This window comes from Klebsiella sp. KPN54798 (assembly GCF_021184225.1).
Taxonomy (GTDB): domain Bacteria; phylum Pseudomonadota; class Gammaproteobacteria; order Enterobacterales; family Enterobacteriaceae; genus Klebsiella; species Klebsiella pneumoniae.
Genome location: NZ_CP089234.1, coordinates 3649933 through 4572678, shown reverse-complemented (window position 1 = coordinate 4572678; position 922746 = coordinate 3649933). Strand labels below are relative to the sequence as shown.

The 922746-nt window shown below is 58.2% G+C and carries 826 protein-coding genes, 20 tRNA genes, 3 rRNA genes, 2 other RNA genes, 25 pseudogenes, 1 riboswitch and 1 other annotated feature (2 of these 878 cut by a window edge); of the genes and pseudogenes, 446 read left to right on the top strand and 430 right to left on the bottom strand.

Annotated features, from left to right (window positions below; all coding sequences use genetic code 11):
• Both msyB and LPQ25_RS21945 read right to left on the bottom strand, forming a co-directional pair.
• Positions 1–561, bottom strand: partial view of an acidic protein MsyB gene (gene msyB, locus LPQ25_RS21950; RefSeq protein ID WP_004146011.1) — the 5' portion only. It extends 189 nt beyond the left edge of the window; the window shows 561 of its 750 coding nt (coding positions 1–561); its start codon is at positions 559–561; its stop codon lies off the left edge, out of view.
• 27 nt (positions 562–588) lie between these two features.
• A complete protein-coding gene (locus LPQ25_RS21945) occupies positions 589–993 on the bottom strand; it encodes a DUF2541 family protein (protein WP_002887909.1) in 405 nt (134 codons plus the stop codon).
• A 385-nt stretch (positions 994–1378) separates the two neighbouring features.
• Between LPQ25_RS21945 and dnaK the strand changes: the two genes are divergently transcribed.
• From dnaK to nhaR, 4 genes are all read left to right on the top strand, one after another.
• Positions 1379–3295 (top strand): molecular chaperone DnaK, encoded by a 1917-nt coding sequence (dnaK, locus tag LPQ25_RS21940; RefSeq protein WP_004146997.1) that lies wholly within the window; start codon positions 1379–1381, stop codon positions 3293–3295.
• Positions 3296–3382: 87 nt separating this feature from the next.
• Positions 3383–4516, top strand: a complete 1134-nt coding sequence (gene dnaJ, locus LPQ25_RS21935; RefSeq protein ID WP_002887955.1) for a molecular chaperone DnaJ — start codon at positions 3383–3385, stop codon at positions 4514–4516.
• A 177-nt stretch (positions 4517–4693) separates the two neighbouring features.
• Positions 4694–5869, top strand: coding sequence for a Na+/H+ antiporter NhaA (gene nhaA / locus LPQ25_RS21930; protein WP_004192071.1), 1176 nt, complete (start codon positions 4694–4696; stop codon positions 5867–5869).
• Between the two features lie 54 nt (positions 5870–5923).
• The gene (gene nhaR, locus LPQ25_RS21925) at positions 5924–6820 is read left to right on the top strand and encodes a transcriptional activator NhaR (RefSeq protein ID WP_002887961.1); all 897 of its coding nucleotides are present in this window, start codon (positions 5924–5926) and stop codon (positions 6818–6820) included.
• 119 nt (positions 6821–6939) lie between these two features.
• Here nhaR and rpsT read toward each other — a convergent pair whose 3' ends face one another.
• The gene (gene rpsT, locus LPQ25_RS21920; RefSeq protein WP_002887965.1) at positions 6940–7203 is read right to left on the bottom strand and encodes a 30S ribosomal protein S20; all 264 of its coding nucleotides are present in this window, start codon (positions 7201–7203) and stop codon (positions 6940–6942) included.
• A gap of 116 nt (positions 7204–7319) precedes the next feature.
• Here rpsT and LPQ25_RS27455 point away from each other — a divergent pair.
• The 8 genes and pseudogenes from LPQ25_RS27455 to LPQ25_RS21885 all read left to right on the top strand — a co-directional run.
• A pseudogene (locus LPQ25_RS27455) lies at positions 7320–7525 on the top strand (DUF2575 domain-containing protein); the annotation flags it as partial.
• A 7-nt stretch (positions 7526–7532) separates the two neighbouring features.
• Positions 7533–8471, top strand: a complete 939-nt coding sequence (gene ribF / locus LPQ25_RS21915) for a bifunctional riboflavin kinase/FAD synthetase (protein ID WP_002887969.1) — start codon at positions 7533–7535, stop codon at positions 8469–8471.
• Positions 8472–8514: 43 nt separating this feature from the next.
• Positions 8515–11331, top strand: coding sequence for an isoleucine--tRNA ligase (ileS, locus tag LPQ25_RS21910; protein WP_004212580.1), 2817 nt, complete (start codon positions 8515–8517; stop codon positions 11329–11331).
• Entirely contained in the window at positions 11331–11831 is a 501-nt protein-coding gene (gene lspA, locus LPQ25_RS21905; protein WP_002887973.1) for a signal peptidase II, read from the top strand. The genes ileS and lspA overlap by 1 nt, the downstream gene beginning before the upstream one ends.
• 115 nt (positions 11832–11946) lie before the next feature.
• Positions 11947–12396, top strand: a complete 450-nt coding sequence (gene fkpB, locus LPQ25_RS21900) for an FKBP-type peptidyl-prolyl cis-trans isomerase (RefSeq protein WP_002887976.1) — start codon at positions 11947–11949, stop codon at positions 12394–12396.
• Position 12397: 1 nt separating this feature from the next.
• Complete coding sequence (gene ispH, locus LPQ25_RS21895; RefSeq protein ID WP_014908021.1) at positions 12398–13348, top strand: 4-hydroxy-3-methylbut-2-enyl diphosphate reductase; 951 nt, start codon at positions 12398–12400, stop codon at positions 13346–13348.
• Positions 13349–13414: 66 nt separating this feature from the next.
• A complete protein-coding gene (gene rihC, locus LPQ25_RS21890; RefSeq protein ID WP_002887981.1) occupies positions 13415–14329 on the top strand; it encodes a ribonucleoside hydrolase RihC in 915 nt (304 codons plus the stop codon).
• Positions 14330–14359: 30 nt separating this feature from the next.
• Positions 14360–14725 carry a DUF805 domain-containing protein gene (locus LPQ25_RS21885; protein ID WP_012737384.1) on the top strand — a complete coding sequence of 122 codons (366 nt, stop codon included), beginning with the start codon at positions 14360–14362 and terminating at the stop codon, positions 14723–14725.
• On the opposite strand, the gene LPQ25_RS21880 is transcribed toward LPQ25_RS21885, so the two are convergent.
• Positions 14673–15602 carry a LysR family transcriptional regulator gene (locus LPQ25_RS21880; RefSeq protein WP_004178570.1) on the bottom strand — a complete coding sequence of 310 codons (930 nt, stop codon included), beginning with the start codon at positions 15600–15602 and terminating at the stop codon, positions 14673–14675. The genes LPQ25_RS21885 and LPQ25_RS21880 overlap by 53 nt on opposite strands.
• A gap of 92 nt (positions 15603–15694) precedes the next feature.
• On the opposite strand from LPQ25_RS21880, the gene LPQ25_RS21875 reads away from it, so the two are divergent.
• From LPQ25_RS21875 to folA, 8 genes are all read left to right on the top strand, one after another.
• The gene (locus LPQ25_RS21875) at positions 15695–16324 is read left to right on the top strand and encodes an alanyl-tRNA editing protein (protein ID WP_012737385.1); all 630 of its coding nucleotides are present in this window, start codon (positions 15695–15697) and stop codon (positions 16322–16324) included.
• A 294-nt stretch (positions 16325–16618) separates the two neighbouring features.
• Positions 16619–17440: a 4-hydroxy-tetrahydrodipicolinate reductase gene (gene dapB / locus LPQ25_RS21870; protein WP_004177440.1), complete on the top strand. Its 822-nt coding sequence runs from the start codon at positions 16619–16621 to the stop codon at positions 17438–17440.
• Between the two features lie 457 nt (positions 17441–17897).
• On the top strand, positions 17898–19046 hold the full coding sequence (gene carA, locus LPQ25_RS21865) for a glutamine-hydrolyzing carbamoyl-phosphate synthase small subunit (RefSeq protein ID WP_004177433.1): 1149 nt from the start codon (positions 17898–17900) through the stop codon (positions 19044–19046).
• A 17-nt stretch (positions 19047–19063) separates the two neighbouring features.
• Entirely contained in the window at positions 19064–22288 is a 3225-nt protein-coding gene (gene carB / locus LPQ25_RS21860) for a carbamoyl-phosphate synthase large subunit (RefSeq protein WP_002888056.1), read from the top strand.
• 169 nt (positions 22289–22457) lie between these two features.
• The gene (locus tag LPQ25_RS21855) at positions 22458–22691 is read left to right on the top strand and encodes a YgdI/YgdR family lipoprotein (protein WP_002888059.1); all 234 of its coding nucleotides are present in this window, start codon (positions 22458–22460) and stop codon (positions 22689–22691) included.
• 131 nt (positions 22692–22822) lie between these two features.
• Entirely contained in the window at positions 22823–23356 is a 534-nt protein-coding gene (gene kefF, locus LPQ25_RS21850) for a glutathione-regulated potassium-efflux system oxidoreductase KefF (RefSeq protein ID WP_002888068.1), read from the top strand.
• Positions 23349–25214 carry a glutathione-regulated potassium-efflux system protein KefC gene (gene kefC, locus LPQ25_RS21845; protein ID WP_004145992.1) on the top strand — a complete coding sequence of 622 codons (1866 nt, stop codon included), beginning with the start codon at positions 23349–23351 and terminating at the stop codon, positions 25212–25214. The genes kefF and kefC overlap by 8 nt, the downstream gene beginning before the upstream one ends.
• A gap of 173 nt (positions 25215–25387) precedes the next feature.
• Positions 25388–25867, top strand: a complete 480-nt coding sequence (gene folA / locus LPQ25_RS21840; protein ID WP_002888320.1) for a type 3 dihydrofolate reductase — start codon at positions 25388–25390, stop codon at positions 25865–25867.
• A gap of 426 nt (positions 25868–26293) precedes the next feature.
• Here the strand turns inward: folA and apaH are convergent, their stop codons facing one another.
• From apaH to lptD, 6 genes are read right to left on the bottom strand one after another with little or no spacing between them, the layout of a single operon-like run.
• A complete protein-coding gene (apaH, locus tag LPQ25_RS21835; RefSeq protein WP_004177431.1) occupies positions 26294–27142 on the bottom strand; it encodes a bis(5'-nucleosyl)-tetraphosphatase (symmetrical) ApaH in 849 nt (282 codons plus the stop codon).
• Positions 27143–27146: 4 nt separating this feature from the next.
• Positions 27147–27524 (bottom strand): Co2+/Mg2+ efflux protein ApaG, encoded by a 378-nt coding sequence (apaG, locus tag LPQ25_RS21830; protein WP_002888323.1) that lies wholly within the window; start codon positions 27522–27524, stop codon positions 27147–27149.
• Between the two features lie 2 nt (positions 27525–27526).
• Positions 27527–28348, bottom strand: a complete 822-nt coding sequence (gene rsmA, locus LPQ25_RS21825; RefSeq protein ID WP_002888324.1) for a 16S rRNA (adenine(1518)-N(6)/adenine(1519)-N(6))-dimethyltransferase RsmA — start codon at positions 28346–28348, stop codon at positions 27527–27529.
• Positions 28345–29334, bottom strand: a complete 990-nt coding sequence (pdxA, locus tag LPQ25_RS21820; protein WP_012737386.1) for a 4-hydroxythreonine-4-phosphate dehydrogenase PdxA — start codon at positions 29332–29334, stop codon at positions 28345–28347. The genes rsmA and pdxA overlap by 4 nt, the downstream gene beginning before the upstream one ends.
• A gap of 5 nt (positions 29335–29339) precedes the next feature.
• Positions 29340–30626 carry a peptidylprolyl isomerase SurA gene (gene surA / locus LPQ25_RS21815; protein ID WP_002888329.1) on the bottom strand — a complete coding sequence of 429 codons (1287 nt, stop codon included), beginning with the start codon at positions 30624–30626 and terminating at the stop codon, positions 29340–29342.
• Between the two features lie 54 nt (positions 30627–30680).
• Positions 30681–33029, bottom strand: a complete 2349-nt coding sequence (gene lptD / locus LPQ25_RS21810; protein ID WP_012737387.1) for an LPS assembly protein LptD — start codon at positions 33027–33029, stop codon at positions 30681–30683.
• A 243-nt stretch (positions 33030–33272) separates the two neighbouring features.
• Here lptD and djlA point away from each other — a divergent pair, with 243 nt between their 5' ends.
• On the top strand, positions 33273–34100 hold the full coding sequence (gene djlA, locus LPQ25_RS21805) for a co-chaperone DjlA (RefSeq protein WP_012737388.1): 828 nt from the start codon (positions 33273–33275) through the stop codon (positions 34098–34100).
• 32 nt (positions 34101–34132) lie between these two features.
• Here djlA and LPQ25_RS21800 read toward each other — a convergent pair whose 3' ends face one another.
• Together LPQ25_RS21800 and LPQ25_RS21795 are read right to left on the bottom strand one after the other, a co-directional pair.
• Positions 34133–34831, bottom strand: a complete 699-nt coding sequence (locus LPQ25_RS21800; protein WP_002888337.1) for a response regulator — start codon at positions 34829–34831, stop codon at positions 34133–34135.
• Positions 34821–36446 carry an ATP-binding protein gene (locus LPQ25_RS21795; protein WP_014908018.1) on the bottom strand — a complete coding sequence of 542 codons (1626 nt, stop codon included), beginning with the start codon at positions 36444–36446 and terminating at the stop codon, positions 34821–34823. Before LPQ25_RS21795 ends, LPQ25_RS21800 begins: the two co-directional genes overlap by 11 nt.
• Before the next feature lie 324 nt (positions 36447–36770).
• Here LPQ25_RS21795 and LPQ25_RS21790 point away from each other — a divergent pair, with 324 nt between their 5' ends.
• Together LPQ25_RS21790 and citX are read left to right on the top strand one after the other, a co-directional pair.
• Positions 36771–38135, top strand: coding sequence for a 2-hydroxycarboxylate transporter family protein (locus LPQ25_RS21790; protein ID WP_002888345.1), 1365 nt, complete (start codon positions 36771–36773; stop codon positions 38133–38135).
• Positions 38136–38314: 179 nt separating this feature from the next.
• Positions 38315–38854, top strand: coding sequence for a citrate lyase holo-[acyl-carrier protein] synthase (gene citX, locus LPQ25_RS21785; protein ID WP_002888347.1), 540 nt, complete (start codon positions 38315–38317; stop codon positions 38852–38854).
• A 74-nt stretch (positions 38855–38928) separates the two neighbouring features.
• Here the strand turns inward: citX and rluA are convergent, their stop codons facing one another.
• The 6 genes from rluA to araB all read right to left on the bottom strand — a co-directional run bounded on the left by rluA (position 38929) and on the right by araB (position 49283).
• Entirely contained in the window at positions 38929–39588 is a 660-nt protein-coding gene (rluA, locus tag LPQ25_RS21780) for a bifunctional tRNA pseudouridine(32) synthase/23S rRNA pseudouridine(746) synthase RluA (RefSeq protein WP_004145980.1), read from the bottom strand.
• A gap of 12 nt (positions 39589–39600) precedes the next feature.
• Entirely contained in the window at positions 39601–42507 is a 2907-nt protein-coding gene (rapA, locus tag LPQ25_RS21775) for an RNA polymerase-associated protein RapA (RefSeq protein ID WP_004178574.1), read from the bottom strand.
• A 187-nt stretch (positions 42508–42694) separates the two neighbouring features.
• Complete coding sequence (gene polB / locus LPQ25_RS21770; RefSeq protein WP_012737391.1) at positions 42695–45052, bottom strand: DNA polymerase II; 2358 nt, start codon at positions 45050–45052, stop codon at positions 42695–42697.
• Between the two features lie 175 nt (positions 45053–45227).
• Positions 45228–45923, bottom strand: a complete 696-nt coding sequence (gene araD / locus LPQ25_RS21765) for an L-ribulose-5-phosphate 4-epimerase (protein ID WP_002888353.1) — start codon at positions 45921–45923, stop codon at positions 45228–45230.
• Positions 45924–46060: 137 nt separating this feature from the next.
• Positions 46061–47563 carry an L-arabinose isomerase gene (gene araA / locus LPQ25_RS21760; RefSeq protein WP_004177424.1) on the bottom strand — a complete coding sequence of 501 codons (1503 nt, stop codon included), beginning with the start codon at positions 47561–47563 and terminating at the stop codon, positions 46061–46063.
• Between the two features lie 10 nt (positions 47564–47573).
• Positions 47574–49283: a ribulokinase gene (gene araB / locus LPQ25_RS21755; RefSeq protein WP_012737392.1), complete on the bottom strand. Its 1710-nt coding sequence runs from the start codon at positions 49281–49283 to the stop codon at positions 47574–47576.
• A 337-nt stretch (positions 49284–49620) separates the two neighbouring features.
• On the opposite strand from araB, the gene araC reads away from it, so the two are divergent.
• Together araC and LPQ25_RS21745 are read left to right on the top strand one after the other, a co-directional pair.
• A complete protein-coding gene (gene araC / locus LPQ25_RS21750; protein WP_004145972.1) occupies positions 49621–50466 on the top strand; it encodes an arabinose operon transcriptional regulator AraC in 846 nt (281 codons plus the stop codon).
• Between the two features lie 128 nt (positions 50467–50594).
• Entirely contained in the window at positions 50595–51362 is a 768-nt protein-coding gene (locus tag LPQ25_RS21745) for a DedA family protein (protein WP_002888373.1), read from the top strand.
• On the opposite strand, the gene thiQ is transcribed toward LPQ25_RS21745, so the two are convergent.
• The 4 genes from thiQ to sgrR all read right to left on the bottom strand — a co-directional run bounded on the left by thiQ (position 51349) and on the right by sgrR (position 56548).
• Positions 51349–52050, bottom strand: coding sequence for a thiamine ABC transporter ATP-binding protein ThiQ (thiQ, locus tag LPQ25_RS21740; protein WP_004145970.1), 702 nt, complete (start codon positions 52048–52050; stop codon positions 51349–51351). The genes LPQ25_RS21745 and thiQ overlap by 14 nt on opposite strands.
• Positions 52034–53644, bottom strand: a complete 1611-nt coding sequence (gene thiP, locus LPQ25_RS21735; RefSeq protein ID WP_234599487.1) for a thiamine/thiamine pyrophosphate ABC transporter permease ThiP — start codon at positions 53642–53644, stop codon at positions 52034–52036. Before thiP ends, thiQ begins: the two co-directional genes overlap by 17 nt.
• Positions 53620–54603, bottom strand: a complete 984-nt coding sequence (gene thiB, locus LPQ25_RS21730) for a thiamine ABC transporter substrate binding subunit (protein WP_012737394.1) — start codon at positions 54601–54603, stop codon at positions 53620–53622. Before thiB ends, thiP begins: the two co-directional genes overlap by 25 nt.
• A gap of 289 nt (positions 54604–54892) precedes the next feature.
• A complete protein-coding gene (gene sgrR / locus LPQ25_RS21725) occupies positions 54893–56548 on the bottom strand; it encodes an HTH-type transcriptional regulator SgrR (RefSeq protein ID WP_004147044.1) in 1656 nt (551 codons plus the stop codon).
• 87 nt (positions 56549–56635) lie between these two features.
• Between sgrR and sgrT the strand changes: the two genes are divergently transcribed.
• Positions 56636–56788 (top strand): glucose uptake inhibitor SgrT, encoded by a 153-nt coding sequence (gene sgrT, locus LPQ25_RS21720; RefSeq protein WP_002888448.1) that lies wholly within the window; start codon positions 56636–56638, stop codon positions 56786–56788.
• Positions 56789–57055: 267 nt separating this feature from the next.
• The gene (locus tag LPQ25_RS21715) at positions 57056–58240 is read left to right on the top strand and encodes a sugar efflux transporter (protein WP_004147046.1); all 1185 of its coding nucleotides are present in this window, start codon (positions 57056–57058) and stop codon (positions 58238–58240) included.
• Positions 58241–58273: 33 nt separating this feature from the next.
• Here LPQ25_RS21715 and LPQ25_RS21710 read toward each other — a convergent pair whose 3' ends face one another.
• Positions 58274–59584 carry an MFS transporter gene (locus tag LPQ25_RS21710; protein ID WP_012737396.1) on the bottom strand — a complete coding sequence of 437 codons (1311 nt, stop codon included), beginning with the start codon at positions 59582–59584 and terminating at the stop codon, positions 58274–58276.
• 231 nt (positions 59585–59815) lie between these two features.
• Between LPQ25_RS21710 and LPQ25_RS21705 the strand changes: the two genes are divergently transcribed.
• On the top strand, positions 59816–60712 hold the full coding sequence (locus LPQ25_RS21705; protein WP_002888455.1) for a LysR family transcriptional regulator: 897 nt from the start codon (positions 59816–59818) through the stop codon (positions 60710–60712).
• 37 nt (positions 60713–60749) lie between these two features.
• On the opposite strand, the gene aroD is transcribed toward LPQ25_RS21705, so the two are convergent.
• From aroD to leuL, 9 genes are all read right to left on the bottom strand, one after another.
• Complete coding sequence (aroD, locus tag LPQ25_RS21700) at positions 60750–61505, bottom strand: type I 3-dehydroquinate dehydratase (RefSeq protein WP_004177420.1); 756 nt, start codon at positions 61503–61505, stop codon at positions 60750–60752.
• Between the two features lie 30 nt (positions 61506–61535).
• Positions 61536–62750 (bottom strand): MFS transporter, encoded by a 1215-nt coding sequence (locus LPQ25_RS21695; protein WP_004178591.1) that lies wholly within the window; start codon positions 62748–62750, stop codon positions 61536–61538.
• A gap of 10 nt (positions 62751–62760) precedes the next feature.
• Positions 62761–63624 carry a shikimate dehydrogenase gene (locus tag LPQ25_RS21690; protein WP_014908015.1) on the bottom strand — a complete coding sequence of 288 codons (864 nt, stop codon included), beginning with the start codon at positions 63622–63624 and terminating at the stop codon, positions 62761–62763.
• Positions 63625–63635: 11 nt separating this feature from the next.
• A complete protein-coding gene (locus LPQ25_RS21685; RefSeq protein WP_012737399.1) occupies positions 63636–65669 on the bottom strand; it encodes an oxidoreductase in 2034 nt (677 codons plus the stop codon).
• Positions 65670–66064: 395 nt separating this feature from the next.
• Positions 66065–66670, bottom strand: coding sequence for a 3-isopropylmalate dehydratase small subunit (gene leuD, locus LPQ25_RS21680; protein ID WP_002888481.1), 606 nt, complete (start codon positions 66668–66670; stop codon positions 66065–66067).
• A 10-nt stretch (positions 66671–66680) separates the two neighbouring features.
• Positions 66681–68081 carry a 3-isopropylmalate dehydratase large subunit gene (gene leuC, locus LPQ25_RS21675; protein ID WP_004177417.1) on the bottom strand — a complete coding sequence of 467 codons (1401 nt, stop codon included), beginning with the start codon at positions 68079–68081 and terminating at the stop codon, positions 66681–66683.
• A 2-nt stretch (positions 68082–68083) separates the two neighbouring features.
• Entirely contained in the window at positions 68084–69175 is a 1092-nt protein-coding gene (gene leuB, locus LPQ25_RS21670; RefSeq protein WP_002888487.1) for a 3-isopropylmalate dehydrogenase, read from the bottom strand.
• Positions 69175–70746 carry a 2-isopropylmalate synthase gene (gene leuA, locus LPQ25_RS21665; RefSeq protein ID WP_004178594.1) on the bottom strand — a complete coding sequence of 524 codons (1572 nt, stop codon included), beginning with the start codon at positions 70744–70746 and terminating at the stop codon, positions 69175–69177. Before leuA ends, leuB begins: the two co-directional genes overlap by 1 nt.
• A gap of 95 nt (positions 70747–70841) precedes the next feature.
• Positions 70842–70928 carry a leu operon leader peptide gene (gene leuL / locus LPQ25_RS21660; RefSeq protein ID WP_004222662.1) on the bottom strand — a complete coding sequence of 29 codons (87 nt, stop codon included), beginning with the start codon at positions 70926–70928 and terminating at the stop codon, positions 70842–70844.
• A 613-nt stretch (positions 70929–71541) separates the two neighbouring features.
• On the opposite strand from leuL, the gene leuO reads away from it, so the two are divergent.
• From leuO to mutT, 23 genes are all read left to right on the top strand, one after another.
• Positions 71542–72510, top strand: a complete 969-nt coding sequence (leuO, locus tag LPQ25_RS21655; protein WP_004192013.1) for a transcriptional regulator LeuO — start codon at positions 71542–71544, stop codon at positions 72508–72510.
• Between the two features lie 394 nt (positions 72511–72904).
• The gene (gene ilvI, locus LPQ25_RS21650) at positions 72905–74629 is read left to right on the top strand and encodes an acetolactate synthase 3 large subunit (protein ID WP_002888534.1); all 1725 of its coding nucleotides are present in this window, start codon (positions 72905–72907) and stop codon (positions 74627–74629) included.
• Positions 74630–74631: 2 nt separating this feature from the next.
• Positions 74632–75123, top strand: coding sequence for an acetolactate synthase small subunit (gene ilvN / locus LPQ25_RS21645; protein WP_002888536.1), 492 nt, complete (start codon positions 74632–74634; stop codon positions 75121–75123).
• 180 nt (positions 75124–75303) lie between these two features.
• On the top strand, positions 75304–76308 hold the full coding sequence (gene cra / locus LPQ25_RS21640; protein WP_004145952.1) for a catabolite repressor/activator: 1005 nt from the start codon (positions 75304–75306) through the stop codon (positions 76306–76308).
• A gap of 640 nt (positions 76309–76948) precedes the next feature.
• A complete protein-coding gene (gene mraZ, locus LPQ25_RS21635) occupies positions 76949–77407 on the top strand; it encodes a division/cell wall cluster transcriptional repressor MraZ (protein ID WP_002888541.1) in 459 nt (152 codons plus the stop codon).
• A gap of 2 nt (positions 77408–77409) precedes the next feature.
• Positions 77410–78351, top strand: a complete 942-nt coding sequence (rsmH, locus tag LPQ25_RS21630) for a 16S rRNA (cytosine(1402)-N(4))-methyltransferase RsmH (RefSeq protein WP_002888547.1) — start codon at positions 77410–77412, stop codon at positions 78349–78351.
• Positions 78348–78713: a cell division protein FtsL gene (gene ftsL, locus LPQ25_RS21625; RefSeq protein WP_002888550.1), complete on the top strand. Its 366-nt coding sequence runs from the start codon at positions 78348–78350 to the stop codon at positions 78711–78713. The genes rsmH and ftsL overlap by 4 nt, the downstream gene beginning before the upstream one ends.
• 15 nt (positions 78714–78728) lie before the next feature.
• Positions 78729–80495: a peptidoglycan glycosyltransferase FtsI gene (locus LPQ25_RS21620; protein WP_002888559.1), complete on the top strand. Its 1767-nt coding sequence runs from the start codon at positions 78729–78731 to the stop codon at positions 80493–80495.
• Complete coding sequence (murE, locus tag LPQ25_RS21615) at positions 80482–81969, top strand: UDP-N-acetylmuramoyl-L-alanyl-D-glutamate--2,6-diaminopimelate ligase (protein WP_004182923.1); 1488 nt, start codon at positions 80482–80484, stop codon at positions 81967–81969. Before LPQ25_RS21620 ends, murE begins: the two co-directional genes overlap by 14 nt.
• Positions 81966–83324: a UDP-N-acetylmuramoyl-tripeptide--D-alanyl-D-alanine ligase gene (gene murF, locus LPQ25_RS21610; RefSeq protein WP_004177411.1), complete on the top strand. Its 1359-nt coding sequence runs from the start codon at positions 81966–81968 to the stop codon at positions 83322–83324. Before murE ends, murF begins: the two co-directional genes overlap by 4 nt.
• Positions 83318–84400, top strand: a complete 1083-nt coding sequence (gene mraY / locus LPQ25_RS21605; protein ID WP_002888562.1) for a phospho-N-acetylmuramoyl-pentapeptide-transferase — start codon at positions 83318–83320, stop codon at positions 84398–84400. Before murF ends, mraY begins: the two co-directional genes overlap by 7 nt.
• A gap of 2 nt (positions 84401–84402) precedes the next feature.
• Complete coding sequence (gene murD / locus LPQ25_RS21600) at positions 84403–85719, top strand: UDP-N-acetylmuramoyl-L-alanine--D-glutamate ligase (protein WP_012737400.1); 1317 nt, start codon at positions 84403–84405, stop codon at positions 85717–85719.
• Positions 85719–86993, top strand: coding sequence for a cell division protein FtsW (ftsW, locus tag LPQ25_RS21595; RefSeq protein WP_002888565.1), 1275 nt, complete (start codon positions 85719–85721; stop codon positions 86991–86993). The genes murD and ftsW overlap by 1 nt, the downstream gene beginning before the upstream one ends.
• Positions 86990–88060, top strand: a complete 1071-nt coding sequence (murG, locus tag LPQ25_RS21590; protein WP_002888566.1) for an undecaprenyldiphospho-muramoylpentapeptide beta-N-acetylglucosaminyltransferase — start codon at positions 86990–86992, stop codon at positions 88058–88060. The genes ftsW and murG overlap by 4 nt, the downstream gene beginning before the upstream one ends.
• Before the next feature lie 47 nt (positions 88061–88107).
• Positions 88108–89583, top strand: coding sequence for a UDP-N-acetylmuramate--L-alanine ligase (gene murC, locus LPQ25_RS21585; protein WP_004145947.1), 1476 nt, complete (start codon positions 88108–88110; stop codon positions 89581–89583).
• Positions 89576–90496: a D-alanine--D-alanine ligase gene (locus tag LPQ25_RS21580; RefSeq protein WP_004894249.1), complete on the top strand. Its 921-nt coding sequence runs from the start codon at positions 89576–89578 to the stop codon at positions 90494–90496. The genes murC and LPQ25_RS21580 overlap by 8 nt, the downstream gene beginning before the upstream one ends.
• A 1-nt stretch (position 90497) precedes the next feature.
• On the top strand, positions 90498–91328 hold the full coding sequence (ftsQ, locus tag LPQ25_RS21575) for a cell division protein FtsQ (protein ID WP_002888624.1): 831 nt from the start codon (positions 90498–90500) through the stop codon (positions 91326–91328).
• Positions 91325–92587 (top strand): cell division protein FtsA, encoded by a 1263-nt coding sequence (gene ftsA, locus LPQ25_RS21570; RefSeq protein WP_002888625.1) that lies wholly within the window; start codon positions 91325–91327, stop codon positions 92585–92587. The genes ftsQ and ftsA overlap by 4 nt, the downstream gene beginning before the upstream one ends.
• A 62-nt stretch (positions 92588–92649) precedes the next feature.
• On the top strand, positions 92650–93801 hold the full coding sequence (gene ftsZ / locus LPQ25_RS21565) for a cell division protein FtsZ (RefSeq protein WP_002888628.1): 1152 nt from the start codon (positions 92650–92652) through the stop codon (positions 93799–93801).
• Between the two features lie 100 nt (positions 93802–93901).
• Positions 93902–94819 (top strand): UDP-3-O-acyl-N-acetylglucosamine deacetylase, encoded by a 918-nt coding sequence (gene lpxC / locus LPQ25_RS21560; protein WP_002888632.1) that lies wholly within the window; start codon positions 93902–93904, stop codon positions 94817–94819.
• Between the two features lie 322 nt (positions 94820–95141).
• Positions 95142–95639, top strand: coding sequence for a secA translation cis-regulator SecM (gene secM, locus LPQ25_RS21555; protein ID WP_002888635.1), 498 nt, complete (start codon positions 95142–95144; stop codon positions 95637–95639).
• A gap of 62 nt (positions 95640–95701) precedes the next feature.
• Positions 95702–98407: a preprotein translocase subunit SecA gene (gene secA, locus LPQ25_RS21550; RefSeq protein ID WP_002888638.1), complete on the top strand. Its 2706-nt coding sequence runs from the start codon at positions 95702–95704 to the stop codon at positions 98405–98407.
• A gap of 58 nt (positions 98408–98465) precedes the next feature.
• A complete protein-coding gene (mutT, locus tag LPQ25_RS21545) occupies positions 98466–98858 on the top strand; it encodes an 8-oxo-dGTP diphosphatase MutT (protein WP_004145942.1) in 393 nt (130 codons plus the stop codon).
• A 52-nt stretch (positions 98859–98910) separates the two neighbouring features.
• Here the strand turns inward: mutT and yacG are convergent, their stop codons facing one another.
• Genes yacG through coaE form a run of 3 tightly spaced genes read right to left on the bottom strand, consistent with a single transcriptional unit; the run spans position 98911 to position 100478 of the window.
• Positions 98911–99105, bottom strand: coding sequence for a DNA gyrase inhibitor YacG (gene yacG / locus LPQ25_RS21540; protein WP_002888644.1), 195 nt, complete (start codon positions 99103–99105; stop codon positions 98911–98913).
• A 9-nt stretch (positions 99106–99114) separates the two neighbouring features.
• A complete protein-coding gene (gene zapD / locus LPQ25_RS21535; protein ID WP_004178596.1) occupies positions 99115–99858 on the bottom strand; it encodes a cell division protein ZapD in 744 nt (247 codons plus the stop codon).
• Entirely contained in the window at positions 99858–100478 is a 621-nt protein-coding gene (coaE, locus tag LPQ25_RS21530) for a dephospho-CoA kinase (RefSeq protein WP_002888649.1), read from the bottom strand. The genes zapD and coaE overlap by 1 nt, the downstream gene beginning before the upstream one ends.
• 343 nt (positions 100479–100821) lie before the next feature.
• On the opposite strand from coaE, the gene LPQ25_RS21525 reads away from it, so the two are divergent.
• A complete protein-coding gene (locus tag LPQ25_RS21525) occupies positions 100822–101865 on the top strand; it encodes a GMP reductase (protein ID WP_004145938.1) in 1044 nt (347 codons plus the stop codon).
• A 36-nt stretch (positions 101866–101901) separates the two neighbouring features.
• Here LPQ25_RS21525 and hofC read toward each other — a convergent pair whose 3' ends face one another.
• The 4 genes from hofC to nadC form a co-directional block, all read right to left on the bottom strand.
• Positions 101902–103107: a protein transport protein HofC gene (gene hofC / locus LPQ25_RS21520; protein WP_004182933.1), complete on the bottom strand. Its 1206-nt coding sequence runs from the start codon at positions 103105–103107 to the stop codon at positions 101902–101904.
• Positions 103097–104482 (bottom strand): type II secretion system protein GspE, encoded by a 1386-nt coding sequence (gspE, locus tag LPQ25_RS21515; protein ID WP_004145935.1) that lies wholly within the window; start codon positions 104480–104482, stop codon positions 103097–103099. The genes hofC and gspE (LPQ25_RS21515) overlap by 11 nt, the downstream gene beginning before the upstream one ends.
• Before the next feature lie 10 nt (positions 104483–104492).
• Complete coding sequence (gene ppdD / locus LPQ25_RS21510) at positions 104493–104924, bottom strand: prepilin peptidase-dependent pilin (RefSeq protein ID WP_002888683.1); 432 nt, start codon at positions 104922–104924, stop codon at positions 104493–104495.
• Between the two features lie 181 nt (positions 104925–105105).
• A complete protein-coding gene (nadC, locus tag LPQ25_RS21505) occupies positions 105106–105999 on the bottom strand; it encodes a carboxylating nicotinate-nucleotide diphosphorylase (RefSeq protein WP_002888684.1) in 894 nt (297 codons plus the stop codon).
• 133 nt (positions 106000–106132) lie between these two features.
• On the opposite strand from nadC, the gene ampD reads away from it, so the two are divergent.
• Together ampD and ampE are read left to right on the top strand one after the other, a co-directional pair.
• Entirely contained in the window at positions 106133–106696 is a 564-nt protein-coding gene (gene ampD / locus LPQ25_RS21500) for a 1,6-anhydro-N-acetylmuramyl-L-alanine amidase AmpD (RefSeq protein ID WP_002888692.1), read from the top strand.
• Positions 106693–107547, top strand: a complete 855-nt coding sequence (gene ampE, locus LPQ25_RS21495) for a beta-lactamase regulator AmpE (RefSeq protein WP_004177406.1) — start codon at positions 106693–106695, stop codon at positions 107545–107547. Before ampD ends, ampE begins: the two co-directional genes overlap by 4 nt.
• A gap of 235 nt (positions 107548–107782) precedes the next feature.
• Here ampE and LPQ25_RS21490 read toward each other — a convergent pair whose 3' ends face one another.
• The 3 genes from LPQ25_RS21490 to aroP all read right to left on the bottom strand — a co-directional run bounded on the left by LPQ25_RS21490 (position 107783) and on the right by aroP (position 111693).
• Complete coding sequence (locus tag LPQ25_RS21490; protein WP_004183017.1) at positions 107783–108733, bottom strand: glycoside hydrolase family 43 protein; 951 nt, start codon at positions 108731–108733, stop codon at positions 107783–107785.
• Positions 108733–110139, bottom strand: coding sequence for a glycoside-pentoside-hexuronide (GPH):cation symporter (locus tag LPQ25_RS21485; protein ID WP_234599486.1), 1407 nt, complete (start codon positions 110137–110139; stop codon positions 108733–108735). Before LPQ25_RS21485 ends, LPQ25_RS21490 begins: the two co-directional genes overlap by 1 nt.
• 183 nt (positions 110140–110322) lie before the next feature.
• The gene (gene aroP, locus LPQ25_RS21480; protein WP_004147090.1) at positions 110323–111693 is read right to left on the bottom strand and encodes an aromatic amino acid transporter AroP; all 1371 of its coding nucleotides are present in this window, start codon (positions 111691–111693) and stop codon (positions 110323–110325) included.
• 643 nt (positions 111694–112336) lie between these two features.
• On the opposite strand from aroP, the gene pdhR reads away from it, so the two are divergent.
• The 5 genes from pdhR (at position 112337) to LPQ25_RS21455 (ending at position 119909) form a co-directional block, all read left to right on the top strand.
• Positions 112337–113116 carry a pyruvate dehydrogenase complex transcriptional repressor PdhR gene (gene pdhR, locus LPQ25_RS21475; RefSeq protein WP_002888699.1) on the top strand — a complete coding sequence of 260 codons (780 nt, stop codon included), beginning with the start codon at positions 112337–112339 and terminating at the stop codon, positions 113114–113116.
• 136 nt (positions 113117–113252) lie between these two features.
• The gene (aceE, locus tag LPQ25_RS21470; RefSeq protein ID WP_002888700.1) at positions 113253–115916 is read left to right on the top strand and encodes a pyruvate dehydrogenase (acetyl-transferring), homodimeric type; all 2664 of its coding nucleotides are present in this window, start codon (positions 113253–113255) and stop codon (positions 115914–115916) included.
• A 14-nt stretch (positions 115917–115930) separates the two neighbouring features.
• On the top strand, positions 115931–117829 hold the full coding sequence (gene aceF, locus LPQ25_RS21465) for a pyruvate dehydrogenase complex dihydrolipoyllysine-residue acetyltransferase (protein ID WP_004147092.1): 1899 nt from the start codon (positions 115931–115933) through the stop codon (positions 117827–117829).
• A 206-nt stretch (positions 117830–118035) separates the two neighbouring features.
• Positions 118036–119460, top strand: a complete 1425-nt coding sequence (gene lpdA, locus LPQ25_RS21460) for a dihydrolipoyl dehydrogenase (protein ID WP_002888731.1) — start codon at positions 118036–118038, stop codon at positions 119458–119460.
• A 164-nt stretch (positions 119461–119624) separates the two neighbouring features.
• On the top strand, positions 119625–119909 hold the full coding sequence (locus tag LPQ25_RS21455; RefSeq protein ID WP_012737402.1) for a hypothetical protein: 285 nt from the start codon (positions 119625–119627) through the stop codon (positions 119907–119909).
• 46 nt (positions 119910–119955) lie between these two features.
• Here LPQ25_RS21455 and LPQ25_RS21450 read toward each other — a convergent pair whose 3' ends face one another.
• Together LPQ25_RS21450 and LPQ25_RS21445 are read right to left on the bottom strand one after the other, a co-directional pair.
• Complete coding sequence (locus LPQ25_RS21450) at positions 119956–120762, bottom strand: DUF2950 family protein (protein WP_014908013.1); 807 nt, start codon at positions 120760–120762, stop codon at positions 119956–119958.
• Positions 120763–120773: 11 nt separating this feature from the next.
• Positions 120774–122381, bottom strand: coding sequence for a DUF3300 domain-containing protein (locus tag LPQ25_RS21445; RefSeq protein ID WP_012737404.1), 1608 nt, complete (start codon positions 122379–122381; stop codon positions 120774–120776).
• A gap of 431 nt (positions 122382–122812) precedes the next feature.
• On the opposite strand from LPQ25_RS21445, the gene acnB reads away from it, so the two are divergent.
• Positions 122813–125410, top strand: coding sequence for a bifunctional aconitate hydratase 2/2-methylisocitrate dehydratase (gene acnB, locus LPQ25_RS21440; RefSeq protein ID WP_002888735.1), 2598 nt, complete (start codon positions 122813–122815; stop codon positions 125408–125410).
• Positions 125411–125596: 186 nt separating this feature from the next.
• Positions 125597–125959: a protein YacL gene (gene yacL / locus LPQ25_RS21435; protein ID WP_002888737.1), complete on the top strand. Its 363-nt coding sequence runs from the start codon at positions 125597–125599 to the stop codon at positions 125957–125959.
• A gap of 72 nt (positions 125960–126031) precedes the next feature.
• Here the strand turns inward: yacL and speD are convergent, their stop codons facing one another.
• The 6 genes and pseudogenes from speD to LPQ25_RS21405 all read right to left on the bottom strand — a co-directional run bounded on the left by speD (position 126032) and on the right by LPQ25_RS21405 (position 130889).
• Positions 126032–126826 carry an adenosylmethionine decarboxylase gene (speD, locus tag LPQ25_RS21430; protein WP_002888739.1) on the bottom strand — a complete coding sequence of 265 codons (795 nt, stop codon included), beginning with the start codon at positions 126824–126826 and terminating at the stop codon, positions 126032–126034.
• 24 nt (positions 126827–126850) lie between these two features.
• Positions 126851–127711: a polyamine aminopropyltransferase gene (gene speE, locus LPQ25_RS21425; RefSeq protein ID WP_012737405.1), complete on the bottom strand. Its 861-nt coding sequence runs from the start codon at positions 127709–127711 to the stop codon at positions 126851–126853.
• 149 nt (positions 127712–127860) lie between these two features.
• The gene (locus LPQ25_RS21420) at positions 127861–129054 is read right to left on the bottom strand and encodes an FKBP-type peptidyl-prolyl cis-trans isomerase (protein ID WP_086642558.1); all 1194 of its coding nucleotides are present in this window, start codon (positions 129052–129054) and stop codon (positions 127861–127863) included.
• A 9-nt stretch (positions 129055–129063) separates the two neighbouring features.
• Positions 129064–129303, bottom strand: a pseudogene (locus LPQ25_RS21415) (FKBP-type peptidyl-prolyl cis-trans isomerase); the annotation flags it as partial.
• Positions 129304–129884: 581 nt separating this feature from the next.
• Positions 129885–130295: a hypothetical protein gene (locus tag LPQ25_RS21410; protein ID WP_004145917.1), complete on the bottom strand. Its 411-nt coding sequence runs from the start codon at positions 130293–130295 to the stop codon at positions 129885–129887.
• Positions 130296–130541: 246 nt separating this feature from the next.
• Positions 130542–130889, bottom strand: coding sequence for a YacC family pilotin-like protein (locus LPQ25_RS21405; RefSeq protein WP_002888808.1), 348 nt, complete (start codon positions 130887–130889; stop codon positions 130542–130544).
• 145 nt (positions 130890–131034) lie between these two features.
• On the opposite strand from LPQ25_RS21405, the gene cueO reads away from it, so the two are divergent.
• Positions 131035–132633 carry a multicopper oxidase CueO gene (gene cueO / locus LPQ25_RS21400; RefSeq protein WP_004177397.1) on the top strand — a complete coding sequence of 533 codons (1599 nt, stop codon included), beginning with the start codon at positions 131035–131037 and terminating at the stop codon, positions 132631–132633.
• 83 nt (positions 132634–132716) lie between these two features.
• Here cueO and LPQ25_RS21395 read toward each other — a convergent pair whose 3' ends face one another.
• Entirely contained in the window at positions 132717–135107 is a 2391-nt protein-coding gene (locus tag LPQ25_RS21395) for a glucose/quinate/shikimate family membrane-bound PQQ-dependent dehydrogenase (protein WP_002888816.1), read from the bottom strand.
• Positions 135108–135187: 80 nt separating this feature from the next.
• Between LPQ25_RS21395 and LPQ25_RS21390 the strand changes: the two genes are divergently transcribed.
• Positions 135188–135307 (top strand): hypothetical protein, encoded by a 120-nt coding sequence (locus LPQ25_RS21390; protein WP_012542835.1) that lies wholly within the window; start codon positions 135188–135190, stop codon positions 135305–135307.
• Between the two features lie 4 nt (positions 135308–135311).
• On the top strand, positions 135312–135848 hold the full coding sequence (hpt, locus tag LPQ25_RS21385; protein WP_002888819.1) for a hypoxanthine phosphoribosyltransferase: 537 nt from the start codon (positions 135312–135314) through the stop codon (positions 135846–135848).
• A 59-nt stretch (positions 135849–135907) separates the two neighbouring features.
• Here the strand turns inward: hpt and can are convergent, their stop codons facing one another.
• The gene (gene can, locus LPQ25_RS21380; RefSeq protein WP_002888821.1) at positions 135908–136570 is read right to left on the bottom strand and encodes a carbonate dehydratase; all 663 of its coding nucleotides are present in this window, start codon (positions 136568–136570) and stop codon (positions 135908–135910) included.
• A gap of 184 nt (positions 136571–136754) precedes the next feature.
• On the opposite strand from can, the gene LPQ25_RS21375 reads away from it, so the two are divergent.
• The 4 genes from LPQ25_RS21375 to LPQ25_RS21360 all read left to right on the top strand — a co-directional run bounded on the left by LPQ25_RS21375 (position 136755) and on the right by LPQ25_RS21360 (position 140323).
• On the top strand, positions 136755–137681 hold the full coding sequence (locus LPQ25_RS21375) for an ABC transporter ATP-binding protein (protein ID WP_002888823.1): 927 nt from the start codon (positions 136755–136757) through the stop codon (positions 137679–137681).
• A complete protein-coding gene (locus tag LPQ25_RS21370; RefSeq protein WP_002888827.1) occupies positions 137678–138448 on the top strand; it encodes an ABC transporter permease in 771 nt (256 codons plus the stop codon). Before LPQ25_RS21375 ends, LPQ25_RS21370 begins: the two co-directional genes overlap by 4 nt.
• Positions 138449–138570: 122 nt before the next feature.
• Positions 138571–139011 (top strand): PTS sugar transporter subunit IIA, encoded by a 441-nt coding sequence (locus LPQ25_RS21365; RefSeq protein WP_004177394.1) that lies wholly within the window; start codon positions 138571–138573, stop codon positions 139009–139011.
• Positions 139012–139069: 58 nt separating this feature from the next.
• Entirely contained in the window at positions 139070–140323 is a 1254-nt protein-coding gene (locus LPQ25_RS21360) for a polysaccharide deacetylase family protein (RefSeq protein WP_004145907.1), read from the top strand.
• Positions 140324–140358: 35 nt separating this feature from the next.
• Here the strand turns inward: LPQ25_RS21360 and panD are convergent, their stop codons facing one another.
• The 9 genes from panD to thpR all read right to left on the bottom strand — a co-directional run bounded on the left by panD (position 140359) and on the right by thpR (position 147354).
• The gene (panD, locus tag LPQ25_RS21355) at positions 140359–140739 is read right to left on the bottom strand and encodes an aspartate 1-decarboxylase (RefSeq protein ID WP_002888834.1); all 381 of its coding nucleotides are present in this window, start codon (positions 140737–140739) and stop codon (positions 140359–140361) included.
• Between the two features lie 92 nt (positions 140740–140831).
• Positions 140832–141686, bottom strand: a complete 855-nt coding sequence (gene panC, locus LPQ25_RS21350) for a pantoate--beta-alanine ligase (RefSeq protein WP_002888835.1) — start codon at positions 141684–141686, stop codon at positions 140832–140834.
• Between the two features lie 11 nt (positions 141687–141697).
• Positions 141698–142489, bottom strand: coding sequence for a 3-methyl-2-oxobutanoate hydroxymethyltransferase (gene panB / locus LPQ25_RS21345; RefSeq protein WP_002888841.1), 792 nt, complete (start codon positions 142487–142489; stop codon positions 141698–141700).
• Positions 142490–142609: 120 nt separating this feature from the next.
• Complete coding sequence (gene folK, locus LPQ25_RS21340) at positions 142610–143089, bottom strand: 2-amino-4-hydroxy-6-hydroxymethyldihydropteridine diphosphokinase (RefSeq protein WP_012737407.1); 480 nt, start codon at positions 143087–143089, stop codon at positions 142610–142612.
• Positions 143086–144480 (bottom strand): polynucleotide adenylyltransferase PcnB, encoded by a 1395-nt coding sequence (gene pcnB, locus LPQ25_RS21335; RefSeq protein ID WP_071526609.1) that lies wholly within the window; start codon positions 144478–144480, stop codon positions 143086–143088. The genes folK and pcnB overlap by 4 nt, the downstream gene beginning before the upstream one ends.
• Positions 144481–144542: 62 nt before the next feature.
• Positions 144543–145424 (bottom strand): tRNA glutamyl-Q(34) synthetase GluQRS, encoded by an 882-nt coding sequence (gluQRS, locus tag LPQ25_RS21330; protein WP_012737408.1) that lies wholly within the window; start codon positions 145422–145424, stop codon positions 144543–144545.
• A 59-nt stretch (positions 145425–145483) separates the two neighbouring features.
• The gene (dksA, locus tag LPQ25_RS21325) at positions 145484–145939 is read right to left on the bottom strand and encodes an RNA polymerase-binding protein DksA (protein ID WP_002888845.1); all 456 of its coding nucleotides are present in this window, start codon (positions 145937–145939) and stop codon (positions 145484–145486) included.
• A gap of 162 nt (positions 145940–146101) precedes the next feature.
• The gene (gene sfsA / locus LPQ25_RS21320; RefSeq protein WP_002888848.1) at positions 146102–146818 is read right to left on the bottom strand and encodes a DNA/RNA nuclease SfsA; all 717 of its coding nucleotides are present in this window, start codon (positions 146816–146818) and stop codon (positions 146102–146104) included.
• The gene (gene thpR, locus LPQ25_RS21315) at positions 146818–147354 is read right to left on the bottom strand and encodes an RNA 2',3'-cyclic phosphodiesterase (RefSeq protein WP_004145901.1); all 537 of its coding nucleotides are present in this window, start codon (positions 147352–147354) and stop codon (positions 146818–146820) included. The genes sfsA and thpR overlap by 1 nt, the downstream gene beginning before the upstream one ends.
• A 72-nt stretch (positions 147355–147426) precedes the next feature.
• Here thpR and hrpB point away from each other — a divergent pair, with 72 nt between their 5' ends.
• Positions 147427–149856, top strand: coding sequence for an ATP-dependent helicase HrpB (gene hrpB, locus LPQ25_RS21310; protein ID WP_012737409.1), 2430 nt, complete (start codon positions 147427–147429; stop codon positions 149854–149856).
• A gap of 47 nt (positions 149857–149903) precedes the next feature.
• Here the strand turns inward: hrpB and LPQ25_RS21305 are convergent, their stop codons facing one another.
• From LPQ25_RS21305 to LPQ25_RS21240, 14 genes and pseudogenes are all read right to left on the bottom strand, one after another.
• Entirely contained in the window at positions 149904–150704 is an 801-nt protein-coding gene (locus tag LPQ25_RS21305; protein ID WP_004145898.1) for a prepilin peptidase, read from the bottom strand.
• Positions 150701–151447, bottom strand: a complete 747-nt coding sequence (locus tag LPQ25_RS21300) for a type II secretion system protein N (protein ID WP_012737410.1) — start codon at positions 151445–151447, stop codon at positions 150701–150703. The genes LPQ25_RS21305 and LPQ25_RS21300 overlap by 4 nt, the downstream gene beginning before the upstream one ends.
• The gene (locus tag LPQ25_RS21295) at positions 151437–151922 is read right to left on the bottom strand and encodes a type II secretion system protein M (protein WP_012737411.1); all 486 of its coding nucleotides are present in this window, start codon (positions 151920–151922) and stop codon (positions 151437–151439) included. The genes LPQ25_RS21300 and LPQ25_RS21295 overlap by 11 nt, the downstream gene beginning before the upstream one ends.
• Complete coding sequence (gene gspL, locus LPQ25_RS21290; RefSeq protein ID WP_012737412.1) at positions 151915–153108, bottom strand: type II secretion system protein GspL; 1194 nt, start codon at positions 153106–153108, stop codon at positions 151915–151917. The genes LPQ25_RS21295 and gspL overlap by 8 nt, the downstream gene beginning before the upstream one ends.
• Entirely contained in the window at positions 153095–154081 is a 987-nt protein-coding gene (gene gspK, locus LPQ25_RS21285; RefSeq protein ID WP_077250502.1) for a type II secretion system minor pseudopilin GspK, read from the bottom strand. The genes gspL and gspK overlap by 14 nt, the downstream gene beginning before the upstream one ends.
• A complete protein-coding gene (gene gspJ / locus LPQ25_RS21280; RefSeq protein WP_012737414.1) occupies positions 154078–154674 on the bottom strand; it encodes a type II secretion system minor pseudopilin GspJ in 597 nt (198 codons plus the stop codon). The genes gspK and gspJ overlap by 4 nt, the downstream gene beginning before the upstream one ends.
• A complete protein-coding gene (gspI, locus tag LPQ25_RS21275; protein WP_002889025.1) occupies positions 154671–155036 on the bottom strand; it encodes a type II secretion system minor pseudopilin GspI in 366 nt (121 codons plus the stop codon). Before gspI ends, gspJ begins: the two co-directional genes overlap by 4 nt.
• Entirely contained in the window at positions 155033–155548 is a 516-nt protein-coding gene (gspH, locus tag LPQ25_RS21270; protein WP_004183045.1) for a type II secretion system minor pseudopilin GspH, read from the bottom strand. Before gspH ends, gspI begins: the two co-directional genes overlap by 4 nt.
• Complete coding sequence (gene gspG / locus LPQ25_RS21265; protein ID WP_014908009.1) at positions 155548–155970, bottom strand: type II secretion system major pseudopilin GspG; 423 nt, start codon at positions 155968–155970, stop codon at positions 155548–155550. The genes gspH and gspG overlap by 1 nt, the downstream gene beginning before the upstream one ends.
• A gap of 20 nt (positions 155971–155990) precedes the next feature.
• On the bottom strand, positions 155991–157205 hold the full coding sequence (gspF, locus tag LPQ25_RS21260) for a type II secretion system inner membrane protein GspF (protein ID WP_004147120.1): 1215 nt from the start codon (positions 157203–157205) through the stop codon (positions 155991–155993).
• Position 157206: 1 nt separating this feature from the next.
• On the bottom strand, positions 157207–158700 hold the full coding sequence (gspE, locus tag LPQ25_RS21255) for a type II secretion system ATPase GspE (protein WP_012737417.1): 1494 nt from the start codon (positions 158698–158700) through the stop codon (positions 157207–157209).
• Positions 158697–160670: pseudogene (gene pulD, locus LPQ25_RS21250) on the bottom strand (GspD family T2SS secretin variant PulD). Before pulD ends, gspE (LPQ25_RS21255) begins: the two are co-directional and overlap by 4 nt.
• Positions 160671–160679: 9 nt before the next feature.
• Positions 160680–161522: a type II secretion system protein GspC gene (gspC, locus tag LPQ25_RS21245; RefSeq protein WP_012737418.1), complete on the bottom strand. Its 843-nt coding sequence runs from the start codon at positions 161520–161522 to the stop codon at positions 160680–160682.
• A complete protein-coding gene (locus LPQ25_RS21240; protein WP_004219434.1) occupies positions 161507–161644 on the bottom strand; it encodes a hypothetical protein in 138 nt (45 codons plus the stop codon). Before LPQ25_RS21240 ends, gspC begins: the two co-directional genes overlap by 16 nt.
• Positions 161645–161825: 181 nt before the next feature.
• Between LPQ25_RS21240 and pulA the strand changes: the two genes are divergently transcribed.
• The 3 genes and pseudogenes from pulA to gspB all read left to right on the top strand — a co-directional run bounded on the left by pulA (position 161826) and on the right by gspB (position 167395).
• A complete protein-coding gene (pulA, locus tag LPQ25_RS21235; protein WP_041168993.1) occupies positions 161826–165134 on the top strand; it encodes a pullulanase-type alpha-1,6-glucosidase in 3309 nt (1102 codons plus the stop codon).
• A gap of 209 nt (positions 165135–165343) precedes the next feature.
• A pseudogene (locus LPQ25_RS21230) lies at positions 165344–166706 on the top strand (IS3-like element ISKpn1 family transposase).
• A 131-nt stretch (positions 166707–166837) separates the two neighbouring features.
• Positions 166838–167395 (top strand): type II secretion system assembly factor GspB, encoded by a 558-nt coding sequence (gene gspB / locus LPQ25_RS21225; RefSeq protein WP_014908007.1) that lies wholly within the window; start codon positions 166838–166840, stop codon positions 167393–167395.
• A 38-nt stretch (positions 167396–167433) separates the two neighbouring features.
• Here gspB and gspS read toward each other — a convergent pair whose 3' ends face one another.
• Both gspS and LPQ25_RS21215 read right to left on the bottom strand, forming a co-directional pair.
• Positions 167434–167808: a type II secretion system pilot lipoprotein GspS gene (gene gspS, locus LPQ25_RS21220; protein ID WP_004194926.1), complete on the bottom strand. Its 375-nt coding sequence runs from the start codon at positions 167806–167808 to the stop codon at positions 167434–167436.
• Between the two features lie 62 nt (positions 167809–167870).
• Positions 167871–168005 (bottom strand): hypothetical protein, encoded by a 135-nt coding sequence (locus tag LPQ25_RS21215; protein ID WP_004220794.1) that lies wholly within the window; start codon positions 168003–168005, stop codon positions 167871–167873.
• Positions 168006–168395: 390 nt separating this feature from the next.
• Between LPQ25_RS21215 and mrcB the strand changes: the two genes are divergently transcribed.
• From mrcB to fhuB, 5 genes are all read left to right on the top strand, one after another.
• Positions 168396–170948, top strand: coding sequence for a bifunctional glycosyl transferase/transpeptidase (mrcB, locus tag LPQ25_RS21210; protein WP_226340392.1), 2553 nt, complete (start codon positions 168396–168398; stop codon positions 170946–170948).
• A 234-nt stretch (positions 170949–171182) separates the two neighbouring features.
• Positions 171183–173390 (top strand): ferrichrome porin FhuA, encoded by a 2208-nt coding sequence (fhuA, locus tag LPQ25_RS21205; protein ID WP_004178624.1) that lies wholly within the window; start codon positions 171183–171185, stop codon positions 173388–173390.
• 45 nt (positions 173391–173435) lie between these two features.
• Positions 173436–174233 carry a Fe3+-hydroxamate ABC transporter ATP-binding protein FhuC gene (fhuC, locus tag LPQ25_RS21200; protein ID WP_012737422.1) on the top strand — a complete coding sequence of 266 codons (798 nt, stop codon included), beginning with the start codon at positions 173436–173438 and terminating at the stop codon, positions 174231–174233.
• A complete protein-coding gene (gene fhuD, locus LPQ25_RS21195) occupies positions 174233–175123 on the top strand; it encodes a Fe(3+)-hydroxamate ABC transporter substrate-binding protein FhuD (RefSeq protein ID WP_014908006.1) in 891 nt (296 codons plus the stop codon). The genes fhuC and fhuD overlap by 1 nt, the downstream gene beginning before the upstream one ends.
• Entirely contained in the window at positions 175120–177102 is a 1983-nt protein-coding gene (gene fhuB / locus LPQ25_RS21190) for a Fe(3+)-hydroxamate ABC transporter permease FhuB (protein WP_004147134.1), read from the top strand. The genes fhuD and fhuB overlap by 4 nt, the downstream gene beginning before the upstream one ends.
• A gap of 136 nt (positions 177103–177238) precedes the next feature.
• Here fhuB and hemL read toward each other — a convergent pair whose 3' ends face one another.
• On the bottom strand, positions 177239–178519 hold the full coding sequence (hemL, locus tag LPQ25_RS21185; RefSeq protein ID WP_012737424.1) for a glutamate-1-semialdehyde 2,1-aminomutase: 1281 nt from the start codon (positions 178517–178519) through the stop codon (positions 177239–177241).
• 180 nt (positions 178520–178699) lie between these two features.
• Between hemL and clcA the strand changes: the two genes are divergently transcribed.
• Both clcA and erpA read left to right on the top strand, forming a co-directional pair.
• Positions 178700–180118 carry a H(+)/Cl(-) exchange transporter ClcA gene (clcA, locus tag LPQ25_RS21180; RefSeq protein ID WP_004151932.1) on the top strand — a complete coding sequence of 473 codons (1419 nt, stop codon included), beginning with the start codon at positions 178700–178702 and terminating at the stop codon, positions 180116–180118.
• Positions 180119–180199: 81 nt separating this feature from the next.
• Complete coding sequence (gene erpA, locus LPQ25_RS21175; RefSeq protein ID WP_002889275.1) at positions 180200–180544, top strand: iron-sulfur cluster insertion protein ErpA; 345 nt, start codon at positions 180200–180202, stop codon at positions 180542–180544.
• Between the two features lie 71 nt (positions 180545–180615).
• Here the strand turns inward: erpA and LPQ25_RS21170 are convergent, their stop codons facing one another.
• Genes LPQ25_RS21170 through mtnN form a run of 3 tightly spaced genes read right to left on the bottom strand, consistent with a single transcriptional unit; the run spans position 180616 to position 182767 of the window.
• On the bottom strand, positions 180616–181239 hold the full coding sequence (locus LPQ25_RS21170; RefSeq protein WP_002889277.1) for a TRIC cation channel family protein: 624 nt from the start codon (positions 181237–181239) through the stop codon (positions 180616–180618).
• 36 nt (positions 181240–181275) lie between these two features.
• Positions 181276–182076 (bottom strand): vitamin B12 ABC transporter substrate-binding protein BtuF, encoded by an 801-nt coding sequence (gene btuF, locus LPQ25_RS21165; RefSeq protein ID WP_002889279.1) that lies wholly within the window; start codon positions 182074–182076, stop codon positions 181276–181278.
• Positions 182069–182767 carry a 5'-methylthioadenosine/S-adenosylhomocysteine nucleosidase gene (mtnN, locus tag LPQ25_RS21160; RefSeq protein WP_002889282.1) on the bottom strand — a complete coding sequence of 233 codons (699 nt, stop codon included), beginning with the start codon at positions 182765–182767 and terminating at the stop codon, positions 182069–182071. Before mtnN ends, btuF begins: the two co-directional genes overlap by 8 nt.
• Positions 182768–182850: 83 nt before the next feature.
• Here mtnN and dgt point away from each other — a divergent pair, with 83 nt between their 5' ends.
• From dgt to cdaR, 3 genes are all read left to right on the top strand, one after another.
• Positions 182851–184365 carry a dGTPase gene (gene dgt, locus LPQ25_RS21155; RefSeq protein WP_004145871.1) on the top strand — a complete coding sequence of 505 codons (1515 nt, stop codon included), beginning with the start codon at positions 182851–182853 and terminating at the stop codon, positions 184363–184365.
• A 134-nt stretch (positions 184366–184499) separates the two neighbouring features.
• Positions 184500–185933, top strand: a complete 1434-nt coding sequence (gene degP, locus LPQ25_RS21150) for a serine endoprotease DegP (RefSeq protein WP_011977675.1) — start codon at positions 184500–184502, stop codon at positions 185931–185933.
• A 166-nt stretch (positions 185934–186099) separates the two neighbouring features.
• Positions 186100–187257, top strand: a complete 1158-nt coding sequence (gene cdaR, locus LPQ25_RS21145) for a DNA-binding transcriptional regulator CdaR (protein ID WP_002889289.1) — start codon at positions 186100–186102, stop codon at positions 187255–187257.
• A 118-nt stretch (positions 187258–187375) separates the two neighbouring features.
• On the opposite strand, the gene LPQ25_RS21140 is transcribed toward cdaR, so the two are convergent.
• The 4 genes from LPQ25_RS21140 to map form a co-directional block, all read right to left on the bottom strand.
• On the bottom strand, positions 187376–187762 hold the full coding sequence (locus LPQ25_RS21140) for a DUF3461 family protein (protein WP_002889292.1): 387 nt from the start codon (positions 187760–187762) through the stop codon (positions 187376–187378).
• 107 nt (positions 187763–187869) lie between these two features.
• Positions 187870–188694 (bottom strand): 2,3,4,5-tetrahydropyridine-2,6-dicarboxylate N-succinyltransferase, encoded by an 825-nt coding sequence (gene dapD, locus LPQ25_RS21135; RefSeq protein WP_002889295.1) that lies wholly within the window; start codon positions 188692–188694, stop codon positions 187870–187872.
• Between the two features lie 30 nt (positions 188695–188724).
• A complete protein-coding gene (gene glnD / locus LPQ25_RS21130) occupies positions 188725–191388 on the bottom strand; it encodes a bifunctional uridylyltransferase/uridylyl-removing protein GlnD (protein WP_004151931.1) in 2664 nt (887 codons plus the stop codon).
• 57 nt (positions 191389–191445) lie between these two features.
• Complete coding sequence (gene map, locus LPQ25_RS21125) at positions 191446–192240, bottom strand: type I methionyl aminopeptidase (protein ID WP_002889297.1); 795 nt, start codon at positions 192238–192240, stop codon at positions 191446–191448.
• Between the two features lie 322 nt (positions 192241–192562).
• On the opposite strand from map, the gene rpsB reads away from it, so the two are divergent.
• From rpsB to tilS, 20 genes are all read left to right on the top strand, one after another.
• Positions 192563–193288, top strand: a complete 726-nt coding sequence (gene rpsB / locus LPQ25_RS21120) for a 30S ribosomal protein S2 (protein ID WP_002889299.1) — start codon at positions 192563–192565, stop codon at positions 193286–193288.
• Positions 193289–193407: 119 nt separating this feature from the next.
• Positions 193408–194259: a translation elongation factor Ts gene (gene tsf / locus LPQ25_RS21115; protein ID WP_004151930.1), complete on the top strand. Its 852-nt coding sequence runs from the start codon at positions 193408–193410 to the stop codon at positions 194257–194259.
• A gap of 150 nt (positions 194260–194409) precedes the next feature.
• Positions 194410–195135, top strand: coding sequence for a UMP kinase (gene pyrH / locus LPQ25_RS21110; protein WP_002889306.1), 726 nt, complete (start codon positions 194410–194412; stop codon positions 195133–195135).
• A 150-nt stretch (positions 195136–195285) separates the two neighbouring features.
• Complete coding sequence (gene frr / locus LPQ25_RS21105; protein WP_002889308.1) at positions 195286–195843, top strand: ribosome recycling factor; 558 nt, start codon at positions 195286–195288, stop codon at positions 195841–195843.
• Between the two features lie 228 nt (positions 195844–196071).
• Positions 196072–197274 (top strand): 1-deoxy-D-xylulose-5-phosphate reductoisomerase, encoded by a 1203-nt coding sequence (gene ispC / locus LPQ25_RS21100; protein WP_004178642.1) that lies wholly within the window; start codon positions 196072–196074, stop codon positions 197272–197274.
• Between the two features lie 237 nt (positions 197275–197511).
• Positions 197512–198270: a (2E,6E)-farnesyl-diphosphate-specific ditrans,polycis-undecaprenyl-diphosphate synthase gene (gene ispU, locus LPQ25_RS21095; protein WP_002889316.1), complete on the top strand. Its 759-nt coding sequence runs from the start codon at positions 197512–197514 to the stop codon at positions 198268–198270.
• Positions 198271–198282: 12 nt separating this feature from the next.
• Positions 198283–199140 carry a phosphatidate cytidylyltransferase gene (gene cdsA, locus LPQ25_RS21090; RefSeq protein ID WP_002889318.1) on the top strand — a complete coding sequence of 286 codons (858 nt, stop codon included), beginning with the start codon at positions 198283–198285 and terminating at the stop codon, positions 199138–199140.
• 11 nt (positions 199141–199151) lie between these two features.
• Positions 199152–200504, top strand: coding sequence for a sigma E protease regulator RseP (gene rseP, locus LPQ25_RS21085; RefSeq protein ID WP_004177358.1), 1353 nt, complete (start codon positions 199152–199154; stop codon positions 200502–200504).
• A gap of 31 nt (positions 200505–200535) precedes the next feature.
• The gene (bamA, locus tag LPQ25_RS21080; RefSeq protein WP_004145860.1) at positions 200536–202965 is read left to right on the top strand and encodes an outer membrane protein assembly factor BamA; all 2430 of its coding nucleotides are present in this window, start codon (positions 200536–200538) and stop codon (positions 202963–202965) included.
• A 121-nt stretch (positions 202966–203086) separates the two neighbouring features.
• Positions 203087–203572, top strand: a complete 486-nt coding sequence (skp, locus tag LPQ25_RS21075) for a molecular chaperone Skp (protein WP_004178645.1) — start codon at positions 203087–203089, stop codon at positions 203570–203572.
• 3 nt (positions 203573–203575) lie between these two features.
• Positions 203576–204601 carry a UDP-3-O-(3-hydroxymyristoyl)glucosamine N-acyltransferase gene (lpxD, locus tag LPQ25_RS21070; RefSeq protein ID WP_002889327.1) on the top strand — a complete coding sequence of 342 codons (1026 nt, stop codon included), beginning with the start codon at positions 203576–203578 and terminating at the stop codon, positions 204599–204601.
• Between the two features lie 105 nt (positions 204602–204706).
• Positions 204707–205162: a 3-hydroxyacyl-ACP dehydratase FabZ gene (gene fabZ, locus LPQ25_RS21065; protein ID WP_004145858.1), complete on the top strand. Its 456-nt coding sequence runs from the start codon at positions 204707–204709 to the stop codon at positions 205160–205162.
• Positions 205163–205165: 3 nt separating this feature from the next.
• The gene (gene lpxA / locus LPQ25_RS21060) at positions 205166–205954 is read left to right on the top strand and encodes an acyl-ACP--UDP-N-acetylglucosamine O-acyltransferase (RefSeq protein WP_004178647.1); all 789 of its coding nucleotides are present in this window, start codon (positions 205166–205168) and stop codon (positions 205952–205954) included.
• Positions 205954–207105 (top strand): lipid-A-disaccharide synthase, encoded by a 1152-nt coding sequence (lpxB, locus tag LPQ25_RS21055; RefSeq protein ID WP_002889374.1) that lies wholly within the window; start codon positions 205954–205956, stop codon positions 207103–207105. Before lpxA ends, lpxB begins: the two co-directional genes overlap by 1 nt.
• Positions 207102–207701, top strand: coding sequence for a ribonuclease HII (rnhB, locus tag LPQ25_RS21050; protein WP_002889376.1), 600 nt, complete (start codon positions 207102–207104; stop codon positions 207699–207701). Before lpxB ends, rnhB begins: the two co-directional genes overlap by 4 nt.
• Before the next feature lie 17 nt (positions 207702–207718).
• Positions 207719–211201 (top strand): DNA polymerase III subunit alpha, encoded by a 3483-nt coding sequence (gene dnaE / locus LPQ25_RS21045; RefSeq protein ID WP_004177353.1) that lies wholly within the window; start codon positions 207719–207721, stop codon positions 211199–211201.
• Positions 211202–211213: 12 nt separating this feature from the next.
• Positions 211214–212173: an acetyl-CoA carboxylase carboxyl transferase subunit alpha gene (gene accA / locus LPQ25_RS21040; RefSeq protein ID WP_004145855.1), complete on the top strand. Its 960-nt coding sequence runs from the start codon at positions 211214–211216 to the stop codon at positions 212171–212173.
• 113 nt (positions 212174–212286) lie between these two features.
• A complete protein-coding gene (locus LPQ25_RS21035) occupies positions 212287–214440 on the top strand; it encodes a lysine decarboxylase LdcC (RefSeq protein WP_002889384.1) in 2154 nt (717 codons plus the stop codon).
• 46 nt (positions 214441–214486) lie between these two features.
• Positions 214487–214876 (top strand): VOC family protein, encoded by a 390-nt coding sequence (locus LPQ25_RS21030; RefSeq protein ID WP_002889387.1) that lies wholly within the window; start codon positions 214487–214489, stop codon positions 214874–214876.
• Positions 214877–214929: 53 nt separating this feature from the next.
• On the top strand, positions 214930–216243 hold the full coding sequence (gene tilS / locus LPQ25_RS21025) for a tRNA lysidine(34) synthetase TilS (RefSeq protein WP_014908005.1): 1314 nt from the start codon (positions 214930–214932) through the stop codon (positions 216241–216243).
• Between the two features lie 13 nt (positions 216244–216256).
• Here tilS and rof read toward each other — a convergent pair whose 3' ends face one another.
• Both rof and LPQ25_RS21015 read right to left on the bottom strand, forming a co-directional pair.
• A complete protein-coding gene (gene rof / locus LPQ25_RS21020) occupies positions 216257–216517 on the bottom strand; it encodes a Rho-binding antiterminator (RefSeq protein WP_002889424.1) in 261 nt (86 codons plus the stop codon).
• Positions 216504–216704, bottom strand: coding sequence for a YaeP family protein (locus tag LPQ25_RS21015; RefSeq protein ID WP_002889429.1), 201 nt, complete (start codon positions 216702–216704; stop codon positions 216504–216506). Before LPQ25_RS21015 ends, rof begins: the two co-directional genes overlap by 14 nt.
• Positions 216705–216900: 196 nt before the next feature.
• Between LPQ25_RS21015 and LPQ25_RS21010 the strand changes: the two genes are divergently transcribed.
• The 3 genes from LPQ25_RS21010 to nlpE are packed head-to-tail and all read left to right on the top strand — an operon-like array spanning position 216901 to position 218597.
• Positions 216901–217446 carry a YaeQ family protein gene (locus LPQ25_RS21010; protein WP_002889431.1) on the top strand — a complete coding sequence of 182 codons (546 nt, stop codon included), beginning with the start codon at positions 216901–216903 and terminating at the stop codon, positions 217444–217446.
• The gene (gene arfB / locus LPQ25_RS21005) at positions 217443–217856 is read left to right on the top strand and encodes an alternative ribosome rescue aminoacyl-tRNA hydrolase ArfB (RefSeq protein ID WP_002889433.1); all 414 of its coding nucleotides are present in this window, start codon (positions 217443–217445) and stop codon (positions 217854–217856) included. The genes LPQ25_RS21010 and arfB overlap by 4 nt, the downstream gene beginning before the upstream one ends.
• Positions 217857–217898: 42 nt before the next feature.
• Complete coding sequence (gene nlpE / locus LPQ25_RS21000) at positions 217899–218597, top strand: envelope stress response activation lipoprotein NlpE (protein ID WP_002889435.1); 699 nt, start codon at positions 217899–217901, stop codon at positions 218595–218597.
• 131 nt (positions 218598–218728) lie between these two features.
• On the opposite strand, the gene LPQ25_RS20995 is transcribed toward nlpE, so the two are convergent.
• The 7 genes from LPQ25_RS20995 to metN form a co-directional block, all read right to left on the bottom strand.
• Complete coding sequence (locus LPQ25_RS20995; protein WP_012737426.1) at positions 218729–219571, bottom strand: YaeF family permuted papain-like enzyme; 843 nt, start codon at positions 219569–219571, stop codon at positions 218729–218731.
• Between the two features lie 58 nt (positions 219572–219629).
• Positions 219630–221348, bottom strand: coding sequence for a proline--tRNA ligase (gene proS / locus LPQ25_RS20990; protein ID WP_004151928.1), 1719 nt, complete (start codon positions 221346–221348; stop codon positions 219630–219632).
• 112 nt (positions 221349–221460) lie between these two features.
• Positions 221461–222168, bottom strand: a complete 708-nt coding sequence (gene tsaA, locus LPQ25_RS20985; protein ID WP_012737428.1) for a tRNA (N6-threonylcarbamoyladenosine(37)-N6)-methyltransferase TrmO — start codon at positions 222166–222168, stop codon at positions 221461–221463.
• The gene (rcsF, locus tag LPQ25_RS20980) at positions 222165–222572 is read right to left on the bottom strand and encodes an Rcs stress response system protein RcsF (RefSeq protein WP_002889443.1); all 408 of its coding nucleotides are present in this window, start codon (positions 222570–222572) and stop codon (positions 222165–222167) included. Before rcsF ends, tsaA begins: the two co-directional genes overlap by 4 nt.
• 107 nt (positions 222573–222679) lie before the next feature.
• Positions 222680–223495, bottom strand: a complete 816-nt coding sequence (metQ, locus tag LPQ25_RS20975; RefSeq protein WP_002889445.1) for a methionine ABC transporter substrate-binding lipoprotein MetQ — start codon at positions 223493–223495, stop codon at positions 222680–222682.
• A gap of 43 nt (positions 223496–223538) precedes the next feature.
• Complete coding sequence (locus LPQ25_RS20970; protein WP_002889448.1) at positions 223539–224192, bottom strand: methionine ABC transporter permease MetI; 654 nt, start codon at positions 224190–224192, stop codon at positions 223539–223541.
• Complete coding sequence (metN, locus tag LPQ25_RS20965) at positions 224185–225216, bottom strand: methionine ABC transporter ATP-binding protein MetN (RefSeq protein WP_002889450.1); 1032 nt, start codon at positions 225214–225216, stop codon at positions 224185–224187. The genes LPQ25_RS20970 and metN overlap by 8 nt, the downstream gene beginning before the upstream one ends.
• Before the next feature lie 188 nt (positions 225217–225404).
• Here metN and gmhB point away from each other — a divergent pair, with 188 nt between their 5' ends.
• The 8 genes from gmhB to dkgB all read left to right on the top strand — a co-directional run bounded on the left by gmhB (position 225405) and on the right by dkgB (position 232510).
• On the top strand, positions 225405–225971 hold the full coding sequence (gene gmhB, locus LPQ25_RS20960) for a D-glycero-beta-D-manno-heptose 1,7-bisphosphate 7-phosphatase (RefSeq protein ID WP_002889452.1): 567 nt from the start codon (positions 225405–225407) through the stop codon (positions 225969–225971).
• Between the two features lie 368 nt (positions 225972–226339).
• Positions 226340–227877: ribosomal RNA gene (locus LPQ25_RS20955) — 16S ribosomal RNA — on the top strand.
• 68 nt (positions 227878–227945) lie between these two features.
• Positions 227946–228022: transfer RNA gene (locus tag LPQ25_RS20950), tRNA-Ile, on the top strand.
• Positions 228023–228058: 36 nt separating this feature from the next.
• Positions 228059–228134: transfer RNA gene (locus LPQ25_RS20945), tRNA-Ala, on the top strand.
• Positions 228135–228299: 165 nt separating this feature from the next.
• Positions 228300–231197: ribosomal RNA gene (locus LPQ25_RS20940) — 23S ribosomal RNA — on the top strand.
• A gap of 96 nt (positions 231198–231293) precedes the next feature.
• Positions 231294–231409 (top strand): 5S ribosomal RNA (gene rrf / locus LPQ25_RS20935).
• The 16S, 23S and 5S rRNA genes sit together here with 3 tRNA genes alongside, the layout of an rRNA operon.
• Before the next feature lie 57 nt (positions 231410–231466).
• Positions 231467–231542, top strand: a tRNA-Asp gene (locus LPQ25_RS20930).
• A 164-nt stretch (positions 231543–231706) separates the two neighbouring features.
• Positions 231707–232510 carry a 2,5-didehydrogluconate reductase DkgB gene (gene dkgB / locus LPQ25_RS20925; protein ID WP_012737430.1) on the top strand — a complete coding sequence of 268 codons (804 nt, stop codon included), beginning with the start codon at positions 231707–231709 and terminating at the stop codon, positions 232508–232510.
• Positions 232511–232555: 45 nt separating this feature from the next.
• Here dkgB and yafC read toward each other — a convergent pair whose 3' ends face one another.
• Positions 232556–233461 carry a DNA-binding transcriptional regulator YafC gene (gene yafC / locus LPQ25_RS20920; protein ID WP_012737431.1) on the bottom strand — a complete coding sequence of 302 codons (906 nt, stop codon included), beginning with the start codon at positions 233459–233461 and terminating at the stop codon, positions 232556–232558.
• A gap of 104 nt (positions 233462–233565) precedes the next feature.
• Between yafC and LPQ25_RS20915 the strand changes: the two genes are divergently transcribed.
• The 3 genes from LPQ25_RS20915 (at position 233566) to LPQ25_RS20905 (ending at position 236518) form a co-directional block, all read left to right on the top strand.
• Complete coding sequence (locus LPQ25_RS20915) at positions 233566–234756, top strand: MFS transporter (protein WP_012737432.1); 1191 nt, start codon at positions 233566–233568, stop codon at positions 234754–234756.
• 102 nt (positions 234757–234858) lie between these two features.
• Positions 234859–235656: an endonuclease/exonuclease/phosphatase family protein gene (locus LPQ25_RS20910; RefSeq protein WP_074424925.1), complete on the top strand. Its 798-nt coding sequence runs from the start codon at positions 234859–234861 to the stop codon at positions 235654–235656.
• Positions 235657–235747: 91 nt separating this feature from the next.
• Positions 235748–236518, top strand: coding sequence for a class I SAM-dependent methyltransferase (locus LPQ25_RS20905; protein ID WP_012737434.1), 771 nt, complete (start codon positions 235748–235750; stop codon positions 236516–236518).
• Positions 236519–236575: 57 nt separating this feature from the next.
• Here the strand turns inward: LPQ25_RS20905 and mltD are convergent, their stop codons facing one another.
• The gene (gene mltD / locus LPQ25_RS20900) at positions 236576–237943 is read right to left on the bottom strand and encodes a murein transglycosylase D (protein WP_002889632.1); all 1368 of its coding nucleotides are present in this window, start codon (positions 237941–237943) and stop codon (positions 236576–236578) included.
• Positions 237944–238014: 71 nt separating this feature from the next.
• Positions 238015–238770, bottom strand: a complete 756-nt coding sequence (gene gloB, locus LPQ25_RS20895) for a hydroxyacylglutathione hydrolase (protein WP_004145833.1) — start codon at positions 238768–238770, stop codon at positions 238015–238017.
• Positions 238771–238802: 32 nt separating this feature from the next.
• On the opposite strand from gloB, the gene LPQ25_RS20890 reads away from it, so the two are divergent.
• Positions 238803–239525, top strand: a complete 723-nt coding sequence (locus tag LPQ25_RS20890) for a class I SAM-dependent methyltransferase (protein ID WP_002889685.1) — start codon at positions 238803–238805, stop codon at positions 239523–239525.
• Here the strand turns inward: LPQ25_RS20890 and rnhA are convergent.
• Complete coding sequence (rnhA, locus tag LPQ25_RS20885; protein ID WP_002889686.1) at positions 239522–239989, bottom strand: ribonuclease HI; 468 nt, start codon at positions 239987–239989, stop codon at positions 239522–239524. The genes LPQ25_RS20890 and rnhA overlap by 4 nt on opposite strands.
• A 64-nt stretch (positions 239990–240053) precedes the next feature.
• On the opposite strand from rnhA, the gene dnaQ reads away from it, so the two are divergent.
• Together dnaQ and LPQ25_RS20875 are read left to right on the top strand one after the other, a co-directional pair.
• A complete protein-coding gene (gene dnaQ, locus LPQ25_RS20880; protein ID WP_014908002.1) occupies positions 240054–240785 on the top strand; it encodes a DNA polymerase III subunit epsilon in 732 nt (243 codons plus the stop codon).
• 133 nt (positions 240786–240918) lie between these two features.
• A tRNA-Asp gene (locus tag LPQ25_RS20875) sits at positions 240919–240995 on the top strand.
• A gap of 59 nt (positions 240996–241054) precedes the next feature.
• Here LPQ25_RS20875 and LPQ25_RS20870 read toward each other — a convergent pair.
• Entirely contained in the window at positions 241055–241936 is an 882-nt protein-coding gene (locus LPQ25_RS20870; RefSeq protein WP_014908001.1) for a LysR family transcriptional regulator, read from the bottom strand.
• Positions 241937–242039: 103 nt separating this feature from the next.
• Between LPQ25_RS20870 and eamB the strand changes: the two genes are divergently transcribed.
• Positions 242040–242630 carry a cysteine/O-acetylserine transporter gene (gene eamB, locus LPQ25_RS20865; RefSeq protein ID WP_004178672.1) on the top strand — a complete coding sequence of 197 codons (591 nt, stop codon included), beginning with the start codon at positions 242040–242042 and terminating at the stop codon, positions 242628–242630.
• A 30-nt stretch (positions 242631–242660) separates the two neighbouring features.
• Here eamB and LPQ25_RS20860 read toward each other — a convergent pair whose 3' ends face one another.
• Both LPQ25_RS20860 and fadE read right to left on the bottom strand, forming a co-directional pair.
• Complete coding sequence (locus LPQ25_RS20860) at positions 242661–243431, bottom strand: amidohydrolase (protein ID WP_002889689.1); 771 nt, start codon at positions 243429–243431, stop codon at positions 242661–242663.
• 178 nt (positions 243432–243609) lie between these two features.
• Positions 243610–246054: an acyl-CoA dehydrogenase FadE gene (gene fadE, locus LPQ25_RS20855; RefSeq protein ID WP_002889690.1), complete on the bottom strand. Its 2445-nt coding sequence runs from the start codon at positions 246052–246054 to the stop codon at positions 243610–243612.
• A gap of 239 nt (positions 246055–246293) precedes the next feature.
• Here fadE and lpcA point away from each other — a divergent pair, with 239 nt between their 5' ends.
• Together lpcA and LPQ25_RS20845 are read left to right on the top strand one after the other, a co-directional pair.
• Entirely contained in the window at positions 246294–246875 is a 582-nt protein-coding gene (gene lpcA, locus LPQ25_RS20850) for a D-sedoheptulose 7-phosphate isomerase (protein ID WP_004145825.1), read from the top strand.
• A gap of 74 nt (positions 246876–246949) precedes the next feature.
• The gene (locus tag LPQ25_RS20845) at positions 246950–247717 is read left to right on the top strand and encodes a class II glutamine amidotransferase (RefSeq protein ID WP_002889696.1); all 768 of its coding nucleotides are present in this window, start codon (positions 246950–246952) and stop codon (positions 247715–247717) included.
• On the opposite strand, the gene dpaA is transcribed toward LPQ25_RS20845, so the two are convergent.
• Complete coding sequence (gene dpaA, locus LPQ25_RS20840) at positions 247688–248428, bottom strand: peptidoglycan meso-diaminopimelic acid protein amidase (RefSeq protein WP_002889699.1); 741 nt, start codon at positions 248426–248428, stop codon at positions 247688–247690. The two genes, LPQ25_RS20845 and dpaA, sit on opposite strands and share 30 nt — an antisense overlap.
• 411 nt (positions 248429–248839) lie before the next feature.
• On the opposite strand from dpaA, the gene LPQ25_RS20835 reads away from it, so the two are divergent.
• The 7 genes from LPQ25_RS20835 to nqrM are packed head-to-tail and all read left to right on the top strand — an operon-like array spanning position 248840 to position 254900.
• Entirely contained in the window at positions 248840–250183 is a 1344-nt protein-coding gene (locus LPQ25_RS20835; RefSeq protein WP_002889702.1) for a Na(+)-translocating NADH-quinone reductase subunit A, read from the top strand.
• A 3-nt stretch (positions 250184–250186) separates the two neighbouring features.
• Complete coding sequence (locus LPQ25_RS20830; RefSeq protein WP_004147186.1) at positions 250187–251425, top strand: NADH:ubiquinone reductase (Na(+)-transporting) subunit B; 1239 nt, start codon at positions 250187–250189, stop codon at positions 251423–251425.
• Positions 251418–252212 carry a Na(+)-translocating NADH-quinone reductase subunit C gene (locus LPQ25_RS20825; RefSeq protein WP_004177336.1) on the top strand — a complete coding sequence of 265 codons (795 nt, stop codon included), beginning with the start codon at positions 251418–251420 and terminating at the stop codon, positions 252210–252212. Before LPQ25_RS20830 ends, LPQ25_RS20825 begins: the two co-directional genes overlap by 8 nt.
• Positions 252205–252843, top strand: coding sequence for an NADH:ubiquinone reductase (Na(+)-transporting) subunit D (locus LPQ25_RS20820; protein ID WP_002889716.1), 639 nt, complete (start codon positions 252205–252207; stop codon positions 252841–252843). The genes LPQ25_RS20825 and LPQ25_RS20820 overlap by 8 nt, the downstream gene beginning before the upstream one ends.
• Before the next feature lie 6 nt (positions 252844–252849).
• Positions 252850–253446, top strand: a complete 597-nt coding sequence (gene nqrE / locus LPQ25_RS20815) for an NADH:ubiquinone reductase (Na(+)-transporting) subunit E (protein WP_004177335.1) — start codon at positions 252850–252852, stop codon at positions 253444–253446.
• A 12-nt stretch (positions 253447–253458) separates the two neighbouring features.
• Positions 253459–254682: an NADH:ubiquinone reductase (Na(+)-transporting) subunit F gene (gene nqrF / locus LPQ25_RS20810; RefSeq protein ID WP_002889720.1), complete on the top strand. Its 1224-nt coding sequence runs from the start codon at positions 253459–253461 to the stop codon at positions 254680–254682.
• A gap of 2 nt (positions 254683–254684) precedes the next feature.
• On the top strand, positions 254685–254900 hold the full coding sequence (gene nqrM / locus LPQ25_RS20805; RefSeq protein WP_002889722.1) for a (Na+)-NQR maturation NqrM: 216 nt from the start codon (positions 254685–254687) through the stop codon (positions 254898–254900).
• A 222-nt stretch (positions 254901–255122) separates the two neighbouring features.
• On the opposite strand, the gene LPQ25_RS20800 is transcribed toward nqrM, so the two are convergent.
• Positions 255123–255983: a glycerophosphodiester phosphodiesterase family protein gene (locus LPQ25_RS20800; RefSeq protein ID WP_002889724.1), complete on the bottom strand. Its 861-nt coding sequence runs from the start codon at positions 255981–255983 to the stop codon at positions 255123–255125.
• Positions 255984–256142: 159 nt separating this feature from the next.
• Between LPQ25_RS20800 and dinB the strand changes: the two genes are divergently transcribed.
• Both dinB and LPQ25_RS20790 read left to right on the top strand, forming a co-directional pair.
• Positions 256143–257198, top strand: coding sequence for a DNA polymerase IV (gene dinB / locus LPQ25_RS20795; RefSeq protein WP_012737438.1), 1056 nt, complete (start codon positions 256143–256145; stop codon positions 257196–257198).
• Between the two features lie 2 nt (positions 257199–257200).
• Positions 257201–257653: a GNAT family N-acetyltransferase gene (locus LPQ25_RS20790; RefSeq protein WP_004145818.1), complete on the top strand. Its 453-nt coding sequence runs from the start codon at positions 257201–257203 to the stop codon at positions 257651–257653.
• A 42-nt stretch (positions 257654–257695) separates the two neighbouring features.
• Here LPQ25_RS20790 and pepD read toward each other — a convergent pair whose 3' ends face one another.
• Positions 257696–259153 carry a cytosol nonspecific dipeptidase gene (gene pepD, locus LPQ25_RS20785; protein ID WP_012737439.1) on the bottom strand — a complete coding sequence of 486 codons (1458 nt, stop codon included), beginning with the start codon at positions 259151–259153 and terminating at the stop codon, positions 257696–257698.
• A 257-nt stretch (positions 259154–259410) separates the two neighbouring features.
• On the opposite strand from pepD, the gene gpt reads away from it, so the two are divergent.
• The 3 genes from gpt (at position 259411) to crl (ending at position 261675) form a co-directional block, all read left to right on the top strand.
• Entirely contained in the window at positions 259411–259869 is a 459-nt protein-coding gene (gpt, locus tag LPQ25_RS20780; RefSeq protein WP_002889733.1) for a xanthine phosphoribosyltransferase, read from the top strand.
• Positions 259870–259974: 105 nt separating this feature from the next.
• A complete protein-coding gene (frsA, locus tag LPQ25_RS20775) occupies positions 259975–261219 on the top strand; it encodes an esterase FrsA (RefSeq protein WP_002889742.1) in 1245 nt (414 codons plus the stop codon).
• A 57-nt stretch (positions 261220–261276) separates the two neighbouring features.
• On the top strand, positions 261277–261675 hold the full coding sequence (gene crl, locus LPQ25_RS20770) for a sigma factor-binding protein Crl (protein ID WP_002889793.1): 399 nt from the start codon (positions 261277–261279) through the stop codon (positions 261673–261675).
• An 85-nt stretch (positions 261676–261760) separates the two neighbouring features.
• Here the strand turns inward: crl and csiR are convergent, their stop codons facing one another.
• The 6 genes from csiR to glaH form a co-directional block, all read right to left on the bottom strand.
• Positions 261761–262453, bottom strand: a complete 693-nt coding sequence (csiR, locus tag LPQ25_RS20765) for a DNA-binding transcriptional regulator CsiR (protein ID WP_004213891.1) — start codon at positions 262451–262453, stop codon at positions 261761–261763.
• Positions 262454–262498: 45 nt separating this feature from the next.
• Positions 262499–263899 (bottom strand): GABA permease, encoded by a 1401-nt coding sequence (gene gabP, locus LPQ25_RS20760; protein WP_002889795.1) that lies wholly within the window; start codon positions 263897–263899, stop codon positions 262499–262501.
• Positions 263900–264034: 135 nt separating this feature from the next.
• Positions 264035–265318 (bottom strand): 4-aminobutyrate--2-oxoglutarate transaminase, encoded by a 1284-nt coding sequence (gabT, locus tag LPQ25_RS20755; protein WP_004147193.1) that lies wholly within the window; start codon positions 265316–265318, stop codon positions 264035–264037.
• Positions 265319–265330: 12 nt separating this feature from the next.
• The gene (gene gabD / locus LPQ25_RS20750; RefSeq protein ID WP_002889845.1) at positions 265331–266779 is read right to left on the bottom strand and encodes an NADP-dependent succinate-semialdehyde dehydrogenase; all 1449 of its coding nucleotides are present in this window, start codon (positions 266777–266779) and stop codon (positions 265331–265333) included.
• Between the two features lie 25 nt (positions 266780–266804).
• A complete protein-coding gene (gene lhgO / locus LPQ25_RS20745; protein ID WP_002889846.1) occupies positions 266805–268073 on the bottom strand; it encodes an L-2-hydroxyglutarate oxidase in 1269 nt (422 codons plus the stop codon).
• A 27-nt stretch (positions 268074–268100) separates the two neighbouring features.
• Positions 268101–269078 carry a glutarate dioxygenase GlaH gene (gene glaH / locus LPQ25_RS20740; RefSeq protein ID WP_002889847.1) on the bottom strand — a complete coding sequence of 326 codons (978 nt, stop codon included), beginning with the start codon at positions 269076–269078 and terminating at the stop codon, positions 268101–268103.
• A gap of 460 nt (positions 269079–269538) precedes the next feature.
• Here glaH and LPQ25_RS20735 point away from each other — a divergent pair, with 460 nt between their 5' ends.
• Together LPQ25_RS20735 and LPQ25_RS20730 are read left to right on the top strand one after the other, a co-directional pair.
• The gene (locus LPQ25_RS20735) at positions 269539–269796 is read left to right on the top strand and encodes a YjhX family toxin (protein ID WP_002889848.1); all 258 of its coding nucleotides are present in this window, start codon (positions 269539–269541) and stop codon (positions 269794–269796) included.
• 57 nt (positions 269797–269853) lie between these two features.
• Positions 269854–270603, top strand: coding sequence for an SAM-dependent methyltransferase (locus LPQ25_RS20730; RefSeq protein ID WP_012737440.1), 750 nt, complete (start codon positions 269854–269856; stop codon positions 270601–270603).
• A gap of 40 nt (positions 270604–270643) precedes the next feature.
• Here LPQ25_RS20730 and LPQ25_RS20725 read toward each other — a convergent pair whose 3' ends face one another.
• From LPQ25_RS20725 to LPQ25_RS20660, 14 genes and pseudogenes are all read right to left on the bottom strand, one after another.
• Positions 270644–271282, bottom strand: coding sequence for a glutathione S-transferase family protein (locus LPQ25_RS20725; RefSeq protein ID WP_012737441.1), 639 nt, complete (start codon positions 271280–271282; stop codon positions 270644–270646).
• Between the two features lie 217 nt (positions 271283–271499).
• A pseudogene (locus tag LPQ25_RS20720) lies at positions 271500–272760 on the bottom strand (PTS galactitol transporter subunit IIC).
• Positions 272761–272848: 88 nt separating this feature from the next.
• Positions 272849–273844 carry a 2-hydroxyacid dehydrogenase gene (locus LPQ25_RS20715; protein ID WP_004177325.1) on the bottom strand — a complete coding sequence of 332 codons (996 nt, stop codon included), beginning with the start codon at positions 273842–273844 and terminating at the stop codon, positions 272849–272851.
• A 16-nt stretch (positions 273845–273860) separates the two neighbouring features.
• Positions 273861–274622 carry an SDR family NAD(P)-dependent oxidoreductase gene (locus LPQ25_RS20710; RefSeq protein ID WP_004204674.1) on the bottom strand — a complete coding sequence of 254 codons (762 nt, stop codon included), beginning with the start codon at positions 274620–274622 and terminating at the stop codon, positions 273861–273863.
• An 11-nt stretch (positions 274623–274633) separates the two neighbouring features.
• Positions 274634–276172, bottom strand: coding sequence for an FGGY-family carbohydrate kinase (locus LPQ25_RS20705; RefSeq protein ID WP_014907999.1), 1539 nt, complete (start codon positions 276170–276172; stop codon positions 274634–274636).
• Positions 276173–276192: 20 nt separating this feature from the next.
• Positions 276193–276636, bottom strand: a pseudogene (locus LPQ25_RS20700) (glycerol-3-phosphate responsive antiterminator); the annotation flags it as partial.
• Positions 276637–276682: 46 nt separating this feature from the next.
• On the bottom strand, positions 276683–277651 hold the full coding sequence (locus tag LPQ25_RS20695) for an IS5 family transposase (RefSeq protein ID WP_004225014.1): 969 nt from the start codon (positions 277649–277651) through the stop codon (positions 276683–276685).
• Positions 277652–277680: 29 nt separating this feature from the next.
• A pseudogene (locus tag LPQ25_RS20690) lies at positions 277681–277809 on the bottom strand (glycerol-3-phosphate responsive antiterminator); the annotation flags it as partial.
• A 14-nt stretch (positions 277810–277823) separates the two neighbouring features.
• A complete protein-coding gene (locus tag LPQ25_RS20685) occupies positions 277824–278615 on the bottom strand; it encodes a class I fructose-bisphosphate aldolase (RefSeq protein ID WP_002889868.1) in 792 nt (263 codons plus the stop codon).
• Between the two features lie 515 nt (positions 278616–279130).
• A complete protein-coding gene (locus LPQ25_RS20680; RefSeq protein WP_014907997.1) occupies positions 279131–279340 on the bottom strand; it encodes a hypothetical protein in 210 nt (69 codons plus the stop codon).
• A gap of 218 nt (positions 279341–279558) precedes the next feature.
• A complete protein-coding gene (gene lpdA / locus LPQ25_RS20675; protein WP_012737447.1) occupies positions 279559–280956 on the bottom strand; it encodes a dihydrolipoyl dehydrogenase in 1398 nt (465 codons plus the stop codon).
• Complete coding sequence (locus LPQ25_RS20670; RefSeq protein ID WP_012737448.1) at positions 280946–282481, bottom strand: 2-oxo acid dehydrogenase subunit E2; 1536 nt, start codon at positions 282479–282481, stop codon at positions 280946–280948. Before LPQ25_RS20670 ends, lpdA (LPQ25_RS20675) begins: the two co-directional genes overlap by 11 nt.
• A 3-nt stretch (positions 282482–282484) precedes the next feature.
• Positions 282485–283504: an alpha-ketoacid dehydrogenase subunit beta gene (locus LPQ25_RS20665; protein ID WP_014907996.1), complete on the bottom strand. Its 1020-nt coding sequence runs from the start codon at positions 283502–283504 to the stop codon at positions 282485–282487.
• 11 nt (positions 283505–283515) lie between these two features.
• Positions 283516–284475 carry a thiamine pyrophosphate-dependent dehydrogenase E1 component subunit alpha gene (locus LPQ25_RS20660; RefSeq protein ID WP_012737450.1) on the bottom strand — a complete coding sequence of 320 codons (960 nt, stop codon included), beginning with the start codon at positions 284473–284475 and terminating at the stop codon, positions 283516–283518.
• A gap of 254 nt (positions 284476–284729) precedes the next feature.
• On the opposite strand from LPQ25_RS20660, the gene LPQ25_RS20655 reads away from it, so the two are divergent.
• The gene (locus LPQ25_RS20655) at positions 284730–287495 is read left to right on the top strand and encodes a LuxR C-terminal-related transcriptional regulator (RefSeq protein WP_012737451.1); all 2766 of its coding nucleotides are present in this window, start codon (positions 284730–284732) and stop codon (positions 287493–287495) included.
• Positions 287496–288022: 527 nt separating this feature from the next.
• On the opposite strand, the pseudogene LPQ25_RS27450 reads toward LPQ25_RS20655, so the two are convergent.
• Positions 288023–288091 (bottom strand): annotated as a pseudogene (locus tag LPQ25_RS27450) (hypothetical protein); the annotation flags it as partial.
• Positions 288092–288108: 17 nt separating this feature from the next.
• A protein-coding gene (locus tag LPQ25_RS20650) for an IS3 family transposase (RefSeq protein WP_088476429.1) occupies positions 288109–289220 on the bottom strand; the annotation gives its coding sequence in 2 pieces (ribosomal slippage) (positions 288109–288959 and positions 288959–289220; 1113 coding nt in all).
• Positions 289221–289469: 249 nt separating this feature from the next.
• Here LPQ25_RS20650 and LPQ25_RS20645 point away from each other — a divergent pair.
• Entirely contained in the window at positions 289470–290513 is a 1044-nt protein-coding gene (locus tag LPQ25_RS20645; RefSeq protein WP_041937766.1) for a hypothetical protein, read from the top strand.
• A 266-nt stretch (positions 290514–290779) separates the two neighbouring features.
• Here the strand turns inward: LPQ25_RS20645 and LPQ25_RS20640 are convergent, their stop codons facing one another.
• The 6 genes and pseudogenes from LPQ25_RS20640 to proB all read right to left on the bottom strand — a co-directional run bounded on the left by LPQ25_RS20640 (position 290780) and on the right by proB (position 295960).
• Complete coding sequence (locus tag LPQ25_RS20640; protein WP_012737456.1) at positions 290780–291817, bottom strand: hypothetical protein; 1038 nt, start codon at positions 291815–291817, stop codon at positions 290780–290782.
• Between the two features lie 284 nt (positions 291818–292101).
• Positions 292102–292518, bottom strand: a complete 417-nt coding sequence (locus LPQ25_RS20635) for a hypothetical protein (RefSeq protein ID WP_012737457.1) — start codon at positions 292516–292518, stop codon at positions 292102–292104.
• A gap of 285 nt (positions 292519–292803) precedes the next feature.
• A pseudogene (locus LPQ25_RS20630) lies at positions 292804–293240 on the bottom strand (tyrosine-type recombinase/integrase); the annotation flags it as partial.
• 163 nt (positions 293241–293403) lie between these two features.
• A tRNA-Thr gene (locus tag LPQ25_RS20625) sits at positions 293404–293479 on the bottom strand.
• Between the two features lie 113 nt (positions 293480–293592).
• Positions 293593–294846, bottom strand: a complete 1254-nt coding sequence (proA, locus tag LPQ25_RS20620; RefSeq protein WP_004147253.1) for a glutamate-5-semialdehyde dehydrogenase — start codon at positions 294844–294846, stop codon at positions 293593–293595.
• Positions 294847–294856: 10 nt separating this feature from the next.
• Positions 294857–295960: a glutamate 5-kinase gene (proB, locus tag LPQ25_RS20615; RefSeq protein ID WP_004144574.1), complete on the bottom strand. Its 1104-nt coding sequence runs from the start codon at positions 295958–295960 to the stop codon at positions 294857–294859.
• Positions 295961–296249: 289 nt separating this feature from the next.
• Between proB and phoE the strand changes: the two genes are divergently transcribed.
• Positions 296250–297302 carry a phosphoporin PhoE gene (gene phoE / locus LPQ25_RS20610; RefSeq protein WP_004144576.1) on the top strand — a complete coding sequence of 351 codons (1053 nt, stop codon included), beginning with the start codon at positions 296250–296252 and terminating at the stop codon, positions 297300–297302.
• Positions 297303–297346: 44 nt separating this feature from the next.
• On the opposite strand, the gene LPQ25_RS20605 is transcribed toward phoE, so the two are convergent.
• Positions 297347–297913, bottom strand: a complete 567-nt coding sequence (locus LPQ25_RS20605) for an NlpC/P60 family protein (protein ID WP_048336855.1) — start codon at positions 297911–297913, stop codon at positions 297347–297349.
• 412 nt (positions 297914–298325) lie between these two features.
• Between LPQ25_RS20605 and LPQ25_RS20600 the strand changes: the two genes are divergently transcribed.
• Positions 298326–299195 carry a DMT family transporter gene (locus LPQ25_RS20600; protein WP_014907990.1) on the top strand — a complete coding sequence of 290 codons (870 nt, stop codon included), beginning with the start codon at positions 298326–298328 and terminating at the stop codon, positions 299193–299195.
• A 94-nt stretch (positions 299196–299289) separates the two neighbouring features.
• The gene (locus LPQ25_RS20595; protein WP_004177299.1) at positions 299290–299955 is read left to right on the top strand and encodes an HAD family hydrolase; all 666 of its coding nucleotides are present in this window, start codon (positions 299290–299292) and stop codon (positions 299953–299955) included.
• A 360-nt stretch (positions 299956–300315) separates the two neighbouring features.
• Here LPQ25_RS20595 and LPQ25_RS20590 read toward each other — a convergent pair whose 3' ends face one another.
• The 5 genes from LPQ25_RS20590 to phnC all read right to left on the bottom strand — a co-directional run bounded on the left by LPQ25_RS20590 (position 300316) and on the right by phnC (position 304314).
• Positions 300316–300486, bottom strand: a complete 171-nt coding sequence (locus LPQ25_RS20590) for a hypothetical protein (RefSeq protein WP_012737461.1) — start codon at positions 300484–300486, stop codon at positions 300316–300318.
• 207 nt (positions 300487–300693) lie between these two features.
• A complete protein-coding gene (phnE, locus tag LPQ25_RS20585) occupies positions 300694–301578 on the bottom strand; it encodes a phosphonate ABC transporter, permease protein PhnE (RefSeq protein ID WP_012737462.1) in 885 nt (294 codons plus the stop codon).
• On the bottom strand, positions 301575–302444 hold the full coding sequence (gene phnE, locus LPQ25_RS20580) for a phosphonate ABC transporter, permease protein PhnE (protein WP_014907989.1): 870 nt from the start codon (positions 302442–302444) through the stop codon (positions 301575–301577). Before phnE (LPQ25_RS20580) ends, phnE (LPQ25_RS20585) begins: the two co-directional genes overlap by 4 nt.
• Before the next feature lie 66 nt (positions 302445–302510).
• Positions 302511–303449, bottom strand: a complete 939-nt coding sequence (gene phnD / locus LPQ25_RS20575) for a phosphonate ABC transporter substrate-binding protein (protein ID WP_002890002.1) — start codon at positions 303447–303449, stop codon at positions 302511–302513.
• 22 nt (positions 303450–303471) lie between these two features.
• Entirely contained in the window at positions 303472–304314 is an 843-nt protein-coding gene (phnC, locus tag LPQ25_RS20570; protein ID WP_002890003.1) for a phosphonate ABC transporter ATP-binding protein, read from the bottom strand.
• 848 nt (positions 304315–305162) lie between these two features.
• Here phnC and ecpR point away from each other — a divergent pair.
• From ecpR to LPQ25_RS20540, 6 genes are all read left to right on the top strand, one after another.
• Positions 305163–305705 carry an ECP biosynthesis operon DNA-binding transcriptional regulator EcpR gene (ecpR, locus tag LPQ25_RS20565; RefSeq protein WP_004144585.1) on the top strand — a complete coding sequence of 181 codons (543 nt, stop codon included), beginning with the start codon at positions 305163–305165 and terminating at the stop codon, positions 305703–305705.
• A 74-nt stretch (positions 305706–305779) separates the two neighbouring features.
• Complete coding sequence (gene ecpA / locus LPQ25_RS20560) at positions 305780–306367, top strand: common pilus major fimbrillin subunit EcpA (protein ID WP_012737466.1); 588 nt, start codon at positions 305780–305782, stop codon at positions 306365–306367.
• A 58-nt stretch (positions 306368–306425) separates the two neighbouring features.
• Entirely contained in the window at positions 306426–307094 is a 669-nt protein-coding gene (locus tag LPQ25_RS20555) for a fimbrial chaperone EcpB (protein WP_004144586.1), read from the top strand.
• A gap of 25 nt (positions 307095–307119) precedes the next feature.
• Positions 307120–309645: a fimbrial biogenesis outer membrane usher protein gene (locus tag LPQ25_RS20550; RefSeq protein WP_012737467.1), complete on the top strand. Its 2526-nt coding sequence runs from the start codon at positions 307120–307122 to the stop codon at positions 309643–309645.
• A complete protein-coding gene (gene ecpD / locus LPQ25_RS20545; protein WP_012737468.1) occupies positions 309635–311278 on the top strand; it encodes a fimbrial adhesin EcpD in 1644 nt (547 codons plus the stop codon). Before LPQ25_RS20550 ends, ecpD begins: the two co-directional genes overlap by 11 nt.
• Positions 311247–311957 (top strand): fimbria/pilus periplasmic chaperone, encoded by a 711-nt coding sequence (locus LPQ25_RS20540; protein WP_002890061.1) that lies wholly within the window; start codon positions 311247–311249, stop codon positions 311955–311957. Before ecpD ends, LPQ25_RS20540 begins: the two co-directional genes overlap by 32 nt.
• Before the next feature lie 3 nt (positions 311958–311960).
• Here the strand turns inward: LPQ25_RS20540 and LPQ25_RS20535 are convergent, their stop codons facing one another.
• The 4 genes from LPQ25_RS20535 to LPQ25_RS20520 are packed head-to-tail and all read right to left on the bottom strand — an operon-like array spanning position 311961 to position 315018.
• Positions 311961–312650 (bottom strand): amino acid ABC transporter permease, encoded by a 690-nt coding sequence (locus LPQ25_RS20535; protein WP_048336857.1) that lies wholly within the window; start codon positions 312648–312650, stop codon positions 311961–311963.
• Positions 312640–313392, bottom strand: coding sequence for an amino acid ABC transporter permease (locus tag LPQ25_RS20530; protein WP_012737470.1), 753 nt, complete (start codon positions 313390–313392; stop codon positions 312640–312642). The genes LPQ25_RS20535 and LPQ25_RS20530 overlap by 11 nt, the downstream gene beginning before the upstream one ends.
• Entirely contained in the window at positions 313389–314207 is an 819-nt protein-coding gene (locus tag LPQ25_RS20525) for an amino acid ABC transporter ATP-binding protein (protein ID WP_004151355.1), read from the bottom strand. Before LPQ25_RS20525 ends, LPQ25_RS20530 begins: the two co-directional genes overlap by 4 nt.
• A gap of 1 nt (position 314208) precedes the next feature.
• Positions 314209–315018, bottom strand: coding sequence for an ABC transporter substrate-binding protein (locus tag LPQ25_RS20520; RefSeq protein ID WP_002890106.1), 810 nt, complete (start codon positions 315016–315018; stop codon positions 314209–314211).
• Positions 315019–315353: 335 nt separating this feature from the next.
• Here LPQ25_RS20520 and LPQ25_RS20515 point away from each other — a divergent pair, with 335 nt between their 5' ends.
• Positions 315354–315524 (top strand): hypothetical protein, encoded by a 171-nt coding sequence (locus tag LPQ25_RS20515; protein WP_002890108.1) that lies wholly within the window; start codon positions 315354–315356, stop codon positions 315522–315524.
• Positions 315525–315640: 116 nt separating this feature from the next.
• On the opposite strand, the gene LPQ25_RS20510 is transcribed toward LPQ25_RS20515, so the two are convergent.
• The 5 genes from LPQ25_RS20510 to LPQ25_RS20490 are packed head-to-tail and all read right to left on the bottom strand — an operon-like array spanning position 315641 to position 320172.
• A complete protein-coding gene (locus LPQ25_RS20510; RefSeq protein WP_002890126.1) occupies positions 315641–316336 on the bottom strand; it encodes an ABC transporter ATP-binding protein in 696 nt (231 codons plus the stop codon).
• Entirely contained in the window at positions 316329–317111 is a 783-nt protein-coding gene (locus LPQ25_RS20505; RefSeq protein WP_004151354.1) for an ABC transporter ATP-binding protein, read from the bottom strand. The genes LPQ25_RS20510 and LPQ25_RS20505 overlap by 8 nt, the downstream gene beginning before the upstream one ends.
• The gene (locus LPQ25_RS20500) at positions 317098–318147 is read right to left on the bottom strand and encodes a branched-chain amino acid ABC transporter permease (protein ID WP_004144594.1); all 1050 of its coding nucleotides are present in this window, start codon (positions 318145–318147) and stop codon (positions 317098–317100) included. Before LPQ25_RS20500 ends, LPQ25_RS20505 begins: the two co-directional genes overlap by 14 nt.
• On the bottom strand, positions 318147–319046 hold the full coding sequence (locus LPQ25_RS20495; protein WP_002890128.1) for a branched-chain amino acid ABC transporter permease: 900 nt from the start codon (positions 319044–319046) through the stop codon (positions 318147–318149). The genes LPQ25_RS20500 and LPQ25_RS20495 overlap by 1 nt, the downstream gene beginning before the upstream one ends.
• Positions 319047–319065: 19 nt before the next feature.
• Positions 319066–320172, bottom strand: coding sequence for an ABC transporter substrate-binding protein (locus tag LPQ25_RS20490; RefSeq protein ID WP_004147267.1), 1107 nt, complete (start codon positions 320170–320172; stop codon positions 319066–319068).
• Between LPQ25_RS20490 and LPQ25_RS20485 the strand changes: the two genes are divergently transcribed.
• Positions 320165–320308, top strand: coding sequence for a hypothetical protein (locus LPQ25_RS20485; protein ID WP_004144596.1), 144 nt, complete (start codon positions 320165–320167; stop codon positions 320306–320308). The genes LPQ25_RS20490 and LPQ25_RS20485 overlap by 8 nt on opposite strands.
• Positions 320309–320747: 439 nt before the next feature.
• On the opposite strand, the gene eutC is transcribed toward LPQ25_RS20485, so the two are convergent.
• The 3 genes and pseudogenes from eutC to eat form a co-directional block, all read right to left on the bottom strand.
• A complete protein-coding gene (eutC, locus tag LPQ25_RS20480) occupies positions 320748–321524 on the bottom strand; it encodes an ethanolamine ammonia-lyase subunit EutC (RefSeq protein WP_004151353.1) in 777 nt (258 codons plus the stop codon).
• On the bottom strand, positions 321521–322909 hold the full coding sequence (locus LPQ25_RS20475) for an ethanolamine ammonia-lyase subunit EutB (RefSeq protein WP_012737472.1): 1389 nt from the start codon (positions 322907–322909) through the stop codon (positions 321521–321523). The genes eutC and LPQ25_RS20475 overlap by 4 nt, the downstream gene beginning before the upstream one ends.
• 9 nt (positions 322910–322918) lie before the next feature.
• Positions 322919–323983: pseudogene (gene eat / locus LPQ25_RS20470) on the bottom strand (ethanolamine permease); the annotation flags it as partial.
• Positions 323984–324024: 41 nt separating this feature from the next.
• On the opposite strand from eat, the pseudogene LPQ25_RS20465 reads away from it, so the two are divergent.
• A pseudogene (locus LPQ25_RS20465) lies at positions 324025–325387 on the top strand (IS3-like element ISKpn1 family transposase).
• Between the two features lie 32 nt (positions 325388–325419).
• Here the strand turns inward: LPQ25_RS20465 and LPQ25_RS20460 are convergent.
• Positions 325420–325746, bottom strand: a pseudogene (locus LPQ25_RS20460) (ethanolamine permease); the annotation flags it as partial.
• A 62-nt stretch (positions 325747–325808) separates the two neighbouring features.
• Between LPQ25_RS20460 and LPQ25_RS20455 the strand changes: the two are divergent.
• The 7 genes from LPQ25_RS20455 to tauD all read left to right on the top strand — a co-directional run bounded on the left by LPQ25_RS20455 (position 325809) and on the right by tauD (position 332001).
• Positions 325809–325937, top strand: a complete 129-nt coding sequence (locus LPQ25_RS20455) for a hypothetical protein (RefSeq protein ID WP_012737473.1) — start codon at positions 325809–325811, stop codon at positions 325935–325937.
• Between the two features lie 82 nt (positions 325938–326019).
• Entirely contained in the window at positions 326020–327429 is a 1410-nt protein-coding gene (gene mmuP, locus LPQ25_RS20450) for an S-methylmethionine permease (RefSeq protein WP_012737474.1), read from the top strand.
• A complete protein-coding gene (gene mmuM, locus LPQ25_RS20445; protein WP_004144601.1) occupies positions 327416–328348 on the top strand; it encodes a homocysteine S-methyltransferase in 933 nt (310 codons plus the stop codon). Before mmuP ends, mmuM begins: the two co-directional genes overlap by 14 nt.
• 239 nt (positions 328349–328587) lie before the next feature.
• The gene (gene tauA, locus LPQ25_RS20440) at positions 328588–329550 is read left to right on the top strand and encodes a taurine ABC transporter substrate-binding protein (protein ID WP_002890192.1); all 963 of its coding nucleotides are present in this window, start codon (positions 328588–328590) and stop codon (positions 329548–329550) included.
• Positions 329551–329561: 11 nt separating this feature from the next.
• Positions 329562–330329 (top strand): taurine ABC transporter ATP-binding subunit, encoded by a 768-nt coding sequence (tauB, locus tag LPQ25_RS20435; RefSeq protein WP_004893960.1) that lies wholly within the window; start codon positions 329562–329564, stop codon positions 330327–330329.
• Entirely contained in the window at positions 330326–331153 is an 828-nt protein-coding gene (gene tauC / locus LPQ25_RS20430; protein ID WP_002890196.1) for a taurine ABC transporter permease TauC, read from the top strand. Before tauB ends, tauC begins: the two co-directional genes overlap by 4 nt.
• The gene (gene tauD, locus LPQ25_RS20425) at positions 331150–332001 is read left to right on the top strand and encodes a taurine dioxygenase (RefSeq protein WP_004147277.1); all 852 of its coding nucleotides are present in this window, start codon (positions 331150–331152) and stop codon (positions 331999–332001) included. The genes tauC and tauD overlap by 4 nt, the downstream gene beginning before the upstream one ends.
• A gap of 162 nt (positions 332002–332163) precedes the next feature.
• Here the strand turns inward: tauD and LPQ25_RS20420 are convergent, their stop codons facing one another.
• The 3 genes from LPQ25_RS20420 to ampH form a co-directional block, all read right to left on the bottom strand.
• Positions 332164–333882, bottom strand: a complete 1719-nt coding sequence (locus LPQ25_RS20420; protein ID WP_012737475.1) for a bifunctional ornithine lipid synthase OlsF — start codon at positions 333880–333882, stop codon at positions 332164–332166.
• A 453-nt stretch (positions 333883–334335) separates the two neighbouring features.
• Positions 334336–335310, bottom strand: coding sequence for a porphobilinogen synthase (gene hemB, locus LPQ25_RS20415; RefSeq protein WP_002890201.1), 975 nt, complete (start codon positions 335308–335310; stop codon positions 334336–334338).
• Positions 335311–335416: 106 nt separating this feature from the next.
• A complete protein-coding gene (gene ampH / locus LPQ25_RS20410; protein ID WP_004151350.1) occupies positions 335417–336577 on the bottom strand; it encodes a D-alanyl-D-alanine-carboxypeptidase/endopeptidase AmpH in 1161 nt (386 codons plus the stop codon).
• A gap of 218 nt (positions 336578–336795) precedes the next feature.
• Between ampH and LPQ25_RS20405 the strand changes: the two genes are divergently transcribed.
• The 3 genes from LPQ25_RS20405 (at position 336796) to LPQ25_RS20395 (ending at position 339771) form a co-directional block, all read left to right on the top strand.
• Positions 336796–337308, top strand: coding sequence for an isochorismatase family protein (locus tag LPQ25_RS20405; RefSeq protein ID WP_074424905.1), 513 nt, complete (start codon positions 336796–336798; stop codon positions 337306–337308).
• Positions 337309–337425: 117 nt separating this feature from the next.
• Positions 337426–338646 (top strand): peptide antibiotic transporter SbmA, encoded by a 1221-nt coding sequence (gene sbmA / locus LPQ25_RS20400; RefSeq protein ID WP_002890204.1) that lies wholly within the window; start codon positions 337426–337428, stop codon positions 338644–338646.
• Between the two features lie 18 nt (positions 338647–338664).
• Positions 338665–339771 carry a DUF1615 domain-containing protein gene (locus LPQ25_RS20395; protein WP_012737477.1) on the top strand — a complete coding sequence of 369 codons (1107 nt, stop codon included), beginning with the start codon at positions 338665–338667 and terminating at the stop codon, positions 339769–339771.
• Here LPQ25_RS20395 and LPQ25_RS20390 read toward each other — a convergent pair.
• A complete protein-coding gene (locus LPQ25_RS20390; RefSeq protein WP_002890210.1) occupies positions 339768–340070 on the bottom strand; it encodes a YaiY family protein in 303 nt (100 codons plus the stop codon). The two genes, LPQ25_RS20395 and LPQ25_RS20390, sit on opposite strands and share 4 nt — an antisense overlap.
• A gap of 252 nt (positions 340071–340322) precedes the next feature.
• Here LPQ25_RS20390 and LPQ25_RS20385 point away from each other — a divergent pair, with 252 nt between their 5' ends.
• On the top strand, positions 340323–340526 hold the full coding sequence (locus tag LPQ25_RS20385) for a DUF2754 family protein (protein ID WP_002890215.1): 204 nt from the start codon (positions 340323–340325) through the stop codon (positions 340524–340526).
• Positions 340527–340558: 32 nt separating this feature from the next.
• Here the strand turns inward: LPQ25_RS20385 and ddlA are convergent, their stop codons facing one another.
• Positions 340559–341656: a D-alanine--D-alanine ligase gene (ddlA, locus tag LPQ25_RS20380; protein ID WP_004151348.1), complete on the bottom strand. Its 1098-nt coding sequence runs from the start codon at positions 341654–341656 to the stop codon at positions 340559–340561.
• A 99-nt stretch (positions 341657–341755) separates the two neighbouring features.
• On the opposite strand from ddlA, the gene LPQ25_RS20375 reads away from it, so the two are divergent.
• From LPQ25_RS20375 to LPQ25_RS20355, 5 genes are all read left to right on the top strand, one after another.
• Entirely contained in the window at positions 341756–342439 is a 684-nt protein-coding gene (locus tag LPQ25_RS20375; protein ID WP_014907985.1) for an extensin-like domain-containing protein, read from the top strand.
• A gap of 169 nt (positions 342440–342608) precedes the next feature.
• Positions 342609–343808, top strand: a complete 1200-nt coding sequence (locus LPQ25_RS20370) for a multidrug efflux MFS transporter (protein WP_002890219.1) — start codon at positions 342609–342611, stop codon at positions 343806–343808.
• Between the two features lie 299 nt (positions 343809–344107).
• The gene (gene iraP / locus LPQ25_RS20365) at positions 344108–344368 is read left to right on the top strand and encodes an anti-adapter protein IraP (protein ID WP_002890221.1); all 261 of its coding nucleotides are present in this window, start codon (positions 344108–344110) and stop codon (positions 344366–344368) included.
• Between the two features lie 90 nt (positions 344369–344458).
• The gene (gene phoA, locus LPQ25_RS20360; protein WP_004147286.1) at positions 344459–345889 is read left to right on the top strand and encodes an alkaline phosphatase; all 1431 of its coding nucleotides are present in this window, start codon (positions 344459–344461) and stop codon (positions 345887–345889) included.
• Positions 345890–345980: 91 nt separating this feature from the next.
• A complete protein-coding gene (locus tag LPQ25_RS20355; protein ID WP_014907984.1) occupies positions 345981–346298 on the top strand; it encodes a PsiF family protein in 318 nt (105 codons plus the stop codon).
• Between the two features lie 67 nt (positions 346299–346365).
• Here LPQ25_RS20355 and proC read toward each other — a convergent pair whose 3' ends face one another.
• Positions 346366–347175: a pyrroline-5-carboxylate reductase gene (proC, locus tag LPQ25_RS20350; RefSeq protein ID WP_002890227.1), complete on the bottom strand. Its 810-nt coding sequence runs from the start codon at positions 347173–347175 to the stop codon at positions 346366–346368.
• Between the two features lie 116 nt (positions 347176–347291).
• On the opposite strand from proC, the gene LPQ25_RS20345 reads away from it, so the two are divergent.
• Entirely contained in the window at positions 347292–347750 is a 459-nt protein-coding gene (locus LPQ25_RS20345) for a YaiI/YqxD family protein (RefSeq protein ID WP_002890230.1), read from the top strand.
• Here the strand turns inward: LPQ25_RS20345 and LPQ25_RS20340 are convergent.
• On the bottom strand, positions 347747–348457 hold the full coding sequence (locus LPQ25_RS20340; RefSeq protein WP_002890273.1) for a DUF2076 domain-containing protein: 711 nt from the start codon (positions 348455–348457) through the stop codon (positions 347747–347749). The genes LPQ25_RS20345 and LPQ25_RS20340 overlap by 4 nt on opposite strands.
• A 328-nt stretch (positions 348458–348785) precedes the next feature.
• Between LPQ25_RS20340 and aroL the strand changes: the two genes are divergently transcribed.
• The 4 genes from aroL (at position 348786) to ppnP (ending at position 350875) form a co-directional block, all read left to right on the top strand.
• Entirely contained in the window at positions 348786–349319 is a 534-nt protein-coding gene (gene aroL, locus LPQ25_RS20335) for a shikimate kinase AroL (RefSeq protein ID WP_002890276.1), read from the top strand.
• Between the two features lie 71 nt (positions 349320–349390).
• Positions 349391–349582 (top strand): YaiA family protein, encoded by a 192-nt coding sequence (locus LPQ25_RS20330; protein WP_002890278.1) that lies wholly within the window; start codon positions 349391–349393, stop codon positions 349580–349582.
• A gap of 250 nt (positions 349583–349832) precedes the next feature.
• Positions 349833–350513 carry an AroM family protein gene (locus tag LPQ25_RS20325; RefSeq protein WP_012737484.1) on the top strand — a complete coding sequence of 227 codons (681 nt, stop codon included), beginning with the start codon at positions 349833–349835 and terminating at the stop codon, positions 350511–350513.
• A gap of 77 nt (positions 350514–350590) precedes the next feature.
• On the top strand, positions 350591–350875 hold the full coding sequence (gene ppnP, locus LPQ25_RS20320; protein ID WP_002890284.1) for a pyrimidine/purine nucleoside phosphorylase: 285 nt from the start codon (positions 350591–350593) through the stop codon (positions 350873–350875).
• Between the two features lie 71 nt (positions 350876–350946).
• Here ppnP and rdgC read toward each other — a convergent pair whose 3' ends face one another.
• Entirely contained in the window at positions 350947–351858 is a 912-nt protein-coding gene (gene rdgC, locus LPQ25_RS20315; protein WP_002890285.1) for a recombination-associated protein RdgC, read from the bottom strand.
• Between the two features lie 91 nt (positions 351859–351949).
• Between rdgC and mak the strand changes: the two genes are divergently transcribed.
• Positions 351950–352864 carry a fructokinase gene (mak, locus tag LPQ25_RS20310; RefSeq protein ID WP_014907983.1) on the top strand — a complete coding sequence of 305 codons (915 nt, stop codon included), beginning with the start codon at positions 351950–351952 and terminating at the stop codon, positions 352862–352864.
• A gap of 73 nt (positions 352865–352937) precedes the next feature.
• Here mak and sbcC read toward each other — a convergent pair whose 3' ends face one another.
• Both sbcC and sbcD read right to left on the bottom strand, forming a co-directional pair.
• A complete protein-coding gene (gene sbcC / locus LPQ25_RS20305) occupies positions 352938–356075 on the bottom strand; it encodes an exonuclease subunit SbcC (protein ID WP_012737486.1) in 3138 nt (1045 codons plus the stop codon).
• Positions 356072–357277 (bottom strand): exonuclease subunit SbcD, encoded by a 1206-nt coding sequence (gene sbcD / locus LPQ25_RS20300; RefSeq protein ID WP_004178728.1) that lies wholly within the window; start codon positions 357275–357277, stop codon positions 356072–356074. The genes sbcC and sbcD overlap by 4 nt, the downstream gene beginning before the upstream one ends.
• A 182-nt stretch (positions 357278–357459) precedes the next feature.
• On the opposite strand from sbcD, the gene phoB reads away from it, so the two are divergent.
• The 5 genes from phoB to malZ all read left to right on the top strand — a co-directional run bounded on the left by phoB (position 357460) and on the right by malZ (position 364628).
• Complete coding sequence (gene phoB / locus LPQ25_RS20295; RefSeq protein WP_002890343.1) at positions 357460–358149, top strand: phosphate response regulator transcription factor PhoB; 690 nt, start codon at positions 357460–357462, stop codon at positions 358147–358149.
• Between the two features lie 21 nt (positions 358150–358170).
• The gene (gene phoR, locus LPQ25_RS20290) at positions 358171–359466 is read left to right on the top strand and encodes a phosphate regulon sensor histidine kinase PhoR (protein WP_002890344.1); all 1296 of its coding nucleotides are present in this window, start codon (positions 358171–358173) and stop codon (positions 359464–359466) included.
• 413 nt (positions 359467–359879) lie between these two features.
• Positions 359880–361199, top strand: coding sequence for a branched-chain amino acid transporter carrier protein BrnQ (brnQ, locus tag LPQ25_RS20285; RefSeq protein WP_004144627.1), 1320 nt, complete (start codon positions 359880–359882; stop codon positions 361197–361199).
• Between the two features lie 86 nt (positions 361200–361285).
• On the top strand, positions 361286–362650 hold the full coding sequence (gene proY, locus LPQ25_RS20280) for a proline-specific permease ProY (protein WP_012737487.1): 1365 nt from the start codon (positions 361286–361288) through the stop codon (positions 362648–362650).
• A gap of 160 nt (positions 362651–362810) precedes the next feature.
• Positions 362811–364628: a maltodextrin glucosidase gene (gene malZ / locus LPQ25_RS20275; RefSeq protein ID WP_012737488.1), complete on the top strand. Its 1818-nt coding sequence runs from the start codon at positions 362811–362813 to the stop codon at positions 364626–364628.
• Here malZ and LPQ25_RS20270 read toward each other — a convergent pair.
• Complete coding sequence (locus LPQ25_RS20270; protein WP_002890353.1) at positions 364625–365527, bottom strand: LysR substrate-binding domain-containing protein; 903 nt, start codon at positions 365525–365527, stop codon at positions 364625–364627. The genes malZ and LPQ25_RS20270 overlap by 4 nt on opposite strands.
• Positions 365528–365793: 266 nt before the next feature.
• Between LPQ25_RS20270 and LPQ25_RS20265 the strand changes: the two genes are divergently transcribed.
• From LPQ25_RS20265 to LPQ25_RS20255, 3 genes are all read left to right on the top strand, one after another.
• Positions 365794–366435: a hydrolase gene (locus LPQ25_RS20265; RefSeq protein ID WP_002890357.1), complete on the top strand. Its 642-nt coding sequence runs from the start codon at positions 365794–365796 to the stop codon at positions 366433–366435.
• Positions 366436–366621: 186 nt separating this feature from the next.
• On the top strand, positions 366622–367167 hold the full coding sequence (locus LPQ25_RS20260) for an antibiotic biosynthesis monooxygenase (RefSeq protein ID WP_002890365.1): 546 nt from the start codon (positions 366622–366624) through the stop codon (positions 367165–367167).
• Positions 367168–367191: 24 nt separating this feature from the next.
• On the top strand, positions 367192–369060 hold the full coding sequence (locus LPQ25_RS20255) for an amidohydrolase (RefSeq protein ID WP_002890368.1): 1869 nt from the start codon (positions 367192–367194) through the stop codon (positions 369058–369060).
• Positions 369061–369118: 58 nt separating this feature from the next.
• Here the strand turns inward: LPQ25_RS20255 and fba are convergent, their stop codons facing one another.
• The 5 genes from fba to LPQ25_RS20230 all read right to left on the bottom strand — a co-directional run bounded on the left by fba (position 369119) and on the right by LPQ25_RS20230 (position 373185).
• Positions 369119–369973, bottom strand: coding sequence for a class II fructose-1,6-bisphosphate aldolase (gene fba / locus LPQ25_RS20250; RefSeq protein WP_004218830.1), 855 nt, complete (start codon positions 369971–369973; stop codon positions 369119–369121).
• Between the two features lie 35 nt (positions 369974–370008).
• Entirely contained in the window at positions 370009–370971 is a 963-nt protein-coding gene (locus LPQ25_RS20245) for a carbohydrate kinase family protein (RefSeq protein ID WP_002890372.1), read from the bottom strand.
• 65 nt (positions 370972–371036) lie between these two features.
• A complete protein-coding gene (locus LPQ25_RS20240) occupies positions 371037–372428 on the bottom strand; it encodes a PTS ascorbate transporter subunit IIC (RefSeq protein ID WP_004151345.1) in 1392 nt (463 codons plus the stop codon).
• Positions 372429–372448: 20 nt separating this feature from the next.
• Positions 372449–372736, bottom strand: a complete 288-nt coding sequence (locus tag LPQ25_RS20235; protein ID WP_002890376.1) for a PTS sugar transporter subunit IIB — start codon at positions 372734–372736, stop codon at positions 372449–372451.
• Between the two features lie 5 nt (positions 372737–372741).
• Positions 372742–373185, bottom strand: coding sequence for a PTS sugar transporter subunit IIA (locus LPQ25_RS20230; RefSeq protein ID WP_012737490.1), 444 nt, complete (start codon positions 373183–373185; stop codon positions 372742–372744).
• Between the two features lie 55 nt (positions 373186–373240).
• Here LPQ25_RS20230 and LPQ25_RS20225 point away from each other — a divergent pair, with 55 nt between their 5' ends.
• On the top strand, positions 373241–373408 hold the full coding sequence (locus LPQ25_RS20225; RefSeq protein WP_014907982.1) for a hypothetical protein: 168 nt from the start codon (positions 373241–373243) through the stop codon (positions 373406–373408).
• A gap of 123 nt (positions 373409–373531) precedes the next feature.
• Here LPQ25_RS20225 and LPQ25_RS20220 read toward each other — a convergent pair whose 3' ends face one another.
• Both LPQ25_RS20220 and acpH read right to left on the bottom strand, forming a co-directional pair.
• Positions 373532–374134: a peroxiredoxin gene (locus tag LPQ25_RS20220; protein WP_002890386.1), complete on the bottom strand. Its 603-nt coding sequence runs from the start codon at positions 374132–374134 to the stop codon at positions 373532–373534.
• Positions 374135–374261: 127 nt separating this feature from the next.
• Positions 374262–374843: an ACP phosphodiesterase gene (acpH, locus tag LPQ25_RS20215; protein WP_012737492.1), complete on the bottom strand. Its 582-nt coding sequence runs from the start codon at positions 374841–374843 to the stop codon at positions 374262–374264.
• A gap of 74 nt (positions 374844–374917) precedes the next feature.
• On the opposite strand from acpH, the gene LPQ25_RS20210 reads away from it, so the two are divergent.
• The 8 genes from LPQ25_RS20210 to LPQ25_RS20175 all read left to right on the top strand — a co-directional run bounded on the left by LPQ25_RS20210 (position 374918) and on the right by LPQ25_RS20175 (position 381831).
• Entirely contained in the window at positions 374918–375034 is a 117-nt protein-coding gene (locus LPQ25_RS20210; protein WP_004218831.1) for a hypothetical protein, read from the top strand.
• A 64-nt stretch (positions 375035–375098) separates the two neighbouring features.
• Positions 375099–376163 carry a tRNA preQ1(34) S-adenosylmethionine ribosyltransferase-isomerase QueA gene (queA, locus tag LPQ25_RS20205; protein WP_002890390.1) on the top strand — a complete coding sequence of 355 codons (1065 nt, stop codon included), beginning with the start codon at positions 375099–375101 and terminating at the stop codon, positions 376161–376163.
• Positions 376164–376271: 108 nt separating this feature from the next.
• Positions 376272–377399, top strand: coding sequence for a tRNA guanosine(34) transglycosylase Tgt (gene tgt, locus LPQ25_RS20200; protein WP_002890395.1), 1128 nt, complete (start codon positions 376272–376274; stop codon positions 377397–377399).
• A 22-nt stretch (positions 377400–377421) separates the two neighbouring features.
• Positions 377422–377754, top strand: coding sequence for a preprotein translocase subunit YajC (gene yajC, locus LPQ25_RS20195; protein WP_002890398.1), 333 nt, complete (start codon positions 377422–377424; stop codon positions 377752–377754).
• Positions 377755–377780: 26 nt separating this feature from the next.
• Entirely contained in the window at positions 377781–379628 is a 1848-nt protein-coding gene (secD, locus tag LPQ25_RS20190) for a protein translocase subunit SecD (protein ID WP_012737493.1), read from the top strand.
• A gap of 10 nt (positions 379629–379638) precedes the next feature.
• On the top strand, positions 379639–380610 hold the full coding sequence (gene secF, locus LPQ25_RS20185; RefSeq protein ID WP_002890403.1) for a protein translocase subunit SecF: 972 nt from the start codon (positions 379639–379641) through the stop codon (positions 380608–380610).
• 136 nt (positions 380611–380746) lie between these two features.
• A complete protein-coding gene (locus tag LPQ25_RS20180; protein ID WP_002890404.1) occupies positions 380747–381112 on the top strand; it encodes a VOC family protein in 366 nt (121 codons plus the stop codon).
• A 23-nt stretch (positions 381113–381135) separates the two neighbouring features.
• Positions 381136–381831 carry a helix-turn-helix transcriptional regulator gene (locus tag LPQ25_RS20175; RefSeq protein WP_004144646.1) on the top strand — a complete coding sequence of 232 codons (696 nt, stop codon included), beginning with the start codon at positions 381136–381138 and terminating at the stop codon, positions 381829–381831.
• A gap of 54 nt (positions 381832–381885) precedes the next feature.
• Here LPQ25_RS20175 and LPQ25_RS20170 read toward each other — a convergent pair whose 3' ends face one another.
• Complete coding sequence (locus LPQ25_RS20170) at positions 381886–382770, bottom strand: nucleoside-specific channel-forming protein Tsx (protein WP_002890412.1); 885 nt, start codon at positions 382768–382770, stop codon at positions 381886–381888.
• Between the two features lie 298 nt (positions 382771–383068).
• The gene (locus LPQ25_RS20165) at positions 383069–383608 is read right to left on the bottom strand and encodes a SadB/YajI family lipoprotein (RefSeq protein ID WP_002890414.1); all 540 of its coding nucleotides are present in this window, start codon (positions 383606–383608) and stop codon (positions 383069–383071) included.
• Positions 383609–383755: 147 nt separating this feature from the next.
• Between LPQ25_RS20165 and nrdR the strand changes: the two genes are divergently transcribed.
• The 6 genes and pseudogenes from nrdR (at position 383756) to pgpA (ending at position 387846) form a co-directional block, all read left to right on the top strand.
• Entirely contained in the window at positions 383756–384205 is a 450-nt protein-coding gene (nrdR, locus tag LPQ25_RS20160) for a transcriptional regulator NrdR (RefSeq protein ID WP_002890417.1), read from the top strand.
• Between the two features lie 3 nt (positions 384206–384208).
• Positions 384209–385311: pseudogene (gene ribD / locus LPQ25_RS20155) on the top strand (bifunctional diaminohydroxyphosphoribosylaminopyrimidine deaminase/5-amino-6-(5-phosphoribosylamino)uracil reductase RibD).
• Positions 385312–385397: 86 nt separating this feature from the next.
• Positions 385398–385868 carry a 6,7-dimethyl-8-ribityllumazine synthase gene (ribH, locus tag LPQ25_RS20150; RefSeq protein WP_001021161.1) on the top strand — a complete coding sequence of 157 codons (471 nt, stop codon included), beginning with the start codon at positions 385398–385400 and terminating at the stop codon, positions 385866–385868.
• Between the two features lie 19 nt (positions 385869–385887).
• On the top strand, positions 385888–386307 hold the full coding sequence (nusB, locus tag LPQ25_RS20145) for a transcription antitermination factor NusB (protein ID WP_002891356.1): 420 nt from the start codon (positions 385888–385890) through the stop codon (positions 386305–386307).
• Between the two features lie 71 nt (positions 386308–386378).
• Positions 386379–387350, top strand: coding sequence for a thiamine-phosphate kinase (gene thiL, locus LPQ25_RS20140; protein WP_004178737.1), 972 nt, complete (start codon positions 386379–386381; stop codon positions 387348–387350).
• Between the two features lie 28 nt (positions 387351–387378).
• A complete protein-coding gene (gene pgpA, locus LPQ25_RS20135) occupies positions 387379–387846 on the top strand; it encodes a phosphatidylglycerophosphatase A (RefSeq protein WP_004204830.1) in 468 nt (155 codons plus the stop codon).
• Between the two features lie 45 nt (positions 387847–387891).
• Here pgpA and LPQ25_RS20130 read toward each other — a convergent pair whose 3' ends face one another.
• The 4 genes from LPQ25_RS20130 to xseB are packed head-to-tail and all read right to left on the bottom strand — an operon-like array spanning position 387892 to position 391950.
• On the bottom strand, positions 387892–388866 hold the full coding sequence (locus LPQ25_RS20130) for an aldo/keto reductase (RefSeq protein ID WP_004147313.1): 975 nt from the start codon (positions 388864–388866) through the stop codon (positions 387892–387894).
• A 60-nt stretch (positions 388867–388926) separates the two neighbouring features.
• On the bottom strand, positions 388927–390789 hold the full coding sequence (dxs, locus tag LPQ25_RS20125; RefSeq protein ID WP_004144655.1) for a 1-deoxy-D-xylulose-5-phosphate synthase: 1863 nt from the start codon (positions 390787–390789) through the stop codon (positions 388927–388929).
• Between the two features lie 18 nt (positions 390790–390807).
• On the bottom strand, positions 390808–391707 hold the full coding sequence (gene ispA, locus LPQ25_RS20120; RefSeq protein ID WP_004144656.1) for a (2E,6E)-farnesyl diphosphate synthase: 900 nt from the start codon (positions 391705–391707) through the stop codon (positions 390808–390810).
• Positions 391708–391950, bottom strand: coding sequence for an exodeoxyribonuclease VII small subunit (gene xseB, locus LPQ25_RS20115; protein WP_002891398.1), 243 nt, complete (start codon positions 391948–391950; stop codon positions 391708–391710).
• A gap of 181 nt (positions 391951–392131) precedes the next feature.
• On the opposite strand from xseB, the gene thiI reads away from it, so the two are divergent.
• A complete protein-coding gene (gene thiI / locus LPQ25_RS20110; RefSeq protein WP_004151340.1) occupies positions 392132–393580 on the top strand; it encodes a tRNA uracil 4-sulfurtransferase ThiI in 1449 nt (482 codons plus the stop codon).
• 66 nt (positions 393581–393646) lie between these two features.
• On the opposite strand, the gene LPQ25_RS20105 is transcribed toward thiI, so the two are convergent.
• Genes LPQ25_RS20105 through panE form a run of 3 tightly spaced genes read right to left on the bottom strand, consistent with a single transcriptional unit; the run spans position 393647 to position 395641 of the window.
• Entirely contained in the window at positions 393647–394123 is a 477-nt protein-coding gene (locus tag LPQ25_RS20105) for an SRPBCC family protein (RefSeq protein ID WP_012737495.1), read from the bottom strand.
• Positions 394124–394173: 50 nt separating this feature from the next.
• Positions 394174–394767, bottom strand: a complete 594-nt coding sequence (gene yajL / locus LPQ25_RS20100) for a protein deglycase YajL (protein ID WP_002891460.1) — start codon at positions 394765–394767, stop codon at positions 394174–394176.
• Positions 394730–395641: a 2-dehydropantoate 2-reductase gene (panE, locus tag LPQ25_RS20095; RefSeq protein WP_004191719.1), complete on the bottom strand. Its 912-nt coding sequence runs from the start codon at positions 395639–395641 to the stop codon at positions 394730–394732. Before panE ends, yajL begins: the two co-directional genes overlap by 38 nt.
• Positions 395642–395832: 191 nt before the next feature.
• Between panE and LPQ25_RS20090 the strand changes: the two genes are divergently transcribed.
• Positions 395833–396324, top strand: coding sequence for a YajQ family cyclic di-GMP-binding protein (locus LPQ25_RS20090; RefSeq protein ID WP_002891465.1), 492 nt, complete (start codon positions 395833–395835; stop codon positions 396322–396324).
• A gap of 43 nt (positions 396325–396367) precedes the next feature.
• On the opposite strand, the gene LPQ25_RS20085 is transcribed toward LPQ25_RS20090, so the two are convergent.
• From LPQ25_RS20085 to LPQ25_RS20050, 8 genes are all read right to left on the bottom strand, one after another.
• Positions 396368–397732, bottom strand: coding sequence for an MFS transporter (locus LPQ25_RS20085; RefSeq protein WP_004144660.1), 1365 nt, complete (start codon positions 397730–397732; stop codon positions 396368–396370).
• A gap of 157 nt (positions 397733–397889) precedes the next feature.
• Positions 397890–399068: a Gfo/Idh/MocA family protein gene (locus tag LPQ25_RS20080; protein ID WP_012737497.1), complete on the bottom strand. Its 1179-nt coding sequence runs from the start codon at positions 399066–399068 to the stop codon at positions 397890–397892.
• A gap of 331 nt (positions 399069–399399) precedes the next feature.
• Positions 399400–400764, bottom strand: a complete 1365-nt coding sequence (locus LPQ25_RS20075; RefSeq protein WP_014907979.1) for an MFS transporter — start codon at positions 400762–400764, stop codon at positions 399400–399402.
• 10 nt (positions 400765–400774) lie between these two features.
• The gene (locus LPQ25_RS20070) at positions 400775–401593 is read right to left on the bottom strand and encodes a sugar phosphate isomerase/epimerase family protein (RefSeq protein ID WP_002891476.1); all 819 of its coding nucleotides are present in this window, start codon (positions 401591–401593) and stop codon (positions 400775–400777) included.
• 57 nt (positions 401594–401650) lie between these two features.
• Positions 401651–403348 carry an FAD-dependent oxidoreductase gene (locus tag LPQ25_RS20065; protein WP_012737499.1) on the bottom strand — a complete coding sequence of 566 codons (1698 nt, stop codon included), beginning with the start codon at positions 403346–403348 and terminating at the stop codon, positions 401651–401653.
• A gap of 10 nt (positions 403349–403358) precedes the next feature.
• A complete protein-coding gene (locus LPQ25_RS20060) occupies positions 403359–403679 on the bottom strand; it encodes an NIPSNAP family protein (protein WP_012737500.1) in 321 nt (106 codons plus the stop codon).
• 13 nt (positions 403680–403692) lie between these two features.
• Positions 403693–405369 carry an FAD-dependent oxidoreductase gene (locus LPQ25_RS20055; RefSeq protein WP_012737501.1) on the bottom strand — a complete coding sequence of 559 codons (1677 nt, stop codon included), beginning with the start codon at positions 405367–405369 and terminating at the stop codon, positions 403693–403695.
• Complete coding sequence (locus tag LPQ25_RS20050; RefSeq protein ID WP_004178747.1) at positions 405366–406187, bottom strand: shikimate dehydrogenase family protein; 822 nt, start codon at positions 406185–406187, stop codon at positions 405366–405368. Before LPQ25_RS20050 ends, LPQ25_RS20055 begins: the two co-directional genes overlap by 4 nt.
• 152 nt (positions 406188–406339) lie before the next feature.
• On the opposite strand from LPQ25_RS20050, the gene LPQ25_RS20045 reads away from it, so the two are divergent.
• Complete coding sequence (locus LPQ25_RS20045; RefSeq protein ID WP_012737502.1) at positions 406340–407098, top strand: IclR family transcriptional regulator domain-containing protein; 759 nt, start codon at positions 406340–406342, stop codon at positions 407096–407098.
• 39 nt (positions 407099–407137) lie between these two features.
• Here LPQ25_RS20045 and LPQ25_RS20040 read toward each other — a convergent pair whose 3' ends face one another.
• The 8 genes from LPQ25_RS20040 to LPQ25_RS20005 all read right to left on the bottom strand — a co-directional run bounded on the left by LPQ25_RS20040 (position 407138) and on the right by LPQ25_RS20005 (position 415080).
• Positions 407138–407470 (bottom strand): hypothetical protein, encoded by a 333-nt coding sequence (locus LPQ25_RS20040; protein WP_004178748.1) that lies wholly within the window; start codon positions 407468–407470, stop codon positions 407138–407140.
• Between the two features lie 248 nt (positions 407471–407718).
• A complete protein-coding gene (cyoE, locus tag LPQ25_RS20035) occupies positions 407719–408606 on the bottom strand; it encodes a heme o synthase (protein WP_002891629.1) in 888 nt (295 codons plus the stop codon).
• Between the two features lie 11 nt (positions 408607–408617).
• The gene (locus tag LPQ25_RS20030; protein WP_002891634.1) at positions 408618–408947 is read right to left on the bottom strand and encodes a cytochrome o ubiquinol oxidase subunit IV; all 330 of its coding nucleotides are present in this window, start codon (positions 408945–408947) and stop codon (positions 408618–408620) included.
• On the bottom strand, positions 408947–409558 hold the full coding sequence (locus LPQ25_RS20025) for a cytochrome o ubiquinol oxidase subunit III (protein ID WP_002891635.1): 612 nt from the start codon (positions 409556–409558) through the stop codon (positions 408947–408949). The genes LPQ25_RS20030 and LPQ25_RS20025 overlap by 1 nt, the downstream gene beginning before the upstream one ends.
• Positions 409548–411539, bottom strand: coding sequence for a cytochrome o ubiquinol oxidase subunit I (gene cyoB / locus LPQ25_RS20020; RefSeq protein WP_002891638.1), 1992 nt, complete (start codon positions 411537–411539; stop codon positions 409548–409550). The genes LPQ25_RS20025 and cyoB overlap by 11 nt, the downstream gene beginning before the upstream one ends.
• Positions 411540–411558: 19 nt before the next feature.
• On the bottom strand, positions 411559–412503 hold the full coding sequence (cyoA, locus tag LPQ25_RS20015; RefSeq protein ID WP_002891641.1) for a cytochrome o ubiquinol oxidase subunit II: 945 nt from the start codon (positions 412501–412503) through the stop codon (positions 411559–411561).
• Positions 412504–412982: 479 nt separating this feature from the next.
• The gene (gene ampG / locus LPQ25_RS20010) at positions 412983–414458 is read right to left on the bottom strand and encodes a muropeptide MFS transporter AmpG (protein WP_004144673.1); all 1476 of its coding nucleotides are present in this window, start codon (positions 414456–414458) and stop codon (positions 412983–412985) included.
• Positions 414459–414501: 43 nt separating this feature from the next.
• A complete protein-coding gene (locus LPQ25_RS20005; protein WP_002891647.1) occupies positions 414502–415080 on the bottom strand; it encodes a lipoprotein in 579 nt (192 codons plus the stop codon).
• Positions 415081–415382: 302 nt separating this feature from the next.
• On the opposite strand from LPQ25_RS20005, the gene bolA reads away from it, so the two are divergent.
• The 9 genes from bolA to LPQ25_RS19960 all read left to right on the top strand — a co-directional run bounded on the left by bolA (position 415383) and on the right by LPQ25_RS19960 (position 425941).
• Positions 415383–415700, top strand: coding sequence for a transcriptional regulator BolA (gene bolA / locus LPQ25_RS20000; RefSeq protein WP_002891649.1), 318 nt, complete (start codon positions 415383–415385; stop codon positions 415698–415700).
• A 345-nt stretch (positions 415701–416045) separates the two neighbouring features.
• Complete coding sequence (gene tig / locus LPQ25_RS19995; RefSeq protein ID WP_004147333.1) at positions 416046–417344, top strand: trigger factor; 1299 nt, start codon at positions 416046–416048, stop codon at positions 417342–417344.
• Between the two features lie 309 nt (positions 417345–417653).
• Positions 417654–418277 carry an ATP-dependent Clp endopeptidase proteolytic subunit ClpP gene (gene clpP / locus LPQ25_RS19990; RefSeq protein WP_002891804.1) on the top strand — a complete coding sequence of 208 codons (624 nt, stop codon included), beginning with the start codon at positions 417654–417656 and terminating at the stop codon, positions 418275–418277.
• A gap of 250 nt (positions 418278–418527) precedes the next feature.
• On the top strand, positions 418528–419802 hold the full coding sequence (clpX, locus tag LPQ25_RS19985; protein ID WP_002891807.1) for an ATP-dependent protease ATP-binding subunit ClpX: 1275 nt from the start codon (positions 418528–418530) through the stop codon (positions 419800–419802).
• 183 nt (positions 419803–419985) lie between these two features.
• The gene (lon, locus tag LPQ25_RS19980; RefSeq protein ID WP_004151336.1) at positions 419986–422340 is read left to right on the top strand and encodes an endopeptidase La; all 2355 of its coding nucleotides are present in this window, start codon (positions 419986–419988) and stop codon (positions 422338–422340) included.
• A 209-nt stretch (positions 422341–422549) separates the two neighbouring features.
• On the top strand, positions 422550–422822 hold the full coding sequence (hupB, locus tag LPQ25_RS19975; RefSeq protein WP_002444653.1) for a nucleoid-associated protein HU-beta: 273 nt from the start codon (positions 422550–422552) through the stop codon (positions 422820–422822).
• 214 nt (positions 422823–423036) lie between these two features.
• Complete coding sequence (gene ppiD / locus LPQ25_RS19970; RefSeq protein WP_004177252.1) at positions 423037–424911, top strand: peptidylprolyl isomerase; 1875 nt, start codon at positions 423037–423039, stop codon at positions 424909–424911.
• A 148-nt stretch (positions 424912–425059) separates the two neighbouring features.
• Positions 425060–425428 carry a helix-hairpin-helix domain-containing protein gene (locus LPQ25_RS19965; protein ID WP_002891859.1) on the top strand — a complete coding sequence of 123 codons (369 nt, stop codon included), beginning with the start codon at positions 425060–425062 and terminating at the stop codon, positions 425426–425428.
• 111 nt (positions 425429–425539) lie between these two features.
• Positions 425540–425941 carry a YbgC/FadM family acyl-CoA thioesterase gene (locus tag LPQ25_RS19960; RefSeq protein ID WP_002891860.1) on the top strand — a complete coding sequence of 134 codons (402 nt, stop codon included), beginning with the start codon at positions 425540–425542 and terminating at the stop codon, positions 425939–425941.
• A 111-nt stretch (positions 425942–426052) separates the two neighbouring features.
• Here the strand turns inward: LPQ25_RS19960 and queC are convergent, their stop codons facing one another.
• Complete coding sequence (gene queC / locus LPQ25_RS19955; protein ID WP_012737507.1) at positions 426053–426754, bottom strand: 7-cyano-7-deazaguanine synthase QueC; 702 nt, start codon at positions 426752–426754, stop codon at positions 426053–426055.
• A gap of 66 nt (positions 426755–426820) precedes the next feature.
• The gene (locus LPQ25_RS19950; protein WP_012737508.1) at positions 426821–428521 is read right to left on the bottom strand and encodes an SgrR family transcriptional regulator; all 1701 of its coding nucleotides are present in this window, start codon (positions 428519–428521) and stop codon (positions 426821–426823) included.
• A gap of 127 nt (positions 428522–428648) precedes the next feature.
• Between LPQ25_RS19950 and cof the strand changes: the two genes are divergently transcribed.
• A complete protein-coding gene (gene cof / locus LPQ25_RS19945; protein ID WP_004151335.1) occupies positions 428649–429467 on the top strand; it encodes an HMP-PP phosphatase in 819 nt (272 codons plus the stop codon).
• Between the two features lie 44 nt (positions 429468–429511).
• Here the strand turns inward: cof and LPQ25_RS19940 are convergent, their stop codons facing one another.
• The gene (locus tag LPQ25_RS19940; protein ID WP_009307943.1) at positions 429512–430564 is read right to left on the bottom strand and encodes a PLP-dependent cysteine synthase family protein; all 1053 of its coding nucleotides are present in this window, start codon (positions 430562–430564) and stop codon (positions 429512–429514) included.
• 115 nt (positions 430565–430679) lie between these two features.
• Between LPQ25_RS19940 and LPQ25_RS19935 the strand changes: the two genes are divergently transcribed.
• The 5 genes from LPQ25_RS19935 to amtB all read left to right on the top strand — a co-directional run bounded on the left by LPQ25_RS19935 (position 430680) and on the right by amtB (position 436627).
• Complete coding sequence (locus tag LPQ25_RS19935) at positions 430680–431138, top strand: Lrp/AsnC family transcriptional regulator (protein WP_002891873.1); 459 nt, start codon at positions 430680–430682, stop codon at positions 431136–431138.
• Between the two features lie 43 nt (positions 431139–431181).
• Positions 431182–432954 (top strand): SmdA family multidrug ABC transporter permease/ATP-binding protein, encoded by a 1773-nt coding sequence (locus LPQ25_RS19930; RefSeq protein ID WP_004147344.1) that lies wholly within the window; start codon positions 431182–431184, stop codon positions 432952–432954.
• A complete protein-coding gene (locus LPQ25_RS19925) occupies positions 432947–434725 on the top strand; it encodes a SmdB family multidrug efflux ABC transporter permease/ATP-binding protein (RefSeq protein ID WP_014907976.1) in 1779 nt (592 codons plus the stop codon). Before LPQ25_RS19930 ends, LPQ25_RS19925 begins: the two co-directional genes overlap by 8 nt.
• Before the next feature lie 243 nt (positions 434726–434968).
• Positions 434969–435307 (top strand): P-II family nitrogen regulator, encoded by a 339-nt coding sequence (gene glnK, locus LPQ25_RS19920; protein WP_002891893.1) that lies wholly within the window; start codon positions 434969–434971, stop codon positions 435305–435307.
• Between the two features lie 33 nt (positions 435308–435340).
• Positions 435341–436627, top strand: a complete 1287-nt coding sequence (amtB, locus tag LPQ25_RS19915) for an ammonium transporter AmtB (protein WP_004152876.1) — start codon at positions 435341–435343, stop codon at positions 436625–436627.
• 54 nt (positions 436628–436681) lie between these two features.
• Here amtB and tesB read toward each other — a convergent pair whose 3' ends face one another.
• Positions 436682–437545, bottom strand: coding sequence for an acyl-CoA thioesterase II (tesB, locus tag LPQ25_RS19910; protein WP_002891899.1), 864 nt, complete (start codon positions 437543–437545; stop codon positions 436682–436684).
• 216 nt (positions 437546–437761) lie between these two features.
• Here tesB and LPQ25_RS19905 point away from each other — a divergent pair, with 216 nt between their 5' ends.
• Positions 437762–438253 carry a YbaY family lipoprotein gene (locus LPQ25_RS19905; RefSeq protein ID WP_012737511.1) on the top strand — a complete coding sequence of 164 codons (492 nt, stop codon included), beginning with the start codon at positions 437762–437764 and terminating at the stop codon, positions 438251–438253.
• Positions 438254–438290: 37 nt separating this feature from the next.
• On the opposite strand, the gene LPQ25_RS19900 is transcribed toward LPQ25_RS19905, so the two are convergent.
• On the bottom strand, positions 438291–438602 hold the full coding sequence (locus tag LPQ25_RS19900) for an MGMT family protein (RefSeq protein WP_004142687.1): 312 nt from the start codon (positions 438600–438602) through the stop codon (positions 438291–438293).
• A 67-nt stretch (positions 438603–438669) separates the two neighbouring features.
• Entirely contained in the window at positions 438670–439077 is a 408-nt protein-coding gene (locus LPQ25_RS19895; RefSeq protein WP_004178755.1) for a dTDP-glucose pyrophosphorylase, read from the bottom strand.
• Between the two features lie 240 nt (positions 439078–439317).
• Between LPQ25_RS19895 and ffs the strand changes: the two genes are divergently transcribed.
• The 3 genes from ffs to LPQ25_RS19880 all read left to right on the top strand — a co-directional run bounded on the left by ffs (position 439318) and on the right by LPQ25_RS19880 (position 440192).
• An RNA gene (gene ffs, locus LPQ25_RS19890) (signal recognition particle sRNA small type) lies at positions 439318–439414 on the top strand.
• Positions 439415–439722: 308 nt separating this feature from the next.
• A complete protein-coding gene (locus LPQ25_RS19885; protein ID WP_002891977.1) occupies positions 439723–439980 on the top strand; it encodes a hypothetical protein in 258 nt (85 codons plus the stop codon).
• Positions 439977–440192, top strand: coding sequence for a hypothetical protein (locus tag LPQ25_RS19880; protein ID WP_004142688.1), 216 nt, complete (start codon positions 439977–439979; stop codon positions 440190–440192). Before LPQ25_RS19885 ends, LPQ25_RS19880 begins: the two co-directional genes overlap by 4 nt.
• Before the next feature lie 134 nt (positions 440193–440326).
• Here the strand turns inward: LPQ25_RS19880 and yczR are convergent.
• Positions 440327–441752: pseudogene (yczR, locus tag LPQ25_RS19875) on the bottom strand (MocR-like transcription factor YczR).
• 88 nt (positions 441753–441840) lie between these two features.
• Here yczR and yczE point away from each other — a divergent pair.
• Positions 441841–442455: a membrane protein YczE gene (gene yczE, locus LPQ25_RS19870; RefSeq protein WP_004177248.1), complete on the top strand. Its 615-nt coding sequence runs from the start codon at positions 441841–441843 to the stop codon at positions 442453–442455.
• Positions 442456–442499: 44 nt separating this feature from the next.
• Here the strand turns inward: yczE and LPQ25_RS19865 are convergent, their stop codons facing one another.
• Entirely contained in the window at positions 442500–443327 is an 828-nt protein-coding gene (locus tag LPQ25_RS19865) for a nickel/cobalt efflux protein RcnA (RefSeq protein WP_012737513.1), read from the bottom strand.
• Between the two features lie 163 nt (positions 443328–443490).
• Between LPQ25_RS19865 and LPQ25_RS19860 the strand changes: the two genes are divergently transcribed.
• Positions 443491–443763, top strand: a complete 273-nt coding sequence (locus LPQ25_RS19860; protein ID WP_002891985.1) for a metal/formaldehyde-sensitive transcriptional repressor — start codon at positions 443491–443493, stop codon at positions 443761–443763.
• Positions 443764–443797: 34 nt separating this feature from the next.
• Here the strand turns inward: LPQ25_RS19860 and LPQ25_RS19855 are convergent, their stop codons facing one another.
• Together LPQ25_RS19855 and LPQ25_RS19850 are read right to left on the bottom strand one after the other, a co-directional pair.
• Positions 443798–445357 carry an EAL domain-containing protein gene (locus LPQ25_RS19855; protein ID WP_012737514.1) on the bottom strand — a complete coding sequence of 520 codons (1560 nt, stop codon included), beginning with the start codon at positions 445355–445357 and terminating at the stop codon, positions 443798–443800.
• A gap of 233 nt (positions 445358–445590) precedes the next feature.
• Positions 445591–446700 carry an ABC transporter ATP-binding protein gene (locus LPQ25_RS19850; RefSeq protein WP_004178760.1) on the bottom strand — a complete coding sequence of 370 codons (1110 nt, stop codon included), beginning with the start codon at positions 446698–446700 and terminating at the stop codon, positions 445591–445593.
• A 356-nt stretch (positions 446701–447056) separates the two neighbouring features.
• Between LPQ25_RS19850 and LPQ25_RS19845 the strand changes: the two genes are divergently transcribed.
• The 6 genes and pseudogenes from LPQ25_RS19845 to LPQ25_RS19820 all read left to right on the top strand — a co-directional run bounded on the left by LPQ25_RS19845 (position 447057) and on the right by LPQ25_RS19820 (position 454195).
• Positions 447057–448289 (top strand): maltodextrin ABC transporter substrate-binding protein, encoded by a 1233-nt coding sequence (locus LPQ25_RS19845; RefSeq protein ID WP_040152462.1) that lies wholly within the window; start codon positions 447057–447059, stop codon positions 448287–448289.
• Between the two features lie 62 nt (positions 448290–448351).
• Positions 448352–449659, top strand: coding sequence for a carbohydrate ABC transporter permease (locus LPQ25_RS19840; protein ID WP_004177243.1), 1308 nt, complete (start codon positions 448352–448354; stop codon positions 449657–449659).
• A 10-nt stretch (positions 449660–449669) separates the two neighbouring features.
• Entirely contained in the window at positions 449670–450521 is an 852-nt protein-coding gene (locus LPQ25_RS19835; protein ID WP_000079398.1) for a sugar ABC transporter permease, read from the top strand.
• Positions 450522–450525: 4 nt separating this feature from the next.
• Positions 450526–451625, top strand: a pseudogene (locus tag LPQ25_RS19830) (glycoside hydrolase family 53 protein).
• Between the two features lie 133 nt (positions 451626–451758).
• On the top strand, positions 451759–453816 hold the full coding sequence (locus LPQ25_RS19825) for a beta-galactosidase (RefSeq protein ID WP_004177241.1): 2058 nt from the start codon (positions 451759–451761) through the stop codon (positions 453814–453816).
• A gap of 64 nt (positions 453817–453880) precedes the next feature.
• On the top strand, positions 453881–454195 hold the full coding sequence (locus LPQ25_RS19820; protein ID WP_002892003.1) for a glucose PTS transporter subunit EIIB: 315 nt from the start codon (positions 453881–453883) through the stop codon (positions 454193–454195).
• A gap of 136 nt (positions 454196–454331) precedes the next feature.
• Here LPQ25_RS19820 and LPQ25_RS19815 read toward each other — a convergent pair whose 3' ends face one another.
• A complete protein-coding gene (locus LPQ25_RS19815; RefSeq protein ID WP_004177240.1) occupies positions 454332–455603 on the bottom strand; it encodes a maltoporin in 1272 nt (423 codons plus the stop codon).
• Between the two features lie 270 nt (positions 455604–455873).
• Here LPQ25_RS19815 and LPQ25_RS19810 point away from each other — a divergent pair, with 270 nt between their 5' ends.
• The 3 genes from LPQ25_RS19810 to ykgO all read left to right on the top strand — a co-directional run bounded on the left by LPQ25_RS19810 (position 455874) and on the right by ykgO (position 457463).
• Positions 455874–456944: a LacI family DNA-binding transcriptional regulator gene (locus LPQ25_RS19810; protein WP_002892007.1), complete on the top strand. Its 1071-nt coding sequence runs from the start codon at positions 455874–455876 to the stop codon at positions 456942–456944.
• 115 nt (positions 456945–457059) lie between these two features.
• A complete protein-coding gene (locus tag LPQ25_RS19805) occupies positions 457060–457323 on the top strand; it encodes a type B 50S ribosomal protein L31 (protein ID WP_002892011.1) in 264 nt (87 codons plus the stop codon).
• Positions 457323–457463: a type B 50S ribosomal protein L36 gene (ykgO, locus tag LPQ25_RS19800; RefSeq protein WP_002892018.1), complete on the top strand. Its 141-nt coding sequence runs from the start codon at positions 457323–457325 to the stop codon at positions 457461–457463. The genes LPQ25_RS19805 and ykgO overlap by 1 nt, the downstream gene beginning before the upstream one ends.
• On the opposite strand, the gene LPQ25_RS19795 is transcribed toward ykgO, so the two are convergent.
• Positions 457460–458158, bottom strand: coding sequence for a GNAT family N-acetyltransferase (locus LPQ25_RS19795; protein WP_002892021.1), 699 nt, complete (start codon positions 458156–458158; stop codon positions 457460–457462). The two genes, ykgO and LPQ25_RS19795, sit on opposite strands and share 4 nt — an antisense overlap.
• Positions 458159–458258: 100 nt before the next feature.
• On the opposite strand from LPQ25_RS19795, the gene pdxR (LPQ25_RS19790) reads away from it, so the two are divergent.
• A complete protein-coding gene (pdxR, locus tag LPQ25_RS19790) occupies positions 458259–459710 on the top strand; it encodes a MocR-like pyridoxine biosynthesis transcription factor PdxR (RefSeq protein WP_014907971.1) in 1452 nt (483 codons plus the stop codon).
• On the opposite strand, the gene LPQ25_RS19785 is transcribed toward pdxR (LPQ25_RS19790), so the two are convergent.
• Positions 459685–460155 (bottom strand): YlaC family protein, encoded by a 471-nt coding sequence (locus LPQ25_RS19785; protein ID WP_002892026.1) that lies wholly within the window; start codon positions 460153–460155, stop codon positions 459685–459687. The two genes, pdxR (LPQ25_RS19790) and LPQ25_RS19785, sit on opposite strands and share 26 nt — an antisense overlap.
• A gap of 20 nt (positions 460156–460175) precedes the next feature.
• On the opposite strand from LPQ25_RS19785, the gene LPQ25_RS19780 reads away from it, so the two are divergent.
• Positions 460176–460316, top strand: coding sequence for a hypothetical protein (locus tag LPQ25_RS19780; protein ID WP_004147370.1), 141 nt, complete (start codon positions 460176–460178; stop codon positions 460314–460316).
• Here LPQ25_RS19780 and maa read toward each other — a convergent pair.
• From maa to acrA, 5 genes are all read right to left on the bottom strand, one after another.
• Positions 460288–460854 carry a maltose O-acetyltransferase gene (gene maa, locus LPQ25_RS19775; protein ID WP_002892030.1) on the bottom strand — a complete coding sequence of 189 codons (567 nt, stop codon included), beginning with the start codon at positions 460852–460854 and terminating at the stop codon, positions 460288–460290. The genes LPQ25_RS19780 and maa overlap by 29 nt on opposite strands.
• Before the next feature lie 158 nt (positions 460855–461012).
• Complete coding sequence (locus LPQ25_RS19770) at positions 461013–461231, bottom strand: HHA domain-containing protein (RefSeq protein WP_002892050.1); 219 nt, start codon at positions 461229–461231, stop codon at positions 461013–461015.
• Positions 461232–461257: 26 nt separating this feature from the next.
• Entirely contained in the window at positions 461258–461632 is a 375-nt protein-coding gene (tomB, locus tag LPQ25_RS19765; RefSeq protein ID WP_002892066.1) for an Hha toxicity modulator TomB, read from the bottom strand.
• Between the two features lie 485 nt (positions 461633–462117).
• Complete coding sequence (gene acrB / locus LPQ25_RS19760; protein ID WP_002892069.1) at positions 462118–465264, bottom strand: multidrug efflux RND transporter permease subunit AcrB; 3147 nt, start codon at positions 465262–465264, stop codon at positions 462118–462120.
• Between the two features lie 22 nt (positions 465265–465286).
• On the bottom strand, positions 465287–466480 hold the full coding sequence (gene acrA, locus LPQ25_RS19755) for a multidrug efflux RND transporter periplasmic adaptor subunit AcrA (protein ID WP_004177236.1): 1194 nt from the start codon (positions 466478–466480) through the stop codon (positions 465287–465289).
• Positions 466481–466622: 142 nt separating this feature from the next.
• On the opposite strand from acrA, the gene acrR reads away from it, so the two are divergent.
• Positions 466623–467273, top strand: coding sequence for a multidrug efflux transporter transcriptional repressor AcrR (gene acrR / locus LPQ25_RS19750; RefSeq protein WP_002892080.1), 651 nt, complete (start codon positions 466623–466625; stop codon positions 467271–467273).
• A 129-nt stretch (positions 467274–467402) separates the two neighbouring features.
• Complete coding sequence (gene mscK / locus LPQ25_RS19745; protein WP_004177234.1) at positions 467403–470750, top strand: mechanosensitive channel MscK; 3348 nt, start codon at positions 467403–467405, stop codon at positions 470748–470750.
• 35 nt (positions 470751–470785) lie between these two features.
• Here the strand turns inward: mscK and LPQ25_RS19740 are convergent, their stop codons facing one another.
• The 3 genes from LPQ25_RS19740 to priC all read right to left on the bottom strand — a co-directional run bounded on the left by LPQ25_RS19740 (position 470786) and on the right by priC (position 472478).
• Complete coding sequence (locus LPQ25_RS19740; RefSeq protein ID WP_012737518.1) at positions 470786–471697, bottom strand: Rpn family recombination-promoting nuclease/putative transposase; 912 nt, start codon at positions 471695–471697, stop codon at positions 470786–470788.
• 67 nt (positions 471698–471764) lie between these two features.
• A complete protein-coding gene (gene rsmS / locus LPQ25_RS19735; RefSeq protein ID WP_002892136.1) occupies positions 471765–471938 on the bottom strand; it encodes a pleiotropic regulatory protein RsmS in 174 nt (57 codons plus the stop codon).
• A 12-nt stretch (positions 471939–471950) separates the two neighbouring features.
• Complete coding sequence (gene priC, locus LPQ25_RS19730; RefSeq protein ID WP_002892142.1) at positions 471951–472478, bottom strand: primosomal replication protein N''; 528 nt, start codon at positions 472476–472478, stop codon at positions 471951–471953.
• A gap of 69 nt (positions 472479–472547) precedes the next feature.
• Between priC and LPQ25_RS19725 the strand changes: the two genes are divergently transcribed.
• The 9 genes from LPQ25_RS19725 (at position 472548) to LPQ25_RS19685 (ending at position 481934) form a co-directional block, all read left to right on the top strand.
• Positions 472548–472925, top strand: a complete 378-nt coding sequence (locus LPQ25_RS19725; RefSeq protein ID WP_002892144.1) for a DUF454 family protein — start codon at positions 472548–472550, stop codon at positions 472923–472925.
• A gap of 150 nt (positions 472926–473075) precedes the next feature.
• Complete coding sequence (apt, locus tag LPQ25_RS19720) at positions 473076–473627, top strand: adenine phosphoribosyltransferase (protein ID WP_014907969.1); 552 nt, start codon at positions 473076–473078, stop codon at positions 473625–473627.
• 92 nt (positions 473628–473719) lie between these two features.
• Positions 473720–475627, top strand: a complete 1908-nt coding sequence (gene dnaX, locus LPQ25_RS19715; protein ID WP_012737520.1) for a DNA polymerase III subunit gamma/tau — start codon at positions 473720–473722, stop codon at positions 475625–475627.
• Positions 474960–475024: a sequence feature (DnaX frameshifting element), on the top strand. Its footprint overlaps the gene before it by 65 nt.
• 57 nt (positions 475628–475684) lie before the next feature.
• Entirely contained in the window at positions 475685–476017 is a 333-nt protein-coding gene (locus tag LPQ25_RS19710) for a YbaB/EbfC family nucleoid-associated protein (RefSeq protein WP_002892173.1), read from the top strand.
• Positions 476017–476622: a recombination mediator RecR gene (gene recR / locus LPQ25_RS19705; protein WP_002892177.1), complete on the top strand. Its 606-nt coding sequence runs from the start codon at positions 476017–476019 to the stop codon at positions 476620–476622. The genes LPQ25_RS19710 and recR overlap by 1 nt, the downstream gene beginning before the upstream one ends.
• Positions 476623–476733: 111 nt before the next feature.
• A complete protein-coding gene (gene htpG, locus LPQ25_RS19700) occupies positions 476734–478608 on the top strand; it encodes a molecular chaperone HtpG (protein ID WP_004177228.1) in 1875 nt (624 codons plus the stop codon).
• 222 nt (positions 478609–478830) lie between these two features.
• On the top strand, positions 478831–479475 hold the full coding sequence (adk, locus tag LPQ25_RS19695) for an adenylate kinase (RefSeq protein ID WP_002892184.1): 645 nt from the start codon (positions 478831–478833) through the stop codon (positions 479473–479475).
• A gap of 128 nt (positions 479476–479603) precedes the next feature.
• On the top strand, positions 479604–480566 hold the full coding sequence (gene hemH / locus LPQ25_RS19690) for a ferrochelatase (protein ID WP_012737521.1): 963 nt from the start codon (positions 479604–479606) through the stop codon (positions 480564–480566).
• Between the two features lie 63 nt (positions 480567–480629).
• Positions 480630–481934 carry an inosine/guanosine kinase gene (locus tag LPQ25_RS19685; protein ID WP_002892192.1) on the top strand — a complete coding sequence of 435 codons (1305 nt, stop codon included), beginning with the start codon at positions 480630–480632 and terminating at the stop codon, positions 481932–481934.
• Between the two features lie 35 nt (positions 481935–481969).
• Here LPQ25_RS19685 and ybaL read toward each other — a convergent pair whose 3' ends face one another.
• A complete protein-coding gene (ybaL, locus tag LPQ25_RS19680) occupies positions 481970–483646 on the bottom strand; it encodes a YbaL family putative K(+) efflux transporter (RefSeq protein WP_002892195.1) in 1677 nt (558 codons plus the stop codon).
• A gap of 225 nt (positions 483647–483871) precedes the next feature.
• Entirely contained in the window at positions 483872–485092 is a 1221-nt protein-coding gene (locus tag LPQ25_RS19675) for an MFS transporter (protein WP_004147385.1), read from the bottom strand.
• A 269-nt stretch (positions 485093–485361) separates the two neighbouring features.
• On the opposite strand from LPQ25_RS19675, the pseudogene ushA reads away from it, so the two are divergent.
• A pseudogene (gene ushA / locus LPQ25_RS19670) lies at positions 485362–487013 on the top strand (bifunctional UDP-sugar hydrolase/5'-nucleotidase UshA).
• Between the two features lie 105 nt (positions 487014–487118).
• Here the strand turns inward: ushA and ybaK are convergent.
• From ybaK to copA, 3 genes are all read right to left on the bottom strand, one after another.
• Positions 487119–487598 (bottom strand): Cys-tRNA(Pro)/Cys-tRNA(Cys) deacylase YbaK, encoded by a 480-nt coding sequence (gene ybaK, locus LPQ25_RS19665; RefSeq protein WP_002892205.1) that lies wholly within the window; start codon positions 487596–487598, stop codon positions 487119–487121.
• 202 nt (positions 487599–487800) lie between these two features.
• The gene (locus LPQ25_RS19660; RefSeq protein ID WP_012737522.1) at positions 487801–488595 is read right to left on the bottom strand and encodes a TraB/GumN family protein; all 795 of its coding nucleotides are present in this window, start codon (positions 488593–488595) and stop codon (positions 487801–487803) included.
• A gap of 130 nt (positions 488596–488725) precedes the next feature.
• Complete coding sequence (copA, locus tag LPQ25_RS19655) at positions 488726–491227, bottom strand: copper-exporting P-type ATPase CopA (RefSeq protein WP_004178775.1); 2502 nt, start codon at positions 491225–491227, stop codon at positions 488726–488728.
• A gap of 106 nt (positions 491228–491333) precedes the next feature.
• On the opposite strand from copA, the gene cueR reads away from it, so the two are divergent.
• The gene (gene cueR, locus LPQ25_RS19650; RefSeq protein ID WP_002892208.1) at positions 491334–491744 is read left to right on the top strand and encodes a Cu(I)-responsive transcriptional regulator; all 411 of its coding nucleotides are present in this window, start codon (positions 491334–491336) and stop codon (positions 491742–491744) included.
• On the opposite strand, the gene LPQ25_RS19645 is transcribed toward cueR, so the two are convergent.
• Both LPQ25_RS19645 and LPQ25_RS19640 read right to left on the bottom strand, forming a co-directional pair.
• A complete protein-coding gene (locus LPQ25_RS19645; RefSeq protein WP_004142979.1) occupies positions 491741–492199 on the bottom strand; it encodes an NfeD family protein in 459 nt (152 codons plus the stop codon). The genes cueR and LPQ25_RS19645 overlap by 4 nt on opposite strands.
• The gene (locus tag LPQ25_RS19640; protein ID WP_002892258.1) at positions 492196–493113 is read right to left on the bottom strand and encodes an SPFH domain-containing protein; all 918 of its coding nucleotides are present in this window, start codon (positions 493111–493113) and stop codon (positions 492196–492198) included. The genes LPQ25_RS19645 and LPQ25_RS19640 overlap by 4 nt, the downstream gene beginning before the upstream one ends.
• Positions 493114–493253: 140 nt before the next feature.
• Here LPQ25_RS19640 and fetA point away from each other — a divergent pair, with 140 nt between their 5' ends.
• Together fetA and fetB are read left to right on the top strand one after the other, a co-directional pair.
• Positions 493254–493931, top strand: a complete 678-nt coding sequence (gene fetA / locus LPQ25_RS19635; RefSeq protein WP_004177224.1) for an iron efflux ABC transporter ATP-binding subunit FetA — start codon at positions 493254–493256, stop codon at positions 493929–493931.
• Positions 493918–494700 (top strand): iron efflux ABC transporter permease subunit FetB, encoded by a 783-nt coding sequence (gene fetB, locus LPQ25_RS19630; protein ID WP_004177223.1) that lies wholly within the window; start codon positions 493918–493920, stop codon positions 494698–494700. Before fetA ends, fetB begins: the two co-directional genes overlap by 14 nt.
• A gap of 107 nt (positions 494701–494807) precedes the next feature.
• Here fetB and LPQ25_RS19625 read toward each other — a convergent pair whose 3' ends face one another.
• From LPQ25_RS19625 to tesA, 3 genes are read right to left on the bottom strand one after another with little or no spacing between them, the layout of a single operon-like run.
• Positions 494808–495662, bottom strand: a complete 855-nt coding sequence (locus tag LPQ25_RS19625) for a co-chaperone YbbN (protein ID WP_012737523.1) — start codon at positions 495660–495662, stop codon at positions 494808–494810.
• Between the two features lie 58 nt (positions 495663–495720).
• The gene (locus LPQ25_RS19620; protein WP_009484702.1) at positions 495721–496530 is read right to left on the bottom strand and encodes an SDR family oxidoreductase; all 810 of its coding nucleotides are present in this window, start codon (positions 496528–496530) and stop codon (positions 495721–495723) included.
• Entirely contained in the window at positions 496520–497143 is a 624-nt protein-coding gene (tesA, locus tag LPQ25_RS19615) for a multifunctional acyl-CoA thioesterase I/protease I/lysophospholipase L1 (RefSeq protein WP_004196998.1), read from the bottom strand. The genes LPQ25_RS19620 and tesA overlap by 11 nt, the downstream gene beginning before the upstream one ends.
• On the opposite strand from tesA, the gene ybbA reads away from it, so the two are divergent.
• Both ybbA and ybbP read left to right on the top strand, forming a co-directional pair.
• Positions 497114–497800: a putative ABC transporter ATP-binding protein YbbA gene (gene ybbA / locus LPQ25_RS19610; protein ID WP_004146399.1), complete on the top strand. Its 687-nt coding sequence runs from the start codon at positions 497114–497116 to the stop codon at positions 497798–497800. The two genes, tesA and ybbA, sit on opposite strands and share 30 nt — an antisense overlap.
• Positions 497797–500211: a putative ABC transporter permease subunit YbbP gene (gene ybbP / locus LPQ25_RS19605; protein ID WP_012737525.1), complete on the top strand. Its 2415-nt coding sequence runs from the start codon at positions 497797–497799 to the stop codon at positions 500209–500211. Before ybbA ends, ybbP begins: the two co-directional genes overlap by 4 nt.
• Here the strand turns inward: ybbP and LPQ25_RS19600 are convergent.
• Positions 500188–500301, bottom strand: a complete 114-nt coding sequence (locus tag LPQ25_RS19600) for a hypothetical protein (protein ID WP_020316407.1) — start codon at positions 500299–500301, stop codon at positions 500188–500190. The genes ybbP and LPQ25_RS19600 overlap by 24 nt on opposite strands.
• A 91-nt stretch (positions 500302–500392) precedes the next feature.
• Here LPQ25_RS19600 and LPQ25_RS19595 point away from each other — a divergent pair, with 91 nt between their 5' ends.
• Entirely contained in the window at positions 500393–501538 is a 1146-nt protein-coding gene (locus LPQ25_RS19595) for a porin (protein WP_004142997.1), read from the top strand.
• 107 nt (positions 501539–501645) lie between these two features.
• Here the strand turns inward: LPQ25_RS19595 and mnmH are convergent, their stop codons facing one another.
• Positions 501646–502725, bottom strand: a complete 1080-nt coding sequence (mnmH, locus tag LPQ25_RS19590; RefSeq protein WP_040181942.1) for a tRNA 2-selenouridine(34) synthase MnmH — start codon at positions 502723–502725, stop codon at positions 501646–501648.
• Between the two features lie 87 nt (positions 502726–502812).
• On the bottom strand, positions 502813–503736 hold the full coding sequence (allS, locus tag LPQ25_RS19585; protein ID WP_012737527.1) for an HTH-type transcriptional activator AllS: 924 nt from the start codon (positions 503734–503736) through the stop codon (positions 502813–502815).
• A gap of 208 nt (positions 503737–503944) precedes the next feature.
• Here allS and allA point away from each other — a divergent pair, with 208 nt between their 5' ends.
• The 10 genes from allA (at position 503945) to glxK (ending at position 515987) form a co-directional block, all read left to right on the top strand.
• Complete coding sequence (allA, locus tag LPQ25_RS19580; RefSeq protein WP_012737528.1) at positions 503945–504427, top strand: ureidoglycolate lyase; 483 nt, start codon at positions 503945–503947, stop codon at positions 504425–504427.
• A 91-nt stretch (positions 504428–504518) separates the two neighbouring features.
• The gene (allR, locus tag LPQ25_RS19575) at positions 504519–505337 is read left to right on the top strand and encodes an HTH-type transcriptional repressor AllR (RefSeq protein WP_012737529.1); all 819 of its coding nucleotides are present in this window, start codon (positions 504519–504521) and stop codon (positions 505335–505337) included.
• Positions 505338–505424: 87 nt separating this feature from the next.
• Complete coding sequence (gene gcl / locus LPQ25_RS19570; RefSeq protein ID WP_014907964.1) at positions 505425–507206, top strand: glyoxylate carboligase; 1782 nt, start codon at positions 505425–505427, stop codon at positions 507204–507206.
• A 13-nt stretch (positions 507207–507219) separates the two neighbouring features.
• Positions 507220–507996 (top strand): hydroxypyruvate isomerase, encoded by a 777-nt coding sequence (hyi, locus tag LPQ25_RS19565; protein WP_012737531.1) that lies wholly within the window; start codon positions 507220–507222, stop codon positions 507994–507996.
• A gap of 119 nt (positions 507997–508115) precedes the next feature.
• On the top strand, positions 508116–508994 hold the full coding sequence (gene glxR, locus LPQ25_RS19560; protein ID WP_012737532.1) for a 2-hydroxy-3-oxopropionate reductase: 879 nt from the start codon (positions 508116–508118) through the stop codon (positions 508992–508994).
• 54 nt (positions 508995–509048) lie between these two features.
• Positions 509049–510305, top strand: coding sequence for an MFS transporter (locus tag LPQ25_RS19555; RefSeq protein ID WP_012737533.1), 1257 nt, complete (start codon positions 509049–509051; stop codon positions 510303–510305).
• A 77-nt stretch (positions 510306–510382) separates the two neighbouring features.
• Complete coding sequence (locus LPQ25_RS19550; RefSeq protein WP_012737534.1) at positions 510383–511837, top strand: allantoin transporter; 1455 nt, start codon at positions 510383–510385, stop codon at positions 511835–511837.
• A 129-nt stretch (positions 511838–511966) separates the two neighbouring features.
• The gene (gene allB, locus LPQ25_RS19545) at positions 511967–513328 is read left to right on the top strand and encodes an allantoinase AllB (protein ID WP_012737535.1); all 1362 of its coding nucleotides are present in this window, start codon (positions 511967–511969) and stop codon (positions 513326–513328) included.
• A 185-nt stretch (positions 513329–513513) separates the two neighbouring features.
• Positions 513514–514824: a uracil/xanthine transporter gene (locus LPQ25_RS19540; RefSeq protein ID WP_012737536.1), complete on the top strand. Its 1311-nt coding sequence runs from the start codon at positions 513514–513516 to the stop codon at positions 514822–514824.
• A 17-nt stretch (positions 514825–514841) separates the two neighbouring features.
• Entirely contained in the window at positions 514842–515987 is a 1146-nt protein-coding gene (gene glxK / locus LPQ25_RS19535) for a glycerate 3-kinase (protein WP_012737537.1), read from the top strand.
• Between the two features lie 216 nt (positions 515988–516203).
• On the opposite strand, the gene allE is transcribed toward glxK, so the two are convergent.
• The 3 genes from allE to allD are packed head-to-tail and all read right to left on the bottom strand — an operon-like array spanning position 516204 to position 519303.
• Positions 516204–516986, bottom strand: a complete 783-nt coding sequence (allE, locus tag LPQ25_RS19530) for a (S)-ureidoglycine aminohydrolase (RefSeq protein ID WP_012737538.1) — start codon at positions 516984–516986, stop codon at positions 516204–516206.
• Between the two features lie 10 nt (positions 516987–516996).
• Positions 516997–518232 carry an allantoate deiminase gene (gene allC, locus LPQ25_RS19525; RefSeq protein ID WP_012737539.1) on the bottom strand — a complete coding sequence of 412 codons (1236 nt, stop codon included), beginning with the start codon at positions 518230–518232 and terminating at the stop codon, positions 516997–516999.
• Between the two features lie 21 nt (positions 518233–518253).
• On the bottom strand, positions 518254–519303 hold the full coding sequence (allD, locus tag LPQ25_RS19520) for an ureidoglycolate dehydrogenase (RefSeq protein ID WP_012737540.1): 1050 nt from the start codon (positions 519301–519303) through the stop codon (positions 518254–518256).
• A 314-nt stretch (positions 519304–519617) separates the two neighbouring features.
• Between allD and LPQ25_RS19515 the strand changes: the two genes are divergently transcribed.
• From LPQ25_RS19515 to LPQ25_RS19500, 4 genes are read left to right on the top strand one after another with little or no spacing between them, the layout of a single operon-like run.
• On the top strand, positions 519618–521285 hold the full coding sequence (locus LPQ25_RS19515) for an acyl-CoA synthetase FdrA (RefSeq protein WP_012737541.1): 1668 nt from the start codon (positions 519618–519620) through the stop codon (positions 521283–521285).
• A 9-nt stretch (positions 521286–521294) separates the two neighbouring features.
• Complete coding sequence (locus tag LPQ25_RS19510; protein WP_012737542.1) at positions 521295–522554, top strand: YlbE family protein; 1260 nt, start codon at positions 521295–521297, stop codon at positions 522552–522554.
• 8 nt (positions 522555–522562) lie between these two features.
• Positions 522563–523366, top strand: coding sequence for an oxamate carbamoyltransferase subunit AllH family protein (locus tag LPQ25_RS19505; RefSeq protein ID WP_012737543.1), 804 nt, complete (start codon positions 522563–522565; stop codon positions 523364–523366).
• A gap of 8 nt (positions 523367–523374) precedes the next feature.
• Complete coding sequence (locus tag LPQ25_RS19500) at positions 523375–524268, top strand: carbamate kinase (RefSeq protein WP_012737544.1); 894 nt, start codon at positions 523375–523377, stop codon at positions 524266–524268.
• A gap of 154 nt (positions 524269–524422) precedes the next feature.
• On the opposite strand, the gene purK is transcribed toward LPQ25_RS19500, so the two are convergent.
• The 5 genes from purK to ppiB form a co-directional block, all read right to left on the bottom strand.
• On the bottom strand, positions 524423–525490 hold the full coding sequence (purK, locus tag LPQ25_RS19495) for a 5-(carboxyamino)imidazole ribonucleotide synthase (protein WP_012737545.1): 1068 nt from the start codon (positions 525488–525490) through the stop codon (positions 524423–524425).
• Positions 525487–525996, bottom strand: a complete 510-nt coding sequence (gene purE, locus LPQ25_RS19490; protein WP_004151322.1) for a 5-(carboxyamino)imidazole ribonucleotide mutase — start codon at positions 525994–525996, stop codon at positions 525487–525489. The genes purK and purE overlap by 4 nt, the downstream gene beginning before the upstream one ends.
• Positions 525997–526092: 96 nt before the next feature.
• Positions 526093–526431 carry a hypothetical protein gene (locus LPQ25_RS19485; protein WP_004191612.1) on the bottom strand — a complete coding sequence of 113 codons (339 nt, stop codon included), beginning with the start codon at positions 526429–526431 and terminating at the stop codon, positions 526093–526095.
• A 107-nt stretch (positions 526432–526538) separates the two neighbouring features.
• The gene (lpxH, locus tag LPQ25_RS19480; protein ID WP_004151320.1) at positions 526539–527261 is read right to left on the bottom strand and encodes a UDP-2,3-diacylglucosamine diphosphatase; all 723 of its coding nucleotides are present in this window, start codon (positions 527259–527261) and stop codon (positions 526539–526541) included.
• 3 nt (positions 527262–527264) lie between these two features.
• The gene (gene ppiB, locus LPQ25_RS19475; protein ID WP_004151319.1) at positions 527265–527759 is read right to left on the bottom strand and encodes a peptidylprolyl isomerase B; all 495 of its coding nucleotides are present in this window, start codon (positions 527757–527759) and stop codon (positions 527265–527267) included.
• Positions 527760–527934: 175 nt separating this feature from the next.
• On the opposite strand from ppiB, the gene cysS reads away from it, so the two are divergent.
• Positions 527935–529320, top strand: a complete 1386-nt coding sequence (cysS, locus tag LPQ25_RS19470; RefSeq protein WP_226340382.1) for a cysteine--tRNA ligase — start codon at positions 527935–527937, stop codon at positions 529318–529320.
• A 53-nt stretch (positions 529321–529373) separates the two neighbouring features.
• On the opposite strand, the gene LPQ25_RS19465 is transcribed toward cysS, so the two are convergent.
• The 5 genes from LPQ25_RS19465 to folD all read right to left on the bottom strand — a co-directional run bounded on the left by LPQ25_RS19465 (position 529374) and on the right by folD (position 532368).
• Positions 529374–530198 carry a DUF2145 domain-containing protein gene (locus LPQ25_RS19465; protein WP_226340383.1) on the bottom strand — a complete coding sequence of 275 codons (825 nt, stop codon included), beginning with the start codon at positions 530196–530198 and terminating at the stop codon, positions 529374–529376.
• A complete protein-coding gene (locus LPQ25_RS19460; protein WP_012737548.1) occupies positions 530195–530626 on the bottom strand; it encodes an STM0539 family protein in 432 nt (143 codons plus the stop codon). The genes LPQ25_RS19465 and LPQ25_RS19460 overlap by 4 nt, the downstream gene beginning before the upstream one ends.
• A 9-nt stretch (positions 530627–530635) precedes the next feature.
• Entirely contained in the window at positions 530636–531169 is a 534-nt protein-coding gene (locus tag LPQ25_RS19455; protein ID WP_012737549.1) for a metal-dependent hydrolase, read from the bottom strand.
• A 118-nt stretch (positions 531170–531287) separates the two neighbouring features.
• Complete coding sequence (ybcJ, locus tag LPQ25_RS19450; protein ID WP_012737550.1) at positions 531288–531500, bottom strand: ribosome-associated protein YbcJ; 213 nt, start codon at positions 531498–531500, stop codon at positions 531288–531290.
• Between the two features lies 1 nt (position 531501).
• A complete protein-coding gene (folD, locus tag LPQ25_RS19445) occupies positions 531502–532368 on the bottom strand; it encodes a bifunctional methylenetetrahydrofolate dehydrogenase/methenyltetrahydrofolate cyclohydrolase FolD (RefSeq protein ID WP_004143017.1) in 867 nt (288 codons plus the stop codon).
• Positions 532369–532707: 339 nt separating this feature from the next.
• Between folD and LPQ25_RS19440 the strand changes: the two genes are divergently transcribed.
• Positions 532708–532784: transfer RNA gene (locus tag LPQ25_RS19440), tRNA-Arg, on the top strand.
• A 19-nt stretch (positions 532785–532803) separates the two neighbouring features.
• On the opposite strand, the pseudogene LPQ25_RS19435 reads toward LPQ25_RS19440, so the two are convergent.
• Positions 532804–532948 (bottom strand): annotated as a pseudogene (locus LPQ25_RS19435) (integrase); the annotation flags it as partial.
• Between the two features lie 298 nt (positions 532949–533246).
• On the opposite strand from LPQ25_RS19435, the gene LPQ25_RS19430 reads away from it, so the two are divergent.
• Both LPQ25_RS19430 and uraH read left to right on the top strand, forming a co-directional pair.
• Positions 533247–533540 (top strand): hypothetical protein, encoded by a 294-nt coding sequence (locus tag LPQ25_RS19430; RefSeq protein ID WP_002892360.1) that lies wholly within the window; start codon positions 533247–533249, stop codon positions 533538–533540.
• 395 nt (positions 533541–533935) lie between these two features.
• Positions 533936–534335: pseudogene (uraH, locus tag LPQ25_RS19425) on the top strand (hydroxyisourate hydrolase).
• Positions 534336–534413: 78 nt separating this feature from the next.
• Here uraH and LPQ25_RS19420 read toward each other — a convergent pair.
• A complete protein-coding gene (locus LPQ25_RS19420; protein ID WP_002892370.1) occupies positions 534414–534584 on the bottom strand; it encodes a hypothetical protein in 171 nt (56 codons plus the stop codon).
• 324 nt (positions 534585–534908) lie between these two features.
• Here LPQ25_RS19420 and LPQ25_RS19415 point away from each other — a divergent pair, with 324 nt between their 5' ends.
• Together LPQ25_RS19415 and LPQ25_RS19410 are read left to right on the top strand one after the other, a co-directional pair.
• Entirely contained in the window at positions 534909–535049 is a 141-nt protein-coding gene (locus LPQ25_RS19415) for a hypothetical protein (RefSeq protein ID WP_004142684.1), read from the top strand.
• 45 nt (positions 535050–535094) lie between these two features.
• The gene (locus LPQ25_RS19410; protein ID WP_004147414.1) at positions 535095–536399 is read left to right on the top strand and encodes a citrate synthase; all 1305 of its coding nucleotides are present in this window, start codon (positions 535095–535097) and stop codon (positions 536397–536399) included.
• 52 nt (positions 536400–536451) lie between these two features.
• On the opposite strand, the gene LPQ25_RS19405 is transcribed toward LPQ25_RS19410, so the two are convergent.
• Both LPQ25_RS19405 and LPQ25_RS19400 read right to left on the bottom strand, forming a co-directional pair.
• The gene (locus LPQ25_RS19405; RefSeq protein ID WP_004191501.1) at positions 536452–536757 is read right to left on the bottom strand and encodes a hypothetical protein; all 306 of its coding nucleotides are present in this window, start codon (positions 536755–536757) and stop codon (positions 536452–536454) included.
• Positions 536735–537397 carry a LuxR C-terminal-related transcriptional regulator gene (locus tag LPQ25_RS19400; protein WP_002892378.1) on the bottom strand — a complete coding sequence of 221 codons (663 nt, stop codon included), beginning with the start codon at positions 537395–537397 and terminating at the stop codon, positions 536735–536737. Before LPQ25_RS19400 ends, LPQ25_RS19405 begins: the two co-directional genes overlap by 23 nt.
• A gap of 470 nt (positions 537398–537867) precedes the next feature.
• On the opposite strand from LPQ25_RS19400, the gene LPQ25_RS19395 reads away from it, so the two are divergent.
• From LPQ25_RS19395 to LPQ25_RS19380, 4 genes are read left to right on the top strand one after another with little or no spacing between them, the layout of a single operon-like run.
• Positions 537868–538428, top strand: coding sequence for a fimbrial protein (locus LPQ25_RS19395; protein ID WP_009485574.1), 561 nt, complete (start codon positions 537868–537870; stop codon positions 538426–538428).
• A gap of 58 nt (positions 538429–538486) precedes the next feature.
• Positions 538487–539182 (top strand): fimbrial biogenesis chaperone, encoded by a 696-nt coding sequence (locus LPQ25_RS19390; protein WP_014907961.1) that lies wholly within the window; start codon positions 538487–538489, stop codon positions 539180–539182.
• 10 nt (positions 539183–539192) lie between these two features.
• Entirely contained in the window at positions 539193–541628 is a 2436-nt protein-coding gene (locus tag LPQ25_RS19385; RefSeq protein ID WP_012737555.1) for a fimbria/pilus outer membrane usher protein, read from the top strand.
• Position 541629: 1 nt separating this feature from the next.
• Positions 541630–542655, top strand: a complete 1026-nt coding sequence (locus tag LPQ25_RS19380; protein ID WP_004147417.1) for a fimbrial protein — start codon at positions 541630–541632, stop codon at positions 542653–542655.
• Between the two features lie 22 nt (positions 542656–542677).
• Here the strand turns inward: LPQ25_RS19380 and LPQ25_RS19375 are convergent, their stop codons facing one another.
• A complete protein-coding gene (locus LPQ25_RS19375; protein ID WP_002892397.1) occupies positions 542678–543544 on the bottom strand; it encodes a GNAT family N-acetyltransferase in 867 nt (288 codons plus the stop codon).
• A 510-nt stretch (positions 543545–544054) separates the two neighbouring features.
• On the opposite strand from LPQ25_RS19375, the gene LPQ25_RS19370 reads away from it, so the two are divergent.
• From LPQ25_RS19370 to lysS, 7 genes are all read left to right on the top strand, one after another.
• The gene (locus LPQ25_RS19370) at positions 544055–544975 is read left to right on the top strand and encodes a Kdo(2)-lipid IV(A) acyltransferase (protein WP_002892400.1); all 921 of its coding nucleotides are present in this window, start codon (positions 544055–544057) and stop codon (positions 544973–544975) included.
• A gap of 100 nt (positions 544976–545075) precedes the next feature.
• A complete protein-coding gene (locus tag LPQ25_RS19365) occupies positions 545076–545348 on the top strand; it encodes a YdgH/BhsA/McbA family protein (RefSeq protein WP_002892402.1) in 273 nt (90 codons plus the stop codon).
• Between the two features lie 292 nt (positions 545349–545640).
• Positions 545641–547209 (top strand): lysine decarboxylation/transport transcriptional activator CadC, encoded by a 1569-nt coding sequence (gene cadC, locus LPQ25_RS19360; RefSeq protein WP_012737557.1) that lies wholly within the window; start codon positions 545641–545643, stop codon positions 547207–547209.
• 365 nt (positions 547210–547574) lie between these two features.
• Positions 547575–548909 (top strand): cadaverine/lysine antiporter, encoded by a 1335-nt coding sequence (cadB, locus tag LPQ25_RS19355; RefSeq protein WP_002892484.1) that lies wholly within the window; start codon positions 547575–547577, stop codon positions 548907–548909.
• A gap of 82 nt (positions 548910–548991) precedes the next feature.
• Positions 548992–551139 carry a lysine decarboxylase CadA gene (gene cadA / locus LPQ25_RS19350; protein WP_002892486.1) on the top strand — a complete coding sequence of 716 codons (2148 nt, stop codon included), beginning with the start codon at positions 548992–548994 and terminating at the stop codon, positions 551137–551139.
• Positions 551140–551198: 59 nt separating this feature from the next.
• Positions 551199–552674 (top strand): dipeptide permease DtpD, encoded by a 1476-nt coding sequence (dtpD, locus tag LPQ25_RS19345; RefSeq protein ID WP_004151795.1) that lies wholly within the window; start codon positions 551199–551201, stop codon positions 552672–552674.
• Between the two features lie 331 nt (positions 552675–553005).
• Entirely contained in the window at positions 553006–554523 is a 1518-nt protein-coding gene (lysS, locus tag LPQ25_RS19340) for a lysine--tRNA ligase (RefSeq protein WP_002892491.1), read from the top strand.
• Between the two features lie 76 nt (positions 554524–554599).
• Here the strand turns inward: lysS and LPQ25_RS19335 are convergent, their stop codons facing one another.
• Positions 554600–555025, bottom strand: a complete 426-nt coding sequence (locus tag LPQ25_RS19335) for a hypothetical protein (RefSeq protein WP_004183243.1) — start codon at positions 555023–555025, stop codon at positions 554600–554602.
• Between the two features lie 570 nt (positions 555026–555595).
• Here LPQ25_RS19335 and iolE point away from each other — a divergent pair.
• From iolE to LPQ25_RS19320, 3 genes are read left to right on the top strand one after another with little or no spacing between them, the layout of a single operon-like run.
• Positions 555596–556516, top strand: coding sequence for a myo-inosose-2 dehydratase (iolE, locus tag LPQ25_RS19330; RefSeq protein ID WP_014907960.1), 921 nt, complete (start codon positions 555596–555598; stop codon positions 556514–556516).
• A complete protein-coding gene (locus LPQ25_RS19325; protein ID WP_012737561.1) occupies positions 556513–557685 on the top strand; it encodes a Gfo/Idh/MocA family protein in 1173 nt (390 codons plus the stop codon). Before iolE ends, LPQ25_RS19325 begins: the two co-directional genes overlap by 4 nt.
• Before the next feature lie 9 nt (positions 557686–557694).
• Positions 557695–558726, top strand: coding sequence for a Gfo/Idh/MocA family protein (locus LPQ25_RS19320; protein WP_012737562.1), 1032 nt, complete (start codon positions 557695–557697; stop codon positions 558724–558726).
• 520 nt (positions 558727–559246) lie between these two features.
• Here LPQ25_RS19320 and LPQ25_RS19315 read toward each other — a convergent pair.
• Positions 559247–560254, bottom strand: coding sequence for a Gfo/Idh/MocA family oxidoreductase (locus LPQ25_RS19315; RefSeq protein ID WP_014907959.1), 1008 nt, complete (start codon positions 560252–560254; stop codon positions 559247–559249).
• A 101-nt stretch (positions 560255–560355) separates the two neighbouring features.
• Here LPQ25_RS19315 and LPQ25_RS19310 point away from each other — a divergent pair, with 101 nt between their 5' ends.
• The 5 genes and pseudogenes from LPQ25_RS19310 (at position 560356) to LPQ25_RS19290 (ending at position 566080) form a co-directional block, all read left to right on the top strand.
• Positions 560356–561375, top strand: a complete 1020-nt coding sequence (locus tag LPQ25_RS19310; RefSeq protein WP_004191476.1) for a LacI family DNA-binding transcriptional regulator — start codon at positions 560356–560358, stop codon at positions 561373–561375.
• A 429-nt stretch (positions 561376–561804) separates the two neighbouring features.
• On the top strand, positions 561805–562728 hold the full coding sequence (locus LPQ25_RS19305; RefSeq protein ID WP_002892597.1) for a sugar ABC transporter substrate-binding protein: 924 nt from the start codon (positions 561805–561807) through the stop codon (positions 562726–562728).
• A gap of 32 nt (positions 562729–562760) precedes the next feature.
• Complete coding sequence (locus LPQ25_RS19300; protein WP_004142660.1) at positions 562761–564245, top strand: sugar ABC transporter ATP-binding protein; 1485 nt, start codon at positions 562761–562763, stop codon at positions 564243–564245.
• Positions 564246–564264: 19 nt separating this feature from the next.
• Positions 564265–565287, top strand: a complete 1023-nt coding sequence (locus tag LPQ25_RS19295; protein ID WP_004152946.1) for an ABC transporter permease — start codon at positions 564265–564267, stop codon at positions 565285–565287.
• A 183-nt stretch (positions 565288–565470) separates the two neighbouring features.
• Positions 565471–566080, top strand: a pseudogene (locus tag LPQ25_RS19290) (hypothetical protein).
• Positions 566081–566127: 47 nt separating this feature from the next.
• On the opposite strand, the gene LPQ25_RS19285 reads toward LPQ25_RS19290, so the two are convergent.
• The 5 genes from LPQ25_RS19285 to LPQ25_RS19265 all read right to left on the bottom strand — a co-directional run bounded on the left by LPQ25_RS19285 (position 566128) and on the right by LPQ25_RS19265 (position 572642).
• The gene (locus LPQ25_RS19285; RefSeq protein ID WP_014907957.1) at positions 566128–567138 is read right to left on the bottom strand and encodes a LacI family DNA-binding transcriptional regulator; all 1011 of its coding nucleotides are present in this window, start codon (positions 567136–567138) and stop codon (positions 566128–566130) included.
• Positions 567139–567161: 23 nt separating this feature from the next.
• Positions 567162–568562 carry a sucrose-6-phosphate hydrolase gene (locus tag LPQ25_RS19280; RefSeq protein ID WP_012737567.1) on the bottom strand — a complete coding sequence of 467 codons (1401 nt, stop codon included), beginning with the start codon at positions 568560–568562 and terminating at the stop codon, positions 567162–567164.
• Positions 568562–569932, bottom strand: coding sequence for a sucrose-specific PTS transporter subunit IIBC (locus LPQ25_RS19275; RefSeq protein ID WP_002892640.1), 1371 nt, complete (start codon positions 569930–569932; stop codon positions 568562–568564). Before LPQ25_RS19275 ends, LPQ25_RS19280 begins: the two co-directional genes overlap by 1 nt.
• A 104-nt stretch (positions 569933–570036) precedes the next feature.
• Complete coding sequence (locus LPQ25_RS19270; RefSeq protein ID WP_014907956.1) at positions 570037–571554, bottom strand: carbohydrate porin; 1518 nt, start codon at positions 571552–571554, stop codon at positions 570037–570039.
• 164 nt (positions 571555–571718) lie between these two features.
• A complete protein-coding gene (locus LPQ25_RS19265; RefSeq protein ID WP_004142652.1) occupies positions 571719–572642 on the bottom strand; it encodes an aminoimidazole riboside kinase in 924 nt (307 codons plus the stop codon).
• Positions 572643–572880: 238 nt separating this feature from the next.
• Between LPQ25_RS19265 and LPQ25_RS19260 the strand changes: the two genes are divergently transcribed.
• The 3 genes from LPQ25_RS19260 to LPQ25_RS19250 all read left to right on the top strand — a co-directional run bounded on the left by LPQ25_RS19260 (position 572881) and on the right by LPQ25_RS19250 (position 575144).
• Positions 572881–573522, top strand: coding sequence for a helix-turn-helix domain-containing protein (locus LPQ25_RS19260; protein WP_004151802.1), 642 nt, complete (start codon positions 572881–572883; stop codon positions 573520–573522).
• Positions 573523–573657: 135 nt separating this feature from the next.
• Complete coding sequence (locus LPQ25_RS19255; protein WP_002892695.1) at positions 573658–574002, top strand: DUF3302 domain-containing protein; 345 nt, start codon at positions 573658–573660, stop codon at positions 574000–574002.
• The gene (locus LPQ25_RS19250) at positions 574002–575144 is read left to right on the top strand and encodes an HlyD family secretion protein (RefSeq protein ID WP_014907955.1); all 1143 of its coding nucleotides are present in this window, start codon (positions 574002–574004) and stop codon (positions 575142–575144) included. Before LPQ25_RS19255 ends, LPQ25_RS19250 begins: the two co-directional genes overlap by 1 nt.
• Positions 575145–575184: 40 nt before the next feature.
• Here the strand turns inward: LPQ25_RS19250 and LPQ25_RS19245 are convergent, their stop codons facing one another.
• The 3 genes from LPQ25_RS19245 to LPQ25_RS19235 are packed head-to-tail and all read right to left on the bottom strand — an operon-like array spanning position 575185 to position 578186.
• The gene (locus LPQ25_RS19245; RefSeq protein ID WP_012737572.1) at positions 575185–575982 is read right to left on the bottom strand and encodes an ABC transporter ATP-binding protein; all 798 of its coding nucleotides are present in this window, start codon (positions 575980–575982) and stop codon (positions 575185–575187) included.
• Positions 575979–577007, bottom strand: coding sequence for a FecCD family ABC transporter permease (locus LPQ25_RS19240; RefSeq protein WP_004217904.1), 1029 nt, complete (start codon positions 577005–577007; stop codon positions 575979–575981). The genes LPQ25_RS19245 and LPQ25_RS19240 overlap by 4 nt, the downstream gene beginning before the upstream one ends.
• A gap of 60 nt (positions 577008–577067) precedes the next feature.
• Entirely contained in the window at positions 577068–578186 is a 1119-nt protein-coding gene (locus LPQ25_RS19235; protein ID WP_004151804.1) for an ABC transporter substrate-binding protein, read from the bottom strand.
• Between the two features lie 271 nt (positions 578187–578457).
• Here LPQ25_RS19235 and LPQ25_RS19230 point away from each other — a divergent pair, with 271 nt between their 5' ends.
• A complete protein-coding gene (locus LPQ25_RS19230; protein WP_002892699.1) occupies positions 578458–578847 on the top strand; it encodes a hypothetical protein in 390 nt (129 codons plus the stop codon).
• 179 nt (positions 578848–579026) lie between these two features.
• The gene (locus LPQ25_RS19225) at positions 579027–579482 is read left to right on the top strand and encodes an RcnB family protein (protein ID WP_012737574.1); all 456 of its coding nucleotides are present in this window, start codon (positions 579027–579029) and stop codon (positions 579480–579482) included.
• A 64-nt stretch (positions 579483–579546) separates the two neighbouring features.
• Here the strand turns inward: LPQ25_RS19225 and LPQ25_RS19220 are convergent, their stop codons facing one another.
• The gene (locus LPQ25_RS19220) at positions 579547–579672 is read right to left on the bottom strand and encodes a lipid-binding SYLF domain-containing protein (RefSeq protein WP_014907953.1); all 126 of its coding nucleotides are present in this window, start codon (positions 579670–579672) and stop codon (positions 579547–579549) included.
• On the opposite strand from LPQ25_RS19220, the gene LPQ25_RS19215 reads away from it, so the two are divergent.
• The 4 genes from LPQ25_RS19215 to LPQ25_RS19200 all read left to right on the top strand — a co-directional run bounded on the left by LPQ25_RS19215 (position 579635) and on the right by LPQ25_RS19200 (position 583044).
• Complete coding sequence (locus LPQ25_RS19215; protein ID WP_012737575.1) at positions 579635–579772, top strand: hypothetical protein; 138 nt, start codon at positions 579635–579637, stop codon at positions 579770–579772. The two genes, LPQ25_RS19220 and LPQ25_RS19215, sit on opposite strands and share 38 nt — an antisense overlap.
• Positions 579773–579987: 215 nt before the next feature.
• Positions 579988–581166 carry a M20 aminoacylase family protein gene (locus LPQ25_RS19210; protein WP_004142619.1) on the top strand — a complete coding sequence of 393 codons (1179 nt, stop codon included), beginning with the start codon at positions 579988–579990 and terminating at the stop codon, positions 581164–581166.
• 19 nt (positions 581167–581185) lie between these two features.
• The gene (locus tag LPQ25_RS19205; RefSeq protein WP_002892707.1) at positions 581186–581962 is read left to right on the top strand and encodes an ABC transporter substrate-binding protein; all 777 of its coding nucleotides are present in this window, start codon (positions 581186–581188) and stop codon (positions 581960–581962) included.
• Positions 581963–582090: 128 nt separating this feature from the next.
• Positions 582091–583044 carry an aldo/keto reductase gene (locus LPQ25_RS19200; RefSeq protein WP_004147443.1) on the top strand — a complete coding sequence of 318 codons (954 nt, stop codon included), beginning with the start codon at positions 582091–582093 and terminating at the stop codon, positions 583042–583044.
• A 1200-nt stretch (positions 583045–584244) separates the two neighbouring features.
• On the opposite strand, the gene LPQ25_RS19195 is transcribed toward LPQ25_RS19200, so the two are convergent.
• From LPQ25_RS19195 to LPQ25_RS19180, 4 genes are all read right to left on the bottom strand, one after another.
• A complete protein-coding gene (locus LPQ25_RS19195; protein WP_004151806.1) occupies positions 584245–585036 on the bottom strand; it encodes a MoaF C-terminal domain-containing protein in 792 nt (263 codons plus the stop codon).
• Positions 585037–585061: 25 nt separating this feature from the next.
• Positions 585062–585838 carry an SDR family NAD(P)-dependent oxidoreductase gene (locus LPQ25_RS19190; protein WP_014907952.1) on the bottom strand — a complete coding sequence of 259 codons (777 nt, stop codon included), beginning with the start codon at positions 585836–585838 and terminating at the stop codon, positions 585062–585064.
• An 87-nt stretch (positions 585839–585925) separates the two neighbouring features.
• Positions 585926–587659, bottom strand: coding sequence for an arylsulfatase (locus LPQ25_RS19185; RefSeq protein WP_012737578.1), 1734 nt, complete (start codon positions 587657–587659; stop codon positions 585926–585928).
• 44 nt (positions 587660–587703) lie between these two features.
• A complete protein-coding gene (locus LPQ25_RS19180) occupies positions 587704–588891 on the bottom strand; it encodes an anaerobic sulfatase maturase (RefSeq protein ID WP_009308086.1) in 1188 nt (395 codons plus the stop codon).
• A 425-nt stretch (positions 588892–589316) separates the two neighbouring features.
• Between LPQ25_RS19180 and LPQ25_RS19175 the strand changes: the two genes are divergently transcribed.
• The 3 genes and pseudogenes from LPQ25_RS19175 to LPQ25_RS19165 all read left to right on the top strand — a co-directional run bounded on the left by LPQ25_RS19175 (position 589317) and on the right by LPQ25_RS19165 (position 592348).
• Positions 589317–590000, top strand: a complete 684-nt coding sequence (locus LPQ25_RS19175; RefSeq protein WP_002892774.1) for a helix-turn-helix transcriptional regulator — start codon at positions 589317–589319, stop codon at positions 589998–590000.
• 117 nt (positions 590001–590117) lie between these two features.
• Positions 590118–591216: pseudogene (locus LPQ25_RS19170) on the top strand (MFS transporter).
• 16 nt (positions 591217–591232) lie between these two features.
• The gene (locus tag LPQ25_RS19165) at positions 591233–592348 is read left to right on the top strand and encodes a class II histone deacetylase (protein WP_004176993.1); all 1116 of its coding nucleotides are present in this window, start codon (positions 591233–591235) and stop codon (positions 592346–592348) included.
• A gap of 6 nt (positions 592349–592354) precedes the next feature.
• On the opposite strand, the gene LPQ25_RS19160 is transcribed toward LPQ25_RS19165, so the two are convergent.
• The 4 genes from LPQ25_RS19160 to LPQ25_RS19145 all read right to left on the bottom strand — a co-directional run bounded on the left by LPQ25_RS19160 (position 592355) and on the right by LPQ25_RS19145 (position 596478).
• Positions 592355–592948 (bottom strand): DUF3156 family protein, encoded by a 594-nt coding sequence (locus LPQ25_RS19160; RefSeq protein ID WP_004183274.1) that lies wholly within the window; start codon positions 592946–592948, stop codon positions 592355–592357.
• Positions 592926–594425, bottom strand: coding sequence for an APC family permease (locus LPQ25_RS19155; protein WP_002892820.1), 1500 nt, complete (start codon positions 594423–594425; stop codon positions 592926–592928). The genes LPQ25_RS19160 and LPQ25_RS19155 overlap by 23 nt, the downstream gene beginning before the upstream one ends.
• 372 nt (positions 594426–594797) lie before the next feature.
• Positions 594798–595163 (bottom strand): cupin domain-containing protein, encoded by a 366-nt coding sequence (locus tag LPQ25_RS19150; protein ID WP_002892824.1) that lies wholly within the window; start codon positions 595161–595163, stop codon positions 594798–594800.
• Positions 595164–595176: 13 nt separating this feature from the next.
• A complete protein-coding gene (locus LPQ25_RS19145) occupies positions 595177–596478 on the bottom strand; it encodes an NAD(P)/FAD-dependent oxidoreductase (protein WP_004176990.1) in 1302 nt (433 codons plus the stop codon).
• A gap of 158 nt (positions 596479–596636) precedes the next feature.
• Between LPQ25_RS19145 and LPQ25_RS19140 the strand changes: the two genes are divergently transcribed.
• From LPQ25_RS19140 to LPQ25_RS19110, 7 genes are all read left to right on the top strand, one after another.
• Positions 596637–598121: an aldehyde dehydrogenase family protein gene (locus LPQ25_RS19140; protein ID WP_012737581.1), complete on the top strand. Its 1485-nt coding sequence runs from the start codon at positions 596637–596639 to the stop codon at positions 598119–598121.
• Between the two features lie 395 nt (positions 598122–598516).
• Positions 598517–599599 (top strand): YncE family protein, encoded by a 1083-nt coding sequence (locus tag LPQ25_RS19135; protein WP_004147457.1) that lies wholly within the window; start codon positions 598517–598519, stop codon positions 599597–599599.
• A 59-nt stretch (positions 599600–599658) separates the two neighbouring features.
• Complete coding sequence (locus LPQ25_RS19130) at positions 599659–601857, top strand: TonB-dependent receptor (RefSeq protein WP_009308092.1); 2199 nt, start codon at positions 599659–599661, stop codon at positions 601855–601857.
• A 107-nt stretch (positions 601858–601964) separates the two neighbouring features.
• Positions 601965–603341 carry a phenylalanine transporter gene (gene pheP / locus LPQ25_RS19125; protein ID WP_004151811.1) on the top strand — a complete coding sequence of 459 codons (1377 nt, stop codon included), beginning with the start codon at positions 601965–601967 and terminating at the stop codon, positions 603339–603341.
• Positions 603342–603528: 187 nt separating this feature from the next.
• The gene (locus LPQ25_RS19120) at positions 603529–604734 is read left to right on the top strand and encodes an MFS transporter (RefSeq protein WP_004198867.1); all 1206 of its coding nucleotides are present in this window, start codon (positions 603529–603531) and stop codon (positions 604732–604734) included.
• Between the two features lie 16 nt (positions 604735–604750).
• Positions 604751–605773: a sugar phosphate isomerase/epimerase family protein gene (locus LPQ25_RS19115; protein WP_004178891.1), complete on the top strand. Its 1023-nt coding sequence runs from the start codon at positions 604751–604753 to the stop codon at positions 605771–605773.
• A gap of 1 nt (position 605774) precedes the next feature.
• Positions 605775–606926 (top strand): Gfo/Idh/MocA family protein, encoded by a 1152-nt coding sequence (locus tag LPQ25_RS19110; protein WP_004183287.1) that lies wholly within the window; start codon positions 605775–605777, stop codon positions 606924–606926.
• A 19-nt stretch (positions 606927–606945) separates the two neighbouring features.
• On the opposite strand, the gene LPQ25_RS19105 is transcribed toward LPQ25_RS19110, so the two are convergent.
• Positions 606946–607362 (bottom strand): Exc2 family lipoprotein, encoded by a 417-nt coding sequence (locus LPQ25_RS19105; RefSeq protein WP_023307443.1) that lies wholly within the window; start codon positions 607360–607362, stop codon positions 606946–606948.
• 248 nt (positions 607363–607610) lie between these two features.
• Between LPQ25_RS19105 and LPQ25_RS19100 the strand changes: the two genes are divergently transcribed.
• Positions 607611–608591: a LacI family DNA-binding transcriptional regulator gene (locus LPQ25_RS19100; protein WP_004176981.1), complete on the top strand. Its 981-nt coding sequence runs from the start codon at positions 607611–607613 to the stop codon at positions 608589–608591.
• A 3-nt stretch (positions 608592–608594) separates the two neighbouring features.
• On the opposite strand, the gene LPQ25_RS19095 is transcribed toward LPQ25_RS19100, so the two are convergent.
• Together LPQ25_RS19095 and LPQ25_RS19090 are read right to left on the bottom strand one after the other, a co-directional pair.
• Positions 608595–609839 (bottom strand): mechanosensitive ion channel family protein, encoded by a 1245-nt coding sequence (locus LPQ25_RS19095; RefSeq protein ID WP_004142570.1) that lies wholly within the window; start codon positions 609837–609839, stop codon positions 608595–608597.
• A gap of 70 nt (positions 609840–609909) precedes the next feature.
• Entirely contained in the window at positions 609910–611337 is a 1428-nt protein-coding gene (locus LPQ25_RS19090) for an MFS transporter (RefSeq protein ID WP_009308097.1), read from the bottom strand.
• A 108-nt stretch (positions 611338–611445) separates the two neighbouring features.
• On the opposite strand from LPQ25_RS19090, the gene LPQ25_RS19085 reads away from it, so the two are divergent.
• The 3 genes from LPQ25_RS19085 to LPQ25_RS19075 all read left to right on the top strand — a co-directional run bounded on the left by LPQ25_RS19085 (position 611446) and on the right by LPQ25_RS19075 (position 616839).
• Positions 611446–612312, top strand: a complete 867-nt coding sequence (locus LPQ25_RS19085) for a helix-turn-helix transcriptional regulator (protein ID WP_004151823.1) — start codon at positions 611446–611448, stop codon at positions 612310–612312.
• A gap of 666 nt (positions 612313–612978) precedes the next feature.
• Positions 612979–614013, top strand: a complete 1035-nt coding sequence (locus LPQ25_RS19080; protein WP_014907948.1) for a DUF2157 domain-containing protein — start codon at positions 612979–612981, stop codon at positions 614011–614013.
• 96 nt (positions 614014–614109) lie between these two features.
• Positions 614110–616839, top strand: coding sequence for a sigma 54-interacting transcriptional regulator (locus tag LPQ25_RS19075; protein ID WP_012737590.1), 2730 nt, complete (start codon positions 614110–614112; stop codon positions 616837–616839).
• Positions 616840–616891: 52 nt separating this feature from the next.
• Here the strand turns inward: LPQ25_RS19075 and LPQ25_RS19070 are convergent, their stop codons facing one another.
• The 9 genes from LPQ25_RS19070 to LPQ25_RS19030 all read right to left on the bottom strand — a co-directional run bounded on the left by LPQ25_RS19070 (position 616892) and on the right by LPQ25_RS19030 (position 623504).
• A complete protein-coding gene (locus tag LPQ25_RS19070) occupies positions 616892–617878 on the bottom strand; it encodes an SIS domain-containing protein (RefSeq protein ID WP_004147471.1) in 987 nt (328 codons plus the stop codon).
• Between the two features lie 64 nt (positions 617879–617942).
• Positions 617943–619004 (bottom strand): SIS domain-containing protein, encoded by a 1062-nt coding sequence (locus LPQ25_RS19065; RefSeq protein ID WP_004191450.1) that lies wholly within the window; start codon positions 619002–619004, stop codon positions 617943–617945.
• Positions 619005–619021: 17 nt separating this feature from the next.
• On the bottom strand, positions 619022–619876 hold the full coding sequence (locus LPQ25_RS19060; protein ID WP_004176976.1) for a PTS system mannose/fructose/sorbose family transporter subunit IID: 855 nt from the start codon (positions 619874–619876) through the stop codon (positions 619022–619024).
• A 2-nt stretch (positions 619877–619878) separates the two neighbouring features.
• Positions 619879–620622, bottom strand: coding sequence for a PTS mannose/fructose/sorbose/N-acetylgalactosamine transporter subunit IIC (locus LPQ25_RS19055; RefSeq protein WP_004183295.1), 744 nt, complete (start codon positions 620620–620622; stop codon positions 619879–619881).
• 14 nt (positions 620623–620636) lie between these two features.
• A complete protein-coding gene (locus LPQ25_RS19050; protein ID WP_004176974.1) occupies positions 620637–621107 on the bottom strand; it encodes a PTS sugar transporter subunit IIB in 471 nt (156 codons plus the stop codon).
• Positions 621100–621534, bottom strand: coding sequence for a PTS sugar transporter subunit IIA (locus LPQ25_RS19045; protein WP_002893017.1), 435 nt, complete (start codon positions 621532–621534; stop codon positions 621100–621102). Before LPQ25_RS19045 ends, LPQ25_RS19050 begins: the two co-directional genes overlap by 8 nt.
• A gap of 247 nt (positions 621535–621781) precedes the next feature.
• Positions 621782–622435: an oxygen-insensitive NAD(P)H nitroreductase gene (gene nfsB, locus LPQ25_RS19040; protein ID WP_004178896.1), complete on the bottom strand. Its 654-nt coding sequence runs from the start codon at positions 622433–622435 to the stop codon at positions 621782–621784.
• Between the two features lie 119 nt (positions 622436–622554).
• A complete protein-coding gene (locus LPQ25_RS19035) occupies positions 622555–622923 on the bottom strand; it encodes an MmcQ/YjbR family DNA-binding protein (RefSeq protein ID WP_004142557.1) in 369 nt (122 codons plus the stop codon).
• Positions 622923–623504 carry a TetR/AcrR family transcriptional regulator gene (locus tag LPQ25_RS19030; protein WP_004176968.1) on the bottom strand — a complete coding sequence of 194 codons (582 nt, stop codon included), beginning with the start codon at positions 623502–623504 and terminating at the stop codon, positions 622923–622925. The genes LPQ25_RS19035 and LPQ25_RS19030 overlap by 1 nt, the downstream gene beginning before the upstream one ends.
• 178 nt (positions 623505–623682) lie before the next feature.
• Here LPQ25_RS19030 and LPQ25_RS19025 point away from each other — a divergent pair.
• Together LPQ25_RS19025 and LPQ25_RS19020 are read left to right on the top strand one after the other, a co-directional pair.
• Positions 623683–624797, top strand: a pseudogene (locus tag LPQ25_RS19025) (MBL fold metallo-hydrolase).
• Positions 624798–624827: 30 nt separating this feature from the next.
• Complete coding sequence (locus LPQ25_RS19020; RefSeq protein WP_002893035.1) at positions 624828–625169, top strand: RamA family antibiotic efflux transcriptional regulator; 342 nt, start codon at positions 624828–624830, stop codon at positions 625167–625169.
• Positions 625170–625186: 17 nt separating this feature from the next.
• Here LPQ25_RS19020 and LPQ25_RS19015 read toward each other — a convergent pair whose 3' ends face one another.
• The gene (locus LPQ25_RS19015; protein WP_002893037.1) at positions 625187–625435 is read right to left on the bottom strand and encodes a DUF1158 domain-containing protein; all 249 of its coding nucleotides are present in this window, start codon (positions 625433–625435) and stop codon (positions 625187–625189) included.
• A gap of 502 nt (positions 625436–625937) precedes the next feature.
• Here LPQ25_RS19015 and LPQ25_RS19010 point away from each other — a divergent pair.
• Genes LPQ25_RS19010 through LPQ25_RS19000 form a run of 3 tightly spaced genes read left to right on the top strand, consistent with a single transcriptional unit; the run spans position 625938 to position 632899 of the window.
• A complete protein-coding gene (locus LPQ25_RS19010; protein WP_014907947.1) occupies positions 625938–628661 on the top strand; it encodes a cation-transporting P-type ATPase in 2724 nt (907 codons plus the stop codon).
• Between the two features lie 52 nt (positions 628662–628713).
• The gene (locus LPQ25_RS19005) at positions 628714–629793 is read left to right on the top strand and encodes an efflux RND transporter periplasmic adaptor subunit (RefSeq protein WP_014907946.1); all 1080 of its coding nucleotides are present in this window, start codon (positions 628714–628716) and stop codon (positions 629791–629793) included.
• Between the two features lie 13 nt (positions 629794–629806).
• Positions 629807–632899, top strand: coding sequence for an efflux RND transporter permease subunit (locus LPQ25_RS19000; RefSeq protein WP_012737595.1), 3093 nt, complete (start codon positions 629807–629809; stop codon positions 632897–632899).
• A 348-nt stretch (positions 632900–633247) separates the two neighbouring features.
• Here the strand turns inward: LPQ25_RS19000 and LPQ25_RS18995 are convergent, their stop codons facing one another.
• Positions 633248–633967: a phosphodiester glycosidase family protein gene (locus tag LPQ25_RS18995; RefSeq protein WP_004176956.1), complete on the bottom strand. Its 720-nt coding sequence runs from the start codon at positions 633965–633967 to the stop codon at positions 633248–633250.
• A 47-nt stretch (positions 633968–634014) separates the two neighbouring features.
• Positions 634015–635130 carry a YbdK family carboxylate-amine ligase gene (locus tag LPQ25_RS18990; protein ID WP_004176954.1) on the bottom strand — a complete coding sequence of 372 codons (1116 nt, stop codon included), beginning with the start codon at positions 635128–635130 and terminating at the stop codon, positions 634015–634017.
• A 326-nt stretch (positions 635131–635456) separates the two neighbouring features.
• On the opposite strand from LPQ25_RS18990, the gene LPQ25_RS18985 reads away from it, so the two are divergent.
• The 6 genes from LPQ25_RS18985 to LPQ25_RS18960 all read left to right on the top strand — a co-directional run bounded on the left by LPQ25_RS18985 (position 635457) and on the right by LPQ25_RS18960 (position 642399).
• On the top strand, positions 635457–637124 hold the full coding sequence (locus tag LPQ25_RS18985; RefSeq protein ID WP_014907945.1) for an ABC transporter substrate-binding protein: 1668 nt from the start codon (positions 635457–635459) through the stop codon (positions 637122–637124).
• Positions 637125–637142: 18 nt separating this feature from the next.
• A complete protein-coding gene (locus LPQ25_RS18980) occupies positions 637143–638096 on the top strand; it encodes an ABC transporter permease (RefSeq protein WP_004178910.1) in 954 nt (317 codons plus the stop codon).
• A 2-nt stretch (positions 638097–638098) separates the two neighbouring features.
• Positions 638099–638992: an ABC transporter permease gene (locus tag LPQ25_RS18975; protein ID WP_012737597.1), complete on the top strand. Its 894-nt coding sequence runs from the start codon at positions 638099–638101 to the stop codon at positions 638990–638992.
• Between the two features lie 3 nt (positions 638993–638995).
• Entirely contained in the window at positions 638996–640033 is a 1038-nt protein-coding gene (locus LPQ25_RS18970) for an ABC transporter ATP-binding protein (RefSeq protein WP_012737598.1), read from the top strand.
• On the top strand, positions 640023–641033 hold the full coding sequence (locus LPQ25_RS18965) for an ABC transporter ATP-binding protein (RefSeq protein WP_004191439.1): 1011 nt from the start codon (positions 640023–640025) through the stop codon (positions 641031–641033). Before LPQ25_RS18970 ends, LPQ25_RS18965 begins: the two co-directional genes overlap by 11 nt.
• Before the next feature lie 97 nt (positions 641034–641130).
• On the top strand, positions 641131–642399 hold the full coding sequence (locus LPQ25_RS18960) for a Zn-dependent hydrolase (RefSeq protein ID WP_012737600.1): 1269 nt from the start codon (positions 641131–641133) through the stop codon (positions 642397–642399).
• A 103-nt stretch (positions 642400–642502) separates the two neighbouring features.
• On the opposite strand, the gene LPQ25_RS18955 is transcribed toward LPQ25_RS18960, so the two are convergent.
• Positions 642503–643411 carry a DMT family transporter gene (locus tag LPQ25_RS18955; protein ID WP_041169046.1) on the bottom strand — a complete coding sequence of 303 codons (909 nt, stop codon included), beginning with the start codon at positions 643409–643411 and terminating at the stop codon, positions 642503–642505.
• Positions 643412–643535: 124 nt separating this feature from the next.
• Here LPQ25_RS18955 and LPQ25_RS18950 point away from each other — a divergent pair, with 124 nt between their 5' ends.
• A complete protein-coding gene (locus LPQ25_RS18950; RefSeq protein ID WP_012737602.1) occupies positions 643536–644870 on the top strand; it encodes an aminotransferase-like domain-containing protein in 1335 nt (444 codons plus the stop codon).
• On the opposite strand, the gene pdxR (LPQ25_RS18945) is transcribed toward LPQ25_RS18950, so the two are convergent.
• Positions 644867–646330 carry a MocR-like pyridoxine biosynthesis transcription factor PdxR gene (gene pdxR / locus LPQ25_RS18945; protein WP_014907944.1) on the bottom strand — a complete coding sequence of 488 codons (1464 nt, stop codon included), beginning with the start codon at positions 646328–646330 and terminating at the stop codon, positions 644867–644869. The two genes, LPQ25_RS18950 and pdxR (LPQ25_RS18945), sit on opposite strands and share 4 nt — an antisense overlap.
• Before the next feature lie 241 nt (positions 646331–646571).
• Between pdxR (LPQ25_RS18945) and LPQ25_RS18940 the strand changes: the two genes are divergently transcribed.
• The 4 genes from LPQ25_RS18940 to LPQ25_RS18925 are packed head-to-tail and all read left to right on the top strand — an operon-like array spanning position 646572 to position 649546.
• Entirely contained in the window at positions 646572–647423 is an 852-nt protein-coding gene (locus LPQ25_RS18940; RefSeq protein ID WP_002893184.1) for a transporter substrate-binding domain-containing protein, read from the top strand.
• 47 nt (positions 647424–647470) lie between these two features.
• Entirely contained in the window at positions 647471–648112 is a 642-nt protein-coding gene (locus LPQ25_RS18935; protein WP_002893187.1) for an amino acid ABC transporter permease, read from the top strand.
• A 14-nt stretch (positions 648113–648126) separates the two neighbouring features.
• Entirely contained in the window at positions 648127–648792 is a 666-nt protein-coding gene (locus LPQ25_RS18930) for an amino acid ABC transporter permease (protein WP_002893189.1), read from the top strand.
• On the top strand, positions 648785–649546 hold the full coding sequence (locus LPQ25_RS18925; RefSeq protein WP_004151676.1) for an amino acid ABC transporter ATP-binding protein: 762 nt from the start codon (positions 648785–648787) through the stop codon (positions 649544–649546). The genes LPQ25_RS18930 and LPQ25_RS18925 overlap by 8 nt, the downstream gene beginning before the upstream one ends.
• Positions 649547–649599: 53 nt before the next feature.
• On the opposite strand, the gene LPQ25_RS18920 is transcribed toward LPQ25_RS18925, so the two are convergent.
• A complete protein-coding gene (locus tag LPQ25_RS18920) occupies positions 649600–650364 on the bottom strand; it encodes an SDR family NAD(P)-dependent oxidoreductase (protein WP_004178931.1) in 765 nt (254 codons plus the stop codon).
• Positions 650365–650544: 180 nt separating this feature from the next.
• On the opposite strand from LPQ25_RS18920, the gene LPQ25_RS18915 reads away from it, so the two are divergent.
• Positions 650545–651882, top strand: coding sequence for an aspartate aminotransferase family protein (locus LPQ25_RS18915; protein WP_012737606.1), 1338 nt, complete (start codon positions 650545–650547; stop codon positions 651880–651882).
• Positions 651883–652474: 592 nt separating this feature from the next.
• Here LPQ25_RS18915 and LPQ25_RS18910 read toward each other — a convergent pair.
• From LPQ25_RS18910 to LPQ25_RS18885, 6 genes are all read right to left on the bottom strand, one after another.
• Positions 652475–653838 (bottom strand): IS3-like element ISKpn1 family transposase gene (locus LPQ25_RS18910; RefSeq protein ID WP_085955203.1). Its coding sequence is split into 2 segments (ribosomal slippage): positions 652475–653370 and positions 653370–653838, totalling 1365 coding nucleotides; the frame shifts between segments, so codons are not numbered across the junction.
• 148 nt (positions 653839–653986) lie between these two features.
• Complete coding sequence (locus tag LPQ25_RS18905; RefSeq protein WP_012737607.1) at positions 653987–654691, bottom strand: ABC transporter ATP-binding protein; 705 nt, start codon at positions 654689–654691, stop codon at positions 653987–653989.
• Complete coding sequence (locus LPQ25_RS18900) at positions 654678–655514, bottom strand: ABC transporter ATP-binding protein (protein ID WP_004147499.1); 837 nt, start codon at positions 655512–655514, stop codon at positions 654678–654680. The genes LPQ25_RS18905 and LPQ25_RS18900 overlap by 14 nt, the downstream gene beginning before the upstream one ends.
• A complete protein-coding gene (locus LPQ25_RS18895) occupies positions 655507–656340 on the bottom strand; it encodes an ABC transporter permease (protein WP_004142505.1) in 834 nt (277 codons plus the stop codon). The genes LPQ25_RS18900 and LPQ25_RS18895 overlap by 8 nt, the downstream gene beginning before the upstream one ends.
• On the bottom strand, positions 656340–657362 hold the full coding sequence (locus LPQ25_RS18890; RefSeq protein WP_004176937.1) for an ABC transporter permease: 1023 nt from the start codon (positions 657360–657362) through the stop codon (positions 656340–656342). Before LPQ25_RS18890 ends, LPQ25_RS18895 begins: the two co-directional genes overlap by 1 nt.
• A 119-nt stretch (positions 657363–657481) precedes the next feature.
• Positions 657482–659050, bottom strand: a complete 1569-nt coding sequence (locus LPQ25_RS18885) for an ABC transporter substrate-binding protein (RefSeq protein WP_004210927.1) — start codon at positions 659048–659050, stop codon at positions 657482–657484.
• A gap of 205 nt (positions 659051–659255) precedes the next feature.
• Here LPQ25_RS18885 and LPQ25_RS18880 point away from each other — a divergent pair, with 205 nt between their 5' ends.
• A complete protein-coding gene (locus LPQ25_RS18880; protein WP_002893466.1) occupies positions 659256–659951 on the top strand; it encodes a GNAT family N-acetyltransferase in 696 nt (231 codons plus the stop codon).
• A gap of 120 nt (positions 659952–660071) precedes the next feature.
• Here the strand turns inward: LPQ25_RS18880 and betA are convergent, their stop codons facing one another.
• The 3 genes from betA to betI are packed head-to-tail and all read right to left on the bottom strand — an operon-like array spanning position 660072 to position 663823.
• Entirely contained in the window at positions 660072–661736 is a 1665-nt protein-coding gene (betA, locus tag LPQ25_RS18875; RefSeq protein ID WP_004142489.1) for a choline dehydrogenase, read from the bottom strand.
• A 13-nt stretch (positions 661737–661749) separates the two neighbouring features.
• Positions 661750–663222, bottom strand: coding sequence for a betaine-aldehyde dehydrogenase (gene betB / locus LPQ25_RS18870; protein WP_004178943.1), 1473 nt, complete (start codon positions 663220–663222; stop codon positions 661750–661752).
• A gap of 13 nt (positions 663223–663235) precedes the next feature.
• Complete coding sequence (gene betI, locus LPQ25_RS18865) at positions 663236–663823, bottom strand: transcriptional regulator BetI (RefSeq protein ID WP_004151671.1); 588 nt, start codon at positions 663821–663823, stop codon at positions 663236–663238.
• 128 nt (positions 663824–663951) lie between these two features.
• On the opposite strand from betI, the gene betT reads away from it, so the two are divergent.
• On the top strand, positions 663952–665985 hold the full coding sequence (betT, locus tag LPQ25_RS18860) for a choline BCCT transporter BetT (protein WP_004142478.1): 2034 nt from the start codon (positions 663952–663954) through the stop codon (positions 665983–665985).
• A 45-nt stretch (positions 665986–666030) separates the two neighbouring features.
• Here the strand turns inward: betT and ivy are convergent, their stop codons facing one another.
• Complete coding sequence (gene ivy, locus LPQ25_RS18855) at positions 666031–666477, bottom strand: Ivy family C-type lysozyme inhibitor (protein ID WP_004178946.1); 447 nt, start codon at positions 666475–666477, stop codon at positions 666031–666033.
• 224 nt (positions 666478–666701) lie between these two features.
• Between ivy and LPQ25_RS18845 the strand changes: the two genes are divergently transcribed.
• Positions 666702–667958, top strand: coding sequence for a mechanosensitive ion channel family protein (locus LPQ25_RS18845; RefSeq protein WP_012737609.1), 1257 nt, complete (start codon positions 666702–666704; stop codon positions 667956–667958).
• Here LPQ25_RS18845 and LPQ25_RS18840 read toward each other — a convergent pair.
• Positions 667955–668848: a LysR substrate-binding domain-containing protein gene (locus tag LPQ25_RS18840; protein WP_012737610.1), complete on the bottom strand. Its 894-nt coding sequence runs from the start codon at positions 668846–668848 to the stop codon at positions 667955–667957. The two genes, LPQ25_RS18845 and LPQ25_RS18840, sit on opposite strands and share 4 nt — an antisense overlap.
• 254 nt (positions 668849–669102) lie before the next feature.
• Here LPQ25_RS18840 and LPQ25_RS18835 point away from each other — a divergent pair, with 254 nt between their 5' ends.
• Positions 669103–669708, top strand: coding sequence for a glutathione S-transferase (locus LPQ25_RS18835; protein ID WP_012737611.1), 606 nt, complete (start codon positions 669103–669105; stop codon positions 669706–669708).
• Positions 669709–669760: 52 nt separating this feature from the next.
• Here the strand turns inward: LPQ25_RS18835 and LPQ25_RS18830 are convergent, their stop codons facing one another.
• From LPQ25_RS18830 to LPQ25_RS18795, 8 genes are all read right to left on the bottom strand, one after another.
• Positions 669761–670546 (bottom strand): SDR family oxidoreductase, encoded by a 786-nt coding sequence (locus LPQ25_RS18830; RefSeq protein ID WP_014907943.1) that lies wholly within the window; start codon positions 670544–670546, stop codon positions 669761–669763.
• A 200-nt stretch (positions 670547–670746) separates the two neighbouring features.
• Entirely contained in the window at positions 670747–671544 is a 798-nt protein-coding gene (locus LPQ25_RS18825) for an SDR family oxidoreductase (protein ID WP_004191416.1), read from the bottom strand.
• Between the two features lie 60 nt (positions 671545–671604).
• Positions 671605–672672 carry an ABC transporter permease gene (locus LPQ25_RS18820; protein WP_002893591.1) on the bottom strand — a complete coding sequence of 356 codons (1068 nt, stop codon included), beginning with the start codon at positions 672670–672672 and terminating at the stop codon, positions 671605–671607.
• 17 nt (positions 672673–672689) lie between these two features.
• On the bottom strand, positions 672690–674234 hold the full coding sequence (locus LPQ25_RS18815) for a sugar ABC transporter ATP-binding protein (RefSeq protein ID WP_002893593.1): 1545 nt from the start codon (positions 674232–674234) through the stop codon (positions 672690–672692).
• 1 nt (position 674235) lies between these two features.
• Positions 674236–674856: a DUF2291 family protein gene (locus LPQ25_RS18810; RefSeq protein ID WP_004176927.1), complete on the bottom strand. Its 621-nt coding sequence runs from the start codon at positions 674854–674856 to the stop codon at positions 674236–674238.
• A 43-nt stretch (positions 674857–674899) separates the two neighbouring features.
• Positions 674900–675835: a D-ribose ABC transporter substrate-binding protein gene (locus LPQ25_RS18805; RefSeq protein ID WP_048336734.1), complete on the bottom strand. Its 936-nt coding sequence runs from the start codon at positions 675833–675835 to the stop codon at positions 674900–674902.
• Positions 675836–675994: 159 nt separating this feature from the next.
• Complete coding sequence (locus tag LPQ25_RS18800; RefSeq protein WP_014907942.1) at positions 675995–677515, bottom strand: FGGY family carbohydrate kinase; 1521 nt, start codon at positions 677513–677515, stop codon at positions 675995–675997.
• A 348-nt stretch (positions 677516–677863) separates the two neighbouring features.
• Positions 677864–678814, bottom strand: coding sequence for a sugar-binding transcriptional regulator (locus tag LPQ25_RS18795; RefSeq protein WP_002893602.1), 951 nt, complete (start codon positions 678812–678814; stop codon positions 677864–677866).
• A 374-nt stretch (positions 678815–679188) separates the two neighbouring features.
• Between LPQ25_RS18795 and LPQ25_RS18790 the strand changes: the two genes are divergently transcribed.
• Positions 679189–680019 carry a transketolase gene (locus LPQ25_RS18790; RefSeq protein WP_012737616.1) on the top strand — a complete coding sequence of 277 codons (831 nt, stop codon included), beginning with the start codon at positions 679189–679191 and terminating at the stop codon, positions 680017–680019.
• Entirely contained in the window at positions 680012–680947 is a 936-nt protein-coding gene (locus tag LPQ25_RS18785) for a transketolase family protein (protein ID WP_004210907.1), read from the top strand. The genes LPQ25_RS18790 and LPQ25_RS18785 overlap by 8 nt, the downstream gene beginning before the upstream one ends.
• Positions 680948–680981: 34 nt before the next feature.
• Here the strand turns inward: LPQ25_RS18785 and entD are convergent, their stop codons facing one another.
• Both entD and fepA read right to left on the bottom strand, forming a co-directional pair.
• Positions 680982–681611, bottom strand: coding sequence for an enterobactin synthase subunit EntD (entD, locus tag LPQ25_RS18780; protein WP_004183335.1), 630 nt, complete (start codon positions 681609–681611; stop codon positions 680982–680984).
• Between the two features lie 66 nt (positions 681612–681677).
• A complete protein-coding gene (fepA, locus tag LPQ25_RS18775; protein ID WP_012737617.1) occupies positions 681678–683906 on the bottom strand; it encodes a siderophore enterobactin receptor FepA in 2229 nt (742 codons plus the stop codon).
• 259 nt (positions 683907–684165) lie between these two features.
• On the opposite strand from fepA, the gene fes reads away from it, so the two are divergent.
• The 3 genes from fes to entF are packed head-to-tail and all read left to right on the top strand — an operon-like array spanning position 684166 to position 689497.
• The gene (fes, locus tag LPQ25_RS18770; RefSeq protein WP_012737618.1) at positions 684166–685374 is read left to right on the top strand and encodes an enterochelin esterase; all 1209 of its coding nucleotides are present in this window, start codon (positions 684166–684168) and stop codon (positions 685372–685374) included.
• A 27-nt stretch (positions 685375–685401) separates the two neighbouring features.
• A complete protein-coding gene (locus LPQ25_RS18765) occupies positions 685402–685605 on the top strand; it encodes an MbtH family protein (RefSeq protein ID WP_004178967.1) in 204 nt (67 codons plus the stop codon).
• A 10-nt stretch (positions 685606–685615) separates the two neighbouring features.
• On the top strand, positions 685616–689497 hold the full coding sequence (gene entF, locus LPQ25_RS18760; protein ID WP_012737619.1) for an enterobactin non-ribosomal peptide synthetase EntF: 3882 nt from the start codon (positions 685616–685618) through the stop codon (positions 689495–689497).
• A gap of 64 nt (positions 689498–689561) precedes the next feature.
• Here the strand turns inward: entF and fepC are convergent, their stop codons facing one another.
• Genes fepC through fepD form a run of 3 tightly spaced genes read right to left on the bottom strand, consistent with a single transcriptional unit; the run spans position 689562 to position 692349 of the window.
• Positions 689562–690356 (bottom strand): iron-enterobactin ABC transporter ATP-binding protein, encoded by a 795-nt coding sequence (gene fepC / locus LPQ25_RS18755; protein WP_002893737.1) that lies wholly within the window; start codon positions 690354–690356, stop codon positions 689562–689564.
• Positions 690353–691345 (bottom strand): iron-enterobactin ABC transporter permease, encoded by a 993-nt coding sequence (gene fepG / locus LPQ25_RS18750; protein ID WP_004147521.1) that lies wholly within the window; start codon positions 691343–691345, stop codon positions 690353–690355. The genes fepC and fepG overlap by 4 nt, the downstream gene beginning before the upstream one ends.
• On the bottom strand, positions 691342–692349 hold the full coding sequence (gene fepD / locus LPQ25_RS18745; protein ID WP_004176917.1) for a Fe(3+)-siderophore ABC transporter permease: 1008 nt from the start codon (positions 692347–692349) through the stop codon (positions 691342–691344). Before fepD ends, fepG begins: the two co-directional genes overlap by 4 nt.
• A gap of 112 nt (positions 692350–692461) precedes the next feature.
• Between fepD and entS the strand changes: the two genes are divergently transcribed.
• Positions 692462–693703: an enterobactin transporter EntS gene (entS, locus tag LPQ25_RS18740; protein WP_004147525.1), complete on the top strand. Its 1242-nt coding sequence runs from the start codon at positions 692462–692464 to the stop codon at positions 693701–693703.
• Positions 693704–693847: 144 nt separating this feature from the next.
• Here the strand turns inward: entS and fepB are convergent, their stop codons facing one another.
• The gene (gene fepB / locus LPQ25_RS18735) at positions 693848–694807 is read right to left on the bottom strand and encodes a Fe2+-enterobactin ABC transporter substrate-binding protein (RefSeq protein WP_012737621.1); all 960 of its coding nucleotides are present in this window, start codon (positions 694805–694807) and stop codon (positions 693848–693850) included.
• 188 nt (positions 694808–694995) lie between these two features.
• Here fepB and entC point away from each other — a divergent pair, with 188 nt between their 5' ends.
• The 7 genes from entC to LPQ25_RS18700 all read left to right on the top strand — a co-directional run bounded on the left by entC (position 694996) and on the right by LPQ25_RS18700 (position 702586).
• Positions 694996–696171, top strand: a complete 1176-nt coding sequence (gene entC / locus LPQ25_RS18730) for an isochorismate synthase EntC (RefSeq protein ID WP_014907941.1) — start codon at positions 694996–694998, stop codon at positions 696169–696171.
• A gap of 9 nt (positions 696172–696180) precedes the next feature.
• The gene (gene entE / locus LPQ25_RS18725) at positions 696181–697788 is read left to right on the top strand and encodes a (2,3-dihydroxybenzoyl)adenylate synthase EntE (protein ID WP_004183353.1); all 1608 of its coding nucleotides are present in this window, start codon (positions 696181–696183) and stop codon (positions 697786–697788) included.
• Between the two features lie 13 nt (positions 697789–697801).
• Positions 697802–698653 carry an enterobactin biosynthesis bifunctional isochorismatase/aryl carrier protein EntB gene (gene entB / locus LPQ25_RS18720; RefSeq protein ID WP_004210873.1) on the top strand — a complete coding sequence of 284 codons (852 nt, stop codon included), beginning with the start codon at positions 697802–697804 and terminating at the stop codon, positions 698651–698653.
• An 8-nt stretch (positions 698654–698661) separates the two neighbouring features.
• The gene (gene entA / locus LPQ25_RS18715; RefSeq protein WP_086074289.1) at positions 698662–699408 is read left to right on the top strand and encodes a 2,3-dihydro-2,3-dihydroxybenzoate dehydrogenase EntA; all 747 of its coding nucleotides are present in this window, start codon (positions 698662–698664) and stop codon (positions 699406–699408) included.
• Positions 699409–699822 (top strand): proofreading thioesterase EntH, encoded by a 414-nt coding sequence (entH, locus tag LPQ25_RS18710; protein WP_048336736.1) that lies wholly within the window; start codon positions 699409–699411, stop codon positions 699820–699822.
• 356 nt (positions 699823–700178) lie between these two features.
• On the top strand, positions 700179–702284 hold the full coding sequence (gene cstA / locus LPQ25_RS18705; protein WP_012737624.1) for a pyruvate/proton symporter CstA: 2106 nt from the start codon (positions 700179–700181) through the stop codon (positions 702282–702284).
• 104 nt (positions 702285–702388) lie between these two features.
• Complete coding sequence (locus LPQ25_RS18700; protein ID WP_002893903.1) at positions 702389–702586, top strand: YbdD/YjiX family protein; 198 nt, start codon at positions 702389–702391, stop codon at positions 702584–702586.
• On the opposite strand, the gene LPQ25_RS18695 is transcribed toward LPQ25_RS18700, so the two are convergent.
• The 4 genes from LPQ25_RS18695 to LPQ25_RS18680 form a co-directional block, all read right to left on the bottom strand.
• Positions 702583–702987, bottom strand: coding sequence for a helix-turn-helix domain-containing protein (locus LPQ25_RS18695; RefSeq protein ID WP_012737625.1), 405 nt, complete (start codon positions 702985–702987; stop codon positions 702583–702585). The genes LPQ25_RS18700 and LPQ25_RS18695 overlap by 4 nt on opposite strands.
• Positions 702962–703264 (bottom strand): type II toxin-antitoxin system RelE family toxin, encoded by a 303-nt coding sequence (locus LPQ25_RS18690; protein ID WP_002893907.1) that lies wholly within the window; start codon positions 703262–703264, stop codon positions 702962–702964. The genes LPQ25_RS18695 and LPQ25_RS18690 overlap by 26 nt, the downstream gene beginning before the upstream one ends.
• Before the next feature lie 183 nt (positions 703265–703447).
• A complete protein-coding gene (locus LPQ25_RS18685) occupies positions 703448–704191 on the bottom strand; it encodes an SDR family NAD(P)-dependent oxidoreductase (protein WP_002893908.1) in 744 nt (247 codons plus the stop codon).
• Positions 704192–704248: 57 nt separating this feature from the next.
• A complete protein-coding gene (locus tag LPQ25_RS18680; protein WP_004191385.1) occupies positions 704249–705337 on the bottom strand; it encodes an oxidoreductase in 1089 nt (362 codons plus the stop codon).
• A 163-nt stretch (positions 705338–705500) separates the two neighbouring features.
• Here LPQ25_RS18680 and LPQ25_RS18675 point away from each other — a divergent pair, with 163 nt between their 5' ends.
• The 4 genes from LPQ25_RS18675 (at position 705501) to LPQ25_RS18660 (ending at position 710426) form a co-directional block, all read left to right on the top strand.
• Entirely contained in the window at positions 705501–707003 is a 1503-nt protein-coding gene (locus tag LPQ25_RS18675; protein WP_014907937.1) for a sugar ABC transporter ATP-binding protein, read from the top strand.
• Complete coding sequence (locus LPQ25_RS18670) at positions 707000–707998, top strand: ABC transporter permease (RefSeq protein ID WP_002894035.1); 999 nt, start codon at positions 707000–707002, stop codon at positions 707996–707998. The genes LPQ25_RS18675 and LPQ25_RS18670 overlap by 4 nt, the downstream gene beginning before the upstream one ends.
• Positions 707999–708018: 20 nt before the next feature.
• Positions 708019–709083 carry a sugar ABC transporter substrate-binding protein gene (locus LPQ25_RS18665; protein ID WP_002894036.1) on the top strand — a complete coding sequence of 355 codons (1065 nt, stop codon included), beginning with the start codon at positions 708019–708021 and terminating at the stop codon, positions 709081–709083.
• Between the two features lie 101 nt (positions 709084–709184).
• On the top strand, positions 709185–710426 hold the full coding sequence (locus LPQ25_RS18660) for an LVIVD repeat-containing protein (RefSeq protein WP_004210861.1): 1242 nt from the start codon (positions 709185–709187) through the stop codon (positions 710424–710426).
• Between the two features lie 213 nt (positions 710427–710639).
• On the opposite strand, the gene mtnK is transcribed toward LPQ25_RS18660, so the two are convergent.
• Positions 710640–711839, bottom strand: a complete 1200-nt coding sequence (gene mtnK / locus LPQ25_RS18655) for an S-methyl-5-thioribose kinase (RefSeq protein ID WP_014907935.1) — start codon at positions 711837–711839, stop codon at positions 710640–710642.
• Positions 711840–711940: 101 nt separating this feature from the next.
• Between mtnK and mtnA the strand changes: the two genes are divergently transcribed.
• Entirely contained in the window at positions 711941–712969 is a 1029-nt protein-coding gene (gene mtnA / locus LPQ25_RS18650; RefSeq protein WP_012737629.1) for an S-methyl-5-thioribose-1-phosphate isomerase, read from the top strand.
• Positions 712970–713029: 60 nt separating this feature from the next.
• Here mtnA and LPQ25_RS18645 read toward each other — a convergent pair whose 3' ends face one another.
• The 7 genes from LPQ25_RS18645 to codB all read right to left on the bottom strand — a co-directional run bounded on the left by LPQ25_RS18645 (position 713030) and on the right by codB (position 721549).
• Entirely contained in the window at positions 713030–714298 is a 1269-nt protein-coding gene (locus LPQ25_RS18645) for a histidine phosphatase family protein (protein ID WP_004178993.1), read from the bottom strand.
• A 25-nt stretch (positions 714299–714323) separates the two neighbouring features.
• Positions 714324–715682, bottom strand: coding sequence for an MFS transporter (locus tag LPQ25_RS18640; RefSeq protein WP_002894151.1), 1359 nt, complete (start codon positions 715680–715682; stop codon positions 714324–714326).
• 110 nt (positions 715683–715792) lie between these two features.
• Positions 715793–716602: an inositol monophosphatase family protein gene (locus tag LPQ25_RS18635; RefSeq protein ID WP_004178995.1), complete on the bottom strand. Its 810-nt coding sequence runs from the start codon at positions 716600–716602 to the stop codon at positions 715793–715795.
• 121 nt (positions 716603–716723) lie between these two features.
• Entirely contained in the window at positions 716724–717674 is a 951-nt protein-coding gene (locus tag LPQ25_RS18630) for a LacI family DNA-binding transcriptional regulator (RefSeq protein ID WP_074398606.1), read from the bottom strand.
• Between the two features lie 145 nt (positions 717675–717819).
• Positions 717820–719058, bottom strand: a complete 1239-nt coding sequence (gene codA / locus LPQ25_RS18625) for a cytosine deaminase (protein ID WP_012737633.1) — start codon at positions 719056–719058, stop codon at positions 717820–717822.
• On the bottom strand, positions 719055–720290 hold the full coding sequence (locus LPQ25_RS18620; RefSeq protein WP_041168983.1) for a PucR family transcriptional regulator: 1236 nt from the start codon (positions 720288–720290) through the stop codon (positions 719055–719057). The genes codA and LPQ25_RS18620 overlap by 4 nt, the downstream gene beginning before the upstream one ends.
• Positions 720287–721549, bottom strand: a complete 1263-nt coding sequence (gene codB / locus LPQ25_RS18615) for a cytosine permease (RefSeq protein WP_012737635.1) — start codon at positions 721547–721549, stop codon at positions 720287–720289. Before codB ends, LPQ25_RS18620 begins: the two co-directional genes overlap by 4 nt.
• Positions 721550–722000: 451 nt before the next feature.
• On the opposite strand from codB, the gene LPQ25_RS18610 reads away from it, so the two are divergent.
• The 3 genes from LPQ25_RS18610 to LPQ25_RS18600 are packed head-to-tail and all read left to right on the top strand — an operon-like array spanning position 722001 to position 725143.
• Positions 722001–722609, top strand: a complete 609-nt coding sequence (locus tag LPQ25_RS18610; protein WP_012737636.1) for a methylthioribulose 1-phosphate dehydratase — start codon at positions 722001–722003, stop codon at positions 722607–722609.
• Between the two features lie 12 nt (positions 722610–722621).
• Positions 722622–724118: an FGGY-family carbohydrate kinase gene (locus LPQ25_RS18605; RefSeq protein WP_012737637.1), complete on the top strand. Its 1497-nt coding sequence runs from the start codon at positions 722622–722624 to the stop codon at positions 724116–724118.
• Positions 724115–725143 (top strand): 2-hydroxyacid dehydrogenase, encoded by a 1029-nt coding sequence (locus LPQ25_RS18600; RefSeq protein ID WP_014907932.1) that lies wholly within the window; start codon positions 724115–724117, stop codon positions 725141–725143. The genes LPQ25_RS18605 and LPQ25_RS18600 overlap by 4 nt, the downstream gene beginning before the upstream one ends.
• Before the next feature lie 42 nt (positions 725144–725185).
• Here the strand turns inward: LPQ25_RS18600 and LPQ25_RS18595 are convergent, their stop codons facing one another.
• The 5 genes and pseudogenes from LPQ25_RS18595 to LPQ25_RS18575 form a co-directional block, all read right to left on the bottom strand.
• Positions 725186–726127, bottom strand: a complete 942-nt coding sequence (locus LPQ25_RS18595) for a carbohydrate kinase family protein (RefSeq protein WP_012737639.1) — start codon at positions 726125–726127, stop codon at positions 725186–725188.
• 11 nt (positions 726128–726138) lie between these two features.
• A complete protein-coding gene (locus LPQ25_RS18590) occupies positions 726139–727143 on the bottom strand; it encodes an ABC transporter permease (protein ID WP_004176892.1) in 1005 nt (334 codons plus the stop codon).
• Positions 727140–728129 carry an ABC transporter permease gene (locus LPQ25_RS18585; protein ID WP_004147555.1) on the bottom strand — a complete coding sequence of 330 codons (990 nt, stop codon included), beginning with the start codon at positions 728127–728129 and terminating at the stop codon, positions 727140–727142. Before LPQ25_RS18585 ends, LPQ25_RS18590 begins: the two co-directional genes overlap by 4 nt.
• Positions 728126–729624 (bottom strand): annotated as a pseudogene (locus LPQ25_RS18580) (sugar ABC transporter ATP-binding protein). Before LPQ25_RS18580 ends, LPQ25_RS18585 begins: the two are co-directional and overlap by 4 nt.
• Before the next feature lie 44 nt (positions 729625–729668).
• Positions 729669–730649, bottom strand: coding sequence for a sugar ABC transporter substrate-binding protein (locus LPQ25_RS18575; RefSeq protein WP_002894353.1), 981 nt, complete (start codon positions 730647–730649; stop codon positions 729669–729671).
• Positions 730650–731057: 408 nt separating this feature from the next.
• On the opposite strand from LPQ25_RS18575, the gene LPQ25_RS18570 reads away from it, so the two are divergent.
• Positions 731058–733367, top strand: coding sequence for a molybdopterin-dependent oxidoreductase (locus LPQ25_RS18570; RefSeq protein ID WP_012737641.1), 2310 nt, complete (start codon positions 731058–731060; stop codon positions 733365–733367).
• Positions 733368–733474: 107 nt separating this feature from the next.
• Here LPQ25_RS18570 and LPQ25_RS18565 read toward each other — a convergent pair whose 3' ends face one another.
• Together LPQ25_RS18565 and mtnC are read right to left on the bottom strand one after the other, a co-directional pair.
• On the bottom strand, positions 733475–734017 hold the full coding sequence (locus LPQ25_RS18565; RefSeq protein ID WP_002894357.1) for a 1,2-dihydroxy-3-keto-5-methylthiopentene dioxygenase: 543 nt from the start codon (positions 734015–734017) through the stop codon (positions 733475–733477).
• Entirely contained in the window at positions 734014–734703 is a 690-nt protein-coding gene (mtnC, locus tag LPQ25_RS18560) for an acireductone synthase (RefSeq protein ID WP_004893454.1), read from the bottom strand. The genes LPQ25_RS18565 and mtnC overlap by 4 nt, the downstream gene beginning before the upstream one ends.
• A gap of 141 nt (positions 734704–734844) precedes the next feature.
• Between mtnC and LPQ25_RS18555 the strand changes: the two genes are divergently transcribed.
• A complete protein-coding gene (locus LPQ25_RS18555; protein ID WP_014907929.1) occupies positions 734845–735990 on the top strand; it encodes a pyridoxal phosphate-dependent aminotransferase in 1146 nt (381 codons plus the stop codon).
• On the opposite strand, the gene LPQ25_RS18550 is transcribed toward LPQ25_RS18555, so the two are convergent.
• The 4 genes from LPQ25_RS18550 to dsbG all read right to left on the bottom strand — a co-directional run bounded on the left by LPQ25_RS18550 (position 735991) and on the right by dsbG (position 739798).
• Positions 735991–736617 carry an IbrB-like domain-containing protein gene (locus LPQ25_RS18550; RefSeq protein WP_004151651.1) on the bottom strand — a complete coding sequence of 209 codons (627 nt, stop codon included), beginning with the start codon at positions 736615–736617 and terminating at the stop codon, positions 735991–735993.
• A complete protein-coding gene (locus LPQ25_RS18545) occupies positions 736602–737825 on the bottom strand; it encodes a phosphoadenosine phosphosulfate reductase (RefSeq protein ID WP_002894369.1) in 1224 nt (407 codons plus the stop codon). Before LPQ25_RS18545 ends, LPQ25_RS18550 begins: the two co-directional genes overlap by 16 nt.
• 110 nt (positions 737826–737935) lie before the next feature.
• A complete protein-coding gene (citR, locus tag LPQ25_RS18540) occupies positions 737936–738868 on the bottom strand; it encodes a DNA-binding transcriptional repressor CitR (RefSeq protein WP_002894372.1) in 933 nt (310 codons plus the stop codon).
• Positions 738869–739048: 180 nt separating this feature from the next.
• The gene (gene dsbG, locus LPQ25_RS18535; RefSeq protein ID WP_009485194.1) at positions 739049–739798 is read right to left on the bottom strand and encodes a thiol:disulfide interchange protein DsbG; all 750 of its coding nucleotides are present in this window, start codon (positions 739796–739798) and stop codon (positions 739049–739051) included.
• A 411-nt stretch (positions 739799–740209) separates the two neighbouring features.
• Between dsbG and ahpC the strand changes: the two genes are divergently transcribed.
• On the top strand, positions 740210–740773 hold the full coding sequence (gene ahpC, locus LPQ25_RS18530; RefSeq protein ID WP_002894394.1) for an alkyl hydroperoxide reductase subunit C: 564 nt from the start codon (positions 740210–740212) through the stop codon (positions 740771–740773).
• Between the two features lie 187 nt (positions 740774–740960).
• Entirely contained in the window at positions 740961–742526 is a 1566-nt protein-coding gene (gene ahpF / locus LPQ25_RS18525; protein ID WP_004893443.1) for an alkyl hydroperoxide reductase subunit F, read from the top strand.
• A 76-nt stretch (positions 742527–742602) separates the two neighbouring features.
• Here ahpF and uspG read toward each other — a convergent pair whose 3' ends face one another.
• The 4 genes from uspG to dcuC all read right to left on the bottom strand — a co-directional run bounded on the left by uspG (position 742603) and on the right by dcuC (position 746070).
• Positions 742603–743031 carry a universal stress protein UspG gene (uspG, locus tag LPQ25_RS18520; protein WP_002894401.1) on the bottom strand — a complete coding sequence of 143 codons (429 nt, stop codon included), beginning with the start codon at positions 743029–743031 and terminating at the stop codon, positions 742603–742605.
• 186 nt (positions 743032–743217) lie between these two features.
• The gene (gene rnk / locus LPQ25_RS18515) at positions 743218–743628 is read right to left on the bottom strand and encodes a nucleoside diphosphate kinase regulator (protein WP_002894404.1); all 411 of its coding nucleotides are present in this window, start codon (positions 743626–743628) and stop codon (positions 743218–743220) included.
• A gap of 178 nt (positions 743629–743806) precedes the next feature.
• Positions 743807–744604 (bottom strand): ribonuclease I, encoded by a 798-nt coding sequence (gene rna, locus LPQ25_RS18510; RefSeq protein WP_004176884.1) that lies wholly within the window; start codon positions 744602–744604, stop codon positions 743807–743809.
• Between the two features lie 92 nt (positions 744605–744696).
• Positions 744697–746070 (bottom strand): anaerobic C4-dicarboxylate transporter DcuC, encoded by a 1374-nt coding sequence (dcuC, locus tag LPQ25_RS18505; protein WP_004142371.1) that lies wholly within the window; start codon positions 746068–746070, stop codon positions 744697–744699.
• 338 nt (positions 746071–746408) lie between these two features.
• Between dcuC and pagP the strand changes: the two genes are divergently transcribed.
• Both pagP and cspE read left to right on the top strand, forming a co-directional pair.
• Positions 746409–746927: a lipid IV(A) palmitoyltransferase PagP gene (pagP, locus tag LPQ25_RS18500; RefSeq protein WP_004183399.1), complete on the top strand. Its 519-nt coding sequence runs from the start codon at positions 746409–746411 to the stop codon at positions 746925–746927.
• A gap of 194 nt (positions 746928–747121) precedes the next feature.
• A complete protein-coding gene (gene cspE / locus LPQ25_RS18495; protein WP_002439184.1) occupies positions 747122–747331 on the top strand; it encodes a transcription antiterminator/RNA stability regulator CspE in 210 nt (69 codons plus the stop codon).
• A 67-nt stretch (positions 747332–747398) separates the two neighbouring features.
• On the opposite strand, the gene crcB is transcribed toward cspE, so the two are convergent.
• Positions 747399–747782: a fluoride efflux transporter CrcB gene (crcB, locus tag LPQ25_RS18490; protein ID WP_002894459.1), complete on the bottom strand. Its 384-nt coding sequence runs from the start codon at positions 747780–747782 to the stop codon at positions 747399–747401.
• A gap of 89 nt (positions 747783–747871) precedes the next feature.
• Here crcB and LPQ25_RS18485 point away from each other — a divergent pair, with 89 nt between their 5' ends.
• Entirely contained in the window at positions 747872–748660 is a 789-nt protein-coding gene (locus tag LPQ25_RS18485; protein ID WP_002894461.1) for a deaminated glutathione amidase, read from the top strand.
• A gap of 242 nt (positions 748661–748902) precedes the next feature.
• Positions 748903–749106, top strand: a complete 204-nt coding sequence (tatE, locus tag LPQ25_RS18480; RefSeq protein ID WP_004179022.1) for a twin-arginine translocase subunit TatE — start codon at positions 748903–748905, stop codon at positions 749104–749106.
• A gap of 190 nt (positions 749107–749296) precedes the next feature.
• Here tatE and lipA read toward each other — a convergent pair whose 3' ends face one another.
• The 15 genes from lipA to leuS all read right to left on the bottom strand — a co-directional run bounded on the left by lipA (position 749297) and on the right by leuS (position 764771).
• Complete coding sequence (gene lipA / locus LPQ25_RS18475) at positions 749297–750262, bottom strand: lipoyl synthase (protein WP_002894467.1); 966 nt, start codon at positions 750260–750262, stop codon at positions 749297–749299.
• Positions 750263–750442: 180 nt separating this feature from the next.
• Positions 750443–751339, bottom strand: coding sequence for a YbeF family transcriptional regulator (locus LPQ25_RS18470; protein WP_009308180.1), 897 nt, complete (start codon positions 751337–751339; stop codon positions 750443–750445).
• 193 nt (positions 751340–751532) lie between these two features.
• Positions 751533–752177 (bottom strand): lipoyl(octanoyl) transferase LipB, encoded by a 645-nt coding sequence (gene lipB / locus LPQ25_RS18465; RefSeq protein ID WP_002894472.1) that lies wholly within the window; start codon positions 752175–752177, stop codon positions 751533–751535.
• Between the two features lie 104 nt (positions 752178–752281).
• Positions 752282–752545 (bottom strand): DUF493 family protein YbeD, encoded by a 264-nt coding sequence (ybeD, locus tag LPQ25_RS18460; RefSeq protein ID WP_002894474.1) that lies wholly within the window; start codon positions 752543–752545, stop codon positions 752282–752284.
• Positions 752546–752657: 112 nt separating this feature from the next.
• Complete coding sequence (gene dacA / locus LPQ25_RS18455) at positions 752658–753857, bottom strand: D-alanyl-D-alanine carboxypeptidase DacA (protein WP_002894539.1); 1200 nt, start codon at positions 753855–753857, stop codon at positions 752658–752660.
• A 138-nt stretch (positions 753858–753995) separates the two neighbouring features.
• Positions 753996–755144 carry an endolytic peptidoglycan transglycosylase RlpA gene (gene rlpA, locus LPQ25_RS18450; RefSeq protein WP_012737644.1) on the bottom strand — a complete coding sequence of 383 codons (1149 nt, stop codon included), beginning with the start codon at positions 755142–755144 and terminating at the stop codon, positions 753996–753998.
• 11 nt (positions 755145–755155) lie between these two features.
• Positions 755156–756268 carry a peptidoglycan glycosyltransferase MrdB gene (gene mrdB, locus LPQ25_RS18445; protein ID WP_002894613.1) on the bottom strand — a complete coding sequence of 371 codons (1113 nt, stop codon included), beginning with the start codon at positions 756266–756268 and terminating at the stop codon, positions 755156–755158.
• On the bottom strand, positions 756268–758169 hold the full coding sequence (gene mrdA, locus LPQ25_RS18440) for a peptidoglycan DD-transpeptidase MrdA (RefSeq protein WP_002894617.1): 1902 nt from the start codon (positions 758167–758169) through the stop codon (positions 756268–756270). Before mrdA ends, mrdB begins: the two co-directional genes overlap by 1 nt.
• Before the next feature lie 27 nt (positions 758170–758196).
• Entirely contained in the window at positions 758197–758664 is a 468-nt protein-coding gene (gene rlmH / locus LPQ25_RS18435; protein WP_002894620.1) for a 23S rRNA (pseudouridine(1915)-N(3))-methyltransferase RlmH, read from the bottom strand.
• 3 nt (positions 758665–758667) lie between these two features.
• A complete protein-coding gene (rsfS, locus tag LPQ25_RS18430) occupies positions 758668–758985 on the bottom strand; it encodes a ribosome silencing factor (RefSeq protein ID WP_002894623.1) in 318 nt (105 codons plus the stop codon).
• 222 nt (positions 758986–759207) lie between these two features.
• Positions 759208–759837, bottom strand: a complete 630-nt coding sequence (locus tag LPQ25_RS18425) for an adenosylcobalamin/alpha-ribazole phosphatase (RefSeq protein ID WP_012737645.1) — start codon at positions 759835–759837, stop codon at positions 759208–759210.
• 72 nt (positions 759838–759909) lie between these two features.
• Positions 759910–760560: a nicotinate-nucleotide adenylyltransferase gene (gene nadD, locus LPQ25_RS18420; RefSeq protein WP_004176879.1), complete on the bottom strand. Its 651-nt coding sequence runs from the start codon at positions 760558–760560 to the stop codon at positions 759910–759912.
• Positions 760553–761584, bottom strand: coding sequence for a DNA polymerase III subunit delta (gene holA, locus LPQ25_RS18415; RefSeq protein ID WP_002894692.1), 1032 nt, complete (start codon positions 761582–761584; stop codon positions 760553–760555). Before holA ends, nadD begins: the two co-directional genes overlap by 8 nt.
• On the bottom strand, positions 761584–762174 hold the full coding sequence (lptE, locus tag LPQ25_RS18410) for an LPS assembly lipoprotein LptE (protein WP_002894693.1): 591 nt from the start codon (positions 762172–762174) through the stop codon (positions 761584–761586). Before lptE ends, holA begins: the two co-directional genes overlap by 1 nt.
• A gap of 14 nt (positions 762175–762188) precedes the next feature.
• Positions 762189–764771: a leucine--tRNA ligase gene (gene leuS, locus LPQ25_RS18405; protein WP_041168982.1), complete on the bottom strand. Its 2583-nt coding sequence runs from the start codon at positions 764769–764771 to the stop codon at positions 762189–762191.
• Between the two features lie 226 nt (positions 764772–764997).
• Between leuS and LPQ25_RS18400 the strand changes: the two genes are divergently transcribed.
• Complete coding sequence (locus LPQ25_RS18400; protein WP_012737647.1) at positions 764998–765480, top strand: zinc ribbon-containing protein; 483 nt, start codon at positions 764998–765000, stop codon at positions 765478–765480.
• Positions 765481–765525: 45 nt separating this feature from the next.
• Here LPQ25_RS18400 and LPQ25_RS18395 read toward each other — a convergent pair whose 3' ends face one another.
• The 11 genes from LPQ25_RS18395 to miaB all read right to left on the bottom strand — a co-directional run bounded on the left by LPQ25_RS18395 (position 765526) and on the right by miaB (position 778783).
• On the bottom strand, positions 765526–767319 hold the full coding sequence (locus tag LPQ25_RS18395; protein ID WP_012737648.1) for a filamentous hemagglutinin N-terminal domain-containing protein: 1794 nt from the start codon (positions 767317–767319) through the stop codon (positions 765526–765528).
• A 65-nt stretch (positions 767320–767384) separates the two neighbouring features.
• On the bottom strand, positions 767385–769055 hold the full coding sequence (locus LPQ25_RS18390) for a ShlB/FhaC/HecB family hemolysin secretion/activation protein (protein WP_004893418.1): 1671 nt from the start codon (positions 769053–769055) through the stop codon (positions 767385–767387).
• A 373-nt stretch (positions 769056–769428) separates the two neighbouring features.
• Positions 769429–770154 (bottom strand): amino acid ABC transporter ATP-binding protein, encoded by a 726-nt coding sequence (locus LPQ25_RS18385; RefSeq protein ID WP_002894706.1) that lies wholly within the window; start codon positions 770152–770154, stop codon positions 769429–769431.
• Positions 770154–770828 carry a glutamate/aspartate ABC transporter permease GltK gene (gene gltK, locus LPQ25_RS18380; RefSeq protein WP_004212642.1) on the bottom strand — a complete coding sequence of 225 codons (675 nt, stop codon included), beginning with the start codon at positions 770826–770828 and terminating at the stop codon, positions 770154–770156. The genes LPQ25_RS18385 and gltK overlap by 1 nt, the downstream gene beginning before the upstream one ends.
• Complete coding sequence (locus LPQ25_RS18375) at positions 770828–771568, bottom strand: amino acid ABC transporter permease (protein ID WP_002894709.1); 741 nt, start codon at positions 771566–771568, stop codon at positions 770828–770830. The genes gltK and LPQ25_RS18375 overlap by 1 nt, the downstream gene beginning before the upstream one ends.
• A 164-nt stretch (positions 771569–771732) precedes the next feature.
• Positions 771733–772644 carry an amino acid ABC transporter substrate-binding protein gene (locus tag LPQ25_RS18370; protein WP_002894712.1) on the bottom strand — a complete coding sequence of 304 codons (912 nt, stop codon included), beginning with the start codon at positions 772642–772644 and terminating at the stop codon, positions 771733–771735.
• A gap of 354 nt (positions 772645–772998) precedes the next feature.
• Positions 772999–774537 carry an apolipoprotein N-acyltransferase gene (gene lnt / locus LPQ25_RS18365; RefSeq protein ID WP_012737650.1) on the bottom strand — a complete coding sequence of 513 codons (1539 nt, stop codon included), beginning with the start codon at positions 774535–774537 and terminating at the stop codon, positions 772999–773001.
• A 125-nt stretch (positions 774538–774662) separates the two neighbouring features.
• The gene (gene corC / locus LPQ25_RS18360) at positions 774663–775541 is read right to left on the bottom strand and encodes a CNNM family magnesium/cobalt transport protein CorC (RefSeq protein ID WP_004197606.1); all 879 of its coding nucleotides are present in this window, start codon (positions 775539–775541) and stop codon (positions 774663–774665) included.
• Positions 775542–775688: 147 nt separating this feature from the next.
• Positions 775689–776162: an rRNA maturation RNase YbeY gene (ybeY, locus tag LPQ25_RS18355; protein WP_002894722.1), complete on the bottom strand. Its 474-nt coding sequence runs from the start codon at positions 776160–776162 to the stop codon at positions 775689–775691.
• Entirely contained in the window at positions 776159–777205 is a 1047-nt protein-coding gene (locus LPQ25_RS18350) for a PhoH family protein (protein WP_004176871.1), read from the bottom strand. Before LPQ25_RS18350 ends, ybeY begins: the two co-directional genes overlap by 4 nt.
• A gap of 153 nt (positions 777206–777358) precedes the next feature.
• On the bottom strand, positions 777359–778783 hold the full coding sequence (gene miaB, locus LPQ25_RS18345; protein ID WP_002894730.1) for a tRNA (N6-isopentenyl adenosine(37)-C2)-methylthiotransferase MiaB: 1425 nt from the start codon (positions 778781–778783) through the stop codon (positions 777359–777361).
• Positions 778784–778962: 179 nt separating this feature from the next.
• On the opposite strand from miaB, the gene ubiF reads away from it, so the two are divergent.
• Positions 778963–780138 carry a 3-demethoxyubiquinol 3-hydroxylase gene (gene ubiF / locus LPQ25_RS18340; RefSeq protein WP_012737652.1) on the top strand — a complete coding sequence of 392 codons (1176 nt, stop codon included), beginning with the start codon at positions 778963–778965 and terminating at the stop codon, positions 780136–780138.
• Between the two features lie 119 nt (positions 780139–780257).
• On the opposite strand, the gene LPQ25_RS18335 is transcribed toward ubiF, so the two are convergent.
• The 12 genes from LPQ25_RS18335 to nagB all read right to left on the bottom strand — a co-directional run bounded on the left by LPQ25_RS18335 (position 780258) and on the right by nagB (position 787349).
• A tRNA-Gln gene (locus LPQ25_RS18335) sits at positions 780258–780332 on the bottom strand.
• Between the two features lie 75 nt (positions 780333–780407).
• A tRNA-Gln gene (locus tag LPQ25_RS18330) sits at positions 780408–780482 on the bottom strand.
• A gap of 47 nt (positions 780483–780529) precedes the next feature.
• Positions 780530–780606 (bottom strand) — tRNA-Met (locus LPQ25_RS18325).
• Positions 780607–780629: 23 nt separating this feature from the next.
• A tRNA-Gln gene (locus tag LPQ25_RS18320) sits at positions 780630–780704 on the bottom strand.
• Between the two features lie 36 nt (positions 780705–780740).
• A tRNA-Gln gene (locus tag LPQ25_RS18315) sits at positions 780741–780815 on the bottom strand.
• Between the two features lie 23 nt (positions 780816–780838).
• A tRNA-Leu gene (locus LPQ25_RS18310) sits at positions 780839–780923 on the bottom strand.
• Positions 780924–780931: 8 nt separating this feature from the next.
• Positions 780932–781008 (bottom strand) — tRNA-Met (locus LPQ25_RS18305).
• Between the two features lie 237 nt (positions 781009–781245).
• Positions 781246–782910 (bottom strand): asparagine synthase B, encoded by a 1665-nt coding sequence (asnB, locus tag LPQ25_RS18300; protein ID WP_002894734.1) that lies wholly within the window; start codon positions 782908–782910, stop codon positions 781246–781248.
• Between the two features lie 278 nt (positions 782911–783188).
• Positions 783189–783941, bottom strand: coding sequence for an HAD-IIA family hydrolase (locus LPQ25_RS18295; RefSeq protein ID WP_002894738.1), 753 nt, complete (start codon positions 783939–783941; stop codon positions 783189–783191).
• A gap of 116 nt (positions 783942–784057) precedes the next feature.
• Positions 784058–785278, bottom strand: a complete 1221-nt coding sequence (gene nagC / locus LPQ25_RS18290) for a DNA-binding transcriptional regulator NagC (protein ID WP_002894742.1) — start codon at positions 785276–785278, stop codon at positions 784058–784060.
• An 8-nt stretch (positions 785279–785286) separates the two neighbouring features.
• On the bottom strand, positions 785287–786435 hold the full coding sequence (nagA, locus tag LPQ25_RS18285) for an N-acetylglucosamine-6-phosphate deacetylase (RefSeq protein ID WP_002894747.1): 1149 nt from the start codon (positions 786433–786435) through the stop codon (positions 785287–785289).
• 113 nt (positions 786436–786548) lie between these two features.
• Positions 786549–787349 (bottom strand): glucosamine-6-phosphate deaminase, encoded by an 801-nt coding sequence (gene nagB / locus LPQ25_RS18280; RefSeq protein WP_002894749.1) that lies wholly within the window; start codon positions 787347–787349, stop codon positions 786549–786551.
• A 314-nt stretch (positions 787350–787663) separates the two neighbouring features.
• Here nagB and nagE point away from each other — a divergent pair, with 314 nt between their 5' ends.
• Positions 787664–789619 carry a PTS N-acetyl glucosamine transporter subunit IIABC gene (gene nagE / locus LPQ25_RS18275; protein ID WP_012737653.1) on the top strand — a complete coding sequence of 652 codons (1956 nt, stop codon included), beginning with the start codon at positions 787664–787666 and terminating at the stop codon, positions 789617–789619.
• Between the two features lie 178 nt (positions 789620–789797).
• Positions 789798–791465, top strand: a complete 1668-nt coding sequence (glnS, locus tag LPQ25_RS18270) for a glutamine--tRNA ligase (protein WP_002894753.1) — start codon at positions 789798–789800, stop codon at positions 791463–791465.
• A gap of 53 nt (positions 791466–791518) precedes the next feature.
• Here glnS and LPQ25_RS27445 read toward each other — a convergent pair whose 3' ends face one another.
• Entirely contained in the window at positions 791519–791671 is a 153-nt protein-coding gene (locus LPQ25_RS27445; RefSeq protein ID WP_410404544.1) for a hypothetical protein, read from the bottom strand.
• 229 nt (positions 791672–791900) lie between these two features.
• Here LPQ25_RS27445 and chiP point away from each other — a divergent pair, with 229 nt between their 5' ends.
• Positions 791901–793304 (top strand): chitoporin ChiP, encoded by a 1404-nt coding sequence (gene chiP / locus LPQ25_RS18260; protein WP_004152230.1) that lies wholly within the window; start codon positions 791901–791903, stop codon positions 793302–793304.
• Positions 793305–793351: 47 nt separating this feature from the next.
• Positions 793352–793684, top strand: coding sequence for a ChiQ/YbfN family lipoprotein (gene chiQ / locus LPQ25_RS18255; RefSeq protein WP_002894759.1), 333 nt, complete (start codon positions 793352–793354; stop codon positions 793682–793684).
• Positions 793685–793735: 51 nt separating this feature from the next.
• Here chiQ and LPQ25_RS18250 read toward each other — a convergent pair whose 3' ends face one another.
• The 5 genes from LPQ25_RS18250 to ybfF all read right to left on the bottom strand — a co-directional run bounded on the left by LPQ25_RS18250 (position 793736) and on the right by ybfF (position 796927).
• Positions 793736–794179, bottom strand: coding sequence for a major facilitator transporter (locus LPQ25_RS18250; protein ID WP_014907924.1), 444 nt, complete (start codon positions 794177–794179; stop codon positions 793736–793738).
• A gap of 121 nt (positions 794180–794300) precedes the next feature.
• Positions 794301–794753 (bottom strand): ferric iron uptake transcriptional regulator, encoded by a 453-nt coding sequence (fur, locus tag LPQ25_RS18245; protein ID WP_002894761.1) that lies wholly within the window; start codon positions 794751–794753, stop codon positions 794301–794303.
• A gap of 291 nt (positions 794754–795044) precedes the next feature.
• Entirely contained in the window at positions 795045–795575 is a 531-nt protein-coding gene (fldA, locus tag LPQ25_RS18240; RefSeq protein WP_014907923.1) for a flavodoxin FldA, read from the bottom strand.
• A gap of 151 nt (positions 795576–795726) precedes the next feature.
• A complete protein-coding gene (gene ybfE / locus LPQ25_RS18235) occupies positions 795727–796020 on the bottom strand; it encodes a LexA regulated protein (protein ID WP_002894767.1) in 294 nt (97 codons plus the stop codon).
• Positions 796021–796153: 133 nt separating this feature from the next.
• Positions 796154–796927 carry an esterase gene (gene ybfF / locus LPQ25_RS18230; RefSeq protein WP_004152229.1) on the bottom strand — a complete coding sequence of 258 codons (774 nt, stop codon included), beginning with the start codon at positions 796925–796927 and terminating at the stop codon, positions 796154–796156.
• Between the two features lie 183 nt (positions 796928–797110).
• Here ybfF and seqA point away from each other — a divergent pair, with 183 nt between their 5' ends.
• From seqA to LPQ25_RS18215, 3 genes are read left to right on the top strand one after another with little or no spacing between them, the layout of a single operon-like run.
• Entirely contained in the window at positions 797111–797659 is a 549-nt protein-coding gene (gene seqA, locus LPQ25_RS18225) for a replication initiation negative regulator SeqA (RefSeq protein WP_002894771.1), read from the top strand.
• A 32-nt stretch (positions 797660–797691) separates the two neighbouring features.
• Positions 797692–799332 (top strand): phosphoglucomutase (alpha-D-glucose-1,6-bisphosphate-dependent), encoded by a 1641-nt coding sequence (gene pgm, locus LPQ25_RS18220; protein WP_002894773.1) that lies wholly within the window; start codon positions 797692–797694, stop codon positions 799330–799332.
• 54 nt (positions 799333–799386) lie between these two features.
• Positions 799387–799824 (top strand): hypothetical protein, encoded by a 438-nt coding sequence (locus tag LPQ25_RS18215; protein WP_004176864.1) that lies wholly within the window; start codon positions 799387–799389, stop codon positions 799822–799824.
• Here the strand turns inward: LPQ25_RS18215 and kdpE are convergent.
• The 6 genes from kdpE to kdpF are packed head-to-tail and all read right to left on the bottom strand — an operon-like array spanning position 799806 to position 807591.
• Entirely contained in the window at positions 799806–800483 is a 678-nt protein-coding gene (gene kdpE, locus LPQ25_RS18210; protein WP_002894776.1) for a two-component system response regulator KdpE, read from the bottom strand. The two genes, LPQ25_RS18215 and kdpE, sit on opposite strands and share 19 nt — an antisense overlap.
• A complete protein-coding gene (gene kdpD, locus LPQ25_RS18205) occupies positions 800480–803167 on the bottom strand; it encodes a two-component system sensor histidine kinase KdpD (RefSeq protein ID WP_234599485.1) in 2688 nt (895 codons plus the stop codon). Before kdpD ends, kdpE begins: the two co-directional genes overlap by 4 nt.
• Positions 803168–803743: a potassium-transporting ATPase subunit KdpC gene (gene kdpC / locus LPQ25_RS18200; protein ID WP_004142248.1), complete on the bottom strand. Its 576-nt coding sequence runs from the start codon at positions 803741–803743 to the stop codon at positions 803168–803170.
• Between the two features lie 10 nt (positions 803744–803753).
• Positions 803754–805802 carry a potassium-transporting ATPase subunit KdpB gene (kdpB, locus tag LPQ25_RS18195; protein ID WP_004147607.1) on the bottom strand — a complete coding sequence of 683 codons (2049 nt, stop codon included), beginning with the start codon at positions 805800–805802 and terminating at the stop codon, positions 803754–803756.
• A gap of 20 nt (positions 805803–805822) precedes the next feature.
• Positions 805823–807502, bottom strand: coding sequence for a potassium-transporting ATPase subunit KdpA (gene kdpA / locus LPQ25_RS18190; RefSeq protein WP_004142245.1), 1680 nt, complete (start codon positions 807500–807502; stop codon positions 805823–805825).
• Entirely contained in the window at positions 807502–807591 is a 90-nt protein-coding gene (gene kdpF, locus LPQ25_RS27440) for a K(+)-transporting ATPase subunit F (protein ID WP_077250504.1), read from the bottom strand. Before kdpF ends, kdpA begins: the two co-directional genes overlap by 1 nt.
• Positions 807592–807897: 306 nt before the next feature.
• Here kdpF and LPQ25_RS18185 point away from each other — a divergent pair, with 306 nt between their 5' ends.
• Positions 807898–808107 carry a DUF2517 family protein gene (locus LPQ25_RS18185; protein ID WP_004142243.1) on the top strand — a complete coding sequence of 70 codons (210 nt, stop codon included), beginning with the start codon at positions 807898–807900 and terminating at the stop codon, positions 808105–808107.
• Between the two features lie 183 nt (positions 808108–808290).
• Entirely contained in the window at positions 808291–809733 is a 1443-nt protein-coding gene (phrB, locus tag LPQ25_RS18180; RefSeq protein WP_012737661.1) for a deoxyribodipyrimidine photo-lyase, read from the top strand.
• Here phrB and LPQ25_RS18175 read toward each other — a convergent pair.
• Positions 809705–811183: an MFS transporter gene (locus LPQ25_RS18175; RefSeq protein ID WP_004142240.1), complete on the bottom strand. Its 1479-nt coding sequence runs from the start codon at positions 811181–811183 to the stop codon at positions 809705–809707. The two genes, phrB and LPQ25_RS18175, sit on opposite strands and share 29 nt — an antisense overlap.
• 267 nt (positions 811184–811450) lie before the next feature.
• Between LPQ25_RS18175 and LPQ25_RS18170 the strand changes: the two genes are divergently transcribed.
• The 8 genes and pseudogenes from LPQ25_RS18170 (at position 811451) to nei (ending at position 817785) form a co-directional block, all read left to right on the top strand.
• Positions 811451–812194 carry a type 2 GTP cyclohydrolase I gene (locus tag LPQ25_RS18170; protein ID WP_012737662.1) on the top strand — a complete coding sequence of 248 codons (744 nt, stop codon included), beginning with the start codon at positions 811451–811453 and terminating at the stop codon, positions 812192–812194.
• 14 nt (positions 812195–812208) lie between these two features.
• Positions 812209–812865, top strand: coding sequence for a 5-oxoprolinase subunit PxpB (pxpB, locus tag LPQ25_RS18165; RefSeq protein ID WP_004176857.1), 657 nt, complete (start codon positions 812209–812211; stop codon positions 812863–812865).
• Positions 812859–813792, top strand: a pseudogene (gene pxpC / locus LPQ25_RS18160) (5-oxoprolinase subunit PxpC). The gene pxpB and the pseudogene pxpC overlap by 7 nt, the downstream one beginning before the upstream one ends.
• On the top strand, positions 813782–814525 hold the full coding sequence (gene pxpA / locus LPQ25_RS18155) for a 5-oxoprolinase subunit PxpA (protein ID WP_002894926.1): 744 nt from the start codon (positions 813782–813784) through the stop codon (positions 814523–814525). Before pxpC ends, pxpA begins: the two are co-directional and overlap by 11 nt.
• A gap of 81 nt (positions 814526–814606) precedes the next feature.
• Positions 814607–815332, top strand: a complete 726-nt coding sequence (locus LPQ25_RS18150) for a DUF969 domain-containing protein (RefSeq protein WP_002894928.1) — start codon at positions 814607–814609, stop codon at positions 815330–815332.
• Positions 815329–816324: a DUF979 domain-containing protein gene (locus LPQ25_RS18145; protein WP_004176855.1), complete on the top strand. Its 996-nt coding sequence runs from the start codon at positions 815329–815331 to the stop codon at positions 816322–816324. The genes LPQ25_RS18150 and LPQ25_RS18145 overlap by 4 nt, the downstream gene beginning before the upstream one ends.
• Positions 816325–816333: 9 nt before the next feature.
• Positions 816334–816978, top strand: coding sequence for a pyroglutamyl-peptidase I (pcp, locus tag LPQ25_RS18140; RefSeq protein WP_004183438.1), 645 nt, complete (start codon positions 816334–816336; stop codon positions 816976–816978).
• A gap of 15 nt (positions 816979–816993) precedes the next feature.
• On the top strand, positions 816994–817785 hold the full coding sequence (gene nei / locus LPQ25_RS18135) for an endonuclease VIII (RefSeq protein WP_048336738.1): 792 nt from the start codon (positions 816994–816996) through the stop codon (positions 817783–817785).
• Positions 817786–817873: 88 nt separating this feature from the next.
• On the opposite strand, the gene gltA is transcribed toward nei, so the two are convergent.
• Positions 817874–819157 (bottom strand): citrate synthase, encoded by a 1284-nt coding sequence (gltA, locus tag LPQ25_RS18130; RefSeq protein ID WP_002894943.1) that lies wholly within the window; start codon positions 819155–819157, stop codon positions 817874–817876.
• Positions 819158–819371: 214 nt separating this feature from the next.
• Positions 819372–819473 carry a hypothetical protein gene (locus LPQ25_RS27435; protein WP_418133188.1) on the bottom strand — a complete coding sequence of 34 codons (102 nt, stop codon included), beginning with the start codon at positions 819471–819473 and terminating at the stop codon, positions 819372–819374.
• Positions 819474–819797: 324 nt separating this feature from the next.
• Between LPQ25_RS27435 and sdhC the strand changes: the two genes are divergently transcribed.
• From sdhC to LPQ25_RS17995, 27 genes and pseudogenes are all read left to right on the top strand, one after another.
• Positions 819798–820202, top strand: coding sequence for a succinate dehydrogenase cytochrome b556 subunit (gene sdhC / locus LPQ25_RS18125; RefSeq protein ID WP_004142216.1), 405 nt, complete (start codon positions 819798–819800; stop codon positions 820200–820202).
• Positions 820196–820543 (top strand): succinate dehydrogenase membrane anchor subunit, encoded by a 348-nt coding sequence (gene sdhD, locus LPQ25_RS18120; RefSeq protein WP_002894949.1) that lies wholly within the window; start codon positions 820196–820198, stop codon positions 820541–820543. The genes sdhC and sdhD overlap by 7 nt, the downstream gene beginning before the upstream one ends.
• Entirely contained in the window at positions 820543–822309 is a 1767-nt protein-coding gene (gene sdhA, locus LPQ25_RS18115; protein WP_004179067.1) for a succinate dehydrogenase flavoprotein subunit, read from the top strand. The genes sdhD and sdhA overlap by 1 nt, the downstream gene beginning before the upstream one ends.
• Positions 822310–822324: 15 nt before the next feature.
• A complete protein-coding gene (sdhB, locus tag LPQ25_RS18110) occupies positions 822325–823041 on the top strand; it encodes a succinate dehydrogenase iron-sulfur subunit SdhB (protein ID WP_002894954.1) in 717 nt (238 codons plus the stop codon).
• A 381-nt stretch (positions 823042–823422) separates the two neighbouring features.
• Positions 823423–826230, top strand: coding sequence for a 2-oxoglutarate dehydrogenase E1 component (gene sucA, locus LPQ25_RS18105; protein ID WP_004147623.1), 2808 nt, complete (start codon positions 823423–823425; stop codon positions 826228–826230).
• A gap of 14 nt (positions 826231–826244) precedes the next feature.
• Complete coding sequence (odhB, locus tag LPQ25_RS18100; protein ID WP_004142209.1) at positions 826245–827471, top strand: 2-oxoglutarate dehydrogenase complex dihydrolipoyllysine-residue succinyltransferase; 1227 nt, start codon at positions 826245–826247, stop codon at positions 827469–827471.
• 103 nt (positions 827472–827574) lie between these two features.
• Complete coding sequence (sucC, locus tag LPQ25_RS18095; protein ID WP_002895039.1) at positions 827575–828741, top strand: ADP-forming succinate--CoA ligase subunit beta; 1167 nt, start codon at positions 827575–827577, stop codon at positions 828739–828741.
• Entirely contained in the window at positions 828741–829610 is an 870-nt protein-coding gene (gene sucD, locus LPQ25_RS18090) for a succinate--CoA ligase subunit alpha (protein WP_002895043.1), read from the top strand. The genes sucC and sucD overlap by 1 nt, the downstream gene beginning before the upstream one ends.
• An 825-nt stretch (positions 829611–830435) precedes the next feature.
• Positions 830436–832004 (top strand): cytochrome ubiquinol oxidase subunit I, encoded by a 1569-nt coding sequence (gene cydA / locus LPQ25_RS18085; RefSeq protein WP_002895047.1) that lies wholly within the window; start codon positions 830436–830438, stop codon positions 832002–832004.
• Positions 832005–832019: 15 nt separating this feature from the next.
• Positions 832020–833159, top strand: coding sequence for a cytochrome d ubiquinol oxidase subunit II (gene cydB / locus LPQ25_RS18080; protein ID WP_002895049.1), 1140 nt, complete (start codon positions 832020–832022; stop codon positions 833157–833159).
• Between the two features lie 15 nt (positions 833160–833174).
• Entirely contained in the window at positions 833175–833291 is a 117-nt protein-coding gene (gene cydX / locus LPQ25_RS18075; protein WP_002895051.1) for a cytochrome bd-I oxidase subunit CydX, read from the top strand.
• Complete coding sequence (gene ybgE / locus LPQ25_RS18070; RefSeq protein WP_002895053.1) at positions 833291–833581, top strand: cyd operon protein YbgE; 291 nt, start codon at positions 833291–833293, stop codon at positions 833579–833581. The genes cydX and ybgE overlap by 1 nt, the downstream gene beginning before the upstream one ends.
• A gap of 149 nt (positions 833582–833730) precedes the next feature.
• The gene (gene ybgC, locus LPQ25_RS18065; protein WP_002895056.1) at positions 833731–834135 is read left to right on the top strand and encodes a tol-pal system-associated acyl-CoA thioesterase; all 405 of its coding nucleotides are present in this window, start codon (positions 833731–833733) and stop codon (positions 834133–834135) included.
• Positions 834132–834823: pseudogene (gene tolQ / locus LPQ25_RS18060) on the top strand (Tol-Pal system protein TolQ). Before ybgC ends, tolQ begins: the two are co-directional and overlap by 4 nt.
• 3 nt (positions 834824–834826) lie before the next feature.
• Entirely contained in the window at positions 834827–835255 is a 429-nt protein-coding gene (gene tolR, locus LPQ25_RS18055; RefSeq protein WP_002895061.1) for a colicin uptake protein TolR, read from the top strand.
• Positions 835256–835354: 99 nt separating this feature from the next.
• Positions 835355–836680, top strand: a complete 1326-nt coding sequence (gene tolA / locus LPQ25_RS18050; RefSeq protein ID WP_004179068.1) for a cell envelope integrity protein TolA — start codon at positions 835355–835357, stop codon at positions 836678–836680.
• A 129-nt stretch (positions 836681–836809) separates the two neighbouring features.
• A complete protein-coding gene (gene tolB / locus LPQ25_RS18045) occupies positions 836810–838102 on the top strand; it encodes a Tol-Pal system beta propeller repeat protein TolB (RefSeq protein ID WP_002895066.1) in 1293 nt (430 codons plus the stop codon).
• A gap of 34 nt (positions 838103–838136) precedes the next feature.
• On the top strand, positions 838137–838661 hold the full coding sequence (gene pal, locus LPQ25_RS18040; protein ID WP_002895068.1) for a peptidoglycan-associated lipoprotein Pal: 525 nt from the start codon (positions 838137–838139) through the stop codon (positions 838659–838661).
• Positions 838662–838670: 9 nt separating this feature from the next.
• Positions 838671–839465 (top strand): cell division protein CpoB, encoded by a 795-nt coding sequence (gene cpoB, locus LPQ25_RS18035; protein WP_002895071.1) that lies wholly within the window; start codon positions 838671–838673, stop codon positions 839463–839465.
• Between the two features lie 161 nt (positions 839466–839626).
• A tRNA-Lys gene (locus tag LPQ25_RS18030) sits at positions 839627–839702 on the top strand.
• A gap of 125 nt (positions 839703–839827) precedes the next feature.
• Positions 839828–839903, top strand: a tRNA-Val gene (locus LPQ25_RS18025).
• Positions 839904–839905: 2 nt separating this feature from the next.
• A tRNA-Lys gene (locus LPQ25_RS18020) sits at positions 839906–839981 on the top strand.
• Between the two features lie 149 nt (positions 839982–840130).
• Positions 840131–840206, top strand: a tRNA-Val gene (locus LPQ25_RS18015).
• A gap of 3 nt (positions 840207–840209) precedes the next feature.
• Positions 840210–840285 (top strand) — tRNA-Lys (locus LPQ25_RS18010).
• A 146-nt stretch (positions 840286–840431) separates the two neighbouring features.
• Positions 840432–840507: transfer RNA gene (locus LPQ25_RS18005), tRNA-Lys, on the top strand.
• A 134-nt stretch (positions 840508–840641) separates the two neighbouring features.
• Positions 840642–840717, top strand: a tRNA-Lys gene (locus tag LPQ25_RS18000).
• 95 nt (positions 840718–840812) lie between these two features.
• Positions 840813–840950, top strand: a non-coding RNA gene (locus tag LPQ25_RS17995) — RtT sRNA.
• A gap of 96 nt (positions 840951–841046) precedes the next feature.
• Here the strand turns inward: LPQ25_RS17995 and LPQ25_RS17990 are convergent.
• A complete protein-coding gene (locus LPQ25_RS17990; protein WP_032409073.1) occupies positions 841047–841196 on the bottom strand; it encodes a hypothetical protein in 150 nt (49 codons plus the stop codon).
• Positions 841197–841265: 69 nt separating this feature from the next.
• Between LPQ25_RS17990 and nadA the strand changes: the two genes are divergently transcribed.
• Positions 841266–842309: a quinolinate synthase NadA gene (gene nadA / locus LPQ25_RS17985; RefSeq protein WP_002895074.1), complete on the top strand. Its 1044-nt coding sequence runs from the start codon at positions 841266–841268 to the stop codon at positions 842307–842309.
• 35 nt (positions 842310–842344) lie between these two features.
• Positions 842345–843064 carry a nicotinamide riboside transporter PnuC gene (gene pnuC, locus LPQ25_RS17980; protein ID WP_004151689.1) on the top strand — a complete coding sequence of 240 codons (720 nt, stop codon included), beginning with the start codon at positions 842345–842347 and terminating at the stop codon, positions 843062–843064.
• On the opposite strand, the gene zitB is transcribed toward pnuC, so the two are convergent.
• Positions 843061–844005: a CDF family zinc transporter ZitB gene (gene zitB / locus LPQ25_RS17975; RefSeq protein WP_004147641.1), complete on the bottom strand. Its 945-nt coding sequence runs from the start codon at positions 844003–844005 to the stop codon at positions 843061–843063. The two genes, pnuC and zitB, sit on opposite strands and share 4 nt — an antisense overlap.
• 117 nt (positions 844006–844122) lie before the next feature.
• Positions 844123–844488, bottom strand: coding sequence for a protein YbgS (locus LPQ25_RS17970; protein WP_012737666.1), 366 nt, complete (start codon positions 844486–844488; stop codon positions 844123–844125).
• A gap of 314 nt (positions 844489–844802) precedes the next feature.
• On the opposite strand from LPQ25_RS17970, the gene aroG reads away from it, so the two are divergent.
• Positions 844803–845855, top strand: a complete 1053-nt coding sequence (gene aroG, locus LPQ25_RS17965) for a 3-deoxy-7-phosphoheptulonate synthase AroG (RefSeq protein ID WP_002895086.1) — start codon at positions 844803–844805, stop codon at positions 845853–845855.
• 73 nt (positions 845856–845928) lie between these two features.
• On the opposite strand, the gene gpmA is transcribed toward aroG, so the two are convergent.
• The 7 genes from gpmA to modE form a co-directional block, all read right to left on the bottom strand.
• A complete protein-coding gene (gene gpmA, locus LPQ25_RS17960; RefSeq protein WP_002895089.1) occupies positions 845929–846681 on the bottom strand; it encodes a 2,3-diphosphoglycerate-dependent phosphoglycerate mutase in 753 nt (250 codons plus the stop codon).
• A gap of 291 nt (positions 846682–846972) precedes the next feature.
• Complete coding sequence (gene galM, locus LPQ25_RS17955; RefSeq protein WP_012737667.1) at positions 846973–848016, bottom strand: galactose-1-epimerase; 1044 nt, start codon at positions 848014–848016, stop codon at positions 846973–846975.
• A complete protein-coding gene (gene galK / locus LPQ25_RS17950) occupies positions 848010–849158 on the bottom strand; it encodes a galactokinase (RefSeq protein WP_004179071.1) in 1149 nt (382 codons plus the stop codon). Before galK ends, galM begins: the two co-directional genes overlap by 7 nt.
• Positions 849159–849160: 2 nt before the next feature.
• Positions 849161–850207 carry a galactose-1-phosphate uridylyltransferase gene (galT, locus tag LPQ25_RS17945; RefSeq protein WP_012737668.1) on the bottom strand — a complete coding sequence of 349 codons (1047 nt, stop codon included), beginning with the start codon at positions 850205–850207 and terminating at the stop codon, positions 849161–849163.
• A gap of 9 nt (positions 850208–850216) precedes the next feature.
• Complete coding sequence (galE, locus tag LPQ25_RS17940) at positions 850217–851233, bottom strand: UDP-glucose 4-epimerase GalE (protein ID WP_002895150.1); 1017 nt, start codon at positions 851231–851233, stop codon at positions 850217–850219.
• A 209-nt stretch (positions 851234–851442) separates the two neighbouring features.
• Positions 851443–852915: a molybdate ABC transporter ATP-binding protein ModF gene (gene modF, locus LPQ25_RS17935; protein ID WP_002895152.1), complete on the bottom strand. Its 1473-nt coding sequence runs from the start codon at positions 852913–852915 to the stop codon at positions 851443–851445.
• Positions 852916–852982: 67 nt separating this feature from the next.
• Positions 852983–853771, bottom strand: a complete 789-nt coding sequence (modE, locus tag LPQ25_RS17930; protein ID WP_012737669.1) for a molybdenum-dependent transcriptional regulator — start codon at positions 853769–853771, stop codon at positions 852983–852985.
• 152 nt (positions 853772–853923) lie between these two features.
• Here modE and LPQ25_RS17925 point away from each other — a divergent pair, with 152 nt between their 5' ends.
• The 4 genes from LPQ25_RS17925 (at position 853924) to modC (ending at position 856739) form a co-directional block, all read left to right on the top strand.
• Positions 853924–854073: an AcrZ family multidrug efflux pump-associated protein gene (locus LPQ25_RS17925; RefSeq protein ID WP_002895156.1), complete on the top strand. Its 150-nt coding sequence runs from the start codon at positions 853924–853926 to the stop codon at positions 854071–854073.
• 142 nt (positions 854074–854215) lie between these two features.
• Positions 854216–854989, top strand: a complete 774-nt coding sequence (gene modA / locus LPQ25_RS17920; protein WP_004176834.1) for a molybdate ABC transporter substrate-binding protein — start codon at positions 854216–854218, stop codon at positions 854987–854989.
• Positions 854989–855678: a molybdate ABC transporter permease subunit gene (gene modB / locus LPQ25_RS17915; RefSeq protein WP_002895159.1), complete on the top strand. Its 690-nt coding sequence runs from the start codon at positions 854989–854991 to the stop codon at positions 855676–855678. Before modA ends, modB begins: the two co-directional genes overlap by 1 nt.
• 2 nt (positions 855679–855680) lie before the next feature.
• Complete coding sequence (gene modC / locus LPQ25_RS17910; RefSeq protein ID WP_012737670.1) at positions 855681–856739, top strand: molybdenum ABC transporter ATP-binding protein ModC; 1059 nt, start codon at positions 855681–855683, stop codon at positions 856737–856739.
• On the opposite strand, the gene LPQ25_RS17905 is transcribed toward modC, so the two are convergent.
• Positions 856740–857558, bottom strand: coding sequence for a pyridoxal phosphatase (locus LPQ25_RS17905; protein ID WP_002895164.1), 819 nt, complete (start codon positions 857556–857558; stop codon positions 856740–856742).
• Positions 857559–857786: 228 nt separating this feature from the next.
• Between LPQ25_RS17905 and pgl the strand changes: the two genes are divergently transcribed.
• Entirely contained in the window at positions 857787–858782 is a 996-nt protein-coding gene (pgl, locus tag LPQ25_RS17900; RefSeq protein ID WP_234599484.1) for a 6-phosphogluconolactonase, read from the top strand.
• A 110-nt stretch (positions 858783–858892) separates the two neighbouring features.
• Here the strand turns inward: pgl and LPQ25_RS17895 are convergent, their stop codons facing one another.
• The 3 genes from LPQ25_RS17895 to ycgZ all read right to left on the bottom strand — a co-directional run bounded on the left by LPQ25_RS17895 (position 858893) and on the right by ycgZ (position 859889).
• Positions 858893–859159 carry a biofilm development regulator YmgB/AriR family protein gene (locus LPQ25_RS17895; RefSeq protein WP_002895168.1) on the bottom strand — a complete coding sequence of 89 codons (267 nt, stop codon included), beginning with the start codon at positions 859157–859159 and terminating at the stop codon, positions 858893–858895.
• Positions 859160–859210: 51 nt separating this feature from the next.
• Entirely contained in the window at positions 859211–859516 is a 306-nt protein-coding gene (locus LPQ25_RS17890; protein WP_004147654.1) for a hypothetical protein, read from the bottom strand.
• 127 nt (positions 859517–859643) lie between these two features.
• Positions 859644–859889 (bottom strand): regulatory protein YcgZ, encoded by a 246-nt coding sequence (gene ycgZ / locus LPQ25_RS17885; protein ID WP_004151693.1) that lies wholly within the window; start codon positions 859887–859889, stop codon positions 859644–859646.
• 328 nt (positions 859890–860217) lie between these two features.
• On the opposite strand from ycgZ, the gene LPQ25_RS17880 reads away from it, so the two are divergent.
• Positions 860218–861429 (top strand): diguanylate phosphodiesterase, encoded by a 1212-nt coding sequence (locus LPQ25_RS17880; RefSeq protein WP_004176831.1) that lies wholly within the window; start codon positions 860218–860220, stop codon positions 861427–861429.
• A gap of 155 nt (positions 861430–861584) precedes the next feature.
• Positions 861585–862319: a MerR family transcriptional regulator gene (locus tag LPQ25_RS17875; protein ID WP_004176830.1), complete on the top strand. Its 735-nt coding sequence runs from the start codon at positions 861585–861587 to the stop codon at positions 862317–862319.
• A 41-nt stretch (positions 862320–862360) separates the two neighbouring features.
• Here the strand turns inward: LPQ25_RS17875 and LPQ25_RS17870 are convergent, their stop codons facing one another.
• Together LPQ25_RS17870 and LPQ25_RS17865 are read right to left on the bottom strand one after the other, a co-directional pair.
• The gene (locus LPQ25_RS17870; protein WP_004151695.1) at positions 862361–862915 is read right to left on the bottom strand and encodes a helix-turn-helix transcriptional regulator; all 555 of its coding nucleotides are present in this window, start codon (positions 862913–862915) and stop codon (positions 862361–862363) included.
• Positions 862916–862996: 81 nt separating this feature from the next.
• The gene (locus LPQ25_RS17865) at positions 862997–863209 is read right to left on the bottom strand and encodes a biofilm development regulator YmgB/AriR family protein (protein ID WP_002895280.1); all 213 of its coding nucleotides are present in this window, start codon (positions 863207–863209) and stop codon (positions 862997–862999) included.
• Between the two features lie 385 nt (positions 863210–863594).
• Between LPQ25_RS17865 and LPQ25_RS17860 the strand changes: the two genes are divergently transcribed.
• Together LPQ25_RS17860 and LPQ25_RS17855 are read left to right on the top strand one after the other, a co-directional pair.
• Positions 863595–863741: a hypothetical protein gene (locus LPQ25_RS17860; RefSeq protein ID WP_014907919.1), complete on the top strand. Its 147-nt coding sequence runs from the start codon at positions 863595–863597 to the stop codon at positions 863739–863741.
• Positions 863742–863945: 204 nt separating this feature from the next.
• On the top strand, positions 863946–864452 hold the full coding sequence (locus LPQ25_RS17855) for a hypothetical protein (protein ID WP_002895283.1): 507 nt from the start codon (positions 863946–863948) through the stop codon (positions 864450–864452).
• 16 nt (positions 864453–864468) lie between these two features.
• Here the strand turns inward: LPQ25_RS17855 and LPQ25_RS17850 are convergent, their stop codons facing one another.
• From LPQ25_RS17850 to LPQ25_RS17840, 3 genes are read right to left on the bottom strand one after another with little or no spacing between them, the layout of a single operon-like run.
• Entirely contained in the window at positions 864469–865392 is a 924-nt protein-coding gene (locus LPQ25_RS17850) for an acyltransferase (RefSeq protein ID WP_002895284.1), read from the bottom strand.
• A 38-nt stretch (positions 865393–865430) separates the two neighbouring features.
• Positions 865431–868496: an efflux RND transporter permease subunit gene (locus LPQ25_RS17845; RefSeq protein ID WP_012737672.1), complete on the bottom strand. Its 3066-nt coding sequence runs from the start codon at positions 868494–868496 to the stop codon at positions 865431–865433.
• Positions 868497–869582, bottom strand: a complete 1086-nt coding sequence (locus LPQ25_RS17840; RefSeq protein ID WP_004147662.1) for an efflux RND transporter periplasmic adaptor subunit — start codon at positions 869580–869582, stop codon at positions 868497–868499.
• A gap of 533 nt (positions 869583–870115) precedes the next feature.
• Between LPQ25_RS17840 and LPQ25_RS17835 the strand changes: the two genes are divergently transcribed.
• Positions 870116–870547 carry a universal stress protein gene (locus tag LPQ25_RS17835; protein ID WP_004183465.1) on the top strand — a complete coding sequence of 144 codons (432 nt, stop codon included), beginning with the start codon at positions 870116–870118 and terminating at the stop codon, positions 870545–870547.
• Positions 870548–870598: 51 nt separating this feature from the next.
• Entirely contained in the window at positions 870599–873286 is a 2688-nt protein-coding gene (locus tag LPQ25_RS17830; protein WP_012737673.1) for a cation-transporting P-type ATPase, read from the top strand.
• Between the two features lie 273 nt (positions 873287–873559).
• Here LPQ25_RS17830 and LPQ25_RS17825 read toward each other — a convergent pair whose 3' ends face one another.
• Complete coding sequence (locus tag LPQ25_RS17825; RefSeq protein ID WP_012737674.1) at positions 873560–874843, bottom strand: putative acyl-CoA thioester hydrolase; 1284 nt, start codon at positions 874841–874843, stop codon at positions 873560–873562.
• Between the two features lie 154 nt (positions 874844–874997).
• Here LPQ25_RS17825 and hutI point away from each other — a divergent pair, with 154 nt between their 5' ends.
• From hutI to LPQ25_RS17795, 6 genes are all read left to right on the top strand, one after another.
• Positions 874998–876317, top strand: a complete 1320-nt coding sequence (gene hutI, locus LPQ25_RS17820) for an imidazolonepropionase (protein ID WP_074424898.1) — start codon at positions 874998–875000, stop codon at positions 876315–876317.
• The gene (gene hutG / locus LPQ25_RS17815; protein WP_012737676.1) at positions 876314–877270 is read left to right on the top strand and encodes a formimidoylglutamase; all 957 of its coding nucleotides are present in this window, start codon (positions 876314–876316) and stop codon (positions 877268–877270) included. Before hutI ends, hutG begins: the two co-directional genes overlap by 4 nt.
• A gap of 61 nt (positions 877271–877331) precedes the next feature.
• Complete coding sequence (locus LPQ25_RS17810; protein WP_002895358.1) at positions 877332–878057, top strand: histidine utilization repressor; 726 nt, start codon at positions 877332–877334, stop codon at positions 878055–878057.
• A 142-nt stretch (positions 878058–878199) separates the two neighbouring features.
• A complete protein-coding gene (hutU, locus tag LPQ25_RS17805; protein ID WP_004151699.1) occupies positions 878200–879888 on the top strand; it encodes a urocanate hydratase in 1689 nt (562 codons plus the stop codon).
• A complete protein-coding gene (hutH, locus tag LPQ25_RS17800) occupies positions 879885–881411 on the top strand; it encodes a histidine ammonia-lyase (RefSeq protein ID WP_012737677.1) in 1527 nt (508 codons plus the stop codon). The genes hutU and hutH overlap by 4 nt, the downstream gene beginning before the upstream one ends.
• A gap of 98 nt (positions 881412–881509) precedes the next feature.
• A complete protein-coding gene (locus LPQ25_RS17795) occupies positions 881510–882892 on the top strand; it encodes an amino acid permease (RefSeq protein ID WP_012737678.1) in 1383 nt (460 codons plus the stop codon).
• Between the two features lie 777 nt (positions 882893–883669).
• On the opposite strand, the gene LPQ25_RS17790 is transcribed toward LPQ25_RS17795, so the two are convergent.
• Both LPQ25_RS17790 and bioA read right to left on the bottom strand, forming a co-directional pair.
• Positions 883670–884146: a kinase inhibitor gene (locus LPQ25_RS17790; RefSeq protein WP_012737679.1), complete on the bottom strand. Its 477-nt coding sequence runs from the start codon at positions 884144–884146 to the stop codon at positions 883670–883672.
• 70 nt (positions 884147–884216) lie between these two features.
• Positions 884217–885506 (bottom strand): adenosylmethionine--8-amino-7-oxononanoate transaminase, encoded by a 1290-nt coding sequence (gene bioA / locus LPQ25_RS17785; RefSeq protein WP_004215317.1) that lies wholly within the window; start codon positions 885504–885506, stop codon positions 884217–884219.
• Between the two features lie 213 nt (positions 885507–885719).
• On the opposite strand from bioA, the gene bioB reads away from it, so the two are divergent.
• The 4 genes from bioB to bioD are packed head-to-tail and all read left to right on the top strand — an operon-like array spanning position 885720 to position 889368.
• Positions 885720–886760, top strand: coding sequence for a biotin synthase BioB (gene bioB / locus LPQ25_RS17780; RefSeq protein WP_002895580.1), 1041 nt, complete (start codon positions 885720–885722; stop codon positions 886758–886760).
• Positions 886757–887914, top strand: a complete 1158-nt coding sequence (gene bioF / locus LPQ25_RS17775; protein ID WP_014907917.1) for an 8-amino-7-oxononanoate synthase — start codon at positions 886757–886759, stop codon at positions 887912–887914. The genes bioB and bioF overlap by 4 nt, the downstream gene beginning before the upstream one ends.
• Positions 887898–888653 (top strand): malonyl-ACP O-methyltransferase BioC, encoded by a 756-nt coding sequence (gene bioC / locus LPQ25_RS17770; RefSeq protein ID WP_004179091.1) that lies wholly within the window; start codon positions 887898–887900, stop codon positions 888651–888653. The genes bioF and bioC overlap by 17 nt, the downstream gene beginning before the upstream one ends.
• A complete protein-coding gene (bioD, locus tag LPQ25_RS17765) occupies positions 888646–889368 on the top strand; it encodes a dethiobiotin synthase (protein WP_002895648.1) in 723 nt (240 codons plus the stop codon). The genes bioC and bioD overlap by 8 nt, the downstream gene beginning before the upstream one ends.
• Here the strand turns inward: bioD and LPQ25_RS17760 are convergent.
• Together LPQ25_RS17760 and LPQ25_RS17755 are read right to left on the bottom strand one after the other, a co-directional pair.
• Entirely contained in the window at positions 889310–890032 is a 723-nt protein-coding gene (locus tag LPQ25_RS17760) for an ABC transporter ATP-binding protein (RefSeq protein ID WP_004152853.1), read from the bottom strand. The two genes, bioD and LPQ25_RS17760, sit on opposite strands and share 59 nt — an antisense overlap.
• A gap of 86 nt (positions 890033–890118) precedes the next feature.
• Complete coding sequence (locus LPQ25_RS17755) at positions 890119–890331, bottom strand: hypothetical protein (protein ID WP_002895652.1); 213 nt, start codon at positions 890329–890331, stop codon at positions 890119–890121.
• 411 nt (positions 890332–890742) lie between these two features.
• Between LPQ25_RS17755 and uvrB the strand changes: the two genes are divergently transcribed.
• Positions 890743–892764: an excinuclease ABC subunit UvrB gene (uvrB, locus tag LPQ25_RS17750; RefSeq protein WP_004147678.1), complete on the top strand. Its 2022-nt coding sequence runs from the start codon at positions 890743–890745 to the stop codon at positions 892762–892764.
• Positions 892765–893012: 248 nt separating this feature from the next.
• Here the strand turns inward: uvrB and pmrB are convergent, their stop codons facing one another.
• From pmrB to yvcK, 4 genes are all read right to left on the bottom strand, one after another.
• Positions 893013–894110 (bottom strand): two-component system sensor histidine kinase PmrB, encoded by a 1098-nt coding sequence (gene pmrB, locus LPQ25_RS17745; RefSeq protein WP_048333311.1) that lies wholly within the window; start codon positions 894108–894110, stop codon positions 893013–893015.
• 3 nt (positions 894111–894113) lie between these two features.
• On the bottom strand, positions 894114–894785 hold the full coding sequence (gene pmrA, locus LPQ25_RS17740) for a two-component system response regulator PmrA (RefSeq protein WP_002895659.1): 672 nt from the start codon (positions 894783–894785) through the stop codon (positions 894114–894116).
• On the bottom strand, positions 894785–896425 hold the full coding sequence (eptA, locus tag LPQ25_RS17735; RefSeq protein WP_014907915.1) for a phosphoethanolamine transferase EptA: 1641 nt from the start codon (positions 896423–896425) through the stop codon (positions 894785–894787). The genes pmrA and eptA overlap by 1 nt, the downstream gene beginning before the upstream one ends.
• Positions 896426–896529: 104 nt before the next feature.
• A complete protein-coding gene (gene yvcK, locus LPQ25_RS17730) occupies positions 896530–897435 on the bottom strand; it encodes a uridine diphosphate-N-acetylglucosamine-binding protein YvcK (RefSeq protein WP_004142092.1) in 906 nt (301 codons plus the stop codon).
• Between the two features lie 208 nt (positions 897436–897643).
• A riboswitch (molybdenum cofactor riboswitch) is annotated at positions 897644–897782 on the top strand.
• Here yvcK and moaA point away from each other — a divergent pair.
• The 6 genes from moaA to LPQ25_RS17700 all read left to right on the top strand — a co-directional run bounded on the left by moaA (position 897770) and on the right by LPQ25_RS17700 (position 901232).
• Positions 897770–898759, top strand: a complete 990-nt coding sequence (gene moaA, locus LPQ25_RS17725) for a GTP 3',8-cyclase MoaA (protein WP_014907914.1) — start codon at positions 897770–897772, stop codon at positions 898757–898759. Its footprint overlaps the riboswitch before it by 13 nt.
• Before the next feature lie 23 nt (positions 898760–898782).
• Positions 898783–899295: a molybdenum cofactor biosynthesis protein B gene (gene moaB, locus LPQ25_RS17720; RefSeq protein WP_002895668.1), complete on the top strand. Its 513-nt coding sequence runs from the start codon at positions 898783–898785 to the stop codon at positions 899293–899295.
• Between the two features lie 3 nt (positions 899296–899298).
• The gene (gene moaC, locus LPQ25_RS17715) at positions 899299–899787 is read left to right on the top strand and encodes a cyclic pyranopterin monophosphate synthase MoaC (protein WP_002895670.1); all 489 of its coding nucleotides are present in this window, start codon (positions 899299–899301) and stop codon (positions 899785–899787) included.
• Positions 899780–900028, top strand: coding sequence for a molybdopterin synthase sulfur carrier subunit (gene moaD / locus LPQ25_RS17710; protein WP_002895672.1), 249 nt, complete (start codon positions 899780–899782; stop codon positions 900026–900028). The genes moaC and moaD overlap by 8 nt, the downstream gene beginning before the upstream one ends.
• A 1-nt stretch (position 900029) precedes the next feature.
• A complete protein-coding gene (gene moaE, locus LPQ25_RS17705) occupies positions 900030–900482 on the top strand; it encodes a molybdopterin synthase catalytic subunit MoaE (RefSeq protein ID WP_002895674.1) in 453 nt (150 codons plus the stop codon).
• 45 nt (positions 900483–900527) lie between these two features.
• Positions 900528–901232 (top strand): Bax inhibitor-1/YccA family protein, encoded by a 705-nt coding sequence (locus tag LPQ25_RS17700; protein ID WP_012737686.1) that lies wholly within the window; start codon positions 900528–900530, stop codon positions 901230–901232.
• A 418-nt stretch (positions 901233–901650) separates the two neighbouring features.
• Here LPQ25_RS17700 and LPQ25_RS17695 read toward each other — a convergent pair whose 3' ends face one another.
• Genes LPQ25_RS17695 through LPQ25_RS17685 form a run of 3 tightly spaced genes read right to left on the bottom strand, consistent with a single transcriptional unit; the run spans position 901651 to position 904615 of the window.
• Complete coding sequence (locus tag LPQ25_RS17695) at positions 901651–902616, bottom strand: lysylphosphatidylglycerol synthase domain-containing protein (protein WP_002895728.1); 966 nt, start codon at positions 902614–902616, stop codon at positions 901651–901653.
• Complete coding sequence (gene clsB / locus LPQ25_RS17690) at positions 902613–903857, bottom strand: cardiolipin synthase ClsB (protein WP_014907913.1); 1245 nt, start codon at positions 903855–903857, stop codon at positions 902613–902615. The genes LPQ25_RS17695 and clsB overlap by 4 nt, the downstream gene beginning before the upstream one ends.
• A complete protein-coding gene (locus LPQ25_RS17685; protein ID WP_004179098.1) occupies positions 903854–904615 on the bottom strand; it encodes an endonuclease/exonuclease/phosphatase family protein in 762 nt (253 codons plus the stop codon). The genes clsB and LPQ25_RS17685 overlap by 4 nt, the downstream gene beginning before the upstream one ends.
• 131 nt (positions 904616–904746) lie before the next feature.
• Here LPQ25_RS17685 and LPQ25_RS17680 point away from each other — a divergent pair, with 131 nt between their 5' ends.
• The gene (locus LPQ25_RS17680; RefSeq protein ID WP_004176793.1) at positions 904747–905184 is read left to right on the top strand and encodes a YbhQ family protein; all 438 of its coding nucleotides are present in this window, start codon (positions 904747–904749) and stop codon (positions 905182–905184) included.
• Positions 905185–905244: 60 nt separating this feature from the next.
• Here the strand turns inward: LPQ25_RS17680 and LPQ25_RS17675 are convergent, their stop codons facing one another.
• The 6 genes from LPQ25_RS17675 to LPQ25_RS17650 all read right to left on the bottom strand — a co-directional run bounded on the left by LPQ25_RS17675 (position 905245) and on the right by LPQ25_RS17650 (position 911987).
• Positions 905245–906351: an ABC transporter permease gene (locus tag LPQ25_RS17675; RefSeq protein WP_004142068.1), complete on the bottom strand. Its 1107-nt coding sequence runs from the start codon at positions 906349–906351 to the stop codon at positions 905245–905247.
• 129 nt (positions 906352–906480) lie between these two features.
• Complete coding sequence (locus tag LPQ25_RS17670; RefSeq protein ID WP_012737688.1) at positions 906481–907614, bottom strand: ABC transporter permease; 1134 nt, start codon at positions 907612–907614, stop codon at positions 906481–906483.
• Positions 907604–909343, bottom strand: coding sequence for an ATP-binding cassette domain-containing protein (locus tag LPQ25_RS17665; RefSeq protein ID WP_012737689.1), 1740 nt, complete (start codon positions 909341–909343; stop codon positions 907604–907606). Before LPQ25_RS17665 ends, LPQ25_RS17670 begins: the two co-directional genes overlap by 11 nt.
• Positions 909336–910331 (bottom strand): secretion protein HlyD, encoded by a 996-nt coding sequence (gene hlyD / locus LPQ25_RS17660; RefSeq protein WP_002895745.1) that lies wholly within the window; start codon positions 910329–910331, stop codon positions 909336–909338. Before hlyD ends, LPQ25_RS17665 begins: the two co-directional genes overlap by 8 nt.
• A complete protein-coding gene (cecR, locus tag LPQ25_RS17655) occupies positions 910331–910990 on the bottom strand; it encodes a transcriptional regulator CecR (protein WP_002895746.1) in 660 nt (219 codons plus the stop codon). Before cecR ends, hlyD begins: the two co-directional genes overlap by 1 nt.
• Positions 910991–911063: 73 nt before the next feature.
• The gene (locus tag LPQ25_RS17650; protein ID WP_004179102.1) at positions 911064–911987 is read right to left on the bottom strand and encodes a LysR substrate-binding domain-containing protein; all 924 of its coding nucleotides are present in this window, start codon (positions 911985–911987) and stop codon (positions 911064–911066) included.
• Between LPQ25_RS17650 and LPQ25_RS17645 the strand changes: the two genes are divergently transcribed.
• From LPQ25_RS17645 to ybiB, 8 genes and pseudogenes are all read left to right on the top strand, one after another.
• The gene (locus LPQ25_RS17645) at positions 911979–912116 is read left to right on the top strand and encodes a hypothetical protein (protein WP_004142057.1); all 138 of its coding nucleotides are present in this window, start codon (positions 911979–911981) and stop codon (positions 912114–912116) included. The two genes, LPQ25_RS17650 and LPQ25_RS17645, sit on opposite strands and share 9 nt — an antisense overlap.
• A gap of 287 nt (positions 912117–912403) precedes the next feature.
• The gene (locus tag LPQ25_RS17640; protein WP_014907912.1) at positions 912404–913735 is read left to right on the top strand and encodes an MFS transporter; all 1332 of its coding nucleotides are present in this window, start codon (positions 912404–912406) and stop codon (positions 913733–913735) included.
• A 50-nt stretch (positions 913736–913785) separates the two neighbouring features.
• Positions 913786–914535, top strand: coding sequence for an SDR family NAD(P)-dependent oxidoreductase (locus tag LPQ25_RS17635; protein WP_002895750.1), 750 nt, complete (start codon positions 913786–913788; stop codon positions 914533–914535).
• Between the two features lie 13 nt (positions 914536–914548).
• Positions 914549–915394 carry a transketolase gene (locus LPQ25_RS17630; RefSeq protein ID WP_002895753.1) on the top strand — a complete coding sequence of 282 codons (846 nt, stop codon included), beginning with the start codon at positions 914549–914551 and terminating at the stop codon, positions 915392–915394.
• Positions 915394–916386, top strand: coding sequence for a transketolase family protein (locus tag LPQ25_RS17625; RefSeq protein ID WP_234599483.1), 993 nt, complete (start codon positions 915394–915396; stop codon positions 916384–916386). The genes LPQ25_RS17630 and LPQ25_RS17625 overlap by 1 nt, the downstream gene beginning before the upstream one ends.
• 214 nt (positions 916387–916600) lie before the next feature.
• Positions 916601–917956 carry an ATP-dependent RNA helicase RhlE gene (gene rhlE, locus LPQ25_RS17620; protein WP_012737691.1) on the top strand — a complete coding sequence of 452 codons (1356 nt, stop codon included), beginning with the start codon at positions 916601–916603 and terminating at the stop codon, positions 917954–917956.
• A gap of 187 nt (positions 917957–918143) precedes the next feature.
• The gene (gene dinG / locus LPQ25_RS17615) at positions 918144–920300 is read left to right on the top strand and encodes an ATP-dependent DNA helicase DinG (protein ID WP_012737692.1); all 2157 of its coding nucleotides are present in this window, start codon (positions 918144–918146) and stop codon (positions 920298–920300) included.
• A 28-nt stretch (positions 920301–920328) separates the two neighbouring features.
• Positions 920329–921296: pseudogene (gene ybiB / locus LPQ25_RS17610) on the top strand (DNA-binding protein YbiB).
• 109 nt (positions 921297–921405) lie between these two features.
• On the opposite strand, the gene ybiJ reads toward ybiB, so the two are convergent.
• The 4 genes from ybiJ to LPQ25_RS17590 all read right to left on the bottom strand — a co-directional run.
• On the bottom strand, positions 921406–921666 hold the full coding sequence (gene ybiJ / locus LPQ25_RS17605; protein WP_004176772.1) for a DUF1471 family protein YbiJ: 261 nt from the start codon (positions 921664–921666) through the stop codon (positions 921406–921408).
• 285 nt (positions 921667–921951) lie between these two features.
• Positions 921952–922218: a DksA/TraR family C4-type zinc finger protein gene (locus tag LPQ25_RS17600; RefSeq protein ID WP_002895824.1), complete on the bottom strand. Its 267-nt coding sequence runs from the start codon at positions 922216–922218 to the stop codon at positions 921952–921954.
• Between the two features lie 20 nt (positions 922219–922238).
• Positions 922239–922499: a YdgH/BhsA/McbA-like domain containing protein gene (locus LPQ25_RS17595; protein WP_004223802.1), complete on the bottom strand. Its 261-nt coding sequence runs from the start codon at positions 922497–922499 to the stop codon at positions 922239–922241.
• A gap of 139 nt (positions 922500–922638) precedes the next feature.
• Positions 922639–922746: the 3' portion of a flavin reductase family protein gene (locus LPQ25_RS17590; protein ID WP_002895828.1), read on the bottom strand. 507 nt of this gene lie beyond the right edge of the window; the window shows 108 of its 615 coding nt (coding positions 508–615); the start codon falls outside the window, past its right edge; its stop codon occupies positions 922639–922641.

Here is a 922746-nt window from a genome sequence, read left to right as displayed (position 1 = left end):
ACCAATGACGCTCACCGCGGCATGCGTGCGCAGGATGGCGGTTAAGCGTTCGTCCAGCAACAAAGTGACGCCTTCGCTTAGCTTGCGATGCCTCAGCAGATGAGCCATCAGGCTGTCCAGCTCATGGCTCCGGCACTCCACCGCGGCGAGAAACTGCGCTTTTTGCTCCGCGTTCAGTTTATTCCAGCTGTGCTGCAGAAAATGCGCCAGCAACTGCTGCTCGATCTGCGGCGTCGACAGCTGTTTGTCGACCTTCGCTTTCAGTCGTTTACATACATCCAGCAGGATCGCGCGATAAAATTTGCCATGGCGGCGCAGCGTGTTGGCGATGCTATCGCCGCCAAAATGCTGTAGCTCACCGGCGATTAGCTGCCAGTTGCGGCGATAACGCTCCGGGTGCCCCTCCATCGCTAAAAATGTCTCGTTGCGCAGGAGCGTGCTGGAGAGACGGGGTTTGCCATTTTCCCCGTGGGTCAGAATGCGGGTAAAGGCTTCCAGATGCGCCTCGCTGCACTCAGGCAGAAAGGCGAGATCGTCATCCTCCAGGTAATTAATATGCATAACGTTTTCTCTCGGGCAGGGGCGACATTAGTCATCGCCGATAATTTTCAGTGATGCCATATCTGAGGAGTGCACCGTGTGGCCGGAGAAGGCGATCTTCTTCACGCAACGTTTGTTGTCGTTATCGCTATTGATGTTGATCCAGCCGGTGGTGCTGCCCTCTTTGATCCCGGCGGGGACGTTCAGCGTGTGGCTGGCGCCGCGGCTGGCCTTAAAGTAGACCGTCGCCCCGGAGAGTTGTACATCGCCGCGGTCGGCGCTGAGCTGAATGCGTTTGACCACCCGGCAGACGGGGAGCGTCAGCGTCAGGTCGTTGGTTTCATTGCGCGGCATAGCTATCACGCCGAGAATTTTATGGTCGTTAGCGGCCGCCGAGGTGATAAATGACACGCCGAGGATAAGCCCTACGGAAAGCCGGTATAGCGATTTCATTAATTTGTCCCCTGAATAAGCGAAGTGCGATGGCGGGGAAGTTTATCACTGCGAAAACGGGGCTTTTAGCGCGCAAGTATTGCGGGTTATGTCAATGATATTATGAATGTATTTCCTATTTTAATCCGTTTTTTGTATGTATATTTCGCCGTCGTTTTTGCCATCCAACAACCTTGTTCGGCAAGTCATCCGTAACCCTGTGCGAATCCGAGGCAAAAAATTTTTATGCTTGCCCCTTGATGCCGGAGTGGGCGACCCCATCTTGTAGTCAACCGCAGTGAAGAACCTGAAAAAAAATGATGTCTGGGCAGTTGAAACCGCACGTTTCGCCCTTATTACAGGTTCACAACCACATGTTGATCGAATTTTTAGTGGAGACGTTTAGATGGGTAAAATTATTGGTATCGACCTGGGTACTACCAACTCTTGTGTAGCGATTATGGATGGCACTACTGCACGCGTGCTGGAGAACGCCGAAGGCGATCGCACCACGCCTTCTATCATTGCCTATACCCAGGATGGTGAAACTCTGGTTGGTCAGCCGGCTAAACGTCAGGCAGTGACAAACCCGCAAAACACCCTGTTTGCGATTAAACGCCTGATTGGCCGCCGCTTCCAGGACGAAGAAGTTCAGCGTGACGTTTCTATCATGCCATACAAAATTGTTGCCGCAGACAATGGCGACGCATGGCTGGATGTGAAAGGCACCAAAACTGCACCGCCGCAGATCTCTGCTGAAGTGCTGAAGAAAATGAAGAAAACGGCTGAAGATTACCTGGGTGAACCGGTAACTGAAGCGGTTATCACCGTACCGGCTTACTTTAACGATGCGCAGCGTCAGGCAACCAAAGATGCCGGCCGTATCGCCGGTCTGGAAGTTAAACGTATCATCAACGAACCAACCGCGGCCGCGCTGGCTTACGGTCTGGATAAAGAAGTGGGCAACCGTACTATCGCGGTTTACGACCTCGGTGGTGGTACTTTCGATATCTCGATTATCGAAATCGACGAAGTTGATGGCGAAAAAACCTTTGAAGTTCTGGCGACCAACGGTGATACCCACCTGGGCGGCGAAGACTTCGATACTCGTCTGATCAACTACCTCGTTGATGAGTTCAAGAAAGATCAGGGCATTGACCTGCGCAACGACCCGCTGGCCATGCAGCGCCTGAAAGAAGCCGCTGAGAAAGCGAAGATTGAACTGTCTTCTGCTCAGCAGACCGACGTTAACCTGCCGTACATCACTGCAGACGCGACCGGTCCGAAACACATGAACATCAAAGTGACTCGCGCGAAACTGGAAAGCCTGGTAGAAGACCTGGTTAACCGTTCCATCGAGCCGCTGAAAGTCGCTCTGCAGGATGCCGGTCTGTCCGTTTCCGATATCAACGACGTGATCCTCGTTGGTGGTCAGACTCGTATGCCGATGGTGCAGAAGAAAGTGGCCGAGTTCTTTGGTAAAGAACCGCGTAAAGACGTTAACCCGGATGAAGCCGTGGCGATCGGTGCTGCCGTTCAGGGCGGTGTACTGACTGGCGATGTGAAAGACGTTCTGCTGCTCGACGTAACCCCGCTGTCGCTGGGTATCGAAACCATGGGCGGCGTGATGACTGCGCTTATCAGCAAAAACACCACCATCCCAACCAAGCACAGCCAGGTGTTCTCTACCGCTGAAGACAACCAGTCTGCGGTAACCATCCATGTGCTGCAGGGTGAGCGTAAACGCGCGTCTGATAACAAATCTCTGGGTCAGTTCAACCTGGATGGTATTAACCCGGCGCCGCGCGGCATGCCGCAGATCGAAGTGACCTTCGACATCGATGCTGACGGTATCCTGCACGTCTCCGCGAAAGACAAAAACAGCGGTAAAGAGCAGAAGATCACCATCAAAGCGTCTTCCGGTCTGAATGAAGAAGAAATTCAGAAAATGGTTCGCGAAGCAGAAGCTAACGCCGAATCTGACCGTAAGTTCGAAGAGCTGGTACAGACCCGCAACCAGGGCGACCATCTGCTGCACAGCACTCGTAAGCAGGTTGAAGAAGCAGGCGATAAACTGCCGGCTGACGACAAAACTGCCATTGAGTCTGCGCTGACCGCGCTGGAATCTTCTCTGAAAGGCGAAGACAAAGCGGATATCGAAGCGAAAATGCAGGCGCTGGCGCAGGCTTCTCAGAAGCTGATGGAAATCGCTCAGCAGCAGCACGCTCAGCAGCAGGCGGGTTCCGCTGACGCTCAGGCGAGCAACGCGAAAGACGACGATGTTGTCGACGCTGAGTTCGAAGAAGTGAAAGATAAAAAATAATCGCCCTTTGAACGGGTAAAACACTGGCACGGGCGAAGAGGTTTCCTCTCCGCCCGTGCACGCATGTTAAGGGGCTGAAAAACACCGATGGCAAAGCAAGATTACTACGAGATTTTAGGCGTTTCCAAAACAGCGGAAGAGCGTGAAATCAAAAAGGCTTATAAGCGCCTGGCCATGAAATATCACCCGGACCGCAACCAGGGTGATAAAGAGGCTGAAGCCAAATTTAAAGAAATCAAAGAAGCGTATGAAATCCTGACTGATGCCCAGAAGCGTGCGGCCTACGATCAGTACGGCCACGCGGCCTTCGAACAGGGCGGCATGGGCGGCGGCGGCGGTTTTGGCGGCGGTGCGGACTTCAGCGATATCTTTGGCGATGTTTTCGGCGATATCTTTGGCGGCGGGCGTGGTCGTCAGCGCGCGGCACGCGGCGCCGATCTCCGTTACAACATGGAGCTGACGCTGGAAGAAGCGGTGCGCGGCGTCACTAAAGAGATCCGTATTCCGACGCTGGAAGAGTGCGACGTCTGCCACGGCAGCGGCGCCAAGGCCGGCAGCAAACCGCAGACCTGTCCGACCTGTCATGGCGCGGGCCAGGTGCAGATGCGCCAGGGCTTTTTTGCGGTACAGCAGACCTGTCCGCACTGCCAGGGACGCGGTACGCTGATTAAAGATCCGTGCAATAAATGTCATGGCCATGGCCGCGTAGAAAAGACCAAAACCCTGTCGGTTAAAATTCCGGCGGGCGTGGATACCGGTGACCGGATCCGTCTGGCGGGCGAAGGCGAGGCCGGCGAACATGGCGCGCCGGCAGGCGATCTGTACGTTCAGGTTCAGGTGAAGCAGCACGCTATCTTTGAGCGTGAAGGCAATAACCTGTACTGCGAAGTTCCGATCAACTTCACCATGGCGGCGCTGGGCGGTGAGATCGAGGTCCCAACGCTCGACGGCCGCGTGAACCTGAAAATTCCAGGTGAAACCCAGACCGGCAAGCTGTTCCGCATGCGTGGAAAAGGCGTGAAATCCGTTCGCGGCGGCGCGCAGGGCGATCTGCTGTGCCGCGTGGTGGTGGAAACGCCGGTGGGGCTGAATGAGAAGCAGAAGCAGCTGCTGAAAGAGCTGCAGGAGAGCTTCGGCGGTCCGACCGGGGAAAACAACAGCCCGCGTTCGAAAAGCTTCTTTGACGGCGTGAAGAAGTTCTTCGACGACCTGACCCGCTAATTCCGCCTTTGTTGATATCCGGCCCGGGCCTTTGCTGCCCGGGCTTTTTTTCGCCTGAGAACCCCCCTTTAGCTCGTAAAAAGCGAATATTAGCGCAACTTAAATCTGATTTTTTCGAGTTATCAGTATGTGTATTATGCTTTTATCGAGTTATTCACCAACAGGATGAAAGTAAAAGTGAAACATCTGCAACGATTCTTTAGTAGCGATGCTTCCGGCGGCATTGTCTTAATTATCGCCGCCGCGCTGGCGATGGTGATGGCCAATACCAGCGTGACCAGCGGTCTGTATCACTCCTTCCTTGAGACGCCAGTACAGCTGCGTGTGGGCGCGCTGGAGATCAACAAGAACATGCTGTTATGGATCAATGATGCCCTGATGGCGGTGTTCTTTTTGCTGATTGGCCTGGAGGTCAAGCGTGAGCTGATTCAAGGGTCGCTGGCGAGCCGCCGTCAGGCGGTCTTCCCGGTGATAGCCGCGCTGGGCGGGATGATCGTCCCGGCCCTGGTCTACCTGGCCTTTAACGCCCAGGATCCTGTCGCCAGAGAAGGGTGGGCGATCCCGGCGGCGACGGATATTGCCTTTGCCCTCGGCGTGCTGGCGCTGTTAGGTAGCCGGGTCCCGACGGCGCTGAAGATTTTCCTGATGGCGCTGGCGATTATTGATGACCTCGGGGCTATCGTGATTATCGCGCTGTTTTATACCCACGACCTGTCCATGCTCTCGCTGGGCGTGGCGGCGGCGGCGATTGCGGTGCTGGTGGCCCTGAATCTGAGCGGCGTGCGGCGTACCGGGATCTATATTCTGGTTGGCGCGGTGCTGTGGACGGCGGTGCTGAAGTCTGGCGTTCACGCGACCCTTGCCGGGGTGATTGTCGGCTTTATGATCCCGCTCGAGGAAAAGCATGGCAAGTCGCCGGCCAAAGCGCTTGAGCATGTCCTGCACCCGTGGGTGGCGTTTATGATCCTGCCGCTGTTTGCCTTCGCGAACGCGGGGGTCTCACTGCAGGGGGTCACCCTTGCCGGGCTGACGTCGCTCCTGCCGCTGGGCATTATGGCTGGCCTGTTTATCGGTAAGCCGCTGGGGATTAGCCTGTTCTGCTGGCTGGCCCTGAAGCTGAAGTGGGCTTCGCTGCCGGAGGGTACCACCTGCAAGCAAATTATGGCGGTGGGGATCCTGTGCGGGATTGGCTTTACGATGTCGATTTTCATCGCCACCCTGGCCTTTGGCAGCGTGGATCCCGCGTTGATCAACTGGGCCAAGCTTGGCATTCTGATCGGCTCAGTGCTATCAGCGGTCGTCGGCTACCTCATACTGCGTCAGCGCGTGACGGATACTCGCCTCGCGGTATAACCTTTCTGCAGGAGAGCCCGCCAGGCTCTCCTGGACATTATCAGGGAGAGAAGCATGTCACATATTAACTACAATCATCTGTACTACTTCTGGCACGTGTATAAAGAAGGGTCCGTCGTGGGCGCGGCGGAGGCGCTGTTTCTGACGCCGCAGACCATTACCGGGCAGATCAAAGCCCTGGAGGAGCGCCTGCAGGGGAAATTATTTAAGCGAAAGGGAAGGGGGCTTGAGCCGAGCGAGCTGGGGGAGCTGGTTTTTCGCTATGCCGACCGGATGTTTACCCTCAGCCAGGAGATGCTCGACATCGTCAACTATCGCAAAGAGTCGAACCTGCTGTTTGACGTCGGCGTGGCCGATGCGCTCTCGAAACGGCTGGTCAGCGGCGTGCTGGATGCCGCCGTCGTTGAGAGCGAGCAGATTCATCTGCGCTGTTTTGAATCCACTCATGAGCTGCTGCTGGAGCAGCTGAGCCAGCATAAGCTCGACATGATTATCTCTGACTGCCCGATCGACTCGACGCAGCAGGAAGGGCTATTTTCGGTGAAGATCGGCGAGTGCAGCGTCAGCTTCTGGTGCATGAATCCGGCGCCGACGAAGCCGTTCCCGGCCTGCCTCGAAGAGCGGCGGCTGCTGATCCCCGGCCGGCGATCGATGCTGGGACGTAAGCTGCTGAACTGGATTAACGTGCAGGGCCTGAAGGTGGAGATCCTCGGCGAGTTTGACGACGCGGCGCTCATGAAAGCCTTCGGCGCCGCACATAATGCGATATTTGTCGCGCCGACGCTCTACGCGCATGATTTCTACCATGATGAATCGATTGTCGAAATTGGCCGTATGGATAGCGTGATGGAGGAGTATCACGCTATTTTCGCTGAACGAATGATTCAGCACCCGGCGGTACAGCGTATCTGTAATCGCGATTATTCGTCGCTGTTCACCGAACCCCGATAGCCGGAAGGCGTGGGCTGGCGTGGCTCAGATCGCGCCAGCGTGCGCTACCGGGGGAAGATGATAGGCATAAAAAAACCCGCTTTCGCGGGTTTCTTTAACAAAGTTCAGCAAGCAGGCGATTAAGCCAGTTTGTTGATCTGTGCAGTCAGGTTTGCTTTATGACGCGCAGCTTTGTTTTTGTGGATCAGACCTTTAGCAGCCTGACGGTCCACGATCGGTTGCATTTCGTTAAATGCTTTCTGTGCAGCAGCTTTGTCGCCAGCTTCGATAGCTGCGTATACTTTCTTGATGAAAGTACGCATCATAGAGCGACGGCTTGCGTTGTGCTTGCGAGCCTTTTCAGACTGAACGGCGCGCTTCTTAGCTGATTTGATATTAGCCAAGGTCCAACTCCCAAATGTGTTCTATATGGACAATTCAAAGGCCGAGGAATATGCCCGTTTAGCCTTCTTTTGTCAATGGATTTGTGCAAATAAGCGCCGTTTAACACCACAGCGCTTCATTACGTAGTGATGGCGCAAGATTCTACCAGCTTGTTGCAGGCGAATACAGCTTTTCCACCATAAAAATCGCCGGGCGCGGCCAGTTTTCCCGCTTTCTCGCGCTGAGTGAATGAATTCCTGAGAACTTTCGTTGCCGAGGTGCAATCGCTGGTTAACGTTGACAGTTGTACAAGGTATACTCGGACGATTTTCACTGTTTTGAGCCAGACATGAAGCTGATACGCGGCATACATAATCTCAGTCAGGCCCCGCACGGGTGCGTGCTGACCATTGGTAATTTCGACGGCGTGCATCGTGGGCATCAGGCGCTGCTGCAGCGGTTGCGCGAAGAGGGCCGCCAGCGCGGTTTACCGGTCGTGGTGATGATTTTTGAACCCCAGCCGCTGGAGCTCTTTGCCGCTGATAAAGCCCCGGCGCGATTGACCCGCCTGCGTGAAAAGCTGGGCTATCTGGCTGAAAGCGGGGTTGACTATGTATTGTGCGTTCGCTTTGACCGCCGGTTCGCCGCGCTAACCGCGCAGGATTTTATCAGTGAACTGCTGGTGCGTCGCCTGGGCGTGCAGTTCCTCGCCGTTGGTGACGATTTCCGCTTTGGCGCTGGTCGCCAGGGGGATTTCTTGTTATTACAAAAGGCGGGGGCGGAATATGGCTTCGACGTCACCAGCACTCAAACCTTCTGCGAAGGCGGGGTGCGAATCAGCAGCACGGCGGTACGCCAGGCGCTGGCCGATGACGATCTCCTGCTGGCGGAGACGCTGCTCGGCCATCCGTTTAGCATCTCCGGACGCGTCGTGCATGGTGATGAACTAGGCCGAACCATAGGTTTTCCGACGGCGAACTTACCGCTGCGTCGTCAGGTTTCCCCGGTTAAAGGGGTCTATGCGGTAGAAGTGACAGGGCTGGGCGACAAACCGATAGCGGGCGTCGCCAATATTGGCACCCGTCCAACGGTTGCGGGCGTGCGTCAGCAGCTCGAAGTACATCTGTTGGACGTTGTAATGGACCTCTACGGTCGCCATATCAATGTAATACTGCGTAAAAAGATACGTAACGAGCAGCGGTTTGCGTCGCTGGACGAGCTGAAGGCGCAAATCGCACGTGATGAGTTAACGGCCCGCGAATTATTTGGGCTGACCAGCCAGGCCTGAGCCACTGGTGTTTATCAAACCGAAATACGGAACCGAGAATCTGATGAGTGACTATAAATCGACCCTGAATTTGCCGGAAACAGGGTTCCCTATGCGTGGCGACCTCGCCAAACGCGAACCGGGAATGCTGGCGCGTTGGACCGATGATGACCTGTACGGCATCATTCGTGCAGCCAAAAAAGGCAAAAAAACCTTCATTCTGCATGATGGCCCTCCTTATGCGAATGGCAGCATTCATATTGGTCACTCGGTAAACAAGATTCTGAAAGACATTATCGTTAAGTCCAAAGGACTGACGGGCTATGACTCGCCTTACGTTCCGGGCTGGGACTGCCACGGTCTGCCGATCGAGCTGAAAGTGGAGCAGGAATACGGCAAGCCGGGTGAGAAATTTACCGCTGCCGAATTCCGCGCTAAGTGCCGCGAATATGCCGCCGAGCAGATCGATGGCCAGCGTAAAGACTTTATCCGTCTCGGCGTGCTGGGCGACTGGTCGCATCCGTACCTGACCATGGACTTCAAAACCGAAGCCAACATCATCCGCGCGCTGGGCAAAATCATCGGTAATGGCCACCTGCATAAAGGCGCCAAACCGGTGCACTGGTGCGTAGACTGCCGTTCCGCGCTGGCGGAAGCGGAAGTGGAGTATTACGACAAAACCTCTCCGTCTATCGATGTCGCGTTCCACGCGGTAGACAAAGCCGCGGTACTGGCGAAATTCGGCGTAGCCGACGTCAACGGTCCGGTGTCGCTGGTTATCTGGACCACCACGCCGTGGACCCTGCCGGCCAACCGCGCTATCTCTCTGTCTCCTGAGTTCGACTATGCGCTGGTGCAGGTTGACGGCCAGGCGCTGATCCTGGCGAAAGACCTGGTTGAGAGCGTAATGAAGCGCGTTGGCGCGACGGACTACACTATTCTGGCGGCGGTACAAGGTTCTGAGCTTGAGCTGATGCGCTTTAAGCATCCGTTCCTCGATTTCGACGTGCCGGCGATCCTTGGCGACCACGTGACGCTGGATGCCGGTACCGGTGCGGTGCATACCGCTGGCGGCCACGGTCCGGACGACTACACCATCAGCCAGAAATACGGTCTGGAAATCGCCAACCCGGTTGGCCCGGACGGCGCTTACCTGCCTGGCACCTGGCCGTCCCTGGACGGCATTAATGTTTTCAAAGCCAATGACATCATCGTTGAGATGCTGCGTGAGCGTGGCGCGCTGTTACACGTTGAGAAACTGCAGCACAGCTATCCATGCTGCTGGCGCCACAAGTCGCCGATCATCTTCCGCGCCACTCCGCAGTGGTTCGTGAGCATGGATCAGAAAGGCCTGCGCGCGCAGTCGCTGAAAGAGATCAAAGGCGTGCAGTGGATCCCGGACTGGGGCCAGGCGCGTATCGAATCGATGGTCGCTAACCGCCCTGACTGGTGTATCTCCCGTCAGCGCACCTGGGGCGTGCCGATGTCGCTGTTCGTGCATAAAGAAACCCATGAACTGCACCCGCGTACCCTTGAGCTGATGGAAGAAGTGGCAAAACGCGTTGAAGTTGACGGCATCCAGGCGTGGTGGGATCTCGATTCCCGCGACATTCTTGGCGATGACGCCGACAGCTATGAGAAAGTGCCGGATACCCTCGACGTCTGGTTTGACTCCGGGTCGACCCACTCTTCCGTAGTTGACGTGCGTCCGGAATTCGCCGGTCACGCCGCCGATATGTATCTGGAAGGTTCTGACCAGCATCGCGGCTGGTTCATGTCCTCGCTGATGATTTCCACGGCGATGAAAGGCAAAGCGCCATATCGTCAGGTACTGACCCACGGCTTCACCGTCGACGGTCAGGGCCGCAAAATGTCCAAGTCTATCGGCAACACCGTTAGCCCGCAGGACGTGATGAACAAGCTCGGCGCCGATATCCTGCGCCTGTGGGTGGCTTCCACCGACTACACCGGCGAAATGGCGGTCTCTGACGAGATCCTCAAACGCGCCGCCGACAGCTATCGTCGTATCCGTAACACCGCGCGCTTCCTGCTGGCGAACCTTAACGGTTTCGATCCGGCGAAAGACATGGTTAAACCGGAAGAGATGGTGGTGCTGGACCGCTGGGCGGTCGGCTGCGCGCAGGCGGCACAGGAAGATATCCTGAAAGCCTACGAATCCTACGACTTCCATGAAGTGGTGCAGCGCCTGATGCGCTTCTGCTCCATCGAGATGGGCTCGTTCTACCTCGACATCATCAAAGACCGCCAGTACACCGCCAAGGCGGACAGCGTGGCGCGTCGCAGCTGCCAGACCGCGCTGTTCCATATCGTGGAAGCGCTGGTGCGCTGGATGGCGCCGATCATGTCCTTCACCGCAGATGAAATCTGGGGCTATCTGCCTGGCGAGCGTGAGAAATATGTCTTCACCGGCGAGTGGTATGAAGGTCTGTTCGGCCTGGCCGACGACGAAGCGATGAACGACGATTTCTGGGACGAGCTGCTGAAGGTGCGTGGCGAAGTCAACAAGGTGATCGAGCAGGCGCGTGCGGATAAGAAAGTCGGCGGCTCGCTGGAAGCGGCAGTCACGCTGTATGCTGATGCCGATCTGGCGGCTAAGCTCAATGCGCTGGGCGATGAATTGCGATTTGTCCTGTTGACCTCCGGGGCGAACGTCGCAGACTATGCGAGCGCGTCCGCTGATGCGCAGCAAAGCGAACTGCTCAAAGGGTTGAAAGTCGCATTGAGTAAAGCTGAAGGTGAGAAATGCCCGCGCTGCTGGCATTACACCACCGATATCGGCAAGGTGGCGGAACACGCGGAAATCTGCGGACGCTGTGTGAGCAACGTCGCCGGTGACGGCGAGCAACGTAAATTCGCCTGATGAGTAAATCGATCTGTTCAACGGGGCTACGCTGGCTGTGGGTGGTCGTAGCCGTGCTGATTATCGATCTGGGCAGCAAATTCCTGATCCTCCAGAACTTCGCTCTGGGGGAGACGGTTCCGCTGTTCCCGTCGCTTAATCTGCATTATGCCCGCAACTATGGCGCGGCCTTTAGCTTCCTCGCCGACAGCGGCGGCTGGCAGCGCTGGTTCTTTTCCGGGATCGCGATCGGTATTTGCGTGGTGCTGACGGTGCTGATGTACCGTTCGAAGGCGACGCAAAAGCTGAACAATATTGCCTACGCGCTGATTATCGGCGGCGCGCTGGGCAACTTGTTCGATCGCCTGTGGCATGGCTTTGTGGTCGATATGATCGACTTCTACGTCGGCGACTGGCATTTTGCCACCTTCAACCTCGCCGATAGCGCGATCTGCATCGGCGCAGCGCTGATTGTGCTGGAAGGCTTCCTGCCGAAACCGACTGTGAAAGAGCAGGCGTAAATCTCAATGCCGGGTGACGTGACGCTTACCCGGCCTACAGAATTTTTGGCCCCCGTAGGCTCGGTAAGCGTAATGCCGCCGGGCACCGGGTGACCTAAACAAGCGAGCAATTTGCATGTCTAAATCCGTACAGAGCAACAGCGCGGTACTGGTGCACTTCACTCTGAAACTGGACGACGGCTCCACTGCCGAGTCCACCCGCAGCAACGGCAAACCGGCGCTGTTTCGCCTCGGCGACACCTCTTTGTCTGAAGGGCTGGAGCAACAGCTTCTCGGTTTGAAAGAGGGGGAGAAAAAGGCCTTTTCGCTGGAGCCTGACGCCGCCTTTGGCGTACCCAGCCCGGACCTGATTCAGTATTTCTCTCGCCGCGAGTTTATCGACGCTGGCGAGCCGGAGATCGGCGCGATTATGCTCTTTACCGCAATGGATGGCAGCGAAATGCCTGGCGTGATCCGCGAAGTGAACGGCGATTCCATCACCGTTGACTTCAACCATCCGCTGGCCGGGCGCACTGTTCATTTTGATATTGAAGTGCTGGAGATCGATCCGGCGCTGGAGGAGTAACATGCAGATCCTGTTGGCTAACCCGCGCGGTTTTTGCGCTGGCGTTGACCGCGCTATCAGCATTGTAGAAAACGCGCTGACGCTGTATGGCGCACCGATCTATGTTCGTCATGAAGTGGTGCACAACCGCTATGTGGTGGATAGCCTGCGCAAGCGTGGCGCCATTTTTATCGAACAGATCAGCGAAGTGCCGGACGGCGCGATCCTGATTTTCTCCGCCCACGGCGTGTCGCAGGCGGTACGCAACGAAGCGAAGAGCCGCGACCTGACGGTATTCGATGCCACCTGTCCGCTGGTGACCAAAGTCCATATGGAAGTCGCCCGCGCCAGCCGCCGCGGCGAAGAGTCGATTCTGATTGGCCATGCCGGCCATCCGGAAGTCGAAGGCACCATGGGACAGTACAACAACCCGCAAGGGGGGATGTACCTGGTCGAGTCGCCGGAAGACGTGCTGAAGCTGGAAGTGAAAAATGACGCCCGGCTGTCGTTTATGACCCAGACCACGCTCTCCGTCGACGATACCTCGGATGTGATTGACGCCCTGCGCGCGCGTTTTCCGAAAATCGTCGGCCCGCGCAAAGACGACATTTGCTATGCCACCACTAACCGTCAGGAAGCCGTGCGCGCGCTGGCGGAGAAGGCTGACGTAGTGCTGGTGGTCGGGTCGAAAAACTCCTCCAACTCTAACCGCCTCGCCGAGCTGGCGCAGCGGATGGGCAAAGCGGCTTACCTGATTGACGACGCCTCCGATATTCAGGAAGCGTGGGTCAAGGATGCGGCCTGCGTCGGCGTGACGGCGGGCGCGTCGGCGCCGGATATTCTGGTGCAGAACGTCATTACCCGCCTGCAGGAGCTGGGCGGCGGCGAAGCCGTGCCGCTGGAAGGCCGGGAAGAGAATATCGTCTTTGAAGTGCCGAAAGAGCTGCGTGTGGATGTCCGTGAAGTAGAGTAAGTTCTTTCCTCCAGCAGTATGAGAAGATGCCAGACTTAACGTCTGGCATTTTTTTAGGGAGAAACCATGCGCTTACCAATCATTCTTGATACCGATCCGGGCATCGACGATGCCGCCGCCATTGCCGCGGCGCTGTTCGCGCCTGAGCTGGATCTGCAGTTGATGACCACCGTAGCGGGCAATGTCTCGGTGGAGAAGACGACCCGTAACGCGCTGCAATTGCTGCATTTCTGGAATGCCGATGTACCGCTGGCGCAGGGCGCGTCGATGCCGCTGGTGCGTCCGTTGCGCGACGCCGCCTCGGTGCATGGCGAATCCGGCATGGAGGGGTATGACTTTGTTGAGCATCAACGTCAACCGTTGGCGAAGCCGGCCTTCCAGGCTATCCGTGATGCGCTTATGCATGCTGCCGAGCCGATCACCCTGGTGGCGATTGGCCCGCTGACCAATATAGCGCTGCTGCTGACCCAGTACCCGGAATGCGTGTTTAATATTCGCCGGCTGGTGATCATGGGCGGCTCGGCGGGCCGCGGCAACTTCACGCCGAATGCGGAATTCAATATCGCTATCGACCCGGAGGCCGCCGCGAAAGTGTTCCACAGCGGGCTGGAGATTGTGATGTGCGGGCTGGACGTCACCAACCGGGCGCTGCTGGCGGCGGATTATCTGGCAACGCTGCCGACGCTGAACCAGACCGGTAAAATGCTCCATGCGCTGTTTAGCCACTATCGCAGCGGCAGCATGAGCAGCGGTCTGCGCATGCACGACTTGTGCGCTATTGCGTGGCTGGCCCGCCCGGAACTGTTCACTCTCCAGCCGTGCTTTGTGGCGGTGGAGACGCAGGGGACCTGGACCGCCGGCACCACGGTGGTGGATATCGAAGGACGACTGGGCCAGCCGGCGAACGCCCAGGTGGCGCTGGATATCGACGTCGAAGGGTTTCAGCGCTGGGCGGCGGAGGTGATTGCCCTGGCGCCGTGATATATCACTCGATTTTCAAGGAGAGAAGCAATGACCTATGGACAGGCGTATTTGAGCGGCTGGAAAGAGACCTTTAATTTTAGTGGCCGCGCCAGCCGGCAGCAGTTCTGGACGTTTTTTCTCATCAATGTATTGATCGCCGCCGCGCCTGTGGCCGCCTGGAGTCTGGCCACCCTTGTTGACCCTCACTACGGGCTCCTCAGTTTTGTTGTCATACCCTTTGCGGCGCTGTGGCTGCTGTTGATGGCGCTCCCCCTGCTGGCTGTAGGCTGCCGGCGAATGCATGATATCGGCCGCTCCGGGATCTGGTTTGTGTTGGGAGTTATCATTCCGTGGTTTGCAATTATTTCGCTGGCTCTGTGCTGCCTGCGTTCAGCGCCGGCACCGTCTCGCTGAGATAATCAATCATCGCCCGCATCCTGGCGGGCATATGTTTATCTCCCGCCCACAGCAGCCACAGGTCGCCGGAGTAGCTGCTGATAAATTCCCACTCGGGCAGCACCTGCACGATGTCGCCGTTCGCCAGCGCCTCACGGGCGGTGAACAGCGGCAGGCTGCCGATCCCTAAATGCTGTCTGACCGCGTCGAGGCGTACGGCGGTATGGTTGGCGGCGTACCGCCCGTAGGTTTGCACCGTTTCTGTTTTGCCTTCCCGGCGGAACTTCCAGCGCGCATCGGCGGGCGTTTCGCCAAGGCTAATGCAGCTATGCGCGCGCAGATCCTGCGGCGTGTACGGCGTACCATGCTGCTGTAAATAGGCCTCAGTGGCGCAGATAACGTGCCTGATTGGCATCAGCGGTTTGCCGTGCAGGCCGGGGGAGGGGGTATCGGTGATGCGTAGCGCCAGATCAATACCGTCATCGATAAAATCGAGAGGGCGATCTTCCAGCCGCAGGCAGACGTCCACCTGCGGGTAGCGGTGGAAAAACGCCATCATCAGCGGGTGGATCACAAAGCGGCCGACGGCTTTCGGGACGCTGAGCGTCAGCTTTCCCTGGGCGACCGTTTGGCGACTGCCTGCGGAATCCATTGCCTGTCGCGCCGCTTCCAGCATCTGCTGGGCATGCTGATATATCGTTTCCCCGGCATCGCTAAGACGCAGCTTGCGGGTGGTACGCTGCAGCAGTTTGCAGCCCATCTCTCGCTCCAGCCGTGACACGCTGCGGCTAACGGCTGAAGGGGTAATGCCGTTCTGGCGGGCGACGGCGGAGAAGCTGCCCTGGTCGACTATCTGAACGAAAAGAGCGAGGTCGGGCAGGAGGTTCAGATTCATTTGTGCTCCCGGAGCAAGAGTGCATTGGCTGGTGGTGGGATTATCGCTGTCGGCATTAATAATATACTGGCCGGACAGAGAGGAGAATCACTATGACTGAACGGGTTTATTACACCAGCGATGCTACCGACGGGCGCGCCCAGATCATCGCCTGCACTGCAGAAGCGGATGGCCGTTACGCCATCGAACTGGATCGGACGCTGTTTCACCCGCAAGGGGGCGGTCAACCGGCGGACCGTGGATGGATTGCCGGGCAGGTGGTTGAGACGGTGGCTGTGCGCGGCGAAAGGGTGCTGCATATTCTGTCGCAACCCCTTCCCCTCGGTGAAGTGGAGATGAAAATTGATGCCTCCGCGAGACAGCTGCATGCTCGTCTGCATTCTGTCGGCCACCTGCTTGGCCTGGCGGGCGAACAGCTTGGCTGGCAACCGGTGAAAGCGCACCACTGGCCCGGCGAAGGGCGGATAACCTTTACCAGCAGGAATAGCGCCGCGCTGCCGGACGCCAGTGCGCTACTGGCGTTAGTAAAGGCATGGCAGGCGCAGGACTTACCGCGTCAGGTGACGTTCGCTGATGGCATGCGCAAGGTGGGATTCGGCGAGCTGCCAGCCTATCCCTGCGGAGGCACCCACGTCGCCCGTCTGGCGGAGCTGGGCGACATTGTCATTAGTCAGATTAAGATGAAGAAGGGGCAGCTGGTGGTCAGCTACACCCTGGCGTAAGGCTTTCTGCTCTACCGGAAGTATAATGTTTCCATAGCATTTCAATGCTGGTCGGTCGAGTTTGCCAGATTTAGTGCATCTTATTTCTTGAAACCAACTGATGACGAAAACGTCGATTATCGTCTCAGAGAGAGCACCCGCAAAGCCCGCATTTCAGCACAATCGTATAGTTTTTACTGATATCGTCCGCCGTTTGTCATAAATTTCTAATTATCGGCGTTTTTGAGTAGCGGCCCGCTGACGGGCTGGTTACTCTGAAAACAATTTACGTAATGTTAACAAAAGAGAATAGCTATGCATGATGCACAAATCCGCGTGGCCATCGCCGGCGCGGGCGGCCGGATGGGACGCCAGTTAATTCAGGCTGCATTGCAGATGGAAGGCGTGGCGCTGGGCGCGGCGCTGGAGCGCGAAGGGTCAAGCCTGGTGGGCAGCGACGCCGGCGAGCTGGCGGGCGCCGGCAAAGCGGGCGTCGCGGTGCAGAGCAGCCTGGCGGCGGTAAAAGATGATTTCGACGTGTTGATCGATTTTACCCGCCCGGAAGGCACGCTGAACCATCTGGCGTTTTGCCGCGAGCACGGCAAAGGGATGGTCATCGGCACCACCGGTTTTGACGACGCTGGCAAACAGGCGATTCGCGATGCCGCGCAGGACATTGCCATTGTCTTCGCCGCTAACTTTAGCGTTGGCGTCAACGTCCTGTTGAAGCTGCTGGAGAAGGCGGCGAAGGTGATGGGCGACTATACCGACATCGAAATTATCGAAGCGCACCACCGGCATAAAGTGGATGCGCCGTCAGGCACCGCGCTGGCGATGGGCGAAGCGATCGCCGGGGCATTGAACAAAGATCTTAAGGACTGCGCGGTCTACAGTCGTGAAGGCTACACTGGCGAACGCGTCCCGGGCACCATCGGCTTCGCGACCGTTCGCGCGGGGGATATCGTCGGGGAGCATACGGCAATGTTTGCTGACATCGGTGAGCGTATTGAAATCACCCATAAAGCGTCCAGCCGCATGACCTTTGCAAATGGCGCCGTTCGTTCAGCATTATGGCTGAAAGACAAGAAAAATGGCCTGTTTGATATGCGTGATGTGCTGGATCTGAATAGTTTATAACGATTATTACCCATCGTGATGTGGTTATTGCTATCAATAAGTTATTGATGCAGAGGGCAATATTTTGTTGCCCTTTTTTATTTTTGCGTATTATGGCGTATGTTTTAAGTGTGATGCGTAAAAAATACAGTATTAGCGTGTTTTTTAGTGAATGAAATGTAAATTTTGACCATCTGGTCCACTTTTTTGTCGATCATCGCTCTGTTTTACACTCTTCCACATCCGCAAGCGTTTTCTCAGCCAGGTTTGTTGATCTTTTTGGCGTAAAAATCATGTGTTACGCACCAGTGGCGTAAAATGACATTAAAAATCTCCGCTTTAAGTTGACTTTTATCCGACATCTCTCCAGAATGCCGCCGTTTGCCAAAAATCTGCGGGCAACAGATTTGCATTGATTCAGATCGTGTTTATGAATTAATATGCAAATAAAGTGAGTGGATATTCTCTGGAGGATGTTTTGATTAAGTCAGCGCTATTGGTTCTGGAAGACGGAACCCAGTTTCACGGTCGGGCCATCGGGGCAACCGGCACGGCGGTTGGGGAAGTCGTTTTCAATACTTCAATGACCGGTTATCAAGAAATCCTCACTGATCCTTCCTATTCCCGCCAAATCGTCACTCTTACTTATCCTCATATTGGTAATGTCGGCACCAACGCCGCCGATGAAGAATCTTCTCAGGTACATGCGCAGGGGCTGGTTATTCGCGACCTGCCGCTGATTGCCAGCAACTTCCGCAGTACTGAAGACCTCTCTTCTTATCTGAAGCGCCATAACATCGTGGCGATTGCCGATATCGATACCCGCAAGCTGACGCGTCTGCTGCGTGAGAAAGGGGCGCAGAACGGCTGCATCATCGCGGGCGACAGCCCGGATGCCCAGCTGGCGCTGGAAAAAGCGAAAGCGTTCCCGGGCCTGAACGGCATGGACTTGGCGAAGGAAGTGACCACCGCAGAAACCTATAGCTGGACGCAAGGCAGCTGGACCCTGGCGGGCGACCTGCCGGAAGCGAAAGCGGAAAGCGAGCTGCCGTTCCACGTTGTGGCATATGACTTCGGCGCGAAACGCAACATCCTGCGCATGCTGGTTGACCGCGGCTGCCGCCTGACGGTGGTGCCGGCGAAGACCTCCGCCGCGGACGTGCTGGCGCTCAATCCGGACGGTATCTTCCTCTCCAACGGCCCTGGCGACCCGGCGCCGTGCGATTACGCTATCGAGGCGATTGAAAAATTCCTTGAGACCGATATTCCGGTATTCGGCATCTGCCTTGGCCATCAGCTACTGGCGCTGGCGAGCGGTGCCAAGACCATTAAGATGAAGTTCGGCCACCACGGCGGCAACCACCCGGTGAAAGATATTGATAACAACGTGGTGATGATCACTGCCCAGAACCACGGTTTCGCCGTAGATGAGGCGACGCTGCCGGCCAACCTGCGCGTGACCCATAAGTCGCTGTTCGACGGCACCCTGCAGGGGATCCATCGTACCGACAAACCGGCGTTCAGCTTCCAGGGGCACCCTGAAGCGAGCCCGGGGCCGCACGATGCCGCGCCGCTGTTCGACCACTTTATCGAGTTAATTGAGCTCTACCGTCAGTCCGCGAAATAATCAGGAGTAAAAGAGCAATGCCAAAACGTACAGACATAAAAAGTATCCTGATTCTGGGCGCGGGCCCGATTGTTATCGGTCAGGCGTGTGAGTTTGACTACTCCGGCGCCCAGGCCTGTAAAGCGCTGCGCGAAGAGGGCTACCGCGTTATCCTGGTGAACTCTAACCCGGCGACCATCATGACCGACCCGGAAATGGCCGATGCCACCTACATCGAGCCGATTCACTGGGAAGTGGTGCGTAAAATCATCGAAAAAGAGCGCCCGGATGCGGTGCTGCCGACCATGGGCGGCCAGACGGCGCTGAACTGCGCGCTCGAGCTGGAGCGTCAGGGGGTCCTGGCTGAATTCGGCGTGACCATGATTGGTGCCACCGCCGATGCGATTGATAAAGCCGAAGACCGTCGCCGTTTCGATATCGCAATGAAAAAAATCGGCCTCGACACCGCGCGCTCTGGTATCGCCCACACGATGGAAGAGGCGCTGGCGGTTGCCGCCGACGTTGGTTTCCCGTGCATCATCCGTCCGTCTTTCACCATGGGCGGCACCGGCGGCGGTATCGCCTATAACCGCGAAGAGTTCGAAGAAATTTGCGAACGCGGCCTGGATCTCTCTCCGACCAACGAACTGCTGATCGATGAATCGCTGATCGGCTGGAAAGAGTACGAGATGGAAGTGGTGCGCGATAAGAACGATAACTGCATCATCGTCTGCTCCATCGAAAACTTCGACGCCATGGGGATCCACACCGGTGACTCCATCACCGTTGCCCCGGCGCAGACCCTGACCGACAAAGAGTACCAGATCATGCGTAACGCCTCGATGGCGGTGCTGCGTGAAATCGGCGTCGAAACCGGCGGCTCTAACGTGCAGTTCGCGGTCAACCCGAAAAACGGTCGCCTGATCGTTATCGAAATGAACCCGCGCGTCTCCCGCTCCTCGGCGCTGGCCTCTAAGGCCACCGGCTTCCCGATTGCTAAAGTGGCAGCCAAGCTGGCGGTAGGTTATACCCTTGACGAGCTGATGAACGACATCACCGGCGGCCGCACCCCGGCTTCCTTTGAACCGTCCATTGACTACGTGGTCACTAAAATCCCACGCTTTAACTTCGAAAAATTCGCCGGCGCCAACGACCGTCTGACCACCCAGATGAAGTCTGTCGGCGAAGTGATGGCGATTGGCCGTACCCAGCAGGAATCCTTGCAGAAAGCGCTGCGCGGTCTGGAAGTGGGCGCTACCGGCTTCGACCCGAAAGTGAGCCTCGACGACCCGGAAGCGCTGACCAAAATCCGCCGCGAGCTGAAAGATGCCGGCGCTGAGCGTATCTGGTATATCGCTGACGCGTTCCGCGCGGGCCTCTCGGTTGACGGCGTCTTCAACCTGACCAACATCGACCGCTGGTTCCTGGTACAGATTGAAGAGCTGGTCCGTCTGGAAGAGAAAGTGGCGGAAGTGGGCATCAACGGCCTCGACGCTGACTTCCTGCGCACCCTGAAGCGTAAAGGCTTTGCCGATGCGCGTCTGGCGAAGCTGGCGGGCGTGCGGGAAGCGGAAATCCGCAAGCTGCGCGACCAGTATGACCTGCACCCGGTCTACAAGCGCGTGGACACCTGCGCTGCGGAATTTGCTACCGATACCGCCTACATGTACTCCACTTATGAAGAAGAGTGTGAGTCCAACCCGTCCGTTGACCGCGATAAAATCATGGTCCTCGGCGGCGGCCCGAACCGTATCGGTCAGGGTATCGAATTCGACTACTGCTGCGTACACGCCTCGCTGGCGCTGCGCGAGGACGGTTACGAGACCATCATGGTCAACTGTAACCCGGAAACCGTCTCTACCGACTACGACACCTCCGACCGTCTGTATTTTGAGCCGGTGACCCTGGAAGACGTGCTGGAAATCGTGCGCATCGAGAAGCCAAAAGGCGTTATCGTTCAGTACGGCGGCCAGACCCCGCTGAAGCTGGCTCGTGCCCTGGAAGCTGCCGGCGTGCCGGTTATCGGTACCAGTCCGGACGCTATCGACCGGGCGGAAGACCGTGAGCGCTTCCAGCACGCGGTTGACCGTCTGAAGCTGAAGCAGCCGGCGAACGCCACCGTCACCGCCATTGAGCAGGCGGTAGAGAAAGCGAAAGAGATTGGCTACCCGCTGGTAGTGCGTCCGTCTTATGTGCTCGGCGGCCGGGCGATGGAGATCGTCTATGACGAGCAGGATCTGCGCCGCTACTTCCAGACCGCGGTCAGCGTCTCCAACGACGCGCCGGTGCTGCTGGATCGCTTCCTCGACGATGCGATTGAAGTGGATGTCGATGCCATCTGCGATGGCGAAATGGTGCTGATTGGCGGCATCATGGAGCATATCGAGCAGGCAGGCGTCCACTCCGGCGACTCCGCCTGTTCCCTGCCAGCCTACACCCTGAGCAAAGAGATTCAGGATGTGATGCGCGAGCAGGTGCAGAAGCTGGCCTTCGAGTTGCAGGTTCGTGGCCTGATGAACGTTCAGTTCGCGGTGAAAGATAACGAAGTTTATCTGATTGAGGTCAACCCGCGTGCGGCGCGTACCGTACCGTTCGTCTCCAAAGCCACCGGCGTACCGCTGGCGAAAGTGGCGGCGCGCGTGATGGCCGGTAAGACACTGGCGCAGCAGGGCGTGACCAAAGAGATCATCCCGCCTTACTACTCGGTGAAAGAGGTGGTCCTGCCGTTCAATAAATTCCCGGGCGTTGACCCGCTGTTAGGGCCAGAAATGCGCTCCACCGGGGAAGTGATGGGCGTCGGCCGCACCTTTGCTGAAGCGTTCGCCAAAGCGCAGCTGGGCAGCAACTCGACCATGAAGAAACAGGGTCGCGCGCTGCTCTCCGTCCGCGAAGGCGATAAAGAGCGCGTGGTTGACCTGGCGGCGAAGCTGCTGAAGTTTGGCTTCGAGCTGGATGCGACTCACGGTACGGCGATTGTGCTGGGTGAAGCGGGCATTAACCCGCGTCTGGTGAACAAGGTGCATGAAGGTCGTCCGCACATTCAGGACCGCATCAAGAATGGCGAATATACCTACATCATCAACACCACCGCAGGTCGCCAGGCGATTGAAGACTCCAAGCTGATTCGCCGCAGCGCGCTGCAGTACAAAGTGCATTACGACACCACCCTGAACGGCGGCTTTGCCACCGCGATGGCGCTGAACGCTGACGCCACCGAGAAGGTGATTTCGGTGCAGGAAATGCACGCGCAAATCACTAAATAAGCTTCCCGGCCAGGCCGGATAGCAACAATCCTGGGCTGACGACATCGTCAGCCTATTTTTTTTGGCCGCAGCCATCTTCAGAGAGTTCTGCTTTTAACCCCCTGTCGGGTCAGGCTAACTATAGTTAGCACCATAACGATACCTATTGATGAAAAGACAGGAGGATACAATGCGGAACAATATTCTGGTGGCATCCGCACTGGCAGCGACGGCAATCATGTTCGTGGCCGGCTGCTCATCGAATCAGTCGATCAAAACCACCGACGGCAAGACCATTGTCACCAGCGGCAAACCGCAGGTGGATGATGACACCGGCCTTGTCTCATACAAAAATGCCGAAACCGGCCGCGTGGAGCAGATTAACCGCGACCAGGTGAAGTCCATGGACGAGCTGGATAACTAAGGCCTGACGTTAACCCTCAGGGCGCGCGTTGCGTAAGCCCTCGCGACATAAATCACAGTTATCATTGTAAGCGGTTCGCTTAACTGTCTACACTCTTGCTGATTACGACAAGAGCAAACGCAGGCCAATCAATGATTCTGATAATTTATGCGCATCCTTATCCGCAGCATTCTCATGCGAATAAGCGAATGCTTGAACAGGCAGGGACGCTTGAAGGCGTAGAGATACGCTCCCTCTATCAACTCTATCCCGACTTTAATATCGATGTCGCCGCCGAGCAGGCGGCGCTGGCCCGTGCCGATCTGGTTATCTGGCAGCATCCTATGCAGTGGTATAGCGTACCGCCGCTGCTCAAGCTGTGGATGGACAAGGTGCTGTCGCACGGCTGGGCCTATGGTCACAACGGTATTGCCCTGCGCGGTAAATCGCTGATGTGGGCGGTGACCACCGGCGGCGGTGAAAGCCACTTCGACATCGGCTCATTCCCCGGTTTTCCGGTGCTGGCGCAGCCGTTGCAGGCAACCGCGCTTTACTGCGGAATGAAATGGCTGCCGCCGTTCGCTATGCACTGCACCTTTATCTGCGATGATGAAACGCTGCAGGCGCAGGCCCGCCGCTATCGTCAACGCTTAATCGACTGGCAGGAGGCACACCAGAATGGATAGCCATACGCTGATACAGGCGTTGATTTACCTCGGCGCCGCGGCGCTGATTGTGCCCATCGCCGTCCGTCTGGGGCTGGGGTCAGTGCTGGGCTATCTCATCGCCGGCTGTATTATCGGCCCGTGGGCGCTGCGGCTGGTGACCGATGCCGAGGCGATTCTGCACTTTGCCGAGATTGGCGTGGTGCTGATGTTGTTCGTCATTGGTCTGGAGCTCGATCCGCAGCGCTTATGGAAGCTGCGCGCCTCGGTGTTTGGCGGCGGCGCACTACAGATGGTGGCCTGCGGGGTGTTGATCGGCCTGTTCTGCATGCTGCTGGGCCTGCGCTGGCAGGTGGCCGAGCTGATTGGTATGACTCTGGCGCTTTCCTCAACCGCGATCGCTATGCAGGCGATGAATGAGCGCAATCTGACGGTGTCGCAGATGGGGCGCAGCGCCTTTGCGGTGCTGCTGTTCCAGGATATCGCCGCGATCCCGCTGGTGGCGATGATCCCGCTGCTGGCGGCCAGCGGCGGCGCCACTTCGCTGATGGCTTTTGCCCTCTCCGCGCTGAAAGTGGCCGCAGCGCTGGCGCTGGTGGTGGTCCTTGGGCGCTATCTGACCCGGCCGCTGCTGCGCTTTGTCGCCCGTTCCGGCCTGCGCGAAGTGTTCAGCGCCGTGGCCCTGTTCCTGGTCTTCGGCTTTGGCTTATTGCTGGAAGAGGTGGGGCTGTCGATGGCGATGGGGGCGTTTCTCGCCGGGGTGCTGCTGGCCAGTTCCGAATATCGTCATGCGCTGGAGAGTGATATTGAGCCGTTTAAAGGACTGCTGTTGGGGCTGTTCTTTATCGGCGTCGGCATGTCGATTGATTTCGGCACCCTGGTCACCCATCCGCTGCGTATTGTGATTTTGCTGGTCGGTTTCCTGGCGATAAAAATGCTGATGCTGTGGCTTATCGCCAGGCCGCTTGGCGTACCGCGCGCCCAGCGCCGCTGGTTTGCGGTGCTGCTGGGGCAGGGGAGTGAGTTCGCGTTTGTGGTGTTTGGCGCCGCGCGGATGGCGGATGTACTGGACGGCGAATGGGCAAAAGCGTTGACCCTGGCGGTGGCCCTGTCGATGGCGGCAACCCCCATTCTGCTGGTGCTGCTGACCCGTCTGGAGAAATCGTCCAGCGGCCAGGCGCGTGATGCTGACGAGATTGATGAAGAGCAGCCGCGGGTGATTGTCGCCGGCTTTGGCCGCTTCGGGCAGATTGCCGGGCGATTGCTGCTCTCGAGCGGGGTGAAGATGGTGATCCTCGATCATGACCCGGACCATGTCGATACCCTGCGCAAATTTGATATGAAGGTTTTCTACGGCGATGCCACCCGGGTCGATCTGCTGGAGTCGGCCGGGGCCGAAAAGGCGGAAGTGCTGATCAATGCCATTGACGATCCGCACGTCAGCCTGGAGCTGGTGGCGAGGGTAAAAGAGCATTTTCCGCATCTGCAGATCATCTCCCGCGCCCGCGATGTCGATCATTACATTCAGCTGCGCCAGGCTGGCGTCGAGGCCCCGGAGCGTGAAACCTTCGAGGCGGCGCTGAAGTCCGGCCGAATGACGCTGGAGGCGCTGGGGCTCGGCGCCTATGAAGCGCGCGAGCGGGCCGATCTGTTTCGACGATTCAACCTGCAGATGGTCGAAGAGATGGTGGCGATGGCGGAAAACGATGCCGCGTCGCGGGTGGCGGTCTTCAAGCGGACCAGCGATATGCTGACCGGCATCATCAACGAAGATCGTCATCATCTGTCGCTGGTGCAGCGTCATGGCTGGCAGGGTACGGAAGAGGGCAGGCACACCGGGGATATCGCCGATGAGCCGGAAAATAAGCCCTCAGCCTGAGGCTGACCAGTAACATTTTGTTTTCGTTTGGATCCTCTTCTGGCGGCCCACGGTGTGAACGTGGGCTTGCCAGCAAATCAGAAAATTTTCTTATTCTTTACCCTCCGGCCAGTCGACGAAGTTGTACGCTTTCCGTATAGTGGCGACAATTTTTTGCACTCGGGAATGAATGAATGATCAGTCTGATTGCGGCGTTAGCGGTAGATCGCGTCATTGGTATGGAAAACGCCATGCCATGGAACCTGCCTGCCGATCTCGCCTGGTTCAAACGCAACACGTTAAATAAGCCGGTGGTGATGGGGCGTCTGACCTGGGAATCCATTGGGCGCCCATTGCCGGGGCGTAAAAATATCGTGATCAGCAGCAAACCCGGCAGCGACGATCGCGTGCAGTGGGTCTCCTCCGTAGAAGAAGCAATTGCCGCCTGCGGCGATGTGGAAGAGATTATGGTGATCGGCGGCGGCCGGGTGTATGAGCAGTTCCTGCCGAAAGCGCAGAAGCTCTACTTGACCCATATTGATGCGGAAGTGGAAGGCGATACCCATTTCCCGGATTACGATCCGGACGAATGGGAGTCGGTGTTCAGCGAGTTTCATGACGCCGACGCGCAGAACTCCCATAGCTACTGCTTTGAGATCCTCGAACGCCGTTAAGCGGGCAGGATAGCGATAAAAAAACCCCGGTCGCGTCTGGCGTGACCGGGGTTTTCTTTTGCATGAATTGCGCGACGATGGCGCACTCAGTATCTTGTCATGTTTCCCGTCGCGGGCTTCGTCTTCTTTCTGAAGCGCTCCCTGGAGCGACAAATAGCACATAAACGTAGGTCGGGTAAGGCGTTAGCCGTCACCCGACACAAAAGTGGCTCCGCGCCCGTAGTTCTTGCCCGTCGGCGCTGCGCTTGCGCGAGCCTACGGGACTGCGTCATGTTTCCCGTCGCGGGCTTCGTCTTCTTTCTGAAGCACTCCCCGGAGCGACAAACAGCACATAAACGTAGGTCGGGTAAGGCGTAAGCCGCCACCCGACAAAACGACGCCGCAGGTAGCCCGGATAAGGCGCAACGCGCCGCTATCCGGGAAGAGTCAGGACGCGACGGCTTCGCCTTCGTCGAGGCTTTTCTGCCGGTTTGACGGCTGGGTGAAGTACTGCTTATCTTCCCAGCGCAGGCAGGTGAGTTCCCCGCCCCAGCAGCAGCCGGTATCCAGGGCGTAAATCCCCTCCGGCGTGCCGCGTCCCTCCAGCGAAGCCCAGTGGCCAAAGGCAATGCTGTAGGCATTGCTGACCGGGCCGGGAATGGCAAACCACGGCTTCAGCGGCGCCGGGGCGTCCTCGGGCGCTTCCTTCGAATACATATCCAGCTGGCCGTTCGGGAAACAGTAGCGCATGCGGGTAAAGGCGTTAGAGATAAAGCGCAGGCGCGCCAGGCCGCTCAGCTCGTTGCTCCAGTGGTTCGGCATGTCGCCGTACATGGCATCGAGGAAGAAAGGATAGGAGTCGCTGGAGAGCACTGCTTCAACATCGCGCGCGCACTGCTGGGCGGTCTCCAGATCCCACTGCGGCGTAATGCCGGCATGGGCCATCACCAGCTTTTTCTCTTCATCCACCTGCAGCAGCGGCTGGCGACGCAGCCAGTTGAGCAGCTCATCGGCATCCGGCGCTTCCAGCAGTGATTTCAGACGATCCTTTGGCTTGTTGCGGCTGATACCGGCAAAGACCGCCAGCAGGTGTAAGTCATGGTTGCCCAGCACCAGTCGTACGCTGTCGCCCAGAGATTTGACATAGCGCAGGACCTCCAGCGATCCCGGGCCTCGGGCCACCAGATCGCCGGTCAGCCACAGCGTATCTCTCCGCGGATCGAATTCAACCTGCGCTAATAATGCGATCAGTTCATCGTAGCAACCGTGAACGTCGCCAATAAGGTATGTTGACATTGTTTTAATGAATGAGCGTTGGAACTGCGAGACGGAAAACAGGGATCTCAATACGGAACGGCGCGCCGTCGATATCGATCATCTCATAATGACCCTGCATGGTTCCCAGCGGCGTTTCAATCACTGCGCCGCTGGTATATTGATATTCACCGCCGGCGGGAATATGCGGTTGCTCGCCGACCACCCCTTCACCCTGAACTTCAGTCTCACGACCGTGGCCGTTAGTGATGAGCCAGTAGCGGCCAAGCAGCTGAACCTGACTCCGCCCCAGGTTGCGAATGGTGACGGTGTAAGCGAAGACGTAGCGCTCTTCTTCCGGGGAAGACTGCGATTCGATATAGACGCTCTGTACCTGGACACACACCCGGGGCGAATGAATCATGGTTAGCTCTCCTTCGTTGGCAGATTGTCAGACAGCCAGTTGGCCATCAGGCAGTACTGCGCCACGGAAATATTTTCGGCGCGCATGGCCGGGTCGATGCCCAGCTCGGTCAGCACTTCCACGCTGAACAGATTGCCGAGACTGTTGCGGATAGTCTTGCGGCGCTGGTTGAACGCTTCGGTGGTGATGCGGCTCAGCACCCGGATCTCTTTGACCGGATACGGCATGGTGCTGTGCGGCACCAGGCGTACCACCGCGGAGTCGACCTTAGGCGGCGGGGTAAACGCGCTCGGCGGCACTTCGAGTACCGGGATCACCTGGCAATAATATTGCGCCATCACGCTTAACCGACCATACGCCTTACTGTTCGGTCCGGCAACCAGACGATTCACTACTTCCTTCTGCAGCATAAAGTGCATATCGGCAATGGCATCAGTATAGCTGAACAGATGGAACATCAGCGGGGTCGAGATATTGTACGGCAGGTTGCCGAAGACGCGCAGCGGCTGGCCCATTTTCTCCGCCAGTTCGCCAAAGTTCATGGTCATCGCATCCTGCTGATAGATGGTCAGCTTTGGACCGAGGAACGGATGCGTCTGTAGGCGAGCCGCCAGATCGCGGTCCAGTTCGATGACGGTCAGCTGGTCAAGGCGTTCGCCGACCGGCTCGGTCAGGGCCGCCAGGCCGGGGCCGATTTCAACCATCGCCTGGCCTTTCTGCGGGTTAATCGCCGAGACGATGCTGTCGATCACAAACTGATCGTTGAGGAAGTTCTGCCCGAAGCGTTTACGGGCTAAATGGCCCTGATGGACTCGATTATTCATTGGGTATTAACAATCATTTTGATGGCGAGATTAAGCGCCGTGATAAAACTGCCGACGTCCGCTTTTCCCTGACCCGCTAATTCCAGTGCGGTGCCGTGGTCGACGGAGGTACGAATAAAAGGTAAACCGAGCGTAATGTTCACGCCGCGGCCAAAGCCCTGGTATTTTAGCACGGGCAGGCCCTGATCGTGGTACATCGCGAGTACCGCATCGGCATGATCAAGATATTTCGGCTGAAAGAGGGTGTCTGCCGGCAGCGGACCGCTGAGGTTCATCCCCTTTGCGCGCATCTCTTCCAGCACCGGAATGATGGTGTCTATCTCTTCTGTTCCCATATGGCCGCCTTCGCCAGCGTGCGGGTTAAGCCCGCAAACCAGCACATGCGGCTGGGCAATGCCAAATTTCGTGCGCAGGTCGTGATCGAGAATGGTGATGATCTCGCGCAGTAGCTCGGGGGTAATCGCTTCGCTGATGGCTTTCAACGGCAGATGGGTGGTGACCAGCGCCACCCGCAGCTCCTCGGTCGCCAACATCATCACCACTTTGCTGGCCTTCGCGCGCTCTTCAAAGAACTCGGTATGACCGGTAAAGGCGATACCGGCGTCGTTGATGTTGCCTTTATGCACCGGGCCGGTCACTAACGCCGCAAACTCGCCGCTAAGGCAACCGTCGCAGGCGCGCGCCAGCGTCTCCACTACGTAGGCGCCGTTTTGCACATTCAGCACGCCGGGCTCCGCCGGGACGTTTAGCGGCACGTTCAGCAGCGTCAGGGTACCGGTGCGCTGAGGAACAGGAGGTTGCGCGGGATCGTAAGGGAGGAGAGATAAAGGAAGACCGAGCCGCTTGGCTCGGTCAGTTAACAGGGCGCCATCGGCGCAAATCACCAGCTCAACTGGCCAGTCGCGCTGGGCAAGCTGCACGACCAGGTCAGGGCCAATCCCGGCGGGTTCGCCGGGAGTGATAACAACTTTACGGGTTTCAGGCATCGATATTAGTTGCTCAGAATTTTAACATACGCACTGGCGCGCTGTTCCTGCATCCAGGTTGCCGCTTCTTCAGAGAATTTGCGGTTCATCAGCATGCGGTAAGCACGATCTTTCTGCGCGGCGTCGGTTCTGTCGACCTGACGGCTATCCAGCAGTTCGATCAGATGCCAGCCAAAGGAAGAGTGCACCGGTCCGCTGGTCTGCCCTTTGTTCAGACGCATCAGCGCATCGCGGAACGCCGGGTCAAAGATGTCCGGCGTGGCCCAGCCTAAATCACCGCCCTGGTTTGCCGAGCCCGGATCTTCCGAATAGGTTTTCGCCGCTTGAGCAAACGTGATTTTCCCGCTCTTAATCTCGGCTGCGATCTGTTCCAGCTTAGCCTGAGCCTGGGCGTCGTTCATGATCGGCGACGGTTTCAGCAGAATATGACGGGCGTGAACCTCGGTAACGGAGATATTCTGGGTACCACCGCGCAGGTCGTTGACTTTCAGAATGTGGAAACCAACGCCGGAACGAATCGGACCGACGATATCCCCTTTCTTCGCCGTGCTTAACGCCTGAGCGAAAATGCCCGGGAGCTCCTGGATACGGCCCCAGCCCATCTGGCCACCCTTCAGCGCCTGTTGGTCAGCGGAGTAGGTGATCGCCAGTTTGCCGAAGTTGGCGCCGTTGCGCGCCTGCTCAACGATGGAGTTTGCTTGCTCCTGGGCCGCGGCGACTTCATCAGAGGTCGGGTTCTCCGGCAGCGGGATCAGGATGTGGCTCAGGTTGAGCTCGGTGCTGGCGTCGTTCTGGTCGCCGATCTGTTTCGCCAGCGCTTCCACTTCCTGCGGCAGCACGGTGATGCGACGACGGACTTCATTGTTACGCACTTCCGAAATCAGCATCTCTTTACGGATCTGGTTACGGTAGGTGTTGTAGTTGATGCCTTCATAGGCCAGACGGCTGCGCATCTGATCCAAGGTCATATTATTTTGTTTGGCGATGTTGGCGATAGCCTGATCGAGCTGGTCGTCAGAGATCTTCACGCCCATCTTCTGCCCCATCTGTAACACGATCTGGTCCATGATCAGTCTTTCGAGGATTTGATGGCGCAGGGTGGCGTCATCCGGCAGCTGTTGGCCAGCCTGACCAGCATTGAGCTTAACCGATTGCATCAAACCATCGACGTCGCTTTCCAGCACGACGCCATTATTGACGACGGCCGCTACTTTATCGACCACCTGGGGGGCAGCGAAACTGGTATTCGCGATCATGGCGATACCGAGAAGCAGCGTTTTCCAGTTCTTCATACTTTTTCCATTTCGATTAACCGCAAATGCGGATGATGTTGTAAACCAGCCGCATCACAGGGAGCTCTGGTACGGTAAAATGTTCGAGCGCAGCATCTGCTGGGTGCCGAGGCCGTAGTTAGAGCTCAGACCGCGCAATTCGATATTGATTCCGAAGGTGTTATCGTATTTGCTCTCGCCGCCGTTGTCGTTGCTGTTCCAGCCGTTGACTTTACGTTCGTAGCCAAGACGGATGGCGTAGCAGCAGGAGTTATACTGCACACCCAACATCTGGTTTGCTGCTTTCCGGGTATTAGTATCGTAGTAGTAGGCCCCGACCACGGACCAGCGATCGACAATCGGCCAACTGGCGGTCATCCCCACCTGCGAAATACCCTGTTTATATTGTGCCGCGGTGGAATATGACGGCAGCGTGGCCTGAATATATTCCGGGCTGGCGTAACGATAGTTAAGCTGGACTAAGCGGTTCTCATCGCGACGGTATTCAATGGTGCCGTTACCAGTGGCAACGTTATCCAGACGCGTATCGTACTGGATCCCCCCGCGCAGACCCCATTCATCGGCAATGCGCCAGTAGGTATCGCCGGCCCAGACCAGTGAACCCGTGGTATCGTTGTTCTCCCAGTTGATGTTGTCATCACCGGTGCGTGACTCGGTGAAATAGTAGATTTGACCGACGGAAATATTAAAACGTTCCACCGCGGCGGCATCGTACACGCGCGAGGTGAGGCCGGTGGTGACCTGATTAGCCGACGCGATGCGGTCCAGACCGCTATAGGTACGGTCGCGGAACAGACCGGTGTAATCCGACTGCAACAGCGTGGAGTCGTAGTTGCCGATTTCACTCTGATCGCGGTACGGCACGTACAGATACTGCACGCGCGGTTCCAGCGTTTGGGTGAATCCCTCCTGCAGGTCGCGTTCAAAGACCATTTTGCCGTCGACTTTAAACTGCGGCATTACGCGGCTGACGGACTCTTTATAGTCAGTGCCGTTGGCGGCATTGTACTTATCGAGGTTGCTCTGCTGGTAGTGAGTCGCCAGCAGCTTGGCTTCGGTATTCAGACTGCCCCAATCGTTGGACAGCGGCAGGTTGATCGTCGGTTCGAAGTGAACGCGGGTCGCTTCCGGCATGTTGTTATTCGAGTTAACAAAATGGGCAACCTGTCCATAGAGATGGGTATCGAACGGACCGACATCATTCTGGTAGTAGTTGACGTCGAGCTGCGGCTCAGCCGAATAGGAGTTGCTCGATTCGCGGTCAAAGACCTGGAACTGTTTGGTCGATACCGTGGCGTCAAAGTTCTGGTTGACGTAACCGGCGCTGAATTTCTGCGTCGCATAGCCGTCGGTACTGGAACCATATTTCGAGCTGAAGTCGTTGAAGTAGTCAGGATCGCTGACCTTGGTGTAGTCAGCGTTCAGACGCCATACCTGATCGATAACCCCTGAGTGGTTCCAGTAGAACAGCCAGCGGCGGCTGTTGCTGTCGCTCGAGTGGTCGTCTTCGTAGACTTTATCCGACGGCAGGTAGTCGAATTCAGTTAAGCCGCTGCCGAGCTGGGTCAGATAGCGGAACTCGTTTTCCCACATCACGCCGCCGCGTTTGTTCATATAGTGCGGAGTAATAGTGGCATCGAAGTTTGGCGCGATGTTCCAGTAGTACGGCAGGGAGAATTCCACGCCGTTTTTGGTGCTGTATTTCGCGTTCGGGATCAGGAAGCCTGAACGACGCTTATCGCCCACCGGCAGCTGCAGGTAGGGGCTATAGAAAATCGGCACAGAGCCAAGCTTGAAGCGGGCGTTCCAGATCTCGGCAACCTGTTCTTCGCGATCGTGGATAACTTCGCTGCCGACGACGCTCCAGGTGTCGGAGCCCGGCAGACAGGAGGTAAAGCTGCCGTTTTCGAGAATGGTATAGCGGTTTTCACCGCGCTGTTTCATCAGGTCGGCGGTGCCGCGTCCCTGGCGTCCGACCATTTGATAATCGCCCTGCCAGACGTTGGTATCTTTGGTATTCAGATTCGACCAGGCTTTTGGCCCTTTGAGGATCACCTGGTTATCGTCGTAATGCACGTTGCCCAGCGCGTCCACCGTGCGCACCGGCTGCGCCTGGCCCGCGGCCTGCTGCTGGTGCAGCTGAACTTCGTCGGCGCGGAGGCGACTATTCCCCTGGTTAATATCGACGTTGCCGGTAAAGACGGCGTTGTCCGGGTAGTTGCCCTTCGCATGATCGGCGTTAATCGTCACCGGCAGATCGCCAGGACGACCTTCCACGAGCGGACGATCATAGCTTGGCACGCCAAGCATACATTGCGTTGCGAGATCGGCAGCGAGGCCTTGTTGGCTATACAAGGCGCTGGCAATCATCGTAGCCAGGAGGCTGGGAATACGTTTTTTCATACGTTGTATTTATTGTTCCATCATCTTGTGACAGCGGCTTGCAAACGGTCAGAGCCTAACTTACTCAACATTATCACGCTAGTGTTAATCCTGCCCGTTTCGAGCCCGAGCGTTAGGCACCCTGTTGAATGACGAGTATGATAAAGCAAATTATAGGCTATGTCCCACAATTGACCGAGGCGCGAGTGCCGGGTAACGTGCGGTCATATTCGAGCTTAACGGCGATAAACAGTTGGGGAGTCTATGCAGTATTTGGGTAAAGTGATTGGCGTGGCAGTGGCTTTGCTGATGGGTGGTGGGTTCTGGGGCGTGGTGCTTGGCTTTCTGGTCGGCCATATGTTTGACCGGGCGCGCAGCCGCCGGTTAAATCTCTTCGCCAATCAGCAGGAGCGTCAGTCGCTCTTCTTTTCCACCACCTTCGAAGTGATGGGGCACCTGACCAAATCCAAGGGCCGCGTTACCGAAGCGGATATTCATGTCGCCAATGTGCTAATGGATCGCATGAACCTGCATGGCGCCTCGCGCACCGCGGCGCAGCAGGCGTTTCGCGACGGTAAGGCCGACAACTATCCCCTGCGCGAGAAAATGCGTCAACTGCGTAGCGTCTGCTTTGGCCGTTTCGATCTGATTCGGATGTTTCTGGAAATTCAGCTGCAGGCGGCGTTCGCTGATGGCGAACTGCATCCTAACGAACGGGAAGTGCTGTTCATCATTGCCGACGAGCTCGGCATCTCCCGCGCCCAGTTCGATCAATTCCTGCGGATGATGCAGGGCGGCGCCCAGTTTGGCGGCGGTTCGCAGCAGCGCTCTTATGGCCAGCATGGCGGTAACGCCGGCTGGCAGCAGGCGCAGCGTGGGCCGACCCTCGAAGATGCCTGCAATGTGCTGGGAGTAAAACCGACCGACGACGCGGCGACGGTGAAGCGCGCCTATCGCAAGCTGATGAACGAACATCATCCGGACAAGCTGGTAGCGAAAGGTCTGCCGCCGGAGATGATGGAGATGGCCAAACAGAAGGCCCAGGAGATCCAGAAGGCCTGGGAGCTGATCAAAGAGCAGCGCGGCTTCTGACGTTTCCAGCCCCTCCCGTCCGGCGAGGGGTTTTAACTTTTGACCTTAGCGCGGCGATACAGCCGCCGCGGATGGCCAATTTTTCCGTACAGCATCTCCACTTCCAGAAAACCGGTCTCAACGCCGTGCTCCAGATAGCGACGGGCGGTGGTTTTGCTAAGCCCGGCGGCGCTGACCACTTCATCAACGGAAAAACAGTGCGCTTCCCGGTCGCTAAACAGTCCCTGCACCAGCGCCAGCGTTTTCTCTTCAATCCCCTTGCTGCCGCTATCCACGCGATAGTTCTTCGCCTGCAGTTGATAGAGGGAATCGACGTTTTGCTGATCGACGATTTTCCACTCCCGTTGCTGATCGTAGAACTGGATAAAGCGCTCCAGCGACTGGCTCAGCCGCTTCCATGATACCGGCTTAAGGATATAGTCGAAGGCGCCGTTGCGGATGGCCTGGCTGCAGGTTTCCATATCGCTGGCGGCGGTGATAAAGATCACCGAGCATTGGCTGGTCGCCAGCGCCGGGTCGGTCATCAGCGTGACGCCTTTGCCGTCCGGTAAATAGTTATCCAGCAGCACCAGCTGCGGCGGCGTGGCGTGAAGCAGCTGCCGCGCCTGGGCGAGGGAGGCCGCCATGCCTGCCAGCCGCAGTCGCGGGTGTTTTTGCACAAGCTCGGCGTGCAGGCGCGCCAGTTCGCTCTCATCTTCAATAATTAGCACATCGACCAGGTCATGATGCATCATGGGCCTCCGGTTGCGGACAGGCGTGCGCGTCGGCCGGGATAAATAGGGTGAAGATCGTTCCCCGCGGCGCGTTATCGGCGACTTCGATGGTGCCGCCCGCCTGAGTGACATAATGTTCAATAAGATACAGACCAATGCCGTGATCGCCACGGGTTTTGGTGGTGACGCCGCGTTCAAAAATGCGCTCGCGGATATCGGGGCGGATGCCGACGCCGCGGTCGGCCACTTCGATAATCAACTCCCGGGCGTTGAGCTGGATCAGGACTTCAACCGGCTCATGCGGCAGCTCGGCACGCTGCGTGGCTTCGATGGCGTTATCCAGCAGGTTGCCGATGATGGAGATCAGCTCGGATTCCATTAGCGACGGCAGGGGGCGGTCGATACGGCAGGCCGGGTCGAAGCTCAGCGCCACGCCTTTTTCGCGGGCGCGGGTGGCTTTGCCGAGCAGCAGACCGCATAGCGTCGGCGAGTGGAAGTGCGAGGAGATAAAATCCAGTAGCTCCTGAGCATGTTCCGACTGGGCCTCAATATAGCGGATCGCTTCGTCATAATGGCCCATATGCAGCAGGCCGGAGAGGGTAGTCATCCGGTTGAGCTGCTCGTGGCGCATGATGCGCAGATTGTCGACATAGCGCTTCACCTGGCTCAGCTGGGCGGTGAGGGCATTGATTTCATTGCGGTCACGGAATGTGATCACCCAGCCCTGCAGGGTATTCTCCAGCATAATGCGCACCCGACTGGCGAGCACGGTCAACTGGTTGAAGCGGCACAGCTCATCGTGGGTATCGCGTTCGAGCATGTCGCCGCTGGCGAAAAAGGGCTGCGGCGAAATGACGCTGTCGATCGACTGACCGCGCAGCTGGCGGGCGGGCTGGCTGAGCCCCAGCAGGCTGCGGGCGGCATGGTTTATCACCTCAATACGCCGCTGGCGATCGATGACGATCACCCCCTCAAAGATCGACTCCATCATCGCCTTTTGCTGGCGAACCAGCAGGCCAATTTCCCGCGGCTCGAGCGAAAAAATCTGCTTCTTGATGCTGCGGGTAAAGTACCAGGAGAAGATAAACAGGGCGATGAGCAGCAGGACGGCGGCGATAAAAATATTGATCACTTTAGTCAGAGTAATGCTGTCGAGATAGCTGGTGAGGTAGCCGACGGAGACAATACCGATCACTCGCCCTGCGTCATCAACGATGGGCGTTTTGCTGCGCAGCGAGACCCCGAGGCCGCCTTTGCGAATGGTGGTGATGGATTTTCCTTCCAGTACCGCCTGGTTGTCGCCGCCGACCAGTCGGGTGCCGACCCACTCCGGATGGACGGAATGAAACAGATGAACTCCCTGACGGTCGCCGATGACGATAAAGCTGGCGTCGCTATGGGCGGCGATTTGCTGCATAAACGCCTGAATCGCCTGTGGGTCGTGCCGGCTGACCTGTTGACGTAAATTCGGCATCAGGGCTATCTCTTCGGCCTGTATTTTGGCCCGGGCGCTCATCTCCTGATAAAGCTGGCGGCTGGCGTCAAAATAATAATAAATGCCCAGCGCGATAAAAAGGACCGAGAAAAAAGCGACCAGAGAAATAAACAGCTTATATTGAAAAGATAATTTCATAGGCCCCGGACGACGTATTAACCATACCGGCACTCTAACATTTTTCTGTCACGTGACATAAATGTTAAGGGAAAGTTGTGATCAGCGGCGCAGGTGCGGGCTGCCGCCAGCGGTCGCGGCGGAAATAGGCGGCCGGTGGGAAATAAAAACCATAAAAACCACAGTCATAAATCAGAGATATATCACTCCCGGGCAGTTCAGCGAATAGAAACCATAAAAACCATAGTGACCATTAAAACTTCTTTTTTAATCTGGGAAGCTTCACATTAACGACGCCGCTGTCCCTTTACGCTGAAAATGAATAATAACGACAGGGCTGAATTTATGAGCACCACAGACAATGCATTCTCTGCAACCCTTGAACCGATCGATACGCCGAAAACCACGCTCAAGCAGCGCTGGTGGCATATCATGGATAACTGGAAGGTGGGGATCGTCCCGCTGCCGCTGTTTCTGCTGGCCGGAGGACTGATTGCCCTCGACTGCCTTGGCGGCAAACTGCCGAGCGATATCGTGGTGATGGTGGCCACCCTGGCTTTCTTTGGCTTCGCTTGCGGCGAGTTTGGTAAACGCCTCCCGGTGCTGGGGAAACTCGGTGCGGCGGCGATCTGCGCCACCTTTATTCCTTCCGCGCTGGTCCACTATGGTCTGCTGCCTGACGTGGTTATTGAATCCACGACCAAATTCTATAAATCCACTAACATTCTCTATCTCTATATCTGCTGCATCATTGTCGGCAGCATCATGAGTATGAACCGCACCACGCTGATTCAGGGCTTTCTGAAGATCTTCTTCCCGATGCTGTGCGGCGAAGTGGTCGGCATGCTGGTGGGCATCGGCGTCGGCACGCTGCTGGGCATGGAGCCGTTCCAGGTGTTCTTCTTTATCGTGCTGCCGATTATGGCCGGCGGTGTGGGAGAGGGGGCGATCCCGCTGTCAATGGGTTATGCCGCGCTGATGCATATGGAGCAGGGCGTGGCCCTGGGCCGGGTATTGCCGATGGTGATGCTTGGCAGCCTGACGGCGATCGTCATCTCCGGCTGCCTCAACCAGCTCGGCAAGCGCTTCCCGCATCTGACCGGCGAAGGGCAACTGATGCCGAACCGCAGCCATGAAACCCGCAGCCTCAGCGAGAGCGAAGGCGTGAGCGGTAAGACCGACGTTGGGACCCTCGCCTCCGGCGCGCTGCTGGCGGTACTGCTGTATATGATGGGGATGCTCGGCCACAAACTGATTGGTCTGCCGGCGCCGGTAGGCATGCTGTTCCTCGCGGTACTGTTAAAGCTGGCTAACGTGGTGTCTCCGCGTCTGCAGGAGGGGTCGCAGATGGTGTATAAATTCTTCCGCACCGCGGTCACCTACCCGATCCTCTTTGCCGTCGGCGTGGCGATCACTCCGTGGCAGGAACTGGTAAACGCCTTCACTTTAACCAACCTGCTGGTGATCGTCAGTACCGTCTCCGCGCTGGTGGCGACCGGTTTCCTGGTTGGTAAAAAGATAGGGATGCACCCGATCGATGTGGCGATTGTTTCCTGTTGCCAGAGCGGGCAGGGCGGCACCGGCGATGTGGCGATCCTGACCGCCGGCAACCGCATGAGCCTGATGCCGTTCGCGCAGATCGCTACCCGCATCGGCGGGGCGATAAATGTCTCGCTGGGGTTGCTGTTCCTCAGCCACTATCTGGCGTGATATAACGCTACGCTCAGCGATAAATCTGCTATTTTCCGCTACAGAACGCCGAAAATATCTGCGTTCTGTATCCTAAATGCTCCGCATTTAGCGTTACAATCAGCGCGCGATCGGCTATCGCAACCATCATCATGACAGTCCAGGCGCTGTCGTATTTATCATATGTAGGAGAGGAATTAATGTCAGTGGATACTCCCGCCCAGGCGGGCGTCAGCATCGACGCATTGCTGGCGGCGAAAGAGCAGCGTGCAGCCCGCCAGGCCGACTGGTTGGCCCATTATCAGCAGCCTGTTATTTCCCTGACCCTGGTGACCCCGGGGGCGGTGAAGGACAGCATTCGCTATCGCAATATGATGGGCGTTGCCCTCCAGGCCTGCGATCAGCTGCTGTGGAAGCACCGCTGGCAAACGCTGGATCGTCAGGTGCTATGGCTGCCGACCGGGCCAGAAGCGCTGTGGTGCGTAGCGCATCCGGCCAGCGAAATCAAAGCGATGTGCAGTACGCTGGAGCAGAGTCATCCGCTGGGACGCCTGTGGGATATCGATGTAATCTGTCCGCAGAACGGGCTGGTGGGACGCCAGTCGCTGGGCGAATCGCAGCGCCGCTGCCTGCTGTGCGATGAGCCGGCGCACGCCTGTGCGCGCAGCCGTCGTCACGACACCGATCTCGTCGTCGCCCGCGTTGAGCAGATGATTGACGCGTGGTTCGCCCGCGATTAATCGGGATTGTTTTCTGTATCCTCACTAATCCGAGTTGCACGCAGCCAACCCGCATGCAACTCGAAGTATGAGCGTTAAAAGTCGATCGGCGCGCGAAAGGTCATCGCGTTGCCGTAGGCAGGATGGGTGATGGTGAGCGTCTCGGCGTGCAGCAGCAGGCGCGGGGCCATCGCCAGCGCCTCCGGCGTGGCATAGAAGCGGTCGCCAAGGATCGGATGCCCCAGCGCCAGCATATGCACGCGCAGCTGGTGCGACCGTCCGGTAATCGGCTTCAGGCGCACGCGGGCGGTGTTATCCTCTGCGTACTCCAGCACCTCATATTCGGTTTGCGCCGCTTTGCCGGTTTCATAGCACACCTTCTGCATTGGCCGGTTCGGCCAGTCGCAAATCAGCGGTAAATCCACGAGGCCTTCCGCCGGCTGCGGATGGCCCCAGACGCGGGCGACGTACTGCTTCTTCGGCTCGCGCTCGCGGAACTGACGCTTCAGTTCACGCTCGGCGGCTTTATTCAGCGCCACCACAATCACGCCGCTGGTGGCCATATCCAGGCGATGCACCGATTCGGCCTGCGGGAAGTCGCGCTGAATGCGCGTCATCACGCTGTCTTTATGCTCCTCAAGACGACCGGGGACGGACAACAAGCCGCTCGGCTTGTTGACCACCATGATGTGCTCATCCTGATACAGGATCACCAGCCAGGGATCCTGCGGCGGATTGTAGTTTTCCATCGCCATGTTCGCGTTCCGTTACTGGTGAGTGACGACGATCAGACGCAGCGCGTCCAGACGCCATCCGGCCTGCGCCAGCGCATCCATCACCTGCTGACGGTTGCTTTCGATCGCCGCCAGTTCGTCGTCACGGATGTTCGGGTTCACCGCCTTCAGCGCTTCCAGACGCGATAGCTCCGCCGTCAGCTTTTCATCGGCTTCGTTACGCGCCGCGTCGATCAGCCCCTGCGCCGCTTTGGCGATCTGCGCTTCACCCTGCTGCAGAATCGCATGAACGTCCTGCTGCACCGCATTGACCAGCTTGCTACCGGTATGGCGGTTGACCGCGCTCAGCTGGCGGTTGAAGCTTTCGAACTCCACCTGCGCGGCGAGGTTGTTGCCGTTTTTATCCAGCAGCATGCGAACCGGGGTCGCCGGCAGGAAGCGGTTGAGCTGCAGCTGCTTCGGCGCCTGCGCTTCGACGACATAGATCAGCTCCAGCAGCAGGGTGCCGACCGGCAGCGCCTTGTTCTTCAGCAGGGAAATGGTGCTGCTGCCGGTATCGCCGGAAAGGATCAGGTCCAGACCGTTGCGTATCAGCGGGTGTTCCCAGGTAATAAATTGCGCATCTTCACGCGACAGCGCCACGTCACGTTCGAAGGTGATGGTGCAACCGTCTTCCGGCAGGCCCGGGAAATCCGGCACCAGCATATGGTCGGAAGGGGTGAGGACGATCAGGTTTTCACCGCGGTCGTCCTGGTTGATGCCGACGATATCGAACAGGTTCATCGAGAAAGCGATCAGGCTGGTGTCGTCATCCTGCTCTTCGATGCTCTCCGCCAGGGCCTGGGCTTTCTCGCCGCCGTTGGAGTGGATCTCCAGCAGACGGTCGCGGCCCTGCTCCAGCTGCGCCTTCAGGGCATCATGCTGTTGGCGGCAGGATTTGATCAGATCGTCAAAGCCGTCGGTGGATTCCGGCGCCGCAAGATAGTTGATCAGTTCATCGTGAACGCTGTCGTAGACGGTGCGACCGGTCGGGCAGGTATGTTCGAAGGCGTCGAGCCCTTCGTGATACCAGCGCACCAGCACCGACTGCGCGGTTTTTTCCAGGTACGGAACGTGGATCTGGATATCGTGCGCCTGGCCGATACGGTCGAGACGACCGATACGCTGCTCCAGCAGATCCGGGTTAAACGGCAGGTCGAACATCACCAGGTTGCTGGCGAACTGGAAGTTGCGTCCTTCGGAGCCGATCTCGGAGCACAGCAGCACCTGGGCGCCGGTGTCTTCTTCAGCAAACCACGCCGCGGCGCGGTCGCGTTCGATAATCGACATCCCTTCATGGAACACCGCGGCGCGGATGCCTTCGCGCTCGCGCAGCACCTGCTCCAGCTGCAGGGCGGTGGCGGCCTTAGCGCAGATTACCAGCACCTTCTGCGAGCGATGGCTGGTCAGGTAACCCATCAGCCACTCGACGCGCGGGTCGAAGTTCCACCAGGTACCGGTATCACCTTCAAATTCCTGATAGATCTGCTCCGGATAGAGCATGTCGCGCGCGCGCTCTTCCGCGGTTTTGCGCGCGCCCATAATGCCGGACACTTTGATGGCCGTCTGGTACTGGGTCGGCAGCGGCAGACGAATGGTGTGCAGCTCGCGTTTCGGGAAACCTTTGACGCCGTTACGGGTATTACGGAACAGCACGCGGCTGGTGCCGTGGCGGTCCATCAGCATCGAGATCAGCTCCTGGCGCGCGGCCTGGGCATCTTCGCGATCGCTGTTGGCGGCCTGCAGCAGCGGCTCGATATCCTGCTCGCCGATCAGATCGCCCAGGGTATTGAGTTCGCTATCGCTCAGCTTGTTGCCCGCCAGCAGCAGCGCGACGGCGTCGGCCACCGGACGGTAGTTCTGCTGTTCTTCGACAAACTGTTCAAAATCGTGGAAGCGGTTCGGATCCAACAGACGCAGGCGCGCAAAATGGCTCTCCATTCCCAGCTGTTCCGGCGTCGCGGTCAGCAGCAGGATACCCGGCACGCGCTCAGCCAGCTGTTCAATAGCCTGATATTCACGGCTCGGCGCCTCTTCGCTCCACACCAGGTGGTGCGCTTCGTCGACCACCATCAGGTCCCACTCGGCGTCGCACAGGTGCTCCAGGCGCTGCTTGCTGCGACGCACGAAGTCTAAAGAGCAGATCACCAGCTGTTCGGTTTCGAACGGATTGTAGGCATCGTGCTGCGCTTCGGCGTAGCGCTCGTCGTCGAACAGCGAGAAACGCAGGTTGAAACGGCGCAGCATCTCCACCAGCCACTGGTGCTGGAGGGTTTCCGGGACCACGATCAGCACGCGCTCGGCGGCGCCGGAGAGCAGCTGCTGGTGCAGGATCATCCCGGCTTCAATGGTTTTACCTAAGCCCACTTCATCGGCCAGCAGGACGCGCGGCGCGTGACGACGGCCCACATCGTGGGCAATATGCAGCTGGTGCGGGATCAGGCTGGTGCGCTGGCCGCGCAGGCCGCTCCACGGCATGCGGTACTGTTCGCTCTGGAACTTGCGCGCGCGGTAGCGCAGGGCAAAGCGATCCATGCGGTCGATTTGGCCGGCGAACAGGCGGTCCTGCGGTTTGCTGAATACCAGTTTGCTGTCGAGCAGCACTTCACGCAGGGTGACGTTCGCTTCCTGGGTGTCCAGGCGGGTGCCAGTGTAGGACAGCAGCCCGTTCTCTTCATTCACTTTGTCAACGTGGAGCTGCCAGCCTTCATGGCTGGTGATGGTGTCGCCCGGGTTAAACATTACGCGGGTGATCGGGGAATCGTTGCGAGAGTACAGACGGTTTTCGCCGATGGCGGGGAAAAGGAGAGTGACCATGCGCGCATCCAGCGCTACCACCGTCCCTAATCCTAGTTCGCTCTCTGTGTCGCTAATCCAGCGTTGACCAAGTGTAAAAGGCATATATGTTCGGCTCTTTAGTTCTTTAATTGCAGGCAATAGTTGATCATCTCCATGAACAATCGGAGATGCGTCAAAATTGGGGCCAGGAATGGAAAGGGCGCTATATTACTGGATGGCAGAACGTTCGTCACGTTCTCCTCACGCTTCATTTTTAGGCTTTCGTGCCCGTGGAATGGGTGACAAAAAATCAAAATAGCCCCAACTGTCCTGTCACTATTGTAGCAAAGTCATCGTTGACGAAGGGCAGGATCCCTTCCGCCACCGGCTGCAACTGCTTTGTTAAATAGTGATCGTAATCGAGCGGCGACTGCTGGTAATCCGCCGGCTCCGGGCCGCTGGTGGTCCAGACGTATTTGATGGTGCCGCGCTGCTGATACTGCTGCGCCCGCCCAAGCTTCAGGTTGTGTTCATCGGCAAGCCGGGCGGCGCGCACGTGCGGCGGTACGTTGCGCTGATACTCCGCCAGCGGCCGGCGCAGGCGTTTGCGATAAACCAGCTGTTCGTCGAGCTCGCCGTTCATCAGCCTGGCGATAGTCTCCCGCACATAATCCTGATACGGCTGGTTGCGGAAGATGCGCAGGTATAACTCCTGTTGAAACTGCTGGGCCAGCGGCGTCCAGTCGGTACGCACCGTTTCCAGCCCCTTAAACACCATGCGCTGGGCATCGCCCTCCTGAATCATCCCGGCATAGCGCTTCTTGCTGCCGGTATCGGCGCCGCGGATCGTCGGCATTAAAAAGCGGCAGAAGTGGGTTTCATACTCCAGCTCCAGGGCGCTGGTAAGCTGGCTTTTGCTAAGCTCCTGCGCCCACCAGGCGTTGACATCGCTGACCAGCTCGCGGCCGATCTCCGCCGCCTGGGCTTCGCTGTGCGGGCGCTTCAGCCAGACGAAGGTGGAGTCGGTATCGCCGTAGATAACGTCATAGCCTTTGGCTTCAATTAACGCTTTGGTCTGGCGCATGATCGCATGGCCGCGCATGGTGATCGACGAGGCGAGACGCGGGTCGAAGAAGCGGCAGGCGCTGGTCCCCAGCACGCCGTAAAAGGCGTTCATAATGATCTTCAGCGCCTGGGAGAGCGGCTTATTGTGCTGGCGTTTGGCTTCATCCCGGCCGTGCCAGATCTGGCTGACAATCCCCGGCAGGCAGTGCTTATCTCGCGAGAAGCGGGCGCCGAGGAAGCCCTCGATACTGTGCTGATCATCGGGTTGCGCCAGCCCTTCAACCAGGCCGACCGGATCGATTAAAAAGGTACGAATAATCGACGGATACAGGCTTTTATAGTCCAGCACCAGCACCGAGTCATACAGGCCGGGGCGGGAGTCCATCACGTAGCCGCCGGGGCTCGCCTGCGGCGGTACGTCGCCGAGATTCGGCGCCACGTAGCCCAGGCGGTGCATGCGCGGGAAATAGAGATGGCTGAAGGCGGCGACCGAGCCGCCGTGGCGGTCGGCGGGCAGACCGTTGACCGTCGCTCGTTCGAGCAAAAACGGCATGATCTCCGTTTTGTGGAAGATCCGCGTCACCAGCTCGCAATCCTGCAGGTTATAGATGGCCAGCGCCGGTTTGTCTTCATGAAACCGGCGCTCGATCTCATCCATCCGATCCCATGGGTTGTCGATGGCTTTGCCTTCTCCCAGCAGCTCGCGGGCCACCGCCTCCAGCGAAAAGGAGGAGAAATTCCAGAACGCCGATTTTAGCGCGTCGATGCCGTCGATAATCAGCCGCCCGTTGGCCTGGGCGAAATAGACGCCGTTCTTAAAGCCGTGCTCACGCCACTCCAGCTCGCTGTTGCCGCGGCCGAGCCGCAGCGGGATACGATAGCGTTCGGCGTGCTTTTGCAGAACGCGCAGATCGAACTGCACTACGTTCCAGCCGATCAGCACGTCGGGGTCGTGTTCGGCAAACCAGGCGTTAAGCTTTTCCAGCAGCAGGGGACGGCTGGCGATGAAGACCAGCTCGAAGTCGACGTCTGGCGGCGTTTCCGGTTCGGGGCCCAGCATGTAGACCACCCGCTGGCCGCAGCCTTCCAGACCGATGCAGTACAGCTCGCCGTGGCGGCTGGTTTCGATATCCAGCGACACCCATTTCAGCGGCGGACGATAGTCAGGGTTCGGCTTCATGCGCGCGTTGACCAGCTGCGAGCCGCGCGTTTCGCCTTCCACCCACACCGGGGCGGTGATAAAGCGCTCCATCAGATAGCGCTCCGGCGGGCGGATATCGCCTTCGTAAACGGTGACGCCGCTGTCGCGGAGCATCTTCTCCAGACGCATCAACTGGCGATGGGCGCGGCAGTAGAGGCCAACAATCGGCTGACGGTGGAAATCTTTCAGGGCCAGCGGGGCGAAGCGGAGCCCTTTCTCCCCCTGCAGCAGCCGTTCAGCCTGCGCCCGCTGCGCTTCGGGAATAAAGGCGACGGACTCCTGCGGCGGGAGGGTGACCTGCAGCGGACCGTCGTCGGTGGCCAGCCAGAAGGAGAGCTCGGTGCCCTGCGGAGTGTCCCGCCAGTGACGGGTGAGTAAAAATCCTGCTCGTGGCTGGGTCACGGGTATTCTCGCCGATAAAAAACCAGGCCTGATTATAGCCTGGTTTCATGAAGGGTGCTGGGGTTTTATACAGGTGTTCGGCGCTAATGTTGCCCCGGATTGCGGCTTGCGCCTTATCCAGGCTACCAGATGGCGCAGAGCCCTGGCCCTGCTAAGCGCAGCGCGAGCAGGGTGATTATTGGCCGTAGTAGGCTTTGGCCCCATGCTTACGCAGATAGTGCTTATCCAGCAGGGTTTGCTGCATAGCCGGCAGCTGCGGCGCCAGCTGGCGGCAGAAAATCCCCATATAGGCGATCTCTTCCAGCACGATGGCGTTATGCACCGCGTCTTCGGCGTTCTTGCCCCAGGCGAACGGGCCGTGGGAATGGACCAGCACGCCGGGCATCTGCGCCGGGTCGATTCCCTGCTGGCGGAAGGTTTCGACAATCACGTTGCCGGTTTCCCACTCATAGTCGCCGTTGATCTCCGCATCGGTCATTAACCGGGTGCAGGGCACCGGGCCATAAAAGTAGTCGGCATGGGTAGTGCCGGTCGCGGGAATAGATTGCCCGGCCTGCGCCCAGATGGTGGCGTGGCGCGAATGGGTATGCACAATGCCGCCCAGCGTCGGGAAAGCCTGATACAGCAGGCGATGGGTCGGGGTATCCGACGAGGGCTTTTTATTACCCTCTACCACTTCGCCGCTCTCCAGACTGACCACCACCATATCGTCGGCGGTCATCACGCGGTAATCCACGCCGGAGGGTTTGATCACGAACACCCCTTTCTCGCGGTCGACGGCGCTGACGTTGCCCCAGGTTAAGGTCACCAGATTATGCTTTGGCAGGGCCAGGTTAGCTTCCAGCACCTGGCGTTTAAGATCTTCTAACATAGTGTGCTCCGAATAGCAGGCGAGTCGGGTATCCCTCACCCCGACCCTCTCCCGGCGGGAGAGGGAGAAAGGCGGCATGGCGCCCGGTCGGTCCCCTCTCCCCAACGGGGAGAGGGGAAGGGTGAGGGGACGGCCTCTTAGCGTTTTGAACCGTAATACACTTCATTCCAGCGCAGCGCGTCCTTGAAGGACGGCAGACGGGTATCGTTGTCGATGACGGTCAGCTCGATATCATGCAGCTCGGCGAACTGGCGCATATCGTCGAGGTTCAGCGCATGGCTGAAGACGGTATGGTGCGCGCCGCCGGCGATGATCCAGGCTTCCGACGCGGTACGCAGATCCGGCTGCGCTTTCCACAGGGCGTTGGCCACCGGCAGCTTCGGCAGATCGTGCGGCGTTGGGACGGTTTCGATGGTATTGACCAGCAGACGGAAGCGGTCTCCCAGGTCGATCAGGCTGGCGACGATCGCCGGGCCGGTTTGAGTATTGAAGATCAGGCGCGCTGGATCCGCTTTGCCGCCGATGCCCAGCGGCTGAACGTCGAGGATCGGTTTCTCGGCGGTGGCGATCGTCGGGCACACTTCCAGCATGTGCGAGCCGAGCACCAGATCGTTACCATTGTCGAAGTGGTAGGTGTAATCCTCCATAAAGGAGGTGCCGCCCTGCAGACCAGTTGACATCACCTTCATGATGCGAAGCAGAGCGGCGGTTTTCCAGTCGCCCTCGCCGGCAAAGCCGTAGCCCTGCTGCATCAGGCGCTGTACGGCGAGACCCGGGAGCTGTTTCAGGCCGTGGAGATCTTCAAAGGTGGTGGTAAAGGCGTGGAAACCGCCCTGTTCGAGGAAGCGTTTCATCCCCAGCTCAATGCGCGCGGCGTCCAGCACGTTCTGGCGCTTCTCGCCGTGAACCTGCGCTGCCGGGGTCAGACGGTAGCTGCTCTCATATTCATCGACCAGGGCGCTGATATCGCCGTCGCTGATGCTGTTCACCACCTGCACCAGATCGCCGACCGCCCAGGTGTTCACCGAGAAGCCAAACTTAATCTGTGCGGCGACTTTATCGCCGTCGGTCACCGCCACTTCGCGCATGTTATCGCCGAAACGGCACACTTTCAGATGACGGGTATCCTGTTTGGAGACCGCCTGACGCATCCAGCCGCCGATACGCTGGTGGGCCTCTTTATCCTGCCAGTGGCCGGTGACCACGCTGTGCTGTTGGCGCATGCGGGCGCCGATGAAGCCGAACTCGCGGCCGCCGTGCGCGGTCTGGTTCAGGTTCATAAAGTCCATATCGATGCTGTCCCACGGCAGCGCGGCGTTGTACTGAGTATGGAACTGCAGCAGCGGCTTATTGAGGATGGTCAGGCCGTTGATCCACATTTTTGCCGGCGAGAAGGTATGCAGCCAGACCACTAACCCGGCGCATTTGTCATCGTAGTTGGCGTCGCGGCAGATATGGGTGATCTCGTCCGGGGTGGTGCCCAGCGGCTTAAGGACCAGTTTGCACGGCAGTTTGGCTTCCGCATTCAGGCTGTTCACCACATGTTCGGCATGCTTCGTCACCTGGCGCAGGGCTTCCGGGCCGTACAGATGTTGGCTGCCAATAACGAACCATACTTCATAGTTATCAAAAATCGTCATTTTCGTATCCTTAATGGGTGAGCGCTGCCTGAGATTGCGGGGCTTTTTCCGCCTTTGCAGCCGAAGGGAGATAGTGTTGTTCCGCGCTGACCGACCACTGCTGGTAGCGCTGATAGAGTTGTTCGAAACGCTGTGCCTGCGCCGGACGCGGCTGCAGGGTAGTTTCCACCTGGCTTGCCATCCGCTGTTGGGCGGCTGGAATATCCTCATAGACGCCGGCGGCGACGGCGGCGAAGATAGCCGCCCCCAGCGCGCAGCACTGATCGGAGGCGACAATCTGCAGCGGACGGTTCAGCACGTCGCAGCAGGCCTGCATGATGACCTGGTTTTTCCGCGCGATACCGCCAAGCGCCATGACGTTGTTAACCGGGATCCCCTGCTCGGTGAAGCACTCCATAATGGCGCGAGCGCCGAAGGCGGTGGCGGCGATCAGACCGCCGAACAGCGCCGGCGCGTCGGTGGCCAGGTTAAGGTCGGTGATCACCCCTTTCAGGCGCTGGTTGGCATTCGGCGTGCGGCGGCCGTTGAACCAGTCGAGCACCACCGGCAGATGCTCCAGCGATGGATTGTTGGCCCAGGCTTCGGTGAGCGCCGGCAGTAACTGTTTTTGACTGGCTTTGATTTGCTCGCGCAACGCCGGCTGCTGCTGAGCCAGCTGCTCCAGCGGCCAGCCGAGAATGCGGCCAAACCAGGCGTAAATATCGCCGAAGGCGGACTGGCCTGCCTCCATGCCGATAAAGTGTGGAACCACGCTGCCGTCGACCTGGCCGCAGATGCCTTTGACCGTGCGCTCGCCGACGCTCTCTTTATCGGCGATCAGAATGTCGCAGGTGGAGGTGCCGATGACTTTCACCAGCGCGTTAGGCTGCGCGCCGGCGCCAACGGCGCCCATGTGGCAGTCGAAGGCGCCGCCAGAGATGGCCACACTCTGCGGCAGACCCAGGCGCTGGGCCCACTCTGCGCTCAGCGTGCCGACCGGCACATCGGCCGTCCAGGTATCGGTGAACAGCGGCCAGGCCAGATGCTGGTTGATGATGGGATCAAGCTCATCGAAGAAGCTGGCCGGCGGCAGACCGCCCCAGCTCTCATGCCACAGCGATTTATGTCCGGCGCTGCAGCGGCCGCGGCGCAGATCCTGCGGACGCGTAGTACCGGAGAGCAGGGCGGGCACCCAGTCGCAAAGCTCTACCCACGAGGCGGCTGCCTGGGCGACAGCGCTATCTTCGCGGGTGACGTGGAGGATTTTGGCCCAGAACCATTCGCTGGAGTAGATCCCGCCGATATAGCGCGAGTAATCCTCTTTGCCCGGCTGGTGGCACAGGCGGGTGATCGCCTCGGCTTCCTCGACCGCGGTGTGATCCTTCCACAGGACAAACATGGCGTTAGGGTTGTCAGCGAATTCTTCGCGCAGCGCCAGCACGTTGCCCTCGGCATCGACGGGAGCCGGAGTTGAGCCGGTGCTGTCGACGCCAATGCCCACGACGTCGGCGCGCTGTTCGGCGCTCAGCGAAGCGAGCACGCTTTTCAGCGCCGCTTCCATGGACTCGATGTAATCTCGCGGGTGATGGCGGAAGCGGTTGTTAGCGCCATCGCAATACTGTCCTTCCCGCCAGCGCGGATACCACTCCACGCTGGTCGCCAGCTCTGCGCCGGACGCGCATTCCACCGCCAGAGCGCGGACTGAGTCACTACCAAAGTCGAGGCCAATCGCAATTGCCATCTTGTTACTCCATGCAGAAATCATTCATGCAGCAACAGTAGATATCCCCGGCAAAATCCGTCAGGCCGGATTCGCTAATCTTATGGATTATTTTGCTGTTACCTTGCAAAGTGTGACGCCGTGCAAATATTCGATGTGGACTTTTCTGCCGTATTTATAGACACTTTTGTTACCCGGCATATCACGGTGGAATGCACGCTGCTGGCGCTTTTTTCGCTTGCTGTGCGGGTTTTTCGCCAAATTCCCACCGCCGTCGCAGTCGCGACAGGGCCGAGAGCGATAAAATGATGAATATGGACAATTGGTGCCACTGATACCTTCGGGGAGAACCACGCGTATGGCCGAAACGCAAAACGATCCGCTGCTGCCGGGCTACTCTTTTAACGCTCATCTGGTCACCGGCCTGACGCCGATTGAGGCGCAGGGATACCTGGATTTCTTTATCGACCGCCCGCTGGGTATGAAAGGCTATATTCTCAATCTGACGATCCGCGGCGAGGGGGTGATCAACAACCACGGCGAACAGTTTGTCTGCCGGCCGGGCGATATGCTGCTGTTCCCGCCCGGGGAAATTCATCACTATGGCCGCCATCCCGACGCCAGCGAGTGGTATCACCAGTGGGTCTACTTCCGCCCGCGCGCCTACTGGCACGAGTGGCTCAACTGGCCAACGATTTTTGCCCAGACCGGCTTTTTCCGTCCGGATGAACAGTGGCAGGCGCGCTTTGGCGAGCTGTTCGGCCAGATCGTCGATGCCGGGCAGGGGGCGGGGCGCTATTCCGAACTGCTGGCGATAAACCTGCTGGAACAGCTGCTGCTGCGGCGCATGGAGGCGATCAACGAATCGCTGCATCCGCCGCTGGACAACCGGGTGCGCGACGCCTGCCAGTACATCAGCGACCATCTGGCGGACAGCCATTTTGATATCGCCAGCGTCGCCCAACACGTTTGCCTGTCGCCCTCGCGTCTGTCGCACCTGTTCCGCCAGCAGCTGGGGGTCAGCGTCCTCGGCTGGCGGGAGGATCAGCGCATCAGCCAGGCCAAACTGTTGCTCAGCACCACGCGGATGCCGATCGCCACCGTTGGGCGCAACGTTGGCTTCGAAGATCAGCTCTATTTTTCCCGCGTGTTTAAAAAATGCACCGGGGCCAGCCCGAGCGAATTCCGCGCGGGTTGTGAATAAAAAGTAAAGAAAGTGAAATGATGACCCGCTTAAATGTCACAGCCAGTAAACTATTAAGACAATTGATGGCTTGACGACGGCGCGATGGCTTCGGAGAATCCGGGCTTCGTTTTTTAACCGGGTACATTATGCAAGCATTGCTCGAACACTTTATTACCCAATCCACGGTCTACTCATTGTTAGCCGTGATGCTGGTGGCCTTTCTCGAGTCGCTGGCGCTGGTGGGGCTTATCTTACCCGGCACGGTGATGATGGCTGGCCTTGGGGCGCTCATCGGCGGCGGCGAAGTTAACTTCTGGCAGGCGTGGCTGGCGGGGATTGTCGGCTGCCTGCTGGGCGACTGGATTTCATTCTGGCTCGGCTGGCGCTTTAAGAAGCCGTTGCACCGCTGGTCGTTTATGAAGAAAAACCGCGCCCTGCTGGAGAAAACCGAGCATGCGCTGCATCAGCACAGCATGATCACCATTCTGATTGGCCGCTTTGTCGGACCGACGCGTCCGCTGGTGCCAATGGTCGCCGGGATGCTCGACCTGCCGGTGGCCAAGTTCGTGCTACCGAATATTATCGGCTGCCTGCTCTGGCCGCCGCTCTATTTCCTTCCGGGCATCCTCGCCGGGGCGGCGATTGATATTCCGGCTGATGAAAACAGCGCCAGCTTTAAATGGCTGCTATTGGGGGCGGCGCTGCTGGCCTGGCTGGCGGGATGGCTGTGCTGGCGGCTGTGGCGGAGCGCGAAAACCTCAGGCGATCGGCTGACCCGCTGGCTGCCGCGCGGCCGACTGCTGTGGCTGTCGCCGCTGATGGTCGCGCTGGCGGCTACAGCGTTAACATTTGTCTTCCGCCATCCGCTGATGCCGGTCTATCTGGCGATCCTGCACAAAGTCATCGCGCGCTGATCCCCATCAAATGCGAGGCGCTGCTGTGGCCGCTTAACAGCTCGGCGGTGGCGCCATCCCAGACAATGCGCCCTTCGGCGACCACCATCGAGCGCGGCGCGATGCGCGCGGCGTCCTCTACGCTGTGGGAGACCATCAGCAGGGTGAGCTGCTGCTGCTCGCAGACATCGGCGACCAGGGACAGCATCTCCTGGCGCAGCGCCGGATCGAGCGCCGAGAAGGGTTCATCCAGCAGCAGCACCGGCTGCTGGCGCACCAGACAGCGGGCCAGCGCCGCGCGCTGCCGCTGACCGCCGGAGAGCTCGCCGGGCAGACGTTCCAGCAGCGCATCAATTCCCATCTGTCCAGCTATCGCCGTGACCTGCGCCTGCTGCTCGCGGCTCAGTTTAAGGCCTGGGTGGATCCCGAGGCTGATATTTTGTCGAATGGTCAGATGGTTAAACAGGTTATTCTCCTGAAACAACATCGAGACCGGACGCTGCGCCGGCGGCGTCGCGTTATGCGCCTCGCCGTTAATCAGCAGGCTGCCGCTGGCGGGTGGCAGAAACCCGGCGATCAGATTCAGCAGGGTGCTCTTTCCGGCGCCGCTGGGACCGAGCACCGCGATGCGCTCCCCGCGCGCGACGTCGAGGGTGAAGCGCATCGGCAGATGCTGGTATAGCCAGGTCACATCATTGAGTTTTAGCATCACGCCCCGGAAGTTTTTCAATCAGCGTAAACAACAAGAAACAGAGTAGCAGCAGGAGCAGGGCGGTGACGGCCCCGTCCTGGCTGCGGTAGGCGCCTATCTGCTGGTACAGATAGAAAGGCAGGGTGCGGAACGCCTCGTTGCCGAACAGCGCCACCACGCCGAAATCGCCAATCGACAGTACGCAGGCGAAGGCGAGCGCCTGGGCCAGCGGGCGCCGGAGAGCGCGAAGCTCGACCACCCGCAGCCGGGCAAAGCCTTCAATACCCAGCGACTGGCACAGCATGCTGTAGCGGGCGGCAATGTCGCGCATCGGGTTTTCCAGTACTTTCAGCGCATAGGGGATCGCCATCAGGGCATTAGTGAAGATGACGATGCCGTCGGCGGACTCCGGCAGGCCGATAGTGTTATTGAGCAGCAGGAAGAAGCCGGTCGCCAGCACAATTCCCGGCATCGCAAGGATCAGCATGCCGCTCAGCTCCATTGCCTGCCCGGCCAACGGCCGCTGGCGAGCGCGCAGCTCCCGGCTGCTCCATAACAGCATCATCGTCAGGGTCACGCTCAATAGCCCGGCGGCGATGGCGATGCGTAGAGAGGTGCTCAATGCCTGCCAGAGCGCTGGCTGCGCCAGCACGTCCAGCATATTACGGTTGATCCCGTCGACGATGACCGCCAGCAGCGGCGGGAGCAGCAGCAGCAGGGCGGCGCCGATCAGCAACCCGTCGCTCAGGCGGCTATGCAGGCGATCGTCAGGGTCGCGCCAGCCGCGCACATGGCTGACGCCGATGGCGACGGCTTTACTCAGACGCTGGCTAAGCAGCACCAGCCCAAGGCAGCAGAGCATCTGGATCAGCGCCAGCATTGCCGCTCGCGCCGGATCGTAGTCAAAGCTCAGCGCCTGGTAGATAGCCAACTCGATCGTGGTGGCTTTCGGGCCGCCGCCCAGCGAGAGCACGGTGGCGAAGCTGGCGAAGCAGAGCATAAAAATCAGCGCGGCGACGGCGGGAATGTGCCGGCGCAGCCACGGCCATTCGACGAGGCGGAAAAAGGCATAGCCGCGCATGCCAAGCTGGGCGGCAATTTGCCGCTGCTTGCCGGGAATGTTCTCCAGCGCCTGCAGCAGCAGGCGGGTCGCCATCGGCATATTGAAAAAGACGTGCGCCAGCAGGATGCCCTGCAGACCGTAGGGCGAGAACTCCCATTGCCAGCCGAGCGCGTGAAATAGTGAGGCCAGCCAGCCCTGGCGGCCATAGACGCTGAGGATGCCGAACACCGCCACCAGCACCGGCAGGATCAGGGTCATCGCGCACAGGCGCAGCAGCAGCGTACGGCCCGGGAAGCGACGCCGATAAAGCGCGCGGGCGAGAAAGATGGCTGGTCCCAGCGAGATCAGCGCTGACAACGACGCCTGCCAGAAGGAGAAGCGGACCACATGCCACAGGTAGCTATCGCTGAAGACCGATTGCCAGCCCGCGCCGGGGGCGCTAAACCACAGCGCCAGAAACGCCGCCAGCGCGACAGCGCACAGCAGCGTAGCGGCGAACAGGCCCGGCATCAGCCCGCGAAGGTTTAGCGGCTGACGGCGCGTTGCCATGCGCTAATCCAGGTTTGACGCTCGCTGGCGACCTGCTGTGGGGTAAAGGACAGGGTGGTCTGCGGCTTCACCAGGGTATCAAACCCGGCCGGCAGGGTGACCTGGGTCACCGGATACATCCAGTTGCCGGTAGGGATGGCGTTCTGGAAGCCAGGAGATACCATAAATTTGAGGAATTTTTCCGTCAGTTCCGGCTGCTTGCTGGCGGCGGTACGCGCGGCAACTTCGACCTGCAGATAGTGGCCCTCGGCGAAGTTCGCCGCCGCATAGTTGTCTTTCTTCTCTTCAATCATGTGGTAGGCCGGCGAGGTGGTATAGCTCAACACCAGGTCGCTTTCCCCTTTCAGGAACAGGCCATAGGCTTCGCTCCAGCCTTTGGTGACGGTAACGGTTTTCGCGGCCAGCTTCTGCCAGGCCTCGGGCGCTTGATCGCCATAGACCTTTTGCATCCACAGCAGCAGGCCCAGTCCCGGGGTGCTGGTACGCGGATCTTCATAGATGACCCGCCATTTTTGCGGGCCCTCGACCAGCTCTTTCAGGCTCTTCGGTGGATTAGCCAGTTTGTTTTTGTCATAGACGAAGGCGAAATAGCCGTAGTCGTAGGGAACAAAGGTGTCATTATCCCAGCCGCCCGGCACGCTGACCGCGCTGGCGGGTACGTTGCTTTTGGCAAACAGTTTACTCTGCGCCGCGGCTTCCAGCAGGTTGTTATCAAGGCCAAGCACGACGTCGGCCTTGCTGTTTTTGCCTTCCATGCGCAGGCGATTCAGTAGCGAAACGCCATCTTCCAGCGCGACGAACTTCAGCTCGCAGCCGCACTCCGCTTCAAAGGCTTTTTTGACCGCCGGGCCGGGGCCCCAGTCGGCAGAGAAGGAGTCATAGGTATAGACGGTAAGAACAGGCTTAGCCAAAGCGGGCATGGCGACCAGCGCCAGCAGCGGGAGTAATTTTTTCAACACTTTGCACCTCAGAAAAAAGGGGTGGCAAAGGATTTTGAGTGAGCCTCAAATCCCTTCGCCGGCGTTATCCGGATCAGGTTCGACGGGTATTTTCTCAGCCCATACGCTTCATCCTTCAAGCCGCATCTGCGTTAGCTTCGCGCGTTCACCCCAGTCACATAGTTATCTATGCTCCAGGGGGTTCACCCGCTTGCTGCCTTGATGCAACTTGAATGATATTACGTATGTTTATTAGCACCCCGTTGAGAACGGCCTTAGTGTAATGATTTTGTCAGATGACGGAAAGCGCTTACGGCTCCGGCGGCGCAAACCATGCGGATTTAAAATCGAACCAGCCGAGGGTATTCATCCTCACGCCGCGCATACTGCGCTGACCCTGAATCATCAGCCAGTGGTGGATCAGCGGCACGATATGTTGCCTGGCCAGCAGCCGCTGGCTCCAGGTGGCCGGATTAAACTCTCCTGCTCGCCAGCGGCAGGCGTCTGCCTGCCAGTCAATGGGAATGCAGCGCTGAATCAGCGGGACTTCGTACAGATAGGCGAAGAGCGAAAATTCGATCGGTAAGGTGAAGTTCACGCTGTTGAGCCAGATATCGCTGACCACCTCGCCGCGATGCCAGGCATCGTACTCCAGCTCCTGGATCTCCAGCTTTACCTGATGCGCCGCCAGCAGGTCGCGCATGATCCCGCCGATCACCCGATGTTCGACGTGATCGCGGTAGTAGGTAAGGGTGACTGTCTCCAGCCCCGCCGGCTTCTCGCAGGCGTGGTTGCTGGCATGATGCCAGCGCGGCAGCAGGCCGTAGGCGGGAAACCAGTTGCCCTGGTAGTGTTCGCCCGCATGGTAGAGCAGGTTGGCGGGCTGAAACAGATAGCTTAGCCAGCGGCGCACCGCGTCGTTGGCCCCCAGCGGGCTTCGCGAGTCGAACAGCAGGTAATAGCAGCCCTCTTCCAGGCGACTCTCTACCGCTTTTTCGCTTTCGGTATTGCCCTGCAGCGTCAGGCCGCCGTTAGGCTCTTCGCTAATCTCCGGCAGCACCCAGACGTTCACCTCATCGATCAGCGCCCGGTAGCCAAAATAGTCCTCAAAGGCATGGATCTTGAGCTGATTCTGGTTGTTACGCACCACGGCATAGGGGCCGGTGCCGACCGGCATGGAGGAAAAGTGGTTCATGGTCTGCCACTCCTGCGGCAGCACCATCGCCGGTACCTGCCCCAGCAGCCAGGGCAGCCAGCGGTCGGGCTGGCGCAGATGAATATCCAGGGTCCAGGCGGTGGGCGATTCGATGCGTTCGATATGTGAATAGAGCGGCAGGGCATTGCTGCGCTGCAGAGAGGCGATCACATCGGCCATCTCCAGCTCACGGCCATGGTGAAAATGGATGCCGGGACGGAGGAAAAAGCGCCAGTGGGTGGGGGTCAGCTGCTGCCAGTGGTGGGCAATATCGGCTTCCAGTTCCCCATTTTCCTCATTTACCCGCGTCAGGGCGCTGAATATTTGCCGGGCAATATGCGTTTCCGAACGCCGCAGCGCGCTACCGGGCAGCAAATTCTTCATCGGACGATAGTAGAGCACGCGCAGGATGTGCCGCCCCTGGCGGAAGCTGCGGCCGAGATGCGAGACCAGCATCTGGCGGACGGCAGCCTTATCGCCGACCAACTGCACCAGCTGATCGATGCGATCCTGCTCAAGGAGATCTTCGGCACGTTGCTGCTGAAGGGCGAGGCCGGTATAGAGAAAGGTTAGCCGCGAACGCTTGCCGCGGCCTGCCTCCGCTTCCCAGGTCAGCCAGCCGCGGGACTCCATCATATTGAGCAGGGTGCGCATATGGCGGCGCGAGCAGCTCAGCATTTCCGCCAGCTCGTTAAGGGTGGTCTCCTGCGACTTGCCGTCGCAGCACTGCCATAGGCGAATGAACTGTTGTTGCAGACGGCCGGAAGACATAAAAGGGGAACTCCTGCGCAAAACTCAGCAATTTATTACTTCCTATATTAAGCCAATAATGAATCCCGATGAAGCGAGGAGGTGAATATGATGAGGTCTACCGCAAAATCGTTCTACCAACGCTACTTTTCTGCGACGCAGGAAGCGTCCTGGCTGGCCCGCCTGATGGCAGGACGACAGCAGGAAATTCTGGGGGAACTGATGCAGTGGGGAGTGACGTCAACGACCTCTGATCATTGACTTGCAGACATCATGTGTGACTGAGTATTGGTGTTATACTCGTCGTTTTTCAAACTGCAGGTGCGCTGTCGATGCTTCCTGGGCCGTATGTTCGGGCTGCGTGATTCGCCTCTACGGGACTCACCTTTTCAGGGCCAGCGCGAGCGCGGCGCAAAATGGTTAACCGTTTTGTCCTGCAGCATGAAATCCATAGAGTATAGAATCACCCGCCAGCAGAAAGCCTCTGCTGGCTTTTTTCGTTTTCTTCGCGTGTGTTAAGGACATTCCATGCTGTGGTTGATGACGATGGGACGACGGCTTAACGGCGTCTATGCCGCCTTTATGCTGGTTGCTTTTATGATGGGCGTGGCGGGCGCGTTGCAGGCGCCGACGTTGAGTTTGTTTCTCAGCCGCGAAGTGGGGGCGCAACCGTTCTGGGTGGGCCTGTTCTATACCGTAAACGCCATCGCCGGGATCCTGGTTAGCCTGTGGCTGGCCAAGCGCTCCGATAGCCGCGGCGACCGGCGGCGGTTGATTATGTTCTGCTGTCTGATGGCGGTGGGTAATGCGCTGCTGTTTGCCTTCAACCGCCACTATCTGACGCTGATCACCTGCGGCGTGATGCTGGCATCCATTGCCAACGCGGCCATGCCGCAGCTCTTCGCGCTGGCGCGGGAGTACGCCGACAGCTCGGCGCGGGAAGTGGTGATGTTCAGCTCGGTCATGCGCGCCCAGCTGTCGCTGGCTTGGGTGATTGGCCCGCCGCTGGCCTTTATGCTGGCGCTCAACTATGGCTTCACCACCATGTTCTCCATTGCGGCGGGCATTTTTGTCATTAGCCTCGCTCTGATTGCCATCAAACTGCCTTCGGTTCCGCGTGTGGAACAGCCCTCGGAGGAGGCGGCGGCGCTAGCGCAGGCCGGCGGCTGGCAGGACAAGAACGTGCGTATGCTGTTTATCGCCTCCACCCTGATGTGGACCTGCAACACCATGTACATCATTGATATGCCGCTGTGGATCAGCAGCGATCTCGGGCTTCCCGACAGCCTGGCCGGGATCCTGATGGGCACTGCCGCCGGGCTGGAGATACCGGCGATGATCCTCGCCGGCTACTACGTAAAGCGCTTTGGCAAACGTAAAATGATGGTGGCGGCGGTGGCCGCCGGCGTGCTGTTTTATGCCGGACTGATCCTGTTTCATGGTCGCACGGCGCTGCTGGCTCTGCAGCTGTTCAATGCCATCTTTATCGGCATTATCGCCGGGATAGGCATGCTGTGGTTCCAGGATTTAATGCCGGGACGGGCGGGAGCGGCGACCACCCTGTTCACCAACAGTATTTCCACCGGCGTGATCCTTGCCGGCGTGATGCAGGGGGCGCTGTCCCAGAGCTATGGTCACGCCAGCGTCTACTGGACGATCGCGGCCATTTCGCTGGTGACGCTGTTTTTGACCAGCAAGGTGAAGGATATCTGACTACTCGCCCCGGCATCGCCGGGGCGACCAGGCCTACTTGAGTTCGATACGCTTAATGTCGCCGATGATAAAAATGTAGGCAATCACCCCAATCAGCGCCGTCAGGCCGACGTAGATCAGCGCGTAAAAGAAATTACCCGTGGCGGAAATAATCACACCAATTATCAGTGGTGCGATAATCGAGGCCATATTGGCACAGAAATTAAATATGCCGCCGGTGAGGCCTGCCATATTTTCCGGGGTAATATCAGAAATTAAGGTCCAGCCCAGACCGACCATCCCCTGGCCAAAAAAAGCCACCGACATGATAATAATTACGGTGCTATTGGCGCTTACCCAATTCGCCGCGATAATACAGCTGGACAGCAATAAACCGGAAATTATTGGTAACTTTCGACTGATGTTGACGGAGCCGGTTCGCTTCAACAACCGGTCGGAGATCCAGCCGCCGAAGAGGATGCCAATCGCGGCGGCAAGGAAGGGCCAGGTGGCGAAGAAGCCGACGTGCAGCCATGGAAGATGGCGCTCGTTGGCGAGGTAGCTGGGAAACCACGTCAGGAAAAAGACCAGTGTGGTGTTGCCGGCGAACTGACCCAGGCTGGCGCCGAGGATCTGGCGACAGCCCAGCAGGCGTCTGGCGTCACGCCAGTTAAATGGAACGTTCTGGATTTTATTGTTAATGCTGTTTGCGCCGATATACTCCAGCTCCGCTTGATTAGCCGTGTGCGATTCATGCGGTTCATGATAAAAACGCCACCACACTAAAGTAAATAAAATACCTAATCCGCCGGTGAGGAAAAAAAGCGTTCTCCAGCCATGATGTTCGAGAATTAAAAATAACAGCGGCGAGAAAGCGGCCAGCCCTATATATTCACCAACTGTATATGTTGCCGTTGCCCGCGCGCGCTCATGCTGAGGGAACCAGGTGCTGACGATGCGGCTGTTGGCCGGAAAGCAGGGCGCTTCGCTGACGCCGAGTCCCAGGCGCAGAAGCAGCAGGGATTTTAGGCCGAGGGTGAAACTTTGCAGCAGGGTAAACAGCGACCAGAAGAAAACTGACAGGGCATAGGTCACTTTGTTGCCAAAGCGGTCTAAAAACATCCCGCCGGGGATCTGCGCCAGCGCATAAGTCCAGGCGAAGGCGGAGAAGATGATACCCATCATCGCCGGATCGATATGGATTTCTTTGCTTAACTGTGGCGCTACAATACCCAGGATGGTACGGTCGAGATAATTGATCATCGTTCCGACGGAGAGTAGCAGCAGAATAACTATCCGTACGCGGCTTCTTTTTTTCGCCCCCGATGTGGAAGTGAGGACTTCCTGAGAGTTTGACATACTCATAGCGAGTTCCTTTAAAGTTTAAAATATTTTTGCATATATTCTAATATGCAAAAATATCTCAAGGAGCTATAGGTAGTATCTATGAATAGCAATGCCTTGTGGCACATTCATGCCCTTCGTCAAATAATATTTGATGTAACGCCGATATTTACCCGTTCATGCGCATTATTGGTGGCTTGCATGGTATATTAGCGTCAGTGCATTTATTCTTATATTATACGGGTAAAAATAATGAACCTAAAGCAACTTTATTATTTTAAACGTCTGTCTGAAACTGAGCATTACACCGAAGCCGCCTCCAGTCTGTGCATCACCCAGCCCTCGCTAAGCCACGCGATATCGGAGCTGGAGAAGGAGTTAGGGGTCGCGCTATTCGCCAGACAGGGGCGGAACGTAAAAATTACCCAAAACGGCAAGCGTTTTTTGCCGTATGTTGAAGATGCGCTGGCCTCGCTGGAGAACGGACGCATGATATTGCAAAAAAATGGCGCTGAGAATAAAGAGAATATTCGCATCGCCTTTATTTACACGATGGGGGAGTATGTTGTTCCACAGTTAATTAATAAATATTCTCTTTCACCTGAATGTCACAATGTGACTTTTTCTTTTACTCAAGGGACATCGCTGACGCTGTTGCAGGAGCTGAAGGCCGGAAAAGTCGATCTGGCGATCTGCTCTTATATTGCCGATGAACCCGATATCGATTTTATTCCGGTGATCCAGCAGGAACTGGTGGTGGTCACGGCAAAGGATCATCCGCTGGCCCGGCTATATGAACATGAAGTCGATCTGGTGGAGACGATTCATTATCCGTATATCTATTTTTCAGAAAATAGCGGCTTACGTCCGTTTATCGATAATGTATTTATGCAGCAAAAGCTGGTGCCGGAGATCGCCTGCTATGTGGATGAGGATACGGCGATGGCCGGGCTGGTGAGTATTGACTACGGGATCGCGATTATGCCGCGCATTACCGCGCTCTCCTATTACAACGTCCATATCCTGAAGATTAAAAACACCATCCCCCCCCGCTATATCTATCTGGCGACCATGAAAGACAAGGGGCTCTCTCCGGCGCTGGAGTCATTTAAAAATGTGGTTATCCACGACAGCCAGAAGATCTGTTAACGGATGGCCCGGATGTGACCTCCGGGCCATCCGGATATCAGGAGAGAATATCCATCACTTCACGCAGCTTAGCGATGGCGATCTGCCCAGGCGCGGAGGCCTGACCAACGGTACCGAAGGTCATCGCCGAACCGAACAAGCGCCCGGTGACCCGGCTAACGCCACCGGATTTGCCCATCGACATGGTGATCAGCGGACGCGTCGCATACTTCTCTTTCATGGTCAGCGTGGCGGCGAGCAAGGTGAGTACGTCCTGCGGCGACTGCGGCATCACCGCGATCTTCGGCAGATCGGCCCCCAGATCCTGCATGCGGCGCAGGCGATAGATAATATCTTCCTGAGCGGGGGTCTTATGGAAATCATGATTACTCATGATCACCTTGACGCCCGCGGCATGCGCATCGTCAACCAGCGCGCGGATCTGCGCTTCATCATTGAACAGTTCGATATCGATAACATCAACCAGTCCACTGCGTGCGGCCTCGCGGTTGAGCGCAAAATAGGCTTCGTCGCTGAGCTCGGTTTCGCCACCTTCTTTCTTGCTGCGGAAGGTAAACAGCAGCGGAAGCGCTTTCAGCGCGCCACGGATTTCCGCCAGCGCGGCCATCACCTGGGCCATCTCTCTGACCTGGGCAAAGTGGTCAACGCGCCATTCGATAATATCGGCGCCGGCATCGACCAGGCCGTGGGCGTTACCCAGTATCTCATCCAGGGTTTTACCGATCAGCGGTACACAAATGAGGGTTTCCCCTTCCTGGAAGGTGATGTTCTTTACGGTTACTGCATTTGTCATGTAGGTATCCATTATTTTTCGCGTTGTACTTCAGGCGGTGACTGCGGTGCGTGACACTTTTTGCGCCGCCCGAGCCTGCAGTTGACGATAGCCGATGTACAGGGCGATCACAAAGCCGATAACGGCGATCAGAAAATCAAACCACATAATGCTGGCAATACTGATCTGCGAAAGCTTTGCGGTGATCAACGGGATCGTGAAGCTGGCGATACTGCCGGCAGTGTAGAAGATGCCGGTTGCTTTGCCTTTTCCGTTCGGGAAGCTCATCGCCATGATTGTCGCACCCAGCTGCAGCACTCCGCCAGCGGCGGCAAAGCCGATGACAAAAGCAAAGCCGGTTACCATCATCGGCGTCGGGAACAGGCACACCAACAGCAGCGAAATCATCGACAGGCCAGTATAAATAATCATCGCAATGGCCGAGCTAAACACCTCTTTGACGAAGGCGGCAGTTACAAAGACGCAGACCAGCGAGCCGACGGTATAGATGCTAAGCAGTTTAATCGCCGAGGCATAGGGCAGGCCGACGACGAACTGGCCGTACTGCGCCAGCCATTGGCTGACCAGATAGAAGGTCGCCATGCCGATATAACCGTACAGGGTGAAGATCACCATATCCAGCTTATTAGCCTGTGGCCGGACGGCTGTTTCCGCCTGTGCCGTAGGGGCTTCCTCTTTTTTCGCTGCCTGGCTGTCAGGGAACGGCATTTTAAGCAGATAAATCCCGCTCAGTACAAAGAGTGCTGCCGCAATCACGAACGACCAGCCGAACCACAGATTTGCCCATATCAGGAAGCTGATAATGAACGGCAACAGGAACTGCCCTGCAGAGACGAAGGCTTTGATCAGCACGTTGGCCCGGCTGGCAGAGTGCGGGAAAGATTCCATCAGCGCCGGATAGGTACCGGAGTCGAGGAAGCTGTTCGCCAGGCCCGCCATAATGCCGAACACGTAAGCCAGATAGATATTTTTGGTCAGCAGGATGCCGACGAAAAAGATCAGGTAACTCAGGATCCCAAGATAGATAAAGGGCTTGCGACCGAAGCGATCCGACAGGAAGCCGGTCACGATGGTTGCCAGTTTGCCGATACCTAACGAGGAGATCACCACCGATACGCCAGCCGCGTCCGTTCCCCACTGTTCCTGAAGATGGGCCATGTTGAGGGTGATTAACAGCACCCCCATACCGTGGATCAGGTAGTTGAGGTACAGCCCTGCCGCAGTAGGGATGTATTTATTTTTCATCATTCGCCTCTTAGAACAGAATGCTCTTGATGTAATCAACCGGCATCTGTTTGCCCGTCCAGATTTCGAACGCGCGCGCGCCTTGCCACAGCATCATCCCCAGGCCGTTCAGCGTGCGGCAGCCTTTTTTCTCGGCCACTTCCAGCAGGTGGGTTTTGCGCGGGTTGTAGACGACGTCGGAGACGATCAGGTCCGGACGCAGGAAGCTGTCGTCAGGTAGCAGCATCTGGCCTTCGAACGGCTTCATGCCGACCCCGGTGGCATTGGTCAGGATCACGCTGCTGTCAATTTCGGCGCGCAGCTTGTCATGATCGTCGAGATCGAACAGATGGATCTCGCAGTCGGTGTTGTGGCGGATCTTGGCCACGGTTTCTTCTGCGTTGGCGAAGAATTTATCGCGGCGGTTGAAGATGGAGATCGCCTTCACGCCATCCAGTGCTGCCTGGACGCAGAGCGCCGTTGCCGCGCCGCCGGCGCCGAGTACGGTCATCTTCTTGCCGATGATATCGATACCGGCTTCGCTAAGGGCGCGCATGTAGCCGGTGCCATCGGTGATATGTCCGGTCAGTACGCCGTCGTCGTTGACCACGGTATTGACCGCCCCGACCAGCTGTGCCGCCGGCGACAGTTTATCGAGATACTGGCAAATCTCGGTTTTGTTCGGCATAGAGACGTTAAAGCCGCGCAGCTTCATCGCCCGGAAGCCCTGCACCACGTCTTTTAGCTCCTGGTTACCGACTTCAAAAGCGAGATAGACGTAGTCCAGCCCGAGATAGGCGAAAGCCTCGTTGTGCATGGTGGGCGACATGCTGTGACGAATCGGGGTGGCGATCAGGCCAATCAGCTCAGTGTGTCCAGTAATACGTTCTGCCATGACAAAAATCCTCAATAAGTTAGAAAGGGAATTCGTTGTGCTTCGCGGCTGCCCAGCGCACCCATGTCTTCCAGTGCATCCAGTACGTTGCGGCCTTCGCGGACGCCATCGATAATGCGTCGCGCCATCACGCTGTCGCCGATGTTCATGATTTTGACGTTATTGGCATTGGCCCAGCGCTCGATCTCGTCGAGACCCGTGCGGTTGGCGCGCATCCCGAGACAGACAAAGCCGTAGTCGAAGGGAATATCGAAGGTTTGCTGTGTATTTTTCACCTGGAAATGGTCGGCAGCGACCGCCATCAGTTGGGTATTCATGTGCTGTTCGACCTGGTGCTCGTCGAGCATGGTCAACATGGCATTTTTGGTAATGATGTCGAGATCGCGACCGGCGGCGTCCTGCATCTCGATTAGCACCGCCTGTGCGCCGCGAGCGGTAAAGTATTCGATAACGTCAAGGCCAACGGCGCCGGCGCCGACTACGGCGATGCGTTTGCCCTTGATATCGGTAAATTTCGCCAGATTGTCGATCATGCCGGTAATGGAAAAGATCTTGCCGTTCTCGACGTCAATGTTTTCCCGCAAGCCTTCAATGGGCGGCAGCAGCGGCGTTGAGCCGGTGGCGTTGACAATCAGATGCGGACGCAGGGCGGAAACTGAAGCCACGTCGGCCCGCTTGCCGATCTGCAGCATCAGGTTGTCCAGCGAGGCGATACGATTTTTCATAAACTGCGGGAAATCAGCGATGCGTTTTTTCTCCGGCAGGCGGGAGATTTCGCTGGCGAGGCCGCCGACGTGGTTTTTCGCTTCCAGCAGCCAGGTATGGCAACCAACTTCCGCCGCGGTGCAGGCGGCTTCCATCCCGGCGGTGCCGGCGCCGATGACCACCACGTTAGTGTCGCGATTCACGCGCCGCATTTTATAGGCGTCACCGTGAATAATATCCGGGTTAATCGAACAGCGCAGCGGGCGCGAGCGGGCGATGCGATGGTCGGCGCAGCCGATGTTGCAGGAGATACATTTGCGCATCAGTCGCTCTTTTCCGCCTTGCACTTTCTGCACCCAATCCGGCTCGGCAATCAGACCGCGGCCAATGGCGATAAGATCGGCATCGCCGCTGGCGAGGATATCTTCGGCTACCTGCGGAGTGCGAATATTGCCGGCGATGACCGTGGGTTTATGGAATTTATCGCGCACCGCGCGGGAGAGATAGCGCTTCCAGCCATCCTCCAGCGACATCTGATCGATTTGCAGATTCAGGTTGTCGTTCTGCGCCGCAGAGACGTTGATGATATCGACCTTCTCCTGGCAGAGCTCAAGAATACGCAGGGAATCTTCGAGGGTATTGCCGCCCTTGAGGAAGTCGTCGGCGCTGATGCGCAGGCTGACCGGAAAACGCGGCCCCACGCAGGCGCGAACCTTATCGACAATCAGACTCAGTATCCGAGTGCGATTTTCGACGCTGCCGCCAAATTCATCAGTGCGCTTATTAAACAGCGGCGATAAAAACTGGCTAATTAAATAGGAGTGACCGGCATGAATTTCGACGCAGTCAAAACCTGCGCGCCGAACGCGCTCCGCGGCGTCACCAAATTTCTCTACCGCATGATAAATTTCCTCATGGGTCATCGGACGCGGAATATTACCGTGCTTCTTCGACGGCGTTGTAGAAGAGGAGAGCGGCGTCTGGCCTTCCAGTCGGTAGGCATAAGCGGAAGCGCCGGCATGATTTAACTGAATGGATACGCAGGCGCCATGTTTATGCAGGGTCTCGGTTAATTTAAACAGCCGTGGAATATATTGATCGTTATCGATGCGCAGTTGGGTGGTGCCGTTGGAGGCGAAGGGGAAATCAATACAAATATTTTCGATGGTGATAAGCCCGGTGCCGCCTTTGGCCCGCAGTTCGTAGTATTCCAGCTGTTCCTGCGACACCTCGCCATTGAGCGTGGCCATATTGGTGCCCATAGGGGGCATAATAATGCGGTTTTTTAACGTCATACCGTTGATGGTCAACGGACTGAAAAGGTGCGGATAGTGGCTCATCTCTTCTCTCCACAGGAGGCCGGGAGGCCGATATGCGGGGCCCAGGCGTGTCCTTAGTTAATATTTCTCTGTGGCAAAAGATAACGAGGGGAAAAATCGAAAAATAATGCTTTTTTTTGTGCATAGCCATAGGGGTTCTCTATGAGATTAACGCTTTCTTCACATTCTTATATTTTTATATTAAATACTCGTGCCTTATTTTTACTTGCAGTGCAGGGAAAATACATAAACAGTGCTGGAGAAGGGGAGGAAAGCGGAATAATTCTTCTTTAGGCGGTAGGGCAGGGTGGCGGTAAGGTCTGACAATCAGCAAATTAAAATTGGTTTTTGTGCGTGAGATCGCAATTTTCTCCGCAATAAACTAAAAAGCCCGATCAAATGACCGGGCCCAAAGGTTAATTCATAAACGCCGGCAGCTTGCGTTCATAGTCGGAGATCGCCGCTTCATGCTGCAGCGTCAGGCCGATGCTATCCAGGCCGTTGAGCATGCAGTGGCGGCGGAAATCGTCGATCTTAAAGCTGTAGGTTTTATCCCCGGCTTTAACTACCTGCGCTTCCAGATCCACTTCAAACGTAATGCCCGGGTTGGCCTGCACCAGCTTGAACAGCTCGTCGACCTGCTCGTCGCTCAGGGTCACCGGCAGCAGCTGGTTATTGAAGCTGTTGCCGTAAAAAATATCGGCAAAGCTCGGGGCGATAACGACCTTAAAGCCGTAATCGGTCAGCGCCCACGGCGCGTGCTCGCGCGAGGAGCCGCAGCCGAAGTTTTCCCGCGCCAGCAGTATCGATGCCCCCTGGTACTCAGGAAAATTCAGCACGAACTCCGGGTTCGGCTGTTGACCTTTATCGTCGAGAAAGCGCCAGTCGTTAAACAGGTGCGCGCCAAAGCCGGTGCGGGTGACCTTCTGCAAAAATTGCTTAGGGATGATCGCGTCGGTATCGACGTTTGCAGCATCCAGCGGAACCACCAGGCCGGTATGTTGGGTAAATTTCTCTGCCATGATGGTCTCCTTACTTCAGATTACGGATATCGGCGAAATGGCCGGTAACGGCTGCCGCCGCGGCCATTGCCGGGCTCACCAGGTGCGTGCGTCCGCCGCGGCCCTGACGGCCTTCAAAGTTACGGTTGCTGGTTGAGGCACAGCGTTCGCCCGGATTCAGGCGGTCATTATTCATTGCCAGACACATAGAGCAACCAGGTAAGCGCCACTCAAAGCCGGCTTCGATAAAGATCTTATCCAGACCTTCCGCTTCCGCCTGCGCTTTCACCGGACCAGAACCCGGCACCACCAGCGCCTGGACGCCCGGCGCCACTTTACGCCCTTTAGCGATTTCCGCCGCGGCGCGTAAATCTTCGATGCGCGAGTTGGTGCAGGAGCCGATAAACACTTTATCGATAGCGACTTCCGTCAGCGGGATCCCGGATTTCAGTCCCATATAGGCCAGCGCTTTTTCGGCGCTGGCGCGTTCCACCGGATCGCTGAACGACGCTGGATCGGGGATGTTATCCGTCACCGAGATCACCTGGCCCGGGTTGGTGCCCCAGGTCACCTGCGGGGCAATTTCCGCCGCCTGCAGCGTTACCACGGTATCAAACGTCGCGCCGTCGTCGGTTTTCAGGGTTTTCCAGTACGCTACGGCATCGTCAAAATCTTTGCCTTTCGGCGCATGCAGACGGCCGCGTACGTAATTGAAGGTGGTTTCGTCCGGCGCGACCAGGCCCGCTTTGGCGCCCATCTCGATCGCCATGTTGCACAGGGTCATACGGCCTTCCATGCTCAGATCGCGGATCGCTTCGCCGCAGAACTCAACCACATGGCCGGTGCCGCCGGCGCTACCGGTTTTACCAATGATGGCCAGCACGATATCTTTGGCGGTAATGCCCGGCGCCGCTTTGCCCTGGACTTCGATTTTCATGGTCTTCGCGCGGCCCTGTTTCAGGGTCTGGGTCGCCAGCACATGCTCCACTTCGGAGGTGCCGATACCGAACGCCAGCGCACCGAACGCGCCGTGGGTGGCGGTATGGGAGTCACCGCACACGATCGTCATCCCCGGCAGGGTAACCCCTTGTTCCGGGCCCATGACGTGGACGATGCCCTGATACGGGTGGTTCAGGTCGTACAGTTCAACGCCGAACTCTTTACAGTTCTTAATCAGCTCCTGCATCTGAATGCGGGCCATCTCACCGGACGCGTTAATGTCTTTGGTCTGCGTCGAGACGTTATGATCCATGGTAGCGAAGGTTTTACCCGGCTGGCGCACCTGGCGGCCATGGGCGCGCAGACCGTCAAACGCCTGCGGAGAGGTGACTTCGTGCACCAGATGGCGGTCGATATACAGCAGCGGGGTTTCGTTCTGCGCCTCATACACTACGTGCGCATCAAATAATTTTTCGTATAACGTCTTCGCCATGATTACACCCCTTCTGCGACATAGCGGGCAATAATATCGCCCATTTCATCAGTGCTGACCGCCGCCGTGCCGCGCGCTAAGTCGCCGGTTCGAACCCCTTCTTCTAAGGCGCGGTTGATCGCGTTTTCAATGGCGGTCGCCGCTTCGTCAGCGTCGAGGCTGTAGCGCAGCAGCAGAGCCAGGGAGAGGATCTGCGCGATCGGGTTGGCGATATTTTTGCCGGCGATATCCGGTGCGGAACCGCCCGCCGGCTCGTACAGGCCAAAACCTTGTTCATTGAGGCTGGCGGACGGCAGCATACCCATCGAGCCGGTGATCATCGCGCACTCGTCGGAGAGGATGTCGCCAAACAGGTTGGAGCACAGCAGCACGTCGAACTGGGACGGATCTTTAATCAGCTGCATGGTGGCGTTATCGATATACATATGCGCCAGCTCAACGTCCGGATACTCCTTGCCGATCTCGCTGACGATTTCGCGCCACAGGATGGAGGACTGCAGAACGTTGGCCTTATCGATGGAAGTCACTTTGTGACGACGCTTGCGGGCGGATTCAAAAGCGATGCGCGCGATACGCTCGATCTCAAAGCGGTGATACACCTCGGTATCAAAGGCTTTCTCATGCTGACCGCTGCCTTCGCGGCCTTTCGGCTGGCCGAAGTAGATGCCGCCGGTCAGTTCGCGTACGCAGAGAATGTCGAAGCCGTTAGCAGCGATGTCGGCGCGCAGCGGGCAGAACTCTTCCAGCCCCTGATACAGTTTGGCCGGGCGCAGGTTGCTGAACAGTTTAAAGTGTTTACGCAGCGGCAGCAGCGCGCCACGCTCTGGTTGTTCCGCCGGCGGCAGGTGCTCCCATTTCGGACCGCCGACGGAGCCGAACAGGATCGCATCCGCCTGCTCGCATCCGGCGACGGTCGCCTGCGGCAGGGGAGTTCCCTGACGGTCGATGGCCGCCCCGCCAACGTCATACTGGCTGGTGGTAATGTGCATGGCAAAACGTTGGCGCACGGCTTCCAGTACTTTCATCGCCTGGTTCATCACTTCCGGGCCAATGCCATCACCCGGCAAAACGGCAATATGGTAATTCTTCGACATTACACGGTTTCCTTATTGTTCTCTTTATTCTGAGCTTTGCGTTGCAATTCTTTTTCGACTTCGGCGGCGCGCCAGATGTTGTTCAGCACGTGAACCATCGCTTTGGCTGACGACTCTACGATATCCGTTGCCAGACCAACGCCATGGAAGCGGCGGCCATTGTAGTCAACGACGATATCCACCTGGCCCAGGGCGTCTTTGCCGTGGCCTTTCGCGCTTAAGCCATACTTCACTAATTCAATGTTGTAGTCGGTGACGCGATTAATCGCCTGGTAGATAGCATCGACCGGACCGTTGCCGTTGGCGGCTTCGGTTTTGATCTCATCCCCGCAGACCAGTTTGATCGAGGCGGTGGCGATATCGCTGGATCCGGATTGGACGTTGAAGTAATCCAGGCGGAAATGCTCTGGCTCTTCCTGCTGCTTGTTGATAAAGGCCAGCGCTTCCAGATCGTAATCGAAGACCTGGCCTTTTTTGTCCGCCAGCTTCAGGAATGCGTCGTACAGATGATCCAGGTTGTAATCGCTCTCCTGGTAGCCCATCTCTTCCATCCGGTGTTTCACCGCCGCGCGGCCGGAGCGGGAAGTCAGGTTCAGTTGCACCTGGTTCAGGCCGATAGATTCCGGGGTCATGATCTCGTAGTTTTCGCGGTTCTTCAGCACGCCGTCCTGGTGAATGCCGGAGGAGTGGGCGAAGGCGCCGGTGCCGACGATGGCCTTGTTCGCCGGGATCGGCATATTGCAGATCTGGCTGACGGTCTGGCTGGTGCGCCAGATTTCATGATGATTAATGTTGGTGTGCACGTTCATGATGTCTTTGCGCACTTTGATCGCCATGATCACTTCTTCCAGCGCGCAGTTGCCGGCGCGTTCGCCGATACCGTTCATCGCACCTTCTACCTGGCGCGCACCGGCGTGGACCGCGGCGAGGGCGTTACCGACAGCGATGCCCAGATCATCATGGGTGTGGACGGAAATAATTGCTTTGTCGATATTCGGCACGCGATCATACAGGCCGCTGATGATGTTGGCATATTCGAACGGCATGGTATAGCCGACGGTATCCGGGATATTAATGGTGGTGGCGCCGGCGTTGATCGCCGCTTCCACGACGCGAGCCAGATCGGCAATCGGCGTACGGCCGGCGTCTTCACAGGAGAACTCAACGTCGTCAGTGTAGTTGCGTGCCCGCTTCACCATATAGATCGCGCGCTCAATAACCTCATCCAGCGTACTGCGCAGTTTGGTGGCGATATGCATCGGCGAGGTGGCAATAAAGGTATGAATACGGAAAGCCTCGGCCACTTTTAACGATTCCGCCGCCACGTCGATATCTTTCTCAACGCAGCGCGCCAGAGCGCACACGCGGCTGTTTTTAATGGTGCGTGCGATGGTTTGCACCGATTCAAAATCGCCCGGCGAGGATACCGGGAAACCGACTTCCATTACGTCGACCCCCATTCGCTCAAGGGCCAGTGCGATCTGCAGCTTCTCTTTGACACTCAGGCTTGCCTGTAACGCTTGTTCGCCATCACGTAAGGTCGTATCGAAAATAATGACTTGCTGGCTCATGGTTTGGATCCTTAGTCTGTGTCCTGGCGCCTTGTTGACGAGCATAAAAAAACCCGCGCCAAGGCGCGGGTTTTATAGTCTTGCTGGAAGATGACTTAACGCTGAACGTCGCCCAACAGCCTACCGCGCAAATGGCATGCGTTTAGTAGTAGTAGGCTGGTGATACGAGCGGTGCGAATCATTGCGTCAAACTCCAGATGAAATCGTTATGCTTTTAGAGTTACTGGATAGCCGTTTTAAAGTCAACCCCTGGCATGGAAAAAGCGTTTTGGGCTGACTAAATGAATTAGCAAAATGTGCTGATGTAAGCCCCATTTTGCCGAAGATCCTATTTTGGACCGAAGGCGGTTTATCCCCATTTGTTTCATTTGAAAAAGTGCTTTGCATTCAAGGCATCGTCGAAGAGGTGTCGCCAATGAAGGGACAAAAAACGGTATCTGGATGAAAATATTAAATTTATTTTTCCTGTGAATGTATTCGAACGCTAGCGGATTATTTTTCAATGATAAGGATTTGTTAATTTTATGGAGGGAAAAATAAAATACTTTATTATTGCTTAAGTTACAGTTAACTCGTGGTGCTGTTTTTATTTTTATGGATTATGGTTACACTTATCATCATTAAGTAATCAGTATGGTTTGAGCGGCTCAATTTTTTGTTCAGGACCGTTTCTTCACTGCCACTCATAGCCTTGATATATTCCTAAAAATTTCTTTTGCTATTTTGTAAATGTCATTTGCATGGTAAATGATATTTTCGGCGCTAATTATAGCGGTTTAGTGAAGGGAATTCATCGTGACGGCGGAATTAGATATGTTAATTGAAACTCCAGAATATAAATCAGCCCCCGGACAGGAAGTCGTTAAACCTCAACTACGGATGGTTGATCTCAATCTGCTTACCGTTTTTGATGCGGTTATGCAAGAGCAGAATATTACTCGTGCCGCCCATACGCTCGGCATGTCACAACCCGCGGTGAGCAATGCGGTTTCACGACTGAAAGTGATGTTTAATGACGAGCTTTTTGTGCGCTATGGCCGCGGTATTCAGCCGACGGCGCGCGCCTATCAGCTGTTTGGCTCGGTACGCCAGGCGCTGCAGCTGGTCCAAAACGAATTGCCAGGCTCCGGTTTTGAACCGCTGAGCAGTGAGCGGGTGTTCCATCTGTGCGTCTGCAGCCCGCTGGATAACATCCTGACGTCGGTTATTTTTAATAAAGTTGCAGAGATAGCACCCAATATTCATTTAGTCTTTAAGTCTGCGCTGAATCAAAATACGGAACATCAGCTACGTTATCAGGAAACAGAATTCGTAATCGGATATGAAGAGTTCCGTCGCCCTGAGTTTGCCTGCGTTCCGTTATTTAAAGACGAAATGGTCCTGGTCGCCAGTCGCAACCATCCGCGTATTTCCGGGCCGATGATGGAGGCGGATATTTATCGCGAGGAGCATGCCGCCGTTGCTCTTGACCGGTATGCCTCATTTAGTTTGCCGTGGTATGACACGGCCGATAAACAAGCGCGTATCGCCTATCAGGGTAATGCGATGGTCAGCGTATTAAACGTAGTATCGCAAACCCAGATGGTGGCCATTGCCCCGCGCTGGCTGGCAGATGAATTTGCTGACAAGCTTGCCCTGCAAATATTACCTTTGCCGTTGAAGGTCAACAGTCGGACCTGCTATCTCTCCTGGCACGAAGCCGCTGGTCGTGATAAAGGCCACCAGTGGATGGAAGAGCTGCTGGTGGACATTTGCAAGCGCTGACCCGACGACGATAGATAGCAAAGGAGCTTCGGCTCCTTTTTTTATATGACATAAATCAAATAAAGCAGAATTTTATTCTGTTTACCTTGCGCGAGGAGTTCGTTGTGTTCGTGAAAAATGGATCTATTCCTGTTATCACCCTTTTTCGCCGAGTATTTACCATTCTCTTTTCTTATCTCTGAAGCAATTCACCATATTTTCCCCTCACCGCTTTCTTTTCTTCTTATTCAAGAAATAAGGCCTCAGCTGCGGCGAATTGCCTGCCTGCTAGCGAGCAGTTATGGTAGTGGCATGCAGTACATTCACCTCAATGCGGAGGACCACTCCTTCGCATCGTGCGAGCGCGCGGAAATTGAGTTCCGCTGTCGTAAAACAATAAGCCTGGAGGCAAACCATGGAGATGTTGTCAGGAGCCGAGATGGTCGTCCAATCGCTTGTCGATCAGGGCGTCAAGCAAGTATTCGGCTATCCCGGAGGCGCAGTCCTCGATATCTATGATGCGTTACATACCCTTGGCGGTATCGATCATGTGCTGGTTCGTCACGAGCAGGCGGCGGTGCATATGGCGGATGGCCTGGCGCGGGCGACCGGGGAGGTCGGCGTGGTGCTGGTGACCTCTGGGCCTGGGGCGACGAACGCCATCACTGGCATTGCGACAGCCTATATGGACTCTATTCCGTTGGTGATCCTCTCGGGGCAGGTAGCCACCTCGCTTATCGGCTACGATGCCTTCCAGGAGTGCGACATGGTGGGGATTTCCCGTCCGGTGGTGAAGCACAGTTTCCTGGTGAAGCAGACCGAAGATATTCCCGGCGTGCTGAAGAAAGCCTTCTGGCTGGCGGCCAGCGGTCGCCCCGGTCCGGTAGTGGTCGATCTGCCGAAGGATATTCTCAATCCGGCGAAGAAGCTGCCTTACGTCTGGCCGGACGCGGTGAGCATGCGCTCGTATAACCCAACCACCAGTGGCCATAAAGGGCAGATTAAACGCGCGCTACAGACTCTGGTGGCCGCAAGTAAGCCGGTCGTCTACGTCGGCGGCGGGGCGATCAATGCGCATTGCGAACCTCAGCTGCGCGAGCTGGTGGAAAAACTGAAGCTGCCGGTGGCCTCATCCTTGATGGGACTTGGCGCTTTCCCGGCGACACACTCGCAGGCGCTGGGGATGCTGGGGATGCACGGCACCTATGAAGCCAACATGACCATGCACCACTCGGACGTGATTTTTGCCGTCGGCGTTCGCTTTGACGACCGGACCACCAATAACCTGGCCAAGTATTGTCCGAACGCGACGGTACTGCATATTGATATCGATCCGACTTCAATCTCGAAAACCGTGCCGGCAGATGTGCCGATCGTCGGCGATGCCCGGCTGGTGCTGGAGCAGATGCTGGAGCTGCTGGAGCAGGAGGAAGCGCAGCAGCCGCTGGACGACATTCGCGACTGGTGGCAACAGATCGAGCAGTGGCGTGCCCGTCATTGTCTGCGCTACGACGACCAGAGCGATAAAATCAAACCGCAGGCGGTAATTGAAACTATCTGGCGGCTGACCCAGGGCGATGCCTACGTCACTTCCGATGTGGGTCAGCATCAGATGTTCGCCGCCCTGTATTACCCCTTCGATAAACCGCGGCGCTGGATTAACTCCGGTGGTCTCGGCACCATGGGCTTTGGCCTACCGGCTGCGCTGGGGGTCAAAATGGCTCTGCCGGACGAAATGGTGGTCTGCGTGACCGGTGACGGCAGTATCCAGATGAACATTCAGGAACTCTCCACTGCGCTGCAGTATGAGCTGCCGGTCCTGGTGCTTAACCTCAACAACCGCTATCTCGGGATGGTGAAGCAGTGGCAGGATATGCTCTATTCCGGGCGTCACTCGCAGTCCTATATGGAATCGCTACCGGACTTTGTCCGTCTGGCGGAAGCCTATGGCCACGTCGGGATCCGCATCAGCGAGCCGCAGGAGCTGGAGACGAAGCTTGCTGAAGCTCTGGAGCAGGTGCGCCAGCGTCGGCTGGTGTTTGTCGATGTGACCGTCGACGGCAGTGAGCATGTGTACCCCATGCAGATCCGCGGCGGCGGCATGGATGAAATGTGGTTGAGCAAAACGGAGAGGACCTGATTATGCGCCGGATATTATCGGTATTACTGGAAAACGAATCGGGTGCATTGTCCCGCGTTATCGGCCTCTTTTCCCAGCGTGGCTATAATATAGAAAGCCTGACTGTCGCGCCGACGGACGATCCCACTCTCTCCAGAATGACCATTCAGACCGTGGGCGATGAAAAAGCGATTGAGCAGATTGAAAAGCAACTGCACAAGCTGGTGGATGTCCTGCGGGTCAGCGAGCTGGGGCAGGGGGCTCATGTTGAACGCGAAATTATGCTGGTGAAGGTTCAGGCCAGCGGCTATGGCCGTGAAGAAGTGAAGCGCAACACCGAAATCTTCCGCGGACAGATTATCGACGTGACGCCTTCTATCTATACCGTCCAGCTCGCCGGCACCAGCGATAAGCTGGATGCATTTCTGGCCTCGCTGCGCGATGTCGCTCGGATTGTGGAAGTGGCTCGCTCCGGCGTGGTCGGCCTGTCTCGCGGTGATAAAATCATGCGCTAAGGATCGGGAACTGCTGTAAAAATAGCCCGGCAGAGACTGTCGGGCTTTTTTTTTGCGAAATCAGTAGGAACTGTAAGCGAAAGCGGTTGCTGCGCTAACTATTCTGCGCTTAGATGTTATAAAAAGGATTCCATACCTGAATAATGGTTATGTTTGGCACTTCTTACCCAAGGGGCAATTGTGAAACTGGATGAAATCGCCCGGCTGGCCGGTGTTTCAAGAACCACCGCGAGCTATGTGATTAATGGCAAAGCGAAGCAGTACCGCGTAAGCGATAAAACGGTCGAAAAAGTGATGGCTGTGGTGCGAGAGCACAACTATCACCCAAATGCGGTCGCTGCTGGCCTGCGTGCAGGACGCACACGCTCTATCGGTCTGGTGATCCCGGATCTGGAAAACACCAGCTATACCCGGATTGCAAATTATCTCGAACGTCAGGCGCGTCAGCGCGGCTATCAGCTGCTGATTGCCTGCTCGGAGGATCAGCCCGATAACGAGATGCGCTGTATCGAGCATCTGCTGCAGCGCCAGGTGGACGCTATCATTGTCTCTACTTCGCTGCCGCCGGAGCACCCTTTTTATCAGCGCTGGGCTAACGACCCGTTTCCGATTGTCGCCCTCGACCGCGCCCTCGATCGCGAGCACTTCACCAGCGTGGTTGGCGCTGACCAGGATGACGCCGAGATGCTCGCAGCTGAGCTGCGGACGTTTCCTGGCGAAACGGTGCTCTATCTCGGCGCGCTGCCGGAGCTGTCGGTGAGCTTCCTGCGCGAACAGGGCTTCCGTAAAGCCTGGCAGGACGATCCGCGTGAGGTGCATTATCTCTATGCCAACAGCTATGAGCGCGAAGCGGCGGCCCAGCTGTTTGAGAAATGGCTTGAAACCCATCCGATGCCACAGGCGCTGTTTACCACCTCTTTCCCGCTGCTGCAGGGCGTAATGGATGTGACCTTGCGTCGCGAGGGTAAACTGCCCTCCGAGCTGGCGATCGCCACCTTCGGTGATAATGAGCTGCTCGATTTTCTGCAGTGTCCGGTACTGGCCGTGGCCCAGCGTCATCGCGATGTCGCTGAGCGGGTGCTGGAGATCGTCCTCGCCAGCCTCGACGAACCTCGCAAGCCGAAGCCGGGTCTTAGCCGTATTCGCCGTAATCTCTATCGTCGCGGTAGCCTGAATCGCCGCTAAGGGCGCCATATCGCCAGCGCCCAGGTATAAACCTGGCAGGCCTGACCGTAAGCAGGCCGCTGGCGATAAATCAGGCAATTGACGTGCAAAATGCAAAACTGAATATATTTCAGATAAATCCCTAAACTTCTTTACGCGTTATTTTATTTTATTCACTGACCATCGTTTTGTGACTCCAAATGGGGTACAAAAAATGACTGCGCGGACTTTAATTGTATTATTTTGTTACATTCATCAGGTTAATTGCTGAATTAACACTCATTTTGTACGCGCCACGCTTTCTTCCCCGTCATATCCCGCGCCTGGCCAGTCCCTCTGCCAGCAACAGGTACTGTTAACGGCCGGCATAATGGCCTAAAATGCCGCTCGCGTCGCAAACTGACACTTTATATTTTCCCGCCGAAGATATTCTGTTGTTTATAACTGTTACGAGTTTGTTGGTTATTTTCTTACACGTATTCATAACGTTAATTTGCCTCGCCTGTTGATGATTTTTTCATCAGGGCTAATGTCGGCTGTAAATAATGGGTTTTTGAGCTCCGTTGGCATCCGTGCTGGCTTGACAAGCTTTTCCTCCGCTCCGTAAACTCCTTCTGGTGGGAATTTGTGGGGTAAAGTGGCGAAAAGGGGTGAGGCTGGCATGTTCCGTGGAGCAACGTTAGTCAATCTCGACAGCAAAGGCCGCCTGGCCGTGCCAACGCGCTATCGCGAAGGGCTGATCGAGGACGCTGCCGGTCAATTGGTATGCACCATTGACATTCATCACCCGTGCCTGCTGCTTTATCCATTGCCTGAATGGGAAGTCATCGAGCAGAAATTGTCGCGTTTATCGAGCATGAATCCCGTTGAGCGGCGCGTACAGCGTTTGCTTTTGGGTCATGCCAGCGAATGTCAGATGGATAATGCCGGCCGCTTGCTGATTGCGCCGGTGTTACGGCAGCATGCCGGGCTGACAAAAGAAGTGATGCTGGTCGGGCAGTTTAATAAATTTGAACTGTGGGATGAAACGACCTGGTATCAACGGGTCAAGGAAGATATCGACGCTGAGCAGTCCGCGACCGGTGAACTGTCGGAGCGCCTGCAGGATTTGTCCTTATAAAAATGATGGAAAATTATAAACATACTACGGTACTTCTGGATGAAGCCGTCAACGGCCTCAATATTCGTCCAGACGGTATCTATATTGATGGTACTTTTGGCCGCGGCGGTCACTCGCGCCTGATCCTCTCCCGGCTGGGTGCGGAAGGACGCTTGCTGGCTATCGATCGCGACCCGCAGGCGATTGCCGTCGCGCAAACCATCGATGACCCCCGCTTTTCCATCGTACATGGTCCCTTTTCACAACTCGCTGAGTACGTCGGCGAGCGCAATCTTACCGGTAAGATCGACGGCATTCTGCTCGATCTCGGCGTCTCTTCCCCGCAGCTTGACGATGCGGAACGCGGCTTTTCCTTTATGCGTGACGGGCCGCTGGATATGCGCATGGATCCGACGCGCGGTCAGTCCGCGGCCGAATGGCTGCAGACGGCTGAAGAAGACGATATCGCCTGGGTGATTAAAACCTTTGGCGAAGAGCGTTTCGGCAAACGTATCGCCCGCGCGATCGTCGAACGTAATCGCATTCAGCCGATGACCCGCACCAAAGAGCTGGCGGAAGTCATCGCCGCGGCGATGCCGGTAAAAGATAAGCACAAACATCCCGCGACCCGTACCTTCCAGGCGGTGCGCATATGGGTAAACAGTGAACTGGAGGAGATAGAGCAGGCGCTAAAAAGCTCGCTCAGCGTGCTGGCCCCGGGCGGGCGGCTGTCGATCATTAGTTTTCATTCGCTGGAAGATCGCATTGTGAAGCGCTTTATGCGTGAGCAAAGCCGCGGTCCGCAGGTTCCGGCGGGAATACCGATGACCGAAGCGCAGCTCAAAAAACTGGGCGGCCGTGAGTTGCGAGCACTAGGCAAGTTGATGCCGGGCGAAGAAGAGGTGGCAGAGAATCCACGCGCCCGTAGTTCAGTGCTGCGTATCGCAGAGAGGACGAACGCATGATCGGCAGAGTGACAGAGGCCTTAAGCAAGGTTAAAGGGTCGATTGGAAGCAACGAGCGCCATGCTTTGCCTGGCGTGATCGGGGACGACCTTCTGCGGTTTGGGAAACTGCCACTCTGCCTGTTCATTTGCATCATTATTACGGCGATTACCGTGGTCACCACTGCGCATCACACGCGCCTGTTGACCGCGCAGCGTGAACAGCTGGTTCTGGAGCGCGACGCCCTGGATATTGAGTGGCGCAACCTGATCCTCGAAGAGAACGCGCTCGGCGATCACAGTCGGGTTGAGCGGATCGCGACCGAGAAGTTACAGATGCAACACGTCGATCCATCACAAGAAAATATCGTTGTACAGAAATAAGGATTATTGCGACGGATGAAAGCAGCGCCAAAAACGCCTAAAGCAAAACGTCAGGAAGAACAGGCCAACTTTATCAGTTGGCGTTTTGCGTTGCTGTGCGGCTGTATTCTGCTGGCGCTGGCTTTTCTGCTGGGTCGCGTCGCCTGGCTACAGGTGATCAGCCCCGATATGCTGGTGCGCCAGGGCGATATGCGTTCTCTGCGCGTACAGGAAGTGTCCACCGCGCGCGGGATGATTACCGATCGCTCCGGACGTCCGCTGGCGGTCAGCGTGCCGGTGAAGGCTATCTGGGCCGACCCGAAAGAGCTCCATGACGCCGGCGGGGTTACCCTGGATACGCGCTGGAAAGCGCTGGCGGATGCCCTCAATATGCCGCTGGATCAGCTGGCGACGCGCATCAATACCAATCCGCGGATGCGGTTTATCTATCTGGCGCGTCAGGTTAACCCTGACATGGCCGATTACATCAAGAAGCTGAAGCTGCCGGGCATTCATCTGCGCGAAGAATCCCGTCGTTACTACCCTTCCGGGGAAGTAACCGCTCACCTCATCGGCTTTACCAACGTCGATAGCCAGGGGATTGAAGGGGTTGAGAAAAGCTTTGATAAATGGCTTACCGGCCAGCCGGGCGAGCGTATCGTACGTAAAGACCGCTATGGCCGGGTAATTGAAGACATCTCTTCTACCGATAGCCAGGCAGCGCACAACCTGGCGCTGAGTATCGACGAACGCCTGCAGGCGCTGGTCTATCGCGAGCTGAACAACGCCGTGGCCTTTAACAAAGCCGAGTCGGGCAGCGCCGTGTTAGTGGATGTTAACACCGGTGAAGTGCTGGCGATGGCCAACAGCCCATCCTATAACCCGAACAACTTCGCCGGTACGGCAAAAGACACCATGCGTAACCGTGCGATTACCGACGTGTTTGAGCCGGGTTCGACGGTGAAACCGATGGTGGTCATGACGGCGCTGCAGCGCGGTATCGTCAACGAAAATACCGTGCTCAATACCGTGCCTTATCGAATTAACGGCCACGAAATCAAAGATGTGGCGCGCTACAGCGAATTGACCCTGACCGGGGTGCTACAGAAGTCGAGTAACGTCGGTGTTTCTAAGCTGGCGTTAGCGATGCCGTCCTCAGCGTTAGTAGATACTTACTCACGTTTTGGGCTTGGAAAGGCGACCAATTTGGGGTTGGTCGGAGAACGCAGTGGCTTATATCCTCAAAAACAACGGTGGTCTGACATAGAGAGGGCCACCTTTTCTTTCGGCTATGGGCTAATGGTAACCCCGTTACAGTTAGCGCGTGTCTACGCAACGATTGGCAGCTATGGCATCTATCGCCCGTTGTCGATTACCAAGGTTGATCCTCCGGTTCCGGGCGAGCGCGTCTTCCCGGAATCACTCGTTCGTACCGTCGTTCATATGATGGAAAGCGTGGCGCTGCCCGGCGGCGGCGGTGTGAAAGCGGCGATCAAAGGCTATCGCATCGCGATTAAAACCGGTACGGCGAAAAAAGTGGGGCCGGATGGCCGCTATATCAACAAATATATTGCTTACACCGCAGGCGTTGCGCCCGCCAGCCATCCGCGCTTCGCGCTGGTGGTGGTGATCAACGACCCGCAGGCAGGTAAATACTACGGTGGCGCCGTTTCCGCGCCGGTCTTCGGTGCCATCATGGGCGGCGTATTGCGCACCATGAACATCGAGCCGGATGCGCTGGCAACGGGCGAAAAAAGTGAATTTGTAATTAATCAAGGCGAGGGAACAGGTGGCAGATCGTAATTTGCGCGACCTACTCGCTCCATGGGTGCCAAACGCACCGGAGCGCATTCTGCGAGAGATGACGCTGGACAGCCGGGTGGCTGCTTCCGGCGATCTCTTTATCGCGGTACAGGGTCATCAGGCGGACGGGCGTCGTTATATCCCGCAGGCGATAGCGCAAGGTGTGGCTGCCATTATTGCTGAAGCGCAGGGCGAAGCTAAAGACGGTGAGATCCGTGAAATGCACGGCGTGCCGGTTATCTACCTGAGCCAGCTTAACGAACGCTTATCGGCGCTGGCCGGGCGTTTTTATCATCAGCCGTCGCAGCAGCTGCGTCTGGTGGGCGTCACCGGCACCAACGGGAAAACCACCACCACTCAGCTGCTGGCGCAGTGGGCAAAGCTGCTCGGCGAAACCAGCGCGGTGATGGGGACCGTCGGTAACGGTCTGCTGGATAAAGTCGTTCCAACTGAAAACACCACCGGTTCCGCGGTGGACGTTCAACATGTGCTCTCCAGTCTGGTCGGGCAGGGGGCTACCTTCGGCGCGATGGAAGTCTCCTCCCATGGTCTGGTACAGCACCGCGTAGCGGCCCTGCAGTTTGCCGCCTCGGTGTTTACCAATCTCAGCCGCGATCATCTCGACTACCATGGCGACATGGAGCACTACGAAGCGGCGAAATGGCTGCTGTACTCCACCCATCATTGCGGTCAGGCCATCGTCAATGCTGACGATGAAGTCGGTCGTCGCTGGCTGGCAAAACTGCCGGACGCGGTGGCGGTATCGATGGAAGATCATATCAACCCGAATTGCCACGGCCGCTGGCTAAAGGCCACCGCGGTGAACTATCACGACAGCGGGGCGACCATCCAGTTTGACTCCAGCTGGGGCAAGGGCGAAATCGAAAGCCGCCTGATGGGCGCATTTAACGTCAGCAACCTGCTGCTGGCGCTGGCCACGCTGCTGGCGCTGGGCTATCCGCTGGCCGATCTGCTGAAGACCGCAGCGCGTTTACAGCCGGTGTGCGGCCGTATGGAAGTGTTCAGCGCGCCGGGTAAACCTGCCGTGGTGGTGGATTATGCCCATACGCCTGACGCGCTGGAAAAAGCGCTGCAGGCGGCACGCCTGCACTGCAGCGGCAAGCTGTGGTGCGTCTTCGGCTGCGGCGGCGACCGCGACAAAGGTAAACGTCCGTTGATGGGCGCTATCGCGGAAGAGTTTGCCGACATCGTGGTCGTTACTGACGATAACCCGCGCACCGAAGAGCCGCGGGCGATTATCAACGATATTCTGGCCGGCATGCTCGATGCAGGTCAGGCGAAGGTGATGGAAGGCCGCGCGGAAGCGGTGACCAACGCCGTGATGCAGGCGAAAGAGAACGACGTGGTGCTGGTGGCGGGTAAAGGCCATGAAGATTACCAGATCGTCGGCAACCGCCGTCTGGATTATTCCGACCGCGTGACCGTCGCGCGTCTGCTGGGAGCGGTAGCATGATTCGCTTTACGTTAAGTCAACTTGCCGCGATCGCCCATGGCGAACGGCAGGGTAGCGATGTCGCTATCGACGAGGTGACCACCGATACCCGTAAAGTGACGGCGGGCTGCCTGTTTGTGGCGCTGAAAGGGGAGCGTTTCGACGCCCATGATTTTGCCGAACAGGCGAAAGCGGCGGGCGCCGGCGCGCTGCTGGTGAGTCGTCCGCTGGCCTGCGATCTCCCGCAGGTGATTGTGAACGATACCCGGCAGGCTTTCGGTGAGTTAGCCGCCTGGGTGCGTCAGCAGGTGCCGACTCGCGTCGTCGCCCTGACCGGCTCGTCCGGTAAAACCTCGGTTAAAGAGATGACCGCGGCGATCCTCAGCCAGTGCGGCAACACGCTGTATACCGCCGGCAACCTGAACAACGATATCGGCGTCCCGATGACGCTGCTGCGGCTGACCAAAGAGCATCAGTACGCGGTGATCGAACTCGGCGCCAACCACCAGGGCGAAATCGCCTGGACCGTCAGCCTGACGCGTCCGGAAGCGGCGCTGGTCAACAACCTTGCTGCGGCGCACCTGGAAGGTTTTGGTTCGCTGGCGGGCGTGGCGAAGGCGAAGGGCGAAATCTATACCGGTCTGCCGGAAAATGGCATCGCCATCCTCAATGCCGACAATAACGACTGGCTGAACTGGCAGGCGGTGATTGGCGATCGCAAAGTGTGGCGCTTCTCGCCGAACGCGGCGAACAGCGATTTCACGGCGACCAACGTGCAGATCACCAGCCACGGCACCGAATTTACGCTGCAGACCCCAACCGGCAACGTTGACGTACTGCTGCCGCTGCCGGGACGCCACAACATCGCTAATGCGCTGGCCGCCACTTCGCTGGCGATGGCGGTAGGCGCCGATTTGGCGGCGGTGAAAGCCGGACTGGCGCAGCTGCAGGCCGTTCCGGGACGTCTGTTCCCGATCCGGCTGACCGAGAGCCAGCTGCTGCTGGATGATTCCTATAACGCTAACGTTGGTTCGATGACCGCGGCGGTGCAGGTGCTGTCAGAGATGCCCGGCTTTCGCACGATGGTGGTCGGCGATATGGCAGAGCTTGGCGCGGAGAGCGCGGCCTGCCATCGCGAAGTCGGCGAAGCGGCGAAAGCGGCGGGTCTGGATTGCGTCCTCAGCGTCGGCGCCTTGAGCGCGGATATCAGCCGCGCCAGCGGCGTGGGCGAACATTTTAACGATAAAGCCGCCGTGGTGGCTCGCCTGCGCGAGCTGCTGGCGGAGCACAAAATAATGACCATTTTAGTGAAGGGTTCACGTAGTGCCGCCATGGAAGAGGTAGTACGCGCATTACAGGAGACTGGGACATGTTAGTATGGCTGGCCGAACACTTGGTCAAATATTATTCCGGCTTTAACGTCTTTTCATATCTGACGTTTCGCGCCATCGTCAGCCTGCTGACCGCGCTGTTCATCTCGTTGTGGATGGGCCCGCGCATGATCGCCCGTCTGCAAAAACTCGCCTTTGGCCAGGTCGTACGTAACGACGGCCCGGAGTCTCATTTCAGTAAACGCGGTACTCCGACCATGGGCGGGATCATGATCCTTACCGCGATCACCGTTTCCGTTCTGCTGTGGGCCTATCCATCTAACCCGTACGTCTGGTGCGTACTGACGGTATTAATCGGCTACGGCATCATCGGTTTCGTTGATGATTACCGTAAAGTCGTGCGCAAAGATACCAAAGGCCTGATCGCCCGCTGGAAGTATTTCTGGATGTCGGTGATCGCCCTGGGCGTGGCCTTCGCGCTGTATCTGGCGGGGAAAGATACCCCGGCAACCGAGCTGGTGGTGCCGTTCTTTAAAGACGTAATGCCGCAGCTGGGGCTGTTCTATATCTTGCTGGCCTACTTCGTTATCGTCGGTACCGGCAACGCCGTCAACCTGACCGACGGCCTCGACGGCCTGGCGATTATGCCGACCGTTTTCGTCGCGGCGGGCTTTGCGCTGGTGGCATGGGCCACCGGCAACATGAATTTCGCCAACTACCTGCATATCCCGTATCTGCGCCACGCCGGCGAGCTGGTGATCGTCTGTACGGCGATTGTCGGGGCGGGGCTGGGCTTCCTGTGGTTCAACACCTACCCGGCGCAAGTCTTTATGGGCGACGTCGGTTCACTGGCGCTCGGCGGCGCGTTGGGCATTATCGCCGTGCTGCTGCGTCAGGAGTTCCTGCTGGTGATCATGGGCGGGGTTTTCGTGGTGGAAACGCTGTCGGTTATTCTGCAGGTCGGCTCCTTTAAGCTGCGCGGTCAGCGCATCTTCCGCATGGCGCCGATCCACCACCACTATGAACTGAAAGGCTGGCCGGAGCCGCGCGTTATCGTGCGCTTCTGGATTATTTCGCTGATGCTGGTGCTGATTGGCCTGGCGACGCTGAAGGTACGTTAATCATGGCAGATTATCAGGGTAAAAAAGTCGTCATTATTGGGCTGGGCATGACCGGCCTGTCATGCGTGGACTTTTTCATGGCGCGCGGCGTAACCCCGCGCGTGATGGACACCCGCGTCGCGCCTCCGGGGCTGGATAAATTACCCGAATCGGTCGAATGCCATGTCGGCGGACTCAATGATACCTGGCTGCTGGCGGCGGACCTGATTGTCGCCAGTCCGGGGATTGCGCTGGCCCATCCTTCGCTCAGCGCAGCGGCCGACGCTGGCGTAGAGATCGTTGGCGATATCGAACTGTTCTGCCGCGAAGCGCAGGCGCCGATTATCGCCATTACCGGTTCTAACGGCAAAAGCACTGTTACTACCCTGGTGGGCGAGATGGCGAAAGCCGCTGGAGTTAACGTCGGCGTGGGCGGCAATATCGGCCTGCCGGCGCTGATGCTGCTGGACACCGATCGAGAGCTGTATGTGTTGGAGCTCTCCAGCTTCCAGCTGGAAACCACCTTCAGCCTGCAGGCGGTGGCGGCAACCATCCTCAACGTGACTGAGGACCATATGGACCGCTACCCGCTGGGGCTGCAGCAGTATCGCGCGGCGAAGCTGCGGATTTACGAGAATGCGAAGACCTGCGTGGTGAATGCGGACGATGCGCTCACCATGCCGGTACGCGGGGCGGACGAACGCTGCATTAGCTTTGGCGTCGATGTCGGTGACTACCACCTTAACCGCCAGCAGGGCGAAACCTGGCTGCGCGTTAAAGGTGAGAAAGTCCTCAATGTGAAAGAGATGCCTCTCACCGGTCAGCATAACTACAGCAACGCCCTGGCGGCGCTGGCGCTGGCCGATGCCGCAGGTCTGCCGCGGGCCAGCAGCCTGAAGGCGCTGACCACCTTTACCGGTCTGGCGCACCGTTTCCAGTTGGTGCAGGAACACAACGGCGTACGCTGGATTAACGACTCGAAGGCGACCAACGTCGGCAGCACTGAGGCGGCGCTGAACGGCCTGCAGCTGGACGGCACGCTCTATCTGCTGCTGGGCGGCGACGGCAAGTCCGCTGATTTCACCCCGCTGAAGCGCTACCTCGGCGGCGATCGTATTCGCCTGTACTGCTTTGGTCGCGATGGCGCCGAGCTCGCTGAGCTGCGTCCTGAGGTGGCGGTACAAACTGAGACTATGGAACAGGCGATGCGTCAGATTGCTCCCCTGGTGAAAGCGGGGGACATGGTGCTCCTGTCGCCGGCCTGCGCCAGCCTGGATCAGTTTAAGAACTTTGAACAACGGGGCGAGATGTTTGCCCGTCTGGCGAAGGAGTTAGGTTGATGCGTTTCTCTCTCCCACGCCTGAGAATGCCGCAGCTGAGCCTGCCTCGGCTGAGACTGCCGCGACTGCCGGGGATGTTTATTTTCGCCTGGCTATTCGCTGCGCTGAAAGGCTGGGTGATGGGCTCGCGCCCGAAAGATAACGACAGTCTGGTGATGTATGACCGGATGCTGCTATGGCTGACCTTCGGCCTGGCGGCGATCGGCTTTATTATGGTGACCTCGGCGTCGATGCCGGTCGGACAGCGCCTGGCGAACGATCCTTTCCTCTTCGCCAAGCGTGACGGCCTTTACATTGTGCTGGCCTTCGCGCTGGCGATGATTACGCTACGTCTGCCGATGGATTTCTGGCAGCGCCACAGTACCGCGATGCTGATCGCCTCGATCGTCATGCTGCTGATCGTACTGGTAGTAGGCAGCTCGGTAAACGGCGCATCGCGCTGGATAGCCCTTGGTCCGCTGCGTATTCAGCCGGCGGAGTTCACCAAGCTGTCGCTGTTCTGCTACATCGCCAACTATCTGGTGCGTAAAGCCGACGAAGTGCGTAACAACCTGCGCGGCTTCTTAAAACCGATGGGCGTGATTTTCGTACTGGCCATCCTGCTGCTGGCGCAGCCTGACCTCGGTACCGTGGTGGTCCTGTTCGTCACCACGCTGGCGATGCTGTTTCTCGCCGGCGCGAAGCTGTGGCAGTTCATCGCCATTATCGGCATGGGTATTTCGGCGGTGGTCCTGCTGATCCTCGCCGAACCATACCGTATTCGCCGCGTGACCTCCTTCTGGAACCCGTGGGAAGACCCGTTCGGCAGCGGCTACCAGCTGACCCAGTCGCTGATGGCTTTCGGCCGAGGCGAGATGTGGGGGCAGGGCCTCGGCAACTCGGTGCAAAAACTGGAGTATTTACCGGAAGCGCACACTGACTTTATCTTCGCCATTATCGGCGAAGAACTCGGTTATATCGGTGTGGTACTGGCGCTTTTAATGGTATTCTTCGTCGCTTTCCGCGCCATGTCGATTGGCCGTAAAGCGCTGGAGATCGATCATCGCTTTTCCGGCTTCCTCGCCTGTGCGATTGGTATCTGGTTTAGCTTCCAGGCGTTAGTTAACGTCGGCGCGGCGGCGGGGATGCTGCCGACGAAAGGTCTGACGCTGCCGCTGATCAGTTATGGTGGTTCCAGTCTGTTGATTATGTCGACGGCCATTATGTTGTTGTTGCGAATTGATTATGAAACGCGTCTGGAAAAAGCCCAGGCGTTTACACGGGGTGTGCGATGAGCGGTCAGGAAAAGCGGTTGATGGTGATGGCGGGCGGTACCGGCGGGCATGTGTTCCCGGGACTGGCGGTCGCGCACCATTTAATGGACCAGGGCTGGCAGGTTCGCTGGCTGGGTACCGCCGATCGTATGGAAGCGGATTTAGTGCCGAAAAACGGCATCGAAATTGATTTTATCCGCATCTCCGGCCTGCGTGGCAAAGGTATCAAAGCGCAGCTACTGGCGCCGGTGCGTATCTTTAACGCCTGGCGTCAGGCGCGGGCGATCATGAAGCGTTTCCAGCCGGACGTGGTGCTGGGTATGGGCGGCTATGTTTCCGGGCCTGGCGGTCTGGCGGCGTGGTCGCTGGGGATCCCGGTGGTCCTCCACGAGCAAAACGGCATTGCCGGCCTGACTAACAAGTGGCTGGCGAAGATTGCGAAGAAAGTGATGCAGGCGTTTCCCGGCGCGTTCCCGCATGCGGACGTCGTTGGGAACCCGGTGCGCACCGATGTACTGGCGCTGCCGCTGCCAGGTCAGCGTCTGGTTGGCCGTCAGGGACCGATTCGCGTGCTGGTGGTCGGTGGCTCTCAGGGCGCGCGCGTCCTGAACCAGACGATGCCGCAGGTGGCGGCGAAGCTCGGCGCTACGGTGACCATCTGGCATCAAAGCGGCAAAGGCGGCCAGCAAACCGTGCAGCAGGCCTATGCCGCCGCCGGACAGCCGCAGCATAAAGTGACGGAATTTATTGATGACATGGCCGCGGCGTATGCCTGGGCAGATGTTGTGGTTTGCCGTTCCGGCGCGCTGACGGTTAGCGAAATCGCGGCCGCAGGTTTACCAGCGCTGTTTGTCCCGTTCCAGCACAAAGATCGTCAGCAGTACTGGAATGCGCTGCCGCTGGAGAAAGCCGGCGCGGCGAAAATTCTTGAACAGCCTGAGTTCACGGTAGAGGCGGTTGCCTCTACCCTGGCGAGCTGGGATCGCGAAACCTTGCTGGATATGGCGGAACGAGCGCGTGGCGCTTCGATTCCGGACGCTACCGAGCGGGTAGCAGAAGAGGTCAGCGCCGTAGCTTTGGCGCGCTAATTGCGGTGATTTTCACCGCCCGAATACAGAAGTTGATGGCGTAAAGAATGAATACACAAGATTTGGCAAAACTGCGTTCCATAGTGCCCGAGATGCGTCGCGTTCGGCACATTCACTTTGTCGGCATCGGCGGTGCCGGTATGGGCGGTATTGCCGAAGTGTTGGCTAACGAAGGTTACCAGATCAGCGGCTCCGACCTGGCGCCGAATCCGGTGACCCAGCAGCTGTCGCAGCTTGGCGCCACCATTTATTTCAACCATCGCCCGGAAAACGTGCGTGATGCCAGCGTGGTTGTCGTTTCCAGCGCGATTTCGGCAGATAACCCGGAAATCGTTGCCGCGCATGAGGCGCGTATCCCGGTGATCCGTCGTGCCGAAATGCTGGCGGAACTTATGCGCTTTCGCCACGGGATCGCCATTGCCGGGACCCACGGCAAAACCACCACCACCGCGATGGTATCCAGCATTTACGCCGAGGCCGGGCTGGACCCGACCTTCGTCAACGGCGGACTGGTAAAAGCGGCGGGCGTACATGCCCGTCTTGGCCATAGCCGTTACCTGATCGCGGAAGCGGATGAGAGCGACGCGTCGTTTCTGCATCTGCAGCCGATGGTGGCCATTGTCACCAACATCGAAGCCGATCACATGGATACCTACCATGGCGACTTTGAGAATCTGAAGCAGACCTTTATCAACTTCCTGCACAACCTGCCGTTCTACGGACGCGCGGTGATGTGCGTGGACGATCCGGTGATCCGGGAACTGCTGCCGCGCGTTGGCCGGCAGATCACCACCTACGGTTTTAGCGACGACGCCGACGTGCGCGTCGAGGACTATCGTCAGGTTGGGGCGCAGGGGCATTTCCGCCTGGTGCGCCAGGATAAAGCGATCCTGCAGGTGACGCTCAATGCCCCGGGACGCCATAACGCGCTGAACGCGGCGGCGGCCGTCGCCGTGGCGACGGAAGAGGGGATTGACGATCGGGCTATTCTGCGCGCACTGGAGAGCTTCCAGGGAACTGGACGCCGCTTTGATTTTCTTGGCGAGTTTCCGCTGGCCGAAGTCAACGGCAAACCGGGCAGCGCGATGCTGATCGATGATTACGGTCACCACCCGACGGAAGTGGACGCCACCATTAAAGCAGCGCGCGCCGGCTGGCCGGATAAAAACCTGGTGATGGTATTCCAGCCGCACCGTTATACCCGTACCCGCGATCTGTATGATGATTTTGCCAACGTGCTGACCCAGGTGGATGCCCTGCTGATGCTGGACGTCTATCCGGCGGGCGAAGCGCCGATCCCGGGCGCCGACAGCCGCTCGCTGTGCCGCACCATTCGCGGTCGCGGGAAAGTGGATCCGATCCTGGTGCCCGATTCGGCCCAGGCCGCGGAGATGCTGGCGTCAGTCCTGACCGGCAACGATTTAGTACTGGTGCAGGGCGCCGGTAACATCGGTAAAATCGCCCGCCACCTGGCTGAAATCAAACTGATCCCGCAAAAAACGGAGGAGGAGCGCCATGGCTGATAAAATCGCGGTGCTTTTCGGTGGAACCTCCGCTGAACGTGAAGTGTCGCTGAATTCAGGCGCGGCGGTGCTGGCCGGGCTGCGTGAAGGCGGGGTGGACGCCCATCCGGTCGACCCGCGCGATGTTGATATTACCCAGCTAAAAAAGCAGGGCTTTAAGAAAGCGTTTATTGCCCTCCACGGCCGCGGCGGGGAAGATGGCACTCTGCAGGGGCTGCTGGAGTTAATCCAGCTGCCTTATACCGGCAGCGGCGTGATGGCTTCGGCGATTTCAATGGATAAACTGCGCAGCAAGTGGCTGTGGCAGGGCGCCGGATTACCGGTCGCGCCGTGGGTGGCGCTGACCCGCGCCCAGTTTGCCGCCGGGCTGTCTACTGACGTCGAACAGCAAATTGCGGCGCTGGGTCTGCCGGTCATCATCAAGCCGAGCCGTGAAGGCTCCAGCGTCGGGATGTCGAAAGTCAGCGAAAGTTGTGATTTAGCAAGTGCATTGGCGTTGGCTTTTCAGCATGATGATGAAGTTTTGGTCGAAAAATGGCTCAGTGGACCGGAATTTACCGTCGCCATAGTCGGTGAAGAAATTTTACCGTCAATACGTATCCAGGCCGCGGGAACCTTCTATGATTATGAGGCGAAGTATCTCTCTGATGAGACGCAATATTTCTGCCCAGGATTTAAAGATCCCGCGCGTGAGTCCGCTATTCAGAACCTGGTGCTTAAAGCCTGGAATGTTCTGGGTTGCAAAGGCTGGGGCCGTATTGACGTGATGCTGGACAGCGATGGCCAGTTTTATCTGCTGGAAGCGAATACTTCCCCGGGCATGACCAGCCATAGCCTTGTGCCAATGGCGGCGCGTCAGGCAGGAATGAGCTTCTCCCAGCTTGTTGTACGAATTCTGGACCTGGCGGGGTGATATGTCGCAGGCTGCGCTGAATACGCGGAACCATGAAGAAGAGGCTTCTTCTTCGCGTCGGAGTAATGGAACGCGGCTGGCAGGGATCGTTTTCCTGCTGGCGGTGCTGTTTACCGTGCTGGTCAGCGGGTGGATGGTTCTTGGCTGGATGGAAGATGCGCAGCGCTTACCGCTGTCGAAGATGGTGGTGACCGGCGAGCGTCACTATACGCGCAATGATGACATCCGTCAGGCGATCCTGGCGCTGGGTTCGCCGGGTACCTTTATGACTCAGGATGTGAACATCATCCAGAGCCAGATTGAACGTCTGCCGTGGATTAAGCAGGCGAGCGTCCGAAAGCAGTGGCCCGATGAATTGAAGATTCATCTGGTTGAATATGTGCCGATTGCGCGCTGGAATGATCAACATATGGTGGATGCAGAAGGAAATGCCTTCAGCGTGCCGGCGGATCGCACCAGCAAACAGAATTTACCGATGTTATACGGTCCCGAAGGCAGCGAGAACGAAGTGCTGCAGGGGTATCGTGACATGGGGCAGGTGCTGGCAAAGGATAAATTCACGTTGAAAGTGGCGGCGATGACCGCCCGTCGCTCCTGGCAGTTGACGCTTAATAATGACATCAAGCTCAACCTTGGCCGTGGCGATACCATGAAACGGCTTCAGCGCTTTATGGAACTCTACCCGGTTCTTCAGCAGCAGGCGCAGACCGACGGCAAACGGATTAGCTACGTTGATTTGCGTTATGACTCGGGTGCGGCAGTGGGCTGGGTACCTGCTCCCGCAGAGGAAACTAATCAACAACAGAATCAGGCACAGGCAGAACAACAATGATCAAGGCGACGGACAGAAAACTGGTAGTTGGACTGGAGATTGGCACCGCCAAGGTGGCCGCTTTAGTAGGGGAAGTTCTGCCCGACGGCATGATCAATATCATCGGCGTGGGCAGTTGCCCATCGCGTGGTATGGATAAAGGCGGTGTGAACGACCTCGAGTCGGTGGTGAAATGCGTACAGCGCGCCATCGACCAGGCCGAACTGATGGCGGATTGCCAGATTTCATCAGTTTATTTGGCACTTTCGGGTAAACATATAAGCTGTCAGAATGAAATCGGGATGGTACCGATTTCGGAAGAAGAAGTGACGCAGGACGACGTCGAGAACGTGGTCCACACCGCGAAGTCGGTTCGCGTTCGCGATGAACATCGTGTCCTGCACGTGATTCCGCAGGAATATGCTATCGACTACCAGGAAGGGATTAAAAACCCGGTAGGGCTGTCCGGCGTGCGTATGCAGGCGAAGGTGCATCTGATCACCTGCCATAACGATATGGCAAAAAACATTGTTAAAGCAGTGGAACGTTGTGGTCTGAAAGTTGACCAACTTATTTTCGCCGGGTTAGCGGCCAGTTATTCGGTATTAACAGAAGACGAACGTGAGCTGGGCGTCTGCGTTGTGGATATCGGCGGTGGTACAATGGATATCGCCGTCTACACCGGCGGCGCATTGCGTCACACCAAAGTGATCCCGTATGCCGGCAACGTGGTGACCAGCGATATCGCCTATGCCTTCGGTACGCCGCCGAGCGATGCCGAAGCGATTAAGGTTCGTCACGGATGCGCATTGGGTTCCATCGTCGGTAAAGACGAAAACGTCGAAGTACCGAGCGTCGGTGGACGTCCTCCGCGTAGCCTGCAGCGTCAGACGTTGGCAGAGGTGATTGAACCGCGCTATACCGAGCTGCTTAACCTGGTCAATGAAGAGATCCTGCAGCTGCAGGAACAGCTCCGCCAGCAGGGTGTTAAACATCATCTGGCGGCGGGGATTGTGTTAACCGGCGGCGCGGCGCAAATTGAAGGTCTGGCGGCCTGTGCGCAGCGCGTGTTCCATACTCAGGTGCGCATTGGCGCGCCGCTGAACATCACCGGTTTAACCGACTATGCCCAGGAGCCGTATTATTCAACGGCGGTGGGGCTGCTGCACTACGGAAAAGAGTCACATCTCAGTGGTGAAGCGGAAGTAGAAAAACGCGTGACGGCCTCAGTGGGCTCGTGGATTAAGCGACTCAACAGCTGGCTGCGAAAAGAGTTTTAATTTTTTAAGAGAACGCAGACAATTAGCGTTCTCAGGCGACAGGCACAAGACGGAGAGAAACTATGTTTGAACCTATGGAACTGACCAACGACGCGGTGATTAAAGTCATCGGCGTCGGTGGCGGCGGCGGTAACGCCGTTGAACACATGGTGCGCGAGCGCATTGAGGGTGTTGAATTCTTCGCGGTAAACACCGATGCGCAGGCGCTGCGTAAGACGGCGGTTGGCCAGACTATCCAGATCGGTAGCGGTATTACCAAAGGTCTGGGCGCGGGCGCGAACCCGGAAGTCGGCCGTAACGCGGCTGATGAAGACCGTGAAGCGCTGCGCGCAGCCCTTGATGGCGCAGACATGGTGTTCATCGCGGCAGGCATGGGCGGCGGTACCGGTACCGGCGCGGCGCCCGTAGTCGCGGAAGTGGCGAAGGATCTGGGGATCCTCACCGTTGCGGTGGTCACTAAGCCGTTTAATTTTGAAGGTAAGAAGCGCATGGCGTTCGCTGAGCAGGGGATCACCGAGCTGTCCAAGCACGTTGACTCACTGATCACCATCCCGAACGACAAGCTGCTGAAGGTCCTGGGTCGTGGAATTTCCCTGCTCGACGCATTCGGCGCGGCAAACGACGTCCTGAAAGGCGCGGTGCAGGGTATCGCCGAACTGATCACCCGTCCGGGTCTGATGAACGTCGACTTCGCAGACGTCCGTACCGTGATGTCTGAAATGGGCTACGCGATGATGGGCTCCGGGGTGGCGAGCGGTGAAGACCGTGCGGAAGAAGCGGCTGAAATGGCTATCTCTTCTCCGCTGCTGGAAGATATCGACCTGTCAGGCGCGCGCGGCGTGCTGGTCAACATTACTGCGGGCTTCGACCTGCGTTTGGACGAGTTCGAAACTGTGGGTAACACCATCCGTGCTTTTGCCTCGGATAATGCGACCGTGGTTATCGGTACCTCTCTGGACCCGGATATGAACGACGAGCTGCGCGTGACCGTAGTGGCGACCGGTATTGGCATGGATAAGCGTCCGGAAATCACCCTGGTAACCAACAAGCAGGTTCAGCAGCCGGTGATGGATCGTTACCAGCAGCATGGTATGTCGCCGCTGACGCAAGAGCAGAAGCCGGCAGCCAAAGTGGTGAACGACAATACGCCGCAAACCGCGAAAGAGCCGGATTATCTGGATATCCCAGCCTTCCTGCGTAAGCAAGCCGATTAAGAATCGACTGGAAGTTGGGCATCTGCGCTCTTTGTGCTAAACTGGCCTCCCGATAGTGGTGTACACTTCGGTTGGATAGGTAAATTGGCGAGATTATACGATGATCAAACAAAGGACTCTTAAACGTATCGTTCAGGCGACTGGTGTCGGTTTGCATACCGGCAAGAAAGTCACTCTGACGTTACGCCCTGCGCCGGCAAATACCGGGGTCATCTATCGTCGCACCGACTTGAATCCACCGGTAGATTTTCCGGCTGATGCCAAATCTGTGCGTGATACCATGCTCTGTACTTGCCTGGTTAATGAGCATGACGTGCGGATTTCTACGGTTGAACACCTGAACGCCGCATTGGCTGGCCTGGGTATCGACAACATTATTGTTGAAGTCGATGCGCCGGAAATCCCGATTATGGACGGCAGTGCGGCTCCGTTCGTTTATCTGTTGCTGGACGCCGGCATTGATGAACTGAACTGCGCCAAGAAATTTGTACGTATCAAAGAGACGGTTCGCGTCGAAGATGGCGACAAATGGGCTGAATTCAAACCGTACAATGGTTTTTCGCTGGACTTCACCATCGATTTTAACCATCCAGCGATTGATGCCAGCACCCAGCGCTATACGCTGAACTTCTCGGCCGATGCGTTCATGCGTCAGATTAGCCGTGCGCGTACCTTCGGTTTTATGCGCGATATCGAATATCTGCAGTCCCGCGGCCTGTGCCTGGGCGGCAGCTTCGATTGTGCCATCGTTGTTGACGATTATCGCGTACTGAACGAAGACGGTCTGCGCTTTGAAGACGAATTTGTTCGCCACAAAATGCTGGATGCGATCGGTGACCTGTTTATGTGTGGTCACAACATTATCGGCGCATTCACGGCGTACAAATCGGGTCACGCGTTGAACAACAAACTGCTGCAGGCGGTTCTGGCAAAACAGGAAGCCTGGGAGTATGTGACCTTCGAAGACGACGCAAAACTGCCAATGGCGTTCCGCGCACCGTCGATGGTTCTGGCGTAAGCCTGACCATTCAGTAAATTCGACTGGTAACCTGGTACTCTCTCCGACCAGGGAGCCAGTCGTTTTTCTTTTATAGCACCCTCCAGTTATTTTCGCTGCGATCCCTGGATAATAATTAGCGTGCGTTCGCTGCTTTATTAAGCGTTTTCGCCGGGCAATCGCCTTCATTCATGCTGCCTCAGGCCGGTATTAATGTTAGTATTTGAGCGCAAAATTATTTCTCAGGGTTGCTTTACCCCGTGGACATCAGGTTGTCCTGCGAAAAACATCAATAAAGAGACAGCCTGAACGACGACGGGTCTAGCAAAGAAAGGTAATGAACGTGAGTGGATTGCTGACGCGCTGGCGACAGTTTGGCAGACGGTATTTTTGGCCGCATCTCCTGTTGGGGATGGTCGCGGCCAGCCTCGGCCTGCCTGCGCTAAGCAACGGTCACGAGACCGCGGCGCCAGCGAAGGCGACCGCCAGCAATCACAATCCGAGCAAGGTTAATTTCTCTCAGCTGGCACTGCTGGAGACGAATCGCCGGCCCAGCTTTACCGTCGACTACTGGCATCAGCACGCCATTCGCACCGTTATTCGTCATCTCTCCTTCGCCATGGCGCCGCAGGCGCTGCCGGTGGCGGAAGAAACTTCCCCGCTGCAGGCTCAGCATCTGGCGCTGCTCGACACCCTCAGCGCGCTGCTGACGCAGGACAGCACGCCGCCGGTGGTGATCCGCCAGGCGGGTTACATCCCTTCTTCATATTCTGCCTTCCGCGTCAGCGCCTGGATAAGCCAGGTGGCGGGGATCCGCGCAGGGCCTCAACGTCTCAGCTGAAAATAACCACGGACCATCCTATTTTTTGTGACTCCGCACCGCGGGGCGTTTGAGATTTTATTATGCTTATCAAAATGTTAACCAAGGTTTTCGGCAGCCGTAACGACCGTACGCTGCGTCGTATGCGCAAAGTCGTCAATATCATCAACGGCATGGAACCGGCGATGGAAAAGCTCTCTGATGACGAGCTGAAAGCGAAAACCGCTGAATTCCGCGCGCGCCTGGAAAAAGGCGAAACGCTGGAAAGCCTGATCCCTGAAGCTTTCGCCGTCGTTCGCGAAGCCAGTAAGCGCGTATTCGGCATGCGCCACTTCGACGTCCAGCTGCTGGGCGGTATGGTGCTTAACGATCGCTGCATCGCCGAGATGCGTACCGGTGAAGGTAAAACCCTGACCGCGACCCTGCCGGCGTACCTCAACGCGCTAACCGGCAAAGGCGTTCACGTAGTGACCGTCAACGACTATCTGGCCCAGCGTGACGCCGAAAATAACCGCCCGCTGTTTGAATTCCTGGGCATGACAGTTGGCATCAACATGTCCGGCCTGCCGGCGCCGGCGAAGCGTGAAGCTTACGCTGCCGATATCACCTATGGCACCAACAACGAATACGGCTTCGACTACCTGCGCGACAACATGGCCTTCAGCCCGGAAGAGCGCGTTCAGCGTAAACTGCACTATGCGCTGGTGGATGAGGTGGACTCCATCCTGATCGATGAGGCGCGTACGCCGCTGATCATTTCCGGCCCGGCGGAAGACAGCTCTGAAATGTACCGCAAGGTAAACAAAATCATCCCGCATCTGATCCGCCAGGAAAAAGAGGATTCGGATACTTTCACCGGCGAAGGCCACTTCTCGGTGGATGAAAAAGCGCGTCAGGTTAACCTGACCGAACGTGGTCTGGTGCTGATTGAAGAGCTGCTGGTACAGGAAGGCATTATGGATGAAGGTGAGTCCCTGTACTCTCCAACCAACATTATGCTGATGCACCACGTTACCGCCGCGCTGCGCGCCCATGCGCTGTTCACCCGCGACGTTGACTACATTGTCAAAGATGGCGAAGTTATCATCGTCGATGAGCACACTGGCCGTACGATGCAGGGCCGCCGCTGGTCCGATGGTCTGCACCAGGCCGTTGAGGCCAAAGAGGGCGTGGAGATCCAAAACGAGAACCAGACTCTGGCCTCTATCACCTTCCAGAACTACTTCCGTCTGTACGAGAAGCTGGCGGGGATGACCGGTACAGCCGATACCGAAGCCTTTGAATTCAGCTCTATCTATAAGCTGGATACCGTGGTTGTACCGACCAACCGTCCGATGATCCGTAAAGATATGGCGGATCTGGTCTATATGACCGAAGCGGAAAAAATTCAGGCAATTATCGAAGATATCAAAACTCGTACCGCTGCCGGTCAGCCGGTGCTGGTGGGGACTATCTCGATCGAAAAATCTGAAGTGGTTTCCCGCGAACTGACTAAAGCCGGCATCAAGCACAACGTCCTGAACGCCAAATTCCACGCCAGCGAGGCGGATATCGTCGCCCAGGCGGGCTACCCTTCCGCGGTGACCATCGCCACCAACATGGCGGGTCGTGGTACCGATATTATGCTCGGCGGTAGCTGGCAGGCGGAAGTCGCTGCGCTGGAAAACCCAACGCCAGAGCAGATTGAGAAAATCAAAGCCGACTGGCAGGTACGCCACGATGCGGTACTGGCCGCAGGCGGTCTGCACATCATCGGTACCGAGCGTCATGAATCTCGCCGTATCGATAACCAGCTGCGCGGCCGTGCTGGTCGTCAGGGGGATGCCGGTTCTTCCCGCTTCTACCTGTCAATGGAAGATGCCCTGATGCGTATCTTCGCCTCCGATCGCGTGTCTGGCATGATGCGTAAACTGGGAATGAAACCAGGTGAGGCGATTGAGCACCCGTGGGTCACCAAGGCGATCGCCAACGCCCAGCGTAAAGTGGAAAGCCGTAACTTCGATATCCGTAAGCAGCTGCTGGAATATGATGATGTGGCCAACGACCAGCGCCGGGCGATCTACACCCAGCGTAACGAGCTGCTGGACGTGTCTGACGTCAGCGAAACCATCAACAGCATCCGCGAAGACGTCTTTAAGGCGACGATCGATGCCCATATTCCGCCGCAGTCGCTGGAGGAGATGTGGGATATCGAAGGTCTGCAGGAGCGTCTGAAAAACGACTTCGACCTCGACCTGCCAATCAAAGAGTGGCTGGATAAAGAGCCGGAGCTGCATGAAGAGACCCTGCGCGAACGTATTCTGCAGAGCGCGGTAGAAACCTACCAGCGTAAAGAAGAAGTGGTCGGCGCCGAGATGATGCGCCACTTCGAGAAAGGCGTGATGCTGCAGACTCTGGATTCGCTGTGGAAAGAGCACCTGGCGGCGATGGATTACCTGCGCCAGGGTATCCACCTGCGCGGCTATGCGCAGAAAGATCCGAAGCAGGAGTACAAGCGCGAATCGTTCTCGATGTTTGCCGCGATGCTGGAGTCACTGAAGTATGAAGTGATCAGCACCCTGAGCAAAGTCCAGGTGCGGATGCCGGAAGAAGTCGAGGCGATGGAACAGCAGCGTCGTGAAGAGGCCGAGCGCCTGGCGCAGATGCAGCAGCTCAGCCATCAGAGCGATGATGAAGCCGCAGCCCAGGATCTGGCGGCGCAAACCGGCGAACGTAAAGTGGGCCGTAACGATCCGTGCCCGTGCGGCTCCGGCAAAAAGTACAAACAGTGCCACGGCCGTCTGAGCTAAGGTCTGATAAAACAAACAAAGGCGCAGAGTTCTGCGCCTTTTTTATGGAGCGCATTCAATGAAAAAACTGCAAATCGCCGTCGGGATAATTCGCAATCCGCAAGGCGAAATCTTTATTACCCAGCGCGCCGCCGATGCCCATATGGCGAATAAGCTGGAGTTCCCGGGCGGGAAGATTGAATCTGATGAGACGCCTGAGCAGGCGCTAATCCGCGAACTGCAGGAGGAAGTTGGGATTACGGTCACCACCTCTTCGCTCTTTGATAAGCTGGAGTATCAGTTCCCCGATCGCCATATTACGCTGTGGTTTTTCCTCGTGGAAAGTTGGCAAGGCGAGCCGTGGGGTAAAGAAGGGCAGCCGGGTCGGTGGATGGCGGGACCAACGTTGGATCCGGCGGCGTTTCCTCCGGCGAATGAACCGGTTATCAGCAAACTTATCGCCCAGGGCTGAGCCCCGGGTCGCGAGGCTAACCCGCCAGGCGCCGGGTTAGCTTGCCATCAAATCAGGGTTGCTGCTCGCTCCAGTCATCGCTATCGGAGAGATCCCCCGCGCTGGGGATGCGCTTCTCTTCCGCAGCCCATTCTCCCAGATCGATCAGTTGGCAGCGCTTGCTACAGAACGGACGAAACGGACTCTGCTCGCCCCACACCACAGTTTTGCCGCAGGTCGGGCAGTTGACGATAGTCTCTTCTGACATGTTATCTCCTTAACAGCAGGCCAGTTCAAAATCAAAGCGCTCCGGCACGATCCCATATTCACTGTCCAGCGCCAGGAAACGGATGGCGAAACGGCTCTTATGGCCGGAAATTTGCGGATAAAGCTGGTGAGCCAGATCGAGACGCAGGCGCAGCAGATCGGCATCTTCGCCATTATCCTGATAAAAGCCGTTGAGGCTGGTCTGTTTGCGGAACAGCGCGGAGTTGCGGATAAGATCGAGGATCAGGCTCAGGGACTGGACCAGCGGATCGAGGCTGGCAAGCCAGCTGGCCACCTGCTCGTCGCGATGCGCCTGTGGCATATGGAGCCAGATATGCAGGGTCGGTAAATCGAAGCTGCAGCAGCCGCCAGGAATACTCAGGCGCTGACGCACCAGCGCAATCAGGCGATCTTCACGCAGAAACTGACCAATGCGCGGCGCGGCCATCAGGGTGCTGGAGGACTGCTTCAACTGGTGGCGCAGCTCGTTAATGCGCTCCTGATCGACGCCCGGCACTTCTGCCCATGACTGGAGCTTACGCTGCTGGCGTTCCAGCTCTTTAACCAGGTCAGTGCGCACCTCGCCGCGCTCCAGGACATCCAGCAGATCGCCGGCGTTACGGAAAAAATGGAGCGCATCGGCATGGCTGGCAATCTGCGGACGGAAAGCCATCTGCTGGATCAGAAATTCGATGCGCAGCCAGGTGCGCATTTTCTCATTAAGAGGATGTTCAAACAGAACGGGGGTATGCATTACGAGTTTTCCTGTGAGGCGGCCTGCGATGCCAGCGTTAAATACTTTTCGTGCAGGCGGGCAACATCCGATGCCACTGCATCCGGCGTGCCAGTGTTTTCAATAACATCGTCCGCGACGGCCAGGCGCTGCTGGCGCGTGGCCTGGGCGGCAAGAATATGTTCAGCATGTTCGCGGCTGACCTTATCGCGCAGCATGGTGCGTTCGATTTGCGTCTCTTTCGGCACATCGACGACCAGTACGCGATCGGCCTGGCCGGACAGGCGGTTTTCGACCAGCAAAGGTACGACCCAGAGGAGATAAGGGGAGGTGGCGGCCTGCATCTGGCGGCGCGTTTCCTGCTGAATCAGCGGGTGCAACAGCGCATTGAGCCAGGCTTTTTCCTCCACGTGAGCAAAAATTTTTTCCCGCAGCAGGCGGCGGTTCAGCGTGCCGTCGGGGGCAATCATTTGTGGTCCAAAGTGGCCGACAATGGCCTGGAGCGCCGGGGTACCGGGCTCGACCACCTGACGGGCGATAACATCGGCATCGATAACCTTAACCCCAAGCTGCGCGAAGGCGTCGGCGACCGTACTTTTACCGCTGCCGATCCCGCCTGTTAACGCGACTGTGTACCCCATATCTTCTGACCCTGAAACGGATTGCTCGTATTTTTTGCAGGCAGACAGCGATGACTGGCAGCGCGCCGGGGAGGCGACAGTGAGCATGTCGTGAGGGCCCCGCGCCAACCGGGATCGCCGTCCGCTATACTGTTTGTTTTAATCAAGCAAATCAAATGGTTAAAAACAATACTCCGGCAGGGGAAGGCATAGGCGCCTTTTTCTCCATTCACCAGGTAAATTTATACGATTGTAGCGTAAAAAAAGTGAAAATCGCAGTCTTGCGCGGGCCTGATTCGCGCGTATGATAACGTCACTGGAGTTGTGCTCTCACATTCATGCCATTAACCCCAGGAATTCGCACATGCGTATTGAAGAAGATCTGAAGCTTGGTTTCAAAGACGTTCTTATCCGCCCGAAACGCTCTACCCTCAAAAGCCGTTCTGATGTTGAGCTGGAACGTGAATTCACCTTTAAACATTCAGGCCTGACCTGGTCCGGCGTGCCGATTATTGCGGCTAACATGGATACCGTCGGCACCTTCAGCATGGCTAAAGCGCTGGCCACTTTTGGTATTCTGACCGCGGTACATAAGCACTACACCGCTGAAGAATGGCTGGCGTTTACCCAGGGCGCATCCGCAGACGTACTCAAGCATGTGATGGTTTCCACCGGCACGTCCGATGCGGATTTCGAAAAAACCCAGCAGATCCTCTCTCAGAACCCACAGCTGAATTTTGTGTGTATCGACGTCGCCAACGGCTACTCCGAGCACTTTGTACAGTTCGTGGCGAAGGCGCGCGAAGCCTGGCCGCAAAAAACTATCATCGCCGGGAACGTGGTCACCGGTGAAATGTGCGAAGAGCTGATCCTCTCCGGCGCCGATATCGTCAAAGTTGGCATCGGCCCGGGATCCGTCTGCACCACCCGCGTTAAGACCGGGGTCGGCTATCCGCAGCTCTCCGCCGTGATTGAGTGTGCCGATGCGGCGCACGGCCTTGGCGGCCAGATCATCAGCGACGGCGGTTGCACCATGCCGGGCGATGTGGCGAAAGCCTTCGGCGGCGGCGCTGATTTCGTGATGCTTGGCGGCATGCTGGCGGGCCATGAAGAGAGCGGCGGAACCATCGTTGAAGAAAACGGAGAGAAATTCATGCTGTTCTACGGCATGAGCTCCGAGTCGGCGATGACCCGCCATGTGGGCGGTGTCGCGAAATACCGCGCGGCGGAAGGCAAAACCGTTAAGCTGCCTTTGCGTGGACCAGTGGAGAATACCGCACGTGATATTCTCGGCGGCCTGCGTTCTGCCTGCACCTACGTTGGCGCCTCGCGTCTGAAAGAGCTGACCAAGCGTACGACCTTTATCCGCGTTCAGGAACAAGAGAACCGGGTATTCAATAGCCTGTAATCGGCTGCGCTGGCGCCTGCGCGGCGCCAGTGTTTCTCATCCTCCCGCCCCGCCAATGGCATCGCCCAGGTGAAAAACGGGCAAATACATTGCCACCACCAGAATCCCGACCAGCGAGCCGGTTATCACCAGCATCATGGGTTCAAGATGCGCAGCCAGACTATCGGCTCGCTGATAGGTTTGCTGGCGATGGTGATGCGCCAGGTTTTCCAGCATCTGATCCAGCGCTCCCGCGCTTTCCCCCGTGCGGATGAGCTGCAGGCACAGCGGTGTAAAACCGCCGCAGCGGCTTAACGCCTGCCAAATCGGCTCCCCCTGAACGATCAGCGCGCGGGCCTGCGCCAGACGCTGGCGCCATAGCGGGCACGACAGGGACTCTTCAACGCTTTGCAGCCCCTGCAGAAAGCTAATACCGGCGCTTTGGGTTAACGCCAGGATGGTGAAGATCAGGCTCAGCTGTTGTCCGCCGATCAGGGAGCCAATGAGAGGGAGCGCGTTAAGCAACCGCTGGCGGCGCAGCAACCAGTCGCTGCGCCGCCGGATCAGCTGGTTGAGCAGCAGCGGGCTCAGCAGCGAGGCCAGCAGCAGCGGCCAGCCGCGACTTAGCATGTCGCCTGCCGCAACGACCATCCGCGTCAATAGCGGTAGCGGCGTACTGAACGTCTGGTAGATGGCGGTGAACTCGGGCAGGACAAAATAGAGCATCCCCAGCACCACCAACAGCGCCAGAGAGAGCACGATCAGCGGGTAGCGCAGCGCTTTTTTGACTTTGCTGGCGAGCCGCTGCTGCTCCTGCTGCTGATTCGCCAACTGCAGGCAGCAGATATCGAGCTTGCCCGTCAGTTCGCCGGTGCTAATCATCGCCAGATATAGGGGCGGAAAAGCCTGGGGCCACTGCGCCAGCGCGGCAGAGAACGCCACGCCTTGGGCCAGCTCGCGGCCCAGCGCCTCAAGCAGCGCCTGCCACTGGGCATGCGACTGCTGCTGCGCCAGCAGCGATAACCCTTCCGCCAGCGGCAGGCCGGCCTGCAGCAGGGTCGCCAGCTGGCGGATCGTTTCGCAACTGTAGCGCGGGTGCCAGAGGCTCTGCTTCACCGCACAGCGGCGTACGGCCAGCGGTATAACTCGCTGCTGTTGGAGGTGCTGCAGGACCTCCAGACGCTTGGTTTGCCATAGCATCCCCTGACAAGGGGCGCCCTGCACATCAATACCGCGCCAGCGCCAGAGACGCTTAGTCGCCATGGGGGATCCCCAGCACCCGCACCACCTCTTCGAGGCTGGTCAATCCCTGTTCGATAGCCTGACAGCCGCTTTCAAAAAGCGTCATCATCCCTGCGGCTCGCGCCAGAGATTCAATCTCAATGGCGTTAAGTCCCTGGACTATCCCCTGGCGTAGCCCGGGGGTAACAGGCAGCACTTCGAACAGCGCCAGCCGGCCGTAATATCCGTGGTAACAATGTTCGCAGCCCGCTGCCTGCCAGCGTGGCAGCGGGCGGGGCCACAGGCTGTGCGGCAGGTCGGCGGCGCTGCCGGCATTACGCCGACAGTGGGGACACAGCTTGCGGACCAGACGCTGGGCGATGACCAGCGAGAGCGCAGAGGAAATCATCCAGCGGGCGATGCCCATTTGCTGCAGGCGGGTCAGGGTTTCGCTGGTGGAATTGGTGTGCAGGGTGGAGAGCACCAGATGACCGGTCTGGGCGGCTTTGAGCGCGATTTCAGCGGTCTCGGCATCGCGGATCTCGCCCACCATGACAATATCCGGATCCTGGCGTAACAGGGCGCGCAGCACACTGTGAAAAGTGAGTCCGGCGCGGGGATTGATTTGCGTCTGGTTCATCCCGGCGATGGGGATCTCCAGTGGATCCTCCACGCTACAGATATTCACTTGCTCACGGTTTCTGGCCTGCAGGGCGCTGTAGAGGGTCACCGTTTTCCCGCTTCCGGTTGGGCCGGTGACCAGCAGCAGACCCTGCGGCTGGTTCAGCGCCTGGCGAAAGGCCGCCAACTGGGAGGATGAGAGTCCGAGTGCTTCCAGATCCAGCGCCTGGTCAACCTGATGCAGAAGGCGCAGGACAATCTTTTCGCCATAGCGGCAGGGCAGAGTGGCGATGCGAAAAGAGAGCGGTCGTCCCGCAAGATTCAGCGCGAACTGGCCATCCTGCGGTAAACGGTGCTCGGCGATATCGAGACTGGCCAGGACCTTGAGTCGCGCGATAACCGGTGCGGCCAGTTCGGGAGCCAGCAACGGTAGGGCGTGAAGGACGCCATCGACCCGCAGGCGGATGCGTAAGTGCGTTTCCGTGGGCTCGATATGAATATCAGACGCCCGCTGACGCAGGGCCTGTTCGAGGATCTGGTTGACCCGTTCGGCGATATTTTCCGGCCCGTCGTTCTGCGCCAGTTGCGCCTGCTTTTCCTGGGCCTGCAGACGCTTATCCATCTGCTCCTGGCTCCAGCATTCAATGTCGATCCGCTTTTGCGTCGCGAAGCGTAGCGCCTCCATTAACTCCGCCGGCGGGGTATTAACCACCGCAATAGAGATTGTCTGTTCATCGCTATGCAGCAGCATGGCGTGGTAGCGACGGCAGAGGGGGATCAGCTGTTCTGTTTTCATGCATTCGCCCTCACTTCACCCGGAAAACGTCTTCGCAGGCCTGCTGAAGCGCGCTATTGCCGGTGATGGTGCAGACGCGCTGCCAGCCGGTGACGCCCTCGGCATTGTCCCAGGTCGGCGTCAGGGTGACCCCCAGTCCGTTCAGACTCTCCTGACCGGTGAGGGTGACGACCCCTTTGGCCACGCTCATGGCGGAGAGGTAGCGCGTGGTTGTCGGCGAGGGAATGCCGTTGCTGCCGCCGTCGCATGGCGTTAGGCCGCCATGATCGAGCGCGCAAAGTTCGATGGCTGTCCGGTAAGGGACAAAGGTCTGCAGCAGGTCGGTGAGGGCGGCTTTACGCAGGTAGTTCTGGTAGGCCGGGATGCCGATGGCGCTAAGAATGGCGATGATTCCGATAACCACCATCAGTTCAATCAGGGTAAAACCTCGTTGTTTATCCATAAGTCGCTCCTTGTTTTGACAGGAGCACTGTGAAGGGATTGAGGGGCGCAGGCGAGGGGGCGAAAACGATCCGGGAAAGCGGGTTCCAGGGTTTTTATCTGGATTTCATGGTGAGCACGGGCGACTGCGAGGCGGGCCGCAAATTCAGGCCTTCACGCCCGGAAGCGTGAAGGCCTGTTGCTCAGCGGAAGCGCATCGACAGGTCGAGCGCCTGCACATGTTTGGTCAGGGCGCCGACGGAAATATAGTCGACGCCGGTATCGGCGAATTCGCGGATGGTGTCAAAGGTAACGTTGCCGGAGACCTCCAGCGCCGCCTGGCCTGCGGTAATTTTCACCGCCTCGCGCATCAGGTCGGTGGTGAAGTTATCGAGCATAATGATATCGGCCCCGGCTTTTAACGCCTGCTCCAGTTCATCCAGGGTTTCCACTTCCACTTCCACCGGCACATCAGGATGCAGCCAGAACGCCTTTTCCACTGCCTGACGGATCGATCCGGAGGCGATAATGTGGTTTTCTTTAATCAGGAACGCGTCGAACAGGCCCAGTCGATGGTTGGCGCCTCCGCCGCAGAGTACCGCGTATTTCAGCGCGGTACGCAGCCCTGGCAGCGTTTTGCGCGTATCCAGCAGTTGGGTTTTGGTGCCGGCGAGTAGGTCGACATAGCGACGGACGACGCTGGCGACGCCGGAGAGGGTTTGCACAAAGTTCAGCGCCGTGCGTTCGCCGGTGAGCAGAATACGCGACGGGCCTTCCAATTCGAACAGCGGCTGGTCGGCTTTGACCGCATCGCCGTCGGCCACGTGCCAGGTGATATTCACATCGTCACCGGCGAGCTGAATAAAGACCTCTTCCACCCAGCGTTTGCCACAGAAGACGCCATCTTCACGAGTAATGACCACCGCATGGGAGCGTGCATCCTGCGGCAATAATTGCGCGCTAATATCGTTGTTGGCGTCGACTTCGCCGCCCAGATCTTCCCGCAGGGAGTGTGCGACAGCATCGGTAATATCGAGATTAATACGTTCCAGCAGCACGTCACGGCGGCGGTCGGGGTTGTAACGACGAGGCGACATGATAAAGCTCCAGATAGATAAGATTCAGAAGTGGGAAACATGCTAACCTGAACGACGTTTTAGTACCATACACACTTCATCCTTTGGGCCGGCGTGTGGCCCGGAAGCATGAGTTCGCGAAAGGAGATCCCGCATGCAGTTGAACGAGGGGTGGTTGGTCGGCGCGCGTCGGGTTCCCTCGCCGCACCATGACTGCCGTCCGGATGAAGAGACCCCTTCCTTACTGGTGGTGCATAACATTAGCCTGCCACCGGGGGAATTTGGTGGTCCGTGGATTGATGCGCTGTTCACTGGTACCCTGGATCCGCACGCGCATCCTTTCTTTGCCGAGATTGCTCATCTGCGCGTTTCGGCGCATTGTCTGATTCGCCGTGATGGCGAAATCGTGCAGTATGTGCCTTTCGATAAGCGGGCGTGGCATGCGGGCGTCTCCTGTTATCAGGGACGCGAACGCTGCAATGACTTTTCCATCGGCATAGAGCTGGAAGGCACCGATACTCTGGCGTATACCGACGCGCAGTACCGGCAGCTGGCGGCGGTGACGGATCTGCTGATCGCGCTTTATCCGGCTATCGCCGAAAACATTGCGGGCCACAGCGATATCGCGCCCGTGCGGAAAACCGATCCAGGACCGGCCTTTGACTGGATAAAATACCGTGCGCTGCTCAGCGCCCCGTCAGAAAAGGAGACCTCATGACGCTGTTTACGACGCTGTTGGTGCTTATCGCCGAACGGCTGTTTAAGCTGGGCGAACACTGGCAGCTTGATCATCGGCTGGAGGTGGCGTTTCGCCGGATAAAACATTTCTCGTTACCGGGCACGCTGCTGATGACGCTGGTGGCTGTCGCGGTCGTGTATATCATTCAGCGTCTGCTGCAGGGGCAGCTGTTTAACATACCGCTGCTGGTGTTCTGGATTTTACTGGGCCTGCTATGCATTGGCGCCGGCAAAGTTCGGCTGCACTACCATGCCTATCTGAAAGCGGCGTCGCGCAATGACAGTCGCGCCTGCGATGCCATGGCCAGCGAGCTGACGCTGATTCACGGCGTGCCGCCGGGCTGTGATGAGCGTGAGTACCTTAGCGAACTGCAAAATGCGCTGCTGTGGATTAACTATCGATACTATCTGGCGCCGCTTTTCTGGTTTGTCGTGGGGGGCGCCTGGGGCCCGCTGACGCTTATCGCCTACAGCGTACTGCGCGCCTGGCAGACATGGCTGGCGCGCTACCAGACGCCGCACCACCGGTTGCAGTCCGGGATCGATGGTATCCTGCATATTGTGGACTGGCTGCCGGTGCGTCTGGTGGGGGTGGTCTATGCCCTGGTGGGCCATGGTGAAAAAGCGCTCCCGGCGTGGTTTGCTTCGCTGGGCGACCGCCATTCGTCGCAGTATCAGGTGTTGACCCGCCTGGCGCAGTATTCCCTGGCCCGTGAGCCGCACGTGGATAAAGTAGCGACGCCGAAGGCTGCGGTATCGATGGCTAAGAAGACTTCGCTGGTGGTAGTGGTGATTATGGCGCTGCTGACGATTTACGGTACCCTGGTTTAACGGCCTGAGCCCGCGCGCTGCCTGCCACGATGTACGTACCTGCGGGGCTTTTGTTGCCTGATGGCGCTGCGCTTATCCGGCCTGGCGAGTCACCCGCAGGCTCACGTCACGTAGGCCCGGCAAGCAACAGCGCCGCCGGGCGATATATCAGACGCCGTACTGGTCATGTTGCCGGGTGGCGGCTTCGCCTGACCCGGCCTGGAGAACCCGCGCCAGCGGGTAACATTCCGAACCGCTACAGCGTATCCGCCGGTGGAATACCGAAGTCGGGCATCCCGTCTTCCCGCCAGCTGACCAGCTTTAACCGCGTATGGCGATTGGGATCATACAGCGGGTCGCCTTCTATCTCGGTGTAATTCCGCGCGTGATACACCAGCACATCTTCCCCTTCCGGCGTTTGGGTAAAACTATTATGACCTGGGCCATACTGGCGGTTTTCATAGCTGGTGCGGAACACCGGCTGCGGAGCTTTATGCCAGTTTGCCGGCTGTAGCGGATCGGCCTGCCGGTCGATCCATAACAACCCCATGCAGTAGTTTTCATCGGTGGCGCTGGCGGAATAGCTGATAAATAGCTTATCGCCATGCATCAGTACCGCAGGCCCTTCGTTGACCTTAAATCCCCGGCACTCCCAGTCGAACTCCGGCTTGCTCAGCATGACCGGCTCGCCTTTTAACGTCCACGGGTTAGCCATTTCGGCGAGATACAGGTTTGAGTTGCCTTCGATATGCGGGGATTTTTGCGCCCACAGATACCAGCGTTTCCCCTGATGGGTAAAAGTGGTGGCATCGAGGGCGAAGGTATCGAAAGGCGTGACCACCTGGCCTTTTTCCTGCCAGCGGCCGGTCAGCGGATCGCTGTCAGCGCACTCAAGAACGAACATGCGATGCTGGAACATCCCCAGCGCATCCAGATTGTGGGTATGGGTGGCGGCAAAATAGATATACCACTTACCGTCTATTTCATGCAGCTCCGGCGCCCAAATCAGCTGGCTCATCGGCCCGCTTTGCGGCGCGCGCCAAACCACGACCGGCTCAGCATCGCGTAATCCTTCAAGGGTTACCGCGCGCCGGATCTCCAGCCGGTCGTATTCCGGCACCGAGGCAATAAAGTAGTAGTGGCTAAGATGGCGCAGGATAAAGGGGTCTGCACGCTGTTCAATAAAGGGGTTTGGCCAGTTGTTCATCAGGCTTTCCTTACGTGTTCACTGGTTTTCAGTTCCTGGTATTCGTTCAGCTCGCTGTAGTTGCTGCGGCGCTTCTCCAGATCGCTCTGAATCTGGCGCATCAGGGTACGGTCAACCTTCAGCAGGCGCACCACGCCGGCGGTGATCAGATAGCCGACGCCGGGAATGACTGAGAATAGCAGCACGATACCGTTCAGCGCGGAGGCGCTTTGCGCTTTCGCGCCGGCGTCGTAGCCGTACCATGACAGCAGGAAACCGACCATTGCCCCGGCGACCGCCAGGCCGACCTTGAGGAAGAACAGATTACCGGAGAAGCTGATACCGGTGATGCGCTTGCCGGTTTTCCATTCGCCGTAGTCGTCAACGTCGGACATTAGCGACCAGTGTAGCGGGGAAGGGATTTGATGCAGAATGTTGAGCAGGAAGTAGAGCACCATAATCAGCGTGGTGGCGTGTGGATTAAAGAAATAGAAGGCGCAGGAGAACACGGCCAGCACGATATTGGTCCAGAAGAAAACCTGCAGTTTGCACCAGCGGTCGGTCAGGACTTTCGCCAGCATGCTGCCAATCATCATCCCAACTACGCCGAGGCTGATAAACAGGGTGGCAAAATGGGTGCTTTGTCCCATCACCCAGGTGACGTAGTACATGGTGGCGGCCATGCGGATAAAGCCCGGACAGACGTTGCACAGCGTGAGCAGCAGGATGCGCACCCACTGGTCATTTTTCCAGACGTCTTTCAGATCTTTTTTCAGTTCGTCATTCGTCTGCACCGCCGGGCGGATACGTTCGCGCACGGTGGCGAAGCAGAACAGGAACATACACATACCGATAAAGGCCAGCACGGTCATCGCCATCTGGTAGCCCTTCGCTTTATCGGCGCCGCCGAACCAGTCGGCCATTGGCAGCAGCGTCAATGACAGCAGGAGCGTGGCGATACCCACCATGACGAAACGATAAGACTGGCAGGCAACACGCTCTTTCGGATCGGCGGTCATCACCGTTCCCAGCGAGCAGTAGGGAATATTAATCGCGGTATAGGTAATCGACAGCAGAAAGTAGGTCACAAACGCATAGATGACTTTGCTATTGTAGGTCCACTCAGGAGTGGTGAACATCAGGACGCTGAACAGGGCGTAGGGGAAGGCGATCCACAGCAGCCATGGACGAAAGCGACCATATTTACTACGGGTGCGGTCGGCAAGAGCGCCCATGATAGGGGCGGTTACCGCATCGATGACTCGCACCGAGAGCAGAAGTACGCCGACCAGCGCCGGCGCCAGTCCGAATATATCAGTGTAAAAATAGTTCACAAACAGCATGATGGCGCCAAAGATAATATTGCATCCGGCATCACCCATCCCGTAACCAATCTTTTCTCTTATTGAAAGCGTGTTCTCTGCCATGTGCGGTCTCTCCGTTGCAGTATGGAGAGAATTATTGGCTGCGGTTGGCAGAAATACGTTGCAGGAACTCGTTGACGATATGGATAAATAAGCTATGGAGGGGAAAGTGTGAAGCAGATAACAATGCTCTGCACCCATTATTCAGGGAGGGCGCAGAGCAAAGTGAAGTATTGATGAGATGTATTATTGTGCTTTTATGGTGGCGGCGGCTTTCTCTTTAAACAGGTAGCCCACGCCCAGCACCGCAATCCATACCGGGATCAGCCAGACGGAAATCGCCATCCCCGGGGTCATCAGCATAATCACCAGCACCGCCGCCATAAACAGCAGGCACAGCCAGTTGCCCAGCGGATAGAAGAGGGCCGGGAAACGCGTGACCACGCCCTGCTGCTTTTTGGCACGACGGAATTTCATATGCGCGAGGCTGATCATCGCCCAGTTGATGACCAGGGCCGAGACCACCAGCGCCATCAGCAGACCGAAAGCAGATTCAGGCGCCAGGTAGTTGATCAGCACGCACAGCGCAGTGACCAGGGCCGAGACGAGAATGGTATTCACCGGCACGCCGCGTTTGTCGACGCTGAGCAGCGCTTTTGGCGCGTTGCCCTGCTGAGCAAGGCCGAACAGCATACGGCTGTTGCAGTAGACGCAGCTGTTATAAACCGACAGCGCTGCCGTCAGCACCACCACGTTCAGAGCGTTTGCCACCAGCGTATCGCCAAGTTCATGGAAGATCAGGACGAACGGACTGGTGTCCGCGGTGACGCGGGTCCACGGCAGCAGGGAGAGCAGCACCGCCAGCGAACCAACATAGAAGATCAGAATACGGTAAATAACCTGATTGGTGGCTTTAGGAATGCTTTGCTCCGGATTATCCGCTTCCGCGGCGGTGATCCCCACCAGCTCCAGGCCGCCAAAGGAGAACATGATGATCGCCATCATCATCACCAGCCCGTAAAAGCCGTGCGGCAGGAAGCCCCCCTGGTCCCACAGGTTACGTACCGTCGCCTGCGGGCCGCCGTTGCCGCTGAACAGCAGCCAGCCGCCGAACAAAATCATCGCCACTACGGCGACCACTTTGATAATCGCGAACCAGAATTCCATTTCACCGAACACTTTGACATTGGTCAGGTTAATGGCGTTGATGGCGATGAAGAAGACCGCCGCCGAGGCCCAGGTAGGGATTTCCGGCCACCAGAACTGGATATATTTGCCAACGGCGGTCAGTTCCGCCATGGCCACCAGGACATACAGTACCCAGTAGTTCCAGCCGGAGGCGAAGCCGGCAAAACCGCCCCAGTATTTGTAAGCAAAGTGGCTAAATGAGCCGGCCACCGGCTCTTCCACCACCATTTCGCCCAGCTGACGCATGATCAGGAAAGCGATAAAACCGGCGATAGCGTAACCAAGAATGATACCCGGGCCGGCGGACTGAATGACGGACGCGCTCCCCAGAAACAGGCCGGTGCCGATAGCCCCGCCCAGCGCGATGAGCTGAATGTGACGGTTTTTCAGGCCGCGCTTCAGCCGATCGCCGTGCTGTTGACCTTCCATATGAAACCTCGTGTGTGGTTATTTTTTGTGTACGTCATCCGTCAGGTTGCTGCTTCACTGCTGTCCCTGCCTGAAAGCATAGCCAGCGAAAATTTGGGCGAAGTGGCCCACTTTTTACCTGAGTGATGGCGCGCACATATTGTTGTGTTTGTGTATTCAGTAACTTCCGTTTCTGTATTGTTTTGTTTACGGAAGGCTGTGTGGTAATTCCGAAAAAGGCCTTTCGTCTCCGGCAGAATAGTGGTAAGCGCGTTTGAATGCACCTGCTTTATGAAGGGATGATGACGATGTGTCTAAAAAGACATCAATAGTCACAATCTGTCGTATTTTGATGCATGCTGCTTTGTCATTCTTTATTCACTGTAAGTGACTTTGTATTCATTTATTGCAGCGTTGAATCGGTTCAGAAAGCGTTATTTTTCGTTTCTATAAAGTTAAGGCTACCTCTTTGTGAGTAAACGTAACATTTGTGCAAGGTTACATTTCTGAAATGTTATTTCTGTAAGGTTGTTAAAATGTCCCGGGTTTACTGATTTCAATCAAAACCTGTATGGACAGAAGGTGAATACTTTGTTACTTTAGCGCTACGAACTTTAAATTGGTAAGACCAATTGACTCCGGGCTAATGGCAGAGACAGGGAATATGGCCTACAGCAAAATCCGCCAACCAAAATTATCCGATGTGATAGAGCAGCAGCTGGAGTTTCTGATTCTTGAGGGGACCTTGCGCCCCGGTGAAAAACTCCCGCCAGAACGCGAACTGGCTAAACAGTTCGACGTTTCCCGCCCCTCGCTGCGTGAGGCGATTCAACGCCTCGAAGCCAAGGGCTTGTTGCTTCGTCGTCAGGGAGGTGGAACGTTTGTTCAAAGCCGCCTGTGGCAGAGCTTCAGCGATCCGCTGGTTGAGCTGCTGTCCGATCACCCTGAATCCCAATTCGATCTGCTTGAGACCCGTCACGCGCTGGAAGGCATCGCGGCCTATTACGCGGCGCTGCGCAGCAATGATGAGGATCGCGACCGTATCCGTGAGCTGCATCAGGCTATTGAACGCGCTCAGCAGTCGGGCGATTTGGACGCTGAGTCCGGCGCCGTCGTCCAGTATCAAATCGCCGTCACCGAGGCGGCACACAATGTGGTGTTGCTTCATCTGCTAAGGTGTATGGAGCCGATGTTGGCGCAAAACGTGCGTCAGAACTTTGAATTGCTGTATGCCCGGCGGGAAATGCTCCCGTTGGTCAGCAACCATCGCACTCGCATTTTCGAGGCGATAATGGCCGGGGAGCCGGAGCAGGCGCGTGAAGCGTCGCACCGTCACCTGGCGTTCATTGAGGAAATTTTGCTGGATCGTAGTCGTGAGCAGAGCCGTCGAGAGCGCTCACTGCGTCGTTTACAGCAACGAAAGGACGAGAACTCCGGTTCTTAAGCGCCATTTTTAGAGCGCGGCAACTAAACGCAGAACCTGTCTTATTGAATTTTTGGTTGTTCCAGCGTGAAGAACGAAGAGTTCAATGGGACAGGTTCCAGATTAATCAACGATTAGATAGATAAGGAATACCCCCATGTCAGAACGTTTACACAATGACGTGGATCCGATCGAAACTCGCGACTGGCTACAGGCGATCGAATCGGTCATCCGTGAAGAAGGTGTTGAGCGCGCTCAGTATCTGATTGACCAACTCCTTTCTGAAGCCCGTAAAGGCGGAGTGAAGGTTGCTGCAGGCGCTTCCGCCGGCAACTACGTCAACACTATTGCCGTTGAAGATGAGCCGGAATACCCGGGCAATCTGGATCTGGAACGTCGCATTCGTTCTGCGATTCGCTGGAACGCCATCATGACCGTTCTGCGCGCGTCGAAAAAAGATCTCGAACTGGGCGGCCACATGGCGTCCTATCAGTCTTCCGCGACCTTCTACGAAGTCTGCTTCAACCACTTCTTCCGTGCGCGCACTGAGAAAGATGGCGGCGATCTGGTGTACTTCCAGGGTCACATCTCTCCGGGCGTATATGCACGTGCGTTCCTGGAAGGCCGTCTGACCGAAGAGCAGATGGACAACTTCCGCCAGGAAGTTCACGGCAAGGGTCTGTCCTCTTATCCGCACCCGAAACTGATGCCGGAATTCTGGCAGTTCCCGACCGTATCCATGGGTCTGGGGCCGTTGGGCGCTATCTATCAGGCCAAATTCCTGAAATATCTGGAACACCGCGGTCTGAAAGACACCTCCGAACAAACCGTTTACGCCTTCCTGGGCGACGGCGAGATGGATGAGCCGGAATCAAAAGGCGCTATCACCATCGCCACCCGTGAAAAACTGGACAACCTGGTCTTCGTCATCAACTGCAACCTGCAGCGTCTGGACGGCCCGGTCACCGGTAACGGCAAAATCATTAACGAACTGGAAGGCATCTTCGGTGGTGCTGGCTGGAACGTTATCAAGGTTATCTGGGGCGGCCGTTGGGATGAGCTGCTGCGTAAAGACACCAGCGGTAAGCTGATTCAGCTGATGAACGAAACCGTTGACGGCGACTACCAGACCTTCAAATCCAAAGACGGCGCTTACGTTCGTGAGCACTTCTTCGGCAAATATCCGGAAACCGCTGCCCTGGTCGCTGACTGGACTGACGAGCAGATCTGGGCTCTGAACCGCGGTGGTCACGATCCGAAGAAAGTCTACGCTGCATTGAAGAAAGCGCAGGAGACCAAAGGTCAGCCGACCGTGATCCTGGCGCATACCATTAAAGGTTATGGTATGGGCGATACCGCTGAAGGTAAGAACATCGCGCACCAGGTTAAGAAAATGAACATGGACGGTGTTCGCTACGTCCGCGATCGTTTCAATGTGCCGGTGGCGGATGCCGATCTCGAAAAACTGCCGTACGTAACCTTCCCGGAAGGTTCCGAAGAGCACACTTACCTGCACGCTCAGCGTCAGAAGCTGAACGGCTATCTGCCGACTCGTCAGCCGAAGTTCACTGAGAAACTCGAGCTGCCGACCCTGGCCGACTTCAGCGCGCTGCTGGAAGAGCAAAACAAAGAAATCTCTACCACTATCGCTTTCGTTCGCGCCCTGAACGTGATGCTGAAGAACAAGTCGATCAAAGATCGTCTGGTGCCGATCATCGCCGACGAAGCGCGTACCTTCGGTATGGAAGGTCTGTTCCGTCAGATCGGTATTTACAGCCCGAACGGCCAGCAGTATACCCCGCAGGACCGTGAGCAGGTTGCTTACTACAAAGAAGACGAGAAAGGCCAGATTCTGCAGGAAGGGATCAACGAGCTGGGCGCAGGCGCATCCTGGCTGGCTGCTGCGACCTCTTACAGCACCAACAACCTGCCGATGATCCCGTTCTACATCTACTACTCGATGTTCGGCTTCCAGCGTATCGGCGATCTGTGCTGGGCGGCTGGCGATCAGCAGGCTCGCGGCTTCCTGATTGGCGGGACTTCCGGTCGTACTACCCTGAACGGCGAAGGTCTGCAGCACGAAGATGGTCACAGCCACATTCAGTCGCTGACTATCCCGAACTGTATCTCTTACGACCCGGCGTACGCCTATGAAGTGGCTGTCATCATGCATGATGGTCTGGTCCGTATGTACGGCGAAGCGCAAGAGAACGTTTACTACTACATCACTACGCTGAACGAAAACTACCACATGCCGGCCATGCCGGAAGGCGCCGAGGAAGGTATCCGTAAAGGTATCTACAAACTCGAAACCATCGAAGGTAGCAAAGGTAAAGTTCAGCTGCTGGGCTCCGGTTCTATCCTGCGTCACGTGCGTGAAGCAGCGCAGATCCTGGCGAAAGACTACGGCGTGGGTTCCGACGTGTATAGCGTTACCTCCTTCACCGAACTGGCGCGTGATGGCCAGGATTGCGAACGCTGGAACATGCTGCACCCGCTGGAAACCCCGCGCGTGCCGTATATCGCTCAGGTAATGAACGACGCTCCGGCAGTGGCATCCACTGACTATATGAAACTGTTCGCTGAGCAGGTTCGTACTTACGTACCGGCTGATGATTACCGCGTACTGGGTACCGATGGCTTCGGTCGTTCCGACAGCCGTGAAAACCTGCGTCACCACTTCGAAGTCGATGCTTCCTATGTGGTCGTAGCAGCGCTGGGCGAACTGGCTAAACGTGGTGAAATCGATAAGAAAGTGGTGGCTGACGCTATCGCGAAATTCGACATCGATGCAGAAAAAGTTAACCCGCGTCTGGCGTAAGAGGTAAAAGAATAATGGCTATCGAAATCAAAGTACCGGACATCGGGGCTGATGAAGTTGAAATCACCGAGATCCTGGTCAAAGTTGGCGACAAAGTAGAAGCTGAACAGTCGCTGATCACCGTAGAAGGCGACAAAGCCTCTATGGAAGTCCCGTCTCCGCAGGCTGGCGTCGTGAAAGAGATTAAAGTCTCCGTCGGCGACAAAACCGAGACTGGCAAACTGATTATGATTTTCGATTCCGCCGAAGGTGCAGCCGCCGCTGCACCTGCGCAGGAAGAGAAGAAAGAAGCCGCTCCGGCCGCCGCTGCTCCAGCGGCTGCCGCGGCAGCGAAAGAAGTTCACGTCCCGGATATCGGCGGCGATGAAGTCGAAGTCACTGAGATCATGGTTAAAGTGGGCGACACCATCGCCGCTGAGCAATCCCTGATCACCGTAGAAGGCGATAAAGCCTCTATGGAAGTTCCGGCGCCGTTCGCCGGTACCGTCAAAGAGATCAAAATCAATACCGGCGATAAAGTTTCCACCGGCTCCCTGATTATGATCTTCGAAGTTGCGGGCGCTGCGCCTGCAGCCGCTCCGGCACAGGCTGCCGCGCCGGCTGCTGCGGCTCCGGCTGCCGCAGCAGGCGTGAAAGATGTTAACGTCCCGGACATCGGCGGCGACGAAGTTGAAGTCACCGAAGTGATGGTTAAAGTCGGCGATAAAGTCGCGGCGGAACAGTCCCTGATCACCGTAGAGGGCGACAAAGCCTCTATGGAAGTTCCGGCGCCGTTCGCGGGTACCGTTAAAGAGATCAAAATCAGCACCGGCGATAAAGTCAAAACCGGTTCCCTGATCATGGTCTTCGAAGTGGAAGGCGCTGCGCCTGCCGCCGCTCCGGCTCAGGCTGCTGCACCGGCACCAGCTGCTGCCCCGGCTCAGGCCGCTAAGCCTGCCGCTGCGCCGGCTGCGAAAGCAGAAGGTAAAAGCGAATTCGCTGAAAACGATGCCTACGTTCACGCGACCCCGCTGATTCGCCGCCTGGCGCGCGAGTTCGGTGTTAACCTGGCGAAAGTGAAAGGCACCGGCCGTAAAGGTCGTATCCTGCGCGAAGACGTTCAGGCCTACGTGAAAGACGCGGTTAAACGCGCTGAATCCGCACCGGCGGCTGCCGCTGGCGGCGGTATCCCGGGCATGCTGCCGTGGCCGAAGGTTGACTTCAGCAAGTTTGGCGAAGTCGAAGAAGTGGAGCTGGGTCGTATCCAGAAAATCTCTGGCGCCAACCTGAGCCGTAACTGGGTGATGATCCCGCACGTTACCCACTTCGACAAAACCGATATCACCGATCTGGAAGCGTTCCGCAAGCAGCAGAATGCCGAAGCTGAGAAGCGTAAACTGGACGTGAAATTCACTCCAGTGGTCTTCATCATGAAAGCGGTTGCCGCTGCGCTTGAGCAGATGCCGCGCTTCAACAGCTCGCTCTCCGAAGATGGTCAGCGCCTGACGCTGAAGAAATACATCAACATCGGTGTGGCGGTGGATACCCCGAACGGTCTGGTGGTTCCGGTCTTCAAAGACGTGAACAAGAAGAGCATCACCGAGCTGTCTCGTGAATTGACCACCATCTCGAAGAAAGCGCGCGATGGCAAACTGACGGCTGGCGAAATGCAGGGCGGTTGCTTCACCATCTCCAGCATTGGCGGCCTGGGTACCACCCACTTCGCGCCGATTGTTAACGCGCCGGAAGTGGCCATCCTCGGCGTGTCTAAATCCGCGATGGAGCCGGTATGGAATGGTAAAGAGTTTGTGCCGCGCCTGATGCTGCCGATCTCTCTGTCCTTCGACCACCGCGTCATCGACGGTGCTGATGGTGCCCGCTTCATTACCATCATTAACAACACCCTGAGCGACATTCGCCGCCTGGTGATGTAATCGAAAAAGCCGGCCTGACGGCCGGCTTTTTTCTGATAACCTCAGGCTGTTGGGGATTATCAGCAACAAAGGACAAAATCGTTTGCCGTTTGTTGTTTAAAAATTGTTAACAATTTTGTAAAATACACGCGGATAGAACGTCCCGGTGGACTTGGGCGTAAGAATAATAGCGTCAGACCCGCCGGATATAAATTACAGAGGTCATGATGAGTACTGAAATCAAAACTCAGGTCGTGGTACTTGGGGCAGGCCCCGCAGGTTACTCTGCAGCCTTCCGTTGCGCTGATTTAGGTCTGGAAACCGTCATCGTAGAACGTTACAGCACCCTCGGTGGTGTTTGTCTGAACGTGGGTTGTATCCCTTCTAAAGCGCTGCTGCACGTGGCAAAAGTTATCGAAGAAGCGAAAGCGCTGGCCGAACACGGCATCGTTTTCGGCGAACCGAAAACTGACATTGACAAGATCCGCACCTGGAAAGAAAAAGTCATCACTCAGCTGACCGGTGGTCTGGCTGGCATGGCCAAAGGTCGTAAAGTGAAGGTGGTTAACGGTCTGGGTAAATTTACCGGCGCTAACACCCTGGAAGTGGAAGGCGAAAACGGCAAAACCGTGATCAACTTCGACAACGCTATCATCGCGGCGGGTTCCCGTCCGATTCAGCTGCCGTTTATCCCGCATGAAGATCCGCGCGTATGGGACTCCACCGACGCGCTGGAACTGAAATCTGTACCGAAACGCATGCTGGTGATGGGCGGCGGTATCATCGGTCTGGAAATGGGTACCGTATACCATGCGCTGGGTTCAGAGATTGACGTGGTGGAAATGTTCGACCAGGTTATCCCGGCTGCCGACAAAGACGTGGTGAAAGTCTTCACCAAACGCATCAGCAAGAAATTTAACCTGATGCTGGAAACCAAAGTGACTGCCGTTGAAGCGAAAGAAGACGGTATTTACGTTTCCATGGAAGGTAAAAAAGCACCGGCGGAAGCGCAGCGTTACGACGCAGTGCTGGTCGCAATCGGCCGCGTACCGAATGGTAAAAACCTCGATGCAGGTAAAGCTGGCGTGGAAGTTGACGATCGCGGCTTCATCCGCGTTGACAAACAAATGCGCACCAACGTGCCGCACATCTTTGCTATCGGCGATATCGTCGGTCAGCCGATGCTGGCGCACAAAGGTGTCCATGAAGGCCACGTTGCCGCAGAAGTTATCTCCGGTCTGAAACACTACTTCGATCCGAAAGTGATCCCATCCATCGCCTACACTGAACCAGAAGTGGCATGGGTCGGTCTGACCGAGAAAGAAGCGAAAGAGAAAGGCATCAGCTACGAAACCGCCACCTTCCCGTGGGCTGCTTCCGGCCGTGCTATCGCTTCTGACTGCGCAGATGGTATGACCAAACTGATCTTCGACAAAGAGACCCACCGTGTTATCGGCGGCGCGATTGTCGGCACCAACGGCGGCGAGCTGCTGGGTGAGATCGGCCTGGCTATCGAGATGGGCTGTGACGCTGAAGACATCGCCCTGACCATCCACGCTCACCCGACTCTGCACGAGTCCGTTGGCCTGGCGGCGGAAGTGTTCGAAGGCAGCATCACCGACCTGCCAAACGCCAAAGCGAAGAAAAAGTAACTTTTTCTTTCAGGAAAAAAGCATAAGCGGCTCCGGGAGCCGCTTTTTTTATGCCTGATGTTTAGAACTATGTCACTGTTCATAAACCGCTACACCTCATACATACTTTGAAAATAGTCACTCAGTAAACTTATAGGTAGTTAACGATATCGATGAGGTGTGAGATGAAACGCTTTTTAACCACAGCGCTGGTCGCTGCAACGTTTTTTACCGGTATGGCTTACGCCGCTGACGCCAACATTCCCTGGGCGGACAACAGCGGCGGTACGGAAACGACCCACATTGCGGCGATGGGCCAGGATCTGAATGCCCAGCATCAGCAGGTGACGAAGACCAATGAAGGGGTATGGGCGGCGAATTCCGGTAGCATCAGCGCTGACGAAGCGGCATTATCCAGCACAAAACCAGCCTTTGCCGGCGATCCTTCTCTGATGCCTCACCAGGGCTAAGTGAATGAAAACGCCCGGTTGCGTGAGTGCAACCGGGCGTTTTTTTTTAAGGTTCTGCCACCTGCCAGCCGGCGTCAGCGTCGGGGGTAAAGCGCGTTATCTCCTGTGCCTTTGCGGCGCTCTCTTCACCGAGATTGGCCTGATAGACCCTATCCTGCTGATCGATCATAAAGCTCATCACGCCGGTTTCACCCCAGGCTATCGGCCAGGCCAGCAAGGCGACGCTCTGGTCATCGCGACCGGCGATAATTCGAAAGCGATAGCCATGGTAGCCGCTACCGGGCACCGTCGGGCTAAAGGCCGGACCGAGCGGGCTTGGCGCTTCGCCCGGCGAAGTTGGCCAGTACAAGCCATCTTTTTTGCCTTCGCTACTGATGATTTTCTGCGCCCAGCGGTGGTTCAGATGATAATAATCCTGCTGGGCATCAACATAGGCATGCATGGCGGCGATCGCCGACAGCTCATTGCGGCCGATGGCGCGGGTGAGGATCTCCTCTTCGCCAGCGGCCATATCAAAGCGCCATCCCTCAGACGCTTTTACGATAGGCACGGGCAGACGCCATGCCTCGCTACCGACATCGAGCCAGGCTTTGTCACCCTGCTGGATGATGACATGTTTCACCTGCCAGTCGCGTTGAAAGCGATCGACGGCGGCAGGGTCGATCCCGTCCGTGGGTAAAAACTGCTGCCAGTTATCGCCGAGTAATTCGCTCAGCGCGGCTTCATTAGGCTGGCTGATCGCTTCGGCCAGCGCAGTTGCGGCCTGTTCCGGCGTGGCAAACTGCTGTTGGGCGAAGGCGGCAAGCGGCGACAGCATTAACGTAAACAGGGCAACGGATAATGGGTTTCTCATTCTGCTCATCCTTAGCGGCGACGCAGTTCATGGTGTTCGGAAAGACGTTCTCTGGTGCCATCGCGTAACTCGCGGTTTACGCCGGAAAACTGGCGGCTCTGCAGTCCTCGTTCCTGCTGCGCTTGCCAGGAGGGGGCGCGGCTTTCGTTGCCGCTAAGGGCGTTGGCGCGCAGATGGCTGAGCGTCTGCTGACGCTGGGCTGGCGTGGCGGACTGGAACTGCTGCCGGCGCTGCTGCTGCTGAGGTGTGCGGTTCTGCTCGTGGCTCCTGGCGGCTTCTCGACGCTGCTGTTGCTGCGGCGTGGGGTTTTTCAGCTGCGTTTTTGCCGCCTCGCGACGCTGCTGTTGGGTCGGCGTACTGTCGTAACCGCGGTAATTACTGCGTTGGGTGGCTTGCTTCAGCTGCGCCGAGGCCGCCTGACGCTGGGCGTCGCGTGAGGCGTTGTTTGCCGCCAGGTTGCCCGCTGTGGCCGTCGGTACGTTATGCTGCAGCTGGGTCATCGCTGCCTGGCGCTGCGCTTCGCGATCGACTGGCGCATGTTGGGTCGCGCTCAGTCCGCCGGAAACGTTGGTCTGATGGAAGCGCTGAGCTACCGTATTATCGGGATACGGTGTGTGTCCGCGATAGGCAGGATTGTGCTGCCAGTTAACGTGGTTTCCCGGCAGGTTTTCTCCTGTTATATGATTGAAATTATTTACATTAATATTGATGTTATCGCCATTATGCGAGTAATCGCCGTGGTGGTAGTCGTCATCGTGATGGTGATGGTCATCATCATCCCAGTCGATACTGCTGAACAGCGCCCAGGTGGTGGCCACGCCGAGGCTGTACCCGAAGCCTTTGACGAAGCTATCGGTAAACTGCTCCCCGGGAGGGGGCGGCAGATAGACCGGCGGATAGGCGCTGTTCGGCCAGGTACCATAGACGGTGGAGGGGTTATAGCTGGGAACATAGACCACCTGTGGATTGGTCGGCTCTATTTTAATGACCTGCGTGGGCGCAGGCGCCGCTGTGTGGGCGGTTGCGGTTGCTGCCGTGCTGCTGCTGGCTGAAACCGGTGCGGCAGGGGTGACAATCACTTTCTGCTGCGGTGTGGATTTCAGCGTCCCGGTTTGTTGGGCAATGGCGCGCAGGCGCTGCACTGAATCCATCACATCATGCGGCTGGGCCAAAAACGCATTGCCAAGATTTTCCACCCAGGGCGGATTCTCGCCCATCATCGCCAGCAGGGCAGGGAAAGCGACAAGAGATTTGACGCTAGGGTCCCACGGCTGGCTGGCAACCGCCTGCACGGCCGCATCCCCTTTCATCGCGGGGTTATCCTGGGACCACTGGACCGCCTGCAGGACGTTGTCGGGATAAGTGGAGGCCATCAACACCTGCGACAGCAGGCTGTCCGGGTAGAGCGCGATAGGGGCGACCCACTGATCAATTTGCGCCTGGGTGTAAGTGGCGGCCACCGGCTGTGTCGTCGACGCTGCGGGCGCTGGCGCTTGCTGCGCAGGCGGTTCAGCGATCGTCGCTGGGGTTCGGCTTTGCACATAGAGTGTTCCTGCCGCCGCGAGTAAGCCAGCGCTACAGAGCAGGGCGATAATATGGGGTTTGAACGGCAGTGACATGGAAACTCCTGACCCAAAAAGTAACCCATCTCGCTAAAGTATCTGCGAAAACGGCGCGTTTGCTGAGTATAAGTAAGCGGTATGGCTTTTTATTGATTATTGTTGGGATCGGCCCGTGGCGTTGTACGCGGAAAGGAATTTTTGTCGTGGGATTTGAACAGAAAGCCTGCAATATCCTGCCCTTAACGATTCAGCTAAATTTTAATGTTGCTTTTTTGTAAACAGATTAACACCTTTCAAAAATCCTGCTATGCTGCCGACGCGGTATCGGGCATTTACCCTACAAACTGCTGTCTCACAGGAGCGTGAAGAAAATCGCCCAGCCACTAAATCCTTCAAGATGCGTCACGCGGCAAGCTAAGCCAGGACAGAGGCAGATTGATTGAAGACGTGTAGGCCGCATTATGACAATGAGAGCGAGGAGAACCGTCGTGCTAGAAGAATACCGTAAGCACGTAGCTGAGCGTGCCGCCATGGGGATTGTTGCCAAACCCTTAGATGCAACCCAAATGGCCGCGCTGGTAGAACTGCTGAAAAACCCGCCTGCGGGCGAAGAAGAATTCCTGTTAGACCTGCTGATTAACCGTGTACCGCCGGGCGTCGATGAAGCCGCCTATGTTAAAGCTGGATTCCTTGCCGCGATCGCCAAAGGCGAAGCGACCTCCCCCCTGGTTACCCCTGAAAAAGCCGTTGAACTGCTGGGCACCATGCAGGGCGGTTACAATATCCATCCGCTGATCGATGCGCTGGACGACGCGAAACTGGCGCCGATTGCCGCGAAAGCGCTCTCCCATACCCTGCTAATGTTCGATAACTTCTACGACGTGGAAGAGAAAGCCAAAGCGGGTAACGAGCATGCTAAACAGGTTATGCAATCCTGGGCTGACGCCGAGTGGTTCCTGAACCGTCCGCAGCTGGCAGAGAAAATCACTGTTACCGTCTTCAAGGTCACCGGCGAAACGAACACCGATGATCTCTCTCCGGCGCCGGATGCGTGGTCACGCCCGGATATCCCGCTGCATGCGCTGGCAATGCTCAAAAACCCCCGCGAAGGCATTGAGCCGGATCAGCCGGGCGTGGTTGGCCCAATCAAACAGATCGAAGCCCTGCAGCAGAAAGGCTACCCGCTGGCCTACGTCGGCGACGTGGTCGGGACCGGTTCTTCACGTAAATCCGCCACCAACTCGGTGCTGTGGTTTATGGGCGACGATATCCCGAACGTGCCGAACAAGCGCGGTGGCGGCCTGTGTCTGGGCGGTAAAATCGCGCCAATTTTCTTCAACACCATGGAAGATGCGGGCGCGCTGCCTATCGAAGTTGATGTATCTAACCTGAACATGGGCGACGTAATCGACGTTTACCCGTTCAAAGGCGAAGTGCGTAACCACGAGACCAACGAACTGCTGGCCAGCTTCGAGCTGAAAACCGATGTGCTGATCGACGAAGTGCGCGCCGGCGGCCGTATTCCGCTGATCATCGGTCGCGGTCTGACCACCAAAGCGCGTGAAGCGCTGGGCCTGCCGCACAGCGATGTCTTCCGTCAGGCGAAAGACGTGGCGGAAAGCACCCGCGGCTTCTCGCTGGCGCAGAAAATGGTTGGCCGCGCCTGCGGCGTTGCCGGTATCCGTCCGGGCGCTTATTGCGAACCGAAAATGACCTCCGTCGGTTCTCAGGACACCACCGGTCCAATGACCCGTGATGAGCTGAAAGACCTGGCGTGCCTGGGCTTCTCTGCAGACCTGGTGATGCAGTCCTTCTGCCACACCGCGGCCTACCCGAAGCCGGTTGACGTTACCACGCACCACACTCTGCCGGACTTCATCATGAACCGCGGCGGTGTTTCTCTGCGTCCGGGCGATGGCGTGATTCACTCCTGGCTGAACCGCATGCTGCTGCCGGATACCGTGGGTACCGGCGGTGACTCCCACACCCGTTTCCCAATCGGCATCTCCTTCCCGGCGGGCTCTGGTCTGGTGGCCTTCGCCGCCGCGACCGGCGTGATGCCGCTGGATATGCCGGAATCGGTGCTGGTGCGTTTCAAAGGTAAAATGCAGCCGGGGATCACCCTGCGTGACCTGGTCCACGCCATCCCGCTGTACGCCATTAAGCAGGGCCTGCTGACCGTAGAGAAGAAAGGTAAGAAAAACATCTTCTCTGGTCGCATCCTCGAGATCGAAGGTCTGCCGGATCTGAAAGTCGAGCAGGCGTTCGAGTTGACCGATGCCTCGGCTGAGCGTTCTGCCGCCGGCTGCACCATCAAACTGAATAAAGAGCCGATCGTTGAGTATCTGAACTCTAACATCGTTCTGCTGAAGTGGATGATCGCCGAAGGCTACGGCGACCGCCGTACCCTGGAGCGTCGTATCCAGGGCATGGAAAAATGGCTGGCGGATCCGCAGCTGCTGGAAGCCGATGCTGACGCGGAATACGCGGCAGTGATCGACATCGATCTGGCGGATATTAAAGAGCCGATTCTGTGCGCGCCGAACGATCCGGACGATGCCCGCCTGCTGTCTGATGTGCAGGGCGAGAAGATCGACGAAGTGTTCATCGGCTCCTGCATGACCAACATCGGCCACTTCCGTGCCGCCGGTAAGCTGCTGGACAGCCACAAAGGCCAACTGCCGACTCGCCTGTGGGTGGCGCCGCCAACCCGTATGGATGCCGCGCAGCTGACCGAAGAAGGCTACTATAGCGTGTTTGGTAAGAGCGGGGCGCGTATCGAAATCCCTGGCTGTTCCCTGTGTATGGGTAACCAGGCGCGCGTGGCCGACGGCGCGACGGTGGTTTCCACCTCTACCCGTAACTTCCCGAACCGTTTAGGTACCGGCGCTAACGTCTATCTGGCCTCTGCCGAACTGGCAGCGGTGGCTTCGCTGCTCGGCAAACTGCCGACGCCGGAAGAGTACCAGACCTTCGTGGCGCAGGTGGATAAGACGGCGGAAGATACCTACCGTTATCTGAACTTCAACCAGCTGGATCAGTACACTGAAAAAGCTGACGGCGTGATCTTCCAGACCGCGGTGTAAACCAAACGGTCAGCCCGACTGACCGTTTGGCGATAAACTCTCCAATGCCCGGTGAACATTGCATCACCGGGCATTTTTATTTCCAAACCTCCTGCCTGCTACGCTTTTTTTCTTTCTGTCTGCTGCGATAATTACTGCATGGGTACAGTGCAGCGGTGACGCATTGCCCTTGCAGAGGAAAAGACTATGGATTACGAATTTCTGCGCGATATTACCGGAGTGGTAAAGGTGCGAATGTCGATGGATCACGAGGCGATCGGCCACTGGTTCAACGAGGAGGTGAAAGGCAATCTTGCTCTGCTGGACGAAGTGGAGCAGGCTGCGCGCACCGTGAAGGGCAGCGAGCGTTCCTGGCAGCGTGCCGGGCATGAATATACGCTGTGGCTGGATGGCGAAGAGGTGATGATCCGCGCCAATCAGCTGGAGTTCTCCGGCGACGAAATCGAGGAGGGGATGAGCTACTACGACGAAGAAAGTCTCTCTCTGTGCGGTGTTGAGGATTTCCTGCAGGTGGTCGCCGCCTATCGTGAGTTTATGCAGCAGCGTTAATGACGCCTTTTATGTCGGGTGGCGCAGAACTACAGGCCCGGCAAGCAAAAGCGCCGCCGGGCATTTCATAGATTACACGGCAGGAATATTGCGGCCGTAGTAAATCTCGCGCATCTCTTTCCATAGCAGGTCGGTAATGACCTTGCGCTCTTCGGCAGTCAACTCTTCCGGTCGGGTATGGAACATGTAGTGCTTAAGGTCGAACTCCTTGAGCAACATTTTGGTATGGAAGATATTTTCCTGATAAACGTTGACGTCGACCATGTCATACAACGACTTCATATCGTCGGACATAAAGTTCTGAATCGAATTGATTTCATGATCGATAAAATGCTTCATCCCATTGATATCGCGGGTAAAGCCGCGCACACGGTAGTCAATGGTCACAATGTCCGATTCCAGCTGGTGAATCAGATAGTTCAGCGCTTTAAGCGGGGAAATGACGCCGCACGTTGAAACTTCGATATCGGCGCGGAAGGTGCACAGGCCGCCCTCCGGATGGCTCTCCGGGTAGGTATGCACGCAGATATGGCTCTTATCGAGATGGGCGACCACGGTTTCCGGTAGCGGGCCAGGATGTTCGGTCTGGTCAATCAGCTTGGGATCGACAGGCTCTTCGCTGACCAGAATGGTCACGCTGGCGCCCTGGGGTTCATAATCCTGACGGGCGATATTCAGGATATTGGCGCCAATAATAGAACAGGTTTCTGTCAGGATCTCCGTCAGGCGATTGGCATTATAGAGTTCGTCGATATAGGCGATGTAGCCGTCGCGCTCTTCTGCCGTTTTGGCGTAACAGATATCGTAGATACAAAAACTCAGGCTTTTGGTCAGGTTGTTAAAGCCGTGCAGCTTCAATTTTTTCAATTTAGTTCACCCCCTTATTTCGCGTCACGGTGCGGACAGAGCATCATGCAGATATTGTGGTAAGGCGAAGGCCGCCGTATGGATTGCCGGATTGTAGTAACGGCAGGTCAGGTTGGCTTTGTGAAAGCGCGCCTGAATGATTTCGCTGGAGAGATGGCGCAGCGCCTCATTGTCGCTCGCCCAGGCAAAGGTCATGATCCCGCCGTAATAGGTTGGAATTGCCGCCTGGTAGAAGCTGACGTCGCGAAAATAGTGGCTTAGCTTGCGATGGCTGCCTACCGCTTCATCCTGTTGCAGGAAGCAGACGCCGTTCTGGGCAACAAAGATCCCACCCGGGTTCAGGCAGCGTTTGCAGCCTTCATAAAAAGCCGAGGTGAACAGGCTTTCTCCCGGGCCGATAGGGTCGGTACAGTCCGAAATGATCACGTCAAACGTTTGCGTCGTCTGATTAACAAAATTGACGCCATCATCAATCACCAGCGTAAAGCGCGGATCGTCATAGGCGCCGGCGTTATGGTTCGGCAGGTACTGGCGGGAGAATGAAACTACCCCGGCGTCGATTTCCACCATGGTGATGGTTTCGATGCTACGGTGACGAGAGACTTCGCGCAGCATCGCGCCATCGCCGCCGCCAATGATCAACACATGCTTCGCGTTGCCGTGAGCCAGCAGCGGCACATGGGTCATCATTTCGTGATAGATGAACTCGTCGCGTTCGGTGGTTTGTACGACGCCATCCAGCGCCATCACCCGGCCAAAGGCGCGGTTATCAAAGATGATCAGATCCTGATGATCGGTTTTTTCGTGGTACAGCACGTTATCAACGCTAAAATACTGACCAAAATGGTCATGCAGCGTTTCATGCCACAGTGGATTATCGGCCACGATAAGGCTCCTCCTTCGTTAACATCTGTTACACCCGTAAAACGAGTGCAACATCATAGACAACTATAGATGAGGATGCACGGCGGTTATTGCAGCAATGAGGCAGGAATAACAGCCACCGCCCCGGAAGGGCGGTGGAGAGGATGAGGCTATTTTGCCGGCTCGGGTTGGCTATCTACTATCCGCACGGAATAAACCATGGTGGCGCCTGGCGGGATTTTTGGCGGTAATCCTTTACTGCCATAGGCCTTTTCAGGCGGGACGACGAGCGTCACGGAGCCGTGGTTCTGTAGACGCTTCAGCGGTTCGCGAAACACCGGGGGATAGGCATCCAGCTTTTGCGTAAGCGCCTGATCTTTCGCTTCCATATCGTTGATCACCGTCCCGTCCGTCAGCATCTCTTTGATCACCACGGTAACCAGGTCATTACCGCTTATTTTTCCTTTACCCAGGTAATCGACGCGGCTGTAGACGCCCTCTTTAAAGACCACATCTTTTTTGCGCGCAAACGCCTGCTGATATTTCTTGCCGGCACTGATGTTTTTCTGCTCTATTTTATTCAGGTTCTGAAAAACCTGCTGCGACACATCAAACAGCGCCTTGTTACGTTCCTGCTCTCCGAGACGAAGCTGGCCGCGAAAGGCATCTTCGATGCCCTGCAGCACCAGGCCTGCGTCGACGGTAACTCCCTGAGTACGACGGGTGGTAAGGACGTTGAGCGCCTCGCTTCCCATCGAGGCGCCGATCGCATAAGCCTGCTGTTCTCCCGATGCGCTGAGTTTGGCGGCGGCGCTCTCGCCGCTGCGCGTTTTGGACTGTACAGAAAGCTGCGTTCTCAGCAGTTCGATTTCATCTTCTTTCATCCGTAGCTGGGCGTTGTCTTTATCCGCCTGCAGGCGATAGGCTGCCACTATGGCCGCCATCTCTGGTGGCTCATTTTTTGGCGCAGCGGCGTCGTTAGCGGGGCCATGCGGCGCTTTATCCGCGGCGGCCAGCCGGGTGGACAGCGATTGTTTATCGGCGTTAAGGGCTTTGACCTGATCGAGGGCAGCCTGCTGCGTCTTTTCCGCAGCGGCGAGGCGAATAGTCAGCGACTGCTTATCGGCGTTAAGGGCTTTAACCTGCTCGAGGACGGCCTGTTTCTCTTTTTCCGCGGCGGCCAGCCGGGTCGCCAGCGGCTGTTTGTCAGCGTTAAGCGCTTTAGCCTGGTCAAGAGCGGCCTGCTGCGCCTTCTCCGCAGCGGCGAGGCGAATAGTCAGCGACTGCTTATCGGCGCTAAGGGCCTTAACCTGCTCGAGGACGGCCTGTTTCTCTTTTTCCGCGGCGGCCAGTCGGGTAGCCAGCGGCTGTTTGTCAGCGTTAAGCGCTTTAGCCTGGTCAACAGCGGCCTGCTGCGCTTTCTCCGCAGCGGCGAGGCGAATAGTCAGCGACTGTTTATCGGCGTTAAGGGCCTTAACCTGCTCGAGGACGGCCTGTTTCTCTTTTTCCGCGGCGGCCAGCCGGGTCGTCAGCGGCTGTTTGTCAGCGTTAAGCGCTTTGACCTGCTCAAGAGCGGCCTGTTTCTCTTTTTCCGTTGCGGCCAGTTGGGTCATTAGCGCGTGTTTATCTTTATTAAGCGTGGTAAAGCTGGCGCTGAGGCGTTTATTTTCAGCTTCGGCTTGCTGAATCTGCGTCGTTAATTGCTGGATCTGCTGACGCGCCGCGGCCTGGCTTTGCTGTAGATTATTATTCTGCACAACGCCTGCTTTTTTTATTAATGCCTCTTTTTCTGCAGTAGCGGCGCTTAAGGCGACCTGTAATTCATTAATTCTCTTATTCAACGCCGCTTGCTCATTCGCTCCGGCAGTATCCGTTTGCGGCGTAGCGGCAAGCTGTTTTTTTAATTGCTGTATAAGCTTATCTTTTTGTGCAATCGCCGCCTGCTGGCTGGTGATTCTTTTTTGTAATTGTGAGGTGCTGGTACCGGTTTTTTTATTATCTGCGCTCTGGCGGCTTTCTTGTGTTTGTTTTGCGCTTGCGGCATCGTTTTTTTCTTGCGCCTGAGATTGCTGGGTTTGCTGTTGGGCGTAATCAAGAAAGGCCGGCGCGGCGCCGGCGGTGAAAGGGGTTGAAAGCGCCAGCGCAGCGACGAGCATCAGCAGGGGCGCGTTGAGGGTCAGCGTGGCGGCTCTGTTCATGGCTGTTTGCTTTCACCACGCTGTACCAGGCTATCGATCAGCGTTTTCTGGATATCGGCGCACAGTTTGATGGATTTAAACTGATACATGGAGTCAATGCCAAGCCGGGTAGGATCTGCCACTTTCTCGCGCACGCTATTATATTGTGACGCCGCGCGCACTAAAGCGTTAAAGTCATTGCTGAGTTTAGTGGCTTGCTGTGGGTTAACCTCTTTTAGCGAATCCAGCGCCTGGCGACAGGATTCAATGCGCGCTTGTTCGCTGGCCGCCCGCTCCTGCTCTGCCTGCTGCTGTGACGTCAGCGGCGTGGCGATCGGTTTAACCGGCTGGCGGGAAGAGGTATTGCTACAGCCGGCTACTAACAGCGCGGCGAGTGGGATAACACGAAGTGTCAGCGAGATATTCACAATTTCAGTCCATGAAGTAGGTATATTTTTACCGGATTCTAGAAGGGTGCTTTTAATTTTGCAATATATGAATAATGATATTTTATTAGTTTTTTAGTCATTCTTCATTATTATGGGTTTACTTTATTTGGCAAATTGATAGGTTCGCAATTAAATAAGGTTTGTTTATATACAATAATAAATATAAATATTTAAAGGGGAAATTGAAATGCTAAAGGCGCGGAGCGTTGCCGCCCGCGCAGGGAATTATTTAACGTAAGCCAGCAGGCTGAGCGAATCGCGGGCCAGCGCTTTACATTTTTTCGCCGTCGGAATGTTAATGCCGCTAAGATCGCGATAGCTGTCTTCGCCAAGCGCTTTCATGTTGTAGCTGTCATAGTTGCTCAGGTCCCACTGGTTCTGTTGGGCAAAGAACACCAGCGCGCGACGGATCTGCGTGTTGGGCAGGTTCTGGTAGCCACAGTCGTTTTTCAGAAACACAAAAACCGCGGTTAAATCAGCCATATCTTCCGCTTCGGATTCGCTGAGCGCGTAGCTGTTGGCGGAGAGAGCAAGCAGGCTGCCGAGTACCATTGTTCTGAAAAGCGTCTTCATTTTTTCTACCATTAGATCACCGACGCTTCAAATTAGCATACTTCTTTACACAGCGCCGATCTTTATTCTTACTCTTCTGCTTGACCTTCCCGTTACGGTAGGGTTTAAGCTCAAATATTCGCCCGCAGAATAAAAGGATGTGAATATGCAACGTCGAGACTTCCTCAAACTGACCGCCGCGGTCGGCATGGCCAGCGCATTGCCGTTATGGAGCCGGGCGGTCTTTGCCGCCAGTCGCCCGGCTCTGCCGATACCGTCGCTGTTAGCCGCCGATGCGCGCAACCGCATCGCGCTCAGGATCCAGGCGGGCAAAACGCGGTTTGGCGCCCTGAATGCCACTACCTGGGGCTACAACGGGTCGCTGCTGGGCCCTGCGCTACAGCTCACGCAGGGGAAGACCGTCACGGTGGATATTACTAACCAGCTGGCGGAAGAGACCACGCTGCACTGGCATGGTCTGGAGGTACCGGGCGAGGTCGACGGGGGGCCACAGGGGGTTATCGCGCCGGGTGCCACCCGCACGGTAAGCTTCACGCCAACGCAGCGGGCGGCGACCTGCTGGTTTCATCCGCATCAGCATGGGAGCACCGGCCGGCAGGTGGCGATGGGGCTGGCCGGCCTGGTGCTGATCGAGGATGAAGAGAGCGGGCGCCTGCTGCTGCCTAAGCAGTGGGGAATCGATGATGTGCCGGTGATCGTCCAGGATAAGAAGTTCACCGCCGCCGGCGAGATCGACTATCAGCTGGATGTGATGAGCGCCGCCGTCGGCTGGTTTGGCGATACGCTACTGACCAATGGGGCCCTCTATCCCGAACATGCCGCGCCGCGCGGCTGGCTGCGCCTGCGCTTGCTGAACGGCTGTAATGCCCGTTCCCTCAATTTTGCCACCAGCGATAAGCGCCCGCTGTACGTAGTGGCCAGCGATGGCGGTCTGTTGGCCGAGCCGGTCAAGGTCGATGAATTGCCGGTCTTGATGGGTGAACGCTTTGAGGTGCTGGTGGACACCAGCGACGGTAAACCTTTCGATCTGGTGACCCTGCCGGTGAGCCAGATGGGCATGGCGATTGCGCCTTTTGATAAACCACAGCCGGTACTGCGCGTCCAGCCGCTGGTCATTCCCGCCTCCGGCAAGCTGCTGGATACTCTGGCTGCTCTCCCGGCGTTACCGTCCCTGACGGGGCTGACGCAGCGTCAGCTCCAGCTGTCGATGGATCCGATGCTCGACCGGATGGGCATGCAGGCGCTGATGGAGAAGTATGGCGACCAGGCGATGGCCGGAATGGATCACGGCATGATGGGGCATGGCGACATGAGCGACATGGGGAATATGCATCACGGCGACATGAGCATGAACCACGGATCCGGCATGGAGCATGGCATGTCGTCAGGCAAGGGCTTTGATTTCCATAACGCCAACCGCATCAACGGCAAAGCCTTCGACATGAATGAGCCGATGTTTGCCGCCGCCAGAGGCCAGTATGAGCGCTGGGTGATTTCAGGTAAGGGCGACATGATGTTGCATCCGTTCCATATCCACGGCACCCAGTTCCGTATCCTCAGCGAAAACGGCAAGCCGCCAGCGGCGCATCGTCGCGGCTGGAAAGACACCGTTCGTGTGGAAGGGGACGTGAGTGAAGTATTAGTGAAGTTTGATCATCCGGCGCCGAAGGAGTTTGCCTATATGGCCCACTGCCACCTGCTGGAACATGAAGACACCGGGATGATGTTGGGGTTCACGGTTTAAGTCTCTGCGACCTGCTGCCATCCCCTACGGGAAGAAGGACGGAACACCAAAAAAAACGGCAACTTTCGTTGCCGTTTTGCGTTTTATTTGGCGTCATCCGGGAGCGCATAGGCGACAATATAATCGCCCATTTTGGTACCGAACGAGCCGTGACCGCCGGCAGAGATGACAACATACTGTTTGCCATTCACTTCGTAGGTCATCGGAGTCGCCTGACCGCCGGCTGGCAGACGGGCTTCCCACAGCTTCTCGCCGTTGCTCATATTGTACGCGCGCAGGTAGTTATCTGCAGTCGCGCCGATGAACAGGACGTTACCGGCCGTGGAGATTGGACCGCCCAGCATCGGCATCCCCATGGTAAACGGCAGTTTAACCGGCATCGGGAACGGCAGGCTGTCCTGCGGAGTACCGATACGTTTTTTCCATACCACTTCGTTGGTTTTCAGATCCAGGGCGGAGATATACCCCCAGGCCGGCTGTTTGCACGGCAGGCCGAACGGCGACAGGAACGGGTTCAGCGTTACGCCGTACGGGACGCCGTACTGCGGCTGCACGCCGGACTCGGTACCAGAGCCTTTCGCATCTTTCGGCGGCTCCATCGGATTGCCTGGCCCGCGCGGGATCAGTTTTGAGACGAAAGGCAGCGCCATCGGGTTGGCGATAGCCACCTGACGGTTCGGATCGACGGAGATACCGCCCCATTCAAACATCCCCAGGTTACCCGGGAAGACGAGGGTGCCCTGCTCAGACGGCGGGGTGAAGATACCTTCATAGCGCAGCTGGTGGAAGATCACGCGGCACACCAGCTGGTCGAACATAGTGGCGCCCCACATGTCCGCGCCGGTCAGATCTTTCTTCGGACGGAAGCTCAGATCGGAGAAGGGCTGGGTTTTGGTAACGTAATCACCTTTGGCAGCGCCCTGCGGAACCGGTTTTTCCGGCGCCGGGACCACCAGCTCGCCGTTACGACGATCCAGCACGAAGATGTTGCCGGTTTTCGCTGGGGCATAGATGACCGGTACGGTTTTGCCGTTGACCTCAATATCAGCCAGCGTCGGCTGGGAAGGCATGTCCATATCCCACAGATCGTGATGGACGGTCTGATAGCTCCAGGCCAGCTTACCGGTGGTGGCGTTCAGTGCCACAATCGAGCTGGCATAACGCTCTTGCTCCGGCGTACGGTTGCCGCCCCAGATGTCCGGAGTGGTCACGCCCATCGGCAGATAGACCAGATCCAGCTTAGCGTCGTAGGCGGCAGGCGCCCATGAGTTCGGCGAGTTGAGCGTGAAGTGATGTTCATCGCTCGGGATGGCGTTCGGATCTTTCGCACCCGGATCGAAGGCCCACAGCAGTTTACCAGTATTCACATCAAAGCCGCGGATCACGCCTGACGGCTCGCGGGTAGAGAAGTTATCGGTGACCGCGCCGGCAATCACGATGGTTTTATCGGTGATGATCGGCGGTGAAGTGGGTTCATACATGCCCGGCGTGGTAACCGGCATGTTGGTCTGCAGATTGAGAATACCTTTATTAGCAAAGGTTTCGCACAGCTTACCGTTGTCGGCGTTTACCGCGAACAGGCGACCATCGTTCACCGGCAGGATAATGCGGCGCGGACAGTCGGCGACGACGTCGGCAGGGGCGTTATCCGCTTTCGCTTCGTGATAAGAAACACCGCGGCAGGTGACGTGCTGGAACGACGGATCGGCGTTCAGCTGCGGGTCAAAATGCCACTTCTCTTTACCGGTGGCGGCGTCCAGCGCAAACAGGCGCTGGTGAGCGGTACACAGGAAGAGCGTATCGCCGACTTTAATCGGCGTCACTTCGTTAGTGATTTCACCCGGATCGTTCGGCTGTTTCAGGTCGCCGGTGCGGAACACCCAGGCTTCCTTCAGGTTCTTCACGTTATCGGCGTTAATCTGCTTCAGCGGGGAGAAGCGCTGGCCTTCCTGGTTACGGCCATAGGCCGGCCAGTCGCCGTCGGCGACGGTGGAAATCGGTGCGGCCGGCGTAGCGTCGGCGCTCAGGGTGCCGTTGACTTCCTGCGGGTCGTTAAAACCAGCCCAGGTCAGCATGCCGCCGCTGATCAGCAGGGCGACGACCAGCGCGCCAACGGCGCCAGCGGAAGGCACCGGCAGACGACGCCAGACAAAGGGCAGGATCAGCCAGATGCCAAAGAAGACGAGGATATCGCTACGCGGCGTCAACGCCCAGAAGTCGAAACCAACTTCCCAGACGCCCCAGATCATGGTCGCCAGAAGCAGCGCGGCGTACAGCCACAGAGCAGCGCGCTTGCCGCGGAACAGCATTACGGTCACGCCCAGCATCACCAGCCCGGCGATAGGGTAGTACCAGGAGCCGCCAAGCACGACCAGCCATGCCCCGCCGATTAATAGATAGAGGCCGCAGAACGCTGCAAATAGCGCAGTCAGCGTCACCAGGAGCCTTGATTGTTGAGACTTTGTTTCAGCCATAAAAAGTTACTCATGTGTTTGTTAAATTTTTTAACTGCAATTAATTATAGGATTTAACAAGTGTGATCGGAATCACAAATATGGCTTTATTAATCCCTGCACCGAAGATTTCTTTTTGCTGGTATACTGGATGGCTTGCCGGTCATCGTCGGGGCGAAAGCAGCGGCTTTGATGATTTATATTTAGAATCAAATGGTTAGTATTATGAAACATACTGTAGAAGTGATGATCCCGGAATCCGAGATCAAAGCGCGTATCGCGGAACTGGGTCGTCAAATCAACGAACATTATCAGAATAGCGGCAGCGAAATGGTGCTGGTGGGGCTGCTGCGCGGCTCGTTTATGTTCATGGCCGACCTGTGCCGTGAAGTGCAGGTGCCGCATGAAGTCGATTTTATGACCGCCTCCAGCTACGGCAGCGGCATGTCCACCACTCGTGATGTGAAAATCCTTAAAGATCTGGATGAAGACATCCGTGGTAAAGACGTTCTGATCGTGGAAGACATCATCGACTCCGGCAATACCCTGTCTAAAGTTCGCGAAATCCTCAGCCTGCGCGAGCCGAAATCGCTGGCCATTTGTACGCTACTTGATAAACCCAGCCGCCGCGAAGTGAACGTCCCGGTTGAATACGTCGGTTTCGCGATTCCGGATGAGTTCGTGGTGGGCTACGGTATCGACTATGCTCAGCGCTACCGCCATCTGCCGTATATCGGCAAAGTCACCCTGCTGGACGAGTAAGGGGATATCCCACTCTGGACAGCGCGCGCCGCGCTCTCCAGGGTGGCGAAGTCTGAAGGCTATCTGTGGTTGATGTGCTTGATCTTGAGGTTGGAGATCCCGTGGCGATAGCGCTGTTCGAGGGTTTCCCTGCTCACAGCGGTGACATCCAGATCGCGCAGCAGTCCGTCGTGAATCCCGTAAGCCCAGCCGTGGATGGTCACCTTCTGTCCGCGCTTCCACGCGGATTGCATAATCGTCGAATGTCCCAGATTGTACACCTGTTCCATCACGTTCAGTTCACAAAGGGTATCCAGACGGCGCTCCTCTGGCATTTCACCGAGCAGCGAGCTGTGCTTAAACCAGATATCGCGGATATGCAGCAGCCAGTTGTCGATAAGCCCCAGCTCCGGGTTCTCCACCGCCGCCTGCACGCCGCCGCAGCCGTAGTGGCCGCAGATAATAATGTGCTCGACTTCCAGGACATCGACGGCATACTGCACCACCGACAGACAATTGAGATCGGTGTGGATCACCAGGTTCGCTACGTTACGATGCACGAACAGTTCGCCAGGCTCCAGGCCGGTGAGTCGCTCAGCGGGAACGCGGCTGTCCGAACAGCCAATCCACAGGAAGCGCGGTTTCTGCGTCTGCGACAGTTTCTCAAAAAAGCCGGGGTCCTCTTCCACCAGCATTTTTGACCATAGTGCATTGTTGCTGATGAGTGTATCTATATCATTCATGGACGTTATCGGCCTGTAACCAAGTAAGTGCGTTGCGCTAATATAGGGTAAGCTCACCTTTTTTAAAACCATCTTAACCCGTGATACTTCAGGCTGCAGATGCGTTGGCGGCGTCAGCGCCGGTCCAGCGCAAACGTGAGTCAGGCGGGTTAATGACGTGTCACGACACGAGAAGAGATATTTAATGACCATTGCTCTGGAATTAAAACAGCTCAAAAAAACCTATCCCGGCGGGGTTCAGGCGCTGCGGGGGATCGACCTGCAGGTCGAAGCGGGGGATTTTTATGCCCTGCTGGGCCCGAACGGGGCCGGAAAATCCACGACCATCGGCATCATCAGCTCGCTGGTGAACAAAACCTCTGGTCAGGTCAATGTCTTTGGCTACGATCTGGAGAAAGACGTCGTCAATGCCAAGCGCCAGCTTGGCCTGGTGCCGCAGGAGTTTAACTTCAACCCGTTCGAAACCGTGCAGCAGATCGTCGTTAACCAGGCGGGCTACTACGGCGTTGAGCGTAAAGAAGCCCTTTCCCGCAGTGAAAAGTATTTAAAACAGCTCGACCTGTGGGAAAAACGCAACGAACGCGCGAGGATGCTCTCCGGCGGGATGAAGCGCCGTCTGATGATCGCCCGCGCGTTGATGCATGAGCCGAAGCTGCTGATCCTCGACGAACCGACCGCCGGCGTCGATATTGAACTGCGTCGCTCGATGTGGGGCTTTCTCAAGGATCTCAACGATCGCGGAACCACCATTATCCTGACCACCCACTATCTCGAAGAGGCCGAAATGCTATGTCGCAACATCGGCATCATCCAGCACGGCGAGCTGGTGGAAAACACCTCGATGAAAGCGCTGCTGTCGAAGCTGAAGTCAGAGACCTTTATTCTTGACCTCGCGCCAAAAAGCCCGGTGCCGAAGCTCGAAGGCTACCAGTACCAGCTGGTCGATACCTCGACGCTGGAAGTGGAGGTTCTGCGTGAGCAGGGAATTAACAGCGTCTTCGCGCAGCTGAGCGCCCAGGGGGTGCAGGTACTGAGTATGCGTAACAAAGCTAACCGTCTGGAAGAGCTGTTTGTCACGCTGGTGCATGAGCGAAAAGGAGAATCAGCATGATGCAGCTTTATTGGGTCGCGCTGAAAAGCATCTGGACCAAAGAGATCCACCGTTTTATGCGCATCTGGGTACAGACGCTGGTGCCGCCGGTGATCACCATGACCCTGTATTTCGTGATCTTTGGCAACCTGATCGGCTCGCGCATTGGTGAGATGCATGGTTTTACCTATATGCAGTTTATCGTCCCAGGCCTGATCATGATGGCGGTGATCACTAATGCTTACGCCAACGTCGCCTCATCCTTCTTCAGCGCCAAGTTTCAGCGCAATATTGAAGAGCTGCTGGTGGCGCCAGTGCCGACGCATGTGATTATCGCCGGCTACGTGGGCGGCGGGGTAGCGCGAGGACTGTGCGTAGGTATCCTGGTGACCGCGGTGTCGCTATTCTTTGTGCCGTTCCAGGTTCACTCCTGGCTGTTTGTCGCCCTGACGCTGCTCCTCACCGCGGTGCTGTTCTCGCTGGCCGGGCTGCTGAACGCGGTGTTTGCCAAGACCTTCGATGACATTAGCCTGATCCCGACCTTTGTGCTGACGCCGCTGACCTATCTCGGCGGGGTGTTCTACTCGCTGACCCTGCTGCCGCCGTTCTGGCAGGGGCTGTCGCATCTGAACCCCATCGTCTACATGATCAGCGGTTTTCGCTTCGGCTTCCTCGGTATCAACGACGTCCCGCTGGCGACCACCTTCGCCGTGCTGGTGGTGTTCATTGTCGCCTTCTATCTGCTGTGCTGGTCGTTAATTCAGCGCGGTCGCGGCCTGCGTAGCTGATACTCATCATGGTTAGCGCTTCCTGAAGTAAATATGCGAAGCGCTAACCGCTTATCTTTGACTCCCATCACCGATACGTCATCTTCACCTTGCTACATTATTCGCTGGCTAAGGAGGGAAGCATGCTCGGATGGGTCATTACCTGTCACGATGAGCTGGCGCAGGAGATGCTGGATCGTCTTGAACAAAAGTTTGGTCCGCTGGCCCAGTGCCGGGCGGTCAATTACTGGCGCAATCTCAGCAGCAATATGTTGAGCCGGATGATGTGCGATGCGCTGCATGCCACCGACTCCGGGGACGGGGTCATTTTTCTCACTGACAAAACCGGTGCGGCGCCTTATCGGGCCGCGGCGCTGATGAGCCACAAACATACCCACTGCGAAGTGATCTCCGGCGTCAGCTATCCACTCCTTGAGCGAATGTATCTCCTGCGAGGCACGTTAAGCAGCGTGGCGTTTCGCCAGGCGATCGTCAGCGCGGGCGGGCCGATGGTGAGCAGCCTGTGGCATCAGCAGCAGAAGAACCCCCCGTTCCGGTTGCGCCATGATGCCTGGGGAAATTAAGCAGCGGGACAGATACCGCTTTTGTTACAATAACCGCCGTTGATGGTATAACGGTTTGATGCGTATGCTTGCCCGATTTTTGACCCTGCTTCTTTTCCTGACCTCACTCAGCGCCTCCGCCAGCCTGCTTAGCCAGCAGGGCAAGGCTGTGCGCTATATGCAAACCACCGAAGACGCGGTCATCTGGGCGCAGGTGGGAAACCATGTGGTCAGCGTCGGCAATGTTCGTGCCGGGCAGATCCTCGCAGTCGTCCCGACGGCGGCTGACTACTATGAGTTTCGTTTCGGCTTTGGCACCGGGTTTATTGATAAAGGGCATCTCGAGCCGGTGCAGGGCAAGCAGCGGGTGGAGGACCGTTTGGGGGATCTTAATAAACCGCTGAGTAACCAAAATTTACTCACCTGGAAAGATACACCGCTCTATGACGCTCCCTCGGTAAGCAGCGCGCCGTTCGGCACGCTGGCCAACAATCTGCGCTATCCGATCCTCAGCAAGCTGAAGGACCGGCTCAATCAGACCTGGTTTCAGATCCGCATTGGCGACCGGCTGGCGTGGGTCAGTAGTCTGGACGCGCAGGAGGATCACGGTATTCCCGTGCTGACCTATCACCATATTCTGCGCGATGAAGAGAACACCCGTTTTCGTCATACGTCGACCACCACCTCGGTTCGCGCCTTCACGAATCAGATGACCTGGCTGCGCGATCAGGGCTATACCACGCTGACCCTGTATCAGCTGGAAGGCTATGTGCGTAATAAAATCAATCTCCCGGCGCGGGCGGTGGCGATCACTTTCGATGATGGCTTGAAATCGGTGAACCGCTACGCCTATCCGGTGCTGAAACAGTACGGTTTCCATGCCACCGCGTTTATTATCTCCTCGCGTATTAAGCGCCATCCGCAGAAGTGGGATCCGAAATCCCTGCAGTTTATGAGCATTTCCGAGCTACGCCAGATCCAGGACGTCTTTGATATTCAGTCGCATACTCACTTCCTGCATCGGGTTGACGCCGGCCGGCGGCCGATTTTATTCAGTCGCAATTACCATAATATTCTGTTTGATTTCGCCCGCTCGCGCCGGGCGCTGAGCCAGTTTAATCCGCACGTTCTCTACCTTTCCTATCCCTTCGGCGGCTATAACGCTACGGCGGTGCAGGCGGCGAATGACGCCGGGTTTCATATGGCGGTAACGACGGTGCGTGGGAAGGTGAAGCCGGGGGACAATCCGTTTCTGTTAAAGCGGTTATATATCTTACGCACGGATTCGCTGGAGACGATGTCGCGGCTGATCAGTAACCAGCCGCAGGGGTAATACCGACGCTGCGCCTGAGCGCAGCGTCGCGGCCATCAGGCGACCTGTACCGGAATAGCTTTCGCCTGGCGCTTCATTTCGTTGTCGCCTTCGAAGTAGGCGATGTTAGGTTGCCAGCTGCGCGCCTCTTCGTCCGACATGGTAACGAAGCTGGCGATGATCAAAATATCGCCGACGCTGGCGCAGTGCGCGGCGGCGCCGTTAACGGAGATGATCCGGGAGCCCCGCTCGGCGGCAATGGCGTAGGTGGAGAAACGGTTGCCGTTGGTGACGTTCCAGAGGTGAATAGTTTCATTCTCCAGAATACCGGCCGCATCCAGGAAGTCCTGGTCAATGGCGCAAGAACCTTCATAGTGCAGGTCCGCCTGCGTGACTTTTACGCGGTGGAGCTTGCCCTGCAGCATATTACGCATCATAACTTCTACCCTTCAACCTTAATGTAGCAGAGCGGACACGGCGCCCGCCCTGAGAAAAGCCCGGGCAGTATTGCCCGATTTTTACCCGCTGTCTACTGAGCGAGCGTGACGATCCGGTTGTCGATCAGGCGAGCCTGCCCCAGCCAGGCGGCCATCAGGATCACCGCGCGCTGGCTGGCATCGGTCAGCTCAAGCAGGGTGTCGGCATCGCGGATCTGAATGTCGTCGGCGCGGAAGCCTTTCTCATTCAGCTCCTGTTCAGCGATAGCGATGATCTCATCGAGCTGGCGATCGCCGGCGGCCAGCTTTTCCGCCACCGCGCTCAGCACTTTATACAGACCAGGCGCGATTTTGCGCTGGTCGGCGGTCAGGTAGCCGTTACGCGAACTCAGCGCCAGGCCATCTTTCGCGCGGACGATCGGCACGCCGATGATCTCAATGTCGTAGCCCATGTCGGCGACCATCTTGCGGATCAGCGCCAACTGCTGGAAGTCTTTCTCGCCGAAGCAGGCGACGTCTGGTTGAACAAGGTTGAACAGCTTACTGACGATGGTCGACACGCCGCGGAAATGGCCCGGGCGGCTGGCGCCTTCGAGCATGGTGGATAATCCCGGAACGTCGACGTAGGTCTGGCCTTCAGTACCCTGGGGGTACACTTCCGCCGGCGTCGGCGCGAAGACAAAGTCGACATGACGTTTGTTCAGCTTTTCGCAATCATCCTGTAAGGTGCGCGGGTAGCGCGCCAGGTCGTCGACGCGGTCAAACTGCATCGGATTGACGAAAATACTGACCACCACCACGTCCGCACTGGCTTTGGCTTCATCAACCAGCTTCATATGACCATCATGCAGGTTGCCCATCGTCGGGACCAACGCGATACGCTTACCTTCCTGACGCAGACGGCGGATATGCTGCCGCAGCAGCAGTACGGATTCAATAATCAGCACAACAAGACTCCTTAATGGAAACTGTGTTCTTCGCCCGGATAGACTCCGGATTCGACTTCGGCAATATACTGCCGCACCGCGGCGCGGATGTCGCCCGCTTCGGCAAGGAAATTCTTGGCAAATTTAGGAATGTGGCCGCCGGTAATGCCGAAAGCGTCATGCATCACGAGGATTTGCCCGTCGGTGACATTGCCCGCGCCGATGCCGATCACTGGAATGGTCAGAGCGTCGGTGATGCGCTTCGCCAGTTCAACCGGCACGCACTCCAGGACCAACAGCTGCGCACCCGCCGCCTCCAGCGCTAACGCGTCTTCAAACAGGGTCTGCGCCGCATCGCCGCGACCCTGCACTTTATACCCACCGAATACGTTCACCGACTGCGGCGTCAGGCCAAGATGGCCGCAAACCGGCACCGCGCGCTCCGCCAGCATCCTCACGGTGTCGGCCAGCCAGGCGCCGCCCTCGAGTTTGACCATATTGGCGCCAGCGCGCATCACGATGGCGGCATTTGCAAAGGTCTGCTCGGGGGTGGCATAGGCCATGAACGGCAGGTCGGCAAGCAGCAGGCTGTTTGGCGCGCCGCGGCGGACGGCGCGGGTGTGATAGGCGATATCTTCCACGGTAACCGGCAGGGTGGAGTCGTGACCCTGCACCGTCATTCCCAGCGAGTCGCCTACCAGCAGCACATTTATGCCTTCATCGGCGAACAGCTTCGCGAAGCTGTGATCGTAGGCGGTAATGGTGGCAAAGCGCTTCTTTTCCTGTTTGCATTTCTGCAGCAGGGCAATGGTGGTCGGTTTCATAACATTTCCTGATGATGAAAGTCATATTAACCGGCATTCTAACAGCAGCATTCAGAGGGGCAATGATTTTGGGCAACCGATTACGACGATCGCCGCAAATGCTAAAAAAGGGAGAGGGGATTACCAGCTGGCGGGCTTTTCCGCGCCGAGATTATCCAGCACGGCGCGCAGCGCCAGGCCGTCAGGAAAGTGAAGGTCCGGGGCGATCTCGAACAGCGGCCAGAGCATAAAGCCGCGGTTTTTCATATCGTAGTGCGGAACGGTCAGGCGCTCGCTGTTAATGACAGCATCGCCAAACAGCATGATATCGAGGTCCAGCGTGCGCGGCCCCCAGCGTTCGGCTTTGCGCACTCGCCCCTGCTGCAGTTCGATGCGCTGAGTATGATCGAGCAGCGTCTCGGGGGGCAGGGCGGTTTCCAGCGCAACGGCGGCGTTGAGATAGTCCGGCTGATCCTGCGGGCCCAGCGGCGGCGTGCGGTAGAACGAAGAGACGGCGACCACGCGGCTGTGCGGAATTTCGCCCAGGGCGCGGATAGCCGCCTGCGCCTGCTCCAGTGGAGAAGCAAGGTTGCTGCCAAGAGCGATATAGACCAGAGTCATGCGCTACCCTGGCGCGGCGCGCGCTTGCGCGGACGACGGTGACGACGGCGCGGCGCCGGATCGTCCCCGAGGTCGTTGAGCATATCTTTTTGCGCCGGCGGCGCGGCGACCTGGAATTCGCCCCACCATTTGGTCAGGCGCTGCAGTTCGTGGTTGTTCTCGGCGCCGGCGCGTAGCTCCAGCAGGTCATAGGCGGCGCGGAATTTCGGATGCTCCATCAGCTTCCAGGCGCGTTTGCCCTGACGACGGGACATGCGCAGCTGCAGCTGCCAGATATCACGAATAAGGGTGGTGATGCGCTTAGGGATCGCCAGCGTACGGCAGGCTTCGTCCAGCACATCGTTCATCGCCAGGGCGAAGGCGTCGTAGTACGCCAGGCCGCTCTCCTGAGCGATTTTTTGCGCCGTCTCCAGCAGCGGATACCAGAACATCACCGCGAAGAGGAAGGCCGGATTGACGCGCATATCGTTATGAATGCGGGTATCGGTATTCTTCAGCACCTGGCTGATGATCCGCTCCATCGGGCTGTCGCCGCGCTCGGTAAAGTAGCGGGTGATGGTCGGGAACAGCGGCTGGAACAGGCTGTATTCCCGCAGCAGCATGTAGGTCTGGTAGCCATACCCGGCCTGCAGCAGCTTAAGCACTTCTTCGAACAGACGCGCCGGCGGCACATCGTGGAGCAGGGCGGCCAGGCGCGGCAGCGGTTCAGCCGTTTCCGGGCTGATGGTCATATTGAGCTTGGCGGCAAAGCGCACCGCGCGCAGCATGCGCACTGGATCCTCGCGATAGCGGGTTTCCGGGTTGCCGATCAGACGGATCACGCCGTCCTGCAGATCCTTCATGCCGCCGACGTAGTCGCGAACGGTAAAGTCCGCCACGCTGTAATAGAGGCTGTTGATAGTGAAGTCGCGACGCTGGGCATCCTCCTCGATCGAGCCGAAGATGTTATCGCGCAGCAGCATGCCGTTCTGGCCCCGCTGGGAGGTGACGCGATCGGTGGTATGCCCTTCGTGATGGCCACGGAAGGTGGCGACCTCAATGATTTCCGGCCCGAACATCACATGCGCCAGGCGGAAACGTCGCCCAACCAGACGGCAGTTGCGGAACAGCTTGCGTACCTGATCCGGCGTGGCGTTGGTGGTAACGTCAAAATCTTTTGGCTTTTTGCCAAGCAGCAGGTCGCGGACGCCGCCGCCGACCAGCCAGGATTCGTAGCCCGCCTTGTTGAGGCGGTACATGACCTTGAGGGCGTTTTCACTGATATCTTTGCGGGAAATAGCATGCTGCTCACGCGGGATCACCGTCATAGGCGTTGGTTCGACGGCGGCTTCTGCCTCGCGCTCCTCACGGCTTAGCACCTTACGGCAAAAATTAGCGACTCGGGTAAAAATGGTGCACCTCGTAGTGTCAGACGGACTTCAGATCAACTGTACAGTGTAAAAATAGCGGCTAATCATAGCTCAGCGGGAGCCATTTGAGAATGCTCGATTTTCGCCGGCTGCCAGTTGGCGACGGCCTGGGCGAGTAAATCATCGATGCTCAGGGCCTGCCACTCCTCGGGGATCGCCTGATTCAGAAAGCGGAGCGCCCGGACGATTTCGGGGCGCGGATCGCCTTCCGGCAGCGCCGGCGCGTGGTTTTGTTTAGAGAGTTTATTGCCGTCGCCATTGAGAGCCAGCGGCAGATGGAGGTAATCCGGCGCCTGCCAGCCAAAATGCTGATACAGCGAAATCTGCCGCACCGTCGGCTCAATCAGGTCTGCGCCGCGGACAATCTCGGTGATCCCCTGAAAGTGGTCGTCGACCACCACCGCCAGGTTGTAGGCGAACAGCCCGTCGCGACGGTGGACAATAAAATCCTCACGCGCCAGCGGCTCATTGGCGATGAGCGTGCCGCGCAGACGGTCGCTAAACTGCAGCACCGGACGGGTTTGGCGCAGGCGCAGCGCGGCGTTTTCCGCCCCCAGCCCGAGGTCGCGGCAGTGGCCGTCGTAGATCCCGCCCACGGCGTGGATCCGCGCGCGGGTGCAAGTGCAGTAATAGCTCAGCCCTTGCTCGCCCAGCCACGTCAGCGCCTCGCGGTAGGCTTCGTGCCGTTGCGACTGCCACAGCACGTCGCCATCCCAGTGCAGACCGTAGTGGTCAAGCTGGCGCAGGATGGTATCGGCGGCGCCGGGGACTTCGCGCGGCGGGTCGATATCTTCAATACGAACACGCCAGATACCCTGGTTCGCGCGGGCTTGCAGGTAGCTGCCGAGCGCGGCGATCAGAGAGCCGAAGTGGAGTTCGCCGGAGGGGGAGGGGGCGAAGCGCCCTATATAGCGTGAGTCAGTCATGGTACGGACAACAGAACCAGGCGGGAGAGACTCCCGCCAGAGAGTGAGGCAGCAGGGGATTAGCCCGCCATCTGTTTTTCGCGAATTTCCGCCAGGGTTTTGCAGTCAATGCACAGATCCGCTGTCGGACGCGCTTCCAGACGGCGAATGCCGATCTCCACGCCGCAGGATTCGCAGTAGCCGAAGTCTTCGTCTTCAACTTTTTTCAGCGTTTTCTCGATCTTTTTGATCAGTTTACGTTCGCGGTCGCGGTTACGCAGTTCCAGGCTGAACTCTTCTTCCTGGGCGGCACGGTCTACCGGGTCCGGGAAGTTAGCTGCTTCATCCTGCATGTGCGATACGGTGCGATCCACTTCATCCCTGAGTTGATTACGCCATGCTTCAAGAATACGCTTGAAGTGCGCCAGCTGGGCTTCGTTCATATACTCTTCGCCCGGTTTCTCTTGGTACGGCTCCACCCCAGCGATGGCGAGAATACTCAGGGACGATGTTTTACGGTTTTGCCCTTCTTGCATGTTGCTTCTCCTTAACACGCACTATCGATCCCCATGTGGGGGAAAATCAGGCCGCTATAAATAGCAGATGCTTTTCCGGATAGCAATTATCTAAACGTTACACTTGACAACCCTGTGAAGAAAAGCGTATTCGCGCTTGCGACCCGAACACTATTTAGCCACTTATTTACCGGGGTTTAACACCACGGCGATCGGCTTATTCAGAGTCATCCTCGTCGTAGAAAGTTCCGCTTTCCAGGCGAGAATTTCCACCCCCTTGTCCTGGGCTTCTGTTAACAGCTGTGCGTATCTGGCATCAATATGATGCGCGGGAGAAAAACGGTCAATTGCCGAATGCAGGACGGCAAATAAAATCACCGCGCGGTCGCCATTTGCCGCGACGGCCATCAGTTCCCGCAGATGCTTCTGACCGCGCGTGGTCACCGCATCGGGAAAATAACCGTATTCTTTCTCCGCCAACGTAACCGATTTCACTTCAATATAGCAGTTTTGTCGGTCATCTGCCTGTAACATAATATCGATACGGCTATTCTCTTCGCCATATTTCACTTCGCTTTTCAGCTGGTTATAGCCTGAAAGTTCAGGAATTATTCCGGCGGAAATCGCCTCTTTCGCCAAAGAATTCGCGCGCAGCGTATTGACGCAAATAACTGCGCCCTGCTGGGTTTCAGTTAATTCCCAGGTGTGGGCATATTTGCGCTTCGCATTGTCTGAGGTGGAATACCAGACGGTGTCGCCCGGGGCGGCGCAGCCGGTCATCGCCCCGGTATTCGGGCAGTGGAGCGTCAGCTCGCGGCCATCGGGGGTGACCACGTCAGCAAGAAATCGTTTGTAACGTTTAAGCAAAATGGCGGGCTGCAACGGCGGATCAAACTGCATCAACTTTCCTTATCAAACGGATAACGTTCCAGCGCCGTGTAGCGCGTGCGCCCACGGCTAAAGCTGGACTCATAGAGCACGAACTCGTTCACCGGAAACGTCCAGCGAAAGCCGGGGGCCGGGATCGGCACCGCCCGGCGAGCATCGCGCCATAGGGTAATATGCGGGTGAAACGGCTGCGGGCTCTGATAGCAGCCGCTGCGCGCCGCCTGAGCGCGCAACATGCTGGCGAGCTGCAGCAGGCCGCGCGGCGGCTGGCGGGTTCCGAGCCATACCACTCGCGAACGTAGCCACTGTCCGGCATCGTCCAGCGTCAGGGTAAAGCCCGGCTGGCGCAGCCGGCCAGCGAGAGCGGCCAGCGCCCGCTGTTTTTCCGCGCTCACCTCGCCGAGAAACGCCAGCGTCAGATGAAGATTATCCGCCGCGACGGGCCTGCCGGCATCTTCGGGGAAGTGCGTTGCCCGCCACTGGACAATTTGCTTCTGGACGGCAGACGGCAGTTCAAGCGCAAAAAACAGCCTTTTCGGCTCAGACATGATAGAGACTCGGTAATGAATTAGGGGGATGCTACAATGCGAACCCCAGAATGTTAACCCCCGGAGCCTTTTGTGTCCTCATTGCCGGTTGCCGCTGTCCTTCCAGAACTGTTATCCGCCCTGCAGCATGCGCCGCAGGTTTTGCTCAACGCGCCGACCGGCGCCGGGAAGTCGACCTGGCTGCCGCTGCAGATCCTCGCCGAGGGCAACATCGCGGGACGCATTATCCTGCTCGAGCCGAGGCGCCTGGCGGCGCGTAATGTCGCGCAGCGGCTGGCTGAACTGCTTGGCGAAAAGCCGGGGGAGACCGTGGGTTTCCGCATGCGCGCCGAAACCTGCGTCGGACCGCAGACCCGCCTGGAGGTGGTTACGGAGGGGATCCTGACGCGCATGATCCAGCGCGATCCGGAGCTGACGGGCGTGGGGCTGGTGATCCTCGATGAGTTTCACGAGCGCAGCCTGCAGGCGGATCTGGCCCTGGCCCTGCTGCTCGACGTCCAGCAGGGGTTACGTGACGATCTCAAGCTGCTGATCATGTCGGCGACCCTCGATAACGATCGCCTGCAGCGTCTGCTGCCGGAGGCGCCGGTGGTGGTCTCGGAGGGGCGCGCTTATCCGGTGGAGCGTCGCTTCAGCCCGCTCTCCGCGCAGCAGCGTTTTGATGAGGCGGTGGCGGTAGCGGCGGCGGAGCTCCTGCGGCATGAACAGGGATCGATGCTGCTGTTTCTGCCCGGCGTCGGCGAGATCCAGCGCGTTCTGGAACAGCTGACGGAGCGCGTGGCGGAGGATGTCATTCTCTGCCCGCTGTATGGCGCGTTGCCCTTAAGCGAACAGCGCAAAGCGATCCTCCCGGCGCCGGCCGGGAAGCGCAAAGTGGTGCTGGCCACCAATATTGCCGAGACCAGTTTGACCATCGAGGGGATCCGCCTGGTGGTCGACAACGCCCAGGAGCGGGTCGCCCGCTTTGACCCGCGCACCGGCCTGACCCGGCTGGTGACGCAGCGCATCAGCCAGGCATCGATGACGCAGCGTGCCGGACGCGCCGGTCGTCTCTCCCCGGGGATCTGCCTGCATTTGCTCGGCAAAGAACAGGCGGAACGGGCGGCGGCGCAGAGCGAGCCGGAGATCCTGCACAGCGATCTGTCGGCGCTGTTGCTGGAGCTGCTGCAGTGGGGCTGCCACGATCCGGCCGCGCTGGCCTGGCTGGATCAGCCGCCCGCGGTCAATCTGGCCGCCGCGCGTCGCCTGCTGGAGGCGCTGTCGGCGCTGGACGGCGAGCGGCTGTCGGCGTTTGGCCGCAAAATGGCAGCGCTTGGCAACGAGCCGCGGCTGGCGGCGATGCTGGCCGCCGCGCAGACCGATGACGAGGCGGCGACAGCGGCAAAGCTGGCGGCGATCCTCGAGGAGCCGCCGCGCGGCGGACTGGTGGATTTGGGGGCCGTCTTTTCCCGTCAGCAGGCCAACTGGCAGCAGCGAGCGCAGCAGCTGATGAAACGCCTGGCCCGCCGCGGCGGCCAGCCCGATGCCGGGCTAATGGCGGGGCTGCTGGCGTCGGCCTTCGCCGATCGCATCGCCCGCCGCCGCGGTCAGGAGGGGCGCTACCAGCTGGCGAACGGCATGGGCGCGATGCTGGACGCCGACGACGCGCTGGGCCGTCATGAATGGCTTATCGCTCCGCTGCTGCTGCAGGGCAGCGCTTCGCCGGATGCCCGCATGCTGTTGGCTCTGCCAGTGGAAATCGGCGAGCTGATCGCCGCCCGCCCTGAACTGGCGAAAAGTTCCGACACGGTGGAGTGGGATGAAGCGCAGGGGACGCTGAAAGCCTGGCGGCGGACGGTGATCGGCCAGTTGGTGATCAAGACCCAGCCGCTGGCGAAGCCCTCTGAGGCAGAGCTGCATCAGGCGATGCTCAACGGTATTCGTGAGAAAGGCCTCGGGGTGCTCAACTGGACGCCAGAGGCTGAGCAGCTGCGCCTGCGGCTGCACTGTGCGGCGCAGTGGCTGCCGGAAGAGGCATGGCCCGCAGTGGATGACGCTTCGCTGCTGGCCTCGCTGGAGACATGGCTGCTGCCGCAGATGAACGGCGTTCATTCCCTGCGGGCGCTGAAGGCGCTGGATCTGCGTCAGGCGCTACAGGACTGGCTGCCATGGCCGCTGCGCCAGAAGCTGGATCGCGAGCTGCCGACGCACTATACCGTGCCGACCGGCAGCCGCCTGGCGATCCGATACCATGCGGAGAACCCGCCAGCGCTGGCGGTGCGTATGCAGGAGATGTTCGGCGAGGCCACGACGCCGGTGATCGCCGAGGGACGGGTGCCGCTGGTGCTGGAGCTGCTGTCGCCTGCCCAGCGTCCGCTGCAGATCACCCGCGATCTGAGCGCCTTCTGGCAAGGGAGCTACCGCGAGGTGCAGAAAGAGATGAAGGGACGCTATCCGAAACACGTCTGGCCGGACGATCCGGCCAACGCCGCCCCGACCCGCCGCAGCAAAAAATACTCGTAGCCGCCGCTGCCGGGCGGCATCCTGCCCGGCCAGACGGTTCGCAAACGCTAGACCATCTGCTGCCAGAGAAAAATACCCCCGCCGGCCAGCGCCAGCCAGGGGCCGAAGGCCAGCGGCTGCTGCAGCGACTGCCGGGTCCACAGGCGTTGCAGCAGGGTCCACACCAGCCCGCTGGCCGAAGCGAGCAACAGCACCTGCGGCAGAACCTGCCAGCCGCACCAGGCGCCCAGCGCCGCCAGCAGCTTAAAATCGCCATAGCCCAGCGCCTCTTTCCCGGTCAGCAGGCGGAACAGCCAGTAGACCGACCACAGCGCCAGATAACCGGCCATCGCCCCGGCGACCGCATCCGGCAGGGCAATGTACACCTCGTTAAGATTGAACAGCAGCCCGGCCCACAGCAGGGGCAGAGTCAGGCGATCGGGCAGCAGCTGGGTCCGGGCGTCAATCCGCGCCAGTATCAGCAGGAACGAGAGCAGCACCAGGCCGCCCGCCAGCGGCAGGCCCGGCGCCAGCAAAGCTCCGGCGAGGATAAACAGCAGGCCGGTGGCCAGCTCGGTCAGCGGATAGCTCCACGCGATGGGCGCCTGACAGCAGCGGGCGCGACGGCCCAGCCAGAGGAAACTGAGCAGCGGGATATTGTCCCGCCAGGCGATCGGCTGGCGGCACTGCGGGCAGGAAGATCCCGGGGTGCTGAGGGTTATCCGCTCGTCGTCCGCGGTCTGGGTCAACATGCGCGGCAGACGATAGATCACCACATTGTAAAAGCTGCCCAGCGCCAGGCCGAACAGCAGCAGAAAGCCATACCAGACAAAGGGAAAGTGCAGCGATAACGCGGCTAGTGTCGTCATTTTTGCTCCTGTGGTAACCATTTTCCCTGCAGCTGCCACGGCGTCGGGCCCGGGGCGTTATTCGCTGTCGGGCGCGTGACCAGCAGCGCCAGCAGCGGCGGCATTCCCTGCCGGGGCTGTAGCGTGCCGCGAAACAGATAGCGGCCATCGGGCGACAGAGTCCCCTGGCCGCTGAGGCTCAGCTGATGAGAGTCCTGACGGAGAGTCAGCGCCACGGCGCCGTCCACCGTACAGCGGAAGGTGCCATTAACCTGGGCCAGCTCCAGGCTGCCGACCGGGGAGTGCAGTCGGGCCTGCCGCCACTGCGCGCCTCCGGCGATGATATGCCGGCAGCGTCCGTCGCTGAACCGCCCTTCGGTCAGGCTGAAGGTGACCTCCCCCGCGGCCTTGACGGGCATAGTCGACATCAACCAGCGGCTGAGCATGCTGGCGGGGGCGGTGAGCCGCCCCTCCTGTAGGCGCAGATCGCGAAGGCCCCACAGCCGGGCCTGACCCATCACGCCGCGGGGATCGCTGAGAGAGACCTGCCAGCCCGCCAGGGTCAGCGACCACGCCAGTCGTTCAAGCCGTTCCCCATGCCAGTAGACCGGCTGCGCCGCGCCGCGCCAGACGCTGCCGCTAAATTGCCCCACCTGTACGCCGGGCGGCAGCATGGGAGCCAGCAGGCGCGCCGGAGCGGTGGCGGTGAGCCACAACAGATAGAGGACCAGCAGCAGTCCGCCCGCGATCCAGTTAGCCTTCATCGTCGCGCTCCAGCAGCAGATGGTTGACCGTGACCCAGCCGGGTCGCGACGGCTGCCCGGTCACGGACAGCGAGATCGCGTTGACGCCGCGCATCGCCGGAGCGTCCAGCCAGTCGATCAGCACCTGGAAAGCGCAGGGCTGAAGGGTGATCTGCAGACGTTTTCCCTGCGGCTGCAGGCGGACGACCGTCAGTCCGTGGCTCGCCGCCTCGCGCATCACCAGCGCGGTGAGCGCCTCTTTTGCCGCCGGCGCGGGCTGCTGGCTGAGCTGCTGCAGGCGCGGAGCCTGCTCCGTCATCCAGCGCAGGCTGGCCTGCTCTTTCACCAGGGTTTGCCGCCACTGCGCCTCGCGGGCTCGCCAGGGCTGCCACAGCCCATACCAGAAGGCGCATGCCGCCAGCAGCCCTGTCAGACCAAGCAACAGGCGCTGCTCCGACGGCGTGCGCTGCCGCCACCAGATAAGCAGATTAGCCATCGTTTTCCTCCAGCGTCAGTTGTCCCTCAATGCCATCCGGTTTCGTGATCATGTCGCCCGGCCGGACGCGAAACCGCGGCTGCGCCCGCTGGGTAAACTGCTCCAGCGCCCGGGAAGAGACCGCGGCGATATCCAGCTGCAGACGATTGCCCGCGGCATCCCAGCTCAGCGCTCGCAGACGGATCCCCGGCGTTTCGCTGAGGATGTTTTGCAAGGCGCTGAGGCGGTCGACGAGGGGGGCATGCTGCGCCTGACGGGTGAGGGTTTGCAGGTGCTGCTGCATCTGCAGTCGCGGGTTAATCACCTTTTTCTCCGTCGGAAACCAGCGGTGATAGAAGGCCCGGCTGGCCTGTTGCGCCGCCTCGGCCTGACGCGCCAGATCGCGATGGTCCAGCACGCTGTTTGCCCCTGCCAGTAACGCCAGGGCTAGCGCGGCATACCGCGCCGGACGCCAGCTCGCCTGCGCAGACCGCCACCGGACGGCGAACTCCCCCTGCAGCAGACTGAGTTTCTGCGCTGCCGGATGGCGTGCGGCAAGGGTCAGCAATGTCTGCGCAGGCTGCTCCCGCCAGACGCCCGGCGCCGCGGGCGGCGGCGAATAGCTGTCGATGACGTGCTCTTCCGCCTCGCTCTGCAGCAGCTCCGTCAGCCAGACGTTTTCCGCTGCCATGCCGCCCCACGGCTGGTGGCGGATCAGCCACTGCTCGTCCACCTGCACCGCGCTCCACGCCGGCGGTTGCCAGGGCAGGGCCAGCACGTCGGGCGTCAACGCCAGGGGCTGTAAGGAGAGCGATTCGCAGCGCGCCAGCCAGTCGCGCATTTTTTGCCGCTGTACGGCGACGATCTCGCACTGGGCCTGCTGGCGGTGGAGCAGGGCAAAATGGGTGGCTTCCACATCGTCTGCCAGCTGCTCTTCCAGCAGAAACGGGGCCACCTGCAGCGGCGGTTTACGCAGGCCCGCCGGTAGGGTGAGCGAGTGAAACGCGCAGTCGCTGGCCGGGATCAGCACCCAGGCCGGGTACTGCTCAGCCAGCGCCGGGAAAGGGCTGGCGTCGTCAGTCGGCCACCGGCCGCTGGCCTCGTGGTGCGGCTCGCCGGGGGCGAAGAGTTGCCAGTGCAGCGGCGCCTGCGCGGCGGCGAGGCGCACGATCAGCATGGCCTGGGGAGAAGCATTAATCTTGTTCATCGACCACCATAGAGAGTCCATATCGCCGCTGGACGACGGTAAACGTGCGCCCCGATTGTTGCAGGACGCTGTGCAGCTGAAAGCGGAGATTGCCGGTCACCACGCTAAAAGCGGCGATAAAGCGTGCGCTGTGCACCGTCAGCCAGGGACGGGCAAGCGTGGTATCGGTTTTCTGCAGCGTCGGCTGCGCGAGAAAGGCGGCGACGCTGCTCCACCCGGTTCGCGGGCGGTTGTGCAGCAGCTGTTGCGCCTCCTGCAGCGTCAGATCGCCGGGAAAGAGGGCCACCAGCAGGGCGGCCTGGGAGGGGCGCAGGGTGTTGACATTGACCTGCAGCGCGTCATCCGGCTGGACGCAGACGAAGGGGAGCAGGCGCTGATAGAGCGCGGCGTCCATCCCGGCCAGCAGGCGCAACTCGCTGACATCCTGCATCGGCTGGTTGGCGGCGAGATAGCCCGGGGTTTGCGCCATATAGACCTCGTCCTCCGCTCCGTTCAGCCGCGGCTGGCCGTCGCTGTCCGTCCAGTCGCCAAGGGCGGCGGCGATCTGGCTGGCGCGCAGCGGCGGCTCGCCGAGCAGCGCCAGCAGCCGAACGAAGACGTCGGTCGGGTAGGGCGTTCCGTCGCCAGCCTCATCCGCGCGATGGTTGATGGCATTGAGGTTGAAGCAGGCGTGCCCGTCGCGGATCGTGGCGCGGATTTCGCCATCGTCGAGGGTAAAGCGGCGCCCCTCCTGCGCCCAGGTTTGCGCCAGGTTCGTTTGACTGGGCGAGTCCAGCGCATCGCGTTGCAGCAGCGCGGCGGCCATGTTTTCCGCCGCCAGGGCGTACCATCTGGCCTGCAAATTATCGAGGGTCACGGCGGTATGCTGATACATGACCGCGGTGCGCTCGGTCATGGCGCTGGCGAGGATCATCATCAGGGCGAGGATGAAAAGCACCATCAGGAGCGCGACGCCGCGTTGCCGATTTATCACTGGCCGCCTCCCGGGGTGAGTAAAAACAGGCGGGTTATCTCCCCGCTGTTCGCCAGCGTCAGGGTGATCTCCAGCCCCTGCGGCAGCCTCTGCGGGCGGTCCCAGGTTTCCTGCCAGCGCCCGTCGGCGTAAAACCGCAGGCGAAACGCGGTTACCTCGCGCAGCAGCACCCGGACCGTCGGCTGGCTGCCGGTCAGCGGATCCTGTTGATCGAAGCTCAGACGCTCAAGCTGCTGCTGGCGCAGACGGTAGCTGACGTTCTGGATCTCCGAGCGCGGGAGGATCCCCAGCGGGTTTGGCCAGCCGCTGCGGCTGAAGGCCAGTCCCCAGTCGTCGCTCTGCAACTGGAAACGTCCGGCGAAGAAAAACGTGTCGCTGTTTCTGGCGCGACGGGGAATGATGTGGGTGACATCGTCGGCTATCTGGCGAAAGGCGCGCTGGAGGGCCGCGATCTGCTGGCTTTTCTCGCGGGTCAGGCCATCGGCGCGGATGACGTTCTGCAGCACCATCACGGCGGCGGCGCTGAGGACGGCGAGGATAGCCAGCGCCAGCAGCGTTTCAATCAGGGTGAAACCGCGCATCCTAGTTATCATGGCGGCGTCACCCAGGTGCGCAGGGTGGCCAGCGGCGCGGGATCGCTTTTTTGCCGCCGGACCTCCACGTCCAGCGCCCGCAGCTGCGGCAGCGCGGTTTCCACTCCCTGCCAGCGGACAAACCAGCGCGTCCCGGCGGCCTCCACGGTGGTTTCAGACCAGCTGAGGGCAGGCCAGCGTTTCTCCAGCCGCAGCTGCACCAGCTGGTTATCCGCCAGCCAGCTGGCGAGGATTTTCTCTTCCATACGCCCGAGCTGGCGCGTCTGCTGCAGGGTGGACTGCATCACCGCCAGGCCAGCGAGGGCGAAAATCACCAGTGCGACCATCACTTCGATAAGCGTCATTCCGGCTTCACGCTTCATGGCTGCTCCCGCGCCGCCAGCGGCTGGCTGTCGCCCTGGGCGTCGACGTTGATGCCCGTCGCGGCGTCAATCCGCAGCTGAAACGGCGTGACTTCACCGCCGGGAAAAATAAGCACGTCGGGCTGCTCGCCCGGCGTCCACGCCTGGCCGTCGGGAAAGCGCAGCGTCAGCCTGGCCCGCGGGAGGGTTTCCGCCGTGGCGACGCGTCCGGCCTGCAGCGGCAGCCACTGCGCGTTGCCCCACCGGTCGTCAGCCGCCGCCGGGGCGCTATCGTCGGCAGGCTGCAGGCGCATAAACTGCCAGCGCTCAGGGTGGATGATAATGCCGAAGAGCTGACCGGTTTGCTGCCCGCGCTCGCGGACAAAATCCAGTTGCGCCTGAAAGCGCGCCAGGATCTGTGTGGCCTCCTGGGTGCGGGCGGAGGGAAACGCCAGCAGCACCATGCTGGCGCTGACGCCGATCAGCAGCAGGACCAGCATCATCTCCAGGAGGGTGAAACCGCGCTGAGACACTATTTCTTCCCGAGGGTCCAGTTGCCGATATCGTCATTGGTGTCGGGCATCCCGTCCGGGCCGACGCTGAAGACGTCGATGGCGCCATGCTGACCCGGGCTTAACAGCTGATACTCATTCCCCCACGGGTCCTGCGGCAGACGGCGGATATAGCCGCCTTCCGGGTAGTTGCGGGCATGCGGCTCGGCGGCCGGAGCGGTCACCAGCGCCTTCAGTCCCTGTTCGGTGTTGGGGTAGCGGCTATTGTCGAGTTTATACATGTCCAGCGCTCCCTCGAGCGCCACCAGATCGCTGACGACCTTCTGACGGTCCGCTTTCTCCTTGTTGCCCATCAGGTTAGGCACCACCAGGCTGGCGAGAATGCCGAGAATGACGATCACCACCATAATTTCCAGTAACGTGAAACCGCGTTGCCGTTGCATAGTTTTCTCCATTAATACAGTTACATACTCATAAGGGTGTTCAGTTGCAGGATCGGCTGCAGGATGGCCAGCACGATAAACAGCACCATGCCGGCCATGGTGACCACCAGCAGAGGCTCAAACAGGCTGAGGGCCATCTGGATCTGCGCGCTCAGCTCCCGGTCCTGGTTCTCCGCCGCGCGCTCCAGCATGGCGGTCAGTTCGCCGCTCTGTTCGCCGCTGGCGATCATGTAGCGCATCATCGGCGGAAACAGGGCGGTGGATTCCAGCGCCCGATGCAGACTAACGCCTTCGCGTACCGATTCGCTGGCCGCCGCCAGCTGGCTGCGCGCCCAGGCGTTGCTGAGGACGTCGGCGCTGATGCGCATCGACAGCAGCAGCGGCACTGCGCTGGCATTGAGAATGCTTAAGGTGCGGGCGTAGCGCGCGCTGTTGACGCTGCGGGCCACGCGGCCGATGACCGGCAGGCGCAGCAGCGCCCGGTCCCAGGCGAGCCGCCGGGCAGGCTGGCGCAGCAGATAGCGCAGCGCCAGCAGCGCCAGTAACGACAGCAGCGCCAGCCAGGGGCCCGCGCTGCGCACGATGTCGCTCAGGCTCATTAGCAGCCGGGTAGAGAAGGGCAGGGCCTGTTTAAGATGGACAAACTGCTCAACGACTTTCGGCACCACGGTGGAGAGCAGAATGGCGATCACGCTGATAGCGACCAGCGTCAGTACGATGGGGTAGATCATCGCCTGCAGCAGGCGGGCGCGGAGCTGCTGGCGCTGCTCGGTATAGTCAGCAAGCCGGTTCAGTACGCCGTCGAGATGGCCGGAGGTTTCGCCGGCCGCCACCATGGCGCAGAACAGCCCGTCGAAGCAGGCGGGATAGGCGCGCATCGCCTCCGCCAGCGAGTGGCCTTCGAGCACTTTGCTGCGCACCCCGGCCATTAACGTTCTTAGCGACGGCTTTTCGCACTGCTGGGCGACGGCATCGAGCGCCTTTTCCAGCGGGATCCCGGCGGCAACCAGAGTCGCCAGCTGGCGGGTGAGCAGGGCTAAATCACCGGCGCTGGTACGCCGGGTAAGGGATCCGCCGGCCCACAGTCGCCGCGCCGGGTCGGCAGTTGTCACTTCCAGCGCCAGCCAGCCCTTGTCCCGCAGCAGCTGGCGGGCGTGGCGGGCGGAGTCGGCCTGCTGAAGGCCGCGGCGGGTTTTGCCCTGCGCGTCCAGCGCCTGATAGCGAAACAGGGCCATCTTAGACGCTTTCCGTCGTTTGCTGTTCGGTGACCCGCATCACCTCCTCCCAGCTGGTGATCCCCGCCAGCGCTTTGTCGCGTCCGGCATGGCGCAGGGTTTGCCAGGCTGGCCCCAGCTGCTGGATCAGAGTGATCTCATTCTCGCCGCGGTGGATGGCGGCGCGGACGCGGTCGTCAACCAGCAGCAGTTCATGAATACCGGTGCGTCCGCGATAGCCGATGAAATTACACTCCGGACAGCCTTTGGGCTGCCACAGCCGCGCGCCGACCGGGACCGCCATCTGCCGGGCGGTGTTGGCATCCGCCTGCCAGGGCTGACGGCAGTGTGGGCACAGTTGGCGCACCAGCCGCTGCGACATCACCGCCAGCAGCGAGGTGGAGAGTAAAAAAGGCTCCACGCCCATATCCTGTAGACGGGAAATGGCGCCCAGCGCGCTGTTGGTGTGCAGGGTCGACAGCACCAGGTGCCCGGTCAGCGAGGCCTGAACGGCGATCTGGGCGGTTTCGCCATCGCGGATTTCGCCCACCAGCACTACGTCCGGATCCTGGCGCAGGATGGCGCGCAGGCCGCGGGCGAAGGTCATCTCGACTTTGGCGTTGACCTGAGTCTGGCCTATGCCCTCCAGCTCATACTCCACCGGATCTTCAATGGTCATGATGTTGCGCTCCCGGGCGTCGAGGCGGCTGAGGGCGGCGTAGAGCGTCGTGCTTTTCCCGGAGCCGGTCGGACCGGTGACAAGGATGATGCCGTGCGGGCGGGCGATCAGCGCATCGACCCGATCGAGCAGGGCGGGCGGCATGCCCAGCGTCAGCAGATCCAGGTTGACGCTGTTTTTGTCCAGCAGACGCAGGACGACGCGTTCGCCGTGGCTGGAGGGCAGGGTGGAGACGCGCACGTCGATTGCTCGCCCGCCGATGCGCAGCGCCATGCGGCCATCCTGAGGGACCCGCTTTTCGGCAATGTCCAGGCTGGCCATCACCTTGATGCGGGAAATTAACAGGGCGGCCAGCCGCCGCTGCGGGCGCAGAATTTCCCGCAGCACGCCGTCGACGCGAAAGCGGATCTGCAGATGGCGCTCGTAGGTTTCGATATGAATATCCGAGGCTTTCTCTTTGATGGCCTCGGTGAGCATGGCGTTGATCAGGCGGATGATCGGCGCGTCGTCCTCGCTGTCGAGCAGATCGTCGGTGTCCGGTAGCTCTTCGGCGAGGGTATAGAGGTCGAGCTCATTGCCGATGTCGGCCATCATGCGGTGCGCCTCCGCCGAATCACGCTGATAGCTGAGCACCAGCACTTTCTCGAATGCCTCCGGCGCCAGACGGCTGACGCGCATCGGCCCGTCCGCCAGGCGGCGCGCTTCCAGCAGCGCCCGGGCGGCGGTATCGGGGCGGCACAGCGCTTCGCAGCATTCGCCGTCGCTGAGCAGCACAAGATGGTGCGCGCGGGCCCAGGCGAAGGGCAACAGCGGACGGCGTTCGGCGGCTGGCGTCATGGGCGGCCTCCGAGATTGAAGGCGTCAATGGCGGCGCTGACCTGGCGGAAAGCCTGGGTCTCCTGCTGCGGATAGATATGCAGCAGGTCGTTGCTGAGCGACGCTTCGCTGCTTTCTTTACCCCGCTGTTTAGTTTGCGCATTGTTGAAGGCGGTGTACTGGCCGGAAGAAGCCTGGCGGTACTCATCGCGATCGCGAATGATGGTTGGGCGGATAAACAGCATCAGGTTGCGTTTCGACACTTTCTTGCTGTCGGAGCGGAACAGGGCGCCGATCACCGGGATATCCCCGAGCAGCGGCACTTTGTCAGCGGTATCGGTGACGGTTTTATCCAGCAGCCCGCCAACCACCACCGTTTCGCCGCTGCCGACCAGCACGGCGTTATTCACCGTCCGGGTATTGAAGGTCGCCCCGAGATCGCTGCTGGTGCTGGAGGCCGAGTCGGCAACGCTCGATACCTCCTGCTCAATCTCCAGCAGCACCGCATCGCCTTCGTTAATCTGCGGTTTCACCTTCAGTTTAATGCCGACGGTTTTGCGCTCGACGGTATTGAAGATGTTGTCGCCTGAGGTGGTTTGCGAGCCGGTTAATACCGGAACTTACTGGCCGACGTTAAAAGTGGCTTGCATGTTATCGAGGGTGACGATGCTGGGGGTGGCCAGAATATCGTTCTTGGTACTGCTGGAGAGGGCGGTGAGCAGCATCGCCCAGTTCCCCTGATAGAAGCCGGCGGCGATACCATTAAACGAGCCGAGGGCGCTGGCCAGCGAGCTGCTGATGGTACCGTCTTTGTTGTACTGGTTGGCGCCGGCGATAGCCGTCGATATCGGCAAACCGCTATTGGTGAACTGCGTCATGCCGGCGTTTTTGTTTGCCCACTGGATACCGAGATTAAGGCCATCGGCATCCTGCACTTCGGCAATAATCGCCTCCACCAGCACCTGCGGGCGGCGGATATCGAGCTGGGCGATCACCCGCTCAAGATCGTTCATCACGTCTGGCGCCGCGGTGACGATCAGGGCGTTGGTCTGGCCGTGGGCTTTGATAATAATATTTTTGTCGATCGCGGCCACTGGCCTGGCGCTTTGCTTGTCGCTCTGCAGCGAGCTGCTGATCCCGGTCAGAACTTCCACCAGATCGGCGGCTTTGGCGTACTTCAGGTAGATCACTTTGGTGTTACCCTGTACCGCCTGCTGGCGGTCGAGCTGTTTGATCATGGCGATAATGCGCTGGCGCGAGTTTGGTTCGCCGCTCACCAGTACCGCGTTGGTGCGCTCATCGGCCACCACGTTCGCCACCATCGAGCCCGGCAGCGCCGACTTGCTGGTATCTTTATTAAGCTCGGTAACCAGTTTGACTACTTCCGCGGCGGAGGCCCAGGAAAGGGGCACGGTCACCACGCTGCGATCCCCGGCGTTGTCGACGCGCTCGACAATGGTCAGCAGGCGTTTGATAACCGCCGCGCGGCCGGTCATCAGCAGTACGTTGGAGGGCTCATAATGGACCACGCTGCCGGCGCCAGCGTTATCGTTCAGCTGGCGGAGCAGCGGGGCGAGATCGCGGGCGGCGACGTTGGTCAGGGGCACCACCCGGGTGACCACTTCATCGCCTTCGCCCGGCGCGGCCGCGCTGGCGACCGGCACGGCCGAGGTCTTGGCGTCTTTGGCGCGGACCACTTTTAGCACGCCGTTATTCATATTGATCACGGCGAAGCCATATACATCCAGCACGCTGAGGAAGAATTGATAATATTGTTCTTCATTGAGCATATCGTAACTGCGCACGGTGATAGTACCGCGTACGCTGGGATCGATAATCACCGTTTTATTCAGGTTTTTGCTGACGGTATTGATAAATTCCTGGATATCGGTGCCTTTAAAACTGGCGGAAAATTCCTCCGCGGCGGCCGGAGAAAATAGCAGCGGGGTTAATATCAGCAGCGCAGGCAGCATTTTTCGCAGGCGTTTCATGGTTGGCAATTATTCATCCCCCAGCGCGAAAGCAATATCGTGTCGTTGGCCTTCCCGCTCAACGGTTAGCGTTATTTCGGTCATGTCGGCCAGATTTTGCAGCGCCTGTTGCGCTTGCTCCTGGTCGCGTAAATCGATGCCGTTTAAGGCAATCGCCAAATCATTTGCCTGCAGGCCGGACTGGCGAAACAGCGAGGCGTCTTTGCCTGGGTTCAGCCGATAACCCAGCAGTTTGTCGCCGCTGAGTACCGGCGAAATAGATAAATAAGTGAGGATATTTTGCGGCTGTTCGCGGAGTCGCTTCACGAGGGGCGGGTTGCCCGCGGCGGTGGGCGGCGGCGACGGCGCGCGACTGTCGTTAAATAATAAAATGGCCTCTTTGCGCCCCTGATAGTTGACGATGATCCGGTCAGGCAGAATGGCGGCGATCCGCGCATCATACCCTGGGAGAGGATCGCCCGTGCTAAGGCTAACCTGCTGATTTCCCTTTTCGATAATAGCGATGGAGCGCGCCGGGTTGCTGCTGGCGAGTAGCCCGGCCAGGCGTAGCTTCAGGCTGGAAACCGGCACCTGATTGAGACTGGCAGCATCCGTTGGCGTGGGGCTAATTTTCACCGCCAGGCCAAACAGGGTAAATGCGGGCCGCACATTTTTTAATTCCGGATCTGCCGGCGGAGGCATGGTTAACGGTAGGGCGGAAATATCCTCAGGACTCACAGGGAATACCACGCGCCAGGTTAATTTCGCCAGCTGTGGGATAGCGGTTATTAATATGATGAGCGTCACAATTTGTGGTAATAATTTAATTATCCCTTTATTTATATTTGTTAACCTCATCACAGAAACTGGCATTTTAATTCCTTTGCTAATTTATTTTTCTGCACGTTGGCGTAATACCCTACCGAAACAGGTAGGTGATTATTGGCTTTTGAATTATTTATTGCCGGAGAGTGGCGATAAGCGTGGCGAATCATAATCAGTTTGCGGTTTCGGGTCGTCATTCCCTTTATTGATTTACTCCCCGGCTTCCTACGCCCCCGCTCATTTGTGGGGATGATTGCGCCTGGGAAAGCAAAAATATCTAATTAGCGCGCTGTAAAGATATTCATCCTTTCTTACCTTTTATAATTTAATAAGCATATTAGGGACTATCGAATGCTCAGATATACCTGTCATGCCCTATTTCTTGGATCGTTAGTATTATTGAGTGGCTGTGATAACAGCTCTTCCTCTTCTACCTCTGGCTCACCGGGTTCACCAGGCAATCCTGGCAACCCAGGCACTCCCGGCACGCCCGACCCGCAGGATGTCGTCGTCCGCTTACCGGACGTTGCCGTCCCAGGCGAAGCGGTGCAGGCTTCCGCCAGGCAAGCTGTCATTCATCTCGTCGATATCGCCGGCATCACCAGCAGCACGCCGGCCGACTATGCGACGAAAAACCTCTATTTATGGAACAACGAAACCTGTGACGCGCTGAGCGCGCCGGTGGCGGACTGGAATGATGTCAGCACCACCCCGACCGGCAGCGACAAATATGGCCCTTACTGGGTGATCCCGCTGACTAAAGAGAGCGGATGCATCAACGTTATCGTCCGCGATGGCACCAATAAGCTTATCGACAGCGACCTGCGCGTCTCTTTCAGTGATTTCACCGATCGGACGGTATCGGTCATCGCCGGCAACAGCGCGGTCTATGACTCCCGCGCCGACGCCTTCCGCGCCGCCTTTGGCGTGGCGCTGGCCGATGCGCACTGGGTCGATAAGACTACTCTGCTGTGGCCGGGTGGGGAAAATAAACCCATTGTGCGCCTCTATTACAGCCACAGCAGTAAGGTGGCCGCCGACAGTAACGGCGAATTTAGCGATAAATATGTCAAGCTGACCCCCACCACCGTCAGCCAGCAGGTAAGCATGCGCTTCCCGCATCTCGCCAGCTATCCAGCCTTTAAACTGCCGGATGATGTTAACGTCGATGAATTGCTGCAGGGCGAGACGGTGGCGATAGCCGCGGAAAGCGATGGGATCCTGAGCTCCGCCACCCAGGTACAGACCGCCGGCGTGCTGGACGATACCTATGCCGCCGCCGCCGAGGCGCTGAGCTACGGCGCCCAGCTAACCGATAGCGGCGTGACCTTCCGCGTCTGGGCGCCCACGGCGCAGCAGGTCGAACTGGTGGTCTACAGCGCCGACAAGAAGGTGGTGGCCAGCCACCCGATGACCCGCGACAGCGCCTCCGGCGCCTGGTCATGGCAGGGGGGAAGCGACCTGAAGGGCGCGTTCTACCGCTACGCGATGACCGTTTACCACCCGCAGTCGCGTAAAGTCGAGCAGTACGAAGTGACCGATCCCTACGCCCATAGTTTGTCGACCAACTCGGAGTACAGCCAGGTGGTCGATCTCAACGACAGCGCGCTGAAGCCGGAAGGCTGGGACGGGCTGACGATGCCGCACGCGCAGAAAACCAAAGCCGACCTGGCGAAAATGACGATCCACGAGTCGCATATTCGCGATCTCTCTGCCTGGGATCAAACCGTTCCCGCCGAACTGCGCGGTAAGTATCTGGCGCTCACCGCCCAGGAGAGCAATATGGTCCAGCATCTGAAACAGCTGTCGGCCTCGGGCGTGACCCATATTGAGCTGCTGCCGGTCTTCGATCTGGCGACGGTCAATGAGTTCAGCGACAAAGTCGCCGATATTCAGCAGCCGTTCAGTCGCCTGTGCGAGATCAACAGCGCGGTGAAGAGCAGCGAGTTCGCGGGCTATTGCGACAGCGGTTCGACGGTCGAAGAGGTGCTGACCCAGCTGAAGCAGAACGACAGCAAGGATAACCCGCAGGTGCAGGCGTTGAATACGCTGGTGGCGCAGACCGACTCCTATAACTGGGGCTACGATCCGTTCCACTACACGGTGCCGGAAGGATCCTACGCCACCGATCCGGAAGGCACGGCGCGCATTAAAGAGTTCCGCACCATGATTCAGGCGATCAAGCAGGATCTGGGAATGAACGTCATTATGGACGTGGTGTACAACCACACCAACGCCGCCGGCCCGACCGACCGCACCTCGGTGCTGGATAAGATCGTCCCCTGGTACTATCAACGCCTGAATGAAACCACCGGCAGCGTGGAATCGGCCACCTGTTGCTCCGACTCGGCGCCAGAGCACCGGATGTTCGCCAAGCTTATCGCCGATTCACTGGCGGTATGGACCACCGATTATAAGATCGATGGCTTCCGCTTCGACCTGATGGGCTACCACCCGAAAGCGCAGATCCTCTCGGCCTGGGAACGCATTAAAGCGCTGAACCCGGATATCTACTTCTTTGGCGAAGGCTGGGATTCCAACCAGAGCGATCGCTTTGAAATTGCCTCGCAAATCAATCTCAAAGGCACCGGGATCGGCACGTTCTCCGATCGTCTGCGCGACGCCGTGCGCGGCGGCGGGCCGTTCGACTCCGGTGACGCATTACGCCAGAACCAGGGCGTGGGCAGCGGGGCTGGAGTTCTGCCGAATGAGCTGACCACCCTGAGCGACGATCAGGCGCGTCACCTCGCCGATCTGACCCGTCTCGGCATGGCCGGTAACCTTGCGGACTTTGTGCTGATCGACAAAGACGGCGCGGTGAAGAGAGGCAGCGAGATTGACTATAACGGCGCGCCAGGCGGCTATGCGGCTGATCCGACGGAAGTCGTGAACTATGTGTCAAAACACGATAACCAGACGCTGTGGGACATGATCAGCTATAAAGCCGCTCAGGAGGCGGATCTCGATACCCGCGTCCGGATGCAGGCGGTGTCGCTGGCGACGGTGATGCTCGGCCAGGGGATCGCCTTTGACCAGCAGGGCTCGGAGCTGCTGCGCTCTAAATCCTTTACCCGCGATTCGTATGATTCCGGCGACTGGTTTAACCGCGTGGACTACTCCCTGCAGGACAACAACTACAACGTCGGTATGCCGCGCAGCAGCGATGATGGCAGCAACTATGACATTATCGCCCGGGTGAAAGACGCGGTGGCTACTCCGGGTGAAACGGAGCTCAAGCAGATGACCGCGTTTTATCAGGAGCTGACCGCGCTGCGTAAATCGTCTCCGCTGTTTACCCTCGGCGACGGCGCGACGGTGATGAAGCGCGTGGACTTCCGCAATACTGGCGCCGATCAGCAGACGGGTCTGCTGGTGATGACCATCGATGACGGGATGCAGGCTGGCGCCAGTCTGGACAGCCGTGTCGACGGCATCGTGGTGGCGATCAACGCCGCGCCGGAAAGCCGGACGCTGCAGGACTTCGCCGGCACATCGCTGCAGCTGAGCGCCATCCAGCAGGCGGCGGGCGACCGGTCGCTGGCGAGCGGCGTGCAGGTTGCCGCTGACGGTTCGGTCACGCTGCCGGCCTGGTCGGTTGCCGTTCTCGAGTTGCCGCAGGGCGAGTCGCAGGGCGCTGGCCTGCCGGTGAGCAGTAAATAACATAACGTAGGGCGCCCGTAAGGGCGCCTCTGGCTGATGACAAACCTGTTTCGTTATTGTGCTCGCCTTTCTGTCGGGTGGCGGCTTTCGCCTTACCCGGCCTACGAAAGATTACAATATCAAACAGTTATGCAGTTATCTGTAGGCCCGCGCAAGCGCATGGACTGCACCCCAAAAGTTGGACACCCAACTGAGTAAGGTGCAATTTTATGGCTAAACCAAAGTATTCCCCTGAAACAAAACTGGCTGTGGTTAATCATTATTTGTCCGGTAAAGACGGAGAACAGAGTACAGCCGACCTTTTTGGTATTGAAAGAACATCTGTCCGTCGCTGGGTCAGGGCATGGCAGTTCCACGGTGCAGAAGGCCTGACTGCAAAAAATAATCATTATTCCGATGAATTTAAACTCGTGGTCGTCCGGGCGGTTATCAGTGACCGCCTGACGATGCGTGAAGCGGCTGCCCGGTTTAATCTCTCCGCAGAAATACTTGTCCGGCGCTGGCTCGACGTGTACAACGATGCCGGAGCGGAAGGTCTTTTAAACATGCAATGCGGACGGCCCGGACAAATGACAAAGCCAAAAAATATCCCACCACTGACAGATAAAGAGCTGGAAAAACTCTCCCCGAAGAGCTCAGGGCCGAACTGCGTTATCTGCGGGCAGAGAATGCCTATCTAAAAAAGTTGAAAGCCTTGGTTCAGAGCGAAAAAAATGGCAAAAAGCCCTGATAATCAGTGAACTAAGGCATGAACACGCTCTGCGGGACCTTCTGCGGGCGGCCGGTATGTCCCGTAGCACGTGGTATTACAATATGAATGCACTGAAGCAAGGGGACAGGTATGCGGGTCTTAAAGAGAACATCAGGAAGATATACCACTATCACAAAGGTCGTTATGGCTACCGCAGGATCACGCTCGCACTGAGAAAACAGGGGCTGCGGATAAACCATAAAACAGTGCAGCGGCTGATGGCAGAACTGTCACTCCGGTCTGTGATAAGGGCGAAAAAATATCGTGCCTGGAAAGGGAGAACGGGCGAGGCCGCGCCCAATATCCTGAGCCGGAACTTCGGTGCGTCAAAAGCCAACGAAAAATGGGTAACAGATGTGACAGAGTTCCCGGTACAGGGAAAAAAGCTTTACCTGTCGTCAGTTCTCGATCTGTTTAACCGGGAGGTTATCGCCTACAGCCTGTCGGAAAGGCCGGTGATGGAGATGGTGAATACGATGCTGGACGGTGCGTTCCCGAAGCTCAGACCGGGAGATGCTCCGCTGCTGCACTCGGATCAGGGCTGGCATTACAGGATGAGGAGCTATCAGGAACGTTTAAAGGCGCATGGGATGACGCAGAGTATGTCGCGTAAAGGAAACTGCCTGGATAATGCAGTGATGGAAAACTTCTTCGGGACCCTGAAATCGGAGTGTTTTTATCTGAGGGAGTTCAGGAGTGTCAGTGCGCTAAGAAAAGCCGTAGAGGACTATATCCATTACTACAACAACGAGCGGATAAGCCTGAAATTAAAAGGCCTGAGTCCGGTAGAGTACCGAACCCAGGCTCTGAGAGCCGCTTAATATGAACCATCCAACTTTATGGGGTCAGTCCAGTAGCGCCGCCGGGCAATTCCTGAAGATTGCACTTTGTCAGCAGTCTGGGGCATCCGTAAGGGCGCCTTCTCGTTATCGTGAGGGAACAGGAGACGGTTGTGATTGTTCGTGATGATAGTGAAAGAGGCATCCCGCCTCTGGTGGCGCATCAGCCGCCGTCCGCGCAGGCAGACGCGCCGGTGAGTCGCGGTCGGATGGTGCAGATCCCCGGCTGGATTATCCCGCTGTACGCCGGATTATTTATCGCGCTCGGCTGGTTTGGCGGCGAGCAGTGGCGCCATCCGTCACCGCCGCAAACGCTGCCCTTGCCGGTGGCGCATGCGGCGCTTCTGCCGTTAACCGCCGCCGGGGAGACCGCGCCAAAAAACCCGCCGTCGGCGGTAAAAGCCAGCGCGCCCGCGGCGCCGGAAGTGGACAGCGATACGCTGCCGCCTCTGCGCTACAGCGCCCATGTCTACGCCTCGCGACCGGAAAAGCGCAGCATTGTATTAAACGGCAAAGCGTGGACGGAGGGCGATTCACCCCTGCCGAACCTGGTGGTGGAGCAGATCCAGCAGGATGTGACGATCTTCAGCTTCAACGGCACGACCTTTACCCTCGCGGCGCTGGAGGACTGGCCGGGCGGAAAAATTGACGAGGAGCCGAAAGAGGAATAAAAGCGCGCACAATAACCGGCGCGCTGAGGATATTTCGCTTAGTCGCTGCGCAAGCTGGCAATAAATGGCGCGAGCTGACGATTAAATTGACTGCACTGTGTGGCTTCCGGGGTACTGTCCTGTAAAAGCTGTTGGTAAAGCCGGTCGCTATTTTGGCTTAACGTCGCCACGTCAATATTTCCCCATCCGCGCGCTTTACCGACATTCACCGCTGCCCGATATATCGTTTCATCGGCGGGGAGATCGCTACGATTACATTTATTCTTGAGATAGCGCGTCCCGGCCGCCACGGACGAGAGCTGCTCGAGCTGCGCCTGGCTGCTGATGGCCGGGCTGAGCGTTGAGGCAGGTTTTTGTTGGCAGCCAGAGAGAAGGGCTACCATGCAAAGCGGAAATATAAGCGGAATACGCATCATAGAGTAATCAAAATAATGAATCACTGGCCGCTAGTTTAACAAATATTTCCCTGGTGTCATCATAAAATATTATTCTGCATAAATGTTAACAGGCTCTCATTTTTATCAGCGGAAAGGCGCTTAATCGACTTTACTTTTATCAATAATAAACGTTGGCGCTGGGAAAATATATTTTCATCCGCGGATGATGCCACTGCGTTGACCGGCAGGAAGCGCGCCGTTTTTTATGTTATTAAAAAACATACTCTTTCCCATCTTGTTACGTGTGCAGGAGGTAAAATGCTGGTTAAGAATGTCGCATTTTAGTGCTATCCTGTATGCCCTGAACATTACGTGCTATGTTCTGACTTATTCTGCCGATGATGCGTTTAACACAATGATTTTATGGTGAATTTTTATTGTTAGTATCATGTAACATGAAGCAAACCAACCCTCTGAAAGGCTGGCGGCGCGTCCTGCCTGCCAGCAGGTTGTCGTCCGAAGGATAAGCAGCCTGGACGTTAATTTGAGAGATTTCTTCTTCCTCTGAACAGGGGAAGTATTGAGAATCAGGCCTTTGCGCCTGAACGTTGCGGAGAAAAAGCATGGCGGGAGATGACCGCGAGCCTATCGGACGTAAGGGAAGACCCTCACGTCCGACTAAACAGAAAGTCACCCGTCGCCGGGTCCGGGAAGAGGACTACGACGACGAGTATGATGACGATGATTATGAGGATGAGAAACCGGTGCCGAGAAAAGCCAAAGGCAAAGGTGGCAAGCCTCGTCGGAAGCGCAGCTGGCTGTGGCTGCTGGTCAAGCTGGGGATTGTCTTCGCGGTGCTGATTGCCGCCTATGGCGTCTACCTCGACCAGAAAATCCGCAGCCGCATTGACGGTAAAGTCTGGGAGCTGCCGGCCGCGGTCTATGGCCGGATGGTCAACCTTGAGCCGGACATGCAGATCAGCAAAAACGAGATGGTGCGTCTGCTCAACGCCACGCAGTATCGCCAGGTCAGCGCGATGACGCGCCCCGGCGAATATACCGTGCAGGCTAACAGCATCGAGATGATCCGTCGTCCGTTCGATTTCCCGGACAGTAAGGAAGGGCAGGTGCGCGCGCGTCTTACTTTCGACGGCGACCATCTTGAGACCATCGAGAATATGGATAATAACCGCCAGTTCGGTTTCTTCCGCCTCGATCCGCGCCTTATCACCATGCTGCAGTCGCCGAACGGCGAGCAGCGCCTGTTCGTGAAGCGCAGCGGCTTCCCCGATCTGCTGGTGGATACCCTGCTGGCGACCGAAGACCGCCACTTCTATGAGCACGATGGGATCAGTCTCTACTCCATCGGCCGCGCGGTGCTGGCGAACCTGACGGCAGGCCGAACGGTGCAGGGGGCGAGTACCCTGACCCAACAGCTGGTGAAAAACCTGTTCCTCTCCAGCGAACGCTCCTACTGGCGTAAAGCCAACGAAGCGTATATGGCGCTGATCGTCGACGCCCGCTACAGCAAGGATCGCATCCTTGAGCTGTATATGAACGAGGTGTACCTCGGCCAGAGCGGCGATAACGAAATTCGCGGCTTCCCGCTGGCCAGCCTGTATTACTTCGGCCGTCCGGTGGAAGAGCTGAGCCTCGACCAGCAGGCGCTGCTGGTGGGGATGGTGAAAGGGGCGTCGGTCTATAACCCGTGGCGTAACCCGAAACTGGCCCTTGAACGACGCAATCTGGTGCTGCGTCTGCTGCAGCAGCAGCAGGTTATCGACCAGGAGCTGTACGACATGCTCAGCGCCCGTCCGCTGGGCGTGCAGCCGCGCGGCGGGGTGATTTCACCGCAGCCGGCGTTTATGCAGATGGTTCGTCAGGAACTGCAGGCGAAGCTGGGCGATAAAGTGAAAGATCTCTCCGGCGTGAAGATCTTCACCACTTTCGACTCGGTGGCGCAGGATGCGGCGGAAAAAGCGGCCTCCGAAGGGATCCCGGTTCTGAAGAAACAGCGTAAGCTGGCAGACCTGGAAACCGCCATGGTGGTGGTTGACCGCTTCACCGGCGAAGTGCGGGCGATGGTCGGCGGCGCGGAGCCGCAGTTCGCCGGTTATAACCGCGCGATGCAGGCCCGCCGATCGATTGGTTCTCTGGCCAAGCCGGCGACCTATCTGACCGCGCTGAGCCAGCCGAATCAGTATCGCCTGAATACCTGGATCGCCGATGCGCCGGTGACGATTCGCCTGTCCAACGGTCAGACGTGGTCCCCGCAGAACGACGATCGTCGTTTCAGCGGTCAGGTGATGCTGGTCGATGCCCTGACTCGCTCGATGAACGTCCCGACGGTTAACCTCGGGATGGCGCTGGGCTTGCCGGCGGTAGTCGATACCTGGACTAAACTGGGGGCGCCGAAGAATCAGCTCAACGCGGTGCCGTCGATGCTGCTTGGCGCGCTGAACCTGACGCCGATTGAAGTGGCCCAGGCCTTCCAGACCATCGCCAGCGGTGGGAACCGTGCGCCGCTTTCCGCGCTGCGGTCAGTGATTGCCGAAGATGGCACTGTGCTCTACCAGAGCTATCCGCAGGCGGAGCGCGCGGTGCCTGCCCAGGCGGCCTACATGACGCTGTGGACTATGCAGCAGGTGGTGCAGCGCGGTACGGGGCGTCAGCTGGGGGCGAAGTATCCGGGCCTGCATCTGGCGGGGAAAACCGGGACCACCAACAATAACGTCGATACCTGGTTCGCCGGCATCGACGGTAGTCAGGTGACCATCACCTGGGTGGGTCGCGACAATAACCAGCCGACCAAACTGTACGGCGCCAGCGGCGCGATGTCGATTTACCAGCGCTATCTGGCGAACCAGACGCCAACGCCGCTGGTGCTGACGGTGCCGGAAGACGTGGTTGATATGGGCGTGGACAGCAACGGCAACTTCGTCTGCAGCGGCGGTATGCGTTCGCTGCCGGTCTGGACCACGCAGCCGGATGCGCAGTGCCGTCAGGGCGAAATGATGCAACAGCAGCAGTTGCAGCAACAGGAAGCGAAAAATCCGTTTAATCAGTCCGGGCAGCAGCCGCCGCCGCAGCAGCAACAGCAGCAACAGCCGCCGAAGCAGCAGGAAAAGAGCGACGGCGTCGCGGGCTGGATCAAGGATATGTTCGGCAGTAACTGATTTTGATCGCACGACCAGACCCCTTAATACGAAAGTATTAAGGGGTTTTTTTATGCCTGTAAAAAAGTTAACGGCTCTTTAACTCCATAATAACTATCTGGTTATTAATTCAGCCTTCGACCGGCGGCGACAGGCATATCGCTTGCCTTGCCTTCGACGTTTCGCCTATTATATCGCCCGTCATAATAATAATTCTCGTTTACGTTATCATTCACTTTCATCAGAGATATACCCATGGCGCGTCCAAAAACTGCTCAGCCAAATCACTCGCTGCGTAAAGTCGCAGCTGTAGTAGCCACGGCGGTTAGCGGCATGTCTGTCTACGCACAGGCAGCAGAACAACCGAAGCAAGAAGAAACTATCACCGTCGTTGCCGCCCCGGCCGCCCAGGAAAGCGCCTGGGGACCGGCGCCGACTATCGCGGCAAAACGCTCCGCCACGGCGACCAAAACCGATACCCCGATTGAAAAAACGCCGCAGTCTGTGTCGGTGGTGACGCGCCAGGAGATGGAGATGCGCCAGCCGACGACGGTAAAAGAGGCGCTCTCCTATACGCCAAGCGTCTTCTCTACTCGCGGCAGTTCGACCACCTATGACGTGGTCACCATTCGCGGCTTCACCACCTCGACGACCGTCAACACCAACCAGTATCTGGACGGCATGAAGCTGCAGGGGAATAACTACTCTGAAGTCTCCATGGATCCTTACTTCCTCGAGCGTGTGGAAGTGATGCGCGGGCCAACCTCGGTGCTGTACGGCAACAGCAACCCGGGCGGTATCGTCAGCATGGTCAGCAAGCGCCCGACTACCGAGCCGCTGAAAGAAGTGCAGTTTAAGATGGGCACCGACAATCTGTGGCAGACCGGGTTTGACTTTAGCGACGCCATTGATGATGCCGGCGTTTGGTCGTATCGCCTGACCGGCCTTGGCCGCAGTCAGGATGCCCAGCAGCAGATGGCGAAATCGACCCGCTACGCGGTGGCGCCCTCCTTTAGCTGGCGTCCGGACGATAAAACTGACTTCACCTTCCTGAGCAACTTCCAGAATGACCCGGATGCGGGCTACTACGGCTGGCTGCCGCGCGAAGGCACCGTGGTGCCGTATTACGACGCCAACGGTAAGGCGCACAAGCTGCCGACCGATTTCAACGAAGGCGAGTCCGATAATAAAATCTCCCGCCGCCAGAAGATGGTGGGCTACAGCTTCTCCCATCAGTTCGATGACACCTTTACCGTGCGGCAGAACCTGCGCTATGCCGATGTGCATACGCTCTATCGTTCGGTATACGGCAACGGCTATGTCGCGCCGGGCTACATGAATCGCGCCTACGTGCGCTCCGACGAGCACCTGAACACCTTCACCGTCGATACCCAGCTGCAGTCTGATTTCGCCACCGGCGCGGTCAGCCATACGCTGCTGACCGGCGTGGACTACTCGCGGATGCGTAACGATGTGGATGCCGACTACGGGACGGCGGATCCTATCAGCATGAGCAATCCGCAGTACGGCAATCCGAATATTCAGGTCACCTTCCCGTACGCGGTCCTCAACCGGATGGAGCAGACCGGCCTGTACGCGCAGGATCAGATGGAGTGGGATAAATGGGTGATGACCCTGGGCGGCCGTTACGATTACGCCACGACCTCAACGTTAACCCGCGCCACCAACAGCCTGGCGGAGAATCACGACCAGCAGTTCAGCTGGCGCGGCGGCATCAACTACCTGTTCGATAACGGCATCTCTCCGTACTTCAGCTACAGCGAATCGTTTGAACCGGTATCGGGTTCTAACAGCCGCGGCCAGCCGTTCGATCCGTCGCGCGGTAAGCAGTATGAAGCCGGCGTGAAATACGTGCCGAAAGATATGCCGGTGGTGGTCACCGCGGCGGTCTATCAGCTGACCAAAGACAAGAACCTGACGGCTGATCCAGCTAACCAGGCGTTCAGCATCCAGACCGGCGAGATCCGCTCCCGCGGCCTTGAGCTGGAGGCGAAGGCGGCGGTGAACGCCAATATTAACGTCACCGCGGCCTACAGCTACACCGATGCGGAGTACACTCACGATACGGTGTTCAACGGCAAACGTCCGGCGGAAGTGCCGCGTAACATGGCCTCCCTGTGGGCGGATTATACCTTCCACGAAACCGCGCTGAGCGGTCTGACGATTGGGGCCGGGGCGCGCTATATCGGTTCAACGGTCAGCTACTACAAAAATGACACCAGCACCGGTAAGAAAAATGATGCCTTTAGTGTGGCCGGTTATGCGCTGATGGATGCGACGGTGAAATACGATCTGGCGCGCTTTGGCCTGCCGGGATCGTCGGTCGGCGTCAACGTCAACAACCTGTTCGACCGCGAATATGTCTCCAGTTGCTACAGCGAATACGCCTGCTACTGGGGGGCCGGACGTCAGGTCGTCGCCACCGCCACCTTCCGTTTCTAACCACCTACGGGCGCGGTTCGCCGCGCCCTCTATCAGGTTATCGCTATGCAGGAACAGACTCCGCACGCAGAAACCACCTTCGCGCTGGATCGCGTCACTTTCCGTGTGCCTGGCCGCACATTGCTCCATCCGCTCTCGCTCACCTTCCCGACCGGAAAAGTCACAGGCCTGATCGGCCATAATGGCTCCGGCAAATCGACGTTACTGAAAATGCTTGGCCGTCATCAGCCGCCCTCCGCAGGCGAAGTGCTGCTGGACGGGCAGCCGCTGGAGAGCTGGGGCAGCAAAGCCTTTGCCCGCAAAGTGGCCTATCTGCCGCAGCAGCTGCCGGCGGCCGAAGGTATGACGGTGCGCGAGCTGGTGGCGATCGGCCGCTATCCATGGCACGGCGCGCTGGGTCGCTTTGGCGCAGCGGACCGTGAGAAAGTAGAAGAGGCGATTGCGCTGGTGGGGCTGAAGCCGCTCGCTCATCGTCTGGTGGACAGCCTCTCCGGCGGTGAACGCCAGCGGGCGTGGATCGCCATGCTGGTGGCGCAGGACAGTCGCTGCCTGCTGCTCGATGAACCCACCTCGGCGCTGGATATTGCTCATCAAGTCGATGTTCTGGCGCTGGTGCATCGTCTCAGCCAGCAGCGCGGCCTGACGGTGATCGCCGTCCTGCACGATATTAATATGGCGGCCCGCTATTGCGACTATCTGGTGGCCCTGCGCGGCGGAGAAATGATTGCTCAGGGGACGCCGGCGGAACTGATGCGCAGCGACACTCTGGAACAGATCTACGGCATCCCGATGGGGATCCTGCCACACCCGGCCGGTGCGGCGCCGGTAAGCTTTGTCTATTGATGATGAACCCAACTCTGATAACCCGACGCCGCCTGCTGATCGCGATGGCGCTCTCGCCGCTGCTGTGGCAGATGCGCGGCGCGCAGGCGGCCGACGTCGACCCGCAGCGCGTGGTCGCCCTGGAGTGGCTGCCTGCGGAGCTGCTGCTGGCGCTCGGCGTGACGCCCTATGGCGTGGCCGATATTCCCAACTATCGCTTGTGGGTGAACGAACCCGCGCTGCCCGACTCGGTGATCGATGTTGGTCTGCGTACCGAACCCAACCTTGAACTGCTGACGCAGATGAAACCGTCGTTTATCGTCTGGTCGGCGGGCTACGGCCCGTCGCCGGAGAAGCTGGCGCGTATCGCGCCCGGCCGCGGTTTCACCTTCAGCGACGGCAAACGGCCGCTGGCGATGGCCCAGCGTTCGCTACTGGAAATGGCCGATCTGCTGGGCAAAACGCAGCAGGCGAAGAGCCATCTGGCGGAGTTCGACGCGCTGATGGAGAGTCTGCGTCCGCGTTTTGCCGGGCGCGGCGATCGTCCGTTGCTGATGATCTCTCTGCTCGATCCCCGCCACGTGCTGGTGTTTGGCGAAAACTGCCTGTTCCAGGAGGTGCTTGATCGCTTTGGTATTAAAAACGCCTGGCACGGTGAAGCGGCATTCTGGGGAAGCGTTAGCGTTGGCATCGACAGGCTGGCGGCATTTAACGAAGCCGATGTCATCTGTTTCGACCATGGCAATGAGCGAGATATGGCTCAACTGCTGGCGACGCCGCTATGGCAGGCGATGCCCTTCGTGCGCGCGGGCCGCTTCCAGCGCGTTCCGGCGGTTTGGTTCTACGGCGCGACGCTGTCAGCGATGCATTTTGCCCGCGTGCTGGCTGATGCCCAGGGGAGTCCGGCATGAATACGCGTCTCTCGCCGTTAGCTATTATCCTGCTGGCCGGGCTGCTGGGCGTCGCCTTCGCGCTGAGCATCGTCAACCTCAATGTCGCCTTGCCCTATGCGCAGTGGCGGCAGGCGCTGTGGCAGCCGGATGTCGATGATATAGCCCAAATGCTGTTTCATTACAGTTTGTTACCGAGACTGGCTGTTGCGCTGCTGGTGGGCGCCGGGCTGGGACTGGTTGGCGTCCTGTTCCAGCAGGTGCTGCGTAATCCGCTGGCGGAACCGACCACCCTTGGCGTCGCCACCGGCGCGCAGCTGGGGATAACGGTCACCACGTTATGGGCTATTCCCGGCGTGCTGGCGTCGCAATTCGCCGCGCTGGCCGGGGCCTGTCTGGTGGGCGCGCTGGTGTTTGGCGTCTCGTGGGGTAAGCGCCTGTCGCCGGTAACGCTGATCCTGGCGGGGCTGGTGGTCAGCCTTTACTGTGGCGCGCTGAACCAGCTGATGGTGATTTTCCATCACGACCAGCTGCAAAGCATGTTCCTGTGGAGCACCGGGACGCTGACGCAGACCGACTGGAGCGTAGCGCAGCGCCTGTGGCCGCAGCTGCTTGGCGGGGCAATACTCACCTTGCTGCTGCTGCGGCCGCTGACCCTGATGGGGCTCGATGACGGGGTGGCGCGTAACCTCGGGCTGGCGCTGTCCCTGGCGCGCCTCGGCGCCCTGACGCTGGCGATTGTCATCAGCGCGCTGCTGGTGAACGCGGTAGGGATTATCGGCTTTATCGGCCTGTTCGCGCCGCTGCTGGCGAAAATGCTTGGCGCCCGTCGGCTGCTGGCGCGGCTGCTGCTGGCGGCGCTGATCGGCGCGCTGCTCCTGTGGCTTTCCGATCAGGTGATCCTCTGGCTGAGCCGGGTATGGCGGGAAGTCTCCACCGGCTCGGTCACCGCCCTGATTGGCGCGCCGCTGCTGCTGTGGCTGCTGCCGCGGTTGCGTAGCATCAGCGCCCCGGTGATGAACGGCGGCGATAATGTGCAGCCTGAGCGCTATCATGTGCAATGGTTTGTTCTCGCAGGCGTCGCGTTGCTGCTGCTGGCGGTGAGCGTGGCGCTGGCCTTTGGTCGCGATGCCCACGGCTGGCTGTGGGCCCACGGCGATCTGCTGGAGCAACTCCTGCCCTGGCGCTGGCCGCGGGTGCTGTCGGCCCTGTTCGCCGGGGTCATGCTGGCGGTCGCCGGCTGTATTATCCAGCGCCTGACCGGCAACCCGATGGCCAGCCCGGAAGTGCTGGGCATCAGCTCCGGCGCGGCTTTTGGCGTGGTGCTGATGCTGTTCTTCGTGCCTGGCGACGCCTTTGGCTGGCTGCTGCCGGCCGGCAGCCTTGGCGCGGCGGCCACCTTGCTGATCATTATGCTCGCCGCCGGGCGCGGCGGCTTCTCGCCGCATCGGATGCTGCTGGCGGGGATGGCGCTGAGCACCGCCTTCACTATGCTGCTGATGATGCTGCAGGCCAGCGGCGATCCGCGTATGGCGCAGATCCTGACGTGGATCTCGGGGTCGACATATAGCGCGACGCCGGAGAGGGTTGTGCGTAGCGGCGCGGTAATGCTGGCGCTGCTGGCGCTGGCGCCGCTCTGTCGTCGCTGGTTAACCATCCTGCCGCTGGGCGGGGAGGCGGCGCGAGCGGTGGGCATGGCGCTGACGTCATCGCGGATTGTTCTGCTGCTGCTGGCGGCCTGCCTGACGGCGGCGGCGACGCTGACCATCGGCCCGCTGAGCTTTGTCGGGCTGATGGCGCCGCATATCGCGCGGATGATGGGCTTCCGGCGAACCCTACCGCATATGGTGATTTCAGGGCTGACTGGCGGGCTGCTGCTGGTCTTCGCCGACTGGTGCGGACGGATGATGATGTTCCCGTATCAGATCCCGGCGGGGCTACTGTCGACCTTTATCGGCGCGCCTTACTTTATTTATTTGCTGAGAAAGCAGAGTCGCTAACGGTCCTGGATGGCTTCAACATCCCCGGTGGCGCTATCGCTTACCGGGGCTACAGCGCTGTGCGATTTGGTAGCCCGGATAAGGCGCAATGCGCCTCCTCCGGGAAAATCCCTGCGCCACCAGGCATTCAAGCACCTTACAGCTTGGCAAATACCCGGCGCGCGGCGTCGATGGTGTTGTCGATATCTTCTTCGCTGTGGGCCACGGACATAAAGCCGGCCTCAAACGCTGACGGCGCGAGGTACACGCCTTCCTCCAGCATCAGATGGAAGAAGCGCTTGAAGCGTTCAACGTCGCACTTCACCACGTCCTGATAGCAGGTGACGGTTTCGGCATCGGTAAAGAAGATGCCGAACATGCCGCCGACGTTATTGACCACCAGCGGGATCCCGGCGTCACGCGCCGCGTCCAGCAGGCCTTGCGCCAGCTGGTTAGTCAGTTCAGTCAGGGTTTCATGGACCCCCGGCTGCGCCACTTCGTTCAGGCAGGCGAAGCCAGCCGCCATGGCGATCGGGTTGCCGGAGAGGGTGCCCGCCTGATAGACCGGACCGGTGGGCGCCAGAGCGTCCATTACCTCACGACGGCCGCCGAAGGCGCCTACCGGCATCCCGCCGCCGATGATTTTCCCCAGACAGGTCAGATCCGGCTCCACGCCGTAGTAAGCCTGAGCGCCTGCCAGCGCCACGCGGAAGCCGGTCATCACTTCGTCGATAATCAGCAGGGCGCCAAATTCATCGCACAGGGCGCGCAGGCCCGGCAGGAATTCCGGCTGCGGCGGAATGCAGTTCATATTTCCGGCCACCGGCTCGACGATGATGCAGGCGATCTCCTGCGGATACTGCTCGAACGCCGCGCGCACCGAGGCGAGGTCGTTATAAGTGCAGGTCAGGGTATGTTTGGCGAAATCGGCCGGGACGCCCGGCGAGTTCGGCTGGCCGAGGGTCAACGCGCCGGAACCGGCTTTCACCAGCAGGCAGTCGGCATGGCCGTGGTAGCAGCCTTCGAACTTAATGATTTTGTCGCGACCGGTGAAGCCGCGCGCCAGGCGAATGGCGCTCATGGTGGCTTCGGTACCGGAGTTCACCATCCGCACCATATCCATGGTCGGCACCAGCTCGGTCACCAGGGCCGCCATTTTCACTTCCATTTCGGTCGGCGCGCCAAAGCTCAGGCCGCGGGTTGCCGCCTCGATCACCGCATTGCGGATAGCCGGGTGGTTGTGGCCCAGCACCATCGGACCCCAGGAACCGACATAATCGATATAGGCTTTCCCATCCACGTCATAGAGGTAAGCGCCATCCGCGCGTTCGATAAACAGCGGTGTGCCGCCGACGCCGGTGAAAGCGCGCACCGGCGAGTTAACGCCGCCGGGGATCAGTTCGCGCGCAGCGTGATACAGATTTTCAGATTTGCTCATGGCCAGGGTCCTGGTTCGTGAAAAATGTTTTATCGGCTATTCTAAGTTATTCCAGGATGGTTATGAAAGTTTTGCCCAATTGAAACAATGTGCCGCAAGGGCATTTTTTTGACGACGCAGCGCGCCGGGACGGCTAAAATGCCGCTCTCTTCATTTGTATTACCAATAATTGATAACGGCATGAAAGCAGAAACTCCCTCTTTTGAAGCACATCAGTTTGTGCGGGTGCGTCGCGGCGATGCGGTGCGCCGTCTGATTCAACGCGATAAAACGCCGCTGGCGGTGCTGTTTATGGCGGCAGTGGTCGGCACGCTGGCGGGGCTGGTGGGCGTCGCCTTTGAAAAGAGCGTGAACTGGGTGCAGAACCAGCGGATCGGCGCGCTGGCGCAGGTGGCGGACCACTGGTATCTGGTCTGGCCGCTGGCGTTTATCCTGTCGGCGCTGCTGGCGATGGTCGGCTATTTTCTGGTGCGTCGCTTTGCGCCGGAGGCCGGCGGCTCCGGGATTCCGGAAATTGAGGGCGCGCTGGAGGAGCTGCGGCCGGTGCGCTGGTGGCGCGTGCTGCCGGTGAAATTCGTTGGCGGCATGGGGACCCTTGGCGCCGGGATGGTGCTGGGTCGTGAAGGACCGATGGTACAGCTTGGCGGCAACATTGGGCGCATGGTGCTGGACGTTTTCCGCATGCGCAGTCCGGAAGCGCGGCATACGTTGTTGGCGACCGGTGCGGCGTCGGGGCTTTCGGCGGCCTTTAATGCGCCGCTGGCCGGTATTCTGTTTATCATCGAAGAGATGCGCCCGCAGTTCCGCTACAACCTGATCTCCATTAAAGCGGTGTTTACCGGCGTGATCATGTCGAGCATTGTGTTTCGCATTTTCAACGGCGAAGCGGCGATCATTGAGGTGGGTAAACTAAGCAACGCCCCGGTAAATACCCTATGGCTGTATCTGGTGCTGGGCATGCTGTTTGGCTGCTTTGGCCCGCTGTTTAATTTTCTGGTGCTGCGCACTCAGGATCTGTTCCAGCGCATCCACGGCGGCAACATCAAAAAATGGGTGTTGATTGGCGGATTAATCGGCGGGCTCTGCGGTCTGCTGGGGCTGATGCAGCCCTCCGCGGTGGGCGGTGGCTTTAACTTGATCCCTATCGCCGCTGCCGGTAACTTCTCCGTCGGACTGCTGCTGTTTATCTTTATTGCCCGCGTGGTGACCACGCTGATCTGCTTCTCTTCCGGCGCGCCAGGGGGCATTTTCGCGCCTATGTTGGCGCTCGGCACGCTGCTGGGCACGGCGTTCGGCATGGCGGCTATTCCGCTGTTTCCGGCCTACCATCTCGATGCCGGCACCTTCGCGATTGCCGGTATGGGGGCGCTGCTCGCCGCCTCGGTGCGTGCGCCGCTGACCGGGATCGTGCTGGTGCTTGAGATGACCGATAACTATCAGCTCATTTTGCCAATGATTATTACCTGCCTTGGCGCAACACTACTGGCGCAATTCCTCGGCGGTAAGCCTTTGTATTCGACCATTCTGCAGCGTACTCTGGCGAAGCAGGAAGCCGAGCAGGCGGCAAAAGCGCAGCAGGCTCCCCGGGAGAATACTTGAACGATTTACCAGGGTATTAGATAATGGCTCAAAAGGTCCGGTTATTCTTTAACCGGCCGGAAGTATCAATGGGAGCAGAAAATGAGTGATGACGTAGCGTTGCCGCTGGAGTTTACCGAAGCCGCAGCCAATAAAGTGAAACACCTGATTGCGGATGAAGATAATCCGAACCTGAAACTGCGCGTGTATATCACCGGCGGCGGTTGCAGCGGTTTCCAGTATGGCTTCACCTTTGACGATCAGGTGAACGAAGGGGATATGACCATTGAGAAACAGGGCGTCGGCCTGGTGGTTGACCCGATGAGCCTGCAGTATCTGGTCGGCGGCTCGGTCGACTATACCGAAGGGCTGGAAGGTTCGCGCTTTATCGTGACCAATCCGAACGCGAAAAGCACCTGCGGCTGCGGCTCCTCGTTCAGCGTTTAAAGCGAGTTCTCCCCCAGCGGGAGGGAGCAAACCCTAAAAACGGTAACCTTAAGGTTACCGTTTTGCTTTTATTACCGACCGTTATCGTCCAGGGCAAACGTCGGCAGCTTCAGATGCCAGCGAATAGCCGCCAGACGAATTACCAGGGTGACCACCATCCCCATCATTGCCGAATTCTCCAGTGGGAGATGAAAGGTGTCGTGTGCCGTGGCGTGGACAATACCGCCGACGATACAGGCGGTGGCGTAGATTTCGGTACGCAGAATCATAGGAATTTCCCGCGCCAGCACGTCGCGAATAATCCCGCCGCCGACGCCGGTCACCACCCCCATGCACACCGCGACCAGCGGGCCGCTGCCAGCGAGAAAAGCTTTATTGACGCCAATGCCGACAAACACCGCCAGACCGACGGCATCAAGAACGGGCAGGATCCATTTCGGCAGCCGGCGAGGCTGGCGGACCAGCAGGATGGTCAGCATGCTGGTGACCATCGCCACCACCAGATCGGTGGGATCTTTGACCCAGAATACCGGGCCATTCGCCAGCGCCATGTCGCGGATGGTCCCGCCGCCTACCGCCGTCACTACCCCTAACACCAGCACGCCGAATGGGTCCATACGCAGTTTTCCGGCCAGCAGTACGCCGGAGATCGCGAAGACAGCTGTGCCAATAATATCCAGCCAATAGACAAGCATCGTTGATTCCCACTGAACATCCGGTGTGCCGGATGATTATTTTACCTGGTCAAGCGCCGCACAAAGTTGTTTGGCGGCGAGGATAATACGTGGGCCGGCGCGTTCAAACCAGTCGCTGTGTAACGCAATCAACGAAATGGTGAGCTGATGTTGCCAAAAGCGCTGCGCTTCGGCAATGCGGCTGGCATCCCCGGTGACCACGATCGCCTGCGGCTGGCGGGCCAGCACCTGTTCGCGGCTCACCTGCGGCCAGGGAACGCGGCTGGTGGCGAAGATATTCTCGCCGCCGCAAAGCCTTAGCACCTGATCCTGAATCGAACCGGGGCCGCTGGTGAACAGCGGTGCGGAGCCGAACTGCAGGAAGACGCGTTTCTTCGGCGCGTTGGCATAGCGCGCTTTCAACGCATCGTATTCCTGCTGCATCGCCTGCGCCGCCTGCTGTGCTTTTTCCGGCTGCGGGCTCCACTGCGCCAGCTCACGCAGGGTAGCGATGATCTCTTCTATGGTCGAGGTCTGTACCCACAGGACGTGAATACCCAGAGACTGCAGCTGGTTAACCTGGCGTTCGGCATTGCCCCCGCGCCAGGCCAGCACCACGTCTGGCTTGAGCGCCACGATGCGTTCCAGGTTCATTCCCTGCCAGCTGGCAACCTGTTCGATCGTTTTGGCCTGCGAAGGATAATCGGAATAGCTGCTGACGCCGACCGGCGTGATCCCGGCGGCAAAGGCCAGTTCGGTATTGGCGGGGGAGAGGGTGATCACCCGCGGCGCGGCCAGCAGCCACGCCGGGGCGAGTAACAGCAGCGCGGCAAGCGCGAAGGATAGCGACTTAGCCACGTGCCAGGTTCTGTACCAGATTCTCCACCATCAGGGTGGACTGTCTGGCGGCGACCGCAAGGAACTCCTCAAAGCTGAGGTGGGACTGCTGGTCGGCCACGTCGGAGATAGCGCGAACCACTACGAAAGGAACCTTAAAGTTATGGCAGACGTGGGCGATGGCGGTCGCTTCCATTTCCACGGCGATCGCCTGCGGGAAATTATGGCGGATCTTCGCCAGACCGACAGAGCCGTTAATGAAGGCATCCCCGCTAACGATGAGGCCGCGAACGGCGTTGAGATCTAACGCTTTAATGCAGCTCTCTGCGGCGGCCACCAGTTTTTCATCCGCCTTAAAACCCGCCGGGCAGCCAGGGAGCTGGCCGTATTCATAGCCGAAGGCGGTGACGTCGGCGTCGTGGTAGCGCGCTTCATCGGAGACGACGATATCGCCGACCTTCAGCGTCGACGCCAGGCCGCCGGCAGAACCGGTATTAATGATCACGTCAGGCTGGCAGCGCTCCAGCAGCAGGGTCGCGCCCATCGCCGCCGCTACTTTTCCGATACCAGACTTCAGCAGAGCGACGTCAACGCCGTGAAGTTGGCCGGTATAGATTTCGCTTCCGCCAATGGTGATGGTCTGGCGGTTTTCGATTTTGTCGCGCAGAAGGGTAACTTCCTCTTCCATAGCGCCAATAATGCCAATTTTCATAGATTTACTCGCGATGTGTCAGGTTTAGTTGCATAGTCTATCATGCGCTTAAGGGGAAGCGTATTGCTCGCGCGGGAGAGGCTATGGCAAAGATTGATTTTCGCAACAAGATAAACTGGCGTCGACGCTTCCGTTCGCCGCCGCGGGTGGAGACGGAGCGCGACATCCTGCGGATCTTTGAAAGCGATCGGGGACGGATCGTCAACTCGCCGGCAATCCGCCGCCTGCAGCAAAAAACTCAGGTCTTCCCGCTCGAGCGCAACGCGGCGGTGCGCACTCGCCTGACCCACTCGCTGGAGGTGCAGCAGGTGGGGCGCTATATCGCCAAAGAGGTGCTGAGCCGGCTGAAAGAGCTGAGGCTGCTGGAAGAGTATGGCCTGGAAGAGCTGACCGGGCCATTCGAGAGCGTGGTGGAGATGGCCTGCCTGATGCACGATATCGGCAATCCCCCGTTTGGCCATTTTGGCGAAGCGGCGATTAACGACTGGTTCCGTCAGCGCCTGGCGCCCGGCGATGCGCTCGGGCAGCCGCTGACCGACGATCGCTGCGAAGTGCAGGCCTTACGACTGCATGACGGAGAGACATCGCTTAATGCGCTGCGCCGTAAAGTGCGCCAGGATCTCTGCAGCTTTGAGGGCAACGCGCAGGGCATTCGTCTGGTCCATACGCTAATGCGTATGAACCTGACCTGGGCGCAGGTGGGATGTATCCTGAAATATACTCGTCCGGCGTGGTGGTCTGAGGAGACGCCGGCCAGCCACAGTTATTTAATGAAGAAACCTGGCTATTATTTAGCCGAAGAAGAGTATGTCGCGCGTTTGCGTAAAGAACTGGATCTCGCGCCTTACAATCGGTTTCCATTAACCTGGATTATGGAGGCTGCGGATGACATCTCATATTGCGTCGCGGATCTCGAGGACGCGGTGGAAAAACGTATTTTTAGCGCAGAACAGCTCTATCAGCATCTTTACGACGCCTGGGGCAGTCATGAAAAAGGCTCGTTATTTTCGCAGGTAGTAGAAAATGCCTGGGAGAAATCGCGAGCCAATTATCTGAAGCAGAGCGCGGAAGATCAGTTTTTTATGTATTTGCGGGTGAATACGCTGAATAAGCTGGTGCCCTACGCGGCGCGCCGATTTATTGACAACCTGCCGGCAATCTTCACGGGGGACTTTAATCATGCGTTGCTGGAGGACGACAGCGATTGCAGTCAGCTACTGGAGCTCTATAAAAATGTGGCGATGAAACAGGTCTTTAGCCATCCGGATGTTGAGCAGCTGGAATTGCAGGGCTACCGGGTGATCAGCGGCCTGTTGGATATCTATCAGCCGCTGCTGAAATTATCGCTGGAGGATTTCAGCGAATTAGTAGCGCAGGAGCGGGTACGACGTTTACCCATTGCCTCCCGGCTGTATCAGAAACTTTCGACCCGTCACCGGCTGGCCTATGTTGAAGCGGTAAATAAACTGGCGCGTACGGCGCCCGAATTTGCGCTGATGGAATACTATTATCGCTGCCGTCTGATTCAGGACTATATCAGCGGGATGACGGATTTGTATGCGTGGGATGAATATCGGCGACTCATGGCGGTGGAATAGGCTGGAGTTTTGTAAAGATGGACAATAAATTTTTACTTTTTCCAGAAACTTAATTCCGGAACTTAGCGTTATAAAATGACTCTGATAGTCACGTACACAGCAACTTTCGTTACCTGATATTGAGATTGAAACTGATGAAAAAAACCACGTTAGCAATGAGTGCACTGGCTCTGAGTTTAGGTCTGGCGTTGTCCCCGCTCTCTGCGAGCGCGGCAGAAACGGCATCTTCGGCCACTAATGCACAGCAGATGCCAAGCCTGGCCCCGATGCTGGAGAAGGTGATGCCGTCGGTGGTGAGCATTAACGTTGAAGGTAGCACCACCGTTAATACCCCACGGATGCCACGTAACTTCCAGCAGTTCTTTGGCGATAATTCGCCGTTCTGCCAGGATGGCTCTCCTTTCCAGAGTTCGCCGTTTTGCCAGGGCGGCGGACAGGGCGGTCAGCCTGACGGCGGCCAGCAGCAGAAATTTATGGCGCTGGGCTCCGGCGTCATCATTGATGCCGCCAAAGGGTATGTGGTGACCAACAACCACGTCGTGGACAACGCCACCACGATTAAGGTTCAGCTGAGCGATGGCCGTAGGTTTGATGCTAAAGTCGTCGGCAAAGATCCGCGCTCTGATATCGCGCTGATTCAGATTCAGGAGCCAAAAAACCTGACGGCGATTAAGCTTGCCGACTCCGATGCGCTGCGCGTCGGTGATTACACCGTGGCTATCGGCAACCCGTTCGGTCTGGGCGAAACCGTGACCTCCGGGATTGTCTCCGCGCTGGGCCGTAGCGGCCTCAACGTGGAAAACTACGAAAACTTTATCCAGACCGATGCGGCGATTAACCGCGGGAACTCCGGCGGCGCGCTGGTGAACCTCAACGGCGAACTGATCGGTATCAACACCGCCATTCTGGCGCCGGACGGCGGCAACATCGGTATCGGTTTTGCTATCCCAAGCAACATGGTGAAAAACCTGACCGAGCAGATGGTGAAATATGGCCAGGTGAAACGCGGTGAGCTCGGCATTATGGGCACCGAACTGAACTCTGAGCTGGCGAAAGCGATGAAAGTCGATGCCCAGCGCGGGGCCTTCGTCAGCCAGGTAATGCCAGGTTCGGCGGCCGCGAAAGCGGGCATTAAAGCCGGCGATGTCATCACCTCCCTCAACGGGAAAGCGATCAGCAGCTTCGCCGCGCTGCGTGCCCAGGTCGGCACCATGCCTATCGGCAGCAAAGTTGAGCTTGGTCTGTTGCGCGACGGCAAACCGGTGACCGTGACCGTCGAACTGCAGCAGAGCAACCAGACCCAGGTTGACTCCAGCACTATCTTCAACGGGATTGAAGGGGCGGAAATGAGCAATAAGGGTCAGGATAAGGGCGTGGTGGTCAATAATGTGAAAGCCGGTACCCCGGCGGCACAGATTGGCCTCAAGAAAGGCGACGTCATCGTCGGGGCGAATCAGCAGCCGGTGAAAAACATCGCCGATCTGCGGAAAATCTTCGACGCCAAACCGTCCGTACTGGCGCTGAACATTCAGCGCGGCGACGCCTCTATCTATCTGCTGTTGCAGTAACCGCCAGCGCTCGCTTCCCAGCCCCTTCCCTCGCCGAGGGCAGGGGCTTTTTTCGTTCTGTGACCGCCCCCACAACTCCACATATCTCACCCCGGCTTAGTGCAAATGCACAATGCAGCGCGACGATGACTCTTTTATGCTGGTGCCCAGCAAAGGGGAGGACTACATGGCTGGCTGGCATCTTGATACCAAAATGGCGCAGGATATTGTGGCGCGGACCATGCGCATCATCGATACCAATATCAACGTGATGGATGCCCGCGGGCGGATCATCGGCAGCGGCGATCGGGAAAGGATTGGTGAATTGCACGAAGGCGCGCTGCTGGTCCTCTCCCAGGGGCGGGTGGTGGATATCGACGACGCGGTCGCTCGCCATCTGCACGGGGTTCGCCAGGGGATTAACCTGCCGCTGCGCCTGGAGGGGGAGATCGTCGGGGTGATCGGCCTGACCGGCGAGCCGGAGTCGCTGCGAAAATATGGCGAGCTGGTGTGCATGACAGCAGAGATGATGCTGGAGCAGTCGCGGCTGATGCATCTCCTGGCCCAGGACAGCCGTCTGCGCGAAGAGCTGGTGATGAACCTGATTCAGGCGGAAGAGCATACCCCGGCGCTGAACGAATGGGCTCAGCGTTTAGGCATCGATCTCAATCAGCCGCGCGTGGTGGCGATGATTGAGGTAGACAGCGGTCAGCTCGGCGTGGACAGCGCGATGGCGGAACTGCAACAGTTACAGAACGCGCTGACCACCCCCGATCGCAATAATCTGGTGGCCATTGTCTCGCTCACGGAAATGGTGGTGCTGAAACCGGCGCTGAACAGCTTTGGCCGCTGGGACGCTGACGATCACGTCCGGCGCGTCGAGCAGCTTATCGCCAGGATGAAAGAGAATGGCCAGCTGCGCTTTCGCGTGGCGCTGGGCAACTTCTTCACCGGCCCAGGAAGTATCGCCCGCTCTTACCGTACCGCACGGACGACGATGATGGTTGGCAAGCAGCGGATGCCGGAGAGCCGCAGTTATTTCTATCAGGATCTGATGCTGCCGGTGCTGCTCGACAGCCTGCGCGGCGGCTGGCAGGCCAATGAGCTGGCCCGTCCGCTGGCGCGTTTGAAGGCCATGGACAACAACGGGCTGCTGCGGCGGACGCTGCAGGCGTGGTTTCGCCATAACGTGCAGCCGCTGGCGACGTCAAAGGCGCTGTTTATCCATCGCAATACGCTGGAGTACCGGTTGAACCGTATCTCGGAGCTGACCGGCCTGGATCTCGGTAGCTTTGACGACAGGCTGCTGCTGTATATCGCGCTGCAGCTGGACGAACAACGCTAAGACGTGGAGGCAAAAAAATGCCGGGCAGTGACGCGCCATACCCGGCCTGGACGATGCATGCTGTCTGGAGTGGATAGAGACCACCAGCCCGGCCAGGCAACGCGCCGCCGGGATGCTCTTACTTACGGGTGAGCTTTTCCAGATCGGCTTCGATTTCGCTGATCTTATTGGTGACCACGCTTTCCAGATGGCGTAAATCGTCGAGGATTTTACGCTTGAGATCGATTTCAGTGCGATCGCGCTGGCAGATCTGATCCAGCTCGTCGATAACGTAGCGCAGATTGGGGCTGATCTCCTGGACCTCTTTGTAGCCCTGGCCGACGCCGTCGGCGACGACGGTTTTGCGCTGACGCGGATATTTGAACTTCACGCTCTTGGCGAAGAATTCGCCTTTGTCTTTCTGAAAATAGATTTTCAGAATGTCGTTGTTAGCTTCCTGCCGCAGGCTATAGCGATCGATCTCATCAGGGTTGGTAATGCCAAGACTTTTCAGATTATCGTACATAACGGTACCTTTGATAGCATCATAACCATTGAATAATTAACGAAAAAATCCATTTTCGCCAGCATCAAATATAAAAAAAGCGGGATATCTCCCGCTTTTTATTTGCTTTAGTCGATGGTGCGCAGCAGCTCGTTAATGCCGACCTTGCCGCGGGTTTTGGCATCGACTTTCTTCACAATCACCGCGCAGTACAGGCTGTATTTACCATCTTTCGACGGCAGGTTGCCTGAGACCACCACCGAGCCAGCCGGTACGCGGCCGTAGAAGACTTCGCCGGTTTCGCGATCGTAGATTTTGGTGCTCTGACCGAGGTAAACGCCCATGGAGATGACGGAGCCTTCTTCGACAATCACCCCTTCAACCACTTCAGAGCGCGCGCCGATGAAGCAGTTATCTTCGATAATGGTCGGGTTCGCCTGCAGCGGCTCCAGTACGCCACCGATGCCGACACCGCCGGACAGATGCACGTTTTTACCGATCTGTGCGCAGGAGCCGACGGTGGCCCAGGTATCAACCATGGTGCCTTCGTCAACGTAGGCGCCGATGTTAACGTAGGACGGCATCAGCACAGTGTTGCGGGCGATGAACGCGCCCTGGCGCACGGCGGCCGGCGGCACCACGCGGAAACCTTCTTTCTGGAAACGCGCTTCGTCGTAGTCAGCGAATTTCATCGGCACTTTATCGAAGTAGCGGCTTTCCGCACCATCGATAACCTGGTTATCGTTAATACGGAAAGAGAGCAGTACCGCCTTCTTCAGCCACTGATGCGTCACCCACTGACCGTCGATCTTCTCAGCGACGCGCAGCGCGCCGGAATCAAGAAGGGCGATAACCTGGTTAACCGCTTCGCGGGTCACGGTATCCACATTAGCCGGCGTAATGTCGGCGCGACGCTCGAAAGCGGACTCAATAACGTTCTGTAACTGCTGCATTGTTTCTTTCCATTTACTAAAAAAAATACGTCACCCTTTATCGTTTGGATTGAGGGCCGCTGTCAACCGTTGTTGCACTTCTTGTTGCAGCTCATTATTAAGGGCACGCCGGTCGGCGGTGGCGATTATAAATAAATCTTCTACTCGCTCACCAATTGTCGTAATTCGCGCCCCGTGAAGCGATATCCCGAGGTCGGCGAACACCTGCCCGACGCGGGCGAGCAGCCCGGGCTGGTCGAGCGCTATCAGCTCCAGAAACGATTTTCGGTCGGTATGGGTCGGCAGGAAATTCACCTCGGTGTCCACGGAAAAATGGCGTAGCTTTGCCGCCTGACGACGCGGGGCCGGAGGCTGCCAGCTGCGCTGAGTGATGGTCTGCTCCAGCCCCTGGCGGATCGCCTCGTGGCGGTCGGCGGAAAGGGGGCTGCCGTCGGGCTCAAGGACGATAAAGGTATCCATCGCCATACCGTCGCGGGTGGTGAAGATCTGCGCGTCGTGGACGCTGAGGTTGCGACGGTCAAGTTCGCCACACACCGCGGCGAACAGGTAAGGGCGATCCGGGCTCCAGATAAAAATCTCCGTACCGCCGCGGGTGGCCTGCGAGCTCAGCAGGATCATCGGCTTATTCAGATCGTGGCGCAGCAGGTTGCGGGCGTGCCAGGCGAGCTGCGTCGGCGTATGTCGCACGAAATAGTTGGCGCGGCAGCGGTTCCAGATCTGATGCAGCGCCTCTTCATTAATATTGTCCATCCGCAGCAGGGCCAGCGCCTGCAGCTGATGGTGACGCACTCGTTCGCGCATGTCCGGGGTGCTTTGCATGCCGCGACGCAGCTGCTTCTCGGTGGCGAAATAGAGTTCACGCAGCAGGCTCTGCTTCCAGCTGTTCCACAAGGTTTCGTTGGTGGCGCAGATATCGGCGACGGTCAGACACACCAGATAGCGCAGACGATTTTCCGTTTGCACCTCCTCGGCGAACTGCTTAATCACCTCCGGATCCTGAATATCGCGCCGCTGGGCGGTGACCGACATCAGCAGGTGGTGACGCACCAGCCAGGCGACCAGCTGCGTTTCGCGCGAGTTCAGCCCGTGCAGCTCGGCAAACTTCAGCACATCCTGCGCGCCGAGGATCGAGTGGTCGCCGCCGCGCCCTTTGGCGATGTCGTGGAACAGGGCAGCAATTAAGATCAGCTCCGGGTGCGTTAAGCGCGGCCACAGCTCCACGCACAGCGGGTGGCGGCTGCGGGTTTCTTCTTTGGCAAAGCTTTCCAGCTTGAGCATCACCCGGACGGTGTGTTCATCGACGGTGTAGGCGTGAAACAGGTCGAACTGCATCTGGCCGACGATATGCGACCACTGCGGCATATAGGCCCACAGTACGCTGTGGCGATGCATCGGCAGCAGCCCGCGACTTACCGCTCCCTGATGGCGCAGCATACTAAGAAAGAGCGTGCGCGCCTCCGGGATATAGCACAGCGGCTGGGTGAGATGACGGCGGGCGTGGCGCAGATGGCGCAACGTCGTTGAGTAGATGCCGGTGATGGTGCTGTTGCGCACCATGATATAAAACATGCGCAGAATGGCCTGCGGTTCGCGAATAAACAGCGTGTCGTCACGCAGATCGATAAGGGTGCCGCGCAGCTGGAAATCATCATCGATCGGGCGTGGTTTTTCATCCTCGGTCAGGGCGAGGATAGCCTCCTCAAACAGCTGAAGCAGCATCTGATTCAGCTCGCTCACCCGGCGGGTAACGCGGAAGAAGTCCTTCATCATATGCTCAATCGGCTGGTTGCCGTCGCCTTCATAGCCTAGCCGGCGGGCCACGCTGAGCTGGCGGTCGAAAAGCAGACGGTTGTCATAGCGCGTGAGTTCGAGATGCAGCGCGAAACGGATGCGCCACAGCTGATGCAGACACTCATTGAGTTCATTGCGCTCGGCTTCGGTCAGAAAGCCGAAGCCGACCATCTCATCCATTGAGGTGGCGCCGAAATGGCGGCGAGCCACCCACTGTAGCGTATGGATATCGCGCAAGCCGCCGGGGCTGCTTTTCACGTCCGGCTCGAGGTTATAGCTGGTGCCATGATAGCGCTGATGACGGACGTTCTGCTCTTCGACCTTGGCGGCGAAGAACTTTTCCGATGGCCAGAAGCCGTCGCTAAAAATATGTTTTTGCAGTTCAAGGAACAGCGCGACGTCGCCGATCAGCAGGCGCGATTCGATTAAGTTGGTGGCAACGGTCAGATCCGAGAGACCTTCCAGTAGGCACTCTTCGAGGGTGCGTACGCTGTGGCCCACCTCCAGCTTGACGTCCCACAGCAGGGTGAGCAGTTCGCCGACTTTTTGCGCCTGGTCGTCCGGCAGTTTTTTACGACTGAGGATCAGCAGATCGACGTCTGAGAGCGGGTGCAGTTCGCCACGGCCATAGCCGCCGACGGCGACCAGCGCCAGGTCGCTGACGGATTCAAAACCGCAGGCGATCCATAATCGCTGCAGCAACTGGTCGATAAATTCGGTGCGCGCCGCGATGAGCTGCTCCGCGACGATGCCGGAGTCAAACGCCTCGCCCAGCCAGTGCTGGAAGGTATCGATGTGCGCCTTGATTGCGGCACAGTTCAGATCGCCCTGGGGCCAACTCACCGGGTGTTCCGGCGGGACGGGCAGGAGAGGGGAGGCTGTGTCAGGTAATGAGTTGCTCATCGCGTCACCATAAGAAAAAACTATCTAATAAAAAAGCCGGCGGGCGCCGGCTTTTCATCATTCATCGTGCGAGATTATCGCCGGGATGGTGTCATCCTTGCGTAGCGTCAGAATTTCGCAGCCGTTGTCTGTCACCACAATAGTATGCTCGTACTGCGCAGACAAGCTCCGGTCTTTGGTTTTCACCGTCCAGCCGTCTTTCATGCTGCGGATCTCTTTTTTACCGGCGTTGACCATCGGCTCGATGGTGAAGGTCATGCCTGGTTTGAGTACGACGTTGGTCTCCGGCGAATCGTAGTGCAGTACCTGAGGCTCTTCATGGAAGCCGCGGCCGATGCCGTGGCCACAGTACTCGCGCACCACGGAGAAACCTTCCGCTTCCACAAATTTCTGGATCGCCGCGCCGATGGTGCGCAGGTTGATGCCTGGCTTCACCATTCTCAGCGCCAGGTACAGGCTTTCCTGAGTGATGCGGCACAGGCGCTCGCCGAGAATCGTCGGTTTGCCGACGATAAACATTTTGGAGGTATCGCCATGGAAATCATCTTTAATGACGGTCACGTCGATATTGACGATATCGCCATCTTTCAGCAGCTTGCCGTCATCAGGGATACCGTGACAGACCACTTCATTGACCGAAATGCAGACGGATTTCGGATAGCCGTGATAGCCGAGGCAGGCGGAAATGGCCTTCTGCTCGTTAACGATATAGTCGTTACAGATGCGGTCCAGTTCGCCGGTGCTGACGCCCGGTTTGACGTAGGGTTCGATCATTTCCAGCACTTCGGCGGCCAGGCGGCCGGCAACGCGCATTTTTTCGATGTCTTCAGATGTCTTAATAGAGATAGCCATGGAGTATGTCCAGCAGTGTCGATATTTTCGACAATAATAGTGTAAGTCCTGTCAATGGTAACAGTCCGGGCAGGCTGGTGCCAAACTGAGAATCATTAACAGCACGCGACGTCAACAAGAGTTGGTGTCTGGATGGATTTTGTGGTATAAAGCGCGCCGGACTTCCGTTCCATCTCAGATACACAAGGATGGACGTAAGCGACATAGCTCACTTTGTGTAATAACACACACGTATCGGCACATATTCCGGGGTGCCCTTCGGGGTCGGTAATATGGGATACGTGGAGGCATAACCCCAATTTAATCTATAGAGGTTTTAAACATGGCAACTGTTTCCATGCGCGACATGCTCAAGGCTGGTGTTCACTTCGGTCACCAGACCCGTTACTGGAACCCGAAAATGAAGCCTTTCATCTTCGGCGCGCGTAACAAAGTTCACATCATCAACCTTGAGAAAACCGTACCGATGTTCAACGAAGCTCTGGCTGAACTGAACAAGATCGCTGCTCGTAAAGGTAAAATCCTTTTCGTTGGTACTAAGCGCGCTGCAAGCGAAGCGGTAAAAGACGCTGCTCTGAGCTGCGATCAGTTCTTCGTGAACCATCGCTGGCTGGGCGGTATGCTGACTAACTGGAAAACCGTTCGTCAGTCCATCAAACGTCTGAAAGACCTGGAAACTCAGTCCCAGGACGGTACTTTCGACAAGCTGACCAAGAAAGAAGCGCTGATGCGCACTCGTGAGCTGGACAAGCTGGAAAACAGCCTGGGCGGTATCAAAGATATGGGCGGCCTGCCGGACGCACTGTTCGTTATCGACGCTGACCACGAGCACATCGCTATCAAAGAAGCAAACAACCTGGGCATCCCGGTATTTGCTATCGTTGATACCAACTCTGATCCGGACGGCGTAGACTTCGTTATCCCGGGTAACGACGATGCAATCCGCGCAGTAAGCCTGTACCTGGGCGCTGTTGCTGCTACCGTTCGTGAAGGTCGCTCTCAGGACCTGGCTTCTCAGGCGGAAGAAAGCTTCGTAGAAGCTGAATAATAAGGTTTAAGCCCTTATTAGTACCGTGTATGAATAGGGGCCCATTATCGGCCCCTTTTTTCAATTTACGCTGTTTGGCCGTTGGCCGGGCAGTATCCACATCTCCCGAGGATTTTAGAATGGCTGAAATTACCGCTTCCCTGGTAAAAGAGCTGCGCGAACGTACTGGCGCAGGCATGATGGATTGCAAAAAAGCGCTGACTGAAGCGAATGGCGACATCGAGCTGGCAATCGAAAACATGCGTAAATCCGGCGCGATCAAAGCGGCGAAGAAAGCAGGCAACGTGGCTGCTGACGGCGTGATCAAAACCAAAATCGAAGGCAACTACGGTTACATTCTGGAAGTTAACTGCCAGACTGACTTCGTTGCTAAAGATGGTGGTTTCCAGGCATTTGCCGACAAAGTACTGGACGCCGCTGTTGCAGGTAAAATCTCCGACGTTGAAGTTCTGAAAGCGCAGTTCGAAGAAGAACGTGTTGCGCTGGTTGCTAAAATCGGCGAGAACATCAACATCCGTCGTATCGCTGTTCTGGAAGGCGACGTTCTGGGCAGCTACCAGCACGGTGCGCGTATCGGCGTTCTGGTTGCCGCTAAAGGCGCTGACGAAGAGCTGGTTAAGCAGCTGGCAATGCACGTTGCTGCAAGCAAGCCGGAATTCGTTAAGCCGGAAGACGTGTCTGCTGAAGTGGTAGAGAAAGAGTACCAGGTTCAGCTGGACATCGCGATGCAGTCCGGTAAGCCGAAAGAAATCGCAGAGAAAATGGTTGAAGGCCGCATGAAGAAATTCACCGGCGAAGTTTCTCTGACTGGTCAGCCTTTCGTTATGGAGCCGAGCAAATCTGTTGGCCAGCTGCTGAAAGAGCACAACGCTGACGTGACTGGCTTCATCCGCTTTGAAGTGGGCGAAGGCATTGAGAAAGTTGAGACTGACTTTGCAGCAGAAGTTGCTGCGATGTCCAAGCAGTCTTAATTTTTAAAAAAAGGAGCCGCCTGAGGGCGGCTTCTTTTTGCGCCCATTTTGTAAATTCAGCCAACTGCTTATAGTGGCCGCGCTGAAATGCGACATACAATGTCGCCGGAATTAACACATCTCATTCGTTGACAGTCTCAGGAAAGAAACATGGCTACCAATGCAAAACCCGTCTACAAACGTATTCTGCTGAAATTAAGTGGCGAAGCGCTGCAGGGCTCAGAAGGCTTCGGTATTGATGCAAGCATACTTGACCGCATGGCTCAGGAGATCAAAGAGCTGGTTGAGCTGGGTATTCAGGTTGGCGTAGTAATTGGTGGCGGTAACCTGTTCCGTGGTGCTGGTCTGGCGAAAGCGGGTATGAACCGCGTTGTGGGCGACCACATGGGCATGCTGGCAACGGTCATGAACGGCCTGGCAATGCGTGATGCGCTCCACCGCGCCTATGTGAACGCTCGTCTGATGTCCGCCATCCCGCTGAATGGCGTATGCGACAACTACAGCTGGGCAGAGGCAATCAGCCTGCTGCGCAACAACCGCGTAGTGATCCTCTCCGCTGGTACCGGCAACCCGTTCTTTACCACCGATTCCGCAGCCTGCCTGCGCGGTATCGAAATTGAAGCCGATGTGGTGCTGAAAGCCACCAAGGTTGACGGCGTATTCACCGCTGACCCGGCAAAAGATCCTTCTGCCACCATGTACGATCAGCTGACCTACAGCGAAGTTCTGGAAAAAGAGCTGAAAGTCATGGATCTGGCGGCCTTCACCCTGGCGCGTGACCATAAATTACCGATTCGCGTCTTCAACATGAACAAACCTGGCGCCCTGCGTCGCGTGGTGATGGGCGAAAAAGAAGGCACATTGATCACGGAATAATTCCCGTCAGCGCCAAATCCGGGTAATATTCCGCTTTACTTTCGCGGGGATATTGCCCGGTGATTTTCATTAAATCTGACTATACTTAGCTCATTTTCCGACGGGTGCCCCGTCTGGTCTGACTGAGACAAGCTTTCAAGGATTCGTAACGTGATTAGCGATATCAGAAAAGATGCTGAAATCCGCATGGAAAAATGCGTCGAAGCATTCAAAAACCAAATCAGCAAAATTCGCACGGGTCGTGCTTCTCCGAGCCTGCTGGACGGGATTGTTGTTGAATACTACGGTACTCCGACCCCGCTGCGCCAGCTGGCCAGCGTCACCGTCGAAGACTCCCGTACCCTGAAAATCAACGTCTTTGACCGTTCTATGTCCGCGGCCGTTGAAAAAGCGATCATGGCGTCAGACCTCGGTCTGAACCCAAGCTCTGCCGGCAGCGATATTCGTGTCCCGCTGCCGCCGCTGACCGAAGAGCGTCGTAAAGATCTGACCAAGATCGTGCGTGGTGAAGCCGAGCAGGCGCGCGTTGCCGTGCGTAACGTTCGCCGTGACGCCAACGATAAAGTCAAAGCGCTGCTGAAAGAAAAAGAGATCAGCGAAGATGACGATCGCCGTTCTCAGGACGACGTGCAGAAAATGACTGACGCCGCCATCAAAAAAGTTGACGCGGCGCTGGCAGACAAAGAAGCGGAACTGATGCAGTTCTAATGCTCTGCCCTTACTCGGGCCAGACAGGCTCTGGCCTGAGTAAAATCTGAAACGCCGTACAGAAGACTGTACGCTCAATTCTCGGGATTGCGTTGCGACCGCTGGCCTTGTAGCCTTTAGCGCTTAGTTGAAGGCCTAATGCCGCCGCCTTATCCCCGATAGTTGCTGCGTAGGGGCTTGCTGGCGGCGTTTTGCTTTTTATTCTGTTTCCACTCTTCTGGACGTCTCATGAAGCAATTAACCGTTCTCGGTTCGACCGGCTCCATTGGCTGTAGCACGCTGGACGTGGTGCGCCATAACCCTGGTCGCTTTTCCGTCGCCGCGCTGGTCGCGGGGAAAAACGTTGACCGTATGGTTGAACAATGCCTGGAATTTACCCCCCGTTACGCGGTGATGGACGATGCGCAAAGCGCTGAGCGGTTGCGCACCCGTCTGCATGAGCATGGCTGTCGCACCGAGGTGCTAAGCGGCCAGCAGGCGGCGGCCGAGGTCGCGGCGCTGGATGAGGTCGATCAGGTCATGGCGGCAATCGTCGGCGCGGCGGGACTGGTGCCGACGCTGGCGGCGATCCGCGCCGGGAAAACGGTATTGTTAGCGAATAAAGAATCGCTGGTGACCTGCGGTCGCTTATTCATGGAGGCGGTGCAACAGTCGGGGGCGCGATTGCTACCGGTCGATAGCGAGCATAACGCTATTTTTCAGAGTATGCCGGAGACAATTCAGCAGCATCTGGGATACGCTGATCTTGCCCGGAATGGCGTCTCGTCAATCCTGCTGACCGGCTCCGGTGGGCCTTTCCGCGAGACGGCCGTGGCTGAACTGGCGGCGATGACCCCGGATCAGGCCTGCCGTCATCCCAACTGGTCGATGGGGCGCAAGATCTCCGTCGATTCGGCCACGATGATGAACAAAGGCCTGGAATATATTGAAGCGCGCTGGCTGTTTAACGCCTCGGCCCAGCAGATGGAAGTGCTGATCCATCCGCAGTCGGTGATCCACTCGATGGTTCGCTATCAGGATGGCAGCGTGCTGGCCCAGCTTGGGGAGCCGGATATGCGCACGCCGATCGCCCATACCATGGGCTGGCCGCAGCGACTGAATTCCGGCGTTAAACCGCTGGACTTCTGTCAGTTGAGCAATCTGAGCTTCTCCGCGCCGGACTATACGCGATATCCGTGCCTGAAGTTGGCGATGGACGCGTTTGACGTCGGCCAGGCCGCGACCACGACGCTGAATGCGGCTAATGAAGAGTCGGTTGCCGCGTTTCTGCATGGCGATATCCGCTTTACCGATATTGCGGCGGTTAACCTGGCGGTGCTGGATAAGATGGACCTGCAGGAGCCGCAAAGCATTGATGATGTTCTGGTTATCGACGCCGAGGCGCGCGCAATCGCTCACCAGCAGCTGCAGCGGTTGGTTGCGCAGGCGTAACGCGGTGATATTTGTGGGCGCAAGGCTTCGGTGATATAGTCTGCGCCACCCGATCGTTGCATTTTGTTGTTAAAGATTACGGTGGCCGTGACAAAACACGGCTTTTTTGCGTAAAGCTTTTGGTTGTTCTCTGCGATTGGCTGCAGCCCCGGCACCGGATAAAAATGCGTATCCAGCGCGGCCCGGTGGCCTCTGTTTGGTGGCTAGTTAATCCTTATTATGGACTTAAAACGCGTGATGTTGTCTGCTAATCAAACTGTCAGCGAAATATCGCCCACCCATGGCTGCCGTCATGTCGCCATTATTATGGATGGCAACGGCCGTTGGGCGAAACGGCAAGGTAAAATTCGCGCTTTCGGGCATAAGGCCGGTGCGAAATCCGTGCGTCGCGCGGTCTCCTTCGCGGCGAATAATGGGATTGAGGCGTTAACGTTATACGCGTTCAGCAGCGAAAACTGGAACCGTCCGGCTCAGGAAGTCAGTGCGCTGATGGAACTGTTCGTCTGGGCGCTGGATAGCGAAGTCAAAAGCCTGCACCGACACAATGTGCGTCTGCGGATTATTGGCGACACCACGCGCTTCAATGCGCGCCTGCAGGAGCGGATCCGCAAAGCGGAAGCGCTAACCGCAAACAATACCGGCTTAACGCTGAATATTGCAGCCAATTACGGCGGTCGCTGGGATATTACCCAGGGCGTTCGTTTGCTGGCGAAACAGGTACAGGACGGGACGCTGCTGCCTGAGCAGATCACGGAAGACATGCTGAGTCAGCAGGTCTGCATGCATGAACTGGCTCCCGTTGATTTAGTTATTAGGACCGGGGGAGAGCACCGAATAAGTAACTTTCTGATTTGGCAAATTGCCTATGCCGAACTTTACTTTACGGATGTTCTTTGGCCCGATTTTGCTGAACAGGACTTTGAAGGTGCACTCCATGCCTTTGTTAATCGAGAGCGTCGTTTCGGCGGCACTGAGCCGGGTGGCAGTCATGCCTGATGGGGGTCACTTTTGCTGAAGTATCGCCTGATATCTGCTTTCGTCTTAATCCCCATCGTCATTGCGGCATTGTTTTTATTGCCGCCGATGGGCTTTGCTATCGTCACCCTGGTGGTCTGTATGCTCGCCGCCTGGGAGTGGGGACAACTGAGCGGTTTTACCTCGACGTCGCAGCGGGTTTGGCTGGCGGTGCTGTGCGGCCTTCTGCTGGCGGCGATGCTTTTTCTGCTGCCTGAATACCATTATGACGTTCATCAACCGATGGTTGAAGGGTCGCTATGGGCCTCTTTTGCCTGGTGGATCGTCGCGTTACTGCTGGTGCTCTCATACCCGGCCTCGGCGGCATTCTGGCGCCACTCTAAGGTGCTGCGCCTCATCTTCGGCATCCTGACCATCGTCCCGTTTTTCTGGGGCATGCTGGCGCTGCGCGCCTGGCACTATGCCGATAACCACTATAGCGGCGCGCTGTGGCTGCTGTACGTCATGATCCTGGTATGGGGCGCAGACTCTGGCGCCTATATGTTTGGTAAAATGTTTGGCAAGCACAAGCTGGCGCCGAAGGTCTCACCGGGTAAAACCTGGCAGGGCTTTTTTGGCGGTTTGCTGACCGCAGCGGTGATTTCCTGGGCCTACGGCGTGTGGGCCCATCTTGACGTCACGCCGACGGTGCTGCTGGTCTGTTCGGTGGTGGCGGCCCTGGCTTCGGTGCTGGGCGACCTGACGGAAAGTATGTTTAAGCGCGAGGCCGGCATTAAGGATAGCGGGCACTTGATTCCCGGACATGGTGGTATTCTCGATCGTATCGACAGCCTGACGGCGGCGGTACCGGTCTTCGCCTGTCTGCTACTGTTGGTCTTCAGGACGATTTGACGGAAGGTTATATGCTGAGCGTGCTCTGGAATCTGGCGGCTTTTATCATTGCGCTTGGCGTACTGATTACGGTGCATGAGTTTGGCCATTTTTGGGTGGCGCGCCGCTGCGGTATCCGGGTTGAGCGTTTTTCTATCGGCTTCGGCAAAGCGCTGTGGCGGCGGATGGATAAGCAGGGCACAGAGTTCGTCATCGCCCTGATCCCACTGGGCGGCTACGTCAAGATGCTGGATGAGCGTGTTGAAGCGGTGGCGCCGGAGATGCGTCACTACGCCTTCAACAATAAAACCGTCGGTCAGCGTGCGGCGGTGATTGCCGCCGGCCCCATCGCTAACTTCATTTTCGCTATCTTTGCTTACTGGCTGGTCTTTATCATCGGCGTTCCCGGCGTGCGGCCGGTGGTGGGTGAAATAACGCCCAATTCGGTTGCCGCGCAAGCACAAATTGCAAAAGGAACGGAACTTAAAGCGATAGATGGTATCGAAACGCCTGATTGGGATGCGGTGCGTCTGCAGCTGGTGGCCAAAATCGGCAACCCGCAAACAATAGTTACCGTCGCCCCTTTCGGGACCAATCAGCGCCAGGATAAAATCGTCGATCTGCGGCACTGGTCGTTTGAGCCAGACAAGCAAGATCCCGTGACCTCGCTGGGGATCCAGCCGCGCAGCGCGCAGATTGATACGGTGCTGGCTGAGGTTCAGGCGGGATCGGCAGCCCAGAAAGCGGGTTTGCAAGCGGGCGACCGGATCGTTAAAGTCGATGGTCAACCGTTAACGCAGTGGATGACGTTTGTTAATCTGGTGCGCGATAATCCGGGCAAAGCGCTGGCGCTGGAGATTGAACGGCAGGGGAGTGCGCTGCCGTTAACCCTGACGCCGGATGCGAAAACGGTGAAAGGTAAGGCGGAAGGGTTCGCAGGGGTGGTGCCAAAGGTCATCCCGCTGCCTGAAGAATACAAGACAGTACGTCAGTACGGACCGTTTGCCGCCATCGCTGAAGCCACGGATAAAACCTGGCAGCTGATGTCGCTGACGGTCAGGATGCTGGGTAAATTGATAACCGGTGATGTCAAACTGAACAACCTCAGTGGGCCGATCTCTATCGCTCAGGGGGCTGGAATGTCAGCGGAGTTTGGGTTGATTTATTATCTGATGTTCCTGGCGCTGATTAGCGTGAACCTCGGAATCATCAACCTGTTCCCTCTACCCGTACTGGATGGGGGACATCTGCTGTTTTTAGCGATTGAAAAGCTGAAGGGCGGGCCGGTATCCGAGCGAGTTCAAGACTTTAGTTATCGCATTGGCTCAATACTGCTGGTGCTGTTAATGGGGCTTGCACTTTTCAATGATTTCTCTCGGTTATAAGAGAGTTTGTTAGGAAGAACGCATAATAACGATGGCGATGAAAAAGTTGCTCATAGCGTCGCTGCTGTTTAGCAGCGCGACTGTATACGGTGCTGAAGGGTTCGTGGTGAAGGACATTCATTTCGAAGGCTTGCAGCGTGTCGCTGTTGGTGCGGCCCTCCTCAGTATGCCAGTGCGTCCTGGCGATACGGTGACCGACGATGATATCAGTAACACTATTCGCGCGCTGTTTGCCACTGGCAACTTCGAGGACGTCCGCGTCCTGCGCGATGGTGATACCCTGCTGGTTCAGGTGAAAGAGCGTCCGACGATCGCCAGCATCACTTTCTCCGGCAACAAGTCGGTGAAAGATGACATGCTCAAGCAGAACCTTGAGGCCTCAGGCGTTCGGGTGGGCGAGTCGCTTGACCGCACGACCATCGCGGATATCGAGAAGGGTCTTGAAGACTTCTACTACAGCGTCGGTAAATACAGCGCCAGCGTCAAAGCAGTCGTTACGCCGCTGCCGCGTAACCGTGTCGATTTGAAGCTGGTCTTCCAGGAAGGCGTCTCCGCAAAAATTCAACAGATCAACATCGTCGGCAACCATGCGTTTTCGACCGATGAGCTGATCTCCCACTTCCAGCTGCGCGATGAGGTGCCGTGGTGGAACGTGGTCGGCGACCGTAAATACCAGAAGCAGAAGCTAGCGGGCGACCTTGAAACCCTGCGCAGCTACTACCTGGATCGCGGCTATGCCCGTTTCAACATCGATTCTACCCAGGTCAGCCTGACGCCGGATAAGAAAGGGATCTACATCACCGTCAACATCACCGAAGGCGATCAGTACAAGTTTTCCGGAGTGCAGGTGACGGGCAACCTCGCTGGCCATTCCGCGGAAATCGAAGCGCTGACTAAAGTTGAGCCAGGCGAACTGTACAACGGCGCGAAAGTGACCAAGATGGAAAACGACATCAAGAAACTGTTGGGTCGTTATGGTTACGCCTATCCGCGCGTGCAGTCGCAGCCGGAGATCAACGACAGCGATAAAACCGTTAAGCTGCACGTTAACGTCGACGCAGGCAACCGTTATTACGTGCGTAAAATTCGCTTCGAAGGCAACGACACCTCTAAAGATGCCGTACTGCGCCGCGAAATGCGCCAGATGGAAGGCGCATGGCTGGGCAGCGACCTCGTCGATCAGGGTAAAGACCGTCTCAATCGTTTAGGTTTCTTTGAAACGGTGGATACTGATACCCAGCGCGTGCCGGGCAGCCCGGACCAGGTCGACGTTGTCTACAAGGTGAAAGAGCGTAACACCGGTAGCTTCAACTTCGGTATCGGCTACGGCACCGAGAGCGGCGTCAGCTTCCAGGCGGGCGTTCAGCAGGATAACTGGTTAGGTACTGGCTATGCTGTCGGGATCAACGGTACCAAAAACGACTACCAGACCTATACCGAGCTGTCGGTGACCAACCCGTACTTCACCGTAGACGGTGTAAGCCTCGGCGGTCGTGTCTTCTATAATGACTTTGATGCGAACGATGCGGATCTGTCTGACTATACCAACAAAAGCTATGGTACAGACATTACGCTGGGCTTCCCGGTCAACGAATACAACACGCTGCGCGCCGGCGTCGGTTATGTGCATAACTCCCTGTCCAATATGCAGCCGCAGGTGGCAATGTGGCGTTACCTTAACTCGATGGGCCAGTATCCGGACAACACCAACGACCGGAACTCGTTCAGTGCGAATGACTTCACCTTCAACTACGGTTGGACCTATAACAAGCTTGACCGCGGCTTCTTCCCAACGGAAGGTTCGCGCGTCAACCTGAACGGTAAGGTGACCATTCCGGGCTCAGACAACGAGTACTACAAAGCGACGCTGGATACCGCGACCTACGTGCCGATCGACAACGATCATCAGTGGGTAGTACTGGGTCGTACGCGCTTTGGTTATGGCGATGGTATCGGCGGCAAAGAGATGCCGTTCTATGAGAACTTCTATGCCGGTGGTTCCAGCACCGTGCGTGGCTTCCAGTCGAACACCATTGGTCCGAAGGCGGTGTACTTCCCGGCAAGCAGTCGTCATGATGATGACGATAGTTACGATAATGAATGTAAGAGCACCGAATCCGCACCGTGTAAATCCGATGATGCGGTGGGCGGTAACGCGATGGCGGTGGCCAGCCTTGAGCTGATTACCCCGACGCCGTTTATTAGTGACAAATATGCGAACTCGGTCCGTACTTCCGTCTTCTGGGATATGGGTACCGTATGGGATACTCACTGGGATTCGAGCGCGTACGCTGGTTATCCGGATTACAGCGATCCGAGCAACATCCGTATGTCTGCGGGTATTGCCGTGCAGTGGATGTCGCCGTTGGGGCCGTTGGTCTTCTCCTACGCCCAACCGTTCAAAAAGTACGATGGAGACAAAGCCGAACAGTTCCAGTTTAACATTGGTAAAACCTGGTAATTGTTGGCGGCAACGGAATGCAAGTGCAGTATAGCGCTGACTGTAGGCGATAACGCGTTTATCGCCTCGCCACGCAAATAACGGTACCCCTGGGTACTCATGGGATGGTAAGGAGTTTATTGTGAAAAAGTGGTTATTAGCTGCAGGTCTGGGTTTGGCAATGGTAACTTCCGCTCAGGCGGCAGATAAAATTGCCCTGGTGAACATGAACAGCCTGTTCCAACAGGTTGCCCAGAAAACTGGCGTTTCCAACACGCTGGAAAACGAGTTCAAAGGCCGCGCTAGCGAACTGCAGCGTATGGAAGGCGACCTGCAATCCAAAATGCAGCGTCTGCAGTCCATGAAGCCGGGCGCCGAACGTACCAAACTGGAAAAAGACGTGATGGCTCAGCGCCAGACCTTCTCCCAGAAAGCGCAGGCGTTTGAACAGGATCGCGCACGTCGTTCCAACGAAGAGCGTGGCAAACTGGTTACCCGTATCCAGACTGCCGTACAGAGCGTAGCGAAAGATCAGAGCATCGATCTGGTGGTTGACGCGAATGCCGTTGCATATAACAGCAGCGATGTAAAAGACATCACCGCTGATGTGCTGAAACAGGTTAAATAAGTAATGCCTTCAATTCGACTGGCTGATCTCGCGCAGCAGTTGGATGCAGAATTACACGGTGATGGCGATATCGTCATCACCGGCGTTGCGTCCATGCAGAGCGCGAAAACGGGCCAAATCACTTTCATGGTCAACCCTAAGTACCGTGAGCACCTGGCCGCTTGCCAGGCTTCTGCCGTTGTGATGACGCAGGATGATTTACCTTTTGCCCATAGCGCCGCGCTGGTAGTGCGTAACCCCTACCTGACCTACGCGCGCATGGCTCAAATTCTTGATACCACGCCGCAGCCGGCTCAGGATATCGCGCCGAGCGCGGTCATCGATCCGTCGGCGAAGCTGGGTAGCAACGTTGCCATCGGCGCCAACGCGGTTATCGAATCCGGCGTAGTGCTGGGCGATAACGTAGTTATCGGCGCAGGCTGCTTCGTTGGGAAAAATACGAAAATAGGCGCCGGCTCGCGTTTGTGGGCTAATGTGACCGTTTACCATGAGATTGAGATCGGCGAGAATTGCCTGATTCAGTCCAGCACGGTGATTGGCGCGGATGGCTTCGGCTACGCTAACGATCGCGGTAACTGGGTAAAGATCCCGCAGCTGGGTCGCGTCATTATTGGCGATCGCGTGGAGATTGGCGCCTGCACCACGATTGACCGTGGTGCGCTGGACGATACCGTGATTGGCAACGGGGTTATCATTGATAACCAGTGCCAGATTGCGCATAACGTGGTGATTGGCGACAATACCGCGGTCGCTGGCGGCGTTATCATGGCGGGCAGCCTGAAAATTGGCCGCTACTGCATGATTGGCGGCGCCAGCGTGATTAACGGCCATATGGAAATCTGCGATAAGGTCACCGTCACGGGGATGGGGATGGTGATGCGTCCTATCAGCGAACCTGGCGTATATTCCTCCGGTATTCCGCTGCAGCCGAACAAGGCGTGGCGTAAAACCGCTGCGCTGGTGATGAATATTGACGAGATGAGCAAGCGCCTGAAAGCGATTGAGCGCAAGGTTAATCAACAAGACTAATTCATCATTTGGTCACATGACATTTCCGGCCTGTTGCATTCGCTAAAAGATTGCCGCAGGCCGTGTTATTATTGCCTTTTAGTACATTTAGACAGGAAGAGTATTTTGACTACTGACACTCATACTCTGCACATTGAAGAGATTCTGGAACTTCTGCCTCACCGTTACCCGTTCCTGCTGGTAGACCGCGTGCTGGATTTTGAAGAAGGTCGTTTTCTGCGCGCAGTAAAAAATGTTTCTGTAAACGAGCCGTTTTTCCAGGGGCACTTCCCTGGTAAGCCGATTTTGCCGGGCGTCCTGATTCTGGAAGCAATGGCGCAAGCCACCGGGATTCTGGCGTTCAAAAGCGTCGGAAAACTGGAACCAGGCGAGCTGTACTACTTCGCGGGTATCGATGAAGCACGCTTCAAACGCCCGGTAGTACCAGGCGATCAGATGATTATGGAAGTCACTTTCGAGAAAACCCGCCGCGGCCTGACCCGTTTCAAAGGCGTTGCGCTGGTTGACGGTAAAGTGGTTTGCGAAGCGACGATGATGTGTGCGCGTAGCCGGGAGGCCTGATACGTGATTGATAAAACCGCTTTTGTTCATCCTACCGCCATTGTAGAAGAAGGCGCCGTGATTGGCGCTAACGTCCACATTGGTCCGTTTTGTATTGTTGGCGCTAACGTCGAAATCGGCGAAGGCACCGTGCTGAAGTCTCACGTTGTCGTTAACGGCCACACCAAAATCGGCCGTGACAATGAGATCTATCAGTTCGCTTCCATCGGCGAAGTTAACCAGGATCTGAAATATGCTGGTGAACCGACCCGGGTGGAAATTGGCGATCGCAACCGCATTCGCGAAAGCGTCACCATTCATCGCGGCACAGTACAGGGCGGTGGATTAACAAAGGTGGGCAACGATAACCTGCTGATGATCAACGCCCACGTGGCGCACGATTGTACGCTTGGCGATCGCTGCATTCTGGCCAATAACGCGACGCTCGCGGGCCATGTTTCGCTGGATGATTATGTCATTATCGGCGGCATGACGGCGGTGCATCAGTTCTGCGTCATTGGCTCACACGTTATGGTTGGCGGCTGCTCCGGCGTGGCGCAGGACGTTCCGCCGTTCGTAATTGCCCAGGGCAACCATGCGACGCCGTTCGGCGTTAACATCGAAGGGCTGAAACGCCGCGGCTTCAGCCGGGAAGCAATCACCGCGATCCGCAACGCGTATAAACTGCTGTACCGCAGCGGCAAAACGCTGGAAGAAGCCAAGCCGGAAATCGCCGAACTGGCTGCTCAGCATCCTGAGGTTCAGCCGTTTGTCGATTTCTTCGCTCGTTCTACCCGCGGCTTGATTCGTTAATGGCTGAACAGCGTCCCCTGACGATTGCCCTGGTCGCCGGAGAAACCTCCGGCGATATTCTAGGCGCTGGTCTCATCCGCGCGCTTAAAGCACGCATCCCGAATGCGCGCTTTGTCGGCGTGGCGGGGCCGCTAATGCAGGCGGAAGGGTGCGAAGCCTGGTATGAAATGGAAGAGCTGGCGGTAATGGGCATTGTTGAAGTGCTCGGTCGCCTGCGTCGCTTACTCCATATTCGCGCCGATTTGACCCGCCGCTTCGGCGAGCTGCGTCCCGATGTCTTCGTCGGCATCGACGCCCCTGACTTTAATATCACCCTCGAAGGAAATCTGAAAAAGCAGGGCATCAAAACCATTCACTACGTCAGCCCGTCGGTCTGGGCCTGGCGACAAAAACGCGTTTTCAAAATCGGCAGATCCACCGATCTGGTGCTGGCCTTTCTGCCTTTCGAAAAAGCGTTTTATGACAAATTTAACGTCCCCTGCCGCTTTATTGGCCATACCATGGCGGATGCGATGCCGCTGGATCCTGACAAAGGCGCTGCGCGCGACCGGTTAGGGATCCCGCACAGCGTGCGCTGCCTCGCTCTGCTACCCGGCAGCCGCGGCGCGGAAGTCGAAATGCTTAGCGCCGACTTCCTGAAAACCGCGCAGCTTCTGCGCGCCACCTATCCCGATCTGCAGGTGGTGGTGCCGCTGGTTAATGCTAAACGGCGGGAGCAGTTTGAGCGTATTAAAGCTGAGACGGCGCCGGATATGATCGTGCATATGCTGGACGGTCAGGCGCGCGATGCGATGATCGCCAGCGACGCCGCGCTGCTGGCCTCCGGGACGGCAGCGCTGGAGTGTATGCTGGCGAAATGCCCGATGGTGGTTGGCTACCGGATGAAGCCGTTCACCTTCTGGCTGGCGAAGCGGTTGGTAAAAACCGACTACGTCTCGTTACCGAACCTGCTGGCCGGTCGCGAACTGGTTAAAGAGCTGCTGCAGGATGAGTGCGAGCCCCAGGCGCTGGCAGCCGCTCTGCAGCCGCTGCTGGCCGATGGCAAAACCAGCCATGAGATGCATGAGACGTTCCGCGCCCTGCATCAGCAGATCCGCTGCAACGCCGATGAGCAGGCGGCGGACGCCGTACTGGAGTTAGCAAAACAATGATGGAGTTCGTCTATCCGCATACCCATCTGGTTGCCGGCGTCGATGAGGTCGGGCGTGGCCCCCTGGTTGGCGCGGTGGTGACCGCGGCGGTGATCCTCGATCCGGCGAAGCCGATTGTGGGTCTGAATGATTCCAAAAAACTCAGCGAGAAGCGTCGTCTGGCGCTGTTCGATGAGATTAAAGAGAAAGCGCTGTGCTGGAGCCTGGGGCGCGCCGAGCCGCACGAAATCGACGAGCTGAATATTCTGCATGCCACTATGCTGGCGATGCAGCGCGCCGTCGCCGGCCTGAGCATTGTTCCTGAGTTTGTCCTGATCGATGGCAACCGCTGTCCGTCGCTACCGATGCCCTCCCAGGCGGTGGTGAAAGGCGACAGCCGGGTGGCAGAAATCAGCGCAGCGTCTATTCTGGCAAAAGTCACTCGTGACGCCGAAATGGCCACGCTGGACCTCGCATTTCCCCACTACGGATTTGCCCAGCATAAAGGCTATCCCACCGCTGTTCACCTGCAGAAGCTGCAGGAACACGGCGCAACAGAGCATCACCGGCGCAGTTTTGGCCCGGTGAAGCGTGCCCTGGGCCTGGCGTCCAACTAAGTCACCGGGATCTAAAGATGGCTGAACCACGTTTCGTACACCTGCGGGTGCACAGCGACTATTCCATGATCGATGGGCTGGCAAAGACCGGGCCGCTGGTGAAGAAGGCGGCCTCGCTTGGCATGCCAGCGCTGGCGATCACCGATTTCACCAACCTCTGCGGACTGGTGAAGTTCTACGGGACGGGACACGGCGCGGGGATTAAGCCGATCGTCGGCGCCGACTTTCACGTGCAGTGCGACCTGCTCGGCGACGAATTTACCGAGCTGACCGTGCTGGCGGCGAACAACACCGGCTACCAGAACCTGACCCTGTTGATTTCCCGTGCCTATCAGCGCGGCTACGGCGCCCTGGGGCCGTGGATCGATCGCGACTGGCTGGTGGAACATCAGGAAGGGCTGATTCTGCTCTCCGGCGGCCGGAAAGGTGACGTCGGCGTCAGCCTGATCCGCGGCAATATGCCGCTGGTTGAACAGTGCGTCGCCTTCTACGAAGAGCATTTCCCGGACCGCTATTTTCTGGAGCTGATCCGTACCGGTCGACAGGATGAAGAGGCCTATCTCCACGCCGCCGTGGCGCTGGCGGAAGCGCGCGGCCTGCCGGTGGTGGCGACCAACGATGTCCGCTTTCTCGACACCAGCGATTTCGACGCCCATGAAATCCGCGTCGCGATCCACGACGGCTTTACGCTCGACGACCCGAAACGGCCGCGCAACTACTCGCCGCAGCAATATATGCGCAGCGAGGAAGAGATGTGCGAGCTGTTCGCCGATATTCCGGAAGCGCTGGCGAACAGCGTTGAAATTGCCAAGCGCTGCAACGTCACCGTGCGGCTTGGCGAATATTTCCTGCCGCAGTTCCCGACCGGCGATATGACCACGGAAGATTTCCTGGTCATGAAATCGAAAGAGGGTCTGGAAGAGCGGCTGGAATTCCTCTTCCCGGATCCTGCCGTCCGTGCTGAAAAGCGCCCGGAGTATGACCAGCGTCTGGATATTGAGCTCCAGGTTATCAACCAGATGGGGTTCCCGGGCTACTTCCTGATTGTGATGGAGTTTATCCAGTGGTCGAAGGATAACGGCGTGCCGGTTGGCCCGGGACGCGGTTCCGGCGCCGGTTCGCTGGTGGCCTACGCGCTGAAGATCACCGATCTTGACCCGCTGGAATTCGACCTGCTGTTCGAACGTTTCCTTAACCCGGAGCGTGTCTCGATGCCCGACTTCGACGTCGACTTCTGCATGGAGAAACGCGACCAGGTTATTGAGCACGTGGCGGATATGTACGGCCGCGACGCGGTATCGCAGATCATCACCTTCGGTACCATGGCGGCGAAAGCGGTCATCCGCGATGTCGGTCGCGTGCTGGGTCACCCGTACGGATTTGTCGATCGTATCTCCAAGCTGGTGCCGCCCGATCCGGGCATGACGCTGGCGAAAGCCTTTGAGGCCGAGCCGCAGCTGCCGGAGATCTACGAGGCGGACGAAGAAGTGAAAGCGCTGATCGACATGGCGCGTAAGCTGGAAGGGGTGACGCGAAACGCCGGTAAACATGCCGGTGGGGTAGTTATCGCTCCAACCAAAATCACCGATTTCGCGCCACTGTATTGCGATGAGCAGGGGCTGCATCCGGTTACCCAGTTTGATAAGAACGACGTGGAATACGCCGGGCTGGTGAAATTCGACTTCCTCGGTCTGCGTACGCTCACTATCATTAACTGGGCGCTGGAGATGATCAACAAGCGCCGTGAGAAGAACGGCGAAGGGCCGCTGGATATCGCCGCCATCCCCCTGGATGACAAGAAAAGCTTCGACATGCTGCAGCGCTCGGAAACCACCGCGGTCTTCCAGCTTGAATCGCGCGGCATGAAAGATCTGATTAAACGCCTGCAGCCGGACTGCTTCGAAGATATGATCGCGCTGGTGGCTCTGTTCCGCCCGGGCCCGCTGCAGTCGGGGATGGTAGATAACTTTATCGACCGTAAGCATGGCCGCGAGGAGATCTCTTATCCGGACGTGCAGTGGCAGCATGAAAGCCTGAAACCGGTGCTGGAGCCAACCTACGGCATCATCCTGTATCAGGAACAGGTCATGCAGATTGCCCAGGTGCTGTCCGGATATACCCTCGGCGGCGCGGACATGCTGCGTCGTGCGATGGGTAAGAAAAAGCCGGAGGAGATGGCCAAGCAGCGTTCTATCTTTGAGGATGGGGCGAAGAAAAACGGCATTGACGGCGAACTGGCGATGAAAATCTTCGACCTGGTGGAGAAATTCGCCGGTTACGGATTTAACAAATCGCACTCCGCCGCCTACGCGTTGGTCTCCTACCAGACGCTGTGGCTTAAGGCGCACTACCCGGCCGAGTTTATGGCGGCGGTGATGACCGCCGATATGGACAACACCGAGAAAGTGGTTGGCCTGGTGGATGAGTGCTGGCGAATGGGGCTAAAAATCCTGCCCCCGGATATTAACTCCGGCCTGTACCATTTCCACGTCAACGACGATGGCGAGATCGTCTACGGCATTGGCGCCATCAAGGGCGTCGGCGAAGGACCGATCGAAGCGATTATTGAGGCGCGCAACAATGGCGGCTATTTCCGCGAGCTGTTCGACCTCTGCGCGCGAACCGATATTAAAAAGCTCAACCGTCGGGTGCTGGAAAAGCTGATTATGTCCGGGGCGTTCGATCGTCTCGGCCCACATCGCGCGGCGCTGATGAATTCGCTGGGCGATGCGTTGAAAGCCGCCGACCAGCACGCGAAAGCCGAGGCCATCGGCCAGGCTGATATGTTCGGCGTGCTGGCGGAAGAGCCCGAGCAAATTGAGCAATCCTACGCCAGCTGCCAGCCATGGCCTGAGCAGGTGGTGCTGGATGGTGAAAGGGAGACCCTGGGGCTATACCTCACCGGACACCCGATTAACCAGTATCTGAAGGAGATTGAGCGCTACGTCGGCGGCGTAAGGCTCAAAGACATGCATCCGACCGAACGTGGGAAAGTCACCACGGCGGCGGGGCTGGTGATTGCGGCGCGGGTAATGGTCACCAAGCGCGGCAATCGTATCGGCATCTGTACCCTGGATGACCGTTCCGGGCGGCTGGAAGTGATGTTATTCACCGACGCGCTGGATAAATATCAGCAGTTGCTGGAAAAAGACCGCATACTTATCGTCAGCGGACAGGTCAGCTTTGATGACTTTAGCGGGGGGCTTAAAATGACCGCCCGTGAAGTCATGGACATTGACGAAGCCCGGGAAAAATATGCTCGCGGGCTTGCTATCTCGCTGACGGACAGGCAAATTGATGACCAGCTTTTAAACCGACTCCGTCAGTCTCTGGAACCCCACCGTTCGGGAACCATTCCAGTGCACCTCTACTATCAGAGGGCGGATGCACGCGCGCGGTTGCGTTTCGGCGCAACATGGCGCGTCTCTCCGAGCGATCGTTTACTTAACGATCTGCGGGGCCTTATCGGCTCGGAGCAGGTGGAACTGGAGTTTGACTAATACAGGAATACTATGAGTCTGAATTTCCTAGATTTTGAACAGCCGATTGCAGAGCTGGAAGCGAAAATCGATTCCCTGACTGCGGTAAGCCGTCAGGATGAGAAACTGGATATTAACATCGACGAAGAAGTGCATCGTCTGCGTGAGAAAAGCGTAGAGCTGACGCGCAAAATCTTCGCCGATCTCGGTGCATGGCAGGTTGCGCAACTGGCGCGCCACCCGCGCCGTCCTTACACCCTGGATTATGTCCGCCTGGCGTTCGACGAATTTGACGAACTGGCCGGTGACCGCGCCTTCGCTGACGATAAAGCGATTGTCGGCGGTATCGCGCGTCTTGACGGTCGTCCGGTGATGATCATCGGCCACCAGAAAGGTCGTGAAACCAAAGAGAAAATTCGCCGCAACTTTGGGATGCCGGCGCCGGAAGGCTACCGCAAAGCGCTACGCCTGATGGAGATGGCTGAGCGGTTTAAAATGCCGATCATCACCTTTATCGACACCCCGGGCGCCTACCCGGGCGTCGGCGCGGAAGAGCGTGGCCAGTCGGAAGCGATCGCCCGCAACCTGCGTGAGATGTCGCGTCTGAGCGTGCCGGTTATCTGCACCGTAATCGGTGAAGGCGGCTCCGGCGGCGCGCTGGCGATCGGCGTGGGCGACAAGGTCAACATGCTCCAGTACAGCACCTATTCGGTCATTTCGCCGGAAGGCTGCGCCTCCATTCTGTGGAAGAGCGCGGATAAAGCGCCGCTGGCTGCGGAAGCAATGGGCATTATCGCCCCGCGTCTGAAAGAGCTGAAGCTGATCGATTCTATCGTTCCGGAACCGCTGGGCGGCGCTCACCGCAACCCGGAAGCGATGGCGGCAAGCCTGAAGGCGCAGCTGCTGGCAGACCTGGCAGACCTCGATCTGCTCAGCGAAGAAGAGCTGCTGAACCGCCGCTATCAGCGTCTGATGAGCTACGGTTACGCTTAACTTTTTCGTCAGGACTAAACACTAAGGGCCGGATTTTCCGGCCCTTTTTTTATGTGCGATGCGCCCGGGGGATTGCTATGATGCTTGACTTAGGTGAATACCAGGAGGAAAGCGTGAATATCATCGCCATCATGGGGCCTCACGGCGTCTACCACAAAGACGAGCCGATCAAAGAACTGGAAGCGGCGCTGCAGCGCCAGGGCTTCCAGACCATCTGGCCGCAAAACAGCGCCGACCTGCTGCAGTTTATCGAGCACAACCCGCGCATCTGCGGGGTGATCTTCGACTGGGATGAATACAGCGTCGATCTGTGCAGCGATATCAATCAGCTCAATGAATACCTTCCTCTGTACGCCTTTATTAACGCCCACTCGACGATGGATGTCAGCAGTCAGGATTTGCGCATGACGCTGTGGTTCTTCGAATATGCGCTGGGACTCTCCGAAGAGATCGCCACCCGCATTGGGCAGTACACCCGCGAGTACCTGGAGAATATCACTCCGCCGTTTACCCGCGCGCTGTTCAACTATGTCCAGGAGGGAAAATATACCTTCTGTACGCCGGGCCATATGGGCGGCAGCGCCTATCAGAAAAGCCCGGTGGGCTGCCTGTTCTATGATTTTTTTGGCGGGAATACGCTGAAGGCGGATGTCTCGATTTCGGTCACCGAGCTGGGCTCCCTGCTGGATCATACCGGCCCGCACCTGGAGGCGGAGGAGTATATCGCGCGCGCCTTTGGCGCCGAGCAAAGCTATATGGTGACCAACGGCACCTCGACGTCCAATAAAATTGTCGGCATGTACTCGGCGCCCGCCGGCAGCACCCTGCTGATTGACCGTAACTGTCACAAATCGCTGGCCCACCTGCTGATGATGAGCGATGTGGTTCCCCTGTGGCTGAAGCCGACCCGCAACGCGCTGGGGATCCTCGGCGGTATCCCCCGGCGCGAATTTACCCGCGACAGCATTCAGCAGAAAGTGCGCGACACGGGCGGGGCGCAGTGGCCCGTGCATGCGGTGATCACCAACTCCACCTACGATGGTCTGCTCTATAACACCACCTGGCTTAAGGAGACGCTCGATGTCCCGTCGATCCATTTCGATTCCGCCTGGGTGCCCTATACCCATTTCCATCCGATATATCAGGGGAAAAGCGGTATGAGCGGGGAGCGGATCCCCGGGAAAGTCATCTTCGAGACGCAGTCGACGCATAAGATGCTGGCCGCGCTGTCGCAGGCCTCGCTGATCCACATTAAAGGCAACTATGATGAAGAGACCTTTAACGAAGCCTTTATGATGCATACCTCTACGTCGCCGAGCTACCCCATCGTCGCGTCGATTGAGACCGCGGCGGCGATGCTGCGCGGCAACTCCGGTAAACGTCTGATCCAGCGCTCCATTGAGCGGGCGCTGGACTTCCGCAAAGAGGTGCAGCGACTGCGCGAGGAGTCGGACGGCTGGTTCTTTGATATCTGGCAGCCGGAAGCCGTGGATAAAGCCGAGTGCTGGCCGGTAGCGCCGGGCGAGGACTGGCACGGTTTCAAAGATGCCGATGCGGATCATATGTATCTCGATCCGGTGAAGGTCACCATTCTGACGCCGGGCATGGACGAGCAGGGGAATATGGATGAAGAGGGGATCCCGGCGGCGCTGGTGGCGAAGTTCCTCGACGAGCGGGGCGTGGTGGTAGAGAAAACAGGCCCCTACAATCTGCTGTTCCTGTTCAGTATCGGCATCGATAAAACCCGGGCGATGGGGCTGCTGCGCGGCCTGACCGAGTTTAAACGCGCCTACGATCTCAATCTGCGGGTGAAAAATATGCTGCCGGATCTGTACGCCGAAGATCCCGACTTCTACCGCAACATGCGGATCCAGGATCTGGCGCAGGGGATCCACCGCTTGATCCGTCAGCATCAGCTGCCGCAGCTGATGCTCAGCGCCTTTGACGTCCTGCCGGAAATGAAAATGACGCCGCATCACGCCTGGCAGCGCCAGATCAAGGGGGAGGTGGAAACTATTGAACTGGAGAACCTGGTGGGGCGGATTTCGGCCAACATGATCCTCCCTTATCCGCCGGGGGTTCCGCTGCTGATGCCGGGAGAGATGATCACCGAGGAAAGCCGGGCGGTGCTCGATTTTCTGCTGATGCTTTGCTCTATCGGCCGTCATTACCCGGGCTTTGAGACCGATATTCACGGCGCCAAGCGCGATGAGGACGGTGTATATCGGGTACGAGTCTTAAAAAATGACGAAAGGCTTGCGCGTTAACGGCGCGCACGAGTAACGTGGCTGGCTTAACAGAAGGAGTTTAACCATGCTGGGTTTGAAACGGGTTCACCATATTGCCATCATTGCGACCGACTACGCCCGCAGTAAAGCGTTCTATTGCGATATTCTGGGGTTTACGCTGCAAAGTGAGTTTTATCGCGCCGAGCGCGATTCCTGGAAAGGCGATCTGGCGCTCAACGGCGAGTATGTAATTGAGTTGTTCTCGTTCCCGTTTCCGCCAGCCCGCCCCAGTCGTCCGGAAGCCTGCGGGCTGCGTCATCTGGCCTTTAGCGTGGATGATATCGACGCCGCGGTAGCCCATCTCACCGCGCATGGCGTGGAGTGCGAAGCGATTCGTGTCGATCCCTTTACCGGTAAACGCTTTACCTTCTTTAGCGATCCGGACGACCTGCCGCTGGAAATATATCAGCAGTAAATCTTGCCAGCGCGGCCCTGGCCCGGTAACGTGCCGGGCCATCACTTCTCGGTATGTTCGTGGATATGACGGCTGATATTGCGCATACGCTTCATCCCCATCGCCAGCTGCTGGTGGCCTTCAGCGGCGGTCTGGACTCGACGGTTCTTCTGCATCAGCTGGTGCTGCTGCGGGAACAGGATCCCTCGCTGACGCTGCGGGCGGTGCATGTTCACCACGGCCTTAGCGCCCACGCAGACGACTGGGTGGCGCATTGTCGGCAGATTTGCCAGCAGTGGCAGGTGCCGCTGGTGGTGCATCACGTGACGTTAGCCCGGGGAGGGCTGGGCGTCGAGGCCCACGCTCGTGCGGCGCGCTATCAGGCCTTTCAGGATACGCTCAATGCCGGCGAGGTGTTAGTGACCGCCCAGCACCAGGACGATCAGTGCGAAACCCTGCTGCTGGCGTTAAAACGCGGCAGCGGTCCTACCGGCCTGTCGGCGATGGCGCCATCCTCTGCCTTTGCCGGCAGTCGACTACTGCGTCCTCTCCTCAATGAAACCCGCGAATCACTACGCCAGTGGGCGCTCGCCCATCAGCTGTCGTGGATCGAAGATGAGAGTAATCAGGATGATACCTATGACCGCAATTTCCTGCGCCTGCGGGTGATCCCGGTGCTGCGCGAGCGTTGGCCGCACTTTAGCGAGGCCGTCGCCCGCAGCGCCAGCCTGTGCGCCGAGCAGGAACAACTGCTGGACGAGATGTTGGCGGCGGAGCTGGCGTCGCTGGTGGCCGAAGATGGCTCGCTGGCTATCGCGCCGCTGGCGTCGATGAGTCCGCCGCGCCGAGCGGCGCTGCTGCGTCGCTGGCTCGCCAGGCAGCAGGCGCCGATGCCCGCCCGCGAGGTGCCTGAGCGCCTCTGGCACGAGGTGGCGCTGGCGCGGGAAGATGCCAGCCCCTGTCTGCGGCTGGGGGAATTTACCGTCCGCCGTTTTCAACAGCGTTTGTACTGGGTGAAGTATCTTCCCGGTCAGACGGACAGCGTTCAGCGCTGGCCCGACTGGCGCCAGCCGCTGCGGCTGGCGGACGGTCTCGGCGAGCTGACGCTGCAGCCCGGCGGCAGGCTGCGCCCGCCGTCGGCGGATGAGCCGGTCACCGTCCGCTTTCGCGCCAGCGGCCACCTGCATATTGTCGGGCGCCATGGCGGACGCAAGCTTAAGAAGCTCTGGCAGGAGCTGGGCGTTGCTCCGTGGCGACGAGACACCACGCCGCTGCTGTTTTACGGCGAAACGCCGATTGCCGCAGCGGACGATCTGTTTGTGACCACAGAAGGTGAAGTGAAGGACGGGGAAGGGGTCAGGCTGATGTGGAGGAAAACGGGCGATTAAGCCCGTTTTTGATTCAGGATTCGCTCACCACCACGGTGCCGATTTCCGGGTGACTGAAGCTGGCGATTTTATCCAGGCGCAGCTCGCGGACGTTGCCGGCGAGTTCGACCACCAGATACTCGATATTTTTTCGCGAGATAAGATCGCTGGCCTTTGCCTGCAGCTGTTCGCCATCCTTCAGCGCCAGCGTCAGCACCAGGTGATGCTGGCAGGCCAGCTCCAGGTTGTCGTAATCATCGCAGTTAATGGGTTGATAAGTATCATTCATTGACATAATCGCTCACCAGTAAGTTTGCTGCCGCATAAGCGGCCTTTTCCCTGACTGACTCCGAAAGGGCCTCATCCGCCGCAATCTCATTCAATACTTTCAACACGCAACCCAGCGCATCCGGGATATACCCTAAGTCTCCGCTGGCTATTTCCGCATACCGCTTGCGTATTAACTCACAATAGTGGTCCACATGCCCTCCTGTCAGCGTTCTGACTCAACCGTGGGATGCAAGTTTAAGCCTACGAAGATAAACTCTGTTTAGCAAGGGAACTATATCATAGTCATTTAAGCAATTTCAGCAGGATGAAACAGGTTGCTGCGATTGACGACAGCCTTTTGCCGCCAGTTTCGCTACAATGTACGCCATTCTTTTCAGGAGTTTATTCATGGCGCTGAAAGCGACAATATATAAAGCTGCGGTAAATGTAGCCGATCTGGATCGCAACCAGTTTCTGGATGCTAACCTGACGCTGGCTCAGCATCCGTCAGAAACCCAGGAGCGCATGATGCTGCGCCTGCTGGCATGGATCAAATATGCCGATGAACGGCTACAGTTTACCCGCGGTCTGTCGTCGGATGACGAGCCGGAGCTGTGGCTGCTTAACGATCATCTCGGGGTCGATCTGTGGATCGAACTGGGTCTGCCGGATGAGCGGCGGATTAAGAAAGCCTGCTCACGGGCGCAGGCGGTGGCGCTGTTTGCCTATAATAGCCGGGCAGCTGAAATCTGGTGGCAGCAGAATCAGAGCAAGCTTGCGGCGTACCCGAAGCTGACCATCTGGTATCTTGATGATGCGCAACTGGCACTGCTTAGCGCCTTTGCCGATCGTACCATGACGCTGCAGGCCACTCTGCAGGAGGGCAGTATCTGGTTATCCGACGCTCGGAATAATCTGGAAATTCAGCTTACCGCCTGGCAAGCGTCGGCATGATTACTATTAGCCGCAGCGTAGCCCTCGCCGACGACGAGATCGTCTTGTCAGGCATTCGCGCCCAGGGAGCAGGGGGGCAGCATGTGAACAAAGCGTCGACGGCGATCCATCTGCGCTTTGATATTAAAGCTTCAAGCCTGCCGGAGTTTTACAAAGAGCGCCTGCTCGCCGCCAGCCACCACTTAATTTCTGCTGACGGTGTGGTTATCATTAAGGCTCAGGAATACCGCAGCCAGGAGATGAACCGTGAAGCGGCGATCGCCCGGCTGGTGGCCCTTATTAAAGAATTAACCGCAGTGCAAAAAAGTCGCCGGGAGACGCGACCGACTCGGGCATCGAAAGAGCGACGCCTTGCTTCCAAGGCACAGAAGTCCTCAGTCAAGGCGCTGCGTGGGAAAGTTCGCCAGTGAAGGCGTCGGCGAACGGGTGAAATGGATGATAAGGAAAGCAAAGTGAAGAAAATCGTATTCTCCGTGATAGCGGCCTGTTCGCTGTTCGCGCTGTTTGGTTGTAACCATCGCGCCGAGACTGACACGGTCCAGCCAGCGGCGATGGAAGAGCTCAAGCCGATGCAGCAAAGCTGGCGAGGCGTGCTGCCTTGCGCGGATTGCGAAGGTATCGACACCTCGCTGTTCCTGGAAAAAGACGGGACCTGGGTGATGAATGAGCACTACCAGGGCGCCCGTCGTGAGCCGTCATCCTTTGCCTCGTACGGCACCTGGGCACGTACCGCGGATAAGCTGGTGCTGACCAACAGCAAGGGCGAGAAATCTTACTTTCGCGCGAAAGGCGACAAGCTGGAGATGCTCGACCGCAACGGAAGCCCCATTCAGTCTCCTCTCAACTATACCCTGGAGCCAGTGAAGGCCAGCCTGCCGACGACGCCGATGGCGATGCGCGGCATGTATTTCTATATGGCCGATGCGGCAACCTTTACCGATTGTGCGACCGGTAAACGCGTCGCGGTGGCGAACAATGCCCAGCTTGAACGGGATTATGCCGCCGCGCGCGGGACCGATACTCGCCCGGTACTGCTGGTGGTAGAAGGGCACTTTACTCTCGAGGCGAACCCGGATACCGGCGAGATGATGAAAACGCTGATGACGGATCAAGCCGGCAAATTTATTCCCGGTAAAGACTGCAGCCATTGATTGTCTGGCCCCTGTCCGGGTAACGGGCAGGGGATGATCCCGCGCAGTACCACCTACTAACTCCTGTTATTAGCCCTGTCACATCAAGAGTGAGCGTGGATCTGGCTGGCGGAAAAGCGTCAATCGTTTCTTTACTCCGCACCGTCCTTCGGTTTGTTCAGCCCCACCAGCTTACCGGCCTGAAGATAAACTCCCGGTTTCAAATGCCCGACATACTGGAGCTGCGTTTCGGGTTTAAACGTGGCGACGTCTCCTTCCCGCATGTGCAGCAGATCGGAAGGACTGATCCACGCCGCCTGCGTGAGCGTCAGCGGATGCCCGGCTCGGACAAAGGCCTCGCTGACAAATTCCGAGCAAAACCACGCTTTCTTGTCGCCGCTTGCCGCATCGCCCAGCTGCGCTTTAGCCAGGCCACTGACGCACTGCTGGCGAAAGTCTCGTGAGAAGGGGTTGAGCGAGCAGAGCGGTTTGGTGACCATATAAGGGATAAACTGAATAATGCCGCGATAGTTATACCCGCTGTCTTTGACCTGCCAGGCAAAACTTTTCATCGCCGTCGCCTGGTCCGGCGTCAGGTCAGGCACCCTGAGAGCAAAGAGTTTATCGCTGTGCGCCAGCGTCTGCTGAAGGGTAATCACTTGTACGCCAGCGCCAGTGGCTTCCGCAACCTGACCTTCGCCAACATACAGCGCGACGTGGCTTACAGAAGAGGCGCTGAAGGCGCGGATCCCAAGCGATGTGACGCCCAGGCTGGAGGAGAACAGCAGGTCTCCGGAGCGCAGGTCGCTTTCGGCGATTTCGCGCAGTCCGCTGCCGGCAATCGAGCTTTGACGCTGGAGGGTAACAGCCCAGGATGATGAATGGTCATCGGCAGCAGATGTGGAAGGCGAGCTGCGGCCGACGTCCAGGGTACAGGCGGTAAGCAGGAGCAGGGCAAAAGTAAGCAGTCCGCTGCGGAGGAGATGTGCAGTCATTGGTACTGTCCTTGTAAAAAAAAGGCCCTGACATCCGTTCAGGGCCCTGAGGTGGGTGTTAGCCTTTTATCGCTTTAACCAGATATTCCACAATATCCCCGGTCTTAATCAGCTGCTTCTCACCGTTGCGACGATACTTGTATTCGATATCATCGTTGTCGAGGTTACGATCGCCCAGCACGATGGTGTGCGGGATACCGATCAGCTCCATATCGGCGAACATCACGCCCGGACGCTCTTTACGATCGTCCATCAGCACTTCAATACCCTGGGCGCTCAGCTCGGCGTACAGTTTCTCCGCCAGCTCCTGCACACGGTAAGACTTGTGCATGTTCATCGGCAGGATCGCCACCTGGAAAGGCGCAATCGCATCCGGCCAGACGATACCGCGATCGTCAAAGTTCTGCTCAATCGCCGCCGCTACCACGCGAGTCACCCCGATACCATAGCAGCCCATGGTCAGGATCTGGTTACGCCCATCTTCGCCCTGGACCGCGGCTTTCATCGCCTCGGAGTACTTCGTCCCCAGCTGGAAGATATGACCCACTTCGATACCGCGCTTAATAAGCAGGGTACCTTTACCGTCCGGGCTCGGGTCGCCGGCGACGACGTTACGGATGTCGGCCACTTCCGGCGTCGCGACATCGCGGTCCCAGTTGATGCCGAAGTAGTGTTTGCCATCGATATTGGCGCCAGCGGCGAAATCGCTCATCACCGCTACAGTACGGTCGATAATCACCGGAACCGGCATGTTCACCGGGCCCAGGGAGCCCGGACCGGCGTTCACCAGGGCGCGGATCTCTTCTTCGGTGGCGAAGGTCAGCGGGCTGGCGACCTGCGGCAGTTTTTCCGCTTTCACTTCGTTCAGCTCGTGATCGCCGCGCACCAGCAGGGCAACCAGCGGGGAAGCGCTATCTTCAACCGCTTTCACCAGCAGAGTTTTCACGGTTTTTTCGATCGGCAGGTTGAACTGCTCCACCAGCTCAGCGATGGTTTTGGCGTTCGGCGTATCGACCAGGGTCATCTCCTGGGTGGCGGCTGCGCGCGGCTCTTTCGGCGCAACGGCTTCCGCAAACTCGATGTTTGCCGCGTAGTCGGAGCTGTCGGAGAAGATCACATCGTCTTCGCCGCTCTGCGCCAGCACCTGGAATTCATGAGAGGCGCTGCCGCCGATAGAACCGGTGTCAGCCTGTACCGCGCGGAAATCCAGCCCCATACGGCTGAAGATTTTGCTGTAAGCGGCATACATCGCGTCGTAGGTTTCCTGCAGCGATTCCTGCGAAGTATGGAAAGAGTAGGCATCTTTCATCAGGAATTCACGGGAGCGCATCACCCCGAAACGCGGGCGTACTTCGTCGCGGAATTTGGTCTGGATCTGATAGAAGTTCAGCGGCAGCTGTTTATAGGAGTTCAGCTCGTTGCGGATCAGATCGGTAATGACCTCTTCGTGGGTTGGGCCGAGGACGAACGGACGATCGCCGCGATCGGCAATGCGCAACAGTTCCGGGCCGTACTGCTCCCAGCGCCCGCTCTCCTGCCACAGTTCAGATGGCTGAACGACCGGCATTAACACCTCGATCGCACCGGCGTTGTTCATTTCTTCACGCACGATGTTTTCGACTTTTTTCAGGACGCGCACGCCGGTCGGCAGCCAGGTGTATAACCCGGAGGCCAGCTTGCGGATCATCCCGGCGCGCAGCATCAGCTGATGGCTGATTACCTCGGCGTCGGCAGGTGTCTCCTTCAGAGTGGAGAGCAGATATTGGCTAGTACGCATGTTGTAACGGTTCCAGTTAAACGAGCGGAACAGGCTGGTTGCCCAGCCTGAAACAAAAAAAGTGGTTTAGTTTACCAGTGTGGCAAAGATGCCAAAAGAGAGGAAAATAAAATTAGCGCGCTTCGAGGGCAAAGACTTCAAAACCGGAGGCAGTCACCCGCCAGCGGACGTTGAAATCCAGCAGCCAGACGGCATACGTTTTTCCCGCTTGTTCCTCTTTTCGGTAGGCCGGACGCGGATCCTGCGCCAGCACCTCGCGGATAAACGCTTTGATATGTGGGTAGCGTTTTTCCAGCGTGAGTAACTGTGCGTCTATTTCCGGCGTAAAGCTGACGTTCATACCCGCCAGCGGCGCCTGCTGTGCATAGCTGGCGCTGGCGTCCGGCAGGGCTTCGGCGAAAGGAAGATACGGTTTGATATCAACCACCGGCGTCCCGTCGACGAGATCGAGGCTGCCGAGTTCCAGTATTACCTGATCTTTCTGACAGCGAATGCCCTTGAGCTCAACGAGCGACATGCCGATGGGATTAGGGCGAAACGTTGAACGGGTGGCGAAGACGCCCATCCGCGCATTGCCGCCCAGTCGGGGAGGTCGCACCGTCGGACGCCAACCGCCTTCCATTGTCTGATGAAACACAAACAGGATCCACAGATGGCTGAAGCTCTCCAGGCCACGCACGGCGTCGGCCTGGTTATAGGGCGCGACCAGATGGAGTTCTCCGCCGCCGTGTTTCACCAGGCCTGGCTGGCGAGGAACGGCAAACTTCTCTTTATACGGCGAACGGATGACGCCTATTTGCGCGACCTGAAATGCGCTCATTGCGCCGAGACGTTAAGCGCTGAACCCAGGCAAACGGCCTGACGGTAGCAGCCTGGCGTACCGCTGGTCACTTCGCAGCGGTGAAGCAGGACGGCATTGGCTTTCATACGCGCGGCATTAATTTGCAGGCGCTTGCGCGCGGTGGGGATATTCGGCGGAGAATCCTGATTCGAAGCCTGGCAGGACTCGCCAGATACTTCACCCAGATCGCGGAACGGTTTACCAACCAGCTCTGACGCATCGGTGTAAATACGTACTGGGGCCGGGCGGGTGGCGCGCGGTTTGCTCGGCTCAGATTTAACCGGCGGGGTTGCAGTGCTTTGAGCAGGCTCAACGGGAGATCTGCTTAGCATGGAACAACCGCTTAACATGAGTGCTAACAAACAGATCGGTAAAGCACGCATAGTATTTCCTCAATGAATAAAAAACAGGGCGTTATTGAATCAGGTGCTTGCATAAATGACAAGACGGGCGTGAAGCCCGTCCTGAATGATATTACGGTGAGAAAAGATTACCAGCCTTTCACGGCACCGCCGTTAAAGATCTTGTTCGCTGCTTCGTAAACTTCATCGCTCTGGTAAGCCTGAACGAATTTTTTCACATTCTCAGCATCTTTATTGTCTTCACGCGCCACAATCAGGTTCACGTAAGGAGACTCTTTACCTTCAACAAAGATGCCGTCTTTCGCCGGGGTCAGGCCAATCTGGCTGGCGTAAGTGGTGTTGATAACGGCCAGCGCAATCTGCGCATCGTCCAGGGAACGCGGCAGCTGCGGCGCCTCCAGTTCAACAATCTTCAGGTTTTTCGGGTTCTCGACGATGTCCAGCGAGGTCGGCAGCAGGCCCACGCCGTCTTTCAGTTTAATCAGACCTACCTGCTGCAGCAGCAGCAGGGAACGACCGAGGTTAGTCGGATCGTTAGGGACGGCGATCTGGGAGCCCGGCTGCAGTTCGTCCAGCGATTTGATTTTCTTCGAATAACCCGCGATCGGGTAGACGAAGGTGTTACCGACGGCCACCAGCTTATAGCCGCGGTCTTTAATCTGCTGATCGAGATACGGTTTATGCTGGAAGGCGTTCACGTCGATATCGCCTTTGCTCAGCGCTTCGTTCGGCAGAACGTAATCGTTGAAGGTCACCAGTTCTACGTCAAGGCCATACTTCTCTTTTGCTACTTTCTGCGCAACTTCAGCGACCTGCTGTTCCGCCCCGACGATAACGCCGACTTTAATATGATTCGGATCTTTTTCATCCTGACCGCAACCCACCAGCGCCAGAGAACCGATTAACGCGCCAACTGCCGCAAAAGTTTTGAAATTAAAGGCCATGTTATTTCCTTCCTGTAAGAATGAGTGTTGTCTGCCAATAACGTTATTTGTGAGTCACAGCCCGGACGATGCGATCGCCAGAGAATTGAATTAAATAAACCAGAACAACCAGCAATACCAGTACGGTATTCATCACGGTGGCGTTATATCCAATATAGCCATACTGATAACCAATCTGACCCAGGCCACCGGCGCCCACCGCGCCGCCCATTGCGGAATAACCCACCAGCGTGATGAGCGTGATGGTGGCGGCGTTGACCAGACCCGGCAGTGCTTCAGGTAGCAGGACTTTGCGCACGATCTGCAGCGGCGTGGCACCCATCGCGCGGGAGGCTTCAATAAGGCCGGTGGGGATTTCCAGCAGGGCGTTCTCCACCATGCGGGCGATAAACGGCGCGGCGCCAACTGTTAATGGCACAATCGCTGCCTGCAGGCCGATAGAGGTACCGACGATCACGCGGGTAAACGGAATCATCCAGACCAGCAGGATAATGAACGGGATGGAGCGGAAAATATTCACCAGCGCCGACAGCGTGCGGTACAGTTTGGCATTGGCGACGATTTGCCCCGGACGGGTAACGTACAGCAGCACGCCCACCGGCAGGCCGAGGACAAAACCGAAGAAGCCAGAGACAAAAGTCATTGCCAGCGTTTCCCATACGCCGCGCAACAGCAGCCACATCATTGCCTCAGACATAACCCAATACCTCTACTTTTACATGATGTTCCTGCAGCCAGGCGATGGCCGCCTGAGTGTCTTCCTGTGTACCGTGCATTTCGGTGAGCATGATGCCGAACTTCACCCCGCCGGCATAATCCATCTGCGCGCTGATAATGTTGTTATTCACGTTGAAGCGACGCGCGGTTTCAGAGAGCAGCGGCGCATCGACGGAGTGGCCGGTAAATTCCATGCGCAGCATCGGTACGCTATCCGCTGTGGCGGTAGGTTTCAGGCGCGCCTGATAGTCATCCGGAATATCGAGGTGCAGAGTGGACTGAATAAACTGCTGAGCCAGCGGCGTCTTCGGATGGGAGAAGACTTCGCTCACGGTGTCCTGCTCGATCAGTTGACCATTACTAATGACCGCCACGCAGTCGCAGATACGTTTAACCACGTCCATTTCATGGGTGATCAACAGGATGGTCAGTCCCAGGCGACGGTTAATGTCTTTCAGCAGTTCGAGAATGGAACGGGTAGTGGCCGGATCCAGGGCGCTGGTGGCTTCATCGCACAGCAATACTTTAGGATTGCTGGCCAGCGCGCGGGCAATCGCCACGCGCTGTTTCTGGCCGCCGGAGAGGTTGGCCGGGTAGCTGTCGTGCTTATCACCCAGACCGACAAGATCCAGCAGCTCCGTGACACGGCGTTTGATTTCAGCCTGCGGCGTGTTATCCAGCTCCAGGGGTAATGCCACGTTGCCGAAAACGGTCCGCGAGGCCAACAGGTTAAAATGCTGGAAAATCATGCCAATTTGACGGCGAGCGCGGGTTAGCTCTTTCTCCGACAGGGCAGTCAGTTCCTGGCCGTCAACCTGTACGCTGCCCTCGGTCGGGCGCTCCAGCAGGTTCACGCAGCGAATCAGCGTACTTTTACCGGCGCCGGAGGCACCGATGACGCCGTAAATCTGTCCGGCAGGGACATGCAGGCTGACGTTATTCAGCGCCTGAATGCTGCGATTCCCCTGCTGGAATACTTTGGTGATATTGGAAAGTTTAATCATCAGTTATTTATTATCGTTTAGCCGTTTGCCGTGGCATTTTCTTCTGCCGTATCCAGGCGATGCCTGGCAATGAAATGGATGTTAAGGCATCCAGACGTCTAAATCAATCTGACTCTTTATAATGAGCACTTTCTTGCATGCGGAAACATGCGATACTAGCGGCACTAGTCTTTTTCAGGAGCAAACCGGTGGCAAAGTCAGTACCCGCAATTTTTCTCGACCGTGACGGCACTATTAATGTCGATCATGGCTACGTCCACGAAATCGACAATTTTGAATTTATCGATGGCGTCATTGACGCGATGCGCGAACTAAAAGAGATGGGCTACGCGCTGGTGCTGGTCACTAACCAGTCCGGTATTGCCCGCGGTAAATTTACCGAAGCCCAGTTTGAAACGCTGACCGAATGGATGGACTGGTCTCTGGCAGACCGCGGCGTCGACCTCGACGGTATCTACTATTGCCCGCATCACCCGCAGGGTGCGGTTGAGGAGTACCGTCAGACCTGTGATTGTCGTAAACCGCATCCGGGGATGCTGATTTCCGCCCGCGATTATCTGCATATCGATATGGCTGCTTCTTATATGGTAGGGGACAAACTGGAAGATATGCAGGCGGCAGCGGCTGCGGATGTCGGGACTAAAGTACTGGTGCGCACCGGTAAACCCCTGACTGAAGAAGCGGAAAAAGCGGCGGATTGGGTGCTAAATAGCCTGGCAGAGCTGCCGGCGGCGATTAAAAAGCAGCAAAAATAAGCGTTGCGTTTAAAAGATGAGCGGTTGAAATAAAATTGTATTTTTCCGCTTGTCATTCCCGGAGAGCTCCCTATAATGCGCCTCCATCGACACGGCAGATGTGAATCACTTCACACAAACAGCCGGTTCGGTTGCAGAGAAAAATCCTGAAAAACGGGTTGACTCTGAAAGAGGAAAGCGTAATATACGCCACCTCGCGACAGAGCGCTAAAGCGCGTCGCAACTGCTCTTTAACAATTTATCAGACAATCTGTGTGGGCACTCAAAGTGACATGGATTCTTAACGTCCTCGGACGAAAAATGAATACCAAGTCTCAAGAGTGAACACGTAATTCATTACGAAGTTTAATTCTTTGAGCATCAAACTTAAATTGAAGAGTTTGATCATGGCTCAGATTGAACGCTGGCGGCAGGCCTAACACATGCAAGTCGAGCGGTAGCACAGAGAGCTTGCTCTCGGGTGACGAGCGGCGGACGGGTGAGTAATGTCTGGGAAACTGCCTGATGGAGGGGGATAACTACTGGAAACGGTAGCTAATACCGCATAACGTCGCAAGACCAAAGTGGGGGACCTTCGGGCCTCATGCCATCAGATGTGCCCAGATGGGATTAGCTAGTAGGTGGGGTAACGGCTCACCTAGGCGACGATCCCTAGCTGGTCTGAGAGGATGACCAGCCACACTGGAACTGAGACACGGTCCAGACTCCTACGGGAGGCAGCAGTGGGGAATATTGCACAATGGGCGCAAGCCTGATGCAGCCATGCCGCGTGTGTGAAGAAGGCCTTCGGGTTGTAAAGCACTTTCAGCGGGGAGGAAGGCGTTAAGGTTAATAACCTTGGCGATTGACGTTACCCGCAGAAGAAGCACCGGCTAACTCCGTGCCAGCAGCCGCGGTAATACGGAGGGTGCAAGCGTTAATCGGAATTACTGGGCGTAAAGCGCACGCAGGCGGTCTGTCAAGTCGGATGTGAAATCCCCGGGCTCAACCTGGGAACTGCATTCGAAACTGGCAGGCTAGAGTCTTGTAGAGGGGGTAGAATTCCAGGTGTAGCGGTGAAATGCGTAGAGATCTGGAGGAATACCGGTGGCGAAGGCGGCCCCCTGGACAAAGACTGACGCTCAGGTGCGAAAGCGTGGGGAGCAAACAGGATTAGATACCCTGGTAGTCCACGCCGTAAACGATGTCGATTTGGAGGTTGTGCCCTTGAGGCGTGGCTTCCGGAGCTAACGCGTTAAATCGACCGCCTGGGGAGTACGGCCGCAAGGTTAAAACTCAAATGAATTGACGGGGCCCGCACAAGCGGTGGAGCATGTGGTTTAATTCGATGCAACGCGAAGAACCTTACCTGGTCTTGACATCCACAGAACTTTCCAGAGATGGATTGGTGCCTTCGGGAACTGTGAGACAGGTGCTGCATGGCTGTCGTCAGCTCGTGTTGTGAAATGTTGGGTTAAGTCCCGCAACGAGCGCAACCCTTATCCTTTGTTGCCAGCGGTCCGGCCGGGAACTCAAAGGAGACTGCCAGTGATAAACTGGAGGAAGGTGGGGATGACGTCAAGTCATCATGGCCCTTACGACCAGGGCTACACACGTGCTACAATGGCATATACAAAGAGAAGCGACCTCGCGAGAGCAAGCGGACCTCATAAAGTATGTCGTAGTCCGGATTGGAGTCTGCAACTCGACTCCATGAAGTCGGAATCGCTAGTAATCGTAGATCAGAATGCTACGGTGAATACGTTCCCGGGCCTTGTACACACCGCCCGTCACACCATGGGAGTGGGTTGCAAAAGAAGTAGGTAGCTTAACCTTCGGGAGGGCGCTTACCACTTTGTGATTCATGACTGGGGTGAAGTCGTAACAAGGTAACCGTAGGGGAACCTGCGGTTGGATCACCTCCTTACCTTAAAGAACCTGCCTTTGCAGTGCTCACACAGATTGTCTGATGAAAACAGCAGTAAAAACCTCTACAGGCTTGTAGCTCAGGTGGTTAGAGCGCACCCCTGATAAGGGTGAGGTCGGTGGTTCAAGTCCACTCAGGCCTACCAAATTTGCGAAGCAAATTTGAAGAGGTTGCAAACGATGGGGCTATAGCTCAGCTGGGAGAGCGCCTGCTTTGCACGCAGGAGGTCTGCGGTTCGATCCCGCATAGCTCCACCATCTTTACTGCGAACACAAGAAAACTTCAGAGTGAACCTGAAAAGGTGCACTGCGAAGTTTTGCTCTTTAAAAATCTGGATCAAGCTGAAAATTGAAACGACACACAGTCAATGTGTGTTCGAGTCTCTCAAATTTTCGCAATCTGAAGACATCTTCGGGTTGTGAGGTTAAGCGACTAAGCGTACACGGTGGATGCCCTGGCAGTCAGAGGCGATGAAGGACGTGCTAATCTGCGAAAAGCGTCGGTAAGGTGATATGAACCGTTATAACCGGCGATGTCCGAATGGGGAAACCCAGTGTGATTCGTCACACTATCGTTAACTGAATACATAGGTTAACGAGGCGAACCGGGGGAACTGAAACATCTAAGTACCCCGAGGAAAAGAAATCAACCGAGATTCCCCCAGTAGCGGCGAGCGAACGGGGAGCAGCCCAGAGTCTGAATCAGCTTGTGTGTTAGTGGAACGGTCTGGAAAGTCCGACGGTACAGGGTGATAGTCCCGTACACCAAAATGCACAGGCTGTGAACTCGAAGAGTAGGGCGGGACACGTGGTATCCTGTCTGAATATGGGGGACCATCCTCCAAGGCTAAATACTCCTGACTGACCGATAGTGAACCAGTACCGTGAGGGAAAGGCGAAAAGAACCCCGGCGAGGGGAGTGAAAAAGAACCTGAAACCGTGTACGTACAAGCAGTGGGAGCACCTTCGGGTGTGACTGCGTACCTTTTGTATAATGGGTCAGCGACTTATATTCTGTAGCAAGGTTAACCGTATAGGGGAGCCGCAGGGAAACCGAGTCTTAACTGGGCGTTAAGTTGCAGGGTATAGACCCGAAACCCGGTGATCTAGCCATGGGCAGGTTGAAGGTTGGGTAACACTAACTGGAGGACCGAACCGACTAATGTTGAAAAATTAGCGGATGACTTGTGGCTGGGGGTGAAAGGCCAATCAAACCGGGAGATAGCTGGTTCTCCCCGAAAGCTATTTAGGTAGCGCCTCGTGAATTCATCTTCGGGGTAGAGCACTGTTTCGGCTAGGGGGTCATCCCGACTTACCAACCCGATGCAAACTACGAATACCGAAGAATGTTATCACGGGAGACACACGGCGGGTGCTAACGTCCGTCGTGAAGAGGGAAACAACCCAGACCGCCAGCTAAGGTCCCAAAGTCATGGTTAAGTGGGAAACGATGTGGGAAGGCACAGACAGCCAGGATGTTGGCTTAGAAGCAGCCATCATTTAAAGAAAGCGTAATAGCTCACTGGTCGAGTCGGCCTGCGCGGAAGATGTAACGGGGCTAAACCATGCACCGAAGCTGCGGCAGCGACACTATGTGTTGTTGGGTAGGGGAGCGTTCTGTAAGCCTGCGAAGGTGACCTGTGAGGGTTGCTGGAGGTATCAGAAGTGCGAATGCTGACATAAGTAACGATAAAGCGGGTGAAAAGCCCGCTCGCCGGAAGACCAAGGGTTCCTGTCCAACGTTAATCGGGCAGGGTGAGTCGACCCCTAAGGCGAGGCCGAAAGGCGTAGTCGATGGGAAACAGGTTAATATTCCTGTACTTGGTGTTACTGCGAAGGGGGGACGGAGAAGGCTATGTTAGCCGGGCGACGGTTGTCCCGGTTTAAGCATGTAGGCTGGTTATCCAGGCAAATCCGGATAATCAAGGCTGAGGTGTGATGACGAGGCACTACGGTGCTGAAGTAACAAATGCCCTGCTTCCAGGAAAAGCCTCTAAGCATCAGGTAACATCAAATCGTACCCCAAACCGACACAGGTGGTCAGGTAGAGAATACCAAGGCGCTTGAGAGAACTCGGGTGAAGGAACTAGGCAAAATGGTGCCGTAACTTCGGGAGAAGGCACGCTGGTGTGTAGGTGAAGTCCCTGCGGATGGAGCTGAGACCAGTCGAAGATACCAGCTGGCTGCAACTGTTTATTAAAAACACAGCACTGTGCAAACACGAAAGTGGACGTATACGGTGTGACGCCTGCCCGGTGCCGGAAGGTTAATTGATGGGGTTATCCGTAAGGAGAAGCTCTTGATCGAAGCCCCGGTAAACGGCGGCCGTAACTATAACGGTCCTAAGGTAGCGAAATTCCTTGTCGGGTAAGTTCCGACCTGCACGAATGGCGTAATGATGGCCAGGCTGTCTCCACCCGAGACTCAGTGAAATTGAACTCGCTGTGAAGATGCAGTGTACCCGCGGCAAGACGGAAAGACCCCGTGAACCTTTACTATAGCTTGACACTGAACATTGAGCCTTGATGTGTAGGATAGGTGGGAGGCTTTGAAGCGTGGACGCCAGTCTGCGTGGAGCCAACCTTGAAATACCACCCTTTAATGTTTGATGTTCTAACGTTGGCCCCTTATCGGGGTTGCGGACAGTGTCTGGTGGGTAGTTTGACTGGGGCGGTCTCCTCCCAAAGCGTAACGGAGGAGCACGAAGGTTAGCTAATCCTGGTCGGACATCAGGAGGTTAGTGCAATGGCATAAGCTAGCTTGACTGCGAGCGTGACGGCGCGAGCAGGTGCGAAAGCAGGTCATAGTGATCCGGTGGTTCTGAATGGAAGGGCCATCGCTCAACGGATAAAAGGTACTCCGGGGATAACAGGCTGATACCGCCCAAGAGTTCATATCGACGGCGGTGTTTGGCACCTCGATGTCGGCTCATCACATCCTGGGGCTGAAGTAGGTCCCAAGGGTATGGCTGTTCGCCATTTAAAGTGGTACGCGAGCTGGGTTTAGAACGTCGTGAGACAGTTCGGTCCCTATCTGCCGTGGGCGCTGGAGAATTGAGGGGGCTGCTCCTAGTACGAGAGGACCGGAGTGGACGCATCACTGGTGTTCGGGTTGTCATGCCAATGGCACTGCCCGGTAGCTAAATGCGGAAGAGATAAGTGCTGAAAGCATCTAAGCACGAAACTTGCCCCGAGATGAGTTCTCCCTGAGACTTTAAGTCTCCTGAAGGAACGTTGAAGACGACGACGTTGATAGGCCGGGTGTGTAAGCGCAGCGATGCGTTGAGCTAACCGGTACTAATGAACCGTGAGGCTTAACCTTACAACGCCGAAGATGTTTTGGCGGATTGAGAGAATTTTCAGCTCTGATACAGATTAATCGATACGTTGGTAAGACGTGTTGATAAAACAGAATTTGCCTGGCGGCACTAGCGCGGTGGTCCCACCTGACCCCATGCCGAACTCAGAAGTGAAACGCCGTAGCGCCGATGGTAGTGTGGGGTCTCCCCATGTGAGAGTAGGGAACTGCCAGGCATCAAATTGCAGTAAGCCGGGGTGACAACCGGTGGTAATAAAGCGAAGAAATTCGGTGGAGCGGTAGTTCAGTCGGTTAGAATACCTGCCTGTCACGCAGGGGTCGCGGGTTCGAGTCCCGTCCGTTCCGCCACTTATTAAGAGCCCTGAGCATTTGCTCAGGGCTTTTTTGTTTGATCTGTTCTCTATTATTGCTAATTCAGCAAAAATCCTCTGCATTAATCGCTCTTTTTCCCCTCCACACCATCAGCCATAATTTCATCCGTTAACCGAAATGAAGAAATAACGAGGAAAATCATGGCAATCCCTGCATTTGGTCTTGGCACCTTCCGTCTGAAAGATGATGTTGTTATCGCATCCGTAAAAACCGCGCTGGAGCTGGGCTATCGTGCTATCGACACCGCGCAAATCTATGACAACGAAGCCGCGGTGGGTCAGGCTATCGCCGAAAGCGGCGTGCCGCGTGATGAGCTGTTCATCACTACCAAAATCTGGATCGAGAACCTGAGCAAAGACAAACTCATCGCCAGCCTGCAAGAAAGTCTGCAGAAGCTGCGCACGGACTATGTTGACCTGACGCTCATCCACTGGCCGTCACCGAACGATGCGGTTGCCGTTGAAGAGTTTATGGCAGCCCTGATGGAAGCGAAGAAGCTGGGTCTGACCCGTCAGATTGGTATCTCCAACTTCACTATTCCACTGATGGAGCGCGCGATTGCCGCCGTTGGCGCTGAAAACATTGCGACCAACCAGATTGAACTCTCGCCGTATCTGCAAAACAGTAAAGTCGTCGACTGGGCACGTGAGCACGGCATCCACATCACCTCTTACATGACGCTGGCTTATGGTAAGGCGCTGAAAGATGAAGTGATTGCCCGTATCGCGGCGAAACATAATGCGACTCCGGCGCAGGTTATCCTGGCATGGGCGATGGGCGAGGGGTACGCGGTGATCCCGTCCTCGACGAAGCGTGATAACCTGGCCAGCAACCTGAAGGCGCTGGATCTGCAGTTGGATGATGAAGATCGACAGGCGATCGCTGCGCTGGATTGCAACGATCGGCTGGTGAGCCCGGAAGGTCTGGCGCCGCAGTGGGATTAATCACTCGCTACCGGTATGCCGTTCGCCTTGCAGACCGAGATGGTATTACGACAGCTCCTTCGGGAGCTGTTTTACGTGGTCGCTCAGAAAATCAATAAATGCCCTGATGTGAGTGCTGACCGCCCGGTCGCTGTAATAGACGGCACTGAAAGGCATTTCCACCGGTAAGCGCTTATCCGCCAGTAGCTCGACAAACTCTCCGCTGGCAATCTCTTTATCCACCATGTAATCCGACAGGCAGGCAATACCGTTGCCGGTCAGGCACAGCTGCTTGAGCGTTTCGCCGCTATTGGATGACACCGCCGCTTCGATCTCTAACAGCTGGCCATCGCAACAGGAGACCGGCCAGGTATTCAGCGATACCGGCTCGGTGAAGCCGAGGCAGTGATGCTGTTTCAGATCGGATGGATGCTGCGGCATACCGTAGCGCGCGACATAGTCGGGCGAGGCGACGATCTTACGATAGCTGGTAAACAGCGGTCGGGCGCGCAGGCTGGAATCCGTTAAGGTCCCGGCCCGAATGGCCACATCCACTTTCCGTTCAATCAGATTGATAAACGTCTCAGACGAGACGAGCGACAGCGTCATTTCCGGGTAGCGCTCGCGAAATGGCTTCACCAGCGGCATGAGAAAATGCAGCATCACCGGCGTCGCGGCATCAACCCGCAGCAGGCCCCGCGGCGTCGTGCGCGTCTCCAGCAGATCGTTCTCTGCCGCCGCCATTTCCTGCAAGACCACCTGCATCCGGCGAAAATAGCGCTCGCCTTCTTCTGTCAGGCTGAGCTGGCGGGTGGTCCGATTGAGCAGGCTTACGCCTAGCTTTGATTCCAGCTTTTTGACCGCCCGGCTGACGGCGGAGTTGGCCTGTCCGAGCTGCTCGGCCGCCCGGCTGAAACTCCCGCTTTCCACCACCGCCACAAAGATGGCGATCTCCTCTGATGTGGCTCTCATTATTGCACCTATAGCAAAATTCTATTGATACTTTGATAGTTTTTGTTATTTATACAACCCTTCATACTACGTGTCATCTTAATCCTGATGCTACGGAGTAAATTATGCCACTGGCGCTATTTGCCTTAACCATCGGTGCCTTCGCAATTGGCACCACTGAATTTGTGATTGTCGGCCTGGTCCCGACCATTGCTCAGCAACTCTCTATCTCCCTGCCTTCGGCGGGACTGCTGGTCTCTATCTACGCGCTGGGCGTGGCGATCGGCGCCCCGGTACTGACGGCGTTGACCGGGCGTATGCCGCGTAAACAGCTGCTGCTGGCGCTGATGGTGCTGTTTACGGCGGGTAACATACTGGCCTGGCAGGCCCCTGGCTATGAAACGCTGATCCTGGCGCGACTGCTGACTGGTCTGGCGCACGGCGTGTTCTTTTCTATCGGCTCGACAATCGCCACCAGCCTGGTGGCAAAAGAGAAAGCAGCCTCGGCCATCGCCATTATGTTCGGTGGCCTGACGGTCGCGCTGGTGACCGGCGTTCCCTTTGGCACCTTTATTGGCCAGCATTTCGGCTGGCGGGAAACCTTCCTCGCGGTATCGATTCTCGGGGTGATTGCGCTAATCAGCAGTCTGATTCTGGTGCCGAATAATATTCCGGGCCGCGCCAGCGCCAGCCTGCGCGATCAGCTGAAAGTATTAACCCATCCGCGCCTGCTGATGATCTACGCCATTACCGCGCTGGGCTATGGCGGCGTGTTTACCGCTTTTACCTTCCTGGCGCCGATGATGCAGGAGCTGGCCGGCTTCAGCCCGTCAGCGGTGAGCTGGATCCTGCTGGGCTATGGTGTCTCGGTGGCTATAGGTAACGTGTGGGGCGGCAAACTGGCCGATAAGCATGGCGCCGTCTCCGCGCTGAAGTTTATCTTCGCCGCGCTGGTGCTACTGCTGCTGGTCTTCCAGCTGACCGCCAGCGTTCACTATGCAGCGCTGGCGACAGTGCTGGTGATGGGCGTTTTCGCCTTCGGCAACGTGCCGGGTCTGCAGGTCTATGTGGTGCAAAAAGCAGAGCAGTATACCCCGGGGGCTGTCGACATCGCTTCCGGCCTGAATATTGCCGCCTTTAACGTCGGCATCGCGCTGGGGTCGATCGTCGGTGGACAGACGGTCGAGCGGTACGGTTTGGCGCAGACGCCGTGGATTGGCGCGATGATTGTGCTGGTCGCTTTGCTGTTGGTGGTCCTGAGCGGACGTTTAGATAAATTGCCACGCCGTTCGGCAGCGCTTTCTCCCGAAGGCTAAGGGTTTCTCGCAATTTGCATTGAAAGTGTATGGGAAAATCCCTATAACAGAATAACCAGTCGTCGTCGGGCTGGTTTCTGTTATCGAGGATTAATGCCCAAATTGCGAAAGAACACCTACGCCATGCGCTATGTCGCCGGACAACCTGCGGAGAGAATATTGCCTCCGGGGGCGTTTGCGGGCGTGAGTCCGGTTTATCCCGCCGGCACGCCGTTAAGCAGCGATGAGAAGATCCGCGTGCTGGTATGGAATATCTTCAAGCAGCAGCGCGCAGAGTGGCAGTCGGTCCTCAAAAATTTCGGCAAAGATGCGCATTTGGTCCTGTTGCAGGAGGCGCAAACCACCCCAGAACTGGTCCGGTTCGCGACTTCAAACTATCTGGCCGCCGATCAGGTGCCGGCGCTGGTATTGCCGCAGCATCCTTCCGGCGTAATGACGCTGGCCTCCGCGCACCCCATCTATTGCTGTCCGCTGCGCGAGCGCGAGCCTATTTTGCGATTGCCGAAATCGGCGTTAGTGACCGTTTATCCGCTGCCGAATGCGCGGTTGTTGATGGTAGTCAATATCCATGCCGTCAACTTTAGCCTTGGCGTCGACGTCTACAGCAAACAGCTGCTGCCAATTGGCGATCAGATCGCCCATCACAGCGGGCCGGTGATCATGGCCGGCGACTTCAATGCCTGGAGCCGGCCGCGGATGAATGCGCTGTACCGCTTTGCGCGTGAGATGTCGTTACGCGAAGTTCGTTTCTCAGACGATCAGCGCCGCCGCGCGTTTGGTCGTCCCCTCGATTTTGTGTTCTACCGTGGGTTAAGCGTGCACGATGCTTCCGTGCTGGTGACCCGCGCCTCCGACCACAACCCGCTACTAGTCGAATTCAGTCCCGGCAAGCCTGATTAATTTAAGGTTGGTCAGGCCTGCCATGGGGCAGGCCTGCGCATGCATGGTGCTGCCTTTTATTACTCAAAAAAAACCGTAAGGACAAGACAACATGACAACACGCTCTCACCATGACAACGTCGAAAAGCAGTTCGGCTCCCAGGCCAGCGCCTATCTGACCAGCGCCGTACACGCCTCTGGTCGCGATCTGCAGCGGCTGGCGGAACGGCTGGCTGATTTTCCTCAGGCGAAAGTGCTGGATATGGGCTGCGGGGCAGGGCACGCCAGCTTTACCGCGGCGGGACAGGTTGCCGAGGTGACCGCCTATGATTTATCGAGCCAGATGCTGGAGGTCGTTGCCGCCGCGGCAAAGGAGAAAGGTTTTAGCAATATCGTGACCCAGCAGGGGTACGCCGAAACGCTGCCGTTCGCTGATGTCAGCTTTGATGTGGTGATTAGCCGCTACTCCGCTCACCACTGGCATGACGTTGGCCAGGCGCTGCGTGAGGTGAAACGTGTTCTCAAGCCGGGCGGGGTGATTATCGTGATGGACGTGATGTCGCCGGGTCATCCGGTACGTGATGTCTGGCTGCAGACGGTGGAAGCCCTGCGCGACACCTCGCATGTGCGTAATTATTCCAGCGGCGAGTGGTTGACGCTGGCGACTGAAGCGGGGCTGGTGGTTAACCAGTTGTTGACCGATCGCCTGCCGCTGGAGTTCAGTTCATGGGTGGCGCGGATGCGTACTCCTGAGCCGCTGGTGGAGGCGATTCGCTTATATCAGCAGAGCGCTTCGGCGGAGGTCAAAGCGTACTTCGAGTTACAGGAGGACGGATCGTTTACCAGCGATACCATTCTGTTCGAAGCGCATAAAGCGGTTTAATTTAGGCAATAAAAAAGGCACCGGGGAAGTCGGTGCCTTTTTGTCGAACCAGAGGTATCAGGACTCTGGTCGATCGCTGTTTTTCACAAACAACGTTAGCTGATCGCCTGGGCGCAGGTTGTCGGTATCGCTGTTCCAGCGCATCACGTCGCGAATATTAACGCCGTGACGTTTGGCGATGCTCGACAGCGAATCGCCTTTACGAACGCGATAGGTGATGCTATCGCTGTTGTTCGCCAGACGCTGGGCGCTGCTGCCTGCGCCAATAACCAGATTCTGCCCAACCTTTAATCCAGAGCCGCGCAGGTTATTCCACTGCTGCAGATCGCGGGTCGTCACACCAAGACGGGAAGCTATCCCGGAAATGGTGTCGCCGGAACGCACCTTATAGCTACGGCTGGTCAGCGGCGTATTGTCCGCGAGCTGCGTCGGCTGCACGGCGGCAATGTCGCCAGAGGCCAGCGATTCACGCAGCTGTGCGGCGTGCTTCTGCGGCACCATGACGTACTTTGGCCCGCTCGCGCCCAGCGTTGACCCTTTTACGCCCGCATTGAACGTCTTCAGCTTGCTGACCGGCATACCGGCCATGTCCGCGAGCTGAGAAATATCAACCGGACTGTCGAGGCGAACGCGCGCCAGCGCACGGCTTTCATCAGCCGTAGGCAGCTTTACGCCGTAACGTTTGCTGTTTTTGAGAATGTCGCTCAATGCCAGCATTTTCGGGACGTAGATTTTCGTTTCATGCGGCAGAGACAGCGACCAGAAATCGGTGGGTTTGCCACGCGAACGGTTCGCTTTTACTGCCTTCATGACCCGGCCTTCGCCGCTGTTATAGGCTGCGACCGTTAACAACCAGTCGCCGTCGAACATTTTGTTCAGACGTTGCATCATGTCCAGCGCCGCGGTAGTAGACGCGACGACATCACGACGCGCATCGTAACTGCGGGTCTGTTTTAAACCATAATTGCGCCCTGTGCTCGGAATGATCTGCCAAATGCCTGCGGCATTGGCGCCAGACGTCGCGTGTGGGTCAAAAGCGCTCTCCACTATGGGTAGTAATACCAGTTCCATTGGCATGTTACGTTTCTTAACCTGCCCGGCTATCCAGTACATATACGGCTCTGCCCGTAAAGTTACATCGTGGAGATAGCTCTTATTTCTTAAGTACTTCTGTTTCTGTTCGCGAATCCGGGGATTATCCGGTATTCCCATCTTTAGCTCGTCGCCTATGGAAGTCCACAGATCCTGGTCTTGCGCGTAGAAGGTTCCATCATCTAACCAGCGCGCTTGACTTGTGAACTTGCCTGCTTCCCCTTGACCAGCCGCAGAAAGGCTCTGTGCTCGCTGTTCGACGGTGCCATCGTGCTTAGACGCCTGGCACCCCACCAGCAGGACAGAGGCGAGTAATATCGCTCGTGCCTTCATGTGTGTGTCAATAGTTGCTTAAAAGACGACCAAGGATAACGGCGAAGTTGGCCGATGACAAGAATTAAATATCAGAAGTCATCTTTCTTTGACCTTAACCATGCAAATCGCGCCACAGAGTGTTGCAAATTTGTTTCTTTGTTAATTTTGTCAATTAAATCAATATCATTTACGCGTAAAAATAAATTTATACGCCGCTCATTTTTCAGAGTTACGGGTAGTGTTTTTTGTTTTTTTGCACGTAACTCATTAACTTTATGATAGTAATCGTTTATGTCCCTATCATCTGGCAGGATACTCAATGCAAACTTCATATTCGCTAACGTATATTCATGTGCGCAACATATGAGGGTTTCTTCAGGAAGGGCATTAATTTTCATAAATGATTGATACATCTGCTCTGCTGTACCTTCGAACAGCCTTCCGCAGCCGCCGGAAAACATCGTATCGCCACAGAACAGATAAGGTTCGCTGTAGTAACAGATATGTCCTAATGTGTGACCTGGCGTAGAGAAAATGGAAAAATCGTGCCCGAGAATTGACAGCCGATCGCCATCGCCTACCACCTGAGTGACGCCTTTATCCTGGGTTTCCGCCGGCCCGTAAACCACTATAGAAGGGAATTTTTCACGTAATTGTTTTACGCCGCCGACGTGATCCTGATGATGATGGGTCAATAAAATAGCCTCGGGCTGCCACTGGTTTTCCTCGATGGCTGCCAGAACCGGCGCGGCTTCGCCTGGATCTACGATGATGCAGCGGCCGTTATTCTCACTGAGAACCCAGATGTAGTTGTCCTGAAACGCGGGAATACTGATAAGATTCATAAATTACCTCTAAAGCGTAGCGGAAGGTGGCAATGAAGCCGGCAAGGATACCTCACACAGTGACAGCGCCTGAGCATTGGTCCAGTATGCCGTGGGGCGAATACTATCGCGAAACGCTGGAGCAGCAGATGAAACCGTGGCTGGCTAAATTATATGGCTTTCATCTGCTTAAGATTGGCAATCTGAGCGCGGAAATCAATACCGAAGCTTGCGCCATCTCGCACCAGGTGAATGTCTCGCTGGCGGGAAATCCAATGCAGGTCCGGGCTGACCCGCTGCATTTACCCTTTGCCGAAAAGTCCGTTGACGCCTGCCTGCTGGCGCACACCCTGCCGTGGTGTAGCGATCCGCATCGTCTGCTGCGGGAAGCCGATCGTGTACTGATCGATGATGGCTGGATGATCCTGACCGGGTTTAATCCGGTCAGCCTGATGGGGTTGCGTAAGCTGGTGCCGGTCCTGCGCAAAGGAACGCCTTATAATAGCCGTATGTTTACGCTGATGCGCCAGCTGGACTGGCTGGCGCTGCTCAACTTTGAAGTGCTGCACTATGGACGTTACCAGGTTTTGCCCTGGTCGCGCCATGGCGGCAAATTGTTGAGCACCCATCTGCCGGCGCTGGGCTGTTTGCAATTGATTGTCGCCCGCAAACGGACCATTCCGCTGACGCTCAATCCGATGAAATCCGGCAAAGCGAAAACTCAGCTGCGGCCGGCGGTGGGCGCCACCCGGCAGTGGCGCAAAGGGCAGAATTAACTCTCAGGCAGGTAGCCGACATCGTCCAGTGTGGGGTGGGAGGCCGCCGCGCGCGCCAACTCGTCGCAGCGTTCATTTTCAGGATGGCCGGCGTGGCCCTTTACCCATTCCCATTTAATTTTATGCTGGCCAAGCGCGGCGTCCAGCCGCTGCCAGAGGTCGACATTTTTCACCGGCTTTTTCTCTGCCGTTTTCCAGCCGCGCTTTTTCCAGTTGTGGATCCACTGGGTGATCCCCTGACGAACATACTGGCTGTCAGTGCTGAGCACCACTTCGCAATGCTCTTTTAACGCTTCCAGGGCAACAATTGCCGCCATCAGTTCCATGCGGTTATTGGTGGTCAGACGGTAGCCAGCGCTGAAGGTTTTTTCGTGCTGGCGGTAGCGCATGATGGCGCCGTAGCCGCCAGGTCCTGGATTACCCAGGCAAGAGCCGTCGGTGAAAATTTCTACCTGTTTGAGCATCTCTGGTAGACTTCCTGTAATTGAAATCGATTTGTAAACGATAAGTCTGACATAAATGACCGCTATGAGCACTGCAATTACGCGCCAGATTGTTCTCGATACCGAAACCACCGGTATGAACCAGATCGGGGCACACTACGAAGGACACAAGATCATTGAGATCGGCGCCGTGGAGGTGATCAACCGCCGCCTGACCGGTAACAATTTTCACGTCTACCTGAAGCCCGATCGGCTGGTGGATCCTGAAGCATTCGGCGTACACGGGATCGCCGATGAGTTCCTGCTGGATAAACCTACCTTTGCCGAGGTGGCTGATGAGTTTATGGATTACATCCGCGGCGCGGAGCTGGTGATCCATAACGCCTCGTTCGATATCGGCTTTATGGATTATGAATTCAGTAAGCTAAACCGCGGCATCGGAAAAACCGAGACCTTTTGTAAAATCACCGACAGTTTGGCGCTGGCGCGGAAAATGTTTCCAGGCAAGCGCAACAGCCTCGATGCGCTATGTTCGCGTTACGAAATAGACAACAGCAAGCGTACGCTGCACGGGGCGTTGCTCGATGCCCAGATCCTTGCCGATGTCTATTTGATGATGACCGGCGGCCAGACTTCGATGGCGTTCTCTATGGAAGGCGAAAGCCAGCAGCAGGCGGGAGAGATGGGAATTCAGCGCGTCGTCCGCGCCGGCAGTCAGTTACGCGTGGTTTATGCCTCAGATGAAGAACTGGCGAACCATGAATCCCGCCTCGACCTGGTACAAAAGAAAGGCGGAAGCTGCCTGTGGCGTGCCTGATAGCCACTAAAATGAATTAAAAATAGGCGGTTGGGTGATTTTTGCAGCAAACGATTCAAAATGGTAGAAAAAGCGTTGACGGGGTAGAGGGGAATCCGTAATATTCGCCTCGTTCCCAACGGAACAACAACGCGGAGCGGTAGTTCAGTCGGTTAGAATACCTGCCTGTCACGCAGGGGGTCGCGGGTTCGAGTCCCGTCCGTTCCGCCACTATTCAGAAAGCCTGAGTCAGCAATGATTCAGGCTTTCGTCGTTTTCGTCGCCGAATTTCAGCGCGCCTCTTGTTCCTCCTGCATGCACTGCATAAATACCCGCATCGCCGGACTGATAGCCTTCCCGGCATGGTGGGCGCAGAGCGCATGGATCGTCAATGGCGTCTCGCTGAATGGCAGCTCAACCAGCGTCCCGCGCTTGAGCTCGTCCTCCACCGCAAAGCGTGGCAGAAAACTCACTCCCAGATTTCCCGCCACGCACTGCTTGATACTCTCAATACTCCACAGCTCAATGGTGTTCTCCAGAGTAATTTCGCGCTGGCGCAGGGTGCTTTCAAAAATCTGCCGGAACACGCACTGGGGTTCGTTGATGATAAAGCTCAGCGGGATATGCTGCCGCGGGCGCATGAAGTCTACCGGCGCCTGCTCGACCGATGCGACCAGCGTCAGCGACTGCTGGCCAAGCTCCATTATCGTGAGCGCGTCATCGTTACCCACCCGGTAAAACACCCCCAAATCGACCTCGTCGGCAAGCAACGCATCGCGGATGCTGTAGCAGTTGAGCGACTGCAGCGACAGGCGCACTTTCGGAGCGCGTTGCTTAAAACGCTGCAGCACCCGCGGCATTTTATACGCCAGCAGCGTTTCGCCAGTGGCGACGCGAAGTTCGCCGCCGGGCTCATCGTCCTGGCGTGCCGCCTGACGAATCGAGGCCATCACTTTAGTCAGGTCGTAGACATGCGGCAGGACCTTCTTACCGGCGGCGGTGAGACACATCCGCCGGCCGATTTTCTCAAACAGCGGAATGGCAAGCTCCTGCTCCAGCTGCTGGATATGAAAAGTCACGGTGGACTGAGTGCAGCATAGTTTCTGCGCCGCGCACAGAAAGGAACCTTCTTCGACAACAGTTTTGAAGGTGATGAAGCGTCGCAGATCCATATTTCCTCTTTGTATCGATATTATCGAAGCGAGAATGAAAAAATATTCATTTTTTTAAATTATCAGCTTCGGGTAGTGTCTGCCAGACAAGAGGAGAAAACCCGTGACACCTACCCTGATTAGCGCCTTTTTAACTTACACTTTGATCACCGCCCTGACACCCGGGCCCAACAATATCCTGGCGCTGAGCAGCGTCACCTCCCATGGTCTACGCCGCAGCCTGCGGGTGCTGGCCGGGATGAGCGTCGGGTTTATTATCACTATGTTGATTTGCGCGGCTTTAACCTTTTCGCTGGTTGAACTCGACTCACGCTTTACCCTGGTATTGGGATGGATTGGCGCGGCGTACATCCTGTGGCTGGCCTGGCAGATTGCCAAAAGCAAACCGGCGACAGGGACGCCGAGTGTAGAACCGGTAGGCTTTTGGGCGAGTCTGGGGCTACAGTTCGTCAACGTTAAAATTATTCTGTATGGCATCACCGCGCTTTCTACCTTTGTTCTGCCCGTTACTCGCGAGCCTGTTTGGCTTATCAGCGTGAGTCTGCTGCTGGCGGCGATTGGCGCGCTGGGAAATCTGTGCTGGGCGCTGGCGGGGCATCTGTTTCAGCGCCTGTTTTTGCTGTACGGGCGGCAACTGAACTGGATGCTGGCAGCGTTATTGGTCTACTGTGCTGTGCGGATCGTGGTGGAATAAAAAGGGAGCGCAGCGGCTCCCGAAGGGTGATTAGCCGATAGTGAAAGGATCGGCATCGCGCCAGGCGGGGAATTTTTCACGATATTCCTGAAGGGCGCTCAGCGACAGCTCGGCATCAAGACGAGTGGCCTGATGCGGATCGGCGGTGGCGATAATCTCCCCCTGGGGATTGATAATCCGACTATCGCCGCGGTAATGATGGCCGTTGCCGTCAGTGCCAACCCGGTTACAGCCGGCGACATAGGCCTGGTTTTCAATCGCGCGGGCGATCAGCAGCGACTGCCAGTGCAGCGAGCGCGGCGCCGGCCAGTTGGCGACATACAGCGCCAAATCATAGTCGTTCTGATTACGCGACCATACCGGAAAGCGCAGGTCGTAACAGACCAGCGGCAGGATCCGCCATCCACGCCATTCAAAGACCACGCGCTGGTTTCCGGCCTCATAGTGATGATGTTCATCGGCCATACGGAACAGGTGCCGTTTATCATAATGGTGCACCGTACCGTCAGGCTCGACCAGCAGGAAGCGGTTAACAGCGCCGTGTTCAGTTTGCAGCGCAGCGCTGCCGGCAATCAGCGCCTGGGATTGCGCGGCCCGGGCATGCATCCACTCCACCACGTCGGCCTCGGGTAAAGACTGTTTTGCCGCTTCCATGGCAAAGCCGGTGGTAAACATCTCTGGTAAGACAATCACATCGCGCCCGGTGATTCCTTCCAGTTGGCGATCAAAATGGCGCAGGTTGGCAGGGCCGTCCATCCAGACCAGCGGTTGTTGCAACAGCGAAATTTTCAGGCCAGGCACAATGGTCAACTCCATTCTCATGAGGGGGTTAGGTTAACTGTAACACCATATCAGCCGCGCGGCGGTCCGCGGAATATTTTGTTAAAAAAATGCTACTGATGGAAACGAAAGGGGAGGAGAGGGCGAAAAAAAGGCGGGGAAAGTTCCCCGCCCGGCGCGTGATGTGGTAGTGGTTTTATTATGCAGCTTCAACTTTACGAACTTTTTCCGGCAGCTTTACCGGCTTTGTCGCCAGCTCCTCTGGCGCAAAGTCGTCGACGTTAATGCTGCGCAGACGGCTATGCTCTGCACGGGTAAGAATGGCGGCCTCATCCTGACTGATTAATCCTTTGGCCAGCGCGTTGTGGGCCAGCTCATCCAGACGGGTGAACGGCAGATTTTTACCCAACTCTTTGCAGATCCGCTGGTGGATAGGATCGGCCGCCATCACTTCCAGCAGGGCCTCTTCCAGCAGGCCTACCGGGTTATGCTCGCTCGGCGTCAGATACTGACCGCGGCCGATGCGGGAGCGCGTGGCGCTGGGCACCTGCAGAATTTTGGCGACCTGGTGGTCCAGCCTATCCGACGGCGCATGATGATGACGGCCGGTCGGGAAGATGACCAGGCGCATTACGCCTGCCACCAGACGGTTCGGGAAATTGTCCAACAGATCGTCAATGGCTTGCTCGGCCTGGTGCAGCGCGTCCTGTACCCCCCAGTGAACCAGCGGCAGATCGGCTTCATTGCGTCCTTCATCGTCATAGCGTTTCAGCACCGCCGAGGCCAGGTACAGCTGGCTTAACACATCCCCCAGACGGGCGGAGATACGTTCGCGTCGCTTGAGGCTGCCGCCGAGCACCGCCATTGAGACGTCTGACAGCAGTGCCAGGTTGGCGCTCAGACGATTCATTTGCTGATAGTAGCGACGGGTGGCGTCACGGGTCGGCGCGCTGCTGGTGCGCCCGCCGGTCAGGCCCAGCCAGAAACTCCGCACTTTATTACTGCCGACATGGCCGATGTGTTTGAACAGCAGCTTGTCATAGGCGTTCAGGTCATTATTCTGCGCGGCGGCCATCTCCTCCAGTACGTACGGATGGCAGCGAATCGCCCCCTGACCGAAGATCATCATGCTGCGGGTCAAAATGTTTGCGCCTTCCACGGTGATGGCGATAGGCGCGCCCTGATATGCCCGGGCGAGGAAGTTGCCTTCGCCCAGCATAATGCCTTTCCCGCCGGTAATATCCATCGCGTCGATAATGGAGCGCTGGCCGCGGTGGGTGCAGTGATATTTCACGATAGCGGACAGCACTGCAGGTTTCTCGCCGAGCATGATGCCGTAGGTGATCAGCGACGCCGCAGCGTCCATCACATAGGCGTTACCGGCGATACGCGCCAGCGCCTCTTCAATCCCTTCCATTTTGCCGATGGAGATTTTGAACTGGCGGCGAATATGGGCGTAAGCGCCAGTCGCCATGGCAACGGATTTCAGACCACCGGTGGCGTTGGACGGCAGAGTAATACCGCGGCCGACCGATAGACATTCAACCAACATGCGCCAGCCCTGACCGGCCATGCTTGGGCCGCCGATGATGTAATCGATAGGCACGAAGATATCTTTGCCGCGGGTTGGACCGTTCTGGAACGGCACATTCAGCGGGAAGTGGCGACGGCCGATTTCCACGCCCGGGGTGGAGGTGGGGATCAGCGCGCAGGTGATACCCAGCTCTTCTTCTCCGCCCAGCAAACGATCCGGGTCAGAGAGTTTGAAAGCCAGCCCCAGCACGGTGGCGATAGGCGCCAGCGTGATATAACGTTTGTTCCAGGTCAGGCGCATCCCCAGCACCTGTTGACCCTGCCAGTCGCCCATGCACACCACGCCGGTATCCGGGATGGCGCCGGCGTCAGAGCCCGCTTCCGGGCTGGTGAGAGCGAAGCAAGGGATTTCCAGGCCGCGTGCCAGACGCGGCAGATAATGATTCTTCTGTTCTTCGGTACCGTAATGCTGCAGCAGTTCGCCCGGGCCCAGCGAGTTCGGGACGCCGACGGTGATCGCCAGGATGCCGGAGACGCCAGAGAGTTTCTGCAGTACTCGTGCCTGAGCGTAAGCGGAGAACTCAAGTCCGCCATACTCTTTCTTAATGATCATCGCGAAGAAGCGGTGCTCTTTCAGATAGGCCCACAGCTCCGGCGGCAGATCGGCCATTTCGTGAGTGATGGCGAAGTCGTTAGCCATCCGGCAGGCTTCTTCAACTGGGCCGTCGAGGAAAGCTTGCTCTTCGGCGGTCAGCCGCGGCTGCGGATAGTTATGTAACTTTTGCCAGTCAGGATTGCCGCGAAACAGATCGCCTTCCCACCAGGTGGTGCCGGCGTCGATGGCTTCTTTTTCCGTGCGCGACATCGGCGGCATCACCTTGCGGAATGTGCGAAACGCCGGTGCGGAAATCATGGATTTACGCATAGGCGCAAAGTTAAACGGCAACAGTATGATCGCCAGCGGCAGCAGCAGCCAGATATTCCACACTCCGGCCGCGCCGAGCGCCGCGGTCCAGGCGAGCAAAATCACGCTGCTGAGCAGCAGGCTGACCCGGTGATAGAAGAGCGCGCCGAGTAAAACGACGGTTGCAACAATACTCAAAATCATCATAGAGAAATGCTCCCTGAGCTTGTAGGAGGTCTGACCACTTGTGATGTATTGGTTGTAGTGCATGCGTTTTTATTTAGCAATGTGTTTACAAAATAATTACAACCTTGCTCACATTGTTGTATGCAAAAGCGGCACATAAAATCAAAAGAGCGAGGGATAACGCTGCCTGCTGCTTCTCGCTTCGACGGCTATCCGGTACACTGCCGGGGTTATTCCACTCATACTGAAGGATTATCCTCATGTACCAGGATCTTATTCGTAACGAACTGAACGAAGCCGCGGAAACTCTGGCTAACTTTCTGCAGGACGAAGCTAATATCCATGCTATCCAGCGTGCCGCTGTCCTGCTGGCGGATAGCTTTAAGGCGGGTGGGAAAGTGCTGTCCTGCGGTAACGGCGGTTCCCATTGCGATGCGATGCATTTTGCGGAAGAGCTGACCGGACGTTATCGCGAAAACCGCCCGGGTTACCCGGCCATCGCGATCTCCGACGTCAGCCACCTCTCCTGCGTGAGCAATGATTTTGGCTATGAGTATGTGTTCTCCCGCTACGTTGAATCCGTTGGCCGCGCAGGCGATGTGCTGCTCGGTATCTCCACGTCTGGCAACTCCGGCAACGTGATTAAGGCCATTGAGGCCGCGCGGGCGCAGGGGATGAAAGTGATCACCCTGACCGGTAAAGACGGCGGTAAAATGGCCGGTAGTGCTGATGTGGAAATTCGCGTGCCGCACTTTGGCTACGCCGACCGCATCCAGGAGATCCATATCAAAGTGATCCACATTCTGATTATGCTGATCGAAAAAGAGATGGCGAAAGGCTAACAGGCAGGTGAGTGTGTACTGTTGACGGTGGCCTCGCTCCGGCGCCGTCGTGATTTGTGAGGGTGAGGTGATCTATGTGCGAACTGCTCGGGATGAGCGCCAATGTGCCAACCGATATCTGTTTTAGCTTTACCGGGCTGGTGCAGCGCGGCGGCGGGACGGGGCCGCATAAAGACGGCTGGGGCATCACCTTCTATGAAGGTAAAGGCTGTCGCACATTCAAGGATCCCCAGCCGAGCTTTCAGTCGCCGATCGCGAAACTGGTTCAGGATTACCCCATTAAGTCCTGTTCCGTCGTCGCCCATATTCGTCAGGCCAACCGCGGGAGGGTGGCCCTGGAGAACACCCATCCCTTCACCCGCGAACTGTGGGGGCGCAACTGGACCTATGCGCACAATGGGCAGCTAAAAGGCTATAAGTCGCTGAAAACCGGTAATTTTCATCCGGTAGGTGAAACCGACAGTGAAAAAGCGTTTTGCTGGCTGCTGCACCGTTTAACCGAGCGCTATCCGCGCACGCCGGGCAATATGCTGGGCGTTTTCAAGTATATCGCCACCCTCGCGGGTGAACTACGTGAGAAAGGGGTGTTCAACATGCTGCTGTCGGACGGGCGCTACGTAATGGCGTTCTGCTCGACCAATCTGCACTGGATCACCCGGCGAGCGCCGTTCGGCGTGGCAAAACTGCTGGACCAGGATGTGGAGATCGACTTTCAACGCGAGACCACACCCAACGATGTGGTCACGGTTATCGCCACGCAGCCGCTGACGGCCAATGAAACCTGGCATAAGATCATGCCAGGTGAGTGGGCGTTATTTTGTCTCGGGGAGCGTGTAGTTTGAGGCCAGCTGCGGCTGGACAACCTCGTGGCTGAGCGGCTTGCTCACCACATAGCGGCCGTCGGTCACTGATACGACCGGCGGTTTGTGGGTCTGCTGGAAATAGTCATAGCCTGGCTTGAGCTGTTTCCAGAAATCCGCGTAGTAGGAGTATTTGTGGCGTTCCATGTTGGCGTTGGTCATGCGGAACGGATAGATACTCACCTGCACGCTTGGCTGGCCGAAGACTAAGGCGCCGGTCACGAACTGGAAGATCTCATCGATACCGCTGTCGGTCATGGCGTAGCAGCCGACTGAGACGCAGTCGCCGTGGATCATCAGGTATTTCCCTTCATAACCATGGGCGCGATCGTAGGCGTTCGGGAAGCCGATGTTAATCGCTTTATAGAAGCGGCTGTCGGGTTTGAGCTGGCTGCGGGTGACGTTATAGAACCCTTCCGGACTCTTGAAATCGCCCTGGCGCTGTTTCGGACCGAGGCCACCGGAGTAGTTGCAGATCCGGTAGCTGTCGAGGAGCTGGTAGGTTTCACCCATTTTGACGTAAAGGTCGAGCATGCGCTCTTCTTTAAAGATCTCAATGTAAACCGGTGAACCCATTAATTGCTGCTTATATTCTTTGCTAACCGGCGTCGTCGGGCTGTTGCTGCTGAGCAGCCCGGCAAATGACACGCACGGCAACAGAAGCATCGCAATAAATAATGCGATTTTGCGCATACTGCTTGTTCCTTGATAAAACAAAATAGCCACATTGCCAGGACGGCAAGAGAGACCCGAAATCAGAGTTTTCTGGATTTAGAGCGCTCACATTAGCATCACGGCATTTTTTCGCAAGGGCGACGTGGCGGCGTTTACAAATCAGCCTCACTTTATACCCTGCCAGCGACGAAAACACAGTGAGAACTTTGCGCAATAGCTCGCATTTTAGAAGCACTTATCGCCCCTTGCGCTACAGCCGCCGCTCACGAAATGTTACACTTGCGCCGGTTCATCATCAGAGTAAGAAAGGATGCTTCTCTTCCGTCCTGAGCGCTACTGGCGCCGTTTCGCCCTTTCTTCTCTGCCATTCTGTCAATAAGCTGGCCCTGACCTGCGTCGGGGTTGAGGTTACGGATACCTGCTAACGATATGATTAAAATCACGAAAGGGCTGGATTTGCCCATAGCTGGCATGCCATTACAGCAGATTTCTCCCGCGCCAGCGGTGAAGCGCGTCGCGCTACTCGGCGAAGAGTACGTTGGCATGCGCCCCGCGATGGCGGTTAAAGAAGGCGATCGGGTCAAAAAAGGTCAGATCCTGTTCGAAGATAAAAAGATCCCTGGCGTCTGCTTTACCGCCCCGGCGAGCGGGATCGTCAGCGCGATTCACCGCGGCGAACGGCGCGTGTTGCAGTCGGTGGTGATTGATATCGAGGGCAATGACGCGGTGGCGTTTACCCGTTACGCAGCGGACGCGCTGGCCGAACTGCCGCGCGACACCGTACAGCAGCAGCTGCTGGCGTCGGGCCAATGGACGGCGCTGCGTACCCGACCGTTCAGCAAAACGCCGCTCCCGGGGAGCACGCCCGCCGCTATCTTTGTTAACGCCATGGACACCAATCCGCTGGCGGCGGAGCCGCAGCCGATTATTCTGGCCGAACGTGCCGCCTTCGACGCCGGTCTTACCGTGCTCACGCGCTTGACCGACGGGAAAGTGCACGTCTGCCAGCCCAGCGGCGGCAAGCTGGGCGGTCATCCTCTCGGCCAGGTTTGTTTCAATCAGTTCAGTGGGCCGCACCCGGCGGGGCTGCCGGGAACGCATATTCACTTTCTGGAGCCGGTGAGCCTGAATAAGCAGGTCTGGCACCTCAATTATCAGGACGCGATCGCCATTGGTAAGCTTTTCCTCGACGGGGAGCTCTACTGCGAACGGATAATTGCGCTCGGCGGCCCGCAGGTAACATCTCCGCGGCTGGTCAAAACGACGCTCGGCGCCAGCCTGGAGGATCTGCTGGCAGGTGAGCTGCAGGAGGGGGAAAACAGGGTCATTTCCGGCTCGGTGCTTAGCGGCGCCCGCGCCCATGGCCCTCACGCCTTCCTGGGGCGCTTCCATCTGCAGGTGAGCGTGGTCAAAGAAGGGCGGGAAAAAGAGCTCTTCGGCTGGGTGATGCCGGGCAAAGAGAAATTCTCGATTACCCGCACCACGCTGGGCCATTTCTTCAAGCGCAAGCGCTTTCATTTTTCCACCGATACCAACGGCGGCGAGCGGGCGATGGTGCCGATCGGCAACTACGAGCGGGTGATGCCTCTGGATATCCTGCCGACCATACTGCTGCGCGATCTGCTGGCCGGAGACACCGACAGCGCTCAGGCGCTGGGCTGTCTGGAGCTGGATGAAGAAGATCTGGCGCTGTGCACCTATGTTTGCCCTGGAAAGTATGAATATGGCCCGGCGCTGCGCAGCGTGTTAACCCGGATTGAGCAGGAAGGATAAGAGATGGGCTTAAAGCACCTGATTGAGAAACTTGAGCCGCATTTCACGCATGGCGGCAAGCTGGAAAAATATTACCCGCTGTATGAGGCGGCGGCGACCATCTTCTACACGCCGGGCCAGGTAACCCGCGGCGCGGCGCACGTGCGCGACGCCATCGACCTGAAGCGGATGATGATCCTCGTGTGGTTTGCCGTATTCCCGGCGATGTTCTGGGGCATGTACAACGTTGGGCTGCAGACCATTCCGGCGCTGCACAAGCTATACGGCGCCGAACAGCTGCAGCAGGCGATCGCCAACAACTGGCACTACAGCGTCGCCCAGTGGTTAGGGGTGAGCTTCAGTGCCGACGCTGGCTGGCTGAGCATGATGACCCTGGGCGCGGTCTTCTTCCTGCCGATCTATATTACCGTTTTTATCGTCGGTGGCTTCTGGGAAGTGCTGTTCGCGATTGTGCGCAAGCATGAGATTAACGAAGGTTTTTTCGTTACCTCTATTCTCTTCGCGCTGATTGTGCCGCCCACGCTGCCGCTGTGGCAGGCGGCGCTGGGGATCTCCTTCGGCGTGGTGATCGCCAAAGAGATTTTTGGCGGCACCGGGCGCAACTTCCTCAACCCGGCGCTGGCGGGGCGCGCGTTCCTGTTCTTCGCCTATCCGGCGCAGATTTCCGGCGACCTCGTATGGACCGCGGCGGACGGTTTCTCCGGCGCCACGCCGCTCTCCCAGTGGGCCAGCGGCGGCGGTGAAGCGCTGGTGAACGTGGCGACTGGCGTGCCGGTGAGCTGGATGGATGCCTTCCTCGGCAATATTCCCGGCTCAATTGGCGAAGTGTCAACGCTGATGATCTTCATCGGCGGGGCGATCATCCTCTTTGGCCGCGTCGCGTCCTGGCGCATCGTCGCCGGGGTAATGATCGGCATGATCGCCACCGCCACCCTGTTTAACGTTATCGGCTCCGACACCAACCCGATGTTCGCTATGCCATGGTACTGGCATCTGGTGCTCGGCGGTTTCGCCTTCGGGATGATGTTTATGGCGACGGACCCGGTATCCGCCTCGTTTACCGATAAAGGGAAATGGAGTTACGGCGTGCTGATCGGCGTGATGTGCGTGCTGATCCGCGTGGTGAACCCGGCTTATCCGGAAGGGATGATGCTGGCGATCCTCTTCGCCAACCTCTTCGCACCGCTGTTCGATTATCTGGTGGTGCAGGCCAATATTAAGCGGAGGAAGTCGCGTGGCTGAGAAGAAAAGTAACGATAGCATCGGCAAAACGCTGCTGGTGGTGCTGGTGCTTTGTCTGGTCTGCTCCATCGTGGTGGCGGGCTCGGCCGTGGGGCTGAAATCCCGCCAGCAGGCGCAGCGGGCGTTGGATAAGCAGCGCAATATCCTGGCAGTGTCAGGGCTGATGCACCCCGGTATGGATGCGGATGCGGTAGCGGACACCTTCGCGGCGCGCATTACCCCGCGACTGGTGAATCTGGCCACCGGCGAACTGCTGGAGAAAGACCCGGGTAAATTTAATCAGGCTCAGGCGCTGAAGGATCCGCAGCAGAGTATGGCCCTGGATGCCAGTCAGGATCCGGCTGGTATAAAGCGACGCAGTAATCTGGCGGAAATTTACCTGGTGCGCGACGCGCAGCAGAAGATTGAGCAGGTGGTGCTGCCCATTTATGGCAACGGCCTGTGGTCGATGATGTATGCCTTTGTGGCGCTGGACGTCGATGGCCGCACGGTAAAAGGCATTACTTACTACGATCAGGGCGAAACGCCGGGGCTGGGCGGCGAGGTGGAAAACCCGAACTGGCGCCAGCAGTTTGTCGGCAAGCAGGTGCTGGATGACAACGGCATGCCGGCGCTGAAGGTGGTGAAAGGCGGCGCGCGCGCAGGCGATCTCCACGCGGTTGACGGTTTATCCGGCGCCACGCTGACGTCCAATGGCGTACAGCATAGCTTTGATTTCTGGATGGGCGAACTGGGCTTTGGTCCGTTCCTGAAAAAGGTTCGTGAGGGAGAGCTGAATAATGGCTGAACAGAGCGATATGAAAGAGGTGAAGCGCGTGCTGGTGGGGCCGCTCATCGCCAATAACCCCATCGCCCTGCAGGTGCTGGGTGTCTGCTCCGCACTGGCGGTAACCACCAAACTGGAAACCGCCTTCGTGATGACCATTGCGGTGACCCTGGTGACGGCGTTCTCCAGCATGTTTATCTCGATGATCCGCCACCATATTCCCAATAGCGTGCGCATCATCGTGCAGATGGCGATCATCGCCTCGCTGGTGATCGTGGTGGATCAGCTGCTGCGGGCTTTCGCCTATGAGACCTCCAAACAGCTGTCGGTATTCGTCGGGCTTATCATCACCAACTGCATCGTGATGGGCCGCGCCGAAGCCTACGCCATGAAGTCGCCGCCGCTGGCGAGCTTTATGGATGGTATTGGCAACGGTCTCGGCTATGGCGCGATCCTGATTATCGTCGGCTTCCTGCGCGAGCTTATCGGTAGCGGCAAGCTGTTCGGTATCACGGTGCTGGAAACGGTGCAGAACGGCGGCTGGTATCAGCCGAACGGCCTGTTCCTGCTGGCGCCGAGCGCGTTCTTCATTATCGGTTTGCTGATCTGGGCCCTGCGTAGCTGGAAGCCTGAGCAGCAGGAAAAGGAGTAATCGGTGATGGCTCATTACATCAGCCTGTTTGTCCGCGCGGTGTTCGTTGAGAACATGGCGCTGGCCTTCTTCCTCGGGATGTGCACCTTTCTTGCGGTGTCGAAAAAGGTCTCCACCGCCTTCGGCCTCGGCGTCGCGGTGACGGTAGTGCTGGGGCTTGCCGTGCCAATCAATAACCTGGTCTATAACCTGGTGCTGCGCGACGGCGCGCTGGTTGAGGGGGTGGATCTCAGCTTTCTTAACTTCATCACCTTTATCGGAGTGATCGCCGCGCTGGTGCAGATCCTCGAGATGATCCTCGATAAGTATTTTCCGGCACTGTACAACGCGCTGGGCATCTTCCTGCCGCTGATTGCGGTGAACTGTGCGATTTTCGGCGGCGTGTCGTTCATGGTGCAGCGCGATTACAACTTCCCGGAGTCCATCGTCTACGGCTTCGGCTCCGGCATTGGCTGGATGCTGGCGATCGTGGCGATGGCGGGGATCCGCGAAAAAATGAAGTACGCCAACGTGCCCGCCGGTTTGCGCGGGTTAGGGATCACCTTTATCACCACCGGACTAATGGCGCTGGGCTTTATGTCCTTCTCCGGCGTGCAGCTATAAGGGCGAATAAGTATGGAAATTATTCTTGGCGTCGTGATGTTCACGCTGATTGTGCTGGTGCTGTCGGGGCTTATCCTGGCAGCGCGCTCAAAGCTGGTGAACGCGGGCGACGTGGTTATTGAGATCAATAACGAAGCGGATAAACAGATCCGCACCCCGGCGGGTGACAAACTGCTGAACACGCTGTCCAGCAACGGGATCTTCGTCTCCTCCGCCTGCGGCGGCGGCGGCTCCTGCGGCCAGTGTCGGGTAACTGTTAAAGAGGGCGGCGGGGATATCCTGCCGACCGAGCTTTCGCATATTACCAAGCGGGATGCCAAAGCCGGTTGCCGTCTGGCCTGTCAGGTGGCGGTGAAGCAGAACATGAAGATTGAACTGCCGGAAGAGATTTTCGGCGTCAAAAAATGGGAGTGTGAAGTTATCTCTAACGATAACAAAGCCACTTTCATTAAAGAGCTCAAGCTGCGGATCCCGGAGGGGGAGGTGGTGCCGTTTCGCGCCGGGGGCTATATTCAGATTGAATGCCCGCCGCATAAAGTGGCCTATGCAGATTTTGATGTTCCCGATGAATACCGTTCAGACTGGGATAAGTTCAACCTGTTTCGCTATGTCTCTGAGGTGAAAGAGCCGACCCTGCGCGCCTACTCAATGGCTAACTATCCGGAAGAGAAGGGCATCATTATGCTCAACGTGCGCATCGCGACGCCGCCGCCGAAGGTCCCGGATGCGCCGCCGGGGATCATGTCATCCTATATCTGGTCGCTGAAGCCGGGCGATAAGGTGACGATTTCCGGGCCGTTTGGCGAGTTCTTTGCTAAAGAAACCGACGCCGAGATGGTGTTTATCGGCGGCGGCGCCGGGATGGCGCCGATGCGTTCGCATATTTTCGACCAGCTCAAGCGCCTGCACAGCACGCGCAAAATCAGCTTCTGGTACGGCGCCCGTTCGCTGCGCGAAATGTTCTACGATGAGGAGTTTGAACAGCTGGCGCGCGACAATCCAAACTTTACCTTCCACGTTGCGCTCTCCGATCCGCTGCCGGAAGATAACTGGACCGGGCATACCGGCTTTATCCATAACGTTCTGTACGAGAACTATCTACGCGATCACCCGGCGCCGGAAGACTGCGAGTTCTACATGTGTGGGCCGCCGGTAATGAACGCCGCGGTAATTAAGATGCTCAAAGATCTGGGCGTCGAGGACGAGAATATTCTCCTCGACGACTTTGGAGGCTGACGATGCTGACGGTATTTATCGCGACCTTTGTGATTTTTGCGCTGGTGATCCTCGGCATGTCGCTGGGCTACCTGGTGAAGCGCAAGAGCATCCAGGGCAGCTGCGGTGGGATCTCCGCGCTGGGGCTGGAGAAAGTCTGCGATTGTCCGGAACCGTGCGACGCGCGTAAAAAGCGCCTCGCCCGCGAGGCGCAGCGTCAGCAGCGGCGTATTTTGTAATGCCCGGCGGCGCTGCGCATGCCGGACCTGCTGCTTCAGTTTTGTAGGCCGGGTAAGGCGCCAGCCGCCAGCCGGCATAAAGCGGCTCCGTGCCCGGCGGCGCTGCGCTGGCCGGGTCTGCTGCTTCAGTTTTGTAGGCCGGGTAAGGCGCCAGCCGCCACCCGGCAACAACATGCCAGCAATGTGAGGCCGCTTTCGCGGCCTTTTTGGCCGTTGACTCCCTTACTGCCAGCTTTTCGCCTGCGCCGGAGAATCCACCATCACCCCGTCGGCGCCCAGTTCTATCGCCGTGCGGTAGTCTTCCGCACTGTTGATGCCGAAGAAGATAATGTGCGCTTTATCCTGCGAGCGGAAGCAATCCATTGCCTCTTTATCCCAGGTGAGCGTCGCCGGGGAGATCCCTTCGCCAAGGGTGAATTTCTCCACCACCTCGACTTTGCGCTTCAGCTCCAGGCCATACCACTGCTCACCATCGCGTTGACTCGCTGGCTGGCACTGATGGCTGAGCGAAATATTGGCAAGCCTGGTGCGGGTTTCACTGCGAGTGACAAAGCGAGGGATGGCTGGCGGCAGGGCGGCGATATAGCGGTCTTCGGTGGAATAGACCCGCACGCGATCGAGGCTATCGGTGGTTTTTAACACTTCAAGCAGGCGCTGGCCCATCACGGTCGGATCGGCATCCGGAGATTTGATATCGATATAGAAAAAAGTGTGCGGCCATTGCTGTAAAACGCTTTGCAAGGTCGGAATGGTGGCCTGCTTACCGCGCCATGGGTGGCTGTCATCCCCCCATTTCCAGCCGGCGTCGACTTTCGCCAGCTCGGCGGCGGTCAAACTGGAAACTTTGCCCTCGCTATTGGTCAATGCGGAAAGATCGCTTGACCGGTAGAGCACCGGTACGCCGTCGCGGCTTAACTGCACCGTGACCCAGATGGCTTCGGCGTTATTCTCCAGCGCCAGCTTAATGGCCGGCAGGGTATTTTCCGGCGCATCGCCGGTGCCGCCGCGGTGGGCTATCAGCTGTGGAGCGGCCCAGGCGCCGGCTGTGGCCAGCAGGCAAAGCGCGGTAAGTATTTTCTTCATGATTATATCTTCCTGATTTATCTTTTAACTCAATGAAAATAAACATGATTTATTGCAGATTTATGTTTTAACCGCTTTTTTAGCCGATGAAATAAAAAAAGCATAAAATTCGCATCTGATTTTGCTATGCTGTATGGGTATACAGTGTTGAGTCTGACGATGCGTAAAATTATCCATGTCGATATGGACTGTTTCTTTGCGGCGGTGGAGATGCGCGACAACCCAGCGTTGTGCGATATACCCCTCGCGATAGGCGGCAGTCGGGTACAACGTGGCGTGATTAGTACCGCGAACTATCCTGCGCGTAAGTTTGGCGTGCGCAGCGCCATGCCGACGGCGACGGCGCTCAAGCTGTGCCCGCATCTCACGCTGCTTCCCGGCCGCTTCGATGCCTACAAAGAAGCCTCGAACCATATCCGTGAAATTTTCTCCCGCTATACCTCGCGCATTGAGCCGCTGTCGCTGGATGAAGCCTATCTTGACGTCAGCGACAGCGAGCATTGTCACGGGTCAGCCACCCTGATAGCCCAGGAGATCCGCCAGACCATCGAACGGGAGCTGCGCCTCACCGCCTCGGCGGGGGTGGCGCCGGTGAAGTTTCTCGCTAAAATCGCTTCAGATATGAATAAACCCAACGGCCAGTTCGTTATCGCCCCCCATCAGGTGGCAGAGTTTGTGCGGGCGCTGCCGCTGGCGAAAATACCCGGCGTCGGGAAGGTATCGGCAGCGAAGCTGGAAAATATGGGCCTGCGAACCTGTGGCGATGTGCAGAACAGCGATCTGGCCATGCTGCTTAAGCGCTTCGGTAAATTCGGGCGTATTCTGTGGGAGCGCAGCCACGGGATTGATGAGCGGGAAATTCATAACGATCGGCAGCGTAAATCGGTGGGCGTGGAGCGCACCTTAGCGGAAGATATCCATGAATGGCCGGAGTGCGAAGCGATTATCGAAAACCTCTATCCCGAGCTGGAGAGGCGACTGGCGAAGGTCAAACCTGATCTGCTGATCGCCCGTCAGGGCATTAAACTGAAATTCAATGATTTCCAGCTGACCACCCAGGAGCACGTCTGGCCCCGGCTGAACAAAGAGGATCTGATCGCCACCGCGCACAAAGCCTGGGATGAGCGCCGCGGCGGACGGGGCGTGCGCCTGGTTGGGCTCCACGTGACGTTGCTCGATCCGCAGCTGGAAAGGCAGCTTTTATTAGGGATTTAGCCATGCATATTCGTGCTTACCGCGACAGCGATTTGCCACTGCTCTGCCAGATCTTTCTGCGCGCGGTGCGGGAAACCGCCAGTCGGGACTATACCCCGGGGCAGATCGCGGCCTGGGCGCAGGTGGATGAGACGCGCTGGCGACAAAAGCTGGCCGACTCAATCGGCCTGGTGGCCGTGGTCAACAGCCAGCCGGTTGGCTTTATCACCGCCATCGGGACGCATATCGATTTGCTGTTCGTCTCGCCGGATCGTGCCCGCCAGGGTATCGGCGGCGCGCTTATCGAGGCGCTCTGCGCTCAGTATCCAGCGCAAATCCTGACGGTGGACGCCAGCATTACCGCAAAGCCCTGTTTTACGGCCCATGGTTTTAAGGTGGTGGCTGAGCAGCGGGTGGCGGCGCGCGGGGAGTGGTTTATTAATTACCGGATGGAAAAACGCGTGGCGCTAAGGTGATGCTGGGTAAAACCGGCGGCGGGCCGCCGCCGGTTGTGGGGCTTATTTAGCCGGAATGGCTTTCAGCAGCTCGGTCAGCAGCGTCCAGTACTGACCGACGCTCTCGATATGGACCTGCTCATCCGGGGAGTGCGGACCGGTAATGGTTGGCCCGATGGAGACCATGTCCATCTCCGGATACGGTTTTTTGAACAGACCGCATTCCAGACCGGCGTGAATGATCTGGATGTTCGGCGTCTTGTTGAACAGACGCTGGTAAGTCTCGCGCACCAGGTGCATCACCGGCGAATTGGCGTCCGGTTGCCAGCCAGGGTAAGCGCCTTTGGCTTCGGTTTTCGCCCCCGCCAGCTTACCCAGAGAATCCAGCATGCTGACCACGTAGTCTTTGCCGCTGTCGATCAGCGAGCGGATCAGGCAGTGGATCTGTACGTTGTCATCGGTCATGGTGACGACGCCGACGTTCAGCGAAGTTTCCACGACGCCTTTCGCCACGTCAGAGTTGCGGATAACCCCGTTCGGCGTGGCGTTCAGCAGACGGATGAAAGTGTCGCGGGAAGCCTGAGTCAGCGCCGCTTTGTCGTTATCGACCGCTTCCACGAGCACCACCAGGTTCTTCTCTTTGGCCTCCAGCTCGTTTTTCAGCAGCGCCTGGTAAGTATTCACCAGCGCTTTCAGCGCATCGGCTGTATCCGCGGCGACGGCGACAGTAGCGTAAGCTTCACGCGGGATGGCGTTGCGCAACGTGCCGCCGTTGAAATCGACCAGACGCAGATCCAGCTCATCGGCGTGGCCGGCGAGGAAGCGCGACAGCAGCTTGTTGGCGTTACCCAGACCAAGGTGAATATCACCGCCGGAGTGGCCGCCTTTCAGCCCTTTTAAGGTGACTTTAAAGCTCTGGAACCCGGCGGGAATCGCTTCGCGGGTCAGCGCCAGGTTAGAGGTGAAATCGATCCCGCCGGCGCAACCCATGTAGATTTCGCCTTCTTCTTCGGAGTCGGTGTTGATCAGGATATCGGCCTGTAGCCAGTTGGCCTGCAGACCAAACGCGCCGTCCATGCCGGCTTCTTCGGTCATGGTCAGCAGCACTTCCAGCGGGCCGTGAGCGACGCTATCGTCGGCCAGTACCGCCAGTGCGGACGCCATTCCGATACCGTTGTCCGCGCCCAGCGTGGTGCCGCGCGCTTTCACCCATTCGCCGTCAATGTACGGCTGGATCGGATCTTTAACGAAGTCGTGGACGGTGTCGTTATTTTTCTGCGGCACCATATCGAGGTGCGCCTGCAGCGCTACCGGCTTACGGTTTTCCATACCGGCAGTCGCGCCTTTACGAATCAGAATGTTGCCAACCTGGTCGCGTTCCGCATGTAAGCCTTTTTCTTTTGCCCAACCCATAATGTGCTCGGCGAGCTGTGCTTCGTGATAGGACGGGTGCGGGATGGAGCAAATCTTGGCAAAAATATCCCAAAGCGGCTGCGGGGATAGTTGAGACAGTTCAGACACGGTAAGTCTCCTTACAGACTCCTGCATACAGCGGTTGCAGGACGAGGGTTAGCGTTAAAATACACAACAAGCCCGGGCTTGCGCGATGGGGTTGAGAATACCACTTTCCACCGCCGCAGGTAGTGTAAACAACGCAAAAAGCGTTGCGCAAACCGCTTAACACTGGTTTTTAGTGCGTCAGATCTCTATAATCTCGCGCAACCATTTTCCCCCTCGAACATTATTTAAGCCGTATTACACAGGCTGGGACACTTCACATGAGCGAAAAATACGTCGTCACCTGGGACATGTTGCAGATTCACGCCCGCAAACTGGCCAGCCGTCTGCTGCCGGTTGAGCAATGGAAAGGCATTATTGCCGTTAGCCGCGGCGGACTGGTACCGGGAGCCTTACTGGCGCGTGAACTGGGCATTCGTCATGTTGATACCGTATGCATCTCCAGCTACGACCATGATAACCAGCGCGAGCTGAAAGTGCTGAAACGTGCGGAAGGCGATGGCGAAGGCTTTATCGTCATCGACGATCTGGTGGATACCGGCGGTACCGCCGTGGCGATCCGCGAAATGTATCCCAAAGCGCACTTTGTCACCATTTTCGCCAAGCCGGCAGGCCGCCCGCTGGTGGACGATTACGTTGTGGATATTCCGCAGGATACCTGGATTGAACAGCCGTGGGATATGGGCGTGGTGTTTGTACCGCCTATCGCAGGTCGTTAATTCTTCAGGACAGTGCTATTTACCACGCCCGGCTTGCCGGGCGTGGTTTTTTTTATCCTTTAGCAGGTTACAATATCCGGAGTGGCACTACGACGGAGACTGCACATGTCACAGGCTAACCTCAGCGAAACGCTGTTTAAACCTCGCTTCAAACATCCCGAAACTTCTACGCTGGTGCGTCGGTTTTCTGCCGGAAAACCCCAGGCGATGCAGTCGGCGCTGAGCGGCAATCACGTCGATCACTGGTACCGTCTGATCAACCGTTTGATGTGGATCTGGCGCGGCGTAACTCCGCAGGAGATCCTCGATGTGCAAGCGCGCATTGTGATGAGCGAGGCCGAACGAACCGATCCTGAGCTGTTCGATACCGTCATCGGCTATCGCGGCGGCAACTGGATCTTCGAGTGGGCGAAAGAAGCCATGCAGTGGCAGCAAAAGGCCGGGCAGGAAGCCGATCCTTTGCTGAGCGGCCGCCACTGGCTGCATGCCTCGAACCTGTATAGCATTGCCGCTTATCCGCATATTAAAGGCGATGAGCTGGCGGAACAGGCGCAGGCTTTAGCCAACCGGGCGTATGAAGAAGCCGCCCAGCGGCTGCCGGGCTCGCTGCGCGAGCTGGAGTTCACCATCCCTGGCGGCTCGCCGATAACCGGCTTTTTGCATATGCCGAAAGGCGAGGGGCCGTTTCCGACGGTGCTGATGTGCGGGGGGCTGGACTCGCTGCAGACCGATTATTACAACCTGTATGAGAACTACTTCTCACCGCTCGGCATTGCCATGCTGACCATTGATATGCCCTCCATCGGCTTCTCGTCAAAATGGACGCTAAATCAGGACACCAGCCTGCTGCATCAGCACGCGCTGCGCCATCTGGAAAATGTGCCGTGGATTGACCATACCCGGGTCGCCGCTTTCGGCTTCCGCTTTGGCGCCAATATCGCGGTGCGTCTGGGCTATCTGGAGCCGCAGCGGCTGAAGGCTGTAGCCTGTCTGGGCCCGGTCGTTCATGGTCTGCTGGTGGATCCCCTGCATCAGGGGCGCGTGCCGGAGATGTATCTTGACGTGCTGGCTTCGCGGCTGGGCATGCATGACGCCTCCGATGAAGCGCTACGCGTGGAGCTCAACCGCTATTCGTTAAAAACCCAGGGACTGCTGGGGCGCCGTTGCCCGACGCCGATGCTCTCCGGCTTCTGGAAGGACGATCCGTTCAGCCCCGAAGAGGAGTCGCGGTTAATCACCTCGTCATCTGCCGATGGCAAACTGCTGGAGATCCCGTTTAACCCGGTGTATCGCAATTTTGATCACGCATTGCGACAGATCGCCCGCTGGATCAATCATAGATTTGGTTAATTTATTGCTAAATTCTATTGGTTTGGTAAAACAGTTGCATCACTAAAGGAGATCGCAATGACGTTACCGAGTGGACACCTGAAAAGTAAGTTGATCAAGAAATTCACGGCGCTGGGGCCTTACATTCGCGAAGAGCAGTGCCATGACAACCGTTTCTTTTTCGATTGCCTGGCAGTTTGCGTCAATGTTAAGCCCGCACCGGAGAAGCGTGAATTCTGGGGCTGGTGGATGGAAATGGAAGCACAAGAGTCACGTTTCACCTATAGCTACCAGTTTGGCCTGTTTAATAAGGAAGGATCATGGCAGGCGGTCGACATTGACGACCCGGAAGTGAGCGACAGACTGGAAAAAACGCTGCGCGAGTTTCACGAGCGCGCGGCAGCGCTGCTGACCACCTTTAATCTGAAGCTGGAACCGGCCGACGATTTCAGCGAACCGGTTCGCCTGCGAGCCTGATTGATCTACGGATACGATTTCTCCACGCCCGTGCGGCGTGGAGATGCGTGCCGCCATACCCGTAATTTCCACCCCTCCATCTGACTCACCCTGCCTGCGGCGACAGCTTGCCAGCCATCGCCTGTTGAATAATCGGGATCGGAGTCAGTAAGTGCTCACGCATCAGCGCGCTGGCCTGTTCGGCGTCGCGCGCCAGAATAGCGTCCACCAGGGTCTGATGCTGGACATGCTTATCTTCCAGCATCTCCACCGACAGCACGGTGGTGCGCAGCCAGATGAAGCGGTAGCGCGCCGCCAGATCGAACAGCCGTTCGCGCATCTGCAGCAGATACTGCGAACCGCAGCCGGCGACGATGGCGGTGTGAAACGCCTGATGGCGCTGGTCCCATTCATCGAGTAGGTGCTCACTCGCTTCGCACGACTCCAGCTTGTTGAGCAGATGGGCGCGGGCCAGCAGCTCGGCTTCCCACTCGTCGCCGCCGCGTTCAATGGCGAGACGCACCAGCATGGCCTCCATGTTGGCGCGCGCGTCGAAGATATCGAGAAGCTCCTGTTCCGACATGGGCGCTACCCGATAGCCTTTCTGATTGACCACCGTCACCAGCCGCTCGGCCACCAGCTGCGAAAGCGCCTCGCGCAGCGGACCGACCCCCAGGCCATAGCGTGACGTCAGCAGGCTCATCCGCAGCTTCTCATCGGGGTGGTAAACCCCGCGGATGATGTCGTTTTTTAACCAACGGTATCCGTCAATGGCCGTCGCCTGGGGAATGGCGGTCATGTTCTTACTCCTGAATACTCTTCCCGGCGGGCGCCGGGAACAGGGTTAACGCGTATTTTGCAGCGGCAGTTTTTGCCACAATACCAGCTTTTTCCAGCGTGACATAATCGGTACCGTACAAATAATTCCCAGAGCTAACAGGCCGGTAGAGATCACCTCCAGCTGCTGCGCCGGACGAAACAGCATCACCACCAGCACGAAGGTGATAAAGGCGATCACCAGCCAGGTCAGGTACGGATAGAGCCACATTCTGAGACGGATCTCGCCGCCTTGCGCCTGAAGGATTTTGCGCATCCGCAGTTGTGAAACGGCGATCACCAGATAGACCAGCAGGGCGATGGCGCCAGAGCTGTCGATGAGAAATTTAAACACCTTGGCGGGGGCATAGTAGTTCACCACTACGGTGAGGAACGCCGCGCCGGTAGAGAGCAGCACCGCCACGTATGGCGTTTTGCTGCGGTTGGTCCGGCCCATAATGGCCGGCGCATCGCCACGACGGCTCAGGGAGTAGAGCATCCGCGAGGCGGTATACAGCGCCGAGTTCAGACAGCTGGTGACCGACAGGAGGATCACGCCGTCCATAATCAGCTTGGCATAGGGAATATGCAGCAGCTCGAGCACCGAGCGGTAGGAGCCGATGCTCTTCAGCCCCGGCATATTCCATGGGATGAGGGCGACGACGATAAAGATCGAGCACAGATAAAAAATAGAGATACGCCAGATCACCGAGTTGGTGGCGCGCACGATATGTTTATCCGGGGTATCCGATTCGGCGGCGGCAATGGTGACGATCTCCGCGCCCATAAACGAGAACATGGTGATCAGCATCGCGCTCAGCACCGCGCCGAAGCCGTTAGGCATAAAGCCGCCGTGATCCCACAGCCGCGAAATGCCGCTCACTTCGGCATAGGGATAAAAGCCGGTAATGGCGACCGCGCCCAGTACGATAAACGCCAGAATAGCGATCACTTTGCACAGCGCCAGCCAGAACTCGAATTCGCCGTAGTTCTTGACGCTCAGCAGGTTACTGCCGGTGAGGGCGAGAGTGATGACCAGGGAGAACAACCACACCGGGACGCCCGGCACCCACGAATGCAGAATAATCGCCGCGATATTGGCTTCCAGCGGAATAACCAGGACCCAGAACCACCAGTACAGCCAGCCGATGGTATACCCCGCCCAGCGGCCGATGGCTTTATCGGCGTAGGTGGAAAAGGAGCCGGTATCCGGCGTGGCGACCGCCATTTCGGCCAGCATACGCATAATCATCACCACCAGCAGCCCGGCAAACAGATAGGCCAGCAGCACCGCCGGGCCTGCCTCGGCAATGGCGACGCTGGATCCGACAAATAAACTCGCGCCGATCACCCCGGCGATAGATAACATCGTGACGTGGCGCGACTTCAGCCCCGCCCCTAAATCCTGTGATTGCGACAGTTGCCCCATCATTTACCCTCTCGAAGTGTGTCACCTGGGAGAGCGCCCCGACGTTCCCGCGCCGGGGCACGCGTATTATTGTTGTTTTGCAGGTCTCGTCTTCATTCCCTTACGAACGTACTTCGCTTCCGCATGTGTTCTGTTCTATGCCTGTTTCGCCTCGCTAAAGCAGTCGGCGATGATCTTGAGCCCCTGCTCGATCTGCGCCTCTTCGATGGTCAGCGGCACCAGGATGCGCAGCACGTTGTAGTACGGCCCGCAGGAGAGCAGGATCAGGCCTTTGTCGCGGGCGCGGGCGACGATATCCGCCGTCAGCCTGGCGTTCGGCCTGCTGCGGTCGCCCTCTTCAAACAGCTCAATGGCGATCATCGCCCCCAGACCGCGCACGTCGCCGATCTCCGGATGATCTTCAGCGATCGCCAGCAGGCCCTGGCGCAGGGTGTCGCCGAGCTGGTTGGCTTTTTCCAGCAGATTCTCCTGCTCGAAAATCTGTAATACCGCCAGGGCTGCGGCGCAGGCGATGGGGTTGCCGGCGTAGGTGCCGCCCAGTCCGCCGGGGGCGATGGCGTCCATCACCTCCGCGCGGCCGGTGACGCCCGCCAGCGGGAAACCGCCGGCGATGGATTTGGCGAAGGTGGTGATATCCGCCGCGACGCCCATCTGCTCCATGGCGAACAGGGTACCGGTGCGGCCCGCGCCGCTCTGGACCTCATCGGCGATGAGCATAATGCCGTGCTCGTCGCACAGGGCGCGCAGGCGCTGCATAAAGGCCGGGGAGGCGGCATAGAACCCGCCTTCACCCTGCACCGGCTCAATAATGATGGCGGCGATATCTTCCGGCGCGGCATCGTTTTTGAAGATGCGATGGATGCTGGCGATCGCCTCGTCATCACTGACGCCGTGCAGCGCGCACGGGTAGAGGGCGCGATAGACATGGCCCGGCATTAAGCCCATACCGGCGGAGTAAGGATTCACTTTGCCGGTCAGCGACAGGGTGTAATGGGTACGGCCGTGATAGGCGCCGGTGAAGGCGATAGCGCCGCTGCGCCCGGTTGCCGCGCGGGCGATCTTCACCGCGTTCTCCACCGCTTCCGACCCGGTGGTGACCAGCAGGGTTTTCTTGGCGAAATCACCGGGCACCTTTTGATTCATCTTTTCGCACAGCGCCAGATAAGGCTCATAGGCCAGCACCTGGAAGCAGGTATGCGACAGCTTTTTCAGCTGGTCTTCGACGGCGGCGACAACCTGCGGATGCAGGTGGCCGGTATTGAGCACCGCGATACCGCCGGCAAAATCGAGATATTCCCGGCCTTCCACGTCCCACACCCGGCAGTTCTCCGCGCGTTCGGCGAAGATAGGGTGGATCTGGCCGACGCCGCGCGGGACCGCGTCGCTGCGACGCGCCATCATTGCTTTATTGCTGTTCATCCGTCGCTCCTGTTAAAGGCCAATGCACATATATTTGATTTCTAAGTAATCTTCGATGCCGTACTTCGACCCTTCGCGGCCGAGGCCGGAGGCCTTAACGCCTCCGAACGGCGCGACTTCGGTGGAGATAATGCCGGTATTGATGCCGATTATGCCGTACTCCAGCGCTTCGCCGACACGGAAGACGCGGCTCAGATCGCGGGCGTAGAAATAGGCGGCGAGACCGAACTCGGTATCGTTGGCCTGAGCAATGACGTCGGCTTCATCTTTAAAGCGGAACAGCGGGGCCAGCGGGCCGAAGGTCTCCTCTTTCGCCACTTTGGCGCTGTCGGGAACGTTGACCAGGATGGTCGGCTGGAAGAAGTTGCCACCCAGGGCGTGCGGTTTGCCGCCGGTGACCACCTTCGCGCCTTTGGCGATGGCATCGGCAATGTGTTCTTCAACTTTGGCCACGGCTTTCTCGTCGATCAGCGGGCCGGTGGTGACGCCGTCCTGCAGGCCGTCGCCAATGCGCAGTTTTTCCACCGCCTGCTGCAGCTTCTCGGCGAAACGGTCATACACCCCGTCCTGGACGTACAGGCGGTTGGCGCAGACACAGGTCTGCCCGGCGTTGCGGAACTTCGACGCCAGCGCCCCCTCGACGGCTTTATCGAGGTCGGCATCGTCAAAGACGATAAACGGCGCGTTGCCGCCCAGCTCCAGGGAGACTTTTTTGATGTCTTTCGCGCACTGCTCCATCAGCTGGCGGCCAATCTCGGTAGAGCCGGTAAAGGAGAGCTTGCGCACCAGCGGGTTGCTGGTCAGTTCGCCGCCGACCGCGCCGGCGGAGCCGGTGACCACGTTGAATACTCCGGCGGGGATCCCGGCGCGATTCGCCAGTTCGGCCAGCGCCAGCGCGGAAAACGGCGTCTGGCTGGCCGGTTTCAGGACCATGGTGCAGCCGGCGGCCAGCGCCGGGCCCGCTTTGCGGGTGATCATCGCCGCCGGGAAGTTCCACGGGGTGATGGCGGCGGTAACGCCGATGGGCTGCTTAATCACCAGCAGGCGCTTGTCGGCCTGGTGGCCCGGAATGGTGTCGCCGTAGATGCGCTTACCTTCTTCGGCGAACCACTCAATAAAGGAGGCGGCGTAGCTGATTTCGCCTTTGGCTTCCGCCAACGGTTTTCCCTGCTCGAGGGTCATCAGGCGAGCGAGATCGTCCTGATTCTCCATCATAAGATCGAACCAGCGGCGCAGAATGTTCGCCCGCTCTTTGGCGGTCAGGGCGCGCCAGGCGGGTAGGGCGCGATTGGCGGCTTCAATCGCTTCGCGGGTTTCATCGGCGCCCATTTTCGGCACGCTGCCGAGCTGCTCGCCGTTGGCCGGGTTGGTGACCGCAATCACGTCGCCGTTGGGCGCATCGCGCCACTGGCCATCGATCAGCGCCTGCTGGCGAAACAGTGTCATATCGTTGAGTTGCATAATTGCTTCCTGTCTTCAGGGGGGGTTAACGGGTAAAAGCGGCGTGTAGTGTCTCCACGCTACGTGCCGCACGCAGCGTGCGTCCGGGATTGCTCTGGCTGGCCAGCAGGCTCTGCACCTTGCTGACGATATGCGCGCCGATCGGGATAGCGGAGGTGGCCGCTGGCGATGGCGCATTGCAGGTATGTATCGAACGCGCGGTGGTAACGAAGAGAAAATCGTCGATCAGCTTGCCCTGCGGCGACACGGCCTGCGCCCGCACGCCGGCCGGCCACGGGCGTAAATCGCTCAGCGTCAGGCTCGGGCAGTATTTTTGCACCAGCCGCAGATAGCCGCTTCTGCACAGCGAATTCTTCATTTCGCCCAGTCCGGAGCGCAGGTTGTTTTGCAGTACCCGGCGGATGCCGGGCGAGGTGAGGATCTCCAGGGTATCGGCCAGCGAGATATCGCGCTTGCGGTAGCCTTCGCGCTTCAGAGCCAGTACGGCGTTGGGGCCGACGGTGACGCTGCCGTCGATCATGCGGGTCAGGTGGACGCCGAGGAACGGCATCGCCGGATCGGGGATCGGATAGATCAAATGGTTGACGATCTGGTTGTGCTGCGGCGCCAGCTGGAAATACTCGCCGCGGAACGGACAAATGATAAACCCGGGGTCGACGCCGAGCATTTTTACCAGCCGATCGGCCATCAAGCCCGAACAGGCGATCAGCGTCGAGGCCTCATATTCTCCGCCCTGGCGGGTGCGGATCACCACGCCGCTGGCATGTTCTTTCAGGGCGCTGACTTCGGCGTTGTAGACGATCGTTCCGCCTTTCGCTTCGAAGTTCTTCGCCATTGCCGCCGCCACTTCGCGGTAGCTGACGATGCCGCTGGAAGGGACGAAGATCCCGCCGAGCCCGGTAATGTTCGGTTCGCGCTCGCGTAGCTCCCCGGCGCTTAGCCACTCGCGCTGCAGGCCGTTGGCGGCGGTGCGATCCCACAGGGCGCGCATCCGCTCCATCTCCAGCGGTGAGGTGGCGACCAGCATTTTGCCGCAGACGTCATAGCGGATGCCGTTCTGCTCGCAAAAGGCCTTGGTGGCGCGGTTGCCGGCGAGGCAAAACTGCGCCTTGAGGCTGCCGGGCGTGTAATACACCCCGGCGTGGATCACGCCGCTGTTGTGGCCAGTCTGATGGCAGGCCGGGCCGGCCTCTTTTTCCAGCAGCGCAATGCGGGCGTCCGGGTAAATCTCAATTAACTGCATGGCGGTCGACATGCCGATGATGCCGCCGCCGATAATCACGAAATCATACATCCGCTCAATTCCTTCGCCTGAAAACCCTTATTGATGAGTCTGGTAATGATTCGTGGAATACGCAAAGTAGCCGCGCTGGCGCATCAGCTCGCGGCGCAGGTCCGGGTGCGGCGTAAAGCGGTCGCGGCCGTGCAGCCAGAACAGGTTGTTAATGAGCAGAAATTTGCCCACCGGCACCGGTATGGAAAGGATGTTTTTGCTGGTCTCCAGCGCGTCGGAGAGGCGGCTCAGCCAGGTGCCTTCTTCGAAATCTTTCGGCTGGACGAACTGGTCGATATAGCGCATTACCGGGCGGCCCAGCGAATCGACGTCGAACACCGGGTGGAAAACATCCTTGCTGACGTTTTTGCTCGGCGGCGCGGCCCAGCGCATCGGGCGGCGGGCCAGCGGGTCGCGGAAGAATTCGTCGAGATGCTCCCAGTCGTCGAGATGCAGCAGCAGGGAATTGCCGCCCTGCATGTTCTGCTCGTCGATCTTCATCATTAATACGTAGTCGGTTTGCTCTTCGACGTAGGTGCCGTCGTTGTGCAGCTCCATCACCCGGTGCGGCTGGCGCAGGTAGCTGTCTGAGTTATCGACATTTTTCACCACGAAGCGGGCGTAATACTGACCGCTCATGGCGTCGAAGTTGGAACGACCAATCAGGTGGGCGACGGCGGTGGCCAGCTTGACCATCTCCTCGGCCTGGCTGACGTGATCGATCCCTTCGCCGTTGATAAGCAGCGCGCCTTCCGCGCGATCGAGCAATGTTTTGATCAGCAACGGCTGCAGCTGATTGCCACACAGATCGTCGAGGATCTTGCCGACCTGGAAGCGTAAGAAAGATTTGTACTCCAGCGCCTGCACCGGCCACTGCGCGACCTGCTGCAGGAACTGCGTGGTCGTTTCGGCGGAAAAGGTGAGCTCCAGCAGGCGCGGCGACTGGGCGGAAGGGGTGAAAGAAAAGCCAGGGTATTGCTGGGCTACCGGCGCGGGTGTCGGTTTTACTGCGGTCAGGGCGTTCATCAGGATCGTTCCTCGCTGTAAGGTCAGGGTGATGTTCATTTCGTAGCCATAAATTAAAAATATCTACATTTTTATAAAATGCGTACGAAATGGCCTTTTTGTTTCCATTTTGTGATCTGACAACAATTATTTAACAATGCGGAAGGGGGATAAGGTGGTGGTGAAAGTTGCGGAACAGAGCGGGTGGCGGATAGCGCAAAATGGGGATAGGGCCGAGGGAAATCGTAATACCGGTCACAGTTTTTAATCTGCACAATATCCTTACCAGATGAAGGTGTTAATATTCAGCTGGTAAATACCTTTCAATGCTCACTGAGGCTTCGATGCTGGAGAATGTCATTATCAGATAATCAGTTTCCCGACCTGCCCAGGCCGGACTGATTATCGCTGCGCTTAAACCTTACGCACACACCTGCGGGTGTAGGCATGTTTTCGCACATGATAATGAACAGGTTTCAGTATGAATTTATCCCGTCAGGAACAACGGACCTTACACGTTCTCGCCAAAGGTGGCCGTATTGCGCACGTCCGCGATACCTCCGGCCGCATTACCGCCGTTGAATGCTACACCCGCGAAGGGCTGTTGCTGAGCGACTGCACCCTTGCGGTCTTCAAAAAGCTCAAAACCAAAAAGCTGATTAAGTCGGTGAACGGCCAGCCGTACCGGATCAACACGACCGGTTTGAATAACGTTCGCGCGCAAGCGGACAACCGCTGAAATAGCGACCCGGGCAGGGTCGCTGCCCGGGCGTATGGCTCTCAAGGAGAAAACCTCATGATCGATATCCCTCGCATTTTTACCATCAGTGAAAGCGAGCACCGTATCCATAACCCTTTTACCCCGGAAAAGTACGCCACGCTGGGACGGGCGCTGCGAATGGCGCCGGGCACCACCATTCTCGACCTCGGCAGCGGCTCCGGCGAGATGCTCTGTAGCTGGGCGCGCGATCATCAGATAGTCGGCACCGGCGTAGACATGAGCCTGCTGTTCAGTCAGCAGGCGGCCGCCCGGGCAGAGGAGCTCGGGGTAAGCGACCGGGTAACCTTTGTGCACCAGGATGCCAGCGGATATTTCGCCAGCCAGCCGTGCGATATTGCCGCCTGCGTGGGGGCCACGTGGATCGGCGGCGGAGTGGCAGGCACAATCGAGCTGCTGAAGCAGAGCCTTACCCCAGGCGGCATGTTGCTTATCGGCGAGCCATGGTGGCGCAAACGTCCGGCCACGGCAGAAGAGGCGGTTGCCTGCGGCGCGCAGTCACCCGATGACTTCCTGACGCTACCGGCGCTGGTCGCCCACCTTGGCGAACTGGGCTATGACGTGGTGGAGATGGTGCTGGCCGACCAGGAGGGCTGGGATCGTTATGAAGCGGCGAAATGGCTGACAATGCGCCGCTGGCTGGAGGCCAATCCGCACGATGACTTCGCACCGGAGGTTCGCCAGCAGTTGACCACCGCGCCGCTGCACCATGTCACCTGGACCCGGGAATATCTCGGCTGGGGCGTGTTTGTTCTGATGGCGCGTTAACCGGTATGTCGGTAGCGTCAGGAGGCGCTACCGACCACCTTCAGACCTTCAGTTCGTCGTAGCTGACCATGACGTGCTGGCGAAAGGCGGGCCGTGCGGTTAGCCGTGCATAATACGCCGCAAGGTGGGGGAGGGGACGACGGGGGATATCGATTGCAAAGTAGCGGTACAGCACATGACCAAACTGGATATCGGCCAGGGTGAACGTATCGCCCACCAGATAGCGACTCCCGGCGAGACGTGCCTCGGCAATCGCCAGCTTTTGCTCCAGGGCCGTCACCGCCGCGGCGATGGCCTGCGGATCCCGCTCGGCGGCAGGCGTGCGCACTACGCGCCAGAACACCGGCGTCGTAAAGCCGAGGGCGATATTCTGCTTTGACCACTCGGCCCAGCGATCAACCTCAGTACGAGCCAGCAGGTCGCCCGGCCAGAAGGCGTCGTCGGCGTAGCGACTGGCTAAATAGCGAAGGATCGCGCCGGTTTCCCACAGCGGCGGATTATCGCCATCCTGCAGCACTGGCACCGTACGATTGGGATTGAGCTGATAAAACGCCTCGCTGTCGGTACCGCCATAGCGATGCCCCACGTCGAACCGGAGATAGTCCAGCCCAAGCTCGCCAACACACCACATCAGCGCCTGCACGTTAGAGGAGGTTTTTCGGCCCCAGATGGTCAGCATCGGGATCTCCAGAGAACAGGGAAAGAAGGAGCATAGCAGGTTGGGTTGAAAACGGGAGGGGGTACAAAAGAAATGAGCCACCTCGCCGCGCAGGGGGCGGACGCGCTGGTCAGATGTTCAAACCAGGGGCGTAGCTGAGCCAGCTATTCAGCGCACAGAATAAGAGGAAGAAACAGAGGGCAACAGTTTGCCCTCTGTTTACTTGAGTGGCCTTGTACTAAGGTGTGGCGCTAAAAAACTCGCCAAATTTGACGGCGAGCCAGCCGACAGGCGTCGTGGCGCCGCCGACGATATTGGTGATCTCGGCCATCCCTTCCGGCACCGGAATATGCGAGTTCACCGCCGCCTGAGTGTATTCTTGCGAAATGTCCGTCCCGACATACAGGATGCAGGTCACGATCAGGGTTCCGGTTATGAACATGCGGAACATATTTCGTTTACAGAACGGCGTGACCATTGCCAGCAGGAACATTAATGAAGCCAGATCGACAAAGGGCAGTACGCGGTTGCCGGGCAGAATGATAGACAGCACCACAGCCATAGGGATTAACAGCAGACCGGTCGCCAGTACCGAAGGTTCACCGATCAGTAACGCCGTATCCATCCCGATGTAAAAATCGCGCCCCGGGAATTTAGCCTTCAGTTTTGCTTCAGCGGCATCACGGACAATCAACAATCCCTGCACCAGAATTTCAATCATTTTAGGCAGCAGCAGCATGGCGGCTGAAACCTTAATGGCCAGTGAAACGGCCGCGGAAACGTCATATCCAGCCAGGAAGGCCAACAGCAGTCCCAGCACAAACCCCAGGGTAACAGGCTCGCCAAAAACGCCGAATTTTTTATTAATACTTTCCGGGTCGAAATTGATTTTATTGATAAGCGGGATCTTATCAATGATGTAATTACAGGCAATGCCAAACGGCACGTAAGCTATACAGGTAAGATGGGGAATGATATCCCTTTAAGATTATAGTTTTTTTGTAAATACGGCGCCGTTAAATCTGCCGCCAATAGCGTCAACACAAAAATAGCGAATGTAATACCGACCGAAAGCCAGTAATTTCCCGTTCCGGCATAGACCACAGACCCATGATCAGGAAAATCCAGTAGTTAAAAATATCGATATTCACCGTTTTGGTTAATTTCAACAGAAGCATGGCCAGGTTGATGACGATAAAGCCCACCACGACGGGCAGCATCAGCGGCGAACCCCAACCAATGGTCGATGCGGTAGGCCAACCGGTATCAACGACCGTTAACTGCAGGCCGATACGCTCAACCATCGCCTGCGATGCCGGGCCCAGGTTTGTCAGCAGCAGGCCAATCACCAGCCCCACCCCTTCAAAACCAATGCCTACCAGCATCCCTGCTTTAAATGCCGTACCGATTTTAACGCCAAAGCAAAGCGCGATAATAAAGAATATTACTGGCATCATTACTGATGCCCCCAGACTAATAATGCTGTTGATAATATCCATAATGATTCCTTAAAAGGCGGGCGAATTGGGCACGAGTAAACCCGTGCCCATTGGGCCCTGTTAATACCTTTAATGGTTCTTTTAATATTTAACTGAGTTTCTTTAAAAGGATCTCAGCGAAGAGTTTGGGCGAATTACTGAATGCGTCAATGGTACTCCCGGCAATATGCGGCGTAATAGTCACGTTATTCAGAGTATAGAATGCACTGTCGTCAGGAAGCGGCTCGTCATCAAAGGTATCAAGCGCGGCGCCCATGATTTGCCCGGATCTGAGCGCATCAATCATCTCTTTTTCATTGATTAACCCGGAGCGTGCTGTGTTAACAATGATGGCACTGCGCTTCATCAGCGCGAAATGGTGTGCGTTAATCAGATTTTCGGTTTCCGGCGTCAGGCGAGCATGTAACGAGATAACGTCGGCGCGTTGTACCAGTTCGTCCAGAGAATCGACTTTCTCATAACGTTCATGGCCTGCAACGTACTTATCGTAAAAGATAATCTCCGTGCCAAAGCCGCTGAGAAATCCCGCGACCAGTTGGGCAATATGACCGAGGCCAACCAGCCCCACGACTTTTCCGCCAAGCTCAGGGATTGCCTGATGGTTCGGGCTGTCTTTACGCCAGTATTTGTCACGCAGGGCATCGTGTGAACGGGCAATATTGCGCATTTCCGCCAGGATCATGCCGACCGTGAATTCGGCGACGCTGCGAGCGTTACGCCCCGGGGTGTTCATCACCTCAACGCCCCGGGCGTTCGCCACCTGAAGATTCACGTTTTCCACACCACCGCGGAGCACGCCTACATATTTCAGCTTTGGTAGTTTATCGAACACCGCAGTATTGACCGGGGCAAACTGAGTGATCAGGATGTCAATATCATCCGTTCCCTGAAGCAGCGCTTCCGGTAAGGCCACGGCTTCTGCTCCTTCCTGTTCAACCCGCAGATTATCTTCCTGAAGTTTCTCAACGGAGCCATGTGACCACTCGCGTACTTCTACTTCAATCCCGTTATCCCTGAGCGCTTTCAGTCCTGATTCCATCATCGCTGCATTGATAAACAGATCGGCAATTGCCAGACATTTCATAATGATTCTCCCTAGATTAACGCATCAACATACCGCCGGTAACGTCCAGAGTTGCTCCCGTCATATAGCTGGTCTTAGGAGAAACCATGAAGACACCGATGTCGGCAATTTCTTGCGGCTGGGCCACGCGGCCCACCGGAATACGACTGACGTAATAGTCAGGGTTTTGCTCAATGTTCTTACGGATCATCGCAGTATCCATGATCCCGACGGCGATATTGTTCACATTGATTTTTTGTTTGGCGACTTCCCGCGCCAGAGAGATAGCAAAGGCGACCAGGCCGGCCTTACTTGCCGCGTAGTGCGCATGTCCCGTCGTGGAGCCGTGGAACGCGGCCTGCGAGGTAATATTCAGAATGCTGCCCATCTGGTCATGCTGCAGGCAGTGATTTACAAACAGCTGGCTGAGATGGAAGATGGCTTTCAGATTGACATTCATCACCAGATCCCAGTCCTGCGGGCTGATCTCGGTGACGTAGCCGCTCAGCCAGATCCCGGCGTTATTCACCAGAATGTCGGCTTTACCCAGTCTGTCGATACAGGTGGCAAACAGATTTTCCCGGCTCTGTTCGTCAGAGAGATCGGTTTTGACCGCGATGATCTCTACGTTCGCGCTGGCCTTCACCGTTTCGATCAGCCGTTCGGGATGCTCTTCCTCACGCATATAGGTAAAGCAGATATTGACGCCTTCTTTGGCGAGAGAAAGAACAAACTCTTTCCCCAGGCCGGTTGCGCCGCCTGTCACGATGGCCGTACGATTCGTTAAATTCAGATCCATTTTTTCCTCACTTAGTGCGCGATGTAGTTGCTGCAGCTTTTCCACGGCGACTGCATTTCTGATAACAGGTTTTTATAAAGCTGGTATTTGGTCTGGTAGACCCGGTGGTTTTCCGGATTAGGGGAGACGGTGCGTGAGACATGGACCATGTCGTTTGAGGCAGCAAATACCTCCGCAAACCAGCCCACCATAACGGCGGCGGTCATCGCGGTACCCAGGGTCCCGTGCTCTTTGACGTCAACGATTTCCAGCGTGGCCTGGAAGATATCGGCGAATATCTGCAGCCAGACCGGGGAGTTCGTGACGCCGCCAGCAATACGAATAGTGCGGCTTAGCTTCGGGTTAATATTGCGTAAGCGCTCGGTGTGGTAGAGATGGCTGAAGGCAACGCCCTCATAAATCGCCCGCAGAAAATGGGCTTTTTTATGGAAGCTGTTGACACCGATAAAGCCGGCCGAGGCGTCGGGAATGGTGTTAGAGCCAAACACGAACGGAAAGAACAGCAGGTGGCTTTCATCCGGCGTCGTTGATGAAACCAGCTTATTACACAGGTCATAGACCGACGATCCTTGTTCGGCGGAGGTTTTCCGATCGCTCTCCATAAAGTTGTTAATAAACCACTCCAGGTTGCTCGCGGAGGTGGGGCTGGCCTCGGTGATGAGCCATTTACCTTCAATGGGATAAATGGAGGTCATAAACAGATCTTTATCAATAACCGGGTGGTCGGTAACGTATTCGTTTATGCTCCAGGTGCCGGTGACGATCGCCATCTTATCGAGACTGTTAATCCCCGAGGCAATGGAAGAGGCCGAGATATCAAACACCCCGCCAGAAACCGGCGTACCTGCGCATAAACCGGTCAGACGGGCCACGTCGTCAGTGATTTTTCCGCAGCATTCTGTTGAGCGTTTGATGGGGGGCAATTTGTCCCGCAGTTCATCAAGTCCCCACCATGCCAGTAGTTCATCGTCATACTTGCAGTCACGTACGTTGATCAGGTTGGTCCCTGAGATATCGGTCAGCTCAAGAAAAGCCTCTCCGGTCAGGTAAAAACGGATCAGGTCCTTGACCATAAAAATATAACGCGCTTTTTGCAGCGTCTCGGGCTCGAAATTCTTCAGCCATGCCAGCAGGGCGACAGGTTGTCCGGCCCAGATGGACTGCATCGTTTTTGGCAAAATGTCGGTAAGGAATTCTGGCGAGCGTTGCCATCTCTCAACGTACTCTTTTGCCCGGCTATCGGTGGATATAATGCCGTTACGCACCGGGTGACCTTCTTCGTCGACCAGATACAGACCGTTACCATGACCGGTGACGGCCACTCCTTTTATCTGGCTGGCGTCGATACCTGATTGCTCAATCGCTTTTTTAATCACTTCGACATTCGCGGCCCACAGCTCATCGATACTGCGCTCTGTGTGGAATTCCCGAGGTGTCAGCATCTGCGTGGATTTTGAGGCGATGGCGAGCACCTGTCCTTTACGGTCATAGATGGCTGCCTTGGTGACGGTTCCACCATTGTCGATGCCCATGACGTATTCATCTTTCATTCGCGTGGACTCCTTATTGGTTACCATAAGCCGGGCTCGCTGGTGGTTATCCCTTTAAATCCGGCATGGAATATTTTATCTACAAGGTATTTGCGCTTAACAAAGCCTCCGGCGATGAATACCACATCAAAGCCTTTCAAATTTCGGCTAATCAACTCCAGACACTGGCAGGCATATTCAGCAGGTAAGATTTCAATTGCGTCCGGTGGACTGTGTTTAACAATATCGAGCGACTGATCAAGCGATCGCGAATCGATAAGTAAAACCCGATATACGGTCAGCAATCCCTCTTTTTTGGCGTAGCGTAGCGCGGAGAGATTGGAAGAAATAACACCATCAACCTTGTAATAATTTTTCAGCAGATTGATCCCCGCCTGATCCGGTTTAAAGCCGCCCAGTAATTCAAGGTGAACGAGGACCTTCTTACCGCTTTGATGGCATTTGCCAATCAGCGAGGCTTTGTTGAATAAATAAGATTTCGTGCGAACGACCCTGTAGCTGGCTGGATTTTCAGGCAATACGCACGCTTTCTGGCATCCCAGCCTTTGTCATCCTGTTCAACGCACGCACCATGGCCATAGCTTCCGCTACCTGACCATCGTAGTCACGCAGCGTCAGTGAATCTCCCAACAACTGCTTCATTCTGTACATTGCCGTTTCCGCTATCGAGCGACGGTTATATTCCGTTGTCCATTTCCACCGTGCATTGCTTCCGCTCAGCCGCTGATTAGCAACGGCACGGTTGCGGTCTGCGTACTCACCGGGCCAGTAACCTGCTCCTTTTCGGGGAGGAATAAGCGCGCTGATTTTTTTGCGGCGCATTTCATCGTGACAAAGCCGTGTATCGTAAGCCCCGTCTGCCGCGGCTGCCCTGATTTTTCTGTGAGTCTGCCGGATAAGGCCCGGGAAGGCTTCTGAGTCCGTGACGTTATTCAGCGACAGGTCTGCACAGACAACTTCATGTGTGTTGCTGTCAACAGCAAGATGCAACTTTCGCCAGATACGACGGCGCTCTTTGCCGTGCTTTCTGACTTTCCATTCGCCTTCACCAAAGACCTTCAGCCCGGTGGAATCAATCACCAGGTGTGCGATTTCACCCCGGGTGGACGTTTTGAAACTGACATTAACCGACTTTGCCCGCTTACTGACACTGGTGTAATCCGGGCAGCGCAACGGAACGTTCATCAGGGCAAAAATGGAATCAATAAAACCCTGCGCAGCCCGCAGGGTCAGCCGGAATACGCGTTTAATCACCAGAACGGTGGTGATGGCGAGATCAGAATAGCGCTGGGGCCTTCCTCGTGATGAAGGCGTTGCCGACTCATACCAGGCCTGAATCGCCTCATCATCCAGCCAGAAAGTGAGGGAGCCACGGTTGATGAGAGCTTTGTTGTAAGTGGACCAGTTGGTGATTCTGAACTTTTGCTTTGCCACGGAATGGTCTGAGTTGTCGGGAGGATGCGTGATCTGATCCTTCAACTCAGCAAAAGTTCGATTTATTCAACAAAGCCAATCAGCGACTGCAGATTGCCGATATTCGCTTCGGATAGCAGCACATATTCTGACTGGCAGGATAATGCTTTCTCAAAGTATTTATACTTCCTGATGGAAGGGATGATGGTGTTATTTGAAATCATATTAATTTCCGATGTTATTTAGCCATGTAGAGGCTGTATGCATCTTCCGCTGTTGCGTTTTCATGGATGATGGCATTCAGACCTGCTACCACTTTCGCCGGCTGCGGATCCTGGGTAATGTTTCTTCCCACAGCAACGCCTTTCGCACCCATCTGCATACAGTGCTGAACAAATTTGAAGTAACCGTCGATGCCGGTTTTTGGCCCTCCTAAGGCAAGCACCGGCACGCCAGCAGCTTCAACGATCAGTCGGTCCTCTGGTGAACCGGTAAAACGCGTTTTGATGACGTCCGCGCCCAGCTCCACCGCGGCGCGGGCCGATGCAGCGATGATGGCCGGATTGTTAGAGTCATCGCTGGTGACGGGATAACCATACGGGAGCGATTCGACAATCAGCGGTACATTCCAGCGATCCGCTGCCTGTGCGAGTTGCATCGCCATAATGTGGGTTTTTTCTTCATTGAAGGCGCCGGGGAAGGTCATGCAGACCACGCCCTCGGCAGCGACTTTAAGCGCATCTTCGACGGAAAAAACGGGGGTAGTATCGGGAACGGTATTGTCAAAGATACTGACCGTGCTGTCGACGCGTAACACAACGGGAACGCTGTTCAGTGCTTCCCGATAATTCTTCAACATGCCGTACGTGACAAGCGCGCAATCCAGGCCGTGTTCCACCAGAGCAGGGAGCTGATTTATCGTATTATCAATACCATTTGTTTTCGTGGAAAAATAGTAGCCATCCAGCGCTAAGGTCACGGATTTACCGTCTTTTGCGAATATTCTTGAGAGACGACGTTCTTTAGACATTTGTTTACTCCTGAGATAAAAAAACAAAAAAAAAGCCCTCAGAGACTCGCGTCTCTGAGGGCTTTCTGTTCACATACCCTTTTGATAATGGTTCAGGGATCCAAAGCATTATCAATACAATTTTTTAGCAAAGTGAGAAAGGTTTAACTTTTGTTTAAATTAAATCTGTTCTCTTGCGTGATTAAATAACTAACACACGCGATAACTTATTGTCCAGTTGGTATCGTTGAAATGAGAGATTCATCACATCAATATGTTGTATTACCTGAGAAGTTCTGGGTTAAATACAGAAACCGACCCCTTAAAAACCAGGCAATAACGCATCCGGACAAGGGGAGAACGCCAGGCGTTTATTTCATCCGCATGAAGAACGCATCCATGCATGCTCCAGCCTTCAGGTCGTCATCCCCAAACGCGCATTTATTCCTGTCCGGATGGCGTACGAAAACGCTATAGCAATGTTGTCGGCATGGCGGTCTGTCCCCGGGATGATTTCCTCTAGCCGCCCGGGCAAATTACTCGTCCGCTTTGTGCGCCCAGGCAGGCATCGCCGTCAGGTAACGTTTTGCCCGTTTCCGTGATTCCGCTACGCCCACCTTTTGCCAGGCGTCGAGAAAAGCCGCCAGACCGGATACGGCCTCTTCCCAGGATTTCAAATTACCGTCGCTGTCGCAGCAATACGCGCAATATTTATCGCTGGCCCCTTGCGCATCGGGTGCGGACATCGGCATTCCGCAGGCCTGGCAAAACCTTTCGTGCTGTGTCATAGAGCGCTCCTCCTGTCGTTTGGTTGTCTACTAAACATACAGAATTTACGCATGGCGCTTAGCGTTTCAGATCAATAGATCCTGCCGTAACCGTTGTTGGGGATCTTCTGCCGGGGAGTGCGGGAGGGATAACGGGAACTTACTCCGTATCGCACAGCTATCGCCTCCCTTATTTTTTATTGATGCAACGGTTGGTCGCAGGCCGCGAGGATTGATTCATGCATCGCTTCGGAAAGTGTCGGATGCGCAAAGATCATCGACAGGAGACTTTCGTCTGTGGCCTCCAGGTGACGGGCGATGCCAAAGCCCTGGATCTGTTCCGTGACCTGTGCGCCAACCATATGCGCGCCCAGCAACTCGCCGGTTTCAGCATCGAAAATCGTCTTCACAAAACCCTCTGTCTCGCCGCTGGCCAGCGCCTTACCATTGCTCTGATAAGAGAACTTACCGATCCTGACGGGCCGTCCCCTGGCCAGGGCCGTCGATTCCGTCAGGCCCAGACTGGCAACCTGGGGCCGGGCATAAGTGCAACCAGGCACATAGTCGCGATCGAGAGGGTGGGCGCCTTCGACACCGGCCAGTGTCTCAACGCAGATCACGCCTTCGTGGCTGGCCTTGTGCGCCAGGCACGGCGGGCCGGCTACATCGCCGATGGCATAAAGCCCGAATACGTTAGTGCGACAAGCCGCGTCCGTCTTGATAAAACCGCGGTCTAACTCGACGCCCAGTGCTTCCAGCCCCAGATCTTCAATATTCGGCTGTACGCCAACCGCCAGCAGCACACGTTCGACATCCTGAGAATATTCGCCGCCGGTGTTGTTTAGTGTGCAGCGCACCCCGGTATCGGTGAGCTGTACTTGCGTCACCAGGGTCTGGGTATGGATCTGAATATCGCGTTTTTCGAATGACTTACGCACTGCTGCAGACACCTCGGCATCTTCCACTGGCAAAATCTGCGACGCTAGCTCGACCAGCGTCACTTTACAGCCCAGATCGTTATAGAGGCTGGCGAACTCGACGCCAATTGCCCCTGAACCGATGATTAAGAGCGACTTGGGTAAAAGCTTAGGCCGCAGCGCCTCGAAATAGGTCCAGATATGTTCGCCATCTGGCGCTATGCCTGGCAATGCGCGTGGTCGGGCGCCGGTTGCCAGGATCACGTGATCGGCCCGGTAATCGCGCGCCTCCCCTCGGGCATCCTCGACCGTGATTTGCCCCTTGCCGCGCAGCCGCGCGGTGCCATCAATGACCTGCACGCCATTTTTCTTCAACAGGTACGCAACCCCAGCGGTGAGCTGTTGCGATACGGTACGGCTAAACTGCACCAGTTTCTGCAGATCGACGTTCACCTCGCCCACGCTGATGCCCAGCTGACTGGCATGGGTGATAGTGTGCGCAACCTCAGCGCCATGCAGCAGCGCCTTGGTTGGAATGCATCCCCAGTTCAGGCAGATGCCGCCCAGATGTTGTTTTTCCACTAATACGGTACGAAGCCCTAGCTGGCCGGCACGGATGGCGGCAACGTATCCCCCAGGACCCCCGCCGATGATCAGCACATCGTATTTATCGTGCATAGCTCGTCTCCTGGATAAACATCAAGGTCGGGGTTTCAATCAGTCGCTTGAGTTCCCGGAGAAAAGCCGCACCTGCCGCGCCATCGATGACCCGGTGATCGCAGGATAGCGATACCGTCATTTGCTGGCGCGCGACGATTTGCCCGTCGCGTACTACCGCCCGGACCTCGCCGGCGCCAATGGCGAGGATTGCGCTTTGCGGTGGATTGATGATGGCGTCAAACTGCCGGACGCCGAGCATCCCCAGATTTGACAGGCTAAAGGTCCCGCCCTGGAACTCTTCCGGCTTCAGCGTGCCCGCTTTGGCTCTGGTCACCAGCGAGTGAATTTCGTTCGATATGTCGCTGATCGATTTCCGGTTCGCCGAGCGAACAATAGGGGTAATTAGCCCGGCAGGCAGCGCAACGGCCACCGAAATGTCGGCATCCGTAAAGCGGCGGATACTTTGTGCCGCTTCATCAAACTGGATATTGACGTCAGGCACGGCCACCAGCGCCAGGGCGCAGGCCTTCACCAGCAGGTCATTCACCGAAATCTTGACGCCGGGTACTTCGCGGTTAATGTCCTGACGTAACGCTAACAGTCGCTCCAGATCGAGATCGACGCTCAAACGGAAATGGGGAGACTGTTGCTTGGACGTTTGCAGGCGAGAAGCGATAGCCCGCCGCATACCGGACATCGGGATGCTCTCAAAGGGTGCCGGGGCACTCTCCTGCACAGGGCTGGTCTGCGGTTGCTCGTCGAGTAACAACGCCGCGGCCAGCACATCATCGCGACTCACCCGACCGCGTGAACCGCTGCTTCGGCAGTCATGTAAGTTGATACCCAGTTTGCCGGCCAGACGGCGCGCCAGCGGGGTGGCCGATACCTGGCTATCATCGGCATGCGAGCGGGGCGCTTTGCTGCGACGAACGGGAGGCGTCGGAGAGGCCAGGCGACCGCCGGCGGCAACGATCGCGCTTTCCAGATCAGATACAGAGATACGATCCCCGCGCCCGCTGCCGCGGACTTTTTTCAGGTCGACACCCCAGCGGGCAGACAGTCGTAACGCATGGGGCGTGGCATTAACCTGAGTCACATCGGTCACGCCTTGCAGACTGACGGGGATGACGGTCTGCCCAACAGGGGGCTCGGGGCTGTTGGATGGCGGGGAAACAACGGAAGCTGGCTTAGCGCCTGCCTGTGCCGCTACGTCCGGCGCGGCAGCCTCCGGGCCTGGGGCTGCGGGTTTCACCGTCGCCAGGCTGGCAGCAAATTCGTCCAGTTCAGCATCGCTGACCGACGCGTCAGCCGCCAGGGCCAGCACGGCGCCTACCTGAAGCGTCTCACCCTCGCGGGCGAGTATCCGACGTAACGTACCGGCAAAGGGGGCCTCCAGCACATTGACGATTTTACTGGTTTCAATCTCACAGATTTCCTGCCCTGGGGTGAAGCTGTCACCCTCCTGGATTGCCCACCGAGCGAGCAAGCCTTCCTCCATGGAAAGCCCCCACTTTGGCATTTCAAGCGTCTTGATTTCGCTCATAGGTTAATCCTCCAGCACTTGACGGACGGCGGCTTCGATACGTTCTACGCCAGGGATCCAGAGTTTTTCGAGAGCAGGGGAGAACGGGACCGGCGTGTGTGGCGGCGTCACCAGCAGAACGGGCGCTTTGAGGAAATGGAATGCCTGGGACGCAATCAGCGCTGCGACATCATGAGCAAAACCGAAGCGTGCCGCGGATTCGTCGACAATCACGACCCGCCCCGTGGACGCCACCGATTCCAGAATCCCTTCCTCATCCAGCGGCGAAATGGTTCGCGGGTCGACCACCTCGACCGAGATCCCCTCTTTCGCCAGCTTGTCCGCCACCTGGTTGGCTTTATGCACCATTGCCGACAGCGCAATGATGGTGACGTCCTCTCCTTCGCGCGTGTAGTTGGCTACACCTAGCGGGATGGTATAGATCTCGTCCGGTACCTCGCCCTTGAGGTCGTACAGCATTTTATGCTCGCAGAATACCACCGGGTCGTCGTCGCGAATGGACTGGATTAACAGACCTTTGACGTCATAAGGCGTCGAGGGCACCACCACCTTCAGTCCAGGCGTGGTGGCAAAGATATTATAGGGTGACTGTGAATGCTGGGCTGCGGCAGAAAACCCCGCGCCGATCATCCCTCGCATCACCAGCGGAGCTCTGGCTTTGCCACCAAACATGTAGCGGAACTTAGCCGCCTGGTTGTACAGCGCATCGTGACTCACGCCAAAAAAATCCATGAACATCAATTCCGCGACCGGCCGCAAACCCGTCGCTGCGGCGCCGGCCGCCATACCGATGATGGCCGACTCGGTAATGGGCGTGTCGATCACCCGATCGGAGCCGAACTGCGTCCACAGCCCTTTAGTGACACCCAGCACACCGCCAAAGGCTTCTATTTTCGCCTCTTCGGGCGCATTTCCGCCATGACCGCCACGCAAGTCTTCACCGATGAGCACCACGCGTTCATCGCGTTCCATTTCCTGAGCCAGGGCTTCCTTGACCGCTTCACGATAGGTTTTTATTGTCATGGTTATCACCCTCAGTATGAGACGTACACGTCTGTCAGCAGGTCTTCCGGAGCCGGGTAGGCAGCGGCGCGGGCCTTCAATACGGCATCGTTGACCAGGGCTTCTACTTCCTCGTCAATCGCCGCCAGTTCTTCCTTGGTGATATGTTGCTTGACCTTAGCGGTGAAAATCTTCAGCGGATCATGTTGTTCACGCAGGCGTTGCACTTCACCTTCCGCACGATATAGCGCGGGATCGCCCTCAAAATGACCATGCCAGCGGAAGGCTTTGGCCTCAATGACGCTTGGGCCACCGCCTTCTCGCGCACGCTTGACCGCCTCTGAGGTTGCCTCATAAACGGCAAAGAAATCGGTGCCATCGACGGTCACTGCCGGCAGGCCGAAGCCAGCGGCGCGCCGGGCGATATCACGCCCACCCACGGCGTAGTCATGGCCGGTCCCTTCGCCGTAACCGTTATTCTCGAAAATAAAGACGGCTGGAAGCTGGAGCACGACGGCCATATTGATGGCTTCAAAGACCAGGCCCTGATTAGAACCACCATCACCCGTAAAAGAGACACCGACGTTGCCGGTTTTTAGCGTCTTTGCCGTTAGCGCGGCGCCGATGGCCAGGGGAGGGGCTCCCCCAACGATAGCGTTCGCACCCAGCATTCCTTTCGACAGATCGGCAATGTGCATCGACCCGCCCTTACCGCGACATAACCCGCTGTCCTTACCGAATATTTCGGCCATCATGCCGTGAATGTCGCAACCTTTAGCAATACAGTGGCCATGTCCCCGGTGTGTTGAACCAATAAAATCTGCGCTCGTTAAATTTTCGCAGACCCCCACCGCGATGGCCTCCTCACCGGTGTAAAGGTGAATGAAGCCCGGAATATCACCGCTGGTATTTTCCTGATGCAACCGCTCTTCAAATGTTCTGATCTCCCGCATCTTGCGGTAAGCCTGCAATAACGCCTGTTTGCTGAGCATCGTTTAATTCTCCTCAATAAAGGTCACCCAGGCGGGGCCAACAGACAGGGCGGATAACCCTGGCCACACCCATGCAATGAATCTACGAGCGGTTAAAGGGAGTGCGAAGCCACCTTCATGGGGGGGGGTAGGTGGGGGTTTTCATGCTTGAGGTCAAACTTTCTAAATTTTGTGTAGCAATAAAGTTTGGCTGCCCCATGTCATCCCGGGGGCTGGCGTACAATTGAAAAAAACAAAGCGAGTAGACACCACGGATGAAGCCATTGGATTTAGAAGGTCGCCAATCACCCTCACTGGTCTCCGGGCCATTGCGGCTGACGCGAGGCTTGCCGCTAATCCTGACCAAATTCGTCCCGCCTCGCTCCTCAATACAATTGCTGGAGCGCCCCCGGCTGCTTCAGCTTCTCAGTCCCGTTCAGCAGTGCCGGCTGGGCGTCGTCTGCGCCGGCGCTGGATTTGGCAAAACCACGCTGTTGGCGCAATGGCATCAGCAGATGGTCGCCCAGGGCGAACGTATTGCCTGGCTGAGCCTCGATGAGGATGATGATGACGTATGGCAGTTTATTCCTTATCTGCTGCAAGCATTGCGTCCACTCTATGCTGACTGGGACGCCGATTTCTGGCGTGACATGGAAGAACAGAAGCTCTCCAGCTCCGAGCAACTGCTGGCCGGGCTCATTAACCAGCTACACTACTGCCCGCATGACGTGTACCTGATTATCGACGACTTCCACGTGATTAACGATCGTGGGGTCTATGAAGCGCTGGGGTATTTAATCAAGCATGCGCCTGCCGCCTTGCATCTGATCATTGGCAGCCGTTTCCACCCGAATCTTGCGCTGAGCCAGCTGCAGGCCCAGGACCAACTGGTGGAAATCTATGATCGAGACCTGCAATTCACGCTCGAAGAAACGAAACACTATTTTAGCCGCACGATTGCGCTACCCCTCAGCAACCACCATGCACAGCGGCTACAGTCCGTGACAGAGGGCTGGATCGCAGGGATGAAGATCGCTTCATTGTCGGCAGAATTACAGAATGATCCCGAGCATCTGTTGCGCAATATGCATGGAGGAACACGGTCCATTGCCCGCTATCTGAAAGAGGTGGTCCTGGATCCGCTGCCGGAAGAGGTTCTCGATTTCCTGGTGAAAACGTCCTTCCTCAGTCGGTTAAATGCCGAACTATGCAATGCAGTGACTGGACGTGATGATAGTAAAGCGATGCTGGCATGGATTGAGCGACACAACCTTTTTTTGTCAGCCCTTGACGAACAAGGCTACTGGTTTCGCTACCATCCTCTGTTGCAGGAAAATCTTCGGACCATGCTGCAGCAGAACAACGATATTGACCGCAAACAGCTATATGAATTAGCCAGTCAGTGGTTCGTCGAACAGAAGCTGTGGTCAGAGGCGGTACGCCATGCGCTCAGCGCAGGCAAGCCGGTGCATAGCCCCGTGCAGGACGGCGCAAGCGCTCAGTCACTGGCGGAAGAAGGGGATATCGATACCCTGATTTCATGGATGCATCATTTACCGCCCAGCACCGATCCGTCGCGCATTGACCTGCAAATTAACCTGGCCTGGGCACTGGCGCATTATTTCCACTTTGATGAGTCGAGGCAGTTGCTTGATAACCTCGATCAGATGGTACTGCATCATCGCGATGATTTAACCCGCAGCACCTGGTGTAAATTGCGCGTTGTGCGGGCAATTTGCGAAGCCTTTGCGGAAAACATCCCGGAGAGTCTGGCTATAGTTCAGCCGTTGCTGGCCGAAGTGCCCTGCGGCGACACCTGGGTTGATGGTCTGATATGCAATATTCTCAGCTATTGCCATGTTGTTAACCAGCGCTATCACGACGCGCTGGAGGTTCAACAGCATATGCCCTCTCCGGAAAGTCCTTTAGATAATCTGTTTGTCTCGGTTTATCGCGCGTTTATCATTGCCCAGTGCCATCTTTGTCAGGGCGATCTGGGAAAAGCCGGGTGGTACGCAGAGAAAACGTTGCGCCAGGCTGAATGTTATACCGGTACCCAGTCGACCAGTGGCGCGACGCTGGCGCCGCTGCTGGCGGAGATAGCCTATGAATGTCAGAGGGGTGACTCGCCCGAGCATCTGTTAGCCGACCGGCTCGAATTCATCGACCGATTCAGTCCACCCGACGCGCTGAGTCGTTGTTATACCTATCTCGCGCGTCAGGCCTTAGATAACGATATGCCCTATGAGGCCGAGCGATTGCTGGAGCATGCGCAGCGTCTTGCGGTGTCTCGCGGCTGGCAACGGCTCCAGGCCATGTTGTTAGCCGAGCAGGTGAGGGTGCGACTGCAGCGCGGCAATTTCACCGGCGCAGAGCAACTGCAGCGACAGCTTGAACAAATGGCCGCCAGCTTCAGAATGGATGCCGAACATCCCTGCCAACGCGCCATCGTTATGTCTGCATCCCTTAGCCGCAGCCGGCTTCTTCTCGCCACAGGCCAGGCACCGCAAGCCTGCGTTTTACTGGCTGAGATGGTCTCCGATCAGGAAAGCCGGGGGGACAGGTTAACCGCAGCGCGTCTACGTACGCTCTGGTCATTGGCCTTGTGGAACAGTGGCAAAACTGCCGCTGCGCGCACGACATTTCAGCCAGTCGTGCAGCTGGCTGAACAACAGCATCTCAAGGGCCTCTTTCTTGAGGCTGGCGATACCTTGCAACCTTTGCTTGCCGGTATGAATGAATCCTCTTCGGCTTGTACAGAGAAAAGGGGAGTGCAGGGATCCTGGGCAGACAAGCGCGGGCCTGTAGACGGAACACCGTTTAATAGTGGAAGCCCCGATATTCCTGGCGAGCTCAGCGAGCGAGAGTTGCAGATATTACAGCTGATCGCTGAAGGTCAGATGAACAAAGAAATCGCTCGCTCCCTCGCGATTTCTGCCGAGACGGTCAAATGGCACATCAAAAACATCTACGCGAAGCTTAAAGTGAATAGCCGCACTCAAGCGATGAGCCGGGCGCTGGAGATGAAATTACTGGATTAACGGTTTGAACAGGGCGGCCTAGGCGCAAAATATTATAAAGACGAGCCACTTTCTTAACGGGGTTATGAGCCACGGATAATCGTGATACTGCTGAGTACATGGGGGCAATCTCAGAATAGTGATGGCAGTTTTGATGCCTTGGCTCAGCGATAAGAACATTCAGGTTAGGGGGGCGACGCCAAGGGAAAGTCATCACAGTGAGGCTTTAGGCGAGTGTTTTCAGTAATGTTTTTATGGAGATGGTGCGATAATAGGAACCAATAAAATACAATAAAAATATGATTTTATTGATAAAAAATCAAAGAATAAAACTATACACATGCCTATACACATTGGCAGCAATGTCCATTTTTCATACGAATTAAGAAACAGAAAAAAACTTTTTTTGGGAAAACTGTTCACTACGCATTTTTATGTCTAATATTCATATGGTTATGTGGTGAATAGTTGGTGAACAGTGAACACTTTACTGTTCACTCTGGCAGGTGTGCAGGTAAAAAAAGACCGGCAGTGCCGGTCCGGGTAGGTTATGTTGCGGTGGGGTCGTCGCACTTCGGCAGCCAGTCGGCATTGCTTTCCTCCCTGAGGGCGAGATTGTGTAAGCGCACCCGTTTTAGTTCCACGCACTTTTTGAGATTTCCGGGGTCTCAGCCATCAGCCGGTATTCTTCCGGCGTCAGGTTATTCAGGGATTCATGGGCGCGCTCGCTGTTATATTCAGCCAGCCAGCGCTCTGTAATTTCACGTGCTTCGTTCAGTGTTCTGAACAGATAAAAATCCAGTATTTCTGTCCGGTACGTCCGGTTGAATCGTTCGATAAAGGCATTCTGTGTTTGCTTGCCGGGCCTGATAAATTCCAGCATCACACCATGCTCTTCTGACCATTGTGCCAGCGTCAGCGAGACCAGCTCCGGACCGTTATCCATCCGCATCTTCAGCGGATATCCGCGGTTTGCCACGATCCTGCCCAGCACTCTGACAACCCGCTGCGCCGGGATATTCAGGTCAATTTCGATCGCCAGCGCTTCCCGGTTATAATCATCCACCACGTTGAAGGTCCTGAAACGTCTGCCACACACCAGCGCATCGTGCATAAAATCGATGGACCAGCTCTGGTTCATCGCCTCTGGTGTTGCCAGCGGAGCCGGATTGCGCACCGGCAGGCGCTGTTTTCCCTTACGGCGAAAATTCAGTTTCAGCAGGTAGTAAATCCGGTGAACGCGCTTATGGTTCCAGGCGTTGCCCTGCCTGCGAAGGACCTGAAAAAGCTTTTTAAATCCGTATCGCGGATAGCGTTCAGCCGCCACGGTCAGCGCCATAATTACCGACTCATCCCGTCGCGTATCCGGCTGATAACGAAATACCGTCCTGCTCAGCGACAATGTCCTGCATGCCTGACGTAAGCTCATGGCAAACTGTGCGGTCAGATAGCTGACCAGCCCACGCTTTATCGCTGGTTTTAAAGTTTTTTTTCAATAACGTCTTTCAGGGCGCGGCATTCGAGGCTCAGGTCCGCAAACATCTGTTTCAGCCGGCGGTTTTCATCCTCAAGGTCCTTCATCTTTTTGATATCAGAGGCTTCCATACCGCCGAACTTCGCTTTCCAGTTGTAATAGCTGGCTTCGGAAATACCGGCTTCGCGGCAGACATCCTTAACGGTACGTCCGGCTTCGACAGACTTCAGAACGGCGATGATCTGGTGTTCGGTGAATCGGGCTTTGCGCATGGCGATCTCCTCCAGGGATATATTCAGTTATGCCGGAAGATCTCTAAATGTGAATGGTCCGGCTTACCGGGATGCTTACATATGGTGTCACTGTGATGGTATCATTAACAATACGTTACGTAAGTTGATGAGTTCAAAGCATCATGTTCTCCCATTTTCCATTTATCTACAGGTAAAACGGATTTTGCGGGACGATGTTATATAACATGCTCTTTGTTTAATGGAGCCAATTTAGTCTTCGGAGGGAAAATGAAGAAACCTGAAAACAAGAAGGATACAATAATCAAATCAACACTATCTAAAACAGCGGATATCGGTGCAAATCTAGTGCTCAGTTTTGTTCCGGGAGGAAATGCAGCTTATGAGCTGGCAAAATTGGGTGTTGAACAAGCTAAAAGATATGTAACAGAACGGCAAGAAAAAAGAATTGCTGATTTTCATACTATGCTCCTAAAACCCAATGCTGACGAGGAGCGTGGACTTGATGATGCATGTATTCAAGCCGTTGACTATCATGCGTTGTTAAACGCATGCCTACAGGACATCGAAGATGAAAAAACTGAACTGTATGCTACCTTAACCCGAAATGCTGCTTTCAGAAAACTTCACTCCAGAGATCTTCGTTTCTTTTGTGTGTCACTCAGCGAAATGACCTTCAATGATCTCGAAGAAATGCGTGTTGCATATATTGCTTCGAAGTTTAAGCTTGTTCCATCGGAGGGGGCGGGTAGATTTGAAAAATCACTTTCACCAGAGCGGTCACCATCGGAGCTTGTTTATGGCCGCAAGCTGATGGAGTTAAGAGGCTTTGTCGAAAATGGAAAAATGAACCAGTATGGTGAAAAATTTGTTCAAGCATGCTATCCAACTGAAAAATTGTTGCCTGAGTCGATAAAAATGTCGGAATGGAAAAATGCTGACTCGCCAATATTTATGCTGTCCTATGAGCTTGATGATCCGTATATTACTCGTTTACACATGCATTTAAGTAGTATGCTAAGAACACATGGATTTAAAACTACTCCGCTGTCTGCTCCTACTGGAAAACTTACTCATTTTACACCGGTCAAAGCCAGTATATTAATATTTAAAAATAATCCTGAAAGAATCATCAATAACATGAATTATATTAGTAGCCTGATGGGGGAAGGCTGCATAGCGGTCCAAATATGTGATGAGTATCCGACAATACTTGAACCATTACGAGAAAAGTTTGAGATAATTATTAATATTAGCAGTGATGATCCATTTTCAGGTGCAACCCAAGTAGTAAATTCTATTCATTCAAAGTAATTAGAGTGAACGTTTAAAATATACCACAGGTAAGGCCAAGTTAGGTGTAAACCAGAACGGGCCATACACCCTTTATCTTATTGATATGAAGATAAGCTAAAACGTTTATTTTAGAAACCCTCAGATATACTGACTATGATATTGCATGTGTAATACCATTTTTTTGCACACGCTGTCTGTCAGATGTAGAAGAAACCTCTGATATAAAATTGTTAGCTGGCATATTAACCAATTTATTCCATATAAAGATTTTCAAAGTAATTAAGTTAATCTTCAACCAATTCATTCTCTAAAGATAATATACAATTAGTTATAAGCTTGAATTTTGACTCGCACTCTTGAGAAGTAAATCTTGCGAAGTTAATAAAATTGCGTTGAAAATTATAGGATTCAAATAACTCATCACAACTGCGCCAGTATGAAGATTGTCGCTGAAAATTATTTCTTACTAATCGTACCGCTTTGTGATCACATCCATCAAAGGAAGGGATAAAATAAATTGACTGTGCTATGTATTTTAAACCTTCATCAGCTGTTAGTAACCAAGTATCTTGAATTACTCCATCCAGCTCCTCATTTGATTGAATCGCAACCACTCTATAATATATAATATCCGATGCTGAATTTAGTGCGTTTTTTAATATGTATTTTTTGTTTCCTTTTTTAAGGAAATTATCGTGTATTTTATCGCAAAATTTCTTGAAAAGTATATCCTTGCATTCATTTGATTCGAAAAAACAATATCTGGCTATTTCTGCTTCAATTACAGTTAAAAAATCAACTTTTGAAACCATATATTCAACATATTTTTCAAATTTTTGTATCGGTGAGTAACCTCTAAAATTCCTCATGATTATTTGAATTAACAGCATAGAAAGATATGATATTGAATGCATATATCTTTCACCCGTTGATAACTCTTTAAAAGTACGTTTAGATTCTTTAGGTGGTGGTAATGCTAAAGAGTTTGGAGCATCAATATAAGTAGGGCAATATTTTTTTAAAAATAGCTCAAATGAAGTATATAGCTCTTCATAATAGTCACGATCGGCTTCGTTAAATGAAAATCCGGGAGAAAGATATAATGGTGACTTATTAAATTCCTTAACAGCATATTGCAAACCTGATTCCTCATAGCCAGTCTTTCCCAAAATAACATCTTTCATTTTCGATATTATATTTAGATCGATGACAACACTAGTCTCCAATCCTTTTCTTCTGTTTTTATGTACTTTTCCAGAGGAAAAAACTGGACTTTTATCGCGATAATGAACAGGTTTAATAAACAATGGGGAGAATGCCATTATATATCCTATTGTTGAACTATTTTATAGCTTTATAGTTAGCACATAAGAATGCGAAAGGCAAAATTTAAGTGACCTAATTGTAAGTTAAGTCACTTTTAGTTCATGTCGTTTATAGTGCAAGTAATATATAAAGAAGATGAATTTCTTCAACTTTGATGGGCATTAAAGATATTCTCTGCAGGTAGTTTAAATGTCTTATCTCAGATCTGTGTCAGCATCTTTTTTTTAAAAAAAAAGCGACTTTTAAGCCAAACCATAAAATAATTATTTGTCATTACGAATCAATGAAGATATTCAAAGGTTTTATTAACATAGCTCTTGCTTACACTATCAAGTTCAATTTTCGCCAAGACTTTACTATAATCAGACCTCTGTACGATGAGAGCAGAATTACCAAATTTATCTTCCATTACTCCGTAAATAATATCACCATTTTTAATATCAAATCCTCCAGCCATACCTCCTCCGCGAGTAACATCGTTGCTATCTTTTTCTAGAATAATTTCTGGTTTTCCAATAGGTCCAAAAGTGTATCTATAACCTTCCTCCGTTTGGCAGAGTTCTACCGCTTTAGTATGTTTTATGTTATAAGCAAAGAAAATAAGGTTTTGCTCTTGACATCCATGCCATTTGGCAAAGGAAGCAGCGGAAAACAAAGCAACCAGAGTCAGTATTGCAACCTTGATTAATTTTTTCATGATATATCCCTCTTAACACGTTAATTAGTCTTCAAGTAATTTAACTTGATACTGACCTTCTTTTTCATTAGTCCATGCAATCTGATAAGTAAAATCATCTGTGTGGACATTCCCGGTGTAACGCATTGTCACCCCGGCAGTACACTGCCTTAACCCAGCTTTTTTATCATATAAAGTCTCCTTGGTCTCAGACACTGTAATTTTGAGATGAAGGGCATTTGAGTTATATTGCCTTTTTTTGATCTCCTCTCTGATTTAGCACTGCACTGAATTTGGGCCAGGGTCAAGGGGCTTAATATCAGCAATAGGCTTTTGACAGATGTAAGGGAAAACATGTTTGTTAAACGCTTCAAGAATGTCGGATGCGTAACCTACTGACCATCGGCTCGCTTTCGAACTATCCACTCCAGAGCGACAGACTGAAACGTGTTGTTGAGTTGCACATCGCGAACCAGCTTTTCTTCTTTCTTGGCAAAAGATGGATCGATCCCCTCAGCCAGCTTTTTCTTGGCGTCATCACGCAGTGCTCTTGCTTGCGCAAGCGACACTGCTGGATAGACACCGAAAGCCAGACGATTCTTTTTTCCATTGAAGCGATATTTCATTCGCCAGTATCTGGAACCAGAGGGAACAACCTCAAGATACAAACCAGCACCATCTGCCAGCTGATAGGCTTTCTCTCTGGGTTTAGCCGTGTCTACCTGTCTCGCATTAAGTTTCATTGGGGGCATCTCCCAGGACCGAACACAGAATGCCCCCACTTATGCCCTCAATAGGTGCTTGATTTCGGTTGAATCAAGTTGATAACGGAATATAAGAACCGGGCTACAAAGCGCAGTATTCTTGGGTTTAATTGATTTCGGTTTACTTGGGAGGCGTTTGAAATGGTGCCGATAATAGGAGTCGAACCTACGACCTTCGCATTACGAATGCGCTGCTCTACCAACTGAGCTATATCGGCCCTGCAAGAGGTGTTCACGAGGGTGAATCACGAGGCAAAAGGTTAGAACTTAGCGGGCGATGCGTCAATAGCCAGTGGAATCAACTGCCTATTTTTGCATCGCCCGTTCTCATTTACGCACGAATGGTATCGTCGCCGAAACCAATCCACTTATAGGTGGTTAACGCTTCCAGCCCCATCGGGCCGCGGGCGTGCAGCTTCTGGGTGCTGACCGCCACTTCCGCGCCGAGGCCGAACTGGCCGCCGTCGGTGAAGCGCGTGGAGGCGTTCACATATACCGCGGAAGAGTCCACTTCATTGATAAAGCGGTTGGCGTTACGCAGGGTGCGGGTCAGGATGGCGTCGGAGTGCTGGGTGCCATGTTCGCGGATATGGGCGATAGCCTCATCCATATCAGCCACCACTTTGACGTTCAGATCCAGCGACAGATACTCGTCGTCATACTGCTCCGCTTTCACCGGCTCGACCTTCGCAGGGCCGTTTTGCAGCGCGGGGAGGGCGGAAGGGGCGGCGTGCAGGGTGACGCCGCTCTCGGCCATCTGCTTGCTTAACGCCGGCAGGAAGGTGTCGGCGATGTTGCGGTGCACCAGCAGCGTTTCCACGGTATTGCAGGTGCTCGGCCGCTGGGTCTTGGCGTTGACGATGATCTTCAGCGCGGGGGCGATCTCGGCGGTTTCATCAACGAAAATATGGCACACGCCAATCCCGCCGGTGATCACCGGGATCGTTGACTGCTCACGGCATAGCTTGTGCAGGCCCGCGCCGCCGCGAGGGATCAGCATATCGATGTATTTATCCATCTTCAGCATTTCGCCCACCAGCGCGCGATCCGGGCTCTCGATAGCCTGTACTGCGGCGGCCGGCAGACCGCACTCCTGCAGCGCCTGCTGGATCACCTTCACCGTGGCGGCGTTGGTGCGCCAAGTCTCTTTCCCGCCGCGCAGGATCGCCGCGTTGCCGGTTTTCAGACACAGGGAGGCGACGTCGACCGTCACGTTAGGACGCGCTTCATAAATCACGCCAATCACCCCCAGCGGGACGCGGCGACGTTCAATACGCAGACCGCTGTCCAGCAGCCCGCCGTCGATCACCTGGCCGACCGGATCGGCCAGATTGCACACCTGGCGCACATCGCTGGCGATGCCGCTCAGACGCGCCGGGGTCAGCGCGAGGCGATCGAGCATCGCTTCACTCAGGCCATTGGCGCGAGCTTCGGCTAAATCTTCCGCGTTGGCGCGCAGAATATCGTCGGTCTGCGCTTCCAGATAATCGGCGATCTTTTCCAGTACCTGATTCTTTTCCCGGCTGGAGAGTAACGCCAGCTGCCAGGAGGCCGCTTTGGCGGCAATGCCCATTTGTTCCAGCATTTTCAGCTCCTTAACGGATGATCATATCATCGCGGTGGACGGCCACCGGGCCGTATTCATAGCCCAGAATGGCATCGATTTGCTGCGAGTGCTGGCCGGCGATAAGGCGCAGCGCATCGCTGTTGTAGCGGCTGACGCCGTGAGCGATGTCGCGTCCTTCGCTATTGCGGATGCGGATCACTTCGCCGCGGGAGAAGTTGCCGCTGACGATTTTGATCCCTTTTGGCAACAGCGAGCTGCCTCTTTCGAGGATCGCCTGGGTCGCGCCCGCATCGACGGTGATTTCCCCCGCCGGCGGCGCGCCGAAGATCCAGCGCTTACGGTTCTCCAGCGGAGACTCCTGGGCGTGGAAGCAGGTACCTACCGGCAGGCCTGCCATCGCATGGCCGATGACGTCCGGACGGTTGCCTGCGGCGATGATGGTATCAATCCCCGCGCGGCAGGCGACGTCCGCGGCCTGCAGCTTGGTGCCCATGCCGCCGGTGCCGAGTCCGGAGACGCTATCGCCGGCGATGGCGCGCAGCGCGTCGTCGATGCCGTAGACGTCTTTAATCAGCTCCGCCTGCGGGTTGCTGCGCGGGTCGGCGGTGAACAGGCCTGGCTGGTCGGTTAACAGCAGCAGCTTATCCGCCCCGGCGAGGATCGCGGCCAGCGCGGAGAGATTGTCGTTATCGCCCACTTTGATTTCCGCGGTGGCGACGGCGTCGTTTTCGTTAATGACCGGGACGATGCTGTTATCCAGCAGCGCGCGCAGAGTGTCGCGGGCGTTGAGGAACCGTTCTCTGTCTTCCATGTCGGCGCGGGTCAGCAGCATCTGGCCAACGTGAATGCCATAGATAGAAAACAGCTGTTCCCACAGCTGGATCAGACGGCTTTGTCCCACCGCCGCCAGCAGCTGCTTGGAGGCGATGGTGGCGGGCAGTTCCGGGTAACCAAGGTGCTCGCGCCCGGCGGCAATGGCCCCGGAGGTCACGATGACAATACGGTGTCCCATGGCGTGCAACTGTGCGCACTGGCGCACAAGCTCGACGATATGGGCGCGGTTCAGGCGACGGGACCCGCCTGTTAAAACACTGGTGCCCAGTTTTACCACCAGCGTCTGGCTTTCACTCATGATTCTCTGCCGTTCAAAAGGAATATCGATATCGAGCTGATGTTGTAGCAGGAGTCGGCCCGCTTGCCAACACCCGGGGCGGCGGGCGCGCCATTTTATTGCGCGGGATCGGGCATTCTGGAGAGGGAATGTGACAAAAATATGTCAGATACATTTAAATACCCTTTTTTATAAAAAGTTCCATCTTGTCATAAATATTTAATATCCCGGCGTTAAAAAACCTCCAGTTTTTGATGGGCGAGCGCCCGCAATTGAATAGCGCGTATAAATAAATCACCAGGACTGAATAATGAAAAAGAGTACTCTGGCATTAATGATGATGGGCTTTGTGGCTTCAACAGCGACGCAGGCAGCGGAAGTTTATAATAAGAACGCGAACAAGCTGGATGTGTACGGCAAGATCAAAGCCATGCACTATTTCAGCGACTATGACAGCAAGGATGGCGATCAGACCTACGTGCGTTTCGGTATTAAAGGCGAAACGCAGATTAACGACGACCTGACCGGCTATGGCCGTTGGGAATCTGAATTCTCCGGTAACAAAACCGAGAGCGACTCCAGTCAGAAAACCCGTCTGGCGTTCGCCGGCGTGAAGCTGAAGAACTACGGCTCCTTCGATTACGGTCGTAACCTTGGCGCCCTGTACGACGTGGAAGCCTGGACCGATATGTTCCCGGAATTCGGCGGCGATTCCTCTGCCCAGACCGATAACTTTATGACCAAGCGCGCCAGCGGCCTGGCGACCTACCGCAACACCGACTTCTTCGGTCTGGTGGATGGCCTGGATCTGACCCTGCAGTACCAGGGTAAAAACGAAGGCCGTGAAGCGAAGAAACAGAACGGCGACGGCGTCGGCACCTCGTTAAGCTATGATTTCGGCGGCAGCGACTTCGCCGTCAGCGCGGCCTACACCAGCTCCGACCGTACCAACGATCAGAACCTGCTGGCCCGCGGCCAGGGTTCGAAAGCGGAAGCCTGGGCGACCGGCCTGAAATATGACGCCAACAATATCTACCTGGCGACCATGTACTCTGAAACCCGCAAGATGACCCCGATCAGCGGCGGCTTTGCCAACAAAGCGCAGAACTTTGAAGCGGTGGCGCAGTATCAGTTCGACTTCGGTCTGCGTCCGTCCCTCGGCTATGTGCTGTCGAAAGGGAAGGATATCGAAGGGGTGGGGAGTGAAGATCTGGTTAACTACATCGACGTGGGCCTGACCTACTACTTCAACAAAAACATGAACGCCTTCGTGGATTACAAAATCAACCAGCTGAAAAGCGATAACAAACTCGGCATCAACGATGACGACATCGTCGCGCTGGGTATGACCTACCAGTTCTGATTAACCGCAGAACCACCCGCCGCAGCCCTGGCTGCGGCTTTTTTTTAGCGGCGATTCTTCGCCAAATGCAGGGTGTCGCTGTTCATGGTGATCTGCGCGTTATACTCCTTCGGCAGACGACGCGCCTGATAGAACGCTGATTCCCAGTAAGGGTTGTCCAGCGAAGAGCGCATCACGCCCTGGCTGCACGAGGCGTGAAGGAAATTATGATCGGTATCGTAAAAGCCAACGTGCATCCCGGCCCGGGTGCGGAAGAACACCAGATCGCCGGGACGTAAATCCCGCTTATTGACCCGCACGCCCATGTGCAGCAGCTCGCGGGTGGTGATCCGCTCCATTGGCAGGTTAAAGCGATCCTTCAGCGTGCGCCAGACGAAACCCGAGCAGTCGACGCCGCTTTGTTCAGTACCGCCCCATTCATAGGGGGTTCCCTGCCAGGTGTGCATCTGATCATGCAGGGCCGCCACCACAGGGATCAGATCGTCCGATCCGCTATCAATGGTCATATCCGCATGAGATTTTGTGTTCTTTGCCTGTTTCGGTGAGGAGGAGCATCCTGCCAACAACAAAAAAGGAATTAAAAAGAGAGCATGCGTCAGTTTTGGCTTCATATCGTTATTTTCGAAGTAGCAAGCAGACTGCTTTGTTTTATAGCCGATTAAAAACCACGGCTGAATAAGCCGAGGCCGCCTTTACGTTTATTTACGATTAAAAATAAACAACCTCGGGATGGATCAGCCATAAAGGGCAGTTGTCACTCCGCAACGGTCTGTGCCAGGATGCTGACAGGAACATTTCACGAGGCATTCCATGACGCATTACGCCATCTCTAGCGAGACTTTGCCCGGCGCCGCTTTCGACGCGGGGTGGATGATGTCTGCGCCTCATCATCGCTTCGCCACGCTCTGCCCACCGCCTCCCCCTCCAGACCGGGTAGTTTTCGGCGCTTAACGCCGTCTTTAGCAGGTGCTTACCTGCCGGTATGACGCTTGATACCTTGTGTTTGACGTTCTGGAGCATGCTATGCACGTTCGCTATTCTCTGCTCGCCTCGCAGGCGACAACGGCCCTTTTTGTGCTGCTGTGGGGCAGCGCGGCCATCTTCACCCGCTGGGGACTGGATAACGCCTCGCCGATGGCGCTGCTGGTCTTTCGTTTTCTGGTTGCCCTGGTCGCGCTGACGCCGCTGGCTATCGTCCGTCGGCGCTGGCTGCCCGCGCCGGGCACCCGCCTGCAGACAGCTGTCACCGGTCTGATGCTGATTGGCGGCTATTCGGTCTGTTACTTCGAGGCGATGGCCAACGGCGTGACGCCGGGACTTATCGCCACCATCATGGGGATCCAGCCCATCCTTACGCTTTGCGTGGTGGAGCGCCGCCTGCAGGGGCGGCGGCTGTCAGGACTGCTGCTTGCCCTGGCGGGGCTGGTGCTATTGGTGTGGCGCAGCCTGGCGGCCTCGCCGATGGCGACGGTGGGGATCCTGTTTGCGCTGGCGGCGCTGCTGCTGATGACCTTTGGCGCGCTGTGGCAAAAGCGCAGCCGTCAGGCGCCGGCGGATGTCCTGCCGCTGCAGTATGCCGTTAGTCTGGGGCTGTACCTGCTGATTGCCCCGATCAGCGGCTTCCAGTTTACCGTTAACGCCGGGTTGATTATTCCGGTACTGTTTCTCGGGCTGCTGATTTCGGTGGTCGCCCAGCTACTGCTGTACCGTCTGCTGAGCGCGGGAAATATCGTCAATGTCACCAGCCTTTTTTATCTGGTGCCAGCGATCACGGCGCTGCTGGATTATCTGCTGCTGGGCAACCGGCTGCCGGCGGCGGCGATGATCGGTATGATGGCGATCGTCGGCGGGATCGTGCTGGTGTTCCGCACCGCGAAGGTCCGCGCCGGCTGATGGCGAGCCGGGCGCTGCGGCGTCCGGTTCATTTTCCTGTCATCTTTTTTACGCATGCTCCCGGCAGCTTATTTTGACCAGTAAGGGAAGTACCATGGGCAACACGCTGACGATTTTTGATCTCGATAACACCCTGATACAGGGCGATAGCAGTACGGTCTGGAGCCAGTTTATGGTTCGCGAAGGGCTGGCGACGCAGAAGGGGTATCTTGCCCGCGAGGCGCGGCTAATGGCGGATTATGACCGGGGAGAGATGAATATCGCCGATTATGTGGCCCTGATCCAGGCGCCGCTGGCCGGAATACCGAAGTCGGACGTTGACGCGCTGGTGGCCCGCTGCGTACGCGAGGCGATCCTGCCCCGGGTCTATCCGCAGGCGTGGGAGCTCATTCGTCGTCTGCGGGCCGAGGGAGAGCAGATGCTGATTATCTCCGCCTCGGTTAGCCTGCTGGTGCAGGCGGTGGCCGCCGCGCTGGAGATCGATCAGGCGCTGGGTATTGACGTGGCGATGGTCGACGGCGGCTACAGCGGTGAAATCACCGGGATCCCCAGCTATCAGCAGGGGAAGGTGGCGCGTCTGGCGCAGTGGCGCGAGGCGCATCCGCAGTATGACGGCGAGGTGACGTTCTATACCGATTCCATTAACGATCTGCCGCTGTGCCTGCATGCGGATCGCGTGCGGCTGGTCAATCCCTGTCCGCAGCTGCAGGCGGCCGGTGCCGGATACGGCTGGCCGGTGCTGAGCTGGCGGCTGGAATAGCGGAGCGGATAAATTTTTCTACAGGCCTGTGGGTTCAGTCGTTCCAGGCCGGATAAGCCCTGTAGGCCGGGTAAGGCGCAGCCGCCACCCGGCAAAATAACGGCGCAACCGGAAATGTCCCTGCCCGCGCTGCGCTTAGCAGGGCTACAGCTTCTATGTTACTTCCGGGCCGATTGCGCTCCCGGTTAATTGTCTGCGTTATGGCAGTCATGGTGCAGGGAGCGCACAGGGGGCGGCCAGTCGCCGCCGCCCCCTGTACCCCCGGGCTCCGGCCAGCAACATCGCCGCTGCGCGGTACCTTCGACTTATCCCTGCAGGCTTCGGGTCGGGCCGAGGCAGCGTCCGTGCAAAACACGGCCCTCAGCCCGCATCCATGCGGGCTGACCCGGCCTTCCGGGAACGTCTCAGCGATGTTGAGGCCACCAGCACCGGCAGTTTCAGCAGCCCCTGCGCCAGCGGTGATTTGGGGCTGTAGGCCGGGTAAGGCGCAGCCGCCACCCGGTATAAACGCAGCTCCGTGCCTGATGCCATCGCCCGGCGGCGCCGTTGCTTGCCGGGCCAACAGACAGTCGGAGCCGGACAAGTAGGCCGGGTAAGGCGCAGCCGCCACCCGGCATAAAAGCAGCTCCGTGCCTGATGCCATCGCCTGGCGGCGCCGTTGCTTGCCGGGCCTGGAGACAGTCGGAGCCGGACGGGTAGGCCGGATAAGGCGAAGCCGCCATCCGGCGCAAAGGCGCGCTAGCGTCCGCTCTGATACAGCGGCACCGCGGCGCCGCCGATATAACGACGGCGCAGCCAGGCGGAAAGGGTGTCCATGATCATCACCACCGCCACCAGCAGCAGGGTGATAAACATCACCACATCCCAGTTCCACAGACGCATATTCTCGGCATAGATAAGCCCGATACCGCCGGCGCCGACGAAGCCCAGCACCGCCGCGGAGCGGGTGTTGGATTCAATCTGATACAGGCTCAGCGCGAGGAAGGTCGGGAACGACTGGGTAAAAATGCCAAAGCGATGCTTTTGCAGGCCGTTCGCGCCCACGGCGGTCAGCCCGCGCCCGGGAGATCGGTCCACGGCTTCGTGACCTTCCGCGTACAGCCGTCCCAGCAGGCCGGTGTCCTGCATGATGATCGCCAGCACCCCTGCCAGCGGCCCGAGGCCGACCGCACGCACGAAAATCAGCCCCCAGATAGCCATGTCGATCCCGCGCAGCACATCAAACAGGCGGCGCATCAGCAGGGCGAGGGTCCCCAGCACCACGCCGCGCATGATGTTACGGGCGGCGAAGAAGGAGAGCAGCAGCGCCAGCACCGTGGCGGTCAGCGTCCCGGCGAAGACGATGGCCAGGGTGACGCCGATTTGCGTAAAGTAATAGCCGAACGGCCAGTTCCAGAAGTCGTGCCAGACGAACATCCGCGCCAGGTAGCGGCCAATCTGCTGCAGGCCGGTGGTCAGCTGCTCGCCGCTGATACCAAACTGCAGAAAAAACCAGACGTAATAGAGCACGCAGGCTAGCGCCACCAGCCCGACGTAGCGCAGGTAGCGCCCCTGGACCTGATAGAGCTGCTTATGCTGCCGCCGGCTGGCGGCGAGATCCGGTTGCATGTGCCAGACGCTCATTTCTTACCCTCCAGTACCCACAGGCGCAGACGACCGGACAGCATGTCCAGCGCCGACACCACCAGAATGATCAGCAGCAGGGTGATGCTCACCTGATCGTAGCGGTCAAGCTTGATGTTGGTCATCAGCTCCTGGCCGATGCCGCCCGCGCCCACCAGCCCGAGAATGGTCGACGAGCGGAAGTTGATTTCAAGCCGCATAAAACCGTAGGAGAGAAACAGCGGTTTCACCTGCGGCCACAGGGCGAAGCGAATTTTCTGCAGCGGGGACGCGCCGCAGGCCGCCAGGCCGCGTACCGGTTTGTTTTGCGCGCTTTCCACCGCCTCGTAGAACAGTTTGGTCAGGCTGCCGACGGTATGCAGCATCAGCGCCAGAAAGCCCGGGATCGCGCCGATGCCGAACGCCATCACAAAGATCACCGCCCACGCCAGCTCGGGCATGGTGCGTAAAAACGCCACCAGCACGCGAATGGCAAAGCGCACCGGCGCCGGGGACCAGGCGTTATTGGCGGCAAGAAACGCGAAAACCGTGGCGATGGCGACTGCCACCAGGGTCGAGGCCAGCGCCAGCTGCAGGGTTTCCCAGATCAGCGGCAGCTGGATCGGCAGGCGATAGCCCCACCAGGCCAGCGACCCTTTGGTCTGCACATCGGCGAACAGGTTGCCGGCGCTCAGGGGCGGGATGGTCTCTGCCATATAGTCAAAGAAATGGGGCAGCGAGTGCCAGATAGTCAGCAGATTAAATTCCGCGGCGCTGCCGGCGGCAAAATAGAGCGCCAGCAGCAGCGACCAGCAGACGGCATCGCGCTTTTGCCGCGAGCGTACCTGCTGGTAATAGCGTTCAAATTCGGTGTGGGTTGTCTTCATGCGTCGGGGATCTTCAACGTAGCGCCGCCGCTTACCCTGGGGCAAGCAGGCGGCGTTGAGGCAGGATTAACGCGCGCTCACCAGCTCGCGTTTCATATCAATAATCTGCTGGAAGTCAGCCACGCTGCCCGGGCCGATGTGCTGAGTACCGCCCATCGCTTTGATAAAGCAGGCGTGATCCTCGGTGTCCAGCTTTTTCACTGCCGCCACGACCTTCGCCTTAAAGTCCGCCGGCAGCGCATTGCTCACCAGGATCGGGCCGTTCGGGATCAGCGGCGATTGCCAGATAATGCGGATCTGCTTCATCAGATCCGGATGATCCATGCGAATCAGGCGGTTGAACGCGCCGGTAGTGTAGCCGGTGTTGTAATCGCCAACCATCGAGGCCCACGTGACCGCGCCCGCGAACTGGCCATTCAGCACGCCGAGGATGTCCTGCTCATGGCCGCCGGAGAAGGTGACGCTGGAGAAGGTGTTGTTGTATTTGTTGTCGGCGTTACCGCCAAATTTTTCTTTAAACGCATGGTTAGGGATCAGATACCCGGAAGTGGAATCCGGATCGGCGAAGCCGAAGGCTTTGCCTTTTAAATCGTCCAGCGTTTTGTACGGGGAGTCGGCTTTGACGATCACCACCGAGTGATAGCCGCGAGACTGATCTTTGTCGTCCACGGCGATGCCGACGATATCCACCGCTTTCGGATTATTGAGATAAACCGAGGCGTAGGAGGAGGGGGACATGCTCAGCACCACGTCGACTTTGCCCCCCAGCAGGCCCTGGATCACCCCGGAATAGTCGGAAGAGTTGCGCAGTTTGGTATCCACGTTCAGCTCTTTATCGAGGAAGGCTTTCACGCACTGGTTATCGCCGATTTGCTGGGTGGCGTTCTGGCCGCCGAGAATGCCCAGATTGAGCTCTTTCGGCTGCGCCGCCGCTGCCTGCCATGCCATCATCATGCCCGCGACCATTGCGGATAAACGAACTGCGCCAGTCATATATTTTTTCATTATGTTGCCCGTGTGAGTGAAATTAATGCAATTGGCTAACTTCATCGCCGTACAGCCGCTGCAGCACATCCTGCGTCAGCCGGGAGGGGTGATCGTCAAAAATAAGCTGGCCGCTGGCGACGCCGATAACCCGGGTGCAGTAGGCCCTGACCAGCTCCACCGAATGCAGGTTTACCATCACGCTGATACCCTGCTCGCTAATCTCGCGCAGCACATCCATGATGCGCTGAGTGTTTTTCGGATCCAGCGAGGCGACAGGCTCGTCGGCCAGCAGGATCCCGGGGTTTTGCATCAGCGCCCGGCAGATCGCCACCCGCTGCATCTGCCCGCCGGAGAGGTTCTCCGCCCGCTGCAGCGCGTGCGGCAGCATGTTCATCCACTCAAGCAGCGCAATGGCGCGCGCCCGGTCGGCTGCGGGAAAGATTTTAAACAGCGATTTCAGGGTTGAAGTCTGGCTGAGGCGGCCCAGCAGGACGTTGGTGAGCACGTCGAGGCGCGGCACCAGGCAGAAGTCCTGAAAAATCATTCCGCAGTGGCTACGCCAGGCATTGAGCGCGCGGCCTTTCAGCTGTGAGACATCGTGCGGGGTACCGACTTCCGGGTAGCTAAGAATTTCTCCGCCGCTGGCGCTGTGGGTGCCGTTGAGGACATGCAGGAGCGTCGATTTACCGGCGCCGGAGCGGCCAATGACCCCGACCATTTCCCCGGCGTGCAGATCAAAGCTGATGCCGTCCAGCACCTTGTGCTGGGCTTGATAAGCTTTACTCAGATTACGCACGCTTAAGACCTTCCGCTGCCGGCCGGCAGCGGGATCGGTGAACGGCTGGAAATCAGTTTCGGCCACCGCGGCAAGAGAGCTGTTCATAAGAGTGTCCAGGTTCGTCATTAACTGGCCACTATTAATAGGTCTTTATATGAAATTTCGATGACGGTATTGCGAACAAAGCGTGAACTGGCGTGAAAGAGCGACGGCCAGCGGCTCAACGCGTGCGGCATGCCGGCGGCTGGCGAAGCGCCGAAAAGCCGCTATGCTTTGGAGGACGCGGGGACAGACCGGTTCGTAGGCGTAGGCAGCCTTCGGCAATCTTCGCTTAATCTTGATGAAGAAGACTGTTTAATCGAATAGATAATGCGTCTGCCTTTGTTTAGCATTCAACATCCCGCATGTATTAACATATACATAACTATTTTGTGCGGCAGGTTAATCTATTCATTAGTCTTATGTGTTGGTGATTCATCCTGGTTTTTGTTTATTTGTAGATTTATATCCTTTCTTTTGTGCTAAATCCGGTTTATTTGATAAGCCATTCAAGAGTTCTATTAAGAATATTCCTAACATAATAGGGCGAAGATCCTGGATAATATAAAGCGCAGATAAGAATTGACGGTTATATTACCAATAACCTTATGAAAATAAATGTCTTTTTCTGGCGCTCAAAAATTTGATATTTTCAGTTTTTGTAAATATTGACCTGAGCGCGAAATTCATTGCCTTTCCGCATGTTGACACTCCATAGGAAAAAACTTAAATTCAACGCCAAGCAGAAAATAATTATAGTTTAATCCCCCGCTTATCCAATATTGATAAGTAATGCGTGTCTTATTTAATGGCGATTTATTAAAGGAAACGAATACGCCAGTAAACTTTATAGGCCTGGCAAGCAGTGACGTTGTAAAAATGATTACTTCAAGGACTATGAGGTTAAAAACTATATGGAATATAAAAGCTGTTCCGATAAGTATATTTGGTCTGCCGATGACTCCTATTTCTATAAAGGACTGTCCGAACTGATTGTAGACATCGACGAATTAATTTATCTCTCACTGGAGAAAATCAGAAAAGATTTTGTGTTTATCAATCTCAATACGGCTTCATTAAATGAATTTATCAGGCGCGACAGCGAATGGCTATCCGCGGTAAAGGGGAAACAGGTCGTATTGATTGCGGCCAGGAAATCAGAGGCCTTAGCGAACTACTGGTATTACAATAGCGATATTCGCGGGGTGGTATATGTTGGTCTGAGTCGCGATATTCGAAAAGAGTTGGCCTATGTAATTAATGGCAGGTTTCTCCGCAAAGATATTAAGAAAGATAAAATTACAGATCGGGAAATGAAAATTATCCGCATGACCGCCCAGGGCATGCAGCCGAAATCGATCGCCAGAATTGAAAATTGTAGCGTGAAGACAGTGTATACCCATCGGCGTAATGCTGAGGCCAAACTGTATTCCAAAATATATAAGTTAGTTCAGTAACACCCAAGCAATTCTGTTTTTTAAATGGTTCACCGGGACATCATGTCCTTAATTCAACTCAGGATGAAAAAGCGATGAAAAAAAAGGTTCTGGCAATAGCTCTGGTAACGGCGTTTACCGGTATGGGCGTGGCGCAGGCTGCTGACGTAACGGCTCAGGCTGTAGCGACCTGGTCTGCGACCGCTAAAAAAGACACCACCAGCAAGCTGGTTGTGACCCCGCTCGGCAGCCTGGCGTTCCAGTACGCCGAAGGCATTAAAGGCTTTAACTCGCAGAAAGGTCTGTTTGACGTGGCGATTGAGGGGGACGCAACGGCGACCGCCTTTAAGCTGACCTCGCGTCTTATCACCAACACCTTAACCCAGCTGGATACCTCCGGCTCCACGCTGAGCGTGGGCGTGGATTATAACGGCGCCGCGGTGGAAAAAACTGGCGATACCGTGATGATCGATACCGCCAACAATATTATGGGCGGCAACCTCAGCGCGCTGGCTAATGGCTACAACGCCAGCGGCCGTACCACAGCGCAGGATGGTTTCACTTTCTCCATCATCAGCGGCACCACCAACGGCACCACCGCCGTGACCGATTACAGCACTCTGCCGGAAGGGATCTGGAGCGGCGACGTCAGCGTACAGTTCGACGCCACCTGGACCAGCTGATCCTTCTGATGCACCAGCAGGGGGATCCCCCCCTGCTTTTTTCACGGACGGAATTGTTATGAAAAAGCATCTTCTGGCCCTCGGGCTGCTGCTTGCCGGGGTGTCGCCGGCGCAGGCGCTGGATGTCGGCGATATTTCATCCTTTATGAACAGCGGCAGCAGCACGCTGAGCAAAACGATCAAGAACAGTACCGACAGCGGTCGACTGATCAATATCCATCTCGAACGGCTCTCTTCCCCGCTGGACGGCGGGCAGGTTATCCCGATGGACAAACCGGATGAGGTATTGCTCACTCCCGCCAGCCTGCTGCTACCCGCCCAGGCCAGCGATGTGATCCGCTTCTTCTACAAAGGCCCGGCGGATGACAAAGAGCGCTACTACCGCATTGTCTGGTTCGATCAGGCGCTCAGCGATGCCCAACGCGATAACGCCAACCGCAGCGCGGTGGCCACTGCTTCCGCCCGCATCGGCACCATCCTGGTGGTGGCGCCCCGGCAGGTGAACTATCGCTTTCAGTACGCCAACGGCTCTCTGACCAACACCGGGAATGCGACGCTGCGGATCCTCGCTTACGGCCCCTGCCTGAAGGCCGCCGATGGTAAGGAATGTAAAGAGAATTACTACCTGATGCCGGGTAAATCGCGCCGTTTTACGCGCGTGGACACGGCGGATAAAAAAGGACGGGTGGCGCTTTGGCAGGGTGAGCAGTTTGTTCCCGTGAAATAGACAGCTGTGCAGATGGATAACGACGATGCCTCAACGATGGATTACCCCAGGACTGAAAACGCGGCTTGCCTTCGGCATGATCTTTTTGTTCGTTCAGCCCGACGTCAGCGCTGCTGCCGCAGGCGCGCAGCAGATTGGCGGGGTGATTATTCCGCAGGCCTTCAGCCAGGCGCTGCAGGACGGCATGAGCATCCCGCTCTATATTCATCTCGCCGGCAGCCAGAGCACCCGGGACGATCAGCGGATCGGCAGCGCCTTTATCTGGCTGGACGGCGGCCAGCTTCGCGTCCGGCAGATCCAGCTGGAGGAGAGCGAAGGTAACGCCAGCGTCAGCGAACAGACCCGCCAGCAGCTGATCGGCCTGGCCAACGCCCCGTTCAGCGAGGCGCTCACCATTCCCCTGACCGACAGCGCACAGCTGGATCTCAGCCTGCGCCAGCTGCTGCTGCAGCTGGTGGTCAAGCGCGAGGCGCTGGGCACCGTCCTGCGCTCGCGCAGCGAAGATATCGGTCAGTCCAGCGTGAACACCCTCAGCAGCAACCTGAGCTATAACCTCGGCGTCTATAACAACCAGATGCGTAACGGCGGGAGCAACACCTCCAGCTACCTGTCGCTGAACAACGTCACGGCGCTGCGGGAGCATCACGTGCTGCTCGACGGCTCGCTGTACGGCATCGGCAGCGGTCAGCAGGACAGTGAATTATATAAGGCCATGTATGAGCGCGATTTCGCCGGCCACCGCTTTGCCGGCGGGATGCTTGACACCTGGAACCTGCAGTCCCTGGGACCGATGACCGCTATTTCGGCCGGTAAGATTTACGGCCTTTCCTGGGGGAACCAGGCCAGCTCTACCGTCTTCGACAACAGCCAGTCCGCCACGCCGGTGATCGCCTTTCTGCCGGCGGCGGGCGAGGTGCATCTCACCCGTGACGGTCGGTTGCTGAGCGTCCAGAACTTCGCTATGGGCAACCATGAAGTGGATACCCGCGGCCTGCCGTACGGTATTTACGACGTGGAAGTGGAGGTGATCGTCAATGGTCGGGTGGTCAGCAAACGCACCCAGCGGGTCAATAAGCTGTTCAGCCGGGGACGCGGCGCCGGCGCGCCGCTGGCGTGGCAGGTATGGGGCGGCAGTTTTCATATGGATCGCTGGTCAGAGAGCGGGAAAAAGACCCGGCCGGCGAAAGAGAGCTGGCTGGCAGGCCTTTCGGCCTCCGGGTCGCTCAGCACCCTGAGCTGGGCGGCTACGGGCTATGGCTACGACAACCAGGCGGTGGGGGAAACCCGCCTGACGCTACCGCTGGGCGAGTCGATCAACGTTAACCTGCAAAACATGCTGGCCAGCGACAGCTCGTGGAGCAGCGTCGGCAGCATCAGCGCCACGTTGCCCGGGGGATTCAGTTCAGTGTGGGTTAACCAGGAGAGAACCCGCATTGGCGATCAATTGCGGCGCAGCGATGCCGACAACCGGGCGATCGGCGGCACCCTCAACCTGAACGCGCTGTGGTCGAAGCTGGGGACGTTCAGCGTCAGCTACAACGATGACCGTCGCTACAACAGCCATTACTACACCGCGGATTACTATCAGACGGTCTACAGCGGCGCCTTTGGCTCGCTCGGCCTGCGGGCGGGGATCCAGCGCTATAACAATGGCGACAGCAGCGCCAACACCGGGAAATACATCGCTCTCGATCTGTCGCTGCCGCTGGGCAACTGGTTCAGCGCCGGGATGACCCATCAGAACGGCTACACCATGGCTAACCTCTCAGCGCGCAAGCAGTTTGATGAAGGCACTATTCGCACCATCGGCGCCAATCTGTCGCGGGCCATCTCCGGCGATACCGGGGATGACAAAACCCTCAGCGGCGGCGCGTATGCCCAGTTCGACGCCCGCTACGCCAGCGGCACGCTGAACGTCAACAGCGCGGCGGACGGCTACGTCAACACCAACCTCACCGCCAGCGGCAGCGTCGGCTGGCAGGGTAAAAATATCGCCGCCAGCGGACGAACCGACGGCAACGCCGGGGTGATCTTCAACACCGGGCTGGAGGACGATGGTCAGATTAGCGCCAGGGTTAACGGGCGGATCTTCCCGCTCAGCGGCAAGCGTAACTACCTGCCGCTCTCTCCCTATGGTCGCTATGAGGTGGAGCTGCAGAACAGCAAAAACTCGCTCGACAGCTACGACATCGTCAGCGGGCGCAAGAGTCATCTGACCCTTTATCCGGGCAACGTCGCGGTGATTGAGCCAGAGGTGAAGCAGATGGTCACGGTCTCCGGCCGTATTCGTGCAGAAGACGGCACGCTGCTGGCGAATGCGCGGATTAACAACCATATCGGCCGTACCCGCACCGATGAAAACGGCGAGTTTGTCATGGACGTGGATAAGAAATACCCCACTATCGATTTCAGCTACGGCGGCAATAAAACCTGCGAAGTGGCGCTGGAGCTCAGCCAGGCGCGCGGCGCCGTCTGGGTGGGGGATGTGGTCTGCAGCGGCCTCTCGTCGTGGGCGGCGGTGCAGCAGTCAGGAGAAGAGAATGAAAGTTAATGCACTGATGGCGCTGGCGATCCTCGCGCTGCTCTGGCCGGCAGCCGCGCTCAGGGCGGCGGTGACCAAGACCACCTGGTCGGATGCGCCGGCGCGCGAGTTTGTGTTTGTGGAAAACAACTCCGACGACAACTTTTTCGTCACCCCCGGCGGGGCGCTGGATCCGCGTATGACCGGCGCTAACCGCTGGACCGGCTTAAAATACACCGGCTCAGGGACCATCTATCAGCAGAGTCTCGGCTATATCGATAACGGCTACAACACCGGGCTCAATGCCAACTGGAAGTTTGATATGTGGCTGGAAAACTCACCGGTTTCACACCCCTTAACCGGCCTGCGCTGCATCAACTGGTACGCCGGGTGCGATATGGCTACCAGCCTGATCCTGCCGCAGACCACCGACGCCAGCGGGTTTTACGGCGCGACGGTGACCAGCGGCGGCGCGAAGTGGATGCACGGCATGATGTCGGACGCCTTCTATCAATATCTGCAGCAGATGCCGGTCGGCGGCAGCTTTACGATGACCATCAATGCCTGTCAGACCTCGGTGAACTACGATGCCAGCAGCGGCGCGCGCTGTAAGGATCAGGCCTCCGGAAACTGGTATGTGCGCAACGTCACCCACACCAAAGCCGCGAACCTGCGGTTGATTAATACCCACTCGCTGGCGGAGGTGTTTATCAACAGCGACGGCGTGCCGACCCTCGGGGAAGGGAACGCCGACTGCCGGACGCAGACCATCGGCAGCCGCTCAGGATTAAGCTGTAAGATGGTCAACTATACCTTGCAGAACAACGGCTTAAGCAACACCTCGATCCATATTTTCCCGGCGATCGCCAACTCGTCGCTGGCCTCGGCCGTCGGGGCGTACGATATGCAGTTCAGCCTCAACGGCAGCTCATGGAAGCCGGTGAGCAATACCGCCTATTACTACACCTTCAACGAGATGAAGAGCTCAGACTCGATCTATGTTTTCTTCTCCAGCAACTTCTTTAAACAGATGGTGAATCTCGGGATCAGCGATATCAACACCAAGGATCTGTTCAACTTTCGCTTTCAGAACACCACCTCGCCGGAGTCAGGCTGGTATGAGTTTTCCACCTCCAACACGCTGATTATCAAGCCCCGTGATTTCAGCATCAGCATTATCTCCGACGAATATACCTCGGCGCCGTCGCGCGAGGGGTATGTCGGCAGCGGCGAACCGGCGCTCGATTTCGGCTACATCGTCACCACCAGCGGTAAAACGGCCGCCGATGAAGTGCTGATCAAGGTGACCGGACCGGCGCAGGTGATTGGCGGGCGTTCCTACTGTCTCTTCAGCTCCGATGACGGTACGGCGAAAGTGCCATTCCCGGCGACGCTCTCTTTTATCACCCGCAGCGGCACGACGCAGACCTACGATGCCGGGTGCGATGACAGCTGGCGGGATATGACCGATGCGCTGTGGCTGACCACGCCGTGGACCGATATCTCCGGCGAAGTGGGGCAGATGGATAAGACCACGGTGAAATTTTCGATTCCGATGGATAATGCCATTTCGCTGCGGACGGTAGACGATAACGGCTGGTTTGGCGAAGTCAGCGCTTCAGGAGAGATTCATGTCCAGGCGACGTGGCGCAACATTAACTAAGGCCCTGCTGACGGTGGGCTGCCTGCTGGCAGCGCCGCTGGCGCAGGCGATCTCGGTCGGCAACCTGACCTTTTCCCTGCCGGCTGAAGCGGATTTCGCCAGCAAACGGGTGGTCAACAACAATAAAAGCGCGCGGCTGTACCGCATCGCCGTCAGCGCCATCGATCGCCCGGGCGGCAGCGAAGTCCGCTCCCGGCCGGTGGATGGCGAACTGCTGTTCGCCCCCCGCCAGCTGGTGCTGCAGGCAGGTGAGAGCGAGTATTTTAAATTTTACTATCATGGGCCGCGGGATAACCGCGAGCGCTACTATCGGGTCTCGTTTCGCGAAATCCCCACCCGCAACCTGACGAGGCGCAGCCCGACCGGCGGCGAGGTCAGCATGGAGCCGGTGGTGGTGATGGATACCATTCTGGTGGTGCGCCCGCGCGAGGTACAGTTTAAATGGTCTTTCGATAAGGTGGCCGGGACGGTGAGCAACACCGGCAATACCTGGTTTAAGCTGCTGATTAAGCCCGGATGCGATTCGACCGAAGAGGAGGGGGACGCCTGGTATCTGCGTCCCGGGGACGTGGTTCGCCAGCCGGCGCTGCGCCAGCCGGGGAACCACTATCTGGTCTATAACGACAAATTTATTAAGATCAGCGATACCTGTCCGCTGAAGCCCCGTCCCGCGGAGTGAGCCTTATCTGGTGGTCGCGCGGCGGGTAAAGCGCCGGCTGGCCAGCAGGCTCAGACCGCAGCACAGCAGGTAGTACACCGCGCCGGTGAAGACGAAGATCGCCAGGGGATAGATCTGCACCCGGTTGTTGACCTGGCCGGCCACGGTGGTCAGCTCCGGGACGTTGACGATGAACGCCAGCGACGTGTGTTTCAGCAGGCCGATAAAGATCCCCACCAGCGACGGCTGAACGTTGCGCAGCGCCTGCGGGAGCAGCACCAGGCGCAGCGTTTGCCCGGGAGCGAACCCCTGGGTCAGCGCCGCCTCATACTGTCCTTTCGGCAGCGACTGCAGCCCGGCCAGCACCGAGTGCATCACCGAGGCGGCGGTAAACCACGCCAGCGCCAGGGTCACGGTCACCGCGCCGGGCAGATCGCCGCCGGTCAGCATCGGCAGCAGATACCACAGCCAGAAGATGACAAATATCAGCGGGATGCCGCGGATAATTTCCGCCCACAGAAACAGCAGACGCCGCACCAGCCCGCCGTAGCGCCAGGCCAGGCCCGCCAGCGCAATGCCTCCCGGCAGCGCCAGCAGGGTGGCGCCGATGGCCATCAGCAGGGTCAGCGCCACGCCGCCGGGCTGGCCCTCCGCCAGTCGGCCCCACAGCAGGTAATCGAGGTTATCGGCGATCACCGCCAGATTAGCGTTCATGTCGGGCGCTCCGTTGCAGTTTTCTTCCCGGGCCGAGACGCGTGAGCGCCACGCCCATCGCCGCCCCCAGCGCCAGGTACAGCGCGGTGCCGACGGCAAACGCCTCCAGGGCGTGCGCGTTATAGCTCTCAATCTGCCGCACCTGATAGGTCAGTTCCGCAAAGCCGATGCCGCTGGCCAGCGATGAGAGTTTCATCAGGTTAAGATACTGGCCGACAATCGGCTGCCAGGCGTTGGCCAGCCCCTGCGGCAGGAGGATAAAGCGCAGCTCCTGCCACGGCGTAAAGCCCTGCGACAGCGCGGCTTCCCGCTGCCCGTGGCTGACGGCGCGCAGTCCGGAGGCGATCTCTTCCACCAGAAAGGCGGAGGTAAAGACCCCCAGCCCCCACATTGAGCAGAGGAACTCCGGCGTCAGCCACCAGACGTTGCCCGGCAAAATGGACCAGGCGTGTTCGTCGTTCACCACCTCCTTCACCGCCAGCGGCAGCAGGTTCCAGGCGGCAAAGTACCAGAACAGCAGCTGGACCAGCAGCGGAGTGTTGCGAAACAACGAGACCCACGCGGCCACCAGTCCGCGCCCCGCGCGTCCGCCGCCGAGGCGCAGGGCCAGCAGCAGGACCGCCAGCAGGGTGGCGAGCAGGATCCCGGCGACGCTGACCCAGACGGTGGTGAGAAAGCCAGAGATAATCCATTGCAACGGCTGCCCGCTCAGGACGCCGTGCCAGTCAAGCATCGGCGTCACTCGAGGCTCTCCTGGTGCAGCGGATCCAGCACCTTCTGCAGAAAACGCCGTGCGCGGGCATGCTGCGGATGGGCGAAAAACTCAGCCGGCGGGGCGACTTCGAGGATGTCGCCGCCGTCGATAAACACCACCCGGTCGGCAATTTCGCGGGCAAACTGCATCTCGTGGGTCACCACCAGCATGGTGATCCCGCTGTGGGCGAGGGTTTTCATCACCTGCAGCACTTCGCCGATCATCTCCGGGTCGAGCGCCGAGGTGGGCTCATCGAACAGGATAATCTGCGGCGAGGAGGCCAGGGCGCGGGCGATGGCCACCCGCTGCTGCTGGCCGCCGGAGAGCTGCGCCGGCATCTGCTGCGCTTTTTCTTCCAGTCCGACCTGACGCAGCAGCGCCAGCGCCCGCGCCTGAGCCGCGCTTTTTTCCCAGCCATGAACGCGCTCCAGCGCCAGAGTGATGTTCTCCTGCGCCGTCAGGTGGGCATAAAGGTTGAACTGCTGGAAGACAAAGCCGACGCGGCTGCGCAGCTGGCGCAAGGCGCTGCCGCTCAGCCGGCTGGTGGGTTTGCCGTCGATCAGGATCTCGCCGCCGCTTAAGGATTCGAGCTGGTTGATCAAGCGGATCAGCGTCGATTTTCCAGAACCGGAAGGGCCGAGGATCGCCACCACTTCGCCGGGCTCGACCTGCAGGTTGATCGCGTTAAGTACCTGATGATCGCCGTAGCGCTTGGCCACATCACGGAACGTAATGCTGGCGCGCTGCAGACGTGAAAAATCCGCGGCCGGAGCCGCGGAGTGGGAGAGTAAACCCGAGAACATATTATTTCGCTTCTATGGTAAAGGCGCGCGGCTGCGGCGTTTTAGTGGCAGGGCCAAACCAGACATCATAGATTTTCGCGGCTTCGCCGGTTTTCTCCAGCTTCACCAGCTCATCGTTGACGGCCTTCAGCAGGGCCGGTTCGCCTTTCTTCACGCCCACGCCAATCTCTTCTTTGCTGAGCAGGTCGGGCAGAATTTTAAACTTGGCTTTATCCGGCGCTTCCGCCAGCAGACCGGCGAGGATGGTGCTGTCCTGAGTGATGGCCTGGACGTTGCCGTTGCGCAGGGCGGTCAGGGCCAGCGGAATATCGTCATAGGAGAGGACGCGAGCCTGCGGGAAACGCTGGTGCAGGGCCTGTTCGCCGGTGGTGCCTTTCACCGCGCCGATGCGCGCTTTGCTGTACTCATCGAGCTTATCCGGAGAGCCGGCCGGCACGAGGAACTGCTGGCCGGTGACGAAATACGGCGTTGAGAAATCAATAACCTGGGCCCGCTCCGGGGTGATGGTAATGTCGGCGACGATCAGGTCGGCTTTGCCGGACTGCAGCAGCGGAATACGGTTGGCCGGGTTGGTGGCCACCAGCTCGAGTTTGACGCCGAGCGCTTTCGCCAGCGCCTGGGCAAAGTCGACGTCGTAGCCGACGATATGGTGGGTTTTGGCGTCCACGGAGCCGAACGGCGGGTTGGCGTCGAAGGTGGCGACTTTTACGACGCCGGCGGCTTTGATGTCAGCCAGCTGGTCCGCCTGTGCCTGCGAGGCGAGCAGCAGCATACCCAGCGCCAGTGCGATTTTTGTGGTTTTATTGCGCATAGTTTTTTCCCCTGAATCCCTGTTTTGTTTTGTGGACATCACGCTCCCACAAATTGCCCGTCGGCGGCAAAGAAGAAAAAATTCTTATCTATAACCAAAAAGAACTTAACAAACCTATGGGTATTCTTTATGCGTCGCTGGCGTTTTACCAGGACGACAACGACTGCCGGGCGGTCCCCTCTCCCTCAGGGAGAGGGCCAGGGAGAGGGTGATAGGTCCGGGGGTAATATGCGCCAGCCAGGATTGCAAATTCGGAATTAATATTTCCCGCGCCCGGCCAACTGTGGTTGAAATAGACCCAGGCGATTCGCTTCCCGACAGAGGAGAAAACGAAAGTGGCATTGTGGCAACGGTTAACGGGCTGGCTGGCTTTTTTGTCCAACGGTGAAGCCGGACAGCAGGATACCCAGCGCGTCATGGAGGCGATCCTGCCGGTAGCCAGCCTCTACGGCGTGGACATTGGCAACGTGGAAACCCGGTGGTTCCGTCATGATAAGACATACTGAGCGACGCAGGACGCGAGAAGCCTACTGGAACGAGGTGTGCTTTGTGTAGCAAGAGACTGCCTGAGGTTGCGGCATCGCGGGAGGCGCCGCCGCAGCCCAGGCAGTTTTGACCATGCCTATCCCCCCAGATACATCCGCTTAATTTCCGGATTAGTCAGCATCTCCCGCGCCGCGCCTGACAAGGTGATCCGGCCATTCTCCAGGACATACGCCCGATCGGCGATCGCCAGCGCGGCCGTCGCATTCTGCTCCACCAGCAGCACCGTCATATTCTCTTCGCGCAGTTGCTTAATGATGCCGAACAGCTCGCCGACAATTTTCGGCGCCAGCCCGAGGCTCGGTTCATCCAGCATCAATAACACCGGCTCGCTCATCAGCGCCCGGGCGATGGCCAGCATCTGCTGCTCGCCGCCGCTCATGGTGCCCGCCATCTGATGGCGCCGCTCCTTGAGCCGCGGAAAGAGGGCGTACATGCGATCGCGCAGGCGGGCGTAGCCGGCGAGATTATTGTAAGCGCCCATGCGCAGGTTTTCTTCGATGGTCAGGTTGGTAAAGACGCGCCGTCCCTCCGGCACCAGCGCCAGCCCGCGACGCACGATCTGGTGGGTCTGGCTGCGTGAGATATCGTCGTTGAGGAAGCTGACGCGCCCACTGGAGCGCACCAGGTTGACGATCCCGTTCAGGGTGGAGGTTTTACCGGCGCCATTGCTGCCGATCAGGGTGACGATTTCCCGGTCATAGACATCGATATCGACGCCCTTCAGACCCTGGATCACGCCGTAAAAGACCTTCAGTTCCCGGGCGTTAAGCATAATTGGCTTCTCCCAGATAAGCGGAAATGACGTCCGGATGCTGGATCGCCTCGGCCATCAGGCCGCTGAACAGCGGCTTACCGTACTCCAGAACCATCACCCGCTCGCACAGGCGGTTGACGAAGGGCATATCGTGCTCGATTAACAGGACGCTTAGCTGATAGTCATGGCGCATGCGGAAGATCAGCTCCGCCAGATCCTCGGTCTCCTTCGGGTTCATCCCGGCGGCCGGCTCATCGAGCAGGAGCAGCTTCGGCGCGGTGGCCAGCGCGCGGGCGATCTCCACTTTGCGCTGGTTGCCATAGCTTAGGTTTGTGGCCTGCATATGGGCGAAGTGGGCGATGCCGATATCCTCCAGGATGGCCATCGCTTTGGCTTTCGCCGCCCGCTCGGCCGGAAAGTAGCGACCAATATGCAGGGCCGCCTCCAGCAGCGAGTAGCGGCTGGCGCGGTCGAGCCCGACCATCACGTTCTCCAGCACCGTCATGGAGTTAAACAGGCGGATATTCTGGAAGGTGCGGGCGATCCCGGCGTTCACCACCTGGTTGGGCTTCAGCCCCTTCAGCGACGTGCCCGCCAGGGTGACGCTGCCGCTGGTGGGTTTATAGTTGGCGGTAATGACGTTAAACAGGGTTGTTTTGCCCGCGCCGTTAGGGCCGATAAGGCCAAAGATCTCCGCCTCGTCAACATGGAAGCTGACGTTGTCGATGGCCCGCAGGCCGCCGAACTGCATGGTGACGTCCTGCACCTGCAGGATAACGTTATTTTCCGCCATAGCCGCCGCTCCTTCTTCCGGTCTGCCAAATCTCTTTTTTCCCCAACAGCCCCTCGCGGGCGAAGAGCATGATAATCAGCAACAGCAGGGAGAAGACCACCATTCGCAGGCCCGGGTACGCGCCGAGATCGTGACCGAAGAACTGCAGCGGCTGATCGAGGAAGCGCAGCCACTCGCCGCTGCCGACCACCAGCACGGTGCCGAGCAGGGCGCCGGTGGTGCTGCCGAGCCCGCCGAGGACGATAATAATCAGCAGCTGGAAGGTGAGCATAAAGTCGAACAGCCCTGGGGAAATGGTGGTCAGCAGGGAAGCCAGCAGACCGCCGCCGATCCCTTCGAAGAAGGCGCTGGTGGCGAAGGCGCAGGTTTTAATGCGGAAGGTGTTGACCCCCATGGCGATCGCCGCATCTTCATCGTCGCGAATAGCTTTCATCATCCGGCCATACTTCGACCACACCAGCTGGAGGATCATGCCGGTGGCCAGCAGGGCGAACAGCCCGCACCAGAACAGGAGATGCGGCTGCTGCGGAATATCGTTCAGCCCGATGGCGCCGTTGGTGATTTGCGGGTTGTTAATGGCGAGGATCTTGATGATAAACCCAAAGCCGAGGGTGACAATGGCCAGGTAGTCGCCACGTACCCGGAAGACCGGCACGGCGAGGCACACCGCCAGCGCCGCCGCGCACAGGCCGCTTATCAGCAGGGCAGGGAGGAAGCCCGCGTGCAGGCTGAGGATCCACGGGCTGGGGGCGGCCATTTCAAACATGTCTACCTTGCTGTCGCTGGAGAGGATCAGCAGGGCGGTGACGTAGGCGCCCACCGCCACGAAGCCGTTCGGCTCCAGCGACAGCTGGCCGGTCACGCCGTTGATCAGGTTGTAGCTGACCGCGAGGATCATAAAGATAAAAATGGTGCTGATGACACGAACAATGTAGTCATTGAAAACCACGTTGATTCCGGCCAGCAGCGCGATACAGATGACAATAATTACCAGGTTGCGCAGCTGCGCCCCGGCGGTCGTCGTCGCGTTGAGCATCAGAAACGGCTCCTTTCCAGACGTTCGTCGCCCATAATGCCGACCGGGCGGAACAAGAGGACCAGAATCAAGAACAGGAAGGCGAAAGCGTCTTTATAGCCGCCCAGTTCGGGGAAGATCGCCACGGCGACCACTTCGGTAAAACCGAGGATAAAGCCGCCCAGCACCGCGCCGGTGACGCTGCCGATCCCGCCCAGCACGGCGGCGGCGAAGGCCTTCAGGCCGATAAGCACGCCCATCAGGGGATCGATCGTCGGGTAGCTGATGGAGTAGAACACGCCGCCGAGCGCCGCGAGACTACTGCCGAGGGCGAAGACCAGGGAGATGATCCGGTTGGCGTCAATGCCCATCAGGCGCACGGTGTTGACGTCAAAGGCCACCGCGCGGATCGCCATCCCATAGCGGGTGCGGTACAGCAGCCAGAGGATCGCCAGCAGCAGCAGGACGGTGATCAGCGGCACAATCCACGCCACGTTGGTAATGATGACGCTGCCGAAGGCCCGGGTCTGGTTGAAAAAGTCAGGTGCGGAGAAGAAGCGCGAGCTGCCGCCAAACAGTACGTTAAACAGGTTTTCGAGAAAGAAGCTGACGCCGATGGCGGTGATCAGCATGGAGATTTTCGAGGCCTGACGCAGCGGACGATAGGCGACCCGGTCAATCAGCATACCAAACAGGCCGCACAGCCCGAGGGTCAGGAAAACGGCTACCCCGAAGGGTAGCCCAACCGAAGAAAATAAAAACAGCGTACTAAACGCGCCGACCATCATCACGTCCGCATGGGCGAAGTTGATCAGCCGCAGCACGCCATAAACCATCGTATAACCGATGGCAATCAGGGCGTACATGCCCCCAAGACTCATTCCATTGACCACTTGCTGGAGAAAAATGGCGCCGTCCATTTTGTAGCCTCGTCACAACTTAAGGGTTAACCACGGTACGAAACGCCAGCTTGCCATCTTTCACTTCGTTGATGACCGCGCTGCGAATGGCGTCGCCGTTCTGTAACGTCAGCGTGCCGGTCACGCCCTGGAAATCTTTGGTGGCGCGGATTTTTTCATTTACGCAGACCCGATCGTGGGGATCGCTGCACTGGTTCATGGCGTTGACGATGACGTTATAGGCGTCCGCCGCCATTGCGCCCCAGGTATGGGTCGGCTGCTGGTATTTGGCTTCCCAGGCTTTGATGAAGGTTTCCCCCGCCGGGGTCTGCTCTTTGGCGTTCGGCGAGTAATAATCGGTGGTCATATAGCCGTTGACCGCGTCTTTACCGACATCGAAGAAGACCTGATCCGCGGCCAGACCGTCGCCGCCCACCACCGGTTTGTTGAGCCCCAGCTGTTTAGACTGCACGGCAATCAGCGCCCCTTCGGTGTAGTAGATCGGCATGTAAATCATGTCGACATTCTTCGCCTTGACGCTCGCCAGCTGGGCTTTAAAGTCCTTGCTGCCGCCCGGGGCCTGGACCTCGATGGGAATGGTGCCGCCGTTTTTCAGGAACTGGGTGCGGAACGCTTTCGCCAGGCCGACGGAGTAGTCGTTGCTGCTGTCAAACACGATGGCGGCGGTTTTGGCTTTCAGATCGCGGGAGGCCAGATTGGCCCCGACCACCCCCTGGAAGCTGTCCGAGAAGCAGACCCGGCTGACGTAGGGATGGTTGCGGGTGACGCGGTCGTTGGTGGCGGTGGAGGAGACCAGCGGCGTTTTGCTGTCGTCGGCGATTTTGGTCATCGCCAGGGTGTTGGAGGAGGTGACTTCCCCGATCACGGCATCCACTTTATCGCTGGAGACCAGGCGCTGCATGGCGTTGGCCGCTTCGACTTTGTCGCTTTTATCATCGATAACGATAAGCTTGATGGTATCGCCATTTTTTAATGTTGGGGTGATGGCCTGAATAATGTCCAGCCCCTTCTGCGACGGCTGGCCATAGCCGCTGAGGGCGCCGCTCAGGGGTAATACCACCCCGATTTTAATTTCCGCTGCCTGCGCGCTGCTGGCGCCGACCAGCGCGGCAACCAGCGTGGCCATTAAAGACGCTTTCCCGGAAAACGATTTCATTGGTATTTCTCCGTCGGTCGATTATTTATCTTTAACCATCAATGACTGCATAACATTGAGGAATAATGCGCCAGCGTATCCGGCGAATTATTGGCTGTTATGTTGAATGGATAACGAGATATATGCCCTAAATAATTCGAGTCGCATGAAGGCGGCAAGTAAGCGAGTCCCCAGACGCTTACAGAAGTAAGTGACTGGGGGAGAGAACACAGCCAACGCACATGCAACTTGAAGTATGACGGGTATTTTTAATGCGCTGATTTACCTTACAACGTCCGTTTCGTTTTTACTCATGCAATATTCTTATTACCTGCAGGGAAGGGCATAAGGCTGGCGACAACACGGTTTTTGGTACGGTGAAAGCATTTTGCCGGGGGGCGACTGGCGCCTTACCCGGCCTGAAAAATACGCCATATAAACCGCTGGCACGGCTTCCGTAGACCCGTACCAGCGAAGCGCCGCCGGGCAATTTCAGCACGCGGCGGAATATAAAGTCAGGTGCACAAGATAATATTAAAAATCTATTCTGCTGCTCGCGTGACTTATTATTTTAAAGGGGGCAACGGTTTTATTTTACCATGCAGCGCCGGATTATCGCTTTCATCTTTCAGACCCACCCCGGTAAGCCGGCGCAAAAAAGCCTGCTCCAGCAGCCAGGCCAGTTTAAAGGCGGCGGCGTCATGGCTTAATCCCTCCGGCCGAATATTGGAGATACAGTTGCGCTCAGACTCCAGGCGCTGACGATGAGGCTGCCAGGTGAGGTAGACGCCGAGGCTGTCCGGCGAGGAGAGACCCGGTCGTTCGCCAATCAGGATCGCCACCGCGCGGGCTTTCAGGGTTTCGCCAATATCATCTCCCAGCGCTACCCGCGACTGATGCGCCAGCACCACCGGCGCCAGGCCGATACCCAGCGTCTGCAGATAGGGCAGCAGGGCGCGGATCAACGGCACCGCCTGGCGCTCTACCGCCCAGGAAGAGAGGCCGTCGCCGATCACCAGCAGCAGGTCGGCGGGGCGGACGCCGCTGGCGGCGAGGTCGGCGCGACTCTCGTCGGCGAGCCGCCGCCCGAGATCCGGGCGCCGCAGATAGGTATGACGGTCCGGCGCGGCGCTGTGCACCGTCAGGGCGTCGAGGCCGAGCGCCGCCAGCGGCGCCACCAATTGTTGGCTGGCGAACGGCTGATGAATGGCATCCCGCGCTCTGGCATGGGCCAGACCAAAGTTGAGGACTTCGCGGGTCGGCAGACTGGCGCCGCTGCGCCCCAGGGCGATCCGCGCATCGGTAAATTCACGCAGCGGGTTCCAGGCATCGGGACGGTTCATACGGAGGCTCCTTGCGGCAGGACGGACAGCAGCGGATGGCGGGCGTCGGTGAGCCGCAGCGCGCCGTGCGGATCGATAATCTGCATCTTCGCCAGCCAGTCGGCGAACTCCGGGGCATGCTTTAAGCCCAGCAGACGACGGGCGTACAGCGCGTCATGGAACGAGGTGCTCTGGTAATTGAGCATGATATCGTCCGCTCCGGGCACGCCGATCAGGAAAGTGAGCCCGGCAGCGCACAGCAAGGTCAGCAGGGTGTCCATATCATCCTGATCCGCTTCCGCGTGGTTGGTATAGCAGACGTCGCAGCCGATCGGCAGGCCCATCAGCTTGCCGCAGAAATGATCCTCCAGCCCGGCGCGAATAATCTGCTTGCCGTCGTAGAGATACTCCGGACCGATAAAACCGACCACGGTATTGACCAGTAGCGGTTCAAAGTGGCGGGCGACGGCGTAGGCCCGCGCCTCACAGGTTTGCTGATCGACGCCGTGGTGGGCGTTGGCCGACAGGCAGCTTCCCTGGCCGGTCTCAAAATACATCACATTGCTGCCGAGGGTACCGCGCCTGAGGCTCAGGGCCGCCTCGCGGGCCTCCTGCAGCATGGCAAGATTGATGCCGAAGCCGCTGTTGGCCGCTTCGGTACCGGCCACCGACTGGAACACCAGATCCACCGGCGCGCCGCGCTCAATCAGCTGCAGCGTATTGGTCACATGGGTCAGAATGCAGGACTGGGTAGGGATGGCGAAGCGCTGAATAATATCGTCCAGCATGACGTTCAGCTGCGCCAGCACCGGTAAGCTGTCGCTGGCCGGGTTGATGCCGATCACCGCGTCCCCGGCGCCGTACAGCAGCCCGTCGAGCATACTGGCGGCGATGCCTTTCAGGTCGTCGGTAGGATGGTTGGGCTGCAGGCGTACGCTGAGGTGGCCGGGCAGGCCGATGGTGTTGCGAAAGCGCGTCACCACCTGGCATTTGCTGGCGGCAAGGATCAGATCCTGATTGCGCATCAGCTTACTGACCGCCGCCGCCATCTCCGGGGTGATGGCGCGGGCGACCCGCTGCAGCGTGGCGGTATCGGTAGCATCATCCAGCAGCCAGTCGCGAAAATCGCCGACCGTCAGGTGACGCAGGGCGGCAAAGCCCTGCGCATCATGGGTGTCGAGGATCAGGCGAGTCACTTCGTCCTGCTCGTAAGGGATAAGCGGGTTGTCGAGAATGTCGGTCAGCGGCACCTCGGCGAGGGCCATTTTCGCCGCCATCCGCTCTTCGGCTGAGGTGGCGATAACCCCTGCGAGGGCGTCGCCGGAGCGGGCTGGCGACGCTTTCGCCATCAACGTTTTCAGACTATCAAAGCGCCATACCTGGCCCGATAGCGTGGTTTTATACATGCCGCCTCCTCAGGAGACCGTGCGCAGTTGAGGATCCACTGGCGCCCGTTCACGGGCCGCTGCGGTTTTGCGGAACCACAGGTAGCCGCCGAGCATCATCGCCGCGAAAATCAGCGCCAACAGCAGGTTATACCAGACCATCGCCACCAGGCAGAGCACCGCCATGCCGAGGGCAAAGGCCGGCGCCAGCGGGTAGAGCGGGGCGCGGAACGGACGGATCAGCTTCGGCTCGCTACGGCGCAGTTTGAACAGCGCCGCCATGGAAGTGATATACATAACAATAGCCCCAAATACCGACATGGTGACGATGCAGGCGGTCAGCGGCATGCCGCTGATGGTGATCAGCGAGTCGGAGAAGATCGCGGCGATCCCGACCACGCCGCCGGCGAGGATCGCCAGATGCGGGGTGCGGGTGCGGCGGTTGAGGGAGGCCAGCCCGGCGGGCAGATAGCCGGCGCGGGCGAGGGAGTAGATCTGCCGCGAGTAGCCCATAATGATGCCGTGGAAGGAGGCGACGAGGCCAAACAGCCCCAGCCACACCAGCATATGCAGCCAGCCGCTGCCGTTGCCCACCACCGTCTTCATCGCCTGGGGCAGCGGATCGTTAATATTGGACAGCGCGCGCCAGTCGCCGACGCCGCCGGCGAAGACCATCACGCCGATCGCCAGCACCGTCAGCGTCAGAATGCCGCCGCCCAGGGCGCGGGGAATGGTGCGCTGCGGATCTTTGGCCTCTTCGGCCGCCATGGAGGCCCCCTCAATGGCGAGGAAGAACCAGATGGCGAACGGAATGGCGGCGAACATCCCCGGCAGCGCCAGGCCGCTGAAGCTATCCGCGCCCGCCCAGCCGTTAGTGGTGAAGTGGCTCCAGGAGAAGCCGGGGGCGACTACGCCCATGAACACCAGCAGCTCGAAGATGGCCAGCAGAGTGACGATCAGCTCGAAGGTGGCGGCGATGCCGACGCCGAGAATATTGAGCGTCATAAAGATCACGTAGGCGCCGCAGGCGACCCATTTCGGATCCAGCGCCGGAAACTGCACGTTGAGGTAGGCCCCGATGGCCATGTGGACTGCACCCCAAAAGTTGGACACCCAACTGAGTAAGGTGCAATTTTATGGCTAAACCAAAGTATTCCCCTGAAACAAAACTGGCTGTGGTTAATCATTATTTGTCCGGTAAAGACGGAGAACAGAGTACAGCCGACCTTTTTGGTATTGAAAGAACATCTGTCCGTCGCTGGGTCAGGGCATGGCAGTTCCACGGTGCAGAAGGCCTGACTGCAAAAAATAATCATTATTCCGATGAATTTAAACTCGTGGTCGTCCGGGCGGTTATCAGTGACCGCCTGACGATGCGTGAAGCGGCTGCCCGGTTTAATCTCTCCGCAGAAATACTTGTCCGGCGCTGGCTCGACGTGTACAACGATGCCGGAGCGGAAGGTCTTTTAAACATGCAATGCGGACGGCCCGGACAAATGACAAAGCCAAAAAATATCCCACCACTGACAGATAAAGAGCTGGAAAAACTCTCCCCGAAGAGCTCAGGGCCGAACTGCGTTATCTGCGGGCAGAGAATGCCTATCTAAAAAAGTTGAAAGCCTTGGTTCAGAGCGAAAAAAATGGCAAAAAGCCCTGATAATCAGTGAACTAAGGCATGAACACGCTCTGCGGGACCTTCTGCGGGCGGCCGGTATGTCCCGTAGCACGTGGTATTACAATATGAATGCACTGAAGCAAGGGGACAGGTATGCGGGTCTTAAAGAGAACATCAGGAAGATATACCACTATCACAAAGGTCGTTATGGCTACCGCAGGATCACGCTCGCACTGAGAAAACAGGGGCTGCGGATAAACCATAAAACAGTGCAGCGGCTGATGGCAGAACTGTCACTCCGGTCTGTGATAAGGGCGAAAAAATATCGTGCCTGGAAAGGGAGAACGGGCGAGGCCGCGCCCAATATCCTGAGCCGGAACTTCGGTGCGTCAAAAGCCAACGAAAAATGGGTAACAGATGTGACAGAGTTCCCGGTACAGGGAAAAAAGCTTTACCTGTCGTCAGTTCTCGATCTGTTTAACCGGGAGGTTATCGCCTACAGCCTGTCGGAAAGGCCGGTGATGGAGATGGTGAATACGATGCTGGACGGTGCGTTCCCGAAGCTCAGACCGGGAGATGCTCCGCTGCTGCACTCGGATCAGGGCTGGCATTACAGGATGAGGAGCTATCAGGAACGTTTAAAGGCGCATGGGATGACGCAGAGTATGTCGCGTAAAGGAAACTGCCTGGATAATGCAGTGATGGAAAACTTCTTCGGGACCCTGAAATCGGAGTGTTTTTATCTGAGGGAGTTCAGGAGTGTCAGTGCGCTAAGAAAAGCCGTAGAGGACTATATCCATTACTACAACAACGAGCGGATAAGCCTGAAATTAAAAGGCCTGAGTCCGGTAGAGTACCGAACCCAGGCTCTGAGAGCCGCTTAATATGAACCATCCAACTTTATGGGGTCAGTCCACATGGCGATGGCCGGCGGGGCGAAGACGAATTCAATCAGGGTGGCAAAACCAGCGATAAAGCCGCCGGTGGGCCCGAAGGCGCGGTAGGCATAGGCGAAAGGGCCGCCAGCGTGCGGGATGGCGGTGGTCAGCTCGGTAAAGCTGAAAATAAAGGCGCAGTACATCGCGGCGACCGCCAGGGCGACGACCATAAACCCCATCGTGCCCGCCTGCGACCAGCCGTAGCTCCAGCCGAAGTACTCCCCGGATATCACCAGTCCGACGGCGATCCCCCATAAACGAAAACTGCCGAGCGTTCTTTTTAAGGTGGTGGTGTGCTCTGTCATACGTATTGCCTCGCCAGATAGAAAGGTGCTGAACGACAGGCTGCAAAGAGAGTGCCAGAACGTTGTCTGCCGCGATAAGGCGTCAGTCCGTGGCGCGCCCGCTGGCGCTGCGCAAAAATGGGGCAGGCTGCACGCTGTCGGCGCGCGCGCTGGTGCAGCGGCTTTGCTTTTTCAGCGGCGGCACGGTATAACACTTCTTCTTTTGGATGTTTAGATGTCTATACGTTTATACGCAGCATGACCCGGGCAAGCGGGCTGGCGTGAGAAAATAAAATGCAAAGCACAACACAACAACAAGGTGGGCAGCTGAAGCGCACCATGAAAACGCGCCATCTGATCATGCTGTCGCTCGGCGGCGTGATTGGCACCGGCTTATTCTTTAATACCGGCTATATCATCTCCACCACCGGCGCGGCCGGGACGCTGCTGGCGTATCTGATTGGCGCCCTGGTGGTCTGGCTGGTGATGCAGTGCCTTGGCGAACTGTCGGTGGCGATGCCAGAGACCGGCGCCTTCCACGTTTACGCGGCGCGCTATCTTGGCCCGGCGACGGGCTATACCGTGGCGTGGCTCTACTGGCTAACGTGGACGGTGGCGCTGGGGTCGAGCTTCACCGCGGCGGGATTCTGCATGCAGTACTGGTTCCCGCAGGTGCCGGTCTGGATCTGGTGCGTGGTGTTCTGCACAGTGATCTTCGGCCTTAACATCATTTCGACGCGCTTCTTCGCCGAAGGCGAGTTCTGGTTCTCGCTGGTGAAAGTGGTCACCATCGTCGCGTTTATTATTCTCGGCGGCGCGGCCATTTTCGGCATCATTCCGATGCAGGATGGCTCGCCGGCGCCGGGCCTGCGCAATATCACCGCCGAAGGTTGGTTCCCGCACGGCGGCCTGCCGATCCTGATGACCATGGTGGCGGTGAACTTCGCCTTCTCCGGGACGGAGCTTATCGGCATTGCCGCCGGAGAGACGGAAAACCCGCATAAGGTTATTCCGGTTGCCATCCGCACCACCATCGCCCGGCTGATTATTTTCTTTATCGGCACCGTGTTTGTGCTGGCGGCGCTGATCCCGATGCAGCAGGCGGGAGTGGAGAAAAGCCCCTTCGTGCTGGTGTTTGAGAAGGTGGGCATCCCTTATGCGGCGGACATGTTCAACTTCGTGATCCTGACGGCGATCCTGTCGGCGGCTAACTCCGGCCTGTACGCTTCCGGGCGGATGCTGTGGTCGCTGTCGAACGAGAAGACGCTGCCGGCCTGCTTTGCCAAAGTCAATAAACGGGGCGTGCCGGTGACCGCCCTGTCGGTGAGTATGCTGGGCGGCGTGCTGGCGCTGTTCTCCAGCGTGGTGGCGCCAGATACGGTGTTTGTCGCGCTGTCGGCGATCTCCGGTTTTGCGGTGGTGGCGGTGTGGTTGAGCATCTGCGCCTCGCACTTTATGTTCCGCCGCCGCCATCTGCAGCAGGGTAAGGCTCTGAGCGATCTGCAGTATCGCGCTCCCTGGTATCCGGTAGTGCCCGTTCTGGGCTTTGTGCTGTGCCTGGTGGCCTGCGTGGGCCTCGCTTTTGACCCGAGCCAGAGAATTGCGCTGTGGTGCGGGATCCCCTTTGTGGCCCTGTGCTATGGTGCCTGGTATCTTACTCGTTCACGGAATATGACTCAGGAGCCCCAACATGTCGCAGACTAATCCGTTTACCGCCCTGCTTGCCGCCCAGCCTTTCGTGCTGCTGGACGGCGCCATGGCCACCGAGCTGGAGGCCCGCGGCTGCGATCTGGCCGACAGCCTGTGGTCGGCGAAAGTGCTGCTGGAGAACCCGCAGCTGATCCGCGATGTGCATCTCGACTACTTTCGCGCCGGGGCGCAGGTGGCGATCACCGCCAGCTATCAGGCCACTCCGGCGGGCTTTGCCGCGCGCGGGCTGGATGAGGCGCAGTCCCGGGCGCTAATCGGCAAAAGCGTCGAGCTGGCGCGCAAAGCGCGCGAGGCGTACCTCGCCGAGAACCCGCAGGCCGGTACGCTGCTGGTGGCCGGTTCGGTGGGGCCGTATGGCGCGTTTCTCGCCGACGGCTCGGAGTATCGCGGCGATTATCAGCGCAGCGCGGCAGAGTTCCAGGCCTTCCACCGCCCGCGCGTCGAAGCGCTGCTGGATGCCGGCGCCGACCTGCTGGCCTGTGAAACCCTGCCGTCATTCGCTGAGATCCAGGCCCTGGCGGCCCTGCTGCAGGAGTATCCCCGCGCCCGCGCCTGGTACTCCTTCACGCTGCGCGACGCCGAACATCTCAGCGACGGCACGCCGCTGCGCGAGGTGATGGCCGCCCTGGCGGATAACCCGCAGGTGGTGGCGGTGGGGATCAACTGTATCGCCCTGGAAAATACGCCCGCGGCGCTGGCGCATCTGCACAGCCTGACGGCCCTGCCGCTGGTGGTCTATCCTAACTCCGGCGAACATTATGATGCGGTGAGCAAGACCTGGCACCATCATGGCGAAGCCTGCGCCAGCCTGGCGGATTATCTGCCGCAGTGGCTGGCCGCCGGGGCGAAGCTGATCGGCGGCTGCTGCCGCACCACGCCGAAGGACATCGCCGCGCTTAACGCGAAGCGCTAAATTTTTGCCGGGTGGCGCTGCGCTTACCCGGCCTACATATTGCGCGAACCGGATGCTGGGTAAGGCGTAGCCGCCGCCCGGCGCCAACCATCTGCCACTAACTCACCGCACAAAACCAACTATCCTTTCCCGCTTTTGTTCTAAAAACGATTCGCTATTAGCCAGAATTTTTAATTACTTCATCTCCATCCTGATGCCGGAAATACTGCACCTATAACAACTCAGGGGAAGCAGACATTATGGCATTCACATCGCGAATTACTCTTCTGGCGGCGCTGGCTGTCGCCGCCTTCCAGGCGCAGGCGGTCAACGTTACCGTGGCGTATCAAACCTCCGCTGAGCCGGCGAAAGTCGCCCAGGCGGACAACACCTTCGCCAAAACCAGCGGGGCGACCGTCGACTGGCGGAAATTTGACAGCGGCGCCAGCGTGGTACGCGCCCTGGCCTCCGGCGATGTGCAGATCGGTAATATTGGCTCCAGCCCGCTGGCGGTGGCCGCCAGCCAGCAGGTGCCGATTGAAGTGTTCCTGCTTGCCTCAAAGCTCGGCAACTCCGAAGCGCTGGTGGTGAAGAAAAGCATTACCAAACCGGAAGATCTGATCGGCAAGCGCATCGCCGTGCCGTTTATCTCCACCACCCACTACAGCCTGCTGTCGGCGCTCAAACACTGGGGCATCAAGCCGGGCCAGGTACAGATTATTAACCTGCAGCCGCCGGCGATTATCGCCGCCTGGCAGCGCGGGGATATCGATGGCGCTTACGTCTGGGCGCCAGCGGTTAACGAACTGGAAAAAGAGGGCAAGGTGCTGACCGATTCTTCTCAGGTTGGGGAGTGGGGCGCGCCGACCCTTGACGTCTGGGTGGTCCGTAAGGACTTCGCCGAGCAGCATCCGGAGATCGTCAAAGCGTTTGCTAAAAGCGCCATCGACGCCCAGCAGCCCTACATCGCCAACCCGGAGGCATGGCTAAAACAGCCGGACAACATCAGCAAGCTGGCGCGCCTGAGCGGCGTGCCGGAAGCCGATGTCCCCGGGCTGGTGAAGGGCAATACCTATCTCACCGCCGCTGAGCAGGCGCAGGCGCTGAACGGGCCGGTCAATCAGGCCATCGTCGATACCGCGCGCTTCCTGAAAGAGCAGGGCAAAGTGCCTGCGGCGGGAACCGATTATCGTCAGTACGTTACTGACCGCTTTGTGAAGTAAAGGAGGCGGCGATGCTGCAAATCTCGCATCTTTCCGCCGACTACGGCGGTAAACCGGCGCTGGCGGATATCAACCTGACGCTGGAGAGTGGGGAGCTGTTGGTGGTGCTGGGGCCTTCGGGCTGCGGTAAAACTACCCTGCTGAACCTGATTGCCGGATTCGTGCCCTATCAGCACGGCAGCATCACCCTCGAAGGTCAGCGGGTGACCGGGCCGGGCGCAGAGCGCGGGGTGGTCTTCCAGAATGAAGGTCTGCTGCCGTGGCGCAATGTGCAGGATAACGTGGCGCTGGGCCTCCAGCTGGCGGGCGTGGATAAAGCGCAGCGCCGGCAAGCGGCGGCGCAGATGCTGAAGAAGGTGGGGCTCGAAGGGGCGGAAAAGCGTTTTATCTGGCAGCTGTCCGGCGGTCAACGCCAGCGGGTGGGCATCGCCCGGGCGCTGGCGGCGAATCCGCAGCTGTTGCTGCTGGACGAGCCCTTCGGCGCGCTTGACGCCTTTACCCGCGAGCAGATGCAGACGCTGCTGCTGAAACTGTGGCATGAGACCGGCAAACAGGTGCTGCTGATCACCCATGATATTGAAGAGGCCATCTTCATGGCGACCGAGCTGGTGCTGCTGTCGCCGGGGCCGGGACGGGTGGTGGAGAGGCTGCGACTTGATTTCAGCCGTCGCTTTGTCGCGGGCGAATCCTGCCGCAGCATCAAATCCGACCCGCGCTTTATTGAACAGCGGGAATACATTCTGAGCCGGGTGTTTGACCAACGGGAGGCTTTCTCATGAGCGTGGTATTGAACGACAAACCGCGTCAGTCGACGCTGAAGTGGCGCTGGCCGCTCTCCCGTGAGCTCACCCTCAGCGTGGCGACCCTGGCGGTGCTGCTGGCCGTCTGGTGGGCGGTCGCGGCGTTGCAGCTGATTAGTCCGCTGTTTCTGCCGCCGCCGGGCCAGGTGCTGCAGAAGCTTATCACCATCGCCGGGCCGCAGGGCTTTATGGATGCGACGCTCTGGCAGCACCTGGCGGCGAGCCTGACGCGGATCGTTATCGCCCTGCTGGCGGCAGTGCTTATTGGCGTACCGGTGGGGATCGCCATGGGGCTCAACTCGACGGTGCGCGGGATCCTCGACCCGCTGATCGAACTCTATCGTCCGGTGCCGCCGCTGGCCTACCTACCGCTGATGGTGATCTGGTTTGGCATCGGTGAAACCTCGAAGATCCTGCTGATCTACCTGGCGATTTTCGCGCCGGTAGCCATGTCGGCGCTGGCAGGGGTAAAAAGCGCGCAGCAGGTGCGGATTCGCGCCGCCCGTTCGCTGGGCGCCAGCCGGGCGCAGGTGCTGTGGCTGGTGATCCTGCCCGGCGCGCTGCCGGAGATCCTCACCGGGCTGCGCATTGGTCTCGGGGTGGGCTGGTCAACGCTGGTGGCCGCTGAGCTGATCGCCGCCACCCGCGGATTAGGATTTATGGTGCAGTCTGCCGGCGAGTTTCTCGCCACCGATGTGGTGCTGGCGGGGATCGCGGTGATTGCCATTATCGCCTTTTTACTGGAACTGGGTCTGCGCGCGCTGCAGCGGCGCCTGACGCCCTGGCATGGAGAAGTACAATGAGTGAACGTCTGAGCATTACCCCGCTGGGGCCGTATATTGGCGCGCAGGTGAGCGGGGCGGATTTAACCCGTCCGCTGAGCGACAACCAGTTTGAGCAGCTGTATCACGCGGTGCTGCGTCATCAGGTGGTATTCCTGCGCGAGCAGAATATCACCCCGGCGCAACAGCGCGACCTGGCGCTGCGGTTTGGCGACCTGCATATCCATCCGGTCTACCCTCACGCCCCTGGCGTGGAAGAGATTATCGTCCTCGATACCCACAACGATAATCCGCCGGATAATGACAACTGGCATACCGATGTCACCTTTATCGACACGCCGCCCGCCGGCGCCATTCTGGCGGCGAAAGAGCTGCCGACGACCGGCGGGGACACCCTGTGGACCAGCGGCATCGCCGCCTGGGAAGCGCTGTCAGAACCCTTCCGGCAGCTGCTGAGCGGCCTGCATGCCGAACACGATTTCCGCAAATCGTTCCAGGAGTATAAGTACAACAAGACCGAAGCCGAGCATCGGCGCTGGCAGGAAGCGGTGGCGAAGCATCCGCCGCTGCTGCACCCGGTGGTGCGTACCCACCCGGTGACCGGCAAGCAGGCGCTGTTCGTTAATGAAGGGTTTACCACGCGAATTGTCGAGGTGAGTGAGAAAGAGAGCGCAGCGCTGCTGAACTTCCTGTTTGCTCATGTCACTAAACCGGAGTTTCAGGTGCGCTGGCGCTGGCAGCCGAACGATGTCGCTATCTGGGATAACCGGGTGACGCAGCATTACGCCAACGCCGACTATCTGCCGCAGCGGCGGATCATGCACCGGGCGACGATCCTCGGCGATAAGCCGTATTACCGGGCGGGGTAAGGCTTGTAGCCGGTTAAGGCATCAGCCGCGAGCCGCGGAGAACATTGCCCGCTGCTTTCCGGAGGCGGCGCCTGACGCGCCTTTTCCGGGCTACCGAACCGTCGGAAACGGTGAACCATAGCCCGGCTAAGGCGCAACGCGCCGCAAGCCGGGAAAAAGCTTTTATGCCGATTTTTGCGCACCCAGATGCGCGCCAATATAGCGCTGGTAGCGATTGGCCTTCAGGTAGGTGAGATCCACCAGCACCAGACCATCCACGCAGTTGTTGAAATCCGGGTCGCTGCCGAAATCGATAAACTGCACGCCGCCCGGCTCGCACACTTCCGAGTACTGCTTATACAGCGGGGGGATCGCGCAGCCGAGGTTGCCGAGCAGGGACTTCAGCCGGGCCAGGTCGTCGTTGTAATCCTCCCCGCCAAACTGCGCCAGCACGTCGGGCAGCGACGCCGGATAAGGGCGACGCGACTCCGCCAGCGGATGCGTCGCCGGGAACCACAGCCGGTAGAACGCCACCAGCAGATCGCGGGCGGCGGGCGGCAATCCGCCAGAAATCGACACCGGACCAAACAGATAGCGATAGTGCGGATAGCGCGCCAGATAAGCGCCGATGCCGGACCACAGGTAGTCCAGCCCGCGACGCCCCCAGTAGCGTGGCTGGATAAAGCTGCGCCCCAGCTCAATGCCGTACTGCAGGACATCGTCCATCCGCCCGTCGTAATGGAACAGACTGTAACTGTAGATCCCCTCCAGGCCGCGCTTTGCCAGCTGGATGGCCGTCGGCATAAAGCGGTAAGCGCCGACGATCTCGAGGTCTTCTTCATCCCACAGGATCAGATGCAGATAGTCGTCGTCATACCCGTCGATATCCCGCCGTTTGCCGCTGCCTTCCCCGACCGCGCGGAAGGCGATTTCCCGCAGACGTCCCAGCTCGCGCAGCAGCGGCGCGTCCTCCTGGCCGTTGCGCTGCCAGAGGTAAATCACTTTGCCATCGGCGGTGCGGCCCAGGCATTCGGCCTTGTGCAGTTCGCGTTTGAGCAGCGCCCGGTCTTCCGGACGGGCGATGGCGCTTTCGGTTTTAAACCGCCCCGGCAGCCCTTTGCGCAGCTGTTCAAGGTGCTGATAGCAGCGGCCGGTAAGCTCGCGAGCGCTGGACTGGGCATCGAACCAGCTCGACCAGGGGATCTGCTGGCCGATGCGCACCGGCAGGCTGCTGTTGCGCCGGCGAAACATCTGCTGCATCAGCAGGAGCAGCGGCAGGTTGTCGGAGACCAGCGTACTGGCGTAAAACAGGGCGCTGTTGCGGGCGTCAATCCACGCCGGCAGCAGCGGGGCGCGATATTTTGCCGCCAGCTTAATAAAGCCGGAGTGCCATTTTTTATCGCGGATGCCGCGACGGGTGAGGCGGGAGACTTCCCCCGCCGGGAAGAAGATCAGCACCCCGCCGGCCTGCAGCTGCTGGTCCATCTGCTGCAGCGCCGCTTTAGCGGTGCGGCCATGAATATTATCTACCGGGATAAACAGCGAGCTCAGGGGCTCAAGGTGGGTGAGCATGCGGTTGGTGACCACTTTGACATCGCGGCGCACGCGGGATACCGCATACAGGAGCGCCAGGCCGTCGAGGGTGCCGGTGGGGTGGTTGGCGATAATGACCAGCGGGCCATATTCGGGGATTTGTTCGAGATCGTGCGCCGGGATGGCGCAGCGGATATTGAGGTATTCCAGCACCTGTTCGACCGTATCAAGCCCCTTCAGGTGGCGGTGACGGTCGGCAAATTGTTGAAACTCTTCCTCATAAAATAGCTTTTTTAACAGTTTCTTTTGCCAGGGGGCGGGCCTCGCCTGAGGCCACAGGTCATCGAGTACGTTGTCGAGACTAAACATAGTGGCTCCTCCTCCGTCCTGCCCAGACAGTAGAAGGTGGAGATGTCGTTCAGATTACAGTTGGGTGAAGTTTCGGTCGCAGCGGGGGAGACGACGGATAGGGAGCCGTTTTTGCGCCGGGTGGCGGCTACGCCTGACCCGGCCTACATGCGGGATGGGACTGCGGGCCCGGCAATCTCGTAGGCCCGCGCAAGCGCCAGCGCCGCCGGGCAATGGCAACGGGTAGGGCGCCGTTTTTGCGCCGGGTGGCGGCTGCGCCTGACCCGGCCTACATGCGGGATGGGACTGCGGGCCCGGCAATCTCGTAGGCCCGCGCAAGCGTCAGCGCCGCCGGGCAATGGCAACGGGTAGGGAGCCGTTTTTGTGCCGAATGGCGGCTGTGGCTGACCCGGCCTACATGCGGGATGGGACTGCGGGCCCCGGTAAGCGCAGCGCCACCGGGGAGGGGCAGGTTTAACGGAGGATCTTTTTCTCGGCCAGATCGAGGGCGAAATAGCTGAAGATCAGGTCGGCGCCTGCGCGTTTGATAGCGCCGAGGCTTTCCAGAACCACTTTCTCTTCATCGATAGCGCCCGCCTGGGCAGCAAATTTGATCATCGCGTACTCACCGCTGACCTGATAGGCGCCGAGCGGCAGATCGCTGCGTTCGCGGATATCGCGCAGAATATCCAGGTAGGCGCCAGCCGGTTTCACCATCAGGCAGTCGGCGCCCTGGGCTTCATCGAGCAGCGACTCGCGAATGGCCTCCCGGCGGTTCATCGGGCTCATCTGATAGGTTTTCCGATCGCCCTTCAGCGCGGTACCGGCCGCTTCGCGGAACGGACCGTAGAAGGAAGAAGCGAACTTGGTCGAGTAGGACATGATCGCCGTATTGGTGAAGCCGGCGGCGTCCAGCGAGCGGCGAATCGCCTGCACCTGTCCGTCCATCGCGGCGGAAGGAGCGATGAAATCCGCCCCCGCGGCGGCGGCGACAACGGCCTGTTTGCCGAGGTTTTCCAGGGTCGCGTCGTTATCCACCCCGTGGTCGCACAGCACGCCGCAGTGGCCGTGGGAGGTATATTCGCAGAAGCAGGTATCGGACATGACGATCATCTCCGGCACCGTGGACTTACAAATCCGCGACATACGCGCCACCAGACCATTTTCATTCCAGGTATCGCTGCCGGTGGCATCGGTGTGATGAGAAATACCAAAGGTCATCACCGAGCGGATCCCGGCGTTGGCGATGCGTTCGATCTCGCGCGCCAGATATTTTTCCGGAATGCGCATCACGCCGGGCATGGCCTCTATCGCTTTGTAATCATCAATTTCTTCTTCAACAAAGATCGGCAACACCAGGTCGTTCAAACTCAGTGTTGTCTCTTCAAACAGGGCGCGCAGCGCAGCGGATTGACGCAGGCGGCGGGGGCGAGTGATTAAATCTGTCATGGTTTGCCTGATTTTGTGAAATGAAAGACGATAGTGTAACTGAAATGGCAGCGGGATGTTTCGCCAAAACGATCGTTATGGCGCATCGGCGAAACCTTCCCCGGGCTTACTGGCTGGCCGTCTGCATGTTGGGCTGTGCGCCGCTCAACTCGCTGACCAGGTCGTTGATGCCATCGCTCATATTGTTGAAGCGGGTTAACGGCGAGCGGGTTACCACTACAAAGGCGCCAACGTTAGCCTGCGGATTCATCGCCATATAGGTGATAAACCCGCCGCCGCCGCCGGTTTTCTGAATAATCCCCGGATGGCCGTTCTTCGGCTTCATATACACCCAGCCGAGGCCCAGCGCGTCTGCGCGGCCCGGCACGTCCATACCAATCACCCGGGTCAGCTGGTTACGCTGATAAATCAGCGTCTGCATCCGGTCGGCCTGCTGGCTGCGGGTATAGAAATCGGATGACAGGAACTGCTGCATCCAGCGCATCATATCCCCCGGCGTCGAGTAGACTCCGCCGCTGCCGATCGCCGCCAGGGTGTTGTTGCACGGGCTGGCGCCTTTTTCCGGGATCATCAGCCGCTGGCACTGATCCGGTGACGGGGTAAAGGTGGTGTCCTTCATCCCCAGCGGCCGGGTGATCTGCTCTTCAAACAGCTGCGGATACGGTTTGCCGGCAGCGGTGGCGAGCGCGTCCGCCAGTAAATCGAAGGCCAGATTGGAGTAGGCCGCCTGCGAGCCCGGCGCGGCTTTCAGGGTCGCGGTAGAGAGCCAGTTCCAGCGCTGCTGGCGGGTCGGCCAGACAAACACCGGACGATGAGCGGCGCCGCCAGGCTGCTCGCGCGGCAGGGCGCTGGTATGGGTCGCGAGGTTAACCAGGGTGATTGGTTTTCCCTGCCAGTCAGGCACCCGGGCGCCTGGCGGGGCGTATTTGCTCAGCGGATCGTTGAGTTTCACCACCCCCTGGTCGAGCAGCTTCACCAGCATCTCGCTGGTCATCAGTTTGCTGAGGGAGGCGATACGGATCACCGAGTCGAGCTGCGGGTGCTGATTATTCCCCGGGCGGGTTTCGCCAAAGCTGCGAAAAACACGCTGATTGCCATCGATAACCACCAGCGCCATGCCGGTGGCGCCGCTGCCGTAGTAGATATGATTGGCGTAACGATCGACCACATCCGAGGCGAAAACCGGGTCAACGGTAGGCTGTGCGGCCTGCACCGAGGTCCACGACGCCGCGCACAGCGCAGCAAAAATGAGCAAACTACGTTTCAACGGAGATCATCCATTAAATAAATAAAAAGAAGAGGGTATTTATACTACGAAGTGGCGCAGAACAAAGCGGGATTCACGACTTTCCTGCAGGAAAAAGGTAACGGTGCGTAAAAAAGACTTTTTTACGCTTTCGGATACCGGCTTTTTTCGCCGGCGCGTATGATGACCGTTTGGCTGAAGGTTCGTGGGAGAGAACAATGACGGCTCAACGGGTAGTGATGGTCGTGGATATGCAAAACGGCGTGTTCGCCACGCCGCGTCTGGCGCGCGAGCGCTGCGTCGCGCAAATTAATCGTCTGGTGCGCGCGGCGGACAAGGTTATTTTCATTCAGCATGATGAAGCCGGCGGCCTCGAAGCCGGCAGCGAAGGCTTCGCCCTGCTTCCTGAGCTGGAGCAGCCGGCTGGCGCGCTGTATGTCACCAAAACCGCCTGCGATGCCTTCTATCACACCTCGCTGGCGCAGGTGCTGGACGAACACGACATTCAGCAGTTCGTCATCTGCGGCTGCGCCACCGACTACTGCCTCGATACCACCATTAAAAATGGCGCCAGCCGCGGGTACGGTATTGTTATCGCGGAAGATGCCCACACCACCGCCGACCGCCCCGCCGCGCAGGCCGCGATGCTTATCGCCCACTACAATGAGGTGTGGCGTACGCTGACCATTCCTGGCAATCCTTTACAGGTGAAACCCACAGAAACAATTCTGCACGCATGGCAGCAGAACTAAGCTGTTGATATCCGGTCTTATCATTCGTCTGTCCCGCGAGGGCTCATCCACGCGGCGGCCGACGTATGCGTCGTACACAGCAATAGCAGAACGATAAGAAGTTAGCAGGAGACAATGATGTTTAAATCTTTTTTCCCCAAACCGGGGCCGTTTTTTATTTCTGCCTTTATCTGGTCGCTGCTGGCCGTGATCTTTTGGCAGGCGGGCGGCGGCGACTGGCTGCTGCGGGTCACCGGGGCATCGCAAAATGTGGCGATCAGCGCGGCGCGCTTCTGGTCGCTCAACTATCTGGTGTTCTACGCTTACTATCTGTTTTGCGTCGGCGTGTTCGCGCTGTTCTGGTTTGTCTACTGCCCGCACCGCTGGCAGTACTGGTCGATTCTCGGCACCTCGCTCATCATCTTCGTCACCTGGTTTCTGGTGGAAGTCGGGGTGGCGATCAACGCCTGGTATGCGCCGTTCTACGACCTGATCCAGAGCGCGCTGGCCACCCCGCATAAGGTCAGCATCAACCAGTTTTATCAGGAAATCGGCGTCTTTCTCGGCATCGCGATCATCGCGGTGATTATTGGCGTGATGAACAACTTCTTCGTCAGCCACTACGTCTTCCGCTGGCGCACGGCGATGAACGAGCACTATATGGCCCACTGGCAGCATCTGCGCCATATCGAAGGCGCCGCGCAGCGTGTGCAGGAAGATACCATGCGTTTTGCTTCCACCCTCGAAGATATGGGCGTGAGCTTTATCAACGCGGTGATGACCCTGATCGCCTTCCTGCCGGTGCTGGTGACGCTCTCCGAACATGTTCCCGACCTGCCTATCGTCGGCCATCTGCCGTATGGCCTGGTGATTGCCGCTATCGTCTGGTCGCTGATGGGTACCGGCCTGCTGGCGGTGGTGGGGATTAAGCTGCCGGGCCTGGAGTTTAAAAACCAGCGCGTGGAAGCGGCCTATCGTAAAGAGCTGGTTTATGGCGAGGACGATGAAACTCGCGCCACGCCGCCGACGGTGCGCGAGCTATTCCGCGCGGTGCGTCGCAACTATTTCCGTCTCTATTTCCACTATATGTATTTCAATATCGCCCGCATCCTCTATCTGCAGGTGGATAACGTTTTCGGCCTTTTCCTGCTGTTTCCGTCGATCGTTGCCGGTACGATTACCCTCGGGCTGATGACGCAAATTACCAACGTCTTCGGCCAGGTGCGCGGCTCGTTCCAGTACCTGATCAGCTCGTGGACAACGCTGGTGGAACTGATGTCCATCTACAAACGTCTGCGCAGTTTTGAACGCGAGCTGGACGGCAAACCGCTGCAGGAAGCGATCCCGACATTACGTTAATCAAGACAAGGAAGCATAATGGCCGCACGTTTATCGCGCATTATTCCCGTTTCATTGACGCTGCTGGCGGCTATGGCGCTGAGCGCCTGTACCAGCCAGCAGGCTCCGGCGCTGAAAGAGGGCGAAAAGCCTGTTGACGTGGCGTCGGTGGTGCGGCAGAAAATGCCGGCCAGCGTCAAGGATCGGGAGGCCTGGGCGCAAGCCATCGCCACCGCGTTTGACAGCCAGAAGCTGGCGCCGACGGAAGAAAACGTCTGCTCGGTGCTGGCGGTCGCGCAGCAAGAGTCTAACTATCAGTCCGATCCGGTGGTGCCGGGGCTGAATAAAATCGCCTGGCAGGAAATTGACCGCCGGGCGGAAAAAATGCACATTCCGCCGTTTCTGGTCCATACCGCGCTGAAGATCACCTCGCCAAACGGTAAAAGCTATAGCGACCGTCTGGACAATGTGAAGACGGAAAAGCAGTTGAGCGCCATTTTTGATGACTTTATCGGGATGGTGCCGATGGGGCAGAAGCTGTTCGGTTCCCTTAACCCGGTGCACACCGGGGGGCCGATGCAGGTCAGCATTGCTTTTGCCGAGCAGCACACCTCCGGCTACCCGTGGAAAATGAACGGCACGGTGCGCCAGGAGGTCTTCAGTCTGCGCGGTGGCCTGTGGTTTGGCACCTATCATCTGCTGAACTATCCGGCCAGTTATAGTGCGCCATTGTACCGCTTTGCCGACTTCAACGCCGGCTGGTACGCCAGCCGTAACGCCGCCTTCCAGAGCGCGGTGGTGAAAGCCAGCGGGGTAAAACTGGCGCTCGACGGCGACCTTATCCGCTACGACAGCGAGGAGCCGGGCAGCACCGAGCTGGCGGTGCGTCGCCTGGCGAGCCAGCTGGGGATGAGCGACAGCGAGATCCATCGTCAGTTGAAAAAGGGCGACAGCCTGGCGTTTGAGAAGACCGATCTCTATCAGCAGGTTTTCCGTCTCGCCGAGAAAAAGGCGGGCAAAACCCTGCCGCGGGAGATGTTGCCAGGGATCCAGCTGGAGAGTCCAAAAATCACCCGAAATCTGACGACGGCGTGGTTTGCGAAACGGGTTGATGAGCGGCGGGCAAACTGTATGGCGCGGCGTTAACGGCGCTGACGCCAGCGCACGATAAGCGCCAGTACCCCGATGAACGTGCAGCCGATCAGGAAAGGGATCAGACCAAAGAGGGTACCCACGGCGAGGCTGATGTCGACTTGCGGACGGCTGGCGTCCTGGGCTTGCATCAGGCGTTCAAATACCCCCGGGGCGTGGATCAGCATGCTGAGCATCTGCGCGCCGGCCCAGCAGCAGATCAACACGAACAGCCCGTAGGCGACATGGCTGCCGGTCAGCGCGCCCCTTTTTTTATTTCCCAAAAGCGATTTTGAAAAACTGAATTCAGCCATAGGCCCTCCCACATCTGCGCTGCTGGTTTTTTCTCCAGCTCTATGTCAGGTATTCTGGCAGTCAGGGGCCATCATCAGTATCAGATTGCTGGTAATTGCCGTCCAGGAATAATCCTGTTTTCGCCGTTGTGTTAACCGCGCCACAGGAGCACAAAAGGGAGAGCGGCGTCGCAATCCAGCAACATTCTCCATATCGCTACAGACCGCCGCGGGCGGCTATGCGAAGATGCGTTTTTTGCTGTTGGAGGCCGCATGAAGCTCACTGATAAAATTCGCCGCGATTGGCACTACTACGCCGTGGCGCTGGGGTTGATTTTTATTCTTAATGGCGTGGTGGGGCTGCTGGGGTTTGAAACTCAGGGGTGGCAATCCTACGCCGTCGGTCTGATCACCTGGGTCATTAGCTTCTGGATTGCGGGCTTTGTGATCCGCCGCCGCCCGGCAGAAGAGGCCTGAGGCCGCCGCTGCCAGGCGGGGTAAAACGCGTTTTAGTTCATGGAGGTTTTCAGCGCCCGGTCCGCGGCATGGCGCTCCAGCGCCAGCTCAATCAGGCGGGTGATCAGGCTGGTGTAGTCGAGACCGCTGGCCTGCCACAGCTTCGGATACATGCTGATGTTGGTAAAGCCCGGCAGGGTGTTGATCTCGTTGATCACCACCTCGTTGTCGGCGGTGAGGAACACGTCGACACGAGCCATGCCGCTGCAGCCCAGGGTCTGGTAGGCCTGCACCGCGATAGCGCGAATTTTGTCGTTGATCTCAGGGGCGATAGCGGCCGGGACTACCACCTGCGCGCCCTGATCGTCGATATACTTGGTGTCGTAGGCGTAAAACTCGCTGTTGAGGACGATTTCACCGCAGGTGCTGGCCTGCGGGTGGTCGTTACCCAGCACCGCACACTCAATTTCCCGCCCTTTAATGCCTTGCTCCACCACCACTTTATGGTCAAATTCGAAGGCCAGGGCCACCGCCTGATGGTACTGCTCTTCGTTTTTAACTTTGCTGACGCCAACCGACGAGCCCTGATTAGCCGGCTTAACGAACAGCGGCAGGCCAAGCTTCGCTTCGACATCGGCAAAGCTGAACTGCGCGCGGTTGGCGCGGGTAAGTGTGATAAACGGGGCGACGGCGAGCCCGGCGTCGCGCAGCAGACGTTTGGTCACGTCTTTGTCCATACAGGCCGCAGAGCCCAGCACATCGGAGCCGACGAACGGCAGATTCGCCATGCGCAGCATCCCCTGCAGGGAGCCATCTTCACCCAGCGTGCCGTGGACGATCGGGAAAATCACATCGATGGCCGCCAGCGGTTGGCCGCTTTCGGCGTTAATCAGCTGCTGCGCTTCGCGGCCCGGGATCTGCGCCAGAGTCACCGTGGAAGGGCGCAGGGCAATGCGGGCAGGATCCTGTGCGTTGAGCAGGTAGTTGCCGGCGTCGTTGATGTGCCACAGCCCCTGTTTATCAATACCCAACAGAACCACATCGAAGCGCGATTTATCAATCGCTTCCACGATATTCTTCGCTGACTGCAGCGACACTTCATGCTCCGCCGACTTGCCGCCAAAAACGATCCCAACCCTCATCTTTGCCATTTCAACTTCCATCCAGATAACATCAAAGGGCATAACATACCATGTGAAACCGCTGCCTGGCTGCCATAATATTTACCTGATCAATTGACGGGAGTGGGCGTGAGAGGAAAGACGCTGCTGGTGCTGGCCGGGCTGCTCGGCGCGGGCCTGTTGGGATACCGCAATCTGCCGCCGCACCTGAATCCGCTGGCGCCGCTGGCGCTGGACGATCCCCCGGGCTGGCTGACGTCGTTTAAGCTGCGCAGGCTGACGGCAGACCAGTGCGCCTCCCTGCTGGCGGAAGCCAATCGCCGGCGGCTTATCGCCAGCCGGCCGGTGGCCGACAGCGAGGGAAGCTGCCCTCTGCGTAACGTGGTGCGGGTGGCGAATTTTGGCTCGGTGCAGCTGAGCAGTAGTTTTCTCGCCAGCTGCCCGCTGGCGCTGAGCAGCGCGCTGTACATCGAGCAGCAGGCGAAGCCGCTGACCCGGCAGCTGATGGCGAGCGACCTGCGTCAGATCGATCATCTCGGCAGCTTTGCCTGCCGCAATATTTACCATCGTCAACAGGCGCGGCGCAGTGAACACGCCACGGCGGACGCGCTGGACGTCAGCGGTTTCCGTCTGGCGGACGGTAGACGCGTTAGCGTCCTGCAGGGCTGGCGGAGCGAGACTTCGCGCCCCTGGCTGGCGGCGCTGTTGAACAGCAGCTGCCATTACTTCGGTAACGCGCTGGGGCCAGAGTACAACGCGGCTCACGCCAACCATTTTCATTTCGGCATGCGCGGCCAGGGCTTCTGCTTTTGAGCATAAAGCGCTATGAGCAGCCTAAATGACCAGAAAATGCTTCGTCAGGCTCTCATCCGCAGCCATAAAACACCAAACTCACCGCCAGCGCATCTATGGTAGTACACCAGTGGGATGAAATTGCTAAGCTAGATAATAATTGGCAAATCATTAATGAATACGCGTAGTTATGGAATCCTGGAAGGTTAATCTCATCTCCGTCTGGTTTGGTTGCTTTTTTACCGGCCTGGCGATCAGTCAAATTCTCCCCTTTTTACCCCTCTACGTCTCCCAGCTCGGCGTCACCTCGCATGAAGCGCTATCGATGTGGTCGGGGCTGACCTTCAGCGTCACTTTTCTTGTCTCGGCGATCGTCTCGCCAATGTGGGGAAGCCTGGCGGACCGTAAAGGCCGCAAGCTCATGCTGCTGCGCGCCTCGTTGGGGATGGCGATTGCCATTTTACTGCAGGCTTTCGCCACCAACGTCTGGCAGCTGTTTATCCTGCGGGCGATCATGGGCTTAACCTCCGGTTATATTCCCAACGCCATGGCGCTGGTGGCCTCCCAGGTGCCGCGCGAGCGCAGCGGCTGGGCGCTAAGCACGCTGTCGACGGCGCAAATTAGCGGGGTGATCGGCGGTCCGCTGCTGGGCGGTTTCCTGGCGGACCACGTCGGGCTGCGGATGGTCTTTTTTATTACGGCGATCCTGCTGACCATCAGTTTTCTGGTGACCCTGTTTCTGATTAAAGAGGGCGTTCGCCCGCAGGTCAGCAAAAGCGAGCGTCTCACCGGGAAACAAGTCTTTGCCTCTTTGCCCTATCCGGGGCTGGTGATCAGCCTGTTCTTCACCACCCTGGTGATCCAATTGTGCAACGGCTCAATCGGCCCGATTCTGGCGCTGTTTATTAAGTCGATGGCGCCGGACAGCAACAATATCGCTTTTCTGGCCGGGATGATCGCCGCGGTGCCCGGCGTGTCGGCACTGATTTCTGCGCCACGGTTGGGTAAGCTTGGCGACCGCATCGGCACCTCGCGGATCCTGCTGGCGACGCTCTGCTGCGCGGTGGTGATGTTCTTCGCCATGTCCTTTGTCACCACCCCGCTGCAATTGGGTACGCTGCGTTTTCTGCTCGGCTTTGCCGATGGCGCGATGCTCCCGGCGGTGCAGACCTTATTGCTGAAGTACAGCAGCGACAGCGTCACCGGGCGTATCTTTGGCTATAACCAGTCGTTTATGTATCTGGGCAACGTCGCCGGGCCGCTAATTGGCGCCTCTGTGTCAGCCATGGCCGGCTTCCGCTGGGTGTTTATTGCCACCGCCATTATCGTTTTCATTAACCTCTGGCAACTGGCGTGGATGCTGCGCCAAACCCGCCGGGCTAACGCCTGAACCTCTGCTGGCGGTATTTATTGCGATACCGTCAGCATTATTCGCCGTCAGCGGATTTACTATTACTTTTTGTTATCGTCATGGCGTGAACGCTATTCCATTTTATTATTTTCCAGGCAATCTGGTTATAAGCAACCTTGGCCATGATTAAACAATACTATTTATAGTGGTATTTTATTGTGGTAAAACGTTTCGCTGTATATTGGGTGTTGCGATGATTCTTAATTTAAGTAATTCTGAGGTCCGTCATCGCGTATGACATCCCAATCAAAACAGGCCTCGCATAAGGAACTGGTGCTATGAAGAATCTCATTGCTGAGTTACTGGTTAAACTGGCGCAAAAGGAAGAAGAAGCAAAGGAACTGACGGTGCAGGTTGAAGCGCTGGAGATCGTGGTCACCGCATTATTGCGCCATATGGAGCATGATGCCCAGCAGGCATTGATTCAGGATATTGAACAGGCGATTGACCAGGTGACCCCCTGTCCGCCGGTCAACGACCATGATGCGATGCTGCTGCAGCAATATCTAAAGAAGCTGTTGCGGCATCCTCGTAGCTAGTCTTTGTGACACGACAAGGATGCCGTCATTTTTCTGTCATCTCCCTTTTATAAAGTCTCCCTCGTTTTGTTTTTTTTAAGTATTTTTTACATGGAGATGACAAAAGTGAAATTAAGCGCTCTGTTTATTGCCCTGATTCCTCTACTGGGCTCGCCGGTTATTCATGCAGAAACTACTGCTGCGCCGGTTCTGGAAAATCGCGCTGCGCAGGGAGATATCACCACTCCTGGCGGCGCGCGTCGTTTAACAGGCGATCAAACCGAAGCGCTGCGCGCCTCGTTAATCAATAAGCCAGCTAAAAACGTTATTTTGCTGATTGGCGATGGCATGGGTGATTCGGAAATTACCGCTGCGCGAAACTATGCCGAGGGGGCGGGCGGTTTCTTTAAAGGAATTGATGCTCTGCCGTTAACCGGGCAGTACACGCATTATTCGCTGGATAAAAAAACCGGGAAACCGGACTACGTGACCGACTCGGCGGCCTCCGCCACCGCCTGGACCACCGGCGTGAAGACTTATAACGGCGCGCTGGGCGTCGATATTCATGAGAATGCGCATCAGACCATCCTCGAGCTGGCGAAAGCGGCGGGGCTGGCCACCGGCAACGTTTCCACCGCCGAGCTGCAGGACGCCACCCCCGCGGCGTTGGTAGCGCATGTGACATCGCGTAAATGCTACGGCCCGACGGTCACCAGCGAAAAATGCCCCAGCAATGCGCTGGAAAAAGGGGGCAAAGGCTCCATTACCGAACAGCTGCTGAACGCCCGACCGGATGTCACCTTGGGCGGCGGCGCGAAGACCTTTACCGAAACGGCGACGGCGGGCGAGTGGCAGGGCAAAACCCTGCGCGAGCAGGCGCAAGCGCGCGGCTACCAGATTGTGACCGACGCGGCTTCTCTTGCCGCCGCGACGGAAGCCAGTCAGGATAAACCGCTGCTGGGACTCTTTGCCGATGGCAATATGCCGGTACGCTGGGAAGGGCCGAAGGCGTCTTATCACGGTAATATCGATAAGCCGCCGGTGACCTGTACGCCAAACCCGAAGCGTGACGCCTCGGTGCCGACGCTGGCGCAGATGACGGAGAAAGCGATTGACCTGCTCAGTCGCAACGAGAAAGGTTTCTTCCTGCAAGTCGAAGGCGCTTCCATCGATAAGCAGGACCATGCGGCGAATCCGTGCGGCCAGATCGGCGAAACGGTTGATCTTGACGAAGCGGTGCAGAAGGCGCTGGAATTCGCGCGAAAAGACGGTAATACCCTGGTGATCGTCACCGCCGACCATGCGCATGCCAGCCAGATCATCCCGGCGGATAGCAAAGCCCCGGGGCTGACCCAGGCTCTGAACACGCACGATGGCGCGGTGATGGTGATGAGCTACGGCAACTCTGAGGAAGAGTCGATGGAGCACACCGGCACCCAACTGCGCATTGCGGCCTACGGTCCGCATGCGGCTAACGTCGTAGGCCTGACCGATCAGACCGACCTGTTCACGACCATGAAAGCTGCCCTGAGTCTCAAATAAGTCGCTGCCGGTGGCGAAATTGCGTCACCGGCTGGTTTTTTTTCTTTCTGCGTCCAGACTTACAACGTTCCACTCACAGAAGGATGGTGCGATGAAAATAACTTTATTGATGACCCTAATGTTTGGCTTGATCTTTATCAGCGCGGTTGGCGCGGCAGAAAAAACGCCCACTCCTCAGCAGCAAAGGATGACGGACTGCAATCAGCAAGCGTCAGCCAAAATGCTGAAAGGTGAGGAGCGCAAAACCTTTATGAGCCAGTGTCTGAAAAAAGAGACCACGACCTCGCAGGGAAAGGCGCTCACCCCTCAGCAGCAGAAAATGAGCGACTGCAGCAAAGCGGCCACGGCGAAATCACTGAAGGGCGATGAACGCAGTACCTTCATGAGTAGCTGCCTGAAGAAAGCCTGAAAAAAAGGGAGCGCTCGCGCTCCCTTGTTCTTTAACCTCTCAGGGCTTGAAGCCCGCCAGCTCAGCTTCAGGAGCGGCTCAGTTTCTCTGATTTTTCCATACACTGGGTGATGGCTTCGATTACCGCCGAGCGGAACCCTTTCTCTTCCAGCACGCGCACGGCTTCGATGGTGGTCCCGCCAGGGGAACAGACCATATCTTTCAGCGCCCCTGGGTGTTCTCCGCTCTCCAGCACCATTTTGGCGGAGCCCATCACCGCCTGGGCGGCGAATTTATAGGCCTGAGCGCGCGGCATTCCGCCGAGGACGGCGGCATCAGCCATCGCTTCGATAAACATAAAGACATAGGCCGGCGCCGAACCGCTTACCCCCACCACCGGATGGATCATCGGCTCGGCAATTTGCTCCGCCTGGCCAAAGCAACGGAAAATAGTCAGCACTTCGGCAACATCTTCGCTGCTCACCAGGGCGTTAGGCGTGACGGAGGTCATACCGGCGTTAACCAGCGACGGCGTATTCGGCATCGCGCGAATGATTTTGCGATCGTGGCCAAGGGCGCGCGCCAGCTGCTCAAGCGTAACGCCGGCGGCGATAGAGACCACCAGCGACTCTTTATTCAGGCTGGAGGCGATATCGCCCAGCACTTTGGTCATGATCCCTGGTTTAACCGCGCCGAAGACGATATCGGCAATCTGCGCCACTTCCTGGGCGCTGCTGGCGGCGTTGATGCCATACTGGTCGCGCAGAGCTGCAACCTTGTCCGGCGACGGGGTGTAGACCCAGATTTGTCCCGGCTGTACCTGACCGCTGGCGATCAGCCCGCCCAGAATGGCCTTACCCATATTGCCGCAGCCGATAAAGCCAATTTTCTTATCCATCACCATTCCCCTCTGCTTTTTTCGTTACGATCTGATTAGCTTACCATCCTGGCGCTTTCCTGGGGGAGAAAAGCAGGTAACATTGGCGTCACTTATTGCAGGTACCAGGAGCTGGCATGGCCATTTGGGTGGATGCGGACGCGTGTCCGAACGTGATTAAAGAGATTTTGTTCCGCGCGGCAGAGCGGACCCAGACTCCGCTGACGCTGGTGGCGAACCAGCCGCTGCGCGTGCCGCCGTCGCGTTTCATCCGCACCCTGCGGGTTGAGCAGGGTTTTGACGTGGCGGATAATGAAATCGTTCGCCAGTGCGCGGCGGGAGATTTAGTGATCACCGCCGACATCCCGCTGGCGGCGGAGGTGCTGGCGAAAGGCGGGGCGGCGCTGAATCCGCGCGGGGAACGTTACAGCGAGGCGACGATCCGCGAGCGGCTGACAATGCGGGATTTTATGGAGACATTACGGGCCAGCGGCGTTCAGACCGGCGGCCCGGATAGTTTATCGCAGCGCGATCGGCAACAGTTTGCCGCCGAGCTGGAGAAGTGGTTGCTGGCGGTTAAGCGTCGCCAGGGTTAAACCCAGCTATCGTCATCGCTGCCAAAATCATCGTCGCCAAAGCCGGCGTCGAAGTCGTCGTTCCAGGTATTGTCGGCAAGGAACTGATCGTCTCCCTGGCGGAACGGATCGTCACCTGCGGTGGTGTCCTGCGCGATGCTGTCCTGCGCGGAGGCGGCATCAGGCTGCGGCTTCTCTTCGATGATATTGACTATCTCCTGCGGGTGCGAGCCGCTGAACATATTGGTCAGCATATTGCCCAGCACCACGCCGCCTGCCACGCCAGCGGCCGTTTGCAGCGCGCCCGCCATAAAGCCGCCGCCGCGTGCGGCAGCCTGCGGGGCATAGTTCTGCTGCGGTGGTGGCGTATACTGCGGCTGAGCGCTGGCCTGCGGGCGACCATATTGCTCCGCGCCCGGGATAGGGTCAGAACCGCGTGACGAGCCGCCACCGCCAAACAGGCCGGAGAGGAAGCCGCCGCTGCTGGGCTTTGCCGCCTGCAGTTGGCTGACCTGACTCTCCAGCGCCTGGATGCGATCGTTAAGCTGTTTAATCGCGGCTTCCTGGATAAGAATGGTTTGCGCCATATAGTAGGGGGCCGCCGGCTGCGCGCTCACGTGTTGGGCAATCCGCTCCTCGGCGCTGGCATCGCGCGATGCGCTGTGCGCCTCAGCCTCTTTCAGCCGGGAAAACAGTCCATCAATAAGGCGTTGTTCTTCAGATTGCATGTTACATTCCTCTGTCACACTGTCGAATAGGCATCAGGGTGCTTCTGAAACATGATGTTGTAAATATGTTGCTTCGTAAAGCTATGCATAAATGTGTTACCGTTTACGCCAGCGGTGGATAAAAAATAACGCCAAGCGGAAAGTAAAGCTGGTTAAACACTAAATGCAATGATAAGTTTACATTAATAGCCCCTCTTCTCACCGTGGTAATGGGGTGTAAAGAAGTTGTGTAATTTTTTCTTTACGTATGCATTGCGGGACAGACAGCGATAATACGTGCTTTCGTTTTCATTTTTTTGCGACAGACGGAACCAGGGGGTCTTCGGTTATGACACAGCCTATCTTTCTTATTGGGCCACGCGGCTGCGGTAAAACCACCGTCGGCCATGCGCTGGCGCGAGCGCGGCATTTTCAGTTCTCCGATACCGATCATCGGCTACAGGCCCATGAGCAGCGGACGGTGGCTGAGATCGTGCAGGCGGAAGGGTGGGCGCGTTTTCGCGAACTGGAGACCCTGTCGCTGAAGGCCGTGACCCTGCCGAATACGGTAATCGCCACCGGCGGCGGCATTGTGCTGGCGGAAGGTAACCGTCAGTTTATGCGGGAGAATGGCGTGGTGATTTATCTGCAGGCCTCGGTGTCGGCGCTGATTGACCGTCTGGAAGCCTACCCGAAAGCCGAACAGCGGCCGACGCTGACCGGAAAACCGGTGCGCGAGGAAGTGGGCGAGGTGCTGGCGCAGCGCGAAGCGTTATACCGGGACGCTGCCCACCATATTGTGGATGCCACGGCCTCGCCGGATCGGGTGGTGGAGCAGATTATGTCCATGCTGTGCAGCGCGACGGCAACCCCGGTAAGTTAAGAATTTACTTACATTAAGGCGGCGAGGGGCGCCTATACTTAATAGTTCTGCTACCAGAAGAAGGAAGAACTATGCCAAACAGGCCCCCATATCCGAGAGAAGCGCGCGTGGTTGCGGTAGAGAAAGGTCCTCAGGGTCAGACGGTGACCTGGTATCAGCTCCGTGCGGATTATCCTGAGCCTGATTCGCTTATCAGCGAACATCCTACCGAGCAGGAAGCCGTGGATGCCAAACGGCGTTATGAAGATCCTGACAAGTCGTAACCCCCTGAGCCCGAATTGCCCGCCATGCTGGCAATATCGGGCGTATCTCACATTTTTTATTTATCAGTCGTACTAATGAATATCTAACACACGGATTTTTCAGGCACGGCGCCGCCGCCCGGCAATCTTTACATTCAACCGCGGCGTGGAGCTGCTACGCTTCTCGACGGTTGATTTTTACTCACCAGGGGGGCGGATGCTGTGTGTGGAAAGCCTGTGTTGAAGCAGTGGTTGTGAAAAGGTACATGATATGAGTAGTGCAACGATGGCAATTTTGACCATCGGCGTTGTGCCGCTGGCGGGAGTATTGCCGCTCCTGACCGAACATATCAGGGAAGAACAGATCGCCCACATCAGCCTGCTGGGCGAGATGACGCCTGACGAGGTAATGGCCGAGTACGCCGTAGGTGACGGCGAGAAAGGACTCCTGACCTTGCTCAGTAATAACCAGTTGTTGATGGTGTCGCGACAGAAAATTGAACGCGATGTCCGCAGCGCGATCGCGATGCTGGATCGACAACATTATGATGTGATCCTGCTGCTCAGTTCCGAACAGCTGACCGGTTTTACCACCCACCACGCGATCCTCCTCGAGCCGCAGCGGATCATCCCGCCGCTGGTGGCATCGATCGTCGATGGGCACCAGGTAGGGGTGATCGTGCCGGTGGAAGAGATCATGCCCATGCAGCGGCAAAAGTGGCTCTCGCTGGAAAAGTCGCCATACTACGCGCTGGCCAATCCGTTTACCGGCAGCGACAGCGAGCTATTAACCGCCGGCAAAACGCTGCTGGAGCAGGGCGCCGACGTGCTGGTCCTCGACTGTCTCGGTTACTATCAGCATCATCGCGATGTGTTACAAAAAGCCCTCGATGTTCCGGTTTTGCTGTCGAATGTGCTGGTTTCCCGACTGGCGGCAGAACTATTGGTCTAATGTGTTAATTTCACGTGACAGGGGCAAGGAGCGCCCCCTATATTGAGCCTTTAACCGACGATCAGAAGGGCTTGTTTATGCTTCAAAGCAATGAATACTTTGACGGAAAAGTGAAATCCATTGGCTTCACCAGCAGCAGTACCGGTCGCGCCAGCGTTGGCGTGATGGCGGAAGGGGAATACACCTTTGGTACGGCGCAGCCGGAAGAGATGACGGTAGTCAGCGGGGCGCTGAATGTCCTGCTGCCGGGTGAGACTGAGTGGAAAGTTTACGCTGCCGGCGAAGTTTTCAATGTGCCAGGCAACAGCGAATTTCATCTGCAGGTGGCTGAGCCAACCTCTTATCTGTGCCGCTATCTGTAAGCCAGCGTGACGCCCGGCGCCTGCCGCCGGGTTGTTTTTTCCTTCCTGCCCGGCAGGAAGGAAAGCGGCGCTTAGCGCTGCGCTTCGCCGCCGAGCCCTTCCACCAGGCTTTGGATCAGGGCAGCCAGCTCGCCGGTCATTAAGATAAAGTCGGCGTCAAAGCGCTGGGCGAAATCTTCCCGATCGATATCTTCGTTTTGGTCGCGCAGTTCATCGCAGAACTTGAGGCGCTTAATTGACGCGTCGTCGCAGATCACAAACTGAATACGCTGCTGCCAGTCCAGCGCCAGCTTGGTGACGACCTTCCCGGCCTCAATGTGTACAGCGATTTCGTCGCTAACCAGATCCTGCTTCTTGGCGCGGATCACGCCGCCATCTTCCAGCATCGCTTTCAGCTCGGCTTCGTCCAGCAGCTGGAAGCCCTGCGCCACGGTGCCGGAGCGGACCCACTCGGTCAGCGTTAGCTCAATCGGATTCTCCAGGGTCAGCGGCACCACCGGCAGCGAGCCGAGGGTTTTACGCAGCAGGGCCAGAGTATCTTCCGCTTTCTTCGCGCTGGCGCAGTCGACCATGATCAGGCCGTTGACGGTGTCGATCCACATCATTGTCTGGCTGAAGCGGCTGAAGGCGCGCGGCAGTAGCGAGTGCAGCACTTCATCTTTCAGGGAATCTTTCTCGGTCTTCTTCAGCTTGCGGCCCTGATCGGCTTCCAGCTTCTGGATCTTTGCCTCCAGCGCCTGCTTAATCACCGGCGACGGCAGGATCTTCTCTTCTTTACGCGCGCAGATAATGATCTGGCCGTTTGCCGTATGCGTCAGCGCGTCGCTGTGCGATCCCATCGGCGACACCCAACCGGTTTTCGCCATATCCTGGCTGCCACAAGGGGTAAATGTCAGCTCGGCCAGCTGTTTTTCCATCTCCTCGGCGCGCAATTCGATATCGCGGCTGAGACGGTAAACCATTAAATTTTTGAACCACAGCATGATAATTTCCACGGCTTTGTCGTTAAATCAGGCGGGCATGATAGCGAATTGTCGCTATGCTTGCATTGTTAATCGGGGTGAGGAGCTGAGCGTGCGTATTGGTATTGATTTAGGTGGAACAAAAACCGAAGTGATAGCCCTGAGCGATCAGGGAGAGCAGCTGTTTCGCCACCGGTTACCCACGCCGCGGGAGGACTACCGGCAAACCATCGAGACCATCGCCACTCTGGTGGCGATGGCCGAGCAGGCGTCCGGACAGCAGGGTACCGTGGGGATGGGCATTCCTGGCTCAATTTCGCCTTATACCGGGGTGGTGAAAAACGCCAACTCGACCTGGCTCAACGGCCAGCCCTTTGATAAGGACCTCAGCCTGCGCCTTGAGCGGGAAGTCCGGCTGGCTAACGATGCCAACTGTCTGGCGGTGTCGGAAGCGGTGGACGGCGCGGCGGCGGGGGCGCAAACGGTATTCGCGGTGATTATCGGCACCGGCTGCGGCGCCGGGGTGGCGCTCAACGGGCGGGCGCATATCGGCGGCAATGGTAACGCTGGCGAATGGGGACATAACCCATTGCCGTGGATGAACGACGATGAGCTACGCTACCGTGCGGAAGTCCCTTGCTACTGCGGCAAACAGGGGTGTATCGAAACCTTTATCTCCGGCACCGGTTTCGCCACCGACTATCAGCGGCTGAGCGGCAAAGGGTTAACCGGCAGCGAGATTATGCGCCTGGTGGGAGAAGGTGACGAAAAGGCTGAACTGGCGCTGAGCCGCTATGAACAGCGGCTGGCGAAATCGCTGGCCCACGTGGTGAATATCCTCGACCCGGACGTTATCGTGCTGGGCGGCGGGATGAGCAACGTCGAACGGCTGTATCAGACGGTGCCGGACCTGGTGAAGCAGTGGGTCTTCGGCGGCGAGTGTGAAACGCCGATCCGCAAAGCGATGCACGGCGACTCCAGCGGGGTACGCGGCGCGGCCTGGCTGTGGCCGCTCCAGGGGACCTGAACCGCTTCCCCGCCCCCTAACCCTCTCCCTCGGGAGAGGGTTAGGGTGAGGGGACATCGCCATAATTCAGACCTCACTCCACCGCAAACGCTTTGTCCAGCCGGCTATAGCCCAGGCCGTTAATCTTCTTCACTTTGATCTGCACCGGAATGCGGTCTTTCATCGCCTCCACGTGGCTGATCACCCCGATAATCTTACCGCTGGCGTTAAGGGCATCCAGGGCGTCCAGCGCCGTGTCCAGCGTTTCGCTGTCGAGGGTGCCGAAGCCTTCATCAAGAAACAGGGAGTCAATCCGCGTCTTATGGCTCACCAGGTCTGACAGCGCCAGGGCCAGCGCCAGGCTGACGAGGAAACTTTCGCCGCCGGAGAGGGTGCGGGTGTCGCGCACGGCGTCGGCCTGCCAGGTATCGACAACCTCCAGCTCCAGCGCCTCGCTGGCCTTGCGCTGTAGCAGATAGCGGCCATGCAGGCGGTTGAGCTGCTGGTTTGCCAGCCAGACCAGATTATCCAGCGTCAGCCCCTGGGCGAATTTGCGGAACCGGTCGCCGGTGCTGGAGCCGATCAGCGAATTGAGATAGCCCCAGTCGTCCGCCAGCTGCGCCGCCTCTGCAATCTGCTGCCCCAGCGCCTGCTGCTGTTGACGGCTCTCTGCGTCCTGCCTGAGCTGCTGGCGGATCTCACCCTGGCGGGTAGTGTTATCCCGCAGCCGCTGGGCCATGGCGTGCAGCTGGGTTTGCAGGGTGGGGACGTCAGCGTCCACCCCTTGCGGACGCAGCGCCAGGTGCGCCTCATGTTGCCGGGTCGCCTGCTCGCAGAGCGCGGCCGCCTGCTGAAGCTGCTGCTCCAGCGTCTGTTTTAACTGCGTCAGCCGCTGGGCGGTCTCGTCATCCAGCAGCGCGGCGAGGAACGCCTCCCGATCGCTAAAGCGGCTGGCGGCCAGGGCGGAGGTGAATTGCGCCTGCGACTGGTCCAGACGCGCCTTTTCCTGGGTTTCCTGCTGCTGCTGGGCGACAAGCTGGCTGTGCAGCGACAGGCATTCCTCGTGGATTTCGCGCCAGTTGTCCGGGATGGCCGACTCAGCTTCAACCTCTGTCTCGTCGCTGGTCGGCAGCGTCTCCAGCAGTGGCCGCAGAGCAGCGATTTGCTGCTGAATGGCATCATGTTGGGTCTGTTGCGCCTGCCACTGGGCAAATTCGCTTTCGCGAGCGTGCAGCCAGGCGGCTTCTGTCCCTTCTGCCGGCAGGCTCAGGGCCAGGGCCTGCAGGGCGCTCTCCAGTCCCTGGCGCGTGGCCGCCAGCTGCTGCTCGGCCTGGCGCTCCAGCGCCTGCTGATCGTTAAGCTGACTCTGCAACATCAGGCGCTGGCTGAGCTGATAGAGCTGCTGCTCGTAGCGCTCCTGCTCCTGCATCCAGTCGTTTATCTCTTGCGCAATATCCCGCGTGATGTGCAGAGAGGCGCAGGTCTCCTGCCACGCTTTAGTAAGCGCTTGCTCTTCCTCTGCGAGCCGCCCGGCCGCTTCGGTGTCACGCTGAAGCTGTTGCGTCAGGGCCTTGACCTGCCCGAGGATCAGCAGGCCTTCTTCTTTCAGCGCGGCGACCTCCTTTTCCAGCGCATCGCGGCGGCGCTGATTATCCGTGAGCGTCAACGAGGCGTATTGTTCAATCGCCGGGTGTTCACAGGCGCCGCACAGCGGACAGGGCTTACCCGCCTCGAGCCGGTCGCGGTAGCTTTCCAGGTCTTTAATCGTTTCTTCCCGCTGGCAGAGCGCCTTCAGGTCGAGATAGTGCTGGTTTTTGTCTTTATATTGTTCCCGGCGCAGCGTCAGGGTAGCGTTAAGTTTTACCTGCTCCGCCTGCGCCTGCTGGACGCTGTCGGCGTTCTGGCGCAGACGCTTGCGCAGCAGCTGATGCTGCTCATGCAGGGAGATCAAGCGCTGGCGCAGCGGCCGCGATTGGGTTTGCTGTTCTATCGCTGCGGCAACGTCATCCGCGCTCAGGGTGAGAGGGCTGGCTGGCAGCGTGGCCAGCTTCTGGCGTAGCGCGGCCAGGCGGGTGCTCTGAGCCGTTAGCTGTTGTTTATCCCGCGTCAGTTGCGAGAATTGCGCTCGCCAGCCGGCGATCTCCTGACCCCATAAGCGGAAACGCTCATGGGCGGCCAGCCACTGCGCCAGATCGGCCAGTTCAGCCTGACGCTGCTGCTGAGCGCGCAAGGCGCCCTGGCGGATGCGCGCGCGCAGCGCCGTGCTGGCAAGTAAGCGAGCATTTACTTCACTGATCCGCTGCCGGGTTTGCGCCAGGCCTGCCGTCTGCTCCTGCTGGCGCTCCCACAGGGGACGCAGTTGGGCGGCGGGCTGGGCCAGCTCAAGCTTCGCCAGCGCCGGGGCGGCGTCCGCCAGCGCCTGGCGGGCCTGCTGCTGCCGGGTGGCGGCCTGCTGCTGCTGCTGCGCCAGCTCGTCGCGGCGGGTCAGCCACTGGAGCTGCTGCTGCTGGCTCTGCTGCTGGGCCAGCAGGGCTTTTTCTTCGTCAGTAAGTACCTGCAAACTTTCCTGCAGCGCCTGCTGCTGGGCCTCCGTCAACAGGACGATGCCCGCCGCCTGGGCTTCGAACTTCTCCAGCGCATGGCGAGCGGCTTTGTGCTGTTCGTAGACCATGGCTGAAATCTGGCCGTAGATTTCCGTGCCGGTCAGCTCCTCCAGCAGCTCCGCGCGATCGCTCGGCTTCGCGTTCAGGAAGGCGGCAAATTGCCCCTGGGAAAGCAGCATCGAGCGGGTGAAGCGGCCATAGTCGAGGCCGGTAAGCGTCGCGGTTTGCTCCAGCTTGTCCGAGACTTTATCGGCGAGGATTTTGCCGTCAGCGCAGCGCGCCAGCTCGACGCGGGGCGCCTGCAGATTGCCATCCGGCTGGTTACGGGCCCGGTTCTGGCTCCAGAAAGCGCGGTAGGCGATGCCTTTTACTTCAAACTCGACTTCCGCCAGACACTCGGCGGTATCGCGGGTCATCAGGTCGTTTTGCGACTGGGAGACTTTATTCAGGCGCGGCGTTTCATGATAGAGCGCCAGGCAAATGGCATCGAGCAGCGTGGTTTTCCCGGCCCCGGTGGCGCCGGTAATGGCGAACAGGCCATTGCTGGCGAACGGCTCGGCGGTAAAGTCTATCTTCCATTCCCCTTTCAGGGAGTTGAGGTTTTTCAGACGCAGACTGAGGATTTTCATGCGTTTTCATCCTCCGCGGTGAGCGTATGCACCGTATGGGCGAACAGCTCATGCAGCCGGGCGCGCTTCATATCGTCAATTTCGGTCAGCGCCAGCCGGCGCTCGAATACCTCCTCCACCTTCAGTTCACTGAGCGTCTCCCGCTGGGCGTTGAGCAGTATTTTCTCGCGCTGCTCGCGGCTGCGGCGCACCAGCAGCACTTCCACCGGCAGATCCTCCGTCAGCGCCTGAATATGACGCTGAATATCGTGCAGATAGTCCTCGGTGGTGATTTCGATATCCAGCCACACCGGCGGGTCCTGCTCGACGCCGCGCCACTGCTCCAGCTGGGCGGTGATGGCGGCCAGATCGCCTTTGATTACCGCCAGAGGCTGGGTCACGGGCACCTCCAGGGTTTCCACGGCGCTAAGTCGCCCCTCGCTAAAGCTCACCAGATGCACCGATTTCGCTTTGCCGGTTTCATCGAAGCTCAGCGGCAGCGGCGAGCCGCTGTAGCGGATATGCTCGCAGCCGCCGACCATCTGCGCCCGGTGAATATGGCCCAGCGCAATGTAGTCGGCAGGGGGGAAGTGTTGCGCCGGAAAGGCATCCAGTGTGCCGATGTAAATGTCGCGGACGGCATCGCTTTTGCTGGCGCCGACGGTGGTCAGATGGCCGCTGGCAATGATGGGCAGCGGCCGATCGCCGCGCAGCGCGCAGGCCTGCTGATACTGCTCCTGATAATAGTCGCTGATGGCGTGCAGCAGCAGCTGCTGTTTTTCCCGACCGGAGTGACCGGCCTGGCTGGTCACCAGCTCGCGCGGGCGTAAAAACGGCACCGGACAGAAGATGGCGCCCGGCGTGCCGTCGCGCAGCGGCAGCTCAATCGGCGCGTAGCCGGCGTTCGCCACCACGGTGGTGTGTAAAAAGGCGAGGATATCGCGGGATTCATTGAGCATCGCCACCGAGTCGTGGTTGCCCGCCAGCACCACCAGGCGACAGCCGGTCTGCTGCAACTGGACGACGAAACGGTTATACAGTTCGCGGGCGTAGCTCGGCGGCGAGCCGGTATCAAAAATATCGCCAGCCACGATAATGGCGTCGACTTCATGCTCCTGCGCGCGGTCCAGTAGCCAGGTAAGAAAAGCGTCGTGTTCGGCCGCGCGGCTTTTGCTGTAAAAATTCTGGCCCAGGTGCCAGTCGGAGGTGTGAAGGAGGCGCATAAATCTTCCCTAGCGAAAAAAGCATTGGCGGCAGTATACCACTTGTTAGTGAGGGGTAAGTCCGCGTCGTGCTTCAAAATACCCGATCATCAGACGGTCATTTTTTTCATAAATCTGTCACAAAAGTGACGCATAATGACGCCGCACTTCTATACTGATGGCTAAAAAACACAGGGTAAATAATGGCGAGAAGAATTCTGGTCGTTGAAGATGAAGCTCCAATCCGCGAAATGGTCTGCTTTGTTCTGGAGCAAAATGGCTTTCAGCCTGTCGAAGCGGAAGATTATGACAGCGCGGTGAATCAACTCAATGAACCCTGGCCTGATTTGATTCTCCTGGACTGGATGCTGCCGGGCGGTTCGGGGCTGCAGTTTATTAAACTGCTCAAGCGCGAGGCGATGACGCGGGATATTCCGGTAGTGATGCTGACCGCGCGTGGAGAAGAAGAGGATCGCGTTCGCGGCCTGGAGACCGGCGCGGATGACTACATCACCAAGCCTTTCTCTCCGAAAGAGCTGGTGGCGCGAATCAAAGCGGTGATGCGCCGTATTTCACCGATGGCGGTGGAAGAGGTGATCGAAATGCAGGGGCTGAGCCTCGACCCTTCATCGCACCGGGTAATGACCGGCGACAGTCCGCTGGATATGGGACCGACGGAATTTAAATTATTGCACTTCTTTATGACCCATCCGGAGCGGGTGTACAGCCGCGAACAGCTGCTGAACCACGTCTGGGGGACCAACGTTTATGTGGAAGACCGCACGGTGGACGTCCATATTCGCCGCCTGCGCAAAGCGCTGGAACACAGTGGCCATGATCGTATGGTGCAAACGGTTCGCGGCACGGGGTATCGTTTCTCCGCCCGTTTCTGAATTTTGACAGGAGTGTGACCCGTGCTGGAACGGCTGTCATGGAAAAGGCTGGCGCTGGAGCTCTTTTTAGCGTGTATTCCGGCCCTGATTCTGGGGGCGTTTGTGGGTCATCTGCCGTGGTTTTTACTGGCGGCAGTGACCGGTTTGCTGATCTGGCATTTCTGGAATTTGATGCGCCTGTCGTGGTGGCTGTGGGTGGACCGGAGCATGACTCCTCCGCCTGGCCGCGGCAGTTGGGAGCCGCTGCTGTATGGTCTGCACCAGATGCAGATGCGTAATAAAAAGCGTCGGCGCGAGCTGGGAAGCCTGATTAAACGCTTTCGCAGCGGGGCGGAATCGCTGCCGGATGCGGTCGTCCTGACCACGGAAGAGGGGGCTATTTTCTGGTGTAATGGCCTGGCGCAGCAGATTCTAAACCTGCGCTGGCCGGACGACAGTGGCCAAAACATTCTTAACCTTCTGCGCTATCCCGAGTTCGCCAACTATCTGAAACAGCGCGATTTTTCAAAGCCGCTCAATCTGGTGCTGAATAACGCCCGTCATCTGGAAATTCGCGTGATGCCCTACAGCGACAAGCAGTGGCTGATGGTGGCGCGCGACGTGACGCAGATGCATCAGCTGGAAGGGGCGCGGCGGAACTTTTTCGCCAACGTCAGCCATGAGTTGCGCACCCCACTGACGGTGCTGCAGGGCTATCTGGAGATGATGCAGGAGCAGGTGCTGGAGGGGGCGACCCGAGAAAAAGCCCTGCACACCATGCGGGAGCAAACTCAGCGTATGGAAGGTCTGGTGAAGCAGCTGCTGACGCTGTCGCGTATTGAAGCCGCGCCGGCGCTGGCGATGAATGATCGCATCGACGTGCCGATGATGCTGCGGGTGGTGGAGCGCGAGGCGCAAACTCTCAGCCAGGAGAAACAGACGCTGATCTTCACCGTCGATGAGCAGCTCAAGGTGCTGGGTAATGAGGAGCAACTGCGCAGCGCCATCTCCAACCTGGTCTATAACGCGGTGAACCACACCCCGCCGGGGACCGAAATTCGCGTCAGCTGGCAGCGGACCCCGCAGGGAGCGCTGTTCAGCGTCGAGGATAATGGGCCAGGCATTGCGCCGGAGCATATTCCCCGTCTGACCGAGCGTTTTTATCGGGTGGATAAAGCCCGTTCCCGGCAAACGGGGGGCAGTGGCCTGGGACTGGCGATCGTCAAACACGCGGTTAACCATCATGACAGCCGGCTGGAAATCGACAGCACGGTGGGCAAGGGAACCCGCTTTAGCTTCCTGCTCCCGGAACGATTAATTGCCAAAAATGACGCCTGATCGACGCGCTGTCAGTTTATCTTGCCAATGACCAGCTTCAGCTGGTCATTTTCATTGGCAGTCGTTTTTTCTCGCCTATTTAATGAGCGTGCGCTGCTTTTTTGTTCGCATGATAAGCCACGGGTTTTCTATCAATATGGTAAATGATTCTGGTGTGAAAGACATAACCAGCATAATCATCTGCTTTTGCGATCGTGCCTTGCTTTAAAACGTTATAAGCGTTTAAATTGCGCCTGCGCAGTCGATGACAGACTGCTTTTGCGTGGTAATACCAAAAACAATTCTTTCCCACGCCGCTTCGGGAGCATATCTCGCTGAGTTTACCGGCAATGGCCGCTGTATCGTCCCTGAGAGGGGAGCGCGGTATTTTTCCATTTTTTTACAACACCACATCCACAGGCAGTAATGAATTTATGACCCATCAGTTAAAATCTCGCGACATCATAGCGTTGGGCTTTATGACCTTCGCGTTGTTCGTTGGCGCAGGCAACATTATTTTCCCTCCGATGGTTGGCTTACAGGCGGGCGAGCACGTCTGGACGGCGGCGATCGGCTTCCTGATCACTGCGGTGGGTCTGCCGGTGCTGACGGTGGTGGCGCTGGCGAAAGTCGGCGGCGGCGTTGAAAGCCTGAGCACCCCGATTGGTAAAGTGGCCGGTATCCTGCTGGCGGTGGTGTGCTATCTCGCGGTAGGACCGCTGTTCGCGACGCCGCGTACCGCGACCGTCTCCTTTGAAGTCGGTATTGCCCCGCTGACCGGCGACGGCCCGCTGCCGCTGCTGATCTACAGCGTTATTTACTTCGCGCTGGTGATTCTGGTCTCCCTCTATCCGGGCAAACTGCTGGACACCGTGGGCAATTTCCTTGCGCCGCTGAAAATTATCGCCCTGATTGTGCTGGCGGTCGCCGCCATCATCTGGCCAGCGGGCCCGATCAGCGACGCGCTGGAAGCGTATCGTACGGCGCCATTCTCCAATGGCTTCGTCAACGGCTACCTGACCATGGATACCCTCGGCGCGATGGTATTTGGCATCGTGATTGTTAATGCCGCTCGCTCACGCGGCGTCAGCGAAGCGCGTCTGTTGACCCGTTATACCGTCTGGGCTGGCCTGATGGCGGGCGTCGGCCTGACCCTGCTGTATCTGGCGCTGTTCCGTCTGGGCTCTGACAGCGCTACTCTCGTGGATCAGTCCGCCAACGGCGCGGCGATCCTCCATGCCTACGTGCAGCACACCTTCGGCGGGGCGGGCAGTTTCCTGCTGGCGGCGCTGATCTTCATCGCTTGCCTGGTGACGGCGGTGGGCCTGACCTGCGCCTGCGCTGAGTTCTTTGCCCAGTATCTGCCGTTCTCCTATCGCACGCTGGTCTTTGTTCTCGGCCTGTTCTCCATGGCGGTCTCCAATTTGGGCCTTAGCCATCTGATCCAGGTATCGATTCCGGTGCTGACCGCTATCTATCCGCCGTGTATCGCACTGGTTGTATTAAGCTTTACCCGCAGTTGGTGGCATAATTCGTCCCGCGTTATCGCGCCGGCCATGTTTATCAGCCTGATGTTTGGTATCATTGACGGGATTAAGTCATCGGCATTTGCCGCGATTCTGCCGGACTGGACCGCGCGTCTGCCGCTGGCGGAGCAGGGCCTGGCCTGGCTGATGCCCACCGCCGTGATGACCATTCTCGCGGTGATCTGGGATCGCGCAGCCGGACGTCAGGTGACTTCCAGCGCGCATTAACCGGCGGTGAGGACAAGCGTTTAACCACGGGACTTCGGGTTCCGTGGTTTTTTATTTTTTGTGTTAAACGGCATTGAAAAACCACGATGGAAAGTAGTAACAAGCTTAAGCGCGGGCTAAGCACCCGGCACATTCGCTTTATGGCCCTGGGTTCCGCCATCGGCACCGGGCTTTTTTACGGCTCGGCCGACGCCATTAAAATGGCCGGACCCAGCGTACTGTTGGCCTACATTATCGGCGGCGTCGCGGCATATATCATTATGCGGGCGCTCGGTGAGATGTCGGTGCATAACCCTGCCGCCAGCTCATTCTCCCGCTATGCCCAGGAAAACCTCGGCGGACTGGCGGGCTATATCACCGGCTGGACCTACTGCTTTGAAATCCTGATCGTCGCCATCGCCGACGTTACCGCCTTCGGCATCTACATGGGCGTCTGGTTCCCGACGGTGCCGCACTGGATCTGGGTGCTCAGCGTGGTGCTGATCATCTGCGCCGTCAACCTGATGAGCGTCAAGGTGTTTGGCGAGCTGGAGTTCTGGTTCTCGTTCTTCAAAGTGGCCACCATTATCATCATGATCCTCGCCGGGTTCGGCATCATTATCTGGGGGATCGGCAACGGCGGCCAGCCGACGGGGATTCATAACCTGTGGAGCAACGGCGGCTTCTTCAGCAACGGCTGGCTGGGAATGGTGATGTCGCTGCAGATGGTGATGTTCGCTTACGGCGGCATCGAAATCATCGGCATTACCGCCGGTGAGGCGAAGGACCCGGAGAAATCCATTCCGCGCGCCATCAACTCGGTGCCGATGCGCATTCTGGTGTTCTACGTCGGCACGCTGTTCGTCATTATGTCCATCTACCCGTGGAATCAGGTGGGAACCGACGGCAGCCCCTTCGTCCTGACCTTCCAGCATCTGGGCATTACCTTCGCGGCCAGTATTCTTAACTTCGTGGTCCTGACGGCTTCGCTGTCGGCGATTAACTCCGACGTGTTCGGCGTGGGCCGTATGCTGCACGGCATGGCTGAGCAGGGCAGCGCGCCGAAGGTGTTCGCTAAAACGTCGCGTCGCGGTATTCCGTGGGTGACGGTGATGGTGATGACCATTGCGCTGCTGTTTGCGGTATACCTAAATTACATCATGCCGGAGAACGTTTTCCTGGTGATCGCCTCCCTGGCCACCTTCGCCACGGTGTGGGTGTGGATTATGATCCTGCTGTCACAGATAGCCTTCCGCCGCCGTCTGTCGCCCGAAGAGGTTAAGGCGCTGAAATTCAAAGTCCCTGGCGGGGTGGTGACCACGGTGATCGGCCTGCTGTTCCTGGCCTTTATTATCGCCCTTATCGGCTATCATCCGGACACCCGCATCTCGCTGTACGTCGGTATGGCGTGGATTGCGCTGTTGCTGCTCGGCTGGGTCTTTAAGACCCGCCGTGAGCGCCGCCTGGCGTAGGCTCAGTAATCGACATCGCCCCGGTCAGCATCGCGCGGCCGGGGCGGCTTGCGGTCCCGCGTCCTCCCCCGTTATCCTCCCCCAAAAAGTTCTGAGATGATGAGTTCTGCGCCCGGCGGCTATGGCAAGGTGTGCCCATTCTGCACAATGAGGATTCACGATGTTGAAGGCATGGCACCTTCCGGTTGCACCCTTTATCAAGGTGCAACAGGACCGACTGTTTATTACTCTGTGGTTAAGCGGTGAGTCGCTGCCGCAGCGGATCACGCTGCGCGCGGAAGAGGATAACGAAGAGCTGTCGCTGCCGATGCAGCGGCTCCGCCAGGCGCCGCAGCCAGGCGTGGTGGCATGGCGCGGCGAAATCTCTCTCGCCAGCGGTCAGCCGCGCCGCCGCTACAGCTTTAAGCTGCTGTGGGCCGACCATCAGCGCTGGTTTACGCCACAAGGCTTCACCCGATTCCCGCCGGCCCGACTGGAGCAGTTCGCCATTGACCTGCCGGACGCCGGCCCGCAGTGGGTGGCCGATCAGGTGTTCTATCAAATTTTCCCCGATCGCTTTGCCCGCAGCGCCGCGCGTGACGCCGACCAGGATGCGGTCTATTACCATCACGCGGCGGGACGGGAGATTGTGCGCAAGGCGTGGGACGACCCGCTTACCGGCGAGGCGGGCGGGTCGACGTTCTACGGCGGGGATCTCGACGGCATCAGCGAAAAACTTCCCTACCTGAAGCAGCTCGGCGTAACCGCTCTGTATCTGAACCCGGTTTTCGCCGCCCCCAGCGTGCATAAATACGATACCGAGGATTATCGGCGCGTCGATCCGCAGTTTGGCGGCGACGCGGCGCTGCTCCGGCTGCGCCACAACACCCAGCGGGCGGGAATGCGCATGATCCTCGACGGCGTGTTCAACCATACCGGCGATTCCCATCCCTGGTTCGACCGTCACCAGCAGGGCAGCGGCGGCGCCGGCCACGATCCGGACTCCCCGTGGCGCGACTGGTTTACCTTCTCAGAGGAGGGGCAGGCGCACAACTGGCTGGGCTATGCCAGTCTGCCGAAGCTCGACTATCGGTCGACCAGCCTGGTCAACGAGATCTATGCCGGTGAAGACAGTATCGTACGCCACTGGCTGAAGGCGCCATGGAGCATGGACGGCTGGCGTCTTGACGTGGTGCATATGCTGGGCGAAGGCGGCGGGGCGCGGAATAACCTGCAGCATATCGCCGGCATTACCCAGGCAGCGAAGCAAGCGCAGCAGGAAGCTTTTGTCTTTGGCGAACATTTTGGCGACGCGCGCCAGTGGCTGCAGGCGGATGCCGAAGACGCGGCGATGAACTATCGCGGCTTCACCTTCCCGATCTGGGGATTCCTCGCCAATACCGATATCTCTTACGATCCGCAGAAAATAGACGCCCAGACCTGTATGGCGTGGATGGATAATTATCGCGCCGGGCTGTCGCATCAGCAGCAGCTGCGGATGTTCAACCAGCTCGACAGCCATGATACGGCGCGTTTTAAATCTCTTCTTGGCAAAGACGTAGCGCGCCTGCCGCTGGCGGTGGTGTGGCTGTTCAGCTGGCCGGGGGTACCGTGCATCTACTATGGCGACGAGGTGGGCGTGGATGGCAATAACGATCCGTTCTGCCGCAAACCGTTCCCGTGGGATCCGGCGCTGCAGGATACCCAGCTGCTGGCGCTGTATCAGCGGATGGCGAAACTGCGTAAGGCCCACCAGGCGCTGCGCTACGGCGGCTGTCAGGTGATTTACGCCGAGGATAACGTGGTGGTGTTTGTCCGTGTCTACAAACAGCAGCGGGTGCTGGTGGCGATTAACCGCGGGGAAGCCTGCGAGGTGGTTATTGAAGATTCCCCGCTGCTGAACGTGGCCGGGTGGACGCTGCAGGAGGGCGCCGGCGCCTTCCAGGACGGGGTGCTGACCCTCCCGGCCATCTCCGCCAACGTCTGGTCCGGCCGTTAATGGTAGAGCTGGCTCAGCAGGTCGCCGCGGAGGAGCGCCTCCCGCCACCAGCGCTGAGCCAGCCCATCATTCCCGCTGCGCCAGGCCATATAGGTAATATCCTTTTCCCGCCAGCAGGCGACGCTTTTCTCCACCAGACTGCCTTTTACCAGCCACGGGCGAGCGATATGGCGCGGCAAAAAGCCGCAGCCCAGCCCGGCGCACAATAGTTCGACTTTACTGGCGAAATCATCGACGCCGATTTGCGGCTGCTCGTCGAGGAGATTGCTGTTGAGCGGATGGCAATAGCGGGCGCTGTCGCGGATCACGATGGCCCGATGCTGGCTGAGCTGTTTATTGGCCAGTGGCTCCTTCGCCTGAGCCAGCGGGTGATGGGGGGCGACGACGAAGATGTTATCCAACGCGCCGAGGGTTTGCCATGACCACTCCGCGGAGGTGGGCGGCTCATTGATGGCGCCGAGGATAATATCCGCCCCATGATGGGTCAGCTCTTCCCACGAACCGGCGAGGGTGTGATGGCTGAAGTTCAGTCGCGTCTGTGGGTTTTGCGCGTAAAACTCGGCGATCAGCGGCAGCAGAGCCGAAAAGGGAAATGAGGCGTCAAGGGCGATGGCTAGCTCTCGCTCCCAGCCCGCGCTCAGCTGCTGGGCCTGCTTTTCCAGATCTCTGGCGGCACTTAAAAGCTGTCGCCCCTTCTCCAGCATCAGCCGGCCGGTATCGGTAAATTTTGCCCGATGGCCGGAACGATCCAACAGCACGATGTTCAGATCGCTCTCCAGCTTCTGGATCATATAGCTCAGAGCGGCGGGGGTTTTATACAGCGACTCCGCGGCGGTGGCGAAGGATCCGTGGCGGTCAAGGGCATCAAGGATCATCAAAACATCAAAGTTTACGCGCATATGAAGCTATCCATTAATTTGTTTTCTCTGTTGTACCTAAGCGCAATAATCAAAGCCAGTGAATAAATCAGAACAGTTTGGCGTAAAAATTTGATTAAAACAGGCGTGAATAAATCCTGGTCGCGGCAAAAAATATAAACCATAAAAAATCCTTAATAACTTGTTAGAAATAACTGGCTATACTCACCATGCTTTATCAGTCAGGATCCACACGACGCATTAATCATCATGTCATCTTTTTAACTAATTGATTAAGAAGGTATTTAATGTCTATTCGTGAACTGCTCGATCCCACTAATTCCGCGCTTATCTTTATTGACCATCAGCCGCAAATGTCCTTTGGCGTGGCGAATATCGATCGCCAGACCCTGAAAAATAACACCGTGGCGCTGGCGAAAGCGGGCAAAATTTTTAATGTACCGGTGATTTATACCTCCGTAGAGACCAAAAGCTTTAGCGGCTATATCTGGCCGGAATTATTGGCCGTGCATCCTGACGTCAAGCCGATTGAACGTACCTCCATGAACTCCTGGGAAGACGATGCGTTTGTGGCAGCGGTGAAAGCGACCGGCCGTAAAAAGCTGGTGATCTCCGCTCTGTGGACCGAAGTCTGCCTGACCTTCCCGGCGTTGATGGCGCTGGAGGCGGGCTACGAGGTCTATGTAGTGACGGATACCTCCGGCGGCACCTCTGTCGACGCCCATGAGCGGTCTATTGACCGGATGGTGCAGGCGGGGGCGGTGCCGGTGACCTGGCAGCAGGTGCTGCTGGAGTACCAGCGCGACTGGTCGCGCAAAGCGACCTACGATGCGGTAATGGACCTGGTGCGCGAACACAGCGGCGCCTACGGGATGGGCGTGGATTACGCTTATACCATGGTGCATGGCGCGCCGGAGCGTAAAGCGTAAATCACTCCATCCTTCAGGCTGCTGCGTTGTTGGCTGCGTTTGTCCGTCCCCAGCTACTGAATTTATTCAAGTTCACGGGGACGTGCCCGCCTGCCGCTTCAACGCAGCATGAAGGATGTTGTGTCAGATCATTTATGGAGAGTGGCAGGAGAAAACCGGCCATTTCCCTGAAGCAAGGAACTCGTCATGGCGCAGCAAAAATCGGTGACCCTGGTTATCAGCCATCTGCTCGATCCGCAACACAGCCAGCGCTACGAAGAGTGGCTCGGTAAAATTATGCCCATTGCGGCAGAATTTCCCGGCCATCTTGGGGCGAATGTGATCCGGCCCGCCGCAGGGCAGAATCTGTGGAGCGTCATAATCCGCTTCGATACCCTGGAGCACCTCTACGCCTGGACGCAGTCGGAAACCCGTCGGCAACTGGTGGCTGAGATTGCCCCACTGCTGACGGAAGGCGATCGGACTGAGGTGCGGACTGAACCGGCCTTCTGGTTTACCCCGCCGACGGTGAACGTACGCCAGCCGCGGCGCTGGAAACAGTTTCTGATCACCCTGCTGGTGATTTTCCCCAGCACCAACCTGGTGCCTGCGGTGACCGGCATGCTGCTGCCGTCGCTTAAGGGGAGCCTGCTGCTGCACCTCATCAATGATGCCTGTGTGGTTGCGCTGGTGGTCTGGTTCTGGATGCCCATCGTGACCCGCCTGTTTGCTGGCTGGTTGAAGAAAAACTGAGTCAGCCTCCTCAAGGAGTTCGTTATGTCGCAAACTGCCACACTGATTCTGACCCACGGTCAGATTCATACTCTCGATCGTGCGAATCCCCTGGCGGAAGCCGTGGCCATCGCCGACGGAAAAATTGTTGCCACCGGAAGTCACGATCGGATCATGAGCTTTGCCGCCGAGGGGACGCAAATCGTCGATCTCAAAGGGCATACGGTGATCCCGGGCCTCAACGATTCTCACCTGCACCTGATCCGCGGTGGGTTGAACTACAACCTTGAGCTCCGCTGGGAGGGCGTCCCCTCGCTGGCGGATGCCCTGCGAATGCTGAAGGATCAGGCGGATCGCACGCCGTCCCCGCAGTGGGTGCGGGTGGTCGGCGGCTGGAGCGAATTTCAGTTCGCCGAGCGGCGGATGCCGACCCTGGAAGAGCTGAACGAGGCGGCGCCTGATACGCCGGTGTTTGTGCTCCATCTCTACGATCGCGCGCTGTTGAACCGTGCGGCGCTGAAAGCCGTGGGATATACCAAAGAGACGCCGGATCCGGCGGGCGGCGAGATCGTCCGCGATAGCCACGGCAACCCGACCGGGATGCTGATCGCCAAACCGAACGCCATGATCCTTTACGCTACGCTGGCCAAGGGGCCGAAGCTGCCGCTGGATCTGCAGGTGAACTCCACCCGTCAATTTATGCGCGAGCTGAACCGACTGGGGCTGACCAGCGCCATCGACGCCGGCGGCGGCTTCCAGAACTATCCGGAAGATTACGAAATTATCGAACAGCTGCACGCGAAAGATCAGATGACCGTGCGCATCGCCTACAACCTGTTTACTCAGCGGCCGAAGCAGGAGCTGGAGGATTTTGAACGCTGGACCGACATGCTGAAGCCGGGGCAGGGGACTGACTTCTATCGCGCCAACGGCGCCGGCGAGATGCTGGTATTTTCGGCGGCGGATTTTGAAGATTTCCTGCAGCCGCGGCCGGATCTGCCGCAAGGCATGGAGGATGAGCTGGAGCGGGTGGTACGCCATCTGGTGGAGCATCGCTGGCCGTTCCGCCTGCATGCCACCTACGATGAGTCCATCAGCCGGATGCTGGACGTGTTTGAGAAGGTGAACCGCGATATCCCGTTTAATGGCCTGCACTGGTTCTTCGATCATGCCGAGACCATTACCGAGCGTAACATTGAGCGGGTGAAGGCGCTGGGGGGCGGTATTGCGGTGCAGCATCGGATGGCCTTCCAGGGCGAATATTTTGTCGATCGCTACGGCAAAGAGGCGGTGAAACATACCCCGCCGGTAGCAAAGATGCTGGCGCTGGACGTGCCGGTGGGGCTGGGCACCGATGCGACCCGCGTCGCCAGCTATAACCCATGGACCGCGCTGTACTGGCTGGTCTCCGGGCGCACCGTTGGCGGGATGGCGATGTATGACGACGCCAACCGCCTGCCGCGCGATGTCGCGCTGGAGCTGTGGACGGCGGGCAGCGCCTGGTTCTCCAGCGAGCAGGGCAAGAAAGGCCGTCTGGCCGCCGGTCAGCTTGCCGATCTGGTGGTGCTGTCGAAAGACTACTTCAGCGTCGCGGAAGAGGAGATCAAAGGCATTGAGTCGGTGCTGACGGTGGTTGACGGCAAAGTGGTCTATGCCGCCGGTCACTTCTCGCCGCTGGCGCCGCCGCCGATCCCGGTGCTGCCGGAGTGGTCGCCGGTGGTGAAGGTCCCGGGCCATTACCGTTCCGCTCCGCCGGCGACGGCTAAAATCGGCGCCATGGTGCAGATGCACCAGTGCTGCGGTAGCTGTGGCGTCCACGGCCATCAGCATGATATTGCGCGTAAGTCGTCGATTCCGGTCTCTGACGAGCAGGCCTTCTGGGGCGTGCTGGGCTGTTCCTGCTTTGCCTTTTGATACCTGACGCCACCGCCCCGGCAGCGTCGGGGCGGTGGTTTCAGCCGCTGGCCCGGCGTCAATAGCGCTGCTCTGAGCCAAAGAGCGCCATGCGGCGGGCAATCATCTCGCGTACCGGCTGCAGTCCCTGGGCGATGACTTTCCGCGGATCGTTCACATCGTGCCCGGTGTCGGCGGCGAAAATTGCTTTCACCTGTTGGCACCAGGCGTACATATTTTCGGTATTAACGTTAATCTTGGCGGTGCCGCAGGCAATCGCCCGGCGCATATCCTCATCGGCAATACCGGTGCCGCCATGCAGCACCAGCGGAACCTTCACCTGCTCGGCAATGGCTTTCATCTCGGTAAATCCCAGCCTGGCTTTACCTTTATACAGACCATGGGTGGAGCCCAGCGCGGCGGCGAGGCAATCCACTTGGGTTTCTGTCACCAGGGTGTAGCACTCCTGCGGATCGGCGTAGATGACTTCGGAATTGACAATGCCGTCTTCACTGCCGGCGATGGTCCCCAGTTCGGCCTCCACAGAGATACCTTTGCTGTGCGCCAGCGTCACCAGGTGGCGGGTAATGGCCAGGTTTTCCCTGAACGGCAGATGCGAGCCATCAAACATAATGGAACTGAAGCCGGCGGCGATCGCCGCTTCGCAGGCCTCCCGGGAGGTGCCATGATCCAGATGCAGCGCCACCGGAACATCAATATGCAAATACTCCATGGCGTTAACCACGATGTCATGAATACATTTTAACCCGAGCATATGCTTAACCGTGCCGCCGGACACCCCCAAAATAACCGGTGAGCGGCACTGCTGGGCGGTGCTTAATACGGCGCCGACCCATTCCAGATTATTAATGTTGAACTGACCGACGGCGTAGCCGTCCCGCAGGGCATGCTGAAGCATGTCCTTCATCGACACTAACATATTCACCTCTTGATATTTATTAAATGCAGTTATTCTTCAAAATATTGCGTTAAGTTTCTCTCGTAGCTATTTAACGAGTGGTGGACGACCGCCAGGTCCGGCATCGATTCCCGAACCCCTTTTTTCTCAATAGAAATGGCGGCGGTCAGGCTGGCAAATAAAATAATGTTATCGATATGCCATGAGTAATGGACGCCATAGGTGAAGGCGCCGTGAAATACATCCCCGGCGCCGGTGGTATCAACGGCATTGCACAGCCAGGACGGGACGATCTGCAGCATACCGCTTTTTAAAAAAGCGCAGCCTTTTTCGCCAAGGGTAATAAATGCTTCACCGCGGCAAATTTTATTCAACTCAATCAGGGCCGCTTTAATTTCTGCTTCGGTGCTCAGCGAGCGATAGCTCATATAATCGCGGGCGAAATGTTCGCTCACTACAAAATAGTCAGTCCAGGCCGCCAGTTTAATATTGCTGGCGCGCAGTGACCCGCCGTCCATCACGACCCTGGCGTTGGGCAGTTTCTTAATTAAATATTCACTGATTTCCGCCTCATGGCCGTCAATTAAAATGGTAACCGGCTCCTCGCTGGCAATCAGTCGCTCGGCGAGGTCGTCCAGTTTGAGCTTTTGCTCGTAGGTCAGGGAAGGCGGCGTTTGCATCTTGCGGGTAATAATCGTCCGCGAACCCGTTAAGCGATTGACCAGCACCGAGGCCAGCGGGGTGATCATGTCATCGGAGAAAACCACCTGGCTGGTATCCACCCCCGCCTCGGCAAACTCATCGATAATGCGCTGACCGTAAAGGTCCTGCTGCAGATGACCAATGTAATAAACCTCCTCGCCCCATAATCCCAGCAGCCAGGCCGCATTGGCCGCCGGACCGCCGCCGCTTTCAATAAAATCATGACAAAAGTTTTTGGTATTCTCCTGGGGCCATTCATTGAGAAAGAAAAACTGATCGAAACAAGCAAATCCAATGGACAAAATAGCCATAACCACTCCTGATTATTTGTCAGCGGCGGAAAGCGTGGCCCTCCCGCCGGGAAAAATGACCTCGCTTATTCATTTTTCTGCTTCGCCGTCAGCTCCTCATAGCTGAGCGTGTTGCCCACCACCTGGACGTGACGGAAGCAGAAAGGCGCCAGCAGCGCGACGAGCAGCGCCAGACAAATCAGATAGATAGTGATCTGACCAAACTGGGTGAACGCATTCCCGATAATGATGCCCCATACCGCGAAGTCGAAATCGGCGAAGGTGCTGTTTTCAAACCCGAGGTTGCCGAGCGCTGGCAGCAGCATCGCCGGCAGGAAGGCGAGGAAGATCCCGCCGATAAAGGAGGCGATGATACATCCGCGCTTACCGCCCAGTTTGTCGGCGAAGACGCCGGACGTGCCGCCGCAGAAGAAGTGCGGCACCATGCCGGGAATAATCAGCGCCATGCCCAGCCCGCCGAGCAAGAGCATCCCGACCAGCCCGCCCACAAAGGAGCTGATGAATCCCACCACCACCGCGGTGGGGCTAAAGGTGAAGAACACCGCGCAGTCAACGGCCGGGATGGAGTCCGGGATCAGCTTCTGGCTGATGCCCTGGAACGCCGGCACCAGATCGCCGAGGATCAGCCGCACGCCGTTATAGACAATGGCTACGCCAACGGCGAACTGTAGACCGGTCAGCACCGAGAAGATCAGCATGTTTTGGTCGGTGATGGTGCTCAGGTACGCCGACCCGGCGACAGCGCTGCAGACAAAGTAGATAACAAACATCACGATACCGGTGGTGACCGTGGTATCGCGCAGAAAGCCCCACTTTTCTGAAATTTCGGTATCGGCGAAGGAATTTGCCGGATTGCCGGTCCGGCTGGCGATCCATGCCGAGAGGTAGTAGCCGAGAGAGCCGAAATGGCCCATGGCGATCCCGCCGTCTTCGGTTACCTGCCTGGTGTAACGCTGACCGATGGCCGGGGAGATGGCCGACCATGAGCCCAACAGGAATCCACCGATCAGGATCAACATCCAGCCCTGGAACTCCGCCGCCTGCAGAACGGCGGAGAACAGGCAGGCGAGAAAGAACGAATGATGGCCGGTCAGAAAGATATACTTATACTTGGTACAGCGGGCGATAATCAGGTTGAAAATAAAGCCTAACAGCAAAATACTCATGGTTTCCACGCCCAGCATTTTCTGGGCGACGGAGACAATGGCTTCATTGTTCGGAATAACGCCGCGGATATTAAATCCGGCCTCGATAATACCGCCCAGCGGATTGAGATTGGCAACGATAACGCCTGCCCCAGCGCTCAACATCAAATAGCCTAAAATCGGCTTTAATGTGCCGGTAAGCAGTTTATTGCCAGGGGAGCGCAGCGCCACTAAACCAACGAAGGCGATAAGCCCCATTAAAAAGGCGGGTTGACTGAATATTTCCGTTAAGAAACTAAGAATAGCCTGCATGGTCGTTCCCTCTATGCTGATTAAGAGTGAGTCGCAGCAATTTTCATCAGCGCGTCGGTAATATCCTCGGCGATCTTCGCTTTATGGACGTAGCTGCGAATGATGGCGACATGACAGTGGGCCGGAAATTGATTTGCCAGTTCTTTGATCGTGACGTAAAGGTCGGCTTTTTCCCCGACGGCGTTAGCAAAATCGACCGAGGCGACGTCCGCTTTGATACCTAATTCGTCACAAATCTTTTTCACATTATTCGCAGCCATCAATGAGCTGCCAATACCGTTACCACAAACCGTTCTGATAACTAACATAATGACTACTCCATTTGTTTTTGAATGAAATGTAAGACTGAATTAACGTCATTTTCCTGCTGAAGAAAGGTCACAATATCTGACTCGATCAGCGAGGCTATCAGTTGGATCATTTTGATATGACTGTCAGCATCGGCGCCGGCGATCGCGATGACCAGGGAAACCGGATCGAACTCATCGTGGCCGAAGGAGATTGGCGTGGCGGTGGTGACAAGTGAGAACCCGGTCTGTAATGCCCCTTTTTCCGGCCGGGCATGCGGCATGGCAATCCCGTCATCTATCACGATGGCGGCGCCAAAATCTTCATATACCGTCAGCATCTCGTTGACATATTCGGCGCTGCAAATCTGGCGCCTGGCAAGTAATGAACCCGCCAGTTCGATGGCCTCTTCCGCACGGGAAATATTCTGCTTAAGGGCGATTAACGACGGGTCAAAAATAATTTCCATCCTCAGCTCCTGAACGTATTCCTGTTCCTGAGTTAAATCATGACCAAATACATTGATGAAAATGATGGATGAGATCACATCCGCGGTTTTAAATATTGATGGGGATCACATCGACGGCAAAGTACCGGCAGAAAACGATATAAATAATTTATATGTTTTTCAGGCTGTTATGAAGGCTTTGTATTTTGACGCTGAAATTTGCCAGAGAAAAAGTGAGAGGTAGGGCGAATTTTTTCGCCAGAAGTGTATCGCTGGTCACAAATATCGGCGGGTCATTTTCTTAAATTATGACGCCGCTAACAAAAAAGGCCCGCCTGAGCGAGCCTTTTATTAAAACGCGTGCCGATTACAGGCTGGAGACGTTTTCGGTCAGGTATTTTGCTACGCCTTCCGGAGAGGCGGCCATACCTTCTTTTCCTTTTTCCCACTGCGCCGGGCAGACTTCGCCGTGCTCTTCGTGGAACTGCAGGGCGTCTACCATACGCAGCATTTCGTCGATGTTACGGCCCAGCGGCAGGTCGTTAACCACCTGATGACGAACGATGCCGTTGGCGTCGATCAGGAAAGAGCCGCGCAGCGCTACGCCTTCGTCCGGATGCTCGATACCGTAAGCTTTCTGGATTTCACGTTTGATGTCAGCAACCATCGCGTATTTAACCGGGCCGATACCGCCCTGGTCTACCGGGGTGTTACGCCATGCGTTGTGCACGAATTCGGAGTCGAAGGAAACGCCAACCACTTCCACGCCGCGTTTCTGGAATTCTTCGTAACGTTTGTCGAACGCGATCAGCTCAGACGGGCACACGAAGGTGAAGTCCATCGGCCAGAAGAACAGAACGGTAGGTTTACCGTTGGTGTGCTGTTTGAAATTGAATTTCTCAACGATCTCACCATTACCCAGCACAGCGGCTGCAGTAAAATCCGGCGCTTGACGAGTGACCAGAACCATTTGATTCTCCTGTAATTACTAAGGTTATTTGGAACGCAACGCGGGCAAGTATAGAGCCTGCCCGGCAATAACACAAAGAGGCGCTAACAATCGTTCAGCCAGCTTTTACCTATCAATGACGTGGCTATTACAGCTGTTTGTTTTCTGCCAGGCGCATCATCTGCGGATAAAAGCGCCAGAACTGCGTCTCCAGACGGTCGTAATGGATATCCAGATCCTGCCAGGAGTCGCGTAGCGCCTCGAGACGTGGACGGCGGCTGGCCATGCCGTTCAGCACGCGCTGAATAAAATCCATTTCCCGATAGCGCTCCAGCCAGCGCTCCGACCACAGATATTGATTGAGATTGACGAAGCGGGGCGGCGAGTCGGGCAGGATGGGGACGATCTGCCGCTCGGCGTAGCGTACGAACTCGTCCAGCGGCAGGTCAGGGGAGAGCTGCGCCCAGTGCTGGGACAGGAAATGATCCCACATAACGTCGAGGGTGATGGGGGCGACGCGGCGGGTCTGCGGGCGAAACCACTCCCGCGCCTCTTTGACTTCCGCCAGGTTGTCAGTCATCACGTCAATCCGCCGATGCATATAGATGCCGTCGATGATCTCCGCCGGATAGTCGCCCTGCGGGTTGCCGCGCACGAAGTCGGCCATCAGGTTGCCGGGCAGCGAACTGTCGGCGAGATGGGCCAGGTGCAGGTGGGCGAGAAAATTCATAAAACGACATCCTTTAAATACGAGCGGGCAGGTGGAAACACCGATGTTGCGCTGAACGGCGCCTCGGTGGCCGAATGGCATGCTGTCTGGCCGCGCGCGGCACCTTTGCCACCGGTAAGGCATTCGGTTGCCGCATGGCGGCATTCGGAATGATTTGGAATATAGATTATGTCATTCATCCGGAGGGGTAAAGGTTGCAGCCAGACCGCCCCGGCACTAGACTACCCGCCTCTTTATTCAGTCTGAGTTACCGTCATGCGCGTTACCGATTTTGCTTTTGAACTACCCGAATCTCTGATCGCCCACTATCCGATGCCTGAGCGCAGTAGCTGTCGCTTGCTCTCCCTGGACGGGCCGACGGGCGCGCTGACGCATGGCACCTTCACCGACATCCTCGATAAGCTCAATCCCGGCGATCTGCTGGTGTTTAACAACACCCGGGTGATCCCGGCGCGTCTGTTCGGCCGCAAGGCCAGCGGCGGCAAGATTGAAGTGCTGGTGGAGCGGATGCTGGATGATAAGCGCATCCTGGCCCATATTCGCGCCTCAAAAGCGCCGAAGCCGGGCGCCGAGCTGCTGCTGGGCGATGACGAGAGCATTAAGGCCACGATGCTGGCGCGCCACGGCGCGCTGTTTGAAGTGGAGTTTAACGACGAGCGCCCGGTGCTGGAGATCCTTAACGGGATCGGCCATATGCCGCTGCCGCCCTATATTGACCGCCCGGACGAAGACGCCGACCGCGAGCTCTATCAAACCGTCTATGGCACCAGGCCGGGCGCGGTAGCCGCCCCGACCGCCGGTTTGCATTTCGACGAACCGCTGCTGGACAAACTGCGCGCCAAAGGCGTTGAGATGGCGTTTGTCACCCTGCATGTGGGCGCCGGCACCTTCCAGCCGGTGCGCGTCGACAGCATTGAAGAGCACACCATGCACTCCGAATATGCCGAAGTGCCGCAGGAGGTGGTCGATGCGGTGCTGGCGGCGAAAGCGCGCGGCAACCGCGTGATCGCGGTGGGCACCACCTCGGTACGTTCGCTGGAGAGCGCGGCGCAGGCGGCGAAAGACGCGCTGATCGCGCCGTTCTTCGACGATACGCAGATTTTCATCTACCCGGGTTATCAGTACCAGGTGATCGATGCGCTGGTGACTAACTTCCATCTCCCTGAATCCACACTGATTATGCTGGTGTCGGCGTTTGCGGGTTATCAGCACACCATGAACGCCTATAAGGTGGCGGTTGAGCAGAAATATCGCTTTTTTAGCTACGGGGATGCGATGTTTATCACGTACAATCCGCAGGCTATTTCTGAGCGTCCCTGAAAAGGCCGGTACGCCGGCTTGTAGACGCCATAACGCATTTTTTAGCTACGGAATCATTCCGTGGCGAGTATGAAAACGTCGGACTGTTTTTCTGACGCAGGAGCAAGCATGAAATTTGAACTGGATACCACCGACGGTCGCGCCCGCCGCGGTCGCCTGGTGTTTGAGCGCGGCGTGGTGGAAACACCGGCCTTTATGCCCGTTGGCACCTACGGCACCGTCAAAGGGATGACGCCGGAAGAGGTGGAAGCCACCGGCGCGCAGATTATTCTCGGCAACACCTTCCACCTGTGGCTGCGCCCGGGTCAGGAGATCATGAAGCTGCACGGCGATCTGCACGATTTTATGCAGTGGAAAGGACCGATCCTGACCGACTCCGGCGGTTTCCAGGTGTTCAGCCTTGGCGATATCCGTAAGATCACCGAGCAGGGCGTCCACTTCCGCAATCCGATCAACGGCGATCCGATTTTCCTCGATCCGGAAAAATCGATGGAGATTCAGTACGATCTCGGCTCTGACATCGTGATGATCTTCGACGAATGTACGCCGTACCCGGCGGACTGGGATTACGCCAAGCGCTCAATGGAGATGTCTCTGCGCTGGGCGAAGCGCAGCCGCGACCGTTTCGATAGCCTTGGCAATAAAAATGCGCTGTTCGGCATTATTCAGGGTAGCGTTTACGAAGATTTACGCGATATCTCGGTGAAAGGTCTGGTAGAGATTGGCTTTGATGGCTACGCTGTCGGCGGTTTGGCGGTTGGTGAGCCGAAGGAAGACATGCACCGTATTCTGGAGCACGTCTGCCCGCAGATCCCGGCCGATAAACCACGATACCTGATGGGCGTCGGGAAGCCGGAAGATCTGGTGGAAGGGGTACGTCGCGGTATCGATATGTTCGACTGCGTCATGCCGACGCGCAACGCGCGTAACGGCCACCTGTTCGTCACCGACGGCGTGGTGAAAATCCGCAACGCGAAGCACAAAAGCGATACCGCGCCGCTGGACGCCGAGTGTGATTGCTATACATGTCGCAATTATTCACGCGCTTACTTGCATCACCTCGACCGTTGCAACGAAATATTGGGCGCGCGTCTCAATACCATTCATAACCTGCGCTACTATCAGCGTTTAATGGCTGGTTTACGCAAGGCTATCGAAGAGGGTAAATTAGAGAGCTTCGTGACCGATTTTTACCAACGTCAGGGGCGCACCGTGCCTCCTTTGAACGTTGATTAATTTTAATAATGAGGGAATTTCAATGAGCTTTTTTATTTCTGATGCGGTAGCGGCAACGGGTGCACCGGCGCAGGGCAGCCCGATGTCTCTGATTCTGATGCTGGTGGTGTTCGGTCTGATTTTTTACTTCATGATCCTGCGTCCACAGCAGAAGCGCACCAAGGAACATAAGAACCTGATGAACTCCATCGCCAAAGGTGATGAAGTGCTGACCAACGGCGGTCTGGTCGGTCGCGTGACCAAAGTAGCGGAAACTGGCTACATTGCTATCGCGCTGAACGATACCACTGAAGTGGTTATCAAACGTGACTTCGTTGCTGCCGTTCTGCCGAAAGGCACCATGAAGGCGCTGTAATCTAACTTTTCCCAAAGGGAACTGCCGTGTTAAACCGTTATCCTTTGTGGAAGTACGTCATGCTGGTCGTCGTCATTGTCGTCGGCCTGATCTATGCGCTTCCCAACCTGTATGGTGAGGATCCGGCTGTTCAAATCACTGGCGCGCGCGGCGTCGCCGCCAGTGAGCAAACGCTGATCCAGGTCCAGAAAACTTTACAAGAAGAAAAAATAACCGCGAAGTCTGTGGCACTGGAAGAGGGCGCTATTCTTGCGCGCTTCGACACCACTGATACCCAGCTGCGCGCGCGCGAAGCGCTGCTTAACGTGCTGGGTGACAAATACGTCGTGGCGCTGAACCTTGCTCCGGCAACCCCACGCTGGCTGGCGGCGCTCTATGCCGAGCCGATGAAGCTGGGTCTTGATCTGCGCGGCGGCGTGCACTTCCTGATGGAAGTCGACATGGACACCGCGTTAGGCAAACTGCAGGAACAGAACATCGATAGCCTGCGCAGCGAGCTGCGCGACAAAGGCATTCCTTACGCGACCGTGCGTAAAGAAGACAACTACGGTCTGAGCATCGTCTTCCGCGACAGCGCGGCGCGCGACCAGGCTATCTCTTATCTCAGCCCTCGCCATCGCGATCTGGTTATTTCCTCTCAGGGTGACAATAGACTGAAAGCGGTGATGACCGATGAGCGCCTGAAAGAAGCCCGTGAGTACGCGGTTCAGCAGAACATTAATATCCTGCGTAACCGTGTGAACCAGCTGGGCGTCGCCGAGCCGCTGGTTCAGCGTCAGGGCGCTGACCGCATCGTGGTTGAGCTGCCGGGTATCCAGGATACCGCGCGTGCGAAGGAAATCCTTGGCGCGACCGCGACCCTCGAGTTCCGTCTGGTCAATACTAATGTGGACCAGTCCGCCGCCGCCTCTGGCCGCGTGCCGGGCGACTCGGAAGTGAAGCAGACGCGTGAAGGCCAGCCGGTAGTGCTGTACAAGCGGGTGATCCTGACCGGGGACCATATCACCGACTCGACCTCCAGCATGGATGAGTACAACCAGCCGCAGGTTAACATCTCGCTGGACAGCGCGGGCGGTAACATCATGTCTAACTTCACTAAGGACAACATCGGCAAGCCGATGGCGACCCTGTTCGTGGAGTATAAAGACAGCGGTAAGAAAGACGCTAACGGTCGCGCTATCCTGGCGAAAGAGGAAGAGGTGATTAACATCGCCAACATCCAGTCGCGTCTGGGTAACAGCTTCCGTATCACCGGTATCAGCAATCCGAACGAAGCGCGTCAGCTGTCGCTGCTGCTGCGTGCCGGCGCGCTGATTGCGCCGATTCAGATCGTCGAAGAGCGGACTATCGGCCCAACCCTGGGAATGCAGAACATCAAGCAGGGTCTGGAAGCCTGTCTGGCCGGTCTGGTGGTCTCTATCCTGTTCATGATCCTCTTCTATAAGAAGTTCGGCCTGATTGCGACCTCGGCGCTGATTGCCAACCTGATACTGATTGTCGGCATTATGTCCCTGATCCCGGGGGCGACGCTGACCATGCCGGGCATCGCGGGTATCGTGTTAACCCTGGCGGTGGCGGTCGATGCTAACGTTCTGATCAACGAGCGTATCAAAGAAGAGCTGAGCAACGGGCGTACCGTTCAGCAGGCGATTGACGAAGGTTATCGCGGCGCGTTCAGCTCGATCTTCGACGCCAACGTGACGACGCTTATCAAAGTGATCATCCTGTACGCGGTCGGTACCGGTGCCATTAAAGGGTTTGCGATTACCACCGGTATCGGTATCGCGACCTCAATGTTTACCGCTATCGTCGGCACCCGTGCCATCGTGAACCTGCTGTACGGCGGCAAGCGCGTTAAAAAGCTGTCTATCTGAGGAGTGCGTTGTGGCACAGGAATATACTGTTGAACAATTGAACCACGGCCGTAAAGTCTGGGACTTTATGCGCTGGGACTACTGGGCCTTCGGCATTTCAGGTTTTCTGCTGATTGTGTCGATCGCTATCATCGGCGTTCGCGGGTTTAACTGGGGGCTCGATTTCACCGGCGGTACGGTGATTGAAATTACCCTTGAGAAACCGGTCGATCTGGACCAGATGCGCGATTCCCTGCAGAAAGCGGGCTTTGAAGAGCCGCAGGTGCAGAACTTTGGCAGCAGCCGCGACATCATGGTACGTATGCCGCCGGTGCATGACGCCAACGGCAGCCAGGAGCTGGGCAGCAAGGTCGTGACGGTGATTAACGAATCGACCAGCCAGAATGCGGCAGTGAAGCGTATTGAGTTTGTCGGCCCGAGCGTCGGCGCGGACCTCGCGCAAACCGGCGCCCTGGCGCTGATTGCGGCGCTGGTCTGTATCCTGATCTACGTCGGCTTCCGCTTCGAATGGCGTCTGGCCGCCGGGGTGGTTATCGCCCTGGCGCACGACGTGGTGATCACCATGGGCGTGCTGTCGCTGTTCCATATCGAGATCGACCTGACCATCGTGGCCTCGTTGATGTCGGTTATCGGCTACTCGCTGAACGACAGTATCGTGGTATCGGACCGTATCCGTGAAAACTTCCGTAAGATCCGCCGCGGTACGCCGTACGAGATCTTTAACGTGTCGTTGACCCAGACGCTGCACCGTACCTTGATCACCTCTGGTACCACTTTGATGGTGATCCTGATGCTGTTCCTGTTCGGCGGCCCGATTCTGGAAGGCTTCTCGCTGACCATGCTGATCGGTGTTTCCATCGGTACGGCTTCCTCTATCTACGTCGCCTCCGCGCTGGCGTTGAAGCTGGGCATGAAGCGCGAGCATCTGATCCAGCAGAAGGTTGAGAAAGAAGGGGCGGATCAGCCGTCTATTCTGCCGTAATCCGGTTCAGTTGAGATAAAGCTATCCCGGCCCTTGCGGCCGGGATTTTTTTGCCCGCGACAAAACCTGCTGACAGTATGCTGTCAGGAGCCCTCCCATACACTGCCTCTGAACTCACTAACGAGCAGGAGGAAGTATGAACAACGTGATTAACTGGTTTGAAATTCCGGTCGCCGATATGGATCGCGCCGTCGCGTTTTATGAGCCGGTGATGCAAGTGTCGCTGCGTCGCGAAACCATGGACTGCGCCGAGCTGGCGGTGTTCCCGCATCAGGATCCGGCCCCCGGCGGCGCGCTGGCCAAATTTGAAGGTATCGCGCCCTCGGCGCAGGGCGCTATTATTTATCTGCATACTGATCATCTTGCCGCCACGCTGGAGCGCGTTGCCTCGGCGGGTGGGGCCTGTGTCTTCGGCCCGCTGACGCTGCCGAATGATATTGGCACCATCGCCCTGTTTACCGACAGCGAGGGCAACCGCGTCGGCCTGCACCAGCCGGCTTAACCTTAACTTTTGTGAAGTGAGACATGACCCGACGCGCCGACCGTTTATTTCAGATTGTGCAGATCCTGCGCGGCAGGCGGCTCACTACCGCCGCGCTGCTGGCGGAGCGGCTGGGCGTGTCGGAGCGTACCGTCTATCGCGATATTCGCGATCTCTCCCTCTCCGGCGTACCGGTGGAGGGCGAAGCGGGCAGCGGCTACCGGCTGCTGGCGGGCTACGATCTGCCGCCGCTGATGCTGACCACCAAAGAGTCCGAGGCGCTGATCGCAGCGATTCGGCTGCTAAAAACCTGGGGCGGTGAGGCGCTGTCGCAGTCGCTGGAGTCCGCCCAGGAAAAAATGCTGGCGATCCTGCCGGAGGCGCGTCGGCGCCAGGCGGAGCAGACTCGCCTGTTTGCCCCTGACCTTGGCGCGCATCGCTATGCTAAAACCCATTTTGACGTTATCCACCAGGCCGTATCCAATCAGCAGGTATTACAGCTTCACTACCAGGATGAATCCGGTCAGGTGACGTGGCGTGAAGTGCTGCCGCTGGGGCTGTTTTTCTGGGGGGAGCGCTGGCTGCTGGTGGCCTGGTGCGAGCTGCGCAATGATTACCGCAATTTTCGCCTCGACCGTTGTCTGGAGGTCAGAAGGACCGAACGTCGATTCAGCGAGTGCGCAGACCGCTCGTTAAGCGATTTTCTGCGCAAGGTCCGGTGCGAGGTGCGGGAGAAATAAAAAAGCCCGGGCAGCAGGAGCTGCGGCCCGGGCGCTGTCTTGCTGTATCAGCAATCAGAAGTTGTAGCCGACCACGAAGTAACCACCCCAGCCGGTCGAGCGAACGCTGAACGGACCATCGCCGAAGTTCAGCTTCGCATCATCAGCCCACTGGCCGCCGTTATGGAAGTAACGGGCGACGATAGAGTAGTGCCAGTGCGCGTAGTTCAGCGCCAGGATGTGGCTGGAGGCGATAGAGTTGCTGGTGCGCGCGTGCTTCCCGTTCAGATCGTAGAAGTTGTCATCGCCGAGGTCAGAACCCCAGTCGAAGTTGGTGAAGCCGATGTAGCTCAGCGAACCGCCCCACAGGTCGGTCAGCGGCACAAAGTATTTCACTTTGAAGCGATAGCCGTCCCATTCGTTTTCGTTGGACGCGCCGTAGTTCTGCCACTGGTACTTGGCGTAGACGTTCAGCGACAGGCTCATTGGCAGGCCGGTATCGATATCGGTACCCAGACCCATATACCAGGTGCTCTGCTCCTGGGAGTCGTTGCGGCCCATATCGTAGATATAGTTGTTGGCGAAATACCATTCTTTGAACGGCCCGAAGCTCAGGTCGGTATTGGTCAGCTTATCGATAGAGAAACGCGGTTCGATCTCCATAAACAGCGGGGAACCTTTGTTCCAGATACCTTTTGCCGTGCTGTTGCCGCCGAAGAATACCGGGGCATCGATATAGCCGTAGAAATCAAACCAGTCTTTTTTGGCGAACGCTTCGTATTCCAGGTAGGTATCGTTACGGATCTGCGGTCCAAAACGGGTGTGGTAGCTGCCCACCACGTTAACACTCTGGTGCCACCAGTCAGACAGATACTGCGGTTTGTCGTTTTCTGCCGCGCCGGCGGCAAAAGTAGTGGAGAGCGCCACAACCGCACCCGCTGCCAGTAATGTTTTTTTCATAGTAATGCCACTGTTTAAATTGAGCCTGAAGGCGTTAAAAGAAGTGCCGAAGCGTTTCTAAATATTTCGTCTTTCTGTGGGGGTCTATTATAGGAATCATTGCTCACAAAAATACGTGTTGTTTCACATAACCAGAACATGCGTAATCGATTGCGTTCACGATTCTATGCATTTCTTGACAAAATGCTACTGAAAATCGCGCTGCAGAACGATTTCTAATGAACTCTTGCGAAAAGTTGTAAGTGGATAAGAAAGACGGGGCAGGACGTAGCCGGGCGGGGCAGGCCCGGCTGAAGGCTTACTGGGCGGCGGCGGGCTGGATATCGTGTACGCGAATAAAACCGACTTTATCTGGCGTTACATTGAGGCGCAACGGGATATCGACATCGCTGGGGGCGAGGGTGCTGGCCGGCGCGCTAATCAGCTGATCCTGAACATTGACTTCCTGATAGCTGTGGGTGGTGCCGGTGATCTGTCCGGAAGCGACGGTGGCGGTAAAGGCCGGCAGCGGATCGTTGGATTCGCCCTGAATGCGTAAGGTCAGGCGTGACCCATCGCCATCCGGGGTAATACTGCCCACCGACATGCGCAGGGTGCCGATCTGGCTCTCCAGCCGCGCCGGGGTCTTGGCCTCCGGCAGCAGATAGACGCCGCGGGTGGATTTGGCGTTCAGCGCGTTTTGCTGGGTGATTTTGATCGTTTGCTGGTTGAGCTGGGTCATCTCCTGGCTCAGCGTACTCACGCTCTGGTGCATCTGGCGGATTTCGCTTTGCTGGGCGCAGGCGGTCAGGGTGAACAGGCAGCCCGCGATGGCGAGCTTCAGGTAACGTCTTGTCATGGTCAGGATTCCGTTTACAGAGGATGCTTAATGGTAGCCAAACCGGCCTCATCTCCCATAGATCCTTTGTCTCAAAAGCTCTTTCTTTGTAGTCCGGTCACTTCGCGGTAAACTACTCTTCAGTTTAACTACCTGTCAGGACGCGCTATGCATTGCCCTTTCTGTTTCGCCGTGGATACCAAAGTGATCGACTCTCGTCTGGTGGGGGAAGGCTCTTCCGTGCGTCGCCGTCGGCAGTGCCTGGTCTGTAACGAACGCTTTACCACCTTCGAAGTGGCGGAGCTGGTGATGCCGCGGGTGGTGAAGAGTAACGATGTGCGCGAACCCTTCAACGAAGACAAGCTGCGCAGCGGGATGCTGAAAGCGCTGGAGAAACGTCCGGTTAGCGCCGACGACGTGGAAATGGCGGTCAACCATATCAAGACTCATCTGCGCGGCACCGGCGAGCGCGAAGTGGCCAGCAAAATGATCGGCAACCTGGTGATGGAGCAGCTGAAAAAGCTGGATAAAGTCGCCTATATTCGCTTCGCGTCGGTCTATCGCAGCTTCGAAGATATTAAAGAATTCGGCGAAGAGATCGCCCGCTTACAGGACTAAGCCATGCAGGACGAAATGTACATGGCGCGTGCGCTGAAGCTTGCCGCGCGCGGTCGCTTTACTACCCATCCTAACCCTAACGTCGGCTGCGTCATTGTGAAAGACGGCGAGATCGTCGGCGAGGGGTTTCACTATCGCGCCGGCGAGCCGCATGCTGAAGTGCACGCCCTGCGCATGGCTGGCGAAAAGGCGCGCGGCGCCACCGCCTACGTCACTCTTGAGCCCTGCAGCCACCATGGCCGTACGCCGCCATGCTGCGATGCGCTGATTGCCGCCGGCGTCAGCCGCGTGGTCGCCGCGATGCAGGATCCGAACCCGCAGGTGGCGGGGCGCGGTTTGTATCGCCTGCAGCAGGCCGGCATTGAGGTCAGCCATGGGCTGATGATGAACGAAGCGGAAGCGCTGAATAAGGGCTTTCTGAAGCGGATGCGCACCGGTTTTCCCTGGGTGCAGCTGAAGCTGGGCGCCTCGCTGGACGGCCGCACGGCGATGGCCAGCGGCGAAAGCCAGTGGATCACCTCCCCGCAGGCGCGACGCGACGTGCAGCGTCTACGCGCCCAGAGCCATGCCATCCTGACCAGCAGCGCCACCGTGCTGGCGGACGATCCGGCGCTGACCGTGCGCTGGCAGGAGCTGAGCGCCGATACCCAGGCGCTTTATCCCGAAGAGAATTTGCGCCAGCCGCTGCGCGTCGTCATCGACAGCCAGAACCGCGTCACGCCTGAGCATCGTATTGTGCAGCAGGCGGGGGAAACGCTGTTTGCCCGCCTGCGCGCCGATGAACGGCAGTGGCCGGAAAGCGCCCGCACGCTGCTGGTTCCGGAGCATAACGGCCATCTCGATCTGGTGCTGCTGATGATGCTGCTTGGCAAACAGCAGATCAACAGCGTCTGGGTTGAGGCAGGGGCTACGCTTGCCGGGGCGCTGCTGCAGGCGGGTCTGGTCGACGAGCTTATCGTCTATATTGCGCCTAAACTGTTAGGCAATGCGGCGCGTGGATTATGCGCGCTGCCGGGGCTTGAAGAGCTGAGCCAGGCCCCCATTTTAAATTCAATGAGATACGTCAGGTTGGCCCGGATGTCTGCCTGCATTTAACCACTGCGTGAGGCTTTCCTGATTATTAGGAAGCAGCGCTCAGAATAATATGATAAAATCCGCCCCCTTGCGGGGCACATGAACCCGAAGGAAGAGTATGAACATTATTGAAGCTAACGTTGCTACCCCGGACGCTCGCGTCGCCATCACCATTGCGCGTTTCAACAACTTTATCAATGACAGCCTGCTGGAAGGCGCGATTGACGCCCTGAAACGCATTGGTCAGGTAAAAGATGAAAACATCACCGTCGTTTGGGTTCCAGGCGCGTATGAGCTGCCGCTGGCGGCTGGCGCACTGGCGAAAACCGGTAAATATGACGCGGTGATCGCGCTGGGGACGGTGATTCGCGGCGGTACCGCCCACTTTGAATATGTGGCAGGCGGTGCCAGCAATGGCCTGGCGCATGTCGCTCAGGACAGCGAAATCCCGGTAGCCTTTGGTGTTCTGACCACTGAAAGTATTGAACAAGCCATTGAGCGCGCTGGCACCAAAGCCGGTAACAAAGGCGCAGAAGCTGCGCTGACCGCGCTGGAAATGATTAACGTATTGAAAGCCATCAAGGCCTGATTTTTGTAAGGGGAATTCCGTGAAACCTGCTGCTCGTCGCCGCGCCCGTGAGTGTGCCGTTCAGGCGCTCTACTCCTGGCAGTTGTCCCACAACGACATCGCTGATGTCGAATACCAGTTCCTGGCGGAACAGGACGTAAAAGATGTTGATGTTCTGTATTTCCGCGAACTGCTGTCCGGAGTGGCGACTAACAGCGCGTACCTCGACGGCCTGATGAAGCCCTACCTGTCCCGCCAGCTGGAAGAGCTGGGCCAGGTTGAAAAAGCGGTGCTGCGTATCGCGCTGTTTGAGCTGTCCAAACGTGATGACGTACCGTATAAAGTGGCCATCAATGAAGCTATCGAACTGGCGAAAACCTTCGGCGCTGAAGATAGCCACAAGTTCGTTAACGGCGTGCTGGACAAAGCGGCTCCGGTAATTCGTCCCCACAAGAAGTAAACTGCAGGCCGGGTTTTGCGAGGGTCGCCTCGCAGCCCGGCCTTATTTATTATTTTGCTGAGGCATAACGTATGGCATGCGGCGAATTCTCCCTGATTGCCCGTTATTTTGATCGCGTTAAAAGCGCCCGCCTTGATGTTGAAACCGGCATCGGCGATGACTGCGCGCTCCTGCATATTCCCGAGAAAAAAACGCTGGCAATCAGCACCGACACCCTGGTGGCGGGCAATCACTTCTTACCCGATATCGACCCTGCCGACCTCGCTTATAAAGCGCTGGCGGTGAACCTGAGCGACCTCGCGGCGATGGGCGCGGAACCGGCGTGGCTCACGCTGGCGCTGACCTTGCCGGAGGTGGATGAAGTCTGGCTGGAAGCCTTCAGCGACAGCCTGTTTGTCCAGCTGGACTATTACGATATGCAACTGATTGGCGGCGACACTACCCGTGGCCCGCTCTCCATGACGCTGGGTATCCACGGCTTTGTGCCGCCGGGACGCGCCATGAAACGCGCTGGCGCGAAGCCGGGGGACTGGATCTATGTTACCGGCACTCCGGGAGATAGCGCCGCCGGTCTGGCTGTACTGCAGAATCGTCTAACGGTGGATGAACCGTCTGACGCCGACTACCTGCTGGCCCGTCATCTGCGGCCGATGCCGCGCGTGCTGCAGGGCCAGGCGCTGCGTGACCTGGCGACATCGGCTATCGATCTCTCCGACGGCCTGATCTCCGATCTGGGCCATATTCTCAAAGCCAGCGGCTGCGGCGCACGTATCGATCTCGATGCCATGCCGTACTCCGATGCGATGCTGCGCCAGGTTGATTCTGAGCAGGCGCTGCGCTGGGCGCTCGCCGGCGGGGAAGATTACGAGCTGTGCTTTACCGTACCGGAGCTGAACCGCGGGGCGCTGGACGTGGCTCTTGGCCATCTTGGCGCGCGTTTTACCTGTATCGGACAGATTGCGCCGGAGAGCGAAGGGCTGCAGTTTATCCGCGACGGTAAGCCGGTCGCGCTTGATTTAAAGGGATACGATCACTTTGCGTAGTCGAGACGAGGCGCTTAGCCGCCTGAGTATGCGTAATCCGTGGCATCTGCTGGCGACCGGCTTTGGCAGCGGCTTAAGCCCGGTGGTGCCGGGGACGATGGGCTCGCTGGCGGCGATCCCGTTCTGGTATCTGATGACCTTTCTCCCCTGGCAGCTTTACTCGCTGGTGGTGATGATGAGCATCTGTATCGGCGTCTATCTGTGCCATCGCACGGCCAAAGATATGGGCACCCATGACCACGGCAGCATCGTCTGGGACGAGTTCGTCGGGATGTGGATCACCCTGATGGCGCTGCCGACCCTGGACTGGCAGTGGGTGGCCGCCGGCTTCGTGATTTTCCGTATCTTCGATATGTGGAAGCCGTGGCCAATTCGCTGGTTTGATCGCAATATCCACGGCGGAATGGGGATTATGGTCGACGACATCGTCGCCGGCGTGATCTCCGCCGGCGTGCTGTACGTCATTGGCCATCACTGGCCCATCGGTCTGCTTTAACCGCCTCTCCCCGGCAACGCTACGCTGCCGGGGAAACCACGCCCTTCACTTAAATCCCACCACCGGATGCGGCTGATACGGCGCCTCCAGCTTGTCGATCTGTTCCGGGGAGAGCGTCAAATCCACCGCCTGCAGCAGATCATCGAGCTGTTCCTGACGCGACGGGCCGATAATCGGCGCGGCGACGCCGGGTTTGCTTAACAGCCAGGCGAGGGCGACCTGGGCGCGGCTGGCGTCGAGTTCTTCCGCCACGTCCGCGAGATTCCCGGCGATCTGCGCATCGTTTTCTTCACTGGCGCTGTACAGCGATTTGCCGAACTCATCTGAGACCAGCCGGGCGGTGGTCTCACCCCAGGGGCGGGTTAGCCTGCCGCGCGCCAGCGGACTCCATGGGATCACCGCTACGCCGTTACGTTGGCACAGGGGCAGCATCTCATTCTCTTCTTCCCGGTAAATCAGGTTGTAGTGATCCTGCATGGTGACGAAGCGCGCCCAGCCGTTCTGCTGCTGGAGCGCCAGCGCCTGGGCAAACTGTCGGGCATGCATGGACGAGGCGCCGATATAGCGCGCTTTGCCGGCTTTCACCACCTCGTCCAGCGCTTCGAGCGTCTCTTCAATCGGGGTGGTATAGTCCCAGCGGTGGATCTGCAGCAGGTCGACATAGTCCATCCCGAGACGGCGCAGGCTGTCGTCGATGGAGCGCAGGATCTGCGCCCGGGAAAGTCCTTCCGCCAGATCGCCGACCTGGTGATACACCTTGGTGGCGACAACCACCTCGTCACGGCGGGCAAAGTCGCGCAGGGCGCGGCCAACGATCTCTTCGCTGCTGCCGTCGGAGTAGCTATTTGCGGTATCGAAGAAGTTGATGCCGCCTTCAATGGCGTGCTGGATAAGCGGGCGGCTGCTCTCTTCCGGAAGCGTCCAGGCGTGTCTGCCGCGGTCCGGCTCGCCGAAGGTCATGCAGCCGAGGCAGAGTCGGGAAACACGTAAGGCAGTATCACCGAGGGGGATATAGTGCATAGTGCGCTCCTGCTATTCATCAAGGGTATCCCTTAAGCATAGCAGGAGCGGAAGGGGCAATTATGCCAGCCAGTCGCGGATTTTGGCTTCAATACCGGCGGCATCAAGGCCGAGGTCGGCGCGGATCTCTTCCTGAGTGCCCTGAGGAATAAAATAATCCGGCAGGCCAATATTGAGCACCGGTACCGCCCGGCGATGGGCCATCAGCACTTCGTTCACGCCGCTGCCGGCGCCGCCCATGATGGCGTTCTCTTCCAGCGTCACCAGCGCGTCGTGCTCGCCGGCCAGCTGGAGGATCAGCGCGGTATCCAGCGGCTTCACAAAGCGCATATCCACCAGGGTGGCGTTGAGTTTGTCCGCTACCGCCGCGGCTTCCGGCAGCAGGGTGCCAAAGTTGAGGATCGCTATTTTCTCGCCCTGACGTTTCACCACCCCTTTGCCGATCGGCAGCGATGCCAGCGGCTCGAGCGTCGCGCCGGTGCCGCTACCGCGCGGATAGCGCACCGCGCAGGGGCCGTCGCTGTAGTGGTAGCCGGTGTACAGCATCTGGCGACATTCATTTTCATCGCTCGGGGTCATTACCACCATATCCGGAATGCAGCGCAGGAAGGAGAGATCGAACGCTCCCTGATGCGTCTGGCCGTCTGCGCCGACGATCCCGGCGCGGTCGATAGCAAACAGCACCGGCAGCTTCTGGATAGCCACATCGTGGATCACCTGATCGTAGGCTCGCTGCAGGAAGGTGGAGTAGATCGCCACCACCGGCTTGTAGTCGCCAATCGCCAGCCCGGCGGCGAAGGTGACCGCATGCTGCTCGGCAATGGCGACGTCAAAGTACCGATCGGGGAATTTCTTCGAAAACTCCACCATCCCTGAACCTTCGCGCATCGCCGGCGTGATCGCCATCAGCTTGTTGTCTTTGGCCGCCGTTTCACACAGCCAGTCGCCGAAGATTTTCGAGTAGGAAGGGAGGCCGCCGCTGCTTTTGGGCAGTACGCCGCTGGTATGGTCGAATTTTGGCACCGCATGGAAGGTGATCGGGTCTTTCTCGGCGGGCTCATAGCCGCGGCCTTTTTTGGTCATAATATGCAGGAACTGCGGGCCTTTCAGGTCGCGCATGTTCTTCAGCGTGCTGACCAGACCGAGCACGTCATGGCCATCCACCGGGCCAATGTAGTTAAAGCCCAGCTCTTCAAACAGCGTGCCCGGCACCACCATCCCTTTGATATGCTCTTCGGTACGCTTAAGCAGCTCTTTAATCGGCGGCACCCCGGAGAAGACCTTTTTGCCCCCTTCGCGCAGGGTGGAGTAGAGCTTACCGGAGAGCAGCTGCGCCAGATGATTGTTCAGCGCGCCGACGTTCTCGGAAATCGACATTTCATTGTCATTCAGCACCACCAGCAGGTCGGGTTTGATATCCCCGGCGTGGTTCATCGCCTCAAACGCCATGCCGGCGGTGATCGCCCCGTCGCCAATGACGCACACCGCGCGCCGCTGCTTATCCTCTTTCGCGGCGGCGATAGCCACCCCGATACCCGCGGAAATGGAAGTGGAGGAGTGACCGACGCTCAGCACGTCATACTCGCTTTCACCGCGCCACGGGAAGGGATGCAGGCCGCCTTTCTGACGAATGGTGCCGATTTTGTCCCGGCGACCGGTCAGAATTTTATGCGGGTAGGCCTGATGGCCGACGTCCCAGATCAGGCGATCGAACGGCGTGTTATACACGTAGTGCAGCGCCACGGTCAGTTCCACCGTGCCGAGGCCAGAGGCAAAGTGACCGCTGGAACGGCTGACGCTGTCCAGCAGATAGCGCCGCAGCTCATCACATAGCTTCGGCAGGCTCTCTTTTGGCAACAGGCGCAACTCCTGGGTGGAATCTACCAGCGCCAGGGTCGGGTATTTGGCAATATCAAAACTCATCAGAGACTCATTTTTTGTTTATTTATCGCGCTGAATAATGTAATTCGCGAGCGCTTCCAGTGCCGAAGTATCCAGAGATTGTGCGGCCAGCTCATCTAACGACCGGCGGGCATCAGCGATCAGGTCGTGCGCTTTCTTCCGGGCTTGCTCAAGACCCAGGAGGGCGGGATAGGTGCTTTTACCCAATTGCTGGTCGGCACCCTGACGTTTGCCAAGGGTCGCAGTATCCCCTACCACGTCGAGAATGTCATCCTGGACCTGGAAGGCAAGACCGATATTTTCCGCATAGCGATCCAGCGCGGGCAGGGCAGCGCGGCCGCGTTCGCCGGCGCTCAGGGCTCCCATCCGGACGGCGGCGCGGATCAGGGCGCCCGTTTTATGGCGATGGATACGCTCCAGCGCCTGTAAATCAACCTGCTGTCCCTCGGCCTGCAGATCCAGCGCCTGGCCGCCGCACATGCCCGCCACGCCGCTGGCCTGCGCCAGTTCGGAAACCATCGCCAGCCGGTCCCGGTCAGGAACGTCGACCATCGGCGCATCACTCAGTATAGAGAACGCCAGCGTTTGCAGGGCATCTCCCGCAAGAATTGCGTTGGCTTCGCCAAATTTAATATGGCAGGTCGGCAGGCCGCGGCGCAGATCGTCATCATCCATCGCCGGCAAATCATCATGCATCAGGGAGTAGGCATGAATGCATTCGACCGCCGCGGCAGGAGCATCCAGCGTGGTACGGCACACGCCGAACATCTCGCCGGTGGCGTAGACAAGGAAGGGACGCAGGCGTTTACCGCCTAACAATGCGCCATAATGCATCGCTTCCACCAGCGGAGTGTTCTGAAAGGGCTGCGGGGCGATGAAACGGCGCAGCGCTTCGTTTGCCTGTTCCACACAGGCCTGCAATTGTTGCGGGAAATCCATTTATTCAGCGTCCGGCGTAAAAGGCGTGGTCGGGGAATCTTCACTATCCGCCAGCAGGATCTGCACGCGCTGTTCGGCCTTCTGCAGCTGACTTTGCCCCTGGCGCGCCAGCTGTACGCCGCGCTCAAATTCGCTTAGCGCTTCCTCTAACGGCAAATCGCCGCTTTCCAGACGGTTAACGATCTGCTCCAGTTCGCCCAGAGCAGTTTCAAAGCTGGCCGGGGCCTCATTTTTCTTTGGCATAGTGAATGTAGACTCTTGTTATGTCGCGACGGCAATACCGGGTATGGTAACGAAGTCACGCGTGTAAGCAAATAACGCGCAATGGTGATATACTCCGCGCCCAGGATGCAGGCACCGGTGTGCGCTGCTTTACAACTTTTGCTTATAGCCCCGTCGGGCTTGCCAACGAACTATTGTCGCTATGAAGTTTATCATTAAATTGTTCCCGGAAATCACCATCAAAAGCCAATCTGTGCGGTTGCGCTTCATTAAAATCTTAACCGGGAACATTCGTAACGTTCTCAAAAACTATGATGAGACGCTGGCCGTCGTCCGTCATTGGGATCATATCGAAGTTCGCGCGAAAGATGAAAATCAGCGCCCGGCTATTCGCGATGCGCTGACCCGTATCCCCGGCATCCACCATATTCTGGAAGTCGAAGACGTGCCGTTCACCTCGCTGCACGATATTTTCGAGCAGACGCTGCCGCTGTGGCGCGAGGCGCTGGAAGGCAAAACCTTCTGCGTGCGAGTGAAGCGTCGCGGCAAACATGAATTCACCTCAATTGAAGTGGAACGTTACGTCGGCGGCGGTCTGAATCAGCATATTGAAACGGCGCGCGTGAAGCTGACCGACCCGGACGTCACTGTCAATCTCGAGATTGAAAACGATCGCCTGCTGCTGGTGAAAGGCCGCTATGAAGGCATCGGCGGTTTCCCGATCGGCACCCAGGAAGATGTGCTGTCGCTGATCTCCGGCGGCTTTGACTCCGGCGTCTCCAGCTACATGCTGATGCGCCGCGGCTGCCGCGTTCATTACTGCTTCTTTAACCTTGGCGGCGCCGCCCATGAGATTGGCGTCCGCCAGGTTGCGCATTATCTGTGGAACCGCTTCGGCAGCTCACACCGCGTTCGCTTTGTGGCGATTAACTTTGAGCCGGTAGTCGGCGAAATCCTTGAAAAAGTGGACGACGGCCAGATGGGCGTCGTGCTCAAGCGCATGATGGTCCGCGCCGCGTCAAAAGTCGCGGAACGCTATGGCGTGCAGGCGCTGGTCACCGGCGAAGCGCTCGGCCAGGTCTCCAGTCAGACCCTCACTAACCTGCGCCTGATCGATAATGTCTCCGATACTCTGATCCTGCGCCCGCTGATTTCGCACGATAAAGAGCACATCATCGACCTGGCGCGTGAGATCGGCACGGAAGATTTCGCCCGCACCATGCCGGAATATTGCGGCGTGATCTCCAAGAGCCCGACCGTGAAGGCGGTGAAGGCGAAGATTGAAGCGGAAGAAGAACACTTCGATTTCAGCATCCTTGATAAAGTGGTAGAAGAGGCGAGCAATATCGATATCCGCGAGATCGCCCAGCAGACGGAAGAGACGGTGGTGGAAGTGGAAACCGTGACCGGCTTTGGCGCCAACGACGCGATCCTCGACATTCGCTCCATCGACGAGCAGGAAGACAAGCCGCTGAAGGTCGAGGGGGTTGAGGTTGTTTCCCTGCCGTTCTACAAGCTAAGCACCAAATTTGGCGATCTCGATCAGAGCAAAACCTGGCTGCTGTGGTGCGAGCGCGGGGTGATGAGCCGTCTGCAGGCGCTTTATTTGCGCGAGCAGGGCTTCAGCAACGTGAAAGTGTATCGCCCGTAACAGGTTGTTATGATGCAAAAGGCCTTCCCTGATGGAAGGCCTTTTTACTATTGGCAGGGGAGTATATTAGCGCAGGGTCAGCGCCAGGTCATTGAGCTGATCGATGACGATATTCCAGCCCTCGAAAAATCCCATCTGCTCATGCTGCTCGCGGGTTTCATCATCGGCATGCAGCACCGTAGCCGTATAGCGACACCCGCCCTGTTCATCGGCAAAGTTGATGATGGTCGTCATCGCGAAGGGGGAAACGGCGGGGCGATAATCCGCCGTCAGCATCGAGGTCATGACGATTTTTTGTTGCGGGATAACCTCAAGAAAACAGCCGGGGTTATCGCTGCGTTCACCGTCAGGCCCGTGCATCACGGTGTGAAAGGCCCCGCCGGCGCGAAAATCAAAGGCCAGAACCTCGGTTTGCCAGGGCTTCGGGCACCACCAGGTTCGGAGTAATGCCGGGTCGGCCCACGCGCGCCACAGGGCTGGGGCGGGCGCGCTGAGCAGGCGGCTGATTACAAGATCGCGAGAATCGGTTGCGCTCCGGGACATGCTGCGACTCCTCAGGAAAAGGGGAGCCAGCCCGCGGCGCGGACCGGCTATCAGGCTTCGTAGTAATTATAGATGCCAGCGGCCATCACCAGCTGTGAGGCGACCTCATACGCTTTCTCGCGCCCCACCAGCAGATCGATCATTTTCAGGGCGAAATCAATCGAAGTCCCCGGACCCTGGCTGGTTAACAGATTCACCCGCGGATCCCAGACCACTCTTTTATCCTGCCACTGCTCGGCGGGGATATGTTCCTTCAGCGCCGGAAAACCGGTCATGTTGCCGATCGGGAACAGATTATGGGGTACCAGCACGGTCGCCGGGGCGGCGCAGATGGCGGCCACAATGCGCCCAGAGAGATGAAACTGGCGGACGGTTTCCACCAGTAGCGTGCTGTCGCGGAAGCACTCTGCGCCCTTGATACCGCCCGGGAGGACGATGATATCGAAATCACCATCGGCCACCTCGACCAGCGGCGCATCCGCCAGCAGTTTGACGCCGCGCGAACAGACGATGGTCAGGCTGCCGTCGCTGGCGACGCTGGCGGTGGTCACCTTTACTCCGCCGCGGACCAGCAGGTCGATAGTGGTGACCGCTTCGGTCTCTTCGCTACCAGGGGCGAGGCAAATCAGTGCCGACGCGCTCATATTCATTCTCCTTACGCTTGATCAATTCAAATAAGCGGGCGTTTTCCGGTACGGCGACGCCGTGGGCGCGGGCGCGGTTGAGCAGAAAACCGGTGATGTAGTCGATCTCTGTATGCCGCTGGGCGCGAACGTCCTGCAGCATGGAAGAGATATTTTCTGCCGTACTTTCAATTACCTGTTCGACATAAAATAGCAGGTTTTCCGCCGAGGTATGAATACCTTCGCGCTCCATCACCGCCGCCACCTCGCGACAAATGGCCGCAACTTCCTGCGTATAGTCGCGCAGATCGCCGTTTTTACACCCTTTGAGCGCGGTCAGAGGGTTAATCACGCAGTTAACCGCCAGCTTGCGCCAGATGGCCGAGTGGATATTGTTATGCCAGGCGACATCCGGCAGCACGCTCTGCAGAACTTCTGCGAGATAGCTGTAGTCCCCCTCGTAGCTTTTTGCCGGTCCGATATGCGTGGTGCCCTGGGCAACGTGGATGATGACATTCCCATCGCGCCGCGCCGCCTGGGTCGTGGAGGCCAGCAGCAACGGCTGTTTCACGCCGCGCAGCTCCTCGACGGTGCCCATGCCGTTATGAATCAGCACAATTGGCGTGGTGTCCGGCAGGATCCCGGCCAGGTGCTTTACCGCATTCGACACCTGCCAGGCCTTTAAGGTGACGATCAGCAGCTCGCTGCTGGCGAGAAAATCGGGGTCGTTGGCCGTCAGCGATTCGTTGAACACTGAGCCATCGGTTTCAATGACGTTGACGCTACAGAATGGCTGCGGTACGCGCAGCCAGCCCTGGACTTCATGTCCCTGTTTGTACAACGCGGTCAGCCATAGTTGTCCCAGCGCACCGCATCCCAGTACGGTTACTTTCATTGTTCCTCCTCATCTGCCGCTATCCCAGGCGCTGATGGCTAAAGTCTATCTCGTCGCTTTTCGCATCGTCGGACATCACGGGGAAAATAGCGCGAGCGTTGCGTAATCAGCTAAGCTTCCGGGATAACAAGTTGAGTTATGCCGCGTTGCAGGTATTATGCAACGCAAAAGAAACGGAAGGAGAGGAAAAGATGCCATCTTTCGATATTGTCTCTGAAGTTGATCTTCAGGAAGCCCGTAACGCGGTGGACAACGCGAGCCGCGAAGTCGAGTCGCGTTTTGATTTTCGTGGCGTTGAAGCCACTTTTGAATTAAACGACGCCAACAAGACCATTAAAGTGCTGAGCGAGTCTGACTTCCAGGTGAACCAGCTGCTGGATATCCTGCGCGCCAAGCTGCTCAAGCGCGGTATTGAAGGCACCTCCCTCGACGTACCGGAAGATATCGTGCACAGCGGTAAAACCTGGTTTGTTGAAGCGAAGCTGAAGCAAGGCATTGAAAGCGCGGTGCAGAAGAAGATCGTTAAACTGATCAAAGACAGCAAGCTGAAAGTGCAGGCCCAGATTCAGGGTGAAGAGATCCGCGTGACCGGTAAGTCCCGCGACGATCTGCAGTCGGTGATGGCGCTGGTGCGCGGTGGCGATCTGGGACAGCCGTTCCAGTTCAAAAACTTCCGCGACTAAGGCGGCGGGCAGACAGCAAAAAGCGGGGAATTCCCCGCTTTTTTTATACTCCTTTGATGAGCTGCTCTATCTCGAAGCGGTTGGTGACCTTGCTGTCGATTTTGATATACACCGAACGCTCCTCGGGTACCACCAGCGCCTGATGAACCCCGCTGGCGCTCAGCAGACGCGCCTGCAGCGCGCTGTCGACCACCACGCCGTCCGGCACCTCCACCCGCAGGCTGCTGACGTACGGCGGCTCGCTCATGGTGCTGGCCACCAGCAGCCACAGCATCGCCAGCAGGGCGCCCAGCAGAAACACGGTTTGCGAATCAAAGAAACCATCGACCCAGCCGCCAAGCGCGCCGCCAATCGCCACGCCGAGAAACTGGCTGGTGGAGTAGACGCCCATCGCGGTGCCTTTGTAGCCCGCCGGAGACTCCTTGCTAATTAGCGACGGCAACAGCGCTTCCAGCAGGTTAAACGCCAGGAAGAAGAGCTGAACGCCCGCCACCAGCTCCCAGAAGTAGCCTCCGGCGCCCCAGAGGACAATTTCCGCAATCAGCAGGATGGCGACGCAGAGCAGGAAGACGCGCTTCATCTTGCGCTTCACTTCGGCGTAGATGATAAACGGCACCACCGAGATGAACGAGATAACCATGGTGACCAGGTAAATCTTCCAGTGCTCGGCGGCCGGGAAGCCGGCGGCCTCCAGTTGTCCGGGCAGGGCGACAAAAGTGGACATCAGCATAATGTGCAGGCACATGATGCCAAAGTTAAGCTTCAGCAGGCGCGGCTCCGCCAGCACCTTGCTAAAGCAGCCCTTCACCATCCCGGATTCGCGGTTAAGGACATGGTTATGGCTGTTGGGCACCACCCACAGGGTGAGCAGGATGCCGACGGTCGCCAGGATGGCGATCATCCAGAACAGCGCGTGCAGACCCAGCTGGTGGGTGACAATCGGCCCCAGCACCATGGCGATGGCGAAGGTGACGCCGAAGCTGACGCCGATAAAGGCCATCGCTTTGGTGCGGTTCTGTTCGCGGGTGAGATCGGACAGCAGGGCCATAACCGCGGCGGCGATGGCGCCGGAGCCCTGCAGGGCGCGGCCAAGAATGATGCCCCAGATGGAGTCGGTGAGCGCGGCGATGACGCTGCCGAGCACGAAGATAAGCAGGCCGCCGACGATCAATGGCTTACGGCCAATACGGTCAGATAACAGTCCGAAGGGGATCTGGAACACCGCCTGCGCCAGGCCGTAGATACCGATCGCCAGGCCAATCAGCGCTTCACTGGCACCCTGCAACGCCATGCCATACGTGGTCAGAACCGGCAGGACCATAAACATGCCAAGCATGCGCAGGGAGAATACTGTCCCCAAACCCCAGGTCGCGCGCAGTTCCCCTGGCGTCATTTTGTTATCGTTCATTACCACCTCAATATAAAAACTGCGCCTAGTGTAGCGGCGGGGGTAAGAAGCGTAAATAAATGTTTGTTTAACAGATATTACGGGGCTGTTGCGCGATGCGACAAGTTGGTAAAAATCAATAAACCAGTGGAGGGGACTCCACTGGCGAGGGGGAAAATTAAGGTAAAGTAAAGTCAACCCACTGGCTGCCAGCGTCAGCCGATTTGACGCACTGCTCTACCCAATAGACGCCGTGCAGCCCGGCTTCGACGTCCGGATACCAGAAGTCTTGCAGGAAGGCGCGATCGTCGCGGTCCGTGGCGTCAATCGCCTGCGCATAGCGGCGATAGAGGTTGGCCCAGGCTTCGAACAGCCCTTCCGGATGGCCGCCGCCAATGCGGTCATCCGCCAGCGCGTTCGGCGACAGGTAGGGCATCCCACGTTCCAGAATGCGCGCCGGCTCGCCCTGCACCTCATAGCTGAGCTGGTTAGGATGCTCATCCCACCATTCGATGCTTGCTTTTTCGCCGACGATGCGCACTTTTTGCGAGTGCATGGCGCCGCTGTTGACCGCGCTGGTCCACATCGAGCCAACCGCGCCGTTGTCATATTCCATCAGGACAAAGGCGTTATCTTCCAGCGGCGCGCGGGAGGGAACAAAGCTCTGACGGGAGCACATCAGCCGTTTGATATTGAGCTGCGGCGCCATGGTCTCGGCGACAAACAGCGGATGGGTGGCCAGATCGCCAAGCACATAGCTGGGCCCGGCAAACTTCGGCGTTACTCGCCAGCGGGTGGATTCTGCCTGCAGCTCGACGGCCTGGTTATGGAAGCCGTGGGCGAATTGCATGTTAACGATGCGGATCTCGCCGAGCAGTCCATCGGCAATCATCTGCCGCGCCTGCTGGATCATCTGATAGCCGGCATAGCCGTAGGTGACGCCGACGATTTTGTTCTGTTTTTTGCTCAGATCCACCAGCTCGCGCGCCTCTTCGGCGGTAAAGCAGAGGGGCTTTTCGCAGATAACGTGGAGTCCCGCCTCCAGCGCCGCTTTGGTAATGGCGAAATGGGTATTGTTCGGGGTGGTGACCGAGACGACCTCGATCCCGTCAGGGCGCTGCGCCTCTTCGCGAAACAGGGTCTGGTAGTCGGCGTAGGAGCGCTCCGGCGCGATGCCCAGTTGCTCACCGAACGCGCGCCCGCGCTCGGCATCGACGTCAAGCGCGCCGGCCAGCAGGGTATAAACATTGTCACGCAGCGCCGCACAGCGGTGGCTGTAGCCGATCTGACTGGTTCCCCCGCCGCCGACCATGCCCCAGCGCAGGGAACGGGATAAGGGTTTCAGGCCGTTTAACATGGTGCTCTCCTTTTTGAAATCATTTGCACTCTGAGGCGCTCAATGCCGACGCCTGCGGCAACGCGCATCCGGATAGACTGACTTCAACTTAAGGAAATGTTTGTTCTGTTTCAATTGTGTTGTGGAATTTATTTTCCATATATGCGAGGGGGATCGAATTAGCGATAGTTTCTTTTGCGCTTGGTTGAAAAGGTGAGGGCGGGATATCGCCTGCCGGAGTCGTCCAGATTGTTGCGGGCGTTTTTTCGTTTCAAAAAAATATGAAATAAATTTTCTTTATTAGCTGCTGAAGGCGGTGCAATCCGCCGATTGCACCGGGAACCAGATGCCGCTATGACGCTCCGCGCACAGACGCGGGGGAAGTTGAAGCGACGGCAGGATGACCGGCCGCAAAGATGCCCTTCGCCGCCAGGCCTGCGACGGTGAGGGCTGCCGGGATGCCGAGGATCAAAAAGACGCTTTCAAAGGGCAGGTTGAGCGCCATCATCTCGGCGCCGGCAAAGGCGCTGAGAATGGCGCCGATGCGCCCGACGCCGTGCATCCAGCTGGAGCCCGTCGCCCGCGCCTGTGTAGGGTAGTAGCGGGCGGAGAGGGCGTTCATGCCGGTATTGGCGCCGTTCAGGCAGGCGCCGCTGATAAACGCCAGCATACAGAGCAAGGCAAAGCTGCCCGCGGCGTAGCCCATCGCCATGGTGAACAGGCCGCCAACGGCGTAGATTATCCCCAGCGCGCGATGGGGGTTGATCCTGTCCATCAGCCAGCCGGCAAACAACGAGCCGAGGGTGCCGCCCGCCTGGTAGATCGCCGTCATGATGGCCGCCTGGCTAACGGTCATTCCTACCGCTTTAACCAGCGTTGGCAGCCAGCTGCCGAGGATATAGACCAGGAACAGCCCCATAAAGTAGACCAGCCATAGCATCAGCGAGCCGAAACCGTACTGGCGGGAGAGGACAATGCGCATCGCGTTGCCGGCCGCTGGCTGCGCCGGCAGGATAAACGTCACATTGTCGCTGATTTGTCCGGGATAGAGACGGTTAAGAATGGCGCGTATGCGCGCCGCGGGCGCTTGTTTGATCACCAGAAAACGAACCGATTCCGGCAGCAGCCAGATGAGCAGGGGGGCAAACAGCAGCGGCAGAATACCGCCGAGCGCCATCAGCGAGTGCCAGCCAAACTGGGGGATCAGCCACGATGCCGAAAATCCTCCCGCCGCCGCGCCGAAGGTGAAGCCGCAAAAGATGACGGTGATAATAAATGAACGCTGGCGTTCCGGGGCGTATTCCGACACCAGCGTCCCGATATTCGGCATCGCGGCGCCCAGCCCGAGGCCAGTCATAAAGCGAAAGAACATCATCTGTTCTACGTTGTGCGAGAAGGCGGTGGCGATGGTCCAGAAACCGAAGAAGAAAACGCTGTTGATGATGATTTTCTTACGTCCCAGCCAGTCGGCGAGCGGGCCGGAGAAAATCGCCCCCAGCGCGAGGCCGATCAGCGCGGCGCTGATCACCAGACCCAGCTGGTGGTTGCTTACCCCCCATTCCAGCTTTAGCGTCGGGGCGATAAAGCCCATGATCGCGATATCAAAACCATCGAGAGCGATGACGCAAAAGCCGAGAAATATAATCAGCTTCTGAAATCGGCTCAGCGGGTTACGATTTATTAACTCTCTGACATCCAGGCGTTGAGTCTGTGTCATAGCGTATTCCTTATGCGCAGGCGCGCAGGTAGGGCTGCGCGGCATCGAACAGTAACTGCGCCCGCTGAAGAGGCGGCAGGGCGCCTTGCTCGCCGTCAAGCGGCACTTCGAGAGAGACCGGCAGCGTCGCCGGCAGGGCCGACATCAGACCATGCAGATCCAGACCGCCTTCCCCCGGCACGTTGCGCGCCGAGCGGGCCTGGCGGATAAGTTCCTGCTCGCTCTCCGGCCTCTGCGCCGCGCCATCGCAGAGTTGCATATAGTTGAGATGATGCGCGGGCAGGCTGGAGAGGGCGGCGAGCGATTCTCCCGCGCGCCAGAAATGGAGAGCGTCCACCAGAATGCCGATGTCTTCCCGCCCGCTGGCGGCGATTAGTGCTTGCGCTGCGGCGATGTTGCGCAACTGGGTCCAGGGCATCGGCTCAAGATTCATGGTCAGCCCAAATGGACGACCGGCCGCGGCGAGGATGGCGAGGTTGTCAGCGCTGCGCTGAAGGTTGTCATCATTGCCGGCGACTAACACCTGTCCGGCGCCAAGACGCGCGGCGGTCTCCATAAAACGCTGCAGCCGATCGTCGAGGGTAAACCCGGGGGTCAGGCGGACGATCTCCACGTCCGACACGCGGATGCCAGTTTCCATCAACGCGGCGAGCGTCGCCCGGACGGCCGGGGTATCGCCCAGCATGTCGTAGTCCGGGTCGGTCGGTGTGGCGGGGAGCAGTCGCAGCCCAACGTGGGTAAAACCGGTTCTGGCCGCAATCCGCACCTGTTCGGGGGGAGGGACATCGAGCAGGGTCAGCGCGGCGAGCGATAGGGTACGCTTGTTCATAAAGGGCTCCGGTACAGTTGCAGGTGAAGAGAGTTAGGGTGCATCCATTCGTGGAAATCAAACTATGTTATTGTTTATATTTGTTTTTTTTGCCAGGTTTTTACCCACCAGATAGCCGAAGGTCATGGCGGGCCCGAGGGTGATCCCTCCGCTGGGGTAATAGCCGCGCATCACGCTCGACATGTCGTTGCCGATGGCGTACAGACCCGGTATCGGCTGCTGCTGTTCATCCAGCACCCGGGCGTGTTCGTCGGTTTGCAATCCGCTGAAGGTGCCCAGCGAGCCGGGCAGAATGCGCACCGCGTAGAACGGCCCTTCGCGCAGCGGTCCGAGCGTCACCTGATGGTCACCCTGGGCGCGGTTATAGGCTGATGCCCCGCGGTGAAAATCGACGTCTTCGCCAGCGCTGGCGAAGTGGTTAAAGCGTTCAACGGTTTCCGCCAGCGCATTGGCGTCGATAGCGCACTGCTTCGCCAGCTCCGCCAGGGTGTTTCCTCGCTGCAGATAGCCGGTACGCAGCCAGGCGGTGGGGGGGAACGGGAACGGTCTGGCGTGGCCCAGGCCGTAGCGACGCAGCGTACGACGATCGGCCAGCAGCCACGCCTGTGGCGTGTCGCCCGCGGGTGTGGCCGCCAGCAGGGCGGCGATAAAGTCATGATAAGAGTCGGCCTCGTTAACAAAACGTTTGCCGTTGGGCAGAACGGCGATCACCCCGGGTTTGGCGCGCTCCACCAGATGAGGAAACATTAGCTGCTGGCCGCTGGCCAGAGTGACGCGGGACACCGGCGCCCAGGCCAGCGGGTGGCGCAGGGAAGTGTTGAACTGGCCGCCGACGGATTCGCCAAGCCTGATCCCCTCGCCCTGATTGTCCGGCGGTGCGGCGGAGAAATGGCCGTAACCCTCCGCCGCGTGGGGCACCACCTGCGCCAGCCGCTGGCGATCGTGGGGAAAACCGCCGCAGGCCAGCACCACGGCGCCAGCTTCGACGTGAATCTCCCCGCCGTCGCTGCGCAACACCGCGCCGGACACGCCCGGCGGACCCTGCAGCAGCCGGACCACCGGGGCATTGAGCTGAAAACGCACGCCGGCGTCGAGGGCGGATCGCAGCAGACGGGCGACCAGCGCATTGCCATTGACCAGATGCTGCCCCCGTCCGGCGCGTAGCCGCTGCCAGCCGTGGCGCAGCAGGCGGCGGGCAGCATACAGCGCGGAGCGCGGCGAGCGGGTGGCATTGAAAAAATGCGCCATATCCGCGCCGCCGGCGATGCCCATCCCGCCCAGGCTAATGGTTTCCAGCGGCGGACGCAGGCGATGGAGCCAGTCGCCGAGCAGGCGGCCATCGTAGGGTTGCGCGGTGACCGACCGCCCACCGTTCGCCGCACCCGGCGACGGGTGAAAGTCCGGCATGGCGCTGCCCGAGAGAAACTGCACCGCCGTCCGCTGATGGAAAAATTCCACCATCTCCGGCCCGTAACGCAGGAAGGTTTGCAGACGAATATCGGCGGCTTCGCCCCCCATCTCATGCTGCAGATAGGTCAGCGGCGCGTCGGCTGCTTCGTCGATGCCCTCCGCCCGCGCCAGCGGGTTGCGGGGGATCCACAGCCAGCCGCCGGACCAGGCGCTGGTTCCGCCGAGCACTGACGCTTTCTCCGCCACCATGACGCTGGCGCCGTGCATCGCCGCAGTCACCGCGGCAGAGAGCCCCGCGGCGCCGGAGCCGACCACCAGCACATCCACCTTCACAGGCCCGCTCATGTTGGACTCCTTACTGCAGAGGTGAAAAAGCGGTGGGGCGCATCAGCACCGACTCGAGGCGTTCCACGGCGGCCAGTTCGCGATTTTTACGCGAGAAGGTCTGCCAGCGTTCGTCCTGGACCATCCGCGCGCGGCGCACCAGACGATCGTCCAGGCTTTCATAAGCCCAGATGTGCACTACCTGATTGACCACGCCGATCTCGGTAAAAAAGAAGCCGATTAGCTGGCCGAGATGGTCGGTTTGCACCGCCAGGGCATCGCTTTGGTACAGCGCCAGCCAGTCGGCCATTTTCAGCGGATTGATGGTGTACGTGCGTTTTTCGTAGATCATGATGTTTTCCTGATTAGTGGGTGGAGTGTTGTGCCAGATGGCAGGCGGCGAGATAGCCAAACGTCAGCCCCGGGCCGAGGGTGATGCCGGGGCCCGGATAGGTGCCGGCCATCAGCGAATCCATGTCGTTTCCCACCGCGTACAGCCCCGGGATGGGGTGTCCTTCGGTATTGACGACCTGGGCATCGGCGGTGGTGACCAGGCCCCGTGAGGTCCCCAGATCGCCGGTATAAAGTTTGATGGCATAGAACGGCGCGCTGAGCAGGGGGGCATTACAGGCGTCAGGCTGATGGCCCGGATCGCCCATCGCCCGGTTATAGCTGTTGCCGCCTTTAGCAAATTCCCGATCCACGCCCTGCGCGGCGTCGCGGTTGTAGCGGGCTACCGTTTTGCTCAGGGTTTGGGCATCCAGACCAAGCTGTTGCGCCAGCGCGGCCAGGGTATCGGCTTTGTGCAGATAGCCAGCGGCGACCAGGGCGTCATTATTGACCGGCGCCGGGCGCGCCAGTCCGAGGCCATAACGCTTCATCGCCTGGGCGTCGCAGAGTAAAAAACAGGGGGCATTTTCCGCTGCATCCTGCATTGCGCTGGCGAAATGGTGATAGGAGCTGGACTCGTTGACGAAGCGTACCGCCCGCTGATTGACGGCAATCACGCCCGGTTTTGCGCGATCGGTTACCAGATGGGGGAAGCGCTCCTCGCTGCCGTCGGTCCGGGTCAGCACCGATACCGGCGCCCAGAAAAAATTGGATGGCCGATCGGCTCCCTCGCGAGCGTTAAGCGCCGCCGCGAGACGCAGCGCGGCGCCATCGTTGGCCGGCGGCGACATGGTGAAATGCTCGCGGGTGTGCGGCCGATAGCGCGCCGCCAGCGCGCCCGCGGCGAAGCCGCCTGCGGCCAGCACCACCCCGCGCCGGGCGTGCAGCGTCTCTCTTTGCCCCTGATACTCAATCTCCACCCCGTGGACCGCGCCTTGCGCTTCGCACAGCGCCAGAACATTAACATTCAGCCGCAGGTTCATGCCTTTACGCAGCGCCGTTGTCGCCATGCGGGCTATCAGCGCATTGCCCATCGCCAGGCGGGTACCGCGAGGGTACTTCACCCGGTCGCGGGCATAGCGCAGCAGCAGCCGGGTGCAATGGGCCAGGGAGCGCAGCGAGCGGCGCATGTCGAGAAAATGTTGAATATCGACGCGGTTGACCATCATCCCGCCAAACAGCAGCATCCCCGGCGGCGGTGAACGCAGGTCGCGAAACGCGTCCCCCAGTTCACGACCGTCATACTCCACCACCTCCAGCGCACGACCGACGTCGACTGCGCCGGGTTCATCCGGATAGTAATCGGGCGAGAGCGGACGCAGGCTGTACTTTACTGCCCCCTCACGCTCGAGAAAGGCCAGCGCCTCCCGCCCGGCGCTGACAAACGCTTCGGCAAGATCTTCTCGGTACTGGCCCTCGCCGATAATGGTTCGCAGGTAGGTTTTCATCGCCTCGGCGCTACCGCTTTTGCCCTCGGCGCGCGCCTGGTCGGTATCGTGCAGCCACACGGCGCCGCCGGAGATGGCCGAGGTGCCGCCGAACTGGCCGGCTTTCTCCAGCATCAGCACCGACAGCCCTTTACAGCAGGCGGTGACCGCGGCGGCAAAACCGGCCGCGCCGCTGCCGATGACGATCACATCCCAGCTCTTCATGCCGCCGCTCCCTGCGCCTGCGGGATGGCGCCGATAAACTGGCCCATCAGCCTCATCTGCGCCAGCGCCATTTCCGGCCCGGTCTGTACTTTGCAACCACGGGCGGCGGCGAAAGTGAGCAACGGCGTCATTACCGGGGCGGTGACAACGTCGGCCACATGAGTGGTGCTGTCGAGCGTATCCAGCAGCGCCTGCGGTAGAGGCAGCTCATCAAATCCGGCCATGCCGGCCGGTGAGCCATTAACCAGTAGATCGAGGCCGTAAAGGGTGTCTGGCAGCGCGCTCAGTTGCACCGCCGGAAAGGCCTCAGCCAGAAGGTCATGCAGGCGCTGCCGGGTGGCCGGGGTTTGATCGTGTAGGGCCAGCCGACGGATCCCCGCCTCGCACAGTCCCCAGGCGATGGCGCTGCCGACGCCGCCGCAACCGGAGAGCAGCGCCTGCTTACCTGCCGGCTGAAAACCCTGCGCCTCGGCGGCGAGCTGAAAGCCGACGCCGTCCAGCATATCGCCCTGCAGGCGGCCATCCGCCAGCTTGCGGATCACATTGACGGCGTTGAGTCGGCGGGCGCGCGGCGTGAGGTCGTCGACCAGCGCGGCGGCGCGTTGTTTATGCGGCACCGTCACCAGCACTCCGGTCATGTTCTGCCAGCCGCGCAGGGCGTTGAGGTAGGCGGCCACCGCGTCCGGGACGATATCCACCGGGATCATGACGCTGTCCATGTGCTGTTCGGCAAAGTAGCGGTTGAAGTTATCCGGTGATTTCACCTGGGCGATCGGATGACCAATCACGGCGACAACCTGGGTAGTTCCACTGACCATTTCAAACCTCATTTGTTAAATGAATGTTGTGAAAGTATTTCAGTGGAAGCTGGGAGCGACAACGCAGAATTCGGACATGTCGGTTGTTAATCGCACGAACGCTGCGATAATCGCAGGAAATCGATAATGATGTTGCAAAAATGTGAGCGAATATGCAAAACACCATTCATCCACGCGATCTGATCGTCGGTTTACAAAAAGGGCTGGCGCTAATTCAGCTTTTTTCCAAAACCTGCCCAAAGCTCACCGTCGCCCAGACGGCGAAAATGAGCGGCCTGACGCAAAGCGCCGCGCGACGTTTTCTGCTGACGCTCCTGCATGAGCGCTATCTGCAAACCGACGGGCGCTATTACTGGCTTACCCCAAAGACGCTGCGGCTTGGCCAGGCCTATGTCGATTCGGCGCAGTTTCCTCGCATGGTACGGCCGATTGTCGAATACATCGCCAGCCGGACCGAAGAGCACGCCTCGGTGGGGGTGGTGGATGAAGATGAACTGGTCTATATCGCCCGCAGTCGGCATACGCCGTTCAACTCTACGTCGGTGCGGCTTGGGGAGCGGGTGCCCATTTTCTGTACCGCCGGGGGGCGATTGTGGCTGGCTTCGCTGCCGGAAGCAGAGTGTGAGACCGTCCTGCAGCGCATAACCCGGGAACAACGTACCCCCTATACGGTGACCGATATCGCGTCGCTGATGGAGAAAATCGCCCAGGTACGGCGCCAGGGATACGCCACCATTGAGCAGGAGTTTGAGATTGGCATGCTGGTGCTGGCGGTGCCGTTAACCGACAGGGAAGGGACCTGGTGGGGGACGCTGAGTCTGACCAGTCATCAATCGCGCACTTCGCTGGAAGCGTTATGCCGCGATCACCTCGATCTGCTCTACAGCGCGCAGGCGATGCTGGTGGGTTAAACAGGGCAGCCAGTGGCGCTGCCCTAAGATAGACGTCGCTTAGGCCGACGCTTTGGTCAGAAAGGTGTTCCAGTCGCTGGCCGCGTTATTCACGAAAGTATTCCAGCTGTTGCCGGCGGTGTTAACAAAGCTTCCCCAGTTTTCCTTTCCGGCGGTCACAAAAGTTTCCCAGTTTGACTGTCCGGTCAGAAAGGAACCAAACGCCATCGCGCTGTCGCCGACGAAGGAGGCAAATGCGGTGCCGGAGGTCAGAACAAAAGAGGTGAAGCCGACGCCAGAGTTGGCGACAAAGCTGGCGAAGCCGCTGGCTGCGCCGAACAGATTAAAGCCACCGGAGATATACTCCATTTCGTTCAGTGTTAACTCTTTCATTGCAATTCCTTGTAGTGATTATTTCCCAAAGGGGCAAGAGCCCCGGCGAAAGGTAGCATTGCAGGACCGTGCGGCGCGAGTGATGCCCGATGCGTACTGGCTCAATTTTTCCTCATTTTTTGATATGAAAGATAGCGGGAAAGCGATGGGGGAGGGGAGGGAAGTATGAAATGAGAAAGAATCCGGTAAGGGAACAGAAAAGAAAAGCCCCGTAAAAACGGGGCCTTAGAGCGTACTGGAGTGCGTAATTATCTCACGTAAGCCAGCAGACTATGTGAATCCGGCACCATAAAGTCAACGGACATCATCACGGACAGCGCGGTGATGGCGACGATAGAAAAGACGAACAGCTTACGCGCCCAGACTTTATCATCGGCCACTTTATAGCCACGCAGCGCCATGCCCAGCCACCAGACGCTGACCGCTGCCGCCACGACCAGGTATTTATACCCGGCGTAGCCGCCCAGCGAGAGCATCAAGGTTGCCACGGCAAAGGCGACGATGTACAGCGTAATATGGTTTTTGGCGACCGAAATGCCTTTCACCACCGGCAGCACCGGAATATTCGCCGCCTGATAATCCTTAAAGCGGAAAATCGCGATGGCGTAGGAGTGAGGCATCTGCCACAGGCTAAAGATAGCCAGCAGGATCGCCGCACCGCTGTCGAAATCACCGGTGACCGCGCAGTAGCCAATCACCGGCGGCGCAGCGCCGGAGAGTGAGCCAATCAGCGTGCCGTAGACGGAGTGGCGTTTCATGTACAGGCTGTAGACGCCGACATAAACCACGAACCCCATCACCCCCAGCCAGCAGGCCAGCGGGTTAGCGCCGAACCACAGCAGCATGAAGCCAGCAATACCCAGCAAGGTGGCGTACACCAGCGAAGCTTCTGGCGAGATCAGCCCTTTGACCAGCACCCGGTTTTTCGTCCGTTCCATCTTACGATCGATGTCCCGGTCGATGTAGTTGTTGAATACACAACCCGAGGCGACCACCAGGGATACTCCAAGGAGCGTCCAGACGAACAGCGGATAGTCGATGTGGCCTTTGGAGGCCAGCAGGAAACCGCCGATCACGGAGATCAGGTTGCCAAAAATAATGCCTGGTTTCGTTACTTGCAGGTATTGCTTAAACATACTCGCCGCTCTTAGTGCATCATCATGTTGTAGTTCAGGTTCCACATAATCCAGATGGAGCCGACAACCACGATCGCAATGATGATTACGGTGAAGATAAATGCGGTCAGGTTCCAACCTTCATCGGACTTGCTGTTCATATGCAGGAAGTACACGAGGTGTACCACGATCTGCACCACAGCGGTCACCAGAATGGTGCCAAGGATAACCGCATGCGAGGCGGAGCCACTCATCACCATGGCGAACGGAATGACCGTCAGGATGATGGACAGGATAAATCCTGTCATGTAGCTCTTCACGCTGCCGTGAGAAGCGCCGCTATGATCGGTAGAATGACTCATTACATCGCCCCCATCAGATAGACAACCGAGAACACGCAGATCCACACGACGTCCAGGAAGTGCCAGAACAGGCTCAGGCACAGGATACGCGTGCGGTTAGTGCTGGTCAGGCCACGACGTGAAACCTGGAACATCAGCACCGCCATCCAGATAAGACCGGAGGTCACGTGCAGACCGTGGGTGCCGACCAGCGCGAAGAACGCGGACAGGAAGCCACTACGATCCGGACCAAAGCCTTCCATGATCAGGTGATGGAATTCATAGATTTCCATCCCGATAAATCCGGCGCCAAACAACCAGGTCAACGCCAGCCAGGAAACCACCTGGCTTTTGTTGTTTTTGTACATGGCGATAGCCGCCATGCCGTAGGTGATGGAGCTGAACAGCAGCAGTGCGGTTTCAACCAGAACGAACGGCAGTTCGAAAATATCTTTGCCCGTCGGTCCGCCGGCCGTGCCGTTCACCAAAACGGCATAGGTAGCAAACAGCGTAGCGAAGATAATGCAGTCGCTCATCAGGTAGATCCAGAAACCGAATACCTTCATCGGTCCTGTATCATGGTGCCCGTGTTCATGCGCGTGGGCAGTATGCGCAAGAGTATCAGTTGCCATTTTTCAGCCCTGCTTTGTTAATCTCATCGAAATGCTGTTTTTCCAGTTTTTCGACTTCTGCAACCGGTACGTAGTAATCCACGTCCTCGTCAAAGCTCTTAATAATCCAGGTCGCTACGATGCCGATGAAGCTGGCGATCGCCATCCACCAGATATGCCAGATCATGGCGAAACCAAATACCGTAGCGAAGGCGGCAATCACGATGCCGGCGCCGCTGTTTTTCGGCATATGAATTTCTTCATAGTGAGCAGGCTGTTTGTACGCTTCACCTTTCTCTTTCATTTCCCAGAAGGCATCACGTTCGTGAACCTGAGGAACGATAGCGAAGTTGTAGAACGGCGGTGGAGAAGAGGTTGCCCACTCCAGCGTACGGCCACCCCACGGGTCACCGGTCAGGTCGCGGTTCTGATCGCGGTCGCGAATAGACACGTAGAACTGAATCAGCTGGCACAGAATACCGCAGGCGATCAGCGCCGCACCGCAAGCTGCAATAACCAGCATCGGGTGGAACTGCGGATCGATCTGCTGGCTCAGACGACGGGTCATACCCATGAAGCCCAGCACGTACAGCGGCATAAACGCTACGAAGAAGCCGATGATCCAGAACCAGAAAGCGCGTTTGCCCCAGGTTTCGTTCAGGGTGAAGCCAAAGGCTTTCGGCCACCAGTAGGTCAGACCTGCGAAGCAACCGAACACTACGCCGCCGATGATAACGTTATGGAAGTGCGCAATCAGGAACAGGCTGTTGTGCAGAACGAAGTCCGCGCCCGGTACCGCCAGCAGCACGCCGGTCATCCCACCTACGGAGAAGGTCACGATAAAGCCGATAGTCCACATCATCGCCGAGTTGAAGACGATGCGACCCTGATACATGGTGAACAGCCAGTTGAAGATCTTAACCCCGGTCGGGATCGCGATAATCATGGTAGTAATACCGAAGAAGGCGTTTACGTTCGCGCCAGCACCCATGGTGAAGAAGTGGTGCAGCCAAACGATGAACGACAGAACGGTAATACAGACGGTTGCCCATACCAGAGAGGTGTAACCGAACAGACGCTTACGCGAGAAGGTCGCGGCGATTTCGGAGAAGACCCCGAACACCGGCAGAACCAGGATGTACACTTCCGGGTGACCCCAGGCCCAAATCAGGTTGATGTACATCATCATGTTGCCACCCATATCGTTGGTAAAGAAATGGGTGCCCAGGTAACGATCCAGGGTCAGCAGCGCGATGGTGACGGTCAGAATTGGGAACGAGGCGATAATCAGGATGTTAGCGCACAGAGATGCCCAGGAGAATACTGGCATCTTGAACATGGTCATGCCCGGGGCGCGCATCTTGATAATGGTCACGAAGAAGTTAATACCGGTCAGGGTAGTACCGATACCGGAGAGCTGCAGCGCCCAAATCCAGTAATCAACCCCTACGCCAGGACTGTACTCAATTCCCGACAGCGGCGGATAGGCCAGCCAACCGGTCTGCGCGAACTCACCAACGCCCAGAGACAGGTTAACCAGAATCACGCCCACAACGGTGAACCAGAAGCTCAGGTTGTTGAGGAACGGGAAGGCTACGTCGCGCGCGCCGAGCTGAAGCGGAACCACCAGGTTCATCAGACCGATAACAAACGGCATCGCCACGAAGAAGATCATGATAACGCCGTGGGCGGTAAAGATCTGATCGTAGTGATGAGGCGGCAGGAAGCCGGCTTCCCCGGCCGAAGCCAGCACCTGCTGGCTACGCATCATGATGGCGTCAGCAAAGCCACGCAGCAGCATGACGATTGCCACGATAACGTACATGATACCGAGACGTTTGTGGTCGACAGAAGTCAGCCACTCGTTCCATAGGTAGGACCACTTACCGAAGTAAGTGATGGCTGCCAGAAGCGCCAGTCCCCCAATGATAATCGCAGCCACCGTTACCACGATAATAGGTTCGTGGTAGGGCACTGCATCCAGTGTAAGTTTTCCGAACATCGTTTTCTTCCTCGGCCCCTTAGTGAGCGGTTTCCGCGTGGCTCATGTCCATGCCTTCCATCCCGTCGTGAGCAGCGTGCTCGCCTTCAGGTTTAGACATGTTCATGCTCTCGTGAGACATGAATTTGTTCACAACATCTTTGAACAGATCCGGTTTCACGTTAGAGAAATATTCCACTTTGTTGTATTCGCTAGGCACAGCCACTTTCTCGAACGCGGCCATGGAGTCCATGGAGTTCGGAGACTGTTTCGCTTTTGCAACCCACTGATCGAAAGTCGCCCGATCCGGGGTGGCAATCGCTTTGAACTTCATACCTGAGAAGCCCGGGCCACTGTAGCTAGCGGAGATACCGTCATAAGTACCAGCTTCGTCAGCAATGAGGTGCAGCTGAGTCTGCATACCGGCCATTGCATAAATCTGGCTACCTAAGCGCGGAATAAAGAACGAGTTCATCACCGAGTTAGAGGTCACTTTGAAGTGTACCGGTACGTTCGCCGGGAAGGCGATTTCGTTAACGGTAGCAATACCCTGTTCCGGATAGATAAAGAACCATTTCCAGTCCATCGATACGACTTCGATGGTGATTGGCTTCTCGTCATGGACAAGCGGTTTGCTTGGCTCCAGTGCGTGAGTGGTTTTCCAGGTCAGAACGGCCAGGAACAGGATGATCAGAATAGGTACCGTCCAGACCACAGCTTCCACTTTGTTGGAGTGTGACCAGTTCGGGCTATACTTCGCATCTTTATTGCTCGCGCGATACTTCCAGGCAAATCCTACTGCCATCAAGACGGCGGGAATAACGACAATCATCATCAGGCCGAAGGCCGTCAGAATCAAAGAGCGTTGCTCCAGTCCAATCTGTCCTTTTGGGTCAAGGAGTGCAGAATCACAACCACTGAGTAATACAGTACCTGCGATTAATGACATCCATCCCAAACTTTTATTGTATTTCCTGAGTCTCATTGAACGACCTCAATTCCACGGGATCTGGTGGCGTTTAAAGTGTATGGGCATTTTACGGTAAGGTTGCATTACTGTAAACATGATTGGATCTCTGTCAGTTCTGTGTTAGCGGCTTCTGCTTGGTTTGTCACATATGTAACGTAGTGTTACTTAATCGCTTGCAAAGCCTGATTTTCGCGGGATTGATAACGAAAGGGATAAGAAAAGGAGTGCTTAGCGGCTAATGGGCATAACCACCCATAAATTAGAACAATTGTTTAACATTTAATTATCAAATAAAAGACATTGTGAAAACGAAAAATAAAATCCCCGGAGCTGAATCGGTTAAATTATTTAAAGAATCGAACGAAAACTGTCAATAATTTCCAGAAATCAAAAACGCACAAAACAACAAATAGCGCGGCGGACAATATAAAAGCGTTAATAAGCCGTTATAATTACGTTTCGTAATTACAACGGCTAATAATGATGCTGGATCCTTAAATCAGGCGGGTTTTACGCAGCGCCAGATAGTCAAGCAGGCCGCCGAACAAAATCCCGCCGACGGCGGTGAGCGCGGCAACCTCCAGCAGGCCGGACAGGAAGGAGAACGACGTATAATCCAGCGCGTTGAGGATCAGCAGCGCCAGCCACACCGCGAGCAGCAGGCAGCCCAGAGTCAGGATCCCCAGCGCCAGCGCATAGGCCTGCGGGAACTCACTACGCGGCATAAAGCTTGCGGTGCGTTGGGTATGCTCAAGCGTTTGCCGGCACAGCAGCAATAGGGCAATCCCCGGCACCGCCGCAACGACAGAGAAGAGATAGAAGGTCGACCAGCCGTGAGCCTCGACAAACCAGCCGGCAATCGGCCCAACGTATACGCGACCGACCGCAGAGAGCGCCGAGAGCAGCGCGAACTGGGTGGCGGAGAACGACTTATTACATAGCGTCATCAGCAGCGCGACAAATGCCGCCGTCCCCATTCCCCCGCACAGGTTTTCAAAGAATACCGCGGTCGCCATGGAATAGAGGTGCTTATCGGTAATCGACAGCAGCCAGTAGCCGGCGTTAGAGACCCCCTGCAGCAAACCGAAAATGAGCAGTGCCCGAAACAGCGTCAGCCGCTGCATCAGGACGCCGCCGTACAGGGCGCCGAGAATGGTGGCGAACAGGCCTAAGGTTTTGTTCACCATTCCCACTTCGCCAGCGTCAAATCCCACGCCGCGGATCAGGAAGGTGGTGGTCAGGCTCATGGCAAACGCATCGCCAAGCTTATAAAGGACGATGAGCAGCAGAATCAGCCAGGCGTTGTTGCGGCCGAAAAAATCGCGCAGCGGTTCGGCTACCGCCTGCTCGAGCGATCTGGGAACCGGGATAACGTCGCTCGGTTCGGGCGCCAGCAGCGTGGCGATAATGCAGGGTACCAGCAGCGCCGCCATCAGCCAGTACATCCCCTGCCAGCCGAGATAGCGGTCGGCAAGCCACAGGGCCAGTCCACCGGAGACCAGCATCCCCAGGCGATAGCCCAGCACGCTGATCGCGGCGCCGGCGCCACGCTCTTCTGCTGGCAACACGTCGGTTTTCCAGGCGTCGAACACAATATCCTGCGACGCCGAGCAGAAGGCGATCACCACCGCCAGCGCCGCCATCCAGCGTAATTGGGTGACCGGCTCAAGAAAGCCCATCGTCGCGATCGCCAGCAGGAGTAATACCTGGGTGGTCAACAGCCAACCGCGACGACGCCCAAGAAACGGCGGCGTGTAGCGGTCCATCAGCGGGGACCAGAGGAATTTAAAGACATAGGCCTGGCCGACGAGCGAGAAAAAACCGATCGTTTTCAGATCGATATTTTCCACCGTCATCCAGGCCTGCAGGGTACCGGAGGTGAGAGCCAGCGGCAGACCGGAGGCGAAGCCAAGGATCAGCAAAATGGCTGATTTCGGCTGCTGAAAAATGCGTAAGTAATGACTGGACATAGCATAAAGCACGAACCCGGCGGAGGCCGGGTTCGCGATAGCATTAACGCGCGTTTTGCTTGATGAAATCGTGGATGCTGGTGTCCTGCGCCATATCGGCGATGGTATCGGTCAGGACGCTGTTGACGGCATCAGCGATGTTTTTGTTCGAGGCCTGGAAGGCGCCTTCAACGGAGTAGCTGGCGCGGTAGTTTTTGGTCATTTTCGTGCCGTTTGCCGCGGTGGCGATGATGGCGATATCGGCTTTGGTGGCGATGTTATAGCGCACGTTACCCTGAGAGACGTCAGCATAGAGTTTGTTGACGATGATCTGCAGATCGACCGCGCCGTTCGGGCCAATCATGTAGCCGCGAGACGTCATCTGTTTCTCCAGCACTTCCTGCAGCAGGAAGCGCAGATCGCGGGAGGCGGTGAGAGTGACCAGCTGATTGTCACGCGTCACTTTCGCCAGCGCCTGGTCCGGACGCTGATCGGCGCCGTTGATGCTGACGGTCACGCCCATCAGGCTTGGATCCTGCTGCGGCAGCGTGATTTTCGGCGATACTTCAATGGTGGTCGGCGGCGTGGCGCATCCTGCCAGCATAAACATGGCGACCAACGGGAAAAGAATCTTCTTAAGCATGTTCAGGTCTCAACGCATGGTGTTGTTATAAGGAAAATTACCGCCATCATAGCATTGCCAACGGCAAGGGGAAGTGGCAACGCGTGTAAATCCATCGTGCTGGCGGTTTTCTGAGCGTCCCGCCACGGTTAATGGCTCGTTCCCCGACGGATCTGGCGACCAGAGCCAGTAAACGTGATACTTTTGAATGAAAATATCAGAACAATGCTAATTTTTTGTTGTTTTCTCCTAATGGAAGCGGTAAAAGCGGCTAACATTTAAATGGAGTGGCGGCATCTCAGCGTTGTCGGAGGAGAAAATTCATGATGATACGTGAACAGATCGAAGCAAAACTTAGAGCAGCGTTCGACCCGATGTATCTCGAAGTCGTGGATGAAAGTTATCGTCACAACGTCCCTGCGGGCTCTGAAAGTCATTTTAAAGTGGTGTTAGTGAGCGATCGCTTCACTGGCGAGCGTTTCCTCAATCGCCACCGTATGATCTACGGCACGCTAACCGAGGAGCTGTCGAATACGGTGCATGCCCTGGCGCTGCACACCTACACGATTAAAGAATGGGAAGCATTACAGGATACGGTATTTGCTTCGCCGCCGTGCCGCGGCGCAGGGAGTATCGCTTAGAAATCCCATTTGCAACCGCTGGCGCTTTTCCAGTATGTTGCTTGCAGATTTAGCAAAAACGGCCTACGGGCCGTTTTGTTTTGCCTGGAAAATGCGCAAAGTCAGCGCTTTTGCGGGCAAATTTGAGCGGGAAATGTGAAAAATGCCGCAGCACCAGGCGACAACCGTTCTCGACTCACAAAAGTGATGCCGCTATAATGCCGCGTCTTATATATGAATGTCTTCGGGATGATTCTGACGACAGGGAATGTGTTTCTGATTTGAAGAGGGCATCCCGGTTCTGCGAAGCCACCTACACGCGCTTCCAGAGTTGACCGAGCACTGTGATTTTTTTGAGGTAACAAGATGCAAGTTTCAGTTGAAACCACTCAGGGCCTTGGGCGCCGTGTAACGATTACTATCGCCGCTGACAGCATCGAGAATGCTGTCAAAAGCGAGCTGGTCAACGTAGCGAAAAAAGTTCGCATTGACGGCTTCCGTAAAGGCAAAGTGCCGATGAATATTGTTGCTCAGCGCTATGGCGCTTCCGTTCGCCAGGACGTGCTGGGCGACCTGATGAGCCGTCATTTCGTTGACGCGATCATCAAAGAAAAAATCAATCCGGCCGGCGCGCCGAACTACGTTCCGGGCGAATACAAACTGGGCGAAGACTTCACCTACGCGGTAGAGTTCGAAGTGTATCCGGAAGTTGAACTGCAGGGTCTGGATGCGATCGAAGTTGAAAAACCGGTTGTTGAAGTCACCGACGCTGACGTTGATACCATGCTGGAAACTCTGCGCAAGCAGCAGGCGACCTGGAAAGAAAAAGAAGGCGCGGTTGACGCTGAAGATCGCGTAACCATCGACTTCACCGGTTCTGTTGACGGCGAAGAGTTCGAAGGCGGCAAAGCCTCTGACTTCGTACTGGCGATGGGCCAGGGTCGCATGATCCCGGGCTTCGAAGACGGTATCAAAGGCCACAAAGCGGGTGAAGAGTTCACCATCGACGTGACCTTCCCGGAAGAGTACCACGCAGAAAACCTGAAAGGTAAAGCGGCTAAGTTCGTTATCAACCTGAAGAAAGTCGAAGAGCGTGAACTGCCTGAGCTGACCGAAGAGTTCATCAAACGTTTCGGCGTGGAAGATGGTTCCGTCGCTGGCCTGCGCGCTGAAGTGCGTAAAAATATGGAACGCGAGCTGAAAGGCGCTGTGCGTAACCGCGTGAAGTCTCAGGCTATCGAAGGTCTGGTTAAAGCCAACGAGATCGACGTTCCGGCTGCCCTGATCGACAGCGAAATCGACGTGCTGCGTCGTCAGGCTGCTCAGCGTTTCGGCGGCAACGAGAAACAGGCTCTGGAACTGCCGCGCGAGCTGTTCGAAGAGCAGGCTAAACGTCGCGTCGTTGTTGGTCTGCTGCTGGGCGAAGTGATCCGCACCAACGAGCTGAAAGCTGACGAAGAGCGCGTAAAAGCCCTGATCGAAGAGATGGCTTCTGCGTACGAAGATCCGTCTGAAGTCGTTGAGTTCTACAGCAAGAACAAAGAGCTGATGGACAACATGCGCAACGTGGCGCTGGAAGAGCAGGCTGTTGAAGCCGTGCTGGCGAAAGCCAAAGTGTCTGAAAAAGCCACTTCCTTCAACGAACTGATGAACCAGCAGGCGTAATTTCGCCGCTATCGTTTAAGGTTCGAGCAAAAACCCGTTGCCGAAAGGCGGCGGGTTTTTTTTTAAGATAATGATAGCCACAGGCACGGTGCGAAAACGCATTAACCATGATAGCGTTACAGCAAAAGCTTGTTATGCTTGAAATATGGCAACACCATCCCCATTACCGGGGGAGGCAACTGCATCCGCAATCGCACGCGTATTGAAGAGGCGGTGACGCATTCAGCGGATAGAAACTGTGGCTGATAATCCGTCCGTAAGGTTACAATCAGTGCAGCAGGTATTTTAAAATTACTCCAGGAGACGGAAATGTCATACAGTGGCGAACGAGACAACTTTGCACCCCATATGGCCCTGGTGCCGATGGTCATTGAACAGACCTCACGCGGTGAACGTTCTTTTGATATCTACTCCCGTCTGCTTAAGGAACGCGTCATTTTTCTGACCGGCCAGGTCGAAGACCACATGGCAAACCTGATCGTGGCGCAGATGCTGTTTCTGGAAGCGGAAAACCCGGAAAAAGACATTTACCTGTACATTAACTCTCCGGGCGGGGTAATCACCGCCGGGATGTCGATTTATGACACCATGCAGTTCATCAAGCCGGATGTCAGCACCATCTGTATGGGGCAGGCCGCTTCTATGGGCGCGTTCCTGCTGACCGCCGGGGCGAAAGGCAAGCGCTTCTGCCTGCCGAACTCCCGCGTGATGATCCACCAGCCGCTGGGCGGCTATCAGGGACAGGCGACGGATATTGAGATCCACGCCCGTGAAATCCTGAAGGTGAAAGGACGCATGAATGAGCTGATGGCGCATCATACCGGCCAGTCTCTTGAGCAGATTGAGCGTGACACCGAGCGTGACCGCTTCCTGTCTGCTGCGGAAGCCGTGGAGTACGGGCTGGTCGACTCTATTTTGACCCATCGTAATTGATGCCCAAGGCGCAAGGGTGCCGCTTTACGCTTCATCCTTCTCGCCACGTCTGTGCGAGCGGTTGGCTTTTATTCGGCCGCTTGTCTGGCAGGCTTGCGGCCGGTGGCTTCGCTACCGGCTCGATGTAGCGCGAAGGATTTTGTGTATATACTAATGAAGGGCGGCACAACGCTATATGGCGGCTTGCGCCTGAGAATGGCATTTGCGTCGTCGTGTGCGGCACAAAGAACTTAAAAAGAGGTTTGGACTCATGACAGATAAACGCAAAGATGGATCGGGCAAATTGTTGTATTGCTCTTTTTGCGGCAAAAGCCAGCATGAAGTGCGTAAGCTGATCGCCGGGCCATCCGTGTATATCTGCGACGAATGCGTTGATTTATGTAACGACATCATTCGCGAAGAGATTAAAGAAGTGGCGCCGCACCGCGAGCGCAGCGCGCTGCCGACGCCGCACGAGATTCGCCACCACCTTGATGACTACGTCATCGGTCAGGAACAGGCGAAGAAGGTGTTGGCGGTCGCGGTATACAACCACTACAAGCGTCTGCGCAATGGCGATACCAGCAATGGCGTAGAGCTGGGTAAAAGCAACATCCTGCTGATCGGGCCGACCGGTTCCGGTAAAACGCTGCTGGCGGAAACGCTGGCGCGCCTGCTGGATGTGCCGTTTACCATGGCGGACGCCACTACCCTGACCGAAGCCGGTTATGTGGGTGAGGACGTCGAAAATATCATTCAGAAACTACTGCAGAAGTGCGATTACGACGTGCAGAAAGCGCAGCGCGGCATCGTTTATATCGACGAAATCGACAAAATTTCGCGTAAATCCGATAACCCGTCGATTACGCGCGACGTCTCAGGCGAAGGCGTGCAGCAGGCGCTGCTGAAGCTTATCGAAGGGACCGTTGCCGCCGTTCCGCCGCAGGGCGGGCGTAAACATCCGCAGCAGGAGTTCCTGCAGGTTGATACCTCCAAGATCCTGTTTATCTGCGGCGGCGCGTTCGCTGGCCTGGACAAAGTGATTTCCCACCGTGTGGAAACCGGCTCCGGCATTGGTTTTGGCGCGACGGTAAAAGCGAAGTCCGACAAAGCGAGCGAAGGGGAACTGCTGGCTCAGGTCGAGCCGGAAGATCTGATCAAGTTTGGTCTGATCCCGGAGTTCATCGGCCGTCTGCCGGTAGTGGCTACCCTGAACGAGCTGAGCGAAGAAGCCCTGATCCAGATCCTGAAAGAGCCGAAAAACGCCCTGACCAAGCAGTATCAGGCGCTGTTTAGCCTTGAAGGCGCAGAGCTCGAATTCCGCGACGAAGCGCTGGACGCTATCGCCAAGAAAGCGATGGCGCGTAAAACCGGCGCCCGTGGCCTGCGCTCAATTGTGGAAGCGGCGCTGCTGGATACCATGTATGACCTGCCTTCGATGGAAGATGTCGAAAAAGTGGTCATTGATGAGTCGGTTATCGCCGGTCAGAGCAAACCGCTGCTGATCTACGGCAAACCGGAAGCTCAGCAGGCATCTGGTGAATAATTAACCATTTCACTCAAGCAGTTAACAAAAAGGGGGGATTTTATCTCCCCTTTTATTTTTCCTGCATTCCCGCCGTTGAATGTGTGGAATACATCCCCATATACTGGATTACATATTAACGACGATGCAGTGGAGTGTGGCGTCGTCGGCTACCTGGCGGACTTTAAACTAAGAGAGAGCTCTATGAATCCTGAGCGTTCTGAACGCATTGAAATCCCCGTATTGCCATTGCGCGATGTGGTGGTTTATCCGCACATGGTCATACCCCTGTTCGTAGGGCGGGAAAAATCTATCCGTTGCCTCGAAGCGGCCATGGACCATGATAAAAAAATCATGCTGGTTGCGCAGAAAGAAGCGTCGACGGATGAGCCGGGTGTAAACGATCTTTTCACCGTTGGAACCGTGGCGTCTATTTTGCAGATGCTGAAGCTGCCGGACGGCACCGTGAAGGTGCTGGTCGAAGGGCTGCAGCGTGCTCGCATTTCTGCGCTGTCTGATAATGGCGAGCATTTCTCGGCGAAAGCGGAGTATCTCGACTCGCCGGCGATTGACGAACGCGAGCAGGAAGTGCTGGTTCGCACCGCTATCAGCCAGTTTGAAGGCTATATCAAGCTGAACAAGAAGATCCCACCGGAAGTGCTGACGTCGCTGAACAGCATCGACGATCCGGCGCGCCTGGCGGATACCATCGCGGCGCACATGCCGCTGAAGCTGGCTGACAAGCAGTCTGTGCTTGAGATGTCCGACGTTAACGAACGTCTGGAATATCTGATGGCGATGATGGAATCGGAAATCGATCTGCTGCAGGTTGAGAAGCGCATTCGCAACCGCGTCAAAAAGCAGATGGAGAAATCTCAGCGCGAGTACTATCTGAACGAGCAAATGAAAGCGATTCAGAAAGAACTCGGCGAGATGGACGACGCCCCGGACGAAAACGAAGCGCTGAAGCGTAAGATCGACGCGGCGAAAATGCCGAAAGAGGCGAAAGAAAAAACCGAAGCGGAACTGCAGAAGCTGAAGATGATGTCGCCGATGTCAGCGGAAGCGACCGTCGTGCGTGGCTACATCGACTGGATGGTGCAGGTGCCGTGGAATGCGCGCAGTAAGGTCAAAAAAGACCTGCGTCAGGCCCAGGAGATCCTCGATACCGATCACTATGGCCTGGAGCGCGTGAAGGATCGCATCCTTGAATATCTCGCGGTGCAGAGCCGGGTGAACAAAATCAAGGGGCCAATCCTTTGTCTGGTGGGACCGCCGGGGGTAGGTAAAACCTCGCTGGGTCAATCCATCGCCAAAGCGACCGGACGGAAATACGTTCGTATGGCGCTTGGCGGCGTGCGCGATGAAGCGGAAATCCGCGGTCATCGTCGGACCTACATTGGCTCGATGCCGGGCAAACTGATCCAGAAAATGGCGAAAGTGGGGGTCAAAAACCCGCTGTTCCTGTTGGACGAGATCGACAAAATGTCTTCCGACATGCGCGGCGACCCGGCTTCCGCGTTGCTTGAGGTGCTGGATCCGGAACAGAACGTGGCCTTTAACGACCACTATCTGGAAGTGGATTACGATCTCAGCGACGTGATGTTCGTGGCGACTTCCAACTCCATGAACATTCCGGCGCCGCTGCTGGACCGTATGGAAGTGATTCGTCTCTCCGGCTATACCGAAGATGAAAAACTGAACATCGCCAAACGTCATCTGCTGCCGAAGCAGATCGAACGTAACGCGCTGAAGAAAGGCGAGTTGACCGTCGACGATAGCGCCATTATCGGCATTATTCGTTACTACACGCGGGAAGCGGGGGTACGTAGCCTGGAGCGTGAAATCTCCAAGCTGTGCCGCAAGGCCGTTAAGCAACTGCTGCTGGATAAATCGCTGAAACACATCGAAATTAACGGTGAGAATCTGCATGATTATCTCGGCGTACAGCGCTTCGACTATGGCCGCGCCGATAGTGAGAACCGCGTCGGTCAGGTGACCGGTCTGGCGTGGACGGAAGTGGGCGGCGATCTGCTGACCATCGAAACCGCCTGCGTGCCGGGCAAAGGCAAGCTGACCTACACCGGCTCGCTGGGCGAGGTGATGCAGGAGTCGATTCAGGCTGCGCTGACGGTGGTACGTTCGCGGGCTGACAAGCTGGGCATTAACGCCGACTTCTACGAGAAGCGTGACATTCACGTGCACGTGCCGGAAGGGGCGACGCCTAAGGATGGTCCGAGCGCGGGTATTGCCATGTGCACGGCGCTGGTATCCTGCCTGACCGGTAACCCGGTACGCGCTGATGTGGCGATGACCGGTGAAATCACTCTGCGTGGTCAGGTGCTGCCGATCGGCGGTCTGAAGGAAAAACTGCTGGCGGCGCATCGCGGCGGCATTAAGACTGTTCTGATTCCTGATGAGAACAAACGCGACCTTGAAGAAATTCCGGATAACGTTATCGCCGATTTGGATATCCATCCGGTGAAACGAATCGAGGAAGTTCTGACACTTGCGCTGCAGAACGAACCGTTCGGCATGCAGGTTGTGACCGCGAAATAGTGATTCTGCGCAAATTGCGCTAATAAAAATAGGGCTGGTAAGTCATTTCGGACTTGCCAGCCTTTTTTTGTGTAGCTAACTTAGATCGCTGGCAGGGGGGTCATCGACAACTGCTGTTGTAAGGGCATGACAGTCCTGATATAACTGCTGCGCGGTCGCACTATGAAGGACTCAGGTGCGATATAAATTATAAAGAGAGGAAGAGAACAGTGAATAAATCTCAACTGATTGACAAAATTGCTGCGGGTGCGGACATTTCTAAAGCTGCAGCTGGACGTGCGTTAGATGCTTTAATCGCTTCTGTTACTGAATCTCTGCAGGCTGGGGATGACGTTGCGCTGGTAGGTTTTGGTACCTTTGCTGTTAAAGAACGTGCCGCCCGTACTGGTCGCAACCCGCAAACAGGTAAAGAAATTACTATCGCTGCCGCAAAAGTGCCGGGCTTCCGTGCTGGTAAAGCGCTGAAAGACGCGGTGAACTGATCGGCTTTCCCATCAGGGAATGTGACGAAGTACAAGGGCGCATCGTGAGATGTGCCTTTTTTATTGCCTTTTCAGACCACTTTATGTGTGTTTATCGCCACTTGTGGGCTGACAATCACCCTGTTTTCTTGTCAAAATACGTCCTCACGCGCGGCGGCCATCACGTGCTATGCTGCGCGAGCTAAAGTCATCTACAGCGGAGCGTTGTTACACCATGATGGACAACCTACGCACGGCCGCCAACAGCGTCGTGCTCAAGATTATTTTCGGTATCATTATCGTCTCGTTCATTTTGACCGGGGTGAGTGGTTACCTGATTGGCGGTGGCAAAAACTATGCCGCAAAAGTGAATGGCCAGGAGATTGGCCGTGGGCAGTTTGAAAACGCCGTCGCCAGCGAACGTAACCGTATGCAGCAGCAGCTTGGCGATCAATTCTCCGAGCTGGCGGCGAACGAAAACTACATGAAAACCATGCGCCAGCAGGTGCTGAACCGCCTGATCGATGAGTCGCTTCTGGATCAGTATGCCCGCGAGCTGGGCCTCAGCATCAGCGATGAGCAGGTGAAGCAGGCGATCTTCCAGACCCAGGCGTTCCAGACGAACGGTAAGTTCGACAACCAGCGTTTCAGTGGTATTGTCGCCCAGATGGGGATGACCACCGATCAGTACGCCCAGGCGCTGCGTAACCAGCTGACCACGCAGCAGCTGATTAACGCCATTGCGGGTACCGACTTCATGCTGCCGGGCGAGTCCGATCAGCTGGCGGCGCTGGTATCTCAACAGCGGGTGGTCCGCGAAGCGACCATCAACGTAAATGCCCTGGCGGCAAAACAGACCGCCAGCGATGAGGAAATCAACGCCTTCTGGCAGCAGAATCAGGCCCGTTTTATGGCGCCGGAGCAGTTCCGCGTCAGCTACATCAAAATGGATGCCGCCAGCATGCAGGAGAGCGCCTCTGACGAAGAGATTCAGTCATGGTACGACCAGCACAAGGATCAGTTCACTCAGCCGCAGCGCAACCGCTACAGCGTGATTCAGACCAAAACTGAAGCCGATGCGAAAGCGGTACTGGCCGAGCTGCAAAAAGGAGCGGACTTCGCCACGCTGGCGAAAGAAAAATCGACCGATATTATCTCTGCCCGCAACGGTGGCGATATGGGGTGGATGGAAGATGCCTCTACCGTGCCTGAGCTGAAAGATGCCGGGCTGAAAGAGAAAGGCCAGCTGTCTGGCGTGATCAAATCCTCGGTTGGCTTCCTGGTAGCTCGTCTGGACGACGTCCAGCCGGCGCAGGTGAAGCCGCTGGCTGACGTGCGTAATGACATTGCGGCGAAAGTGAAGCAGGAAAAAGCGTTGGATGCTTACTACGCGCTGCAGCAGAAGGTGAGCGATGCGGCCAGCAACGATAATGAATCGCTGGCGAGCGCAGCGCAGGTCGCCGGGCTGAAGGTCGTAGAAACCGGCTGGTTTGGCCGCGATAACCTGCCGGAGGAGCTGAACTTTAAACCGGTCGCTGACGCTATTTTCAACGGCGGTCTGGTGGGTGAGAACGGCGCGCCGGGCAGCAACTCCGATATCATTACCGTTGACGGCGATCGCGCTTTTGTTCTGCGCATTAGCGAACACAAAGCCGAGGCGGTGAAGCCGCTGGCCGAAGTGAAGGCACAGGTTAGCGATATCGTTAAGCACAATAAAGCGGAACAGCAGGCGAAACTGGAGGCCGACAAGCTGCTGGCGGCGCTGAAAGACGGCAAAGGCGATGAAGCGATGAAGGCGGCTGGCCTGAGCTTTGGCGCGCCGCAGACGCTTTCTCGTACCGGCCAGGATCCGCTGAGCCAGCTGGCATTTACCCTGCCGCTGCCGCAGCAGGGTAAACCGGTCTACGGCGTGGGCAGCAATATGCAAGGCGATGTGGTGCTGGTAGCGCTGGATGAGGTGAAAGCCGGCAGCATGCCGGAAGAGCAGAAGAAGGCCATGGTTCAGGGGATCACCCAGAACAATGCCCAAATCGCTTTCGAAGCGCTGATGAGCAACCTGCGCAAGGCGGCGAAAATTAAGCTCGGCGACAGCATCGACCAGCAGCAGTAATTTCGCGTCGTCTCGCAAAAATGAGCAACACGATGTAATCCTCAAGGGCCGCTTTCGCGGCCCTTTCCATTTCTGTGATTTGCCTTTTGTCGACCATCCGCACTGACGCTATCGTGACCTTGCTGTCTACACACAAGGAGATATCAGCATGAAATATGGAATAAAAGCACTGATGGCCGCGGGCGTTCTGGTTTTTGCGGTAGGGGTACAGGGGGCGCTGGCGGCACCCGCCAGCGGCAAAGCGGCGGTGAATAAAGAAAATGTGCAGGCTTCCTCTTCGGCGAAGGCGGAAGCGGTGCCCGGCGAGTCTGACATCGGGGCGACAAAGGTCAGCATTAACCGCGCCAGCGCCGAACAGCTGGCGCAGGCGTTGAATGGCGTAGGATTGAAAAAAGCCCAGGCTATTGTCAGCTACCGCGAAGAGTACGGGCCGTTCAAAACCCTCGATGATCTGAAGCAGGTCCCGGGAATGGGGAGCGCGTTGGTGGAGCGCAATTTAGCCCATCTGACGCTGTAAATTTTATGCCAGACCTTGCACAGCGGTGATTTTTTGCCAGGATAAAGAGGTTGCATCAAGTGGTGTGACCTCTTACCTCATAAACAACAATAACAGAAAGGCATTAGTGCTATGCAGACACAAATTAAAGTTCGCGGCTATCATCTGGACGTCTACCAGCATGTGAACAACGCTCGCTACCTGGAGTTCCTCGAGGAAGCCCGCTGGGATGGCCTGGAAAATAGCCCCGCGTTTCAGTGGATGATGGAGAAAAACATCGCCTTCGTGGTGGTGAATATCAATATTAACTATCGTCGTCCGGCGGTACTGGGCGATGTGCTGACGGTGAGCAGCAAACTGGAGCAACTCAACGGCAAAAGCGGCACCCTAAGCCAGGTGGTCACCCTCAACCCCAATGGCGAAGTAGTGGCCGATGCGCTGATTACCTTCGTTTGTATCGATTTGAAAACCCAGAAGGCGCTGCCGCTGGAAGGGGAATTGCGTGCGAAACTTGACCAGATGAACCTGCGCTGACAACCGTCGTGCGAGTGGCGGGCCCACGGCAGGTGATGAACCCGTAGCCCCGGTAAGCATCGCGCCACCGGGGAATTTGAGTCAAAGCTCCGGTAAATCGATCCCCGGAGATTATGCCTGCGCCAGTCCGGTTTTTTGCTGCATAACCGCCATTACCCCGACCTTGTCCGCCAGATACTGGTTGCGTCCGTTTGCGCGCAGGTTACAGGCGGCGCACTGGCCGCAGCCATCGCCCTTAATGCCGTTGTAGCAGGTGAGGGTTTCCCGGCGCACCAGATCCAGCTGACCCCAGTAGTCGGCGAGCGCCCAGGTCTCGGCTTTATTCAGCCACATCAGCGGCGTCTCAAAGCGAATGTCTTTCGCCATCCCCAGGCTGACGGCGTGGTGCAGCGCTTTGACAAACTCATCGCGGCAGTCCGGGTAGCCGGAGAAGTCGGTCTCGCACACGCCGGTGATGATGGCTTCGGCTTTTACCTGATAGGCGTAGATTGCCGTCAGGGTTAAAAACAGAATATTACGCCCGGGGACAAAGGTGTTGGGAATACCCTCGGCATCAGGCTGATAGTCCGGTACCGGAATGTTATCGCGGGTCAGGCTGCTGACTGCCAGTTCGTTGAGCAGAGTGACGTCCAGCACTTTATGCGCGACGGCGCCCAGTTTCAGGGCGAGTTCGCGCGCAACGTCGATTTCCGCGCGGTGGCGTTGGCCATAATCAAAAGTGACGCAATGCACTTCATCATACTGTTGCAGAGCCTGCACCAGACAGGTGGTTGAATCTTGTCCTCCGCTGAAGACAACTACGGCGCGTTTCATGGCAATTCCTGACTAAATGAATAAAGGCGATATGGTAGCGCCAGACGCCCTCCATCACCAGCTCTCTCACGTCGACGAGGCCGGCAGCCAGGCGCTGGCGAAGTCGAACCAGCCCCGGGCGTTGAGGCGCAGACCATTGACCCCCGGTGGCGCGCTGATCCGATAGTTATACTTGAACAGCGGCGTCATGATGGCGTCTTCCATCAGGCTGTTAAATACGTTGCGCAGCGCATCGTTGCGGCTGCGAGCGTCGGGCTGAGACTGCACCGCGTCTAATGTCGCCTGCAGATGAGCATATTGCGCCCCGGTCAGCAAATTAGGCCACAGCATATCGCAGCGCAGCCACTGTTCCAGGGCGTACTCCGGCGCTTCGCCGATCAGACGGTCGCCCATCATCAGGTCGGCCTGCCCCAGATGCTGGCAGCCTTCCCAGTTTTTAGCGTCGTGGAACAGGAGCGTCAGCTCGCAGCCCAGCAGAGCCAGACGTTGCCTCAGCTGTTCGGCCATCGCATGTAGCTCGACCGGCAGATGATAGAGCAGGGTGAGCCTGGCCGGCAGCGGTACCGCGTTGTTTGCCGGTCCCTGCGGGATGGACCATCCCGGCAGCACCTCATGGCTTGGCGTAATCAGCTCCTCCTCCAGCGGCAGCGTATCCAGTAGCGACGAGTGATGGATTATCGACACCAGCCGCTGGGCCTGCGCTTTGCTAAGCCGAGGGCTGTGGCGCAGGGTCAAATAGCAGAAGCCAAGGCTGATACGGTTGCTGACCTGACGCAGATTATGCAGCTCTTCGCGATCGCCGATGGTGATCTGCACCGGATGGCGGCAGCTGGTGCCGAGATCGCGGTCAAAGAGCTGAGGAGTGATCCAGTACTCCACCGCCTGGATCAGCGGATGCTGCAGGTGGTAGCGGGGATGGTTTTCCAGGCGGACGAGTTCCGGACTAAACCGCTTCAGGCGGAACGGTCCGCAGCCAATGGCCGGATCGTCGGGATGCGCCAGCACGCTGCAGTAGCTGGCGAGGCGGAACGGCAGCCAGTAGTCAGGGCGATGCAGGGTTATTGTTAAACACTGGGCATGGGTGACATCGATACGGCTGATGCTGGCGAAGAGGGTCCGCAAGGCGGGCAGCTCAAGCAGCAGCAGTAACCGCTGTCGCAACTGCGCGGTTTCCACCGTATCGCCATTGTGCCAGCACAGCGTGGAGCGGATATAAAAATGCCAGCGCAGGCCGTCCGGGGAGACCTGCCAGTGGTGCGCCAGATCGCCGATCGGCATATTGTCGCCTTCGTCGAAGCGCGTCAGCCCGGCATAGATTTGTCCGGCCAGATGCTGCTCGGCGCGGCCGGGGAGAAAGCCGGGACGCAGCGGCTCCAGCGGGCGATAGTAAGGAATACGCAGCGTGGGGGTATTGTTTTGCCACTGACCGCCGAGGAAGGGATGGAGCAGGGCTTTCAGCTCCACCGGGGCAAGCTGCGCCAGCTCCAGCGCGGTTTGTTGCTGACCGTTGTTCAGCGCCTGCTCCATCATCTCGTTGCGCAGACTTTCCGGGGTTTTGTGAAATGAGAGCTGTCCGCGTTTGCCGCGCCCGGAGCTGGCCTGCCAGCTTAGCCACCCGGCCTCCTGCGCCTGACGCAGCAGAGTACGGACGTGGCGCTCGCTGCAAAAACAGCGCTCCGCCAGTTCGCCGACGGTGACCTGCTGCGGCGCCCCGGCTGAGGGTTGCCATAGGCGCTGGTATTGATTTAAACGGTGTAAGAGTCGCATGGGGGCCGTCGTCCACCGGGCCGCTGTAAACCCGGAACAATTAATAATATCTATTCACTATTACTTCCGTATATCCCAGGTGATACTGCAACACAAGCGAAGCCCATCACACATCGGGGAATATACCATGGCAAAACTGGCGGCATTTGATATGGACGGCACCCTGCTGATGCCGGACCATCGTCTTGGAGAAAAGACGCTTTCCGCGCTGAAACGGCTGCGTGAGCGCGATATCACCTTGACCTTCGCCACCGGCCGCCATGTGCTGGAGATGCACCATGTGATTGGCGAATTTTCCCTTGATGCATTTCTGATCACCGGCAACGGGACGCGCATCCATTCGCTGGAAGGGGAGGAGCTTTATCGCCAGGATCTCGCTCCCGAAGCGGCGGAAGCGGTGCTGCACGGCAAATGGGATACCCAGGCCAGCATGCACGTCTTTAACGATGGCGGCTGGTTCACCGGCCAGGCAAGGCCTGAATTGTTGCAAGCGCATGTATTCAGCGGCTTTCACTATCAACTGTGCGATCTGAAGCGCATGTCGGCGCAGCATGTCACCAAGATCTGTTTCTGCGGCGATCATGACGATTTGCGCCGTCTGCGGATCCAGCTGAATGAGACGCTGGGCGATCGCGCATTTCTCTGCTTCTCGGCAATGGACTGTCTGGAGGTGCTGCCGGTTGGCTGCAATAAAGGCGCGGCGCTGGCGGTGCTCAGCCAGCATTTAGGCTTCACCCTGCAGGAGTGCATGGCCTTCGGCGATGCGATGAACGACCGCGAGATGCTGGGCAGCGTTGGGCGGGGGTTCATCATGGGCAACGCGATGCCGCAGCTGAAAGCCGAGCTGCCGCATCTGCCGGTAATTGGCGACTGCCGGAATCAGGCAGTCTCCCATTTTTTAACTCATTGGCTGGATAATCCTGATCTTCCTTATTCCCCCGAATAGAGAGACCCTTCCAGCAAGCCAGATAGGCTTCTATCTGGCTTTTTTTATCGCCTTTCGACCAGACCGGCGATCTCCGCCTGCCAGGGCGCAATATCGCCGATATTGTCCGCCACCCACTGCGGGTTGTAATAGCTTTCCAGGTAACGCTCACCGCTGTCGCACAGGAGTGTCACTATCGAGCCGGTGCGACCTTCTTCGCGCATCCGCGCGGCCAGCTGCAATACGCCCCACATATTGGTGCCGGTCGAGGCGCCGACCTTGCGCCCAAGCTGCGTTTCCAGCCACAGGGCGGTGGCTACGCTCGCCGCATCCGGCACGCGCAGCATCTCATCGACAACGTCGGGAATAAACGACGGCTCGACGCGCGGCCGTCCTATGCCTTCAATTTTGCTGCCGACCGGGCTGCGCAGGCTGGCGTCGCGGGTCTGCCAGTAATCGAGGAACACCGAATTCTGCGGATCAACGACCATCAGCTGCGTCTCGTAGCCCTGGCTGCGAATATAGCGGCCAATGGTTGCTGAGGTGCCGCCGGTGCCGGCGCTCATGACGATCCATGACGGCTGCGGGTGCGGCTCATGGCTCATCTGGCGGAAAATACTGTCGGCGATATTGTTGTTGCCGCGCCAGTCGGTGGCCCGCTCGGCGAAGGTAAACTGATCCATATAATGGCCGTTCAGCTCGCGGGCCAGCGTTTCGGAAGCCGCGTAGATTTCGCCGGCGCTCTGCACAAAATGGCAGCGTCCGCCGTAGAACTCGATCTGTTCGATTTTGCGTCTGGCGGTGCAGGAGGGCATCACAGCGATAAACGGCAGCCCCAGCAGGCGGGCGAAATAGGCCTCCGAAACGGCGGTTGACCCTGAGGAGGACTCTATAATTGGCGTGCCTTCTTTGATCCAGCCGTTGCACAAGCCATAGAGAAACAGCGACCGCGCCAGGCGATGCTTCAGGCTGCCGGTGGGGTGGGTGCTTTCATCTTTCAGATACAGGTGGATGCCCGGAAAAGCGGGCAGCGGCAGACGGATCAGGTGCGTGTCGGCGGAGCGCTGATAGTCAGCGTTGATTTCGCTAATGGCATGTTTAACCCAGGCGCTATTCATCGTGATTTCCTGTTTGTCATTTTGTGCCTAGCTTAGCGGAAAGCGCAGGAAAAATTGTTGCCATTTAACCTGTGGATTACCATTATGAGAGCAAAATTTTCTCTGAGGATGCCCAATGCTAGATAAAATTGACCGTAAGCTGCTGGCGCTACTGCAGGAAGATTGCACCCTCTCTTTGCAGGCGCTGGCCGATGCCGTTAATCTGACCACCACGCCCTGCTGGAAACGCCTGAAACGGCTCGAAGATGAGGGTATTCTCCGCGGGCGCGTCGCCCTGTTGGACGCGGAAAAGGTGGGGCTGGGGCTGACGGCGTTCGTCCTGATCAAGACCCAGCATCACAGCAGCGACTGGTACTGTCAGTTCGTGAGCGAAGTGACGCAGATGGCGGAAGTGCTCGGCTTCTGGCGGATGGCGGGGGAGTATGACTACCTGCTACGGGTGCAGGTGGCTGATATGAAACGCTATGACGACTTTTATAAACGTTTAGTGAACAGTGTGCCTGGTCTGTCGGATGTCACTTCGAGTTTTGCCATGGAACAGATAAAATATACCACCGCCTTGCCTGTCGAATAACGGTATTGCGCCGTAACCCATTACAAAATCAGGATTTTATTGCTTGCGATTATTTGCTCAACTCAGCTGGTACTTCCGCCGGGAGTGGCGCCGCTATCTTGGCGCAATTGCCCTGCTGGTCATTATTGCCGTCCTGCAGCTTATTCCACCGAAGGTGGTGGGCATTGTGGTCGACGGCGTGACGCAACAGCATTACACCGCGGAGAAGGTGTGGATGTGGATCGGCGCGCTGGTGCTGATCGCGGTGATGGTCTACCTGCTGCGCTATGTCTGGCGCGTGCTGTTGTTCGGCGCTTCTTACCAGTTGGCGGTTGAGCTGCGGGAAGATTTTTACCGGCAACTGAGCCGCCAGCATCCGGCGTTCTATTTGCGCCATCGCACCGGGGATCTTATCGCCCGCGCCACCAATGACGTGGACCGGGTGGTGTTTGCCGCTGGCGAAGGAGTATTAACCCTCGTGGATTCCCTGGTGATGGGCTGTGCGGTATTGATTGTAATGTCGACGCAGATTAGCTGGCAGCTTACTCTGCTGGCGCTGCTGCCGATGCCGCTGATGGCCCTGGCGATCAAACGCAACGGCGATGCGCTTCACGAACGTTTTCGCGTTGCTCAGGCGGCCTTTTCCAGCCTCAACGATCGCACGCAGGAGAGCCTGACCAGCATCCGCATGATTAAGGCGTTTGGGCTGGAGGATCGCCAGTCGGCGCAGTTTGCTGCCGATGCTGCCGATACCGGCGCGAAAAACATGCGCGTGGCGCGCATTGACGCCCGCTTCGACCCCACCATCTATATCGCCATCGGGGCCGCTAACCTGCTGGCCATCGGCGGCGGCAGCTGGATGGTGATCCACGGCAGCCTGACCCTGGGCCAGCTGACCAGCTTCGTGATGTATCTTGGCCTGATGATCTGGCCGATGCTGGCGCTGGCGTGGATGTTTAACATCGTGGAGCGCGGTAGCGCGGCCTATGGTCGTATCCGCACGATGCTTGAAGAGGCGCCGGCGGTGGATGACGGGACCGAGGCGGTGCCGGCAGGCCGTGGCGTCCTGCAGGTTGCTATTCGCGATTTCATCTATCCGCAGGCGAGCAAACCTTCGCTGGAGCAGGTAAATTTTACTCTCCAGCCGGGGCAAATGCTGGGCATCTGCGGGCCGACGGGCGCCGGCAAAAGCACCATTCTGGCGCTGCTGCAGCGCCATTTTGACGTCACTCACGGCGAGATCCGCTTTCACGATCTGCCGCTGCCGATTCTGCAGCTCGACAGCTGGCGCGCCCGGTTGGCGGTGGTCAATCAGACGCCATTTTTATTCTCCGATACCGTCGCCAATAATATCGCGCTGGGAAAACCGGACGCGACGCAGGCGCAGATTGAGCGGGTTGCACAACTGGCCAGCGTGCATGACGACATTCTGCGTCTGCCTCAGGGCTACGAGACCGAAGTGGGCGAGCGCGGCGTGATGCTCTCCGGCGGTCAGAAACAGCGCATCTCGATTGCTCGCGCCCTGCTGCTGGAGGCCGAAATTTTGATCCTCGACGATGCCTTATCGGCGGTGGATGGCCGCACCGAGCACCAGATCCTGCATAATCTGCGCCAGTGGGGGGAGGGGCGGACGGTCATTATCAGCGCCCACCGCCTGTCGGCGCTCACCGAGGCCAGTGAAATTTTGGTACTGCAGCATGGGCATATTGCCCAGCGCGGCCGCCACGAGGCGCTGGCCGTGCAGCCCGGCTGGTACCGCGACATGTATCGATATCAGCAGCTGGAGGCCGCGCTCGACGAGGTTCCGCAGACGCAAGAGGAGGCCCTGGATGCGTAGCTTTACCGAACTCTGGCCGACGCTTAAACGCCTGCTGGCCTATGGTTCACCGTGGCGCAAGCCGTTGGCCATCGCGGTGGCGATGATGTGGATTGCGGCGGCGGCGGAAGTGAGCGGCCCGCTGCTTATCAGCTATTTCATCGACAACATGGTGGCGAAACATACGCTGCCGCTGAAGCTGGTGGCCGGCCTGGCGGTAGCCTATATCGGCCTGCAGCTGCTGGCGGCGCTCCTGCACTATAACCAGTCGCTGCTGTTTAACCGCGCCGCGGTCGGCGTCGTCCAGCAGTTGCGCAGCGACGTGATGGATGCCGCCCTGCATCAGCCGCTCAGCGAGTTTGATACCCAGCCGGTTGGGCAGCTTATCTCACGGGTAACCAACGATACGGAAGTCATTCGCGATCTGTACGTGACGGTGGTGGCTACGGTACTGCGCAGCGCCGCGCTGATCGGCGCGATGCTGGTGGCGATGTTTAGCCTCGACTGGCGGATGGCGCTGGTGGCGATCGCGATTTTCCCGGCGGTGCTGATCGTGATGATTATCTATCAGCGCTATAGCACGCCGATCGTGCGGCGGGTGCGCGCCTGGCTTGCCGACATCAACGATGGCTTCAACGAAGTGATCAACGGCATGGGCGTCATCCAGCAGTTCCGCCAGCAGGCGCGCTTTGGCGAACGGATGCGCGAGGCCAGCTATGCCCACTATCTGGCGCGGATGCAGACGCTGCGCCTGGACGGTTTTCTGCTGCGCCCGCTGCTGAGCCTTTTTTCCTCGCTGGTGCTGTGCGGGCTGCTGATGCTGTTCGGCTTTAGCGCGGTGGGCACGATCGAGGTTGGGGTCCTGTACGCGTTTATCAGCTATCTTGGACGCCTTAACGAGCCGCTTATCGAGCTGACCACCCAGCAGTCGATGCTGCAGCAGGCGGTGGTCGCCGGCGAGCGCGTTTTCGAGCTGATGGATCGCCCGCGCCAGGCGTGGGGTACGGATGACGCGCCGCTGAGCAGCGGTCGGGTGGAAATTGACCATCTCTCCTTTGCTTACCGGGGGGACCGTCTGGTTCTCCAGGATATCACGCTGGATATTCCCTCCCGCAGCTTCGTGGCGCTGGTCGGACATACCGGCAGCGGAAAGAGTACCCTCGCCAGTCTGATGATGGGCTATTACCCGTTAACCCACGGCGAGATCCGCATCGATGGTCGACCGCTCGCATCCCTCAGCCACAGCGCGTTGCGTCGGGGCATCGCGATGGTGCAACAGGATCCCGTAGTGCTGGCGGATACCTTCTACGCCAACGTCGCGCTGGGCCGGGACATCAGTGAGGCGCAGGTTTGGGAAGCGCTGGAGGCGGTGCAGCTGGCGGCGGTGGCGCGCAGCATGAGCGATGGGCTGTACACCCAACTGGGCGAGCAGGGCAATAATCTCTCCGTCGGGCAGAAGCAGCTGCTGGCGCTGGCTCGCGTGCTGGTGGACGCCCCGCAGGTACTGATTTTGGATGAGGCGACGGCAAACATCGACTCCGGTACCGAGCAGGCGATCCAGCAGGCGCTGGCGAAGGTCCGCCAGCATACCACCCTCGTGGTTATTGCCCATCGGCTGTCGACCATTGTGGAGGCCGATACCATCCTGGTTCTGCATCGAGGTCAGGCTGTCGAGCGGGGCACCCATCAGCAGCTGCTGGCGGCGAAAGGCCGCTACTGGCAGATGTATCAGCTGCAGCTGGCCGGCGAAGAGCTGGCGGCCAGCGCCAGAGAGGAGTCGCTCAGCGCCTGATGCACCACCAGCAGGCAGGGAACGCTGGGCGGCCTGCGATGGTGCAAAAACGTTACATCAAATGCACCGTTGTGGTGCATTTTTGCGCGCCAGGCGCCGTTGCGCAGGATATTGCCTGACCTGTCCCCTGTTTTTTGCCATCAAAGGGCCGCTTTGCGGCCTTTTTTCATTTCTGGCATAGCCCTTGCTTTATATCCATCGTGTTAGCTGCGGCCATTACCGAATACTGACTGGAGGGGACTTATGAAGCTGGTTACCGTGGTAATCAAACCATTCAAATTGGAAGACGTGCGTGAAGCTTTGTCTTCCATCGGCATTCAGGGCCTGACGGTCACTGAAGTCAAAGGATTTGGCCGTCAGAAAGGTCACGCGGAGCTCTACCGCGGCGCCGAGTATAGCGTCAACTTTCTGCCAAAAGTGAAGATTGATGTGGCGATTGCCGACGATCAGCTGGATGAAGTCATCGATGTCATCAGCAAAGCGGCTTACACCGGAAAAATTGGCGACGGCAAAATTTTCGTCGCTGAATTGCAGCGCGTCATTCGCATCCGTACCGGCGAAGCTGACGAAGCGGCACTGTAATTTCCAGACCACACAGTGATGGGGAACGAAACAATGAAAATGGCAACAATGAAATCGGGTCTGGGGGCATTAGCCCTTCTGCCGGGGCTGGCGATGGCCGCGCCTGCGGTGGCGGACAAAGCCGATAACGCGTTTATGATGATTTGCACCGCGCTGGTTCTGTTTATGACTATCCCGGGGATTGCGCTGTTTTACGGCGGCCTGATCCGCGGTAAGAACGTTCTGTCCATGCTGACTCAGGTGATTGTCACCTTTGGCCTGGTCTGCGTATTGTGGGTGATTTATGGCTATACCCTGGCCTTCGGCACCGGCGGCAGCTTCTTCGGCAGCTTTGACTGGGTGATGCTGAAAAATATTGAGCTGAAAGCGCTGATGGGCACCTTCTATCAGTATATCCACGTGGCCTTCCAGGGCTCGTTCGCCTGCATCACCGTCGGGCTGATTGTCGGGGCGCTGGCGGAACGTATTCGTTTCTCCGCGGTACTGATCTTCGTGGTGGTGTGGATGACACTCTCCTACGTGCCGATTGCGCATATGGTTTGGGGCGGCGGTCTGCTGGCGACCCATGGCGCGCTGGACTTCGCCGGCGGCACCGTTGTGCACATCAACGCCGCGGTCGCCGGGCTGGTCGGCGCCTATATGATGGGCAAACGCGTGGGCTTCGGCAAAGAAGCGTTCAAACCGCATAACCTGCCGATGGTGTTCACTGGCACCGCTATCCTCTACGTGGGCTGGTTCGGCTTCAACGCCGGCTCTGCCAGCGCAGCGAATGAAATTGCGGCCCTGGCGTTCGTTAACACCGTCGTGGCGACCGCTGCGGCTATCCTGGCGTGGACCTTTGGCGAATGGGCTCTGCGCGGCAAACCTTCACTGCTGGGCGCCTGCTCCGGGGCAATTGCCGGTCTGGTTGGCGTTACGCCGGCGTGTGGTTATATCGGTGTCGGCGGGGCGCTGATCGTCGGTATCGCCTCGGGCCTGGCGGGTATCTGGGGCGTGACTGCGCTGAAACGCTGGCTGCGTGTGGATGATCCTTGCGACGTCTTCGGCGTTCACGGCGTCTGCGGCATCGTCGGCTGTATCCTGACTGGTATCTTCGCGGCGACTTCTCTGGGCGGCGTCGGTTATGCGGAAGGCGTCACCATGGGCCATCAACTGCTGGTGCAACTGGAAAGTATCGCCATCACCGTGGTCTGGTCCGGCGTTGTGGCGTTCATCGGCTACAAAGTGGCGGATATGACCGTCGGGCTGCGCGTGCCGGAAGAGCAGGAGCGCGAAGGGCTGGACGTCAACAGCCATGGCGAAAACGCCTATAACGCCTGATAAAAAAGCCATTCTCTCCTGATAGCGAAAAGCCTCCCGTCCGGGAGGCTTTTTTTATGCGTTGCGGTTGCGCATCACCCCTTCCTGAACCGTTGAGGCAACCAGCGTGCCATCCTGGGTGTAGAATTCGCCGCGAACGAAGCCGCGGGCGCTGGAGGCCGAGGTGCTTTCGACGCTATAAAGCAGCCATTCATTAATATTAAACGGCCGGTGGAACCACATAGAGTGGTCGATGGTGGCGACCTGCATGCCGGGCTCAAGGAAACCAACGCCGTGCGGCTGCAGCGCCACCGGCAGGAAGTTAAAGTCTGAAGCATAGCCCAGCAGATACTGATGAATACGCAGATCGTCAGGGACGGCGCCGTTGGCGCGCAGCCAGACCTGGCGCACCGGTTCGGCGATATGGCCTTTCATTGGGTTATGAAACTCCACCGGACGGATCTCCAGCGGTTTATCGCAGAGGAATTTGTCTTTCACCTGCGGCGGCAGGAGATGCGCCAGCTTGCGAGCGATATCGGTTTCCGAAGGCAGGCCGTCAGGGGAGGGGGCGGCCGGCATTGCTTTCTGATGCTCATAGCCATTCTCTGGCGCCTGGAAGGAGGCGGTCATATAGAAAATCGGCTTCCCGTTCTGGATGGCGGCGACCCGACGGGCGCTGAAGCTGTTGCCGTCGCGCAGCACCTCCACATCGTAAACGATCGGCTTCTGGCTATCGCCGGGGCGAAGAAAGTAGCTGTGAAACGAATGAACCAGACGCTCAACGGGCACGGTCTCTTTTGCCGCATACAGCGCCTGACCCACTACCTGGCCGCCAAAAACCTGACGTAACCCCAGGTCTTCGCTCTGCCCGCGAAACAACCCTTCCTCAATTTTTTCCAGATCTAATAATGCCAGCAGGTTAGAGAGTGCCTGACTCATACTTATCCTCAATTAACAATAGCGGCGCAGCGCGCGTAATGTGGCCAAGTATAACCTGGAATCGCAAGTGGTCCGATGGGTGTAATAATCTGAATAACGACCAGTTAACAGGAACAAATCTGAGATCTGTGCCACACTTATTGACGACACGAAAGTTCCTGCCGGCGAAGCGGCGGAACATCCTCCTGGGTATTAAGGGATGATAAGGAGAACATCATGAAATTTGCCTATATGTTTAGTGCCTTAGCCGTCGCCGCGACGCTGACCGCCTGTGCTAATCACCACTCGAACAATTCTTCGACGCAGGCGGCCACGCCCGACCCTTACGGTATCGCGACGCTGAGCGTGGCGCAGCAGCAGCCGAGCGTCACGGGGACGATTAATATCCGCCAGAGAATCGCTTTACCGCCGGATGCGGTACTGACGGTGACCCTGTCGGATGCTTCTCTGGCAGATGCGCCAGCCCGCGTATTGTCGCAAAAAGCGGTGCGTACCGAAGGCAAACAGGCGCCATTTAACTTTGCGCTGCCTTACAACCCGGCAGATATTCAACCGAACGCTCGCATTCTGCTAAGCGCGGCGATCACGGTTAACGGCCAGTTGATGTTTATTACCGATACCGTGCAGACGGTAATAAACCAGGGCGGCACTCATGCCGACCTGACGCTGGTTCCGGTCCAGCAGACCGCCGTTCCTGTCGCCCAGTAAGCTCGCTACGCCCCCGGATGGGGGCTTTTTTTTGCCTTCAATAAACCCAGCGATAATGCTGGAGATCGATATGGCCGCTGCCGGAGACCTGCACACCCTCGGCCAGCAGCGCCTGACGCTGCCGCTGTAGATCGGGGCCGGTGAGGGAGATATCGCCATGGCGATTGACCACCCGATGCCATGGCAGGGTGGACCCTTCCGGCAGGCGCTTCAATACGCCGCCCACCTGGCGCGCCGCGCGCGGTGAACCAGCCAGCCGGGCGACCTCGCCGTAGGTCGTGACATACCCTTCCGGTATCGACGCCACGATGTGCCAGACGCGTTGGGGAAATGTGTCGTGCGGAGCCATTTTCTGTCCTGTTACCGGCAAAACGTCAGCATAAGCGCTAAGCCAGGAGCTGTACAGCCGGCCTGGGTCAGGCGGCCTGTTCGACGGTGAACGTCAGAGCGAGGCCGAGGATCTGCATGCCATGGACATTGTCGGAGGCTGAGCTGGCGATGAGACTCTCAAGAAATTTCAACCGCTGCGAAGTGGCGTTGATGATCAGCCTCGCGCGCAGGCCCGGCATGGTTAACGACGAGATAGGGTACACCACCCGACCGCTGATATAGACCGGCAGCTTGCGTAGCTCCACCTGGCGCAGCACGCCGACGGTGGAATAGAGCAGCGCCAGCGGCGTAACCGCCCGCACCGGCGCGGGACTGATGGTCGCGAAGTCGAGCATTTTTTCAGGACGCAGGTAGTTTACGCCCTGAAAGGCGATGGTCATCCCTTCAATAGCAGGTAAAGGCAGAGTGATGGTCTGTGGTGATGAATCAGTCATTCGATTACCGTCGAGACAATGTACTGGTGATAAAAGAGGACGAAGAGGATAAGTATGGTGGATAACCCGGATGTGTGCTGAGCGCGGGCTCGCAATCTCACAGGCTGACCGTGAGTGGCTGGTTTTATTCGCGTTATTGCGCAATAAACCAGCAGGCGGACGGTGTGAGCTTGCAATTCACCAGGTCAGCAGGGATAATGCGCCAGCGCGTTAGGCAACTAACGCTCTCAATGGGGGCTCTGTTGGTTCTCCCGCAACGCTACTCTGTTTACCAGGTCAGGTCCGGAAGGAAGCAGCCAGAGCAGACGACGTGTGTGCCGGGATGTAGCTGGCAGGGCCCCACCCATTTCTCCCGCCTGGTGTTTCCCTTATATTTGTCCGGTTTTTACTCCTGCAATAATTAATTTCTGAGAAAGATCGCATATTAGTTTTTGTTGTTAAAACCCCCTTCTTTTATTCCATAATATTTACTTGTCATAAATCTGAAATACTACTGAAATATTAATGTCATTTGCATGTCATAAATAAAGCGCATCTTACTGATGGGAATTTGTTGCCAGGCTCATGCTGTAAAATATATCTCTGGATCAGCATGTTAACTTCGTGTATTAATTATGATGATTTTATTGCACGGGAAGCGTAGCTATGACCACAGTGGTTTTGAATGTAAAAATTGACGCAGAGCTAAAAGAAAAGTTGCGTCATTATGCGGAAGTTAATAACGAGAACCTGGGAACGGCAACGGAAAAACTGCTGCAGCTGGCTTTTCAGCTGGAGGAGTCAGCAGGTGAGGCGGGGGTGACGGAAGAGGACATTGACAGCCAGCATACCGAAGAGGAAGCGACGCCACTTACCCCTAAAGAAATCAAAGCATTAAGAAAACTTCTGAAGAAGAAAAAATGAAACAACAATTCTCTACAGCCAGCAACTATAGCGAAGCTTGCGATATGTTGCGCTCAGGATACGTAAAACACGTCCGCCTGAACTGGAATATCGGTAGTGATGAGTTCTTTCGCATTGCTTCCGACTGGTGTGACACCGGCGCTAAAATCAAAAAAGATGAAGATGGCTTTATTATTTCCCTGAAAGGGTTTCCTATTCCGCGCCAGCATTAATGAAATTGCCTTCTTTCTGTCATTGGGTTGCCATAACCAGAGGGCAGGATAGCCAGGCAATTTTATAAAAACATCTCATATACCTCATGGATGAAGGTCATTTGACGGGCTGAAGTCAGCCCGTCGCTATTTTCTTATATTATTTTTCGCAAACGTGTATTTTCCTTCTGTTCAGCAAGGCTTTGCCACAGCGGTTGTAGCGTGGAGAAGGCCCGGCGCAATGCTTCATCCGGCAGCGTAAACGGCAGACGTAAATAGCGATCGAACGCCCCTTCCAGCCCAAACCGCGTACCGGTGCCGATATGGATCCCCTGGCTTTCCGCACGCGCAGAGAACAGGGTGGCCAGCATGTCAGGAAGTTCCACCCAAAAAGAGAGCCCACCTTCCGGTGGCGAAAACCGCCAGCGGGGAAAATATTCCGCCATCAGCGTTTCGCACATGTCCCGGCGCGCCTTGAGCATATCCCGCCGCGGCGGCAGCAGTGTGGCGGCATTTTCCAGTAGCCAGCAGCAAGCCAGTTGCTCCAGCAGCGGCGTACCCAAATCCAGCGAATCGCGGGCCTGAATAAGCGAGGCGATGGTCCGTGCGCTGGCGCGGATCCAGCCGATACGTAGTCCCCCCCAGAAGCTTTTCCCGGCCGAACCAATGGTGAGCACCGCGGCATCGGGATTGAAGCTGGCCAGCGGTGGGGCGGCGGCGCGTTATACCAAAGGTCGGCCATGGTCTCGTCGATTACCAGCGTTGTTCGCGTCCTGGCGGCGATGTCCGCAACCCGCTGGCGGGTGGGGCATCCATACAGCGTCCGGTGGGGTTGTGAAAATCCGGCATCAGCCACGCCAGCCGCGGCGCAGTCTGCGCAATAGTCGCCGCCAGTCCATCGCAGTCCCATCCCTGCTGCGGAAGCGCAACCCCGACGGGGCGGCAGGAGGCGCCCTGAATGGCGCTGATGGCCATCGGATAGGTTGGAGCGTCAATAACCACCCGATCGCCCGGCCCGGTGAACAGGCGCAGGATCAGCGCGAAGGCGCTGAGCGCGCCGTTGACCACCATCACCTCATCGGGCCGCGTCGGCAGACCGCGTTCGCTGTAGCGCCGGGCAATCGCCTCCCGCAGCACCGGCAGCCCCTGCTGGTCATAGCCAGTCTGTGCGAGATAGGGCGGCAGCAGGGTCATAGCGTGCTGGAAGGCCTGATGGACCTCCGGCCCGGCGCTGAGGGCGGCGGTAGATAGATTAAGCGTAGATGAGATGCCGGCAGGCAGAGGAAGATCGGCGGGGCGTTCCGGCAAAACAATGCGTGACCCGCTCCCCTGGCGGCTGTAGAGAAAGCCCTCCTCCCGCAACTGGCCGAGGGCGCTGGCGATGGTGGTCCGGCTGACGTTCAGGGCCGCCGCCAGCTCGCGCTCGCCGGGCAGGCGCGTTTGCAGCGTCAGGCGACCATCAAGGATCAGCAGGCGGAGCGCTTCCGCCAGCTGGCGCCATAGCGGCGTGCGTGAGCTGGTCTCCTGCCAGTTGCCGAGCAGGCGTACCAGCGATTGGGTTCCAAAGCGTCGGGCTGACATAGCGATCCACTTTTCCAAAACTGGCCATTAATTATCAGTCCATTTTTGCTGATGATGAGGGCATTCGCAATGATGTTGAGGAAAAAATATGCTTCGTCGCCTGCTGCAGTTATATATTGGTCTGGTGCTTTACGGCGTGTCCACGGCGCTCTTCGTGCATGCCAATCTCGGCGCCGATCCGTGGGATGTTTTCCATCTCGGGGTGGCTAAACAGCTGGGTATCAGTTTCGGTACGGTGATTATCCTGACCGGCGCGGCGGTACTGCTGCTGTGGATCCCGATCCGGCAAATGCCGGGGCTCGGCACGGTGAGCAATGTCATCGTGCTGGGACTAGCGGCGGACGCCACGCTGGCCGTCCTGCCGCCGCTGGAGTCGATGGTGGCGCGCAGTGCGCTGCTGGTAGGAGCGATTGTGCTGAACGCTATCGCTACCGGAATGTATATTGGCGCGGGCTTTGGCCCCGGGCCGCGCGATGGCCTGATGACCGGTCTGCATGCTCGCACTGGTTGGTCACTGCGCGGTATCCGGACGGCGATCGAGCTTTCCGTACTGCTGATTGGCTGGCTGCTGGGGGGCAAATTTGGCGTCGGAACCGTCATCTACGCGCTGTCGATTGGGCCGCTGATCCAGCTGTGCCTACCTTGGTTCAGCCAGCCCGTCAGCCGCAACGCGGTCAGCCCTCCCCGGGAAATAGTCTCCTGAATTAACCCATCGCCCTCTTCATCATGGAGAGGGCCTTTCATCGCTTACAGGCCGCTCAGGCCATGAAGCATCATGTAGATCCCCACCACAATAATCAGTAAGCCTGAGAACCAGGGCGCCTTGCGCGAGAGGTCGTTAAGCCACGGCCAGCGGCGGGTGGCATGTTTAAGGCTCAGGGCGGCGATGGCCCCGGAAGCCACCAGCGTCAGCGCCAGACCAACGCTAAAGCCCAGTACCAGCGTGGCGCCCAGCGAGAATTTCTTCAGCTGTAAACAGATAAGCAGCACGGTAATGGACGCCGGGCAGGGGATCAGCCCGCCGGTCAGGCCAAACAGCACGATCTGCCCGGTCGTCACCTGGCGGCCATCAAAGCGCCGGTTGATCTCCTGAGCATGAGCCCGCTGATGCGCGTCCTGCCACTCCTCCGCCACCAGCGGCGCGGCGGATGAGGACGCATGGTGATGGTCATGGCGGTGATCATGGTCATGGTGGTGATCATGTTCATGGTGGTGCTCATGGTGCGTGTGAGGCTGCGATTCGCGCCAGATGCGCCAGAGTATCCAGCAGGCAATCAGCACAATGACAATCCCTGAGACCAGCTGAAACCAGGGTTCAGAGGTTTGGGCGTTCCAGCCGCGGCCAAACCACAGGCCGGCCATGGCGATCAGCCAGACCACCGCCGTATGCGAAACCGTGGCCGCCAGCCCCAGCAGTACCGCCTGTTTTAAGGTTCCTCGCACCGCCACGATAAAGGCGGCCATCATTGTTTTTGAGTGCCCGGGTTCGAGACCGTGCAGCGCGCCGAGCAGTATTGCGCTGGGTATAAACAGCCAGGCATTGCCCTGCTGCAGAAGGGAAGTGTAATCGTTCATATCGGGATCCTTGCCAAAAGTGCGATTATCCTACTCCCCCCAGTAGTAAAATACTACCCCCCAGTAGATAAAGCGGCTAATAAAAAGGATCATGGTATGCTGGCAGGCGTTGCTGACCACGCAGGTCGGTAATCCCGGACAGAATGAAACGGTGGATCGTGCAATGTCACATACAGTTCGACACAAAAAGATGTTACTGACCCGGCTGAAGAAAATTCAGGGGCAGAGTACCGCGTTAGAGAAAATGCTTAATCGCGAGCATGAGTGCGCTGAAATATTACAGCAGCTGGCGGCGATCCGCGGCGCGGTCAACGGCATGATGCTGCAGGTTATTCAGGGGCATCTTACCGACCATGTGGTGAAAGAGCCTGACGAGACGCAGCGCGAAGCGGATCTGGAGACGGTGATGCAGGTGATTAAATCCTATCTGAAGTAGCGCCCCCTGACGTTCCGCTCAAGCCACCCGCCGCTTAATGCGCATGGAGGTTATGCTCTGCCCACAGAATGAACTGCTCTTTTGGCAGCGCTTTGCTGTAAAGCCACCCCTGGGCGTACTGAACGCCGTGCTGGCGCAGCCAGTCGCGCTGGCTTTCGGTTTCCACCCCTTCGGCGACGGTGGCCAGATTGAGCGCTTTGGCCATTTCAATAATGTGCGGCGTCAGCGGCCGGTACTCGAGGGTATCGACAAAAGATTTATCGATTTTCAGCGTGTCGACGTCCAGTTTCTGCAGATAGCTCAGGCTGGAGTAGCCGGTGCCAAAGTCATCAATCGAGATCCGATGCCCGGCCTGACGGTAGTGAGCGATCACCGGCATGGTGGTCTCCGGGTCGACAAACCCGCGCTCGGTGATTTCAAGGATGATCTGTTCGGCGGCGATCCCCCAGTGCTGCAGCTGATCGTGCAACAACATCGGTAGGGTGGGCGAGCGTAAATCATCTACCGACAGGTTGATGGAGATGTGCACTTCCGGCCGCTGCCGCAGCCAGGGGCCGAGATCGGCAAAAATTTTCCTGACGATATCTTCCGTCAGCTGCGTGATGAGCCCGGTCTGCTCGGCCAGAGGAATAAAAATATCCGGCGATAAAAAGGTGCCGTCGGGTTGCTGCCAGCGGGCCAGCGCCTCGGCCCCGGCGATTTTCCCGTCCTGCAACGAGATTATCGGCTGATAGTGAACCTGAATCGCTTCGGAGTTGAGGGCGTCCAGCATGCTGTTGCGCGGTGAGCGCAGGTGCCTTAGCAGACGCAGCAGCAGCCAGGTGGCGAGCAGGCTGGTGAAAATGCCGGCAGGGAGCCAGAAGAACAGCTGCTGTCGAATGCGCTGCTGCAGCGGCAAGGTTGAAGACCAGGTTACGATGCCAGAGCCCAGCTCGGGAATGCGCTGGATCCGGTAGACTGTGTTATCCAGAGTAAGCATATCCACATGCGGATCTTTAATGCGTTGCCAGACTTTCGCCGGCAGCGGCTGACTGCTGATCACCATTTTCTGGTGGTCCAGGCCAAACAGCATGGTATGGATCTTCTCTTCGCTGGCGGGAACGACATCAATAAAGGAGACGGGGTCGATCATCACCATGTGCTGCCGGCTGCCCATGGCCGTCATCTGATGATCGAGGCCAAGATCGTTAATTGAGGTCAGCCAGGTGCGATAGCCGTCGGGGGCAATGTGGTCCGGCGGGGGGAAGGTGACCGCGACGCTATGGTCTTCCAGGGAGGAGCATTGCGGCACGGAATCACGCAGCCAGAGCACTTCCTGAATGTAGCGATGGGTATAGGCGATGCGGCGGAGCGTAAGCAGATGTTCAGGGCTACAGGAGGCGGCGGTGTGTGCGTCAGCCTCTCGTAACGCTTCCCGGGCCTGGTCGGCAACCTGCAGCGTCCGAACGACGATACGGTTGGAATAGTCATCCAGTTCACGATAGAACTGCATTTTGGCCTGCCGCGCCGCCTGCCAGATGCTGAGTGAAATGGGCAGGATGATGGCCAGTATCAGCACTCCTGTAAACAGCGCCATCAGATGCCGGGTCCTCATGCCTGTGTCCTTATCGTTCGCCGGGTGTCATCAGTATATGCGAAAGATAATTCGGGCGCAGCGGGAGAAAACGCGTCGTTTGGGGAAAAAGCCGGCATCACAACAGGCTGCGATGCCGGGAGAGAAGGATGATTCCGATGTAGCAGAATAAAAATGAGGGTGTGAATGCCGGGCAGGGTGTGTTCCGGCATTCAGTCGCAGCATACGCTGCGCAGATGACAGCAATATGTTAGCTAGTGTGCATCCGGAGCCGGGATATCAGCGCTGATGCGCAGGTCGTTCTCATCAAACACCATGCAGAAGCGCTCATCGAAAGCCAGCTTAATTTTCTGCCAGGGGCGGAAATGGACGTCGCCGGGCAGCAGAACCTTGACGTTGTCGTGGCCGTAGCACTGGCCGAACAGATAGGTATTGTTGCCCAGACGCTCCACCACTTCACATTGAAACTCCACCACGGTACCGGTGGCGACTTCCGGGGTGAGGTGCTCCGGCCGGATCCCCAGCGTCACCGCAGCGCCGGGCTTCAGCGGCTGGGTGGCGATATTCAGGGCCAGCTGATGGTCCTGCGCGAGGGTGACCGTTAAGCGTTCCGGCTGCCAGTCGCTGACGATAGCCGGCAGAAAGTTCATCTTCGGCGAGCCGATAAAGCCGGCGACGAATTTGTTGACCGGATTGTAGTACAGCGCCATCGGCGAACCCATTTGTTCGACTTTCCCGTAGTTCATGACCACGATTTTATCGGCCAGCGTCATCGCCTCCACCTGATCGTGCGTGACATACACCATAGTGGTCTTCAGCTCCTGGTGCAGACGGGCAATATGCAGGCGCATATCGACGCGCAGCTCCGCATCAAGGTTAGAGAGCGGCTCATCGAACATAAACACCCGGGGATTACGCACGATCGCCCGGCCAATGGCCACGCGCTGCCGCTGGCCGCCAGAGAGCTGCTTCGGTTTACGATCCAGCAGGTGCGAGAGCTGCAGCGTTTTAGCCACCATTTCCACCTGGCGACGGATCTCCGTTTTCGGCACTTTATTCACCTTCAGCCCGTAGCCCATGTTCTCTGCCACCGTCATGTGCGGATAGAGCGCATAGGACTGGAAGACCATCGCCACGCCGCGGCGGGCGGGCACGACATCATTCATCACCTCATCGCCGATCAGTACTTCTCCTTCGCTGACCTCTTCCAGCCCGGCAATCATGCGCAGTAGCGTCGATTTTCCACAACCGGAAGGGCCGACGAAGACGGCAAACTCGCCATCTTCAATATCGAGATTGACCTGGTGCAGCGTCACCGTGCTGCCGAACCTTTTGGTGACATTCCTCAGTCGTATATTGGACATCCACATTCCCCGGAGTGAGTAGCTGTTATTTGCCGTTGGCTTATCGCTATGTTGAGTGTGATTTGTATTACGTGTAACAAATCGATGTGACGATGTTCAACAGCAGTAAAATCATGCCCTGACTATAACTTCCGCGGATTTTGCGCCATACAGGGACGTTTCATTTCTGCAAGGATGATCACACAACTGGCAGCTTATGGTAGTTTTATCAATGATCAAAGCGTAGCGTATAACAAAAGCGCATCAGAACATGTTTTCCACGTAATACGGCAGTTTGAAAAGATTTATTTTTCTAACTGGCAGACGGAATTCAAATAAAAACCATTAAATTGTTATACCTTCACATGAGGTTGATAATGAAAAAGAACACGCTTGCTGCACTGATCCTTACCACCCTGGCGGCGGGGCAACTCGCCAGCCTGCAGGCGCATGCCGCCGGGCAGCTCAACGTCTGGGAGGACATTAAAAAATCCGCTGGCATCAAAACCGCGGTTAGCGATTTTGAAAAGCAGTACAACGTGAAGGTCAATCTCCAGGAGATGCCCTACGCCCAGCAACTGGAAAAACTGCGCCTCGACGGCCCGGCGGGCATTGGGCCGGACGTGCTGGTGATCCCGAATGACCAGCTCGGCGGCGCCGTGGTTCAGGGACTACTCTCGCCGCTCAGCGTCGATCAGGCGAAACAGGATGCCTTTACGCCAGCCTCCATCAATGCCTTCCGCATGGACAACGCGCTGTATGGGATCCCGAAGGCGGTGGAAACCCTGGTGCTTATCTACAACAAGGACCTGATCGACAAGCCGCTGGACAGCCTGCAGGCCTGGCTGGACTACTCGAAAACCCAGCGCGAGCAGAACAAATACGGCCTGCTCGCCAAGTTTGACCAGATCTATTACAGCTGGGGGGCGATTGGCCCGATGGGCGGCTATATCTTTGCTAAAAACGACAGCGGCGGCTTTAACCCGCAGCAGGTGGGTCTCAATACCCCCGGCGCCGTCGAAGCCGTCACCTTCCTGAAAAAATTCTATGCCGAGAAGGTCTTTCCGGCGGGGATCCTCGGCGATAACGGGCTGAATGCCATCGATTCCCTGTTTACCGAGAAAAAAGCGGCGGCGGTGATCAACGGCCCCTGGGCCTTCCAGCCGTATGAAGCCGCTGGCATTAACTATGGCGTGGCGCCCCTGCCGACCCTGCCGGACGGCAAGCCGATGAGCTCCTTCCTCGGCGTCAAAGGCTATGTAGTATCGACCTGGAGTAAAGACAAAGCGCTGGCGCAACAGTTTATCGAGTTCATCAACCAGCCGCAGTATGTGAAAGCCCGCTATGTCGCTACTGGCGAAATTCCGCCGCTGAAGGCGATGATTGACGATCCGGTGATTAAAAACGACCAAAAGGCTAGCGCCGTCGCCACCCAGTCGGCGCGAGCGGTAGCGATGCCGGGCATTCCCGAGATGGGGGAAGTGTGGGGGCCGGCCAACGCCGCGCTTGAACTGAGCCTCACCGGTAAGCAGGCGCCGCAGGCCGCGCTTGATAACGCGGTGAAACAGATCACGATGCAGATCGAAGCGATGCAGGCCAGCAATCAGTAATTCACCGTCACGTGAAGTCACCGAGCGGGAGGGGGACCTCCCGTTTGTAGAAGGAGTCGAGTGTGAGCATCCATTCCAGCGAAAATTTTAGCGACGCACGCGGGCCCGGGCGCCATGCATGGTGCGGCCTGCTGCTGGCAATCGTGCCGGGTTTCGGTCAGTTTTATCATCGCCAGTGGCTGAAAGGGCTGGTCTTCCTGGTGCTGCTGAGTAGCTTTCTGGGGATTTTTTATGATTTCCTGCGTGAGGGGTTGTGGGGGTTATATACCCTGGGTGAAGAGGTACCGCGGGATAACTCTATCTTCCTGTTAGCCGAGGGGATTATCAGCGTGCTGATCGTCGCTTTCGGCGTGCTGATCTATTTTCTCTCGCTGCGGGATGCGTGGCTCAACGGCAAAAAACGCGATGAGGGGATCGCCCTGAACAGCGTGCGTAAGCAGTACCAGATGCTGCTGAGCGACGGCTTTCCGTACCTGATGATCACCCCGGGCTTTATTCTGCTGGTGTTTGTGGTGATCTTTCCGATTCTGTTCGGTTTCGCCATCGCCTTCACCAACTACAACCTGTACCACACCCCGCCGGCGAAGCTGGTGGACTGGGTGGGGCTGAAAAACTTTATTAATATTTTCACCCTCTCCATCTGGCGCTCCACTTTCCTGGATGTGCTGCAGTGGACCGTGGTGTGGACGCTGCTGGCGACCACCCTGCAGTGTACGGTGGGCGTGTTGTTGGCGATTCTGGTCAACCAAAAAGATCTGCGCTTTAAGCCGCTGATCCGCACCATCTTTATTTTGCCGTGGGCGGTGCCGGGGTTTGTCACCATTCTCGTTTTTGCCGGCATGTTCAACGACTCCTTCGGGGTCATCAACAACGCGATCCTGTCCTTTTTTGGCATCAGTCCGAAGGCATGGCTCACCGATCCGTTCTGGACCAAAACGGCGCTGATCATGATGCAGACCTGGCTTGGCTTCCCGTTTGTCTTTGCCATGACCACCGGCGTGTTGCAGGCGATCCCGGACGATCTGTATGAAGCGGCGACGATGGACGGCGCCAGCGCCTTTACCCGTCTGCGCACCATCACCCTGCCGCTGGTGCTGTATGCGATCGCGCCGATCATCATCACCCAGTACACCTTCAACTTTAATAACTTCAATATCATTTACCTGTTCAACAACGGCGGCCCTGCGGTGGCAGGCTCTAACGCCGGCGGGACGGATATTCTGGTGTCGTGGATCTATAAGCTGACGATGTCTTCGTCGCAGTACGCCATCGCGGCGACCATCACGATCCTGCTGTCGATCTTTGTCGTCGGCCTGGCGCTGTGGCAGTTCCGCGCCACCAAATCCTTCAAAAATGACGACATGGCGTAAGGGAAGCAACATGGCTCAATCACCCAGTATTAAACGCGAAAAGTGGATCCGGCTCTCTCTCACCTGGCTGGTGGTTATTCTGGTCTCAGTGGTGATTATCTATCCGCTGGTCTGGACGGTCGGGGCGTCGCTGAACGCCGGCAATAGCCTGCTCAGTACCTCAATCATTCCGGAAAATGTGTCGTTCCAGCACTATGCCGATCTGTTCAATGGCAATGTGAATTACCTCACCTGGTACTGGAACTCGATGAAAATCAGCTTCCTGACCATGGTGCTGACCCTGATTAGCGTTAGCTTTACCGCTTACGCCTTCTCCCGCTTCCGCTTTAAAGGGCGGCAGAACGGGCTGATGTTGTTCCTGCTGCTGCAGATGATCCCGCAGTTTTCCGCGCTGATTGCCATCTTTGTGCTGTCGCAACTGCTTGGCCTGATAAACAGCCACCTGGCGCTGGTGCTGATCTACGTCGGGGGAATGATCCCGATGAATACCTGGCTGATGAAAGGGTATCTCGACGCGATCCCTAAAGACCTGGATGAGTCCGCTCGCATGGACGGCGCCAGCAGCTTTCGCATCTTTATCGAGATCATCATGCCGTTGTCGAGGCCCATCCTCGCGGTGGTGGCGCTGTTCTCGTTCACTGGGCCGCTGGGGGATTTCATCCTCTCCAGCACCATCCTGCGCACCCCGGATAAATACACGCTGCCTATCGGTCTGTATAACCTGGTGGCGCAAAAAATGGGTGCCAGCTACACCACCTACGCGGCGGGGGCGGTGCTGATCGCCGTACCGGTGGCGATCCTCTACCTGGCGCTACAAAAATACTTCGTCTCCGGCCTGACCTCGGGCAGTACTAAAGGATAAGCACATGAAAAGATTCACACCCGCATGGCTTGCGGTTTGTCTGGCATGCAGTTTCTCCACCTCTTCTCTGGCCGCGGACGCGCTTGCAACCCGCGCGTTTCAGGGCATGCCGGCGGACTTTATCAAAGGAGCGGATATCTCCACGCTGCTGGACGCCGAAAAGCACGGGGCGACGTTCTACGATCAGAATAATCAGCGCAAGGATCCGATCGCTATTCTGAAAGAGAACGGCGTCAACTATGTCCGCCTCCGTCTGTGGGTGGATCCGCAATCGGCGAGCGGCGAGGACTATGGCGGTGGGAACAATGATCTGGCCACCACCCTGGCGCTGGCGAAACGGGCGAAAGCCCAGGGGATGAAGCTGTTGCTTGATTTTCACTACAGCGATTTCTGGACCGATCCCGGCAAGCAGTTCAAGCCGAAAGCCTGGGAAAAGCTGGATTACCCGCAGCTGAAAACGGCGATTCATGACTATACCCGCGATACCATCGCCCGCTTTAAGCAGGCGGGCGTGCTGCCGGATATGGTGCAGATCGGCAACGAAATCAACGGCGGCATCCTGTGGCCGGAAGGGAAAAGCTGGGGGCAGGGCGGCGGAGAGTTCGACCGGCTGGCTGGCCTGCTGAACGCGGCTATCGCTGGCCTGAAGGAGAACCTGCGCCAGGGCGAGCAGGTGAAAATCATGCTGCATCTGGCCGAAGGGACCAAGAACGATACCTTCCGCTGGTGGTTTGATGAGATCGACAAGCGCCATGTACCGTATGACATGATTGGTCTGTCGATGTACACCTACTGGAATGGCCCGATCAGCGCCCTGAAGGCCAATATGGATGACATCAGCAAACGCTATAACAAAGACGTCATCGTCGTCGAGGCGGCCTATGCCTATACCCTGGCCAACTGCGATAACGCGGAAAATAGTTTCCAGGCGAAAGAGGAAAAGGATGGGGATATCCCGCCAGCGTACAGGGGCAATATAACTATATTCACGATTTAATGCAGGCGGTGGTTGATGTGCCAGACCAGCGTGGCAAAGGTATTTTCTATTGGGAGCCTACATGGATTGCCGTGCCGGGAAATACCTGGGCCACCCGGCGGGGATGAAATATATCCACGACGAGTGGAAAGAGGGTAATGCACGTGAAAATCAGGCGCTATTTGATTGCCAGGGAAAAGTATTGCCGTCGGTAAAAGTTTTTAATTAATTTTTTTTGTCGTCTTTTTCAGGAAGTTTATTATGAATAAATTTGCACCTTTACATCCGAAGGTTAGTACGCTGCTGCATGGCGCGGATTATAATCCGGAGCAATGGGAGAATGACCCCGATATTATTGATAAAGACATTGCCATGATGCAGCAGGCAAAATGCAATGTGATGTCGGTGGGAATATTTAGCTGGGCGAAACTGGAGCCACGCGAAGGGGTATTTAATTTCGCCTGGCTGGATATTATCCTCGATAAACTGTATGCCGCCGGCATTCATGTGTTTCTGGCCACGCCGAGCGGCGCGCGTCCGGCGTGGATGTCGCAGCGCTATCCGCAGGTTCTGCGGGTGGGGCGCGATCGGGTGCCGGCCCTGCACGGCGGCCGTCACAACCACTGTATGTCGTCACCGGTCTATCGCGAGAAAACCCTGCAAATCAATACCCTGCTGGCAGAACGTTATTCCTCACACCCGGCGGTGCTGGGCTGGCATATTTCCAACGAATATGGCGGTGAATGCCATTGCGATCTCTGCCAGAACCGTTTTCGCGACTGGCTGAAGGCGCGTTACCAGACCCTGGAGAACCTCAACCAGGCCTGGTGGAGCACCTTCTGGAGTCATACCTATACCGACTGGTCGCAGATTGAATCGCCTGCGCCGCAGGGCGAGATGTCGATCCACGGTCTTAATCTTGACTGGCATCGCTTTAACACCGCTCAGGTGACCGATTTCTGCCGCCATGAAATTGCTCCGCTGAAGGCGGCGAATGCTTCCCTGCCGGTGACTACCAACTTTATGGAATATTTCTACGATTACGACTACTGGCAGCTGGCGGAGGCGCTGGATTTCATCTCCTGGGACAGCTATCCGATGTGGCACCGCGATAAAGATGAAACCGCGCTGGCCTGCTACACCGCGATGTATCACGACATGATGCGCAGCCTGAAGGGCGGCAAACCGTTTGTGCTGATGGAGTCCACCCCGGGCGCCACCAACTGGCAGCCGACCAGCAAACTGAAGAAGCCGGGAATGCATATTCTTTCCTCGCTACAGGCGGTGGCGCATGGCGCCGACTCGGTGCAGTATTTCCAGTGGCGGAAAAGCCGCGGTTCGGTTGAGAAATTTCACGGCGCAGTTGTCGACCACGTCGGACATATTGATACCCGCATTGGCCGCGAAGTCTGCCAGCTCGGCGAGATCCTCAGCAAGCTGCCGGAGGTGAGGGGCTGTCGCACCGAGGCGAAAGTAGCGATTATCTTCGACCAGCAGAACCGCTGGGCGCTGGATGACGCCCAGGGGCCGCGCAATCTTGGGATGGAATATGAGAAGACGGTCAACGAGCACTACCGCCCGTTCTGGGAGCAGGGCATCGCCGTCGATGTGATTGACGCCGATGTCGATTTAACGCCGTATCAGTTAGTGATTGCCCCGATGTTATATATGGTGCGCGACGGCTTTGCCGGTCGGGCGGAGGCGTTTGTCGCCAACGGCGGCCACCTGGTGACCACCTACTGGACCGGTATCGTCAATGAGTCCGATCTCTGCTATCTCGGCGGCTTCCCGGGCCCGCTGCGCAATCTGCTGGGGATCTGGGCGGAAGAGATCGACTGCCTGAATGACGGCGAGTTTAATCTGGTGCAGGGGCTTGCCGGGAATCAGTGCGGTCTGCAGGGCCCTTATCAGGTGCGCCATCTCTGCGAACTGATCCATATCGAGAGCGCCCAGGCGCTGGCCACCTACCGGGATGATTTTTATGCCGGACGGCCGGCTGTGACGGTGAACGCGTTCGGGAAAGGCAAAGCCTGGCATGTGGCCTCCCGCAACGATTTAGCCTTCCAGCGCGATTTCTTTACCGCCCTGAGCAAGGAGCTGGCCCTGCCGCGGGCGATAGCGACGGAGTTACCACCCGGCGTGGTGGCGACTGCGCGCACCGACGGTGACAACGCATTTATCTTCCTGCAGAACTACAGCGCGCAAAACCATACCCTGACCCTGCCGCAAGGGTATTGGGATTGCCTGACCGACGCGGCGGTATCGGCTCCACTGACCCTGTCGGCATGGGATTGCCGTATTCTCCGTCGTCACGCGTAATTTCTTCTTCTCCACGCCTGCTCTGACGAGCAGGCTTTTTTTTATCTTAAACCTGGAGTTTATTATGGTGAGTTTAAAATCCTTCCTGCACTATTTCTCCCCAGCGCGTCCGGCACAGCCATTAAGCGAGGCGGAAAAACAGCAAATCGAGGCGCTTATTCAGGCCTTTGGTGGCGAAGCGAATATTACGCAAGTGGACGCCTGTATTACCCGTCTGCGGGTTAGCGTTCGCCATCTTGCGGCCGTGGACTCCGAAGCATTACAGCAGCAGGGCGCGCTGGGGGTTATTATTCTTGGTCAGCAGGTGCATGCTATTTTCGGTAAACAGTCCGATGCGCTGCGTCAGCTTCTGGATGAACATTTTGCCGCCCGGAAATAAATAAAACGGGATAACCTGAAAGCAGGTTATCCCGAAAATAAGACAAAGACAGCAGTGGCAATAAAGTTTACCGGAAGATAATTAACAGTCTTACAGCAGGAGATAAAAATAACGTATGAGTCTTAGCCGTGCGCAATTACCACCAGGCCTCAACCTGCACGCCGAAATTCCAGGTATTATTCGCCGTCTGGTCTTCAAACGGTTTACCATCTTCGGAATCATTCAAATATGAAGCAAAAATGCGTAATTCCGGACGTGACATAAAGTCTGGCCCGTCCGCCAGGCCCAACGCAATGGTGTATTTCTCACCGGCCTGTTTGTAGCTGGTGCCATTGTTGTAGCTGTCTTTCTGATAGAAACCGCCGACTTCGCCAATCAGGCGCACGTAGTCGGTGAACTGGTACTGCCCGCGGGCGACCAGCGACAGCATCCGCGTTTTGTCGGTATAGTCGGTAATGTCATCCGCCGAGCCCCAGGTCAGAACGTGGTTGATAGAAAACTTCTCAGTAATCGGGATCAGGCCGGTGTTAATCACGCGATAACCGGTGGCGTCGTTCACGTAGTTCCACATATCGTACCAGCCGCCACCCTGGGAGACCATGTTCTGCGCCAGGCCTTTGTTGGCGTACTGCAGCACGGTTTTGTTATAGCCGCCCAGCATATCCTGACTGATTTCACCGGTCAGCATGACGCCGTTGTCAGCATCGTACAGTCCGCCGTAGCTATCCTGTTTTTTGGTGGTGTTTGGCATCGCGTAGTCGATACCGAATTCGGTCCACGAGCCCGCCCATGGCTTCCAGCCCGCGTAGCGTAAATCGATATAGTTGATATTGACGTTGCTGTCGCCATCGACGCGATAGTCAACATCGTTGGCATCGCCGCGGATCCAGGCCAGCGAGACGGCGCCCGGGCCGAGGGTGTAGTTTTCCACCCCGGCTCCGGAGCCGGAAATGTTCCAGTATTTGGTATCGATGATATGCAGATCATGGCGCTGGTAGTAACGTTTACCGCCCCAGATCACCGCATTCGGATCGCCAGGGATCAGCCCCTTTATCTGCAGGTTCAACTGACGTAAGCCGAACTGTGCATCATCGTTCAGCGTGGTTTCATTATCGTTAGAGCCGTCGGAGACCATGCTGACCATACTGTCGAGATAGAAGCTGACGTCATCTTTCTTATAGACCTCAGAGCCCAGCTCCAGCTCGCCGTAGGTATCCGACTCGTTCCCCAAACGGCCCAGCTTATTTTTTTGCCATTCCGCTTCGCTACCGTCGCCGGAGACCCCAACCCCGGCGCGCATATAGCCATGGAAATCGATCGTTGGGATCGCGGCGGTGGCCGCAAACGCGGAAGGAGCGATTAGCGCAGCGGCTAACGCGACTGAAAGGGCGCGCAGTGTAGTGTTCATCTCTATCCTCTTATTGTTTTGTATTACGTTCACATAACTGGTGTCATAAAATGCCTAAATGTAACTTCAGGCAAATGAGATATGATTATTGTGTGACTAACTGCAAATAATCACGGTGGTTTTTGTTGCGATGGGTGAGATGATTCACAATTCGTTGTATTGTGAACGTAATACTTTTGTCGCTATTGTTTTGCAGTGAGAGGTGGCGGTGAGCGTTTTTTCAAATGGCCCCTGTTACAATCATGGGATAACAACATAAGGAACCGGACCATGAAGTCTAAAAGCGCTACTCTGGAAGACGTCGCACGCCATGCGGGCGTCTCTTACCAGACCGTGTCCAGGGTACTCAACAAATCAGCTAATGTATCCGAAGCGACGCGTCGCAAGGTGGAGAAATCGATAGAGGCCTTACGCTATGTGCCAAACCGGCTGGCGCAGCAGCTGGTGGGGAAGGAGAGCCAGACGGTCGGGCTGGTGACTATTTCTCTGGCCTGGCATGCGCCTTCCCAGGTGGCGGCGGCGGTAAAACGCTATGCCAACCTGGAAGGTTACCAGGTTCTGATTTCGATGATCGATGAGAGCGTCAACCAAAGCATCCAGGATTCCATCAATGAGCTGAAATCTCAGCGGGTGGATAAAGTCATTATCAACGTGCCGCTGGAGACCGAACAGGCGCAGAAAATCGCTGCTGACAACGATGATATCGTCTGCCTGTTTCTCGACGTTGATCCCTACAGCTCCGTGTTTAACGTTTCGTTTAACCCGGCGGACGGCACCCGGGCCAGCGTCAAATATCTCTATGAGATGGGGCATCGGGAGATCGCCCTGCTGGCGGGGCCGGACAGCTCAGTCTCGGCCAAACTCCGGTTAAAAAGCTGGCTGGAGACCCTGGATGGTTACGGTCTGAAGCCGGTGACCGTCCTGCACGGCAACTGGGATGCGCAGAGCGGCTACGCCGGCGCGCTGCAGATGCTGCGCGAAACGCCTAATTTCAGCGCTGTGCTGGTGGGTAATGATCAGATGGCGCTAGGGGTGCTCAGCGCCTTCCATCAGCATCAGGTGGCGGTGCCGGGTGAGAAGTCGGTTATTGGCTATGACGATACCTACGAAAGCTCCTTTTTCTATCCGGCGCTGAGTACCGTGTCGCTCGACCTCGACCTGCAGGGGAAAGAGGCGGTGCGGCGGATCCTCGCCAGCACCAGTGGGGCGCCTCATACCTCATCCATTCTGCCGGCGCGCCTGGTGATACGCCATTCCAGCGGCGCCCGAATCGAGCAGGGAAAAGATCTGCAGGCCATTGCAGAACAGCTCCGCGCCATCGCCCACCGTCTGGCACCCTGACGCCAAAGGCGGGGAAACTCGCCTTATCACCTTACCCTTAAATTGAGCAGGGTTGATCTTTGTCACAGCACGGCGTACCCTTAATGTTATGTTATAACGTAATGAAGAGGTCAGCATGAAAGCCCATATCCATCCTCCCTATCGTACGGTGGTGTTTCACGACACCAGCGCGAATGAGTATTTTAAAGTCGGCTCAACTATCCGCACCGATCGCGTGATTGAACTCGATGGCGAAACTTTTCCGTATGTGACGATCGACGTCTCCTCGAAATCGCATCCATACTACACGGGCAAACAAAAAACCTTCGCCAATGAAGGCAGTGCAGCCCGATTCCGCCAGCGCTTCGGCGGCTTTATTGATGCGAAAAGGAAAGCATGATGCAGGTCGTCAACTCATTACGTAGCGCTAAACAGCGCCACCCGGATTGCCAGCTGGTTAAACGCAAAGGGCGGCTGTACGTTATCTGTAAGAGCAACCCCCGCTTCAAAGCGGTGCAGGGGCGCAAAAAACGCCGTTAACGGAAACTCTCCAGCGAGCGGCGCTGTTGGCCGTCGGCGGTAAAATTGTCGGCGGCCAGCCATTGGCGCATGGCGTTATCCAGCTCCGGCCATTCGCCGTCTATCACCGAAAACCAGTCCGTGTCCCGGTTGTGTCCTTTACTCACCAGCGCCTGGCGAAAACGTCCTTCGTACTGAAACCCCAGCCGCCTTGCCGCCCGGGCTGATGGGATATTAAGACTGTTGCATTTCCATTCATAGCGACGGTAGCCGAGCGTATCAAAGACATACTGCATCAACAGCCAGTGCGCTTCGGTGGCCATGGCCGTTCGGCTCAGTAACGGTGAAAAATGCACATGCCCCACCTCTACCACACCGTGAGCGATATCGATACGCATTAACGCCAGCGAGCCGACCGCTTTCCCTCGCTGCTGGTCAACGACGGCAAAATGAATCGGGTCTGCCAGCGTGGCGACCTGCTCCACCCAGGCACTGAATTCTGCAAGGTTGCTCTCAGGTTCACGCAGCAGCCACGTCCAGCTGCGGGCGTCTGGCGCCAGCTGGTGAGCGGCGAACAGATCGCTGGCATGAGCAAGAGTCAGCGGTTCGAGTCGACAACGGCTGCCCTGTAATACCTGTCGTGTCGGCCAGGGGCGCGGCTGCCAGTCAGGCAGCGCGACGCCGAGCGCCTGGCCAAACTGATTATATTCGCACATTGCGGTTTCCTTATTGGGGATTTACAGGCAGCGTACGCGCTCGCTGGTTCCATAAAAAGTGCCATTAGAGTATGTTTTTATGGGGCCACGAGGAGGCAATATGAATATACCGGACGAGGGGTTTTTTACGCTGTTGACGCAGGGGATGCGGAACCGCACGGTCGAAACCTTACAGCGCGCCCTTTACCACACCTTACGTGACGCTATCCTGCAGGGAACCCTGACGGCCCGCTGCCGTTTACCCGGATCGCGGGTGATGGCCGAACGGCTACACCTGTCGCGGAATACGGTCAATGCCGCACTGGAACAGCTGGCGCTGGAGGGGTACCTGATACGGAGCCGTCAGGGAACGCAGGTGGCACCACTCGCCTCCTGCCGCCAGGAGGCGGGTCAGATGCCGCCCGTCGTGCTGCCTGAGCGGCTGCAAAGGCTGCCAGCCGCGATGCGCCGCGACTCACCGACGCTGGCATTTACGCCAGGCATGCCGGCGGTAAACTATTTCCCGCTGCCGCTGTGGCGGCGACTGATGGATAACGTGCTACGCGAAGATGGTAGCGCGCTGCTGGGTTATGGCGAAGCCGCGGGCGATCCTATGCTGCGAGAGGCTATCGCTCGTCATCTGGCGCTCTCCCGGGGCATCCGGTGCGATATCCGGCAGATCGTCATCACCGAAGGCGCGCTGGAAGGCGTCAACTTATGCGCCTCGCTACTGACCAACCCGGGCGACAGCGTGTGGCTGGAAGAACCGGGGTACCTGGGGGCGAGGAGTGGCTTTCAGCGGGCGGGACTGCGGGTCAGAGGAATGGCTGTCGACGATGAAGGGATGTGTATTGCCAACGGCGTCGCGGAGCCGCCCCGGCTCATTTTCACCTCTCCTTCACACCAGTATCCCTGTGGGAGCATCATGAGCGCCGGGCGCCGTCTGGCGCTCGTGGAATATGCCCGCCGGCACGGGGCGTGGATTGTGGAGGATGACTACGACAGCGAGTTTCGCCATAGCGGAGAACCGATCCCGGCGATGCTGGGAATGGTGCCTGATGCCCCGGTGGTCTATCTCGGCACCTTCAGCAAAACGCTGTTTCCGGCGTTGCGTATCGGTTTTATGGTTATGCCGCCCGCGCTGGCGGATGCTGCTCAGGACGCCATTGGCGCGCTGCTGCGCGGGGGACACCGTGCTGAACAGCGGGCGCTGGCCAGATTTATCGAGAAGGGACACTATGCGCGCCATCTGGCAGCGATGCGCCGCCTGTACCGTAAACGTCAGCAACAGCTGCGCGAGGCGCTGGCGCAAGAGATAACCGTGCCGTGCGACGTTCTCGGCGGGGGAGGGGGGATGCACCTGACGGTGGCGATGGAGGGCGTTAATGACCGGACGCTTGCGCAGCAGGCGCGCCAGTTTCAGCTGGCGCCCGCCGCGTTAAGTCATTTCTATCTCGACCCGCAGCGAGCGCGGAGCGGACTGGTGCTTGGGTATGGCAATACCTCTGCTTCTCGCTATCTCCCGGCGCTGCGGACCCTAAATCGCCTTATTGCGCAGCACCGGCGCGCGTGAGGGTAAAGACATCGTAGAAGGATAGCTCGCCTTTGGTGGCGACCATCTTTTTGAGCTGCGCCTTCTGCTCGCTATCGACGTCTGGCGACTGCAGGATACGGTCGATCAGCTGCCGGGGGACAAAGCGGGTGTTGTACCATTCCCCGTTGTAGCACACGCGAAAGTCGAGGACATCGATATCCTCGTAGCGATAGCGTGGATAGACGTCAAAGAAGAAAAAGGCGTTGAACAGAATGAACAGCACCACCAGCAACCAGACCGAGTCTACCAGCGTTTCAGAGCGCAGCATGACCACCAGCGTCGCCAGAAACGCGGCATACATGGCAACAAACAGTCCCGGATGGTTGCGGATAAAACTGATACTAAAACGCGGGCGATTATCGCGTTTTTCCTGGACGTTGAGTTCGTCAATGGTGTGAATCAGCAGGCGTTGTATTTCTGTCATCTTGGTCCTCGAATTCTGCAATGAGCCTGCCGCGCCCGGCGGACCAGGCGCGGCAGGCTCAGCCTGAAGGCTATTTTATGTTGCAATATTCTGCGGAGAAAGTAACAGATCAGTTACAGAAAAGCATAACAGTTACGGATTTGTCGGCGGAAGGCGCTTAATGATCTGCGCCGGGTTACCGCCGACGACGGTACAGGCAGGGACGTCTTTGGTGACCACCGCGCCGGACGCAATGACCGCATTATCGCCAATGGTCACGCCGGGATTGATCACTGCCCGACCCCCAATCCACACATTGTGGCCAATAGTTACCGGCTTGCCGTATTCCTGGCCGCTATTACGCGCATCGGCGTCCAGCGGATGAGTGGCGGTATAAATATGGACGCCTGGCGCCAGCATACAGTTATCGCCAATATGGATAGGGCAGACGTCGAGCATCACGCAGTCAAAATTGGCGTAAAAACCGGCGCCGAGAAAAATATTATAACCATAGTCGCAGCGAAAGCTTGGCTCGATATACGCATCGCCGGCGCGAGCGAACAGCTCGGCCAGAATATGCTGACGTTGTTCCTGGTCATCCGGGGCGGAATGATTATAACGGTGCAACAACTGTCTGGCGCGCAGGCGATCGGCGCGAAGCGTTGGGTCGCCAGATAAATAGAGCTCACCGGCGATCATTTTGCGTTTTTCTTCACTCATGGGTCTTCCTTATACCTGACTGTTGATGGCCGTAGCAGTATAAAAAAGAAACCGGTTACAGGGTTGCTGTTGGCTGAATGATGTGATGTCTATCACAAAGATACCCTATGGCGGCTGACCCGTACCGTCCGGCCAGCAGACCACGTAGTACGCGTAAATTAGCGGATAAATTTCCAGACAGAAGTCGGGATTTTATCGTATAGCTTATTCATGGTCAGTTCCGCCAGACGATGGTCGGCAGCTGAGTAAAATACCGCCAGCTCATTATCAGACAGTTCATATTTATTTTTTTCAATGACGCGCTCCAGCGTGTCAATTGTCTGGCAACGACGTAAGCGCATCAAATAGTCTGTTTTAGTTAATGGCTTATCAGACATAATTCCACCTTTTGATTGTAATAATTCTAACACGATAGACTGGCCGGGTTTTCCCGGCTGGCGTTGACAAAGCAACGAAATAGTCGGTTACCGGATTTTTTCCACTTTTGCAAATCCGTAGAGTTAATGCCGTAGTTACTGAACAACGTAAAAGTGTCGTCCAGATATTCGTCAACCTGAGCGATCAGCTTATTATCCTCTGCATACTTAATTTTATAATTAAGAGCGAATGTGGCAATGTGCTCGATCAATTCATTTAACTGGAGATTGACAGCCGACGTCGGGTCGTTGACCCAGCCATGGTTGCTCTCTTCCAGGTTTGCAAGGCAGTCATGATACAGCGTTTCGCAGAGAAAGCGTAGCTGTGCAATATCATGTCTTTTTGGCGAGTATTCGTCCATAACGCATCCCCTTTTGAGTGGTTTAAACGACGACTAGCAAACACCGTTGTGGGATGAACACGACTAACTGACCTGACACTAACTGAGTAATCCTGCTGATTTAACTATAATCCACTCTCCAACAGATTTCATCGTGCTATTACGAAAAATTACAATTATCAGAGAGAAATTATCTTAAAAATAGACGAATTAATTTCGCAGGCGCTGGCCCACAGCCGGAGAAATAGAGAAATCTTATGAATCATTGGTTTAAGGCAGGCAGCTGTCGCGTTCAGAAACCGCCGACCCGTGGATAATGATAGTAAGATTATTCCTGGTAAATGAGTGTTTGCCGATCCCGAGTTGTTGAACAAGCTGCTAAAAATAGCCTGCGCCATATCAATATATATTAAATGCAGAACGAAAAATAAACAATGGCAATATGTGCCTTGCCAGCCAGTGATAAAAAAGGGCCGCGGTAGCGGCCCTTTGTTCAGGAGTGAAGATTAATGATGCTCAACCTGATGGCTGTGCTCTATATCTTCCGATTTTTTGCTAAAGCGGCGACGAACCACCACAAAGAACACCGGCACGAAGAAGATCGCCAGGATCGTCGCGGTCACCATCCCGCCCATTACGCCTGTACCGACAGCGTTCTGCGCACCGGAGCCGGCGCCGGAGCTGATAACTAGCGGCATTACCCCGAGGATGAACGCCAGAGATGTCATCAGGATTGGACGTAGACGCATACGTACTGCTTCAAGCGTCGCCTCAATCAGCCCTTTGCCCTCTTTCTCCATCAGGTCTTTGGCGAATTCAACGATCAATATTGCGTTCTTCGCCGACAGGCCGATGGTGGTCAGCAGACCCACCTGGAAGTAAACGTCGTTGGTTAGCCCGCGGAAGGTGGCGGCTAACAGCGCACCGACCACACCCAAGGGGACGACCAGCATAACCGAGAACGGAATCGACCAGCTCTCATACAGCGCCGCCAGACACAGGAAGACGACAATCAGCGAGATGGCATACAGGGCAGGGGCCTGGTTGCCGGACAGTCGCTCCTGATAAGACATCCCGGTCCAGTCGTAGCCGATACCGGAAGGCAGTTTACCCGCCAGCTCTTCCATCAGCGCCATCGCCTCACCGGTACTCTTGCCTGGCGCGGCCTGACCGAGGATTTCCAGTGACGGCAGACCGTTGTAGCGTTCCAGACGCGGCGAACCGTATTCCCAACGCGAGGTCGAGAAAGCAGAGAACGGCACCATCTGACCATCGCTGCCGCGAACATACCACTTGCCGATATCTTCCGGCAGCATACGGTATTTCGCTTCGGACATGATGTACACTTTCTTCACGCGGCCGCGGTCGATAAAGTCGTTGACATAGCTTCCGCCCCAGGCTGCGCCCAGCGTGGTGTTAATGTCGCTGATGGAGACGCCCAGCGCCTGAGCTTTCTCCTGATCGATATCGATTTTAAACTGCGGTGTATCTTCCAGACCGTTAGGGCGCACGCCGGTCAGCACGTCAGGATGCTGCGCCACCATGCCAAACAGTTGGTTACGCGCCTGGGTCAGTTTTTCGTGGCCCAGACCGCCCTGGTCAATCAGCTCGAAGTCAAAGCCGGTCGCGGTACCCAGTTCAACGATAGCCGGCAGGTTAAAGGCGAAGACCATCGCATCTTTAATCTGCGAGAAGTAGCCCATTGCTCTCGCGGTGATCGCTTCAACTTTGTTTTCCTCACCCGGACGCTGGCTCCAGTCTTTCAGCGAAACGAACGCGATACCGGTGTTCTGGCCGCGGCCGGCGAAACCGAAGCCGTTAACCGCAAACACGGATTCCACGTTGTCCTTCTCTTTGGTGAGATAGTAATTCGTCATCTCATCCAGCACTTTCTGCGTACGTTCCTGGGTGGCGCCGGCAGGCAGCTGCGCCATACTCAGGAATACACCCTGGTCCTCGTCCGGCAGGAACGAGCTCGGCAGACGGACGAACAGCCATGCCATACCCACCACGATGATCAGATACAGCACCAGATAACGACCGGTGCTGCGCAGAATGTTGCCTACGCTGTCGGTGTAATGGTGCGTGCTCTTATCAAACATGCGGTTAAACCAGCCGAAGAAGCCGGTGGTCGCGCCATGGCTGCCTTTCTGAATGGGTTTCAGCATCGTGGCGCACAGCGCCGGCGTCAGGATTAACGCCACCAGTACCGACAGCGCCATCGCGGAAACGATAGTGATGGAGAACTGGCGATAGATGGCCCCGGTTGAGCCGCCGAAGAACGCCATCGGGATAAATACCGCCGACAGCACCATAGCGATACCAACCAGCGCGCCCTGAATCTGTCCCATCGATTTACGCGTCGCTTCTTTCGGCGGCAGACCCTCTTCCGCCATCACGCGCTCGACGTTCTCTACCACCACGATGGCGTCATCCACCAACAGGCCGATGGCGAGCACCATCCCGAACATCGTCAGGGTGTTTATCGAGAAGCCAAACGCCGCCAGCACCGCGAAGGTGCCTAACAGGACCACCGGTACCGCGATGGTGGGGATCAGGGTGGCGCGGAAGTTCTGCAGGAACAGATACATGACCAGGAACACCAGGATGATCGCTTCCACCAGCGTTTTAACCACTTCGTGAATAGAAATTTTCACGAACGGGGTGGTGTCATACGGGTAAACGATCTTCATCCCCGACGGGAAAAACGGCTCCATCTTCGCCAGTTCAGCGCGAATAGCGTTGGCGGTATCCAGCGCGTTCGCGCCGGTAGCCAGTTTAATACCCAGACCGGATGCCGGCTGGCCGTTAAACTTCGCCACTACGTCATAGCTTTCGCCGCCCAGCTCAATTTTGGCGACATCACGCAGACGAACCTGGGAACCGTCCTGGTTCACCTTCAACAGGATGTTGCCAAACTCTTCCGTATTGGTCAGACGCGTCTGCGCGATGATCGAGGCGTTAAGCTGCTGGCCTTTCACCGGCGGCGTACCGCCTAACTGGCCCGCGGCCACCTGGGCGTTCTGCGCTTTCAGGGCGCTGATCACATCCACCGGCGTAAGCTGGAAGTTGTTCAGTTTGTTTGGATCCATCCAGATACGCATCGCATACTGGGAACCGAATAGCTGAACGTCGCCGACGCCGCTGGTACGGCTAATCGGATCCTTCATGTTGGCCGCCACGTAGTCCGAAATATCGTCCTGGTTCATGGTGCCGTTGGTGTTAATGACGCCGACAACCATCAGGAAGCTGCTGGACGCTTTCTCAACGCTAATCCCTTGCTGCTGGACTTCTTGCGGCAGCAGAGGCGTCGCCAGCGCCAGCTTGTTCTGAACCTGAACCTGGGCGATATCCGGATCGGTACCGGATTCGAAGGTCAGCGTAATGGTTGCCGTACCGGTGGAGTCGCCATTTGAGGACATGTACATCAGGTGATCGATACCGTTCATATTCTGTTCGATAACCTGAGTTACGGTGTTCTGCACCGTTTCGGCGTCAGCACCGGGGTACATGGCGGTAATGGAAATTGCTGGCGGCGCAATCGTCGGATATTGCGCCACCGGCAATTTGAGGATCGATAATCCCCCAGCCAGCATGATGATAATGGCGATCACCCATGCAAATATGGGGCGATCGATAAAGAAATTAGGCATGTCTTAACGGCTCCTGTTTAAGTTAAGACTTGGTTTGTTCTGATGGCGCGTTGCCTGCGGCTTGCTGTTTATCATCAGAAGCTACTTCCTGCGCTTTTACCTGCACACCTGGTTTGATTTTTTGCAGGCCGGTGACGATAACGCGATCGCCGGATTTCAGACCGTCAGTGACCAGCCATTTATCGCCGATCGCCTGAGAAGCAGTGACCTGGCGGACTTCGACTTTATCGCCTTCCCCCACTACCATGACGCTGGCGTCGCCGCGCGGCGTACGGGTAACACCCTGTTGCGGTACCAGCAGGGCGTCAGGGTTAATCCCTTCTTCCAGACGGGCACGGACGAACATCCCCGGTAGCAGGGTGTGATCCGGGTTCGGGAAAATAGCGCGTAGTGTGATTGAGCCGGTGGTCTGATCGACGGTGACATCCGAGAATTCCAGCGTGCCGGACTGCGGATACTTAAGACCGTCATTAGTCACCAGCTCCACTTTCGCTTTGCCGTTTTCCTGTTTCAGGCGGCCGTCGGCTAGCTCCTGCTTCAGGCGCAGGAAATCATTGCTCGACTGGGTGACGTCAACATAGATCGGATCCAGCTGCTGTACGGTTGCCAGGGCGGTCGTTTGACCATTCTGTACCAGCGCCCCTTCGGTCACGGCGGATTTACCGATCCGGCCGCTGATCGGCGAGGTGACTTTGGTGTAGGCCAGATTGATGCGCGCGGTTTCAACGGCAGCTTTCGCCGCGACCACGGCCGCATTGCTCTGCTGCGCCGTCGCAACGGCGGTATCGTAGTCTTGTTGACTAATATATTTGGTGCCCAACAGTTTCTGATAACGCTTGACCGTCAGTTGATCCATGTTTGCCGCCGCCTGGGCTTTTGCCAGGTCGCCTTTGGCGCTGTCATAGCTGGCCTGATAGGTGGCTGGATCGATCTGATACAGAGAGACGCCGGCCTGGATATCGCTACCTTCCACGAAGTTACGTTTTAAAATAATGCCACTGACCTGAGGACGGACTTCCGCAATGCGATAGGCGCTGGTGCGGCCTGGCAGTTCGGTGGTTATTTGTAGAGGTGCGGATTTGAGCGTCACAATACCGACTTCCGGCATGTGCTGGGCTCCCTGTTGAGCCGGTTTATCGTCACATCCTGTTAGCGCTAAGCTGCCTGAGAGCATCAGAACGACCGCCAGAGGCGTTAACCCTCTGTTTTTGTTCATATGTAAACCTCGAGTGTCCAATTTCAAAATGTTCAGTGGCTCAAACAACCACAAACCCACTACAGTCTTTCTATTATGGTCATGCTATGGTACATACATTCACAAATGTATGTAAACGTAACCTCTGTAAAGTCATTAACCTATGGCACGAAAAACCAAACAACAGGCACGTGAAACCCGGCAACTGATTCTGGATGTTGCTCTGCGTCTGTTTTCGCAGCAAGGCGTATCATCTACCTCGTTGGCAACAATTGCAAAAGCTGCGGGTGTAACGAGGGGGGCTATCTACTGGCATTTCAAGAATAAATCAGATTTATTCAACGAAATTTGGGAGCTGTCAGACGCCAGTATTAGCGATCTCGAAATTGAGTATCGGGCAAAATTCCCCAACGATCCACTCTCAGTTATCAGGGAGATTCTAGTCTATGTTCTTGAAGCGACAGTGACAGAAGAACGTCGACGATTAATGATGGAGATTATCTATCATAAGTGTGAGTTCGTCGGTGAAATGACCGTGGTGCAGCAGGCCCAGCGGCAGCTCTCCCTGGCGAGTTATGAGCGTATCGAGCAGACCTTGAAAGAATGCATCGCGGCGAAGCTGCTGCCCGCCAATTTACTCACCCGGCGGGCGGCCGTGTTAATGCGCAGCTACCTTTCCGGGCTGATGGAAAACTGGCTGTTTGCCCCCGATTCGTTCGACCTGCATGCGGAAGCGCGGGACTACGTCGCTATTCTGCTGGAGATGTATCAATTCTGCCCGACGCTACGCGGCCCGGAGAGCTTGTCAGCTTAAAGGTAGCGCGCGGATGGGCGTGAATTTTTAGCGCCGTCCGCCGCTATTCGCCAGCGCTGAGAAGTGCTATTCTGCGCGCTTGCGACGACCCCCGGTATTCTCCGGCATTTGCATTCATTCATATTAACTATGCTGCACACGATCTCCAGGCAACGCGCCACGTTCATCTTTATTATCACGCTGCTCTGTTTTATTGGCCTTTTCAGCCCAGTCCAGGGCCGCGCCGCGGATCTCCCCGATCGGGCAGAGGTGCAGAGCCAGCTCAATACGTTAAACAAGCAAAAAGAACTGACTCCGCAGGACAAACTGGTCCAGCAGGATCTGACTCAGACGCTGGAAACGCTGGATAAAATCGAGCGTATCAAAAGCGAGACGGCACAGCTGCGACAGCAGGTCGAGCAGGCGCCGGCGAAGCTGCGCCAGGCGGTGGAGAGCCTCAATAACCTGAGCGATGTCCCGAACGACGACGCGACGCGCAAAACGCTAAGTACGCTCTCCCTGCGTCAGCTGGAGTCGCGCGTCACCCAGACGCTGGACGATCTGCAGAATGCGCAAAACGATCTGGCGACCTATAACAGCCAACTGGTTTCCCTGCAAACGCAGCCGGAACGCGTGCAAAATGCGATGTTCAACGCCTCCCAGCAGCTGCAGCAGATCCGCAATCGTCTGAATGGCACCTCGGTGGGCGACGAGACCCTACGCCCGACCCAGCAGGTACTGTTGCAGGCTCAACAGGCATTGCTCAACGCGCAGATCGAGCAACAGCGCAAGAGCCTCGAAGGCAACACTATCCTGCAGGATACCCTGCAGAAGCAGCGTGACTACGTCACCGCCTGGAGCAACCGGCTGGAGCATCAGCTACAGCTGCTGCAGGAGGCCGTGAACAGCAAACGGCTGACCCTGACCGAGAAAACCGCCCAGGAGGCGGTTACCCCCGACGAAACGGCGCGTATTCAGGCCAACCCGCTGGTCAAGCAGGAGCTGGATATTAACCATCAGCTCAGCGAGAAGCTGATCCAGGCAACAGAGAACGGTAACCAGCTGGTGCAGCGCAATATCCAGGTCAAAAACTGGCTCGACCGCGCGCTGCAGTCTGAACGGGATATTAAAGAGCAAATTTCAGTTCTGCGGGGGAGCCTGCTGCTGTCGCGTATTCTTTACCAACAGCAACAGACATTACCGTCGGCGGATGAGCTGCAGGATATGACCAACCGCATCGCCGACCTGCGGCTTGAACAGTTTGAGGTGAACCAGCAGCGCGACGCGCTGTTCCAGAGCGATGCCTTTGTCGCCAAACTGGAGGAGGGGCACAGCAGCGAAGTGAACGATGAAGTCCACGCCGCGCTACTGGAAGTGATCGACATGCGTCGCGAACTGCTTGATCAGTTCAACAAACAGTTGGGCAACCAGCTGATGATGGCCATCAACCTGCAGATCAACCAGCAGCAGCTGATGAGCGTCTCGAGCAGTCTGAAGGAAATTCTGACCCAGCAAATTTTCTGGGTGAACAGCAATAAACCGATGGACTGGGAGTGGATTAAGGCCTTCCCGGAAGCGCTGAAAGGTCAGTTTAAGGCGATGAAAATCACCGTGAACTGGGAAAAAGCGTGGCCTGCGGTGTTTGTCGCTTTCCTGGCCGGTTTACCGCTGCTGTTGATTGCCGGCCTCATCCGCTGGCGTCTGCAGTGGCTCAAGGATTATCAGGCAAAGCTTGCTTCCCAGGTGGGACAGCTGCGCAACGATACCCAACTGCATACGCCGAAGGCGATCCTGATCGATCTGATCCGCGCCTTACCGGTGGTGCTGTTGATTCTGGCTATCGGTCTGATCTTACTCACCATGCAGTTAAATATTAGCGGACTGCTGTGGGCGTACAGTAAAAAGCTGGCTATGTTCTGGCTGGTGTTTGGCCTGTGCTGGAAAGTGCTGGAAAAGAACGGCGTCGCGGTCAACCACTTTAATATGCCGGCGCAGTTGACCAGCCACTGGCGGCGGCAGATTGTTCGCGTCAGCCTGGCGCTGCTGCCGCTGAATTTCTGGTCGGTGATTTCCGAACTGTCGCCGCTGAACCTGATGGACGACGTGCTGGGGCAGTTGGTGATTTTCTTCAACTTACTGCTGATCGCGGTGCTGGTTTGGCCGATGTGCCGGGAAAGCTGGCGCGATAAAGAGTCGCACAGCCTGCGCCTGCTGACGATCACGGTGTTGTCTATCGTTCCGGTGGCCCTGATGGTGCTGACGGCAACCGGCTACTTCTACACGACGCTGCGTCTGGCGGGACGCTGGATCGAGACCGTGTATCTGGTGATGATCTGGAACCTGCTGTACCAGACCGTGCTGCGCGGCCTGAGCGTGGCGGCGCGGCGTATCGCCTGGCGCCGCGCGCTGGCGCGCCGTCAACATCTGGTGAAGGAAGGGGCGGAAGGCGCCGAGCCGCAGGAAGAGCCAACTATCGCTCTCGAGCAGGTCAACCAGCAGACGCTGCGCATCACCATGTTGGTGATGGTCGCGCTGTTCGCGGTGATGTTCTGGGCGATTTGGTCTGATTTGATCACCGTTTTCGCCTACCTCGACAGCATTACCCTCTGGCACTACAACGGCACCGAGGCGGGGGCCAGCGTGGTGCGCAGCGTGACGATGGGCAGTTTGTTGTTCGCCATTGTGGCGTCAATGGTCGCCTGGGCGCTGATCCGCAACCTGCCGGGTTTGCTGGAGGTGCTGGTGCTGTCGCGGCTCAACATGCGTCAGGGGACCTCCTACGCCATCACCACCATTCTCAACTATGCGATTATCGCTATCGGGGCGATGACGGTATTCGGGGCGCTGGGTGTCTCCTGGGATAAACTGCAATGGCTGGCGGCCGCGCTGTCGGTTGGTTTAGGTTTTGGTCTGCAGGAGATCTTCGGTAACTTTGTCTCCGGCCTAATCATTCTGTTCGAACGTCCGGTGCGCATTGGGGATACGGTCACTATCGGAACCTTCTCGGGGACGGTAAGCAAAATCCGTATTCGCGCCACCACCATCACCGATTTCGATCGCAAAGAGGTGATTATCCCGAACAAGGCGTTCGTTACCGAGCGCTTGATCAACTGGTCGCTCTCCGACACCGTGACCCGGGTGGTGATCCGCCTCGGCGTCGCCTATGGCTCAGACCTGGATAAGGTGAAAGAGGTGCTGCTGAAGGCCGCGCACGATCATCCGAAAGTGATGCAGGAGCCGGCGCCAGCGGTTTTCTTCACCACCTTCGGGGCCAGTACCCTGGATCATGAACTGCGTCTGTATGTTCGAGAACTGCGCGATCGCAGCTACACGGTAGATGAGCTCAACCGCGCCATCGACCGCCTGTGCCGGGAGAATGACATCAACATTGCCTTTAACCAGCTGGAAGTTCATCTGCGCAATGAAAAAGGCGATGAAGTCACCGAAGTGAAACGGGACGGGAAAGGCGACGATCTGGCGCCCACCACCGCGTCCTGAGCGAAGAGGGGCGGCGCAAAGCCGCCCCTGCTGTATCAGGGCGCCAGCGCGGCGAGTTCTTCATCGCTCAGCCCGGTGAGCTCCTGCACGGTTTGACGTTCGAGGCCGCGCGCCAGCATTCTGGCGGCGATGCTGCGGGTAGCGGCTTCTCGACCTTCCTGCTCACCCTCTTGCTGTCCCTGTTTACGGCCTTTCTCTTCCAGCCATTCGGCAATGGTCATCATCAGCTCCTTATGCCTGGGCGACTGCGCCGCCAGCGTGCGGATCAGCGCCCCCGGATGTTCCGTGGTTCCCGCCTGCAACATATAGCGCAGCAGCGTATTCAGCTGCGCTTCTGTCAGATAGCCTTGCGTCATCAGCGCAATCAGCGGCACCTGCAGCTCGGCCAGATCGCGATGGCGGATATGCTTTTGCAGCAGCTCCAGCATGGCCATCCGCCGATGACGGGCGATCTGATTATCTGGCATTACGGTGAGGTCCACCAGCGGAAAATCATTGCTATAGAGCGCCTTCGCCAGCGCCGGATCGTCGAATAGCTGTTGCCAGTTGCGGGCCCAGGGCCAGGGGCTCACTTTGCCGTGATAAAACAGAATCGGCACCACCAGCGGCAGCGTGTCGTGGCCGGCGTCCAGATGACGCTGCATGGCAGCCAGCGCATAGCGCAGCAGGCGAAACGCCATCAGCTTGTCCGGGGTACTCTGGTGCTCAATCAGCGCGTACACATAGCCCGGTCCATGACGCGTGCGCAGTGAGTAAAGGATATCGGAATAGCTGGCGCGCAGGTCCTCTTCAACAAAGCTACCGGAGACCAGCTGCAGCGAATCCAGTTCGCAGATCGCCAGAAACGGCGCGGGGAGGTACAACTGCAAAAAATCCTTCGCGACCGCCTGATGCATGAGCATCTGGCGAAACACCGCGTCGTGTGGGGTTTGACTGACTTTTTCCATCAATATTGTCTCCAGTGGCGTCATGCGCAGAGGACCAGACTGCCAGCACACTGCCGGAGACAACATCCTACTTCTCTGGGTTTTGCGACCCGCTTTCCGCGTTTTTTAACTTGTTTGCATAATCCCGCCGGACAATTTCCAGCGCGCTCAGCACGGTTTGCGCCGGGATCTGATGCGATTCCAGCAACATGATTAAATCGACGGCCAGTTTGACCTCATCGGATGCATTTTCCAGCGACATCGGGCTCTCCTGTTAGCGCGTCAGCCGCGCCAGTACGTTTTCAATCTTGTCCAGCGCCTGTCGGCAGCGCGCCAACCGGCCGCTGTAGGCTTCAACTTCTTTCCCCAGCCGCTGCTGCTCGTCAAGGCTGGTCGCCTGCGCCAGCTGACGCTGGCGTTGGTCGCGCATCGCCAGCAGGCGGCGCTCATACTCCTGATGCTGCAGGCGACGGCGCTGCCAGCGGCTCAACGTTGGCGACGCGTGGTCCCAACTGCGCAAGGACCAGGTGGCGGTTTCACGGCGCAGCGCGGCGATTTGTGCCGCCAGACGCTCGGCAATCCAGACCACCTGCGGCAGCTGCTGGCGCTCGACGGCCTGGCGGAGCTGGTTAAAGTTGTGTTGGGCTTCCGCCAGATAGGCCTGCATCAGCGTGCTGCGGGTGTGGAAGAGCTGACGGTCAAAGCGCGGGCTGAGGGTCGCGTGCTCCGCCAGCGGCGCCACCAGCGCGGCCAGCTCGCTGAGCTGATCGTTCAGCGTTTGTAAAAGTTGAGCTGTTTTCACCACACCTCTCCATTCCCTTCCAGCCAACTGTGCTACAGTAGCCTCATCTGTTTGATAACGATTCGCATTATGCCACCTGTTATTTTAACCATTATCGGCTGGCTGGCGGTAGCGCTGGGTACGCTGGGCGTCTTCTTACCGTTGCTGCCGACGACGCCGTTTATTCTGCTCGCCGCCTGGTGCTTTGCCCGCTCATCGCCGCGCTTTCACCAGTGGCTGCTGTATCGCTCCTGGTTTGGCGGCTATCTTCGCCACTGGCAACAGTACCGCGCCATGCCTCGCGGCGCCAAACCGCGCGCCATTGCGATGATCGTAGTGACTTTTGCTATTTCGCTATGGCTGGTTAAGCTTACGTGGGTGCGCATCATGCTGTTGGTCATTCTGGCCTGTCTGCTGATCTTTATGTGGCGCATTCCGGTGGTTGACGCAAAGCAACAAAAGCACTGATGCGCAATAATGCCTGTTGCAATTGTTGCCGACAGCCAGTAAATTCTGGCGTTTTCGAGCGCGGGCAAGCCTGGTCAAAGGTTAAACAAATGTTTCTTTGGCCCCTTTTGCACGCCCGTGGGTAATACCGTTTCAATCAGGCATACACTTATGACCGCAACTGCACAGCAGCTTGAATATCTGAAGAACAGCATCCAGAGTATCGAGGATTATCCAAAACCTGGCATTCTTTTCCGCGATGTCACCAGCTTACTGGAAGACCCGAAGGCCTACGCGCTTAGCATTGAACTGCTGACCGAGCGCTACAAAAACGCGGGTATTACCAAAGTGGTAGGGACTGAGGCGCGTGGCTTCCTGTTCGGCGCACCGGTTGCGCTGGCGCTGGGCGTGGGCTTTGTTCCGGTACGCAAGCCGCGTAAGTTGCCGCGTGAAACCATTGCCGAGACCTATGAGCTGGAGTATGGCACCGATCAGCTGGAGATCCACGTTGACGCCATTAAACCGGGCGATAAAGTGCTGGTGGTTGACGATCTGCTGGCGACCGGCGGCACTATCGACGCCACGGTCAAACTGATCCGCCGCCTCGGCGGCGAAGTGCACGATGCCGCTTTCATTATCAATCTCTTCGATCTGGGCGGCGAACAGCGCCTGGAGAAGCTGGGGATCCACTGCTACAGTCTGGTGCCGTTCCCGGGCCACTAAGCAAATCCCTCCACATAGCCTCGCCGATCGGGCGGGGCTGTGATAGCATGACCCCTTCGTGATTTCACCTTCCAGCGTTTCAGAGCCAGCCCATGAGTTATCAGGTCTTAGCCCGTAAATGGCGCCCACAAACCTTTGCTGACGTCGTCGGCCAGGAACATGTGCTGACCGCACTGGCGAACGGCTTGTCGTTAGGGCGCATTCATCACGCTTATCTTTTTTCCGGTACCCGCGGGGTCGGGAAGACCTCCATCGCCCGTCTGCTGGCGAAAGGGTTAAACTGTGAAACCGGCATCACCGCCACCCCCTGCGGCGTGTGCGATAACTGCCGGGAAATTGAACAGGGGCGCTTTGTCGATCTGATTGAGATTGACGCCGCCTCGCGAACCAAAGTCGAAGATACCCGCGATCTGCTGGACAACGTCCAGTACGCGCCGGCCCGCGGCCGCTTTAAGGTCTATCTCATCGACGAAGTCCATATGCTGTCGCGTCACAGCTTCAACGCGTTGTTAAAAACGCTGGAGGAGCCGCCGGCGCACGTCAAATTCCTGCTGGCGACGACGGATCCGCAGAAGCTGCCGGTAACGATCTTATCCCGCTGCCTGCAGTTCCACCTGAAGGCGCTGGACGTTGAACAGATCCGCCATCAGCTGGAGCATATTCTTGGCGAAGAGCAGATTGCCTTTGAGCCCCGCGCGCTGCAGCTGTTGTCGCGGGCGGCCGATGGCAGCCTGCGCGATGCCTTAAGCCTGACCGATCAGGCGATTGCCAGTGGGGAAGGGCAGCTGACGGCCGCATCGGTGAGCACCATGCTCGGCACCCTTGATGACGATCAGGCGCTGTCGCTGATTGAAGCGCTGGTTGCTGCCGACGGCGAGCGGGTCATGGCGGGCGTCAATGACGCCGCCGCACGCGGCGTCGAGTGGGAGGCGCTGCTGGTCGAGATGCAGAGCCTGCTGCACCGCATCGCCATGGTTCAGCTGTCGCCTTCGGCGCTGGGCGCCGACATGGCCGCGGTCGAAGTGCGGATGCGCGAACTGGCGCGAACCGTACCGCCCGGCGATGTTCAGCTCTACTACCAAACGCTGCTGATTGGCCGCAAAGAGCTGCCTTACGCCCCGGACCGGCGGATGGGCGTCGAAATGACGCTGCTGCGTGCCCTGGCGTTTCATCCGCGTAAGCCGCTGCCGGAGCCGGAGGTGCAGCCGGCACAGGCCGCCGCGCCCGCGCCGCGTCAGCCGGTTGCCCCCGCCGCGCCGCCGCCACAGTCGCCGCAGAGTTTGCCGCCGACCACCAGCCAGGTGCTGGCGGCCCGCAGCCACCTGCAGCGCAGTCAGGGAGCAACCACCCCAAAAAAGAGTGAACCGGCAGCCGCTACCCGCGCGCGGCCGGTGAATAACGCTGCGCTGGAGCGACTGAGTTCGATTACCGAGCGCGTCCAGGCTCGTCCGGCCGCGGCCGCGCTGGAGCAGGCCCCGGCGAAGAAAGAGGCCTATCGCTGGAAGGCGACGACGGTGGTGGAAGAGAGCAAAGTCGAAGTCGCCACGCCCAAAGCGCTGAAAAAGGCGCTGGAGCATGAGAAGACGCCGGAGCTGGCGGCCAAGCTCGCCGAAGAAGCGGTCGAGCGCGACAGCTGGGCGGCGGAAGTGAGCCAGCTGGCGGTACCGAAGCTGGTCGAGCAGGTGGCGCTCAACGCGTGGAAAGAGCAGGAGGGCAGCCGCGTCTGTCTGCATCTGCGTCCCAGCCAGCGCCACCTCAATTCCGCCAGCGCGCAGCAAAAGCTGGCTGAAGCGCTGGGGGTGTTGTACGGTACGCCGGTTGAATTGACCATCGTGGAAGACGATAATCCCGCGATGCGTACGCCGCTGGAGTGGCGGCAGGCTATTTATGAAGAGAAGCTCGCGCAGGCGCGCGAAGCCATTATCGCGGATAATAACATTCAGACCCTGCGTCGTTTCTTCGACGCCGATCTGGATGAAGAGAGTATTCGCCCCATTTGAATGCCAGTCTGACTGGCATTCAGTACCTTTAACGATGACTGACTGAGAGAGAAGCCTATGTTTGGTGGAAAAGGCGGCCTGGGTAACCTGATGAAGCAGGCCCAGCAGATGCAAGAGAAAATGCAGAAGATGCAGGAAGAGATCGCTCAGCTGGAAGTAACCGGCGAATCCGGCGCGGGTCTGGTGAAAGTGACCATTAACGGCGCGCACAACTGCCGCCGTGTGGAGATCGACCCAAGCCTGCTGGAAGACGACAAAGAGATGCTCGAAGACCTGGTGGCTGCCGCGTTCAACGACGCCGCGCGCCGTATCGAAGAGACCCAGAAAGAGAAGATGGCTTCCGTTTCTGCCGGTATGCAACTGCCGCCAGGCTTCAAGATGCCGTTCTGATGCAAACCAGCCCGCTGTTAACTCAGCTTATGGAAGCGCTGCGCTGTCTGCCGGGCGTCGGCCCGAAGTCAGCGCAGCGCATGGCGTTTACCCTGCTGCAGCGCGATCGCAGCGGCGGGATGCGCCTGGCGCAGGCGCTGACGCGTGCGATGTCGGAGATCGGCCACTGCGCCGATTGCCGCACCTTCACCGAGCAGGAGGTGTGCAATATCTGCAGCAACCCGCGTCGCCAGGAAAACGGCCAGATCTGCGTGGTAGAGAGTCCGGCGGACATCTATGCCATTGAGCAGACCGGGCAGTATTCCGGCCGCTACTTCGTGCTGATGGGGCACCTGTCGCCGCTCGACGGCATCGGGCCTGATGACATCGGGCTCGATCGCCTGGAGCAACGGCTGGAGGCGGAGTCGATCACCGAGGTGATCCTCGCCACCAACCCGACCGTTGAGGGCGAGGCGACGGCCAACTACATCGCAGAGCTGTGCGCGCAGTATGGCGTCGACGCCAGCCGAATCGCCCACGGCGTGCCGGTGGGCGGCGAGCTGGAGATGGTCGACGGCACCACGCTGTCCCACTCCCTGGCCGGTCGCCACAAGATTACTTTCTGAACAAATGGAGGCGGCCTTTGCCGCCTCCGCTTGAAAAATTTCCCCGCTGTCCCCATCTCCCACTCAACGGTTTTTTACCCATTTAAAATGGCATTGTTGAGGTTGAATCAGATGAAAGGACAAGAAACTCGTGGTTTTCAGTCAGAAGTAAAGCAGCTTCTGCACCTGATGATCCATTCCCTCTATTCCAACAAAGAAATCTTTCTGCGTGAGCTGATTTCCAACGCCTCTGATGCGGCCGATAAGCTGCGTTTCCGCGCGCTGTCGCAGCCGGATTTGTATGAGGGAGACGGCGAGCTGCGCGTGCGGGTTTCGTTTGATAAAGACAACCGCACCCTGACCATCGCCGATAACGGTATCGGTATGAACCGGGAAGAGGTTATCGACCATCTCGGCACCATCGCCAAATCCGGCACCAAAGCGTTCCTCGAATCGATGGGTTCCGACCAGGCGAAGGATAGCCAGCTGATCGGTCAGTTCGGCGTCGGCTTCTATTCGGCCTTCATCGTGGCGGACAAAGTGACCGTGCGTACCCGTGCGGCGGGCGACAAGCCGGAAAACGGCGTGTTCTGGGAGTCCGCCGGCGAAGGCGAATATACCGTAGCTGATATCACCAAAGCCGATCGCGGCACCGAAATCACCCTGCATCTGCGCGAAGGCGAAGATGATTTCCTCAACGACTGGCGCGTGCGCTCTATCATCAGCAAGTATTCCGACCATATCGCGCTGCCGGTTGAGATTGAAAAACGGGAAGAGAAAGACGGCGAAACCGTGATTTCGTGGGAAAAAATCAACAAGGCGCAGGCCCTGTGGACCCGCAGCAAATCCGAAGTTAACGACGACGAATACAAAGAGTTTTATAAGCATATCGCTCACGACTACAGCGACCCGCTGACCTGGAGCCACAACCGCGTGGAAGGTAAGCAGGAGTACACCAGCCTGCTGTATATCCCGTCGCAGGCGCCGTGGGATATGTGGAACCGCGATCATAAACACGGCCTGAAGCTGTACGTCCAGCGTGTGTTCATCATGGACGACGCCGAGCAGTTTATGCCGAACTATCTGCGCTTCGTGCGCGGCCTGATCGATTCCAACGATCTGCCGCTGAACGTCTCCCGTGAAATCCTGCAGGACAGCAGCGTGACCCGCAACCTGCGCACCGCGCTGACCAAACGCGCGCTGCAGATGCTGGATAAGCTGGCGAAAGACGACGCTGAAAAATACCAAACCTTCTGGAAACAGTTCGGCCTGGTGCTGAAAGAGGGCCCGGCGGAAGATCCGAGCAACCAGGAAGCGATCGCCAAACTGCTGCGTTTCGCAACCACCCATACCGACTCCTCCGCGCAGACCGTATCGCTGGAAGAGTATGTCTCACGCATGAAAGAAGGTCAGGAGAAGATCTACTACATCACAGCCGACAGCTATGCGGCGGCGAAGAGCAGCCCGCACCTCGAGTTGCTGCGTAAGAAAGGGATCGAAGTGCTGCTGCTCTCCGATCGCATCGACGAGTGGATGATGAGCTACCTGACCGAGTTCGACGGCAAAGCGTTCCAGTCTGTCGCTAAAGCCGACGAGTCGCTGGACAAGCTGGCGGATGAAGTAGACGAGTCCACCAAAGAAGCCGAAAAAGCGCTGGAGCCGTTCGTTGAGCGGGTGAAAAACCTGCTTGGCGACCGGGTGAAAGAGGTACGTCTGACCCATCGTCTGACCGACACCCCGGCGATTGTCACCACCGACGCCGACGAGATGAGCACTCAGATGGCGAAGCTGTTCGCGGCAGCGGGCCAGGCGGCGCCGGAAGTGAAATACATCTTCGAACTGAACCCGGCGCATCAGCTGGTGAAACGCGCAGCTGATACCCAGGATGACGCCCAGTTCGGCGAATGGGTGGAACTGCTGCTGGATCAGGCGCTGCTGGCCGAGCGCGGCACGCTGGAAGATCCGAACCAGTTTATCCGTCGTATGAACCAGCTGCTGGCTTCCTGACACGAAGCTGAACGAGTAGCCCGGCCGAGCGACGCGACGCCGGAAACGGAATAAATGCCCCGTCTGAGCAATTTGCTCAGGCGGGGCATTTCACATTGGATTGCATAAAATATCTCACCATTAACCGTTTCAGCCGCACCGCCTTCCTTGAGCCATCGCCGTTCTGGTGGTATGGTTTAGCGTTTTTGAAAAATTGAATCGACTTTTGAGGGGATTTTCGTAATGCGTATTATTCTGCTTGGCGCTCCGGGCGCGGGTAAAGGAACTCAGGCTCAGTTCATCATGGAGAAATACGGTATTCCGCAAATCTCCACCGGCGATATGCTGCGCGCGGCGGTAAAATCCGGCTCTGAGCTCGGTAAGCAAGCGAAAGACATTATGGACGCAGGCAAGCTGGTGACCGATGAGCTGGTCATCGCGCTGGTGAAAGAGCGTATCGCCCAGGAAGATTGCCGTAACGGCTTCCTGCTGGACGGCTTCCCGCGGACCATTCCGCAGGCTGACGCCATGAAAGAGGCGGGCATTACCGTTGATTACGTGCTGGAATTCGACGTGCCGGACGAACTGATCGTTGACCGCATCGTTGGCCGTCGCGTCCACGCGGCATCCGGTCGCGTATACCACATCAAATTCAATCCGCCGAAGGTGGAAGGCAAAGACGACGTGACCGGCGAAGAGCTGACCACCCGTAAAGACGATCAGGAAGAGACCGTGCGTAAGCGTCTGGTAGAATACCATCAGATGACAGCGCCGCTGATCGGCTACTACACCAAAGAAGCGCAGGCGGGCAACACCAAATACGCCAAAGTCGATGGCACCAAAGCGGTAGCTGACGTGCGCGCCGAACTGGAAAAAATCCTCGGCTGATAAAGCCTTTTCTCATCCTGCTGCGGCAGGATGAGAACTCCTCTCATTTCTACCTTTTGCTATGATTGGTTCCGTTTAGCGCCATTTCAGCTACAATTGGCTGCGATTCAAATGGTTAAGAGGCGGTAATGCATCAGACGAAAACAGGTATCTTGCTGGCCAATTTAGGCACTCCCGATGCGCCCACCCCCGGGGCGGTGAAGCGCTATCTGCGACAATTCCTCAGCGACAAACGGGTGGTGGATACGTCTCGTCTGCTATGGTGGCCGCTGCTGCGCGGCGTCATACTGCCGATTCGCTCCCCGCGTGTGGCGAAGCTCTATCAGTCCGTGTGGATGGAAGAGGGATCGCCGCTGATGGTGTATAGTCGTCGCCAGCAGCAGGCGCTGGCTGCCAGGCTGCCGGATACCCCGGTGGCGCTGGGCATGAGCTATGGTTCACCGTCACTGGCCAGCGCGGTGGATGACTTACTGGCGCAGGGGGTGGAGCACATCGTGGTGCTGCCGCTGTATCCGCAATATTCCTGCTCGACGGTGGCCGCCGTCTGGGACGAACTGGCGCGGATTCTGGCGAAAAAGCGCGCCATTCCGGGTATCTCGTTTATTCGCGACTATGCCGAACATCCGGACTATATCCATGCGCTGGCGGCCAGCGTGCGCGCTTCCTTCGCTGTCCATGGGGAACCGGATCTGCTGCTGCTCTCCTATCATGGGATCCCGCAGCGCTATGCCAACCAGGGCGATGATTATCCTCAGCGCTGTCGCGATACGACGCGGGAACTGGTTTCCGCGCTGGGGCTGCCGCCGGAGCGGGTGATGATGACTTTCCAGTCGCGCTTTGGCCGGGAACCCTGGCTGACGCCGTACACCGATGAAACGCTAAAGATGCTCGGCGAGAAAGGGACGAAGCATGTTCAGGTGCTGTGCCCGGGGTTTGCCGCCGACTGTCTCGAAACGCTGGAAGAAATCGCCGTCCAGAACCGGGAAATATTCCTCGAAGCGGGCGGCAAGCAATATGAATATATTCCGGCGCTTAATGCGGACGCAGCGCATATTGAGATGATGGTCAATCTGACGGCGCCTTATCGCTGATCGCGCGCAGGGCGGGGAATATGCTACTATTTCCCGCTTGTTCCCTGTTATTTAAGCGCCACTATGAAATTTCCCGGTAAACGCAAATCTAAACACTATTTTCCCGTTAACGCCCGCGATCCGCTGCTGCAGCAAATTCAGCCGGAGAATGAATCCAGCGTCTCCTGGGTGGTCGGTATCGACCAGACGCTGGTGGATATCGAAGCGAAAGTGGATGAGGCGTTTATCGTGCGCTACGGCCTGAGCGCGGGCCATTCGCTGGTGATTGAAGATGACGTCGCCGAGGCGCTGTACCAGGAGCTGGTGCGCAACAATCTCATTACCCATCAGTTTGCCGGCGGCACCATCGGCAATACCATGCACAACTACTCGGTGCTGGCGGACGATCGCTCGGTGCTGCTTGGCGTGATGTGCAGCAATATCGAAATCGGCGGCTATGCCTATCGTTACCTGTGCAATACCTCCAGCCGCACCGATCTGAACTATCTGCAGGGCGTCGACGGCGCCATTGGCCGCTGCTTTACCCTGATCGGTGACAGCGGCGAGCGCACCTTCGCCATCAGCCCGGGCCACATGAACAAGCTGCGTCCGGAAAGCATTCCGGAAGCGGTGATCGCCGGCGCCTCGGCGCTGGTGCTGACCTCTTACCTGGTCCGCTGCAAGCCGGGCGAGCCGATGCCGGACGCCACGATGAAGGCTATTGAGTATGCCAAAAAGCACGATGTGCCGGTGGTGTTAACCCTCGGAACCAAATACGTGATTGCCGATAACCCGGCGTGGTGGCAGGAGTTCCTGCAGGAGCATGTCTCTATTCTGGCAATGAACGAAGAGGAAGGGGAAGCGCTGACCGGCTTTGCCGATCCGCTGTCAGCGGCGAATAAGGCGCTGGACTGGGTCGACCTGGTGCTGTGCACCGCCGGCCCGGCGGGCCTGTATATGGCAGGCTTCACTGAAGAAGAGGCGAAGCGTAAAACCCAGCATCCGCTGCTGCCGGGGGCGATCCCGGAGTTTAACCAGTTTGAATTCAGCCGCGCGATGCGTCACCAGGATTGCGTTAATCCGCTGCGCATATATTCCCATATCGCTCCCTATATGGGCGGCCCCGAGAAGATCATGAACACCAACGGCGCAGGCGACGGCGCGCTGGCGGCGCTGCTGCATGACATCACCGCCAATAACTACCACCGCAATAACGTACCCAACTCCAGCAAGCACAAATGCAAATGGCTGACCTACTCCTCGCTGGCGCAGGTGTGTAAATATGCCAACCGCGTGAGCTATCAGGTGCTGAACCAGCACTCGCCGCGTTTAACCCGCGGCCTGCCGGAGCGTGAGGACAGCCTGGAAGAGGCGTACTGGGATCGGTAAGCGCGTCCCTCTCCCGGCGGGGAGAGGGCAGTACATCAGCCGGTGACCACTTCGCCGGCCGGTGGCGTTTCCAGAAGCCGCAGCATGGCGCGGGCAATTTCCCGTTCGCCCATCACCACCTGATTGGCTCCGCGATCGATAATGTAGTCCACTTCGTCATCATAATGGGCGCGGGCGATAATCTCGATATTCGGACATTTTTCCCGTGCGGAAGCGACAATCTCTCCGGCCTCGTAGCCGTTAGGGATTGTCAGCAGCAGCCAGCGGGCGCAATCGAGATGCGCCAGCTCCATGATCTCTTCATTGGCGGCATTGCCGAGCACCGCGCTGATCCCGCGCTCGCGTAGCTCATCCACGCGGGTGCGCGAGGTTTCAACCACCACCAGCGGGATCCCCTGGGCCATCAGCTTCTCGCCCAGCAGGCTGCCGACGCGGCCGAAGCCGACCAACAGCGCGTGGTTGCAGATATCGACCGGCACCTGCTTCTCGTCTTCCAGGACCTCTTCCAGCGTCTGCTCGTCGAGGGTTTCGGTTTTATCGAGATATTTTTCCAGCAGGGTAAACAGCACCGGGTTGAGCATAATTGAGATGATCGCCCCGGCCAGCACCAGATTTTGTCCGGCCTGCGGCAGCAGGTTAAGCGCCATTCCCAGGCCGGCGAGAATAAAGGCAAACTCGCCAATCTGCGCCAGGCTGGCGGCGATGGTCAGCGCGGTGCGCGGCGAGTGACCAAACATCCGCACAAGGAAAAAGGCGGCTGCGGATTTACCAAAGATAATAATCGCCAGCGTCGCCAGCACCGCCAGCGGCTGTTGGACCAGCACCATCGGGTCAAACAGCATGCCGACGGAGACGAAGAACAGCACCGCGAAGGCGTCGCGCAGCGGCAGGGTGTCATGGGCGGCGCGGTGGCTGAGCTCGGATTCGTTAAGCACCATGCCGGCAAAGAAGGCGCCGAGGGCAAAAGAGACATCAAACAGCTCCACGGCGCCGAAGGCGATGCCCAGCGCCAGGGCCAGCACCGACAGAGTGAACAGCTCGCGTGAGCCGGTGGCGGCGCTGCGCGACATGATCCACGGCACCAGCCGGCGGCCGACCAGCATCATAATGGCGATAAAGGCCACCACTTTGCCAATGGTGATCCCGAGGTCGAGGGCCAGGGACGCGAAGCCGACGTTGCCTTTCTCCGCCATACCGGCAATCGCCGGCAGCAGGACCAGCGTCAGGACCATCACCAGGTCTTCCACAATCAGCCAGCCGATGGCGATTTGCCCGCGCTGGCTGTCAATCAGTTGTCGTTCCTCCAGCGCGCGCAGCAGCACTACGGTACTGGCGGTGGAGAGGCACAGGCCAAAGACGATGCCGGTCATCAGCGACCAGCCGAGGGCGGCGGAGAGCGCCATACCCAGCAGCGTCGCCACGGCTATCTGGGCGATAGCCCCGGGGATGGCGATCGATTTTACCGCCATCAGGTCTTTAAGTGAGAAATGCAGCCCGACGCCGAACATCAGCAGAATGACGCCAAGTTCCGCAAGTTCCGGAGCCAGTTTGGTGTCAGCAACAAAGCCAGGGGTGAAAGGTCCGGCCAGCACGCCCGCTAAGAGATATCCCACCAGAGGAGAAATACGTAGCTTATTGGCAATCATGCCGAGAATAAAGGCGAGCACGAGGCCGCCGACAATGGTGGTGATAAGCGGTGTTGCGTGGTGCATTCCGTCTCCTTTCCAGTGGTGTATCGGTCCATTTTGCTACCCTGTCCGGGTAATAGTTTATGACAAAAACGTTCACTTTGTTTATGAATAATTCTTGAGTTGTGCAAAAAAATGCAATTAGCCGATGAAAAGGCACAGAAGGGAAAATGGCGGGGGGAAATCGTGGAACAGGCTGATGACACAAGGGTTAACGGCGGCCAGGGTTGCACTTTGGCCGCCGAATAATCAGGCTTTTTGCCGGTTATCAGGAAGGAATATCGTCAGGAATCCCAGCAGCGGCAGGAAGGCGCAGATTTTATAAACCAGATCGATGCTGGTATGGTCCGCCAGCAGGCCTAACACCGCGGCGCCAAGGCCGCCCATGCCAAAGGCGAAGCCGAAAAACAGGCCAGAAACCATGCCGATGCGTCCCGGCAGCAGTTCCTGCGCATAGACCAGAATAGCGGAAAAGGCCGAGGCGAGGATAAAACCAATGATCACCGTCAAAATACCCGTCCATTCAAGGCTGGCGTAGGGTAAAACGAGGGTGAAAGGCGCTACGCCGAGGATAGAGCCCCAAATCACATACTTACGCCCAATTTTGTCGCCAACAGGCCCGCCAATCACCGTCCCGGCAGCCACTGCGAACAGGAAGGCAAACAGATGAAGCTGGGCGTTTTGCACCGTTAAGCCGAATTTATGCATCAGATAAAAGGTGTAATAGCTGCTGATGCTCGCCATATAGAAATATTTCGAGAAAATCAGCATCAGCAGAATGCCTACCGCCAGAATGACCTTCTTGCGCGGCAGCGGATTAACGATGGCCGGTTTCGGTTTGCCCTTATTCATTCGATGCTGCGCGGCATACCAGCGGCTGATTTGCGACAGCACGACAATAGCCAGCAGAGCGGCCAGCACAAACCAGGCGACGTTGCCTTTGCCGTACGGGGCGATGATCACCGCCGCCAGCAATGGGCCAAGCGAGCTGCCGAAATTGCCGCCCACCTGGAACAGCGACTGGGCCAGGCCGTGACGGCCGCCGGAGGCCATCCGCGCCACGCGGGATGATTCCGGATGGAAAACCGAGGAGCCGGTACCTACCAGCGCGGCGGCCAGCAGCACCATGCCGAAGCTACCGGCCAGCGCGAGGAGAATCAAACCGCAGAGGGTGAAGCACATGCCCACCGGCAGCGACCACGGCATCGAGCGTTTATCGGTGATGTAGCCAATCACCGGCTGGAATAGCGATGAGGTGAGCTGGAAGGTCAGGGTGATCATGCCGATCTGCACGAAGGTAAGGGAGAACTCCGCCTGCAGCAGCGGGTAGATAGCGAGAATAAGCGACTGGATCATATCGTTAAGCAAATGGGACAGGCTGATCGCGCCTAAGATGCCAAACGAGGTGCGTGCTTTTTGCGGCGGCGCAGCGGGGCCGGACAAGGGTTGAGCGGTCTGATTGATTGCCATAGGTTCACGTCACTTTTTTATATAGCTTTCGTCTTTTGTCCGCCATGGCGACTGCCCTGATTTTCCCGGCTACTGCATGGGAAATATGACGAACGGGCTGACGCAATGCCATACAACGCGAAGGCGTATAGAGGATGCAGGTAGAATTATTATCCGACTAACATACCTGTTGATAAGGTTTGAAGGAAGTCGCAATTCTGAAAACATATTTGTCAACGCGACTAACTCGCTATACTTTCGGCACTTGGGATTAAGTCAGGGAGTGAAGCATGCATTATTTCAAACACAGCGTAGCGCTGGCGCTATTCGCCGCTTTATCGCTGGGCAGCTTGTCGGCACAGGCCTATGAGCAGGATAAAACCTATAAAATTACCATCCTGCACACCAACGATCACCACGGCCATTTCTGGCGCAATGACTACGGCGAATATGGCCTGGCGGCGCAGAAAACGCTGGTCGATGGCATCCGGAAAGAGGTGGCGGCGGAAGGGGGAAGCGTCCTGCTGTTATCCGGCGGCGATATTAATACCGGCGTACCGGAGTCTGATTTACAGGATGCAGAGCCCGATTTTCGCGGCATGAACCTGATCGGCTACGACGCGATGGCGGTGGGAAACCATGAATTCGATAATCCGCTGAGCGTACTGCGCCAGCAGGAAAAGTGGGCTAAGTTCCCGTTCCTGTCGGCCAATATTTATCAGAAAAGCACCGGCGAACGGCTGTTCAAACCCTGGGCGTTGTTTAAGCGCGGTGGGCTGAAAATCGCGGTGATTGGCTTAACCACCGACGATACGGCCAAGATTGGCAATCCGGAATATTTCACCGATATTGAATTCCGCAAACCGGCGGAAGAGGCGAAGCTGGTTATCCAGGAGCTGCAGCAGAATGAAAAGCCGGACGTGATCCTGGCCACCACCCATATGGGCCATTACGACAATGGCAACCACGGCTCTAATGCGCCGGGCGATGTTGAAATGGCGCGGAGTTTACCTGCGGGATCGCTGGCGATGATCGTCGGCGGTCACTCGCAGGATCCGGTATGCATGGCGGCGGAAAATAAAAAGCAGGTCGATTATGTGCCAGGCACCCCGTGCGCTCCGGATCGTCAGAACGGCATCTGGATCGTCCAGGCGCATGAGTGGGGCAAATACGTCGGCCGCGCCGATTTTGAGTTCCGCAACGGCGAGATGAAGCTGGTGCACTATCAGCTGATCCCGGTCAACCTGAAGAAAAAAGTGACTTACGATAACGGCCAAAGCGAGCGGGTGCTGTATACGCCGCAGATCGCCGAGAACCCGCAGATGATGTCGCTGCTGACGCCGTTCCAGAACAAAGGCAAGGCGCAGCTGCAGGTCAAAATCGGCAGCGTGAATGGTCATCTGGAGGGCGACCGCAGTAAAGTGCGCTTTGTGCAGACCAATATGGGCCACCTGCTGCTGGCGGCGCAAATGGCGCGCAGCAACGCGGATTTCGCGGTGATGAGCGGCGGCGGGATCCGCGACTCCATTGAGGCGGGGATATCACCTACAAAGATGTGATGAAGGTCCAGCCGTTCGGCAATGTGCTGACCTATGTCGATATGAACGGCAAGGAGGTAGTGGATTACCTGACCGCCGTCGCGCAGATGAAGCCGGATTCCGGCGCTTATCCGCAGTTTGCCAACGTCAGTTTCGTGGCCAAAGACGGTAAGCTGAACGATCTGAAAATCAAAGGCGAACCGGTGGATCCGGCGAAGACCTATCGGATGGCGACGCTGAGCTTTAACGCCACCGGCGGCGATGGCTATCCGAACATCGCCGATAAACCCGGGTATGTGAATACCGGCTTTATCGATGCCGAAGTGCTGAAAGAGTATATCGAGAAGAACTCGCCGCTGGATGCCGCCGCCTATGAGCCGAAAGGCGAGGTGAGCTGGCAGTAAGCCTGGGCTTCAGGTTGGCTATTTCCCCGGTGGCGCTACGCTTACCGGGGCTACAAGTTGGGTATCCCGGATAAGGCGCGTGCGCCGCTATCCGGGATCGTTTTATCAATCGCGGCGGGCGATATCGGCGAACTTCGCATCGAGAAGCTGCGCCAGATCGCTGGCCGCCAGCTCAATATCCAGCCCGCGTTTGCCGCCGGAAATATAGATGGTGGCAAATTCCTGCGCCGGGGCGTCAATCACCGTCGGCAGGCGCTTCTTCTGCCCCAGCGGACTGATGCCGCCCACCAGATAGCCGGTGATACGCTGCGCCACCATCGGGTCGGCCATGTCGACTTTCTTAGCGCCCAGCGCTTTCGCCACTTTCTTCAAATCCAGCTGCCCGGCGACCGGAGTGACGGCCACCGCCAGATGCTTCATATCGCCGTTCACGGCGACCAGCAAGGTCTTGTAAACCTGGTCGGCATTGAGGCCGAGCTTGCGCACCACTTCATCTCCGAAGTTGGTCTCATTGGGATCGTGATCGTAACTGTGGATCTGAAAGGAAATTTTGTTTTTTTCGAGTAATTTAACGGCGGGAGTCATAGCTATCCTTCTTACCAACCGGTTTTGCGTGACGTCAGAATACGCCCGCAGGTTGTCTAAAAAATAGTACCATCTTGCGCAATAGTGTTGGCAGTGATGGTCACTTTGAGCGACAATCAGACGATCCGGGATGCAAATCCCGGGATAATAATAATGATGAAATTCCTCTTTGACGGGCCAATAGCAATATTGGCCATTTTTTTTATGTCAGCATATCCGGCAGATTCCCTTCGCCATACAGGTGCAGCGCGCCGACGGCAACCACGTAGCGCCCCGGCGGCAAGGCCAGCAGCGTCTCGCGCCAGGCGAGGTTGCGCTGGTGCATCAGCACATCATATAAAGACTGGCTAAAGGTCGTCGGCAGCGATACCGCGCCGCGCGACGGCGGTTGCTCCAGCCACCAGCCGATCATGACCTGCAGTAAACGGGCGTTGGTGCGCCAGTGGGTCAGCGTATCCTCCAGCAGCGCCATCCCCCCGTCGGGCAGATCGCGCAGCAGCGCGATTTGGCTGTCGGCGCCTTCCAGCTCCATCACCGCTATGTTGCTCTCGCGGGCGGCCATCAGCAACTGATAATCGATGCCGTAATCCGGTCGCAGCCCCAGCTTCTGCGCCTGGGTGGCCTGCAGGACCATCGCCACCTGCCACAGCGGCTGGCTGTCGAACAGCCCGACCGACAGGCCCAGCTCGCCGGCTCGCGCCTCTAGCTCGCTCAGCTGCGCATCGCTCAGGCGTTCCGCCAGCGGTGGGTAAGTGGGGAGATTGCTAAACGGGGTTTCATTGCCGCTGATATCGGCCTCGACGATTAACGCATCGGCCTGGCGTATTTTTTTCAGAAGCTTCGCCGGCGGCGGCGCCATGTCGCGGGTGCCCATATGGATACTGCCGACGAGGTGCAAATAGCGTTCGCCGGGCAGGACGATATCCATCGCAGGCCAGGAATAAGACGAGCCGGCGGCGGCTCGCCACAGCATTTTTATCCGGTTTAACAGGCCCATACGCGCTCCGAAGTGTGAGGACTTCATGCTAGCGCATATGGTGATACACGTCACCCTTCCGGCGGGCTTTTCTTGTCCCGGCAAAAAAAGGGCGCCGAACAACGTCGGCGCCCGTTTCATCTGACGGCGTTTACTCTTTTGGTTTAAAGCGCAGCAGGCGGTTGGCGTTACTCACCACGGTGATCGACGACAGCGCCATCGCCGCGCCGGCGACCACCGGGTTGAGCAGGGTGCCGGTCAGCGGCCAGAGGATCCCGGCGGCAATCGGGATACCCAGCGAGTTGTAGACAAACGCGCCCAGCAGGTTCTGCTTCATATTGCGTAACGTTGCTTTCGAAATCGCCAGCGCATCGGCCACGCCGTGAAGACTATGGCGCATCAGGGTGATCGCCGCGGTTTCAATAGCGACATCGCTGCCGCCGCCCATGGCGATCCCGACATCCGCCTGGGCCAGCGCCGGGGCGTCGTTAATCCCATCGCCAACCATCGCCACTTTGTGCCCCTGGCTCTGCAGACGCTTAATGGCATCGGCTTTACCGTCCGGCAGCACGCCGGCGATCACTTCATCAATGCCGGCTTCTTTGGCGATAGCCTTCGCGGTGGTGGGGTTATCCCCGGTAAGCATCACCAGCCGGTAGCCCTGCCGATGCAAACGCGCCAGGGCGTCGACGCTGTCTTCGCGCAGCGGGTCGCGGATGGCGAACAGCGCGGCGGCCTGACCATCCACCGCCAGCAGCACCGGCGTGGCGCCGCGTGAGGCCTGGGCTGTCATCTCGCTTTCCACCTCGGCGGTATTGATATGCTGCTCGTTGAGCAGCGCCTGGTTACCGAGCAGCAGACGATGACCTTCCGCCTCGCCGCTGACGCCAAGGCCGCGCAGGGTGCGGAAGCCGCTGACTTCCGGCAATGGGCCGTCGGCAGCTTTATCAAGGATCGCTCGCGCCAGCGGATGGCTTGAGCCCTGCTCCAGCGCGGCGGCAAGACGCAGCGCGGTATGCTCATCAACGCCAGCGAAAGTTTTCACCGCCACCACCTGCGGCTTGCCTTCGGTCAGGGTGCCGGTTTTATCGAACACCAGGGTGTCGAGTTCACTGGCGCGCTGCAGCGCATCGGCATCGCGCACCAGCACGCCGTACTCCGCCGCCCGGCCAACGCCGGAGATAATCGACATTGGCGTCGCCAGGCCTAAGGCGCACGGACAGGCGATAATCAGTACCGTGGTGGCAATGACCAGGGTATAGACGATCTGCGGCGCCGGGCCGAAGAAGTACCAGATCGCAGCGCTAATCAGCGCAATGACGACCACCGCCGGAACAAATACGGCGGAGATTTTATCCGCCAGCTGGCCGATCTCCGGTTTGCTGCTCTGCGCCTGGCGCACCATGCGGATAATTCTTGCCAGCGTGGTCTGGCTGCCGACGGCGCTGGCGGTAAACAGCACGCTGCCATCCTGCACCACGGTCCCGGCGTGAATGGCGTCGCCATCGCCTTTTTGCTGCGGCACTGGTTCGCCGGTGAGCATCGCTTCATCAAACCAGGCTTCGCCCTGGCTTATCATGCCGTCGACCGGGACGCGGTCGCCGGTAGTCAGGCGCAGCGTCATGCCCGCCTGAACTTCCGCGAGCGGCAGATCTTTCTCGCCCTCGGGCGTGACGACCCGCGCCGAAGGCGGCGTCAGGTCGAGCAGTTTTTCCAGCGCTTTCGAGGAGCGCTGACGCGCGCGGGCCTCCAGCATATGGCCGAGGTTAATCAGGCCGATAATCATCGCGCTGGCTTCGTAATAGAGATGGCGGGCTTCCATCGGGAACCACTGCGGCCACAGGTTGACGCTCATCGAGTACAGCCAGGCGACGCCGGTGCCGAGCGCCACCAGCGTATCCATGGTAGCGGTGCCGTTTTTCAGGCTTTTCCACGCGCTGCGGTAGAAGTGGCCGCCGGCGAAGACCATGACGGCGAGGGTGACAAGGCCGATAACCAGCCACAGCGAACGGTTGTCGTCGCTGACCATCATGTTATCGCCGATCATGCCCCAGACCATCACCGGCACGCCGACCAGCAGGGCGACAATCGCCTGCCAGCGAAAACGTTTCATCGTCGCGAGGGCGGTTTCCTGCTGGCGTTCGCGGCGTTGCAGATCGTCTTCGATCGCCTCCGCGCCATAGCCGGCTTTCTCCACCGCCTGCACTAATTCAGCGGCGGACGCACTGCCCATCACCAGCGCCGTGCGTTCCGCCAGGTTTACCCGCGCCTGTGAGACGCCCGGCACCGCGGCAAGCGCGTTTTGTACCCGGGAGACGCAGCTGGCGCAGCTCATGCCGTTGATCAGCAGCTGTTGACTGTCATCTTCGTCATGGGCTGCCGGAAGCTCAGGAGTGGCCGCTGTCAGTGCTTCCGACGGGATTGATGATTCTGCCAGCGGTTTAGCCTTTGGGTGGCTGAGCTCCGCGCCGTATCCGGCTTGTTTAACGGTATCAATCAGCGCTTGCGCGCTGGCGCTGCCCGTCACATGGGCTTCAGTGAGGGTGACTTCCGCTTGCTCAACGTCAGGACGCTGCTCCAGACTCTCTTTCACGCGTTTGACGCAGTGGCCGCAGGAGAGGCCATCCAGCGTCAGGTCGATAGTGTTAGACATAAATAACTCCTGAATAATTTTCCGGTCAACGATTGACCAGAACCACTCTTTCATCGAGTATTAAGAAGGTTAAACCTTCCAGCAAGGGGAAGGTCAAGGAGAAAAAATGAATATCAGCGATGTGGCGAAAAAAACCGGCTTAACCAGCAAAGCGATTCGTTTTTATGAAGAGAAGGGGCTGGTGACGCCGCCGTTGCGGAGCGAAAACGGCTACCGCACCTATAGTCAGCAGCATCTCGATGAGCTGACGCTGCTGCGCCAGGCGCGGCAGGTGGGGTTTAACCTGGAAGAGTGCCGCGAACTGGTGGCCCTGTTCAACGACCCGTCGCGGCACAGCGCCGATGTGAAAAAACGCACGCTGGAGAAAGTGGCGGATATCGAGAACCATATCCGCGAGCTGCAAAATATGCGCGCGCACCTGCTGGCGCTGGCCGAATCCTGCCCCGGCGACGACAGCGCGGAGTGCCCGATTATCGATAATCTTTCCGGCTGCTGCCATCGCAAGGCGCAGGCTTAACGGACGGCGGGTCTGATTCGTAGCGTAATCCCTTCTACGGCAATCACTTCAACCTTGCTGCCCGCCGCGAAGTCTTCATCGGCAATCACCGGCCAGGAGCTGTCGCCCACGCGGACGTGGCCGCGGCCGTTCACCAGCGGGGCATCCAGCGTCAGGCGGCGGCCCACCAGTTGCTGCCCGCGCTGGTTGAGCTGGGCATCGGCCGGGCGCTGCGTTTTGACGCGCTTGCGCAGCCATTTCGACCACAGCCACGCCGCCAGCAGGGTGAGAACGGCAAACAGCGTGCCTTGCCATTCCCAGCTCAGCGGCAGGAGCCAGGTCAGGGCGCCGGTCACCACGCCGGCGACGCCGCTCCACAGCAGGTATCCGCTGCCGCCCAGCATCTCGGCCGCCAGCAGCAGCCCGCCGAGGCTTAGCCAGAACAGATGGGGGTGTGCGAGGATCATGCCGATCATGATTTTTTCCGATCGCCAGCGCCTTCTTTGATCAGCTCGCTGATCCCGGCGATCGATCCCATCAGGCTGCTGGCATCCAGCGGCATCAATACCACTTTGCTGTTGTTAGCGGCGCCAATCTGCTGCAGCGCATCGGTGTATTTCTGCGCCACGAAGTAGTTGATCGCCTGAATATCGCCCGAGGCGATCGCCGAGGAGACCATTTGGGTGGCGCGGGCTTCCGCTTCGGCGGACCGTTCGCGAGCCTCCGCCTGCAGGAACGCGGACTGCCGTTCGCCCTCGGCCTTGAGGATCTGCGACTGCTTTTCCCCTTCCGCTTTCAGAATTTCCGCCTGTCGCACCCCTTCGGCCTCAAGGATGTACGCGCGTTTGGTACGTTCGGCTTTCATCTGGGCGTTCATCGAGGCGATAAGCTCCGCCGGCGGGCGAACGTCGCGAATTTCGACGCGGGTGATTTTCACCCCCCACGGGTTGGTGGCGTCGTCAACGATATGCAGCAGGCGGGTGTTAATGCTGTCGCGCTGGGAGAGCATTTCGTCCAGCTCCATTGAGCCGAGCACGGTACGGATGTTGGTCATCGTCAGGTTGACGATCGCCTGCTCAAGATTGCTGACCTCGTAGGCGGCCTTTGGCGCGTCGATCACCTGAATAAAACAGACCGCGTCGATGGTGACGTTGGCGTTATCCCGGGAGATAACCTCCTGCGAGGGGATATCGAGCACCTGCTCCATCATGTTCACTTTGCGGCCGATACGGTCCATAAACGGCACGACTAAGCTTAATCCCGGCTGCAGCGTCTGGGTAAAACGCCCGAAGCGCTCCACCGTCCACTGGTAGCCCTGCGGGACAATTTTCACCGCCGCGGCCACAATAACCAGCGCGACGAAAATAAGGATAGGAATAAAAATCAGCATCAAAAACCTCCTGTCTTGTTGCCTGGCGGGGCGCTACAAGGAAATAGCGCATGTTTAAACTGAGTATATCTTTCTCCTCATCCTGGAGAAAGGAAAGTGCGGTAAACTAGCGGTGTTTCAGAAAATAATCAGGAAGACTCATGAAGGAAAATAACGCGCTTTTGCGTCTCGACGGTGTGGGGTTTAAGACCGACGACGCCGTTATTTTACACAATATCAATTTTCAGCTTCGCGCCGGAGAATTCAAGTTGATTACCGGCCCTTCCGGCTGCGGGAAAAGTACCTTGCTGAAGATTATCGCCTCGCTGCTCAGCCCAACCTCCGGGCGCCTGTTCTTCGACGATGCGGATGTCGCGACGCTGTCGCCGGAAAGGTATCGCCAACAGGTCTCTTACTGCGCGCAGACGCCGGCCCTGTTCGGTGATTCGGTTTACGATAATCTGATTTTTCCGTGGCAGATCCGCAATAAACAACCGGATCCGCAGGCGCTGCTGGCCGACCTGCAGCGCTTTGGCCTTGACGAAAATATGCTGGAAAAATCCATTAATGAACTCTCCGGCGGGGAAAAGCAGCGCGTATCGCTGATCCGCAATCTACAATTTCTGCCGCGCGTGCTGCTGCTGGACGAAATTACCAGCGCGCTGGATGAAAGTAATAAACAGAATGTGAATGAAATTATTCATGGCTACGCAACGGAAAAACAGGTCGCTGTTCTGTGGGTCACCCACGATCGCAATGAAATTTCGCATGCCGATGAAGTGATTACGCTGCAACCTGCCGGCGGAAATATGCAGGAGGTACAGCATGAACGGGCATAACATTACGAACGAATCGCTGGCGCTGTCGATGGTGCTGGTGCTGATCGCTATTCTGGTCAGCTATCGGGAAAAGCTGGCGCTGGAAAAAGATATTATCTGGAGTATTTGCCGGGCGATCGTGCAGCTGATAATCGTCGGCTATGTGCTGAAATATATCTTTAACGTCAATCATGCGGTTCTGACGCTGTTGATGGTGCTGTTTATCTGCTTTAACGCGGCGTGGAATGCGAAGAAGCGCAGTAAATATATCGACAAAGCTTTTATCTCGTCGTTTATCGCCATCACTACTGGCGCTGGACTAACGCTGGCGGTACTGGTGTTTTCTGGCTCGATCGCCTTCGTGCCGATGCAGGTGATCCCGATTGCCGGGATGGTGGCCGGGAACGCCATGGTGGCGGTAGGGCTGTGCTACAACAATATGGGCCAGCGCTTCAGCAGCGAGCAGCAGCAGATTCAGGAGAAGCTGAGCCTCGGCGCGACGCCGAAGATGGCCTCAGCGCGGCTGATTCGCGAGAGCATTCGCGCGTCATTGATTCCCACCGTCGATTCGGCGAAAACGGTCGGTCTGGTGAGCTTGCCTGGGATGATGTCGGGGCTGATTTTTGCCGGTATTGACCCGGTGAAGGCGATTAAGTACCAGATCATGGTGACCTTTATGCTGCTGTCGACCGCCAGCCTGTCGACGATTATCGCCGGCTATCTGACCTACCGGAAGTTCTTCAACGCCCGCCATCAGCTGGTGGTGACGCAGCTGAAAAAGCGCCCGTGAACGATCCCGGGTTGCGGCGTTCACGCCTTACCCGGGCTACTTAGGCTACGTTCCGCATAGTTCGCGTAGCCCGGATAAGCGCAGCGCTATCCGGGGAAGGCAACGGATTAGTACAGCAGCGAATAGAGCTGACGACGATATTTGGCGGCCAGCGCATCGCCGGTACCGAGGGCGGCGAGGATCTCCTGCAGCATCTTGCGCGCCTGGCCATCGCCGGCGCCTAAATCTTTCTGCAGATGGCTGAACAGCAGGGCCAGCGCTTCTTCATTACGCCCGACCTGATGCAGCTGCAGTGCCAGCTGGGAGGCCAACTGCGCATCCTCCGGATTCTGTTCCACCTGCTGCTGCAACTGCTGGATTTGCGGGGTGTCGGCGGCCTGTTTGAGCAGCTCAATCTGCGCCACCAGACCCTGATAGTGGGTATCCTGATCCTGCAGAGGAATGGTTTTCAGCACGCTTTCCGCTTCATCGGAACGGTGCAGAGCAATCAGCGTTTCCGCCAGCAGCAGGCCAATCTGGCTTTCCTGATTCGACAGCTGCCAGGCTTCCTTCAGCAGCGGCAGGGCATCGGCGTATTTTTCTTCCTGCATCAGGGCCAGCGCCTGCTGAGCTTTCAGCTCCTCTTCACGGGGCAGGACTTTATCCAGCAGGGCGCGGATCGCTTCTTCCGGCTGCGGGCCTTCAAAACCATCCACCGGCTGGCCGTTCTGGAACAGATAAACCGTAGGGATGGCGCGCAGACCAAACTGTGAGGCGAGCATCTGCTCGGCGTCGCAATCGACCTTCGCCAGCGTGAACTGGCCGTTGTATTGGGCTGCCAGGCGCTCGAGCACCGGGGTCAGCTGTTCGCAGTGCTGGCTGCGGGCAGACCAGAAATAAAACAGCACCGGAACGTTCATGGACTGCTGTAGCGTCTGCTGCAGGTTCGCTTCGCTAATGTTGACAATATTCTGTTCGGACATGGGCATTTCTCGTTAGTCGATTTCTGTTTTACATGGGGGCGGCATTCCGCGCTTCAACTCAGCCGTGGATAATTTTGTCCATCGCGCGGGCAGGCAGCAGGCGCTTAAGCAGCGCCACCGCGTGGGTGACCAGGGTGACCGGATAGCGCAGCTTTGGTTTATCGCTGGTAAAAGCATGGCGCACTTTTTCCACCACCGCCTCCGGCCCGAGGGTAAAGCGGGCGGCGATGCCCGGATTTTCTACGGGCTTATCGCTTTGCGTCTGGTTGACGTTATCGGTAAAGCGGGTGCGGATCGGGCCCGGTTCAATCAGGCTGACCTGAATACCGCTGTGGCGCAGCTCCATGCGCAGCGCGTCGGACCACGCCTCGAGGGCATATTTACTGGCGGCATAGGCTCCGCGGCCGGGACTGGCGATAAGCCCCATCACCGAGGAGGTCATCACGATGCGTCCTTCGCCGTGCGGCGTCATCGCCGGCAGCAGCAGCATGGTGAGCTGATGCGCGCCGAAAAAGTTAGCGGAAAATTGCTGTTCCATCTGCTGGCGGCTGATGGTGTTCAGCGGGCCATAGACGCCATACCCGGCGTTATTGAACAGGCCGTAGAGACGATTATCGGTCAGCGCAATCACCTCCGCTGCCGCGCGCTCCACGCTCTGCGGGTCATCCAGATCGAGCAAAATACCGGTTAGCCCCAGCTCCTGCATCCGCGCGACATCCTCTGCTTTGCGGCAGGCCGCCAGCACGCGAAAGCCCTGGCGGGTTAAATCCAGCGCGCTTTCCAGACCAATTCCGCTGGAACAGCCTGTCACTAAAACCGTTTTTTGCATAACTTTACCTGTCAGCGACCCCTGGCGTTCAGGAGTCATGATTAACTAAGGGAGCCAGCCGCTTCGCCATCCAGTCGGCGATAAACGGCTGCGCGTCGCGATTTGGATGAATGCCGTCGTCCTGCATCCATTGCGGCTTGAGATAGACCTCCTCCATAAAAAAGGGCAGGAGAGGAATAGCGAACTCTTTGGCCAGGGCCGGGTAAATCGCGCCGAAGGCTTCATTATAGCGGCGGCCATAGTTCGCCGGCAGGTGAATTTGCATCAGCAGCGGCTCGGCGTTGGCCGCTTTGATATCTTTAATAATGGTGCGCAGCGTCTGCTCGGTCTGCTGCGGCGGAAAACCGCGCAGTCCGTCATTGCCGCCGAGCTCAACCAGCACCCAGCGCGGCTGGTGCTGCTTAAGCAGCGCTGGCAGGCGAGCCAACCCCTGCTGCGAGGTATCGCCGCTGATGCTGGCGTTCACCACCGGCGTTTTCGCCTGCCACTGCTCATTGAGCAGCGCAGGCCAGGCGGCGTTGGCCGCCATCCGATAGCCAGCGCTCAGGCTGTCGCCGAGGATCAGCAGCGTGTCCGCCGCCATCGCGCGGCAGGTAAACAGGAACAACAACAGGAAAGGCACATGCCAGCGGAAAACATACTTGAAGTTCATCATCTTAAGAAGTCCGTCGGTCAGGGGGAGCATCAGCTCTCCATCCTTACCGGAGTTGAGCTGGTTGTCAAACCGCGGCAGACCATCGCCCTGATCGGCGAGTCGGGTTCCGGTAAATCGACCCTGCTGGCGATCCTCGCCGGCCTCGACGATGGCAGCAGCGGGGAAGTATCGATGCTGGGCAAACCGCTGCACCGGATGGATGAAGAGGCGCGGGCGGCGCTGCGGGCGCAGCACGTTGGTTTTGTTTTTCAGTCGTTTATGCTGATCCCGACGCTCAACGCCCTGGAGAACGTCGAGCTGCCGGCGCTGTTGCGCGGCGCCAGCGATAGCCAGAGCCGGGGCGATGCCCGCGCGCTGCTTGAGCAGCTGGGACTTGGCAAACGCCTGCACCACCTGCCGGCGCAGCTCTCCGGCGGCGAACAGCAGCGGGTGGCGCTGGCCCGGGCCTTTAACGGGCGCCCGGCCATTCTGTTCGCCGATGAGCCCACCGGCAACCTCGATCGCCAGACCGGGGACAAAATTGCCGATCTGCTGTTCTCGCTTAATCGCGAACACGGCACCACCCTGATCCTCGTCACTCACGATCCGCTGCTGGCGGCGCGCTGCGATCGCCGTCTGCGCCTGGTGGATGGCCAGCTGCGGGAGGAAGCATGATCGCCCGCTGGTTCTGGCGCGAATGGCGCTCGCCGTCGCTGCTGATCGTCTGGCTGGCGTTAAGCCTCGCCGTGGCCTGCGTGCTGGCCCTGGGGTCGATAAGCGATCGGATGGAGAAAGGCCTTAGCCAGCAAAGCCGTGAGTTTATGGCCGGCGACCGTACGCTGCGCAGTTCGCGCGAGGTGCCCGCCGAGTGGATCGCACAGGCGCGGAAGTCAGGGCTGACCGTCGGCGAGCAGCTGAGCTTTGCCACCATGACGTTCGCCGGGGATACGCCGCAGCTGGCGGACGTTAAGGCGGTGGACGACCGCTATCCGCTGTATGGCACCCTCGAGACGCAGCCGCCGGGGCTGAAGCCGCAGGCGGGGAGCGTGCTGCTGGCGCCAAGGCTGATGGCGCTCCTGAACCTGAAAACCGGCGATACGATTGACGTTGGCGATGCCACGCTGCGCATTGCCGGGGAGGTGATTCAGGAGCCGGATGCGGGGTTTAACCCCTTCCAGATGGCGCCGCGGCTGATGATGAATATGGCCGACGTGGCAAAAACCGGGGCCGTGCAGCCCGGCAGTCGCGTTGCATGGCGCTATAAGTTCGCCGGCGACGCTGAACAGCTGGCCAATTATGAGCAGTGGTTGCTGCCGAAGCTCGGCCCGGAGCATCGCTGGATTGGTCTTGACCAGGACGACAGCGCGCTGGGCAAATCCCTCGAACGCTCGCAGCAATTCCTGTTGTTATCCGCGCTGTTGACGCTGCTGCTGGCCGTCGCCGCAGTGGCGGTAGCGATGAGCCACTACTGCCGCAGCCGCTATGATCTGGTCGCCATACTCAAGACGCTGGGCGCCGGAAGGTCGCAGCTGCGCAAGCTTATCGTCGGCCAATGGCTGCTGCTGTTGACGCTGTCGGTGATAACCGGCGGGGTGGCGGGCCTGGCGCTGGAGCGTCTGCTGCTGCTGGTGCTCAAACCGGTGCTGCCCGCCGCGTTACCCGCTGCCAGCGGTTGGCCGTGGCTGTGGGCTATCGGGGCGACAGGCGTCATTTCCCTGCTGGTGGGCCTGCGACCCTATCGACTGCTGCTGGCGACCCTGCCGCTGCGAGTGCTGCGTCAGGATGTGGTGGCTAACGTCTGGCCGTTGAAAATCTGGGTCCCGGCGGTTAGCGTCGTGGTGGTGGGCCTGTTGGCCTGGCTGCTGGGCGGCAGCCCGCTGCTGTGGTCGGTGCTGGCCGGGGCGGTGGTGCTGGCGCTGCTGTGCGGCCTGGTGGGCTGGGGATTGCTGTGGCTGCTCAAACGCCTGACGCTCAAAGCCTTGCCGCTGCGTCTGGCGGTGAACCGCCTGCTGCGCCAGCCGTGGTCGACCCTCAGCCAGCTGGCGGCGTTTTCCCTGTCGTTTATGCTGCTGGCGCTCCTGTTGGTGCTGCGCGGCGATCTGCTTGACCGCTGGCAGCAGCAGTTGCCCCCGCAGAGCCCGAACTACTTTCTGATCAATATCGCCCCTGAGCAGATAGTGCCGGTGAAGACCTTCCTCGCCGAACACCAGACGCGGGCGGCGGAATTCTATCCGATCGTCCGGGCCCGTCTGACGCAGATCAACGGTCAATCCACGGACGGGAACAAAGACGAAGCGCTGAATCGCGAGCTTAATCTCACCTGGAGCGAACAGCGTCCGGATCATAATCCGCTGGTGGCCGGCAGCTGGCCGCCGAAGCCGGGCGAGGTATCGATTGAGGAGGGGCTGGCGCAGCGGCTGGGGATAAAGATCGGCGATACAGTGACCTTTACCGGCGATACCCAGGAGTTCAGCGCGAAGGTCAGCAGCGTGCGCAAAGTAGACTGGGAGAGCCTGCGGCCAAACTTCTTCTTTATTTTCCCCGCCGGGGCGCTGGACGGGCAGCCGCAGAGCTGGCTCACCAGCTTCCGCTGGGATAACGGTCCCGCGATGTTGACCCAGCTGAACCGCGAGTTTCCCACCGTCAGTCTGCTGGATATCGGCGCCATCCTGCGTCAGGTCGGCCAGGTGCTCTCCCAGGTCAGCCGGGCGCTGGAGGTGATGGTAGGCCTGGTGACGGCCTGCGGCGTGCTGCTGTTGCTGGCGCAGGTGCAGGTCGGTATGCGTCAACGCCATCAGGAGCTGGTGGTCTGGCGCACGCTGGGGGCAGGAAAATCGCTGCTGCGCGCTACGCTGTGGGCGGAGTTTGCCCTGCTGGGGCTGGTTTCCGGCCTGGTGGCGGCGATAGGCGCGGAAGTGGCGCTGGCGATGCTGCAGACGAAAGTCTTTGATTTTCCCTGGGCGCCGGACTGGCGCCTGTGGGTGTTGCTGCCGCTGACGGGAGCGGTGTTGTTATCCCTGTGCGGCGGCGGGCTGGGGCTGCGTCTGTTAAAAGGAAAAGCGCTATTCCGCCAGTTTAGCCAGTAAGAATATTGCATTTTGATGATGCGCCGCCTTTTTTGGCGGCGCTTTTATTTTAAACGCACAAATTGATAAATCATTGATTTTTAAGAGCACAAAACATTAAAAACCCAACAACACGCTATGCTGATTCGCGGTTAATATTCAACTGGAAAATATAAGGTGGCTTATTAATCAAGGAAAAACTATGGCACACACAATAAAAGCGCTGGCGATCTCGATCGGCGCAGCATTAGCGTTAACGTCATTGCCTTCCCACGCGGAGATTACGCTGCTGAAACAAGATCCGCAGGCGGGCGATCCGTTAAGCCGGCTTAACTTTACCGTCGGCGGCAGTATCCGGCCGCAGTTCAACATGATGACCGGCGATGGCGACAAAGGCTCCTATAAGCGTAACGGTTTTGACGGCGGCACCCGCTTCCGCTTCGCGGCGGATTACTACCTGTTCGATGATATTAGCTGGATCAGCTACTATGAGCTGGGCGTGAACATTCCGGCGCTGTTTGACTGGGATAACCACTACGCGGAAGGCGCGAACAATACCACCCGCCGCATGCTGTATACCGGCCTGAAAAGCGATACCTGGGGTACGTTAACCTACGGGCAGCAGAACAGCATTTACTATGATGTGGTGGGGGTGAAAACCGATATCTGGGACTACGATATGATCGGTCAGGCCCCGGGGAACGGTATTAATGGCGATTACGATGGCTCCTATCGTTCACGTAATATGCTGAAATATAAGAAAACCGTAGGTGATGTCGATCTTTACGGCTCTTATCTGTTCGAAGACAGCGAATACCTGCCGGGTAACGGCCTGCGCTACAAGCGTAAAGGCGGTGGTTCTGTTGGCGCGGACTACCACATCATGAAGGATCTGACCTGGGGTACCGCGTGGAACTACACCCGCGCCGAAATGCGCGACCCGTCAAGCGCCGACAGCAAAACCTATGACCAGAATATCGTCGGTACCGCGCTGAGCTGGACGCCGGATAACTGGACCTTCTCCTTCGGCGGCGGCTGGTATCAGAACTTCCTCACCACCAAGAAAACCGATGTGCATAATTACTTTGCCGGTGACGCCTGGGGGATTGAATATTTTGCGGGCTATAAATTCCCGATCAATCAATACGCTGTTAAATCTATTCAGCCGTACTTTATGGGCGACCGTCTGGAATATGTGAACGGCCGCAACTATCAGCGTATCGATAACGGTCTGGGGATTAGCTTCCAGCTGGATTACGGTTTCCGCGTTGACTACGAACACGTGTTTACCTCCAGCACCGACAACCTTGGCGATATGAACCTGGTCCGTCTGCGCTACGACTTCTAAGCGGTCACAACTCCCCGGTCGCGCGCGCTTACCGTGGCTACAAATCGCGCCGACCGGTAGCCCGGCTAAGGCGTTTACGCCGCAAGCCGGGACAATAGAGCATGCGATTACTTCGCCAGCCAGGCTGCGACCTCCTGCCAGCTGCCGCGAAAGAGAATTTTCCCGGCTTTTTTCCCCAACTGATAGCGATACATCGGGTCGTAGTATTCTTCCAGCAGCGGTACCAGCCAGGCAAAGTGCGCCTCGGTGCTGGCGGTGCGCTGCTGCTGCACCAGCGCCTCATCGAGCCGTTCAGTGAGCTGAGCAAAACGCTGCAGCCCCAGGCGACGGCGGATGGCAAACAGGCCGTGATGCAGATACTCGCCGTATGCCTGCCAGCCTTTCTCTTCGCCATACGCGGCGATAAAGTCGCGATACATGCGATCGAAATACTCTTCGCGCAGCCGTTCGAGGCGAACGTCAAACGGATCTTCCACCACCGCCAGCGGCGACTGCGCCATGCGGAGGCGCAGGCTCTCCGGTAGATGATTGGCGCCGATCATATGGCCTTCATCTTCCAGCACCCAGCGGGTCTGCTGTTCGGCTTTTTTAAGCAGGCTGACCGCCAGGTGGTTTTCAAAGGTGGCCTGCGGATGCTGATCCTGCAGGGTTCGACCGAATGAAGAACCGCGGTGATGAGCAAGCCCTTCCAGGTCGATACCGTCCGGGCGCGAGCAAACCAGCTGAGTTTTGCCGTTGCCGGTGCAGCCGCCAATCAGCACGATCGGCCGCTGCACCAGTTCGTCGGTGGCCTGGATCGCCGCCTGGCGTAGCGCTTTATAGCCGCCGACGATCAGGGGGTAATCCACGCCAGCTTCTTTCAGCCACTGCTGGACGATATGCGAGCGCTGGCCGCCGCGGGCGCAGCACAGGTAACCGTGTGGGTAACGGGCGCACGCTTCCAGCCACGCCTGAGTACGGCTGGCGCGCAGGTCACCCTGGACCAGTTTATGGCCGAGCGCCAGCGCCGCTTCCGGCCCCTGACGCTTGTAGCAGGTGCCGACCGCGGCGCGTTCTTCATCATTCATCAGCGGCAGGTTGATCGCCGCCGGCATCGCGCTTTGGCTAAACTCCACCGGGGCGCGTACGTCAATCAGTGGCGTATCGCTGGCGAGGATCTGCAGAATATTTTTGGGTACTGATTCCATCATTTTAACCGTTAGGCAATCCAGACGCGTCGCTCGACGCGATAATTTTCCTATTGTACGCGGTGAGCGCCCGGGAGGATTGATTTTTCACGGTGTATTGCTGAATAGCTTCAGGAAGCCCGCAATTTCCGGTGCAGAATGGCTGAACAATGAAGCGATATCCTGTACCGCTTTACCATGATGATCTTTACGCCAGGCGAGACTCAATGGCGAAGGGGGACGCATGGTCGGAATGTGTCGGGCGATCAGCTTGCCCTGAGCGATAAGCGGCAGGCACAGCGGTTCCGGTAAAAAGCCGATGCCGACGCCGGCGAGATGGGCGGCAACTTTGGTTTCAATATCGGGAACCACTATCTCTTTTTGCCCGGGCAGACGCCAGGCGACGCGCTTCGTCAGCCGTCGGGCGCTGTCCTCAATATTCACCGCCGGATAGCGCCGCAATTGAGCCTCTGATAGCGGGTCGGTTTGCTGGCTTAGCGGGTGATGCGGCGACATCACGAAGAGCCAGGTCACCTCACCCAGTGGGTAGACCGCCATGTTTTCCGCTAACGGTTCGGTGCCGGTCACGCCAATCGCCAGGGAGAAGTCGTCATGCAGCAGCGTATCCCAGACGCCCATATAGATTTGTCGTGAAAAATGAAATTGCGTAAAAGGGTAGCGCTGGGTGAGCCAGGCCAGCAGCCGGGCAATGGCCTGCGGGTCGTACATCAGATTATTCACGACAATGTTGACCTGGCGCTCTACCCCGTCGTTTATCTGCTGAAGCTCGCCGGGCATACTATCAATCCACCCCAGCCACTCTCTGGCTTGCGCCAGCAGGTGCATCCCGGCCGGCGTCAACAGTACGCTGCGCGTTGTGCGGGAAAAGAGAGCGACACCGGTGTTGTCCTCCAGTAATTTGATGCGATAGCTGATGGTGGCGGTTGTTTTATAAAGTTTTTCCGCTGCTCTTGAGAAGCTGCCGGTCTCAGCGACGCTGACAAAGGTGCGTAATGTTTCGGGATCGAGCATCGCCATATTCCTCGTTATTTAATAATTGACCCATGATTTTTAAGTATTTTTTCATAATAACCTTTTCAATAATGTGGGTTAAATCAGATTTTGGAAAATTATTCCAACTTATAGTGTTGTCACGCTTAGATGGCTGTGGATTGCGCAGCTTCTCTACCCCCTTCGACGTTGGGAAGGGGAACGGTTTTTAATGAATAAGGAACAGCTCATGAAGCTTGAAGTATTGCCCCTGACGCGAGATGCATTCCGCCCGTATGGGGATGTTATCGAAACGGAAGGACAGGATTTTTTTCACATCAATGATGGCAAAGTACAGCGTTTTCACGATCTGGCGATGGTGGAGACGTTACAGCAGGATCGTACGCTCATTAGCATTAATCGTGCGCAACCCGCCGTGCTGCCGATTATTGTCACCGAACTGGAGCGCCATCCGCTTGGTACCCAGGCGTTTGTGCCGTTGCGGGGGGAGGCCTTTGTCGTGGTGGTCGCGGCAGGCGGCGATGAGCCGGACATGAACACGCTGCGTGCGTTTATCTCAAATGGCCGTCAGGGGGTGAATTACCACCGTAATGTCTGGCACCATCCGCTGTTTGCCTGGCAGACGGAAACCGATTTTTTAACCGTCGATCGCGGCGGAAAAGACAACTGCGATGTCGTAAAGATCCCGACCGTGGAGCTGAGCTTTGCGTGAGGTTACACGTGACGCTGTCGATTATCTTGCATAACATGTGGGCGCTTACACACTATTTATGCTCAGGTTTTGAGCCGGAGATAATCGAGGTATGACAGAAGTGAGAAGGCGTGGAAGGCCTGGCCAGCAGGAGCCTTCCGCGCAAAAAGGCGCACAGGCGCTGGAGAGAGGGATCGCGATATTGCAATACCTGGAAAAGAGCGGCGGCAGCTCGTCGGTTAGCGATATTTCCCTGAATCTGGACTTACCGTTATCGACCACCTTTCGCCTGCTAAAAGTGCTGGAAGGCGCGGATTTTGTCTATCAGGACAGCCAGTTAGGTTGGTGGCATATCGGTCTTGGCGCGTTCAATATCGGCTCGGCCTACATCCATAACCGGGACGTTTTATCCGTCGGTGGGCCCTTTATGCGGCGGCTGATGCTGATGTCGGGGGAGACAGTCAACGTGGCGATTCGCAATGGCAACGAAGCGGTACTGATTGGCCAGCAGGAGTGCAAGTCGATGGTGCGAATGTGCGCGCCGCTCGGCAGTCGACTCCCGCTCCATGCTTCAGGCGCCGGGAAAGCGCTGTTGTATCCGCTGCCTGCGGAAGAGTTGGTGGATGTGATTGTGAAGACCGGCCTGCAGCGGTTTACGCCGACGACGATTGTGGATTTGCCGGTCCTGCAGCGAAATCTGGATGAGGCGCGAGCCTGCGGCTACAGCATTGACCAGGAGGAGCATGTGACAGGATTAAACTGTATTGCTTCAGCGGTTTACGATGATGTGGGCTCCGTGGTAGCGGCCATTTCGATTTCCGGACCTGCGTCCAGGCTAACCCCGGACCGTTTTGTCAGCCAGGGCGAGCTGGTAAGGGAGACGGCAAGGAATATCAGTACCGCGCTGGGCCTTAAACCCCAGGCCGACTGATCGCCGATCCAACCCGCTCACTTGAGCGGGACTTTTTTGATTATGTTTATATTTGGAAAAATTTTCCAATAAAGTGAGGTTGTAAAAATGGCAAAAATGAGAGCCGTTGACGCGGCAATGTATGTTCTGGAAAAAGAAGGGGTTAACACGGCATTTGGCGTGCCTGGCGCGGCTATTAACCCGTTTTATTCTGCGATGCGTAAGCACGGCGGGATCCGCCATATTCTTGCCCGCCATGTTGAAGGCGCGTCTCATATGGCTGAAGGCTATACCCGCGCGACTGCCGGTAATATTGGTGTCTGTTTGGGGACCTCCGGTCCGGCGGGTACGGATATGATCACCGCCCTGTACTCTGCCTCCGCGGACTCGATTCCGATTCTGTGCATCACCGGCCAGGCGCCGCGCGCGCGCCTGCATAAAGAGGATTTTCAGGCGGTGGATATTGAATCTATTGCTAAACCAGTTACCAAGATGGCGGTGACTGTCCGAGAGGCGGCGCTAGTTCCGGGCGTGCTGCAGCAGGCTTTCCATCTGATGCGCTCCGGTAGACCGGGACCGGTGCTCATCGATTTGCCTTATGATGTCCAGGTGGCAGAAATCGAATTCGACCCTGAGCTTTACTCGCCGCTGCCGGCTTATAAACCGATCGCCACGCGTCCGCAAATTGAAAAGGCACTGGCGCTGTTAGTCCAGGCTGAACGTCCGGTGATTGTTGCCGGTGGCGGGGTGATTAACGCCGATGCCGCCGCGCTGCTGCAACAATTTGCGGAAATCACCCATGTCCCGGTGATCCCGACCCTGATGGGCTGGGGCTGTATACCGGACGACCACGAACTGATGGCCGGAATGGTCGGCTTACAAACCGCGCATCGCTACGGCAACGCCACGTTGTTGGCCTCAGATCTGGTGTTCGGGATTGGCAACCGCTTTGCGAATCGTCATACCGGCTCGGTTGAGAAGTACACCGCAGGCCGCAAAATTATTCATATCGACATTGAACCGACGCAGATTGGCCGTGTACTGTGCCCGGACTTAGGCATTGTCTCCGATGCCAAAGCGGCGTTAATTCAGCTGGTAGACATTGCGCAGCAAATGCAAAAAGAGGGTCGCCTGCCGCGTCGCGAGAGCTGGGTTAGCGAGTGTCAGGCGCGCAAGCGTACGCTGCTGCGTAAAACCCACTTCGATAACGTGCCGGTTAAACCGCAGCGCGTCTATGAAGAGATGAATAAAGCGTTTGGCCGGGACGTATGCTATGTCACCACCATTGGCCTGTCGCAAATCGCCGCCGCGCAGATGCTGCATGTGTTCAAAGACCGCCACTGGATCAACTGCGGTCAGGCGGGGCCGCTGGGCTGGACGCTTCCCGCTGCGTTGGGCGTTTGCGCTGCCGATCCTGAGCGCAACGTGGTCGCGATTTCCGGCGACTTCGACTTCCAGTTTCTGATTGAAGAGCTGGCGGTAGGCGCCCAGTTCAATATTCCCTATATCCATGTCCTGGTGAACAACGCCTATCTCGGCTTGATCCGCCAGTCGCAACGCGCCTTTGACATGGACTACTGCGTTCAGCTGGCGTTTGAAAATATTAACTCCAGCGAAGTAAACGGCTACGGCGTCGATCATGTGAAGGTCGCGGAGGGACTCGGTTGTAAAGCAATTCGCGTCTTCAAGCCTGAGGATATTGCCCCCGCGTTTGAGCAGGCCAAAGCATGGATGAAAGCCTATCGCGTGCCGGTCGTTGTGGAAGTGATCCTCGAGCGCGTAACCAATATCTCCATGGGCAGCGAACTGGATAATGTCATGGAGTTCGAAGACGTTGCCGATAGCGCCATTGACGCACCAACCGAAACTTGTTTCATGAAATATGAATAAATGAGGTGACATTATGTTGCGCTTTTCTGCCAACCTTTCCATGTTATTTCAGGAATATGATTTTCTGGATCGCTTTGAGAAAGCGGCGGCCTGTGGTTTTCGCGCTGTTGAATTTATGTTTCCCTATGACTATGCCCCCGAGCTATTAAAGCAAAAGCTGAGCGACAACCAGCTGGAACATACTTTACACAATTTACCCGCTGGTGACTGGGCGGCAGGGGAACGAGGCATCGCTTGTATTCCAGGCCGCGAAGTGGAGTTTCGCGAAGGTGTCGACGCCGCAATCCGCTACGCCAAAGCGCTGGGCAATCGTAAAATTAACTGTCTGGTCGGCAAAACTCCGGTGGGTTATCGCGAAGAACATATTCGCTCAACGCTGGTGGCGAATTTACGTTTTGCCGCCGCCGCGCTGGCCCAGGAAGGTATCCTGCTGCTAATTGAGCCGATCAATTACTTCGACATGCCGGGCTTTTATCTGAATACCACGCATCAGGCGTTGGCGCTGATTGATGAAGTGGGTAATGATAATCTGAAAATTCAGTACGATATTTACCATATGCAGCGTATGGAGGGGGAATTAACCCATACGATGCAAACTTACGCTAATCGTATCGGTCACTTACAGATCGCGGATAATCCGAATCGAGGTGAACCCGGGACCGGTGAAATTAATTATGAGTATCTTTTTAATTTCATCGATAAATCAAACTATGACGGTTGGGTAGGTTGTGAATATAAACCATTGACTACCACCGAAGCGGGACTGACATGGTTTAATCGCTACCGCTAATTTTTAATTTATCGTTGGGCAGTATTTATTATTCCAGACGCAGGGGATTTATTTCCTGACAACCGGAAGGGATAGCTATTGCCCAGATAAATCGAAATATACATTGTGAGAGGATACTTATGAAGCTGGGATTTATTGGTTTGGGGATTATGGGCACCCCGATGGCGCTCCGTCTTGCCAAAGCAGGCCACGCACTGCACGTTACCACTATTGGGCCTGTTGCTGACGAATTGCTCAAGCACGGGGCACAACATCTGGCCTGCGCAGAACAGGTGGCGGAGCAGTCAGACATTATTTTTATTATGGTACCCGATACCCCGCAGGTTGCCGAGGTGCTGTTTGGCGAACATGGTTGTGCTAAAGCGGTTCTGAAGGGCAAAATTATTGTGGATATGAGTTCTATCTCGCCGATAGAAACGAAACGTTTTGCGCAGCAGGTGCGGGATCTGGGCGCCGATTACCTTGATGCGCCGGTCTCCGGCGGCGAAATTGGCGCACGTGAAGGCACGCTCTCCATTATGGTTGGCGGCGATGAAAATATCTTTGCCCGCGTGAAACCGCTGTTTGATATTTTGGGTAAAAATATCACCCTCGTCGGAGGGAACGGCGACGGTCAGACCTGTAAAGTCGCCAATCAAATTATTGTCGCGCTGAATATTGAAGCGGTGTCCGAAGCGCTGGTTTTTGCCTCTAAAGCCGGGGCGGACCCTGCTCGCGTTCGTCAGGCTTTGATGGGCGGTTTCGCTTCCTCACGTATTCTGGAAGTGCACGGTGAAAGAATGCTCAACCGCACCTTTAATCCAGGCTTTAAAATTTCTCTGCACCAGAAGGATCTCAATCTGGCTCTGCAGAGCGCTAAAGCCCTGGCGCTTAATCTGCCGAATACTGCTACCTGTCAGGAACTTTTTAATACTTGTGCCGCCAATGGAGGGAGCGAGTTAGATCATTCGTCTCTGATTCAGGCTCTGGAATTAATGGCAAATCATCAAATAGCGTAATAAGCGTAAAGCTGCCGAAACCAGCAGCTTTATTTGAACCTCACAGGTGACTTTATGGATACAATCAATAACAAAGGTGTCGACTATTGGAAGAAAATAGTCGTGGTAATGAGTCTGGGCTGGGTGGCAATTTGGATCTATCGTACCGTGTTAACGCCGATTTATCCGGAGATTCAGGCGTCATTAGGTAACGTCAGTAATGCTGAAATTGGCGCGATTGCCAGCTTCTATTTTCTGGCCTACTGCGGCATGCAGATCCCCTGCGGCATTCTGGTGGATAAACTGGGCCAGAAAATTATGCTGATGTGCGGTTTTTCGCTATTTATTATCGGTACCCTGAGTATCGCTAATGCCGGAAATCTGACGCTGATTTATATCGGCTCGCTACTGGCCGGCGCCGGTTGCGCCTCCTTCTTTAGTTCCGCCTATTCGCTCTCCTCGGCCAACGTGCCGCAGGAACGCCGGGCGCTGGCGAACGCCATCATCAACAGCGGCTCTGCCATTGGCATGGGGATTGGCCTGATTGGTTCAAGTATTCTGGTCAAAAGCATGCACATGGCCTGGCAAAACGTGTTGTTTATCGTCGCTGCGATTCTGCTGGTGATGCTCTGCGTGTTTACCCTGGTCATTCGCCGCAAAATGAAAGAACCCGCCGCAGCGGAAAATAAAACGAACGCAGCGGCGTCAACGCCGGTTGCGGAAGAGAAATCGGCGCCGCTGTTCTCGCCATTACTGTGCAGCGTGTACTTCCTCTATTTCTGTACCTGCTACGGCTACTATCTGATCGTGACCTGGCTACCCTCTTATCTTCAGACCGAACGCGGGTTTGACGGTGGGGCGATTGGTTTTGCTTCCGCGCTGGTGGCGGTGGTCGGGGTGCCGGGCGCGCTGTTCTTTAGCCATCTCTCGGATAAATTCCGCGACAGTAAAGTCAAAGTTATTCTCGGGCTGGAGATAGTCGCGGCGGCCATGTTGATGTTTACCGTTCTGTCGCCAAATACCGCCATGCTGATGATTAGCCTGGTACTGTACGGGTTGCTGGGCAAAATGGCCGTTGATCCGATTCTTATCTCGTTCGTCTCCGAGCAGGCGTCAGCGAAAACGTTAGGCCGCGCCTTTAGCTTATTTAATTTCTTTGGTATGAGTTCTGCGGTAGTTGCACCGACGCTCACCGGCTTTATTTCCGACCTGACCGGATCGAAAGAAATTAGTTTTGTGATGTCTGCTGGACTGGTTGTTACCGGGACGATAATTTTTGCCCTGATTACCTTGCGCAAGAATAAAATACCGTCAAAGTCCATCACTGTATAATAAAAATAAATAATAAAAATTGTTGTTCCACATAGCTAAACCTACAAACGTAATCCGATGCGTATTAAGAGGGAATTATGGAACAAACTCAAGACCTATACAAAACCAGGGGCTATAGTGATGATCTATTGCCGAAATCAGACGCTCAGCGTAACTGGAAAACATTCAATTATTTTACGTTGTGGATGGGTTCTGTACACAACGTACCAAATTATGTGATGGTGGGTGGTTTTTTTATCCTTGGACTTTCCACTTTTAGCATTATGATGGCGATAATATTAAGTGCCTTTATTATTGCCCTGGCCATGGTGTTTAACGGTGCTGCCGGAAGTAAATATGGCGTACCCTTCGCGATGATATTAAGAGCCTCATATGGAGTACGCGGTGCATTATTGCCCGGACTGCTCAGAGGCGGTATCGCGGCGATTATGTGGTTTGGCTTGCAATGCTACGCCGGATCGCTGGCATTTCTGATCTTATTAGGCAAATTATGGCCTGCGTTTCTGACGTTTGGCGGTGATTTTAAGCTGCTGGGGCTGTCATTGCCGGGGTTGATCGCCTTTCTGGTGTTCTGGTTGATTAACGTCGGGATTGGCTTTGGTGGCGGAAAAGTGCTGAATAAATTTACCGCAATCCTCAACCCCTGCATCTATATCGTTTTCGGCGGCATGGCTATCTGGGCCATTTCGCTGGTAGGATTCGGCCCGATCCTCGACTACCTGCCGACCGGGGTGGCAAAAGCGGAACATACCGGTTTCTTGTTCCTGGTGGTGATCAATGCGGTGGTGGCCGTCTGGGCCGCTCCGGCAGTCAGCGCCTCGGATTTCACCCAGAACGCGCGCTCATTTCGCGAGCAGGCTATTGGTCAGACGCTTGGACTCGTGGTGGCCTATATTCTTTTTGCGGTCGCCGGCGTCTGTATTATCGCCGGGGCCAGTATCCACTATGGTATGGATACCTGGAACGTGCTGGATATAGTGCAGAAATGGGACAGCCTGTTTGCCTCGTTCTTTGCGGTGCTGGTGATATTGATGACCACGATTTCCACCAACGCTACCGGTAATATTATACCGGCAGGCTATCAGATCGCGGCGATTGCCCCAGCCAAACTGACCTATAAAAATGGCGTGCTCATCGCCAGTATTATTAGCTTACTGATTTGCCCATGGAAATTAATGGAGAATCAAGACAGTATTTACCTCTTCCTCGATATTATTGGCGGGATGTTGGGGCCGGTTATTGGTGTAATGATGGCTCACTATTTCATCGTTATGCGTGGGCAAATAAATCTTAATGAACTTTATACCACACCAGGAGATTATAAATATTTTGATAATGGTTTTAATGTTACCGCATTCCTGGTAACCATTGTAGCAGTCATTTTATCGCTCGGTGGGAAGTTTATTCCTTTGCTGGAACCTTTCTCCCGTGTGTCATGGTTTGTCGGTGTTATTGTCGCTTTTGTTGCGTACGCTTTGCTGAAGAAACGGGCGCAACCCAATAATCTGACACGGCCAAATACTGTTAGTTAATTTAATTTTAACCAGGAAAGTTTATTTCATGGATGAAGCATTACCGGCCAAAGCCATTGTTATTGCGGCACGCAATGTCGCAGCAGAAGTATGGCGGCTGACCCATCTGTACACATACAAGGAGTTATTATGTCTTTTGATTTAATCATTAAAAACGGCACTGTTATTCTGGAAAACGAATCCCGGGTAGTCGATATCGCGGTGAACGACGGTAAAATCGCTGCTATTGGTGAGCACCTGGGCGAGGCGAAGCAGGTCATGGATGCCACGGGTCTGATCGTTTCGCCGGGCATGGTCGATGCGCATACGCATATCTCTGAACCTGGTCGTACCCACTGGGAAGGTTACGAAACCGGGACTCGCGCGGCGGCAAAAGGCGGCATCACCACGATGATTGAAATGCCGCTGAATCAGCTACCGGCCACCGTTGACCGGCAGACCATTGAGCTGAAATTCGACGCGGCGAAAGGCAAACTGACCATCGATGCCGCGCAGCTTGGCGGCCTGGTCTCTTATAACCTCGACCGACTGCATGAGCTGGATGAAGTGGGAGTGGTGGGATTCAAATGCTTCGTCGCCACCTGCGGTGACCGCGGGATCGATAACGACTTCCGCGACGTCAACGATTGGCAGTTCTTCAAAGGCATACAAAAGCTGGCCGAAATGAAGCAGACCGTGCTGGTGCACTGCGAAAACGCGCTGATCTGCGACGAGCTAGGCGAAGAGGCGAAAAGGGAAGGCCGCGTGACGGCGCATGATTATGTAGCCTCTCGGCCGGTCTTCACCGAAGTGGAAGCCATTCGCCGCGTTCTGTATCTGGCGAAAGTCGCCGGTTGCCGCTTGCATGTGTGTCATGTCAGCAGCCCGGAAGGGGTAGCCGAAGTGACCCGCGCCCGTCAGGAAGGGCAGGATGTGACTTGTGAATCTTGCCCGCACTACTTTGTACTGGATACCGATCAGTTTGCAGAGATCGGTACCTTGGCGAAGTGCTCTCCGCCGATCCGCGATGCGGAAAACCAGAAAGGCATGTGGGAAAAGCTGTTCAACGGAGAAATCGACTGCCTGGTCTCCGACCATTCGCCGTGCCCACCGGAAATGAAGGCTGGCAATATCATGCAGGCCTGGGGCGGGATTGCCGGTCTGCAAAACTGCATGGACGTGATGTTCGATGAAGCGGTGCAGAAACGCGGTATGTCTCTGCCGCAGTTTGCCCGTCTGATGGCGACCAACGCCGCCGATATTTTCGGCCTGAAGCATAAGGGCCGCATTGCCCCGGGTAAAGACGCCGACCTGGTGTTTATTCAGCCGAACAGCAGCTACGTTTTACGGGCAGAAGACCTCGAATATCGCCACAAAGTCAGCCCTTACGTGGGTCGCAAGATTGGCGCTCGGATTGCTAAAACCATTCTGCGCGGCGAGGTGATCTATGACATCGAACAGGGCTTCCCGCGCGAGCCGAAGGGGAAATTTATCCTTAAGCATCAGCAGTAACGGGCGAATAAAAAGTTGGGGATGGTTTGCTCCCTCTCTCTTTGGGAGAGGGCCGGGGTGAGGGCATTGGTGGGTACATTTCCCCTCACCCTATCCCTCTTCCTAAAAGGGGAGAGGGGACCGTTTCTCGCCCCATTCCATATTTAGCGTCTGTTTAACGGCAGGCGCTTTTTCAGGATTTCATCATGGTGGTATTGCCGCTAAATAAACGTAACACCCTGGCGGGGTTTCAATGGTTCTTCTTTATTTTCTGCAACACCGTTGTGGTACCGCCAACATTACAGTCTGCTTTTCAGCTCCCTGCCAGCGCGTTAATTACGCTTACCCAGTACGGGTTTATCACCACTGGATTGGCCTGTCTGGCGCAAGCGTTACTGGGACATCGTCGGGCGATTATGGAAGGACCGACGGGCCTGTGGTGGAGCACCATTCTGACGGTCACCGTGGGCGAAGCCGCACGGGGGACGCCGTTCGACAGCATCGCCTCCAGCCTGGCTGTCGGCATATTTTTCTCGGCGGCGCTCACCATCATTATTGGCGTAAGTGGCATTGGCCATCGCCTGGCGAAGCTGTTCAGCCCAACGGTAATGGTCTTTTTCATGCTGCTGCTGGGCGCGCAGCTGACTACCATCTTTTTTAAAGGCATGCTTGGGCTGCCCTTTAGTTCGACGCAGGTTAATCCGGGTATTCAGCTGGCACCATTTTGCCTGGCGCTGTCGGTGATGATTCTGGTGCTGGGAATGATCATTTTTCTCCCGGATGGTATCGCTCGCTACGCCTTACTGATCGGCACTCTGGCGGGCTGGGCTGGCTGGCATCTGCTGTTTCGCATGCCTCCCGCTACGGTAGCCTCAGGCCCCATTCACTGGCAGTGGTTCCCGCTGGGTTACGGCGGCCAGCTACGACCCGGCATCATTTTAACCGCCCTGCTGGCGGGACTGGTTAATATTACCAATACCTATGGCGCCATTCGCAGCACCGATGTTTTTTACCCCCAACAGGGAGCCAGTAATACCCGCTATCGACGCAGCTTTATAATCTCCGGTTTGATAACATTAATAACGGTTCCGCTCAACGTGGTGCCATTTTCCCCCTTTGTTTCGTCGACAGCTTTATTAACTCAAACTGGCGACACCTCGTGCCGGCCATTTATTATCGGCTGTTTGTGCTGTCTGCTGGTTGGATTATTTACGCCGCTGACCCACTTTTTTACCACCCTACCTTTACCGATCAGCAGTGCGGTCATGCTGGTCTCTTACCTGCCGTTGTTATATTCCAGTTTATCTTTCAGTAAGCAAATTACCTTTACCGCGCGAAATATCTATCGGCTGGCTCTGCCGTTATTTGTCGGCATTTTTTTGATGGGGCTACCGCCGGTTTATCTCCAGACGTTGCCTCTGACAATCAGACCACTCTTAGGTAACGGCTTACTAATCGGGGTGCTGCTGGCGGTAGCCATGGAGAATCTCATTCCCTGGGATCGTATTAAGTCATGACATTAAAAGGATGAACAATGAAAATTATTATTGCACCAGACTCGTTCAAAGAAAGCGTCAGCGCCAGTCGCTGCGCTCAGGCGATTAAGGCGGGCTTCGTCTCCATTTTCCCCCAGGCGGAGTGCATCTGCCTGCCGATCGCCGACGGCGGCGAGGGGACGGTTGAGGCAATGGTTGAGGCGACCGACGGCAAAATGGTGATGCTGCCGGCGATGGGACCGCTGGGAGAGGTGGTAGGCGCCTTCTATGGCCTGAGCGGCGACGGGCAAACCGCGTTTATTGAAATGGCAGCAGCCAGCGGGCTGATGTTGGTTCCCGCCGGGAGACGTGATCCCTTGCGGGCCACCAGCTTCGGGACTGGGGAGCTGATTCGCCATGCGCTGGACGCCGGCGTTCGCCATATTATCCTCGGTATTGGCGGCAGCGCCACGGTAGATGGTGGAATGGGCATGGCCCAGGCCCTGGGGGCACGTTTTCTTGACGAGCGCGGCGAGAGCGTAGGATTCGGTGGCGGCGCGCTGGCGCGGCTGGCTAGCATTGACTTACGCGACCTCGACCCGCGCCTGCGCAAATGCCGGATTGATGTGGCCTGCGATGTTGATAATCCACTGCTCGGCGAACGCGGCGCGGCGGCGGTCTTTGGTCCGCAAAAAGGAGCCAGCGCTGAGATGGTCGCTGCCCTCGAGCGTGGTTTGCAAAATTACGCACAGGTGCTGCTCACGGCAACGGGTACGGAGGTGACGAAGATTGTCGGCGGCGGCGCGGCGGGCGGTATGGGCGTGGCAGCTTGCGTATTCCTTAACGCGGCGCTGAAGCCGGGCATCGATATCGTGATTGAGGCGATGCAACTGGAGGAGGCGCTGCGCGACGCGAATCTGGTAATTACCGGTGAAGGGCGAATGGATTCGCAAACCGTCGGCGGCAAAGCGCCGATTGGCGTGGCGCGGCTCGCGAAAAAGCATGGCATCCCAGTGATCGGTATCGCTGGCGTTCTGGGGGACGGCGTGGAAGCGGTGCATCAGCATGGCATTGATGCGGTATTTAGCATTCTGCCCGCGCTGGCGCCGCTTGCCGAAGTGCTGGAACGCGGTGAGCAAAATCTGTATGCCTGCGCGCGCAATATCGCCTGTGCTATCAAGCTCGGCCAGAACATTCCCGCCTGAATAAAAAATGCCACGGTTCTCACCGTGGCAAAATCCAACATAGCTAAACAAAAAAAATTTATGCGATGGGTAACAAATCCGCATTTGCTATTGTGCCCGAATTTCGCCGGGTGGCGGCTGACGCCTCACCCGCCGACGAAAGCGGCGAGATTTCCCCGTAGGCCCGCGCAAGCAAAGCGCCGCCGGGTAATACCAACGAGCGCAGTTTGTTAGCAATCAGATCTCAACGTCGCGGTTGCAATCTTTCGAGTAGATATAGCTGAACGCCTCACGCCCGACGCCGTATCCCGCCTGTAGGGAATAAGCGCCCATAAAGATATAGTCGCCTTTCTTCACCGGAACCCAGTTGTTATCGAGGTTATACACGCCCTGGCCGGAAAGAATATAGGCGCCGTGCTCCTGCACATGGGTTTCGATATAGCCGTGGCTGGCGCCCGGCTCGAAAGAGAGGATATGCATATTCATATCGAAGCCCAGCTCTTTTGGCAGGAAGTCGATCAGAACAACATCTTCCATTCCTTCATAATGAATACGCTCCAGCTGGCTGACGTTGCCGGTGACCAGATAAGGCGCATGGTCCGCTGTCGGAATATAGCGGCGCTTATAGAGAAATAGCTGGCTGTCGGCTGAATGGCTATTACTGAAAGTCATCCGTTCACCCGGTGGGCAGTAAAGATAGCCGCCTTCGGTCAGCGCAAAGGTTTTACCCTGCGCACCGGCGGTGATTTTCCCCTTAATCACATACAGGAAGGTCTCAATGCCATCGCCGCCAAACCCGCTTTTATTACCGCCATTTTCATGTAGCGTCACCAGATAATCAACGAAGGATGCGCCTAATTTCGGCGTCGACAGAATAGTCACATCACAGTTAGCAAAATCCGGAATAATATTTTTGACCAGACCGTCCGGCGTCAGCAGGGCATAATTGCCGTGGCGTACGATGGAACGGCTGGCCAGTAAATCATCGCGATAGCCAACCACATTATTTAAATAACCCATATTTTATTCCTTATTCAGTCCAGGCCAGTTGATGCAACATTAAGGCGAGCGTTTTTACCCCTTCCGCCAAATCCTCTATATGCGTACTTTCAGCCGGGTTATGGCTGATGCCTTTGATGCTTGGCATAAAGATCATGCAGGTGGGGAAGCAGGGGGCGAAAATTTGCGCGTCGTGTCCCGCGCCGCTGTGCATCACGCGGAAATTCACCTTCTCCTTTTCGCACAGGGCAGTGAGTTGGGCGACCAGTCTTTTGTCCATGGGAACCGGGGCTTCATCCATCCACAGGTCGATTTCAATGCCAATATCCATTTCCTCGCAGATCCGCCGCATATCGCCTTCGATCATTTCAGTAAATGCCGTTAATGCAAGGGCATCGGTGTGGCGGCAGTCCATGGTAAAGATCGTTTTACCCGGCACCACGTTGACCGTATTCGGCTGCGGGTCGACTTTACCGAAAGTAAGCACCAGAGGGTCGCCGTGGGCTTTCGCTTTGGCGATGGATTCGCAGCAGATGCGGCTGAAAGCATGGACGGTGTCGCGGCGGTAGCCCATTGGGGTGGTGCCGGCATGGTTAGATTCGCCGTTGAGGGTAATGGTGTAGCGGCGTTGACCGACGATGGCGTTGACCACGCCGATGGACTGCTTGTTGGTTTCCAGCACGCGGCCCTGTTCGATATGCAGTTCAACGAAGGCTTTAATATCCCGGCGCGGCGCCAGCGGGGCGGTGGGCAGGCTAAAGCCACACTGCTTCATAGCATCGACAAACGCCACGCCTTTGGCGTCTTTAATCTCACGCACGTCCGCCGGGTTAGCGATGCCGACGATATTTTTGCTGCCCCAGAAGACGTAAGGGAAGCGGCTGCCTTCTTCTTCCGCTAACGCCAGCACCTCCACGGTACGCAGCGGTGCCCCGTAGGTCTCTTTTAGCCAGCGGACCGCCAGCCAGGCCGCCAGCGCGCCAAACTGACCGTCAAGATTGCCGCCGTTGACGACGCTATCAATATGCGAACCGCTGAGGATAACGTCGTCGGGAAAACGGCTACCGGGCAGGCGGCCATAAAGGTTACCGACTTCATCGAAGCGTGTTTCCAGCCCGCTGTCGCTCATCTTTTGTTTAAACGCCTGCTGCGCCTGCAACCACTCCGGCGAATAAAGCAAACGGGTAAGTCCGCCGGTAGGGTCGGCGCCGAAAGAGGAAAGCCAGGGCAATGTCTCTTCAATTGCCTGTCGAAAAGAATGAGTCATACATAACTCCTGTTACTTATTTTATTGAGCAAAAGGGGAATTGGTTTCATAAGAGCGGTTATATAAAGCGTCTGAAACCAGATAGTCATAAATCTCATCAACGATTTCGATCCCGTTGACAGCGCTGTTTTTCTCATTGATATCCAGATTCTGCCCCGGGTAATAAACCTGACTAAATCCAGGTGCTGGCGTAATGGCGCTTAATTCGCGCATGGTGTCGCTAATGTGCTGGCGAAATAAAGCGCTGGAGGAGAAAAAGTCAGGATTAATCACTATATGCAATTGTCCTAACTCACGTCCCTGGCTAAGGTTGTCGTACATCGAGCTGACCTGGCGACCAAACGGAAGGTTGAGCAAAATGCCGGATAGGACGTCAATCATCATCATCAGCCCGTAACCTTTGGGACCGGCGGCAGGAAGCAGAGCATGGACGGCAAAAGGATCCGTGGTTGGGGCGCCGTTTTTGTCCACCGCCCAGCTATCGGGAATGCTTTCATGGCGAGAACGAGCATCAAGGATCTTTCCCCACGCCTGGACGGTGGTGGCCATATCGAAGGTGATGATATCGTCGCCCTCGCCGGGAGCGGCGAAGGCCAGCGGGTTGGTGCCGTAGTAGATCTCCGCTCCGCCAAAAGGGACGACCATCGGGTCTGACTGACACAGCGAGAGGCCAATCAGCCCGGCGCGAGCCGCCTGCTGCGTGAAGTACGAGATGGCCCCGCTGTGTCCCATGCGCCGGATACCCACTACGGCTATGCCATTTTGCCGGGCGATCTCAATGGCATGTTCCATGCCCATTTTGGCGGCGACCTGGCCGGCGGCGTTATCGGCATGCAAAATGCCGCTGCAGGGACCGGTTTTTTCAAAGCTAAAGGTGGGATGACGATTGGTGCCGCCTTTTGAAATTCGTTCAGCATAATATTCAACACGAACCGCGCCGTGCGAATGAATGCCTCTGGCATCGGCATAAACCAACACATCGGCAATAATATCCGCGTGATTATGAGTGAGTCCTGCTGCGTTCAGCTTATTAGCAATAAGCTGATGAAGTGTTTCCCGACTGACTTTCATCTGTCTTCCTTTTAACGACGGTGTAGAGCCTGACTGCTGACTAAAATACGGGGAAAAGAAACTGAAATTGTGATCTGTATAGTTAAATGACCAGTGTTAGATTTTATTTGATAATCGTAATGGATTTGTCATAAATGGCCGTGTAATCGATTTATTAAAAAATCACTGCTAATGTCAGGCGGTTTGTTTGAAAGCCTGTAGTAATAATCCTCATGTGATTTAGGTCACGCCATTGATAATTCCATCCCGTTAGCCTGATTGCAGATTAACCATGCTCATTCAATTGCAATGGGTGCAATTATTGGGGAGTTATTATGATCCATGCCTTTATTAAAAAGGGCTGTTTTCAGGATTCAGTCAGTTTAATGATTATTTCACGTAAGCTGAGTGAGTCAGAAAATGTCGACGATGTTTCGGTCATGATGGGCACGCCGGCAAATAAAGCGCTGCTGGAAACTACCGGTTTTTGGCATGACGATTTTGCCACGGCGACGCCGAATGATATTTGCGTGGCGATCCGTACCGATTGCGCAGATGCATCGGTGACAGAAATGATTATCGCCCGTCTGGATGACGCCTTATCCGCCCTGGCGCAGGGAAGCGGACAAAGTCAGAGTCTGAACGTGGTTCGCCGCTGGCAAAGCGCGATGCAAAAACTGCCGCAGGCCAATATGACCTTAATTTCTGTTGCCGGAGAATATGCCGCAGAGCTGGCCCATCAGGCGCTCAGTAGTGAGAAAAGCGTGATGATTTTCTCCGACAACGTCACCCTGGAAGATGAAATTGCCCTCAAAACCCGCGCCCGTGAGAAAGGATTGTTGGTGATGGGACCTGACTGCGGCACCGCCATGATTGCCGGCACCCCGCTGGCCTTCGCCAACGTTACACCAGAGGGCAATATCGGGGTGATTGGCGCCTCCGGTACCGGTATCCAGGAACTGGTATCGCAAATTGCCCTCGGCGGCGAAGGGATCAGCCATGCGATAGGTCTCGGCGGCCGTGATCTGAGCGCGGAAGTGGGGGGCCTTAGTGCGCAAACGGCGCTGGAAATGCTAACCCAGGATGCGCAGAGCCAGGTACTGGCCTTTGTATCCAAGCCACCTGATGAGGCGGTGCGCCTGAAGATAATTAACGCAATGAAACGCAGTGCTAAACCGGTGGTGGCGCTATTTCTTGGCTATGTCTCGCCAGTCAACCGCGATGAAAACGTCTGGTTTGCCCGCACGCTGGACGAGGCCGGTCGGCTGGCGTGTCTGTTGGCCCGAGTGGTACGCCACCAGGAAAATCTGACCGCAGTCGCGGATAAGCATATCCGCGGATTATATACCGGCGGCACGTTGGCGGCGGAATCTGCCGGGCTGCTGGCTGAGCGCCTGAACATCACTCCCGATGAGCATCACCCGCAGGGCATGATGCTCAACGCTCTGGGCCACCAGATCGTCGACCTCGGCGATGATTTCTACACCGTTGGTCGTCCACACCCGATGATTGATCCCTCCCTGCGTAACCAACTGATTGCCGAGCTCGGCGAGCAAACGCAGGTGGGCGTATTGCTGCTGGATGTGGTGATTGGCTATGGCGCCACCGCCGACCCGGCGGGATCGCTGGTGGAAGCATGCCGGCTGGCCTGGGCATTGAGGAGTGAAAGCCATCCGCTGCACGTTATCGCGACCGTGACCGGTACCGAAAATGACCCGCAGTGTCGTTCCCGTCAGATTGCCGAGCTGGAAGATGCCGGCGTGGTGGTGGTCGATAGCCTCCCGGAAGCCGCACTGCTTGCTGTTGCGCTGATTAGCCCTCAGCGGATGGCGGAGCCCGCACCGCGTTCCAGTCTGCTGGATGGGGTGGCGGTAATTAATGCCGGTCTGCGCAGTTTTGCGATCGATTTACAGTCCGCCGGAACGCCGGTTGTTCACTATCAGTGGGCGCCGATTGCCGGAGGAAATAAAAAACTGGCTCGTTTATTAGAGCGTTTGCAATAAGAGGTCCCTATGTTTACATCAGTGGCGCAGGCCAATGAGGCAGTAATTGAACGAATTCGGAATGCACGTCCGCACTGGCTGGATGTGAAGCCGGCAGGTGCGCTAATCGGGGCGCTGAATCAGAACAAAACGTTGCTCCACGCCGGGCCGCCGATGCGCTGGCAGGCGATGACCGGCCCAATGAAAGGGGCCTGCATTGGCGCATGCCTGTTCGAAGGCTGGGCGCAGGATGAAAAAACTGCCCATGCGATGCTGGAAAGCGGCGAAATTACCTTTATTCCATGCCATCACGTTAACGCCGTGGGGCCAATGGGCGGCATTACTTCGCCGAACATGCCGATGCTGGTGGTGGAAAATATCGCTGAAGGCAACCGCGCCTATTGCAACCTGAACGAAGGGATTGGCAAGGTGATGCGTTTCGGCGCTTACGGCGAAGATGTGCAGCAGCGCCTGCGCTGGATGCGCGATGTGCTGATGCCGGTGCTTAGCGCGGCTCTGAAACAGATGGAGCGCGGCATCGATTTGACGGCGATGATGGCGCAGGGCATCACCATGGGGGATGAGTTTCACCAGCGTAATATCGCCACCTCCGCGCTGCTAATGCGCACGCTGGCGCCGCATCTGGCGCGCCTTAATCACGACAAACAGCAGATAGCTGAAGTGATGGATTTCCTCGCCATTACCGATCAGTTCTTCCTTAACCTGGCGATGGCTTACTGTAAATCGGCGATGGATGCCGGGGCGCAGGTCCGCGCGGGCAGTATCGTCACCGCGATGACCCGCAACGGCGATATGTTTGGTATTCGCGTCAGCGGGCTGGGCGACCGTTGGTTTACCGCGCCGGTCAATACGCCGCAGGGGCTGTTTTTCACTGGTTTCTCGCAGGAGCAGGCCAACCCGGATATGGGCGATAGCGCCATTACTGAAACCTTCGGCATCGGCGGGGCGGCGATGATCGCGGCCCCGGGCGTCACTCGCTTTGTCGGCGCGGGTGGGATGGAGGCGGCGAAATCGGTCTCCGAGGAGATGGCGGAAATCTTCCTTGAACGCAATATGCAACTGCAAATTCCGGGCTGGGATTTCCAGGGCGCCTGTCTGGGGTTGGATATTCGCCGGGTGGTTGAAACTGGCATTACACCGCTTATCAACACTGGTATTGCGCATAAAGAGGCGGGGATCGGCCAGATTGGCGCCGGAACCGTCAGAGCCCCACTGGCCTGCTTTGAACTGGCGCTGGAAGCGCTGGCGGACGAGTTGGGCGTGAGCTGAGGCACGCAATGGATAAGATCCGTCCGCTGACAGGCAGCATTGACGCGCCGGACCATCGCCAGCCGTGGCGAACCGGCGGCCTCTGGCAGCGCACCATCAATCTCTATGTTGCAGGCGGCGCGATGCTGACGCTGCATCATCGGGGACAAGGCGTGAGCCCCGGCGGATGGGTATTACGTCACCGTGATTTTATCCGTTTACACGCGGCGCTGAAGGCGGGGGGGTTGCCGATAGCGCGTGATGACGGCATTCAGGTCGATAACCTTTTGCTGTTACCGCCACGCAGGCGCTGCTCCCTGCGGCCTCGATATCAGCCTGATGGCCCTTATCTGCCGGCAGCGCTCATGAAGCGCCCGGAAGAGACGGGCCTGTTTGGGCCGCTGTGGCAGGCTATCCATCTGCCGCATCATCCTGAGTTGCGGCAATTACGCCACTGTTTTGCTTCTGCGTTGACCGGGAGCCCCGTTGACTGGCGGCTGTGGTTGGGGAAGGGGCCAGGCCTGACGCCGAGCATGGACGATATGCTGATCGGCATGATGCTGTCCGCGTGGTGTTCTGGACAGATGTCGCGCAACAGCGGACACCATTTCTTTCATGCCTCCGGCGATCTGCATGCTGCCACAACGCAGGTCAGCGTCAACTATTTACGCTACGCCAGTAAGGGATGCTTCGCTTCACCGCTACTGCATGTTGTTAACGCGCTTCAGTGCGGACGACGAATTGAACCTGCCGTCGAAGCCCTGCTGGCGATGGGGCACACCTCTGGTGCCGACACGCTTCTGGGGTTCTGGCTGGCGCAACAAATAATGTAAGGACTTTTATGAAAACGCTGGTTGTTGCCCTCGGGGGTAACGCTTTATTACAGCGCGGAGAAGCGCTGACGGTAGAAAATCAGTATCGCAATATTCACAGTGCCGTTCCCGCGCTGGCGCGTCTGGCGCAGCATTACCGTTTGGCCATTGTGCACGGCAACGGGCCGCAGGTAGGCCTGTTGGCGCTGCAAAATCTGGCCTATAGCGACGTTGAACCTTACCCGCTGGACGTGCTGGTGGCGGAGAGCCAGGGCATGATTGGCTATATGCTGGCCCAATGTCTGGCGCAGGAATCGTTGGTACCGCCGGTATCGACAGTGATGACGCGTATTACTGTGGCATCGAACGATCCAGCCTTTTCGGCGCCGGAGAAATTTATCGGTCCGGTCTATGACCCTGAGTTACAGCAGCAACTGGAAGAGGAGTATGGCTGGACGATGAAGCGCGACGGCAAATACTTGCGTCGGGTTGTCGCCTCGCCAAGGCCGGTGAGAATTGAGGAGAGCGACTCGATTGAGCGTCTGCTGAATGAGGGACATGTCGTGATCTGCTGTGGCGGCGGAGGCATTCCGGTGCTCGAGAGCGGACAGGGCGCAGAGGCGGTTATCGATAAAGATTTGGCCGCAGCGCTACTGGCGGAACAGATTGATGCCGATGGTCTGGTGATCCTCACCGATGCGGATGCGGTATATGAACACTGGGGCACCCCAATGCAGCGACCGATCCGTGAAGCGACCCCGGAAGCGCTGGCGCCTTTTGCTCGCGACGATGGCGCGATGGGGCCGAAAATTTCGGCAGTCAGCAGCTATGTTCGCCGCAGAGGCAAGCGGGCGTGGATTGGTGCGTTATCACGCATTGAGGAGACTCTCGCCGGGCGGGCGGGAACCTGTATCAAGCCCTGACGTGGGACTACCGGCGGTGAGGATGTCTGAATATCGTGCATTTTGCCCCGGGACGGCGACGGAGGCGCGTTGCCAGGGCGACGAGTTCTGAATAGCTGGGTTTTTATCGGCCGGGCAAGCGTCAGCCGCCGCCCGGCAAGACAAAGGTAAGGCGTTACGCCAGTTGCGATTGCGCCCAGAACAGGCCGCTGGTGTACTCCGGCGGTAGCAGCGGCTTGATCGCTTCCAGCGTCGCGCTCAGGCGATCGGTATCGCTGTCGGTGAGGTTCAGGTGGCCGACTTTACGACCCGGGCGCACCTCTTTGTCATACCAGTGCAGGTGCACCAGCGGCAGCTTCAGCCAGTCGTAGTTAAGATCGGTGCCGATCAGGTTGATCATCACCGACGGGCTGTTGACCACCGGCGGCGGCAGCGGCAGGCCGGTAATCGCCCGTAGATGCAGCTCGAACTGGCTGATAGACGCGCCGTTCTGCGTCCAGTGGCCGCTGTTGTGCACCCGCGGCGCCAGCTCGTTAATCAGCAGCCCCTCGGCGGTAACGAAGCACTCCATCGCCATCACGCCGACATAGTTCAGCTCGTTCATGATCGCCGTCAGCATGCTTTCCGCCTGTTCCTGCTGGCGAGCGTTGGCCTGCGGGAAGGCGACGCTGGCGCGCAGAATACCGTCCTGATGCAGGTTTCGGGTCAGCGGGTAGAAGACGGTGCTACCGTCATGAGCGCGGGCGCCCACCAGCGATACCTCGCCGGAGAAGTTAATCCCCTGCTCGACGATGCACTCGCCGTAGTTATCGGCCGGTAGCTGATCGATCTCGTTTTCCCGCAGACGCCACTGGCCGCGGCCGTCGTAACCGCCAACGCGACGCTTAACGATCGCCAGTTCGCCAAGGCGGGCAAACACCGCCGGCCACTCGCTTTTATCCGCCAGCAGCTGCCACGGGGCGGTGGCGAGGCCAAGCTTGTCAAACAGCTGCTTTTGCGTCAGGCGGTCGGCGATAATCGGGAAGACATCGCGGTTGACGAACGCCGGGTGGCGGGCCAGCTCGCGGGTGAGGGCGGTTTCCGGCCAGCGTTCAATTTCTGCCGTGATGACGCTCTGCTGGAACGGCACCGCTTCCGGGTCGGCTTCCAGGCCGACCGGCCAAACGGCGATGCCCAGCGGCTCGCCGGCCTGGCGCAGCATACGGCCTAACTGGCCGTTACCGAGCACGCATACCTGTTTCATGCCGCACCCCGCGGATCCGGATTATCCAGCACTTCATCGGTTTGCGCCTGACGCCAGGCGCTCAGGCGCTGGTGCAGTTCTGCATCATGCTGGGCAAGGATCTGCGCGGCGAGCAGGCCGGCGTTCGCAGCGCCAGCTTTGCCGATGGCCAGGGTACCGACCGGAATGCCGCGCGGCATCTGCACAATGGAGTAGAGGCTGTCGACACCGCTTAAGGCTGCGCTCTGAACCGGTACGCCGAGCACCGGCACCAGGGTTTTCGCCGCAATCATGCCCGGCAGATGCGCCGCGCCGCCTGCTCCTGCAATAATCACCTGATAACCGTGGCTTTCGGCGCTTTCAGCAAAGCTGAACAGCTTATCGGGCGTGCGGTGGGCGGAGACCACTTCGACATGGTACGGAACGTTCAGGGCATCAAGGATTTCTGCGGTAAATTGCATGGTAGCCCAGTCGCTTTTGGACCCCATCACGATGGCGATACGCGCCGAATTATTGCGGGAAGACATGCGTCTTAAAACTCCTGTGGGTGTGTTTCACACTGCTTTAGAGGCCACAGAGAATAGCATGAACTGCCAGCAAGGAAAACGGTTGCGTGCGCATGGTTAGCCGTCTTTTGTCTCGCCTGGAGGTGATGGCGTGGGTGCCTGATTGACCTTTATCTCCCTCATGATACAGGTGATAAGCAGCACTACCCCCCATGGGAGCATCAGGGTGCCCATAAGCAGTAAATAGATTTGTACCAGCCGGCTATCGTGAGGGCGGGTGCAGAGCAAATAAATGGCATAAAAATAGATAGCCCACGCCAGCATCGCACACCAGACAAACGTCAGCGTGTTGCCGATAACGACGCCGATTAAGGCGATATAACTTACCCCTAACGGATTGAGGATCGCGATGATCATTCCCCACATCAGCGGCTGACTCCACTTTTTCCTGCTCATGCTCGTTCCTTGAGAGTGACGTTGTGGAAGACTAGCATGCAGGGCGGGGGGAAGCGCGCACCTTCGCCCGGGCAAAAGGCGCTTTCGGAATTGTGCTCGCGCAGGAATTAGAACGGAAAGTGGATTAGTTCGACGTCGTCCGGCGTCACCTTGACCATCGAACCTTCGCTGTGCCAGGCGCCAAGTACCACACGCCATGCGGGTTGGCCGTTGGCCTGCAGTTCATGGACCGCCGGGCGATGAGTATGGCCGTGGATCAGCCACTGCACGTGATGCCGCTCCATTGCGTCAACTACCGCCTGTGGATTCACATCCATAATTTCCATTGATTTACTGCTGTTGGCGGCTTTGCTGTCGGCGCGCATGCGGGCGGCGATGCGACGGCGGATAAACAGCGGCAGGGCCAGGAACAGACGCTGGATCCACGGGGTGTGGACTTTGGCGCGAAACGCCAGATAGCCTTGGTCATCGGTGCACAGCGTGTCGCCATGCATGATCAAGACTTCACGGCCATAGAGGTCCAGTCGCTCTTCTTCGGCGAGCAGGATCATCCCGCTCTGGCGGGCAAAGCGCTGGCCGACGAGAAAATCGCGGTTGCCATGGATGAAGTAGCACGGCACGCCGGCGTCGACGACGGCTTTGATTGCCGAGGCAATTTGTTGGTGCAGCGGGTTAGGATCGTCATCGCCGATCCATGCCTCAAACAGATCGCCAAGGATATACAGAGCGTCCGCCTGGCGGGCTTCGCCCTGTAAAAAACGCAGAAAACCGGCGGTGATCGCCGGTTCTTCTGTTTGCAGGTGCAAATCTGCAATGAAAAGTGTCGCCACGAATTACTCGCTGACGGTGACGCTTTTGATGATCACATCATCTTTCGGCACATCCTGGTGCATGCCGCTGCGGCCGGTGGCAACCGCTTTGATTTTGTCAACCACGTCCATGCCTTCAACCACTTCCGCGAAGACGCAGTAGCCCCAACCCTGCAGGCTTTCGCCGGAGAAGTTCAGGAAGTCGTTGTCAACCACGTTGATGAAGAACTGCGCGGTGGCAGAGTGCGGCGCCTGAGTACGGGCCATCGCCAGCGTGCCGCGGGTGTTTTTCAGACCGTTGTTCGCTTCGTTCTGAATCGGAGATTTGGTCGCTTTTTGTTTCATGCCAGGTTCAAAACCGCCGCCCTGAATCATGAAGCCGTTGATAACACGGTGGAAAATGGTGTTGTCGTAGAAACCTTCGCGGCAGTAGTCCAGGAAGTTTTTAACTGTTTCCGGCGCTTTGTCGTCAAACGTTTTGATTACGATATCGCCATGATTGGTGTGGAAAGTAACCATTTTTGCATCCTGTTCCGATGAGTGTGGTGCCAGCACCCGGTGTCGGGTGAGATATAGGGGGGTGTTATAGCATAACCGCGGGGGTCGATGCACCTTGCAATGTGTGCTGCGTCCGGTCTGAATTATGGGTATTATAGAGACTTCATTACCCACACACGTCTACACGGAATCTTCGATGTTAAAAATTTTTAATACACTGACGCGCCAGAAAGAGGAATTTAAACCTATCCATGCCGGGGAAGTCGGCATGTACGTGTGTGGTATTACCGTTTACGATCTCTGTCATATCGGCCATGGACGTACCTTCGTCTCCTTTGACGTCGTGGCGCGCTATCTGCGTTTTCTTGGCTATAAGCTGAAGTACGTGCGCAATATCACCGATATCGACGACAAAATCATTAAGCGCGCTAATGAAAACGGCGAAAGCTTTGTCGCGCTGGTCGATCGCATGATTGCCGAAATGCACAAAGATTTTGACGCGCTGAATATTCTGCGTCCCGACAGCGAGCCGCGCGCAACGCACCATATTGCGGAGATCATTGAGATCACCGAGCAGCTGATCGCCAAAGGCCATGCTTACGTGGCAGATAACGGCGACGTGATGTTCGACGTGCCGACGGACCCGAACTACGGTCTGCTGTCGCGCCAGGATCTAGACCAGCTGCAGGCGGGGGCTCGCGTCGACGTGGTTGACGTCAAGCGTAACCCGATGGACTTCGTCCTGTGGAAAATGTCGAAAGAGGGCGAGCCGAGCTGGCCGTCGCTGTGGGGCGCGGGCCGTCCGGGCTGGCATATCGAGTGCTCGGCGATGAACTGCAAGCAGCTTGGCAACCACTTCGATATTCACGGCGGCGGTTCGGATCTGATGTTCCCTCACCATGAAAACGAAATCGCCCAGTCCACCTGCGCCCACGACGGTGAATACGTCAACTACTGGATGCACTCCGGCATGGTGATGGTTGACCGCGAGAAGATGTCGAAATCGCTGGGTAATTTCTTTACCGTCCGCGACGTGCTGAAGTATTACGATGCGGAGACGATTCGCTACTTCCTGATGTCCGGCCACTATCGCAGCCAGCTGAACTACAGCGAAGAGAACCTCAAGCAGGCGCGTTCGGCGCTGGAGCGTCTGTACACCGCGCTGCGCGGGACGGACAAATCCGTCGACGCGGCGGGGGGCGAAGCCTTCGAAGCACGCTTTATCGAGGCGATGGACGACGACTTCAACACCCCGGAAGCCTATTCGGTGCTGTTCGATATGGCGCGTGAAGTAAACCGCCTGAAAACCGAGGACGCGGCCGCGGCGAACGCCATGGCGGCCCACCTGCGTAAGCTTGCTGCGGTACTGGGTCTGCTGGAGCAGGAGCCGGAGGCGTTCCTGCAGAGCGGCGCGCAGGTTGACGACGCGGAAGTGGCGGAGATCGAATCGCTCATCCAGCGGCGTCTGGACGCACGCAAAGCGAAAGACTGGGCGGCGGCGGATGCGGCGCGCGACCGTCTCAACGAGATGGGCATTGTGCTGGAAGACGGCCCGCAGGGCACCACCTGGCGCCGGAAGTAAACGCCATATCTAATATAAAGGCCACGCTTGCGTGGCCTTTTTGCGTTCAGGGTTTATTGAACCTGGTGTTCAGGTATAAAAACGCAAACAGAGTCGGGTAGATTCAGATGCTGACAGCCGGGTATCGCCCGGCTGTAACGCGCGATAAACCGAATCACGCTATCGCCGCTATTTAAACCCACTTTACCTTGCGCCAATAGCTCATCCGGCTGATCGTCGGTAAAAACATTGCTGGCCACCACCTTTGCGCCCAGGCGCTCAAAAAGCGTGACGTTGACCAGCGAGGGTTGGTACGACTCCTGCGCCAGCCAGTCTCTGGCCTGCTGACGTGACCAGATATGGCTGTCGTTGGCGCGGGCGAAGAGTTCCAGCAGCCAGCCGTTAGAGTTTTGATACGGCCCGGAGAAGGGCCAGGCGATCAGGTTATAGCGCGGGCTGTGGAACAGGTTCAGTTTGACAGGACTGTGTAAAAGCTCTTGTGAGGCGGCGTTAAGTTCGCCGCGCGGGCGTAAAACCGCTATCTGCTGGTTAACCAGTTCATCGGCGAGAAACTCATAGAGCCCCTGCACGTACAGCGCTGACCGCGCCGTACCGCAGGTATTCAGGTTATGGTACACCCGCCAGCTATTATCGGCCTGTCGGAGGGCGTAACCTGCGTGAGACCAGGTCAGCCCGCGGCTGGACATATCCTGACCCTGGCGCACTAAAATAACCACCGGTTCCGGCTCGCTGTTCAATTGCTGTTTGAGCCGTTGCGCCTGATGCATGGTGGCGGCGATAGTTTCTGCCGATGGCGACCCCGCGCCGCAATCGGTGCTGGCAGCCGTCGCGCTTAACGATGCCGCGCCCAGGCATAAGGCGACAGCCAGGCGCTTCATTTCGCCGACAGCGGTTGGTTAGCGGAGAGCGACGCGTCCTCTTGATTTACCATGTGGGCCAGAACCTTATCCTCTTTTTTCAGCAATGCGCCGGTGCCTTCCGGGGCTTTCTCCAGCGTCAGCTTATCCCCGGTTTTGAGATCGACCTTTTCGACAACCTGCAGCGGCAGCACCATTTTGACGGTGTTCTGCTTAGGGTCTTTGGTGGTCAGCAGCGCGGTTTTTTGCTTTTTGTTTTTGTCGACAGAAGCGGTGATCAGTGCGACGGGAACCAGGACCGGCGAGAGAATAATACCGCTCACTAATGCCGAACTGCCGATGCTGGCAATTCCCGAAGAGAGAGCATAGACGGCGGTGGTACGCTCATCGGCATGAGCGATGGACGAAATTGCCAGCAATGCTGCGGCGAAGATGGACGTTTTACGCATAGTAGTCCCTTAACGTTGAATAGATTGACGATATAGCCAGAGGAGTAACGCCAGTACGCTTGCCGGCAGCCAGACCCACTGCAGCTCAGAGAGGATCACCTGATGGCCATAAGGCGTGGCATAACGCGATAGCGCGAATGGCGCCACTTTAATCACCTGCCAGGGCAGGAAGAAGCGCTCATCGGACCAGGGCCACAGCCAGCCGACGCCTTTACCGCCGTCGGTGATGGCATCGAGCAGGCTATGTGATAACAGGCAGACGCTAAGAAACGCCCAACTGCGCACCAGCCCGCAGCGAAATTTCCTGCCAGCTATCGCCAGACACAGCAAAGGAACCACCAGCGCGAACAGTAACGAGTGGGTAAATCCGCGGTGGCCGAAAACGTTGCCGTAGGCGACGCCGAACTTAAACGCCAGCACGTCGGCATCCGGTAACATCGCCAGCGCTACGCCGGCCAGCAGCAGGCGCGGGGGAATAATTTTGCGTCCCAGCCCTAACCCCAGACACAGTGGAACAGCGGCATGAGTGATGATAGTTGCCATCGGCTTATATTCTGCAAATAAAAGCCTATTATCAGTAGGGTATTTGAGGATTACATCCCCGCATTATTCTGATTTTCCAGCGGGAGAGAGCTGGCGCCGGATCCGGCGCCAGAGAGGATTAGGCAATCACGGTAATGCTTTGACCGTCAAAGGTCACCGTTTGCCCGGCAACGATTTTACAGCGTTTGCGGGTTTCCACCGCGCCGTCGACTTTTACCAGCCCGTCGGCGATGGCGATCTTCGCCTGGGCGCCGCTTTCGCTCCAGCCTTCCAGCTTCAGCAGATCGCACAGCTCAACGTGCGGGTGTTTACCTAAGGAAAATGTCGCCATCTCAGGCCTCCTCAACGTCGTGATACTCTTCGCACGCCTGCAGCGTGTTCTGGATCAGGGTGGCGACGGTCATCGGGCCAACGCCGCCGGGAACCGGGGTGATGTAGGACGCGCGTTCGGCGGCATCTTCATACACCACGTCGCCGACCACTTTGCCGCTTTCCAGACGGTTGATGCCGACATCGACCACAATCGCCCCTTCTTTAATCCACTCGCCAGGAATAAAGCCCGGTTTGCCCACCGCGACGATCAGCAGGTCGGCGTTTTCGACATGATGGCGCAGGTTTTTTGTAAAGCGGTGGGTGACGGTGGTGGTGCAGCCGGCCAGCAGCAGCTCCATGCTCATCGGGCGACCGACGATATTGGAGGCGCCAATGACCACCGCATTGAGGCCGTAGGTGTCGATATTGTAGCGTTCCAGCAAGGTCACGATACCGCGCGGAGTGCACGGACGCAGGCGCGGCGCGCGCTGGCACAGGCGGCCAACGTTGTAAGGATGGAAGCCGTCGACGTCTTTATCCGGCGCGATGCGCTCGAGAACTTTGACGTTATCGATCCCTGCCGGCAGGGGCAGCTGAACCAGAATACCGTCGATGGTCTTATCGGCATTCAGAGTGTCGATAAGCTCCAGCAGCTCGGCTTCGCTGGTGGTTTCCGGGAGATCGTAAGAGCGGGAGACGAAGCCCACTTCTTCACATGCTTTGCGCTTGCTGCCGACATAAATCTGCGAGGCCGGGTTGCTGCCGACCAGCACGACGGCCAGCCCAGGGGCGCGTTTTCCGGCCGCAACGCGAGCCTTCACTTTTTCCGCAACCTCAGAGCGTACCTGCTGCGCAATCGTTTTACCGTCAATAATTTTTGCTGCCATCAGAGAGAGGATTCCATCTGTATCTTTACGAAAGGGGGATGAGGATATTTTGTCAGAAGCGGGCCTCGCTGTCAGTCCTCGTTTGCTGTTTTATCCTGTCTGAGGCTAATTTAGCCTGTTATGACCATGGTTATTACATGGTTATTGGTGCGTTGCGCCTGGCCACTGAGTCGATTTACGCGCGCATTAGCCCCGGCGGTATGCTTCTTGTACAGTTGGTGGGGGATATTTCGCCAGCGTCGTATAAGCCCCGCAGTTTCCTGGCAAAATGGATTGACTCGACCGACGTGGACCGTATAATTCCACGCGTTTCACTCCGCGAAGCACTTGCTTCTCAGGGCGCCCTTAGCTCAGCTGGATAGAGCAACGGCCTTCTAAGCCGTAGGTCACAGGTTCGAATCCTGTAGGGCGTGCCATTTAATAATCAATCACTTATCAACTTCCTCCAGTCGCTGATTTTTCCTTGTGGGACATATTTGGGACATCTTCTGCAAAAATTTGCAAAAATTGAGTCAATTTGACGTGCGTGCTCAGTTAAATGGTTAGGTGCCAGGTGAGCATATCGACGGACCATTTCGATGATTCTAATGTCTTGTAGTATCTGTCGGACGATGGCCAGTCAGAGTACAGCATTACTGCTCTGTAATATCGAACAGAATGGTTAATGCTGGTTATAGCTGAGTGCAGAATAAGCGCTCTGCAGGAATGTGAAAATATGTTGCCGGTAACAGGCTAATAGTCATTATAGCTTTAGGTTCTGTCTGACTGGGTTAAATATCGCATTTTAAGCTGGCGTGAAGTACAGTTGTTATAGATCAATATTGAACACTATTTGAAAGCATACCCTCGATGTTCATCCACTGCCTGGAAAGATCCGAATGAACATCAAATTCGTCGCCATCTCCGTATTCGCTGTTGTGTGCGTCTTTGCATCAGATATTTCCATCGCCAAATCGAATTCCTTAAGCGATGATCAGGTCAGTCAAAGGATTATTGATGATTCTGTCGCATCCTACCCCGGTACTTGTGCCTGTCCCTTCAATACCGCCCGGAACGGCAGCTCGTGCGGTGGCCGCAGTGCCTGGAGCAAAGCTGGTGGGTACTCACCTATTTGCTACAAGAAAGAGGTAACAAAGGAGATGGTTAAGGCGTGGCGACAAGAGAATCAATGATAACGATCAATATCTGAACCAGGTGATTACTTACACTGGAATAGTAGTTTAAATAATATTAAATGATTATTTCGAATACTGCAGCCCATTTGCAGTAAGCACTGTTCTGGTAGAGGCGGCAGAGGCCACGGAGTATATCTTTTTACCTTGTGATATTTGAACCCAGCAAATCTATTTCCCCTGCCTGATAGACTTAGTGTCACCGTATCCTGTTACTAAGAGCACGGGGCTACCTACTCATAAGACACTTCCTCTTCTTACGAGGAAACCGGTTCAGCGTGTTGTGTGTGGAGACAGTACCCATCAACTCAAACTGATAACAAAAAGTTTAATTTTTTTCCCCGCCGCGCTGACTATAGTTAGGGCACTTTCACTTGCCCAATAAGGTCACGATTATGAAATTAGTTATCGCCTCCGTAATTTCTCTACTCAGCTTCAGCGCGCTGGCGGCGCCAGAGGGGACGCTCAGCGTACACATTCTTAATCAGCAAACCGGGCTCCCTTCACCGGGGTGCAGATTGAGCTGGATAAACAGCAGGGGGAGAGCTGGCAGCATATCGCCACCGGTAAAACGGATGCCGATGGGCGGATTAAATCGCTCTATCCGCAGGCGGAGAATATGGAGCCGGGGTGTATAAAGTGACGTTTAAAACCGGTGACTATTTTAAAAGCCAAAATATGAATACGTTCTTCCCGGTGATTCCGGTTATTTTCAATGTCACAAAGCAAAATCAAAAACTGCATATCCCGCTGCTGCTCAGTCAGTACGGATACTCTACCTACCGCGGCAGCTGATGACCCAAGCCGCTATCCAGCCAACGCCTGCGCGGCTTCCGCAGGCGTCACGCTTTTCTCGCACCACGATGTCCACGCCTAACGCTCGGTCTCTTTCTCTTTAAAGTGTTTAACGGCTTCGTCGTACATCGCCAGCAGGCCGGAAATTTCGCCTTCATATTGCGGCACGCGCTGGGCGCGAACGAGCTCAATCAGCAGCGCATAGGCTGCTTCTTCCGGGGCCGCATGTGGATTGATCAGTCCAGACATATCACCTCCTTAACAGTGGGCCTTTAGCCTACCCCTCGGCGGGAAAACGCAACAGCCTGATATGCAACCAGTACTTCTTATATGGCTCTTATGAAACCTCAGAGGCGAAGACCACGGCGGAAATCAATTGAAGGAGGGGTTATCCAGACCACTGGCGTGGCGGTTAGCGGTGCATCTACACCGGCAGGAGGCTCATCATCAGCCAGGCGATGGCGATGCAGATAAGGGTCATCGACAGCACAAAATTCATGGTAGCTCCTCTTCATCCTTTCTTTACTCAACGTAAATTTTGACAGCGATGATCGCCTTTATCCTTGGCGATTTGTGCCGCTATCCGGCGGTGGGCTGGGGAAAGACGGCCTGTTTCCCCGTGAAGGCCAGCAAAATATCCTCTTTGTCAGGGTTATAGTGATGACATCAATGAATAAGCTGCATCACATTGGTTATGTTGGTCTTTCCGCCTGAAGAATGACTTCGGGTCGCTGATAAGCTTGCTGGGGGACTAACAGGATGAGCACTACACCGTTAACGCTTTCTTTTGCCGGACAACAACCGCCCATCGCCCTGCCGCAGGTGCCGGGAACGCGGGGGCCGGTGGGAGTCGATATGCGCGGGCTAAATCAGTCCGGATTCTGCAGCTATGACCCCGGCTTCGCCAATACCGCCGGATGCCAGTCGGCGATCTCGTGGATCGATACGGAAAACAGCGTGCTATTGCACCGCGGCTATCCGGTGGATCAGCTGGCTCGCCAGTGCGATTTTCTCGAAGTGGCCTACATCATGCTGAACGGTGACGCGCCGGATGAGGCCAGCTATCAAACCTTTCGCGAGACCATCACCCGCCATACTCTGGTCCACGAGCAGATAGCCCGCATGTGCAGCGGCTTTCGTCGCGACTCGCACCCGATGGCGCTGATGTGCGCCCTGGTGGGGGCGCTGGCGGCGTTTTATCATGACGTCCTGGACGTGGAAAATCCGCAGCACCGGGCGCTGGCCGCCACCCGGCTGCTGTCGAAAATGCCCACTATCGCCGCCATGAGCTACAAGTACACCATTGAGCAACCCGCAGCATATCCGCGCAACGATCTCTCCTATGCCGGTAATTTCCTGCAGATGCTGTTTGCTATCCCGGCGGAAAAATACGTTCTCAATCCGGTTATCGAGCAGGCGATGAACCAGATCCTGGTGCTGCATGCCGATCACGGGCAGTGCGCCTCGACCACTACGGTGCGCGCGGCGGGTTCCTCCGGGGCGAACTTATTCGCCTGCGTCGCCGCCGGGCTGGCGTCACTGTGGGGGCCGATGCATGGAGGAGCAAATGAATCGAGCATGCGAATGCTGGAGGAGATTGAAAGCGTCGATCAGGTTCCGGCGTTTCTGCGCCAGGCGAAGCGCGATCCGCAGGCATTTCGCCGGCTGGGTTTTGGCAACTCGCGCTACCGTCACCGTGACCCGCGCGCCGATATCCTGCGTGAAACCAGCCATCGGGTGCTGGCGGAGGTAGGCATGTCCGACCGCCTGCTGCAGGTGGCGATGGCCCTTGAGGACGTGGCGCTGACCGACCCCTATTTTGTGGACAATGGCCTGTCGCCAAGCGTGGATTTCTATACCGCGGTGATCCTTAAAGCGATGAATCTGCCTTCGTCGATGTTTGCGGTGGTCACCGCGGTCGGTCGGACGGTCGGTTGGGTGGCGCACTGGAACGAGATGCACCAGGCGCCGCTGACCATCTACCGGCCACGACAGATTTACGTTGGCGAGGGCTATCGGGATTACGTCTCCCGACGCGGCGAGCGGTCTGCTGAGCTAAGGTAATGCCTTACAGGCAGGAGGCGCGCGGCGTCTTCCTGCCCAGGCGGGTTACTACTCAGAGATGCCGGGAGAGCAGATAGTGCTCGACGGCGGTATATTCGGTTAACCGGGTATACAGCGCCAACAGGGCGCTGAGAAAAGCGCCTACCTCACAGGCCTGCGGCCTGGGCGTGGCGAGTAATGGCTGTAGCGTAGCTCTCAGTTGATCAAGGTCGGGCTTCAGCACATACGGTATATGCAGGGTGCTGAGGATGGTTTCAGTCTGCTGGAAATCATGACGAGATGGCAACGCCTCGTCTGCGCTTAGCCAGCTCAGGATAATCAACATGAGGCGATTTTTAGCGTAGAGATACGATTTCATGGCCTGTCTCCTGTCGGTAGTGGCGCAACACCATCCCCTGAACTTTGTTCATCAGTTCCACGTTATTTTTCACCGCCAGCTTGCTAAGGACGCGTGAACGGTAGTAGTAGACCCGTTTGATCGTGAGCTGCATGGTGCTGGCCACGTGACACAACGGCATTCCCCCCATCAGCAGGCTGATTAAAAAAGTTTCCTTACGGGTCAGGTTATAGCTGTCAGGTATGGCGATATAGAGCTTGTCGGCGGGGGGCGATGTCAAGCGCGGACCGCGGGCAAGGGCAGCGCTGAGCCCGGCAAAACTGGTGATGAACTCTGCGCCGAGCACAATGGCGAGGCTGCGTTCGAGCTCGCTCAACGGGTAGCCTGATTTGGCAAAAATAAAGATCCGGATCAGGGGATTAAACGATTTTAAACTGAGCGCGACCTGCAGTACTTCGATGCTGACGCTGCTGTAATCAATAAGGATGGTGCTTAGCCGGGCTCCGGCATCGGTCGCAAAAAAAGTATAGAACATCTCACTCTGTCCACTAAACGGGTAACAGAGTATTTCTTTAATATCCAGAGGCTTGCTGTTTGGTTCATTAATATACGCTTTCAGGGCAATATTAAAATATTCTGAATCCGCAATGCAGATCAACATAATGACCTCCTGGCATAAATACGCTGTGCATGCTGTCCTGCCTGATTCGACAATTTACTGTAGAGAATACCCGCCTGAAATAACATACTCCCTGCGCTTTCAATCCAGGGGGGAGAACGTGTGAGGAGGTGGTTAATAATGAGGGTGAGATAGTTAGATCGCATTTATCGAATGTTTTTTAGAAAATAAAAAATAAAAATTACCTTTTATTTATAATGGGTTATGTTTTTATTGTGCGTTTGTTTTATTTCTTTTTCAGAGTGGTGTTAAGACTTTTCTATAAAAAGTAGAAATGGTCCTGGTGGCGAATTTGAATAATAAATAATGAAGTGAGTAGGATGTCAGTGCAGGGAAGGGGTTAAAAGATAACAGGCTAATCCAATGGACTGAGCATTAATAAATTGTACGTATAAAGTACGCCAGGGTATTTCCTGAACGATTCTCCATAAGCGTGGTGATGAGGAGTGAAGATGAAAAAATACAGCAGAGGAATGGCATCTTTCGTGGTGATGATGATGCTTTCTCCGGTAGCGGCACAGGCTGCTGATGGCAAAGTCACCTTTAATGGTGAAGTCATCGAAAATACTTGTACGGTAGTGAATAAAGACAAGACGGTAACCCTACCGACGGTCCAGCGTTCAGCGCTCAGCAGCGCGGGTGAGACGGCGGGCGTGGTTCCCTTCACCATCGATCTGACGAGCTGCACCCCAGGGGCTGATGTCTCGGTGTACTTCGAGAAAGATCAATACGTTTCCACGGAGGGTCGACTAAAAAACACTCTGTCTGACGGCACGGAAGCAGAAAACGTGGATGTGGAGCTGCTGAACACCCGGTTTACGCCGATTAACCTCGCGGAGACCCCGGCGGTCGCTGCAGACGGCAAAGTTGCTCGCCTGGAAGCGATCCCGGTGGCGGTGGCTGAGCAGGATGGTTCCGCCTCGCTGCCTTTCTATGCCCGCTACTATGCGACTGATGCCGCCAAGGCTGGAAAAGTCGCAGCCTACGTCAACTTTACGGTGGTCTATCCGTAACCCCTGTCCACGGCCCCGCTCAGGGGCCGTTTATCCCCCCGACAAGGAGGAGGTGAATATGCGGCGTATGGTTCTGGCACTGCTGCTGTCCAGCTATTTACCCTCGGCGGACGCCAGCATGGTTATTGACGGCACACGGATTATTTTTCCCGGCGACAAAAAAGAGATCGCCGTCCGGGCCACCAATATGGGGGAGACCCCCTCTCTGACGCAGGTCTGGGTCGACGATGGCCGCGTGCAAAATCAACCGGAAAAGGATGCGGCGCCGTTTATTGTGCTGCCGCCGATTGTGCGCATCGAACCGGGAAAAGGCCAGAGCTGGCGCCTGGTGTTTAACGGCAGCCGCCTGCCGCAGGATCGGGAATCGCTGTTCTGGTTCAATCTTCTGGATATCCCACCTGAGCCGAAAAATGGCAAGACTGACAATTACCTGCAGCTCGCGATACGGTCGCGTATCAAGCTGTTTTACCGTCCGGCAGGCGTGGCGGCGGAAAAAATAGCCGCGGAAAAAGCCCTGAGCTGGGCGCTGGCTCCTACGGGCAACGGGTTGCGGGTGAGCAATGCCTCAGCGCGCTATATCACCATCGACAGCATCACCCTTAACGGACAAAAACACGCTGTCGGCATGGTCGCCCCGTTTTCCTCGCTGGAGATCGCGCCTAAAGGGGTCGCGCTGCGCACGCTGCCAGCCAAATTCAGCTTCACCACCATCAATGATTACGGCGCGGTAGTGAATCATAATTATCCTCAGTAAGGACATTATTATGAAACTCAGGGAGATCAAGGTTGGGTTGATGCTGCTCCTTCCCTGGCAGGAGGCATGGGCGGCAGAGGCGTTTAGTTTTAACCGCGCCCATTTGCACGGCGCCGCGCAGGTTGATCTCCAGAAATATCAATACGGTAATCCACTGCACGCCGGACAGTACCGCAGCACGCTCTCGGTGAATGGCCGGGACCTGGGGGAAGAAACGTTTGTTATCCAGGAACACGATGGCCAGCTTGAGCCCTGCATCTCACCCTCGCTGTTCGACGCTCTGCAGCTGAAGGATGCCCAGTGGCCAACCGCGGCCACCTGCCTGCGTTTTTCGCAGATCGATAAGGCGATCGGCTGGGAGTATGACAGCGGGGAAAACGTCCTGCGGGTAAATATGCCCCAGGCGCTGCTGCAACCCCATTATCGGGGGGCGGTGAACCTGAAAAAGGTGGATAGCGGCGTGCCCGCCGCGGTGCTGCGCTACCAGGCCAATAGCTATCAGAGCATCGTCGACGGGGATAGCAGCAGCCATCATTATCTCGGGCTGGATGCCAGCCTGCGCGCCTTTGGCTGGCGGTTACATCACCAGTCCAGCTACCAGGCGCAGGAAGGGAATACGCACTGGGATAGCATTGCCACCTGGGCTGAGAGAAGTGTAGTGAACTGGGCGTCCACGTTACGGCTGGGTCAGGGATGGACCGACGGAACCTTCTTTGACAGCGTCAGTTTTATCGGCGGCAGGCTGGCTACCGATGTGCGCATGCTGCCGGGCTCTCGCCGCGGTTTTGCGCCGTCGGTCAGCGGCGTGGCGCGCACCAACGCCCGCGTAACGGTCACCCAGAACGGCGCCCTGTTGTACGAGGCAACGGTTCCGCCGGGCAAATTCACCTTCGACGATCTCTATCCCACCAACGCCGGCGGCGATTTACAGGTGACGATCCACGAGGCGGATGGCAGTCAGGACACCTTTACCGTGCCGTACGCCACGCTGCCTGGCCTGGTGCGGGCAGGCGCGGTCTATTATGATCTGTCGCTGGGCTATCTGGATGAGGACGGGATCGCCGGGCGGCCGGGATTTGGCGAAGCCACGCTGCAGTACGGCTTCAATGACTATATCAGCGGCTATACCGGCGCTAACGCGACGACAGATTATTACTCGACGCTGGTCGGCAGCGCCTTCAATACCTACTGGGGCGCGCTGGCGGTCGATCTTTCCCGTTCTGCGGCGAAGGGCAGGGAGCACGGCTGGCAGGAGGGCTACCGCTGGCGGGTGTCCGCATCAAAATCGTTTACATCCGATACGCGAATGCTGCTCTCGATGAGCCACAGCAACGACGGCAATTATCGCTCCATTCGCGATGCCGCCTGGGAGCACGACCGGCACCCCAACGACTGGCGGGAGATGACCCGCTACAGCGCGACGTTGTCTCAGCAGGCCGGCAGCGGCAGTCTGTCATTTAACGGAATCTGGAGTGAGGATGTCCGCCACCACCGCTGGCGCTCATATCAGCTGGGCTATGCCAACCGCTATGGTCAGCTCAATTATTATCTGTATGCCCAGCAGAGCCAGGATATCCATCACCGCAATAATCAGGTGGTGGGCGTCTCCTTTTCGCTGCCGTTCGGGCAGGCGGGCAGCCTGACCACCCGCTTTAACCACGATAAAAACTACGGCAGCCAGCTGCAGTCCAGCTATACCGGCAGCGCAGGCGAGAAAAACGCCTTCAGCTACGGTTTGACCGCCAGCTACGACATGCCGCGGGAGAACCCAAATGAAGCCAGCGTTGCGGCCAACGGTAGCCTGCGGACGGATTATGCGTACCTGAACGCCAGCGCCAGCGCCGGTCGCCATCAGCAGCAGTACTCGCTGGGGGCATCGGGCGCCCTGGTAGCGCATCAGGGCGGCATGACCGCCACCCCCGAACTGGGGGAAACCTTCGCCATTGTGGAAGCGCCCGGCGCGGTGGGGGCCCGGGTGGCTAACCGCCTTGGACAGCCGATTAACCGCCAGGGTTTTACGATCATCCCTTACCTCGATCCCTTTACCGCTAACTGGCTGGATCTCGATCCGCAGGGTCTGAACGACCATGTGGAGATTGTCTCCAGCAGCACGACGGTGGTGCCCGATTCGGGCGCGGCGGTGAAGGTCAAATTTGTCACGCGTACCGGCTATCCCTGGTTTGCCCATGTCACGCTGCCGGATGGCGCGGCGCCCCCGCTGGGCGCGGAGGTGTTCGACGACAACGGTCGGGCGGTTGGCGCCGTCGGTCAGGGCGGGCTGCTGTATGCCCGAGTGCCGCAAGACCACGGCAGCGTCTCGGTAGTATGGGGCGAACGCAGCGGGCAACGCTGCCGGTTGGCCTATGCCATCCGCGACGACGCGGTGCAGCAGGTTAGCAGCGGCACGCCGCATCAGGTCTGCCGGCCGGGAATAAAGGAGAAGTAATATGAAAAAAATCATCGCATCAGGGGTACCTCTTCTGCTGGCCGGCGGGTACTGCGCTTCGCTGTCGGCAGCGTGCCAGATGGTCAGTGGCAAAACTATCGAGTATTCAGTGAACGTCAGCCAGGCCAGTATCAACCTTGACGTCAGCGATCTCCCCATCGGCTCCCTGCTATACAGCTACGGAGGGATGATTATCACTAATAACGAACGCTGGGAGATCGCCTGCAGCGGCAGCGAGCCCGGCGGGTTTCAGAGCATTGGCGGTTCCCGGGTCGGCCCGGCGGGAGACGGCAAGCCGGGGGATATCTACAGCATCGACCGCCTGCCGGGCATCGGCTACAGCTTTCAGATGGGGGAACAGGATGGCATTAATTTCGATCCCCTGTTCACGGCCTGGCCTTCCGCGCCGGTATTTTCCGGCCAGCGCGCATTTCAGGCGGAAAATAAAAAACCGACCATCTATTTCTGGCGGATTGCCGATAACGGCGGTCTACCGCCGCCGGGCGAATATTGCCTTAATGATTACCTTGGCGATATTTATCTTGGCGGAGTACAGGCGATGCGCTTCAGCGTCAGCGGGCTCTGTATTCAGGTCAAATCACCCACCTGCAAGATTACTGACGACAGTAAAAACATTAACGTCTTCCTCGGACGGCATAACAAAACCGCATTTACCGGGCTCAACAGCACCACCGCCCCGGTTCCTTTTAACATCAACCTGACGAACTGTGAAAATGTCGGCAGCGTGTTTATGCAGTTTAACGCGACGGTGGACAGCGCTGTCGCCGCCAACGAAGTGATTAAAATCGATGACCAACCTGAAGGGGCATCCGGACTTGGCGTGCAGATCCTCAGTGCCGGCGGCTCGCTGGTGCCGCTAAACCAGGTGAGCCAGGTCTGGTCCGGGAAAAAAGGCAGTCAGACGAACTATCGTTTATCCTATCAGGCCCGCTATATCCAGACGCAGCCCGCAGTGACTGCGGGCGAAGCGAACGCCAGCGCGACCTTCGTGGTGACTTATAACTGATCTGCCTGGCGGCGCGGCGCCGTCAGGCATGCGCCAGTAAAGGAAACATCAACTTCCTGTCTTTAAACAGGTTTTCCTTCTGGTCATAGACGAAGAGGATATCTTCTCCCTCTATCTTCTCATACTCGCCGAGCCGGTCTTCACTGGGGGTAAAACCGAGGATGGCCTGGTAAACGTGGTCATCGGCCAGTTCGTTGACCAGCGTCGACAGGCTCTTACCCACGTCGCAGAACAGATCAAAGCAGATCAGCACCGGACCGTTTTGCATGGCGATGACCACCGCCTCATTTTTTGCCGAGTAATAGACAAAATGCTTCATAAAGGCTGAGCAGTAAAACATCAGCAGGCCAAAGTTATGCTCCACCCGCAGCGGTGAGAACGGGTTGGATTTTTCATAGTAATGGCGGAGCAGGGCGACATCGTCAGGGCTGTCCATATCCAGTTTACGAAAATCACCGGCTCGCGGGGAGACCGGCATAATATATTGATACTCTTCGCTCCGGGTGAAGCCAAATTTGGGGTAAAAATCCACCGTGGTGGGATTGGCGAATAAAAAGAAGGCGTCCGCCTCCTGCTGCCAGTCCTGCAGGATGTGATGGATAAGCTGGCCGGCTAATCCCTTATTACGGTGGTCCGGTTCGGTCATCACGGTGCCAATCTGAATATAACGCCGGGGCTCGCCCTGCCAGCGCAGGTCGATGATGTTGGCCGAAGCGTTAGCGATAACTTTATTGCGTTCGACAAAAGCATAGGGGATATAGGCGTCGGTCCAGTAACCTTGCTGATACCACTCTTCAAAAGACAGGTCGAAAGTCTTAACGGCAAGGTCAATGAAGCTTTTTCTTAATGGGTTATTTTCTCTGACTTGCTTCACTAATTGATAATTCATTGTCATAGTTCCTTCTCACTATGGCTTCTGAAAGCGGCGACGTCGGCAAAGGCACTTGCGTCGAATGAGCGCTGTAAACGTAGCATATCTGGGAAAAGGATCCGCAATGTCGATGCTTAACCTTTGCCCCAGTCACAAATAACCGCATGCTGGCCGTGTCAAACCGGGCGAAACGGACTGTTTGCGTTCGCTATCGCCATAATAAAGCGTGAGTAAAAGAGGTATTGGTCGAGAGGCTGAGGCAAATGTACTGGCTATTTTATCGACAATCGGCCGGGCCGTAGAGGTTAGGTTTATTTATTTATGCATTAAACAGGAAATTTTACGCGTTGCGTCTAATAATAGAGTAGTCCCCAGCGTAAGGGCTGAATTTATCCTGGAATCGGCTTATAATAACGCGCTTTGTGATTGAGTATTACCGCACGAATTGGAAAAATACTACGTGCAGGATCCGCTACTTTATTTCGCGGTTTTTGCTCAGCTATTATTGAGTGAATTAACAGGATTACTATGTCAAATTTACCCAAATTTTCCCGCGCGCTGTTGCACCCGCGTTACTGGCTATTGTGGCTGGGAATTGGCTTTTTGTGGCTGCTGGTGCAATTACCGTATCCGGTGATCTACCGTCTGGGAACGGCGCTTGGGCGGCTGGCAATGCGGGTGATGAAAAGCCGCGCGCGGATTGCCAGACGTAATCTCGAACTCTGCTTTCCCGAGATGAGCGCCGCCGACCGCGAGGCGCTGCTGGTGAAAAACTTTGAATCGCTGGGCATGGGGCTGATGGAGACCGGCATGGCCTGGTTCTGGCCGACGCACCGGGTAGCGCGCTGGACCGAGACCAGCGGCGTTAACGAGGTGGTGGAGCTTCTGGAAGAAAAGCAGGGCATTTTACTGATCGGTATCCATTTTCTGACCCTCGAAATGGGTGCGCGAATGTACGGCATGTTTACCCCAGGCATTGGCGTCTACCGGCCCAACGATAACCCGCTGATTGACTGGCTGCAAACCTGGGGACGCTTGCGCTCTAACAAGACCATGTTGGATCGAAAAAATCTGAAAGGGATGGTCAGGGCGCTAAAAGAGGGGGAAATTCTCTGGTACGCGCCGGATCATGACTACGGTCCGGCCAGCAGCGTCTTCGCCCCGCTGTTTGCCGTCGAACAGGCGGCGACCACCACCGGTACCTGGATGCTGGCGAAAATGTCCGGGGCGACGATTGTGCCGTTTGTTCCGCGGCGCAAGCCCAACGGCATGGGGTATGAATTGATCTCCCTGACGCCGGAGCGCACGCCGCCGCTGGCGAGCGCCGAGGTTACGGCGGCCTGGATGAATCAGATTATCGAACAGTGCATCCTGATGGCGCCCGAGCAATACATGTGGCTGCACCGGCGCTTTAAGACCCGCCCGGAAGGAGTACCGCCGCGTTACTGAACGCCTCGGCCAAAAAATAAGCGCATCGGTAGCACGCTCAGTAAATCGCCGTCTATACTGAAAGGGCCTGACTGAAGGCTAATTCCAAGGAGATTGCAGGATGAAAAAAGTGATAGTCGCGTTAGCCCTTTCCGCCGTTGCATTTGGCGCCTCCGCCGCGCAGTTGATTACCAAAGAAGAAGTGAAACACTTCAAACTGACCAAAGTCGGGCCGATCTCGGTGGGGCCGTCCGGTGGCGAATTCTCTTCGCCTTCCGATCTGCACGATCAGCTCTCCAAGCTGGCCGATGAGAAAGGCGGAAAGTACTACGTGATCACCGCTGCGCGTGAGCATGGCCCTAACTTTGAAGCCACAGCGGAAGTGTATAAATAACCTTTTTTAAAGCGTGCCGTATCGGCGCGCAACGCACTGAGCCTGGAGCGCGTTAAGCCTCCGGGCTTATTTTTTTCTGCTATCGGAATTGCCTTAGGCAATAGCGGCAGCGGAAATGCGTTTTTATCGCTATATATAGATTTCATGATCACGATGTTAATGAATTATTGCTTTTTATTGTTAATAAAGAGCCCATTCCGGCCTAATGCCTGAGGGAGTGACCCCTGGCAAAAATAGGTAGGACAAATGTGTTATCATCGCGCCTTTCCCTTTTTGTCTGGGGCTTTCTTGTATGCTACAACCTGTTGTTCGCGTCGGTGAATGGCTGGTAACCCCCTCTGTAAACCAAATCAGCAGGAAGGGGCGCCAGCTTACCCTTGAACCGCGTTTAATCGATCTTCTGGTCTTTTTTGCCCGCCATCCGGGGGAAGTGCTTAGCCGGGACGAGCTTATCGAAAACGTCTGGACCCGGAACGTTGTGACCAGCCACGTCGTCACGCAGAGTATTTCTGAACTGCGCAAGTCGCTCAAAGACGGCGACGACGTTAGCCTTGAGTACATCGCGACGGTACCCAAACGGGGGTATAAGCTCACGGTGCCGGTGATCTGGTGCACCGAAGAGGGGGAGGAGCTAGCCCCGTCGATGGAGGCGCTGACGCCTTCGCCGTCGACCGCCCTTCCTGCGCCGCCGGCCGCCGGTGCGCCATCCGACGTCTCTGTCCCTCTCCCTGATGCCGCCGCGCCGCCACCGGCTCCTACCGTGGCCAGCGCGCCGTCAGGCCGCAAGCGCCTCACTACCGCCCTGGTGTGGGGGCTGTTCCTGTTGGCGCTGGGCACCTGCGTGGCGCTGGTGGCGCTGTCGAGCATGGAATCGCGGCCGCCGGTCAACAAGGCGCGTCTGCTGCTCAATCCGCGCGATATCGATATCCACCTGGTGAATGGCAACTCCTGCGCTAACTGGTCGTCGCAGCACTCCTACGCCGTAGGACTGGCCAGCCTGATCACCACCTCGCTGAACACCTTCTCGACCTTTATGGTGCATGACAAAACGGACTACAACATCAATGAACCAAGCAGTTCCGGCAAAACGCTGACCATTGAGTTCGTTAATCAGCGCCATTATCGGGCGCAGCAGTGCTTTATGTCGGTCCAGCTGGTGGACAACGCCGACAGCTCGACGATGCTGGATAAGCGCTACTTTGTGACCAACGATAACCAGCTGACCATCCAGAACGATCTGATGAACAGCCTGTCGGATGCCCTGGCGCAGCCGTGGCCGGCGCGAATGCAGGCGATGCTCAGGCAATATCAGCCCTCGCAAAGCGTGGCGTTAACCTATTTCTACCAGTCGCATCAGCTGTTAATGAAGGGCGACGTCGATTCATTAAGTAAGGCCAGTAGCCTGCTGGATGATGTGATTAAGCGGGCGCCGGATTTTATTTACGCCTATGCCGAAAAAACGCTGGTGGATGTATTGCGCCATTCACAACAGCCGCTGGATGATAAACAGCTGGCCGCCCTCTACAGTGAAGTCGAGCGGGTAGGGGCGATGCCGGGTATAAAAGACATGGCGATTTATTATCAAATAAAAGCGGTGGATTCATTGGGGAAGGGCAAAGTCGACGAAGCAAATACCGCAATTAATAGTGCGATTGATTTAGAGATGTCATGGCTAAATTATGTGCTGTTAGGCAAAGTCTATGAGATGAAAGGTGAGAACCGTCTGGCTGCCGATTCTTACATCACGGCGTTTAATTTACGTCCTGGCGAAGATACCCTGTACTGGATTGAAAATGGGGTTTTCCAGACGTCGGTTAACCGAGTCGTTCCATATCTCGACAACTTTCTCTCTTCAGAATAAGTAAACCCTCATCATGTGCAAGGTTTTGGGCATGGTGAGGTTAAATTTATGTTTCTCATGAAGCCTCTTGTTGTTATTTTTATTTAGCATTCAGGAGGCTTTAAATAACAGTCAGATAACACACTCTGCTTCTTGTAAGTCTCTGTAATACAACGATGTTTATCTTTTTCTGACACCCTGTTGTCATGTTTATGTGTTAAGCGAAAAAGGTCAAAATATCATTTGTCTGATGTTTGTTTTTATATCACTTTATCTTTAGGACTTATCTCGTACAAATCAGTAATCTTGTTGGCAGTTGGTCGGGTCAATTAATGGTTCTGTATCATGATCTGTACCTCCCAAATAAACTTAGGAGAAAAACAACCATGAGTTCTGCCAAGAAGATCGGGCTATTTGCCTGTACCGGTGTCGTCGCCGGTAATATGATGGGGAGCGGGATTGCATTATTACCTGCGAACCTGGCCAGCATCGGTGGTATTGCCATTTGGGGCTGGGTGATTTCAATTATTGGTGCGATGTCTCTGGCTTATGTTTATGCCCGACTGGCCACTAAAAACCCGCAGCAGGGCGGTCCTATTGCCTACGCTGGCGAAATATCTCCGGCATTCGGTTTCCAGACCGGTGTCCTTTATTATCATGCAAACTGGATTGGTAACCTGGCCATCGGGATTACCGCAGTTTCTTATCTCTCTACGTTCTTCCCAATTTTAAATAACCCGGTGCCAGCAGGTATTGCCTGTATTGCCATCGTGTGGATCTTTACTTTCGTTAATATGCTCGGCGGGACCTGGGTCAGCCGTCTGACCACTATTGGTCTGGTACTGGTGCTTATTCCGGTAGTCATGACCGCGGTCGTCGGCTGGCACTGGTTTGATGTCGCTACCTATCAGGCGAACTGGAATACCTCCAGCACCACCGATAGCCACGCGGTTATTAAAAGTATCCTGCTCTGCCTGTGGGCCTTCGTTGGCGTAGAATCCGCCGCCGTGAGTACCGGGATGGTGAAAAACCCGAAACGTACCGTGCCGCTGGCTACCATGCTGGGCACTGCGATGGCCGGTATCGTCTACATCGCCGCGACTCAGGTTATCGCCGGTATGTATCCTGCTTCTCAGATGGCCGCGTCCGGTGCGCCGTTCGCAATTAGCGCCTCTACCATCCTCGGCGGCTGGGCTGCACCGATGGTATCCGCTTTCACCGCCTTTGCCTGCCTGACTTCTCTGGGCTCGTGGATGATGCTGGTTGGCCAGGCCGGTGTACGTGCCGCCAACGACGGTAACTTCCCGAAAGTGTATGGCGAAGTTGATAACAACGGTATTCCGAAAAAAGGCCTGCTGCTGGCCGCAGTGAAAATGACCGCGCTGATGGTGCTGATTACCCTGATGAACTCCGCCGGTGGTAAAGCCTCTGACCTGTTCGGCGAACTGACCGGTATCGCGGTACTGCTGACCATGCTGCCTTACTTCTACTCCTGTGTTGACCTGATTCGTTTCGAAGGCATCAACATCCGTAACTTCGTTAGCCTGATTTGTTCGGTACTGGGTTGCGTGTTCTGCTTCATCGCGCTGATGGGCGCAAGCTCCTTCGAACTGGCCGGCACCTTCATCGTTAGCCTGATTATCCTGATGTTCTACGGTCGCAAAATGCACCAGCGCCAGAACAACGCATCGGATAACAACACCACCGCTAACGCGCACTAATCAGCAACCCGTTTTCCTGAGGCTCCTTCCATCACCTGTCATCACGCGACGGGAGGGGCTTTCTACATCTGGAGATTTGACTATGAACGTTATTGCAATCATGAATCACATGGGGGTTTACTTCAAAGAAGAACCCATCCGTGAACTGCATCGTGCTCTCGAACGCCTGGACTTCCGTATTGTCTACCCGAACGACCGTGACGACTTATTAAAACTTATTGAAAACAACTCTCGTCTGTGCGGCGTGATCTTCGACTGGGATAAATACAATCTCGAACTGTGCGAAGAAATCAGCAAAATGAACGAGTACATGCCGCTGTATGCGTTCGCTAACACCTACTCCACTCTGGACGTTAGCCTGAACGATCTGCGCATGCAGGTTCGCTTCTTCGAATATGCGCTGGGCGCTGCGGAAGATATCGCGAACAAAATCAAACAGAACACTGACGAATACATCGACACCATTCTGCCGCCGCTGACCAAAGCGCTGTTCAAATATGTCCGTGAAGGTAAATATACCTTCTGTACCCCGGGCCACATGGGCGGTACCGCGTTCCAGAAAAGCCCGGTAGGCAGCATCTTCTATGATTTCTTTGGCTCCAACACCATGAAATCCGATATCTCCATTTCGGTTTCTGAACTGGGTTCCCTGCTGGACCACAGCGGCCCGCACAAAGAAGCGGAAGAGTATATCGCTCGCGTGTTTAACGCAGAACGCAGCTACATGGTGACCAACGGTACTTCTACCGCTAACAAAATCGTCGGCATGTACTCCGCGCCGGCCGGCAGCACCGTGCTGATTGACCGTAACTGCCACAAATCGCTGACTCACCTGATGATGATGAGCGACATTACGCCGATCTACTTCCGTCCGACCCGTAACGCCTACGGTATCCTCGGCGGTATTCCGCAGAGCGAATTCCAGCACGCGACTATCGCCAAGCGTGTGAAAGAGACGCCGAATGCGACCTGGCCGGTACACGCGGTGATCACCAACTCGACTTACGATGGTCTGCTGTATAACACCGACTTCATCAAGAAAACCCTGGATGTGAAATCCATCCACTTTGACTCCGCATGGGTCCCTTACACCAACTTCTCGCCGATCTATGAAGGCAAATGCGGGATGAGCGGCGGCCGCGTTGAAGGGAAAGTGATTTATGAAACCCAGTCCACGCACAAACTGCTGGCGGCGTTCTCCCAGGCGTCGATGATCCACGTGAAAGGCGACGTAAACGAAGAGACCTTCAACGAAGCCTACATGATGCACACCACCACCTCTCCACACTACGGGATCGTGGCCTCCACCGAAACCGCGGCGGCGATGATGAAGGGGAACGCTGGTAAGCGTCTGATCGACGGCTCTATTGAACGTTCCATCAAGTTCCGTAAAGAGATCAAACGTCTGAAAGGCGAGTCTGACGGCTGGTTCTTCGACGTCTGGCAGCCGGAGCATATCGATGGTCCTGAATGCTGGCCGCTGCGTTCCGACAGCGCATGGCACGGTTTCAAAAACATCGATAACGAACACATGTACCTCGACCCGATCAAAGTCACGCTGCTGACTCCGGGGATGAAGAAAGACGGCACCATGGATGACTTCGGTATTCCGGCAAGCATCGTGGCGAAATACCTCGACGAACACGGCATCGTGGTAGAGAAAACCGGTCCGTACAACCTGCTGTTCCTGTTCAGTATCGGTATCGATAAGACTAAAGCGCTGAGCCTGCTGCGTGCGCTGACCGACTTCAAACGCGCGTTCGACCTGAACCTGCGGGTGAAAAACATGCTGCCGTCGCTGTACCGTGAAGATCCTGAATTCTATGAAAACATGCGTATTCAGGACCTCGCGCAGAACATTCACAAACTGATTGAGCATCACAACCTGCCGGATCTGATGTTCCGCGCGTTTGAAGTGCTGCCATCGATGGTGATGACCCCGTATGCCGCGTTCCAGAAAGAGCTGCACGGTCAGACGGAAGAAGTGTATCTCGAAGAGATGGTCGGCCGCGTCAACGCCAACATGATCCTGCCGTATCCTCCGGGAGTGCCGCTGGTGATGCCGGGTGAGATGATCACCGAAGAGAGCCGTCCGGTGCTGGAGTTCCTGCAGATGCTGTGCGAAATCGGCGCCCACTATCCAGGCTTCGAAACCGATATCCACGGCGCCTATCGTCAGGCGGATGGTCGTTACACCGTTAAAGTGCTGAAAGAAGAGAATAACAAGTAATAGACGCACACCAGGGAAGTGGCTTGCCACTTCCCTTTTTCACGCTGCAAGGAGAACACATGAAAACACCCTCACAGCCGCGCGCGATTTACTACATCGTTGCGATCCAGATCTGGGAGTACTTCAGCTTTTACGGCATGCGCGCCTTACTCATCCTTTACCTTACCCACCAGCTTGGCTTCGACGACAGCCACGCCATCAGCCTGTTCAGCGCTTACGCATCTCTGGTTTACGTTACCCCTATTCTCGGCGGCTGGCTTGCCGACCGCCTGCTCGGCAACCGCACGGCGGTAATTGCCGGGGCGCTGTTGATGACCCTCGGCCATGTGGTGCTGGGCGTTGAGTCGACCTCCGCATGGAGTTTGTACGTCGCGCTGGCGATCATCATCTGCGGCTACGGCCTGTTTAAATCCAATATCAGCTGCCTGCTCGGCGAACTGTACGCTCACGACGACCCGCGTCGCGACGGCGGTTTCTCGCTGCTGTACGCCGCCGGCAACGTCGGCTCGATTGCCGCGCCCATCGCCTGCGGACTGGCGGCGCAGTGGTACGGCTGGCATATCGGCTTCGCCCTTGCGGGGATCGGTATGTTTATCGGCCTGATGATTTTCTTAAGCGGCAGCCGCCACTTCCGGCATACCCGCGGCGTTGATAAACCGGCGCTGCGGGCGGTGAAGTTCGTGCTGCCGACCTGGGGCTGGCTGCTGGTGATGCTCTGCCTGGCGCCGGTATTTTTCACTCTACTGCTGCAAAACAACTGGTCCGGCTATCTGCTGGCGATCGTCTGCCTGTTCGCCGCCCAGATGGTGGCGCGGATCATGATCAAAGCCCCGGAGCATCGTCGCGCGCTGTGGCAGATCGTCCTGCTGATGCTCGCCGGAACGCTGTTCTGGGTGCTGGCGCAGCAGGGCGGGAGCTCGATTAGCCTGTTTATCGACCACTTCGTCAATCGTCGTCTGCTGAACTGGGACGTGCCGACCGCGCTGTTCCAGTCAGTTAACGCGATAGCGGTGATGGCGGCCGGCGTGGTGCTGGCGTGGCTGATGCGCCCGGAAGGCAGCGTGCGTTCAGTGCTGCGCGTCTGGCTGAAATTTTCTTTCGGCCTGCTGCTGATGGGCGGCGGCTTTATGCTGCTGGCGCTCAATGCCCGCCATGGCGCGGCTGACGGTCAGGCCTCAATGGGCATGATGGTCGCCGGGCTGGCGATGATGGGCTTTGCCGAACTGTTTATCGACCCGGTGGCGATGGCGCAAATCACCCGTCTGAACATGCCCGGCGTCACCGGCGTATTGACCGGCATTTATATGCTGGCCACCGGCGCGGTGGCCAACTGGCTGGCGGGCGTGGTCGCCCAGCAAACCACCGAATCGCAAATCAGCGATACGGCGATTGCCGCCTATCAGCATTTCTTCGCGCAGATGGGCGAATGGACCCTCGGCTGCGTGGCGGTGATGGTCATTATCGCCTTTGCCGCGGCCTGTAGCGTTGGCAAACGTCGTGCGGCTGCCGGTGAAATTACCGGCGGCGGCGCCTGACGCTCGTCCCGGCTCGTGGCGTAAACACCTTATCCGGGCCGCGATTCGTAGCCCCGGTAAGCGCAGCGCGACCGGGGGCATTACCTCAACAGCGGAGCGCGAAGTCGCTCCTTGCACAGCTTAGTGAACAGGAGGAGGATATTCTGGCATGCGCGGAGGCCAACGATAAAAAATACCGTTACTGAAGCCATAGCTGAGTGAGATCAGCTTGGAGTGAATCCAGGATCGTTAAGATTGTGCTCTGGTGTCTTCCCAGAGACAGGCCGCGCGGAAGGGTGACCTGGTTCAATTTATCGAAGCTAGTTTGAAAGCAAGGTTATGAGGAATCCATATGTCTGAACAACAAGCACAAGGTGCCGATGAGGCCATTGACCTTAATAATGAACTGAAAGCTCGTCGCGAAAAACTGGCTGCGCTGCGTGAGCAGGGCGTAGCTTTCCCCAACGATTTCCGTCGCGATCATACCTCTGACCAATTGCATGCTGAATTCGATGCGAAGGACAACGATGAACTCGCTTCCCTGAACGTTGAAGTTGCGGTGGCTGGTCGGATGATGACCCGTCGCGTGATGGGCAAAGCCTCCTTCGTCACCCTCCAGGACGTCGGCGGCCGCATTCAGCTGTACGTGGCGCGCGATGACCTGCCGGAAGGCGTCTACAACGAACAGTTTAAGAAATGGGACCTCGGCGATATCATCGCCGCCCGCGGCAAGCTGTTCAAAACGCAAACCGGCGAACTCTCGATCCACTGCACCGAGCTGCGCCTGCTGACCAAAGCCCTGCGCCCGCTGCCGGATAAATTCCACGGCCTGCAGGATCAGGAAGTTCGCTATCGCCAGCGCTATCTGGATCTGATCGCCAACGAAGAGTCGCGTCATACGTTCCGTATCCGTTCGCAGATCCTCGCCACCATGCGCCAGTTCATGGTGGCCCGCGGCTTTATGGAAGTCGAAACGCCGATGATGCAGGTGATCCCTGGCGGTGCGTCCGCCCGTCCGTTCATTACCCATCACAACGCCCTGGATCTCGATATGTACCTGCGCATCGCGCCGGAACTGTATCTGAAACGTCTGGTGGTTGGCGGTTTTGAACGCGTGTTTGAAATCAACCGTAACTTCCGCAACGAAGGGATCTCGGTACGCCATAACCCAGAGTTCACCATGATGGAACTGTATATGGCGTATGCGGACTACAAAGACCTGATCGAACTGACCGAGTCGCTGTTCCGCACCCTGGCGCAGACGGTGCTGGGCAAAACCGAAGTGCCGTATGGCGACCAGGTGTTTGATTTCGGCAAGCCGTTTGAAAAACTGACCATGCGCGAAGCGATCAAGAAACACCGTCCGGAAACCAACATGGCGGATCTGGATAACTTCGACGCGGCGAAAGCGCTGGCGGAATCTATCGGTATTCAGGTAGAGAAAAGCTGGGGGCTGGGACGCATAGTTACCGAAATCTTTGACGAAGTGGCGGAAGCGCATCTGATTCAGCCGACCTTCATCACCGAATACCCGGCGGAAGTTTCTCCGCTGGCGCGCCGTAACGACGTCAACCCGGAAATCACTGACCGCTTTGAATTCTTCATCGGCGGCCGCGAAATCGGTAACGGTTTCAGCGAGCTGAACGATGCCGAAGACCAGGCGCAGCGCTTCCAGGATCAGGTGAACGCCAAAGCGGCGGGCGATGACGAAGCGATGTTCTACGACGAAGACTACGTGACCGCCCTCGAGTACGGCCTGCCGCCGACCGCCGGTCTGGGTATCGGTATCGACCGCATGGTGATGCTGTTTACCAACAGCCATACCATCCGCGACGTGATCCTCTTCCCGGCCATGCGTCCGCAGAAGTAATCCATTGCACTCCCTCCCGGCCTGCGCCGGGAGGTTCTGTCTGCATTATCCCCGGCCTGTCGGCAGAGCGATGTTATTACAGGACTTTTTGCAACGTGCCGCGCTGGCTGCCGTTTGCCCATACGCCGTTAAAGGCGTCGTTCAGCGTAAAGGCTGAGCTTTTCACCCGGAAGGTCAGTTTACCCTGGCTGGCTTTCGCCGCCTCAACCAGATGGCCGCGGGTTTTCACCGTTTTAGCGGTGACGGTAATCTCATCAATTTTATCGCCATACTCCGTATAAACATACCAGGTGCCCACCCAGGGGCCGAAGCCGCTGTCGGCCTGCTGCGCGGCGGCGGCATTCTCGGCTTTGGTTTTATGAATATCGCAGGTGGTCCCATCGGTCATCTGCGTGCAGCCGGAACGTTCAAGCTGTTCCCGGTATTTCGCGCTAATGGCGTGGGCCGGCGCGGCGGCGACCAGCGCCAGGGTCAGGGTGGTGAAAAGCCAGGTCTTATTCATCTTATTGTTTCTCATCGCGATAGCGGCGTGCCGGGCCATAGAGAGGGATACACGTTGGTGTATTCTCCCGTTGGCGTCAGAATAAAATAACCCAACCAGTCCTGATAAGTAATTAGCAAGACGCTCTGGGGTTATTTATTAGTAAAACATCAAAGTTTCATGCTTATTTCGCAAGCCAACCTTCCCACTGCTTGTCATATTATTGCAGAGAGAATGTTAATTATTTGATGTTTTAAAGCGGCTATGTGTCATTCAGGCAAATAACAGCAGGCCTGTCCTTGGCGCACGGCAAAAGCCCGCGCTGGTGCGGTGTTGAGTTTTTTTCATATTGCTATCATCATATTTCGAATGAAAGGGATAACCTCTGAAGCGGGTTATTAAGCCAGTAATTTTTATCCGCAAAATAAGCCGGCGGCAAGCATTATTTCCATTTATTTTTCAGGGTTACCTGAAATAGCGAATATACCGCCAGCGCAATGATGGATTTCCATCATTTCTCCGTTTTCATCGTCGGTCGTCACCTGCTTATAGTGACGCCAGACAAGACCACAGGGTGGAAAGGAGAACAAGATGGCGACAGAGCAACTGCGGTGGGGCGTGAGCCCCCTGTGCTGGACCAACGATGTACTCGAGGATTTAGGCGGTGATATTCCCCTGGATACCTGCCTGCGCGAGGCGCGGGAGGCGGGCTATCAGGGCATTGAGTTAGGACGGAAATTTCCCCGCCAGGCATCAACCCTGGGCCCGCTGCTGGCGGCGGCTGACCTGCGCCTGGCGTCCGGCTGGTACAGCGGCCTGCTGGCCGACCGCAGCGTGGAAGCGGAGCTGGAGGCGGTGCGGGAGCACGCCCAGCTCCTCCGGCAGCTCGGCGCGAAGGTGATGGTTTACGGCGAATGCGGGCAACTGCCAGGTGAAACCCCGCTTGATGAGCCTATTTCGCTCTCGCCGCCGTTAAGCCGCGTCAGCCTTGCGGCGTATTGCCACAAGCTGAATACCTTTGCTGACCTGCTGCTGCGCGACTATGACCTCCAGCTGGCCTATCACCATCATCTGATGATGCTGGTGGAGCACGATGACGAGCTGGAGCGGTTTCTGTCTCACACCCATGACAACGTCGGGCTGGCGTTTGATACCGGGCACGCCTTTGTCGCCGGGGTCGAGATCCCGCGCGTACTGCACAAATATGGCCACCGTATCCGCCATCTGCATCTGAAAGACGTGCGTCCGCAGGTGCTGGGGCGTCTGTATCGGGAAAACCTGAGCTTTAACGAGGCGGTGCGCGCCGGGCTGTTTACCATCCCAGGCGACGGCTGCATCGACTATGCGCCGATCCTCGACTTTGTACGGGACAGCGACTACCGCGGCTGGCTGATTATCGAAGCCGAGCAGGATCCGGCGATGGCGCCGCCGCTGGCCACCGCCAGCCGCGCCTATGCCTGGCTGGCGCACCATTTATCTTCCCCTTCATCGTCAGAGGAGTACGCATCATGAGCGCGCGGTTAAATATCGGCCTTATCGGCTCAGGTTTTATGGGGCAGGCACACGCCGACGCTTACCGTCGCGCGGCGATGTTCTATCCCGATCTGCCCAAGCGCCCGCATCTCTACGCGCTGGCGGATCAGGATCAGGCGATGGCCGAACGCCACGCGGCGAAACTGGGGGCGGAAAAGGCCTACGGCGACTGGCGCGAGCTGGTAATCGATCCGCAGGTTGATGTGGTGGATATCACCTCGCCGAACCATCTGCACTACACAATGGCGATGGCGGCGATCGCGGCGGGTAAACATGTCTATTGCGAGAAGCCGCTGGCGGTCAATGAGCAGCAGGCGCAGGAGATGGCGCAGGCGGCACGGCGCGCGGGGGTGAAGACCATGGTGGCCTTTAACAACATCAAAACGCCGGCGGCGCTGCTGGCAAAGCAGATTATCGCCCGGGGAGATATTGGCGAACCGGTGCGCTTTCGCGGCACCTTTGATCAGGGGTTTTATAACGACCCGAACCTGCCCTGGTCCTGGCGCTGCTCGAAAACCCTCGGCGGCAGCGGGGCGCTTGGCGACCTCGGCGCCCATACCCTGTCCGTCGCCCAGTTTTTGCTGGGCGGGATCCGTGAAGTGACCGCCAGCGCGCAAACCTGCCTGCGCCAGCGTCCGGTGCCGCAAACCGATGCCGGGTATGCCAGCCGGGTCGCGGCCGATGCCGAGTGGCGGGAAGTGGAAAATGACGATCAGGTTCAGTGCCTGGTCAATTTCGACAGCGGCGCGGCGGGAGTGATTGAGGCCTCGCGCATCGCCGCCGGGCGGATCTTCGGCGTGTTCTGGGAGGTTTCCGGCACCGAAGGCACGCTGTATATGGACGGGGAGCGCTTTAACGAGCTGCAGGTCTATCGCTTCAACGATGACAAACATGACCGCGGCTTTAAGACGCTGTATGCCGGGAGCCAGATCCCGGCCTATGCCGGCTTCTTCGGCTTCGATTTTGGCGGCGGCGGGCTGGGCTATTTTGACGTCAAGGTGATCGAAGTGCATGACCTGGTGCAGGGGATTTGCGGGGAGGGCGACTGCTATCCCAACTTTGAATTTGGTTTGCAGAATCAGCGCGTGCTGTCGGCGATTGAAGCCTCGATGGCCAGCCGTCGCTGGGTGAACGTGGTTAAAGACTAAGGAGCCGCTATGTTTCCGTCACACTTACCAACCCCGCGCCGCCCGGCGGCGCAGAGCATTCCCCTCCTGCGCTGGGGCATTATCGGTCCTGGCTGGATCGCCGAGCGCTTTGTGCACTCATTGAAAACCTACAGCCGGCAGCAGGTGGTGGCGGTGGCTTCCCGCAGCCAGGCGAAGGCCGACCGGGTGGCCGCGGAATGGGGGATCCCCCAGGCTTACGGCCAGGTGGAGGAGATGCTGGCGCGTCCGGATATTGATGCGGTGTATATTGCGACGCCGCACAACCATCACTTTCCCGACGGCATGCAGGCGCTGAAGGCGGGCAAACACGTGCTGATTGAGAAGCCCTTCGCCCTCAACCTCGGCGAAGGGCGTGAGCTGCAGGCCGAAGCCGCCCGCCAGGAGAAGCTGGCGCTGGAGGCAATGTGGTGCGATTACGCGCCGAAATATGATGTGATCCGCCAGCTGCTGGAGGATGGGGCGCTCGGCGACCTGCATACCCTGCTGGCCGATCACGGCGAGTATTTCACCCGCGACCACCGCATCTTCAATGCCGATCTTGCCGGCGGGCCGATGATGGACCTCGGCAGCTATGTGACCTCGTTTGCGCTGATGGTGGGCGGCATGCCGCAGGAGATTGTCGCCCGCGGCAGCGCCACGGCGGAGGGGCTTAACGGTCAGACGTCGATGCTGTTTAGCTGGCAGAACGGGATGCAGGGGATGTTAAACACCACTTTGTTCAGCAACACGCCGGGCGGGGCGGTGGTGGCCGGACGCCAGGCGACCCTGACGATCGACGGCCAGTTTTACGCCCCCGGCGGCTTCACGCTCGCCGCCAGTCAGGGCGGGCAGGTGCTGCGCTGGGAAGAGCCGCGCAATCGCTACGACCAGCTGTTCTGGCAGGCGGAGCATTTTGCCTGGTGCATCGGACAGGGGGTGCAGGACTCGCCGCTGCGGCCGCTCAGTCGGGTGCTGCAGAATCTGCAGGTGATGGATGAGGTGCGGCGCCAGGTGGGCGCGGTGTTTAACGAAGAACGCTAAGGAGCCGGCCGGGCAATGGCAGATAGCGCGAGCGTATCTGCCATTGCCCGGCAAAAGGACGCGTACGATGCCTGATGTCTGTTGCCCGGCGGCGCTGCGCTTGCGCGGGCCTGTGATATCTATGCAACCGATTGATATTACGGTGTATTAATGCCTGTGTTATGTAGGCCGGGCAAGGCGGCGACGCCGCCCGGCATAAAACGGCTCCGCGTCGGCTGTTCTTGCCCGGCGGCGCTGCGCTTGCACGGGCCTACGATTTTACTGCAACCGTTTGATATTAAATCAGATTAATGCCTGTGTTATGTAGGCCGGGCAAGGCGACGCCGCCGCCCGGCATAAAAGCGGCTCCGCGTCGGCTGCCCTTGCCCGGCGGCGCTGCGCTTGCGCGGGTCTGGGATACCCATGCAAATGTTTGATATTAAATCATATTAATGCCTGTATTATGTAGGCCGGGCAAGGCGACGCCGCCGCCCGGCATAAAGGCAGGTACAGCGCCTGATAGCGGTTGCATCGCACCCGCTCAGCGACAGTCGTCGACGGCGACAAACTGGCCATGCTGCAGGGACTGAACCGCCGCTTCGGCAATGGCCTGCGCCTGCAGGCCGTCCAGCAGGCCGGGCAGGTCGGCGACGGTTTCACCATTCAGGGAGCGAATAAAGGCGTCAAGATGCTGGTAATAAGATCCCTGTACACGGCTGAACCAGTCCGGCCACAGGCCCGGCTCAATGCGCTGATTGCCGCGCCACAGGGTAGGGCCCGCCGGCGACTGGCTACCGGACTCCAGCGCGCCCTCGGCGCCCAGCAGGGTGATCCGTTCATCGTACCCGTGGCCGGTGCGGCGGGTATTGTCCAGCTGCGCCAGCGCACCGCCGCGCATCTGCATCATCAGGATGGAGGTGTCGACATCGCCAAATTCGGCAATGTCCGGCAGGGCCAGCGCCGCGCCCATCGCTGCTACGGTGCGCACTTCATCGCCAGTGAGAAAGCGCAGGAGATCAAAGAAGTGGATCGCCTGATCGCGCATCTGGCCGCCGGAGCTGCGCAGATAGTCGAGCGGCGGCATGCTGGAGGCGCGGCAGACCATCTGCACCAGCTCGACCCGGCCGATCAGCCCTTGCTCCAGCTGGCGGCGGAGCTGCTGATGGCTGCTATCGAAGCGCCGGTTAAAGCCGACAGTGACCGGCACGTTCAGGGGGAGCACCCGCTCCACCACCTCACGGGCGTGCGCCAGGGAGAGGTCGATCGGTTTTTCACAATAGACCGCCTTGCCCGCCCGGGCGGCGGCTTCCAGCAGTTCGGCATGCGACGGGGTTGAACTGGCGATCAGCACCGCGTCGATGGCGTCGCTATGGATCGCCTCGCTCACGGTCACCGCCCGGGCGCCATAGCGGGCGGCCAGCGCCTGGGCGCGCTCCGGGGCGGCATCGGCCACCATCGTCAGCGCACTTCCTTCATGACGAGCAAGACTGGCGGCATGAACCTGACCGATAAAACCACTGCCTACCAGGGCAAAACGTTTGCAGATCATTTTTTTCTCCAGAATGGCGAGGGGACGCTGCCACCATAATCGGTTTGCTAAACTCACTGACACTGCCGTTTTGATGGATTTCCATCATGAAGAGAGGGGCGATGAAAAACATTTCACTGGCGATGCTGGCCAGACAGATTGGCGTCGGCGTGGCCACCGTTGACCGGGTGCTGAACGAGCGCGGCGGCGTATCGCCGCAGACCACGCGCAAAGTGCTGCAGGCGGCGCGCGAGGCGGGGCTGAAGCGGATCCTGCCGGAGGAGCACCGCTTTCCCTGGCAGATTGAGGTCTTTCTCAGCAGCAATGACTCGTTCTTCTTTCCGCAGCTGGCGCAGGATTTTGCCGCCGTGGCGGATAGCCTCGGCTATCGCCGTCTGACCTTGCACCGCACCTTTGTCCCGGAGTCGCAGCCGACGACGCTGGCCCGGCGCATTGCGCGCAGTTGCCAGCAGCGTCAGGGGATCATCGTCTTCGGCAATGACCATCCCGCGGTGCACGACGCGCTGCGCCGTTGCCGGGAGGCTGGCGTCCCGGCGATCACCCTGGCGACGGACCTGCCCGGCGCCGACCGACTCTGCCACGTGGGGATCAATCAGCTGCAGGCTGGCCGCACGGCGGGGTTAATGCTGGGGAGAATGACGCCGCGGCCCGGCGAGGTGCTGATGGTCAGCGGCCGGCAAGATTACAGCGCGCATCGCCTGCGCATTCAGGGGTTCCGCGAGGTGCTGAGCCAGCGCTTTCCCCACCTGCAGCTCAGCGACGTGCTGGCGGGCGAGGAGCGGCGGGAGCAGATCACCCGCCTGGTGGAGCAAGCCCTGTGCCGCAGCCGGAATATTGTTGGGATCTATAACACCGGGCTTGGCAATACCCAGATTGCCGAGGCGCTGGCCCGCCACCGCCGCGAAGGCGACGTCTGCTGGATCACCCATGAGCGTTACAACACCACCCGGCAGCAGCTGGCGAAGGGCAGCCTGGCGTTAACGCTCGATCAGAACACCCGCCAGCACGCCCAGCTGGCGATCGACCTGATGCTGCGCCATCTGGAGTCCGGCTACCAGCCGCAAACCTATGCCGACGGTAAAGTCGACTTTATCCTCTACAGCGCCGAGAACGTGGACTAAGGCGTACGGCGCCTCCCTTCCTGACAACACGGATTTCCCCGGCGGGTAAATGCCAACCCCGCCGGGAGGGATCGTTTCAAAGCGTTGTCTGCTTCTCATTTTTCGCTCATTTATGCGGCAATGTTAGATGTCTGTCAAAATTCTGTTACTGCATAGTTTTATAATTTTCATTTCAGTTATTTACTTATAAAAGTTTCAAATGTCTTGTTAATGAAATAAATGGTCTGAAATCCAGGTTGCGGCGTAAATGGACTGATGTTTCAAAATAGTGATGATAAAACAGCCGTTATTTGTGATTTAGATCACGATGGAGTGCGAGAGGTGCCGCAGCGTCGTCGATATACCAGCAGACATTTGCCGCAACGTAACTGAAATTAATTTTTCATTTTGTTTCATTCACCGGCGTACCTACAAAATCAAGGATCAACTATGAATATTAAGAAAACGATTGTTGCCTCTTTGTTAGCCTGCATGCTGCCTGCGGTGGTTATGGCAAAAGATGTCTCCATTGGCGTCTCGATGGCGCTGTTTGACGATAACTTCCTGACGATCCTGCGTACCTCGATGCAAAAAGAGATGAAAAAAGATGGCGTTAAATCGCAGATCGAGGACGCGAAAGGGGATGTCTCCCAGCAGCTGCAGCAGGTACAGAACTTTATCGGCCAGGGGGTGGACGCCATTATCGTCAACCCGGTGGATACCAACGCGGTGAAACCGATCATGGATCAGGCCACCAAAGCCGGGATCCCGCTGGTGTTTGTGAACCGCCGTCCGCAGGCGGAGCTGACCGACAAGATGGCCTATGTGGGATCGGACTCCATTCTTGCCGGCCGTCTGCAGATGGAAGCGCTGGCGAAAGCGATGAACGGTAAGGGCAATGTGGCGATCCTGCTCGGCGACCTGGCGAATGAATCCACTCGCGACCGCACCAAAGGGGTGGAAGAGGTGGTAGCGAAATACCCGAACATCAAAATCGTCCAGAAGCAGACCGCGAAATTTACCCGCAATGACGCCGTGGACGTGGTCAGCAACTGGATGACCAGCGGTGAGGATATCCAGGCCATCGCCTCCAACAACGATGAAATGGCGATCGGCGCCCTGCAGGCGCTGGGCAAAAACCCGAACCATATTCTCATCGCCGGCGTGGATGGCACCCCGGACGCGCTGCAGATGCTGAAGAGCGGCAAGATGATCGCCACCATCTTCCAGGATGCGAAAGGCCAGGGTGAAGGCGCAGTCGACGCGGCCATCAAGCTGGCGAACGGCGAGAAAGTGGAAAAAATCATCGATGTGCCGTATCAGCTGATCACCAAAGAGAACATGGCTGAATTTACCAACCGTAATCAGAAATAGTCCTGGCCAACCTGTGGTACGGAGGTGGATGTATGAACGCTTTTGCCCTTGAAGCCGAAGGTATCAGTAAGTTCTTCCCCGGCGTGAAGGCGCTCGATAATGTCTCATTGCGCGTGCGTCCGGGAACGGTGCATGCCCTGATGGGCGAGAACGGCGCCGGTAAATCCACGCTGATGAAATGCCTGATCGGTATCTATCGCCCCGATAAAGGGTCGATTCGCGTGAAAGGGGAGCCGGTGGAGTTTACCGACACCATGGATGCGCTGCGCTCGGGGATCTCGATGATCCACCAGGAGCTCAATCTGGTGCCGCATATGACGGTGGCGGAGAATATCTGGCTGGGGCGCGAGCCGATGAAGTACGGCTTTGTCGACCACGGCCAGCTGACCCGCCAGACCCAGGCGTTGCTGGATAAGCTCAATATCCGCTTAACCGCTGACCGGCTGGTGGGCGACCTGAGCATCGCCGCCCAGCAGATGGTGGAGATTGCCAAAGCGGTTTCATGGAACGCGGATATCGTGATCATGGATGAGCCCACCTCGGCGCTGACCGAAGGCGAGGTGGCTCACCTGTTCACCATCATCCGCGACCTGCGCGCCCAGGGTAAAGCGATCATCTATATCAGCCACAAAATGGATGAGATCTTTGCCATCACCGATGAGATCAGCGTCTTTCGCGACGGCACCTGGGTGGGGAGCAAAAACACCACCGAATTTACCCGGCAGTCGCTGATCACCCAGATGGTGGGCCGCGAATTAACCCAGCTGTTTCCGAAATTTAATAACACCATCGGCGAAGAGGTGCTGACGGTTCGCAACCTGACGCGTCAGGGCGTGTTCCATGACGTCAGCTTTAGCGTACGCCGTGGCGAAATCCTGGGCGTGGCCGGGCTGGTGGGCGCCGGGCGCAGCGAGGTGATGGAAAGCCTGTTCGGTATGGAGCGCTTCGACAGCGGCGAAGTGCTGATCGACGGGGCGCCGGTGACCATCGATTCCCCCTCCGTGGCGATTGAAAAGGGGATGGCATTATTAACCGAAGACCGGAAAAAGTCGGGCCTGTTTCTGGTGCTGTCGGTGCTGGAAAATATGAGTATCGTCAAAATGCCGGAATATATCGGCAAGAGCGGTTTTGTCCAGCACGTGAAAATGGCCGAAGACTGCATGGAGCAAATACGCCGGCTCAATATTAAAACGCCGACGATGGATCAAATTATTAATAACCTCAGCGGGGGGAATCAGCAAAAGGTCCTGATTGCGCGCTGGCTGTTAGCGCAACCGAAAATCTTAATTCTCGATGAGCCGACCCGCGGTATCGACGTCGGGGCGAAGGCGGAGATTTATCATCTGATCAGTGAACTGGCGAATCGGGGGGTGGCGGTGATTATGGTCTCCTCTGAGCTGCCGGAAATCCTTGGCATGAGCGATCGGGTCATGGTGATGCATGAAGGTCGTATCACCGGCATCCTGGAAAAAGACGAAGCCGACCAGGAAACCATTTTGTCGTTGGCATCCCATTGAGGCACAGAGAATGAGTAATATGAAATTAACGGCGGCTCCGGCCAGCGAGGGTTCCTCCTTCTTCGCTAATTTGCGGCATAAAATGCCGAAAGATACCGGCATCTTTGTGGTGATGCTGGTGATTGCCCTGACCTTTGAAATCGCCGGCTGGTATGTTCGCGACCAGTCGTTCCTGCTCAATACCAACCGGCTGGTGCTGATTGTGCTGCAGGTGGCGATTATCGGCATCATCGCCGTGGGCGTCACCCAGGTGATCATCACCACCGGGATTGACCTCTCCTCCGGCTCGGTTATTGCCCTTGCGGCGGTGGTGGCGGCCAGCCTGGCGCAAACCTCCGATAGCCTGTCGCCAATGTTCCCGGCGCTGGTCAACCTGCCGGCGGTGATCCCCATTTGCGCGGGGATCGGCGTCGGCCTGCTGTGCGGCCTGACCAACGGTTTCCTGGTGACGCGGACCGGTATCCCGCCGTTTATCGCCACCCTCGGGATGATGGTTTCGGCGCGCGGTCTGGCGCAGTATTACACTCAGGGCAACCCGATCAGCTTCCTCTCCGACAGCTTTACGGCGATAGGCCAGGGTGCGATGCCGGTGATTATCTTCTTCGTGATCGCCGCCGTGTTTCACATTGCGCTGAAGCATACCCGGTATGGCAAATATGTGTATGCCATCGGCGGCAACATGACCTCGGCCAAAGTGTCCGGCATCAACGTGAATAAATATCTGGTGATAGTCTACACCATCGCCGGGGCGCTCTCCGGGCTGGCGGGGGTGGTGCTGGCGGCGCGCGTCAGCAGCGGCCAGTCGAGTATGGGGATGTCCTACGAGCTGGACGCGATTGCCGCCGCGGTGATCGGCGGCAGCAGCTTAATGGGCGGAGTGGGGCGCATTACCGGCACCCTGATTGGCGCGATGATCCTTGGCCTGATCAAAAGCGGTTTTACCTTTGTCGGCGTCGATGCCTATGTGCAGGATATTATTAAAGGCATCATTATCGTTGCGGCAGTAACCATCGATATGCGTCGCAACCGGAAAAAACACTAATCTTATCAACGGGCGGCAACGGCGAAGGATGTCGTTGCCGCCCGTCCTGTCCAGAAATAAACAAAATACTCCCCGCCAGGCTCCGCCTGTCTGTTTTGCCCGCGCTGCGCATCCTGTACAGTTTCGCCACTTCCGTTGTCCATTCGTCAGGGGCCACGCGTGGCCTGCGGTTTCTGGAGTCGTATGAATACACCATCCTTTGGCAAATTCTCGCCGCGCTGGCTAGCGGGAAAAAGGGGCCTTATCGTCACGCTGATCGCGGGGCTGGCGATCCTGGCGCTCGGTCGGGGCATGAATTTGCCGGCCAGAGAGGTTTACCGTGAGAGGCAGATCCGCCAGCTGGAGGAGGATGCGCAGTGGGTGGCGGAACGCCTTGAGCGGCGGATGAACATTCCGGCGCCGCAGCGGGAAGCGACCTGGCCGCTGGCGGCGATGCGCGCCGCTCTCCAGACCCTCGCCCGGGAGCGGCATTATCAGCTGCTGCTGGTGAATGGCGACGGACATCTGCTGGCGGCATCGCACGCGCTGCCGGCCAGCGTGCTGGCCCAGGTGCAGGCGCAGTTCCCGCGAGAGATGCAGCCCCCGCTGTTCGGCAGCCACTACCAGACCATTCAGCCATTCGCCCCGCATCAAAGGATGTTAAGCCGGGCGCTGAACGGCAACGCGGGGCTGGCGGGCTGGAATCTGGTGATGCTGGCGCCGGATGGTGGATTGCCCTCGTTGCTGGTGGCTTACCGCTGGCCGGTGACTATCGGCCTTGGCGCGGTGCTCGCCAGCGCGCTGCTGGCGCTGAGGCAGGCGGCGCGCGCCAGGCGAAAACGCTAATTGCCAACCGCGCCGTCAGGGATGGCGAATCTGCAGGGTGGCGGGCAGGTAGCGCTGAAGCGGCTCCGGGGCCTGACCGTCGATCAGCTGGCTGAGCAGATCGTAGCAGTGCCAGGCCAGCTGGCGATTATCCTGCTGCACGGTATCAATGCGCAGGGAAAGCGAATCATACAGATAGTGATCGTCGAAGCTGGCGAGATGAATATTGGAATCCAGCAGATGATGCTGGCTCATATAGCGCAGCACCCCTTCGAGCAGCCCGCAGGCCGCGGTGAAGAGCGCCTTCGGCGGACGCCCCAGCCGCGCGCAGAGCGCCGCGAACATCTCATAGCCGGAGCTGGGGTGGTAGTTGCCGTTGATCACCCACTCGGGGCGCAGCGTGATCCCCGCCTGGGCCAGGCCCTGGGTGAACCCCGCCAGCCGGTCGCGCGACGGCGACAGCCGCGGCTGGCCGCCGAGAAACCAGAACTCGTCCGCATGCTGAGGCGCGATACGGGAGATCAGCTCGGCCGTTGGGGTGACCGAGTCGGTCATCACCAGCGGCAGGGCGCTGTCACTGGGGGAGCGGTCAAACAGCACCACCGGCAGCTGTTCGCTGAGCTTCTGATAGTCGGCATCGCTGTGCATACAAGAGGCGACAATCAGGCCGTCGACCTGGCGGGCGATCATGTTATTGACCACCACGCTCTCCTGGCCAGGGTTTTCGTCGGTGCAGGAGATAAGCAGCTGCACGCCGGCTTCCCGGCAGAGCGTCTCAAGCTCGTGGGAGAAAACGGCAAACCCGTAGTTGGTGATCTCCGGCACCACCAGACCAATGGTATGGCTGCGGTTATCGCGCAGCGAGCGCGCGTGAATGCTCGGCTGATAGTGCTGTTCGCGAGCGATCGCCAGCACGCGCTCGCGCGTCTCCTGCGCCACGCGCAGCTCTTTACCACGACCGTTGAGTACCAGGCTGGCGGTCGCTTTGGAGACGCCCGCCAGTTCGGCGATATCTTTGATAGTTACGCGTTTGGTTTTCATCAGCACCCGGGAGCCTGAAAGCAAAACGCTTATTCTACCATGCATGGCCGCAGCAGCCAGCGGCAGAATGCCACCGGCGTCGCACCGCTGAAGATGAGCTGCCCCGGATAGCCCGGGAAGAAGCGGCTGCTCATCACCCCCTCGCCATCGTTGATGAAAATCTCCACGCTGGAGCGGTCGATAAAGATCCGCAGGCGTCGCGCCTCGCCGCGCCAGTAGCGGTGATGCATCTCTGCCGTCTGCAGGCCGCGGCGCGACAGACGTAGGCCGTCGCGATTGACGGTGAGCTGCAGGGCGCCGGCAAAGTCCAGCCCCAGCGTGCTGTCGGGGGAAAGGTCAAAGGCCAGCTCCATCGGGGCGAGGGGCAGGGTCTGCCCGCGCCAGCCCTGGGCTTCCCCGCGCAGAGCGGCCAGCTCGCGCAGCGGACGCTGATACAGAGTGCCAGCCTGCCACTCCAGCTCACGCACGCAGGTCATCTGATGGATCCAGCCCTGCGCGCGGGTGGGCTGATGCATCTCTTCCCCGTCGGGGACGCCCATCCAGCCGACCAGCAGGCGGCGGCCATCTTTTGCCTGCATGGTCTGCGGCGCGTAGAACTCAAATCCGCTGTCCAGCTCGTGCAGCGGGCCGTGGTCGAAGATCCCGCGTTCGGCGTCGAAGCGGCCTGCCATCCATACCGCCGGATAGGTATTGAGAAAGCGCTGCGCTTCGCGGGCCAGCCCCTGCGGGCAGCAGATCAGCAGGTGGGTGTCCGCCAGCGGAAAGAGATCCGGGCACTCCCACATGTAGCCGGCGTTCGCCAGGCCGTTCACGTCGTGCCCGGCGATCTCCCCTACCAGGCGCCACTCCCGCAGGTCGCTGGCGGTAAACAGCAGCACTTTGCCGCGCTGTTGCACATCCTGCGCCCCAAGAACCATGTACCAGCGCCCGTCCTGCCGCCACACTTTAGGGTCGCGCACATGGCCGGTATAGCCTTCTGGCAGCGGCAGCACCGGCCCCAGCTTGCGGAAGGTGCCATCGGCATTCTCGGTCGCCAGACATTGCCAGGCGGTGCGCCCGCCGTCGGGGAATTTCACGTTGCCGGTGTAGCACAGAGTCAGGGCGCCCTCGAACTCGACCGCGCTGCCAGAGTAGCAGCCGTTGCGGTCATACTCTTCATCCGGCATCAGGGCGATAGGTTCGTGCCGCCAGTGCAGCAGATCGGCAGAGCTCCAGTGTCCCCAGCACTTATAGGTATGGTCGCAGGCGAGCGGGTTCCACTGATAAAACAGGTGGTAACGCCCGGCGACCTGGCAAAAGCCGTTAGGATCGTTCAGCAGTCCGTTGACCGGCGCCAGATGCCATTGCGGATAATGGCTGTCGGCCAGCGCCTGCGGCTGGCCCTGCATAACGGCCTGCAGGATCGCAGGCAGGCGTGACGGTAATGACATTATTCAGCGTCCGTTTTGTATTTCAGCGTCAGAGAGAGCGCGAAGGCCACGGCGAAGGCGATCGCCATTCCGATAATGTAGTTCAGCAGCGAGCTGGCCTGCACGATAGCCATCCCCGGGATCGCCGTCAGGCCCACCGCGGTCATGTAGACGTGCATCGACACCACCCAGGCGCCGCCGGCGGCACCGCCCACCAGCGCGGCGATAAACGGTTTCACAAAGCGCAGGTTAATCCCGAAGATTGCCGCCTCGGTGATCCCCAGCATCGCCGAAAACGCCGACGGCAGGGTGATGGCTTTTATTTTGGCATCTTTGGTTTTAAACCACACCGCAAAGCAGGCGCCGCCCTGGGCGACGTTGGCCATCGCCCAGATCGGCAGCAGGAAGTTGACGCCAATCGATGGGTTGCCCAGCAGTCCGGCCTCGATGGCATGGAAGCTGTGATGGATACCGGTAATGACGATCACCGAATAGAGGCCGCCGAACAGCAGGCCCGCCAGCCAGCCGGCATGGCTGATAAGCGTGCTGAGGATAAACGAAATGCCGTCGCCGAGCGCGCGACCGGCCGGGCCGATCAGCAGCAGGGCGATAAAGCCGGAGATAATCACCGTCAGGAACGGAGTGAGGATCAGGTCCAGCGCGTCAGGGATCACGCGGCGCAGCCGCTTCTCGACCATGCTCATAAACCACACCGCCAGCAGCACCGGGAAGACGGTGCCCTGGTAGCCGATCATCGCCACTTCGATGCCGAAGAAATTCATGGTGTGGAAGCCGGCGGCGACGCCCCAGGCGTTGGTCAGCGCCGGGTGGGTGAGGATCCCGCCGAGGGTCGCGCCCAGATAGGGGTTACCGCCAAATTCGCGGGCGGCGGTAAAGCCGATCAGGATCGGCAGAATGATAAACGCCGCCGAACTGCACATATCCAGCATGATATAGAGAGCGTTGCTCGGGTCGACCCAACCGTAGGTTTTCACCATCCCCAGCAGGCCCATCAGCAGGCCGGAGGCGACGATGGCCGGAATAATCGGCACGAAGATGTTGGACAGCAGGCGGGCGATGCGCTGGAACGGGTTCAGCTTTTTCGCCGCCAGGTCGGCGGCTTCGGATTTGCTCGATTCGCTGATGCCTGCGGCCTGGATAAAGGCGGCATAGACTTTATTGACCACCCCGGTGCCGAAGATGATCTGCATCTGTCCGGCATTGCGAAAGCAGCCTTTCACCCCGTCGATTTTGCCAATCGCCTGCTGATCGGCGAGCGCGTCGTCGACCAGCACCAGCCGCAGGCGGGTGGCGCAGTGCGCGGCGCTGGCGATGTTTTCCTTGCCGCCCAGCAGGGGAAGCAGTGAGCGGGAAATCTGTTCAAAATCCATAGTACCCTCTAAATGCATGATGATATGGCGTGGGCGGCGCCAGCCGTGGCAGGCGCCGCGAACCTTATATTTATGTGTTATTTACCCTGTCGCCCCGGTTGCCGTCAGAACCAGGTCTCCATTTGCATACCGAACGACCATTCGCCGCCCGATTTGAACCCGTTGCTGCCTAACGCGTCATCGTTGGCGTAGTTGTCCAGTTTTTTGCTCCAGTCCATCCACGATGTATAGAAGCGGATCTCCGGCCGCGAGAAGAAGTCGCCGATGCTGCCCACCTTGAAGGTCGGGGCGAAGGTCAGCTTGTAGAAGCTGCCATTGACCGCATGGCGATCGTTGTAGCCTTCAGGCTGCAGATCCATGTACTGATAGCTGCCCTCCCAGGCGAGGGCGAAGTTCTGCGTCACTTCCTGAATCAGACGCAGGTTGAGGGTGGCCCACTGATAGCTGTCGCCATCGACATAACGATCTTTACTGCTCTGCGCCAGCACGGCCGGGGCAATAAACCAGCGATCGCTCAGCGGCGTGGTGCCGTAGCTGGCGAAGCGCCAGGTATTGGCCCCCGGGCGCAGCGCGCCGTCGGAGCCGATGCCTTTAACCTCGGCGCCCAGCCCGTGGCCGTACAGCAGGGCCGTTTTGCTGGTCCCGTCGCGCAGGCCATAGAAGCTCTCATTGTGCAGGCCCAGCAGGGCATGAACCCCGGTGTTAGCGGCATCGCCTTTCACCAGATTGCCGTTCGCGTCCTGGCGGTCGTCATTATCTTTCGCCCGCATCCCGCTGACCATCATCTGCACCGGGCCGGCAAAGTTATTCATGCTGACGATATAGTTCTGCACGCTGTTGCTGCTGTCGGCGATATCGCCAAAGTTGCGGCCGTATAACGAGAAGTTGCTGCGCAGGCTGTCGTTCCATTTCACGTCGTAGATCCCGCCGCCGGTCCCGGCGAGGAACACCACATCCGAGTCAATCCAGTGGATGTCGAAGTTGTCGCGGTCAAAGCGTTTCCCGGCCCACAGGGTCGAGCCTTTGAACGGGCCTTCGAAGGTCGGCAGGTTGCCCAGCTCGACGAACGCCTGGCGTACGTTCAGGTCGCTGCTGCTTGCCGTCCAGTCGTTATAGGTGGTCTGTCCGTCGGCCACCATCACTTTGAAACGGGTGGTCGCCCCGTTGTCCAGGGTCTGTTTATGTTCGAGGTTCATTTCCACATAGGTGTCGGCCTGGTTGCCCAGGCGACCAATGGCGCCGCCGGTCTCCCCGGCGGGGGTCATATAAGCGCCGGATTTGGTACTGGCGGCCGAGTCGTTCATGATCACCCCGGAACGCGCATAGCCGTGGAACTCAAAGCCGCCGGGCCGTTCGGCTTTTTCTTCCAGTTGAGTGGTGCGCCTGGCCACCTGCTGGGTGGTGGCCTGGGTTTGCAGCTGCTGCTGGGTTAACTGCTGAACTTTCTGCTCCGCTGAGGCGGCGCGGCTTTCGGCAGTGCTGGCGCGGGTCTCGGCGTCCTGCAGGCGTTTTTCCAGGGCGGCGAGACGCGCTTCAATGCTGTTCAGGTCTGTCTGCCCATGGGCGGCGGCGGTGCCGGTTAGCAAAGCAATAAGAATGGCTAACTTCCGTTTTTTATACATGTTGGTGACATCCAAAGGTAAATCAGTGAGTGTGCTAATGTTTGCTAAACCGGTTTAGTTGATATGGTAAACATGTCGGTAACGCGGTGAAAATAAAAATTGCTAAACCGGTTTAAGAATTGTGATGTCGCCAGCAAAGTGGGCCGTTAACCGGCCCAAGGGGATCACAGCGAGCGCTGAAGATCGTCCCTGTAGGGCAGGGCGGTCATGGCGCCTTTGGCGGTGGTGGCCAGCGCGCCGCAGGTTTGCGCCAGCGCGAGGTCGGGAGCCAGGGCTGCGAGGTTATCCGGGATACCGTGGGCGGCGAGGCCGGCGAGTAGCCCGGCGACAAAGGCATCGCCGGCGCCGGTGGTATCGACGGCCACCACCGGGCGGGCAGGGAAGTGGCTAACCTGCCCGCGCAGGGCGGCCTGGACCCCCGCTTTACCCTGGGTCACCAGCAGTAGCGTCGGCTGGAAGCGGGCGTTCAGCCGGGCGATGCCGCTGACGATGTCGTCGCTGCCGCTGATAAACGCCAGCTCCTCTTCCGAAAGTTTTATGGCGTCGGCGAGGGCCAGCGCCCGGTCGAGACAGTCGCGAAGGTCCTGCGGATCCTGCCACAGGTCGCTGCGGATATTGGGGTCGAAGCTGACATAGCCCCCGGCGCGCTTTATCGCCTCCATCGCCGCGAATGTCGTGCTGCGGCTCGGTTCCGCGCTGAGAGCGATGGAGCAGACGTGCAGCCACTGACCGGCGGCAAACGGCGGGAGATCCTCGGGCTGAAGGAACAGGTCGGCGCTCGGACGGACCATAAAGGTAAAGGTGCGCTCCCCGTGACTATCGAGATCGACCACCACCGTGGAGGTGCGCTGCGCCGCATCGAGGCGCATATAGTTCACATCCACCTGCTCCTGCGCCAGGGTGTGACGCATAAAACGGCCGAAGGGATCGTCGCCGACGCGGCCGATAAACCCGCTGTCACCGCCGAGCCGCGCCACGCCGACCGCCACGTTGGCCGGCGCGCCGCCGGGGCATTGCAGCAGGCGGCCCTCTCCATCGGGCAGGAGATCGACGACCGCATCGCCGAGTACCCAGATTTTTCCATTCATACGACAAGCTCCTCTAAGCTAAACTTTATTAAACCGGTTTAGCTCATTAAAGCACAGCCCACCGGTAAGCGGAACGATTGGGTCACGAAACAGGGAGGCGAGGGTAAAAAATGTGAGCCAGGCAGAATATTTCGCCACTCCAGATCTGGACTTTTCCTTCCCCACCCGCTTAGGTATAGTTCAACAGGTCGCGGTTAGCCCCGCCGCGGTGGCCAAAGGTAAAGGAGTGCGTAGCGCGATGAACCCCAGTTTTGGCGATATTTACGATCGGTACCAGAAGCTGACGCTGACTACGCATCTGCCGGCGGTGATCGCCTGCAGTGAAACGCTGAGTTTGGGCAAAGATCAGGGCTTTATTCCGCAGCCGGGCTATCTCTACTTTCTGCTGCAGGGGCAAATGACATTGGCCTTTGGCGATGAGCAGAACCTGGTCGGGATTGTTATCGCGCATATGCCGTTAGGATTACTGGAACATTATTGTCCGTCGGTCGCGCTCTATTATCAGTGTCTGGGCGAGTGCCAGCTGGCGAAAATAACCGCCAGCGATTTTGAGCGAATATTCTTTCATTCGTCGCCGGGCTATATGCAAGAGCTGACCACGATCCTGGCCTATATGGGCATATTTGCCCTTGATGCCCACTATGAACGCGGCAGCCAGACCAGCTTTCAGACCATTAAATCGATGCTGTCGCGCTATTTATATCGCGGCGAAATTGATGGGGGTCAGCATGAGAGCCTGTCGGCATTTATTATTAAACGAACCAATCTCTCGCGCAGCTATGTGTACCAGGTGCTGGCCGCGCTGCGCGAGGGGGGATATATCACGGTGAAAAAAGGCAAGCTGATCTCCATCGACCGTCATATTCCTGAGAAATTCTAAATCCGATTCGGCAGATTCACGCCATCACGTTGCTATTACCGCCAGGGAAAGCGCTAAGCGCGCTTTTTCCCCCGGCCCCGTTACGCCTGAATCTGGCTGTTTTATTTATTTAACCTTGCACTCTGGAGTTATTTTATGACCCTGGACTATGTGGCGCTGGCCATTCTGATCGCCGTGGCCTTAATACTTTTTTATGGCGTGATTGTTATTCACGATATTCCTTATGAAATCGCCAAAGAGCGGCGTCATCCTCATCAGGATGCGATTCATTATGCCGGTTGGGTCAGCTTATTTACCCTCCACGCGCTGTGGCCCTTGTTATGGATCTGGGCGACGCTGTGGCGCGAAGACCGCGGATGGGGGATGCGCCACATTGCCGACGAGCAGCAGGCGCTGCATCAGCGTCTGGAAACGGTGGTCCAGCAGCTGGAACAGGTCCAGCGCGAGGTGGACGTTCTGAAAGCGAAGGAGGCAAAATAATGGAAACGTTAATGTTGCTGACCTACGCCGCGCTATGCATCGTGGTGTTTAAACTTTTTCGCATCCCGCTCAATAAGTGGACCGTGCCGACGGCGGTGCTCGGCGGTATCGCCCTGATTGGCGCGGTGATCTTCGGGATGAACTACAACTTCCCTTATACCGACGTCGGTAACCAGGTGTTTCGCACCGTGCCGATTGTGTCGCAGGTACGCGGCCGGGTGCAGAGCGTACCGGTGAAGCCTAACCAGATGCTGCATAAGGGCGATGTACTGTTTACCCTCGACCCGACGCCGTTCCAGGCGAAAGTAGACGATCTGCAGGCGCAGATAAAAGCAGCCAGTCAGGATGCGCTCTCCTTAAACGCGGCGTTAAGCCAGGCGCAGGCCGAGCTGAGCCGTGCGGTGGCCCAGCGCGACCAGTCGCGGCGGGAGTATGCCCGCTATCGGAAGGGCCATGCCCAGGGCGCCTTCTCCGATCAAATGGTTGATACCCGTCTGCAGACGTGGAAAGCCGATGAAGCCAGCGTCAGCGCGGCTCAGGCGAAGGTGGTTCAGGCGCGTAATGCGCTGGACTCGGTGGTGAAGGGCAAAAACACCACCGTGGCCTCCCTGCTGGCGCAGCTGCAAAAGGCGCAGTTTCAGCTGGAGAACACCGTCGTCCGCGCCCCGGAGGATGGCTATGTCAGTACCGTCGGCTTACGGCCGGGCACCATGTCCACTGCGCTGGGGATGATCCCGCTGATGACCTTTGTGCCGGTGGAGGGCGCCGCCTCGCGGGAGTACGTCGCGGCATTTCGCCAGAACGCCCTGCAGCGTCTGCACAAAGGCGAGCCCGCGGAGCTGATGTTTCCGGCTATCCCGGGCACCGTCTTTCGCGGAGAAGTGGCCGACGTGCTGCCGGCGATTGGCGAGAGCCAGTTCCAGGGGCAGGGCAAACTGCTGACCACAGACGCGCTCAATACCCATGGCCGGGCGCTGGTGGTGCTGAAGGTGACCGATCCGCGATTTGCCGAATACGCTCTACCGCAGGGGGCTACCCTCGAGGCGGCGGTCTACTCGGATCATCTGAAAGAGCTGTCGCTGATCAGGAAGATCCTGATCCGCATGAAGAGCTGGGAAAACTATATCTATCTCGATCACTAAGCCGGCGGGCGCGGGGCGGACGAACCGCCCCGCGCCGCGGTCAGACCTCGCTGTCCACCAGGCCGTCAATAATCACCTGCCGCACCCCCTGCGAACAGGGTTCAATACGCCCGCGCACCCCATAGACGGCCGCCAGAGTATCGGGAGTGATGACCGCGGCCGGGGTGCCGTCGCCGAGCAGCTGGCCCGCCTTGAGCATCAGCACGTGGTCGGCGTGACGCAGGGCAATATTGATGTCGTGCACCACCACCAAGGTCACGATGTTGCGCCGCCGGGTCTCCCGGCGCACCAGATCCATCACGTGAAACTGGTAGTTGAGGTCAAGGGCGCTGAGCGGTTCGTCGAGCAGCAGCAGGCGCGGCTGGCGGATCAGCGACTGGGCGAGACCCACCAGCTGCTTTTGCCCGCCGGAGAGCTGATCGAGGTAGCTCATCGCCAGATGGGCAATCCCCAGCTGTCGCAGCAGCGCCATCACCTCCTCCTGGCGCTGCGGACTGTGGCGTCCTCCGGCGGCGCGCTGGGCAACGATTATCGACTCCAGCACATGCAGATGCACGCCGGCGGGCAGCGTCTGCGGAAGATAGACCACCTGCTCTGCGCGACGTGAGAACGGCTGCGTCAGCAGATTTTCCCCCTCCAGCAGCAGCTCGCCGCGGCAGGGGCCCAGACCCGCCATCGCCCGCATTAACGTTGATTTACCGCTGCCGTTTGGCCCCAGCAGCGCGGTGATTTTCCCTCGCGGCAGATGGGGAACCGTCAGGTTCTCGATCACCTTGCGTCTGGGGTAGCCGGCGCTGAAGTGAGACAGCGACAGCCCGGATAATGTCTGGTCGCTCATACCTGCCCCCGATGACGTAAAATGATGCTCAAAAAGAACGGGACCCCGACCAGGGAAGTGACGATCCCCACCGGAATAATGGCCCCGGGGATCAGGTTTTTCGAGGCGATGGAGGCCAGGGAGAGCACCAGGGCGCCGATCAGCGCGCTGGCGGGCAGGTAAAAGCGATGGTCTTCGCCGAAGAGCATCCGCGCAATATGCGGCGCCACCAGGCCGATAAAGCCGATTGGCCCGACAAAGGCCACCGAAAGCGCTGACAGGATGCTGATCCGCAGCAGCGTGGTCAGGCGCAGACGGCGAACGTTAATGCCAAAGCTGATGGCCCGGTCCTCGCCCAACCGCAGGGCGGTCAGCTTCCACGCGCTGCGCAGCGACAGGGGCATCACCAGCGCCAGGGCGACCAGCAGGATGGCGACTTTGCTCCAGGAGGCGCGATCGATGCTGCCCATGGTCCAGAACACCAGCCCCTGCAGCGTGTCTTCGTTGGCGATGAACTGCAGCATCGAGACCAGAGCGTTAAAGGTAAAGACCAGCGCGATGCCGAACAGAATGACGCCGGAGGTGGCCACCTGGGTCCAGCGGGTGATGCCGTCCAGCAGCAGGGCCGCCAGCAGGGCGAAGATAAAGGCGTTGGCCGAGATAAACCACTGGCCGGGAATACCGGGCAGGCCAATACCGAGCACAATCGCCAGCGCGGCGCCAAACGCCGCAGCCGAGGAGACGCCGAGGGTAAACGGGCTGGCCAGCGGGTTATTGAGGATGGTCTGCATTTCGGCGCCGGCCAGTCCCAGCGCCAGACCGACGATAATCGCCATCACCGCATAGGGCAGGCGGATATCCCAGACGATGGCGCGCGTGCCCGGATCGGCGCTGGCCGGATCGGTTAACGTCTGCCACAGGCTCTGCAGCGGCAGACCGGAGGGGCCGAGCATAAAATCGAGCAGCAGCGACGCGACAATCAACAGCGCCAGCAGGAGGATCAGCAGCAGACGGCGACGCACGATACGGCGATAATCATTCATCACGCCAGAGGTCCCGGCGGGCAGCCCGTCGAGCACGGAGTCGGAGGTTAAACGCATGCCGGATTACTCGCTCTGCTGCCAGGAGAAGACGAACGGCTGGTCCGGCAGGTCGGTGAAATGGCGCACGATATAATGGTACGTCTCATCGGGGTTGAGATCGCCGAAGGCCTGCGGGTAGATATCTTTCGCCAGGTATTCCATGCCGACAATATTCCACGGGTGGTTATAGAAGTGGTGATAAACGCCATAGGCCCGCTTTTCCTGTACCGCCGGGATCTGGCTGACCCCAGGTCGCGCCAGCAGCGTCTGCGCCTGGGCCTTCACCGCCTCTGGCTTAACCGCATAACCCAGGGGCAGCACCTGGCTGTTGCCGCGCTTCGAGCCGGTCATGATCCAGGCGTCGGGCTTCATGCTGATTATTTTCTCCAGCGAAACGAACCCGGAGGCGCCCGGCAGCAGCTGCGAACCGATATTGTTCGCCCCGACCGCCTCCACCAGCCCGCCCCAGCCGCTGTGGCCATGAGTAAAGCAGCAGGCGTCGCTGTTGCCGGCCAGCGCTTCCACGAAGACGTTGGCCTTCGGCGTGATGGTCGCGGTTTTCTGGCGAATCGACTGCAGCTGCTGACGATAGTAATCGGTAAAGGCTTTGGCCTGGCTCTCGCGGTTAAGGACTTTGCCCAGCAGGTCGATGCTGGGGGCGGTATCTTTCGCCGGGGCGATCTCATAGTCGACAAACAGCACCGGAACGTGCAGGGCGCTGAGCTTGTCGATGACGCCGCTCTCCATCAGCGCTGGCCTGGCGCGCAGCTGGGCGATCATCAGATCCGGCTGACGGGCGATGACGCTTTCAAGATCGACGTTCCCTTTATCGCTGAAGCCCATGTCAAGGATCGTGGCCGACTGCGGCCACGTCGTTTTCAGCATCTGCCAGGTGGCAACATCCTGCTTTTTCGCCAGATTATTCCATGCCACCAGCCGTTTAAACGGATTGTCCCGGTCCAGCAGGGCGAGGGTCATAATGTCGCGACCATCCTGCAAAATAATACGCTGCGGCTCTTTGGCGAGGGTGACCTGCCGGCCGTCAAGGTCCGTGACCGTCAGGGGATATTGGGTTGCATAGCTGAGGAGGGGCGTCGCGAGCAGCGCAGTAAGTAACAGCGATCTTACTGATTTTCTTGCCATAAAATGAGTTCCGTTTGCCAATTTATAAATATAATGATTCTGAGAATTATTCTCGAGTAAACGTCAACGGCAAGTATATCAAGGGCAAATTTCATAAAATGTAACAAACATGTTGGAAATTATGCCAACGCCGACAGGGCGCGCGCGGCGGCAGCATTTTCTGCCATGGCTGGAGGTCGAAGACGTTTTTCAGGCTAATTCCTAATGTCATCCCCGGTTCGTTGTGCCATCCTGAATGCGACTCATAACACGACACGTGAGAGAGGATATTATGAAAAAAGCAATGATTGCGTTATCGGCTATTCTGGTTGCGGCTCCGGTTTTTGCTGCGACAACACATGCAACAGATGATACCGTCGCGGCGGCGAATGCCAACGCCAACACCGCTAAAGAGAAGCTGCATCAGGCCCAGCACGAGGGCGAAGAGCAGCAGCTGAAGGCGAAACACGCCGCCGAAGGCAAGCAGGACAGCGTCGGCAGCCAGGTGAGCGAAGGCGCGCAGAAAACCTGGAACAAGACCAAAGAAGGCACCGAGAAGGGGTGGGATAAGACCAAAGAGGTCAGTGAAAAAGGCTGGAACGCCACCAAATCCGGTGCGGAAAAGGGCTGGGATAAAACCAAAACCGGCGCCGAAGAGTTAAAAAATAAAGTGACTGAATAAGTCCTTTTACCTGTCTGAATAAAGGTCGCGAAAGCGGCCTTTTTTATTGTCCTTCCTCCCGCAGCCTGGCTGTTGCGCAGCACAGCAACTGCCGATGCCAGGAATCGTCCTGGTTAACCAGTTACTCACTCTTTCTTCACATTTGCCCGGTACAAAGGAGCTGAATCAGGAGGTGTACCATGAAAAAGATGATTTCTCTGGCAGTAATTTTATCCTGTGTGCTGAGCGTCCCGGCCTTTGCCGATGGCCCGAACGACGGCCATCGCCCGGAGCAGCCCACGGTGTGGCAGAACGGTCCGGACCATGACGGGCATGCACCGCAGGGCGGACCTGACGCGCATCATCAGGGCGACCATGACCAGCGTGGCCCGGATCGCGACGGCCATGACAAACGCGATCTGGCACGTCATGAGCAGGACCATTTCGCCTGGCGCGGGAACGATTTCCGCAAAGGCCACCCGGCTCCGGCGCCGTTCCGTGGCGATGAATATCGCGTCCGCGACTGGAGCGACCGCGGCCTGCCGCCCCCGCCGGAAGGCCATCACTGGTCCTATATCGACGGTAACTATGTGCTGATCGCCGCGGCGACCGGGATCATCACCTCGATTCTGGTGAGCGGCGCCCTCGGCCACTAAATGCGCTGCTCCGCGACGCCGGGTCAGGAAAAGCCTGATCCGGCGATGGCGCACTCGCGGAAAGCTACGGATCCAGCGCAGCATCCGGCCAGTATTTATAACCATTGATCGTTGCCTGGGCGGCCAGCCCTTTTTCGGTCAGATGATAAACGTTGACCTTCGAGAGCAACGAGGCGGTATCTGACGCCACGCCGCTGGAAGCGGCGGCGATCGGCGCGCTGCAGCCCGCCAGCGCAACGATTGCGAGAAGGAAAAGCCTCTGTAATTGCCTGCCCGTTTATTTTATATAACGCTGGATGTGGCCGTGCATGGTAGGGTAAATAACGGGAAATTCTCAAAAAAATAAACTTTTATTTTTTAATTGCACTATTTTAATTATTCATTGCGCTGTGGTGAGTGGATTATTAAATAAGATGCGTCCATTCCAGGTATTAGAAATGCTGCTTGCATAAACTTTTCATCGCGATACCGTGATAAGTCCTTAATTTATTTCCCGGAGAGCGGCATGAGTGATTATGTAATTCCAGAAATTAAAGCGACGGAAGCGGAAATGATTTCTATCCGTCATTATTTACATGCCAATCCGGAATTAAGTCTTGAAGAGTTTAATACCAGCGAACTGGTCGCCAGCAAGCTGACGGAGTGGGGCTATCAGGTGACGCGCGGTCTCGGCAAGACCGGCGTGGTCGGCAGCCTGAGCAAAGGCGATTCTCCGCGCACCATCGGTTTACGCGCCGATATGGATGCCCTGCCGATCGAGGAAACCACCGGTTTACCCTGGGCCAGCACGGCGCCAGGAAAAATGCACGCCTGCGGCCATGACGGTCACACCACCATTCTGCTGGCGGCGGCGAAATATATCGCCTCGCCGGCCTGTCAGTTCAACGGCACGGTGCATCTGATTTTTCAGCCGGCGGAAGAGGCTATCGGCGGCGCGGATTTAATGATTAAAGACGGCCTGTTCGAGCAGTTCCCCTGCGAACGCATCTTTGGCTTGCACAACATGCCAGGCCTGCCTGTAGGCAAGCTGGGCTTCTACGCCGGTAACTTCATGGCCTCGGCGGACACCGTCAAAATCACGATTACCGGCTACGGCGGCCACGGCGCCCACCCCGAGCGCACCGTCGACCCGATCGTCGCCGGTGCGGCGCTGGTGATGGCCCTGCAGAGCATTGTGGCGCGCAACGTGCCGCCGGGGGAAACGGCAGTGGTCAGCGTCGGCACCTTCCAGGCCGGTATCGCCTCCAACGTCATTCCGGAGAGCGCGGTGATGGAGCTGAGCGTGCGGGCGATGAAGCCGGAAATCCGCGACCTGCTGATCAAGCGTATTCACGAGCTCGCTGACTTTACCGCCAAAAGCTATGGCGCCAGCAGCGTAGTGGAGGTTTACGACTCCTATCCGGTATTAACCAACAGTCCTGAAGAGACCGATTTCGCCCGGGCGCTGGCGCTGGAGGTGTTTGGCCGCGAAGGGGTCCTGGAGTCGGTCTCGCCGATGAACGCCAGCGAGGATTTCGCTTTTATGCTGCGCGAACGCCCGGGCAGCTACTTCCTGCTCGGCAATGGCGAGAAAGGGGAGAAGGGCGGTTGCATGGTGCACAACCCCGGCTACGACTTTAACGATGACATTATCACCACCGGCGCGACGCTGTTCGCCCGTCTGGTGGAAAAACACTGTCGCTAATCTCTGGAGAAGAACGCGAATGAAAAAATCACTGTTGCTATGGCTGGCATTAATGGCGTCGACGTCGGCGCTGGCCGAAGGGGGAAAGGAGATCCGCTTCGGCGTCGACCCGACTTTCGCGCCGTTTGAATGGAAAGATCCGCAGGGCAAGCTGGCGGGGTTTGATATCGATTTAGGCAACGCCATTTGTCAGCAGCTGCAGGCGAAATGCGTGTGGGTGGAAAGCAATTTCGACGGCATTATCCCGGCGCTGAAGGCGCGTAAATTCGACGCGATCCTTTCCGGGATGTATATGACCGAGAAGCGCAAAGCGCAGATTGCCTTTAGCGACAAGTTGTATAACGGGCCGGTGTTCCTCGTGGCGCGTAAAAATACCCTGCAAGGCAATACGCCGGAACAGCTGAAGGGCAAAACCATCGGCGTGGAGCAGGGCTCGGCGCAGGAGACGTATGTTAACCAGCACTGGCGGCCGCAGGGGATAAACATTGTGGCCTACCAGGGGGCCGATAGCGTGGTGCGTGACCTGGAGTCGGGGCGCATCGACGGCGCGGTGCTCTCCGGGATGATGGCCGACTACAGCTTCCTGCAGCAGCCGCAGGGTAAGGAATTCGCCTTTGTCGGCGGCCATCTGCAGGACGATACGCTGTTTGGCGCCGGGGCGGCGATAGGTTTGCGTAAAGACGATGAGGCGCTGCGTCAGGAAATTAACGGCGCGATTGCGAAGATTCTTGCCGACGGCACCTATAAAAAATTAGCTGGCAAATATTTTAGCTTTGATGTTTATTCCGGGACATAATGTCAGAGTGTACCTGCGGGCGTGGAGCGCCCGCCGTAAGATTCCTTTTCTGATTATCCAATCGACCTCCTCTCCTGACCCCTGTGGTTACCTGAGGGAAGCAGAATATAAGCTAAGGAGTACTCGGCATGATGACACGTCCTTTGGGCAAAACCGGATTTTCCATCGCCCCATTAGTCTTTGGCGGCAACGTCTTTGGCTGGACCATCGATGAAAAAACCAGTTTTGCTCTTCTTGATGCTTTCGTTGACCACGGTTTTGACGCTATCGATACGGCGGATGTTTATTCCCGCTGGGCGGAGGGCAACCAGGGCGGCGAATCTGAAACCATAATCGGCCGCTGGCTACAGGCGCGCCCCGGCATGCGCGATAAAGTCAAAATTTTCACCAAAGTCGGCTCCGATCTCGGCCTCCCCGGCCATAAAGGGCTCAGCAAAGCCTGGATCCAACAGGCGGTTGACGACTCTCTGCGTCGCCTGAATACCGATTATATCGACCTCTACTTCTCCCACTGGCCGGATCCGCAAACCCCGGTGGCGGAAACGCTGGAGGCCTTCCACAGCCTGCAGCAGGCCGGAAAAATCCGCGCGATGGGGGCCTCTAACCTCGATGCGATGCAGCTGGCGGGGGCGCTGGAGGTGGCGCGTAAGGGCGGCTTGCCTGCGTGGCAGGTGCTGCAGCCGGAATATAACCTCTACCACCGCTCTGCGTTTGAAGGCGCGCTGTGCGATCTCTGCGTCAGCCGCGATATCGGGGTGGTGACCTACTACAGCCTGGCCTCGGGGTTCTTAACCGGTAAGTACCGCCAGCCGTCGGATCTGACACAGAGCCAGCGCGGAAGCGGGATTGGTAAGTATCTGAATCCGCGCGGCATGCGGATTATCGATACCCTGGCGGCGGTCGCGGACGAGCAGGGCGCGAAGCCGGCTGAGGTGGCCCTGGCGTGGCTGATCGGCCGCGAAGGGGTGACCGCGCCGATCGCCAGTGCCACCAGCGTGGCTCAGGTGGAGAGTTTTGCCCGCGCGGCGGCGCTGAGCCTGAGCGCGGAGCAAGTGGCGCGGCTGGACGGCGCCAGCGCCTGAGGCAATCCCTCTTCCCGGCGGGGAGAGGGGGGAAGGCTAAACATGACGCGGAGCGTAGGCCGGGTAAGGCGCCAGCCGCCACCCGGCATAAAAGCGGCTCCGTGCCTGATGGCATCGCCCGGTGGCGCTGCGCTTACCGGGCCTACGAGGTGTGATCGTGTGAGAGGCCCCGGCCTTCCGGGAACATCTCAGCGATGTTGAGGCCGCAACACCGGCAGTTTCAGTCGCACAAGTGGGTAAGTTAACGGCTGGCTGCTACGGACCGTAGGCCGGGTAAGGCGCCAGCCGCCACCCGGCATAAAAGCGGCTCCGTGCCTGATGGTATCGCCCGGTGGCGCTGCGCTTACCGGGCCTACGGGGTGTGAGCCTGTGAGGGCCCCGGCAATAAAGCGGCTCTGTGCCTGATGGCATCGCCCGGTGGCGCTGCGCTTACCGGGCCTGCGAGGTGTGAGCCTGTGAGAGGCTCCTGTAGGCCGGGTAAGGCGCCAGCCGCCACCCGGCAAAATAACGGCGCAACCGGAAATGTCCCTGCCCGCGCTGCGCTTAGCAGGGCTACAGCTTCTATGTTACTTCCGGGCCGATTGCGCTCCCGGTTAATTGTCTGCGTTATGGCAGTCATGGTGCAGGGAGCGCACAGGGGGCGGCCAGTCGCCGCCGCCCCCTGTACCCCCGGGCTCCGGCCAGCAACATCGCCGCTGCGCGGTACCTTCGACTTATCCCTGCAGGCTTCGGGTCGGGCCGAGGCAGCGTCCGTGCAAAACACGGCCCTCAGCCCGCATCCATGCGGGCTGCCCCGGCCTTCCGGGAACGTCTCAGCGATGTTGAGGCCGCAACACCGGCAGTTTCAGCAAGACTGGTGAATAAATTAACGACAGGTTGCGCGAATCGTAGGCCGGGTAAGGCGCCAGCCGCCACCCGGCAATAAAGCGGCTCCGTGCCTGATGGCATCGCCCGGTGGCGCTGCGCTTACCGGGCCTACGAGGTGTGATCCTGTGAGAGGCTCCTGTAGGCCGGGTAAGGCGCCAGCCGCCACCCGGCAATAAAGCGGCTCTGTGCCTGATGGCATCGCCCGGTGGTGCTGCGCTTACCGGGCCTGCGAGGTGTGAGCCTGTGAGAGGCCCCGGTAGGCCGGGTAAGGCGCAGCCGCCACCCGGCGAAATGACGGGTGCGGTGCCTGAAAGCGTGCCCGGCGGCGCCCTACTATTCCTGATGGCGGGTGACGTTGAGGATCTTCGCGCTGGCGCCGACCGGGAAATTGCTGAGGGCGCCGAAATCGCTGCCCTGATAGCCCATGATCTTGCCGTCAGTGCGCATCTGCTGCAGATCGATGAGGATCACCCCCAGCGTGGGGATGATTTTCTCCCGCCAGACGAACAAATAGAGATCCTCAGCCACCTGCACGTAATGGCAGCGATCGACATCCGCCAGCCCCTTTTCCACGCCGTCCAGACACTGCCAGGCGTAAAAATTGTCGTTGAGATAGATGTGCTCATAGCGCTCGGTCGGGCTGTAGGTGTACTGATTGCGCATGCCAATGAGCGCATCGGTAAAGCCCGGCAGCGGCCCCGGCTGGGCATCCAGGCGGGCGAAGACGAAACGGGCCTCAACCGCGGTCAGCGGCAACCCTTGTTCTACCCGGCTGAAGGCGTCCAGCCGCGCGGCGGCTTCGTCCGGTAGCTGGCCGTATACCAGCGTGGCATTGCGCTGCGTCAGGTTGCATACCGCGCTAATGCTGGCGTTATCCCGCTCCGGGTCAAGGAAGTCGATAAACAGAATGTCCGGGCGCAGGGCGGTCGCTCGCCAGGGGGCGCGCTTGCCGTTCCAGCTTAGCGTCTGCTCATCTTCGATAACCAGCTGCTGCGGCTCGCTCCCGGCGACATAAAAGGTAAAGTTTTCGCCGGCGGGCAGGCTGGCGGTAGCCAGCAGGTTACCGTGCGGCGCAAAACCATCGGCCAGCGCGCCGACCTGGATAAATACGGCTTCTGAAGTCATAGGGGCTCCTGAACAGAGTAGGGCGTTAGGCAAACGCCAGAGTGGGAACATCGACGATACTGGCCCCGCCGTCGGCGACCAGCGTAGCGCCGCTGATGATGGCGGCCTGCGGCGAACAGAGAAACTGACAGGCCTCGGCTATCTCCTCGGGGCTGGCGGGGCGGCGCAGCGGAACATCGCGACAGACCCGCTGATAAGCCTCAGCCAGCGACAGCCCTTCCGCCTGCATCAGCGGGCGCATCTCTTCATCCGCCATCGGCGTCGTGACCCAGCCGGGACAGACGGCGTTAGCGCGTAACCCCTGGGGGCCATAATCGCGGGCGACGGAGCGCATCAGGCCGATTAAAGCGTGTTTGGCGGTGACGTAGCCGCAGGCCTGCGGCCCGGCGGCCAGAGAGGCGATGGAGGCGACAAACAGCACATTGCCGCGGCGGGCAATCAGCGAAGGCAGGCAGGCGCGAACGCTGGCGAAGGCGCTGGTGAGATTGCCGTCCAGCGCCTCGCGCCATTGGCGGTCGCTGGTCTCGGCGGCGGGGCTGTTGCCCATCCCGCCGGCGCTGCAGATGAGGACATCAATCCCGCCGGTCTGGTCGAGGATCGCCGGTAGCAGCCGCTGGCGCCACACCTCGCCGTCGGCGGCATCGCCCACCAGCGCCGTGGCGCCGGTCTCATTGGCGACAGCCTGCAGCGGCGCTTCGCGCCGGCCGGTAATAAACACCCGGTCGCCCGCGGCGCGCATCAGCCGCGCGCAGGCGGCGCCAATTCCGGTTCCGCCACCGGTTATCACCACGACTCTCGCCATCCGCACTCTCCTGTAATGGGGTTTCCGATTACCTTAAAAAGCGCGTCAGGTCCCGGCTATCGCCCGGAAGAACGATAGCCGTGGTGGTTAATGGATCTCGCTCACAGGGATCGCCTGCGGCGCAGGCACCGGCTTCATGGTGGCGGGGTCGACCGCCAGATAGCGCCCGGTTTTGCTATCGATACCGACGTAGTCGATCATTTTGCCCTGCGCTTTGGTAACCATGGTGCGCTTAGCAAATGCCTCGTAGGCCTCGCTCATGGCTTTAACCCGATCGGGATGTTCGGCCGCGACATCATGCGTCTCCAGCGGGTCGTCGTGCAGATTAAACAGCTGCCACGGCGCGTCGCCGGCGGTGAGGCCGCGCGGCACCAGCCGTCGCAGCTTCCATTCGCCATCGACCCAGGCCGCCTGATGATGCAGTTCAACCCCGTAGTTGCCGCGCGGCGGCTCCTGTATTTCGCCGGTGAGATAGCGCTTAAAGCTGACGCCGATCATCGGCAACACCGGCTTTTTCGCCAGCGACTTGTTCGGATCGATGCCGGCGAATTCATATAGCGTCGGCGCCACGTCATACACCGCCATCGTCGAGGCGTCGATTTTACCGTGGCGGGTGATCCCGGGACCGGAGATCATAAAGTCGGTATTGATGCCGCCCTGGGCGCTGGTGGTTTTGTGATAATTGGCGTAGGGGGCGTTGCTGACGTTGGCCCAGTGCGGGCCGTAGGAGACAAATGATCCTTTGCGGCCGACGTTGTCATAGCTGTTATCGAACTGCTTCCAGAATTCCGGGGTAGATTCGTAGTAGAAACCCTGCGCCGGGTTGGCGCCGTTATCGGTTAAAAAGACCAGCAGGGTATTTTTATCGCGCCCGGTTTGTTTCAGCGTCTCCATCAGGGTGCCGATTTGCGCGTCCATATTGGCGATCATCGCCGCATACACCTGCATCACTTTCGCCGTATATTTCTGCTGCTCTGGCGTTAGCGCTTCCCACTCTTTATCCAGCTCCAGATGCGGCAGCGGGGTATCGTCATGGATAATTCCCAGCGCTTTCAGGCGGGCGATGCGCTGGCGATAGACCTCGGCGTAACCCTGCTCATACTGGCCTTTGAAGCGCTTAATCCACTCGTCCGGCGCCTGCAGGGGATCATGAGGGGCGGTGAAGGCCAGCCAGGCGAAGACCGGCTGTTCCTTCGGCGTCGCTTTAATCCAGCTGTTCATCTGGCGGGCGTAGGCTTCGCTGGAGTAAAAATCATCCGGTAGGGAGACGCGCTCGCCGTCGCGGGTGTAGTAGGTGTGGAAGGCTTCAACGGTCCCCAGCGGTATCGCGTCGTTAAAGTGGCTGGTGCCGCCGCCCATAAAGGCGAAGGCGTGATTAAAGCCGCGATCTTTCGGCGTGGCGCCGGGAACAAAACCGAGGTGCCATTTACCGGCCATCAGGGTGTTATACCCCGCGTCTTTAAAGCGCTCGGCCATGGTGGTGACGCGGTCGGTCAGCCGCAGCTCGTAGCCCTCCTTGCCAATGGTGCTGTCGTACCACCACATGCCGCCCATCCCAGCCTGCTGGTTACTGTTGCCGGTGAGCAGCATTGAGCGCGCCGGGGCCGACATCGGCGAGGTGTAATACTGGCTCATGCGCATTCCCTGCTCGGCCATCGCCTGCAGATTGGGGGTGGGGATCTCGCCGCCAAAGGGGCTGATGTCCGAGTAGCCCATATCATCGGCGATAATCACGATGACGTTTGGACGCTCCTGCTGCGCGGCGTGCGCGCCACCGGCGAGGATCATGCTGACCGCCGCGGCCATGGCTTTTTTGTTCACGACTGACTCTCCTGTTCAGAGGGGGATATCATCAGGGTAAGGCGCTACGCAGTATGCGCAGTCCCAACAAACGCGGCCCGCCAGGCCTTCAGGCCGTTAAGGTCGCGGGAAAAGGGGCGTACTGGCGCGAGGATGTCGCTAAAGAAGCGGTAGTAGCCTCCGCAGAGGCGGTTGTTGCCTGCGGCGTTGAGATGCGCCGGGCAGCCGCCCTGGCAGACCATTTTTACCGAGCAAGTCTGGCATTCGCGGCGCAGACTTTTCTGCTGACCGAAAGGCAGTTGCACCGAGGCGTCAACTGCGGCGGCAAGCGTCTGCTCGTCAAGGCGACCCAGCCGATGTTCGGCGTTGATCAGATGATCGCAGGCGTAGAGCTGTCCGTCGGGCTCCATCACCAGGTTGCTGCCGCAGCGGGCGCTGTGCACGCAGCTGCCGCTGGTATGAGTGAAATACTGCGCCCACGCCTGTTCGATATTGATAACGAACACCCGCCCTCTATCGCAGCGCTTCCGCCACTGTCGCCAGATGCCGACCATAAAACGTCCCCAGTTATCGGCGCTGAGCTGGTATCCTTCGCGCAGGGCCGCGCCTTCGCTCATCAGCGGCTGAAACTGCAGATAGCGCGCGCCGAGGCTGACCAGCCGGTCATAAATCGCCGCCGCGTGGGCCGCCATCTCGTTATGCACCACCACCAGCAGATTAAAGTCCACCTGATGCTGATGGAGCAGGTCAATGCCGCGCAGCGCCGCCGACCAGGTCGACCGGCCGCGTTTATCCGGACGATGGTAGTCCTGCAGCGCTTCGTTGCCTTCGAGGCTCAACCCGATAATAAAGCCATGTTCGCGGAACAGTCGGCACCATGCGTCGTTGATCAGCGTCCCGTTGGTCTGCAGGCTGTTGCTGATAGTCACGCCGTCGGGGGCATAGCGCGCCTGCAGGGCGAGCGCTTTTTTGTAGAAGCTCAGGCCGGCCAGCAGCGGCTCGCCCCCCTGCCAGACAAAGTTGATTTCCCGCGCACCGGCGGGCTGGGCGGCAATATAGCGGCGGATAAACTGCTCCAGCCGCGCGTCATCCATCTTGTTGACCGGCGTTTCGTCCTGCGGGTAATAGCAATAGCGGCAGGCGAGATTGCAGGCGGGGCCAATCGGCTTCATCAGAATATGAAACGGCACCGGCGAGCGCGGTTCAGCGGCCAGCGGAATTTGCTGCTGGCGCAGGGCGGCGATATTCAGCATCGGCTTATCCTCGGTTAATGACCGGTACTGTTGATATTATTTTGGCAACAGCGGGTCAGGCGTAATCACATGATTAAGCCGCGGCGAAAATTAAATGCATCCTGTTAAGGGTATAAGTGAAAAAAAACAAAAATCCATCGTTCTTTAGGATGAGAATCACGCGTCGGGAATAGGGTTTTTTTATCACCAGGGGCAGGTACGCCGGGTGTTAATCTTATTTGTTTATGTTTTAACGCCGCTATCGTAAAGCATGGCCGGGGTGTTTTTTAAATGCTTTATATAACAATGTATTGCTGAAAAGTTTGTAACGGCTATCACATTGTTAATATGTTAATGATTGTGTTACTTAAATGTGAAATGTATGCTTCAATTATCAGTAGTCATCCATGTGTCATGTACCATCATCTCGACGGGGAGGCCCTATCATGTCTGCTTTGTTAAAAGCCAGCCGTAATGATGCGATAATAGCCCGTTGTTTACAGACTATTTCCCAGTTAATTCCACTAACTTCAGCGGTGTTTTATCGAGTAAATAATCGTTTAAAACCCGAAAACTATATATTGCATAATATTTCCGATAATACGCACCAACAATATCTGGAAAACTTTCAGCCGCTGGATCCGCTTCTGCCGTCGCACTTTAGCCACCAGAACACCACCGTGGCGGCGATGACGCCGCGGCTCTGCGACCGCAACCGGCATTACTATCATGAATTTATGTTGCCGAATAACGTGCGCGACATGACCGAGATCTTTATCCGCCGCGAGCGGCGGATCGTCGCCGGTATCTCGCTGATGCGCGACGTGCCTTTCTCCAGCGAAGAGCGCCAGCGGGCCCAGGCGGTGCTGCCGCTGGTAGAGCTGGCCATCCGCGACTGCCTGCAGGAAGAAGATGATCTGCCCGCCATCCTGACGGCGAAAGAGCGGGAAATCGTCGGCATGGTGCGCGAAGGCGCCAGCAATAAGCTGATTGCCCGCCAGCTGGATATCTCGCTCTCGACGGTAAAAACGCACCTGCGCAATATTTTCGCCAAGACCGAAGTGGTCAATCGTACCGAACTGGTTTCCCGAACCTGGATGCCGGCCGCTCAGCGTACGCTGCATCTGTAATCTGACTTTCGCATCCCGCGCGCGCCGTGGCAGCACGGCGTTTTCCTGATGCCTGTGGGTATCACTCCCTGGAGGATCCTCCGGGGGGAGGCTTTTTTGACCGGAGCACGCCCTACGATGTCGAGTACACCTCTCACTGATAATGCGCTTTCCCGGCCCGCCGGGCTGATGGTGTCCCTGCGTTTGCTGGCGGCGATCGTGATTTTTGCCGCTATTGCGCCGGGTATTCTGATGACCGCGCCGGCGGTGGCGGCGCAGCTGGCCAGCGAATGGCAGCTAAAACCCGGGCAGATCGGCTGGCTGTTCTCAGCGGAGCTGGGGGCGATGAGCCTGGCGACGCTCCCGGCGTGGTGGTGGATGAGCCGCCTCGACTGGCGGCGGGTTGCCCTGACGGCCGGGGTGGTGTTTCTGGCCGCCAACCTCGCCTCGGCGGTGGTCACCCAGTACGAGACGCTGCTGGCGGCGCGCTTTATCGCCTCGCTGGCGGGCGGCACGTTGATGATTTTGTGCATCAGCTGCGCGGCCGGAACGCCGAACCCGTCGCGGGTCTACGCCTTCTGGGTGCTCGGGCAACTGCTGTTAGGGATGCTTGGCCTGCTGGCGCTGCCCGGCCTGTTCGCGACCTTTGGCCTGAAGGTGGTGTATCTGATCCTCGCTGCCATCATGCTCTGCTGTTTGCCGCTGGTATCCGCTTTCCCTCCGCGCTTTCAACCGCTTTCAGTCTCCCGCCAGCAGCCGTCGACGGCGCTGTGGCGTCAGGCGCTGGCGGTGCTGGCGGTGCTCACTTTCTATATCAGCCTCAGCGCCGTGTGGACCTTTATCGGCACCATCGGCAGCGCGGCGGGGCTGAGCCCGACGCAGGTCGGTCTGGTGCTGGCGGCGGCGACGGTTTGCGGCATTATCGGCGCCGGCGGCGCAGCCCTGCGCGGCACCCGGCGGGCCGATCGTTTACCGGTGTGGCTGGGCTACGGCCTGTTGATCGTCAGCGTTGGGCTGCTGATCGGCCAGCCGCTGCTGGTGCGTTACGCCATCGCGGCGCTGCTGTTTAAGTTCACCTGGACCTTCGTGCTGCCCTTTATTCTCGCCCGCGTGGCCGGGCTCGATAACAGCGGTCGGCTAATGAACAGCATCAATCTGGTGATCGGCGGCGGCAGGCGTCTGCGCGCTGCTGTCACTGATTTTAATTGTGGCGGCGTCCGCCGCCGGGAAGGCTTAGCCCACGGGAGGATAGAGTGAAAAGAAAAACCGGTTTCTTTTTTGATGAACGTTGTTTCTGGCACAGTACCGGTCTGCACGCGGTGACGCTGCCAGTGGGCGGGTGGGTACAGCCGCCCGCCGGCGGCGGTCATGCTGAATCGCCAGAGACCAAACGGCGGATGAAAAACCTGATGGATGTCTCCGGGCTGACGCCGCAGCTGGCGCTGCGCAGCGCGGCGCCGGCGAGCCTTGAGGACCTGCGGCGGATCCACCCCGACAGCTATCTGGAGCGCTTCAAGGCGATAAGCGATAACGGCGGCGGCATGCTCGGCAAAGAGGCGCCGCTGGGGCCGGGCAGTTATGAAATTGCCTGTCTTTCCGCCGGGCTGGCCTGTGCGGCGGTGGAAGCGGTGCTGAAGGGGGAGCTGGATAACGCCTATTCGCTGTCGCGCCCGCCCGGACACCACTGCCTGCCGGACCAGTCGATGGGATTTTGTTTCCTCGCCAATATTCCCATTGCCGTCGAGCGAGCGAAAGCGCAGCTGGGGCTGGGCAAGGTGGCGATCATTGACTGGGATGTTCACCACGGTAACGGCACCCAGCATATCTACCTGCAGCGCGACGATGTACTGACTATCTCCTTGCATCAGGACGGCTGCTTCCCGCCGGGCTACGCCGGCGAGGACGATCGCGGCGTGGGTGCGGGCGAAGGTTACAACATCAATATTCCGCTGTTGGCCGGGGCGGGGGATGACAGCTGGCGCTATGCGCTGGAAACTATCGTTATTCCGGCGCTGGCGCGTTTTGAGCCGGAGCTGATTATTATCGCCTGCGGCTATGACGCCAACGCCATGGATCCATTAGCGCGGATGCAGCTGCACAGCGATAGCTTCCGGGCGATGACCGAACAGGTCCAGCAGGCGGCGGATCGCCTGTGCGGCGGGAAACTGGTGATGGTGCACGAGGGCGGCTACGCCGAATCCTACGTGCCGTTCTGCGGCCTGGCGGTGATGGAAGCCCTGAGCGGCATCCGCACTGAGGTCCAGGATCCGCTGCTGGAATTTATTCAGCAGCAGCAGCCGCGCGCCGCATTCGCGCAGTTCCAGCGCCAGGCCATCGATCGGCTGGCGCAGCAGTTTGGCCTGCTATAAACCACCTCAGCTTCCCCGCGGTGATGGCGGGGAAGTCAATGCTTTCTCTTCTGCGATTTCACCGCGCATCCACTGACTTACCGCCTGATTAACCATCGCCAGCACGCTGAGCAGCAGCATCCGCTGCTGCGCTTCCAGCCGCAGATAACGGCGCAGCGGCGGCATTTTACAGACCACTTCGCTGGCGGCCCAGGGTTCAATGCTGCAGCGCCAGCCGCTACTATCAAAGGTCAGCGAAAAGCGGCGGTAATCCAGCTCGCTTAAGGTCTGCTGGAGATTAGGAAAACCGTTGAGATAGCCAGCGAGTTCCGCGCTGTCTTTGCCGCCGATAAAGCGGATCGGCTGGCGTTTCCACCAGCCGGATTGATGGGCGCGAATGTTACCGCGCACGGGCCGGGTCACCGGCCCCTCGACGACAAACTCGCAGCTGTGAATGCTGGCCATAAACAGCCGCTTCTGACGCACGCTGAAGGTGACGGCGGTGGCGTCGTTCAAGCGCAGCAGCGCGCTGCGTTCGCTCAGCTTTTCGCTGGGCCAGCCCGCCAGATCGCGCTGCACCGCGTTCATTAACGGCGTTTCAAACCAGGGGACGGAGGACATCTGGCGTCATCTCCCCGCGGGTCTGTTTTTCATAATTGTTGATGGCGCGCTCCACCACCTCTTCCACTACCAGCGGCTTGAACGGATTGACGCGCTGCACGCACACCGTCCAGAACAGGGCGTAAGCGGCGGTCAGGCCGAGCATTATGCCGAAAGGCACCAGCACCTGGCGGCTGTCCATCCCGGGCGGCGTGATATTGACGATAGCGATGATGATCCCGACGCTGGAGATAATCTGCGGCAGCGGGAACCACGGCGAGCGGTAGGCGCGCGGCAGGTCCGGGCGGCGAATGCGCAGCATCACCACCGACAGAGTAACCAGCAGATAGGCGACGCCCCAGGCGCAGACCGCGGCGAGGATCAGCGGCACGATGCGGTCCAGATCGCCGTTCAGATACCAGGCGTGCAGGCAGGGGATCGCCACCCCGATGGCAATGGCGATCACCGGCGTCTTAAAGCGCGGATGCAGCCAGGTCAGGAAACGGGGCAGCGCGCCGTCCAGCGCCATGCCGTAGATAATACGCGGCACGGCGGCCATCAGCGTATTGATGGTGGCGCAGCCGGCCAACAGTAGCCCGACCCCCAGCCAGTACTGGCCGGCGTGGCCCATCACCCGTTCGGCGAAGGCCGGGATCGCCATCGGTGTATCCAGCAGATGGACGTTGTTGGCCGCGTCGAGCACGGTATTCTCCACTTGGCGGTTGATCGCCGCGCCGTAGATAAACATGCAGCTGGCGACCCCCAGCAGGCCCAGCGCCATCGCCCGCGGTATGGTGCGGTGGGCCTGTTTGATCTCCGGCGCCATCGGCGTCACCAGTTCGCAACCGACGAACATAAACATCGCCATGCCGATATAGCCGAACAGGCCGTTGATATCGCTAACGTTCAGCGGTGTGCCGAACCAGCCGGACAGATGGGTGACCGGCGCCATAAAAATGCCGCACAGGCCGAAAATGGTCAGCGTGGTCCACATGCCGAAGGTCAGCACCACTTCGACCTTGCCGAAGATTTCCACGCCGATGGCGTTGAGCAAGCCGAAAATCACCACCATGCCGACGCCCACCATCCAGGTATTCTGGTGAGCGGCCATCTGGGCGTTAATCGACTCGAAGTTCACCAGCGCCATAATGCCCGCCAGGATCGTCTCCGCCGTCCCGGCGAAGATATGGACGATCAGATAGGCGCACAGCGCGCCGGTGATAGCGAAGAAGCGGCCCATGCCGCAGGAGATATAGTCGTACACCGAACCGGTGGTGGGAATGAGCGTCGCCGCCTCGGCAAAGGTGGTGACCTGCGCCTGCATCATAATAAAGGCCAGCAGCACCGCCAGCGCGAAGGTATCGCCGCCCATGCCGAAGCCGCTGGTGACCGTCAGGATCACCGGGCTGGCCATGATCAGCCCGACGGAGCTGGCGAGGGTGGTCGGGAAGCCGACGACGCCGCGCTCAAGATGGCTGGCGAGTCTGTTACTAAACATAGTCAACCTCTGCACAATAATGGGGTAGCAGGGAATAGCCAGCGCCACTCCCGGATAGTCATAATTTAGGCGGGCATCCTGCTCAACGAATATCGTCCGGAAGGTGGAGGGCGGCGCATGATTCTGTGACGCAGTCGATGAATGTCGCGGCGGATAAACAATATGACCCCGAAAACCGGGGCCATCCGTCTTGCCACGTTGCGCCTGTTTCTGCCGGATGGCGGCTGCGCCTTATCCGGCCTACGGTCCGTGCGGCCTGCCTTTAATTTGGCCTCAAACCCCCCGGTGGCGCTGCCGCTTACCGGGGCTACAGCGCTGCGCGATTTGGTAGCCCGGAGAAGGCGTAATGCGCCGCCGGGCATTATCAGTTTGTTAGCGGGTCTCGACGTTCGCCAGGTAGTGCTTCACAAAGCGCGGCGTCAGAATTTTCCACTCCACTTCGGTGCCCTGTTTAACAAACCAGCTGTCGCCCGGCGCAAAGCGCTGCGGCTCGCCGCCGGCGACGGTCAGCTCCACTTCGCCCTCCAGCACGGTGGCGTGCTCGGTAAACGGATAGGTCATGGTAAAGCTCCCCTCAGTGGACGAAAACAGTCCGCAGGTAAAGGCGTCCTGCGGCTCGCCGTAGATCATCGCGCCCGCTACCTGCGGGTCGCCGGCGGTCGGCGTCGCGCCGAGCAGGCTGACGCTGCCGATCGGCTGCAGATCAGGTACCGGGTGTTTAAGTTTAAAAGCGTGCATAGCGTTCTCCTGGTTAACTCCGGCCTTTCCAGAAACCGGCGGTTTGATGCATCAGTTTTCCGGCCGTGACTAATAGCAAGCGCAGACTGTCACGACCGTGGATGGTCGCGTGGGGGATGCTGCTCAGCAGGCGATAGCGGTCGGAACCGCCGTTGATCCCTTCGGCGAGGATTTTGCACACGATGTGCGACGGGGTGACGCCGAAGCCGGAGTACCCCTGGACGTAAAAGACGTTGTTGTGATCGCGTAGGGTGCCGATCTGCGGGAACAGATTGGCGCTACAGGCCATCGGCCCGCCCCACGCAAAATCGATCTTCACATCCCTGAGATAGGGGAAGACCTCCGCCAGCAAGGTGCGGTTCCAGGCGGCGAAATCGTTCGGCGTATACTCCACAAAGCGGGTGGCGCTGCCGAACAGCAGGCGGTTTTCCCGGGTGACGCGGTAGTAGTTAATTACCGGGCGAATATCGCTGAAGGCGCCGCGCAGTGGGCTGATGCGTTCGATCAGTTCATCGGAGAGCGGCTCGGTCGACACCTGGTAGGAGTAAGTGACCAGCGTCTTGTTGTAGATCTCCGGCTCCATATTGTTGAGGAAGCTGTCGCAGGCCCACAGCAGTTTGGCGGCTTTGACGCTGCCCATCGCGGTGCGTACCCGCACCTGTTTGCCGTAATTCACTTCCACCACCGGCGAGGATTCGAAAATCTTCACCCCCAGCGAATGGGCGGCCTGCGCCGAACCGAGCAGCATATTGAGTGAATGGATCTGGCCGCCGCCCATATGTTTCAGCGCGCCGCAGTAGACCTCGGAGCCCACCACCTGCTGCACCTCTTTTCCGGTATACAGTTCGATCTCTTCATCCGGGGTAGCGGCTTTAAACTCCTTCTCCCACTGGCGCAGCGTTTTAAGCTGTCGCTGGTTATAGGCAAGATAGCCGTAGCCGGGCACGAAATCGGCGTCGATGTTGTATTTGCGGATGCGTTCGCGAATGATGCCCGCGCCGAGGTTGGCGATTTTAAACAGCGTCTCCAGCCCCTCTTTGCCGACGTGCTTTTTTACCGCTTCGATATCGTGGCCGATACCGGCCATCACCTGGCCGCCGTTGCGCCCGGTGCCGCCGTAGCCGAGATGGCGCGCCTCCAGCACCACCACGTTGGTGATCCCCTGTTCCGCCAGCTCAAGGGCGGTGTTAATGCCAGAGAAGCCGCCGCCGATAATTACCACATCGGCTTCAATATCTTCCCGTAGCGCCGGGAAATGGAGGTGATATTTCTTCGTCGCGCCGTAGTAGTTCAGCGCATCGATCTTGATGTTCATCGCGTTACCCTGTGGTCTTGCCTGGCTCAAGACCCTCATCACAGCACGCCGCGCGGGCGTTGAATATCGTCCGGAAGAATGACGTTCTTTAGAACGATAGGCTGCGGCGGGAAGCCGTGCTGTGATGGGTTAACTTTGCTGAAAAACGGGTGCTGACGATGAGCGAGATAACCTTACTGGCGGAAGTGACCGCCTTCTTACGCCAGCCGCACGGGCAGTTTATTGCCGGTCAACGTGAGGCGGGCCGCGGCGCGCCGTTCGCGGTGATCAACCCGGCGACCGGGCAGGCGATTGCCGAGGTCACCGCGGCGGATAGTGACCAGGCGGATCGCGCTATGGAGAGCGCCCGCCAGGCGTTTAGTCAGTGGCGCGAGATGCCGACGCTGGCGCGCGGCGCGCTGCTGCTGAAGCTGGCGGACACGCTGGCAGAGCATCGCGAAGCGCTGGCGCAGCTGGAAAGTCTCTGTTCCGGCAAAACTATCACGCTGGCGCGGATGCTCGAGCTGGACCAGTCGGTGGCGTTCCTGCGCTACTTCGCCGGCTGGGCGGGGAAAGTCACCGGTGAAACGCTGGATGTCTCGCTGCCATCGATGGCCGGGGAGAAATATACCGCCTTTACCCGCCGCCAGCCGCTGGGGGTGGTGGTTGGCATCGTGCCGTGGAACTTCTCCATCATGATTGCCATCTGGAAGCTGGCGGCGGCCCTGGTCTGCGGCTGCACCATCGTCCTCAAGCCGAGCGAATATACGCCGCTGACGCTGCTGCGCGTGGCGGAGCTGGCAAAAGCGGTGGGTATCCCGGATGGGGTGATTAACGTGGTCAACGGCGCCGGCGGCGAGATTGCCCAACGGCTGATTACGCATCCGGCCTGCGCCAAGGTGAGCTTCACCGGCTCGGTGGCCACCGGTGAAAAAGTCCAGCAGTCGGCCAGTGCGTCAGGTAAACGGGTGACCCTTGAGCTGGGGGGCAAAAACGCCGCGCTGTTCCTCGATGACCTGACGCCGGAGGCGATGGTCAACGGCATTATTGAAGCTGGCTACCTGAACCAGGGGCAGATTTGCGCCGCTGCGGAACGTTTTTATCTGCCGCAGGGAAAACTGGATGCGGTACTGGCGCTGCTGAAAGACAAGCTCAGCGCTTTTGCGCCGGGGTCGCCGCTGGATGAACGGACGCTGATGGGGCCGCTGGCCAACCGCCAGCAGTATGACAAAGTTTTGCGGCTCATTCAGACCGCCCGCGACGAGGGCGATACCATCGTCTGCGGCGGCGAAGCGCTGCCGGGGGAGGGCTATTTCCTGCAGCCGACCGCGGTCAAAGTGCGCAGCGAAGAGAGCACCCTGATGCGCGAGGAGACCTTCGGTCCGGTGTGCAGTTTTATCGGCTATCGCAGTGAAGAAGAGGCGCTGGCGCGGATGAATGCCTCACCGTATGGCCTGGCGGCCAGCGTCTGGTCGGATAATATTCGTCAGGCGCTACGCTACTCGGAGGCGATTGAGGCCGGCATCGTATGGGTCAATATGCATACCTTCCTCGACCCGGCGGTACCGTTCGGCGGCATCAAGGGCTCGGGCATCGGGCGCGAATTCGGCAGCGCGTTTATCGATGATTATACGGAGCTGAAGTCGGTGATGGTGCGCTATTAATCGCCGTTCAGCGACATAGCGCTGTCATGTGTCGCTTTGCGCCAGATAGGCAACACATTGTGTGCCTTCTGGCCTGCAACCCGGGCGGTGCACGGCATCGCTTCCGGGACGCTTTTCCCGTCACGGATCCTGTCTTCCCCTCCTAATCCGCCATTGCCGTAAAAAAAATTAGCAGATTATCTTTTTTGCCCGCCAGGACTTGCTTGACATTAGATAATGAGTATAGTTCTCATTCTCTTTTTCATTCGTAATTTTGGCAAGGTTCGAGCTGCGCCAGTGAGTCGTTCACTAAGAGTCGCGAAGGCGTAGGGTGACGTAAAGACAGCAGGCTGGAAACACACAATATCGGCCGCTGCGCGTCCATCGGGTCATTGATTTTTTATAGGGTTGATCCAATGAAATACACACTTCCGGCGTTGACGCTGGCCATCAGCGCGGCGTTAAGCGGCTGCGCGACGCCTCATTCCTCTGCCGTTTCCCAACCGGTTGTCGACTCGCCAGTCCCTAACGTGGCGCAACCGCTGCAGCGCCAGCTAGCGGAAGGGCTGTACGAGATGGCGTTAAGCCCGCAGGGTGATGCGCTGTACGTCGCCAGCGCTGAAGGCTTTAAAAATGTACAGGGCGGGGCGGTTTACACACTGGATCCGCACACCCTCAATACCATCGGCCTGACGCATACCGATCTGAAAAACTTCGCTTTACAGCTCTCTGCGGAGGGTAAAACGCTGTATGTCAGCAATTCGCTGGACGGCGGCATCAGCGCTATCGACACCGCCACCGGCAAGGTAAAAAACCGCCTGCTGTTCAGCGAGCGCAATGAAAAAGGTCGCCCTTATGGGGCCCGTCAGCTGCTGTTGCTGAATAATACTCTCTACGTTGGCGCGGTCGCCGACCCGGCGCAAATCTGGGTGGTTGACGCCACTACCCTGAAGCTGAAAACGCGGATTAAAAATACCGGTAAATGGATGACCGGCCTGCACTACTCCGCGCAAACCGGTCGCGTGTACGCCGCTAACGGCAGCGGTGAAATTCTGGTGATCAACCCGCGTAACCAACGCATTGAACAGCGCTGGAAGCCGCTGGGCGACAAGCCGGCGCTGCTGCTTAATATGGCCGAAGATAGCGACACCGGCCGTCTGTTCGTGACCGACAACTCGAAAGCGAAAACCACTCTGGTGCTGGATATCCACAGCGGCAAGCTGCTTAAACAGCTCGACGTCGGCGATTCGCTGGCGGTGCAGTTCAATAAGAAACGCCACGAAATTTATATTTCACAGCGTGAATCCGGCAAGGTCATTAGCCTTGACGCCAGCCGCTACACGCTGAAGAAAAGCTGGGCGCTGCCGGCCAATCCCAACAGCCTGCTGCTTTCCGCCGATGGTCAGACGCTGTTTGTCACCGTCAAACAGCCCTTCAATAAAGACCACTCCACTAAAGGCCCGGACAGCGTCGTACGTATCGACCTGAACGCGCAATAAAAATAACGGGTCCGGCGACGGGCCCTTTGATTCATTTATCCTCATCCATGGGGCAAATTATGCACACCACGCACTATTCATCCTTCCCGCTGCGTAAAACGCTGCTGGCCTTAGCCATCGGCGCCGCCAGTCAAACGGCGATGGCCGCGGACGCTGCTGCTGCGAAGCAGCCTGGCGAAGAGACCCTCATCGTCGAGGCTAACGAAACCAGCGATTTTAAATCCGGCGGCGACCTGGTGGTTCCGGCATTCCTCGACGGGCAGATCGCCCACGGCGGCCGTCTGGGGATGCTTGGCGAACAAAAAGCGATGGACGTCCCGTTTAACGTCATCGGCTATACCTCGAAGCTGATTCAGGATCAGCAGGCGAAAACTATCGCCGATGTCGTCAGTAACGACGCTGGCGTGCAGGCCGTACAGGGCTACGGCAACTTCGCCGAGACCTATCGAATCCGCGGGTTTAAGCTCGATGGCGATGACATGACGATGGGCGGCCTGGCGGGCGTGGTGCCGCGTCAGGTGATGGACACCCAGATGCTGGAGCGCGTTGAAATTTTCAAAGGGGCTAACAGCCTGCTTAACGGCGCGGCCAGCAGCGGCGTCGGCGGGATGATTAACCTCGAGCCGAAGCGGGCGGAAGATCTGCCGACCGCACGCGTTGGCGTCGACTATACCTCTGATTCTCAGGTGGGCGGCACCCTCGACCTGGGGCGCCGTTTCGGCGACAACAACCAGTTCGGCGCCCGGGTCAACCTGGTGCACCGCGAGGGTGAAGGCGCTATCGATAATGATAAACGCCGTACCACGCTGGCTTCGCTGGGGCTTGATTACCGCGGCGACCGTTTCCGCTCCTCGCTCGATTTCGGCTATCAGAAGAAAACGTTCCACGGCGGTACGATGGGCGTCAATATCAGCGGCGTGGATTTCGTTCCGGCGCTGCCGGACAACAGCAAAAACTACAGCCAGAAGTGGGGCTATAGCGATATTGAAAGCGAGTTCGGCATGGCGAAGGCAGAATATGACCTGACCGATAGCTGGACGGTATACAGCGCCCTCGGCGGCCAGCATTCGCATGAAATTGGTACCTACAGCGCGCCGAAGCTTCTGAATAAAAACGGCGATGCGACGGTGGGCCGCCTGGATACTAACCGCATTATCGACGCGATCAGCGGCATGGGCGGGGTACGCGGCGATTTCAATACCGGCGCGATTTCGCATAAGGTGAACCTCGGCTATGCGGCGCAGGTGCATACCGATGCGACCGCCTGGCGGATGTCGGCCAGGAACCCGACCACTAATATCTATGACAACCATGATGTGGCGATGCCGGATAACGCCTATTTTGGCGGCAACTACCACGATCCGCTGGTCACCTCGCGCAGCCGTACGCAGGGCTGGCTGCTGAGTGATACCCTCGGCTTCTTTAACGATAAAGTGCTGTTTACCGCCGCTGCTCGTCATCAGAAAGTGGTTGTGCGCAACTACAGCAACGCCACCGGGCTGGAAGATACCTCTTCGCGTTATACCCAAAGCCGCTGGATGCCGACGTTTGGCCTGGTGTACAAGCCGTGGGAGCAGCTGTCGCTGTATGCTAACCATACCGAAGCGCTGCAGCCGGGCTCTGTGGCGCCGACGACGGCGGCCAATGCCGGGCAGAGTACCGGGATCGCGCACTCGAAGCAGGACGAAGTGGGCGTCAAGATCGACTACGGTACGATCGGAGGATCGCTGGCGCTGTTTGAAATCAAAAAACCGAACGCCATTTCCGATACCGCTGGCAATTACGGCCTCGACGGCGAGCAGCGTAACCGCGGCGTAGAGATGAACGTCTTTGGCGAGCCGATGCTGGGACTGCGTCTTAACGCCAGTACCGTCTGGCTGGATGCCAAACAGACTAAAACCGCTGAAGGCGCAACCGACGGTAAAGATGCCATCGGGGTGGCTAACTTCTACGCGGTACTCGGCGCCGAATATGACATCAAGCCGGTGGAAGGCCTGACCGCCACCGCGCGCGTCAATCATAGCGGCTCGCAGTATGCCGATGCGGCCAATACCAAGAAGCTGGATAGCTACACCACCCTGGATTTAGGCCTGCGCTATCGTATGCGTCTGAACGCCGACCAGAACGAAATGATCTGGCGCGTCGGGGTGACCAACGTGACCAACGAGAAGTACTGGTCTGGCATTGACGATACCGGTACTTACCTGTTCGAAGGCGATCCGCGTACCGTCCGCGTCTCAATGAGCTACGACTTCTGACGCTAAAAAAAGCGGGGCGGGCGGCTGACGCTCGCCCCACGCAACTTGCGACAATCCCCCCTAAGTGATAAAAGGTGCCCCTTCACAAAAACACACAGGGGAACGACGTGAAAGACGCGTCAACGTCGTCGGAGACCGTCACGGAAAGTGGCCCGACGCTTCATCGCGGTTTACAGAACCGACACATTCAACTTATCGCCCTTGGCGGCGCCATTGGCACCGGCCTGTTTCTCGGCATTGGTCCCGCTATCCAGATGGCCGGTCCGGCGGTCTTACTGGGCTACGCCGTGGCCGGGATTGTCGCTTTTCTGATCATGCGCCAGCTGGGCGAAATGGTGGTGGAAGAGCCAGTATCCGGTTCCTTTGCCCACTTTGCCTATAAGTACTGGGGGCCGTTCGCCGGCTTTCTCTCCGGCTGGAACTACTGGGTGATGTTCGTGCTGGTAGGGATGGCGGAGCTGACCGCCGCCGGGATCTATATGCAGTACTGGCTTCCCGACGTGCCCACCTGGGTTTGGGCGGCGGCTTTCTTCATCATTATTAACGCCGTCAACCTGGTCAACGTACGCTTGTATGGCGAAGCGGAGTTCTGGTTCGCGCTGATCAAGGTGCTGGCGATTATCGGCATGATTGCCTTCGGCCTGTGGATGCTGTTCGGCGGCCACGGCGGCAGCAAAGCCGGGTTCGACAATCTGTGGAAACACGGCGGCTTCCTCGCCACCGGCTGGCACGGACTTATTCTGTCGCTGGCGGTGATCATGTTCTCCTTCGGCGGGCTGGAGCTTATCGGCATCACCGCCGCCGAAGCGCAAAACCCGGAAAAGAGCATTCCCAAAGCGGTCAATCAGGTGGTCTATCGTATCCTGCTGTTCTATATCGGTTCGCTGGTGGTGCTGCTGGCGCTCTACCCGTGGGTGGAGATCAAATCCGACAGCAGCCCGTTTGTGATGATTTTCCATAATCTGGACAGCAACCTGGTGGCCTCCGCGCTGAACTTCGTCATTCTGGTGGCCTCGCTGTCGGTGTATAACAGCGGCGTGTACTCCAACAGCCGGATGCTGTTCGGCCTGTCGGTGCAGGGTAATGCGCCGAAATTTCTCGCCCGCGTCAGCAAGCGCGGCGTGCCGGTGAACTCCCTGCTGCTCTCCGGAATTATCACTTCGCTGGTCGTGGTGCTGAACTACCTGCTGCCGCATGAAGCGCTGGGGCTGCTGATGGCCCTGGTGGTGGCGACGTTGTTGCTGAACTGGATCATGATCTGTATGGCGCACCTGAAGTTCCGCGCCGCCCAGCGCCGCAAAGGGCGCGAATCGAAGTTCAAAGCGCTGCTGGCGCCCGCCAGCAACTACTTCTGCATTGCTTTCCTTGGGCTGATCCTGGCGCTGATGTGCACTATCGACGGCATGCGTCTGTCGGCGATCCTGCTGCCGGTGTGGATCCTGTTCCTGTTTATCGCCTTCAAACTGCTGCGCCGCCCGGCGTAAGCGAGATGCCCCGCCGTCCGGCGGGGCTGCCTGCCTTTTTATTGTGATCCTCTTCGCAGGCGGCGCATTTGCCTGGCGATCTTCTTTTTGTAATCGATTACTTTTGTTTTGAGTGGTTTTGTAATCGATTACTTTTCTGAGGGCGAGCAACATGGTCACAACAACAGAAGGTCGGGAAAGTGTCCGCGTGAGCCACCGTTTTCTGGTGCCGCGGCTGTCGTTAATGATGTTTATGCAGTTTTTTATCTGGGGCAGCTGGTCGGTGACCCTGGGGCTGGTGATGACCCGCTATGAGATGTCATTGCTGATCGGCGATGCGTTCTCCGCCGGGCCGATCGCCTCCATCTTGTCTCCCTTTGTGCTGGGGATGCTGGTGGATCGCTTTTTCGCCTCGCAGAAGGTGATGGCGGTGATGCACCTGGCCGGGGCGGCGATCCTGTGGTTTGTCCCGCAGGCGCTGGTGGCGCAGAACGGCGCCCTGCTGATTGGCCTGCTGTTCGGCTATACGCTGTGCTATATGCCGACCCTGGCGCTGACCAACAATATCGCCTTCCACAGCCTGGCCAATGTCGATAAAACCTTCCCGGTGGTCCGCGTGTTCGGCACCATCGGCTGGATTATCGCCGGGATCTGCATCGGGGTGACCGGTATCTCTGATACCACCGGCATCTTCACGCTGGCGGCGCTCTGTTCGGTCGCGCTGGCGCTCTACAGCCTGACGCTGCCGCACACCCCGGCGCCGGCCAAAGGCATGCCGGTTCAGTTTCGCGACCTGCTGTGCGCGGACGCCTTCGCGCTGCTGAAAACCCGCCATTTCCTGATTTTCTCCCTCTGCGCCACCTTAATTTCCGTGCCGTTAGGCACCTATTACGCCTATACCGCGTCGTATCTGGCGGATGCCGGCGTCAAAGATGTCAGCACCGCGATGTCCTTCGGCCAGATGTCAGAGATCGTCTTTATGCTGGTGATCCCGTTGCTGTTCCGTCGCCTCGGGGTGAAATACATGCTGCTCATCGGCATGGCGGCGTGGTTCGTCCGCTACGCCTTTTTCGCTCTCGGAGTCAGCGAGGAGGGGCGCTTCCTGCTCTATCTGGGCATTTTGCTGCACGGCGTGTGCTATGACTTTTTCTTTGTCGTTGGCTTTATCTACACCGACCGCGTGGCGGGCGAGAAGGTAAAAGGCCAGGCGCAGAGCATGATTGTGATGTTCACCTACGGGATCGGCATGCTGCTGGGCTCGCAGATCTCCGGCGCGCTGTATAACCATCTGGTGGCCGGCCAGAGCGTGCCTCAGGCCTGGGTGACCTTCTGGTGGATCCCGGCGGTGGCCGCCGCGGTTATCGCGCTGATTTTCCTTTTCTCTTTCCAGTACAACGAGAAAGAGCCGCACTAATTTTTCAGGAGGGGGTATGAAAACGATTAAGGGACCGGGCATTTTTCTGGCGCAGTTTATCGGGCCGCAGGCGCCGTTCAACACCCTGGCGGGGATAGCGCAGTGGGCCGCCGGCCTGGGGTACAAGGCATTGCAGATCCCCTGCAACCACCCGGCGATTTTTGATGTCGAGCGGGCGGCGGCGAGCCAGACCTACTGCGACGAGGTCAGCGGCATCCTGGCGGAGCATGGGCTGGTGATCAGCGAGCTGTCCACTCACCTTGAAGGACAGCTGGTGGCGGTGCATCCAGCGTATGACGCGGCGTTTGATGCCTTTGCCCCGGCGGCGCTGCATGGCGATCCGCAGGCGCGCCAGCGCTGGGCGGTGGAGAAAGTGCGCCAGGCGGCGGTAGCCTCCGGCCGCCTGGGGCTGCAGGCGCACGCGACCTTTTCCGGGGCGCTGGCATGGCCCTTTTTTTATCCGTGGCCGCCGCACAATCAGCCGCTTCTGGATGAGGCCTTTGCCGAGCTGGCCCGGCGCTGGCGGCCGCTGCTGGACCTCTTCGACGAGCAGGGGGTCGATGTCTGCTATGAGATCCACCCCGGCGAAGACCTGCACGATGGCGTGACCTTTGAGCGTTTTCTTGCGCTGGTGGATAACCATCCGCGCTGCAATATGCTCTATGACCCGAGCCACCTGCATCTGCAGCAGATGGACTACCTGACCTATATCGATATCTATCATGCGCGTATTAAAGCGTTTCACGTCAAGGACGCCGAATTTCGCCGCAACGGGCGCAATGGCGTCTACGGTGGATACCAGCCCTGGCAGCAGCGGGCCGGGCGTTTCCGCTCTCCTGGCGACGGGCAGATCGACTTCAAAGGGGTGTTCAGTAAGCTGACCGAATATGATTTTGCCGGCTGGGCGGTGCTGGAGTGGGAGTGCTGCCTGAAGGATAGTGAGACCGGCGCGCGCGAGGGCAGCGAGTTTATCCGCCGCCATATCATTCCCGTTGCCGGACGGGCCTTCGATGACTTTGCCGCCGGCGGGAGGGAATAACATGATTCAGGTCGCGATTATCGGGGCAGGGTTTATTGGCCCGGCGCATCTGGAGGCGCTGCGGCGGCTGGGAGATGTCGAGGTGGTGGCGCTGTGCGACAGCCGCCTTGAGGCGGCGCAGCGCAAGGCGCGAGCGCTGAACATTGCCCATGCCTACGACAGCGTGGAGGCGCTGCTGGCCCATCCGGGGCTGCAGGTGGTGCATAACTGTACGCCCAACCATCTACATGCCCAGATTAACCGGCAGATCCTCGCCGCCGGGCTGCACGTCTTCTCGGAAAAACCGCTGTGTATGACGGCGGAGGAGGCGCGGGAACTGGTGGCGCTTGCCGCCCGGGCCGGCGTGGTGCATGGCGTCAGCTTCGTCTATCGCCAGTTCGCTATGGTCCAGCAGGCGGCGGCGATGATCCGCCATGGCGAGGTCGGCAGAATCTTCGCGGCCCACGGCAGCTATCTGCAGGACTGGATGCTGCTGGAGACCGACTACAACTGGCGGGTCGATTCGGCGCAGGGCGGCGCGTCGCGGACGGTGGCCGACATCGGCTCCCACTGGTGCGATACCGTGCAGTTTATGACCGGTCGGCGGATTGTCGAGGTGATGGCGGATCTGTCTATCGTCTGGCCAACGCGTAAAGCGCCGGTCAATGGCAAAGCGACCTTCAGCGCCGTTCACGAGGCGCAGGCATATGAAACGCGGCCTGTCGATACCGAGGACTTTGGCTCGGTGCTGTTGCGTTTTGACGATGGCAGCAAGGGCAGCTTTATGGTCTCTCAGGTGAGCGCCGGGCGGAAAAACCGTCTGGCGGTGGAGATTAACGGCAGCCTCTGTTCTCTGGCCTGGGATCAGGAAGTGCCCCAGCGGCTGTGGATCGGCCACCGCGAGCAGCCGGATCGCCTGCTCAGCGATGACCCGAGCCTGCTGCGGCCGGAAATCGCTGACAGCGCCCATTACCCCGGCGGCCATATTGAGGGCTGGCCGGACGCTTTTAAGAATATGATGGGGCATTTTTATCAGGCGGTGCGCGCCGGGAAGATGCCGGCGGCCGGGGCCCGGCGCTTCGCCGCTTTCGACGACGGCGCCGATGTGATGTACATCATCGAGGCGATCGTCAAAAGCCATCAGCAGCAGCGCTGGGTCAGCGTCGAACGCTGAGCGCAGGCGGGGCGCAGGATTATTTCACCCCAAGATAGCCGTCGAGATAGGCACCGGAGAGCTCGTTGCCGAACAGGACGGCATCTTTATTTTCCATCGCATTATCCCATTTGTCGCTGGCATTGCCGGTGAAGGCGTGCTCGGTGCGGGTGCCCTGCGCCGCCTGCTGTTTGATGGCGTCCGCGGTGCGGCGGGCATCGCTTTCGCTCATGCCAGCGGCTTTATCCTGCTGCCCGCGGGCGTACATCGCCGTGAAGGTCGGCAGGTTTAAACGGTAATTTTCCTGACGGTTGACGGTGAAGTTGCCGCCGACAAAATCGGAGCGGTGGGCGACGAACGCGTAGGCGTGGCGTTCCGGTGACGATTTTGACGAGGTGCAGCCGGTGATCGTTGCCAGGGCACAGCTGAGGGCGAGAACCGCGGTGGAGAGCCTCATGGGGATATCATCCTTAATCATAAAAGAAAAAATGGGGCGCAGGCGGTCTGTTGCGCCTCCTGCGCTAATGAGAATATGAAACGGCAAAAGGATGCGCGTTAACGGGGCGGGAGAGAAGCCCTGATTATTAATAGTTTCCCGGGACACCGTCTCGCTGAGCTACGCTTTCGCGCCAGGCTGGCAGGCCAATCAGAGGTCATTTATGATAGCCTGCAGGATCCACCTCTATCGCAGGAAGTGCAGGGTTTATGTCTATTCAGAAAATTGCTCGTCTGGCCGGCGTCTCGGTGGCCACGGTGTCGCGGGTGCTGAACAACAGCGATACGGTAAAAGCCAAAAACCGTGAGCGCGTGCTGCAGGCGATCAAAGAGAGCAACTATCAGCCGAACCTGCTGGCGCGTCAGCTGCGAACCGCCCGCAGCAATATGATCCTTGTGATGGTCTCCAATATCGCTAACCCCTTTTGCGCCGAGGTGGTGAAGGGGATAGAAGAAGAGGCGGAGAAGAATGGCTATCGCATTCTGCTGTGTAACTCCGGGTCGGATCTGGCCCGCTCGACCTCGGGCCTGCAGCTTCTCTCCGGCAAAATGGTCGACGGCATTATTACCATGAACGCGCTCTCCAGCCTGCCGGAACTGACCACCATGATTGGCGATGCGCCCTGGGTGCAGTGCGCGGAGTATGCCGACACCGGCAGCATCTCCTGCGTCGGGATTAACGACGTTGAGGCGGCTCAGGGGGCGGTATCCCGGTTGGCCGATAGCGGCCGCCGCCGCATCGCGCTCATTAATCACGACCTCAGCTATCGCTATGCCCGTCTGCGCGAGCGCGGCTATAAAAGCGTGCTGCACGTGCACGGTCTGGCGTATCAGCAGGTGACCTACGCGCAGGATCTTAGCGCGGCGGCCGGTAAACGGGCGATGGAGCAACTGCTGTCGCAAGACGAGAAACCCGATGCGGTGTTTGCCGTTTCGGACTCCCTCGCCGCCGGGGCGCTGCGGGCTATCGCCCAGGCCGGACTGCGGGTGCCGGAAGATATCGCGGTGATCGGCTTCGATGGCACCGAGCTGGCGGAAGTGGTCTCCCCGCAGCTCACCACCGTCGAACAGCCCTCCCGGGCGATCGGCCGTACGGCGGTGTCTCTACTGATGAAACGCATCGACGATCCCGACGCTGCCGTCGAACGGGTGATGATGGACTGGCGCGTGATAGACCGCGCCAGCGTCTGAGGATCAGCGGGAGAAGGCGCCGGTCAGCGCGCGAATATCGTTGCCGGTGGGCGTTTGATGAATGCGTAAGCCAAACTCATCCACCACAGCGAAGACATGGTCGAAAATATCCGCCTGGATCCCCTCATATTCCGCCCATACCACGGTGTTGGTGAAGCAGTAGATCTCGATCGGCAAGCCGTTGGCATCCGGCGCCAGCTGGCGCACCATCAGGGTCATATCCTGGCGGATGCGCGGATGATGGCGTAAATACTCCTGCAGATAGGCGCGGAAGGTGCCGACGTTGGTCATCCGCCGCTCGTTGAGGATCGATTGCTCCCCGGCGTACTGCTGGTTCCAGGCGCTTATCTCTTCGTGGCGTGAATCCATATAGGGTTTAAGTAACTTCGCCCGGATCAGGCGCTGCTGCTCCTGTTCATCGAGGAAATGAATGCTGGTGGTGTCGATGTTAAGGCTGCGTTTGATGCGGCGGCCGCCGGAGGCCGACATGCCGCTCCAGTTTTTAAACGAGTCAGAGACCAGCGACCAGGTCGGAATGGTGGTGATGGTATTGTCCCAGTTGCGCACCTTGACCGTGGTGAGGCCGATATCGATCACCGCGCCGTCGGCGCCGTACTTCGGCATCTCCAGCCAGTCGCCAAGCTTGAGCATATCGTTGGCAGAGAGCTGGATACCGGCCACCAGACCGAGGATCGGATCTTTAAACACCAGCATCAGCACCGCGGCCATGGCGCCGAGCCCGCTAATCAGGATCGCCGGTGACTGACCTATCAGTAGCGAAATAATCAGAATACCGATAATAATCGCCGTCACCAGCTTAATTCCCTGGAATATGCCCTTCAGCGGCAACTGTGAGGCGGCGGGAAATTTCTGCGCCAGCTTTAAAATGACATCCAGCAGCGAGAAGAAGGACAGCATGGCATATATCATCACCCATAGCTGGGCCACGGTGGTTAATATTTCCGCGGCCTCGCTGCCTTTTTGCAGCCACAGCACCGCCTGGACGTTGACGATGATCCCCTGCAGGGTAAAGGCCAGTCGGTGAAAGAGCTTATTCTGCGTGATGATTTGCAGCCACAGATGGCTGCTGGCCAGCGCCCGTTTTTCAAATGCGCGCAGGACCACTTTGTGCAATATCAGATGCACGACCACGGCGGTGAACAAGATAATGCCGAAGATAATCATCAGCGAGCGGGTGGGGGTTATTTCGATTCCTAAGGCGGCAATTTGCGATATTAATTCCTGCATAACGTCTCCTGAATATCCAGCGGGTATGATGACCGCTGGATAGCTATTATGCAAATTACCGCCGCCGGTATTACGAGGCCACCGTCGCCGGCTGTCGGTTGAGATGATGGCGTAGCCACAGCGCTATCGCCCCCAGCAACAGCATCATGGCCACCTCGACCAGCAGAAAATCAATCAGCGCCTGCGGATAGTTGCCGCCGCCGCGACGGGCCAGCGCCAGGAACAGCGAACCAAGGATAGCCGGTCCGAGACCGAGGGTCGCCTGCTGCAGGGTGCTGAGGATTGCGCTCCCGGCCCCGGCGTCGCTGGCGCTGATATCGCGCATACCAATCCGATAAAAGCTGTTGACGATCAGCGCCTGGCCATAGCCGATCAGCGCCGTGGCGGGGACCAGCGTCAGGGCGCTGGTGGCGACGCCGAAGCGGGAGAAGGTGGCGCACAGCAGCAGGAGACCGGCGATCTGCACCGCCAGACCGGTCAGCAGGATCCGCCCCATGCTGTAGCGGGCGATAAGCCGCGGGGCATACAGCGCCGAAATAAAATAGGCCACGCCGAGGGCGATAAAGCTATTGCCGGACTGCCACGGCGCCATCCCCAGCCCCTCCTGCATGGTCAGCGCCATGCAGAACATAAAGCCGGACCAGGCGCTGAAAAACAGCAGGGCGATGGCCATCCCGAAGCGGATGCTGGTCAACTGCAGCAGACGCGGCGGCAGCAGAGGATGGTCGCCACGCTGCTGCTGGCGCAGGGCGCTCTGACGCATGGCGAACAGCAGCGGCAGGACCGCCACCAGCATCAGCTGCAGCCACAGCGGCCAGTGCAGCTCCGGACCGAGGGCCATCGGGAACAGCAGGCAGCAGAGGATCAGCGCGAGGTACAGCGTACCCTGCCAGTCAATCCGCGACGGCGTCTCGCGACGGGTTTCCGGCACATAGCGGCGGCTCAGAGCCAGCACCAGCAGGCAGATCGGCACATTGATAAAAAAGGCGTTGCGCCAGCCCAGCCCGGCGATGTCCGCCGACACCAGCCAGCCGCCGCCCATCTGACCGACGATAAAGGCGATCCCGCCGATCCCGCCATACAGGCTGATGGCCCGGGCGTGGGCGGGGCCTTTGAGGGTGACGTGCAGGGTCGCGAGGATCTGCGGCACAATCAGCGCCGCCCCGGCGCCCTGCAGGGTGCGGGCCGCCAGCAGGGCGCCGATGCTGTTCGCCATACCGCACAGCAGGGAAGCGATGCCAAAGAGGGCGACGCCCCACATAAACAGGCGCCGGCGGCCATAGTTATCGCCAAGCTTACTGCCCATCGCCAGGCAGACGGCAAAGGCGACGCCGTACAGCGCGACGATAAGCTCCAGCTGCGTGGCGCTGGCCGCCAGGGTGTGGGTGATGGCGTCCAGCGCCACATTGGTGATCGAGGTATCAATAAGCGGCAGCATCTGGCCGCTCAGCAGCAGCAACAGACCGGCGCGGCCGGGTGAAACAGCAGACGTATTCATGGGATTCTCCATTGCGTCATTCAGCAGACCGACGTAGCATTACCGATAAATTAAACGGGTACCAGTTCCTGTCTATACTGGTATTGGCACTACTATGCTGGAGGGGTGATGACCACGATGCCGCAACGGGAGTCGACGATCGCCGTGCCGGACGATCGACGCAAACAGCTGGGGGCCTTTCTGCGCGCCCGCCGTGAAAGCCTCGATCCGCAGCGCCTGGGGTTGCCCCGGGTGGGCCGCCGGCGCACGCCGGGTCTGCGCCGGGAAGAGGTGGCGATGCTCGCCGACGTCGGCGTTACCTGGTACACCTGGCTGGAGCAGGGGCGGGAGGTGAATCCGTCGGAGGCGGTGCTGGTGGGGGTGGCGAATGCCCTGCAGTGCAGTCCGCTGGAGACCCGGCATCTGTTCGTGCTCGCCGGGCTGACCCCGCCGGAAGCCACCCAGGTGACGGTGTGCGAAGGCATCAGCCCTGGCACCCGCCGGATGCTGGACAGCCTGATGCCGCAGCCGGCCAGCATTCAGAAACCGAACTTTGATATTGTGGCGTGGAACGACAGCTTCTGCCGCCTGATGGGCATCGATTTCGCCACCCTCCCGGAAGAAGATCGCAACTGCATTTATCTCTATCTGACCCATGAGACCTGGCGCAGCCGGATCGAAAATCGCGATGTGCTGCCGACCTTCGTCTCCTATTTCCGCGCCGCGATGGCCGAGCACCGCGGCGATCCGGCGTGGGAAAACAAACTGGCGCGCTTTTTCGCCGCCTCGTCGGAGTTTGAAGCGCTGTGGCATCAGCGCTACGAGGTGCGCGGCGTGGAAAACCAGATTAAACATTTTAACCACCCGCAGCTCGGGCGATTCAGCCTGCAGCAGATGTACTGGTATTCGGCGCCGCGCAACGGCTCACGCCTGCTGGTCTACCTGCCGATGGACGAGGCGGGCGAGCAGGCGCTGGCGTGGCTGGACCAACATTAATCACAAGGAATCAGATGGCTGGCAATATGCCATCTTCGGGTATTGCCCGGTCGGCGCTGCTGGACGGTTCCCTCTCCCTCCGGGAGTAGGGGGAAGGCAAAGCCCTGCCGGGAAGTCTTTTATGTTATCTGTGGCTTCAGCGCACATTGCGCTCCCGGTTAGTCTTCTGCGTTATGTCTCTTACGGCGCAGGGAGCGCACAGGGGCGGCCAGTCGCCGCCGCCCCTGTACCCCCGGGCTCCGGCCAGCAACATCGCCACTGCGTGGTGCCTTCGACTTATCCCTGCAGGCTTCGGGTCGGGCCGAGGCAGCGTCCCTGCAAAACACGGCCCTCAGCCCGCATCCATGCGGGCTGCCCCGGCCTTCCGGGAACGTCTCAGCGATGTTGAGGCCGCAACAGCGGCAGTTTCAGTCGCACTAGTGGGTAAGTTAACGGCTGGCTGATACGGACCGTAGGCCGGGTAAGGCGCCAGCCGCCACCCGGCAATAAAGCGGCTCCGTGCCTGATATCATGCTCGGCGGCGCTGCGCTTACGCGGGCTTACGGTAAGGAGTAACAATCTGATATATAAATGGTTAAGTAGGCCGGGGAGGGCGACAGCCGCTGCCCGGCAGAAAGGCGAGCATATTAGCGAAAACAGGTTTGTCATCAGTCTCAAGGAATGCCTATGAACGTAACCCGAAAAGAGCAGCGCATTATTCAGCGCGCGCTGAATGCCTGGCAGGCCAGCGGGGAGTTAACCCCCTCGGACAGCCAGCGGCTGGCGCAAACGATGCGCGTCTCCCCCTTTGACTGGCGGCGCCTGAGCCGCTATGCCTTCTGGACCGCGCTGGCCTGCGTGCTGATTTCCCTGGGCAGTCTGTTCGCCGACAGCGAGCTGGTGGCGTGGCTGCTGAGCCTGTTCAGCCACTCGGCGCTGATGCGGATCCTGCTGCCTGCGCTGCTGGCAGTCGCCTGCTACGGCTGGGGTTTTCGCCGCCAGCGGCGGGAGACGCAGTGGCACTACAGCACAGAGGCGATTTTGTTTCTGGGCGTCGTCTTTACCGCCGTGGCGCTATGGCAGCTTGGCGAACGGCTGGATAACGGCAGCGGCCATATCGCACCGCTGTTTCTGGCCGGATGCGTGATTTACGGTGCCATCGGCTATATTGCCCGCTCCGGGCTGGTGTGGCTCTTTTTTCTGCTGGCGCTGGGCAACTGGTTCGGCGCGGAAACCGGCTACGTCTCGGGGTGGGGCGCCTACTGGCTGGGCATGAACTACCCGATTCGCTTCGTCCTGTTCGGCGGCGCGCTGCTGGCGCTCTGCTACGGCGCGCAATCCCTGCTTCGCCAGCGGCAGCTGTTTACCGTCAGCAAGGCGATGGGCCTCACGTACCTGTTTATTGCGCTGTGGATCCTGTCGATTTTCGGCAATTACGACGCAGAGAGCTGGTACCAGGTGAGCCAGGCGCGACTCCTGCCGTGGGGGCTGCTGTTTGCCGTAGCGGCCGGCGTCTGCATTTTTATCAGCCTGAAAACCGATGACGGAATGCTGCGCGGCTTCGGACTAACCTTCCTGGCGATCAATCTCTATACCCGTTTCTTTGAGTTTTTCTGGAACGGGATGCACAAAGTGCTGTTTTTCCTGATCCTTGCCGTCTCGCTGGCGGTGATTGGCCGCTATGCCGAGCGCATCTGGCATGCGGGGAACGTTAAGCCATGAAAAATTAAGCGTTTTTAAAGAAGTGTGGCTGGCGGCAGCGACGTCCTGCGCGAATTGTCGTATAAGCGAATTTTACGCTTTTGACAGGGGAGCGAGATGAATAAGGAGTCGATTTTTCGCCAACTAGAACAACGGATCGCCGGGCGAGCGCTGACGGCGGAAGCGCTGGGCGAGTTTAACGCTATGGCCATCGCCGATAGCTTGAAGCAAAAACGCAGCATCATCAGCCATCATCTGAATAATCTCCATCGCGAGCAGCGGGTGGTCAAAGTGAACGGTCGCCCGGTGCTGTTTTTACCCGTTACCGTTCTGCGCGATCATCACCGCCTGGCGGTTCGGCACGGCGAATACGCCTCCATTCAGGCGCTGTGCGCGGATCGTCAGGATAGTCTGGCGCAGCTGATTGGCGCGCAGGGCAGCCTGCAGGAAGCATTGCGCCAGTGCAAGGCTGCCATCAGCTACCCTGGCGCAGGTCTGCCGCTGCTGCTGCGGGGCCCTACTGGCACCGGGAAAAGTTTTCTAGCTCGCCAGCTCTGGCACTACGCAATAGATGAAGGTATTTTACCTGCCGATGCGCCTTTTACCGTATTTAACTGCGCCGAGTACGCGAATAATCCAGAACTACTGACCTCGAAGTTATTTGGTCATGCGAAGGGGGCCTTTACCGGCGCCGATAAGGCCGTTCCTGGTCTTATCGAGACCAGCAACGGCGGGGTGTTGTTTATCGATGAGGTTCATCGGCTGCCGCCCGAAGGCCAGGAAAAGTTGTTTCATTTTATGGATAACGGTAGCTGGCGCCGGCTGGGGGAGAGCGCCGACGAGCGCAGCGCCACGGTGCGGCTAATTTTTGCTTCAACCGAGGATCTGGAAAAACACTTCCTGGCGACCTTTATTCGCCGTATTCCGGTGATTGTAAAAATTCTGCCGATCGCTGAACGCGGCCAATTCGAGCGGCTGGCGTTTATCCACCACTTTTTCCGCCGTGAAGCCCAGCGTTTGAACCACGATCTGGAGCTGGATGGCGAAATCGTCAGCCAGCTAATGCGTGAAACGCTTGAAGGAAATGTCGGTGGGCTGGAAAATTTGATTCGCAATATTTGCGCCAGCGCCTGGACATTTGGCGAACGTGATAGCGGTCTTTTACATATAAAAGCGGGTTTGCTGCCCGACCGATTACTGGCGGATGCGCCTTTTACTCTTCAGCAAAATAGCGAGCGGGTTATGATTTACCGCGATGGCGACGCGCAGCCTCTTTTTTCTGGTCGTCACCATGAATACCAACGGCTAACGGAAAATATTTGTAGCCTGTGCGAGGAGTTGGCTCAGGATAATATTAGCGTGCGGACCTTTGAAAAGCTTATTTATCAGAACGTGACGCTCTATCTTGATGCGCTGATGAATCAGGAGAGTACGGTCTCTCTGCAGGACAAACGGCTGCGCTTTATTGAAGATGTGGGCAAAGCAATCGCTGTCAATTATGACCTTCAGCTAAATGTCGAATTCGCTTATCTTACCGGCCGCTACCTCACCAGCCTCCCTCTGGCGCCGCGCAGCGTTGCTGAGCCCGTGCGTCTGGTGATGCAGCGCTGGCTGGACTCCTCGGCGGGGCTGGCGCAACGCATCGCGGAGAAACTACTGGATGTCGTCAATAATAAATACGATCTGCTCATCGATACGCTTGACCGTCTGGCGATTACCGCCATTGTCAGTAATGCTATCGATGCGACCAGCGGCGGAAAAGTGAAAGCGCTGATAATCGCCCACGGTTATTCGACCGCCAGCAGCATTGCCGGCGTTGCCAACCGCCTGATTGGCGAGAAGATCTACCAGGCCATGGATATGCCGATGGAGGTGGCGTTTAACGATGTCAGTCGCGCCGTGGTTGATTATCTCCAGCATACGGACACGCGTGCGGGTGTGATGGTGCTTATTGATATGGGCTACACCAAGGAGATTGCCGATGCGCTTTTGTCGGTGATTAACGGCCCGCTGGTAGTGGTGGATAACGTCACGACCCGCATGGCGCTGAACGTTGCCAGCGAGATCGCGTTGGGAAAAAACATCGAACAAATCGCCGAAGAGATCGTGCCGCTTAATCAGTCGCGTTGGGATGTGTTCTGGCCCGCAGAAAAAAAAGAGCGTGTGCTGCTGGTGACCTGTATTACAGGTATCGGTACCGCATTTAAATTTAAAAATCTGATGGAGAAGAGCCTGCTCAACGATTTTGATATTAACATCATCGCCTGCGAGTATACGCGCTTAAAAAACAGTCGTACGGCGGTATCGTTGCTCCACCAGTATGAAGTTATTGCGGTCGTGGGTACCCACGACCCGCAGCTGGTCGGAGTGCCCTGGGTTGGTATTGAGGAACTACTTGGCGAGCAGGGGCATCGACATCTGAGTCAGCTCTTAAGCGGCTATCTTAATGAAAAGCAAATTGCGCTGATTAATAAAAATATGGTTCGTGAGTTTTCACTGCATAACGTTGTCAACTCTCTGACGATACTGAATGCTGGAAAAACCATGGGTCATATCGAAACCATTATCGCTGAGTGGCAAAATACGCTTGGTTTTCATTTTAATAATAACTTAATTATCAGTTTATATGTGCATCTCAGCTGTATGATTGAGCGTCTGGTAATGCGTAATGAAATTAGCCATTATAAAGATCTTGAGCAATTTACCAGCCAGCATGGCGAATTTATTGCCATGGTGAATCACTCGTTCCAGCGCCTGAAAATACTCTATAACGTGGCGCTACCGGTAGCGGAAATTGGCTATATTCACGATATTTTTGAATTACGTATTGAAGATTTTAGCTGGTAATCCTCAACGCAGCCCCGGAGAATTACGCCGGGGCTGGCAGGCGGTTAGCGAATCAATATTCGACTTTCCACATATAGCGGCGGGTGGTCAGCGGGTGGTTGCGAGCGGTGGCCAGCGCCAGGTTGTAAACATCCAGTACGCAGTTGTGCAGCAGGCCGCAGAAATATTCGCGCACGCTGGCGTGCAGTGCGTCGATTCCCACCTTTTCCACGTCAATAATCTGCAGTTTTCCCTGGTAACGTTCGATAAAGCGGATCGCGCGATCATCCAGCGGGCGGGTGCGGCCGCTGCTTTTTAATAAAATAAACGGCGTTCCCGTTTCGGTAATCTCAAAGGGGCCGTGGAAATACTCGCCGCTGTGGATGCTGGCGGAGTTAATCCACTGCATCTCCAACAGAATACAGATGGATTCCTGATGCGCGGCGCCGAATGAGGGGCCGCTGCCCATCATGTAGATGACCTTTTCGGTCTTCCAGGCTTCGGCAAAATGGCGCGCATCCGCCTGAACCTGCTGCTGAGCGCCGCGTACCACGGATTCAAAACTGGCAAAGGCGCTGACCATCTCATCGTAATGGGCGTATCCCTCAGTTTGCGCAAGCACTTCCAGCGCCAGCCACAGGCTGTATGCCGCTTTTTGCTGCGTCGGATCGACGGTTTCGGGATAGCGCGCCCAGCAGTATTCAATAGTGTAATCGCTGTGTTCGCACAGCGGCGTGCCGGGGGTATATACCAGTCCAATAGTGGCGGCGCCTTTCTGACGCGCGATGCGGGCGGCTTCCACCGTTTCAGCGGTGTTGCCCTGCTGCGAGGCGAGGATCACTACGCTGTTTTTACCTAACGCGTTCGGCGTCGCATGGACAAATTCATTACTGGTAACATAGCCGACGGCCAGCTTTTTAGCTTCACAATCGAGAAAATATTTCCCCGGCCAGAAACCGGTTAATGAACCACCGCAGCCAACAAACCATACGCGCTCAATGTGCTGCTTAGATAAAATATCGCGAATAATAGTATGTGCGTTTTGATGAGCTATAGACATATTGGTCTCCTTGGGATGTAACGGGTCCTCCGCTGAAACGCGGATAACTTTTACTATGCGTCAATTAATTGAGTTGTTTACTTTTCATTTTCTGGTGGAAATGCGGATCCTTCGGTATTGCGGGATCGATGCCCTTCACTGGCGGCAGTCGGGCACAAACCATTTGTAACGGAATAATATATTCAAAGACCGCAAAGTCGGGATCGTTAATAAATGCGAAGGGCATATTTTTGCCGTTATTTTCGACTTGTGGACCAATGCGATAAATATGCTGAGTCCAGCCGCCAAGTATTTCCGCCAGGCGATCCTGACGCTCATCGGGAAACGGATCGAGCATGATCAGGGTAGAGCGCTCGTCGAAGGCGTTATAGATCCCGTGGATGAACTCCTCAAATTCGTAACCGGCAACCGGACAGCGTAGCGTTTCAAGCATCTTTAGCGCACCTTCCTGAACGGTGCCAAACAGCCTTGCCGGACCGGTCAGGCGAATGTCCGCGCTGTCGATAAGCGGTCGGGCATGATTGAGAACCCACGCCTGCGAGGCCTCAATGAGCGTCGGCAAATGATTAAACGTGGTATCCATGCGGACGAGTAGCGCCTTGCGCTCCTCATCGCTCAGGCGCCGCTGGCGACTGGCGACAGCAAGCGTTAGCAGCATCAGATTAAGTATGGTGCAGTGATACCCTTTGGTTTTGGCGCCAGCCCGCTCTTCTCCACAGGGTACTGTTAAGACCAAATCTGCCGCCCGGTCGATAACGGCTGGCGCTTCCCCGGCCATGGAAGCGGTAAGATGCCCGGCTGCCCGGGCGCGTTCCATTGCGGCGAGGGTAGAGAGGCTGCCGCCTCCCTGAGAAATACCGATGACCAGCGCTTTGTCGCTGAGGGTCAGCGCCGAATCATCCAGCAGAAAAGGCCAGTAGACATCAACGGGTAGCCCGCACCACTGCTGCATAAACGAGCGGGCGGTCAGCGCGCCGTGATAAGAGGTACCGGAGCCGGTCAGGATAATACGCGTGACGCCGCGCTCCGTTAGCGCTTTTGCCGCCTGCCAGAGATCTTCCCGCGTCTGCGTCAGCATAGCGAGCAGACAGGCGGGTGTTTCATTCATATAGTCTTCTACGTGCATAGGTGATATTCCTCTTCTTAAAGCAGGCCTAGCGCGCTGGCCGCCATGCCAAACGCGACGGTTCCTAGCAGGATCCAGTTAATATTGACTCCCTTGCGGATCAACTTGTACATCCCAAGGGTGAAAAGCAGCGGCAGCAGCGAAGGAAGTATTTTGTCAATAAACTCCTGCGCCTTCATGGTGGTCTGCCCGGCGGTAAAGCTGAGCGGGGTGGTGATATCTATCATGCTGGCGGTCATCGCGCCGACGACCATGAGGCCAACAATTGATGCGATATAGGTCACCCGGTCCATAAGGCCGCTTTGGTAAATTCTCATCAGCCAGGTCGTACCCGCCCGGTAGCCGAGCTTCAGGCCATACCAGCGGCACAAAAGATGCGGCAGGTTATAAACTAACAGCGCCAGTATCGGTCCCAGCAGGCTGCCCTGCTGGGCGAAATAGATACCCATCCCGGCGGCGATAACCTTTAATGATCCCCAGAATATGGAGTCGCCGATGCCCGCCAGCGGCCCCATCAGGCTGGTTTTAATCGCGTTTATCGACTCCTCATTAAATTCGGGGTTACGCTGGTTCTCTTCTTCCATGGCAATCGACAGGCCGAAGATAAAGGTCGAGAGATGGGGCGTGGTGTTAAACAGCACCAGATGACGCTGCAGGGCGCGCCCCAGCTCCGTTGGGTCCTGATAGATGCGCTTCAGGGCTGGCGACATTGCGAAGGCATAGCCCATATGCTGCTGGCGCTCGTAGTTCCAGGAGCCCTGTAGCGTAAAGGAGCGCCAGAACACGCTGCGTAAATCGCGGGCGGTGATGCGGCTTGCATCATCGCTTTGCGGCTGGGTAGCGCCAGTCACAGTTTGCGTCATTTCGCTCATGATTAGCTCTCCTGCTGCTTAAGATTAAGGAACTGGCTGATGATAAATGCCAACACCACAGCGAACAGCGCGATGGCGATGATATCCAGTTTGGTATATGCCGCTATCAGAAATCCCAGACCGAGGTACGGCATCAGTTTGCTGCTGAGCATCATGCTGATCAGCAGGGCGAAGCCGAGCGCTGGCAGGATCTTACTGGCGACGATCAATCCATTGGTTATCACCGGCGGAATGGCCTCCAGGAACCAGCTTACCGCCGAAGAACCAAGCAGAATGGCAAAAAATACCGGTAGAAATCCGTTTAAAAAATAGAGTAGCGTCGGACCGGCGAGGTGCATCAGGCCGACCATTCGGGTATTACCCTGTGCCGCATAGCGGTCCGCCAGATGACCAAAGCGGGCGTTCACCACGCGCACCAGGATTCCCAGCGTCTGCGCCAGCATTGAGACAGGGATGGCGATGGTGAGCGCAGCCTCTGGACCACGACCGGACATGATCGAAAACGCGGTGGCCAATACGGAGCCGGTCACGATATCTGGCGGGTGCGCGGCGCCGATGGCGACGTTGCCGAGGAAAATAAGCTCCAGCGTAGCGCCAATCAGAATCCCCTCATGTAAATTACCGCAGACCAGACCGGTGAGGGCGCACATCACCAGCGGTCGATCGATCATTGATACCCCAAGCAGGCGGCCATCAAGTATCCCCAGGGCAGCGATCAGTCCGAGTAACGTTGCGGTGAGCAACATAGTGACCTCCGAAGTTAAAGTTGGTCGTTAAGGAGTTCAGCCGAGTGGGCGGGTACCTGACGCATCTCCAGCCGAATACCTTTTTCTTTTAGCGCTCTGCTATGGGCGATTTCCTCTTCGGTCAGATAGATGGCCTTGCCGAATTGTCTTGCCCCTTCCTTCTGTGGCAGACCGCCGTAATTAATTGCGCTAATTCCCGGGACTTTTTCCACTAGCGCGAGGGTTTCCGCAGTATTGCCAAGGACCACCATGACTTTTTTATGATCCAACTTGCCGCTGTTAAGCTTTTCCGCCGCCTGTTCAACGGTGGCGATGTCCAGCGTGACGCCCGCTGGCTTTGCCAGGTTAAGCGACATCGTAATGAAGGCATCCGCCGCGGCTTTGGCGTTGGCGACGATGATATGGTCGATATCCAGCGCTCGGGTCCAGGCAAAAACCACCTGGCCGTGCAGCAGCCGATAATCAATGCGCACGAGTTTAATCATGAGATTCTCCCTGTGGGTCAGAGGATGGTTGTGTTATTAGAGGATTGATGAAAACAATGGATTCACGCGCCGCGCTGGTGGCGTAGATAATCGCGGCCTCGGTAGTGGCTTCTTCGCACAGCAGAAACTCCAGCAGCAGAGTCAGATTGATGCCGGCGACCACGAAAACGTTGCGATGTCGCATCAAGACGCTCACGGCGCTATTGTTGATACTGCCGCCAAGCAGGTCGGTGAAGATCACCACTTCATCACCATTCGCCTGGACGATGAGATGCTCCAGGGTTTGCTCCAGCTGTTCGGTGGTCACGATATCTTCGTCATAGGCGCAGACCGGGATAACGCCGTGTTCGTCGCCAATCAGCAGCGACAAACTGTTCACCAGTCCGCGAGCAAAATGGCCGTGGCTGGCCACATAGATATGTTTCACCCGGTTTCTCCTTCATCCAGATAGCGGTATCTGTTAAGAGCAAAGGGCGTGCCAGAAATGAAAAGTATTATTTATCAATTAATTAAATCGTCTGGTTCACACTAAAGTCGTTATTCCTGGCACAAGCGGGATTATGAGCGCCAGAAACTTGGCACAAACGGCAGAAAAGAGGGGGAAAGAGTGGGTGAAGAAAGTCCCGGGCGAGACGCTGCTGCGCCATGGCCCGGGCGTTCCCGGCAGAAGGGAATTAAATCTCGGTAATGGTCGTCGACTGCGGCAGACGCGACTTCGGCAGGGTAGCGTTGAAATCCTCCACGCTATGGTGGCCGACCGGGACCACCACCAGGCTGGTGTAGCCCTGGGCTTTCAGGTCAAATTCCTCATCGAGGATCGCAAAATCGACCCCTTCAATCGGCACGGCGTCGAGACCCATCGCCGCTACGCCCAGCAGGAAATTGCCGACGTTGAGATACACCTGTTTCGCCATCCACTGATCGTCATCTTTCAGCTCTTTGCGGTGCATATCGGCAAAGAAGGTGCGACCCTTGTGGTTAGCGGCTTTTGCGTCCGGGGTGGCGAAACGGCCATCGGCCTCTTCCTGATCCACCACGCGCTGCAGCCAGGCGTCGTCCATCGCGGTTTTCGCGCAGAACACCACCACGTGCGAGGCGTCGAGAATTTTACGTTCGTTGAACACGTAGGTGCCGCTGGCGGCTTTCGCCACGCGAGCTTTCCCTTCATCGGTGCTGGCGACAATAAAGTGCCACGGCTGGGAGTTGGTGCTAGACGGGCTGTACTGCAGCAGCGTTTTCAGCTGTTCCGCTTCCCCGGCAGTCAGCTTTTTCGTGGCGTCAAAGGCCTTGGTGGAATAGCGCTTCAAAGCGACCGATACGATATCCATAACTCTTCCTCACAGTTTACAGCACCTTACCGGTGCGTTCAGGAGAGGAAGAGTACAGCGAAGATCGCAAAATGATAAGGGTGAAAAATGCGATAACACTTATCGCATTTGGCTGAAAATCAGCGCGGACGCAGGCGCTGCTGCGCCTTTTTACTCAGCTTGTTCACCACCTGATGCCACGAATCGTCAATCAGCTCGGCCAGCAGATCCTCGCTGATATCCTCTCCTGGCACCACCGTGATCCAGTGTTTCTTGTTCATATGGTAGCCGGGTTCGATACTGCGATAAATTTGCTGATTCAGCAGCGACTTCTGCGGCTCGGCCTTGAGATTGACCAGCGCCCGCCCGCGAATAGTCATGGTGATCATAAAGATGCGGCCGTCGACCTTAAACACGTCGTACTCTGGCCCAAAGGGCCAGCAGTGTTCGGTAAACGGGTAGGTCAGGGCGATACGGTGAGCGCAGGGATGCAGTGTTTCCGGCGTCATTAGGCGTCCGCCTCATGCAGGGCGTGCCACATGGCTTCAAAGCCGAGGGCGATAATCTCCCGGGCGCGCTGCGGATCGTGGCTGGCGAATTCGATGGTGGTTTCCGCCAGCGACAGAAACAGGGCGTCGCCAAAGGCGCGGTACGCCTCGCTGAGGAATATCTCTTTCACCGACAGCTGGCACATTTCGTTGAGCTCCGGAAAGCTCTCTTTTACCTGGCGGCGGGTTTCGTCGGTGATGCGCTCGCTGAGCGCCATCCGGCGGATCGCTTTGTGCTCCATCGGGTTGCGCACGCCCCAGTCGATATAGCTGTTCCAGATATTGCGCGCGTTCTCTTTCGGGCGCTTCTCGTCCGGATCCAGCCCGGCGATCATTGTGCGCACCAGGCGCAGCTTAATCGCGAGGTACAGCTCGTTGAGCAACTCATCCTTGGTGGCGAAATAGCGAAACAGCGTTCCCTCGGCCACACCGGCGCTGCGGGCGATGGCCGACGTCGAGGCGGCTATGCCGGACTGGGCGAAAGCCGCGGTGGCAGCTTCCAGTAACGCTTGCTTTTTATCTTCACTCTTTGGACGAGCCACTACTTTTTTCCTCACGCAGGTTTAAACAAACCGCCGATCTTGGCACGTCTGACCAGGTCGCTGCAACGGCGGAACGCAAAAATTGAAAATCGTCTTGACGACTTTCATCGCTTTCCTAATAATGAGTGCGTACTCACTCATAATCAAGTTATATCATAAAGCCTCCGGGATGGGGCTTTTGTCTGGTCAGGATATGAACCGTGTCACTTTCAGCGTGGTCGCCATCATGTTACTCGCAGCAGCAACGACATTGCCGTTTGTTCTTAATGCCGGTTTTGGTAAGGCGCCGCAGGGGCACAGCTTAGCCAGGTGGAAGCGTCTCCCCACTACCGGGACGGCCAGTTCCATAACCAGTTGCCCACGCCAGGGTTCACCGGGCAGAAAAATATGCTGGCGGCGTGGTGGGATTTCCTGATGACCAAACGGGAAAACGCCCGTCCCGCGCAACCGCTGCCGCTGGTGAAGACCGATCTGGCGACGCTGCCCCTCGGGCAGGACGTGATGGTCTGGCTCGGCCACTCCTCCTGGTACCTGCAGCTGGCGGGAAAACGCATCCTGATCGACCCGGTGTTCAGCGATTACGCGGCGCCGTTCTCTTTTATCAATAAAGCCTTCCCCGGCGACTATCCGTGGCGGGCGGAAGGGATGCCGGAGATCGATCTGCTGATCATCTCCCACGATCACTACGACCATCTGGATTACGCCACCATTCGCGCCTTACTGCCGAAAATTAAGCGGGTCATTACGCCGCTGGGGGTCGGATCGCATCTGCGCTACTGGGGAATGGACGGAGCGCTGATTACCGAAGCGGACTGGCAGCAGGCGGTACCGGCCAGCGACGAGCTCACCGTCCACGTGCTGCCGGCGCGGCACTTTTCCGGCCGTGGGCTGAAGCGTAACCAGACGCTGTGGGCCAGTTTTCTGTTCGTTACCCGGCAGCAAAAGATTTATTACAGTGGCGACAGCGGGTATGGGCCGCACTTTAAAGCGATAGGCGATGAGTTCGGTCCGGTCGATCTGGCGATCATGGAGAACGGGCAGTATGACCAGGACTGGAAATATATCCACATGATGCCGGATGAAACGGCTCAGGCTGCCGACGACCTGCGCGCTCGCGCGGTGCTGCCTGGGCATGCAGGACGATTCGTTTTGGCGAAACACAGCTGGGATGAACCGTATCAACGGCTGGCGGCTGCCAGCGAAGGAAGGGCCTGGCGTCTGCTGACGCCTGTGCAGGGCGAGCCGGTGTGGGTCGCCGATAAGACGCAATCATTTAACGCCTGGTGGCGCTAAGCGCCAGTGCAGTATCAGAGGAGAGAGCATATGACGATTTCCGCTCAGGTGATTGATACTATCGTCGAGTGGATTGATGATAACCTGCATCAACCGCTGCGTATTGATGATATCGCTCGCCATGCCGGGTATTCGAAATGGCATCTGCAACGGCTGTTTTTACAGTACAAAGGGGAGAGCCTGGGGCGCTATATTCGCGAAAGGAAGCTGCTGCTGGCCGCCCGCGATCTGCGCGACACCGATCAGCGGGTCTACGATATCTGCCTCAAGTATGGCTTTGATTCGCAACAGACTTTTACCCGCGTCTTTACCCGGACCTTCAATCAGCCGCCGGGCGCCTACCGCAAAGAGAACCACAGTCGCGCCCACTGAGGCGCGCCTCTCCTGGTTTACCGCTCGAGGGAAAACCAGCGACGCCACACCCAGCGCAGCACCAGATACTCAATGGCGCCCAGCGCTAAGAACCACAGACAAAACAGCACCGTATAGAGCTGGTTGAGATCCATCATATGGAATGTCTCAACCAGCTTTTGCGCCAGCGTCAGGCCCAGCGAAGGCGCGGGCAACAGCAGACAGGAGAGCAGGGCCAGCAGTAAGATCCCGGCGGCGGAGAGCAGCGTTTCCAGTGGATGTTTCATGTCATGTTAATCATCAGTTAAAAAACATATTGTCCGGTAAAATAATGCTTAACGCAATATGCTTTGTTTTTTTACTCGCTATAACACGACTATTTTAAATATTATCGCCTGCCTTTCGCTCTCATGTTAATTAATCTGAAATAATTTGTAATTAAGTTAATTGCAGCCGGATGTAAATTAACGTCATTATTATGCCAGCGCTTTTACAAAACTGTAAGTGCTATATCCCACCAGCGTAGCAATGATGATGGCTAGCGCAATGTACAGCGCCAGACGGCGCCCGCGGTAGATTCCAAACATATTTTACCTCGTTTAGTTTTGGTTTATTAATATTCTGTAATAGTTGGTTTGTGGAATTAACTTATCACAAAATTTTTATTTTGCGAAAAATTTAGACTTGTATTGGTTCACATTTTTATCGGCATTTTTGCCCTCTTTTACTTCATTGGCCAGGAATGATTTCAGGCTTTCCGACTCACGGAATTTATAAGGAAAATGTAAATTGACCAAGATGAATAACCCAAAGTTTACGACGCCCTCGGGCGACACCGCGCCACGGCAGGTCTGGCAGCAGACCGTTGACGCAGTGCTGGCGCAGACCAAAAGCCAGGCCGCTGGGTTAAGTTCCGCAGACGCCGCCGAGCGCCTGAATACCTGTGGGCCGAACGCGCTGCCGGAAAAGAAAGGCAAACCGGGCTGGCTGCGCTTTCTCGCCCACTTTAACGACGTACTGATTTACGTGCTGCTGGCCGCCGCGGCGCTGACCGCCATCATGGGTCACTGGGTCGATACCCTGGTGATCCTCGGCGTGACGGTGATTAACGCCCTGATCGGCCATATCCAGGAGAGCAACGCCGAAAAATCGCTGCAGGGGATCCGCAACATGCTCTCCAGCGATGCCCGCGTCCAGCGTAACGGCAAGCATGAGACTATCCCGACGCGCGACCTGGTTCCGGGGGATATCGTTATCCTGCGCGCCGGCGACCGCGTGCCGGCGGATATGCGCCTGATTGAAACCCACAACCTGCGGGTGGAAGAGGCGATCCTCACCGGCGAGTCGACGGTGGTGGATAAAATCACCGACGCGCTGGAGGGCGATCTGCCGCTGGGCGACCGGGTGAACATGGTCTTTTCCGGGACCACCGTCAGCGCCGGCGGCGGCGTCGGCGTGGTGACCGCCACCGGCGCGCAGACCGAACTCGGCCATATCAACCAGATGATGGCGGGTATTGAGAAGCACCGTACCCCGCTGCTGGTGCAGATGGATAAGCTCGGCAAAGCGATTTTCGCCATTATTCTCGCCATGATGGTGGCGCTGTTTATCTTCAGCCTCGCGCTGCGGGATATCCCGATGGGCGAGCTGCTGCTGTCGCTGATTAGCCTGGCGGTAGCCGCGGTACCGGAAGGACTGCCGGCGATCATCTCGATTATTCTGTCGCTCGGCGTGCAGACGATGGCGCGCAAGCGGGCGATTATTCGTAAGCTGCCGACCGTGGAAACCCTCGGCGCCATGACCGTGGTCTGCTCGGATAAAACCGGCACCCTGACGATGAACGAAATGACCGTCAAAGCGATCATCACCGCCGACTGCTGCTATCGGGTGGAAGGCGACAGCTACGAGCCGCAGGGGCGGATCTTCCTCGAGGGGAGCGATGAGCCCGTGCAGGTTCAGCCCGGCACCGTGCTGGAGACCTGGCTGCGCACCATCGACCTGTGTAACGACAGCCAGCTTACCCAGGATGAGCGCGGTCTGTGGGGGATCACCGGCGGGCCGACCGAAGGGGCGCTTAAAGTGCTGGCGGCGAAGGCGCAGCTCCCGGCGGTGGAGGCCCGTCTGGTGGCCAAGATCCCCTTTGACTCGCAGTACAAATATATGTCGACCCTGCAGCACATCCATGGCAATGCCCGGGTGCTGATCACCGGTGCGCCGGACGTTATCTTCGCCATGTGCCGCGAGCAGATGAGCCGCCACGGCGCGGTGCCGTTCGAGGCGCAGTACTGGGAAGAGGAGATGGCGCGCTTCGCCCGTCAGGGACTGCGGATGGTGGCGGCGGCCTGTAAGCCGGCCAGCCTTGATGCCACCACCCTCAACCATGAGGACCTGCAGGAGGGACTGATTTTCCTCGGCATCGCCGGGATGATGGATCCCCCGCGTCCGGAAGCCATTGACGCCATCCACGCCTGCCAGACCGCCGGCATCCGCGTGAAAATGATCACCGGCGACCACCCGCAGACGGCGATGAGCATCGGCCAGATGCTGGGGATCACCAACAGCAGCCAGGCCATGACCGGCTACCAGCTGGAGCACATGGACGATGCGGCGCTGGCGAAGGCGGCGGTGGAGTACGACATCTTTGCCCGTACCAGCCCGGAGCATAAGCTGCGCCTGGTTAAAGCCCTGCAGGATAACGGCGAAGTGGTCGGCATGACCGGCGACGGCGTCAACGACGCGCCGGCGCTGCGCCAGGCCGACGTGGGTATCGCCATGGGTATCAAAGGCACCGAAGTCACCAAAGAGGCGGCCGACATGGTGTTGACCGATGATAACTTCGCGACCATCGCCAGCTCGGTAAAAGAGGGCCGTCGGGTCTATGACAACCTGAAGAAGACCATCCTCTTCATCATGCCGACCAACCTGGCGCAGGGGCTGCTGATCATCATCGCCCTGCTGGCGGGGAACATTATTCCGCTGACCCCGGTGCTGATCCTGTGGATGAACATGGCGACGTCGGCGACGCTCTCCTTCGGCCTGGCCTTTGAGGCCGCAGAGCGCAACGTGATGAACCGTCCGCCGCGTAAAACCGGCCAGCATGTGATGGATGGTTTCGCCGTGTGGCGAGTGGCTTTCGTCGGGTCGATGATCGCGATTGCCGCCTTTATCCTTGAGGCCTGGCTGGCGCCGCGCGGCCACAGTCCGGAGTTTATCCGCACCGTGCTGCTGCAGATGCTGGTGACGGCGCAGTGGGTCTACATGATCAACTGCCGCAGCAGCGACAGCTTCTCCCTGAGCATGGGTCTGCTGCGCAACAAAGGCATCTGGCTGGTGACCGGCGTCCTGCTGCTGATGCAGCTGGTCATTATCTATGTCCCGCTGATGCAGAGCATGTTTGGTACGGAAGCGCTGCCGCTGCGCTACTGGTTTGTCACTCTGGTCATCGGCGTCGCCATGTTCCTGGTGGTGGAAATCGAGAAGCGTCTGACGCGCCGGTTCCGCAAAACGGCCTGAACAATCTCGCGCGCCTCGCTGCAGGCGCGCGTTACTGTCGCAAGGATCCTCTATGATTAAAACCTTCCGCTTTGCTCTGCTGGCCTGCGGTCTGGTCGGCGGTGCCCTGACGGCGACCGCCGCGCCGGCGGTGCCGGTCCGCGTCGCCACGGTTGAACTGGCTCCTCATGCTGAAGAACGCGCTATCCCCGGGCGGGTCGAGGCGATCCGCGCCGTCGACATTCGTGCGCGCACCGAAGGGGTGATTGTTCAGCGCCACTTCCAGGACGGGCAGTATGTTACCGAAGGCGACCTGCTGTTTACCCTCGACGACGCGCAGCCCCGCGCGGCGCTGGCTCTGGCGCAGGCCGAGCTGAAAAGCGCCGAAGCCTCATTACGTCAGTCGCAGCAGTTGCTCACTCGCTACGAGCGGCTTATCAACAATCACTCCATCAGCCGCAACGACGTCGATACGGCCCGGATGCAGCGCGACGTCGCCGCCGCTGCCGTACAGCAGGCCAAAGCCCGCGTCGAGGCCCAGCAGATTGTGCTCAGCTACACTCAGATTGCGGCGCCGGTGACCGGTCGCGTGGGCCATAGCGCCTTTCACGTCGGGACGCTGGTCAATTCGTCCAGCGGCGTGCTGGTGGACATTGTGCAGTTGGATCCGGTGCGGGTCTCGTTCGCCCTCGACGAAGCCGCGTTTTTCAGCAAAACCGGCCAGCACGCCGATATCCACGCTCTGAAGCAGGCGTGGCTGGCGCAGATTGAGGTTGATGGTAAACGGCGCGACGGGGTGTTGACCTCTATCGATAACCGGATCGACGCCCGCACCGGCAGCGTAGCGGTGCGGGCCGAGTTTGCCAATCCGCAGCACCGTCTGCTGCCGGGCGGCAGCGTGACGATCCTGTTCCGTCCGCAGGAACTGCCGTCGCGAGTGATGGTCCCGGCCGCCGCCGTGCAGCAGGATCCGCAGGGCTTTTTCAGCTGGGTGCTGAAGCCGGACCACACCGCCGGGCAGCGTCGTCTGACCCTCGCGGGGCAGCAGGGGCAGCAGTTTGCGGTCGAGAAAGGGCTGCAGGCGGGCGAGCAGGTGATCACCGACGGCGCGCAGCGGTTGCGCGAAGGCGCCGCGGTGCAGGTGCTGAACTAGCTAAGGAGAAGGGATGCTGACCTTTTTTATCCGTCGTCCGCGATTTGCCATGGTGATCGCGCTGCTGCTGACCTTTGTCGGCGCGGTGTCGCTGAAGCTGATCCCGGTGGAGCAGTACCCGGCGATCACCCCCCCGGTGGTGAACGTCAGCGCCAGCTGGCCGGGCGCCAGCGCGTCAGACGTGGCGGAAGCCATCGCCGCCCCGCTGGAGACCCAGCTCAACGGCGTCGATCATATGCTGTATATGGAGTCCACCAGCTCGGATGAGGGGACGTACCGCCTGAGCATAACCTTCGCGGCGGGCACCGATGCCGACCTGGCGGCGATCGACGTGCAAAACCGGGTGGCGCAGGCGCTGGCGCAGCTCCCGGCGGAGGTGCAGCAGAATGGCGTCCAGGTGCGCAAGCGCGCCAGCAATCTGCTTATGGGGGTAAGCCTCTACTCGCCGCTGGGCACACTGACGCCGCTGTTTGTCAGCAACTACGCCAGCACCCAGGTGCGCGAGGCGCTGGCCCGCCTGCCCGGCGTCGGCGAGGTGCAGATGTTTGGCGCCCGGGATTACAGCATGCGTATCTGGCTGCGCCCGGACCGCATGAACGCGCTCAACATCACCACGGATGATGTCGCCCAGGCGCTGCGCGAGCAAAATGTGCAGGGCGCGGCGGGGCAGGTGGGCACCCCGCCGGTATTTAACGGCCAGCAGCAGACGCTGACCATCAACGGGCTGGGGCGTCTGAACGAGGCGGCCAGCTTTGGCGAGATTATCCTCCGCCGCGGCGCGCAGGGGCAGCTGGTGCGCCTCGCCGACGTGGCGACCATTGAGCTGGGCGCCCGCAGCTACAGCTCCGGCGCCCAGCTGAACGGTAAAGCGTCGGCCTATCTGGGGATCTATCCGACGCCCACCGCCAACGCCCTGCAGGTCGCCAGCGCAGTGCGTGCGGAGCTTAACCGCCTGCACACTCGCTTTCCGGCGGATCTCACCTGGGAGGTGAAGTTCGATACCACCCGCTTTGTGGCGGCGACGATCAAAGAGATCGGCGTCTCGCTGGCGCTGACCCTGCTGGCGGTGGTCGTGGTGGTGTCGCTGTTTTTGCAGAGCTGGCGGGCGACGCTGATCGTAGTGCTGGCGATCCCGGTGTCACTGATCGGCACCTTTGCGGTGCTCTATCTGCTGGGCTACAGCGCCAACACCCTCAGCCTGTTCGCGATCATTCTCGCCCTGACGATGGTGGTGGATGACGCCATTGTGGTGGTGGAGAATGTGGAAACCAAAATGGCGGAAGGGCTGGATCGCCTGCAGGCCACCGCCCAGGCGCTGCGGCAGATCGCCGGGCCGGTGATCGCCACGACCCTGGTGCTGCTGGCGGTGTTTGTGCCGGTGGCGCTGCTCCCGGGGATCGTCGGCGAGCTGTACCGGCAGTTTGCCGTGACGCTCTCCACCGCGATGGCCCTGTCGAGCCTGGTGGCGCTAACCCTGACCCCGGCCCTCTGCGCGCTGCTGCTGCGCCCGCGTCCTGCCCGGCCAGCGGCGGTGTGGCGGGCGTTTAACCGTCTTCTCGACGGCACCCGCGACGGCTATGGCCGGCTGGTAGGCTGGATGAACCGCCGTCCCTGGCTGGCGCTGGCGGCGACGGTGGCGGCAGGCGCGCTGGTGGCGTTCAGCTTCACCTCGATGCCGAAAGGCTTCCTGCCGCAGGAAGATCAGGGTTACCTGTTTGCCAGCGTGCAGCTGCCGGAGGCGGCGTCGCTGGAGCGTACCGAAGCGGTGATGGCCCAGGCGCGTAAACTGCTGATGGCTAACCCGGCGGTGGAGGATGTGATTCAGGTGTCCGGGTTCAACATTCTCAACGGCACCAGCGCCTCTAACGGCGGGTTTATCTCGGTAATGCTCAAGGACTGGCATCAGCGGCCGCCGCTGGATGCGGTGATGGCGGATATTCAGCGCCAGCTGCTGTCGCTACCCGAGGCGACGATCATGACCTTCGCGCCGCCGACCCTGCCGGGCCTGGGCAATGCCTCGGGGTTTGATCTGCGCATCCTGGCGCAGGCCGGTCAGTCGTCGGCGGAGCTGGAGCAGGTGACGCGGGAGATCCTCCAACTGGCGAACCAGCATCCGCAGCTGAGCCGGGTGTTTACCACCTGGAGCAGCAACGTGCCGCAGCTGACCCTGACGGTCGACCGCGACCGGGCGGCGCTGCTGGATGTGCCGGTGGCGCAGATCTTCAGCAGCCTGCAGACGGCGTTCGGCGGCACGCGCGCCGGCGATTTCAGCCGTAACAATCGTGTCTATCATGTGGTGATGCAAAATGAGATGCAGTGGCGTGAGCGGGCTGAGCAGATTAGCGAGCTGTACGTCCGCAGCCGCGACGGCGAGCGGGTGCGGCTGAGCAATCTGGTCACCATTACGCCGACGGTGGGGGCGCCGTTTATTCAGCAGTACAATCAATTCCCGTCCGTGTCGGTGAGCGGTTCAGCGGCCGAGGGGGTCAGCAGCCGCACGGCGATGGCGGCCATGGAGCAGATTTTGCAGGCCCATCTGCCGCCGGGATATGACTATGCCTGGAGCGGGATCTCCTGGCAGGAGCAGCAGACCGGCAATCAGGCGGTGTGGATCGTGCTGGCGGCGGTGGCGATGGCGTGGCTGTTCCTGGTGGCGCAGTATGAGAGCTGGACGCTGCCGGCGAGCGTCATGCTCTCGGTGCTGTTCGCCATCGGCGGAGCGCTGCTCTGGCTGTGGACCGCGGGCTATGCCAACGATGTGTATGTTCAGATAGGGCTGGTGCTGCTGATCGCCCTGGCGGCGAAGAATGCGATTCTGATCGTTGAGTTCGCCCGCAGCCGGCGCGAGGAGGGGCTGTCGATAGTCGACGCTGCGCGCGAGGGGGCTACCCGCCGCTTCCGCGCGGTAATGATGACCGCGGTGTCGTTTATTATCGGCATCATGCCGATGATGCTCGCCACCGGCGCCGGGGCGCAGAGCCGGCGGATCATCGGCACCACGGTATTCAGCGGGATGCTGGTGGCGACGATGGTTGGCATCCTGTTTATCCCGTCGCTGTATGTACTGTTTCAACGTATGCGCGAGTGGGCGCATCGGCGGGGGTAAGCGCGGCGCTACCGGTCGGTAACGGGGATACTCCAGGCTGCAACGACTACCGGGCGGTCCCCTCTCCCTTTGGGAGAGGGGTAGGGTGAGGGTGGGTTTTGCGTTCACGTTGCGTTTGGGCGTGAGCCCCGCCTTATCTGCCGACCTTCGGTTCGCCGATTTCAGCGGGAATCAGCCCTGCTGCACGCCCGTAGATTTCAGGAGCCACACCATAGCGAACAGACTCTGTAGGCCCGGTAAGCGCAGCGCCACCGGGCAAGGACATCGGGCACGGCGGCAATACCTTGCCCGGCCTGTCGTTAATTTATTCACTCTCCTGGCTGGAATGGCCGCCCCCAAATGCGCCCGCTATTTTCTCTCCACCGTTATCATGGTCACGAACGGATGATACTGCCACGGCACGCTGCCGCCTTTGCGGTACATCTTCGACAGGGTGCCGTCGAGATAAAGCATCTGCCGCACGCCAAGCTTTGACTGCGCATAGCAGGCAAAATCGTAAAAGTTGGTCTCGCGATCGCTGAGCATAAACACCACCCGGCCCTGCTTATCGATACCAACCCCGTTGCGCAGCTTGCGCGAACTGGCGGAGGGCTTCAGTCGCCAGTTGATGACGCCATTTTCAATCAGCATCGGGCCGGACTGCACCGCATAGCGGATGGCGGGAGAGGGTTTGTACGCCGGCAGCGGCACGATTTTCGCCCGGCCGTTTTCCACCAGGAATACGCCGCCGGGGCGGATAAAGAAGTTCCCGCCGCCGGCGGAGCGGTTGACCGGCGTCAGCCGTTTGCCGTCTTCGATATACAGCCCCAGCGGCGCGTAGGCCTTATCGTAAATGCCGCCGTTCATCGCCATCTGCACCCGGCCGTCGCCATCGATACCCGCCAGCAGCGAACGCAGGGAACCCCAGGCTTTGCCGTGCCGATCCTGCCAGTACATCGCAATGCGCTCTTTCTGCGCATCCACCCGATAGCTCTGCAGGGTCAGCGTCGGGTCGGTGAGGGTACAGGCGGCGCTGGCGACGGCGGCCAGGGGCAGCAGCGCCAGAGGGAGCAGGCAACGTAATAACATGGGCAGTCCTTTCTATAGTCTGCGCCGAGTATACCCGCCTCGCTGCCTTATGCCGCCCAAATCTCACAGTGTTTTTGCACCAGCCCGGAAAGCGAACCGCCGTTGGCGATAAAGTCGCGCATCTGCTGCGCCTCGCTGTGCGGCGATTTCGCCTGGCGAACCACCGCCTCCAGCGCTGCCGTCGCCTTCAGCTGATGGGCGAAAGGGGCCAGCCGGTCGGCGAGCTGCAGGATCTCCTGGCGGATGCTGCGCTGCTCTCCGCTGCGCACGTCGGTGAGGGTCCCGTCCAGCCCGTAGCGGCAGGCCTGATAGCGGTTAAAGGGGTACAGCAGATAATCATCAGGCTGGTGCTTAAAAGGACGCTCCGTCAACAGCCAGCAGGCCAGGGTCTGAATAAAGCCGGCGATGTGGATCGCCTGGGCAAGGGTCAAGGGGGTGTCCATCACCCGCACCTCGACGGTACCAAACTGCGGGCTGGGGCGAATATCCCAGTGCAGATCCTTCATGCTATCGATCATGCTGGTGTAGCTCAGCTGGCGGAACAGGCGACGAAACCCCTGCCAGTCGGCCACCCACGGCATCGGACCGTTGTCGGGATAGGAGGAGAAGCGGTTCAGGCGCGAACAGGCGAAGCGGCTGTCGGTGCTGTCGAACCACGGCGAGGCGGCGTTAAGGGCGATGAAGTGCGGTACAAAGCGCGACAGGCCATGTAGCAGATAGATGGCGTCGTCGCCGCTCTGGCAGCCGACGTGCACATGCTGGCCAAAGACCGTCGCCTGCTGCGCCAGATAGCCAAAATGCTCGACGGTTTTGACATAGCGCGGGTTATCGCTGATTTGCTGGCGCTGCCAGGCATGAAAGGGGTGGGAACCGCCGCCGCAGATCTGCAGATGATGGCGCAGCGCCGCGCGCTGGACCGCCTGCTGGATGGCGCTGAGCTGGATTTGCGCATGGCTGATGTCGCGGCACACCCCGGTGGCGATCTCCAGCATGCTCTCGGTGATGTCGTGTTTGGCTTCTCCCACGGTCAGCTCATGCTGGACGTCGGCAATCAGCGTCGAGGCATCCTGGCTGAGATCGTAACCCGGCGGGTTCACCACCTGCAGCTCCAGTTCGATACCGAGGGTAAAAGGATCGGAGCGGTGAAAATCGGCTAAAGGCATAGTCTCTCCCGGTCGATGTGTTCCCTGAAGTATAGAAGGGATTGATCCCGACGGAGAATACGCGGCGGCGGTGGACGGGGGATGAATAAAAAGTGACGCAGAGTGATTATTTGAAATTTGCCATATAGCGGCTGGTGCAATTCTGCAACATATTTCCCGCTGGCGGTGCGGCGGAATAAGATGCAATTATTTTCCCATAATTATCATGGTGATAATATAAGTCATTCTTATTTTACCGGTCGGTTTTGGCCTATTTTCGTCCGCGTAAGAGCTGGTACGCATTTTGCCTGTTAATCCGTGACACTTTATTTAACAGGGATCATGTGATGCACAAAAAGACGTTATTTTCGCGTGCCGGTCGTCTCGCCGTGGCGGTGAGCGGCGCACTGGCCCTGGCGGGCGCCGCCTTACCTGCCAACGCCTCCACGCTGCGGATCGCCATGACCGCCGCGGATATTCCGTTAACCCTTGGCCAGCCGGATCAAGGCTATGAGGGCAACCGCTTTACCGGCATCCCGCTGTACGACGCGCTGGTGGAGTGGGATCTGTCGCAAGGTGAAAAGCCCAGCGGTCTGGTGCCGGGGCTGGCGAACGAGTGGCACATCGATCCGCAGAACACCAGCCGCTGGATTTTCACCCTGCGTCCGGGGGTGAAGTTTCATGATGGGACGGAGGTGAACGCCGACGCCATCGTCTGGAACGTGGATAAGGTGCTGAATAAAGCGGCGCCGCAGTACGCCCCGGGTCAGATCGGCAACACCCTGTCGCGCATGCCGACCCTCACCGGCGCAGAGAAAATTGACGACCACACCGTGGCGCTGACCACCTCGGAACCGGATGCGCTGCTGCCGTACAACATCACCAACCTGTTTATCGTCTCGCCGACGGCGTGGCAGAAGCAGTATGACGCGGTGCCGGCCAGCGTGAGAGATAGCGCCGCGCGCAGCAAACAGGCGTGGACCGCCTTCGCCGCCCACGCGGTGGGTAGCGGCCCGTTCAAACTGGAGAAGCTGGTGCCGCGTCAGCAGCTGATCCTCGATAAAAACCCCGACTACTGGAACAAAGATCGCATTCCCCGGGTGGATAAAGTGGTGCTGATCCCCTTGCCGGAGGCCAACGCCCGTACCGCGGCGCTGTTGTCGAAGCAGGTGGACTGGATTGAAGCCCCGGCGCCGGACGCCATCGATCAGATCAAGTCTCAGGGTTTTCACCTCTACGCCAACACCCAGCCGCATCTGTGGCCCTGGCAGTTCTCCTTTGAAAAAGGATCGCCGTGGCAGGACATCCGCGTGCGCAAAGCGGCCAACTTGTGTCTGAACCGTGCCGAGCTGAAGAGCTACCTCGGCGGCTACATGACCGAGGCCACTGGGGTCTACGAGGCTGACAGCCCGTGGCATGGCAAACCCACCTTCCAGATAAAATATGACCCGGACGCCGCCCGCCAGCTAATGACCGAGGCCGGATACAATGCCAGCAAACCGCTGCACGTCACGGTGGCTACCTCGGCCTCCGGCTCCGGGCAGATGCAGCCCTTGCCGATGAACGAGTATATCCAGCAGAGCCTGAAGAGCTGCTTCTTCAATGTGGATATCAAAGTGGTGGAATGGAACACCCTGTTTACCAACTGGCGCCTGGGCGCCCGGGACCCCTCGGCGAAAGGGATCGATGCGATCAACGTCAGCGCCGCGGTTAACGATCCTTACTTTGGCCTGATCCGCTTCTCGACGGCCAAAGCGTTTCCGCCGGTGGCGACCAACTGGGGTTACTTTTCCACGCCGGAGACGGAGAAGCTGGCCGCCGCCGTCAAGCACGCCTTTACCCCGGCGGAGATGAACAAAGCGGCCGGTGAGTTGCACGCCGCGCTGGTGGATCAGGTGCCATTCCTGTTTGTCGCCCACGACGTCGGGCCGCGTGCGATTTCCCCTGCGGTGACCGGGGTGGTGCAACCGCAGAGCTGGTTTATCGACCTCAGCCTGGTGAGCAAAAAAGAGTAATCGCGAAAGGGGCGACCGATGATCAATACGCTGCTATACCGCATTCTGCTGGCTATCCCCACCATGCTGGGGGTGGCGGTGATCTGTTTCATGCTGGTGCAGATCGCCCCGGGCGACCCGCTGGTGTCGGTGATGCCGCCGGACGCCTCGGAGGCGCTGCGTCAGACATTAATGCAGGCTTACGGCTTTGATAAGCCGCTGCCCCTGCAGTTTATCCACTGGCTGTGGCGGGCGCTGCACGGCGACCTTGGTATGTCGGTCGCCACCGGCCGCCCGGTGATAGACGAAGTGATGACCGCGGTGGCTTACTCTCTGCGCCTGGCGCTGCTGGCGACGGCGATCGGTTTTGTCCTCGGCAGCCTGTTCGGCTTTGTCGCCGGCTATTTTCGCAACAGCGTCATTGACCGTCTGGCCTCGGTATTGTCGGTGTTTGGCGTCAGCGTGCCGCACTACTGGCTGGGGATGCTGCTGGTGATCCTCTGCAGCGTCAAGTTCGCGCTGCTGCCGGCCACCGGCGGCGGGCCGATAGGCGAGGTGGGTTGGCAATGGGACTGGGCGCACCTGCAGTTCATGCTGCTGCCGGCCCTCACCCTGTCGGTGATCCCGACCGGGATTATCGCCCGCACCGTGCGCTCGCAGGTGGCCGATATCCTCAGCCAGGAGTTTATCGTTGGCCTGCGCGCCCGCGGGCTCAACGAGTCGCGCATCTTTGTCCATGTCATGAAAAATGCCGCGCCCACCGCGCTGGCGGTGATGGGGCTGCAGGTGGGCTATCTGATGGGCGGCTCGATCCTTGTGGAGACCGTTTTCTCCTGGCCGGGAACCGGATTGCTGCTCAATACCGCCATTTTTCAGCGCGACCTGCCCCTGCTGCAGGGCACCATCTGGGTGCTGGCGCTGTTTTTCGTGCTGCTCAACCTGCTGGTGGATATTTTGCAGACCACCCTCGACCCGCGTATTAAGAGGAGCTGACCATGGTGGATACGGCAACGACGAAAGCGGTCCCGGCCGCAGCGGCCCACGCTACCCGGCAAGGTTACTGGCGCGGCGTGCTGCGCCGCCTACTGCGCGACCCCGGCGGGGTGGTGGTGGGCGTGGTGATCCTCCTGCTGCTGACCCTGGCGCTGCTCGGTCCGTGGCTTATCGTCAAAGATCCCTATCAAACGTCGATGTTCCTGCGCCTGAAACCCATCGGCAGCGATGGCTTCCCGCTGGGCTCGGATGAGCTGGGACGCGACATGCTGTCGCGGCTGATCCTTGGCACCCGACTGTCGCTGTTTATGGGAATTGTCCCGGTGGTGTTTGCCTTTTTTATCGGCGGGGCCATCGGGATTATCGCCGGCTACACGGGCGGCAAAACCAATACCGTGATTATGCGCACTGTGGATGTGTTCTATGCCTTTCCCTCCGTCCTGCTGGCGATTGCGCTGTCGGGAGCGCTGGGGGCGGGCATCGGCAATGCGCTGCTGTCGCTGACCCTCGTGTTTGTCCCGCAGGTGGCGCGGATTGCCGAGAGCGTGACCGCCCAGGTGCGGCATATGGACTATATCGACGCCGCCCGGGCCACTGGCGCCAGCGCGTTGACCATTATCCGCGTCCAGGTGTTGGGCAACGTGCTCGGGCCGATCTTCGTCTTCTCCACCGGGCTGATTTCGGTGTGCATGATCCTCGCCTCCGGCCTGTCGTTTCTCGGTCTCGGCGTGCGGCCGCCGGAGCCTGAGTGGGGGCTGATGCTCAATACGCTGCGCACGGCAATCTATACCCAGCCGTGGGTGGCCGCCCTGCCGGGCCTGATGATTTTTATCACCTCCATTTCGTTCAATATCCTCGCGGACCGCCTGCGTGCGGCAATGGCGATTAAGGAGTAAGCGATGCAACCCTTTATCAATATCGACCTTGGCGGGCCGGCGCAGCCGCTGCTGAAGGTCAATCACCTGCTGAAGTACTTTCGCGGCGGCAAAGGCCGGGAGGTGGTGCAGGCGGTGGACGATATCAGCTTCACGGTGATGAAAGGCGAAACCCTGGGGGTGGTCGGCGAGTCGGGCTGCGGCAAATCGACCACCGCCCGGCTGCTGATGCAGTTGCTCACCCAGGACAGCGGCGAACTGATCTTCGACGGACAGGGGGTCGGCTCGTCGCGTCTGCCGCTGAAAGCCTACCGTCGCCAGGTGCAGATGGTCTTTCAGGATAGCTATGCTTCGCTCAATCCGCGCCTGACCATGGAGGAGAGCATCGCCTTCGGCCAGCGCGTCCACGGCGTCAGCGCCAGAGAGGCCAGCGAATATGCCCGCTATCTGCTGGCGCACGTTGGCCTTGAGCCGGCGCGCTTTGCCGACCGCTACCCGCATGCGCTCTCCGGCGGCCAGCGGCAGCGGGTGAATATCGCCCGCGCGCTGGCGATGAAGCCGCGGCTGGTGATCCTCGATGAGGCAGTGTCGGCGCTGGATAAATCGGTGGAAGCCCAGGTGCTGCAGCTGCTGCAGGACCTGAAACGGACTCTCGAGCTGACCTACGTGTTCATCAGCCACGATCTGCACGTGGTTCGCTGGCTGTCGGATCGGATCCTCGTCATGTACCTTGGCGAAGTGGTGGAGATTGGCCCGGCGGAGCAGCTGTTTACCGCCTCCGCCCACCCCTATACCCGGGCGCTGTTAAGCTCGATGCCCTCCATGGACCCGGAAAACCGCACCCTGACCTCGCCGCTAAGCGGCGATCCCCCCAGCCCCATCGCGCCGCCGAGCGGCTGCCGCTTTCACACCCGCTGCCCGCATGCGAAGGCGGTCTGCGCCGAGGTGAAACCGCGGCTGGAGGCGGTCGGGGAGGGGCACCAGAGCGCCTGCCTGATGGCGCAGCCGGCCTCGCCCTGGCATCAAAGCATCCCCCTTAAGGAGGTCAGCCATGTCGGATAACGCCTTTGTCCATGTGCGCGACCTGCGGGTCGTCTTTCGCCGCGACGGACAGACCATCAACGCGGTCAACGGGGTCTCCTTTGAGGTACAAAAGGGGGAGGTGATGGCGCTGATTGGCGAGTCGGGTTCCGGCAAGAGCGTGACCCTGCGGGCGCTGATGCGCCTGCACCCGCCAGGGAGCAGTGAGCTCTCCGGCACCCTGCAGGTGGGGGACGACGAGGTGCTGACGATGAGCGCCAGCCAGCTGCGGCGCTATCGCGGCGGACGCTGCGCGATGATTTTTCAGGAGCCGCTGCTGGCCTTCGATCCGGTCTACACCGTCGGGCAGCAGATTATTGAAGGGTTGCGCCGCCACGAAGGGCTGTCGCGCCAGGCGGCCCGGGACAGGGCGCTGGAGGCCCTGCGCCAGGTGCGCATTCCCAGCCCCGAGCGGCGGCTGGATGCTTACCCGCACGAGATGTCCGGCGGAATGCGCCAGCGGGCGATGATCGCCCTTGCGCTCTCCTGTAACCCGCAGCTGCTGCTGGCGGATGAGCCGACCACCGCCCTCGACGCCACGGTGCAAATCCAGATCCTGATCCTGCTGCGCGAGCAGCAAAAGCAGCGCGGGCTGTCGATCGTGTTTGTGACCCACGATATCGGCGCCGCGGTGGAGATCGCCGACCGGGTGGCGGTGATGTACGCCGGGCGGATCGTCGAGGAAGCGTCGATGAGCGAGATCCTGCGCCACCCGCGCCATCCTTATACCCAGGTGCTGCTGGGCAGTCGGCCGAAAGAGGGGCTTAAGAAAGGTGATGCCCTGCACTGCATTCCCGGCGCGCCGCCGGATCTGGCGCGCTTGCCGCCCGGCTGCGCATTTGCCGAGCGCTGCCCGCACCGTCGCCCGGTCTGTGAGCAGAGTCTGCCGCCGACGGAATCCGTCGCGGAGCGCCACGCGGTGAGTTGCCACCGCTGGCGCGAGCTGGCGATTGACGCTAACGCCCAGGCCCTGGCCGTCTGATCGGCGGCAAAAAACCATACAGGATGAAGACCAGGCGTTGATAGCGCATTCCCACCGCCGGTTACGCTGGCGGCGACCTTGATGTCAGGAGACCACCATGAGCAGTGATGTACTTTTTACCCCCGCGACCGACACCACCGGCTGGCGCATCAATGGCGACCGCCTGTGGGCGTCGTTAATGGATCTCGCGCAGATCGGCGCCACGCCGAAGGGCGGCTGCCGCCGTCTAACCCTCACCGACCTCGACCGCCAGGGGCGGGACAAGGTAATAGGCTGGGCGCGGGAGGCCGGGATGAGCGTCACCATCGATAAAATCGGCAATGTGTTTATGCGCCGGGAAGGCCGCAACCCCGGCCTGCCGCCCATCGTCTCCGGCAGCCATATCGACACTCAGCCCACCGGCGGCAAATTTGACGGCAACTACGGCGTGCTGGCGGCGCTGGAGGTGGTGCGCACGCTCAACGATCTGCAGATTGCCACCGAGGCGCCGATTGAGGTGGTGTTCTGGACCAACGAAGAGGGGTCGCGCTTTGTGCCGGTGATGATGGGCTCCGGGGTCTTTGCCGGCGTCTTCCCGCTGGAGGAGACCTGGGCCGTCACGGATAAAGAGGGCATCAGCGTCGGCGAGGCGCTGGCGCAGATCGGCTATATTGGCGAGCAGACCCCAGGGGAGCATCCCGTCGGCGCCTATTTTGAGGCGCACATTGAGCAGGGGCCGATTCTCGAAGATGAAGCGAAAACCATCGGTATCGTGCAGGGCGTACTGGGGATCCGCTGGTACGACTGCGTGGTCACCGGCCAGGCCTCGCACGCCGGACCCACGCCGATGCGCCTGCGTCAGGATGCCCTACAGGTGGCGACCCGCATTATGCAGGAAGTGGTGGCCATTGCCGGGCGCAGCGAAGAGGGACGCGGCACGGTCGGTAGCGTGCAGGTGTGGCCCAACAGCCGCAACGTGGTGCCCGGGGAGGTCACCTTCTCCATTGATATGCGCAATCTCAGCGATGCGCTGGTGGACGAGATGGATCGCCAGCTGCGGGCGTTTATCGCGGAGGTTGAGCGGGAGAGCGGTCTGCAGGTGGCCCTGAAGCAGGTAAGCCACTATCCGGCGGCGCCGTTCGATGCCGAATGCCAGCAGGCCATTGCCGATGCCGCGCAGCGGCTGGGCTATCCGGCGCGGCCGATCGTCTCCGGCGCCGGACATGACGCAGTGTATATGAGCTACCTGGCGCCCACCGGGATGATTTTTATCCCCTGCAAGGACGGGATCAGCCATAACGAAATTGAGTATGCCTCGCCGGAGCACGTCGCCGCCGGGGCCAACGTGCTGCTGCAGGTGATGCTTCAGTACGCGCGGCCGGTGTAGACGGTCGTCCTCCCCGGCGGCGCGTCCTCCAGCCGTTTATCATGCTGTCACCCGGGTAAGGCGGTTACACCGACGCGACCCGGGACGGCGGATGACGGGGCGGTCAATCACGGCTCCCGCTCCCTGCGCCAACCCGCTGGCGGGCAAATTTGCGCGAGCCCACCACGCACAGCACCACGCCCAGCGTGACCGCCAGCATCAAGGGGCTGACGGTTTCGTGCAACAGCGCCGCCGACAGGCCAAGTCCGAAGAACGGCTGCAATAGCTGGAGCTGGCCGACGGCGGCGATCCCGCCCGCGGCCAGCCCTTTGTACCAGAAGATGAAACCGATCAGCATGCTGAACAGCGACACATAGCCGAGCGCGACCCAGGAGGAGGCCGATATGGCATGCCAGGAGGCGGGCTGAACCAGCAGCGAGGCGGGGAGCATCAACGGCAGGGCAATCACCAGCGCCCAGCAGATCACCTGCCAGCCGCCGAGCTCCCGCGTCAGCTTCGCCCCTTCCGCATAGCCGAGGCCGCAGACGATAACCGCCGCCAGCATCAGCAGATCGCCGCTGAGCGAGGCCGCCGCATTTTGCGTCAGGGCGAATCCCACCACCAGCAGGCTGCCCAGCAGCGAAAAGATCCAGAAAGCCCGCCGCGGGCGTTCGCCGCCGCGCAGTACGCCAAAGAGGGCGGTCATCAGCGGCAGCAGGCCAATGAACACAATCGAATGCGCCGAGGTGATGCGCTGCAGGGCCAGCGCCGTGAGTAGCGGAAAGCCGAGCACCACCCCGGATGAGACGATGATCAGGGACACAAGCTGCGCCAGGCGCGGGCGTTTCTGGCGAAAGCCCACCAGCAGCGCGATGGCAAGCAGCCCGGCGATAGAGGCGCGCAGAAAGGTCAATAACAACGGATCCATATCCTGCACCGCCAGCCGCGTCGCGGGCAGCGAACCGCTGAAAATGATCACCCCCAGTAAACCATGAAGCCATCCGGACCAGGGACCGGGCGCCGATTTATCCAGTGTTGAATCTACCACGTTAACCTCGCGTTATCTGATTGGGCTGCGCCCGCTTGAGCATCGTCAGCGGCGATGGTAATGTGGCCAATCTAATACAATCAAATTATTGTCATAGATACATTTCACGATGAAAGCCCGATATAAAGCCGTTGTCGACCGATATGCGCAGGCGATCCGCAGCGGGCAGCTGCCCGCCGGCAGCCGACTGCCGACGCACCGTACCCTTGCCGCCGGGGAGCGCATCTCGCTGGCCACCGCTACGCGCGTCTATCGTGAACTGGAAGAGATGGGGCTGGTTAGCGGCGAAACCGGCCGCGGCACCTTCGTGCGCGACCTCTCGCTGCCGCCGGGGCATGGGGTCGATCAGCAGGTGGTCGCCGCCGATGTCGTGGATCTCAATTTCAACTACCCTTCGCTGCCGGATCAGGGCGATGCGCTGCGCGAGGCGCTCAGGCAGCTGGCGATGGCGGGCGATATTGACTCGCATCTGCGCTATCAGCCTCACGCCGGGCGGCTCGCCGAGCGGGACATTATCGCCCGCCATTTGACCTGCCAGCACTTTGCGCCGGACGCGGAAAATGTCCTGATCGTCAACGGCGCACAGCACGGGCTGGCGGTGACCGTCATGGGGCTGTTACGTCCGGGGGATGTGGTGGCGGTGGATGCGCTGACCTATTCGGGCTTCAAAGTTCTGGCGGCGCTGTATCATCTGGAGCTGGCGGCGATCCCCTGTCGGCCGGAGGGACCGGACCTGCGGGCGCTTCATACGCTGTGCCAGCAGCGGCGGGTGCGGGCGGTGTATACCATGCCGACGCTGCACAATCCGCTGGGCTGGGTGCTCAACACCGGGCAGCGGCAGGCGCTGGCCGATCTTGCGCGCCAGCACGATCTGCTGATTATTGAAGATGCCGCCTACGCCCGGCTGGTGAGCCGTCCGCCGCCGCCGGTGGTCAGCTATGCGCCGGAAAGAACGGTGTATGTCACCGGATTTTCAAAAAATATCGCCACCGGACTGCGCGTGGGCGTGGTGATTTCTCCGCCGCGCTATCGCCCGGAGATTGAGCGCGCCATCCGGGCCACGACGTGGAATACGCCGACGCTGATAAGTTCGCTGATCTGCGCCTGGATTGAAGATGGCACGGTGGCGCGCTTTGAAACGCAGAAACGCCAGGATGCGCGACAGCGACAGCAGGTGGCCCGCGAGGTGCTTTGTGGGCTTCCCGTCGTCAGTCATCCCGATTCGTACTTCGTCTGGCTGCCGCTGGATGAAGAGAGCCGGGCCGATCGGCTGGCGAATGCGCTGATGGAACGCCGCATTTCGGTATCGACCGCCGAGCCGTTCTGCGTCTCCGCCACGATCCCGCAGGCGCTGCGCATTGCGCTCGGATCGGTGCCTTTCGACAGCCTGCGCCCGGCGCTGCTCAGCGTGCGCGACGCCGTTGAGTATGAACAATACCGCTAACCCATCTGCTCCAGCTGGCCGCGCAGGACCTCCACCCCCTGGGCGATGGCGTCAGGGTTAATGGCGTGGAATCCCATGCGAAAATAGTTATCCGGCGGCGCGGCGCTGAGAAAATGGCGCGCCCCGGGCTCAATCAGCACGCCGGCGTGGGCGGCGCGCCAGGTGAGCTGCTGGGTGTTGATCTGCGCCGGGGTCTGCAGCCAGAAGGCGTTAGCATGTTCGCTCCCCGCCAGCGCGCGACACGACGGCAGATAGCGCTGCAGGGCGGCGTGCAGACGCTCCCAGCGCTGGGCGGAGTCATAGTGGTAGCGCCGCAGATGGGTTTCATAATGGCCCTGGGCAAGGAAGTGGGCCATCTGGTACTGAATGTTGGTCGGCGGATGGCGATAGACCAGCCGGCGCAGGGCGCGCGCCTCGTCGATCAGGTCCGGGTCGGCGACCATAAACCCCAACCGCAACCCCGGTGACAGCGCTTTTGACAGGCTGCTGACATACACCACCCGGCCGCTGCGATCGCTGGCCTTCAGCGCCGGCAGCGGGTTGAGGGTAAAGTTACTCTCCGAGTCATAATCATCTTCAATAATGACCGCGTCATGGCGGGCGGCATGCTCCAGCAACTGGCGACGCCGCGTACTGCTCATGGTCACCCCGGTGGGCACCTGATGGCCTGGTGTGACATAGTAGTAATCGCAGGGACGCTCATTAAGCACGATCCCCTCTTCATCCACCGGGTGCGGCACCACCTCGGCGTCGGCGAGCAGAAAGGTGTTGATGGCTTCGCGGAAGCAGGGGTTTTCGACGCCAATGCGGGTGGTGGAAGAGAGCAGCAGTCGGGTCAGCAGGTAGAGCGCATTTTGCGAACCAAGGGTGATGAGAATTTCATCCGGCGCGGCGACAATGCCGCGCTTGGGCAGCACCCGGGTGCGGATCTGCTCGATCAGCATCGGCACATCCTGGTCAATATGGTCGATGACCCACGCCGGGTCGCGCACCCCGCCGTGCAGCCAGTTCGCCGCCGAGCGCCAGGTGGCCAGCGGGAACTGCCGGGTATCGGGCTGGCCGTAGATAAACGGGTAGCGGTAGTGCATCCAGCCCGCCGGTTTGAGGATCGACTCCTGCTGGCTGGGGGTCATCTGCAGCCGGTCGCCCCAGCGTGGTGCAGCGGCTTCGCGCTGCGGTGCACTCTCGACGGCGGCAGGCGAAGCTTCATGATAGTCGGGATGCAGGTAGTAACCGCTGCGTGGGCGGCTAATCAGGTAGCCCTCGTTGACCAGACTTTCGAACACCAGCGCGGTGGTGTTGCGCGAGACGCGAAGCTGGCTGGCCAGCTGGCGACAGGAGGGCAGCGGGGTGTCGGCGGCGAAGATCCCGCTGAGAATGGCATTCACCAGCGTCTCTCGCACCTGTTCCTGCAAACCGCGGCCAGGCTGAAAATCAACGTGTAACAGGTGACGGATCATACGGGGCTCCTCTGGCAATAACGCATTGCGACCACCCGTTACACTCAGCAAATTCCATACCACCCTGCCGCCATCTGACACAGCGATGCGGCCCATCTGGCTCTATACGGAATTGAAAAACGCTCCCACATTAAAAACGTATTCAGCCGCCGTGGACCGGAACGTCCCCGGCCACTATTTTGCAGAAACCTTTTCGCGTTCTGGAATGAACCCGTCTGGCCAATCTATCAGGGGTGAAATAATGAAAAAATCATTGGCATCAATGTGTCTGAGCGCTGTATTAACGGTCGCTTTTTCTTATCACGCCGTCGCGGCCGATCTTCCGGAAATAGAAAAATCCGGCACCCTGAAAGTGGCGACGGAAGATGATTATGCGCCGTTTAACTTTATGAATAATGGCCAGGCTGATGGCTTTAACAAAGATATGCTTGAGGAATTACGTAAGTACGCCAAATTCCATGTCGACCAGAGCATATTACCGTGGACCGGATTATTAGCGGCTGTCTCCACCGGGCAATACGATATGGCCTTAACCGGGGCGGTTATTACCGATGAGCGGCTGAAGGTCTTTGATTTCACCCCACCGTGGGCCTCCGCGCAGCACTATTTCGTCAAACGCGCTGGCGATACCTCGCTAAATACCATTGCCGATCTCAGCGGCAAAAAAGTGGGGTTACAGGCCGGGAGCGCGCTGCTGGCGCGTTTGCCGGAGCTGAAGGCGATGCTGGAGAAGACCGGCGGCAAGCTGGGACCGGTGGTGGAGTATCCCTCCTATCCGGAAGCCTACGCCGACCTGGCGAATAAGCGACTGGATTACGTGATTAACGTCGTCATCTCGGTAAACGACCTGGCGAAAGCCAAACCGAAGGTCTTCGCCAAAGGGCTGGCCGTCTCCGGACCGGGGTATATGGCGTGGCCGATCCCGAAAAACTCGCCGCAGCTGCTGGCCTATATGACCAAGTTTATGAACCACATGAAGGAGACCGGCAAGCTCGCCGAGCTGCAGAAAAAATGGTTCGGCGAAACCTATGACAACCTGCCGACCGAGGCGATCACCAGCCCGGAACAGTTTCACAAACTCGCCGGACTGTAATATTCCGCGGCGGGCGACCGCCGCCTGTTGTTGAGAAGGAGGGCCTCATGGATGCAATTTCCTGGCAGTTATTAATCGAAGGCGCATGGACGACCCTCTGGATTTCGGCCATCGCTATCGCCTTCGGGGTGGTGGCTGGCCTGCTGATCGCCCTGGTACGGATGCTGCGCCTGCCGGTGATCGACCAGCTGCTGGTGGTCTATATCAGTCTGGCCCGCGCGACGCCGCTGGTGACGCTGGTGCTATTTCTGTTCCTTTCCCTGCCCACGATGGGCATTAACCTCGACAAGAACGTGGCCGCCATCGTGGCGCTGACGCTTAACACGTCGGCGTTTAACGCTGAGATCTGGCGCAATGCCTTCCGCACCTTTCCGCGCGAACAGCGGGAGGCGGCGGAGTCGGTAGGGATGCGCCGCTGGACCTACTTCCGCTACATCATGCTGCCGCAGATGTGGATCGAGAGCCTGCCGGCGCTGGTCAATGAGATGTCCTTTTTGATCAAAGGTAGCCCGGCGATCGCCGTGATTGGCGTGGTGGATCTCACCCGGGTCACCAACCGTATATCCTCGGTCACCTACGAGCCGCTGTCGCCGATCCTCGCCGCCGGCCTGCTGTATGTGGCGATCATCGGCTGTTTGTTGAAGCTGCAGGGTATCGCGGAACGTAAAGCCAGGCGTCTGGCGCGCTAGGAACGGGAGGCATTATGAATCAGTGGGGCGTTATCTGGTCGGTTCGCGATAGCTTTATTGCCGGGTTATTCGCGACCCTCGAACTGTTTATTACCGCCGCCCTGGCGGCGCTGATTATCGGTATTGCGCTGTGTTATTTTAGCGAATATCAAAAGAAAGTGATTAACCGGATTATTATTGGTTTCGTCAGCCTGATGCGCGCGATCCCTTTTTTGATCCTCGCTTATCTTCTGTATTACGGACTGCCGCAGCTCGGTATTAGCATGGAGCCGTGGACCGCCGGTTTACTGGCCCTGATTATTTATCATGGCGCCTATTTCTTTGAAATATTGCGCAGCCAGCGGCGGGTATTTTCCGGCGGATATATTGAAGCGGCGATTGCTCAGGGCTTTTCTCGCTATGCCATTTTTCGGCGGATTATTTTACCCAATATCGTCTCTTCCGCCTTACCGCTGATCGGCAATCAGCTGATTATTTGCCTGAAGGACACCGCTTTCCTGAGCATTATTACCGTTCAGGAGATCACCGCCGCCGCCAACAGCGTCCAGGCGACCTATTTTATTCCGTTTAACGCCTTTATCGTCGCCATTGGGCTTTACTGGGCGATCAGCATTCTGCTGGAGCTGCTGATTAAGCGCCTGACCGCCTGGGGAGCCAAAAGAGGAATGAGCCATGCCTGAGTCTATTGCCGTAAGCGTCAAAAACGTCTCCAAACAGTTCGATAATGTGGAAGTCCTGCGGGATATTAACCTGACGGTGGAGAAGGGGACCGTGGTGAGTATTCTCGGCTCGTCCGGGTCGGGAAAATCCACCCTGTTGCGCTGTATGAACTGGCTGGAACAGCCGGACCGCGGTGAAATTCATATCGGCGGTCAGCGGCTGGGGATTGATGAACAGCGCGGCCGGGCGATGTCGCACCGCCAGCTGGCCAAAATCCGCGAGCGGGTGGGGATGGTCTTTCAGAGTTTTAACCTGTGGCCGCACCTGACCGTGCAGCAGAACGTCAGCGAGGCGCTGCTGCGCGTTAAGGGCATGAAACGAGACGAGGCGAAGGCCATGGCCATGCAGCAGCTGGAGAAAGTCGGCATGGCGCACAAAGCCGATGTCTACCCGATCACTCTCTCCGGCGGACAGAAGCAGCGGGTGGCGATCGCCCGTTCGCTGGCGATGTCGCCGGAAGTTATTCTCTTCGATGAACCGACGTCGGCGCTGGATCCGGAGCTGGTTAATGAGGTGTTGGGGGTAATGAAAGCCCTTGCCGCCGAGGGCTACACCATGGTGGTGGTGACCCACGAGATGGATTTTGCCCGCCAGGTGTCCAACGAGGTGGTGTTTCTGGAGAAGGGGCTGCTGATTGAGAAGGCGCCGCCGGAGAAGTTCTTCACTCAGCCTGACTCCGAACGCGTCAGGCAGTTTCTGCAAAGCAGCCGTTAGTCCGGCCTGCATCACCTGCCGGTATCGCCGACAGGGGATGTGTCGGGTTTCGCTTAATCCCGGTCGATAGCGAACGGCTGCCACGCCTGACGCACCGGCATCACCTCCACCCGGTTAATGTTCATATGCGCCGGCAACGTGGCGATATAAAACATCTGCTCGGCGATATCGTGCGCGCTCAGCGGCGTGGTGCCGCGATAGAGCTTATCCGATGCCGCCTGGTCGCCTTTGGTACGCACCAGGGTGAATTCGGTCTCGGCAATCCCCGGCGCCAGATCGGTGACCCGCACGCCGGTGCCAAGCAGATCGCAGCGCAGGTTATAGCTGAACTGCTTCACAAACGCCTTGCTGGCGCCATACACATGGCTGCCGGGATAGGGCCACTGCCCGGCGATCGAGCCGATATTGATAATACTCGCCCCGGCGCCATGGCGGATCAGCGTCGGCAGCAGGGCGTGAGTGACTGTCACCAGACCGGTGACGTTGGTGTCGATCATCGTTTTCCAGTCCTCCAGCGCCACCTCCTGCGCCGGCAGCGGCGACAGCGCCAGCCCGGCGTTGTTGATCAGGGTGGTGATATCGGCGAAATCGGCGGGCAGCGACGCCACGGCGGCAGCCACCGCCTCGCTGTCACGAACGTCAAGCTCAATAATATGCACCGGCACCCTGGCGGCGAGTCTGTCCTGCAAGGCCTTCAGTCGCGGATAGCGGCGCCCGCTCAGCACCAGCGACCAGCCCGCGTCGGCAAACACCTGCGCTGCCGCTTCGCCAAAACCCGAGGTCGCCCCGGTGATAAACACTACGTTGCTCGTTGCCATCTCATTCTCCTGTGCGGTTGTCCCTTCACTATAAAAACGCCGGACGACAAGGCACAGGGCCAGACGACGGGCAGGGATGTGACACCGTGTCACATCGTTATGCGCGCACTGGCTCTATCCGATTTGCGCGGCCAAGGCCAATGATGAAGCCAACCACTACGACATGAGAGAGGGCAGGGTATGAAGCTGGCAATTCACAACGAGGTCGCGGTAAGCAATGACGAAGTTCGGCAATTAGATCGCGCCTATGTGTTTCATTCATGGTCGATGCAGGGCAATCTCAACCCGCTGGTCATCGCCGGGGCGCAAGGCTGCGAGCTATGGGATTATGAGGGGAACACCTGGCTCGATTTCAGCAGCCAGCTGGTGAACGTCAACATTGGCTATCAGCACCCTCGGGTACTGGCGGCCATGAAGGCGCAGCTGGAGACCCTGGTCACCATCGCGCCCGCCACCGCCAACCTTGCCCGCGGCGAAGCGGCGAAGCGCATCGTCGACCTGGCGCCGGCGGGCTTCAGTAAGGTGTTCTTCACTAACGCCGGGGCGGATGCCAATGAGAACGCGATTCGTATGGCGCGGCTCTATACCGGGCGCGACAAGGTGCTGTCGGCCTATCGTTCCTATCATGGCAATACCGGCAGCGCGATCGCCGCTACCGGCGACTGGCGCCGGGTGCCGAATGAGTTCTCCCGCGGCCACGTTCACTTCTTCAACCCCTACCTTTACCGCAGCGAGTTCAACGCCGCGACTGAGGAAGAGGAGTGCCAGCGCGCGCTGGCGCATCTGCGGCGGATCATTGAATGCGAGGGGCCGACGGCCATCGCGGCGATCCTGCTGGAGTCCATCCCCGGCACCGCCGGGATCCTCGTGCCGCCGGCAGGCTATATGCAGGGCGTGCGCGCCCTGACCAACGAGTTTGGCATCGTGCTGATCCTCGATGAGGTGATGGCCGGCTTTGGCCGCACCGGCAGCTGGTTCGCCTTCGAGCAGGATGGCGTGGTGCCGGATCTGGTGACCTTTGCCAAGGGGGTTAACGCCGGCTACGTGCCGGCGGGCGGGGTGCTGATTAGCGAGCCGATTGCCCGCTACTTTGACGACCACTTCTTTGCCGGGGGGCTGACCTACTCCGGCCATCCGCTGGCGATGGCGGCGATTGTCGCCACCATCGACGCGATGAAAGAGGAGAAGGTGGTTGAGAACGCGGCCTCTATCGGCAACGAGGTGCTGCGCCCCGGTCTCGAGGCGCTGGCGGAGAAGCACGCCATTATCGGCGAGGTGCGCGGTCGCGGCCTGTTCCAGGCGCTGGAGCTGGTGAGCAGCCGTGAACAAAAAACGCCGCTGACCGCCGCCGACATGGCCGCGATCAAAGGGGCCCTGACCGAAGCCGGGCTGCTGGCCTTTGTGGTGGAGAACCGCATTCACGTGGTCCCGCCGTGCACCATTACTGCTGAGCAGGTGGCGCAAGGGCTGGCGATTTTTGATGCGGTCTTTGCTCGCTTTGCCAGTCTGGCGAAGTAGGGGAGGGGGCCGGATACTGTTGCCCGGCGGCGCGCTTGCCGGGCCTACGGGGTGTGAGCCTGTGAGTGGATCCTGTAGGCCGGGTAAGGCGCAGCCGCCACCCGGCGAAATAACGTCACAACTGAATATTTCCCTGTTCGCGCTGCGTCTGGCAGGGCTACAGCTTCTGTGTTAATTCCGGGCAGATTGCGCTCCCAATATTTCTTCTGCGTTATGTCACTCATGGCGCAGGGAGCGCACAGGGGGCGGCCAGTCGCCGCCGCCCCCTGTACCCCCGGGCTCCGGCCAGCAACATCGCCGCTGCGCGGTGCCTTCGACTTATCCCTGCAGGCTTCGGGTCGGGCCGAGGCAGCGTCCGTGCAAAACACGGCCCTCAGCCCGCATCCATGCGGGCTGCCCCGGCCTTCCGGGAACGTCTCAGCGATGTTGAGGCCGCCAGCCCCGGCAGTTTCAGCAGCCCCAGCGCCAGTGGTGATTTGGGGCTGTAGGCCGGGTAAGGCGCAGCCGCCACCCGGCGAAATCAAGGATACCGTGCCTGATATCTTGCCCGGCGGCGCTGCTGGACTGACCCCATAAAGTTGGATGGTTCATATTAAGCGGCTCTCAGAGCCTGGGTTCGGTACTCTACCGGACTCAGGCCTTTTAATTTCAGGCTTATCCGCTCGTTGTTGTAGTAATGGATATAGTCCTCTACGGCTTTTCTTAGCGCACTGACACTCCTGAACTCCCTCAGATAAAAACACTCCGATTTCAGGGTCCCGAAGAAGTTTTCCATCACTGCATTATCCAGGCAGTTTCCTTTACGCGACATACTCTGCGTCATCCCATGCGCCTTTAAACGTTCCTGATAGCTCCTCATCCTGTAATGCCAGCCCTGATCCGAGTGCAGCAGCGGAGCATCTCCCGGTCTGAGCTTCGGGAACGCACCGTCCAGCATCGTATTCACCATCTCCATCACCGGCCTTTCCGACAGGCTGTAGGCGATAACCTCCCGGTTAAACAGATCGAGAACTGACGACAGGTAAAGCTTTTTTCCCTGTACCGGGAACTCTGTCACATCTGTTACCCATTTTTCGTTGGCTTTTGACGCACCGAAGTTCCGGCTCAGGATATTGGGCGCGGCCTCGCCCGTTCTCCCTTTCCAGGCACGATATTTTTTCGCCCTTATCACAGACCGGAGTGACAGTTCTGCCATCAGCCGCTGCACTGTTTTATGGTTTATCCGCAGCCCCTGTTTTCTCAGTGCGAGCGTGATCCTGCGGTAGCCATAACGACCTTTGTGATAGTGGTATATCTTCCTGATGTTCTCTTTAAGACCCGCATACCTGTCCCCTTGCTTCAGTGCATTCATATTGTAATACCACGTGCTACGGGACATACCGGCCGCCCGCAGAAGGTCCCGCAGAGCGTGTTCATGCCTTAGTTCACTGATTATCAGGGCTTTTTGCCATTTTTTTCGCTCTGAACCAAGGCTTTCAACTTTTTTAGATAGGCATTCTCTGCCCGCAGATAACGCAGTTCGGCCCTGAGCTCTTCGGGGGAGAGTTTTTCCAGCTCTTTATCTGTCAGTGGTGGGATATTTTTTGGCTTTGTCATTTGTCCGGGCCGTCCGCATTGCATGTTTAAAAGACCTTCCGCTCCGGCATCGTTGTACACGTCGAGCCAGCGCCGGACAAGTATTTCTGCGGAGAGATTAAACCGGGCAGCCGCTTCACGCATCGTCAGGCGGTCACTGATAACCGCCCGGACGACCACGAGTTTAAATTCATCGGAATAATGATTATTTTTTGCAGTCAGGCCTTCTGCACCGTGGAACTGCCATGCCCTGACCCAGCGACGGACAGATGTTCTTTCAATACCAAAAAGGTCGGCTGTACTCTGTTCTCCGTCTTTACCGGACAAATAATGATTAACCACAGCCAGTTTTGTTTCAGGGGAATACTTTGGTTTAGCCATAAAATTGCACCTTACTCAGTTGGGTGTCCAACTTTTGGGGTGCAGTCCATGCGCTTGCACGGGCCTACGGGGTGTGAGCCTGTGAGTGGATCCTGTAGGTCGGGTAAGCGAAGCGCCACCCGACAAAACAACCGCACATCCGCTGACCTCACCTCATCCGGTGCTCTCCGTTGACCAACGCTTCGCGATCGAAAAAGCGCTGGATCACGCCCTCCGCCATAAACGCCGCCCGATCGGACATATGGGCGATGACGTCGGCATCATGGCTGACCAGCAGATAGGTCATGCCGTGCTCCTGTTTCAGACGATTAAGTAGATTAAGGATTTCCGCCTGCACCGACATATCCAGCGCCGAGGTCGGCTCATCCAGCAGCAGGATCTGCGGGCGCAGCAGCAGGGCGCGGGCAATGGCCACGCGCTGCCGTTGGCCGCCGGAGAGCTGATGCGGATAGCGGCGCACGGCGTCGGCGGCCAGACCCACCTGCTCAAGGGCGGTGGTCACTCGCGGGGTAACGTCGCGGATGCCGTGGATCTGCAGCGGCTCCGCCAGGGTGCGCCACAGAGTATGGTTGGGATGCAGCGAGGCATACGGATCCTGAAACACCATCTGCACGTTGCGCCGCAGATCGCCCTGAAAGCGGGCGCCCGGCATAATGGCCTGGCCGAGCAGATCCACGCTGCCGCACCATTCACGCTGCAATCCGGCCAGCACGCGCAAAATCGTCGATTTGCCGCAGCCCGAGGCGCCGATCAGGCTGAAGGTTTCCCCGGCGTCGACACGGAAACTGGCGGCGGAGACCGCCGTCTTCGCGCCGAATGTAACCTGTAAATCCTGAAGATTAACGATCGCCATGGGCTGTCTCCGTAAAGTCCTGGGTTCTGTCGAGGGTCGGCAGCATCTGGCCGTAGGTGTGGGCATTTGGCCGGCAGGTCCACAGGGTGCGGGTGTAAGGGTGCGTCGCGCTCGGCAGCGCCCGCGCCGGCATCTCGTCGACCTGTCTCCCCTGGTACATCACCAGCACGCGATCGCAATGCGCGGCCACCAGCGGTAGATCGTGGCTGATCAGTAACATGGCCATCTGCCGCTGCGCACACTGCTCCACCAGCAGCTCGAGGATCTGGTTGCGCAGGCGGGCGTCGAGGGCCGAGGTCGGCTCGTCGGCTATCAGCACCTTCGGGTTATTGAGCAGCGCGAGGGCGATCATCACCCGCTGTCCCATCCCGCCGGAGAGTTCGCCGGGATAGCGGCTGAGGACCGGCAGATCCAGACCGACGGCGGCGATGGCGTCTTTGACCGCCTCGGCGCGCGCGCGGCGGCTCAGACGCTGATGCAGGGTTAACGCCTCCTCCAACTGCGTCTGAATGGACTGCACCGGATTCAGCGCATAGCGCGGGTCCTGCAGCACCATGGCGATATCGTTGCCGCGCAGCGCGCGCCAGCCGCGGGCGCTGAGGGTCAGCACATCGCGCCCCAGCACCTCCAGCCGTTCAGCGCTCACCACCCCGGGCTTGCGCACCAGGCCCATCAGCGCCCGGGCGGTCATCGATTTGCCGGAGCCGGATTCGCCCACCAGCGCCAGCCGCTCGTTGCCGAGGGTGAAGCTGACGTTGTCCACCACCCGGGCGGTGGGATAGTCGACGGCGAGTCCCTGGACGGTCAGTCGGATGTCAGTCATGTTGCGGCTCCAGAATATCGCGCAGGCCATCGCCCAGCAGGTTAAACGCCAGGCTGGCGAGCAGGATCGCCGCGCCGGGGATGGCGGCGATCCACCATTGGTCGAAAATCACCTGCATCCCGTCGGCAATCATCGCTCCCCACTCCGCCATCGGCGGGCGGGCGCCCAGGCCGAGAAAGCCGAGCCCGGCGGCGGCAAGGATAATGCCCGCCAGATCGAGCGCCAGCCGGACAATCGCCGACGGCAGACACAGCGGCAGAATATGGCCGACCAGCAGCCGCCCGCCGCGAATGCCCAGCATCTCCGCCGCGGCGAGGTAGTCGCTATGGCGCAGGCGCTGAATTTCGCTGCGCGCCTGACGGGCGTAGGCCGGCCAGGTGGTCAGGGCTAACGCCAGCGCGCCGTTGACCAGCCCCGGGCCGAGCATCGCCACGAACGCGAAGGCGAGGATCAGGCGCGGCATCGACATCACCACGTCGGTAAAGCGCATCAGTATCCGCTCCAGCCACCCGCCATAGTAGCCGGAGAGGATACCTACCAGCAACCCGACGGGCAGGGTAATGGCGGTCACCAGCGCCACCAGACCCAGCGCCGGGCGGGCGCCGTAGAGCAAGCGCGACAGCAGGTCGCGGCCGTAGCTGTCGGTGCCGAGCCAGTGTCCCGCCCCGGGCCCCTGCAGACGAGCGGCGGCATCCTGCCAGTTGGGATCGTGCGGCGCCAGCCACGGGGCGAACAGCGCGGTCAGCACCAGCAGGATCACCAGGGTCAGGCCGCTGAAGGCGGCGGGTGAGCGGCGCAGGCGGCGTAAAAACAGATAAGTCGGCATCAGCGCACCCTCGGATCGGTTAACCGTACCAGCAGGTCGGTCAGGTTATTGATCAGCACAAAACTCACGCCGATCAGCAGCGTGCCGCCCATGATCGCCGTGGTATCCCCAGCGAACAGCGCCGTGGTGAGGTAGCGGCCGATCCCCGGCCACGAGAAGACGGTTTCGGTGAGCACCGCCCCTTCGAGCATGGAGGTCCAGGCGAGAGCGGTCACCGTCAGCAGAGTGCCGCGGATATTGGGCAGGACGTGGCGCAGCAGAATCGTCATCTCTCCGGCCCCTTTGGCCCGCGCCAGCAGAATGTACTCTTTGTTCATCTCGCTCAGGCAGGCGGAGCGGGTCAGGCGGGTGATGCTCGCCAGCGAGTAATAGGCCAGCACCAGCACCGGCAGCGCCAGATGGCCGATCGCATTTTTAAACGCCGCGGTATCGCCGGAGAGCCAGGTGTCGATCAGCGCAAAACCGCTGCGTGGCTCGACGGTGTACTGATAAATATCGTCGAGGCGACCCGGGCCTGGCGCCCACTGCAGCCGGGCGTAGAACAGGGCCAGCATCAGCAGGCCGAGCCAGAAAATGGGCACCGAGTTGCCCAACAGGGTAAAGGTGCGAACCGCCAGATCCCACGGCGAACCGGCGTAACGGGCGCACAGCACCCCGGCGACGATGCCCAGTACCGCGCCGACGATCAGCGCCAGGGTCGCCAGCTCAAGGGTCGCCGGAAAGACCGCCAGCAGGTCGTGGAGCACCGGCTGGCCGGTAGCGCTGGCGATGCCAAGATCGCCATGGGCCAGGTTGACCAAGTAGTGCCAGAACTGCACCGGCAGCGGCTGGTCGAGACCCAGCTGATGGCGAACCTGGTCATAGGTCGACTGGCTGGCATGGTCGCCGACGATCTGCAGTACGCGGTCGACGGGCGACAGCGCGGAGAGCGAGAAGGTGACCAGCAACAGCCCGAACAGCGTGAGCAGCAGCGTAAACAGCCCCTGCAGCAGGCGGGTAAGGTGAGTGGAAAACGATGGCATGGAAAATGGAAATTCCTGGTATATCAGCATTGTACCCGGCGGCGCGATGCCGACCGGGCCCGGGTGAGGAGTCGGTCATCCGGGCAGACAAGGCCGCCGTACCCGGTGACAAAACCCGCTTACTTGGTCACGTTATCGTACCAGACCATGTCGGCGTTCAGTCCCTGCTGATAGCCCTTCACGTTTTCACGCACCACGATCTGGGTTTTCCCCTGGTCAATAAAGACGTACGGCGAATGCTGGAGCAGGGTTTCCTGCATCGTTTTGTACAGGTCGAGGCGTTTCGCCGGGTCCGGCTCCGCCACCGCGGCGAGGGTGGCTTTATTCAGCTCAGGGATCTGCCAGCCGTTGAGCCCGGCCACGGTGCTGGATTTACCATCGTTCCAGGCAAAGGCGCTGGCATTGGAGTGGGCATCAAAGTAGTCCGGGATCCACAGGCGGATCGCCGCCTGATGCTGCTTCGCGCGCACCCGGGCATAGACCTGGCTGCCGGCGGCGGGTAGCAGATCCACCTTCACCCCGCCCTGGGCAAAGCTGGCCTGCAGCGATTGGGCGATGGTGATAAACGGCGGTTTGTTCTCCACATCGAGGGTGAAGTGGGCATCCTTAATGCCCGCTTTATCAAGGATAGCCTTAGCTTTTTGCGGGTCAAAAGTGAACGGATTAGTCTCCAGCGCCCCCGGCAGGCCGGCCGGCAGGAAGCTTTGGTGAATAAAGTACTGGCCTTTCAGCAGATTTTTGGTGATGCCCTCATAATCAACCAGCCAGCGCGCCGCCTCCCAGAAGGCCGGGTTATTGAGCAGCGGGTTGGCGCTGTTGGCGGTATTAAACACCAGGTAGTTCTGCTCGGCGGACGGGATGCTCAGCACCTTCACGCCGGGTTTATCCTGCAGGGCGGCAATCTGGTCAGCGCCGAGATCGCGCGCCACGTCGGCATCCCCCTGCTGGATCAGCAGGCGGCGGGAAGCCGGGTCGGGGACGTTTTTAATAATGATGCTCTTGATCTTCGGCGCGCCGGTGGGGGAGCTGGCGTTGGCCTCCAGCACGATGGCCTGATGCGGCTGGTAGACGCGCATTTTATAGGCCCCGCTGCCCGCCGAGTGCATCTTCAGCCAGTCGTTGCCGAAGTCGTTATTTTTCGCGTTCGGCGCCACCTGTTTTTCATCCACGATAGAGGCGATGGGGGTGGAGAGAATATTCAGCGCCACCGCCGGGCTGACGTCGGCGGTCCAGTGCAGCGTCAGGGTATGGTCATCAATCTTTTTCAGCTGGCTGGCGATGTTGTCCGGCTGCCAGCCGAGCACGTTGAGAATAAACGCTGGCGATTTATTCAGCGTCACCGCACGGGTGTAAGAGAAAATCACATCTTCCGGGCGCAGCGGATTACCGGAGGCGAATTTGGCATCCGGCTTCAGTTTAATGGTCAGGGTTTTCGCCGCCGGATCGGCCTGCCAGCTTTCGGCGAGGATCGGTACGATTTTTTCAGGGTTGTTGCGGTCCGGCTGCACCAGACGCTGATAGAGGCTGGGGACCGTCTGAATGCTGGAGAGTTCGTTAGCTTCCGCCGGGTCGAGGCTGACGATATCGTCGAGACCCTGGGCGACCACCAGCGTGTTGGGCGGCGTGGCGGCATGCGCGGCGGCGGAGAGCGCCGACAGTAGCAGTAAAGGCAACAGTTTTTTGGTCATGTGCAATCCCTGAAGAATGGTTATTTTATTGTTTTATGCCTCGCTACGTTAGGCCGCTTGCCATAAGGCGTAAAGTCAAAATAAGGATATCCTTATGCTAAAAACGCATATTCAAGAACGACAGGTTATTGCCGGTCGCGCAGAAGCGCCTTTCTCCGCTGCGGGGTTCTTGCTATAACGCATTGTCTATTGCGAGGAGGTGGGTGTGCCGGAAATTAATGAGTATGGCCAGCAGGTGAACGACCTGGTCCCTGGCTGGCAGGGGGCGCAAGTCCTGCGGCGGACGGCGTTAAATGGCCGTTTTTGCCGCCTGGAGCCGCTGGACGTTGACCGTCATGCGGCGGATCTGTTTGCCGCCTATGCGCTCGGCGACAACAGCGACTGGACGTGGCTGGCGTCTACGCGGCCGGAGAGCGTGGCGGCGACCGCCCACTGGATCGCGGGCAAGGTGAATGATGATGCCCTGGTGCCGTATGCGGTGGTTGACCTGCGTAGCGAGCAGGCGGTGGGCATCGTCAGCTATATGGCGATCGAGCGGGAAATGGGCACGGTTGAGATCGGCCATGTCACCTGGTCGCGACGGATGAAAAACACCCCGCTGGGTACCGAAGCGGTCTGGCTGCTGCTCAAAAACGGCTTTGACCATGGCTATCGTCGGCTGGAGTGGAAATGCGATTCGATGAATGTCGCCTCGCGCCGCGCCGCCGAGCGGCTGGGCTTTAGCTGGGAAGGACGTCTGCGGCAGAGGCTGGTGCGTAAAGGGCGGACGCGCGACAGCGATATGCTGTCCATCATCGACGGCGAGTGGCCTGCGCGCGATGCGGCGCTGCGGGCGTGGCTGGCGGCGGAGAACTTTACTGCCGACGGTCAGCAGATTAAGCGCCTGGAGGCGTTTCGCTAACATCAACCTATGGGGTCAAAACCCGGAACGGCACCCCGGTCGCGCTGCGCTTACCGGGGCTACGTTACATCGCCTCAGGGTAGGCCGGGCAAGGCGTAGTCGCCGCCCGGCATTGACCTGTTAGCGGCGAACCGGCGCGTCGCCAGCGACATAATACGTCGCGGTGCTGCGCGGCAGCGGCTGGCGGCCGCGAATGGCGTCGGCCATCTTCTCGCCGATCATAATGGTGGTGGCGTTGAGGTTGCCGGTGATGATCTGCGGCATGATCGAGGCGTCGACCACCCGCAATCCTTCCAGACCGTGGACGCGGCCCTCGCCATCGACCACCGCCATCTCGTCGTAACCCATCTTACAGGTCCCGCACGGGTGGAACGCGGTCTCGGCGTGGTTGCGCACAAACTCATCCAGTTCGGCATCGCTCTGGCATTCTATTCCCGGACTGATTTCGCGGCCGCGATACTTATCCAGCGCCGGCTGGTTCATGATCTCCCGGGTAATGCGGATGGCGTCGCGGAACTCCTGCCAGTCCTGCTCATGGGACATATAGTTAAACAGGATCGCCGGATGGGCGTGCGGGTCGCGCGACTTCAGGCGCACGTGGCCGCGGCTGGGCGAACGCATTGAGCCGACGTGGCACTGGAAGCCGTGCTCTTTCACCGCGTTGGAGCCATTGTAGTTAATCGCCACCGGCAGGAAGTGGTACTGAATGTTCGGCCAGGCGAATTCTGCGCGGCTGCGGATAAAACCGCCCGCTTCGAACTGGTTGCTGGCGCCGATGCCGGTGCCGCCGAACAGCCACTCGGCGCCGATCTTCGGCTGGTTCCACCACTGTAGCGCCGGGTAGAGCGATACCGGCTCTTTGCACTCGTACTGCAGATACATCTCCAGATGGTCCTGCAGGTTCTCACCCACGCCGGGGAGATCGTGCACCACCGGGATATCGAACTGCCTGAGCAGCTCCGGGTTACCCACGCCGGAGCGCTGCAGGATCTGCGGCGAGGCAATCGCCCCGGCGCACAGCAGCACCTCTTTGTTGGCCGTCGCTTTTGACGGGATCGTGCTCTCTCCCTCCAGCCACTCGACGCCCACCGCGCGCTTGCCGGCAAAAATAATGTGATCGGTCAGCGCATGGGTGCGGATGGTCAGGTTCGGGCGACCGCGCGCCTGGTCGAGATAGCCGCGGGCGGTGCTGGCGCGACGGCCCTGCGGCGTCACGGTGCGGTCCATCGGGCCAAAGCCTTCCTGCTGGTAGCCGTTGAGATCGTCGGTACGCGGATAGCCCGCCTGCACCCCGGCTTCAACCATCGCCTCGAAGAGCGGATTATTGCCCGGCTTCGGCGTCGTCACGCTCACCGGGCCATCGCCGCCGTGGTAGTCGTTAGGCCCGATATCGCGGGTTTCCGCTTTCCGGTAGTAGGGCAGGCAGTCGAGATAGCTCCAGTGTTCCAGACCCGGCTCTTTGGCCCAGTTATCCAGATCCATCGCGTTACCGCGAATGTAGCACATGCCGTTGATCAGCGAGGATCCGCCGAGCCCTTTGCCGCGTCCGCACTCCATGCGGCGATTGTTCATGTACGGCTCAGGTTCGGTCTCGTAGGCCCAGTTGTAGCGCTTGCCCTGCAGCGGATAAGCCAGCGCGGCGGGCATCTGGGTGCGGAAATCGAACCGGTAGTCAGGGCCGCCGGCTTCCAGCAGCAGGACGGTGGTGTTTGGATCTTCAGTCAGTCGTGTTGCCAGAACGTTGCCGGCGGAGCCGGCACCAATAATGATGTAGTCAAATTGCAAAAAAACCTCCCGGTTAAAATATGGACTGGAATTTACCCATCTCAACCTGGATGGACTTCACCTGGGTGTAACTCTGCAGCGTCATCACGCCGTTCTCGCGGCCAATGCCGGAGTGTTTGTAGCCGCCAACCGGCATTTCCGCCGGGGATTCCCCCCAGCTGTTGATCCAGCAGATGCCGGCTTCCAGCTGGTGGATAATTCGGTGAGCGCGGTTGAGGTTGGGCGTCACCACGCCGGCGGCGAGGCCGTATTCGGTGGCGTTGGCGCGGCGAATGACCTCCGCTTCGTCGGCATAGCTGAGGATCGACATCACCGGGCCGAAGATCTCTTCGCGCACGATGGTCATCTCGTCGCTGCAATCGGTAAACACTGTCGGGGCGACCCACGCGCCGTTATCGAAACCGTCGCCTTTCAGCGCCTCGCCGCCGCACAGCAGGCGCGCGCCTTCGCGTTTGCCGCTCTCGATATAGCGCAGAACGTTGTCGCGGTGGGGGAAGCTGACCAGCGGGCCGAAGTTGGTGTCGTCGGCAAACAGATCGCCGGCGCGGATGCGGGCCACCCGCTCGAGGATCTTGTGCTCGAATTCCGCCTTCCGTTTCGCCGGGACAAATACCCGGGTGCCGTTGGTGCACACCTGGCCGGAGCTGTAAAAGTTGGCCATCATGGCAATATCGGCGGCGAGGTCGAGGTCGGCATCATCGGCGATAATCAGCGGCGATTTGCCGCCCAGCTCCATGGTGACCTCTTTCAGTGATGAAGCGGCCGAGTTGGCCATCACTTTTTTGCCGCTGGCGACGCCGCCGGTGAAGGAGATTTTGGCGATGTCCGGATGCTCGGTCAGATACTGGCCGGTTTCCGCGCCGATCCCTGGCAGGACGTTAAACACCCCGTCCGGCAGGCCCGCTTCGCTGTAAATTTCCGCCAGCTTGAGGGCGGTCAGCGGGGTGACTTCGCTCGGTTTGAAAATCATCGCATTGCCAGCGGCCAGCGCTGGCGCCGATTTCCACAGGGCGATCTGGATCGGGTAGTTCCACGCGCCGATCCCGGCTACCACCCCCAGCGGTTCGCGACGGGTGTAGACGAAGGAACTGTCGCGCAGCGGGATCTGGCTGCCTTCCAGCGCCGGGATCAATCCGGCGTAATACTCCAGCACGTCGGCGCCGGTGACGATATCGACGGCGGCGGTTTCGCTGAGAGGTTTCCCGGTATCCAGCGTCTCCAGCCGCGCCAGCTCGTCGTTGCGCTGGCGCAGAAGGTCGACGGCGCGACGCAGGATACGCGAGCGTTCCATGGCGGTCATCGCCGCCCAGATTTTTTGCCCACGCTGCGCGCTCTCGACGGCGCGGTCGACATCCTCGCGTCCGGCAGCCTGAACGGTCGCCAGCACCTCGCCAGTGGCAGGGTTGATGGTCTCGAAGGTGCGACCGCTGGTGGCCGATGTATAACCACCATTAATATAAAGCTGCTGTTCTGCCATTCGGGACATAACGCCTCCTCGGTTATGGGTTCGGTAAATGCTGACGAATAAAGTGGCTGGTCAGCGACTGCGCCAGCGTTTTATCCAGCGGTTTGCCGCTGAGCGCCGCCCGCAGCCACAGGCCGTCTATCAGCGCCGCCAGCCCGTAGCCGGCCTCCTGCGCCTGCTCGCGCGGCAGCTCGCGGCGGAATTCGTACACCAGATTCGACAGCAGGCGACGGCTGCTGACCTGCTGTAACCGATAAAGCATCGGCTGGTGCATGCTGCTGGCCCAAAAGGCCAGCCAGGCCTTCATCGCCGCGCTGCTGATCTGCGTCTCATCAAAGTTGCCGCCGACAATCGCCTGCAGGCGCTGGCTGGCGCTGCCGTCCGGCAGAGCGTGCAGACGGTTGAGCACCGCGTCGCGCAGCTGGCTGGTGATGTCGCGCATGGTCGCCTCCAGCAGACCATTTTTGTCTTTGAAATAGTGACTGATGATCCCCGTCGATACGCCCGCCCGCCGGGCAATCTGCGCGATGGTCGCGTCGTGCATTCCGACTTCATTTATTGCGTCCAGCGTGGCGTCGATCAGCTGCCTGCGCCGGATCGGCTGCATCCCCAGTTTGGGCATTTTTGCCACTCCATTCATCAGCGTTGGTTAACTATTAAAGCGGTTTTTGATTGGACGTTCAATATAAAATGTGTCTTAATTGTTGCGGATTTGGATTTTAATAGTTACAAAAACAGTGGGGATACTGGATGACAGATCTTTCGCAAAGCAGAGAAAAGGACAAAATCAATCCGGTGGTTTTTTATACCTCGGCCGGACTGATTTTGTTGTTTTCCCTGATGACGATCTTTTTTCGCGATTTTTCTGCCGAGTGGATTGGGCGCACCCTGGACTGGGTGTCGAAAACCTTCGGCTGGTACTATCTGCTGGCGGCGACGCTGTATATCGTCTTCGTCGTCTGCATTGCCTGCTCGCGCTTCGGCTCGGTGAAGCTCGGGCCGGAGCAGTCAAAGCCCGAGTTCAGCCTGCTGAGCTGGGCGGCGATGCTGTTCGCCGCCGGCATCGGCATCGACCTGATGTTCTTCTCGGTCGCCGAGCCGGTGACGCAATATATGCAGCCGCCGGAAGGGGCGGGGCAGACCATCGAAGCGGCGCGCCAGGCGATGGTCTGGACCCTGTTTCACTATGGCTTAACCGGATGGTCAATGTATGCCCTGATGGGCATGGCGCTGGGATACTTTAGCTATCGTTATAATTTGCCTCTCACCATCCGCTCGGCGCTGTACCCGATTTTTGGCAAACGGATCAATGGGCCCATCGGCCACAGCGTCGATATTGCGGCGGTGATCGGCACCATCTTCGGCATCGCCACCACCCTCGGTATCGGCGTCGTGCAGCTCAACTACGGTCTGAGCGTGCTGTTCGATATTCCGGACTCGCTGGCGGCGAAAGCGGCCCTGATTGCGCTGTCGGTGATCATCGCCACCATCTCGGTCACCTCCGGGGTGGACAAGGGCATCCGCGTGCTCTCCGAGCTGAACGTCGCCCTCGCGCTGGGGCTGATCCTGTTCGTGCTGTTCATGGGCGATACCTCCTTCCTGCTCAATGCGTTAGTGCTCAACGTCGGCGACTACGTCAATCGCTTTATGGGCATGACGCTGAACAGCTTCGCCTTCGACCGGCCGGTAGAATGGATGAACAACTGGACGCTCTTTTTCTGGGCGTGGTGGGTGGCCTGGTCGCCGTTTGTGGGCCTGTTCCTGGCGCGCATTTCGCGCGGGCGCACCATCCGCCAGTTTGTGATGGGCACCCTGATTATTCCCTTCACCTTTACCCTGCTGTGGCTGTCGGTGTTCGGCAACAGCGCGCTGTATGAGATCATCCACGGCGACGCGGCCTTTGCCCAGGAGGCGATGGCCCACCCGGAGCGCGGCTTCTACAGCCTGCTGGCGCAGTATCCGGCGTTTACCTTTAGCGCGTCGGTGGCGACCATCACCGGTCTGCTGTTTTACGTTACCTCCGCCGACTCCGGCGCGCTGGTGCTGGGGAATTTCACCTCGAAGCTGAAGGACATCAACAGCGACGCCCCGAACTGGCTGCGCATCTTCTGGTCGGTGGCCATCGGTCTGTTGACCCTCGGGATGCTGATGACCAACGGCATCTCGGCGCTGCAGAACACCACGGTGATCATGGGGCTGCCGTTCAGCTTTGTGATTTTCTTCGTGATGGCCGGACTGTATAAATCTCTGAAAGTGGAAGATTACCGCCGGGTCAGCGCCAGCCGCGACACCGCCCCGCGCCCGATGGGCCTCCAGGATCGTCTGAGCTGGAAGAAGCGCCTGTCGCGGCTGATGAATTACCCCGGCACGCGCTATACCAAACTGATGATGGAGACGGTGTGCTACCCGGCGATGGAGGAGGTGGCCCAGGAGCTGCGGCTGCGCGGCGCGGCGGTGGAACTGAAGAGCCTGCCGCCGGAAGAGGGTGAGAACCTTGGCCACCTCGATCTGCTGGTGCACATGGGCGACGAGCAGAACTTTATCTACAAGATCTGGCCGCAGCAGTACTCGGTGCCGGGCTTTACCTATCGGGCGCGCAGCGGGAAATCCACCTATTACCGGCTGGAGACCTTCCTGCTGGAGGGCAGTCAGGGTAACGACCTGATGGACTACAGCAAAGAGCAGGTGATCACCGATATTCTCGACCAGTACGAGCGGCACCTGAACTTTATCCATCTGCATCGGGAAGCGCCGGGGAACAGCGTGATGTTCCCGGATGGCTAATCAGGGAAGCCCCCGTCGGGGAAAGGCTGACGGGGGCGATGGTCGTTACTGGTAGTTAAAGGCGTCCGGGTGGTTGTCGAGGCTGCCGCTGAGGGCGGCAAACAGCACGGTTTTGCCATCGATGGACAGGGCATCGCTGACGTTAAGCCAGGTCAGCTTCTCCTGGTCGGTTTTTTCATCGACCACCGAGTAAACGCCGGACATCTGTTTGCTTTTTTCCGACCAGATCACCGCGATACGTTCATGGCCGCAGTCGTGGGGTTTGCAGGCGCTTAACACCTGCCAGGATTCGCTACCCAGCTTCACCGTCTGCGCGGGCGAACCGGTGCCGCCGGTGGTCACCCAGGCGGGCAGCTGATGGCCTTTGACCATCTGGTTAAACGACGCCCGGGTGGCGGCATCGTGAGCCAGACTGTTCAGCGTGACATCGCCTTGCGCCATAACGCTGGCGGAGGCGGCTAAGGCGACGATAGCGGTAAGAGCTTTAAACATGTTTCCTCCTGGACTTATTCCGTCCTCATAACAAGCCTCTTTATAGTGAGCGTAGAGAATGATTAATGCAAACTCTGACATATTTTCTGTGAATGATTAGAAACGGTGCGCGCATGGACGTTACGCTAAGCGATATGCCATGATGCGGATTGATTTATTTTCCAAATATATGCCCTTGGGATAAAGCAGTTAGCGAAGTGGCATAGTTATTCAGGCGATAAAGCATGGCGTATGTGAATCATCTACTGACGTTTATTGAGAGTAATCCGGCGCTGGCGGTGGGGTTTAATCTTATTCTGCTGCTGCTCTCCGGCATATTTGCCCATCTTTTATGCAAGTTCTTGCTGATTAAAGTGGTGCGTAAGGTCTTCTTTAGTAGCCACAAACAGGATGTGCCGCTGGAGAAGGATCGACGCATCGCCGAAAAGCTGTCCAATTTCATTCCGGTTATTATCGTCTATTACGTTCTGCAGTTTATGCCGGCGATGCCGGCATCGCTGGTGACGGCGATTAATACTATCTGCGGGATCTTGTTTTTTATTTTTATGTCGTTGTTTTTCAACGAGATGCTGGATATTGTCAACAGCTCCTATCTGCGAAAGACCAAACGTAAAAATCATTCCATTAAGGGCTATATCCAGATAGGCAAAATCTTAGTCCACATCCTGGCGGCGATTATGATCCTCGCCGTGATGTCGAACAAATCGCCGATCATTATCATCTCCAGTCTGGGGGCCGTGGCGGCGGTACTGATGATCGTGTTCCAGCATACTCTGCTGTCGCTGGTGGCGAACGTTCAGCTGTCGTCCAACGACGTGCTCCAGCTGGGGGACTGGATTGAAATGCCTGACAAGAACCTCAGCGGTGAGGTGACGGATATCGCGCTGCACACCATTACCATCCGTAACTGGGACAATACCATCTCCCGTATCCCGACCAAGAATTTCCTCACCGAGACCTATACCAACTGGCAGGCGATGTTCTCCTCCGGGGCGCGGCGGATCATGCGCAGTATCGCCATCGATCAACACTCGGTGCGTTTTCTCGACCAGGAGATGCTCTCCTCGATGCTGACCATCCGCGGGGTGAGTGAGCCTCTGGCGACGCTGCTTGACGGCCGGGATCCCGGCGGCGTGGCCGACCGCTGGTTTATCGATAACGGGCTGACCAACCTGACCCTGTTTCGCCACTATCTGATGCACTATCTCGCCGAGCGGCCGGATATTATTAAGGAGATGTACATTGTAGCGAGAACGCTGAAACCGTCGCCGTCGGGTATCCCGCTGGAGATTTACTGCTTCACCTCCTCGACGCTGTGGAAAGACTACGAAAACACCCAGTCGGCGATATTTGAGTACATTACCGCGGTGGCCGGACAGTTTTCCCTGCGCCTCTATCAGTATCCCGCCGGGCACGATTTCTGGCGTCTCTCCCAGGAGCACGCCGCCCGGACGGGCCTGCCGCCGTCGGCCGAAGGCTAAGCGCTGATCTGCTGGCGCCAGAGGGCGATCTCCTCCTCCAGCCAGGCGATGAACCGGGCGACTTCCGGCCGGTTCTCCGCCTGCGGGGAGACGGTTAGCCAGTAGTGCCAGGGGTAGGGGACGGTGACGGCGGTGAGCTGCACCAGCTCGCCGCGGGCTATCGCCCCCGCCACCAGGGAGCGCCGCTCCAGCGCCACGCCGGCCCCCAGGCGGACCGCCTCCAGCACCAGATTGGAGTCGTTCAGGCGCAGGCCTGAGGGGACGATCGGCTTTTCCAGCCCCGCCTGGCTGCACCAGGCGTTCCAGGACTCCATGGAAAAAATAATATCGCTGGCGGCGATCGCCTGCGGGGTGGTCGGCAGGTTACCGCCGCGATAGCCGGGGGCGGCGACCACCAGCTGTTCATCGGCAAACAGATGCCGGCTTTCCATTCCCTCCCAATCGCCTTGCCCCATGCGAATGGCCAGATCGATACCCTCCTGTTGCAGGTTAACCACCGCCAGGCTGGTCAGCAGGCGCACCGCGATCTGCGGATGCCGCGCCTGAAAGCGCGCCAGCCGCGGCAGCAGCCAGTGGCAGCCAAAGGAGGGGAGCGTCGCCAGGGTCACTTCCAGGGTGCGGGGTTTGATCTGCACCATGCGCGTGGCGTCGGCGATGTGCTGTAACGCCTCGCGGATTTGCAGGGCATAGAGCCGTCCTTCTTCCGTGATGCGCACTCCGCGGCCGTGGCGGATAAAGAGCGTGACGCCGACCAGGGCTTCCAGCTGTTTGATGTGCTGGCTGACCGCCGAATGGGTCACGCTCATCTCGTGGGCGGCCTGCGTTACGCTGCCGAGGCGCGCCACCGCCTCAAAGCTGCGCAGGCTGGCGACAGGGGGAAAATCTGCCATGGTGATCTCTCAGTCAGTGAGTCGATACGTTAACGTTACTACCGGGTTAGCGGGTTTTATAGCCGCCGCGAACAGGCTGAAAAAGGGGCTAAATGCCGCCTCAGTCGGTATAGCACAAGGGGGACTGGAGGGCTACAGCGAGTCGCCAATCTGTTAGTTTTACTAACCGTTGCGGTAAGTATCTGGTGATATTCGCGGCATCGGTTTTCCAGTAAGGTAAAGCCGCAACCTCTTTATCGCAGGCAGGAGTGACGATGAAACTCATTGGTATGATGGATTCACCTTATGTAAGACGCGTGGCGGTTTCTCTGGCGCTCTATGGCGTGGAATTCGAGAGCCTGCCGCTATCGGTCTTTAGCGGCTTTGACGAATTTTCCCGCATTAATCCGGTGGTCAAGGCGCCGACGGTGGTGCTCGATAACGGGAAGCAGCTGATGGACTCCACGCTGATCCTCCACTATTTCGAAACGACCAATCCGGCCGGGCGCCGGCTGCTTCCCACGCATCCCGAGGCGCTGGCCCGCGATCTGCACCTGCTGGGGGTGATCCTCGCCGCCTGTGAAAAAGCGGTCCAGCATGTTTATGAGCACCGTCTGCGGCCGGAAGAGAAGCAGCATCAGCCGTGGATAGCCCGGGTGACCGGCCAGCTGCTGGCCGCCTGCCGGGAGTGGGACGCCCGGCTGGCAGACCGCGCCGCCGCCGCGCAGCCGGATCAGGTGCTGGTCACCAGCACGGTGGTCTGGTCCTTTATCCAGTTGATGATCCCGGCGGTGGTGTCGGCCGCGGCGTTTCCGCATATTCGCGCGCTGGCGGAGAAGGGGGAGGCGCTGCCGGCGTTTCAACAGTATCCGCTGGGTTAACGGCAGGGGTGGAGAGGGGCGCCGCAGCGTGGCGCCCTGAAGCAGGAGAGGATCACCAGCAGACAAACCCGCCGTCGACCACCAGGTCTACGCCGGTGCAGAACGAGGCGGCGTCGCTGGCGAGGAACAGCGCCGGGCCGGCTATCTCTTCCACCTTCGCCATTCGCTGCATCGGCGTCTGGCTTTCAAACTCGCGGGTCTGGTGCACCATCTCCGGACGGGTATTCATCGGCGTGGCGGTATATCCCGGGCTAATGGAATTGACGCGGATCCCTTTGCCCACCCACTCCATCGCCAGGCTTTTCGACAGATGGATCACGCCGGCTTTGGAGCAGTTGTAATGCGCCTGGTCGAGGCCGCGGTTAACAATAATCCCCGACATCGAGGCGATATTGATAATCGACCCGCCGCCGGACTCCAGCATCAGTTCCGCTTCCGCTTTGCAGGAGTTCCATACGCCGGTGAGATTGATATCGATCACCCGCTGCCATTGCTCGCTCTCCATCTCCAGCGCCGGATTGGCGTTGGCGATCCCGGCGGCGTTGACGGCGATGTCGAGGCGGCCAAAGCGGTTTTTGGCCAGCGCAACGGCGGCGCGCAGGTCGGCAATCTGGCGGACATCGCCGGTAAAAGAACAAGCCTGACCGCCGATGGATTCAATATGGCTGACCGTTTCCGCCAGCCCGCCGTCGTCGCGAAGATCAAAACAGACTACCCGTGCACCCGCGCTGGCGAGGCTGCAGGCGATGGTCTGGCCGATGCCACTGCCGGCGCCGGTGACGAAAGCGACGCGATCCCGCAGGTTAAACAGCTGCTGTGCAAAGTCTTTACCGATCATAATGTTTACTCTCTTCAATATAGTGTCGAACGTCGGGAGCCCTGTTTCCCGAATGGCGGCGCGCCGCGCCTTATCCGGGCAACCTTTCGGCGGTGTTACGTAGCCCCGGTAAGCGAAGCGCCACCGGGGGACGTCCCGGCGTGGTGGCGCCAATGCGGGACGCCTTATTCGGGCTATGGGGCCCGCTAACCCGCGGGGGATTACGACATAATCAAACCGCCATCGATATTGATGGTCTGCCCGGTGAGATAGCGCGCGTCGTCGGAGGCGAGGAAGGCCACCAGCCCGGCCACGTCTTCCGGCTTACCGGCGCGTTTCATTGGGATCCCTTCGACCCATTCCGCCATCAGTTCGCCCTTGCCGTAGCGCTTCTGCTCGGTGCTGAGAATTTCGCCCCACACGCGGTCGTTGTAATCCCACATCTCGCTCTCAATGATGCCGGGGCAGAAGGCGTTGACGGTGATGTTCCACGGTGCCAGCTCGTGCGCCAGGCTTTGGGTAATGCCGATCACGCCCATTTTGCTGGCGGCGTAGTGCGGCGTGTAGATAAAACCCTGTCGCCCCTGGCCGGAAGAGGTGTTGATCAGGCTGCCGTGATTCTGTTTCACCATATATTTGGCCGCCTCGCGGCAGCACAGCCACACGCCGGTGGTGTTGACCGCCAGCACTTTTTCGAAATCGGCTTTTGGCATCCGGTCGTAGTAATCGATGGTGATCACCCCGGCGTTCTGAATGGAGACGTCGATGGTGCCGAAGCGGGCGGCGGCCTGCTCATACAGCGACTGCACCTGCGCTTCGTCGGTCACATCGACCTGCAGCGATAAAATATCCGCCTGATAGCGCTGACGCAGCGTTTCGGCGGTCTCGTGAACGCGCTCGGCGTTGGAGACCATCACCAGGTTTGCGCCGTCGCGGGCAAAGCGCTCGGCAATGCCTGCGCCGATGCCGCGGCAGGCGCCGGTGATCACCACCGTTTTGTTCTGGAAATCTCGTTGCATATTTTTTCCCTTTCGCTGAGCCGGGCACCAGGCCCGGCGGAAGATGTGAATCGTTGCCGGTTAGCTGGAGGTGGCGCCGTTGGGGGGGATGGCGGCCAGTTTTTCCTCGTGGCGGCGCATCAGGATGACCTTGCTCTGCAGCTTCTGCTGGAACTGGTCGACGACCACAGCGGTGACAATCACCACGCCTTTAATCACCATCTGCCAGAAGTCGCTGACGCCCATCATCACCATGCCGTCGGCAAGGAAGACGATGACGAAGGCGCCGATAATTGACCCGGTCACCCGGCCGCGGCCGCCGGCCAGCGCGGTACCGCCGAGCACGGTGGCGCCGATGGCGTCCATCTCAAACATGTTGCCGGTCATCGGGTGCGCGGTTTGCAGCTGTGATGCGACGATCAGGCCGACAAACGCCGCGCACAGGCCGGAGAAGGCATAGACGAATATTTTCGCTTTCACGATCGGCACGCCGGCGAGGCGGGCGGCAGACTCATTGCCGCCGATGGCGTAGATGTAGCGGCCAAGCGGCGTTTTAGTGGTCAGCCAGTAGCCCAGCACGAGGAAGCCGATCATCAGCCAGATCGGCAGATAGACGCCGAGCAGGGTGCCGGAGCCGAGGGTGGCGAAACCGGTGTTGCCCAGCGCTTCCATGCCGTTGAGATTCGGGTAGGTGCTCCCGTCGTTAAACAGCAGCGCGGAGCCGCGGGCGACGTACATCATGCCTAAGGTGCAGATAAACGGCGCCACGCCGAAGCGGGTGATCACCGCGCCGTTGACCAGACCGACCAGCACGCCGAAGATCGCCACGCAGAGGATCACCTCCGGGACATTAAAGAAGAGGATATCGCCGTTCCACAGCGGCAGGCCGTTGGTCAGCAGCGCGCCCGCCACCATGCCGCAGATCCCCGCTACCGCGCCGACGGACAAATCAATGCCGCCGGTGAGAATGACCAGCGTCATGCCGATGGCCAGCAGGCCGGTGATCGCCACGTGCTGGGTCATGATCAGCAGGTTAGAGGCGGTCAGGAAGTTGGGTACCATCACGCTGAAGAACGCGATCACCAGCAGGAGGGCGATAAAGGTGCGGGCCTTCAGCAGGTACATATAAATCATATATTTCTGGTTCATGATGGATTCCAGCCTGATTAATCTTGAGGTGTTGAAGCCGCGATTAACTGTTCGCGGGTCACCGCGTGACGCGGTAGATCGGCGGTAATGCGGCCATCGGCCATCACCAGGATGCGGTCGGCCAGGGCCATCACCTCATCCAGTTCCGAAGATGAGAACATCACCGCCAGCCCCTGCTGAGCCATTTTGCCGATCAGGTGATAGACGTCGGTTTTCGCGCCGACGTCGATGCCGCGCGTCGGTTCGTCGAGGAACACCACCTGCGGCTGGGTCATCAGCGCTTTACCCAGCACCACTTTTTGTTGATTGCCGCCGCTCAGCGAGGTGATGGGCAATGTGGCGTCGCTGACCTTGATCGCCAGCTGCTGGATCATCTCTTTCACGCAGGACTCTTCTTTCTGCGGGTTCAACCAGCGCCAGGCGCGGCGGAACCCCTGCAGGCTGAAATCAGAGAGCGTCATGTTGGCCTGAATCGACATCATCTGCACCACGCCTTCGCCCTGACGGTCCTCCGGCACCAGCGCCAGCCCCTTTTTCAGGCGCTGTTGAAAGCGAGATTTGCCGATGCTTTCGCCGTTAAGATGCACCTCGCCGCGCTGGCAGGGCATCAAGCCGACCAGGCCTTTAAACAGCTCGGTGCGCCCGGCGCCCAGCAGGCCGTAAATACCGATCACTTCGCCTTTGCTGAGGGTGAAGGTGACGTCATTGAGCTTGTAACCGCCGCTGGGATGCAGCGCGGTCAGCCCTTTGACGTCAAGCACTGCGTCGCCTTTTGGCGCCGGTTGATAATCAAAGTGTTTTTTCTTATCACCGACCATCTGCTCGATGATCCACGGTACGCTGGCGTCGCTGACGTGACGCTCGCTGATAAAGCGACCGTCGCGGAAAATGGTGATGTTGTCGCCAATCTCCATCAGCTCTTCGAGGCGATGCGAGATATAGATGATGGTCACGCCGCGGCGCTTAAGCTGCGCGATCACCTTGAACAGCACTTTGACCTCAGACTGGCTCAGCGCCGAGGTGGGCTCGTCCATGATCAGCACGCGGGTGTCTTTCGACAGGGCGCGGGCAATCTCGACTAACTGCTGGTGGCCGATACCGAGTTCACCCAGCGGAGCGTAAGGATCGACATCCAGCTCCAGCCGTTCCAGCAGCGATTTGGCCAGCGCGTACTGGTATTTTTCGTTAATGCGTCCTTTCTGAAAGAATTCATTCGCCATGAAGATGTTGTCCATCACATTCATATTGGGAAATAAATTCAGTTCCTGAAAAATAATACTGATGCCCAGTTTTTCTGCCTGATGCGTCGACTGTAATGAAACTGCTTCACCATCGAGGATAATTTGCCCGGAGGAGGGCGTTTCAACGCCGGCAAGCATTTTCATCATGGTGGATTTACCCGCACCATTTTCTCCGATCAGCACGTTGACCTTATTTCGATAGACCCGGTAATTGACATTATCCAGGGCGGTTACGCCGGGATAGACGCGCGACAGGCCGCGGGTTTCGATAATCACTTCGGACTCAACGGGCTGGGGAGCGACGAGATCGTGCGGCGCCATATTATTGTCCCCCTGCATGAATGATTTTCGCCGGGGTAATTTCCGGGAGAGTTTGCGGAATATCCCAGGCCGAGAAGACGCCGTACACCTCCACGCTGTCGCCGGTTTTGACGTTGGCTGTCTGAATCATTTTGACCGCCTGACTGTTGATATTCTTGCTGTACTCGCCGAACAGCACCTGGTCATTAAAGTCCTGATAGCTGGCGCCGCTGTAGCCGTCGCGCAGCTGGGTGCCGCGCAGGGTAGGGCCAATCTGCACCGTCACCTTCCCGACGCTGGCGTCGGACAGGGTCATTTTGCCGCTGCGCGAGGCGGTATCGAGTTTGCTGACGGTACCTGAAACCTTGACGTAGAAGATGCAGGGGTTTTCATCCTGCGCACGGTAGCCGAGGGTTTTACAGGCGCTATCAATGTCTTTTGCCGCCTTGAGCGCGCTCATCAGTTCCGCCGCCGGACGCGCTTTCGTCACCACCTGCGGTACAATGCTCTGCTGCCAGGTTTTATCCATATTCGCCATATGCGGGTTGGGCGGGGATTTCAGGTCTGCCAGCTCCTGCTGCGAGACGATGCGACAGCCCCCTAGCGCCAGTACGGCCAGCGTCAGACAGGTTTTCTTAAACATAATGCTCTCCTCTGCGCCCCCGCAGGGGCGCAACCACCCGAACTCAGGACTTAATGTTGAAATCCTGGACTTTATCGGCGTTATCCTGAGTAATCAGAATGCCGCGGAACATCACGTGCTGCTTCGCCGGCTTCTCGCCTTTTTGCAGGTAGTTATCCAGATCGGTGACGCCCTGAGCGGCGATGGCCTGCGCCTGCAGCATCACGGTTGCCTGCAGGGTGCCGGCTTTCACGGCGTCGCGCTCATCGTTGCTGCCGTCGATGCCGACGACGATCACATCGCTACGGTTGGCCGCTTTCAGCGCCGCAATCGCGCCGAGGGCTACCGGCCCGTTGCCACAGATGACGCCTTTCACGTCCGGGTGAGCCTGCAGAATGCTGTCCATAATGCGCTTGCCGTCGATCAGGGTGCCTTTGGCATCCTGTTTCGCCACGCTGACCATATCCGGATACTGGTCAATGACCTGATGGAAAGATTTAGAACGGGTGACGCAGTTATTATCGGCGAGGTTGCAGGTCAGCTCGGCGTATTTGCCTTTCTCCGCCATTTTCTCGACGAAGACGTTGGCGACCTCAGAGCCGGCCTGGAAGTTATTGTGGGTAATTTGTTCCAGCGCCACATCATCAACCGGAATTTCGCGGTTAATTAAGACCACCGGAATGCCCGCTTTTTTGGCTTTTTCAATGGCGGCGACGCTGGCGGTGGAGTCAGCGTTATCGAGAATAATGCCCTGCACTTTTTTACCAATCGCGGTGTCGATAAGCTCATTCTGCTTTTTGACATCTTCGCCATGGGACAGCACGGTGGTTTTGTAGCCGAGAGCTTGCGCTTTTTCGCTGGCGCCTTTGGCTTCCGAGGCGTAATACGGGTTATCCAGCGAGTTGACCATGATCATAATGGTGCCTTTCTCCGCGGCGTGCGCGGCAAAGGTGAAGGCGGTCAGGGTCGCAGCGGTTAAAAGAGTTAAACGTAATTTCATGACTCTGTTCCTATATTTTTATATTCGAACAAATGAGCCCCTGAGCGGGCAGGCTTTTACGGTCTGAAATTTCCCCTGATGTATTCGGGGATAGCGATATCGTTATGGGCCGGGTTTCTCCTGTGATAAGTGAATGCGTGTCGTCGCGCAGTCTGGCGGTCAGGCTGGCGAGTCCGGTTTCCATAATGTTCGGTCGACCGCATGGCGCCACTCCTGCCAGCGCGTTTGTAAACGCTGGTGGCGGGCCATGTCGGGCTGAAAGGTGCTGTGTTCGGTTAAGAAGGCCTGCAGATCGGCGGTCGACCCCGGATGGAGCGCTTTGCGCGCCAGCAACGCCGCGCCGATGGCGGACAGCTCCGGCACGTCGCTGCGCATCACCGGGCAGCCGAGCAGATCGGCCTGGTATTGCATCAGCCAGTCATTGTTGGTCGGCCCGCCGTCCACCATCAACGCCGTCAGGGTGAACTCCTCATGCTGACGCATCGCCACCACCACGTCGGCTATCTGATAGGTGATGGACTCCAGCGCCGCACGGATCAGATGCGCGCGTTTCACCCCGCGACTCAGGCCGCAAATCACGCCGCGGGCGCTGTCGTCCCACCAGGGCGCGCCAAGACCGGTCAGCGCCGGCACGAAGTAGACCCCGAGGGTTGAATCGACGGAGGCGGGGAGGGTATTCAGCTCATGGGCCAGCTCGGCGGCAGAGAGTTCGCTCAGTCCGGTGCTGTCCGCCATCCAGGCGACAGCATCGCCGGTGTGGGGAATATTCCCTTCCAGGCCCCACACCAGCTGGTCGCCATCGTGCCAGGCGACAGTGGTCGCCAGCGCGTCGATATCGCACTGCGCCGATTTGACCGGGGCCATGACCGAAGAGCCGGTGCCGTAGGTGGCTTTGACGCAGCCTGCCTCGCCGAGCGCGTGGCCGAACAGTGCCGCGTGGGAGTCGCCGATCATCGCCATGATCGGAATACCGTCCGGAATGGCGGCCAGTCCTTTGGTATGGCCGAAGAGGCCGCTCGATGATTTAATGTCCGGCAACGCCGCGCGCGGAATGCCGAACAGCGCCAGCATCTCGTCGTCCCACTCGCCGCGGTGCAGGTTCAGCAGCTGGGTGCGGGCGGCATTGGAGTAGTCGCAGCAGAAGGCTTCTCCAGCAGTCAGATTCCACAGCAGCCAGCTGTCGATGGTGCCGAGGCAAATTTCGCCGCGTTCGGCGCGCAGGCGGCCATCCGCAGTCGCATCCAGCAGCCAGCGCATTTTGGAGGCCGAGAATAGCGGGGCGATCGGCAGGCCGGTGGCCTGTTTAATACGCTGTTCCTGACGATCGTGACGCAGCGTATCGCAGAACGCGGCGCTGCGGGTGCATTGCCAGGTGATCGCCGCGTTAATCGGTTCGCCGCTGTCGCGATACCAGCCGATGGCGGTTTCCCGCTGGTTGCTGATGGCCAGCGCGGCGACGTTTTCCGCGCCAACGTGGGCCACCGCGCTGGCGATCACCGCCAGCGAGGCGGTAACCAGCGCTTCGCCCGATTGCTCCACCCAGCCGTCGCGCGGCGTTTGGATCGCCAGCGGCTGCGAGAATTTGACGATAACCTTGCCCCGGCTATCCAGCACCACCGCTTTGGCGTTGGTGGTGCCTTCATCCAGGGCAATGATGAACTCTTTTGCTGTCGCCTGCATCGTGCTCTCCTCGGTCACTCGGTGTCCTGGAACCGCGAAGACGAGGAATATCTCCCACCGTCTCCTGCGTCTGTGCAGGCCATGTTGTGACATTTCGTTATCATCTTTTTAATCACTGAATATATATTCGATAGTGATTATTTATTTGATACCTTAAGCCACAAACCCGGTGACGGGCTACCGGAAAAATCATCAATTGTGCTGGCAATCACATTTCGCCGATCGGCGAAAGCGGCGATAGACGGCTGGAGTGGTTGATTAACTGATTGAATTTAAATGTTTTACCAGAGCCAGCCCTGAAGCTAAAAAAGCACGTCAGGGCGGCAGAGAGGCAACCAGCGCGGCAGGTTAGTCGCTAACCAGCATTCGGGCGGTAGGGTAATCGGTGATTAAAACATCAATGTAGCCGCCGGTGAGGGCGCCTTTGATGGCCGCGACTTTGTCGGTACCGCCGGCCAGCGCGACCACGTTCGGGCATTTTTTGACCTTCTCCAGCGCCATACCGATCACCGGATCTTCATCATCGCGTAACACCGGATGGCCGTTTTTGTCGTAGTAGTGCAGGCAGATATCACCCACCGCGCCGCGCGCCGCCAGCACCTGCAGCATATCTTCGTGATAGTAGTTACCGGAGGTTTTCAGCAGTTGAGAGGGTTCGAGAATGCCGATGCCGACGATGGCGATATCCACTTCATCAAAGCGCGACACCACGTCAGCGACGTCTTTGCTGGCCAGCAGCCGGTTGCGCTCCTCCATGGATCCTTCGATGCTCTGTGACGGCAGCAGCCAGGCGTCGCAATTCAGGCGCTGGGCGAGGGTCTGGGTAAGAATCGTCGCCTGCACGTTACCGTTTGGCCCGACGCCGCCGAGCAGTTGGATCACGCCGCTGGCTTTCAGGTTTTGCGCATGAACTTCATCGACCATCGCGCGAATGGTTGAGCTCCACGAGGAGACGCCAATCAGATCTTTTGGCCGCAGCCGGGTTTCCAGATAGTGGGCGGCGGCGGAGCCAATCGCCCGCTTGATGGTATGATCGCTGGCCTCTTCCTCGGTATCCACCACCACCGCCTGCTTAAGGCCGTAGCGATCCTCAAGCCCTTTTTCCAGCTTCAGAAAGATGTTGGACGGCTGAACGACGCTGATCTTGACGACGCCTTCTTTCTGGCAGCGGGTAATGGCGCGGGAGACAAATGACTGAGACAGCGAGAGAAGTTGGGCGATATCAGACTGCTTTCGTCCTTCCAGATAGTAAAGCGTGGCAATCTTAACCAATAGCCGTTGTTCATCCTGCTTAGCCATATTAATCCTCGAAAATCATTTATCGCCTTTCTTCAGGCGGTTAGCTGCAGCCATTATCGTAGTGACTTTTATCATACGCGAAAAAAAATCAGACTTAAGTGTGACAGGCGTCTAACTTTTGCCAATCCTCAAAATCGACTATGGACAAAAACAAAACAGCCAGGCCATAATCGAATAAAGAATCATTGTTGAATATATATTCAAGGCGATTTCGAATCAATGTGTTTATCCGGGCTTCGCCTGGAGCGGGAGGCAGAATGTTCCTGAGTAGGGCGCTGTGGCAGAAGGCTTACCACCCGGCATAGGGATATCTGGTTTTTTTAGTCCTTGCTGGAATAAATATTCCATGCTGAAAATAAATTCAGAGGTGTGAAATGAATCCCTACAGATATGATATTCAGACGCTGGAGCGTAAAGCCCGCGCGGTGCGGCGCCATATTGTGCGCTTAAACGCCAATAGTCCGGCCGGCGGCCACACCGGGGCTGACCTTTCGCAGGTCGAACTGTTAACCGCGCTCTATTTCCGCGCCCTTAACGTCGCGCCGGACCGGCTCGACGACCCGCAGCGCGATATCTACATCCAGTCGAAAGGCCACGCCGTGGGCTGCTACTACTGCGTCCTGGCGGAAGCCGGCTTCTTCCCGGTCGAGTGGCTGGAGACCTACCAGCATGCCAATTCCCATCTCCCCGGCCACCCGGTGCGGCAAAAAACGCCGGGCATCGAGCTCAACACCGGCGCGCTGGGCCACGGTTTGCCTGTTGCGGTGGGGCTGGCGCTGGCCGCGAAGAAAAGCAACAGCACCCGCCGCATTTTTTTGATCACCGGCGACGGCGAACTGGCGGAAGGCAGTAACTGGGAAGCCGCCCTGGCGGCTGCACATTACGGCCTGGATAATCTGGTCATTATTAATGATAAGAACAACCTCCAGCTGGCCGGGCCGACGCGCGAAATCATGAATACCGATCCGCTGGCCGATAAATGGAAGGCCTTCGGGATGACGGTAACAGAATGCCAGGGTAACGATATGTCCTCGGTGGTCGCGGCCATCGAGGGGTTGAAGCAGGAAGGTAAACCCAACGTTATTATTGCCAACACCACGAAAGGTGCCGGTATTTCCTTTATCCAGGGGCGCCCGGAGTGGCACCACCGGGTGCCGAAAGGCGAAGAAATTGCACTGGCACTGGAGGAACTGAAAGATGAGTAATGCAGAACACCTGGCTAACGTCATGGTCGAAGCCTTTATCGCCGCCGTGGAGCGCGGCGTCGATCTGGTGCCGGTGGTAGCCGACTCCACGTCAACGGCCAAAATCGCGCCGTTTATTAAACAGTTCCCCGGCCGGCTGGTGAACGTCGGCATCGCCGAGCAGAGCATGGTCGGCACCGCCGCCGGTCTGGCGCTGGGCGGAAAAGTGGCGGTGACCTGTAACGCTGCGCCGTTTCTTATCTCGCGGGCCAATGAGCAAATCAAAGTGGATGTCTGTTACAACAACACCAACGTCAAGCTGTTTGGCCTAAACGCCGGGGCCAGCTACGGTCCGCTGGCCAGCACCCACCATTCAATTGATGACCTGGCGGTGATGCGCGGCTTCGGCAATATCCAGATCTTCGCCCCCTCCACGCCGCGCGAATGTCGGCAGATCATAGACTATGCCCTTGCTTATCAGGGCCCGGTCTATATTCGTCTCGATGGCAAGGCGCTGCCGGAGCTGCTTGACGAGTCGTATCGCTTTGTTCCTGGCGCTGTGCTGACCCTGCGTGAAGGCGAGGACGTCGCGCTGGTGGCCACCGGTTCGACGGTGCATGAGGTGGTGGAGGCGGCGCAGCAGCTTGCCGACCTCGGTATCCAGGCGAAAGTGGTCAGCGTGCCGTCGATTCGCCCCTGCGATACCGCGGCGCTGCTGGCGGCGCTCCAGCCATGTGGTTCGGTGATCACCGTCGAAGAGCATAACGTCAACGGCGGGTTGGGTAGCCTGGTGGCGGAAGTGCTGGCGGAAGCGGGCGTGGGCATTGCCCTGCAGCGGTTGGGGATCCCGGACGGGGAGTACGCCGCCGCCGCCGATCGCGGCTGGATGCGTCAGTACCATGGATTTGATGCCGCCGCCATCGTTGCCCTGGTGCAAAAAAGAGACTGATGGCCTGAACGCCCGTTGCGTGAAGCGCGGGCGTTTACTGCTGCAATGCGCAAAGTGTAATGACCTGCTCCTCCGACGCTATCCAGTGCAAGAGATAGCGCTGCTCCGCAAACATAAGCGCTAAGGTGCTTGCCGTTATTTCCACGATCTGAAAATCGGCGAACCCCAGCGCGCGCTGATTTGCCGCAGGCGTCGCCTTAAACCCACTCTCTTTCGCCGAAAACGCCAGCGTCAGCGCCAGCGGGAAGGGCAGGCCGCTGTGCAGCAGCGCCGTTTTTTCCGCCGGGCTGATAATGCTGCTCTCCAGCTCCGCGGCCAGCTGTGGGGTAAACCGGCGCTCGATATCGACGCCCACCGGCCGATCGGCGATCACCGCCAGCGCGCGCTGGCCGCAATGACTTATGCTGCCGAACCAGGGCGTGGGCCACAGCGGCTGGCGCCGATCGCCGATGGCGGGAAGCCGTTTCTCCCCCACCTCGCGCAGGGCGTATGCCGCGGCGATGCGTCCGGCCAGGTGCTCCGCCTGCCGCTTGCGGCCCCACCCGGTCAGGCTGGCGTGATAGGGCAGCCAGAACAGATCTTCAGGCTGGAAAGTCGCCGGGTCGAAGTCGATCTGCTGGATGGTATAGCCGGCCAGAGGCAAAACGGTGCGATGGTGGCGCATAGGATAAGGTTACCGCGGTTGCCCCCGCCCTTTGTCCAGCAAGGGCAGGGGAGGGAGAACCCGCTATCAGAAGTGGGTGTTGACGCTCAGGTACCAGGTGCGGCCCGATTCATTGTAGGTCTCGGCGCCGGCGCCGTACATCGTGCCGGTGGCGCCCCCGGTGGTCTGGGCGTTGCCCGCGCGCCAGTGGCGCTTATCGAAGACGTTATCCACGCCGCCGGTCAGACTGACGTATTTGGTGACGTCCCAGGTCGCGCTCAGGCCGAGGATGCTGTAGGGGCTAACCTCGTTCTTCTCGCTGCCGGTGACCGGTTGACCCTTGTAGTTGTACTTCTTCGGCTCCTGCTTGCCGTACCAGGTGAAGGTCGACTGCAGCGAAACGTCATCGCGAACCTGCCAGCTCAGGGTGGAGTTCAGCGTGTATTCCGGGATAATCGACAGACGATCGCCGGTCTTTTTGTTCTTACTCTGCAGCATATAGGTGATGTTGTTGGTCCAGTTGACGGTCTCGCTCACCGGAACGTTCAACGTCCCCTCCAGACCTTCCACCACCGCTTTCGGCACGTTTTCCCACTGGTAGAGATCGGTACCTTTATTGTTTTGATAGACCGGGGCATAGCCCGCTTCAATCTTGTTGCGGTAGTCGTTGCGGAACCAGGTGACGCCAGCCAGCCAGCCGTCGCGTTTAAACTCGAGGCCAATCTCTTTGTTGATGCTGGTCTCGGCTTTTAAGTCGTCGTTACCCTGCAGATAGCAGCCGTCTTTACTGGCATAGCAGCCCTGGCCTTTACTGTAGAGAATGTAGTTCGGGTTGGTCTGATACAGGCTCGGCGCTTTATAGGCGCGGGCGATGCCCATCTTCAGCGTGAAGTCATCCCACAGGCCCTGCGACAGGTTGAGGGACGGGCTCCAGTTATTGCCCACGATGCTGTGATGATCGAAACGCAGCGCCGGGGTCAGCATGGTGGTGTCGGTCAGCTCCATGTTGTTCTCAGCGAACAGCGAGAAGATTTCCGCCTGCGAGTACGGGCTGCGGCCGGTGCTGTCGTAGCCCGGGATGCTGCCGCCCGACAGCGCCTGGGTATTGGAGGCGTTATCCTTCATCCGCTGCTGGTTCCACTCGCTGCCCAGCGTCAGGTTCTGATTAACCAGATAGTCGAAGGGAATGCTGACTTCGCTGTGCAGCATCACATCCGCCAGATCGATATCCGTGAACTGGTTGCTGTTAAAGATCCCCTCGGTGCCGCCGGCCAGGCCTTCGCCTTTGCGCGAGTTGCGGGTGCGTTCGTACTGCGCCCAGTTGCTGGTGGTCACCCCGTTGTCCCAGGCGCCGTTCCAGGTAACCGAGTAGGTGTTGCGATACAGACGGTTGGTCTCTTTGCCGTAGTTCTCTTTTACCAGGTCGTTGGAGTTGGTGTTCTGGGTATCGCCGGCGTAGAGGTTGCCCTGGCGGCTGTAGCCGGCCTCAAACTCCAGCGACTGCATCGGAGCGAATTCCCAGCGCACCAGACCATCGATGTTTTTGTTTTTCACCCCTTCGCGCCCGGCCGGCAGAGTATCGGCATAGATCCCGGTACGCTCGGACTGATGGCCCTGGTTGATATCCCAGGCGTCAGCCTGCGTTTTGTCGAGGTTACCGAACAGGCGGAAGCTAAAATCGCCGCCCAGCGGGCCGCTGAGGCTGAAGTTAGTGCGTTTGGTGGAGCCTTCATCCTTGTGCTCCGGGGCGTTCATATAGGTGTTCCATGAGCCGTGCCACTCATCGCCGGTTTTTTTGGTGATGATATTCACCACGCCGCCGGCGGCGCCGTTGCCGTAGCGGGCGGCGGCCGGGCCGCGAATCACTTCGATACGTTCGATCATCTCCGGCGGCACCCAGCTGGTATCGCCGCGGGTGTCGCGCTCGCCGCGCCAGCCAAGGCGCACGGAGTTGCGGCTGGTGACCGGCTTGCCGTCGATCAGGATCAGGGTATTTTCCGGGCCCATGCCGCGGATATCAATCTGGCGGTTGTTGCCGCGCTGGCCGCTGGTGGAGTTGCCGGTCAGGTTGACCCCCGGCATGGTGCGAATGATCTCCGAGACGTCGCGCGCCGGGGGGCGTTTGCGGATCTCATCGGCGGTGATGGTGGAGACGCCCGGCGCCTGCAGGTTCTGCTCGGCGGCGGTGACCACCATGGTCTCTTCAGCGGCGCTGTTTTTATCGTCGGTGGCGGTTTCCGCTGCGCTTAACGGAAAAGCAACCCCGTAAATTCCCAGATTGACCAGCAAGGCCAGGGATTTGATCCTGTTATTCATTGTTATTCCTGCTTTTTGTCGCCACGTTCCCCAAACGCCCCTTCCCACCGGGAGGGGAGGCGGCATAAATGTTGCCAAAAGCGGGCAAAGGCACTCCGTCGCTGGCTGAATAAGCCCGATTTGACATGTTCTGATGAAAGACGCGCTTCCCACGGCGCGCTAATACGCTATTGCAAATGCAAATAGTTATCAATAATATTATCAATAAATAATGACAATTAATTAAAAAAGTCACGCTATACATAGGGTTAATGACAGAATGTTAAGGACAGGAAGCGAGGAGTGGTGGCAAACCCTGCGGGGGCCGCAGTGCCGCGCAGTGGATGACGCCATTGAGGTAACGTTCTGGTGGCGGGACCCGGCGGGGGATGAAACCTGCTCTCCCCATCGTCGGGTATGGCTCTATATCACCGGCGTGACCGACCACCATCAGAATGCGCGGCCGCAATCGCTGCAACGTCTCCCCGGGACCGACGCCTGGTTCTGGCGCACTACGCTGTCGCCGACCTGGCGCGGCAGCTACTGTTTTATTCCCTCCGACCGTGACGATGATTTTTCCCCTGAGGTGTTCAGCGCTGATGCGCCCGACCGCGCGCTGCTACGCGAAGGCTGGCGCAAACTGCTGCCGCGGGCGATAGCCGATCCGCTGAACCCGCACAGCTGGCTGGGCGGACGCGGCCATGGCGTGTCCGCCCTGGAGATGCCGCAGGCCCCCGCGCAGCCCGGCTGGGACCCGCTTAATGAGGCACATCCTGCCGCCCGTTGCCTTGAGTGGCGCAGCGCGCGTCTGGGCAACCATCGCCGGGTCTGGATCTACACCCCTGGCGAGGCCGTCGACCCGCAAACGCGGCCGCTGGCGATCCTGCTCGACGGCCAGTTCTGGGCCGAGAGCATGCCGGTGTGGTCGCCGCTGGCCGCCCTGACCCGCGAGGGGAGACTGCCGCCGGCGGTCTACCTGCTGATCGACGCGATCGACAACCAGCGCCGCGGGGTTGAGCTGCCCTGTCACCGCGATTTCTGGCTGGCGGTGCAGGAGGAGCTCCTGCCGCTGGTCCACGGCTATGCCCCGTTCAGCGACCGCCCGGATCGGACGGTGGTGGCCGGGCAAAGCTTCGGCGGTCTGGCGGCGATGTTCGCCGCTCTCAACTGGCCGCAGCGCTTTGGCTGCGTGCTCAGCCAGTCAGGCTCCTACTGGTGGCCGCACCGCGATGGCCGCGGGATGGGCTTTATCGGCGAACAGCTTCGCCAGGGTGAGGTGTCCGCGGCCGGGCTGCGCGTCTGGCTGGAAGCGGGCCAACGCGAACCGATCATTTTTCGCGCGAACCAGGCGCTACTGGCGCAACTCACCACAACACAGCAGACGATTTTCTGGCGTCAGGTTGACGGCGGGCATGATGCGCTTTGCTGGCGCGGCGGGCTGACGGCAGGGCTTATCCAGCTCTGGCAGCCTCTGCTGTCGCACCCTTAGCATCGCGTTTTACGACAGGAGTTTGATATGCAATTCAGTAACCCCTTCGACAATCCGCAAGGGCAGTTTTACATTCTGCGCAATGATCAGCAGCAGTACAGCCTGTGGCCGGCGCACTGCGACCTGCCTGCCGGCTGGGCGGTGGTGTGCCCCCCGCAGTCGGCCGAGGCCTGCAACGCCTGGCTGGCGGCCAACTGGTCAACCCTGACCCCCGCCCATCATGCGTCATAAGGAGCTGACAATGACCACTCGTTTACCGCTGGTTGCCGCGCAGCCGGGGATCTGGATGGCCGAGCGCCTCTCCACTCTGCCAGGCGCCTGGAGCGTAGCCCACTATGTTGAACTACGCGGCGCCCTCGATCCGACGCTGCTGGGAAAAGCGATTGTCGCCGGTCTGCAGCAGGCGGACACCCTCAGCCTGCGCTTTGAGGAAGAGGAGGGGGAAGTCTGGCAGTGGCTGGCGGCCGACCGCACCTTTGGCGAACCGTCGATCATTGACCTGCGTACGGCGCCGGATCCGCATCGCGCCGCCACGGAGCGGATGCAGGCGGACCTGGCGCAGGATCTGCGTGTCGACGGCGGCAACCCGCTGGTGTGCCATCAGCTGCTGCGCGTCGGCGACGACCGCTGGTACTGGTATCAGCGATATCACCACTTGCTGGTGGATGGCTTCAGCTTCCCGGCGATAACCCGGCAGATCGCCGCCATTTACCGCGCCTGGCAGCGGGGGGAAGCCACTCCTGAGTCGCCTTTCACCCCCTTCGCCGAGGTGGTGGACGAGTACCAGCGCTACGCCGGCAGCGAGGCCTGGCAGCGGGATAAAGCCTTCTGGCAGGCTCAGCGCCAGGCGTTACCGGCGCCTGCCTCACTCTCTGCCGCGCCGCTGGGCGGGCGCGCCGCCGGGAGCGATATCTGGCGGATGAAGCTGGAGATGAACGCCGACGCCTTCCGCCGCCTGGCCAGCCATGCGCCGCAGTGTCAGCCCGCTGACCTGGCGCTGGCGCTCACCACGCTGTGGCTGGGCCGCCTGTGCAACCGGATGGACTACGCGGCGGGCTTTATCTTTATGCGTCGGATGGGTTCAGCCGCGCTGACCTCGACAGGGCCGGTGCTCAATGTCCTGCCTCTGGCGGTGCATATTGACGCCCGGGAGACGCTGGCGGACCTGGCGATGCGCCTCGCCGCTCAGCTGAAAAAGATGCGCCGCCATCAGCGCTATGACGCCGAGCAGATCGTCCGCGACAGCGGCAAAGCGGCAGGGGACGAACCGCTGTTCGGCCCGGTGCTGAACGTCAAAGTCTTTGATTACCAGCTGGATATCGATGGTGTGCAGGCAGTGACCCACACCCTCGCCACCGGCCCGGTCAACGATCTCGAGCTGGCGCTGTTCCCGGATGAGACCGGCGGGCTGTCGCTGGAAATCCTCGCCAACAAGGCCCGGTACGACGAAGCCGAGCTCCGTCGCCACATGGCGCGACTGACCGCGCTGCTGGCGCAGTTCGCCGCCGATCCGACGCTGCGCTGCGGCGAAGCAGAGATGCTCTCCGCCGACGAGCTGGCCCGGCTGGCGGCGGTCAACGATACCGCTGTGCCGCTGCCTGCCACCACCCTCAGCGCGCTGGTGGCCGACCAGGCGCGGAAGACCCCGGATGCGCCGGCGCTGGCGGACGCCCGCTGGCAGTTCAGCTATCGCGAGATGCGTCAGCAGGTGGTGGCGCTCGCGCAGCTGCTGCGTCAGCGCGGCGTGAAGCCTGGGGACAGCGTGGCGGTGGCCCTGCCGCGCTCGGTGTTCCTGACCCTGGCGCTGCACGGCATTGTCGAAGCGGGGGCCGCCTGGCTGCCGCTGGACACCGGCTACCCGGACGACCGCCTGCGGATGATGCTGGAAGACGCCCGGCCGTCGCTGCTGATCGCCACGGAGGATCAACTGGCCCGCTTCAGCGATATTCCGGGGCTGGAAAGCCTCTGCTACCAGCAGCCGCTGGCCGCCGGGGATGACGCGCCGCTGGCGCTGTCAAAACCAGACCATACCGCCTACATCATCTTTACCTCCGGCTCCACCGGGCGGCCGAAAGGGGTGATGGTCGGCCAGACCGCCATCGTCAACCGCCTGCTGTGGATGCAGGATCGCTATCCGTTATCTGCCGACGACGTGGTGGCGCAGAAAACGCCGTGCAGTTTCGACGTGTCGGTGTGGGAATTCTGGTGGCCGTTTATCGCCGGCGCGCAGCTGGTGATGGCCGAGCCGGAGGCGCACCGCGACCCGCAGGCGATGCAGCAGTTCTTCGCCCGCTACGGCGTGACCACCACCCACTTTGTGCCGTCGATGCTGGCGGCGTTTGTCGCCTCGCTGGATGCCGACAGCGTCGCTGCCTGCCGCACGCTGCGGCGGGTATTCTGCAGCGGCGAAGCGCTGCCGACGGAATTGTGCCGCGAGTGGGAGCGCTTGACCGGCGCGCCGCTGCATAACCTGTACGGCCCGACGGAGGCGGCGGTGGACGTCAGCTGGTATCCGGCCTGCGGCCCTGAGCTGGCGGCCGTGACCGGCAGCAGCGTGCCGATTGGCTGGCCGGTGTGGAACACCGGGCTGCGCATTCTCGATGCCGCGATGCGCCCGGTACCGCCGGGGGTGGCGGGGGATCTTTATCTCACCGGCATCCAGCTGGCGCAGGGCTATCTGGGGCGCCCGGATCTCACCGCCAGCCGCTTTATCGCCGACCCGTTTGCCCCCGGCGAGCGGATGTATCGCACCGGCGACGTGGCGCGCTGGCTGGCGAACGGCGCGGTGGAGTACCTTGGCCGCAGCGACGATCAGCTGAAGATCCGCGGGCAGCGCATCGAGCTTGGCGAGATTGATCGGGTGATGTCGGCCCTGCCGGACGTGGGGCAGGCGGTGAGTCACGCCTGCGTCTTCAACCAGGCGGCGGCGACCGGCGGTGATGCCCGACAGCTGGTGGGCTATCTGGTCTCTGACTCCGGCCTGCCGCTGGATACCGCGGCGCTGAAAGCGCGGCTGGCGGAACAGCTGCCGCCGCATATGGTGCCGGTGGTGCTGATGCAGCTCGCTGAGCTGCCGCTGAGCGCCAACGGCAAACTGGACCGCAAAGCGCTGCCGCTGCCGACCCTCGGTGGCGAGCGCATCGGCCGGCCGCCGGAGCCCGGCATGGAAACTCTTGTCGCCGCCGCCTTCAGCCAGCTGCTGGGCTGCGAGGTGAACGATATCGACGCCGATTTCTTCGCCCTTGGCGGTCATTCGCTGCTGGCGATGCGCCTGGCGGCACAGCTCAGCCGCCAGCTGGCGCGGCAGGTGACCCCGGGGCAGGTGATGGTGGCCTCGACGGTGGGCAAACTGAGCGCGCTGCTGGCCGCCGATCTCAGCGATGAGCAGGCCCAGCGCCTGGGGCTGGATACGCTTCTGCCGCTGCGCGAGAGCGACGGCCCGACGCTGTTCTGCTTCCATCCCGCCTCCGGCTTCGCCTGGCAGTTCAGCGTCCTGGCGCGCTATCTCAGCCCGCGCTGGTCGATTACCGGTATTCAGTCGCCGCGCCCGCAGGGGCCGATGGCCAGCGCCGCCAGCCTCGACGAGGTGTGCGAGCATCATCTGCGCACGCTGCTGGCGCAGCAGCCGCACGGCCCTTATTACCTGTTCGGGTATTCGCTGGGCGGCACCTTAGCCCAGGGGATTGCCGCCCGCTTGCGCCAGCGCGGCGAAGCGGTGGCCTTCCTCGGCCTGCTGGATACCTGGCCGCCGGAGACGCAAAACTGGGCAGAGAAAGAGGCCAACGGGCTGGATCCCGAGGTACTGGCGGAGATCGACCGCGAGCGCGAAGCGTTCCTCGCCGCCCAGCAGGGGCAAGCCTCCGGCGAGCTGTTCAGCGCCATCGAAGGCAACTATGCCGATGCGGTGCGGCTGTTAACCACCGCGCATAGCGCGAAGTTTGACGGCAAGGCGACGCTGTTCGTGGCGGAGAAGACGCGGCAGGAGGGGATGGATCCGCAGGTCGTATGGGGCCCGTGGGTGGGGGAACTGGAGGTGTTCAGCCAGAACTGCGCCCACGTCGATATCATCTCCCCGCAGGCCTTTGAGGCCATCGGTCCGGTGGTCAGGGAGATTCTGGGGTAACGGTTGAGTTCGGGCTACAGCAGGTAGCCCGGCTCAGCGTAGCGCAAGCCGGGGAAAGAGGAGATTACCGGCGGCCCAGCGGGACCACCAGCGGCGTATGCGCCACCGGATCTTCAATGATCGTGCAGCGCAGACCGTAAATCCGTTCAATCAGATCGGCGGTGACGATCTCCTTCGGCGCCCCCTCGGCGACGATCCTGCCGTCGCGCAGGGCGATCAGGTGGGTGGCGTAGCGGCAGGCCTGGTTAAGATCGTGCAGCACCGCCGCCAGGGTATAGCCCTTCTCGCGATTCAGCTCGCTCAACAGTTCCAGTAGGTCGATCTGATGGCTGATGTCCAGCCAGGTGGTCGGCTCATCCAGCAGCATAATCGCCGTCTCCTGGGCCAGCACCATCGCAATCCACGCCCGCTGCCGCTGGCCGCCGGAAAGCGTGTCGACGCTCTGCAGCGCCAGATCGCTGATCCCGGTCGCCCGCATCGCCTTGTTCACCGCCTCTTCATCTTCTTTGCGCCAGCGGGTAAACAGCGGCTGGTGCGGATAGCGCCCGCGGGCCACCAGCTCCTGCACCGTGATATCGCCAGGGGTGGTGGCATTCTGCGCCAGCAGCCCGATGCGGCGGGCAACCTCTTTACTGGCGTACTGCTGGATCTGCGCGCCGTCGAGCCAGACGTGGCCGCTGGCGGGCGTCATCAGGCGACTGAGGGTGCGCAATAGCGTCGACTTGCCGCAGCCGTTGGGGCCGATAATGGCGGTGAAGTGACCGTCAGGGATGGTCACGTTCAGCGACTCGGCGATGGTCTTGTTCCCGTAGGCCAGGGTTAACTGCTCGCCGCGCAAACGGGAGGGGACAGCACTCATTTTTTGCGGGACTCCTGAATCAACAATGCAATAAGGTAAATACCGCCGAGGCTGACGGTTAACACGCCAACCGGCAGCTGCCACGGCATAAACAGCCGTTGGGCGCCGTAATCGGCCAGCGCCAGCAGCAGCGCGCCGCACAGGGCCGACTGGGTCAGTCCCCAGCGGGCCGTGCCGCTCAGGCGGCGGGCGATATGCGGCGCCACCAGCGCGATAAATGAGATTGGCCCGGCCAGCGCCGTCGAGGCGGCGGTGAGCACCACCGCCACCAGCATCAGCAGCAGGCGCGAACGCTCGACCTGCACCCCCAGCGCGCAGGCGGTATCGTCGCCCATCTCCAGCAGCCGCATCCGGCGAACCAGCAGGGCGCTGCCCACCAGCATCAACAGGATCAGCGGCGCCGACGGCCAGGTTTTACCCCAGGTCAGGCCATTAAGCGATCCGGCGTTCCACAGGCCCGCAGAAAGGGCGGTCTCCAGCGAGGCGCGCAGCAGCAGCCAGGTGTTGAATGCCACCAGCATGGCGCGCACGCCGATGCCGATAATGATCAGGCGGAAGGTTTCGATCCCGTTGCGCCAGGCCAGCAGCCAGACCACCAGCGAGGTCAGCACCCCGCCGGCCATCGCCGCCAGGGCGATCGCCGTCAGGTTCTGGCCGAAGAGGACCATTGCCACCAGCACGCCGCTCCAGGCGCCGGTGTTAAAGCCCATCACGTCCGGGCTGCCGAGCGGGTTACGGGTCAGCGACTGGAAAATGGCGCCGCTGACGCCGAGCGCGGCGCCGATGAGCAGCGCCATTAACACCCGCGGCAGCCGCCATTCGTTCACCACCATCGCGACGTTGCGCGGCGCATCGCCGAACAGCGCCGAGAACACCTGGTCAATCGTCAGGGGCACCGGGCCTTGCGCCAGCCCGAGCAGGGAAATCAGCAGGCTGGCGGCCATTAGCAGCAGACAGCTGGCTATCAGGCGGCGGGACGGGGCAATCACAGGCCACCTCCCCGCGGCTGGCGGCGCACCAGCCAGATCAGCACCGGCGCGCCGAGAAAGGCGCTCACCACCGATACCCGCAGTTCGCCGGGCACCAGCAGGCGGCCAATCACGTCGGCAAACAGCAGCAGGGCCGGGGTGGCGAGCAGGGTGACCGGCAGCGACCAGCGATGATCGGCCCCCACCAGCCAGCGCGCCATATGCGGCATCATCAGGCCGATAAAGGCGATGGGGCCGACGACGGCGGTGGCGCTGCCGCACAGGACGGTGATGACGATCAGGCCGATCAGCTGGGTACGGGCGACGCGGCTGCCGAGGGCGGTGGCGGTATCGTTGCCCAGGCTCAGGCTGTTCAGCGCCCGGCTCAGCAGCAGAGCGGCGATCCCCGCCACCACTACCGGCAGCAGGACAATTTTCAGCGTTTGCAGGGTGCGGATATCCAGCGAACCGGCCTGCCAGAAGCGTAGCTGATCGTAGACGTCCGGGTTGAGCAGGGCGATGCCGTTGGACAGCCCCTCGAGTACCGCCGCAAGGGCGACCCCGGCGAGAGTGAGGCGCACCGGGCTCAGCTGACCGCCGCCCTGGCTGCCGGTAAAGGCTACCAGCAGCGAGGCGCAGAGCGCGCCGCAGAATGCCAGCAGCAGCTGCTCCTGCGGGGAAGTGATCCCAAACAGCGCCGCGCCGAGGACGATGGCGAAGCTGGCGCCGGAGTTGACCCCCAGCAGGCCGGGGTCGGCCAGCGGGTTGCGGGTGAGCGTCTGCATCAGCGCGCCGGCGAGGCCGAGGGCGACGCCGGCCAGCAGACCGGCCAGAGTGCGCGGCAGGCGCGCGTCCAGCACGATAGTGCAATCAGCGCTTTGACAGGTTCCGCTGAAGGCGGTGAATACCGTGCCGATCGGCAACGATTTGGCGCCGATGGTCAGGCTAAGCGCGGCGGCTAAGGCGAGTAATAGCAACAATCCGGGCACGGCGACAGAGCGTACCGCGGTCGTAGAAAACGACATAACTGACATCCCTGATATGATAATGATAGTAATTATCGTTATCGATTTTATTCAGCTATGGTAGCATGACCCACAGTAAAAAGGGTATTAAAAATAACGACAAGGCGCTGTAATGAACCGACAATCCTGGCTGCTCAATCTCAGCCTGCTGAAAACTCACCCGGCGTTTCGCGCCGTTTTTATCGCTCGCTTTATCTCTATTCTGTCGCTTGGCCTGCTGGGCGTGGCCATTCCGGTGCAGATCCAGATGATGACCCATTCGACCTGGCAGGTCGGGCTGTCGGTGACGCTGACCGGGGCGTCGATGTTTGTTGGTCTGATGGTGGGGGGCGTGCTGGCTGACCGCTATGAACGTAAACGCCTGATCCTGCTGGCGCGCGGCACCTGCGGCGTGGGCTTTGTCGGCCTGTGTCTGAACGCCCTGTTGCCGGAGCCGTCGCTGGCGGCGATCTACCTGCTGGGGATCTGGGATGGGTTCTTCGCCTCGCTGGGGGTGACCGCGCTGCTGGCGGCGACCCCGGCGCTGGTGGGGCGGGAAAACCTGATGCAGGCCGGGGCCATCACCATGTTGACGGTGCGCCTGGGCTCGGTGATTTCGCCGATGATCGGCGGCCTGCTGCTGGCCACCGGCGGCGTGGCGTGGAACTTCGGCCTGGCGGCGGCGGGGACCTTTATCACCACCTTAACCCTGCTGCGTCTGCCGCAGCTGCCGCCGCCTCCGCAGCCGCGCGAGCATCCGCTGCGCTCCCTGCTGGCGGGGCTGACCTTCCTCTGCCGGAGCCCGCTTATCGGCGGGATTGCGCTGCTTGGCGGTCTGCTGACCATGGCCAGCGCGGTGCGGGTGCTCTATCCGGCGCTGGCCGGTAGCTGGCAGATGTCGGCCGGACAGATTGGCCTGCTGTACGCCGCTATTCCGCTCGGTGCGGCGCTGGGGGCGTTGACCAGCGGCCAGCTGGCCCAGACGGTGCGGCCGGGCGCGCTGATGCTGGCGACGACGGTGGGATCGTTTGTCGCCATTGCGCTGTTCAGCCTGATGCCGCACTGGGCATTGGGCGCGCTGTGCCTGGCGCTGTTTGGCTGGCTGAGCGCTATTAGCTCGCTGCTGCAGTACACCCTGATCCAGACCCAGACGCCGGAACATATGCTCGGGCGGATTAACGGTCTGTGGACCGCGCAAAACGTCACCGGCGACGCCATCGGCGCGGCGCTGCTCGGCGGCTTAGGGGCGGTGATGACGCCGGCGGCATCCGCCAGCGCCAGCGGCTGGGCGCTGGCGCTTGTCGGTGTGCTGCTGGTTGGGCTGCTACGCGAGCTGCGCCGTTTCCAGCGCCCGGAAATCGTCAACGAAAGTTAAGTAGGGTGCGATTGCCCGGTGGCGGCTACGCCTTACCGGGCCTGGGGTACGGCAGGCCGGTACAAGCTCAGTAGGCCGGGCAAGCGCAGCGCCGCCCGGCAAAGAGTTCAGGTTGCGTGCCCCGGCCTGATGGCGCAGCCCGCGTTAGCCGAACAGGCTGGAGAGACGCTGGAGCACCAGCAGAGCGCTGTAGTAGTCAAGGCGGAAGGTCTCGGTGCCCAGCGGGTAGACGCGTTTGTCTGCGACCGCAGGGAGATGCGCCAGCAGCGGGTTGGCGTAGATGGCATCCGCATCTTTCTGGTCGCCGGCGAACAGGAACAGGCTCTGGCCGTTCAGACCGGCCGCGAGGTTCTCCCCGCCCAGCTGCACGATATCGTGGCGTTTACCCTGGCTATGGCTGGCGGGCAGGCCGCCCGGCAGCGTCGCCAGGCTAAAGCCCAGCTGTTCGAGCATCTGCCCCTGAGCCGATTCCGGCGTCCAGATATTGGCGCTGTGCGCGGCGGCGGTATAGACCAGGGCGGTCACCGGCTGCGGCGGCAGTTTCATTTTTTCTTTTAACGAAACGAGCTGTTTATTGAAGTCGGCAATGCGCGCGCTGGCCTGTTGTTCATGACCGGTGATCTGCCCCAGCTGGGTGAGCAGGGTTTGCCAGCTTTTATCGTCATAGTTGATGACCAGCGTCGGGGCGATGGTTTTAAGCTGATCGTACAGCGGCAGGGCGGAGTCGCCGCCGGTCGCGCTCACCAGGATCAGATCCGGCATCTGGGCGGCCACCGCTTCGGCGCTTGGTTCGCCGATGTACAGCCGCGCCAGCTTGCGGGCTTTGGCAACCTCGCTCCACTGGCGCAGAAAGCCCTGGCTATCTGCGACGCGGTTGTTCGGCGTGGTCGCGCCGCTGGCGACCACCGGAGCGTCAATCGCCAGCAGCGAACCGGTAAGCGTCACGCTGGTGGAGACAATGCGCAGCGGCTGACTCGGCAGGGTATGCGTCCCGTAGCTGTCGGTGACCTGGCGCGGCCAGTCCGCCGCCTGGGCTGAGGTAATTCCTAAAAGCAACAGCATGCCGGTCAGCGCACCGCGGCGGCAGAAAGAAAAGAAGTTCACGTCATCGCATCCTGATTTGAAAGGTGATAAATGCGTCTCATTTTCAACTTTGTGTCAGCAGGATGCAAGCCAAAGTGGCGGCGCCATGACGTAACGCGGTTGACATGGCGGGCAATACCTTTTAGGTTAGCCAACCAAAATATAAATGATAATTATTCTTAATATCTTTATCGTTTTTGGAGGATGATATGGAAACGTCACTGGCTGAGGATGTAAAGAAACCGACCCGGACCCTGTCGCCGGACAGCTTCTTCTTTATGTCGCCGTACCGCAGTTTTACCACTTCAGGCCGCTTCCGTCGCTTCTCACAGCCCGCCGTTGGCGGCGATGCGCTGGACGGCGAGTTCCAGCAGCAGATGGCGGCCGCCTTTGCCGAGGCCCGGACGGCGGGGATCCGCAAGCCGGTGATGGTCGGGGCTATCCCGTTCGACACCTGTCAGCCTTCCGAGCTCTATATCCCCGAGCGCTGGGAAGCGTTCTCTCGCCCGGAAAAGCAGCGTTCCGCCCGCTATGCCGCGCCGCTGGAGGCGATGGAGGTGGTGGAGCGTCGGGAGATCCCGGAGCAGGACGCGTTTTTAGCCATGGTGGAACGCGCCGCCGCGCTGACCGCCACCCCGGAAGTCGACAAAGTGGTGCTATCAAGGCTTATCGATATTACCACCCGCGACCGCGTCGACAGCGGCGCGCTGATGGAGCGACTGATCGCCCAGAACCCCGCCAGCTTTAACTTCCACGTGCCGCTCTCCGACGGCGGCGTGCTGCTGGGCGCCAGCCCGGAGCTGCTGCTGCGTAAAGAAGGACAGCACTTCAGCTCTCTGCCGCTGGCCGGCTCCGCCCGTCGCCAGCCGGACGATGTGCTGGATCGGGAAGCAGGCAACAGGCTGTTGGCCTCCGGCAAAGATCGCCACGAGCACGAGCTGGTGACCCAGGCGATGAAGAGCGTGCTGGGCCCGCGCAGCAGTCAGCTGTCGCTACCGGAGTCGCCGCAGCTGATTACCACCCCGACGCTCTGGCATCTGGCGACGCCGATCGCAGGCACCGCGCTGGCGGAAGAAAACGCCATGTCGCTGGCCTGTCTGCTGCACCCGACGCCGGCGCTGAGCGGTTTCCCGCATCAGGCGGCGAAGCGCCTGATTGCTGAACTGGAACCCTTCGATCGCCAGCTGTTCGGTGGCATCGTCGGCTGGTGCGATGACGAAGGCAACGGCGAGTGGGTGGTGACTATCCGCTGCGCGCGTCTGCAGCAGCGTACGCTGCGCCTGTTTGCCGGCGCGGGCATTGTTCCGGCCTCCTCGCCGCTGGGCGAATGGCGCGAAACCGGCGTCAAACTGACCACCATGCTTAACGTATTTGGCTTGAACTAAGAGGCAAGGATGATTGCATTTACCCGTTGGCCGGAAGAGTTTGCGGCCCGCTATCGTCAAAAAGGCTACTGGCAGGATCTGCCGTTAACCAATCTGATCACCCGTCACGCGGAAAACGACGCCGTGGCGATTATCGATGGCGAGCGGCAGATTAGCTACCGCCAGTTTAACCAGCTGGTGGACAACCTCGCCTGCTCGCTGCAGCGCCAGGGACTGAAGCGCGGGGAGACCGCGCTGGTGCAGTTGGGCAATGTCGCCGAGTTTTACATGACCTTCTTTGCGCTGCTGCGCATCGGCGTCGCGCCAGTGAACGCTTTGTTCAGCCACCAGCGCAGCGAACTTAATGCCTACGCCGCGCAGATTAAACCGGCGCTGCTGATTGCCGATCGCGAGCACGCGCTGTTTGCTGACGATAGCTTTCTCCACGCGTTTATCGCGGAACATCCTTCCCTGCGCGTCGCACTGTTGCGTAACGACGGCGGCGAGCGCGATCTGGCGACGGAGATTAACCGCCCGGCGGATAACTTTATCGCCAATCCAACCCCTGCCGACGAAGTGGCCTTTTTCCAGCTCTCCGGCGGCAGCACCGGGACGCCGAAGCTTATCCCACGCACCCATAACGATTACGACTACAGTATCCGCCGCAGCAACGAGATCTGCGGGATTAACGCTGAAACGCGCTACCTCAACGCGCTGCCGGCGGCGCATAACTATGCGATGAGTTCCCCGGGTTCGCTCGGCGTCTTCCTCGCCGGCGGGCGGGTGATCCTCGCCGCCGACCCGAGCGCCACGCTCTGTTTCCCGCTGATCGAAAAACATCAGATCAACGTTGCCTCGCTGGTGCCGCCGGCGGTCAGCCTGTGGCTGCAGGCGATTCACGAATGGGGCAGCAACGCCCAGCTGCAATCGCTGCAGCTGCTGCAGGTCGGCGGCGCGCGCCTGTCAGCGACCCTCGCCGCGCGCATTCCGGCGGAAATCGGCTGCCAGCTGCAGCAGGTGTTCGGCATGGCGGAGGGGCTGGTGAATTACACCCGCCTTAACGATAGCCCGGAGCGGATCATCAATACCCAGGGCTGTCCGATGTGCCCGGACGATGAAGTGTGGGTAGCGGATGCCGACGGCAACCCGCTGCCGCGCGGCGAAGTGGGCCGCCTGATGACCCGCGGGCCGTACACTTTCCGCGGCTACTACAACAGCCCGCAGCATAACGCGGAAGCCTTTGACGCCGAGGGGTTTTATTGCTCCGGCGATCTGATTTCGATCGACGAAGATGGGTATATCACCGTCCAGGGCCGGGAAAAAGATCAGATCAACCGCGGCGGCGAGAAGATCGCCGCTGAAGAGATCGAAAACCTGCTGCTGCGCCATGAGGCGGTGATCCACGCCGCGCTGGTCAGCATCGAAGACAATCTGCTGGGCGAGAAAAGCTGCGCTTATCTGGTGGTGACCTCGCCGCTGCGCGCCGTCGCCGTGCGCCGCTTCCTGCGCGAGCAGGGGGTGGCGGAATTTAAACTGCCGGACCGCGTGGAGTGCGTTGCCGCGCTGCCGCTGACGCCGGTGGGCAAAGTCGATAAAAAACAATTACGTCAGTGGCTGGCCGAAGGCAAGCTGGGCTGAAGGAGAACAGAGAATGGCAATCCCTAAATTACAGGCATATGCGCTGCCGGAAGCCAGCGATATCCCGGCGAACAAGGTCAACTGGGCCTTTGAGCCGTCGCGCGCCGCGCTGCTGATCCACGATATGCAGGAATATTTCCTCAACTTCTGGGGCGAAAACAGCGCGATGATGGAGAAAGTGGTGGCTAATATCGCCGCCCTGCGCGACTTCTGCAAACAGAACGGCATTCCGGTGTACTACACTGCCCAGCCGAAAGAGCAGAGCGATGAAGACCGCGCCCTGCTGAATGATATGTGGGGGCCGGGTCTGACCCGCTCGCCGGAGCAGCAGCAGGTGATTGCCGCGCTGGCGCCGGATGAAGACGATACCGTGCTGGTGAAATGGCGCTACAGCGCGTTTCATCGCTCGCCGCTGGAGGAGATGCTGAAAGAGACCGGTCGCGACCAGCTGATCATCACCGGCGTTTACGCCCATATCGGCTGCATGACCACCGCCACCGATGCTTTCATGCGCGATATCAAACCGTTCTTTGTCGCCGACGCGCTGGCAGATTTCAGCCGTGAAGAGCACCTGATGGCGCTGAAATACGTCGCCGGCCGCTCCGGCCGCGTGGTGATGACCGAAGAGCTGCTACCGCTCCCAGCCTCCAAAGCGGCGCTGCGCGCGCTGATCCTGCCGCTGCTCGACGAATCCGATGAACCGCTGGATGATGAAAACCTGATCGACTACGGTCTGGATTCGGTGCGGATGATGGCCCTGGCCGCCCGCTGGCGCAAAGTGCACGGCGATATCGACTTCGTGATGCTGGCGAAAAACCCGACCATCGACGCCTGGTGGGCGCTGCTCACCCGCGAGGTGCAATAATGGCGGCGCTGGATTTTCACGGCCAGACCGTGTGGGTGACCGGCGCAGGTAAAGGGATTGGCTATGCCACCGCGCTGGCTTTCGTCGAGGCCGGGGCCAACGTCACCGGGTTCGACCTCGCCTTTGACGGCGAAAGCTACCCGTTTGCCACCGAAACGCTGGACGTTGCCGATGCCGACCAGGTACGCGAGGCATGCAGCCGGCTGTTGGCGAACACCGAGCGTTTAGATGTGCTGGTGAACGCCGCCGGGATCCTGCGCATGGGCGCTACCGACCAGCTGAGCGCGGAAGACTGGCAGCAGACCTTCGCGGTCAACGTCGGCGGCGCGTTTAATCTGTTTCAGCAGACGATGGCCCAGTTCCGTCGCCAGCGGGGCGGGGCGATCGTCACCGTCGCCTCCGATGCCGCGCACACGCCGCGCATCGGCATGAGCGCCTATGGCGCCTCGAAGGCGGCGCTGAAAAGCCTGGCGCTGACCGTCGGCCTTGAGCTGGCGGGCTGCGGGGTGCGCTGTAATCTGGTGTCGCCGGGCTCCACCGATACCGATATGCAGCGCACCCTGTGGGTCAGCGACGATGCAGAGCAGCAGCGGATCCGCGGCTTCGGCGAGCAGTTTAAGCTCGGCATCCCGCTGGGTAAAATCGCCCGCCCGCAGGAGATCGCCAATACCATTCTGTTCCTCGCCTCTTCTCACGCCAGCCATATCACCCTGCAGGATATCGTGGTTGATGGCGGCTCGACGCTGGGGGCGTAAATGGCCTGGAAGCGAGAGCTTACGCTGGCGGCGCTGAACGCCAGCAGCGAAAATACCCTGGTGGCGCATCTTGGCATCATCTACACCCGACTGGAAGAGGGGCTGCTGGAGGCGGAGATGCCGGTGGATGCGCGCACGCATCAGCCGTTTGGCCTGCTGCACGGCGGCGCTTCCGCGGCGCTGGCGGAGACGCTGGGCTCGATGGCCGGTTTGCTGATGACCGAAGAAGGGCAGTGCGTCGTCGGGACTGAGCTTAACGCCAGCCATCACCGGGCCGTCTCCAGCGGGAAAGTGCGCGGCGAGTGCCGTCCGCTGCATCTTGGCCGCCAGAGCCAGAGCTGGGAGATTGTGGTGTATGACGAGAAGGGGCGGCGCTGTTGCACCTGTCGTCTGGGCACCGCGGTGCTGGGCTAAGAAGCCGCTGTTTCCCCGGCTTGCGCTACGCTTAGCCGGGCTACGTATCGGCGCAATGGGGTAGCCCGGATAAGGCGCAGCGCGCCGCCATCCGGGAGTTTCCCTGCTCGCATTGCGCTTAGCAGGACTACGGATCTGTAGGTCGGGTAAGGCGTTAGCCGCCACCCGACAAAAAAAACGGCACCGTTCACGGTAACCCTTTCATTCATTTTCCTGCCTTAAGTGATCTCGCTAGCAATGTGAGACAAATCTCTGTGGGTGTACGGCATCTGCGATGTTTCGGTGTTGTTAAATTCTGCGTTGTGATCTAGAAACAAAATGTAACATCCTGATTACCCTACCGGTGGACCACAACAATGAATAATTCAGGGAAATACCTTATCTGGGCGCTGCTCTCCGTCATCGGAGCCTTCGCCCTCGGCTATATCGCTTTAAACCGGGGTGAGCAGATAAACGCGCTGTGGATTGTCGTCGCCGCGGTCTGCGTTTATTTGATCGCGTATCGTTTCTACGGCCTGTATATCGCTAAAACCGTGCTCGGCGTTGACCCGACGCGGATGACGCCCGCGGTGCGGCATAACGATGGCCTCGACTACGTTCCAACCGACAAAAAAGTGCTGTTCGGTCACCATTTTGCCGCCATTGCCGGCGCGGGGCCGCTGGTGGGCCCGGTGCTCGCCGCGCAGATGGGCTACCTGCCGGGGATGATCTGGATCCTCGCCGGCGTGGTGCTGGCTGGGGCGGTACAGGACTTTATGGTGCTGTTTGTTTCGACCCGCCGCGATGGCCGTTCGCTTGGCGAACTGGTTAAAGAGGAGATGGGACCGACCGCTGGTGTCCTGGCGCTGGTGGCCTGCTTTATGATCATGGTGATCATCCTCGCGGTCCTGGCGATGATTGTGGTGAAAGCGCTGACCCACAGTCCGTGGGGGACATACACCGTCGCCTTTACCATTCCGCTGGCGATCTTTATGGGCATCTACATCCGCTATCTGCGTCCGGGACGCATCGGCGAGGTGTCGGTGATAGGCCTGGTGATGCTGGTGTTCGCCATCATCTCCGGCGGCTGGGTGGCGGAAAGCCCGACCTGGGCGCCGTGGTTTGATTACACCGGCGTACAGCTGACCTGGATCCTGGTGGGCTACGGATTTGTGGCTGCGGTACTGCCGGTCTGGCTGCTGCTGGCCCCGCGCGACTACCTCTCCACCTTCCTGAAAATCGGCACCATCGTGGGGCTGGCGATTGGCATTCTGATTATGCGCCCGACCCTGACGATGCCGGCGCTGACCAAGTTCGTCGATGGTACCGGCCCGGTGTGGACCGGCAACCTGTTCCCGTTCCTGTTTATCACCATCGCCTGCGGCGCGGTCTCCGGCTTCCATGCGCTGATCTCCTCCGGCACCACGCCGAAAATGTTGGCCAACGAAAGCCAGGCCTGCTTTATCGGCTACGGCGGCATGTTGATGGAATCCTTCGTCGCTATTATGGCGCTGGTGGCGGCCTGTATTATCGATCCGGGCGTCTACTTCGCGATGAACAGCCCGATGGCGGTGCTGGCGCCGGCGGGTACCACCGATGTCGTCGCCTCGGCAGCGCAGGTGGTGAGCGGCTGGGGCTTTAGCATTACGCCTGATACGCTGCATCAAATCGCCAGCGAGGTCGGCGAACAGTCGATTATCTCCCGCGCCGGCGGCGCGCCAACGCTGGCGGTGGGGATGGCCTACATCCTGCACGGCTCGCTGGGCGGGCTGATGGATGTCTCGTTCTGGTACCACTTCGCCATTCTGTTTGAGGCGCTGTTTATCCTGACGGCGGTTGACGCCGGCACCCGCGCGGCGCGCTTTATGCTGCAGGATCTGCTGGGCGTGATTAGCCCGGGGCTGAAAAAAACCAGCTCGCTACCGGCCAACCTGCTGGCGACAGCGCTGTGCGTGCTGGCTTGGGGCTACTTCCTGCATCAGGGGGTGGTCGATCCGCTGGGCGGGATTAACACCCTATGGCCGCTGTTCGGTATTGCCAACCAGATGCTGGCGGGGATGGCGCTGATGCTCTGCGCGGTGGTCCTGTTCAAGATGAAACGCCAGCGCTACGCGTGGGTGGCGCTGCTGCCGACCAGCTGGCTGCTGATCTGTACGTTGACCGCCGGCTGGCAGAAGTCGTTTAGCCCGGACACCAAAGTTGGTTTCCTGGCGATCGCTAATAAATTCCAGGCGATGATCGACAGCGGCAACATTCCGCCGCAATATACCGAATCACAGCTGGCGCAGCTGGTGTTTAACAACCGTCTCGATGCCGGGCTGACCATCTTCTTTATGATTGTGGTGGTGGTGCTGGCGCTGTTCTCGATTAAAACCGCGCTGGCGGCGCTGAAAGAGGATAAACCAACGGCGAAAGAGACACCGTACCAGGCGATGCCCGCCGATGCGCAAACTATAACCGCGCAGGCGAAGCGCGCGCATTAACCGGTGTGCCGGGTGGCGGCTTCGCCTTACCCGGCCTGCATTTCCGATCCTCCCTCTCCCTTTGGGAGAGGCTCGGGGTGAGGGATACAAAAGAGAAATGACTTATGTTTGACACCCTTTCCAAAGCAGGTAAGTACCTGGGCCAGGCGGCGAAGATGATGATCGGCGTGCCGGATTACGATAACTACGTCGAGCACATGCGAATAACCCACCCGGATCAGACGCCGATGACTTATGAAGAGTTCTTTCGCGAACGCCAGGACGCGCGCTACGGCGGCAAGGGCGGGGCGAAGTGCTGTTAACCCTCTTTCGGCAGATAGAGGCTGATCTGCTCCTGAGTACAGCCGTAAATCGCCGCCAGCTTCTCGCGGGTGCGCTTTTGCGGACGAGAGTCCAGCGCTTCCAGTTGTGACACCGCGGACTGGCTGATGCCAAGCTTTTCGGCTACCTCCTGCTGGGACATCCCGCGCAGGATGCGCCACGCGGCCTGCAGGCTGACGTTTTCTTTATGCATCACGTCGCATACTTCGCCCGGCAGCATGACGTTATCATAGATATCTGATTCATAAGGAATATCTTCCCAGTCGCTTTCATCCTCGTCGTCGTACTCCAGCAGAGCCAGGCGCATACGAAAGTAATCGCTGTAAGGAATGACGACATACTGGTCTTTTCCTTCTTCATCCTTGATGTACTGAATAGTCATATTCGGTATCTTCCTCATGAAGGTAGGTGGTGGTGGTTCGGCGTTTAACCGCCACGACGTAGCAGGTATCGCCCGGCGGATCCCCAAAGGTGTAGATGACTCTGTAATCACCTAATCGCAGCCGGTAGTGGTTTTCGGGAGAGGACAATTTTTTGATATCCGAGATAGGTGAAGCTTTATCATCCATCTTCTCCAGCCTGGATTTAATGCGGCTCTTATACCGAGTATCGATTTTAGAAAATTGCTTATCTGCCGTTTTTGACCAGACAATTTTCATCCGTACCCCCACTGTACGCCCACACAAAATATAAGGAAATAATAAGACTATTAGATAAATTCCGAATTTCTTATGGGGTAATGTAGAGCGGAGAAAAAACGCAGGTAAGAGGCAAAACGCAACCCGTCGAGGCGGCGCGGAAAGGCCTCTGCCGGGCGACAGAGGCTTGCAGAAAATGTGCGATCAGGCGTTCAATCCGCCATCCACGTCCAGCCCCGTACCGGAGATCTGCCCGGCGGCCGGGCTGGCGAGGAAGGTGACCGCCGCGGCGATGTCTTCCGGCTGGCCGTAGTGACCGACCGCAATCATCTGGCGCTGGGCTTCCGCCTGTTCCCCATCCTCCGGGTTCATATCGCTGTTGGTCGGCCCTGGATGGACAAGGTTAACGGTGATCCCGCGAGGGCCTAAATCACGCGCCAGGCCACGGGTCAGGGCGTTGAGGGCGGACTTGGTCATGGCGTACACCGCGATGCCCGGCATGGCCACGCGGTTAGCCAGACAGCTGCCGATATTGATGATTCGTCCGCCATCGGCCATATGCACCAACGCTTCCTGGGTGGCGATGACCACCCCACGGATATTGACGTTGATAAGCGCGTCAATGTCCGCCAGCGTCATGGATTCCAGTGGACCGCCGCGGGCTATTCCGGCGTTGTTGACCAGAATGTCCAGCCCGCCGAGGGACCGGGCCGCATGGGTGACGGCATCCTGAATCGCCTGCGCGCTGGCGCTGTCGGCCTGTACCGCTTCGCCGTACCGACCCAGCGCCTTTATTTCATCGGCGACCGCCTGGGCTTTATCGACCGATTTTTCATACGTAATAACCACATCGGCGCCGGCGCGCGCCAGCGACAGCGCGATGGCGCGACCCAACCCACGGCTGGCGCCGGTAACCAGCGCCTTCTTACCTGTTAAATCGATCTGCATGATGACCTCGTTGCGAGAGTGGTGAGCATCATCATTAGGTATAGACGGTCGGGGTGATTAACGGCTGAAGTATTCCACCTTCTCAAACGCCGCGCGCAGAACCTCAGGGGTTAACGTCACCGGTAAATAGTGAATCGACTCGCCCGGGCGCAGGGTATGGGCAATGACCCGGTCCAGCTCTGCGCGGTTATTGATATCGACTTCCAGCGCCGCCAGGGTGGTCGGCAGGTTAAAGCGCTGATACGCCTGCACTAACTGCGCCAGCACATCGTCCTGACCAAGCAGGGCGCTCTGTACCAGAATGCCGTAGGCCACTTTGGTACCGTGAAGAAATTTATCCGTCTGCGGCAGCACCGTCAGTCCGTTGTGCACCGCATGGGCGGCGGCGACCCGGGTGTAACGTTCCCCCAGCCCGCCAACCATCCCGCCACCGGCGATAATCGCCTCCACCACATCGCGAAACGCCTGGGTCAGATCGCCGCGGCGCTGGTCCGCCAGCGCCGTTTCGCTGCTGGCCAGCAGCACGTCGCGGATCGCCAGCGCGCCGTTAATCCCCAGCCGTACGGTGAGCGGCAGCGCCTTCGGCTGCGGCGCCAGCACCACGGCCTCATACCATTTGGCTAAGGTGTCGCCAATGCCCGCCAGCAGGTACTCCGCCGGGGCGTTGAGAATGATGCGCGGTTCGACCAGCACCAGGAAGTTGGCGTCATCGAAGATCTCAAAATTCAGGGCCTGTCCGGCGTCGCTATACCACACCGACAGCGGCGTCCACGCCGCGCAGGTGGCGGCGATAGTCGGGATGGCCACCAGCGGTACCCCCAGGCGGCGGGCCAGCACTTTCGCGCTGTCGAGCAGCGCGCCGCCGCCGACGCCAATCACTACCGCCCGATCGTCACCGGAGGCCTGCACCAGCCCCGCCACGTCGCGTTCGCTGCAGTGGCCGGTAAAGCGGATCTTTTTCGCCTCCGGCAGGTGGAAGGCCGCCGGCAGAAAAGGTTCGGCGCCGGCCAGAGCGCGCTCGCCATAGACCCACACCGCTCGCGAGAGCTGGTCGGCGTTAAAAAAATCGCTCAGCCGCTCAAGGCTGCCAGGATGGGAGAAATAGTTGGCCGGGCCGGGCACGACGCGGATATCGCTGTTGCTCATGGAAGCTGTCCTTATGGGTGTTGGGCTAACCTGATGTTATGTCTGGACATCCAGATGGCTAATATTATTTCGTTGTATCTTATGCTTTTTACGCAGTTGTCAGCCAGCGGCGGCTATGAAAAATTCGTTAAATCAGAAGATTAATTGCCGCACGGGAGCAGTGATGAGCGCGAATCGCCTTGAGATGCATAACATTAGCCTGGCCTTCTCCGGCTTTCAGGCGCTGAACAAGGTGGACTTTACCCTCCATGGCGGGTCGGTGCATGCCCTGACCGGGGCCAACGGCGCGGGTAAGTCGACGCTGATGGCCGTGCTGTGCGGCACCCACGCCCACTATGAGGGCGAAGTGACGATCAACAACCAGCCGGTCATCATTCGTTCGCCGCGGGATGCTAAACAGCTGGGGATCCACCTGGTGCAGCAGGAGGTGGACGTGGCGCTGGTGCCGGGCCTGAGCATTGCGGAAAACATTATGCTGGACAGGCTGGCGGAGCCGGGCATGACCTTCCGCTGGTCGCGGGTTCGGCAGCTGGCGCGCGAGGCGCTGGCGCAGCTGGATGTGGCGCTGGACGTCCGGCGCTCCATTGACAGCTGCACGCTCGCCGAAAAACAGCAAATCCTGTTGGCCCGCGCCCTGTCGCACCATTGCCGCTTTTTGATCCTCGATGAACCCACTGCGCCGTTGGATCAGCATGAAAGTGAGCGTCTGTTTGCGGTAGTACGCCGTCTGCAGCATCAGGGGATCGGGGTGGTGTTTATTTCGCATCGTATCCATGAGCTGAAGGCGATCTGCGACACCCTGACGGTGCTGCGCGACGGGCGGCTGATTGAGAGCGGCCCGATGGGGCCGCTGAGCGGCGAACAGATCGTCGAAAAGATGCTGGGCCACGAGCTGAGCGATATCTTCCCGCCGCCGCGCCCGCCGCACGGCGAAGAGGTGCTGTTGCAGGTTGACGGTCTGCATGATGAGGCGTTGCTGCAGGATATTTCGCTGCGCCTGCGGAAGGGGGAAATTCTGGGTATCGCCGGGCTGGCCGGCGCGGGCAAAACCGAGCTGTGCAAAGCGCTGTTCGGCGCCAGCAAAAGCCGGGTGCAGCGTGGCGAGCTGAACGGCCAGCCGTGGCGACCGCGCGATCCGGCCGACTCGGTGGGGCGCGGCCTGGCGCTGGTCCCAGAGGAGCGACGCAAAGAGGGCATTTTCATTGAAGAGCCGATCGCGATGAACCTGGCGGTCAGCGCCGATAACAGCTTTTCGCGCTGGAGCCTGTTTGGCCATCGGCAGGCCTGGCGCTGGGCGGAGGAGGTGATTGCCCGCCTCGGCGTGCGCGCTACCGGTCCCGGTCAGACGCTGCGCCGTCTTTCTGGCGGCAACCAGCAGAAGGTGGCCATTGGCAAATGGCTGCGCGGTGATGCCAACGTTTTGATTTTTGACGAACCGACCAAAGGGGTCGATGTGAAAGCGAAAACCGATCTGTTCATGCTGATCGATGGTCTGGCGCGGGAAGGCAAAGGGGTGATTTATGCCTCGGGTGAATTCGCCGAGCTGGTCGGTTTATGCGACCGCATCTGCGTACTGTGGGACGGACGGATCGTAGCGGAGATCCCCGGCGCGGAAGCCCGGGAAGAGACACTGCTTTATTATTCAACCGGAGGAGCGGCAGCGTGAGCAAGGCCCTGGCAGTGAACGCGACGGTATCGGGCCGTCAGCGATTTTTTGATTTTCTCTATAAGTGGGGCATGTTGCTGACCGTGGTGCTGCTGGTGGCGGTCTTTGGCCTCGCCTCGGACAACTTCCTTGACCCGTTCAACATCATCAACATTCTGCGCTCGATTGCCATCGTGACGGTGATTGCCATTGGGGTGTCGATTTCCCTCACCATCGGCGGCTTCGATCTGTCCGTCGGATCGACGGCATCGCTGGCTAACGCGCTGGTGATTTCCCTGTTTGTCTGGCATGGCCTGGGGACCACCGAAGCGATTCTGATAACCCTTGCGCTCTGCACCCTGGTGGGGCTGTTTAACGCCTTTCTGATCGTGGTGCTGCGCATTCCTGACATGCTCGCCACCCTGGCCAGCCTGTTTGTGATTCAGGGCGTGGCAATGACCTACAGCTACGGTGGGTCGATTACCGAAAACATGGTTCTGCCGAGCGGCGAGATGGCGGAGGGTACTATCCCGGCGGCCTTTGGCGCGCTGGGGCAGGTGCCGACCATCGTCATTATCATGCTGGTGGTGACGCTGGTCGCCCAGCTGGCGCTGTCGTTCACTACCCACGGACGGCGGATGTACGCCATCGGCGGCAACCCGGAGGCGGCGCGGCTCTCCGGCCTGCGGATCACGCGTTACAAAGTCGCAGCATACGTGATTGCCTCGCTGCTGGCCGGGCTCGGCGGCATTCTGCTGGCCTCGCGCATCGGCTCTTCGCAGGTCAACGCCGGCGGCGGCTATCTGATGGACGCGGTGGCCGCGGCCTGGATCGGCTTTTCGCTGGCGGGCTCCGGCAAACCAAACGCCCTGGGGACGCTGGTGGGGGCGGTGATCCTCGGCGTGCTCTCCAACGGGCTGGTGATGCTCTCGGTGCCGTATTACGCGATGGACATTATTAAAGGGTTGGTGCTGGCTGGCGCGCTGGCACTGACCTATTTTCAGCGCCGTACTTAACATTTTACAGGGTAAACCGCATGAAAAAGATCGCACTCTCTCTGATGACGCTGGGTCTGCTGCAGTCGACGGCGGCGCTGGCCACCGCCCCGACGCCGGTGCCGGCGGCGATTGCCGAACACAACGGCCCGATCCGCATTGCCGTGATCCGCAACCTCGGGTCTGACGATAACACCACCCAGTTTGTCGCCGGGGCGTTGCAGGAAGGCAAAAAGCTCGGTTTCAAAATCAGCACCTTCCTGAGCAACGGCGATGACGCCAAATTCCAGGACTTCGTCAACCAGGCCATCAGCCAGAAATACGATGGCATTATTCTCTCTCAGGGGCGTGACCCGTATTCCACCGCCCTGGTGAAGAAGGCGGTGGACGCCGGGATCAAAGTGGCGGTGTTCGATACCGCGGTAAGCGGTGAGATCCCCGGGGTGACGGTCAGCCAGCAGGATGACGCCTCACTGACCGAGCTCTCCTTTGGCCAGCTGGTGAAAGACTTCAACGGTAAGGCCAACATCGTCAAGCTGTGGGTGGCGGGCTTCCCGCCAATGGAGCGCCGTCAGGCGGCTTACCAGACGCTGCTGAAGCAAAACCCGGGGATTAAAGAGCTGGAGTCGATCGGCGCCGTGTCATCCGATGTGCAGGGCGACACTGCCAACAAGGTGGGGGCGATCCTCGCCAAGTATCCGAAAGGGAAAATTGACGCGATCTGGGGCACCTGGGATGCCTTTAGCCAGGGGGCTTATAAGGCGCTGAAAGAGAACGGCCGCACCGAGATCAAACTCTACAGCATTGATATTTCCAACCAGGATCTGCAGCTGATGCGCGAGGCCGGCAGCCCGTGGAAGGTGAGCGTGGCGGTGGATCCGAAGCTTATCGGCGCGACCAACGTGCGGCTGATCGCCAATAAGATCGCCGGCGAGCCGACGCCAGCCACCTACGACTTCAAGGCGGCAGCGATTCCCCAGGCGCTGCTGGCGGCCCAGCCGGGAGCGGTAAACGTGGCGTCGCTGGGGAAAATTATCCCTGGCTGGGGCCAGACCGAAGACTTTATCGCGCCGTGGTTCGCGACGCTGGAAGCGAAGAACAAATAAAATCAAGCCGGGTGGCGGTGGGCGGCGGCCTGGTGCCCTCGCCCCGGCCCTCTCCGCAGGGAGAGGGGGAAAACCATGCCACCGGGCGAGAGGGATCCCCTATGTCAGCATTACCTTCCCCCGAATACAGCCGCAATATGCGGCTGATTGGCCATAGCGATCAGGGCGGTCGTCCGGACGGCGTGCAGCTGATGGTGCATCGCGGATTCGCCTATATCGGCCATATGGTGTCGCAGGGCTTTTCCGTGGTCGATGTTCGCGATCCGACCCGGCCCACCACCGTCAACTATATTGCCGCGCCGCCGGGCACCTGGAACGTGCATCTCCAGGCGCATGACGATCTGCTGCTGGTGATCAACGCCCGGGATCTGTTTGCTGACGCCCGTTTTGCTGATGAGAAGGTGTACTACACCCGCTCGGTGGGCGACACGGTCAGCGATGTGCAGGACAAGGGCTGGAGCGCCGGGCTGCGCATCTTTGATATTTCCACTCCCGCGCAGCCGCGGGAAATCAGTTTCCTGTCGCTTAACGGCATCGGTATTCACCGCATCTGGTACGTCGGCGGGCGCTGGGCGTATGTGTCCGCGCTGATCGACGGTTTTACCGACTACATCTTCCTGACCATCGATCTGGCCGATCCGCGTAAGCCCGAAGTAGCCGGGCGCTGGTGGCTGCCGGGGATGCACCAGGCGGGCGGTGAAACACCGGACTGGCCGCAGGGCAAACGCTATGCGCTGCATCACGCCATTATTGCCGGGGATACCGCCTACGGCAGCTGGCGCGACGGCGGCCTGACGCTGCTGGATGTCAAAGACCGTACCCAGCCGAGGCTGATTAGCCATCGCAACTGGAGCCCGCCGTTCGGCGGCGGAACGCATACCGCGCTGCCGCTGCCGGATCGCGATCTGCTGGTGGTGCTGGATGAAGCGGTGCTCGATAACCAGGAGGACGGCGAGAAGCTGATCTGGCTGTTTGATATCCGCGAGCCAACCAACCCGGTGAGCATCGCCACCTTCCCGCCGCCGGACGAAGCGGATTACGTGGCGAAAGGGGCGCATTTCGGCCCGCACAACCTGCATGAGAATCGTCCCGGCAGCTTTGTCAGCTCAACGCTGATTTTTGCCACGTATCAGAATGCCGGCGTGCGGGCTTACGATATTTCCAACCCGTATCGCCCGCTGGAGACCGGGGCGCTGGTCCCGGCTGCGCCTGAGAGAATGATGGATACCCGTCCCGGCCGCCCGCGGGTGATCCAGTCCTGTGACGTGTTTGTCGATGCGCAAGGCATTATCTACAGCACCGATTACAACGGCGGGCTATCGGTGATTGAGTATCTGGGGTGAGGGTAAGGTAAACGCAAAATTGTGCTCGCATGTCTGCCGGGTGGCGGTTTTCGCCTTACCCGGCCTACGAAAGAGTGCAAGATCAAACCGTTATGCGGCTATCTGTAGGCCCGGCAAGCGCAGCGCCGCCGGGCAATCCCCGAAAATAGCACTTTTTTAGGGGGTGCTCCCTCTCCCTGTTGGAGAGGGTTGGGGTGAGGGAAACAGGCGCACTCAGCTGTACTGGCGTACCCGCGCCAGCAGCTCGTCGACGCTGTCGATACGCTCGGCCAGCACGATCAGCGCTCTGCCCAGGGTAATGGCGTGGCGCAGGCACTCATGACGCATGGCGTCGTCCTGGATAGTGTCGATATCCGCGACGTGCGACAGTCCGACGCTGCGGCGGATCAGTTCGCTGCCGCAGAAGCCGACCGCGTCCGCCCAGACTTTCTTCAGAAAGGCGGAGGCATAGCCGGGGTAAGCCAGCGCCGCGTCGCGGGTTTTCTCCGCCGCCAGCGCCTGGAAGCGCTCGGCGAAGGTGGTCCACAGCTGGTGGATGTCGTTCAGCCGCTGCTCGCGCGCGGCGGCGGCATCGCGAATGCCGAGCTGGCCCGGCAGGCCGCAGTAGTTAAGCAGCAGGTTGCCGATGGCGGTGCCGATATCGAAGCCAATGGGGCCGAAGTAGCCGAACTCGGCGTCGATGGCCTTCAGGCTGCCTTCGGCAACGAAGATCGACCTGCTGTGGATATCGCCGTGCAGCAGCGCTTCCGCATGGGCAAAGAAACGGTGCTTCAGCGCCGCCACCGCCAGCTTAAGCTGGGCGTCGTCGCGCAGGGCGGCGACATCGGCCTCCAGCTCCGCCGGGTAGTTATTGCGCTCGTGGATCTGATACGGGTCGTTAAAGAACAGATCCTCGGTGATCTCGCACATCGCCGGGTTAATAAACTGCGCCACCTGCGCCTTTTTCTCGTGGGGATGGAGGTAGAAATCGCTGGTGTGAAACAGCACCTGCGCCAGATAGTCGCCAAGCTGGCGGGCCGCCTGGGGATAGTAGACGTTAGCGATAAGCTCTCCGCGCCAGATGCGGTGGTCGGAAAGATCTTCCATCACCATCACCGCCAGCTCGGGATCAAAGTGATGGATTTTTACCGTGTGCTGCGGGCTGTGCTGATAGTGGGCGACCAGGGTCTGCGCTTCGAGACGGGCGCGGTCGAGGGTCAGCGGCCAGGATTCGCCGACGCAGCGCACGTAGGGCAGGGCCTGTTTGACGATCGCCCGGCTGACGCCCTGACGATCGAACACTTTAAACACCAGATTGAGGTTGCCATCGCCCACTTCCTGCGCGCTGACCAGCTCAGATGGGTTGTCGATGCCGGCGAACTGTTGCGCGTAAGCCACGGCATCGTGGGCGGTGAAGGTATGGTATTGCGACATTGCCTCGATCCTCGAATTCTGATTAAGCCGTTCAGACGTCTATACTTCTGGATTCCATCCTGACACAATGTGATACAACAACGCAACAGGGATTTAACGACATGCAGACATTACAGACCACCAGCCTGCGGGTGAGTGAAAATCAGCTTTTTATTCTCGACCAGCAGGCCTTGCCGCAGGAACAACGCTGGCTGGCGGCGGATAACGTTGCGCTGCTGGTGGACCATATTCATACCCTGCGGGTGCGCGGCGCGCCGCTGATTGGCCTGTCCGCCAGCCTGCTGCTGGCCCTGCTGGCCCAGCGCGGCCTGAACCGGGATGCACTCCAGCAGGCGCTGGAGACGCTGCGCGCGGCGCGGCCGACGGCGGTCAACCTGATGAATAATCTGGATCGCATGAAGCAGGCGCTGGCCCGGGAGGATTACCCGCAGGCGCTGGAAGCGGAAGCCTTGCGTCTGGTCGAAGAAGATAAACAGCTGTGCGACCGCATCGCTGAGGCGGGCAGTGCGCTGGTGAAGCCCGGCAGTCGACTGCTGACCCACTGCAACACCGGTGGCCTGGCGACCGCCGGGGTAGGGACCGCCCTGGGCGTTATCGCGCTGGCGCACCGGCAGGGAAAGGTGACCAACGTATGGGTTGATGAAACCCGGCCGCTGCTGCAGGGCGGTCGTTTAACCGCCTGGGAGCTGGGCGAGCTGGGCGTGCCCTATCAGCTGATCGCCGATTCAATGGCCGCCAGCCTGATGGCGCAGGGGCAGGTGGATGCGGTGTGGGTCGGCGCCGACCGTATCGCCGCCAACGGCGACGTGGCGAATAAAATCGGCACCTATTCTCTGGCGGTTTTGGCCCATTATCACCAGATCCCGTTTTACGTCGCTGCCCCGCAGACCACCCTCGATCGCTATTGCCCGAACGGGGCGGCCATTCCCATTGAGCAGCGCGCCGCGGCCGAAGTGACCGGAGTGGCGGGCAGCTTTGGCGCGGTACAGTGGGCGCCGACGGGGGCTGCCGTTTACAATCCGGCGTTCGACGTCACGCCTGCTGGGCTGATAAGCGGCTGGGTGCTGGACAGCGGGGTGGTCACCCCGGCGCAGGTCGCCGCCGGGGCGTTTGCGCCGGACAATGGATAACGGACGTCGTGCCGGGCCTGGAAAAAAAGGTTTTCCCGGGCCCGGACAAACACCGCGCCGCTACGGCAGGACCATGGCTACCGCCGGGGCGGATGATCGGTCGATACGCTGACCGAGGGCGGTAATAGCCGCCTGGAAGGGACACAGCGTACCGACGTCGGTCTGACGGCAGCCCGGCTGATGCCACTCCTGACGCAGCATCGGGTGCTGCGCGTCCGGCGTCTGCAGACGACGCAGGTCGTCGAGGCCCTGGGCCTGGAAATAGACCCGCAGATAGCGTTCTCCGCTCTTCGCGTTGCGCCAGCGCTCCAGCACCAGGCTACTGCCCGGCGGGATATTTCCCCGGCTGTAGCCCGGCAGCTGCCAGCTAAAGTTCATCAGCGTGCGCACCATGGCGATATTGGTGTCATGGGCCACCAGCAGCAGCCAGCGTACGTTCGGATTCGCCTCCGGTTTGACGCCATCGAGCATAGCGTTGAGCAGCACCGACCCGCGTTTTTGCGCGGTATACAACACATCGTTACTCAGATCGTAGTTTTCCGTTAACAGCGGCAGCAGGGCGGTGATCTGCCTGGCCTGGGTGATCTTGCCCCACGCCAGCTGGCTGAGAGGCAGGTTTTCACTCCAGCCGAGACGCAGCGTCTCCACCATATTGGCCATCACGCTCAGTCCGCTAATGGTGGTCTTCCCACTTTTGCTCTGCTCGACCTGCCACGGGGTATCGAAGATCGGGCAGGGCTTATCGGCCTGACAAACCGCCTGTTTCAATAGCTGGATGGTCGGCGCCAGCGCCTGCCGACGCTGCGCCAGATCCCCGGCCTTCTCTTTCACCGCCGCCAGCTGGCGGGCGGGGTCGGTTTGCGTGGCGGCGAACTTGTCGGTCTGAAACAGGGGATCGGCATCCCCGCTGACATAATGGATAGCGACGCCGCAGCCGGGGAAGGCGCCATCCACCAGCGCCTGGGCGGTCGCTCGCGTCCGCTGCAACGGGCTGGCGCGCACGTATATCGACTCCGCCGTCGGGCATCCGGCCTGCAGCAGGCCGAGCTGGCGGTAATGCTGGCCTTCCGCACGCCCTTTGTTGACCACGGCGGCATAGCCATGGCCGGTGAGCTCCCCGTCATGGGTGGTCCACTCGGTCCACGGTCGGCCGGTGGCGGCCTCGATGGCTTCCCGGTTGCCGGCCGTCGGCGGACGAATACCGTGGCGGCTGAGCTCGACCACTTTCTCCAGCTGCCAGTCCGCGGCGGCGGCAGATTGCAGCGCCAGCAGCGGCAGCGCGCAGGCGATAAACAGGCGTAACAGCCCCTGATGTCTTGCAGGCATCATATCTTCTTCCTTATTCGTTAATCGGTTATGAGGAGAACGAGGTCTGCCGTTCGACGGCATGGCGCCGGGCGACGATGGCGGCAGTGGTAAAACAGAGTAGCGCGGAACCCAGACCGGTACCCACCCAGAACAGCGCCAACGTGCTGAAATCATACAGCGTTTTGCCGTTCTCAAGGATAGCCGTTTTATCAATAATGATCCCGGTGAGAAACTCGCCCAGGCCGGCGCCGGCGTAGCTGGCGATGCCGATGGTGCCGAGCGCGGCCCCCGCCGCTTTGCGCGAAGAGATATCGACGGCGATCAGCCCGCCAAGGAAGCAGGTCAGAGCGCCAATAGTGGCCCCGAAGATAATCATCGCCAGAATATCAGTGTAGTAATTGTGCGGCGACCAGAGCATCAGGGCGAAGCCGGCGGTGTTCAGCAGGCTGATAAACCCGGCCATCACGCTGCGGTTGCGCGGGAAAAAGCGGTCGGAGAGCATGCCGGCGATGATGGTCCCGGCGATGCCGGCGATAGCGTTAACGCCGATAATCCCGGACGCCTCCAGGGTGGAATAAGCTTTATCCTGCTCGAGAAAGAAGATCCCCCAGGAGTTGACGGCGTAGCGGTCGATGTACATAAAGGCGGAGGCGAGGGCGAGGGTCCACAGCGCCGGGTTGCGCAGCGCCAGCAGCTGGTTTTTAAACACCGAGCCGCGGGCTTCGACCTCCTCCTGCGGTTCATCGCGGATGACGTTGATGGAAGGGAAGCCGCTGCTCTGCGGCGAATCGTGCATGAACAGCACCAGCAGCACCACGCCGGCGGCGCCGAGCGCGGCGGTGGACAGGTAGCCCATCTGCCAGCCAAACCCGGCGATCACCGCGGCGATCACCATATAGGTCACCGCCTCGCCGATATTATGCGCCGTCGACCAGATGCCATAGAAGGTGCCGCGCTCCTTAACGCCGTACCAGCGCGCCAGCGAGACCGCGCAGGGGCCGACGCCCATCGACTGCGCCCAACCGTTGATCCCCCAGAAGATGGCCAGCAGCAGGGCGTTGGTGGTCATCCCCATCATCAGGTTCATCCCGGCGCTGAGCAATAAACCGAGGCTCATATAGCGCACCACGTTGGCGTGATCGGCGATAAAACCATTGACCAGTTTGCCGATGGCGTAGCTGAAGAACAGGGTAGAGCCGATCATGCCGAGCTCCGTCGGGGTGATCCCCAGCTCCACCAGCGCGCTTTTAGCGACGGTGAAGGATAACCGGCAGACGTAAAAGGTGACGTAGGCCAGGGTCATGGCGATAAAGGTTTGCCAGCGCACCCGGCGAAAACGGTGTTCATCAAACGCGGCGCCCGCTTTCGGCGGCGACGCCCGGAAAAAAGCGATAATTCCAGACATAGGTGGTTCTCCGCAGGTCGGAGGCCTGACTGATTGATGTGGTTCGTCCGTGAATGAAGTTATCGTTACTGTGTAGAGTACATAATCAGAAATAGCCTGACCCGTAAGGGTTAATGTAATGGTTGTGGGATCATCTTTTTCAGCTGCGGGTAGAGCGTCTGGCTGGCCAGCAGCAGCGGATTGCCGCGCTGGATCCCCTCCTGCGCCAGAAAATCGTTGCTGGCGCCGCCCGCTTCGCGCATCAGCACCAGCCCCGGCAGGGCGTCCCACGGGTTCATGTGCGGCTCGTAGTAGCCAATCAACCGGCCCGCCGCCGCCCAGGCGCTCATCAACGCCCCGGAGCCGTTGCGGATAAACATGCCGCCGTCGCTGAGCAGCGCCTGCAGAAACGGCAGAAAGTCCGCCGGGGTGACGCGATGCGAGGTGCCGACGCCCATCACGCCCTCTTTGACCGTCGTCGCGGGGTGCGGACGGATCGGAGCGTCGTTGAGCCAGGCGCCATGGCCCCGCAGGGCGTGAAACAGCTCGCGATGGTTGGGGTCGTAGACCACGCCGATGACCGGTTCGCCGTCGGCGACGATCGCCAGCGACAGGCACCAGGTGTGCAGGCCGTTGAGGAAACAGCTGGTGCCATCGATGGGGTCGACCACCCACAGCACTCGCGCGTCGGGCAGGCGGGCGCCGCTCTCTTCGCCGAGAAAACCATCCTCCGGAAACGCGCTCTGAATGCGCTGTTTGACAAAGGCCTCCACCCGCTTATCGGCCACGCTGACCACATCCTGCAGGTCGTCGCCCTTATGGTCGACGGTCAACGCCTCGCGCTGTTGATAGTATTCAAACGCCAGCTCAGCCCCCGCTTTCGCCAGCTCGCAGGCCAGACGGTAGCGGGCCTGTAGCGCTTCTGATTCCTGAGATTGCATAGTGACTCCCCATTTTGCACACGTGTGCATTTTGCGTGAAAAAAACAGCCCCGAAGGGCCGAATGAGTGTGGCCGGGTTTCGCAGAAGATTCTGTGATCGCTCCAGCATAAAATGATTTTTTCATTTGGCGCTATGGCGAATAATTAGTTTCACCGGCACTTCGCGATGGCGCGAGGGCAGGCTGAAGCGGGCGATCCGCGTCATTAACAAATCCACCGCGTGGTGGGCCAGCAGGGCGGTATTCTGCTGAACGGTGGTGAGCTGATAGGGCTGCCAGTCCGCCTGCGGGATATCGTCAAAGCCGACGATGGCCGGCAGCGGGGCGGCGGCGTCCCGCAGGCCGTCCTGGGCGCCCAGCGCCAGCATATCGGTGGCGCAAAACAGCGCCTGCATCCCGGGGTTTTCAGCAACCAATTCTCTGGCAGCCTGGTAGCCGGCCTGATAGCCGCCGCCGTCGCAGAAGCGGCTGCTCACCGCCATATCCGACGTCCGGGCGATAAAAGCCTCATAGCGCTGGCGGGTGCTGAAGTTCTCGCGATTTTCGCCAATAAAGCCAACCTGCCGCCAGCCTCGGCGGCTGAACAGATCCGCCACCAGCTTCGCTCCCTGGGCGTTATCGCTGCACACCCGGTCGCAGCCGGCGAGGTCCGCATGGCGGTTGATCAGGGTGACGGGGATCTTGCGCGCGAGATACTCTTCCGCCAGCGACAGCGGCGGCGCGCCGGAGGTGATGATCACCCCGGCGACGTGATAGCTCAGCAGTAGTTTAAGCGAGGGGGCGAGCTGCTGCGGATCGTCAGCGTTCATCAGCAGCGGCATAAAGCCATTGAGCGCCAGCTGATGGACCAGCGGCGCCAGCAGTTTGCTGCGAAACGGGTTGTCGAAACCGGCGGTGACGATGCCGATAAAATTACTGCTGCCGGTGATCATCGTCCGGGCGATGATATTCACCTGATAGCCCAGGGCTTCCGCGGCGCTCAGCACCTTCTGCCGGGTCTTCTCCGACACCGAGGCGCCGGGGGTGAAGGTGCGGGAGACCGCCGAGCGCGAGACCCCGGCCAGTCTGGCCACGTCCTCGGCCTTAATCCATTTTTTATCGCTCATCGTCGTTTCGCGCCGTCTGTTTTCCAGGAAGCCGACGCCCGGGCGGGCGTCGGTCACGCACACTGCCTGAAAAGGTATCACAGAAAGGCGTCGTCGCGCAGCGCCTTGCGCCCTATGCCGGGTAGCGGATGTGCTCCACCTCACGCTGCAAAATCACCCTGCCGTGGCGAATGGAGGTCAGCACCCGTGCCTGACGGCGGACGGCCTCGTAGTCGTTTTCAGCATCGAGGATCAGCAGGTTCGCCGGGCGGCCTTCGGCGAGGCCGTAGTTATCGCCCAGACACAGCGCCCGGGCGCTGTTGTCGGTGACGAAGTCGAGGCAGCGCTGCAGATCGTCATAGCCGAGCATATGGCAGATGTGCAGTCCGGCATCCAGAATGCGCAGGATATTGCCGTTCCCCAGCGGATACCACGGATCCTGAATCGAGTCCTGGGCAAAGCAGACATTGATGCCGGCGCGATCCAGCTCCGCCACCCGGGTGACGCCGCGCCGTTTCGGCCAGCTGTCAAACCGGCCCTGCAGATGAATGCTTTCGGTCGGGCAGGAGATGAAGTTGATGCCCGAGGCTTTCAGCAGGCGAAACAGCTTTGAGCAGTAGGCGTTATCATAAGAGCCCATCGCGCAGGTGTGGCTGGCGGTGACCTGCGCCCCCATGCCGCGCACCCGCGCCTCTTCCGCCAGCACTTCGAGGAAACGCGACTGCGGATCGTCGATTTCATCGCAGTGGACATCCACCAGGCGGCCGTAACGCTGGGCGAGGTCCATCAAAAACATCACCGAGCTGACCCCTTTGTCACGGGTGTTCTCATAGTGCGGAATGCCGCCCACCACGTCGGCGCCCATCTCGATGGCGCGCGTCATCAGCTCCCGGCCGTTGGGATACGATTCGATTCCCTCCTGCGGAAAGGCGACAATCTGCAGATCGATGAGATCGGCGGCCTCTTGTTTCACCGCCAGCAGCGCCTGCAGGGCCGCCAGCGACGGGTCGGTGACATCCACATGGGTGCGGACGTGCTGGACGCCGAAATCGCGCAGCATGCCGATGGTTTTCAGCGCCCGCTGGCGGGTGTCCTCCGGAGTAATACTCGCTTTGCGCTGGCTCCAGCGGGTGATGCCTTCAAACAGGGTGCCGCTGCGGTTCCACTCCGGCTCACCCGCGGTGAGGGTGGCGTCAAGATGGATATGCGGCTCGACGAAGGGCGGGATCGCCAGCCGGCCCTGGGCGTCGATAGCCCCGGCGTCGGCAGTCTGCATCGCGGCCTGGGCGGTGATGCGGTGAATTATCCCGTCCTGCAGGTCAAGGGTAAACAGCGCCTCCTGGCGGCGCAGGCGAGCGTTAATAATTTTCATGGTGGGTCCTGTAAATGGTTTTGCGATAAACGCCAGATCACCAGCGCGACCGAGGCGTTGAGATGAAACTGAGGGTGGCTGACCGGGTAGCCGGTCAGTTTTTCAATGCGCTGGATGCGCTGATGCAACGTGTTGCGATGGAGACCCAGCCGGTCGGCGGCCCGCACCACGTTGCCGTTCTCCTGCAGCAGCGTCTCGAGGGTCTCCAGCAGCAGCCACGGCGCTTTACGGCCCGGCTCGATCAGGCAGCCGAGGGTGTCGTGCATAAAATCGTTGAGCAGCGCCGGGTCGCTGACCGCGGACAGCAGTTTGATAAACCCCAGCTGCTGATAGTCGCTGATGCGCTGGGTCGGCCGCAGGGTATCGCACAGATCCAGCGCCTGGCGCGCCTGCGACAGCGCCCGCGGGTAGCCCTGCAGCTGCCTGACCGGCGCGGAGAGGCCGCAGAGCAGCGACAAACTCTCCTCTCCGTCCGCCAGCGCCTGCAGCCACTGCTGTAGCCATTTTTTCTGCTGAAAGCCTTCCCCCTCCTCATCCGGCAGCAGGAAAAGGAACATGTTGCTGCGCTCCAGCAGCGGAAAGGAATTGCCCTGCTGGTTGAGCTGCTGCTGCAGCTGCTGACGCACGCTGCGGTGGGCCTGCAGCAGCCAGGCTTCGGCCTGCTCGGGCGGGAACTGGCGAAACAGGCGGGACAGCCCCTCCAGACGCAGCGCCGCCAGCCGCAGCGGACGGGTAAAATCGAGCTGCTGGTGCAGGGCGCGCTGATGGAGCATCTGCAGGTCCGGATAGTCGCCGGTGACCAGCTGCATCAGAATGTCGCGCTGCGACTGCAGGGCGTTTTCGCTGCGGACCAGCGCGGTGCCGACCCGCTCGGTGACAATCACCATCTTCAGCAGGTAGGGCTGCTCAATCAGCGGCATGCCCAGCTCGTCGGCAAGGGCGATCAGCGTGGCGGGAATGGCGTGGATATAGGCCTCGCCGGTGAGGATCACCATCCCGGCGATGCCGCGCTGTTTGCCCTCCATCAGCAGCTGGATCAGGTTGGCTTCATCCCGGGGATGGTTGATGCCGGTGATAAACACCAGCTCGCCGCCCATGATCCACTCGGCGATATGTTCATTTTCCGCCACGTAGTACCAGCGTACGGCCCGCTGCAGCCCTTGCTTTCCCGCCCGCAGACGCAGGGCGGAGAGACCCTCAAGGGCCAGCAGTTCGCTGACCGTCAGGCTCATGGCTCCTGCTCCGCGACGGCGGCAGGCTGGCGTTTGCTTAGCAGGGTCAGGGCGATATAGACCAGCGCGGAGACGGTGATCCCCACCAGCGGCGCGATCCACGGTGACAGATAGGCCACCACCGCGCCGGCGGCGTAGGCGCCGAGTCCCAGCCAGTTAAAACGCGGCAGGCGGGCGTTCTGCAGCAGGGGATAGCGTCCGCCGCGGGCGAACCAGTAGTCGGCGAGGATCACCCCGCCGATGGGCGGAATAATACTGCCCAGCAGCACGAGGAACGGGATCAGCATTTCGTACATCCCGCCGATGGCGAGCACAATGCCCACCCCGGCGGCGGCGAGGGTCAGCGTCCGGCGACGTTCGCTGCGCAGCAGATGGCAGGCGGCGGCAGAGACGTTATAGATGGTAGGGCCCTGGATGGTCAGCAGGTTGAGACAGAGCATGATCACCGCGGCGACCGACAGCCCCTGCAGGATCAGCACTTCGACGATATCGGCCTGTTGATAGACGATAGCGCACCAGGCGCCGGCGACGATCATCAGCCCGTTGCCGATGAGGAAGCTGCCCATGCTGGCGAGAATGGCGGTCCGGCTGGAGTTGGCCAGCCGGGTCCAGTTTGTCGCCTGGGTGGCGCCGCTGGCGAAAGTGCCGAAGACCATGGTGATGGCCGCCGACCAGGTCATGGTGTCGCTCGGCGCAATACGGGTCATCGCCTGCCAGCCGCCGGCGTGGTGCAGCGCCAGATACATGGAGACCATCAGCAGCACAAACATCAATGGCACCGACAGGCGCGACAGCGCGTCCAGCCCCCTGTAGCCCACCAGCGCGGTGACGCAGAACAGAATACCAAACAGCACCATCAACGGCTGGGTCAGCGCCTCGGGCAGAGCGAGGATCTTCACCAACGAGATAGCGACCGTGGCGGTGCCCCAGGCGTACCAGCCCAGCTCGGCAAAGCCAAGAATAAAATCGGCCAGCTTGCTGCCAATCTCCCCGAAGCAGAACCGGCCCATCAGCACCGTATTCAGGCCGCTGCGCGCGGCGATCCAGCCCAGCGACGCGGCATAGAGGGCCAGCAAGGCGTTGCCGATGACGGCTATCCACAGCAGATTGACGATGGAAAAGGAGACGCCGAGTTTACCGCCGGCGAACATCGTGCCGGTGAAAAAGGTAAAGCTGAACAACACCATGGCGATGGAAAATACGCCTTTGCGTCCGGCGGCGGGCGCTTCGACGAGGGGAAAATCATTGTTGTTTGACATCCTGGAACCTCTGGCTGGTAGATGGGCGGTGATTGCCGGAAGTAGCAAGAGATGTGCCAGGAAAAACCGGGCACGGGGAATAGCGCGCGGTGTGCAACATGCACAGTTATTGAAGGATCCCGGAGGGGTAATGCCATTCTACTGTGCATCCTGCCAGGTTTTGCACCAGTCCAGGGCAGAGGAGGGCGGTGAGCGCATCCCTGGCGCCGGAGGAGAATTTTAGCCAGGACGATCCGCCTGTTTTTGACCAGAGAGTAGTGGAGAATAGCGGTGTACTGAAAACGGTTGGTTAAATCACTGTGAATAAAGGTTATTTAATATGCTTTTATGATATAACCATTTGTCTTGTGTGTGTTTCCTGAAATATTGTCCCCTCCGGTTAGCGGTGTTAGTATCGGATAAATAGCCATTTAGACGGCTAAATAAATCATCGCTAACCTAAGGAACTGCTATGTGGCAAGAAAGACTCGCGCAACTGGTCACCACCTGTCATTGGATCGGCGCGAAAGGCTGGGCGCCGGCGACCGGCGGCAATATGTCGGTGCGTCAGGATGATACCTGGTGCTGGCTAAGCGAGTCGGGCCGCGACAAAGGCAGCCTGACAACCGAGGATTTTCTGCAGGTTGAGATCGCCACCAACCAGGCGCCTTCCGGACGGAAGCCGTCGGCCGAGACCGGTCTGCACACCCTGGTGTATCGCCAGTTCCCGGAAGCCAACGTGGTGCTGCATGTGCATACCGTCAACGCCACCGTGCTGTCGCGCATCGAAAAAAGCGACACGCTGGCGCTGCAGGGGTATGAAATGCAGAAAACCCTTAGCGGGCAGCATAGCCATCTCGATACCGTTCCGATCGCCATCTTCGATAATGACCAGGATATTGACGCCCTGGCGGCGCGGATTGCCGATTATGCGCAAACCCGCCCGCTGCGCTACGGCTTTCTGCTGCGCGGCCACGGCCTGACCTGCTGGGGGAAAGATATTCAGGAGGCCCGCCGTCAACTGGAGGGGCTGGAGTTCCTGTTCGAGTGCGAGCTGATGCGCCGCCGCTACGAGCCCTGAGCCGGAGCAGGTATGGATTTTTATCTTGGGATCGATATCGGCACCTCGCGGGTGAAAGCGGTGCTGTTTGATCAGCATTTCACCGCCTGCGCCAGCGCCGCGGAAAACACCTCACCCCGCCTGTCGGCCAATGGCTACGCGGAACAGGATATGACCCAGCTGTGGCATTCGGTGCTGGCTATTCTGCGCCAGATTGCCCGCCACCCGGCGCTCCAGGCGGGGCGGCTGCGGGCTATCGGCCTCGCCGGGCAAGGGGAGGGGGTCTGGCTCAGCGATGAGCAGGGCGAACCGGTGGGCCCGGGGATCCTGTGGAGCGATACCCGTAGCCACGAGCTGATGAGCGACCTGCTGCGCCGACCCGGCTTCGACCGCCGCTATTTCGCCGATACCGGCACCCACCTGCAGCCCTGCAATACCAGCCTGCAGCTGTACTGGCTGAAACAGTATCAGCCGGCGCGGCTGGCGGCCGCGCGCTATCTGTTTTTCGCCAAGGACTGGATCCGCTTTCGCCTGACCGGCGTGGCGGCGCTGGAGCTGACGGACGCCAGCAGCTCGTTACTCAATCAGCAGACCGGCAGCTGGTCCTCGGTGGTGATGAACGAGATGGGGCTGAACGAACTGCTGCCGCTGTTTCCCCCGCTGCTGGCCCCGGATGCCCTGGCCGGCACGCTGAGCGACGCGGTGGCGGCGCTGACCGGGCTGCCCGCCGCGACGCCGGTGGCCGCCGGGGCGCTGGATGTCTGTAGCGCCGCGCTGGGCTGCGGCGCGGTCAACGAAGGGGATATCTACACGATCCTCGGCACCACCTGCTGCACCGGGATCGTCTGCCGCGGCCCGCAGACGGTGAACGAGGCGACGCGCTTTGTCACCCATACCGAAGCCGGACAGGTGATCTCCCTGTTTCCGATGCAGGCCGGTACGCCAAACATTGACTGGCTGCAGCAGCATATTTCGCTAGACGCCGATCTGGGGCGCCTGGAGCAGGCGATCGCGGCGGTGGAGCCAGGCAGCGGCGGCGTCTTCTGGCAGCCGTACCTCAATGGCGAACGTGCGCCGTTTTACAGCCCGGACGCGCGGGCCGGCTTTTTCGGCATTAGCCCGCACACCACCCGCGCCGAACTGCAGCGCGCGGTGTTTGAAGGCCTGGCCTTCGCCATTGTCGATGCGCTGCAGGGTTATCCGCAGGGCGGCGAGCTGTATCTGACCGGCGGCGGCGCAGCCTCGGCGACCTGGCTGCAGATTATCGCCGACTGTACCGGACGCACGGTGGTCTCCAGCGCCTTTAACGAACTGAGCGCGCGCGGCGCGGCGATCCTGGCGGCCCGTAGCGTCGCGGCGCTGGCCGAGACGCCTCCGCTGGCGCAGACCCGCTATCAGCCGCGCCCTCAGGCGCATGCCCGCTACGCGGCGCTGTATCCCGTTTACCGCCTGCTGCGCGAGCAGATGCTGCCGGTATGGCAGGCCAGACAGGCCGCCCTTCAACCTCTTTCTCAGGACCTACAACCATGAAAATCGTTTTTACCGCCGAGCATGCTGGCGACCTTAGCGCCTTCCACCAGCTGGGCGAGCTGCTGGTGGAGGGGTGGGCGCTGGGCAAACCGAAACTCAGCGCCGGTCAGCTGATTGAGCTGGCCCACGACGCCGAGGTGCTGGTGACCAGCTATGATGAGGTGACGGACGCGGTGATAGCCGCCTGTCCGCGCCTGCAGGTGATCGCCTGCACCCGCGCGAATCCGGTGAATATTGATACCCAGGCCGCCCAGGCGCGCGGCATCCGGGTGCTCTACACCCCGGGGCGCAATGCCGATGCCGCCGCGGAGCTGACGCTTGGCCTGATGCTCAGCCTGGCGCGCCATATTCCGCAATCCCATGCGGCGCTGAAGCGGGGGGAATTCACGCAGGCTGACAATGCCGCCGCCGCCACCCAGCAGGGTCTGCGGCGGGATGTGGTCTGGGACGTGAGCCCGGAAAGCCCCTATGAAGTGTTTAAAGGCAGTGAACTGCGCAATAAAACGCTGGGGCTGGTGGGGTATGGCAACATTGGCCGCCGGGTGGCGCGTATCGCCCGGGCGTTCGGCATGGCGGTGTTGGTGGTGGATCCGTTCGTCGCCGCAGAGGATATCAATGAGCCAGGGCTACAGAAAACGACCCTGGAGGCGCTGTTCCGCGAGGCGGATATCGTCAGCCTGCACCTGAGCAGCGGGCCGCACAGCGACGGGCTGGTGAATGCCGCGCTGTTAAACAGCATGAAGCCCGGCGCGCTGCTGATCAATACCTCTCGCGCGGCGGTGGTCGACGAGGCAGCGCTGATTGATGCCCTGCGCCACGGCCCTCTGGGCGGCGCGGCGCTGGATGTCTATCACCGCGAACCGCTGTGGCGCGATCACCCTTTTGTCATCGAGTTCGATAACGTGATTATCACGCCGCATATCGCCGGAGCCACCCGGGAGAGTATCGCCAAACACACGGCGATGATTGCCGCCGATCTTCAGCGCTATGTCGCCGGGGAGCCGCTGCTGTACCAGTGGCGTTAAGCCGCTTGCGCCGCCGCGTTCTGCAGCGGCGCGGGTCCATCGTCAGGGGCGATGGGCCGCCATAAAAGCCTGGGTCTGTTCCCAGTCCACTACCCCGGCATCCGATCCCATCCCGGTCGCCACCAGCGCGGCCACCGCCGAGGCGACGTCACACGCTGCTTTCACGCTGAGTCCGCGCGCCAGTGCGGCAATAAACCCGCCGCAGTAGCTGTCGCCGCAGCCGGTGGTATCCACCGCCTCGACCGGCCACGGCGCAATATGCTGCGGCCCGCCATCGCGGCCGATAAGCCAGGAGCCGTTCTCGCCGTCTTTCAGAATGCAGGTGCCCACGCCGAGCGCCAGGAAGAAGCGGCCAATGGCCTCCGGCTGCGTCTCTCCGGAGAGAAAGGCGGCTTCCTCCAGCGAAGGCATGAAATAATCCACCGACGGCAACAGGGGTCGCAGTAGTTCGAGGGTCTCTTCATTCGGGGCGATAAGGTCAAAGCTGGTGGTGACTCCGCGCGCTTTGGCCGCCTGCAACAGCCGCGCGCTCTGTCCCTGGTCCATTGCCGCCAGCAGCCCGGTCCCGCCGTGATGCAGGAAACGACAGTCAAGGACGGCGTCAAATTCCGCTTCACTGACAAACAGGGCGTCAGACGCGCCCCGGCAGTGCAGGGCCGGACGTTCGCCGTTGGGGCGAATCGGCAGGATCGTCGCCGAGGTCTCCTTCAGCGCGGTGCGCTGGATAAGCGAGCAGTCGATGCCCTGCCGGGCATAGCTGGCGAGGATAAAGTCGGCCTTTTCATCTTCGCCCAGGCAGGCCACCGCTGCGGTGCGGATCCCGAGCTTCGCGGCGTTGATATTAGCCCCGGCGGCGGTGCCGGCGGGGTTGAGACGAATTTGCTCAATAAAGGCGACGCCGCCGCGCGGCGGGATCGCCACCACCGGGCGCCCGGCGATATCCAGAATAGTCAGGCCGACAAATACGGCGTCAAAGGTTGCCATCGTTCTCCCGTTTAGCGATGCGTTTGGCGCAGGCGCGCCTGCCAGAAGGATAGGGCGAGGGCCACCACCAGAATCACGCCGACCAGCGCGTCCTTCACCAGATAATTGAGCCCCATCAGGTTCAGGCCGTTATCAATAATGGCAAGGAACAGCACGCCGCCGAGGGTGCCGAGGATGCTGACCCGGCCCAGACGGGTAAAGGCAGTGCCGATAAATACTGCCGCAATGGCGTCCATCAGGTAAGACTGCCCGGCCAGCGGGGTAAACTGCCGCAGGTTGGCGGAGAGGATCACCCCGCCGACGGCGCAGAGCGCCGAGGCGGTCACCAGCACGCCGAGCATGGTCAGGCGATCGCGGATCCCGGCGATACGTGCCGCTTCGCTGTTCTGGCCGATGGCGCGGACATATTTGCCCCACAGGGTGCGCTCGGTAACCAGCCAGGCCGCCAGCCACAGCGCCAGCACGATCGCTACCGGCGTGGGGATCCCACCAAGGTTGCCCACCGCCAGGTCGTGATACTCCGGAGCCATCCGCCGATAGGCTATCGCGCCGCCGCCGTCGGTATAGATGCGCTCGGCGCTGCTGGCGATAAACCAGGTGCCGAGCGTGGCGAGGAAGGGGCGGATCCGGCAGATGAGGATCAGAAAGGCATTGAGCAGGCCAATCAGCACGCCGCCGAGCAGAGCGCAGCCCACCGCGGCCTGCCACGGCAGATGCCAGGTTTTCAGGGCGACGAGGGCGAAGGCGGCGCCGAAATCGAGCGCGACGCCCACCGACAGATCAATCGCCCCGGCGCTGACGATCAGGGTCATCGCCATCGCCACAATCAGCAGGATCGCGCTGCCCTGCAGCAGGTTGGCCCAGTTATCCACGGTTAAAAATACCGGATTCGCCCAGCCAAACAGGGCGATGGCCAGCAGGATGATGACGCCAAATCCGGCCCGCGACAGCCAGGCCAGCGGGCTGCTGGCCGTCTGTTCCGCCGACGCAGAGGTTTTCAGGGTGATTTGACTCATGCCTCGCCTCCTTTGTGTCTGACCGCCGAGGCCGCCAGCACCACCAGGATCAGGCCGCCTTTAATGGCGCCCATCCAGAAGATATTGACCCCCAGCAGGCCGAGCCCGTTAGAGAGGGCGTTGACCAGGATTGCCCCCAGCAGCGCGCCCCAGATGGTGACCACCCGACGGCGCGAGAAGGCGGCGCCGATAAAGGTCGCCAGCACGGTCTCCAGCAGCAGCGGCGTGGCCGTCCCGCTGGAGCTGCCGGAGCCCTGGCTGAGCAGCGGCAGAATAGCCAGCCCGGCGGCAATGCCCGCTAACAGCCAGACCAGCAGGGTCAAGCGGCGCACGTTCAGGCCGCTCATCTGCGCCATATCGCGATTGCCGCCCACCGCCTGCACATGCTGGCCGAAGCGGGAGTGGTGGAGCAGGAACTGGAACAGGATAAACACCCCCAGCAGGTAGACCAGCGGCCAGGGCAGGCCCAGCACGCTGTTGTCGCGAAAGGCGACCATCAGCGGATCGCTGACCGCGATGCGCCGCTGGCCGGTCAACAGATCTGTCAGACCGGTAAACGCCACCGAGGTCGAGAGGGTGGCCAGCAGCGGCGGCAGGCCGGCCGCCAGCACCAGCAAGCCATTGATCGCCCCGCACAGCAGGCAAACCGCCGCCAGCAGCGCCAGCAGCAGGAGATACGGCGTGTGCCATTCGGCCAGCCCGAGGCTGAGCAGCGCGACGCCGAGCACCGCCGTCGCCGGCAGGGAGAGGTCGATGCCGCCGGAGACCACGTCATCTCCGCCCACGGCGATAACGCAGACCAGGCCGAAACAGAGGATTGCCAGCGGAACGCTCTGGACCAGCATCAGGCTGATATTTTGCCAGCTGAGAAAGTAGGGCGACTGTACGCTCAGCCATACCAGCAGCGCCAGAAACAGGATCAGGGGAAATTTTTCAATCAGCGTCGCCAGGCCCGGACGGCCGCGACGCTGGATAGCAGTACTCATGGTGAAGGCTCCTGTCCGCCGTTGATCGCCACCAGCAGGGCGTCCAGCGTTAGCCCGCGGGTGGGCAGATTGGCCGCCAGCGTGCCGCGCCAGAGGACCAGGATCCGGTCGCATAGTCCGAGCAGTTCGGGGGCATCGCTGGAGGAGACCAGCACCGCCCGTCCTTTATCGGCCAGCTGGCGCGTTCGTTGATAAATATCCCGGCGGGCGCCGATATCGACCCCCAGGGTGGGTTCATCGAGAATAAACAGCCGGGCATCGGTCCCCAGCCAGCGGGCGAGGATCGCTTTTTGCTGATTACCGCCGCTCATGTAGCGTACCGGCAGCCCCGGGCGTCCCGGGCGGATCGCCAGCTGTTCTATCCAGTCGCGCGCTTTCTGCTCGGCGAGACCCCGCCGCTCCCAGCCAAAGGTGGCGGTCTCCGGCAGTGAGGCGAGATTAATATTGTCGGCGGTGGTGAAGGGCAGGATCAGCCCCTGATGGCGGCGGTCGCGCGGCACCAGCGCCATGCCGGCGCGGATCGCCTGCTTTGGCGTACGAATGCGCCGCGGCCGGCCCTCGAGGTGGATGGTGCCGCGTTCCGCCGGACGTAAGCCGTAGAGTAAGTCGACCAGCACATCGCGTCCGGCGCCCAGCAGGCCGGCGACGCCGACGATTTCGCCCGGCTGAATATCAAAAGAGAGATCCTGCAGCTGCCGCCCGTCGCTCAGCTGGCGCACCGAGAGCAGCGGGGTGGCCCCATTGTCTGCCGCCGGGCGCTGGCGCGGAGTATACAGCTGGTCGATTTCCCGGCCGACCATCATGGCGATCAGCGCTTCGGTATTCTGCAGCAGGTCGCGGTCCGGGTAGCCGACAACTTCCCCGTTGCGCAGCACGGTGCCGCGGTCGCAGAGGGTGGCTATCTCATTGAGGTAGTGGGAAATATACAGAATGGCAATGCCCTGGTCGCGCAGGCGCAGGATAGCGGAGGAGACCAGACTGGCCTCCTGCGCCTCCAGGGGGGCGGTGGGTTCGTCGAACACCACCAGCCGCGCTGCGCCGTCGATCAGCGCGCGGGCAATCTGCACCAGCTTGCGCTCGGCCAGGCTCAGGTCGCGCACCAGCCGTTCGGGTCGATCGCCAGCTGCCAGTTTTGCTGGAAAAATTGCCCCGTGGCGGCCTTCATCCGTCGGCGATCCAGCGCCCCCAGCGGGTGCGATACTCCTGGCCCAGAAACACCGATTCCGCGACGGTAAAGTGTGGGATCAGGTTCAACTCCTGGTGGATAACGCGGATGCCGGCGGCTTCGATGGCTGCCGGATTGCCGAGGGCAGCGGGTGACCGTCGAGGGTGGCGCTGCCGCTGTCGGCCTGATAGACACCGGCGAGGATCTTGATCAGCGTCGATTTACCGGCGCCGTTCTCGCCAATCAGGCCATGAATCTCCCCGGATTGAGGCGCAGGGTAACCGCATTAAGCGCGGTGACGCTGGCAAAACGTTTACCGATCTGCTCCATGACCAGACCAGCGGCGGGGCGTTCCCCGCCAGGATGTTGATTAATCACTGCAGCTCGCCGTATCCCAACTGTTTATACACCGCTTTCGCTTCCTGCGGACCTTTCACCGGAACCACCGGAATAAAGGTTTGCACCGGTAGTTTCTGGCCGGCAAAGTAGCGGGCCACGTTGTCAGCCGAGGTCTGGCCGATCAGATGCGGCTGCTGCGCGACGTTAGCCACGAACGGGCTGCCGGGCTCCGCCATGATCTCCAGGGTCTCCGGACCGGCGTCGATGGCCGTCACTTTCACGTCTTTATCGCGACCGGTCTCTTCCAGCGCCTGGACGATGCCGATGGCCGGTTGATCCCAGCAGGCGACATGGATGGCGTCCAGTTTGCCTTTCGGGTACTGGCTGAGTAATTCGAGGGTTTTCTTGCGCGCGTCTTCCGGCGAGTTGGCGAACTGTTCCGCGAGCTCGGGCTGGATAATATGAATATCCGGATAATCCTTAAGGACATATTTCCACTGATCGTAGCGAATTCCGCAAATACGCAGCGCGCTGGAGAAGGCGTTAAATACGGCGACGTTGCCTTTGCCGCCTAATTCATCCGCCATGTAGCGGCCGATGGTTGAGCCTAAGGTGTAGTTATCGGAAGTAGTATTGTTGACCGAATATTGAGAAACATGATCTACGGTAAATACCGGGATACCGGCATCACGCAATGCTTTAAATTTTGGTTCGACGGCGCTATCGCCGAGAATACTAATTACCGCGTCCACCTTGCGTGACAGTAAAATATCGTGGTTATTGGCATGCACCTGATTATCGCGGCCGCCATCGACGCCAATGACTTTGCCCCCCAGCTTCTCCACCTCCTCTGTCGCGCCTTTAAAGGCCTCGCGATCCCAGAAATGCTGAGTGCCGACCACGGCAACGCCAATGGTTTTTCCCTGTAAGGAGAGGGCGTCTGCGGCAGCGACGCTCAGCGAGGCAAGGGAAAGCAGTCCCAGCGCGGCAGGCAATAATTTTCTTTTCTGCGACATTGTTATTATGATCCTGTGATGAAGGTGGTTGCGGACCGGTAGCATGACAAGAAGCACCTCGCCACCTCAAATACAAAATAAGTCTAAGTTATGCCAGGAATGTTATATCGCAGAAACGTCAGAGAAAAAGTTTATTTTGTCATGAGGAACCTGAAAATATTTCATGATGGCGGATAGACCTTTTTATTTTGTGGTTTTATTTTTGACTTATTCCGTGTTTATTTAGCGGATAAAGACAATTTTCTTAATATTGTGAGTGCATGGGAAATACGGCGTCTACAGAGAAAAAAAGAAGATTGCGCGGGCTAAAGCTTTTTTTAGCAGAGCAATGTCTGGCCGGGTAAGGATTATTACCCTATTTCCCCGCTTTATTGTAATGAACCTTAAGCTGAGAAGAACGCGGGCGCTATGAAGAAACAGCATAATTATACGGTGATGCACTGGGGAACCTGGCAGGTGGAGAGCAGTGAGGGCGAGATCGTGGCGGTTAAGCCGGTGCCCTGGGATAAAAATCCCTCACGCATCGGCCAGTCGCTTCCCGACGCGGTGACCAGCCAAACGCGCATTCGCCGTCCGGCGGTGCGCGCCGGCTATCTCCAGCACGGGCCGGCGTCACGAGAAGGGCGAGGTAAAGAGCCCTTTGTCGAAGTCAGCTGGGAGGTGGCCCTGGACCTGCTGGCGCGCGAGCTGCGCTCGGTCAAGGCGCGCTGCGGCAATGAGGCGATCTACGGCGGCTCCTACGGCTGGGCCAGCGCTGGACGCTTTCACCATGCGCAGAGCCAGCTGCACCGGTTTCTCAAGGGCCTTGGCGGGTACACCGCCAGCACCAATACCTATAGCAGCGCCGCGGGCGAGCGTATTCTGCCGCATATTCTCGGGCCGCTGAGCCCGCTGCACCGGCAGCATACCCATTTTTCCGAGCTGGCCCGGGAGTGTCAGCTGTTTGTCGCCATTGGTGGTCTGCCGCTGCGCAATGCCCAGGTCAACGGCGGCGGCGCCAATGACCATATGCTCCAGTACTGGCTGGATAAGATGCAGGCCAACGGCACGCGGTTTATCAATATCAGTCCGGTGCGCAATGACCTCAGCGCGGTGCCCGACGCCGAGTGGCTGGCCATTCGGCCGGGCACCGATACCGCACTGCTGCTGGCCCTGAGCTATGTGCTGATCGCTGAGTCCCTTTACGACCAGGCGTTTGTTGCCAGCCATACCGTCGGGTTTGCCCCCTATCGCGCTTATCTGTTGGGCGAGCACGATGGCGTAGCGAAAACCCCGGCGTGGGCGGCGGCGATTACCGGCCTGGACGCCCAGCGCATCGCCGACCTGGCGCGGGAGATGGCCCGCCACCGGACGATGGTGAATATCTCCTGGTCTATCCAGCGCGCCCGTCAAGGGGAGCAGGCCTACTGGGCGACGGTGGCCCTGACCGCGCTGCTGGGACAGCTCGGCACCCCGGGCGGCGGCCTCGGGTTTGGCTACGCCTGCACCAACCTGGCGGGCGCGGTGCGAAAAGCGTTTTCCGGCCCGCGCTTACCCGCCGGAGAGAATGCGGTGGACAGCGTTATCCCGGTGGCGCGGCTGTCCGATATGCTGCTGCACCCGGGAGAAACCTATGAGTTCGACGGCCAGCAGCGGCGCTATCCCGATATCCGTTTAGTCTACTGGGCGGGAGGCAATGCGTTTCATCATCATCAGGACATCAACCGACTGTGCGAGGCCTGGCGCCGCCCGGAGACGGTGGTGGTGCATGAGCAGTACTGGACCGCGCAGGCCAAATTCTCCGATATCGTTCTGCCGGCCACCACCTCGCTGGAGCGAGAGGATATCGGCAGCGGCGGTCACGACGGGTTTATGATCGCCATGAGCGCGCAGATCCCGCCGGTGGGCGAGGCGCGTGACGATTACGCTATTTTCTGCGATCTCGCCGATCGGCTGGGATTCGGAGAAGCGTTCAGCGAAGGGCGGGACGCCGGGCAGTGGCTGCGTCATCTCTATGAGGAGTCAAGACCGCGGGCGCAGGAGGAGGGTATTGCGCTGCCCTCGTTCGATGACTTCTGGCAGCAAGGGGTGCTGGAATACAGCGCGCCGGAGCGGCCGCAAATTTTTCTCGCCGATTTTCGCGCCGATCCTGAGCGCTATCCGCTTTCCACGCCCTCCGGCAAAATTGAACTCTTTTCCGCCACCGTCGCCGGGTTTGGCTATCGCGAATGCCCTGGCCATCCGTGGTGGGATGAACAGGAGGCCGCCCGCCAGCGGCAGGAGGCGGCGCGCTGGCCGCTTCATCTGCTCTCCAGCCAGCCGCGCGCCCGCCTGCACAGTCAGTACGACCACGGCAGCGTCAGCCGGGCGACGAAAGTTCAGGGACGCGAGCCGCTGTGGATGCATCCGAGCGATGCGCAGGCAAGAGACATCCGCGAAGGCAGCGTGGTGAAGGTCTATAACGACCGCGGGGCGATTCTGGCGGGCGTGCACCTGAGCGAGCAGATTTTGCCCGGCGTGGTACAGATGTCCACCGGCGCCTGGTATGACCCGCTGGATCCCAATGAAAAAGGAACGCTCGATAAGCACGGTAATCCCAACGTGTTAACCGAGGATCGCGGCAGTTCGCGCCTGGGGCAGGGCTGTAGCGCCCAGAGCTGCTGGGTGGAGATCGCCCCGTGGCGAGAGGAGCTGCCGCCGATCACTGCCTTTGATCCGCCGAAATTTATTGAAGTTTAGGCGTTGGCGCTCGCCGGCGGCGGGGCGGGTAGCCCGGAGAAGGCGCGGTATGCGCCGCCTCTGGCAAAGCCCGCGCCTGGCGGTTTTAGACTGACGACAGTTTGACGTTACGCCAGCCGCGGGTAGGCGCTGGCGATATCGTCGCCGGTAAACTGAGCGATCCAGCCTTCCGGGTTATCAAAAATGCGAATGGCGGTGAAGTTCGGTTCTGATCCCATATCAAACCAGTGCGGAGTGTGGGCGGGAACCGAAATCAGATCGTTCTTTTCGCACAGCACCTGGAACACCTCGTCGCCAATGTGCAGGCAAAACAGGCCAGCGCCCTCGACAAAAAACCGGACCTCGTCTTCGCCATGGGTGTGCTCGTTCAGGAACTTTTCCCGCAGCGCCTCTTTTTGCGGGTTATCGGCGCGCAGGCTGATGACGTCCCAGCTTTGGTAGCCCTTTTCGGCGACCAGTTTATCAATCGCATGCTGATAGGCGGCAATCACCGTTTCCGGGCTGGGATTTGCGCCGAGGTCGCGGTCGGCCTGCCAGCGCTCGAAACGGACGCCTTTGGCGTTAAGTTGATCCTGAATCGCTTTGGCGTCGGTGCTGTGCCAGACCGGCGTTTGCGGATCGGTCACGGAAAAAAGAGTTAATGCGCTCATGCTGGGATCTGCTCCGGATGAATGTCGTCAAAACGCTGAACCTGAGGATGGTGGCTCGCCGGGTCGCGGTCGCCGCGTACCAACTGGATCGTTCGCAAACCCGCGGCCTCGGCGGCGTCGAGCTCCTGATGGATATCCGACAGGAACAGGATGGTGCCAGGGGCATGGCCCAGGTGTTCAGCAATGTTACGGTAGGACTGCACCTCACGTTTGGCGCCTACCAGGGTATCGAAATAGCCCGTGAACAGATGAGTAATATCACCTTCATCGCTGTAGCCAAATAACAATTTCTGCGCAGCCACGGAACCTGAGGAATATACATACAGATCAATACCCTGCGCTTTCCATTTCTCCAGCGCCGGCAGTACGTCCGGGTAGAGATGGCCGGTAAAGTCGCCGTTGAGATAGCCGTCACGCCAGATGATCCCCTGCAGCGCCTTCAGCGCCGTGGATTTACGGTCTTCATCCATAAAGGCGAAGAGGGTAGTGATAAGGTCGGCGGTGCTGGCGGCGGGGGCGTCTGTTTCGCGGCGCAGGTTGTCGAGAATGGTTTTGACCGGTTCAGCGTGCTGCTGAGCGGTCACAAAGCCGGCCAGTCGTTCGCGGGCGTAGGGGAACAGCACGTTATGCACGAAGCGGATATCGCTGGTGGTGCCTTCTATGTCGGTCACGATGGCGCGGATCATGGTTTCTCCAGAGTGGGCGTAGCGTGGAATAACATTAGCATTTAGACGTCTAAGCGTCTTGATTGCCAAATATTAACATCGTGTTATAGTGGCTTCAACAACAGCATTACAATCGGTATAAAAAGAATGAACAATAACCCCTTGATTCCAGAGAGTAAACTTCCTGCGCTCGGCACCACGATTTTTACCCAGATGAGCGCCCTGGCCCAGCAGCATCAGGCCATAAACCTGTCCCAGGGCTTTCCCGATTTTGACGGCCCGCGCTATCTGCAGGAGCGTCTGGCGTACCACGTGGCGCAGGGGGCGAATCAGTACGCCCCGATGACCGGCGTGCCGGCGCTGCGCGAGGCGATCGCCGGGAAGACGGCGGAGCTGTATGGTTACCAGCCCGACGTTAACAGCGAGATCACGGTCACCGCCGGCGCGACGGAGGCCCTGTATGCGGCGATCACCGCCCTGGTGCGCCGCGGCGACGAGGTGATCTGTTTCGATCCCAGCTATGACAGCTACGCCCCCGCGGTGGCGCTGGCCGGCGGCGAGTTACGTCGTATTGCGCTGCAGCCGCCGCATTTTCGCGTCGACTGGCGGCAATTTGCCGCCGCCCTGAGCGAGAAAACCCGGCTGGTGATCCTCAACACCCCGCACAACCCTTCGGCCACCGTCTGGCAGCGCGAGGATTTTGCCGCCCTGTGGCAGGCGATCGCCGAACGCGAGATCTATGTCCTGAGCGATGAAGTCTATGAGCATATCTGCTTTGCTGAGGGCGGCCACGCCAGCGTGCTGGCGCATCCCCAGCTTCGCGAGCGGGCGGTGGCGGTCTCCTCGTTTGGCAAAACGTTTCATATGACCGGCTGGAAGGTCGGCTACTGCGTGGCCCCGGCAGCCATCAGCGCCGAACTGCGCAAGGTGCATCAGTATCTGACCTTCTCGGTGAATACCCCGGCGCAGCTGGCGATCGCCGACATGCTGCGCGAAGCGCCGGAGCATTATCGTGAGCTGCCGGCGTTTTATCGGGAACGTCGCGATCTGTTTATTGAAGCGCTGCGCCCAAGCCGGCTGGAAATCCTGCCCTGTGAAGGGACCTATTTCCTGCTGGCGGACTACAGCGCCATCTCCGATCTAGACGATGTCAGCTTCTGCCGCTGGCTGACGACCGAAGTCGGGGTAGCGGCGATCCCGCTCTCCGTCTTCTGCGCCGATCCGTTCCCGCACAAGCTGATCCGCTTGTGCTTCGCCAAACAGCCGGCGACTCTGCTGGCTGCGGCGACGCGTTTGTGCCAGCTGTAGTTACTTAATCGTCCACGCCTGGGAGAACTGGCGGCCGGCGAACATCTCTGTCAGGCCGCTAATTTGCTTCAGACGCAGCACTTCATCGGCATCCATCCCCAGCTCTTTGCCGATTTTCTGCGGCGTCCAGCCGAGCTGGGTCAGCTCGCGGACGATCTCTGACATGGCGTGGATTTGGTGGCGACCGCGCGCCCGGTTATGGCGTATGGTCGCTGCCATCAGCCCGTCACGCGAGGCAGCTTCACTCGTCAGGCAGGTCACCGGCAAATAGCCTTTTAGCGTTTTTTTCAGCGCGGCTTTGCTGCAGGCCAGCTCATGGCGGTGAAAACCATCGACAATCGTATACGCCTGTGGGCGTTGCTGGATGACGACGACCGGCTGGGTAAAGCCGTCGGCCTCCAGCGACGTTTGCAGCAGACGCTTCTCCGGCGGCGCCACGTTATTCGGGTTGTAATCGTTGGGGGCGACCAGCTCCTGTTTGACCCACAGCACGCAGTCGACGGGCTGCGAGCGGAAGGGGCTGTAGTGGTGGAGCACCTGGCGAAACGCGTTGATAGCCTCAATGCGCGCCTCGTCATCCAGCTTTTGCAGGTAAGCTTCCAGCGCCTGCGTCAGTTGTTGTTGCATAAAATCCCCCATTGTTGGCGATGTTTTTCCATGCGTTTACGGTAGCGCTGATAGTGGCTGCTTTTGGTTGGGCTAAACGAAAGCTGACGGCACCAGTAATCGTTATTGAGCAGTACTTTGCAGACCCGCCGCCAGGATGGGATATCTTTGGTGCCAATGTCCGCAGGTTGGGTATCCGGAATATCCTCCATACCTTTTTTCTGGTACCAGCGCAGGTAGACGGCGATTTTATTGCGGTAGTGCTCGGCGGTGGTTTCCGGCATGCTGTCGAGCAGGAACAGGGCGTAGCTTTTCCACGTCAGGTGGTCGGGCTTGTCGATTTTCCGATGACCGTAGAACTGATTATCATGCCCGGCATAGACCCCGCCGCTGTGCGCGCCGCTCACTCGCTGGCACATCGCGGCCCAGCGCTCAGGTTCCAGCACGTGATACAGCCACAGCCCCTGGCGCTGCTCGGGACCAAACGGTTCGCAAATGCGCATATAGCGCAGCGGCACCCCGGCCTGATACATCAGATCGTACAACGGGTTATAGGGCTCGCCGCTTTTGGCAAACCAGGTCCAGATATCGGCGGTTTTCCAGTCATAGAGCGGGTAGATGTACCAGGCGTGGCCGCCCGGCGCTGAAGTGGTCCATGGTTTATCGTCGGCGAAGCGCTGTTTACGCTGTGAAGAAATCGTCATAAAGCGATTTAGCGATTCGTCGGCGCGAATGCCCACCAGCACGGCGGCGGGACGACGCTGCGAAAACCACTCGGCGAAATGGCTGACGAAGGCTTCAAAGCTCATTCCGGGTTGATAAAATGAAAAATAGCCCGGGTGGGTAATGGCCCAGGGCGGCGGCTGGCGTACCCACTCGGTTCCGGGCTCCCAGCATTGCCATTGCGGCTTATACTGCGTCAGGGCATTTTGGGTGGTGAGCGGCAGGGCGACCCAGTAAAAGGTTTCGATGACATCCGCATACAGCGCACGCAGTTTTTCACAGTGGGCGATGGTGCAGGAGAACTGCGCTTCCCAGTCAATAAACAACACGCAGATTTTTTTCCCCTGTAACCGCGCCGCCTGGGCGGTTAAATGCAGCATAACGGTGGAGTCTTTTCCCCCGGAAAAAGAGACACAGATGCGCGAAAAATTATCCATGACCCACTGGATCCGCTGCTCAGTTGCTTGCAGCACCGATTCCGGTAAGGGATATTTAATAAACGACATGACCATTAATCCTTTAATAGTAGAAAATTCCCGTTAGCTCAGTATAAACGATGAGGGGTAGGAAATTAATGGTCGATTATTGTTTCTGGCAGCGGGGGAACAGAAGGGCGTTATTCGCTGTGATTAAATTTGGGCCGTGATGCCTCTCGATCATTCATTAATATGGTGATTAATTCAGTTAAAAAATGATTTTGCGAAGATGCATGGTGGTAATTAATGTAGATCGTGATATCCGGAAAAAGATTATCTATGTTGATGGCGTGAAGCTGCATAGTGGGTGAGATAAAGTCATATAAATAGGAAGGCAAAAAGCCAATTAAGTCGGTTTTATTAATCATGTTAAGAATGGTCATAAAAGAGTCGCTGCGAAAGGCAATATTGCGCGGATTCAGCCAGGCGATGCTGCTTTGCTGCACGCGCTGAATAACGGGATCGTTGGTAATATAGTGAGTGAAAAACTCCTGCGCCAGTGACTCTACCGAGGTAAGCGTTTCGCGTCGCGGATGGCCCGCCCGGCAAACTGCCAGCGTCTGCACCGTCTGATAGGGCTGACAGATCGTGGCGCGGTTGGTAATGGGCATGCGGGTGAACACCAGGTCCGCCTGGCGATACGCCAGCAGCTCCTCAGCCGATTCGGTGGTGGTCAGGTTATGGTGCTCAATTTGCAAGTTCGCCTGATGACAGAGCTGGTTAATCATAACGTGGCTATTGACTGAACAGAACAGCGGGGGGCCATATATCACAATACGTTTACGCAGTTCTGAGCGATTATTAAGATTGATGGTTTTTTCCAGCTGCTCCAGATTTTGCTGTAGATGATAATGAAGATTGACGCAGGCGGTGGTGGGCGTCATTCCTTTGCCAACACGAACAAATAGCGGATCGTTTAACTGCTGGCGCAGACGCTGCAACGACTGACTCACCGCTGAGGGGGTGATAAATAACATCGCCGCCGCTTTGCTGATGCTCAAATGTTGATAGATACATTCGAAAATAACCAATAAATTCAAATCGAACTTTTTCAGATCGTAAAGATTTGCCATTAATGCAGTCCTGTTTATTACCGGTGCGGATTATAATATTCTTAATGATAATGTTTTGTGGCTTAATATTTGCGGTGTGAATTTAACTATTGGCAAATACAGTTAAGTTCTGCTTAATATATCTTATCGTCGACGGTGGCGCCAGCGGTCGCTTCCGCCAGGCGCCATTGCGGGATGGAATTACTCTTTTTCACCCATCATAATATGCAGTTTCTCTTTATCCGGTAGGCCGACCACCTGCTGCAGCATATTATCTTTATTCATATAATAAATCGCCGGCGTCACGTTGGCTCCCAGATCGTCCATCAGCTGCTGGTTGACGTTGAGCATTTTCATTTTCTCCGGCGGAATAACTTTCGGGATCGTCAGAGCCATTTTCCCATTCGATTGCTCGTAATCATGCCAGGTTTTCGCCGGATCGTTGCTGGCGAGAATCGCCGCGGCGGTGGCCGGGCTCTCCGGCTTGATCACCCCCACCAGCAGAGTGCGGATCTGCACTTTACCGGCCTCTACCCAGGGGCGGGATTGCTGCCAGAACTGCTTGCAGTAGGGACAGAAGGGATCGGCAAAGACATACAGCACGATAGGGGCGTCCTTGCGACCATCCTGCAGCCAGTGGGCGCTGGCCATCTTCTTCCACATCTCTTGTCCCGCCGGGGTATAGAGTTCTTTCTGAAACAGCTGCTCGCTGAGGTTGCTGCCGTTCTCATCATACATATAGCCGGAGATCGCGTGTTTACCATCCGGCGTTAGGTAGATGGCGACCCCCATGTCCTGGTATTTGCCCAGCCAGCCTTTCATTCCCCCCGGCGCCTCAAAGGGTTTTATAATGGTAATGCCCTGTTTTTCAATCGCTTTTACCGGAGCGGGGAGTTCCTCCGCATGGCTGCATAACGGCAAAAGGCTGAGTAACAGCAGACGCTTTAACATAAGTATTCCTTGTAAAATCAGCAGGAAAGGGCAAAACGATTGTCGAACCTATCACAGTCATAGGCAAGATCAGCAGAATGACGGATTGCCCTTTGCTGGCGTGGGTGATGTAATCCTGGATGCTGTTACATTAAGGTAATGTAGAGCGCAACACATAGCCAGTCTGACTGGCGCTGAACCTACCCTCGGGTATTTCAGGTAACGGGGCCGCCTGAAAAGGTGGCCTTTTTACTTTTGTCGCGGCAAATGATGCGAAAAACAGCGATTAGCGCTGAACGCGTCGACAGGTTCACAGAGTTGTCTTGTTCCGGTTGTTAGATAACGCTTATTGATTCGATAATGTAAACGCATTGGTCGGGTCAGGAAAAATTCGTTAACTTAGACCTCAACGAAAACACGGAGGAAGTATAGATGTCCTTAATTAACACCAAAATCAAACCGTTCAAAAACCAGGCATTCAAAAATGGTGAATTCATCGAAGTCACCGAGAAAGACACCGAAGGCCGCTGGAGCGTCTTCTTCTTCTATCCGGCTGACTTCACCTTCGTCTGCCCGACCGAACTGGGCGACGTGGCTGACCATTACGAAGAACTGCAGAAGCTGGGCGTAGACGTTTACTCTGTGTCTACCGATACCCACTTCACCCACAAAGCGTGGCACAGCAGCTCTGAAACCATCGCCAAAATCAAATATGCGATGATCGGCGACCCGACTGGCGCCCTGACCCGTAACTTCGACAACATGCGTGAAGATGAAGGTCTGGCTGACCGCGCTACCTTCGTCGTTGACCCGCAGGGTATCATCCAGGCGATCGAAGTTACCGCTGAAGGTATCGGCCGTGATGCGTCTGACCTGCTGCGTAAAATCAAAGCGGCGCAGTACGTTGCGTCTCACCCAGGCGAAGTCTGCCCGGCGAAATGGAAAGAAGGCGAAGCGACGCTGGCTCCTTCTTTAGATCTGGTTGGTAAGATCTAAGTCTGTTTGTGCCCGGCGGCGCTACGCTTGCACGGGCCTACAAGATCGTAGGCCGGGTAAACGGCGTGCCACCCGGCAATCAATGGGCGCTTTCGCGCCCATTTTATTCCAACACCATGATGCAAGCGCATTCAGGCAGCCTGACGAGGCCGCTTGCATGATGATGTTTTAAGCCCAGGAGATAACAATGCTCGACACCAACATGAAAACCCAGCTCAAGGCCTACCTTGAGAAGCTGACCAAGCCTGTTGAGCTGATTGCCACGCTGGATGACAGCGCTAAATCGGCAGAAATCAAGGAACTGTTGGCTGAAATCGCTGAACTGTCAGACAAAGTCACCTTTAAAGAAGACAACACGCTCGCGGTACGTAAGCCCTCGTTCCTGATTACTAACCCAGGTTCCGACCAGGGGCCGCGTTTTGCGGGCTCGCCGCTGGGCCACGAGTTTACCTCGCTGGTGCTGGCGCTGCTGTGGACCGGCGGTCATCCGTCGAAAGAGGCCCAGTCGCTGCTGGAGCAGATCCGCGATATTGATGGCGATTTCGAATTCGAAACCTACTATTCGCTCTCCTGTCATAACTGCCCGGACGTGGTCCAGGCCCTGAACCTGATGGCGGTGCTCAACCCGCGCATCAAACACACGGCGATTGACGGCGGGACCTTCCAGAATGAGATCACCGAGCGTAACGTCATGGGCGTGCCAGCGGTGTTCATGAACGGTCAGGAGTTTGGTCAGGGACGGATGACGCTGACTGAAATCGTCGCCAAAGTGGATACCGGTGCGGAAAAACGCGCAGCGGAAGAGCTGAATCAGCGTGACGCTTACGATGTACTGATCGTTGGCTCCGGCCCGTCCGGCGCGGCGGCGGCGGTCTACTCTGCACGTAAAGGGATTCGTACCGGCCTGATGGGCGAACGCTTCGGCGGTCAGGTGCTGGATACCGTGGATATCGAAAACTATATTTCGGTGCCGAAAACTGAAGGCCAGAAGCTGGCAGGCGCGCTGAAAGCGCACGTCAATGACTATAACGTAGACGTGATCGACTCCCAGAGTGCGACCAAACTGACGCCGGCGGCGACAGAGGGCGGCCTGCATCAGATCGAAACCGCCTCCGGCGCGGTGCTCAAGGCGCGTAGCGTCATCATCGCCACCGGGGCGAAATGGCGCAATATGAACGTGCCGGGCGAAGATCAGTATCGCACCAAGGGCGTGACCTACTGCCCTCACTGCGATGGTCCGCTGTTTAAGGGCAAACGCGTAGCGGTAATCGGCGGCGGGAACTCCGGCGTGGAAGCCGCCATTGACCTGGCGGGCGTAGTGGAGCACGTGACCCTGCTGGAGTTTGCCCCAGAGATGAAAGCCGACCAGGTGTTGCAGGATAAAGTCCGCAGCCTGAAGAATGTCGACATCATTCTTAATGCGCAGACCACGGAAGTGAAAGGCGATGGCAGCAAAGTCACCGGTCTGCAGTATCGTGACCGGGTGAGCGGCGATGAGCATCATGTCGCGCTGGCGGGGATCTTCGTCCAGATTGGCCTGCTGCCTAACACCACCTGGCTGGAAGGCGCCGTTGAGCGCAACCGCATGGGCGAGATCATCATCGATGCGAAGTGCGAAACCAACGTCAAAGGCGTGTTCGCCGCGGGCGATTGCACCACCGTGCCGTACAAACAGATTATTATCGCGGCAGGGGAAGGGGCAAAAGCGTCGCTGAGCGCTTTCGACTACCTGATCCGCACGAAAACCGCATAACAAGTCAGACAATAGACCTGCATAACAAAGAGGCTACCCAGGGGTAGCCTCTTTTTTTATGCTCTTTTCGTCATTCTTACCTGACGACCATTACCGGGATATGGGCATGGCGGATCACGCTCGAGGCATTGGAGCCGAGCAGGTGGGTACTGATGGAGGGATTGCGTGAGCCAATAACTACCACGTCGGCGTTAATTTCGCTGGCCAGCTCGTTGACCATATCGCGCACGCTGCCAAAACGGACATGTAGCTTGATACGAGACGGGTCAATGCTGAAGTGGCTGACCATCGTCTGCAGGCGAGTCTCCGCCTCATGCTGCAGATGTTCCTCAAACCGCCGCAGGTCGGCGGTAAAACGGCTCATGGTAAAGCTCGCGGAACCCGGTAAGACGTGGAGCAGATGGATCACCCCGTCCTGCTGGGCCAGAAACTCCGCGTGCCGGACGGCTTTATCGCTCAGCGCCATCTCAAAGACATCAACCGGCATAATGATAGTCTTATACATATGCAATCCTCCTTGTTCGTTTGCGTCTATATCAACATATTATATGCGGATATTGTGTCATTCAGGTCGCAAAACTGTCAGCCAGGCAGGCGCAAAGCGTAAAAAAGGGTAAGCGGCGGGAAAACAGCAGAAAGAGGATGTGCGGACATCCTCTGAATAAAGCGCGAAACGCCTCAGGCAGCGGAATTAGCGGTGGAATTCGCCAGCGGCTTCCGGCTGGTACAATAGCTCCAGCACTTCCAGGTGCGTCGATGCGCCGCCCGGCAGCTCCCAGTGAATGGTGCTGCCGACTTTCAGGCCCAGCAGCGCGGCGCCCACCGGCGCGAGGACGGAGAGCTGGCTGGCGCTGTCGGTCACCTGTGACGGAAACACCAGCGTCCGCACGCGCTCTTCGCCGCTGGTTAAATCGCGGAATTTTACCCTGCTATTCATGGTGACGACATCATGCGGCATCGCTTCCGGGGCCAGCATTTGCGCGCGGTCGAGTTCCTCATTCAGGGCATCGGCAACCGGTGAGTTGGCGAAAGCCGGCTGCTCCAGCAGCCTGTCGATACGTTCGGCATCCAGTTCATTAATGATGATTGCGGGTCTGGTCATTGCATACTCCATGTTATCCAGGAACCTGTCCGTAAAAGAAAACCCTCGCCGAAAGGGGCAAGGGTTAAGGTCCTACCATCATACTGAGAGTTGCCGGCAGTTTGAAGTGATGAAACGCACATTCAGCGTGCAACACCATCCGGCGGACGGTGTTTTCCAATCAGCATCCCGCTTTGCGCTAGTGGCCAACCTTATCGAGGATAAACTGTGCGCCGCAGTTACCCGGGTGAGGCTGGGGCAGAAAAGCGGAAGTGGCCAGAGGGGCGTTGATGGTCGCGGCGTTGAGCGAGATTTGCATCTCCGTCAGATAGGCCGGATTACCGTTGCAGGTTAGCTTAAACGCCTTCACGCTCTGCGGACCCCAGGCGCGGGCCACGGCGGCGTCGAAGTCGGCGCGGCTGACCGTTTGGCCATAGTGCTTCGCGAGAAAATCCCCCACCGGGCTGCGCTTAATTTCACCGTTTAGTCGCACCATGGCGCCAAAGTAGCTGTCGGGATCGAAGCCGAAGCAGACGCCATGTTTGGCATATTCGTAGCGTTCCAGACAGGAGGTGCCGCCCGATCCCGGCATCACATTATTAAGTTTATTGGCCATCTCCAGCGACAGTCCGGTCTCCGCCGCCTGGCATTTGCGGTTCGCTTTTACCTCCGGCATGTTGGGCACCGGACGCGTGGCGCAGCCGTAGCGCATCCAGCGACGTTCATCCACTCCGCGCGCGGCAATGGACTTTGGCAGCCCGGGCCACAGGCCATGCACGGTCAGAAAGTCGGCTTTATTCGCGGTGTCCTGCTGCAGGCGACACTCTTCCGGTTCGTTGCGATTGCGGTCATACATGCTCTGACAGAATCCGGTTTGCCAGGAGAGGGCAAGGACGTAGCGGTCAAAATCAGCGTATCGCGTCGCGGTGAGCGGTTCAGCACCGGCCTGAGTGGCGGTAAGCACAAGGGCAATCGCGGCGAAATCCTTCCTGAACATTTTTATTCCTGATTATGGATGGCAAAAGATAACGGGGAGTTATTAAAGCATAAAAAAGGCGCCCGCTGGCGCCTTTTCGCGTGGTTAGACCATTAGTGGAGCGCGCTGCCGGGCACCAGGATTTCAGTAGCAACGATCACCACCAGCAGGCCAACGAGCACCGGCACTGAGGTGCGCTTGACCACTTCGAATGGGGAAATCTTCGCCATCCCGGCAACGGCGACCACCACCCCGGAGACGGGCGATATCGTGCGGCCGAGGTTAGAAGCCTGCAGCATCGGAATCGACAGGTAGGCCGGATTGATGCCGGAGGAGTGCGCCAGCTTGGGGATCATCTCAACGAAGGCGTAGAACGGGGCATTACCGGAACCGGTGGTCATCGCCGCCAGCATGGTCAGGATCACCAGCACCAGCATCAGAATAATACTGGCCGAGCCGAAGGAGGTGGCGATTGAGATCAGACCGTTGATAAAGCCGATAGTGCTTAACCCCTGGGCAAAGACGCCGGCGGCAACCAACAGCATCACTACGCCGGCGAAGGCGTCGGCCATTCCACGGTAGGCGACTTCCAGCCCGCTAAAGACGTTTTTGGTGTTGAAACCGCGCAGGAACTCGAGGATCGCCGCCAGCAGCATGCAGCCAACGAGGATGGTGATAATGTGCAGCTCCGGCCCCCATTTACCGTCAAAGATCAGCACGCCGATGATCGGGGTAAACGGCAGAATGGCATACAGCGCCGGGGCGGTGGTGGTGATGTCGTTGACATCGAGCATCTCGTGAGAAATGTGCTCTTTTTTATCCAGATAGCGCTGCCAGAAAAAGTGGGCGATCGCCATGCAGATAATAGCCGCGATGGAGATCGGCAGCGTGGTTTTAAAAGCAAAGTCGATCAGCGGCATTTCAGCGGCTTTGGCCGCCAGGACGACGTCACCCGAGGTTGGCGAGAGGATAATCGCCGCCGGTGAGGCGCAGATGGCGGCGGCGGCCCCGCGGCTGATACCGACATTCACCATTACCGGGAACAGCGTCGCCATCAGCAGTACGCCAAGGCCGGTCGCGGAGGAGACGGCCAGCGACATCAGGCAGGCGACAAAATAGGCGGCAATCATCAGCAGATAGGGCGAATTAATATAGCGCAACGGCTTCGACGCTAATTTGACCACCATATCATTAGCGCCAATATGGGTCATATAGGTGGCGAAGCCGCATAGCATCATGATCATCATACCCAAATCGCCGCCGCGGCTCATGAGTAGAATCTTAATGTATTCAATAATATCGGTAGCGGAATAGCCGGTGCTCGCGGTATTACCCGGTAACACTTTATGTCCCAGCAGGGCGCTGACGATCAGTAAGATTAAGCCTCCGACGAACAGGACCCCGGTGGCCGAGTAGCCTTTAATGATATAGCGGGCTACGCCCACAATGACCACGATCCCTATCAGGATCTCAATAAACGTCAGCATTTATTACCCCTAAACCCAAAGAATATGTAGCTAAAAAGCACCACACCAAATTTTAATGTGCGAATGTGCCGAAAAAACGGACAAAACTCGCTGATGCAAATCAATAAAGCGATAAGAACTACACGTCCCCCGTCACGCCTGGATATAATCACCAGATGGATAGTTAAGCCGTTCTGATGGACAGCGGGCGAAAATCAGGAGTTTGCCTTATTTCGTTCAACCTGTATTGAGATTATCTTTGCTATTTTAGGTGGCTTTTAAATCAAAGTGGTAATAGAAAAGTGTTGATGTTACGTCGTTTTTCATTGTTTTCTCTTGGTTTTTTAGGATGGTTATTGGTGTCCGGAAACGCCAGCGCGTCGTTTTCATCGACCCTTAGCGAAGGTTACCATACCTTAAGTAATAACGTAGCGCAGACCTGGAATGAGCCGGAGCACTATGATTTGTACGTTCCAGCCATCACCTGGCATGCGCGCTTTGCCTATGACAAGGAAAAAACCGATAAGTATAACGAACGTCCGTGGGGGGCAGGTTTCGGCGTCTCGCGCTGGGATGAGAAAGGGAACTGGCATGGCCTGTACCTGATGGCGTTTAAAGACTCTTTTAATAAGTGGGAGCCCATCGGCGGCTACGGCTGGGAGAAAACCTGGCGCCCGCTGACGGACCAGAATTTCCACCTCGGCCTTGGCTATACCCTCGGCGTCACGGCGCGCGATAACTGGAACTACATCCCGATCCCGGTGATCTTGCCATTGGCGTCAATAGGTTACGGTCCGGCAACTTTCCAGATGACCTATATTCCCGGCACCTACAATAACGGTAACGTTTACTTCGCCTGGGCGCGCTTCCAGTTTTAATTCGCTAAGTCTTAGCAATAAATGAGATAAGCGGAAGGTCTTGTGCAAAAACAAGGACTAAAGCGTTACCCACTAAAAAAGATAGCGACTTTTATCACTTTTTAGCAAAGTTGCACTGGACAAAAGGTACCACAATTGGTGTACTGATACCCGACACAGCATTAGTGTCGATTTTTCATATAAAGGTAATTTTGATGTCTAAGATTAAAGGTAACGTTAAGTGGTTTAATGAGTCCAAAGGATTCGGTTTCATTACTCCGGAAGATGGCAGCAAAGATGTATTCGTACACTTCTCTGCAATCCAGTCCAACGGTTTCAAAACTCTGGCTGAAGGTCAGCGCGTAGAGTTCGAAATCACTAACGGTGCCAAAGGCCCTTCTGCTGCAAACGTCATCGCTCTGTAAGCAACGCGTCAGTAGAATATAAAAACCCGCTAATAAGCGGGTTTTTTTTTGCCTGTCTCCTTCGCTTTTAGCGGCTGGCCGCCTGCGAGAAAAGCCAGAAGGCGACCGCCGTCATCGCAAACGAACCCAGCAAATTCACCGCGACGTTGAGCAGCGCCCAGCTTACCCGGCCCTGCTGCAGGAGAAACACCACTTCTGCAGAAAAGGTTGAGAACGTGGTCAGGCCGCCGCAGAAACCGGTGGTAATCAGCAGTTTCCACATCGGGTCAATACCGGTCAGACGATTAAACCACGCCAGCCCGGCGCCAATCACAAAGGCGCCTAACAGGTTGGCCGTTAGAGTCCCAATCGGGATAGCATGGTGCACAGGATTGAGCTTCATGCCGAGCCACCAGCGCAATACGCTGCCGGTGCCGCCGCCAATAAAAACGGCGCAAAGAAGTTGAAACACGGTCGTTTCCTGCTATTTGATGTAAGAGAGTGTCAAGTGTAGCGCGCATCGGGCGCGATTGGCTATCCATAACCTGACGGGAGAAGAACATGCGGGTAGCGGCAGGACAATTTGCCGTCACGCCAGTATGGCGGACGAATGCGCAAACCTGTGTGGCGATGATGCAGCAGGCGGAGCGAGAAGGGGCAGCGCTGCTGGTGCTGCCGGAGGCGTTGCTGGCGCGGGATGACAACGACCCGGATCTGTCAGTTAAATCGGCCCAGCCGCTGGATGGCGCATTTTTGCAGCCGCTGTTGGCCGAGAGCAGGCGTAACAGCCTGACCACGGTCCTGACGCTCCATGTGCCGTCAGGGGAGGGGAGAGCGACCAACACCTTGGTGGTATTGCGGGAAGGCGCAGTGATTGCCCATTATCATAAACTTCATCTATATGACGCCTTCGCGATGCAGGAGTCCCGGCGGGTGGATCCTGGTCAGCAGATCCCGCCGGTGATTGAGGTGGCGGGATTACGCGTTGGCCTGATGACCTGCTACGATCTTCGCTTTCCGGAACTGGCGCTTTCGTTGGCCCTGAATGGGGCACAGCTGCTGGTGCTGCCCGCTGCATGGGTGAAAGGGCCGCAGAAAGAGCATCACTGGGCGACGCTGCTGGCGGCACGCGCTCTCGATACTACCTGCTATATCGTGGCGGCAGGCGAATGCGGAACGCGCAATATCGGGCTGAGCCGCATCGTCGATCCGCTGGGGACCACTCTGGCGGGGGCCGGGAGCGAGCCGCAGCTGATCTTTGCCGATCTCTCTGCGGATGACCTTGCGCGCGTTCGCGAGCGTTTACCAGTGCTGCGGAACCGACGATTTGCGCCACCGCAATTATTATGACGTTTTTTTAAACAAGGCTTGATTCACCTTGTTACAGATTGCTATTGTGTCCGCGCGTCAAATACCCGTATTGTTTATCCCAATAATTCGCTGTGCACGTCAGGATGGACATCTCAGCGCTCACTCCCGGAGGGGAGGCTATGGGCCGAAACACGCAGCCCACGCACAGGTGGATTACAATAGGACGGATAAATGGGTGTATGATGGCGTATTCGCAGCTTGTATAGAGAAGAAGGTTAGCTATGGGTGAGATTAGTATTACCAAACTGCTGGTAGTCGCAGCACTGATTATCTTAGTGTTTGGTACTAAGAAATTACGTACGCTGGGCGGCGACCTGGGGTCGGCTATCAAGGGCTTTAAAAAAGCCATGAACGAAGATGACGATAGCGCGAAGAAAACCACCGCAGAAGAAGCGCCGGCGCAGAAGCTCTCTCATAAAGAGTAATTCTCCGGCTGCGTCTCCTGACGGGATGCTGGCGGTACGGCGAAGAGGCCGCGACGTTTATCGTTGCGGCCTTTGTCGTTTTTGTCGACGCCGCGGAGAAAAGATGCAACTAACTGTTACGGACAGGCGAAACGGATGAAGCGGAGAGAGCCGCTGCGCCGAACAGGCGCGCAGCGGCGGAAGCGGTGGGTTATTTAACTTCCATCCCTTTAGCCTGCAGGTCGGCATGATAGGAAGAGCGGACGAAGGGACCGCAGGCGGCGTGGGTGAAGCCCATCGCCATCGCTTCCGCTTTCATCTCTTCAAACTCTTCCGGGCTGACGTAGCGCTGCACCGGCAGGTGGTGACGGCTCGGCTGCAGATACTGGCCTAACGTCAGCATGGTGACGCCATGGCGACGCAGGTCGCGCATCACTTCGATGATCTCGTCGTTGGTTTCGCCCAGACCTACCATCAGGCCGGATTTCGTCGGGATCTCCGGGTGCGCTTCTTTAAAACGCTCCAGCAGCTTCAGCGACCAGTTGTAATCCGCGCCCGGACGTACCTGACGATAAAGACGGGGCACGTTTTCGAGGTTATGGTTGAAGACATCCGGCGGGGTCACCGTCAGAATATCAAGTGCGCGATCCATGCGGCCGCGGAAATCCGGAACCAGCGTTTCGATCTTAATCGACGGGTTTTTCTCGCGAATAGCGCTGATGCAGTCGGCAAAATGCTGTGCGCCGCCATCACGCAGGTCGTCACGGTCTACCGAGGTGACTACGACATAGCGCAGACCCATATCGGCGATAGTTTGCGCCAGCTTTTGTGGCTCGTTTGCATCTGGCGCGACCGGGCGTCCATGCGCGACGTCGCAGAACGGGCAACGGCGGGTACAGATCGCGCCGAGGATCATAAAGGTCGCGGTACCGTGGTTGAAGCATTCTGCAAGGTTCGGGCAGGAGGCCTCTTCGCACACAGAGTGCAGGCCGTTCTTACGCATCGCTGCTTTGATTCCCTGGATACGGGACGAGTCTGCCGGAAGTTTGATTTTCATCCATTCCGGTTTTCTGAGCAGAGCTTCACGCTCAGTTGCCACGTTTTTCACCGGGATAAGGGCCATTTTATCGGCGTCGCGGTACTTAACACCGCGTTCCATCACAATGGGTTTACTCATAGCGTGCGTGTTCCAGTTGCGAGTCACGAAGGAAAGCGAATTAATTCAATGAAATGTTGCAATTATCAACTATTTTTGAATCAAGAGCAGGCAGTATACCATTGAAAAGGGGCAGAAAGCAGCCTGCCTGCCCGGCAAATTGTAAAATAGTTGTTGTTTTATCCTTTTCCCTTCCGTGCGCTACGCCTTAAACGAGCGGATCACCGTCTCGATGATCTCTTTCAGCAATGGCTCTTTCCCGCTCAGCTTATTAAAGTGCAGCGCAACGTCAATCTGCTCTCCACCCAGGGAAGGGAAATCCAGGGTCTGCAGCGGCCAGAGACGGGACACCATGGCGAACAGGCGTTCGGTGGTCAGACCCAGCATATCGCTCCCGGCGATCATCGCCGCCTGGGTCATCAGGTTAAAGGTGCTAAAGCCGCAGCGGCGCTCGCCCATCTCTTCCTGTAGTCGGCGATGGAGGGTGGGGTAGCGCTGGCCTTCCGGCAGCAGCAGCGCAAATTCGTACTCCGCGAGGGTCGTTTCATCCTGCGGACCGTCCAGCGCGGGATGCCCTGCGCGGCAGTACATCTGTACCCGATCCTGATACAGCACATGATGGCTTATCGCCTGGCCGCTGTGCAGGTGGGTATCAATGAGCAGATCCACCTGGCGCTGGTCAAGCTGCCGCGCGGCGTCGACGATGGCGATATTGTGCAACAAGATCTGCGGAAAGGTCGGCTTCAGCGCGCTGGCCAGGCCAGGCATCAGCAGCGCTCCCATCGCTGGCGTAGTGGCGATAGTGATCACCCGCTGCTGGTGCGGGCTACCGGTGATATCCAGCGCGCTGAGGAAAGCTTCCATGCCGCGGCTGATGTATTGATGAAGATGGGTGGCATAGGCGGTGGGGGTAACGCCCTGTCCTTTGCGGATAAATAGCGGATCGGGGAACAGCGCCCGCAGTTTGTTAATTGACTGGCTAATCGCCGACGGTGTGATATTGAGTATCTTCGCGGCGTTGACGATACCTTTATGCACGTATACCGCTTCAAAGATCGTCAACAGATTGAGGTCAATATTACGCAGGATGCGAAACATTTGACGATCGTAACGTTCATCCTGTCTGTCAGGAGATTCTGACGGAGGCGTATTCTCTGGCACGCGATGAGTCCGGTTGGGAATGATAGGCCAAGTATAGCGGCCCACCGCGTTGCCGTGCGTGACAATTGATTGCAAAAATAACGTGTTACTCGTTTAGCGCCCCGCTGACAGCGGGACGTTGGCCTGCCGCTTAATCCCGGGGAAGATATTCGTGCGGTGGATGATTTAGCAGCGCCAGCAGATTGGCGACCAGCCGCGGAGCGACCGTCTCCGGGGAGGCTGCAGGCTGCCACTGGCGCATTTGCGTCATCTCCATACCGGCATAGCCGCAGGGGTTGATACGCAGAAACGGTGTGAGATCCATGGCGATATTAAGCGCCAGACCGTGGAAAGAACAACCTTTACGGATCCGCAATCCCAGAGAGCAGATTTTGCGTTCGCCGACATAGACGCCAGGGGCGTCGGCGCGGGGGTGCGACTCGATACTATATTCAGCCAGGGTATTGACGACCGTTTGCTCCAGCAGCGTCACCAGCTCCCGCACGCCCAGCTTACGGCGCTTGAGGTCCAACAGGACGTACATCACCTGCTGTCCCGGACCGTGATAGGTGACCTGGCCGCCGCGATCGCTCTGGATCACCGGAATATCGCCGGGCACCAGCACGTGTTCCGCTTTGCCGGCCTGACCCTGGGTGAATACGGGGTGATGTTCCACCAGCCAGATCTCGTCGAGGGTATCTTCATCACGGGCGTCGGTAAATTCATGCATCGCCTGCGAGACGGGTTCGTAAGGTTGCAGGCCAAGCTGCCGGATAAGAATTTTATTGTGCTGCAAAACAACATCTCCGCCGGGAAGAGAGAATTCAGGTTGGGGAGTATATCACAGCCGTGCAGAAGGGAATGAGAAGACCCGGCACGGCGGCCGGGTCAGGGAAAAGGTTACAGCACCATCCGAACGATATCGATATTGCCTAACTCTTCGTACAGCGTTTCCACTTGTTCAATGTGGGTGGCGTTGATGGTGATGGAGACCGAGTGGTAGTTACCTTTGCTGCTCGGTTTTACTGACGGCGAGTAATCACCAGGCGCATGGCGCTGTACCACTTCCACCACCTGATCAACCAGCTCCGGCAACGCCTGCCCCATTACTTTGTAAGTAAATGGCGTAGGGAATTCAAGCAGTTCGTTAAGTTTGGTTTTCATGTCAGCTCCGGTGTTACGACAAAATAATAACTCCCACCAAGGGCGGGAGTTATCAGGTTACTTGGATGAATAGTATATGGGGATGGAAATCACACTTTCAAGTGTTCGATTTTTAACCAAACCAGTGGTGGAACATTAATTTAATGTAATCAATAATTTTGCCGAAGAAATTACCTTCCGGAATTTCCTGCAGGACCACCAGCGGACGCTGGTCGATGGTTTTACCATCCAACTGGAAGTTAATGGTGCCGACAACCTGGTTTTTCTGCAGCGGGGCGTGCAGCTCAGTGTTATTCAGCACGTAGCTGGCTTTCAGATCTTTCATTCGGCCGCGCGGAATGGTCAGGTAGACGTCTTTATCCACCCCCAGCGAAGCGCGATCGCTGTCGCCGAACCAGGCCGGTTCGGAGGCAAACTCTTTGCCAGCTTTAATCGGGTTGACGGTTTCGAAGAAGCGGAAGCCCCAGGTAAGCAGTTTTTTGCTTTCTGACTCACGGCCTTTGAACGTCCGGCCGCCCATTACCGCGGAGATCAGGCGCATCTGGCCTTCGGTGGCGGAAGCGACGAGGTTGTAACCCGCTTTGTCGGTATGGCCGGTTTTGATGCCGTCGACGTTCAGGCTGTTATCCCACAGCAGGCCGTTACGGTTCAGCTGGCGGATGCCGTTGAAGGTGAACTCTTTCTCACGATAGATGGAGTACTCGTTCGGTACGTCGCGGATCAGCGCTTGGCCAATCAGCGCCATGTCGCGCGCGGAGCTGTACTGTCCGTCAGCATCAAGACCGTGAACGGTCTGGAAATGGGTGTTTTTCAGGCCCAGAGCGTTGACGTAGTTGTTCATCAGGCTGACGAAGGCGTCCTGGCTGCCGGCGACGTAGTCGGCCATCGCCACGCAGGCATCGTTACCGGACTGCAGGTTAATACCACGGATCAGCTGAGAAACCGGCACCTGCATGCCCGGCTTGAGGAACATCAGAGAAGAGCCTTTGAAAACCGGGTTGCCGGTGGCCCAGGCATCGTTGCCGACGGTGACCAGATCGGACTCTTTGAATTTGCCCGCTTTCATCGCCTGACCGATAACATAGCTGGTCATCATTTTGGTCAGACTGGCCGGGTCGCGGCGGGAGTCGGCATTGTTTTCAGCCAGTACCTTGCCAGAGTTGTAATCGATAAGGATCCAGGATTCGGCGTCTATCTGCGGGGCGCCTGGGATCATCGTTTTGATATTCAGGTCATCGGCGCGGGCAGCGGAGGAGAGCGCTGCAACGGAGAGCGCCGTAATGAGTAAACGAGCGGTGAAAGAGGTCTTCATGGTCAGAACAACGGCATCCGTGATGGAGTTAAAAAAGTGCCTTACTATAGCAAATGCTCTGCGGGCCAGCATCCGACATTGCGCATGAGTTTGTTAATGACTTTTACATGCGCGAGGTGAACGGGCGGCCCGCGGCGTTTAGTTGGCGCGAGTAATAAAGGACTGCAGCTGCGCTTCGCTTTGCAGGCGCTGCTGCACGGCGCTGGCCTGTGCTTTATCAGCAAAGGGACCCAGCTGAATACGCCAGACCGCGCCGTTTTGCATGACCCGGCCTGGCACAGAAAACTGCTGGCTCAGGCGCTGCTGATACTGCTGCGCCCGCGTCTGGTCGCTTACTGCGCCCACCTGGACAACAAAATTACCGCTGGCGCTGGAGGTCGCGGAGGACGAGGCCGCCACGGCGCCAGCGGCTGCGGCGGTGGCCGCAGCGGGCACCACATTACCCTGAATGGAGCCAGGCGCGGTCACTGGCGCTGTTGGCGTGGCGCCGGCGGCAGGAGCCGTCGCGGCGGCTGCCGCTGGTTCGCTACTCTCCAGCACGCCGTTGTTCAGGGGCGTCGGCGCGCCGAGGAAACCGCCGCTGTTCACCGGCGCGCCCACGCTGTCTGCCGGCGTCAGCGTGCTGTTGCTGATCGGGCGAACGTCAGTGGGCGCGGGCTGGCTCATGCCAGCGGCGTCCCCACCGTCCAGATTCGGACGGGCGGGCAGGGCGTAAGTCTGTTTGGCGACGGTGGTACAGGCCATCCCCGGGCCGGAAAGCGAACCGTCAGGCGCGACGATGATGGGGTCGATGCGCACTTTGGTGTTGTTGGAGGTGTTCAGGCGGTCAGCGGATGCGCGGGAAAGCGAGATGACCCGATCGTTGCCATAGGGACCGCGATCGTTAATCCGCACGACGATCATCCGTCCGTTGGCAAGGTTAGTGATCCGCGCGTAGCTCGGGATCGGCAGCGTCGGGTGCGCTGCGGTCAACTGAGTCGGATCGAAGGCTTCGCCGCTGGCGGTCAGGTTGCTGTTGGGTTCTGCGTCATAGATCGCCGCGAAACCGGCCTGAGTAAAGTTGGCCGGATCCTGAACGATTTTGTAGCTTTTACCGTCGCGCTCATAATCCTGATTCGCCGTGGCGTTCGGCGTTTCATACTGCGGATCGGCGCCGCTGATCTCAACCGTCGGGCCATTACAGACGGCCGGCTGTGGAGTACTGACCGTTTTTTGTTGCACGTCATCACTCGAACATGCCGCCAGCAGCCCCGCTGCTATGCAGATCCCCAGCCATTGCTTACGCATTGCTAACCCCTTTAAACGCTTTTCGACAACATTTTTCTGTGGGTATGGATCGACATTACGATACCAAACCCGGCCATCAGTACGATCAGGGCGGAGCCCCCGTAGCTCACCAGCGGCAACGGTACGCCCACCACCGGTAAAATACCACTCACCATACCAATATTTACGAAGACATAAACGAATAAAATCAACATTAAACCACCGGCCATGACCCGGCCAAAGGTGGTTTGCGCCTGGGCGGCGATCCACAGTCCGCGCATAATCAGCAGAATATAAAGCGCTAGCAGGATCAGTACGCCAATCAGGCCCAGCTCTTCGGCGAGGACGGCGAAGATAAAGTCGGTGTGGCGTTCCGGCAGAAACTCCAGCTGCGACTGGGTGCCGTGCAGCCAGCCTTTGCCGCGCAGACCGCCGGAGCCAATGGCAATTTTAGACTGAATAATGTGATAGCCGGCGCCCAGCGGGTCGGTTTCCGGATCGAGGAGCATCATCACGCGCTGACGCTGATAGTCGTGCATCAGGAAGAACCACAGGATCGGAATAAAGGCGGCGACCAGCACCACGGCGATACCAATCAGGCGCCAGCTGAGGCCGGAGAGGAACAGCACAAACAGCCCGGATAGGGCGATCAGGATCGAGGTCCCGAGGTCAGGCTGCGCCGCCACCAGCAGCGTCGGCAGGAAGATTAGCACCAGGGCAATGCCGGTGTTCTTCAGCGACGGTGGACAGACATCGCGGTTAATAAACCGCGCCACCATCAGCGGCACGGCTATTTTGGCGATCTCCGACGGCTGAAAGCGCACAATACCGAGATCCAGCCAGCGCTGCGCCCCTTTGGAGATGGCGCCGAAGGCGTCAACGGCTACCAGCAGGATGATACAGAAAATATAGAGGTAGGGCGCCCAGCCTTCATAGACCCGCGGCGGGATCTGCGCCATGACGATCATGATCACCACGCCCATGGCGATCTGGCCGATTTTACGCTCCATCATGCCGACGTCCTGACCGCTGGCGCTCCAGATAACCAGCGCGCTGTAGGTCAGCAGCGCCAGCAGGATAAGCAGCATGGTGGGGTCAAGATGGATTTTATCCCATAGCGATTTTTTGTTCGGATTATCCGTCATTATTGATCCTCCCCTGCGGTTACCGCCGGGTTTTCGCTTGGCAGCGTAGTGTTGTTATCGCCCAGCATGATGTGATCGAGGATCTGGCGCATAATCGTACCGACCGCCGGGCCGGCGCCGCCGTTTTCCAGAATCATCGCCACGGCAACCTGCGGGTTGTTATAAGGCGCAAACGCTGTCATCAGTTTATGGTCGCGCAAGCGCTCGGAGATCCGGTGCGCGTTATAGGTTTCGTTGGCCTTCAGGCCGAACACCTGAGCGGTACCTGACTTGGCCGCGATTTTATACGGCGCGCTGGCGAAGTATTTGTGCGCGGTGCCGTTGCCGCGGTTGGCCACGCCGTACATGCCGTCTTTGGCGATTTCCCAATAGCCGGAATGGATATCGCCTACCGGCGGCTCATGGGGCTGGACCCAGGGTACGGGCTTGCCGTCTTCCACGGTGCTCTGCAGCAGATGAGGCACCTTCACCACGCCGTCGTTAATCAGGATCATCAGCGCTTTGTTCATCTGGATCGGCGTGGCGGTCCAGTAACCCTGGCCGATGCCCACCGGAATGGTGTCCCCCTGGTACCAGGGTTTCTTAAAGCGCTTGAGCTTCCATTCGCGGGTCGGCATGTTGCCAGAGCGCTCCTCGGAGAGGTCGATACCGGTGTAGTGGCCGTAGCCAAACTTGCTCATCCACTCTGAGAGACGGTCGATGCCCATGTCATAGGCGACCTGGTAGAAATAGGTATCTGCAGACTCCTCGAGCGCTTTGGTGACGTTCAGATGGCCGTGGCCCCACTTTTTCCAGTCACGATAGCGTTTCTCTGAGCCGGGCAACTGCCACCAGCCGGGGTCGAAGAGGCTGGTGTTGCGGGTGATCACCCCGGCGCTCAGCGCCGAGACGGCGACGTAGGGTTTGACCGTCGACGCCGGGGGATAGACCCCCTGCGTCGCTCGGTTGACCAGCGGTGTGTTCGGGTCGTTGAGCAGCGCGGAGTAATCTTTGCTGGAGATGCCGTCGACGAACAGGTTCGGGTCATAGCTCGGGGTTGAAACCAGCGCCAGAATAGCGCCGGTACGCGGGTCGGTCACCACCACGGCGGCGCGGCTGCCGGCCAGCAGCGTTTCAATATACTGCTGCAGCTTGAGGTCGAGGGTGAGGTAAATGTCGCGTCCGGCCTGCGGAGGCACCTCTTTCAGCTGACGAATGACGCGGCCGCGGTTGTTCACTTCAACCTCTTCGTAGCCGGTCTGACCGTGCAGAACGTCCTCGTAATAACGCTCTATACCCAGCTTACCAATGTCGTGCGTCGAGGCGTAGTTGGCCAGCTTGCCCTCTTTATCCAGGCGGTCGACGTCTTTATCGTTAATTTTTGAGACATAGCCAATGACGTGAGTCAGCGCCGAATTATAGGGGTAATAACGACGCTTGTAGCCTTTGACTTCCACGCCGGGAAAGCGGTACTGGTTGACGGCAAAGCGGGCCACCTGCACTTCGCTGAGGTTGACCTTTACCGGAATCGAGGTAAAACGATGGGAGCGGGCGCGCTCCTTTTTGAAACCGGCGATGTCATCGTCGGTTAAATCGACGACGTCGCGTAGCGCATCCAGCGTCTGCTGTACGTTATCGACTTTCTCCGGCATCATCTCCAGCTGGTAAATGGTGCGGTTAAGCGCCAGCGGGGTGCCGTTGCGATCGTAAATAATGCCGCGGCTCGGCGGGATCGGCACCAGCTTGATGCGGTTTTCGTTCGAGCGCGTCTGATAGTCGTCGAAGCGAACGATTTGCACATTGTACAGGTTGGCGATCAGAACGCCGGTAAGCAGCAAAATCCCCAAAAAAGCGACCAGCGCCCGGCGCACGAACAGCGAGGATTCAGCCGTATAGTCGCGGAAAGAATTCTGTAATTTCATTCGCTGCTTAGTCTACCCTGATCATCATTACTCACGGTGGTACGGGTGGTTGGTGGTGATGCTCCACGCCCGGTACAGACTCTCGGCCACCAGTACGCGCACCAGCGGGTGAGGTAAGGTGAGGGTGGAGAGCGACCAACTCTGTTCCGCCGCTGCTTTACAGGCGGGAGAGAGACCTTCCGGACCGCCTACCAGTAAACTGACGTCGCGCCCGTCCTGTTTCCAGCGTTCCAGTTCGCGCGCCAGCTGCGGTGTATCCCATGGTTTACCCGGAATATCCAGGGTCACGATGCGGTTCTTACCGGCAGCGGCTAACATCATCTCGCCCTCTTTTTCGAGGATGCGTTTGATATCAGCGTTCTTACCGCGCTTACCGGCAGGGATCTCCACCAGCTCGAACGGCATATCTTTGGGAAAACGGCGCAGATACTCGCTAAAGCCGGTCTGTACCCAGTCCGGCATTTTGGTGCCAACGGCCACCAGCTGCAACTTCACGCATTAACTCCAGAGTTTTTCCAGCTCGTACAGACGACGGCTCTCTTCCTGCATGACGTGGACCATCACGTCGCCGAGGTCGACGACGATCCAGTCGGCGGCGGCTTCCCCTTCAACGCCCAGCGGCAGCATGCCGGCGGCGCGGGACTCCTGAACCACGTGGTCGGCGATAGACATCACATGACGCGTGGAGGTGCCGGTGCAGATAATCATGCAATCGGTGATGCTGGATTTGCCATGTACATCAATGGCAACGATGTCCTGACCTTTCAGGTCATCAATTTTGTCGATAACAAAATCCTGGAGTGCTTTACCCTGCAAGTGTTCCCCCTGGGTGCGTGAAGATTGATAATCATAAAGAGCCTGACAGTATACCTGAACTGATGAAAAAGTCGGGTGAAATGTCTGTCGGCAGGCGTTCGTGGCGGGCTATCATCCCATCCCTCGCCGCGGATTGCATCGCCATTTTTGTAAAACAATTTCTGCAAACCGGCTTTGGCGGATGCTGCCTGGCAGCGGAGAATAACAGCCTGCTCTGGCCTGTCAATGGTCTGGCGGGAATTCTTCTTGCGGCCGCCAGACGGCCTGGCTATTTAATACCCGCAGGGTGGTGAAATCGTCGCGGATTTCGAGGAGGCTCCAGGCGCCATGGGCAATGGGAAAGTGCCACATCGCCGCCGGAGGCATCTGCAACAGCAGGGCGGTCAGCAGGCTCAGGACGCCCTGATGGCCGACGATCAGCAGATGGTCAAGATGGCGGCAGTCGGTCAGCGTTGGGATAAACTCGCTGACGCGGCGGGCAAAATTCTGAAAGCTTTCGCCGTTGGTGGGGGCCGCATGCTGCCAGTCGGCACACCAGGCGGCATAGTTTTCCGCATCTTCTCGCTGGAGGTCGCGATGATGACGCATCTCCCAGTCGCCGAAAAACATCTCATTGAGCGCGGGATGGCGCTCACGCGGAATAGCGCGGTCGCCAAGCAGCAGATCGGCCGTTGTCCCGGTCCGCGCCAGCTCGCTACAGAATACTTTATCGAAAGGCGCCAGGCGCAGTCGTTCGCCGAGCGCGCGCGCCTGAGCGACGCCGCGCGGCGTCAGGGGCGTTGGGGCATGGCCGCTGTATAACCCGGCAACGTTGGCTTCGGTTTCGCCATGGCGAACTAACCACAATTTCATGAACAGGCTCTGACAGGCGATGAAGAGATGGCGTTACGATAGCGCTTTTTTCGCGCCAGGCCCAGCCTGGGGTCAGCAATAGAGTCCCTGCTCGCGGATGTAATCCAGCACGGCGGCGGGCAGCATCTCGGCGCAGGACTCGCCGCGCTCAAGGCGCTGGCGGATGATCGTCGCGGAAATATCGAACCACGGCGTCTCAGCCAGGTAGATCACGCCGGAAGGGCGGTTATGCAGAGACTCCACGTCGTGGGTTAAATGGCGATCCAGCCAGCGCTGATCCGCTTCCTGCGCCATGGTCAGCGGGTAACCCGGGCGGCGGCAAACAATCAGGTGGACATTGTCGAGAATGGTTTCATAGTTGTGCCAGGTGGGAAAGGTCAGTAGCGAATCCTGGCCAATGATAAACGCCAGCGGTTTGCGCGGTCCCTGCTCCTGGCGCCACTCCTGCAGCGTTTGCGCCGTCCAGGAGGGGGTATCGCGCCGCAGTTCGCGTTCATCGAGCGTGAACAGCGGTTTATCGGCAATCGCCAGCTTCAGCATGTGCACGCGCTGGGCGCTGGTGGCTTCCGGCTGCGGCCGGTGCGGCGGGACGTTGTTAGGCATGATGATGACCTTGCTCAGGCCAATCTGATTCGCCAGGATCTCAACCGGCTTAAGGTGACCGTAATGCACCGGATCGAAGGTGCCGCCATAGATTGCCTGTAACTGAGTCATATCAACCATCAATAAAAACGTCCGCCAGGGCTTTGTGGCAGAGCAACAACGAAAGACTTTCCAGTTCGGGCCAGACGTCGTGCCCGTAATCCTGTTTAAAGGTGAGCTCCGCGCGGGTCAGAAGGGTCACCGCCTGGCGTAGCTGTTCCCCGCTCAGGCGCGTGAGAGCGTCGCTGAGCAGCTGACGGCGGTTTTGCCAGACCCGATGTTTATCAAACAGCGAGCGCAGCGGCGTGTGCGTCGCCTGGCGCTTGAGGGTAACCAGCAGCAGCAGCTCCCGCTGCAAAGTACGCAGCAGGATCGCCGGCTCGCAGCCTTCAAGGCGTAACTGCTGCAGGACGTGCAGCACGCGCTTACTTTTGCCGGCCAGTAGGGCATCGACCCAATGGTAAGGCGTAAAGTGCGCGGCATCGTTTACCGCTTGCTCAACGCGGGGCAGGGTTAGCTTACCGTCCGGCCAGAGCAGCGCCAGACGCTCCAGCGCCTGCGCCAGCGCCAGCAGATTGCCTTCGTAACAGTAGCACAGCAGCTGACTGGCCGCGTCGTCGAGCTGCAGCTGATGCTGTTTGGCACGGGCGGCCAGCCAGCGCGGCAGCTGCGCGTATTCCGGCGTCTGGCAACTGACCTGGACTGCGCGCTGAGCCAGGGCGGTGAGCCATGCGGCATTCTCCTGGGCTTTGGTCAGCTTATTTCCGCGAACTATCAGCAGCAGGTCGTCGTGCAGCAGGCCAACCAGCGTGGCGAGCTGTTCATTGATCGCCGCGTTGGGGCCGTTTTCCGGTAGGATCAACAGCAGGGTTTGCCGGCTGGCAAACAGGCTCATCGCCTGGCTTAAGGCGAAAATCGCCTGCCAGTCGGTGCTGTTGTCGATTGAAAAAGTATGGTGCTCGGTAAATCCCTGCGCGGCAGCAGCTTCGCGAATGGCGTCCTGGCTTTCCTGCAACAGCAGGGGATCGTTGCCAAGCAGCAGATAGGCCGCGCGCAGCCCTTCAGTGAGCTGCGCGCGGAGCTGTTCCGGGTACAACCGAATCATCATTGACCCAGCGTGGTGGAGACGCGGTTACCCGAGGAAGCCGGCGCCGCGCTGCTGGCGACCGGTTTCTCTTCCTGCTGGGTTGCTTCAACATCCGCTACCTGAACGCTTGGCAGCTTACGAATCAGCTGTTCCGCCGCTTTGTCGTACATTTCCTGGATAATCATATCCTGCTCGGCGTCTTTCGCTAATGCCGCCTGCGGGTTATCAAAGAACGACCGATAGACCTTGGTGGTAATCGGATAGATATCGTGACCCGGGATCAGGACGCTGGCATGAACGGTCATGACCATCTGATACTCCGCCGTACGACCATCCTGGAACACCGATGCGGTATCTTTCTGAATCGACGAGCCATCGAGGCGCAGAGAAGGGACATCTTTACGCAGCGTGCTGGCGTCGATCAGTTCCACGCCGTTAAGACGCAGCTGATTACGTACCGCGCGGCTTAACGGGCCGTTCGGATCGCTCGACTGGAAAATCATGGTTTTCATGGTGGCGGGCACCTTGGTAGTGCTACGCAAATGCCAGCCACAGCCGGCGGTGACGAGCACCGCCAGAGATAACAACATTGTTACCAGATATCGCACGCTTCCTCCCGCGCTTAGCCAACGACCAGATTGAGCAGTTTACCCGGAACGTAAATCACTTTACGCACGGTTTTACCGTCGAGATATTTCGCCACCAGATGTTCCTGGCCGGCGCGCTCGCGAACCTGCTCTTCAGTTGCATCTACCGCAACGGTAATTTTACCACGAACTTTGCCATTGACCTGGACGACGACGAGGGTGCTGTCTTCCACCATCGCGCTCTCATCCGCTACCGGCCACGGCGCGTTGTCGATATCGCCTTCGCCGTTCAGCTCACGCCACAGGGTGAAGCTGGCGTGCGGAGTGAACGGGTTGAGCATACGCACCACCGCCAGCAGAGCTTCCTGCATCAGCGCACGATCCTGCTCATCTTCCTGCGGCGCTTTCGCCAGCTTGTTCATCAGCTCCATGATTGCCGCGATGGCGGTGTTGAAGGTCTGACGACGGCCGATGTCATCGGTCACTTTGGCGATGGTTTTGTGGATATCGCGACGCAGCGCTTTCTGATCTTCGCTCAGAGCCGCCACGTTCAGTGCCGCAACCTCTCCTTTAGTGGTGTGCTCGTAGACCAGTTTCCAGACGCGTTTCAGGAAGCGGTTCGCCCCTTCAACGCCAGATTCCTGCCACTCGAGGGTCATATCCGCCGGGGACGCAAACATCATGAACAGACGCACGGTATCCGCGCCGTAGCGCTCAACCATCACCTGCGGGTCGATGCCGTTGTTTTTCGACTTGGACATCTTGCTCATGCCGGTGTACACCAGCTCGTGGCCCGCCGCGTCTTTGGCCTTCACGATGCGGCCTTTTTCGTCGCGCTCAACGATGGCGTCAACCGGGGAAACCCAGTTACGTTCGCCGTTTTCGCCCACATAGTAGAACGCGTCAGCCAGCACCATGCCCTGGCACAGCAGCTGTTTCGCCGGCTCATCGGAGTTCACCATGCCCGCGTCGCGCATCAGCTTATGGAAGAAGCGGAAGTAGAGCAGGTGCATGATGGCGTGTTCGATACCGCCGATGTAGATATCTACCGGCAGCCAGTAGTTGGCCGCTTTCGAATCCAGCATTCCTTCCTGATACTGCGGGCAGGTGTAGCGCGCATAGTACCAGGAGGATTCCATAAAGGTGTCAAAGGTGTCGGTTTCGCGCAGCGCCGGCTGGCCGTTGACGGTGGTCTTGGCCCATTCAGGATCGGCTTTGATCGGGCTGGTGATGCCGTCCATGACCACGTCTTCCGGCAGGATCACCGGCAGCTGATCTTCCGGGGTCGGCAGCACGGTGCCATCTTCCAGGGTCACCATCGGGATCGGCGCGCCCCAGTAGCGCTGACGGGATACGCCCCAGTCGCGCAGACGGTAGTTAACTTTACGCTCGCCCACGCCCATGGCGGTCAGTTTGTCGGCAATGGCGTTGAAGCCCGCTTCATAATCAAGACCGCTGAACTCGCCGGAGTTAAACAGGACGCCTTTCTCGGTCAGCGCCTGCTCGGAGAGATCCGGCTCAGAGCCGTCGGCAGCGAGGATAACCGGCTTAATGTTCAGACCGTACTTGCTGGCGAACTCGTAGTCGCGCTGGTCGTGACCCGGAACGGCCATTACCGCGCCGGTGCCGTATTCCATCAGCACAAAGTTTGCCGCCCAGACCGGAATTTGTTCACCGGTCAGCGGATGAATGGCTTTAAAGCCGGTATCGACGCCTTTTTTCTCCATCGTCGCCATGTCGGCTTCGGCCACTTTGGTATTGCGGCACTCGTCGATAAAGGCGGCCAGCGCCGGATTGTTCGCCGCAGCCTGCTGCGCCAGCGGGTGACCCGCCGCGACGGCCAGGTAGGTACAACCCATAAAGGTGTCCGGACGGGTGGTGTAGACAGTCAGTTTGTCAGCGTAGTCGTTGACGTCAAAGGAGATTTCTACCCCTTCCGAACGGCCGATCCAGTTGCGCTGCATGGTCTTCACGGTGTCCGGCCAGTGGTCCAGCTTATCCAGATCGTTCAGCAGTTCATCGGCGTAGGCGGTGATTTTAATAAACCACTGCGGGATCTCTTTACGCTCGACCTTGGTATCGCAGCGCCAGCAGCAGCCGTCGATAACCTGTTCGTTGGCCAGCACGGTCTGGTCATTCGGGCACCAGTTCACTGCGGAGGTTTTTTTGTACACCAGGCCTTTTTTGTACAGCTCGGTGAAGAACTTCTGCTCCCAGCGGTAGTATTCCGGGGTGCAGGTCGCCAGCTCGCGGCTCCAGTCATAGCCGAAGCCCAGCATTTTGAGCTGGTTTTTCATGTAGGCGATGTTGTCGTAGGTCCACGGCGCTGGCGCGGTGTTGTTTTTCACCGCCGCCCCTTCTGCCGGCAGACCGAACGCATCCCAGCCGATCGGCTGCAGGACGTTTTTGCCCAGCATGCGCTGGTAGCGGGCAATCACGTCGCCGATGGTGTAGTTACGCACGTGACCCATGTGTAGTCGACCAGAAGGATAAGGAAGCATCGACAGGCAGTAATACTTCTCTTTGCTCTCGTCTTCAGTTACTTCAAATGTACGATTTTCGTCCCAGTGAAGCTGGACTTTCGATTCTATCTCTTCCGGGCGGTATTGCTCTTGCATGGCAGCCAGTGGTCCTGTTTTCAATACAGCTACAAAGTGTAGCCAATGGATGTGTTATTTCAGATCGGCATAGCATAGCCCAAACGCCCACGTCAAAACAGCTTTTCGCACATCAACATCGGCAAAAGCTGCGCAGATTATTTCGCGACTCTGTGGCTTGTCAGACACAGCGGGAGAGGAATAAGGTCTATTATCAGAAGACGTTAACCCCACCGGAGGCGAAATGATGAACAAGGTTGCTCAATATTACCGTGAACTGGTCTCCTCGCTCAGCGAACGGCTCCGCCATGGAGAGCGCGATATCGACGCGCTGGTGACGCAGGCGCGGGAAAAAATCGTCCGCGCCGGCGATCTGACGCAGAGCGAGATCGAGTCGGTGATTGCGGCGGTCAAACGCGACCTCAAGGAGTTTGCCCGCAGCTACGAAGAGAGTCACGAAGACGAGAGCGACAGCGTGTTTATGCGGGTGATCAAAGAGAGCCTGTGGCAGGAGCTGGCTGATATCACCGACAAAACCCAGCTCGAGTGGCGGGAAGTCTTTCAGGATCTGAATCATCACGGCGTGTACCACAGCGGCGAAGTGGTCGGTCTGGGCAACCTGGTCTGCGAGAAGTGCCACTATCACCTGGCGGTATACACCCCGGACGTGCTGCCGCGCTGTCCAAAATGTGGCCACGATCAGTTCCAGCGTCGGCCCTTCGAGCCCTAAGCGTGCGAAAAACGATGCGCGAGGCTTCGCGCATCGTGGTTTGTCTTATTTCACCGTGTTGACTTCGGTGCTCTTGAAATACTGTTTTCCACCCATGTCGCTAACATATTTCTGCGATGAGTTCAGTACCAGCTTGTCAGCAGTTAACGTCCCGACGCCGCATTTCGCCAGGCCCAGTATGCCGCAACTTTTACCACCATTGACCACTTTGGTGGCGGTTAACGTCATGTTGCCGCCCGCGCTGAGGGTTGAATAATTGTAGATCGCGCCTTTATTTTTGGTATTTAAGGTCAGGTCGCCGGTGCTGCTGATCTGCCCTTCGTTGGTGATATCTGAGTAGGTCGTGATTGAAATATTTTTGGCAGTAATATTGCCATAATTATTCACTACGCCGTGATCGGTGGTGATATCGGCGGCATTCATATAACCATTTTGGTTCAGCCAGTAGCTGTGGGCGGTAATGGCGTTGGTTGCCTCAATACGACCACTGCTGCTTTGCGCCAGCGTGCCATTGGTCTGCAGATTGATATTTTCGCCGGTGATATTGCCGAGGTTATAGATCTCGCCCGTATTGGCGCTGCCGTCCTGTTTAAGCGACTGAATGGTGGTTTGGCCAGTAGAGTTAATATTGCCAGTGTTTTTAAAGCTGTCGCCGACAAACGTCAGGCTGGTGTGTTTGGCGCTGATTTTGCCTTCATTGAGGAAATCACCGATTGCCGTGGCGGCAATCTGGTTATTTGACAGCAGGGAGGCTTTTTCTTCGTTGCGGATTTTCCCGCCGCTGGTCAGGCTTAATCCACTGGTGCCGGTCATCGTGCCTGAGTCGCCGTTGGTGATGTTGCCGTTAGCGGTGGCAATCAGCTGGCCGCCGGAGAGAGAACCGGTGTTAACGATATAATCGCCACTGGAGAGCATTAAATAATAGGCGCCGGCGATGCTACCGTCATTGGTGATGCCCGAGGCGGTGGCGACCTGACTCAGCAGACCGTTGCTTTTGATCGTGCCTTTGTTCAGCAGATTACCGTTGCTGGTGAGCTGCAGCGAACTATTCGCGACGATAGAGCCTTTATTACGTACGCCAAAGCCGATGTTATTGCCGACCATGCTGATGCTGTTGGCCTCAATGCCGCCAAGGCTGCTGACGTCGATGCTGTACTGCGGGTTAACCGTCATCTGGATCAGGGTGGCCTTTTTACCAGCGGAGGTCACCGAGCCAGAGCTGTTATCCATGGTGAAGTTGCCCGCGCTGACCAGGGCGTTGTTGGCCTGCACTTTACCGTTGATATTGATCGCGTCGGCGAGCAGAACCGCATAGCCGTTGGCGGCGTTCATGCCATTTTCGCCGATGGTGAGGGTGCCGCCCGTTACGGTATAGCTGCCGATAGCGCCATCGTCGGTCATATTAACCTTGCCGGTGGTCAGGATAGCCTTGTTGGTATTAACAAAGCTACAGCCGGAACAGGTGATGCCGTTCGGGTTGGCGATTACCACATCCGCTTTCTGACCGTTGACTTCGATAAAGCCCTTCAGGCTACTGGCGTTTTTGGAGGTCACCTCGTTCAAAATCACCGAAGCGCTGCCGGCGGTCAGATTATTGTTGCGGGCGATATTGCCAAATGTGCTGTGGCTGACATCATCGCCGCTGTTATTGAGGATGGTGCCATTGGCGCCGACGTTGAAGTCGCGGTACAGGTTATGGGAGACACCGGCGGCGTTCGGCTTTTCAATATCGATAACCGTGGCGCCGGAAGAGTGCGTATAGCTTGTGGGGTCGGCATAAACTACCGACGAGGTTAATACTGCCGCCAGTGCGACATAAGAAGCCTTAAACTTAAACATTTTCTTTATTCCTTTAAATAATGATTAATAAATAATGTAAATATGACGAGTCAATAATGTGCGAATTAATACCTCCACTGTAATGAAAAGCCCATATTCAGGGCGTCGCTATGAAACTTATCCGGTTTACTCAGCGGGGTACTAATAAACAGATCGTACTGCGTTGACCATAGCTGACCGCGCAGCCCGCTGACGGCGCCGGAGAGCACTTTGCCTTTTTGATATAGATCGGCGCCGATAAGGCGGCCTATATCCGCGCCCAAATAGAATTGCCGCTCGTGGGTGGCCAGATCCCAGATAAAATCGTTGCGCCAGTACCATCCCTGATTGCCGGACAGGCTGTTTTCACCGTCAAAACCGCGCACGCTCCAGCGGCTGCCAATATTGAATTTGTTATCGGAAGCGAGTTTGTCCGGGCTGAACTGGGCGCTGAGGCGGGGAGCCCAGGTAAATTTGTCGCCGGTGGCGTCAAATTTCATCATTGCCTGCAGATTACCATGCACAATCCGCGACAGCGGGCTATACAGCCCGGCCTGCTCTTCCGGCGTTGCTGTCGAGCTGAGCCACGGCAGGCTGCGCTGGATGCCGATGCTGGCATCAACAATCTTTTTGTTAAAGTAGTGCTGGTGGTTGAGGGTGAATTCCCATGAGGGGTTCTGCTTGCGCATCACCAGTAGCTCACTGCCGCCGAAGTAATAATGCGAGGTACTCTTGGCGATCCGCAGGTCGGCGGTGGTTTTTTGCTGCCGGGTGTGGGAGAGCAGACGACTCAGCGTGGCGCTGTAGTAGCGATTTTTACTCTTATAATCCATCGTCGACCAGTTGCCGTTAAACTGCTGACGATACTGGCTGTATGCCCCGTAGGCGCTTAGTGTCCAGTAGCCAAAGGGAATGGAGTAATACAGGCTGCCGTTGTGGTTGCCGTCGTTATGCTGATTGAATTCAATATCGCCCCCGCCGGAAAGGTACAGGATATCGTTGAGGGTGGTCAGGTCATAGAGATAGAGGGCCCCGCCGGCCTGGTAGCGTCCGCTGGCTTTGCTGCCGGCGTCGTCAAGCCAGGCGCCAAGCTGCCATTTTTTCGCCAGGCTGCGGGCGATCTGGATATCGCTTTCTCCCTCGTGTTGGCCCGGCAGCAGTTTCATGTGCGCGGTGGCGCCGGGCAGACGCTGCAGGTTGGCCATCCCTTGCTCAAGGTCGCTTAAGCGCAGGATAGTACCGGAAGAGGTGGGCAGGGAATTCCACAGGCGGGTGGTGTCCGAGCCGTCGGCATAGTCGATAGCGCCCACTTTGCCATAGTGCAGCGTGAACCTGAGTATGCCGTGCTCCAGCGACTGGGAGGGCACATCAATCAGCGAGGTGATGTAGCCTTGCGCGATCAGCTCATTTTGCAAGGTATAGGCCAGCAGGCGAATGCCTTCGCTGCCCAGGCAGCGTCCCTGCGCCTGCCGCGCGGTTTTCGCCAGTAATTTCCGGGTGAGCGCCTGGTTATCGGAGTCGATATCGACCCGGTTGATCAATTTGCAATGCGTTTCCTCAGGAAAAGGGATACCCTGCGGCGCCACGCGCTGTTGTGAAGACTGAAAATCCTGTTGCTGCGGCGCCAGCGCCTCCTGGCGGGCTTTATCCTGCTCCGTCTGGTGAGTAGAAGAGGTCAATGGCGCGGCCCCGGCGGCTGAGGTGCCCGCCAGCGTGATAAACAGCAGCCCGGTGAGCGTGCGAGATCGAATTAACATGAAGCAATATCCATTTGTTTCATTGGTTTGGTGGCGCATCCATTATTCTGCGAGCGGCAGAGAATATTGATGACCTTTATTTCGGCGCAGGCGGGGTCAGGCAAGAATATTATATTCAATTAATAAAATAATCGTGCGACGAACCTGTTACGAGGCGTTATATGCTAGCGGCGGCGGCAATGCCGGTCCACGAATTCATTATTGAATTCTTTATGAATTGATCGATTTAATAAATAAGCTCAGCTTTTATCGCCGAGGTTTATTGGGTACGTAAATGATAGTAGCGATAATCTGCCGCATAAATAACATTGGCGAATAATATGGCGGAAAAGATTAACTGCGCATACCGGGCGGTATGCGCAGAGAAGAACCATCAATGAAGTATTTTGGCGAGGAAATCTTTGGCACGCTCGGATTGCGGATTGGCAAAGAAGGCCTCTTTATCGGCATCCTCGACAATCTTCCCTTCATCCATAAAGATCACCCGGTTCGCCACCTTGCGGGCAAAGCCCATCTCATGGGTCACGACCATCATGGTCATCCCTTCGTTAGCCAGTTCGACCATAACGTCCAGCACCTCGTTAATCATCTCCGGGTCAAGCGCTGAGGTGGGCTCATCAAACAGCATGGCGATCGGGTCCATACACAGGGCTCGGGCAATGGCCACGCGCTGCTGCTGGCCGCCGGAGAGTTGCGCCGGGTATTTTTCCGCATGCGCCGCCAGGCCAACGCGCTCCAGCAACTTGAGGCCTTTCTTGCGCGCTGAGGCTTTATCGCGGTTAAGCACTTTGACCTGCGCCAGCGTCAGGTTGTCGATAATCGACAGATGCGGGAACAGTTCAAAATGCTGAAACACCATGCCGACGTGCGAGCGCAGTTTAGCCAGGTTGGTCTTTTTATCGTTAACCACGGTGCCATCGACAATAATCTGCCCCTGCTGTACCGGCTCAAGGCCGTTCACAGTCTTAATCAGCGTGGATTTACCGGAGCCTGACGGCCCGCAGACCACCACGACTTCGCCTTTTTTCACTTCCGTGGAGCAATCGGTCAGCACCTGAAAGTGACCATACCATTTTGAAACGTTTTTCAGGGTAATCATTACACAGTCCTTTTCTTCAACCAGCTGACCAACAGCGAGGCGCTGAGGCTAATCACAAAATAGACGCCGCCCGCGAACAGGATCATTTCGACCTGGGTTCCGTCACGCTCGCCAATGGTGGAGGCGGTACGGAAGAAGTCGGCGAGACTCAATACATACACCAGCGAGGTATCCTGGAACAGGACGATCCCCTGGGTTAGCAGCAGCGGCACCATGGCGCGGAAGGCCTGCGGCAGGATCACCAGCCGCATTGACTGCCAGTGGGTCATCCCCAACGCCAGCGCGGCGCTGGACTGGCCGCGGGAGATGCTCTGAATGCCGGCGCGGATAATCTCTGAATAGTAGGCGGCTTCGAACATCGAAAACGCCACCATCGCCGAGATCAGGCGAATATCCGTTTTCGGCGACAGTCCCAGCACGTTCTGCAGGAAGCCCGGGACAATCAGGTAGAACCACAGCAGGACCATCACCAGTGGGATTGAGCGGAATACGTTGACGTAGGATTTAGCAAACCAGGCCAGCGGCATAAAGCTGGACAGGCGCATAACCGCCAGCAGAGTGCCCCAGACGATGCCGACCACGATGGCGATCACCGTAATCTTAAGGGTGATCACCAGCCCTGCCAGCAGATAGGGCATGGAGGGAACGATCGAACTCCAGTCAAAATCGTACATTATTTGCCTCCCATATTGCCAGGCAGGCGAACCTTACGCTCGACCACATACATAATCAGCATAATCACCGCGTTGATGAAAACATAGGCCAGGGTGATGGCGGTAAAAGACTCCCAGGCATGAGCGGAGTAGTCCAGCAGTTTGCCCGCCTGCGCGGCCATATCGGCCAGACCGATGGTGGAGGCGATGGCCGAGTTTTTCACCAGGTTCATCATCTCCGAGGTCATCGGCGGCACGATAACGCGGTAGGCGTTCGGCAGCAGCACGTAGCGGTAGGTTTGCGGCAGGGTCAGGCCCATCGCCAGGCCGGCGTTCTTCTGCCCGCGCGGCAGCGACTGGATGGCGGCGCGTACCTGCTCGCAGACGCGAGCGGCGGTAAACAGCCCCAGGCACAGCATGGAGGAGACAAAGAATTGAATGTTTGGGTCCAGCTCCGATTTAAACCACATGCCGATATTTTCCGGCAGGAACTCCGGCACCACCAGGTACCAGGTAAAGAACTGCACGATCAGCGGCACGTTGCGAAACAGTTCGACATAGCAGGTGCCAATGCCCGAGAGGAAGCGATTGGGTACCGTGCGTAAAATGCCGAACAGTGAGCCGACGAGAAAAGCGATGATCCAGGCCGAGATGGAGAGGGCGACGGTGATTTGAAAACCGCTCCACAGCCAGCCCAGGTAGGTAGTGTTGCCGAAGGGGGCCTGTTGCAGGAATATCCCCCAGTTCCAGTCTATTGACATACATGACTCCTGGAAAAAAAAGGGTAGCCAGTGCTACCCTCGAAGACGGTTGTCCAGCTTGTTTCGGTATTCGCGGCGGCTGGGGAACGACCAGCCGCCGTATAGTCTGTCCGTGCTGTGACAATCATCGGGAGGGCAGGATATCCCGCCCCTGGTTGTTATAATTAGTTCAGTGCTTTGTCGTTAGGTGATTTGAACAGCGCTTTCATGTCGTCCGACAGCTCGAAGTTGAGGTTAAGATTTTTTGGCGGAATCGGGTTTTTGAACCATTTGTCAAACCACTTCTCCGCTTCGCCAGAGGTCTGAGCCTGGGCGACGGTTTCATCAACCAGCGCCTTGAACGTCGGATCGTCCTTCCGCAGCATGCAGCCATAGGCTTCCTTCGACTGCGGGGTGCCGACGATTTCCCAGTTATCCGGTTTCTTCGCCTTGGCGCGTTCGCCAGCCAGCAGGGCATCATCCATCATAAAGGCCACGGCGCGTCCGCTCTCCAGGGTGCGGAAAGAGTCGCCATGATCTTTGGCGCTGATAATGCGCATATTCATTTTTTTCTCATCGTTCAGCTTATGCAGCAGGATCTCTGAGGTGGTTCCGGAGGTGACGACGACCGCTTTATCCTTCAGGTCCGGGAAATCTTTGATCGGACCGCCTTTCTTCACCAGCAGACGGGTACCGACCACGAAGATGGTATCGGAGAAGGCCGCCTGTTTCTGGCGCTCAAGGTTGTTGGTGGTTGAGCCGCACTCGAAATCAAAGGTGCCATTCTGCAGCAACGGGATACGGTTCTGCGAGGTGACCGGGATCAGTTTGACCTGCAGATCGGGTTTGTTCAGTTTTTTCTTGATGGCATCGACGATGGCGTTGGAATAATCCTGAGAGTAGCCCACAACCTTCTGCTGGTTATCGTAGTAAGAGAACGGGACCGAAGATTCACGATGGCCGACAACGATAACCCCGTTTTTGGCGATCTTATCCAGGGTGTTCTGGCCAGCCGCCGGGGCAGCATCTTCCGCCTGCGCCAGACCAGCGGTCATTCCCATTACCAGCATTGCCGTGGCCAGTTTACGTAATTGCATATCCAACTCCTTATCCGCAGCGTCAGCGACGCTATTGATACCCATTGTGATTGTGTGTGTTGTTATTGGGGGCACGCGTCCACGTGCCGCATTTGTATGTGTTTGTTAGCATTTAGTTTGGCTTAATGTAAAGATTTTGCTGCTTTATTGTTTATTTTTGCGAAGCGCTCCGCACCAATCGGAGGCAAATATCTTCCATTGCACCAAAATAGCGCGACCACCGATCGTTTCTGGTGCAACCCGGTTGCACTGGGTCGGACGATGCCGCTACCAGGTTAAATAAAGCAATGACTGTGCCAGAGTGGCAGATGATGGGGAGAAAAAGCCGGCGACGGGCGTCGCCGGCGGAGAAACTTATCGGCGACGCTGGCGCAGGCTCATCAGCAGCGCGGCGAAACCAAACAGCGCCGTCAGCGCCCATAGCGGCCAGTTGCCGGTGCGGGCGTAAGGGGTTAAGCCGCTGGTGGGGGTCACGGTGGTGGTCAACACCTCGCGGGTAAACTGCGGGATCATCTTCTGGATCTCGCCACGCGGGCCGATCACCGCAGTAATGCCGTTGTTGGTGCTGCGCAGCAGCGGGCGGGCCAGCTCCAGGGCGCGCATTCGCGCCATCTGGAAGTGTTGCCACGGGCCGATGGACTTGCCGAACCAGGCGTCGTTGGAGATGGTCAGCAGGAAGTCGGTGTCCGGCCGGAAGTTATCCCGCACCTGTTCCCCGAGGATTATCTCGTAGCAGATGGCCGCGGTCAGCTTCAGGTTATGCGCCATCAGCTGCGGCTGCATGTAGGGGCCGCGGCTGAAGGAGGACATCGGCAGGTCAAAGAACGGCGCCAGCGGACGCAGAATCGACTCCAGCGGTACAAACTCGCCGAACGGCACCAGATGGTTCTTGTTGTAGCGATTGGTCGAGTCGTAGCGGTACGGGTTATCTTTGCCGAGAGTAATGATGGTGTTGTAGGTATCGTAACGGTTCTGCTTGTTGAGACGCGCATCGACAATGCCGGTGATCAGCGAGCTGTCTTTTGCGCGCAGCAGATCGTCCATCATGCTGAGGAACTGCTGCTGGTTGATCTCCAGATCCGGGATCGCCGATTCAGGCCAGATAATCAGCTGCGAGTGGCCGATATGCGGCTGGGTCAGCGCCAGGTAGGTTTTCAGGGTATTGACCAGCTGCTTTTCGTCCCATTTCATGGCCTGTGGGATATCGCCTTGCACCAGCGAGACCTGGGTCGCGCGCGCCGGCAGCAGCTGATACCACTGGATATAGCGCAGCGGGAACGGCAGGGCGAACAGCAGCGCGGCAATCGCCAGCGGCTTCCAGTTGCGCTGGACGAGGGCCAGGGCCAGCAGGCCGCTGACTACCATCAGCAGGAAGTTAATCGCCTCGACGCCCATCACCGGCGCGAGGCCTTTCAGCGGGCCGTCAATCTGGCTGTAGCCGAACTGTAGCCACGGAAAGCCGGTCAGCACCCAGCCGCGCAGGAACTCGGTGATTTGCCAGACGACAGGGGCAGCGATAGCCATCCGTATCCAGTTAGTTTTAGGCCACAGACGGGCGAGCAGGCCGGCAAACAGGCCGGTGTAGAGCGAGAGATAGGCCGCCAGCAGAACGACGAGGAAGACGTTAACCGGGCCGGGCATTCCGCCAAACTGCGCGATGCTGACATAGACCCAGTTGATACCCGTGCCGAACAGCCCGAGTCCCCAGAAATAGCCGATCCCGGCGCTTTGCAGCGGGCGTCGGTTGAGGGTTAACGCCTGCAGACCGATCAGCGAAACGATAGCCGCTGGCCAGAAGTCATAAGGTGAAAAAGCCAGCGTTCCGCTGGCTCCAAACAACAGCGCCAGCAACAGACGTACGCGCTGGCGTTCAAGAAGAGAGGCAAATACCATTTAGGTTAATCGTCCCGTTAATTAACGCCTGCTGCTACAGGCTATTCTTTTTGCCAGCCGGACGCGGGGCTCCTACAACCGTGTATGACTCGCGGTCTCCCGGCTGGCCATTTCAGCGCTACCGCTTACTCTTCCAGCTTCGGCTGGGGAGCGTCATCGGGCAGCTTTACATGCACCTGAATGATACGACGACTATCTGCCATTGCTACCTTGAATTGGTAACCATCAATGTCGATAGATTCGCCGCGGGCCGGCAGATGGCCGAAGGCCTGCATCACCAGCCCGCCAATGGTATCCACTTCTTCATCGCTAAAGTGCGTGTCGAAGGCGTCGTTGAAGTCTTCGATGGAGGCCAGGGCGCGCACCGTCCAGGTGTGGCGGCTCAGCTGGCGGAAATCGATATCTTCTTCTTCGTCGTACTCGTCTTCAATTTCCCCGACGATGAGCTCAAGGATATCCTCGATGGTCACCAGGCCAGAGACGCCGCCGAATTCGTCAATAACGATCGCCATATGATAGCGCTGTGAGCGAAACTCTTTCAGCATGCGGTCGACCCGCTTGCTTTCCGGGACGACAACCGCCGGCCGTAACACTTTTTCCATGCTGAAGGCTTCGGCGTCGCTGCGCATAAACGGCAGCAGATCCTTGGCCATCAGAATCCCTTCGATGTGATCTTTATCTTCACTGATGACCGGGAAACGCGAGTGGGCGGATTCGATGATGACATCCAGGCACTCGTCCAGCGTCTGGTTGCGCTTCAGGGTTATCATTTGTGAACGGGGGATCATAATGTCGCGGACCCGCTGGTCGGCGATATCCATTACCCCTTCGAGCATGTCACGCGTATCTTCATCGATAAGATCGTTCTGCCCGGAATCACGGATCAGCGCCAGCAGTTCATCGCGGTTTTTCGGTTCCCCGTGAAAAAGCTGGCTGAGTAACAGGGAGAAAAATCCCTTTTTGCTGTTTACTGTGTCACTACTGTGTGAATTGTCGTCGCTCATGGCGTCGTTTGGGTTCTCATGTTGATTTAACTGTCGCTCGTCGCGCGTAAACTCAGCGCCGGACGGCATGGGTTGCCTGACTTTCTGGCAGGTAAAACGCAGAAACAGCGGCCGGATGAGGCGCAAGCACCGCCATCCGGCTGGGCGCTATTCCGCAATCTTCTCGGAAATGTACGGGTCCTCATAGCCCAGAGCAAGCATTATCTCTGTTTCAAGGCCTTCCATCTCTTCCGCTTCGTCGTCTTCGATATGATCGTAGCCCAGCAGATGCAGGCTACCGTGCACCACCATATGCGCCCAGTGCGCCTCCAGCGGCTTACCTTGCTCGCTGGCTTCCTGCTCTACCACCTGACGGCAGATGATCAGATCGCCGAGCAGCGGCATTTCAATTCCCGGCGGCGCTTCAAACGGGAAGGAGAGGACGTTGGTCGGCTTATCCTTGCCGCGATAGGTCAGGTTCAGCTCATGGCTTTCTGCAACGTCGACCAGACGAATCGTTAACTCTGACTCTTCCTGAAACGGCGGAATGACGGCGTCGACCCAGCGTTGGAAAAGGGCTTCGTCCGGCAGGCCGCTGGTCTCTTCGCAGGCCAGCTGTAAATCGAGGATCACCTGACTCATTTTTGCTCCTGTTCCTGGGCTTCGCGTTTGCGCTCGGCGGCCAGCTCTGCTTTACGTTTCTGGTCTGCGGCTTCCCATGCCTCATAGGCGTTCACGATGCGGGCGACCACCGGATGGCGCACCACGTCTTCGCTATGGAAGAAGTTAAAGCTGATCTCATCGACTTCCGCCAGCACTTCGATGGCATGGCGCAGACCGGATTTGGTGCTGCGTGGCAGGTCAATCTGCGTGATGTCGCCGGTGATCACCGCCTTGGAGTTAAAGCCGATGCGGGTCAGGAACATCTTCATCTGTTCGATGGTGGTGTTCTGGCTTTCATCAAGAATGATAAAGGCGTCATTCAGCGTCCGTCCGCGCATATAGGCCAGCGGGGCCACTTCGATGACGTTACGCTCAATCAGCTTCTCCACTTTCTCAAAGCCGAGCATCTCAAACAGCGCGTCATACAGCGGGCGCAGATACGGGTCGACCTTCTGGCTCAGATCGCCGGGCAGGAAGCCGAGCTTTTCGCCTGCCTCGACGGCCGGACGGGTCAGCAGAATACGGCGGATCTCCTGGCGCTCCAGCGCATCGACCGCCGCCGCCACCGCCAGATAGGTTTTACCCGTACCCGCCGGACCCACGCCGAAAGTGATGTCGTGATCGAGGATATTGGCGATGTACTGCGCCTGGTTCGGCGTACGCGGTTTGATTACCCCGCGCTTGGTCTTGATATTGACGGCTTTACCGTACTCAGGCACGCTTTCGGCGCTCTGCTCCAGTACGCGCGCTTCCTTGATCGCCAGGTGGATCTGCTCTGGTTCAATATCCTGAATCTGACCGCGCATTGGCGCTGTGTCGACATACAGGCTGCGCAGAATATCGGCGGCAGCGTGCACGCACAGGGCGCGACCGGTCAGCTTAAAGTGATTGTCACGGCGGTTGATCTCAATGCCTAACCGACGCTCCAGCTGTTTAATGTTGTCGTCAAACGGGCCGCACAGGGCTAACAGGCGTGCGTTATCCGCTGGCTCCAGGGTAATCTCACGAGTGTCTATGTTCAAACTATTCCTCTTTACGCAGGTGGCCGGACGCGGCGCGTGGCCGGCTAATCAGGAAATTATTTACGTCACAGGAAAATGGCGCAAGCATTGCTGTAGATATAGGGACGGAGAGAGGAATTACAAGGCCTGCCGGAACCGACAGGCCTGAAGGGATCATGGCTGGTAAATTCCCACGCCAAGATCGTTCTCTTTACGGGTGCGGGCAATCACTGATTCGGGTGATTCAGCGATACGCAGACCCATCTCCGCTTCGGTGCGCACGATTTTACCGCGCAGCGAGTTGGTGTATACATCGACGATTTCGACATCGACAAACTTACCGACGAGGTCCGGGGTACCTTCGAAGTTGACCACCCGGTTATTCTCCGTACGTCCGGAAAGCTCCATGATGTTCTTACGCGAGGTGCCTTCCACCAGGATGCGCTGTACCGTGCCGAGCATGCGACGGCTCCAGGCCATCGCCTGCTGGTTAATGCGTTCCTGCAGGATATACAGACGCTGTTTTTTGTCCGCCTCCGGCACGTCGTCGACCATATCGGCCGCCGGGGTGCCCGGGCGAGCGGAGAAGATAAAGCTGTAGCTCATATCGAAATTGACGTCGGCGATGAGCTTCATGGTCTTTTCGAAATCTTCCGTGGTTTCGCCCGGGAAGCCGACGATAAAGTCGGAGCTTATCTGAATATCCGGGCGCGCTTCACGCAGCTTGCGAATAATCGCTTTATACTCCAGCGCGGTATGGGTGCGTCCCATCAGGTTCAGCACACGGTCGGAGCCACTCTGCACCGGCAGGTGCAGGAAGCTCACCAGCTCCGGCGTATCGCGATAAACGTCGATGATATCGTCGGTAAATTCGATCGGGTGGCTGGTGGTGAAGCGAATGCGGTCGATGCCGTCGATGGCGGCGACCAGGCGCAGCAGGTCGGCAAAGCTGCCGGTGGTGCCGTCGTAATTCTCACCGCGCCAGGCGTTAACGTTCTGCCCCAGCAGATTGACCTCACGCACGCCCTGCGCCGCCAGCTGGGCGATTTCAAACAGGATATCGTCGCACGGACGGCTAACTTCTTCTCCGCGGGTATACGGCACCACGCAGTAGGTGCAGTATTTATTGCAACCTTCCATAATCGAGACAAAGGCGGTCGGCCCTTCGGCGCGCGGCTCTGGCAGGCGATCGAATTTTTCAATTTCCGGGAAGCTGATATCAACTACCGGACTGCGGTTGCCGCGCACGGAGTTAATCATCTCCGGCAGGCGGTGCAGGGTTTGCGGCCCGAAAATAATATCGACATAGTGCGCGCGCTGGCGAATATGGTCGCCTTCCTGGGAAGCCACGCAGCCGCCGACGCCAATAATCAGGTCCGGGTTCTTCTCTTTCAGCAGCTTCCAGCGGCCAAGCTGATGGAAAACTTTTTCCTGGGCCTTCTCACGAATTGAGCAGGTATTGAGCAACAGCACATCTGCTTCTTCCGCCACTTCGGTCAGTTGATACCCATGTGTCGCATCCAGCAGATCGGCCATCTTTGATGAATCATACTCGTTCATCTGACAGCCCCAGGTTTTAATATGGAGTTTTTTTGTCATTGACTTGCTCATGCTCAGTAATAGATATCCAAAACGCGGGGATATATACAGGGTGAATTTCGCATTCCAGGGCGCGTATTGTAATGCTTTGGTCGCCCCCTGACCAGTGCGAGCGTTATCGCCGCAAGAGGGCGAAAAATCCGGTAAACTTAACGGATTCTGCTTTAAGGATAATAGCCATGACAATTCACGTAACAGATGTCGCCATCGTGGGCGGCGGCATGGTGGGCGGCGCCCTGGCGTTAGGGCTGGCGCAACAGGGATTTACCGTGACGGTGCTTGAGAAAGCGGCGCCACCGGCGTTCGATCCGGCATCCGCCCCGGATGTGCGGATCTCGGCGATCAGCGCGGCTTCGGTCGGCCTGCTGAAGAGTCTCGGCGTCTGGGATGCCATACGGGCGATGCGCGTCCACGCTTATCGCCGTCTGGAGACCTGGGAGTGGGAGAGCGCGCACGTCGCCTTCGACGCCGCGGAGCTCAAGCTGCCGGAGCTGGGCTATATGGTCGAGAACAAGGTTCTGCAATGGGGCCTGTGGCAAGCGCTGGCGGCGCATGAGGCGGTTACCCTGCGCGTCGGTAGCGAACTGAAAACGATGCAGCGCGGCGAGACGCAGACGGCGTTGCATTTGCGCGAGGGGGAGACGATCCACGCCCGGCTGGTTATCGGCGCCGACGGCGCTAACTCCCAGGTGCGGGAGATGGCCGGCATCGGCGTGCACGCCTGGCAATATCAGCAGTCCTGTATGCTGATCAGCGTCGAATGCGCCGACGATCCCGGCGACAGCACCTGGCAGCAGTTTACTCCCAGCGGCCCACGCGCCTTCCTGCCGCTGTTCGACCACTGGGCCTCGCTGGTCTGGTACGACGCCCCGGCGCGGATCCGTCAGCTGCAAAGCATGACCATGGCGCAGCTCCAGCAGGAGATCGCCAGTCACTTTCCGGCGCGGCTGGGGCAGGTGACGCCGCAGGCGGCCGGCGCCTTCCCGCTTACCCGGCGTCATGCGCTGCAGTATGTTCAGCCCGGCCTGGCGCTGGTGGGCGATGCGGCGCACACCATTCATCCACTGGCGGGGCAGGGGGTTAATCTTGGCTATCGTGATGTCGATGCCCTGCTGGAGATCCTGGCGGAAGCGCGCGGCCGCGGCGAAGACTGGGCCAGCCTGCCGGTGCTGAAGCGCTACCAGGCGCGGCGGCGAGCGGATAATTTTATCATGCAGTCGGGGATGGACCTCTTTTATGCCGGTTTCAGCAATGACCTGGCGCCGGTGCGGATGCTGCGTAATATTGGCCTGATGGCGGCTGAACGCGCCGGGGTGCTGAAGCGTCAGGCGCTGAAGTATGCCTTAGGCTTGTAAAACCGGCTTCCCGGGCAGGGGCGTAGCGGAGAGCGCCTGCCCGGCAGTCAGTACGGAGTAAGCATGTCAGGACGCCAATAGCAAAAAAGCCCACCGAAGTGAGCTTTTTTGCATTGAAATGGCTGGGGTACGAGGATTCGAACCTCGGAATGCCGGAATCAGAATCCGGTGCCTTACCGCTTGGCGATACCCCAATTGTCTGTTGCGCTTGACCGTAACTACGCCGGTTGAGGGCAACAGTGCGTTCACTGCTGAACGACTTTTAAATTTGGCTGGGGTACGAGGATTCGAACCTCGGAATGCCGGAATCAGAATCCGGTGCCTTACCGCTTGGCGATACCCCAACAAATTGTTTGCGGATTTATCGATGCGTATCGATACGTCCAGAATTTGGTGGCTACGACGGGATTCGAACCTGTGACCCCATCATTATGAGTGATGTGCTCTAACCAGCTGAGCTACGTAGCCTAATTGTCTTACTGCTTCTTCGATGGCTGGGGTACCTGGATTCGAACCAGGGAATGCCGGTATCAAAAACCGGTGCCTTACCGCTTGGCGATACCCCAATACCGTCGCGGTGAACCGCAAATATCGAAGAAATATGGCTGGGGTACCTGGATTCGAACCAGGGAATGCCGGTATCAAAAACCGGTGCCTTACCGCTTGGCGATACCCCATCCGTACAACGCTAACTGGTGAATGGTGCGGGAGGCGAGACTTGAACTCGCACACCTTGCGGCGCCAGAACCTAAATCTGGTGCGTCTACCAATTTCGCCACTCCCGCAAAAAAGATGGTGGCTACGACGGGATTCGAACCTGTGACCCCATCATTATGAGTGATGTGCTCTAACCAGCTGAGCTACGTAGCCATCTTTTTTTCGCGTAACCTTATCGGCGTTGCGGGGCGCATTATGCGTATTGGGCCTGCGAGCGTCAACCTCTTTTTCAAGGAAAATCGTTGTAATGTGACTGTTTGGTTAGGTTGCGAACAGCTCGCTGGAATATTCGGCAATTATTGGTTATTTATCGTTTTTCAGCGGTATAAATCCGGCAAAAAGAAAACGGACCCCGGAGGGTCCGTTTTGCGTTTCACCGCCCGTCTGGGCTTATTTGTAGGCCGACTGGTGGACACCGACCGCGCGGCCTGATGGATCGTTCATGGTTTTGAACGCTTCATCCCACTCAATGGCTTTCGCTGAAGAGCAGGCCACCGACGGACCGCCAGGGACGCACTCCGCCGCGCTCGGCAGCGGGAACAGCTCTTCGAAGATCTCGCGGTACAGATAGCCTTCTTTGGAGGTCGGCGTGTTGTACGGGAAGCGGAAGCTTGCGGTTTCCAGTTGCTGGTCGCTGATCTGTTTGGCGGCCACTTCTTTCAAGGTATCGATCCAGCTGTAGCCGACGCCGTCAGAGAACTGCTCCTTCTGGCGCCAGGCGACGCTGGCCGGCAGGTAGGATTCAAAGCATTCGCGCAGAATGTGTTTTTCCATTTTGCCGTTGCCGCACATCTTATCCTGCGGGTTAATGCGCATCGCGACGTCGAGGAACTTCTTGTCGAGGAACGGCACGCGGGCCTCCACGCCCCAGGCGGACATCGCTTTGTTGGCGCGGGCGCAGTCAAACATATGCAGCGCCTGCAGCTTACGCACCGTCTCTTCGTGCAGTTCTTTGGCGTTCGGCGCCTTATGGAAGTAGAGGTAGCCGCCGAACACTTCGTCCGAACCTTCGCCGGAAAGCACCATTTTGATGCCCATGGCTTTAATTTTCCGCGACATCAGGTACATCGGCGTCGAGGCGCGAATAGTGGTCACATCGTAGGTTTCGATGTGATAGATAACGTCGCGGATGGCATCCAGCCCTTCCTGGACGGTAAAGTGAATTTCGTGGTGCACGGTGCCGAGGTGGTTGGCCACCTCCTGCGCCGCTTTCAGGTCAGGAGAGCCTTCCAGACCGACCGCGAAAGAGTGCAGCTGCGGCCACCAGGCTTCGCTACGCTCCTGATCTTCGACGCGACGGGCGGCGAATTTCTTGGTGATAGCCGAGATGACCGATGAATCAAGACCGCCGGAGAGCAGCACGCCGTAAGGCACGTCGGACATCAGGTGGCTTTTCACCGACTCTTCCAGCGCCTGGCGCAGCTCGTTCTTATCGGTAACGTTGTCTTTCACCGCGTCGTAATCAAACCAGTCGCGCTGATAGTACTGGCGAATTTCGCCGTCTTTGCTCCACAGGTAGCTGCCCGCCGGGAACTCTTTAATGGTGCGGCATACCGGCACTAGCGCTTTCATTTCGGAGGCGACATAGAAGTTGCCGTGTTCGTCATGGCCCATATACAGCGGGATAATGCCGATATGGTCGCGGCCAATTAAGTACGCGTCTTTTTCGCTGTCGTACAGGGCGAAGGCGAACATTCCCTGCAGATCGTCGAGGAACTCCGGGCCTTTTTCCTGATACAGCGCGAGGATCACTTCGCAGTCGGAACCGGTCTGGAACTGGTAGCGATCGCCATACTCCGCGCGCAGCGCCTGGTGGTTGTAGATCTCGCCGTTAACGGCCAGCGCATGGGTTTTTTCGGCGTTGTACAGCGGCTGGGCCCCGGCGTTGACGTCGACAATCGACAGGCGCTCGTGCGCCAGAATCGCTTTGTCGCTGGCATATACGCCAGACCAGTCCGGACCGCGGTGGCGCATCAGGCGGGAAAGCTCCAGCGCCTTTTTACGCAGCTCGCCTGCGTCAGTTTTAATATCCAGTACGCCAAAAATAGAACACATAGCCTTCTCCATTACCCTGTCGTGTTTGATGTTGTGCTGGCTTCGTCTCGTAGCGAAGCCTGAGTGCGTGCTTAAGAAAATGCCGTAAAGGGGGAGCAGGCGCAAGGGTTTTGCGGCCGGAAAAAGAAAAAACGCAACCGTGATTGTTGAACAGTGAAAAAAGAGTATCTTTTGAACGGCTTTATTGAGGAATTCGTATTTATAGGCCGTTTTTATTAGATGGGGTAATTCTGATGGGCGCTAGAAATGAAAAACCACGTCCTGCGACGTGGTTGGCATCAGAAAATATCGATTTCCGCGACGGAAGGGTAAATCCACGACGGGCGGAACGGCATGCTGTCGATGTCGTCGAGGGTGGAGACGCCGGAGAGCACCAGAATAGTCTCCAGCCCTGCCTGGAAACCGGCCAGTATATCGGTGCGCAGGTTATCGCCGACAATCACCGTCTGCTCGGAGTGAGCCTGCATTTTATTCAGCGCTGAACGGATGATCCACGGGCTGGGTTTGCCGACGTAAAACGGCTTACGGCCGGAGATCTTCTCGATCCCGGCGCACAGCGCGCCGCAGGCAGGGTAGAAGCCGCGACCGTGCGTATCCGGGTTAGTGGCAATGAAGCGGGCGCCGTTGGCGACGAAGAAGGCGGCCTTATGCATCATTTCCCAGTTAAAGGAACGAGTTTCCCCGACGATGACAAAATCCGGGTTCACATCGGTAATGGTAAAGCCGGCTTTGTACAGCTCGTGGATCAGCGCCCCTTCTCCCACCACGTAGGCTTTTTTGCCTTCCTGGCGACGCAGAAAATCGGCGGTGGCCATCGCTGAGGTGTAAAAGGCGCTATCCGGAACATCAATTCCAGCGGTGGCGAAACGGTTCGCCAGATCCTGGCCGGTTTGCGACGGGTAGTTGGTCAGCATTACCAGCGGCATGCCTTTATCGAGGATGCGCTTGATAAACTCGGCTGCGCCGGGAACGGCGACGTTATCGTGCATCAGTACGCCGTCAATATCACAAATTATGTTTTGAATGGTCATGGTGGGTCCAGAATCATTAACAAAGACGAAACTATACGCGTCATCGATGAGGTTTCACACCTCTGACGGGCGAGGCCCGTCCGTATCAAGGTGACGCGCTATCAGAAAAGGGGCGATTAGCTCTCAAGCAAACGCTGCAGCAGCGTGCCATTGAGCATGGCGCGTTTGACCAGCGCGAAGGCGCCGATTGCAGAGCGGTGATCGAGGGTGGAGCGCACCACCGGCAGGTTCTTACGAAACGCCTTAAGCGCCTGGGCGTTAATGCAGCCTTCGATGGCCGGAAGAAGGACCTTTTCAGCTTCCACTATTTCGCCGGCGACGACGATTTTTTGTGGGTTGAACAGGTTAATGGCGATGGCGATCGTTTTCCCGAGGTGGCGCCCCACGTACTCAATCACCTCGCAGGCCAGGGCATCGCCCTTGTTGGCCGCTTTGCAGATAGTTTTGATCGTGCAGTCATCCGGCGTCAGACGGCTCTGGTAGCCCTGCTCCAGCAGGTGGCGAACCCGCTGTTCAATGGCGGCATTGGCCGCGACGGTCTCCAGACAGCCGAAGTTGCCGCAGTGGCAGCGTTCGCCCAGCGGGTCGACCTGAATATGGCCAATTTCGCCGACGTTGCCGTTGCGGCCGATAAAAATGCGCCCGTTGGAGATAATCCCCGCCCCGGTACCGCGGTGCACGCGCACCAGAATGGAGTCTTCGCAATCCTGGCTTGCGCCAAAATAGTGCTCGGCCAGCGCCAGGCTGCGGATATCGTGGCCAACAAAGCAGGTAACGTTGAAGCGTTTCTCCAGCGCCCCGACCAGGCCCCAGTTTTCCACCGCAATGTGCGGCATATAGCGGATCACGCCGCTTTCCGGGTCGACGAGGCCCGGCAGGATCACTGAGATAGCGATCAGCTCGCGAATTTTGCGCTGACAGTTTTCGATAAAGGTGGCGATGATATTCAGCAGGGCGTGTTCCAGCGTTTCCTGGGTGCGCTCGGGCAGCGGGAAGTGCTCCTCTTCCAGGGTCTTGCTGCTTAAATCATACAGGGTCAGAGTGGCGTCATAGCGGCCAAGCCGCACGCCGATGGCGTTGAAGTTGCGAGTTTCTGCGATGATAGAGATAGCGCGGCGGCCACCGGTGGAGGCCTGCTGATCGACTTCTTTGATCAGGCCGCGCTCAATAAGCTGACGCGTGATTTTGGTCACGCTGGCAGGGGCAAGCTGGCTTTGTTCGGCTATCTGAATGCGCGAGATGGGCCCATGCTGGTCAATCAGGCGGTACACGGCCGCGCTGTTCAGTTGTTTTACGAGGTCAACGTTACCAATTTGAGCTTGTCCGCCTGCTGTCATACTTTTACTTACTCAGTGACGACCTCGTTACCATTAACGATGGTCTTGGTGATTTTATAATCGCGTGTAAAGGCGGTCAGGTTAGCGACCATGCCCGGCGCAATGCTGCCGAGCTGCTTGTCCACGCCGATAGCGCGCGCAGGATAGAGCGTCGCCATGCGCAATACTTCGTCCAGTGCCACGCCGCAATGCTCAACCAGATTACGCACCCCTTCAATCATGGTCAGGGAAGATCCGCTGAGGGTGCCGTTTTCATCTACGCACAGCCCATTGCGGTAGTATATTGTTTTCCCGGCAAAAATGAACTGGTCAATATTCGCCCCCGCCGGCGCGGTGGCGTCGGTGACCAGGCACAGCTTGTCGCCTTTCAGGCGCTTGGCGTTGCGCACGTTGGCGTAATCGACGTGCATCCCGTCGACGATGATACCGCAGTAGACATCCGGCTCGTCAAAAATCGCCCCGGCAAGACCCGGTTCGCGGCCGGTAATGTACGGCATCGCATTATACAGGTGGGTGGCGAAGGTAATGCCCGCGCGGAAGCCGACTTTCGCCTCTTTCAGCGTAGCGTTGGAGTGGCCCGCGGAGACAACGATCCCGGCGGCGACCAGTTTGCGGATCACTTCTGGCTCAACGCGCTCAGGGGCGAGGGTCACTTTGGTGATCACATCGGCGTTGTCGCACAGGAAATCGACCAGCGCCGCGTCCGGTTTACGCACGTAGTCCGGATTGTGGGTGCCTTTCTTAACGATATTCAGCCACGGCCCTTCGAGATGCAGGCCCAGCGCCTGGTTCGGATGTTTTTGCAGATATTCGCGCATCACGCGCACGCCTTGCTTCATCAGATCGTCGCTGGAGGTAATCAGCGTCGGCAGGAAGCTGGTGCAGCCTGAGCGTTCGTTGGCCTTCTGCATGATCTCCAGCGTTTCGACAGTGACCGCCTCTGGGCTGTCGTTAAACTGCACGCCGCCGCAGCCGTTGAGCTGGACGTCGATAAAACCGGGGGCGATTATTGCGCCGTTGACTGAGCGCTGCTCGATGTCAGACGGCAAATCTGCCAGCGGACAAAGACGTTCGATAAAGCCATTAGCGATAACAACCGCATGGTCATCGAGAATTTCATGACCGGTATAAACCCGGCCCTGGGTTAATGCATACATTACGACCCCCGGTATATACGCCTCATCAGGTCAGCGTTCGTTCGTTTGCCGCCGGCATGATGGTGCGTACAAAGAAAAAGATGATCCCGCGCCAGGGCGCGGGAAGGACTACATTACAGACCTTTAATATTTTCAGCTTCTAATTCGTTGAAATATTTCAGCGTCTTCACTTTCAGCTCCATGGTGGACGGTTCGTCGCAGACGATCACCGCCTTCGGATGCAGCTGCAGACAGGTAATGGTCCACATGTGGTTGACGTTACCTTCTACCGCCGCCTGCAGCGCCAGCGCTTTCTGATGACCCAGCACCAGAATCATCACTTCTTCTGCGTCCAGCAGGGTGCCCACGCCGACGGTCAGCGCATATTTCGGCACCAGATCCACATCGCCGTCGAAGAAGCGGGAGTTCGCTACGCGGGTTTCATGGGTCAGGGTCTTAATACGGGTGCGGGACGCCAGAGAAGAGGCCGGTTCGTTAAACGCGATATGACCATCGTTGCCCACGCCGCCCATGAACAGGTGGATTTTACCGTAGGAACGAATTTTTTCTTCATAGCGACGGCATTCCGCATCGATGTCCGGCGCGTTACCATTCAGCAGGTTGATATTTTCTGCCGGAATATCAACGTGGTCAAAGAAATTACGGTGCATAAAGCTATGATAGCTTTCCGGATGCTCTTTCGGCAGGCCAACGTATTCATCCATGTTAAAGGTGACGACGTGCTTGAAGCTAACCTGGCCTGCTTTATGCATTTCAACCAGCGCCTTGTAGGCGGTCAGCGGGGTACCACCGGTTGGCAGACCCAGCACGAACGGACGGTCCGCGGTTGGTTTAAATGCATTAATGCGGTTAACGATATGGCGGGCAGCCCATTTACCGACCTGCTCAGCGGTTACCAGGGGAATCAGTCTCATTCTTCACCTCTATAGTCAAAGTAGATTCTGGCGGATTGGCGCCAGCACTCTAAGGAGAGTATTGCAGCAACTGCGCCGACCGGGGTCAATCCGTGTTGATTTTTTGAATGATAAAATAAGTTTTCGTTGTTAGCCAGTGCAAGGGAGGAGGGAATACGATATTTGGTGATAATTATCACAAAAAATACCCGTTTAATTTGCGATACGAATTAATTTTTCACACACTTTGCCGGTAAGTGATAAAACCGACCTTGTTACACAATAAAAAAGTGGCTTTGAAATGAGCCTCATCGGGGTCTCATAGGGGGAATAAGATGAATATTTTAGGTTTCTTTCAGCGACTGGGTAGGGCGTTGCAGCTCCCTATCGCAGTGCTGCCGGTCGCGGCATTGCTGCTGCGTTTCGGGCAACCAGACCTGTTGAATGTACCCTTCATCGCGCAAGCGGGTGGGGCGATCTTCGATAATCTGGCGCTGATCTTCGCAATTGGTGTGGCATCAAGCTGGTCCAAGGATAACGCCGGTTCTGCGGCGCTGGCCGGTGCGGTAGGGTATTTCGTGATGACCAAAGCGATGGTCACCATCAACCCGGAAATCAATATGGGCGTGCTGGCCGGTATCATTACCGGTCTGGTGGCAGGGGCGGTATACAACCGCTGGGCCGGCATCAAGCTGCCGGACTTCCTGAGCTTCTTCGGCGGCAAACGCTTCGTGCCGATCGCCACCGGCTTCTTCTGTCTGATCCTCGCGGCGATCTTCGGCTACGTCTGGCCGCCGGTGCAGCACGCTATCCACTCTGGCGGCGAATGGATCGTCTCCGCAGGGGCGCTGGGTTCCGGTATCTTTGGTTTCATCAACCGTCTGCTGATCCCAACCGGTCTGCATCAGGTGCTGAACACCATCGCCTGGTTCCAGATTGGTGAGTTCACTAACGCCGCTGGCGCTGTGTTCCACGGCGACATCAACCGCTTCTACGCCGGCGACGGCACCGCGGGGATGTTCATGTCCGGCTTCTTCCCAATCATGATGTTTGGTCTGCCGGGTGCGGCGCTGGCGATGTATCTGGCGGCGCCGAAAGCGCGTCGTCCGATGGTAGGCGGTATGCTGCTGTCCGTGGCCATCACCGCGTTCCTGACCGGGGTAACCGAGCCGCTGGAATTCCTGTTCATGTTCCTGGCTCCGCTGCTGTACCTCCTGCATGCGGTGCTGACCGGTATCAGCCTGTTCATCGCAACGGCGCTCGGGATCCATGCGGGCTTCTCCTTCTCCGCAGGTGCAATTGACTACGTGCTGATGTACAGCCTGCCGGCCGCCAGCAAAAACGTCTGGATGCTGCTGGTGATGGGCGTGGTGTTCTTCTTCGTCTACTTCCTGCTGTTCAGCGCGGTGATCCGCATGTTCAACCTGAAAACGCCGGGTCGTGAAGACAAAGCCGCTGACGTGGTAACGGAAGAAGCCAACAGCAACACTGAAGAGGGGCTGACCCAGCTGGCGACCAGCTATATCGCCGCGGTGGGCGGAACGGACAACCTGAAAGCCATTGACGCCTGTATCACCCGTCTGCGTCTGACCGTGGGCGATTCGGCGAAGGTGAACGACGCCGCCTGTAAACGTCTCGGCGCGTCCGGGGTGGTGAAACTGAATAAGCAAACCATTCAGGTTATCGTCGGTGCGAAAGCAGAGTCTATCGGCGATGAGATGAAAAAAGTGGTTACCCGCGGCCCGGTAGCGGCAGCGGCAGCCGCACCGGCTGGCAACGTCGCCACCGCAGCGCCCGCGGCTAAACCGCAGGCGGTAGCGAACGCGAAGACCGTTGAGTCGCTGGTTTCGCCGATTACCGGTGACGTGGTGGCCCTTGAGCAGGTGCCGGACGAAGCCTTCGCCAGCAAAGCCGTTGGCGACGGGATCGCGGTGAAACCGACCAGCAACATCGTGGTGGCCCCGGCCGCCGGTACCGTGGTGAAAATTTTCAACACTAACCACGCGTTCTGCCTCGAAACCAACAACGGTGCGGAAATCGTCGTTCACATGGGTATCGACACCGTGGCGCTGGAAGGCAAGGGCTTCAAACGTCTGGTTGAAGAGGGCACGGACGTGAAGGCGGGTGAGCCGATTCTGGAAATGGATCTGGACTTCCTCAACGCCAACGCGCGCTCAATGATCAGTCCGGTCGTCTGCAGCAACAGCGATGACTACAGCGCGCTGGTGATACTGGTGAGCGGTAAGGTCGTTGCTGGCCAGACGCCGCTGTATGAGATTAAAGGCAAGTAAGGCTCCTGAGTCGAGTTTTTGCCTCAGCGGCGAAGGGAAACCTTCGCCGCTTTTTTTTCCAGCAATCGGCCCCATAATCCTCTTCTGATACCTATTTTACGTAACTAATAGTTGTCACTACGCCCTGCTTGTAAGATCATGTGCCGTTATACGTTGTTTACGCTTTGAGGAACCCGTGATGAGTGAGGCAGAAGCCCGCCCGACTAACTTTATCCGTCAGATTATTGATGAAGATCTGGCTACCGGTAAACATACCACCGTTCACACTCGCTTCCCGCCGGAGCCGAACGGTTATCTGCACATTGGCCATGCAAAATCCATCTGCCTGAACTTCGGCATCGCCCAGGATTATCAGGGCCAATGCAACCTGCGTTTCGATGACACCAACCCGGTGAAAGAAGATATCGAATACGTTGAGTCGATTAAAAACGACGTGCAGTGGTTAGGTTTCCACTGGTCCGGGGACGTATGCTACTCGTCTGATTATTTCGATCAGCTGCATCAGTATGCGGTTGAGCTGATCAACAAAGGTCTGGCCTATGTTGATGAACTCTCTCCTGATGAAATTCGCGAATACCGCGGCACCCTGAAAGCGCCGGGTAAAAACAGCCCGTATCGCGACCGCAGCGTGGAAGAGAACCTGGCGCTGTTTGAAAAAATGCGCAGCGGCGGCTTCGAAGAGGGTAAAGCCTGCCTGCGCGCGAAGATCGATATGGCATCGCCGTTTATTGTGATGCGCGATCCGGTGCTGTACCGCATTAAGTTCGCTGAGCATCATCAGACCGGCAACAAGTGGTGCATCTACCCGATGTACGACTTCACCCACTGCATCAGCGATGCGCTGGAAGGCATTACCCACTCGCTGTGTACCCTGGAGTTCCAGGACAACCGCCGCCTGTACGATTGGGTGCTGGACAACATCAGCATCCCGGTGCATCCGCGTCAGTACGAATTCTCGCGCCTGAATCTCGAATACACCGTGATGTCCAAGCGTAAGCTGAACCAGCTGGTGACTGAAAAGCACGTGGAAGGCTGGGACGACCCGCGTATGCCGACCATCTCCGGTCTGCGTCGTCGCGGCTACACCGCCGAATCCATCCGCGAGTTCTGCAAGCGCATCGGCGTGACCAAGCAGGACAACACCATCGAGATGGCGTCGCTGGAGTCCTGCATTCGTGAAGATCTGAACGAAAACGCCCCGCGCGCGATGGCGGTGATCGATCCGGTGAAACTGGTTATCGAGAACTATCCGCAGGGCGAAAGCGAAATGGTGGTGATGCCGAACCATCCGAACAAGCCGGAAATGGGCAGTCGTGAAGTGCCGTTCAGCGCCGAAATCTGGATCGATCGCGCGGACTTCCGCGAAGAAGCCAACAAACAGTACAAGCGTCTGGTGCTGGGTAAAGAAGTGCGTCTGCGCAACGCCTACGTCATCAAAGCGGAACGCGTGGAGAAAGATGCCGAAGGCAATATTACCACCATCTTCTGCACCTACGATGCCGACACCCTGAGCAAAGACCCGGCCGACGGCCGCAAGGTCAAAGGCGTGATCCATTGGGTAAGCGCGGCGCATGCGCTGCCGGTAGAGATCCGTCTCTACGATCGTCTGTTCAGCGTGCCAAACCCGGGCGCGGCGGACGATTTCCTCGCAGTGATCAACCCGGAATCGCTGGTGATCAAACAGGGGTACGCGGAGCCGAGCCTGGCGCAGGCCGAAGCCGGTAAAGCTTATCAGTTTGAGCGTGAAGGCTATTTCTGCCTCGACAGCCGCTATGCAACCGCAACCAATCTGGTGTTCAACCGCACCGTCGGGCTGCGTGATACCTGGGCGAAAGCGGGCGAATAACATTTCTTTTCTGTCAAAGCGTCGCTCCCAGCGGCGCTTTTTTTGTTTCAGAATCAGCTAATTAAACTTTTCATTTTCGCGATGCGAATTAATTCTGTTTCTGCGCGGTAATAAATAGCGCTTCTGATGTTTCCTGTCACATACAAAAAACCAATGTAATCGCTTTCAATGATTGCGTTTTTCCCTGATTTTGCAATGACTTCCATAACAAAATCATCAGAGATAAGACTGTAACAAAACGACATAAAATATGTGCGCTTTGTCATAATCTTAAGCTTTGCCTCACGAAAAACATTGATAATTCGCGTCACGAAAAATAGTCTATCTACAGTGGTTTCGCGGTCTTTTTTACCGCCCCACATTTTGCAGTTTTATTTATTTTTTAGCGATTGACCGCTGGTCTTCGCCTTTTAAAACGTCAAAGAGGATATGCACATGCGTACGTTTAGTGGCAAACGTAGTACGCTGGCGCTGGCTATTGCCGCCGTCACCGCGATGTCGGGCTGGGTTGTTGCTCCACAGGCCAGCGCAGCAGGCTTTATCGATGATTCAACCTTAACCGGCGGTATCTATTACTGGCAGCGTGAGCGTGACCGTAAAGATGTGACCGACGGCGACAAATACAAAACCAACCTTTCCCACTCCACCTGGAACGCCAACCTGGACTTCCAGTCCGGCTATGCCGCCGATATGTTTGGCCTTGATATTGCCGCGTTTACCGCGATTGAAATGGCGGAGAACGGCGATAGCGGTCACCCGAACGAAATTGCCTTCTCGTCACGTAACAAAGCCTATGACGAAGACTATTCCGGCGATAAGAGCGGCATCAGCCTGTATAAAGCCGCAGCGAAATTCAAATATGGTCCGGCGTGGGCACGTGCGGGCTATATCCAGCCAACCGGCCAGACTCTGCTGGCCCCGCACTGGAGTTTTATGCCAGGTACCTATCAGGGGGCGGAGGCCGGGGCTAACTTCGACTATGGCACGGCGGGCGCGTTAAGTTTCTCCTATATGTGGACGAACGAGTATAAAGCGCCATGGCATATCGAGATGGACGATTTCTATCAGAACGATAAGAAGACCAAAGTCGATTACCTCCACTCCGTCGGCGCTAAATATGATTTCAAAAATGACCTGGTGCTGGAGGCGGCATTTGGTCAGGCTCAGGGCTATATCGATCAGTACTTTGCTAAAGCCAGCTACAAGTTTGACGTCGCCGGCGCGCCGCTGAGCACCAGCTACCAGTTCTACGGCACCCGCGATAAGGTCAGCAACGGCGGGGTCAACGACATCTATGATGGCACCGCATGGCTGCAGGCGTTAACCTTTGGTTATAAGGTGGCGGATGTCCTGGATCTGCGTCTCGAGGGAACCTGGGTGAAGGCTGATGGCCAGCAGGGCTACTTCCTGCAGCGTATGACCCCGACCTACGCCTCTTCCAATGGTCGTCTCGATATCTGGTGGGATAACCGCTCCGACTTTAACGCCAACGGCGAAAAAGCGGTCTTCTTTGGCGCGATGTATGACATGAAAAACTGGGATATGCCGGGCTGGGCGTTCGGCGCGTCTTATGTCTACGCCTGGGATGCGAAGCCGGGAAGAATGTCCTCTCCGGATGCGTACTATGACCCTGACTATCGCCTGAAAGAGTCGGCCTATAGCCTGGATGCAATGTATACCGTACAGGAAGGGCGGGCGAAGGGCACCCTGTTCAAACTGCACTTTACCCAATACGACAACCATTCCGATATTCCGAGCTGGAGCGGCGGCTACGGCAACATCTTCCAGGATGAGCGCGACGTGAAGTTCATGGTTATCGCCCCGTTCACTATTTTCTGATGCCTGCGCGGCGGGCGTGAGCCTGCCGCACCTCTGGGAGAACGACAATGAAAAAAATGCTGCTTATTGCCATGATGGCAGCGGGCCTGGTGGCCTGCACCACGTCGCCGGCGCCGAAAGAAGACACCAAACTGAAAGATGCCTATAGCGCCTGTATTAATACGGCGGAAGGGAATCCGGACAAGATTGAAGCCTGCCAGAGCGTACTGAATGTGCTGAAAAAGGATAAACAGCACCAGCAGTTCGCCAACCAGGAGAGCGTTCGCGTCCTGGATTACCAACAGTGTATTCAGGCCACCCGCACTGGCAACGATCAGGCGGTGAAAGCGCGCTGCGATCAGATCTGGAAGGAGATCCGCAGCAATAATACGACCCATTAAATCAGACGGCAGCGGCAAACGGGCGGGGCATATCTCCGCCCGTTTGTTTTTTTAGCGCTGACTCTCCGCCGGCTGATAGCCGCGGCTCAGCCGCACGAACAGTAGCGCGGTGGCAATGAATCCGCACTGCGCGGCGCACATTAGCCACCAGCCCGGCGCGCTTTTATCGCCGCTGAGCTCGACCAGGGCGGTGGAAATAGCTGGCGTCAGGCCGCCGAAAATGGCAGTAGCGAGACTAAAGGCCAGCGAAAAGCCCACGGTGCGGACGTATACCGGCATAACTTCGGTAAGCGCCGCGACCATCGCGCCGTTATACATGCCAAAGAAGAACGAGAACCATAGCAGGACCAGCGTCATACGGGTGAAATCGGGCGCGACGGTGAGCCAGTGCATCACCGGCCAGGTGGTGAGCAGCGCCAGCACGGTAATGCCCATCAGCACCGGACGACGACCGATCCGGTCAGAGATCGCCCCGCTGGCGAAGTTCCATATCAACTCTCCGGACAAAGCGGGGATGAGGAAAGTCACCCCAGGGGCGTGAGCGGGAAGGGCGGCAGAGGCGCCCATAAAAAAGCCAACCGGCAGGTTGGCTTTTCAGTCTCAGCGAAACGGGGAATTATTTTTCCACCGCGTCGTGGGCGTGTTCGTCCTCGCGGCAATCCCCTTCCGCACAGTGACCGTACAGATATAAACTGTGGTTGGTCAGGCGGATGCCGTGGCGGGAGGCAATTTCACGCTGGCGTAATTCGATCGAGTCGTCGCTGAATTCGATCACTTTGCCGCAGTCGAGGCAGATCAGGTGATCGTGGTGATGCTGCTGGGTCAGTTCGAAAACGGATTTTCCGCCTTCGAAATTATGACGAGTCACGATGCCGGCGTCATCAAACTGGTTGAGGACGCGGTAAACGGTCGCCAGACCGATCTCTTCGCCCATGTCGATCAGGCGTTTATATAAGTCTTCCGCACTGACATGATGGTTATCCGGTTCCTGCAGCACTTCAAGGATTTTTAGTCGAGGAAGTGTGACTTTCAGGCCAGCCTTCTTTAATGCGGTATTGTTGTCAGTCATGCGGAATCTGTCCTGTTGCTAAACGATCTACTTCCTTCAACGGAAGTCATACAGAAATTAACCCGACGTAATGCGTCTCATTATAGAACTGCCACTGGTAAATGAAAACTGCAAGCATCAGGCCTGGTTTGCTGTCAAAAACGAGGCACCAGCTACAAACTGCGTCACGTGCCTCGTAGAATCAGAGGACATTGTACAGATATGTGATTAAAAGTTAAAAACTTGTAGCTATTAGTTTGATTGCTTTTGTCTATTAATGCGGCGCAACTCAATGATTGCGCCGCTTAATCATCAGGCGTTTTTGATTTCTTCGAGGTGCAGCTCTTCGGCAACCTGCTTCACCCATTTCTCAACGCGCTCGTTGGTCAGCTCCGGCTGGCGGTCTTCATCAATGGCGAGGCCGACGAAGTGGTCTTCATCCGCCAGGCCTTTGGAAGCCTCAAAATGATACCCCGCCGTTGGCCAGTGACCGACGATGGTCGCGCCGCGCGGCTCAATGATGTCGCGGATGGTGCCCAGCGCGTCGCAGAAGTATTCTGCGTAATCTTCCTGGTCGCCGCAGCCGAACAGCGCCACCAGTTTGCCATTGAAGTCGATCTCTTCCAGCGTCGGGAAGAAGTCATCCCAGTCACACTGCGCTTCACCGTAGTACCAGGTCGGGATACCGAGCAGCAGGATGTCGTGGGCTTCCAGGTCTTCTTTGCTGCTTTTGGCAATGTCGTGAACATCAGCAACATCTTTACCAAGCTGCTTTTGAATCATTTTTGCAATATTTTCGGTGTTGCCGGTGTCGCTGCCAAAAAAGATGCCGATGATTGCCATGAGTAAAATAACCTCTTGAAACTTAAATGATGTGGTAGGGACGCAATGCCCATAGATAACGGCAATCATAGCAGAACAGGCAAGGGCGCGGAAACAGCAATCACGCCCGACTGCACACTCTGCTACATGAATGCGGGTTTTTCGCGGAAAGTTAGACTTTTCCCTGGCTGCGCAGGGCGGTTAACTGGGTCATCAGCATCTCTTCAATGAGATCGCTGCGGCTCATATTACGCGCTTCCGCCAGCTCGTTGAGCGCATCGACCGCATCGGCGTTGAGTTTTAACTCCACGCGCTTCAGCCCGCGAACCTTATCGCGTTTCAGCTGGTTACGTTTGTTGATGCGCAGTTGTTCATCGCGCGACAGCGGATTGGTTTTCGGTCTTCCCGGGCGACGCTCGTTTGCGAACAAATCTAATGTCGTACGGTCCGTTTGTTCTTTTGCCATGATTCTGAGTGACTTCGGGGAAACAAGCTGCCGGGCTCTAGCCGGCGCAGATAGCGCGCCATCATACATCAGGCGAACGGCTGCGCCAACGACCGCGGGCATTCTGCGGCGCGGTCGGGCATATTTTAGCCAATCAGGCGGCGATGCTCGTCAGATAGCGGCGGATGGCGCGTAACACCGCCTCGGGTTTCTCGGCATGGACCCAGTGTCCGGCGCCGGCGATGACGTGGGCCCGGGCCTGCGGGAACTGGGCCAGCAGCGCGTCGCGGTAGGCGTCGGTCACATAGGGCGAGTTGCCGCCGGGAATAAACTGCGTCGGGTGCGGCCAGGCCGGGATGGTTTCCCAGCCGACGATATGCGGATACTGGTCCCACAGCACCGGCACGTTGAAGCGCCAGTCGCCGTCGACGAATGATTTCAGCAGGAACTGAATCACGCCTTCTTCCTGCAGGTGCTCGCGCATCACCTGCGCCGCCTGCTGGCGGGTGCTGGCGGCGGATTCGCTGACGGCGCGGATAGCGGCGAAGATCTCATCATGGCGGCGAACGTGATAATCCACCGGCGCGATATCGATCGCCACCAGACCGCTGATGCGTTCAGGCGCCAGGGCGGTAAGCGCCATTACCGCTTTCCCGCCCATCGAATGGCCGATAAAGGTGGCGCGCTCGATCTGGTGCGCGTCGAGCGTATCAAGCAGATCCTGCGCCATGGCGGGGTAGGTCATCTCTGGCGACCGCGGCGACAAACCGTGGTTGCGCATATCGACCTGCACAATATCATGGTCGGCGATCAGGTCGCGGGCGAGGATGCCCAGGTTGTCCAGGCTGCCAAACAGACCGTGGACCAGCACGATCGGGGAGTGGTTGTGCGGATTCTGTGCAGATTGCGCTCGGCTATTTAATTTCATGGCAAAGTTCTTTTTTTCGCTCCGTCGGGTTAGGGTATTATGTTGGACATTCTGCCATCCGGCTGCAAGACCCAGAAGTTTTCTGAGTTTTACCGCCATCCTGGTTTGACGCTATCCGCGGTTGGGATTTGTACTTATAATCCCAACGATTTGTATTCAGAAAAGATATCGCACTGGATTAAGATGAAAACAATTGAAGTTGATGATGAACTCTATCGCTATATTGCCAGCCACACTCTGCATATCGGCGAGAGCGCATCCGACATTTTACGGCGTATGCTGAAATTTTCCGCCGTTTCCCAACCGGCTACACCGGTCAGCAAAGCCGCGCCGACGCTGGCGCCAGCGCCTGTCGCTGAGGTGAAACCCGCTAACCCGGTGAAAGATAAAGTCCGCGCCATGCGCGAGATGCTGTTATCTGATGAATACGCCGAGCAGAAGCGCGCGGTGAACCGTTTTATGCTGGTGTTGACGACCCTCTACTCCCTGGACAGTAAAGCATTTGCCGAGGCCACCGAGTCTCTGCACGGCCGCACGCGCGTTTACTTCGCGGAAGATGCGCGTACGCTGCTGAAAAGCGGTAATCAGACCAAACCGAAACAGGTTCCTGGTACACCGTGGTGGGTGATCACCAATACCAATACCGGCCGTAAATGCAGCATGATTGAGCACATCATGCAGTCGATGCAGTTCCCTGCGGAGCTGATTGAAAAGGTTTGCGGCACGATCTAGCTTTTTAACATTTGCACCAGAAGGATCAGGCAATGGCAATCGATAAACGTGCGGGGCAGCCTGCGCAACAGAGTGATTTGATTAACGTCGCCCAACTGACTGCTCAGTACTACGTGCTGAAGCCTGAAGTCGGTAATGCGGAGCATGCGGTAAAATTCGGCACCTCTGGCCATCGCGGTAGCGCGGCGCGCCACAACTTCAACGAACCGCATATCCTGGCCATCGCCCAGGCCATTGCGGAAGATCGTGCGAAAAACGGGATCACCGGTCCGTGCTATGTCGGCAAAGATACCCACGCCCTCTCCGAGCCGGCATTTATTTCGGTGCTGGAAGTGTTAACCGCCAACGGCGTCGACGTGATCGTGCAGGAAAACAACGGCTTCACCCCGACGCCGGCGGTCTCCAACGCGATTCTGGTGCATAACAAAAAAGGCGGTCCGCTGGCGGACGGCATTGTGATCACCCCGTCACACAACCCGCCGGAAGATGGTGGTATCAAGTACAATCCGCCAAACGGCGGCCCGGCTGATACCAACGTCACCAAAGTGGTGGAAAACCGCGCCAACGAACTGCTGGCCGCGGGCCTGCAGGGCGTGAAACGCATTTCTCTGGACGCGGCGCTGGCTTCTGGCCACGTTAAAGAACAGGATCTGGTGCAGCCGTTCATCGAAGGGCTGGCGGATATCGTCGATATGGCCGCAATCCAGAAAGCCGGCCTGACGCTGGGCGTCGATCCGCTGGGCGGGTCCGGTATCGAATACTGGAAACGCATTGGCGAGCACTACAAGCTCAATCTGACCATTGTTAACGATCAGGTGGATCAGACCTTCCGCTTTATGCACCTCGATAAAGACGGCGCCATCCGCATGGATTGCTCCTCAGAGTGTGCGATGGCCGGCCTGCTGGCGCTGCGCGATAAGTTCGATCTGGCGTTTGCTAACGACCCGGATTACGACCGCCACGGGATTGTCACCCCGGCGGGGTTGATGAACCCGAACCACTACCTGGCGGTAGCGATCAACTACCTGTTCCAGCATCGTCCGCAGTGGGGCAAAGAGGTGGCGGTGGGTAAAACGCTGGTCTCCTCCGCGATGATTGACCGCGTGGTGAACGATCTGGGCCGCAAGCTGGTGGAAGTGCCGGTGGGCTTTAAGTGGTTTGTCGACGGCCTGTTCGATGGCAGCTTCGGCTTCGGCGGCGAAGAGAGCGCCGGGGCCTCCTTCCTGCGCTTCGACGGCACGCCGTGGTCCACCGATAAAGACGGCATCATCATGTGCCTGCTGGCGGCGGAGATCACCGCGGTGACCGGGAAAAACCCGCAGGAGCATTACAACGAACTGGCGGAACGCTTCGGCGCGCCGAGCTACAACCGTCTGCAGGCTTCCGCGACCTCCGCGCAGAAAGCGGCGCTGTCCAAGCTCTCTCCGGAAATGGTCAGCGCTGACACCCTGGCGGGGGATCCGATCACTGCCCGTCTGACCGCGGCGCCGGGCAACGGGGCGGCGATTGGCGGCCTCAAGGTGATGACCGACAACGGCTGGTTCGCGGCGCGTCCGTCAGGCACCGAAGACGCCTACAAGATCTACTGCGAAAGCTTCCTCGGCGAAGAGCATCGCAAGCTGATTGAAAAAGAAGCGGTAGAGATTGTCAGCGAAGTGCTGAAGAACGCTTAACGACGCACTACCATCAGGCCCCTTGCGGGCCTGATTTTTTTCGCAAGGATAGCGATGAAAATACAACGGAAGTCCCTGTTTTTGTTCTGGGCGTGGATGGATCTCTTTTTCGTCCTGCAATTCTTATGGTGGAATATTGCCCACCGCCGCCTCCCTTTTTACGACGATCTACTCGCTTATCTCCAGCTGCTGCACACCTGGGGCTCCGCGGCGGTCTGGCTGTACCCGCTGAATGTTCTGCTGATTATCAGCATCCCGCTATCGATGATCTTTTTTTTCCGCCAGAGCCGCTATGCGCTGTGGCTGGCCTGGGGGCAGGCGCCGCTCAGGCTGCTGTTTATGCAGCCTTCGCTATCGCTGGGCCTGTGGCTGATTCAGGCTGCCGGCGTCCGGCATTTAGCGATCCTGGCAGGCTTTCTGCTGCTCTCTGAAGGGCTGAAAATCGCCAGCCTCTGGTACTGCAGAGGCGGGATTCAGGGCATAAAGCGATAGCCAATCCCGGTTTCGGTCAGCAAATGCTGCGGCCGTGCCGGATCGGCCTCCAGCTTTTGTCGCAGATGACCCATATAGATCCGCAGATAGTGGCTGTGCTCCACGGCGTTAGGCCCCCACACCTGATTCAGCAGCTGGCGCTGGGTAAGCACTTTGCCGGGATTATTCAACAGTGCCGCCAGCAGGCGAAACTCGATAGGCGTCAGGTGGATCTCTTCGCTGCCGCGCAGGATGCGGCGGGCGGGGATATTGACCTCCAGGTCAGCGAAGCGCACCACCGGCTCATCGGCCTGCGCCGCGCCATGGCGACGCAGCGCGACGCGCAGGCGGGCCTGCAGCTCGCCGATGCCAAAGGGTTTACTTAAGTAGTCATCGGCGCCGGCATCCAGGGCGGCAATTTTGTCATGCTCTTCGCTACGCGCTGACAGGACGATAATCGGCATCTGGCTCCACTGACGCAGGTCGCGAATAAAATCAATGCCGTCGCCATCCGGCAGGCCGAGATCGAGGATCGCGAGGTCGGGCTTACGGGTGGCGGCTTCAATCAGCCCACGCTGCAGGGTTTCCGCTTCAAATACGCGCATGCCGTCGGCTTCCAGCGCGGTGCGCAGAAAGCGTCGGATAGCGTGTTCGTCTTCGATAATCAGAACGTTAATCACAATTCCTCAGGTAGCTCTTCCAGTTCAGGGGGCGTTTCTCCAGGCAGTGTAACACGGAATGAGGCGCCGCCCTCGGGCCGGTTGCTGGCGGAGATGGTCCCGCCGTGGACGTCGACGATGGCCTGACAGATGGCAAGGCCCAGCCCGACGCCAGGGATCGCCGACTCTTTGTTGCCGCGGGCGAATTTATCAAAGATAGTCTGTTCCTGGCCTGCCGGGATCCCAGGACCGTTATCCCATACTTCCAGCGACAGCTGCCGGGCGTCCGCCTCGGCGCGAATGCCGATGCTCGCCCGGGCGCCGGCATACTTATGGGCATTTTCCAGCAGGTTGATCAGCACCCGCTCGAACAGCGGCCCGTCGACATGCACCAGCTGGAGGGGATCGGGTAAATCCAGCTGAATATGCTGGCCGCCGAGGCTTGGCTCGAGCATGCGCAGCGCGCTGCCGACCACTTCCTCCAGCGTCAGCCACTCCTTATGCAGATTAAAGCCGCCGGACTGGATCCGCGCCATATCCAACAGGTTGTTCACCAGCCGGGTGGTGTTGAGCACATGCTGGCGGATTTCGTTGGCCTGCGGGGCATGTTTTGAACCTTCGCTGGCCAGATCGAGGGTCAGAATTTCCGCCTGGCCAAACAGCACGGTCAGCGGAGTACGCAGATCGTGCGACAGGGCGGCGAGCAGCGAGTTACGCAGGCTTTCCCGCTCGCTGGTCAGACGGGCCTGCTCTTCGCTGGCGGTCAGGGTGAGGCGCTCCAGAGCGCTGGCCACCAGCAGGGTAAAGGTCACCAGCAGCCGCTGCTGCTCCGGGATCATCAATTGGCGCAGATTCTCCGGTTCCACCACCAGTAGTCCCCAGGTGCGGGCGGCGCTCTTCAGGGGCAAGATCTGATACGGCACGCCGGGCAGGGTATCGGTGCCGGCGCCGGCAGGTTGGCCCTTATCAAAGCTCCAGCGGGCGATGGCATCATCCCACGGGGTCAGCCCTGGCTGGTGGGTTAAGGGCAGCAGTTTTCCCTGGGCGTCCGGGAGCAGCAGCTGGCTGCGGGCCTGAAAGGTGGAGGCGATAAACCGCTCGCTGGTGGTGGCGATATCCTGCTGGCTACGACCCACCGCCAGCGCTTTAGACATCTCATACAGATGGCGGGTACGGCGTTCACGGTAGCGCGCCACCCGCGCCTGGTAGCGTACGCCGGCGGTGAGGTTGCCGATAAGCAGGCCCACGGTGAGCATCACGCCGAAGGTGAGCAGATACTGGACATCCGACACCGCCAGCGTCCCGCGCGGGGCGACAAAAAAGAGATCGAAGCTGATGACGTTGATCACCGTCGCCAGCACCGACGGCCAGCGGCCATAGACCAGGGCGATGAGCACCACCCCCAGCAGATAGAGCATCACCAGGTTGGCGGCTTCGAAGGCCATCAACCACTGCATGGCCACCAGGGTAATGATGGCGCATAGCGCCACCGCCACCGCGCAGCCCTGCAGCTGCAGGCGCCATTTCTCCAGCGCCGGACGGCTGTCGCTGGCGCGTGCGGCAAGGGGGAAGGGTTTCTCATCGAGGGCGATCACCACCAGATCGAGGTCCGGCGCATGGCGAGCCAGACGATCGGCGAAGCCGCTGCGATCCCACCAGCGGCGCTTGCTTTGCCGGCCAATGACGATTTTGCCGAGGTTATGTTCGCGGGCGTAATGGAGGACCGCTTTCTCTTCCGACGGGTCGGAGAGGGTGGCGGTTTCGGCCCCCAGCTCCTGGGCCAGACGCAGCGCGGCGAGAATAGCCCGCCGCCGGCCTTCCGGCAGCCGGTGCAGGGAAGGGGTCTCGACATACACCGCATGCCAGACGCTGCCCAGGCGGGCGGCGAGCCGGGCGGCGGCGCGCACCAGCTTTTCGCTGCCGGTGTTGTGCCCGATGCAGAGCAGGATCGCGTCGCGGGTGTGCCAGACTTTCTCCTGGCCCTGACGGTCGCGCCAGGCGCGCATCTGCTCATCGACGCGGTCGGCGGTGCGGCGCAGGGCCAGCTCGCGCAGCGCAATCAGATTGCCCTTGCGGAAAAAGTTTTCGATAGCGCGCTCGGCCTGGCCGCCGATGTAGACTTTGCCCTCATTGAGTCGTTGGCGCAGATCGTCAGGGGGGAGGTCCACCAGCACCACGTCGTCCGCGGCGTCAAAGAAGGGATCGGGAACCGTCTCCCGCACCTGCACGCCGGTGATCCCGCTGACGACGTCATTCAGGCTTTCCAGATGCTGGACGTTAACGGTAGTGAAAACATCTATCCCGGCCTCCAGCAGTTCATCCACATCCTGCCAGCGCTTTGGATGGCGGGAGCCTGGCGCATTGCTGTGCGCCAGCTCATCCACCAGAATCAGCGCCGGACGGCGGGCGAGGGCGGCGTCGAGATCGAACTCATAGACGTACCGCCCGCGATGGGCAAGCCGCCGCGGCGGCAGGGTGCTCAGGCCCTGCAGCATCGCGGCGGTCTCTTTACGGCCGTGGGTCTCCGCCACGCCAATCAGAATATCCAGCCCCTGGGCGCGCAGCCGCTGCGCTTCCGCCAGCATCGCCCAGGTTTTCCCCACCCCGGCGCAGGCGCCAAAGAACACTTTCAGTTTGCCGCGATGCGGGGCGGCGGTGTGCTGCAGCAGGCGGTCAGGGTCCGGGCGCAGCGGCTCGTCACTCATTTACTTATCCTTCAGGGCATCCAGCGCCATATTGAGTTGCAGTATATTGACCACCGGCTGGCCAAGGAAGCTCAGCAGCGGGGTTTGTGTGGCCTGATTCACCAACTGGGTTACCTGCTCAACGCTCAGCTGGCGCGCTTGAGCCACCCGGGGCACCTGCCACAGCGCGGCGGCCGGAGTCAGGTTGTTATCGAGACCGCTCGCCGAGGTGGTGACCAGTTCGACCGGCACCCGCGGGTCGGCGTCCGGGTTGGCGGCGCGCAGGGCCTGCACGCGCTCGCTCACCGCTTTATCCAGCGCCGGGTTGCTGGCGGCGAGGTTGCTGCCGCCAGAGGCCATGGGATTATCCGCCGTCTCCGCGGTGGCCGACGGGCGGCCCTGGAAATAGCCTGCGGCGGTGAAGTTCTGGCCAATCAGCGCCGAGCCGCGCACTTCACCGTTCAGGCGGATCAGCGAGCCGTTGGCCTGTGAGTTAAACCACCATTGTCCCAGGCTGGTGGTTAGCAGAGGATAGACGCCGCCGGTGAGCAGCGTTAACAGAATAAATAGCACAAGTGCTGGACGAATCAATGACATAGTTTGTTCCTCACACCAGACCGCTCAGGGTCAGCAGCAGGTCGATGGCTTTAATACCGATAAAGGGCACCAGCAGACCGCCGAGGCCGTAGATCCACAGGTTGCGGCGCAGCATCGCTGAGGCGGAGAGCGGGCGATAGCTGACGCCTTTCAGGGCCAGCGGGATCAGGAAGACGATGATCAGCGCGTTGAAGATAACGGCGCTGAGGATCGCCGATGAGGGCGAATGCAGGCCCATCACGTTCAGCATGGCCAGCTGAGGATAGACCGCGGCAAACGCCGCCGGAATAATGGCGAAATATTTCGCCACGTCGTTGGCAATACTGAAGGTGGTCAGCGAGCCGCGCGTCATTAACATCTGTTTGCCGATATGGACCACCTCAATCAGCTTGGTGGGGTTGGAATCCAGGTCGACCATGTTGCCCGCTTCCTTCGCCGCCTGGGTGCCGGAGTTCATGGCTACCGCCACGTCGGCCTGAGCCAGCGCGGGCGCGTCGTTGGTGCCGTCGCCGGTCATCGCCACCAGCCGACCTTCCGACTGGTACTGGCGGATCAGCGCCAGCTTGGCTTCCGGCGTCGCTTCGGCGAGGAAATCATCGACGCCGGCCTCGGCGGCGATCGCCGCGGCGGTCAGGCGGTTATCGCCGGTGATCATCACCGTTTTAATGCCCATTTTGCGCAGCTGGGCGAAACGTTCTTTGATGCCGCCTTTGACGATATCTTTGAGCGCAATAATCCCCAGCACCTTTTCGCCTTCGGCGACCACCAGCGGCGTGGCCCCCTGGCGAGCGACCTCTTCCACCTGTTTATCGACATCGGCAGGGAAGTGGCCGCCGTTGGCCTCCACGTGGCGGCGAATGGCGTCCACCGACCCTTTGCGGATCATGCGCTGATCGATATTGATGCCGCTCATCCTCGTTTGCGCGGTAAAGGGGACAAAGGTGGCGTGCAGCGACTGCAGATCGCGTTCGCGCAGGTTAAAGCGCTGTTTCGCCAGCACCACGATGCTGCGCCCCTCAGGGGTTTCATCCGCCAGCGAGGAGAGCTGGGCGGCGTCGGCGAGGGTTCGCTCTTCCACGCCGCGAGCCGGCAGGAAGGCGGAAGCCTGGCGGTTGCCGAGGGTAATGGTCCCGGTTTTATCCAGCAGCAGGACATCGACGTCGCCAGCGGCTTCCACCGCGCGGCCGCTGGTGGCGATCACGTTGGCGCCGAGCATACGGCTCATCCCGGCGACGCCGATGGCCGACAGCAGCCCTCCGATGGTGGTCGGGATCAGGCACACCAGCAGGGCGACCAGTACGGTAACGCTGACCGCATTGCCGCTCCACGCCGAGAAGGGCCAGATGGTGGCGGTGGCCAGCAGGAACACCAGCGTCAGGGCGATCAGCAGGATCGTCAGGGCGATCTCGTTCGGCGTTTTACGGCGCTGGGCGCCTTCCACCATGGCGATCATCCGGTCGAGGAAGGTTTCTCCCGGGTTCACGCTGCAGCGGATCACCAGCCAGTCGGAGAGAATGCGTGTCCCGCCGGTCACCGAGGCAAAATCGCCACCGGATTCACGGATCACCGGGGCAGACTCGCCGGTAATGGCGCTTTCGTCCACCGAGGCGCCGCCTTCGATGACTTCGCCATCGCAGGGGATAATATCCCCGGCTTCCACCAGCACCACGTCGCCTTTGCGCAGGTCTTCCGCCGGCACGTGGTCGACCGGCGCGTCATGCTGCGGGGCGCGCAGTTTGCGGGCGAAGGCCGTTTTTTTCACCCCTTTCAGGCTGTTGGCCTGGGCTTTGCTGCGGCCTTCCGCCATCGCTTCGGCAAAGTTGGCGAACAGCACGGTAAACCACAGCCAGATGCTGACGGCGGCGGTAAAGGTGGCGCTACCGGTCAGGGCGCCGCCAGCCATGGCGATCGCCAGCAGGGTGGTTAACAGGCTGCCCACCCAGACGATAAACATCACCGGATTGCGCCATTGCACCATCGGGCTGAGTTTTTTCACGGCATCCAGCAGCGCCTGGCGCACCAGCGTCGGCTCCAGCAGGGCTAATTGTTTGCGACTCATAACAGGGTGCTCCGCATCGCTCAAAGTAAGGAAAAGTGTTCAGCCAGCGGGCCAAGCGCCAGCGCAGGAATAAAGGTCAGGGCGCCCACCAGCAGCACGGTGCCGATCAGTAAACCGATAAACAGGGCGTCGTGAGTGGCCAGGGTGCCGGGGCTGGCCGGTTGAATTTTCTTCGCCACCAGCGAGCCGGCGATGGCCATCACCGGAATGATGACGGCGAAGCGGCCGACCAGCATGCAGAACGCCAGCAGCAGGTTCCAGAACGGCGTCGCCGCACCCAGGCCAGCGAAGGCGCTGCCGTTGTTATTGGCCGCCGAGGTGACGGCGTACAGCACTTCGCTAAAGCCGTGCGGTCCAGGGTTGAACATCCCGGCGCGGCCGGCGTCGGTCATCATCGCCAGCGCCGTGCCAAGCAGCACCAGCGTCGGGGTGACCAGAATGGCGAGGGCGATCATTTTCATTTCCCGGACATCGATTTTCTTCCCGAGGTACTCCGGGGTGCGGCCGACCATCAGCCCGGCGATAAATACCGCCAGCATAACGAACAGCAGCATGCCGTACAGGCCCGAGCCGACGCCGCCGAACACCACTTCGCCAATCTGCATCAGCCACATCGGCACCATGCCGCCCAGCGCGGTGAAGGAGTCATGCATGGCATTGACCGCGCCGCAGGAGGCGGCGGTGGTGATCACCGCGAACAGACTGCTGGCGAGAATACCGAAGCGACTCTCTTTACCTTCCATATTCAGGCTACTGTCAGCGCCCAGCGTCAGCAGATGCGGATTGCCGCGAGTTTCCGCCCACATCACCACGGCGACGCAGAGGATAAAGATCAGCGTCATTGCCCACAGGATGGCGCGTCCCTGACGCCGATCGCTTACCACCTCGCCGAAGGCGAAGCACAGCGCCGCCGGGATCAGGAAGATCGCCAGCATCTGCACGAGATTGGTCAGCGCGGTCGGGTTTTCAAACGGATGGGCGGAGTTGGCATTGAAGAAACCGCCGCCGTTAGTGCCCAGCAGCTTAATCGCTTCCTGTGAGGCGACAGGCCCCATCGGCAGCAGCTGGTGCACCCCTTCGAGGGTGGTAAAGGGCTGGTAAGCCTGCAAATTCTGCGGCACGCCCTGCTGAATAAAGAACAGGGCCACCAGCAGAGAGAGCGGCAGCAGCAGCCACAGGGTAATGCGCGTCAGGTCGACCCAGGCATTGCCGAGGGTCGACATTTTCTGCCGGGCGAAGGCGCGGGTCAGGGCGAAGACCACGGCGATGCCGGTGGCGGCGGAGAGGAAATTCTGCACCGTCAGGCCGACCATCTGGCTGAGATAACTCATTGTGCTTTCGCCGGCGTAAGCCTGCCAGTTGGTATTGCTGACAAAGCTGATCGCGGTATTGAGCGCCAGATCCCATGACAGCCCCGGCAGGTGCTGCGGGTTAAACGGCAGCACGCCCTGGAGCATCAGCAGGGCAAACAGCGCCAGGCCGCCGAGGGCGTTAAACAGCAGGAGCGCCAGCAAATACTGCAGCCAGCCCATCTCTTCGGCGCGGATCCCGGCCACGCGCCACAGGACGCGCTCGACCCCGGCCAGGCCGGGAAGCGGGATGTCATTCACCATTCTTGCCAGACACATCCCCAGCGGGCGCGCCAGCACCAGCAATACCAGCAGATAGCTGGCTAATAATAAAAATCCCTGGGCAGCCATCAGAATGCCTCCGCATGTATCAAGGCATAAACCAGATAAGCCAGTAACAGGAACACCAGCCCAACGCCAGTGAGTACGCCTGTAGTCACAATCCACCTCCGGGTGTGTTTTCGATTTACCTGGAGGATAGAAATTACGGCGCAAAGATTTCGCAAAAATCCGCGGGTGCGGTGTAAAAAAAGTATAAAAATGACAAAGGCACAAATTAACTGATGGTTAGTATTAATTTAACTTTTTCGTAACTAATTTACGTGGCGAATGTAAATTAAGTATAAATACGTGCTTTTTAGTGGTCGGATGAGTAGTAAAATTACAAGCAGAGCGGTATTATTTTGCTCAGACAAACATGATTAATTTTACCGGCGCTGCTTGCCGGCCTGACAAAGGGGAGAGAAATGATGGCGTTGTACAAAGCTTATCCTGCTCATATTATTTTGCTGCGTCGTGCTTTCGCCGTCGTGGCTGGCGTCGCGGCGCTGCCGGTGATGCTGTTCTGGAAAGATCGCGCCCGCTACTACAGCTGGCTGCACCGGGTGTGGTCGAAAACCAGCGAGCAGCCGGTGTGGATGGCGCAGGCGGAGAAAGCCGCTCACGATTTCTATTAATCCTCCTGCTGCGAAGAAAATAACAAGACCGCCGGGTTGCCCCGGCGGTTTTTTTTCGCCGCTTGTCTACACTCGTTTTTATGCGCCGCCTTGGAATTGGCAGGTGCGTATTTTGCCGGAGCGCGCTATTTTTGCCGGCTTAGATCATAAGATGAATATTGCTGACGGATAATAAGGAGTGATATGGCCACCCATCTGGTCTGGTTACGCACGGATTTACGCATTCACGATAACCTGGCGCTGGCTGCCGCCTGCCGCGATCCGCAGGCGCAGGTGCTGGCGCTGTATATCGCCACCCCGGGGCAGTGGCGTGAACATCACCTGGCGCCACGGCAGGCCGCTTTTATCGCCAGCCATTTACAGAGTCTGCATGCCGCGCTGGCGGAACGGGGCATACCGCTGTGGGTAGAAGAGGCGGACGATTTTACCGCCAGCGTCGAACGGCTGGCCGATTTTTGCCAGCAGCATCAGGCCAGTCACCTGTTCTACAACTATCAGTACGAATTCAATGAACGCCAGCGCGATGCCGCCGTTGAGAACACCTTGCGCGACGTGATTTGCCAGGGCTTTGACGACAGCGTCCTGTTGCCGCCCGGCAGCGTACTGACCGGTGGCGGCGAAATGTATAAAGTCTTCACCCCGTTTAAAAATGCGTTTATTCGCCGTCTGCGGGACGGGCTGCCGGCGTGCGTGGCGGCCCCGAAGCCGCGCCAGGCGCCTGCCCGCCAGGCGCCGCCGCTGCCTGAGCTTAACTACCCGCAAACGCCGTTTGACGGGCTGCTGTTTGCCGCGGATGAAAAAACGGCGCTGGCGCGTCTGCGCGCGTTTTGTCAGCAAGCGGCGGCGGATTACGAGGGGCAGCGCGACTTCCCGGCCGTGGAAGGGACCAGTCGCCTGTCGCCCTGCCTGGCCATCGGCGTGCTGTCCCCCCGCCAGTGCCTGCATCGTCTGCTGACGGAACATCCCGCCGCGCTGGACGGCGGAGCCGGCGCCACCTGGCTTAATGAGCTGATCTGGCGCGAGTTTTATCGCCATCTGATGGTCTACTATCCGAAGCTCTGTAAAGGACGGCCATTTACTGCCTGGACAGATAAGGTCGCCTGGCGCGCAGAGGAGGCCGCCCTGCAGGCCTGGCAGCGCGGGGAGACCGGTTTTCCGATTGTTGATGCCGCCATGCGCCAGCTGAACGCCACCGGCTGGATGCATAACCGGTTGCGCATGATTGTCGCCAGCTTCCTGACCAAAGATTTGCGCCTCGACTGGCGGGCGGGCGAGCGCTATTTCATGAGCCAGCTGATTGATGGCGACCTGGCGGCGAATAACGGCGGCTGGCAGTGGGCGGCTTCAACGGGCACCGACGCCGCGCCCTATTTCCGCATATTTAACCCCACCACCCAGGGCGAAAAGTTTGATAAACAGGGGGTGTTTATACGTCGCTGGCTGCCGGAGCTGGCAAAGGTGCCGGAGAAGGCCCTGCATCAGCCGTGGGCGTGGGCGGATAAACAAGGGATCACGCTGGACTATTCGCGCCCGATAGTTGATCACAAGCAGGCGCGGCAGGAGACGCTGGCGGCCTGGGAGGCCGCCAGAAAAGGAATTACTCCACCGCCAGACGGCGGGTCCTGACTTTCAGCGAATGATACAGCCAGATGACCAGCACCACGCCGACGCAGGCCAGCGCGCCCCAGGTGATCTGGCTGAAGACGGTAATGTAGGCGTCAATGGAGTAGTTCACCGCTCCGGCGGCGTCGAATGACGCCTGCGAGGTCTGGTCGGCGATTACGCCGGCCAGATAGTTGGCGATGGCCCCTGAGAGCAGCATATAAATACCGGTCAGCACCCCAGTGACACCCGGGATCTCAATGCGGGTGATCTGCGACATGGCGACCGGGTCGATAAACAGTTCGGCAAAGCCCATCACCGCCAGACCCAGCACCATCAGCGGCATGGACGACTGACCATAGGCCGCCGACCAGCGGGCGCTGAGGGTCAAAATGCAGAACCCGGCGCTCATCAGGCCCAGACCGAGGGCAAATTTCCCCCAGATGCGCACGGTGCGATTGCCGTTCACGCTCTCTTTCACCAGCCACGCCAGCACCATGCCGCAGAGCATCACCGCGAAGGCGTTGATTGACTGGAACATAGCGGTAGGGACTTCGTAGCTCATGATATGGCGGTTAACGAAGCGGTCAATATACAGGCTGATGGAGCTCCCGCCCTGCTGGGCGAAGGCCCAGAACAGCAGGCTGAAGGCGGTCAGGACGACGATCAGGCGCAGATCCTTGCGCTGTTTATCGGTTTCGGCGCGCAGGTAGATCCGCGCCAGTACCGCGAGGCCAATGGCCGTAGCCACGATCAGGGCATACACCGACCACTCCTGCCAGAACAGTACCGCAATCAGCAGCGGGGCGGTAACCAGCAATACCAGCAGCCAGCCCCAGTTCGGCAACAGGAAGCGGCGCGCGCACAGCGCCTGGCGGTTGACGCCGGCGGTATGCTGGAAATGACGGTTGCCGCAGAGGAAAATCACCAGCCCCGCGACCATGCCGATGGCCGCCAGGGCAAAGCCCATCGCCCAGCTATACTCCTCCTGTACGTAGCCGCAGGCGATCGGCGCGATAATCGAGCCGATATTGCCGGCGGCATACATCAGCGAAAAGCCGCCATCGCGACGCGGATCGGCGGGTTCGTACAGCTCGCCCAGCAGACAGCTGACGTTGGATTTAAACAACCCGTAGCCGCAGACGATGATCGCCAGCGACAGGTACAGGAAAACCGGAGCGGTTTCGCTGGCCCCGAGCACCAGATGGCCAATGGCCATCAGCAGCGCGCCGAGCATGACCGCCATCCGGTTGCCTAACAGCTTATCGGCCAGATAGCCGCCGAGGATCGGCGTCACATAGACCAGCGAACAGTAGGCGCTGAACAGGGCGTAGGCATGGTTATCGTCATATTTGAGCTGATTGGTGAGATAGAGGATCAGCAGGGCGCGCATGCCGTAAAAGCTAAAGTACTCCCAGATTTGCAGCGCCACGACGTAGTAGATCGCCCGCGGCTGCGATGATGTTGTCTGCATATGAAGTGTGTTTCCTGGCGTAAAGCGAAAGTCGATCGTTCTGCATGAATAGCGATTTATCAGTCATATTCATGGCTTGAGGGGCTTTCTGATTATTTAATATGCTTTATTAGTGCATAAAAATACACTAATGCGCGGCGGGATGAATAGACAAATTGCGGGATTCGTTAAAAAGTCATGGTCAGTGACGGTAGCGGACTATCGACGACCCGAATGGATATGGTTATGTTATGCCTTTGTATAACCTGATTATCTGCTGGAGTGGCGATGAAAAATAGCGAACTGGAACAACTGATTAACGACAAGCTCAATAGTGCGGCCATCAGTGACTTCGCCCCTAACGGTCTGCAGGTGGAAGGACGCGAAACGGTGCACAAGATCGTCACCGGAGTGACGGCCTGCCAGGCGCTGCTGGATGAGGCCGTCCGTCTGCAGGCGGATGCGGTGATTGTTCATCACGGCTATTTCTGGAAAAACGAATCGCCAGTGATCCGCGGCATGAAGCGCCGTCGCCTGAAAACCCTGCTGGCCAACGATATCAATCTCTACGGTTGGCACCTGCCGCTGGATGCCCATCCGGAGCTGGGCAATAACGCGCAGTTGGCGCATCTGCTGGGGATTAACGTGCTCGGCGAAATCGAACCGCTGGTGCCGTGGGGCGAGCTGTCGATGCCGGTTTCCGGCCTCGAACTGGCCTCGTGGATCGAAGCGCGACTGGGGCGCAAGCCGCTGTGGTGCGGCGATACCGGGCCGGGCACCGTCAGCCGCGTCGCCTGGTGTACCGGCGGCGGCCAGAGCTTTATCGACGCCGCGGCGCGCTTTGGCGTGGACGCCTTTATCACCGGCGAAGTGTCGGAACAAACTATTCACTCTGCCCGCGAGCAGGGCCTGCATTTTTATGCCGCCGGCCACCACGCCACCGAGCGGGGCGGCATTCGCGCCCTCAGCGAATGGCTGACGGAAACGACCGATCTGGATGTTACCTTTATTGATATTCCTAACCCTGCCTGACGGGAGAGAAGAAAGTGCAGCGAGCGCGTTGTTATCTGTTAGGTGAAACGGCGGTGGTCCTGGAGCTTGAGCCTCCGGTGACCCTGGAGAGCCAAAAACGTATCTGGGGACTGACGCAGCGGTTGACCGATCGCGAAGAGGTGGTTGAAGTGATCCCGGGGATGAACAACATCACCGTTGTGCTGCGTCGTCCGCAGGAGATGGCGTGGGAGGCGATTGACAAGCTGCAGCGCTGGTGGGAAGAGAGCGATGCGCTGGAGCCGGAATCCCGTGAGATAAGTATCCCGGTTATCTACGGCGGCGAGGCGGGACCAGATCTTGGCGACGTCGCGCGCCATAGCGGTTTGAGCGAAAAGCAGGTGGTCGAACTGCACTCTTCGGTGGAGTATATGGTGTGGTTTCTGGGTTTCCAGCCGGGGTTTCCGTATTTTGGCGGCCTGCCGGAGCAGCTGGCGATGCCGCGTCGCGCCGAGCCGCGCGTACTGGTACCGGCGGGATCCGTCGGTATCGGCGGATCGCAAACCGGTATTTATCCGCTGGCGACGCCGGGCGGCTGGCAGCTGCTGGGGCGCACGCCGCTGGCATTATTCGATCCAAAACGTGAAGAGCCGGTGCTGCTGCGTTCCGGCGATCGCGTGCGCTTTGTGCCGCAGAAGGAGGGGGTATGTTGAAATTTATCCGCGCCGGCATGTATACCTCGGTACAGGATGGCGGCCGGGAAGGCCAGCGCCAGTGGGGGATTAGCCGCTGCGGCGCGCTGGATAAACCGGCGATGACCATTGCCAATCTGCTGGTGGGCAATGCGCCGGAGGCGGCGGCGCTGGAAATTACGCTGGGTCAGATCGATGTGCAGTTCACCCACCACTGCTGGTTCGCGTTGACCGGCGCCGCCTGTGAAGCGACGCTCGACGGCGCGCCGGTCTGGTTGGGCTGGCGAATGGAGGCGAAGGCCGGGCAGCGGCTGGTGCTGAAAAATCCTCAGCATGGGATCCGCAGCTATCTGGCGGTCGCGGGCGGTATTGATGTCCCTGAAGTTTTAGGTTCCCGCTCTACCGATCTGAAAGTCGGTATCGGCGGAATCGAAGGGCGCCGGTTGCAGGATGGCGATCAAGTGAAGAATTGGGAAATCGTCCCGCCGCTTTAGCACCTCGCGCGGCGTTAAACAGCTGCCGATAGGCAATATTATTCGCGCGCTGCCGGGACCGGAGTATCACGAATTCGACAGCGTGTCGCAGGAGTCTTTCTGGCGCTCGCCGTGGAAGCTGAGTCCGCAGAGCAACCGTATGGGCTACCGCCTGCAGGGGCAGCCGCTCAAGCGCACAACCGACCGGGAAATGCTCTCTCATGGCCTGCTGCCCGGCGTGGTACAGGTACCGCATAACGGCCAGCCGATTGTGTTGATGAACGATGCGCAAACCACCGGCGGCTATCCGCGTATAGCCTGCATTATTGAAGCCGATATGTACCAACTGGCGCAAATTCCGCTAGGTCAGCCGATCCATTTCACCCCCTGTTCGCTGGAGGAAGCGCTAAAAGCGCGCGCCGACCAGCAGCGCTACCTTGAACAACTGGCCTGGAGATTAAGCGATGAAAATTGATTTAAATGCCGACCTCGGCGAAGGCTGCGCCAGCGATAGCGCGCTGCTGCAGCTGGTCTCTTCCGCCAATATCGCCTGCGGCTTTCACGCCGGCGATGCGGTTCTCATGCAGCAATGCGTGCGCGAGGCGCTGAAAAACGGCGTCGCTATCGGCGCACACCCGAGCTTCCCGGACCGGGAAAATTTCGGTCGAACCGCGATGCAGTTACCGCCAGAGACGGTCTACGCCCAGGTGCTGTACCAAATTGGCGCGCTGGCGGCAATCGTACACGCCCAGGGGGGCGAGCTGCGGCACGTCAAACCGCATGGCATGTTGTACAACCAGGCGGCGAAAGAGCCGCCTTTGGCCGACGCTATCGCCCGTGCGGTGCGCGATGCCGACGCCGACCTGGTGCTGGTTGGGCTGGCGGGCAGCGAGCTTATCCGCGCCGGACAGCATTATCAGTTGACGACGCGCCAGGAAGTCTTCGCCGATCGCGGCTATCTGGCCGACGGCAGCCTGGTGCCGCGCAGCCAACCGGGCGCGCTGATTGAGAGCGAAGAGCAGGCGCTGGCGCAAACGCTGGAAATGGTGCAGCACAATCGGGTGCGCAGCCTGAGCGGCGAATGGGCGCATGTTAAGGCGGAAACGGTCTGCCTGCATGGCGATGGCGCTCACGCGCTCGATTTCGCCCGACGCTTGCGCGCCGCGTTTGCCGGGCGGAATATCGACGTCAGCGCGGACCTCGAGTAATAGTCCGCCTAAGTTATTAATAATAATTAAATCAAATAATTAACAACACTCACAATACTCACAACTGAACAGGACGTTATTATGCAAGAGGCGATATCCCTCTGGCCGCTAATCGGCATTGCCGTGATTGTGGTCGGTTTTGTATTACGCTTTAACCCGGTGCTGGTGGTGATTATCTCCGGGATCGTCACCGGCGTGGCGGCGCATATGCCAATAGCCACTATTCTGGAGAAACTGGGCGAGGGCTTCCTGAATACCCGTAATCTGCCGTTTATTCTGCTGCTGCCGCTGGCGGTGATCGGGCTGCTGGAGCGCCATGGTCTGAAAGAGCGGGCGCAGGCGTGGATCGCGAAGATCCATAGCGCGACCGCCGGACGTCTGCTGATCGTCTATCTGTTTGTGCGCGAAGCCACCGCCGCTCTGGGGTTGACCAGCCTCGGCGGACATCCGCAAATGGTGCGCCCGCTGCTGGCGCCGATGGCGGAGGGGGCGGCGGAAAAGCGCTTTGGCCCGCTGCCGGGCAATGTACGCTACCGCCTGCGCGCGATGTCGGCGGCGACCGATAACGTCGGGCTGTTCTTCGGCGAAGATATTTTTGTCGCCTTCGGCGCGATCATCTTCATGCACAACTTTATGCTGGAGTCGGGTGGGATCCAGACGGAACCGTTGCATATTGCCCTGTGGGGGATCCCGACGGCGATCTGCGCCTTTCTGATCCACGCCGCGCGCCTGTGGCGACTCGATCGCCATCTCCAGCGCGAGCTGGACCGGATAAACGCCGGGCAGGCGAAAGGCGGTGCGGCATGAATTTCCAGCAAACCTATTTATACTGGCTGGCCGGCGCGGTACTGCTGGTCGTGGCTATCATGTCCTGGCGCGACAAAAGCAATCCGCGGCGTCTGACAACCGGTCTGTTCTGGGGCCTGTACGGGCTGGTGTTCTTGCTCGGCGACTGGACATATCAACTGGTGGGCGATAAGCGTACGGTGAATATCGCTGTCGGCGGGGTGGTGGTCGTCCTGGCGCTGATCGCCGGTTTTGGCGGCGTGCGCCTCGGCAGCTACCATCAGCGTACCCAGGAAGAGAAAACCGCCAGCGCGAAACGCCTCGGCAACAAACTTTTCTTTCCGGCGCTGGCGATTCCGGTCGTCACCGTCATTGGCGTACTGCTGTTTAACAATCTGCCCTCATGGCAGGTGGCGCTCTTCGGGCCGGGCAACCACGCGACGCTGATTACTCTGTTCTCGATGACTGTCGGTACGCTGATTGGCCTGGCGATGGCGATTCGTATGACGCATGAAACGGTGGCGCAGCCAATGCAGGAAGCGCGCCGTTTGCTTGATTCCGTCGGCTGGGCCTTTATCCTGCCGCAAATCCTCGCGGTGCTGGGGCTGCTGTTTACCGCAGCGGGCGTCGGAACCAGCATTTCATGGCTGACCGAGCACTATCTGGCGGTCGATAACCGCTTTATCGCCGTGGCTGTGTATGCCATCGGCATGGCGGTGCTGACAATGGTGATGGGCAACGCCTTTGCCGCTTTCCCGATTGTGACCGCCGGAGTTGGCATTCCGATTTTAGTCCTGCAGCACGGCGGCAATCCGGCGGTAATGGCGGCGATTGGTATGTTTTCCGGCTACTGCGGCACGCTGATGACGCCGATGGCGGCGAACTTCAATATTGTCCCGGCGGCGCTGCTGGAATTGCCGGATAAAAACGCGGTGATTAAAGCACAGATACCGACCGGTATCCTGCTGCTTATCGTCAATGTATTCTTACTCTATTTCCTGATGTTCCTGTAAGGAGGGATGATGGCTGGCGTATTGATTACCGGTTTTGAGCCGTTCGGCGGCGAAACGGTTAATCCTTCATGGGAAGTGGTTAAGCAGCTGGATGGCATGATTATTCGCGGACAGCAGGTGGTGGCTAAACAATTACCCTGCGTATTCGGCGAAGCGCTGACGGTGCTGAAGGCGGCGCTGGAAACCTATCAACCGCGGCTGACGATTGCCGTCGGACAGGCCGGCGGCCGTGTCGATATTACCGTCGAACGTGTAGCGATCAATGTCGATGATGCGCGGATCCCCGACAATAAAGGCCAGCAACCGATCGACGAGCCGATCGTCGCTAATGGCCCTGCGGCCTGCTTCAGTACGCTGCCGATCAAAGCGATCGTCAGCGCGCTGCGCCAGCAGGGGATCCCGGCCTCGGTGTCGCAAACCGCGGGCACCTTCGTCTGCAATCACGTGATGTATGGTTTGCTGCATCAGCTGCAGGGAAAAAGCGGGCAGAAGGGCGGTTTTATCCATATTCCTTATCTGCCTGAACAGGCGGCGGCCCACCCGGGGCAGGCGAGTATGTCGGTCGCGACGGTACGCGCGGCGCTGGAAACGGCGATTGCCGTCGCCCTTGAACAGGATGACGATGTCAAAATTGGCGGCGGCGCCACCCATTAACAGAAGGATGACAGTATGCCGGAAGGTCCGGAGATCCGCCGTGCGGCGGATAAACTGGAGGCGGCAATCAAAGGCGAACCCTTAACCAACGTCTGGTTCGCCTTTCCTCAGTTGCAACCCTATCAAACTCAGCTAATTGGTCAGCGGGTGACCCATATCGCCACCCGCGGCAAGGCCCTGTTAACCCACTTCTCCGGCGGATTGACCCTGTATAGCCATAACCAGCTGTACGGCGTCTGGCGTGTGGTGGATGCCGGCGTTGAGCCGCAATCGAACCGCGTACTGCGCGTCAGGCTGCAGACCGCCAGCAAGGCGATTTTGCTCTACAGCGCGTCGGACATTGATATCCTCACGGCGGAGCAGGTTGCCAACCATCCGTTCTTGCTGCGCGTCGGACCGGACGTGCTGGACATGACGTTAACCGCGGAGCAGGTGAAAGCGCGGCTGCTGTCGGCCAAATTCCGCAATCGTCAGTTTTCCGGCCTGCTGCTGGATCAGGCTTTTCTTGCCGGGCTCGGAAACTATCTGCGGGTAGAAATTCTCTGGCAGGTGGGATTAAGCGGTAAGCGTAAAGCCGCTGAACTGAGCGACAGTCAGCTGGATGCGCTGGCGCACGCGCTACTCGATAACCCGCGGCTGTCCTATCGTACTCGCGGTCTGGTGGATGACAACAAGCATCATGGCGCGCTGTTTCGCTTTAAGGTCTTCCATCGCGATGGGGAAAGGTGCGAACGCTGTGGGAGAATCATTGAGAAGACGACGCTCTCCTCGCGGCCATTTTACTGGTGTCCAGGATGCCAGCATTAAGCCGGCTGGCGGGCGATTTCAGCATGAAGCGCGTTATCAGGCATAAAAACGCGCCAGCAGGCGCGTTTTTATGATCCGGACAGTGAGATTAACGCTTAATGTCGGACTGGAAATCGCGTTTGGCGTAGCCGGTATACAGCTGACGCGGACGGGCGATCTTCATGCCATCGCTGTGCATTTCGTTCCAGTGCGCAATCCAGCCCACGGTACGCGCCATGGCGAAGATAACGGTAAACATGGAGGACGGAATACCCATCGCTTTCAGGATGATACCGGAGTAGAAGTCGACGTTCGGATACAGTTTCTTCTCGATGAAGTACGGGTCGTTCAGCGCGATATGCTCCAGCTCCATGGCCACCTGCAGCAGGTCGTCTTTGGTGCCCAGCTCTTTCAGCACTTCATGGCAGGTTTCACGCATCACGGTGGCGCGCGGATCGTAGTTTTTGTAAACACGATGGCCGAAGCCCATCAGGCGGAAAGAGTCATTCTTGTCTTTCGCACGACGAACAAATTCCGGAATGTGCTCAACGGAGCTGATCTCTTCCAGCATTTTCAGCGCCGCTTCGTTGGCGCCACCGTGTGCCGGTCCCCACAGGGAGGCGATGCCCGCAGCGATACAGGCGAACGGGTTAGCGCCGGAGGAGCCCGCGGTACGTACCGTGGAGGTCGACGCGTTCTGCTCGTGATCGGCGTGCAGGATCAGAATACGATCCATCGCGCGCTCCAGCACCGGATTGACTTCATACTCTTCGCACGGTGTCGCAAACATCATGCGCAGGAAGTTGCCGGCGTAGGAGAGGTCGTTGCGCGGATAAACAAACGGCTGGCCGATAGAATACTTGTAACACATGGCTGCCATGGTTGGCATTTTGGACAGCAGACGGTAGGCGGCAATCTCGCGGTGACGCGGGTTATTCACGTCGAGGGAATCATGATAGAACGCCGCCAGCGCGCCGGTGATCCCGCACATCACCGCCATCGGGTGGGAATCGCGACGGAACGCGTGGAACAGACGGGTGATCTGCTCATGAATCATGGTGTGGCGGGTGACGGTAGTTTTGAATTCGTCATATTCGGCCTGGGTCGGCTTTTCGCCGTACAGCAGGATATAACAGACTTCAAGATAATTAGATTCGGTCGCTAACTGGTCGATCGGGAAGCCGCGGTGCAGCAGGATCCCCTCGTCACCATCGATAAACGTAATTTTAGATTCACAAGAAGCCGTTGATGTGAAACCTGGGTCAAAGGTAAATACGCCTTTTGAACCAAGACTACGAATATCAATAACATCCTGACCGAGCGTGCCTTTTAGCACATCCAGTTCAATAGCAGTGTCACCACCCAGGGTGATTTTTGCTTTAGCATCAGACATTTATGGTCTCCTTAGCGCCTTTATTGCTTAAGACTGCCGGGTGGTGGATTTGCTTTCGGCCCGCGCCTGCATACGTTACCAGTTTGTTATGTTGCACACAGCTCTGCGTCAGCGAAAAGGGCAGGGTACAGAGCAACGGCGCTTGATGGCACGTCCTTCAGGGCTGCGGTGAAACAACAGCAAATCAGCGTTTTAGCAGTCCGAATATTAAAACCTATATACCACTAATAACTGTCCTGATTACATCGGTCAATACTGACACACTGTTACATAACTTATTCTCAGGTGAAAGAGTGACCCCATAACTTTTGAGCATTATTGCATTTAACTGGTAATGGTTGTAACAAGAATGTTTAATATTTGTCAAATCAGGTGATTAAAAATTAAAAAAATGTTGGTATCGTGACCTTGATCACTGTTCCGGAGAAAACCCAACAAACTATATGTAGGTTAATTGTAATGATTTTGTGAACGGCCTATACTGCGGCCAGGTCTCCGGAACACCCTGCAATCCCGAGCCACCCAGCGTTGTTTAGTGATGTTTTAATGCCTGAAAAGACGTTTTAACATGACTTCTGGTTATAGAAAGGACGCTGTCTGACCCGCAAGCAGACCGGAGGAAGGAAACAATAAGAACAGCATGTGGGCGTTATTCATGGTAAGAAATGTGAAAAAACAAAGACCTGTCAATCTGGATCTACAAACGATACGGTTCCCAATCACGGCGATAGCGTCCATTCTCCATCGCGTTTCCGGTGTTATCACCTTCGTGGCGGTCGGAATTCTGCTTTGGCTGCTGGGCACCAGCCTTTCCTCCCCAGAAGGTTTTCTGACGGCGGCCTCCATCATGGATAGCTTCTTTGTGAAGTTCATCATGTGGGGCATTCTCACCGCGCTGGCCTATCACGTCGTTGTCGGTATTCGCCATCTGATGATGGACTTTGGCTACCTGGACGAAACCCTCGAAGCAGGGAAACGTTCCGCCAAAATTTCTTTTGTTATTACTGTCGTGCTTTCACTTCTCGCAGGAGTCCTCGTATGGTAAGCAACGCCTCAGCACTGGGACGCAACGGCGTACATGACTTTATCCTGGTCCGTGCTACCGCCATCGTTCTGACCCTCTACATCATCTACATGGTTGGCTTCTTCGCCACCACCGGTGAAATCTCATGGGAAGTGTGGACCGGATTCTTTGCCTCCGGCTTCACTAAGGTCTTCACTCTGCTGGCTCTCGTTTCCATTCTCATCCATGCCTGGATCGGGATGTGGCAGGTGTTAACGGACTACGTTAAACCACTGGCTCTGCGCCTGGTTCTGCAACTGGCTATCGTTGTGGCGCTGGTGGCTTACGTTCTTTATGGATTTGTTGTGGTGTGGGGTGTGTAATGAAATTGCCAGTCAGAGAGTTTGATGCTGTTGTCATCGGTGCCGGCGGCGCAGGTATGCGCGCGGCGCTGCAAATTTCCCAGAGCGGACAGACTTGTGCACTGCTCTCCAAAGTGTTCCCTACCCGTTCCCATACCGTATCCGCGCAGGGTGGCATCACCGTCGCGCTCGGTAACTCCCATGAAGATAACTGGGAATGGCATATGTACGACACCGTAAAAGGGTCGGACTATATCGGCGACCAGGACGCCATCGAATACATGTGTAAGACCGGCCCGGAAGCGATTCTTGAGCTGGAGCACATGGGACTGCCGTTCTCTCGTCTTGACGATGGCCGTATTTATCAGCGCCCGTTTGGCGGCCAGTCGAAGAACTTCGGCGGCGAACAGGCGGCGCGTACCGCGGCGGCGGCTGACCGTACCGGTCACGCCCTGCTGCACACTCTGTATCAGCAGAACCTGAAAAACCACACCACTATCTTCTCCGAATGGTACGCCCTCGATCTGGTGAAAAACCAGGACGGCGCGGTAGTCGGTTGTACCGCCCTGTGCATCGAGACCGGCGAAGTGGTCTACTTTAAAGCCCGCGCCACCGTGCTGGCGACCGGCGGCGCAGGCCGTATCTATCAGTCCACCACCAACGCCCACATCAATACGGGTGACGGCGTCGGGATGGCCATCCGCGCCGGCGTGCCGGTGCAGGATATGGAAATGTGGCAGTTCCACCCGACCGGTATCGCCGGGGCTGGGGTTCTGGTTACCGAAGGTTGCCGCGGCGAAGGCGGTTACCTGCTGAACAAACACGGCGAACGCTTTATGGAGCGTTATGCCCCGAACGCTAAAGACCTGGCGGGCCGTGACGTGGTGGCGCGTTCCATCATGATCGAAATCCGCGAAGGCCGCGGCTGCGACGGTCCGTGGGGCCCGCACGCGAAACTGAAACTGGATCACCTCGGTAAAGAGGTTCTGGAATCTCGTCTGCCGGGTATCCTTGAACTTTCCCGTACCTTTGCCCACGTCGATCCGGTGAAAGAGCCGATCCCGGTTATCCCAACCTGTCACTACATGATGGGCGGTATCCCGACCAAAGTCACCGGCCAGGCGTTGACCGTGAATGAGAAGGGCGAAGACGTGGTGATCCCGGGCCTGTTCGCGGTAGGCGAAATCGCCTGCGTATCGGTCCACGGCGCCAACCGTCTGGGCGGCAACTCGTTGCTCGACCTGGTAGTCTTCGGCCGCGCGGCGGGCCTGCATCTGCAGGAATCCATTGCCGAGCAGGGCACGCTGCGCGACGCCAGCGAATCCGATATCGAAGGCTCGCTGGATCGCCTCAACCGCTGGAACAACACCCGCTCTGGTGAAGATCCGGTGGCGATTCGTAAAGCGCTGCAGGAATGTATGCAGCATAACTTCTCGGTGTTCCGCGAAGGCGATGCGATGCACAAAGGTCTGGAGCAACTGAAAGTGATCCGCGAGCGCCTGAAAAACGCCCGTCTCGACGATACCTCCAGCGAGTTCAACACCCAGCGCGTTGAGTGCCTGGAGCTGGATAACCTGATGGAAACCGCCTACGCGACCGCCGTATCCGCTAACTTCCGTACCGAGAGCCGTGGCGCCCACAGCCGCTTCGACTTCCCGGATCGTGATGATGAAAACTGGCTGTGCCATTCCCTGTACCTGCCAGAGTCGGAATCCATGACGCGTCGTAGCGTCAATATGGAACCGAAACTGCGTCCGGCATTCCCGCCGAAGATTCGTACTTACTAATGCGGAGACAGGAAAATGAAACTCGAGTTTTCAATTTATCGCTATAACCCGGATGTTGACGACGCTCCGCACATGCAGGATTACACCCTTGAAGCGGAAGAAGGTCGCGACATGATGCTGCTGGATGCGCTGATCCAGCTGAAAGAAAAAGATCCGTCGCTGTCGTTCCGCCGCTCCTGCCGTGAAGGGGTCTGCGGGTCCGATGGTCTGAACATGAACGGGAAAAACGGTTTGGCGTGCATCACGCCAATCTCCGCGCTGAATCAGCCGGGCAAGAAGATTGTTATCCGTCCGCTGCCAGGATTACCGGTTATCCGTGATTTGGTGGTGGACATGGGGCAATTCTATGCACAATATGAGAAGATTAAGCCTTACTTGTTGAATAATGGGCAAAATCCTCCGGCTCGTGAGCATCTGCAGATGCCTGAGCAGCGTGAGAAACTCGACGGGCTGTACGAGTGTATTCTGTGCGCCTGCTGTTCGACCTCGTGCCCGTCGTTCTGGTGGAACCCGGACAAGTTCATCGGCCCGGCTGGCCTGCTGGCCGCGTATCGCTTCCTGATCGACAGTCGCGATACCGAAACCAGCGAGCGCCTGGACGGCCTGAGCGATGCTTTCAGCGTATTCCGCTGTCACAGCATTATGAACTGCGTCAGTGTGTGTCCGAAGGGGCTGAACCCGACGCGCGCCATCGGCCATATTAAGTCGATGCTGCTGCAGCGCAGCGCGTAAGCAACACGGTCTGTCCCGGATGGCGCTAGCGCTTATCCGGGCTACCAAAGCAGTAGCCCCGGCAAGCGTTAGCGCCGCCGGGGGATATAGCAGGAAATCTTTAAAAACCGCCACAAGATGTACCAGTAATCGAGGCGTTCAGTGCGAGGTAAGGCGGCAACTGAGCGCATCCCCGGGAGCATAGTGAACTATGTGACCGGGGTAAGCGAAGGCAGCCAACGCAACCGCAGCCTGAACGCTGAAGATTAATGGCAGTTTTTAAAGGTTCCTTAGCGGATAGAAACCACAACTCGTCCGCAACAAGTGAACCCCGGCACGTGCACTCGGTGTGCGTGGTAGTTTCTACGGCGAAATAAGCATATGAATGCTTAAGGGATCACGATGCAGAACGGCGCAATGAAAGCCTGGCTGGACTCTTCTTACCTCTCTGGTTCGAACCAGAGCTGGATAGAACAGCTCTATGAAGACTTCTTAACCGATCCTGACTCTGTTGACGCCAACTGGCGTTCAATGTTCCAGCAGTTACCTGGCACCGGAGTTAAACCGGATCAATTTCATTCCAAAACGCGTGATTATTTCCGTCGACTGGCGAAGGATGCCTCACGTTACACTTCTTCGATTTCCGACCCAGACACCAATGTGAAGCAGGTTAAAGTCCTGCAGCTCATCAACGCATACCGTTTCCGTGGCCACCAGCATGCGAATCTCGATCCGCTGGGGCTGTGGAAGCAAGAGAGAGTGGCGGATCTCGATCCGGCCTACCACGATCTGACCGAGGCCGATTTCCAGGAAAGCTATAACGTAGGTTCATTTGCCATCGGTAAAGACACGATGAAGCTGGGCGAGCTGATTGCCGCCCTCAAGCAAACCTACTGCGGCTCCATCGGCGCGGAATACATGCATATCACCTCTACCGAAGAAAAACGCTGGATCCAGCAGCGCATTGAATCGGTAGCTGGCAAAGCGAGCTTTACCGCGGAAGAGAAAAAACGCTTCCTCAGCGAACTGACCGCCGCGGAAGGTCTGGAGCGCTACCTCGGCGCCAAATTCCCGGGGGCGAAGCGCTTCTCGCTGGAGGGTGGCGACGCCCTGATCCCGATGCTCAAAGAGATGATCCGCCATGCAGGCAAAAGCGGCACCCGCGAAGTGGTGCTGGGCATGGCGCACCGCGGCCGTCTCAACGTGCTGGTCAACGTGCTGGGTAAAAAACCGCAGGACCTGTTCGACGAGTTCGCGGGCAAACATAAAGAACACCTCGGCACCGGCGACGTGAAGTACCACATGGGCTTCTCTTCCGATATGGAAACCGAAGGCGGTCTGGTGCACCTGGCGCTGGCGTTTAACCCGTCGCACCTCGAGATCGTCAGCCCGGTGGTAATCGGTTCCGTACGCGCCCGTCTGGATCGTCTGGACGAGCCAAGCAGCAACAAAGTTCTGCCTATTACCATCCACGGCGACGCCGCCGTCACCGGCCAGGGCGTGGTTCAGGAAACTCTGAACATGTCCAAAGCCCGCGGTTACGAAGTGGGCGGTACCGTGCGCATCGTTATCAACAACCAGGTGGGCTTCACGACCTCTAACCCGCTGGATGCGCGCTCGACGCCGTACTGCACCGACATCGGTAAAATGGTGCAGGCGCCGATTTTCCACGTGAACGCGGACGATCCGGAAGCGGTCGCCTTCGTCACCCGTCTGGCGCTTGATTTCCGCAATACCTTTAAACGCGATGTCTTCATTGATCTGGTGTGCTACCGCCGTCACGGCCACAACGAAGCCGATGAGCCGAGCGCAACCCAGCCGCTGATGTATCAGAAGATCAAAAAGCATCCGACTCCGCGCAAAATCTATGCTGACAAGCTGGAGCAGGAGAAGGTGGCGACTCTGGAAGATGCGACCGAGCAGGTTAACCTCTACCGCGATGCGCTGGATGCCGGCGAATGCGTGGTGCAGGAATGGCGTCCGATGAATATGCATTCCTTTACCTGGTCGCCGTACCTCAACCACGAGTGGGACGAGAGCTATCCGGATAAAGTTGAGCCGAAACGTCTGCAGGAGTTGGCCAAACGCATCAGCACGGTACCGGAAGGTATCGAAATGCAGTCCCGCGTGGCGAAAATTTACGCCGACCGCCAGGCGATGGCGGCAGGCGAGAAGCTGTTTGACTGGGGCGGCGCCGAAAATCTGGCCTACGCCACGCTGGTTGACGAAGGTATTCCGGTTCGTCTGTCCGGCGAAGACTCCGGCCGCGGCACCTTCTTCCACCGTCATGCGGTGATCCATAACCAGACCAATGGTTCAACCTACACGCCGCTGCAGCATGTCCATAACGGCCAGGGCCAGTTCCGCGTTTGGGACTCGGTACTGTCTGAAGAAGCGGTGCTGGCGTTCGAATATGGTTACGCCACCGCCGAGCCGCGCACTCTGACCATCTGGGAAGCGCAGTTTGGCGACTTCGCCAACGGTGCGCAGGTGGTGATCGACCAGTTCATCTCCTCCGGTGAGCAGAAATGGGGAAGGATGTGCGGCCTGGTGATGCTCCTGCCGCACGGTTACGAAGGCCAGGGCCCGGAGCACTCCTCCGCGCGTCTGGAGCGTTATCTGCAGCTGTGCGCTGAACAAAACATGCAGGTCTGCGTGCCGTCCACGCCGGCACAGGTTTATCACATGCTGCGTCGCCAGGCGCTGCGCGGTATGCGTCGTCCGCTGGTGGTGATGTCGCCGAAGTCGCTGCTGCGTCATCCGCTGGCGGTCTCCAGCATGGATGAGCTGGCGAACGGCACTTTCCTGCCGGCTATTGGTGAAATCGATCAACTTGATCCGCAGGCTGTGAAGCGCGTTGTGCTGTGCTCTGGTAAGGTTTACTACGACCTGCTGGAACAGCGCCGCAAAAACGAGCAAAAAGATGTCGCTATCGTTCGTATCGAGCAGCTCTATCCGTTCCCGCATCAGGCGGTGCAGGAAGCGCTGAAAGCGTATGCGCACGTGCATGATTTTGTCTGGTGCCAGGAAGAGCCGCTCAACCAGGGCGCATGGTACTGCAGCCAGCATCACTTCCGTGAAGTGATTCCGTTTGGGGCCTCTCTGCGTTATGCAGGCCGCCCGGCCTCCGCCTCTCCGGCGGTAGGGTATATGTCCGTTCACCAGAAACAGCAACAAGATCTGGTCAATGACGCGCTGAACGTCGATTAATTAAAGGATACACAATGAGTAGCGTAGATATTCTGGTTCCCGACCTGCCTGAGTCCGTAGCTGACGCAACCGTCGCCACCTGGCACAAAAAACCGGGCGACGCGGTCGTCCGTGACGAAGTTCTGGTCGAAATCGAAACTGACAAAGTGGTACTGGAAGTACCGGCATCAGCGGACGGCATTCTGGATGCAGTGCTGGAAGACGAGGGCGCCACCGTCCTGTCTCGCCAGATCCTTGGCCGCCTGCGCGAAGGCAACAGCGCAGGTAAAGAAAGCAGCGAGAAAGCCGATGCGAAAGCGTCCACTCCGGCGCAGCGTCAGCAGGCCTCTCTGGAAGAGCAGAACAACGACGCGCTGAGCCCGGCGATCCGTCGTCTGCTGGCTGAACACAACCTTGACCCAGCGGCCATCAAAGGCACTGGCGTCGGCGGCCGTCTGACCCGCGAAGACGTTGAGAAACATCTGGCGAAAGCCCCGGCGCCGGCAGAAGCCAAAGCGCCAGCCGCCGCCCCGGCAGCCGCGCCGGCGCCGCAGCTGGGCCACCGTTCGGAAAAACGCGTCCCGATGACCCGTCTGCGTAAACGCGTAGCCGAACGTCTGCTGGAAGCGAAAAACTCTACCGCCATGCTGACGACCTTTAACGAAGTCAACATGAAGCCCATCATGGATCTGCGTAAGCAGTACGGTGAGGCGTTCGAAAAACGTCATGGCATCCGCCTGGGCTTTATGTCCTTCTACGTGAAAGCGGTAGTGGAAGCGCTGAAACGCTATCCGGAAGTGAACGCTTCCATCGATGGCGACGACGTGGTGTACCACAACTACTTCGACGTCAGCATGGCCGTATCCACTCCGCGCGGTCTGGTCACCCCGGTTCTGCGTGACGTCGACCTGCTGGGCATGGCGGATATCGAAAAGAATATCAAAGAGCTGGCAGTGAAAGGCCGCGACGGCAAGCTGACCGTAGACGACCTGACCGGCGGTAACTTCACTATTACCAACGGCGGCGTCTTCGGCTCCCTGATGTCCACGCCGATCATCAACCCACCGCAGAGCGCTATTCTGGGTATGCATGCCATTAAAGACCGTCCGATGGCGGTCAATGGCAAGGTAGAGATCCTGCCGATGATGTACCTGGCGCTCTCCTATGACCACCGTCTGATCGACGGACGTGAATCGGTAGGCTTCCTGGTGGCGATTAAAGAGCTGCTGGAAGATCCGACCCGTCTGCTGCTGGACGTGTAGTCAGCAAGCGTATTACCTACCGTAGGCCGGATAACACGCGTTAGCGCTGTTATCAGGCCTACAGGTTTAAAGATAATTACACCCTGAAGGATGGACTGAACACATGAACTTACATGAATATCAGGCAAAACAACTTTTTGCCCGCTATGGCTTACCGGCGCCGGTGGGTTATGCCTGTACTACTCCGCGTGAAGCAGAAGAAGCCGCTTCAAAAATCGGCGCGGGTCCGTGGGTAGTGAAATGTCAGGTTCACGCTGGTGGCCGCGGCAAAGCGGGCGGTGTGAAAGTAGTTAAGAGCAAAGAAGAGATCCGCGCATTTGCCGAGCACTGGCTGGGCAAACGTCTGGTGACCTATCAAACAGATGCGAACGGCCAGCCGGTTAACCAGATCCTGGTTGAAGCGGCGACCGATATTGACAAAGAGCTGTACCTGGGCGCGGTTGTTGACCGTAGCTCCCGTCGTGTGGTGTTCATGGCGTCTACCGAAGGCGGCGTGGAAATCGAGAAAGTGGCGGAAGAGACCCCGCACCTGATCCACAAGATCGCCATCGATCCGCTGGCGGGCCCGATGCCTTACCAGGGTCGTGAACTGGCGTTCAAACTGGGTCTGGAAGGTAAACAGGTTCAGCAGTTCACCAAGATTTTCATGGGTCTGGCGACCATTTTCCTTGAGCGCGACCTGGCGCTGATCGAGATCAACCCGCTGGTGATCACCAAGCAGGGCGACCTGATCTGCCTCGACGGCAAACTGGGCGCGGACGGCAACGCGCTGTTCCGCCAGCCGGATCTGCGCGAAATGCGCGATCAGTCTCAGGAAGACCCACGTGAAGCGCAGGCGGCGCAGTGGGAACTGAACTACGTCGCGCTGGACGGCAACATCGGCTGCATGGTTAACGGCGCAGGCCTGGCGATGGGTACCATGGACATCGTTAAGCTGCACGGCGGCGAACCGGCTAACTTCCTCGACGTAGGCGGCGGCGCGACCAAAGAGCGCGTGACCGAAGCGTTCAAAATCATCCTCTCTGACGACAACGTTAAAGCGGTGCTGGTTAACATCTTCGGCGGCATCGTGCGTTGCGACCTGATCGCTGACGGCATCATCGGCGCGGTAGCGGAAGTAGGGGTTAACGTTCCGGTTGTGGTTCGTCTGGAAGGTAACAACGCCGAACTGGGCGCGAAAAAACTGGCTGACAGCGGCCTGAATATTATTGCAGCGAAAAGTCTGACGGACGCAGCACAGCAGGTTGTTGCCGCAGTGGAGGGGAAATAATGTCAGTTTTAATTAATAAAGATACCAAGGTTATCTGCCAGGGCTTCACCGGTAGCCAGGGGACCTTCCACTCTGAACAAGCGATCGCTTACGGTACGCAAATGGTTGGCGGCGTGACGCCAGGCAAAGGCGGCACCACTCACCTGGGCCTGCCGGTGTTCAACACCGTGCGCGAAGCCGTTGAAGCGACCGGCGCGACCGCGACCGTGATCTACGTTCCGGCGCCGTTCTGCAAAGATTCCATCCTGGAAGCGATCGACGCGGGCATTAAGCTTATCATCACCATCACCGAAGGTATCCCAACGCTGGATATGCTGACCGTGAAGGTGAAGCTGGACGAAGCGGGCGTGCGTATGATCGGCCCGAACTGCCCGGGCGTTATCACTCCGGGCGAGTGCAAAATCGGCATCATGCCGGGTCACATTCACAAGCCGGGTAAAGTGGGCATCGTTTCCCGTTCCGGCACCCTGACCTATGAAGCGGTTAAGCAGACCACCGACTACGGCTTCGGCCAGTCTACCTGCGTCGGTATCGGCGGCGACCCGATCCCGGGCTCCAACTTCATCGATATCCTGAAGATGTTCGAGGAAGATCCGCAGACCGAAGCGATCGTCATGATCGGTGAGATCGGCGGCAGCGCGGAAGAAGAAGCGGCTGCTTATATTAAAGATCATGTCACTAAGCCGGTTGTCGGCTACATCGCGGGCGTTACCGCGCCGAAAGGCAAGCGTATGGGCCACGCGGGCGCTATCATCGCCGGCGGTAAAGGTACAGCGGATGAGAAATTCGCAGCGCTGGAAGCGGCGGGTGTGAAAACTGTTCGCAGCCTGGCCGACATCGGCGAAGCGCTGAAAGCTATTATCAAGTAAACCCTCTCTGCTTGTCCGCAAGCAGAAATCTGTCCGATTTCGACATGGTTGGCCACCGTCAGGTGGCCTTTTTTGTGACCGTTATCCCGTCTCGTCAGAACCGCAGCGCCAACAACGAATTGATTTTCTGCGAAAAGCCCTATCTATCATATTGATTTAAATTATTATTTAATAAGTATTTTCGATGCGCTGTAGTGGCTAAAAAAATATACCCCGGCTGTACCGTAGGGAAACAAAAGCGGCAGCGAAAAAGCGTGGGGCAGGGGATAAGGAAGAAGATAAAATACTGTGAGCGGTCTAACATTATTCGGATCGGTTCCTTTTTTTTGTTTTTTTTCCACGACGTTAAATAATATTACCTATGATTCTCATATCTCTCTTTTTAGTAACTGGAAAAGCCATAGTTTAAACACTTAATTAACATTAAGTTCACCAATATTCTTTATTGGGCTACATAATTAACACATAGAGTAAAAATTGATTTATATCAATACTTAATCCTTGGAAAAATCCCTCAAAAAACGTTAAATTGTCTCAAGTCAAATTGGCTGAATTCAGCCATCTTCACTATATATTGATCACCGTCGAAAAATGTAAAACTGGAACAATAAAAACATATTTATTGTAAGGTTATTGCGGCGTAATATATTGGGGAATCAATTGGGTTTTTCGTTAACGTATTTGTAACCTTACCCTGGCATGGTTTTACCTTCGATTGAAACCTGCTGTGGACGGGCGACAAATAAATTTGTATTGGGGCATGCGTATGAGCCAGAGCTTCTCGGTTCATTTTCGGAGTCTTCATGCGATGAGCAAGGAGTCATGATGTTAGATATAGTCGAACTGTCGCGCTTACAGTTTGCCTTGACCGCGATGTACCACTTCCTGTTTGTGCCGCTAACGCTCGGTATGGCGTTCCTGCTGGCCATCATGGAAACGGTCTACGTCCTTTCCGGCAAACAGATTTATAAAGATATGACCAAATTCTGGGGCAAGTTGTTTGGTATCAACTTCGCGCTGGGTGTGGCGACCGGTCTGACCATGGAGTTCCAGTTCGGGACTAACTGGTCGTATTACTCACACTACGTGGGCGATATCTTTGGTGCGCCGCTGGCCATTGAAGGTCTGATGGCCTTCTTCCTCGAATCCACCTTTGTAGGTCTGTTCTTCTTCGGTTGGGATCGTCTGGGCAAAGTTCAGCACATGGCCGTCACCTGGCTGGTTGCGCTGGGTTCCAACCTCTCCGCGCTGTGGATCCTTGTCGCCAACGGCTGGATGCAGAACCCTATCGCATCGGACTTCAACTTCGAAACCATGCGTATGGAGATGGTCAGCTTCTCTGAACTGGTGCTCAACCCGGTCGCCCAGGTGAAATTCGTTCACACTGTGGCGTCGGGCTATGTCACCGGCGCGATGTTCATCCTGGCGATTAGCTCCTGGTACATGCTGAAAGGTCGCGACTTCGCCTTTGCCAAGCGCTCCTTTGCCATCGCAGCCAGCTTCGGTATGGCGGCGATCCTCTCCGTTATTGTGCTGGGTGACGAATCCGGTTACGAAATGGGTGACGTGCAGAAAACCAAACTGGCGGCTATCGAAGCAGAGTGGGAAACCCAGCCTGCGCCGGCGGCCTTCACCCTGTTTGGTATTCCCGATCAGAATGCGCAGACCAACCACTTTGCGATCCAGATCCCCTACGCGCTGGGCATCATTGCTACCCGCTCGGTGGACAAGCCGGTTATCGGCCTCAAGGATCTGATGGTTCAGCACGAAGAGCGTATCCGTAACGGCATGAAAGCCTACGCGCTGCTGGAACAGCTGCGCGCCGGTTCAACCGATCAGGCCGTGCGTGACCAGTTCAATAACGTGAAGAAGGACCTCGGTTATGGCCTGCTGTTGAAGCGCTATACCCCGAACGTCGCTGACGCCACGGAAGAGCAGATCGCCAAAGCGACCAAAGACTCCATTCCAAGCGTCGCACCGCTGTACTTCGCCTTCCGTATCATGGTGGCGTGCGGCATCCTGATGCTGCTGATTATAGGCGCCTCCTTCTGGAGCGTGATCCGTAACCGCATCGGCGAGAAAAAATGGCTGCTGCGCGCCGCATTCTACGGCCTGCCGCTGCCGTGGATTGCCGTGGAGTCGGGCTGGTTTGTTGCCGAATACGGCCGTCAGCCGTGGGCGATTGGTGAGGTCCTGCCGACGGCGGTGGCTAACTCATCATTAACCGCGGGCGATCTGATCTTTTCAATGTTGCTGATCTGCGGTCTGTACACGCTGTTCCTGGTGGCTGAACTGTTCCTGATGTTCAAGTTTGCCCGCAAAGGACCTAGCAGCCTGAAAACCGGCCGCTATCACTTTGAACAGTCCTCTGCGGCTATTCAGTCGGCACGCTAAGACAGGAGTCGTCAAATGATCGATTATGAAGTATTGCGTTTTATCTGGTGGCTGCTGATTGGCATTCTGCTGATTGGTTTTGCCGTCGCCGACGGGTTCGACATGGGGGTGGGCATGCTCACCCGCTTCCTCGGCCGCAACGACACCGAGCGTCGGATTATGATCAACGCCATCGCCCCGCACTGGGACGGTAACCAGGTGTGGCTGATCACCGCCGGCGGCGCGCTGTTCGCTGCCTGGCCGATGGTTTACGCCGCGGCGTTCTCTGGCTTCTATGTGGCGATGATTCTGGTGCTGGCCTCGCTGTTCTTCCGTCCGGTCGGTTTTGACTACCGTTCTAAGATCGAGGACACCCGCTGGCGCAACATGTGGGACTGGGGTATCTTCATCGGTAGCTTCGTGCCGCCGCTGGTGATTGGCGTGGCCTTTGGCAACCTGCTGCAGGGCGTGCCGTTCCACGTCGATGAATACCTGCGTCTGTTCTATACCGGTAACTTCTTCCAGTTGCTGAACCCGTTTGGTCTGCTGGCCGGTATCGTCAGCGTGGCGATGATCCTGACTCAGGGCGCCACCTACCTGCAGATGCGTACCGTAGGCGAACTGCACCTGCGTACTCGCACCGTTTCCATGGTGGCGGCGCTGGTGACGCTGGTCTGCTTCGCGCTGGCGGGCGTGTGGGTCTACTACGGCATCGACGGCTATGTGGTGAAATCGGTGATTGACCATACCGGCCCGTCTAACCCGCTGACCAAGGAAGTGGTGCGGGAAGCTGGCGCGTGGATGGTGAACTTTAACAATATGCCAGCGCTGTGGGCGGTGCCTGCCCTGGGCGTGGTGTTGCCGCTGCTAACCGTCGTTTCGACCAAAGCGGATAAAGGCGCCTGGGCATTCCTGTTCTCCTCGCTGACCCTGGCCTGCATCATTCTGACTGCCGGTATCGCGATGTTCCCGTTCATCATGCCGTCCAGCACCATGCTGAACGCCAGCCTGACAATGTGGGACGCGACCTCCAGTCAGCGGACGCTGAACCTGATGACCTACGTGGCGATTGTTTTCGTGCCGATCATTCTGGCCTACACCAGCTGGTGTTACTGGAAGATGTTTGGCCGCATCACGCGCGAAGACATCGAAAAGAATACCCACTCGCTGTACTAAGGTAAGGAGCTATATATGTGGTACTTCGCATGGATTTTGGGAACGCTTCTTGCCTGTGCTTTTGGGGTCATTACCGCGCTGGCGCTTGAGCACGTGGAAGCCACCAAAGCCGGGAAGAAAGAAGAAATCTGATGAAATTTATCGCTACTCTGTACGCGATAATGGACAAGCGCCCGCTCCGGGCGCTTTCCTTATTGATGGCGCTGCTGCTGGCTGGCTGCATTTTCTGGGATCCGTCGCGCTTTGCGGCGAAGACCAGCGAGCTGGAAATCTGGCATGGTTTCTTGCTGATGTGGGCGGTTTGCAGCGGCGTTATTCACGGCGTGGGCTTTCGCCCGCGTGCCGTTCACTGGCAGGGGATTTTTTGTCCGCTTATCGCTGATATCGTGCTCGCTTTAGGTCTCTTCTTTTTCTTCTTTTGAATAAGAGATCTCTGTTAATGCTATGGGCTTGCATAAGCCCATAAAAATTTACGCCCCGTTTACTTTCCCCCATTCCAAACCACCTTTCCCGCGCGTATAGTAGCGAAGTTTGAAAGCTCTAACCTTTTTTTGCATTACCGGGATGTAAAGTGAATACAACGCTGTTTCGATGGCCGGTTCGGGTCTACTACGAAGATACCGATGCCGGTGGTGTGGTTTACCACGCCAGTTACGTCGCTTTTTATGAAAGAGCACGCACAGAGATGCTGCGCCACCATCACTTTAGTCAACAGGTGCTGTTGGCTGAACGCGTTGCCTTCGTGGTTCGCAAAATGACGCTGGAGTATTTTGCCCCCGCCAGGCTCGACGACATGCTCGAAGTCCAGACGGAAATTACCTCGATGCGCGGCACCTCTTTGGTTTTCACGCAGCGAATCGTCAACGCCGAGAATACAGTGTTAAACGAAGCTGAGGTTCTCATTGTGTGCGTTGATCCACTCTTAATGAAGCCACGTGCGCTTCCCAAGTCTATTGTCGCGGAGTTTAAGCAGTGACTGACATGAATATCCTTGATTTGTTCCTGAAGGCGAGCCTTCTGGTAAAACTTATCATGTTGATTTTGATTGGTTTTTCTATCGCTTCCTGGGCTATCATTATTCAGAGAACGCGTATCCTTAACTCGGCCGCGCGTGAAGCTGAAGCGTTCGAGGACAAATTCTGGTCCGGGATCGAGCTCTCTCGTCTGTACCAGGAGAGCCAGGGGCGTCGCGATAACCTGACCGGTTCGGAACAAATCTTCTACAGCGGTTTCAAAGAGTTTGCACGCCTGCATCGGGCTAACAGCCATGCGCCGGAAGCGATTGTCGAAGGGCATCGCGCGCGATGCGTATTTCGATGAACCGCGAACTGGAAACGCTGGAGACCCATATTCCGTTCCTCGGCACCGTAGGCTCGATCAGCCCGTATATCGGTCTGTTCGGTACCGTCTGGGGGATTATGCACGCCTTTATCGCCCTTGGCGCGGTGAAGCAGGCCACCCTGCAGATGGTGGCGCCAGGTATCGCCGAAGCGCTGATCGCCACCGCGATTGGTCTGTTCGCCGCGATCCCGGCGGTCATGGCGTATAACCGCCTGAACCAGCGCGTGAACAAGCTTGAACTGAATTACGACAACTTTATGGAAGAGTTCACCGCTATTCTGCACCGTCAGGCCTTTACCACCAGCGAAAGCAATAAGGGGTAAGCCATGGCCAGAGCACGTGGACGCGGACGTCGCGAACTGAAGTCCGAGATCAACATCGTTCCGCTGCTGGATGTCCTGCTGGTGCTGCTGCTGATCTTTATGGCAACGGCGCCGATCATTACGCAGAGCGTGGAAGTCGATCTGCCGGACGCCACGGAATCGCAAGCGGTGAAAAGCAATGACGATCCGCCGGTGATTGTGGAAGTCTCCGGGGTAGGGCAGTACAGCGTGAAGGTGGGGCAGGAGACGCTGTCCCAGCTGCCGCCGGAGCAGGTAATTGCCGAAGCGAAGCGTCGTCTTGAAGCCAATGAAAAAACGGTATTCCTGATCGGCGGTGCGAAAGACGTCCCTTACGATGAAATTATTAAAGCGCTGAACCTGTTGCATAGTGCAGGGGTTAAATCGGTCGGCTTGATGACCAAACCTATTTAATCGCTTCAGGTAGGTGCGTCCGCGCGGCGTCCGGTGGCGGGTATCGCTCGCCGTCGGTGCGCATCGCGGATACAGGCGAACAGTTTTTGGGAACCGATAGTGTCAAAGGCAACCGAACAAAACGACAAGCTTAAACGAGCGATCATCATTTCAGTCGCGCTGCACATCATTCTGATCGCGCTGCTGATCTGGAGTTCGTTTGACGAGCATCTGGATGCCTCTGCCGGCGGCGGCGGCGGATCGTCGATTGATGCCGTCATGGTCGATCCGGGGGCGGTGGTAAATAACTATAACCGTCAGCAACAGCAGCAGGCCAGCGCACGTCGCGCCGCTGAACAGCGTGAAAAACAGGCGCAGCAGCAGGCGGAAGAGTTACGTGAGAAACAGGCGGCGGAACAGGAACGGCTGAAACAGCTCGAACAGGAGCGGCTGCAGGCGCAGGAAGCGGCGAAAGAAGCGAAGGAGCAGCAGAAGCAGGCTGAAGAAGCGGCTGCCAAGGCCGCCGCGGCGGCAAAAGCCAAAGCGGACGCACAGGCAAAAGAAGCGCAGGAAGCCGCTGCCAAAGCGGCCGCCGAGGCGAAAGCGAAGGCGGATGCCCAGGCGAAAGCGGCAGAACAGGCGGCGGCCAAGGCGGCTGCTGACGCGAAAAAGCAGGCCGAAGCCGCTGCAGCGAAAGCCGCTGCCGAGGCGAAGAAACAGGCGGAAGCTGAAGCGGCGAAAGCTGCGGCCGAGGCGCAGAAGAAAGCGGAAGCGGCGGCTGCGAAGAAAGCGCAACAGGAAGCGGAGAAAAAAGCCCAGCAGGAAGCGGCTAAGCAGGCGGCAGCTGAAAAAGCGGCTGCCGAAAAAGCCGCTGAGAAAGCCGCCGCGCAAAAAGCGGCCGCTGAGAAGGCCGCCGCCGAGAAAGCCGCAGCCGCTGAAAAAGCGGCGGCAGCGAAAGCGGCTGCAGCAGAGAAGGCTGCAGCTGATAAAGCGGCCAAAGCGGCAGCAGCAAAAGCCGCGGCGGCGAAGAAAGCGGCGGCTGCGAAAGAAGCGGACGGCGTTGACAACCTGCTCGGCGATCTGAGTTCTGGTAAGAATGCGCCTAAAACAGGCGGTGGGGCCAAAGGAAACAATGCCTCCGCTGCCGGGAGTGGTAATACTAAAAACAGTGCCTCAGGGGCTGATATCAACAACTATGCCGGACAGATAAAATCGGCGATTGAAAGTAAGTTTTATGACGCATCGTCCTATGCGGGCAAAACATGTACCTTGCGTATCAAACTTGCTCCTGACGGCCTGTTGTTAAATATACAGTCCGAAGGTGGTGATCCTGCTCTGTGCCAGGCCGCTCTTGCCGCAGCCCGACAGGCTAAGTTTCCGAAACCACCTAGCCAGGCAGTATATGAAGTCTTCAAAAATGCGCCACTGGACTTCAAACCTCAGTGACATTTTTCCCCGTGCAAACGGGGAAAAACAATCTATGGTAGTCACAGGGTTTTGGTAGTTTTGTATATTTGAGTTTGTTAACATTCTGCTAAATTATCGTGGGCTTTCCGCCCGGATAAGGGAGATATGATGAAGCAGGCATTACGAGTAGCATTTGGTTTTTTAATGCTGTGGGCGGCGGTGCTGCACGCAGAAGTACGTATCGAGATCACCCAGGGGGTGGACTCGGCGCGCCCTATCGGCGTGGTACCGTTCCAGTGGGCCGGCCAGGGCGCTGCGCCGGAAGATGTCGGTGGTATCGTGGCAGCTGACCTGCGCAACAGCGGTAAATTCAATCCGCTGGATCGCTCTCGTCTGCCGCAGCAGCCGACCAGTGCCCAGGAAGTGCAGCCTGCTGCCTGGTCTGCGCTGGGTATTGACGCCGTAGTCGTCGGCCAGGTCACGCAAAATCCGGATGGTTCTTATCAGGTTGCGTATCAACTGGTGGACACCGGCGGAGCGCCGGGCACAACGCTGGCGCAAGGTTCTTTTAAAGTCACTAAGCAGTACCTGCGCTATGCGGCGCACGCGGCCAGCGACGCGGTATTTGAGAAGCTGACCGGCATCAAGGGCGCCTTCCGTACCCGTATCGCCTACGTGGTGCAGAAAAACGGCGGCCAGTACCCTTACGAACTGCGCGTGTCCGACTACGATGGTTACAACCAGTTCCTGGTTCACCGTTCCTCCCAGCCGCTGATGTCCCCGGCCTGGTCTCCGGACGGTTCTAAACTGGCCTACGTTACCTTTGAAAGCGGTCGTTCTGCGCTGGTGGTTCAGACCCTGGCGAACGCCTCTGTGCGTCAGATCGCCTCCTTCCCGCAGCACAACGGCGCCCCGGCGTTCTCACCGGATGGTTCTAAACTGGCGTTCGCGCTGTCGAAAACCGGTAGCCTGAACCTGTACGTAATGGATCTGGGATCGGGTCAGATTCGTCAGGTGACCAACGGTCGCAGCAACAACACCGAACCAAGCTGGTTCCCGGACAGCCAGAATCTGGCCTTCACTTCTGACCAGGCAGGTCGTCCGCAGGTATATAAAGTCAACATTAATGGCGGCACGCCGCAGCGTATCACCTGGGAAGGTTCTCAGAACCAGGACGCCGACGTGAGCGCGGATGGTAAAACCATGGTAATGGTCAGCTCGGCCGGCGGTCAGCAGCACATTGCCAAACAAGATCTGGAAACGGGTGGTGTACAGGTTCTGTCATCAACGTTTTTAGACGAAACGCCAAGTCTGGCACCTAACGGCACTATGGTAATCTACAGCTCTTCTCAGGGGATGGGATCCGTGCTGAATCTGGTTTCTACAGATGGGCGTTTCAAAGCGCGTCTTCCGGCAACTGATGGACAGGTAAAATCGCCTGCCTGGTCGCCGTATCTGTGATAATAAATAATTGATTATTAAAGGAATCAAAGAAATGCAACTGAACAAAGTGCTGAAAGGGCTGATGATCGCTCTGCCGGTTATGGCAATCGCGGCATGTTCTTCTAACAAGAACGCCAGCAACGACCAGAGCGGTGAAGGCATGCTGGGTGCCGGCACTGGTATGGACGCTAACGGTAACGGCGGCAACATGTCTTCTGAAGAGCAAGCTCGTCTGCAGATGCAGCAGCTGCAGCAGAACAACATCGTTTACTTCGATCTCGACAAGTACGATATCCGTTCTGACTTCGCTGCTATGCTGGACGCGCACGCTAACTTCCTGCGCAGCAACCCGTCCTACAAAGTGACTGTAGAAGGTCACGCGGATGAGCGCGGTACGCCGGAATACAACATCGCTCTGGGTGAGCGTCGTGCTAACGCCGTTAAGATGTATCTGCAGGGCAAAGGTGTTTCTGCCGATCAGATCTCCATCGTTTCTTACGGTAAAGAAAAACCAGCAGTACTGGGTCATGACGAAGCGGCATATGCCAAAAACCGTCGCGCCGTACTGGTTTACTAAGAGAATTGCATGAGCAGTAACTTCAGACATCATTTATTGAGTCTGTCGTTACTGGTTGGCATAGCGGCCCCCTGGGCCGCTTTTGCTCAGGCGCCAATCAGTAGTGTCGGCTCAGGCTCGGTCGAAGACCGCGTCACTCAACTCGAGCGTATTTCCAATGCTCACAGCCAGCTTTTAACCCAACTCCAGCAACAACTCTCTGATAACCAGACTGACATTGATTCTCTCCGCGGGCAGATCCAGGAGAACCAGTACCAGCTGAATCAGATCGTTGAGCGCCAGAAACAGATTCTGCTGCAGATAGATAGTCTGAGCAGCGGTGGCGGCGCAGCATCAGGTGCGCAGGCTCCGTCGTCTTCTGGCGATCAGAGCGCGGCTGCCACCAGCGCAGCGCCAGCGGCCACCTCAGGCGCCCCGGCGATGACCGGCGATGCGAACACCGATTATAATGCCGCTATTGCCCTGGTGAAGGATGCCTCACGCCAGGATGACGCGATGGTGGCGTTTCAAAACTTCGTCAAAAAGTACCCGGATTCAACCTACCAGCCAAACGCTAACTACTGGCTCGGGCAGTTGAACTACAATAAGGGGAGAAAAGACGACGCGGCGTTTTACTTCGCTTCGGTGGTGAAGAACTACCCGAAATCGCCAAAAGCGCCTGACGCGATGTTTAAAGTCGGCGTGATCATGCAGGACAAAGGTGATACCGCGAAAGCGAAAGCGGTTTACCAGCAGGTGATCAACAAATTCCCCGGCACCGACGGTGCGAAACAAGCGCAAAAACGACTTAATGCTCTTGGTTGATTACGGCATGACCAGAAATCGCGTTATTTCTGGTCTTGTCGCCTGAATCGCCAGCAGTTAAGTGATCTTTATCGAAATTTTAGTTGCGCTGAATTCTGAAATCAGTAATATATGCCGCCGTTGCCAAGGGATATCAAACAAGCCCAAAGCAATGCCAGAGTGGGTCGTTAGCTCAGTTGGTAGAGCAGTTGACTTTTAATCAATTGGTCGCAGGTTCGAATCCTGCACGACCCACCAATCGTTCTGGTGGAACGCGATAGTAAAACGTGAAGGATAACGTTGCGTCAGCAACGGCCCGTAGGGCGAGGCAAAGCCGAGTCATCCTGCACGACCCACCGCTTAGTAGTATCCAGCGTAGTATCGGGTGATTAGCTCAGCTGGGAGAGCACCTCCCTTACAAGGAGGGGGTCGGCGGTTCGATCCCGTCATCACCCACCACCGGGTCGTTAGCTCAGTTGGTAGAGCAGTTGACTTTTAATCAATTGGTCGCAGGTTCGAATCCTGCACGACCCACCATCTTTAACATCGAACGTCGGTGTTAAACGTGAAGGATAACGTTGCTTCAGCTACGGCCCGAAGGGCAAGCGAAGCGAGTCATCCTGCACTCCAATCATTTTTATGATGGGGTAGGTGGACGCAGTATCGGTAGTATCCAGCGCAGTTTCGGGTGATTAGCTCAGCTGGGAGAGCACCTCCCTTACAAGGAGGGGGTCGGCGGTTCGATCCCGTCATCACCCACCACTCGGGTCGTTAGCTCAGTTGGTAGAGCAGTTGACTTTTAATCAATTGGTCGCAGGTTCGAATCCTGCACGACCCACCAATTTCAGCATTTAACTCAGATGCTGAACGTGAAGGATAACGTTGCGTCAGCAACGGCCCGAAGGGCGAGGCAAAGCCGAGTCATCCTGCACGACCTACCAATTTCTGAATTGGTGTCGAGTGAAGTTATTCAGGTAGTACCAGAGCGGGTCGTTAGCTCAGTTGGTAGAGCAGTTGACTTTTAATCAATTGGTCGCAGGTTCGAATCCTGCACGACCCACCAATTTCAGCATTTAACTCAGATGCTGAACGTGAAGGATAACGTTGCGACAGCAACGGCCCGAAGGGCGAGGCGAAGCCGAGTGCATCCTGCACGACCCACCATCCTGAATGATGACAGCAGTAAAATCCCGCAAGGGGTCGTTAGCTCAGTTGGTAGAGCAGTTGACTTTTAATCAATTGGTCGCAGGTTCGAATCCTGCACGACCCACCAATGTAAAAAGGCGCCCTAAAGGCGCCTTTTTGCTATGCGCAGAACTCAACGATTCGACAAAATTGTCGGGAACAATTTTGAACAACGCGGCAGCGTTGGCCCGCAGGGCGAGTCTCAGGATGAGACGAGTTTCTCTGCAGCAGGTTCGGGTCGAACGTAGTGAGACAACGGAGCCGCTTGCGGCGACGGCCCGCCGGGCGAGGCGAAGCCGAGTCATCCTGCACGACCCACCAATGTAAAAAGGCGCCCTAAAGGCGCCTTTTTGCTATCTGCATTTTCCCTGCCACTCATCAATGTTAATAATTTCTTAATTCATCATTTTCCCACGGTCACGCTGCGCTTACCGTGCCTGCACAGGGTACGAACCGGTCGTTCGGGCAGATGCGCAGCACCGTCCCCGGGAAAAGGGTCTGATGTACAAAATTCATCACGACTTTTAGCTCGTAATCGGCTATCTTGTTTAGCATATAAAACACCATGACCGTGTTAAGCCGCTGACAGGCCATACTGACGGTTGTAGAGTTAAGCCAGTAAAACGAGATTGCATGATGAGCGTAATGTTTGATCCTGAAACGGCGATTTATCCTTTCCCTGCTAAACCGCAGCCGCTGACCGTCGACGAAAAGCAGTTTTACCGCGAAAAAATCAAGCGCCTGCTGCGCGAGCGCGATGCCGTGATGGTGGCGCATTACTACACCGATCCTGAAATTCAACAGCTGGCGGAAGAGACCGGCGGCTGTATCGCCGACTCGCTGGAGATGGCGCGCTTTGGCGCCCGCCATTCGGCCTCCACGCTGCTGGTCGCCGGGGTGCGTTTTATGGGGGAAACCGCCAAAATCCTCAGCCCGGAAAAGACCATTTTGATGCCGACCCTGAACGCCGAGTGTTCATTGGATCTGGGCTGTCCGATTGAGGAATTCAACGCCTTTTGCGACGCCCATCCTGACCGCACCGTCGTGGTCTATGCCAATACGTCCGCCGCGGTGAAGGCCCGCGCCGACTGGGTGGTGACCTCCAGCATCGCCGTGGAACTCATTGACCATCTGGATAGTCTTGGTCAAAAGATCCTCTGGGCGCCGGACCGCCACCTTGGGCGCTACGTTCAGCGTCAGACCGGCGCAGACGTGCTGTGCTGGCAGGGGGCGTGCATCGTGCACGACGAGTTTAAAACCCAGGCGTTGATGCGGATGAAGGCTCTGCATCCCGAAGCCGCCGTGCTGGTCCATCCCGAGTCGCCGCAGGCGATCGTTGAGATGGCCGATGCCGTAGGCTCCACCAGCCAGCTGATTGCGGCGGCGAAAAGCCTGCCCCAGCGCCAGCTGATCGTGGCCACCGATCGCGGTATTTTCTATAAAATGCAGCAGGCGGTGCCGGAGAAAACGCTGCTGGAAGCGCCCACCGCCGGCGAAGGGGCGACCTGCCGCAGCTGCGCGCATTGTCCGTGGATGGCGATGAATGGCCTGAAAGCCATTGCCGAGGGTCTCGAGCAGGGCGGCGCTGAACATGAAATCCATGTCGACGAAGCGCTGCGAACCGGCGCATTAATTCCCCTTAACCGGATGCTGGATTTTGCGGCTACACTACGGGGATAACCTATTGTCGCGTCGCCAGACGCTGAGGGGAGGAAATGGATTTTTTTAGCACGCAGAATATTTTAGTACATATACCCATCGGCGCTGGGGGGTACGATCTCTCCTGGATAGAGGCCGTGGGGACGATTGCCGGGCTGTTGTGTATCTGGCTGGCGAGCCTGGAGAAGATCAGTAACTATGCTTTCGGGCTGGTCAACGTCACGCTGTTCGCCATCATCTTCTTTCAGATCCAGCTTTACGCCAGCCTGCTGCTGCAGCTGTTCTTTTTTGCCGCTAACGTTTACGGCTGGTATGCATGGTCGCGACAAAGCAGCAACCATGAGGCTGAGCTGCAGATCCGCTGGCTGCCGCGCAGCAAAGCGCTGGGCTGGCTGGCGGCCTGCGTGGTAGCGATCGGCTTGCTGACCCTGTTTATCAACCCGTTCTTTGCTTTCCTGACGCGGATTGCGGTCAGCCTGATGCAAGCGCTCGGTTTGCAGGTCACTATGCCGGAACTGCAGCCGGATGCTTTCCCGTTCTGGGACTCCTGTATGACGGTGCTGTCGGTGGTGGCGATGATCTTAATGACCCGCAAGTATGTTGAAAACTGGCTGCTGTGGGTGATCGTCAACGTGATAAGCGTGGTGATTTTTGCCCGTCAGGGCGTCTATGCCATGTCGCTGGAATACCTCTTGCTGACGTTCATTGCGTTGAACGGCAGCCGGATGTGGATAAATAGCGCGCGTGAGCGAGGTTCTCACGCGTTTTCTGGCTAATGGTGGTGGTGATGATCGTGCCCGGCGTGCATCGTGTTGAGATGGCACTCCGGGCCGCTGCAGGGCTGGTACTCCATCTGCACCGTGGCATGCGCAATTTCATATTTATGTTCCAGGAAATGCAGGATGCGGTTGAGTAACGCGTCATGATCGTGCGGTGGAACGACCTGTACATGGAGCGTCATCACCGGTTTTTCCCCCACCAGCCAGACGTGGACGTGGTGAACATCGCGTACCTCCGGGATAGAGCGACGGATATCCCGCTGCAGGGCCGCCACATCCAGCGAACGCGGCGCGCCTTCCAGCAATTCATTCAGACTCTCTTTCAGTAATCGCCAGGCACTACGTAATACCAGGCAGGAAACCAGCACGGAAAGAATCGGGTCGACAGGCGTCCAGCCGGTGGTGAGGATCACCACGGCCGCCACGATCGCGCCGACCGAGCCCAGCAGGTCGCCAAGCACGTGTAGCGCTGCGGCGCGTACGTTAAGATTCCGCTCCTCGCTACCCCGATGTAGGATCCAAAACGCCAGCACGTTGGCCAGCAGACCGGCGACTGCAATGACCATCATCGTCACGCCGGCTACCGGTTGCGGATGCTGGAAGCGCTGAATCGCCTCCCAGACAATCAGCATGGTGATCACCACCAGAGCAATAGCATTGAGAAACGCCGCCAGGGTGGTTAAACGCAACCAGCCAAAGGTATGGCGGGCATTTGGTGGGCGGCTGGCGAAGCGAACCGCCAGCAGCGCAAACAGCAGAGCGGCGGAGTCGGTGAGCATATGGCCGGCATCCGCCAGCAGGGCCAGCGAGCCGGAGATCGCGCCGCCGACGGCTTCAATCAGCATAAAGCCGGCGGTGACGATAAACGCCCATAGCAGCCGGCGGGCGTTGCTGTTATCCGGAGCCTGGACAGAGGAGTGCGAATGCGAGTGCGCCATAGTGTCGTCCCTTAATAGTTATCATTATTACGCTATGACATCATAAACAGAGAGCGATAAAAAACGAAGAAAAGGCGAGACCGGCTCGCCTTTTCTTCGATCTGCCCACCTCATGTGTTACTGGGTGGTGCCGTCGGTTTTGCTGTTGTCTTGGGTCGTATTGCCACCGTTGTCCAGTTTTTTACCGGTGTCCGGACAGCGGCCGTCTTTACACATCGAGTTTTTATGTACCTCATTGCTCGACATATTATCCTGGGTCATCGTCGAGCCCGTGGTGCCCCCAGAGCCAGAGTTGATCTGACTATTGTCCACGTTGTTCGGCGCCACGTTCTCACGGGCATCCGGCGCCACCTGACCGGCATCCGCGGAAGAGTTGGCCTGGCCATTATTGGACTGGGCGCCGGTGTCTGCCGCCAGGGCCGCGCCGCTGGCAAGACCTAAGGTGGCGGTGAGCAAAAGGGTCGTCAGTTTTTTCATATTCATCGGATACTCCTGTTAAGCCGGGAAGGGGAAATGCGCTTCCCGCGGTGAGTGTGCCAGGGATCTGACTCGCTATGGTTTAAGACTCCGCAGACGATCGCAGTGTCACTATATAATCCTGAAACGTAAGACTTAATTAGCTTTAACAGTTAAATATTGTAGTTCATGAGCCTGGTTTCGCTACTTTATGGCGTATTTTTGCCTATTTCCAGGATTATTCCATCACTACTGTAAAATCACGTTTACACTATTTCAGCGAAGAGATAGATTGGAGGGATTGCATTTCATTGAATAAGTATGGCAACGCTGGAAAGAAGATGAATTATCAGAACGACGATTTACGCATTAAAGAGATCAACGAATTATTACCTCCCGTTGCGCTCCTGGAAAAATTCCCTGCTACCGAAAATGCTGCAAACACCGTTGCACATGCTCGCAAAGCGATCCATCAGATCCTCAAAGGCGACGATGACCGTCTGCTGGTGGTGATTGGGCCTTGTTCTATTCACGATCCGGCAGCGGCGAAAGAGTATGCCGCCCGCCTGCTGACCCTGCGCGAGGCGCTGAAGGGTGAGCTCGAGATCGTCATGCGGGTCTATTTTGAAAAACCGCGCACCACCGTCGGCTGGAAAGGGCTCATCAACGATCCCCATATGGATAACAGCTTCCGCATCAACGACGGGTTGCGCATCGCGCGCAAACTGCTGCTGGACATTAACGACAGCGGCCTGCCGGCGGCGGGGGAATTCCTCGATATGATCACCCCGCAGTATGTCGCCGATCTGATGAGCTGGGGCGCCATTGGCGCGCGAACCACCGAATCCCAGGTGCACCGTGAGCTCGCCTCCGGACTCTCCTGCCCGGTGGGCTTTAAAAACGGTACCGATGGCACCATCAAGGTGGCTATCGATGCGATTAACGCCGCCGGCGCGCCGCACTGTTTCCTGTCGGTCACCAAGTGGGGCCACTCCGCCATCGTGAATACCAGCGGTAACGGCGACTGCCATATTATTTTGCGCGGCGGCAAAGAGCCTAACTACAGCGCGAAGCACGTGGCGGAGGTGAAAATCGGTCTGGCGAAAGCGGGTCTTCCGGCCCAGGTGATGATCGACTTCAGCCATGCCAACTCCAGCAAGCAGTTCAAGAAGCAGATGGAAGTGGGCGCCGACGTATGCCAGCAGATCGCCGGCGGCGAGCGCGCCATTATGGGCGTGATGATTGAAAGCCATCTGGTGGAAGGCAACCAGAGCCTCGAGAGCGGTGAACCGCTGACCTACGGCAAGAGCGTCACCGACGCCTGCATCGGCTGGGAGGATACCGAAACGATCCTGCGTCAGCTGGCGGAAGCGGTGAAAACCCGCCGCGGCTAAGCTACTCCGCGCTAGCGCAGGTCATAAAAAAAGCGTGGAGATTTCCACGCTTTTTTGTTCTCACCAGGAGAAATTACTTCGCTTTACCCTGGTTGGCGACGGCAGCAGCTTTCGCCGCGATCTCTTCCGCGTTACCCAGATAGTAATGTTTGATCGGCTTGAAGTTTTCATCGAACTCATATACCAGCGGTACGCCGGTCGGGATGTTCAGTTCGAGGATCTCGTCTTCGCCCATGTTGTCGAGGTATTTCACCAGCGCGCGCAGGGAGTTACCGTGAGCGGCGATGATCACGCGCTCACCGCTTTTCAGGCGCGGCAGAATGGTTTCGTTCCAGTAAGGCACGACGCGGTCGATAGTCAGCGCCAGGCTTTCAGTGGTCGGCAGTTCGGCGTCGGTCAGTTTTGCATAGCGCGGATCGTGGCCCGGGTAGCGCTCGTCGTCTTTGGTCAGCTCCGGCGGAGTGACAGCGAAGCCGCGACGCCACTGTTTAACCTGCTCGTCACCATATTTCTCAGCGGTTTCCGCTTTGTTCAGGCCCTGCAGCGCGCCGTAATGACGCTCGTTCAGCTTCCAGGATTTCTCAACCGGCAGCCAGGCCTGATCCAGTTCGTCCAGCACGTTCCACAGGGTGTGGATGGCACGTTTCAGCACGGAGGTATAAGCAAAATCAAAGCTGAAGCCTTCAGCCTTCAGCAGTTTACCCGCTGCTTTCGCTTCGCTAACGCCTTTCTCGGACAGATCCACGTCGTACCAACCGGTGAAGCGGTTTTCGTTGTTCCACTGGCTTTCGCCATGACGAACCAGTACCAGCTTAGTTACAGCCATTCTCTCACTCCTCTCTACACGCCATCCCTCGCGCCGCGAACGGTGCGCTGAATGTGATGGTGTATGTGTTATTGATTGATAACTATTCTCATTATATTGCCGTGATTTGGCGCACGGCAATGCTTATCCCTAACCATAGCGAAAATAGTGGCGCAGTGTAAGGTGCTTGTAATACACAGGTTATTTTTTTGTCCTTTGGTGACGGAAAATAGAGCAGGTTGCTGAAAAAAGAGGCGGCAGAGAGGAGGGCGGGGACGAAAAGCAGCGCCCCCTGATGGAGGGCGCTGGCGATTATCGGGCGATAAACTGATATTCCGTCAGGCTGACGTACTCCTGGCCCGGACGTAATACACAGTCCGGCTGCGGCCATTGCGGATGGTTCGGCGAATCCGGCAGGAATTCGCTCTCCAGCGCCAGTCCCTGCCAGTCGGCGTAGGGCTCCGTCGTCTGCGACGGGGTGCCGCCGAGATAGTTGCCGGAGTAAAACTGCAGCGCCGGAGCGGAGGTATAGACCGTCATCTGCAGCTTGCCATCCTGCGACCAGACCTGTGCCGCAGGCTGGCTGGCGTCGCCTTTGGCATCCAGCAGGAAGGCATGATCGTATCCCTTCACCTTTTGCTGATCGGCATCCGCGAGGAAGTCGGCGGCGATGGTTTTCGGCTGGCGGAAATCAAAGCTGGTGTTAGCAACATCTTTCAGTTCGCCACCCGGGATACCGTCGCTTTCCACCGGCAGATACCTCTGGGCGAGGATCTGGAGCTGATGCTGGCGCACATCGCCCTGCTCACCGTCGAGGTTGAAATAGACGTGATTGGTCATATTCACCGGGCAGGGTTGGTCCACGGTGGCGCGATAGGTAATCGCGATGCGGTTATCGTCGCTCAGACGATAGTGCGCGGTGGCCTGCAGGGTGCCCGGAAAGCCTTGATCGCCATCGGGCGAGGTCAGGGCGAACAGCACTTCCTGCTCGTCGGCGCGGACAATGCGCCAGCGGCGCTTATCAAACCCTTCCGGGCCGCCGTGGAGCTGGTGGCCCGCGTCGTTTGACGGCGTGACGTTGACGACCTGGCCGTCAAGCGGGAAGCGGCTGTGGCCGATACGGTTGGCGTAGCGGCCTACCGAGGCGCCAAGAAATGCGGCCTGGCGAGCATAGTCTTCCAGCTTTGCGCAGCCCAGCAGCGGTCGGCGCAGGCTGCCATCGGCCAGCGGCACCTCGGCGCTGAGCAGCGTCGCGCCCCAGTCCGCCACGGTGACGGTCATCCCCGACTTATTGCGCAGGGTCACCTGCTGCCATGGCTGACCGTCCGGGGCCAGCGCGGTGTTTTGCGTTAGCATTGCCCGGCCCCCTGTGACGGTTTGCAGACATAGAATGTCTCTTTAATACCGGTTTTCGCTTCATACTCGTTGGCAACGGCCTGCTGAACGGTATCGACCAGATCTTCCGGGATTAACGCTACCACGCAGCCGCCAAAGCCGCCGCCGGTCATGCGCACGCCGCCCTTATCGCCGATCGCGGCCTTAACGATCTCCACCAGGGTGTCGATCTGCGGGACGGTGATCTCGAAATCATCACGCATCGAGGCGTGGGACTCTGCCATCAGCTCACCCATCCGCTTCAGGTCGCCTTTTTCGAGGGCGCTGGCGGCTTCCACAGTGCGGGCATTCTCCGTCAGCACGTGGCGTACGCGCTTCGCGACGACCGGATCCAGCTCATGGGCGACGGCGTTAAATTGCTCAAGGGTGACATCGCGCAGGGCGGGCTGCTGGAAGAAGCGCGCGCCGGTTTCGCACTGTTCACGACGGGTGTTGTACTCGCTGCCGACGAGGGTGCGCTTAAAGTTGCTGTTGATGATCACCACCGCCACGCCTTTCGGCATCGAGACGGCTTTGGTGCCCAGCGAACGGCAGTCGATCAGCAGCGCGTGGTCTTTTTTGCCCAGCGCTGAAATCAGCTGATCCATGATGCCGCAGTTGCAGCCGACGAACTGGTTTTCCGCCTCCTGGCCGTTGAGGGCGATTTGCGCGCCATCCAGCGGCAGATGATACAGCTGTTGGAACACGGTGCCGACGGCGACTTCCAGCGAGGCTGAGGAGCTTAACCCCGCACCCTGCGGTACATTGCCGCTGATCACCAGATCCGCGCCGCCAAAGTGGCTGTTCCGCTGCTGCAGATGCTTTACCACGCCGCGGACATAGTTCGACCACTGCTGGGTGTCGTGGCTGATAATCGGCGCGTCGAGAGAGAACTCATCGGTCTGATTGTCGTAATCGGCGGCAATCACCCGCACGGTACGATCGTCGCGCGGCGCACAGCTGATCACCGTCTGGTAGTCAATAGCGCAGGGGAGCACAAAACCGTCGTTGTAATCGGTATGCTCGCCGATCAGGTTGACGCGGCCTGGCGCTTGAATGACATGGCTGGCCGGGTAGCCGAAGGCGTCAGCGAACAGGGTTTGGGTTTTCTCTTTCAGACTCATCATTACACTCCGGATTCACTAAAATGGACGTCGCTGACAGCGCGCAGTCGTTCGGCAGCTTGCTCGGCGGTCAGATCGCGCTGAGTTTCGGCCAGCATTTCATAACCAACCATAAACTTGCGGACCGTCGCGGAGCGCAGCAGAGGCGGATAAAAGTGGGCATGAAGCTGCCAGTGGTTATGGTCTTCGTCGTTAAACGGCGCGCCGTGCCAGCCCATGGAGTAGGGGAATGAGCATTGGAACAGGTTGTCGTAACGGCTGGTCAGCTTTTTCAACGCCAGCGCCAGATCGCTGCGCTGGGCGTCGGTGAGATCGGTTATGCGCTGCACGTGCGCTTTCGGCAACAGCAGCGTTTCGAACGGCCAGGCGGCCCAGTAGGGCACCACCGCCAGCCAGTGCTCGGTGTCCACCACCGTGCGGCTGCCGTCGGCCAGTTCGCGCTGCACATAGTCCAGCAGCATCGGCTGGCCCTGTGCGGCGTAATACTCTTTCTGCAGACGGTCTTCCCGTTCCGCTTCATTGGGCAGGAAACTGTTGGCCCACACCTGACCATGCGGGTGAGGGTTGGAGCAGCCCATCGCTGCCCCTTTGTTTTCAAAAACCTGCACCCACGGGTAGCTTTTCCCGAGGTCCGCGGTCTGTTCCTGCCACGTTTTAACCACGTCTTCCAGCGCTTCAAGGCTCAGTTCCGGCAGCGTTTTGCTGTGGTCTGGCGAGAAGCAGATCACCCGACTGGTGCCGCGGGCGCTCTGGCAGCGCATCAGCGGATCGTCACTCTCCGGTGCGTCCGGGGTGTCGGTCATCAGGGCCGCAAAGTCGTTGGTAAATACGTAGGTACCGGTGTAATTCGGGTTAGTGTCGCCGGTCACCCGGGTGTTGCCCGGGCACAGGAAACAGTCCGGATCGTGGGCCGGCAAGGTCTGTTTTGCCGGCGTTTCCTGCGCCCCCTGCCAGGGGCGCTTGGCGCGATGCGGAGAAACCAGAATCCACTGTCCGGTTAACGGGTTATAACGACGATGTGGATGGTCAACGGGGTTAAATACGCTCATGAAGGTTCCTTAGTCTGGATAACCCTGCGGATGACGGGACTGCCAGTGCCAGGTGTCCTGCGCCATTTCGTCCAGGTTGCGCGTTACGCGCCAGTTCAGCTCGCGGTCGGCCTTGGCAGCATCCGCCCAGTAGGCCGGGAGGTCGCCATCGCGGCGCGGCGCGAAATGGTAGTTAATGGGTTTGCCGCAGGCCTTGCTGAAAGCATTGACTACGTCGAGCACGCTGCTGCCGACGCCGGCGCCAAGGTTGTAGATATGCACCCCGGCTTTGTCAGCCAGTTTTTCCATGGCCGCGACGTGGCCATCGGCGAGGTCCATCACATGGATGTAATCGCGCACGCCGGTACCATCTTCGGTCGGATAGTCGTTACCAAAAATGGCCAGCGATTCGCGACGGCCAACGGCGACCTGGGCGATGTAGGGCATCAGGTTGTTCGGGATCCCCTGCGGGTCTTCCCCCATGTCGCCCGACGGGTGGGCGCCGACCGGGTTGAAGTAGCGCAGCAGGGCAATGCTCCACTCCGGCTGGGCTTTCTGCAGGTCGGTCAGGATCTGCTCCACCATCAGCTTGCTTTTGCCGTAGGGGCTTTGCGGGGTGCCGGTCGGGAAGCTTTCGACATACGGGATTTTCGGCTGATCGCCGTAGACGGTAGCGGAGGAGCTAAAGATAAAGTTCTTCACGCCAGCGGCGCGCATGGCAGAGACTAATTTCAGTGTGCCGGTGACGTTATTGTCGTAATATTCCAGCGGCTTGGCGACGGACTCCCCGACGGCTTTCAGCCCGGCGAAGTGGATCACCGCCTCAATGGCGTGATCGTGGAGGATCTCCGTCATCAGCGCTTCGTTACGAATATCGCCTTCAATAAAGGTGGCTTCTTTGCCGCCGAGACGTTCAATCACCGGCAGTACGCTGCGCTTGCTGTTGCAGAGATTGTCGAGGATCACCACCTCGTGTCCCTGCTGCAGCAGTTGAACGCAGGTATGACTTCCAATGTAACCGCTACCACCTGTAACCAGAACTTTCATGATTCGCTCCATTCGGCTTATCGTTTGTGAGGAAGATAGCATATCAAAGAAGTGAAAAGTGTGACATAGGGCAAGTTAGTGGAATCGTTTACACTTGGGGTGTAAATAACGTAAATTTTATATTTTTAATTTTAATTCAATGTATTAGGTTTGTTTGGCGCTATTTTTCTGAAAAATACCAGGGATCTTTCGATCCCCGGCAGGGGGCGTCAGGCCACGGGGCCGAGCTGATAAGTGTAACCGTCTCCACTGGGAACGAACGCCAGGCGATGGGTAATGCAGTCCGGGGCATCTTCCGCATGGTGCGAGACAAACAGCAGCTGTGTGGCCCCTTCGCCAATCAACACGTCGACAAAGCGGCGCACCAGCTGGCGGTTGAGGGGGTCCAGCCCCTGCAGCGGTTCATCGAGGATCAGCAGGGTTGGATGCTTCACCAGCGCGCGGACGATAAGCGCCAGCCGCTGCTGGCCCCACGACAGACTGTGAAACGGCGCGTCGGCGGTGCGCTTATCGATGCCGAGAATATCCAGCCATTGCTGCACCAGCTTGTGTTGCTTGTCGGAGACCGCCTGATAAATGCCGATCGAGTCAAAATAGCCCGACAGGATGACGTTGCGGACGTTGGTGCTGACCCGGTAGTCCAGATGCAGGCTGCTGCTGACGTAGCCGATATGCTTTTTAATATCCCAGATGGTCTCACCGCTGCCGCGCCGGCGGCCAAAGAGCGTGAGATCGTTGCTGTAGCCCTGCGGATGATCCCCGGTGACCAGGCTCAGCAGCGTAGATTTACCGGCGCCGTTGGGACCGACGATCTGCCAGTGTTCGCCCGGATTCACGGTCCATGAGAGGTGATTGATGACCGGGCGATCGTTATAGGAGACCACGCCGTCGTTGAGCACGATACGCGGCGCCGAGTCTGCCAGCGCATGACGGGCCGGTGGGACATCCGGCTCCGGCAGGGTGATGCCGTCCAGTTTTTCACTGTGCGCCAGCTGGGCGACCAGCGCCTGCTGCAGCAGGGAAGACTTCTCGCCGGTCTCGCTAAGGGTGCAGTCAGCCAGCACGCCGGCGAATTGCACAAACTCCGGGATCTCATCGAAGCGGTTGAGCACCAGCACCAGGGTGATGCCAGCGCTGTGCAGGTCGGCCAGCAGGGCAGCCAGCTGCTGGCGGGAGTTGACGTCGAGACCGTCGAAAGGTTCATCGAGGATCAGCAGTTGCGGATCGGTCATCAGGGCCTGACACAGCAGGGTCTTACGCGTTTCCCCGGTCGACAGGTATTTAAACCGGCGGTCCAGCAGGGCGCTGATGCCAAATTGTTCGGCCAGGCGCGCGCAGCGGGCAGGATCTTTCACCTCATCCTGGATAATCTCCGCGGTGGTGCGGCCGGTGTCTTCTTCGCCTGGGCTGAGCAGGTCGGTGTTATTGCGCTGCCACTCGTCGCTGACCAGCTTCTGCAACTGTTCGAAGGAGAGGCGGGTCACGCGGGAGAAATGGCTTTCGCGCTGGCCGCTGAGCAGGGGCAGGTCGCCGGCCAGGGCTCGCGCGAGGGCGGATTTGCCGCTGCCGTTGCTGCCGACGAACGCCCAGCTTTCACCCGCCGCCACGCTCAGGTGGTCTATTTTTAAGGTCTTTGTATCGCTCAGGCGAAACGTGCCTTGCGAAATTTGCAATGATGACATGATGTATCCCATTTTTTGCAGCGATGTGCATCAGGGATACGACTTCAGGCGCGTAATGTCAATGGGGTCAGCATAACGTCGCGAGAATGATGCGATCGGCATTGAAGTAAGCGATCGCCTCCGTTCCTTCCGCCAGGCCAGCGGCCTGCGCCTGTGGCAGGGTGGCGCACAGGGTTTGACCGTCCGCCAGGGTCATCAGTACTTCGCACTGGCCGGACCCGCATTCGATATGACTGATACGTCCCGACAGCTGGTTATCGGCCTGGCGGGCTGCTGCGGGATCGAGGGTGATGCCGACCCATGGCGCTTTGAGCAGGACCAGCACCTCCTGGCCCTCATCGAGTCCCAGCTTCTCAGCGCTTTGCGCGGTGATGGCGATGTTCAGGCGGGTTTTTCCGTCAGCCAACAGTACTTCCACGTGCTGCTGCACCTGCTGGCGATCGCGGCCGGTAATGGTGCCGAACCACTGGTTGCGGGCGCTGGTCTGCAGGGAAAAGCGCGAGATGGCCGCCAGCAGGCTATCCAGCGGCAGGGCATCGTCATCGCTGAGTACATCAAACGCTTTCTGCTGGATCTGCGCCAGCAGATCGTACAGCTGGATCAGACGCTGCCCGTAGCGGGTCAGCACCGCGCCGCCGCCGCCCTTTCCGCCGGTGGCGCGATCCACCAACGGATGTTCGCTGAGCTGGTTCATCTCATTGATGGCATCCCAAGCGCTCTTATAGCTGATACCCGCATGCTTCGCCCCCTGGCTTATCGAACCGGTCTGGTCAATTTGTTTGAGCAGGGCGATCCGCCGCGGATCGGCAAACAGGCGCTGCTGTAGCTTAAGGGTGAGAAGAATTTCGGCCTGCATAATCGTTTCCTGACAAAAAAGGGTATTGTGACCGATAGTCGCCCACTTGCAAAACCTCTCTGCGCGGTTGGTCATTACCCACCGCACAAATGGGACGTGTTTTTTCGGCTGAAATCGTTACAATCAGGAAATCATACTATCTGGAGTGAACCATGTTAGAGCTTTTGAAAAGTCTGGTTTTTGCGGTCATCATGGTACCGGTGGTGATGGCGGTCATCCTGGGACTGATTTACGGTCTTGGCGAAGTGTTCAACCTCTTCTCCGGCGTAGGCCACAAAGATCGCAGCCAGCAAAATCACTGATTTCCCGGCGCCCGGTTTAACCGGGCGCTGTGCTATTTCCCTCCTGTATCATTTCCCTTCGTTTTATTGTCCTGTGTCACTATAAAAACGCTTCGCATATCGTTATATTATCGACTACATAACGCATTGACAGGAGAGTAAGATGGCAGGTTCTTGGTTACGCGGGGTTGTCGGGGTATCCCTCACGCTGTGCGTCGCGGGTCAGGCGCTGGCGGCAGAGGGTAAAGTGACCGTTTTCGCCGCCGCATCGTTAACCAACGCGATGCAGGATATTGCCCAGGCGTACAAGAAAGAAAAAAACGTCGAGGTCGTGTCGTCGTTTGCCTCGTCGTCGACGCTGGCGCGGCAGATAGAAGCGGGTGCGCCAGCGGACCTGTTTATCTCCGCCGATCAGAAATGGATGGATTACGCGGCAGATAAAAAGGCCATCGATCCGGCAACCCGCGCCACTCTGCTTGGCAACAGCCTGGTAGTGGTCGCGCCGAAAGCCAGTGCGCAGGGGGCGATAACCATTGATGAGAAAACCGACTGGACCAGCCTGCTGAAAGGAGGCCGTCTGGCGGTGGGCGATCCACAGCATGTCCCGGCCGGTATCTATGCCAAAGAGGCACTGCAGAAACTCGGTGCCTGGGAGACGTTGTCGCCGAAGCTCGCCCCGGCTGAAGACGTGCGCGGTGCGCTGGCGCTGGTGGAGCGCAACGAAGCGCCGCTGGGGATTGTCTATGGCTCCGATGCCGTGGCCAGCAAGGGGGTGAAAGTGGTCGGCACCTTCCCGGAAGCCTCGCATCAGAAAGTCGAGTACCCGCTGGCGATTGTCGATGGGCACCGCAATGCGGCCGTGAGCGCCTTCTATGACTACCTGAAAGGGCCGGAAGCGTCCGCTATCTTTAAACGTTACGGATTTACCACCCGCTGATGTTTCTGAGCGAACCCGAATGGCAGGCGGTGCTGCTGAGCCTGAAAGTCTCCTCCCTGGCGGTGGCCTTGAGCCTGCCCTTTGGCATCTTTTTTTCCTGGCTGCTGGTCCGGCGCACCTTTCCCGGCAAGGCCCTGCTCGACAGTATTCTCCATCTGCCGCTGGTGCTGCCTCCGGTGGTGGTGGGGTACCTGCTGCTGGTGGCCATGGGGCGGCGCGGGTTTATTGGCAGCTGGCTGTATGACTGGTTCGGCATCAGCTTTGCTTTTAGCTGGCGCGGGGCGGTGCTGGCGGCGGCGGTGATGTCTTTCCCGCTGATGGTGCGCGCCATTCGCCTGGCGCTGGAAGGGGTGGACGTCAAACTGGAGCAAGCGGCGAGAACCCTCGGGGCCAGCCGCTGGCGGGTATTTTTGACCATTACGTTGCCGTTGACTCTGCCGGGGATTATTGTCGGCACGGTGCTGGCCTTCGCCCGCTCGTTAGGGGAGTTTGGCGCGACCATCACGTTCGTCTCCAATATTCCCGGTGAAACGCGCACCCTCCCTTCGGCGATGTATACCTTGATTCAAACCCCGGGCGGGGAGGGGGCGGCGGCCCGCCTCTGCCTCATCGCCATCGGTCTGGCGCTGGTTTCGCTGCTGATTTCGGAATGGCTGGCCCGCGTGAGCCGCCAGCGCATGGGAGGATAATGATGCTGGAGCTGGACTTTACCCAGACCCTCGGTAGCCACTGCCTGCAGATCCGTGAAACTCTGCCCGCCAGCGGGATCACCGCCGTCTTTGGCGTCTCCGGCGCTGGCAAAACCTCGTTGATTAACGCCATCAGCGGCCTGACCCGACCCCAGGCGGGGCGGATCGTGCTCAATGGCCGGGTGCTGAACGACACCGCGCAGCGTATCTGCCTGGCGCCGGAGCAGCGCCGTATCGGCTATGTCTTTCAGGATGCGCGCCTGTTTCCCCATTATAAAGTGCGCGGCAATCTGCAGTATGGGATGGCGAAATCCATGGTCAGCCAGTTCGATAAGCTGGTGGATCTGCTGGGGATTGCGCCCTTGCTGGATCGTCTGCCGGGCCGGTTATCCGGCGGCGAAAAGCAGCGAGTGGCTATCGGCCGCGCCCTGCTGACCGCGCCGGAGCTGCTGCTGCTGGATGAGCCGCTGGCCTCGCTGGACATTCCGCGCAAACGCGAGCTATTGCCCTACCTGCAGCGGCTGGCGCAGGAGATCCATATTCCGATGCTTTACGTCAGCCACTCGCTGGATGAGATCCAGCATCTGGCCGATCGTGTGCTGGTGCTGGAGGCCGGTAAGGTGAAAGCTTTCGGTCCGCTGGAGGAGGTCTGGAGCAGCAGCGTGATGCACCCCTGGCTGCCGGCGGAGCAGCAGAGTACTATCCTTAGCGCCACCGTCGCCGCGCAGCACCCGCAGTATGCGATGACGGCCCTGGCGCTGGGGGACCAGTTGCTGTGGGTCAACCGGCTCGAACGTCCCGCAGGCGACACCGCACGGATCCGCATTCAGGCGTCGGACGTTTCGCTGACACTGGCCCAGCCGTCCGGGACCAGCATCCGCAATATCTTGCGCGCCGAGGTGGTTCAGTATCTGGAGGTCAACGGACAGATTGAAGTGCAGCTCAGAGTGAGTGGCCGTCTGCTATGGGCCAGGATTAGCCCATGGGCGCGGGACGACCTGGCGATAGCGCCAGGTCAGCAGGTGTTTGCCCAGATCAAAAGCGTGTCGATCGCCGCCTGATTACAGCAGTTGGCGGTAGATAAACTCGGCGATGCTGGTGGACTCATTGTCGCCGATGACTATGTTGGCGCGGGCTTTCACCTCGTCCACCGCGTTGCCCATCGCCACCCCGGTGCCCGCCGCTTCCAGCATGCTAAGATCGTTGTAGTTATCGCCGAAGGCCACCACATCCTGCATCGACAGCCCCTGGTCGGCCACCCATTGCGCCAGGCGTTTGCCTTTGCTGTTGCCGGCGCGCGCGATATCCACCTGATCGTGCCACGACCATTCGCACTCGAGGCCCAGCGTCTCGCCAACCTGCTGCGCAAACCGCTGCAGGCGGGGAATGTCGTCATCGGTGAGAGCGAATTTCCATACCGCGTTAACTTCGCGAACCGCCTGCGCCAGCGAATCGACCTGAGCGAAAACCGGACGCTGATCTTCCGGTAACGCCTGCGCCCAGTTGCGGGTGCGGATCACATGCCCGGTGGGGTGTTCATAAAGCATCGCGTCGTCCACATATGCCAGGCCGTGGATCTGCTGTTTGGCGAGCATGGCAGTGAGGCTTACCGCTTGCTCCACCGGCATAGGATCGGCGGCCAAAACCTTTTTTGCGTGATAATCATACAAATAGGTGCCATTACAACAAATTGCAGGTGTATCGAGAGCCAGTGCCTGATAAAAAGGATGGATAGCGACGTGATGACGTCCGGTGACGACGATGACCTGATAGCCTGCCTCTCTGGCGCGGGCCAGCGCCTCCAGCGAAGCGGGCAGAATGGTTTTTTTGCTGGTAAGCAGGGTGCCGTCTAAATCCAGGGCAATCACGCGTGTTGTCATGTGTTATTTCCGGTTGATGTTGAAAAGTGACCTGGCCATGATGGTACACCGCCGTGGCGTCAGGACCAATTTTTCCACATCTGCCGTGAATGTCTGTATGCCCTTTGTGCCGCCGTCCGGCGGAAATTCGGCGGACGATGCGAGTATCATGGGCGGATGTCTTATAATTTTCAGGGTGCTGTTATCCTGAAAATGAAAATTCCACGTGCAGTGAGGGAAGGAGTAGTCATGAAACAAACCGTTTATACCGCCAGCCCGGAAAGCCAACAAATCCATGTCTGGAGTCTTGAAGCGGACGGCAAACTGACGCTGGTGCAGGTGGTTGATGCCCCAGGGCAGGTCCAGCCGATGGTGGTCAGCCCCAACAAGGAATTTCTGTACGTTGGCGTTCGTCCGGAGTTTCGCGTGCTGGCCTATCGCATCACGCCGGATAACGGGGCGTTAACCTTTGCGGGCGAAGCTGCGCTGCCGGGCAGCCCGACCCATATCTCTACGGATCACCATGGCCGCTTTGTCTTCAGCGCCTCCTACAATCAGGGCTGTGTCAGCGTGACCCCGCTGCACGATGGCCTGCCGTGCGAAACCATCACCGTGGTGGAAGGGCTGGAAGGCTGCCACTCGGCCAATATCTCCCCGGATAATCGCACCCTGTGGGTGCCGGCGCTGAAGCAGGATCGCATTTGCCTGTTTACCCTCAGCGACGATGGTTTCCTTTCGGCACAGGAGCCCGCGGAAGTGACGACCGTCGAGGGCGCCGGTCCGCGTCACATGGTATTCCATCCCAACCAGCAGTATGGTTACTGCGTCAATGAGCTAAACAGCTCGATTGACGTCTGGGAGCTGAAAGATCCTAAGGGCAACATCGAATGTGTACAGACCCTGGATATGATGCCGCCTGATTTTAGCGGCGTGCGCTGGGCGGCGGATATTCATATTACCCCGGATGGCCGTCATCTTTACGCCTGCGATCGTACCGCCAGCATCATCACGGTGTTCAGCGTTTCGGAAGATGGTAGCGTGCTGGCGGTGGAAGGCTATCAGCCTACCGAGACCCAGCCGCGCGGCTTTAACCTCGATCACAGCGGTAAATATCTCATTGCCGCCGGGCAGAAGTCGCACCATATCGCGGTGTACGATATCGTCGGTGAGCAGGGACTGCTGCAGGAGAAAGGCCGCTATGCGGTTGGGCAGGGGCCGATGTGGGTGGTGGTCAACGCCCACTGAACCGCCATCAGGTAAAAGAAAAAACCTCGCCTTAGCGAGGTTTTTTTTGCTCAGAGCGGACAGGCTCTGCGGAGAAGGCGTTGTCCTGGCGGGCCAGAAGCGTGACGACGTTAGATATCGTCCATGGTGTAGCCAACGACAATCTCCAGCGTTTTTCGGATCACGTCCGCGGTCACCACGTCATCGGTGGTTTCCAGCGCCTGAATCAGCCATAAAATAATGGCCTTATTGTTCAGGTGACCCTCGGACTGGAGAATACTGTTGATGGCGAGCGACATGACGGCGGACTCATCAACCAGTTTATCACCGGCGTTACGGAAATAGTCGGAGAGCGCGGTGTCCTGCAGTCTTGCGTAAATATCTGGTTGCTGATGCATAGTCTGTCTCATCACATTCTCACTCTGTTTAATTCACCATGGTTGGGATAATCAGTGGATCTTTTTAGCTTCCGACGGCATGCTGTCTGGCGCCAGCGAACCTCTGGTTTCCCAACGGCCATTGATTTTCTTTACCTGTAAAGGCGCGTACTTCCGCTGACGGATAAGCTTCGCGCAAATTTCTTCGATCACGGCAGCGATGATCTTTCTACGCTGGCGATCTGGTTCTGTCGCCTGCATTAACCGAAGTCGAACCAGCAGGGTCGGGGTGGTAATCGGGCGATTCGTTTTCAGAAGCGCTAGAACCGCCTCGCCGATGATTTCATCGGTTATTTCCTCAGTTTCACTGTTATTCATAACCGTCTCTATGCATGCCACCCTTTTCCTGAATAGGCGAACGGGCATTCAGGTCAGCAGCAGGTTTGTGGAAGCGATCGCCCCTCATCTGCTACTGCGGCGCTGCAACAGGCGACGATCGATGACGTTATTCCTGGCCAGCAAACAGCAGACCAATTAAGGTCTGATAGTGGCTCTCTTCCTCCGGCGCGCGAGCGCGGTCCAGGCGGCTCAACAGTTTGGTGCATAGCGCTTTGCGGTTGAGATGACGCCCTTCGTTAAGAATATCCATCACGATCTGACCCAGGGTTTCCTGCTGGGAAGGCAAAGATGCTTTGTTGAAATACTGGGCAATTGCGTTCGCTGTATCTGGAATGTAACCATTCTGCTGCATATGTGCTCCTTTCATTTCATTCATCTGTTAACTGCCATTAAACTTATACAATAATCATTAACCTGTACACACAAAGTTGCACAATAATGATTCATGTTAGTTTAACTATATGATTTTTAATTGTTTAATTTTTTTGCCTGGCGCGGTTCTGGCTTGTAAAGGTGGGGTTTAGCGTTGCATGTTGTACAAGGAAAGAAAAAAAGGGAAAACCTTGCACAAAAAAGGGATTTTTAGTGTATCTTTTTTGTTAAGACAAAACGTAGTTTTACGAGACCCTTAGCCTGATAACTGCTACTGTGAATGCTTATCCCTCCCATCTGGAATCACTATGCTAACCACCATCATTTATCGCAGCCATATCTGCGACAATGTCTCATTCAAATCGATCGAGGCCATGGTCGCCAGGGCAAACGAAAGAAATGGGCAGGCGGACGTCACCGGTATTTTACTTTTTAACGGGACGCATTTTTTTCAACTCATTGAGGGGCCTGAAGAAAAGGTTCAGGATATTTATCAGCATATCTGCCAGGATCCTCGCCACTATAATCTGGTGGAGTTGCTTTGCGATTATGCGCCGTCCCGTCGTTTTGGTAAGGTCGGGATGGAACTGTTTGATTTACGCGAACACGATCGCGAGGAAGTTCTGCAGGCGGTGATGGACCGCGGGACGTCAAAATATCAGCTCACCTATGATGACCGGGCGCTGCAATTTTTCCGTACTTTTGTCGAAGCCACAGAAAAAGCGAACTATTTTGAGATTCCTTCCGCAGATAGTTGGGTTTTTATTCCTGATAAGGAGACGTTCTATCCTGATACCCCGATTATCGATAATACGGAAGGTTGTTCCTTTGCCTTCCAGCCGATTGTCGACCCTTTCGCCTGCGAAATTATTTCGTGGGAAGCGCTGTTGCGTACACCGGACGGGCAATCCCCCGGCGCCTATTTTGCCGGGCTGACCGGGGACGATATTTATCTCGCTGACCTGCACAGTAAACGGGTGGCGTTGTCGCTGGCGGGAAAATTAGGTTTACGTAATAAGGCGTTAAGCATTAATTTACTGCCGATGACCATGGTCAAAGCGCCGAATGCGGTGGCTTTCCTGCTCGACGAAATTAGTCGCAATGACCTTATTCCGGAGCAGATTATTGTCGAGTTCACTGAGCGGGAAGTGATTTCGCGGATGGACGATTTTACCGATGCGGTGCGCAAACTGAAGGGCGCGGGAATTAATCTTGCCATCGATCACTTCGGCGCCGGGTTTGCCGGGCTATCGCTGCTGGCGCAATACCAACCCGACAGAATTAAAATCGACCATGAGCTGATCCGCAATATCCACCAGGACGGACCGCGCCAGTCGATTGTACAGGCGATTATCAAATGCTGTACTTCTCTGGAGATTGCGGTCTCAGCCGTCGGCGTTGAGCGTGCTGAAGAGTGGATGTGGCTGGAATCAGCCGGTATTTCACAGTTCCAGGGTAATTTGTTCGCCAGCGCGCGCCTGGGGGGCCTACCCGCCGTCGCATGGCCGGAGAAAAAATGAACCACCGCGAAATCTGCTAAACATTTTTTCATCTTTTTTCCCGGGCGCTGTGAGCCGCAACCTGATATCTTTATCTGTACAAGAAAATAGAGTTGTACAGGATGCCTGAATTCGTTAGTTTAGGTATTAAGGTATCAGGTTGATGTGAGGCTGCTATGGCGTTTTACAGTATCGGTGAAGTCGCCGAACGTTGCGGAATCAATCCGGTCACACTGCGCGCCTGGCAGCGTCGTTACGGTCTACTGAAACCGCAGCGTAGCGAAGGCGGGCATCGACAATTTGATGAAGAAGATATCCTGCGTATCGAAGAGATCAAGCGCTGGATAGAGCGCGGTGTATCAGTAGGGAAAGTCAAAGCGCTGCTGGAGGATAACCTGCCGGCGGCGCGCGACGAATCCGCGCATCTTCAGGAAGAGATGATGTCCATTCTGCGTTATATGCAGCCCGCCAGAATCCGCGCCAAATTAATGGCGCTGAGTCATCAACACCCCGTCGACACCCTCATCGATAGCCTGTTAGTGCCGGTACGACAGCGTCTCAAGCTGGATCAGAATACCTCGCTGGTGATTAGCAGCATGCTGGACGGCCTGTTAATTGACTGCGTAGCGTTGTTTCTCGCCGAAGCGCGTAAAAAAAATGGCAAAGAGACGCTGCTGGTGGGCTGGAGCAATGAGGACAGGACGCGTCTGTGGCTGGAGGCATGGCGTCTTTCCCAACGCGGCTGGCATGTCAACGTTCTCGCCGAACCGCTGGAGTCGCCGCGGCCTGAGCTATTTCCCGGGCAGCATATTTTCGTCTGGACCGGACGTGCCGCCACGCCTCTGCAGGAGGAGCTGCTCAGCCACTGGCAGGAGCAGGGCTTCAGCATCCATTTTCACGGCCAAAATTAAGCGCCCCGATCCGTGGTGCGGATCAGGGCTTGAGTGCTTGGTTACAGGTGAATCTGGCTCCAGGATTTGAACGTTTCGCTGCGGCTGATATTAAAAAAATCGGTTCTACCGCTGCAGCCGAGCTTTTTAATCAGATTCAGCCGGATCTGATAAATGGTTTTTATATGCAGGTTTAGCGACCGGCCAATGCTGGCGACTGCTTCGCCATTGCTGATAAGTTGAATAACTTTCTTTTCCCGCTCGGTAAACTGCACCGAGGCGCCTGGCGCCGGATGGGTTTTGTAATAGCGGGTGGGTTGATGCAGAAATATCTTTAACTCTTCCGGCGTCGAGTTGGCCGGTAAGCGCAGCATAGGCAGTTCACTAAGAAAATTAAGATCGTTGCCTTCGGTTAACAGAATAAATAATGTATCCCGCCGATTATAGTTGTGCTGCAGTACCGCGAAATAATTGTCGCTGGTGAAGAAAACATGTTTTTTGCGGAAGTAAGATGCCGGCAGGCTATTCAGGATCAGCGACATCCCATAGAGAAGAAAACCATTATCAAACCACAGATCGTAATGCTCAGAACGATAGCAAGTATTATGGTGTGACATTTTTTTGCCTCAGTTAGCCGATAGAGACCCAGGCGCGCCGGTACAGCAGGTCGAAGCCTGCTGCCAGCACAGTGGGTTTATTTAATGATGAGGTTTGCTGTACAGCATATCCAGCGCCTGCAGATAGAGATCGGAAAGTATTTCGTTACTTTCCGTTTGCAGACGATGCTGGATTTCCGTAATCATCCGCTCATTATTTACCGTTCTGTGCTGCTTAATGAGCGTATTCTCAATATTCTTCATCAGGGCCGAATTGAAGACAAACTCTGCTGGAATGGTATTTTTAATATGCATAGCTCGAACTCTCCCACGTATAAAGCAAACAGACAATAAAAGTCGCAGCGTACCGTTGATACGCGCCAAGTCACGAACAGGAAATGTATAACCAGGAACCACCGTCCGACTCGCTGTGCAATCGTCAAGCTTCCCCGCTTTGTTGCGCAACAAGCAGTTAACACTCCAAAACTATAGACGCTGATTTCACTATGTACAACTTTTTTCATTGCTATATGTACAACGTAACGGTTTATTTTTTTGTTTGTGTTTTAATTCGTTGATTTATAATAATTTTATTAAGTGATAACTTGTACAGAAAAGTCGGGTTGTGCAGGATTTCGCTGTAAAACCAGCGGGAAGAAGCTGATGATGGTAGAAGAAAGCCAATTGTGAAAATTCTGTCATGGCTGGCGAAATGCATGAAATTGCGCCGACGCGCGAAGGGGTAAACAGCAACGCTGTCGTCGACAGGTGGCTTTCTTCCGCGTCGGACTCTGAGCATAGCGGAAAATATGATGAGACTTTGTCTGCTTTTTTCACAGTAAGGTAAAGGGGTAACGTCTGCCATGTCGTAAACGGCCCATTCGATTTGTTGGCGAATAAGGGCTGTGCTACGCTTTTTGGTAACGACGCGGCGGTTTGGCATCGTTATCTTTCCCCCATTTCCCTGTCGAGTCTTATACCCCTGTCACGACCGGTAAATACGGCAAAAGCTTTCTGTCCCTGGACAGGCCTTGAGGACTGAGGAGGGAAAATGCGCGGCAAAAGCGTGATGCTCCTGGCCGGGTTAGCCTCTCTCGCGCAGGCGAACGAACTTAACCTCTATTCTGTGAATACCGGTTCCTATGTTTACCATCTGACCAATAATCACGGACAATATACAGAGAATTTCGAAAATCATTTTTTCTCAGTGGAGCGGAAATTCTCTGCAGACTCCAAATACAGCCTTCTGCTTGGCACTATGAATAACAGCTTCAACGATCGCTGCCTGGCGCTGGGGGTGAGAAGAGACTGGTACCACAGCGGCAGCGGGTGGACCTTCAAAGGCGTTTACGGCTATACCGGCGAATTCTTCTTCGACGCCTTCGAGCATTGCGGCGATCATGGCTCCTATAAAGACTTTAAGGACGCCACGGGGATCGGCTTTTCACCCTATATCTATCACGCTATCCAGTATAACTTCACCGATTATTTCGCCGTTGAAAGCGGCATTATTATTCCCAGCGTGTTTGTGATCAGTATCCAGTGGAGCTTCCGCTAAATCGTCCCGTTGTCGGTTACAAGGTAATCACCTTCCTGAGCAGCGTACTGGAGAGCGCGGCAAGGGAAATGAGCACCGACAGGACAAAGGTCAGCGCTATTACCCCCAACTTGGTGGCTAGCGAGTGCACAGGGATGAGCATCACCAGCAGGTGAAACACGGAATAGTGGAGGATATAAACCCCGGTCATCGCTTTACTGACCGTCGCCAGCACGGCCTCTTTCCACTCGCGGTTCTTTTTAAACTGCACGGCGTTAGCGGCGATCACCAGCAGGACGATCAGGATATAAATTTGCGATCCCGTGAGAATGAACGCATTACGATCTGCTTTAAACAGGGCGAAGAAGAAATGGCGTTCATAAAACCAGGTAAATAAATAGACAAAGGGCAGGGCGATAATCGACCCTTTAATCACCTGTGGGTTGCGTATCCACTCCGCGACCTTTGGATCGTTAAACAACTGCCCGGTTAAATAAAACAGTAGCCATGTCCACAGGCGATACTGCGGCGGCAAGCTGAAAAGATGTCTGTCCGGGTAGATCACCGAGAGCAGGTCGTAACCGTAGGAGCAGCACAGCAGCGTCAGGAGCACGGCGAAAAAGAGCCCGCGCCGCTGGCTGAGCCAGGCGATCAAAGGATGAAAGGTATAGATGACAATCAGGGCGAAAATAAACCAGGGCTGGATCAGGTAGCCGCGCTGGTAAGGCTCCCAGACATAATAGACCGTCACCCAAAACAGAAAGACGATGACCACGCTTTTAATTTTACCAATTTGCCAGTTGGCATCGTGGCGCGTCTGCGCATCAAGATAGCCGGCCACGACAAAAAACAGCGGCGTCGCGATGGTCGAGATAAAGGTCAGCAGCCCGAGGATCCAGTGATAGTCATAATCAAAGCGATCCCAGGTGTTATAGATGGTGAAAAAGGTCACCGCTGTCATACAGCCTAATGTCTTGATAATGCTCAGACCGGTACTGTTCATCGTTGAGGCGTCATATCCTTATGGTGAAAGCAGGCGTAAATCACCGGCAGAACCAGCAGCGTCAGCACGGTGGCAAAGGCGAGGCCGAACATGATCACCACCGCCATACTCTGGAAAAAGACATCGCGCAGCAGCGGGGCCAGGCCAAGTACGGTGGTGAAGGCGGTCAGCAGGATCGGCCGCAGACGAGAGGTTGCCGCATCAATAATAGCTTGTCTTTGATCTTTCTCCTGTTTTTGTTGCTCTATCTCTTCTACCAGCACAATGCCGTTACGGATCAGCATACCGCTCAGGCTGAGCAAGCCGATTAAGGCCATAAAGCCGAAGGGGATGCCGGTAAGCAGAAAGCCGGGTGTGACCCCGATCAGCGCCAGCGGAACGGTCAGCCAGATGGCGACGGCGTTTTTCAGCGAACTGAACATCAGCACCGTTATGATAAACATCACCAGATAGCCAAGCGGCAGGGTTGTAAACAGCCCCTGCTGCGCCTCACTGGAGTTCTCGGCATCGCCGCCCCATTCGATACGGTAGCCGTGGGGCAGCGGCAGTGCGTCAATGCGCGGTTTCACCCGCGCGAGAATATCACCCGAGGTTTGGCCGCTTAGCGGGCTGGGGTCGGTCTGGACCGTCAGCACCCGGGTACGATCCCGGCGGAGGATCAACGGATCTTCCCACTCCAGGGCGAAACCATTGATGACGTTACTCAACGGGATATATTGCTGGCGACTCTGGCTCCAGACCAGCACATTATTCAGATGGTTGGCATCCTGACGTTCTGCTTCCGGCGGCCGGACGATCACTGGCAGCAGATCGGCCCCTTCACGATATAACCCGGCGCGACTCCCGGAGAAATTCATCTCCAGCGCGTTATCAATATCCTGTTTATCCACCCCCAGCTCGCGTCCCAGCGCCGGGGAATACTGCGGGCGGATCACTTTGCTGCGGTTCTGCCAGTCATTACGCACGCTGTCGGTCGCCGGATCCGCGGCGAGGATATCGCCTACCTGACTCGCCAGCGCGCGCAGCGTATCCGGGTCTGGGCCCTTAATGCGCACCTCAATCGCGCTATCCCCGGAGGGCCCGAACATAATGCGTTTGGTGCTGGCGTTAACCTGCGGGTAGTTTCTGGCAATCCAGTCCTCGACGTGGCGGGTGACAGGGGCGATGCCGCGTTGATCATCCATCCGCACCATAATCTGCGCGTAGTTGCTGTACTGGCGCTGCCCGCTGTAGGTGAGAATGAAACGCATACTGCCCTGGCCGATGGTGGAGACGGTGGTGACCACCCCCGGCTGACCGGCTATCGACCGCTCGATATCCCGGGTCATCTTCTCCGTGGCGTTTATATCGGTACCGTAGGGTAGCCACAGGTCGACAAAGAATATAGGCGTATTCGATGACGGAAAAAAATTCTGCCGAACAAAGGTAAAGCCCCAGATCGCTCCGGCTAACAGCGCGCCCATCAGCACCAGGGTCAGGGTCTTTTGCTGCAGCAGTATTCGCAGCGCCTGCTGATAGCCACGGTAAAAGCTGCCGCGGTAAGGATCGGCCTTTTCCTCCGCGGCGGCGGCCGACGGGGCGTTTTTAAACAGCCACCACTTAATAAGCACCGGGGTGATGGTCAGAGCGGAAAACCAGCTCAGCATCAGGGAGATCAGCAGCACCTGGAACAGCGATTTGCAATACTCCCCGGTAGAGTCCTGGGAGAGGCCAATCGGCGCGAAGGCGAGGATGGCGATGATCGTCGCGCCAAGCAGCGGCAGCGCAGAGCGACGGAGCACATAGTTAATCGCGCCCAGCAGCGGAGAGCCTTGCTGACGGGCGATGAGCACCCCTTCGACAATCACAATGGCATTGTCCACCAACATACTCAGGGCGATGATAAGCGCTCCGAGGGAGATCCGTTGTAGTTCGATCCCCCAGATATACATGATAAGCAGGGTGCCGAGAACGTTGAGCGCCAGCGACAGAGCAATAATAATCCCGCTGCGCACCCCCATAAATACCAGCAGCACGCCGACGACAATCGCCAGGGCCATCAGAAAATTGGTAATAAAGCCATTGACCGAGTGGGCGACCTCAGCTGCCTGATCGTAAAAAATAGCGATGTCGATGCCCGCCGGTTTGTCGGCGGCCATCTGCTGGAGGCGGGCCTCGAGAGCGTGGCCGACGTCAATAACGTTGACGCCAGGGATAAAAGAAACTCCCATGGTCACCGCCTGGCGCCCGTTGGCATGATAGATACTGGCCGGCGAGTCGGTTAGCCCGCGCGACAGCGTAGCAATATCCCGCAGTCGGGTGGTGGCGCTGGCGCCGTGAGGGCTGACCAGTAGATCTCCCAGCTCATCGATGCTCTGAAACTCACCGGTGGGGTGGAGGCGGATCGATTCGCTGCCAACGCGGATCTCCCCGGCGCTGGACACCACGTTGAGTCGGGCCAGGATTGCGGCGAGCTGGTTGAGGGTGATCCCGCGCGCCGCCATCTTCGCCAGCGAGATATCCACATTGATCTGCTGCGGAATGACGCCGCCGATAGCGACTTTACCGACCCCCGGCACCAGCACCAGCTCCCGGCGCAACTGTTCGGCATAGCGCACCAGCTCCGGGTTGGTAAAACTGTCGCCCGAGATAGCGAAGAAAAAGCCAAACACATCGCCAAAGTCATCGTTGACGAAAGGGGGGACTACGCCAGGGGGGAAAAGGCGGCTGGCGTCACCGACCCGGCGACGTAGCTCATCCCAGATTTGCGGCAGCTCGCTGGAATGGTACTGCGAAGCAATATTCACCGTAATTTGCGATAAGCCATTCGAGGAGATGGAGCTGACGTTATCCAGCGAGGGAAGCTGCTGAATCGCGTTTTCCAGCGGCAGGGTAACCTCCTCTTCCACCTGCTGAGCAGACGCGCCAGGGTAGTGGGTGACGATCACCGCCGTTTTGATGGTGAAGGCGGGATCTTCCAGGCGGCCGATATTGAGCAGGGCGAACAGGCCACCCACCCCTAACAGCAAAATGGCTAACCAGACGCGGGTCGGGTTGTTAATAAACTGACGGGAAATATCCATTTATAATCCTCGTTCACGCGTCCAGACCCGCACCGGCTGCCCGGCATGCAGCTCGCTCACGCCCGCCGCAACCACCTGTTCACCCGCGCGGAGACCGTCGGTGATCGCCACTCCCTGCGAAGTCACCTCGCCGACGGTGACCTTACGCTCCTCAAGATATCGATGCGCGTTATCGCCTTTCACCACCCAGACTACCGGCTCGTTCTTTGGCCGGTTATCGGGGTTAAACACCGCCTCCGCTGGCACAATGAGGGTTTCCCGTCCGGCGCTGGCCGGTAAATTGCCGAGATTGACCGTCACGGTGCCGCTGACCCCGCCGACGGCGGGAAAATCATCTGGCCGCGGCATGGTTAACACGATCTGCCAGGTGAGGGTGCTATTGTCGCTGCTGCCGGTATGCTCTTTGTATTCCGCGGTAAACTCGCGGCCCGGCAGGGTATTGATCCTGACGACGGGACGGTAGGCGGTATTGCGGATATCCAGGGAGGTGAACAGATTTTCGGGAATGCTGAAGACCACATCCAGCAGGTCGGTCCGCGTCAGGGTGATCACCGGTTGGCCGGCGGCGACCACCTGATGGTTGCGGATATGCACGCCGGCGGCAATCCCGCTAAAGGGCGCGATGAGGCTCATTTGCGCCAGCTCTTCGCGAGCGATTTTTAAGGCCGCATTGGCGGCATCGCGATTGGCGCGCTGCACGTCCATCTCCGCCTGGGAAATCGCCTGGCGCCCGGCCAGAGTCTGGAAGCGGTCGAACTGACGCTGGGCGAGAGTGGCCGCCGTTTGCCGCTCATTGACCCGTTGCTGGGCCTCGCGGGCATTCAGGCGCGCCAGCGTTTGCCCCTGGGCGACGCTTGCCCCCTGACGAATATCTAGCGACTCCACCTGGCCACCCCGCTTAAACGACAGTTCGGTGGAATCGCCAGACTCAATGCGTGCCGGAAACGTTCGCTGCTGGGTATTGCCCACGGCGGTCACCTGCGCCACTTTAACCATGCGCGGGGCGGACTCGACGGTGGGTGCTTTCTGATCGCAAGCGGTTGTAAATATAATAACAACCGGGATGAGAGAAAAATAACGGTTCACAATATTCCCCTCAGATTCAGGATTTATTTTACATTTTTATTACATGGCGCCTGCTTATTCTGCGAGAGCGGCGACGACCAGATAAGTGAAGAGCCCCACCGCTGTGCAGGCGACAATGGCCAGCGCGACAAACAAACCCAGACGTAACAGGCTATAACCCAACATAATTTCCTCCCTTTACTCCCATCCGAACCGTGAATGTCATTGAATTCGGCCCCCACTGTGACCACCGGACATTCGGAGCGGCATGCCTGCTTGTAATCAGCATAGTCGGAGAAAATATGAAGTGTTAAAAAAGAGAATGCCGCGAGCGTTGGCGGCATTGAGGGGAAAGCGCAGGAGATCCGCAGGGAATATGCGGTTTTTATAATATTTTTCAGTCTATTAATCCGCCATTTTCTAATGTTAATTTTCCTGTGCTACGTTTAATAACATCTATTCCGCTCGCCGCTTCTGTTGTTGAGATTTCGTTCCTCCCCAAGTAAGGGGCTATTCATCACTACGCATTGTATTGGTAATAAAAGGATTATCTCATGTATAAAAATATCGTTGTTCCCGTTGACGTCTTTGATGCGGGCCTGGCCGACAAAGCGCTCTCTCATGCGAAATTCCTCGCCCAACATTCTGCCGGGCAAATTCATCTTATCCATGTTATTCCGGCCTTTTCTCCTGTATTAACCCGCGGATTTATCTCTGATGCCCGAAAGATGGAAGACCATTTGCTTAATACCGCTAAGGAAAAGCTGAGCGAGCTGGTGAAGAAAAATGGGCTTGCGGAAGACGCCAGCCATCTTTATGTGCGCAGTGGCAATGTTCGCGATCAAGTGATTGCCCTGGCCGATGAGCTGAAAGCGGATGTGGTGATTGTCGGTTCGCGCAATCCGGGGATCCAGACTCATCTGCTGGGCTCGGAAGCGGCCAATATCGTGCGCTATGCCCATGTACCAGTGTTCGTTGTGCGCTGATGATGGCGGGATGTCGCCCTGACTTCCGCTTCAGAAATCGAGGGAAAGAGTATGAATACAGATAAACCGGGGGCGCCCTATTATCAGCGCTCCGTCGAGGAGACTCTCGCCAGCGTGCAGAGTTCGCCGGAAGGGATTAGCGGAACAGAGGCGGCTACGCGCCTGCAGCAGTATGGCGAAAACGCCCTGCCGCAGAAGCCGGGTAAACCCGCCTGGCTGCGTTTTATTGCGCATTTTAACGATGTGCTGATCTACGTCCTGCTGGCGGCAGCGTTGCTCAAGGCGGTGATGGGCCATTGGATCGACATGGCGGTGATCCTCGCCGTGGCGGTGGTCAATGCGCTGATCGGCTTCATTCAGGAGAGTAATGCGGAAAAATCGCTGCAGAGTATCCGCAATATGCTGTCCAGCGAGGCGGTGGCGATCCGTCAGGGCAACCATGAAACCATCCCCACCACCTCGCTGGTACCTGGCGATATCGTGGTGATCCGCGCCGGCGACCGTATCCCCGCCGATCTACGGGTGATTGAGGCGCACAACCTGCGGGTGGAAGAGGCGATCCTCACCGGCGAGTCGACGGTGGTGGAAAAAACCACCGAGCCGCTAAGCGGCGATTTACCGCTCGGCGATCGCAGCAACCTGTTGTTTTCCGGGACCACCGTTAGCTCAGGGGCGGGAAAAGGGATCGTGGTGGCCACCGGCGGCGATACCGAGCTGGGCCATATCAACCAAATGATGGCGGGCATTGAGAAACACCGCACGCCGCTGCTGGTGCAAATGGACAAGCTGGGCAAAGCCATCTTTATCCTTATTCTGGTGATGATGGCGGCGCTGTTCGTCTTTAGCCTGCTGTTCCGCGATATGCCGGTCTCCGAACTGATGCTGTCGTTGATTAGCCTCGCGGTGGCATCGGTCCCGGAAGGGTTGCCGGCGATTATCTCGATTATTCTGTCGATCGGCGTACAGGCGATGGCCCGTCAGAAAGCGATTATCCGCAAGCTGCCGACGGTGGAAACCCTCGGCGCGATGACGGTTATCTGCTCGGATAAAACCGGGACCCTGACCATGAACGAAATGACGGTGAAGGCGGTGATCACTGCCGACAGCGTCTATCGGGTGGAAGGGGATAGCTATGAGCCGGTCGGTAAGATCCACGCCATTGACGATCCGACGCCGGTCACGATCGCGCCCGGCTCGCTGTTCGAGCGCTATCTGCGCACCATCGATCTGTGTAACGACAGCCAGCTTATCAAAGAGGAGAGCGGGCTGTGGAAAATCACCGGCGGCCCGACCGAGGGGGCGCTGAAGGTGCTGGCGGCGAAGGTCACTCTGCCGCCGCTGACCAGCGAACTGCGCAGTAAAATTCCTTTTGATTCGCAATATAAATACATGTCGACCCTCTACCGGCTGGGTGAAGAGGAGGTAGTGCTGGTCACTGGCGCGCCGGATGTCCTGTTCCGCCTGTGCCAGTATCAGCAGAGCGACAGCGGATTGCAGCCGCTGGATCTCCCGTACTGGGAAGGCAAAATTGAAGAGTACGCCCGGGAAGGGCTACGGATGGTGGCCGCAGCCTGGAAGCCGGCTGCCGCAGGCCAGACCGAACTGACCCATCAGGATCTGCAGCAAGGGGTGATTTTGCTAGGGGTCGCCGGGATGATGGATCCGCCGCGTCCGGAGGCCATCACGGCGATTGCCGACTGCCTGCAGGCCGGGATCCGCGTGAAGATGATCACCGGCGACCACCCGCAAACGGCGATGAGCATCGGCAAGATGCTGGGGATTGGCAATGCGGGAAATGCCATTACCGGACGCGAGCTGGAGGTGATGGACGACGCGCAGCTGAGCGTAGCCGCGCAGCAGTTTGATATCTTCGCCCGCACCAGCCCGGAAGATAAGTTCCGCCTGGTGCAGGCTCTGCAGAGTAAGAAAGAAATTGTCGGAATGACCGGCGATGGGGTGAACGATGCCCCGGCGTTGAAGCAGGCTGACGTCGGCGTGGCGATGGGGATCAAGGGGACCGAGGTGACCAAGGAGGCCGCCGATATGGTGCTGACCGATGATAACTTCGCCACCATCGCCAGCGCAGTCCGCGAGGGGCGCCGGGTGTATGACAACCTGAAGAAAACCATTCTCTTCGTCATGCCGACCAACCTTGCCCAGGGGTTACTGATCGTGATCGCGCTGCTGGCGGGCAACGTACTGCCGCTCACGCCGGTGTTGATCCTGTGGATGAACATGGCCACCTCCGCCACGCTGTCGTTTGGCCTGGCGTTTGAAGCCGGTGAGAAAAATATTATGCGGCGGCCGCCGCGCGATCCGAAAATTCACGTGATGGACGGCTTTGCCATCTGGCGCGTAGCGTTTGTGGGGTCAATGATTGCGGTCAGCGCCTTTATTCTCGAAGCCTGGCTGCAGCCGCGCGGCTATTCGCCGGAGTTTATCCGTACCGTGCTGTTGCAGACTCTGGTCACCGCCCAGTGGTTCTATATGCTGAACTGCCGCGTATCGGATGGATTCTCGTTAACCAAAGGTCTGCTGGCCAACAAAGGGATCTGGATCGTCAGCGGCGTACTGCTGCTGCTGCAGCTGCTGATTATCTACGCGCCTTTTATGCAGATGCTGTTCGGCACCACCGGGCTGCCGTTCCGCTACTGGGTGATCACCTTTATCATCGGCTTCGCCATGTTCCTGATCGTGGAACTGGAAAAACCGCTGACCCGCAAATGGCGTTCCGCCTGACGGCGTGAAGCGCTGAACGAAAAAGAAAAGAGGGGGCATCGCCCCCTCTCTGGCTGACGACAAACCTGTTTCGTCATTATGCTCGCATTTCTGCCGGGTGGCGGCTTTCGCCTTACCCGGCCTACGAAAGACTTCAATATCAAACCGTTATGCAGTTATCTGTAGGGCCGCGCAAGCGCAGCGCCGCCGGGCAATTCCTGAAGATTGCACATTGTCAGCAGTTTGAGAGAGGGCATCGCCCTCTCTTTTATTATGGTTCACGCTTGTTGCGCTTTACTGTTTCGGCTCGGCGACCACGGTGCTTCCCACGCCGCGGTTATTGTACTCCCACATGCGGTTGAAGCCGTTGTCGTTGAGGTTGCGCTGCAGATTGCCTTTGTCATCGGCGCTGCCGGTGTTGCCGCTGAACGGGCGGCCGGAGCCTACCGCCGCCGCCCACGGCTGGGCAATATTAAAGCCTTCATTGATAGCGCTGTCGCGGATCACCACCTGGCCGTTGCTGTTGCCATCGACGTCCAGCGCGCGGCCGAGCTGCGCGACGTTATCCCCGGAGGCGGTGAAGCGGCTGTTGGTCGCCAGGAAGCCGTAGGTCACGCTCTTCAGAGTAGCCGGCGCGAAGACGTAGGCCTCTTTCTGGGTACGGGAGTTCACCACGCGGAAATCGGTGTTATCAAACACCACCGCGCCGCGGCCGGAAACGATATCCACATCGCCTTCAATGTAGCTGTTGGTCACCAGGGTGCGGGTCTGACGGTTGTCCTGCAGACGGTTTTGCACGCCGCTGTTGGTCACGAAGAAGGTGTTCTGACGGCCAAGAATATTGACCTTATTGATCTGCACCTGGTCGCCATCGCTGCGCAATGCCACCGCCTGGTGGGTACCGGCGTCAACGCTGTCGCCGAGGTTGTTGGCGATGGTCAGGTTCTGCAGCTGCAGACCATTATTCTGTGACCAGAAGACTGCGGAACACATTACGCCGACGGTCGCCGCGGATTTGCTTTGGCAACTGTCGAACATATACCACGCCGGTTTACCCGGCATATATTTACCGCCTGGATTGACCAGACGACGCCAGGTGTTGCGATCCATCTCGGAATCAATGGCTTCGCTGATTTTCACGTCGATTGGCTTATCGCCAGTACCATACAGGGTCAGGGCGCCCGGCGCCGCCGGAACGTAGACGGTTCCCGGGTACTCGCCCGGCATAATCGCGATATACAGACGACGGTTAGAGTGACGGGCAATTGCCGCATCCACCGCCGCCTGAATGGTGGTATGGGTTACGCCCTGGGTTCCCGCAGGGCCGACGATAAAGTCAGGCTGCGCCGGCAGGCTGATAGCAGACGGCGTCCAGGCGGCGGCGTTGGGAGTCAGCGACTGGAAATAGGCCGCCGGCGTGAAGTTTTTCGCTTCTTCGGCGTTGAGTATGGGACGCGCGGTAGTGCCCGGTGCAGTCTGCGTTGAGGGCTGTTGATCGGCAGGCGTCGAGCTACAGGCGGACAGCGTCACGCCGAAGGCCAGCGCCAGCGCCAGACGGGAAACGGAATATGTGTTCATGTTGCTCCGGGCAAAATTAAGCGTAGTGAAATACCCCGGCTGAGACGCCAGGGTATAAGTCCTTTAAAACCTGCTGTTTTATACTAACTTGAACGAAACGGGAAGACGTGGACGGAAAAACTTACCGTCTTTACGCAACGCGCAGCCCTGCCGGATGGTCTTTAGTCACAAAAAAATAACATTTCCCTGCGCTATTGTTGACTTTACCGGCGTTATGAAAATAAATGTCTATACAACCCATGACAAGTTAAGCGCTATGACTGAAGCCACTTCCGAATTCGTTATCTGGCGAAACGGGCGTCTCGCCACCCTGAACCCCGATCACGCTCAACCTTACGGCCTGCTGGAGCGCCATGCGCTGCTGGTGCGCGACGGCCGCATCGCGGCGATTGTCGCCGAAGATGACGTCCCCAGCGGGCGCAGTATCGATCTTGAAGGCCGGTTGGTAACGCCGGGATTAATCGACTGCCACACCCATCTCGTCTTCGGCGGCAGCCGGGCCCAGGAGTGGGAGCAGCGGCTGAACGGCGTGTCGTATCAAACCATCAGCGCCAGCGGCGGCGGCATTAACTCCACCGTGCGCGCCACGCGCGACAGCAGCGAAGCTGAACTACTGGCGCTGGCCCAGCCGCGTCTGGAACGCCTGCTGCGTGAAGGGGTGACCACCCTGGAGATCAAATCCGGCTACGGCCTCGACCTGCCAAACGAACGCAAAATGCTGCGGGTCGCCCGACAACTGGCCGATCATAATGGCGTGGAACTGTCGGCGACGCTGCTCTCCGCCCACGCCACGCCGCCGGAATATCAAGGCGATGCTGACGGCTATATTACGCTGGTCTGCGAGACCATTTTGCCGACGCTGTGGCAGGAGGGACTGTTTGAAAGCGTTGACGTCTTCTGCGAAAACGTCGGCTTCAGCCCGCAGCAAACTGAGCGCGTCTTTCAGGCGGCGCAGGCGCTGGGCATTCCGGTAAAAGGCCACGTTGAGCAGCTCTCGTCGCTGGGCGGCGCGCAGCTGGTGAGCCGCTATCATGGGCTTTCCGCCGACCATATCGAGTATCTGACGGAAGAGGGCGTGGCGGCGATGCGCGAAAGCGGCACCGTGGCAGCCCTGCTCCCCGGCGCGTTCTACTTCCTTAATGAAACCCGTAAACCGCCGGTCGAGCTGCTGCGCAAGTACCAGGTGCCGATGGCGGTGGCGACCGATTTCAACCCCGGCACCAGCCCCTTCGCCAGCCTGCATCTGGCGATGAACATGGCCTGCGTCAAGTTTGGCCTGACGCCGGAGGAGGCGTGGACCGGGGTGACGCGCCATGCCGCACAGGCGCTGGGGCGCCAGGCCAGCCACGGCCAGCTGGCGCCGGGCTTTGTCGCTAACTTCGCCATCTGGGATGCTGAACATCCCGTCGAGATGGTGTATGAGCCGGGGCGCAGTCCGCTCTGGCATCGCGTTGTTCAAGGAGAGTTGCAATGATGCTGTGGCAAGCTACGCCAGCCAGTCTCTGGCAGGGACGCGACGACAGCGCGGAAGCGCCCAATGCGCTGCGCCTGTTCCAGACCATCGCCCGCGCGGAACGCTTCGCGCCGCAGGAGATGCCCGGCGATATCGCGCTGCTCGGCTTCGCCTGTGACGAAGGGGTTCGGCGTAACAAGGGGCGTACCGGGGCAGCGGACGGCCCGGCGACCCTGCGCCGGGCGTTGGCCAATATGGCCAGCCATCAGGGTCATGACCGCTGCGTGGATATGGGCACCATCAGCGTCGACGGCGAGCAGTTAGAAGCCGCGCATCAGGCGCTGCGCGAGGCGGTGGCCGACTGTCAGCGGGCGGGTAAACGCACGCTGGTGCTGGGCGGCGGCCACGAGACGGCCTTCGGCCACGGCGCTGGGGTACTGGATGCCTTCCCGGGCGAAAAAGTGGGCATTATTAATCTCGATGCGCATCTGGATCTGCGCTTTGCCGACTGCGCCAGCTCCGGGACGCCGTTCCGCCAGTTGGCGCTGGAGTGTGACGCGCAGCAGCGCGGTTTTCACTATACCTGCATCGGGGTTAGCCGGGCGGCGAACACCCAGGCGCTATGGGATGAAGCGGCGCGCCGCCAGGTGGCTATCGTTGAAGATCTGGAGGTGCTGACAGCCTTCGAAACTCGCGTGTTGCCGGAGCTTGAGCGCAATATCGCGCAATTCGACCGTCTGTATCTGACTATCGATCTCGACGTACTGCCGGCGCGAGAAATGCCGGCGGTGTCGGCCCCGGCGGCGCTGGGCGTGCCGCTGGCCACGCTGCTGCGCATCGTTGAGCCGCTGTGCCGCAGCGGTAAGCTGCAGGCGGTGGATCTGGTGGAGTTTAACCCGCTGTTTGACATTGACGGTCAGGGCGCTCGCACGGCGGCCCGTGTGGCATGGCAAATCGCCCATTGGTGGCGCTAGCGATCCGCGCTATTATTTTCGTTTCGCCGCTCCGCTTATTACGCATAAGGAAAGCCAGGCCATGTTTGCACAACAACCTCGTTCCGCGCCCGCGCCTTTCTATGAAAAGGTGAAGCAGGCGATCAGCGAAAAGATCCACAGCGGCGTCTGGCGACCGCATGACCGTATCCCGTCGGAAGCTGAGCTGGTGGCCCAGTTCGGCTTCAGCCGAATGACCATCAATCGCGCGCTGCGCGAGCTGACGGACGAAGGCCTGCTGGTCAGGTTGCAAGGGGTGGGAACCTTTGTCGCCGAGCCGAAAGGGCAGTCAGCGCTGTTCGAGGTGCGCAGTATTGCCGCAGAAATTGTCGCCCGTCACCATCAGCACCGCTGTGAGGTACTCCTGCTTGAGGAGACCCGGGCGGATCATATTCAGGCGACGGCGCTCAGCGTCCCGGAAGGCACCCGCATTTTTCACTCGCTGATGGTGCATTACGAAAACGAGGTGCCGGTGCAAATCGAAGATCGCTGCGTCAATGCCGCAGTGGTCCCGGACTATCTGCATCAGGACTACACCGCCACCACGCCCCATGATTACCTGTCGCTGATCGCGCCGTTAACTGAAGGTGAACACATTGTTGAAGCGGTGCAGGCCACGGCGGAAGAGTGCGCGCTGCTGCATATTCACGCCCACGATCCGTGCCTGCTGATCCGTCGCCGCACCTGGTCGACAACCCACATCGTCTCCCACGCGCGCCTGCTGTTCCCCGGTAGCCGATATCGTCTGCAGGGGCGCTTTGGCTCCTGATCCACGCTGGCGTCAGCAAAACGTGATTGCTGACGCAATATAACAAAATTGTATCATTTCTGTTAAATCCTGGCTTGCGCATGCTTGTATAGACAAGTATATGTATCTACGTAAACAACGTTCATTGTCAGGAGAAACCCCGATGTCGCAAAGCAAATATCGCCAGCTGGACGTCCGTGCGCCAAGAGGCACGACGCTGACCGCGAAGAGCTGGCTGACCGAAGCCCCGCTGCGTATGTTAATGAATAACCTTGATCCCGATGTCGCCGAAAACCCGCACGAGCTGGTGGTCTATGGCGGTATTGGTCGCGCAGCGCGCAACTGGGAATGCTATGACGCTATCGTGAAGGCGCTGAAGAACCTGGAAAGCGATGAAACCCTGCTGGTGCAGTCCGGGAAGCCGGTGGGCGTATTCAAAACCCATGAAAACTCACCGCGCGTGCTGATCGCCAACTCCAACCTGGTACCGCACTGGGCCACCTGGGAACACTTTAACGAGCTGGATGCCAAAGGGCTGGCGATGTACGGCCAGATGACCGCCGGCAGCTGGATCTACATCGGCAGCCAGGGCATCGTGCAGGGTACCTACGAAACCTTCGTCGAAGCCGGTCGCCAGCACTACCAGGGCAGCCTGAAAGGCCGCTGGGTATTAACCGCCGGTCTGGGCGGCATGGGCGGCGCGCAGCCGCTGGCCGCGACGCTGGCCGGCGCCTGCTCGCTGAACATCGAATGTCAGCAGAGCCGCATCGATTTCCGTCTGCGTACCCGCTACGTGGATGAGCAAGCCACCTCGCTGGATGACGCCCTGGCGCGCATCAAAAAATACACCGCCGAAGGGCGGGCCATCTCTATCGCGCTGTGCGGCAACGCCGCGGAGATCGTACCGGAGCTGGTGAAGCGCGGCGTGCGCCCGGATATGGTCACCGACCAGACCAGCGCCCACGACCCGCTGCATGGCTATCTGCCGAAAGGCTGGAGCTGGGAAGAGTATCAGCAGAAAGCCGAATCCGACCCGCAGGGCACTATTCTGGCGGCGAAACGCTCGATGGCCGATCACGTGCAGGCGATGCTGGCCTTCCATGAGATGGGGGTCCCAACCTTCGACTACGGCAACAACATCCGCCAGATGGCGCAGGAAGTGGGCGTCAGCAACGCCTTCGATTTCCCGGGCTTCGTGCCGGCCTATATCCGCCCGCTGTTCTGCCGCGGTATCGGCCCGTTCCGCTGGGTAGCGCTGTCCGGCGATCCGCAGGATATCTACAAAACCGACGCGAAAGTGAAAGAGATCATCAAAGATGATCAGCACCTGCACCACTGGCTGGATATGGCGCGCGAGCGCATCAGCTTCCAGGGACTGCCGGCGCGTATCTGCTGGGTCGGTCTGGAGTGGCGGCAAAAGCTCGGTCTGGCGTTTAACGAAATGGTGCGCAGCGGCGAAGTCTCCGCGCCGATCGTCATTGGCCGGGATCACCTTGACTCCGGCTCCGTCGCCAGCCCGAACCGCGAAACCGAAGCGATGCGCGATGGTTCTGATGCGGTCTCCGACTGGCCGCTGCTCAACGCCCTGCTCAATACCGCCAGCGGCGCGACCTGGGTGTCGCTGCACCACGGCGGCGGGGTAGGCATGGGCTTCTCGCAACACTCCGGGATGGTTATCGTCTGTGATGGTACCGATGAAGCGGCGGCGCGTATCGCCCGCGTCCTGCACAACGACCCGGCCACCGGCGTGATGCGTCATGCCGACGCGGGGTATGAGATTGCCATTGAATGCGCAGCAGAACAGGGTCTGAATCTTCCGATGGTGGCGGCAACGCAGGGGAACGCTAAATGAAATCTTTAACTTTGATCCCGGGTCAACTCAGCCTGTCGCAGCTCCGCGACGTTTACAGCCACCCGGTAAATATTACCCTCGACAGCGGCGCGTTTGCCGCCATTGACGAGAGCGTGGCCTGCGTTAACGCCATCCTTGCCGAAGGGCGTACCGCCTACGGCATCAACACCGGTTTTGGCCTGCTGGCGCAAACCCGTATCTCGACGGAAGATCTGGAGAACCTGCAGCGTTCGCTGGTGCTGTCCCATGCGGCGGGCGTTGGCGAGCCGCTGGACGATGATCTGGCGCGGCTGATTATGGTGCTGAAGATTAACAGCCTGTCCCGCGGTTTCTCCGGGATCCGCCTGAGCGTGATCCAGGCGCTGATTGGCCTGGTGAATGCCGGCGTGACGCCGTGGATCCCGGCCAAAGGCTCCGTCGGCGCTTCCGGCGACCTCGCGCCGCTGGCGCATATGTCGCTGACCCTGCTCGGAGAAGGTAAAGCGCGGGTACGCGGCGGCGACTGGCTGCCGGCCACCGAAGCGCTGCGTCAGGTGGGGCTGGAGCCGATTACCCTGGCGGCGAAAGAGGGGCTGGCGCTACTCAACGGCACCCAGGCCTCGACCGCTTTTGCCCTGCGCGGTCTGTTCGAAGCCGAGGATCTGTTCGCCTCCGCGGTCGTCTGCGGGGCGTTAACCACCGAAGCGGCGCTGGGCTCACGTCGTCCGTTTGATGCGCGCATCCATGAAGTGCGCGGCCAGCGCGGGCAGATTGATGCGGCGGCGCTGTATCGCCACCTGCTGACCGACGATAGCGCGATCTCGCAGTCGCACCATAACTGCAGCAAGGTGCAGGACCCGTACTCCCTGCGCTGCCAGCCGCAGGTGATGGGCGCCTGCCTGACGCAGATCCGCCAGGCGGCTGAGGTGCTGCTGGCTGAAGCCAACGCGGTCTCCGATAACCCGCTGGTCTTTGCCGCCGAAAATGACGTCATCTCCGGCGGTAACTTCCATGCCGAACCGGTGGCGATGGCCGCGGATAATATCGCGCTGGCGATCGCCGAAATCGGCTCGCTCTCCGAGCGCCGCATCGCGCTGATGATGGACAGCCATATGTCGCAGCTGCCGCCGTTCCTCGTCAAAAATGGCGGCGTCAACTCCGGGTTTATGATTGCCCAGGTCACGGCGGCGGCCTTAGCCAGTGAAAACAAAGCGCTGTCGCACCCGCATAGCGTTGACAGCCTGCCAACCTCTGCCAACCAGGAAGACCACGTCTCGATGGCGCCGGCGGCCGGTCGCCGCCTGTGGGCGATGGCCGAGAACACCCGCGGGGTGCTGGCCGTTGAGTGGCTGGCGGCGGCGCAGGGGCTGGATATGCGCGAAGGACTGACCACCAGTCCGCTGCTGGAAGAGGCGCGTCACTTGCTGCGCGAACGCGTGCCGCACTATACGCAGGATCGCTACTTCGCCCCGGATATCGATAACGCCATTGCGCTTCTGGCGGCCCGTCACCTGACGCGTCTGCTGCCTGCCGTACTGCATTAATCACCGTTGTTCTCTGTACCCGCGTCGGGGGAAGTCATTCCCCCGACCGCCCTACACCGCATATTTGTCGTCATATAAAAAAATCAGGACACCTGTATATGCAACAACAACACAAGCCACATCTGCTGCGCGGGCTCAATGCCCGACACATTCGGTTTATTGCGCTCGGCTCCGCTATCGGCACCGGGCTGTTCTATGGCTCGGCCTCAGCCATCAAAGCGGCGGGCCCGGCGGTGCTGCTGGCCTATCTGATCGGCGGCGCGGCGGTCTTTATGGTCATGCGCGCGCTGGGCGAGATGGCGGTGCGCAATCCGGTTTCCGGCTCCTTCGGCAGCTATGCCCGCCAGTATCTCGGGCCGCTGGCCGGGTTTATTACCGGCTGGACCTATACCTTTGAAATGGTGATCGTCGCCCTGGCCGACGTCACCGCCTTCGGCATCTATATGGGATTGTGGTACCCCGATGTGCCGCGCTGGATCTGGATCCTCAGCATCATCTTCTTTATCGGCGCGATGAACCTGTGCAACGTGCGGGTATTTGGCGAGATGGAGTTCTGGCTGTCTCTGGTGAAGGTGGTGGCGATTATCGCCATGATGCTGGCGGGGGCGGGGATCATCTTCTTTGGCTTTGGCCACAGCTTCCCGGCCACCGGGCTGGAAAACCTCTGGAGCCACGGCGGCTTTGCCCCTAACGGCTGGCAGGGCGTTATCGCCTCGCTTGGCATCGTGATGTTCGCCTTCGGCGGGGTGGAGATTATCGGCGTCACCGCCGCGGAAGCGAAGGATCCTAAGAAGGTGATCCCGCAGGCCATCAATACCATTCCGCTGCGCATTATCCTGTTCTACGTCTGCACCCTGGCGGTACTGATGGCGATCTTCCCGTGGAACAGCTTTGGCGAACAGGGGAGTCCGTTTGTGCTTATTTTCGACGGTCTGGGGATCCCGGCGGCGGCGACCATCCTTAACATCATCGTGATCAGCGCCAGCATCTCGGCGATTAACAGCGATATTTTTGGCGCCGGACGCATGATGTACGGCATGTCGAAAGAGGGGCTGGCGCCGAAAAGCTTCCAGCGCATCGCCAGCAACGGTGTGCCCTGGATGACGGTGGTGGTCATGGGCGGCGCGCTGCTGGCGGCGGTGGTATTGAACTATCTGATCCCCGAGCAGGTATTTGTGCTAATTGCTTCGCTGGCGGCATTCGCCACGGTATGGGTGTGGCTGATGATTCTGCTATCCCATTTTGCCATGCGCCGCGGTTTGTCTGCCGAAGAGCGCAGCCAGATCGCCTTTCCCATTCCGTTCTGGCCGGTTGCGCCGCTGTTGACGCTGCTGTTTATGGGGCTGGTCATCGCCGTATTAGGGATGTTTGCCGAAACGCGGATGGCGCTGATCGCCGGCCTGGTCTGGCTCGGGCTGCTGACGGTGGTGTGGTATGCGCGGGTGCGTAAAACGGCGCTGCAGGTAGCCACTGAACAGTAAGATCAATTTCCCCGGTGGCGCTGCGCTTACCGGGGCTACAAATGGCACGGACCGTAGGCCGGGCAAGGCGTCAGCCGCCGCCCGGCATAAAAGCGGCTCCGTGCCCGCGGCAATCGCCCGGCGGCGCTGCGCTTGCGCGGGCCTGGGGGTATTGTAGATACTGCTATCGGCTTGTAACGGTTTTAATCCGGTAAAAACAGTTGTTTTGTATTAATTCCGAGCACATTGCGCTCCCGAAATGTCTTCTACGTTATGTTACTCATGGCGCAGGGAGCGCACAGGGGGCGGCCAGTCGCCGCCGCCCCCTGTACCCCCGGGCTTCGGCCAGCAACATCGCCACTGCGTGGTGCCTTCGACTTATCCCTGCAGGCTTCGGGTCGGGCCGAGGCAGCGTCCTTGCAAAACACGGCCCTCAGCCCGCATCCATGCGGGCTGCCCCGGCCTTCCGGGAACGTCTCAGCGATGTTGAGGCCGCAACACCGGCAGTTTCAGCGGCCCCATGTTCGGCGGCGATTCACATACTGGGTCTGGACCCCGTAGGCCGGGTAAGGCGTCAGCCGCCGCCCGGCAAAATAACCGCGCAATAGCACCGTAGGCCGGGCAAGGCGTCAGCCGCCGCCCGGCATAAAAGCGGCTCCGTGCCCGCGGCAATCGCCCGGCGGCGCTGCGCTAGCATGGGCCTGGGGGTAGTGTAGGTCGGGTAAGCGCAGCGCCACCCGAAAAACAAATGGCGCCTCGGGTACCCCGGATAAGGCGCAAGCCGCTATCCGGGGAAGATTAACTGAACAGGGCGGTGATGGAGGCGCTGGCGAGGGAATGGAAATGGACGTTAAAGCCGACCATCGCGCCGCTGGCCTCAGCATCCACCTCAATTTTCTCGACGTCCAGGGCGTGGACGGTGAAGATATAGCGGTGGGTTTCGCCCTTCGGCGGCGCCGCGCCGCCGTAGCCTGCCTTACCAAAATCGGTGCGGGTCTGAACGGCCTCTTCCGGCAGCTCCGCCTGACCGGAACCGGCCCCTTGCGGCAGGACGCGGGTATCGGCCGGCAGGTTAGCGACCACCCAGTGCCACCAGCCGGAGCCGGTCGGCGCATCCGGATCGTAGCAGGTCACCACAAAGCTTTTGGTTCCCGCGGGCACATCATCCCACATCAGATGCGGCGAAATATTGTCGCCATCGTAGCCCATGCCGTTGAAGACGTGACGATTAGGCAGCTTACCGCCGTCCTGGATATCGTGACTGATCAGTTTCATGCTTCATCCTCATTGATAATGCGCTGATTAACAAAGAAGTGTAGCCTTCCCGACGACGCAATTCCGCTATTTATTCGCTAAAAAATGTTTCGTCCTGCACTGCTTGGTTGACCGCACGGGTCAGGCGGGTCAGCTGCTCGGGCGTGATGATGTACGGCGGCATCAGATAAATCAGCCGGCCAAACGGACGGATCCAGACTCCCTGCTCGACGAAAAAGCGCTGCAGGGCGGCCATGTTGACCGGGCGACGGGTTTCAACCACGCCAATAGCGCCCAGCACGCGGACGTCTGCGACCAGCGCGGATCCCCGCGCCGGGGCCAGCTCGGCCTGCAGCTGGGCTTCAATCGCCGCCACCTGCGGCTGCCATTCGCCGCTCTCCAGCAGGCGCAGGCTTTCGCCGGCCACCGCGCAGGCCAGCGGATTGCCCATAAAGGTGGGGCCGTGCATAAAGCAACCGGCTTCGCCATTGCTAATGGTTTCAGCAACCGTTCGGGTGGTGATGGCGGCGGAAAGGGTCATGGTGCCGCCGGTCAGCGCTTTGCCCAGACACAGAATGTCGGCGGTAATCCCGGCGTGTTCACAAGCGAACAGCTTGCCGGTGCGGCCAAAGCCGGTGGCAATCTCATCGGCGATCAGCAGTATCCCTTCCCGGTCGCACATTTTACGCACCCGCTTCAGCCACTCCGGATGGTACATCCGCATGCCGCCCGCCCCCTGGACGATAGGTTCGAGGATCACCGCGGCGATTTCGTGACGATGCGCGGCCATCAGGCGGGCAAACGGTACCATATCCATCTCGTCCCACTCGCCGTCAAAGCGGCTTTGCGGCGCGGGGGCGAACAGGTTATCCGGCAGGTAGCCCTGCCACAGGCTGTGCATCGAGTTCTGCGGATCGCAGACCGACATCGCTCCGAAGGTATCCCCGTGATAGCCGTTGCGGAAGGTCAGAAAACGACGACGTGGTTCGCCTTTAGCCTGCCAGTACTGCAGCGCCATTTTCATCGCCACCTCTACCGCCACTGAACCGGAGTCGGCGAGGAAAACGCACTCCAGCGAGGCCGGGGTCATCGCCACCAGCTGACGGCATAGCGCAACTGCCGGCGGATGGGTGATCCCGCCGAACATCACGTGCGACATTTGGTCAATTTGCCCCTTCAGCGCCGCATTGAGGCGTGGGTGATTGTAGCCGTGGATCGCCGCCCACCAGGAAGACATACCGTCAACCAACTGTTCGCCGCCGGCGAGGGACAGCTCGCAACCGTGGGCGGACACCACCGGGTAGACCGGCAGGGGGGAAGTCATAGAGGTGTAGGGGTGCCAGATGTGGCGCCGATCGAAAGCGAGATCGTCCAGTGTCATAAGCGACTTGTAAACCATTTTGAAAACATTTAGGTTTACAAGTCTACACTGAACTTACTTACAATGAAACGTACACAAAATATTTCGCGCAGCATCGAGGCGGCAAGCGAGAACATCCCCAGGAGCATAGTTCACTATATGACTGGGAGGCGCGAGTGCCGCCAACAAAGAGGCTGTGTGAAATAGGAAGTGTACGACCTTTTGGAGAGGAAAATGGCTCACCAACCTCGCTGGACAATGTCGCAAGTAACGGAATTATTTAATAAACCGCTGATCGATCTGCTATTCGAAGCGCAGCAAATCCATCGTCAACACTTTGATCCGCGCCAGGTGCAGGTCAGCACCCTGCTGTCGATCAAAACCGGCGCCTGCCCGGAAGATTGTAAATATTGCCCGCAGAGCGCACGCTACAAAACCGGCCTCGAAGCCGAGCGCCTGATGGAGGTTGAGCAGGTGCTGGAATCAGCGCGCCAGGCGAAAAACGCCGGCTCCACCCGCTTCTGTATGGGCGCGGCGTGGAAAAACCCCAATGACCGCGATATGCCTTACCTGGAGCAGATGGTGAAAGGGGTGAAGGCGCTGGGGCTGGAGTCCTGTATGACGCTCGGCACCCTGACCGACAGTCAGGCGCAGCGCCTGGCCGAAGCGGGCCTCGATTACTACAACCACAACCTTGATACCTCGCCGGAATTTTACGGCAACATCATCACCACCCGCACCTACCAGGAGCGCCTGGATACGCTGGACAAAGTGCGTGATGCTGGGATCAAAGTCTGCTCCGGCGGTATCGTCGGGCTGGGAGAGAGCGTAAAAGATCGCGCCGGACTGCTGCTGCAACTGGCTAATCTGCCGACGCCGCCGGAGAGCGTACCGATCAACATGTTGGTGAAGGTCAAGGGCACGCCGCTGGCGGATAACGACGACGTCGACGCTTTCGATTTCATCCGCACTATCGCCATCGCGCGCATCATGATGCCCACCTCCTACGTGCGTCTCTCCGCCGGCCGCGAGCAGATGAACGAGCAGACCCAGGCGATGTGCTTTATGGCCGGGGCGAACTCGATTTTCTACGGCTGCAAGCTGCTGACCACGCCGAACCCGGAAGAGGACAAAGACCTGCAGCTGTTCCGCAAGCTGGGGATCAACCCGCAGCAGACGGCGGTGCTGGAAGGCGACAATGAGCAGCAGCAGCGTCTGGAGCAGGCCTTACTCACCCCGGACACTGAGGAATATTACAACGCGGCGGCGCTATGAGCTGGCAGCAGCGAATCGATCGGGCGCTGGACGAGCGGCGGGCGGCGGAAGCTTTTCGCCGCCGCCTGCCGGTGACGCACGGCGCCGGGCGCTGGCTGGAGCGGGAAGGGGAGCGCTGGCTTAACTTCTCCAGCAATGACTATCTGGGCCTGAGTCAGCATCCGGCGATTATCGCCGCCTGGCAACAGGGGGCCACGCGCTATGGCGTCGGCGCCGGCGGCTCGGGCCACGTGAGCGGCTATAGCGAAGCCCACCGCGCGCTGGAAGAGGCGCTCGCCGACTGGCTGGGCTATCCGCGCGCATTGCTGTTTATCTCCGGCTTTGCCGCGAATCAGGCGCTGATCGCCGCCCTGGTGGAGAAAGACGATCGGATTGTCGCCGACCGCCTGAGCCACGCCTCTCTGCTGGAGGCGGCGAGCCTCAGCCCGGCGCAGCTGCGGCGCTTTACCCACAACGATCCGCAGCAGCTCGCGCAACTGCTGGCTAAGCCGCTGGCGGGCGAACAGTTGGCGGTCACTGAAGGCATTTTCAGCATGGACGGCGACAGCGCGCCGCTGGCGGCCATTCACGCCGCGACGCAGGCCGCAGGGGCAGTGTTGCTGGTGGATGACGCCCATGGTGTTGGCGTGGTCGGCGACGAAGGACGCGGGAGCTGCGCCGCGCAGGCGGTGCGCCCTGAGCTGCTGGTGGTTACCTTCGGCAAGGCCTTCGGCGTCAGCGGCGCGGCGGTGCTGTGCGACGAAGCAATGGCCGATTATCTGCTGCAGTTTGCCCGTCATCTGATCTACAGCACCGCGATGCCGCCCGCCCAGGCGGTGGCGCTGAGGGCTGCTCTGGGGATCATTCGCAGCGATGAAGGGCAGCAGCGTCGCGACATCCTGGCCGCCCGCATCCGTCAGTTCCGTGAGGGGATGGGCGAGGTGTCGCTGGGGTTGACCGACTCCGTCAGCGCGATCCAGCCGCTGATCGTCGGCGACAACGCCCGGGCGCTGAACCTGGCCTGCCGTCTACGCGACGCGGGCTGCTGGGCAACGGCGATCCGTCCGCCGACGGTGCCGGTCGGCAGCGCGCGTTTGCGCCTGACCCTGACAGCCGCCCATCATGCTGAAGACATTAACCGTTTACTGGAGGTGCTGCATGGCCACAGTGAATAAGCAGGCGGTGGCCGCGGCGTTTGGCCGGGCGGCCAGCGGCTATACGCAACATGATGAACTGCAGCGGCGCTGCGCCGATCTATTGCTGCGCCAGCTGGCGCGCCGCGATTTTGCGCAGGTGCTGGATGCCGGCTGCGGCCCCGGCAGTATGAGTCGCTATTGGCGTGAGGCGGGCAGCGTGGTGACCGCGCTGGATCTCTCCGCCGGGATGCTCGCCCAGGCGCAGCGTAACGACGCCGCGCAGCATTATCTGCTGGGGGATATTGAGGCGCTGCCGCTGCCGGACGCCTGCGTCGATCTGGCGTGGAGCAATCTGGCGGTGCAGTGGTGCGACGATCTACGGGCGGCAATTGGCGAGCTGTACCGGGTGGCGCGTCCCGGCGGCAGAGTGGCGTTTAGCACGCTGCTCGCCGACTCGCTGCCGGAGCTCAATCAGGCGTGGCAGGCCATCGACGACCGGCCGCATGCCAACCGTTTCCTTAGCGAAGCGGCGGTGCGCGCGGCGCTTCGCGGCCTGCGCGCGACCGGCGAGGTTCATCAGATTAGCCTGCCGTTCGCCGATGCGCTGAGCGCTATGCGCTCGCTGAAGGGCATCGGCGCCACCCATTTGCACCAGGGACGGACAGCCGCCCCGCTTGGCCGCGGCAAACTGCGCGAGCTGCAGCTGGCCTGGCCGCAGCGGCAGGGCATCTGCCCGCTGACGTATTCTCTTTTTACAGGAGTCATTGAGCGTGACTAAACGTTTTTTTGTCACCGGGACCGATACTGAAGTCGGTAAAACCATCGCCAGCAGCGCCCTGCTGCAGGCGGCTAATCTGCTGGGTTTTCACACTGCCGGCTATAAGCCGGTGGCCTCCGGTAGCGAGCTTACCGGCGATGGGCTGCGTAATGAAGATGCGCTGGCGCTGCAGCGTCATAGTCGGGTCGCGTTGCGTTACGACCAGGTGAACCCCTATACCTTCGCCGAGCCGACCTCCCCGCACATCATCAGCGCCGACGAAGGGCGGCCGATCGCCGCGGCCAGGCTCTCCAGCGGGCTGCGTGAGCTGGAAGGTCTCGCCGACTGGGTGTTGGTGGAAGGCGCCGGCGGCTGGTTTACGCCGCTCTCGGATTCCCTGACCTTCGCCGACTGGGCGCAGGCGGAACAGCTGCCGGTCATTCTGGTGGTGGGCGTTAAGCTCGGCTGTATCAACCACGCAATGCTTACCGCTCAGGCGGTACGCCAGGCGGGACTACCGCTGGCGGGGTGGATCGCCAATGACGTACAGCCGCCGGGCAAGCGCCACGCCGAATATCTGGCGACGCTGAAAAACCGACTGGCCGCGCCGTTCCTCGGCGAAATACCGTGGCTTGCCGACATCGCGCAGCGCGACGATCTCGGCCAGTATCTGGACCTCAGGGCGCTGGATCCGGCGTTATCCACTGCGCCAGCAGCGGCTCATCCAGCGCCATAATATCGCCTTCGGCGACGTTACGGCCCCGGTGCAAGACACAGAAGCGATCCGCCACCCGGCGGATAAAGGGCAGGTGCTGCTCGGCGAGCAGCACCGTCAGGCCGATATCGCGATTTAACCGCAGCAGCAGATCCGCCAGCTTTTGCAGGCAGCGCGGCCCTCTGCCGCGCGAGGGTTCATCAAGGATCAGCAGCCGCGGCTGGACGATCAGCGCCCTGGCCAGCGCCAGCTGGTACTGATCGTCGTCGCTCAGCGAGGCGCCTTTGCGCTGCCGTAGGGCATAGAGCTCGGGAAAATGCTCATAAATCTCGCCGCCGCTGGCGTTAGCCCCGGGTTTCCCGGCCGCCAGGGCGATGTGCAGGTTCTCTTCCACGCTGAGTTGGGAAAAAATGCGTTTATCTTGTGGCACGTAGCCGATACCAATGGCGCTGCGCGATTGAGCGGACAGGGGGGTGAGATCCTGCGGCGGGGCGCCAATGTCATGCCAGGTCATCCGGCCGCTAGCCACCGGCAGGTGGCCAGCAATGCAGTTAACCAGGGTGGTTTTTCCCATGCCCTCGCGTCCCAGTACGCCAATGCACTCTCCCGGGCGTAGTACAAGATCGACATTCCACAGCGAATGCTGGTTGCCGTAAAAGTGATTTACTGCCTGTAAATTCAACATGGACGTTTTCTCCTTATCCTGGCGTCAGGGCGACAGAAAGATGCTGCAAAACTCTTGCCAGGAAAAAGAACGCTCGGAAAAAAGCGCTAAACGCCGATACCATCGGGCCTCGTCAGCGCCGGGGCTGCACTTTTCCGGTGCCCGACGCTAAAGGGTGGTGCAAAAAGCAGCAAAAATCGAGCGGCTTTAAGCGGATAGTTATCAAAAATAGTTCGATAAAAATTTTTCGCCACGCGGTTGACCGCAAAAGGCGACAGGCGCCGGGCGGCGGTGGTCTTGGGCTGCGGACAGTTATCCACTATTCCTGTGGATAACCTTGTGTATTAGAGTTAGAAAACCTGCGGTAAGCTAGAGCGTACGCGGCTTGCGGCTGAATTGGCGCGAAAGGCGTCTTTTCTTTAAAGGTCTTAAATATCAGCTTGTTAGATAAAATCAATGGGTGTAAGAAAAGCGTCATCTGCTGCCATAAAAGTTTCACCCGTCCGCTTGACAAATGTTAAAAGGTAAAATTTTCTGGGGATAACCCTGGCGGCCGGAGGATTATTCCGTCTGACGCGCGTTTTGCACCCAGCTTGCCGGCCAATAAGACCCTTTTGTGGCGTTATCATAAGTACGTACTGTTTAAATATCCAGTGTAATTTATTGGCAAAAAACGGTCCGGGGGGTAGAATTAAACACCGGCCGCTAATTCTTTTTTCAGGTTCTGATTGATGAGTAAATCGTTTGTACTGCATTCCGCCTTTCGCCCCTCCGGAGACCAACCGGAAGCCATCCGCCGCCTGGAAGAGGGGCTGGAGGATGGGCTTGCGCATCAGACGCTACTGGGGGTTACCGGCTCCGGTAAAACCTTTACCATCGCCAACGTGATTGCCGACCTGCAGCGGCCGACGATGGTGCTGGCGCCAAACAAAACCCTGGCGGCTCAGCTCTACGGCGAGATGAAAGAGTTTTTCCCGGAGAATGCCGTCGAGTATTTCGTCTCCTACTACGATTACTATCAGCCGGAAGCCTACGTTCCCAGCTCAGATACCTTCATTGAGAAGGACGCCTCGGTTAACGAACATATTGAGCAGATGCGTCTGTCGGCCACCAAAGCGCTGCTCGAGCGGCGCGACGTAGTGGTGGTGGCGTCAGTCTCGGCGATCTACGGCCTCGGCGACCCGGACCTGTATCTGAAAATGATGTTGCATCTGACGGTCGGTATGCTGATTGACCAGCGGGCGATCCTGCGTCGTCTGGCCGAACTGCAGTATACCCGCAACGATCAGGCCTTCCAGCGCGGCACTTTTCGCGTGCGCGGCGAGGTGATCGACGTCTTCCCGGCGGAATCCGACGATATCGCCCTGCGCATTGAGCTTTTTGACGAAGAGGTCGAGCGTCTGTCGCTGTTCGACCCGCTCACCGGCCACGTCGAAGGGACGGTGCCGCGCTATACCATTTATCCCAAGACCCACTATGTGACGCCGCGGGAGCGCATCGTCCAGGCGATGGAAGAGATCAAGCTGGAGCTGGCGGAGCGGCGCAAGGTGCTGCTGGCCAACAACAAGCTGCTGGAAGAGCAGCGCTTAACCCAGCGTACCCAGTTTGACCTCGAAATGATGAACGAGCTGGGTTACTGCTCGGGCATTGAAAACTACTCGCGCTTTCTCTCCGGGCGCGGGCCCGGCGAGCCGCCGCCGACCCTGTTCGACTATCTGCCGGCGGATGGCCTGTTGGTGATTGACGAATCCCACGTCACGGTGCCGCAGATCGGCGGTATGTACCGGGGCGACCGGGCGCGCAAAGAGACGCTGGTGGAATACGGTTTCCGCCTGCCGTCGGCGCTGGATAACCGGCCGATGAAGTTTGAAGAATTCGAAGCGCTGGCGCCGCAAACCATCTATGTGTCGGCGACCCCGGGCGCCTATGAGCTGGATAAATCCGGCGGCGAGGTAGTGGATCAGGTGGTGCGGCCGACCGGTCTGCTTGACCCAATCATCGAAGTGCGCCCGGTGGCGACTCAGGTCGACGATCTGCTGTCAGAGATCCGCCTGCGCACGGCCATCAACGAGCGCGTGCTGGTCACCACTCTCACCAAGCGGATGGCGGAGGACTTAACCGAGTATCTTGAGGAGCACGGCGAGCGCGTGCGCTATCTGCACTCGGATATCGACACCGTCGAGCGCATGGAAATCATCCGCGACCTGCGTCTTGGCGAGTTTGACGTGCTGGTGGGGATCAACCTGCTGCGTGAGGGGCTGGATATGCCTGAGGTGTCGTTGGTGGCGATCCTGGATGCGGATAAAGAGGGCTTCCTGCGTTCTGAACGCTCGCTGATCCAGACTATCGGCCGCGCGGCGCGCAACGTCAACGGCAAGGCCATCCTCTACGGCGATAAGATCACCCCCTCCATGGCCAAAGCCATTGGCGAGACCGAGCGTCGACGGGAGAAACAGCAGCGCTACAACGAAGAGCACGGCATCGTGCCGCAGGGGCTCAATAAGAAAGTGGTGGATATCCTGCAGCTGGGCCAGGGCCTGGCGAAAACCAAAGCCAAAGGGCGCGGTAAAGCGAAGGTCGTTGAGCCTGCCGGGCTTAGCGCTGTGGATATGACGCCAAAAGCGCTGCAGCAGAAAATCCACGAGCTGGAAGGGCAGATGATGCAGCACGCGCAGAACCTCGAGTTTGAGGAGGCGGCGCAAATACGCGACCAGCTGCATCAGCTGCGCGAGCTGTTTATCGCCGCCTCCTGATTCTGGGCGCAGACTGGCGGAGTGGACGTGCGGGGTATAGTGAAGGCGCGCTTCTCTTATCGTCCTGCTTGCCAGATAACAAACATTTGAGAAGAAAAAAGGCCGCGTTGCGGCCTTCTTAATGTTTGCTTAATCTCGCCAGGCGACACTATCTTCAACCTGATGAGGATAGCGCCCATGCAAAAAATTAACTTCCGTGAATATCTGGCGGTCGCCACCGCCCTGGTCATTATTGTTGCCTTCTTCCATCAATGGGTGCTGACGTTCTGACCCCCGCGCTGCGGGAATAGCACCCACGCGCGGACCCCTGGCCCTAGCTGTCGGTTATGCAAAAAAAACTGGGCGTCATGCAGCTGAGCGATGCGCGTGACGATGCTCAGTCCGAGGCCAATGCCGCCGTAGCGACTGTCCATGCGCACGAAGGCTTTACTGAGTTCGCCGCTTTTCGCCTCATCGATCCCCGGCCCTTCATCTTCCACCGCCATCACCGGCATCAGGCCCGCTTTCACCGACACGCGGATCGTCGACCCTTCAGGGCTGTAGCGGTGAGCATTCTCCACCAGATTGCGCAGGATCACGCGGATTAACGTCGCATCGCCAGAGACGACGGCCTCGTTTTCGATATCCGTCAGCAGCAGCCGCTGCTGACGCTGCGCCAGCATAGCCTCCAGTTCGTCCTGCAGGGGTTTTACCACGTCATCCAGCAACAGCACCTGCTGGTAGCTGCCGGCGGAGAAGGACTGGCCGACGCGCGCCAGCTGCAGCAGCTGGGAAATGCTGGTGGTCATCTGATCGAGACGCTGGATCAGCGGGTCGACGCCCATGCCATGCACTTTCGCCAGCAGCTCAAGGTGCAGCCGCAGCCCGGCCAGCGGGGTGCGTAGCTCATGCGCCACGTCGGCGGTAAACAGCCGCTCGCGGTCGAGGGTCAGATTGAGGCGGGAAACCAACTGATTCAGGGCGGTGGTCACCGCCGTGACTTCGGGCACCGATTCGCTGAGTACGATAGGGGTGAGGTTGTCCGGCGTGCGGTTCTCCAGTTCGCTTTGCAGACGTGAAAGCGGGCGGGTGATCTTGCGCACCGCCAGCATGCTGATATACAGCGCCAGGCCAACGATCAGCAGGCTCGGCACCAGCAGGCTGGCAACCGCTTCCCGTACCTCATGCTCCACATGTTTCTGGTTGTTGTGCCCTTCGATAGCGCTGGCCACCAGCAGCTGGATCTGCTCTTTGCTCTCATGCCATAGCCAGAAGACGCTTATCAGCTGGCAGACCACCAGGATGGCGCCGATGGTCAGCAGCAGCCGGTGGCGCATGGTCCAGGTTTCAGTTGCAAACAGAGCCATGGTCTATTCCGTGTCGATGTTGTTAGCCAGCATATAGCCAAAGCCCCGGACGGTGCGGATCCGCGATTTGCCAATCTTTTCGCGTAGGTTGTGAATATGCACTTCCAGGGTATTGGTCGCCGGCTCGTTGTCCCAGCTGTAAATGTCGTTGTAGAGGATCTCGCGATGCACCGGGCTACCGGCTTTCATCATCAGCCGTGACAGCAGGGCATACTCTTTCGGCGTAAGATCCAGCGCCGTTTCACCCAGCCACACCAGGCGGCGAGTGACGTTAAGGCGCAGATTGCCGACGCTGATTTCATTATCGCCCTGGTTGTTATGCCGGCGGAGCAGGGCGCGAATGCGCGCATTGAGTTCCTCCAGGGCAAAGGGTTTTACCAGGTAGTCATCCGCCCCGGTATCGAGACCGCTAATGCGATCCTCAAGCGTATCGCGGGCGGTGAGGATCAGCACCGGCTGGGTCATTTTCTCCCGCCGCATGCGGGAGAGAAAATGCAGCCCGTCTTCATCCGGCAGGCCGAGATCCAGCACGATCAGGCTGTAATGATTGCTGGCCAGCGATAGCGCGGCTTCGTGCGCGGTGGAGACGCCGTCGCACACGTATCCTTCACTTTGCATCGCCAGAATTAACCCCTGCAACAGCAGCGCATCGTCTTCAATGACTAAGATTTTCATCAACCAGCCTCTCTACATGGCGTTAAGATATCATCTGCCGCCTGGTACTCGCGGGTGCTGACGCCGAGCAGGCCGAGCAGGGTGGAGAACAGATTATCCTGCGAGTAATTCTCTTTTTGCGCCCGCTGCTGCAGACAGTGCGCGGAAATACCGTAGCGCTGCTGGTAGTCGGCGGAGAGCCACAGCGCCATCGGCACATGTTTCTGCGTATCCGGCGCGATGGAATACGGCAGACCATGCAAATAGACGCCATCTTCTCCCAGCGATTCGCCGTGGTCGGACAAATAAACCAGGCTAGTGGTAAATTTATCCTGTTTAGATTGCAGTAGTTTTATCGCTTTATCAACGACATAGTCGACATAAAGGATGGTGTTGTCATAGGTATTGGTCAACTGCTCCCGGGTACAGCCCTGGATCTCATTGGTGTCGCAGGTCGGCGTGAATTTGCGAAACGCCGCTGGATAGCGATTGTAGTACGTCGGACCGTGGCTGCCGATGGTATGCAGCACAATAATGCCATCCTGTTGCAGGTTATCGATATAGCTGTCGAGATTATGGAACAGGACGTCATCGTAGCACTCGCCATCGATGCACTGCCCGGTGAGCTTCAGGTCGGTGACGTTCTGGTGTGGTACCCGGTCGCAGGCGCCTTTGCAGCCGCCGTCGTTATCGTTCCACAGTACCTGGATCCCTGCGCGTTGTAGAATATCCAGGACGCCTTCCTGATGGTGCGCCAGCTCTTCGTCATAATGCGCGCGCGGCATATTGGAGAACATGCACGGCACGGAAACTGCGGTTGCCGTGCCGCAGGAAGTGGTATGCGGAAAATAGATCACGCCGTCCTGCCGCATCAGCGGGTTGGTATCGCGCGAATAGCCGCCCAGTGAGAAGTTATCCGCTCGCGAAGTCTCGCCGAGCACGACGATCGTCAGGTTCTTACGGGGAGCGTTATGCATCACCGCTTTCTGCGTGGCATCTTCGCCAATCTTCACCAGCGGCAGGTTGTCCATCCGATGATGAGCATACCAGGAGTTCACGGCCACAATGCTGTTGGAAGGGCTCAGGGATTTCACCAGCTCTTTGTTGTTACGGAACACCGAGGCGTAATCTTTGTAGAACAGCGCGGCCACCAGAATAATCAGCAGCGCCGAAACGGCGATATTGAGCAGGCGCATCGCCGCGCCGCGCCACCGCGTGGCGGGCTTACGGATTTTCACCCACCAGGCGACGAATACCGCCAAAACCCCGGAAAGGCCGAGGACGGCAATCATTTCGCCGGAGAGTAGAGCAAAGCTTTCCGCCGGAGTGGTGTCGAGGATATTGGTGATCATGCTGCGGTCGATCACCACGCCAAAGTTCCAGATGAAGTATTGCGCCGAGGCGCTGAGCAGAATGAACAGGCTAATCACCAGCCGGTCCAGCTTCAGGAACGAGGCGAGAGTGGTGAGGATATTCATCACGCTAATGGCCACGATCGGCATACTGAGGAATACCAGCCAGTTATGCAGGCTATTTACCGGCAGTACCGGGAAAACCTGGCGATAAAAAGCCAGGTTGAGACAGATACCGATATAGCAAGCAAAGAGAATCAGATAAGTCGTGCGGCTGACCACCGGCCGACGCAGAGGCAATAACGACATAATGCACACCCACAGAAAAAGATGAGGGTATAGTGCCAGCCCTATTTTAAGACAACCTTAAGATTTTAAGGTGCGCCGAAGAGGGCCGCCTCCGGCGCGCAGGATCAGCCCGGCAGCTGGATCGCTTTCTCCAGCGCCCCGCGGAGCAGCGCCCGGTCATGACGATAGGGAACGTCGCTGGCCTCCAGCGGCGTCTGGATCACCAACCGGTCGTCGATGCCGCTGATATCGGCTTTTGGACCGGCGATCACCGCATCCACCACCCGTTTGCCTACATAGCGCTCCATAATCGCGATGCGCTCCGCCAGCGACAGCCTCGCGGCCGGGCTATGCTCTTTGCCGAGGTTATCGATAAAAACCATCGGCGCCGGGGTGCGGCGCAACGCCTGGGCCATCTCGTCGAGCAACAGGATCGGCAGCAGGCTGGTGTAAAAACTGCCCGGCCCAATGAGGATCAAATCGGCTTCGGCAATAGCCTCCACCGCCTCGCGGGTGGCCGGTACCGGCGGGGTGAGCATCAGCTCCTGCGGCACATTATCAAGCTGATCAATATTCACTTCGCCATAAACTTCATGGCCTTCATGATCGAGCGCCATCAAATCCACCGGTTGTTCTGACATCGGGATCAGGAAAGCGTCCACTTTCAGCAGGTTTCTGATCAAATTGATCGCCTCTAACGGCCGCACGCTCAGGTGATCCAGCGCCTTTAACATCAAATTTCCGAGGTTATGTCCGGAAAGCTCGCCGTTACCGCCAAAACGATACTCAAACATCGCCGACGCTACGCTCGGCTCGGCAATTAACTGATTGATGCAATTGCGCATATCGCCCCAGGCAATGCCACCTTCCGAACGACGGATCCGCCCGGTGGAACCCCCGTTATCGGTGGTGGTGACAATGCCGGTCAGCCGTGAGCCGAGCGAGGAGAGGGAGGACATCACCCGGCCCAAACCATGCCCGCCGCCGAGCGCTACCACCCGATCGAGGTCAGCGAATGTACGATTGCGCATAGAAATTCCTTATTTCACATAAACGGCCACACACTACCCGATCTACCCCTAAAAGACGATGGGAGGAGCCCGACAAACTGACCGACATCAAGGCAAAAAAATGATTTATGGCTATTCTGTAGCGAAAATGCACGAAGATAGCGATATGTATAAGATTATATAGCGAAATCGCCAATGGCGAAACTGCCTGTAACGCGCTACTATCGACATAACCTGTTAACACTCTAGCCTCTTCGCCTGTGTCAAAAGATATGGCGATTTGGCCGCGACGCCGCCGGTTGTCGCCAGGGCGTGGAAAGAAATGACCGCGTCTCCCGTATTTGGAAAGGTGTATATGGCCTCACAGCTTACCGATGCATACGCGCGTAAGTTTTATTACCTGCGTCTGTCGATTACCGATGTGTGCAACTTCCGTTGCACCTACTGCCTGCCGAACGGTTACAAACCCGGCGCCGTCAATAACAATGGCTTTCTCAGCGTAGACGAAGTACGCCGGGTTACGCGCGCTTTCTCTGCGCTGGGCACCGAAAAAGTTCGCCTCACCGGTGGGGAACCCTCCCTGCGCCGCGACTTCACCGAGATCATTGCCGCCGTGCGTGAAAACCCGGCGATCCGTCAGATTGCGGTCACTACCAACGGTTACCGCCTGGCGCGCGATGTCGAACGCTGGCGCGATGCCGGCCTGACGGCGATTAACGTCAGCGTTGATAGCCTCGACGCCCGCCAGTTCCATGCCATCACCGGCCAGGACAAGTTCCACCAGGTGATGGACGGCATTGACGCCGCCTTCGCCGCCGGCTTTGACAAGGTGAAGGTGAATACCGTGCTGATGCGTGATGTTAACCATCACCAGCTCGATACCTTCCTCGCGTGGATCCAACCCCGTCGTATCCAGCTGCGCTTTATTGAGCTGATGGAAACCGGTGAAGGCAGCGACCTGTTCCGCCGTCACCATCTCTCCGGCATGGTGCTGCGCGATGAACTGCTGCGCCGCGGCTGGATCCATCAGATCCGCCAGCGCAGCGATGGCCCGGCGCAGGTCTTTTGTCACCCGGACTACGCCGGCGAGATCGGCCTCATCATGCCGTATGAAAAAGACTTCTGCGCCACCTGCAATCGGCTGCGCGTCTCGTCCGTTGGCAAACTGCACCTGTGCCTGTTTGGCGAAGGCGGCGTCGACCTGCGCGACCTGATGGCCGAAGACCAGCAGCAGGCCGCGCTGGAGGCGCGGATCGCCGAAGCCTTAACCCATAAAAAGCAGACCCATTTCCTGCATCAGGGCAACACCGGTATTACGCAGAACCTGTCCTATATTGGCGGTTAATCGTTTTCGAAAGGAGCATTCAGATGAGCCAGGCTAGCGCTGAGTTTATCCCGACCCGTATTGCTATTCTTACCGTTTCCAGCCGTCGCGGCGAAGAGGACGACACTTCCGGTCACTGGCTGCGCGAGGCGGCGCAGGAGGCGGGGCACCAAGTCGTCGAGAAGGCGATCGTCAAAGAGAATCGCTACGCCATCCGCGCTCAGGTATCGGCGTGGATAGCCAGCGATAACGTGCAGGTGGTGCTGATCACCGGCGGCACCGGTTTTACCGACGGCGATCAGGCGCCGGAAGCGCTGCTGCCGCTGTTTGACCGTGAGGTCGAAGGCTTTGGCGAAGTGTTCCGCATGCTGTCCTTCGAAGAGATCGGCACCTCGACGCTGCAGTCCCGGGCCGTGGCCGGCGTCGCCAATCGCACGCTGATTTTCGCCATGCCGGGCTCAACCAAAGCCTGCCGTACGGCGTGGGACAACATCATCGCCCCGCAGCTTGATGCCCGCACCCGTCCCTGTAACTTCATTCCACACCTGAAGAAATAATCTATGTCACAACTGACCCATATTAACGCCGCGGGTGAAGCCCATATGGTCGATGTCTCCGGCAAAGCGGAAACGGTGCGCGAAGCGCGCGCCGAGGCTTACGTTGAAATGCAGGCGACGACCCTGGCGATGATTATCGACGGCAGCCACCACAAAGGCGATGTGTTCGCCACCGCGCGTATCGCCGGGATCCAGGCGGCAAAACGTACCTGGGAGCTGATCCCGCTGTGTCATCCGCTGATGCTCAGCAAAGTGGAAGTCAATCTGCAGGCGCAGCCGGAACATAACCGGGTGCGCATTGAATCGCTCTGCCGACTCACCGGGAAAACCGGCGTCGAGATGGAAGCATTGACCGCCGCCTCGGTTGCCGCGCTGACCATTTACGATATGTGCAAAGCGGTGCAGAAGGATATGGTGATTGGCCCGGTGCGCCTGCTGGCGAAAAGCGGCGGCAAGTCCGGCGATTTTAAGGTGGGTGAATGCCATGATTAAGGTTCTGTTTTTTGCCCAGGTGCGCGAGCTGGTCGGTACCGATTCGCTGACCCTTGATGCCAGCGAACTGGCGACTGTCGAAGCGGTTCGTCAGCAGCTTGCCGCCCGCGGCGATCGCTGGGCGCTGGCCCTGGAGGAGGGCAAGCTGCTGGCGGCGGTTAACCAGACGCTAACCTCTTTCGAACATCCAGTGGCCAGCGGCGACGAAGTGGCGTTCTTCCCACCGGTAACGGGGGGCTGACATGACGCAAACCCGTATCGTGGTCAGCCCGGCGCGCTTTAGCGTCAGTGAGGAATATCCCTGGCTGGCGGAACGCGATGAAGACGGCGCGGTGGTCACCTTCACCGGTAAAGTGCGTAACCACAACCTCGGCGACAGCGTGAAGGCGCTGACCCTCGAGCACTATCCGGGGATGACTGAAAAATCGCTGGCGGAAATTGTCGAGCTGGCGCGCGAGCGCTGGCCGCTGGGCCGGGTGACGGTTATCCATCGCATCGGCGAAATGTGGCCGGGGGAAGAGATTGTGTTTGTCGGCGTCACCAGCGCTCACCGCGGCAGCGCCTTCGCCGCCGGCGAGTTTATTATGGATTACCTGAAAACCCGCGCGCCGTTCTGGAAGCGTGAAGCGACGCCGGATGGCGAACGCTGGGTCGACGCCCGCGACAGCGATCGTCAGGCGGCAGAGCGCTGGTAGTGTGATACGCTTACAGGGTGATACTTTGTTAATCAGGAGAGAGTCATGGACAGATATCCGCGTTCCGATTCAATAGTGCAGGGCCGTACCGGCCTGCAGACTTACATGGCACAGGTGTACGGCTGGATGACGGTCGGCCTGCTGCTGACGGCGTTTATCGCGTGGTTTGCAGCGAATACTCCGGCGGTGATGATGTTCGTCTTTTCGAGCAAAATCACTTTCTTCGGGCTGATTATTGCCCAGCTGGCGCTGGTGTTTGTGCTGTCGGGAATGGTGCAACGGCTGAGCGCCAGGATGGCCACCACGCTGTTTATGCTCTATTCGGCGCTGACCGGACTGACGCTATCGAGCATTTTTATCGCCTATACCTATTCATCGATCGCCAGCACCTTTGTGGTCACCGGCGGGATGTTTGGGGCGATGAGCCTGTATGGTTACACCACGAAGCGCGATCTGAGCGGCTTCGGCAGCATGCTGTTTATGGGGCTGATTGGCATCGTGCTGGCGTCGCTGGTCAACCTGTGGCTGAAGAGCGAGGCGCTGATGTGGGCCGTGACCTATATTGGGGTGGTGCTGTTTGTCGGTCTGACGGCGTATGACACCCAGAAGCTGAAAAACATCGGCGAGCAGATTGATACCCGCGACAGCGCCACGCTGCGTAAATACTCGATCCTTGGCGCCTTAACGCTGTATCTGGACTTCATCAACCTGTTCCTGATGCTGCTGCGTATTATGGGCAACCGCCGCTAACCTCTTTATATCAAGGGGTTGCATCTCCGAACGCCCGGCAAGCGCAGCGCCGCCGGGCGAGATTTCAGACACGGTACCCTTGATTTTGCCGGGTGGCGGCTGCGCCTTACCCGGCCTACAGGATCCTCTCGCAGGCTCACACTCCGTAGGCCCGCGCAAGCGCAGCGCCGCCGGGCGAGATATCAGGCACGGTACCCTTGATTTTGCCGGGTGGCGGCAGGCGCCTTACCCGGCCTACAGGATCCTCTCACAGGCTTACACTCCGCAGGCCCGCGCAAGCGCAGCGCCGCCGGGCGATGGTATCAGGCACGGTACCCGTGGTGCTGCCGGGTGGCGGCTGCGCCTTACCCGGCCTACAGGATCCTCTCACAGGCTCACACTCCGTAGGCCCGCGCAAGCGCAGCGCGAGCAGGCCCTTTCATTCGCGGGCCAGCTTGCGCTGGTTCTTTTGCCGCAGCTTTTTCGCCCGGCTCTCCAGCAGCAGATAGGCCACCGTCGCCAGCAGCAATGGCAGGAAATAATAGAGCGCGCGCCAGGCGAGCAGGGCGGCAATGATCGCGCCCTTCGAAATATCTTCCCCGGAGAGCATGGCGATAAACACCGCCTCCAGTACGCCGATCCCAGCCGGAATATGGATAATCACCCCGGCGATACTGCTCACCAGCAGCACCCCTAATACCAGAAAATAGTTAATCTCGCTGCCCAACAGCAGCCAGATTATCGCCCCCATCGCCATCCAGTTCGCCGCCGAGAGCCCCATCTGCAGCAGCGCGAAGCGCCAGGAGGGCAGCACCAGCCGCTGGCCTTTAATCGTCAGGTGACGGCGTTTAGCGAACGCGCAGCCGAACAGATAGCAAAGCGTAAGGATCAGCATCACCCCGCCGATAATGCGCAGAGTGGTCTGGCTGATGTACCAGTGCGGCGGCAGCTTCACCAGATCTGCCGTGAATATCACCCCGCCCAGCAGAATATAGCCCAACCAGTTGGTGGTAATGCTTAAGGAAAAAATACGGGTGATGGTGCTGCCGTTCAGCCCCAGCCGCGAGTACAGCCGGTAGCGCATACCGATCCCGCCGACCCAGGTGCTGAGGGTCAGGTTGAAGGCGTAGCAGATAAACGACACCAGCATGACCTGGCGTTTCGCCAGCTTGTGCCCGCAATAGGCCCGACCGAGCAGATCGTAGCAGCCGTAAATGAGGTAGCTGACGATAACCAGCGCAATGGCGCTAAACAAGGCCAGCCGATCGTAGCCGCGGATCACCTTCCACACGTCCTGCCAGTCGACTTTTTGCGCGTAGATCACCAACAGGACGATGACGGCGATAAAAAAGAGCACGGTCAGCACTCTTTTCGCCATCCGCCAGCGGGGATGTGATTTGCTCATAGTGGATTATCCCTGGCTGGAGACTCGACGCGGTCCTGAGTTTCAATTTCCGGCTGGACCGGCGGGCTGACTCTGGCCAGCCGCGGGGTATGAGCCGGTAGCCAGCCGACCCATGCCGGGAAGTGGCGCAGAAAGTGGAAAGCCATCACGCTGACGCCCAGCCGCCACCAGTTGCGTTTCGGCAGCATCGTTTTATCGATCCGCTGGCAATCCCGGGCGATAAGCCCGTTGAGATTATCGCGCAGCGTCTGGTTAAACACCCGATCGTGGATGATCAGATTGGCTTCCAGATTCAGCGACAGGCTAAGCGGATCCAGGTTGCTTGACCCAACGGTGGCCCAGTGGTCGTCTGCCAGAGCGACCTTGCCATGCAGCGGGCGACGGCGATATTCGTAAATCTGCACCCCACCCTTAACGAGATAGTGATAGAGCAGGTGGGCGCCAAACTTCACAATGGGAATATCCGGTTCGCCCTGCACGATCAGCTTAACCCGTACTCCGCGCCGCGCGGCATTGCGCATCGCATGCAGCAGGCGGTAGCCGGGGAAAAAATAGGCGTTAGCGATAATCACTTCCCGGCGGGCGCTGGTCAGCATCTTCAGGTAGTGGCGTTCAATATCGTCGCGGTGATCCTGGTTGTCGCGCCAGACGAACAGCGCCTGCGCCTCGCCGGGGGTCTGGTTAACCTCCGGCTGGTGGCGACGACGTCGCCACCAGCGGCGGGCGGTTTCGCTGTTGGGCAGGTTTTCCAGCTCGAACTGCAGGATGTCGAGCACCACCGGCCCTTCGACCTGCACCGCATAATCCTGCTTCGCCTCCGGACCGTAGTCGCTCATATGTTCGGCGGAGTAGTTAATACCGCCGACAAAGGCGGTGGTGTCGTCGATTACCACGATTTTACGGTGCATGCGACGGAACAGATTGGTGCGCATCCCCATCAGCTTAGGACGCGGATCGTAGTAGCGGAAAATCACGCCAGCGGCGGTGAGCTCACCGACAAATTCATCGCTGAGATCCGGGGAACCATAGCCGTCGAGGAGCACCTCCACCTGGATGCCACGGCGGGCAGCCTCGAGCAGGACCGCGTGCAGCCGCCGGCCAACCTCATCTTCAAACCAGATAAAGGATTCGAGGATCACCCGCCGGCTGACGCGACCGATGGCCGCAAACAGCGCCGGATAGTACTGGTCGCCATTCTCCAGTAGCGTAATGCGGTTGCCTTCCTGCCAACGACATTTCACAAATGTATCTCCACGCTAAGGGGTGCATGATCGGACAGATGCCGCCATTGTTTAAGGGCCAGCGCCTTCGGGCGACTGGCGTGGGCGTTCTTGACGTAAATGCGGTCGAGGCGCAGCAGCGGAAAACTGACCGGAAAGGTGCGCGCCGGCCGTCCGCGGGCGCGGGTAAAGATCTCTTCCAGCCCGGCCTGGGCTTTTAACGGCTGGTTAGCCTGCTGACGCCAGTCGTTAAAATCGCCAGCCACCACCACCGGCTCGCCCGCGGGCAGGGTATTGACCCACTCCGCCAGCATGGTCAACTGCGCCTGCCGTTGGTCGGCGCGTAGACCGAGATGGACGCAAATCACGTGAATAGTTATCCCGCTCCGCGGCGGCACGATGCGGCAGTACAGCAGGCCGCGCTTCTCCCCGTTGCCGACCGAGATATCGCGATTTTCGTAGTATTCAATGGGAAAGCGCGACAGCACGGCGTTGCCGTGGTGGCCTTCCGGATAAACCGCATTGCGCCCGTAGGCGTAGTCGCTCCACATGGTGTCGGCGAGAAATTCATAATGGGTCGTATCCGGCCAGTTTTCGATGTGCAGCGGATGTACCTCATGAGCGCCCATCACCTCCTGCAGGCAAACAATATCCGCGCTAACGCTGCGCACGGCGTCGCGCAGTTCGGGCAAAATAAAACGCCGATTAAACGCCGTAAAGCCTTTATGGGTGTTAATTGTCAGCACGTTCAACGAAAATCCCGCCGTTGGCTCAGCCATAATTCTCCAGTAAATGTCACTTTCCTGAATAAAATAGTGTAGTAGACGTCACAAAAAGATGCGGTGTTACGGAATTTTCCGTAAAGTGCGGTACTCTGAGTAGCAGAGAAAAATCCTTCAGGAGAGAAGCCATGAAGTGGCAACAACGTGTACGCGTCGCAACGGGTCTTAGTTGCTGGCAGATTATGTTGCATCTACTGGTCGTGGCAGTACTGGTGATGGGTTGGATGAGCGGCGCGCTGGTGCGCGTCGGATTGGGACTGTGCGTCCTCTACAGCGTCACGCTGCTGGCGATGCTGTTTTTACAGCGTCACCATGAGGCGCGCTGGCGCGATGTGGGAGACTTCCTTGAGGAGCTCACCACGACCTGGTACTTCGGCGCGGCCATGATAGCGCTGTGGCTGCTGTCGCGCGTGCTGCACAACAACCTGCTGCTGGCCCTCGCCGGGCTGGTGATACTGGCAGGCCCGGCGGTGGTCTCGCTGCTGGCGAAAGATAAGAGCCGTTACCCTAAAGCGTTCGGGCTACAACAAGGCGGCAACGCAGCGAATCCCCAGAAGCATAGATAACTATGCGACTGGGGTGAGTAAGGAAAGCCAACGCCGTTGTAGTTTGAACGATGACGGGTATTACGCAATCTTCCTTCGGAACATCGCATACGCCGCTGAGCCGGTGGTGGCCGCTATGACCAGTAGCGGCCACAAACTTCCCCACACAATCTCCAGACTCGCATCCTTCAGATAAATTTGCTTGGTGATATCGGTAAAGTGGCGGATGGGATTTATCCAGGTCAGATCCTGCAGCCACTGCGGCATGTTTTCCACTGGTGAGACGTACCCCGACAGGAGAATAGCCGGCATCATAAAGACGAACACGCCGATAAACGCCTGCTGCTGGGTGGCGCACAGCGACGAAATCAATAAGCCAAAGCCCACCAGCGATAGACCGTAAATCACCATGGTGAAATAGAACAGCAGCAGCGAGCCGGCAAACGGGATCTGATAGGCCCAGATACCAATCGCCAGCACGATAGTTGCCTGCAGGGTGGCGACGATCAGCGCCGGCACCGCCTTGCCAACGAAAATTTGCCAGGTGGCGAGGGGGGAGACCAGCAGCTGGTCAAGGGTGCCCTGCTCGCGCTCGCGAGCCACCGACAGCGAGGTGACGATCATCACCCCGATGGTAGTGATCATGGCGATAAGCGATGGCACCACGAACCATTTATAGTCGAGATTCGGGTTGTACCAGTTGCGCACCACCAGCTCGCTGTTGTTCGGCTTCGCTTTACCCTCCAGCAGCTCCTGCTGATAGTTTTTCACAATCTGTTGCAGATAGTTGGCGGCGATTTGCGCGCTGTTGGAGTTGCGTCCGTCGAGCAGAAGCTGCAGCGGGGCGGTTTGATAGTTATCCAGATTGCGCGAGAAATCGGCCGGGAAGCGCACCACCAGCAGAGCTTTTTGTTCATCGATGGTCGGCTGGATCGCCTGCGGGCTTTGCAGCAGCAGGACGTGGGTAAAGGCTTTGGCGCGGGCAAAGCGCTGAGTGAGTTCCACCGCGTGGCGACCGCTGTCCTCGTTGTAGATGGCGATGGTGGCGTTGGTCACCTCCAGCGTCGCGGCAAAGGGAAACAGCAGCACCTGAATCAGCACCGGCATGATTAAAATCGCCCGCGTCTGCGGCTCGCGCAGCAGCGACTGCAGCTCTTTGCGGATTAATGTCCATAAACGGTGAAACATAATAGCTCCTTTGGCCCATTCAACCACGCCGGGCGGCATTGCGTTTGCCCGGCCTACGGGATCGGCGAACCGTATAATCGATGTTGGTTAAACCGTAGGCCCGGTCGGCGCAGCGCCACCGGACAAAACCTAATCCAGACGCCGTTTGGTTTTCAGCCACGTCAGACCGATAAACATCACCGCCGACGCAATCAAAAACAGCACGTTGACCAGCAGCACCACCGGAATATTGCCCGCCAGAAACAGGCTTTGCAGAGTACTAACGAAATAGCGCGCCGGGATCACATAGGTCACCGCGCGGATCACCGCCGGCATACTGTCTATCTGGAAAATAAACCCGGACAGCATAATCGACGGTAAAAAGGCGGCGTTCAGCGCCACCTGCGCGGCGTTAAACTGGTTGCGGGTAATGGTTGAGATCAGCAGCCCCATCCCCAGGGTGCTGAGCAAAAACAGACTGGTGATGACAAACAGGATCGGCAGCGAGCCGCGATAGGGCACGCCGAGAATAAATACCGACACCAGCATACACAGCAGCATCGCCAGCATGCCGAGGAAATAGTAGGGAATGAGCTTGCACAGCAGCAGTTCGGCGCGGGTGATCTCCGTCGACAGCAGCGCCTCCATGGTGCCGCGCTCCCATTCGCGGGCCACCACCAGCGAGGTCAGTATGGCGCCGACCACGGTCATGATGATGGTGATCGCCCCAGGGATAATAAAGTGCTGGCTAATAGCCGCCGGGTTAAACCAGTAGCGCATCTGCACGTCGATCAGTGGTTCAAAGGTTTCGCCGCGGTCTTCCGCCCGCTGCTGCTGCCAGATTTGCCAAATACCTTCCACATAGCCCTGAGCGAAGTTGGCGGTATTGGGCTCGCTGCCGTCGGTGATGAGCTGCAGCGGTGCGTCGGCGCCGGGGCGGGCCATCTGGCGGTCGAAATCCACCGGAATGGCCACCATGGCGCGGATGCGCCCGGCCTGCATCATCTCAATCAGCTGCCTGCGGCTGTCGCTGACGGTGGCGTCGATATAGGGTGAGCCGGTCATGGTATGGACGAAATCCAGCGCCTCTTCGCTCTGCTGCTCAAGCAATACGCCGACCCGCAGCCTGCTGGAGTCGAGGTTAATGCCGTAGCCGAAGATAAACAGCAGCAGCAGGGGGATCACCACCGCGATCAGCCAACTGCTGGGATCGCGCACAATCTGCCGGGTCTCTTTGACGCACAGGGCGCGGACCCGCCGCCAGGAGAGAATGCTATTGCCCATGGCTATTCTCCTTGTCCCAGCGGTTAATCAGGGTAATAAACGCCTGCTCCATGGTCGGGTCCGTCTGGCTGTCGTCCGCCGCCTGGGCTTTCAGCTCATCCGGGGTCCCGCTGGCGATAAGCTTGCCGTGATAGACCAGCCCGATGCGGTCGCAGTATTCCGCCTCATCCATAAAGTGGGTGGTGACCATTACCGTCACGCCTTTATCAACCATGCTATTAATATGTAGCCAGAACTCGCGGCGGGTGAGGGGGTCGACGCCGGAGGTGGGTTCATCGAGAAACAGAATATCGGGTTCATGCATCAGGGAGCAGGCCAGCGCCAGCCGCTGCTTGTAGCCGAGCGGCAGCTCGTCGGCGGCGTGGCGGGCGATACTTTTCAGGCCAAAGGCATCGCTCATCCGGGCGATTTTTTCATTTTGCGCCCGGCCGCGCAGGCCATAGACGCCGGAGAAAAAGCGCAGGTTTTGCTCGACGCTGAGGTTGCCGTACAGCGAAAATTTTTGCGCCATATAGCCCAGATGCTGGCGCGCCTTGCCAGAGCTGACCTTGAGATCCATTCCCAGCACCAGCGCTTTGCCGGAGGTGGGCACCAGCAGGCCGCACATCATTTTGAAGGTGGTGGATTTCCCGGCGCCGTTGGGGCCGAGCAGGCCGAAAATTTCACCGCGCTTAACCTGGAAATCGACATGGTCGGTAGCGGCGAAATCACCAAACTTTTTCGTTAACGACTGGGCTTCAATGACCGTTTCCTCTTTGCTGCCGTCAACGCGATGGATAATCGCCCCCAACGGCGATTCAGCGGTCCCGGCGCCGCCGAGCAGGTCGATAAACGCATCTTCAAAGCGCGGCGCGGTGTCGGCCACCTGCAGCGGCGGCATGTCGCCATGCTGCTGGACTTCCTCAATGCGCGCGTCCTTTTTCAGGATCAGACGCACCGATTTGCCCTGGATCACCCCGTCGCTAACCTGCGGCAGCTTCAGCGCCCGCTGCAGCAGGCGGCGGTTGTTCTCCTGCGGGCTGGAAACCAGAAAGCTGCGCCCGGCCATGGTTTGCGTCAGCGCCGTCGGCTCCCCTTGATAGAGCAGTTTGCCTTCGTTCATCAGCAGCACATCGCGACACTGCTCGGCTTCATCGAGATAGGAGGTGCTCCACAGGATCAGCATGCCGTCGCCGGCCAGCTCGTGCACCATCTGCCATAGCTCGCGGCGCGAGATAGGGTCGACGCCGACGCCGGGCTCATCGAGCAGCAGTACTTTCGGATCGCCCACCAGGGTACAGGCGAGGCCCAGCTTTTGCTTCATCCCGCCGGAAAGCTTGCCTGCCAGCCGTTCGGTGAATGGACCAAGGGAGGTGAACTCCAGCAGGCGGTCGAAAATTTTCTTCCGCGCCTCGCCGGTGACGCTGCGCAGGTCGGCGTACAGGGTCAGGTTTTCCATCACCGTCAGATCTTCATAGAGGCCGAACTTCTGCGGCATATAGCCGAGCACCGCGTGCAGGGCGCTGTCGTCTTTTAGCGGGTCGAAGCCTATCACGCTGGCGCGACCCTCATCAGGCTTGAGCAATCCGGCGAGCATTCGCATCAGGGTGGTTTTCCCCGCGCCGTCGGGCCCCACCAGCCCGGTGACGTAGCCGGCGCGGATCGTACAGGTGAGCGGCGCTACCGCTGGCCTGTCCATACCGGGAAAACGGCGGCTCAGGCCGTTTAAGGCGATGACGGTCTCACTCATGTCCGTTCCCGTGGCTAAAGGAGATGGTCACCGGCATTCCCTGGCGCAGCGCGCCGTCGGCATCAGTCACCACAATGCGCAGACGGTAGACCAGATCGGTGCGCAGATCCGGGGTCTCGACGGTCTTCGGCGTGAATTCAGCGCTCGGCGAGACAAAACCGATTTTGCCGTGATAGGGCTTATCCGGCCGGCTGTCGGTATAGAGCAGCACTTCTTGTCCCGGCTGCGCCTGGCCGAGGTTTTTCTCGTCAACATAGGCGCGGACCCACACCGGATGCGTTAACGACAGCGTCAGTACGGTACCGCCGGCGTTGAGCATAGTGCCGGGCTCGACGGCGCGGGTCATCAGCGTACCGTCAGAAGGGGCGGTGAGCACGGTATCGTGCAGGTCCAGTTTGGCCTGGGCCAGCGCCGCCTGCGCCTGTTCCAGACTGGCTTTGGCCTGGGCAATCTCCTGCGGGCGGTTACCGGCGCGATACTGACGCAGCTTATCCTGCGCCGATTTGAGCGTTGCCTGCGCCTGATCGCGCGAGGAGCGGGCATTCTCCAGATCGTTGGCGGAAATGGCGCTGCTGGCGCGCAGCCCGAGCTGGCGCTGATAAAAGTTTTGCGCATAGTCGTAAGCGGCCTGCGCCTGTTTCACCGCCGCCGCGGCCTGGGCAATCTCTTCCGCGCGGTAGCCGGCCATCATCAGGTCATACTGCGCCTGGGCGGTGGAGACATTGGCCTGGGCCTGCAGCAGGGCATTTTCATACGGCGCGCGGTCAAGCTCGCCGAGAGTTTGCCCGGCGCGGATGCTGTCGCCTTCGTCGACGGTCAGCGAGGCCAGCCTACCGCCAACGCGGAAGCTCATGTTGACGGTGCGGATATCGACATTGCCATACAGGGTCAGCGGCTGCTGCCGGCTGCTCTGGTACCACCACCAGCCGCCGCCCAGCGCGGCGAGAAGAATCACGATCAGCAGAATGACGACGACGGGTTTTTTCATCAGCCCAAACTCCTTTGCGATAACCCATGCAGGATGAAATCGATATGACAGGTAATGACTTCGAAAATCTGTTCCGTTTTTTGCGCGTCAAACTGCGTCCAGCCGGTGCGCAGCAGGATAGTTTCACGCCCGAGACGGAAAGCGAGCACCTCGCCCAGCAGGGCGTGGGTATGGAGGATCATTTGCGTATCACTGGCTTCGCAGCCGGTCCAGGCGGCAATCAGCCGGGTGAGATAATGGTGCAGGGGGGCAATCACCTGCTGGTGGATCAGATGGTAGGCGGCGGTCGGCGCCAGCTGCTCACGGGAAATGAATTTGCTTAAGTTAACCGTATCGTCCTGGGTGAGCAGCAGGATCATGTTGTGGCAGGCGCTAAGGATGAGGTCGCGGATCGCCTGGCGATCCGGCGCTTCCCCGGCAAGCAGGTGCTCCGCCGCTTCGGCCTGCGGGCGAAAATTGTCGCCGATAAAATCGGCGATCCACTGGGCGCAGGCAAGATACAGATCGTCTTTCGAGCCAAAATAATAGGTGATAGCGGCGATATTCTGCCCGGCCTGGGCGGCGATATCGCGGGTGGTGGCGTGCTGGCCGTACTCGCCAAACTGGGCGATAGCGGCCGCGATAAGCTGATTTTTTGCCTGTTCGCCTTTACTGGTCATCGCGCTCGGTAAAAGTTAATCAATCGATTGATTAACTTTAGGCGCCGACTGGCGGTTTGTCCACCAGCCGGGATCAAATATGGAACCCTTCCTCTTTCAGCTCTCCGGCGACCCAGGCGAAGAAGCGCTGGACCTTCTCCTTCTGTTCATTAGCGTGGGGGAGGACGAAGTGGTGCGCGCCGACCGGCATGCTCCGCTCGTCGGCAAATACCGGCGTCAGCTGTCCCTGGCGCACGTGTCCGCCGGCCAGCAGATTGCTCTCGAGGATCACGCCCATCCCCATTCTGGCCGCCTCGATGCTCATATATGACCGGTCGAAATTAAAAATGAAGTTTTTATGCCAGCCGCGGACCTTGTGCCACGACAGCCAGTTGCTCCAGTTAATCAAGGTGCTGTCGGAGTGGATCAGATCGCAGGCCAGCAGATCTTCCACAGCCTGCACAGGATGGCTGGCTAAATAAGACGCTGCGCTGTAGGGCAGGACGCGCTCATTTTTAATGGTTCTGACCAGCAGCGTCGGCCACTGTGACAGCCCGTGACGAATATCGATATCAATATTATCCCGGGAGAACTGGATGCTTTCGTATGAACAGGTCAGGCTGATTTTTAACGCCGGCCACGCCTGGCGGAATTTATCCAGACGGGGCATCAGCCATAGCAGGCCGAAGCTCGGCGCCGAATGAATGCGTAAATAATCCTGATGGATATCGTTGATCACCTGGCTGGTGGCCTGGCCAATCATATTCAGCGCCCCGGAGACCTCTTTGAGATATTTTTCTCCCACCGCCGTTAACGTGACGCCTTTGCTGCTGCGGGAGAACAGTTTTTTCCCCAGAAAGTGCTCCAGGCTGGCTATCTGATGGCTGACCGCCGAGGCGGTAATATTGAGATTCTCTGCGGCCAGATTAAGGCTGCCGGTAGCGGCGACTTCAATAAAAGCCTGGATATTGCGTAAAGAGGGCATCGGCAGATTTTTATTGGGTAGCGGTTGGCTCATGGCGGCATCCTGCGCGGGGCGCGAATAAAAGAAAATAGCGAACAGCGTGGCGCAGCCGGGATGTACAGCATAGGGAAAAGCGAAAAAACAACGTTAATTTGTGATGGGCTTAACAATTTATCTTGTTAAAAGCGCGCAGGTCAGTAAACGCTAAAAATTTGCGGGAAGTCACTAACTCAATTTTTCTCAATCATAATTGAGGTTTTTTGAATACCGTTTCATTTTGGGGTTGTTATATTCCTCTCACAGGCCTGATAACAAACTGCGATGTGCTTGCATCGCAATTATAAAACACCTAACCACCTGTTTCGCTGGCGAAAAGCATTTATCTCTTGCTCCTGTATGGATAGTAAAACGCGGTGATCCGAAGCGGCAGCTTACAGCGAAGTGGATGAGGTATAAAACGAGGAAACCCTATGTCACGTATAGATACGCTGGTCTGTACTGACGCCAGGAAAACGAAATATCGTTTCGTGGTTTTGACGATGATTTTTCTGGTGTATGCCATCAATTACGCCGACCGAACGAATATTGGCGCGGTACTGCCTTTCATCATTGATGAGTTTCATATCAATAATTTTGAAGCCGGGGCCATCGCCAGTATGTTTTTCCTCGGCTATGCGGTAAGCCAGATCCCGGCCGGCTTTTTCATCGCCAAACGCGGTACCCGGGGGCTGGTATCGCTCTCCATTTTCGGCTTCTCCGCCTTTACCTGGCTGATGGGCACGGTGAGCTCCGTGTTTGGCCTGAAGCTGGTGCGGCTGGGACTGGGGCTGAGCGAAGGGCCTTGCCCGGTGGGGCTGGCTTCCACCATAAATAACTGGTTTCCACCAAAGGAGAAAGCCACGGCAACCGGCGTTTACATCGCGGCGACCATGTTTGCGCCGATTATTGTGCCGCCGCTGGCGGTGTGGATTGCGGTGACCTGGGGGTGGCGGTGGGTCTTTTTCTCTTTTGCTATACCCGGAATTGTGGCGGCCATCGCGTGGTATCTGCTGGTCAAATCCAAGCCTGCTGAGAGCGGATTTGTTTCCCAAAGCGAACTGGCAGAGATTAATGCCGGGCGTGAAAGTCATAATAATAGCGTACGCGAAAATATATTAATTGCCGATCGATTCACCTGGCTGGATAAAATCATTCGGGTAAAGAAAATGGCGCCAATTGATACGGCGAAAGGCTTATTCACCTCAAAAAATATTCTCGGTGACTGCCTGGCGTATTTTATGATGGTTAGCGTGCTGTACGGATTATTAACCTGGATCCCCCTGTATTTAGTCAAAGAGCGTGGCTTTGATGTAATGAGTATGGGCTTCGTGGCCAGTATGCCGTGCATCGGCGGCTTTATTGGCGCGATTGGCGGCGGGTGGATTTCAGATAAAGTCCTGGGCCGCCGACGTAAACCCACCATGATGTTCACTGCCGTGTCAACGGTGGTCATGATGTTAATTATGCTGAATATCCCGGCCAGCACCCTGGCGGTCTGTATTGGATTATTTTTTGTCGGCTTTTGTTTAAATATCGGCTGGCCAGCCTTTACCGCGTACGGCATGGCCGTTTCGGATAGCAAAACCTATCCAATCGCCTCTTCCATAATTAATAGCGGCGGCAACCTCGGTGGATTTGTCGCGCCGATGGCGGCTGGTTTCTTGCTTGATAAAACCGGGAGTTTTAATTCTGTATTTACCTATTTTGGTATCTGCGCCGCCATTGGTTTGGTGGTGATTCTTTTCCTCGATGAACCACAATAACGGAAATATATCCTGTTAATTAATATGACGTAATGTCATGGAGTGAAACTATGTTATTAAAAGATAAAGTCGCCATTATTACTGGCGCGGCCTCCGCACGCGGTTTGGGCTTCGCGACTGCGAAATTATTCGCCGAAAACGGCGCGAAAGTGGTCATTATCGACCTCAATGGCGAAGCCAGTAAAACCGCCGCTGCGGCATTAGGCGAAGGCCATCTCGGCCTGGCGGCCAACGTCGCTGATGAAGTGCAGGTGCAGGCGGCCATCGAACAGATCCTGGCGAAATACGGTCGGGTTGATGTACTGGTCAATAACGCCGGGATTACCCAGCCGCTGAAGCTGATGGATATCAAGCGCGCCAACTATGACGCGGTGCTTGATGTTAGCCTGCGCGGTACGCTGCTGATGTCGCAGGCGGTTATCCCCACCATGCGGGCGCAAAAATCCGGCAGCATCGTCTGCATCTCGTCCGTCTCCGCTCAGCGCGGCGGCGGTATCTTTGGCGGACCGCACTACAGCGCGGCAAAAGCCGGGGTGCTGGGTCTGGCGCGGGCGATGGCGCGCGAGCTTGGCCCGGATAACGTCCGCGTTAACTGCATCACCCCGGGGCTGATTCAGACCGACATTACCGCCGGCAAGCTGACTGATGACATGACGGCCAACATTCTTGCCGGCATTCCGATGAACCGCCTTGGCGACGCGATAGACATCGCCCGCGCCGCGCTGTTCCTCGGCAGCGATCTTTCCTCCTACTCCACCGGCATCACCCTGGACGTCAACGGCGGCATGTTAATTCACTAAGCGAGGCAAACAGATGAAGATGACCGAATCACAAAAAGTCGCCGCGGCGGCGTGGCGTATTCGCCGTTACGCCCTGCAAATGGGGGAAGTGCAGGGGCAGGGCTATATCGGCCAGGCGCTGGGCTATGCCGATGTGCTCGCCACCGCCTTCAGCCATGCCATGACCTATCGCCCGGAAGATCCCGAGTGGGAGGGGCGCGATCGCTTCCTGCTCTCTCATGGCCATTACGCTATCGCTTATTATGCCGCGCTGCTGGAGGCGGGCATTATCCCGGAAGCCGAACTGGAAACCTACGGCTCCGACGACAGCCGCCTGCCGATGTCCGGCATGGCGACCTACACCCCGGGGATGGAGATGTCCGGCGGCTCGCTGGGGCAGGGGCTGTCCATTGCCGTCGGCATGGCGCTTGGGCTGCGGCAGAAACAGAGTAAGGCCTGGGTCTACAACTCCATGTCCGATGGGGAGCTGGACGAAGGGTCGACCTGGGAGGCGGCGATGTCGGCGGCTCACTATGGCCTGAGCAACCTGATTAACCTTGTCGATGTCAACAAACAGCAGGCTGACGGCGATTCACGCAAAATCCTCGGCTTTGAGCCGCTGCAGGATAAATGGGCCGCCTTCGGCTGGTACGTACAGCGCGTGGACGGTAACGATCTGCCGGCGGTGATGGCCGCCTTTGACAACGCGAAAAGTTATTCCGGCAATCAGCCGCGGGTCATTTTATGCGACACGCTGATGGGCAAAGGGGTGCCGTTCCTCGAAACCCGCGATAAAAACCATTTTATTCGCGTCGATGCCGACGAATGGCAAAAAGCGATCGCGGTGCTGGACGCTAACAAACCGGAAGGAGTGCTGTAATGAGCCAGAGTCAACCCCGTTTAAAAACGTCGGCGATGATCGCCTCGATTGCTGATGAAGGCCAGGCGACCGTCCCTGCGCCCTTCGGCGTCGCGCTGTCAAAACTGGCGGCGCAGCGCCCGGAAATCGTCGGCATGACCGCGGACCTGTCAAAATATACCGACCTGCATATTTTCGCCCAGGCCTTCCCGGATCGCTTTTTCCAGATGGGCATGGCCGAACAGCTGCTGATGGCGGCGGCAGGGGGGATGGCGAAGGAGGGATTTATTCCTTTCGCCACCACCTATGCCGCCTTTTCAACCCGTCGCGCCTATGATTATATTCACCAGGTCATCGCCGAAGAGCATCTGAACGTGAAGATCTGCGCGGCGCTGCCGGGCCTGACGACCGGCTATGGCCCCAGCCATCAGGCCACCGAAGATCTGGCGATCATGCGCGGTATCCCCGGGATGGTTATCGTCGATCCTTGCGATGCGCTGGAGATAGAGCAGGCGGTACCGGCCATTGCCGATCACCAGGGGCCGGTGTATATGCGTCTGCTGCGCGGTAAGGTGCCGCTGGTGCTGGATAAATATGACTATCAGTTCGAACTGGGTAAGGCGAAGCTGCTGGAGGACGGCAACGATGTGCTGATTATCTCCTCCGGGCTGATGACCATGCGCGCGCTGGAGGCGGCTGAAAAGCTGCGGGCCGATAATATCGGCGTGGCGGTCCTGCACGTGCCGACCATCAAACCGCTGGATGAGAAAGCGATTATTGAACAGGCGTCGAAGCCGGGCCGCCTGGTGGTAACTGCGGAGAACCACACCGCGGTCGGCGGCCTGGGGGAAGCGGTGGCCGCGCTGCTGATGCGTAAGGGCGTACGCTGTGAGCTGGATAGCGTGGGGCTGCCCGACGCGTTCCTGTTAGCCGGCGCCCTGCCGACCCTCCACGATCGCTACGGCATCTCCACCGCGAAGATTGTCGAAAAAATTAAGTATCGTCTGCGTTAACCGCACTGCTATGACCCACTGGCCGCTGAGCGCGCTCAGCGGCCTTCTCATGCCCGCCAGCCAGGCGCGGCATTCTTTTGCAGATTTTATGCGGCCTGTCACAAAATCTGCTAGACTGCGCCCCTTCATGGCATTGTGGTTTTTGCCATCTCTTATCGCAATAATCTCCCTGAAAACTACGCCCTTCACCGGGCCGGGGCGGTTCGGAGTTGTTATGTCTTTTGATTCCCTTGGCCTGAATCCCGATATCCTGCGCGCTGTCGCTGAGCAGGGCTACGTTGAGCCGACCCCTATCCAGCAGCAGGCGATCCCGGCGGTACTGCAGGGCCGTGACCTGATGGCTAGCGCCCAGACCGGCACCGGTAAAACGGCGGGCTTTACCCTGCCGCTGCTGCAGCGCCTGATCCAGAATGAGCCGCACGCAAAGGGCCGTCGTCCGGTGCGCGCGCTGATCCTGACCCCGACCCGTGAGCTGGCGGCGCAGGTGGGCGAGAACGTCTGCGATTACAGTAAATACCTGAATATTCGCTCGCTGGTGGTCTTCGGCGGCGTGAGTATCAACCCGCAGATGATGAAGCTGCGCGGCGGCGTCGACATCCTCGTCGCCACCCCGGGCCGTCTGCTGGACCTCGAACATCAGAACGCCGTCAGTCTTGATAAAGTTGAAATTCTCGTGCTGGACGAAGCGGACCGTATGCTGGATATGGGCTTTATCCATGACATCCGTCGCGTACTGGCCAAACTGCCGGCGCGTCGACAGAACCTGCTGTTCTCGGCGACCTTCTCCGACGAGATCAAGGGCCTGGCCGAGAAACTGCTGCACAACCCGCTGGAAGTGGAAGTGGCGCGTCGTAACACCGCGTCCGAGCAGATCACCCAGCACGTCCATTTTGTTGACAAGAACCGCAAGCGTGAACTGCTGTCGCAGCTTATCGGCGAAGGTAACTGGCAGCAGGTGCTGGTGTTTACCCGTACCAAGCATGGCGCCAACCACCTCGCGGAACAGCTCAACAAAGACGGCATCCGCAGCGCGGCGATCCATGGCAACAAGAGCCAGGGAGCGCGTACCCGCGCGCTGGCCGACTTTAAATCCGGCGGCATTCGCGTGCTGGTGGCGACCGATATCGCCGCCCGCGGTCTGGATATCGAAGAGCTGCCGCACGTGGTGAACTACGAGCTGCCGAACGTACCGGAAGATTACGTCCACCGTATCGGCCGTACCGGTCGCGCGGCGGCCACCGGCGAAGCCTTATCATTGGTGTGCGTGGATGAGCATAAGCTGCTGCGCGATATCGAGCGCCTGCTGAAAAAAGAGATCCCGCGCATCGCGATTGCCGGCTATGAGCCGGATCCGTCCATTAAAGCCGAACCTATCCAGAACGGTCGCCAGCAGCGCGGCGGCGGTCGTGGGCAAGGTCAGGGACGCGGCGGCCAGGGTCAGGGACGCAGCGGACAGCCGCGCAGCCAGAATAATGCCCCGCGCCGTCAGGACGGCGAGGCGCCGAAAGCGCGCACTCAGGACGGCAAACCGCCGCGCCGCCGTCGCCCGCGTAAACCGGCTGGCGAATAACACGCTGATGTCCGGGCCGCGATAACGCGCCCCGGCTCAGGCCCGTCTGTCCGCTACGCGGCGGCGGGCCTTTTTCTTTCCATTACACTATTTGTCGAGCAGGCTTCCTCACTCCGCAGAAAGCAATACCTCCGGGCGGGCAAAAATGGCACAATAGTGGCTGTTTATACAGTATTCAGGTTTTCTCATGGCTTTGACCGCAGCGCTGAAAGCGCAAATCGCCGCCTGGTATAAGGCGCTTCAGGAACAGATCCCGGACTTTATTCCGCGTCCCCCGCAGCGGCAGATGATCGCCGATGTGGCGAAAACCCTTGCCGGGGAAGAGGGCAGGCATCTGGCTATCGAAGCGCCGACCGGTGTCGGCAAAACGCTGTCATATCTGATCCCGGGCATCGCCATCGCCCGCGAGGAACACAAAACGCTGGTGGTCAGCACCGCCAACGTCGCCCTGCAGGATCAAATCTACAGTAAGGACCTGCCGCTGCTGCGTAAAATCATTCCCGACCTGCGCTTCACCGCCGCCTTTGGCCGCGGACGCTACGTCTGTCCGCGCAACCTGACGGCGCTGGCCAGCACCGAGCCGTCGCAGCAGGATCTGCTGGCCTTTCTCGATGACGATCTCACCCCGAATAATCAGGCGGAGCAGAAGCTGTGCGCGACCCTGAAGCAGGATCTCGACAGCTACCGCTGGGACGGCCTGCGCGACCATACCGACAAAGCCATCGACGATGGGCTATGGAGCCGGCTGAGCACCGATAAGGCCAGCTGCCTGAACCGCAACTGCCACTACTATCGCGAGTGCCCGTTCTTTGTGGCGCGGCGGGAAATTCAGGAGGCGGAAGTGGTGGTGGCCAACCATGCGCTGGTGATGGCGGCGATGGAGAGCGAAGCGGTGCTGCCGGAGCCGAAAAACCTGCTGCTGGTCCTCGATGAAGGCCATCATCTGCCGGACGTCGCCCGCGACGCGCTGGAGATGAGCGCCGAGATCACCGCCCCCTGGTTTCGCCTGCAGCTGGATCTATTCTGCAAGCTGGTGGCCACCTGCATGGAGCAGTTTCGTCCGAAAACCACGCCGCCGCTGGCCAATCCGGAGCGGCTCACCGCTCATTGCGAAGAGCTTTTCGAGCTGATTGCCTCGTTGAATAATATTCTCAATCTCTATATGCCCGCCGGTCAGGAAGCGGAGCATCGCTTCCCGATGGGCGAACTGCCGCAGGAGGTGATGGAGATCTGCCAGCGGCTGGCGAAGCTCACCGAGTTGCTGCGCGGCCTGGCGGAGCTGTTCCTGAACGATCTCAGCGAAAAGACCGGCAGCCATGACGTGGTGCGCCTGCATCGGGTGCTGCTGCAGATGAACCGCGCCCTTGGCATGTTTGAAAGCCAAAGCAAGCTGTGGCGCCTGGCGTCGCTGGCGCAGTCCTCAGGCGCGCCGGTAACCAAATGGGCGACGCGGGTGGTGCGCGATGGCCAGATCCACGTCTGGTTCCACTGCGTCGGGATCCGCGTCAGCGATCAGCTTGAACGGCTGCTGTGGCGCAGCGTGCCGCATATCGTGGTGACGTCAGCGACGCTGCGCTCGCTAAACAGCTTCTCGCGCCTGCAGGAGATGAGCGGTCTGAAGGAGAAAGCGGGGGACCGCTTCGTGGCGCTGGATTCGCCGTTCAACCACGTGGAGCAGGGGAAAATTATTATTCCTCAAATGCGTTATGAACCGCTGATGGATAACGAAGAGCAGCACATTGCCGAGATGGCGGCCTATTTTCGCCAGCAGGTGGAGAGCAAAAAACATCTCGGGATGCTGGTGCTGTTTGCCAGCGGGCGGGCGATGAACCGCTTCCTCGAGCATGTGACCGATCTGCGCCTGATGCTGTTGGTGCAGGGCGACCAGCCGCGCTACCGGCTGGTGGAGCTGCATCGCAAACGGGTGGAAAGCGGCGAGCGCAGCGTGCTGGTGGGTCTGCAGTCCTTTGCCGAAGGTCTCGATTTAAAAGGCGATCTGCTAAGCCAGGTGCATATCCATAAAATCGCTTTTCCGCCCATCGACAGCCCGGTAGTGATCACCGAAGGCGAATGGCTGAAAAGCCTCAATCGTTATCCCTTCGAGGTACAGAGTTTGCCCAGCGCCTCCTTTAATCTTATTCAGCAGGTGGGGCGTTTGATCCGTAGCCATAACTGCTGGGGAGAGGTGGTGATTTACGATAAGCGTCTGTTGACCAAAAACTACGGCGCGCGTCTACTGGACGCGTTACCTGTTTTTCCCATAGAGCAGCCGGGCGTTCCGGAGGTTATAGTAAAACGGAAAGCAAAACAGACAGCAAAACAGACGGGCCGCAAACGTCGCTGACGCCGGCGCGTGATGCACCAGGGGAGCCATGGAGTACAGCAAAATTATAAAAGAGGTGGGTCGCGGTAAGAATCATGCCCGCGATCTCGATCAAGAGACCGCTCGTGCGCTCTACGCGCGGATGCTGAACGGCGAGGTGCCGGAGCTGGAGCTGGGGGAATATTAATCGCCCTGCGCATTAAAGGCGAAGGCGAAGCGGAGATGAAAGGTTTTTACGCCGCGATGCAGCAGCATACGCTGCGCCTGACCCCGCCGGCCGGCAAGCCGATGCCGATCGTTATCCCCAGCTACAACGGCGCGCGCAAGCAGGCGAACCTCACGCCGCTGCTGGCGATGCTCCTGCACAAGCTGGGATTTCCGGTGGTGGTTCACGGCGTCAGTCACGATCCCACCCGGGTGCTGACCGAAACCATTTTTACCCTGCTGGACATTCCGGCCACCCTGCACGCCGGACAGGCTCAGGCGCAGCTGGAGGGCCATGAACCGGTGTATATCCCGGTGGGGGCCTTCTGTCCGCCGCTGGAGAAACAGCTGGCGATGCGCTGGCGGATGGGCGTACGCAACAGCGCCCATACCCTGGCCAAGCTGGCCACGCCGTTTGGCGAAGGGGAGGCATTGCGCCTCTCCAGCGTGTCGCATCCAGAATATGTTCCCCGGGTGGCGAACTTCTTTCGCGAGACCGGTGGCCGCGCGCTGCTGATGCATGGTACCGAGGGCGAAGTGTACGCCAACCCGCAGCGCTGTCCGCAGATCAGCCTGATTGATGAGCAGGGCGTGCGGGTGCTGTACGAACGCCAGACTGAGATGGCAGCGGAGGCGGTGGTCCTGCCGACCTCGAAAGACCCTGAGGTCACCGCGCGCTGGATTGAACGCTGCGTCGCTGGCGTCGAACCGGTGCCCAACTCGTTGAAGATCCAGCTTGCCTGCTGTCTGCTGGCCTGCGGGGAAGTGACCTCGCTGGAGCAGGGCCTCAGCCGCGTCAACGACTGCTGGTGATCGGATCTGCAGGATAAAAAAAAGCCCGTCCGGTGGCTCGGACGGGCAAGGCAAGGGTATTAAAGGTCTTTTCAGGGTTAATTCAGTGGCTTACAGATGGGTGCAGCGATTATTTATAGATAACCGCAGTACCGCTCAGTTTGTTGTTGGTGTTAGCGGAAGTAATGCTGTAGCCGGTCGCGCCAGCGGCTTCGGCTTTAGCAGCCAGTTTTGCTTCCAGACCATCTAAAGTGGTTGCGCCTTGCGCAGACACCACGCCGATCTTATTCATGCTTTCAGCCTGAGCGGGGGTAACCGGTTCGGCGGCAAAGGCGCCGAAGGAAAGAGCGGTCAGAGCGATGGCAGCGGCAGCATATTTGATGTTTTTCATAGTTAATCTCTCGCAGGTTGTTCTGTTCAGGGGACGATGTTCCGTCGATGTGATAAGTATCACGCTTTTCTGCGGGAGATAAAATCGAAGGAAATTCACAGTCTTCATCGAATTTTTTGAATGATTAATAATTTACTGATTATTAATAAATTATTTCTCATTCTTTTCGTCACGAAGCGTAGCGAGGAAGACCGACGCGTTTAAGGGCACATATTGCGACTTTTTCCGCCAAAAAATGTGCGCGAAAAGATAATGCGAAAGGCTGTCATAATCGGTAAAGGAAAGTCAGCGTAGCTGGCTGTCCTTGGATCCGCGACGATTATATCCTGAAAATGTATTGTTATGTAAATCTTTCTCCTGCTGGCACTTCACGCAGTATCTGACCCCTGGGATGGCCTGTCGACGGGCCTCCGGAATCGGCTCTCCGCATTCATCACAAAATTTGTTGCTTTCGCCGCGCGGAAGCTCGCGGCGGGCGCGAGCCACCGCATCGTCAATAGTGCTGTCGATCTGATCCTGTACGGCGCCGTCGCCTGCCCAACCTGATGCCATCGTCTGCCTCCTGTAAAAGGTTATTGATAAATTATAGCTGAACCGTACAGCCGGTTACCGCTGCTGGCGGCATTGATCCGCCAGGCTATCGCCCCATGACGGTGGGCCTTATCCGCGAGGGCGGCCGCCAGGTCGTCCAGGGTGCTGGCGCCGAAGGCGGAGACGGTGCCGACAGGGCGGAGCGGCCCGGCATAGGGCAGTACGGGTGGCGGTGGCAGGGGAGAGGCCGCGGTGGCATGAGCGGTGAGCGCCGCGGCGAACAGCAGCGAGACGAATTTCATCAGCATATCCTCATAAACCGCATGGGACATAGCTTAAGTGTAGGTCTTTCCAGACCGCGCGACAGGGAATGTTTAATGCAAAACAGTGCGTTTTGCATGCTACCGGCGCAGGGGAGCGCTACTCTGGCCGGTAGATTATTTAGCGGGCGTCAGGGCGGATCATGTCAAAGCGCAGGCTGTCATCAATACCGTAATAGGCGCTCGGGCCACCGGCGCGCAGGATCGGCTGGGCGCGGGCGGTTTGATA

Bases quoted from the DNA above. Each gene is read 5' to 3' on its own strand.
- LPQ25_RS21945 (WP_002887909.1), bottom strand. From the start codon at position 993: ATGAAATCGCTATACCGGCTTTCCGTAGGGCTTATCCTCGGCGTGTCA.
- dnaK (WP_004146997.1), top strand. From the start codon at position 1,379: ATGGGTAAAATTATTGGTATCGACCTGGGTACTACCAACTCTTGTGTA.
- dnaJ (WP_002887955.1), top strand. From the start codon at position 3,383: ATGGCAAAGCAAGATTACTACGAGATTTTAGGCGTTTCCAAAACAGCG.
- nhaR (WP_002887961.1), top strand. From the start codon at position 5,924: ATGTCACATATTAACTACAATCATCTGTACTACTTCTGGCACGTGTAT.
- ribF (WP_002887969.1), top strand. From the start codon at position 7,533: ATGAAGCTGATACGCGGCATACATAATCTCAGTCAGGCCCCGCACGGG.
- ileS (WP_004212580.1), top strand. From the start codon at position 8,515: ATGAGTGACTATAAATCGACCCTGAATTTGCCGGAAACAGGGTTCCCT.
- lspA (WP_002887973.1), top strand. From the start codon at position 11,331: ATGAGTAAATCGATCTGTTCAACGGGGCTACGCTGGCTGTGGGTGGTC.
- fkpB (WP_002887976.1), top strand. From the start codon at position 11,947: ATGTCTAAATCCGTACAGAGCAACAGCGCGGTACTGGTGCACTTCACT.
- ispH (WP_014908021.1), top strand. From the start codon at position 12,398: ATGCAGATCCTGTTGGCTAACCCGCGCGGTTTTTGCGCTGGCGTTGAC.
- rihC (WP_002887981.1), top strand. From the start codon at position 13,415: ATGCGCTTACCAATCATTCTTGATACCGATCCGGGCATCGACGATGCC.
- LPQ25_RS21885 (WP_012737384.1), top strand. From the start codon at position 14,360: ATGACCTATGGACAGGCGTATTTGAGCGGCTGGAAAGAGACCTTTAAT.
- LPQ25_RS21880 (WP_004178570.1), bottom strand. From the start codon at position 15,602: ATGAATCTGAACCTCCTGCCCGACCTCGCTCTTTTCGTTCAGATAGTC.
- LPQ25_RS21875 (WP_012737385.1), top strand. From the start codon at position 15,695: ATGACTGAACGGGTTTATTACACCAGCGATGCTACCGACGGGCGCGCC.
- dapB (WP_004177440.1), top strand. From the start codon at position 16,619: ATGCATGATGCACAAATCCGCGTGGCCATCGCCGGCGCGGGCGGCCGG.
- carB (WP_002888056.1), top strand. From the start codon at position 19,064: ATGCCAAAACGTACAGACATAAAAAGTATCCTGATTCTGGGCGCGGGC.
- LPQ25_RS21855 (WP_002888059.1), top strand. From the start codon at position 22,458: ATGCGGAACAATATTCTGGTGGCATCCGCACTGGCAGCGACGGCAATC.
- kefF (WP_002888068.1), top strand. From the start codon at position 22,823: ATGATTCTGATAATTTATGCGCATCCTTATCCGCAGCATTCTCATGCG.
- kefC (WP_004145992.1), top strand. From the start codon at position 23,349: ATGGATAGCCATACGCTGATACAGGCGTTGATTTACCTCGGCGCCGCG.
- folA (WP_002888320.1), top strand. From the start codon at position 25,388: ATGATCAGTCTGATTGCGGCGTTAGCGGTAGATCGCGTCATTGGTATG.
- apaH (WP_004177431.1), bottom strand. From the start codon at position 27,142: ATGTCAACATACCTTATTGGCGACGTTCACGGTTGCTACGATGAACTG.
- apaG (WP_002888323.1), bottom strand. From the start codon at position 27,524: ATGATTCATTCGCCCCGGGTGTGTGTCCAGGTACAGAGCGTCTATATC.
- rsmA (WP_002888324.1), bottom strand. From the start codon at position 28,348: ATGAATAATCGAGTCCATCAGGGCCATTTAGCCCGTAAACGCTTCGGG.
- pdxA (WP_012737386.1), bottom strand. From the start codon at position 29,334: ATGCCTGAAACCCGTAAAGTTGTTATCACTCCCGGCGAACCCGCCGGG.
- surA (WP_002888329.1), bottom strand. From the start codon at position 30,626: ATGAAGAACTGGAAAACGCTGCTTCTCGGTATCGCCATGATCGCGAAT.
- lptD (WP_012737387.1), bottom strand. From the start codon at position 33,029: ATGAAAAAACGTATTCCCAGCCTCCTGGCTACGATGATTGCCAGCGCC.
- djlA (WP_012737388.1), top strand. From the start codon at position 33,273: ATGCAGTATTTGGGTAAAGTGATTGGCGTGGCAGTGGCTTTGCTGATG.
- LPQ25_RS21800 (WP_002888337.1), bottom strand. From the start codon at position 34,831: ATGCATCATGACCTGGTCGATGTGCTAATTATTGAAGATGAGAGCGAA.
- LPQ25_RS21795 (WP_014908018.1), bottom strand. From the start codon at position 36,446: ATGAAATTATCTTTTCAATATAAGCTGTTTATTTCTCTGGTCGCTTTT.
- LPQ25_RS21790 (WP_002888345.1), top strand. From the start codon at position 36,771: ATGAGCACCACAGACAATGCATTCTCTGCAACCCTTGAACCGATCGAT.
- citX (WP_002888347.1), top strand. From the start codon at position 38,315: ATGTCAGTGGATACTCCCGCCCAGGCGGGCGTCAGCATCGACGCATTG.
- rluA (WP_004145980.1), bottom strand. From the start codon at position 39,588: ATGGCGATGGAAAACTACAATCCGCCGCAGGATCCCTGGCTGGTGATC.
- rapA (WP_004178574.1), bottom strand. From the start codon at position 42,507: ATGCCTTTTACACTTGGTCAACGCTGGATTAGCGACACAGAGAGCGAA.
- araD (WP_002888353.1), bottom strand. From the start codon at position 45,923: ATGTTAGAAGATCTTAAACGCCAGGTGCTGGAAGCTAACCTGGCCCTG.
- araA (WP_004177424.1), bottom strand. From the start codon at position 47,563: ATGACGATTTTTGATAACTATGAAGTATGGTTCGTTATTGGCAGCCAA.
- araB (WP_012737392.1), bottom strand. From the start codon at position 49,283: ATGGCAATTGCGATTGGCCTCGACTTTGGTAGTGACTCAGTCCGCGCT.
- araC (WP_004145972.1), top strand. From the start codon at position 49,621: ATGGCCGAAACGCAAAACGATCCGCTGCTGCCGGGCTACTCTTTTAAC.
- LPQ25_RS21745 (WP_002888373.1), top strand. From the start codon at position 50,595: ATGCAAGCATTGCTCGAACACTTTATTACCCAATCCACGGTCTACTCA.
- thiQ (WP_004145970.1), bottom strand. From the start codon at position 52,050: ATGCTAAAACTCAATGATGTGACCTGGCTATACCAGCATCTGCCGATG.
- thiP (WP_234599487.1), bottom strand. From the start codon at position 53,644: ATGGCAACGCGCCGTCAGCCGCTAAACCTTCGCGGGCTGATGCCGGGC.
- sgrR (WP_004147044.1), bottom strand. From the start codon at position 56,548: ATGTCTTCCGGCCGTCTGCAACAACAGTTCATTCGCCTATGGCAGTGC.
- sgrT (WP_002888448.1), top strand. From the start codon at position 56,636: ATGATGAGGTCTACCGCAAAATCGTTCTACCAACGCTACTTTTCTGCG.
- LPQ25_RS21715 (WP_004147046.1), top strand. From the start codon at position 57,056: ATGCTGTGGTTGATGACGATGGGACGACGGCTTAACGGCGTCTATGCC.
- LPQ25_RS21710 (WP_012737396.1), bottom strand. From the start codon at position 59,584: ATGAGTATGTCAAACTCTCAGGAAGTCCTCACTTCCACATCGGGGGCG.
- LPQ25_RS21705 (WP_002888455.1), top strand. From the start codon at position 59,816: ATGAACCTAAAGCAACTTTATTATTTTAAACGTCTGTCTGAAACTGAG.
- aroD (WP_004177420.1), bottom strand. From the start codon at position 61,505: ATGACAAATGCAGTAACCGTAAAGAACATCACCTTCCAGGAAGGGGAA.
- LPQ25_RS21695 (WP_004178591.1), bottom strand. From the start codon at position 62,750: ATGAAAAATAAATACATCCCTACTGCGGCAGGGCTGTACCTCAACTAC.
- LPQ25_RS21690 (WP_014908015.1), bottom strand. From the start codon at position 63,624: ATGGCAGAACGTATTACTGGACACACTGAGCTGATTGGCCTGATCGCC.
- LPQ25_RS21685 (WP_012737399.1), bottom strand. From the start codon at position 65,669: ATGAGCCACTATCCGCACCTTTTCAGTCCGTTGACCATCAACGGTATG.
- leuD (WP_002888481.1), bottom strand. From the start codon at position 66,670: ATGGCAGAGAAATTTACCCAACATACCGGCCTGGTGGTTCCGCTGGAT.
- leuC (WP_004177417.1), bottom strand. From the start codon at position 68,081: ATGGCGAAGACGTTATACGAAAAATTATTTGATGCGCACGTAGTGTAT.
- leuB (WP_002888487.1), bottom strand. From the start codon at position 69,175: ATGTCGAAGAATTACCATATTGCCGTTTTGCCGGGTGATGGCATTGGC.
- leuA (WP_004178594.1), bottom strand. From the start codon at position 70,746: ATGAGCCAGCAAGTCATTATTTTCGATACGACCTTACGTGATGGCGAA.
- leuL (WP_004222662.1), bottom strand. From the start codon at position 70,928: ATGATTCGCACCGCTCGTATCACCAGCCTACTACTACTAAACGCATGC.
- ilvI (WP_002888534.1), top strand. From the start codon at position 72,905: ATGGAGATGTTGTCAGGAGCCGAGATGGTCGTCCAATCGCTTGTCGAT.
- ilvN (WP_002888536.1), top strand. From the start codon at position 74,632: ATGCGCCGGATATTATCGGTATTACTGGAAAACGAATCGGGTGCATTG.
- mraZ (WP_002888541.1), top strand. From the start codon at position 76,949: ATGTTCCGTGGAGCAACGTTAGTCAATCTCGACAGCAAAGGCCGCCTG.
- rsmH (WP_002888547.1), top strand. From the start codon at position 77,410: ATGATGGAAAATTATAAACATACTACGGTACTTCTGGATGAAGCCGTC.
- ftsL (WP_002888550.1), top strand. From the start codon at position 78,348: ATGATCGGCAGAGTGACAGAGGCCTTAAGCAAGGTTAAAGGGTCGATT.
- LPQ25_RS21620 (WP_002888559.1), top strand. From the start codon at position 78,729: ATGAAAGCAGCGCCAAAAACGCCTAAAGCAAAACGTCAGGAAGAACAG.
- murF (WP_004177411.1), top strand. From the start codon at position 81,966: ATGATTCGCTTTACGTTAAGTCAACTTGCCGCGATCGCCCATGGCGAA.
- mraY (WP_002888562.1), top strand. From the start codon at position 83,318: ATGTTAGTATGGCTGGCCGAACACTTGGTCAAATATTATTCCGGCTTT.
- murD (WP_012737400.1), top strand. From the start codon at position 84,403: ATGGCAGATTATCAGGGTAAAAAAGTCGTCATTATTGGGCTGGGCATG.
- ftsW (WP_002888565.1), top strand. From the start codon at position 85,719: ATGCGTTTCTCTCTCCCACGCCTGAGAATGCCGCAGCTGAGCCTGCCT.
- murG (WP_002888566.1), top strand. From the start codon at position 86,990: ATGAGCGGTCAGGAAAAGCGGTTGATGGTGATGGCGGGCGGTACCGGC.
- murC (WP_004145947.1), top strand. From the start codon at position 88,108: ATGAATACACAAGATTTGGCAAAACTGCGTTCCATAGTGCCCGAGATG.
- LPQ25_RS21580 (WP_004894249.1), top strand. From the start codon at position 89,576: ATGGCTGATAAAATCGCGGTGCTTTTCGGTGGAACCTCCGCTGAACGT.
- ftsQ (WP_002888624.1), top strand. From the start codon at position 90,498: ATGTCGCAGGCTGCGCTGAATACGCGGAACCATGAAGAAGAGGCTTCT.
- ftsA (WP_002888625.1), top strand. From the start codon at position 91,325: ATGATCAAGGCGACGGACAGAAAACTGGTAGTTGGACTGGAGATTGGC.
- ftsZ (WP_002888628.1), top strand. From the start codon at position 92,650: ATGTTTGAACCTATGGAACTGACCAACGACGCGGTGATTAAAGTCATC.
- lpxC (WP_002888632.1), top strand. From the start codon at position 93,902: ATGATCAAACAAAGGACTCTTAAACGTATCGTTCAGGCGACTGGTGTC.
- secA (WP_002888638.1), top strand. From the start codon at position 95,702: ATGCTTATCAAAATGTTAACCAAGGTTTTCGGCAGCCGTAACGACCGT.
- mutT (WP_004145942.1), top strand. From the start codon at position 98,466: ATGAAAAAACTGCAAATCGCCGTCGGGATAATTCGCAATCCGCAAGGC.
- yacG (WP_002888644.1), bottom strand. From the start codon at position 99,105: ATGTCAGAAGAGACTATCGTCAACTGCCCGACCTGCGGCAAAACTGTG.
- zapD (WP_004178596.1), bottom strand. From the start codon at position 99,858: ATGCATACCCCCGTTCTGTTTGAACATCCTCTTAATGAGAAAATGCGC.
- coaE (WP_002888649.1), bottom strand. From the start codon at position 100,478: ATGGGGTACACAGTCGCGTTAACAGGCGGGATCGGCAGCGGTAAAAGT.
- LPQ25_RS21525 (WP_004145938.1), top strand. From the start codon at position 100,822: ATGCGTATTGAAGAAGATCTGAAGCTTGGTTTCAAAGACGTTCTTATC.
- hofC (WP_004182933.1), bottom strand. From the start codon at position 103,107: ATGGCGACTAAGCGTCTCTGGCGCTGGCGCGGTATTGATGTGCAGGGC.
- gspE (WP_004145935.1), bottom strand. From the start codon at position 104,482: ATGAAAACAGAACAGCTGATCCCCCTCTGCCGTCGCTACCACGCCATG.
- ppdD (WP_002888683.1), bottom strand. From the start codon at position 104,924: ATGGATAAACAACGAGGTTTTACCCTGATTGAACTGATGGTGGTTATC.
- nadC (WP_002888684.1), bottom strand. From the start codon at position 105,999: ATGTCGCCTCGTCGTTACAACCCCGACCGCCGCCGTGACGTGCTGCTG.
- ampD (WP_002888692.1), top strand. From the start codon at position 106,133: ATGCAGTTGAACGAGGGGTGGTTGGTCGGCGCGCGTCGGGTTCCCTCG.
- ampE (WP_004177406.1), top strand. From the start codon at position 106,693: ATGACGCTGTTTACGACGCTGTTGGTGCTTATCGCCGAACGGCTGTTT.
- LPQ25_RS21490 (WP_004183017.1), bottom strand. From the start codon at position 108,733: ATGAACAACTGGCCAAACCCCTTTATTGAACAGCGTGCAGACCCCTTT.
- LPQ25_RS21485 (WP_234599486.1), bottom strand. From the start codon at position 110,139: ATGGCAGAGAACACGCTTTCAATAAGAGAAAAGATTGGTTACGGGATG.
- aroP (WP_004147090.1), bottom strand. From the start codon at position 111,693: ATGGAAGGTCAACAGCACGGCGATCGGCTGAAGCGCGGCCTGAAAAAC.
- pdhR (WP_002888699.1), top strand. From the start codon at position 112,337: ATGGCCTACAGCAAAATCCGCCAACCAAAATTATCCGATGTGATAGAG.
- aceE (WP_002888700.1), top strand. From the start codon at position 113,253: ATGTCAGAACGTTTACACAATGACGTGGATCCGATCGAAACTCGCGAC.
- aceF (WP_004147092.1), top strand. From the start codon at position 115,931: ATGGCTATCGAAATCAAAGTACCGGACATCGGGGCTGATGAAGTTGAA.
- lpdA (WP_002888731.1), top strand. From the start codon at position 118,036: ATGAGTACTGAAATCAAAACTCAGGTCGTGGTACTTGGGGCAGGCCCC.
- LPQ25_RS21455 (WP_012737402.1), top strand. From the start codon at position 119,625: ATGAAACGCTTTTTAACCACAGCGCTGGTCGCTGCAACGTTTTTTACC.
- LPQ25_RS21450 (WP_014908013.1), bottom strand. From the start codon at position 120,762: ATGAGAAACCCATTATCCGTTGCCCTGTTTACGTTAATGCTGTCGCCG.
- LPQ25_RS21445 (WP_012737404.1), bottom strand. From the start codon at position 122,381: ATGTCACTGCCGTTCAAACCCCATATTATCGCCCTGCTCTGTAGCGCT.
- yacL (WP_002888737.1), top strand. From the start codon at position 125,597: ATGGATTACGAATTTCTGCGCGATATTACCGGAGTGGTAAAGGTGCGA.
- LPQ25_RS21405 (WP_002888808.1), bottom strand. From the start codon at position 130,889: ATGAAGACGCTTTTCAGAACAATGGTACTCGGCAGCCTGCTTGCTCTC.
- cueO (WP_004177397.1), top strand. From the start codon at position 131,035: ATGCAACGTCGAGACTTCCTCAAACTGACCGCCGCGGTCGGCATGGCC.
- LPQ25_RS21395 (WP_002888816.1), bottom strand. From the start codon at position 135,107: ATGGCTGAAACAAAGTCTCAACAATCAAGGCTCCTGGTGACGCTGACT.
- LPQ25_RS21390 (WP_012542835.1), top strand. From the start codon at position 135,188: ATGGCTTTATTAATCCCTGCACCGAAGATTTCTTTTTGCTGGTATACT.
- hpt (WP_002888819.1), top strand. From the start codon at position 135,312: ATGAAACATACTGTAGAAGTGATGATCCCGGAATCCGAGATCAAAGCG.
- can (WP_002888821.1), bottom strand. From the start codon at position 136,570: ATGAATGATATAGATACACTCATCAGCAACAATGCACTATGGTCAAAA.
- LPQ25_RS21375 (WP_002888823.1), top strand. From the start codon at position 136,755: ATGACCATTGCTCTGGAATTAAAACAGCTCAAAAAAACCTATCCCGGC.
- LPQ25_RS21370 (WP_002888827.1), top strand. From the start codon at position 137,678: ATGATGCAGCTTTATTGGGTCGCGCTGAAAAGCATCTGGACCAAAGAG.
- LPQ25_RS21365 (WP_004177394.1), top strand. From the start codon at position 138,571: ATGCTCGGATGGGTCATTACCTGTCACGATGAGCTGGCGCAGGAGATG.
- LPQ25_RS21360 (WP_004145907.1), top strand. From the start codon at position 139,070: ATGCGTATGCTTGCCCGATTTTTGACCCTGCTTCTTTTCCTGACCTCA.
- panD (WP_002888834.1), bottom strand. From the start codon at position 140,739: ATGATGCGTAATATGCTGCAGGGCAAGCTCCACCGCGTAAAAGTCACG.
- panB (WP_002888841.1), bottom strand. From the start codon at position 142,489: ATGAAACCGACCACCATTGCCCTGCTGCAGAAATGCAAACAGGAAAAG.
- folK (WP_012737407.1), bottom strand. From the start codon at position 143,089: ATGACTCTGGTCTATATCGCTCTTGGCAGCAACCTTGCTTCTCCACTG.
- gluQRS (WP_012737408.1), bottom strand. From the start codon at position 145,424: ATGACTGACTCACGCTATATAGGGCGCTTCGCCCCCTCCCCCTCCGGC.
- dksA (WP_002888845.1), bottom strand. From the start codon at position 145,939: ATGCAAGAAGGGCAAAACCGTAAAACATCGTCCCTGAGTATTCTCGCC.
- sfsA (WP_002888848.1), bottom strand. From the start codon at position 146,818: ATGCAGTTTGATCCGCCGTTGCAGCCCGCCATTTTGCTTAAACGTTAC.
- thpR (WP_004145901.1), bottom strand. From the start codon at position 147,354: ATGTCTGAGCCGAAAAGGCTGTTTTTTGCGCTTGAACTGCCGTCTGCC.
- LPQ25_RS21305 (WP_004145898.1), bottom strand. From the start codon at position 150,704: ATGACGACACTAGCCGCGTTATCGCTGCACTTTCCCTTTGTCTGGTAT.
- LPQ25_RS21300 (WP_012737410.1), bottom strand. From the start codon at position 151,447: ATGAAGGCTAACTGGATCGCGGGCGGACTGCTGCTGGTCCTCTATCTG.
- LPQ25_RS21295 (WP_012737411.1), bottom strand. From the start codon at position 151,922: ATGGCTAATCTGCTTATCTGGTGGCGGCAGCGCACGCCGTCGGAGCAG.
- gspL (WP_012737412.1), bottom strand. From the start codon at position 153,108: ATGAACAAGATTAATGCTTCTCCCCAGGCCATGCTGATCGTGCGCCTC.
- gspJ (WP_012737414.1), bottom strand. From the start codon at position 154,674: ATGATAACTAGGATGCGCGGTTTCACCCTGATTGAAACGCTGCTGGCG.
- gspI (WP_002889025.1), bottom strand. From the start codon at position 155,036: ATGAAGCGTGAAGCCGGAATGACGCTTATCGAAGTGATGGTCGCACTG.
- gspG (WP_014908009.1), bottom strand. From the start codon at position 155,970: ATGCAACGGCAACGCGGTTTCACGTTACTGGAAATTATGGTGGTGATC.
- gspF (WP_004147120.1), bottom strand. From the start codon at position 157,205: ATGGCCCTGTTTCGCTATCAGGCGCTGGACGCGCAGGGCAAAACCCGC.
- gspE (WP_012737417.1), bottom strand. From the start codon at position 158,700: ATGACGCCAGCCGCCGAACGCCGTCCGCTGTTGCCCTTCGCCTGGGCC.
- gspC (WP_012737418.1), bottom strand. From the start codon at position 161,522: ATGCCAGTTTCTGTGATGAGGTTAACAAATATAAATAAAGGGATAATT.
- LPQ25_RS21240 (WP_004219434.1), bottom strand. From the start codon at position 161,644: ATGATTCGCCACGCTTATCGCCACTCTCCGGCAATAAATAATTCAAAA.
- pulA (WP_041168993.1), top strand. From the start codon at position 161,826: ATGCTCAGATATACCTGTCATGCCCTATTTCTTGGATCGTTAGTATTA.
- gspS (WP_004194926.1), bottom strand. From the start codon at position 167,808: ATGCGTATTCCGCTTATATTTCCGCTTTGCATGGTAGCCCTTCTCTCT.
- mrcB (WP_226340392.1), top strand. From the start codon at position 168,396: ATGGCGGGAGATGACCGCGAGCCTATCGGACGTAAGGGAAGACCCTCA.
- fhuA (WP_004178624.1), top strand. From the start codon at position 171,183: ATGGCGCGTCCAAAAACTGCTCAGCCAAATCACTCGCTGCGTAAAGTC.
- fhuC (WP_012737422.1), top strand. From the start codon at position 173,436: ATGCAGGAACAGACTCCGCACGCAGAAACCACCTTCGCGCTGGATCGC.
- fhuD (WP_014908006.1), top strand. From the start codon at position 174,233: ATGATGAACCCAACTCTGATAACCCGACGCCGCCTGCTGATCGCGATG.
- fhuB (WP_004147134.1), top strand. From the start codon at position 175,120: ATGAATACGCGTCTCTCGCCGTTAGCTATTATCCTGCTGGCCGGGCTG.
- hemL (WP_012737424.1), bottom strand. From the start codon at position 178,519: ATGAGCAAATCTGAAAATCTGTATCACGCTGCGCGCGAACTGATCCCC.
- clcA (WP_004151932.1), top strand. From the start codon at position 178,700: ATGAAAGCAGAAACTCCCTCTTTTGAAGCACATCAGTTTGTGCGGGTG.
- erpA (WP_002889275.1), top strand. From the start codon at position 180,200: ATGAGTGATGACGTAGCGTTGCCGCTGGAGTTTACCGAAGCCGCAGCC.
- LPQ25_RS21170 (WP_002889277.1), bottom strand. From the start codon at position 181,239: ATGCTTGTCTATTGGCTGGATATTATTGGCACAGCTGTCTTCGCGATC.
- mtnN (WP_002889282.1), bottom strand. From the start codon at position 182,767: ATGAAAATTGGCATTATTGGCGCTATGGAAGAGGAAGTTACCCTTCTG.
- dgt (WP_004145871.1), top strand. From the start codon at position 182,851: ATGGCAAAGATTGATTTTCGCAACAAGATAAACTGGCGTCGACGCTTC.
- degP (WP_011977675.1), top strand. From the start codon at position 184,500: ATGAAAAAAACCACGTTAGCAATGAGTGCACTGGCTCTGAGTTTAGGT.
- cdaR (WP_002889289.1), top strand. From the start codon at position 186,100: ATGGCTGGCTGGCATCTTGATACCAAAATGGCGCAGGATATTGTGGCG.
- LPQ25_RS21140 (WP_002889292.1), bottom strand. From the start codon at position 187,762: ATGTACGATAATCTGAAAAGTCTTGGCATTACCAACCCTGATGAGATC.
- dapD (WP_002889295.1), bottom strand. From the start codon at position 188,694: ATGCAGCAGTTACAGAACGTTATTGAGTCCGCTTTCGAGCGTCGCGCC.
- glnD (WP_004151931.1), bottom strand. From the start codon at position 191,388: ATGAGCAACTCATTACCTGACACAGCCTCCCCTCTCCTGCCCGTCCCG.
- map (WP_002889297.1), bottom strand. From the start codon at position 192,240: ATGGCTATCTCTATTAAGACATCTGAAGACATCGAAAAAATGCGCGTT.
- rpsB (WP_002889299.1), top strand. From the start codon at position 192,563: ATGGCAACTGTTTCCATGCGCGACATGCTCAAGGCTGGTGTTCACTTC.
- tsf (WP_004151930.1), top strand. From the start codon at position 193,408: ATGGCTGAAATTACCGCTTCCCTGGTAAAAGAGCTGCGCGAACGTACT.
- pyrH (WP_002889306.1), top strand. From the start codon at position 194,410: ATGGCTACCAATGCAAAACCCGTCTACAAACGTATTCTGCTGAAATTA.
- ispC (WP_004178642.1), top strand. From the start codon at position 196,072: ATGAAGCAATTAACCGTTCTCGGTTCGACCGGCTCCATTGGCTGTAGC.
- ispU (WP_002889316.1), top strand. From the start codon at position 197,512: ATGTTGTCTGCTAATCAAACTGTCAGCGAAATATCGCCCACCCATGGC.
- rseP (WP_004177358.1), top strand. From the start codon at position 199,152: ATGCTGAGCGTGCTCTGGAATCTGGCGGCTTTTATCATTGCGCTTGGC.
- bamA (WP_004145860.1), top strand. From the start codon at position 200,536: ATGGCGATGAAAAAGTTGCTCATAGCGTCGCTGCTGTTTAGCAGCGCG.
- lpxD (WP_002889327.1), top strand. From the start codon at position 203,576: ATGCCTTCAATTCGACTGGCTGATCTCGCGCAGCAGTTGGATGCAGAA.
- lpxB (WP_002889374.1), top strand. From the start codon at position 205,954: ATGGCTGAACAGCGTCCCCTGACGATTGCCCTGGTCGCCGGAGAAACC.
- rnhB (WP_002889376.1), top strand. From the start codon at position 207,102: ATGATGGAGTTCGTCTATCCGCATACCCATCTGGTTGCCGGCGTCGAT.
- dnaE (WP_004177353.1), top strand. From the start codon at position 207,719: ATGGCTGAACCACGTTTCGTACACCTGCGGGTGCACAGCGACTATTCC.
- accA (WP_004145855.1), top strand. From the start codon at position 211,214: ATGAGTCTGAATTTCCTAGATTTTGAACAGCCGATTGCAGAGCTGGAA.
- LPQ25_RS21030 (WP_002889387.1), top strand. From the start codon at position 214,487: ATGCTGGGTTTGAAACGGGTTCACCATATTGCCATCATTGCGACCGAC.
- tilS (WP_014908005.1), top strand. From the start codon at position 214,930: ATGTTCGTGGATATGACGGCTGATATTGCGCATACGCTTCATCCCCAT.
- rof (WP_002889424.1), bottom strand. From the start codon at position 216,517: ATGTCAATGAATGATACTTATCAACCCATTAACTGCGATGATTACGAC.
- LPQ25_RS21010 (WP_002889431.1), top strand. From the start codon at position 216,901: ATGGCGCTGAAAGCGACAATATATAAAGCTGCGGTAAATGTAGCCGAT.
- arfB (WP_002889433.1), top strand. From the start codon at position 217,443: ATGATTACTATTAGCCGCAGCGTAGCCCTCGCCGACGACGAGATCGTC.
- LPQ25_RS20995 (WP_012737426.1), bottom strand. From the start codon at position 219,571: ATGACTGCACATCTCCTCCGCAGCGGACTGCTTACTTTTGCCCTGCTC.
- proS (WP_004151928.1), bottom strand. From the start codon at position 221,348: ATGCGTACTAGCCAATATCTGCTCTCCACTCTGAAGGAGACACCTGCC.
- tsaA (WP_012737428.1), bottom strand. From the start codon at position 222,168: ATGAGCGCATTTCAGGTCGCGCAAATAGGCGTCATCCGTTCGCCGTAT.
- rcsF (WP_002889443.1), bottom strand. From the start codon at position 222,572: ATGCGTGCTTTACCGATCTGTTTGTTAGCACTCATGTTAAGCGGTTGT.
- metQ (WP_002889445.1), bottom strand. From the start codon at position 223,495: ATGGCCTTTAATTTCAAAACTTTTGCGGCAGTTGGCGCGTTAATCGGT.
- LPQ25_RS20970 (WP_002889448.1), bottom strand. From the start codon at position 224,192: ATGTCTGAGGCAATGATGTGGCTGCTGTTGCGCGGCGTATGGGAAACG.
- metN (WP_002889450.1), bottom strand. From the start codon at position 225,216: ATGATTAAACTTTCCAATATCACCAAAGTATTCCAGCAGGGGAATCGC.
- dkgB (WP_012737430.1), top strand. From the start codon at position 231,707: ATGGCAATCCCTGCATTTGGTCTTGGCACCTTCCGTCTGAAAGATGAT.
- yafC (WP_012737431.1), bottom strand. From the start codon at position 233,461: ATGAGAGCCACATCAGAGGAGATCGCCATCTTTGTGGCGGTGGTGGAA.
- LPQ25_RS20915 (WP_012737432.1), top strand. From the start codon at position 233,566: ATGCCACTGGCGCTATTTGCCTTAACCATCGGTGCCTTCGCAATTGGC.
- LPQ25_RS20905 (WP_012737434.1), top strand. From the start codon at position 235,748: ATGACAACACGCTCTCACCATGACAACGTCGAAAAGCAGTTCGGCTCC.
- mltD (WP_002889632.1), bottom strand. From the start codon at position 237,943: ATGAAGGCACGAGCGATATTACTCGCCTCTGTCCTGCTGGTGGGGTGC.
- gloB (WP_004145833.1), bottom strand. From the start codon at position 238,770: ATGAATCTTATCAGTATTCCCGCGTTTCAGGACAACTACATCTGGGTT.
- LPQ25_RS20890 (WP_002889685.1), top strand. From the start codon at position 238,803: ATGAAGCCGGCAAGGATACCTCACACAGTGACAGCGCCTGAGCATTGG.
- rnhA (WP_002889686.1), bottom strand. From the start codon at position 239,989: ATGCTCAAACAGGTAGAAATTTTCACCGACGGCTCTTGCCTGGGTAAT.
- dnaQ (WP_014908002.1), top strand. From the start codon at position 240,054: ATGAGCACTGCAATTACGCGCCAGATTGTTCTCGATACCGAAACCACC.
- LPQ25_RS20870 (WP_014908001.1), bottom strand. From the start codon at position 241,936: ATGGATCTGCGACGCTTCATCACCTTCAAAACTGTTGTCGAAGAAGGT.
- fadE (WP_002889690.1), bottom strand. From the start codon at position 246,054: ATGATGATTTTGAGTATTGTTGCAACCGTCGTTTTACTCGGCGCGCTC.
- lpcA (WP_004145825.1), top strand. From the start codon at position 246,294: ATGTACCAGGATCTTATTCGTAACGAACTGAACGAAGCCGCGGAAACT.
- LPQ25_RS20845 (WP_002889696.1), top strand. From the start codon at position 246,950: ATGTGCGAACTGCTCGGGATGAGCGCCAATGTGCCAACCGATATCTGT.
- dpaA (WP_002889699.1), bottom strand. From the start codon at position 248,428: ATGCGCAAAATCGCATTATTTATTGCGATGCTTCTGTTGCCGTGCGTG.
- LPQ25_RS20835 (WP_002889702.1), top strand. From the start codon at position 248,840: ATGATTAAAATCACGAAAGGGCTGGATTTGCCCATAGCTGGCATGCCA.
- LPQ25_RS20830 (WP_004147186.1), top strand. From the start codon at position 250,187: ATGGGCTTAAAGCACCTGATTGAGAAACTTGAGCCGCATTTCACGCAT.
- LPQ25_RS20820 (WP_002889716.1), top strand. From the start codon at position 252,205: ATGGCTGAACAGAGCGATATGAAAGAGGTGAAGCGCGTGCTGGTGGGG.
- nqrE (WP_004177335.1), top strand. From the start codon at position 252,850: ATGGCTCATTACATCAGCCTGTTTGTCCGCGCGGTGTTCGTTGAGAAC.
- nqrF (WP_002889720.1), top strand. From the start codon at position 253,459: ATGGAAATTATTCTTGGCGTCGTGATGTTCACGCTGATTGTGCTGGTG.
- nqrM (WP_002889722.1), top strand. From the start codon at position 254,685: ATGCTGACGGTATTTATCGCGACCTTTGTGATTTTTGCGCTGGTGATC.
- LPQ25_RS20800 (WP_002889724.1), bottom strand. From the start codon at position 255,983: ATGAAGAAAATACTTACCGCGCTTTGCCTGCTGGCCACAGCCGGCGCC.
- dinB (WP_012737438.1), top strand. From the start codon at position 256,143: ATGCGTAAAATTATCCATGTCGATATGGACTGTTTCTTTGCGGCGGTG.
- LPQ25_RS20790 (WP_004145818.1), top strand. From the start codon at position 257,201: ATGCATATTCGTGCTTACCGCGACAGCGATTTGCCACTGCTCTGCCAG.
- gpt (WP_002889733.1), top strand. From the start codon at position 259,411: ATGAGCGAAAAATACGTCGTCACCTGGGACATGTTGCAGATTCACGCC.
- frsA (WP_002889742.1), top strand. From the start codon at position 259,975: ATGTCACAGGCTAACCTCAGCGAAACGCTGTTTAAACCTCGCTTCAAA.
- crl (WP_002889793.1), top strand. From the start codon at position 261,277: ATGACGTTACCGAGTGGACACCTGAAAAGTAAGTTGATCAAGAAATTC.
- csiR (WP_004213891.1), bottom strand. From the start codon at position 262,453: ATGACCGCCATTCCCCAGGCGACGGCCATTGACGGATACCGTTGGTTA.
- gabP (WP_002889795.1), bottom strand. From the start codon at position 263,899: ATGGGGCAACTGTCGCAATCACAGGATTTAGGGGCGGGGCTGAAGTCG.
- gabT (WP_004147193.1), bottom strand. From the start codon at position 265,318: ATGAACAGCAATAAAGCAATGATGGCGCGTCGCAGCGACGCGGTCCCG.
- gabD (WP_002889845.1), bottom strand. From the start codon at position 266,779: ATGCAACTCAACGATATGACACTGTTTCGCCAGCAGGCGCTGATCGAT.
- lhgO (WP_002889846.1), bottom strand. From the start codon at position 268,073: ATGTATGATTTCGTGATTATCGGCGGCGGCATCATCGGCATGTCGACC.
- glaH (WP_002889847.1), bottom strand. From the start codon at position 269,078: ATGAACGCCCTGACCGCAGTAAAACCGACACCCGCGCCGGTAGCCCAG.
- LPQ25_RS20735 (WP_002889848.1), top strand. From the start codon at position 269,539: ATGAATTTATCCCGTCAGGAACAACGGACCTTACACGTTCTCGCCAAA.
- LPQ25_RS20730 (WP_012737440.1), top strand. From the start codon at position 269,854: ATGATCGATATCCCTCGCATTTTTACCATCAGTGAAAGCGAGCACCGT.
- LPQ25_RS20725 (WP_012737441.1), bottom strand. From the start codon at position 271,282: ATGCTGACCATCTGGGGCCGAAAAACCTCCTCTAACGTGCAGGCGCTG.
- LPQ25_RS20715 (WP_004177325.1), bottom strand. From the start codon at position 273,844: ATGAAATGTCTGGCAATTGCCGATCTGTTTATCAATGCAGCGATGATG.
- LPQ25_RS20710 (WP_004204674.1), bottom strand. From the start codon at position 274,622: ATGGATCTGAATTTAACGAATCGTACGGCCATCGTGACAGGCGGCGCA.
- LPQ25_RS20705 (WP_014907999.1), bottom strand. From the start codon at position 276,172: ATGAAAGATGAATACGTCATGGGCATCGACAATGGTGGAACCGTCACC.
- LPQ25_RS20685 (WP_002889868.1), bottom strand. From the start codon at position 278,615: ATGTCTAAAGAACGTCGTCTCTCAAGAATATTCGCAAAAGACGGTAAA.
- LPQ25_RS20680 (WP_014907997.1), bottom strand. From the start codon at position 279,340: ATGTCCGCACCCGATGCGCAAGGGGCCAGCGATAAATATTGCGCGTAT.
- lpdA (WP_012737447.1), bottom strand. From the start codon at position 280,956: ATGCACGATAAATACGATGTGCTGATCATCGGCGGGGGTCCTGGGGGA.
- LPQ25_RS20670 (WP_012737448.1), bottom strand. From the start codon at position 282,481: ATGAGCGAAATCAAGACGCTTGAAATGCCAAAGTGGGGGCTTTCCATG.
- LPQ25_RS20665 (WP_014907996.1), bottom strand. From the start codon at position 283,504: ATGACAATAAAAACCTATCGTGAAGCGGTCAAGGAAGCCCTGGCTCAG.
- LPQ25_RS20660 (WP_012737450.1), bottom strand. From the start codon at position 284,475: ATGCTCAGCAAACAGGCGTTATTGCAGGCTTACCGCAAGATGCGGGAG.
- LPQ25_RS20655 (WP_012737451.1), top strand. From the start codon at position 284,730: ATGAAGCCATTGGATTTAGAAGGTCGCCAATCACCCTCACTGGTCTCC.
- LPQ25_RS20645 (WP_041937766.1), top strand. From the start codon at position 289,470: ATGAAGAAACCTGAAAACAAGAAGGATACAATAATCAAATCAACACTA.
- LPQ25_RS20640 (WP_012737456.1), bottom strand. From the start codon at position 291,817: ATGGCATTCTCCCCATTGTTTATTAAACCTGTTCATTATCGCGATAAA.
- LPQ25_RS20635 (WP_012737457.1), bottom strand. From the start codon at position 292,518: ATGAAAAAATTAATCAAGGTTGCAATACTGACTCTGGTTGCTTTGTTT.
- proA (WP_004147253.1), bottom strand. From the start codon at position 294,846: ATGCTGGAACAAATGGGCATTGCCGCCAAAGCGGCCTCCTGGCAGCTG.
- proB (WP_004144574.1), bottom strand. From the start codon at position 295,960: ATGAGTGAAAGCCAGACGCTGGTGGTAAAACTGGGCACCAGTGTTTTA.
- phoE (WP_004144576.1), top strand. From the start codon at position 296,250: ATGAAAAAGAGTACTCTGGCATTAATGATGATGGGCTTTGTGGCTTCA.
- LPQ25_RS20605 (WP_048336855.1), bottom strand. From the start codon at position 297,913: ATGAAGCCAAAACTGACGCATGCTCTCTTTTTAATTCCTTTTTTGTTG.
- LPQ25_RS20600 (WP_014907990.1), top strand. From the start codon at position 298,326: ATGCACGTTCGCTATTCTCTGCTCGCCTCGCAGGCGACAACGGCCCTT.
- LPQ25_RS20595 (WP_004177299.1), top strand. From the start codon at position 299,290: ATGGGCAACACGCTGACGATTTTTGATCTCGATAACACCCTGATACAG.
- LPQ25_RS20590 (WP_012737461.1), bottom strand. From the start codon at position 300,486: ATGGCATCAGGCACGGAGCTGCGTTTATACCGGGTGGCGGCTGCGCCT.
- phnE (WP_012737462.1), bottom strand. From the start codon at position 301,578: ATGAGCGTCTGGCACATGCAACCGGATCTCGCCGCCAGCCGGCGGCAG.
- phnE (WP_014907989.1), bottom strand. From the start codon at position 302,444: ATGAAGACAACCCACACCGAATTTGAACGCTATTACCAGCAGGTACGC.
- phnD (WP_002890002.1), bottom strand. From the start codon at position 303,449: ATGAAAAAATATATGACTGGCGCAGTTCGTTTATCCGCAATGGTCGCG.
- phnC (WP_002890003.1), bottom strand. From the start codon at position 304,314: ATGAACAGCTCTCTTGCCGCGGTGGCCGAAACTGATTTCCAGCCGTTC.
- ecpR (WP_004144585.1), top strand. From the start codon at position 305,163: ATGGAATATAAAAGCTGTTCCGATAAGTATATTTGGTCTGCCGATGAC.
- ecpA (WP_012737466.1), top strand. From the start codon at position 305,780: ATGAAAAAAAAGGTTCTGGCAATAGCTCTGGTAACGGCGTTTACCGGT.
- LPQ25_RS20555 (WP_004144586.1), top strand. From the start codon at position 306,426: ATGAAAAAGCATCTTCTGGCCCTCGGGCTGCTGCTTGCCGGGGTGTCG.
- LPQ25_RS20550 (WP_012737467.1), top strand. From the start codon at position 307,120: ATGCCTCAACGATGGATTACCCCAGGACTGAAAACGCGGCTTGCCTTC.
- ecpD (WP_012737468.1), top strand. From the start codon at position 309,635: ATGAAAGTTAATGCACTGATGGCGCTGGCGATCCTCGCGCTGCTCTGG.
- LPQ25_RS20540 (WP_002890061.1), top strand. From the start codon at position 311,247: ATGTCCAGGCGACGTGGCGCAACATTAACTAAGGCCCTGCTGACGGTG.
- LPQ25_RS20535 (WP_048336857.1), bottom strand. From the start codon at position 312,650: ATGAACGCTAATCTGGCGGTGATCGCCGATAACCTCGATTACCTGCTG.
- LPQ25_RS20525 (WP_004151355.1), bottom strand. From the start codon at position 314,207: ATGTTCTCGGGTTTACTCTCCCACTCCGCGGCTCCGGCCGCGGATTTT.
- LPQ25_RS20520 (WP_002890106.1), bottom strand. From the start codon at position 315,018: ATGCGCAATAAAACCACAAAAATCGCACTGGCGCTGGGTATGCTGCTG.
- LPQ25_RS20510 (WP_002890126.1), bottom strand. From the start codon at position 316,336: ATGCTTAACGCCCGGGAACTGAAGGTCTTTTACGGCGTGATCCAGGGT.
- LPQ25_RS20505 (WP_004151354.1), bottom strand. From the start codon at position 317,111: ATGGCGGAAAATAACGTTATCCTGCAGGTGCAGGACGTCACCATGCAG.
- LPQ25_RS20500 (WP_004144594.1), bottom strand. From the start codon at position 318,147: ATGCTCAACGCGACGACGACCGCCGGGGCGCAGCTGCGCAACCTGGTA.
- LPQ25_RS20495 (WP_002890128.1), bottom strand. From the start codon at position 319,046: ATGGACGGCGCCATTTTTCTCCAGCAAGTGGTCAATGGAATGAGTCTT.
- LPQ25_RS20490 (WP_004147267.1), bottom strand. From the start codon at position 320,172: ATGGCCACGCTGGTTGCCGCGCTGGTCGGCGCCAGCAGCGCGCAGGCA.
- eutC (WP_004151353.1), bottom strand. From the start codon at position 321,524: ATGAACCGTCCCGATGCCTGGAACCCGCTGCGTGAATTTACCGATGCG.
- LPQ25_RS20475 (WP_012737472.1), bottom strand. From the start codon at position 322,909: ATGTATAAAACCACGCTATCGGGCCAGGTATGGCGCTTTGATAGTCTG.
- mmuP (WP_012737474.1), top strand. From the start codon at position 326,020: ATGCAAAGCACAACACAACAACAAGGTGGGCAGCTGAAGCGCACCATG.
- mmuM (WP_004144601.1), top strand. From the start codon at position 327,416: ATGTCGCAGACTAATCCGTTTACCGCCCTGCTTGCCGCCCAGCCTTTC.
- tauA (WP_002890192.1), top strand. From the start codon at position 328,588: ATGGCATTCACATCGCGAATTACTCTTCTGGCGGCGCTGGCTGTCGCC.
- tauB (WP_004893960.1), top strand. From the start codon at position 329,562: ATGCTGCAAATCTCGCATCTTTCCGCCGACTACGGCGGTAAACCGGCG.
- tauC (WP_002890196.1), top strand. From the start codon at position 330,326: ATGAGCGTGGTATTGAACGACAAACCGCGTCAGTCGACGCTGAAGTGG.
- tauD (WP_004147277.1), top strand. From the start codon at position 331,150: ATGAGTGAACGTCTGAGCATTACCCCGCTGGGGCCGTATATTGGCGCG.
- LPQ25_RS20420 (WP_012737475.1), bottom strand. From the start codon at position 333,882: ATGTTTAGTCTCGACAACGTACTCGATGACCTGTGGCCTCAGGCGAGG.
- hemB (WP_002890201.1), bottom strand. From the start codon at position 335,310: ATGACAGATTTAATCACTCGCCCCCGCCGCCTGCGTCAATCCGCTGCG.
- LPQ25_RS20405 (WP_074424905.1), top strand. From the start codon at position 336,796: ATGGTCGTGGATATGCAAAACGGCGTGTTCGCCACGCCGCGTCTGGCG.
- sbmA (WP_002890204.1), top strand. From the start codon at position 337,426: ATGTTTAAATCTTTTTTCCCCAAACCGGGGCCGTTTTTTATTTCTGCC.
- LPQ25_RS20395 (WP_012737477.1), top strand. From the start codon at position 338,665: ATGGCCGCACGTTTATCGCGCATTATTCCCGTTTCATTGACGCTGCTG.
- LPQ25_RS20390 (WP_002890210.1), bottom strand. From the start codon at position 340,070: ATGGCTGAATTCAGTTTTTCAAAATCGCTTTTGGGAAATAAAAAAAGG.
- LPQ25_RS20385 (WP_002890215.1), top strand. From the start codon at position 340,323: ATGAAGCTCACTGATAAAATTCGCCGCGATTGGCACTACTACGCCGTG.
- ddlA (WP_004151348.1), bottom strand. From the start codon at position 341,656: ATGGCAAAGATGAGGGTTGGGATCGTTTTTGGCGGCAAGTCGGCGGAG.
- LPQ25_RS20370 (WP_002890219.1), top strand. From the start codon at position 342,609: ATGGAATCCTGGAAGGTTAATCTCATCTCCGTCTGGTTTGGTTGCTTT.
- iraP (WP_002890221.1), top strand. From the start codon at position 344,108: ATGAAGAATCTCATTGCTGAGTTACTGGTTAAACTGGCGCAAAAGGAA.
- phoA (WP_004147286.1), top strand. From the start codon at position 344,459: ATGGAGATGACAAAAGTGAAATTAAGCGCTCTGTTTATTGCCCTGATT.
- LPQ25_RS20355 (WP_014907984.1), top strand. From the start codon at position 345,981: ATGAAAATAACTTTATTGATGACCCTAATGTTTGGCTTGATCTTTATC.
- proC (WP_002890227.1), bottom strand. From the start codon at position 347,175: ATGGATAAGAAAATTGGCTTTATCGGCTGCGGCAATATGGGTAAGGCC.
- LPQ25_RS20345 (WP_002890230.1), top strand. From the start codon at position 347,292: ATGGCCATTTGGGTGGATGCGGACGCGTGTCCGAACGTGATTAAAGAG.
- LPQ25_RS20340 (WP_002890273.1), bottom strand. From the start codon at position 348,457: ATGCAATCTGAAGAACAACGCCTTATTGATGGACTGTTTTCCCGGCTG.
- aroL (WP_002890276.1), top strand. From the start codon at position 348,786: ATGACACAGCCTATCTTTCTTATTGGGCCACGCGGCTGCGGTAAAACC.
- LPQ25_RS20330 (WP_002890278.1), top strand. From the start codon at position 349,391: ATGCCAAACAGGCCCCCATATCCGAGAGAAGCGCGCGTGGTTGCGGTA.
- LPQ25_RS20325 (WP_012737484.1), top strand. From the start codon at position 349,833: ATGAGTAGTGCAACGATGGCAATTTTGACCATCGGCGTTGTGCCGCTG.
- ppnP (WP_002890284.1), top strand. From the start codon at position 350,591: ATGCTTCAAAGCAATGAATACTTTGACGGAAAAGTGAAATCCATTGGC.
- rdgC (WP_002890285.1), bottom strand. From the start codon at position 351,858: ATGCTGTGGTTCAAAAATTTAATGGTTTACCGTCTCAGCCGCGATATC.
- sbcC (WP_012737486.1), bottom strand. From the start codon at position 356,075: ATGAAAATCCTCAGTCTGCGTCTGAAAAACCTCAACTCCCTGAAAGGG.
- sbcD (WP_004178728.1), bottom strand. From the start codon at position 357,277: ATGCGCCTCCTTCACACCTCCGACTGGCACCTGGGCCAGAATTTTTAC.
- phoB (WP_002890343.1), top strand. From the start codon at position 357,460: ATGGCGAGAAGAATTCTGGTCGTTGAAGATGAAGCTCCAATCCGCGAA.
- brnQ (WP_004144627.1), top strand. From the start codon at position 359,880: ATGACCCATCAGTTAAAATCTCGCGACATCATAGCGTTGGGCTTTATG.
- proY (WP_012737487.1), top strand. From the start codon at position 361,286: ATGGAAAGTAGTAACAAGCTTAAGCGCGGGCTAAGCACCCGGCACATT.
- malZ (WP_012737488.1), top strand. From the start codon at position 362,811: ATGTTGAAGGCATGGCACCTTCCGGTTGCACCCTTTATCAAGGTGCAA.
- LPQ25_RS20270 (WP_002890353.1), bottom strand. From the start codon at position 365,527: ATGCGCGTAAACTTTGATGTTTTGATGATCCTTGATGCCCTTGACCGC.
- LPQ25_RS20265 (WP_002890357.1), top strand. From the start codon at position 365,794: ATGTCTATTCGTGAACTGCTCGATCCCACTAATTCCGCGCTTATCTTT.
- LPQ25_RS20260 (WP_002890365.1), top strand. From the start codon at position 366,622: ATGGCGCAGCAAAAATCGGTGACCCTGGTTATCAGCCATCTGCTCGAT.
- LPQ25_RS20255 (WP_002890368.1), top strand. From the start codon at position 367,192: ATGTCGCAAACTGCCACACTGATTCTGACCCACGGTCAGATTCATACT.
- LPQ25_RS20245 (WP_002890372.1), bottom strand. From the start codon at position 370,971: ATGGCTATTTTGTCCATTGGATTTGCTTGTTTCGATCAGTTTTTCTTT.
- LPQ25_RS20240 (WP_004151345.1), bottom strand. From the start codon at position 372,428: ATGCAGGCTATTCTTAGTTTCTTAACGGAAATATTCAGTCAACCCGCC.
- LPQ25_RS20235 (WP_002890376.1), bottom strand. From the start codon at position 372,736: ATGTTAGTTATCAGAACGGTTTGTGGTAACGGTATTGGCAGCTCATTG.
- LPQ25_RS20230 (WP_012737490.1), bottom strand. From the start codon at position 373,185: ATGGAAATTATTTTTGACCCGTCGTTAATCGCCCTTAAGCAGAATATT.
- LPQ25_RS20225 (WP_014907982.1), top strand. From the start codon at position 373,241: ATGAAAATGATGGATGAGATCACATCCGCGGTTTTAAATATTGATGGG.
- LPQ25_RS20220 (WP_002890386.1), bottom strand. From the start codon at position 374,134: ATGGTTCTGGTCACTCGTCAAGCGCCGGATTTTACTGCAGCCGCTGTG.
- acpH (WP_012737492.1), bottom strand. From the start codon at position 374,843: ATGAATTTTCTCGCCCACCTGCACCTGGCCCATCTCGCCGACAGTTCG.
- LPQ25_RS20210 (WP_004218831.1), top strand. From the start codon at position 374,918: ATGGCATGCTGTCTGGCCGCGCGCGGCACCTTTGCCACCGGTAAGGCA.
- queA (WP_002890390.1), top strand. From the start codon at position 375,099: ATGCGCGTTACCGATTTTGCTTTTGAACTACCCGAATCTCTGATCGCC.
- tgt (WP_002890395.1), top strand. From the start codon at position 376,272: ATGAAATTTGAACTGGATACCACCGACGGTCGCGCCCGCCGCGGTCGC.
- yajC (WP_002890398.1), top strand. From the start codon at position 377,422: ATGAGCTTTTTTATTTCTGATGCGGTAGCGGCAACGGGTGCACCGGCG.
- LPQ25_RS20180 (WP_002890404.1), top strand. From the start codon at position 380,747: ATGAACAACGTGATTAACTGGTTTGAAATTCCGGTCGCCGATATGGAT.
- LPQ25_RS20175 (WP_004144646.1), top strand. From the start codon at position 381,136: ATGACCCGACGCGCCGACCGTTTATTTCAGATTGTGCAGATCCTGCGC.
- LPQ25_RS20170 (WP_002890412.1), bottom strand. From the start codon at position 382,770: ATGAAAAAAACATTACTGGCAGCGGGTGCGGTTGTGGCGCTCTCCACT.
- LPQ25_RS20165 (WP_002890414.1), bottom strand. From the start codon at position 383,608: ATGACAAGACGTTACCTGAAGCTCGCCATCGCGGGCTGCCTGTTCACC.
- nrdR (WP_002890417.1), top strand. From the start codon at position 383,756: ATGCATTGCCCTTTCTGTTTCGCCGTGGATACCAAAGTGATCGACTCT.
- ribH (WP_001021161.1), top strand. From the start codon at position 385,398: ATGAACATTATTGAAGCTAACGTTGCTACCCCGGACGCTCGCGTCGCC.
- thiL (WP_004178737.1), top strand. From the start codon at position 386,379: ATGGCATGCGGCGAATTCTCCCTGATTGCCCGTTATTTTGATCGCGTT.
- pgpA (WP_004204830.1), top strand. From the start codon at position 387,379: ATGCGTAATCCGTGGCATCTGCTGGCGACCGGCTTTGGCAGCGGCTTA.
- LPQ25_RS20130 (WP_004147313.1), bottom strand. From the start codon at position 388,866: ATGCACTATATCCCCCTCGGTGATACTGCCTTACGTGTTTCCCGACTC.
- dxs (WP_004144655.1), bottom strand. From the start codon at position 390,789: ATGAGTTTTGATATTGCCAAATACCCGACCCTGGCGCTGGTAGATTCC.
- ispA (WP_004144656.1), bottom strand. From the start codon at position 391,707: ATGGATTTCCCGCAACAATTGCAGGCCTGTGTGGAACAGGCAAACGAA.
- xseB (WP_002891398.1), bottom strand. From the start codon at position 391,950: ATGCCAAAGAAAAATGAGGCCCCGGCCAGCTTTGAAACTGCTCTGGGC.
- thiI (WP_004151340.1), top strand. From the start codon at position 392,132: ATGAAGTTTATCATTAAATTGTTCCCGGAAATCACCATCAAAAGCCAA.
- LPQ25_RS20105 (WP_012737495.1), bottom strand. From the start codon at position 394,123: ATGTCCCGGAGCGCAACCGATTCTCGCGATCTTGTAATCAGCCGCCTG.
- yajL (WP_002891460.1), bottom strand. From the start codon at position 394,767: ATGAGCGCGTCGGCACTGATTTGCCTCGCCCCTGGTAGCGAAGAGACC.
- panE (WP_004191719.1), bottom strand. From the start codon at position 395,641: ATGAAAGTAACCGTACTGGGATGCGGTGCGCTGGGACAACTATGGCTG.
- LPQ25_RS20090 (WP_002891465.1), top strand. From the start codon at position 395,833: ATGCCATCTTTCGATATTGTCTCTGAAGTTGATCTTCAGGAAGCCCGT.
- LPQ25_RS20085 (WP_004144660.1), bottom strand. From the start codon at position 397,732: ATGAACGATAACAAAATGACGCCAGGGGAACTGCGCGCGACCTGGGGT.
- LPQ25_RS20080 (WP_012737497.1), bottom strand. From the start codon at position 399,068: ATGTTAAACGGCCTGAAACCCTTATCCCGTTCCCTGCGCTGGGGCATG.
- LPQ25_RS20075 (WP_014907979.1), bottom strand. From the start codon at position 400,764: ATGACACAGACTCAACGCCTGGATGTCAGAGAGTTAATAAATCGTAAC.
- LPQ25_RS20070 (WP_002891476.1), bottom strand. From the start codon at position 401,593: ATGAACAAGCGTACCCTATCGCTCGCCGCGCTGACCCTGCTCGATGTC.
- LPQ25_RS20065 (WP_012737499.1), bottom strand. From the start codon at position 403,348: ATGAGCGGGCCTGTGAAGGTGGATGTGCTGGTGGTCGGCTCCGGCGCC.
- LPQ25_RS20060 (WP_012737500.1), bottom strand. From the start codon at position 403,679: ATGATCTACGAAAAACGCACGTACACCATCAATCCGCTGAAAATGGCC.
- LPQ25_RS20055 (WP_012737501.1), bottom strand. From the start codon at position 405,369: ATGAAGAGCTGGGATGTGATCGTCATCGGCAGCGGCGCGGCCGGTTTT.
- LPQ25_RS20050 (WP_004178747.1), bottom strand. From the start codon at position 406,187: ATGGTCAGTGGAACTACCCAGGTTGTCGCCGTGATTGGTCATCCGATC.
- LPQ25_RS20045 (WP_012737502.1), top strand. From the start codon at position 406,340: ATGCAAAACACCATTCATCCACGCGATCTGATCGTCGGTTTACAAAAA.
- LPQ25_RS20040 (WP_004178748.1), bottom strand. From the start codon at position 407,470: ATGAAAGAGTTAACACTGAACGAAATGGAGTATATCTCCGGTGGCTTT.
- cyoE (WP_002891629.1), bottom strand. From the start codon at position 408,606: ATGTTTAAGCAATACCTGCAAGTAACGAAACCAGGCATTATTTTTGGC.
- LPQ25_RS20030 (WP_002891634.1), bottom strand. From the start codon at position 408,947: ATGAGTCATTCTACCGATCATAGCGGCGCTTCTCACGGCAGCGTGAAG.
- LPQ25_RS20025 (WP_002891635.1), bottom strand. From the start codon at position 409,558: ATGGCAACTGATACTCTTGCGCATACTGCCCACGCGCATGAACACGGG.
- cyoB (WP_002891638.1), bottom strand. From the start codon at position 411,539: ATGTTCGGAAAACTTACACTGGATGCAGTGCCCTACCACGAACCTATT.
- cyoA (WP_002891641.1), bottom strand. From the start codon at position 412,503: ATGAGACTCAGGAAATACAATAAAAGTTTGGGATGGATGTCATTAATC.
- ampG (WP_004144673.1), bottom strand. From the start codon at position 414,458: ATGTCCAGTCATTACTTACGCATTTTTCAGCAGCCGAAATCAGCCATT.
- LPQ25_RS20005 (WP_002891647.1), bottom strand. From the start codon at position 415,080: ATGCTTAAGAAGATTCTTTTCCCGTTGGTCGCCATGTTTATGCTGGCA.
- bolA (WP_002891649.1), top strand. From the start codon at position 415,383: ATGATGATACGTGAACAGATCGAAGCAAAACTTAGAGCAGCGTTCGAC.
- tig (WP_004147333.1), top strand. From the start codon at position 416,046: ATGCAAGTTTCAGTTGAAACCACTCAGGGCCTTGGGCGCCGTGTAACG.
- clpP (WP_002891804.1), top strand. From the start codon at position 417,654: ATGTCATACAGTGGCGAACGAGACAACTTTGCACCCCATATGGCCCTG.
- clpX (WP_002891807.1), top strand. From the start codon at position 418,528: ATGACAGATAAACGCAAAGATGGATCGGGCAAATTGTTGTATTGCTCT.
- lon (WP_004151336.1), top strand. From the start codon at position 419,986: ATGAATCCTGAGCGTTCTGAACGCATTGAAATCCCCGTATTGCCATTG.
- ppiD (WP_004177252.1), top strand. From the start codon at position 423,037: ATGATGGACAACCTACGCACGGCCGCCAACAGCGTCGTGCTCAAGATT.
- LPQ25_RS19965 (WP_002891859.1), top strand. From the start codon at position 425,060: ATGAAATATGGAATAAAAGCACTGATGGCCGCGGGCGTTCTGGTTTTT.
- LPQ25_RS19960 (WP_002891860.1), top strand. From the start codon at position 425,540: ATGCAGACACAAATTAAAGTTCGCGGCTATCATCTGGACGTCTACCAG.
- queC (WP_012737507.1), bottom strand. From the start codon at position 426,754: ATGAAACGCGCCGTAGTTGTCTTCAGCGGAGGACAAGATTCAACCACC.
- LPQ25_RS19950 (WP_012737508.1), bottom strand. From the start codon at position 428,521: ATGCGACTCTTACACCGTTTAAATCAATACCAGCGCCTATGGCAACCC.
- cof (WP_004151335.1), top strand. From the start codon at position 428,649: ATGGCAAAACTGGCGGCATTTGATATGGACGGCACCCTGCTGATGCCG.
- LPQ25_RS19940 (WP_009307943.1), bottom strand. From the start codon at position 430,564: ATGAATAGCGCCTGGGTTAAACATGCCATTAGCGAAATCAACGCTGAC.
- LPQ25_RS19935 (WP_002891873.1), top strand. From the start codon at position 430,680: ATGCTAGATAAAATTGACCGTAAGCTGCTGGCGCTACTGCAGGAAGAT.
- LPQ25_RS19925 (WP_014907976.1), top strand. From the start codon at position 432,947: ATGCGTAGCTTTACCGAACTCTGGCCGACGCTTAAACGCCTGCTGGCC.
- glnK (WP_002891893.1), top strand. From the start codon at position 434,969: ATGAAGCTGGTTACCGTGGTAATCAAACCATTCAAATTGGAAGACGTG.
- amtB (WP_004152876.1), top strand. From the start codon at position 435,341: ATGAAAATGGCAACAATGAAATCGGGTCTGGGGGCATTAGCCCTTCTG.
- tesB (WP_002891899.1), bottom strand. From the start codon at position 437,545: ATGAGTCAGGCACTCTCTAACCTGCTGGCATTATTAGATCTGGAAAAA.
- LPQ25_RS19905 (WP_012737511.1), top strand. From the start codon at position 437,762: ATGAAATTTGCCTATATGTTTAGTGCCTTAGCCGTCGCCGCGACGCTG.
- LPQ25_RS19900 (WP_004142687.1), bottom strand. From the start codon at position 438,602: ATGGCTCCGCACGACACATTTCCCCAACGCGTCTGGCACATCGTGGCG.
- LPQ25_RS19895 (WP_004178755.1), bottom strand. From the start codon at position 439,077: ATGACTGATTCATCACCACAGACCATCACTCTGCCTTTACCTGCTATT.
- LPQ25_RS19885 (WP_002891977.1), top strand. From the start codon at position 439,723: ATGACCACAGTGGTTTTGAATGTAAAAATTGACGCAGAGCTAAAAGAA.
- LPQ25_RS19880 (WP_004142688.1), top strand. From the start codon at position 439,977: ATGAAACAACAATTCTCTACAGCCAGCAACTATAGCGAAGCTTGCGAT.
- yczE (WP_004177248.1), top strand. From the start codon at position 441,841: ATGCTTCGTCGCCTGCTGCAGTTATATATTGGTCTGGTGCTTTACGGC.
- LPQ25_RS19865 (WP_012737513.1), bottom strand. From the start codon at position 443,327: ATGAACGATTACACTTCCCTTCTGCAGCAGGGCAATGCCTGGCTGTTT.
- LPQ25_RS19860 (WP_002891985.1), top strand. From the start codon at position 443,491: ATGTCACATACAGTTCGACACAAAAAGATGTTACTGACCCGGCTGAAG.
- LPQ25_RS19855 (WP_012737514.1), bottom strand. From the start codon at position 445,357: ATGAGGACCCGGCATCTGATGGCGCTGTTTACAGGAGTGCTGATACTG.
- LPQ25_RS19850 (WP_004178760.1), bottom strand. From the start codon at position 446,700: ATGTCCAATATACGACTGAGGAATGTCACCAAAAGGTTCGGCAGCACG.
- LPQ25_RS19845 (WP_040152462.1), top strand. From the start codon at position 447,057: ATGAAAAAGAACACGCTTGCTGCACTGATCCTTACCACCCTGGCGGCG.
- LPQ25_RS19835 (WP_000079398.1), top strand. From the start codon at position 449,670: ATGGCTCAATCACCCAGTATTAAACGCGAAAAGTGGATCCGGCTCTCT.
- LPQ25_RS19825 (WP_004177241.1), top strand. From the start codon at position 451,759: ATGAATAAATTTGCACCTTTACATCCGAAGGTTAGTACGCTGCTGCAT.
- LPQ25_RS19820 (WP_002892003.1), top strand. From the start codon at position 453,881: ATGGTGAGTTTAAAATCCTTCCTGCACTATTTCTCCCCAGCGCGTCCG.
- LPQ25_RS19815 (WP_004177240.1), bottom strand. From the start codon at position 455,603: ATGAACACTACACTGCGCGCCCTTTCAGTCGCGTTAGCCGCTGCGCTA.
- LPQ25_RS19810 (WP_002892007.1), top strand. From the start codon at position 455,874: ATGAAGTCTAAAAGCGCTACTCTGGAAGACGTCGCACGCCATGCGGGC.
- LPQ25_RS19805 (WP_002892011.1), top strand. From the start codon at position 457,060: ATGAAAGCCCATATCCATCCTCCCTATCGTACGGTGGTGTTTCACGAC.
- ykgO (WP_002892018.1), top strand. From the start codon at position 457,323: ATGCAGGTCGTCAACTCATTACGTAGCGCTAAACAGCGCCACCCGGAT.
- LPQ25_RS19795 (WP_002892021.1), bottom strand. From the start codon at position 458,158: ATGTGCGAATATAATCAGTTTGGCCAGGCGCTCGGCGTCGCGCTGCCT.
- pdxR (WP_014907971.1), top strand. From the start codon at position 458,259: ATGAATATACCGGACGAGGGGTTTTTTACGCTGTTGACGCAGGGGATG.
- LPQ25_RS19785 (WP_002892026.1), bottom strand. From the start codon at position 460,155: ATGACAGAAATACAACGCCTGCTGATTCACACCATTGACGAACTCAAC.
- LPQ25_RS19780 (WP_004147370.1), top strand. From the start codon at position 460,176: ATGAGCCTGCCGCGCCCGGCGGACCAGGCGCGGCAGGCTCAGCCTGAA.
- maa (WP_002892030.1), bottom strand. From the start codon at position 460,854: ATGAGTGAAGAAAAACGCAAAATGATCGCCGGTGAGCTCTATTTATCT.
- LPQ25_RS19770 (WP_002892050.1), bottom strand. From the start codon at position 461,231: ATGTCTGATAAGCCATTAACTAAAACAGACTATTTGATGCGCTTACGT.
- tomB (WP_002892066.1), bottom strand. From the start codon at position 461,632: ATGGACGAATACTCGCCAAAAAGACATGATATTGCACAGCTACGCTTT.
- acrB (WP_002892069.1), bottom strand. From the start codon at position 465,264: ATGCCTAATTTCTTTATCGATCGCCCCATATTTGCATGGGTGATCGCC.
- acrA (WP_004177236.1), bottom strand. From the start codon at position 466,480: ATGAACAAAAACAGAGGGTTAACGCCTCTGGCGGTCGTTCTGATGCTC.
- acrR (WP_002892080.1), top strand. From the start codon at position 466,623: ATGGCACGAAAAACCAAACAACAGGCACGTGAAACCCGGCAACTGATT.
- mscK (WP_004177234.1), top strand. From the start codon at position 467,403: ATGCTGCACACGATCTCCAGGCAACGCGCCACGTTCATCTTTATTATC.
- LPQ25_RS19740 (WP_012737518.1), bottom strand. From the start codon at position 471,697: ATGGAAAAAGTCAGTCAAACCCCACACGACGCGGTGTTTCGCCAGATG.
- rsmS (WP_002892136.1), bottom strand. From the start codon at position 471,938: ATGTCGCTGGAAAATGCATCCGATGAGGTCAAACTGGCCGTCGATTTA.
- LPQ25_RS19725 (WP_002892144.1), top strand. From the start codon at position 472,548: ATGCCACCTGTTATTTTAACCATTATCGGCTGGCTGGCGGTAGCGCTG.
- apt (WP_014907969.1), top strand. From the start codon at position 473,076: ATGACCGCAACTGCACAGCAGCTTGAATATCTGAAGAACAGCATCCAG.
- dnaX (WP_012737520.1), top strand. From the start codon at position 473,720: ATGAGTTATCAGGTCTTAGCCCGTAAATGGCGCCCACAAACCTTTGCT.
- LPQ25_RS19710 (WP_002892173.1), top strand. From the start codon at position 475,685: ATGTTTGGTGGAAAAGGCGGCCTGGGTAACCTGATGAAGCAGGCCCAG.
- recR (WP_002892177.1), top strand. From the start codon at position 476,017: ATGCAAACCAGCCCGCTGTTAACTCAGCTTATGGAAGCGCTGCGCTGT.
- htpG (WP_004177228.1), top strand. From the start codon at position 476,734: ATGAAAGGACAAGAAACTCGTGGTTTTCAGTCAGAAGTAAAGCAGCTT.
- adk (WP_002892184.1), top strand. From the start codon at position 478,831: ATGCGTATTATTCTGCTTGGCGCTCCGGGCGCGGGTAAAGGAACTCAG.
- hemH (WP_012737521.1), top strand. From the start codon at position 479,604: ATGCATCAGACGAAAACAGGTATCTTGCTGGCCAATTTAGGCACTCCC.
- LPQ25_RS19685 (WP_002892192.1), top strand. From the start codon at position 480,630: ATGAAATTTCCCGGTAAACGCAAATCTAAACACTATTTTCCCGTTAAC.
- ybaL (WP_002892195.1), bottom strand. From the start codon at position 483,646: ATGCACCACGCAACACCGCTTATCACCACCATTGTCGGCGGCCTCGTG.
- LPQ25_RS19675 (WP_004147385.1), bottom strand. From the start codon at position 485,092: ATGGCAATCAATCAGACCGCTCAACCCTTGTCCGGCCCCGCTGCGCCG.
- ybaK (WP_002892205.1), bottom strand. From the start codon at position 487,598: ATGACTCCCGCCGTTAAATTACTCGAAAAAAACAAAATTTCCTTTCAG.
- LPQ25_RS19660 (WP_012737522.1), bottom strand. From the start codon at position 488,595: ATGGGCCTGTTAAACCGGATAAAAATGCTGTGGCGAGCCGCCGCCGGC.
- copA (WP_004178775.1), bottom strand. From the start codon at position 491,227: ATGTCTAACACTATCGACCTGACGCTGGATGGCCTCTCCTGCGGCCAC.
- cueR (WP_002892208.1), top strand. From the start codon at position 491,334: ATGAATATCAGCGATGTGGCGAAAAAAACCGGCTTAACCAGCAAAGCG.
- LPQ25_RS19645 (WP_004142979.1), bottom strand. From the start codon at position 492,199: ATGATCGGCATGATCCTCGCACACCCCCATCTGTTCTGGCTAAGCCTC.
- LPQ25_RS19640 (WP_002892258.1), bottom strand. From the start codon at position 493,113: ATGCTGATTTTTATTCCTATCCTTATTTTCGTCGCGCTGGTTATTGTG.
- fetA (WP_004177224.1), top strand. From the start codon at position 493,254: ATGAAGGAAAATAACGCGCTTTTGCGTCTCGACGGTGTGGGGTTTAAG.
- fetB (WP_004177223.1), top strand. From the start codon at position 493,918: ATGAACGGGCATAACATTACGAACGAATCGCTGGCGCTGTCGATGGTG.
- LPQ25_RS19625 (WP_012737523.1), bottom strand. From the start codon at position 495,662: ATGTCCGAACAGAATATTGTCAACATTAGCGAAGCGAACCTGCAGCAG.
- LPQ25_RS19620 (WP_009484702.1), bottom strand. From the start codon at position 496,530: ATGACTCCTGAACGCCAGGGGTCGCTGACAGGTAAAGTTATGCAAAAA.
- ybbA (WP_004146399.1), top strand. From the start codon at position 497,114: ATGCCAGCGGAAAACATACTTGAAGTTCATCATCTTAAGAAGTCCGTC.
- tesA (WP_004196998.1), bottom strand. From the start codon at position 497,143: ATGAACTTCAAGTATGTTTTCCGCTGGCATGTGCCTTTCCTGTTGTTG.
- ybbP (WP_012737525.1), top strand. From the start codon at position 497,797: ATGATCGCCCGCTGGTTCTGGCGCGAATGGCGCTCGCCGTCGCTGCTG.
- LPQ25_RS19595 (WP_004142997.1), top strand. From the start codon at position 500,393: ATGGCACACACAATAAAAGCGCTGGCGATCTCGATCGGCGCAGCATTA.
- mnmH (WP_040181942.1), bottom strand. From the start codon at position 502,725: ATGGAATCAGTACCCAAAAATATTCTGCAGATCCTCGCCAGCGATACG.
- allS (WP_012737527.1), bottom strand. From the start codon at position 503,736: ATGCTCGATCCCGAAACATTACGCACCTTTGTCAGCGTCGCTGAGACC.
- allA (WP_012737528.1), top strand. From the start codon at position 503,945: ATGAAGCTTGAAGTATTGCCCCTGACGCGAGATGCATTCCGCCCGTAT.
- allR (WP_012737529.1), top strand. From the start codon at position 504,519: ATGACAGAAGTGAGAAGGCGTGGAAGGCCTGGCCAGCAGGAGCCTTCC.
- gcl (WP_014907964.1), top strand. From the start codon at position 505,425: ATGGCAAAAATGAGAGCCGTTGACGCGGCAATGTATGTTCTGGAAAAA.
- hyi (WP_012737531.1), top strand. From the start codon at position 507,220: ATGTTGCGCTTTTCTGCCAACCTTTCCATGTTATTTCAGGAATATGAT.
- glxR (WP_012737532.1), top strand. From the start codon at position 508,116: ATGAAGCTGGGATTTATTGGTTTGGGGATTATGGGCACCCCGATGGCG.
- LPQ25_RS19555 (WP_012737533.1), top strand. From the start codon at position 509,049: ATGGATACAATCAATAACAAAGGTGTCGACTATTGGAAGAAAATAGTC.
- LPQ25_RS19550 (WP_012737534.1), top strand. From the start codon at position 510,383: ATGGAACAAACTCAAGACCTATACAAAACCAGGGGCTATAGTGATGAT.
- allB (WP_012737535.1), top strand. From the start codon at position 511,967: ATGTCTTTTGATTTAATCATTAAAAACGGCACTGTTATTCTGGAAAAC.
- LPQ25_RS19540 (WP_012737536.1), top strand. From the start codon at position 513,514: ATGGTGGTATTGCCGCTAAATAAACGTAACACCCTGGCGGGGTTTCAA.
- glxK (WP_012737537.1), top strand. From the start codon at position 514,842: ATGAAAATTATTATTGCACCAGACTCGTTCAAAGAAAGCGTCAGCGCC.
- allE (WP_012737538.1), bottom strand. From the start codon at position 516,986: ATGGGTTATTTAAATAATGTGGTTGGCTATCGCGATGATTTACTGGCC.
- allC (WP_012737539.1), bottom strand. From the start codon at position 518,232: ATGACTCATTCTTTTCGACAGGCAATTGAAGAGACATTGCCCTGGCTT.
- allD (WP_012737540.1), bottom strand. From the start codon at position 519,303: ATGAAAGTCAGTCGGGAAACACTTCATCAGCTTATTGCTAATAAGCTG.
- LPQ25_RS19515 (WP_012737541.1), top strand. From the start codon at position 519,618: ATGATCCATGCCTTTATTAAAAAGGGCTGTTTTCAGGATTCAGTCAGT.
- LPQ25_RS19510 (WP_012737542.1), top strand. From the start codon at position 521,295: ATGTTTACATCAGTGGCGCAGGCCAATGAGGCAGTAATTGAACGAATT.
- LPQ25_RS19505 (WP_012737543.1), top strand. From the start codon at position 522,563: ATGGATAAGATCCGTCCGCTGACAGGCAGCATTGACGCGCCGGACCAT.
- LPQ25_RS19500 (WP_012737544.1), top strand. From the start codon at position 523,375: ATGAAAACGCTGGTTGTTGCCCTCGGGGGTAACGCTTTATTACAGCGC.
- purK (WP_012737545.1), bottom strand. From the start codon at position 525,490: ATGAAACAGGTATGCGTGCTCGGTAACGGCCAGTTAGGCCGTATGCTG.
- purE (WP_004151322.1), bottom strand. From the start codon at position 525,996: ATGTCTTCCCGCAATAATTCGGCGCGTATCGCCATCGTGATGGGGTCC.
- LPQ25_RS19485 (WP_004191612.1), bottom strand. From the start codon at position 526,431: ATGAGCAGGAAAAAGTGGAGTCAGCCGCTGATGTGGGGAATGATCATC.
- ppiB (WP_004151319.1), bottom strand. From the start codon at position 527,759: ATGGTTACTTTCCACACCAATCATGGCGATATCGTAATCAAAACGTTT.
- cysS (WP_226340382.1), top strand. From the start codon at position 527,935: ATGTTAAAAATTTTTAATACACTGACGCGCCAGAAAGAGGAATTTAAA.
- LPQ25_RS19465 (WP_226340383.1), bottom strand. From the start codon at position 530,198: ATGAAGCGCCTGGCTGTCGCCTTATGCCTGGGCGCGGCATCGTTAAGC.
- LPQ25_RS19460 (WP_012737548.1), bottom strand. From the start codon at position 530,626: ATGCGTAAAACGTCCATCTTCGCCGCAGCATTGCTGGCAATTTCGTCC.
- LPQ25_RS19455 (WP_012737549.1), bottom strand. From the start codon at position 531,169: ATGGCAACTATCATCACTCATGCCGCTGTTCCACTGTGTCTGGGGTTA.
- ybcJ (WP_012737550.1), bottom strand. From the start codon at position 531,500: ATGGCGACATTTTCCTTAGGTAAACACCCGCACGTTGAGCTGTGCGAT.
- folD (WP_004143017.1), bottom strand. From the start codon at position 532,368: ATGGCAGCAAAAATTATTGACGGTAAAACGATTGCGCAGCAGGTACGC.
- LPQ25_RS19430 (WP_002892360.1), top strand. From the start codon at position 533,247: ATGAACATCAAATTCGTCGCCATCTCCGTATTCGCTGTTGTGTGCGTC.
- LPQ25_RS19420 (WP_002892370.1), bottom strand. From the start codon at position 534,584: ATGTCTGGACTGATCAATCCACATGCGGCCCCGGAAGAAGCAGCCTAT.
- LPQ25_RS19410 (WP_004147414.1), top strand. From the start codon at position 535,095: ATGAGCACTACACCGTTAACGCTTTCTTTTGCCGGACAACAACCGCCC.
- LPQ25_RS19405 (WP_004191501.1), bottom strand. From the start codon at position 536,757: ATGAAATCGTATCTCTACGCTAAAAATCGCCTCATGTTGATTATCCTG.
- LPQ25_RS19400 (WP_002892378.1), bottom strand. From the start codon at position 537,397: ATGTTGATCTGCATTGCGGATTCAGAATATTTTAATATTGCCCTGAAA.
- LPQ25_RS19395 (WP_009485574.1), top strand. From the start codon at position 537,868: ATGAAAAAATACAGCAGAGGAATGGCATCTTTCGTGGTGATGATGATG.
- LPQ25_RS19390 (WP_014907961.1), top strand. From the start codon at position 538,487: ATGCGGCGTATGGTTCTGGCACTGCTGCTGTCCAGCTATTTACCCTCG.
- LPQ25_RS19385 (WP_012737555.1), top strand. From the start codon at position 539,193: ATGAAACTCAGGGAGATCAAGGTTGGGTTGATGCTGCTCCTTCCCTGG.
- LPQ25_RS19380 (WP_004147417.1), top strand. From the start codon at position 541,630: ATGAAAAAAATCATCGCATCAGGGGTACCTCTTCTGCTGGCCGGCGGG.
- LPQ25_RS19375 (WP_002892397.1), bottom strand. From the start codon at position 543,544: ATGAATTATCAATTAGTGAAGCAAGTCAGAGAAAATAACCCATTAAGA.
- LPQ25_RS19370 (WP_002892400.1), top strand. From the start codon at position 544,055: ATGTCAAATTTACCCAAATTTTCCCGCGCGCTGTTGCACCCGCGTTAC.
- LPQ25_RS19365 (WP_002892402.1), top strand. From the start codon at position 545,076: ATGAAAAAAGTGATAGTCGCGTTAGCCCTTTCCGCCGTTGCATTTGGC.
- cadC (WP_012737557.1), top strand. From the start codon at position 545,641: ATGCTACAACCTGTTGTTCGCGTCGGTGAATGGCTGGTAACCCCCTCT.
- cadB (WP_002892484.1), top strand. From the start codon at position 547,575: ATGAGTTCTGCCAAGAAGATCGGGCTATTTGCCTGTACCGGTGTCGTC.
- cadA (WP_002892486.1), top strand. From the start codon at position 548,992: ATGAACGTTATTGCAATCATGAATCACATGGGGGTTTACTTCAAAGAA.
- dtpD (WP_004151795.1), top strand. From the start codon at position 551,199: ATGAAAACACCCTCACAGCCGCGCGCGATTTACTACATCGTTGCGATC.
- lysS (WP_002892491.1), top strand. From the start codon at position 553,006: ATGTCTGAACAACAAGCACAAGGTGCCGATGAGGCCATTGACCTTAAT.
- LPQ25_RS19335 (WP_004183243.1), bottom strand. From the start codon at position 555,025: ATGAATAAGACCTGGCTTTTCACCACCCTGACCCTGGCGCTGGTCGCC.
- iolE (WP_014907960.1), top strand. From the start codon at position 555,596: ATGGCGACAGAGCAACTGCGGTGGGGCGTGAGCCCCCTGTGCTGGACC.
- LPQ25_RS19325 (WP_012737561.1), top strand. From the start codon at position 556,513: ATGAGCGCGCGGTTAAATATCGGCCTTATCGGCTCAGGTTTTATGGGG.
- LPQ25_RS19320 (WP_012737562.1), top strand. From the start codon at position 557,695: ATGTTTCCGTCACACTTACCAACCCCGCGCCGCCCGGCGGCGCAGAGC.
- LPQ25_RS19315 (WP_014907959.1), bottom strand. From the start codon at position 560,254: ATGATCTGCAAACGTTTTGCCCTGGTAGGCAGTGGTTTTATCGGTCAG.
- LPQ25_RS19310 (WP_004191476.1), top strand. From the start codon at position 560,356: ATGAAAAACATTTCACTGGCGATGCTGGCCAGACAGATTGGCGTCGGC.
- LPQ25_RS19305 (WP_002892597.1), top strand. From the start codon at position 561,805: ATGAATATTAAGAAAACGATTGTTGCCTCTTTGTTAGCCTGCATGCTG.
- LPQ25_RS19300 (WP_004142660.1), top strand. From the start codon at position 562,761: ATGAACGCTTTTGCCCTTGAAGCCGAAGGTATCAGTAAGTTCTTCCCC.
- LPQ25_RS19295 (WP_004152946.1), top strand. From the start codon at position 564,265: ATGAAATTAACGGCGGCTCCGGCCAGCGAGGGTTCCTCCTTCTTCGCT.
- LPQ25_RS19280 (WP_012737567.1), bottom strand. From the start codon at position 568,562: ATGTCATTACCGTCACGCCTGCCTGCGATCCTGCAGGCCGTTATGCAG.
- LPQ25_RS19275 (WP_002892640.1), bottom strand. From the start codon at position 569,932: ATGGATTTTGAACAGATTTCCCGCTCACTGCTTCCCCTGCTGGGCGGC.
- LPQ25_RS19270 (WP_014907956.1), bottom strand. From the start codon at position 571,554: ATGTATAAAAAACGGAAGTTAGCCATTCTTATTGCTTTGCTAACCGGC.
- LPQ25_RS19265 (WP_004142652.1), bottom strand. From the start codon at position 572,642: ATGAATGGAAAAATCTGGGTACTCGGCGATGCGGTCGTCGATCTCCTG.
- LPQ25_RS19260 (WP_004151802.1), top strand. From the start codon at position 572,881: ATGAACCCCAGTTTTGGCGATATTTACGATCGGTACCAGAAGCTGACG.
- LPQ25_RS19255 (WP_002892695.1), top strand. From the start codon at position 573,658: ATGACCCTGGACTATGTGGCGCTGGCCATTCTGATCGCCGTGGCCTTA.
- LPQ25_RS19250 (WP_014907955.1), top strand. From the start codon at position 574,002: ATGGAAACGTTAATGTTGCTGACCTACGCCGCGCTATGCATCGTGGTG.
- LPQ25_RS19245 (WP_012737572.1), bottom strand. From the start codon at position 575,982: ATGAGCGACCAGACATTATCCGGGCTGTCGCTGTCTCACTTCAGCGCC.
- LPQ25_RS19235 (WP_004151804.1), bottom strand. From the start codon at position 578,186: ATGGCAAGAAAATCAGTAAGATCGCTGTTACTTACTGCGCTGCTCGCG.
- LPQ25_RS19230 (WP_002892699.1), top strand. From the start codon at position 578,458: ATGAAAAAAGCAATGATTGCGTTATCGGCTATTCTGGTTGCGGCTCCG.
- LPQ25_RS19225 (WP_012737574.1), top strand. From the start codon at position 579,027: ATGAAAAAGATGATTTCTCTGGCAGTAATTTTATCCTGTGTGCTGAGC.
- LPQ25_RS19210 (WP_004142619.1), top strand. From the start codon at position 579,988: ATGAGTGATTATGTAATTCCAGAAATTAAAGCGACGGAAGCGGAAATG.
- LPQ25_RS19205 (WP_002892707.1), top strand. From the start codon at position 581,186: ATGAAAAAATCACTGTTGCTATGGCTGGCATTAATGGCGTCGACGTCG.
- LPQ25_RS19200 (WP_004147443.1), top strand. From the start codon at position 582,091: ATGATGACACGTCCTTTGGGCAAAACCGGATTTTCCATCGCCCCATTA.
- LPQ25_RS19195 (WP_004151806.1), bottom strand. From the start codon at position 585,036: ATGACTTCAGAAGCCGTATTTATCCAGGTCGGCGCGCTGGCCGATGGT.
- LPQ25_RS19190 (WP_014907952.1), bottom strand. From the start codon at position 585,838: ATGGCGAGAGTCGTGGTGATAACCGGTGGCGGAACCGGAATTGGCGCC.
- LPQ25_RS19180 (WP_009308086.1), bottom strand. From the start codon at position 588,891: ATGCTGAATATCGCCGCCCTGCGCCAGCAGCAAATTCCGCTGGCCGCT.
- LPQ25_RS19175 (WP_002892774.1), top strand. From the start codon at position 589,317: ATGTCTGCTTTGTTAAAAGCCAGCCGTAATGATGCGATAATAGCCCGT.
- LPQ25_RS19160 (WP_004183274.1), bottom strand. From the start codon at position 592,948: ATGTCCTCCGTCCCCTGGTTTGAAACGCCGTTAATGAACGCGGTGCAG.
- LPQ25_RS19155 (WP_002892820.1), bottom strand. From the start codon at position 594,425: ATGTTTAGTAACAGACTCGCCAGCCATCTTGAGCGCGGCGTCGTCGGC.
- LPQ25_RS19150 (WP_002892824.1), bottom strand. From the start codon at position 595,163: ATGCACGCTTTTAAACTTAAACACCCGGTACCTGATCTGCAGCCGATC.
- LPQ25_RS19145 (WP_004176990.1), bottom strand. From the start codon at position 596,478: ATGAACATCAAGATCGATGCGCTGAACTACTACGGCGCGACGAAGAAA.
- LPQ25_RS19140 (WP_012737581.1), top strand. From the start codon at position 596,637: ATGAGCGAGATAACCTTACTGGCGGAAGTGACCGCCTTCTTACGCCAG.
- LPQ25_RS19135 (WP_004147457.1), top strand. From the start codon at position 598,517: ATGAAATACACACTTCCGGCGTTGACGCTGGCCATCAGCGCGGCGTTA.
- LPQ25_RS19130 (WP_009308092.1), top strand. From the start codon at position 599,659: ATGCACACCACGCACTATTCATCCTTCCCGCTGCGTAAAACGCTGCTG.
- LPQ25_RS19115 (WP_004178891.1), top strand. From the start codon at position 604,751: ATGAAAACGATTAAGGGACCGGGCATTTTTCTGGCGCAGTTTATCGGG.
- LPQ25_RS19110 (WP_004183287.1), top strand. From the start codon at position 605,775: ATGATTCAGGTCGCGATTATCGGGGCAGGGTTTATTGGCCCGGCGCAT.
- LPQ25_RS19105 (WP_023307443.1), bottom strand. From the start codon at position 607,362: ATGAGGCTCTCCACCGCGGTTCTCGCCCTCAGCTGTGCCCTGGCAACG.
- LPQ25_RS19100 (WP_004176981.1), top strand. From the start codon at position 607,611: ATGTCTATTCAGAAAATTGCTCGTCTGGCCGGCGTCTCGGTGGCCACG.
- LPQ25_RS19095 (WP_004142570.1), bottom strand. From the start codon at position 609,839: ATGCAGGAATTAATATCGCAAATTGCCGCCTTAGGAATCGAAATAACC.
- LPQ25_RS19090 (WP_009308097.1), bottom strand. From the start codon at position 611,337: ATGAATACGTCTGCTGTTTCACCCGGCCGCGCCGGTCTGTTGCTGCTG.
- LPQ25_RS19085 (WP_004151823.1), top strand. From the start codon at position 611,446: ATGACCACGATGCCGCAACGGGAGTCGACGATCGCCGTGCCGGACGAT.
- LPQ25_RS19080 (WP_014907948.1), top strand. From the start codon at position 612,979: ATGAACGTAACCCGAAAAGAGCAGCGCATTATTCAGCGCGCGCTGAAT.
- LPQ25_RS19075 (WP_012737590.1), top strand. From the start codon at position 614,110: ATGAATAAGGAGTCGATTTTTCGCCAACTAGAACAACGGATCGCCGGG.
- LPQ25_RS19070 (WP_004147471.1), bottom strand. From the start codon at position 617,878: ATGTCTATAGCTCATCAAAACGCACATACTATTATTCGCGATATTTTA.
- LPQ25_RS19065 (WP_004191450.1), bottom strand. From the start codon at position 619,004: ATGCACGTAGAAGACTATATGAATGAAACACCCGCCTGTCTGCTCGCT.
- LPQ25_RS19060 (WP_004176976.1), bottom strand. From the start codon at position 619,876: ATGAGCGAAATGACGCAAACTGTGACTGGCGCTACCCAGCCGCAAAGC.
- LPQ25_RS19055 (WP_004183295.1), bottom strand. From the start codon at position 620,622: ATGTTGCTCACCGCAACGTTACTCGGACTGATCGCTGCCCTGGGGATA.
- LPQ25_RS19050 (WP_004176974.1), bottom strand. From the start codon at position 621,107: ATGATTAAACTCGTGCGCATTGATTATCGGCTGCTGCACGGCCAGGTG.
- nfsB (WP_004178896.1), bottom strand. From the start codon at position 622,435: ATGGATATCGTATCGGTCGCTTTGAAGCGCTATTCCACCAAGGCCTTT.
- LPQ25_RS19035 (WP_004142557.1), bottom strand. From the start codon at position 622,923: ATGACGCCGGAAACACTGCATCCCTGCGCTCACCGTATCGCCCTGACC.
- LPQ25_RS19020 (WP_002893035.1), top strand. From the start codon at position 624,828: ATGACGATTTCCGCTCAGGTGATTGATACTATCGTCGAGTGGATTGAT.
- LPQ25_RS19015 (WP_002893037.1), bottom strand. From the start codon at position 625,435: ATGAAACATCCACTGGAAACGCTGCTCTCCGCCGCCGGGATCTTACTG.
- LPQ25_RS19005 (WP_014907946.1), top strand. From the start codon at position 628,714: ATGATTAAAACCTTCCGCTTTGCTCTGCTGGCCTGCGGTCTGGTCGGC.
- LPQ25_RS19000 (WP_012737595.1), top strand. From the start codon at position 629,807: ATGCTGACCTTTTTTATCCGTCGTCCGCGATTTGCCATGGTGATCGCG.
- LPQ25_RS18995 (WP_004176956.1), bottom strand. From the start codon at position 633,967: ATGTTATTACGTTGCCTGCTCCCTCTGGCGCTGCTGCCCCTGGCCGCC.
- LPQ25_RS18990 (WP_004176954.1), bottom strand. From the start codon at position 635,130: ATGCCTTTAGCCGATTTTCACCGCTCCGATCCTTTTACCCTCGGTATC.
- LPQ25_RS18985 (WP_014907945.1), top strand. From the start codon at position 635,457: ATGCACAAAAAGACGTTATTTTCGCGTGCCGGTCGTCTCGCCGTGGCG.
- LPQ25_RS18980 (WP_004178910.1), top strand. From the start codon at position 637,143: ATGATCAATACGCTGCTATACCGCATTCTGCTGGCTATCCCCACCATG.
- LPQ25_RS18975 (WP_012737597.1), top strand. From the start codon at position 638,099: ATGGTGGATACGGCAACGACGAAAGCGGTCCCGGCCGCAGCGGCCCAC.
- LPQ25_RS18970 (WP_012737598.1), top strand. From the start codon at position 638,996: ATGCAACCCTTTATCAATATCGACCTTGGCGGGCCGGCGCAGCCGCTG.
- LPQ25_RS18965 (WP_004191439.1), top strand. From the start codon at position 640,023: ATGTCGGATAACGCCTTTGTCCATGTGCGCGACCTGCGGGTCGTCTTT.
- LPQ25_RS18960 (WP_012737600.1), top strand. From the start codon at position 641,131: ATGAGCAGTGATGTACTTTTTACCCCCGCGACCGACACCACCGGCTGG.
- LPQ25_RS18950 (WP_012737602.1), top strand. From the start codon at position 643,536: ATGAAAGCCCGATATAAAGCCGTTGTCGACCGATATGCGCAGGCGATC.
- pdxR (WP_014907944.1), bottom strand. From the start codon at position 646,330: ATGATCCGTCACCTGTTACACGTTGATTTTCAGCCTGGCCGCGGTTTG.
- LPQ25_RS18940 (WP_002893184.1), top strand. From the start codon at position 646,572: ATGAAAAAATCATTGGCATCAATGTGTCTGAGCGCTGTATTAACGGTC.
- LPQ25_RS18935 (WP_002893187.1), top strand. From the start codon at position 647,471: ATGGATGCAATTTCCTGGCAGTTATTAATCGAAGGCGCATGGACGACC.
- LPQ25_RS18930 (WP_002893189.1), top strand. From the start codon at position 648,127: ATGAATCAGTGGGGCGTTATCTGGTCGGTTCGCGATAGCTTTATTGCC.
- LPQ25_RS18925 (WP_004151676.1), top strand. From the start codon at position 648,785: ATGCCTGAGTCTATTGCCGTAAGCGTCAAAAACGTCTCCAAACAGTTC.
- LPQ25_RS18920 (WP_004178931.1), bottom strand. From the start codon at position 650,364: ATGGCAACGAGCAACGTAGTGTTTATCACCGGGGCGACCTCGGGTTTT.
- LPQ25_RS18915 (WP_012737606.1), top strand. From the start codon at position 650,545: ATGAAGCTGGCAATTCACAACGAGGTCGCGGTAAGCAATGACGAAGTT.
- LPQ25_RS18905 (WP_012737607.1), bottom strand. From the start codon at position 654,691: ATGGCGATCGTTAATCTTCAGGATTTACAGGTTACATTCGGCGCGAAG.
- LPQ25_RS18900 (WP_004147499.1), bottom strand. From the start codon at position 655,514: ATGACTGACATCCGACTGACCGTCCAGGGACTCGCCGTCGACTATCCC.
- LPQ25_RS18895 (WP_004142505.1), bottom strand. From the start codon at position 656,340: ATGCCGACTTATCTGTTTTTACGCCGCCTGCGCCGCTCACCCGCCGCC.
- LPQ25_RS18890 (WP_004176937.1), bottom strand. From the start codon at position 657,362: ATGCCATCGTTTTCCACTCACCTTACCCGCCTGCTGCAGGGGCTGTTT.
- LPQ25_RS18885 (WP_004210927.1), bottom strand. From the start codon at position 659,050: ATGACCAAAAAACTGTTGCCTTTACTGCTACTGTCGGCGCTCTCCGCC.
- betB (WP_004178943.1), bottom strand. From the start codon at position 663,222: ATGTCCCGAATGGCAGAACAGCAGCTTTATATTAATGGTGGTTATACA.
- betI (WP_004151671.1), bottom strand. From the start codon at position 663,823: ATGCCCAAACTGGGGATGCAGCCGATCCGGCGCAGGCAGCTGATCGAC.
- betT (WP_004142478.1), top strand. From the start codon at position 663,952: ATGACAGATCTTTCGCAAAGCAGAGAAAAGGACAAAATCAATCCGGTG.
- ivy (WP_004178946.1), bottom strand. From the start codon at position 666,477: ATGTTTAAAGCTCTTACCGCTATCGTCGCCTTAGCCGCCTCCGCCAGC.
- LPQ25_RS18845 (WP_012737609.1), top strand. From the start codon at position 666,702: ATGGCGTATGTGAATCATCTACTGACGTTTATTGAGAGTAATCCGGCG.
- LPQ25_RS18840 (WP_012737610.1), bottom strand. From the start codon at position 668,848: ATGGCAGATTTTCCCCCTGTCGCCAGCCTGCGCAGCTTTGAGGCGGTG.
- LPQ25_RS18835 (WP_012737611.1), top strand. From the start codon at position 669,103: ATGAAACTCATTGGTATGATGGATTCACCTTATGTAAGACGCGTGGCG.
- LPQ25_RS18830 (WP_014907943.1), bottom strand. From the start codon at position 670,546: ATGATCGGTAAAGACTTTGCACAGCAGCTGTTTAACCTGCGGGATCGC.
- LPQ25_RS18825 (WP_004191416.1), bottom strand. From the start codon at position 671,544: ATGCAACGAGATTTCCAGAACAAAACGGTGGTGATCACCGGCGCCTGC.
- LPQ25_RS18820 (WP_002893591.1), bottom strand. From the start codon at position 672,672: ATGAACCAGAAATATATGATTTATATGTACCTGCTGAAGGCCCGCACC.
- LPQ25_RS18815 (WP_002893593.1), bottom strand. From the start codon at position 674,234: ATGGCGCCGCACGATCTCGTCGCTCCCCAGCCCGTTGAGTCCGAAGTG.
- LPQ25_RS18810 (WP_004176927.1), bottom strand. From the start codon at position 674,856: ATGTTTAAGAAAACCTGTCTGACGCTGGCCGTACTGGCGCTAGGGGGC.
- LPQ25_RS18805 (WP_048336734.1), bottom strand. From the start codon at position 675,835: ATGAAATTACGTTTAACTCTTTTAACCGCTGCGACCCTGACCGCCTTC.
- LPQ25_RS18800 (WP_014907942.1), bottom strand. From the start codon at position 677,515: ATGCAGGCGACAGCAAAAGAGTTCATCATTGCCCTGGATGAAGGCACC.
- LPQ25_RS18795 (WP_002893602.1), bottom strand. From the start codon at position 678,814: ATGGCTAAGCAGGATGAACAACGGCTATTGGTTAAGATTGCCACGCTT.
- LPQ25_RS18790 (WP_012737616.1), top strand. From the start codon at position 679,189: ATGAATCCCTACAGATATGATATTCAGACGCTGGAGCGTAAAGCCCGC.
- LPQ25_RS18785 (WP_004210907.1), top strand. From the start codon at position 680,012: ATGAGTAATGCAGAACACCTGGCTAACGTCATGGTCGAAGCCTTTATC.
- entD (WP_004183335.1), bottom strand. From the start codon at position 681,611: ATGCGCCACCATCGCACCGTTTTGCCTCTGGCCGGCTATACCATCCAG.
- fepA (WP_012737617.1), bottom strand. From the start codon at position 683,906: ATGAATAACAGGATCAAATCCCTGGCCTTGCTGGTCAATCTGGGAATT.
- fes (WP_012737618.1), top strand. From the start codon at position 684,166: ATGTTAAGGACAGGAAGCGAGGAGTGGTGGCAAACCCTGCGGGGGCCG.
- LPQ25_RS18765 (WP_004178967.1), top strand. From the start codon at position 685,402: ATGCAATTCAGTAACCCCTTCGACAATCCGCAAGGGCAGTTTTACATT.
- entF (WP_012737619.1), top strand. From the start codon at position 685,616: ATGACCACTCGTTTACCGCTGGTTGCCGCGCAGCCGGGGATCTGGATG.
- fepC (WP_002893737.1), bottom strand. From the start codon at position 690,356: ATGAGTGCTGTCCCCTCCCGTTTGCGCGGCGAGCAGTTAACCCTGGCC.
- fepD (WP_004176917.1), bottom strand. From the start codon at position 692,349: ATGTCGTTTTCTACGACCGCGGTACGCTCTGTCGCCGTGCCCGGATTG.
- entS (WP_004147525.1), top strand. From the start codon at position 692,462: ATGAACCGACAATCCTGGCTGCTCAATCTCAGCCTGCTGAAAACTCAC.
- entC (WP_014907941.1), top strand. From the start codon at position 694,996: ATGGAAACGTCACTGGCTGAGGATGTAAAGAAACCGACCCGGACCCTG.
- entE (WP_004183353.1), top strand. From the start codon at position 696,181: ATGATTGCATTTACCCGTTGGCCGGAAGAGTTTGCGGCCCGCTATCGT.
- entB (WP_004210873.1), top strand. From the start codon at position 697,802: ATGGCAATCCCTAAATTACAGGCATATGCGCTGCCGGAAGCCAGCGAT.
- entH (WP_048336736.1), top strand. From the start codon at position 699,409: ATGGCCTGGAAGCGAGAGCTTACGCTGGCGGCGCTGAACGCCAGCAGC.
- cstA (WP_012737624.1), top strand. From the start codon at position 700,179: ATGAATAATTCAGGGAAATACCTTATCTGGGCGCTGCTCTCCGTCATC.
- LPQ25_RS18700 (WP_002893903.1), top strand. From the start codon at position 702,389: ATGTTTGACACCCTTTCCAAAGCAGGTAAGTACCTGGGCCAGGCGGCG.
- LPQ25_RS18695 (WP_012737625.1), bottom strand. From the start codon at position 702,987: ATGACTATTCAGTACATCAAGGATGAAGAAGGAAAAGACCAGTATGTC.
- LPQ25_RS18690 (WP_002893907.1), bottom strand. From the start codon at position 703,264: ATGAAAATTGTCTGGTCAAAAACGGCAGATAAGCAATTTTCTAAAATC.
- LPQ25_RS18685 (WP_002893908.1), bottom strand. From the start codon at position 704,191: ATGCAGATCGATTTAACAGGTAAGAAGGCGCTGGTTACCGGCGCCAGC.
- LPQ25_RS18680 (WP_004191385.1), bottom strand. From the start codon at position 705,337: ATGAGCAACAGCGATATCCGCGTCGTGCCCGGCCCGGCCAACTATTTC.
- LPQ25_RS18675 (WP_014907937.1), top strand. From the start codon at position 705,501: ATGAGCGCGAATCGCCTTGAGATGCATAACATTAGCCTGGCCTTCTCC.
- LPQ25_RS18665 (WP_002894036.1), top strand. From the start codon at position 708,019: ATGAAAAAGATCGCACTCTCTCTGATGACGCTGGGTCTGCTGCAGTCG.
- LPQ25_RS18660 (WP_004210861.1), top strand. From the start codon at position 709,185: ATGTCAGCATTACCTTCCCCCGAATACAGCCGCAATATGCGGCTGATT.
- mtnK (WP_014907935.1), bottom strand. From the start codon at position 711,839: ATGTCGCAATACCATACCTTCACCGCCCACGATGCCGTGGCTTACGCG.
- mtnA (WP_012737629.1), top strand. From the start codon at position 711,941: ATGCAGACATTACAGACCACCAGCCTGCGGGTGAGTGAAAATCAGCTT.
- LPQ25_RS18645 (WP_004178993.1), bottom strand. From the start codon at position 714,298: ATGATGCCTGCAAGACATCAGGGGCTGTTACGCCTGTTTATCGCCTGC.
- LPQ25_RS18640 (WP_002894151.1), bottom strand. From the start codon at position 715,682: ATGTCTGGAATTATCGCTTTTTTCCGGGCGTCGCCGCCGAAAGCGGGC.
- LPQ25_RS18635 (WP_004178995.1), bottom strand. From the start codon at position 716,602: ATGCAATCTCAGGAATCAGAAGCGCTACAGGCCCGCTACCGTCTGGCC.
- codA (WP_012737633.1), bottom strand. From the start codon at position 719,058: ATGAAAATTATTAACGCTCGCCTGCGCCGCCAGGAGGCGCTGTTTACC.
- LPQ25_RS18620 (WP_041168983.1), bottom strand. From the start codon at position 720,290: ATGAGCCTGACGGTCAGCGAACTGCTGGCCCTTGAGGGTCTCTCCGCC.
- codB (WP_012737635.1), bottom strand. From the start codon at position 721,549: ATGTCAAACAACAATGATTTTCCCCTCGTCGAAGCGCCCGCCGCCGGA.
- LPQ25_RS18610 (WP_012737636.1), top strand. From the start codon at position 722,001: ATGTGGCAAGAAAGACTCGCGCAACTGGTCACCACCTGTCATTGGATC.
- LPQ25_RS18605 (WP_012737637.1), top strand. From the start codon at position 722,622: ATGGATTTTTATCTTGGGATCGATATCGGCACCTCGCGGGTGAAAGCG.
- LPQ25_RS18600 (WP_014907932.1), top strand. From the start codon at position 724,115: ATGAAAATCGTTTTTACCGCCGAGCATGCTGGCGACCTTAGCGCCTTC.
- LPQ25_RS18595 (WP_012737639.1), bottom strand. From the start codon at position 726,127: ATGGCAACCTTTGACGCCGTATTTGTCGGCCTGACTATTCTGGATATC.
- LPQ25_RS18590 (WP_004176892.1), bottom strand. From the start codon at position 727,143: ATGAGTCAAATCACCCTGAAAACCTCTGCGTCGGCGGAACAGACGGCC.
- LPQ25_RS18585 (WP_004147555.1), bottom strand. From the start codon at position 728,129: ATGAGTACTGCTATCCAGCGTCGCGGCCGTCCGGGCCTGGCGACGCTG.
- LPQ25_RS18575 (WP_002894353.1), bottom strand. From the start codon at position 730,649: ATGTCGCAGAAAAGAAAATTATTGCCTGCCGCGCTGGGACTGCTTTCC.
- LPQ25_RS18570 (WP_012737641.1), top strand. From the start codon at position 731,058: ATGAAGAAACAGCATAATTATACGGTGATGCACTGGGGAACCTGGCAG.
- LPQ25_RS18565 (WP_002894357.1), bottom strand. From the start codon at position 734,017: ATGAGCGCATTAACTCTTTTTTCCGTGACCGATCCGCAAACGCCGGTC.
- mtnC (WP_004893454.1), bottom strand. From the start codon at position 734,703: ATGATCCGCGCCATCGTGACCGACATAGAAGGCACCACCAGCGATATC.
- LPQ25_RS18550 (WP_004151651.1), bottom strand. From the start codon at position 736,617: ATGCAACAACAACTGACGCAGGCGCTGGAAGCTTACCTGCAAAAGCTG.
- LPQ25_RS18545 (WP_002894369.1), bottom strand. From the start codon at position 737,825: ATGTCGTTTATTAAATATCCCTTACCGGAATCGGTGCTGCAAGCAACT.
- citR (WP_002894372.1), bottom strand. From the start codon at position 738,868: ATGGCAAATCTTTACGATCTGAAAAAGTTCGATTTGAATTTATTGGTT.
- dsbG (WP_009485194.1), bottom strand. From the start codon at position 739,798: ATGTTAAAGCGTCTGCTGTTACTCAGCCTTTTGCCGTTATGCAGCCAT.
- ahpC (WP_002894394.1), top strand. From the start codon at position 740,210: ATGTCCTTAATTAACACCAAAATCAAACCGTTCAAAAACCAGGCATTC.
- ahpF (WP_004893443.1), top strand. From the start codon at position 740,961: ATGCTCGACACCAACATGAAAACCCAGCTCAAGGCCTACCTTGAGAAG.
- uspG (WP_002894401.1), bottom strand. From the start codon at position 743,031: ATGTATAAGACTATCATTATGCCGGTTGATGTCTTTGAGATGGCGCTG.
- rnk (WP_002894404.1), bottom strand. From the start codon at position 743,628: ATGACCAGACCCGCAATCATCATTAATGAACTGGATGCCGAACGTATC.
- rna (WP_004176884.1), bottom strand. From the start codon at position 744,604: ATGTTCAGGAAGGATTTCGCCGCGATTGCCCTTGTGCTTACCGCCACT.
- dcuC (WP_004142371.1), bottom strand. From the start codon at position 746,070: ATGCTGACGTTTATTGAGATCCTGATAGGGATCGTGGTCATTGTGGGC.
- cspE (WP_002439184.1), top strand. From the start codon at position 747,122: ATGTCTAAGATTAAAGGTAACGTTAAGTGGTTTAATGAGTCCAAAGGA.
- LPQ25_RS18485 (WP_002894461.1), top strand. From the start codon at position 747,872: ATGCGGGTAGCGGCAGGACAATTTGCCGTCACGCCAGTATGGCGGACG.
- tatE (WP_004179022.1), top strand. From the start codon at position 748,903: ATGGGTGAGATTAGTATTACCAAACTGCTGGTAGTCGCAGCACTGATT.
- lipA (WP_002894467.1), bottom strand. From the start codon at position 750,262: ATGAGTAAACCCATTGTGATGGAACGCGGTGTTAAGTACCGCGACGCC.
- LPQ25_RS18470 (WP_009308180.1), bottom strand. From the start codon at position 751,339: ATGTTTCGCATCCTGCGTAATATTGACCTCAATCTGTTGACGATCTTT.
- ybeD (WP_002894474.1), bottom strand. From the start codon at position 752,545: ATGAAAACCAAACTTAACGAACTGCTTGAATTCCCTACGCCATTTACT.
- dacA (WP_002894539.1), bottom strand. From the start codon at position 753,857: ATGAAGACCTCTTTCACCGCTCGTTTACTCATTACGGCGCTCTCCGTT.
- rlpA (WP_012737644.1), bottom strand. From the start codon at position 755,144: ATGCGTAAGCAATGGCTGGGGATCTGCATAGCAGCGGGGCTGCTGGCG.
- mrdB (WP_002894613.1), bottom strand. From the start codon at position 756,268: ATGACGGATAATCCGAACAAAAAATCGCTATGGGATAAAATCCATCTT.
- mrdA (WP_002894617.1), bottom strand. From the start codon at position 758,169: ATGAAATTACAGAATTCTTTCCGCGACTATACGGCTGAATCCTCGCTG.
- LPQ25_RS18425 (WP_012737645.1), bottom strand. From the start codon at position 759,837: ATGAAATTGTGGTTAGTTCGCCATGGCGAAACCGAAGCCAACGTTGCC.
- nadD (WP_004176879.1), bottom strand. From the start codon at position 760,560: ATGGTTGATATGACTCAGTTACAGGCAATCTATGGCGGCACCTTCGAT.
- holA (WP_002894692.1), bottom strand. From the start codon at position 761,584: ATGATTCGGTTGTACCCGGAACAGCTCCGCGCGCAGCTCACTGAAGGG.
- leuS (WP_041168982.1), bottom strand. From the start codon at position 764,771: ATGCAAGAGCAATACCGCCCGGAAGAGATAGAATCGAAAGTCCAGCTT.
- LPQ25_RS18400 (WP_012737647.1), top strand. From the start codon at position 764,998: ATGAACAAGGTTGCTCAATATTACCGTGAACTGGTCTCCTCGCTCAGC.
- LPQ25_RS18395 (WP_012737648.1), bottom strand. From the start codon at position 767,319: ATGTTTAAGTTTAAGGCTTCTTATGTCGCACTGGCGGCAGTATTAACC.
- LPQ25_RS18390 (WP_004893418.1), bottom strand. From the start codon at position 769,055: ATGTTAATTCGATCTCGCACGCTCACCGGGCTGCTGTTTATCACGCTG.
- LPQ25_RS18385 (WP_002894706.1), bottom strand. From the start codon at position 770,154: ATGATTACCCTGAAAAACGTTTCAAAATGGTATGGTCACTTTCAGGTG.
- gltK (WP_004212642.1), bottom strand. From the start codon at position 770,828: ATGTACGATTTTGACTGGAGTTCGATCGTTCCCTCCATGCCCTATCTG.
- LPQ25_RS18375 (WP_002894709.1), bottom strand. From the start codon at position 771,568: ATGTCAATAGACTGGAACTGGGGGATATTCCTGCAACAGGCCCCCTTC.
- LPQ25_RS18370 (WP_002894712.1), bottom strand. From the start codon at position 772,644: ATGCAATTACGTAAACTGGCCACGGCAATGCTGGTAATGGGAATGACC.
- lnt (WP_012737650.1), bottom strand. From the start codon at position 774,537: ATGGTATTTGCCTCTCTTCTTGAACGCCAGCGCGTACGTCTGTTGCTG.
- corC (WP_004197606.1), bottom strand. From the start codon at position 775,541: ATGAGCGACGACAATTCACACAGTAGTGACACAGTAAACAGCAAAAAG.
- ybeY (WP_002894722.1), bottom strand. From the start codon at position 776,162: ATGAGTCAGGTGATCCTCGATTTACAGCTGGCCTGCGAAGAGACCAGC.
- miaB (WP_002894730.1), bottom strand. From the start codon at position 778,783: ATGACAAAAAAACTCCATATTAAAACCTGGGGCTGTCAGATGAACGAG.
- ubiF (WP_012737652.1), top strand. From the start codon at position 778,963: ATGACAATTCACGTAACAGATGTCGCCATCGTGGGCGGCGGCATGGTG.
- asnB (WP_002894734.1), bottom strand. From the start codon at position 782,910: ATGTGTTCTATTTTTGGCGTACTGGATATTAAAACTGACGCAGGCGAG.
- LPQ25_RS18295 (WP_002894738.1), bottom strand. From the start codon at position 783,941: ATGACCATTCAAAACATAATTTGTGATATTGACGGCGTACTGATGCAC.
- nagC (WP_002894742.1), bottom strand. From the start codon at position 785,278: ATGACAGCAGGCGGACAAGCTCAAATTGGTAACGTTGACCTCGTAAAA.
- nagA (WP_002894747.1), bottom strand. From the start codon at position 786,435: ATGTATGCATTAACCCAGGGCCGGGTTTATACCGGTCATGAAATTCTC.
- nagB (WP_002894749.1), bottom strand. From the start codon at position 787,349: ATGAGACTGATTCCCCTGGTAACCGCTGAGCAGGTCGGTAAATGGGCT.
- nagE (WP_012737653.1), top strand. From the start codon at position 787,664: ATGAATATTTTAGGTTTCTTTCAGCGACTGGGTAGGGCGTTGCAGCTC.
- glnS (WP_002894753.1), top strand. From the start codon at position 789,798: ATGAGTGAGGCAGAAGCCCGCCCGACTAACTTTATCCGTCAGATTATT.
- LPQ25_RS27445 (WP_410404544.1), bottom strand. From the start codon at position 791,671: ATGGAAGTCATTGCAAAATCAGGGAAAAACGCAATCATTGAAAGCGAT.
- chiP (WP_004152230.1), top strand. From the start codon at position 791,901: ATGCGTACGTTTAGTGGCAAACGTAGTACGCTGGCGCTGGCTATTGCC.
- chiQ (WP_002894759.1), top strand. From the start codon at position 793,352: ATGAAAAAAATGCTGCTTATTGCCATGATGGCAGCGGGCCTGGTGGCC.
- fur (WP_002894761.1), bottom strand. From the start codon at position 794,753: ATGACTGACAACAATACCGCATTAAAGAAGGCTGGCCTGAAAGTCACA.
- fldA (WP_014907923.1), bottom strand. From the start codon at position 795,575: ATGGCAATCATCGGCATCTTTTTTGGCAGCGACACCGGCAACACCGAA.
- ybfE (WP_002894767.1), bottom strand. From the start codon at position 796,020: ATGGCAAAAGAACAAACGGACCGTACGACATTAGATTTGTTCGCAAAC.
- ybfF (WP_004152229.1), bottom strand. From the start codon at position 796,927: ATGAAATTAAATAGCCGAGCGCAATCTGCACAGAATCCGCACAACCAC.
- seqA (WP_002894771.1), top strand. From the start codon at position 797,111: ATGAAAACAATTGAAGTTGATGATGAACTCTATCGCTATATTGCCAGC.
- pgm (WP_002894773.1), top strand. From the start codon at position 797,692: ATGGCAATCGATAAACGTGCGGGGCAGCCTGCGCAACAGAGTGATTTG.
- LPQ25_RS18215 (WP_004176864.1), top strand. From the start codon at position 799,387: ATGAAAATACAACGGAAGTCCCTGTTTTTGTTCTGGGCGTGGATGGAT.
- kdpD (WP_234599485.1), bottom strand. From the start codon at position 803,167: ATGAGTGACGAGCCGCTGCGCCCGGACCCTGACCGCCTGCTGCAGCAC.
- kdpC (WP_004142248.1), bottom strand. From the start codon at position 803,743: ATGTCATTGATTCGTCCAGCACTTGTGCTATTTATTCTGTTAACGCTG.
- kdpB (WP_004147607.1), bottom strand. From the start codon at position 805,802: ATGAGTCGCAAACAATTAGCCCTGCTGGAGCCGACGCTGGTGCGCCAG.
- kdpA (WP_004142245.1), bottom strand. From the start codon at position 807,502: ATGGCTGCCCAGGGATTTTTATTATTAGCCAGCTATCTGCTGGTATTG.
- LPQ25_RS18185 (WP_004142243.1), top strand. From the start codon at position 807,898: ATGATGGCGTTGTACAAAGCTTATCCTGCTCATATTATTTTGCTGCGT.
- phrB (WP_012737661.1), top strand. From the start codon at position 808,291: ATGGCCACCCATCTGGTCTGGTTACGCACGGATTTACGCATTCACGAT.
- LPQ25_RS18175 (WP_004142240.1), bottom strand. From the start codon at position 811,183: ATGCAGACAACATCATCGCAGCCGCGGGCGATCTACTACGTCGTGGCG.
- LPQ25_RS18170 (WP_012737662.1), top strand. From the start codon at position 811,451: ATGAAAAATAGCGAACTGGAACAACTGATTAACGACAAGCTCAATAGT.
- pxpA (WP_002894926.1), top strand. From the start codon at position 813,782: ATGAAAATTGATTTAAATGCCGACCTCGGCGAAGGCTGCGCCAGCGAT.
- LPQ25_RS18150 (WP_002894928.1), top strand. From the start codon at position 814,607: ATGCAAGAGGCGATATCCCTCTGGCCGCTAATCGGCATTGCCGTGATT.
- LPQ25_RS18145 (WP_004176855.1), top strand. From the start codon at position 815,329: ATGAATTTCCAGCAAACCTATTTATACTGGCTGGCCGGCGCGGTACTG.
- pcp (WP_004183438.1), top strand. From the start codon at position 816,334: ATGGCTGGCGTATTGATTACCGGTTTTGAGCCGTTCGGCGGCGAAACG.
- nei (WP_048336738.1), top strand. From the start codon at position 816,994: ATGCCGGAAGGTCCGGAGATCCGCCGTGCGGCGGATAAACTGGAGGCG.
- gltA (WP_002894943.1), bottom strand. From the start codon at position 819,157: ATGTCTGATGCTAAAGCAAAAATCACCCTGGGTGGTGACACTGCTATT.
- LPQ25_RS27435 (WP_418133188.1), bottom strand. From the start codon at position 819,473: ATGCTCAAAAGTTATGGGGTCACTCTTTCACCTGAGAATAAGTTATGT.
- sdhC (WP_004142216.1), top strand. From the start codon at position 819,798: ATGTGGGCGTTATTCATGGTAAGAAATGTGAAAAAACAAAGACCTGTC.
- sdhD (WP_002894949.1), top strand. From the start codon at position 820,196: ATGGTAAGCAACGCCTCAGCACTGGGACGCAACGGCGTACATGACTTT.
- sdhA (WP_004179067.1), top strand. From the start codon at position 820,543: ATGAAATTGCCAGTCAGAGAGTTTGATGCTGTTGTCATCGGTGCCGGC.
- sdhB (WP_002894954.1), top strand. From the start codon at position 822,325: ATGAAACTCGAGTTTTCAATTTATCGCTATAACCCGGATGTTGACGAC.
- sucA (WP_004147623.1), top strand. From the start codon at position 823,423: ATGCAGAACGGCGCAATGAAAGCCTGGCTGGACTCTTCTTACCTCTCT.
- odhB (WP_004142209.1), top strand. From the start codon at position 826,245: ATGAGTAGCGTAGATATTCTGGTTCCCGACCTGCCTGAGTCCGTAGCT.
- sucC (WP_002895039.1), top strand. From the start codon at position 827,575: ATGAACTTACATGAATATCAGGCAAAACAACTTTTTGCCCGCTATGGC.
- sucD (WP_002895043.1), top strand. From the start codon at position 828,741: ATGTCAGTTTTAATTAATAAAGATACCAAGGTTATCTGCCAGGGCTTC.
- cydA (WP_002895047.1), top strand. From the start codon at position 830,436: ATGTTAGATATAGTCGAACTGTCGCGCTTACAGTTTGCCTTGACCGCG.
- cydB (WP_002895049.1), top strand. From the start codon at position 832,020: ATGATCGATTATGAAGTATTGCGTTTTATCTGGTGGCTGCTGATTGGC.
- cydX (WP_002895051.1), top strand. From the start codon at position 833,175: ATGTGGTACTTCGCATGGATTTTGGGAACGCTTCTTGCCTGTGCTTTT.
- ybgE (WP_002895053.1), top strand. From the start codon at position 833,291: ATGAAATTTATCGCTACTCTGTACGCGATAATGGACAAGCGCCCGCTC.
- tolR (WP_002895061.1), top strand. From the start codon at position 834,827: ATGGCCAGAGCACGTGGACGCGGACGTCGCGAACTGAAGTCCGAGATC.
- tolB (WP_002895066.1), top strand. From the start codon at position 836,810: ATGAAGCAGGCATTACGAGTAGCATTTGGTTTTTTAATGCTGTGGGCG.
- pal (WP_002895068.1), top strand. From the start codon at position 838,137: ATGCAACTGAACAAAGTGCTGAAAGGGCTGATGATCGCTCTGCCGGTT.
- cpoB (WP_002895071.1), top strand. From the start codon at position 838,671: ATGAGCAGTAACTTCAGACATCATTTATTGAGTCTGTCGTTACTGGTT.
- LPQ25_RS17990 (WP_032409073.1), bottom strand. From the start codon at position 841,196: ATGGTGTTTTATATGCTAAACAAGATAGCCGATTACGAGCTAAAAGTC.
- nadA (WP_002895074.1), top strand. From the start codon at position 841,266: ATGAGCGTAATGTTTGATCCTGAAACGGCGATTTATCCTTTCCCTGCT.
- pnuC (WP_004151689.1), top strand. From the start codon at position 842,345: ATGGATTTTTTTAGCACGCAGAATATTTTAGTACATATACCCATCGGC.
- zitB (WP_004147641.1), bottom strand. From the start codon at position 844,005: ATGGCGCACTCGCATTCGCACTCCTCTGTCCAGGCTCCGGATAACAGC.
- LPQ25_RS17970 (WP_012737666.1), bottom strand. From the start codon at position 844,488: ATGAATATGAAAAAACTGACGACCCTTTTGCTCACCGCCACCTTAGGT.
- aroG (WP_002895086.1), top strand. From the start codon at position 844,803: ATGAATTATCAGAACGACGATTTACGCATTAAAGAGATCAACGAATTA.
- gpmA (WP_002895089.1), bottom strand. From the start codon at position 846,681: ATGGCTGTAACTAAGCTGGTACTGGTTCGTCATGGCGAAAGCCAGTGG.
- galM (WP_012737667.1), bottom strand. From the start codon at position 848,016: ATGCTAACGCAAAACACCGCGCTGGCCCCGGACGGTCAGCCATGGCAG.
- galK (WP_004179071.1), bottom strand. From the start codon at position 849,158: ATGAGTCTGAAAGAGAAAACCCAAACCCTGTTCGCTGACGCCTTCGGC.
- galT (WP_012737668.1), bottom strand. From the start codon at position 850,207: ATGAGCGTATTTAACCCCGTTGACCATCCACATCGTCGTTATAACCCG.
- galE (WP_002895150.1), bottom strand. From the start codon at position 851,233: ATGAAAGTTCTGGTTACAGGTGGTAGCGGTTACATTGGAAGTCATACC.
- modF (WP_002895152.1), bottom strand. From the start codon at position 852,915: ATGTCATCATTGCAAATTTCGCAAGGCACGTTTCGCCTGAGCGATACA.
- modE (WP_012737669.1), bottom strand. From the start codon at position 853,771: ATGCAGGCCGAAATTCTTCTCACCCTTAAGCTACAGCAGCGCCTGTTT.
- LPQ25_RS17925 (WP_002895156.1), top strand. From the start codon at position 853,924: ATGTTAGAGCTTTTGAAAAGTCTGGTTTTTGCGGTCATCATGGTACCG.
- modA (WP_004176834.1), top strand. From the start codon at position 854,216: ATGGCAGGTTCTTGGTTACGCGGGGTTGTCGGGGTATCCCTCACGCTG.
- modB (WP_002895159.1), top strand. From the start codon at position 854,989: ATGTTTCTGAGCGAACCCGAATGGCAGGCGGTGCTGCTGAGCCTGAAA.
- modC (WP_012737670.1), top strand. From the start codon at position 855,681: ATGCTGGAGCTGGACTTTACCCAGACCCTCGGTAGCCACTGCCTGCAG.
- LPQ25_RS17905 (WP_002895164.1), bottom strand. From the start codon at position 857,558: ATGACAACACGCGTGATTGCCCTGGATTTAGACGGCACCCTGCTTACC.
- pgl (WP_234599484.1), top strand. From the start codon at position 857,787: ATGAAACAAACCGTTTATACCGCCAGCCCGGAAAGCCAACAAATCCAT.
- LPQ25_RS17895 (WP_002895168.1), bottom strand. From the start codon at position 859,159: ATGCATCAGCAACCAGATATTTACGCAAGACTGCAGGACACCGCGCTC.
- LPQ25_RS17890 (WP_004147654.1), bottom strand. From the start codon at position 859,516: ATGAATAACAGTGAAACTGAGGAAATAACCGATGAAATCATCGGCGAG.
- ycgZ (WP_004151693.1), bottom strand. From the start codon at position 859,889: ATGCAGCAGAATGGTTACATTCCAGATACAGCGAACGCAATTGCCCAG.
- LPQ25_RS17880 (WP_004176831.1), top strand. From the start codon at position 860,218: ATGCTAACCACCATCATTTATCGCAGCCATATCTGCGACAATGTCTCA.
- LPQ25_RS17875 (WP_004176830.1), top strand. From the start codon at position 861,585: ATGGCGTTTTACAGTATCGGTGAAGTCGCCGAACGTTGCGGAATCAAT.
- LPQ25_RS17870 (WP_004151695.1), bottom strand. From the start codon at position 862,915: ATGTCACACCATAATACTTGCTATCGTTCTGAGCATTACGATCTGTGG.
- LPQ25_RS17865 (WP_002895280.1), bottom strand. From the start codon at position 863,209: ATGCATATTAAAAATACCATTCCAGCAGAGTTTGTCTTCAATTCGGCC.
- LPQ25_RS17860 (WP_014907919.1), top strand. From the start codon at position 863,595: ATGGCTGGCGAAATGCATGAAATTGCGCCGACGCGCGAAGGGGTAAAC.
- LPQ25_RS17855 (WP_002895283.1), top strand. From the start codon at position 863,946: ATGCGCGGCAAAAGCGTGATGCTCCTGGCCGGGTTAGCCTCTCTCGCG.
- LPQ25_RS17850 (WP_002895284.1), bottom strand. From the start codon at position 865,392: ATGACAGCGGTGACCTTTTTCACCATCTATAACACCTGGGATCGCTTT.
- LPQ25_RS17845 (WP_012737672.1), bottom strand. From the start codon at position 868,496: ATGGATATTTCCCGTCAGTTTATTAACAACCCGACCCGCGTCTGGTTA.
- LPQ25_RS17835 (WP_004183465.1), top strand. From the start codon at position 870,116: ATGTATAAAAATATCGTTGTTCCCGTTGACGTCTTTGATGCGGGCCTG.
- LPQ25_RS17830 (WP_012737673.1), top strand. From the start codon at position 870,599: ATGAATACAGATAAACCGGGGGCGCCCTATTATCAGCGCTCCGTCGAG.
- LPQ25_RS17825 (WP_012737674.1), bottom strand. From the start codon at position 874,843: ATGAACACATATTCCGTTTCCCGTCTGGCGCTGGCGCTGGCCTTCGGC.
- hutI (WP_074424898.1), top strand. From the start codon at position 874,998: ATGGTCTTTAGTCACAAAAAAATAACATTTCCCTGCGCTATTGTTGAC.
- hutG (WP_012737676.1), top strand. From the start codon at position 876,314: ATGATGCTGTGGCAAGCTACGCCAGCCAGTCTCTGGCAGGGACGCGAC.
- LPQ25_RS17810 (WP_002895358.1), top strand. From the start codon at position 877,332: ATGTTTGCACAACAACCTCGTTCCGCGCCCGCGCCTTTCTATGAAAAG.
- hutU (WP_004151699.1), top strand. From the start codon at position 878,200: ATGTCGCAAAGCAAATATCGCCAGCTGGACGTCCGTGCGCCAAGAGGC.
- hutH (WP_012737677.1), top strand. From the start codon at position 879,885: ATGAAATCTTTAACTTTGATCCCGGGTCAACTCAGCCTGTCGCAGCTC.
- LPQ25_RS17795 (WP_012737678.1), top strand. From the start codon at position 881,510: ATGCAACAACAACACAAGCCACATCTGCTGCGCGGGCTCAATGCCCGA.
- LPQ25_RS17790 (WP_012737679.1), bottom strand. From the start codon at position 884,146: ATGAAACTGATCAGTCACGATATCCAGGACGGCGGTAAGCTGCCTAAT.
- bioA (WP_004215317.1), bottom strand. From the start codon at position 885,506: ATGACACTGGACGATCTCGCTTTCGATCGGCGCCACATCTGGCACCCC.
- bioB (WP_002895580.1), top strand. From the start codon at position 885,720: ATGGCTCACCAACCTCGCTGGACAATGTCGCAAGTAACGGAATTATTT.
- bioF (WP_014907917.1), top strand. From the start codon at position 886,757: ATGAGCTGGCAGCAGCGAATCGATCGGGCGCTGGACGAGCGGCGGGCG.
- bioC (WP_004179091.1), top strand. From the start codon at position 887,898: ATGGCCACAGTGAATAAGCAGGCGGTGGCCGCGGCGTTTGGCCGGGCG.
- LPQ25_RS17760 (WP_004152853.1), bottom strand. From the start codon at position 890,032: ATGTTGAATTTACAGGCAGTAAATCACTTTTACGGCAACCAGCATTCG.
- uvrB (WP_004147678.1), top strand. From the start codon at position 890,743: ATGAGTAAATCGTTTGTACTGCATTCCGCCTTTCGCCCCTCCGGAGAC.
- pmrB (WP_048333311.1), bottom strand. From the start codon at position 894,110: ATGGCTCTGTTTGCAACTGAAACCTGGACCATGCGCCACCGGCTGCTG.
- pmrA (WP_002895659.1), bottom strand. From the start codon at position 894,785: ATGAAAATCTTAGTCATTGAAGACGATGCGCTGCTGTTGCAGGGGTTA.
- eptA (WP_014907915.1), bottom strand. From the start codon at position 896,425: ATGTCGTTATTGCCTCTGCGTCGGCCGGTGGTCAGCCGCACGACTTAT.
- yvcK (WP_004142092.1), bottom strand. From the start codon at position 897,435: ATGCGCAATCGTACATTCGCTGACCTCGATCGGGTGGTAGCGCTCGGC.
- moaA (WP_014907914.1), top strand. From the start codon at position 897,770: ATGGCCTCACAGCTTACCGATGCATACGCGCGTAAGTTTTATTACCTG.
- moaB (WP_002895668.1), top strand. From the start codon at position 898,783: ATGAGCCAGGCTAGCGCTGAGTTTATCCCGACCCGTATTGCTATTCTT.
- moaC (WP_002895670.1), top strand. From the start codon at position 899,299: ATGTCACAACTGACCCATATTAACGCCGCGGGTGAAGCCCATATGGTC.
- moaD (WP_002895672.1), top strand. From the start codon at position 899,780: ATGATTAAGGTTCTGTTTTTTGCCCAGGTGCGCGAGCTGGTCGGTACC.
- moaE (WP_002895674.1), top strand. From the start codon at position 900,030: ATGACGCAAACCCGTATCGTGGTCAGCCCGGCGCGCTTTAGCGTCAGT.
- LPQ25_RS17700 (WP_012737686.1), top strand. From the start codon at position 900,528: ATGGACAGATATCCGCGTTCCGATTCAATAGTGCAGGGCCGTACCGGC.
- LPQ25_RS17695 (WP_002895728.1), bottom strand. From the start codon at position 902,616: ATGAGCAAATCACATCCCCGCTGGCGGATGGCGAAAAGAGTGCTGACC.
- LPQ25_RS17685 (WP_004179098.1), bottom strand. From the start codon at position 904,615: ATGGCTGAGCCAACGGCGGGATTTTCGTTGAACGTGCTGACAATTAAC.
- LPQ25_RS17680 (WP_004176793.1), top strand. From the start codon at position 904,747: ATGAAGTGGCAACAACGTGTACGCGTCGCAACGGGTCTTAGTTGCTGG.
- LPQ25_RS17675 (WP_004142068.1), bottom strand. From the start codon at position 906,351: ATGTTTCACCGTTTATGGACATTAATCCGCAAAGAGCTGCAGTCGCTG.
- LPQ25_RS17670 (WP_012737688.1), bottom strand. From the start codon at position 907,614: ATGGGCAATAGCATTCTCTCCTGGCGGCGGGTCCGCGCCCTGTGCGTC.
- LPQ25_RS17665 (WP_012737689.1), bottom strand. From the start codon at position 909,343: ATGAGTGAGACCGTCATCGCCTTAAACGGCCTGAGCCGCCGTTTTCCC.
- hlyD (WP_002895745.1), bottom strand. From the start codon at position 910,331: ATGAAAAAACCCGTCGTCGTCATTCTGCTGATCGTGATTCTTCTCGCC.
- cecR (WP_002895746.1), bottom strand. From the start codon at position 910,990: ATGACCAGTAAAGGCGAACAGGCAAAAAATCAGCTTATCGCGGCCGCT.
- LPQ25_RS17650 (WP_004179102.1), bottom strand. From the start codon at position 911,987: ATGAGCCAACCGCTACCCAATAAAAATCTGCCGATGCCCTCTTTACGC.
- LPQ25_RS17640 (WP_014907912.1), top strand. From the start codon at position 912,404: ATGTCACGTATAGATACGCTGGTCTGTACTGACGCCAGGAAAACGAAA.
- LPQ25_RS17635 (WP_002895750.1), top strand. From the start codon at position 913,786: ATGTTATTAAAAGATAAAGTCGCCATTATTACTGGCGCGGCCTCCGCA.
- LPQ25_RS17630 (WP_002895753.1), top strand. From the start codon at position 914,549: ATGAAGATGACCGAATCACAAAAAGTCGCCGCGGCGGCGTGGCGTATT.
- LPQ25_RS17625 (WP_234599483.1), top strand. From the start codon at position 915,394: ATGAGCCAGAGTCAACCCCGTTTAAAAACGTCGGCGATGATCGCCTCG.
- rhlE (WP_012737691.1), top strand. From the start codon at position 916,601: ATGTCTTTTGATTCCCTTGGCCTGAATCCCGATATCCTGCGCGCTGTC.
- dinG (WP_012737692.1), top strand. From the start codon at position 918,144: ATGGCTTTGACCGCAGCGCTGAAAGCGCAAATCGCCGCCTGGTATAAG.
- ybiJ (WP_004176772.1), bottom strand. From the start codon at position 921,666: ATGAAAAACATCAAATATGCTGCCGCTGCCATCGCTCTGACCGCTCTT.
- LPQ25_RS17600 (WP_002895824.1), bottom strand. From the start codon at position 922,218: ATGGCATCAGGTTGGGCAGGCGACGGCGCCGTACAGGATCAGATCGAC.
- LPQ25_RS17595 (WP_004223802.1), bottom strand. From the start codon at position 922,499: ATGAAATTCGTCTCGCTGCTGTTCGCCGCGGCGCTCACCGCTCATGCC.